The 922,746-nt window shown below is 37.3% G+C and carries 912 protein-coding genes, 1 other RNA gene, 13 pseudogenes, 14 riboswitches and 9 other annotated features (2 of these 949 cut by a window edge); of the genes and pseudogenes, 696 read left to right on the top strand and 230 right to left on the bottom strand.

Annotation, left to right across the window (positions count from 1 at the left end; translation table 11 throughout):
- From MKY80_RS16415 to MKY80_RS16395, 5 genes are all read left to right on the top strand, one after another.
- A protein-coding gene (locus MKY80_RS16415; RefSeq protein WP_090002887.1) for an alpha/beta hydrolase crosses the window boundary here: on the top strand, positions 1-358 show its end. 596 nt of this gene lie to the left of the window's left edge; only the last 358 of its 954 coding nucleotides appear in the window; the start codon falls outside the window, past its left edge; the stop codon is at positions 356-358.
- 127 nt (positions 359-485) lie between these two features.
- Positions 486-902 carry a YugN family protein gene (locus tag MKY80_RS16410; protein WP_089986701.1) on the top strand — a complete coding sequence of 139 codons (417 nt, stop codon included), beginning with the start codon at positions 486-488 and terminating at the stop codon, positions 900-902.
- A gap of 151 nt (positions 903-1,053) precedes the next feature.
- Positions 1,054-1,218 carry a hypothetical protein gene (locus MKY80_RS16405; RefSeq protein ID WP_008180835.1) on the top strand — a complete coding sequence of 55 codons (165 nt, stop codon included), beginning with the start codon at positions 1,054-1,056 and terminating at the stop codon, positions 1,216-1,218.
- Between the two features lie 41 nt (positions 1,219-1,259).
- The gene (locus MKY80_RS16400; protein ID WP_342530260.1) at positions 1,260-2,327 is read left to right on the top strand and encodes a PQQ-dependent sugar dehydrogenase; all 1,068 of its coding nucleotides are present in this window, start codon (positions 1,260-1,262) and stop codon (positions 2,325-2,327) included.
- Between the two features lie 51 nt (positions 2,328-2,378).
- Positions 2,379-2,798, top strand: a complete 420-nt coding sequence (locus MKY80_RS16395) for a universal stress protein (protein ID WP_090002889.1) — start codon at positions 2,379-2,381, stop codon at positions 2,796-2,798.
- Positions 2,799-2,880: 82 nt separating this feature from the next.
- On the opposite strand, the gene MKY80_RS16390 is transcribed toward MKY80_RS16395, so the two are convergent.
- The 7 genes from MKY80_RS16390 to MKY80_RS16360 all read right to left on the bottom strand — a co-directional run bounded on the left by MKY80_RS16390 (position 2,881) and on the right by MKY80_RS16360 (position 10,162).
- Positions 2,881-3,738 (bottom strand): DUF6612 family protein, encoded by an 858-nt coding sequence (locus MKY80_RS16390; protein ID WP_036119322.1) that lies wholly within the window; start codon positions 3,736-3,738, stop codon positions 2,881-2,883.
- Between the two features lie 248 nt (positions 3,739-3,986).
- On the bottom strand, positions 3,987-4,268 hold the full coding sequence (gene qoxD / locus MKY80_RS16385) for a cytochrome aa3 quinol oxidase subunit IV (protein WP_008180843.1): 282 nt from the start codon (positions 4,266-4,268) through the stop codon (positions 3,987-3,989).
- Positions 4,268-4,867, bottom strand: a complete 600-nt coding sequence (qoxC, locus tag MKY80_RS16380; RefSeq protein ID WP_025114588.1) for a cytochrome aa3 quinol oxidase subunit III — start codon at positions 4,865-4,867, stop codon at positions 4,268-4,270. The genes qoxD and qoxC overlap by 1 nt, the downstream gene beginning before the upstream one ends.
- A gap of 1 nt (position 4,868) precedes the next feature.
- Positions 4,869-6,812, bottom strand: a complete 1,944-nt coding sequence (qoxB, locus tag MKY80_RS16375) for a cytochrome aa3 quinol oxidase subunit I (protein ID WP_089986698.1) — start codon at positions 6,810-6,812, stop codon at positions 4,869-4,871.
- A gap of 60 nt (positions 6,813-6,872) precedes the next feature.
- Entirely contained in the window at positions 6,873-7,778 is a 906-nt protein-coding gene (qoxA, locus tag MKY80_RS16370; RefSeq protein WP_008180850.1) for a cytochrome aa3 quinol oxidase subunit II, read from the bottom strand.
- Positions 7,779-8,596: 818 nt separating this feature from the next.
- Positions 8,597-9,439, bottom strand: coding sequence for a DUF2785 domain-containing protein (locus tag MKY80_RS16365; RefSeq protein ID WP_171365518.1), 843 nt, complete (start codon positions 9,437-9,439; stop codon positions 8,597-8,599).
- Positions 9,440-9,697: 258 nt separating this feature from the next.
- Complete coding sequence (locus tag MKY80_RS16360) at positions 9,698-10,162, bottom strand: hypothetical protein (protein ID WP_008180854.1); 465 nt, start codon at positions 10,160-10,162, stop codon at positions 9,698-9,700.
- 202 nt (positions 10,163-10,364) lie between these two features.
- Between MKY80_RS16360 and MKY80_RS16355 the strand changes: the two genes are divergently transcribed.
- From MKY80_RS16355 to MKY80_RS16165, 39 genes are all read left to right on the top strand, one after another.
- Positions 10,365-11,357, top strand: a complete 993-nt coding sequence (locus MKY80_RS16355; protein WP_342533070.1) for a DUF3196 family protein — start codon at positions 10,365-10,367, stop codon at positions 11,355-11,357.
- 119 nt (positions 11,358-11,476) lie between these two features.
- Positions 11,477-12,766, top strand: a complete 1,290-nt coding sequence (gene tig, locus MKY80_RS16350) for a trigger factor (RefSeq protein ID WP_036119311.1) — start codon at positions 11,477-11,479, stop codon at positions 12,764-12,766.
- Positions 12,767-13,283: 517 nt separating this feature from the next.
- Positions 13,284-14,555: an ATP-dependent protease ATP-binding subunit ClpX gene (gene clpX / locus MKY80_RS16345; protein ID WP_008180649.1), complete on the top strand. Its 1,272-nt coding sequence runs from the start codon at positions 13,284-13,286 to the stop codon at positions 14,553-14,555.
- Positions 14,556-14,784: 229 nt separating this feature from the next.
- The gene (gene lon / locus MKY80_RS16340) at positions 14,785-17,109 is read left to right on the top strand and encodes an endopeptidase La (protein ID WP_043990746.1); all 2,325 of its coding nucleotides are present in this window, start codon (positions 14,785-14,787) and stop codon (positions 17,107-17,109) included.
- A gap of 4 nt (positions 17,110-17,113) precedes the next feature.
- On the top strand, positions 17,114-17,695 hold the full coding sequence (gene yihA, locus MKY80_RS16335) for a ribosome biogenesis GTP-binding protein YihA/YsxC (RefSeq protein ID WP_008180654.1): 582 nt from the start codon (positions 17,114-17,116) through the stop codon (positions 17,693-17,695).
- A 136-nt stretch (positions 17,696-17,831) separates the two neighbouring features.
- On the top strand, positions 17,832-18,005 hold the full coding sequence (locus tag MKY80_RS16330) for a YjfB family protein (protein ID WP_008180656.1): 174 nt from the start codon (positions 17,832-17,834) through the stop codon (positions 18,003-18,005).
- A 143-nt stretch (positions 18,006-18,148) separates the two neighbouring features.
- On the top strand, positions 18,149-19,807 hold the full coding sequence (locus MKY80_RS16325) for a DUF5666 domain-containing protein (RefSeq protein ID WP_043990747.1): 1,659 nt from the start codon (positions 18,149-18,151) through the stop codon (positions 19,805-19,807).
- A 206-nt stretch (positions 19,808-20,013) separates the two neighbouring features.
- Positions 20,014-21,462 (top strand): S-layer homology domain-containing protein, encoded by a 1,449-nt coding sequence (locus MKY80_RS16320; RefSeq protein WP_043990748.1) that lies wholly within the window; start codon positions 20,014-20,016, stop codon positions 21,460-21,462.
- Positions 21,463-21,480: 18 nt separating this feature from the next.
- The gene (locus MKY80_RS16315; RefSeq protein WP_342530248.1) at positions 21,481-24,402 is read left to right on the top strand and encodes a VWA domain-containing protein; all 2,922 of its coding nucleotides are present in this window, start codon (positions 21,481-21,483) and stop codon (positions 24,400-24,402) included.
- Positions 24,403-24,599: 197 nt separating this feature from the next.
- Positions 24,600-25,964, top strand: coding sequence for a glutamyl-tRNA reductase (gene hemA / locus MKY80_RS16310; protein WP_008180664.1), 1,365 nt, complete (start codon positions 24,600-24,602; stop codon positions 25,962-25,964).
- Positions 25,965-26,153: 189 nt separating this feature from the next.
- Entirely contained in the window at positions 26,154-26,966 is an 813-nt protein-coding gene (gene ccsA, locus MKY80_RS16305; RefSeq protein ID WP_008180665.1) for a cytochrome c biogenesis protein CcsA, read from the top strand.
- Between the two features lie 18 nt (positions 26,967-26,984).
- The gene (gene hemC / locus MKY80_RS16300) at positions 26,985-27,917 is read left to right on the top strand and encodes a hydroxymethylbilane synthase (RefSeq protein ID WP_008180666.1); all 933 of its coding nucleotides are present in this window, start codon (positions 26,985-26,987) and stop codon (positions 27,915-27,917) included.
- Positions 27,907-28,668, top strand: a complete 762-nt coding sequence (locus MKY80_RS16295) for a uroporphyrinogen-III synthase (RefSeq protein WP_008180668.1) — start codon at positions 27,907-27,909, stop codon at positions 28,666-28,668. The genes hemC and MKY80_RS16295 overlap by 11 nt, the downstream gene beginning before the upstream one ends.
- Positions 28,665-29,645, top strand: a complete 981-nt coding sequence (hemB, locus tag MKY80_RS16290; RefSeq protein WP_008180670.1) for a porphobilinogen synthase — start codon at positions 28,665-28,667, stop codon at positions 29,643-29,645. The genes MKY80_RS16295 and hemB overlap by 4 nt, the downstream gene beginning before the upstream one ends.
- Positions 29,646-30,938: a glutamate-1-semialdehyde 2,1-aminomutase gene (gene hemL, locus MKY80_RS16285; RefSeq protein ID WP_008180672.1), complete on the top strand. Its 1,293-nt coding sequence runs from the start codon at positions 29,646-29,648 to the stop codon at positions 30,936-30,938. It abuts the gene before it with no gap.
- Positions 30,939-31,180: 242 nt separating this feature from the next.
- A complete protein-coding gene (locus MKY80_RS16280) occupies positions 31,181-31,627 on the top strand; it encodes an SRPBCC family protein (RefSeq protein WP_008180674.1) in 447 nt (148 codons plus the stop codon).
- A 175-nt stretch (positions 31,628-31,802) separates the two neighbouring features.
- Positions 31,803-32,483: a hypothetical protein gene (locus MKY80_RS16275; protein ID WP_008180676.1), complete on the top strand. Its 681-nt coding sequence runs from the start codon at positions 31,803-31,805 to the stop codon at positions 32,481-32,483.
- A gap of 273 nt (positions 32,484-32,756) precedes the next feature.
- Positions 32,757-33,013, top strand: a binding site (T-box leader).
- A 73-nt stretch (positions 33,014-33,086) separates the two neighbouring features.
- The gene (locus MKY80_RS16270; protein WP_089986693.1) at positions 33,087-35,732 is read left to right on the top strand and encodes a valine--tRNA ligase; all 2,646 of its coding nucleotides are present in this window, start codon (positions 33,087-33,089) and stop codon (positions 35,730-35,732) included.
- Positions 35,733-35,985: 253 nt separating this feature from the next.
- Positions 35,986-36,414, top strand: coding sequence for a hypothetical protein (locus tag MKY80_RS16265; protein ID WP_342530240.1), 429 nt, complete (start codon positions 35,986-35,988; stop codon positions 36,412-36,414).
- Between the two features lie 106 nt (positions 36,415-36,520).
- Complete coding sequence (locus tag MKY80_RS16260; RefSeq protein ID WP_342530238.1) at positions 36,521-37,801, top strand: folylpolyglutamate synthase/dihydrofolate synthase family protein; 1,281 nt, start codon at positions 36,521-36,523, stop codon at positions 37,799-37,801.
- The gene (locus MKY80_RS16255; protein WP_089986691.1) at positions 37,798-39,048 is read left to right on the top strand and encodes a folylpolyglutamate synthase/dihydrofolate synthase family protein; all 1,251 of its coding nucleotides are present in this window, start codon (positions 37,798-37,800) and stop codon (positions 39,046-39,048) included. The genes MKY80_RS16260 and MKY80_RS16255 overlap by 4 nt, the downstream gene beginning before the upstream one ends.
- 180 nt (positions 39,049-39,228) lie before the next feature.
- Complete coding sequence (locus MKY80_RS16250) at positions 39,229-39,873, top strand: hypothetical protein (RefSeq protein ID WP_008180689.1); 645 nt, start codon at positions 39,229-39,231, stop codon at positions 39,871-39,873.
- A gap of 103 nt (positions 39,874-39,976) precedes the next feature.
- Positions 39,977-40,570 carry a Maf family protein gene (locus MKY80_RS16245; RefSeq protein WP_107922047.1) on the top strand — a complete coding sequence of 198 codons (594 nt, stop codon included), beginning with the start codon at positions 39,977-39,979 and terminating at the stop codon, positions 40,568-40,570.
- A gap of 6 nt (positions 40,571-40,576) precedes the next feature.
- Positions 40,577-41,275 (top strand): DNA repair protein RadC, encoded by a 699-nt coding sequence (radC, locus tag MKY80_RS16240; RefSeq protein ID WP_043990751.1) that lies wholly within the window; start codon positions 40,577-40,579, stop codon positions 41,273-41,275.
- A 593-nt stretch (positions 41,276-41,868) separates the two neighbouring features.
- A complete protein-coding gene (locus MKY80_RS16235; protein ID WP_008180696.1) occupies positions 41,869-42,888 on the top strand; it encodes a rod shape-determining protein in 1,020 nt (339 codons plus the stop codon).
- A 13-nt stretch (positions 42,889-42,901) separates the two neighbouring features.
- Positions 42,902-43,816 (top strand): rod shape-determining protein MreC, encoded by a 915-nt coding sequence (gene mreC, locus MKY80_RS16230; RefSeq protein WP_008180698.1) that lies wholly within the window; start codon positions 42,902-42,904, stop codon positions 43,814-43,816.
- Entirely contained in the window at positions 43,816-44,340 is a 525-nt protein-coding gene (gene mreD, locus MKY80_RS16225; protein WP_004226656.1) for a rod shape-determining protein MreD, read from the top strand. Before mreC ends, mreD begins: the two co-directional genes overlap by 1 nt.
- A gap of 27 nt (positions 44,341-44,367) precedes the next feature.
- Positions 44,368-45,036 (top strand): septum site-determining protein MinC, encoded by a 669-nt coding sequence (gene minC, locus MKY80_RS16220; protein ID WP_008180702.1) that lies wholly within the window; start codon positions 44,368-44,370, stop codon positions 45,034-45,036.
- A gap of 1 nt (position 45,037) precedes the next feature.
- Positions 45,038-45,835: a septum site-determining protein MinD gene (gene minD, locus MKY80_RS16215; protein WP_008180704.1), complete on the top strand. Its 798-nt coding sequence runs from the start codon at positions 45,038-45,040 to the stop codon at positions 45,833-45,835.
- Between the two features lie 91 nt (positions 45,836-45,926).
- Entirely contained in the window at positions 45,927-46,481 is a 555-nt protein-coding gene (locus MKY80_RS16210; protein WP_008180705.1) for a M23 family metallopeptidase, read from the top strand.
- Positions 46,471-47,082: a hypothetical protein gene (locus MKY80_RS16205; RefSeq protein WP_008180707.1), complete on the top strand. Its 612-nt coding sequence runs from the start codon at positions 46,471-46,473 to the stop codon at positions 47,080-47,082. The genes MKY80_RS16210 and MKY80_RS16205 overlap by 11 nt, the downstream gene beginning before the upstream one ends.
- 45 nt (positions 47,083-47,127) lie before the next feature.
- Positions 47,128-47,208: a sequence feature (ribosomal protein L21 leader region), on the top strand.
- A gap of 14 nt (positions 47,209-47,222) precedes the next feature.
- Positions 47,223-47,531, top strand: a complete 309-nt coding sequence (gene rplU / locus MKY80_RS16200; protein WP_025114620.1) for a 50S ribosomal protein L21 — start codon at positions 47,223-47,225, stop codon at positions 47,529-47,531.
- Between the two features lie 16 nt (positions 47,532-47,547).
- Complete coding sequence (locus tag MKY80_RS16195) at positions 47,548-47,904, top strand: ribosomal-processing cysteine protease Prp (protein WP_089986689.1); 357 nt, start codon at positions 47,548-47,550, stop codon at positions 47,902-47,904.
- Positions 47,901-48,200, top strand: a complete 300-nt coding sequence (gene rpmA / locus MKY80_RS16190) for a 50S ribosomal protein L27 (RefSeq protein WP_004226673.1) — start codon at positions 47,901-47,903, stop codon at positions 48,198-48,200. The genes MKY80_RS16195 and rpmA overlap by 4 nt, the downstream gene beginning before the upstream one ends.
- A 349-nt stretch (positions 48,201-48,549) precedes the next feature.
- A complete protein-coding gene (locus MKY80_RS16185; protein WP_089986688.1) occupies positions 48,550-49,077 on the top strand; it encodes a Spo0B domain-containing protein in 528 nt (175 codons plus the stop codon).
- A gap of 5 nt (positions 49,078-49,082) precedes the next feature.
- A complete protein-coding gene (obgE, locus tag MKY80_RS16180; protein ID WP_090002897.1) occupies positions 49,083-50,372 on the top strand; it encodes a GTPase ObgE in 1,290 nt (429 codons plus the stop codon).
- A gap of 24 nt (positions 50,373-50,396) precedes the next feature.
- Entirely contained in the window at positions 50,397-50,852 is a 456-nt protein-coding gene (locus tag MKY80_RS16175) for an ACT domain-containing protein (protein WP_004226679.1), read from the top strand.
- Positions 50,853-51,034: 182 nt separating this feature from the next.
- Positions 51,035-51,913, top strand: a complete 879-nt coding sequence (gene pheA / locus MKY80_RS16170; RefSeq protein WP_089986687.1) for a prephenate dehydratase — start codon at positions 51,035-51,037, stop codon at positions 51,911-51,913.
- Positions 51,914-51,934: 21 nt separating this feature from the next.
- Complete coding sequence (locus MKY80_RS16165) at positions 51,935-52,327, top strand: thiol-disulfide oxidoreductase DCC family protein (RefSeq protein ID WP_008181193.1); 393 nt, start codon at positions 51,935-51,937, stop codon at positions 52,325-52,327.
- 74 nt (positions 52,328-52,401) lie between these two features.
- On the opposite strand, the gene MKY80_RS16160 is transcribed toward MKY80_RS16165, so the two are convergent.
- On the bottom strand, positions 52,402-52,935 hold the full coding sequence (locus MKY80_RS16160; protein WP_342530222.1) for a transcription repressor NadR: 534 nt from the start codon (positions 52,933-52,935) through the stop codon (positions 52,402-52,404).
- Positions 52,936-53,076: 141 nt separating this feature from the next.
- On the opposite strand from MKY80_RS16160, the gene MKY80_RS16155 reads away from it, so the two are divergent.
- From MKY80_RS16155 to yajC, 7 genes are all read left to right on the top strand, one after another.
- Positions 53,077-54,084 (top strand): LysM domain-containing protein, encoded by a 1,008-nt coding sequence (locus MKY80_RS16155; protein ID WP_089986684.1) that lies wholly within the window; start codon positions 53,077-53,079, stop codon positions 54,082-54,084.
- Positions 54,074-54,952, top strand: a complete 879-nt coding sequence (locus tag MKY80_RS16150) for a phosphotransferase (protein ID WP_321172016.1) — start codon at positions 54,074-54,076, stop codon at positions 54,950-54,952. Before MKY80_RS16155 ends, MKY80_RS16150 begins: the two co-directional genes overlap by 11 nt.
- A gap of 111 nt (positions 54,953-55,063) precedes the next feature.
- Positions 55,064-55,684, top strand: a complete 621-nt coding sequence (gene ruvA / locus MKY80_RS16145) for a Holliday junction branch migration protein RuvA (protein ID WP_008181187.1) — start codon at positions 55,064-55,066, stop codon at positions 55,682-55,684.
- An 18-nt stretch (positions 55,685-55,702) separates the two neighbouring features.
- Positions 55,703-56,707, top strand: coding sequence for a Holliday junction branch migration DNA helicase RuvB (gene ruvB, locus MKY80_RS16140; protein WP_008181185.1), 1,005 nt, complete (start codon positions 55,703-55,705; stop codon positions 56,705-56,707).
- A 17-nt stretch (positions 56,708-56,724) separates the two neighbouring features.
- A complete protein-coding gene (queA, locus tag MKY80_RS16135) occupies positions 56,725-57,765 on the top strand; it encodes a tRNA preQ1(34) S-adenosylmethionine ribosyltransferase-isomerase QueA (protein ID WP_008181183.1) in 1,041 nt (346 codons plus the stop codon).
- Positions 57,766-57,821: 56 nt separating this feature from the next.
- Complete coding sequence (gene tgt, locus MKY80_RS16130) at positions 57,822-58,967, top strand: tRNA guanosine(34) transglycosylase Tgt (protein WP_008181181.1); 1,146 nt, start codon at positions 57,822-57,824, stop codon at positions 58,965-58,967.
- Positions 58,968-59,229: 262 nt separating this feature from the next.
- Positions 59,230-59,493 carry a preprotein translocase subunit YajC gene (yajC, locus tag MKY80_RS16125; protein ID WP_008181179.1) on the top strand — a complete coding sequence of 88 codons (264 nt, stop codon included), beginning with the start codon at positions 59,230-59,232 and terminating at the stop codon, positions 59,491-59,493.
- Positions 59,494-59,587: 94 nt separating this feature from the next.
- Here yajC and MKY80_RS16120 read toward each other — a convergent pair whose 3' ends face one another.
- Positions 59,588-60,427, bottom strand: a complete 840-nt coding sequence (locus tag MKY80_RS16120; RefSeq protein WP_239355002.1) for a polysaccharide deacetylase family protein — start codon at positions 60,425-60,427, stop codon at positions 59,588-59,590.
- A gap of 168 nt (positions 60,428-60,595) precedes the next feature.
- Between MKY80_RS16120 and MKY80_RS16115 the strand changes: the two genes are divergently transcribed.
- On the top strand, positions 60,596-61,231 hold the full coding sequence (locus tag MKY80_RS16115) for a DUF421 domain-containing protein (protein WP_043990784.1): 636 nt from the start codon (positions 60,596-60,598) through the stop codon (positions 61,229-61,231).
- Here MKY80_RS16115 and MKY80_RS16110 read toward each other — a convergent pair.
- The gene (locus MKY80_RS16110; protein WP_342530214.1) at positions 61,228-62,745 is read right to left on the bottom strand and encodes an oligosaccharide flippase family protein; all 1,518 of its coding nucleotides are present in this window, start codon (positions 62,743-62,745) and stop codon (positions 61,228-61,230) included. The genes MKY80_RS16115 and MKY80_RS16110 overlap by 4 nt on opposite strands.
- Before the next feature lie 93 nt (positions 62,746-62,838).
- On the opposite strand from MKY80_RS16110, the gene MKY80_RS16105 reads away from it, so the two are divergent.
- Together MKY80_RS16105 and secDF are read left to right on the top strand one after the other, a co-directional pair.
- Positions 62,839-63,147, top strand: a complete 309-nt coding sequence (locus MKY80_RS16105; protein ID WP_008181166.1) for a post-transcriptional regulator — start codon at positions 62,839-62,841, stop codon at positions 63,145-63,147.
- Positions 63,148-63,493: 346 nt separating this feature from the next.
- Entirely contained in the window at positions 63,494-65,761 is a 2,268-nt protein-coding gene (secDF, locus tag MKY80_RS16100) for a protein translocase subunit SecDF (RefSeq protein WP_107922051.1), read from the top strand.
- A 99-nt stretch (positions 65,762-65,860) separates the two neighbouring features.
- Here the strand turns inward: secDF and MKY80_RS16095 are convergent, their stop codons facing one another.
- Complete coding sequence (locus tag MKY80_RS16095; protein WP_342530210.1) at positions 65,861-67,549, bottom strand: HAMP domain-containing methyl-accepting chemotaxis protein; 1,689 nt, start codon at positions 67,547-67,549, stop codon at positions 65,861-65,863.
- Positions 67,550-67,868: 319 nt separating this feature from the next.
- Positions 67,869-68,135 (top strand) — a binding site (T-box leader).
- A gap of 116 nt (positions 68,136-68,251) precedes the next feature.
- Here MKY80_RS16095 and MKY80_RS16090 point away from each other — a divergent pair.
- The 8 genes from MKY80_RS16090 to MKY80_RS16055 all read left to right on the top strand — a co-directional run bounded on the left by MKY80_RS16090 (position 68,252) and on the right by MKY80_RS16055 (position 77,075).
- Entirely contained in the window at positions 68,252-69,622 is a 1,371-nt protein-coding gene (locus MKY80_RS16090) for a glutamine amidotransferase (RefSeq protein WP_008181113.1), read from the top strand.
- Complete coding sequence (trpD, locus tag MKY80_RS16085) at positions 69,619-70,650, top strand: anthranilate phosphoribosyltransferase (protein ID WP_090002903.1); 1,032 nt, start codon at positions 69,619-69,621, stop codon at positions 70,648-70,650. The genes MKY80_RS16090 and trpD overlap by 4 nt, the downstream gene beginning before the upstream one ends.
- The gene (gene trpC / locus MKY80_RS16080; RefSeq protein ID WP_008181109.1) at positions 70,647-71,438 is read left to right on the top strand and encodes an indole-3-glycerol phosphate synthase TrpC; all 792 of its coding nucleotides are present in this window, start codon (positions 70,647-70,649) and stop codon (positions 71,436-71,438) included. The genes trpD and trpC overlap by 4 nt, the downstream gene beginning before the upstream one ends.
- A complete protein-coding gene (locus MKY80_RS16075) occupies positions 71,435-72,049 on the top strand; it encodes a phosphoribosylanthranilate isomerase (protein WP_008181108.1) in 615 nt (204 codons plus the stop codon). Before trpC ends, MKY80_RS16075 begins: the two co-directional genes overlap by 4 nt.
- Positions 72,049-73,260, top strand: a complete 1,212-nt coding sequence (gene trpB / locus MKY80_RS16070) for a tryptophan synthase subunit beta (RefSeq protein WP_008181105.1) — start codon at positions 72,049-72,051, stop codon at positions 73,258-73,260. The genes MKY80_RS16075 and trpB overlap by 1 nt, the downstream gene beginning before the upstream one ends.
- The gene (trpA, locus tag MKY80_RS16065) at positions 73,257-74,051 is read left to right on the top strand and encodes a tryptophan synthase subunit alpha (protein ID WP_096365177.1); all 795 of its coding nucleotides are present in this window, start codon (positions 73,257-73,259) and stop codon (positions 74,049-74,051) included. Before trpB ends, trpA begins: the two co-directional genes overlap by 4 nt.
- A 159-nt stretch (positions 74,052-74,210) precedes the next feature.
- Complete coding sequence (recJ, locus tag MKY80_RS16060; protein WP_342530202.1) at positions 74,211-76,532, top strand: single-stranded-DNA-specific exonuclease RecJ; 2,322 nt, start codon at positions 74,211-74,213, stop codon at positions 76,530-76,532.
- A gap of 30 nt (positions 76,533-76,562) precedes the next feature.
- Positions 76,563-77,075 (top strand): adenine phosphoribosyltransferase, encoded by a 513-nt coding sequence (locus tag MKY80_RS16055; RefSeq protein ID WP_008181098.1) that lies wholly within the window; start codon positions 76,563-76,565, stop codon positions 77,073-77,075.
- Between the two features lie 37 nt (positions 77,076-77,112).
- Here MKY80_RS16055 and MKY80_RS16050 read toward each other — a convergent pair whose 3' ends face one another.
- Positions 77,113-77,571: a MarR family winged helix-turn-helix transcriptional regulator gene (locus tag MKY80_RS16050; protein ID WP_008181096.1), complete on the bottom strand. Its 459-nt coding sequence runs from the start codon at positions 77,569-77,571 to the stop codon at positions 77,113-77,115.
- Between the two features lie 192 nt (positions 77,572-77,763).
- On the opposite strand from MKY80_RS16050, the gene MKY80_RS16045 reads away from it, so the two are divergent.
- The 8 genes from MKY80_RS16045 to MKY80_RS16010 all read left to right on the top strand — a co-directional run bounded on the left by MKY80_RS16045 (position 77,764) and on the right by MKY80_RS16010 (position 87,253).
- The gene (locus tag MKY80_RS16045; protein ID WP_008181094.1) at positions 77,764-79,023 is read left to right on the top strand and encodes an MFS transporter; all 1,260 of its coding nucleotides are present in this window, start codon (positions 77,764-77,766) and stop codon (positions 79,021-79,023) included.
- A 99-nt stretch (positions 79,024-79,122) separates the two neighbouring features.
- Positions 79,123-80,214: a carbohydrate kinase gene (locus MKY80_RS16040; protein ID WP_008181093.1), complete on the top strand. Its 1,092-nt coding sequence runs from the start codon at positions 79,123-79,125 to the stop codon at positions 80,212-80,214.
- Between the two features lie 4 nt (positions 80,215-80,218).
- The gene (locus MKY80_RS16035) at positions 80,219-81,133 is read left to right on the top strand and encodes a pseudouridine-5'-phosphate glycosidase (protein ID WP_025114648.1); all 915 of its coding nucleotides are present in this window, start codon (positions 80,219-80,221) and stop codon (positions 81,131-81,133) included.
- A gap of 205 nt (positions 81,134-81,338) precedes the next feature.
- The gene (locus tag MKY80_RS16030) at positions 81,339-83,534 is read left to right on the top strand and encodes a bifunctional (p)ppGpp synthetase/guanosine-3',5'-bis(diphosphate) 3'-pyrophosphohydrolase (RefSeq protein WP_342530198.1); all 2,196 of its coding nucleotides are present in this window, start codon (positions 81,339-81,341) and stop codon (positions 83,532-83,534) included.
- A 29-nt stretch (positions 83,535-83,563) separates the two neighbouring features.
- Entirely contained in the window at positions 83,564-84,004 is a 441-nt protein-coding gene (gene dtd / locus MKY80_RS16025; protein ID WP_008181087.1) for a D-aminoacyl-tRNA deacylase, read from the top strand.
- Between the two features lie 72 nt (positions 84,005-84,076).
- Positions 84,077-84,292 carry a DUF2642 domain-containing protein gene (locus MKY80_RS16020; protein WP_036119154.1) on the top strand — a complete coding sequence of 72 codons (216 nt, stop codon included), beginning with the start codon at positions 84,077-84,079 and terminating at the stop codon, positions 84,290-84,292.
- Between the two features lie 58 nt (positions 84,293-84,350).
- Positions 84,351-85,706: a MarR family transcriptional regulator gene (locus MKY80_RS16015; protein ID WP_008181084.1), complete on the top strand. Its 1,356-nt coding sequence runs from the start codon at positions 84,351-84,353 to the stop codon at positions 85,704-85,706.
- Between the two features lie 140 nt (positions 85,707-85,846).
- Positions 85,847-87,253, top strand: coding sequence for an AbgT family transporter (locus MKY80_RS16010; RefSeq protein WP_008181082.1), 1,407 nt, complete (start codon positions 85,847-85,849; stop codon positions 87,251-87,253).
- A 50-nt stretch (positions 87,254-87,303) separates the two neighbouring features.
- Here MKY80_RS16010 and MKY80_RS16005 read toward each other — a convergent pair whose 3' ends face one another.
- Positions 87,304-88,884, bottom strand: a complete 1,581-nt coding sequence (locus MKY80_RS16005) for an N-acetylmuramoyl-L-alanine amidase (RefSeq protein WP_342530194.1) — start codon at positions 88,882-88,884, stop codon at positions 87,304-87,306.
- Positions 88,885-89,048: 164 nt separating this feature from the next.
- Positions 89,049-89,291: a binding site (T-box leader), on the top strand.
- A gap of 196 nt (positions 89,292-89,487) precedes the next feature.
- Here MKY80_RS16005 and hisS point away from each other — a divergent pair.
- The 16 genes from hisS (at position 89,488) to MKY80_RS15925 (ending at position 103,951) form a co-directional block, all read left to right on the top strand.
- Positions 89,488-90,756 (top strand): histidine--tRNA ligase, encoded by a 1,269-nt coding sequence (hisS, locus tag MKY80_RS16000; protein ID WP_025114383.1) that lies wholly within the window; start codon positions 89,488-89,490, stop codon positions 90,754-90,756.
- Positions 90,757-90,820: 64 nt separating this feature from the next.
- Positions 90,821-92,590 carry an aspartate--tRNA ligase gene (gene aspS, locus MKY80_RS15995; protein WP_342530192.1) on the top strand — a complete coding sequence of 590 codons (1,770 nt, stop codon included), beginning with the start codon at positions 90,821-90,823 and terminating at the stop codon, positions 92,588-92,590.
- Positions 92,591-92,729: 139 nt separating this feature from the next.
- Positions 92,730-92,929: non-coding RNA, 6S RNA (gene ssrS, locus MKY80_RS15990), on the top strand.
- Between the two features lie 212 nt (positions 92,930-93,141).
- Complete coding sequence (gene nagA, locus MKY80_RS15985) at positions 93,142-94,350, top strand: N-acetylglucosamine-6-phosphate deacetylase (protein WP_089986672.1); 1,209 nt, start codon at positions 93,142-93,144, stop codon at positions 94,348-94,350.
- A gap of 26 nt (positions 94,351-94,376) precedes the next feature.
- Positions 94,377-95,099, top strand: a complete 723-nt coding sequence (locus tag MKY80_RS15980; RefSeq protein WP_025114380.1) for a GntR family transcriptional regulator — start codon at positions 94,377-94,379, stop codon at positions 95,097-95,099.
- A gap of 4 nt (positions 95,100-95,103) precedes the next feature.
- Positions 95,104-95,829: an SIS domain-containing protein gene (locus tag MKY80_RS15975; RefSeq protein WP_008181147.1), complete on the top strand. Its 726-nt coding sequence runs from the start codon at positions 95,104-95,106 to the stop codon at positions 95,827-95,829.
- 17 nt (positions 95,830-95,846) lie between these two features.
- Entirely contained in the window at positions 95,847-96,116 is a 270-nt protein-coding gene (locus tag MKY80_RS15970; protein WP_008181145.1) for an HPr family phosphocarrier protein, read from the top strand.
- Between the two features lie 105 nt (positions 96,117-96,221).
- Complete coding sequence (locus MKY80_RS15965) at positions 96,222-97,397, top strand: GNAT family N-acetyltransferase (RefSeq protein WP_239354993.1); 1,176 nt, start codon at positions 96,222-96,224, stop codon at positions 97,395-97,397.
- 228 nt (positions 97,398-97,625) lie between these two features.
- The gene (locus MKY80_RS15960) at positions 97,626-97,937 is read left to right on the top strand and encodes a PTS sugar transporter subunit IIB (RefSeq protein WP_029986797.1); all 312 of its coding nucleotides are present in this window, start codon (positions 97,626-97,628) and stop codon (positions 97,935-97,937) included.
- Between the two features lie 16 nt (positions 97,938-97,953).
- The gene (locus MKY80_RS15955; RefSeq protein ID WP_008181140.1) at positions 97,954-98,274 is read left to right on the top strand and encodes a PTS lactose/cellobiose transporter subunit IIA; all 321 of its coding nucleotides are present in this window, start codon (positions 97,954-97,956) and stop codon (positions 98,272-98,274) included.
- A gap of 40 nt (positions 98,275-98,314) precedes the next feature.
- Entirely contained in the window at positions 98,315-99,649 is a 1,335-nt protein-coding gene (locus MKY80_RS15950; protein WP_043990782.1) for a PTS sugar transporter subunit IIC, read from the top strand.
- 24 nt (positions 99,650-99,673) lie between these two features.
- A complete protein-coding gene (locus tag MKY80_RS15945) occupies positions 99,674-100,756 on the top strand; it encodes a MupG family TIM beta-alpha barrel fold protein (RefSeq protein ID WP_008181136.1) in 1,083 nt (360 codons plus the stop codon).
- An 18-nt stretch (positions 100,757-100,774) separates the two neighbouring features.
- Entirely contained in the window at positions 100,775-101,788 is a 1,014-nt protein-coding gene (locus tag MKY80_RS15940) for an ROK family protein (protein WP_342530181.1), read from the top strand.
- A 156-nt stretch (positions 101,789-101,944) separates the two neighbouring features.
- Positions 101,945-102,709, top strand: a complete 765-nt coding sequence (locus MKY80_RS15935) for a tRNA threonylcarbamoyladenosine dehydratase (RefSeq protein ID WP_008181132.1) — start codon at positions 101,945-101,947, stop codon at positions 102,707-102,709.
- 124 nt (positions 102,710-102,833) lie between these two features.
- On the top strand, positions 102,834-103,220 hold the full coding sequence (locus tag MKY80_RS15930) for a hypothetical protein (protein ID WP_008181131.1): 387 nt from the start codon (positions 102,834-102,836) through the stop codon (positions 103,218-103,220).
- Positions 103,221-103,432: 212 nt separating this feature from the next.
- Positions 103,433-103,951: a hypothetical protein gene (locus MKY80_RS15925; protein ID WP_043990781.1), complete on the top strand. Its 519-nt coding sequence runs from the start codon at positions 103,433-103,435 to the stop codon at positions 103,949-103,951.
- A 211-nt stretch (positions 103,952-104,162) separates the two neighbouring features.
- Here MKY80_RS15925 and MKY80_RS15920 read toward each other — a convergent pair whose 3' ends face one another.
- Positions 104,163-105,452, bottom strand: coding sequence for a replication-associated recombination protein A (locus MKY80_RS15920; protein ID WP_043990780.1), 1,290 nt, complete (start codon positions 105,450-105,452; stop codon positions 104,163-104,165).
- Between the two features lie 205 nt (positions 105,453-105,657).
- Between MKY80_RS15920 and MKY80_RS15915 the strand changes: the two genes are divergently transcribed.
- The 5 genes from MKY80_RS15915 to MKY80_RS15895 all read left to right on the top strand — a co-directional run bounded on the left by MKY80_RS15915 (position 105,658) and on the right by MKY80_RS15895 (position 110,963).
- Complete coding sequence (locus MKY80_RS15915; RefSeq protein WP_008181126.1) at positions 105,658-106,077, top strand: Rrf2 family transcriptional regulator; 420 nt, start codon at positions 105,658-105,660, stop codon at positions 106,075-106,077.
- Positions 106,078-106,247: 170 nt separating this feature from the next.
- Entirely contained in the window at positions 106,248-107,396 is a 1,149-nt protein-coding gene (locus tag MKY80_RS15910; protein WP_089986669.1) for a cysteine desulfurase family protein, read from the top strand.
- A gap of 75 nt (positions 107,397-107,471) precedes the next feature.
- On the top strand, positions 107,472-108,596 hold the full coding sequence (gene mnmA, locus MKY80_RS15905; RefSeq protein ID WP_089986668.1) for a tRNA 2-thiouridine(34) synthase MnmA: 1,125 nt from the start codon (positions 107,472-107,474) through the stop codon (positions 108,594-108,596).
- 74 nt (positions 108,597-108,670) lie between these two features.
- Complete coding sequence (locus MKY80_RS15900) at positions 108,671-109,330, top strand: tetratricopeptide repeat protein (RefSeq protein ID WP_069482099.1); 660 nt, start codon at positions 108,671-108,673, stop codon at positions 109,328-109,330.
- Between the two features lie 190 nt (positions 109,331-109,520).
- Positions 109,521-110,963, top strand: coding sequence for an MDR family MFS transporter (locus MKY80_RS15895; RefSeq protein WP_089986667.1), 1,443 nt, complete (start codon positions 109,521-109,523; stop codon positions 110,961-110,963).
- A 58-nt stretch (positions 110,964-111,021) separates the two neighbouring features.
- On the opposite strand, the gene MKY80_RS15890 is transcribed toward MKY80_RS15895, so the two are convergent.
- From MKY80_RS15890 to hisA, 3 genes are all read right to left on the bottom strand, one after another.
- On the bottom strand, positions 111,022-111,753 hold the full coding sequence (locus MKY80_RS15890) for a GTP pyrophosphokinase family protein (protein WP_089986666.1): 732 nt from the start codon (positions 111,751-111,753) through the stop codon (positions 111,022-111,024).
- Positions 111,754-112,024: 271 nt separating this feature from the next.
- A complete protein-coding gene (locus MKY80_RS15885; RefSeq protein ID WP_008181526.1) occupies positions 112,025-112,312 on the bottom strand; it encodes a hypothetical protein in 288 nt (95 codons plus the stop codon).
- Complete coding sequence (gene hisA / locus MKY80_RS15880; protein WP_089986665.1) at positions 112,309-113,076, bottom strand: phosphoribosylformimino-5-aminoimidazole carboxamide ribotide isomerase; 768 nt, start codon at positions 113,074-113,076, stop codon at positions 112,309-112,311. Before hisA ends, MKY80_RS15885 begins: the two co-directional genes overlap by 4 nt.
- A 189-nt stretch (positions 113,077-113,265) precedes the next feature.
- On the opposite strand from hisA, the gene MKY80_RS15875 reads away from it, so the two are divergent.
- The 16 genes from MKY80_RS15875 to mtnN all read left to right on the top strand — a co-directional run bounded on the left by MKY80_RS15875 (position 113,266) and on the right by mtnN (position 131,032).
- A complete protein-coding gene (locus MKY80_RS15875; RefSeq protein WP_089986664.1) occupies positions 113,266-115,698 on the top strand; it encodes an ATP-dependent RecD-like DNA helicase in 2,433 nt (810 codons plus the stop codon).
- A 124-nt stretch (positions 115,699-115,822) separates the two neighbouring features.
- Positions 115,823-117,256 (top strand): 4-hydroxyphenylacetate 3-monooxygenase, oxygenase component, encoded by a 1,434-nt coding sequence (gene hpaB / locus MKY80_RS15870; protein WP_089986663.1) that lies wholly within the window; start codon positions 115,823-115,825, stop codon positions 117,254-117,256.
- A 57-nt stretch (positions 117,257-117,313) separates the two neighbouring features.
- Positions 117,314-117,478: riboswitch (M-box (ykoK) riboswitch) on the top strand.
- 244 nt (positions 117,479-117,722) lie between these two features.
- Positions 117,723-118,688, top strand: a complete 966-nt coding sequence (gene corA, locus MKY80_RS15865; protein ID WP_089986662.1) for a magnesium/cobalt transporter CorA — start codon at positions 117,723-117,725, stop codon at positions 118,686-118,688.
- 67 nt (positions 118,689-118,755) lie between these two features.
- Positions 118,756-118,971 (top strand) — a binding site (T-box leader).
- A 147-nt stretch (positions 118,972-119,118) separates the two neighbouring features.
- Positions 119,119-121,779, top strand: a complete 2,661-nt coding sequence (gene alaS / locus MKY80_RS15860; protein WP_096365189.1) for an alanine--tRNA ligase — start codon at positions 119,119-119,121, stop codon at positions 121,777-121,779.
- An 88-nt stretch (positions 121,780-121,867) separates the two neighbouring features.
- Positions 121,868-122,134 carry an IreB family regulatory phosphoprotein gene (locus tag MKY80_RS15855; protein WP_004226839.1) on the top strand — a complete coding sequence of 89 codons (267 nt, stop codon included), beginning with the start codon at positions 121,868-121,870 and terminating at the stop codon, positions 122,132-122,134.
- A gap of 2 nt (positions 122,135-122,136) precedes the next feature.
- Complete coding sequence (ruvX, locus tag MKY80_RS15850; protein WP_008180957.1) at positions 122,137-122,553, top strand: Holliday junction resolvase RuvX; 417 nt, start codon at positions 122,137-122,139, stop codon at positions 122,551-122,553.
- An 18-nt stretch (positions 122,554-122,571) separates the two neighbouring features.
- A complete protein-coding gene (locus tag MKY80_RS15845; protein WP_008180955.1) occupies positions 122,572-122,880 on the top strand; it encodes a DUF1292 domain-containing protein in 309 nt (102 codons plus the stop codon).
- Positions 122,881-123,056: 176 nt separating this feature from the next.
- Entirely contained in the window at positions 123,057-123,584 is a 528-nt protein-coding gene (locus MKY80_RS15840; RefSeq protein ID WP_008180953.1) for a DUF1292 domain-containing protein, read from the top strand.
- A gap of 299 nt (positions 123,585-123,883) precedes the next feature.
- Positions 123,884-125,011: an endolytic transglycosylase MltG gene (gene mltG / locus MKY80_RS15835; RefSeq protein WP_025114354.1), complete on the top strand. Its 1,128-nt coding sequence runs from the start codon at positions 123,884-123,886 to the stop codon at positions 125,009-125,011.
- A gap of 286 nt (positions 125,012-125,297) precedes the next feature.
- Positions 125,298-125,930 carry an O-methyltransferase gene (locus MKY80_RS15830; RefSeq protein WP_036127267.1) on the top strand — a complete coding sequence of 211 codons (633 nt, stop codon included), beginning with the start codon at positions 125,298-125,300 and terminating at the stop codon, positions 125,928-125,930.
- 5 nt (positions 125,931-125,935) lie between these two features.
- Complete coding sequence (locus tag MKY80_RS15825) at positions 125,936-126,868, top strand: peptidase U32 family protein (protein ID WP_008180948.1); 933 nt, start codon at positions 125,936-125,938, stop codon at positions 126,866-126,868.
- A 14-nt stretch (positions 126,869-126,882) separates the two neighbouring features.
- Complete coding sequence (locus MKY80_RS15820) at positions 126,883-128,163, top strand: U32 family peptidase (protein ID WP_008180945.1); 1,281 nt, start codon at positions 126,883-126,885, stop codon at positions 128,161-128,163.
- Positions 128,163-128,801: a uridine kinase gene (gene udk / locus MKY80_RS15815; RefSeq protein WP_008180943.1), complete on the top strand. Its 639-nt coding sequence runs from the start codon at positions 128,163-128,165 to the stop codon at positions 128,799-128,801. Before MKY80_RS15820 ends, udk begins: the two co-directional genes overlap by 1 nt.
- 176 nt (positions 128,802-128,977) lie before the next feature.
- Entirely contained in the window at positions 128,978-129,466 is a 489-nt protein-coding gene (gene greA / locus MKY80_RS15810) for a transcription elongation factor GreA (protein WP_008180941.1), read from the top strand.
- Between the two features lie 154 nt (positions 129,467-129,620).
- On the top strand, positions 129,621-130,280 hold the full coding sequence (locus MKY80_RS15805; RefSeq protein WP_096365193.1) for a YrrS family protein: 660 nt from the start codon (positions 129,621-129,623) through the stop codon (positions 130,278-130,280).
- A gap of 59 nt (positions 130,281-130,339) precedes the next feature.
- Entirely contained in the window at positions 130,340-131,032 is a 693-nt protein-coding gene (gene mtnN, locus MKY80_RS15800; RefSeq protein WP_008180937.1) for a 5'-methylthioadenosine/S-adenosylhomocysteine nucleosidase, read from the top strand.
- A gap of 327 nt (positions 131,033-131,359) precedes the next feature.
- Here mtnN and sigK read toward each other — a convergent pair whose 3' ends face one another.
- The gene (sigK, locus tag MKY80_RS15795) at positions 131,360-132,067 is read right to left on the bottom strand and encodes an RNA polymerase sporulation sigma factor SigK (protein WP_008180932.1); all 708 of its coding nucleotides are present in this window, start codon (positions 132,065-132,067) and stop codon (positions 131,360-131,362) included.
- Positions 132,068-132,153: 86 nt separating this feature from the next.
- Positions 132,154-132,654, bottom strand: a complete 501-nt coding sequence (gene pssA, locus MKY80_RS15790) for a CDP-diacylglycerol--serine O-phosphatidyltransferase (RefSeq protein ID WP_008180930.1) — start codon at positions 132,652-132,654, stop codon at positions 132,154-132,156.
- 136 nt (positions 132,655-132,790) lie between these two features.
- On the opposite strand from pssA, the gene MKY80_RS15785 reads away from it, so the two are divergent.
- The 14 genes from MKY80_RS15785 to MKY80_RS15720 all read left to right on the top strand — a co-directional run bounded on the left by MKY80_RS15785 (position 132,791) and on the right by MKY80_RS15720 (position 142,782).
- Positions 132,791-133,573, top strand: coding sequence for a phosphatidylserine decarboxylase (locus MKY80_RS15785; RefSeq protein WP_008180928.1), 783 nt, complete (start codon positions 132,791-132,793; stop codon positions 133,571-133,573).
- Positions 133,574-133,609: 36 nt separating this feature from the next.
- Complete coding sequence (locus MKY80_RS15780; protein WP_008180927.1) at positions 133,610-134,131, top strand: YqeG family HAD IIIA-type phosphatase; 522 nt, start codon at positions 133,610-133,612, stop codon at positions 134,129-134,131.
- A complete protein-coding gene (gene yqeH / locus MKY80_RS15775; protein ID WP_089986657.1) occupies positions 134,128-135,231 on the top strand; it encodes a ribosome biogenesis GTPase YqeH in 1,104 nt (367 codons plus the stop codon). Before MKY80_RS15780 ends, yqeH begins: the two co-directional genes overlap by 4 nt.
- A gap of 36 nt (positions 135,232-135,267) precedes the next feature.
- On the top strand, positions 135,268-136,098 hold the full coding sequence (gene aroE, locus MKY80_RS15770) for a shikimate dehydrogenase (RefSeq protein WP_008180923.1): 831 nt from the start codon (positions 135,268-135,270) through the stop codon (positions 136,096-136,098).
- Between the two features lie 5 nt (positions 136,099-136,103).
- Complete coding sequence (yhbY, locus tag MKY80_RS15765; RefSeq protein ID WP_008180921.1) at positions 136,104-136,406, top strand: ribosome assembly RNA-binding protein YhbY; 303 nt, start codon at positions 136,104-136,106, stop codon at positions 136,404-136,406.
- A gap of 9 nt (positions 136,407-136,415) precedes the next feature.
- Complete coding sequence (locus tag MKY80_RS15760) at positions 136,416-137,006, top strand: nicotinate-nucleotide adenylyltransferase (RefSeq protein WP_089986656.1); 591 nt, start codon at positions 136,416-136,418, stop codon at positions 137,004-137,006.
- The gene (gene yqeK / locus MKY80_RS15755; RefSeq protein ID WP_089986655.1) at positions 136,975-137,547 is read left to right on the top strand and encodes a bis(5'-nucleosyl)-tetraphosphatase (symmetrical) YqeK; all 573 of its coding nucleotides are present in this window, start codon (positions 136,975-136,977) and stop codon (positions 137,545-137,547) included. The genes MKY80_RS15760 and yqeK overlap by 32 nt, the downstream gene beginning before the upstream one ends.
- Positions 137,544-137,888: a ribosome silencing factor gene (gene rsfS, locus MKY80_RS15750; RefSeq protein WP_008180916.1), complete on the top strand. Its 345-nt coding sequence runs from the start codon at positions 137,544-137,546 to the stop codon at positions 137,886-137,888. Before yqeK ends, rsfS begins: the two co-directional genes overlap by 4 nt.
- The gene (locus tag MKY80_RS15745; protein WP_089986654.1) at positions 137,889-138,629 is read left to right on the top strand and encodes a class I SAM-dependent methyltransferase; all 741 of its coding nucleotides are present in this window, start codon (positions 137,889-137,891) and stop codon (positions 138,627-138,629) included.
- Between the two features lie 55 nt (positions 138,630-138,684).
- Positions 138,685-138,918 carry a hypothetical protein gene (locus tag MKY80_RS15740; RefSeq protein ID WP_342530151.1) on the top strand — a complete coding sequence of 78 codons (234 nt, stop codon included), beginning with the start codon at positions 138,685-138,687 and terminating at the stop codon, positions 138,916-138,918.
- Positions 138,911-139,078: a hypothetical protein gene (locus MKY80_RS15735; protein WP_164908733.1), complete on the top strand. Its 168-nt coding sequence runs from the start codon at positions 138,911-138,913 to the stop codon at positions 139,076-139,078. Before MKY80_RS15740 ends, MKY80_RS15735 begins: the two co-directional genes overlap by 8 nt.
- A 99-nt stretch (positions 139,079-139,177) precedes the next feature.
- The gene (locus MKY80_RS15730; protein ID WP_089986653.1) at positions 139,178-139,813 is read left to right on the top strand and encodes a helix-hairpin-helix domain-containing protein; all 636 of its coding nucleotides are present in this window, start codon (positions 139,178-139,180) and stop codon (positions 139,811-139,813) included.
- Positions 139,814-139,921: 108 nt separating this feature from the next.
- On the top strand, positions 139,922-140,491 hold the full coding sequence (locus MKY80_RS15725; protein ID WP_008180909.1) for a ComE operon protein 2: 570 nt from the start codon (positions 139,922-139,924) through the stop codon (positions 140,489-140,491).
- Between the two features lie 176 nt (positions 140,492-140,667).
- On the top strand, positions 140,668-142,782 hold the full coding sequence (locus MKY80_RS15720; protein ID WP_342530146.1) for a DNA internalization-related competence protein ComEC/Rec2: 2,115 nt from the start codon (positions 140,668-140,670) through the stop codon (positions 142,780-142,782).
- A gap of 32 nt (positions 142,783-142,814) precedes the next feature.
- On the opposite strand, the gene MKY80_RS15715 is transcribed toward MKY80_RS15720, so the two are convergent.
- A complete protein-coding gene (locus tag MKY80_RS15715; RefSeq protein ID WP_004226902.1) occupies positions 142,815-142,952 on the bottom strand; it encodes a YqzM family protein in 138 nt (45 codons plus the stop codon).
- A 275-nt stretch (positions 142,953-143,227) separates the two neighbouring features.
- On the opposite strand from MKY80_RS15715, the gene holA reads away from it, so the two are divergent.
- A complete protein-coding gene (gene holA, locus MKY80_RS15710) occupies positions 143,228-144,238 on the top strand; it encodes a DNA polymerase III subunit delta (RefSeq protein WP_096365201.1) in 1,011 nt (336 codons plus the stop codon).
- A 94-nt stretch (positions 144,239-144,332) separates the two neighbouring features.
- Here the strand turns inward: holA and rpsT are convergent, their stop codons facing one another.
- On the bottom strand, positions 144,333-144,581 hold the full coding sequence (gene rpsT, locus MKY80_RS15705; RefSeq protein WP_008180898.1) for a 30S ribosomal protein S20: 249 nt from the start codon (positions 144,579-144,581) through the stop codon (positions 144,333-144,335).
- A 163-nt stretch (positions 144,582-144,744) separates the two neighbouring features.
- Here rpsT and gpr point away from each other — a divergent pair, with 163 nt between their 5' ends.
- The 4 genes from gpr to lepA all read left to right on the top strand — a co-directional run bounded on the left by gpr (position 144,745) and on the right by lepA (position 151,072).
- The gene (gene gpr, locus MKY80_RS15700; RefSeq protein WP_312144038.1) at positions 144,745-145,761 is read left to right on the top strand and encodes a GPR endopeptidase; all 1,017 of its coding nucleotides are present in this window, start codon (positions 144,745-144,747) and stop codon (positions 145,759-145,761) included.
- An 85-nt stretch (positions 145,762-145,846) separates the two neighbouring features.
- Complete coding sequence (gene spoIIP / locus MKY80_RS15695) at positions 145,847-146,689, top strand: stage II sporulation protein P (protein ID WP_225316126.1); 843 nt, start codon at positions 145,847-145,849, stop codon at positions 146,687-146,689.
- A 414-nt stretch (positions 146,690-147,103) separates the two neighbouring features.
- Entirely contained in the window at positions 147,104-148,987 is a 1,884-nt protein-coding gene (locus tag MKY80_RS15690; RefSeq protein WP_342530139.1) for an acyltransferase family protein, read from the top strand.
- Positions 148,988-149,245: 258 nt separating this feature from the next.
- Entirely contained in the window at positions 149,246-151,072 is a 1,827-nt protein-coding gene (lepA, locus tag MKY80_RS15685) for a translation elongation factor 4 (protein ID WP_008179541.1), read from the top strand.
- 109 nt (positions 151,073-151,181) lie between these two features.
- Here lepA and MKY80_RS15680 read toward each other — a convergent pair whose 3' ends face one another.
- Positions 151,182-152,354, bottom strand: coding sequence for a site-specific integrase (locus tag MKY80_RS15680; RefSeq protein ID WP_342530136.1), 1,173 nt, complete (start codon positions 152,352-152,354; stop codon positions 151,182-151,184).
- A gap of 109 nt (positions 152,355-152,463) precedes the next feature.
- Positions 152,464-152,886 (bottom strand): ImmA/IrrE family metallo-endopeptidase, encoded by a 423-nt coding sequence (locus MKY80_RS15675; protein WP_342533069.1) that lies wholly within the window; start codon positions 152,884-152,886, stop codon positions 152,464-152,466.
- On the opposite strand from MKY80_RS15675, the pseudogene MKY80_RS15670 reads away from it, so the two are divergent.
- From MKY80_RS15670 to MKY80_RS15565, 22 genes and pseudogenes are all read left to right on the top strand, one after another.
- Positions 152,886-154,159 (top strand): annotated as a pseudogene (locus MKY80_RS15670) (phage/plasmid primase, P4 family); the annotation flags it as partial. The gene MKY80_RS15675 and the pseudogene MKY80_RS15670 overlap by 1 nt on opposite strands.
- A gap of 275 nt (positions 154,160-154,434) precedes the next feature.
- On the top strand, positions 154,435-154,872 hold the full coding sequence (locus MKY80_RS15665) for a hypothetical protein (RefSeq protein ID WP_342530135.1): 438 nt from the start codon (positions 154,435-154,437) through the stop codon (positions 154,870-154,872).
- A 93-nt stretch (positions 154,873-154,965) separates the two neighbouring features.
- Complete coding sequence (locus MKY80_RS15660; protein ID WP_342530133.1) at positions 154,966-155,349, top strand: YopX family protein; 384 nt, start codon at positions 154,966-154,968, stop codon at positions 155,347-155,349.
- Entirely contained in the window at positions 155,346-155,885 is a 540-nt protein-coding gene (locus tag MKY80_RS15655; protein ID WP_342530131.1) for an ERCC4 domain-containing protein, read from the top strand. Before MKY80_RS15660 ends, MKY80_RS15655 begins: the two co-directional genes overlap by 4 nt.
- 127 nt (positions 155,886-156,012) lie before the next feature.
- Positions 156,013-156,261 (top strand): hypothetical protein, encoded by a 249-nt coding sequence (locus tag MKY80_RS15650; protein WP_342530129.1) that lies wholly within the window; start codon positions 156,013-156,015, stop codon positions 156,259-156,261.
- A 148-nt stretch (positions 156,262-156,409) separates the two neighbouring features.
- A pseudogene (locus tag MKY80_RS15645) lies at positions 156,410-156,730 on the top strand (transcriptional regulator); the annotation flags it as partial.
- Positions 156,731-156,970: 240 nt separating this feature from the next.
- Positions 156,971-157,972, top strand: coding sequence for a hypothetical protein (locus MKY80_RS15640; RefSeq protein ID WP_342530127.1), 1,002 nt, complete (start codon positions 156,971-156,973; stop codon positions 157,970-157,972).
- 110 nt (positions 157,973-158,082) lie between these two features.
- Positions 158,083-158,814, top strand: coding sequence for a hypothetical protein (locus MKY80_RS15635; RefSeq protein ID WP_342530125.1), 732 nt, complete (start codon positions 158,083-158,085; stop codon positions 158,812-158,814).
- Positions 158,815-158,935: 121 nt separating this feature from the next.
- Positions 158,936-159,298 (top strand): hypothetical protein, encoded by a 363-nt coding sequence (locus tag MKY80_RS15630; protein WP_342530123.1) that lies wholly within the window; start codon positions 158,936-158,938, stop codon positions 159,296-159,298.
- 116 nt (positions 159,299-159,414) lie between these two features.
- A complete protein-coding gene (locus MKY80_RS15625; RefSeq protein ID WP_342530121.1) occupies positions 159,415-159,633 on the top strand; it encodes a hypothetical protein in 219 nt (72 codons plus the stop codon).
- A gap of 149 nt (positions 159,634-159,782) precedes the next feature.
- On the top strand, positions 159,783-160,154 hold the full coding sequence (locus MKY80_RS15620) for a hypothetical protein (protein ID WP_342530119.1): 372 nt from the start codon (positions 159,783-159,785) through the stop codon (positions 160,152-160,154).
- 140 nt (positions 160,155-160,294) lie between these two features.
- Positions 160,295-160,633, top strand: coding sequence for a hypothetical protein (locus tag MKY80_RS15615; RefSeq protein WP_342530118.1), 339 nt, complete (start codon positions 160,295-160,297; stop codon positions 160,631-160,633).
- Positions 160,626-160,952 (top strand): hypothetical protein, encoded by a 327-nt coding sequence (locus MKY80_RS15610; RefSeq protein WP_342530116.1) that lies wholly within the window; start codon positions 160,626-160,628, stop codon positions 160,950-160,952. The genes MKY80_RS15615 and MKY80_RS15610 overlap by 8 nt, the downstream gene beginning before the upstream one ends.
- Positions 160,953-161,281: 329 nt before the next feature.
- Complete coding sequence (locus tag MKY80_RS15605) at positions 161,282-161,443, top strand: hypothetical protein (protein ID WP_342530114.1); 162 nt, start codon at positions 161,282-161,284, stop codon at positions 161,441-161,443.
- A gap of 242 nt (positions 161,444-161,685) precedes the next feature.
- Positions 161,686-161,955 carry a hypothetical protein gene (locus tag MKY80_RS15600; protein ID WP_342530112.1) on the top strand — a complete coding sequence of 90 codons (270 nt, stop codon included), beginning with the start codon at positions 161,686-161,688 and terminating at the stop codon, positions 161,953-161,955.
- 136 nt (positions 161,956-162,091) lie between these two features.
- Positions 162,092-162,289: a hemolysin XhlA family protein gene (locus MKY80_RS15595; protein ID WP_342530109.1), complete on the top strand. Its 198-nt coding sequence runs from the start codon at positions 162,092-162,094 to the stop codon at positions 162,287-162,289.
- Between the two features lies 1 nt (position 162,290).
- On the top strand, positions 162,291-162,548 hold the full coding sequence (locus tag MKY80_RS15590; protein WP_342530108.1) for a phage holin: 258 nt from the start codon (positions 162,291-162,293) through the stop codon (positions 162,546-162,548).
- Entirely contained in the window at positions 162,548-162,811 is a 264-nt protein-coding gene (locus MKY80_RS15585) for a hypothetical protein (protein ID WP_342530106.1), read from the top strand. Before MKY80_RS15590 ends, MKY80_RS15585 begins: the two co-directional genes overlap by 1 nt.
- The gene (locus MKY80_RS15580) at positions 162,768-163,238 is read left to right on the top strand and encodes a hypothetical protein (RefSeq protein WP_342530104.1); all 471 of its coding nucleotides are present in this window, start codon (positions 162,768-162,770) and stop codon (positions 163,236-163,238) included. The genes MKY80_RS15585 and MKY80_RS15580 overlap by 44 nt, the downstream gene beginning before the upstream one ends.
- Before the next feature lie 405 nt (positions 163,239-163,643).
- Positions 163,644-164,210 carry a hypothetical protein gene (locus MKY80_RS15575; protein WP_342530102.1) on the top strand — a complete coding sequence of 189 codons (567 nt, stop codon included), beginning with the start codon at positions 163,644-163,646 and terminating at the stop codon, positions 164,208-164,210.
- Positions 164,211-164,231: 21 nt separating this feature from the next.
- Entirely contained in the window at positions 164,232-165,149 is a 918-nt protein-coding gene (locus MKY80_RS15570; protein WP_342530100.1) for a hypothetical protein, read from the top strand.
- 151 nt (positions 165,150-165,300) lie between these two features.
- Positions 165,301-166,631 (top strand): IS3-like element ISBsp3 family transposase gene (locus MKY80_RS15565; protein WP_085961712.1). Its coding sequence is split into 2 segments (ribosomal slippage): positions 165,301-165,679 and positions 165,679-166,631, totalling 1,332 coding nucleotides; the frame shifts between segments, so codons are not numbered across the junction.
- 77 nt (positions 166,632-166,708) lie between these two features.
- Here the strand turns inward: MKY80_RS15565 and MKY80_RS15560 are convergent.
- The 3 genes from MKY80_RS15560 to MKY80_RS15550 form a co-directional block, all read right to left on the bottom strand.
- Positions 166,709-167,779: an Ig-like domain-containing protein gene (locus MKY80_RS15560; RefSeq protein ID WP_342530099.1), complete on the bottom strand. Its 1,071-nt coding sequence runs from the start codon at positions 167,777-167,779 to the stop codon at positions 166,709-166,711.
- 135 nt (positions 167,780-167,914) lie between these two features.
- A complete protein-coding gene (locus MKY80_RS15555) occupies positions 167,915-168,481 on the bottom strand; it encodes a hypothetical protein (protein WP_342530097.1) in 567 nt (188 codons plus the stop codon).
- Between the two features lie 100 nt (positions 168,482-168,581).
- A complete protein-coding gene (locus MKY80_RS15550; protein ID WP_342530095.1) occupies positions 168,582-169,052 on the bottom strand; it encodes a hypothetical protein in 471 nt (156 codons plus the stop codon).
- Between the two features lie 405 nt (positions 169,053-169,457).
- Here MKY80_RS15550 and MKY80_RS15545 point away from each other — a divergent pair, with 405 nt between their 5' ends.
- Both MKY80_RS15545 and MKY80_RS15540 read left to right on the top strand, forming a co-directional pair.
- On the top strand, positions 169,458-169,856 hold the full coding sequence (locus MKY80_RS15545; RefSeq protein ID WP_342530093.1) for a hypothetical protein: 399 nt from the start codon (positions 169,458-169,460) through the stop codon (positions 169,854-169,856).
- Between the two features lie 275 nt (positions 169,857-170,131).
- Positions 170,132-170,803, top strand: coding sequence for a hypothetical protein (locus tag MKY80_RS15540; protein WP_342530091.1), 672 nt, complete (start codon positions 170,132-170,134; stop codon positions 170,801-170,803).
- A 540-nt stretch (positions 170,804-171,343) separates the two neighbouring features.
- Here MKY80_RS15540 and MKY80_RS15535 read toward each other — a convergent pair.
- Positions 171,344-171,523, bottom strand: a complete 180-nt coding sequence (locus tag MKY80_RS15535; RefSeq protein WP_008179517.1) for a hypothetical protein — start codon at positions 171,521-171,523, stop codon at positions 171,344-171,346.
- A gap of 153 nt (positions 171,524-171,676) precedes the next feature.
- Positions 171,677-171,961 (bottom strand): hypothetical protein, encoded by a 285-nt coding sequence (locus MKY80_RS15530; RefSeq protein WP_090002557.1) that lies wholly within the window; start codon positions 171,959-171,961, stop codon positions 171,677-171,679.
- A 1,126-nt stretch (positions 171,962-173,087) separates the two neighbouring features.
- Between MKY80_RS15530 and MKY80_RS15525 the strand changes: the two genes are divergently transcribed.
- The gene (locus MKY80_RS15525; protein ID WP_152333898.1) at positions 173,088-173,354 is read left to right on the top strand and encodes a hypothetical protein; all 267 of its coding nucleotides are present in this window, start codon (positions 173,088-173,090) and stop codon (positions 173,352-173,354) included.
- 49 nt (positions 173,355-173,403) lie between these two features.
- Positions 173,404-174,753 carry a M20/M25/M40 family metallo-hydrolase gene (locus MKY80_RS15520; RefSeq protein WP_342530086.1) on the top strand — a complete coding sequence of 450 codons (1,350 nt, stop codon included), beginning with the start codon at positions 173,404-173,406 and terminating at the stop codon, positions 174,751-174,753.
- A gap of 178 nt (positions 174,754-174,931) precedes the next feature.
- On the opposite strand, the gene MKY80_RS15515 is transcribed toward MKY80_RS15520, so the two are convergent.
- The 3 genes from MKY80_RS15515 to MKY80_RS15505 form a co-directional block, all read right to left on the bottom strand.
- A complete protein-coding gene (locus MKY80_RS15515; RefSeq protein WP_255250367.1) occupies positions 174,932-175,066 on the bottom strand; it encodes a hypothetical protein in 135 nt (44 codons plus the stop codon).
- 211 nt (positions 175,067-175,277) lie between these two features.
- Positions 175,278-175,730, bottom strand: a complete 453-nt coding sequence (locus tag MKY80_RS15510) for a GNAT family N-acetyltransferase (protein ID WP_171365488.1) — start codon at positions 175,728-175,730, stop codon at positions 175,278-175,280.
- 3 nt (positions 175,731-175,733) lie between these two features.
- On the bottom strand, positions 175,734-176,288 hold the full coding sequence (locus MKY80_RS15505; protein ID WP_342530081.1) for a GNAT family N-acetyltransferase: 555 nt from the start codon (positions 176,286-176,288) through the stop codon (positions 175,734-175,736).
- Between the two features lie 198 nt (positions 176,289-176,486).
- Here MKY80_RS15505 and MKY80_RS15500 point away from each other — a divergent pair, with 198 nt between their 5' ends.
- The 4 genes from MKY80_RS15500 to MKY80_RS15485 all read left to right on the top strand — a co-directional run bounded on the left by MKY80_RS15500 (position 176,487) and on the right by MKY80_RS15485 (position 180,132).
- A complete protein-coding gene (locus MKY80_RS15500; protein WP_342530079.1) occupies positions 176,487-177,251 on the top strand; it encodes an SMI1/KNR4 family protein in 765 nt (254 codons plus the stop codon).
- Between the two features lie 259 nt (positions 177,252-177,510).
- Positions 177,511-178,194 carry a hypothetical protein gene (locus tag MKY80_RS15495; protein WP_342530077.1) on the top strand — a complete coding sequence of 228 codons (684 nt, stop codon included), beginning with the start codon at positions 177,511-177,513 and terminating at the stop codon, positions 178,192-178,194.
- 281 nt (positions 178,195-178,475) lie between these two features.
- Positions 178,476-179,465, top strand: coding sequence for a zinc-dependent alcohol dehydrogenase family protein (locus tag MKY80_RS15490; RefSeq protein WP_342530075.1), 990 nt, complete (start codon positions 178,476-178,478; stop codon positions 179,463-179,465).
- Between the two features lie 238 nt (positions 179,466-179,703).
- A complete protein-coding gene (locus MKY80_RS15485) occupies positions 179,704-180,132 on the top strand; it encodes a GatB/YqeY domain-containing protein (protein WP_008179502.1) in 429 nt (142 codons plus the stop codon).
- An 81-nt stretch (positions 180,133-180,213) separates the two neighbouring features.
- Here the strand turns inward: MKY80_RS15485 and MKY80_RS15480 are convergent, their stop codons facing one another.
- From MKY80_RS15480 to MKY80_RS15470, 3 genes are all read right to left on the bottom strand, one after another.
- Entirely contained in the window at positions 180,214-181,911 is a 1,698-nt protein-coding gene (locus tag MKY80_RS15480; RefSeq protein ID WP_107922089.1) for a HAMP domain-containing methyl-accepting chemotaxis protein, read from the bottom strand.
- Entirely contained in the window at positions 181,895-183,538 is a 1,644-nt protein-coding gene (locus MKY80_RS15475; protein WP_090002551.1) for a pyridoxal-dependent decarboxylase, read from the bottom strand. The genes MKY80_RS15480 and MKY80_RS15475 overlap by 17 nt, the downstream gene beginning before the upstream one ends.
- A gap of 351 nt (positions 183,539-183,889) precedes the next feature.
- Positions 183,890-184,597, bottom strand: coding sequence for a polysaccharide deacetylase family protein (locus tag MKY80_RS15470; protein ID WP_342530069.1), 708 nt, complete (start codon positions 184,595-184,597; stop codon positions 183,890-183,892).
- Positions 184,598-184,732: 135 nt separating this feature from the next.
- On the opposite strand from MKY80_RS15470, the gene MKY80_RS15465 reads away from it, so the two are divergent.
- The 13 genes from MKY80_RS15465 (at position 184,733) to MKY80_RS15405 (ending at position 199,781) form a co-directional block, all read left to right on the top strand.
- On the top strand, positions 184,733-185,923 hold the full coding sequence (locus MKY80_RS15465) for an oligoribonuclease (protein ID WP_342530067.1): 1,191 nt from the start codon (positions 184,733-184,735) through the stop codon (positions 185,921-185,923).
- 115 nt (positions 185,924-186,038) lie between these two features.
- Positions 186,039-186,899: a DUF4179 domain-containing protein gene (locus MKY80_RS15460; protein ID WP_237068799.1), complete on the top strand. Its 861-nt coding sequence runs from the start codon at positions 186,039-186,041 to the stop codon at positions 186,897-186,899.
- 48 nt (positions 186,900-186,947) lie between these two features.
- Positions 186,948-188,150: a chromate efflux transporter gene (gene chrA, locus MKY80_RS15455; RefSeq protein WP_008179491.1), complete on the top strand. Its 1,203-nt coding sequence runs from the start codon at positions 186,948-186,950 to the stop codon at positions 188,148-188,150.
- Positions 188,151-188,320: 170 nt separating this feature from the next.
- Positions 188,321-189,466 (top strand): radical SAM family heme chaperone HemW, encoded by a 1,146-nt coding sequence (gene hemW, locus MKY80_RS15450; protein ID WP_171365479.1) that lies wholly within the window; start codon positions 188,321-188,323, stop codon positions 189,464-189,466.
- Between the two features lie 89 nt (positions 189,467-189,555).
- Positions 189,556-190,584, top strand: a complete 1,029-nt coding sequence (gene hrcA, locus MKY80_RS15445) for a heat-inducible transcriptional repressor HrcA (protein WP_008179487.1) — start codon at positions 189,556-189,558, stop codon at positions 190,582-190,584.
- Positions 190,585-190,601: 17 nt separating this feature from the next.
- Positions 190,602-191,174 carry a nucleotide exchange factor GrpE gene (grpE, locus tag MKY80_RS15440; protein WP_008179485.1) on the top strand — a complete coding sequence of 191 codons (573 nt, stop codon included), beginning with the start codon at positions 190,602-190,604 and terminating at the stop codon, positions 191,172-191,174.
- A 75-nt stretch (positions 191,175-191,249) separates the two neighbouring features.
- On the top strand, positions 191,250-193,085 hold the full coding sequence (gene dnaK / locus MKY80_RS15435; protein WP_342530060.1) for a molecular chaperone DnaK: 1,836 nt from the start codon (positions 191,250-191,252) through the stop codon (positions 193,083-193,085).
- A gap of 232 nt (positions 193,086-193,317) precedes the next feature.
- Entirely contained in the window at positions 193,318-194,436 is a 1,119-nt protein-coding gene (gene dnaJ / locus MKY80_RS15430) for a molecular chaperone DnaJ (protein ID WP_008179481.1), read from the top strand.
- 21 nt (positions 194,437-194,457) lie between these two features.
- Entirely contained in the window at positions 194,458-195,399 is a 942-nt protein-coding gene (prmA, locus tag MKY80_RS15425; protein ID WP_008179480.1) for a 50S ribosomal protein L11 methyltransferase, read from the top strand.
- 83 nt (positions 195,400-195,482) lie between these two features.
- Positions 195,483-196,220 (top strand): 16S rRNA (uracil(1498)-N(3))-methyltransferase, encoded by a 738-nt coding sequence (locus MKY80_RS15420; protein ID WP_089986167.1) that lies wholly within the window; start codon positions 195,483-195,485, stop codon positions 196,218-196,220.
- A gap of 220 nt (positions 196,221-196,440) precedes the next feature.
- Positions 196,441-197,241 carry a CsxC family protein gene (locus tag MKY80_RS15415; protein WP_008179473.1) on the top strand — a complete coding sequence of 267 codons (801 nt, stop codon included), beginning with the start codon at positions 196,441-196,443 and terminating at the stop codon, positions 197,239-197,241.
- 260 nt (positions 197,242-197,501) lie between these two features.
- A complete protein-coding gene (locus tag MKY80_RS15410; RefSeq protein ID WP_239354970.1) occupies positions 197,502-198,887 on the top strand; it encodes a BC_2427 family protein in 1,386 nt (461 codons plus the stop codon).
- Between the two features lie 126 nt (positions 198,888-199,013).
- The gene (locus MKY80_RS15405; protein ID WP_008179469.1) at positions 199,014-199,781 is read left to right on the top strand and encodes a CsxC family protein; all 768 of its coding nucleotides are present in this window, start codon (positions 199,014-199,016) and stop codon (positions 199,779-199,781) included.
- An 80-nt stretch (positions 199,782-199,861) separates the two neighbouring features.
- On the opposite strand, the gene mtaB is transcribed toward MKY80_RS15405, so the two are convergent.
- On the bottom strand, positions 199,862-201,211 hold the full coding sequence (mtaB, locus tag MKY80_RS15400; protein WP_008179468.1) for a tRNA (N(6)-L-threonylcarbamoyladenosine(37)-C(2))-methylthiotransferase MtaB: 1,350 nt from the start codon (positions 201,209-201,211) through the stop codon (positions 199,862-199,864).
- A gap of 378 nt (positions 201,212-201,589) precedes the next feature.
- Here mtaB and deoC point away from each other — a divergent pair, with 378 nt between their 5' ends.
- The 4 genes from deoC to MKY80_RS15380 all read left to right on the top strand — a co-directional run bounded on the left by deoC (position 201,590) and on the right by MKY80_RS15380 (position 203,474).
- Positions 201,590-202,261, top strand: coding sequence for a deoxyribose-phosphate aldolase (gene deoC / locus MKY80_RS15395; protein ID WP_090002545.1), 672 nt, complete (start codon positions 201,590-201,592; stop codon positions 202,259-202,261).
- Positions 202,262-202,395: 134 nt separating this feature from the next.
- Positions 202,396-202,620, top strand: coding sequence for a spore coat associated protein CotJA (locus MKY80_RS15390; protein ID WP_008179464.1), 225 nt, complete (start codon positions 202,396-202,398; stop codon positions 202,618-202,620).
- Positions 202,617-202,880 (top strand): spore coat protein CotJB, encoded by a 264-nt coding sequence (locus MKY80_RS15385; RefSeq protein WP_008179462.1) that lies wholly within the window; start codon positions 202,617-202,619, stop codon positions 202,878-202,880. The genes MKY80_RS15390 and MKY80_RS15385 overlap by 4 nt, the downstream gene beginning before the upstream one ends.
- Positions 202,881-202,904: 24 nt before the next feature.
- Positions 202,905-203,474: a manganese catalase family protein gene (locus tag MKY80_RS15380; RefSeq protein WP_031417041.1), complete on the top strand. Its 570-nt coding sequence runs from the start codon at positions 202,905-202,907 to the stop codon at positions 203,472-203,474.
- Positions 203,475-203,523: 49 nt separating this feature from the next.
- Here the strand turns inward: MKY80_RS15380 and MKY80_RS15375 are convergent, their stop codons facing one another.
- Together MKY80_RS15375 and MKY80_RS15370 are read right to left on the bottom strand one after the other, a co-directional pair.
- Positions 203,524-204,180, bottom strand: coding sequence for a TrkA family potassium uptake protein (locus MKY80_RS15375; protein WP_008179458.1), 657 nt, complete (start codon positions 204,178-204,180; stop codon positions 203,524-203,526).
- Between the two features lie 26 nt (positions 204,181-204,206).
- A complete protein-coding gene (locus MKY80_RS15370; RefSeq protein WP_008179457.1) occupies positions 204,207-205,544 on the bottom strand; it encodes a TrkH family potassium uptake protein in 1,338 nt (445 codons plus the stop codon).
- A 115-nt stretch (positions 205,545-205,659) separates the two neighbouring features.
- Positions 205,660-205,798, bottom strand: a riboswitch (cyclic di-AMP (ydaO/yuaA leader).
- Positions 205,799-206,053: 255 nt separating this feature from the next.
- Here MKY80_RS15370 and rpsU point away from each other — a divergent pair.
- From rpsU to MKY80_RS15300, 14 genes and pseudogenes are all read left to right on the top strand, one after another.
- Entirely contained in the window at positions 206,054-206,227 is a 174-nt protein-coding gene (rpsU, locus tag MKY80_RS15365) for a 30S ribosomal protein S21 (RefSeq protein ID WP_004227078.1), read from the top strand.
- A 303-nt stretch (positions 206,228-206,530) separates the two neighbouring features.
- A complete protein-coding gene (locus MKY80_RS15360) occupies positions 206,531-207,859 on the top strand; it encodes an NfeD family protein (protein ID WP_342530047.1) in 1,329 nt (442 codons plus the stop codon).
- Positions 207,860-207,862: 3 nt separating this feature from the next.
- Positions 207,863-208,867: a flotillin-like protein FloA gene (gene floA / locus MKY80_RS15355; protein ID WP_008179446.1), complete on the top strand. Its 1,005-nt coding sequence runs from the start codon at positions 207,863-207,865 to the stop codon at positions 208,865-208,867.
- 25 nt (positions 208,868-208,892) lie between these two features.
- Positions 208,893-209,372, top strand: a complete 480-nt coding sequence (locus MKY80_RS15350) for a hypothetical protein (RefSeq protein WP_089986149.1) — start codon at positions 208,893-208,895, stop codon at positions 209,370-209,372.
- Between the two features lie 56 nt (positions 209,373-209,428).
- Positions 209,429-209,677, top strand: a complete 249-nt coding sequence (locus MKY80_RS15345; RefSeq protein ID WP_043990604.1) for a hypothetical protein — start codon at positions 209,429-209,431, stop codon at positions 209,675-209,677.
- A 1-nt stretch (position 209,678) separates the two neighbouring features.
- A complete protein-coding gene (locus tag MKY80_RS15340) occupies positions 209,679-210,791 on the top strand; it encodes a sporulation protein YqfD (RefSeq protein WP_008179441.1) in 1,113 nt (370 codons plus the stop codon).
- 2 nt (positions 210,792-210,793) lie between these two features.
- Positions 210,794-211,750 (top strand): PhoH family protein, encoded by a 957-nt coding sequence (locus tag MKY80_RS15335; protein WP_342530043.1) that lies wholly within the window; start codon positions 210,794-210,796, stop codon positions 211,748-211,750.
- Between the two features lie 213 nt (positions 211,751-211,963).
- Entirely contained in the window at positions 211,964-214,084 is a 2,121-nt protein-coding gene (locus tag MKY80_RS15330) for an HD family phosphohydrolase (protein WP_008179437.1), read from the top strand.
- Between the two features lie 8 nt (positions 214,085-214,092).
- Complete coding sequence (ybeY, locus tag MKY80_RS15325) at positions 214,093-214,566, top strand: rRNA maturation RNase YbeY (RefSeq protein WP_089986148.1); 474 nt, start codon at positions 214,093-214,095, stop codon at positions 214,564-214,566.
- Positions 214,567-214,917, top strand: coding sequence for a diacylglycerol kinase family protein (locus MKY80_RS15320; protein WP_008179433.1), 351 nt, complete (start codon positions 214,567-214,569; stop codon positions 214,915-214,917). It begins immediately after the preceding gene.
- Positions 214,918-214,982: 65 nt separating this feature from the next.
- Positions 214,983-215,396: a cytidine deaminase gene (locus MKY80_RS15315; RefSeq protein WP_008179431.1), complete on the top strand. Its 414-nt coding sequence runs from the start codon at positions 214,983-214,985 to the stop codon at positions 215,394-215,396.
- The gene (era, locus tag MKY80_RS15310; protein ID WP_089986147.1) at positions 215,383-216,300 is read left to right on the top strand and encodes a GTPase Era; all 918 of its coding nucleotides are present in this window, start codon (positions 215,383-215,385) and stop codon (positions 216,298-216,300) included. Before MKY80_RS15315 ends, era begins: the two co-directional genes overlap by 14 nt.
- 155 nt (positions 216,301-216,455) lie before the next feature.
- Positions 216,456-217,244 carry a DNA repair protein RecO gene (gene recO / locus MKY80_RS15305; protein ID WP_090002542.1) on the top strand — a complete coding sequence of 263 codons (789 nt, stop codon included), beginning with the start codon at positions 216,456-216,458 and terminating at the stop codon, positions 217,242-217,244.
- A 54-nt stretch (positions 217,245-217,298) separates the two neighbouring features.
- Positions 217,299-218,654 (top strand): annotated as a pseudogene (locus MKY80_RS15300) (IS3 family transposase).
- A gap of 70 nt (positions 218,655-218,724) precedes the next feature.
- Here the strand turns inward: MKY80_RS15300 and MKY80_RS15295 are convergent.
- On the bottom strand, positions 218,725-218,883 hold the full coding sequence (locus tag MKY80_RS15295) for a hypothetical protein (RefSeq protein ID WP_174804740.1): 159 nt from the start codon (positions 218,881-218,883) through the stop codon (positions 218,725-218,727).
- 764 nt (positions 218,884-219,647) lie between these two features.
- On the opposite strand from MKY80_RS15295, the gene MKY80_RS15290 reads away from it, so the two are divergent.
- Complete coding sequence (locus MKY80_RS15290) at positions 219,648-221,366, top strand: HD domain-containing phosphohydrolase (RefSeq protein WP_089986145.1); 1,719 nt, start codon at positions 219,648-219,650, stop codon at positions 221,364-221,366.
- 47 nt (positions 221,367-221,413) lie between these two features.
- Here the strand turns inward: MKY80_RS15290 and MKY80_RS15285 are convergent, their stop codons facing one another.
- Both MKY80_RS15285 and MKY80_RS15280 read right to left on the bottom strand, forming a co-directional pair.
- Positions 221,414-222,799, bottom strand: coding sequence for a glycine--tRNA ligase (locus MKY80_RS15285; RefSeq protein ID WP_043990484.1), 1,386 nt, complete (start codon positions 222,797-222,799; stop codon positions 221,414-221,416).
- A 555-nt stretch (positions 222,800-223,354) separates the two neighbouring features.
- On the bottom strand, positions 223,355-225,469 hold the full coding sequence (locus MKY80_RS15280; protein WP_342530033.1) for a serine hydrolase domain-containing protein: 2,115 nt from the start codon (positions 225,467-225,469) through the stop codon (positions 223,355-223,357).
- A 757-nt stretch (positions 225,470-226,226) separates the two neighbouring features.
- Between MKY80_RS15280 and MKY80_RS15275 the strand changes: the two genes are divergently transcribed.
- From MKY80_RS15275 to MKY80_RS15225, 11 genes are all read left to right on the top strand, one after another.
- Positions 226,227-226,859, top strand: a complete 633-nt coding sequence (locus MKY80_RS15275) for a helix-turn-helix transcriptional regulator (RefSeq protein ID WP_008178461.1) — start codon at positions 226,227-226,229, stop codon at positions 226,857-226,859.
- Positions 226,860-226,876: 17 nt separating this feature from the next.
- A complete protein-coding gene (locus MKY80_RS15270) occupies positions 226,877-227,689 on the top strand; it encodes a pyruvate, water dikinase regulatory protein (protein WP_008178459.1) in 813 nt (270 codons plus the stop codon).
- Positions 227,690-227,904: 215 nt separating this feature from the next.
- Complete coding sequence (gene dnaG / locus MKY80_RS15265; protein ID WP_233301486.1) at positions 227,905-229,731, top strand: DNA primase; 1,827 nt, start codon at positions 227,905-227,907, stop codon at positions 229,729-229,731.
- Positions 229,732-229,763: 32 nt separating this feature from the next.
- Positions 229,764-230,891, top strand: a complete 1,128-nt coding sequence (rpoD, locus tag MKY80_RS15260) for an RNA polymerase sigma factor RpoD (protein ID WP_004227165.1) — start codon at positions 229,764-229,766, stop codon at positions 230,889-230,891.
- A gap of 214 nt (positions 230,892-231,105) precedes the next feature.
- Positions 231,106-231,690, top strand: a complete 585-nt coding sequence (locus MKY80_RS15255; protein WP_258954940.1) for a hypothetical protein — start codon at positions 231,106-231,108, stop codon at positions 231,688-231,690.
- A gap of 302 nt (positions 231,691-231,992) precedes the next feature.
- Positions 231,993-232,352, top strand: a complete 360-nt coding sequence (gene cccA, locus MKY80_RS15250) for a cytochrome c550 (RefSeq protein ID WP_008178451.1) — start codon at positions 231,993-231,995, stop codon at positions 232,350-232,352.
- A gap of 164 nt (positions 232,353-232,516) precedes the next feature.
- A complete protein-coding gene (locus MKY80_RS15245; protein ID WP_008178449.1) occupies positions 232,517-233,209 on the top strand; it encodes a tRNA (adenine(22)-N(1))-methyltransferase TrmK in 693 nt (230 codons plus the stop codon).
- 1 nt (position 233,210) lies between these two features.
- The gene (locus MKY80_RS15240; RefSeq protein WP_008178447.1) at positions 233,211-234,332 is read left to right on the top strand and encodes a Nif3-like dinuclear metal center hexameric protein; all 1,122 of its coding nucleotides are present in this window, start codon (positions 233,211-233,213) and stop codon (positions 234,330-234,332) included.
- A 15-nt stretch (positions 234,333-234,347) separates the two neighbouring features.
- Complete coding sequence (locus MKY80_RS15235) at positions 234,348-234,572, top strand: hypothetical protein (RefSeq protein ID WP_008178444.1); 225 nt, start codon at positions 234,348-234,350, stop codon at positions 234,570-234,572.
- Positions 234,573-234,681: 109 nt separating this feature from the next.
- Positions 234,682-234,930: a DUF2164 domain-containing protein gene (locus MKY80_RS15230; RefSeq protein ID WP_342533068.1), complete on the top strand. Its 249-nt coding sequence runs from the start codon at positions 234,682-234,684 to the stop codon at positions 234,928-234,930.
- A 220-nt stretch (positions 234,931-235,150) separates the two neighbouring features.
- Complete coding sequence (locus MKY80_RS15225) at positions 235,151-235,690, top strand: NADPH-dependent FMN reductase (RefSeq protein ID WP_085961723.1); 540 nt, start codon at positions 235,151-235,153, stop codon at positions 235,688-235,690.
- Between the two features lie 118 nt (positions 235,691-235,808).
- On the opposite strand, the gene MKY80_RS15220 is transcribed toward MKY80_RS15225, so the two are convergent.
- Positions 235,809-235,988, bottom strand: coding sequence for a hypothetical protein (locus MKY80_RS15220; RefSeq protein WP_008178439.1), 180 nt, complete (start codon positions 235,986-235,988; stop codon positions 235,809-235,811).
- A gap of 230 nt (positions 235,989-236,218) precedes the next feature.
- Here MKY80_RS15220 and MKY80_RS15215 point away from each other — a divergent pair, with 230 nt between their 5' ends.
- The gene (locus MKY80_RS15215) at positions 236,219-236,842 is read left to right on the top strand and encodes a hypothetical protein (RefSeq protein ID WP_258954722.1); all 624 of its coding nucleotides are present in this window, start codon (positions 236,219-236,221) and stop codon (positions 236,840-236,842) included.
- An 80-nt stretch (positions 236,843-236,922) separates the two neighbouring features.
- On the opposite strand, the gene MKY80_RS15210 is transcribed toward MKY80_RS15215, so the two are convergent.
- Entirely contained in the window at positions 236,923-237,459 is a 537-nt protein-coding gene (locus MKY80_RS15210) for a hypothetical protein (RefSeq protein ID WP_090002537.1), read from the bottom strand.
- Positions 237,460-237,533: 74 nt separating this feature from the next.
- Between MKY80_RS15210 and MKY80_RS15205 the strand changes: the two genes are divergently transcribed.
- Complete coding sequence (locus tag MKY80_RS15205) at positions 237,534-238,001, top strand: GNAT family protein (RefSeq protein WP_008178433.1); 468 nt, start codon at positions 237,534-237,536, stop codon at positions 237,999-238,001.
- Between the two features lie 41 nt (positions 238,002-238,042).
- Here the strand turns inward: MKY80_RS15205 and MKY80_RS15200 are convergent, their stop codons facing one another.
- Both MKY80_RS15200 and MKY80_RS15195 read right to left on the bottom strand, forming a co-directional pair.
- Positions 238,043-239,302, bottom strand: a complete 1,260-nt coding sequence (locus MKY80_RS15200; RefSeq protein WP_342530021.1) for a dicarboxylate/amino acid:cation symporter — start codon at positions 239,300-239,302, stop codon at positions 238,043-238,045.
- 266 nt (positions 239,303-239,568) lie between these two features.
- Positions 239,569-240,618 (bottom strand): TRAP transporter substrate-binding protein, encoded by a 1,050-nt coding sequence (locus tag MKY80_RS15195; RefSeq protein ID WP_089986140.1) that lies wholly within the window; start codon positions 240,616-240,618, stop codon positions 239,569-239,571.
- A 151-nt stretch (positions 240,619-240,769) separates the two neighbouring features.
- On the opposite strand from MKY80_RS15195, the gene MKY80_RS15190 reads away from it, so the two are divergent.
- Both MKY80_RS15190 and MKY80_RS15185 read left to right on the top strand, forming a co-directional pair.
- On the top strand, positions 240,770-242,311 hold the full coding sequence (locus MKY80_RS15190; RefSeq protein WP_170844117.1) for a sensor histidine kinase: 1,542 nt from the start codon (positions 240,770-240,772) through the stop codon (positions 242,309-242,311).
- A 28-nt stretch (positions 242,312-242,339) separates the two neighbouring features.
- Entirely contained in the window at positions 242,340-243,041 is a 702-nt protein-coding gene (locus MKY80_RS15185; RefSeq protein WP_342530019.1) for a response regulator, read from the top strand.
- Between the two features lie 50 nt (positions 243,042-243,091).
- Here the strand turns inward: MKY80_RS15185 and MKY80_RS15180 are convergent, their stop codons facing one another.
- The 4 genes from MKY80_RS15180 to MKY80_RS15165 all read right to left on the bottom strand — a co-directional run bounded on the left by MKY80_RS15180 (position 243,092) and on the right by MKY80_RS15165 (position 248,192).
- A complete protein-coding gene (locus tag MKY80_RS15180) occupies positions 243,092-244,060 on the bottom strand; it encodes a 4-hydroxy-3-methylbut-2-enyl diphosphate reductase (RefSeq protein ID WP_008178424.1) in 969 nt (322 codons plus the stop codon).
- A gap of 74 nt (positions 244,061-244,134) precedes the next feature.
- Complete coding sequence (vrrA, locus tag MKY80_RS15175) at positions 244,135-244,638, bottom strand: VrrA/YqfQ family protein (protein ID WP_089986138.1); 504 nt, start codon at positions 244,636-244,638, stop codon at positions 244,135-244,137.
- A 153-nt stretch (positions 244,639-244,791) separates the two neighbouring features.
- Positions 244,792-245,496 (bottom strand): response regulator transcription factor, encoded by a 705-nt coding sequence (locus MKY80_RS15170; protein WP_008178419.1) that lies wholly within the window; start codon positions 245,494-245,496, stop codon positions 244,792-244,794.
- 8 nt (positions 245,497-245,504) lie between these two features.
- Positions 245,505-248,192, bottom strand: coding sequence for a sensor histidine kinase KdpD (locus tag MKY80_RS15165; protein ID WP_089986137.1), 2,688 nt, complete (start codon positions 248,190-248,192; stop codon positions 245,505-245,507).
- Between the two features lie 368 nt (positions 248,193-248,560).
- Here MKY80_RS15165 and kdpA point away from each other — a divergent pair, with 368 nt between their 5' ends.
- The 3 genes from kdpA to kdpC are packed head-to-tail and all read left to right on the top strand — an operon-like array spanning position 248,561 to position 252,991.
- Positions 248,561-250,255: a potassium-transporting ATPase subunit KdpA gene (gene kdpA, locus MKY80_RS15160; protein ID WP_090002535.1), complete on the top strand. Its 1,695-nt coding sequence runs from the start codon at positions 248,561-248,563 to the stop codon at positions 250,253-250,255.
- A gap of 15 nt (positions 250,256-250,270) precedes the next feature.
- Entirely contained in the window at positions 250,271-252,334 is a 2,064-nt protein-coding gene (gene kdpB, locus MKY80_RS15155) for a potassium-transporting ATPase subunit KdpB (RefSeq protein WP_342530013.1), read from the top strand.
- Positions 252,335-252,346: 12 nt separating this feature from the next.
- On the top strand, positions 252,347-252,991 hold the full coding sequence (kdpC, locus tag MKY80_RS15150; protein WP_089986135.1) for a potassium-transporting ATPase subunit KdpC: 645 nt from the start codon (positions 252,347-252,349) through the stop codon (positions 252,989-252,991).
- Between the two features lie 40 nt (positions 252,992-253,031).
- On the opposite strand, the gene MKY80_RS15145 is transcribed toward kdpC, so the two are convergent.
- Positions 253,032-254,087 carry a 2,3-butanediol dehydrogenase gene (locus tag MKY80_RS15145; protein ID WP_089986134.1) on the bottom strand — a complete coding sequence of 352 codons (1,056 nt, stop codon included), beginning with the start codon at positions 254,085-254,087 and terminating at the stop codon, positions 253,032-253,034.
- Positions 254,088-254,380: 293 nt separating this feature from the next.
- On the opposite strand from MKY80_RS15145, the gene MKY80_RS15140 reads away from it, so the two are divergent.
- Both MKY80_RS15140 and MKY80_RS15135 read left to right on the top strand, forming a co-directional pair.
- Entirely contained in the window at positions 254,381-255,682 is a 1,302-nt protein-coding gene (locus tag MKY80_RS15140; RefSeq protein ID WP_089986133.1) for a DEAD/DEAH box helicase, read from the top strand.
- Between the two features lie 13 nt (positions 255,683-255,695).
- Positions 255,696-256,589 carry a deoxyribonuclease IV gene (locus tag MKY80_RS15135; protein WP_089986132.1) on the top strand — a complete coding sequence of 298 codons (894 nt, stop codon included), beginning with the start codon at positions 255,696-255,698 and terminating at the stop codon, positions 256,587-256,589.
- Positions 256,590-256,638: 49 nt separating this feature from the next.
- Here MKY80_RS15135 and MKY80_RS15130 read toward each other — a convergent pair whose 3' ends face one another.
- A complete protein-coding gene (locus MKY80_RS15130) occupies positions 256,639-256,875 on the bottom strand; it encodes a Nif11 family protein (protein ID WP_012295215.1) in 237 nt (78 codons plus the stop codon).
- A 162-nt stretch (positions 256,876-257,037) separates the two neighbouring features.
- On the opposite strand from MKY80_RS15130, the gene MKY80_RS15125 reads away from it, so the two are divergent.
- The 5 genes and pseudogenes from MKY80_RS15125 (at position 257,038) to MKY80_RS15105 (ending at position 260,140) form a co-directional block, all read left to right on the top strand.
- The gene (locus tag MKY80_RS15125; RefSeq protein WP_089986131.1) at positions 257,038-257,784 is read left to right on the top strand and encodes an ABC transporter ATP-binding protein; all 747 of its coding nucleotides are present in this window, start codon (positions 257,038-257,040) and stop codon (positions 257,782-257,784) included.
- Positions 257,785-257,798: 14 nt separating this feature from the next.
- Entirely contained in the window at positions 257,799-258,662 is an 864-nt protein-coding gene (locus MKY80_RS15120; RefSeq protein WP_043990478.1) for a metal ABC transporter permease, read from the top strand.
- Positions 258,659-259,087, top strand: coding sequence for a Fur family transcriptional regulator (locus MKY80_RS15115; RefSeq protein ID WP_008178397.1), 429 nt, complete (start codon positions 258,659-258,661; stop codon positions 259,085-259,087). The genes MKY80_RS15120 and MKY80_RS15115 overlap by 4 nt, the downstream gene beginning before the upstream one ends.
- A gap of 74 nt (positions 259,088-259,161) precedes the next feature.
- Positions 259,162-259,658: pseudogene (locus MKY80_RS15110) on the top strand (IS1595 family transposase); the annotation flags it as partial.
- 59 nt (positions 259,659-259,717) lie between these two features.
- Complete coding sequence (locus tag MKY80_RS15105; protein ID WP_089986130.1) at positions 259,718-260,140, top strand: hypothetical protein; 423 nt, start codon at positions 259,718-259,720, stop codon at positions 260,138-260,140.
- Positions 260,141-260,335: 195 nt separating this feature from the next.
- Here MKY80_RS15105 and MKY80_RS15100 read toward each other — a convergent pair whose 3' ends face one another.
- Positions 260,336-260,671 (bottom strand): hypothetical protein, encoded by a 336-nt coding sequence (locus MKY80_RS15100; RefSeq protein ID WP_342530011.1) that lies wholly within the window; start codon positions 260,669-260,671, stop codon positions 260,336-260,338.
- Positions 260,672-260,938: 267 nt separating this feature from the next.
- Positions 260,939-262,027 (bottom strand): 3-phosphoserine/phosphohydroxythreonine transaminase, encoded by a 1,089-nt coding sequence (gene serC / locus MKY80_RS15095; protein ID WP_089986129.1) that lies wholly within the window; start codon positions 262,025-262,027, stop codon positions 260,939-260,941.
- 522 nt (positions 262,028-262,549) lie between these two features.
- On the opposite strand from serC, the gene MKY80_RS15090 reads away from it, so the two are divergent.
- The 6 genes from MKY80_RS15090 to MKY80_RS15065 all read left to right on the top strand — a co-directional run bounded on the left by MKY80_RS15090 (position 262,550) and on the right by MKY80_RS15065 (position 269,992).
- Positions 262,550-263,086: a hydrolase gene (locus tag MKY80_RS15090; protein WP_090002531.1), complete on the top strand. Its 537-nt coding sequence runs from the start codon at positions 262,550-262,552 to the stop codon at positions 263,084-263,086.
- A gap of 271 nt (positions 263,087-263,357) precedes the next feature.
- The gene (locus MKY80_RS15085) at positions 263,358-264,419 is read left to right on the top strand and encodes a hypothetical protein (protein ID WP_239355465.1); all 1,062 of its coding nucleotides are present in this window, start codon (positions 263,358-263,360) and stop codon (positions 264,417-264,419) included.
- Entirely contained in the window at positions 264,400-265,257 is an 858-nt protein-coding gene (locus tag MKY80_RS15080; protein WP_008178382.1) for a diguanylate cyclase, read from the top strand. Before MKY80_RS15085 ends, MKY80_RS15080 begins: the two co-directional genes overlap by 20 nt.
- Positions 265,247-266,689: a DUF2334 domain-containing protein gene (locus MKY80_RS15075; protein WP_342530009.1), complete on the top strand. Its 1,443-nt coding sequence runs from the start codon at positions 265,247-265,249 to the stop codon at positions 266,687-266,689. The genes MKY80_RS15080 and MKY80_RS15075 overlap by 11 nt, the downstream gene beginning before the upstream one ends.
- On the top strand, positions 266,682-267,953 hold the full coding sequence (locus MKY80_RS15070; RefSeq protein ID WP_008178379.1) for a glycosyltransferase: 1,272 nt from the start codon (positions 266,682-266,684) through the stop codon (positions 267,951-267,953). Before MKY80_RS15075 ends, MKY80_RS15070 begins: the two co-directional genes overlap by 8 nt.
- On the top strand, positions 267,953-269,992 hold the full coding sequence (locus tag MKY80_RS15065) for a cellulose biosynthesis cyclic di-GMP-binding regulatory protein BcsB (RefSeq protein ID WP_089986126.1): 2,040 nt from the start codon (positions 267,953-267,955) through the stop codon (positions 269,990-269,992). Before MKY80_RS15070 ends, MKY80_RS15065 begins: the two co-directional genes overlap by 1 nt.
- A gap of 185 nt (positions 269,993-270,177) precedes the next feature.
- On the opposite strand, the gene MKY80_RS15060 is transcribed toward MKY80_RS15065, so the two are convergent.
- Together MKY80_RS15060 and MKY80_RS15055 are read right to left on the bottom strand one after the other, a co-directional pair.
- Positions 270,178-270,690: a PCYCGC motif-containing (lipo)protein gene (locus MKY80_RS15060; RefSeq protein ID WP_008178374.1), complete on the bottom strand. Its 513-nt coding sequence runs from the start codon at positions 270,688-270,690 to the stop codon at positions 270,178-270,180.
- 80 nt (positions 270,691-270,770) lie between these two features.
- Positions 270,771-273,065 (bottom strand): YhgE/Pip domain-containing protein, encoded by a 2,295-nt coding sequence (locus MKY80_RS15055; RefSeq protein ID WP_342530006.1) that lies wholly within the window; start codon positions 273,063-273,065, stop codon positions 270,771-270,773.
- 193 nt (positions 273,066-273,258) lie between these two features.
- Between MKY80_RS15055 and MKY80_RS15050 the strand changes: the two genes are divergently transcribed.
- The 5 genes from MKY80_RS15050 to cyoE all read left to right on the top strand — a co-directional run bounded on the left by MKY80_RS15050 (position 273,259) and on the right by cyoE (position 277,155).
- Entirely contained in the window at positions 273,259-273,738 is a 480-nt protein-coding gene (locus tag MKY80_RS15050) for a thioredoxin family protein (RefSeq protein ID WP_008178370.1), read from the top strand.
- A gap of 96 nt (positions 273,739-273,834) precedes the next feature.
- A complete protein-coding gene (locus MKY80_RS15045; RefSeq protein ID WP_089986124.1) occupies positions 273,835-274,536 on the top strand; it encodes an O-linked GlcNAc transferase in 702 nt (233 codons plus the stop codon).
- 140 nt (positions 274,537-274,676) lie between these two features.
- Positions 274,677-275,234: a hypothetical protein gene (locus tag MKY80_RS15040; protein ID WP_008178366.1), complete on the top strand. Its 558-nt coding sequence runs from the start codon at positions 274,677-274,679 to the stop codon at positions 275,232-275,234.
- Positions 275,235-275,273: 39 nt separating this feature from the next.
- Positions 275,274-275,924, top strand: coding sequence for an esterase (locus MKY80_RS15035; protein ID WP_089986123.1), 651 nt, complete (start codon positions 275,274-275,276; stop codon positions 275,922-275,924).
- 280 nt (positions 275,925-276,204) lie between these two features.
- A complete protein-coding gene (cyoE, locus tag MKY80_RS15030) occupies positions 276,205-277,155 on the top strand; it encodes a heme o synthase (protein ID WP_036127120.1) in 951 nt (316 codons plus the stop codon).
- Between the two features lie 16 nt (positions 277,156-277,171).
- Here the strand turns inward: cyoE and MKY80_RS15025 are convergent, their stop codons facing one another.
- The 6 genes from MKY80_RS15025 to MKY80_RS15000 form a co-directional block, all read right to left on the bottom strand.
- Complete coding sequence (locus tag MKY80_RS15025) at positions 277,172-277,906, bottom strand: metallophosphoesterase (protein ID WP_008178362.1); 735 nt, start codon at positions 277,904-277,906, stop codon at positions 277,172-277,174.
- A gap of 269 nt (positions 277,907-278,175) precedes the next feature.
- Entirely contained in the window at positions 278,176-278,625 is a 450-nt protein-coding gene (locus MKY80_RS15020; RefSeq protein WP_239355460.1) for a transcriptional regulator, read from the bottom strand.
- A gap of 129 nt (positions 278,626-278,754) precedes the next feature.
- Complete coding sequence (locus MKY80_RS15015; protein ID WP_239355459.1) at positions 278,755-279,159, bottom strand: hypothetical protein; 405 nt, start codon at positions 279,157-279,159, stop codon at positions 278,755-278,757.
- Positions 279,160-279,256: 97 nt separating this feature from the next.
- Complete coding sequence (locus tag MKY80_RS15010) at positions 279,257-280,597, bottom strand: hemolysin family protein (RefSeq protein WP_008178355.1); 1,341 nt, start codon at positions 280,595-280,597, stop codon at positions 279,257-279,259.
- A gap of 32 nt (positions 280,598-280,629) precedes the next feature.
- Positions 280,630-281,013: a MerR family transcriptional regulator gene (locus MKY80_RS15005; RefSeq protein WP_083244712.1), complete on the bottom strand. Its 384-nt coding sequence runs from the start codon at positions 281,011-281,013 to the stop codon at positions 280,630-280,632.
- Positions 281,014-281,176: 163 nt separating this feature from the next.
- Positions 281,177-281,668, bottom strand: coding sequence for a hypothetical protein (locus MKY80_RS15000; protein WP_239355467.1), 492 nt, complete (start codon positions 281,666-281,668; stop codon positions 281,177-281,179).
- Between the two features lie 197 nt (positions 281,669-281,865).
- Here MKY80_RS15000 and MKY80_RS14995 point away from each other — a divergent pair, with 197 nt between their 5' ends.
- Positions 281,866-281,994, top strand: coding sequence for a hypothetical protein (locus MKY80_RS14995; RefSeq protein ID WP_008178349.1), 129 nt, complete (start codon positions 281,866-281,868; stop codon positions 281,992-281,994).
- Positions 281,995-282,116: 122 nt separating this feature from the next.
- Here MKY80_RS14995 and MKY80_RS14990 read toward each other — a convergent pair whose 3' ends face one another.
- The 4 genes from MKY80_RS14990 to MKY80_RS14975 form a co-directional block, all read right to left on the bottom strand.
- Positions 282,117-282,689 (bottom strand): nucleotidase, encoded by a 573-nt coding sequence (locus MKY80_RS14990; RefSeq protein WP_008178348.1) that lies wholly within the window; start codon positions 282,687-282,689, stop codon positions 282,117-282,119.
- A gap of 12 nt (positions 282,690-282,701) precedes the next feature.
- On the bottom strand, positions 282,702-283,817 hold the full coding sequence (gene ispG, locus MKY80_RS14985) for a flavodoxin-dependent (E)-4-hydroxy-3-methylbut-2-enyl-diphosphate synthase (protein WP_008178346.1): 1,116 nt from the start codon (positions 283,815-283,817) through the stop codon (positions 282,702-282,704).
- A 96-nt stretch (positions 283,818-283,913) separates the two neighbouring features.
- Positions 283,914-284,255, bottom strand: coding sequence for a hypothetical protein (locus tag MKY80_RS14980; RefSeq protein WP_008178345.1), 342 nt, complete (start codon positions 284,253-284,255; stop codon positions 283,914-283,916).
- A gap of 52 nt (positions 284,256-284,307) precedes the next feature.
- Positions 284,308-284,826: a DUF1189 family protein gene (locus MKY80_RS14975; RefSeq protein ID WP_342530003.1), complete on the bottom strand. Its 519-nt coding sequence runs from the start codon at positions 284,824-284,826 to the stop codon at positions 284,308-284,310.
- 194 nt (positions 284,827-285,020) lie between these two features.
- Here MKY80_RS14975 and MKY80_RS14970 point away from each other — a divergent pair, with 194 nt between their 5' ends.
- The 4 genes from MKY80_RS14970 to MKY80_RS14955 all read left to right on the top strand — a co-directional run bounded on the left by MKY80_RS14970 (position 285,021) and on the right by MKY80_RS14955 (position 290,421).
- Positions 285,021-286,652 carry a Na/Pi cotransporter family protein gene (locus MKY80_RS14970; RefSeq protein ID WP_036127105.1) on the top strand — a complete coding sequence of 544 codons (1,632 nt, stop codon included), beginning with the start codon at positions 285,021-285,023 and terminating at the stop codon, positions 286,650-286,652.
- A 66-nt stretch (positions 286,653-286,718) separates the two neighbouring features.
- Positions 286,719-287,198, top strand: coding sequence for a DUF456 domain-containing protein (locus MKY80_RS14965; protein ID WP_036127103.1), 480 nt, complete (start codon positions 286,719-286,721; stop codon positions 287,196-287,198).
- 174 nt (positions 287,199-287,372) lie between these two features.
- The gene (locus MKY80_RS14960) at positions 287,373-287,978 is read left to right on the top strand and encodes a superoxide dismutase (protein WP_008178341.1); all 606 of its coding nucleotides are present in this window, start codon (positions 287,373-287,375) and stop codon (positions 287,976-287,978) included.
- A 238-nt stretch (positions 287,979-288,216) separates the two neighbouring features.
- Positions 288,217-290,421 (top strand): penicillin-binding protein 2, encoded by a 2,205-nt coding sequence (locus MKY80_RS14955; RefSeq protein ID WP_008178340.1) that lies wholly within the window; start codon positions 288,217-288,219, stop codon positions 290,419-290,421.
- Between the two features lie 31 nt (positions 290,422-290,452).
- On the opposite strand, the gene MKY80_RS14950 is transcribed toward MKY80_RS14955, so the two are convergent.
- On the bottom strand, positions 290,453-290,656 hold the full coding sequence (locus MKY80_RS14950; protein WP_342530001.1) for a hypothetical protein: 204 nt from the start codon (positions 290,654-290,656) through the stop codon (positions 290,453-290,455).
- Positions 290,657-291,161: 505 nt separating this feature from the next.
- Between MKY80_RS14950 and MKY80_RS14945 the strand changes: the two genes are divergently transcribed.
- From MKY80_RS14945 to MKY80_RS14905, 9 genes are all read left to right on the top strand, one after another.
- Positions 291,162-292,136 (top strand): PstS family phosphate ABC transporter substrate-binding protein, encoded by a 975-nt coding sequence (locus MKY80_RS14945; RefSeq protein ID WP_031416968.1) that lies wholly within the window; start codon positions 291,162-291,164, stop codon positions 292,134-292,136.
- Positions 292,137-292,200: 64 nt separating this feature from the next.
- Positions 292,201-293,148: a phosphate ABC transporter permease subunit PstC gene (gene pstC / locus MKY80_RS14940; protein ID WP_008178337.1), complete on the top strand. Its 948-nt coding sequence runs from the start codon at positions 292,201-292,203 to the stop codon at positions 293,146-293,148.
- Positions 293,149-294,027, top strand: a complete 879-nt coding sequence (pstA, locus tag MKY80_RS14935; RefSeq protein ID WP_036127097.1) for a phosphate ABC transporter permease PstA — start codon at positions 293,149-293,151, stop codon at positions 294,025-294,027.
- Positions 294,028-294,039: 12 nt separating this feature from the next.
- Positions 294,040-294,873 (top strand): phosphate ABC transporter ATP-binding protein PstB, encoded by an 834-nt coding sequence (pstB, locus tag MKY80_RS14930; protein WP_008178335.1) that lies wholly within the window; start codon positions 294,040-294,042, stop codon positions 294,871-294,873.
- Between the two features lie 13 nt (positions 294,874-294,886).
- A complete protein-coding gene (phoU, locus tag MKY80_RS14925) occupies positions 294,887-295,546 on the top strand; it encodes a phosphate signaling complex protein PhoU (RefSeq protein ID WP_008178334.1) in 660 nt (219 codons plus the stop codon).
- Between the two features lie 173 nt (positions 295,547-295,719).
- Positions 295,720-296,592: a hypothetical protein gene (locus MKY80_RS14920; protein ID WP_008178333.1), complete on the top strand. Its 873-nt coding sequence runs from the start codon at positions 295,720-295,722 to the stop codon at positions 296,590-296,592.
- Between the two features lie 74 nt (positions 296,593-296,666).
- Positions 296,667-297,737, top strand: a complete 1,071-nt coding sequence (locus MKY80_RS14915; RefSeq protein ID WP_008178332.1) for a mechanosensitive ion channel domain-containing protein — start codon at positions 296,667-296,669, stop codon at positions 297,735-297,737.
- 39 nt (positions 297,738-297,776) lie between these two features.
- Positions 297,777-297,985, top strand: a binding site (T-box leader).
- 66 nt (positions 297,986-298,051) lie between these two features.
- Positions 298,052-299,437 carry an anthranilate synthase component I gene (gene trpE, locus MKY80_RS14910; RefSeq protein WP_342529999.1) on the top strand — a complete coding sequence of 462 codons (1,386 nt, stop codon included), beginning with the start codon at positions 298,052-298,054 and terminating at the stop codon, positions 299,435-299,437.
- Entirely contained in the window at positions 299,434-300,006 is a 573-nt protein-coding gene (locus MKY80_RS14905; protein ID WP_089986118.1) for an aminodeoxychorismate/anthranilate synthase component II, read from the top strand. Before trpE ends, MKY80_RS14905 begins: the two co-directional genes overlap by 4 nt.
- A 48-nt stretch (positions 300,007-300,054) precedes the next feature.
- Here MKY80_RS14905 and MKY80_RS14900 read toward each other — a convergent pair whose 3' ends face one another.
- Positions 300,055-300,531 (bottom strand): hypothetical protein, encoded by a 477-nt coding sequence (locus MKY80_RS14900; RefSeq protein WP_089986117.1) that lies wholly within the window; start codon positions 300,529-300,531, stop codon positions 300,055-300,057.
- A 3-nt stretch (positions 300,532-300,534) separates the two neighbouring features.
- On the bottom strand, positions 300,535-300,957 hold the full coding sequence (locus tag MKY80_RS14895; protein WP_253734915.1) for a hypothetical protein: 423 nt from the start codon (positions 300,955-300,957) through the stop codon (positions 300,535-300,537).
- Between the two features lie 179 nt (positions 300,958-301,136).
- Here MKY80_RS14895 and rpmG point away from each other — a divergent pair, with 179 nt between their 5' ends.
- The 5 genes from rpmG to tyrS all read left to right on the top strand — a co-directional run bounded on the left by rpmG (position 301,137) and on the right by tyrS (position 306,055).
- A complete protein-coding gene (rpmG, locus tag MKY80_RS14890) occupies positions 301,137-301,286 on the top strand; it encodes a 50S ribosomal protein L33 (protein ID WP_008408521.1) in 150 nt (49 codons plus the stop codon).
- A gap of 86 nt (positions 301,287-301,372) precedes the next feature.
- On the top strand, positions 301,373-301,966 hold the full coding sequence (locus MKY80_RS14885; RefSeq protein WP_107922122.1) for a 5-formyltetrahydrofolate cyclo-ligase: 594 nt from the start codon (positions 301,373-301,375) through the stop codon (positions 301,964-301,966).
- Positions 301,959-302,168, top strand: a complete 210-nt coding sequence (locus MKY80_RS14880) for a YqgQ family protein (RefSeq protein ID WP_008181996.1) — start codon at positions 301,959-301,961, stop codon at positions 302,166-302,168. The genes MKY80_RS14885 and MKY80_RS14880 overlap by 8 nt, the downstream gene beginning before the upstream one ends.
- 279 nt (positions 302,169-302,447) lie before the next feature.
- On the top strand, positions 302,448-304,343 hold the full coding sequence (locus MKY80_RS14875) for an LTA synthase family protein (protein ID WP_036222318.1): 1,896 nt from the start codon (positions 302,448-302,450) through the stop codon (positions 304,341-304,343).
- 128 nt (positions 304,344-304,471) lie between these two features.
- Positions 304,472-304,713, top strand: a binding site (T-box leader).
- Between the two features lie 127 nt (positions 304,714-304,840).
- Positions 304,841-306,055 carry a tyrosine--tRNA ligase gene (tyrS, locus tag MKY80_RS14870; RefSeq protein WP_089986115.1) on the top strand — a complete coding sequence of 405 codons (1,215 nt, stop codon included), beginning with the start codon at positions 304,841-304,843 and terminating at the stop codon, positions 306,053-306,055.
- A gap of 66 nt (positions 306,056-306,121) precedes the next feature.
- On the opposite strand, the gene MKY80_RS14865 is transcribed toward tyrS, so the two are convergent.
- Positions 306,122-306,301 (bottom strand): DUF2759 domain-containing protein, encoded by a 180-nt coding sequence (locus MKY80_RS14865; RefSeq protein ID WP_008181026.1) that lies wholly within the window; start codon positions 306,299-306,301, stop codon positions 306,122-306,124.
- 169 nt (positions 306,302-306,470) lie between these two features.
- Between MKY80_RS14865 and MKY80_RS14860 the strand changes: the two genes are divergently transcribed.
- Complete coding sequence (locus tag MKY80_RS14860; RefSeq protein WP_089986114.1) at positions 306,471-307,115, top strand: MBL fold metallo-hydrolase; 645 nt, start codon at positions 306,471-306,473, stop codon at positions 307,113-307,115.
- Positions 307,116-307,162: 47 nt separating this feature from the next.
- Here the strand turns inward: MKY80_RS14860 and MKY80_RS14855 are convergent, their stop codons facing one another.
- Complete coding sequence (locus tag MKY80_RS14855) at positions 307,163-307,405, bottom strand: DUF2626 family protein (protein ID WP_004231035.1); 243 nt, start codon at positions 307,403-307,405, stop codon at positions 307,163-307,165.
- 117 nt (positions 307,406-307,522) lie between these two features.
- Entirely contained in the window at positions 307,523-308,233 is a 711-nt protein-coding gene (locus MKY80_RS14850) for a helix-turn-helix domain-containing protein (RefSeq protein ID WP_008181032.1), read from the bottom strand.
- Positions 308,234-308,558: 325 nt separating this feature from the next.
- Here MKY80_RS14850 and comGA point away from each other — a divergent pair, with 325 nt between their 5' ends.
- The 38 genes from comGA to MKY80_RS14660 all read left to right on the top strand — a co-directional run bounded on the left by comGA (position 308,559) and on the right by MKY80_RS14660 (position 345,961).
- Positions 308,559-309,578, top strand: coding sequence for a competence type IV pilus ATPase ComGA (comGA, locus tag MKY80_RS14845; protein ID WP_008181034.1), 1,020 nt, complete (start codon positions 308,559-308,561; stop codon positions 309,576-309,578).
- Positions 309,553-310,635 carry a competence type IV pilus assembly protein ComGB gene (gene comGB, locus MKY80_RS14840; protein ID WP_089986113.1) on the top strand — a complete coding sequence of 361 codons (1,083 nt, stop codon included), beginning with the start codon at positions 309,553-309,555 and terminating at the stop codon, positions 310,633-310,635. The genes comGA and comGB overlap by 26 nt, the downstream gene beginning before the upstream one ends.
- A gap of 1 nt (position 310,636) precedes the next feature.
- Positions 310,637-310,969, top strand: a complete 333-nt coding sequence (gene comGC / locus MKY80_RS14835) for a competence type IV pilus major pilin ComGC (RefSeq protein ID WP_008181040.1) — start codon at positions 310,637-310,639, stop codon at positions 310,967-310,969.
- Positions 310,969-311,409 (top strand): competence type IV pilus minor pilin ComGD, encoded by a 441-nt coding sequence (gene comGD, locus MKY80_RS14830; protein WP_008181042.1) that lies wholly within the window; start codon positions 310,969-310,971, stop codon positions 311,407-311,409. The genes comGC and comGD overlap by 1 nt, the downstream gene beginning before the upstream one ends.
- The gene (locus MKY80_RS14825) at positions 311,402-311,719 is read left to right on the top strand and encodes a hypothetical protein (RefSeq protein WP_089986112.1); all 318 of its coding nucleotides are present in this window, start codon (positions 311,402-311,404) and stop codon (positions 311,717-311,719) included. The genes comGD and MKY80_RS14825 overlap by 8 nt, the downstream gene beginning before the upstream one ends.
- Positions 311,712-312,140 carry a competence type IV pilus minor pilin ComGF gene (comGF, locus tag MKY80_RS14820; protein WP_089986111.1) on the top strand — a complete coding sequence of 143 codons (429 nt, stop codon included), beginning with the start codon at positions 311,712-311,714 and terminating at the stop codon, positions 312,138-312,140. The genes MKY80_RS14825 and comGF overlap by 8 nt, the downstream gene beginning before the upstream one ends.
- Positions 312,141-312,338: 198 nt before the next feature.
- Positions 312,339-312,854, top strand: coding sequence for a shikimate kinase (locus MKY80_RS14815; RefSeq protein ID WP_342529996.1), 516 nt, complete (start codon positions 312,339-312,341; stop codon positions 312,852-312,854).
- A gap of 144 nt (positions 312,855-312,998) precedes the next feature.
- A riboswitch (glycine riboswitch) is annotated at positions 312,999-313,092 on the top strand.
- Between the two features lie 265 nt (positions 313,093-313,357).
- Positions 313,358-314,461, top strand: coding sequence for a glycine cleavage system aminomethyltransferase GcvT (gene gcvT, locus MKY80_RS14810; RefSeq protein WP_089986109.1), 1,104 nt, complete (start codon positions 313,358-313,360; stop codon positions 314,459-314,461).
- A 25-nt stretch (positions 314,462-314,486) separates the two neighbouring features.
- Positions 314,487-315,833, top strand: a complete 1,347-nt coding sequence (gene gcvPA, locus MKY80_RS14805; RefSeq protein WP_008181054.1) for an aminomethyl-transferring glycine dehydrogenase subunit GcvPA — start codon at positions 314,487-314,489, stop codon at positions 315,831-315,833.
- On the top strand, positions 315,826-317,289 hold the full coding sequence (gcvPB, locus tag MKY80_RS14800; RefSeq protein WP_008181056.1) for an aminomethyl-transferring glycine dehydrogenase subunit GcvPB: 1,464 nt from the start codon (positions 315,826-315,828) through the stop codon (positions 317,287-317,289). Before gcvPA ends, gcvPB begins: the two co-directional genes overlap by 8 nt.
- Before the next feature lie 93 nt (positions 317,290-317,382).
- On the top strand, positions 317,383-318,306 hold the full coding sequence (locus MKY80_RS14795) for a serine/threonine-protein kinase (protein WP_342529993.1): 924 nt from the start codon (positions 317,383-317,385) through the stop codon (positions 318,304-318,306).
- A gap of 575 nt (positions 318,307-318,881) precedes the next feature.
- A complete protein-coding gene (locus MKY80_RS14790) occupies positions 318,882-321,050 on the top strand; it encodes a transcriptional regulator (protein ID WP_171365666.1) in 2,169 nt (722 codons plus the stop codon).
- Between the two features lie 227 nt (positions 321,051-321,277).
- The gene (locus tag MKY80_RS14785) at positions 321,278-321,703 is read left to right on the top strand and encodes a hypothetical protein (RefSeq protein ID WP_008181062.1); all 426 of its coding nucleotides are present in this window, start codon (positions 321,278-321,280) and stop codon (positions 321,701-321,703) included.
- Positions 321,704-321,794: 91 nt separating this feature from the next.
- Entirely contained in the window at positions 321,795-322,229 is a 435-nt protein-coding gene (locus tag MKY80_RS14780; protein ID WP_008181063.1) for a DnaJ domain-containing protein, read from the top strand.
- A gap of 32 nt (positions 322,230-322,261) precedes the next feature.
- Positions 322,262-322,837 (top strand): FHA domain-containing protein, encoded by a 576-nt coding sequence (locus MKY80_RS14775; protein WP_089986106.1) that lies wholly within the window; start codon positions 322,262-322,264, stop codon positions 322,835-322,837.
- 34 nt (positions 322,838-322,871) lie between these two features.
- The gene (locus MKY80_RS14770; protein ID WP_036127052.1) at positions 322,872-323,399 is read left to right on the top strand and encodes an FHA domain-containing protein; all 528 of its coding nucleotides are present in this window, start codon (positions 322,872-322,874) and stop codon (positions 323,397-323,399) included.
- Between the two features lie 6 nt (positions 323,400-323,405).
- Positions 323,406-324,245 carry a protein phosphatase 2C domain-containing protein gene (locus tag MKY80_RS14765; protein ID WP_089986105.1) on the top strand — a complete coding sequence of 280 codons (840 nt, stop codon included), beginning with the start codon at positions 323,406-323,408 and terminating at the stop codon, positions 324,243-324,245.
- 26 nt (positions 324,246-324,271) lie between these two features.
- Positions 324,272-325,882 carry a serine/threonine protein phosphatase gene (locus MKY80_RS14760; RefSeq protein ID WP_237068806.1) on the top strand — a complete coding sequence of 537 codons (1,611 nt, stop codon included), beginning with the start codon at positions 324,272-324,274 and terminating at the stop codon, positions 325,880-325,882.
- A gap of 37 nt (positions 325,883-325,919) precedes the next feature.
- Positions 325,920-327,197: a normocyte-binding protein gene (locus MKY80_RS14755; RefSeq protein WP_342529992.1), complete on the top strand. Its 1,278-nt coding sequence runs from the start codon at positions 325,920-325,922 to the stop codon at positions 327,195-327,197.
- A complete protein-coding gene (locus MKY80_RS14750) occupies positions 327,188-327,883 on the top strand; it encodes an iron-dependent peroxidase (protein WP_342529991.1) in 696 nt (231 codons plus the stop codon). The genes MKY80_RS14755 and MKY80_RS14750 overlap by 10 nt, the downstream gene beginning before the upstream one ends.
- An 82-nt stretch (positions 327,884-327,965) precedes the next feature.
- The gene (locus MKY80_RS14745) at positions 327,966-330,554 is read left to right on the top strand and encodes a molecular chaperone (protein ID WP_342533066.1); all 2,589 of its coding nucleotides are present in this window, start codon (positions 327,966-327,968) and stop codon (positions 330,552-330,554) included.
- A 38-nt stretch (positions 330,555-330,592) separates the two neighbouring features.
- The gene (locus MKY80_RS14740; protein ID WP_342529990.1) at positions 330,593-331,378 is read left to right on the top strand and encodes a DNA and RNA helicase; all 786 of its coding nucleotides are present in this window, start codon (positions 330,593-330,595) and stop codon (positions 331,376-331,378) included.
- Between the two features lie 49 nt (positions 331,379-331,427).
- On the top strand, positions 331,428-332,105 hold the full coding sequence (locus tag MKY80_RS14735) for a hypothetical protein (protein ID WP_216604729.1): 678 nt from the start codon (positions 331,428-331,430) through the stop codon (positions 332,103-332,105).
- Entirely contained in the window at positions 332,102-333,526 is a 1,425-nt protein-coding gene (locus MKY80_RS14730) for a hypothetical protein (protein WP_107922129.1), read from the top strand. The genes MKY80_RS14735 and MKY80_RS14730 overlap by 4 nt, the downstream gene beginning before the upstream one ends.
- A gap of 31 nt (positions 333,527-333,557) precedes the next feature.
- Positions 333,558-334,688: a pentapeptide repeat-containing protein gene (locus MKY80_RS14725; protein ID WP_107922130.1), complete on the top strand. Its 1,131-nt coding sequence runs from the start codon at positions 333,558-333,560 to the stop codon at positions 334,686-334,688.
- A gap of 24 nt (positions 334,689-334,712) precedes the next feature.
- Positions 334,713-335,270, top strand: a complete 558-nt coding sequence (locus MKY80_RS14720) for a serine protease (RefSeq protein ID WP_107922131.1) — start codon at positions 334,713-334,715, stop codon at positions 335,268-335,270.
- A 105-nt stretch (positions 335,271-335,375) separates the two neighbouring features.
- Positions 335,376-335,783: a DUF4280 domain-containing protein gene (locus MKY80_RS14715; RefSeq protein ID WP_008180110.1), complete on the top strand. Its 408-nt coding sequence runs from the start codon at positions 335,376-335,378 to the stop codon at positions 335,781-335,783.
- Positions 335,784-335,816: 33 nt separating this feature from the next.
- Positions 335,817-337,346 (top strand): contractile injection system protein, VgrG/Pvc8 family, encoded by a 1,530-nt coding sequence (locus tag MKY80_RS14710; protein WP_342529989.1) that lies wholly within the window; start codon positions 335,817-335,819, stop codon positions 337,344-337,346.
- 35 nt (positions 337,347-337,381) lie between these two features.
- Positions 337,382-338,764: a hypothetical protein gene (locus MKY80_RS14705; protein WP_342529987.1), complete on the top strand. Its 1,383-nt coding sequence runs from the start codon at positions 337,382-337,384 to the stop codon at positions 338,762-338,764.
- Positions 338,755-339,378, top strand: coding sequence for a pentapeptide repeat-containing protein (locus MKY80_RS14700; protein ID WP_107922138.1), 624 nt, complete (start codon positions 338,755-338,757; stop codon positions 339,376-339,378). The genes MKY80_RS14705 and MKY80_RS14700 overlap by 10 nt, the downstream gene beginning before the upstream one ends.
- A gap of 550 nt (positions 339,379-339,928) precedes the next feature.
- A complete protein-coding gene (locus tag MKY80_RS14695; RefSeq protein WP_342529985.1) occupies positions 339,929-340,150 on the top strand; it encodes a hypothetical protein in 222 nt (73 codons plus the stop codon).
- Positions 340,151-340,153: 3 nt separating this feature from the next.
- Entirely contained in the window at positions 340,154-340,384 is a 231-nt protein-coding gene (locus MKY80_RS14690) for a hypothetical protein (RefSeq protein WP_342529983.1), read from the top strand.
- Between the two features lie 1,004 nt (positions 340,385-341,388).
- Positions 341,389-341,508, top strand: a complete 120-nt coding sequence (locus MKY80_RS14685; protein WP_237068811.1) for a hypothetical protein — start codon at positions 341,389-341,391, stop codon at positions 341,506-341,508.
- Between the two features lie 20 nt (positions 341,509-341,528).
- Positions 341,529-341,942 carry a hypothetical protein gene (locus MKY80_RS14680; protein ID WP_107922141.1) on the top strand — a complete coding sequence of 138 codons (414 nt, stop codon included), beginning with the start codon at positions 341,529-341,531 and terminating at the stop codon, positions 341,940-341,942.
- 166 nt (positions 341,943-342,108) lie between these two features.
- Positions 342,109-343,428 carry a deaminase domain-containing protein gene (locus MKY80_RS14675; protein WP_342529977.1) on the top strand — a complete coding sequence of 440 codons (1,320 nt, stop codon included), beginning with the start codon at positions 342,109-342,111 and terminating at the stop codon, positions 343,426-343,428.
- A 14-nt stretch (positions 343,429-343,442) separates the two neighbouring features.
- A complete protein-coding gene (locus tag MKY80_RS14670) occupies positions 343,443-344,138 on the top strand; it encodes an Imm3 family immunity protein (RefSeq protein WP_107897311.1) in 696 nt (231 codons plus the stop codon).
- Between the two features lie 137 nt (positions 344,139-344,275).
- Positions 344,276-345,037, top strand: a complete 762-nt coding sequence (locus MKY80_RS14665) for a hypothetical protein (protein ID WP_342529972.1) — start codon at positions 344,276-344,278, stop codon at positions 345,035-345,037.
- A gap of 297 nt (positions 345,038-345,334) precedes the next feature.
- Positions 345,335-345,961, top strand: a complete 627-nt coding sequence (locus MKY80_RS14660; RefSeq protein ID WP_342529970.1) for a hypothetical protein — start codon at positions 345,335-345,337, stop codon at positions 345,959-345,961.
- 101 nt (positions 345,962-346,062) lie between these two features.
- Here the strand turns inward: MKY80_RS14660 and MKY80_RS14655 are convergent, their stop codons facing one another.
- The gene (locus MKY80_RS14655) at positions 346,063-346,641 is read right to left on the bottom strand and encodes a YpjP family protein (protein ID WP_342529968.1); all 579 of its coding nucleotides are present in this window, start codon (positions 346,639-346,641) and stop codon (positions 346,063-346,065) included.
- 329 nt (positions 346,642-346,970) lie between these two features.
- On the opposite strand from MKY80_RS14655, the gene MKY80_RS14650 reads away from it, so the two are divergent.
- From MKY80_RS14650 to MKY80_RS14605, 10 genes are all read left to right on the top strand, one after another.
- Positions 346,971-347,159: a hypothetical protein gene (locus MKY80_RS14650; protein WP_342529966.1), complete on the top strand. Its 189-nt coding sequence runs from the start codon at positions 346,971-346,973 to the stop codon at positions 347,157-347,159.
- A gap of 595 nt (positions 347,160-347,754) precedes the next feature.
- Entirely contained in the window at positions 347,755-348,702 is a 948-nt protein-coding gene (locus tag MKY80_RS14645) for an ADP-ribosylglycohydrolase family protein (protein WP_089986087.1), read from the top strand.
- A gap of 26 nt (positions 348,703-348,728) precedes the next feature.
- The gene (locus tag MKY80_RS14640; protein ID WP_089986086.1) at positions 348,729-349,112 is read left to right on the top strand and encodes an SMI1/KNR4 family protein; all 384 of its coding nucleotides are present in this window, start codon (positions 348,729-348,731) and stop codon (positions 349,110-349,112) included.
- A 250-nt stretch (positions 349,113-349,362) separates the two neighbouring features.
- Positions 349,363-349,521, top strand: coding sequence for a competence pheromone ComX (gene comX, locus MKY80_RS14635; RefSeq protein ID WP_031417376.1), 159 nt, complete (start codon positions 349,363-349,365; stop codon positions 349,519-349,521).
- Positions 349,512-351,848, top strand: a complete 2,337-nt coding sequence (locus tag MKY80_RS14630) for an ATP-binding protein (protein ID WP_089986085.1) — start codon at positions 349,512-349,514, stop codon at positions 351,846-351,848. Before comX ends, MKY80_RS14630 begins: the two co-directional genes overlap by 10 nt.
- Positions 351,849-352,089: 241 nt before the next feature.
- A complete protein-coding gene (locus tag MKY80_RS14625) occupies positions 352,090-354,960 on the top strand; it encodes a hypothetical protein (RefSeq protein WP_089986084.1) in 2,871 nt (956 codons plus the stop codon).
- Between the two features lie 144 nt (positions 354,961-355,104).
- Entirely contained in the window at positions 355,105-356,406 is a 1,302-nt protein-coding gene (locus MKY80_RS14620; protein ID WP_089986083.1) for a hypothetical protein, read from the top strand.
- A gap of 336 nt (positions 356,407-356,742) precedes the next feature.
- Positions 356,743-357,966 carry an MFS transporter gene (locus MKY80_RS14615; protein ID WP_008180157.1) on the top strand — a complete coding sequence of 408 codons (1,224 nt, stop codon included), beginning with the start codon at positions 356,743-356,745 and terminating at the stop codon, positions 357,964-357,966.
- A gap of 22 nt (positions 357,967-357,988) precedes the next feature.
- A complete protein-coding gene (locus MKY80_RS14610) occupies positions 357,989-359,404 on the top strand; it encodes a M20 family metallopeptidase (protein ID WP_008180159.1) in 1,416 nt (471 codons plus the stop codon).
- A gap of 84 nt (positions 359,405-359,488) precedes the next feature.
- Complete coding sequence (locus MKY80_RS14605) at positions 359,489-360,451, top strand: glutaminase (protein ID WP_008180161.1); 963 nt, start codon at positions 359,489-359,491, stop codon at positions 360,449-360,451.
- A 34-nt stretch (positions 360,452-360,485) separates the two neighbouring features.
- Here MKY80_RS14605 and MKY80_RS14600 read toward each other — a convergent pair whose 3' ends face one another.
- A complete protein-coding gene (locus MKY80_RS14600; protein ID WP_089986082.1) occupies positions 360,486-361,823 on the bottom strand; it encodes an amino acid permease in 1,338 nt (445 codons plus the stop codon).
- Between the two features lie 163 nt (positions 361,824-361,986).
- Positions 361,987-362,063: riboswitch (glycine riboswitch) on the bottom strand.
- A 407-nt stretch (positions 362,064-362,470) separates the two neighbouring features.
- Positions 362,471-362,857 carry a rhodanese-like domain-containing protein gene (locus MKY80_RS14595; protein ID WP_008180167.1) on the bottom strand — a complete coding sequence of 129 codons (387 nt, stop codon included), beginning with the start codon at positions 362,855-362,857 and terminating at the stop codon, positions 362,471-362,473.
- Between the two features lie 204 nt (positions 362,858-363,061).
- Between MKY80_RS14595 and MKY80_RS14590 the strand changes: the two genes are divergently transcribed.
- From MKY80_RS14590 to MKY80_RS14565, 6 genes are all read left to right on the top strand, one after another.
- Positions 363,062-363,892, top strand: a complete 831-nt coding sequence (locus MKY80_RS14590; RefSeq protein ID WP_025116068.1) for a biotin/lipoate A/B protein ligase family protein — start codon at positions 363,062-363,064, stop codon at positions 363,890-363,892.
- 188 nt (positions 363,893-364,080) lie between these two features.
- Positions 364,081-366,651, top strand: a complete 2,571-nt coding sequence (locus tag MKY80_RS14585) for a vitamin B12-dependent ribonucleotide reductase (protein WP_342529953.1) — start codon at positions 364,081-364,083, stop codon at positions 366,649-366,651.
- A 482-nt stretch (positions 366,652-367,133) separates the two neighbouring features.
- On the top strand, positions 367,134-367,418 hold the full coding sequence (locus tag MKY80_RS14580) for a hypothetical protein (RefSeq protein WP_342529951.1): 285 nt from the start codon (positions 367,134-367,136) through the stop codon (positions 367,416-367,418).
- A gap of 332 nt (positions 367,419-367,750) precedes the next feature.
- Positions 367,751-368,689, top strand: a complete 939-nt coding sequence (locus MKY80_RS14575; RefSeq protein ID WP_089986079.1) for an alpha/beta hydrolase — start codon at positions 367,751-367,753, stop codon at positions 368,687-368,689.
- A 231-nt stretch (positions 368,690-368,920) separates the two neighbouring features.
- Positions 368,921-369,127 (top strand): helix-turn-helix transcriptional regulator, encoded by a 207-nt coding sequence (locus tag MKY80_RS14570; RefSeq protein ID WP_089986078.1) that lies wholly within the window; start codon positions 368,921-368,923, stop codon positions 369,125-369,127.
- Positions 369,127-369,609, top strand: a complete 483-nt coding sequence (locus tag MKY80_RS14565; RefSeq protein ID WP_089986077.1) for a hypothetical protein — start codon at positions 369,127-369,129, stop codon at positions 369,607-369,609. The genes MKY80_RS14570 and MKY80_RS14565 overlap by 1 nt, the downstream gene beginning before the upstream one ends.
- Before the next feature lie 131 nt (positions 369,610-369,740).
- On the opposite strand, the gene MKY80_RS14560 is transcribed toward MKY80_RS14565, so the two are convergent.
- Positions 369,741-370,712, bottom strand: coding sequence for a DUF1385 domain-containing protein (locus MKY80_RS14560; RefSeq protein WP_051998125.1), 972 nt, complete (start codon positions 370,710-370,712; stop codon positions 369,741-369,743).
- A gap of 109 nt (positions 370,713-370,821) precedes the next feature.
- Here MKY80_RS14560 and MKY80_RS14555 point away from each other — a divergent pair, with 109 nt between their 5' ends.
- The 12 genes from MKY80_RS14555 (at position 370,822) to accC (ending at position 379,466) form a co-directional block, all read left to right on the top strand.
- Entirely contained in the window at positions 370,822-371,247 is a 426-nt protein-coding gene (locus MKY80_RS14555) for a hypothetical protein (protein ID WP_089986076.1), read from the top strand.
- Positions 371,248-371,310: 63 nt separating this feature from the next.
- Positions 371,311-371,745, top strand: a complete 435-nt coding sequence (gene aroQ, locus MKY80_RS14550; RefSeq protein ID WP_342529947.1) for a type II 3-dehydroquinate dehydratase — start codon at positions 371,311-371,313, stop codon at positions 371,743-371,745.
- 2 nt (positions 371,746-371,747) lie between these two features.
- Entirely contained in the window at positions 371,748-372,809 is a 1,062-nt protein-coding gene (locus MKY80_RS14545) for a Xaa-Pro peptidase family protein (protein WP_008179857.1), read from the top strand.
- 17 nt (positions 372,810-372,826) lie between these two features.
- Positions 372,827-373,384, top strand: a complete 558-nt coding sequence (gene efp, locus MKY80_RS14540; protein WP_008179859.1) for an elongation factor P — start codon at positions 372,827-372,829, stop codon at positions 373,382-373,384.
- A 206-nt stretch (positions 373,385-373,590) separates the two neighbouring features.
- A complete protein-coding gene (locus tag MKY80_RS14535; RefSeq protein WP_089986075.1) occupies positions 373,591-374,598 on the top strand; it encodes a nitronate monooxygenase in 1,008 nt (335 codons plus the stop codon).
- A 92-nt stretch (positions 374,599-374,690) separates the two neighbouring features.
- On the top strand, positions 374,691-374,900 hold the full coding sequence (locus MKY80_RS14530; protein ID WP_008179863.1) for a hypothetical protein: 210 nt from the start codon (positions 374,691-374,693) through the stop codon (positions 374,898-374,900).
- Between the two features lie 5 nt (positions 374,901-374,905).
- Positions 374,906-375,283: a hypothetical protein gene (locus tag MKY80_RS14525; protein WP_008179865.1), complete on the top strand. Its 378-nt coding sequence runs from the start codon at positions 374,906-374,908 to the stop codon at positions 375,281-375,283.
- Positions 375,284-375,295: 12 nt separating this feature from the next.
- Positions 375,296-376,207, top strand: coding sequence for a stage III sporulation protein AE (locus tag MKY80_RS14520; RefSeq protein WP_036126944.1), 912 nt, complete (start codon positions 375,296-375,298; stop codon positions 376,205-376,207).
- Positions 376,208-376,414: 207 nt separating this feature from the next.
- Positions 376,415-376,834: a hypothetical protein gene (locus MKY80_RS14515; RefSeq protein WP_008179869.1), complete on the top strand. Its 420-nt coding sequence runs from the start codon at positions 376,415-376,417 to the stop codon at positions 376,832-376,834.
- Positions 376,835-377,389 carry a SpoIIIAH-like family protein gene (locus MKY80_RS14510; protein WP_008179871.1) on the top strand — a complete coding sequence of 185 codons (555 nt, stop codon included), beginning with the start codon at positions 376,835-376,837 and terminating at the stop codon, positions 377,387-377,389.
- A gap of 199 nt (positions 377,390-377,588) precedes the next feature.
- Positions 377,589-378,086, top strand: a complete 498-nt coding sequence (accB, locus tag MKY80_RS14505) for an acetyl-CoA carboxylase biotin carboxyl carrier protein (RefSeq protein ID WP_008179873.1) — start codon at positions 377,589-377,591, stop codon at positions 378,084-378,086.
- Between the two features lie 12 nt (positions 378,087-378,098).
- Positions 378,099-379,466, top strand: a complete 1,368-nt coding sequence (accC, locus tag MKY80_RS14500; RefSeq protein WP_008179874.1) for an acetyl-CoA carboxylase biotin carboxylase subunit — start codon at positions 378,099-378,101, stop codon at positions 379,464-379,466.
- Between the two features lie 462 nt (positions 379,467-379,928).
- On the opposite strand, the gene MKY80_RS14495 is transcribed toward accC, so the two are convergent.
- Positions 379,929-380,453 (bottom strand): GNAT family N-acetyltransferase, encoded by a 525-nt coding sequence (locus MKY80_RS14495; RefSeq protein WP_089986074.1) that lies wholly within the window; start codon positions 380,451-380,453, stop codon positions 379,929-379,931.
- 193 nt (positions 380,454-380,646) lie between these two features.
- Here MKY80_RS14495 and MKY80_RS14490 point away from each other — a divergent pair, with 193 nt between their 5' ends.
- The 3 genes from MKY80_RS14490 (at position 380,647) to MKY80_RS14480 (ending at position 381,777) form a co-directional block, all read left to right on the top strand.
- On the top strand, positions 380,647-380,811 hold the full coding sequence (locus MKY80_RS14490) for a hypothetical protein (RefSeq protein ID WP_164908727.1): 165 nt from the start codon (positions 380,647-380,649) through the stop codon (positions 380,809-380,811).
- A 102-nt stretch (positions 380,812-380,913) separates the two neighbouring features.
- Positions 380,914-381,240 carry a nucleoside triphosphate pyrophosphohydrolase gene (locus MKY80_RS14485; protein ID WP_090002492.1) on the top strand — a complete coding sequence of 109 codons (327 nt, stop codon included), beginning with the start codon at positions 380,914-380,916 and terminating at the stop codon, positions 381,238-381,240.
- 126 nt (positions 381,241-381,366) lie between these two features.
- Positions 381,367-381,777 carry an Asp23/Gls24 family envelope stress response protein gene (locus MKY80_RS14480; RefSeq protein WP_036126940.1) on the top strand — a complete coding sequence of 137 codons (411 nt, stop codon included), beginning with the start codon at positions 381,367-381,369 and terminating at the stop codon, positions 381,775-381,777.
- A gap of 93 nt (positions 381,778-381,870) precedes the next feature.
- On the opposite strand, the gene MKY80_RS14475 is transcribed toward MKY80_RS14480, so the two are convergent.
- The 3 genes from MKY80_RS14475 to MKY80_RS14465 form a co-directional block, all read right to left on the bottom strand.
- Positions 381,871-383,040 carry an MFS transporter gene (locus tag MKY80_RS14475; RefSeq protein ID WP_008179884.1) on the bottom strand — a complete coding sequence of 390 codons (1,170 nt, stop codon included), beginning with the start codon at positions 383,038-383,040 and terminating at the stop codon, positions 381,871-381,873.
- 174 nt (positions 383,041-383,214) lie between these two features.
- Positions 383,215-384,051: a MerR family transcriptional regulator gene (locus MKY80_RS14470; RefSeq protein ID WP_043990664.1), complete on the bottom strand. Its 837-nt coding sequence runs from the start codon at positions 384,049-384,051 to the stop codon at positions 383,215-383,217.
- 11 nt (positions 384,052-384,062) lie between these two features.
- The gene (locus tag MKY80_RS14465; RefSeq protein ID WP_083796517.1) at positions 384,063-384,230 is read right to left on the bottom strand and encodes a DUF2197 domain-containing protein; all 168 of its coding nucleotides are present in this window, start codon (positions 384,228-384,230) and stop codon (positions 384,063-384,065) included.
- A gap of 211 nt (positions 384,231-384,441) precedes the next feature.
- On the opposite strand from MKY80_RS14465, the gene nusB reads away from it, so the two are divergent.
- The 15 genes from nusB (at position 384,442) to MKY80_RS14390 (ending at position 399,781) form a co-directional block, all read left to right on the top strand.
- Entirely contained in the window at positions 384,442-384,825 is a 384-nt protein-coding gene (gene nusB / locus MKY80_RS14460; protein ID WP_008179889.1) for a transcription antitermination factor NusB, read from the top strand.
- A 31-nt stretch (positions 384,826-384,856) separates the two neighbouring features.
- Positions 384,857-385,711 carry a bifunctional methylenetetrahydrofolate dehydrogenase/methenyltetrahydrofolate cyclohydrolase FolD gene (folD, locus tag MKY80_RS14455; RefSeq protein WP_089986073.1) on the top strand — a complete coding sequence of 285 codons (855 nt, stop codon included), beginning with the start codon at positions 384,857-384,859 and terminating at the stop codon, positions 385,709-385,711.
- Between the two features lie 130 nt (positions 385,712-385,841).
- Positions 385,842-386,657, top strand: coding sequence for an undecaprenyl-diphosphate phosphatase (locus MKY80_RS14450; protein ID WP_008179894.1), 816 nt, complete (start codon positions 385,842-385,844; stop codon positions 386,655-386,657).
- A gap of 231 nt (positions 386,658-386,888) precedes the next feature.
- Positions 386,889-388,247, top strand: coding sequence for an exodeoxyribonuclease VII large subunit (gene xseA / locus MKY80_RS14445; protein ID WP_089986072.1), 1,359 nt, complete (start codon positions 386,889-386,891; stop codon positions 388,245-388,247).
- Positions 388,244-388,477 carry an exodeoxyribonuclease VII small subunit gene (xseB, locus tag MKY80_RS14440; protein ID WP_008179899.1) on the top strand — a complete coding sequence of 78 codons (234 nt, stop codon included), beginning with the start codon at positions 388,244-388,246 and terminating at the stop codon, positions 388,475-388,477. The genes xseA and xseB overlap by 4 nt, the downstream gene beginning before the upstream one ends.
- 3 nt (positions 388,478-388,480) lie before the next feature.
- Positions 388,481-389,362 carry a polyprenyl synthetase family protein gene (locus tag MKY80_RS14435; RefSeq protein WP_089986071.1) on the top strand — a complete coding sequence of 294 codons (882 nt, stop codon included), beginning with the start codon at positions 388,481-388,483 and terminating at the stop codon, positions 389,360-389,362.
- Between the two features lie 161 nt (positions 389,363-389,523).
- The gene (gene dxs / locus MKY80_RS14430) at positions 389,524-391,425 is read left to right on the top strand and encodes a 1-deoxy-D-xylulose-5-phosphate synthase (RefSeq protein ID WP_043990667.1); all 1,902 of its coding nucleotides are present in this window, start codon (positions 389,524-389,526) and stop codon (positions 391,423-391,425) included.
- Entirely contained in the window at positions 391,425-392,243 is an 819-nt protein-coding gene (locus tag MKY80_RS14425) for a TlyA family RNA methyltransferase (RefSeq protein ID WP_008179905.1), read from the top strand. The genes dxs and MKY80_RS14425 overlap by 1 nt, the downstream gene beginning before the upstream one ends.
- Before the next feature lie 100 nt (positions 392,244-392,343).
- On the top strand, positions 392,344-392,793 hold the full coding sequence (gene argR, locus MKY80_RS14420) for a transcriptional regulator ArgR (RefSeq protein ID WP_008179906.1): 450 nt from the start codon (positions 392,344-392,346) through the stop codon (positions 392,791-392,793).
- Positions 392,794-392,826: 33 nt separating this feature from the next.
- Complete coding sequence (gene recN / locus MKY80_RS14415; protein WP_008179907.1) at positions 392,827-394,518, top strand: DNA repair protein RecN; 1,692 nt, start codon at positions 392,827-392,829, stop codon at positions 394,516-394,518.
- A 121-nt stretch (positions 394,519-394,639) separates the two neighbouring features.
- On the top strand, positions 394,640-395,587 hold the full coding sequence (locus tag MKY80_RS14410) for a SpoIVB peptidase S55 domain-containing protein (RefSeq protein ID WP_008179909.1): 948 nt from the start codon (positions 394,640-394,642) through the stop codon (positions 395,585-395,587).
- Between the two features lie 393 nt (positions 395,588-395,980).
- Entirely contained in the window at positions 395,981-396,772 is a 792-nt protein-coding gene (gene spo0A, locus MKY80_RS14405) for a sporulation transcription factor Spo0A (protein WP_008179911.1), read from the top strand.
- A gap of 197 nt (positions 396,773-396,969) precedes the next feature.
- Positions 396,970-397,155, top strand: coding sequence for a hypothetical protein (locus MKY80_RS14400; RefSeq protein WP_008179914.1), 186 nt, complete (start codon positions 396,970-396,972; stop codon positions 397,153-397,155).
- Positions 397,156-397,488: 333 nt separating this feature from the next.
- Complete coding sequence (locus tag MKY80_RS14395) at positions 397,489-399,060, top strand: FapA family protein (protein ID WP_008179917.1); 1,572 nt, start codon at positions 397,489-397,491, stop codon at positions 399,058-399,060.
- Positions 399,061-399,076: 16 nt separating this feature from the next.
- Positions 399,077-399,781: a glycerophosphodiester phosphodiesterase gene (locus MKY80_RS14390; RefSeq protein ID WP_342529915.1), complete on the top strand. Its 705-nt coding sequence runs from the start codon at positions 399,077-399,079 to the stop codon at positions 399,779-399,781.
- 46 nt (positions 399,782-399,827) lie between these two features.
- Here MKY80_RS14390 and MKY80_RS14385 read toward each other — a convergent pair whose 3' ends face one another.
- Complete coding sequence (locus MKY80_RS14385) at positions 399,828-400,064, bottom strand: DUF2627 family protein (protein WP_008179922.1); 237 nt, start codon at positions 400,062-400,064, stop codon at positions 399,828-399,830.
- A 389-nt stretch (positions 400,065-400,453) separates the two neighbouring features.
- On the opposite strand from MKY80_RS14385, the gene MKY80_RS14380 reads away from it, so the two are divergent.
- The 10 genes from MKY80_RS14380 (at position 400,454) to MKY80_RS14335 (ending at position 413,594) form a co-directional block, all read left to right on the top strand.
- Complete coding sequence (locus MKY80_RS14380; RefSeq protein WP_089986068.1) at positions 400,454-401,548, top strand: Glu/Leu/Phe/Val dehydrogenase; 1,095 nt, start codon at positions 400,454-400,456, stop codon at positions 401,546-401,548.
- Between the two features lie 185 nt (positions 401,549-401,733).
- A complete protein-coding gene (gene lpdA / locus MKY80_RS14375; RefSeq protein ID WP_096365323.1) occupies positions 401,734-403,161 on the top strand; it encodes a dihydrolipoyl dehydrogenase in 1,428 nt (475 codons plus the stop codon).
- A gap of 88 nt (positions 403,162-403,249) precedes the next feature.
- Positions 403,250-404,266 (top strand): thiamine pyrophosphate-dependent dehydrogenase E1 component subunit alpha, encoded by a 1,017-nt coding sequence (locus tag MKY80_RS14370; protein ID WP_008179928.1) that lies wholly within the window; start codon positions 403,250-403,252, stop codon positions 404,264-404,266.
- Positions 404,266-405,249: an alpha-ketoacid dehydrogenase subunit beta gene (locus MKY80_RS14365; protein WP_008179931.1), complete on the top strand. Its 984-nt coding sequence runs from the start codon at positions 404,266-404,268 to the stop codon at positions 405,247-405,249. The genes MKY80_RS14370 and MKY80_RS14365 overlap by 1 nt, the downstream gene beginning before the upstream one ends.
- Before the next feature lie 167 nt (positions 405,250-405,416).
- Positions 405,417-406,760 (top strand): dihydrolipoamide acetyltransferase family protein, encoded by a 1,344-nt coding sequence (locus MKY80_RS14360; protein ID WP_107922156.1) that lies wholly within the window; start codon positions 405,417-405,419, stop codon positions 406,758-406,760.
- A 121-nt stretch (positions 406,761-406,881) separates the two neighbouring features.
- On the top strand, positions 406,882-408,585 hold the full coding sequence (locus MKY80_RS14355) for a methylmalonyl-CoA mutase family protein (protein ID WP_239355337.1): 1,704 nt from the start codon (positions 406,882-406,884) through the stop codon (positions 408,583-408,585).
- Positions 408,582-410,735, top strand: a complete 2,154-nt coding sequence (scpA, locus tag MKY80_RS14350; RefSeq protein ID WP_008179938.1) for a methylmalonyl-CoA mutase — start codon at positions 408,582-408,584, stop codon at positions 410,733-410,735. Before MKY80_RS14355 ends, scpA begins: the two co-directional genes overlap by 4 nt.
- The gene (gene meaB, locus MKY80_RS14345; RefSeq protein WP_089986065.1) at positions 410,735-411,832 is read left to right on the top strand and encodes a methylmalonyl Co-A mutase-associated GTPase MeaB; all 1,098 of its coding nucleotides are present in this window, start codon (positions 410,735-410,737) and stop codon (positions 411,830-411,832) included. Before scpA ends, meaB begins: the two co-directional genes overlap by 1 nt.
- Before the next feature lie 154 nt (positions 411,833-411,986).
- Positions 411,987-412,427, top strand: coding sequence for a BrxA/BrxB family bacilliredoxin (locus MKY80_RS14340; protein ID WP_008179942.1), 441 nt, complete (start codon positions 411,987-411,989; stop codon positions 412,425-412,427).
- Positions 412,428-412,616: 189 nt separating this feature from the next.
- On the top strand, positions 412,617-413,594 hold the full coding sequence (locus MKY80_RS14335) for an aromatic acid exporter family protein (protein ID WP_036126910.1): 978 nt from the start codon (positions 412,617-412,619) through the stop codon (positions 413,592-413,594).
- Between the two features lie 21 nt (positions 413,595-413,615).
- Here MKY80_RS14335 and prli42 read toward each other — a convergent pair whose 3' ends face one another.
- On the bottom strand, positions 413,616-413,711 hold the full coding sequence (gene prli42 / locus MKY80_RS14330) for a stressosome-associated protein Prli42 (protein WP_150907189.1): 96 nt from the start codon (positions 413,709-413,711) through the stop codon (positions 413,616-413,618).
- 125 nt (positions 413,712-413,836) lie between these two features.
- Here prli42 and mce point away from each other — a divergent pair, with 125 nt between their 5' ends.
- On the top strand, positions 413,837-414,250 hold the full coding sequence (gene mce / locus MKY80_RS14325; protein ID WP_012295035.1) for a methylmalonyl-CoA epimerase: 414 nt from the start codon (positions 413,837-413,839) through the stop codon (positions 414,248-414,250).
- 5 nt (positions 414,251-414,255) lie between these two features.
- A complete protein-coding gene (locus MKY80_RS14320) occupies positions 414,256-415,803 on the top strand; it encodes an acyl-CoA carboxylase subunit beta (RefSeq protein ID WP_025116102.1) in 1,548 nt (515 codons plus the stop codon).
- A 71-nt stretch (positions 415,804-415,874) separates the two neighbouring features.
- On the opposite strand, the gene MKY80_RS14315 is transcribed toward MKY80_RS14320, so the two are convergent.
- Positions 415,875-417,205 (bottom strand): IS3-like element ISBsp3 family transposase gene (locus MKY80_RS14315; protein WP_085961712.1). Its coding sequence is split into 2 segments (ribosomal slippage): positions 415,875-416,827 and positions 416,827-417,205, totalling 1,332 coding nucleotides; the frame shifts between segments, so codons are not numbered across the junction.
- A gap of 230 nt (positions 417,206-417,435) precedes the next feature.
- Between MKY80_RS14315 and MKY80_RS14310 the strand changes: the two genes are divergently transcribed.
- From MKY80_RS14310 to MKY80_RS14300, 3 genes are all read left to right on the top strand, one after another.
- On the top strand, positions 417,436-418,389 hold the full coding sequence (locus tag MKY80_RS14310; protein ID WP_342529900.1) for a hypothetical protein: 954 nt from the start codon (positions 417,436-417,438) through the stop codon (positions 418,387-418,389).
- 136 nt (positions 418,390-418,525) lie between these two features.
- Entirely contained in the window at positions 418,526-419,641 is a 1,116-nt protein-coding gene (locus tag MKY80_RS14305) for a M20/M25/M40 family metallo-hydrolase (protein WP_008181660.1), read from the top strand.
- 26 nt (positions 419,642-419,667) lie between these two features.
- Complete coding sequence (locus MKY80_RS14300) at positions 419,668-420,156, top strand: CheW domain-containing protein (protein ID WP_239355197.1); 489 nt, start codon at positions 419,668-419,670, stop codon at positions 420,154-420,156.
- 135 nt (positions 420,157-420,291) lie between these two features.
- Here MKY80_RS14300 and nspC read toward each other — a convergent pair whose 3' ends face one another.
- Positions 420,292-421,431 carry a carboxynorspermidine decarboxylase gene (nspC, locus tag MKY80_RS14295; RefSeq protein WP_025116106.1) on the bottom strand — a complete coding sequence of 380 codons (1,140 nt, stop codon included), beginning with the start codon at positions 421,429-421,431 and terminating at the stop codon, positions 420,292-420,294.
- Positions 421,428-422,657 carry a saccharopine dehydrogenase family protein gene (locus MKY80_RS14290; protein ID WP_008181665.1) on the bottom strand — a complete coding sequence of 410 codons (1,230 nt, stop codon included), beginning with the start codon at positions 422,655-422,657 and terminating at the stop codon, positions 421,428-421,430. Before MKY80_RS14290 ends, nspC begins: the two co-directional genes overlap by 4 nt.
- Positions 422,658-423,297: 640 nt before the next feature.
- Here MKY80_RS14290 and MKY80_RS14285 point away from each other — a divergent pair.
- The 3 genes from MKY80_RS14285 to MKY80_RS14275 all read left to right on the top strand — a co-directional run bounded on the left by MKY80_RS14285 (position 423,298) and on the right by MKY80_RS14275 (position 426,594).
- Entirely contained in the window at positions 423,298-425,013 is a 1,716-nt protein-coding gene (locus MKY80_RS14285) for a methyl-accepting chemotaxis protein (RefSeq protein ID WP_342529895.1), read from the top strand.
- A 102-nt stretch (positions 425,014-425,115) separates the two neighbouring features.
- Positions 425,116-425,844: a hypothetical protein gene (locus tag MKY80_RS14280; protein WP_237068870.1), complete on the top strand. Its 729-nt coding sequence runs from the start codon at positions 425,116-425,118 to the stop codon at positions 425,842-425,844.
- Positions 425,845-425,961: 117 nt separating this feature from the next.
- Complete coding sequence (locus MKY80_RS14275; RefSeq protein WP_008178185.1) at positions 425,962-426,594, top strand: LysE family transporter; 633 nt, start codon at positions 425,962-425,964, stop codon at positions 426,592-426,594.
- A gap of 29 nt (positions 426,595-426,623) precedes the next feature.
- On the opposite strand, the gene MKY80_RS14270 is transcribed toward MKY80_RS14275, so the two are convergent.
- Together MKY80_RS14270 and MKY80_RS14265 are read right to left on the bottom strand one after the other, a co-directional pair.
- Complete coding sequence (locus MKY80_RS14270; protein WP_107922539.1) at positions 426,624-427,676, bottom strand: Cj0069 family protein; 1,053 nt, start codon at positions 427,674-427,676, stop codon at positions 426,624-426,626.
- Between the two features lie 165 nt (positions 427,677-427,841).
- Positions 427,842-428,759 (bottom strand): DMT family transporter, encoded by a 918-nt coding sequence (locus MKY80_RS14265; protein WP_107922538.1) that lies wholly within the window; start codon positions 428,757-428,759, stop codon positions 427,842-427,844.
- A gap of 107 nt (positions 428,760-428,866) precedes the next feature.
- Here MKY80_RS14265 and MKY80_RS14260 point away from each other — a divergent pair, with 107 nt between their 5' ends.
- A complete protein-coding gene (locus tag MKY80_RS14260) occupies positions 428,867-429,760 on the top strand; it encodes an AraC family transcriptional regulator (RefSeq protein WP_239355195.1) in 894 nt (297 codons plus the stop codon).
- Positions 429,761-429,868: 108 nt separating this feature from the next.
- A complete protein-coding gene (locus MKY80_RS14255; RefSeq protein WP_239355194.1) occupies positions 429,869-430,909 on the top strand; it encodes a beta-carotene 15,15'-monooxygenase in 1,041 nt (346 codons plus the stop codon).
- A 47-nt stretch (positions 430,910-430,956) separates the two neighbouring features.
- Here MKY80_RS14255 and MKY80_RS14250 read toward each other — a convergent pair whose 3' ends face one another.
- Entirely contained in the window at positions 430,957-431,421 is a 465-nt protein-coding gene (locus MKY80_RS14250; RefSeq protein ID WP_008178191.1) for a hypothetical protein, read from the bottom strand.
- A 263-nt stretch (positions 431,422-431,684) separates the two neighbouring features.
- Here MKY80_RS14250 and bioD point away from each other — a divergent pair, with 263 nt between their 5' ends.
- The 5 genes from bioD (at position 431,685) to MKY80_RS14225 (ending at position 435,832) form a co-directional block, all read left to right on the top strand.
- Entirely contained in the window at positions 431,685-432,389 is a 705-nt protein-coding gene (gene bioD / locus MKY80_RS14245; protein WP_089986278.1) for a dethiobiotin synthase, read from the top strand.
- Complete coding sequence (bioA, locus tag MKY80_RS14240; protein ID WP_239355193.1) at positions 432,370-433,746, top strand: adenosylmethionine--8-amino-7-oxononanoate transaminase; 1,377 nt, start codon at positions 432,370-432,372, stop codon at positions 433,744-433,746. The genes bioD and bioA overlap by 20 nt, the downstream gene beginning before the upstream one ends.
- A complete protein-coding gene (locus MKY80_RS14235) occupies positions 433,739-434,332 on the top strand; it encodes a biotin transporter BioY (RefSeq protein ID WP_096365335.1) in 594 nt (197 codons plus the stop codon). Before bioA ends, MKY80_RS14235 begins: the two co-directional genes overlap by 8 nt.
- Positions 434,329-435,324 carry a biotin synthase BioB gene (gene bioB / locus MKY80_RS14230; RefSeq protein WP_008178199.1) on the top strand — a complete coding sequence of 332 codons (996 nt, stop codon included), beginning with the start codon at positions 434,329-434,331 and terminating at the stop codon, positions 435,322-435,324. Before MKY80_RS14235 ends, bioB begins: the two co-directional genes overlap by 4 nt.
- Positions 435,325-435,709: 385 nt before the next feature.
- Positions 435,710-435,832, top strand: coding sequence for a hypothetical protein (locus MKY80_RS14225; RefSeq protein ID WP_008178200.1), 123 nt, complete (start codon positions 435,710-435,712; stop codon positions 435,830-435,832).
- Between the two features lie 43 nt (positions 435,833-435,875).
- Here the strand turns inward: MKY80_RS14225 and MKY80_RS14220 are convergent, their stop codons facing one another.
- Positions 435,876-436,463 carry a LysE family transporter gene (locus MKY80_RS14220; protein WP_239355192.1) on the bottom strand — a complete coding sequence of 196 codons (588 nt, stop codon included), beginning with the start codon at positions 436,461-436,463 and terminating at the stop codon, positions 435,876-435,878.
- Positions 436,464-436,579: 116 nt separating this feature from the next.
- On the opposite strand from MKY80_RS14220, the gene MKY80_RS14215 reads away from it, so the two are divergent.
- Positions 436,580-437,134, top strand: a complete 555-nt coding sequence (locus MKY80_RS14215; protein ID WP_089986281.1) for an XRE family transcriptional regulator — start codon at positions 436,580-436,582, stop codon at positions 437,132-437,134.
- Positions 437,135-437,179: 45 nt separating this feature from the next.
- Here MKY80_RS14215 and MKY80_RS14210 read toward each other — a convergent pair whose 3' ends face one another.
- Complete coding sequence (locus MKY80_RS14210) at positions 437,180-438,343, bottom strand: PLP-dependent aminotransferase family protein (protein ID WP_342529878.1); 1,164 nt, start codon at positions 438,341-438,343, stop codon at positions 437,180-437,182.
- A 129-nt stretch (positions 438,344-438,472) separates the two neighbouring features.
- Between MKY80_RS14210 and MKY80_RS14205 the strand changes: the two genes are divergently transcribed.
- Complete coding sequence (locus tag MKY80_RS14205) at positions 438,473-439,870, top strand: PLP-dependent aminotransferase family protein (RefSeq protein ID WP_342529875.1); 1,398 nt, start codon at positions 438,473-438,475, stop codon at positions 439,868-439,870.
- Between the two features lie 610 nt (positions 439,871-440,480).
- Here the strand turns inward: MKY80_RS14205 and MKY80_RS14200 are convergent.
- Complete coding sequence (locus MKY80_RS14200; protein ID WP_089986283.1) at positions 440,481-441,026, bottom strand: XRE family transcriptional regulator; 546 nt, start codon at positions 441,024-441,026, stop codon at positions 440,481-440,483.
- 152 nt (positions 441,027-441,178) lie between these two features.
- Between MKY80_RS14200 and MKY80_RS14195 the strand changes: the two genes are divergently transcribed.
- The 16 genes from MKY80_RS14195 (at position 441,179) to MKY80_RS14120 (ending at position 461,439) form a co-directional block, all read left to right on the top strand.
- Complete coding sequence (locus MKY80_RS14195; RefSeq protein WP_239355203.1) at positions 441,179-442,555, top strand: D-serine ammonia-lyase; 1,377 nt, start codon at positions 441,179-441,181, stop codon at positions 442,553-442,555.
- 297 nt (positions 442,556-442,852) lie between these two features.
- The gene (locus tag MKY80_RS14190; RefSeq protein WP_239355191.1) at positions 442,853-444,343 is read left to right on the top strand and encodes a M81 family metallopeptidase; all 1,491 of its coding nucleotides are present in this window, start codon (positions 442,853-442,855) and stop codon (positions 444,341-444,343) included.
- Positions 444,344-444,351: 8 nt separating this feature from the next.
- Complete coding sequence (locus tag MKY80_RS14185) at positions 444,352-445,950, top strand: ABC transporter substrate-binding protein (RefSeq protein ID WP_171365115.1); 1,599 nt, start codon at positions 444,352-444,354, stop codon at positions 445,948-445,950.
- A gap of 65 nt (positions 445,951-446,015) precedes the next feature.
- Complete coding sequence (locus MKY80_RS14180; RefSeq protein WP_043990452.1) at positions 446,016-446,933, top strand: ABC transporter permease; 918 nt, start codon at positions 446,016-446,018, stop codon at positions 446,931-446,933.
- Between the two features lie 17 nt (positions 446,934-446,950).
- Complete coding sequence (locus MKY80_RS14175) at positions 446,951-447,865, top strand: ABC transporter permease (protein ID WP_008178216.1); 915 nt, start codon at positions 446,951-446,953, stop codon at positions 447,863-447,865.
- 19 nt (positions 447,866-447,884) lie between these two features.
- Positions 447,885-448,880 carry an ABC transporter ATP-binding protein gene (locus tag MKY80_RS14170; protein WP_089986285.1) on the top strand — a complete coding sequence of 332 codons (996 nt, stop codon included), beginning with the start codon at positions 447,885-447,887 and terminating at the stop codon, positions 448,878-448,880.
- The gene (locus tag MKY80_RS14165) at positions 448,877-449,881 is read left to right on the top strand and encodes a dipeptide ABC transporter ATP-binding protein (RefSeq protein ID WP_090002580.1); all 1,005 of its coding nucleotides are present in this window, start codon (positions 448,877-448,879) and stop codon (positions 449,879-449,881) included. Before MKY80_RS14170 ends, MKY80_RS14165 begins: the two co-directional genes overlap by 4 nt.
- Positions 449,882-449,909: 28 nt before the next feature.
- Positions 449,910-451,040, top strand: a complete 1,131-nt coding sequence (gene menC / locus MKY80_RS14160; RefSeq protein WP_342529866.1) for an o-succinylbenzoate synthase — start codon at positions 449,910-449,912, stop codon at positions 451,038-451,040.
- 48 nt (positions 451,041-451,088) lie between these two features.
- A complete protein-coding gene (locus MKY80_RS14155; RefSeq protein ID WP_342529864.1) occupies positions 451,089-451,931 on the top strand; it encodes a GNAT family N-acetyltransferase in 843 nt (280 codons plus the stop codon).
- Entirely contained in the window at positions 451,924-453,063 is a 1,140-nt protein-coding gene (locus tag MKY80_RS14150) for a M20 peptidase aminoacylase family protein (protein WP_171365111.1), read from the top strand. Before MKY80_RS14155 ends, MKY80_RS14150 begins: the two co-directional genes overlap by 8 nt.
- A 105-nt stretch (positions 453,064-453,168) precedes the next feature.
- Positions 453,169-455,274: a S9 family peptidase gene (locus tag MKY80_RS14145; RefSeq protein WP_342529860.1), complete on the top strand. Its 2,106-nt coding sequence runs from the start codon at positions 453,169-453,171 to the stop codon at positions 455,272-455,274.
- A gap of 72 nt (positions 455,275-455,346) precedes the next feature.
- Positions 455,347-456,783, top strand: coding sequence for a serine hydrolase domain-containing protein (locus MKY80_RS14140; protein WP_342529858.1), 1,437 nt, complete (start codon positions 455,347-455,349; stop codon positions 456,781-456,783).
- Between the two features lie 55 nt (positions 456,784-456,838).
- Complete coding sequence (locus MKY80_RS14135) at positions 456,839-457,738, top strand: serine hydrolase (protein ID WP_342529856.1); 900 nt, start codon at positions 456,839-456,841, stop codon at positions 457,736-457,738.
- A 520-nt stretch (positions 457,739-458,258) separates the two neighbouring features.
- Positions 458,259-459,122 carry a MurR/RpiR family transcriptional regulator gene (locus MKY80_RS14130; protein WP_008178234.1) on the top strand — a complete coding sequence of 288 codons (864 nt, stop codon included), beginning with the start codon at positions 458,259-458,261 and terminating at the stop codon, positions 459,120-459,122.
- Between the two features lie 170 nt (positions 459,123-459,292).
- Complete coding sequence (locus MKY80_RS14125; protein ID WP_089986293.1) at positions 459,293-460,528, top strand: DNA polymerase IV; 1,236 nt, start codon at positions 459,293-459,295, stop codon at positions 460,526-460,528.
- 158 nt (positions 460,529-460,686) lie between these two features.
- Positions 460,687-461,439: an alpha/beta hydrolase gene (locus MKY80_RS14120; RefSeq protein WP_089986294.1), complete on the top strand. Its 753-nt coding sequence runs from the start codon at positions 460,687-460,689 to the stop codon at positions 461,437-461,439.
- A gap of 50 nt (positions 461,440-461,489) precedes the next feature.
- Here the strand turns inward: MKY80_RS14120 and MKY80_RS14115 are convergent, their stop codons facing one another.
- From MKY80_RS14115 to MKY80_RS14105, 3 genes are read right to left on the bottom strand one after another with little or no spacing between them, the layout of a single operon-like run.
- A complete protein-coding gene (locus tag MKY80_RS14115) occupies positions 461,490-462,344 on the bottom strand; it encodes a sugar nucleotide-binding protein (protein ID WP_239355183.1) in 855 nt (284 codons plus the stop codon).
- Positions 462,341-463,369 carry a polysaccharide biosynthesis protein gene (locus MKY80_RS14110; protein ID WP_043990467.1) on the bottom strand — a complete coding sequence of 343 codons (1,029 nt, stop codon included), beginning with the start codon at positions 463,367-463,369 and terminating at the stop codon, positions 462,341-462,343. The genes MKY80_RS14115 and MKY80_RS14110 overlap by 4 nt, the downstream gene beginning before the upstream one ends.
- A 46-nt stretch (positions 463,370-463,415) precedes the next feature.
- Positions 463,416-464,015: a glycosyltransferase family 2 protein gene (locus tag MKY80_RS14105; protein ID WP_342529851.1), complete on the bottom strand. Its 600-nt coding sequence runs from the start codon at positions 464,013-464,015 to the stop codon at positions 463,416-463,418.
- A 256-nt stretch (positions 464,016-464,271) separates the two neighbouring features.
- On the opposite strand from MKY80_RS14105, the gene MKY80_RS14100 reads away from it, so the two are divergent.
- Positions 464,272-465,366, top strand: a complete 1,095-nt coding sequence (locus tag MKY80_RS14100; RefSeq protein ID WP_008178247.1) for a glycosyltransferase — start codon at positions 464,272-464,274, stop codon at positions 465,364-465,366.
- A gap of 113 nt (positions 465,367-465,479) precedes the next feature.
- On the top strand, positions 465,480-465,920 hold the full coding sequence (locus MKY80_RS14095) for a GNAT family N-acetyltransferase (protein WP_008178250.1): 441 nt from the start codon (positions 465,480-465,482) through the stop codon (positions 465,918-465,920).
- An 82-nt stretch (positions 465,921-466,002) separates the two neighbouring features.
- Here MKY80_RS14095 and MKY80_RS14090 read toward each other — a convergent pair whose 3' ends face one another.
- The 5 genes from MKY80_RS14090 to MKY80_RS14070 all read right to left on the bottom strand — a co-directional run bounded on the left by MKY80_RS14090 (position 466,003) and on the right by MKY80_RS14070 (position 472,304).
- The gene (locus MKY80_RS14090) at positions 466,003-469,521 is read right to left on the bottom strand and encodes a S8 family peptidase (RefSeq protein WP_342529849.1); all 3,519 of its coding nucleotides are present in this window, start codon (positions 469,519-469,521) and stop codon (positions 466,003-466,005) included.
- 138 nt (positions 469,522-469,659) lie between these two features.
- A complete protein-coding gene (locus MKY80_RS14085; RefSeq protein ID WP_089986298.1) occupies positions 469,660-470,508 on the bottom strand; it encodes an ATP-binding cassette domain-containing protein in 849 nt (282 codons plus the stop codon).
- Positions 470,505-471,278, bottom strand: a complete 774-nt coding sequence (gene cbiQ / locus MKY80_RS14080) for a cobalt ECF transporter T component CbiQ (RefSeq protein WP_089986299.1) — start codon at positions 471,276-471,278, stop codon at positions 470,505-470,507. The genes MKY80_RS14085 and cbiQ overlap by 4 nt, the downstream gene beginning before the upstream one ends.
- 5 nt (positions 471,279-471,283) lie before the next feature.
- Positions 471,284-471,556: an energy-coupling factor ABC transporter substrate-binding protein gene (locus MKY80_RS14075; protein WP_008178258.1), complete on the bottom strand. Its 273-nt coding sequence runs from the start codon at positions 471,554-471,556 to the stop codon at positions 471,284-471,286.
- Between the two features lies 1 nt (position 471,557).
- Positions 471,558-472,304, bottom strand: a complete 747-nt coding sequence (locus MKY80_RS14070; protein ID WP_043990468.1) for an energy-coupling factor ABC transporter permease — start codon at positions 472,302-472,304, stop codon at positions 471,558-471,560.
- Between the two features lie 143 nt (positions 472,305-472,447).
- Positions 472,448-472,633: riboswitch (cobalamin riboswitch) on the bottom strand.
- Between the two features lie 261 nt (positions 472,634-472,894).
- A riboswitch (cobalamin riboswitch) is annotated at positions 472,895-473,077 on the top strand.
- Between the two features lie 143 nt (positions 473,078-473,220).
- Here MKY80_RS14070 and MKY80_RS14065 point away from each other — a divergent pair.
- The 24 genes from MKY80_RS14065 (at position 473,221) to MKY80_RS13950 (ending at position 494,391) form a co-directional block, all read left to right on the top strand.
- A complete protein-coding gene (locus MKY80_RS14065) occupies positions 473,221-473,592 on the top strand; it encodes a (2Fe-2S) ferredoxin domain-containing protein (protein WP_008178261.1) in 372 nt (123 codons plus the stop codon).
- A gap of 4 nt (positions 473,593-473,596) precedes the next feature.
- On the top strand, positions 473,597-475,264 hold the full coding sequence (cobJ, locus tag MKY80_RS14060; protein ID WP_008178263.1) for a precorrin-3B C(17)-methyltransferase: 1,668 nt from the start codon (positions 473,597-473,599) through the stop codon (positions 475,262-475,264).
- Between the two features lie 14 nt (positions 475,265-475,278).
- Positions 475,279-476,202, top strand: coding sequence for a sirohydrochlorin chelatase (locus tag MKY80_RS14055; protein WP_239355181.1), 924 nt, complete (start codon positions 475,279-475,281; stop codon positions 476,200-476,202).
- A complete protein-coding gene (cobK, locus tag MKY80_RS14050; protein ID WP_089986301.1) occupies positions 476,199-476,960 on the top strand; it encodes a precorrin-6A reductase in 762 nt (253 codons plus the stop codon). The genes MKY80_RS14055 and cobK overlap by 4 nt, the downstream gene beginning before the upstream one ends.
- A gap of 12 nt (positions 476,961-476,972) precedes the next feature.
- The gene (locus MKY80_RS14045; protein WP_008178269.1) at positions 476,973-477,632 is read left to right on the top strand and encodes a precorrin-8X methylmutase; all 660 of its coding nucleotides are present in this window, start codon (positions 476,973-476,975) and stop codon (positions 477,630-477,632) included.
- On the top strand, positions 477,632-478,765 hold the full coding sequence (locus MKY80_RS14040; RefSeq protein ID WP_008178270.1) for a cobalt-precorrin-5B (C(1))-methyltransferase: 1,134 nt from the start codon (positions 477,632-477,634) through the stop codon (positions 478,763-478,765). Before MKY80_RS14045 ends, MKY80_RS14040 begins: the two co-directional genes overlap by 1 nt.
- A complete protein-coding gene (cbiE, locus tag MKY80_RS14035; RefSeq protein WP_253734826.1) occupies positions 478,740-479,942 on the top strand; it encodes a precorrin-6y C5,15-methyltransferase (decarboxylating) subunit CbiE in 1,203 nt (400 codons plus the stop codon). The genes MKY80_RS14040 and cbiE overlap by 26 nt, the downstream gene beginning before the upstream one ends.
- On the top strand, positions 479,935-480,642 hold the full coding sequence (gene cobI / locus MKY80_RS14030; protein WP_008178274.1) for a precorrin-2 C(20)-methyltransferase: 708 nt from the start codon (positions 479,935-479,937) through the stop codon (positions 480,640-480,642). The genes cbiE and cobI overlap by 8 nt, the downstream gene beginning before the upstream one ends.
- On the top strand, positions 480,642-481,427 hold the full coding sequence (gene cobM, locus MKY80_RS14025) for a precorrin-4 C(11)-methyltransferase (RefSeq protein WP_090002593.1): 786 nt from the start codon (positions 480,642-480,644) through the stop codon (positions 481,425-481,427). Before cobI ends, cobM begins: the two co-directional genes overlap by 1 nt.
- On the top strand, positions 481,420-482,541 hold the full coding sequence (locus MKY80_RS14020) for a cobalamin biosynthesis protein (protein WP_008178277.1): 1,122 nt from the start codon (positions 481,420-481,422) through the stop codon (positions 482,539-482,541). Before cobM ends, MKY80_RS14020 begins: the two co-directional genes overlap by 8 nt.
- A gap of 11 nt (positions 482,542-482,552) precedes the next feature.
- Entirely contained in the window at positions 482,553-483,920 is a 1,368-nt protein-coding gene (locus tag MKY80_RS14015) for a cobyrinate a,c-diamide synthase (RefSeq protein WP_239355180.1), read from the top strand.
- Positions 483,913-484,551 carry an NAD(P)-dependent oxidoreductase gene (locus tag MKY80_RS14010; protein WP_107922523.1) on the top strand — a complete coding sequence of 213 codons (639 nt, stop codon included), beginning with the start codon at positions 483,913-483,915 and terminating at the stop codon, positions 484,549-484,551. Before MKY80_RS14015 ends, MKY80_RS14010 begins: the two co-directional genes overlap by 8 nt.
- A complete protein-coding gene (cobA, locus tag MKY80_RS14005) occupies positions 484,548-485,315 on the top strand; it encodes a uroporphyrinogen-III C-methyltransferase (protein ID WP_107922522.1) in 768 nt (255 codons plus the stop codon). Before MKY80_RS14010 ends, cobA begins: the two co-directional genes overlap by 4 nt.
- Before the next feature lie 34 nt (positions 485,316-485,349).
- The gene (locus MKY80_RS14000) at positions 485,350-485,910 is read left to right on the top strand and encodes a nitroreductase (protein ID WP_043990457.1); all 561 of its coding nucleotides are present in this window, start codon (positions 485,350-485,352) and stop codon (positions 485,908-485,910) included.
- Between the two features lie 13 nt (positions 485,911-485,923).
- Positions 485,924-486,460, top strand: coding sequence for a cob(I)yrinic acid a,c-diamide adenosyltransferase (locus tag MKY80_RS13995; RefSeq protein ID WP_043990458.1), 537 nt, complete (start codon positions 485,924-485,926; stop codon positions 486,458-486,460).
- Between the two features lie 156 nt (positions 486,461-486,616).
- Positions 486,617-488,116, top strand: coding sequence for a cobyric acid synthase (locus MKY80_RS13990; RefSeq protein ID WP_107922521.1), 1,500 nt, complete (start codon positions 486,617-486,619; stop codon positions 488,114-488,116).
- On the top strand, positions 488,113-488,949 hold the full coding sequence (locus MKY80_RS13985) for a class I SAM-dependent methyltransferase (RefSeq protein ID WP_008178289.1): 837 nt from the start codon (positions 488,113-488,115) through the stop codon (positions 488,947-488,949). Before MKY80_RS13990 ends, MKY80_RS13985 begins: the two co-directional genes overlap by 4 nt.
- Positions 488,950-489,046: 97 nt before the next feature.
- Positions 489,047-489,979: a ribonuclease Z gene (gene rnz, locus MKY80_RS13980; RefSeq protein WP_089986308.1), complete on the top strand. Its 933-nt coding sequence runs from the start codon at positions 489,047-489,049 to the stop codon at positions 489,977-489,979.
- A 144-nt stretch (positions 489,980-490,123) separates the two neighbouring features.
- A complete protein-coding gene (locus MKY80_RS13975) occupies positions 490,124-490,354 on the top strand; it encodes a hypothetical protein (RefSeq protein ID WP_008178293.1) in 231 nt (76 codons plus the stop codon).
- Between the two features lie 226 nt (positions 490,355-490,580).
- A complete protein-coding gene (cdaS, locus tag MKY80_RS13970) occupies positions 490,581-491,201 on the top strand; it encodes a sporulation-specific diadenylate cyclase CdaS (RefSeq protein ID WP_089986309.1) in 621 nt (206 codons plus the stop codon).
- A gap of 98 nt (positions 491,202-491,299) precedes the next feature.
- Complete coding sequence (locus MKY80_RS13965) at positions 491,300-491,743, top strand: MarR family transcriptional regulator (protein ID WP_008178298.1); 444 nt, start codon at positions 491,300-491,302, stop codon at positions 491,741-491,743.
- 54 nt (positions 491,744-491,797) lie between these two features.
- Entirely contained in the window at positions 491,798-492,739 is a 942-nt protein-coding gene (locus tag MKY80_RS13960; protein WP_089986311.1) for a ring-cleaving dioxygenase, read from the top strand.
- A 16-nt stretch (positions 492,740-492,755) separates the two neighbouring features.
- On the top strand, positions 492,756-493,811 hold the full coding sequence (locus MKY80_RS13955) for an LLM class flavin-dependent oxidoreductase (protein ID WP_008178301.1): 1,056 nt from the start codon (positions 492,756-492,758) through the stop codon (positions 493,809-493,811).
- Positions 493,812-493,824: 13 nt separating this feature from the next.
- The gene (locus tag MKY80_RS13950; RefSeq protein ID WP_008178303.1) at positions 493,825-494,391 is read left to right on the top strand and encodes an NADPH-dependent FMN reductase; all 567 of its coding nucleotides are present in this window, start codon (positions 493,825-493,827) and stop codon (positions 494,389-494,391) included.
- A 57-nt stretch (positions 494,392-494,448) separates the two neighbouring features.
- On the opposite strand, the gene MKY80_RS13945 is transcribed toward MKY80_RS13950, so the two are convergent.
- Positions 494,449-495,474 (bottom strand): DUF2332 domain-containing protein, encoded by a 1,026-nt coding sequence (locus tag MKY80_RS13945; RefSeq protein ID WP_089986313.1) that lies wholly within the window; start codon positions 495,472-495,474, stop codon positions 494,449-494,451.
- Positions 495,475-495,591: 117 nt separating this feature from the next.
- On the opposite strand from MKY80_RS13945, the gene MKY80_RS13940 reads away from it, so the two are divergent.
- The gene (locus MKY80_RS13940) at positions 495,592-496,473 is read left to right on the top strand and encodes a LysR family transcriptional regulator (RefSeq protein ID WP_170844131.1); all 882 of its coding nucleotides are present in this window, start codon (positions 495,592-495,594) and stop codon (positions 496,471-496,473) included.
- Between the two features lie 111 nt (positions 496,474-496,584).
- Positions 496,585-496,863, top strand: a complete 279-nt coding sequence (locus MKY80_RS13935; protein ID WP_342529828.1) for a DUF1450 domain-containing protein — start codon at positions 496,585-496,587, stop codon at positions 496,861-496,863.
- Between the two features lie 49 nt (positions 496,864-496,912).
- Here the strand turns inward: MKY80_RS13935 and namA are convergent, their stop codons facing one another.
- Entirely contained in the window at positions 496,913-497,923 is a 1,011-nt protein-coding gene (namA, locus tag MKY80_RS13930) for an NADPH dehydrogenase NamA (RefSeq protein WP_008178311.1), read from the bottom strand.
- Between the two features lie 48 nt (positions 497,924-497,971).
- Positions 497,972-498,775 (bottom strand): pyrroline-5-carboxylate reductase, encoded by an 804-nt coding sequence (gene proC, locus MKY80_RS13925; RefSeq protein WP_008178312.1) that lies wholly within the window; start codon positions 498,773-498,775, stop codon positions 497,972-497,974.
- Positions 498,776-499,121: 346 nt separating this feature from the next.
- Here proC and MKY80_RS13920 point away from each other — a divergent pair, with 346 nt between their 5' ends.
- From MKY80_RS13920 to MKY80_RS13850, 15 genes are all read left to right on the top strand, one after another.
- Positions 499,122-500,111: an MBL fold metallo-hydrolase gene (locus MKY80_RS13920; protein WP_239355178.1), complete on the top strand. Its 990-nt coding sequence runs from the start codon at positions 499,122-499,124 to the stop codon at positions 500,109-500,111.
- Between the two features lie 8 nt (positions 500,112-500,119).
- Positions 500,120-500,869: an SDR family NAD(P)-dependent oxidoreductase gene (locus MKY80_RS13915; protein ID WP_107922516.1), complete on the top strand. Its 750-nt coding sequence runs from the start codon at positions 500,120-500,122 to the stop codon at positions 500,867-500,869.
- Between the two features lie 73 nt (positions 500,870-500,942).
- Entirely contained in the window at positions 500,943-501,737 is a 795-nt protein-coding gene (locus MKY80_RS13910; RefSeq protein ID WP_107922515.1) for a MerR family transcriptional regulator, read from the top strand.
- 86 nt (positions 501,738-501,823) lie between these two features.
- On the top strand, positions 501,824-502,627 hold the full coding sequence (locus MKY80_RS13905; RefSeq protein WP_090002600.1) for a CPBP family intramembrane glutamic endopeptidase: 804 nt from the start codon (positions 501,824-501,826) through the stop codon (positions 502,625-502,627).
- A 412-nt stretch (positions 502,628-503,039) separates the two neighbouring features.
- The gene (locus MKY80_RS13900) at positions 503,040-504,233 is read left to right on the top strand and encodes an argininosuccinate synthase (protein ID WP_008178318.1); all 1,194 of its coding nucleotides are present in this window, start codon (positions 503,040-503,042) and stop codon (positions 504,231-504,233) included.
- A gap of 80 nt (positions 504,234-504,313) precedes the next feature.
- Positions 504,314-505,696, top strand: coding sequence for an argininosuccinate lyase (gene argH / locus MKY80_RS13895; protein WP_239355177.1), 1,383 nt, complete (start codon positions 504,314-504,316; stop codon positions 505,694-505,696).
- 1,195 nt (positions 505,697-506,891) lie between these two features.
- Positions 506,892-508,175 carry an alpha/beta fold hydrolase gene (locus MKY80_RS13890; protein WP_170110036.1) on the top strand — a complete coding sequence of 428 codons (1,284 nt, stop codon included), beginning with the start codon at positions 506,892-506,894 and terminating at the stop codon, positions 508,173-508,175.
- Positions 508,176-508,186: 11 nt separating this feature from the next.
- Positions 508,187-508,501 (top strand): DUF3784 domain-containing protein, encoded by a 315-nt coding sequence (locus MKY80_RS13885; RefSeq protein ID WP_008178323.1) that lies wholly within the window; start codon positions 508,187-508,189, stop codon positions 508,499-508,501.
- Between the two features lie 198 nt (positions 508,502-508,699).
- Positions 508,700-510,604, top strand: a complete 1,905-nt coding sequence (locus MKY80_RS13880; RefSeq protein WP_342529812.1) for an AraC family transcriptional regulator — start codon at positions 508,700-508,702, stop codon at positions 510,602-510,604.
- 354 nt (positions 510,605-510,958) lie between these two features.
- Positions 510,959-512,146, top strand: coding sequence for a hypothetical protein (locus MKY80_RS13875; RefSeq protein ID WP_089986320.1), 1,188 nt, complete (start codon positions 510,959-510,961; stop codon positions 512,144-512,146).
- Positions 512,147-512,160: 14 nt separating this feature from the next.
- Entirely contained in the window at positions 512,161-513,339 is a 1,179-nt protein-coding gene (locus tag MKY80_RS13870; RefSeq protein WP_342533064.1) for an amidohydrolase, read from the top strand.
- 106 nt (positions 513,340-513,445) lie between these two features.
- The gene (locus tag MKY80_RS13865) at positions 513,446-513,598 is read left to right on the top strand and encodes a YpzG family protein (RefSeq protein WP_004231380.1); all 153 of its coding nucleotides are present in this window, start codon (positions 513,446-513,448) and stop codon (positions 513,596-513,598) included.
- 120 nt (positions 513,599-513,718) lie between these two features.
- A complete protein-coding gene (locus tag MKY80_RS13860; protein ID WP_342529810.1) occupies positions 513,719-514,255 on the top strand; it encodes a hypothetical protein in 537 nt (178 codons plus the stop codon).
- A 20-nt stretch (positions 514,256-514,275) separates the two neighbouring features.
- On the top strand, positions 514,276-514,614 hold the full coding sequence (locus tag MKY80_RS13855; RefSeq protein WP_342529806.1) for a cupin domain-containing protein: 339 nt from the start codon (positions 514,276-514,278) through the stop codon (positions 514,612-514,614).
- Between the two features lie 258 nt (positions 514,615-514,872).
- Complete coding sequence (locus MKY80_RS13850; RefSeq protein ID WP_342529804.1) at positions 514,873-515,304, top strand: NUDIX domain-containing protein; 432 nt, start codon at positions 514,873-514,875, stop codon at positions 515,302-515,304.
- A gap of 50 nt (positions 515,305-515,354) precedes the next feature.
- On the opposite strand, the gene MKY80_RS13845 is transcribed toward MKY80_RS13850, so the two are convergent.
- The 3 genes from MKY80_RS13845 to mscL all read right to left on the bottom strand — a co-directional run bounded on the left by MKY80_RS13845 (position 515,355) and on the right by mscL (position 518,367).
- Positions 515,355-516,515 carry an aminotransferase class I/II-fold pyridoxal phosphate-dependent enzyme gene (locus tag MKY80_RS13845; protein WP_342533063.1) on the bottom strand — a complete coding sequence of 387 codons (1,161 nt, stop codon included), beginning with the start codon at positions 516,513-516,515 and terminating at the stop codon, positions 515,355-515,357.
- Between the two features lie 2 nt (positions 516,516-516,517).
- The gene (locus MKY80_RS13840; RefSeq protein WP_008180469.1) at positions 516,518-517,633 is read right to left on the bottom strand and encodes a methionine biosynthesis PLP-dependent protein; all 1,116 of its coding nucleotides are present in this window, start codon (positions 517,631-517,633) and stop codon (positions 516,518-516,520) included.
- A 344-nt stretch (positions 517,634-517,977) separates the two neighbouring features.
- Positions 517,978-518,367 (bottom strand): large conductance mechanosensitive channel protein MscL, encoded by a 390-nt coding sequence (gene mscL, locus MKY80_RS13835; protein WP_008180473.1) that lies wholly within the window; start codon positions 518,365-518,367, stop codon positions 517,978-517,980.
- A 193-nt stretch (positions 518,368-518,560) separates the two neighbouring features.
- On the opposite strand from mscL, the gene MKY80_RS13830 reads away from it, so the two are divergent.
- Positions 518,561-519,259 carry a lytic transglycosylase domain-containing protein gene (locus tag MKY80_RS13830; RefSeq protein WP_008180475.1) on the top strand — a complete coding sequence of 233 codons (699 nt, stop codon included), beginning with the start codon at positions 518,561-518,563 and terminating at the stop codon, positions 519,257-519,259.
- Between the two features lie 35 nt (positions 519,260-519,294).
- On the opposite strand, the gene MKY80_RS13825 is transcribed toward MKY80_RS13830, so the two are convergent.
- Both MKY80_RS13825 and MKY80_RS13820 read right to left on the bottom strand, forming a co-directional pair.
- On the bottom strand, positions 519,295-519,552 hold the full coding sequence (locus MKY80_RS13825) for a GlsB/YeaQ/YmgE family stress response membrane protein (protein ID WP_004231402.1): 258 nt from the start codon (positions 519,550-519,552) through the stop codon (positions 519,295-519,297).
- A 135-nt stretch (positions 519,553-519,687) separates the two neighbouring features.
- The gene (locus tag MKY80_RS13820) at positions 519,688-519,828 is read right to left on the bottom strand and encodes a hypothetical protein (RefSeq protein WP_171365090.1); all 141 of its coding nucleotides are present in this window, start codon (positions 519,826-519,828) and stop codon (positions 519,688-519,690) included.
- Positions 519,829-520,337: 509 nt separating this feature from the next.
- Here MKY80_RS13820 and MKY80_RS13815 point away from each other — a divergent pair.
- The 18 genes from MKY80_RS13815 to MKY80_RS13730 all read left to right on the top strand — a co-directional run bounded on the left by MKY80_RS13815 (position 520,338) and on the right by MKY80_RS13730 (position 543,027).
- Positions 520,338-521,513, top strand: a complete 1,176-nt coding sequence (locus MKY80_RS13815) for an amino acid deaminase/aldolase (RefSeq protein ID WP_089986326.1) — start codon at positions 520,338-520,340, stop codon at positions 521,511-521,513.
- Positions 521,501-522,823, top strand: coding sequence for a D-arabinono-1,4-lactone oxidase (locus MKY80_RS13810; RefSeq protein WP_089986327.1), 1,323 nt, complete (start codon positions 521,501-521,503; stop codon positions 522,821-522,823). The genes MKY80_RS13815 and MKY80_RS13810 overlap by 13 nt, the downstream gene beginning before the upstream one ends.
- 369 nt (positions 522,824-523,192) lie before the next feature.
- The gene (gene ilvD, locus MKY80_RS13805) at positions 523,193-524,863 is read left to right on the top strand and encodes a dihydroxy-acid dehydratase (protein ID WP_008180485.1); all 1,671 of its coding nucleotides are present in this window, start codon (positions 523,193-523,195) and stop codon (positions 524,861-524,863) included.
- 479 nt (positions 524,864-525,342) lie between these two features.
- Positions 525,343-527,109, top strand: a complete 1,767-nt coding sequence (gene ilvB / locus MKY80_RS13800) for a biosynthetic-type acetolactate synthase large subunit (protein ID WP_089986329.1) — start codon at positions 525,343-525,345, stop codon at positions 527,107-527,109.
- Positions 527,106-527,621 carry an acetolactate synthase small subunit gene (gene ilvN, locus MKY80_RS13795; protein ID WP_025116198.1) on the top strand — a complete coding sequence of 172 codons (516 nt, stop codon included), beginning with the start codon at positions 527,106-527,108 and terminating at the stop codon, positions 527,619-527,621. The genes ilvB and ilvN overlap by 4 nt, the downstream gene beginning before the upstream one ends.
- A gap of 105 nt (positions 527,622-527,726) precedes the next feature.
- Complete coding sequence (gene ilvC, locus MKY80_RS13790) at positions 527,727-528,761, top strand: ketol-acid reductoisomerase (RefSeq protein ID WP_008180491.1); 1,035 nt, start codon at positions 527,727-527,729, stop codon at positions 528,759-528,761.
- Complete coding sequence (locus MKY80_RS13785) at positions 528,748-530,283, top strand: 2-isopropylmalate synthase (RefSeq protein WP_090002610.1); 1,536 nt, start codon at positions 528,748-528,750, stop codon at positions 530,281-530,283. Before ilvC ends, MKY80_RS13785 begins: the two co-directional genes overlap by 14 nt.
- Positions 530,284-530,458: 175 nt before the next feature.
- Positions 530,459-531,559, top strand: coding sequence for a 3-isopropylmalate dehydrogenase (gene leuB / locus MKY80_RS13780; RefSeq protein ID WP_043990737.1), 1,101 nt, complete (start codon positions 530,459-530,461; stop codon positions 531,557-531,559).
- Between the two features lie 17 nt (positions 531,560-531,576).
- On the top strand, positions 531,577-532,986 hold the full coding sequence (gene leuC, locus MKY80_RS13775; protein ID WP_008180497.1) for a 3-isopropylmalate dehydratase large subunit: 1,410 nt from the start codon (positions 531,577-531,579) through the stop codon (positions 532,984-532,986).
- 31 nt (positions 532,987-533,017) lie between these two features.
- Positions 533,018-533,608: a 3-isopropylmalate dehydratase small subunit gene (leuD, locus tag MKY80_RS13770; protein WP_043990735.1), complete on the top strand. Its 591-nt coding sequence runs from the start codon at positions 533,018-533,020 to the stop codon at positions 533,606-533,608.
- Between the two features lie 195 nt (positions 533,609-533,803).
- A complete protein-coding gene (locus MKY80_RS13765; protein WP_008180501.1) occupies positions 533,804-533,974 on the top strand; it encodes a hypothetical protein in 171 nt (56 codons plus the stop codon).
- A 76-nt stretch (positions 533,975-534,050) separates the two neighbouring features.
- On the top strand, positions 534,051-534,935 hold the full coding sequence (gene rbsK, locus MKY80_RS13760) for a ribokinase (RefSeq protein WP_008180503.1): 885 nt from the start codon (positions 534,051-534,053) through the stop codon (positions 534,933-534,935).
- A 267-nt stretch (positions 534,936-535,202) separates the two neighbouring features.
- Positions 535,203-537,053 carry a dynamin family protein gene (locus tag MKY80_RS13755; protein WP_090002611.1) on the top strand — a complete coding sequence of 617 codons (1,851 nt, stop codon included), beginning with the start codon at positions 535,203-535,205 and terminating at the stop codon, positions 537,051-537,053.
- Between the two features lie 102 nt (positions 537,054-537,155).
- Positions 537,156-538,373 (top strand): RtcB family protein, encoded by a 1,218-nt coding sequence (locus MKY80_RS13750; protein ID WP_342529784.1) that lies wholly within the window; start codon positions 537,156-537,158, stop codon positions 538,371-538,373.
- 60 nt (positions 538,374-538,433) lie between these two features.
- On the top strand, positions 538,434-539,444 hold the full coding sequence (locus tag MKY80_RS13745; RefSeq protein ID WP_174804725.1) for a LacI family DNA-binding transcriptional regulator: 1,011 nt from the start codon (positions 538,434-538,436) through the stop codon (positions 539,442-539,444).
- 95 nt (positions 539,445-539,539) lie between these two features.
- Complete coding sequence (locus MKY80_RS13740) at positions 539,540-540,961, top strand: aldehyde dehydrogenase family protein (protein WP_342529779.1); 1,422 nt, start codon at positions 539,540-539,542, stop codon at positions 540,959-540,961.
- 12 nt (positions 540,962-540,973) lie between these two features.
- On the top strand, positions 540,974-541,828 hold the full coding sequence (locus tag MKY80_RS13735) for an N-acyl homoserine lactonase family protein (protein WP_043990738.1): 855 nt from the start codon (positions 540,974-540,976) through the stop codon (positions 541,826-541,828).
- 17 nt (positions 541,829-541,845) lie between these two features.
- Positions 541,846-543,027: an iron-containing alcohol dehydrogenase gene (locus tag MKY80_RS13730; RefSeq protein WP_008180514.1), complete on the top strand. Its 1,182-nt coding sequence runs from the start codon at positions 541,846-541,848 to the stop codon at positions 543,025-543,027.
- 151 nt (positions 543,028-543,178) lie between these two features.
- Here the strand turns inward: MKY80_RS13730 and MKY80_RS13725 are convergent, their stop codons facing one another.
- Entirely contained in the window at positions 543,179-543,688 is a 510-nt protein-coding gene (locus MKY80_RS13725; RefSeq protein ID WP_069481808.1) for a ferritin, read from the bottom strand.
- Positions 543,689-544,030: 342 nt separating this feature from the next.
- Positions 544,031-544,792, bottom strand: a complete 762-nt coding sequence (locus MKY80_RS13720) for a TerC family protein (RefSeq protein WP_008180519.1) — start codon at positions 544,790-544,792, stop codon at positions 544,031-544,033.
- A gap of 416 nt (positions 544,793-545,208) precedes the next feature.
- Between MKY80_RS13720 and MKY80_RS13715 the strand changes: the two genes are divergently transcribed.
- Both MKY80_RS13715 and MKY80_RS13710 read left to right on the top strand, forming a co-directional pair.
- Entirely contained in the window at positions 545,209-546,969 is a 1,761-nt protein-coding gene (locus MKY80_RS13715) for an ABC transporter ATP-binding protein (protein ID WP_090002614.1), read from the top strand.
- A 175-nt stretch (positions 546,970-547,144) separates the two neighbouring features.
- Positions 547,145-547,564, top strand: coding sequence for an SRPBCC domain-containing protein (locus MKY80_RS13710; protein WP_090002615.1), 420 nt, complete (start codon positions 547,145-547,147; stop codon positions 547,562-547,564).
- Positions 547,565-547,603: 39 nt separating this feature from the next.
- Here the strand turns inward: MKY80_RS13710 and MKY80_RS13705 are convergent, their stop codons facing one another.
- From MKY80_RS13705 to MKY80_RS13685, 5 genes are all read right to left on the bottom strand, one after another.
- A complete protein-coding gene (locus MKY80_RS13705; protein ID WP_008181802.1) occupies positions 547,604-549,091 on the bottom strand; it encodes a spore germination protein in 1,488 nt (495 codons plus the stop codon).
- On the bottom strand, positions 549,091-550,215 hold the full coding sequence (locus MKY80_RS13700; protein WP_089986338.1) for an endospore germination permease: 1,125 nt from the start codon (positions 550,213-550,215) through the stop codon (positions 549,091-549,093). Before MKY80_RS13700 ends, MKY80_RS13705 begins: the two co-directional genes overlap by 1 nt.
- Before the next feature lie 144 nt (positions 550,216-550,359).
- Positions 550,360-551,253 (bottom strand): RsiV family protein, encoded by an 894-nt coding sequence (locus tag MKY80_RS13695; protein ID WP_008181804.1) that lies wholly within the window; start codon positions 551,251-551,253, stop codon positions 550,360-550,362.
- Positions 551,246-551,764, bottom strand: a complete 519-nt coding sequence (locus MKY80_RS13690; protein WP_025116216.1) for a sigma-70 family RNA polymerase sigma factor — start codon at positions 551,762-551,764, stop codon at positions 551,246-551,248. The genes MKY80_RS13695 and MKY80_RS13690 overlap by 8 nt, the downstream gene beginning before the upstream one ends.
- 156 nt (positions 551,765-551,920) lie before the next feature.
- A complete protein-coding gene (locus MKY80_RS13685; protein WP_089986340.1) occupies positions 551,921-552,688 on the bottom strand; it encodes a TSUP family transporter in 768 nt (255 codons plus the stop codon).
- 202 nt (positions 552,689-552,890) lie between these two features.
- Between MKY80_RS13685 and MKY80_RS13680 the strand changes: the two genes are divergently transcribed.
- Together MKY80_RS13680 and MKY80_RS13675 are read left to right on the top strand one after the other, a co-directional pair.
- Positions 552,891-553,316 (top strand): hypothetical protein, encoded by a 426-nt coding sequence (locus tag MKY80_RS13680; protein WP_043990776.1) that lies wholly within the window; start codon positions 552,891-552,893, stop codon positions 553,314-553,316.
- Positions 553,317-553,392: 76 nt separating this feature from the next.
- Entirely contained in the window at positions 553,393-554,385 is a 993-nt protein-coding gene (locus MKY80_RS13675) for an LLM class flavin-dependent oxidoreductase (RefSeq protein ID WP_008181014.1), read from the top strand.
- Positions 554,386-554,776: 391 nt separating this feature from the next.
- Here the strand turns inward: MKY80_RS13675 and yfkAB are convergent, their stop codons facing one another.
- Positions 554,777-555,889: a radical SAM/CxCxxxxC motif protein YfkAB gene (gene yfkAB, locus MKY80_RS13670; RefSeq protein WP_089986342.1), complete on the bottom strand. Its 1,113-nt coding sequence runs from the start codon at positions 555,887-555,889 to the stop codon at positions 554,777-554,779.
- A gap of 275 nt (positions 555,890-556,164) precedes the next feature.
- Between yfkAB and MKY80_RS13665 the strand changes: the two genes are divergently transcribed.
- Positions 556,165-556,866 (top strand): YjjG family noncanonical pyrimidine nucleotidase, encoded by a 702-nt coding sequence (locus MKY80_RS13665; RefSeq protein WP_008181008.1) that lies wholly within the window; start codon positions 556,165-556,167, stop codon positions 556,864-556,866.
- 139 nt (positions 556,867-557,005) lie between these two features.
- Complete coding sequence (locus MKY80_RS13660) at positions 557,006-557,641, top strand: 50S ribosomal protein L25/general stress protein Ctc (RefSeq protein WP_036148871.1); 636 nt, start codon at positions 557,006-557,008, stop codon at positions 557,639-557,641.
- Positions 557,642-557,725: 84 nt separating this feature from the next.
- Here MKY80_RS13660 and MKY80_RS13655 read toward each other — a convergent pair whose 3' ends face one another.
- Positions 557,726-558,352, bottom strand: coding sequence for a membrane protein (locus MKY80_RS13655; protein ID WP_008181003.1), 627 nt, complete (start codon positions 558,350-558,352; stop codon positions 557,726-557,728).
- Between the two features lie 163 nt (positions 558,353-558,515).
- Here MKY80_RS13655 and MKY80_RS13650 point away from each other — a divergent pair, with 163 nt between their 5' ends.
- The 7 genes from MKY80_RS13650 (at position 558,516) to MKY80_RS13620 (ending at position 566,107) form a co-directional block, all read left to right on the top strand.
- The gene (locus MKY80_RS13650) at positions 558,516-558,938 is read left to right on the top strand and encodes a pyridoxamine 5'-phosphate oxidase family protein (RefSeq protein WP_089986343.1); all 423 of its coding nucleotides are present in this window, start codon (positions 558,516-558,518) and stop codon (positions 558,936-558,938) included.
- Positions 558,939-559,033: 95 nt separating this feature from the next.
- Entirely contained in the window at positions 559,034-560,779 is a 1,746-nt protein-coding gene (ade, locus tag MKY80_RS13645) for an adenine deaminase (protein WP_089986344.1), read from the top strand.
- 201 nt (positions 560,780-560,980) lie between these two features.
- Positions 560,981-561,598 carry a DUF2306 domain-containing protein gene (locus MKY80_RS13640; RefSeq protein WP_043990775.1) on the top strand — a complete coding sequence of 206 codons (618 nt, stop codon included), beginning with the start codon at positions 560,981-560,983 and terminating at the stop codon, positions 561,596-561,598.
- A gap of 48 nt (positions 561,599-561,646) precedes the next feature.
- The gene (locus MKY80_RS13635; RefSeq protein WP_090002616.1) at positions 561,647-563,044 is read left to right on the top strand and encodes a right-handed parallel beta-helix repeat-containing protein; all 1,398 of its coding nucleotides are present in this window, start codon (positions 561,647-561,649) and stop codon (positions 563,042-563,044) included.
- Between the two features lie 111 nt (positions 563,045-563,155).
- The gene (locus MKY80_RS13630) at positions 563,156-564,256 is read left to right on the top strand and encodes an alpha/beta hydrolase (protein WP_008180993.1); all 1,101 of its coding nucleotides are present in this window, start codon (positions 563,156-563,158) and stop codon (positions 564,254-564,256) included.
- A 233-nt stretch (positions 564,257-564,489) separates the two neighbouring features.
- Positions 564,490-565,029 (top strand): flavodoxin family protein, encoded by a 540-nt coding sequence (locus MKY80_RS13625; protein ID WP_089986347.1) that lies wholly within the window; start codon positions 564,490-564,492, stop codon positions 565,027-565,029.
- Positions 565,030-565,207: 178 nt separating this feature from the next.
- The gene (locus MKY80_RS13620; RefSeq protein WP_008180989.1) at positions 565,208-566,107 is read left to right on the top strand and encodes a LysR family transcriptional regulator; all 900 of its coding nucleotides are present in this window, start codon (positions 565,208-565,210) and stop codon (positions 566,105-566,107) included.
- Positions 566,108-566,129: 22 nt separating this feature from the next.
- Here MKY80_RS13620 and MKY80_RS13615 read toward each other — a convergent pair whose 3' ends face one another.
- Both MKY80_RS13615 and MKY80_RS13610 read right to left on the bottom strand, forming a co-directional pair.
- A complete protein-coding gene (locus MKY80_RS13615) occupies positions 566,130-567,158 on the bottom strand; it encodes an S-layer homology domain-containing protein (protein WP_089986348.1) in 1,029 nt (342 codons plus the stop codon).
- 126 nt (positions 567,159-567,284) lie between these two features.
- Positions 567,285-568,022, bottom strand: a complete 738-nt coding sequence (locus MKY80_RS13610) for an SDR family NAD(P)-dependent oxidoreductase (RefSeq protein ID WP_089986349.1) — start codon at positions 568,020-568,022, stop codon at positions 567,285-567,287.
- 136 nt (positions 568,023-568,158) lie between these two features.
- Between MKY80_RS13610 and MKY80_RS13605 the strand changes: the two genes are divergently transcribed.
- From MKY80_RS13605 to MKY80_RS13560, 10 genes are all read left to right on the top strand, one after another.
- Entirely contained in the window at positions 568,159-568,791 is a 633-nt protein-coding gene (locus tag MKY80_RS13605; protein ID WP_170844134.1) for a TetR/AcrR family transcriptional regulator, read from the top strand.
- A gap of 197 nt (positions 568,792-568,988) precedes the next feature.
- Positions 568,989-569,144: a hypothetical protein gene (locus MKY80_RS13600; RefSeq protein ID WP_008180975.1), complete on the top strand. Its 156-nt coding sequence runs from the start codon at positions 568,989-568,991 to the stop codon at positions 569,142-569,144.
- A gap of 165 nt (positions 569,145-569,309) precedes the next feature.
- On the top strand, positions 569,310-570,224 hold the full coding sequence (locus MKY80_RS13595) for a zinc ABC transporter substrate-binding protein (protein WP_008180974.1): 915 nt from the start codon (positions 569,310-569,312) through the stop codon (positions 570,222-570,224).
- A 9-nt stretch (positions 570,225-570,233) separates the two neighbouring features.
- The gene (locus MKY80_RS13590; RefSeq protein WP_043990773.1) at positions 570,234-570,962 is read left to right on the top strand and encodes a metal ABC transporter ATP-binding protein; all 729 of its coding nucleotides are present in this window, start codon (positions 570,234-570,236) and stop codon (positions 570,960-570,962) included.
- Positions 570,963-570,974: 12 nt separating this feature from the next.
- On the top strand, positions 570,975-571,847 hold the full coding sequence (locus tag MKY80_RS13585; RefSeq protein ID WP_090002617.1) for a metal ABC transporter permease: 873 nt from the start codon (positions 570,975-570,977) through the stop codon (positions 571,845-571,847).
- Positions 571,844-572,713: a metal ABC transporter permease gene (locus MKY80_RS13580; protein WP_008178609.1), complete on the top strand. Its 870-nt coding sequence runs from the start codon at positions 571,844-571,846 to the stop codon at positions 572,711-572,713. The genes MKY80_RS13585 and MKY80_RS13580 overlap by 4 nt, the downstream gene beginning before the upstream one ends.
- Before the next feature lie 226 nt (positions 572,714-572,939).
- On the top strand, positions 572,940-574,127 hold the full coding sequence (locus MKY80_RS13575; RefSeq protein ID WP_008178607.1) for an MFS transporter: 1,188 nt from the start codon (positions 572,940-572,942) through the stop codon (positions 574,125-574,127).
- A gap of 155 nt (positions 574,128-574,282) precedes the next feature.
- Positions 574,283-574,933 carry a metalloregulator ArsR/SmtB family transcription factor gene (locus MKY80_RS13570; RefSeq protein WP_090002618.1) on the top strand — a complete coding sequence of 217 codons (651 nt, stop codon included), beginning with the start codon at positions 574,283-574,285 and terminating at the stop codon, positions 574,931-574,933.
- A gap of 70 nt (positions 574,934-575,003) precedes the next feature.
- On the top strand, positions 575,004-576,272 hold the full coding sequence (locus tag MKY80_RS13565; protein ID WP_107922492.1) for an MFS transporter: 1,269 nt from the start codon (positions 575,004-575,006) through the stop codon (positions 576,270-576,272).
- 189 nt (positions 576,273-576,461) lie between these two features.
- Positions 576,462-577,250, top strand: a complete 789-nt coding sequence (locus MKY80_RS13560; protein WP_090002633.1) for a lipid II flippase Amj family protein — start codon at positions 576,462-576,464, stop codon at positions 577,248-577,250.
- Between the two features lie 92 nt (positions 577,251-577,342).
- Here MKY80_RS13560 and MKY80_RS13555 read toward each other — a convergent pair whose 3' ends face one another.
- Positions 577,343-578,227, bottom strand: a complete 885-nt coding sequence (locus MKY80_RS13555; protein ID WP_090002620.1) for a hypothetical protein — start codon at positions 578,225-578,227, stop codon at positions 577,343-577,345.
- Between the two features lie 210 nt (positions 578,228-578,437).
- On the opposite strand from MKY80_RS13555, the gene MKY80_RS13550 reads away from it, so the two are divergent.
- From MKY80_RS13550 to MKY80_RS13535, 4 genes are all read left to right on the top strand, one after another.
- The gene (locus MKY80_RS13550) at positions 578,438-579,112 is read left to right on the top strand and encodes a response regulator transcription factor (RefSeq protein WP_089986356.1); all 675 of its coding nucleotides are present in this window, start codon (positions 578,438-578,440) and stop codon (positions 579,110-579,112) included.
- The gene (locus tag MKY80_RS13545) at positions 579,109-580,467 is read left to right on the top strand and encodes a HAMP domain-containing sensor histidine kinase (protein WP_342529742.1); all 1,359 of its coding nucleotides are present in this window, start codon (positions 579,109-579,111) and stop codon (positions 580,465-580,467) included. The genes MKY80_RS13550 and MKY80_RS13545 overlap by 4 nt, the downstream gene beginning before the upstream one ends.
- A gap of 201 nt (positions 580,468-580,668) precedes the next feature.
- The gene (locus MKY80_RS13540; RefSeq protein ID WP_089986382.1) at positions 580,669-581,610 is read left to right on the top strand and encodes an alpha/beta hydrolase; all 942 of its coding nucleotides are present in this window, start codon (positions 580,669-580,671) and stop codon (positions 581,608-581,610) included.
- Positions 581,611-581,754: 144 nt separating this feature from the next.
- Positions 581,755-582,627, top strand: a complete 873-nt coding sequence (locus tag MKY80_RS13535) for a DMT family transporter (RefSeq protein WP_171365065.1) — start codon at positions 581,755-581,757, stop codon at positions 582,625-582,627.
- A 29-nt stretch (positions 582,628-582,656) separates the two neighbouring features.
- Here the strand turns inward: MKY80_RS13535 and MKY80_RS13530 are convergent, their stop codons facing one another.
- Positions 582,657-583,343, bottom strand: coding sequence for a helix-turn-helix domain-containing protein (locus MKY80_RS13530; protein ID WP_008178590.1), 687 nt, complete (start codon positions 583,341-583,343; stop codon positions 582,657-582,659).
- Between the two features lie 86 nt (positions 583,344-583,429).
- Here MKY80_RS13530 and MKY80_RS13525 point away from each other — a divergent pair, with 86 nt between their 5' ends.
- From MKY80_RS13525 to MKY80_RS13510, 4 genes are all read left to right on the top strand, one after another.
- Positions 583,430-583,732: an antibiotic biosynthesis monooxygenase gene (locus MKY80_RS13525; RefSeq protein WP_089986358.1), complete on the top strand. Its 303-nt coding sequence runs from the start codon at positions 583,430-583,432 to the stop codon at positions 583,730-583,732.
- Between the two features lie 35 nt (positions 583,733-583,767).
- Entirely contained in the window at positions 583,768-584,598 is an 831-nt protein-coding gene (locus MKY80_RS13520) for a CbrC family protein (protein WP_342529737.1), read from the top strand.
- A gap of 27 nt (positions 584,599-584,625) precedes the next feature.
- Positions 584,626-585,738 carry a PA2928 family protein gene (locus tag MKY80_RS13515; RefSeq protein ID WP_107922490.1) on the top strand — a complete coding sequence of 371 codons (1,113 nt, stop codon included), beginning with the start codon at positions 584,626-584,628 and terminating at the stop codon, positions 585,736-585,738.
- A 126-nt stretch (positions 585,739-585,864) separates the two neighbouring features.
- Positions 585,865-586,152: a hypothetical protein gene (locus MKY80_RS13510; RefSeq protein ID WP_008178582.1), complete on the top strand. Its 288-nt coding sequence runs from the start codon at positions 585,865-585,867 to the stop codon at positions 586,150-586,152.
- 94 nt (positions 586,153-586,246) lie between these two features.
- Here MKY80_RS13510 and MKY80_RS13505 read toward each other — a convergent pair whose 3' ends face one another.
- The 3 genes from MKY80_RS13505 to fdhF are packed head-to-tail and all read right to left on the bottom strand — an operon-like array spanning position 586,247 to position 590,725.
- Positions 586,247-587,293, bottom strand: a complete 1,047-nt coding sequence (locus tag MKY80_RS13505; protein WP_342529734.1) for an Mrp/NBP35 family ATP-binding protein — start codon at positions 587,291-587,293, stop codon at positions 586,247-586,249.
- Between the two features lie 11 nt (positions 587,294-587,304).
- Positions 587,305-587,784 (bottom strand): DUF1641 domain-containing protein, encoded by a 480-nt coding sequence (locus MKY80_RS13500; protein ID WP_008178578.1) that lies wholly within the window; start codon positions 587,782-587,784, stop codon positions 587,305-587,307.
- 4 nt (positions 587,785-587,788) lie between these two features.
- Entirely contained in the window at positions 587,789-590,725 is a 2,937-nt protein-coding gene (gene fdhF / locus MKY80_RS13495) for a formate dehydrogenase subunit alpha (RefSeq protein WP_107922489.1), read from the bottom strand.
- Positions 590,726-591,305: 580 nt separating this feature from the next.
- Between fdhF and MKY80_RS13490 the strand changes: the two genes are divergently transcribed.
- The 3 genes from MKY80_RS13490 to moaA are packed head-to-tail and all read left to right on the top strand — an operon-like array spanning position 591,306 to position 593,502.
- The gene (locus MKY80_RS13490) at positions 591,306-591,653 is read left to right on the top strand and encodes a DUF2294 domain-containing protein (protein ID WP_008178574.1); all 348 of its coding nucleotides are present in this window, start codon (positions 591,306-591,308) and stop codon (positions 591,651-591,653) included.
- A gap of 13 nt (positions 591,654-591,666) precedes the next feature.
- Positions 591,667-592,485, top strand: a complete 819-nt coding sequence (gene fdhD / locus MKY80_RS13485) for a formate dehydrogenase accessory sulfurtransferase FdhD (RefSeq protein ID WP_107922488.1) — start codon at positions 591,667-591,669, stop codon at positions 592,483-592,485.
- Positions 592,486-593,502: a GTP 3',8-cyclase MoaA gene (gene moaA, locus MKY80_RS13480; protein WP_342529729.1), complete on the top strand. Its 1,017-nt coding sequence runs from the start codon at positions 592,486-592,488 to the stop codon at positions 593,500-593,502. It abuts the gene before it with no gap.
- A gap of 46 nt (positions 593,503-593,548) precedes the next feature.
- On the opposite strand, the gene moaC is transcribed toward moaA, so the two are convergent.
- Genes moaC through MKY80_RS13465 form a run of 3 tightly spaced genes read right to left on the bottom strand, consistent with a single transcriptional unit; the run spans position 593,549 to position 595,105 of the window.
- On the bottom strand, positions 593,549-594,031 hold the full coding sequence (moaC, locus tag MKY80_RS13475) for a cyclic pyranopterin monophosphate synthase MoaC (RefSeq protein ID WP_008178569.1): 483 nt from the start codon (positions 594,029-594,031) through the stop codon (positions 593,549-593,551).
- Entirely contained in the window at positions 594,024-594,614 is a 591-nt protein-coding gene (locus tag MKY80_RS13470) for a molybdenum cofactor guanylyltransferase (protein WP_171365059.1), read from the bottom strand. The genes moaC and MKY80_RS13470 overlap by 8 nt, the downstream gene beginning before the upstream one ends.
- Positions 594,611-595,105 (bottom strand): MogA/MoaB family molybdenum cofactor biosynthesis protein, encoded by a 495-nt coding sequence (locus MKY80_RS13465; RefSeq protein WP_089986366.1) that lies wholly within the window; start codon positions 595,103-595,105, stop codon positions 594,611-594,613. The genes MKY80_RS13470 and MKY80_RS13465 overlap by 4 nt, the downstream gene beginning before the upstream one ends.
- A gap of 175 nt (positions 595,106-595,280) precedes the next feature.
- On the opposite strand from MKY80_RS13465, the gene MKY80_RS13460 reads away from it, so the two are divergent.
- Genes MKY80_RS13460 through moaD form a run of 5 tightly spaced genes read left to right on the top strand, consistent with a single transcriptional unit; the run spans position 595,281 to position 598,791 of the window.
- The gene (locus MKY80_RS13460) at positions 595,281-596,297 is read left to right on the top strand and encodes a thiazole biosynthesis adenylyltransferase ThiF (RefSeq protein ID WP_342533059.1); all 1,017 of its coding nucleotides are present in this window, start codon (positions 595,281-595,283) and stop codon (positions 596,295-596,297) included.
- Between the two features lie 13 nt (positions 596,298-596,310).
- On the top strand, positions 596,311-597,600 hold the full coding sequence (glp, locus tag MKY80_RS13455) for a gephyrin-like molybdotransferase Glp (protein WP_239355160.1): 1,290 nt from the start codon (positions 596,311-596,313) through the stop codon (positions 597,598-597,600).
- A complete protein-coding gene (mobB, locus tag MKY80_RS13450; RefSeq protein ID WP_052301741.1) occupies positions 597,564-598,088 on the top strand; it encodes a molybdopterin-guanine dinucleotide biosynthesis protein B in 525 nt (174 codons plus the stop codon). The genes glp and mobB overlap by 37 nt, the downstream gene beginning before the upstream one ends.
- Complete coding sequence (locus tag MKY80_RS13445) at positions 598,085-598,561, top strand: molybdenum cofactor biosynthesis protein MoaE (protein WP_107922486.1); 477 nt, start codon at positions 598,085-598,087, stop codon at positions 598,559-598,561. The genes mobB and MKY80_RS13445 overlap by 4 nt, the downstream gene beginning before the upstream one ends.
- The gene (moaD, locus tag MKY80_RS13440) at positions 598,558-598,791 is read left to right on the top strand and encodes a molybdopterin converting factor subunit 1 (RefSeq protein ID WP_008178556.1); all 234 of its coding nucleotides are present in this window, start codon (positions 598,558-598,560) and stop codon (positions 598,789-598,791) included. The genes MKY80_RS13445 and moaD overlap by 4 nt, the downstream gene beginning before the upstream one ends.
- 36 nt (positions 598,792-598,827) lie before the next feature.
- Here the strand turns inward: moaD and modB are convergent, their stop codons facing one another.
- Positions 598,828-599,484, bottom strand: a complete 657-nt coding sequence (gene modB / locus MKY80_RS13435; protein ID WP_008178554.1) for a molybdate ABC transporter permease subunit — start codon at positions 599,482-599,484, stop codon at positions 598,828-598,830.
- Positions 599,485-599,487: 3 nt separating this feature from the next.
- Positions 599,488-600,273 (bottom strand): molybdate ABC transporter substrate-binding protein, encoded by a 786-nt coding sequence (gene modA / locus MKY80_RS13430; RefSeq protein ID WP_107922485.1) that lies wholly within the window; start codon positions 600,271-600,273, stop codon positions 599,488-599,490.
- Between the two features lie 158 nt (positions 600,274-600,431).
- Here modA and MKY80_RS13425 point away from each other — a divergent pair, with 158 nt between their 5' ends.
- From MKY80_RS13425 to MKY80_RS13370, 12 genes are all read left to right on the top strand, one after another.
- Complete coding sequence (locus tag MKY80_RS13425; protein WP_008178550.1) at positions 600,432-601,352, top strand: helix-turn-helix transcriptional regulator; 921 nt, start codon at positions 600,432-600,434, stop codon at positions 601,350-601,352.
- Positions 601,353-601,593: 241 nt separating this feature from the next.
- A complete protein-coding gene (locus MKY80_RS13420) occupies positions 601,594-602,187 on the top strand; it encodes a TRIC cation channel family protein (RefSeq protein WP_342529718.1) in 594 nt (197 codons plus the stop codon).
- Between the two features lie 504 nt (positions 602,188-602,691).
- A complete protein-coding gene (locus MKY80_RS13415) occupies positions 602,692-603,414 on the top strand; it encodes a 4'-phosphopantetheinyl transferase superfamily protein (protein ID WP_258954726.1) in 723 nt (240 codons plus the stop codon).
- Positions 603,407-610,804 carry a condensation domain-containing protein gene (locus tag MKY80_RS13410; protein ID WP_342529715.1) on the top strand — a complete coding sequence of 2,466 codons (7,398 nt, stop codon included), beginning with the start codon at positions 603,407-603,409 and terminating at the stop codon, positions 610,802-610,804. Before MKY80_RS13415 ends, MKY80_RS13410 begins: the two co-directional genes overlap by 8 nt.
- On the top strand, positions 610,801-612,114 hold the full coding sequence (locus MKY80_RS13405; RefSeq protein WP_008178539.1) for an MFS transporter: 1,314 nt from the start codon (positions 610,801-610,803) through the stop codon (positions 612,112-612,114). Before MKY80_RS13410 ends, MKY80_RS13405 begins: the two co-directional genes overlap by 4 nt.
- The gene (locus MKY80_RS13400) at positions 612,107-615,940 is read left to right on the top strand and encodes a beta-ketoacyl synthase N-terminal-like domain-containing protein (protein ID WP_089986385.1); all 3,834 of its coding nucleotides are present in this window, start codon (positions 612,107-612,109) and stop codon (positions 615,938-615,940) included. Before MKY80_RS13405 ends, MKY80_RS13400 begins: the two co-directional genes overlap by 8 nt.
- 41 nt (positions 615,941-615,981) lie before the next feature.
- The gene (fabD, locus tag MKY80_RS13395) at positions 615,982-617,235 is read left to right on the top strand and encodes an ACP S-malonyltransferase (protein WP_090002627.1); all 1,254 of its coding nucleotides are present in this window, start codon (positions 615,982-615,984) and stop codon (positions 617,233-617,235) included.
- Positions 617,236-617,257: 22 nt separating this feature from the next.
- Positions 617,258-622,114, top strand: coding sequence for an amino acid adenylation domain-containing protein (locus tag MKY80_RS13390; protein ID WP_342529711.1), 4,857 nt, complete (start codon positions 617,258-617,260; stop codon positions 622,112-622,114).
- Between the two features lie 22 nt (positions 622,115-622,136).
- Complete coding sequence (locus MKY80_RS13385; protein ID WP_342529710.1) at positions 622,137-625,334, top strand: condensation domain-containing protein; 3,198 nt, start codon at positions 622,137-622,139, stop codon at positions 625,332-625,334.
- A 2-nt stretch (positions 625,335-625,336) separates the two neighbouring features.
- On the top strand, positions 625,337-626,125 hold the full coding sequence (locus tag MKY80_RS13380) for an alpha/beta fold hydrolase (RefSeq protein ID WP_008178530.1): 789 nt from the start codon (positions 625,337-625,339) through the stop codon (positions 626,123-626,125).
- Entirely contained in the window at positions 626,115-627,503 is a 1,389-nt protein-coding gene (gene ablA, locus MKY80_RS13375; protein ID WP_089986374.1) for a lysine 2,3-aminomutase, read from the top strand. Before MKY80_RS13380 ends, ablA begins: the two co-directional genes overlap by 11 nt.
- A 14-nt stretch (positions 627,504-627,517) precedes the next feature.
- Complete coding sequence (locus tag MKY80_RS13370; protein ID WP_036222005.1) at positions 627,518-628,273, top strand: class I SAM-dependent methyltransferase; 756 nt, start codon at positions 627,518-627,520, stop codon at positions 628,271-628,273.
- 317 nt (positions 628,274-628,590) lie between these two features.
- Here MKY80_RS13370 and MKY80_RS13365 read toward each other — a convergent pair whose 3' ends face one another.
- From MKY80_RS13365 to crcB, 3 genes are read right to left on the bottom strand one after another with little or no spacing between them, the layout of a single operon-like run.
- Positions 628,591-628,938 carry a hypothetical protein gene (locus MKY80_RS13365; protein WP_239355155.1) on the bottom strand — a complete coding sequence of 116 codons (348 nt, stop codon included), beginning with the start codon at positions 628,936-628,938 and terminating at the stop codon, positions 628,591-628,593.
- Between the two features lie 14 nt (positions 628,939-628,952).
- On the bottom strand, positions 628,953-629,282 hold the full coding sequence (locus MKY80_RS13360; protein ID WP_008178522.1) for a CrcB family protein: 330 nt from the start codon (positions 629,280-629,282) through the stop codon (positions 628,953-628,955).
- Entirely contained in the window at positions 629,279-629,641 is a 363-nt protein-coding gene (crcB, locus tag MKY80_RS13355; protein ID WP_008178520.1) for a fluoride efflux transporter CrcB, read from the bottom strand. The genes MKY80_RS13360 and crcB overlap by 4 nt, the downstream gene beginning before the upstream one ends.
- A 1,003-nt stretch (positions 629,642-630,644) precedes the next feature.
- Here crcB and MKY80_RS13350 point away from each other — a divergent pair.
- Together MKY80_RS13350 and MKY80_RS13345 are read left to right on the top strand one after the other, a co-directional pair.
- Positions 630,645-632,387, top strand: a complete 1,743-nt coding sequence (locus tag MKY80_RS13350) for an ABC transporter ATP-binding protein (protein WP_008178515.1) — start codon at positions 630,645-630,647, stop codon at positions 632,385-632,387.
- Positions 632,384-634,117: an ABC transporter ATP-binding protein gene (locus MKY80_RS13345; RefSeq protein ID WP_342529697.1), complete on the top strand. Its 1,734-nt coding sequence runs from the start codon at positions 632,384-632,386 to the stop codon at positions 634,115-634,117. Before MKY80_RS13350 ends, MKY80_RS13345 begins: the two co-directional genes overlap by 4 nt.
- A gap of 89 nt (positions 634,118-634,206) precedes the next feature.
- Here the strand turns inward: MKY80_RS13345 and MKY80_RS13340 are convergent.
- Together MKY80_RS13340 and MKY80_RS13335 are read right to left on the bottom strand one after the other, a co-directional pair.
- Positions 634,207-635,564, bottom strand: a protein-coding gene (locus tag MKY80_RS13340; RefSeq protein ID WP_342529695.1) for an IS3 family transposase whose coding sequence is annotated in 2 segments (ribosomal slippage) — positions 634,207-635,111 and positions 635,111-635,564 — 1,359 coding nt in all. Because the reading frame shifts where the segments join, the coding sequence is not laid out codon by codon here.
- Positions 635,565-635,775: 211 nt separating this feature from the next.
- Complete coding sequence (locus MKY80_RS13335) at positions 635,776-636,144, bottom strand: hypothetical protein (RefSeq protein WP_008178511.1); 369 nt, start codon at positions 636,142-636,144, stop codon at positions 635,776-635,778.
- A 216-nt stretch (positions 636,145-636,360) separates the two neighbouring features.
- Between MKY80_RS13335 and MKY80_RS13330 the strand changes: the two genes are divergently transcribed.
- The 3 genes from MKY80_RS13330 (at position 636,361) to MKY80_RS13320 (ending at position 638,668) form a co-directional block, all read left to right on the top strand.
- A complete protein-coding gene (locus MKY80_RS13330; RefSeq protein ID WP_342529691.1) occupies positions 636,361-637,116 on the top strand; it encodes an SDR family oxidoreductase in 756 nt (251 codons plus the stop codon).
- A gap of 58 nt (positions 637,117-637,174) precedes the next feature.
- Positions 637,175-637,576, top strand: coding sequence for a MarR family transcriptional regulator (locus MKY80_RS13325; protein WP_008178509.1), 402 nt, complete (start codon positions 637,175-637,177; stop codon positions 637,574-637,576).
- Positions 637,577-637,894: 318 nt separating this feature from the next.
- Positions 637,895-638,668, top strand: a complete 774-nt coding sequence (locus MKY80_RS13320; RefSeq protein WP_008178508.1) for an IclR family transcriptional regulator — start codon at positions 637,895-637,897, stop codon at positions 638,666-638,668.
- A 23-nt stretch (positions 638,669-638,691) separates the two neighbouring features.
- Here MKY80_RS13320 and MKY80_RS13315 read toward each other — a convergent pair whose 3' ends face one another.
- Both MKY80_RS13315 and MKY80_RS13310 read right to left on the bottom strand, forming a co-directional pair.
- Positions 638,692-639,906, bottom strand: coding sequence for an aminotransferase class V-fold PLP-dependent enzyme (locus tag MKY80_RS13315; protein ID WP_342533054.1), 1,215 nt, complete (start codon positions 639,904-639,906; stop codon positions 638,692-638,694).
- A gap of 14 nt (positions 639,907-639,920) precedes the next feature.
- Complete coding sequence (locus MKY80_RS13310; protein ID WP_008178505.1) at positions 639,921-641,006, bottom strand: aminopeptidase P family protein; 1,086 nt, start codon at positions 641,004-641,006, stop codon at positions 639,921-639,923.
- 302 nt (positions 641,007-641,308) lie between these two features.
- Between MKY80_RS13310 and MKY80_RS13305 the strand changes: the two genes are divergently transcribed.
- The 3 genes from MKY80_RS13305 to lepB all read left to right on the top strand — a co-directional run bounded on the left by MKY80_RS13305 (position 641,309) and on the right by lepB (position 643,415).
- Positions 641,309-642,247 (top strand): LCP family protein, encoded by a 939-nt coding sequence (locus tag MKY80_RS13305; RefSeq protein WP_089987376.1) that lies wholly within the window; start codon positions 641,309-641,311, stop codon positions 642,245-642,247.
- Positions 642,248-642,592: 345 nt separating this feature from the next.
- Positions 642,593-642,703, top strand: coding sequence for a hypothetical protein (locus tag MKY80_RS13300; RefSeq protein WP_008178501.1), 111 nt, complete (start codon positions 642,593-642,595; stop codon positions 642,701-642,703).
- A gap of 151 nt (positions 642,704-642,854) precedes the next feature.
- Positions 642,855-643,415 carry a signal peptidase I gene (lepB, locus tag MKY80_RS13295; RefSeq protein WP_036126595.1) on the top strand — a complete coding sequence of 187 codons (561 nt, stop codon included), beginning with the start codon at positions 642,855-642,857 and terminating at the stop codon, positions 643,413-643,415.
- A 7-nt stretch (positions 643,416-643,422) separates the two neighbouring features.
- Here lepB and MKY80_RS13290 read toward each other — a convergent pair whose 3' ends face one another.
- Positions 643,423-643,659, bottom strand: a complete 237-nt coding sequence (locus MKY80_RS13290; RefSeq protein WP_008178497.1) for a hypothetical protein — start codon at positions 643,657-643,659, stop codon at positions 643,423-643,425.
- Positions 643,660-643,819: 160 nt separating this feature from the next.
- A riboswitch (purine riboswitch) is annotated at positions 643,820-643,919 on the top strand.
- A 205-nt stretch (positions 643,920-644,124) separates the two neighbouring features.
- Here MKY80_RS13290 and MKY80_RS13285 point away from each other — a divergent pair.
- The 3 genes from MKY80_RS13285 (at position 644,125) to MKY80_RS13275 (ending at position 648,549) form a co-directional block, all read left to right on the top strand.
- Complete coding sequence (locus MKY80_RS13285; protein WP_025117356.1) at positions 644,125-645,315, top strand: MFS transporter; 1,191 nt, start codon at positions 644,125-644,127, stop codon at positions 645,313-645,315.
- 90 nt (positions 645,316-645,405) lie between these two features.
- Positions 645,406-645,693: a hypothetical protein gene (locus tag MKY80_RS13280; protein WP_008178492.1), complete on the top strand. Its 288-nt coding sequence runs from the start codon at positions 645,406-645,408 to the stop codon at positions 645,691-645,693.
- Between the two features lie 249 nt (positions 645,694-645,942).
- Entirely contained in the window at positions 645,943-648,549 is a 2,607-nt protein-coding gene (locus MKY80_RS13275; RefSeq protein WP_089987375.1) for a cation-translocating P-type ATPase, read from the top strand.
- Between the two features lie 145 nt (positions 648,550-648,694).
- Here MKY80_RS13275 and MKY80_RS13270 read toward each other — a convergent pair whose 3' ends face one another.
- Positions 648,695-649,171, bottom strand: coding sequence for a DUF3231 family protein (locus MKY80_RS13270; RefSeq protein WP_008178489.1), 477 nt, complete (start codon positions 649,169-649,171; stop codon positions 648,695-648,697).
- A gap of 107 nt (positions 649,172-649,278) precedes the next feature.
- Complete coding sequence (locus tag MKY80_RS13265; RefSeq protein ID WP_237068898.1) at positions 649,279-649,953, bottom strand: cupin domain-containing protein; 675 nt, start codon at positions 649,951-649,953, stop codon at positions 649,279-649,281.
- A 293-nt stretch (positions 649,954-650,246) separates the two neighbouring features.
- On the opposite strand from MKY80_RS13265, the gene MKY80_RS13260 reads away from it, so the two are divergent.
- Entirely contained in the window at positions 650,247-650,603 is a 357-nt protein-coding gene (locus tag MKY80_RS13260) for a YolD-like family protein (RefSeq protein ID WP_342529682.1), read from the top strand.
- A gap of 88 nt (positions 650,604-650,691) precedes the next feature.
- On the opposite strand, the gene MKY80_RS13255 is transcribed toward MKY80_RS13260, so the two are convergent.
- The 4 genes from MKY80_RS13255 to MKY80_RS13240 all read right to left on the bottom strand — a co-directional run bounded on the left by MKY80_RS13255 (position 650,692) and on the right by MKY80_RS13240 (position 652,324).
- Positions 650,692-651,168 carry a GNAT family protein gene (locus tag MKY80_RS13255; protein ID WP_036126585.1) on the bottom strand — a complete coding sequence of 159 codons (477 nt, stop codon included), beginning with the start codon at positions 651,166-651,168 and terminating at the stop codon, positions 650,692-650,694.
- A gap of 92 nt (positions 651,169-651,260) precedes the next feature.
- Entirely contained in the window at positions 651,261-651,539 is a 279-nt protein-coding gene (locus MKY80_RS13250; RefSeq protein ID WP_008181928.1) for a hypothetical protein, read from the bottom strand.
- 312 nt (positions 651,540-651,851) lie between these two features.
- Positions 651,852-651,911, bottom strand: a complete 60-nt coding sequence (locus MKY80_RS13245) for a YjcZ family sporulation protein (protein ID WP_272898258.1) — start codon at positions 651,909-651,911, stop codon at positions 651,852-651,854.
- A gap of 188 nt (positions 651,912-652,099) precedes the next feature.
- On the bottom strand, positions 652,100-652,324 hold the full coding sequence (locus MKY80_RS13240) for a hypothetical protein (protein ID WP_025117363.1): 225 nt from the start codon (positions 652,322-652,324) through the stop codon (positions 652,100-652,102).
- A gap of 270 nt (positions 652,325-652,594) precedes the next feature.
- Between MKY80_RS13240 and MKY80_RS13235 the strand changes: the two genes are divergently transcribed.
- Positions 652,595-652,726: a hypothetical protein gene (locus MKY80_RS13235; protein ID WP_255319035.1), complete on the top strand. Its 132-nt coding sequence runs from the start codon at positions 652,595-652,597 to the stop codon at positions 652,724-652,726.
- Between the two features lie 269 nt (positions 652,727-652,995).
- Positions 652,996-653,553 (top strand): GNAT family protein, encoded by a 558-nt coding sequence (locus tag MKY80_RS13230; protein ID WP_090003314.1) that lies wholly within the window; start codon positions 652,996-652,998, stop codon positions 653,551-653,553.
- A 293-nt stretch (positions 653,554-653,846) separates the two neighbouring features.
- Here MKY80_RS13230 and MKY80_RS13225 read toward each other — a convergent pair.
- A pseudogene (locus tag MKY80_RS13225) lies at positions 653,847-654,796 on the bottom strand (SDR family oxidoreductase).
- A 751-nt stretch (positions 654,797-655,547) separates the two neighbouring features.
- Between MKY80_RS13225 and MKY80_RS13220 the strand changes: the two are divergent.
- From MKY80_RS13220 to MKY80_RS13210, 3 genes are all read left to right on the top strand, one after another.
- Positions 655,548-655,913, top strand: coding sequence for a hypothetical protein (locus tag MKY80_RS13220; protein WP_008181425.1), 366 nt, complete (start codon positions 655,548-655,550; stop codon positions 655,911-655,913).
- A 226-nt stretch (positions 655,914-656,139) separates the two neighbouring features.
- Complete coding sequence (locus tag MKY80_RS13215; protein WP_309598893.1) at positions 656,140-656,250, top strand: RusA family crossover junction endodeoxyribonuclease; 111 nt, start codon at positions 656,140-656,142, stop codon at positions 656,248-656,250.
- A 10-nt stretch (positions 656,251-656,260) separates the two neighbouring features.
- Positions 656,261-656,521, top strand: a complete 261-nt coding sequence (locus tag MKY80_RS13210) for a hypothetical protein (RefSeq protein WP_342529673.1) — start codon at positions 656,261-656,263, stop codon at positions 656,519-656,521.
- 50 nt (positions 656,522-656,571) lie between these two features.
- Here MKY80_RS13210 and MKY80_RS13205 read toward each other — a convergent pair whose 3' ends face one another.
- Together MKY80_RS13205 and MKY80_RS13200 are read right to left on the bottom strand one after the other, a co-directional pair.
- Positions 656,572-656,961 carry a spore coat protein gene (locus MKY80_RS13205; RefSeq protein ID WP_090003313.1) on the bottom strand — a complete coding sequence of 130 codons (390 nt, stop codon included), beginning with the start codon at positions 656,959-656,961 and terminating at the stop codon, positions 656,572-656,574.
- 318 nt (positions 656,962-657,279) lie between these two features.
- Positions 657,280-657,432, bottom strand: a complete 153-nt coding sequence (locus tag MKY80_RS13200) for a hypothetical protein (RefSeq protein ID WP_342529670.1) — start codon at positions 657,430-657,432, stop codon at positions 657,280-657,282.
- Between the two features lie 556 nt (positions 657,433-657,988).
- On the opposite strand from MKY80_RS13200, the gene MKY80_RS13195 reads away from it, so the two are divergent.
- The 3 genes from MKY80_RS13195 to MKY80_RS13185 all read left to right on the top strand — a co-directional run bounded on the left by MKY80_RS13195 (position 657,989) and on the right by MKY80_RS13185 (position 659,033).
- Entirely contained in the window at positions 657,989-658,273 is a 285-nt protein-coding gene (locus tag MKY80_RS13195; RefSeq protein ID WP_237068897.1) for a hypothetical protein, read from the top strand.
- Between the two features lie 88 nt (positions 658,274-658,361).
- The gene (locus MKY80_RS13190) at positions 658,362-658,556 is read left to right on the top strand and encodes a DUF3953 domain-containing protein (RefSeq protein ID WP_255319036.1); all 195 of its coding nucleotides are present in this window, start codon (positions 658,362-658,364) and stop codon (positions 658,554-658,556) included.
- A 333-nt stretch (positions 658,557-658,889) separates the two neighbouring features.
- Complete coding sequence (locus MKY80_RS13185; RefSeq protein ID WP_342529668.1) at positions 658,890-659,033, top strand: hypothetical protein; 144 nt, start codon at positions 658,890-658,892, stop codon at positions 659,031-659,033.
- Positions 659,034-659,179: 146 nt separating this feature from the next.
- Here MKY80_RS13185 and MKY80_RS13180 read toward each other — a convergent pair whose 3' ends face one another.
- Entirely contained in the window at positions 659,180-659,308 is a 129-nt protein-coding gene (locus MKY80_RS13180) for a hypothetical protein (RefSeq protein WP_255319037.1), read from the bottom strand.
- Between the two features lie 178 nt (positions 659,309-659,486).
- Here MKY80_RS13180 and MKY80_RS13175 point away from each other — a divergent pair.
- The 4 genes and pseudogenes from MKY80_RS13175 to MKY80_RS13160 all read left to right on the top strand — a co-directional run.
- Positions 659,487-659,609: pseudogene (locus MKY80_RS13175) on the top strand (phage terminase small subunit-related protein); the annotation flags it as partial.
- A gap of 71 nt (positions 659,610-659,680) precedes the next feature.
- A pseudogene (locus tag MKY80_RS13170) lies at positions 659,681-659,906 on the top strand (phage portal protein); the annotation flags it as partial.
- 38 nt (positions 659,907-659,944) lie between these two features.
- The gene (locus MKY80_RS13165; protein ID WP_089987368.1) at positions 659,945-660,376 is read left to right on the top strand and encodes a hypothetical protein; all 432 of its coding nucleotides are present in this window, start codon (positions 659,945-659,947) and stop codon (positions 660,374-660,376) included.
- A 574-nt stretch (positions 660,377-660,950) separates the two neighbouring features.
- Positions 660,951-661,718 (top strand): annotated as a pseudogene (locus MKY80_RS13160) (GNAT family N-acetyltransferase).
- A 720-nt stretch (positions 661,719-662,438) separates the two neighbouring features.
- On the opposite strand, the gene MKY80_RS13155 reads toward MKY80_RS13160, so the two are convergent.
- Complete coding sequence (locus MKY80_RS13155; RefSeq protein WP_089987366.1) at positions 662,439-662,888, bottom strand: GNAT family N-acetyltransferase; 450 nt, start codon at positions 662,886-662,888, stop codon at positions 662,439-662,441.
- A gap of 405 nt (positions 662,889-663,293) precedes the next feature.
- Here MKY80_RS13155 and MKY80_RS13150 point away from each other — a divergent pair, with 405 nt between their 5' ends.
- From MKY80_RS13150 to MKY80_RS13115, 8 genes are all read left to right on the top strand, one after another.
- Entirely contained in the window at positions 663,294-663,581 is a 288-nt protein-coding gene (locus MKY80_RS13150) for a hypothetical protein (protein WP_089987365.1), read from the top strand.
- A 567-nt stretch (positions 663,582-664,148) separates the two neighbouring features.
- Positions 664,149-664,697, top strand: coding sequence for a hypothetical protein (locus MKY80_RS13145; RefSeq protein WP_008181440.1), 549 nt, complete (start codon positions 664,149-664,151; stop codon positions 664,695-664,697).
- A gap of 251 nt (positions 664,698-664,948) precedes the next feature.
- Entirely contained in the window at positions 664,949-666,010 is a 1,062-nt protein-coding gene (locus MKY80_RS13140; protein WP_008181442.1) for a suppressor of fused domain protein, read from the top strand.
- 60 nt (positions 666,011-666,070) lie between these two features.
- Positions 666,071-667,729 (top strand): DUF6138 family protein, encoded by a 1,659-nt coding sequence (locus tag MKY80_RS13135; RefSeq protein WP_089987364.1) that lies wholly within the window; start codon positions 666,071-666,073, stop codon positions 667,727-667,729.
- Positions 667,730-667,742: 13 nt separating this feature from the next.
- On the top strand, positions 667,743-668,438 hold the full coding sequence (locus MKY80_RS13130) for a DUF4274 domain-containing protein (RefSeq protein WP_342529659.1): 696 nt from the start codon (positions 667,743-667,745) through the stop codon (positions 668,436-668,438).
- Between the two features lie 16 nt (positions 668,439-668,454).
- Positions 668,455-669,255 carry a hypothetical protein gene (locus MKY80_RS13125; RefSeq protein ID WP_089987363.1) on the top strand — a complete coding sequence of 267 codons (801 nt, stop codon included), beginning with the start codon at positions 668,455-668,457 and terminating at the stop codon, positions 669,253-669,255.
- A gap of 176 nt (positions 669,256-669,431) precedes the next feature.
- Complete coding sequence (locus tag MKY80_RS13120; RefSeq protein ID WP_342529658.1) at positions 669,432-669,794, top strand: hypothetical protein; 363 nt, start codon at positions 669,432-669,434, stop codon at positions 669,792-669,794.
- Between the two features lie 312 nt (positions 669,795-670,106).
- Positions 670,107-670,538, top strand: a complete 432-nt coding sequence (locus MKY80_RS13115; RefSeq protein ID WP_090003306.1) for a hypothetical protein — start codon at positions 670,107-670,109, stop codon at positions 670,536-670,538.
- Positions 670,539-670,666: 128 nt separating this feature from the next.
- Here the strand turns inward: MKY80_RS13115 and MKY80_RS13110 are convergent, their stop codons facing one another.
- A complete protein-coding gene (locus MKY80_RS13110; protein WP_089987361.1) occupies positions 670,667-671,701 on the bottom strand; it encodes a YdcF family protein in 1,035 nt (344 codons plus the stop codon).
- Positions 671,702-671,940: 239 nt separating this feature from the next.
- Between MKY80_RS13110 and MKY80_RS13105 the strand changes: the two genes are divergently transcribed.
- The 3 genes from MKY80_RS13105 to MKY80_RS13095 are packed head-to-tail and all read left to right on the top strand — an operon-like array spanning position 671,941 to position 673,191.
- Positions 671,941-672,375, top strand: coding sequence for a GNAT family N-acetyltransferase (locus MKY80_RS13105; RefSeq protein ID WP_090003305.1), 435 nt, complete (start codon positions 671,941-671,943; stop codon positions 672,373-672,375).
- A gap of 10 nt (positions 672,376-672,385) precedes the next feature.
- Positions 672,386-672,859: a nucleoside 2-deoxyribosyltransferase gene (locus MKY80_RS13100; protein WP_008177169.1), complete on the top strand. Its 474-nt coding sequence runs from the start codon at positions 672,386-672,388 to the stop codon at positions 672,857-672,859.
- Between the two features lie 17 nt (positions 672,860-672,876).
- Positions 672,877-673,191 (top strand): YbjQ family protein, encoded by a 315-nt coding sequence (locus MKY80_RS13095; protein ID WP_008177171.1) that lies wholly within the window; start codon positions 672,877-672,879, stop codon positions 673,189-673,191.
- A 645-nt stretch (positions 673,192-673,836) separates the two neighbouring features.
- On the opposite strand, the gene MKY80_RS13090 is transcribed toward MKY80_RS13095, so the two are convergent.
- Complete coding sequence (locus MKY80_RS13090; RefSeq protein WP_089987359.1) at positions 673,837-674,268, bottom strand: hypothetical protein; 432 nt, start codon at positions 674,266-674,268, stop codon at positions 673,837-673,839.
- Between the two features lie 93 nt (positions 674,269-674,361).
- On the opposite strand from MKY80_RS13090, the gene MKY80_RS13085 reads away from it, so the two are divergent.
- The 9 genes from MKY80_RS13085 (at position 674,362) to MKY80_RS13045 (ending at position 682,150) form a co-directional block, all read left to right on the top strand.
- On the top strand, positions 674,362-676,050 hold the full coding sequence (locus MKY80_RS13085; protein WP_089987358.1) for an AAA family ATPase: 1,689 nt from the start codon (positions 674,362-674,364) through the stop codon (positions 676,048-676,050).
- Between the two features lie 147 nt (positions 676,051-676,197).
- A complete protein-coding gene (locus MKY80_RS13080) occupies positions 676,198-676,689 on the top strand; it encodes a DinB family protein (RefSeq protein ID WP_008177176.1) in 492 nt (163 codons plus the stop codon).
- Between the two features lie 272 nt (positions 676,690-676,961).
- Positions 676,962-677,468: a TetR/AcrR family transcriptional regulator gene (locus tag MKY80_RS13075; RefSeq protein WP_043990266.1), complete on the top strand. Its 507-nt coding sequence runs from the start codon at positions 676,962-676,964 to the stop codon at positions 677,466-677,468.
- A gap of 100 nt (positions 677,469-677,568) precedes the next feature.
- Positions 677,569-677,991, top strand: a complete 423-nt coding sequence (locus tag MKY80_RS13070) for a DUF3995 domain-containing protein (RefSeq protein ID WP_174804748.1) — start codon at positions 677,569-677,571, stop codon at positions 677,989-677,991.
- A 56-nt stretch (positions 677,992-678,047) separates the two neighbouring features.
- Complete coding sequence (locus MKY80_RS13065) at positions 678,048-678,659, top strand: histidine phosphatase family protein (protein ID WP_008177182.1); 612 nt, start codon at positions 678,048-678,050, stop codon at positions 678,657-678,659.
- A gap of 100 nt (positions 678,660-678,759) precedes the next feature.
- Positions 678,760-679,596 (top strand): serine hydrolase, encoded by an 837-nt coding sequence (locus tag MKY80_RS13060; RefSeq protein WP_096365451.1) that lies wholly within the window; start codon positions 678,760-678,762, stop codon positions 679,594-679,596.
- 108 nt (positions 679,597-679,704) lie between these two features.
- A complete protein-coding gene (locus MKY80_RS13055) occupies positions 679,705-680,154 on the top strand; it encodes a GNAT family N-acetyltransferase (protein WP_107922743.1) in 450 nt (149 codons plus the stop codon).
- 43 nt (positions 680,155-680,197) lie between these two features.
- Complete coding sequence (locus MKY80_RS13050) at positions 680,198-680,593, top strand: VOC family protein (protein ID WP_107922744.1); 396 nt, start codon at positions 680,198-680,200, stop codon at positions 680,591-680,593.
- A gap of 288 nt (positions 680,594-680,881) precedes the next feature.
- Positions 680,882-682,150, top strand: a complete 1,269-nt coding sequence (locus tag MKY80_RS13045; RefSeq protein ID WP_090003299.1) for a polysaccharide deacetylase family protein — start codon at positions 680,882-680,884, stop codon at positions 682,148-682,150.
- 203 nt (positions 682,151-682,353) lie between these two features.
- On the opposite strand, the gene gltS is transcribed toward MKY80_RS13045, so the two are convergent.
- Positions 682,354-683,538, bottom strand: coding sequence for a sodium/glutamate symporter (gltS, locus tag MKY80_RS13040; protein WP_008177195.1), 1,185 nt, complete (start codon positions 683,536-683,538; stop codon positions 682,354-682,356).
- Entirely contained in the window at positions 683,535-684,503 is a 969-nt protein-coding gene (gene hutG / locus MKY80_RS13035; RefSeq protein WP_089987411.1) for a formimidoylglutamase, read from the bottom strand. The genes gltS and hutG overlap by 4 nt, the downstream gene beginning before the upstream one ends.
- Before the next feature lie 140 nt (positions 684,504-684,643).
- On the opposite strand from hutG, the gene MKY80_RS13030 reads away from it, so the two are divergent.
- The 5 genes from MKY80_RS13030 (at position 684,644) to MKY80_RS13010 (ending at position 689,314) form a co-directional block, all read left to right on the top strand.
- Positions 684,644-685,537, top strand: a complete 894-nt coding sequence (locus MKY80_RS13030) for a LysR family transcriptional regulator (protein ID WP_008177197.1) — start codon at positions 684,644-684,646, stop codon at positions 685,535-685,537.
- A 158-nt stretch (positions 685,538-685,695) separates the two neighbouring features.
- The gene (locus MKY80_RS13025; protein WP_089987412.1) at positions 685,696-686,931 is read left to right on the top strand and encodes an acyl-CoA dehydrogenase family protein; all 1,236 of its coding nucleotides are present in this window, start codon (positions 685,696-685,698) and stop codon (positions 686,929-686,931) included.
- A complete protein-coding gene (locus MKY80_RS13020) occupies positions 686,928-687,704 on the top strand; it encodes an SDR family oxidoreductase (RefSeq protein ID WP_008177207.1) in 777 nt (258 codons plus the stop codon). The genes MKY80_RS13025 and MKY80_RS13020 overlap by 4 nt, the downstream gene beginning before the upstream one ends.
- Before the next feature lie 12 nt (positions 687,705-687,716).
- A complete protein-coding gene (locus MKY80_RS13015) occupies positions 687,717-688,760 on the top strand; it encodes a phosphotransferase family protein (RefSeq protein WP_008177211.1) in 1,044 nt (347 codons plus the stop codon).
- A gap of 341 nt (positions 688,761-689,101) precedes the next feature.
- On the top strand, positions 689,102-689,314 hold the full coding sequence (locus tag MKY80_RS13010) for a DUF3955 domain-containing protein (RefSeq protein WP_164908723.1): 213 nt from the start codon (positions 689,102-689,104) through the stop codon (positions 689,312-689,314).
- Positions 689,315-689,352: 38 nt separating this feature from the next.
- On the opposite strand, the gene MKY80_RS13005 is transcribed toward MKY80_RS13010, so the two are convergent.
- Positions 689,353-689,838 carry a tetratricopeptide repeat protein gene (locus tag MKY80_RS13005; protein ID WP_008177214.1) on the bottom strand — a complete coding sequence of 162 codons (486 nt, stop codon included), beginning with the start codon at positions 689,836-689,838 and terminating at the stop codon, positions 689,353-689,355.
- A gap of 317 nt (positions 689,839-690,155) precedes the next feature.
- Between MKY80_RS13005 and MKY80_RS13000 the strand changes: the two genes are divergently transcribed.
- Positions 690,156-691,001: an alpha/beta hydrolase gene (locus MKY80_RS13000; protein WP_342529639.1), complete on the top strand. Its 846-nt coding sequence runs from the start codon at positions 690,156-690,158 to the stop codon at positions 690,999-691,001.
- A 235-nt stretch (positions 691,002-691,236) separates the two neighbouring features.
- Here the strand turns inward: MKY80_RS13000 and MKY80_RS12995 are convergent, their stop codons facing one another.
- The 3 genes from MKY80_RS12995 to MKY80_RS12985 all read right to left on the bottom strand — a co-directional run bounded on the left by MKY80_RS12995 (position 691,237) and on the right by MKY80_RS12985 (position 693,281).
- Positions 691,237-691,674 carry a hypothetical protein gene (locus MKY80_RS12995; protein WP_043990272.1) on the bottom strand — a complete coding sequence of 146 codons (438 nt, stop codon included), beginning with the start codon at positions 691,672-691,674 and terminating at the stop codon, positions 691,237-691,239.
- A gap of 142 nt (positions 691,675-691,816) precedes the next feature.
- Positions 691,817-692,398 carry a GNAT family protein gene (locus MKY80_RS12990; RefSeq protein ID WP_089986971.1) on the bottom strand — a complete coding sequence of 194 codons (582 nt, stop codon included), beginning with the start codon at positions 692,396-692,398 and terminating at the stop codon, positions 691,817-691,819.
- 16 nt (positions 692,399-692,414) lie between these two features.
- Positions 692,415-693,281, bottom strand: coding sequence for an effector binding domain-containing protein (locus MKY80_RS12985; protein WP_239355505.1), 867 nt, complete (start codon positions 693,279-693,281; stop codon positions 692,415-692,417).
- A gap of 263 nt (positions 693,282-693,544) precedes the next feature.
- On the opposite strand from MKY80_RS12985, the gene MKY80_RS12980 reads away from it, so the two are divergent.
- The gene (locus tag MKY80_RS12980; RefSeq protein ID WP_089986972.1) at positions 693,545-694,300 is read left to right on the top strand and encodes a class I SAM-dependent methyltransferase; all 756 of its coding nucleotides are present in this window, start codon (positions 693,545-693,547) and stop codon (positions 694,298-694,300) included.
- 48 nt (positions 694,301-694,348) lie between these two features.
- Here MKY80_RS12980 and MKY80_RS12975 read toward each other — a convergent pair whose 3' ends face one another.
- On the bottom strand, positions 694,349-695,521 hold the full coding sequence (locus MKY80_RS12975) for a Ger(x)C family spore germination protein (protein WP_342529632.1): 1,173 nt from the start codon (positions 695,519-695,521) through the stop codon (positions 694,349-694,351).
- Positions 695,522-695,703: 182 nt separating this feature from the next.
- Here MKY80_RS12975 and MKY80_RS12970 point away from each other — a divergent pair.
- Positions 695,704-696,080 (top strand): annotated as a pseudogene (locus tag MKY80_RS12970) (VOC family protein).
- Positions 696,081-696,243: 163 nt separating this feature from the next.
- Here the strand turns inward: MKY80_RS12970 and MKY80_RS12965 are convergent.
- Positions 696,244-697,158, bottom strand: coding sequence for a class I SAM-dependent methyltransferase (locus MKY80_RS12965; RefSeq protein WP_008177234.1), 915 nt, complete (start codon positions 697,156-697,158; stop codon positions 696,244-696,246).
- A gap of 200 nt (positions 697,159-697,358) precedes the next feature.
- On the opposite strand from MKY80_RS12965, the gene MKY80_RS12960 reads away from it, so the two are divergent.
- On the top strand, positions 697,359-697,850 hold the full coding sequence (locus tag MKY80_RS12960; RefSeq protein WP_342529630.1) for a hypothetical protein: 492 nt from the start codon (positions 697,359-697,361) through the stop codon (positions 697,848-697,850).
- A gap of 688 nt (positions 697,851-698,538) precedes the next feature.
- Here MKY80_RS12960 and MKY80_RS12955 read toward each other — a convergent pair.
- The gene (locus MKY80_RS12955) at positions 698,539-699,273 is read right to left on the bottom strand and encodes a class I SAM-dependent methyltransferase (protein WP_089986974.1); all 735 of its coding nucleotides are present in this window, start codon (positions 699,271-699,273) and stop codon (positions 698,539-698,541) included.
- Positions 699,274-699,568: 295 nt separating this feature from the next.
- Here MKY80_RS12955 and MKY80_RS12950 point away from each other — a divergent pair, with 295 nt between their 5' ends.
- The 3 genes from MKY80_RS12950 (at position 699,569) to MKY80_RS12940 (ending at position 701,929) form a co-directional block, all read left to right on the top strand.
- Positions 699,569-699,901, top strand: a complete 333-nt coding sequence (locus MKY80_RS12950) for a hypothetical protein (RefSeq protein ID WP_089986975.1) — start codon at positions 699,569-699,571, stop codon at positions 699,899-699,901.
- Between the two features lie 186 nt (positions 699,902-700,087).
- Complete coding sequence (locus MKY80_RS12945) at positions 700,088-700,321, top strand: DUF3953 domain-containing protein (protein WP_089986976.1); 234 nt, start codon at positions 700,088-700,090, stop codon at positions 700,319-700,321.
- 119 nt (positions 700,322-700,440) lie between these two features.
- Positions 700,441-700,544, top strand: a riboswitch (SAM riboswitch).
- 104 nt (positions 700,545-700,648) lie between these two features.
- Entirely contained in the window at positions 700,649-701,929 is a 1,281-nt protein-coding gene (locus MKY80_RS12940; protein WP_089986977.1) for a Na+/H+ antiporter NhaC family protein, read from the top strand.
- A 475-nt stretch (positions 701,930-702,404) separates the two neighbouring features.
- Here MKY80_RS12940 and MKY80_RS12935 read toward each other — a convergent pair whose 3' ends face one another.
- Positions 702,405-703,805 carry a VanZ family protein gene (locus MKY80_RS12935; RefSeq protein WP_253734821.1) on the bottom strand — a complete coding sequence of 467 codons (1,401 nt, stop codon included), beginning with the start codon at positions 703,803-703,805 and terminating at the stop codon, positions 702,405-702,407.
- Between the two features lie 514 nt (positions 703,806-704,319).
- Between MKY80_RS12935 and MKY80_RS12930 the strand changes: the two genes are divergently transcribed.
- The 5 genes from MKY80_RS12930 to MKY80_RS12910 all read left to right on the top strand — a co-directional run bounded on the left by MKY80_RS12930 (position 704,320) and on the right by MKY80_RS12910 (position 709,179).
- On the top strand, positions 704,320-704,766 hold the full coding sequence (locus tag MKY80_RS12930; RefSeq protein ID WP_237068894.1) for a DUF4362 domain-containing protein: 447 nt from the start codon (positions 704,320-704,322) through the stop codon (positions 704,764-704,766).
- A gap of 379 nt (positions 704,767-705,145) precedes the next feature.
- A complete protein-coding gene (locus tag MKY80_RS12925; RefSeq protein ID WP_216604827.1) occupies positions 705,146-706,054 on the top strand; it encodes a hypothetical protein in 909 nt (302 codons plus the stop codon).
- A 617-nt stretch (positions 706,055-706,671) separates the two neighbouring features.
- The gene (locus tag MKY80_RS12920) at positions 706,672-707,601 is read left to right on the top strand and encodes a YafY family protein (protein ID WP_010861406.1); all 930 of its coding nucleotides are present in this window, start codon (positions 706,672-706,674) and stop codon (positions 707,599-707,601) included.
- 91 nt (positions 707,602-707,692) lie between these two features.
- Positions 707,693-708,625, top strand: coding sequence for an alpha/beta hydrolase (locus tag MKY80_RS12915; RefSeq protein ID WP_089987235.1), 933 nt, complete (start codon positions 707,693-707,695; stop codon positions 708,623-708,625).
- Positions 708,610-709,179 carry a YdeI/OmpD-associated family protein gene (locus tag MKY80_RS12910; protein ID WP_258955269.1) on the top strand — a complete coding sequence of 190 codons (570 nt, stop codon included), beginning with the start codon at positions 708,610-708,612 and terminating at the stop codon, positions 709,177-709,179. The genes MKY80_RS12915 and MKY80_RS12910 overlap by 16 nt, the downstream gene beginning before the upstream one ends.
- Before the next feature lie 677 nt (positions 709,180-709,856).
- On the opposite strand, the gene MKY80_RS12905 is transcribed toward MKY80_RS12910, so the two are convergent.
- The 3 genes from MKY80_RS12905 to MKY80_RS12895 form a co-directional block, all read right to left on the bottom strand.
- Positions 709,857-710,528, bottom strand: a complete 672-nt coding sequence (locus MKY80_RS12905) for a DUF554 domain-containing protein (protein ID WP_008177274.1) — start codon at positions 710,526-710,528, stop codon at positions 709,857-709,859.
- Positions 710,529-710,590: 62 nt separating this feature from the next.
- Positions 710,591-711,409, bottom strand: coding sequence for a MerR family transcriptional regulator (locus MKY80_RS12900; RefSeq protein WP_089987236.1), 819 nt, complete (start codon positions 711,407-711,409; stop codon positions 710,591-710,593).
- 308 nt (positions 711,410-711,717) lie between these two features.
- On the bottom strand, positions 711,718-712,188 hold the full coding sequence (locus MKY80_RS12895; RefSeq protein WP_008177278.1) for a MarR family transcriptional regulator: 471 nt from the start codon (positions 712,186-712,188) through the stop codon (positions 711,718-711,720).
- 117 nt (positions 712,189-712,305) lie between these two features.
- Between MKY80_RS12895 and MKY80_RS12890 the strand changes: the two genes are divergently transcribed.
- Together MKY80_RS12890 and MKY80_RS12885 are read left to right on the top strand one after the other, a co-directional pair.
- The gene (locus MKY80_RS12890) at positions 712,306-712,710 is read left to right on the top strand and encodes an Ohr family peroxiredoxin (protein ID WP_043990281.1); all 405 of its coding nucleotides are present in this window, start codon (positions 712,306-712,308) and stop codon (positions 712,708-712,710) included.
- Positions 712,711-712,735: 25 nt separating this feature from the next.
- Positions 712,736-713,362, top strand: coding sequence for a nitroreductase family protein (locus tag MKY80_RS12885; protein ID WP_342529603.1), 627 nt, complete (start codon positions 712,736-712,738; stop codon positions 713,360-713,362).
- Between the two features lie 100 nt (positions 713,363-713,462).
- Here the strand turns inward: MKY80_RS12885 and MKY80_RS12880 are convergent, their stop codons facing one another.
- A complete protein-coding gene (locus MKY80_RS12880; protein WP_008177282.1) occupies positions 713,463-713,963 on the bottom strand; it encodes an Rrf2 family transcriptional regulator in 501 nt (166 codons plus the stop codon).
- 320 nt (positions 713,964-714,283) lie between these two features.
- On the opposite strand from MKY80_RS12880, the gene MKY80_RS12875 reads away from it, so the two are divergent.
- The 7 genes from MKY80_RS12875 to MKY80_RS12845 all read left to right on the top strand — a co-directional run bounded on the left by MKY80_RS12875 (position 714,284) and on the right by MKY80_RS12845 (position 717,921).
- Positions 714,284-714,721 (top strand): carboxymuconolactone decarboxylase family protein, encoded by a 438-nt coding sequence (locus MKY80_RS12875; RefSeq protein ID WP_043990282.1) that lies wholly within the window; start codon positions 714,284-714,286, stop codon positions 714,719-714,721.
- A 504-nt stretch (positions 714,722-715,225) separates the two neighbouring features.
- A complete protein-coding gene (locus MKY80_RS12870) occupies positions 715,226-715,447 on the top strand; it encodes a transcriptional regulator (RefSeq protein WP_025117591.1) in 222 nt (73 codons plus the stop codon).
- A complete protein-coding gene (locus MKY80_RS12865) occupies positions 715,444-716,703 on the top strand; it encodes a UV-damage repair protein uvrX (protein ID WP_008177293.1) in 1,260 nt (419 codons plus the stop codon). The genes MKY80_RS12870 and MKY80_RS12865 overlap by 4 nt, the downstream gene beginning before the upstream one ends.
- 10 nt (positions 716,704-716,713) lie before the next feature.
- Positions 716,714-717,052: a YolD-like family protein gene (locus MKY80_RS12860; RefSeq protein WP_008177295.1), complete on the top strand. Its 339-nt coding sequence runs from the start codon at positions 716,714-716,716 to the stop codon at positions 717,050-717,052.
- Positions 717,045-717,386, top strand: coding sequence for a hypothetical protein (locus MKY80_RS12855; RefSeq protein WP_008177296.1), 342 nt, complete (start codon positions 717,045-717,047; stop codon positions 717,384-717,386). Before MKY80_RS12860 ends, MKY80_RS12855 begins: the two co-directional genes overlap by 8 nt.
- A gap of 62 nt (positions 717,387-717,448) precedes the next feature.
- Positions 717,449-717,646 carry a hypothetical protein gene (locus tag MKY80_RS12850; protein ID WP_239354757.1) on the top strand — a complete coding sequence of 66 codons (198 nt, stop codon included), beginning with the start codon at positions 717,449-717,451 and terminating at the stop codon, positions 717,644-717,646.
- Positions 717,619-717,921, top strand: coding sequence for a GNAT family N-acetyltransferase (locus tag MKY80_RS12845; protein ID WP_338138371.1), 303 nt, complete (start codon positions 717,619-717,621; stop codon positions 717,919-717,921). Before MKY80_RS12850 ends, MKY80_RS12845 begins: the two co-directional genes overlap by 28 nt.
- Before the next feature lie 50 nt (positions 717,922-717,971).
- Here the strand turns inward: MKY80_RS12845 and MKY80_RS12840 are convergent, their stop codons facing one another.
- Positions 717,972-718,919 (bottom strand): YafY family protein, encoded by a 948-nt coding sequence (locus MKY80_RS12840; RefSeq protein ID WP_342529592.1) that lies wholly within the window; start codon positions 718,917-718,919, stop codon positions 717,972-717,974.
- 203 nt (positions 718,920-719,122) lie between these two features.
- Between MKY80_RS12840 and MKY80_RS12835 the strand changes: the two genes are divergently transcribed.
- Positions 719,123-720,205, top strand: coding sequence for a DNA alkylation repair protein (locus MKY80_RS12835; RefSeq protein WP_090002746.1), 1,083 nt, complete (start codon positions 719,123-719,125; stop codon positions 720,203-720,205).
- A 113-nt stretch (positions 720,206-720,318) separates the two neighbouring features.
- On the opposite strand, the gene MKY80_RS12830 is transcribed toward MKY80_RS12835, so the two are convergent.
- The gene (locus MKY80_RS12830) at positions 720,319-720,519 is read right to left on the bottom strand and encodes a hypothetical protein (RefSeq protein WP_008177300.1); all 201 of its coding nucleotides are present in this window, start codon (positions 720,517-720,519) and stop codon (positions 720,319-720,321) included.
- Positions 720,520-720,697: 178 nt separating this feature from the next.
- On the opposite strand from MKY80_RS12830, the gene MKY80_RS12825 reads away from it, so the two are divergent.
- A complete protein-coding gene (locus MKY80_RS12825) occupies positions 720,698-721,066 on the top strand; it encodes a DUF6713 family protein (RefSeq protein ID WP_089987239.1) in 369 nt (122 codons plus the stop codon).
- Positions 721,067-721,150: 84 nt separating this feature from the next.
- On the opposite strand, the gene MKY80_RS12820 is transcribed toward MKY80_RS12825, so the two are convergent.
- A complete protein-coding gene (locus MKY80_RS12820) occupies positions 721,151-721,492 on the bottom strand; it encodes a hypothetical protein (protein WP_036148714.1) in 342 nt (113 codons plus the stop codon).
- A 963-nt stretch (positions 721,493-722,455) separates the two neighbouring features.
- Between MKY80_RS12820 and MKY80_RS12815 the strand changes: the two genes are divergently transcribed.
- The 5 genes from MKY80_RS12815 (at position 722,456) to MKY80_RS12795 (ending at position 725,510) form a co-directional block, all read left to right on the top strand.
- A complete protein-coding gene (locus MKY80_RS12815; RefSeq protein ID WP_008177314.1) occupies positions 722,456-722,932 on the top strand; it encodes a sigma-70 family RNA polymerase sigma factor in 477 nt (158 codons plus the stop codon).
- Positions 722,933-722,934: 2 nt separating this feature from the next.
- Positions 722,935-723,915 carry an anti-sigma factor gene (locus tag MKY80_RS12810; RefSeq protein ID WP_089987241.1) on the top strand — a complete coding sequence of 327 codons (981 nt, stop codon included), beginning with the start codon at positions 722,935-722,937 and terminating at the stop codon, positions 723,913-723,915.
- Positions 723,897-724,184, top strand: coding sequence for a hypothetical protein (locus MKY80_RS12805; protein ID WP_089987242.1), 288 nt, complete (start codon positions 723,897-723,899; stop codon positions 724,182-724,184). The genes MKY80_RS12810 and MKY80_RS12805 overlap by 19 nt, the downstream gene beginning before the upstream one ends.
- A gap of 205 nt (positions 724,185-724,389) precedes the next feature.
- Positions 724,390-724,548: a hypothetical protein gene (locus MKY80_RS12800; RefSeq protein ID WP_008177317.1), complete on the top strand. Its 159-nt coding sequence runs from the start codon at positions 724,390-724,392 to the stop codon at positions 724,546-724,548.
- A 239-nt stretch (positions 724,549-724,787) separates the two neighbouring features.
- The gene (locus MKY80_RS12795) at positions 724,788-725,510 is read left to right on the top strand and encodes an SDR family oxidoreductase (RefSeq protein WP_043990285.1); all 723 of its coding nucleotides are present in this window, start codon (positions 724,788-724,790) and stop codon (positions 725,508-725,510) included.
- A gap of 404 nt (positions 725,511-725,914) precedes the next feature.
- On the opposite strand, the gene MKY80_RS12790 is transcribed toward MKY80_RS12795, so the two are convergent.
- Complete coding sequence (locus tag MKY80_RS12790; protein WP_080695207.1) at positions 725,915-726,022, bottom strand: YjcZ family sporulation protein; 108 nt, start codon at positions 726,020-726,022, stop codon at positions 725,915-725,917.
- 578 nt (positions 726,023-726,600) lie between these two features.
- The gene (locus tag MKY80_RS12785; protein ID WP_008177326.1) at positions 726,601-726,804 is read right to left on the bottom strand and encodes a hypothetical protein; all 204 of its coding nucleotides are present in this window, start codon (positions 726,802-726,804) and stop codon (positions 726,601-726,603) included.
- 281 nt (positions 726,805-727,085) lie between these two features.
- On the opposite strand from MKY80_RS12785, the gene MKY80_RS12780 reads away from it, so the two are divergent.
- Positions 727,086-727,967 carry a cation diffusion facilitator family transporter gene (locus MKY80_RS12780; RefSeq protein WP_043990286.1) on the top strand — a complete coding sequence of 294 codons (882 nt, stop codon included), beginning with the start codon at positions 727,086-727,088 and terminating at the stop codon, positions 727,965-727,967.
- Between the two features lie 184 nt (positions 727,968-728,151).
- A complete protein-coding gene (locus MKY80_RS12775) occupies positions 728,152-728,976 on the top strand; it encodes a DNA alkylation repair protein (protein ID WP_089987243.1) in 825 nt (274 codons plus the stop codon).
- An 85-nt stretch (positions 728,977-729,061) separates the two neighbouring features.
- On the opposite strand, the gene MKY80_RS12770 is transcribed toward MKY80_RS12775, so the two are convergent.
- On the bottom strand, positions 729,062-729,232 hold the full coding sequence (locus tag MKY80_RS12770; RefSeq protein WP_164908721.1) for a hypothetical protein: 171 nt from the start codon (positions 729,230-729,232) through the stop codon (positions 729,062-729,064).
- Between the two features lie 170 nt (positions 729,233-729,402).
- Positions 729,403-730,047 carry a pentapeptide repeat-containing protein gene (locus tag MKY80_RS12765; protein WP_089987244.1) on the bottom strand — a complete coding sequence of 215 codons (645 nt, stop codon included), beginning with the start codon at positions 730,045-730,047 and terminating at the stop codon, positions 729,403-729,405.
- Positions 730,048-730,480: 433 nt separating this feature from the next.
- On the opposite strand from MKY80_RS12765, the gene MKY80_RS12760 reads away from it, so the two are divergent.
- The 6 genes from MKY80_RS12760 to MKY80_RS12735 all read left to right on the top strand — a co-directional run bounded on the left by MKY80_RS12760 (position 730,481) and on the right by MKY80_RS12735 (position 733,870).
- Positions 730,481-730,960: a GNAT family N-acetyltransferase gene (locus MKY80_RS12760; protein ID WP_089987245.1), complete on the top strand. Its 480-nt coding sequence runs from the start codon at positions 730,481-730,483 to the stop codon at positions 730,958-730,960.
- 177 nt (positions 730,961-731,137) lie between these two features.
- Positions 731,138-731,446, top strand: coding sequence for a hypothetical protein (locus MKY80_RS12755; protein WP_237068889.1), 309 nt, complete (start codon positions 731,138-731,140; stop codon positions 731,444-731,446).
- 67 nt (positions 731,447-731,513) lie between these two features.
- Positions 731,514-731,933, top strand: coding sequence for a DUF6157 family protein (locus MKY80_RS12750; RefSeq protein WP_089987246.1), 420 nt, complete (start codon positions 731,514-731,516; stop codon positions 731,931-731,933).
- A gap of 57 nt (positions 731,934-731,990) precedes the next feature.
- Positions 731,991-732,707, top strand: a complete 717-nt coding sequence (locus tag MKY80_RS12745; protein WP_089987247.1) for a UDP-N-acetylmuramyl pentapeptide phosphotransferase — start codon at positions 731,991-731,993, stop codon at positions 732,705-732,707.
- A 132-nt stretch (positions 732,708-732,839) separates the two neighbouring features.
- Positions 732,840-733,121 (top strand): hypothetical protein, encoded by a 282-nt coding sequence (locus MKY80_RS12740; protein ID WP_089987248.1) that lies wholly within the window; start codon positions 732,840-732,842, stop codon positions 733,119-733,121.
- A gap of 164 nt (positions 733,122-733,285) precedes the next feature.
- Positions 733,286-733,870 (top strand): GNAT family protein, encoded by a 585-nt coding sequence (locus tag MKY80_RS12735; protein WP_089987249.1) that lies wholly within the window; start codon positions 733,286-733,288, stop codon positions 733,868-733,870.
- A gap of 71 nt (positions 733,871-733,941) precedes the next feature.
- Here the strand turns inward: MKY80_RS12735 and MKY80_RS12730 are convergent, their stop codons facing one another.
- On the bottom strand, positions 733,942-734,400 hold the full coding sequence (locus MKY80_RS12730) for a DUF3888 domain-containing protein (protein ID WP_342529564.1): 459 nt from the start codon (positions 734,398-734,400) through the stop codon (positions 733,942-733,944).
- 125 nt (positions 734,401-734,525) lie between these two features.
- Between MKY80_RS12730 and MKY80_RS12725 the strand changes: the two genes are divergently transcribed.
- Positions 734,526-734,900 carry a hypothetical protein gene (locus tag MKY80_RS12725; protein ID WP_342529562.1) on the top strand — a complete coding sequence of 125 codons (375 nt, stop codon included), beginning with the start codon at positions 734,526-734,528 and terminating at the stop codon, positions 734,898-734,900.
- Between the two features lie 85 nt (positions 734,901-734,985).
- Here the strand turns inward: MKY80_RS12725 and MKY80_RS12720 are convergent, their stop codons facing one another.
- Positions 734,986-735,921: a DMT family transporter gene (locus MKY80_RS12720; RefSeq protein WP_008177346.1), complete on the bottom strand. Its 936-nt coding sequence runs from the start codon at positions 735,919-735,921 to the stop codon at positions 734,986-734,988.
- Positions 735,922-736,370: 449 nt separating this feature from the next.
- Between MKY80_RS12720 and MKY80_RS12715 the strand changes: the two genes are divergently transcribed.
- A complete protein-coding gene (locus MKY80_RS12715; protein WP_342529560.1) occupies positions 736,371-737,285 on the top strand; it encodes a DMT family transporter in 915 nt (304 codons plus the stop codon).
- Between the two features lie 144 nt (positions 737,286-737,429).
- Positions 737,430-738,071, top strand: a complete 642-nt coding sequence (locus MKY80_RS12710) for a DUF998 domain-containing protein (protein ID WP_342529558.1) — start codon at positions 737,430-737,432, stop codon at positions 738,069-738,071.
- Positions 738,072-738,314: 243 nt separating this feature from the next.
- On the opposite strand, the gene MKY80_RS12705 is transcribed toward MKY80_RS12710, so the two are convergent.
- A complete protein-coding gene (locus MKY80_RS12705; protein ID WP_089987252.1) occupies positions 738,315-738,878 on the bottom strand; it encodes a hypothetical protein in 564 nt (187 codons plus the stop codon).
- Between the two features lie 320 nt (positions 738,879-739,198).
- On the opposite strand from MKY80_RS12705, the gene MKY80_RS12700 reads away from it, so the two are divergent.
- The 3 genes from MKY80_RS12700 (at position 739,199) to MKY80_RS12690 (ending at position 740,647) form a co-directional block, all read left to right on the top strand.
- Positions 739,199-739,360: a hypothetical protein gene (locus MKY80_RS12700; protein ID WP_155269804.1), complete on the top strand. Its 162-nt coding sequence runs from the start codon at positions 739,199-739,201 to the stop codon at positions 739,358-739,360.
- Positions 739,361-739,688: 328 nt separating this feature from the next.
- Entirely contained in the window at positions 739,689-739,895 is a 207-nt protein-coding gene (locus MKY80_RS12695; RefSeq protein ID WP_089987253.1) for a hypothetical protein, read from the top strand.
- 446 nt (positions 739,896-740,341) lie between these two features.
- Positions 740,342-740,647 carry a hypothetical protein gene (locus MKY80_RS12690; RefSeq protein WP_090002742.1) on the top strand — a complete coding sequence of 102 codons (306 nt, stop codon included), beginning with the start codon at positions 740,342-740,344 and terminating at the stop codon, positions 740,645-740,647.
- A gap of 240 nt (positions 740,648-740,887) precedes the next feature.
- Here MKY80_RS12690 and MKY80_RS12685 read toward each other — a convergent pair whose 3' ends face one another.
- On the bottom strand, positions 740,888-742,243 hold the full coding sequence (locus MKY80_RS12685) for a lytic polysaccharide monooxygenase (protein WP_342533046.1): 1,356 nt from the start codon (positions 742,241-742,243) through the stop codon (positions 740,888-740,890).
- A gap of 1,366 nt (positions 742,244-743,609) precedes the next feature.
- On the opposite strand from MKY80_RS12685, the gene MKY80_RS12680 reads away from it, so the two are divergent.
- Positions 743,610-744,329, top strand: coding sequence for a hypothetical protein (locus tag MKY80_RS12680; protein WP_089987255.1), 720 nt, complete (start codon positions 743,610-743,612; stop codon positions 744,327-744,329).
- 180 nt (positions 744,330-744,509) lie between these two features.
- On the opposite strand, the gene MKY80_RS12675 is transcribed toward MKY80_RS12680, so the two are convergent.
- Positions 744,510-745,049 (bottom strand): hypothetical protein, encoded by a 540-nt coding sequence (locus MKY80_RS12675; protein WP_089987256.1) that lies wholly within the window; start codon positions 745,047-745,049, stop codon positions 744,510-744,512.
- Between the two features lie 225 nt (positions 745,050-745,274).
- Here MKY80_RS12675 and MKY80_RS12670 point away from each other — a divergent pair, with 225 nt between their 5' ends.
- From MKY80_RS12670 to lpdA (MKY80_RS12630), 9 genes and pseudogenes are all read left to right on the top strand, one after another.
- Positions 745,275-745,595 carry a hypothetical protein gene (locus MKY80_RS12670; protein ID WP_107922698.1) on the top strand — a complete coding sequence of 107 codons (321 nt, stop codon included), beginning with the start codon at positions 745,275-745,277 and terminating at the stop codon, positions 745,593-745,595.
- A gap of 125 nt (positions 745,596-745,720) precedes the next feature.
- Entirely contained in the window at positions 745,721-746,593 is an 873-nt protein-coding gene (locus tag MKY80_RS12665; RefSeq protein WP_089987257.1) for a GNAT family N-acetyltransferase, read from the top strand.
- Between the two features lie 172 nt (positions 746,594-746,765).
- Positions 746,766-747,524: pseudogene (gene terS / locus MKY80_RS12660) on the top strand (phage terminase small subunit).
- Positions 747,521-747,727: pseudogene (locus MKY80_RS12655) on the top strand (phage terminase large subunit); the annotation flags it as partial. The pseudogenes terS and MKY80_RS12655, both read left to right, overlap by 4 nt.
- A 259-nt stretch (positions 747,728-747,986) precedes the next feature.
- Positions 747,987-748,274 (top strand): hypothetical protein, encoded by a 288-nt coding sequence (locus tag MKY80_RS12650; RefSeq protein WP_342529553.1) that lies wholly within the window; start codon positions 747,987-747,989, stop codon positions 748,272-748,274.
- Positions 748,275-748,483: 209 nt separating this feature from the next.
- Positions 748,484-748,645, top strand: coding sequence for a hypothetical protein (locus MKY80_RS12645; RefSeq protein WP_237068888.1), 162 nt, complete (start codon positions 748,484-748,486; stop codon positions 748,643-748,645).
- Between the two features lie 71 nt (positions 748,646-748,716).
- Positions 748,717-749,310, top strand: coding sequence for a TetR/AcrR family transcriptional regulator (locus MKY80_RS12640; protein WP_008177378.1), 594 nt, complete (start codon positions 748,717-748,719; stop codon positions 749,308-749,310).
- Positions 749,311-749,377: 67 nt separating this feature from the next.
- On the top strand, positions 749,378-750,250 hold the full coding sequence (locus MKY80_RS12635; RefSeq protein WP_342529549.1) for an alpha/beta fold hydrolase: 873 nt from the start codon (positions 749,378-749,380) through the stop codon (positions 750,248-750,250).
- Positions 750,237-751,631, top strand: a complete 1,395-nt coding sequence (gene lpdA, locus MKY80_RS12630) for a dihydrolipoyl dehydrogenase (RefSeq protein ID WP_089987259.1) — start codon at positions 750,237-750,239, stop codon at positions 751,629-751,631. The genes MKY80_RS12635 and lpdA (MKY80_RS12630) overlap by 14 nt, the downstream gene beginning before the upstream one ends.
- A gap of 591 nt (positions 751,632-752,222) precedes the next feature.
- Here lpdA (MKY80_RS12630) and MKY80_RS12625 read toward each other — a convergent pair.
- Positions 752,223-752,468, bottom strand: coding sequence for a tyrosine-type recombinase/integrase (locus tag MKY80_RS12625; protein WP_338138369.1), 246 nt, complete (start codon positions 752,466-752,468; stop codon positions 752,223-752,225).
- A gap of 43 nt (positions 752,469-752,511) precedes the next feature.
- Positions 752,512-753,168, bottom strand: a complete 657-nt coding sequence (locus MKY80_RS12620; protein ID WP_170844195.1) for a site-specific integrase — start codon at positions 753,166-753,168, stop codon at positions 752,512-752,514.
- A gap of 155 nt (positions 753,169-753,323) precedes the next feature.
- On the opposite strand from MKY80_RS12620, the gene MKY80_RS12615 reads away from it, so the two are divergent.
- The 4 genes from MKY80_RS12615 to MKY80_RS12600 all read left to right on the top strand — a co-directional run bounded on the left by MKY80_RS12615 (position 753,324) and on the right by MKY80_RS12600 (position 756,455).
- Positions 753,324-753,770: a recombinase RecT gene (locus MKY80_RS12615; protein WP_342529545.1), complete on the top strand. Its 447-nt coding sequence runs from the start codon at positions 753,324-753,326 to the stop codon at positions 753,768-753,770.
- A gap of 585 nt (positions 753,771-754,355) precedes the next feature.
- A complete protein-coding gene (locus MKY80_RS12610; RefSeq protein ID WP_107922692.1) occupies positions 754,356-754,790 on the top strand; it encodes a hypothetical protein in 435 nt (144 codons plus the stop codon).
- 172 nt (positions 754,791-754,962) lie between these two features.
- Positions 754,963-755,373 (top strand): hypothetical protein, encoded by a 411-nt coding sequence (locus MKY80_RS12605; RefSeq protein WP_089986980.1) that lies wholly within the window; start codon positions 754,963-754,965, stop codon positions 755,371-755,373.
- Between the two features lie 698 nt (positions 755,374-756,071).
- Complete coding sequence (locus MKY80_RS12600; protein WP_237068886.1) at positions 756,072-756,455, top strand: VOC family protein; 384 nt, start codon at positions 756,072-756,074, stop codon at positions 756,453-756,455.
- A 167-nt stretch (positions 756,456-756,622) separates the two neighbouring features.
- Here the strand turns inward: MKY80_RS12600 and MKY80_RS12595 are convergent, their stop codons facing one another.
- Both MKY80_RS12595 and MKY80_RS12590 read right to left on the bottom strand, forming a co-directional pair.
- Positions 756,623-756,883: a hypothetical protein gene (locus tag MKY80_RS12595; protein ID WP_008177390.1), complete on the bottom strand. Its 261-nt coding sequence runs from the start codon at positions 756,881-756,883 to the stop codon at positions 756,623-756,625.
- Between the two features lie 1,679 nt (positions 756,884-758,562).
- The gene (locus MKY80_RS12590; RefSeq protein WP_008177395.1) at positions 758,563-758,967 is read right to left on the bottom strand and encodes an Rrf2 family transcriptional regulator; all 405 of its coding nucleotides are present in this window, start codon (positions 758,965-758,967) and stop codon (positions 758,563-758,565) included.
- A gap of 228 nt (positions 758,968-759,195) precedes the next feature.
- Here MKY80_RS12590 and MKY80_RS12585 point away from each other — a divergent pair, with 228 nt between their 5' ends.
- From MKY80_RS12585 to MKY80_RS12550, 8 genes are all read left to right on the top strand, one after another.
- Positions 759,196-759,834 carry an FMN-dependent NADH-azoreductase gene (locus MKY80_RS12585; RefSeq protein WP_008177396.1) on the top strand — a complete coding sequence of 213 codons (639 nt, stop codon included), beginning with the start codon at positions 759,196-759,198 and terminating at the stop codon, positions 759,832-759,834.
- A 39-nt stretch (positions 759,835-759,873) separates the two neighbouring features.
- On the top strand, positions 759,874-760,512 hold the full coding sequence (locus MKY80_RS12580) for an NAD(P)-dependent oxidoreductase (protein ID WP_096365502.1): 639 nt from the start codon (positions 759,874-759,876) through the stop codon (positions 760,510-760,512).
- Positions 760,513-760,551: 39 nt separating this feature from the next.
- Positions 760,552-761,184: a DsbA family protein gene (locus MKY80_RS12575; protein ID WP_008177398.1), complete on the top strand. Its 633-nt coding sequence runs from the start codon at positions 760,552-760,554 to the stop codon at positions 761,182-761,184.
- Between the two features lie 537 nt (positions 761,185-761,721).
- Positions 761,722-762,147: a thioesterase family protein gene (locus MKY80_RS12570; protein ID WP_036126381.1), complete on the top strand. Its 426-nt coding sequence runs from the start codon at positions 761,722-761,724 to the stop codon at positions 762,145-762,147.
- Between the two features lie 11 nt (positions 762,148-762,158).
- Complete coding sequence (locus MKY80_RS12565) at positions 762,159-762,533, top strand: DUF423 domain-containing protein (RefSeq protein WP_008177401.1); 375 nt, start codon at positions 762,159-762,161, stop codon at positions 762,531-762,533.
- A 146-nt stretch (positions 762,534-762,679) separates the two neighbouring features.
- Positions 762,680-764,011, top strand: coding sequence for an SPFH domain-containing protein (locus MKY80_RS12560; protein WP_089986986.1), 1,332 nt, complete (start codon positions 762,680-762,682; stop codon positions 764,009-764,011).
- 14 nt (positions 764,012-764,025) lie between these two features.
- Positions 764,026-765,129, top strand: coding sequence for a hypothetical protein (locus tag MKY80_RS12555; protein WP_171365001.1), 1,104 nt, complete (start codon positions 764,026-764,028; stop codon positions 765,127-765,129).
- A gap of 457 nt (positions 765,130-765,586) precedes the next feature.
- Positions 765,587-766,792, top strand: a complete 1,206-nt coding sequence (locus MKY80_RS12550; RefSeq protein WP_043990300.1) for an EAL-associated domain-containing protein — start codon at positions 765,587-765,589, stop codon at positions 766,790-766,792.
- Between the two features lie 88 nt (positions 766,793-766,880).
- Here MKY80_RS12550 and MKY80_RS12545 read toward each other — a convergent pair whose 3' ends face one another.
- The 3 genes from MKY80_RS12545 to MKY80_RS12535 form a co-directional block, all read right to left on the bottom strand.
- Positions 766,881-767,198: a tyrosine-type recombinase/integrase gene (locus MKY80_RS12545; protein WP_239354728.1), complete on the bottom strand. Its 318-nt coding sequence runs from the start codon at positions 767,196-767,198 to the stop codon at positions 766,881-766,883.
- A gap of 701 nt (positions 767,199-767,899) precedes the next feature.
- On the bottom strand, positions 767,900-768,136 hold the full coding sequence (locus MKY80_RS12540; protein ID WP_008177407.1) for a hypothetical protein: 237 nt from the start codon (positions 768,134-768,136) through the stop codon (positions 767,900-767,902).
- Positions 768,137-768,939: 803 nt separating this feature from the next.
- Complete coding sequence (locus tag MKY80_RS12535; protein ID WP_008177415.1) at positions 768,940-769,572, bottom strand: hypothetical protein; 633 nt, start codon at positions 769,570-769,572, stop codon at positions 768,940-768,942.
- A gap of 144 nt (positions 769,573-769,716) precedes the next feature.
- Between MKY80_RS12535 and MKY80_RS12530 the strand changes: the two genes are divergently transcribed.
- A complete protein-coding gene (locus MKY80_RS12530; RefSeq protein WP_043990301.1) occupies positions 769,717-770,187 on the top strand; it encodes a hypothetical protein in 471 nt (156 codons plus the stop codon).
- Positions 770,188-770,747: 560 nt separating this feature from the next.
- A complete protein-coding gene (locus MKY80_RS12525) occupies positions 770,748-770,966 on the top strand; it encodes a hypothetical protein (protein ID WP_008177421.1) in 219 nt (72 codons plus the stop codon).
- A gap of 84 nt (positions 770,967-771,050) precedes the next feature.
- Here MKY80_RS12525 and MKY80_RS12520 read toward each other — a convergent pair whose 3' ends face one another.
- From MKY80_RS12520 to MKY80_RS12510, 3 genes are all read right to left on the bottom strand, one after another.
- Positions 771,051-771,449 carry a hypothetical protein gene (locus tag MKY80_RS12520; protein ID WP_043990302.1) on the bottom strand — a complete coding sequence of 133 codons (399 nt, stop codon included), beginning with the start codon at positions 771,447-771,449 and terminating at the stop codon, positions 771,051-771,053.
- 198 nt (positions 771,450-771,647) lie between these two features.
- Entirely contained in the window at positions 771,648-771,968 is a 321-nt protein-coding gene (locus MKY80_RS12515) for a DUF4183 domain-containing protein (protein ID WP_043990304.1), read from the bottom strand.
- A 478-nt stretch (positions 771,969-772,446) separates the two neighbouring features.
- Positions 772,447-772,725 (bottom strand): hypothetical protein, encoded by a 279-nt coding sequence (locus tag MKY80_RS12510; protein WP_089986989.1) that lies wholly within the window; start codon positions 772,723-772,725, stop codon positions 772,447-772,449.
- Between the two features lie 659 nt (positions 772,726-773,384).
- Between MKY80_RS12510 and MKY80_RS12505 the strand changes: the two genes are divergently transcribed.
- The 3 genes from MKY80_RS12505 to MKY80_RS12495 all read left to right on the top strand — a co-directional run bounded on the left by MKY80_RS12505 (position 773,385) and on the right by MKY80_RS12495 (position 775,554).
- Positions 773,385-774,146, top strand: coding sequence for a glycosyltransferase (locus MKY80_RS12505; RefSeq protein ID WP_342529517.1), 762 nt, complete (start codon positions 773,385-773,387; stop codon positions 774,144-774,146).
- 196 nt (positions 774,147-774,342) lie between these two features.
- On the top strand, positions 774,343-774,726 hold the full coding sequence (locus MKY80_RS12500) for a VOC family protein (protein WP_043990306.1): 384 nt from the start codon (positions 774,343-774,345) through the stop codon (positions 774,724-774,726).
- Positions 774,727-774,798: 72 nt separating this feature from the next.
- Positions 774,799-775,554, top strand: coding sequence for a class I SAM-dependent methyltransferase (locus MKY80_RS12495; protein ID WP_089986991.1), 756 nt, complete (start codon positions 774,799-774,801; stop codon positions 775,552-775,554).
- A 110-nt stretch (positions 775,555-775,664) separates the two neighbouring features.
- Here the strand turns inward: MKY80_RS12495 and MKY80_RS12490 are convergent, their stop codons facing one another.
- Both MKY80_RS12490 and MKY80_RS12485 read right to left on the bottom strand, forming a co-directional pair.
- Positions 775,665-775,916 (bottom strand): hypothetical protein, encoded by a 252-nt coding sequence (locus tag MKY80_RS12490; protein WP_139150622.1) that lies wholly within the window; start codon positions 775,914-775,916, stop codon positions 775,665-775,667.
- A gap of 222 nt (positions 775,917-776,138) precedes the next feature.
- The gene (locus tag MKY80_RS12485) at positions 776,139-778,493 is read right to left on the bottom strand and encodes a M13-type metalloendopeptidase (protein WP_342529510.1); all 2,355 of its coding nucleotides are present in this window, start codon (positions 778,491-778,493) and stop codon (positions 776,139-776,141) included.
- A 372-nt stretch (positions 778,494-778,865) separates the two neighbouring features.
- A riboswitch (PreQ1 riboswitch) is annotated at positions 778,866-778,912 on the top strand.
- Between the two features lie 123 nt (positions 778,913-779,035).
- On the opposite strand from MKY80_RS12485, the gene queF reads away from it, so the two are divergent.
- From queF to MKY80_RS12450, 7 genes are all read left to right on the top strand, one after another.
- A complete protein-coding gene (queF, locus tag MKY80_RS12480; RefSeq protein WP_008177444.1) occupies positions 779,036-779,536 on the top strand; it encodes a preQ(1) synthase in 501 nt (166 codons plus the stop codon).
- A 119-nt stretch (positions 779,537-779,655) separates the two neighbouring features.
- Positions 779,656-780,315 (top strand): 7-cyano-7-deazaguanine synthase QueC, encoded by a 660-nt coding sequence (queC, locus tag MKY80_RS12475; RefSeq protein ID WP_107922640.1) that lies wholly within the window; start codon positions 779,656-779,658, stop codon positions 780,313-780,315.
- A 2-nt stretch (positions 780,316-780,317) separates the two neighbouring features.
- Positions 780,318-780,791: a 6-carboxytetrahydropterin synthase QueD gene (gene queD / locus MKY80_RS12470; RefSeq protein WP_089986994.1), complete on the top strand. Its 474-nt coding sequence runs from the start codon at positions 780,318-780,320 to the stop codon at positions 780,789-780,791.
- A complete protein-coding gene (gene queE, locus MKY80_RS12465; RefSeq protein ID WP_089986995.1) occupies positions 780,784-781,512 on the top strand; it encodes a 7-carboxy-7-deazaguanine synthase QueE in 729 nt (242 codons plus the stop codon). Before queD ends, queE begins: the two co-directional genes overlap by 8 nt.
- 45 nt (positions 781,513-781,557) lie before the next feature.
- Positions 781,558-782,097: a VUT family protein gene (locus MKY80_RS12460; RefSeq protein ID WP_239354726.1), complete on the top strand. Its 540-nt coding sequence runs from the start codon at positions 781,558-781,560 to the stop codon at positions 782,095-782,097.
- 158 nt (positions 782,098-782,255) lie between these two features.
- Positions 782,256-782,426 carry a hypothetical protein gene (locus MKY80_RS12455; RefSeq protein ID WP_164908718.1) on the top strand — a complete coding sequence of 57 codons (171 nt, stop codon included), beginning with the start codon at positions 782,256-782,258 and terminating at the stop codon, positions 782,424-782,426.
- An 818-nt stretch (positions 782,427-783,244) separates the two neighbouring features.
- Entirely contained in the window at positions 783,245-783,637 is a 393-nt protein-coding gene (locus MKY80_RS12450; protein WP_008177454.1) for a RidA family protein, read from the top strand.
- 30 nt (positions 783,638-783,667) lie between these two features.
- On the opposite strand, the gene MKY80_RS12445 is transcribed toward MKY80_RS12450, so the two are convergent.
- From MKY80_RS12445 to MKY80_RS12430, 4 genes are all read right to left on the bottom strand, one after another.
- Positions 783,668-783,820: a hypothetical protein gene (locus MKY80_RS12445; protein WP_164908717.1), complete on the bottom strand. Its 153-nt coding sequence runs from the start codon at positions 783,818-783,820 to the stop codon at positions 783,668-783,670.
- Positions 783,821-783,828: 8 nt separating this feature from the next.
- On the bottom strand, positions 783,829-784,074 hold the full coding sequence (locus MKY80_RS12440; protein ID WP_089986997.1) for a hypothetical protein: 246 nt from the start codon (positions 784,072-784,074) through the stop codon (positions 783,829-783,831).
- A 232-nt stretch (positions 784,075-784,306) separates the two neighbouring features.
- Positions 784,307-785,344: a DUF418 domain-containing protein gene (locus MKY80_RS12435; RefSeq protein ID WP_342529502.1), complete on the bottom strand. Its 1,038-nt coding sequence runs from the start codon at positions 785,342-785,344 to the stop codon at positions 784,307-784,309.
- 94 nt (positions 785,345-785,438) lie between these two features.
- The gene (locus MKY80_RS12430) at positions 785,439-786,383 is read right to left on the bottom strand and encodes a YafY family protein (RefSeq protein ID WP_342529500.1); all 945 of its coding nucleotides are present in this window, start codon (positions 786,381-786,383) and stop codon (positions 785,439-785,441) included.
- A 100-nt stretch (positions 786,384-786,483) separates the two neighbouring features.
- Here MKY80_RS12430 and MKY80_RS12425 point away from each other — a divergent pair, with 100 nt between their 5' ends.
- Positions 786,484-787,014 (top strand): dihydrofolate reductase family protein, encoded by a 531-nt coding sequence (locus MKY80_RS12425; RefSeq protein WP_008177464.1) that lies wholly within the window; start codon positions 786,484-786,486, stop codon positions 787,012-787,014.
- Positions 787,015-787,119: 105 nt separating this feature from the next.
- Here the strand turns inward: MKY80_RS12425 and MKY80_RS12420 are convergent, their stop codons facing one another.
- Positions 787,120-788,142 (bottom strand): serine hydrolase domain-containing protein, encoded by a 1,023-nt coding sequence (locus tag MKY80_RS12420; protein WP_170844178.1) that lies wholly within the window; start codon positions 788,140-788,142, stop codon positions 787,120-787,122.
- Between the two features lie 60 nt (positions 788,143-788,202).
- Entirely contained in the window at positions 788,203-788,955 is a 753-nt protein-coding gene (locus MKY80_RS12415) for a class I SAM-dependent methyltransferase (RefSeq protein WP_342529496.1), read from the bottom strand.
- 83 nt (positions 788,956-789,038) lie between these two features.
- On the opposite strand from MKY80_RS12415, the gene MKY80_RS12410 reads away from it, so the two are divergent.
- Entirely contained in the window at positions 789,039-789,584 is a 546-nt protein-coding gene (locus MKY80_RS12410) for an AAA family ATPase (RefSeq protein WP_090002730.1), read from the top strand.
- A 17-nt stretch (positions 789,585-789,601) separates the two neighbouring features.
- Here MKY80_RS12410 and MKY80_RS12405 read toward each other — a convergent pair whose 3' ends face one another.
- Positions 789,602-790,423: a Ku protein gene (locus tag MKY80_RS12405; RefSeq protein WP_089987002.1), complete on the bottom strand. Its 822-nt coding sequence runs from the start codon at positions 790,421-790,423 to the stop codon at positions 789,602-789,604.
- Between the two features lie 108 nt (positions 790,424-790,531).
- Between MKY80_RS12405 and MKY80_RS12400 the strand changes: the two genes are divergently transcribed.
- Positions 790,532-792,349 carry a DNA ligase D gene (locus MKY80_RS12400; protein ID WP_342529492.1) on the top strand — a complete coding sequence of 606 codons (1,818 nt, stop codon included), beginning with the start codon at positions 790,532-790,534 and terminating at the stop codon, positions 792,347-792,349.
- A 69-nt stretch (positions 792,350-792,418) separates the two neighbouring features.
- On the opposite strand, the gene MKY80_RS12395 is transcribed toward MKY80_RS12400, so the two are convergent.
- Positions 792,419-793,381 (bottom strand): MBL fold metallo-hydrolase, encoded by a 963-nt coding sequence (locus MKY80_RS12395; protein WP_342529490.1) that lies wholly within the window; start codon positions 793,379-793,381, stop codon positions 792,419-792,421.
- Between the two features lie 137 nt (positions 793,382-793,518).
- Between MKY80_RS12395 and MKY80_RS12390 the strand changes: the two genes are divergently transcribed.
- The 3 genes from MKY80_RS12390 (at position 793,519) to MKY80_RS12380 (ending at position 796,362) form a co-directional block, all read left to right on the top strand.
- Positions 793,519-794,994: a methyl-accepting chemotaxis protein gene (locus tag MKY80_RS12390; RefSeq protein WP_090002727.1), complete on the top strand. Its 1,476-nt coding sequence runs from the start codon at positions 793,519-793,521 to the stop codon at positions 794,992-794,994.
- 188 nt (positions 794,995-795,182) lie between these two features.
- A complete protein-coding gene (locus MKY80_RS12385) occupies positions 795,183-795,656 on the top strand; it encodes a GNAT family N-acetyltransferase (RefSeq protein ID WP_090002726.1) in 474 nt (157 codons plus the stop codon).
- A 46-nt stretch (positions 795,657-795,702) separates the two neighbouring features.
- A complete protein-coding gene (locus MKY80_RS12380) occupies positions 795,703-796,362 on the top strand; it encodes a hypothetical protein (RefSeq protein ID WP_089987007.1) in 660 nt (219 codons plus the stop codon).
- A gap of 188 nt (positions 796,363-796,550) precedes the next feature.
- Here the strand turns inward: MKY80_RS12380 and MKY80_RS12375 are convergent, their stop codons facing one another.
- A complete protein-coding gene (locus MKY80_RS12375; RefSeq protein WP_342529485.1) occupies positions 796,551-796,964 on the bottom strand; it encodes a hypothetical protein in 414 nt (137 codons plus the stop codon).
- Between the two features lie 763 nt (positions 796,965-797,727).
- On the opposite strand from MKY80_RS12375, the gene MKY80_RS12370 reads away from it, so the two are divergent.
- Together MKY80_RS12370 and MKY80_RS12365 are read left to right on the top strand one after the other, a co-directional pair.
- Positions 797,728-798,276 (top strand): hypothetical protein, encoded by a 549-nt coding sequence (locus MKY80_RS12370; RefSeq protein WP_008178625.1) that lies wholly within the window; start codon positions 797,728-797,730, stop codon positions 798,274-798,276.
- Between the two features lie 223 nt (positions 798,277-798,499).
- Positions 798,500-799,186 (top strand): DUF421 domain-containing protein, encoded by a 687-nt coding sequence (locus tag MKY80_RS12365; RefSeq protein ID WP_342529483.1) that lies wholly within the window; start codon positions 798,500-798,502, stop codon positions 799,184-799,186.
- 253 nt (positions 799,187-799,439) lie between these two features.
- Here MKY80_RS12365 and MKY80_RS12360 read toward each other — a convergent pair whose 3' ends face one another.
- Positions 799,440-799,829, bottom strand: a complete 390-nt coding sequence (locus MKY80_RS12360; protein ID WP_089987010.1) for a spore coat protein — start codon at positions 799,827-799,829, stop codon at positions 799,440-799,442.
- A gap of 1,070 nt (positions 799,830-800,899) precedes the next feature.
- Between MKY80_RS12360 and MKY80_RS12355 the strand changes: the two genes are divergently transcribed.
- Positions 800,900-801,130 (top strand): LuxR C-terminal-related transcriptional regulator, encoded by a 231-nt coding sequence (locus tag MKY80_RS12355; protein ID WP_258954751.1) that lies wholly within the window; start codon positions 800,900-800,902, stop codon positions 801,128-801,130.
- A 232-nt stretch (positions 801,131-801,362) separates the two neighbouring features.
- Here the strand turns inward: MKY80_RS12355 and MKY80_RS12350 are convergent, their stop codons facing one another.
- From MKY80_RS12350 to MKY80_RS12340, 3 genes are all read right to left on the bottom strand, one after another.
- Positions 801,363-802,364: an alpha/beta hydrolase gene (locus tag MKY80_RS12350; RefSeq protein WP_043990514.1), complete on the bottom strand. Its 1,002-nt coding sequence runs from the start codon at positions 802,362-802,364 to the stop codon at positions 801,363-801,365.
- Positions 802,365-803,283: 919 nt separating this feature from the next.
- A complete protein-coding gene (locus MKY80_RS12345; protein ID WP_090002753.1) occupies positions 803,284-804,501 on the bottom strand; it encodes a type I restriction endonuclease in 1,218 nt (405 codons plus the stop codon).
- 359 nt (positions 804,502-804,860) lie between these two features.
- The gene (locus tag MKY80_RS12340) at positions 804,861-805,505 is read right to left on the bottom strand and encodes an SHOCT domain-containing protein (protein WP_089987011.1); all 645 of its coding nucleotides are present in this window, start codon (positions 805,503-805,505) and stop codon (positions 804,861-804,863) included.
- A 709-nt stretch (positions 805,506-806,214) separates the two neighbouring features.
- On the opposite strand from MKY80_RS12340, the gene MKY80_RS12335 reads away from it, so the two are divergent.
- The 5 genes from MKY80_RS12335 to MKY80_RS12315 all read left to right on the top strand — a co-directional run bounded on the left by MKY80_RS12335 (position 806,215) and on the right by MKY80_RS12315 (position 810,409).
- The gene (locus tag MKY80_RS12335) at positions 806,215-806,463 is read left to right on the top strand and encodes a helix-turn-helix domain-containing protein (protein WP_258954752.1); all 249 of its coding nucleotides are present in this window, start codon (positions 806,215-806,217) and stop codon (positions 806,461-806,463) included.
- Positions 806,464-806,953: 490 nt separating this feature from the next.
- The gene (locus MKY80_RS12330; protein WP_175445551.1) at positions 806,954-808,174 is read left to right on the top strand and encodes a stalk domain-containing protein; all 1,221 of its coding nucleotides are present in this window, start codon (positions 806,954-806,956) and stop codon (positions 808,172-808,174) included.
- A gap of 544 nt (positions 808,175-808,718) precedes the next feature.
- The gene (locus MKY80_RS12325; protein WP_089987013.1) at positions 808,719-809,006 is read left to right on the top strand and encodes a hypothetical protein; all 288 of its coding nucleotides are present in this window, start codon (positions 808,719-808,721) and stop codon (positions 809,004-809,006) included.
- A gap of 1 nt (position 809,007) precedes the next feature.
- On the top strand, positions 809,008-809,730 hold the full coding sequence (locus tag MKY80_RS12320) for a hypothetical protein (protein ID WP_090002719.1): 723 nt from the start codon (positions 809,008-809,010) through the stop codon (positions 809,728-809,730).
- Between the two features lie 223 nt (positions 809,731-809,953).
- On the top strand, positions 809,954-810,409 hold the full coding sequence (locus MKY80_RS12315; protein WP_090002718.1) for a GNAT family N-acetyltransferase: 456 nt from the start codon (positions 809,954-809,956) through the stop codon (positions 810,407-810,409).
- A 1,096-nt stretch (positions 810,410-811,505) separates the two neighbouring features.
- Here MKY80_RS12315 and MKY80_RS12310 read toward each other — a convergent pair.
- Positions 811,506-811,676: an Arm DNA-binding domain-containing protein gene (locus MKY80_RS12310; RefSeq protein ID WP_107922627.1), complete on the bottom strand. Its 171-nt coding sequence runs from the start codon at positions 811,674-811,676 to the stop codon at positions 811,506-811,508.
- A gap of 129 nt (positions 811,677-811,805) precedes the next feature.
- Entirely contained in the window at positions 811,806-812,057 is a 252-nt protein-coding gene (locus MKY80_RS12305) for a hypothetical protein (RefSeq protein ID WP_342529470.1), read from the bottom strand.
- Positions 812,058-812,075: 18 nt separating this feature from the next.
- On the opposite strand from MKY80_RS12305, the gene MKY80_RS12300 reads away from it, so the two are divergent.
- The 5 genes and pseudogenes from MKY80_RS12300 (at position 812,076) to MKY80_RS12280 (ending at position 815,270) form a co-directional block, all read left to right on the top strand.
- On the top strand, positions 812,076-812,234 hold the full coding sequence (locus tag MKY80_RS12300) for a CD1375 family protein (RefSeq protein WP_307723801.1): 159 nt from the start codon (positions 812,076-812,078) through the stop codon (positions 812,232-812,234).
- A 219-nt stretch (positions 812,235-812,453) separates the two neighbouring features.
- Positions 812,454-812,831: pseudogene (locus MKY80_RS12295) on the top strand (collagen-like triple helix repeat-containing protein); the annotation flags it as partial.
- 94 nt (positions 812,832-812,925) lie between these two features.
- Positions 812,926-813,330, top strand: coding sequence for a phage holin family protein (locus MKY80_RS12290; RefSeq protein WP_089987019.1), 405 nt, complete (start codon positions 812,926-812,928; stop codon positions 813,328-813,330).
- Entirely contained in the window at positions 813,327-813,512 is a 186-nt protein-coding gene (locus MKY80_RS12285) for a hypothetical protein (protein WP_276526274.1), read from the top strand. Before MKY80_RS12290 ends, MKY80_RS12285 begins: the two co-directional genes overlap by 4 nt.
- Before the next feature lie 187 nt (positions 813,513-813,699).
- Positions 813,700-815,270: pseudogene (locus tag MKY80_RS12280) on the top strand (IS3 family transposase).
- Positions 815,271-815,362: 92 nt separating this feature from the next.
- On the opposite strand, the gene MKY80_RS12275 reads toward MKY80_RS12280, so the two are convergent.
- Positions 815,363-815,971 carry a hypothetical protein gene (locus MKY80_RS12275; protein ID WP_342529462.1) on the bottom strand — a complete coding sequence of 203 codons (609 nt, stop codon included), beginning with the start codon at positions 815,969-815,971 and terminating at the stop codon, positions 815,363-815,365.
- A 145-nt stretch (positions 815,972-816,116) separates the two neighbouring features.
- Here MKY80_RS12275 and MKY80_RS12270 point away from each other — a divergent pair, with 145 nt between their 5' ends.
- The 4 genes from MKY80_RS12270 (at position 816,117) to MKY80_RS12255 (ending at position 821,861) form a co-directional block, all read left to right on the top strand.
- The gene (locus tag MKY80_RS12270; RefSeq protein WP_170844215.1) at positions 816,117-816,263 is read left to right on the top strand and encodes a hypothetical protein; all 147 of its coding nucleotides are present in this window, start codon (positions 816,117-816,119) and stop codon (positions 816,261-816,263) included.
- Positions 816,264-816,428: 165 nt separating this feature from the next.
- Positions 816,429-816,779 carry an aconitate hydratase gene (locus MKY80_RS12265; protein WP_170844214.1) on the top strand — a complete coding sequence of 117 codons (351 nt, stop codon included), beginning with the start codon at positions 816,429-816,431 and terminating at the stop codon, positions 816,777-816,779.
- Positions 816,780-817,413: 634 nt separating this feature from the next.
- The gene (acnA, locus tag MKY80_RS12260) at positions 817,414-820,119 is read left to right on the top strand and encodes an aconitate hydratase AcnA (RefSeq protein WP_008178676.1); all 2,706 of its coding nucleotides are present in this window, start codon (positions 817,414-817,416) and stop codon (positions 820,117-820,119) included.
- 62 nt (positions 820,120-820,181) lie between these two features.
- A complete protein-coding gene (locus MKY80_RS12255; protein ID WP_342529458.1) occupies positions 820,182-821,861 on the top strand; it encodes an S-layer homology domain-containing protein in 1,680 nt (559 codons plus the stop codon).
- A gap of 57 nt (positions 821,862-821,918) precedes the next feature.
- Here the strand turns inward: MKY80_RS12255 and MKY80_RS12250 are convergent, their stop codons facing one another.
- Positions 821,919-822,503 carry a DJ-1/PfpI family protein gene (locus MKY80_RS12250; protein WP_342529456.1) on the bottom strand — a complete coding sequence of 195 codons (585 nt, stop codon included), beginning with the start codon at positions 822,501-822,503 and terminating at the stop codon, positions 821,919-821,921.
- Between the two features lie 139 nt (positions 822,504-822,642).
- On the opposite strand from MKY80_RS12250, the gene MKY80_RS12245 reads away from it, so the two are divergent.
- From MKY80_RS12245 to ileS, 4 genes are all read left to right on the top strand, one after another.
- Positions 822,643-823,089, top strand: coding sequence for a winged helix-turn-helix transcriptional regulator (locus MKY80_RS12245; protein ID WP_171364930.1), 447 nt, complete (start codon positions 822,643-822,645; stop codon positions 823,087-823,089).
- Positions 823,090-823,312: 223 nt separating this feature from the next.
- Entirely contained in the window at positions 823,313-823,957 is a 645-nt protein-coding gene (locus MKY80_RS12240) for a hypothetical protein (RefSeq protein WP_342529454.1), read from the top strand.
- On the top strand, positions 823,954-824,796 hold the full coding sequence (locus MKY80_RS12235; protein WP_171364928.1) for a DUF2785 domain-containing protein: 843 nt from the start codon (positions 823,954-823,956) through the stop codon (positions 824,794-824,796). Before MKY80_RS12240 ends, MKY80_RS12235 begins: the two co-directional genes overlap by 4 nt.
- 59 nt (positions 824,797-824,855) lie before the next feature.
- Positions 824,856-825,094 (top strand) — a binding site (T-box leader).
- Positions 825,095-825,155: 61 nt separating this feature from the next.
- Entirely contained in the window at positions 825,156-828,248 is a 3,093-nt protein-coding gene (gene ileS, locus MKY80_RS12230; protein WP_342529450.1) for an isoleucine--tRNA ligase, read from the top strand.
- Between the two features lie 41 nt (positions 828,249-828,289).
- On the opposite strand, the gene MKY80_RS12225 is transcribed toward ileS, so the two are convergent.
- On the bottom strand, positions 828,290-828,892 hold the full coding sequence (locus tag MKY80_RS12225) for a LysE/ArgO family amino acid transporter (protein WP_107922621.1): 603 nt from the start codon (positions 828,890-828,892) through the stop codon (positions 828,290-828,292).
- Between the two features lie 107 nt (positions 828,893-828,999).
- Here MKY80_RS12225 and MKY80_RS12220 point away from each other — a divergent pair, with 107 nt between their 5' ends.
- Both MKY80_RS12220 and MKY80_RS12215 read left to right on the top strand, forming a co-directional pair.
- A complete protein-coding gene (locus MKY80_RS12220; protein ID WP_342529448.1) occupies positions 829,000-830,436 on the top strand; it encodes a PLP-dependent aminotransferase family protein in 1,437 nt (478 codons plus the stop codon).
- A 188-nt stretch (positions 830,437-830,624) separates the two neighbouring features.
- A complete protein-coding gene (locus MKY80_RS12215) occupies positions 830,625-831,800 on the top strand; it encodes an oxalate decarboxylase family bicupin (RefSeq protein ID WP_153062682.1) in 1,176 nt (391 codons plus the stop codon).
- Between the two features lie 37 nt (positions 831,801-831,837).
- On the opposite strand, the gene MKY80_RS12210 is transcribed toward MKY80_RS12215, so the two are convergent.
- Positions 831,838-832,989: an MFS transporter gene (locus MKY80_RS12210; protein WP_089987383.1), complete on the bottom strand. Its 1,152-nt coding sequence runs from the start codon at positions 832,987-832,989 to the stop codon at positions 831,838-831,840.
- Positions 832,990-833,087: 98 nt separating this feature from the next.
- On the opposite strand from MKY80_RS12210, the gene yeiL reads away from it, so the two are divergent.
- Positions 833,088-833,750, top strand: a complete 663-nt coding sequence (yeiL, locus tag MKY80_RS12205; RefSeq protein ID WP_008178698.1) for a transcriptional regulator YeiL — start codon at positions 833,088-833,090, stop codon at positions 833,748-833,750.
- Between the two features lie 59 nt (positions 833,751-833,809).
- Here yeiL and MKY80_RS12200 read toward each other — a convergent pair whose 3' ends face one another.
- The gene (locus MKY80_RS12200) at positions 833,810-834,124 is read right to left on the bottom strand and encodes a hypothetical protein (RefSeq protein WP_008178700.1); all 315 of its coding nucleotides are present in this window, start codon (positions 834,122-834,124) and stop codon (positions 833,810-833,812) included.
- A gap of 283 nt (positions 834,125-834,407) precedes the next feature.
- Between MKY80_RS12200 and MKY80_RS12195 the strand changes: the two genes are divergently transcribed.
- The 14 genes from MKY80_RS12195 (at position 834,408) to panF (ending at position 850,754) form a co-directional block, all read left to right on the top strand.
- A complete protein-coding gene (locus MKY80_RS12195) occupies positions 834,408-835,388 on the top strand; it encodes a diaminopimelate dehydrogenase (protein WP_036126156.1) in 981 nt (326 codons plus the stop codon).
- Between the two features lie 143 nt (positions 835,389-835,531).
- Positions 835,532-838,720, top strand: a complete 3,189-nt coding sequence (locus MKY80_RS12190) for a BTAD domain-containing putative transcriptional regulator (protein WP_342529442.1) — start codon at positions 835,532-835,534, stop codon at positions 838,718-838,720.
- Positions 838,721-838,816: 96 nt separating this feature from the next.
- A complete protein-coding gene (locus MKY80_RS12185) occupies positions 838,817-839,473 on the top strand; it encodes an alpha/beta hydrolase (protein ID WP_342533040.1) in 657 nt (218 codons plus the stop codon).
- A gap of 459 nt (positions 839,474-839,932) precedes the next feature.
- The gene (locus tag MKY80_RS12180; protein WP_342529440.1) at positions 839,933-841,171 is read left to right on the top strand and encodes a substrate-binding domain-containing protein; all 1,239 of its coding nucleotides are present in this window, start codon (positions 839,933-839,935) and stop codon (positions 841,169-841,171) included.
- Between the two features lie 59 nt (positions 841,172-841,230).
- Positions 841,231-842,007, top strand: a complete 777-nt coding sequence (locus MKY80_RS12175; protein ID WP_342529438.1) for an ABC transporter ATP-binding protein — start codon at positions 841,231-841,233, stop codon at positions 842,005-842,007.
- Positions 841,982-842,689 carry an ABC transporter ATP-binding protein gene (locus MKY80_RS12170; protein ID WP_342529435.1) on the top strand — a complete coding sequence of 236 codons (708 nt, stop codon included), beginning with the start codon at positions 841,982-841,984 and terminating at the stop codon, positions 842,687-842,689. Before MKY80_RS12175 ends, MKY80_RS12170 begins: the two co-directional genes overlap by 26 nt.
- Before the next feature lie 15 nt (positions 842,690-842,704).
- Positions 842,705-843,577, top strand: coding sequence for a branched-chain amino acid ABC transporter permease (locus tag MKY80_RS12165; RefSeq protein ID WP_342529434.1), 873 nt, complete (start codon positions 842,705-842,707; stop codon positions 843,575-843,577).
- A complete protein-coding gene (locus MKY80_RS12160) occupies positions 843,574-844,590 on the top strand; it encodes a branched-chain amino acid ABC transporter permease (RefSeq protein WP_008178720.1) in 1,017 nt (338 codons plus the stop codon). The genes MKY80_RS12165 and MKY80_RS12160 overlap by 4 nt, the downstream gene beginning before the upstream one ends.
- Positions 844,587-845,591: a 3-oxoacyl-ACP synthase gene (locus MKY80_RS12155; protein ID WP_090002695.1), complete on the top strand. Its 1,005-nt coding sequence runs from the start codon at positions 844,587-844,589 to the stop codon at positions 845,589-845,591. The genes MKY80_RS12160 and MKY80_RS12155 overlap by 4 nt, the downstream gene beginning before the upstream one ends.
- A gap of 12 nt (positions 845,592-845,603) precedes the next feature.
- Positions 845,604-846,515 carry an alpha/beta hydrolase gene (locus tag MKY80_RS12150; RefSeq protein WP_090002694.1) on the top strand — a complete coding sequence of 304 codons (912 nt, stop codon included), beginning with the start codon at positions 845,604-845,606 and terminating at the stop codon, positions 846,513-846,515.
- A complete protein-coding gene (fabG, locus tag MKY80_RS12145) occupies positions 846,499-847,230 on the top strand; it encodes a 3-oxoacyl-ACP reductase FabG (protein WP_090002693.1) in 732 nt (243 codons plus the stop codon). Before MKY80_RS12150 ends, fabG begins: the two co-directional genes overlap by 17 nt.
- Positions 847,231-847,245: 15 nt before the next feature.
- Positions 847,246-848,724 carry an AMP-binding protein gene (locus tag MKY80_RS12140; RefSeq protein ID WP_089987198.1) on the top strand — a complete coding sequence of 493 codons (1,479 nt, stop codon included), beginning with the start codon at positions 847,246-847,248 and terminating at the stop codon, positions 848,722-848,724.
- Positions 848,725-849,045: 321 nt separating this feature from the next.
- On the top strand, positions 849,046-849,309 hold the full coding sequence (locus tag MKY80_RS12135; protein WP_008178730.1) for a YhdT family protein: 264 nt from the start codon (positions 849,046-849,048) through the stop codon (positions 849,307-849,309).
- A complete protein-coding gene (gene panF, locus MKY80_RS12130; protein WP_089987197.1) occupies positions 849,309-850,754 on the top strand; it encodes a sodium/pantothenate symporter in 1,446 nt (481 codons plus the stop codon). Before MKY80_RS12135 ends, panF begins: the two co-directional genes overlap by 1 nt.
- A gap of 44 nt (positions 850,755-850,798) precedes the next feature.
- Here the strand turns inward: panF and MKY80_RS12125 are convergent, their stop codons facing one another.
- Positions 850,799-851,569 (bottom strand): TSUP family transporter, encoded by a 771-nt coding sequence (locus MKY80_RS12125; protein WP_090002692.1) that lies wholly within the window; start codon positions 851,567-851,569, stop codon positions 850,799-850,801.
- Positions 851,570-851,695: 126 nt separating this feature from the next.
- Here MKY80_RS12125 and MKY80_RS12120 point away from each other — a divergent pair, with 126 nt between their 5' ends.
- Both MKY80_RS12120 and MKY80_RS12115 read left to right on the top strand, forming a co-directional pair.
- The gene (locus tag MKY80_RS12120; RefSeq protein ID WP_089987196.1) at positions 851,696-852,478 is read left to right on the top strand and encodes a TrmB family transcriptional regulator; all 783 of its coding nucleotides are present in this window, start codon (positions 851,696-851,698) and stop codon (positions 852,476-852,478) included.
- Positions 852,479-852,499: 21 nt separating this feature from the next.
- Positions 852,500-852,883 carry a hypothetical protein gene (locus MKY80_RS12115; RefSeq protein WP_253734802.1) on the top strand — a complete coding sequence of 128 codons (384 nt, stop codon included), beginning with the start codon at positions 852,500-852,502 and terminating at the stop codon, positions 852,881-852,883.
- 47 nt (positions 852,884-852,930) lie between these two features.
- Here the strand turns inward: MKY80_RS12115 and MKY80_RS12110 are convergent, their stop codons facing one another.
- Positions 852,931-853,302: a nucleotide excision repair endonuclease gene (locus MKY80_RS12110; RefSeq protein WP_008178740.1), complete on the bottom strand. Its 372-nt coding sequence runs from the start codon at positions 853,300-853,302 to the stop codon at positions 852,931-852,933.
- A gap of 202 nt (positions 853,303-853,504) precedes the next feature.
- A riboswitch (SAM riboswitch) is annotated at positions 853,505-853,614 on the top strand.
- Between the two features lie 98 nt (positions 853,615-853,712).
- On the opposite strand from MKY80_RS12110, the gene metA reads away from it, so the two are divergent.
- Positions 853,713-854,648 (top strand): homoserine O-succinyltransferase, encoded by a 936-nt coding sequence (gene metA / locus MKY80_RS12105; protein ID WP_036227305.1) that lies wholly within the window; start codon positions 853,713-853,715, stop codon positions 854,646-854,648.
- A 55-nt stretch (positions 854,649-854,703) separates the two neighbouring features.
- On the opposite strand, the gene MKY80_RS12100 is transcribed toward metA, so the two are convergent.
- From MKY80_RS12100 to plsY, 6 genes are all read right to left on the bottom strand, one after another.
- On the bottom strand, positions 854,704-856,230 hold the full coding sequence (locus tag MKY80_RS12100) for an endospore germination permease (protein ID WP_342529420.1): 1,527 nt from the start codon (positions 856,228-856,230) through the stop codon (positions 854,704-854,706).
- Between the two features lie 33 nt (positions 856,231-856,263).
- Positions 856,264-856,497: a hypothetical protein gene (locus MKY80_RS12095; protein ID WP_008178745.1), complete on the bottom strand. Its 234-nt coding sequence runs from the start codon at positions 856,495-856,497 to the stop codon at positions 856,264-856,266.
- A gap of 4 nt (positions 856,498-856,501) precedes the next feature.
- Entirely contained in the window at positions 856,502-857,701 is a 1,200-nt protein-coding gene (locus MKY80_RS12090) for a Ger(x)C family spore germination protein (RefSeq protein ID WP_089987195.1), read from the bottom strand.
- A gap of 27 nt (positions 857,702-857,728) precedes the next feature.
- Entirely contained in the window at positions 857,729-859,273 is a 1,545-nt protein-coding gene (locus MKY80_RS12085; RefSeq protein ID WP_008178750.1) for a spore germination protein, read from the bottom strand.
- Between the two features lie 147 nt (positions 859,274-859,420).
- Positions 859,421-859,711: a HesB/YadR/YfhF family protein gene (locus tag MKY80_RS12080; RefSeq protein WP_008178751.1), complete on the bottom strand. Its 291-nt coding sequence runs from the start codon at positions 859,709-859,711 to the stop codon at positions 859,421-859,423.
- A 19-nt stretch (positions 859,712-859,730) separates the two neighbouring features.
- Positions 859,731-860,333, bottom strand: a complete 603-nt coding sequence (gene plsY, locus MKY80_RS12075) for a glycerol-3-phosphate 1-O-acyltransferase PlsY (protein ID WP_008178753.1) — start codon at positions 860,331-860,333, stop codon at positions 859,731-859,733.
- Positions 860,334-860,869: 536 nt separating this feature from the next.
- Here plsY and parE point away from each other — a divergent pair.
- From parE to MKY80_RS12040, 7 genes are all read left to right on the top strand, one after another.
- Positions 860,870-862,846, top strand: coding sequence for a DNA topoisomerase IV subunit B (gene parE / locus MKY80_RS12070; protein WP_008178755.1), 1,977 nt, complete (start codon positions 860,870-860,872; stop codon positions 862,844-862,846).
- Complete coding sequence (parC, locus tag MKY80_RS12065) at positions 862,843-865,281, top strand: DNA topoisomerase IV subunit A (protein ID WP_008178756.1); 2,439 nt, start codon at positions 862,843-862,845, stop codon at positions 865,279-865,281. The genes parE and parC overlap by 4 nt, the downstream gene beginning before the upstream one ends.
- A gap of 123 nt (positions 865,282-865,404) precedes the next feature.
- Positions 865,405-865,515, top strand: a riboswitch (TPP riboswitch).
- Positions 865,516-865,670: 155 nt separating this feature from the next.
- Positions 865,671-866,666, top strand: coding sequence for an ABC transporter substrate-binding protein (locus tag MKY80_RS12060; protein ID WP_239354674.1), 996 nt, complete (start codon positions 865,671-865,673; stop codon positions 866,664-866,666).
- Between the two features lies 1 nt (position 866,667).
- Positions 866,668-866,961 carry a thiamine-binding protein gene (locus tag MKY80_RS12055; RefSeq protein ID WP_008178760.1) on the top strand — a complete coding sequence of 98 codons (294 nt, stop codon included), beginning with the start codon at positions 866,668-866,670 and terminating at the stop codon, positions 866,959-866,961.
- Entirely contained in the window at positions 866,958-867,731 is a 774-nt protein-coding gene (locus MKY80_RS12050; RefSeq protein ID WP_239354672.1) for an ABC transporter permease, read from the top strand. The genes MKY80_RS12055 and MKY80_RS12050 overlap by 4 nt, the downstream gene beginning before the upstream one ends.
- Complete coding sequence (locus tag MKY80_RS12045; RefSeq protein ID WP_089987190.1) at positions 867,706-868,455, top strand: ABC transporter ATP-binding protein; 750 nt, start codon at positions 867,706-867,708, stop codon at positions 868,453-868,455. Before MKY80_RS12050 ends, MKY80_RS12045 begins: the two co-directional genes overlap by 26 nt.
- On the top strand, positions 868,445-869,194 hold the full coding sequence (locus MKY80_RS12040; protein ID WP_008181306.1) for a TatD family hydrolase: 750 nt from the start codon (positions 868,445-868,447) through the stop codon (positions 869,192-869,194). The genes MKY80_RS12045 and MKY80_RS12040 overlap by 11 nt, the downstream gene beginning before the upstream one ends.
- A gap of 60 nt (positions 869,195-869,254) precedes the next feature.
- Here the strand turns inward: MKY80_RS12040 and MKY80_RS12035 are convergent, their stop codons facing one another.
- From MKY80_RS12035 to MKY80_RS12015, 5 genes are all read right to left on the bottom strand, one after another.
- Positions 869,255-869,431 (bottom strand): hypothetical protein, encoded by a 177-nt coding sequence (locus tag MKY80_RS12035; RefSeq protein ID WP_164908714.1) that lies wholly within the window; start codon positions 869,429-869,431, stop codon positions 869,255-869,257.
- Between the two features lie 92 nt (positions 869,432-869,523).
- Positions 869,524-871,068 carry a sodium/solute symporter gene (locus MKY80_RS12030; RefSeq protein ID WP_043990796.1) on the bottom strand — a complete coding sequence of 515 codons (1,545 nt, stop codon included), beginning with the start codon at positions 871,066-871,068 and terminating at the stop codon, positions 869,524-869,526.
- 8 nt (positions 871,069-871,076) lie between these two features.
- Positions 871,077-871,415 carry a DUF485 domain-containing protein gene (locus tag MKY80_RS12025; protein ID WP_025116302.1) on the bottom strand — a complete coding sequence of 113 codons (339 nt, stop codon included), beginning with the start codon at positions 871,413-871,415 and terminating at the stop codon, positions 871,077-871,079.
- A 481-nt stretch (positions 871,416-871,896) separates the two neighbouring features.
- Positions 871,897-873,450 carry a cation acetate symporter gene (locus tag MKY80_RS12020; protein WP_008181316.1) on the bottom strand — a complete coding sequence of 518 codons (1,554 nt, stop codon included), beginning with the start codon at positions 873,448-873,450 and terminating at the stop codon, positions 871,897-871,899.
- The gene (locus tag MKY80_RS12015) at positions 873,451-873,786 is read right to left on the bottom strand and encodes a DUF485 domain-containing protein (protein ID WP_089987187.1); all 336 of its coding nucleotides are present in this window, start codon (positions 873,784-873,786) and stop codon (positions 873,451-873,453) included. It abuts the gene before it with no gap.
- A gap of 583 nt (positions 873,787-874,369) precedes the next feature.
- Between MKY80_RS12015 and MKY80_RS12010 the strand changes: the two genes are divergently transcribed.
- From MKY80_RS12010 to MKY80_RS11985, 6 genes are all read left to right on the top strand, one after another.
- Positions 874,370-874,966, top strand: coding sequence for an SCO family protein (locus MKY80_RS12010; RefSeq protein ID WP_008181322.1), 597 nt, complete (start codon positions 874,370-874,372; stop codon positions 874,964-874,966).
- Positions 874,967-875,141: 175 nt separating this feature from the next.
- The gene (locus MKY80_RS12005; RefSeq protein WP_089987186.1) at positions 875,142-875,486 is read left to right on the top strand and encodes a metalloregulator ArsR/SmtB family transcription factor; all 345 of its coding nucleotides are present in this window, start codon (positions 875,142-875,144) and stop codon (positions 875,484-875,486) included.
- A gap of 37 nt (positions 875,487-875,523) precedes the next feature.
- Entirely contained in the window at positions 875,524-876,522 is a 999-nt protein-coding gene (locus MKY80_RS12000) for an NADP-dependent oxidoreductase (RefSeq protein ID WP_342529405.1), read from the top strand.
- A gap of 188 nt (positions 876,523-876,710) precedes the next feature.
- Positions 876,711-877,358, top strand: coding sequence for a type A chloramphenicol O-acetyltransferase (catA, locus tag MKY80_RS11995; protein WP_342529403.1), 648 nt, complete (start codon positions 876,711-876,713; stop codon positions 877,356-877,358).
- Positions 877,359-877,566: 208 nt separating this feature from the next.
- Positions 877,567-878,064, top strand: a complete 498-nt coding sequence (locus MKY80_RS11990; RefSeq protein ID WP_171364910.1) for a DinB family protein — start codon at positions 877,567-877,569, stop codon at positions 878,062-878,064.
- Between the two features lie 349 nt (positions 878,065-878,413).
- A complete protein-coding gene (locus tag MKY80_RS11985; protein ID WP_008181333.1) occupies positions 878,414-878,839 on the top strand; it encodes a YfmQ family protein in 426 nt (141 codons plus the stop codon).
- 337 nt (positions 878,840-879,176) lie between these two features.
- Here the strand turns inward: MKY80_RS11985 and MKY80_RS11980 are convergent, their stop codons facing one another.
- Positions 879,177-880,778 carry a methyl-accepting chemotaxis protein gene (locus tag MKY80_RS11980; RefSeq protein ID WP_342529397.1) on the bottom strand — a complete coding sequence of 534 codons (1,602 nt, stop codon included), beginning with the start codon at positions 880,776-880,778 and terminating at the stop codon, positions 879,177-879,179.
- 545 nt (positions 880,779-881,323) lie between these two features.
- Between MKY80_RS11980 and MKY80_RS11975 the strand changes: the two genes are divergently transcribed.
- A complete protein-coding gene (locus MKY80_RS11975) occupies positions 881,324-881,620 on the top strand; it encodes a hypothetical protein (RefSeq protein ID WP_089987182.1) in 297 nt (98 codons plus the stop codon).
- A gap of 225 nt (positions 881,621-881,845) precedes the next feature.
- Here the strand turns inward: MKY80_RS11975 and MKY80_RS11970 are convergent, their stop codons facing one another.
- Genes MKY80_RS11970 through MKY80_RS11955 form a run of 4 tightly spaced genes read right to left on the bottom strand, consistent with a single transcriptional unit; the run spans position 881,846 to position 884,339 of the window.
- Positions 881,846-882,466 (bottom strand): class I SAM-dependent methyltransferase, encoded by a 621-nt coding sequence (locus tag MKY80_RS11970; protein ID WP_239354664.1) that lies wholly within the window; start codon positions 882,464-882,466, stop codon positions 881,846-881,848.
- A gap of 45 nt (positions 882,467-882,511) precedes the next feature.
- Positions 882,512-883,222: a cytochrome c biogenesis protein CcdA gene (locus tag MKY80_RS11965; RefSeq protein ID WP_089987180.1), complete on the bottom strand. Its 711-nt coding sequence runs from the start codon at positions 883,220-883,222 to the stop codon at positions 882,512-882,514.
- 3 nt (positions 883,223-883,225) lie between these two features.
- The gene (locus MKY80_RS11960) at positions 883,226-883,669 is read right to left on the bottom strand and encodes a disulfide oxidoreductase (RefSeq protein ID WP_089987179.1); all 444 of its coding nucleotides are present in this window, start codon (positions 883,667-883,669) and stop codon (positions 883,226-883,228) included.
- Entirely contained in the window at positions 883,662-884,339 is a 678-nt protein-coding gene (locus MKY80_RS11955; RefSeq protein WP_089987178.1) for a DsbA family protein, read from the bottom strand. Before MKY80_RS11955 ends, MKY80_RS11960 begins: the two co-directional genes overlap by 8 nt.
- A gap of 289 nt (positions 884,340-884,628) precedes the next feature.
- On the opposite strand from MKY80_RS11955, the gene MKY80_RS11950 reads away from it, so the two are divergent.
- The 9 genes from MKY80_RS11950 to MKY80_RS11910 all read left to right on the top strand — a co-directional run bounded on the left by MKY80_RS11950 (position 884,629) and on the right by MKY80_RS11910 (position 896,311).
- The gene (locus tag MKY80_RS11950; protein ID WP_089987177.1) at positions 884,629-884,949 is read left to right on the top strand and encodes a metalloregulator ArsR/SmtB family transcription factor; all 321 of its coding nucleotides are present in this window, start codon (positions 884,629-884,631) and stop codon (positions 884,947-884,949) included.
- Positions 884,950-884,959: 10 nt separating this feature from the next.
- Entirely contained in the window at positions 884,960-887,575 is a 2,616-nt protein-coding gene (locus tag MKY80_RS11945) for a heavy metal translocating P-type ATPase (protein ID WP_342529388.1), read from the top strand.
- A 465-nt stretch (positions 887,576-888,040) separates the two neighbouring features.
- Positions 888,041-888,526, top strand: coding sequence for a DUF2975 domain-containing protein (locus MKY80_RS11940; protein ID WP_090002680.1), 486 nt, complete (start codon positions 888,041-888,043; stop codon positions 888,524-888,526).
- A gap of 54 nt (positions 888,527-888,580) precedes the next feature.
- The gene (locus MKY80_RS11935) at positions 888,581-888,736 is read left to right on the top strand and encodes a transcriptional regulator (RefSeq protein ID WP_239354662.1); all 156 of its coding nucleotides are present in this window, start codon (positions 888,581-888,583) and stop codon (positions 888,734-888,736) included.
- 326 nt (positions 888,737-889,062) lie between these two features.
- Positions 889,063-889,629, top strand: a complete 567-nt coding sequence (locus MKY80_RS11930) for a GNAT family N-acetyltransferase (RefSeq protein ID WP_089987205.1) — start codon at positions 889,063-889,065, stop codon at positions 889,627-889,629.
- 119 nt (positions 889,630-889,748) lie between these two features.
- Positions 889,749-890,000: a binding site (T-box leader), on the top strand.
- An 81-nt stretch (positions 890,001-890,081) separates the two neighbouring features.
- Entirely contained in the window at positions 890,082-891,440 is a 1,359-nt protein-coding gene (locus MKY80_RS11925) for an amino acid permease (protein ID WP_089987174.1), read from the top strand.
- A gap of 276 nt (positions 891,441-891,716) precedes the next feature.
- Complete coding sequence (locus tag MKY80_RS11920) at positions 891,717-892,385, top strand: DNA alkylation repair protein (RefSeq protein WP_089987173.1); 669 nt, start codon at positions 891,717-891,719, stop codon at positions 892,383-892,385.
- A gap of 368 nt (positions 892,386-892,753) precedes the next feature.
- Entirely contained in the window at positions 892,754-893,878 is a 1,125-nt protein-coding gene (locus tag MKY80_RS11915) for an S-layer homology domain-containing protein (protein WP_089987172.1), read from the top strand.
- A 276-nt stretch (positions 893,879-894,154) separates the two neighbouring features.
- Complete coding sequence (locus MKY80_RS11910) at positions 894,155-896,311, top strand: ATP-dependent helicase (RefSeq protein WP_342529375.1); 2,157 nt, start codon at positions 894,155-894,157, stop codon at positions 896,309-896,311.
- Between the two features lie 282 nt (positions 896,312-896,593).
- Here the strand turns inward: MKY80_RS11910 and MKY80_RS11905 are convergent, their stop codons facing one another.
- The 3 genes from MKY80_RS11905 to MKY80_RS11895 all read right to left on the bottom strand — a co-directional run bounded on the left by MKY80_RS11905 (position 896,594) and on the right by MKY80_RS11895 (position 898,847).
- The gene (locus tag MKY80_RS11905) at positions 896,594-896,869 is read right to left on the bottom strand and encodes a YqhV family protein (protein ID WP_008177674.1); all 276 of its coding nucleotides are present in this window, start codon (positions 896,867-896,869) and stop codon (positions 896,594-896,596) included.
- Positions 896,870-897,709: 840 nt separating this feature from the next.
- Positions 897,710-897,964: a GlsB/YeaQ/YmgE family stress response membrane protein gene (locus MKY80_RS11900; RefSeq protein WP_089987405.1), complete on the bottom strand. Its 255-nt coding sequence runs from the start codon at positions 897,962-897,964 to the stop codon at positions 897,710-897,712.
- A 418-nt stretch (positions 897,965-898,382) separates the two neighbouring features.
- Positions 898,383-898,847 (bottom strand): DUF2975 domain-containing protein, encoded by a 465-nt coding sequence (locus tag MKY80_RS11895; protein WP_090001370.1) that lies wholly within the window; start codon positions 898,845-898,847, stop codon positions 898,383-898,385.
- A gap of 660 nt (positions 898,848-899,507) precedes the next feature.
- Between MKY80_RS11895 and MKY80_RS11890 the strand changes: the two genes are divergently transcribed.
- The 4 genes from MKY80_RS11890 (at position 899,508) to MKY80_RS11875 (ending at position 901,918) form a co-directional block, all read left to right on the top strand.
- The gene (locus MKY80_RS11890) at positions 899,508-899,828 is read left to right on the top strand and encodes a PadR family transcriptional regulator (protein ID WP_090001372.1); all 321 of its coding nucleotides are present in this window, start codon (positions 899,508-899,510) and stop codon (positions 899,826-899,828) included.
- A gap of 70 nt (positions 899,829-899,898) precedes the next feature.
- Complete coding sequence (locus tag MKY80_RS11885) at positions 899,899-900,240, top strand: DUF1048 domain-containing protein (RefSeq protein WP_090001374.1); 342 nt, start codon at positions 899,899-899,901, stop codon at positions 900,238-900,240.
- A gap of 166 nt (positions 900,241-900,406) precedes the next feature.
- Positions 900,407-901,168 (top strand): ATP-binding cassette domain-containing protein, encoded by a 762-nt coding sequence (locus tag MKY80_RS11880; protein ID WP_342529364.1) that lies wholly within the window; start codon positions 900,407-900,409, stop codon positions 901,166-901,168.
- A complete protein-coding gene (locus MKY80_RS11875; protein WP_090001378.1) occupies positions 901,169-901,918 on the top strand; it encodes an ABC transporter permease in 750 nt (249 codons plus the stop codon).
- 608 nt (positions 901,919-902,526) lie between these two features.
- Here the strand turns inward: MKY80_RS11875 and MKY80_RS11870 are convergent.
- The gene (locus MKY80_RS11870) at positions 902,527-903,333 is read right to left on the bottom strand and encodes a class I SAM-dependent methyltransferase (protein ID WP_342529362.1); all 807 of its coding nucleotides are present in this window, start codon (positions 903,331-903,333) and stop codon (positions 902,527-902,529) included.
- A gap of 537 nt (positions 903,334-903,870) precedes the next feature.
- Between MKY80_RS11870 and MKY80_RS11865 the strand changes: the two genes are divergently transcribed.
- The gene (locus tag MKY80_RS11865; RefSeq protein ID WP_174804747.1) at positions 903,871-904,389 is read left to right on the top strand and encodes an NUDIX domain-containing protein; all 519 of its coding nucleotides are present in this window, start codon (positions 903,871-903,873) and stop codon (positions 904,387-904,389) included.
- Positions 904,390-904,741: 352 nt separating this feature from the next.
- Positions 904,742-905,350, top strand: coding sequence for a cysteine peptidase family C39 domain-containing protein (locus MKY80_RS11860; RefSeq protein ID WP_107922607.1), 609 nt, complete (start codon positions 904,742-904,744; stop codon positions 905,348-905,350).
- 523 nt (positions 905,351-905,873) lie between these two features.
- On the opposite strand, the gene MKY80_RS11855 is transcribed toward MKY80_RS11860, so the two are convergent.
- Positions 905,874-907,301, bottom strand: a complete 1,428-nt coding sequence (locus MKY80_RS11855; RefSeq protein ID WP_342529357.1) for a serine hydrolase domain-containing protein — start codon at positions 907,299-907,301, stop codon at positions 905,874-905,876.
- Positions 907,302-907,616: 315 nt separating this feature from the next.
- On the opposite strand from MKY80_RS11855, the gene MKY80_RS11850 reads away from it, so the two are divergent.
- Both MKY80_RS11850 and MKY80_RS11845 read left to right on the top strand, forming a co-directional pair.
- Positions 907,617-908,381, top strand: a complete 765-nt coding sequence (locus tag MKY80_RS11850) for an SDR family oxidoreductase (protein ID WP_342529355.1) — start codon at positions 907,617-907,619, stop codon at positions 908,379-908,381.
- 352 nt (positions 908,382-908,733) lie between these two features.
- Positions 908,734-909,351, top strand: coding sequence for a hypothetical protein (locus MKY80_RS11845; protein WP_090001386.1), 618 nt, complete (start codon positions 908,734-908,736; stop codon positions 909,349-909,351).
- 223 nt (positions 909,352-909,574) lie between these two features.
- Here MKY80_RS11845 and MKY80_RS11840 read toward each other — a convergent pair whose 3' ends face one another.
- Positions 909,575-909,763 carry a DUF4177 domain-containing protein gene (locus MKY80_RS11840; protein ID WP_008177708.1) on the bottom strand — a complete coding sequence of 63 codons (189 nt, stop codon included), beginning with the start codon at positions 909,761-909,763 and terminating at the stop codon, positions 909,575-909,577.
- Positions 909,764-910,117: 354 nt separating this feature from the next.
- On the opposite strand from MKY80_RS11840, the gene MKY80_RS11835 reads away from it, so the two are divergent.
- The 7 genes from MKY80_RS11835 to MKY80_RS11805 all read left to right on the top strand — a co-directional run bounded on the left by MKY80_RS11835 (position 910,118) and on the right by MKY80_RS11805 (position 919,427).
- The gene (locus tag MKY80_RS11835; RefSeq protein ID WP_342529350.1) at positions 910,118-910,993 is read left to right on the top strand and encodes an aminoglycoside phosphotransferase family protein; all 876 of its coding nucleotides are present in this window, start codon (positions 910,118-910,120) and stop codon (positions 910,991-910,993) included.
- Between the two features lie 157 nt (positions 910,994-911,150).
- A riboswitch (cobalamin riboswitch) is annotated at positions 911,151-911,330 on the top strand.
- A gap of 279 nt (positions 911,331-911,609) precedes the next feature.
- The gene (metE, locus tag MKY80_RS11830; protein ID WP_342529348.1) at positions 911,610-913,907 is read left to right on the top strand and encodes a 5-methyltetrahydropteroyltriglutamate--homocysteine S-methyltransferase; all 2,298 of its coding nucleotides are present in this window, start codon (positions 911,610-911,612) and stop codon (positions 913,905-913,907) included.
- 130 nt (positions 913,908-914,037) lie between these two features.
- A riboswitch (cobalamin riboswitch) is annotated at positions 914,038-914,231 on the top strand.
- Positions 914,232-914,375: 144 nt separating this feature from the next.
- The gene (gene nikA / locus MKY80_RS11825) at positions 914,376-915,995 is read left to right on the top strand and encodes a nickel ABC transporter substrate-binding protein (protein ID WP_239354644.1); all 1,620 of its coding nucleotides are present in this window, start codon (positions 914,376-914,378) and stop codon (positions 915,993-915,995) included.
- A gap of 71 nt (positions 915,996-916,066) precedes the next feature.
- Positions 916,067-917,020 (top strand): nickel ABC transporter permease, encoded by a 954-nt coding sequence (gene nikB, locus MKY80_RS11820; protein ID WP_239354643.1) that lies wholly within the window; start codon positions 916,067-916,069, stop codon positions 917,018-917,020.
- A 22-nt stretch (positions 917,021-917,042) separates the two neighbouring features.
- Positions 917,043-917,825, top strand: a complete 783-nt coding sequence (locus MKY80_RS11815; protein WP_253734800.1) for an ABC transporter permease subunit — start codon at positions 917,043-917,045, stop codon at positions 917,823-917,825.
- 10 nt (positions 917,826-917,835) lie between these two features.
- Positions 917,836-918,609 carry an ABC transporter ATP-binding protein gene (locus MKY80_RS11810; protein WP_089986470.1) on the top strand — a complete coding sequence of 258 codons (774 nt, stop codon included), beginning with the start codon at positions 917,836-917,838 and terminating at the stop codon, positions 918,607-918,609.
- Between the two features lie 2 nt (positions 918,610-918,611).
- Positions 918,612-919,427: a dipeptide/oligopeptide/nickel ABC transporter ATP-binding protein gene (locus tag MKY80_RS11805; protein WP_089986471.1), complete on the top strand. Its 816-nt coding sequence runs from the start codon at positions 918,612-918,614 to the stop codon at positions 919,425-919,427.
- A gap of 47 nt (positions 919,428-919,474) precedes the next feature.
- On the opposite strand, the gene MKY80_RS11800 is transcribed toward MKY80_RS11805, so the two are convergent.
- The gene (locus MKY80_RS11800) at positions 919,475-919,960 is read right to left on the bottom strand and encodes an NUDIX hydrolase (RefSeq protein ID WP_239354761.1); all 486 of its coding nucleotides are present in this window, start codon (positions 919,958-919,960) and stop codon (positions 919,475-919,477) included.
- 231 nt (positions 919,961-920,191) lie between these two features.
- Positions 920,192-920,387, top strand: a riboswitch (cobalamin riboswitch).
- Between the two features lie 189 nt (positions 920,388-920,576).
- Between MKY80_RS11800 and mmgD the strand changes: the two genes are divergently transcribed.
- Both mmgD and MKY80_RS11790 read left to right on the top strand, forming a co-directional pair.
- Entirely contained in the window at positions 920,577-921,698 is a 1,122-nt protein-coding gene (gene mmgD / locus MKY80_RS11795; RefSeq protein WP_089986473.1) for a citrate synthase, read from the top strand.
- 98 nt (positions 921,699-921,796) lie between these two features.
- A protein-coding gene (locus MKY80_RS11790; protein ID WP_008177727.1) for a bifunctional 2-methylcitrate dehydratase/aconitate hydratase crosses the window boundary here: on the top strand, positions 921,797-922,746 show its 5' portion. The gene runs 484 nt beyond the window's last position; only the first 950 of its 1,434 coding nucleotides appear in the window; the start codon lies at positions 921,797-921,799; its stop codon lies beyond the right edge, outside the window.

The following is a 922,746-nucleotide window of genomic DNA, read 5'->3' as shown; positions in this document are numbered from 1 at the left end:
TGGTCATATGATCTGGAACCATTCCCTTAATCAAAAGGGATGGGAAATGTATTTAAATGGAGAAAACGGTAGTGACAATGTGCCACCATACGCTGCTGCTGCAAGAGCCGATGACTTAACGGGGCTTCCCTTTACTTACACATGTGTTGGTCAGCTAGATCCGTTCCGTGATGAAACGTTACAATATGTAACGAAGCTCTGTCAGGCAGGTGTCGATGTTGAGTTTCATTTATATCCAGGATGCTATCATGGCTTTGAAAGCTTAGTGCCAACTGCCACGGTTAGCCTAAGAACTGTTACAGAATATGTAGAAGCCGCTAAATATGTTTTAAATCGAACAGTGTCAGTTCCTTTATAAATATTGACGAAAATCTCGATACCTTGTTAGTTTAGGGCTTCGGGATTTTTTTGCTGAATGCGAGAAATAGTTTGTAATTCCTCTTTTTAGGATAGACTTTTATTAAGTGAAAGGAGGAGGTTTCAAATTGCTACAGTTTGATTCAAAAATAGTTGGAAAAGAGATAGGCTATGGTTATTTGCGAGATCATATTATTGATCGCGGTTTTACAATTGGTGGGAATTGGGAGTATCATAAAGGGAGCTTTGACGCGGTACTATGGAGAGGTGGCGGCGAAACGATCTATTTGCGCGTGCCCTTTATCGTAACAGTTGGGGAATTAGATAATGAAGATGCCCAAATTCGATTTCAAAAGCCGTTTGTCATTAAACATGTTGCTAACGTTGGTTTAGATTATGATGAAGGCTCTTTACTGGATGCTACAGGAGCTAGTCAGTTCCAGACGCCGCTTGATAAGGATGGGCATATTCATGATAAAAGTAGATGGATACAGGCGGGTGAACAAGTTGTAGAAGAAAAAGTATTGCCTTTTTTTATCAACTAATTAGATAAATATGTATATTCTTTCGAGAAATCGTATGTCTTTTATCCTTGGATTTTTGGGAACTTATAATCAAAAATAGAAAATAGAATTGTCGTAAGAATTTACCAACCTTATAATAGTGTTAGCATACACTACTATAAGAGGTGAGTTTATGGATAAAATAACAATAGATGATTTTTATTATTCCTATCAAAAATTACGACAAGAACGACTCATCCATCGAAAAGAAGCTTATCTTAAAGTACTAGAGCACACAAAAACATTTGGTGAAATAATTATGTTTGAAAGTATAAAAATAAGTAAAAGAGACGTCTAGGGCCGACGTCTTTTTCTTTTTTCAAAAAAGGAGGAGACAAGATGAAGCGAATGATTCCCATTTTGCTGCTAGCCATTTTTATGTGTGCGGCCTGTACTTCTACCAAGGAGAAGAATGAGAGGATGGTAAAACAAGAAGAACCCTCAAAAGTCATTCCAAACGTTGAAATAATAGCGAAGCAATTACGAACACCTTGGTCGATTGAAAAAAGCGATACAGCAGTATATGTAACAGAAAGACCAGGCAATATTGTGAAGATCATGGAAGGTGAAGTTGCAAGACAACAGGTCCTATTAAAGAAGGAATTATCGACAGCTCCTGAAGCTGGCCTCCTAGGATTTGTGTTAGCTCCTGATTTTACGACAACCCATATTGCTTATGCTTACTATACGTATGAAGAGGGATCAGCACAATTTAATCGGGTTGTAACATTAACGCTAATCGATAATAAGTGGCAGGAAACAGATCTCTTAATTGATCGAATACAGAGCGGTACATATCATCATGGCGGACGTTTAAAAATAGGTCCCGATAGGAAATTGTATGTTACTGTCGGAGATGCCACTCAGCCATCTTTAGCACAGGATTTAGATGCATTGGAAGGAAAGATTTTACGACTCAATTTGGACGGTTCCATACCGAATGATAATCCTTTTCCTCGTTCTTATGTGTATAGCTATGGGCATCGAAATCCGCAGGGATTAGCATGGGCAACGGATGGTACGATGTACGCAAGCGAACATGGCAATGCGACCAATGACGAAATCAACATGATTGAAAAAGGGAAGAATTATGGTTGGCCACTTATGGAGGGAACAGACAAACAGCAACATATGGTCACGCCACTATTTACCTCAGGCTCGACGAAAACGTGGGCGCCATCTGGTATTACTGTAGTAGATGATCATTTATATGCTGCAGCACTAAGGGGGACTGCGGTGCTAACATTTGATGTAAACATGAAAAAACAAGATATGCTACTATCGGAATTTGGAAGAATACGAGATGTTTTTATGGATGGTAGCTACTTATACTTTATTAGTAATAATACGGATGGACGCGGCAATCCTCAACCCGATGACGATAAACTATACAGAATACCGTTATGATATAATATTTGTGAAAACATGGAATGGCATGATGAATGGAGAGGACTAAATATGGCTAATTATTTTAAAATCGCAGTAGCAATTGATTTCTCAGAACAATCATTGAAGGCTTTAGAAAGAGCGAGTCAAGTAGCAATGCAACACAATGCTACTTTGCAATTAGTGAATGTGATTGATACAAAATCTTTTGGAGCGGTGTCAGCATATGATTTAAAATATGCGGAAGAATTGAAGAAAGAAAACAAGAGCAAAATGGAAAGCTTAGAAAAGCAAGTGGTTCAGACAGGTGTTCAAAGTGTAGAATCTGTAGTAGAAACGGGTTCGCCAAAGGGGATCTTGACACAGCTTACGAATGTTGATTTGATCGTATGTGGGGCAACCGGGTTAAATCGAATGGAAAAAATGATGCTAGGGTCTGTAGCAGAAAAAGTAGTACGTCATGCTCATTGTGATGTATTAATCGTTCGATAATTTTACGGAAATCTTCGTCATATTTATATGGATAAAGACAAAACAAACCTGCTTGTAGATAGATGACAAGCAGGTTTGTTTATTATTCGATTGTTTGTGCGTTATCTACAATGCTTTGAGGAATATCAATTGTTTTAAGATGATTGAAATCAGTATAAGTAACGACTGATTTTGTATTCATTAACAATTCATCGCCTTCTACTGCCATTTTTAAATCAAAATTCATATCCATTTTTTTCGTATCGAAAGTCTCTTTATCAATGTGTAGCACATAGTTGATTTTTTCGATTGTTAATTGATCCATAGGGTTTTCTTCTAATCCCATGTCCTCTATTGATTTATTAATCTCAGAATCAATTAGCTCTTTAAATTTATCACCTTTTGCTTCTAATGTAAGGACATATTCTTTATCGGTTTGTTCAAATGTAAAATCATTAATAAACTTTTTAAGTTGTTCTAACTGTTCTTTAGCGTCAGCAGAAGCAGCCGTTTGATCTAAAATAGCATCAAAGTTCTCATCAGGAAGCTTTAACCAGCTGTCTGTAGTCACATCTTTCATGAAAAGGCCAGCGTCTTTTTTCATATACATTTCAATAGGCATGTCCGTTGTTTCTTGGCCTTCACTCATCATATCTGGCATCGACATAGAGCCTGATAAATGCATTGCTAGTGGGTCGACGATAATGTCCATTTCCATTTTAGAGTTAATAGAGAACTCCATCGCCTCTTCACCAGATCCAACCTTCGTTACCTGTGTCATATCCATATTGGCACTAGCACTTTTAATGTCAGACTGACGATCCACTGCCTTGTCATACACTTGTTCTAAAGTGAGGTTGCTAGTTTTAGTTGTGTCTTTCGTAGGTGTGGCACTTGAATTACAAGCAGCAAGCGTCAATGCTAGTGTTCCAACTGCTAGTACTTTAAAAATCTTCTTCATTACTTTCATCTCCTATTCTTGGTAAAAAACACTATCTACTAATATACGCCCAAGAAAAGGAAAAGTTTCGTTATTCTATAAAATGTATCTAAATACTTAGTAAAAAAACAATAATCTTGCAATAATGACCAGAAAGAAGCATGAAAATTAATAAAAAAGCTGTCACCAACCAATCGTTTAATACGAAAGTAGGTGACAGCTTTTTGAGGAGCTTTTCAATAAGCTCGAAAATATCTACATGTAATTGCTTAGTAACCCCAGATCATGGCGAACAATGTACCAATGATTGTTACAACACCTACGAATACTGAATATAAAATCGTTGTATATAACGTTTTCTTATCTTCAGATTCACCGATGTGCATGAATAACACTAACTGTACAGTTGCTTGTGCAAGGGCAGTGACAAGTAAAATAGCAAATGCCACTTTATAACTCATATCAAAGGTTACAACGGCTAAAGCGACAAGTGTCAGTAATAGTGAGAAGCCGAAGCCCATGACATGTTGTTTTGGGAATAATTCCTTCATCAGCTAATCAGTCCTTTCAAATAGACGAAGCTGAAGATGAAAATCCAAACAACGTCTAGGAAATGCCAGTACAATGAGAAGATAAACGCTTTGTTCGCTGTTTGTGGATTTAAACCACGTTTAGCTACTTGGATAATGATAGCTAGGCCCCAGAAGAAACCAAATGTTACGTGGGCACCGTGTGTTCCAAGTAATGTCATTAATGATGACAGGAATGCGCTTGTTTGAATTGTCGCACCTTCATGTACATAAGTGATGAACTCATCAATCTCAATAGCTAAGAAACCTAAGCCGAGTAAAAGGGTAATGATGAAGAAAGTCATCATTGCCTTTTTACGACCAATACGCATTGCATGAACACCCAGACCAATTGTGAAACTACTTGTTAATAATAAGAATGTTTCCCATAAAACTGGTGTTAACTCAAAGATTTCAGCACCATTCGGGCCACTACCTGTCCGTGTGTGAAGTGTGAAATACACAGTAAACAATGTGGCAAATAACACGATCTCGGCGCCAAGGAAAATCCAGAAACCAAAGATTTTTAGGCGATTTTCCTCTGTACTATATTCTAATGGAAGTGAAGAATCGATTTTCATATTATTTATCACCTCTCAAGCTTTTCTCAGTTGCCATGACTTCCTCAACTGAAATATAACGACCATGGTCTTTTTCGAAAGAACGATGGATCATGAAGCCAAATACACCAAGCATACTAATGATGGCTGGCACCCATAGATTGAATACAGCGAAGAATGCTGCAAGGAAGAAGAATCCACTCATCCAGAAAGGTGTGCCTGTATTATTTGGCATGTGAATTTTTTCAATTTTACCTGCTGTAATATCGCGACCTTCTTTTTTCGCGAACCAGAACTCATCTAAGCGAGTAACAGTTGGAACAACTGCAAAGTTGTATTCTGGTACTGGAGAATGAGTAGCCCATTCAAGTGTACGACCTTCCCATACATCTGCCTTTTCATTACGAGGCATATGTTTCCAGCTGTAGTAGATATTGTAAACGATCAGCGCAAAGCCGACTGCAAGTCCTAAAGCACCAACGAATGATAACATGTTCAATGGTCCATAGCCTGTTGATTCTGAGTAAGTGTACATACGACGAGCATAACCATCTAAACCTAAAATGAATAGTGGGAAGAATGTTACGTTGAAGCTGATTGCAATGAACCAGAACGCAGTTTTCCCTAATTTTTCATTTAAACGGAAACCGAACATTTTTGGCCACCAGTAGTGGTAACCTGCAAGTACACCGAATACTGTACCTGGAATTAAAACGTAGTGGAAGTGGGCAACTAAGAACATCGTATTATGATATTGATAGTCAGCACTTGCCATCGCTAGCATTACCCCTGTAACCCCACCAATTGTGAAGATTGGAATAAAGCCAAGAGCATAAAGCATCGGTGTTGTAAATTGAATTTTCCCGTTCCTCATCGTCAGTAGCCAGTTAAATATTTTAACACCGGTTGGAACGGCGATTGCCATTGTTGTAATAGAGAATACGCTGTTTACCATTACCCCGTGACCCATTGTATAGAAGTGGTGGGCCCAAACTACGAATGATAGTAAAGAAATGACAACCATACTCATAACCATTGATTTATAGCCGTACAAGTTTTTACGCGCAAATGTTGCAATGATTTCTGAGAAAATACCGAAAGCAGGTAGAATAACGATATAAACTTCAGGATGTCCCCAAACCCAGAATAGGTTGGCCCAAAGCATATCCATACCGCCGTCTTGCATTGCAAAGAATTTAGTACCGAATTGACGGTCTAACATCATAAGAGCAAGCGCTACAGTTAATACTGGGAATGCGAATACAATAATTACGTTTGTAATTAAAATCGACCAAGTAAACATTGGCATTTTCATTAATTTCATACCAGGTGCACGCATTTTAATAATAGTCGTGATGAAGTTAACACCTGTCATTAATGTACCAATACCTGATAATTGAAGTGCTAAAGAATAATAGTTATTCCCTACAGTCGGACTGAAATCCGTACTGGCAAGAGGGAAGTAGGCTGTCCAACCAGCGTCTGGTGAACCACCGATAATGAATGATAAGTTTAATAAACCAGCACCTGCTGCGAATAGCCAAAAGCTGACAGCATTTAAACGTGGGAAAGCAACGTCACGTGCACCAATTTGAAGTGGGATGACAATGTTCATTAAACCAATAACAAATGGCATCGCCATAAATAAAATCATTAATAAACCGTGTGTTGTGAAAATTTCATTATAATGTTGTGCATCAAGAAGCCCGTTATCCGGAACAGCTGTTTGTGCACGCATTAATAGTGCATCGATACCACCGCGGAATAGCATTAATAATGCTACAGCGATATACATAATCCCGATTTTTTTATGGTCAACAGTTGATAGCCAGTTTTTGTAGAAATAGCCCCATTTTTTGAAATAAGTAAGGCCAGCTACGATAACGACTGCTCCAACTACGATACTAATAGCTGCCGCTAAAATCATCGGTTCTTGCATTGGATGGAATAATTCTTCCATACTCATTGGATGCGCTCCTTTCAAAATTAAAAATTAATATTCTACTCGTTCAAAGTTAAATGTAAATTAATGACCTGAATGTTCATTATTCATATCTTCTTCAGACATGTCACCATGGTCCATGTCACCCATTTTCATGTTTTTACCATGTTCCATTGGGGCAGGGCTGAATTCTAAGTGTGTAGATGAGAAGCTTTGGCGACCAACATGCTCAGCCTTTAATAGCTCATCAAATTTTTCTTCTGTTAATGGTTTTTCTTTTGCTTTAACATCAGCAACCCATTTATCGAAGTCTTCTTGTGTCATAGATTGTGCTTCAAATTCCATTTCTGCAAATCCACGTCCATTGAAGTTAGAGTTACGTCCCATGAATGAACCCACTTCATCTGCTGCAAGGTGGATAGTTGTTAACATATCACTCATGGCATATTTTTGACCTGCTAATTGAGGAATCCAGAAACTTGTAATCGGACCGAATGAGTATAATTTAAACTCAATTGGACGATCCACTGGAAGATTGACATAGTTAACTGTTTCAACACCTTCTTCAGGGTAACTAAAATGCCATTTCCAGTTTGATGATGATGCATAAATTACTAAAGGTTCTTTATCGTCATATCCTGCTGGCTGAGCCTCTACAGTAGATGTTGTTCTTACAGTTACAACAGCCAAGAATGCAACAATAATAATAGGAATTACTGTCCATGTGATTTCTAGAAGATGGCTACCCTCTTCATGAGGTGGCTCATAATCTGCAGATGCTTTTGACGCACGATATTTAGTTAGCATAAAGGCTAAAAGCACATACACGACTAGTAATATAAAGGCCATTGTAATAATGGATAAAATAATTGTGTTTGATAATGTTTCTGCATTTGGTCCTTTAGGATTGAACACTGTTAATGGCTCACATCCAGCAAGTAGTGCAAGGGCACCCAATGCTACAAACATTAAACTTAATTTTTTCTTCATGTTTGACTCCTTTCTATAGAACGGCTATTCATAAAATTCATGTGTTTTTTGTCAGTTCACATTTATAAATAGTGGATACTGAGGTCACCTCTTTTATCTTGGCGTACCAATCAACAACTTAAGAATTTACAATGGCATGGTTCAATATGAAACATAAATCTTGAAGTTGATTGGTCTAATGCAAGCGTTAGCAAAATCAATGATTTGTGCAATCGTTTCACATACGTACATGTCTATAACGATTGTCACAGCTTGTCGTTGTTTGCACATTGGATTATACGCCCTGTTTTTAAGAAAAAACATAATTTTGTTATGAAAATGATAGTAAAGATACATTGAATTTGAACATTTTTTGAACAAAAAACGTTATTTTAGTATTGGTATTTTAAGGTTTTGTTTATTAAACACTGTGGAAACGTTGAAAATACTGCATTCTTCATGTTTACCTAAGTAAATAGTTTTTTTTATGAAAAATTGCATTTCACATTTTGGACGCTGTTTTGTAATAAAATCCGTATCCCATCGGACATAATAATATATTTCATTTGCCTTTTTTCTATAAAAGGAGTAGAAGAAGACTCATTGTGTGGAAACATTAGGATGAACTATCAATGAAAGGAATGATTGAAAAGGGAATAAATGGGGAGTGTTATTAATTATGTTAATATAACAAATAGTTTTCTTGATTATACATAAATTTACATATTTATATTCTATTTGAAAAACAAAAAGCAAACTAAGTAAATTCTTAGTTTGCTAAAATGGTAGAAATTTTTTATGTTTGTGAGAAAGATACGTAACGAATCAGCATTTTTTAGTCAGTCACCAAGCTTGAGCCATTTGGCTACTTGCCCATAGATTGTATTTTGTAGTTTGGGGGCTTTATTATTCATTTTTAAAGAAAAATATAATGTCTTCATGAAGTTTAATGTACAAGTGCGCCCACTAAAAAAGCTATCATTATAACCGTGCGTCATTAAATGCATTTCAAACTTATCAAAGGCTTGTTCAACAAATTCGATCAAAGCTTCCTCCGAGTAGTTTTGTTGTAATAAAGCATCTACTATGTTGATTAATCGCTCTTCTTCATCATTGACATAGACAGTGCCTTTCCACGTGACAAGCTTAAGTGCATGTAAAATGGATGGAGCATATTGCAAATCGAATTTTGGGTGTTTAATAGTCATGGAGGCTAAATCAGCCCCATGTGAAATGCTATGAGCCCATCCTTTATCCTTTACGTAACCTCTTGTATCTTGTTCTAATAATAGATAACGTCCAATTTTTTTAAAGAACGGCTGCAACTCCTCATCTTTTAAAACAAGCATCTCGGCATCCTTTGCAAGTATACCTGCAATAAGCAGTGCAGAGAATGATCTAGTAAAGACACTGTCTGTTGGTGCTTGTCCGATATGTACATATAAAAATTCCTCACTTGTTGCTGTCTCAAATAATAATTGTAATTGTTGTGTGCTTAATAAATTATCACTCAGTAAATCAACAAACGTACGATAAATTAAATGATCACGCAATTCAGCATCAGTTGAGCCAATGTGCGTTAACATCTCCTGTAAGAGCCATTCTCCGTTGTCCTTCATCACTGACTGACGTTCATGCAGTGTCATAGTAGAAAAAGATTGTAGTGTTTCTTTTACATTCATATTTATGTGCCTCCATCATAAGGTTTGTTCTATTATTATAGCTCCTTTTTCAAGCAAATCGACCAATTTGCAATCCTGATGCAGGACGGAAAGACACTTACTATTTGAATCGACAATACAAACACTTTAATGTTTGTGGCTGTTATAATATTATTTCCAGAAACTATAGAAAGTTGTTATGATAGAAACGCAATAAAATGGAAAGGCTTAAATAAGAGTAACAAAAAAAGACATACGATGAAGTATGTCTATCTCTACCTATATTATGGCTGCAGATTTTATACCGATTGGCCATTCAATCAGTGAATGCTGGTTTGTCTTCAGCTCAACGAGAATATTGGTATTTTTTATAGCATCAATAAGCCATTCGCTGTAATGACGATTCGGCTCAGGATGTTGTAAAATTTGATGCATATCTTTTTTGTCCACATGTAACAGCTTGTCATTACATTCGATGTTTACTTTTTGAGGAATAATGGAAAGAGTTTCATTTTGATGCCCAAGTGCAATAGAACCAGGAATTGTTCCAAGAATACGTAAAAGATAAGTGCTAGCTTCTTGCGTATACACATCAATTTTTGTACGTGTTAAAAATTCAAATTCGATCGGATTATCTTGAATAGGTCCGTCCGCTGTAGAAAATGAAATGACTTTAATCGATAATGCCTCGAATGCAGGTGAGATACAATGGTCAAATTCAGTGATTGTATCTAGTAATTGCATGTATTCCACTCCTTATTAAGAACTTGATTTTCTGTATGCAGATAACTAGGAATAGTCTGCGAATTGTAATAAATTTTAGACTATTCTAATTATAATACATTTTATTACAAAATATGAATGTAAAAGCAATTATTTTTTGTAAAAAATAAGAAAATTGTGGATTTTTTAGTAAATAATCGAAATGAAAAATAGAACAGAGGAGGTGAGGGAATTGACAAAACGTAAGCGTCATGTTATTAAACATGACAATATTATTGTTTTTCCAGGCGCTGTCCAAACATTAATACGTGAAGGGCATATGTTTGCTGAAAATTATCAATACGAGAAAGCTGTTGCAAGTTTTGAAAAGGCCTTTATATATGAAACGGGTGATGAATTTGCGCTTAGCGCCTATGCCTTTGCTTTATACGAATTAAAGGATTATGACAAGGCAAAAGGAGTTTGTGAACAGCTTTTTACAATGGGGACAACAATGTATGTGGAAGTCATGGAATTGTATATTACAATTTGCATGCAGTTGAAGGAATATCATCAAGTAGAGACGTTGATCACGACCCTCCTAGAGGAAAGTGTACTGCCAAGTGATCAAGTGGAGAAATTTGAACGATTAAAAAGTCTTAATAGAGAAGTATCCAAAAATCTTGAAAAAAAAGAAAATGCGCAACGGTTTATAGAAGAGCGGGAGTATGAGCTTGAAAAATTTAGTGCACTAGCTGCGAATGAGCAATCTATCAAATTACATCGTCTGATGGATACCAATGTAAGACAGTTAAAAACGGCATTGCAAGCAATTATTGAAAGTACAACCGTCCATCCTTTTGTCCAAAGCTTGGCTTTAATCCTATTAGTTGAACAGGAAGTTTCAATTGATATTACGGTTTCAAAATTGGGGCATTCAAAAACGATAAACCCCGCACAACTATCTTTACCTAATCAATTACCACAATATGGTGAAATAAAAAATATAGTTGAAAGTAAGTTGACACAAGACCCAACGACGTTGGAAATGGTACAATACTTAATGGCGAAACATGCCATTGTCACATTTCCCTTTGAATGGCATCCATTTGAGGCGGAAGATGTTGCCTATAGTTATATAGATTTTGTATCATCAATGCTAGGGAATGTGAAAGAAATGGACTATGAAATCGTAGACTTTTTACAAATGTTAGAAAAGCTAACAGAACTACATTAGGTATGAAAAAAGTTGAAACTATACACATCTATGTTATACTAAAATGGTTGTCAAAATCGTAGTTACGAATGAATTGTCTAACATCCTAAACTTGATTATTTATTTGGAGGTATTTATACATGTCAGCAAAATGGGAAAAACAAGAAGGTAATATCGGTACTCTTACAATTGAAGTACCAGCTGCAGAAGTAGATGCAGCAATGGACCAAGCGTTCAAAAAAGTTGTAAAACAAATTAACGTACCAGGTTTCCGTAAAGGTAAAATGCCTCGTAAAATGTTCGAACAACGTTTCGGTATCGAATCTTTATACCAAGATGCATTAGAAATTATCGTTCCTGATTCTTATGCAAAGGCAATCGATGAAGCTGGAATTATGCCAGTTGATTACCCAGAAATCTCTGGTACAGAAAACTTTGTACATGGTCAAGATTTCTCATTCACTGCACAAGTAACAGTTAAACCAGAACCAAAACTTGGTGACTACAAAGGTCTAGAAGTAGCTAAACTTCCAGTTGAAGTAACTGATGAAGAAGTAGACGCTCAAATTCAAGACCAATTAGCTCGTAAAGCTGAACTTGAAATTAAAGAAGACGAAGCAATCGTTGAAGGCGATACAGCAGTAATCGATTTCGAAGGTTTCGTTGGTGAAGAAGCTTTTGAAGGTGGTAAAGGTGAAGACTATCCACTAGAAATCGGTTCTGGTTCTTTCATTCCTGGTTTTGAAGAGCAATTAACAGGTGTGAAAGCTGGCGAATCTAAAGATGTAGTTGTTACATTCCCAGAAGAATACCATGCTGCTGAATTAGCAGGCAAAGAAGCTACTTTCAAAGTAACAGTGAAAGAAGTTAAAACAAAAGTTCTTCCTGAATTAAATGATGAATTCGCAAAAGAATTAGATTCAGAAGTAGAAAGCGTAGAAGCTTTACGCGCTAAAATTAAAGAACAAACAGAAGCACAAAAAGTAGCAGAATCTGATGCATCTCTTCGTGATGAGCTAGTAGAAAAAGCTTCTGAAAATGCTGAGTTTGAAGTACCAGCAGGAATGATTAACTCTGAAACTGATCGTATGTTGCAAGAGTTTGGTCAACGTCTACAAACACAAGGTATGAACTTAGATCTATACTACCAATTCTCTGGCCAATCTGAAGAAGATTTACGTGGTCAAATGAAAGAAGAAGCAGAAAGCCGTGTACGTGTATCTTTAACACTAGAAGCGATTGCTGAAGCTGAAAAAATTGAAGCAACTGAAGCTGATATTGAAGCAGAATTAGAAAAAATGGCTGCTCAATTCAACATGACAAAAGAGCAAATTACAGGTGCTTTAGGTGGTACAGCAGTACTTGAAAACGACATCAAAATCCAAAAAACAGTTGAATTTTTAGTAGAAAACGCTAAAATTACTGAATAAGATTTTGTGTAATTAGATAGCTAAAAAAAACAAGGTACGGCATTAAACCGTGCCTTGTTTTATCACATCAACTAAAAATCAGTCCCCTTAAAGTTTAGTACGACTCACTTTACACTTCACTTATACATAGTATTGTTTTTATTTTTACACGATGCTCATTTTACTTCATTCTGTAAGATCATAATAAAGACATTAACAATCAACATTTCTTCGAATGAAAAAAGCCTTGGTAGATGAATGTAGTAGATTTATAAATAAAAAGCTATGTAGCTGATCAAGATATCAGTAGTTGATGACAGCTTGAATCTTATATGTCAGTAGTGAAGAACCGAGACCTTAGAAACGAAAGGTCGCGCAAATGGGTTCCTGAAAAATATGCTGCAGACGGCGAATGAAGTAAACAACATGATGTTATAATCTACTTGCATGAATGCGAAGGCATAAATGATGCAGACAATTTATTTGATAAAGGTTCAATAATCTTGTAAGATTGTTGCTTGAATAGGGGTGAAACATATTGTTCAAATTTAATGATGAAAAAGGCAATTTAAAATGCTCATTCTGTGGAAAACCACAAGAACAAGTGCGTAAATTAGTAGCAGGTCCTGGTGTGTATATTTGTGATGAGTGTATTGAGCTTTGTTCAGAAATCGTTGTAGAGGAACTAGGTGTAGAAGAGGAAATCGAATTCCAAGATATCCCGAAACCAAAAGAGATTCTAACGATTTTAGATGAGTATGTAATTGGACAAGAGCGTGCTAAAAAAGCATTAGCAGTTGCGGTTTATAATCACTATAAACGCATCAATACAAACAGTAAAATTGATGATGTTGAACTGGCAAAATCGAACATTGTGTTAATCGGCCCGACTGGTAGCGGTAAAACATTATTAGCTCAAACGTTAGCACGTATATTAAATGTTCCATTCGCGATTGCGGATGCTACTTCATTAACTGAAGCAGGATATGTGGGTGAGGACGTTGAAAATATTTTATTAAAGCTAATCCAATCAGCAGATTATGATATCGAACGCGCTGAAAAAGGTATTATCTATATTGATGAAATCGATAAAGTTGCACGTAAGTCAGAAAACCCATCCATTACACGCGATGTTTCTGGCGAAGGTGTTCAGCAGGCACTTCTAAAGATTTTAGAAGGAACTGTTGCAAGTGTTCCACCACAAGGTGGCCGAAAACATCCTCATCAAGAGTTTTTACAAATCGATACAACCAATATTTTATTCATTGTTGGTGGAGCATTTGATGGCATTGAATCCATCATTAAACGTCGCCAAGGTGAAAAAATAATTGGATTTGGTTCAGATCCGAATATAGTGGACGTAGATGAAGGTTCTATCATGTCTAAGCTGATTCCTGAGGATTTACTGAAATTTGGTCTAATTCCAGAGTTCATTGGTCGATTACCAGTACTTGCTAGCCTAGAGCAATTAAATGAAGCTGCACTAGTACAAATTTTGACAGAGCCTAAAAATGCGTTAGCTAAGCAATATCAGAAAATGCTTGAACTAGACGGTGTTGAGCTTGAGTTTGATGAAGGTGCACTTGCGGAAATTGCGAAGGAAGCAATTGAGCGTAAAACAGGTGCACGTGGTCTTCGTTCAATAATTGAGTCAACGATGCTTGATGTAATGTACGAACTGCCTTCACGTGAAGACGTAAAAAAATGTATCATTACTGCAAAAACAATTACGGATAAAGAAAAACCGAAATTGCTTCTTGAAGATGGCACTGAACTCGATGAAGGTAGCGACACAAAAACTTCAGCATAGCGTATAGATTTGGCTGTCTACCGTTATGAGATAAAGAGTAATTAGCTGACTTCGATTGTGCAATGTTCGCACATATCGACAGTCAGCTTTTTATTCATTCTTACATATTGGCCAACTGACTTGTAGAAATTTTTGGCTCGTTTCAATAACTAGTGTGAATCAGTTTTTTAAACACATACTAGTAGCGCGGGAATTGAACATGAAAATTTTGACGGAGGTGAATACCCGCATGGTAACTATACAAAAAACAACAAATGTACCATTATTACCTTTACGTGGACTTTTAGTATTCCCATCGATGGTGTTACATATTGATGTGGGTAGAAATCGTTCTGTAGCAGCGCTAGAACAGGCAATGTTAGAGGACCAGATGATTTTATTGGTAACACAAAAGGAAATGCACGATGAACAGCCAGAAGAACAAGATTTATACGCGATTGGTACAATGGCTTATGTCAAACAAATGTTAAAATTACCAAATGGCACATTGCGAATTTTAGTTGAGGGAGTCGCGCGTGCATCTTGGAAAAACTATCGTGCCTTAGAAAATTTTACATTTGTTGATATCGACGTAAAAGAGGATTTGTTAGGTAAGGATGTAGAAACGCAAGCTTTAATGCGTACACTATTAACGTATTTTGAAAAATATGCTAAATCCTCTAATAAAATAACAGCCGAGACCATCAACACTGTAGCAGATATTGAGGAACCAGGAAGATTAGCAGACATTATTGCATCACATTTACCATTTAAAATTGCAGATAAGCAAGAAGTGTTGGAAATGCTGAATGTGAAGAAACGACTAGATCACTTAATTATTCGTTTGCACGATGAACAAGAAGTACTCGATCTGGAAAAGAAGATCAATTCAAAAGTGAAGCAATCGATGGAGCGTACGCAAAAAGAATATTATTTACGTGAACAGATGAAGGCTATCCAAACCGAGCTTGGCGACCGTGAAGGAAAAACGGGTGAAGTAGCAGAGTTACGTAAATCAATTGATGCGTCAGGGATGCCTGAGTCAACAAAAGAAGTGGCACTGAAGGAATTAGATAGATATGAAAAAATTCCAGGTGCTAGTGCTGAAAGTGGCGTTATCCGAAATTACATCGATTGGCTCATTTCATTACCTTGGACAAAAGCAACTGAGGATCGCATGAATATTGATCATGCTGAGAACATTTTGAATCGGGATCATGATGGATTAGAAAAAGTTAAAGAACGGGTTCTTGAATATTTAGCTGTCCGTCAGCTGAAAAATTCACTTCGTGGACCGATACTTTGCTTAGCGGGACCTCCAGGTGTGGGGAAAACATCATTAGCTCGCTCTATCGCGGAAAGCTTAGACCGCAAATTTATTCGTATTTCATTAGGTGGGGTTCGTGATGAATCTGAAATTCGTGGGCACCGTCGTACGTATGTAGGAGCTATGCCAGGTCGTATTATCCAAGGAATGAAAAAGGCTGGTACCATTAATCCGGTATTTTTATTAGATGAAATTGATAAAATGTCTAATGACTTTAGAGGAGATCCTGCTGCAGCGATGCTAGAAGTTTTAGATCCTGCGCAAAACAATACATTTAGTGATCACTATATTGAGGAAACATATGATTTATCAAATGTCCTATTTATTGCCACTGCCAATGATTTGAGTAGCATCCCAGGACCATTGTTAGACCGTATGGAAGTAATTTCTATAGCAGGCTATACAGAAATTGAAAAAGCGCAGATTACGAATAATCATTTAATTCCGAAGCAATTGAAAGAACATGGTTTGAAAAAGTCACAAGTTATTATTAAGGATGAAGCCGTAATTGATATTATCCGTTATTATACACGTGAGGCTGGAGTACGTGGTTTAGAACGTCAAATTGCTACGCTTTGTCGTAAAATTGCCAAGATAATTGTCTCGGGTGAGAAAAAACGGGTAACGGTTAACTCGAAATCAATCCAAGAATTGCTTGGTAAACATCGTTTCCGTTACGGACAGGCTGAAAAGGAAAATCAAGTAGGTGTTGCAACTGGTCTTGCTTACACAACAGTTGGTGGCGACACATTACAAATTGAAGTATCCTTAACACCTGGAAAAGGGAAATTGCAACTAACAGGTAAGCTGGGAGATGTCATGAAAGAATCAGCTCAAACAGCCTTATCCTATGTTCGAACAAAAATGGAGAAACTTCAAGTAGATCCAGAATATTTTGATACACATGATATCCATATTCACGTTCCAGAAGGTGCTGTCCCTAAAGACGGGCCATCTGCAGGTATTACAATGGCGACAGCTATTGTCTCTGCAATTCTAAACCGACCGATTCGCAGAGAAGTGGGGATGACAGGTGAGATCACATTACGTGGTCGAGTACTACCAATTGGTGGTTTGAAAGAAAAAACATTAAGTGCTCACCGTGCAGGATTAACAACTATTATTTGTCCACAGGATAATGAACGCGATATAGAAGATATTCCTGACAGTGTCCGTGAGCAACTTACATTTAAACTAGTGTCATCGGCAGATGAAGTATTAGCCTATGCACTGGACGGAGGTATTTAGAAAAATGAAAGTCCATAATGTCGAAATGGTCATTAGTGCGGTAAGACCAGACCAATATCCAGAAGATGGACTGCCAGAATTTGCATTAGCTGGTCGTTCAAATGTAGGGAAATCTTCCTTCATTAATCGAATGATCGGACGTAAAGCTTTAGCGCGTATTTCGTCTAAACCTGGTAAAACACAAACCCTGAACTTTTATAAAATTGAAGAACAATTATTTTTTGTAGATGTTCCGGGCTATGGTTATGCAAAGGTTTCGAAATCAGAGCGTGAAGCGTGGGGAAAAATGATTGAGCGTTACTTTACAGGGCGTCAAGAATTAAAAGCAGTTGTACAAATTATTGATTTGCGTCATCCTCCAACAGCGGATGATCGCATGATGTATGATTTTTTAAAGCATTATAATATTCCTTGCATTGTGATTGCAACGAAGGCAGATAAAATTCCAAAAGGTAAATGGGATAAGCATAAAAAAATTGTCAAAGAGACATTGGAGATGGAAAAAAATGATCCACTTATTGTCTTTTCTTCAGAAACAGGCCTTGGTTTTGAAGAGGCTTGGCGTACTATCGAAAATAGAATGTAAAAAAAAGCATCTATTGGTTCTAATGAATTAGGACTGTAGATGCTTTTTATTTTTACTAATGAAGTATGGAGAAACTTGGAGAATATGCTTGAGAAATAAAAAAATTTGCCGATAAGGTAGATAGGAGGTGGACTGTATGGATATAGCGGCTTTATCGATAGCAATGAATCAAGCGACACTTATGCAAAACGTATCCTTGGCTGTAACAAAACAAGCGATGGATATGCAGCAGCAAAACACAGAACAATTAGTTGAAATGTTAGATGCTCCACATCCGACAGCTGGACATACAATTGATGTTCAGGTCTGAGCAGGCAAGGTAGCTTTAATTGAAAGCTACCTTTACTTTTAAAGTTATCGGTTAAGATAGAAATTGTAACTTTTTGAATGAGAAAAACTACCAATAATACGATATACTATTCATGACTAAAATTTAGCAAGGAGGCAGAATTTTTGAAAAAGATATCATACATACTATCGATTATGTTACTGATGGTTCTAGTTTTTTCCTTTAACCAAACAGCTAAGGCTGCCCAATTAGTAACTGGTACCTTTGTTGATGTAACATATTCAGAATATACCAAGCCAGATGGCACGATAGAAAAGCAACTGAGTAAAGTGACATTGCAAAATGATCGAGGCCGTTCTGTAACCTACAATATTAGTAAGAACACACGCTTATTTATTAATAATACGTCCACAACTATAGAAGGTTTTAAAATGGGCATGGAAGTGGAAGCTGACATTTCTTTAAGAAGTGTTGTGGAACTACGAGGTAAATCTAATTTACCAACAGAAACGAATGTTCCATCAACTGGAGGCAACAGTACCACAATTGCTGGTGTCGTAACAAGTATCGATCCTAATGGATTATTTATTATGGTTAAGCCAGATGTTGGTGCAGAGACTACTTACTATATTAATAAAGAAACCGTTTATCAAAAAAGCTCATCTGCAACGGATATCAGTGCACTATATGTTGGAGATCGAATTAAATTGAGCTTGAAAAATAAAAATACTTCTATTGTTACAAAAATAGCAATAAGTGAAACGGGTACGCTTGTAGAAAACCTATATAAAGGGGAAATACAAGCAGTTAATCCTAATGCCAATAAATTAACTGTCAAAAACCAGCATGCTTTTGTTAACTGGCAATTTGGCTCTCAAATAACTGCAGACCTTTCAACAATGCCTTTTACTTCCAAGGTACCGATATATGTGGGAAATACTAAGGTAGAGAAAGGTCAACTGAAAAATTATATTGGTAGTGAAGCTTACTACGCGACTGTAAAACAATTTGGGAAAGAAGTTATTGAGAAAATTGTAGTATTGAAAAATAATGAACGAACTTATTATGAACCAATGCTATCTGTTGATACAGATTACAAACTGTTAAAACTTAAAACAGCAGGCTCAATGTATTTCCATAATGGAACTATTTTAATTCGTAATGGGCGTTTAATTGAACCGACGGGGCTTATGGCTTATGGTACAGCATTTGTAATTACAGATGGTGCTGCTCGTGATCACTATGCACAAGTAGTGCAAGTGACGAGTGATAGCTTTATGTCTCCAAACTTAGCTGGTCATGAATTATATTATGGACGATTATCTCAAGCTGATGGATACCTTATTGAAATTGACGATGCTATGAAAATAGAATCCAATGTTTTCAAGAAAACAGATCGTACAGTTCTGTCGGTTAGTAATTCAACAAAGGCAAAGGTAGATGACGGAAGTAGAACATATAATGTCATGCCTGATATTGAACTTTATTTATCTGAAGGGGATTATGGTTACTTCTATGTGAAGGATGGTCATGTACAGGCCCTTCATATGTTAGATAATGCCAAACCCGTTGCACCATTAATGCTTACAGGGAAGTTACAATCTGTGAAATCTACGTATCCTGCTGTTATAAACGTCAAGAGTGTTAGTCAATGGCAAAATGGCCATTGGTATGAAGCAGGTGAGATGATTAATATGAATATTGATCAAGCGACACTGATAAAAGCAGGTAAAGTGATTCAGGCATCTGATTTACAGCCATCGGATCGTTTAGTTGTACTATCGGATCGATTTGTAAAGGGACATTTTATTTTAGTAGATTAATGTCAATAACAAACTAAAATCTGCGAGTCTAATGCGAATAGTATTAGCAAAAAGGCGATGTATTCATAATCTAAAAAAGGAATCTTCGCTTCGGCTTATGGGCTAAATTGTCAATACTTTCGAAAGATAAGCAGATTTTTGCTTTAGAAATTTTTAAAGCTAGCATCATGATTCACTTTATGTACAGTGAAAGAGAGGATAAGCGCATGCCAAAAAATTGGTCAAAATTAGTGTTAGTCATTCTGGCTATTTTTGTAATTAATTCGATTACACCATTCCATGCATCAGCTGCTTCATTAGAAACAACAGGTGCCGTGAAAAATGAATATACATATGAGGAAGCGGTATTTCTTTCAGGATCACCCGTCATTTTCAAAGGAACAAGTAAAGATATTAAAATTACACAAAAAGAATCGAAGGGCAAATTAACTGAAACGTATAGTATGAAGTTAACTGGCAACAATGGCGCAACATTAACAAGAAACATTGCCTACGAGTCAGATGTTGTGGATTATGCAAGTATTGGTCAAAAAACTTCTAATGGAGAGGTTAAGAAATATACTGAAAAAATTACAATCGGATCGATTACTTATTCTTTAGTCGATTATCAATTTTCCCAAGGAACTGTTACAGATAATCGGGCAGCTTCTGATTATTACTCGGGAAATGTAATTTCAAGAAAGACCTATGCCTATGAAACTGGCAAAGGGAAAAATGCGGTTCAAAACACCATAACGATTGAAACTGATAGCAGACATGCAGGCTATGAAAACTTTTGGGGAGCAACTGAAACACAAATCACAGAGTCTGTATATTCATTCAGTGATGGTAAGACAAGCCATGTAAAAAATCGCGTATCTACTAGTAAATCACGTATCCTGAATTACGAGGAGAACCTAGGTACTTTAGGTAGCTTCGAAGGTGGCTATGCCGTTGTCAGTGAAAAGGACGTTATATCGGAGTACACTTATAATTTAGCTTCTGGACAAAAAGGTACACTGGATTTAGATACAGAATATATGCCAACTATTGAACGTCTTATTATTCCTAAATTTCGGGACTTAACAAATCATTATGCGAAAGAAGCAATTGAGAAACTGTATTCTCTAGGTATTTATTCAGATTCAAGTAATTTCTTCTCTCCTAAAACACCAATGAAACGCATTGATTTTACTACAGCCATTGGTAAAGCGGTTGACCTACGCGTGTTTGAAGAAAAGAAATCAAGAAAAGCTCCTACTACAAGTGTCTTTAAGGATTTAAAACGATCTACTAAAGACTATTTCTATATTGAATCAGCTTTAAATAAAGGGATCATTAAAGGGGTTTCAGCGGATTACTTCATGCCTGATGGTGCTATCACAAGAGCACAGGCGGCAACTATCTTTGTTCGTGCCTTAGGCCTGGAAAATAGAGCGCCGAATCCTGGCTTTTTAACGAAATTTACGGATGACAACCAAATTCCAAACTATGCAAGAGATGGTATCTATATTGCCAATGAGCTTGGATTGATGATTGGCGATTCTGCTGGACGTTTTAATCCAAATAAACCACTGTCTCGAGCAGAAGCTTCCGTTGTTCTAGAACGTTTCTTGAAATATTTAGAAGATGACTTGAAACAAAATTATCGTGATGACATATTGTTCTTTAACTAAAGAAAGGACTGAACAACCATGACATATGTAAAAAAAGCATTGCTTACTATGCTGTGCTTCATGCTGCTTTTGATGACAGCAACACCTGTTGTTACGCAAGCAGCTACAACAATTAGAGATGTTCCGACGAATAGTAGTAATTACAAAGCCATTTCTTGGGCGGTTGACAATGAATTGATGTCTTTGAACAATGCCAATAACTTTTTACCGAGTGAGCAAGTGACAGATCGAGAGCTTGTCCTCATGTTTGCGAAGCTAGATCGTAACTATCCATTATCTTATATTGATAGTGTGGCTTATAACTTTTATAGTGATTTTTATTTACCGTTTAATGGAACACATGTAAATGCCAATCGATCAAAAGCGATTACTCGTGGTCAATTTGCACAAATTTATGCCGCTTTTAAAGGATTGGATTTAGATGAACCACAAGCTGTTCAATATTTATATTCAAACAATTTATCGACAAGTAGTTCAGGTAAAAAAACATTTGCAAGCTTTAATCCATCAACAAAATTAACGCGTGGTGATGTAGCGACATTATTATATAGAGCAGTCCAAAATGGTAACTTTGCCGTACAAGGATTAACGCGAAGTGCAGCTGGTCGTGATAATGATAGTATTACATTACCTCCAGGATTCATGGGCTCCAATAGTGCGGATTTTGAAGAACCAAAGGATAACTCCAATGATTTTACTGGACCTGATTATGTAAATAATGCATTGCAAAGCATTGTAGTGGAAAAACCAGATTTAATTGCGAATGAAGTGGATTCAACACTTGTGACTGTATCTTTAAAGGCTTGTAATGGAGACCCTATTGCGGATGATAAATCTTATACATTCCGTGTGACGTCAACTTACGGTACGATTATCGATACTTCCGGCGAAGCGGTTAGAACCGTCCAATCTGATGGTTCGACTGTATCAGCTATTGTTGTAGCGCCAAAATTAACAAAATCTGCTCGTGATACCATTTCCTTTGAATTGGTTAATAACACAGATCCAGCAATGAAGTGTCTTGTGGGGCAAAAATTAAAAGCAGAGGTGCGTTATTCACCACAACCTGAATTGCGTATAGATTACCAAGTCTATGATCCTACTAATACAGATGATGATAATGGGAATGTGACACCACCGTATATTCCATATGAGAAGTTGCCAGAGTTCTTCACACAAAACATAATTGATGTGTATTCACCAATTCCATTGAAGTATGATGGGGATAAAAAGCTATTTAGTATTGGGCAGCAAACTAATGTAACAGACGCCTTGGGCAATGTTCAAAATGTTTATTTACGTTACGGAGGCTCAGACCCTAGATATCCAGCACTAGGGTATGAAAATGCTATTTTACAATTTGAAAACTACAATATTTCTGTTTACCTTTTTGAGGAACTGTTAAATCGTCGTTTAGATAATTCTGTCACATCGCCAGCTAAAACTGAAATTATGTATATGATTTCTGAAGATGGCCGTCCGATTTATCGTGTTCAAGGGATTGATGATGAAATCGCCTCTCAGGTAGAAAACATTAATCCAGTTGGAGCTATCATCCAGCTTATGAACCATATGCCAGAAGAAAAAAAATTGACACTTGAACATTATGATAGTGTCATGAAAATTTATTCTATTTTTACAAACTTAAGTAACTATGATCGTACGGTGTTATTAAAATATCAAGGCGGGAAGCTACTTGGACAAGTAGAGGCTTATAAAAAACGAGTAGAGGCATTGAAAGAAAGTGCTGATGCTGCCTCTAGACCATCGGGCAAGGATCGCTATACAAAAGTCATGGTGACGTTAGTTCGTCCTGGTGGAGAACCAGTTACGGATTATCAAGGAACAGTCAAAATCAAGTATGATGGAGTGGAAAAAACAGCTTCATTTATTACGAATACTTCAGATCCATTAAACAATACAGGCAGTCCAGGTACAGCTGTTGCATACTTTGACTCTATCATCTATGGCAAATCCAAAGTAGAAGCAACCCTTGTCAATCCGATAGACCCTCGTTATGCAACGATTTTGAAGGGTTTAAAAGATAAAACAGTAACCAAAGATATTTTTACTAATCCGTACTTCAGTAAAAATTCATGTTCATTAGCAACAGAAGTTGCTTATGTAGTGGATTATTCTTCTTCTATGAAGGCTGTTGATCCAACTAATTATCGTGGCAAGAAAATGATTGAATTTATCAATCAATTGAAGGCGAAAAATAACATCGTCATCGAAACAAACACAAAGTCAACAATTCTTGGTGAGGGTACAACAGATGCTGTATTGAAGAAAGACCTTTATAAAGCGTCTAAAGAGAAAGGTGCTACGGATATTTTTGCAGGTATTGATATTGCATTAACGAAATTCTCAAACGATACAAAAACGGCTAAAGCTATTGTGGTTGTATCTGATGGGAAAACAAGTAAATCAAAAATGACAAAAGTGATCAATGAAGCGAAAAAGCAAGGTGTGAAAATATACACAGTAAGTATGGGCAAGAAATCACAAATAAATGATGCTACTTTAATGCAAGTGTCTACAGAAACTGGCGGAGCTTATTATCACGCGCTTGATAATTTACAATTGCATCAGGTGTTCCAAAAGTTAATTGATGCGATTTTATGTAAAACTCCGGCATCAAGCTGTATCAACCCGGATGATTTATTTGAAGATGCAAATGTATCATTACGAAAAGGCTATCTTACAATGAGTGCTCGTATTGATGGTAATTGTCCAAACGTTGCGAGAATTAATGTACGTTATAAATCGATTAGTGGTGATGTACAATTCGAGTTGCTAAAACGTAGTGATCATGTGTTTATGTTAACGAAAACAGTACAAACTATGCAGGACTTTAAAGTTAATAATGAAATTGATTTGATCGCATATGATAAAGATGGAAATATTATTTCAATGAAAACTATTTCTATAACAAATTAATGATGAAAACTGCCTCCTATTGCGGGGCAGTTTTTTAATTTGAAACAAAACGTATAATTTGTTACACTTAGTTTATAATAATTCTAATGTAGATGACGAAATGCAGTTCTTCATGACATGTTCACAAATTATAGATGAACTATTGTCGAACTGTGCTATAATGAAATTTGTGAATTAGAACGTGTGAGGTGTTATTCATGCATACCATCGTAGTAGGCTTGAATTATAAAACAGCGCCTGTTGAAATAAGAGAGAAGTTATCATTCATTGAGAGTGAACTACCTCAGGCAATGGAAGCGCTGCAAAAGCAGAAAAGTATTTTAGAAAACGTTATTGTTTCGACATGTAACCGTACAGAAATTTATGCTGTTGTGGATCAATTGCATACTGGACGTCATTTTGTGAAACAATTTTTAGCTGATTGGTTTGACTTGCCTGTGGAGACATTTTCTTCGTATTTAACAATTCGTGAAGAGGATGAGGCAGTCGAACATTTATTTAAAGTGACAGCTGGGATCGATTCAATGGTTCTAGGTGAAACGCAAATTTTAGGGCAAGTAAAAAAAAGCTTTTTAAGTGGACAAGAGATTGGCACGACAGGAACGGTTTACAATCAACTATTTAAACAAGCGGTAACATTTGCAAAGCGAGCACATAATGAAACAGCTATCGGCGAGAATGCGGTATCAGTTTCTTATGCAGCAGTAGAATTAGCAAAGAAAATTTTTGGCTCTTTACAACGCAAGCATGTAGCTATTCTAGGTGCAGGGAAAATGGGGGAGCTTGCGATTGAAAACCTCTACGGCAGTGGAGTAGGAAAAGTAACAGTAATTAACCGTACGTTTGAAAAGGCGGAAAGTCTAGCTGCAAAATTCCATGGTCAAGCTAAATCAATGAAGGAATTACAGTGCTCCTTATTAGAAGCAGATATTTTAATTACATCGACTGGTGCAACTGATTATGTCATTGATTATGAGCTCATGCAATTCGTGGAACGTTTACGTAAAGGGAAACCATTATTTATGGTAGATATCGCTGTTCCTCGTGATATCGATCCACGTGTTGGCGATTTACCAAATGTTTTCTTATATGATATTGATGATTTACAAGGTATTGTCGAAGCCAATTTAGCGGAACGCGAACGTGCTGCTGCTGATATTACGGATATGATTGGGCATGAAGTGCTCCAATTTAAAGATTGGGTGTCTACGCTTGGTGTCGTACCTGTGATTTCTGCATTACGGAAAAAAGCAAATCGTATTCAAGAAGAGACCATGACTAGTATCGAGAATAAAATGCCAGATTTAACGGAACGTGAACGTAAAATTTTAAGTAAACATACAAAATCAATTATTAATCAATTGTTAAAAGAGCCAATCTTACAAGCTAAAGAAATGGCTAATTCACCAAAAGCAAATGAACAGTTACGTTTATTCCAACAAATTTTTGGTATAGAAGAAGCTGTGGAAGCTGAAGTTCAAGAGATGACGAAGCAAGAGCTTGAGCGTAAAGAACGCGCACAGGCAACTCAAACTTCTGCTGAACCAAAGTATTCTTTCTAAATAATCTAATGCGTTTTGTACACTGAAGTTGTACGAAGTGGTGTTGCGCTATTGGATTCTCTACTGATATTACATGAGGCGTTTTCGTATCTGTATGGTAAACTTAGGATACGAAAACGTTTTTTGTTTTCTTATTTATAGCTTTACAATTTCACTACAAAGAAGGGATGTCTATTGGCTGATTTGACCATGACAAGGCTATATGAGGTGATGATCGTCTTGTATGCGATCAGTCTAGTTTTTTACTTTACTGATTATTTTTATAAGCAAGTACGAGCAAGGCGCATTGCTTTCTGGCTTGTTTCATTTGTATGGATGATTCAAAGTGCCATTATTATTTTAACGTTTGTGGAAACAAAACGCTTTCCGATCTTATCATTGTCAGAGGGGATTCTATTTTACTCCTGGTTACTTGTGACGTTATCCATTATCCTGCATTGCATTGCAAGAGTAGACTTACCGGTATTTATTATAAATATATTAGGATTTTTGTTTGCTAGTATATTTACATTTATGCCTAAACGTCCTACGGGAACTGTCGGAGATACATTAATTTCGGAAATGCTTTTTATTCATATATCATTTGCGATATTGTCATATGCAGCATTCACATTAACATTTGTGTTTGCCATTTTATATCTAGTTTTATATCGATTACTGAAGAAGAAAAAGTGGTCGCATCTTTGGACAAGACTACCATCTTTACAGCAAACGAGCAACTGGATGAATGTATCATTCTTTATTGGAATCCCAATGCTATTTATAAGTTTAATATTAGGGTTTGAATGGGCATTATTAACATTAGAGAGTCTTTCGATTTTCGATGCGAAGATCATAGGATCCTTCATTATTTTAATTTTGTATTGCTTTATCTTATATGTGAATCGCAAAAGCAAGCTGATAGGTACAACTTATGCATGGGTACATATTTATGCCTATCTATTAGTTGTTGTGAACTTCTTCTTAGGAAGTAGTTTATCGCGATTCCATTTATGGTATTAGAGGAAAGGTTGGAGACTGTTGAGAAAAATTATTGTAGGTTCTAGGAGAAGTAAGCTAGCACTAACGCAAACAAATTGGTTCATTAATGAATTAAAGGCTGCTGGTGCTCCATTTGAATTTGAAGTAAAAGAAATCGTGACAAAAGGTGATCAAATTTTAGATGTACAGCTTTCAAAGGTAGGGGGAAAAGGATTGTTCGTTAAAGAAATTGAACAAGCCCTTTACGATAAAGAGATTGATTTTGCTGTCCATTCTATGAAAGATATGCCTGCTGTATTGCCGGAAGGTTTAGTAATTGGCTGTATTCCTCCACGTGAAGATGCACGTGACGCTTTTATTTCGAAGGGACATGTTAAATTTGCTGATCTTCCTGCAGGAGCTGTAGTCGGGACAAGTTCTTTACGTCGTAGTGCACAGCTACTAACAGTACGTCCGGATCTTGAAATTAAATGGATTAGAGGAAACGTTGATACACGTTTAGCTAAGCTTGAGACCGAAGAATACGACGCGATTATTTTAGCAGCAGCCGGTTTAAAACGACTTGGTTGGAGTGAAGATGTTGTCACTGAATTTTTATCAGTAGAAGATTGTTTGCCAGCCGTAGCACAAGGTTCTCTTGGTATTGAATGCCGTGGAGATGATACTGAGCTATTAGCCGAGTTAGCTAAATTAACAGACCAATTAACATGGCAAGAGGCACATGCTGAACGAGCATTCTTGGCGGCCATGGATGGCGGGTGCCAAGTACCAATCGCTGGCTATGCTACATCAAATGGGGATGAAATTACTTTAACTGGTCTTGTTGCTGCACCTGATGCATCAGTTGTATATAAAGAAACAGTAGTTGGTTCAGACGCACAAAAAATAGGGGAAGAGCTGGCTACTATTTTAACGAAACAAGGAGCTTTCGATTTAATTCAACGTGTGAAGGCAGAGCAAGATGCAAAATGATTTACCTTTAAGAGGTAAAACGGTACTTTTAACAGGTACATCTAAAACAACAGCTATTGTAGATGATATTGCAGCTTTAGGTGGCCATGCAGTAATTGCCCCATTAATTGAAACATGCGAACGTATGGACAACGATGATGCAAAACTGTTGAATAGTGCGCTTCAATTTGACTGGGTTATCTTTACGAGTCAAAATGCTGTAGATGCCTTTGCTAATAAGATGGAGCGGCATCAATTAAGTGCCAAAAATTTTCAAGCGAAAATTGCTTCCATTGGGACAAAAACAACTACAGCGTTAGAAAATCTAGGATTTCAAGTGAGCTTTATGCCTTCCGTATTTAGTGCTGATATTTTCGTCAAGGAATTTCCAAGTATAGCTGGCGACCATCCAAGTTGTCTGTTTATTCGTGGAGAAAAGGCGAAAAGTACATTGAAGGATGGACTGCCCTTTAATTTGAAAGAATGGACAGTTTATGAAACGGTAGAACGACATGATCAAATATCAGCTATTATTAATTGCATCCATCACAATGAGGACGTCACAGTGATTTTTGCTAGTCCTTCAGCTGTTGATGTATATGCAAAAAGTGTAGCAGTACATGTTGGATGGCAAGCAACTAGGGTTGCAGCCATCGGCCATATTACGGAAGCAGCTCTTGAACAATACGGTGCAACTGTGGATATTATGCCAAGTGTATATACAATGCAAGCAGTCATCGAAGAATTAATGAAAGTAGGGGACAAATCATGACAAAACTACAATTTCAAAGACATCGTCGTTTGCGTGCCAATGCAACGATGCGATCAATGGTAAAAGAAACATACTTACATAAAGAGGACCTGATTTATCCTATTTTTGTAATAGAGGGCGAAAATATTAAAAATGAAGTACTATCTATGCCTGGTGTTTTTCAATTTTCATTAGATAAGCTAGAAGCAGAAATTGATGAGGTTGTTGCATTAGGAATCCCAGCTGTAATTTTATTTGGTTTACCGGCTGAAAAAGATGCTGTTGGAACTGGTGCATTCCATGATCATGGTATTGTCCAAGAGGCGACTCGCTTAATTAAAACGCGTCATCCTGAGCTTTTAGTCATTGCGGATACATGCTTATGTGAGTTTACGGATCATGGTCATTGTGGCTTAATTGAAGGCGATCAAATTTTAAATGACCCTTCCTTAGATGTTTTAGCTCGTACAGCAGTATCACAAGCAAAGGCAGGCGCAGATATAATTGCTCCATCTAATATGATGGATGGTTTTGTTGCAGCCATTCGTGCTGGTCTTGATGAAGCGGGCTTTGAGCATATTCCAATCATGTCATATGCTGTGAAATATGCGTCAAGTTACTATGGCCCATTCCGTGACGCGGCAGATGGTGCTCCACAATTTGGTGATCGTAAATCCTATCAAATGGACCCATCAAACCGTTTAGAGGCATTCCGTGAGGCAGAATCTGATATCGAAGAGGGTGCGGATTTCTTAATTGTTAAGCCAGCCCTAAGTTATTTAGATATTATTCGAGATATGAAAAATAATTATCCATTACCACTTGTTGCGTATAATGTCTCAGGGGAGTATGCGATGATTAAAGCAGCTGCTATTAATGGGTGGATTGAAGAGAAAAAAGTTGTGCTTGAAACATTATTAGGCATGAAACGTGCAGGTTCTGATTTAATTATTACGTATCATGCAAAAGATGTTGCACGTTGGTTGGAGGAGAAATAAATGACACGTTCTTACGAAAAATCAAAGCAAGCCTATGCTGAAGCTGTTCAGTTAATGCCAGGTGGTGTCAACAGCCCCGTTCGTGCATTCAAATCAGTAAATATGGACCCAATTTTCATGGAATCAGGCCATGGGGCTATCATTAAAGATATTGATGGTAATGAATATATAGATTATGTATTATCTTGGGGCCCACTCATTTTAGGACATACACATCCAGAGGTTGTCAAAGCAATTGCTGAAACTGCAGCAAAAGGCTCTTCCTTTGGTGCACCAAGCTATACAGAAAATCGTTTAGCTCAATTAGTGTTAGATCGTCTTCCAGGCATGGAAATGATTCGCTTCGTTTCTTCGGGAACAGAAGCTACTATGTCTGCATTACGTGTAGCACGCGGTGTTACAGGTCGTGATAAGATTTTAAAATTTGAAGGCTCTTATCATGGCCATGGTGATTCATTATTAATTAAAGCAGGATCTGGAGTTGCTACATTGGGTCTTCCTGATAGCCCTGGCGTACCTGCAGATATCGCTCGTAATACGTTAACTGTAGCCTATAATGATTTAGAAGGCGCTAAAGCTGTTTTCGAAAAATTTGGCGCAGAGTTAGCAGCAGTTATTGTAGAGCCAGTTGCAGGGAATATGGGTGTTGTACCACCACAATCAGGTTTCTTAGAGGGCTTACGCGAATTAACAACTTCACATGGTGCGTTATTAATCTTTGATGAGGTTATGACGGGCTTCCGTGTTGATTATGGTTGTGCACAAGGTTACTTCGGAGTTACACCTGATATTACGACGTTAGGGAAAGTAATTGGCGGAGGCCTTCCAGTGGGTGCGTTTGCTGGTACTAAAAAAATTATGGAGCAAGTAGCACCAGCTGGACCAATTTATCAAGCAGGTACACTTTCAGGGAATCCATTAGCTATGACAGCGGGCTATGAAACGCTATCACGTTTAGATCACAGTACTTATGAATACTTTAAACAACTAGGCGATCAGCTAGAGGCTGGTTTCCGTGAAGCGGCGACGAAGTACAAAATTCCTCACACTGTTAATCGTGCAGGTTCTATGATTGGCTTCTTCTTTACGAATGAAGAGGTCATTGATTTTGCAACTGCTAAATCATCGGATTTAGCCTTATTTGCTGAATACTTCCGTTTGATGGCTGAGGAAGGAATTTTCCTACCACCGTCTCAGTTTGAAGGGTTGTTTATCTCTACTGCACATACAGAGGAGCATATCGCAAAAACGGTTGATGCCTTCCATAAAGTATTTGCACAATTAGCTAAGTAATTGATAGGGCATGCTAGAAAAAAATCTAGCATGCCCTTTTGTATACATAAGTTAGAAGTCATTGTAGTACTTGAGCAATAAAAGAACAAAAGAGAAAATATAGCATATATTAACTAGTAAGGACAATCATCTATACTGGATGAAGGACCTGCTTTTGTCAAAATTATATCTTTCAGCATAGCCAAAATGTGGACGATATCGTTTATAATATAGCTATTCATAAAAGAAAGTAGTGAATTGATATGGCAACAGGCACACATACGGTCGAAGTACCCGTAGGAATTGAACATGTATGGGATTTCGTCAGTGATATGGAGAAATGGGCAAAGCTAGTCCCAGGTTATAACGCACATGAAATGATTGATGACAAACATTCAACATGGACTTTTAAAGGAAATGTGGGAGTTCTGAAAAAAACAGTTGAAGTAGAAATTATTATTTTAGAGTGGGTATCCCCGTCCAAAGTGACATTTGAACTTAAAGGTCTTTCGGATAATTTCACAGGAAATGGCTATTTCCTTGCAGAAAGCATGGATGCTGAAAACACAAAAATGACAGGCTTCTTAGAGGTTATTGCTGGTGGATTAGCTGGACCTGTTTTAAACCCAATTTTCAAACCGATTGTACCAAAGGCAACGCAAATGTTAACAGATCGTGTAGCAAATAAAATCAAATTAGTACATGTTTAATGGATGTAAGTACATTCATAAAAATGGCATGCTAGAAGTAATGTTCTAGCATGCCATTTTTATATGAATTTCCTCTTTTTTTATACGGTTGAATAGGAAGCTTTCTAGCATACTATCCCCTCATAAGTCATATGATGCAAAGGGAGGGATTATTATCGAACACAAAACTTGGAATATGAGTGAAACATTTTGTTTTCCTGGGTACGGCTGCCCAACAGAAATAGCAGCTGTGCAAATTAAGCCACAGTGGCAGGCAATGCAGTTAGAGGATTCACTTCGACTAGTAGGCATCTATCATATCACCGCACATGTACGCTTCGATTTTCAAAATATGCAAGCTTTTACAGGCGATGAAGAATTAATTTCAATTGATGCCCTAGATGTCCAAGGAGATACAGGTTATTTTGAGTATGCCGTGCCATTACATGTCGATTTACCAAAGGAATCAAACCTTAAGGATATAATGGTCAAAGATATTCGCCCAAGCTTGACGAATCAGAAATGTCAGCTTGAATGGACAGTCACAAGCATCTTTAACGAATACGAGCCAGTTGTTGAAAATGACCATGTATTAGAAGATCAGTCCTTTACTGCCAGTGCCTATGAACATGAAGAGATACTTACTGTGCCAGAAGAAAGCATGCAAGTGAAAAAACAAACTACCGCAGTAGTAGCAGCTTCACACCAAGTGAAGACTCCAACAGTTGACCAAAAAACAAGTTTGAGAGAATCCTCAAGTCATATTGTTGTACGTGAGTCCAGCACTTGGCATGAAGTGCCTTCCATGATTTGGGATCTAACTGAAGAATATACACCGCTTAAAGTTCGTGTATCAAATGATGTCTTTCAAAAGTAAATAGCTGAGAAGTAGCAAGAGTAATAAGAAAATTAAATCACCGGATGTTGGAACAATAATGACACGGATAAATTGAAAACCACAAATCGGCACGATAATCGTTCTACAGTAAAAACGAACTTGCCTTATCCAAGGTGGTAAAAGCCAGGGGTTATACTTGCGTCGACGCATTTGAATATTCACTTCCTTTTCTATTTACTTTACTCTTATTAAAAGATGACTAAATCACTTGAAAAATTACACGTTTCTGCGGTACAATAAGGAAAATCAAATACAGATGCTATGATAGGGAAGAGTAAATTATGTTACATTTTCAGAGAGGAAACGGTAGCTGAGAAGTTTCTATTTGTACTTAATTGAAGGTAGCCCTTGAGCAGCTTTAGTGAACTAACAGTAGTTAAAGCCGGTTAAACACCGTTACCGAATTAAGAGCCAGTAGATAAGGCTGAGAAATGTATTCGATGATCATTTCCTTAACCGCTGCTGGAATTAAAGGTGGTACCGCGAACTAAAACTCCTTCGTCCTTTTAGACGAGAGGAGTTTTTTTTATTTGGTGAAGTGATTGCTTTATCAATAGTCTTCAAATATTAGGAGGAGTCAATATGACAGAAAACATTTCAATGCCAACTAAATATGACCCACAGTCCATTGAAGCCGGTCGCTACGAATGGTGGTTGCAAGGGAAATTTTTTGAGGCACAGCCAGAAAGTGGGAAAGAACCTTATTCAATCGTTATTCCACCACCGAACGTAACAGGTAAATTGCACCTTGGTCATGCATGGGATACAACTTTACAAGATATCCTCATTCGTATGAAACGTATGCAAGGATATGATGCACTTTGGTTACCAGGTATGGACCATGCAGGTATTGCTACACAGGCAAAAGTAGAAGCAAAGCTACGTGAGGATAATATTACACGTTATGATTTAGGACGTGAAAAATTCCTCGAGAAAACATGGGAATGGAAAGAAGAATATGCTGGGCATATCCGTGATCAATGGGCAAAGCTTGGCCTTGGATTAGACTACACACGTGAGCGTTTCACACTTGATAAAGGTCTTTCGGAGGCAGTTAATACAGTTTTTGTTCAATTATATGAAAAAGGCCTAATCTATCGTGGTGAACGCATTATTAACTGGGATCCAGCTGCTAAAACAGCATTGTCTGATATCGAGGTTATTTACCAAGATGTGCAAGGTGCCTTCTATCATATGAAATATCCTTTAGCTGATGGCTCAGGATATGTAGAAGTTGCGACAACACGTCCTGAAACGATGCTTGGTGACTCTGGCGTAGCTGTTCACCCGAAAGATGAACGTTATCAGCATTTAATTGGTAAAACGGTTATTTTACCGATTGTAGGTCGGGAAATTCCGATTGTAGCAGATGACTATGTTGATATGGAATTTGGAACAGGGGTTGTAAAAATGACACCTGCCCATGATCCAAATGACTTTGAAGTTGGTAATCGTCACAATCTTGAGCGTATCCTCGTGATGAATGAAGATGGCACAATGAACGAACTTGCTGGCAAATACAACGGTATGGATCGTTTTGAATGTCGTAAGCAAATTGTTGCTGATTTACAAGAAGCGGGTGTGTTAATACGCATTGAAGAACATATGCATTCAGTAGGGCATTCTGAACGTTCTGGTGCTGTTGTAGAGCCCTATCTTTCAGCACAATGGTTCGTTAAAATGCAACCACTTGCAGATTCTTCATTAGAGCTTCAAAAAGACCAAGAAGGTAAAGTGAACTTTGTTCCGGCTCGTTTTGAAAATACTTATTCTCGCTGGATGGAGAATATTCGTGATTGGTGTATTTCTCGCCAATTATGGTGGGGCCATCAAATCCCGGCTTGGTACCATAATGAAACAGGTGAAATTTACGTAGGAAAAGAAGCACCGGCTGATGCAGACAATTGGACACAAGATGAGGATGTACTAGATACATGGTTCTCTTCAGCGCTATGGCCGTTTTCTACAATGGGCTGGCCAGACGAGGCAAATGAAGAATATAAACGTTACTACCCAACAAATACACTCGTAACAGGCTATGATATTATTTTCTTCTGGGTATCTCGAATGATTTTCCAAGGTCTTGAATTTACAGAGCAACGTCCGTTCAAAGATGTGTTAATTCATGGTTTAGTTCGTGATGGTGAAGGGCGTAAAATGAGTAAGTCACTTGGCAATGGTGTAGATCCAATGGATGTTATTGAGCAATACGGTGCAGACTCATTACGCTACTTCTTAGCAACAGGTTCATCACCTGGTCAAGATTTACGTTATACTACTGAGAAGGTAGAGGCTGTATGGAATTTCTCTAATAAGATTTGGAATGCATCCCGTTTTGCCCTTATGAATATGGATGGAATGACATATGATGAAATCGACTTAACAGGTGAAAAATCGGTTGCTGACAAATGGATTTTAACACGCTTAAATGAGACGATTGAACGTGTAACATCTTTGGCAGAGCGCTATGAATTTGGTGAGGTTGGTCGCGAACTTTATAATTTCATTTGGGATGATTTCTGTTCTTGGTATATTGAAATGGCAAAATTACCATTATACGGTGAGGATGAAACTGCTAAAAAGACAACTCGTTCTATTTTAGCGTACGTACTCGATCAAACGATGCGTCTATTGCATCCATTTATGCCATTCATTACAGAGGAAATCTGGCAACACTTACCTCATGATGGTGAATCGATTACAGTGGCTGCATGGCCAACAGTACGCACGGATCTTCATTTTGCTGACGAAGCAGATAATATGAAGCTCCTAATGGATATTATACGTTCAGTACGTAATATTCGTGCGGAAGTAAACACGCCAATGAGCAAAAAAGTACCGTTATTTATCTCTGCGAAAGATGCTGCAACAGTGGCAGTACTTGAAGCGAATAAAGCCTATTTAGAGAAATTCTGTAACCCAGATACGTTAACAATTGGTGAAGGCTTAGAGGCACCTGGTCAATCGATGACAGCAGTTATTACAGGTGCTCAAGTTTTCCTACCGCTTGTTGGGCTTATTAACTTAGAGGAAGAAATCGCTCGTCTTGAAAAAGAGTTAGAGAAATGGGCAAAAGAAGTGAAGTTAGTGACAGGTAAGCTTTCAAATGAAAAGTTCGTATCGAAAGCACCTGAGGCATTAGTAAATGTAGAACGTGAAAAATTAGCGGATTATGAAAATAAGCACGCGGTTGTATTAAAACGTTTAGAGGAATTAAAAAATATGTAATAGTAGAGCAATGGATGACGATAAAGTTATCCATTGCTTTTTTTATGTAGAGAAAAAGTTATGCATTGAAATGGGTAAATATATGTAGTGCCATTTAGAATAATTAGTCTAATAGGTTAGGTGAATTATTATTATAGTAGGAAACAAAACCTAACGCAATATTATGTTGACGGAAAAGAAATGGTCTTTAATGGAATCGCTATACCAAAGCAATGGCTTTTTTTCGGGTTTATGGTATGAATGGAGATGTGAAATGACAGGTAATATGACAACCTATATTACGAAAGTCAATAAAGCATGTGATGACTTAGATTTTGTTAGTGCAAGGGTATTGATTGAAACAAATCTATTGAAATTATCAGATGCGAAATATTATCGTTTATTAAACACAAGTGCGCGTGTGCTTATTAAACATGTATTAGCAAATAGGCAAACTCAACAGGAATGTACAAAATTCTCACGGGCAGATATGTTAACCATCAATAAAATAAATGAGTATTGCTCAAATTTTGATATTTCAATGTTGAAAAGAACATTAAAAAACTCCTTTGAATTAGTACAACGTCCAGATGTTATGCCTTTATTAAACAATGATGCAAAAATCATTTTGGACAATATGGGTGCATTGCTAGGGGCTCACCAAGTACATAACAAAAATACTTATCAAACACGCAGTGGCTAGCTGTGTGTTTTTTCTATTGTTTTGTAATTAATCTATGTTATTAAACGTTACTTGTACTAAAATAGAGATATTGCAGTAAGAGGGAGTGTTTCTTTTGTTTAACACAATGAACGAATGTACGGAATTTATTTTTACACTAAAAGCCGTTGATCATAAACGTGCACCGCTTGTACTAATGAAAGAAGTACTAGCACATTTAGAGAATCCTCACAATAAACTACGCGTAATTCATGTGGCTGGTTCAAATGGGAAAGGTTCTACAGTGAATGCCCTTAGAGAAATGCTACAGCACACTGGGCACCAAGTAGGGGCATTTACTTCCCCACATTTAGAGCGAGTCAATGAACGAATGACTATTAATGGTGAGCCGATTACGGATGAACAATTTTTATACTATTTCAATAAACTAGCTAAGATTATAGAAGAACAATATAATGGTGATTTTCCAAGCTTTTTTGAAGTAGTCACACTCATAATGTTTCAGTTTTTTGCCGATCAGGAAATGGATATTGCGCTTATTGAAACGGGGCTTGGAGGGCGTTTAGATGCGACCAATGTCGTGACGCCACTACTTGCCATTATTACAACCATTTCACTTGAGCATACGGCCTTTTTAGGTGATACATTTGCCAAGATTGCCTCTGAAAAGGCAGGCATCATAAAAAGGGGTGTTCCAGTTGTTATAGGGGTTAGCAATGAAGAAGCATTAGCTGTTATTAAAGAAACGGCGGATGCACAGCAGGCACCATGCTTCATTTTAGGACAAGATTTTACTGTTTCAGATATATTACAAGGTACAGACGTTCAGCAATTCACCTATGAAAAAGGAAATATTGTGATGACTGATATAGCTTTAAAAATGGCAGGTCCCCATCAAATCAACAATGCAAGTCTGGCCATTACAGCAATCCTTGCATTACGTGAAGGGGCAGCTATTACTATATCAGACTCATCCATTCGGTATGGACTTCGATATGCACATTGGGCTGGCCGCTTCGAACAATGGCCTCAAAAAATTGTTTTAGATGGCGCCCATAATTCTGAAGGGACGGCTGCACTTATCCAAACACTCAAAAATGTATTTCCAAAAAGCCATTATCGTTTTGTGTATGCAGCATTAGCAGATAAGGATCATGCCAATAGCATTGCACTAATGGATGATGTTGCAACGTCGATTGCTTTTACACAAATCAATCTGCCTAATGCAATGCCTGCTGAAGACTTAGTCGTGTTATCAACAAATGCCGATAAATCGTACTATGAGGATTGGCTGGAATCGGTACAAACTGTACTACGTGAAAGAGCTGAAGAGGATATTGTGGTTATTACAGGCTCTTTATACTTCATTGCGGGTGTTCGCCAGTGGCTACAGGAGGAAGGACGATGATACCAGGATTTGATCATTATAAAAAGAAGTGGGCTGTCCACAGTGATGATGTCATAAAACCTGGTCTTGTGGCGATGGAGGAGGCTTTGCTATTAGCTGGAAACCCTCAGCAAGCCCTACATGTCGTACACTTGGCTGGCACAAATGGGAAGGGCTCCACATTAACCTTCCTTGAGGCTATCGCCAAAGAGCATGAATTACGTGTGGGCAAATTTATGTCACCCTGTATAGTCGATGTGCACGACCAAATTCAAATAGATGGTCAACCTATTACCGAGGCTGATATGGATGCTGTTTTTCGTCAAATGCATGCGGCTGGATTAAGCGGGAAACTAACTGATTTTGAACTTTTGACTGTAGTAGCATTTTTATATTTTGTGAATAAAGAAGTTGATATTTCTTTAATTGAAGCGGGTATGGGAGGATTATTGGATAGTACAAATGTAGTAACACCCATCGTATCCATTATCCCAAGCATCGCTCTAGAGCATACAAAATTTCTAGGCGATACAATCGACAGTATTGCGCGTCATAAAGCAGGTATTATTAAACAAAATCGTCCTGTCATTATCGGTAATTTGCCAGAAGATGCGAAACGTGTTGTTTATGAAGAGGCATCTCATAAAAAAGCTGCAGTTTTAGAAATAGGTAATCATTTTTCATTACACTCATTTGCTGAAGGAGACTGTTATAGAAATGACGAACAACATGTCCAATTCTCTCATCTAACCCGTTCAATGAAAGGGGCTCATCAGGGCGATAACATGGCACTTGCTATTACAGCATTCCTAGAAGTAGCAGCATTTCTTAATGTGTCTGTGAATCCAACTGCAATTCAGAAAGCTGTGAAACAAGCCGCCATTTTAGGTCGTTTTGAAGAAATCATACCATTTGTGATTGTCGATGGGGCGCATAACCCGGCAAGTGCTGAAAAATTAGTAGAAACGATTAAGGGTGAGTTTCCTGGGGAACGAATCACATTTGTTGTGGGTATATTAGCAGACAAAGACGTTCAACAAATTCTTCGACTGTTAGAGCAAGTTAGTGATGAATTTTATTTCGTTGATTTTGATAATCCACGAGCGATGGCTGCGCAAAATTTGCTGGAGCTTTCCAAAGCGACATCTAAAAATATCTTAGTGGATTATGCACAATTTTTACAGGTGCAATCAGACAACAAACAAAGAACGATCGTATCGGGCTCATTATATTTATTAACAGCAGTAAGAAATAGCTTGAAAATATGAAATGACTAGGACTCCTATTTGGAAGTCCTAGTTTTTTTATGAATGTATGCCGTTTTTGTTATGAATCAAATCTCAATAAATTCGCATTTACACTTCTAATTCTACATATACTTTTATATATTGAAATCTCGTTTTTATTGAAACGTGTACGGATAGGTGGAAGGATGAGGTGATAGATGGATGAAAATTGTAAGTCATGTAATGAAAAAACAAATATTTCGGGCAATGATTATTGGTGGATTTGTAGGTTTGTTAGGTGTTGCCATTTTTTTAGGTGTTTTACAAGCCAGTACCCAGTTACCGATAAAGAATAATGGCAGTGATGTGGCCACTAATCAATCACAATCAGAAACCATTCCTACTGCCGGTGAGAACACTAGTACATCAAATGCACCTATGTTTTATGCTAGTCAAGCAGGCGTGTATTCAAACTATGAGAGTGCAAGTGCATTTGTTGCCGAATACCCTGCATTAAAAGAGAGCGCAATTGTTGAGGTTGATGGCAAGTTTTATGTTTGGACAAGCATGGAGATTGAAGAAAGTCAGCTTAAATTTTTACAGGAACCCGCAACCTTTAAAAAAGCATTTAGTGTCAGTGGTGATAGCTGTAAGGAGCCAACCCTTGCGGAGGTGACAACTGCATTAGCAGACAAAAATGCTACAAAATTAAATTTTAAGGAGAAAGGGAAGGATTCAACTTTACCTGAGGATTGGCAGACAATTGGAGCAGCTGCTTCTACTATTTCCAACGATGTCAGCGTCATCCGTTTGCAAGTTTTTGCTCATTATCAGGCTAAAAATACATGTCTTCAAGTGAAATTTTAAAAGTAAAAGATAGTAAAATCATTATTATCTTGATTTTTAGAAAATTTTCAAATTGAACATTCTTCGGTATCATGAGGATAAGGAAGGATGGTCGGATCATATCATGTTAAAAACAAACCATAAACTTATACTTGCCTCTGCTTCACCAAGACGAAAGGAATTGCTGGGTATGCTAGCACTTCCGTTTGAGGTTCTGGCAAGTGAAGTTGAAGAAACAAGTGTACAAGCCAGTTCAATGCAGGAATATGTAAAAGGAGTAGCTCTCTTAAAAACACGGGATGTAGCGAAAAAAGCAACCAATGCAACAATCATTGGTGCTGATACAATCGTAGTCGACAATGATGAGCTGCTACATAAACCAAAATCTCGGGAGGAAGCTATTGCCCATTTATTACGGTTATCTAATCGCGAACATGTTGTGATGACAGCGGTCGCTATTATTGAACCTAGTGGGAAAGAAAACATCTTTGTGGAAGAAACCACGGTTGTTTTTCATTCTCTATCCAAGGAATTGATAGAAGCCTATGTCGATTCTGGAGACCCTTTCGACAAAGCAGGAGGTTATGGTATCCAGACGATAGGCACACTTTTAGTGAAACGAATTGAAGGAGATTACAACAATGTTGTAGGCTTACCACTTGCAGCGTTGTTTTCGCAATTGGTAAACCTACAAATTGTCCAATTTGCGAAGGAGTGAGCATTTTTGCTAGATAAGGCTTTGCCTACGTTGATGTTACGTGATGTTCATTTGGAAGATCGCCCTCGTGAAAGACTGATACGACAAGGGGCGGAAAGTCTATCCAATCAAGAGCTACTTGCTATTTTATTGAGGACAGGCACAAAAGAAGAATCGGTTCTTGTCCTCGCGAATCGAGTATTAACTGTTTTTGAACGTCTCCATCATTTAAAACACGCAACCATTGAAGAAATGGTCGCTATTAAAGGGATCGGTGAGGTGAAGGCTATTCAAATATTAGCCGCCATTGAACTTGGCCGACGATTGGCTCAAAAGCAGAATGATGAGAAATTTACTATTCGTTCTCCACAAGATGCTGCTGCTTATTTAATGCCTGATATGACTTCACTTAATCAGGAACATTTTGTTGTTCTTTTTTTAAATATTAAAAACCAAATTATTCACAGACAAACGATTTTCATAGGTAGTTTAAATGCCTCCATCGTGCACCCTAGGGAAATTTTTCGAGAGGCCGTGAAGCGATCTGCTGCATCAATTATTTGTGCACACAATCATCCTAGTGGAGTACCAACTCCTAGTGCGGAGGACATTGATGTCACAAAGCGAATTGAAGAGGCTGGTTATATTATGGGGATTGAATTAATTGATCATGTAATTATCGGCGATCATCAATTTATCAGTTTGAAGGAAAAAGGATATTTTTAACTCTGCAAGAAATTTGCAGAGTTTTTTTATCTTGAGCAGATGTCTTAGAGAAGCATTACGAACAAACTCGAAATATTTTAGCGCTATGACATTAGTGGCATATTCCTAAAATTTTTGTATTTTTTTGTGGTTTAATGGCGAACCTTTTTCGATTCAAATCGTTAATGTATTCTAGAAACTGATATTATCTTCACAAAAATTGGTAGCCTGATACACATTGTCTTATGTGAATAAAAATTATATGCTAATCTATACGTACTATTTTTAGTTTAAGAGGGAATTAAAATAGTATCTTTTCTGTGAGATAAAGTATGTGACACTACAAATTCTTGCGCTTTTCCGTTATAATGAACGGTATGAATTTTATCTTGATTCAGGAAAGACTCCCATCGAAATTGGTGGTGAGCTAAATAAGTGTGTATTTTTTTCAAGGTGTGAAACACTAACTGATGAAGATAAAAACTTTGACGGAGTGCTATGGGTTTTGAGGAGGAGTCAATTGTATTTTTATACAATTCAATTTCCTGTACATGACTGTCAAAGATAATGGATGTCAACGAAAGTATGGCTTAAATAGAAAGGGAGTACACAATTTGTTTGGACTAGGAAGCAAAGATGTCGGGATTGACCTCGGCACAGCGAATACATTAGTGTTTATTAAAGGAAAGGGAATCGTTTTACGCGAACCTTCAGTAGTAGCAAAAAATACGAAAACAGGAGATATCGTTGCCGTTGGTAATGATGCTAAAAATATGATTGGTCGTACACCTGGCTCAATCGTAGCAATTCGCCCAATGAAAGATGGCGTTATCGCTGATTTCGATATTACAACAGCAATGATTCAGTACTATTTAAGAGAAGCCTCTAAAAATTCTGGCGGCAATTGGAAAAAACCGAATGTTATGATTTGCGTGCCTTATGGTATTACTTCAGTGGAACAACGTGCGGTTATTGATGCTGCTCGACAAGCGGGCGCAAAAGAGGCTTTCACAATCGAAGAGCCATTTGCAGCGGCGATCGGATCAAATTTACCAGTTTGGGATCCAACAGGGTCAATGGTAGTTGACATCGGTGGTGGTACAACAGAAGTAGCTGTTATTTCTCTAGGCGGTATTGTAACAAGTGAGTCCGTACGTGTTGGTGGGGATGCTATGGATCAATCTATCATTTCATATATCCGTAAAACGTATAATTTAACAATCGGTGAACGTACTGCAGAAGCAGTAAAAATGGAAATTGGTACGGCATTAGCTGAAGGACCAGAAGAAAAGATGGAAATTAGAGGTCGTGACCTTCTAACAGGTTTACCAAAAACAATTGAAATCTCTTCACAAGAAATTTCTGAGTCATTACGCGAAGCAGTTTCATCAATTATTGATGGCGTTCGAAAAACATTAGAACAGACACCTCCCGAATTATCTGCGGACGTTATGGAGCGCGGTATCGTATTAACTGGCGGTGGCGCACTATTAACGAACTTAGATAAAGTGATTAGTAAAGAAACAAATATGCCAGTATTTATCGCAGAAGATCCTTTAGACTGTGTTGCAATTGGTACGGGTAAAGCTTTAGATCATATGGACTTAATTCGTCAACAACAGGTTAAAGGGTAAGGAGGTTTAGGCAATGCCACATTTTTTTTTCAATAAGAAAGTAATTTTGCTGCTCGTAGGCATGGTTTTTCTTGTGGCATTGATTAGCTTCTCATTACGTGATCGGACGAATGCTACTTTACCAGAGCAAATTATTAAAGATACTGTCGGCGTCGCACAATCACTTGTTGCGAAGCCGGCGAATTATGTTAATGGTATTTTTAATAGTATTGACTCCCTCTTAAACACGTACGAAGAAAATAAACGTTTAAAAGCACGCCTAGAAGATTTTGCAGTTGTACAAGCTGAGGCTACGGATTTAAAATCAGAGAATGCAAAGCTTCGTGAGCTTTTGGATAAAGCTGAAAGCTTAAAGGCATATAATCCTATTCAAGCAACAGTGATTGCTAGAAATCCTGACCAATGGGAAGAGAAAATCATTTTAGACAAAGGATCTTCTCATGGAGTTCAAAAAAACATGGCAGTTATGACGGCGAAGGGGCTAGTTGGGAAAATTACACTAGTTACGCCTTTCACTTCTGAGGTAGAGCTTTTAAATACAAATAATCCTAACTATCGTGTTTCTGCAATGGTGTTAGGTGAAAAAGAAGCATACGGTTTAATCGAGGGCTTTGATGAAGAACGTAATGAACTCATTATGAAGCGAATCGATTCTAGTTTGAAGGTTAAAGAAGGCGAGCAGGTAGTTTCTTCAGGACTCGGAGGTATTTTCCCTAAAGGTGTCCCTATCGGAGAAATTACAGAGGTTAGTACAGATGATCATGGCTTAACAAAAATGGCGTATGTCAGACCATCTGCTGATTTTTCGATTTTAGAGCATGTTGTTATTGCCAAACGTACATCTACAGTCATTGATGGTTCAGATGGCAGCTCAACGAACGAAGATTTAACAAACCCGCAAGATACGAATGAAGAGGAGGCGGAATGATGGTTCGTTTTCTCATTCCTTCTGTAGCGGTTTTACTATTCTTACTAGAACCAGAGTTTGCGATGCTTTCTCCAATTGAAATTAAGGGAGAAGTGTATTTTCTAGTACCGCGTTTTTTAATCTTATATCTCATTTTTATCTCCATCTATTACAGCCGTCAACGCGCGGTAATGTATGGACTTTTTTTTGGTGTCTTGTATGATGTGTTTTACATTGATATTATTGGATTATATTCAGTTCTATATCCACTTATATGTTTTTTAGCAGGGTCTATCGTGAAAGTTATACATCAGCACTTAGTCGTAACAACAACTATTTCAGTTGTGTTAGTAGCCATTTTAGAATTTATACTCTATCAATTTTTCTTCTTGATCGATTTCACAGCAATACCTTTAGCGGATTTCTTACGTTCACGACTATTGCCAACAATCATTGCAAATGCTTTATTTTTAATGATTCTTGGTTGGGCCTTCAAGTATCTAATTAATGCGCGTGTCTTACAGAGAGCACGTGAGGTTTCTTAACAAAGAACAACGTGAGGTGAGGCATTCATGAAAAAACAATTAGTTAATATGAAGGGAACGAAGGACGGATTTGTACTGCGTCTTGACGACCAATGTGCTTATAGCGATTTGGTAGAAGAATTAAAGAAAAAAGTGTTAGAAGGCGGTATCGATGGTAAAGTAGATGTACAATTATACTTAGGCTATCGATACTGTACTGATGAACAGATCGATGAACTTATTCATATTGTGCAGGAAACAGAGCAACTCATTGTAGCGAATGTACAAAGCGAAGTACTGACTGTCCATGAAAGCAACCAGAAAATGATTGAAAGTCAACAGGATACATATTTAGGTGTGGTCAGATCAGGGCAGATTCTACGTTCATCAGGGGACATTATCATTGTAGGAAATGTCAATCCAAACGGTCGGGTTGAGGCTGGTGGTAATGTGTATGTCTTAGGTAAACTAAAAGGGATAGTACATGCTGGTGTGCAGGGCAATAAAGAGGCTATCATTGCCGCCTCTCGATTTGAGGCTACACATATTATGATTGCTGATCAGGTGGAAGCAATGTCAGATGAGCATGTGAAAGAAATCGATCAAGCAGAAATGACTTGTGCATTTATTGGTTACGATGGACGCATTACGTACGATCAAATTCACGCCTTAAAAAATATTCGACCATTGTTAAATGTGTCTAAGGGAGGAAGCTAGTGTGGGAGAAGCGATCGTCATAACTTCGGGTAAAGGTGGTGTCGGAAAAACAACGACATCGGCTAACCTTGGGACTGCATTGGCTCTACAAGGTAAAAAAGTATGTTTAGTTGATACAGATATTGGCCTGCGTAATTTAGATGTTATTTTGGGCCTAGAAAATCGTATTATTTATGATCTAGTCGATGTAGTGGAAGGGCGCTGTAAAATACATCAGGCATTGATTAAAGATAAGCGCGTGGATGATAAACTATTTTTATTACCTGCTGCTCAAACGACAGATAAAAATGCTGTTACCCCTGAGCAAATGAAGAGCTTAATAGAGGAATTAAAAAGAGACTATGATTATGTATTAATAGATTGTCCTGCAGGTATTGAACAAGGCTATAGAAATGCCGTTGCAGGTGCAGATCATGCGATTGTTGTCACAACACCTGAAATTTCTGCTGTTCGAGATGCAGATCGAATTATTGGTTTATTAGAACAGGAAGACATAACTGCTCCGAAGCTCATCATCAACCGTATTCGACAACATATGATGAAGAGCGGCGACACTTTGGATGTGAATGAAATTACAACTCATTTGTCTATTGATCTATTAGGAATTATTGTTGATAGTGAAGGTGTTATTTCATCCTCCAATAAAGGAGAACCAATCGTTATGGACCCTTCTAATAAAGCATCTTTGGGCTATCGAAATATTGCTCGTCGTATTTTGGGTGAGTCGGTTCCATTAATGGCTATTCAAGATGAGCAAAGAGGTATGTTTTCAAAACTTAAATCATTATTTTCAAGATAATTTAAAACCTTTTCGTGCATTTGTGCGAGAAGGCTTTTTTGTGCATGTTTGGACATGCAATCACATATAGTGTGGAAAAAAGGATGAGGGCTTGTTTAAAAAATGGAAATGGTTTTTCACAATACTACTTGTGGCAGCAACTATGCTTGTAATTCGTTTAGAAGATCAGGGTGTAGTTGATACGCCTGTTCGAAAGATGGTCACAACTTCGGCAGATTTAACGTACTTAAGTGAGCTGGGGCAAAGTTGGTTTGATAAAGAAAATGAGACCATTACAGTTTCTAGTGATGTGGGGCAAGCAGACCTTTTAACTTTTGCTAATGCCCAGGTTTTTAAAGAGGGATATTTATTGCAGTATGATGTTGGCTTACCAGTTTATGCTGGACAGAACGGTTTAGTCGTGTTCACGGGCCATACAAAATATACTGGTAAGACCATGACCATTAGCTATGATGATGGTACAACTGTCTCCTATGGCATGCTAGATAGTTTAGCGCAGCTACCTTATACATCCATACAGGCAAATGATTTGATTGGTATGAAAGAAGCTGGGCAACTTTATCTTTCCATTGAAAAGGGAGATGCTCATTACGATTTAGAGCAAATTGTACAATGGTTGGAAACGATGGAGACCCATGAAGATTAAATTACATCTTCTCTGTATTCCTCTCGTATTTGTCATGATTTTTAGTGGACAACTTGCTTATTACGCTATTATTTTTTTCTCGCTAATGTGGCATGAAGCAGGTCACTTATTAGCAGCCCTACTGTGCGGCGTAAGAGTGAAATCATGTGTTATTGCACCTTACGGGGGGGAAATTCAATTTGAAAATCCAGCGGTTGTGCAAGCATCGTCACTCCTGTGGATTGCATTAGGAGGACCAATCGCTACTATTTTAGGGATTGGCCTCACTTTTTTTATGCCCGAACTAATCGCAGGTAAGCTAATAAGCGTTCAACTTGTGCTATTATTTGTGAATATGATCCCTATCCTACCATTAGATGGTGGCAGGATATTGTTAGCGTGGTTATTTTTATATAATCCAAAAGCTCGAGTGGTGGAATTGTATTATTGGCTGTCGTTCATGGTTGCCACGACGTTATTTCTGATAACTTTAAATTTCTTACCCCAATCTATTTTTTTAGCAATCATTTGTTTATTCATTTGGCTTCAAGTTTTAAAAGAATGGCGTTATCGAAAATATCGTATAGCTTTTGAAAAATATGTTATGAATAGATTGACTTAAATAAAGCCATGTGGTAATATTTTAATGTTATTGTTTGTAGCACCCGTGCTACTACAACCGCTCTGAGAAGGTATAAGTATCTTGCTATAAGATCACCTTTATAAACAGGCGAGTCTGAGTCTAAGAGGAGGTGCAGTAAAATGTACGCAATTATTGAAACTGGTGGTAAACAAATCAAAGTAGAAGCTGGTCAAGAAATCTACATTGAAAAATTAGGCGTAGAAGCTGACGAGGTTGTAACTTTTGATAAAGTTTTATTCGTAGGTGGCGAAAACGTTAAAGTTGGTGCTCCATTCGTAGATGGTGCTACTGTAACAGCGAAAGTTGTTAAAGAAGGCCGTGCGAAAAAAATCGTTGTTTTCAAATTGAAAGCTAAAAAGAACTACCGTCGTAAACAAGGTCACCGTCAACCTTACACAAAATTAGTTGTTGAAGCAATCAACGCTTAATAGTGAGGTGTAGCGAATGATACAAGTTACGATTCATCACGATGAAAATAGACATGTGTCAGCATTCGAATTTTCAGGACATGCTGGGTACGATGAATCTGGGAAAGATTTAGTATGTGCGGGAGCATCTACCATTGCCATTGGTACGGTAAATGCTATTTATGCATTACTACAAATCCAGCCAGAAGTCGAACAAGCTGCTGAAGGTGGAGGCTATCTTAAGGTAGATCTACCATCAGATATAGAGCCTGAAGTAGATGCAAAACTACAGTTAATTGTTCAAGTAATGACTGCCCAAGTGTATTCTATGGTGCAGAATTACGGACAATACATCCAAATCAACTACAACCAAGTAGGAGGTGGAACTCGATGAAATTATTATTAGCATTAGACCTTCAACTTTTCGCATCGAAAAAGGGTGTAGGTTCTACTAAAAACGGACGTGACTCTGAGTCTAAACGACTTGGTGCAAAACGTGCTGATGGCCAATTCGTAACTGGTGGTTCAATTCTTTACCGTCAACGCGGTACAAAAATTTACCCAGGTACAAACGTAGGTCGTGGTGGTGACGATACACTATTTGCTAAAGTGGACGGCGTTGTTAAATTCGAACGTTTAGGTCGCGATCGCAAACAAGTATCTGTATACCCAGCACCACAAGAAGCTTAATCTTTTAAAAGATATCATAAAGCGGAGGACTGCATTTATTGCAGTCCTTTTTTTGGCTAAATTTCAGCCACTTTCAACAGATGGCTTTTAATCAAACCTGTAGCAACAGCAGGTACGTGATGAAATATAGGCGGTTTTCATTTGTTTAGTAGCGTCAAAAGCCACTGAAATAAAGAAATTCTGACTATGGTCGCCATGTCCTGTAGCAACGACTAACCAACTTCTCGTTGGCCCAAAATAGAGCGATTTCAGACGCAATTATGCCTGGGCATAATTGAATAAAGAATTAAGGGAAAAATACAGCAAAACTTGTTATACTAGTAAAGATAACTTTATTGGAGTGAATGGGATGAACAATCAATCACTAACCATTAGTGAAGTATTACGTTTTGCAAATCATGATTTTGTGAATCAATTGCAATTGATTCGCATGAATTTAGATTTAGGTAGAGTTGATGAATCAAAGGAACTTATTCAGCATTTTTCAGAACAGTTAAGAGTGTTTTCTATCCTCAATCGACTACAATTACCACAAACAATCGAATGGCTCCAAACAGCAGGATGGCGTTTCCCTTCCTTAGCTTGGAAAATAAACGGCGACATAAAAAAGCCCGTGACCAATAAGATTGATCAGGAAATTGTAGATTACTTAAACAAAACAGTTATGCATGTTTATGATACATTAGATCCATTTACAGAGCAGATCCTCACGCTTGATGTACGTGTTGACGATCATACATTTGCCGTGACATTCACGCTAAATGGGCTATGGAGTGCTGATGCATTCACCGAAAAAGGTTTGAAACAATTCGACATTCAAACAATTGAGCAGACAAATACACGCTGGCAATATGTCTTGAGTGCAAATAGGGAGTGAACTAAATGTTTGTCGATCACGTAAAGATTTATGTTAAAGGTGGCGACGGCGGAGATGGCATGGTTGCCTTTCGTCGAGAAAAATATGTACCGAACGGTGGTCCAGCTGGTGGAGATGGTGGACATGGCGGTAATGTCGTATTTGAAGTAGAGGAAGGCTTACGTACGTTAATGGATTTCCGCTATAAACGCCATTTTAAAGCACCGCGTGGCGAGCATGGTATGAGTAAAGGCATGCACGGTAAAAATGCGGAAGATTTAATTGTTAAAGTTCCACCAGGTACAGTGGTTATGAATGAAGAAACAAATGCCGTTATTGCTGACTTAGTCGAGCATGGGCAAAGAGCCGTTATTGCGAAAGCAGGACGTGGTGGACGTGGGAATTCTCGCTTTGCTACACCTGCCAACCCAGCGCCAGAACTTTCTGAAAAAGGTGAGCCAGGACAAGAATTAAATGTTATATTAGAGTTAAAAGTTTTAGCAGATGTAGGGTTAGTTGGTTTCCCAAGTGTTGGCAAATCAACACTTTTATCGGTTGTTTCTGCTGCTAAGCCAAAAATTGGTGCTTATCATTTCACGACAATTGTACCGAATTTAGGCATGATTGAAACGGATGATCACCGAAGCTTTGCAATGGCAGATTTACCAGGGCTAATTGAAGGAGCTCATGAAGGGGTAGGATTAGGCCACCAATTTTTACGACATATTGAACGTACACGCGTTATCGTCCATGTGATTGATATGTCAGGAATGGAAGGTCGCGATCCTTATGAAGATTATTTAACAATTAATGATGAGCTAAAACAATATAATCTTCGTTTAACAGAGCGTCCACAAATTATTGTGGCCAATAAAATGGATATGCCTGATGCAGAGGAAAACTTAACAGCATTCCGCCAAAAGGTAGGAGAAGACGTTCAAATTTTCCCAATTTCTGCTGTTTCACGTCAAGGGTTAAAAGAGCTGTTGTTTGCTATTGCGGATCTATTAGAAGTAACGTCTGAATTCCCACTGTATGATGAAGTAGAGGAACAATCAGACGCAACGGTTATGTACAAGCATGAGGCAAAAGGTGAAGATTTCGAAATCACTCGTGACGATGACGGTACATTTATTATTAGTGGCTATGCTATTGAGCGCTTATTTAAAATGACGGACTTTAGCCGTGAAGATGGTATACGTCGTTTTGCTCGTCAATTGCGTGCAATGGGTGTGGACGAGGCTCTACGTGAACGTGGAGCACAGGATGGCGATACAGTTCGCCTACAAGAGTTTGAATTTGAATTTGTCGATTAAGACATGAGTTTTAGGGGGAAGCGTATGAAGAATGTTGCGAATCAGCGATATTATTTAGTTCGTGAGGATGTTTTAACGGATGCAATGCAAAAAACTTTGGAGGCGAAACACTTATTATCAAGTGGTTCAGTATCTTCCATATGGGATGCGGTAAAGCAGGTGGATTTATCGCGAAGTGCGTTTTACAAATATCGTGATGCGGTTTTTCCTTTTCATTCAATCGTGCAGGAACGCATTTTAACAGTCTTTTTACAGCTTCAAGATAGAAAAGGAACACTTGCTAAGCTTCTAGAAACTGTGACAATTACACATTGTAACGTATTGACGATTCATCAAACAATCCCTATTCAGGGGCGTGCCAATGTTACATTATCACTAGATGTAACAAGTATGACATGTGATCTTGATGACCTAATTCAGCAATTAAAACGGTTAGATTTTGTTGAGTCAGCGGAAGTCATTAGTTCTGGTGCTTTATAATCATAGTAAGGTGTTCGATCCTTTAATTTTTGACAAAAATGACAATTATCGTGTTTAATAATCCATATGCTCTTGAAGCACTGGAGTAATAATACGATACCAAAGCTCAAATAAGGAGCTGTCCCTCAGTGATACATCAATCGCTAGGGACTGCTCCTTATTCCATAAAGGAGGTTTTTGCAATGACAAAGCAACAATGGGAAAATCGAATCGCATATTTAGGACCGGAAGCATCATTTACATACTTAGCAACAAAGGCTACTTTTCCAAATGAGTGGCTTGTACCTTGTGCAACGATTCCTGAATGCATTGAGGCAGTAGCAGAGGGAAAGGTAGATTTAGCCGTTGTACCATTAGAAAATGCCTTAGAAGGTTCAGTTACGCTTACACTTGATTACTTATTCCATGAAGCATCACTATATGTAACAGGTGAATTATTACTGAAAATACAGCAGCATTTAATGGTCAATAAAGCGCAAATGGATAATTGGCAGTCTATCGAAGGGGTCTATTCCCATCCACATGCTCTAGCGCAATGCCATAAATATTTATTTTATCGTTTCAGTCATGTGCCCCTTCAACAAACAACTTCAACAGCAGCTGCCGCTAAATATGTATCCGAAAACCCAGAGCAATGTATAGCAGCGGTTGGAAATGCAGCTGCCGCAGAAAAATATGGCCTTGAAATAGTAGAGTCCGATATCCATGATTTCCATTTTAACCATACTCGTTTCTTTGTTCTGTCTAAGAAAAATCAACGTTTGCCACAAGAATTATCCGAGGGGCAAGCGAAAACAACTTTAATGATTACATTGCCAACTGACCGTTCAGGGGCATTACATCAAGTGCTTTCTGTCTTTGCATGGCGTCAACTGAATTTAAGTAAAATCGAATCGCGTCCATTAAAGACAGGACTAGGTGATTATTTCTTCATGATAGATGTGCTAGCGGATGAAAAAGTACCAATGATGCGCGGTGCAATGGAAGAACTTGCTGCACTAGGTTGCAAAGTAAAGTCATTAGGTACATACTTTACGTATCTTACATCTGACGAAGCATAATAGCTCTAAGGGGGAAATATAATGCGTGGGATCATTTTATTTGATGGTATCTGTAACTTTTGTGATAGCACCGTTCAATTTATTATCAAACATGATCAAGCAGGTTATTTTCAATTTGCGTCATTACAAAGTGATGTCGGTCAAGCATTACTCCGACAGTTTAATATATCCGAAAAAATAGATAGTGTGATCCTCATTGAAGATGGGAAAGTATATGTTGAGTCGACGGCAGCTTTAAAAATAGCCAAAAATTTGGAGAAGGTTTGGCCTTGCTATTATCTGTTCATTCTGGTACCCCCAATTATTCGCAATTTGTTATATAGACGGTTTGCGAAGCACCGCTATCGTTTATTTGGCACCAAAAAGGAATGCCTTTTACCTACCCCCTCACAAAGACAACGATTTCTCTCCTAATAGATTGGGGGAGTGGAACGAGTCATCATCGAATGAAATAATAAAGCACAGTATGAGAAAATACTGTGCTTTTTTTATTGGTCTGTCACCAAATAGCCCTTTTTGTGTAAGGCTTGTTCAATTAATGTTAATACTTCCACAGAGGGGGCTGTAATGACATGAAGATGAATGCCTCCTGTTAGTGCAGATAAATAATTAGCATGAGTGGCATTAACTCGTTCAATAAATTGTTTTACCTCATGACGGTTTGACACCATGATAGAGGCCGTTAGTTCGCCATAAATAGGATGTTCAACCATAACATTTTTGACGGTTCCCCCACAATCTACAATCGTCATTAGCTCATCTTCTGTTTGCTCAGATGTGTGTATGCATGGTAATGTGCGTTCAACAGTTTGCTGTAATTGCTCCTGATGCATATAAAGATAACCCTGACTCGTAGCGATAATAGGTTCGTTTCTCGCCTTCAATAAAGTCATATCATTGACAATAACTTGCCTAGAAACATTGGCGAATTTAGCTAAGTCTGTCCCTGTTATAGGTGCTTTACTTTTTTGTAATTGCGCTAATAGCTGCAGTCGGCGTTCCTCGCCTAACATTTTTTTCATAAGAGATCACCTCTGCCCGTAATAATGGAAACAGTATTCCCTATAGGTTAGTGTACCATGAAGCATTTCTAACTTGTTGAAATTTTTGTATCCAAATGGAACATTGAACATATGATACGTAGAGAGGAAGGGAGGAAAAAATTGCGTATTCATATTGTTCAAAAGGGAGACACATTGTGGAAGATTGCGAAAGAGTACGGCATTTCGTTTGAAGATTTGAAGCGGCTCAATGTCCATCTTGCCAACCCAGATTATATTGTCCCGGGCATGGAAATTATTTTGCCTGAAAAAATAAACAAAGAGCCACATAGAGAGTCACATAAAGAAATGCCAAAAAAGGAATCACAGATGCATAAGGAAACACCTAAGGAAGTTCCGAAAAAAGAGGTACAGAGGCCAATGCCTCCACCACCACCAATTGTACCGCCAGCTCCAATGCCAATGCCAGAGCCACAAATGATTCCAATACCTATACCAATGCCTATGCCAATGCAGATGCCACAACAACCGATGTGGGTTCCACAGCCTGTAGAAATGAATTGGCACCAACAATTAGTCATGCCACAAATAGAGCAAACAGTCACAACACCACCACCAGTACAAATACAACCAGCGCCACCACCGCCACCACCACCTGTAGCGAAGCCAATGCCACATCCAATGCCACAGCCAGCACCACCGCCAATGCATATCATGCCACATATGCCTGCTGTACCACATTGCTCAAGCTGCCATCAACCAATTTATCATCATCAAATGTGGTGGCCAATGCCAATGCAGCCACAGGCCGAGCAGTATATGATGCCGCAGCAGCCGATGTCCTTTGAGATGCCAGAAAATAAAGTGGGCGGGATGGAAGACTTCTTGGAGTCCACATCACCATTTTTCCACACGCCTAATCAACAAATGCAGCCACAATTTAATATGATGCCTGAAATGAGCATGGGCAAATCATGTGGCTGTGATGCACAACCTTGTGGCTGTCAATCACAACCGATGCCGATGCCAATGCCTGCATGGCAAATGGATCCATGTCATTGTCCACCACCACCATGCCCAACGCATTGTCCACCGCCGTGCCCGTCATCAGTAGGACCTTGGATGTCACCGCATTATTTCCCAGGCGGGATGACGCCTTATCGATGGTGAAAAAGCGTATATTGTCGAAGAGGTAAAATCAAATATTTGGAAATATAGATATCGATCGAATACTTATTTTGTCAAACGAGCAAAACAACTAGAGATTGCAGAGAAGGTAAGAACAATTCATCGCCAGCTAGGTCGAATTGAACCTAACCTTATCCTACCATTAGTCCGGAGTGATGATGAGCAGCTCATAGTGCAAGAATGGCAAGAAGGAAGCCATGGTGCCAATTTTGCTCATAAAAAGGATCGGAAGGAATCTCTTCAACTACTAATAGCTTTACATGACACATATAAAAAAATCGCTTGGCAACGCTTGCCTGGCTTGCATACCTATTCACAACTTTTAAAATGGCAAATGCGTCATATGCGTTTTAAAAGCAGAAGAAATGAGTTTCGGGCTTTCTTAACGAAAGAAGAAATCGACCAAATTTTGCATTATAGTGATAAATCGCTGCAGTTAATTGCCCTAGAGGATGTAGCTGAAAAAGAAATTACACTATTGCACGGGGATGTTGTACATCATAATTTTTTATGGTGCACGGACGGACAATTGCGTTTAATTGATTTTGATTTGGCGCATCTTGGAGAAGCCGATGACGAATATATTTTATGGTTGCATCGGGTACTACCTGCAGTCGATTATGATTTAGCTAAAGTCTTTGCGGAGTTACCAGAGCTGAAACGACTTGATAAAAGAAAGCTTCATCGTTTAAAATATCCGAATGAACTGTTGCGAGAATGGCTTTTTGCTGTGGATTTGCCACTTGATCAGCAACTAGTATTTTTAGATTATTTAGTACCATTTACTAAACGAGCCCTCACCTATTGGCCAAAACTGTGGTACGATATTGATAGATTTGTGAAGAAATGACCGTCATTTGGCGGTCATTTTTGTCTTGAACAGCGTTTTGGATACTACTTTCTGTCGAGCATTCGTTCGCTATATGCTATAATCGAAGACGATGATTGTGAGGGAATATAGATGTATGATTATTTAAAAGGACTAATTACTCGTATTACACCAGAATATATTGTGCTAGAACAACAGGGGATTGGCTGGCAATTGAATACACCCAATCCGTTTGCATTTCGAACATCAGCGCTTGAACAACAAATTTATGTTCATTTACATGTACGAGAGGACGCACAAATGCTTTACGGTTTCCCGAATCTAGATCAACGTGAGCTGTTTCGTAAGTTAATTTTAGTATCTGGAATAGGTCCAAAGGGGGCACTAGCTATTTTAGCGACTGGCAACCCACAGCAGGTTATCAGTGCGATTGAACGGGAAGATGAAGCGTTTTTAGTGAAGTTCCCTGGAGTAGGTAAAAAAACCGCACGTCAGATGATATTAGATTTAAAAGGGAAGCTAGGCTCTTTATTAGAGACAATTGAACTGCCGAGTACAGAAGATGAACTGCCATTGTTTGGCGTTAATGCTTATAAACACGAATTAGAAGAAGCGATACTTGCTTTAATGGCACTTGGTTATTCTGAAAAGGAGCTCGAAAAAATTCGCCCGCAGCTTGAGGATAACGACAAGCTTGAAACGACAGATGCCTTTATGAAACAAGCGTTACAACTATTATTAAAATTAAAATAAGGAAAGGAGGGAAGAGGCATGTCTGAACGTATGATGGCTAGTGAGGCAAGTGGCTATGATGAACAGTTTGAATTATCTTTACGCCCACAAAGGTTAGCCCAATACATAGGGCAGCATAAAGTAAAGGAAAATTTACAAATTTTCATTGAGGCAGCAAAACTTCGGCAGGAAAGTTTAGATCATGTGTTGTTATATGGACCACCAGGGCTTGGTAAAACGACATTGGCTGCTGTTATAGCAAATGAGATGAGTGTCAATGTGCGCATGACAAGTGGTCCTGCAATTGAACGTCCAGGAGATTTAGCTGCGATTTTAAGCTCACTAGAGCCTGGCGATGTTTTATTTATTGATGAGATTCATCGACTACCTCGTGCCATTGAAGAAGTGTTATATCCAGCAATGGAGGACTTCTGTTTAGATATTGTGGTGGGAAAAGGTCCTGAAGCACGTTCTGTACGACTTGACTTACCTCCCTTTACCCTTGTAGGTGCTACCACAAGAGCTGGCGCCTTATCAGCCCCTCTGAGAGATCGCTTTGGTGTATTATTACGCTTAGAGTACTATGATGATATTTCTCTTGCTGAAATTGTTGCTCGGAGTGCCCATTTATTTGAGGTAGAAATTGAGCAAATAGCAGCAATGGAAATGGCGAGACGTTCTCGTGGTACACCTCGAATTGCCAATCGCCTATTGAAACGAGTACGAGATTATGCACAGGTGCTTGGAGATGGTATGATAACGGAGGGTCTTGCAAAGCAAGCTTTAGAGCTGTTACAAGTGGATCCAAGAGGGCTTGATCATATTGACCATAAACTTGTCACGAACATGATTGAGCGCTTTCGAGGAGGTCCTGTAGGCTTAGATACGCTTGCGGCATCAATTGGTGAGGAACGGGTGACGATAGAAGATGTATATGAACCCTATCTCATGCAAATTGGGCTTATTCAACGCACACCACGAGGAAGAGTGGCGACACATTTAGCCTACGAACATTTTGGATATGAGTATCCCCAACAAACATAAAGAAGGAAGTTTTTTTCATGCGTGTAGAAGATTTTGATTTTGAATTACCAGAGGAGCTTATTGCCCAAACACCATTAGTAGATCGTACAGCTAGTCGATTAATGGTTGTGACACCTGGCTCAATTGAAGTTGAGCATCACCATTTTGCACATGTCTTAGATGAGCTACGTGCGGGAGATTGTCTTGTGTTAAATGATACAAGGGTCTTACCGGCTCGCTTAATGGGTGTAAAAGAGGAGACAGGCGCCCATATTGAGGTATTATTACTGAAGCAATTGGCAGGTTCAGACGAGTGGGAAACCCTTGTAAAACCAGCAAAACGCGTAAAAGTAGGGACAGTTATCACATTTGGAGATGGGTTGCTAACAGCTACTTGTACAGGTGAGCTTGACCATGGTGGACGAACATTTGAATTTCATTACGATGGAATCTTTTATGAAATATTAGAGCAGCTTGGTGAAATGCCATTACCGCCTTATATTCGAGAAAAATTAGAAGACAAAGATCGCTATCAAACGGTCTATGCGAAAGAACGTGGCTCAGCTGCTGCTCCAACGGCGGGTCTACATTTTACAGAAGAATTATTAGAACAAGTAAAGGCAAAAGGGGTAGAGGTTGTCTTTATTACTCTTCATGTCGGACTTGGTACATTCCGTCCTGTTAGTGTGGATTCCATTGAAAACCATGAAATGCATGCCGAATTTTATAGTGTGACGGACGAAGCGGCAGACACGATTAATCGTGTAAAGCGTAATGGCGGTAAGGTAATAGCTGTTGGGACAACCTCCACACGTACATTAGAGACAATTGGCTCTAAATATGGTGGTGAGGTACGACCAGAGCAAGGTTGGACATCTATTTTCATCTATCCAGGCTATACGTTTTCTGTGGTGGATGGTTTAATTACAAACTTCCATTTGCCAAAGTCAACACTTGTTATGCTAGTGAGTACGCTAGCCACTAGAGAAACTATTTTAAGTGCCTATCAGCAAGCTGTAGAAGAAAAATATCGCTTCTTTAGTTTTGGTGATGCTATGTTTATTCGACCAAAAGAATAAAAAAGAAATAATCGGAGTACTGTTTTTACTTCAGATCAGAGAGGGTTTTTATTTTTATGACACAACCAGCAATTCGCTATGAATTACTTCATACATGTAAACAAACAGGAGCACGTCTTGGTATCGTGCATACACCACATGGCTCTTTTGAAACGCCAGCATTTATGCCAGTTGGGACACAAGCAACGGTTAAAACAATGTCTCCTGAGGAATTAAAAGAAATGAATGCCGGTATTATCTTATCTAACACGTATCATTTATGGCTTCGTCCAGGCAATGATATCGTCAAGGAAGCAGGCGGACTGCATAAATTTATGAACTGGGATCGACCAATTTTAACAGATTCAGGCGGTTTCCAAGTATTCTCGCTAAGTCAGTTCCGTAAAATTGAAGAGGAAGGCGTTCATTTCCGTAATCATCTTAATGGGGATAAATTATTCCTAAGTCCAGAAAAAGCGATGGAAATTCAAAATGACTTAGGCTCGGATATCATGATGGCCTTCGATGAATGTCCACCGTATCCTGCAACACATGAATATATGCTGCAATCAGTAGATCGTACAACACGTTGGGCAAAAAGATGCAAAGAAGCTCATAATCGTCCGGAAGAACAAGGGTTATTCGGAATTATTCAAGGCGGTGAGTACGAGGATCTACGCCGTCGTTCTGCAGAAGCATTAGTCGAGTTAGATTTCCCAGGCTACGCTATAGGCGGATTATCTGTTGGAGAACCGAAAGATATTATGAACCGTGTTCTTGAGTTCACAACACCGTTAATGCCAGCAAATAAACCTCGATATTTAATGGGAGTAGGTTCACCAGATTCATTAATCGATGGTGCCATTCGTGGTGTTGATATGTTTGACTGTGTTCTGCCAACACGTATTGCGCGTAATGGTACACTGATGACATCAGAAGGTCGTTTAGTCGTTAAGAATGCAAAATATGCTCGTGATTTTGGGCCAATTGATCCGAACTGTGATTGCTATACATGTAAAAACTATTCACGTGCTTATATTCGTCACTTGATTCGCACAGAAGAGACATTCGGTATTCGTTTAACGTCTTATCATAATTTACATTTCCTATTAAAGCTAATGGAACAAGTACGTGAGGCAATTCGTCAAGATCGTCTTGGTGATTTCCGAGAAGAGTTTTTCGAGAAATATGGCTTTAATGGACCAGATGCGAAAAACTTTTAACCAATTACTTTTGTAAGGATAATAAAGTGGACGAGTTTTTCATAAAAAAGGGCATTAGAAATCCTCTAATGTCCTAAATGAATAGCCATAGTATGGCAATATCATTCAAAACTTTGTAAAAAGTGAATATTTCTAGCAAAATATTGTCAATCATAGAAAAAATATTAGTAAATGAGAAAATTTTTGGGCTTGTCCATCGCTTTTTAATGGTGGAATAGTCTATACTAAAAAAGTGAGATTTGGAAAGGGGGCAAGAAGTATTATGGATCAATTATTAGGCTTAGCACCAATATTATTAATGTTCGTTGCTATGTGGTTTATCTTAATCCGTCCAGCTAAAAAAAGACAGCAGGAAACACAAAATATGCAAGGTAGTTTGCAACGTGGAGATAAAGTCATTACAATCGGTGGCATGCATGGTGTCATTGATGCAATTGAGGACACTTCAGTAACATTAAAGATCGCTGATAATGTACGTGTGAAATTTGACCGACAAGCAATCGGCCGAGTTGAGAAGGACATGTAATCATTAAAAGGAAAAAGGCTTACAATAGGCAATAGCTATATTGTAAGCCTTTTCTTATGATGTTGAAGCAGAATGGATAACTTCCTACTGCTTCTTATTTCAGTGTATTTATCTTATGAATTAAGTCGGCACCTGAATCATTGCCATTTACAATGATTCTACTCAGTGCAAATAATCCATCACCCTTTTTAACATATTTATTTTGAATGACAAAGCCCATTTTAAAACCAGCCTCCTGTGCTAATTTAATGGTGGCGGCAGATTGAATACCATATGGATAGCTAATGGCGATGGGCTCATAGCCTAATTTTTCTTTAATTATGTTTCTGGAGTGAATAAAATCATCTTTGACCCTTGCTTCGTACTGCTCTTGACTTTCTAATTGTCCATTCAAATAGCTTGGACCGTAAATGGCCCCATTTTGTCTGCCATATTTTGAAGGTAATTTATAATGCGAGTCCCAAGTATGGCTTTGGATCGTTATATAATCTTGCATTTCTTTTAATTGTTCCCAATTCATTTTAGCAATTTCATGTGGATAGGCAATACCCTTACTTGTATCGACTATTCGGCTTGCAATAACAAAGATTTCTGCATGTAGGTCATATTTTTTCAAAATCGGATAAGCCATTTCGTAATTGCTGAGATAGCCATCATCAAAAGTAATCAATACAGGCTTTTCAGGTAATTTGATTTGGCTTGTTAAGTAATCGTGTAATTCTTTGACCGAAATCGCCTGATACCCTTCTTCCTTAAGTGCTCTCATCTGTTTATCAAAATTAGTGGGTGAAATAACCGTATTATTGTTTATATTGTCCGCTAAATGGTGGTACATAAGAACGGGTATAGTCTGTTCTTCGTATCCATAAGTAAGGAATGGATACGTGAACAGAACGATATAAACAACAACGAAAGCAATAATTTTCCTAATCATTTTCTCACCTTATTTGCTGTTTATAGTTTAAAGTATGTCGTTCTTTATATTTTGTACGAACAACTAAAGACTATTCCTTGAATAAAATCATTTTTCAGCAATATGACACCATCATTCTGTATAAAAAACAAAAATAAGGTCACCTTGATAGTATGGGGGTGTATGCTAATGGAAGAATATTTCCATATTATTTTTAGAACCTGTTTTTTATATGTGTTTATTATCATCGTCTTTCGATTGATGGGTAAACGAGAAGTGGGTGAGCTATCTGTCATCGATTTAGTTGTATTTGTTTTAATTGCAGAAGTGGCTGCCTTTGCATTAGATGATTATAAAAATCCTCTTTTTAATGCTATTCTACCCATTATTATTTTGCTTTGTATACAAATATTAAGTGCTTATTTATCGTTGAAATTCAAGGGAATCCGCGACCTAGTTGACGGTGATCCAGCATTACTAGTAAAAGACGGTGTGATTTTAGAGAGTGAAATGCGGAAACACCGTTATAATTTAGATGATTTATGTCAGCAATTACGAGAAAGTGGTATCGCCTCTGTCTCCGATGTTGCATTTGCCTATTTAGAACCTTCGGGCAATCTTTCCGTTTACAAAAAAGATGAAAAACCATTTGTTTATCCATTGATTATTGACGGAGATATTCAAGAAAGACATTTATTAACGATGCATAAAGATGTGGAATGGTTGAAGAATGAACTAGCTAAAAATAATATTACAGATAGTGAGACAGTGTTTTTTTGTATTTGGGAAGACGAGCGACTGTATATCCAATTAAAAGAAAGCTAAACTTTCTTTGCTAATTTACGGATATAGCGGAAATCCGTTATACGTAATTGATTGGTAAATAATAAACTCGTAAATAGTAAAAATAATGTGACACAGCTATTTAAAATAAATGGTAGTGATAGTAATGGCATAAGGAAGTACTGGGCGATACAAACGGCAATAAAGCAACTATAAGGTACGACAAACATTCTAAAGCCTGCTCGTAAGTTTTTCCGTTGTCTAACAGTTGCTATATGCAAGAAAGACGTCATTAAAACGCCAAAGCCAATAGCTACCACAGCCCCTTTTTCTTGAATACCGGGCTGAGAGGCAAGTACAAACATAACAAATAATTTTCCTAGGCCACCATAGATAGAGTTCATCATCGCAGCCCGAGCTTCGCCAATCGCCTGAAGGATGGAGTGTAAAGGGCTTTGAATATAATAAAAATAAAAAATGGGGGCTAAAATTTTTACGTAACCACGATTTTCTTCTAAATGGAAAAGCTTCATAGCCAATTCATCACCATGTACAAAGAAATATGTAGCGGCAAAACAGCCCACTAAAGAAGATAATCGTAAGGAAACCGAAATCCGCTCCTGTAGCAAAGAAGTGTGCTGACGAGCGACGGCATCACTGACCGCTGGAATAAGAACAATCGATAAAGCTGTTGACACAAACGCAGGAAATAGCAGTAATGGCACTAACACACCTGAGATGACACCGTATAGAATGGTAGCTGCAGATGCCGTTAAGCCTGCCACTGTTAAAGCTTTCAAAAAGATGATTGGTTCTAAAAACCAAGTGAAAGAACCAAAAAGCTTACTGCCTGCGGAAGGTAGTGCTATACGGAGCATTGGCGATGAAGGATACCCTTCGATTTTTGTTTTGCGCGGAATTAGTTTCTTTTTTGAAATTATATAGTGCAGCCATAAATAGAGGAATGCTACTACCTCTGCAGCAAGCGTAATACCCATTGCAGCAGCTGCCGTCACAGCAGCATTATTATAGTTAGCCACATATGGAAGCATTAGTGTAATAAAGCTAATACGCACCACTTGTTCAATCATTTGTGACCAGGCGGTCGGTGTAATTTTAGCGATTCCCTGTAAATAAGCGCGTAATAAACCAGATCCTACTGATACTGGTACGGCAATGAGTGCAATCCATAAGGTGAAAGTTGTATGTTCATTATGTAAGAGTGTCGTAGAAATATATGGTATAGTAAGTGCAACGAGTGGCATAAAAACGATCATGCCAATAAATGACCAAAGAATAGCAGTACGCATGACGCCAAATATGCTTTCGCGTTTATTTTTTGCTAGTAATTCTGCCACAATTTTAGCTACAGCAATAGGTAGTCCAAGTTGAATGAGTGAGATGAAGAAAATAAAAGCTGGATAGACGGTCATATAAATGCCGACTGCCTCTTCACCAGCAATTCGCATAAATTGCATTCTATAAAAGAAGCCAAAAAGTTTAGATAAAAAAATGACAAACATTAAAAATAAAGTACCCCGTACAAAAGAACTCATGCCATCCGTCCCTTCTCAAGCCGCAAAAATTCATTTACACTATTTGTATGCAAGCATGTCTTACGTTACGACTTTGATTGGAGATGATTCAAAATGAGTATGCAATATGAGCAACTATTTGAAAAAATTCGTCCTGCAATTGATAGTAAGATAGCAGAGTTCAAGTATTTTCATTATGATGCTATAACGGCAGAAGAGCTTTGGCGGTACTGTGTTGAAAAAAAATGGCGGAAAAAGAAAGTAGATCAACTACGCTTATATGAGGTGATTGCGACCATATTCTCGGTATCACCATCTGATATCGTCTCATTTAATCAAGTAGAGTTTTTACAAAGTGATAATTGGTTTGAAGAACTGAATACAGAAGAATTACAATTACTGCTTGGTCCAGTCAGAACATAAATGACGATGTGTCAAATTTTGCAAGAATTCAAAGAAACCTATATGTGTTGAATTGACACCAAGCGCAACCTGTTTCATAATAAGTGTGTTGCGCTTTTTTTATTTTGAAAAACTGTTTACTTACATAAACCGCCCATGCGATGTTACTTGCATTAGGAAGGTTAGTACCTAATAATACAAAGATAAACTTGCGCGTTATGAACGAATGAAATAAGTGAAGCTACCTTTTTGAGACACAGGTAACATGATTCTAAGAAAAAGGAGGATTAATCGTTTCAAAAGGTATTGCTAGTTACTTGTTTGGCGTGTAAGGACAACCCTTACACCATTTCGAGGAGGATTTTCAATGAAACTAAAAAGTCGTATAGTTGCATTCCTATTAATTCTTGTGCTTTTGGTAGCAGGAATTAGTACGACTGTAAACGGCGTCTTAAAGGACATTAAGCTTGGTCTTGACTTACAAGGCGGGTTTGAGGTTCTTTACGAGGTAAATGAATTAAAAGAAGGACAAAAAATCACGCCGGAAGTTGTGGCTGCTACGGCAACAGCCCTTGGTAACCGTGTCAATGCGATTGGTGTTAGTGAACCAAGCATTCAGGTTGAGGGAGAAAACCGTATCCGTGTGCAATTAGCTGGTGTTGAAGATCAGGAATCTGCACGTAAGTTACTATCTACTTCTGCGAATTTAACATTCCGTGATGTGGATGATAATTTATTGTTAGATGGGAATGATTTAGCGGAAAATGGAGCTAGTGCTTCCTTTGACCAGCAAAATCGCCCAATCGTATCTTTAAAATTAAAAGATGCGAAAAAATTTGCAGATGTAACAAGTAAAATTGCTGCGAAACCTGTAGGACAAAATTTATTAGTTGTATGGTTAGACTTTGAAGAGGGTGTTGATTCCTATAAAGCGGAATCACAAAAAGCGAAACCTCGCTATTCATCAGCAGCAACAGTTAGTCAAACGTTAAATACTACAGACGTTATGATAAGTGGTAATTTCTCTGTTGATGAAACAAAAAATTTATCAGGAATTTTAAATGCAGGGGCACTACCTGTTAAGCTTGATGAAATTTACTCCACTTCTGTTGGTGCTCAGTTTGGTGATGAGGCACTGAAAAGTACCATTTTTGCAGGTATTGTCGGCGTAGTAATTATTTTCTTATTCATGTTATTTTACTATCGTTTACCAGGCTTTATTTCCATCATTACACTTGTTGTATTCACTTTCTTAGTCTTGGTTGTATTTGATTGGATAAACGCCGTATTAACGCTTCCAGGTATTGCTGCTATTGTACTCGGTATAGGGATGGCTGTGGACGCCAACATTCTAGCAGCAGAACGTATACGAGAAGAGCTTCGAGTAGGGTATTCTGCTAAACAGGCGTTCCAAATTGGGTCTAAACAATCTTTATCAGCGATTGTCGATGCACAGTTGACGACTCTATTAGCAGCGGGCATTCTATTTTACTTCGGGACAAGCTCTGTCAAAGGATTCGCAACTACATTAATTATTAGTATTTTATTGAGCTTCTTAACAGCAGTTTGGGGTTCTCGCGTTCTATTAGGAGTCCTTGTTAACAGTGGCTATTTCAATAATCCAGCATGGTATGGTATTGCCAAATCAAAACAACATAGTTTAGATGAAAACATTGGCACATTAGATTTATCAACGAAATTTGATCGTTTCGATTTTGTTCACAACCGTAAGAAATTTTATACATTCTCTTTAGCCATTTTAGTGGCTGGGATAGTGGTTATGGGTATTTTCCGTCTAAACCTTGGTATTGATTTCTCTAGTGGTACACGTATTCAAATTGAAGCAGAACAAACGTTAACACAAGAAGAAGTAGCAAAATTCGTTGATAGCATTGGTTTCCCTTCGGAGGATATTGTCCTTTCAGGAGAAAAGAGTACATCTGCAGTTGTACGTTATAAATCCGATTTATCACAAGCAGATATTTTAAAATTCCAAAAAGAAACAACTGATAAATATGGTCATAAACCTACTGTAAGTACGGTATCGCCAACAGTTGGTAAGGAATTGGTGAAAAATGCTATTAAAGCATTGGCACTTTCAGCACTAGGAATCATCATTTATGTAGCAATTCGTTTTGAATGGCGAATGGGCATTGGTGCAATTGTTTCATTATTGCATGATGTATTCTTAATCGTTGCCGTCTTTAGCTTCATGCGTTTAGAGGTAGATATTACATTTATTGCGGCTGTGTTAACCATTGTTGGTTACTCCATTAATGATACGATTGTTACCTTTGACCGTATGCGTGAAAACTTAGATCGTTATGATACAATTAATGACCGTGAAGTATTGGCGAACATTGTAAATAAATCATTACGCCAAACAATGGGACGTTCTGTTAATACAGTCCTAACAGTTATTATTGTTGTTATAGCTTTATTAATTTTTGGTGCACCATCTATTCAAAACTTCTCGATCGCGTTATTGATTGGTTTAATTACAGGTATGTATTCTTCCATCTGTATCGCAGCTCAAATCTGGTATTCATTAAAAATTCGTGAAATGAAAAAATCAGATGGGCAGCTACACAAGAAAGAGAAAAAACAATGGGGTACAGACGAACCTACTGTATAATTTAAATGGGCAGGGGTAGAAAACAAATTGTTTTCTATACCCTGCTTTTATGATGCAAAAAAATCTGCTGGCTTTCTAAAAAGCAGCAGATTTTCTTTCTTATATTTTAAATTGTTGAAGTAATGTTTGTAGCTGCTGGGCATGTTGACTTAACTCCTCAGCGACCGCGTTCACTTGCTGCATTGTTGCGACTTGTTCATCAACAGACTCACCAATTATTTGTGAATTGCTGGCTGATTGATTTGATACACTAGCTATTTCCGTGACAGAGGCTGCAACCTGTTCAGCACTGGCGGAAATTTCCTCAGATGTAGCAGATATTTCTTCAATTTGCTCTGTAAATGCAGTCACGGCTGATGTGATGGAGTAGAAAGCATCCCCTGCCTCGTGAATTTTATTTACGCCATCTTTTACAGACGCTAGTCCATGATCGACGGCAACTGCAACATTGCGTGTATCTGTCAGAATTTCTTTTGTAATGGCAACTATTTGATTGGCAGACTGATTAGATTCCTCAGCAAGTTTACGTACTTCATCAGCTACTACTGCAAAGCCCTTACCGTGTTCCCCAGCTCTTGCCGCTTCAATTGCCGCATTTAATGCCAGTAAATTTGTTTGTTCTGAAATGGCTGTGATAACGGTTGTAATTTGTCCAATTTCTTCTGATTGTTTACTTAACTTTTCGGTTAATGTAGCAATTTCAGAGGTAGCGACAGAAATGATAGACATTTGTTCTTTCGCTATGGAAATAGTTGTTCCTCCTGTTTGTGCGAGCTCAGTCATACTTTCTGCATTGGAATGAAGGCTTTGTGTCGCTTCTGCAATGCGTTGGACACCGGCTGCTGTTTCATCCATTGCTACAGCACTTTGCTGTGAAGCACTAGCGGATGAAACGATATGTGTTGAGTTTTCTTGAATTCGTTGGGCAATATCATCAGAAGTCGCCGTCACTTCCTCCGTGCTAGCAGATAGCTCTTCAGAGACAGCTGATAGGTGGGAGGCACTATCTTGGATGTTTGACATTAATCCTGTTAGATTGTGCTTTAACGTATTGACAGCCACGGCTAGTGTACCAATTTCATCTTTTGATTGGTGAGTCAGCTCATCAATCGTTAAATCTCCTTGTGCTAATGTATCAGCCGCTCCAATAGCCTGACGCAATGGCTGGACAATCGACCTTTTAACAAAAAACATAAAGTATACGCCAATAACGACACTAGCCAATAGTAGCGTGATGGAAATAATAATTGCTCGTGCAACCGTTTGATTCACTTCAGCATCAACCTTTTGAAGCTGTTCATTATGATACTCTAACATTTCCTTCGTCAATTGGAAGATTTCCTTATTATCTTTTGTCACATCATTATTTATGTAAGAGAGTGCTAAATCTACATTTCCATTATTGAAGGCTTGGACCGCCTCTTCGGAATGAGTAAGTAAAGCTTTTTGTAGTACTGTGATTTGCTGCATGATATTTTTTGTGTAATCAGAACGAACAAGCGTAGAAAGTTCATTCACCGATTCTGGTAATAGCTTTTCATAGCGCTCTAAATTAGCTTTAGCTGTCTCATCCTTTTGATTTAAAATATAGGAACGTAAAAATAAACCTTGCGATGCGAGTTCTTGCTGAATTTTCACTGTTAATTGCATTTGAACTATACGATGTTGCAGCACTTCTTCTAGATCATTTTGCGTAGCTTTAAATTGAAGAAAGCTCACAATGCTTGAAATGAAGAGTAAACATGTTAATGAAATGAAGCCCAGATTTAGTTTTTTACGAACGGACATAGACGTTCCTACCTTCTTTTGTTATATAGAAAAAATAAATGTTCTGAAATTACTATAACTTGATATTTTTACAAGGTCAATACTCAGAAAATTTTCAATAGCAGGAGTAGTATTTCCTTTTTAAGGAATTTCAAAAGGGTTATATACCTATATAAAAAGCTTGTGAAATCCATGTCAACCACTTGATTCTTCAAAATTGATTGACAATTGTATTTGTTTGTCATAGAATTAAGGCTAACTTTTTGTTCGGTCAAGGTAGAAGGCTACGGGAGCGTGGTCAGCCTAAGAACAGATGAGCTGAGTTTAGATGAGAATAGCTGAGAAATTGTTGAATAAGAGTAGTAGCATAGGTGTGCAATATAGAGAGTCAGTGGCTGGTGAGAACTGATTTGTAGCTTATGTGAATGGACTTATGAGAGTCGCCTTTAAAAAAGCGAACGTGAATCCCCACGTTATAGGGAATGCTTGAACGATATATGGCTATAGCTATCTAACTGATTAGCTATGGACGTAGCAGGAGCAGGCATTAAAGTGAGAGCAATATGCTCTAATATGAGGTGGCAACGCGGTCATGATCGTCCTCTGCAATTAGGAATAATCCTTTTTGCAGGGGATTTTTTTATTTTCATTCAACAGTGCAATTTTTCTTCATTCGACTAGACATTAGCTAAAGGAAATCTTTGGAGAAGGAGATTGAAAGCTATGCAAACAATGAGTTCAAGAACAAAAATGAAAACCATCAATGGCGATTCTTTAACACCGATTTTAATTTTTAGACGTTTACAAGGTAAGCATAAATTTCTGCTGGAAAGTTCAGCCCAGCATGAGGGTGCGGGAAGGTTTTCCTTTATCGGTGCGAATCCAAGAAAAACATATAAAGGTGTCGGGCAAGAAATTCAGGAGTATTCCTATCAAACAGGAAAAACCTATGTCCATAAAGGTGAGCTCTTTGCTCTACTGAAAAGACTCATGCCACGCATTTCCCATACGACTGAATTTCCGTTCTCTGGTGGTGCCGTTGGTTATATAGGTCATGGAGGAACATCGATGCTGCCAACCGATGAAAAGGATCTCCCAGATGTTCATTTTCATGTCTATGAAACAATCATTATGTTTGACCATGTAACGGATGAAGTGACACTGATTCATACAAATATAGATGTGGAAAAACAAGAGCCTGACTTGGAGGATTTAGCCCAACAGTTGTTACAGGGGCATGCAAGTGAAGAAGCAACTTACATCTATCAAACGCTTGATACTTCTACACAGGATCAATTTACAAATGCTCTACAAAACATTCAACGTAATTTACAAGGGGAAATGACAAGAGTCGTATTACCGAAGCGCTATATGGCAAAGTTTCAAGGAGACGCTTTTTCGTTATATAGACAGCTCCGTAAAAAAAAGCCAGCTGCCTATATGTATTATGTAGAATTTGAAGATTATGTAGTTTTAGGAACATCTCCTGAAAGTCTAATACGAGTGACAGGAGAACGAGTAATTGCAACCCCGACAGAGGGAACATACCCACGAGGAGGAACGAAAAGCGACGACTTAGAAAATGAACGAAAACTATGTAATCATCTAGAGATTAGAAAATCACATGCCCTCCTTGTGAGCGCAGTGCAGAAAGAGCTACAGTCAGTTTGTTTTCGGGATTCCCTTCAGGTGATTGATGCTATGCGTATTGAGAGATCGAAGCAAGCTTTACACATGACTTCTAGAATAGAGGGACGTCTGTTGCCAATGCTTCATGCCCTTGATGTATTAGCAGCAATGCTACCACCATATTCAACTACAGGGATACCTGAGGAACAGGAAACCTATTATTTGGAAAAATGGCATCATAATGCGGGTATTTTTGGCGGAGCTCTCGGCTTCATTGGTTTTAATGGGCAGTTGGATTTTGCTTTAGCTGGGCAATCCATTGTGGTGAAACAGACAATGATGCATTTGCAATCGACCATTGCGGTTACAAAATATACGGACGTATTAAGAGTTTTACAGCAGGTGGAAGAGGAAGAACGAGTATATTTACAGTTATTGGCGAATAATGGAGGGCAAAACGAATGAAGCATTTACAGCGGAAAGTGTTGCAAGGAGAGCATTTAATGTATGAAGAAATGCTGGAGGTGGCGCAATGGATATTTCAGGATGACACCCCTAAAGATGAAATCGCAAGCTTTTTAACAGCCCTATCTATAAAGGGGGAGACGGCTCATGAAGTAGCGGCATTAGCAACAACTATGCGGTCATTTGCCCGTGATGTCCCGGTAAAAGAAGGGGATTACATGGATAATTGCGGTACTGGTGGTGATGGTCTTCATACATTTAATATCAGTACTGCCTCTGCATTCGTGCTAGCGGGAGCTGGTGTTAAAATCGCCAAGCATGGAAATCGTAAAATTTCGTCTTCCTCTGGCAGCTCGGACGTTTTAGAGGCATTAGGTATTCATACAGATATGACAATTCCACAAACGGTAGATTTATTGGAGAAAGAAGGCATTGCTTTTTTATATGCACCGAATATCCATCCTAAACTAAGAAGGATTGGGGAGGTGCGACGTGCACTAGGTCGACCAACCATCTTTAATCTAGTTGGCCCTTTAACAAATCCTGTAACCCTTTCAACACAATTTACAGGCATTAATCGTCCCCATTTTGTCATGGAGTATGCTTCTGTTCTACAAATGCTAGGACGGGAGCGTGCCATTGTAGTATCAGGTCCTCAAGGGCTAGACGAAGCTTCCTTAGCAGGGCAAAATACATTGGTTTTACTAGATAAAGGAGATTTGATTCCATTCTCATTGACCGCAGAGGATGTCGGTCTTCGCTCGGCACCATTAGAGGCCATTCGTGGTGGCAATGCTGATGAAAATGCGGTAATAATGAAAAAATTATTGGCTGGGGAGCAGAGTGCCTACTTAAATACGGTATTGTTAAATGCCGGAATTGGATTATTCGGTTATGGTCAGGCAGAAACGATTAAAGAGGGTGTGGCTATGGCGAAAGACAGTATTAGCAGTGGGCGAGCCCTACAAAAATTAGCAAGGGTTGTAGCTTATAGTGAGCAATTAAAAGGAGTGAAGGTTGGACAATGAATATTCTTCAAAAAATACTTCAGCAAAAGAGGATAGAGGTAGGAGCATTATTAGAGCAGCCTGATCCTTTAGCGAATTTTTCAGAACAGCAACGCCCTTCGTTATTCCAATCATTACGGCAAGCAAACACATTGCAAGTGATTGCTGAAATGAAACGTGCTTCACCTTCCAAAGGGTTAATTGCTGGTGGGGCAGACCCAGTTGCCCAAGCAAAAGTTTATGCTCAGGCAGGAGCAGCAGCTATTTCTGTATTAACGGACAAGGAATTTTTTAAAGGTTCCTTTGAAGATTTAGCTGCAGTTGCTCGTACTGTGGATACGCCACTTCTTTGTAAAGATTTTATGGTGGATCGAGTGCAAATTCGATTTGCGAAGGCAGCAGGCGCATCAATAATTTTATTGATCGTGGCAGCATTAACGGATGAAGCTTTACGTGATTTATATAGCTACGCAACGAGCTTAGGCTTAGAGGTTTTAGTGGAAGTGCATGATAGTGAGGAGCTCGAACGTGCCCTTGCAGTCGATGCGAAATTGATTGGCGTTAATAATCGAGATTTACGCACTTTTGAAGTCAATTTACAGCGAACAAAGGAGATTGCAGAAGCCTTTCCGTTTGATGAGGAACATCTATTAATTAGTGAAAGTGGTATTTGGTCGCAGGACGATGCGAAACAAGTGGCGGCTATGGGCGCTAGTGGCGTTCTTGTTGGAGAAGCATTAATGCGGAGCGGAGATGTAGGGCTAGCACTCAGACGTTTACAAGTTCAAACCGAGGAGACGTCAGTATGACAAAAGTTAAAATTTGTGGATTACAAGAATTAGAACATATCCAAACAGCAATTCATGCTGGTGCAGATGCTGTGGGCTTTGTTTTTGCACCAAGTAAACGTCGTGTATCCATTGAACAAGCACAGCTGTTAGCAAAGCAAGTGCCACAAGGTATTTTGAAAATTGGTGTCTTTGTCAATCCAACTCCTGCTGAATTACAGGAAGCAGTTGAGCGAGTGCCTTTAGATTACGTGCAATACCATGGAGAGGAAACAGCAGCATTCATTGCTGAACAAGGTTATCCGGCTATAAAAGCATTATCTATACGGACAAAAGAGGATGTGCAAGCCGCTGCTAATTATCAGGTGGACTATTATTTATTCGATGCCCCTGGGACTGATTTTAAGGGTGGAAGTGGTCGAACTTTTGACTGGACTTTACTTGATGAAGTGGGAATTCCACGAGAAAGATTAATACTTGCTGGTGGATTGAAGGCGGAGAATATTGAAGGAGCCATTACAGATGTAGACCCTCACATGGTGGATGTATCCAGTGGTGTAGAAACAAATGGCATAAAGGATCATAAAAAAATACGGACATTTTTACAAATGGCAAAGAGGGGGCATAGATAATGACAGTTTCGATAGCCAATAGTGTACCAACAAAGGATGGGCGGTTCGGCCAATTTGGTGGGCGGTTTGTACCTGAAACATTAATGACAGCCTTGCTAGAATTAGAGACTGCTTATGAGGAAGCAATAAAAGATGCAGCGTTTACAGAGGAGCTATCCTATTATTTAAAGGACTATGTGGGACGTGAAACCCCGCTTTATTTCGCAGAAAATTTAACAAAGAAGCTTGGTGGAGCGAAAATCTATTTAAAGCGTGAAGATTTAAATCATACAGGTGCTCATAAAATTAATAACGCGATCGGCCAGGCCCTCCTTGCCAAACGAATGGGGAAAAAGAAAATTGTTGCGGAGACAGGAGCTGGGCAACATGGAGTAGCAACGGCTACCGCTTGTGCCTTATTAAATCTTGAATGTGTAGTTTTTATGGGCGCTGAAGACATCAAACGTCAGCAGTTAAATGTTTTTCGTATGGAGCTACTTGGAACGAAGGTTCAGTCGGTGGAAAGCGGGTCAAAAACTTTAAAGGATGCTGTAAATGCTGCTTTGCGCTACTGGGTAACAAATGTGGAGGATACGCATTATATTTTAGGCTCTGCGTTAGGCCCACACCCATTTCCAAAAATTGTCCGGGACTTTCAGCGTATTATCGGGGTAGAAACAAGGACACAAATTTTGCAAAAGGAAGGTCGTTTACCAGATGCAGTTGTAGCTTGTATTGGTGGAGGTAGTAATGCAATTGGCATGTTTCATCCATTCGTTGACGATGAATCAGTTGCCTTATATGGTGTAGAGGCAGCAGGAAGTGGTCTTGAAACGGGGCGGCATGCTGCAGCCATTGCAGGTGGACAATTGGGTGTATTACATGGTGCTTACATGTATTTATTACAAGATGAAAATGGCTTTGTTCAAGAAGCACACTCTATTTCAGCAGGATTAGACTATCCAGGAAAAGGGCCGGAACATTGTTATTTACATGAGATGGGTCGAGCGCAATTTGACTCTATCACAGATGCTGAAGCATTAGAAGGCTTACAATTATTAAGTCGAACAGAGGGCATACTTCCCGCACTGGAAAGTTCCCACGCTATTGCTTATACAGCAAAGCTTGCTAAAACTATGCCGAATGACAGCATTATTGTGGTGTGCTTATCTGGCCGAGGGGATAAAGATGTACACACGGTTCGTGCGGCACTAGGGGGGGATCTGAAATGACGACTTTACAACAGGCGATTGACCAGACAAAGCTTGCAGGACATAAGGCTTTTATACCGTATATGATGGCAGGCGATGGGGGATTAGAAACAGTCAAGCCAACGATCTTAAAGCTACAGCAGCTGGGTGTAACAGCTATTGAAGTAGGCATTCCCTTTACAGACCCTGTTGCAGATGGTCCAACAATTGAACGGGCTGGAGAACGAGCATTAGTAGCGGGTGTAACGTTGAGGAAAGTATTACAAGCTCTCGCTTCATTTAAAGAGGAAATAACTGTCCCATTAGTCATCATGACTTATTTTAATCCCGTATTAGCATATGGCTTGGAGGCTTTTGCTCAAGCTTGTGTAGCTGGAGGAGTCAAAGGAATAATCGTACCCGATGTGCCATTAGAGGAAAGTGGGATTTTACGAGAGGCCTTAAATCCACATAGCATTGATGTCATCCAGCTTGTATCATTAACAAGTCCTCCTGAACGCATTACTCGTATTGCTGCTGCAAGCCAAGGATTTGTTTACGCAGTCACTGTAAATGGAATTACAGGGGAACGATCCAATTTTGCTACTAATTTAGAACAACATTTTGCAAGCTTGCGTCAGGCAAGTCCAATCCCAGTACTAGCGGGATTTGGCATTTCAACGCCAGAGCAAGTGAAAAGTATGGGAATGTTGGGAGATGGGGTCATCGTTGGAAGTGCCGTTGTGACAGCCTTACATGAAGGCAGGATGGAAGCAATAGAAGCATTAATAGCCGCTTCAAAAGGCATTTATGAAAAGTCTACTCTTTACTAGAGTGGGCTTTTTTGCGGTGTAGTGGATAGCGTGGGGGGGGAGTGATGGATAGCATGCTGAAACAGAGACATAGCCTTACTTGGATAAAACTATCAATCTTACGGATAGTGCGTATCGTGTAGAATTTCGGTATAATAGCTTTCGTAAGGAAGTGAGAAGATGATTCTATCGAAAAAAAGATGGCAAGTGGAGCGCCCAGACGTAAATCTTGTAAAAGCATTACAAAATGACCTACAACTTTCTGCGATTGCAGCAAAAATTTTAGCAGCGCGAGGCTGTGAAACAACAGCTGATGCAGAAAGCTTATTAAATATGACAGAAGCGAATGTCCATGACCCTTTTCTCATGCACGGTATGACGGAAGCGGTGGCACGAATTGAGCAAGCTCTTGATAATGGAGAGAAAATTTTAGTCTACGGCGATTATGATGCCGATGGTGTGACAAGTACGACGGTCATGCTAAATGTTCTATTAAATCTTGGTGCTGATGTATCGTTTAAAATACCGAATCGTTTTATTCATGGTTATGGGCCACATGAGGCTCTTTTCAGGGAAGCATATGAGGAGGGTGTGCAGTTAATTATCACTGTGGATAATGGGATTTCGGGGATTGAACCTATTCGTGTAGCGAAGGAGCTTGGGCTGGATGTCATTGTGACCGATCACCATGAACCAGGGGAGGAATTACCACCAGCAGATATCATTTTACATCCACGTATACCTGAAGGGCATTATCCTTTTGGAGAGCTTGCTGGTGTAGGTGTAGCTTTTAAGCTTGCACATGCTCTATACGGAGAACTACCAACTCATTTATTAGAATATGTTGCGATTGGCACGGTGGCTGATTTGGTGCCATTAGTGGATGAAAATCGTTATCTCGTTAAACGAGGGATAGAGGAAATGCGTCGTTCTCTTAGTCCATGGGTACAAGCCATGTGTGATATTGCGAGTACGGAGCAAGCAAAAATTAATGAGGAAACGATTGGCTTTTATTTTGGTCCACGCTTTAATGCAGTGGGGCGTCTCGGTGATGCATCGCCAGGTGTCGAATTATTAATGGCAGAGGATAGCGCAAAGGCAACAGCATTGGCCAAACAGCTAAATGCCTGCAATACCGAGCGTAAGGATATTGTCAAAAGTATAACGGATGAAGCCATTGCCCTAATTGAAGCAGAGAAGAAAATTAGCGATTCTTTAGTCCTTGTTGTAGCAGGAGAAGGCTGGAATGCAGGGGTTGTAGGAATCGTTGCTTCACGTCTTGTTGAACAATATTATCGTCCGACGATTGTCCTTTCACTTGACCCTGATAAAGGCACAGCAAAAGGCTCTGCACGCAGTATTGAAGGCTTCCATTTATATAATGAATTGGCCAAAAATCGTGATATTTTACCTCATTTTGGAGGCCATCCGATGGCAGCGGGGATGACTTTATCAATTGAGCATGTGGATGAACTACGGTCACGCTTGGATACACAGGCAAGAGCATGTTTAACAGAAGAGCAGTTAACACCTGTGGTACACATTGATATCCCTCTAAGCCTAGATGAAATTTCTGCAGATGCTATTGAAGAAATATCAACACTTGGCCCGTATGGTACCGATTTTCCGAAGCCAGTTTATGTGCTTGAGGATGTTGAAATATCTTCGATGCGAAAAATTGGAGCAGCTGAGAACCATATAAAAATGGAATTAACGAATGGCTATGACAAATTAGATAGTGTTGGTTTCCATAAGGGCCATTTACATGATGAATTAACGTATGGCATAAAAGTGTCCTTTATTGGTGATTTGCAAATTAACGAGTGGCAGGGTCGTAAAAAAGCTCAATTTATGATTGAAGATGTTCAAACCACTGAATGGCAGCTTTTTGATATTCGTGGTATTCGTCAAACGGCTCGCTGGCTCAATACAGTGCCAAAGGAAGAGGCGACATTTATAGCCTTTCGTCCAACAACAATGACCTATTATCAATCGTTAATTGATGTTCCTATAATAGTCGTTGATCCAACTCTTTCAAACATCGGACAAAGTGAATATATTGTTCTTTTAGATTTGCCTGAAAACATTCAAAAGCTAGAAGAGGTTTTACAGAAAACAGCCCCTTCACGCATCTATGCGCATTTTTATATGCCAGATTCACAATACTTTAATGTTTTACCTACCCGAGAGCAATTTGCATGGTATTATAAATTCTTGAAAAATCGACCAGCATTTCCACTTGATATGCATGTAGCGGACATAGCTAAGCATACTGGATGGCCATTAGAAACATTAAAATTTATGACACAGGTGTTTTTTGAGCTTGATTTTGTTAAAATGGAGAGTGGACTGACGACTGTCAACGTGGATGCTCCAAAACAAGCATTGACCGAGGCACCGTCGTACAAACAACGTTCAGAACAGATTGAAATGGAGCAAATGCTTGTCTATGCTCCTTATATAGAATTAAAACAATGGTTTGATGAACGAATACATGACTAGACGAATACGTTTCGTAGGAGGAGCAATAAAATGGATTTAAAGCAATACGTTACAACGGTTGAAAACTGGCCGAAAGAGGGTATTACATTCAGAGATATAACTACAATTATGGATCATGGACCGGCATACAAATATGCAACAGATCAAATTGTAGAATATGCAAAAGAACTAGGTGCAGAAATTGTAGTGGGTCCTGAAGCACGTGGTTTTATTATTGGGTGCCCAGTTGCCTATGCCCTTGAAATCGGCTTTGCACCTGTTCGCAAACCGGGTAAATTACCACGCGAGGTTATTAGTGCAGACTATGGTCTTGAATATGGCAAAGATACATTAACTATGCATAATGATGCGATTAAGCCTGGTCAAAAGGTACTAATCTGTGATGATTTACTAGCAACAGGCGGTACGGTAGAAGCCACTGTTCGTCTAGTGGAACAATTAGGTGGTCAAGTAGTGGGTTGTGCCTTCTTAATTGAACTTTTAGAATTAAATGGTCGTGACAAGCTGGGCGACTTAAATATTAAAACTCTTATTCAATATTAAGAGCATTGAAAAAAAGCGCCATCACATGGGCGCTTTTTTATTGTTCGTCGTAGGACTGAATGATCTTTTGCATTGTTCGCAAAGTATCATAGAAATCAGCATATTTTTCGACACCAATATCATCAACGATTTTATCTTGAATCGTTTTCCAAATGGGTGCAGCCTCATGCAGCTTCTCTAACCCTTTTTCAGTGAGCATTATATTTTTAGTGCGAGCGTCATGGGGATCACGCTTTAACTCGACGTAGCCATATTGCTTTAATAGATTGATATTACGTGTCACGGTCGTTTGGTCAAGCAATAAAATTTCACCTAAACGACTAATGGAAACAGCTTGTTGGAGGTCGATATGTGCCAGCATAGAATATTGAGTCACTTTTAAACCGGTAGGCTGAAGTAATTTATCATATAACTGCGTCACGACCCTTGTTTTTTTTCGAAGGTTTGCACAAACACATATTTGTGTGTAATCGATAGTATTCTGTTGATTTTTCATGGTCAGTACTCCTTTGAGGGATTCTACTAATTTTAAGTATACACCTAAGCGCTAAAAAATACTTATTGACAGCTATCTAATGGAATGGTTACTATCATTATACATGTATATACATATAAATGAACGAATATACTCTAAAGCATGTATATACATGCTTTTAGAGTGACTTTGACAAGAAAAGTAGGTGGAATAATGAAGCGGATTCATTACAGTTGGTTTATTTTAGTGGTCACGTTTTTCTCCATTATTGTTGCTGGAATTACAATGTCATCATCTGGTGTGTTTATTGATCCTTTAGAAAGGGAGTTTCAATGGGATCGATCGACGATTGCGCTAGCATTTGCCGTCAGCTTATTTTTATATGGCATCTCTGGACCATTTATGGCAGCTTTGCTTGAAGTGATAGGTTTAAAAAAGATGATGATAAGTGCTATGTCTACATTAGTGTTAGGAATGTCTTTAACATTTTTCATGAATCAATCATGGCAATTAATCATTATTTGGGGTGGAATCATTGGTCTCGGCGCAAGCCTCTTTTTAACGGTGCTCAGTCCTTATGTAGCCAATCATTGGTTCGTCAAAAGAAGAGGGCTGGCAGTAGGGATTTTAACGGCTAGTACAGCCACGGGTCAGCTTATTTTATTGCCAGTGCTTGCTATTATCATTGACCACTATTCATGGAGATGGGCAATCGGCTTTATTCTACTTTTGAGTATAGTGATGTTAATCATAATTGCTATTTTTATCAAAAACAAACCGCAGGATTTGGGCTTAACGCCTTATGGACAGGATGAGATATTTGAAAATCCCCATGTGCAGCTCAAGAAAAATCCAATTAGTATGGCCTTCAATGGCTTATTAGAAGCGGTTAAAGTCAAAACTTTTTGGCTGTTAGCAGGGAGCTTTTTCATTTGCGGTCTTTCAACGAGTGGTTTAATCGGTACTCATTTTGTCTCTTATTGCATTAGCTTTGGTATTCCATTAGTAACCGCTGCATCGCTCCTTTCTTTTATGGGTGTATTTAATTTACTAGGTACTACTGCATCTGGTTGGCTATCAGATCGCTTTGATAATCGTTGGTTATTATTTTGGTATTATCTGTTAAGAGGAGCTTCCCTCCTGTTACTCCCATATGCTTTGGCACAGGGCTCCTTTGTTTTATTAACTATTTTTACTATCTTTTATGGCCTTGATTGGATTGCAACAGTGCCACCTACGATTAGTATTGCCCGACAAACTTTTGGCGTACAAAAGAGTAGTATTATTTACGGATGGATTTTTGCCTCTCATCAAGCGGGAGCGGCAGTCGCTGCATATGGTGGTGGGTTGATTTATAAATTTTTCAATTCCTATACATGGGCTTTTTTTCTTGCAGGGGCTTTTTGTGCATTGGCGAGCCTATTCGTTATCATAGTCAAAAAACAAACTTCTAAGCAAGCACAAACGAACTAAACGTGAAAAGTTGAACCTCCGTATGAAAGGTTCAACTTTTTTTTGACAAAACTCAAACAAAAGTTTATAATGTAAACAAATATAATAAAAGGTGATGCTATGAATGAAAGAGAACAGGCGGTGCTTGCTTTAATTCGCCAAAATCCGTTTATGTCTCAGCAAGAGATGGCGGATGCCATGAATTTATCTCGTCCCGTACTTGCTAATTTAGTGTCTAGTTTAACAAAGGAAGGAAAAATAGTAGGTCGAGCTTATATTTTACCCGAGGCAAATGAAATTATTTGTATCGGTGGAGCTAACTTAGACCGAAAATTCCACGTGAAGGGCAATGTTCAATTTGGAACTTCTAACCCTGCTAGTTCTTCCTTTAGTGTAGGTGGTGTCGGTCGAAACATTGCTGAAAATTTAGGCCGATTAAACCATCAAGTGACATTGCTCACAACAGCTGGTAAAGATGCGGATTGGCAAGTGATCCAAGATGCTTCAGAATCGTTTATGAATCTACGATATGTGGAGCAGTTACCAGAAGCTTCAACTGGTTCTTATACGGCCATTATGGATGAGCAAGGCGAGCTAGCACTAGCTGTAGCCAATATGGAAGTATATGACTTATTATTGCCTAACTTGTTAAAAAAGCATGAAACGATGCTTGTGAACGCTGGCTGCTTTATTTTGGACTTAAATTGTCCGAAAGAAACGGTGGCTTATATCCAGCAAGTAGCTATTGCTCGTGAAATTCCACTGGTTATTGTGCCAGTATCCTCGCCTAAAATGAATCGACTACCTGAAACATTACAAGGCGTAACATGGTTTATTTGTAACACGGATGAAGCAGAAACAATTGTAGGACATACAATTGAAAACGTGAGTCATTATGAAAAAGCATTACAACAGCTCCTACAATTAGGTGCTGAACATGTAATTATCACAGCTGGCAGTAAGGGCGTATATGCGGCTTCAACAACAATTGCGCCTAGTCATTTTGCTGCCAAAGTAATTGATAAGATTGAAGATGTGACAGGTGCAGGAGATGCCTTTGTCAGTGCTGTTATTCACGGCTGGCTGACAGGACAATCCTTTGCGACATGTCTTGATGCAGGGTTAACCAATGCAAAAAATACCTTAGCATCTCCTTATACAGTGAGACCTGAATTATCTGTAGATTTGTTAAAAAGTGAAATGGAGGAATAACAACATGAAAGAATTCATCGTATTATCAGAAGAAGTAAAAGCAGGACAAGCAAAGGGCTTACCAATCGTGGCTTTAGAATCAACGATTATTTCACACGGGATGCCATACCCACAAAACGTACAAACTGCTCGCGAGGTTGAGCAAATTATTCGCGATAATGGTGCGGTACCTGCAACAATTGCATTAATTGATGGGAAAATTAAAATTGGTTTATCAGATGAAGAGCTTGAAATGTTCGGTAATGCACAAGGTGTTGCTAAAGCTTCACGCCGTGACCTAGGCTACTTACTTGCTACAAAAAAACTAGGAGCGACAACAGTTGCAGCTACAATGATCTGTGCAGAGCTAGCAGGTATTGAAATCTTTGTAACAGGTGGTATTGGTGGCGTTCACCGTGGTGCTGAAACGACAATGGATGTCTCTGCTGACTTAGAAGAATTAGCACAAACAAATGTTGCTGTCATTTGTGCTGGTGCAAAATCTATTTTAGATATCGGCCTTACATTAGAATATCTTGAAACAAAAGGTGTACCTGTAGTTGGTTATGGTACGGATGAATTACCAGCATTCTACACACGTCAAAGTGGATTCGATGTAAACTTCCAGCTTGATACACCACAAGAAATTGCAGAAATGCTAAGTGCGAAGTGGGCATTAGGTTTAAAAGGTGGAGCTGTTATTGCTAACCCAATCCCTGAAGCTGAAGCTTTAGAGCATGCGTTTATTACGAATATAATTGAAAAAGCTTTAGCTGAAGCTGAAGAAAATGGTATTCAAGGTAAAAACGTGACACCATTCTTACTAGGTAAAGTAAAAGAATTAACAGAAGGTAAAAGCCTTGATGCCAACATTGCATTAGTGAAAAACAATGCAGTAGTGGGCGCGAAAATTGCTGTAGCTTTCAATCAATTACACTAATTCTCTTGTCGAAACAAAGACTCTTTGTGACATAACGTCGCAGAGGGTCTTTTTTATTAAAAAGAAGAATATTTTTTCCATTTTTAATGCTGTTCACGAGATTAACTAAACTAAATGACACAGTCTCTTTACAATAGGCTACAAAATTTTATACAATTAAGTTTATATCTAATCTGAAAAATTTGACGAGCAAGGTGGACATGTTATGGCGAAAGAGCAAATTTTGACTCCTGAGGACGTTTTTGAGTTAGTCAAATCCTACATGAATGATGAAAATGTCGCATTCGTGAAAAAAGCATATGAATTAGCAAGGGATGCCCATATTGAGCAATTCCGTAGCTCTGGTGAACCGTATATTATTCACCCAGTACAAGTAGCGGGTATTCTAGCTGAATTACAAATGGACCCAGAAACTGTAGCGGCAGGTTTTTTACATGATGTTGTCGAAGATACAGATTTTACGCGGGATGATTTGGTACGGGAATTTGGCGAAGAAGTAGCAGTACTCGTGGACGGAGTTACAAAATTAGGGAAAATTAAGTATTTATCAAAAGAGGCGCAGCAAGCAGAAAATCATCGAAAAATGTTTGTAGCCATGGCGCAGGACATCCGTGTCATTTTAATAAAGCTAGCAGACCGTCTTCACAATATGCGTACGCTAAAGCATTTGCCTGCCGAAAAGCAGAGACGTATTTCGAAAGAAACTTTAGAAATTTTTGCACCGCTTGCACATCGTCTTGGAATATCGACTGTCAAATGGGAGCTTGAAGATACAGCACTTCGCTATTTAAACCCACAGCAATATTATCGTATTGTCAGTTTGATGAAGAAAAAGCGAGATGAGCGTGAGGCATATCTAGACAATGTCATGGCTGAAATGAAATCACAGCTGAATGAAGTTGAAATTGATGCAGATGTATATGGACGTCCAAAGCATATTTACAGTATTTATCGAAAAATGGTGCTACAAAAGAAACAGTTTAATGAAATTTATGATTTGTTAGCCATTCGTGTATTGGTCGATAGTATTAAAGATTGCTATGCCGTATTAGGGATTGTGCATACGTTGTGGAAGCCAATGCCAGGACGTTTTAAAGATTATATTGCTATGCCAAAACAAAATCTATATCAATCCTTACACACAACTGTTATTGGTCCGTATGGAGATCCATTAGAGGTACAGATTCGTACAAAGGAAATGCATAAGATTGCTGAGTACGGGATTGCGGCACACTGGGCGTATAAAGAGGGTAGGAAGGTTGACCATCAAAAGCAAAATGTCGACCAAAAATTAACATGGTTCCGTGAAATATTAGAATTCCAAAATGAGTCTTCCAACGCGGAAGAGTTTATGGAATCCTTAAAATTTGATCTGTTTTCAGATATGGTGTACGTCTTTACCCCTGAAGGTGACGTCATTGAATTACCTGCTGGTTCAGTCCCGATTGATTTCGCCTATCGTGTCCATTCTGAGGTCGGAAATCGTACAATAGGGGCGAAAATTAATGGCAAAATGGTGCCGCTTGATACACCGCTGAAAACGGGCGACATCATTGAAATTTTAACATCTAAGCAATCCTTTGGACCAAGCCGAGATTGGCTGAAAATAGCACAATCCTCACAGGCAAAAAATAAAATAAAGCAATTTTTCAAACGTCATTTACGTGAGGAAAATATTGTCAAAGGTAAAGAGATGATTGAAAAAGAAATCCGTGCACAGGATTTCGATTTAAAGGAAACAATGTCAGCTGAAAATCTAAAACGAGTATGCGATAAGTTTAATTATACGAATGAAGAGGACTTATATGCAGCTGTTGGTGTGAGCGGAATAACGGCACAACAAGTTGTGAATCGTTTAGCTGAAAAACGCCGAAAAGAGCGTGAACAGGAAGAAGCCTTAGAAAAAATCGAACAAAAAATGAAAAATCTGATCCCACAAAAACGTACGGAATCAGGTGTCATTGTGAAGGGCATTGATAATATGCTCATTCGACTTTCGCGCTGCTGTACGCCTGTTCCAGGAGATGACATTGTTGGCTTTATTACAAAGGGTCGTGGTGTATCCGTGCATCGTGCAGACTGTCCTAATATTCAAATTGAGGATGAGCAGGAGCGTTTAATTGAAGTCGAGTGGGAGCATGGTGTCATCCCTGAGAAAAAAGAATACCCAGTGGATATTGAGGTTTCTGCTTTTGATCGACCTGGTATTTTAAATGAGATTATGCAAATTGTTAGTGAAACTAAAACAAATATTTTAGCGGTAAGTGGCCGTGCTGATCGTGATAAAATGGCCACAATTCATTTAACAATCTCTATTTCGAATATTTCGCATTTGCATAAGGTTGTGGAGCGAATTAAACAAACACCTGATATTTATTCGGTGCAACGAGTTATCAATTAAGCAATAGTTAGAATTGGGGTTATTGACGTATGAAGGTAGTATTACAGCGTAGTAAAACAGCTTCTGTAACAGTTGACGGAACTGTTACAGGAGCCATCGATAGTGGCTATGTTCTTCTAGTTGGTATTACACATGAAGATACGCAGGAAGATGTCGAATACTTAGCGAAAAAAGTAGCCAATTTACGCCTTTGGGAAGATGCTGATGGAAAAATGAATCATTCTATTTTGGAGCAAGGTGGCGCTATTTTATCCGTCTCGCAATTTACGTTATATGGGGATGCAAAAAAAGGGAATCGTCCAAGTTTCACAAGTGCTGCAAGACCAGAAGTAGCAGAGCCGCTGTGGGAAGCTTTTAATCAAGCATTACGGGAACACGGTTTACATGTGGAGACAGGCATTTTTGGTGCAATGATGGATGTTGCACTCATTAATGATGGGCCAGTAACAATACTTCTAGAGTCAAAATAAATGGTACATTTCCTATCATTCCTTCATATACTTAAGAGTATGGTTAGTTTTATAGGAGGGAGTGTCAAGAACATGGCGCAGATAGGAAGTATATCCAATCCATATTTATACGAAACTCTTAAAATGATGGTTGGTCAGGCTATTGTAGTGCAAACAGAAAAAAATATTCAACAAGGTATTTTATTATCAATATTACCTGACCATATTATTTTAGAGATTAGTCGTACACCATTCTTCATACAGTTGGAGGAAATTGTGTGGGTTACATTGGAAACAACCAAAAAATGAGTATGTGTGAACCTTCGATGATGGAAGGTTCTTTTTTTATATATTTACGTTATAATGAATGAACTTAATTATTAGAATATTTGATTTATTAGAGAGGTTGAAAATTATGCAAACAATAGCAATTTTAGGTTCTTTGTTTTTTTGGAATAATATAAAGGAGCATTTCGCAGTATTTCCTCACGTACAATTTATTCATTTTCCATATACGCATCCTGAACAGTGTGTGGATTTTATTGAAGAAGCCGCATCTCAATCGGATATTGTATTATTTGCTGGCTCCATTCCCTATTACTATTGCTACGAAAAAATAAAGGCATTATCTATACAAGCGACATATCTCCCTTTTGATGAATTGACTTTAGCCCTTTCGCTATTATCCCTACACCATCATGAACGAGTAGGATTGAGCGAATTATCGATAGATTTGCCTAAAATGAATAGCTTTTATCAAGTGATGAAGGAGGCAGGAATTGCATCTACAGATGTGTATGTAAAAGATTATGCATGGGTCCATGAAAAACCTGAAAAAATAGCAAATTTAAATATGGCTGATTATGTTCATTATCATAAGGAGTTATACGAAGCTGGAAAGACTAAAGTAGCTCTTACTAGCCTTCATGCTGTTTTTATAGAGCTTGAACAATTAGGGATACCTGCGAAGTATATGGTTGAAAGCAAACAAACGTTTGCAGCGGCGGTTACTAGAGCCTTAGATGCGTATCATCATCAATTATTGGCGTCCTCGCAAATTGCCGTTGTCTCCATTCATTGCCAAGAAAATTTATCACACCTTCATCCAGTATTTCTAAGTACTTTAGAAACATTAAGCGATCGTTTGCATGCAAAGGTCATGCCAGCACAGCAGGAGCCTTATTTAATTATTTCAACAAGAGGGGTAATTGAAAAGCTTGAACCTTCTTATTTACGTTCCCTAAAAGAACAGTATGAACAGCAATTTGGTACTATTTTCAGAGTGGGTGTTGGCTATGGCTATTCTTTACATGAGGCGGAGGCACATTCATCACAGGCTTTGTTTTTTACAACCAAATATAGCGAGACTTCTACGGTAATGTGCTTGGTGGATGAACAGAATCGATTATATGGACCATTATTTGAAAATAATAATAAAGTAGCTTTAAGTAGCAATAATAAACATATTTTAGAGATTGCTGAAAAAGTGAAAATGAGTGCTAAAAATATTAACGTTATGAAGCAATTCATGTTGGTAACCAATAATCGTCCTTTTTCCGCTGCTGAATTAGCAGACTATATGAATCTGTCACGTAGATCTGCTGAGCGCATTATTAATCGTTTAATTGAACAGAACTATTTTACGTTTGCAGGGGAGGAGCACCCTTATCATCAGGGCCGTCCTAGGAAGCTTTATAAGGCAACGACAAAATGGGAAATCTGAAATAATAGAAAATTAATACTTTACAATAAATTTGAACTAATGTATATTTATTTTCAATTAACGACATATAGCGACAAAGTAGGAAGGGGGCTTTGATAGAGTTTGCTAGTGTCAAAATCTATCAATAGGTTGGTGATATTTTGGAAAATGAACAGCGTGTAAAAAAGAAGAGTTGGCTGAAAGTACCTCATACATATACGATTATTTTTGCTATTATTTTTCTAGCAGGTATTGCAAGCTATATTATTCCAGCAGGTGAGTTTGACCGAGTAGAAGATCCAGAAGGACGTATGCTCGTTGTGGATGGAAGCTATCATCATATTGACAGTAATCCAGTTTCCATTTTTGAAATGTTTACAGCAGTACCGATGGGCCTTGAAAAAGGTGCTCAAATTATCTTCTATATTTTCTTAGTTAGTGGTGTATTTGGTATTATTCGTTCGACAGGTGCTATCGAAGCTGGTGTTTATAAAGGTGTGAAAGCATTAGAGGGTAGAGAAAAGCTCTTAATTCCACTATCTATGATTCTATTCTCTGTTGGTGGTTTTACAATGGGGATGGCGGAAGAAACGATTATTTTCGTACCAATTGGCGTAGCAATCGCTCGTGCTATGGGCTTTGATGCGGTAACAGGAACTGCCATGATTACACTAGGAGCAGCTAGTGGATTTTTTGGGGGGATGCTTAATCCCTTTACGGTTGGCGTTGCTCAATCATTAGCAGATGTACCTTTATTCTCAGGGATTGGTTTCCGTGCAGTTGTCTATATTTTTGTATTAAGTTTTGCTATCTTCTATGTGTCTCGCTATGCTTTTAAGGTGAAAAAGAACCCGCAGGCAAGTGTGATTTATGAAATTGAACAACAGGCTAAATCCAATGTATCTGCGATTGACATTCCTTCATTAACAGGAAAACATAAGCTAGTATTTATTGTAATGGCATGTGGCATTGGATTTAATATTTATGGTGTTTTTAATTGGGATTGGTTTTTAACACAATTAACGGCTTCATTTTTAATTATGGGCTTACTTGCAGGTCTAATTGGCGGTTTAAAACCTGGCACTATTTTCGACTCCTTTATTGATGGGGCAAAGGCTGTAACATTCGGTGCTCTCATCGTAGGTTTTGCACGTGCTATTACAGTCGTTTTAGAGCAAGGGAAAATCATAGATACAATTGTTTATGCAGCATCAGAGACAATCGGACATTTACCGCATGCTATTAGTGCAATCGGTATGCTGTTTATTCAAGCCCTTTTAAATTTATTTATTTCATCTGGTAGTGGACAGGCGGCAGCAACCATGCCAATTATGATTCCGATTACTGATTTATTAGGATTAGAACGACAAGTAGCAGTCTTAGCATTCCAGTACGGAGATTCATTAACAAACTCCATTATTCCTACTTCATCTGCATTAATGGCGTATTTAGCCGTAGCAGGTATTCCATATGAAAAGTGGATTAAATTCATTTGGAAGATGATTCTTGGCTGGGCATTGATTGCATGTGTAGCATTAATAGCTGCAGTAGCATTAGGTATTTCTTAAAACATGAAAAGAGCTGTGGAAAATGATGATCATTCCACAGCTTTTTTGTATTATTCTTCATTCGCATTAAAGTAATTTAAGATGCCTTGATAAATACCAAGAGTAGCCTGTTCACGGAATTTAGCCGTGGTGATGGCCCGCTCTTCACTAGCATTACTTAAGTAACCCAGCTCAATAAGCACGGCTCTTTGTCGATTCTCACGTAGTACTAAATAGTTGCCTTGTTGGGTTCCACGATCTCTCAAATCAATTTTACTCGAAAGTCCATCATGTATTGCCTCCGCAAGCCCTTTTTGATTACTATTCATATAATAGGATGTGAAGCCGTTAATAGAGCTATCATCGGTAGCGTCATAATGAAGACTAATAAAAGCGTCTGCCTCATACTGGTGGGCAATCGAGACACGCTTCCGCAATGCCACATATTCGTCAGACTCTCTTGTCATAACAACATTGGCACCCGCTGCACTTAGCTTAGAAGCAAGGAGAGTAGCTGTTTTCAAAGTAATCCCTTTTTCTTCTGTTCCACGTTGACCTGTTGTTCCATGGTCATTGCCTCCATGCCCAGCATCTACAACAATGGTTAATCCATTTAATGTTCCCTTTTTACGAGGCTCTTGTTGATCCTTTTGTGGGATAGAAGTTTTATTGGAGCTCGTAGTAACAACCCAATTCGCAACAAACGCTGTTTCTTTGTCTAGTTGAATTTCGTAAAAATCATTTTTTACGCCGACAATAGGATAGGTTTTACCAGCGTTTACTCGCTCCACAACTTCAGCAGCAGTTGACGCATCAGTTCGTAAGTTTGTCCCATTATAAATAATAGTAACGGATTCTAAATCTTTTGAAGAGGACGATTTAGATGTGCTCTTTACTTTATTTGAAAAAGTACCGTAAAAACTATAAACCCATCCAGCTTTTTTATCATTATACTGAATTTGTACCCAATTGTGCTCATGTGCAAGGACCTTGTAAGCCTTTCCCTTTGTCACTGTGCCAATTTTTTTGGCATTCAAATCAGGTTTTTTACGAACATTCAATGCATCCACCAATATCGTAAAAGTAGTATCTTTATTAACAGGTGTAGTAGTTGTAGATACTTCTACAGAATCCTCTTTTGGCTCTTTTTCTTTTTTAGGACTGTCGTTAATTGTCACATAATCCTTAGAAACCCAACCAGATAGTCCATTCCAATCAATTTTTGCCCATTCATTATTTTCCTCAAGGAGGTTTGCTTGATTGCCCGTAGAAAGCTGTCCAAGAACAGCTGAAGAAATATCTGGATCAGTGCGAATATTTAAACGGTCAACCTGTGAAATAACAGTTTTATCAATGGTTTTTTGAGTGCTTGTAGAGGTAGTTAACCAGGATGCTACCCAGCCTTCATAGCTACCTGCTTTTACCTGTATCCAATCACCTTCACGAGCGATTGAAGTTAAAGGATCACCTTCATCTAAAGTCGTAATAATTGGATAAGACAATCCAGGACCCTCACGTAAATGAAGAATCGTACCAGATACTTTTAGATCACTCGTATCAGCGGAAGCATATTGAATAAAGTTCTTATTTGGAATCGCAATTGTTACTATTAGTACGAAGATGATAATACTATGTAAAATTTTTGTCCTCATCAGATTCCTCCTATTCCTTGTGCTATTTTACCATGCTTTTGTATTAAAATTCGTGGTAAAAAGGTAATGGAATTTGTTATTTTCGTTACTCTCTTATGAAAAATACAAAAATAGTTGACATTGGGTTAGCTAGTGACTAACATAAAGGGTAATCGAAAAATGATTAATCGCTTATGACCAAGCAAGTAGCGTGTACCTCTATTGGAACAGAGAAGGAAAGACTTAGGCTGCAATCTTTCCTACAAAAATGTATAACGTGAATAACACTTGAGAGGCTTTTTTCTGAAAAGCAGTGCTTAGTAGGAAAAAACGGAATCGGCCGTTATCCGATTACGAGGAGGACACATGTAAAAATTTGTGTCAACTAGGGTGGAACCGCGGAAGCTTATATAGCTCTCGTCCCTTGCATAGGCAAGGTGACGGGAGCTTTTTTGTGTTGTCAAAAACATGGAATGCTAGTAGTGAGGCACCTTACTTAATATGAGGATGTCCGCCACTTACGTTGGAGGAGGGTCAGATGGAACCTCGCTCAACATAAGTAGAACCCACTTAGTCTCGATGAAAATGGCTCAATCATAGGCAATCAATATAGGAGGGAATTACATGAGTTTTAAAGTGCCAAGAGGGACACAAGATATTTTGCCAGGTCAATCTGAAAAATGGCAGAAGGTTGAAGCGATTATTCGTGATATTTGTCGCGTCTATCGCTACAACGAAATTCGCACACCGATTTTCGAGCAGACTGATTTATTTGCACGTGGTGTAGGGGAAACAACGGATGTTGTTCAAAAAGAAATGTATACATTTGAGGATCGTGGCGGTCGCTCACTAACACTACGTCCTGAAAATACAGCTGGTGTTGTACGTGCATATGTGGAACATAAAATGTTTGGCGCTCCAGATCAACCTGTTAAGCTCTCATATCTAGGGCCTATGTTCCGCTATGAGCGTCAACAAGCTGGTCGCTATCGCCAATTTGTTCAATTTGGTGTAGAGGCAATTGGTTCAGCAGATCCTGCAATTGATGCAGAAGTCATTGCACTTGCAATGGATGTCTATGAATCAGCGGGCTTAAAGGATTTAAAATTAGTGATCAATTCACTAGGTGATAAAGAAACACGTGATACGCACCGTACAGCTTTATTACAACATTTTGAGCCAAATATTCATGAATTTTGCTCAGATTGCCAAAATCGTTTACAAAAGAACCCATTGCGTATTTTAGATTGTAAGGTGGATCGTGAGCACCCACTAATGAAAACAGCTCCTGCATTAACAGAGTTCCTTACAGAGGAATCGGCTGCTTATTTTGCTCAAGTGAAATCATATTTAGATACTCTTGGCATTACGTATGAGGTTGATCCCAACCTTGTAAGAGGACTGGATTATTACAACCATACGACCTTCGAAATTATGTCAACGGCATCTGGCTTCGGAGCTATTACAACACTTTGTGGTGGTGGACGATACAATGGTCTAGTGCAAGAAATAGGCGGTCCAGATGTTCCTGGTATTGGTTTCGCTTTAAGTATTGAACGTTTGTTATTAGCGCTTGAAGCAGAAGGTGTTGAATTAGATACGGCTTCTGGATTAGACGTTTATATTATTGCCATGGGCGATGATGCAAAGCAAAAGGCGGTAGAGTTAACTAGTACTTTCCGTGCAAAGGGCCTTGCAACAGAGATGGATTATTTAGATCGTAAAATGAAAGCCCAAATGAAATCAGCCGACCGTCTAGGGGCCAAGTATACAATTGTCCTTGGTGAAACAGAGCTTGAAGAGCAAGCAGCTGCCGTAAAGCATATGGAATCTGGTGAGCAGCACAAGGTTGCATTTTCAGAGTTAGTCAATCATTTATCACAACAATCCTAAACAAAGATATGGCATTTCTCGTTAAATGCTACATAAATTGAATATATTTTGGAGGAATTTAACAATGGCTACAAGAACACATGCTAGTAACGAGCTTTCAGAAACGTTACAAGGCGAAAAAGTCGTATTAAAAGGATGGGTACAGCGTCGTCGTGACCTAGGTGGATTAATTTTCATTGATTTACGTGACCGTACAGGGATTACACAAGTAGTCTTTAGTCCAGACGTTGCAGAAGCGCATGCATTGGCGGATAAAGTGCGTAGTGAGTACGTAATTGAAATAGAAGGAACAGTTATTCTACGTACAGAGGACCAAATCAACCCGAATGTACCAAATGGTAAAATCGAGGTGGAGGCGACGAATTTAGTCGTCATTAATACAGCAAAAACTACACCATTCCAAATTGAAGATCGCACTGACGTATCAGAAGATCTACGTTTAAAATACCGTTATCTTGACCTACGTCGTCCAGTTATGTTCGATACGTTCAAAATGCGTTCGGACGTTACGCGTACAATCCGTAACTTCTTACAAAACGAAGGCTTTTTAGAGGTTGAAACTCCGATTTTAACAAAATCAACGCCAGAGGGTGCTCGTGACTATTTAGTACCATCACGTGTCCATGAAGGTGAATTTTATGCTTTACCTCAATCACCTCAGCTATTTAAACAATTATTAATGGTTGCTGGCTTTGAGAAGTATTTCCAAATTGCACGTTGCTTCCGTGATGAAGACTTACGTGCTGACCGTCAACCTGAGTTTACACAGGTGGACATTGAAACAAGCTTCTTAACACAAGAAGAAGTTTTAGAAATGAACGAGCGATTAATCCAAGCAGTCATGAAAGAAGTAAAAGGGATTGATATTCCTGCACCATTCCAACGTATGAAGTATCAGGAAGCAATGGATCGTTATGGTTCTGATAAACCAGATGTACGCTTTGGATTAGAATTAGTAGCTTTAAATGAAGTTTTTGAAGGCTGTGGTTTCAAAGTGTTTGCTGATACTGTGGCACAAGGAAAACAAGTTAAAAGTATCAATATTAAAGGTGCAGCTGACAAATACTCTCGCAAAGACATGGATGAACTAACTAAGTTCGTTGGTATTTACGGCGCTAAAGGACTTGCCTGGTTAAAGGTAACAGAGGAAGGCTTAAATGGCCCAATCGCAAAATTCTTCGATGAGGCGTTAGCGGCAGCATTAATCGAACGAATGGATGCAGAAGTTGGCGATATTCTAGTATTCGTTGCGGATAAAGCATCTGTTGTAGCGGCTTCTTTAGGGGCACTTCGTTCGAAATTAGGTCAAGACTTAGAATTAATCGACGAATCACAATTTGCATTCCTATGGATTACAGACTGGCCATTATTTGAATACTCTGAGGAGGACGGTCGTTATTATGCAGCTCACCATCCATTTACACGTCCGTTTGACGAGGATATTCCGCTAATGGATACAGATCCAGCAGCTGTTCGTGCACAGGCATATGATATCGTATTAAACGGCTATGAGCTTGGTGGTGGTTCACTACGTATTTATGAACGTGACCTACAAGAAAAAATGTTTGAATTACTTGGTTTTTCTAAAGAAGAAGCTCAAGCCCAATTCGGCTTCTTATTAGAAGCATTTGAATATGGCGTGCCACCACATGCTGGACTTGCATTTGGTCTTGATCGCTTTGTGATGCTATTAGCAGGCCGTCACAATTTACGTGATACAATTGCATTCCCGAAAACAGCAAGTGCAAGCTGCTTAATGACAGAAGCACCAAGTGAAGTATCCGCTGAGCAACTTAGCGAATTAAGCTTGGCAATTAAACCTTTTAGAAAATAATTTATAATGCAAAATACCTGGATTTCCTAGCAAAAATTGTTGGGAATCTAGGTATTTTTTGCGTTTTCTCAAGAAATTATAGATTATTAGATAAAATCGTTTGAATTATCAGAAAAGTGGTGCTATGATAACTGTAATACGAATCCTGATGTGTTTGTCTAACTGCTAATTCTACTTCACAGTTTTGACCGAACACTATCGAATCGGGAGCCTTCATTTTGTGGTCGCAAACATGCCCCTAGCGGAGCGGGACGTTTAAAGCTGCAAAGCAGGCACCCCCCTGCAAATTGCGGGTTCAAAACGAATGTTTCTTGGCATTACGGCACAATTGGGATTCGTCCTATACATAGGATTGAAAAGGAGCTTATAAAAAAGCTCCTTTTTTATGTGCAAATGTATATATACCAACCCCTCACGTATCTTAGCTTTTTTATCCAGAACTATTTCAAGGGACAAAACAGTGTATGAAAAATTTAGAAAATAGAAAAAATAGCTTTTTATTTTTGGAAAATGAGCATATAATTGGTATAGACAACTATACCTTATAAGAAATGGTGAAAATTCCTCGAAGCTTTAAAAATTTAGCTGGAGGTGAAATTTTGAAGGATACGCTATTAATCTCCCATGTCACAATGATTAATCCTGAAGGGAAACCATTTGAGGGTGATCTCTTTATTCAGGACGGGGAAATTGCTCAAATAGGCTGTAACTTAAATATCGAGGCAGCTCACTATATAGATGGTACAGATCAGGATTGGTTTCTGCTCCCAGGTTATATTGATATGCATATTCATGGATCAGCAGGCCATGATACGATGGATGCTACTCAACAGTCTTTACATGCGATGGCTAGCTCTTTAGTGCAAGAAGGTGTTACAAGTTTTCTGGCTACGACAATGACGCAATCCATCAGTAAAATTGAAAGCGCTTTATTGAATGTAGCGGAATTCCAACGTCATGAAGGAGAAGCCAATGTATTGGGTATACATGTGGAAGGTCCATTTGTTTCAAAAATTCGCGCTGGTGCTCAGCCAGTAGCTTACATGATTAGTCCTACGATTGAGCAATTTGCCCATTGGCAAAATATTAGTAACCATCAAATAAGACAAATCACGATAGCACCAGAAATAGAGGGTGGCTTTCCATTTCTTGAAGCACTAAGAGACTTTCAGGTCATTCCATCTATTGGTCACTCTGACGCTTCAATAGATGAAGTCCATAAAGCAGTAGCTTTAGGAGTAAATCAGGCCACTCATTTATATAATCAAATGCGGCCTTTTCATCATCGTGACCCTGGTGTTGTCGGTGGGGCTTTACTAGATGAAAAGATTAAAGTTGAACTCATTGTCGATTTTGTGCATAGTCATCCTCAATCAGTCATGTTGGCTTATCGTTTGAAAGGTGCAAAGGGCATTATTCTTATTACGGATGCGATGCGCGCGAAAGGATTACAGTATGGCGAATATGATTTAGGCGGGCAAACAGTGTCTGTGAGTGAAAAAGGTGCTCATTTAGCAAATGGTGCATTAGCTGGCAGTATTTTAACGATGGAACAGGCAGTAAAAAATATGAAGGCTGTTACAAATTGTTCACTTCAAGAAATAGTCGCCATGTCCTCTACAAATGCTGCGGAGCAGTTAAGGTTGTCCAAGAAGGGGCGAATCAAAGAAGGTTTTGATGCAGATTTTGTATTGCTTGATCAAAAATTAAATGTGCAAAAAACTATTTGTCGAGGTAAAGTTGTATTTGAGAAATCATAAATGAGGCGATAAGGAAGGTGCAAGAATTGTTAGAGAAAAATTCTCATATACCTATCTATATACAAATAGAAGAGATTATTAAACAACGAATTTATTTAGAAGAATACAAAATTGGAGAAACAATACCTTCAGAACGAGAGCTTTCTGCACAGTTTGATGTTAGTAGAATGACTGTTCGTCAATCCATTACCAATCTAGTGAATAGCGGTTTGCTATATCGTGAAAAAGGAAGAGGTACTTATGTTGCCAATCCAAAATTAGAGCAACCGTTAAAAGGCTTAACAAGTTTTACTGAGGATATGCGAGCAAGAGGAATGGAACCGAGTAGTAAAGTATTACGTTTTGAAAAAATTATACCGCCAGTGGATATTGCAAGGGATTTAATGATGGAGCCCGGAGAAGAAGTGTTTTTTGTCGTGCGAATAAGAAATGCTGATTCCAAGCCAATGGCGATTGAAAAAACGTATATACCTGTGAAAGTATATCCAGAGTTGGATGAGAAGCAAATAATGGGCTCGTTATATGCATTAATCGAAGCAAAATTCCATCAGAAAATTGGTAATGCCGTCCAACAAATGGAAGCAGCGATTGTGTCGAAAGAGGATGGAAAGTTTTTGCAAATTAATCAAACAGCGCCTGTTTTAATTATTAAACGTACGAGTTATCTATCTGACGGTCGGCCATTTGAGCTTGTACGTAGTACGTATCGTGCGGATCGTTACAAATTTATAAGTGAAATAAAAAGGTGATTATATGGATGCATATTTTTCTGAAATTGAAAAGCTGATCCAGGTTGTGAAGGAGCAGGAGTCTGCTTGTATAAAGGAAGCGGCACAAATTATTGTGCAACGCCTTCAAAAAGGTGGGATTATCCAATTATTCGGTTGTGGTCATTCACAGCTATTAGCACAGGAGGCATTTTATCGTGCGGGTGGTTTAGTACCTGTACGTCCGATTTTTATTGAACCTCTAGCATTACATGCAGGAGCTATAGCCTCTTCTATTAACGAAAAGGACCCAGCAATTATTGAACAACATAAAGAGCAATTTGACTTTCGTGAAAATGATATTTGTATTGTGATTTCAACTTCTGGTAGAAATGCAGCACCGATTGATGCAGCTTTATTAGCCAAACATGCAAACGTATTTGTCCTATCTCTCCAATCACTTGATTATAGGGAGCAGGCAACACGTCATCATTGTGGACTACGACTGGAAGAAGTGGTAGATCTCGTTATTAACACTCATATACCTATTGGTGATGGAGTTCTACATGCACATGCTCAAAACATGCAATATGCACCTGCATCGACAGTGATCGGTTCGCTGCTATTGAATGCTTTATTCAGCGAAGTTATTGAGGAAATTGCCAAGACTTCAACCGAGCTGCCCATTTTTGTTAGCAATAATGTAGACTCCGATTGGTCACATAATGAGATAATGATTGCCAATTATCAAGATCGAATAGATTTTACATGAAAATGGAGGCATTATGAATGAAGAAAATATATAAAATTACTACACCCGAAGGAATACATGCAAGACCCGCTGCATTACTAGTCACTGCGGTTACACCATTCGAAAGTGATATTACCTTAACTTTTCAAGAGAAGGCCGTAAATTTAAAGTCTATTATGGGTGTTATGTCATTAGGGGTTAAACCAGGAAGTGTAGTGGAAATATCAGCGGATGGACCAGATGTTGAAAAAGTATTTCAAACTATAACAGATATTATGGTATCCAAGGAAATAGGGGAAATGCTTTAAGGATTCTAGCAGTGGTTGATTTACAAACCACTGCAATTGAATCTCCTTTAACAGATTTTTAGCTATTTAATTATAAGAATATTCAGTTCTAAAAGGGGTGGTTATATGGACATTCGTATCGTCTCACCGAACGATTATGGGCAGATCCATCAATTACGAGATTATTGTTTTCCAAATAAATACACTGGGCCACGTAGAGAGGATTTTCACTATTGGATTGAGCATAGTGCAACACTAGGTGCCTATGATGCCAAAAAGGTAGTGGGGCAGCTATTAATTCTACCACTCAATATGACCGTGCATGGTATTAGCTACAAGATGGGAGGCATAGGGTTTGTCGCTACCTATCCTGAGTATCGTCAGCAGGGAATTATAAAAAAATTGATGACAGAAGCTCTACAAAATATGCGTGAAAATGGACAAATCATTTCTGTGTTAGCACCATTTTCTGTGTCCTTCTATCGTCATTTCGGATGGGAGTTGTTCTTTGAGAAATTATATTACACAATACCACAATCGATGTTCCCTTCATTTGGGAAGCAATTAGATGTCGTCAAACGGATGAGCTTTGAATGGCCAGACTCCGAGCTTTTCGAAAAGATCAAGGAATTTCATCAGGCAATGGCTATTGCTCAAAATGGTGGTATGATTCGTGATGATGCATGGTGGAAAAGAATTGAAAGAAGGAACCCTGATAGTCATTTTGCTGCCTATTTTAACGAGGGTCATTTAGAGGGATATATCCGTTATACGATCCAGCAGGGTACGTTTGACATTCAAGATTTTATCGTAGCAAATTATTCAGCAGAACAAGCTATGTGGCGTTACATGACATCTCATGCAGCGAGTGTCAGTAGTATGAAAGGGGTTACTTCCAATCATAGGCCATTTGGCTTTTATTTCGAAGAGCCACAATTTAAAAAGGAAGTTAAACAGGATGTGATGGTCAGAGTAGTAGATGCTCATGCATTTATGAAGCAATATCCATGGAAGGATATTCCAGAAACATTGTATGTCTGTATTGAAGATAAGTATTGTCCTTGGAATGAACAGATCTATCAAATAAATAAAAGTGGCCATGTCTCAATAATTGAGACAAATTCGATCAGTGACATGCATATGTTAACATTACCTATTAATCTTTTTTCTGCAATGATGGTTGGCTATCTGTCAGTAAAAGATGCTGTTATATATGCCAATCAACCTATAGAAGAGAAGATTATCCAGCAATGGCAGTGGGCATTACCTACTGAAAAACCAGCGTTTTATGAGTATTTTTAAGGAATGAATAGTCAGGAAAATTAAAATTTTTTTGAATTCTTTTGTGGACTATACCAGTTAAGTAGAATCGTTTATTTTTCTATAAAAGTGCAATAGCCCAATTTTGTAAACACTTTCATAAGGAGAAAATTACTGTAAAAAATATATTGTGGTATATACCAATAGGTGCTATTCTCAGATTAAGTAAGCGATTACACTGTTGGAAAATGAAAAAAAGGAGTGTTTGAAATGAAAAATATTATGTTAGTGTGTGTAGCTGGTATGAGTACTAGTTTATTAGTATCCAAGATGCAAAAAGCTGCACAGGAGCAAAATATTGAGGCAGATATTTATGCAATTGCAGAAGGCGAGGTTGAAAAAGTACTAGCGACTAAAAAAGCTGATGTGCTGTTATTAGGTCCTCAAGTACGCTATTTAAAGGGCTCATTTGAAACAAAATTCAAGGACATGGATTTCCCAATCGATGTTATTAATATGGCAGATTACGGCATGATGAATGGCGAAAAAGTCTTACAGCAAGCATTACAATTAATAGGTTAAAGGAGGCTCAAGGGGGATGGAAGAAACTGCATTAATGGAATCCATTATGGGGCTTATCGTTCATAGTGGACATACAAAAAGTGAATGCATGGAAGCTCTACAATTGGCAAAAAAGGGACAGATAGACGCAGCAAAGGAAAAAATTAAATTAGCGAATGAGGCATTAATCGAAGCACACCATTCTCAAACAGGTTTATTATCGCAGGAAGCAAGGGGAGAAAAAGTCGAAGTATCGATGTTATTAATTCATGCGCAAGATCATTTAATGAACGCTATTACATTTCGTGATCTAGCGCAGGAAATGATCGAATTATATGAACGAATCAAAGGGGAGTAACATCAAATTTTGATGTCACAATAAAAAGCAAAGGGAGTGTATGAGAATGTTCCGTTTTTTAGAAGAAAAATTTGTACCGGTTGCTGCTAAGGTTGGGAATCAGCGTCATTTAGTTGCCATTCGTGATGGATTTATTACGATCATGCCTTTGACGATTGTAGGATCACTGGCTGTACTTATTAATAATTTGCCTATCAAATTTTATCAAAATGCACTCGATGCCATTTGGAAACATGAGACATGGACACAGTTTGGAGGCAATGTCTGGGGCGCAACATTTGGAATCATCTCACTATTATTAGCGTTTTCCGTTGCCTACCATTTGACAAAAAGTTATGACAAGGATGCATTATCCGGAGGGGTTATCGGACTTGCCGGTTATATGACATTTGGTACGTTTGGGGAAGGTGGTTTAACGGGATTAACGACAGGTACGGGAGGAATATTTGTTGCCCTCATAACGGCCTTAATTTCCGCGGAGCTGTTCTCACGATTATCTGGCAACTCTAAACTATTGATTAAAATGCCTGCAGGTGTACCATCGGCTGTATCCAAATCTTTTGCTGCTTTACTGCCTGCAATTATTACGATTGGATTATTTGCATTAGTTCGGACGATCATTTCGGCTGGCTTTGATGTACCAGATATTATTGGATCGTTTTATTCATCAATTCAAGAGCCTTTTATGGGCTTAACAAATACATGGGTAGCTGGTCTTATTTTAGCTTTCATTCCTACGTTTTTATGGTCATTTGGTATACATGGCGCAAATATTATCGAGCCATTTATGCAATCCATTAATCTTCAAGCAATCGATGCGAATGTTGCAGCTATTTCTGCTGGCAAAGTAGCACCGTATATTATTAATAAACCGTTCTTTGATGCATTTATTAATATGGGTGGTTCAGGTACAACGATTGCCTTAATTATTGCCATCTTCATTATTGCTCGTAAAAACAAACAGTACAATACAGTAGGTAAGCTATCAGCTGCTCCTGGATTATTTAATATTAACGAGCCATTATTATTTGGTTTACCAATTGTATTAAATCCAGTTTTATTTGTACCATTTATTTTAACACCAATGGTCAATGTGACGATTGCATTCTTTGCAACAAAATGGGGGTTTGTGCCTGCAGCAACAATTGCGGTCCCATGGACGACACCACCGATTATTAATGGTTTCTTAGTAACACAATCTTGGCGTGGAGCAGTATTGAGTATCGTATTAATCTTAGTAGCTATATGCATTTACCTGCCATTCCTGTCTATGGCAAATCGCATGGCGAAGCAAAACGAGCAAAAAGCTGCTTTAGCGGCACAGAATGAACAATCAACTGTAGCCCAATCAGAAGGTCAAAAGGTAGAAGTATAAGCGTTTACTAACGGAGGGTTTGAAGTGAAGAGATTAGGTATTTCGCTGTATCCACAGCATAGTACATTAGACGAAATGAAGCGCTATGTTCAGCTAGCTCATGACAACGGTTTTGATCGTATTTTTACATGTTTGATGTCATTAAAGCAGGAAGAAGAACGGCAGAAATTACAGCAAATTAATCAATTCGCACAGCAGTTAGGGTTTGACATCTCTGCCGATATTGCGCCAGCCGTTTTTCAAGAGCTAAATTTAACCTATAGAGATATAGGGTATTTGAAAGAGCATTATCATTTGGCAGCATTACGTTTAGACATGGGTTTCTCAGGTCAGGAAGAAGCATTCATGTCACTTGATGAAAGTAATCTAAAAATTGAATTAAATATAAGCAATGGTACGAAATATGTAGACAACATTTTATCCTACCGTCCAAATAAAGAAAATATTATCGGCTGTCATAATTTTTATCCAAGACAATTTACAGGCTTATCTCGTCAGCATTTTTTACAAACCTCTCGACAGTTTAAAGCAAACAATATTCGAACGGCTGCAATGATTTCCTCACAGTATGGAAAGTTTGGACCATGGGAAGTAACGGAACAAGGTTTACCAACATTGGAGGAGCACCGTCACCTTTCTATTACGGTGCAAGCAAAAGATTTATGGCACACGGGGTTAATCGATGATTGCATCATTGGTAATATGTATGCATCGGAGGAAGAAATACGAGCTTTAGGACAATTAAATCGCCATAAGCTTGAATTAAAACTTGTTCAGTCAGCTGACACGAGTATTTTAGAGGAAACAATCCTTTATAAGGAACCACATTTTAATCGAGGGGATGTATCTGAATATGTGATTCGGAGTACACAATCTCGCGTGAAATATAAAAATGGGGACTTTCCTGTACATGATACACGACCATTAAAGGTGGGCGATGTCACGATCGATAATAATTTGGATGTTCGTTATAAAGGAGAGCTACAAATTGTACGAAAGGAAATCCCGAATGCTGGGTCAAGTAATGTTGTTGCAAGTGTTGTGGAAGAAGAACAGTTTTTACTAGCACACATTCAACCGTGGTCGTCATTTGGGTTTACGAAATGAAAATAAGAGAGGAAGGGATTGAGTCATCAATCTCTTTTTCTTTATGAGAAAGGATATGGTGTTATGTATGTTTTAGCCATTGATGGTGGTGGCACAAAAACGGCGGCGGTTATTTGTGATGAAAAAGGTCAATGTTTTGCCCAAATCGAAACGACTCGCAGTAACCCTACAGCTATGGATCAACCATATTTCGAAGCAACTATCCATTCAATCATGCAAAGCTTGCAGCAACAAAACCATCAAATAGTGGCAGAGATTACTAGCTGCTTTGCGGGTATGGCGGGTGTCAAGGAGCTTCAAGCCGAGAGCATTGTGGAATCTATATTGCGGCAATATGTATGTAGCTCCGCGTCCATTACAGTCGATAATGATGCGTTGATCGCTCTTTATGCGGGTACACTTGGAAAGGCAGGAATTGTGCAAATCGCGGGGACAGGCGCTATAACGATGGGATATGATAAGCAGCAGCATTTTCATCGAGTAGGTGGCTGGGGGTATCTTTTTGATGATGAAGGAAGCGGCTATGATTTAGGCGTCCAGCTACTAAAGGCTGTGCTACAAAGCTATGATGGCAGAGCACCAAGTACTATATTGACAGAAGCTGTGCTGAAACATTTCTCTGTAGAACATGTGCCACAATTAATCGCCTCTGTTTATGGAGAAGAGCATCCACGCACAATTATCGCGCCATTGAGTGCCTATATTGTTGCAGCGGCTGAGGATGGTGATCTAGTAGCTAAGAGAATTATTGAAGAAGCCTGTAAAAACTATTTTAAGGCCATTAAAGCATGTTATTTACGAATGGTGTGGGGGCAGGAAGAAGTGCCTGTCGTCCTATGTGGGGGCGTGTTTACGAATGAAAATTATTTTGTTCCAAGGCTTCAAGCGATGGCAAGGGAGGAAACATTACCGTTCCGTTTTAAGACCCCTGTATTACCCCCAATAGGAGGAGCTGTTATTGCGGCACTTCAACAAATGAACGTCCAATTTAGTAGTTCTTTTGTAGAGACCTTTCAAAAAAATTATGTATAATGAAGCATAGAGCAATTGAATCGATTCAATTGCTCTATTTTTTTCTTTATAATTTTCACTTGATGAATAACATGATAAAATGTAATATAGGTTTTGATTTTATCTTAGTATTTAACTAGGTTTACTAATAAAATTTCATAGATGGAGAGTGTCAGGATGTTACATCAATTTTCACGTAACGAGCTCGCTATAGGAACAGAGGGTCTCGAAAAATTAAAAAATACAACGGTTGCTATTCTTGGTGTAGGTGGCGTCGGTTCATTTGCTGCTGAAGCATGTGCACGAAGTGGTATCGGCCGAATTATATTAGTCGATAAGGATAATGTAGATATTACTAATGTGAACAGACAATTAGTGGCGTATCTATCTACAGTTGGACAATCTAAATCAGCTATTATGAAAGAGCGCATTGCAGATATTAATCCTGACTGTGAAGTCATTGATATGCATATGTTTTATACGGAAGAAACGTATGAAGAATTTTTTGCACAAGGCATTGATTATGTAATCGATGCAAGTGATACAGTCATGTATAAAATTCATATTATGAAGGAATGCTTAAAGCGTAATATTCCTATTATTGCTAGTATGGGTGCAGCGAATAAGATGGACCCTACTCGCTTCCAAATAGCAGATATTTCTAAAACACATACAGATCCACTAGCAAAAATTATTCGTACAAAGTTACGTAAAGAAGGCATTCATAAAGGTGTGACGGTTGTGTTTTCAGATGAAAGTCCGATTGTTGTACGTCCAGATGTTGTTGAACATGTAGGGAAGCCGGATGCTGCAATTCGTAAAGCGAAGATGCCGCCTTCTTCCAATGCCTTTGTGCCATCAGTAGCTGGATTAATTGCAGCAAGCTGGGTTGTTAATACGATTTTAAAAGATGTGAAAATCACACGCGTACAAGGTTATTAGTCTATAGGATTTCACAAAACAGCATAATGAATCAAATTCATAGAAGTAGCCGCCTTTATTGTTTGTAGGGGGGCTACTTTTTCTATGTTACAATAAGACCGTTATAAAAAGGAGGCGTATACAGATGGATAAAATTTATCAAATGGAGTATAGAGGTTTAAACCTTTTCGATGAAATAAGCACTGTCGAGTTAGCTATAGATGAAGAAAAGCAAACGATACATATTTATGATATTGGACAGGTTGTAAGCCCCATTTTTAATTTTGATGTATCTGCCTATGAATTGTCAGATGGCTTTTATAAAATGGCCGATATTTTGCGGCATAAGAACATATTAACGAATCAACAAGCTGATAGCGACCTAACATTAAGTGAATGGTTAATAAAAAACAATGCTTATTTTTATATCCCTAATAAGCGTATTAAAAAATATGTCCAGGGAAGCATTGTGGAAATTGTTGATCGAACTATGGAACAAGCGTTATTTGACGATTATGTACAAAGGGTATAATTTTACCAAAATAGTTCTTCTTATGTGCATAAAATGCTATTAATTCACGAAATTGTCTTATTTTTTTCATGTCTCCACTACTCTAATTGGTTTATTGCTATAATTTGAATAATTCCAATAGATAATCGATCAGTTTGTTTGGGATGCTTTGAGCTAATCAAAAATAGCCATTAAGTGCGGAATCAACAAATGACAAATGGGAGAGTGGGAAAATGGAAATTCAAATTATTCGAGATCATTTAGATATTGTCAAGCTTCAAGAGAAAATGAATGCCATTGTATTTGATTACTTAGACACATCTGATAATTATCCGAAAGCGATGCGAGAATTAAATCCTTTATATATACAAGTAACAACTTTTTATAAGGAATATATCGATCATCGGGCAGGGGAGATTCCTAGTGCAAATACGTATTGGCATTTGTTTATCGACTGTAGTGCCAAGTTATGTTATTTTTTAGCGGCTTCAACGTTCTATTCATCTAATGCTTTACAAAAGACGCCAGACAAAATCGAGAAGTTATTACATATTGCTGCTACTTCTTTACCTAGTATCGATCAAGAGGAAAATGAGCAATTATTAACAGATATTTTTGCCCTCATGTCTGAAGTCGTAGAGGATAAAGAAAAAGTGACTACGTTGCGCAATGAAGTGCTTGTACAAAAGGGTGATGTGAAGCAATGTCTTCAACAGTTTAAATTATTTGTTGATCATGAAATGAATGTCTAGACAGTGGAAGACACTCTATTGTCTGAAAATAGACTATACAAATAGGAATCTACGTGAACTTTTGTAATTATTTCTAGTTTTTCAACCGTGGTAAGTGTTGGAAAGTGGATGTATTTGCCCATTAAAGTTTCGTGGGTTCTTTTTTTATGGTATCGCTAAAAAAAGCAAAGTCTCTTCTAATGGTAGAAGTAATGACTTTGCTCTAGGAAAACTACTTTATATTTTGATGAAAAGATTTAAGTTTTTCATAGATACTAGCCATACGTTTTTCCTCACCAGCAATAACGGGTTTATAAAACTCGGTTCCTACCAGCTCATCAGGTAAGTATTGCTGATCTACCCAGCCGCCAAAAGTCCCGATTGGTGTGTTATGAGGATATTGATATCCAACATGACCTAAATCTGTTGCCCCAGCGTAGTGAGCATCACGCAAATGATGAGGTATATCACCCGTTTTACCATCATGAATCGCCTTTATCGCGTCATCGATTGCCAGGATAGCTGAATTAGATTTTGATGCTAAACACATTTCAATAACTGCACTTGCAAGTGGGATGCGTGCCTCTGGTAATCCAAGACGTTCTGCTGCCTGTATCGCGGCGAGCATATGAGAACCCACCTCAGGGTTGGCAAGGCCAATATCTTCATACGCCATGACAAGTAAACGTCTGCTGACAGCCACTAAATCACCCGTTTCTAATAAATGTGCTAAATAATATAGCGCGGCATTCGTATCACTGCCACGGACAGACTTCTGCAAGGCAGAAAGTAAATTATAAAAATGTGAGCCCTTTTTATCACCATAAACACCAATTCGACTAATTAAGTGATCAATAATATGGTCGGCTGCAATCGTTTGCCCCTCTACTTCATCACTTGCGTAGTAAATGGATTCAAGTAACGTTAATGCCTTTCGGGCATCTCCGTTAGCTGCCTCTGCAATATGCTCAATTTGTGAAGGTGTTAAGACAAAATGATATTTACCTAAACCTCGTTTTTCATCTGCAAGTGCTTTTTCTACAAGCTCCATTAGATTTTCCTTCGTTAATCGTTTAAGTTGATAAATCTCACCACAGCGAGAACGAATCGCTGGATTGACATCGTGGTAAGGATTTTCTGTTGTTGCACCGATTAAGACAATCGAGCCATTTTCCACATGTGGTAGCAAAGTGTCTTGCTGTAATTTATTGAAGCGATGAATTTCATCTAAAAAAAGTAGAACTTTTCCTGAGATTCTAGCTTCTTGGACAATATCTTCCACATCTTTTTTGCCAGCTCGTGTCGCGTTGAGTGCAAAGAAAGGGAGCTGAGAGCTTCCTGCAATTGCATTTGCAATAGAGGTTTTGCCGATGCCGGGTTCTCCGTAGAGCAACATGGAAGGGACATGTTCATTTTGAATCATTTTATATAGAGCTGTGTTTGGACCAATAAAATCTTGATGACCTACAATTTCATCAAGTGTTAAAGGACGCATTCGAAAAGCAAGTGGTTCATTGTGCAAAATAAATCCCCCTTTCAGTCGTTGTCATTTTTTATTTATCCATTTTTTTGCACTTAAATTCAGCGCTACTAGTGGATCGTTGAACAATGTTGAATCGCATTATTTAGTATATCATATCCTTCTAGGTGTATTTCCGAGTTCATCAAGAGGAGATTATGATATACTGTTGGTAGTAATTTTGACTAGACTAATTGAGGGTGATAAAATGAAAATTTCAACAAAGGGCCGTTACGGGCTTACGATTATGATTGAATTAGCAAAGCATTACGGAGAGGGTCCTATCCCTTTACGTAAAATTGCTGCCGAAAAGGAGCTTTCAGAGGCGTATTTAGAGCAATTAGTGTCACCGCTTCGTAATTCAGGCTTAGTAAAAAGTGTACGTGGCGCTTATGGTGGTTATATGCTAGCAAATCCACCGAGCGAAATTTCTGCAGCCCATGTTATTAGTGTACTAGAAGGGCCAATTCAACCAGTAGAGGGTATTGAAAACGAGGAAGCACCACAACGTGAGTTATGGTTGCGCATTCGTGACGCAGTAAAAAATGTGTTAGATACAACAACAATTGAAGATTTAGCACAATACACAGAAGAAAATGTAGCGGAAGGCTATATGTTCTATATTTAAAATGTTTAAGCTAAAGCGCTGCTCCCCATACGTATCATAGTTGAGTTGAAAAATAAACGGTGAAATCAAACACTTAGCTGTTTGTATTGAATTTCATGCTGAATGTTTTTCATAAAATTATGATAAATAATGTGGGTTCCAGCGTTTTTTATTAAAAAGGAGTTTTCAACATGAATTCATATATCTATCTCGATCATGCTGCCACATCACCGATGAATGGCCAAGTTATAGAAGCGATGACGTCTGCTATGCAACACGTATTTGGCAACGCATCCAGTATCCATGGGGCAGGTCGAGAGGCGCGCAAATATCTTGATGATGCTCGCGACATTTTAGCCAAGTCTATTGGTGCTCATGCGGGAGAAATAATCTTTACAAGTGGTGGTACTGAAGCTGATAATACGGCCATTCTGGGGACTGTCTATGCACGAGCTAAAGAGGGAAAGCACATCATTACAACACAAGTAGAGCATCATGCGGTGTTACATACATGTGAGAAACTTGAACGAGATGGCTTTGATGTGACTTATTTACCCGTGGATAAGGCAGGGCGTGTAGCTGTAGAGGATGTCCAAAAAGCACTTCGTGATGATACGATTTTAGTGACAATTATGTATGGGAACAATGAAGTGGGTACTATTCAGCCTATTGCAGAAATTGGTGAGCTATTACAAGGACATCAAGCTACCTTCCATACAGATGCCGTTCAAGCATATGGTTTAGAACAAATTGATGTGGCTCAATTAAAAGTAGATTTATTGAGTGTGTCCGCTCATAAAATTAATGGGCCTAAAGGAGTTGGGTTCCTTTTCCAAAAGGCTGGAACACCTTTAGCTACTTATGCATTAGGCGGTGCACAAGAAAAAAAACGTCGTGCAGGAACTGAAAATATACCAGCAATTATTGGCTTTGCGACGGCTATACAAGTTGCAAATAAGTTGCGTGAAGAAAAGCGTTCACTATACAATCACTTTAAGCAAATTATGCTGGATGTATTTTCACAGGAAAAATTAGCGTTCCATGTTAATGGTGATGAAGAGCAGTCATTGCCACATGTTTTAAATATTAGCTTTGAGGGCATGGAAGTAGAATCATTTTTAGTGAATCTTGATATGGCAGGAATCTGTGTATCTAGTGGTTCTGCATGTACCGCTGGGTCGATTGATCCATCACATGTGTTAGTAGCGATGTTTGGGCAAGGTACAGAGGAATTACGAAACTCGATCCGATTTAGCTTTGGTCAGGATTTAACGGAAAAAGATATACGTGACGCAGCTGAAAAAACAGCACAAATCGTGAAAAAACTAGCTAAAAGATAATTTGTGAAGAACATGTTAGGTTTCTACAATTTATGAAGCATTAACTGTAAATAGATAAAAGAAAAGGTGACCACAATGAAAGAAACACGTGACCCCTCTCAAATTCGCGTTGTTGTCGGCATGTCTGGTGGGGTAGATTCGTCGGTGGCTGCGTATTTGTTAAAACAACAAGGGTATGAAGTAATCGGGATCTTTATGAAAAACTGGGATGATACTGACGAAAATGGTGTTTGTACAGCAACAGAAGATTATGATGATGTCATAAAAGTATGTAATCAAATCGGCATCCCCTATTATGCTGTGAATTTTGAGAAGCAATACTGGGATAAAGTTTTCACATACTTTTTAGAAGAATATAAAGCAGGACGTACACCAAATCCTGATGTAATGTGCAACAAAGAGATTAAATTTAAAGCGTTTTTAGAGCATGCGATGAGCCTTGGCGCTGATTATTTAGCAACAGGTCATTATGCACGTATCGATCGTAGCGGTGATGGAGAAGTGCAAATGTTACGCGGTGTGGATAATAACAAAGACCAAACATACTTTTTAAATCAACTATCACAGGAGCAATTGGCTCATGTGATGTTCCCGATTGGCGATATTGAGAAAAAAGAAGTACGTAAAATTGCTGAAGAAGCAGGATTGGCAACAGCGAAGAAAAAAGATTCTACAGGGATTTGTTTCATTGGGGAACGTAATTTCAAAGAATTTTTAAGTCAATTTTTACCAGCTCAACCAGGCAATATGGAAACAATGGATGGCGTTGTCATGGGAAAACATGACGGTTTAATGTATTATACACTTGGGCAACGACATGGTCTTGGTATTGGTGGAGATGGTGAGCCGTGGTTTGTGTTAGGGAAAGACTTAGAGCGTAATGTTCTACTTGTTGGACAAGGTTTTGACAATGAGCATTTATATTCTACTTCATTATCTGCTGTAAAAATGAACTATACTTCGACAAAAAAATTGCCTGGGAAATTTTCTTGTACGGCGAAATTCCGTTATCGTCAAACGGATACACCAGTAGAAGTTGAAATATTAGCAGATGGACGTACTCATATTACATTTGCAGAGCCTGTCCGTGCTATCACTCCAGGACAAGCAGTTGTTCTCTATGATGGAGAAGAATGTATTGGTGGCGGAACGATTGATGAAGTCTTTAAAAGTAATGAAAAACTAACATATGTTGGATAACTTGCGCTAAGACTGCTTTTATTGCCGTATGGCTTCATGGAAGCAGTCTTTCGCTACATAGAGGTGAAGAAATAATGAATTATAATGAACAGGGCATTCAAGCATTTCAAGATAAGCGTTATGAAGAGGCTGCACAACTATTTACAAAGGCGATAGAAGCTGAGCCAGAAAATGCTATTGGTTATGTAAACTTCGGCAATTTATTAGCAGTCTTAGAGGATACAGAACGTGCAGAGCGTTTTTTCCAAAAGGCTATTACGGTAGATGAGACAGCAGCTACAGCTTATTATGGCTTAGCAAACCTTTATTACAATGCGGAACGCTATGCTGAGGCTGTAAAGCTTTATGAACAAGCACTTAAGCATCATATCGAAGGCGCAGATGTGTACTATATGATGGGGAAATGTTTTGAGCGTATGGAGAATCCAAAATTAGCATTGCCTTATTTACAAAGAGCCGTGGAAATTGCTCCCGAAGATACACAGATTCGATTAGCCTATGCAATTGTACTATGTGCATTAGAGATGTTTGAGCAAGGGAAGAAGGAACTGGATCTTTTAATTGAACAGGACTGGAACAATGCAGATGCCCACTATAATTTAGGTGTACTGTATGCAGTGTCTACAGAGCAAACAGAGGATGCGATGTATCATTTAAAACAGGCCTTTACCTTACAGCCAGAATACGATCAAGCTCGTTATATTTATGATATGATTGCTCAGCGATTTAACTAATAGATAAAAGCAGCAAGTGTGATTGGATGAACTTGCTGCTTTTTTATGCAGTTCTATAGTAGGGTGTCGATGTATTGTGGATCAAATTTTTATGATCATTCGATATTTTTTATAAAAATTATCCCATCCTCTTTTATTTTCAGGTTAAATTTGTTAGTGTATGTCATGCAGGAAAGGAATAGGTGACACGATGAATAAAGTATTTATGGCACTATTACTTGTAACAGCGCTTGCGGCAATTGAAGGAACGATTGTTAGTACAGCTATTCCAAGTATAACGGCAGATTTGTTAGGCGTAGACTTAATAAGCTGGATTTATTCCGCTTATTTATTAGCCTCTGCTATCGCTGCGATTATTTTTGGTAAGCTAGCCGATTTATTTGGGCGTAAACGGATGATTATTACGGGTATTATTATTTTTTTATTAGGTTCCATGTTATGTGGGTTAGCACAGTCAATGGAACAATTAATTGTCTTTCGTGCGATCCAAGGGATAGGTGCAGGCTCGATTTTACCAATTACATTAACGATGGTTGGTGAACTATTTACGACTGAAAAAGCACGTGCTAAAGGACAAAGCTATTTAAGCATGGTATGGGGCGTATCAGGCGTAGTTGGACCACTATTTGGAGGTTTTATTGTTGACCAAGTATCATGGCACTTTATCTTTTTCATTAATGTACCATTTGGTTTAGCTTCTATTTATCTAATTGTTAAACATTACAAAGAACAGCTTGAAGCAGTGAAGCGGAAAATTGATTATTTAGGTGCTGGCCTATTTACGGTCGGAATGGTTTCGCTCTTATATGTCATTATCGAAAACAGTAAGACACAAGCATGGTTATCGAGTCAATCGCTCATTATGTATGCCGTTGCAGCTGTATTTTTAGGCGTTTTTATTTGGGTGGAGCTACGTGCAGAAGAGCCAATTATTCCGTTAACATTGTTTAAAAATGGTCGTCTTATGGTGATTAATTCACTCACATTAAGTACGATGTCAATTGTCATTGGTGTGACGGTCTATATTCCGATATATGCGCAAAGTGTTCTTGGAAAAAATGCCACGCAAGCTGGCCTACTTCTAACTCCCATGTCCATTTTCTGGACGATGAATTCCATTGCAGCTGGCTATTTAATCGGACGTTTAACGAATAAACGAATTATCCAAATGGGGACGATTTTATTAGTTACGGGAACGATTATGCTGGCTAGACTATCTTCAGGCTCTAGTGATTTAAGCGTGTATCTTGGCTCTTCATTAATCGGGCTTGGTATGGGCTTTATAATGCCAATGTTGATGATTTCCATTCAAAAGGTGGCTAATCCGAAGCAACTTGGTATTTCAATTGGCCTCAATTCCTTCACCAATACATTTAGTCAAGCGGTAGGTGCAGCGCTATTTGGTATGGTTTTTAACCTTGCGACGAGTGAAAAAATGGCTTCATTAGGCAAAGGAGAAATTCAGCTTAATGGTGAGTTTGCAAAAGGTGGCTTTAGTCTAGAAGAAATAAGCTTTTTAAAGGGAACCATTGCGAATGGTGTAAGCTATGTATATATAACAACTTTAGTATTTGCCATTTGTGCCCTTATTTTATCTTTCTTTATTGTGACGAAATCCAAAGAAAAGGCTTGATTATGAATGAAAATCCACTTTGCTTCCAAGCAAGGTGGATTTTTTTGTTCAAGAGGATTTAATCATTATGATTCAGGTTTGGAAGTTGTGCAAAATATTTAGCTAGCTGTGATATAGGTGTACTATCTAATAAAGTGGGCTCGGCCTCATTTTCCTTTAATATATTAATCTCTTTATTGAGTCGCTCCATTTTTCGATCTAACTCAGCAGCTTGTAGTGCGGCTTCTTTTAATTCAACACGAATATGTTCTGGCACTTCTTTATTATATTTATAATAAATTTTATGTTCCAGGCTGGCCCAAAAGTCCATCGCAATGGTCCTGATTTGAATCTCTGTATAGACCTTCTCCATATGATCTGACATGAAAATAGGGATTTTTATAATAAGGTGTAAGCTTTGATAGCCATTGTCTTTAGGACTAGCAATATAGTCCTTCACCTGTACAACCTCAATGTCATGCTGTGCCTGCAACATGGCACTAACTTTATAAATATCCTCGACAAATGAACAAGTAATGCGAGCACCTGCAATGTCACGAATGTTTTCGCGTACGTCTTCCATCGTAGGAGGAAGTTCCTTTTTTAACATCTTTGTTAAAATGCTTTTTGGTGACTTTACGCGTGTTGAAATATGCTCAATGGGATTATATTCATGAATAAGCTTAAATTCTTCTTGCAAAATATTAATTTTAGTTTCCACTTCCTGTAAAGCAAATTTATAAGCTAAAAAGAAGCGTGTTAACTCAGTTTGAAATGATTTTAAAGAGTTTACTTCGAGTTCGGTTTTCATATTTAAAAAATCCTTTCCCTTATGTCTGTCGATACTTAATTATGTTCCACTTCTCATTCTATGTAGAATAGTCCTTCATCTCAATAAAATAGCAGCCAAAGAATTGGCATGGTTTAAATGTTAGGATAGTTTTTCATAAGGATAAAACCTTTCTACATCATATATAACTCACATAAGAGGTAAAAGGTTTCAAAAAGGCTAAAATGGATTGTAAAAGGTGAAGGAGGGGGAGTATTGTTGCAAACAAAGGGGAGAAAACTACCCCTTTGTGTTAACTAATAATTTCAGCATTTAAGTTATACCGTTTATTAAACTCATCCACAAATATTTGTAAGTCAATAGAGGTTCCTATATAGGGCTCTGTTTCTTGATCGCGTAGGAAACCACAAGTTGCCTTTAACGATTTAGAAAACTCTAGTAGCATTTGTTCATTATCAAGTTGAACATGAATTGCAAGAGAATGATCTTTTTTATTTACTTTGAAATACTTGCCATCAATGATACGTTCTAAATTCGTTTCTTGAAATGGAAAAACATAATCTTTATAAATGAGGTTCACATAATCCCGCCTTTTTTACAATATTTCACGACATCTGTATAGGGCAACTCTCCTCCAAAAATAGAGAGAGCACTCCCGATTGTGATATGAAGCTTTCCGTTGGCTAATTGTTTAAACTTTTCTAAGTCTTCTATTGAACGAATGCCTCCTGCATAAGTGGTTGGGATGGAGGTCCAGGCTGCAAGATCACGTACCAAACTTTCCTGCATCCCCCCTTTTTTTCCTTCCACATCGACTGCGTGAATTAACAGTTCATCACAATAATTTTCAATATCTTGAATAGAGGCCGCATTGACTTCGAAGTGACTAAATTTTGTCCATTTATCCGTCATGACAAACCACTTACCATTTCGCATTTTGCAGCTGAGATCAATGACAAGATGTTCTTTACCGATCAATTTGTTTAAATGTTGTAAACGTTCTAAATCGAGTTTGCCATCATGAAAGATATAGGAAGTGACAATCACATGTGAGGCACCAGCATCAATATATTTTTGGGCATTTGCAGCAGTAATGCCACCACCGACTTGTAACCCTTGTGGAAATGTAGCTAAAGCAGCTAGGGCAGCATCTTCATTTCCCTGACCAAGCATGATGACGTGTCCACCTGTTAAGTGATCCTGTGCAAACATTTGTGCATAGTAGCTAGAATCATAACTAGAAATAAAATTCTCAACGACTGTTTGATTGGTAGTACCTAAAGTACTCCCGACAATTTGTTTTACTTTGCCTTCATGTAAATCGATGCAAGGTCTAAATTCCAATAACTTCACGATCCTTCCGTGCCACTAATTCTTATTTATCATAGCATGGAAATATAGATAAAAGCTGAGAATTGTCATTTGTCGAAATAATGTAAAAATAATAAAGAGGAAATATTTTTATCAACGATATTTCGAAAGGTCTATGGTAAAATAAAAAGATTGAAAACAATTAGAAAGGGCGGACCGAATATGACAGATCATCTCGATTTATTTGAACTCAATAAATTTTTTATTCTCGGACGTCCGATTGTCTCTATTTTTCATAACACACAAAATATGTATTCCATTATACGAGTAAAAATTCAAGAGACAAACTTACAGTATGAAGATAAAGAAATTATTGTTGTTGGCTATTTTCCACCGTTACAAATGGATGAGCAATACCGTTTTACAGGTATATTAAAACAGCATCCTAAATATGGTGCACAATTCCAAATCGAGACATTTACAAAAGAGGTACCCGCTACTGAACAAGGAATTATTCATTATTTATCTAGTGACTTATTTGTAGGAATCGGGAAAAAAACGGCTGAAACCATTGTTGAAAAACTAGGTGCTAATGCATTACGTCTTATATTAGAAGATCCGAGTGCACTGGATGCTGTTCCACGTTTATCATCTGAAAAAAAAGAAGTGATCCATCGCACGATTGAGCAAAATCTTGGTTTAGAACGGGTAATGATCCAGCTAAATGAATGGGGCTTTGGTCCACAGCTTGGAATGAAAATATATCAAACCTACCGAACTGAAGCCATTGAATTACTAACCGAAAACCCATATCGCTTGATAGAAGATGTGGAAGGGGTAGGGTTCTTACGAGCAGATGAGCTTGGTGCCAAATTAGGCATTACCGGAAAACATCCTGATCGTGTTAAAGCAGCGATTTTCCATATTTTAAATACGGCTGCACTATCTGACGGGCATGTTTATCTAGATGCGGAGCATGTTCTACCACTTGTAAAGGAAATGCTTGAACAAAGCCAACGTCAGGAAATTCCGTTTGAAGACATCTCAAAAGCATGTATCGAGCTACGAGAAGAAGGCAAAATTTGTGGGGAAGAAACAAGATTATATTTACCCTCTCTTTATTTTTCAGAGGTTGGAATTGCCTCCAAAATATTGACGCTTGTTGAACGAAATAGCAAGGCTGAACATTTTAGCAAAGATGAGATTCGTAAAGCGATTGGTGAAACTGAGGAACTACTCCAAGTGACTTATGCTGAAACACAAGCAAATGCCATTGAACAGGCTTTAAATTCAGCCGTAATGATTTTAACAGGTGGCCCTGGTACGGGTAAAACGACTGTTGTACGTGGGGTTGTTGAAGTTTATGCGAAGCTTCATGGCTTATCATTAAATCCAAAAGAGTATGCTCAAAAAGAGGAGCCTTTTCCTATTATCCTTTGTGCACCTACTGGTCGAGCTGCTAAGCGCTTAGCTGAATCGACTGAACTACCAGCTATGACTATTCATCGTTTACTCGGCTTTACTGGTCAAGAAAAAGAAGAAGAGACTGAACGAGAGGTCACAGGTAAGCTTATTATTGTAGATGAAATGTCAATGGTGGATACGTGGCTTGCTCATCAATTATTAAAAGCTTTACATGAGGATGTACAGGTTGTCTTTGTAGGGGACCAGGACCAATTACCGCCTGTAGGACCAGGACAGGTGTTAAAGGATTTATTAGCATCCAAGCAGCTTCCAACGGTGGAATTGACAGATGTTTACCGACAAGCAGAGGGCTCTACAATTATTGAACTAGCCCATCAAATCAAAAAAGGAACCATTCCGAAAGATTTAACATCGAAAACTACTGATCGCTCGTTTATTAAATCATCCGTCAATCAGGTTGGAAATGTTGTGACACAGGTAGTAAAAAGTGCTGTTGCTAAGGGGCAAGAAATTCGTAATATACAAGTATTAGCTCCGATGTATAAAGGTCCTGCTGGCATTGATAATTTAAATAAAATGATTCAAGAGCTTATTAATCCTAATGATACAGGGACAAGAAAGGAACTTGTCTTTGGGGACGTAACATATCGAATAAAGGATAAAGTTCTGCAGCTCGTTAATCAACCTGAAAGTAATGTTTTTAATGGTGATATGGGAGAAGTCATTAGTATTATTAAGGCAAAAGAGACAGTAGAAAAACAAGATTTACTGATTGTCTCCTTTGATGGCATTGAAGTGACCTATCAACGAAGTGACCTCAATCAATTAACCCTAGCTTATTGTTGCTCCATTCATAAATCTCAAGGTTCAGAGTTTCAAACCGTCATTATGCCTGTTGTCAAAGGGTATTCAAAAATGCTGCGGCGTAATCTTTTATACACAGGGATTACAAGAGCGAAAAACTTTTTGATTTTATGTGGGGAACCAGATGTCCTGGCAGAGGGCTTGCAGCGCACAGACGATTTACAGCGTTTTACTTCGTTGCGCGCTCGATTAAATCCAATGGATGTCGAAGAAGTCATTGTTGAAGTCGAGGCAGTTCTAGTAAAACAAGAGATTGTGCAAGAAGCGGCTATCGAGGACCATAAATTAACAGTAGAAACAGCTCCTTATATTCATCCAATGATTGGTATGGATGATGTCTCCCCCTATGATTTTTTGGAAAAGTAAAGATTGTACCCGATTAGATTTGTTGCTAATCGGGGTTTTCTAATTAACAGTATCGTCACCTAATATTTTGACATTTCATATACTACATAAGTACAAAACATAGGAAATGTTTAGGAGTGACAACATGCCAATAATGACAGGACAGCAGTATATGGAACGTATCGATGCTTTAAACACGTATATTTCGATTGATGGGGAAGTTGTGACGGGCAAGGTGTCAGAACATCCTGCATTTAAGGGAATCATTCAAAGTCAAGCAAAGCTCTTTGATTTACAACATCAAGAAGCATATCTTGAAAAAATGACATATGAATCGCCAACTAGCAAAGAGAGAGTCGGCATGTCGTTCCTTCAAGTCATGAGTCCTGAGGATCTAGTAAAAAGACGTATGGCCGCAAGAGAATGGGCTTTACAAACAAACGGTTTGATGGGAAGAAGTCCTGACTACATGAATACGACATTGATGGCTTTGGCATCAGCATCGAACTTTTTGAAAGATAAGCCAAATTGTTTTCCAGACCATTTGCTGAAGTTTTATGAATATGCCCGTGAAAATGATATTTCCATGACACATACCTTTATAGAGCCGCAAGTAAACCGCAAGCGTTATTACTATGAGGATGAAGAAGTAACAATAGCTGCTAAAATTGTTGCAAAAACGGGCGAGGGCTTAGTCATTAAAGGAGCTAGATTACTAGCCACACAGGGAGGAATAACGGATGAACTTCTTGTTCTATCAACAAATGGCTATGATGAAGGAAAAGGTTTTGGCTTTTCTATACCGAGTAACACAAAGGGCTTAAAGTTTTTATGTCGGCAATCTTTTGTCGGAGGGGATTCTAAGTTTGATCATCCTTTAAGTGCACGCTTTGAAGAAATGGATGCAATTGTTGTTTTTGATGATGTAGTTGTTCCGTGGGAGCGTGTATTTTATTATGAAAATGTTGAAGTAGCCAATCAATTTATGAATGTTAGTGGCTTCCAAGCGTATACATTGCATCATGTGCTGTCACGTCAAATTGCTAAGACCGAATTCGTCCTAGGGATTGTACAAACGATTGTGGATACCATAAATATCGGGGATTACCAGCATGTCCATCAAAAAGTGGTAGATGTCATCGTAGCATTAGAAACGATGAAAGCACTGCAATTAAAATCAGAGATTGAGGCACAAAGGGATTCCTTTGGCTTTATAAGACCAGACCTATCGACATTACAGGTTGCTATTCATATTTTTCCGAAAGTATATCCTGCCTTTACAGATATCATCCAGTTACTTGGAGCAAGTGGATTAATGTCCATCCCGAGTGCAAAAGCTTTTGCAACGGATAATGGAGATCTTGATCATTATCTGCAATCATTTCAAGATAAAGGGGAGGAACGAGTTAAAAAGTTCCGTTTAGCTTGGGATTTAACGATGAGCAATTTTGGCACAAGGCAAACTCTATATGAACGATTTTTCTTTGGCGATCCTGTTCGTCTGTCAAGCCTACTCTATCAATCGTATAAGCGCGATCATTTAGTACAAAGAGTAGAAGACTTTTTGAAAAATGATTGATTAAAAGTTTGACAGTTGTGAAACTATCCGTTATTATGTACAGGAATAAAAAAATAAGACTCCCTTCGTTAGGTGAGGCTCCTATGTGGAGATACGCTACTACCCAAAAATGTCGAGAGACGCCAATGGGTCAACAGAAATCATCGAAATAAGGTGTTTTTTAACGTAGCTGGATAATTTCCTATGCCGCATAGTGCTAAAACTCAACGTTTGAAGGTAACAAAAATGCAAAGTTTTTTTGCTATTTTTTGATATGTGTATTCAACACGCCTTCATTCGTAGAAGGCGTGTTTTTGTTATGAAAGGAAGGTGATGAGAAATGGATAGTAGTCCTGAACCGAGTAAGCATGGGGTAGATAGTCAGCATTTATGGAGACAGCCGTCGTTTCTTATCGCCGGCACCGACAGAAGGTTTTAAACAATGACCTTTTGTTACTTTTTATAATAAAACACGAGGTGAAGTAACATGATTAAAATTCACTATTTCAATCACAATAGCAAAACAGTTCAACACGATTTCAAAATGAATGATTTAAGACTTCCCATTCATAGCGAGGATTTATTATGGGTGGATTTATATGCGTATAGTCATAATGAATTAAATAATATAGCAGATGTATTTGGCTTTCATCCACTAGCAGTGGAAGATTGCTTACATGAAGGCTCACGCCCGAAAATGGATAGTTATGGGGATTATAAATTTTTCGTTTTCCATGCACCTATCTACAATGAAAAAAGTAACAATGAAATTACAACGGTCGAGTTAAATATTTTTATGGGACCCAATTATATTGTTACCGTCCATAAACAAAAATTACAATGGCTTGGCCATATAGAAAAAGTTTGTTTAAATAGTGCGAAATATTTAGAAAAAGGCACTGATTTTTTATTGCATACGATCATTGATGGAATTACAGACGAGTATTTCCCTGTATTAGAGCGAATTCGGGCACGGATTGATGAGCTAGAAGAAGAAGTTTATGATTATCAACCGAAAGTAGTTACAGAAGAATTCCTTTCATTAAAACGAACAATTATTTTAATTCGTCAGGCTATCATGCCGCAACGAAGAATTTTTTCTACAATTAATGGACAATGGAAATTTGATATACAAGAGGAAAATATCCCTTTCTATAAGGATTTAAATGATCATCTTGAACGGATTGTCGACTCCACTGAAACGTATCGAGACTTAGTTAATAGCACATTAGATACGTATTACTCGATTATTAGTGGCAAGTCTATTGAAAAGCTGAACTTATTAACCGTTATTTCTACAATTATGTTGCCTTTAACTGTTATTACTAGCTTCTTTGGCATGAATGTACCATTACCTTATCAAGATTCACCTATGACAACGATTGCACTGAGTGCCTTTTTAGTGTTATTTACTTGGGGAATGTGGGCATACTTCAGAAGAATGATTGCTTAGTTATGATTTGTCGTATTAGTGCCAATTGACAGGTGAATAGATTTTTCTTATAATTTCGTTAGAAAAAGTAAACACGACGATGGAAAAAGTACGTAATTGCACGTGTAGAAGAAAAGGATTTCTTGGCTGAAAAAATCCTCACAGTGCAAATACCGAAAGCTACTCCGGAGTGCAGTTAATCCCTGCCGTTCACTGACGTTACAAGTGCTAAAGAGGTAAGTAAGAATTTTTACTTACAACTAGGGTGGTACCGCGAGACAGATGATAAGTCCTCGTCCCTTTTTGGGGATGAGGGCTTTTTTATTTTCATTTAGTAAAATAATTCCATTTATAGTTGTTGGTACCAATGTTTGTTTGCAGAGAATAGATGGGGCGTCAAGGTCTGATTCATATCGTGATTTTACAATATAAACTAGGAGGAATTTATCCAATGAAAGCAGTAGATATTCGTCAAATGTATTTGGAATTTTTTAAAGAAAAGGGGCATCACCATGAACCGTCTGCGCCTCTAGTGCCAATCAATGATCCATCCCTACTTTGGATTAACTCAGGTGTTGCTACACTTAAACCGTATTTTGACGGTCGTGTTATTCCTGACAATCCTCGAATTACAAATGCACAAAAATCAATTCGTACTAACGATATTGAAAATGTAGGTAAAACGGCGCGTCACCATACTTTCTTTGAAATGCTAGGAAACTTTTCTATTGGGGATTACTTCAAAAAAGAAGCTATTCATTATGCTTGGGAATTTTTAACGGATAAAAAGTGGATGGGCTTTGATCCTGAATTACTATCTATCACAATCCATCCTGAAGATCAGGAAGCGTATGATGTTTGGCATCAAGAAATTGGTATTCCTGAAGAACGTTTAATTCGTTTAGAGGGGAACTTTTGGGATATTGGAGAAGGTCCATCTGGTCCAAACTCAGAGATTTTCTATGACCGCGGCGTAGAATATGGCTCTGACGAAAATGACCCAGAAATGTATCCAGGCGGGGAAAATGAACGTTATCTAGAAATTTGGAACCTAGTGTTCTCTCAATTCAACCATAATCCTGATGGAACGTATACACCACTACCAAAGCAAAATATTGATACTGGTATGGGACTAGAACGTATTGTTTCCGTGGTTCAAAATGTACCAACGAATTTCGATACGGATTTATTCATGCCTATCATTGAAAAAATTGAGGAATTTGCCAACCGTAAATACAAACGCCCAAGTGAAGTAGATTTAAATGAAATCTTCGGCTCTGAAGAAGATATAAATACGCCATTTAAAGTTGTTGCAGACCACATTCGTACGGTAGCGTTTGCTATTGGTGACGGTGCCCTTCCTTCAAACGAAGGCCGTGGCTATGTATTACGCCGCTTACTACGTCGTGCTGTACGCTATGCAAAACAAATTGGTATTGAGAAACCATTTATGTTTGAATTGGTCCCAACAGTGGGCAAAATCATGGAAGGCTTCTATCCAGAGGTAACGGAAAAAAGTGAATTTATTCAACGCGTTATTAAGAATGAAGAAATTCGTTTCCATGAAACATTAGATGGTGGTCTTGCAATCTTTAATGAAGTAGCAGAATCACAAAAAGCGGCTGGTCATGATTTTATCCCAGGAGCAGATGCTTTCCGTTTATATGATACTTACGGTTTCCCAATCGAGTTAACGGAAGAATATGCAGAAGAAGTAGGAATGAAAGTCGATCATGAAGGCTTCGAAACGGCGATGGAGGAACAACGTGAACGTGCGCGTGCGGCTCGTCAAGATGTTGACTCTATGCAAGTACAAAATGAAGTATTAGCAAACTTAACGGTTGCCAGTGAATTTGTTGGCTTTGACACATTAGTAGCTAATACTGAAATTGCTGCAATGATTGTGAATGGTCAAGTAGAAAAAGTAGCATCTGAAGGCCAAGAAGCTTTAGTTATTTTAGCTCAAACACCATTCTATGCTGAAATGGGTGGTCAAATTGCCGATAGCGGTATCATTTCTAATGATAGCTTCACTGCTGTAGTAAAGGATGTTCAAAAGGCACCAAATGGTCAGCCGCTCCATACAGTAGTTGTTGAATCAGGTGAAATGCATGTGGAAGATGCTGTCCAAGCAATTGTTAATCGTGATGATCGCAATTTAATTATTAAAAACCATACAGCGACACATATTATGCAACGTGCGTTAAAAGATGTATTAGGTGATCATGTCAACCAAGCTGGATCATATGTAGGCCCTGATCGTTTACGCTTTGACTTCTCTCACTTTGGTCAAGTGACTAAAGAGGAATTACAGCAAATTGAACGTATTGTAAATGAAAAAGTGTGGGATGATATAGAGGTCGTTATTGAAGAAATGGCTATCGATAAAGCGAAAGAAATGGGTGCAATGGCGTTATTCGGCGAAAAATATGGCGATGTTGTACGTGTCGTTTCAATCGGAGACTATTCCATCGAGCTATGCGGTGGTATCCATGTAAAACGCTCTTCTGAAATTGGTTTCTTTAAAATTGTTTCAGAAGGTGGAATTGGTGCGGGTACTCGTCGTATTGAAGCAGTTACAGGTAAAGTGGCTTATGAAGTAGTCAAAGAAGAAGAAGCTCTTTTAAATGATGCGGCAGCATTGTTAAAAGCAAATCCTAAAGATATCGTAACAAAAGTACAAGCCTTACAAGGTGACTACAAAGAATTACAACGTGACAATGAAGCATTATCTCAAAAAATTGCCAATGCTCAGGCTGGGGCAATTGTTGATGCAGCACAAACAATTGGAGATGTCACAGTTCTTTCTACAAAGGTAGAAGCAAAAGACAATAACCAACTGCGTCAGATGATGGATGATTTGAAGGTGAAAATGCCAAAGGCTGTTATCGTTCTTGGAGCAGTGGATGGTGATAAGGTTATGCTATGTGCTGGAGTATCCAAAGAATTAGTTGGTGGCAATTACCATGCTGGAAATATCGTGAAAATGGTTGCAGAAGCTTGTGGTGGTAAAGGTGGCGGTCGTCCTGATATGGCGATGGCAGGAGCAAAAGAAGCTTCAAAACTTGATGAAGCACTACTTTCTGTGTATGATTATGTTAAATCCATTTAATTAATTCACCAAAACATGTTATAATAAAGAGAAATTGGAGATGAGCTTGTTCGCACATCTCCTTATTTCTGAAAGCGAGGTGCTGGTCATGAGTTCATTTGATCAAACGATGAAATTTAATTTTCCAGAAGAATCAATGGAACAGGAAGTCAAGCAGGTAATGTTGAAAGTTCATTCTTCATTAGAGGAAAAGGGATATAACCCTATCAATCAGATTGTTGGTTACTTACTTTCTGGTGATCCGGCGTATATTCCTCGCCATCAGGATGCTCGTAATTTAATTCGCAAGCTTGAGCGTGACGAAATTCTAGAAGAGCTTGTTAAATTTTATATCAAAAAGAATAACGAGGATTAGAAATGAGAATTATGGGATTAGACGTTGGGTCGAAAACCGTTGGCGTTGCTGTCAGTGACGCACTTGGCTGGACTGCCCAAGGTATTGAAACCGTAAAAATTGATGAGGCTAATGGCGAGTTCGGTATCGATCGTATCGCTGAGCTAGTAAAGGAATATGCAATAACAGAATTTGTTGTAGGCTTCCCGAAAAACATGAATAATACGGTTGGACCGCGTGGAGAGGCTTCTGAAAACTATAAAACGTTATTGGAAGAAACGTTCTCACTACCGGTTAAATTATGGGATGAACGTTTAACAACGATGGCAGCAGAACGTATGCTAATCGAAGCAGATGTGAGTCGCAAAAAGCGCAAGCAAGTCATTGATAAAATGGCAGCTGTGATGATTTTACAAGGCTATTTAGATAGCAAAAATTAATTGAAGAGGTGACTATACATGGCAAACGAGCATAACCATGAAGAAGAATTACACGTTCAACACATTACAGTGATTGATGAAAACGGAAATGAACAGCTTTGTGAAGTGATTCACGTACATGAATCTCCAGAGTTTGGAAAATCATACGTATTTTACTCAATGGTAGGCGCAGAAGAGGATGAAGATGGCTCAGTTGAAATTTTCGTTTCTTCATTCGTACCGTCTGATAACGGTGAAGATGGTGAACTAACACCTATCGAAACGGAAGCAGAATGGGATATGGTAGAAGACGTATTAAACGCTTTAGAAGATGAAGACGAAGAATAAGAATAATCTTCTTTCTTAAAGCTTGGAACAAGGATCGCAGCTTGCAGTCCTTGTTCCTTTTTTATTGAAAGTATGTAAATATCCGAATAATGGTGAGAATCTGCTCGAAGATATTTAGTACGTGTAGAAGTAACTACTTAGTATATGACATTATACTGTCAGAAGGAGATAATCGAATGAATGAAGAAACACAAGAATTTATGATAATTGATGAAAATGGAAAGGAACAACGTTGCCATGTGGTCTTTACATTTGATGCAGAGGATAAATCCTATGTGCTATTCTCTTTGTTGGATGCCAATGGTGAAGAAATTCCAGGAGATCTATCAGCGATGACTTTCGATTATGACGATAACAATGGCGAAATGACCAATCTACAGCCTGTCGAAACGGATGCTGAATGGGAAATGATTAATGAGGTGGTATTAACACTTCTAGATGAATTTGAAGAAGATCCGCAGCTTATTACCGTGACAAATGAAGATGGAACGGATCAAGTTTGTGAGGTAATTCATACTTTTGCATCCGAGCAATTTGGTAAATCGTATGTATTATATGTGCCTGCAACAGATGAGCCAATGGATGAGCGTGAAATTTTCGCGGCTCAATATCTGGCTGGAAATGACGGTTCCATCGAAGAGCTATTACCAATAGAAACAGATGAAGAATGGGTGTACGTTGAAGATATATTAAACGAACTATAAGAACGCTGAGTGGTTAGGAGCCACTCGGAGTTTTTTAGTTTTAGTAAAGAATCTTTCCATCAAGTTTAAACATTTCTATTACAATAATCGAACATCTTAGAAGAGCAATAATTACAGTCTGATAGTATTGTAAAGTAATGATATTAAAGCTATTTCACAAAGCTTTTAGCAAGACAATCTGCTGGCAAAAATAGCTGGCAGATTTTTTTATTTATGCAAATTCTCCTGAATTGTCGATTTCTGTTTGTCGTGATAGTTGATTTCTAGTATGATATTGGATAGTGATAGGGGGGAAACCCGTGGATAACGGTACTAAAAAACAAGAAATGTTTTCAAAAATGCAAGAAAAAAAATCAGAGGTAAAAATCGTGAGAAAAATCGTTGCCATTGTGGCAATTGTTTTTGTCCTCGTTATAGGGATTGTCGGTTTATTTGGGTACAATTATGTTAAGGGTGCTTTAAAACCACTGGATCCTGACGCGACAAAAGCAATTGCAGTAGAAGTACCAATCGGTTCTAGCTTGAGTTCAATTTCTACATTATTAGAGAAAAAAGGTGTTATTAAAGATGCGCGTGTTTTTAAATACTATGCAAAATTTAAAAACGAATCTCAATTCCAAGCAGGGAATTACGATTTAACGCAAGCGATGACATTTGATGAACTTATCGAAAGCTTAAAAACAGGGAAGGTATACCGAAAACCTGTCTTTACAATGACGATTCCTGAAGGCTTAACAATTGAGCAAATTGGGAAAGTTATTGAAAAGAAAACGCCATATACACAAAAGGAATTTATGGATTTAGTAACAAGTGACACATTTGTTCAACAAATGATGGCCAACTACCCTGAGCTAGTAACGGATGCAGTGTTAGCTGACAATATTCGCTATGATTTAGAAGGCTATTTATATCCAGCTACTTACTCGTACTATGAGGAGAAACCATCTCTAGAAGCGATTGTTGAAGAAATGATAGGGGCTATGAACAATGTGGTGAAAAATTACAGTGATGTTTTAGTGGAAAAACAAATGTCCGTTCACCAACTGTTAACATTTGCATCATTATTGGAAGAAGAAGCTACGGCTCAAACAGATCGAGAGACAATAGCAAGTGTCTTCTATAATCGTATTGATGAAGGGATGCCACTACAAACAGACCCAACTGTTTTATACGCGCTTGGTGATCATAAAGATCGTGTGCTGTATGAAGACCTAGAAGTAGATAATGCCTATAATACTTACAAAAATAAAGGCTTACCACCAGGCCCAATTGCGGGTGCTGGAAAGACTTCTATTGAGGCGACATTAAACCCTAGTCAAACAGATTATTTCTATTTCTTAGCAGATAAAGAGGGTGTCAACCACTTCTCGAAAACATATGATGAACATTTACAGAAAGTAGCAAAATATTTACGAAAAGAAGAATAAGCGTTAGCAAAGAGTAAATGGCATAGAGCAAACATAGGGAATAGAAGGAAAGAAAAATAGCTTTCCTTCTATTTTCATGCTATTATAAAGTGTGATTTTTGATCAATCCGTTTATTCGGGACAAATATGCGTGGTGGCAATTGTTTGAGCATGTCAAAAACAATTGCTCATTTTTGTATGGCAAAGTACCAAGACATCACGTTTGGTCTTTTTCTTTTTGTTGATAAATGATGAAGTACGGACAACGGCTACATGCGCACGTTGCCTTTTAATTGAGGGTGGAACAATGGAATTATCAGATGCATATATACAATCATTTATACAGCCACGTAATGAATTGCTTTTAGAAATGGAAGCATACGCGGAGGAGAATCATGTACCGATTATGCAACTTGCAGGTATTGATGCTTTAAATCAATTGTTGCGCATTCAAAATCCGCAAAAAATTTTAGAAATTGGCACGGCAATTGGTTATTCTGCTATTCGCATGGCAGAAGCTTTACCAAATGTCCATATCGTTACGATTGAACGCGATATAGAGCGTGTGACAAAAGCTAAAGCCTATATTGAACGGTCAACCGTATCTGATCGAATTAAGGTCATTGAAGGCGACGCTTTAGAGGTAGAAGATAAGGCCATTGACACAGAGTTCGATGCAGTATTTATCGATGCCGCAAAGGGACAATATCAGCGCTTCTTTGAAAAGTACGCGCCTCTCGTAAAATCAGGCGGAGTCTTGTATATCGACAATATGTATATGCATGGCTTGTCAGATCTAGATTTGAAGGATGTCCCACGTCGAAAACGTACAATGATCCGCAATTTAAAAAACTTCACAGAATGGATAATGCAGCACCCAGATTACACTAGTGCTTTTTTACCAGTAGGTGACGGTTTATTACTATGTTTGAAGAGGTGACTACTATGAAAAAACCAGAATTGCTTGTGACACCACAATCATTAGAACATATTAAAGCACTTTTAGACGCTGGAGCGGATGCTTTTGTTATTGGTGAACAACAATTTGGTCTACGTCTAGCAGGAGAATTCTCAGTAGATGAGGTGGAAGAGGCAACGAAGCTCATTCACGCGGCAGGTAAAAAAGTTTATGTTGCAGTGAATGGCCTTTTCCATAATGAAAAACTGGAGGCGCTTGCCGACTATTTAAAAGAAATGCAACGTATCGGTGTGGATCGTTTAATTTATGGCGACCCAGCAGTATTAATTATTCGTCGTGAGCAAGGCGTAACAATTCCATTGCATTGGAATCCTGAGACGACTGCAACAAACTGGTTTACGGCTAATTATTGGGGAAAACGCGGCGCGACTCGTGCAGTGTTAGCACGTGAGCTTTCTCTTGATGAGGTTTTAGAAATTAAAGAAAGTGCAGAATTAGAAATTGAAGTACAAGTACATGGTATGACTTGTATGTTCCAATCAAAACGCCCGCTTCTTGGCCATTATTTCTTATATCAAGATAAAGTGATGGAAATTGAAAATCGTAAAGATAATCGTAACATGTTCCTACATGATGATGAGCGCAATAATAAATATCCAATTTACGAAGATGTAAACGGTACACATATTTTTAGTCCTAATGACATGTGTGTTATTGATGAACTTGGCGAATTATTCGAAGGTGGCATCGATGCCTTAAAAATTGAGGGTGTGCTACAAACTCCAGAATATGTGGTAACTGTGACGGAGGCCTATCGCAAAGCCATCGATGCATATTTTGACTTATCCGAAGAAGCATATGATGACATAAAAGATGAATTATTAGCAAAAATTGAAGATATTCAACCAGCCATTAGACCATTAGATACAGGCTTTATCTTCAAGGAAACTGTTTACTAAGAGGGGGCAATAACATGGCATTAGCGTTAGAACAAAATGACAAAATCCGTGACATTGTCGACGGTAAACGTGTCATTACAAAAAAACCAGAGCTACTTGCCCCAGCGGGTAGCTTAGAAAAATTAAAAGTAGCCGTGCATTACGGAGCGGATGCTGTATTTATTGGGGGACGAGAGTTTGGTCTACGTTCCAATGCAGATAATTTCTCTATAGATGAAATGCGTGAAGGGGTAGAGTTTGCTAATCAATATGGTGCGAAAATTTATGTAACGACAAATATATTTGCACATAATGAAAATATGGCAGGCTTGGAGCGATATTTAAAAGATATTGAGTCGGCAGGTGTGACAGGTATTATCGTTGCAGACCCACTAATTATCGAAACATGTCGTACAGCTGCCCCTAAACTTGAAATTCATCTTTCTACACAGCAGTCATTGTCCAACTGGAAGGCAGTGCAGTACTGGAAGGAAGAGGGCTTACATCGTGTTGTATTAGCACGTGAGGTAGGCGGAGAAGAAATGAAAATGATGAAGGAAAAAGTCGATATTGAAATCGAGGCTTTCGTTCATGGCGCCATGTGTATTGCTTATTCTGGCCGTTGCGTTCTATCTAACCATATGACTGCTCGTGACTCTAACCGTGGCGGTTGCTGCCAATCATGCCGTTGGGATTACGATTTATATGAATTAGAAGATGGGGAAGAAAAAGCACTGTTTGATGATAATCACGCATCCTTTGCTATGAGTCCAAAAGATTTAAAATTAATCGAAGCGATTCCACATATGATCGAGCTTGGTATCGATTCTTTAAAAGTAGAAGGGCGTATGAAATCGATTCACTATGTGGCAACCGTTGTATCCGTATACCGCAAAGTTATCGATGCTTACTGTGCTGATCCTGATAATTTTAAAATTAAACGTGAATGGCTAGAGGAGCTAGATAAATGTGCAAACCGTGATACAGCTGAAGCATTCTTCCATGATGCACCTGGCTCAGAGGAGCAAATGTTTGGTATTCATGGCCGAAAAACAACATATGAATTTGCTGGTTTAATTTTAGAACATGATCCAGAAACAAAAATGGTTACGATGCAGCAACGAAATTATTTTAAACCTGGTGACGAAGTAGAGTTCTTTGGCCCAGAAATCGAGAATTTCCGTCTGACAATGGGAGAAATTTGGGATGAAGATGGCAATAGCCTAGATGCAGCACGTCATCCATTACAAATTGTTAAATTTAAATGTGACACACCATTAATGCCGCATAACATGATGCGAAAGGAGAATAACTAATGGAAGTGAAGCGTCCTGTTGTTATCGGTATCGCTGGTGGCTCATGCTCAGGTAAAACGAGTGTGACGCGCGCCATCTATGATGTTTTCCGAGAGCATTCAGTTGTTGTTATTGAACAAGACTTTTATTATAAAGATCAAAGTCATTTAACATTTGAAGAGCGATTAGGAACAAACTACGATCATCCGTTAGCATTCGATAATGATTTATTAATACAGCACATCAAGAAACTTTTAGTGCGGCAACCAATCGAGAAGCCAGTTTATGATTATGTGCAGCATACTAGAGCAGCAGAAGTGATCCATGTTGAGCCGGTAGATGTTATTATTCTAGAAGGAATTCTCGTGCTAGAAGATGCTGATCTGCGTGATTTAATGGATATTAAATTATTTGTAGATACCGATTCTGATTTACGAATTATTCGTCGTATTATGCGCGATATTAAAGAACGTGGACGTACAACAGATTCAGTTATCGATCAATACTTATCAGCGGTTCGACCAATGCATAATTTATTTATTGAACCTACAAAACGTTATGCTGATATCATTATTCCTGAAGGTGGGGATAATGAGGTAGCAATTGATTTAATGGTAACGAAAATTAAAACTATTCTTGAAACCGACAACGTATTGTAATAAGATAGAGTGGTATTGACAATATTTACATGCATATTTAAAAAAAGCATGCATACTATTAGGTCAAAGCGTAATTTGAAAAACGTTTAAAAATAATAAAATTCGATTAAATGCACCTACCAAGCATTTAGTCGAGTTTTATGTTTTTATATTGAAGAAACAAGGAGTGAAGGACTTTGGCAAATGAAAAACAGTACCCTATGACAGCTGAGGGAAAACGTAAATTAGAAGAAGAATTAGTGAAATTAGAAACTGAAACACGTAAAGAAATCGTTGAACGTATAAAAATAGCTCGTGATTTTGGTGATCTTTCTGAGAATGCTGAGTATGATTCAGCAAAAGAAGAACAAGCCTTTTTAGAAGGTCGTATTTCAACTTTAAAATCAATGATTCGCAATGCAGTGATTATTTCTGAGGATGAAACAGATAACAGTGTGGTATCACTTGGGAAAACGGTTACATTTGTAGAAATTATTAATGGTAAACCATCAACTGATGAAGAATCTTATACAATTGTAGGTTCGGCTGAGGCAGACCCAATGGAATTCCGTATTTCAAACGAATCACCAATTGCGAAAGGCTTACTTGGCCGCGCTGAAGGCGAAGAAGTAGCTGTTCAAACACCTGGTGGCGAAATGAAAGTTAAGATTGTTTCAATTAAATAATATGTAAGTGGACAAGCAGCTGGTCTTTCTAATTCAGGGAGGCTAGCTGCTTTTATATTTCAGGCTGAAATGCCACGAAATAAATTAATGAGTATAATTGTTTTGCAAGTGCTGTCGAACTTGATAGAATATTTGCTAGAGAGGGGGAGGAAATATGAGTGAACGACAAACTCGTAGTAGTCGTCATTTGCAGCCATCTCGTAATAAAAAGCTAGATAAACTATTGAATGTTTTAATTGGTGTAGTAGTTGTACTAATTATTATCACAGCAACTTATGTGTTTAAATGGCAAGATGATGCAGAACAAACAGTGAAAGATGAACCGGCTCAAGAGGAAAAAGACGACAACAAAGAAGTGGATAAAGAGCCTGTGAAAGAGGATGAAAAGGATCTGGCAGTAGAAGAAGATCAAGCTTCAGAGGAAGAGGATGGATCACACCCTGAAGAAAATCAGCAGGAACAAGGTGTGCCAGAAGAATCAACTTCAGATAATCCAAACGTAGAGAAAGTTATCACAAATAAAAATTGGCAGCCAACACCTACAACTCAAACGGGACAGCATGTGTCTTCCTACGACTCTTCATCCATAGACTGGTCTGAAAAAGTAGCAACTGTTACAGGTGTAACGGGTATTAATCAAGATAATTTGATTATTTGGCGTATGCAAAATAACGGTGGTCCTAATTCTTCAATTGCCACAGTTTCAACAAAAGATAAATCACAGATGTACCGTGTCAGTATGGAATGGGTGGATAATGAAGGATGGTTGCCTGTAAAGCTTGAGCAGCTGAATACATTAGAAGGCGCCTATTGACGAAAATCACTCTTTTGATTATTTTTAATAGAGTTGATAAAGAAGGGAAGTAACATTACATGAAAATTGCAGTAATTGGCGCAATGGAACAGGAAGTAGAATTACTACGAGCATCTTTAAGCAATGCACAAAGTACAACAATAGCAGGTAGTGAGTATACAACAGGAACATATGAAGGCAAGGAAGTCGTGTTATTAAAAAGTGGTATTGGTAAAGTCAATTCGGCTATGTCCACTACCATTCTTTTGCATGAGTTTAAGCCCGATGTTGTGATTAATACAGGTTCTGCAGGTGGTTACGACGAAGCCCTTGAGGTGGGAGCTGTAGTCATTTCGGATGAAGTCCGTCACCATGATGTGGATGTCACAATTTTTGGTTATGAAATTGGACAAATGGCTGGTATGCCAGCAGCTTATAAATCAGATGAACGATTAATGAAAGTAGCTGAGGAAGCTGTTAAGGCAGTTGGAGAGCATCAATACGGTATTGGTTTAATTTGCTCAGGGGATGCATTTATGAATGATCCTGTGCGTGTAGAAGCAGTTCGTCATCATTTCCCTCAAATGAAAGCAGTGGAAATGGAAGCGGCTGCGGTTGCGCAAGTTTGTTATCAATTTGCTACACCTTTTGTAGTAATTCGTGCTTTATCAGATATTGCAGGTAAAGAGTCAAACATTAGCTTTGATGAGTTTTTACCAGTTGCTGCAAAACACTCGACACAAGTTGTCTTACAAGCGATCGCCTCACTATAATACACAAAACGGTCAAAATGGGTAGTTTCTAATGTGAGAAAAATCACAGTGAATAAATAGTATAAATGCTACACTAGCTGTAATAAATCTCTTCATATTAGAATGGGAGGCATTCATGATGCTATTATTAACAGTAGGTGTAGTGATTATCACTACTTTAATAGGTACATTGATTACGGCAGAATTATCAGAATCAGCACATTCATAAAATGTAAAAAGTTCCTTTGCGACATAGCAATGTCGCAAAGGGCTTTTTTTATGCCATAAAATCGGCACATTCTCCGCCAAAGATACATTGAATTTTCCTAGTGAACATTTTACAATATATTACTCAATTGACTTTTGGTCTCGTTTGTATAATTGATAGAGTTTAATGAGTGCCCGTTTTTCAATCCGAGATACATAACTTCGAGAAATATTTAAACGAGCTGCAATTTCCTTTTGTGTGAGGGCATCTTGTTGATTTAATCCATAGCGAAGTGTCACAATTTCTAGTTCTCGTTCATCAAGCATATGCAAGTAATGATATAGCTGTGCCACATGTTCTTTATGTTCGATTTTCTCGGTTGCACTTTCTTCATCACATTGAAGTAAATCTCGAATTTGAAGCGCATTGCCATCTTTATCTGTTCCGATGGGCTCAAATAAAGAGACGTCCTTCTGCACTTTTTTCTGTGTGCGTAGATGCATTAAAATTTCATTTTCAATACATCGAGCTGCATATGTGGCAAGTCTTGTTTTTTTGTCCGGGGTATAGCTTTCTACTGCTTTCATTAGCCCGATCGTCCCGATGGAAATATAATCATCTAGTTGTTCATGTTTTGGATGGAATTTTTTTACGACGTGCGCGACGAGCCTCATATTGCGTTCTATTAGGTCCAGGCGTGCTTGCTCGTCGCCACCTAAAAATCGTTCAATACAAGCAGCTTCCTCTTCTTTTGAAAAGGGTTTATGGAATGTTTGCCCCTTTAAATAGCCAAGTAACGCTGGGATCTCAAGCCATAACTGCAACATTGATGTAAAAATTCCGCTCATTGAATGATTTCATCCTTTCCCCATTTTTCGACAGTATATGTTTCAAAGCTGTGGGAAATGAAAAAAGTGCAACAGCAATTGTGCTGTTACACTTTTTTTAACGTAAATGTACTAATCATGAGGAAAGCTAAAATTGGAAAAAGGAAAAGATAAAAGGCCGGATGGAACGTAGTCGCTACAAAATACGTTAAAGTTAAGAACGTACCAGCAGCTGTAATAGGTAAACCTGTGAAATAGCCATTTGCTTCACTAATATTAAAGCGGGCTAATCGCATCGCACCACAAACGATAAACAGGACGGCCATCATCATGCCGACAAAACCAAAATCAACTAGAACAACTTCGTACATTAATAATGCAGGCGCCACGCCAAATGATATAATATCACTCATAGAATCTAATTGTTTACCTAACTCAGACACTTGTCCGAGTGCTCTAGCTACCTTACCATCATAGCGATCAAGTAGAGCTGCAATAAAGATAAACAAGACACTATAGCTATAGTATTCATGTAAAGTGGCCATTATAGCCGCGCCTCCAAAGGACATATTACTAATTGTAATGAAGTTAGCTGCGTGCGATTTCATTTTCTTAACCGTGGTATCCACCAACTTGTGATAAAAAAACAAGGGGGATCACTCCTTTGCACTTAAGATATTGTACCATTATACTTCGAATGCGAAAAAATTGACAGTCTAAATTAATGGATAGGGGTTTTTACTAATGAAAGAAAAACTATATCAACGCTTGATAGAACTAACGAATGGTAAGCAATCCTCCAACCTTTTGCAAGCTATTGCGAAAGCTAAGTGGAGTAAACGTATAATTCCAAGCTACATGAAGTTATACGATATAAACCTTGAAGAAGTTTCAAAAAAACAACAACAATTTGCAAGTTTACATGATTTTTTTACAAGAGAGCTTTTAGAAGAAGCACGACCAATTGAAAAAAATCCGATGGTGTATGTAAGTCCTGTAGATGCCAAGGTAGAATCCTTTGGAAGGATTGAATGGGATATGACTTTTCTTGTAAAGGGTAAGCCATATGCACTTGAGGATTTACTTGGTCATTCGGAGCGAGCAGCCAACTATGTAGACGGCCATTTTATTGTCTTTTATTTAAGTCCTGCTGATTATCACCGTATTCACAGCCCGATTGATGGGGAAGTACTAAGACAGTATACGCTTGGTCAGAAATCTTATCCTGTGAATCAAATAGGTCTTACATACGGTAAAAAGCCAATTTCCCATAATTACCGTTTAGTGACAGAGTTGAAAACTGCACATAATCAGCAAGTAGCGTTTATAAAAGTGGGTGCGACCTTCGTGAATTCAATTGTGCTCACGAATAGAACAATACACTGGTATAAAGGGCAGGAAGTCGGTTATTTCTCATTTGGTTCAACAGTTGTGATGCTGTTTGAAAAGGATTCAATTGAGTTTACTGAAAATGTTGTTCAGGGCAACCCAATTCGAATGGGTGAAGCCTTTGCAAATATGCTATAATGGTCGAATAATACGTTAAGATTAGGGGTCGCTATTTTGTATAATTTTTTATTACCAAACGAATTTGTGACGAATATTTTCGAAATTACACCTGAAAAACTACAAGAATTAGGTATTAGAGGGATCATTACCGATTTAGATAATACCCTTGTGGAGTGGGATCGTGAGGATGCAACAGAGGAATTGATTATCTGGCTGCGCATCATGAAGGAATCCGGTATTCGTGTTATTATTGCGTCTAATAACAAGGAGGCACGTGTTAAACGCTTCGCAGAGCCTTTAGGTATTCCATATATTCATAAGGCAAAAAAGCCATTGCGAAATGCTTTTTATAATGCCCTTATTCAATTAGGCTTGCGTCCTAATGAAGTAGTCATGGTAGGCGATCAGCTTCTTACAGATGTAATGGGTGCGAATCGCTTAGGCTTGCATACAGTGCTAGTAAAACCTGTTGCACAGTCTGATGGCCTTGTAACAAAACTGAATCGATTCATTGAACGTCGAGTGTTTAATGATTTGAAACGAAAAGGAATTATAACTTGGGAGGAACAAGAATGATTGAAATGCCAAATTGTATTGGCTGTGGTACAACAATTCAAACAGAAGATAAAACAGCAGTTGGGTATGCACCCCCATCATCACTAGAAAAGGATGCGGTCATTTGCCAACGTTGCTTCCGTTTGAAAAATTACAATGAAATTCAACCAGTGTCATTAACTGATGACGACTTTTTACGCATTTTAAATGGCCTTGGTACACAGCAAGGCTTAATCGTAAAAATTGTTGATATTTTTGATTTTAATGGGAGCTGGCTACCTGGCCTACACCGTTTTGTAGGGAAGAATCCTGTGCTTTTGATTGCGAATAAAGCTGATTTATTACCGAAATCGGTTAAACCGAAAAAAGTTATCAATTGGTTAAAACGCGAAGCAAAAGCGTTAGGACTTCAGCCTGTTGATGTGCTGTTAGTAAGTGCCCATAAAGGTAAGGGAATGGCCGAAGCAATGGAAGCCATTGATGAATATCGACAAGGGCAAAATGTTTATGTTGTGGGTTGTACCAATGTAGGAAAATCCACATTCATTAACCGCATTATTAAGCAGGCAACAGGAGAGGGTGAGGTTATTACTACATCCCATTTCCCAGGTACTACATTAGATATGATTGAAATTCCATTGGATGATGGAAGTGCATTATATGATACGCCTGGTATTATTAATCACCATCAAATGGCCCATCATATTGATTCAAGTGAATTAAAATACATTATGCCAAAAAAAGAAATCAAGCCTAAAGTCTACCAACAAAATGCGGGACAAACCTTATTTATTGGGGCATTGGCGAGATTTGATTTTATTCAAGGAGACCGTTCTGCCTTTACCATCCATGTGGCAAATGATTTACCGATTCACCGAACAAAGCTTGAGAAGGCAGATATGCTGTATGCAGAACATAAGGGAGAACTTTTGGCACCACCGACTGAAGAGTTTATTGACCAACTTCCACCTTTAGTTCGCCATGAGTTTTCCATCAAAGAAGCCAAAACAGATGTTGTATTTTCTGGGCTAGGTTGGATTACTGTACAGCATGCAAATGTCGTAGTAGCAGCATACGCGCCTAAAGGTGTACAAGTTTCAATACGTCCATCACTTATATAGAAGGTGAAGGATGAAGGAGAGAAGAGGGACTAGGAAATGAAGAAGTGGTTTGCAGTTATTGGTGATCCGATCGAACATTCAAAATCACCAGCCATGCACAATGCTTGGTTTGAGGAAATGTCCATAGATGCGACATATATTCCAATACATGTATCTTCTGAGCAATTAGAGTCAGCAGTTGCTGGCTTGAAAACTTTAGGGGCAAGTGGCTGGAATGTAACAATTCCTCATAAAACAGCAATCATTCCCTATTTAGATGAGCTAGATGAGTTGGCGCAAAAAATGGGAGCAGTGAATACAGTTGTACGAACAACAAACGGAAAGCTGAAAGGCTTTAATACAGATGGTGTCGGCTTTGTGCGTTCACTAGAAGAAGCAGTAGGTTCATCACATAAAGACAAGCCTGTATTACTTGTTGGTGCAGGCGGCGCTGCCCGAGGTATAGCATTTGCTATGCAGCAGCAAGGCTATAATGATTTGACCATTACCAATCGTACAGTAGCCAATGCCCAAGCTATTGTGGATGAAATGGGTATTGGCCGTGCCATTTCATTAAAGGAAGCGGAAGAGACATTGGCTGAATTCAGCATCATTGTGCAAATGACTTCGGCAGGTCTTGCTACGGGCAATTTTTCAATGCCATTTTCCTTAAATCGTCTTGAGAAAGGAGCAATTGTTGCGGATATTGTGTATAATCCATTAATGACGCCTTTTTTACAAGCGGCTGAGGAAAAAGGGGCAACAATTGTGACAGGTTTAGGGATGTTTGTGCATCAAGGAGCCATATCTTTTGAGCACTGGTTGGGCAACTATCCAAATACAAATTCAATGATTGCGCAGCTAAAGGCGCAATTAGGAGGAAACTAATTTTTATGTTAACAGGTAAACAAAAACGTTTTTTACGTGCAGAAGCACACCATTTATCACCAATTTTCCAAGTGGGAAAAGGTGGCGTAAATGATGAAATGACTAAGCAAATTCGTGAGGCATTAGAAGTACGTGAGCTAATTAAAGTGCGTATTTTAGATAATTGTGAAGAGGATAAACATGAAGTGGCAGAAGCACTTGCAAAAGGTGCACATGCAGAGCTTGTCCAATTAATCGGCCTTACAGTTGTTTTATATAAAGAATCACGCAATCAAAAAAAGATTGTATTACCAAAAGCAACGAAATAAGGTGAGACGATGAAAAGGGTCGGTTTACTAGGAGGTACGTTTAATCCTCCACATATGGGGCATTTATTAATGGCAAATGAGGTATTTCATGCATTGCAACTCGATGAAATACGCTTTATGCCGAATGCCATACCGCCACATAAGCATGCACGGTATGATGCCAGTAATGTGGAACGACTTGAAATGGTGGAGCTTGCAATTCGCCCATTTCCTTATTTTTCGGTAGAGTCGTATGAGGTAGACAAGGGTGGCGTATCCTATTCCTATGAGACACTTTCGGCATTATGTAGAAAGGAACCTTCTGTAAAATTCTACTTTATTATCGGTGGCGATATGATTGATTCGCTACATACATGGCATTGTATAGATGACTTAGTAGAGCTTGTCCAATTTGTTGGTGTCAAGCGTCCAGGAACGGCAGCCACTACAGAGTACCCTATATGCATGGTGGAGGTGCCTCAAATCGATTTATCGTCCACGCTGATTCGTGAACGCCTAGCGACTGGAGGAACGGTGACACTTTTACTACCAGAAGCGGTAGAGTCGTTCATACGAGAGGAAGGTCTTTATGGAACGCGAACAGTATTTAGCGGCGATTAAGCCCAGAATGCCGGAAAAACGTTATATTCATACAATCGGTGTTATGGAAACGGCCATCGATCTTGCACGAATGTACGGCGAGGATGAGAAAAAGGCTGAAACAGCTGCAATCCTTCATGATATTGCTAAATATGCAGAAATAGAATGGATGGAGCAAATCGTCCGAACGGAAAAGTTAGATGAACGTCTCATTGGCTGGGGCAGTGAACTACTTCATGGCCCAGTTGGTGCATATATTGCAGAAAGTGAATTCCGCATCAAAGATGATGAGCTGTTGAATGCTATTCGTTTCCATACGACAGGACGACCTAATATGAGTCGTTTAGAAAAAATTATTTTTGTCGCAGATATGATTGAACCAAATCGCCAATTTGCTGGTGTGGATCGTCTGCGCAAAAAGGCGCAAAAAAATTTGGATAAGGCCATGAGTGCATGTGTCCGTCATACATTGGCATTTTTAATCGACACAAGGCAGCCTATTTATCCGTTATCAATAGAATGTTATAACGATATGATGAACAGAGAGGATAGTGAAGGATGACTTCAACTTTATTACAAGCAGCTTACAAAGCGATCGACGACAAACATGGTGAGGATATTGTCGTTTTAAATATGCAAGGAATTTCTCTTTTAGCAGATTACTTTATCATTGCCCATGGTAACTCAGATCGTCAGGTGCAAGCAATTGCACGCGAATTACAGGATGTAGCCGAAAAAGATGGCTATGAAATTCGCCGTGTCGAAGGTTTTGATGGAGCTCGTTGGGTTCTAGTAGACCTAGGAGATGTAGTAGCACACGTATTCCATAAAGATGAGCGTGCTTATTATAATTTAGAGCGTCTATGGGGCGATGCACCACAATTAGACATGCCAGAGGCCTAAGTGAGTAGTTACGAACGCTTCGCCCATGTCTATGATGAGCTACAAACTGATATTCCTTACAATCTCTATGTAGATTGGGTTGTACAGCATGCACCTAGCGGCCAATACAAAAAGCTATTAGATATTGGTTGTGGAACTGGTGTGCTTAGCTTGTTATTTGCACAGGCTGGCTACAAAGTCAGCGGCGTTGATTTATCAGAAGAGATGCTTTCCATTGCGACTGAGCGTTTTACTGATGCAGGATACGAGGCTCCATTTTATTGTATGTCCATGGACGAACTCGATGGCTTTGAGGAAGTCGATGTGGTCACAATTGCCATTGATTCTCTGAATTATGTTGTAGAGGAGCAAGCAGTCTATACGACATTAGAACGGATCTATAAAGCACTACGAGATGGGGGCCAGCTATTTTTTGATGTCCATTCACTATTTAAAATGACAGAAATCTTTTTAGATGGTCCATTTACGTATGACGATGGAGACATTAGTTATGTATGGCATACAGAGCCCGGAGACTTTGAGCATTCCATTATCCATCAAATGACCTTTTATGTGCGTGATGCTACGAGTGATTTATATGAACGCTTTGATGAGGAACATATTCAACGCACGTTTCCTATCGACCAATATATGACTTGGCTTCACGACATCGGCTTTAGTGATCTGGAAGTAACATCAGATTTTACAGACGAAGCACCCGAATATGAAAGCGAACGCATTTTCATCCGTGCGGTAAAGTAAATATGGGAAAGTACCACACTGCCGATTGGTAGTGTGGATTTTTTTTGTGAAGCTGGTGGAGAGAGCATTGAGGGTGATGGATAAAACAGCGAAAGTGACGGATAGAACAGCGAGAGTGACGGATAAAGCGAAAGCGATGGATAAAGTAGTCAAAGTGACGGATAGAATCACAAAAGTGACGGATAGCACAGCAAGAGTGACGGATAGCACAGCAAGAGTGACGGATAGAATCGCAAAAGTGATGGATAGAGCATCGAGGGTGAAGGATAAAAGCGAAAGCGATGGATAAAGTAGTCAAAGTGGCGGATAGAATCGCGAAAGTGACGGATAGCGCAACAAAAGTGACGGATAAAACAGCGAGGGTGAAGGATAAAGTAGTCAAAGTGACGGATAGAACCGCAAAAGTGGCGGATAGAACCACAAAAATAACCAATCGAGCGATCAAATGAGAGCTTTCCGTCCCTGCTTTCAGGTTTGCAATTCAGGTTTGTTAGTGTATGATGAGGGTACCTCCATATGATGACCTTTTGCATTGAAAGGATGGTACTATGTTGCAATCTTTATGGCAAAAGTACAAAAAAGGTATGCTAATCCCTGGCGTACTAGTAATCAGTGGACTATTTTTTTACTTCTATTTTTCGAGTTCTGACTCTTCACTTCCCCAAGAAGAGCTCATCGAAACCATCCAACCTATTGAAGAAATAAATCAAGTGGTATCTACTGTGGAAGAGGCGGTCCAACAGCAGATATTTGTTGATATAAAGGGTGCTGTTATGTATCCGGGCGTTTATGAGCTTCAGCCAGATAATCGTATTATCGATGCCATTCAGCTTGCAGGTGGTTATATTGAGAATGCGGATACGCAACTTGTTAATCATGCGCAAAAAGTTCAGGACGAAATGGTCATTTATATTCCCATCAAGGGTGAGCATCTTGTAGATGCATCTACAAATCTGCTCATTTCACCTATAGAGAGCGAGAATAAGGATCAAAAAATTAATATCAATATCGCTGATACGGAGACTCTTGCCACATTACCAGGAATTGGCCCCTCAAAAGCTCAAAGTATTCTTAGTTATCGGGAGGAAAACGGACACTTTCAAACTATTGATGACTTAAGAAATGTTAGTGGTATTGGTGAGAAAACATTTGAGAAATTAAAGGATTCTATTACAGTTAAGTAAAGCTAATAGCATATGACATATTGACGCCCCTTTTCCAAAAGGGCTACACTATAGTAGAAAAGCAACGTGATCGAAAAACTTGTAAGGCAAAATTTTGGAGGTAGTCATATGGAGCGAATTACTTGGGATCAATTTTTTATGGCTCAAAGCCATTTACTCGCATTGCGTAGTACATGTACAAGACTAGCGGTAGGAGCGACTGTTGTCCGCGATAAGAGGATTATAGCAGGGGGATATAATGGGTCCATTACGGGTGATGAGCATTGTATCGAAAAAGGCTGCTATGTGGTGGACAACCATTGTGTGCGTACGGTGCATGCTGAAATGAATGCGTTACTACAATGTGCTAAATACGGCACACCAACAAAAGGTGCAGATTTATATGTGACTCATTTCCCATGTCTCCCCTGTACAAAATCTATTATTCAAGCAGGCATTGAGCGTGTTTGTTATGCAACTGATTATAAAAATAATCCATATGCTCAAGAATTATTTGAAAAAGCAGGTGTGACAGTCGTCCATGTACCATTTGATGAACGGAAAATCGATTTTTTACGAGATGAAAAACTAGCCTTGTATACAGAGATGCTTCATGAACTTCGCGAGAACGGATTGCCAGCAGAAAAATTGCTTCCGTATGAACAGAAGGTGAGTGCACTATTTGGTATAAAGCTTTAAGGCATAAATGGATTTATATAGCTCTCGCTGTACTTGTCGCTTCCTTAGCTGCTCACAAGTCGGCATGGCTACTCGTATTAGTACTTCTTTTAGCCCTGTGGCTCATCTTAAAGGGTGAGTCACGTTTCTTAGTGATAATTGTGTTAATAGGTGGCTTATTATCGCATATTTTTTTTGTGACAATTCAATTAATAGCACCTACCCCACTGCCATCCTCTTTCCCTTTAACTTGGTCAAACGACTATAAAATAAGCGGCCAAAAGCTCCGTGGATTTGCTACAACTACAAATGGTCAAAAGTTATATGTAGTATATACATTTTCCTCAGAACAAGAAAAAGTTAATTATGAACATACATCTATAGCAGGAATGACGTATCTTGCGAAAGGTGAGTTTGTGACTCCTTCTCCATCAGCCCATGATTACGCCTTTTCTATGTCAACTTATTTAACGAGTAAGGGGGCAACTGGTATCGTTGAAATCACTAGTTGGACCTTTATGGAGAAGCGCAGTTCCCCCACCATATTTCTCGCTAAACTGAGACAACAGATGAAAAGACATATAGAAATGACATTTCCCCAAACACTAGTAGCGGAGGCTCAAGCCCTTCTCATTGGAGAGCAGGATCAAATGGATGATGAGCTACAACGAGCCTATCAAAAGCTAGGAATCACTCATTTATTTGCAATCTCTGGTTTACATGTAGCACTGATGTCATGGTTATTTTTTGAAGGCTTGCTACGCATACGTATTCGCAAAGAGATGGCGACTGTGGCCTTGCTCATTTTACTACCGATCTACGGGGTCATTGCGGGGGGTGCTCCGTCTGTATGGCGAGCAGTCTCAGTCGTAGAATTAATGATGTTGCTCCGTTATTTGAAATGGGAGCTGTCAATCGATGACGCACTTGCTATCAGCTTTACAGGGTTTGTTTTACTTGAACCGGGAGTAATCTTTCAAATTGGTTTCCAACTGTCCTATTTAGCAGCGGCTAGTCTAGTTTATTCTAGTTTTATTTTTACCCAGACTAGCAATTGGATATCCCGTTCTTTTTTCGTCACATTCGTCTGTCAGCTACTCGTCTATCCTTTATTACTTCATCATTTTTATGAACTTTCCATTTCCTCGTTTTTTGTCAATATTATCTTCGTTCCTTTGTTTTCCTTCGTTATTTTACCTTTTAATATGGTAGCGTTAGTTCTTACGTATATTTCCTTACCATTAGCAAACCTTTTATTTGCAGGCTACGAGCCTCTGCGAAATGGGCTAACGAATGTCATTTTTTCAATACAAGCACTGCCTTTTCAATTATGGTCACCAGGTAAACCATCCATCTGGCTTTGTTGTTTAGCGATGCTAAGCGTTCTCGCGTGTTTCTATTTCTTAGAAACAAAACGTTTTGGGCATGCGATTGTTGTTTTAGTCATCCCAGCGATCTGGATTCATGTTTACCCAATGCTTTATAGTGACACAAAGATAACGTTTTTAAATGTAGGGCAGGGTGATTGCATTGTGATTGAATTGCCATTTAGGGAGGCTGTATATGTCATTGATGCTGGTGGCCTTTTACGCTTTGAACAAGAGCAATGGAAGAAGCCAAATAAAGTTTACGAGGTGGGGAAACAAGTGGTAGTCCCATTTCTGAAAGGGAAAGGAATACGAACCATTGATATTTTTATTGTTTCGCATGCAGACGCTGATCATGTGGAAGGAGCCGAGGAGATTTTACAAGAGATTGGGATGAAAGAAATTCACGTTACACCTGGTTCGTTGGGACAGCCTATTATGAGAGATTTGTTAAGGGAAGCCCAAAAGCAAAACGTTCCTATAAAAGAAAAGATGAAGGGCACTTCATGGCAGAAAGGCGAGACTAGCTTTTCTTATTTATGGCCTCAGGATACCTATTACGAGGGTAATGATGACTCCCTTGTTTTATACATGCGTCAGAAGGCGTTTACAGCGTTATTTACAGGTGATTTAGAGAAATATGGCGAACAACAGCTTATGATGCATTATGGACCTCTAATAGCTAATATAACCCTTCTGAAGGCTGGTCATCATGGCAGTAAAACATCTAGTATCGAATCATTTGTAGAGCTCGTACAACCTCAATTCACCGTTTTCAGTGCTGGGCTTCAAAATCGTTATGGTCATCCACATGAAGAGGTAGTTGAGCGATTTGTCAATCGGAATTTAGCTACTTGGACAACGGGGGTGGATGGCACAATCGAAGTACGTATTCAGGGTAATCGTTGGACAGTCACAGCAAAAGAAAAAGACCTTGTCCAATGATCAAGGTCTTTTTCCTTCGTATTTAAGTCTGATTACTGTGATACGAACTCTACTATTGTCGCGATAATAAACATTAGTGTGAAAACGCCAAATGATACACCGAAACCAACACCTGAATCGATTGCATCGTTACGTCGACATTGTATGTTTTTTCCTTCAAATGGATTCATTGTTATCCCTCCAATTCTGTTATTTATTATAAGACAACATGTACATAAAAGCTATATCGAAAAGGAGAATTCCCCGGCTGGCAAGGAATCGACACAATTCGGTCAAACTCACTACAGGACACCTAAGATAGCTTGGTGATTGCTCGACAGAGCCGTAATCTTGGATTGGCTTACCAAATGAACGCCATATAAGTATGGTATCTATCAAGGTTGTAGCCTGCTCAATCCAGATAAAATCATGTATACTTATAGTATTGCTAGATGGAGGGAAAATTATGATTTCAACGGTTTGGAAAACAATAAAAAAAGGTGAGCTGGCACCAGTATATCTACTAGTTGGTGAAGAAAGCTATTTTATAGATGAAACCATTAAGCGTATAAAAGAAGCAATGGGACCAGAAGACGAGCTGGAAATGAGTACTTTTGATTTAGATGAAGTGCCTGTTGATGCTGTTATGGATGAAGCGGATACCATTCCCTTTTTCTCTGCGCAAAAGCTCATTATTGCCAAAAATGCTTCATTTTTAAAGGCGACAGAGAAAGGCAAAGAAAAGATTGACCATGATGTGAAACGACTGGAGACATGGTTGTCCAACCCTTCTGATTTTTCCGTAACCGTTTTTATTGCTCCATATGAAAAGTTAGATGAGCGTAAAAAAGTGACAAAAATGATGAAAGAGCATGCATTACTGGTCGAAGCAGAAACACCTAAAGAGCAGGATTTAGCTGTTTGGATTCAAAGTAATGTTAAGGCACAGGGCAATAGCATTACACAGGATGCGATCGAGCTTCTTGTGACGATGGTTGGGGCGAACATGCTTCAATTACAAATGGAAATAGACAAGCTTACCCTTTATCTTGGTGAAGGCGGAGAAATTACGGTATCGCTAGTGGAGGATTTAGTGGCAAAAACATTGGAGCAGGACGCCTTTAAAATGCTCAACGCCTATTTGGCCAATGATTCGGTCAGCGCTTTGTCGATTTATCATGATTTATTGCGACAAAAGCAAGAGCCGATTATGCTTGTTGGACTACTAGCATCCAATGTTCGCACGATGTCGAATGTTTTTTATTTATTGAAAAAAGGGTACCATCCGCAGCAAATCGCCAAAAATTTAAAAATACATCCGTATCGTGTCAAATTAATGACGGAGCAACGTAATCGTCCGTCAGAAGAAAGCTTACTGAGAGCATTATATCAACTAGCGGAGGTCGATTTACAGTTGAAATCAACAGGTGGTAATCGCGAACGATATTTGGAGCTCTTTTTACTTCGTCAACTTTAATACAAAAGCTGTCCAATAGCGGACAGCTTTTATGTTTTCGATAAAAATTAAAAAGACCAGCTACTCTTAATAGAGTATCTGATCCTTTAAACAATTACGCTTTTTTAGCAAGGCGAGACTTTTTACGAGCCGCCGCGTTTTTGTGGATAAGTCCTTTTGAAGCTGCTTTATCTAATGATTTGAAAGCTGCTTGTAAAAGTTCTTGTTTGTTTTCAGCATTGTCAGCAACAGCGTTTTCAGCTTTTTTCACTGTAGTACGCATAGCAGATTTAGCTTGAGAATTAGCAATGTTAGCTTTTTCGTTAACTTTTACGCGTTTAATCGCAGATTTAATGTTTGGCATATATTTCACCTCCTAAATTAGGTACGAGATGATATCTTCTCATTGATTTCTTGTGTCAATACAACAAAAATCATTTTAACAAACGCTTGGCTAAATTGCAATAGATAAATGCAAAGAATATTTACTTGACAGTTTGAACAAACTACTGCTTGAGGTGATTTGTATGCAAAATTTTAACTGGTATCGGACAGATTTAATCGATGAATCTGAAGAGGTAGTTGTCCATCAGACGAAAGAGCAAAAAGAAAAGCTTAAACAATCGAGTGGCGTTCAAATTGAGGACCGAACAGCCGGACGAGTGAAAATTACGGATGTGCTAGTGGATGGAGAGGGTGAGAAGCAAATTGGCAAAAAAGAAGGCCAATATATTACCCTTTCTGTTCCGACACTGACATTAGAAGATCAGGACGGATTTATACAGCTGGAGCAAGAATTGCTAGAGAATTTTAAAAAATTACATGAATCGCTCTCCTGGCAAGAGGACGATAAAATTTTAATTATTGGTTTGGGTAATCGCACGATTACACCTGATGCGATTGGTCCGTATCTGATTGATCATTTGCATAGTTTAGATGTGATTGATGATAAATTTGTTATGTATGCCCCAGGTGTCACTGGACAAACGGGCTATGAAACGGGAGAGTTTGTAGCCGCAATTGCTGAGCGATTAAAGCCAAAATTAGTCATTGTCGTTGATGCGCTTGCGACAAGAGCTAGTAATCGACTTTGCAAAACCATTCAATTAACGAATACAGGTATACATCCAGGGTCAGGTGTAGGGAATCAAAGGCAAGAAATCTCCTATGAAATGCTTGGCATTCCTGTAACAGCCATTGGTATACCGACAGTGGTAGATGCGCCTGTTTTAATTGCTGATGCGGTAGAAGTTATGCTGCGATCAATAGCGGCTCGCGTAGCTGAACGTAGTAATCCTTCATCGAAGCTATCATTATCCTCATGGCAGCCAAATATCGACAAAGAGCTAGATATGTCATTGGTAGAACCTATTTTCGGGGAATGGGCAACATGGACGAGAGAGGAACGTCAGCAATTGTTTGAAGAAACTTTTGCAGCCTCACATAGACAATTGATGGTAACGCCTAAAGAAGCGGATTACTGGATTGATCGTTACGCAAATTTAGTCGCTTCAATGCTGATGAACTGGGCCAGTGATTTATAAAAATTAGCTAACATTATGCATAAATCAGGAAAAATTTTTACGTTCTAAATGACACCCCCCCTCCATACGATATGGGGAGGAGGGTGTGACTTTGCTAAAAAAACTACAATGGTCATTTGGTATATTATTGTTCTTTTTCGTATTACCTGTCATTGCTGGGCAACTTCCGTTCAACAAGCAAGCATCGACTCCGATTAAACAACCTGAAGATAAACAAGTCGTGTTTGCCGCTACTAATCTAGAAGAACAGAATGTACTTGAACAAACGAAAGAGCCTGAACCAGATTTAGATCCGTTTAAGGTGTTAGTATTATTTACGCATACGCATGAAGCATACGAACCGATGGTGAAAGCTGTGAGTGGTAAGGTAGCGACTTCTCATGAAACGGTCAACATTATGAGCTTGAAGGATAAGATTGTGAATCATTTTAATGTCAATGGTTTAAAGACGGATATTCTTGATGTAGATACTATGAAGGAATTACAAGCACAGGGGAAGGGCTATCATCAATCCTATGATGTGATAAGACCTTTTCTTAGTAAACATTTAGAAACCAATAATTATGATTTAATACTAGATTTACATCGTGATTCCTTAAAACATGATCTTACAACGATCTCATATAATGGGGAAAACTATGCGAAAATCGCTATCGTCGTTGGGGCAGAGCATGCTAATTACCGCTGGAACACAGCTTATGCAGAGAGTTTATCTTCCACATTGAATGCCATCGTTCCGAAAATATCAAAAGGTGTTATTTCCAAAAGTGGAGATGGTGTCGATGGGAGATATAATCAAGATTTAGCAAAGCAAATGATGATTATTGAAATCGGTGGGATTGGCAATACAGAAGAAGAGGTAAATCGAACGATTGCGGTAATCGGGAAAGCCATATCAAAGGCATTTGTTAATGATTCAAAAAAATAAACATAGTAATCAAAAAGTGAGTCTCCTATAGGCTCGCTTTTTGATATTTTATTATAATAAAAATTTCCAGAAAAAAATCTAATTATTGGGCTTTCCATTGCTCAATTCTTGCCTTATAATTTTCAAGTTGGCTCACGATTTTATAATGAATGAAGGCATATGCTAACAGGGTGAAAGAGCTTTTGTAGTATCTACCATTTATGGTAATGCCTTTTTAGAAATACATATGTAGAGAATGAATTTTATAAGAGACTAGAAAAGTAATGACATTCAATATTTCTCTAAAACTTTTATCGTTTCTCAAACGTCAAACATATAAGTGAACAAACTAATCATTTGAGAGGGGATGGTTTTCAATCAAGGTTTCACAATACTTGACAATAGGTTTTATAGATTATTGAAGGAAGGAATAGTATGTCAGGCAAGTCATTAAATCATCGTTACATTCCTGGACTAGACGGGATTCGAGCATTAGCTGTATTAGCAGTTATTGCTTATCATTTTAACTTCAGTTGGGCTAGAGGTGGCTTTTTAGGAGTTGATATCTTTTTTGTGCTATCAGGCTATTTAATCACCTCTACCATGTTACCTTTAAAGGGCAACCAATTAACAGTCAGTCTAAAGAAATTTTGGATTGGACGATTTAGACGGTTACTACCGGCTGCCTACGTTATGATTATTACATCATTTGTTTGGGCAATGCTCTTTCATAAAGAGCTCCTTCATACATTACGTGGAGATGCACTGTCTTCTATTTTCTATTCAAGTAATTGGTGGTTCATTTTTCATAAACTTTCTTATTTTGATAGTTTCGGTTCTCCATCACCCTTAAAAAATTTATGGTCATTAGCCATTGAAGAACAATTTTATGTTATTTGGCCATTACTTTTAATGATAGGACTGTATGTTGTAAAAAAACAAAGTAAACTAGCAAAGATTGTTTTTATTGGAGCTATTTGCTCGGCCCTATTAATGGCAATACTTTACCAGCCAGGTGCTGATCCGAGTCGTGTATATTATGGAACGGACACACGCTGTTTTGAATTATTAATTGGCTGCTGGTTAGCGCTTATTTGGCCAATGAAAAGACTATCATCACAAAAATTATCAATAAACCATATGAAGAAATTAAATAGTATTAGCTTTATTTCGTTTACTATTTTTCTTGTCAGCATTATGTATGTGGATGAATTTCAAACATTCCTTTATAGAGGCGGAATGTTCCTATTTTGCTTGAATGCAGCCGTATTAATTGCTTGTGTTTGTCATCCAGTTAGTATTTTAGGAAGAATACTTGCGTGGAAACCACTATGTTGGATTGGCTCACGATCCTACGGTATTTATCTTTGGCACTACCCCGTCATGGTATTAGGCACACCTATTCATGAAATTGGAAACCCCTCCTATTGGCGAATTGCGCTTCAGTTAGTACTCATCGTGACGATTGCAGAATGCTCCTATCGCTTTATTGAAATGCCGATCCGTAAAGAAGGATTCTGGGCATATTATCGGAAATATTTCGTATTCAATAAAAAGAAATGGGGAAGCCTCACATTTTCAAGAAAAGTATCTACTGTCATGGCTCCACTTTTCCTTCTTGTATTTTTCACAGGGATTACAGGGGTCGTGGGAGAAGGCCAGCAAAGTTCAAAGGATTCGTATCCAACTGCCATTAAAATTAATGGTGATGAACCTACTGCTAATCCAATAAAAGAACCGGACAAAACAACTGACAATCCTTCACCTAGTAAGGAAGAAGAAGTTGATGTTCCAGATATAGAAACACCAAAGCCAGAAGAAAACGAAACAAATGTTGTGCCTGAGAAAGAGGATGCTTATCAAAACATACTAGCAATTGGTGATTCTGTTATGATCGATATAGCAACGAGCTTACATAAGGTTTTTCCGAACATTACAATTGATGGGAAGATAGGTCGTCAAGTTTCACAAGCTGTCAAGCTAGGACCAAATTATGCGAGTTTTAATCAATCTAATAATGCGATAATAATCCAATTAGGGACAAATGGCTATTTTACGAATGACCAAATAGATACACTTCTTGCTGCATTTGCTCATGCAGATATTTATTTAGTAAATACACGTGTGCCTCGTTCATGGGAAGGGAAAGTGAATGCGTCTTTACTCCAAAAGTCAGAGGAACATGAAAATATTACACTCATTGACTGGCATGCGGCAGCCCTTAATCATCCAGAATACTTCGCTCCAGATGGTGTTCATTTAGAGAAAAAGGGTGTAGAGGTTTTAACAAATCTTATTCAACAATCCATCAACAAATAAATGAATAAAAAAAGTCAGTATATACAGCTTTTGTCTGTGTAGCTGACTTTTTTTATTTCGTAGAATATAATATTTTTTTCAATCAATTCTTATTGAGGAGTCCAATCCCACTGTATTTATATACTTAAAACTATGAAATTTAATTGCGGTAGCGAACATCGAAAGTATTGATATTATAGGCTTTCTAGTCTAGTTGCTGTTGTACTTTGAGTAGCGTTCATAGTATAATTCATTATAGTTTAATTAGGAGTGGAAAAGATGAACCGAGAAGCACGTTTAAAACGACAAGAGAATATACGGAATTTCTCTATTATTGCACATATTGACCACGGGAAATCAACGCTTGCAGACCGTCTTTTAGAGCAAACAAAATCATTAACATCCCGTGAAATGAAAGCACAGCTCCTCGACTCAATGGATTTAGAGCGTGAGCGAGGCATTACGATTAAATTAAATGCAGTTCAATTAAAGTACGAAGCAAAAAACGGTGAAGTATATACATTTCATTTAATCGACACACCAGGACATGTCGATTTCACATATGAGGTTTCCCGTAGTTTAGCTGCTTGTGAGGGCGCCATTTTAGTAGTGGATGCTGCACAAGGTATTGAAGCGCAAACACTGGCAAATGTTTATTTAGCTCTTGATAATGATCTAGAAATATTACCTGTTATTAATAAAATTGATTTACCAGCAGCAGATCCTGAACGCGTACGTCAAGAAGTGGAGGATGTCATCGGGTTAGATGCATCTGAAGCAGTATTAGCTTCTGCTAAGGCAGGAATTGGGATTGAGGATATTTTAGAGCAAATCGTTGAAAAGGTACCAGCACCAACAGGTGATCCAGATGCACCTCTACAAGCCTTAATCTTTGACTCAATTTATGATGCCTATAAAGGTGTTATCATCTCCATTCGTGTTATCAATGGAACTGTAAAGCCTGGAGATAAAATCCGCATGATGGCAACAGGAGCGGAATTCGAAGTTATTGAAGTTGGGGTACATACACCAAAAGTTGTGCCACAATCTGAATTAACGGTTGGGGATGTAGGCTATTTAACAGCATCTATTAAAAATGTAGGGGACACACGAGTAGGGGATACAGTAACCTATGCAAACCGTCCAGCTACTGAGCCACTAGCAGGGTACCGTCGCTTAAATCCAATGGTATACTGTGGTTTATACCCAATCGATACAGCCAAATACAATGATTTACGTGAAGCTTTAGAAAAATTAGAGTTAAATGACTCGGCTCTACAGTATGAGCCTGAGACATCTCAAGCACTTGGTTTTGGTTTCCGTTGTGGATTCTTAGGATTACTACATATGGAGATTATTCAGGAGCGAATTGAGCGTGAATTTAATATTGACCTAATTACAACTGCGCCTTCGGTAATTTACGAAGTCCATATGACAGATGGCTCTTCCATCAAAGTAGATAATCCTTCCTTTATGCCAGATCCACAAAAAATTGATCGTGTAGAGGAGCCCTATGTAAAAGCTACAATTATGGTGCCAAATGATTATGTAGGAGCGGTCATGGAGCTATGTCAAATGAAGCGCGGTAATTTCATGACAATGGATTATATTGATACAACTCGTGTAAGTATTATTTATGAAATGCCTTTATCAGAAATCGTGTACGATTTCTTTGATTATTTGAAATCAAATACAAAAGGCTATGCATCATTTGACTACGAATTAATCGGTTACAAGCAATCAAAATTAGTGAAAATGGATATTTTACTAAATGCTGAGCAAGTCGATGCACTAAGCTTTATCGTACACCGTGATTTTGCCTACGATCGTGGTAAAATTATCGTTGAAAAATTAAAAGAATTAATCCCACGTCAACAATTTGAAGTTCCAATTCAAGCAGCAGTTGGCCAAAAAATTGTGGCACGTTCAACAATTAAAGCTATCCGTAAAAATGTGTTAGCGAAATGTTACGGTGGGGATATCTCACGTAAACGCAAGCTTCTTGATAAACAAAAAGAAGGTAAAAAACGTATGAAACAAGTAGGTTCAGTCGAAGTCCCACAAGAGGCATTCATGGCTGTACTGAAGATGGATGATACGAAGTAAGGTTGATGTAACAGTGTTTATAGGGGTTTTAAACAATTGATTTTATATCAATTTGGTGGGGTTCCCCACCAATTCCCCACCATAAAAAAATAAGTTAGAAATACTTCTCTTATATATCTTGAGCAAATGAGTCAAAGATGTTAGCAGCATCTCTAGCCATTTTCTCAGTGAGGTGGACATAGCGATCTTCTGTTACGGCAGCTCGACTATGTCCTAATCTTTTTTGTACTGTTTTAACAGGTGTACCGTTTTCTATTAAAGTTGTAGCATGTGTGTGGCGTAGGGAATGAAAGTTAAAACTAATATTTAACTTTTCGCTTATTTTTCTAGTATTATATTTAATTTCACTTGGCGTACAATGTTCGCCGTTTTCTTTTTTACATACATAATCATGTTCAGGATCCTGTAGATAAAACTCACCGTATTTTAAACGATTTTCTAATTGTGCTTTTTTAATACGTTTAAGCATTTCTGCGAGTGTATTACCAAATGGAATTGTTCGATAACCAGCCTTTGATTTTGGAGGTCTAGGTTGCCATTGTGCTTTCCCATTCTCATCTTTAATGGCAACTAATTGTTGTTCAACCTCCAATGTCATTTCTTCAAAGTTTATGTGTTTCCATTCGAGTCCACAAACTTCTCCTACCCGCAACCCACAATGTAACCCAATATGAAATGGTAAATAAAAAGGGTGTTCTTCATCTAAAGAACTATTAATAAGCCTTAGATTTTCTTTAGTTTGTATCTTTAATTCCTCACGAGTTGGTTTCCGTTTCTTATCTTTCATTAACTCAACATAATGCATTGGGTTTTCTTTAATGTATTTGTAGGGGTATACTGCATGATTCAATGCTTTGCTTAAGATACCTATGATTATACTTAATGTTTGCCGAGCGTAACCTTCACGTGTTTTTAAATTAATGAATTGCTGCAACACATGTGGAGTCAGTGATTTAACTTTATACTTTCCTAAGTATGGTGTAATATGATTGCAAATAGTTGATTCATAGTTATAGTACGTATTTGGTTCTAATTCGAGTTCAACATATTCCTTCATCCAGAAATCTAAATAATCATGTAATGTAATTTCTTGGGGTTTAAAAACAGTGCCTGCATTTTCATATTCTAAAATCTTTCTTCTTAAAATTGCCTCTGCTTCGGCTTTAGTATTGGCTCCTTCAGCTGTTGCTGAATACTCTGGGCGAATACGTTTGCCATCCACAATGCCCATATCAAAGTAGTAATACCACGTGTTCCCACGCTTGCGAACTCCGCCTTTCATAAAACAATCTCCTCTCATACGTTAGTGTTTTTTTCGCTAATCTCACATAGTAATCACCACCTTTGAGTACATATGTTCTGTTTTGGGGTAAAAAATATATAAAGTTAATTCATGAGCCATAAGTTAAAATTGGTGTATCAAGCCATTCAAACAATTCAATGACGCCCAAGGGTTCAAAGCAAACTGTGAAATTATAGATATATACACATAATCCGTATTTACTCTTGTACCATTCCAGAGCAGCATCTAAAAACTCCTCTGTAACATTGAGGAAATCAGCAAGTTCGTAGCGATTTACTATGTGTAATTTATGTGCTTCTATTATTTTTGAAATGGGAATAAGTCTTTCATATGCCCAGGACCTTGCTCTTAACTCTTGCTTACGGTTTTCAATGCTGGTTAGATCGAGAATATCACCAGTTGTTGTGTGGTAATGCCCGACCTCCTCAGCAAGCACGCAGTATTTTTCTAGTAGGGTGGGTAGCAATTTATTTATCCATATAACGTTATCGCTATATAAACCTTTGTTGATGGAAGATTGATAACAGGAAAGAAATTTATCGCATTGCAGCCAAGGTTTTACGAGGGTTGTACAAATCTGAAGATGAAGGCGAGCAAAAATGGGCGAAGATGTGTGAACGATTAAATGTTCATAAAAACAGTTTGTCATTTTTAATGTCGCTGGTACCAGGTGATCGAGAAGAATTTGATAAACATAAATATTTATTCAATGTTGCGAATGGCATCGTAGATTTGAAAACAGGTAAGTTGCACCCACATGATCGTGAGCTCGGCCTAACAAAAATAACAAATATCACATTTGATGAATCAGCTAAATGCCCTGAATGGTTAAGTTTCTTAGAGCAAATATTCCAGGGTGACAAAGAGTTGATTGAGTATATGCAACGTTTAATCGGTTACAGCTTAACAGGTGAAATAAGCGAACAAATCATGGTCTTCCTGATTGGAGGGGGTAGTAATGGTAAATCAACGTTTATTAATACTGTTAAGGACCTCATGGGCGAATACGGCAAACAAGCTAAATCGGACACGTTTATTAAGAAAAAGGAAACTGGCGCGAACAATGACATTGCCAGATTGGTCGGCAGCCGTTTTGTATCAGCGATTGAATCGGAAGATGGAGAACAATTGTCGGAGGCTTTCGTAAAGCAAATTACAGGTGGGGAGCCAGTGTTAGCACGCTTCTTAAGACAAGAATATTTTGAGTTCATTCTTGAATTTAAAGTGTTCTTTACAACTAACCATAAACCTGTAATCAAAGGTGTGGACGAAGGTATTTGGCGACGTATTCGATTAATTCCATTTAACCTACAACTGCCAAAAGAAAAGTGTGATAAAAACTTCTTGAAAAGTTGTCGCTCGAAATGCCGGGCATCCTGAATTGGGCCATCGAAGGTTGCTTGAAGTGGCAGCAGAAGGGGTTGAATGAACCGAGGATCGTGATGAAAGCTACAGGTGATTATAAAGATGAAATGGACATCCTTGGGCCGTTTATGTTTGAACGCTGTCATAAACAGGTTAACGCGAAAATTGAAGCAAAAGAATTGTATGAAGTTTATTCAAATTGGTGCTACAAGAATGGCGAACACCAACTCAAAAATCGAGCGTTTTATAGAATTTTAGAATCACAAGGATTCAAGAGAGAACGGGGAGCTCAAAATAAATATTTCATTTATGGGGTTACTTTCATAGAACGAAAAGATACTGTAATTCAGCAAAAGTTATTGGAAAATGACGAAATGGACGAAAAAGTTACGAAAAGTAACACTTTTAAAATCACTTAGAAATCCTTATGTATCAATGGTTTGAAGGTTGTTTTTATTGTTAATAATTACTTTTGTTATTTGTTTTGGATATTAATAAAAAATTAAAAAATAAAAAAATATATATATAAGGGCTGAAACTCCGTAACAGGTAATAAAAATAACAAAAATCCTCAAACCCTTGGGGCTCTGAGGTTCGTTAGGGTTATTTTTAGTAACACTTCGGTAATTTATAGTTATTTTCAGTAACAATTTGATAACGGATTTTTAACTTTCGTTAATTGCGAGGTGATAGATTGCAAGTTTTAAAATTTCTATCAATCATTTGGAAATCAGGAGCAACGATTTATCTGAAAGAAGATGATGTTCATATAGATCATGGTGATAATATTCCAGCAGATGCAATAAAGGTTGGAGAAACCATTTTTGAAGATGTAAAAGAGTGGCTTAAATCATGGGAAGGTGCCAACGGTATTGACCAAACAATGCAAAATATGGTACATGAAGCCTGTGGATGGCAGCACAATCCGAAATTGAATGAGTGGGTATGCGCGGACGTTGATTCATTGATGTTGTTCATGGAGTGGCAAGAAACGTTAGCTAAGAACGGATGGAATGACATTTATACAGACTATCGACAATTTGAAAATGAAGCTTCGAATGTCATGAAGAAAAAGTGTATGAACGTGCTGTTTTATATTCTAATCAAAATAAGTGATTTACAGCCGTTTTAAGACGTTTTAGAGGACGGATGATAAATATATCCAACTTCGAAATAGAACGTATGTACGGTGCTGATATTAGGTGAAAATAAGGAGGTTAAGAGAATGAGAGAGATTAAGTTTCGGGCTTGGGATAAAGAATTTAAACGGTTCAGTGAAAATGCTCTAAATCATACGATTGCTGATATTAATTTCCACACTGATTATGAGTGGATGCAATACACAGGCTTAAAAGACAAGAACGGCAAGGAGATTTATGAAGGCGATATTGTTTTACTCAAAAATGAATTTGCTACTTGGAAAGGTACTGTAATTTTCGATGAAGGTGCATTTAAACTTTCAATAAATCAATCATATGGTAATTCAAAAAATCACTTCAGTAAAACAGATGAAATTAATGACATGGGTGCGAGAATCCAACTAAATAATATTTATGTAGTTGTTGCCAACATTTACGAAAATCCTGAATTGCTAGGTGATTCGCAATGATTCATTACGCTTACACCGATTCAGAGCTAAACAAAATCATGAAAACCATGACGATTGTAGTTGATACTCGCGAACAAGTAAATGGCCATATACTTGAATATTTACGAAGCAAGGATGTACCAATCAAATTGAAGAAGCTAGACACTGGCGATTACACAGCGATGTTACCGAAAAATGAAGAGCTTGGCATCATGCGAGATATTTATTTAAACAGTGGAGTTGAACGAAAAGCGAGTGTTGATGATATTGTGGGCAACTTAGGTAAGGACGAGCGTACACGCTTTGAAAATGAATTAATTCGAGCGCAAAATATGCCTTTCACAAGCCTTCTTGAAGATCCAGAAGGCTATAAAAAAATTCTAAACGGAACTTATAGAAGTAAATACGATCCACTTGCTTTGCTTGGCTCGTTAAATACTTTCAAGGCTCGTTACGGCTTCGAAATTGTCTACTTAGATAATAAGTTTAGTGGAAATTGGATATATCATTATTTCTATTACCAAATGAAGAACTATCTAAAGAGAGGGGCGTTCTAACCATCATGAACATGTGGAATGGGAACGCGGATTAATGATAAAAAAATACATTTCTTAGCTAGCTAATAATCTAAAATAATTTAAAATATATCCTAGGTAATTCAATTAAAGGGATTTGGAGGATATAATGGTTAGTTTATTTATTTTACAAGGTTTATCACTTTCAGGCGCTGACAAGTATTTATTAGAAGCAGGTTATATAGAAGAAGAAACTATCGAGAAAAATAGTCTTGAATGCGACATTATCATAACTTATGTTTATGTACTTTACGATAAAGAAGGCAAAGTTATAGATCGAATTGGCTACGTTGAATATTGTTTTATCGATGAAGTTGGTGATCAAGATGCATTTAAAGTTGAATGGATAAGATTATAAAACTAAAAGTGTAGCAAGGAATGACTATAGCTCACTTTTAAGAAATAAACAAACAAGGTAGGTGCTGCACATGCCTACGTTATCGCGTAGTGATATACAGACAATCGAAAGATATTGGATTGAGCTGGAGTAAAATAGAAAGAAATTAAAATATCGTGAATGGGAGCTGTTGCATCCACATAATGAAGGTGGGGAAATGGTTGGGGGTCGTAGTAATACGATTTCTGACACGACAGCCAAGAAGGCAATGCTTCTAACCAATGACGATTATTACCAAAACTTAAAACGCATCATCAAGACTGTGGAAGACCTATACAATGAGTTAGACGATGATATGCGTTACTGGGATACAGATGGCTGTTATGAATGGGAGGATATAGCTGACAAGTTATATATTTCTCGTCATAAGGTATTGCGTAAACGTAACATCTTAATAGATAAAACAGCGGAAAGAATTGGATGGGTATAAAAGTGAACTTCTTAACACTAGGGAAGTTCGCAAAAAAACAGTGTAAATTGATATTATCAAGTTTTATCAAAAGCGTACAAAAATACGCTAACAAAAATAAGCATTACAAAATAAACACGCTCGCTTGTACGTGTATTTCGGAAACAAGTATATTAGACTACATTTCTAAATGAGAGGTAGTCTTTTAGTATTCTTTTATGTATAATTTAGTAGTTATTTACATAAAAGGAGAAACGATTTATGAGTACTCAGGTTCCAATAAGTATTTCTGCTTGGTGGCTATTAATAATTCCGATTTTATTATTTCTCTTAATTGGAATAATTGTATTAATAGTCAACCAATTAGCAAACACTAAGCAGAGAAAAATAAGTGGAGAGGATAGTGAAAACAAAAAATGTGATGATAAAACCCTAACGAGTTGGATAGAAAAAAAGGATTTATTATACTGGCTTTTAATTATTTGCTTAGGAACAATTAGTCTTTTTACTTTTAGATATAAAGATGCAACAGAGGTAATTAGTCATTGGGGATTTGCTGGAACTATTGTCTCAATTATTTTGGCCGTGGTAGCTATAGGGTTCACTTTGTTTCAAACACTATCTAGTAATCTTTCAAGTGAAAAAATTGCTGTATCTGCAGATAAAATAGAAAAAGCTACAATTGACTTAGATTCTGAAAGATTAACTGAATCAAGTAAAATAATGAATGAAGCTGCGGATTTCTTAAAAGAGAAATTATCGTATTTTGAGGACAAACTAAACTCAATTAATTCAACTCAGGAACAAATAAGCAAGTTAGCTCAATCTGGATTTGAAAGGATGTATTCTAGTAATACATCTGAAGGGGATAGTATTGATATTATTGAATTAGATTCGTTTGTAAATAAATTTTTACCCAAATCTCCGTACCTAATTGTTTTATTCACGTATACAATTTTTAAGTTACAGCAATATAATCAAGCTGTAACTAATGAAGTAAAAAGGGATATTTCGAAAAAATTAACTATGAGTCGGAATAATGATGAGTTTTTTAGAGGTACAATGTACGCTTCCATGGGAGTTGTTCATACAATTATGAGAGACTTAGGGGTTTTAAGTAAATTTGAAGAAATTCCACAGAAGGATAAGGAAATTATAATTAATAAATGTAATGAACTCGGAAAGAGTTTTAAGAGTTTTAAGCAATTTAATGATTTATCAATAATTGATGAATATATTATAAGTTTAACTGAGAAGAAATAAGAGAAAAACTAAAATAAGTTGAGAGTTAATGATAACTAATCCACGCTTTTTTTCATTGTCTTTTTATTATGCTTGAGAGGATCTTGTAAATGTGTGTCAGAAACAAGCAATTGGATATAGGCCAATATGAAAGCTTAATATTAGATAATTGGGCATTTGCTGGTACAATTGTTTCGATAATTTTAGCTGTAATTGCTATCTTGTATACATTTGACCAAAGTTCAACTACGGTAGCATCTACTAAGAAACTAGAAGAATCTGCAAATAGAGTGGAAGTAACAACAAAAGAGTTGAAAAACAATAACGTTAAAATGGTTGTTTCAGAACTAGAAGAAAAATTAAGTAACATTCTCTCAAAAATGCAAAACGAAATTACAAATGAATTTCGTGCTTTTTCTTTATTTTCAGAGCAAAAGGTAGATAACTCTCCAGTAGACATTAATCTAAATATGAGTGATGAAGATTGGAAAAAATATGTACATAAAAATATTACTAAAGACCTTACATTTGAAGGTTTATTTATAAGTTATGCATATTATTTATTTATCCATAAAAAAAATTACAATTTCCAATCTACCGTAGAGTGGTTTGAAAACATGGGGATGGATAAATCGGGATCAGAAATTGGGAATTATATCGTACAAGGCCGATTTATGTTGTTAAAGTCATTTAATATTATAAACTATGAGCCTGTAATTTCAGAAGATATTAATGTTGCAAAGGTAAGCGATATTAACAATACACTAAAAAAAGAAATTGATATTATTTTTAATGGTCAAGATAATAATGAATCAATCAAACATGCAATAGAAGCGTTAAATAAAACATTTGCTAGAAATTAAATGGGAAGTTTTGAAGTCACACCATCTAATGGGGTGTGGCTTTTTATTATGATTATATTCCTAGAAGTGACATTTTAATCCCTTTAAACTAAGATGATAGTACAAAGGAGGTGTGGTTGATTTGTCAAATATCATTCAAAAGTATAATAAAGATTTATTTTACACTAGTAAAATCATGAAAAAGTATAAGGATGAAAAGTCCTTAGAAAAATTAAGTGTAGAAGAATTAAATATAATGATTCGCACAACTGAGTATGGAATACAACAACTGCTTGGACATAAAAGTTTATTTACGTCATCATTTAGTACTCTGATTGCTTTGGCAATAGTTTTGTTTACTTTTGAAAATGAAAGAATGCTGACATTATTGGGTGTTGCTGGATATGTATTTATCTTATCCATTTATTATTTTTTATCAAACAGGCAAATTAATAAATTAGATGCATACTTAAGTACACTTAGATATGTAGAAGCGAACAAGTAATACATAATAGTCGCACTCATTATGAGTTGCGGCTTATTATTATCTTTATATTTCTTATAATGACAATCCATTCCATTTATCCTATGATATAGGTAGATGGGAGGTGCCAAAAGTACATGGGTATGCAATCTGGTTTTTACAATGTTGTTCAAGAAGGCGTATACGTATCAGAATTTAATGAGATAGTATGGGAATACAAAGTAATCAAAAAAGATTTTGAAGAGCATCTTTTTTTAATGGCCAGAGATTTTATCTCTGAACGTCGAGTGCCAGATTATCCAATAAATTCAATTGAAGATGTAAGAGAAGCTTTAGAATTTCTTTCAAACAGGTAAATAAAAAATGGTAACCAAGTCACATTCATTTAGAGTGTGGCTTTTTATTATGCCTTGAGAGATGGTATTTGAAATCTACAACGAAACTTTTCACCTCCAATTCCGTAGAAATAATTGGAAATAAAAAATGAGTTGTGGGTGAATAGATAATGAGAGATTTTTTAAAGGAAATTATTAAAGAAGTTAAAAGGCAACTAACAAATGAACAACCATCAATAGAGAACATTTTAGATGGAACAATAATAGATTGGTTCATACCTATTTTCGATTTCATACTGTTCCCAGAAGTCTATCTTTTCTTAGCTTCTTCATTAATGTGGAAAATGATTTCTTCATTACTACTGGCAGGTATGATTATTATTATTGCTTTGTTTATAGAAAAAGTTATAGAGAAAAAGACTAGTAAAGAAAAGGTTGAAGAATTGGATGAAAAATTAGCATGGTTCATACTCGCTCCAAGTCTGTTCTATGGAGTAAAAGGGTTAGCATATGGTTTTCTTTTATTCAAACCAATGTTATAGCTATAAGCTATCTCATATCGAGATGGCTTTTTATTATACAATTAACTAAGAATTGTGGAGGGATGAATTATGCAAGTTTGTGAATGTATGAATGACTCGTCTCATGTATTTAAAGGTAGACATTTAGATGGTGTGATGGTGTGTCTTGTCCTATTTGTGGAGGACCTGTCTTACCTAAGCCTTACGATGAGAGGAAGGATAGTAACCTTCCGTATTACAGGGACTTAAAGAAACAATCGTCAAAACGAAAGTCTGCAATCACTATTGATTTGAATTTCGATGACAAATCTAAATTAAAGCTACGAGCAATAGCCAAGCATGTAGGTGCATTGGCTGATGAGTTGGATGCGATTGATAATGCAGATATTGAAAAGCAAAAAGAATTTACAGTATCAATTGGTACTTTAAATAATAAAAACGCTGAGGATATTGCAAATGGTTTGAAGCGTTTATCAACACGATTACAAGGTATTGAATAACATGGAACCAATCATTGTTAAGTGCAACAAGTCATGCGGTCACAGGTTCAATGTCCAACACTTCAAGCTAGACAAACTAAATAACAAAGTCCAAAAGACATACTTCAACTGCCCTAACTGTGGACGTGAGTATGTCTGTTTTTATACAGATGAATCAACACGTAAGCTACAGGCAAAGATGCGTGAGCTACACCGCAAGATGAAGTGGGCTGATGCTCATAAGCTAGACCAACTAAAGCAGGACGAGGCACAGCTTAAGGACACCATAGCACAGGACATGGCGAGGGTGAAGCAAGAGGTAGAGCAGCATGAACAGTAAACCTCTACGACCATGCAACAAACCCGGATGTCCAAACCTAACGCGTAATTGAAATATGGATTATCATGGTCTGGATATTAACTCACCAAACTCGGTTGTCCCCAACTCAGCTATCTACAACTCCGATTATAAGATTTGTTATCTTATTTACAACGTTACTGATTATACAGTTCCAGATAACGAGTTCATCACGCAAGTTACCGAGCAAGAATATAAAGACTTCATAGATTCACTAGAACCTATACAACCAGTAATTTCTGATTCGGAAAAAATCGCTCAACTAGAAGAAATAATACAAACACTTATTTTAGAGAAAGAGGGGCTATTATATGAATCAAGTTATCATTGATTTCCTAGTATATCGTATTACTTCTGGAGCATTGGCGTATAAAGAATGCATTATCAAACGACCTGATTTAAAAGAAGGAATAGATGTATCACTTCAAGCGAAAAAATCCGAGCATTTAATAAACGATATCGAAAACAAGTAGACGCAACATAAGCTAGCGTTATGCATTAATCTTAACCATTAACATTTTGAAGAACTATTAACATTCCTCAATATTTAATTTATATATATATGCATATAGTTAAAGTGGGGAAATAAGTTATCTATTGTTGACGGATCGCCGTATGCGATGAAAGTTGCCTGTACGGTGAAGGCTCGTTATAAAACCGAGATAAAATGGTATAAGACGAGAATAGCGTACCATCAACACCGAATGTAACAATAATGCCTGGATTTGAGAGTGGACATGCACGTTCTATGTCCATAAATAGTGTTACTGTTTATTATTTAGAAGCAATAATATTTGAAAACTCAGGAGGGACCGTTACATTTAGAAATCCAACATCTTCGAATTCATCAGTAGTAACAGTATCTTTAGAAAATGGTGCTGCAATAAAGATAAATAAGGTATCAACTGGAAGTTCAGTAATAACAGTAGATTATATTGATAGTAAGGGTGTTACAGGTATGTATGTAATAAATGTTGACAACTAATTATTAAACCTCACCATTTGGTGGTGAATCTTTTTTAAAGCCTTCCACAGATAATTGTGGAGGGCTATTTTTATACAACAAGACCTAAGCAATGCACTGTGCCGAACAGTGCTATTTTTATTTGTGAGGTGTTGACATGGATCAACGAATAGAAAGATTAGAGAGTGATATGACCGATGTGAAAACACGTCTTGCCGTAGCTGAATCAAATATCAAGGAAATTCGAGAGGATTTAGGCGGGATTAAAGACAATACAACATGGATATTGAGATTGTTAATTGGCGGTCTTGCAAGTGCAGTATTGGCTTTTATTAGTAAAGGAGGATTGATGTAATATGAAAATCAACTGGAAAGTACGTCTACAACATAAGCAATTTTGGGTATCATTAATCGCATTATTACTAGTGCTCGCTAATCAAACAGCGGGCATTTTTAATGTCGATATTACGATTTACAATGCACAAATCACAGCCATTTCAGAGACTGTATTAAGCATATTAGGTTTGCTTGGTATTATTATCGACCCGACTACCAAAGGTACCTCAGACAGTGAGCAAGCATTGAATTATAACAAACCAAAGGGTGAAAAATAATGATGCACATCAGACGAAATTTAGTGTTAGCAGCCATTGCTATTAAAGTAACAGGAGGACGAAAAAACGCTCGTAGAAAAGTATGTATTCATGAAACTGATAATACCAAAAAAGGTAGTGGAGCAGACAACCACGCTCGACTACAAGCTAATGGTAATAATCGTCAAGCTAGTTGGCATTGGTCTGTGGACGACAGAGAAGCAATTCAATCTTTTACACATGATTATCAATGTTGGGCGGCAGGTAGTACACAGGGACAATGAGGCTATCCATATAGAAATGTGTGTAAATAGTGATGGCGATTATGTAAGGACTGTACAAAATACAGCAGCATTAGTTGCAAAAATTCTTAAAGATGAAAGTTTAACAATTAATGATGTGGTACAGCACAACTTTTACAGCGGAAAAAATTGTCCTAGTAAGATGCGTTCCACAAGCGCACCTATTCCGTGGAGCAGTTTTTTACAAATGGTTAAAGCAAATATGCAACCTTCACCCCCGAATAATATTGAAAAGGATGATGACACAATGAAATTTACAAATGAAACAACTAAAGCTGCTGTACGTGACTACATTAAACAATCTGTGGATAAAAAGAAAATTGATAAGTCATGGCTTGATAAATTCGACCAAGGTACAATGACAAGTGGTGACTTTGAAGGATTAAAAATTATAATCTCCCAACGATAAAGCAAATGCCTGTTACCTTAATTGGTAAGGGTTTTTTATTTTGGTTATCAGAAATTCAATGTAATGTCAACAGATATTCAAGTACAAATTGTTATTTAAAGATTACAAAATGAATGGTTACTATATTACGATTAACATCAAATTATATGTAGTGAAAACGTTGATAATGTAACTTTAGTATCATTTTCTTATATAAGAACCGCCAAAATGTGGCGTACTTAATGGCGTGATGTGGCGGTCTTTGTAAATTTAGTGTAAATTTAACGCCAAAAAATGGCGTGATTCAACAATTGAAATGAAAAAGTTTCCAATGATAGGATAATAATAACTCGAGGGTGTGCTTACTATAGTAATCAGCTTATTAACAGAATATTAAATTCGATTAATTTATGGAGGGTAAATATATTGAAAAAGTTTATTATTAGTCTAATATCTACATTTTTATTATGCGCAACGATTTTACCAAGCATATCTTTTGCACAAGAAACAAATGAAGGATCTGGAAATGAAAATTATGAATATCCCGAAGGATTAGATAATACCCTTCCTATTGATAACATTGGTGATGGTGAGGAAGCAGTACAACAATTTTGGGTAGGTGCTATATTCAGAGTGGTTTTACAAGCTGGGAAATATATTTCAACAATGAATAGAACAGGTAAGGTAATAAAAACTGCTAGAAATGTTGTAGCTACAGAAGCTCATATTTTTTCAAAAAAGCATCTTGATGGAGGTATACTGAGATTAGGAAAAGATAGACAGCAAATTGTAGACAGAGGGATTGATATAATATCAAAAAATGACGACAACGGAAAGTTGAAACAAGGGCATAATCAAATTTGGACAAATATCAATAACCAGCCAGCTGAGGTAAGATGCTTTGTGAGTAAGGATGGTCAAATAGAAAGTTTTGATATTTTCTTTCGTGCTGTAAGTACGCCTAAACCAGGTGCTAATTTGATTATTGATTAAGAGGCGAGGATGAAAAATTTCATGAAAAAATTACATTCGAACGGACATTCACTTATACAAAATGAAAATACACTATCTTTCGTAAGTTTTTCTGAACAAGAGGATAAAACTTACTATTATCAATATAATGGTGAAAATCTAAAGGAAATATCAAAAAAAACGTATGTGGAAAGTAAATTTGGTGATAAATGGGATGATATATCAAGTCAATTGGAGGAGTCAAATTATTCATACATCGAAAGTATAGCGAATTGTTGGATAAATGAAGAAGGAAAAAGAAAATTAATTAGTCTTAGTGAATACTATATTAATGCATTTGGGGAAAATTGGGAGCATGAATATGGTATTAATATCATACCTCACAATATTTTTTCTGATGTTACTAATTTTATGACATGTGCTATAAGAAATGAAACTATTTGCCTTCTGTGGCCTCATAATATCATATTGCACTTCAATGAGGATGATAAGCTTGTTCAATATATTTTGTTGGAAACCTCTGACTATTATGATACATTGTATAAAATTTGTTCAGATGGACAAGCAGTCTGGGGCGTATCTCCCACTTTGAATTCTGTTGTAAAATATAAATTTCCGAGTTTTGAAATAGAAAAAATCTACCGTTATATGCCTGATGAAGAACTCCCACGAAAGTCAGAAGGTATAAGTAATGAAATCAATGTAATTTATTGTGAAAATGAGCTAACAGGTTTAAATTACCCAGAATATATTTCTTATATCGATGAGAAATTATATATTTGTGATATGGAAAATAAACGAATTGTAACGTTTAATCCAAACAGTGGAAAAATTGAACAATATATCGCTCTGAATTCTAAACCGTTTGAGTTTTTAAAATATAAAAATCAATTTGTTATTCAAACAGACACAGGAATATATTTAATGAATAAGAATGAAAAGAAGGATTTTTCCGACTAGAGATTTCTAAAAAAAGCCCAGGTACTCATTAATGAACTGAACCCCGAATAGTGGACACTTTAAAAAGTGACCCTATTCGGGGTTTTTTGTTCATTTCACAAAAAAATCTCGTTATACTAAATATACGAAATTAAGAACGGGAGAAATTAGCATGAGTAAAATCATTTTTAACGAACATCAGATACGACAAATAGAAGCGAATCGATTTGTAGCATCTGTATCAGATCGTTCTATTCAATATACAGCGGAATATAAAATCTTTGCGGTCAAAGAAAATCTAGCTGGTAAGGGACCTGTACAAATCTTTAAAGAAAACGGGTTTGATTTAGAAGTGATTGGTGTGGAAAAAGCAAGGTCATCGATTAAACGCTGGAGAGCATCTTTTAAAACTCATGGAGAACAAGCATTTTCAGAGGAAAGACGCGGAAAAGGAGGTTCTGGTCGACCAAAAAAAGAACACATGTCAGCTGAAAAGAAATTAGAAAAAGCAGAGGCACGTATTCGTTTACTTGAAGCTGAATTAACACTGTTAAAAAAGCTAGACGAGATGGAAAGGCAGGCAAAGAAACGGCTATTTTAATACCAAGGGAAAAGTATCAAGCAATTAATGATACCGTTCGGCTGTATCAGTTGAAAAATATGACACGTTATTTATGTGATTTGGCAAATGTAAGCCCCAGTGGTTATTATAAATGGCTCCAAAATAGTGAGAAACAAGCGATGCGAGAAGAAGCAGATTTTCAGGACTACGTCCTACTAAAAACGATTTATGATGCGTCAAAAGGAAAAGTTGGTTATCGGGGTCTTTACATGGCACTAGAAGAACTACTTGAAATCCCGATGAATCATAAAAAAATTCTACGATTAATGCGTAAATTCAATCTATATTCGAAAGTAAGACGTGCAAACCCTTATCGAAATCTTGCCAAAGCTACAGAAATCCATCGTCAAGTACCTAATCATCTAAATCGTAATTTTCATCAAACAGAGCCAGGCAAAGTGTTTTTAACAGATATTACGTATTTACAATATCGTGGCGGACAAACAGCGTATCTATCGTGTATAAAGGATGTTGCAACACGAGAAATCGTTGCATATGAGGTATCGACAAATTTACGCATGGAGTTTGTTTATCGTACGCTAAAAAAATTAGAAGAGCATATCAATGACAATTTACATCCTGAAGCGATGATTCATTCAGATCAAGGTTTCCATTATACACACCCAGCATTTCAAAAATGCGTCAAAGAAATGGGATTACTTCAGTCAATGTCTCGCCGAGGAAACTGCCTAGATAATTCGCCAATGGAGTCATTCTTTGGGCATTTTAAAGATGAAATAGAATATAAAGAAGCTGGAAGCTTATCAGAATTAAAATATATGATAGATGATTATATGGAGCACTACAACAATACAAGAAAGCAATGGACGTTAAAAAAAATGACTCCGGCAGCATACCGAAGTCATTTAATCGCTGTTTAATGTAGCAAATGGTCTTTTATTAAACTGTCTACTTTATAGGGTTCAGTTCATAATGTGAGTACCTAGTCTTTTTTTATTTAATATTCTCTTACTTCAAATGAAGCAATTTTATCATGAACAATATATTCCGTTACTTTTTTATAAGGAGATATTGTTTTAGAAAATTTGAATGTGGATGGACCTTGTGCACTATCAAACCAAATTAAGTAGTTGTTTAAAACGGTATTTGTAACATCATATTCTTTTGTTATGCCGTTCACCAATGTGATACTTAGAATAGCATTTGAAGATTCATTACTTGTTTTTTTAACAATTACTGTACTAGTTGCCGCAATATCAGTGCCTTCAATTTTCGCAGTAATAATTGCTTCACCTTCATGAAGGGCCGTAACATTACCACCCTGATCTACGGTAGCAATTGATTCATCACTAGATGACCAGATTACTTTTGCTGTATCAGGTGAAACTGTTGCTATTAACTTATCTTGACTACCTTCCAAAAGTTCTAATGAAATTCTATCTAATGAAATAGATTCACTAGAGTCTATGTTAGTTAAATCTCCATCTATATCTATAGCATCTAGATCATATCGTATAGAATTGTCAGTCCCAACTTTTGACGTTTTATCATCCGCATAAATAGAAACGGAATGTTGCATATCAGTTAATCCAGTTTTTTCATATACTAATGCCATCTTAGTATCAACACCAGTTTGATTAAAACGTTCAATAACTCCATCTATTTCTATTACAATATTAGATGAGCGGTACACAGAACTTTTAAGTCCTATAAGTCTAATCTTCGTACCAGTAAAGTTAAATTTAATTCCATTTAATTCGTTATTAAATGGATGCTTTAAAGAAAAAGATGTATATCCCGAGTTATAATATAGATCGTTTTGAGTTTTGTATACATCACCTAGATACTTAATTTTAAGATTCGAATCATCATATCGCTTCCAACCGATTTCAGGTTTTAAAAGCCTACTCCCAACTACCGCACTGTTTTCAGGAGTATTATTTAAATTAGTAACACCCTCTTCATAATCAACTACCTCTGCTGCCGATGCACTTTCAACATTAAAGCTAACTAGTACTAGCAGCATTAACGCTAAATAAATCAAACTTTTCTTAAAAAAATTTACCACTTATGTATCCTCCTTTAAATTAACAAGACTATTATAAATAGCCTATAAAAACAACTTTAACCAATATGACACTTAAATACCATAATAAAAATCTTTTTATTTAAAAAAGCCACTCGTTTGAGTGACTTAAAATCATTATTTTACAATCTCACCTTTATATAATTTCCAGTTATAATTTACTTCTTTATCTCCACGCGCGCCAACCTCACCTTTTAATGTGATTGAATCGCCTTTTTTCAGTCCTGTTTTAACCGACGGATCAGTCATCTCTACGATAATTACATAAGGTACTAAATCAGCATTTTCATTCCCTAAAGTAATCCAATCAGCACCATTATATGCATCGGTTTTCCCCATAACAATAATGCTATCCTTGATTGTTTCTAAATCAGTAATTACTCCAGTCCATGTTACCATTGCACCTTCAACAGTTGAACGATAAACATCAGAACGTTCAGAAGCACTTAATCCATAAAATGCATCAGCGAATTTCATAAAATCATTTGATTTAAAAGCTTCAATTGTAGCATTTTGAGCTTCTGATGGACTAGTTTCGTTTACTTCTGTTTGAGCAGTAACAGGTTCCTCTTTGACTTCCTTTTCTTCAGTAGATGGTGTTTCTTCTTTTGGTTTTGCCTCTTCCTCACCACAAGCAGCAAGTAAAAATGCTGACAATACTCCAATGTAAAATAATTTCTTCATAATAAAAACCTCCCTTGATATTACCATTTTAGGAAATTACGCAAAGAAAGTATACAAAAAAACAGACAACCATAGTAGTTATCTGTTTAAAATCAAAAAATTACATTTGATACACTAACAAGTCACCAATTCTAACTTTTCCACCATTTGTAATACCTAATCCCACACTAAATATTGGACTTCCAGATACAAAGAAACCATGTGATTTATAACCAAGAATTCTATTATCACCTAATGCGAAAGATGACGTACCACTTCCTACTACTTTTTGGTACTCATTGTTAATCGTAAGGGTATAATCGAGCATAAAAGTTGCATCTAACCCCCAACCATTACGTCCTGTATAAATTCCTTCTTCTGGATTTCCCCATTCACCCTCATTTGCATCTCCACTCATGTGAATAAAACTTTTATAGGAACTATTTAAACCATTAAGTCGAATAACCAATCGGTGGTCTTTTCCTTCTGCTGCTAGTTCGCCTGAGGCAATGATTTTTATCATCCCTGGCCTATCAATAGGGCAAATAATTTCATTTGTATTATCAAAAACTAATTGTTTTATTAACTCCATGTTAATTCCTCCTTACCATATTTAGTATTATTTTTTGCATATATTTGTTTATTTATTCGTAACAAATTTTGTTCAAAATATCATTTAATGTTTCATATATAACTGGCAAGGTGATAGAAGAATAGAGATATACAATAAACCAAACTTAAAAAAACTTCGGTTTAAGCTTGGAAGAAACTATCCACAAAGTCCCTGATAAAAAGACACGTTAAATAATAAAGGCTATGTATTAATTCAGATGTCTCCGTTATTTTTGGAGATACTTAGAACTATTGGTAAGGCTATTTAATTTTTACAGTAAATTAATGAAAAATATTGTATGTGAAATGTAACATAAATACCTTATTTTAGAAATGGAAGTGTATAATATTTTTATATTAATTCTAGTGAGGTGCAATATAAATTATGGATGATAACGATTATAGAAACAATTCAGAGGAAGTAATAAAAAACATTAGTGGAATAGCAGAAGAAATAATTCGAAATACGAATAGCGAAAAAGTTACAGAAAACGATACTATTTCAACTTCTGAGTACATGGCTAGTCTAAATGAAGCACTTAAGTCTGTTGATAAAGAAATTCAAGAGTGTAAATCTTTTGAAGAAAAATCTGATTTACACAAACAAAGAGAAGACATTTTAAATAGGATGAGAGAAGAAAAAGAGAACCAACGTAATTATCAAGCCAATAGAGAGGAAAATGAAAGAAAACATATTAAGTATATTTTTGGTTTTGTTGGTGCGATAGCATTAGGTGTTGGCAGTGTTGCTTTAAAAACTTTATTAGAAGATAAAAAATCATAAATTAACTCCACCCTTGATGGGTGGTTTTTTAATAGTTGTTAAAAATCATTTAATAAGGTATCAGACCACCAATTCCATTATTCTATCCATATATTAATACTAATTAATAAGATTAGAGGTGACAATAGATGGAAGAGAATGAGAAATGTTCTTGTTGTGGTAATCCATATAAACCCTATAAACCGTATAAGCCATACAAGCCTTATAAACCGTATAAATATTGTATACCCACAATACCTGAATACCTGAATACCTGAATACCTGAATATACTAGGATGACAATTTTATTACCAACACCACCAGGGGTAGAACCTTTACCACTTAGCATTTCTTTTGATATAGATACTCGTTTAGATTTTGAAAGAACTCAAAACACTATAATAATGTTAATTAGTTTTTGGGAGCAACACTATGAAGAAAAGGCTGTTTCTGGGACTTCGCAGTGGGCATTATGTGCAGAAAAGTATGCAGAGAAGGAAATTACACCAATATGGATAGATAAAGAAAAGGGTTATCTTATAGATAATGGAGAAAAAGCACTCAACTTTTTGATGGATACACTTACAGAGTTCTTTAGGGAAAATGGTACAGGTAAGATAAGGACAGCAAAAATATTTTACCTAGACCCGGCTTTAAATTCTACAATGTGCAGTAGCAATGGATATAGTGAATTTTGTGTACCGCTGGATGTTGCAATTAATCCTGAAGCGCTGGAAAATGTTTTAATAAGTAATCTAAATTTAACTGGATCTTTATTCCACGCATGGACGCATCGAATGGGATATAGACATCCTGTGAATGTGTATACAACCTATTTCAGCGCAGAAGCAGCCATGTGTCTTATGCGTGGTTTTCAAGACAAAGTGACAAGCGAACCTGATTCAGTCTATACTCAATACTTTGACTGTACAGTATGTCATTCTAAATATTTTCCGACTTTATGTTAGATATGAAAAAGACCACTCCGAAATGGGTGGTCTTAAATTTTCCCCCATCATATCCCCACCAGTCGTAGAAAATAAAGCTCGATAAATGAAAATATCCATGAATAAAATTAAATGAAAAAACTACCGACAAACCCTTACATATCATAGTATTGTCGGCTCTATAGAAGTATAAAAAGATACGCATGAATACAGCATTTCTATAGGAAGCATTCATGGCTGTACTGAAGATGGATGACACGAATTAATATTGATATAGCAGCGTTGGATAAAACAAGTGCTTTTATATCAGTAAGGGGGTTTACCACTATAAAATATTTAAGCAATTCTTATAGAGCTTGAGTGAATGAGTAAGAGATGTATGTAAAATCTTTGTCCACTTTCTTACTGAGGTGGACAGCAATCTGTTATGGTAGCTTGCTATGTCAATGTCTGTTGCTATTAGTAGGTTCCTTTGACTAATTAATAAAAATTAATTACTAATGTAAAAAAAGACCACTTCAAATGAGCGGTCTAAATAGATAAACGTTAAATAGTCTTAGATTATAATGAAGTGGACTTACCTTTTTTCTCATTCATAATAAGGTCTTCTTTATCTGGGTGAGGGAGTTCATCCTTACCCCTATTAGGTTCTTTAATTTTTCCTAGGTCTGCTCCACTAGAAAATGATTGTTTTGTTGGCTCATCTGTTGCAAATTCTGTATTTTTTTTATCTCTTTTCATTTTTGACACCTCCTACAGATATTATTTAACTGATCCGATTAAATATCCCTCGTTTATTTCAATTTAATCGATAAATATTTAAAATGACCTCCCTTTGGTGGTCATTTGATTACTTTTTTCTGAAAATACTTTCATTATGTGTTATAAAACAAATTACGAAAAAAAACGCACATAGCCAATAATTTTCTTGAAAATCCATATCAAACTTTTAATAATAAAATAGAAAAAAATAATATTAACTATAAAACCCATACCTAAAAAACTGAAACCCTTATTAGCATATATATGTAACCAATCAAATGGAAATCCGTAGATACCTATTAAATTTTCTAAATTATCATTATAATTTTCCCTTTTTCCAATAATAAAAGGCAAACAAATAACTAAAATAATACTTAAAAATATGATCCATAAATTCGCCTTTTTGTCATTATCCACTTTCATTCTCCTCATGATGTTATATCTGTATTTAAAAAAACTAAAAAACTGACTTTATTCGCAAATATGTTGTTGGTAATACTGCATTGGCATTAACAAAAGCTAGGGAACTCATTTTTAAGAATTTAACATAACATAAATTGGAAATGTGAATTATTCTGTTTCCCGTTAGAACGCTACTATTTATTTTAAAATAGAAAATTTTGTAAAAAACTAAGGCTATAAAGTATTTATTAACTCAGTTTATTATTCCAATGGGTAAATTTAGTTCATAGTTGATTTGTTGACAGCCTTGTTAAGCCGTCAGTAAATCCTATAAAGTGCTACTCAATCTGTACTTTCTATTGTTGTTTAACTTACAAAATTTGTAATTCGCTTTATTACAAACATAATTTCATGCGTCGAAGTATTTTTGCAAATGTATTATCGGATGAGTTTTGGAGGTTTAGATTTCTAAAATTTAATGAAACACCATTTATGAAAATTATCAGCTATTTGTAAAGGATGCTTCAAATATGAAAAGGCGGTTAGCATGGTCTAAATGGTTAAAGAATATACTAGATGTAATGTAAAGGGTAGAAAAGGGGATGGGGATTATTGGATTATTAAATATTATTATGAGCGCTTTTGGGATTACTATGATAACTTTATTTCTTTTTCTTTGGTCACTTGATGAAGACAAATGGAGTTTAATGGGTATTTCCTCTTACATAATTCCTGCCATATTAATTTATTTTGTTGTTTTTGTGTATGTGTAGAAATTAGATAATTCTAGCAGTGAACTTCATGTATAGTAAATGAATATGAATACTTTTTATCAGGAGGTCGCAGAAGGTCGAAAAATCTATGGACAAGTATACTTATACAAAGATAAAATATTCATTTTCTTTATGTAGAAAATTCAAAAGTAGTAATCCTAGCGCTAGAGTGATTGCTTCAAAATTTATTACTAGTATGGAAGTGAAGATGAATGGCATTCATAAAAGATAGATCATTTAGTGCCTCGAAAACAAGTATGGAGTTTAAGATAGTGGAAACGGGTTCTGTTTCTAGTACAATTAATATTAGTTTTAATTGTGGTAATAATCATTTGGGTTATACATTTTTCGTTTTAAGAAGTGACCTGATGATGTTACATACGTTAATTCTAAGAAATTGGGATGAATTTTTAGAAGCAGGAGTATGGGATTCAACGGATCCTTCCTTTTCGTTGTCTATCTCGGCAAACAAAAGTGAGTTGATTGAAGAACAAATTTACCAATTCCAATGTTGGATAGATGCTGGTGAATATATGTCAAGTAGATCTACTCGTTCTGGGATTGGAATTACCATTTATCAAGATCGAAAAACGATTGAAGATTTTGCATTACAGATAAAGCATGAACTAAATTAGGTTATTATATGTGATTGATTTAACGCATGTGCCTGCAGATGGGCAGATCATGGAATTTCCTAGATATGCAGAAGATTTACTTAAAAATTCGCTGGAACAGTTCCAGCATACGCAAAACCTGAATACAACCCCTAAGCTCCATTTGCTTCTGCGTGAATTACTCGATACTGGTTTTAACGAAAGCTATTTCTCATCGCTGTTTAAGAAGGAAACAGGGTGGAGCTTTGCTGAGTATGTGAATCAAATTCGGGTAGACCAAGCAAAGCTTCTACTACTAGGAGCAAATGACAAATTGCAGGATATTGCGTTGAAAACAGGATTCGCTGACGGTTCATATTTGGGGAAAACCTTTACTAAATATGTTCATCTTTCACCTAGTAGTTTTCGTAAGAGGAGGCATTCTCATCGTATAGTTAGTATACAATTTCATGGGGCATTGGTAGCATTGGGCATTCAACCCCTTGCTACTACACGGAAGTTGCTTCAATCTTCTAAGCTATTGCATAAACGATTACCGACCATTGTGGAAATAGAGTCCTTTGATCTACTCGAAGAGATACGCCAGCTCGAACCAGAGTTAATTGTGGCACCAACTTATTTTTATAACTATCCTGATATAATGAAAACACTCGAACAAATTGCCCCTGTTTTAACAATTCCTTGGGGGCAGTTGGACAAGCTGGAAGAGGTAAGACTGCTTGGAACACTACAAGGGCGTACACAACAGGCTGAAGAGTGGATTAATAATATATTCTTTTTATTCCAACATGCCGAGGAAACTGGTGATGGTGCTGTAGAATGTGCCGTCTTAATAGAAGAAAAGAAAATTGATGAGATTTTTGGCTGGCATAATATGAGTGGCATTAAGGAAAATACGGTTTATGTTATCAATGGAACAGTTCAGTATGCATCAAAAGGAATGTCTATCTATATGGAGGGGGTACCTTCTCATGCAAATGAACCCGAGAATGGCATAAACCCTGCTTTTGCCATAGCAAAAATTATTGATAGCATTCCAAGCTTTATTGATTCAACAGGGAATAAAGGTAATGTATTATGTACCGTCGTTCAAGTTGATATCGGAGAGAAAGCATTTGGTGTCAACGCAAGTAAGGGTACATTACGATTGACTATCCGAGCTCTATATGAGGAAGAAATGGGTAAACTTCAGCATAAATTGGAAAATGTAGCACAAGCAGAAGCAGAAAAATATGGGCTGAAAATTCGTTTTGAATATCAGGATGAATTCCCTGAAACGGCTAACCACGAAGAGAGCTCCGATAAAATACGTCAGGTTTGTGCAGAGAAAAATATACCAATGCTCGAGTTAAAGGAGGCTTTCCGTGCTTCAGAGGATTTTGGTCATTATACAAAACTGACAAAAGGCTCTTACTGCTAAATAGGGAATGGAGAGGATTATCCAAACATCCATACCTTTGAATATGATTTTAAAGATGACCTGATCGTAACAGGAGTTGAATTGTTTAAAGGGCTTGCTGAGCTATAGACATAGATGAATAAGAAAACCAAAAGGAATCACCGTAAAGCGGGTGATTCCTTTTGGTGTCGCCTGCAATTTATTGAAACAATAAAAAGAATTTAGCCAATAAAAAGATAGGGACCCCTACAATTATTACGCCTGCCAAGAAATAACAAAATAGCATAAATACATCGAAAATCGCACCGGCTAAATCATCAATGAATTTTAACATTTCATTTCCCTCCAAACATAATAAGTATAGGCACTTACAAATTGCGAAAAGAGAAAAGCCTCAACGTCACTGTTGAAGCTATTAAATCTTACATATTTTTTACTATTTCACTATTAAAAACTAAATCTGTATAAACAATACTAACATTCATCGGAAAGTATAACAAATATTTAGGACTGCTCACATAGATGGATCACTCAACATCAAAGATTTAATCTCGGCTTGCCTTATCAAAATCATATTGTAAAGTCTTTTTTAAATAGTAATGTTTAAAATCTCTTCCTACTTGATCGAGGGTCCCATAAATTTCATAATCATGATTTTCATAAAAAGTTAACGCTTGAAAGCTTAAGGTGTCAACCTTAATGAAATCGCACTTATTCTCTAAAGCAATTTCCTCAATAGCTGCTAACAATTTTGAACCATATCCTTGACCACGAAATTTTTCATCGACCATTAATGTGTGTATTTCTAACCAGTTCCAGCAAACCTCCCCTAATATGCCACCGAAAATTTGACTGTCTTGATCCGTTAGAAATAAATTAATTTCCTTATAGCGCCCTTGTAGGTCTTTTGGAAAGTGTTCTACATTATATTCATAAAGCATGTGATTAACATAAGATTTATTTTTTGCATCTAATTGTTGTGTGATTTGTAAGGACATCTTTTACTCCTTTAGTTGAAATGGAAAATCGCGTTTCCAAATCATATGATGATTATTTGTTCCCCAAAAATGTTCAAGAACATAGTTTGGCTGTCCGAATTTTCTCTGCCAAACTAGTTGTGCTTGTTTATAGCCACTGTCTAAACAAAAGCTAGGGATGTTTTTCATTTCTAACGTTGTTAGCATTTTCTTCACAAGTCTCGTTCCAATCCCACAACCTTGGTAGTTTGGATGAACATAAACGGTCCCGATTTCTGGACAATTTGACAGGTCTTCCATAATCGTTTTTTGAATGAATTCATTTGACTCACCATACTCGATGGTGCCAATGATTTCTTCTGTTTCGCCATCCTCAGCCAGCCAGAAAAATCTTTTTTGGCCCTGACTTTCAAAGTCAGCAGCTAAGTATTGTTTTTTCGTTGTCCATTCATGTTGTTGATCGTCCACCAGTTCGGCAATACCTTCTTTAGCGAAAGTATCCTGAATGACATGTAAAAAGAATTGATGTAGTACAGGAGTATCTGCTGGCTCAGGGCGTCTGATGATTATATTTCTCAAAAGAGATTTCTCCTTTTACTGTTTTTAATAGATCTGATGTATGTTTTTAGTATGGTGACGGCTTGGATAAAAGTCATAAGATTACAGACGGATATACGAAATAATTATGGCTGTGCACTTTAAAATTATAACATGTTCTCCTTCATTGGGTAATGATGGGGTATGATAAAATGCAAAGCAGTAAGGAGGGAACTACCTATGAATGAAGTATTTAAGGACATTGATGAAATAATAGAGAACATGCGTAGTTTTATTTCAGAGATTCAACAACAAGAGCCATCATTTTATGCCATATACCCAATGATTTTTCACCAGCCACTAGAAGAAGATGGTAGTCAATTAATGGGTAGCCATTGGCAATTACCGGATGAATATATCTACTTTTTGAAACATTATGTCGTGGAAGGAATTACATGGAATACAGGTGACTATATAAACCTACAAATATACGGGGCTACGGATTTAGTGCGAGGACAGGATGGTTACAATTATAATCCAGTCACAGAAGAAATCATTTCTGATTGGCCACAACATTATGTAGTCATCGCTACGGATGAGGGAGATCCATATTGTATAGATGTATCGAGAGGGGATACGGCCATTTTCACTGCCTATCATGGCACAGGTAGTTGGGATTTTGAAATGGCTTACGATCATCTCGTAGCGTTTCTTCAGAGTGTTCTTGTACCACCTAATTTAGAGGAGGAGCAGTTGGAAGATCATTCTTACAATTACTATGAGATGTATATTACCGGCAATGGAAAGGATAAGCTTAAAACTTTATTACTGCTTAAAAAGAGACTGTCCTGTGATTATTCAACAGCTAAAAAATCTTTAGAGCAGTTGCCGTTATTAATTTATAGAGGTATCGAAGCGGGTGCAGTTCAATTAGAAAAAGAACTACAACAGATTGGCGCAGATTATCAAAAAAAGAAAATAAGCTTATCAGAATTTTTAACATGAGAGATTTGGCAAATTTCATTACATGAAATAAAAACACGACGGTTTGATTTAATGAAACATGAAAATACCATCAAATCAGCCAACAGATGAGAAATGATTCGCAAGGGGATGTAGAATTTTTGATTAGTTCTCAGACAACTAGCAAAGGAAATCGAGAGCATCTGTAAGTTATCTAAATAAACTTCATTCTTTTGCACGAAGTAAAATGCCTTGTCTGACTAGTATAGTAGAGTTAACTACAAGCAAGGGGTGGATTTGAATGAAAATTACGAGGGTTAAACTAGTTGTTCATGATGTACAAAAGATGCAGCAATTTTATTGTGAGCAAATGGGATTTGCATTGGTCAAAGGTACAGAGGATTATTTTACAATAGCTGTTGGGGATAGTGAGATGACTTTCGAGAAAATCTCTTCTCAAATCCAAAAACAGTATCATTTTGCTTTAAACATTCCAAGTAATTTATTTCAACAAGCAAAGGATTGGGCGAATTTACGAGTCGGCCTACTTTTTTCGGAAGGTCAGGATGAAGTTTATTTTCAATTTTTAAAGGCCTATTCATGTTATTTTTATGATCCAGAGGGCAATATAGTGGAGTTTATTTCTAGACAGGAAGTGAATCCAAAGCTCAATACAACGACTTTTTCAATCGATCAAGTGTTACATATTGGTGAAATTAATTTAACAACAGATGATATTTTCGCAGTAGCAGGAGAGTTAAATGAATATGGTATAAAGCATATTAATAACAAAAATATTCAACAAGATTCCCTGAATTTTTTAGGCAACTATGAAGATGGAGCCAATATTTTAGTAGGACCTAGTGATCGTCTATGGTATTTTTCAGATAAGATTGCGCAGGTCAGTCCAATATGTATTGAAATAAATGACACTCTCCAATTAATAATGGATGAAAAAGGTCATCTAACTGTCGTTAAATTATAGTACCTTGAATTTTGATTAAATTGTATGTAATTCTGATAGTCAGGACGGGTTATTATCTGTATGTGATCAGTGAAACAATTCTAACGATGATGGCGTGTTATTTCTGATGGCATCTATCAAACCTTTCATTGTCAGCAGGAAAATATAAAGTGGGTTCAATTATTTTGTGCTAAAGGGAAGCAATCATTTTATCAGAAGCTTTGGTTTAAGAAACGTGACGCAAAAATGCCCCTGGAATGATGCTGTTTAATCGTTAATCCATAAAGGAGCTAGAAAGAATAGTGAAAGTAAAATCTCTTAAAATATATGAATATGGAAATCCAAAAGAGGTAATAAGGGTTGAAAATAAAACCATTACACCTCCTATTCCACAGGCAATTCTTGTGCGTATGCTAGCAAGGCCGATCAATCCATCTGATCTTATACCAATATGGGGGAAATATGCTCATCGAATCACTTTACCAACAGTACCTGGCTATGAGGGCGTTGGAATTGTTGAAGCTGTCGGATCGCTTGTTTCGCCCAAGCTTCTTGGTCAGCGAGTGCTACCTCTACGGGGAGAGGGGACTTGGCAGGAAATGGTGAAAACCCAAGCTGAATTTGCTGTAGCTATCCCTACTGACATGGATAATTTTACTGCAGCACAAATGTATATTAATCCTCTTACAGCTTTAGTAACTTGTACAGAGGTTCTAAAATTACGATCGAGTGATGTTTTATTAGTGAACGCTTGTGGCTCAGCTATCGGACATATTTATGCGCAATTTGCGAAATTATTAGGTTTCCAGCTAATTGCGGTTACAAGAAATGGTCGGCATACGGAGGCCTTACAGCAACTTGGTGCCAACTATGTCATTGATACATCCTACATGCCCCTGAATGAGACGGTGATGGCATTAACAAATGGGCGAGGTGCAGATGCTGCCATTGATTCCATAGGAGGAGATGCTGGCAATCAACTTGCATTTTGTGTGAAACCTGGTGGGGAATTTTTAGCTATTGGCCTTTTATCAGGAGTACAGGTGGATTGGGCAAACATTGTGAAGGAAGCAAATGTCCAGGCAAGGATGTTTCATTTACGACACTGGCAACTTCAGTCGACAACAGAAAAATGGCAACAATTTATGCAACATCTAATCAACCTCGTACATAATGGGTTATTAACAATGATGAACGTAAATGCGTACTTTCCTTTATTAGACATTCACAAGGCAATAGACGCCGTTGAATTTAGCCATACTAATAAAGGGAAGGTTTTTTTAACAACCTAATAAAAGGAGAACACATGAACAACACTAGGCGAACTGCTGAATTTTAAGCTAGTTTTGTTAGTGTGTTTTTTATTGGAGAGAATTTATTGCGTGAGGAAATGGCTTAACAGGAGCTCATTTCTTATCAGGGGGAACTAAAAGGAATGCTCCATTATCAAGTGAAGTTCTGATTAAAAGTGTTCAGGCTAGTTTTGTGGTATAATTTTTTGGAATATAAAGGCTTGAAGGAGTGAGGTCAATGTTAAAAACAGAGGTATTTGAACAATTAAAAACAGCAATGAAAGAAAAAGATATTTTGGCAAAGGGTGTATTATCTCTTTTAAAATCGGCTTTAGATTTGGCTGAAAAAGAAAAGGGAGAGGCTTTAACAGCTGAAGAAGAAATGGCCATTGTAAATCGAGAGGTCAAACAAACAAATCAGGCTTTAGAGGGTGCTCAAAAGGCTGAACGAGCAGATTTAATTGAGAAAGAAGAAGCTAAATTAGTACTCTTGAAATCATTCTTACCAAAGCAATTATCGGAAGAAGAGATTGCTAAAAAATTAGTAGCCGCTGGTGTTGAAAAAGGAATGAATATGGGAGAGGCTATGAAAATTGCTAAACCATTACTTTCTGGTCAAGCTGAAGGTGCAGTGATTTCAAAAGTTGTGAAAAGTATTATTGCTTAATCTTCTACCTTCTTGGTAGAAGATTTTTTTGTTCTACTAAAAAACCGCTACACCTTCTTCAGGCATAGCGGTTATGTTTATTTATAATTTAAATTTCTGGATGATATGGCGAAGTTCTTGTGCCATCTCAGCTAAGTTATTTGAGGATGCAGTAATTTCTTCAATACTTGCAGATTGCTCCTCGGAGGCAGCTGCTACGTTTTGAATATTGCCTGATGATTGTACAGCTACGACTCCCACTTGCTCAACAGAAACAGCAATACTGCTAACTCCTTCGTTGATATTGGCCATAATGTTATTCACATGATCCATTTCCTTCGTCAGGTCTGTGATATGGGCATAAATATCAGCAAATGCTTCACCTGAGGCATTGAAGGTTGTAGAGCTTTCAGCAAGATTGCTACTGCTAATCGCCATTGATTTTACGGCTTGTGCAGATTCCTCTTTAATCGTTTCAATACGTGTACGAATACTATTTGTTGCATCTAATGATTGGTCTGCTAGTTTACGTACTTCCTCTGCAACGACCGCAAAGCCCTTCCCATGTTCACCTGCACGAGCTGCCTCAATCGAAGCATTTAATGCAAGTAAATTGGTTTGATCAGTAATCTGTGTAATTAATGTTACAATATCTCCAATTTCATTCGTGTACGTACTTAAGCGTTCCACAACAGTTGCAGATTCTTGAATAGCTTGAGATGTAACAGCCATTTTTTCAGTGGCATCTTTAATCGTAGTATTGCCTTTTTCTGAAATAGCTGACGCATCGAATGCCTTTTCAGTCACATCCGTAACGCTTGTAACAACCTCAGACATTTTGCCTGAGATGGATGTAATATGACTTTCGACTTCTTCAATCGAATAGGTTTGTTTTTCTGAACCGGCCGCAACTTCTTGCATAGAAGAAGTAATTTGCTGTATGGATGCACTTGTTTGCTCAGAGCTTGCCGTTAATTCCTCAGACATGGCAGCCACTTGCTCAGCATTTTGAGCAATTTGCTTAATCAATATACGTAGATCCTCTGTCATATTCTCAATGCCAGATGAAAGTTGAGCGATCTCATTGGAGCCCTTTATTTGAAGCGGTTCAACTGCTAATTCTCCCTGTGCAACTTGTCCTACATACTGAGTCATTTTTTTGATTGGTCTCGTAATGCCTACGCTAATGAAGTAAGCAACGATAATGCCTAAAATCACAAAAATAACCGTCATAATAATACAAAGCCAAAGTGTTTCTGTTTGAAGTTTAGAGATAAAGGAAGCGTCCATATCTAAACCAAAAATAATATCTGTATCTTTGAATGGGATGAATATAGATTTATGGATACCATACTCATCTTTATAAATATCACTTGTTTGAATCGTTCCAGTGTTTATAGCTTCACGCATTTCTACACTAAATTCATAATCTTGTTGATGATTGTCCGTATCACTTAAAGCAACGATATGCTCTTTCCCATTTGCATTAGAAAGCACATAGGCATTTTCAATATCGTATTTTTTAACTGTTGCATTCAATTGATCTAATAATTTTTTATATTTATCAGGACTACCATTATCCGCAGCCTTGACATCATTTTTATCGATATTTTCAAATATAGTGCTCGATGTTATTTCTAATGTTGATTCAAATTGTTTAATAACAAAATTGTCGATAATGCGGTATGAAACAGCAAACATGACAATGCTAAATATCAACGAAATAATGGCTATCGGAATAGTAAAGCTAGCAATATATTTATAGAGTAAGGAACTCTTAAATTTATTGACGATACGCAATTTGAGACGCCTCCAATACTTGAAGCTTTTTCTGTAAGAATTGAATCATATTAGGGATATGCTCAGTCTCCGTATAAGGTGAAATGGAGAAGAACTTTGCCGCAGCCACTGGTACAAGTTGTGTTGTATCATTTGTAACAACTGTGCAAACTCGAGTTGTATCACCAAAGAATACTTCGTCTCGACCTTCTCCGATAATCTCAAATAAAGAAGCATTGATGGCATTAATACGTTCAATTTGATCTTGTGAATAGTGACCAGCCTGTTCTGCTTGCCAGTTCAAGCCATCTGGGTATAAACGGAAGGCAGTGACTGGACCAATATTCATTTCATTGACAACCTGTAGGCTTGGTATTTTAGCAGCTAATTGTGCACGGAATGCTAAATTCACGCGTACATAATTGGCTAGTATTTGTTGATAGCCTTCCTTACCGAATGCTTGTAAAGCAGCCAAAATGGCAATAGAGCTACCCATGCGAGAGCATTCTAACGTATAACCTGTATGATAGGAGCCATAGCCACGATTACCAACATAAGGTGTGTCAAAGTCCTCAATATCTAATAGCTGTAAGCTTTTTCCGTCTTTAATTAAGAATAAGCTAGTTAAATAAGGGGTTTGTCCAAGCTTTTGGAAATCAAAGCAAAGGCTATCTGCAATTGCTAGATGCTGCATACGTTCATGGATTTGTGACAGACCTTGTAATACATCCTCTTCGAATTGAAGAGGGTTTTTTTTGAAATCATAATCATTGAAAAATGCATAAAAACCACCTAAAGCTGAGTCAGCGTGAATATGTACTGGTTGTAGGTTGTACTTTTGCTCAAGGCTAGTTGTAACTTCTTTTACAGCCTTTACATCATCAATGCCAAATTGATCTGTTGCCCCTGTAGTTGCTACGACATAGACAGGAATACCGCCTTTTTCAATGACCTCAGTCATGCGTGCACGTAAGTCTTCTACATCCATGGAGTGATCTTTGCCTGCTTTTACGCGTACTAGATGTTTACTGCCAATTCCTACTGCTTCAATAGATTTTAAAAGACTATAATGCGCGTTTTCTGAAGCAAAACAATATAAATTATTAGGAATACCATCTTCTTTAGCGTGTGGGAATTGCTTTGCAATAGCTAGACGTAATCCACTGAAAACAGCCCCTTGTCCACCCCATGTAGTATAGCCGAAGCTTTTTGTGTAATCATAGCCTACTAATTTAGACATCATAGCTACTACCTTTACCTCACACTCAGCAGCAGCAGGTCCATAAACATCCCATAAGTTATTGCCATTCAGAAGGGCATTTGTAAACTGACCTAATACGCCAGGAATGCTGGCCATTGGCAAAACATTTGTGACAAAGTTACGTGTATGGTAGGGATGCCCTTGCATTAATTCTGTTAATTCTTCTACCACTTGATCGAGGCCAACGCCAGTTGTCGGTACTTGATGGTCCTGCATAAGCTCTTGATAAAAATTAGCAGAGCGGTCTTTCATTGGACCTAGTGTCGTCTTATTTGGATCCTTTAACTTATCTAATGAAGAAACAATTTTCTCTAATAAGGATAAAAAATTCTCTCTTTGTTGAATATTTCCATCTTCGCTCTGGAATAATTGTTGGATTTTTTGCATCATCATCATCCTTCGTAGTTCATATTTCCTCTATTTTCAATTAAATAAAAATAGGTCCTTATACTAAAAGTATAATAGCATATTTTAGCAGAGATGGTGATTATATTTTACTGAAAAAATATATATTAACATTTCCGAAAAATCTAACATTTAGGAATTTCGTTGTTTAACTTTGTAATAAGGGAATATAGGATGTGTAAAATTTGTAAAAGTGGAATGGTAGGAGAGTAAATAATATAAAATACTATAATGTTAATATTATAGTGAATGAACATGATATTGCTGCTTCATGACTATTGTTGACTAAGGAATCTGTCCTATAGTAGGCGCAGACTCCTAAGTATTTTTTTATTAATCGTTTTTGATGGTTAAAAGTTCATTAATCGTTACAAATGTGAAACCTTCGTCCATTAATGTCTGTAAAATCTCCTCTATGGCCATTAATTCATTACCCGTAGAATCATACATAGGATGCATTAAAATAATGGAACCTGGTCGAATGTTTTCTTTTACATACCTCACTTTTTCATCAGCCTGTGTGAAAAACGTATCAGGTTCTAAGTTCCATGTAATCGTCTCTCGCTTATGTTTATTTAAATAATAGGGGAATCCAATTAGTTTTTTGCCGTATGGTGGTCTTACTACGATTGATTCCGTATAGCCAATATCGGCTATTAAGTCATCGGTTTTTTCGATTTCATGTTTAATAAAGGCAGGACTTTTTAATACCATACGCTTGTGTGAATACGTATGATTTCCAATTTGATGACCAGCCTCAGCAATTTTTCTCGCCTCCTTAGGCTGTCCTTCGAGATCCTTTCCGATTAGAAAAAACGTTGCTTTCACTTGATAATCGTCTAGTAACGACAAGATAGCATCGGTATTTTTAGTTGGTCCATCATCAAATGTCAACGCAACAACTTTGTCATTTGTCTCAACATGAGAGGTTATGTTTCCAAACAATTGATAATTGCGGGCATTCATTAGTTTATAGGCTGAAAATGCTAAAGCGAGTATTATTACGATGACAATTCCACTATTGGCAAGCTTACGTTTCATTGATATCTCTCCTTCTGATATGAATTTGCGTAGCTGAATTAATTGTTTTAAATGTATGTGATCACGTATTCTTTTTCAACGACATTTTTTGTTTGAATAACAAAAAAGTAACCATACTATATCGGAGGTGAAGACATGTATAAATTACTATCACATAACGATTTAGATGGCGTAGGCTGTGGGATTCTAGCCAAGCTAGCGTTTAACGATCAGGTGAAAATACGATATAACTCTGTTACAGCACTTGACCGCGAAATCGAGTTCTTTTTGGAAAATGAACAGTCCAAATCTTTTTTATTTATTACAGATCTTTCTCCGAATGAGGGGAACGAAAAAAGAATTGATGATTACTTTCAGGCTACTGGGAATGTGCAGCTTTTAGACCATCACCAAACAGCCCTCCACCTCAATCAGTACGAGTGGGGTAAGGTTGTACTGGAAGATGAACAAGGCCTTTTAACGTCTGCCACATCTTTATTTTATCAATATCTTGTCATGCATGGACTATTAGAAAAAACAGATGTTCTTACAGAGTTTGTGGAGTTAGTGCGACAGTATGATACATGGGAATGGGAAAGGAACGGAAATTATCAGGCGCAACGATTGAATGCACTCTTTTTTTTAGTGTCTATAGAAGAATTCGAAGAGAAAATGCTGGATCGTTTAAATGGTCAGTCTCATTTCCACTTTGATGAATTCGAAAAGAAAATTTTAAGCATGGAAGAGGAGAAAATAGAACGTTATATTCGCCGAAAAAAACGTGAGCTAATTCAAACAAATTTAGGTGACTTCTATGGTGGGGTTGTTTATGCGGAATCTTATCATTCTGAACTTGGCAATGAATTAGGAAAAGAAAACGTGCATCTTGATTATATTGCCATGATTAACATGGGGAGTAAAAGGGTTTCCTTCCGTACGATACATGATCATATTAATGTGGCGGCCATCGCAGCCTTGTTTGGTGGAGGAGGGCATCAAAAAGCAGCTGGGTGCTCATTAACAGTGGAGGCATACAAGCAATTTGTGCTAGAAACTTTCCACTTAGAGCCCATTCCTGAGGACGCAAAAAGAAATCGCTATAACCTTAAGGGCACCACCTTTGGAACCTTCTATAAAAATCACCACGATGAATTATTTCTTCTCTATTCAAATAATGAAATGGATTGGATTATTGAAATAAATAAAATTCCGCTTGAGCAAACCTTTATGAGCTTTAAAGATGCCGAATGGTATGTAAAGCGATATTACCAGGCTTGGCTAGTAAGGGATGATCTATTCGTGGACTATTTAATGCAAGAAGTAAATAAGGCTCGTCATCTAAAATAAAGGGATTGAATAATTCCTTTAAATACATATTGATTTTGTCCAACCTTCTTTCTATTCAGGTTATATAATGCTTCTTTCCTAACTACAATAAATCATAACTATTTATAAAAAAGAGGTGTACTTGTTGTCCGATGATATCTTTCGAGTTGTAGATTTAAATAAGGAAAATCGAGGACGCAAAAAATGGGGAATTGTTGTTGTATTCTTATTAGTCTTAGTAGTTAGTAGTTCTTCTTTGCTGTACTGGCTATGGGATAGGGAAGTGGATTTTGAAGCTTATAAAACAGAGGTAGGGGAAACAGCTAACAATAGTCTTGGGCGTTTAACGTTAAATGAAGTGATCATGGATGACAATCAAATTTTATTGAATGCAACCTTCGAGCCTGTTAAAGAGTTTAAGCCAGATCATCAGGTGTTTTTCTTTCCTCAAATACTTGTTAATGGTAAAGATTATATGGTTCGTAATGGAGGTCAGTCTATTGCCAAATCTGCAAATGTTTATACCATTTATAATAGCATCAAAATGGATGATTTCCCGACAGATGAAATTTTAGAATTGGACATTCGTTATAAAGATTGGAATGTAGAAACACGCATTGAAAAGCCGTGGGAATTTCAAGTAGAGGCATCACAAGAGCAATTACAAGAAGATCGACATGTTTTTTCAATCGATAAAAAAGTCAAACATATTGATCAGCAAGAGTTAATGATTGATCGTGTAGTTTCCACTCCTATCTCAACTACCATTTATTTTCATTCGGAGAAAAGTATCGTCAATGAGGCTCTGCTCTTTAAAATTCAGTCTAAAGGTGGGCAGTCATGGACTTTTGAAACACCCTATCCTTTAAATAAAGAAGGGACAAAGTGGGGAAGCCGTGTGGATGGACTATACTTATCTGAGAAAAATTATACGTTAGTTCCTGTCGATAAGGATGGGAGTAGACTTGATTCCACCATTAAAATAAAAAAAGATTAACGATGCATGAAAATTTACAAACTCTTAATTTGAAAGAATCACCTTTCCATGTATGATGAAAAAAAGATATGGAAAGTAGGTGAGAGTTTGCGAACGCTATGGGAGATTTTTTATGTTTCATTAAAGTTAGGTTGTACGTCGTTTGGGGGACCAACAGCTCATTTAGGTTATTTTCAACAAGAATACGTGCAAAAACGTAAATGGCTATCTGCCCAAGATTATAGTCAGCTTGTTATATTGAGTCAATTTTTACCAGGACCTGCATCTAGTCAGGTGGGTATGGGAATTGGTTTATTAAGGGGTGGTTTATTAGGGAGTGTACTTTCATTCCTGGGCTTTACACTACCCTCTGTGTTGTTATTGATGGTATTTGCCTATTTTTCCATGTATACAGAGTTAAAAATGGATTGGATACATGGTTTGAAGTTAGTAGCTGTGGCAATTGTGGCACAAGCAATATTTGATATGAGTAAAAAATTACTATCGACAAAATTACATGGGTTGATCGCTATAATGGCGCTTATCATCGTGCTATTATGGGTCCATCCGCTGGCACAAATAACAGCCATTTTACTAGCTGCTTGTATCGGCTTTCAACGAATAAAAAAAAGTAACGAGAGCAATGCACCTTTAGCGATTCATATGCCTATTTCTAAATCCACTGGTATTGCTTTATTAAGCCTTTTCTTAATATTGCTCTTTGGGTTACCGATAATGAGTACTTTATGGAATCATGAATGGGTAACGATGCTTGAGAAGTTTTATCTAGCAGGGGCACTGGTATTTGGTGGAGGTCATGTAGTCTTACCCTTATTAGAGGCACAGTTTGTTCAAAGTGGACAAATGAGTACAGCGGACTTTTTAGCAGGCTATGGTATGACACAGGCAGTTCCAGGGCCATTATTTACATTTGCAGCTTATATTGGGATGGCTATTGCTGGTGTGCCAGGAGCGATTATAGCCATTTTGGCAATTTTCCTACCAGCATTTTTGTTAGTAATAGGGGCCCTCCCTTTTTGGTTCAGCTTGAGCCGTAATATCCGACTAAAGGGAGCTATGTCAGGAGCCAATGCAGCAGTCGTCGGAATTTTGGTCGCTGCCTTTATCCATCCAATTGTGACACAAACTATTCAAAACGGATTAGATATTGTCTTTGTCGCTGTATTCTTATGGTGTTTGATGCGCTGGAAGATGCCACCATACTTATTGGTGCTTTTAGGTATAGTAGTCGGTATTGTTTGTTATACATGAATTGAACTAGTAGGCTAGAGGAATTTCTTTGGCATACTAGTTTTTAGTTTGTAGAAAAAATAATGGGGAAAAAATATGTGTAAACCCACTAGATGGTTTCATAGCGTTCCTTCTATTGATTCGTTATAATGTAGAAATGGAAAAGACTTAACGAGAAAGAAGGGAAAGCTATGGCACGAGGTGTTTACATTCATATTCCTTTCTGTCATCAAATCTGTAATTATTGTGATTTCAATAAATTTTACTTTAAAAATCAACCAGTGGATGAATATATAGAAGCACTTGGGAAAGAAATGGAGCTTGCAACAAAAAAAAATCCCGAAAGCTTTCGTCATATCGAAACCATTTTCTTGGGTGGAGGTACACCAACAGCATTATCGCCACAGCAATTGGACAAACTTCTAACATTAATTCGTACGTATATTCCAATGAATAGTGTGACAGAATTTACATCAGAGGCGAATCCAGATGAATTGTCTGTGGAGAAATTGCAAGTTTTGTTTGAGGGCGGTGTCAATCGACTAAGTATGGGCGTGCAATCCTTCGATCAGGAACTGTTACAAAAAATCGGACGGACACATAGTAACGAGCATGTGTATGAAACAATTGCAATGGCTAAAGAAATCGGCTTCCAACATATTAGTATTGATTTAATGTATGGATTGCCAGGCCAAACAATGGTCCAATGGAAGGACTCTTTAGAAAAAGCATTAGCCCTTGATTTACCTCATTTCTCTGCTTATTCCCTTATTGTGGAGCCAAAAACGATTTTTTATAATCAGTATGCAAAAGGAAAGCTCCTTTTACCAACAGAGGATTTGGAAGCGGATATGTACGATGTTTTAATGCAGCAAATGGAATTGCATGGTCTTCAACAATACGAAATTAGTAATTTTGCAAAGCCTGGTTATCACTCGGAGCATAATAAAATCTACTGGGATAACGATGAATATGCTGGCTTTGGTGCTGGTGCCCATGGATATCTAGCAGGTGTACGTTATTCCAATCACGGACCATTAAAAAAATATATGGAAACTGTCTTCGCAGGGGAACTTCCAATTGTCCATGAGCATGAAGTATCACAGGCTGAAAAAAGAGAAGAGCAAATGTTTTTAGGACTGCGTAAAACTGAGGGAGTTAAGCACAAAATATATGTAGAGAAGTTGAAGGTACCGATCGTAGCTCATTATGATTCTGTCCTGAAAGAGCTAGTATCAAAAGGACTTTTAGAACATGATGATGTGGGTGTTCGCCTCACAAGAAAAGGGCGTTTTGTGGGTAACGAGGTGTTTCAACAATTTTTGCTAGAAGAATGAGCGATATCGTTGACATAAATTGTGGGATTTGATAATTTAATAATAGTATTAGCACTCCTCTTAGTTGAGTGCTAACAGAGGTGATAATCATGCTAACAAATCGGCAGTTACAGATTTTGCAAGTAATTATAGATGACTTTATTTTATCTGCACAGCCGGTAGGTTCTCGCCAAATCTCCAAAAAACAAGGGATTACATTTAGTCCAGCCACAATTCGAAATGAAATGGCGGATTTAGAGGAATTAGGCTATTTAGAAAAAACGCATACTTCCTCTGGTCGAGTGCCTTCGGAAAAGGGTTACAGATTTTATGTAGATCATTTGTTGAGTCCTCAAGGTATTAACTCGAGAGACATACAACAGATCCAATCGATTTTCAATGATCGACTTGTAGAAGTAGAGCATATTATCCGAAAGTCAGCCAATATTCTATCAGAGCTGACATCTTACACTTCCATACTATTAGGACCTGATGTTCAAAGACATCGTGTCAAAAGATTTTCGATTGTACCACTTTCTAGTGATACAGCAGTAGCAATTATCGTGACGAATAATGGACATGTTGAAAATCGCTTATTTAATTTACCACCTGATTTTACCGCTTCTGATTTAGAAAAAATGGTCAATATCTTGAATGATCGCCTAATAGGTGTGTCATTAGAAGAGCTCCATAAAAGCCTTGAAGCTGAAGTGTTGGCAGTTTTACAGCAACATGTTCGATCAGCGGATGATTTTATTCATGCACTCGTAACAGCGACCATGCAAAATCCAGAAAGTAAGATTTTCTATGGTGGTAAAACGAATATGTTTAATCAGCCTGAGTTTCATGATTTAAATAAAGTCCGCATGATATTGGACTTAATGGAAACGACCAGCCAAGTGCAGTCATTATTCCATCCAAATGAATCAGGCATTCATATTCGAATAGGCTCTGAAAATAAACAGCTAGAAATGGAAAATTGCAGTGTCATTACCACTACTTATTCTATTGGTGATGATCAACAGGGAGCCATTGCTATTATTGGCCCAACACGCATGGATTATAAGCGTGTGGTGGCATTATTAGACGTAATACGCTTGGACTTAACACAAGCATTTTTGAAGAATCGTAGTGAGTGATTATGAGGAGGATTCAAGTGACGGAAACAACTGAAAACAAAGAATTAGTACAAGATGATGTACAAGCTGAAACGACAGCAGAGGAAGTAGAACGCACAGAGGTTCAAGAAGAAGTTGAATTATCAGTGGAAGAACAATATGAGGCGAAACTTGCTGCATTACAAGCAAAGCTAGATGACGAGGAAAACCGACACCTACGTTTACGTGCAGATTTCGATAATATGCGTCGTCGTCAACAACTAGATCGTGAGGCTGCTGAAAAGTACCGAGCGCAAAGCTTATTATCGGATTTACTGCCAGTCCTTGATAATTTTGAGCGTGCATTACAGGTGGAGACAACTTCTGAAGAGACTGCATCTATTATTAAAGGAATTGAAATGGTGTATCGCTCGTTGCTAGACGCAACAGAAAAAGAAGGTCTGCAAGTGATTAAAGCAGAAGGTGAGCAATTTGATCCAAATATTCACCAAGCTGTTATGCAGGAACAGGATAGTGAAAAAGAGACGGGTGTAGTCTTACGCGAGCTACAAAAAGGATATATCTTAAAAGATCGTGTTTTACGCCCAACAATGGTATCTGTGAACGAATAGTCTTAGCACTATTTAGTCAATTAAAATTAGTGAAAAAACGCATCCCTTGCGTCGAATTAATAGGAGGAAATTTTAATGAGCAAAATTATTGGTATTGACTTAGGAACAACAAACTCTTGCGTTTCTGTACTTGAAGGTGGCGAACCAAAAGTAATTCCAAATCCAGAAGGTAATCGTACAACACCATCTGTTGTTGCATTTAAAAATGGCGAACGCCAAGTTGGTGAAGTAGCAAAACGTCAATCAGTAACAAACCCGAACACAATCATCTCTATTAAATCAAAAATGGGTACAGCTGAAAAAGTAACGGTGGAAGACAATAATTACACTCCACAAGAAGTATCTGCTATGATTCTTCAATACTTAAAAGGTTATGCAGAAGATTACTTAGGTGAAAAAGTTACGAAAGCAGTAATTACAGTTCCTGCTTACTTTAACGATGCACAACGCCAAGCAACAAAAGATGCTGGTAAAATTGCTGGTCTTGAAGTTGAGCGTATCATCAATGAACCAACAGCTGCAGCACTAGCTTATGGTTTAGATAAACAAGATCAAGATCAAAAAGTATTAGTATTTGACCTTGGTGGCGGTACATTTGACGTATCGATCCTTGAGTTAGGTGATGGTGTCTTTGAAGTATTAGCAACTGCTGGTGATAACAAACTAGGTGGGGATGACTTCGATGACGCAATTATCGAGTATCTAGTGGCTGAATTCAAAAAAGAAAACGGCATTGATTTATCAAAAGATAAAATGGCCATGCAACGTTTAAAAGATGCTGCTGAAAAAGCGAAAAAAGACTTATCTGGTGTAACATCAACACAAATCTCTTTACCATTCATTACAGCTGGTGAAGCAGGTCCATTGCACTTAGAGATTTCTTTAACACGTGCGAAGTTCGATGAAATTACTTTACCATTAGTAAATCGTACAGTAGGTCCAGTACGCCAAGCATTATCTGATGCAGGTCTTTCAACTTCAGAACTTGACCAAGTTATTCTAGTTGGTGGTTCTACTCGTATTCCTGCTGTACAGGAAGCAGTACGTAAAGAAACTAACAAAGAACCTCACCGTGGTGTAAACCCAGACGAAGTTGTAGCAATGGGTGCTGCAGTTCAAGGTGGCGTTTTAACAGGTGATGTGAAAGACGTTGTATTACTTGACGTAACACCACTTTCACTTGGTATTGAAACAATGGGTGGCGTGTTCACGAAATTAATTGACCGTAACACTACAATCCCAACATCTAAATCACAAGTATTCTCTACAGCAGCTGACAACCAACCAGCAGTAGATATTCACGTACTACAAGGTGAACGCTCAATGGCTGCGGACAACAAAACATTAGGTCGCTTCCAATTAGCAGATATTCCACCAGCACCACGTGGTGTACCTCAAATCGAAGTAACTTTCGATATTGATAAAAATGGTATTGTATCTGTAAAAGCGAAAGACCTTGGTACAAATAAAGAGCAAACAATTGTAATCCAATCTGATTCAGGTTTATCAGAGGCAGAAATTGAACGCATGGTAAAAGATGCAGAGGCTAATGCTGACGCAGATGCTAAACGTAAAGAAGAGGCAGATCTTCGCAACGAAGCTGACCAATTAGTATTCCAAGTGGATAAAACAATTACTGACCTAGGTGAGCAAATTACAGAAGACGAGAAAAAATCTGTAGAAGATGCTCGTGATGAATTGAAAAAAGCACTTGAAGCTGGCGAATTAGAAGGAATTAAAGCAGCTAAAGAAAAATTAGAAGGTGTTTTACAGCCATTAGTTATGAAAGTTTATGAACAAGCGGCAGCAGCTGCTCAAGCAGCACAAGGCGGAGAAGCAGACGCTGATGCTGGTGAAAAAGATGATGGTGTTGTAGACGCTGATTTCGAAGAAGTAAAAGACGATAAATAAGAATTAAACGCACAGTAAAGTGAAAAAGCCAAAGACCGCTTGCGGCTTTGGCTTTTGTCATGATGTAAGGTTATCTTCCTAGTAAAGGTACCAATTAAGAAATACTTGCATATGTTAACACCGGTAGGAAGTAAAGACCTCAAATTTATACAGACGAATACTCAAAAAATAAGGCAGTTTTATCGACTGCATGTTACAATAGATTTTATGCAAACAGAGCGGAGTGTGAATCATGGAGAAACGCGATTATTACGAGGTGCTTGGCCTAACAAAATCGGCAACAAAAGATGAAATCAAAAAAGCATACCGTAAACTATCAAAGCAATATCACCCTGACCTTAATAAAGAGCCGGGTGCAGATGAAAAATTCAAAGAAATCGCTGAAGCATATGAAGTATTAAGTGATGATCAGAAAAAAGCACGCTACGACCAATTTGGTCATGAGGATCCAAATGCTGGATTTGGTGGTGGCTTTGGAGGCGGCGGCTTTGGCGGCTTCGAGGATATTTTCAGTTCATTCTTTGGCGGTGGTGGACGTCGTCAGGACCCAAATGCTCCACGCAAAGGTGACGACCTGCAATATCGCATGAATATTAAATTTGAAGAAGCTATTTTTGGGAAAGAAACAGAAATTGAAATTCCTAAAGATGAAACGTGTGAAACTTGTCATGGCTCAGGAGCAAAGCCTGGTACACAACCTGAAACATGTTCTACATGTAATGGTGCTGGTCAAATCAACCAAGCAGTGGATACACCATTTGGTCGTATGATGAACCGTCGTTCTTGTACAACTTGTCATGGGACAGGGAAGATCATTAAAGAAAAATGTTCAACTTGTCGTGGAGAAGGAAAAGTTCAAAAACGTAAGAAAATTAAAGTGTCCATTCCAGCTGGTGTCGATGATGGTCAACAAATTCGTGTATCTGGTCAAGGTGAGCCAGGTATAAACGGTGGACCAGCAGGGGATTTATATATTATGTTCCGTGTTCAAGGTCATAATGATTTCGAACGTGATGGGGATGATATTTATTTCGAGTTGAAATTGACATTCCCACAGGCAGCACTTGGAGATGAAATTGAAGTACCAACTGTTCACGGTAAAGTAAAACTACGCATTCCAGCTGGAACACAGTCAGGTGCTCAATTCCGTTTAAAAGATAAAGGTGTAAAAAATGTTCATGGCTATGGTACGGGGAACCAGTATGTAACCGTGAAGGTGATGACGCCAGAGAAATTAACGGAAAAACAAAAGCAATTATTACGAGAATTTGCAGAAATTAGTGGCGATATCCCTGAAGAGCAAGGAAGTTCACTATTCGATAAAATTAAGAAAAAATTCCAAGGTGAATAATTAGAGGAGCTGAAGAGCTACGTGAAGTGGTCAGAATTATCCATTCATACAAAAAATGAAGCGGTAGAAGCAATTTCGAATATTTTGCATGAAGCAGGAGCAAGTGGTGTTGTTATTGAAGATTCTGCAGAGTTTGCGAAGCCACGTGAAGATCAATTTGGTGAAATTTATGCGCTAAATGAAGAGGATTTCCCGAAGGATGGCGTCATTGTAAAAGCTTATTTATCGGAGTCTAGTTTTTTAAATGAAACAGTCGAGGAAATTAAAGCAGCCATTACAAATCTAACGAACTTTAACATTGATATTGGTGAAAATGTAGTATCCATTGTTGAGGTTAATGAGGAAGATTGGGCAACTGCATGGAAGCAATACTACCATCCTGTCAAAATTTCTGAACGCTTTACCATTGTCCCAACATGGGAGCAATATACGCCTGTCTCAACAGATGAATTAATTATTGAATTAGATCCAGGTATGGCATTTGGTACTGGAACACATCCAACTACAGTGATGTGTCTACAAGGTCTTGAAAAGGTCATCAAAGAAGGCGATACGGTTGTTGATATTGGAACAGGGTCAGGCGTATTGTCTATCGGAGCGGCACTACTTGGGGCTAAAAATGTGCATGCTCTTGATCTAGATGAGGTCGCAGTTCGCTCTGCACAAGAAAATGTTGCCTTAAATAAAGTAGAGGACAAAGTAGCTGTTTTCCACGGTAACCTATTAGATACGGTTAAAGAACCCGCAGATGTGGTTGTCGCAAATATTTTGGCAGAAATCATTATGTCCTTCACTGACGATGCATTTACAATTGTGAAACCAGGTGGATTATATGTCACTTCAGGCATTATCGGTGCCAAACGCGATGATGTTAAAGTAGCTCTGGAAGCTTCAGGCTTTATAATTGAAGAAGTATTATTAATGGAAGATTGGGTAGCGATTATTGCCCGTCGACCACTATAACTTGATGGAGGAAGCGCCAAATCGTAAGCCATGTGCTGGCGATTTGGCGCTTTCATTTCTTGCTAGAAAGGATTGTGAAGCATATGCAACGATATTTTATTGAAACAGCCATAGAGAATGCACGGATAAGTGGAGAAGATGCACGGCATATTGAGCGAGTGATGCGCATGAAACAAGGCGATCAGATCGTTGTTGTTGCACAAAATATTGCTCATATTTGTACGATTACAGGATTTGAAGGTGATGAGGTAGTGGTTGACGCTACTGGTGAAACTATCCCTTCATCAGAGCTACCTATTCAAATAACAGTAGCTTGTGGCTTACCAAAGGGCGATAAGCTAGAGCTGATTACACAAAAAGCGACAGAGCTTGGTATGTTTGCCTTACAGCCATTTGAAGCGGAACGCTCGATTGTGAAATGGGACAAGAAGAAAGGGGCTAAAAAGCAAGAAAGATTGCAAAAAATTGCAAAAGAGGCGGCGGAACAAGCCCATCGTACACATATTCCAGCAGTGTATGAACCTGTTACATTTAAACAATTGTTACATGAAATAGACCAATTTGATGCTGTTTTTATCGCAGACGAAGAGGATGCAAAAGCTGAGAAACGCACACGATTTGCGGACAAGCTTAGACTTGTGCAAGATCAAAAATTAACATCAATGCTTATTATTTTTGGTCCAGAGGGTGGCATTTCCCGTAAAGAGTCAGAGGCCTTGTTACAAGCAGGTGCTCAAACCATGTCGTTGGGACCAAGAATTTTACGTGCAGAAACAGCACCACTGTATGCGTTGTCTGCCATCTCATATGAATTTGAATAAATGCCATGTTAATGATGAGTAATAGGAAAGCCACCTAATTTAGGTGGTTTTTTTGAGTTCCTTTTTGAAAAGGAGTCAGTCAGATTTATAATTCAGGCTCAAAAGTTCCAAATAAAATATGGAAGAGAACAAGTTCAATGTCCATACATAGTTTTTATTGCTACATATTCTAGCGATAGGAGAGCTCACTAAAACTATAAATTGAAAAGAGGTAATTTTTTTGAGTGAACAATTTGATAGTCAGATTCAACCTTGTCCAGTAACATCAACTGAACAAATCCCATTAACGAATGATTTTACGCAACTAATAGCTACACCCGTAACAGCGCCAACTATTAAAATTCCAGTAGTATTGGCAGAGCCAACTTTACAAATCGTTGTAGAGTCAGATATTACACTAACTCCGGCAGCAACTGAGATCAAACGAGTGAAAAAACATGTCTTTCTCAATCAAGTGAAACTGGTACCAGTTAACTTTGCACGAATTGCTGGCACAGACTATTTCAGAGTAACAAGAGCTAAATTATTTGTAGCAGGCCATATTCGTAAAAATATCGAATATGCTTCATCAGCATGTAGTGGGGCACTTCGTGACAGAATTGCTGACGTTCCATTTTCTGGGTTTACAGATCTTACTTTCCCACAAACAATTGGGGGCTCTACACCAATCTTAGGAATTTCCGAGTTTGCGGAAGCGAACTTCCTTAATGAAGCGACTCAAATGGATGCTCGTCTTGATAAGGCTTTCTTCCAAAATCTTGTGAAATACAATGAACAACCATTTGGTGAATTAGTAGCAGCGAACTTCTTTGAACTTGATTTTTCACCAATAATGGCAGCCCCAGAATGTACATTTAGCACATTACGTGAAAAAATCGTATTAGAATTAACTGTAAAAGTACTGCAAGTTCAACAAATTCGTTTGGGAGCTGGAAGTAGCGTAGTAACTCCTGTTCTTCCAGGACTTACACCACCAGTTTCACCACCAGGTAATCCTACTCCTCCCTCTGAATTTTGTTAATCTCAAATATTGAGTAAAGTCATAACAAGGCACTGATCAAAATTCATCATTTTAGTGGGCAGTTGACAGTTCGGGTTTTATTCGGACTATTAACTGCCTTTTTACATCCAAAAACGTATGGACCATGCAAAACGTCTCAAGCAGAGACTTCTGTGACAAATAGAGAAATCAAGCATACTATAAATTGTAATTAGTATGGCAATCTTACCATTAAAAACGAATGGATATAAATGTACCTAATATTGTTTGGGAGTGAACGAATGAATACTCCATGGATTAACTTTAGAGAGATGAGAGAAGTATCCTCTAAGCAAAATAAATATTTGGATTGGGCGTATCAGACAAAAGATAACGAATCTCCAGGAGATGGAGAGGAAAGCAATCCTCGACTTAGTGAAATAGAAGATGAATCACCTACAACGGATTCTATAGCTATCCATCAGGACATACCTAGTCCAACAGAAACAACCTTTGAACCTCCACTAGGTAACGATAAGAATCCTTTGGAGGACCATGTAGCGTCCGATCAAGACTTAGTATTAGCTGAAGGAGAAATCGAATATTTCCTACATAGTGTTCATAACCTTGAAGAGAAAATAGCTTTAACAGAGCGATCGGATGCCAATGAAGACCTACCTATTTCAGCAGAGACGAATATGGAGGGAGAAATCGCACCTTCGCCAAATATTGAAACTGGTGCTATAGAGGAATCGATTTTAACAAAACATGTACTCGTACCTACAGAAACGAATAGGGAGGACGTTGAAGAATTCCCATCTGATTATGATGAATCCCGTGTGGAAGAACATGATTTAGCAACTCACTCAGATGCTGAATCTACAGTAGAAAATAAAAGGCACTTTGAGGATACTGCGGATACGGAGAAAAACAATCCCATTCCAAAATCGTTGTATGGAGAGATATACTCTATCACTAAAAAATGCCCGTTTTCTACGTATGTAGAGATTAATAATTTTCTTCATGCTCCTATTTATGGTGAACATGTTCAAAATACTACATTCGAATTTCTGGATAAAAACGATCATCTAACTCCACAATTTGAAACAAAGCTTTTCCATACGACAGCAGATTATCCTGACCATCCTGAATGTCGTTTAGTTCGCTCAGACATTAATCAATTGATTTCAATCATGAAAACTGATACGGATGATAAAAATAAAATGAAGCCTCATCTTTTTCAATCAGTGGTCACTCCCGTACATTACTCACCATCAATCGAAAAAGGGGAAGCCAGCACTTACGCACCTAATTTAATACATATTCGAGCACCTGTTGTAGTTGGGGAATATAAAATTGAACTATGTCTTGAAGAGATTATGGCATTTGAAAAAGGGATTGTAGGGATGAAAGAAATCTCGAATAAGGTAATGATTACCAACTGTAGATTTATACCTATTCGTTTATCCCAATCATTAGGGAATGGAACATGTACAGCAATAAAGGGAAAGTTATTGATAGAAGGCTATATACAGCAGAATATTGAATATACATCATTGGATACACAAAATGAGTCAATAACTCATGCCAATCGATTATGTCAGAATATAGTATTAGAATTAATTATCCATATGTTACAAGTACAAAAAATCCGAGTTCTATATGACAGTCCACGCCTTGGGCAATAATAGAAGTTTTTTCACTCAGCATAAAAGTTCCTTTTCTAATATATACGTCTATATATAGTTTGGATTACTACATATTCTAGCGATAGGAGAGCTCTCTAAAACTAAAAATGAAAAGAGGAAATTTTTTTGAGTGAACAATTTGAAAATCCAAATTTACCTTGTCCTGTAGCATCAACAGAACAAATACCATTAACGAATGAATTTACACCAGTAATCACTACACCGGTTACGGCACCAACTATAAAAGTTCCCGTTGTACTGGCAGAACCAACATTGCAAATCGTTGTAGAGTCAGATATTACACTTACTCCAGCAGCAACTGAAATCAAACGAGTGAAAAAAAACGTATTCTTAAATCAAGTAAAACTAGTACCAGTTAGCTTTGCACGTATTGATGGTACTGACTTCTTTAGAGTAACTAGAGCTAAATTATTTGTAGCAGGACATATTCGCAAAAATATCGAATATGCTTCATCAGCATGTAGTGGGGCACTTCGTGATAGAATTGCTGATGTTCCATTTTCTGGGTTTACAGATCTTACTTTCCCACAAACAATTGGAGGTTCAACACCTATCTTAGGAATTTCCGAGTTTGCGGAAGCGAACTTCCTTAATGAAGCGACTCAAATGGATGCTCGTCTTGATAAGGCTTTCTTCCAAAATCTTGTGAAATACAATGAACAACCATTTGGTGAATTAGTAGCAGCGAACTTCTTTGAACTTGATTTTTCACCGATTATGGCAGCGCCAGAAGGTACGTTCAGTACTTTACGTGAAAAAATCGTATTAGAATTAACTGTGAAAGTATTGCAAGTTCAACAAATCAGATTAGGCGTTGGAAGTAGTGTCATAACACCAGTTCTTTTTGGGCTCACGCCTCCTACTAGCCCTTAATAATTGCTAGCTACCTTAAAAATTCAAATGAACCAATAAAATGGGTTGCCTTTATTACCAGGCAACCCATTTATTATTTATTATTTAACTGTCTCTAAAACACGTACAAATTGTCCTTGTGAATGTGGGTAGCCTGCTTGTGTAATTTTCACCTTTACAAGCTGTCCGATGAGACTTTCAGGACCCTCAAACACTACTTTTAAGTAATTATCTGTATAACCCGTTAAAAGGCCTTCCTCTTCACTGCCATCATGTACAAATTCTTCAGGAATAACTTCTAGCACTTGATCTTCAAAGCGAGAAGCATACTCTTTAGCAAGTTGATCATTTAAGGAGATGAGTCGGTGTACACGCTCATTTTTTATGTCTTCATCAATTTGATCTTCCATACGTGCAGCAGGAGTTCCTGTACGTGGAGAGAACGGGAAAACATGTAGTTCAGAGAATTTATGATCGCGAATAAAGTTGTATGTGTCCATAAATTCTTCTTCTGTCTCACCAGGGAAACCGACAATTACATCAGATGTAACAGCTAAATCAGGTAAGGCTTCATGTAATTTCGTTAAACGTTCGCCGAAAAATTCCATTGTATATTTACGACGCATACGTTTTAACACCGTATCTGATCCAGATTGAATTGGAATGTGTAAGTGATTCACGACAATTTTAGATTCACGTAATACGTCAATTACTTCATCAGTCAATTGGCTAGCCTCAATAGACGAAATACGGAGACGCTTTAATCCTTTTACATTGGCTTCTAAATCACGTAATAATTGGGCAAGGTTATAATCCTTTAAATCTTGACCATAACCACCCGTGTGAATACCTGTCAAAACTATTTCAAGATAGCCTGCATCTACTAATTGCTGTGCTTGATGTAATACTTCTTGTGGATCACGAGAACGCATTAAGCCGCGTGCCCACGGAATAATACAAAACGTACAGAAGTTATTACAGCCCTCCTGTATTTTTAAGGAAGCACGTGTGCGGTCTGTAAATGCTGGTACATCTAATTCCTCATACACGCGATTTTTCATAATGTTACGTACAGCATTAATTGGCTGACGCTCAGCACGATATTGGTCAATATAACCAAGTAATTTTGTGCGGTCCTGCGTACCAACAACAATATCGACCCCAGGAATCGCCATAATTTCTGCTGGCGAGGTTTGTGCGTAGCAACCTGTTACACATATTACTGCATCTGGATTTTGACGAATTGCTCGACGAATCACCTGACGTGATTTCTTATCTCCAGTATTAGTAACTGTACATGTATTAATGACATAAACGTCCGCTTGTTGATCAAATTCAGTGCGATCATAGCCTTCATCTTTAAATAGTTGCCAAATGGCTTCTGTTTCGTAGTGGTTTACTTTACAACCTAGAGTATGGAAACTCACGATTTTTGATCGCTCGTTACTCATAATTTATATCATCCTTTCAACTTCACATTACCTTGTGTTTCTTCACATTTAAATTATTTTGTAGTGTACTTATTTTAGATACGTGATTTATGATAACATAATCCTTTTAAAATCAATACTTTAAAGATTTTTTTGTGAATGTTTTTGTCCTCTTTTTTAGGGGACTAATTGTTTTACTAGTGGGTAAACTATACGGAAATGAAAGCAGTTCAAGGATACCATTGCTTGAATAGAACTTCATGTATCTATGAACAAAAGCTAATTTCACAAGAACAACACCAGTAATCATTTAAATAGAAAGAAATTAGACGGCAACGTGAAAAAATGGTATGATTCGAAGAGGTACGTACATCTTGATTAAAGAAGGAGCGTTAAAAAATGGAACAAAATTTTGCGCGTATGATCGATCATACATTATTAAAGGCTGAGGCAACAAAGGAACAAATTGAAAAACTATGTGCAGAAGCGAAGCAATTTAATTTTGCCTCTGTATGTGTAAATCCTACTTGGGTAAAACAAAGTAGCGAATTATTACAAGGTTCAGACGTGTTGGTTTGTACGGTTATTGGATTCCCTCTTGGAGCCAATACTCCAGCTGTGAAAGCTTTTGAAGTAAAAGATGCAATTGCGAACGGTGCAAATGAGGTAGATATGGTCATTAATATTGGTGCATTAAAAGATAAAAATTATGATCTTGTACAAGCTGACATTGCTGCAGTTGTGGAAGCAGCTAAAGGTAGTGCACTTGTAAAAGTCATCATTGAATCATGTTTATTAACAGATGAAGAAAAAGTAAAAGCATGTGAGCTTGCTGTGGCAGCTGGTGCTGATTATGTTAAAACATCTACTGGCTTTTCAACTGGTGGCGCAACTGCAGTAGATATTGCCCTAATGCGTAAAACAGTAGGTCCTGATCTTGGTGTTAAAGCTTCAGGTGGTGTTCGTAGCTTAGAGGATATGAAAAGCATGGTGGAAGCAGGAGCAACTCGTATTGGTGCAAGCTCTGGCGTAGCCATCATGAACGGATTAATCGCAGATTCTAATTATTAATTATTAATTATTTCTTTCAGTATATATAAGCTACTAGCTCAGTAAGAAGCTAGTGGCTTTTTTTCATATAGAATAATACCTTCAACGATCACATATACTCCACTGACGATTTTGAATACAGAAAGGAGGATGTCATGTTTACACAATATAAGTATTGGAAGCCTTATATTAGTCCCTTTGATCCCTGCAAACCCATCGAAGTAAAATATTATGCTACACCACCACAATTATATATGGGTTTTCAGCCACCTGGACTTCCCCAATTCCAAACTCCAAGAGAGGCACTTATGGCAGGAACACTATGGCCACAATTATTTAGTCCCTATCCATTTCCAACTAAAAGGAGGGATGAAGCATGACTAAAAAGATGCCGCCTGAATTTTATACCCTACTTGAAGAAATTCAGGCAATTGATTTCGTCATCGTTGAGTTAAATCTCTATTTAGACACACATCCACATGATTATGCAGCCATTCAACAATTTAATGAAAACACTGAAAAAAGTATGAAACTCAAAGTCAACTTTGAACAAAAATTTGGTCCATTAATGAATTTTGGAAGAAGTTATTCAGATTATCCTTTTAATTGGGTTGATACCCCATGGCCGTGGCAAGTATAACATATAATTAGGAGGAATTTATTCTTGTGGTATTATGAAAAAAAACTTCAATACCCGGTAAAGGTTAGTACTTGTAATCCTATGCTTGCAAAATTTTTAATTGAGCAATATGGGGGTGCTGATGGGGAATTAGCAGCAGCACTTCGTTATATGAATCAACGTTATACGATTCCTGACAAAGTGGTTGGTTTATTAACGGATATAGCGACTGAGGAATTTTCACATTTAGAAATGATTGCTACGATGATTTACAAGCTGACAAAGGATGCTACGCCAGAAATGCTAAAAGAAGCGGGATTAGGAGATCATTATGTAAATCATGACAGAGCTTTATTTTATCAAAATGCCTCTGGTGTGCCATTTACAGCAACTTATATTCAGGCAAAAGGGGACCCAATAGCAGATTTATATGAAGATATTGCCGCAGAGGAAAAGGCACGTGCCACCTATCAATGGATTATTGATTTATCTGATGATACCGATTTAAATGACAGTTTGAAGTTTTTACGTGAACGTGAAATTGTCCATTCCCAACGTTTTAGAGAGGCGGTAGAAATTTTAAAAGATGATAGAGATCAACAGAAAATCTTCTAAGAAAAAGTGGCTGGCTGTATCAAGGGGTCTTGAAACAGCCTTTTTGTTGTTATTGTATGTTTGAAAAATAAGCGAGATCTTTTCGATGGCCAATCATCACTAAAATATCTTCCTGTTCCATATTTTGCTCAGGGGAGGGGGAAATAATGATTTCTCCTTCTCGAACAATGGCAATAACACTTACGTTATATTTCGCACGCAAATCTAAATCTCGCAGATTTTGCCCAGCCATTTTTGAAGGGATCATAATTTCTTCTATACTATATTCCTTAGACAATTCGATATAATTCAGCATATTCGGAGACAATAGCTGATTTGCCACGCGCTCTCCCATATCTCGCTCAGGATAAATAATCCAATCAGCACCTACTTTATCTAAAACTTGACCATGTCTTTTACCGAGGGCCTTAGCAATAACTTTTTTTATCCCTAGTTCTTTTAATAAAGATACTGTTAAAATACTTGACTGCATATCGTTACCTATAGCCACTATAACGCAATCAAAATTTCCTATACCAATAGAGGTTAAAGCTTTTTCTTCAGTTGTATCAGCTACTACAGCGTGGGTAACATAGGGCTCTGCATCCTCCACTCTTTCTTCATTAATATCAATTCCTAAAATTTCTTGTCCAGCTTCATGTAATCTGCGGGCAACACTTGTGCCGAACCTTCCTAGGCCAATAACTGCATATTGTTTAATAGCCATAGCTATAGCACTCTCCTCTAATTTTGTTATCCAATCATAATATTACCTTTAGGATGTCGAAAGGCTTCTGTTTTTCGTCGTTTTGTAATAGCGAAAGCAATGGTTAATGGACCTAGTCTTCCGGCAAACATCGTTAAAATAATGAGAATTCTACCAGTAGGGGATAACTCAGGTGTCAACCCCATCGAAAGACCGACAGTACCAAATGCAGAGGTTGCTTCAAATAAATACATCATGAAACTATGACGTTGTTCAGTAATGCTAAGAATGATTGTCACAACAACAACGATAAGTACGCCACACATTGTGACAGTCAAAGCCTTTAAGATAGTCTCAGTGACAATTCTACGTTTAAATAAAACAACATCTTCTTTCCCCCTGATTTGTGACCACATTGTAGCAACTAATACTGCGAAAGTTGTTATTTTTATTCCACCTGCAGTGGAACCAGATCCAGCTCCAATAAACATTAAGAGAATTATTAAAAATAATGTGGAATGTGTTAAGTCACCAATAGCAAGTGTATTGGAACCTGCTGTTCTTGGTGTAACAGCTTGGTAAAAAGAACCTAATACTTTGCCCCATTCAGTTAATGGACCGAGTGTTTTATCATTTCCAAATTCAAACACAAATATCAAAATTGTAGCGCTAACCGTTAAAAAAATTGTAAACGCTAATACAATTTTCGTATGGACGGATAGTCTTTTAGTAAATCGATATTCATATAGTTCATTCATGACAATAAATCCCAAGCCTCCAAGTGTAATGAGAGCGCAAATTGTTAAAACGACGAATGGGTCATCTACATAAGCTGTCATTCCGTTAAATCCGCCCATTAAATCAAAGCCTGCGTTATTGAAATTAGAAATTGCATGGAAAAAACCAAAATAAACAGCTTTTCCTATTGGCATATCAAAAGAAAAACGAATAGATAAAATAAGACCACCAATCATTTCAATCAATGCTGTAAAGAGCAGTATTCTCTTTACTAATTTTACAAGGCCGGCAATGGATATATTATTAAATGCTTCCTTAAGCAAAAGTCTTTCTTTTAAAGATATTTTTTTCCCAAGTAGTAAAAATAACAAGGTTGCAAATGTCATGAATCCTAAACCACCAATTTGGATTAAGAATAAAATGACTACTTCTCCGAAAACTGAAAATGTATCACCTGTATCGACAACAATTAATCCCGTTACACAAGTTGCTGATGTAGCGGTGAACAATGCATCTAAAAACGAAAGTCCCTTTCCATCTTCTGTAGAAAGAGGTATCGTTAAAAGAAAAGTCCCGATGATAATAATAAGTGCAAAGCCAAGTACAAGAATTTTGGGAGGATTTAATGTGTTTCTAAAAGTGTTCATCTTGTTCTCCTCTATAGATGTAAAATAACTTGATTTTAAAAATGCATAAAAAAAGACCAACTAAAAAAGCATGTAAAGGATAGTAGAAAACATGCTAATAATGGTGGTCGAATAGGACCTCCTTCGCTTTAGCCGACGAAGTTAGCTGACGGGTAGGATGGCGAAAGAGTTTCTCATCCTTTCTGTATTTCAGAATTAACCCCAATATATTGGGTCCTCCGTTTTCAATGTTTGAGATTTGGCCATTATTAAATTGAATGTGATTATTCTACGCCCATATTCTATTTTCTGTAAACCCCTATATTAATAGAAAAATGCAATTTTTTTTTTATTGTGAGCAAAATTTGATCATCTAATTCCAATTAGAAATAAAACCAAAAATTCACTTGATATTTTCGCACACTTTCTATTGACCATTATTAGACAATACGATATAATTTTTTAGTACACAACAGAAGGTTATTTGCCTAATTGTGTATTGACGTGTGTTCGGAGGGAGGGAAAGAGAGATGTCAAAAACTGTCGTTCGCAAAAACGAATCGCTTGAAGATGCTCTTCGCCGCTTCAAACGTACTGTATCAAAAAGTGGTACAATTCAAGAAGTTAGAAAGCGCGAGTTCTACGAAAAACCTAGCGTTAAACGTAAAAAGAAATCAGAAGCTGCACGTAAACGTAAGTGGTAATTTAATTTCCCATTAAAAATCCCTACGTTCATAACACGCAATCGTATGATTCACTGAGCAGACAAAGATATACCTGGAATTAATTACAGCTGTAATTAATTTCAGGTATTTTACATTGCTCGTTTTACGTACATATGAAAAAGCCGGATGGATATCATGTAGATTCATTCGGCTTTTTTGTGTAATACTACGTAGTATAAGCAACATGTACATATCGCTGAAATAATTTTTTAGATTTGTGAAACTTTTTACATGTTCGACCGTATATACAGAGGAGAAGCATGTTAGAAGGGAGGGAAAAAGGTGCGAAAACGGAGAATCCTTAGTTACTTACTAGTGATATGGATGACTTTTTTGTTAGCGTTTCCATTAACTTCGGCTTTTGCAAGCAGTAAGGTCTACCACGTTCCTATTCATAATGAAGTGGAGCGAGGGCTTCACGCATTTTTACAACGAGCTTTTAATGAGGCTAAAGAAAACAATGCGAAAGCGATTATCTTAGATATACATACGCCTGGCGGATTTGTAAATGCAGCAAGTGATATCGCCATGCTTATGGATGCAACGGATATACGGACGATTGCTTTTATTAATAAGGATGCCCATTCAGCAGGTGCTTTTTTAGCCTTACATGCGGATGAAATCTACATGGTACCCAATGGAACAATCGGTGCAGCAGCTGTTATCGATTCAGCAGGTAATGCGGCCGATTTGAAAGCCAATAGTGCATGGCTTGCTCAAATGTCGGCAGCAGCGGAGACATCAGGTCGAGATCCTAAGTATGCTTTAGCAATGGCTGATTCGAGTTATGAATTGCCGGAATACCGTGCGGAAGGAAAAAATCTATTAACGCTTTCAGCATCGGAGGCATTTAAGGTCCAATACTCAGAGGGTACCGTGAAAAATTTTCAGGAACTTTTAGAGAAAATAGACTTACAAGAAAGTGATGTCGTTCCAATCGAACCAACATTCTCTGAGAAATTGGCTCGTTTTATTACAAATCCAATTATTGTTCCAATTTTATTATCCATTGCAAGTCTAGGTCTTGTAATGGAACTCTATTCGCCAGGATTTGGAGTTCCAGGTATAATGGGATTATCAGCACTTGGTTTATTTTTCTTTGGACATATGGTTGCAGGCTTTGCTGGCTATGAATCCTTATTGTTATTAATTATTGGTTTAGCACTTGTAGTTGCAGAGTTTTTTGTTCCTGGTGGAATTGTCGGTATTTTAGGTGGTGTTCTCATAATACTAAGTTTATTACTGGCAGGTGCAAATATTATGCAAATGATAATAGCAATTCTCATTGCGCTTGTAATAGCGATTATAGGAATGGTGATTCTGATGAAATTTTTCGGGAAAAAACTGCATGTCTTAAACAGGCTGGTGTTAATGGATGCAACTACGACAGAAGAGGGCTATGTATCCAACGTCAATCGCACAGAATTGTTAGGAAAAGTAGGGACTACACTTACTCCTTTACGTCCATCGGGTACAATGGTTCTTGGCAGTGAACGCATTGATGTTGTATCAGAGGGCGGCTATGTCGATGCAAATAAACATGTAGAAATTATTAAAGTTGAAGGCTCACGCATTGTCGTGAGACAAACAGAAAAAGAGATGGAGGAATAGAAAATGGGTTTTGATTTAGCATTAATTGGTCCTATCGCTGGACTGGTTATTTTATTCATTGTACTAGCGGTATTCTTTACCTTTGTACCAGTAGCACTATGGATTTCTGCACTGGCTGCAGGCGTCCGTGTTAGCATTTTCACATTAATTGGGATGCGTTTACGTCGTGTAATTCCGTCTCGAATCGTAAATCCGTTGATTAAAGCACATAAAGCAGGTTTACCTGTTACGATTAACCAGCTTGAAAGTCACTATTTAGCTGGTGGTAATGTAGACCGAGTTGTCAATGCATTAATTGCTGCTCACCGCGCGAATATTGAATTATCATTTGAGCGCTGTGCCGCGATTGATTTAGCTGGGCGAGATGTATTAGAGGCAGTTCAAATGTCTGTAAACCCAAAAGTTATTGAAACACCATTTATTTCAGGTGTAGCGATGAACGGGATTGAGGTAAAGGCTAAAGCCCGTATTACGGTACGTGCCAACATCGAGCGTTTAGTCGGTGGTGCTGGTGAAGAAACTGTTATTGCCCGTGTAGGGGAAGGGATTGTTTCTACAATTGGTTCGGCAACTAGCCATACAGAAGTATTAGAAAATCCGGATATGATTTCACAAACAGTTTTATCAAAAGGTTTGGATTCAGGAACAGCCTTTGAAATCTTATCCATTGATATTGCTGATGTAGATATCGGTAAAAACATTGGTGCAGAATTACAAATTGAACAAGCGCAAGCAGATAAAAACATTGCCCAAGCGAAGGCCGAAGAGCGTCGTGCAATGGCTGTAGCGAATGAGCAAGAAATGATTGCCCGTGTTCAAGAGATGAAAGCGAAAGTTGTAGAAGCTGAAGCAGAAGTACCTCAAGCGATGGCGGAAGCATTACGCTCAGGTAATCTTGGTATTATGGATTACATGAACTATCGTAACATTCAAGCTGATACGGCTATGCGTGATTCCATTTCAAAAGTAAGCAACGATAAACCTGAAACAAACGAACCAAATGTTTAATAACGGAAAGGAGCGGAACTAACATATGGAACAATTAATTATTTTTGCAATAATTGCCATAGTCAGCTCTATTTTCGGAAAATCAAAAAATAAGAAACCACAAAAACCGATGCCTCCTTTTAATAATAAGGATACACGTGTAGAGTCACCTGTTTTGGAAGAAACTCCGCAACGTCATCAAAAACCGCAAAGTTTTGAAGATTTTGCTCGAGAATTTATTGGGGATTGGATTCCAGAAAATGAAAAGGTTCAAGACACTAAAAAAAATGTTGAGGAACAAGTGAAGAAGGAAGTACCAAGCTATGTTGCGCCACCTGTCATTCCAGCTGATGTGCCACACCGCTCGTCTACTCGAGAGCGAAAAGGACGATTAGCAGCTGGGAAGGAAGAAGTGAAAGCAACTGGGACTCATTCTCCTTTTCAAGTTCCACAATCTAAAACGGCTCTCATGCAGGCTGTGGTAATGGCTGAAATATTAGGTCCTCCAAAAGCAAAAAGAAAATAACTAGCATGTCCTCCTTTTTCGATGCATATATTGCCGAAGAAGGAGGCATTTTTTTTATGAAAAAATTATTTCAATTAACGCCACTACTTGAATTGTCCGAATTTGAATCATTAAAAATCATTGGACCTTATCGTTTTATTCATGCAGATGCAACGACATGTTCGTTTGCTTATGCAGATTATCATATTACTGTTACTGCGGATCTGGTGAAGATTCATGCACTAAAAGAAGAAATGCTTCATCTTTCTGTTGAAAATTTACAAGAGATTCATATGAAAATGACAAAGAATATGGGTGTGAGCTAAAATGTGGAATAATCGGCCAATCATTATACGTATAAAGCGCCATGAAAATGTTCATCCTTTTATTCAAGCATTGCACGCACAACATGTTCCATTAAAGCGTGTTGTCTTTAGAGAACAAGAGGTTTCATTTGAAACAACGATGCATCATTTACCAAAAATTCGCCGTATACGAAGAGGCTTTCGTTTGAAAATGGCTGTTTTTTATGCGGATGAGCTGCAAGTTTTCCGAGCTCAGGTTTGGACTTTGATTGGTTTGGCTTTAATGATTGCCATCCCAATAATTGGTGCGCAAGTGATTTGGAAAGTAGACATTGAAGCCGCGACACCTGAATTGGAGCAGCGCTTAGGTAAAACCTTTCATGATACATTTCAAATAGAAACACCACTTTCTAAAAAAAATTTACCTTCTAATACTGTTATACGCCAAAAGCTACTAGAACAGCATCGAGAACTTTCTTGGGTGCATATTGAAAAAAATGGAGGACGCGTGGTACTAAGACCACAGGAGTCACCTAAACAAACGAAGCAGACAAATGAAAAATTGGCATCGCAATTAGTAGCAACGAAAAGCGGTATTATTACTCACTTTGATATCCAAAATGGGGAGCGGAAAATTTCAGTAAATGATACAGCTTATGAGGGGGATGTTCTTGTTAGTGGTGTGATTGAAAGTGGAACAAATCATGTCTTTGTTGGCGCAAAGGGCGAGGTTTATGCAGACTATTGGCTAGAATGTACTTTTAAAATTCCTACAAAAATTACAATGGAAACCTTGCAACAAAAGCAATGGCGAGTATTGGTGAAAGGTATTCATCAAGAAAAAGTTGATTATGTGCAAAAAAAGGATTTACCGAATTGGCTAGACCCTTATGTGTCAATTGTGGAGGAACAGCAAACGAAAACGATGCAGGTGGAGCTTGATGAATCGAAAATTGAGACTTTACTCATCCCACTCCTGCATGAAAAAGTAATACGTTCGTTACCTGCTAAATCCATCATCAAAAAAGAAAACCTTTTACAGGCAAAGTGGGGTAATGGTACAGTTGAAGGGAAAGTTCTATTTTTAGTCAATGAAAACATTGCAAGTCCAATACATGGCCTACAAGGAGAATGATTATGTCAGAACAGTTAACTGTATTACAAGTGGATAATCCAAACGAAGCGGTTATGCTACTCGGAATTTCCGATGCAAATATGAAGCTGGTTGAGGAAGCACTTAATGTTCATATCATTACCCGTGGTGAACAAATTCAACTTGCGGGTGAAGAAAGTGCTAAGGAACAGGCAACATATCTGCTGCATGCATTATTGAAGGTCATTCGCAAAGGTATTAATATTGATCAACGTGATGTATCTACAGCTATTGAAATGACTCAAAAAGGTACCATTGAATATTTCGCAGAACTTTATGATGAAGAAATAGCACGCACGACAAAAGGTAAACCAATTCGTGCAAAAACAATTGGTCAACGAGAATACATACAAGCAATCCGTCATAAAGACGTTGTTTTTGGTATAGGTCCAGCCGGTACTGGGAAAACGTATTTAGCGGTAGTCATGGCAACGCAGGCACTTAAAAATGGGCATGTCAAGCGCATTATTTTAACTCGTCCCGCTGTTGAAGCAGGAGAGTCTCTAGGCTTCCTTCCTGGTGATTTAAAGGAAAAGGTAGATCCTTATTTAAGACCTCTCTATGACGCCTTAAACGACATCTACGGGTCTGAACAGACCCAACGATTGATTGAACGAGGAACGATTGAAATTGCTCCATTGGCTTATATGCGTGGCCGTACATTAGATGATGCTTTCGTTATTTTAGATGAAGCACAAAATACATCTCATCAACAAATGAAAATGTTTTTAACACGATTAGGCTTCGGGTCGAAAATGGTAATTACAGGTGATAAAACACAAATCGATTTGCCTAAAAATACGGAGTCTGGCTTAATTGTAGCAGAACGTACATTAAAATATGTAAAATCAATCCATTTCCAAGTGCTAGAACAGGGGGATGTTGTCCGTCACCCAATAGTAGCCAAAATCATCCAAGCCTACGAAGAACAGCAACTTTAGAATGGCAAAGCCTTTCTAAAGTCTGCCCCGAAAGCGAAGCGACAGGGGCAACAGGGTTAAACAAGTCTGCCCTGTAAATGTGAATGATTAAAATATGGAAAAAAATGTGACAGCTATACGAATTTGTATAGCTGTTTTTTGCTTTCTTATACATTTTTCGAGAAAAATGTATGTTGAATTGGTATGATAGAAGGTAGATAGAGGAGGTGCCAGATGGAGAAACAACTTCGAAAATTTACAGAGCTTATCGGTTTTCGCTATTTTATTATCATCATTCTCATTTTAACAGGATGCCTACAATTTGGATTGATGTATGGCAATGTTAAAGGAGTTACATATGATTTCAAACCTTTACAGTTAGCCCCTGAAACCGTACGATCTACTAAAACAATAGAAGATACCTACAAGACACAGCAAGAGCGGGAAAAAGCCGCAACTGCAGTAGGCCCGGTCTATCAATTTTCGGAGGATGTCGCCAAGCAAAGAGCAGCGATTGTCACATCGTTATTTGATTATGTACTTGAGGTAAAAAAGGATGTGGCAAATAGTAAGGAACCTATTGCAATTGCCGATCAAGTAGGGCAGCTTCGCAAAAAATTTGAATCGCTTGATGAAGATCAAATGCCACTCATCTTCACGGATTCACAGCTAGAAGGACTTTTAGTGCAGAGCGATGAGGATTTAAATAGAACAAGTATCCAATTATCCAAAACCGTAGAGGAATACTTACAAAAATCCATTCGACCTGAAAATGTCTTTGTTGCTCAAAATGACTTTGAGACGAAAATTCGAGGACAAAGAGGGTATCCAGATAAAATATTCAATACGGTTGTTTTAATTGGCCGTACAAGCATCATTGAAAATGAAACCGTTAACGAAGAGCAAACGAAAATAAGAAAAGAACAAGCGAAGGAAAGTGTAGAGCCTACAAGAATTTTACAAGGTCAAATTATTGTGCAGGAAGGCCAGATTATTGATAAAGAGGCATTTCGACAATTAGAGCTTTTAGGGATGATTAGTAATCAAGCTTCCTTAAAACCAATTGCAGGACTCATAATTTTAACACTGCTCCAAATGGTGTTTATGTATATTTTATTCGAGCGTTGGGAGGCTAACGAACGAAAAAAACGAAATGCATTATTGGTAACAGTGATTGTTTATAGTTTGTCCATCTTGCTAATGAAATTTATTAGCTTAGTTTCTGGCGGATTTGATGTGACCATTGCCTTCCTTTTCCCAACAGCATTGGCTACGATGCTTGTCCGTCTATTGGCAGATGATAAAGCAGCAGTGCTTGTTACAGTTATGACTGCTGCTTCGGCTGGCGTTATTTTTCAAGAAGGCTATTCATCCGTTATGCAAATGGAAATTACGCTTTATATCATTTTCGGAGGGTTTGCAAGTTTATTCTTTTTGCGTAGTGTTGAGAAGCGGTCCCATATTTTACAGGCAGTTGCGGTTATTTCTCTTGTAAATATGGCTTTTATCGCCTTCTATTTATTAATGACACAATCATCCTATGGTTTACCAGAATTAGTGTTTTACTTTGTAGCGGCTATGTTATCTGCATTGCTTTCTGGTGCGTTGACAATGGGTCTTTTACCATTCTTTGAGTCAGCATTTAGTTTATTATCGTCATTACGTTTAATTGAGCTATCCAATCCAAATCATCCATTATTAAAAAAATTACTAATGGAAGCACCAGGAACATATCATCATAGTGTGATGGTCGCAAACTTAGCTGAAGCTGCCTGTGAAGAAATAGGAGCAGATGGGTTACTAGCTCGTGTAGGGTGCTACTATCATGATATCGGAAAAACAAAGAGACCAGCTTTCTTCATTGAAAATCAGATGTCAGGCATTAATCCGCACGATTCTTTGCCTCCTGAAACAAGTGCAGAAATTATCATTGCTCATACAACTGACGGTGCAGACATGTTAAGACGCTATAAAATGCCTCAGGAAATTATTGATATTGCGTTGCAGCATCATGGGACAAGTTTGTTAAAATTTTTCTTGTTTAAAGCGAAAGAGCAAGGGAAATCCTTTGATGAGGCTACGTTTAGATATCCTGGCCCAAAACCGCAAACGAAGGAAGCAGCGGTTATAAGTGTGGCAGATAGTGTAGAGGCAGCAGTACGTTCAATGAAAGAGCCGAATGCTGAGAAAATTCATAAGCTAGTACGAGCTATTATTGACGATCGAGTACAAGATAACCAGTTTGATGAATGCGATATTTCAATAAAAGAGTTAAAATGTATTGAGAGAGTACTTTGCGAAACGTTGAACGGGATTTTCCATTCACGTATTGAATATCCAAAGGCAGATAAGTAGGAGGATCTATGATTTTAACAATTGATTTTACAGATGAAACAAATGAAGTGGCGGCACAACATATAGAGCTTGTAGAAAAGCTTTTGCAACATGCAGCGAGTGTAGAAAACATCGAGCCAGAAACAGAGGTTTCTGTGACGTTTGTCACAAATGACACGATTCAAGATATAAATCGCGAGTATCGCGGGAAAGATCAACCAACCGATGTCATTTCCTTTGCATTGGAGGAACTAGGTGAAGGTGAAATGACTGTAACTTTTGAAGGAATGCCCCGTATACTAGGCGATATTATTATTTCGACAGATCGTGCAAAAGAGCAAGCTGAGGAATACACTCACTCCTTTGAAAGAGAATTGGGTTTTTTAGCTGTCCATGGCTTTTTACATTTACTCGGTTATGACCATATGGAGCCTGAAGAGGAAAAAGTGATGTTTACAAAACAAGATGAAATATTACAAACTTTTGGTTTAGGACGAGATTAAATGGATTTGCGTAAATACTTGCGATCATTTGGCTATGCGTTTGAAGGCATTATAACTGCAAGTAAAGAACAAAATTTAAGATCACATATTGTGAGTGCAGTCATTGTCATACTGGCTGGTTATTTTACAGGTTTGTCTCGAACGGAATGGTATATTGTGCTACTATTAATAGCACTTATGTTTGCATTGGAAATGATTAATACAGCTATTGAAAGAGTAGTGGATTTGGCATCGCCGAACCTTCACCCACTCGCCAAGCAGGCAAAAGATATCGCAGCAGGTGCTGTGCTTGTATTTGCGCTATTCAGTGCTATAATCGGATTACTTATCTTCTTACCAAAATGGTTGTAATCGAAGTGAGTATCTGATATGAAAAATTAACTGTATTATACTAACGTGAGGGAGAAATATGATAGATGACAATTGATATGCATGCATTACTAGAGGAATCTAAAAAAGCGCGTGAAAAAGCATATGTTCCATACTCAAAATTTAAAGTAGGAGCAGCTCTTTTAACGAAGGCCGGAGAAGTTATTCACGGTTGTAATATTGAAAATGCAGGCTATAGTATGACGAATTGTGCTGAGCGTACAGCATTTTTTAAGGCTGTGTCAGAAGGTACTTATGAATTCGAGGCTATTGCTATTGTTGCAGATACAGAAGGCCCATGCGCACCATGTGGAGCATGTCGTCAGGTGATGATGGAATTTTGCGCACCGACGATGCCTGTTTATTTAACGAATTTAAAAGGTGATGTTACGGTAACGTCAGTGGGCGAATTATTACCGTTTGCATTTACAACGGAGGATTTAGAGAATGCTGGAAACTAGAAGTGGCTATAAGTCAGGCTTTATCTCTATTATTGGTCGTCCCAATGTTGGTAAATCGACATTTTTGAATCGTGTCATTGGCCAAAAAATTGCGATCATGAGTGATAAACCACAAACAACACGAAATAAAGTACAAGGTGTACTGACATCAACAGATAGCCAAATGATTTTTATTGATACTCCAGGTATCCATAAGCCAAAACATAAACTTGGTGATTTTATGTTAAAAGTTGCCAAAAATACATTGCGTGAAGTGGACGTGATTTTATTCATGGTGAATGCTGAGCAGAAGCTTGGCAAAGGCGATGAATTTATACTAGAAATGTTGGCGGGAAATTCGACGCCAGTATTCCTTGTTATTAATAAAATCGATCAGATTCATCCAGATGAATTACTTGGAATTATCGAAAGCTATAAGGAACGCTATGAATTTGCTGAAATTATTCCTATCTCAGCGTTACAAGGCAATAACGTAGAAAGCTTATTGGACACGTTGTCGAAATATTTACCAGATGGGCCACAATATTACCCAGCTGACCAAGTAACGGATCATCCAGAGCGTTTCATCATTTCTGAGCTTATTCGTGAAAAAGTATTACATTTAACGCGCGAAGAAATTCCACATTCCATTGCGGTTGTTATTGATAAAATCCGTCGAGATGAGGAAAACAATGATAAAATTCATGTCTCAGCCACTATAATGGTTGAACGTGATTCTCAAAAAGGTATTGTCATTGGTAAACGTGGTGCCCTATTAAAAGAAGTAGGGACACGTGCACGAAAGGATATCGAAATGCTATTAGGTTCTAAAGTCTATTTAGAACTATGGGTAAAAGTCCAAAAAGATTGGCGTAATAAATCAACACATTTACGTGATTTCGGCTTCCGTGACGATGAGTATTAAGATGCTTTGCTGACTAGGGTAACACCGTCAAAAAACTAAGGTCTACAGCATTGGCGGTGTGAATGCCCTCGGTCATATAGATTTTACTTTGAGCTGTCCAAAATATTTTGGAGAGCTCTATTTTCATGGACAGTTTATAGGAAAGGAGGGGGACTATGCTTCATAAATGGGAAGGAATTGTTTTAAAAGTACGCGCTTATGGTGAATCTAATAAAATTGTTACGTTGCTTACGCGGGAGGCAGGGAAGGTAGCAACCATGGCAAGAGGTGCGAAAAAGCCTTCTAGTAGATTAGCGTCAGTCACACAGCCTTTTACATATGGCATGTTTATGGTACAACACCATACTGGTATGGGGACATTGCAACAAGGGGAGCATTTGAATTCAATGCGCCATATTCGTGAGGATATCATAGCTACTGCCTATGCTAGCTATATTATGGAACTTGTGGAGCGGGTCGTAGAAGAGGGAAAACCAGAGCCTTTCGCCTTTGATGTCCTGCTGCAAGCGCTCCAAGCGATAGAGGATGGCTATGATCCTGAATCCATCACACTCTTTGCTGAATGGAAGATGCTACCCTATACAGGAGTCCAGCCTATATTACACGCCTGTGCCGCATGTGGGGCTGTAGATGGGGAATTTGCTTTTTCCTTTGCACAAGGTGGTTTTTTATGCCATCGTTGTTATCAGCATGATCCCTATATTATTCGCCTAACGCCGACACAACTTAAGCTTATTCGTATGTTCTATACAGTTCCCATCGATCAAATCGGGAAAATTGAATTAAAAAAGGAAACGAAATATTTTATAAAAAAAATTATAACAACAATCTATGAAGAACAAACCGGAATTCGTTTTAAGACGAGAAAGTTCATCGAGCAGTTAGAGAGAACCCCTGAATTACAAATACGCACTGTGAACGAAGAAAAGCCAGAAGAACCTTAACTGAACTGCCCCGTAAAAGTTAGACATCAATCTAACTTTTACGGGGGTTTTTTTATGGCAAAAGTAAGTGTTGAACAACGTATTCAATCAGTTCAACGATATTTAAATGGAAATGAAACCATGCTTGAAATTGCGAAAGATATCGGTGTGACAGCAGAGGTTGTCAGTGAATGGGTTCGCCGTTATCAAAAAAATGGCGTAGAGACTTTCTTAACGTCCTATACAAACTATTCAGCTGACTATAAAATGAATGTACTTAATTATATGAACGAGACAGGTACATCTTCGAGAGACACTGCTGCACTATTCAATATTTCATCTCCTGGCATGATTCGGAAATGGAAGTTGAAGTTTGAAGTTGGTGGTTATGATGCTCTTGTTTCTAAGAAAAAGGGGCATCCATCTATGAAAAAAGAGACAAAAAGAACAACGAAATCAACACCAGCTGAAGGATCTGTTGAGGCGTTAGAAGCACGAATTAAACAATTAGAAATGGAGAATGCGTACTTAAAAAAGTTGAATACTTTAGTTCAAATGCAAGAAAAATTACCAATCAAATCAAAGCGTAAGTAATTTATGAACTAAAGGAAATCTATGAAGTAGTGGAATTAATCAAAGTCGCTGATATTCCACGTAGTACGTATTGTTACTGGAAAAAGCGTTTGAATCGTCATGATAAATACGCTGATGTGAAAATCGCAATTCAGTCCATTTATCATGAACATAAGGGACGTTATGGTTGTGTCGGATCACCAAAGAACTAAAAAAATCGGTATTCATCACGATCCAAAAACGATTAACTGCTTGATGAATGCCATTGGCATAAAGTGTGAAGTCCGCATGAAGAAATATCGTTCGTATAAAGGTAACGTCGGAAAAATTGTCCCAAACATATTACAACGAGATTTTACAGCGGAAAAAATGAACGAGAAATGGGTAACAGACGTGACAGAGTTCCATCTATTTGGTGAGAAACGCTATTTATCACCCGTCCTTGATCTATGTAATGGCGAAATCATTGCATACACGATAATGAAGCGTCCAGTGTATAAACTAGTCCATAATATGTTAGAACAAGCATTGGAGCGCCTCAAATCAAGTGATCAAATTATTCTTCATTCAGATCAAGGTTGGCATTATCAAATGAAAAAGTATCAACAAACATTAAAGCAACATGGTATTACGCAGAGTATGTACCGTAAGGGTAATTGTTTGGACAACGCAGTCATCGAAAATTTCTTTGGCTTATTAAAATCTGAACTCCTGTATCTACAAGAATTTGAATCTATGGCACATTTTGAACAGGAGCTCAATGACTATATTCACTACTACAATCACAAACGAATGAAAGAAAAATTAAAAGACCTAAGCCCGGTGGAGTACCGAACTCAGGTCTTAGCAGTTGCTTAACTAAATATGTCTAACTTTTTTGGGTCAGATCATAACATTCCTCTGGCTTTTTTTATGATCTAATTCCCATTTATATTTTTACATGTACTAAAATTTTTAGGAAGTCCTCTGAATCATCTGAAAATCCAGTTATCACTAATTTTCCTGCCCCTTCAGCTAAGGGATGAATTATGATAGCCTCTGACATATCCTCATTTTCATCCCATGTGAGTAGGTTCAGTATTACCATAAATGTCCATCATATAATCCTGCTAAATTGACTAGCAATAACAAAATGTTACTGTGCTGATGCTATTGCTAGTTAGAATAAACGCTGAGACCTCAACCATATACCCCAAATAATAGTATGTAAAATTTTCTAGCATGAATGATATGGACTTTGTGAAATGGATAGCTAAAATACCTAATTTATATAGAAATTTTATTAAGGATAATAGAGGGAACTATAACCTTTGTATGATGTAATTGGTAATGTGACCTCAAAGTCTTGAACCTCCTGGTGTTCCTATTAAATTGTGTTGTAAATGAATAAAATTTCAATTTTTACAAAATAAAATTTTTACATGAATTTAGTTTTTTATATTAAATATTAAATTTATAAATTTTATTTATGAGTCTATATAACTTAATTTTTCGTTTTATTGTTTTTCTAAAAATGAATTATTGTGAGAATAGTCTTGTGTTTTTATGTAGTTTTCAATGTATAAATAGTAGAAACTAATCACTCGAGTCCCATATACTAGTTGAAAAGGTATTTTAACCTATGATATTGTAAGTGATATAGATATTCTTATTTATATTTTTTTAATATAATTTAGTCGTTTAATCCCCTGTCGAAATAAATGTACTTAATATAGATCTGACATGCCTATGAAATAGAAAACAAGCCTCTATCAGCAAAGCGTATTTTTATACGTTTATCAGAATAACGCAGTCCTATGGAAGAAGGAGGGAGTCACATAGTGCTTAGTACATAGCGTATGTGGCAAAAATATGCTACGAAAAGTAACCTTAAGTATTCGTGAAGTTGAAGCGGATGATATTTTAGCGGAAGATATCTTTTCAGATTATCGTTTATTAGCTAAGAAGGATTTAGTTTTAACGGAGCGAATTATTGCTTTACTTAAACTTCGAAAAGTAGATGAATTATCTGTCTATCTACCATCGGATTCAGTTCGAATTGTCCATGATTTAAGTGCTCAGCGAACGAGAGAATACGAGGATTTATTTTCACCACTAATGGAGGAAAAAGATCCAATCGATGACTATAAAGAAACCGTCCATCAACTTTTTATGACAACTCTAGAGAATGTTGTCCATGAATTGCGTTATGGTCAAATTTTAAAAAGCATACAAGATACCGCTTATGTTCGCGGTGTTTTTGAAAAAATTTTAGAAGAAAAACATCGCTATGAGTTACTTATGCGTTTAAAGGAATGGGATGAGTATTCTTTTGTCCATTCATTTGATGTATTTGTATTAGGAACCATTTTTGCTAGATATTTGGGGTTAACAGATATCGAAACATTAGCAAGAGGTTATTTGTTCCATGATATTGGGAAGGTCTTTATCCCCCAAGAAATTTTAAATTTAAAGCGTAAGCTCTCAGAAGATGAGTTTGAAATTGTTAAAACACACACAACAAAGGGCTATGAGCTGCTTATCGAAAATGAAGAGGAAGATATCGCCTATTTAGCGCGAGACCATCATGAGCGCTTTGCTGGGAAAGGTTATCCTAATCAGCTTTGTGCGGATGATATGAGTGAAGGAGTACAGTTGCTACAAATTATTGATGTGTATTCTGCGATGACGTCTAAGCGAGTTTATCACGATGGTTATGGAGCAACGGATGCGTTAGCTGTTTTATACAAGGACCGGCATTTATATAACGAAAAATTCATGCATAAATTTGTAGAATGTTTAGGCATCTATCCCGTTAACTCTGTTGTGATGCTATCTGATAATCGTAGTGCACAAGTAGAGCTTGTTTACGATTTATTTCCTACATTGCCCAAGGTGAAATTACTAGATGAGCAAACATCAATGAACCTACCCTTGAACTATAGTGTTAAAATAGCCAAAATGATTGATTATCGTGCAAATAGCTTTGAAGAGATTTTTAACCTATTCGTGGAGCAATTAATCAGATGTGATGAAAATAATCTAAGAATGCATTTTAGTAAATTAATAGATCATTTACACCCGAAAGAAATTGTCCTAAGAATATTTTTACCAGCTTTTCGCATATTACGTCTGTTAACGAGAGAAATACAAACGGATATGACGAAATATAGAAATTCTATTACTATTTTAAAGAAATTATTAGAAGAACAATTAAACGTTCTGTATATGGATTATCAGCATGAAAAAACGACCATTCTAGTTGTGGAAACAACCCTTCGTGAAAACTTCTTCATTAAGCTTGTGCAAAGCATTCTGTATATTGATAAAATTGTGCCTTTCTTCATTAATCCAGGTGATGATCAACGTATTACACAGCTAATGGGGCATTGTGATGTCAATGTCGCTTATTTTATTGAAGATGAACAAACCGTTGAAAAGCGAGTTCGTCCAATGCGAGAAGGGGCCTTTCTCTATTATTCATTAGCCGATATAGAGGAATTACTTGTTAGCTTAATAGGTATGAGTGTGAAAAAGTTTTCATTTGAGGAAAAAATGCAAGAGCGTTTATTTTCAACTTACAAAGCATAAGAAGAGGGAGTTGCCAGTAATGGCGACCCCCCTCTTTATTTTAACTATTAAAATTGAAGATGTTTTTCAATATAGGCTTTAACTTCTGAAATTGGCATACGAACTTGTGTCATAGAATCGCGGTGACGTACTGTCACTTGGCCATCTTCTTTTGAGTCAAAATCGTATGTGATACAGAATGGTGTACCGATTTCATCTTGGCGACGGTAACGTTTACCGATTGATTGTGATTCATCAAAATCAACAGGGAACGCTTTGCGAAGTTCAGCCCAAACGTCTGTAGCTTCATCAGATAATTTTTTAGAAAGAGGTAGAACAGCGGCTTTAAATGGTGCAATTGCTGGGTGGAAACGTAAAACAGTACGTTTATCGTCACCTTCCAACTCCTCTTCATCATAGGCATCGCATAGGAATGCTAATGTCACACGGTCAGCCCCTAAAGATGGTTCGATACAATAAGGAATATAACGTTCATTTGAAACAGGATCAATATAAGTGAAATCTTCACCTGAATGCTCCATATGTTGTTTCAAATCATAATCTGTACGGTCAGCGATACCCCAAAGCTCTCCCCAGCCAAATGGGAATTTAAATTCGATATCCGTTGTCGCGTTAGAGTAGTGAGACAGCTCATCATCCTCGTGATCGCGAAGACGCATAGAATCTTCTTTCATGCCTAGGTTTAATAACCAATTTTTACAGAATTCTTTCCAATAAGAGTGCCATTCAAGATCCTCGCCTGGCTTACAGAAGAATTCAAGTTCCATTTGTTCGAATTCACGTGTACGGAAAGTAAAGTTACCTGGTGTAATTTCGTTTCGGAAAGATTTACCAACTTGTGCAATACCAAAAGGAGTACGTTTACGCATAGAGCGTTGAACATTTTTAAAGTTTACGAAAATACCTTGTGCTGTTTCTGGACGTAAGAAAATCTCGTTTGTAGAAGACTCTGTTACACCTTGGAATGTTTTAAACATTAGGTTGAATTGGCGAATATCTGTGAAATCATCTTTTCCACAATCAGGGCAAACTACATCGTATTTAATCATTGTTTCTTTCATTTGATCAAATGTCATACCATCAACAATGATTTCATCACCTTTTGCTAACGCTGCGTCTTCAATGATTTTATCAGCGCGATGGCGAGCCTTACATGATTTACAGTCGATCATTGGATCATTAAAGTTCCCAACGTGACCAGAAGCCACCCAAGCTTTTGGGTTCATTAAGATGGCAGCATCGATACCAACATTGTGCTCTGATTCCTGAACGAATTTTTGCCACCAAGCTTTTTTAATATTGTTTTTTAATTCAACACCAAGTGGACCGTAATCCCAAGTGTTTGCTAGACCACCGTAGATTTCTGAGCCTGGGAAGACAAAGCCTCGGTGTTTTGCTAATGATACAATTGTTTCCATTGATTTGTTAGCCATAAAATAGCCTCCTTCAAAATTTTTCACCTTTTTAGCGGTAAAACGCTAAAGCTTTTCATTCAGTGTTGACTAAATGAAAATAGCACCCGTCTCCGGGCACAATGTATGCCCAGGGACGAGTGCTAATACCCGCGGTTCCACCCTGATTGTTTTAAACAAAACGTTTAAAACCTCTTTTCAAAAAGTTAGCTCAAGGAGTGCCTTTTCTCTGTTGCTATGTAGACTTTCACCATCTTCTACTCGCTCTTGAATGGAACAGATACTTTTTTCCCATCATCGCCTGTATAACGCAATTTGCTCGAAAATATAAATAGAGCCAGCGTATGTGTCAACATTGTAGCACGTAATTCATTGATTCGCAATCATTTTTAAACTGTATAGAGAACATATGATGTTCAGAAGGCCATAAACCAGTTTTGACGGTCAACAGCCTCGTCACACGAGGGGACTGTGAATTTTAGCTAAATATTGTTTGGGGCTTTTTCTAGTCCTCCCAAAAAGCTGTCCCATACGGTCAATAATGACTGAAGGACAGTTTTTTAGATAAGCGGACATTTATTTTTTTAATGAAATCTCAAATTTGGCGTCTACTTCTCCTGCAAATACAACTCTACCGTTTTCTGGTAATAAGACTTCGTTTATACCACTAACGACAGTATAGTTCACGCAATTACCTGCTTGGTCGTATACAGCAAAGGAGCCATTGGACGGCATTTTAACTGTCATGATTTTTTCTTTTGCATTTGTTGGTACTGAAAACCATTTAGCATGGCCGTCCGCTTGGATCGTTGTGACAGATTGTTTGCCGGGGTAGAGCGGTTTTACAAGCTCCTCGTGACCGTATAAACCTCCTGCTACTGTAAAATATTCCACTCCATTTTTCTTGAAAAATTCAATTTCCATAGTATCTCGACCAGCCATGCCAGGGATTTGTAGCTGGTTAACTGCTTGGTTTGCTCCAATAATTTTATTAGTTAACAAATAGCCTGGAACATCTTTAATCGTATCAATTGTTACAGTTGGTGCAGAATTAGTGTAGAGCATCGATGAATATTTTTCATTCATCAAATAATATTTTTCCCCTTCACGTTTCTCCCATACGGAAGCTATGTCTTTCGTTAAGATATTGGCTTCTAGCTTTTCAGCTTTATACTCTGAGACAGCTGTTTGGGGAAGACCCGGTACATTAAAATACAAGCTGGACCATAAATAGGTGTGTCCATTTTTCTCCTCTATGAACTTTATCTTTTCTGTCCCTTCCTTGTTCACAAATGAACCATCTGCTGTATATGAATACGTTTGGATAGGGTTATTAGGAACCGTAAGCATAGATACAGACAATTCACCATGAGAATTAATTTCTACCTTCATTAACGCACTTGAAATACCACCATAAATACCTGCATGCTGCGATAACTCCTGTGGCATTTTAGCCTTTATAGGCACGCCATGGGACTTTTTCGGCTTCTGTTCATGAATAATCCCTTTTTCCTGAAGTGCACTAAGCAGAATTTCATTAGCTAACAGTTGATCTAATAAGCTTTGACCTCCTGAGGAGACAACAGCCGCAGCCATGTTGTATTCCGGAAGTACAACTAATGAAGAATGATAAGATAATGTATCTCCACCTTTCGTAAGTGCCTTGATGCCATATTCACTGAATGGGAACAAGCGTACACTATCCCAGCCTAGCCCGTAAGCGACGAAAGATGGATCAGCTTCCTCAGGCCACATGCCTCTTTTATACTCATCTTGTGCCATGGCTTCTACTGATTCACGAGTAAGAATATCACTCACCTGTCCTGTGAATATTTGTGAGAATTTAACGAGATCTTCAGCTGTGGAGTATATGCCGCCCGTAGCAATAATGTTAGTATTTTCTGCAGGTAGTTGTCCGTTAAAGGCAGGGGAGTAGATCCCCGCTAGTTTTGAAGAATCCACTAGATTCTTCGGTGTTTTCGTATGGCTCATTTCTAGAGGCTCTGTCAAATACTTGCTGATAAATGCGGTGAAGCTCATACCACTTACTCGTTCTATTAGAATTTCAGCTAACGTAAAACCATCGTTACAGTAAACCGAAAATGCTCCCGGATCAGCCTTTAAGTTTTGAGTGGCTAAATGCTCTAGCAAAGAATCATATGCATATGAATCGTTATCGTCATATAAAAAGGTATTTAGCGACGAAGTTCCTAGCAGGCCAGAGGAATGATTCAGGAGCATACGAGGTGTAATTTGTTTGTAACGGTCGTCTTTCATCTTAAAATCAGGTATATAGTTCACTACGGGCAAATCCAACTCTACCTTACCTTCGTCGACAAGCTTCATAACAGCCGCTGTGAGCATCATTTTGCTCGTAGAACCTATACCGTACATTGTATTAGCAGTAAACGGTCTATTGCCATTTAAATCGTTTTTGCCAGCATGCCCTGAAATGACAATTTCTCCATCATCGATGAGTGCGTATTGCAAACTTGTAGCGCCGTACGTTTCAGTTAGGAGCTTAGCTTTTTCTATGCCTACTTCTTTGGTCGCCTCAAATGTAAGACTACCACTGTTATTGACGGCAGTTGTGGCCATTGTAGACGTGGGGGCTAGTATAGTTAGCATGAGGATTACAAGGATTGATGTTTTAGTGCCCATCCTCATTTTCATTGCCTTTCTCATTATCATTTAAATCTTCTCCTTTCATTAGCTGTTAATGGGACCTCTTAACGGGTCCTAAGGAAAGCTTATACAACGGAGATGTACTGCCAGTGACGATAGTATGAACAGAGTATGAACAAGTGAAAAAATGTTACAGTCGACAATGTGAATTTCGGAAGAGGTGCTTTTATATCAGCTTAGATGCAAAGTGGAGGAGGTTTTTTCAATACATTTAATTTATTCGTTTAAAATACGACCTGTTTTTACGATACCTTTTTATTTTGTATGATGTTACTCCAATGAAGCAATGATAGTCATTTGAACTATTATGGAGAACCAAAAAATACTACTTCTCCTCAGCAAGAATCCTTGCATGAGAGCCGTAGTATAAAGAATATTGGCTTGGACAATTTGAAGTGTTCAACAACCGGCCGTAAAGGCTTTTGATAATTGATTTTAGAACTTCCAGAGGAATACGAATAGTGTTAATAGCATGATTGATGATGCTCGTTTATAAGCGATTCAACAAGTCGTGTAGCCTTCATGACAAAAATACAAATTAAAGAAATTACCCTTAATCTAAAATCCTCTACACATATCCGCCATAACTTAATACAGATTACTGCTATTATATGCAGTATGTTGTATAATTGAAATACTGCTTTAATTATGCAAAGCATTATTATAACACCTTTTGTATAGAATTAGTGTAATACTTTGCATACCTATCATTCTATAGTATATAATAATTGAGCATAAGTATAACACTATTAGATTTGAGGCGGTGAGTCCAATCGAACTCAATAAACGTCAGGAAAACATTTTACAAATTGTGAAAGAAAACGGCCCTATTACTGGGGAACATATTGCAGAACGTCTCAATCTGACTAGAGCGACTTTAAGACCAGATTTAGCGATCCTTACGATGGCGGGATTTTTAGATGCAAGACCACGAGTTGGTTATTTCTATTCAGGGAAAAAGGCATCCGTTACATTGATGGATAGTATTCACAATTTAAAAGTAAAGGATTTTCATTCAGGCCCTGTAGTTGTCCCAGAAACAATGACGGTTTATGATGCAATTTGCTTTATGTTTTCAGAAGATGTTGGTACACTCTTTGTCGTAGATAAGAATGAGTTTTTGACAGGCGTACTATCTCGCAAAGATTTACTGCGTACAAGTATTGGCACGCAGGATTTAAATAAAATTCCTGTACATATAATTATGACACGTATGCCTAATATTTCGTACTGTGAAAGATCAGATTCTTTGGTTGTTGCCGCGAACAAGCTCATTGAACGAGAAGTTGATTCGCTACCAGTAGTTGAACCACAAGAGGGTGGTTTGACGATTATAGGCCGTCTTACAAAAACAACGATTACACGAGCTTTCTTATCTCTTGCGCAAAATGACTAAATTTGAAGGAGAGCTGCATGAAAAGACTACGCGTATTTGTTGTATCTGACTCTGTTGGTGAAACTGGCGACCAAGTTGCAAAAGCAGTAATTAGCCAGTTTCGACCCGGTCTAGAGAATACTGTTATCCGACGATTTCCACATATTCAATCGGAGGAGCTTATTCGTAAGATTGTTTTCCTTGCAGCACAACAACAAGCATTTATTGTTTACACACTTGTTCGTCAAGAAATGCGAAAGCTATTACGTGATTTATGTGAACAGGAAAAGATACATGCAGTCGATATAATAGGTCCTGCATTACAATCAATGGCAACCTTTATGGAAGAAAATCCATTGGAGACACCTGGAATTGTTCATATGCTTGACGATGATTATTTTAAAAAAATTGAAGCCATTGAATTTGCAGTAAAATATGATGATGGTCGTGATCCCCGTGGATTATTACAAGCTGATATCGTGTTGGTAGGCGTATCCCGAACATCTAAAACGCCCCTTTCACAATATTTAGCACATAAAAAGTATAAGGTGGCGAATGTTCCTTTAGTTCCTGAAGTAGAACCACCTGAAGAGCTATTACAGTTGGACCCTAAAAAATGTTTTGGGTTAATCATCTCTCCTGAGAAGTTAAATTCTATAAGGAAAGAAAGATTAATGTCTCTCGGATTAAATGATGATGCCATCTATGCGCAACATAATCGTATTTTAGAAGAGATTCAACATTTTGAAAAGATTGTCGGCAAAATAGGCTGTCGAGTAATAGATGTGACTAATAAAGCTGTGGAAGAGACAGCAAATACTATCATAGAACATATTTTGACTTGCAAATAAATTGTACGAAAATAAACCACCTCGGTGATAGAGGCGGTTTTTTTGAGTGGATTTTGAAATTAGTATAGATAAAAACTAATTTTTGTTTTATAATAATAAAATTGTGGTAAAAATATTTATAAGAGAAAAATCCTAATTTTTTGTCGAGAAATAAAGGAATTTTAAAACGAATAGCGAATTGTGTTTCTAGAACGTAATTATTAAAGATGGTGATGATGGATTTGGCAGGGAAGATTCCAGAGGAAGTAATTGAACAGATTCGTACACAATCGGATATCGTTGATGTTATTAGTGAATACATGCAGCTGACCAAGCGTGGGCGAAATTGGTTTGGCCTCTGTCCATTCCATGGAGAACAAACACCGTCTTTCTCTGTATCAACGGACAAGCAAATATTCCATTGCTTTGGATGTGGTGCAGGGGGAAATGCCATTACTTTTGTAATGGACATTGAAGGCATATCTTTTCCTGATGCAGTTGTGAAACTTGGAGAACGAGCTGGCATACATTTAGATGTTGAGCCAAGTTTTCCCGGGGGAACAAAAAAGATTTCTAAAGCGGAAGAAAGGATGAAAGAAGCACACGCTTTTACAGCAGATTTTTTCCACCATCTACTGTTAAATACAGAGGATGGCGAAGAACCTTTAAATTATTTGCTAGAAAGAGGATTTACAAGGGAGCTTATAGAATCTAATAACATCGGTTGGTCTCTCCCAAGCTTTGACGCCCTAACCATATTGCTTGAAAGAAAAGGTTATAACTTACAAGAAATGGCGGAAAGTGGGCTAATTATTAAGCGAGAGGGAGAAGAACGTTATTTTGATCGTTTTAGAGGAAGGATCATGTTCCCGATTCGAGATGAGAATGGTAAAATTATTGCCTTCTCAGGACGAATACTTTCATCAACGGGTGAGGAAGCGAAATATTTAAATAGTCCAGAATCACCAATATTTCAGAAAAGTGAAGTGCTCTATAACCTAGATAAAGCACGAACTTCTATCAGAAAAAATCGTCAAGTAGTATTGATGGAAGGTTTTATGGATGTGTTAGCAGCTAACTCTGTAGGTGTTATGAATGCCGTAGCAACAATGGGTACCTCGCTAACAAATCAGCATATCACAAAGCTTAAGCGCTTAGTTGAGCAAATTACGATTTGCTATGATGGTGATAATGCTGGATTTGATGCAGCGAAAAGAGCGGCGCAGCTTTTGCATACGGAGCGCATGAAAGTTGATATTGCTGTTTTACCAGAAAAATTGGACCCTGATGAATATATTCGCACGTTAGGCGGACAAGCATTTAAGGAACAAATTTTGGAAAACCCTCATGCGTATATTGCTTTTATGATGATGCATGCTAGACGAAATAAGAACTTTCAATTTGAAAATGATACGCTTCAATATATACAAGAAGTCCTTGAACAGCTCATAGGTAGATCGTCGCCAGTTGAACGAGATTTGTATATACGACAGCTATCAAATGAAACAAATATTTCGGAAGAAGCCATTTATGCCCAATTCCGAAAGCTGGAGGCGAATCAGGTACGTTCTGCAAAACCAGAAATGCCGACACAAACGCCTTCAATGCCAGTCACGCAACAACAAAAGCCTATGGATGCTGCTGAACGTGCCGAACGTTTATTACTGGCTCATATGCTTCATAATATAGATGTAGTGGACAGGGTATTACGGAGTGAGCAAAAAGAGCCATTTGTTCGAGATGCTTATATGGCTGTTTTTGTTCGCTTAGTAGGATTTTATGAGGAATATGGTCATCCTGATTATCAACGCTTTATGGAGATTTTGGATGACGCTGAATTACGGAAAATTGTTATGGAAGCGGCTTTAGTCGAGCGAGATCCTGATCAAGCAGAGGCAGAGGTTGTGGACTCAATCCGTCAGCTTCAAAAATATAGAATTGAGCAAGAAATTTATCAAAAGATGCATGAGTCAAAGGAAGCGGAGAAGATGCATGAGTATGCACGTGCACTTGAAATCGCCCAACAGATTATTCATTTAAGAAAATCGTTATCGGCGATTTAACCCGATTCGGTTGTTTAGAAGGAGGAAGGTTTATGGCGGACAAGTCAGAACGTTCAAAAGAGATAGAAGTAGAAATTACATTAGATGATGCAAAAAAATTCCTACAAGAAAAAGCAAAAACAGAGGGTGAAATTTCTATGAAAGAAATTTCAGAGAAACTAACACCTTATGAATTGGAAAATGAAGAAATTTTCCATTTTGCTGAGGATCTTGAAAAGCATAAAGACATTCAAATCATTGGAAAAGAAGAATTTGAAGAAGAAAGTCTAATGAAAGAAGAAGCGAACGAAGAGACTTTCGACTTAAATGATTTGAGTGTACCACCAGGTGTTAAAATCAATGACCCTGTGCGTATGTATTTAAAGGAAATCGGTCGAGTTGATTTACTATCTGCAGAGCAAGAAATCGCACTTGCTGAGCGTATTGAGCAAGGTGATGAAGAAGCACGTAAACGTCTTGCAGAAGCAAACTTACGTCTGGTAGTATCTATCGCTAAACGTTATGTAGGTCGTGGAATGCTATTCCTTGATTTAATTCAAGAGGGGAATATGGGTCTTATTAAGGCCGTTGAGAAATTTGATTACCGTAAAGGGTTTAAATTCTCTACGTACGCAACATGGTGGATTCGTCAGGCTATTACGCGTGCCATTGCAGACCAAGCACGTACAATTCGGATTCCGGTTCATATGGTCGAAACCATTAATAAATTAATACGTGTACAACGTCAACTTTTACAAGATCTTGGCCGAGAACCTTCTCCAGAAGAAATTGGCGAAGAAATGGATTTAACGCCAGAAAAAGTACGCGAAATTTTAAAAATTGCACAAGAACCAGTATCTCTTGAAACACCGATAGGAGAAGAAGATGATTCCCATTTAGGAGACTTTATCGAGGATTCTGAAGCACAATCTCCATCTGACCATGCAGCTTATGAATTGTTAAAAGAACAGCTAGAAGATGTCCTTGATACATTAACAGACCGTGAAGAAAACGTACTTCGTTTACGTTTTGGTTTAGATGATGGTCGTACAAGAACTTTAGAAGAGGTAGGTAAGGTTTTTGGCGTAACACGTGAACGTATTCGTCAAATTGAAGCGAAGGCTCTAAGAAAATTACGCCACCCTTCTCGTAGTAAGCGTCTAAAAGACTTCTTAGAATAATTTAAATAGGTGGAGCTATCCTACTAGTGTGAAAATACCTAGTTGGATCGCTCCTTTTTTATACCATTGAAAAGGTAAATAGCCCCGTTATTCCCCAATCTTGTTTCAGCTAATAATAGATAATTAGAATGAAGGGAATGAGAGATTTGCGACTTTATACAGATGTATTTCCGAAGGCTGTGAGATAAAATTGTAATGCAACCATTATTAAGCAATGTTTGGAGTTAACATGATGACGAATCCCCGGAAAAAAATTATTCTAAATGAAATTTTGTTTTGGAAGCAAAATAAGCTATTACCAGAGCACTATTGTGACTTTTTAGCAGCTCTTTATACAGAGGGGGCTGATATAGAGGAGTTAGAACCGGTTCAAGATCCTAAACAAGCAATCTTGCCATCTGAAAAAAGAAAGATGCTTCTTTTGGTAGCAAGTCTATGTATCGCTATAATAGCTGTTTTGGCTATCTATTTTACAATAAAAGCATTAACACTGATTTTAACCGTTGTCGTAGGTATAGGTGCATGCATATTATTTATCGCTGCGTTCCAAATGGCGCAAAAAAAACATCTATTAGCTCCTATATTTCATTTACTTGCCGCCATCCTATTATTTAGTATATCTATCCGTGTGTGCACTACATATTTTAGTGGAGATAATATCGTTTTATTTTGCTTGATTGCAGCCAATTGTCTTATTTGGCTTTGGTCAGGTATTAAAATGAAGCTACTCTATTTCACAGTCTCCGGTGTTTTAGGATTACTAGCACTGATTGGCTATTATATCATAAACTTATTGTAATTTTTTGACCCTTATAAATGATCTGCACACTTTATATCATGTGTGCGGATTTTTTATTTTTTTGGTATATGAATGTATGCAAAGGGTATGATAACAGTATGAAAAAAAGTTGTGAAATTGCCCAAAATTTGGTTTGGCAAGACATATTTTATCCAATAGATACAGAAATGTCGAATTTGTTACAAACAAAGGACAACTTAGCGAATAGGGCTTTTCGTTTCTTTGTTAATGAAGTACAATATTAGATGTTGACTGATTCTATATTATAATAGAAGTAGACTTAAAATGAGGAGGGGAAACTTATGAAAAACAATCCAGTCGTTCCTTACATCTTAATTCTGGCATTTGGTATTGGTCTTATTTTCTTCATGTCTTTACAAGGTGCAGATAACAAGAAAGAAATTGCTGCTGAACATGAGGGCGGTGGCGAAACTACTGAAACTACAGACGCAAATGATGATGGTGCAGCTCTAGTACAATCTTGTATTGGTTGTCACGGTGGTGATTTAACTGGTAGTATGGGTCCAAACCTACATGGCTTAGATGAAGCCCATATCGTTGAAGTTTTAACAAAGGGTATCGAAGGTACTCCAATGCAACCAAACATGAAAACTGAAGCAGAAGCAAAAGCTATTGCTGAATACATTTCTACTTTAGAATAGTATGACTGACAAGTAGCTGTACTGAAATAGTACAGCTACTTTTTAAATGTAAAGAATCATGAAATGGGGTTGTCCACATGAATACTGTGAGACAACTCCATTTGTTTTTTTTCACGACATCATCCATACTAGTAATGGACTCTATTTAAGGTAGGCGGTATAAAATGAACGCACAAAAACTTTCGAAACGATTAGAAATGGTAGCAAAATTTGTTCCCACAGGAGCGGTAGTAGCGGATATAGGTAGTGACCATGCCTATCTGCCTTGCTATTTAATTCATCAAGGAGTAGCTTCTTCAGCGATAGCAGGAGAAGTAGTAGCAGGCCCTTATGAATCAGCAGTGGGACAAGTACAAAAAGAAGGATTAAACAAAGAAATTACGGTACGTCTAGCAGATGGCTTAGCAGCAATAGAATTGAATGACCATGTCGATACAGTAACGATTGCTGGAATGGGCGGTCCCTTAATTGTCTCTATTTTAGAGAAGCATCCTGAAAAGCTGCAAGGAGTCACACGTCTCATATTACAACCGAATATTCATGCCAAGGTAATCCGTGAGTGGGCTTTAGCACATAATTGGGCTATTCTCGATGAAGAAATTTTAGAGGAAGATGATAAAATCTATGAAATTCTTGTGTTGCAAAGAGCACAAATGGAGCTTTCGCCAACAGAGATTTTATTTGGTCCTAAATTAAGTACCCGTAAAGCACCGGCATTTATAAAAAAATGGACGCGGGAAAAAGAAAATTGGCAACGTGTGTTACAATCCATAAAAGATGCAGAACAAACACCTGAAATTGAAGAAAAACGTGCAGAGTTATTGGCTCTTATTCAATTAGTAGAAGGAGTTTTGTAAAATGAAGTCGGTAAATGGTCAAGAAATTATTCAAGTATTTGAATCATGGTCGCCTAAAAAACTAGCTTGCATGGAGAATGATCCAATCGGTTTAGCGATTGGTACACTCAATAAACCTGTTAGCAAAGTATTAGTCACTTTAGATGTCAATGAAGCTGTTGCGAATGAGGCCATTGAAAAAGGATGTGAGCTGATCATTGCACATCATCCTCCAATTTTTAGACGTCTAGCGAATATTCGTACAGACGATCCAGCAGGGCGCTTATATGAAAAGCTCATTAAACATGATATCGCTGTTTATGCGGCGCATACAAATTTAGATGTAGCTGAAGGTGGAGTTAATGATTTATTAGCAGATGCGCTTCAACTACAGGACCGTACAATACTAGAAGAAACGTACTCCGAACATCTTTTAAAGCTTGCTGTTTTTATCCCGTCTGCAAATGCTGAGGATTTACGCGAGACGCTAGCAAAGGCTGGAGCAGGGCGCATTGGAGAATATGAAGCATGTAGTTATACAACTGCTGGTGAAGGACGTTTCCGTGCGTTAGCAGGTGCCAAGCCATTTGTTGGGTCAGTTGGTGAATTACATGTTGAAGAGGAAGTAAAGGTAGAAGTCGTATTTCCTGAATCAATGAAAAACCGTGTTTTAAAGGCAATGCTTACTAGTCATCCGTATGAAGAGCCAGCCTATGATGTCATTCGTCTTGAACAGCAAACGAATAAAATGGGATTAGGGCGTGTAGGTCACTTAGCTAAGGAAATGACCTTGCAACAATTCGCAGAGTTCGTGAAGCAGCAGTTACAGGTTCCAGCGGTTCGTGTCGTAGGTGATTTACAGTCGAAGATTAAGAAGGTTGCGCTTGTTGGTGGAGATGGTAATAAGTATATTTATGCAGCGAAACGTGCAGGAGCAGATGTTTTTTTAACGGGTGATATGTACTTCCATACAGCACAGGATGCTCAAGCGATGGATCTGCAAATTGTAGATCCTGGTCATCATGTAGAAAAAGTGATGATTGCAGGAGTAGCGGAGAAAATGACAAAGCTATGTGCGGATAAAAAATATGTGGTTGAATTTGTACAATCGACCATCCATACAGAACCATTTTTATTTGTTTAAGCGAGGGGAATAGATGTGGCTAATGAAAGACCTGCTGGTAATAAGGCTGGTAAACTGTGGATTATAATCGGTTTATTCATCGCTGTTTTTGGTATAGGGATGACGGTTATGACGAATATGATGAATGAAAAGAAAATTGATGCCATGACCGTACAATGTGAAGACGATGGGGGTCAAGCTATTATATCAAAGGAAAAAAACTTCCTTTCCACGAGTTATTCATTTGAATGTAAACAATAATATAAGGATGAACATTACTAGGTAGTGTTCATCCTTTTTGTATGCCAAGAATAGAGGGATAATGATAAAATGAGCATGAAATCAATTAGCAGAAATGGAGAGATATATCTTGTTTATTCGTTTAACTAAAGATCAGCAAGAAATGATAGTGGCTGATATTCAGCGATTTTTCTACACGCATCGTGATGAAGACATTAGTGAATTTGAAGCAGAGCGTGTGTTAGATTTTATCAAGGAAAATATCGCCCCCTATATTTATAACGCAGCAGTATCTGACGCAAAATATGTAGTGGAAAGACAATTTACCTCCATGGAAGAAGAATTAGACGCACTGGAGCAGCCCATTAAATTAAAGTAAGCTAGTTAAAAAAGCTACAAATTTAAATAATTGACAGAAAATAAAAAAATATGGTAATTTAATCTTGAATTAAAGATTGTTTAATTCAAAATATTCATAGCGACTACATAGAGGCCATGAATAAAGCTGTATGTATCTGACCAAAATGGTTACGAGTGTTGTTCGCGTACATGGAATGACGATGATTTCACAAAATGAATGGGAAAACGAGGAGGGTCATATGTTAAAAATCGGTATTATTTTAGGAAGTACGCGAGAAGGTCGTGTTAGTCCACAAGTGGGAGCGTGGGTAAAGGAAGTCGCAGAAAAACGCCGTGATGCGGAGTATGAAATAATTGATATCGCTGATTTTAAATTACCGTTTCTTGGAGAGCCAGGGGGAGATACTTCTGGAGTAGCGACATGGTCCGAGAAAGTAGCTGCATGTGACGGCTTTGTCTTTATTGTAGCAGAGTATAACCATTCAATTACAGGTGCACTAAAAAATGCATTAGACTTTTTACGAGTAGAATGGAACAATAAAGCTGCGGGTATCGTTTCCTATGGTTCAGTTGGAGGAGCACGTGCTGCGGAGCATTTACGAGGGATTCTTGGAGAATTACTAGTTGCCGATGTTCGAGTTCATCCAGCTTTATCATTATTTACTGATTTTGAAAACGGCTCAGTCTTTAAGCCAAAAGAGGTGCAGGCAGATTCAGTTCATCAAATGTTAGATCAGCTTATTCCTTGGTCAACAGCTTTGAAAACAATTCGATCATAATATTATGACACTAGGCATATTAAAGTGCTTATTTTCTTCTTAAAAGCAAATATATAGACAGCCGCTTTCAGCTATATTCACAGCATGGAAGCGGTTGTTTTTGTTGGAATCACTCCCATTAATGTTCGATTTCTTCAATAACCTTTTCTTTTAAATCAGCATCCATAGAGGATAGTTTGACCGTATTTGAGAGTCGTTCCTTTAATTCCTTATCTGTTAAAATGCCACGCTCTTTTAGAATTTGTACGAGTAGATTCAAGGTCATAATATTTTTAATTTCTGCTGCTTTTGCATCCATTTAAAACCCTCCAAAAATATAGAATTACTACCCCTTAAGTGTACTCCTTTTTAAAAATCATGACACAAAAAGGACAAAACATAGCAAATTTATTTCGTGTTCCGGAATATGTGAGGGAAATTAAGCAATGTCAGAAATGGTCTATTTCATAGTAATTATAAAACAGTGATAGAAAACGGTGAATATTGTATTTGCAGAGCTCATACCTTCCTAACAGGGGGGATTTCATTGTGAAACGGATAGGAGTCGTTACAGGATTAATGCTGGTCATTATCGCGATCATCATCCTGTTTAATAAATATGTAGATGGTAAGCCTTTAGAAGCCAATATCGAGAAAGGACCAATAATTACGAAAGAAGAGTTGAGTTTATCACTATTAAAAGATAAGCTCCTTGAAAAATACGTCGGTATAGATGTTAAAACAACTGCGGAAAAGGAATTGGTCATCCAAATTGTAGGGGGAGAAGAGTATGTTCAGTCGGTTAAAACAGATATGGAAGCTATTGCAAAAAGCGCTATAAAAACTTCTGCCTTAAAGGATTACCCGATTTTCTTTGAAAGATGGGAATTTACGTCATTGCTGGATGGAAATAAAGCGATGGGGAATGATATTAATCTATTAATTGAAGATTTAATTAAAGGGCTACAATCATTTGATGTATACGAATATTTAATACTAGAAAATCGAACAACCATTACGATTCAAACAACTATAAAAGGTGACAATGCGGAGGCACTTCAACTAGCGACTAAGATGGAAGGTGCAGTAAAAAAAATTGTCCAAACAAATGTGAGTCAAAGCGATTCCTATGTCATTCATATATTAAATGGGGAGCGAGAAAAAATTAATTGAAAAGGCATCGAGACTTTAAATCTAGATGCCTTCTTTTTTGCTATGTAAGTTCTTAATGTGAAACTAAATTCATGACTCATTTACTTACTCAAGGCAAATAAAGCTTGATAGAGTGTTGCGAGGAGTGCCACAAAGTGCATGTCGTCAGCTTGGAAAAGTTTAAACATTAGCCCCGTCCGTATGAGCTCGGTCTCTATTGGGCTTGCACTGGCAATTTTCTCATCATTACAATATAAATAGACGGTAGCAGTAAAATCCTTTTCAAAACGGAATGCCAAATTGTCCATAGTAAAGGTGTACGAGGATTCTAATAATTGAACTGTTTTTCGGACAATTGGTATGGTGCTACCATCAGGCATAACAAGCTGATGACTGACCCCTTTTGTTAACAGAGTAGATTGTACTTGAAAAAGGGGGGCACCTAAAGTTGTTCGTGTTTCATAACGATAGGGTAAAGTTTGCTGTGCCGCAACTAATAATACGGCATTTAAAACTTTACCAGTAGAAGAACGCTCTACTTTCTGAAGCACACACACTGTTTCGTTGTTTTCATTTATAATAGGAATATCAGAAAAGCTTTTAAAGGCCTTTGGATAGTGAAGTGTAAATGTTGCCATAAAGAAACCTCCATTCATTATGTATACGAGTATGTCATTCCAGAGGTTTCACAAAATTACAGGAGGATAAAGTTTTGAGCTATTGTTTTCGACCCATTACACAAGAACAAGCTGAGGATATAGCTTATAACTGGCATTATGAGGGTGACTATTCTTTCTATGATATGGAGGCTGACCAGGAGGATTTACAAGCATTTCTCAATCCGTATACAAGAGGAAATATTTTTGCAGTCTTAAAAAAACAAGAACTAGCTGCTTATTTTAGTATTATGACGGTTGCTGACCAAACGATGGAGATTGGCTTAGGCATGAAACCTAGTCTTACAGGAAAAGGCCTAGGCTATGATTTTTTAAAAAATGCTATTGATTTTGTCTTGGCAAACTATCCATGCGAAATGATTACCTTATCGGTTGCCACATTTAATCTACGTGCAATCAAGCTATATCGCAAGGTAGGATTTAAAGACGCTCATACTTATATGCAAGCAACAAATGGTGGTGTCTATGAATTTCTAAAAATGGACTATATAAAAGGCTACTAAGGAGAGACAAGTATCTCGCTTTTAGTAGCCTTTTTAACTATTTAAGGTTGTGCGATTTGACCTGAGAGAGCACGTTTTTCCTGCTCTGTATCAAATTCCTTCTCCATTTTTGAAACAACTACCGTCGCCACACCATTACCAATAAGATTTGTAACAGCTCGAGCTTCGGACATAAAGCGGTCAACCCCGATTAGTATTGCAATTCCTTCTACGGGAATCATCGGAAATGCTGCTAATGTGGCAGCAAGTGTAATAAACCCAGAGCCTGTGACACCCGCAGCCCCCTTAGATGTAAGCATTAGAATGGCTAGTAATGTGATTTGATGCCAAATATCTAAATCAACACCGTAAGCTTGGGCAATAAATATAGCTGCCATCGATAAGTATATGGATGTTCCATCTAAGTTAAAGGAATAACCTGTTGGTATAACTAGCCCCACAACTTGCTTAGAACAGCCGTAGTTTTCTAATTTACGCATCATGGAAGGCAATGCTGATTCAGATGAAGATGTACCAATAACGATGAAAATTTCATCTTTAATGTATTTAATAAATTTAAAAATACTAAAACCGAAGTAATGTGAAATGAATCCGATGATGACAACGATAAAAATAAACATTGTAATATAGACGGAGAGCATTAAAAATCCTAAGTTGCCTAGAGATTTAAGTCCAAAGTTGCCGATTGTATAACTCATGGCACCAAATGCGCCAATAGGAGAAATTTTCATTACCATATTAACGATTTTAAAGAAGATATCCGCAACTTGTTCAAAAAATTTAATAACTGGCTTAGCTGGTTCCCCAATCGCCGCCGCTGCTAATCCAAATAATACAGCTGAGAATAAGACAGGTAGTAATTCACCATTTGCGAGAGCACCCACAACATTATCAGGGATAATTTGCATAATAAATGCACCCAAACCGTGTTCTGCCGCCGCTGCATTTGTATATTGAGAGACATCTGCTCCGTTCGCGGCTTCTGTATTAAAGCCTTTACCTGGTTGTACAATATTGACAACGATAAGACCTATCGCCAAGGCAAATGTTGAAACAATTTCAAAATAGATTAAAGCTTTTCCACCGATTTTCCCAACCTTTTTGACATCACCCATACTACCAATACCAATTACAACCGTTAAGAAGATAATGGGTGCTATTAACATTTTAATTAGTTTAATAAATATATCCGCTAATATTTTTAGCTTTGCTCCGAACTCTGGGAACGTTGCACCTACTATAATCCCTAGTACAATAGCAATCAATACTTGTACTGTTAAGTTTTTAAAATTTATACGCATATATAGTTCTCCCCCTACAACATCTATGAAGATTGTGTGAACGTTTTCATGTCGTTATCATAGCTGAAATTTTCCGACAATAGTTTTTATGACCGTAATGTTTCTATTGTTCATTTTGTTCATTTTTCAATGAAAGGGTTGGTAAATGCAGTAATAGCAATGGTTTCAGGCTGTTTTATAGTAGTTTTGAATTTTGGTAATCTATTATAATACAAAAGAAAAGATACTTACGATATGTAAGGATCTATCATTAATGACCAAAAGTATTATGGTGCAACAATTTTTTGAATCTCAGTTAGAATCTCATCATTTTGTGTTTGGGTTTTATAAAAATCATAGACAGGGGAGAGCTGCTCCTTAAAGCGCTGTCTTTCCTTAAGACTCATTGTAGTAACATCAAAATCATCTTGCTGTTTAAGCTTTAACATATCTTGTTCATTCATACGGGCAGCCTGTTCAAACTGCCAATCTGTTGTTTCCTTCATAGCCTCCGCCAATTGATGTTGAATTTTCGCTGGTAAGGAATCCCAAAAGCTTTCATTCATTAATACCGCATAGCCTAAAATACCATGCTGTGTGATGGTCATATGTTTTTGAACTTTGTAGAAACCTTTTGAGTAAATATTAGAGGCTGTATTTTCCTGTGCATCAATGGCGTGTTTCTCTAGATCTGTATAAACCTCACTAAATGAAATCGGAATTGGCGTTGCTTTCAAAACTTCAAATTGTTTTTCCAATGTTTTACTAGGCATTGTGCGAATGCGTAAACCCTGTAAATCTTCAAATGTATGAATAGGGTGATCAACAGAGGTTAGATGCTTAAAGCCGTTGTACCAAAAGCCCAGTCCTTTAATATGAATAGGTTCTAGCTCGTTTAATAATTGATCACCGATCGTTCCTGTCAGAACTTCTTGTACCTCTTTATTTGTATTAAACAGGAAGGGTAAATCAAGAACTTGCCAATTCGGCACATATGTTGTCATCTTAGAAAAGGTCGGGATAATCATTTCGACTTCTCCCTTTTGCAAAGCCTGAAACTCATTTTCATCATTAAATAAAGAGGAATTGGAGTATACATGCACTTTGACTTTGCCTTTCGTCTTTTCTTCTACTAATTCAGCAAATTTATTGGCAGCCTGTCCTTTTGGTGTATTTTCAGCTACTACATGACTTAGATGGATGGTAATTTGTGTGTCTAACCCCTTTTGCTCATCATCGTATGGAAGCGGCTTTGCGAAAAGCAAACCTTGCTGAACACTAATGGTGATCACTAAAAAGAAGACAGTTACAATCGTTCCAATAATAAATTTTTTCATTGAATACACCCAATTTATTCGTATTTTCTATTGTTTTTGTTATTCTAACATATGGAGTAAGCTAAAATATAGTAGGGGGGAGGCGATTATCTTGAAATTTCAGAAGTTATCGATGCAAAGAAAAATTATGTCGCTGACTTTTTTTATACTCATGCTTTCCTTTAGTATTGGTGGTACTTTTTTGTTGGGGTATGTGATGAATGAACAAAAGAGCAAGCTTAGTGACCAAGCATTACTAGTAGCCAAAACAGTCGCGCAGCTTCCTGAAATCAAAACCTATATTGCCCACGAAAACATTGAAATGGCCATACAACATATTAACCCTGTAGTGGAAGAAATCCGAGATATAAATGGTGCTCAATATATAGTGGTTTTGGATATGAAAAGACAGAAGTATTCTCACCCCAATAAAGCGGAACTGGGTAGCATTTCGCAATCTGCCGATTTAAATGCTGCTTTTTCCGAACATTACTATACGTCAATCGCGCATGGGGAGCATGGCAACATGGTTCGAGCGTTTGTACCAATCATGAACAATCAAGGACAACAAATAGGTGTTACGGTCGTTGGATATAGTGTTTTGACGGTGGCGGAATTACTGCAATCGATGCAAACGGAGCTGATCATTACTTTACTATTATCTTTAATCTTTAGCGTATGGGGTGCGCGAACATTAGGGCTTCATATGAAAAAGCAAATGTTTGGATTAGAGCCCCATGAAATTGCCAAAATGTATGTAGAACGAACGGAAACCTTTAATGCGATGCATGAGGGGATTATTGCGATCGATAATGATTTGACCATTACCATTTTTAATGAGAAGGCCTGCGAAATACTTGGGGTTGACGAAAAACCACCTAATTTGATTGGTCAGAAAATTTTTCACGTCTTACCGGATACAAGACTACCTGAAATTTTGGAACTTGATCAGCCTCTATTTAACCGAGAGTTGTATATAAATGATCATAGTATAATGAGTAATCGCATTCCCATACAGGTTAATGGAGAAACTGTTGGAGCAGTGGCCATGTTTAAAGATCGTACAGAAGTGAAAAAGCTTGCTGAAGAACTGACAGGGGTACGAGCATTTGTCCAGGCGCTTCGTGTTCAAACACATGAGCATAAAAATAAACTGCATACGATAGCTGGACTTTTACAACTTGGACATCATGATCAGGCTTTATCCTACTTAACGCAAGTAAAGAAAGAACACGATGAAATTACTAACTTTTTAAATGAACGTATTAAAAATGAAAATATATCAGGGCTATTACTTAGTAAAATTTCCTATGCTAAAGAACAAGGAATCCGACTGGAAATTGACCGTGAAAGTCGCTTAACATCTTTTCCACCAAATTTAGATCATCATGATTTCGTCATTCTATTTGGGAATTTAATAGAAAATGCTTTTGATGCATTAAGGGATACACAGGAGGAGGAAAAGGTTATTCATGTTTCTGTCGATGAAGACGAGGATGTCTTAGCCATTCTTGTCACGGATAACGGTGTTGGCATGACAGATGAGATCAAGAGCCATATTTTTGACAATGGCTATTCTACAAAAGAGAAAAAATACAGAGGAATAGGACTATTTTTAATAAAAGAGATTGTTGAAAAAGGACAAGGTGATATTGAAGTCATCAGTGAACCAAATAAAGGGACTAGTTTTTTACTAACATTTTACTATGCATAAGCATTAATTTTGGAATGGAGGGCTGATAATGGTACAAATCAAAGTATTATTAATTGAGGATGATCCAATGGTGCGTGAGGTGAATCGTCAATTTATTGAAAAGGTAGATCACTTTCAGGTGATTGGACAAGCATCTAATGGTTTAGATGGAGTGATGCAAATTCGTCAACATCAGCCTGACTTAGTATTTATGGATATTTTTATGCCGGAGCAAGATGGCATCACTAGTTTACATAAAATTCGCGAGCTGGACTTACCAGTAGATGTTATCACTGTCACGGCAGCGAATGATATGGACACGGTGAAACAAGTATTGCATCTAGGTGTTTTTGATTATATTATGAAGCCTTTTTCGTTTGAACGTGTCAAAGGGACACTTGAAAATTATTTACGCTTTAAAAAACAAACGCAAACGGAACGCGAGCTGACACAAGGTGAATTGGATCAGCTATTCCATTATCGTGATGGACAAAGCCCTTTGGAACAGTCTGCCTTATTACAAACAGAAAAAAACCTTCCGAAAGGCTTTAACCGTACAACGCTGGAAAAAGTGGTGCACTTTTTGCAATCGGTAGATGGTGCATCGGCAGAAGAAGTTGCAAGTGGCGTTGGTATTGCTCGTGTGACAGCTAGAAGATATTTAGATTATTTAGAGAAACAAGAGAAAATTACGATGGATGTCCATTATGGTGGAATTGGTCGTCCGATAAACTATTATTTTAGTAAATAAAGAAAAAAATCCTGTTTGTCATCATGACAAGCAGGATTTTTTTTTAGTAATCAATGGGGCATAATTTTATCGACAGGTGTAGGTGTTTTAATCTTCGGTAGAATTTTATCTAATGTTACTGTACGTTTGATAACGTGTGTGGATGGATCATTTTCATCAAATTGATCCAAGAAGGCAATGACCTCTTTGACAATAGGTGTTGGTGTTGAAGCACCTGCTGTCACAGCAACTTTATCAATACCTTTTAACCAATCTATTTTAAGCTCTGAAACATCCGCGATACGATAGGAAGGAGTCCCAGCGATCTCAACAGAAACTTGCGTTAAACGATTGGAGTTATTCGATTTAGGGTCACCTACTACAATCAATAGTTCCGCTTCTCCTGCCTGCTTAGCAACAGCTTCTTGACGGACTTGAGTAGCTAAACAAATCTCTTTGTGTACCTCAATATGAGGGAATTTTTCTTTTAAACTATCCATTAAATGGGCGACATCCCATTGGCTCATTGTCGTTTGATTTGTGACAAGCAATTTATCGTTCGTTAAGTTTAACGCATCAATATCATTGGAAGATTGAACTAAATGGACATGATCAGGTGCAACGCCAATGGCACCCTCAGGTTCCGGATGTCCTTTTTTCCCAATATAAATAATATCATAGCCTTCTGCAGATTTTTCACGAATTAAATCGTGAGTAACAGTTACATCAGGACATGTAGCATCAATGGACACTAGGCCTTTACGCTTCGCAATTTCACGAATTTCAGGTGAGACACCATGTGCTGTGAAAATCACAGTACCAGATTCAACTTGTTCGATAATTTCTAAGCGATTATCGCCGTCTAAAGTGATGATACCATCTTCTTCGAACGCGTCTGTGACATGTTTATTATGGACAATCATTCCTAGAATGTAGATAGGTCTTGGTAATGTTTTATCAAGTGCGGCGTTTCGTGCGATGACCATCGCATCAACAACACCGTAGCAATAGCCACGTGGATTAATTTTTAATACTTGCATGGTTGTGACTCCTTTCAAGCTTTACCTATCTACATTATAACGGACAGGGGCGGCGAATACAAAGAAACGTTCATTTACATTGGTGGCTGGAAAATACGTGGTTTAGATGGAATTGGTTCAGGAGGCGAAAATGATGCGGATGTACTTTGCCTTGCCGATCGCTTAGTTCCTGTAGCAGCCTTGCTTTCACTGCCTGCACGATCAGCGCCAGCCGCTCCGCCTCCCGTCGAAGGTAGTCCTTGGAATCCTTTATATAATTTTAATAAGGACGGTATATTTTTAACCATTGGCATCGCCTGTTGAATATAAGGGGTATAAGTTTTAGCGGAATTAAATAAACTATTTGCTTGTTGTAAGAATGAACCGATTTTAGATGCTTCTTGCACAGGTGGCATCGGCATTTGTCCTCCAAAGGAACCTATTCCATTTGCCATTGGAAAGCCGCCTGGAATTCGTGGTTGAGCAGGGAAGCCTCCAGGCGGGAAAAAGGACTGCGGTGACATCTGTGGTGGTGTTGGCATGGGCATTCTCATGCCACCGGGATACATAGGGTATGGATAAGGTGGTCGAAATACCATAATGATCTCCTTTCTACTTGTTTTTCATTGATGACATACCTGATTATAGCTATGATATGCAGAGGCTAATGGGAGGGTGCGATAATTTATAAGGCGAATTCATCAATGAAAGAGCAGAAGTGCAACTATGCCTTCTGCTACGATCCTCTTATCTTATTCATCTTCATGATAGCGAAGCATACGATAACCGACCCGCACATGTGTCTGTATCAGTTTAGGCTGTGCTGGATCAGCTTCTATTTTTTTTCGAAGTGTCGCCATAAACACCCGTAAACTTGGAATATCTGATTGTAGAGCATTGTGCCAGATTTCCTTTAAAATAAAATTATGCGTTAGAACTTTCCCAACATGCTTGGATAAAACAACTAAAAGTTTATATTCAATAGGCGTGACATGTATTTCTTTGCCATTTACTAATACTGTTTGATCTACATAATTAATTTGAAGATAACCATTGGTAAAAGTTGAATTTTCCTGTTCTGGTGGATGTTCATAGGCTGCTCTCCTTAAAGCAACACGAATTCTTGCTAATAATTCTTCCACACTGAATGGCTTCGTGACATAATCATCTGCACCTGCATCCAGGGCGTTAATCTTATCATATTCTTCCCCGCGGGCACTGACGACAATAATGGGCGTTTGAGTCCAGCTTCTAATTTTTGTAATAAGCTCTACACCATCTATGTCCGGTAGTCCTAAATCCAAAATATAAACATCTGGTTTCATGGTAATAGCCTTTTGAAGTGCACGATTCCCATCTTGGGCAATGTCGAATTCATACTGCTGGGTAGCTAATGTCATTTTTATTAAATTAGCAATGGCCACATCATCTTCTACTACTAGAATTCGTTTATTCATCAAATTTTTTACTCCTTTTTCAGTGAAAAGTTAAAAATTGTTCCTTGAGGTTTATTATCTGCAACAGTGATGTGACTACCATGTAATTTTAAAATTGTTTGACACAGGGCTAAGCCTAAACCGAGCCCACGTCTACTATCACTGCGTTGTACCTTGCCAGTCGTAAACGGCTCAAACAAGCTACTCTTTAAGGAATCATCAATTCCTGGTCCATTATCTGAAATACTGAAATTTACTAAACCATCACATTCCTTCACCAAAATAGTAATGTCACTACCTGGGGGTGTGTAGGTCAATGCATTATCGATGATATTGATGAAAACCTGTATGATCAATCTAGCATCCATTAGGCTTAATAAAAATTCTGGTTCTATTTGATAGGATATTGTATGCGAGCTATTTTGGTGAACAACATGGGAAAGAGCCTCTTGAATAATATCTTCTACTAATTCTAATTGCATTTCTAAAGCAAATTGTCCATCCTCTAGCTTAGAAACCGCTAGTAGGTTTTCAACCATTTGTACAAGCCATTTCGAATTATTATAAATATCCTCATACAATTTATTTTTTTCACTATCGGGTATTAGAGGTGCGTTGTTTAGTAAGATATCCGCATTTCCAGAAATAGCAGTGAGCGGTGTTCGAAGGTCATGAGACACTGCCCGTAAAAGGTTAGCTCGCATCTGTTCCATTTCAGCTTCTCGCGCAACTTCTTCGTGGAGCTTCTGTAAATACCATTTATCCATTGCGAATGAAAAATCATTAATGATGGCATGCAAAATATTGCGTTCAAATGCAGGAAGTGGCAATAGTTTAGACAGTGCAATACCTATAACCCCTTTCACATTTCCATTAGAAATAACGGGTATATAGTAAGCATTCACTTCAGGAAATATATCTGTGGATACACCAGCTACATGCTTATTATTCGTCACCCAGCTCACAACGCCATGCTCATTTGGGTTATTAAAAAGCGTAGCTATTTTTTGATTTTCAATTGTAGAAATTTTCTCCGTACGAAAAAAAGTAGATTTCCCAATTACCTGATTGTCTATTTCAAAAAATTGCACTGGTTTTTCTACTAATTTGACAATTTGAGTCATGCCTTCCGTAATAATTTCCTCAATAGACTTTGCGTGTTGCAGTCTACGATTTGTTTCAAGTAGTACTTCCATTCGATAAGATTTTCGTATAGCTATAATCGTTTGCGCCTTGATCTTTTTCGTTAAGCTACTAGTAATTACGCCAGAGAGAAACATGATAAAAAAAGTCATAGGATAGTCACGATGATACGCATCAAATGAAAACCGTGGCTCTGTAAAAAAATAATTAAAAAGTAAAACAGCAACGATGGAACTAATAATGCTCATTATCCATCCTGATGACCAAATAGCAAGAATGAGAACACCTAGAATATAAATGGTTATGATATTAGGCTCGCTAATATCAATTGAATACAAATATAGGCCGACTATGGATATTACGCTAAATACGATAAACATTTTAAATAGATCCAGCCATTCAAATGCTAGTTTATTTTTGATATTAGGAAAGTAGAATTGTTCATTTTCTTGATCGGGCACTATGTGTATAGATAAATTCGGCACATATTCGTTCAGGCGATCACTAATTTTCGTGTTTGGCTGCCACCATTTTTTTCTCATACTTGATCGACCGATGACAAGTTTAGTAACACCACTAATTTGAGCATAGTTGGCAAGGGCGGCAGCTACGTCATCTTCTTGAACAATGACAACATGGCCGCCAAGCTGTTCTACTAGTTTGATATGTTGTTGTAGGCGTTCAGAATCAGCATGATTTCTTTCATGCGCCTGCATGTTTTGAACATAAAGAGCTGTAAATTTGCCATGCAATGCTTGAGCAAGTCTTGCAGTAGTCCGAATCACCTTTGCATTTGTAGGAGAACTACTGATACCTACGAGTAAGTGTTCTTCGATTTGTACATAGTTTCTGACAGATTCATTACTGTTTAATTGTTGATAGTTGATGGTATCGGCTGTTCGCCGTAATGCGATTTCACGTAGCGATACTAAATTTTGCTTACGGAAAAATGAATGCAAAGCTTTCTCTGCCTGTTGTTTACCATATACCTTCCCATTTTGCAGACGTTGAATTAATTCGTCTGGTTCAATGTCGACAACCTTTATTTGCGCGGCTTGATCGATTATATAATCAGGGATACGCTCCCGCACTTTAATCTCAGTGATTTCTTCCACTAAATCATGAAGACTTTCAATATGTTGAATATTTACAGTTGTAAAAACATGAATCCCTTTAGCAAGTAGTTCTTCTACATCTCCAAAACGTTTCTTATGCCGCATGGTTGGCACATTAGAATGGGCCAATTCATCGATCAGAACAATTTCTGGTTGGCGCTGCAACACGGCATCTATATCTAATTCCTGAAATGTTTTTCCCTTATAGGTTATTTTCTTTGTAGGAATTTGCTCAAGTCCTTCTAGTAATGCTAACGTTTCTGGACGAGGATGCGGTTCCACATAGCCAACCACTACATCTTTACCAAGTTTTTGTGCCTGATGTGCCGCATCTAACATGGCATAAGTTTTACCTACCCCTGCAGCATAGCCGAGAAAGATTTTTAATTTCCCTATAGATTGTTCCTCCTGTTGAAGCCTCGCAAGTAACATCTCTGGAGTGGGACGTATATTTTCCATCCTCTTTCACCTCATTTGTATTATAGCGTTAACTTCCATTAAGAAAGTGTAAAGATTTTGCTTCTTTATCCTTTCTTAATAGAAAAAAGGATTTCCTAACACTACATTAATTTCAAAGTCAGTATGATGAGAGCATCCTTAAGGAGAAGGGGTGTTACGATTGATGGATTTTTTTATGATGGGTTTACTGATCATAAGCTTTGCATGTGTTTTGGCGTTAACAGTATGGTGCTACAAACTAGTAGAAAAGTAACGAGGAGGAAGTCAATTTGTGGATTTTTATTGGAGTAGTACTAGTATTTCTTTTTGGTTATTTAGGGCATGCATTACTGTACCCAGAAAATTATTAAAGGCAGGGAGGACACACTATGTGGCAAATAGCCATCGTATTGATGATTTATTTACCGCTCGTTATCTTAACGGGACATTATTTATATCGGGTTACATTACAACAAAAAACATGGCTTGATCCTCTATTAGATAAAGTAGACGCAGCAATTTATAAAGTTTGCGGCATTAAACGAGCTAATATGACGGGCAAAGAATATGTACTTTCATTAATTATTTCAAATGCCATGATGGTGTTTGTGGGATATATCATACTACGCATTCAAGCATTACTATTTTTAAATCCAAATAATATCAACAATATGGAAGCTACCCTTTCGTTTAACACGATTATTTCATTTATAACGAATACAAATCTTCAGCATTATAGTGGTGAATCTGGACTCAGCTATTTATCACAGATGCTAGTCATTACTTTTATGATGTTTACATCAGCAGCTACTGGCTATGCAGCTTGTATGGCTTTCTGTCGTAGGTTAGTGGCTAAAACAGATACAATAGGGAATTTTTTTGTCGATTTTGTTCGTGTTATTACTCGTATTTTAATGCCTTTTTCCATTGTTGTGGCTCTTATTTTAGTTTCTCAAGGATCACCACAAACCTTAAATGGCAATCAAACCGTACAAACAATTGAGGGCAAATTACAAGATATTGCACTTGGACCGATTGCTTCTCTTGAATCTATTAAACATGTAGGGACAAATGGTGGCGGTTTTAACGGAGCGAATTCAACAACACCTTTTGAAAATCCAACCGTTCTTTCCAATATAGTAGAGATGTTATCTATGATGCTATTGCCAGGGGCATGTGTTGTCGCGTTTAGTCTGATGGTTGTCTCTAGAAAAAAGAACACTATTTTTGGCAAACAAGGGCTGGCTATTTTTACAGCGATGAGTATATTGTTCCTCGTAGGATTAGTGACTGTGTACATAGCAGAGAAGGCTGGTAATCCATTCATTAGTGAACTCGGCATTACACAGGAGCTTGGAAGTATGGAAGGAAAAGAAATGCGCTTTGGGGTAGCACAATCAGCATTATTTACGACTGTTACGACTGCATTTACTACTGGGTCCGTTAACAATATGCATGATACATTAACGCCACTTGGTGGCCTCGTACCTATGTTTAATATGATGCTCAATGTTGTGTTCGGAGGTAAAGGCGTTGGGCTGATGAACATGATGATGTATGTTTTGCTGACCATTTTCATTGCCTGTTTAATGATTGGTCGATCTCCACAGTTTTTAGGTAAAAAAATTGAAGAAAAAGAAATGAAATTAATTGCTCTTTGTATTCTAATTCATCCTGCTATTATTTTGCTATTTTCAGCGCTTGCGGTTGCAACACCATCTGGGATAGCTGGAATAACGAATCCTGGGGCACATGGATTATCACAAGTTCTCTATGAATTCGCCTCTGCCTCAGCTAACAATGGCTCTGGCTTCGAAGGGTTAGCGGATAATTCAACTTTTTGGAATGTAACAACAGGACTGGCTATGTTCTTTGGTCGTTATGTAACCATCATCATGCAATTAGCTATTGCCTCTTTACTTGCTAATAAAGTAAGGCATAACGATTCACTAGGAACATTAAAAACAGATACGACTACCTTTACTTTTTTACTCGTTGCTATCGTGTTGATGATTGGTGCGCTGACATTTTTACCAGCTTTAGCACTTGGTCCGATTACAGAGCATTTACAACTTTATTCTTAATGAGGAGAGACACATATGGAAACAGCAAGAAATAGTTTGATGACTGGTGACATACTAAAAAGAGCGTTAATAGATGCTTTTAAGAAATTCAGCCCCATATATATGCTGAAAAATCCTGTTATGTTTGTCGTAGAGGTAGGATTTTTGTTTGTGTTACTATTAGTTCTTTTTCCAAATATGTTTGGTAACGATGGTGGAGAACATGCACGATTATATAATGGGATTGTAGCGATTATACTCTTTGTTACGATTCTATTTGCAAATTTTGCAGAGTCGATTGCAGAAGGAAGAGGGAAAGCACAGGTTCAAACTTTAAAAAAAACAAAGACAGTGACACAGGCACGTGTTTTGCTTAATGATGGCTCTGAAATTTTTAAACTGGCACATGAATTAAAAAAAGGCGACATCGTGTTAGTTCAAGCGGGAGAGATCATTCCTAATGATGGTGAAGTTATTGACGGAATTGCTACTGTAGATGAATCCGCAATTACAGGTGAATCTGCTCCTGTAGTGAAGGAACGTGGGGGAGATTTTTCGTCAGTTACCGGAGGGACGACGGTTACAAGTGATTGGCTGATAATTGAAATTACGTCCATGCCAGGTGAATCATTTCTAGATAAAATGATAACGCTTATTGAAGGAGCTAGCCGAAAGAAAACACCAAATGAAATAGCGCTCAATACGCTTCTCGTAAGTTTAACGATTATCTTTCTATTAGTTGTAGTGTCACTCTATCCAATGACAATATATTTACATGTGCCGATTTCTATCGCAACATTAATTGCCCTGACAGTTTGTTTAATACCAACGACGATTGGTGGTTTATTGTCAGCGATCGGTATTGCAGGAATGGATAGAGTAACGCAATTTAATGTTATAGCGATGTCTGGTAGAGCGGTAGAGGCATGTGGAGATGTGGATACATTAATCTTAGATAAAACTGGAACGATCACGTATGGAAATCGCATGGCGGCTGAGTTTTTACCAGTAAAAGGGGTGGAAAGTAAGGATTTAATTCGAGCTGCATGGCTTAGTTCTCTAACCGATGATACACCAGAGGGGAAGTCTATTTTATCATTGGCCTGCGAATTAGGGGTAAATACGGACGGTGAAGAAACAATTATTAAGTCAAGTGAGCATATTCCATTTACCGCACAGACACGAATGAGTGGTTTAGATTCAGTGGATGGCACTAAAGTTCGAAAGGGAGCTTCTGATACGATAAAAAAAGAATGTATGAAAGCAGGACATAGTATTCCTAGCAATTTGGATCAATTGGTTCAACAAGTGTCTTCTGTTGGAGGGACACCACTGTTAGTAGCGTTAAACGATAAAATTTTAGGGGTCATTTATTTAAAGGATGTCGTCAAGGCTGGATTGAAGGAACGCTTTGATCAACTTCGTGCAATGGGCATTAAAACGATTATGTGTACGGGTGATAATCCACTTACTGCAGCAGCAATCGCAAAGGAAGCGGGAGTAGATAGCTTTATTGCAGAAAGTAAGCCAGAAGATAAAATTCAAGTGATTAAAGACGAGCAGGCACAAGGTAAAGTTGTAGCGATGACTGGTGATGGTACGAATGATGCGCCAGCACTGGCACAGGCGAATGTAGGGCTTGCCATGAATTCAGGTACAAATGCAGCAAAGGAAGCTGCGAATATGGTTGATTTAGATTCAAATCCAACTAAAATTATTGAAGTTGTCGAAATTGGCAAGCAGTTGCTAATGACTCGCGGTGCTTTAACTACATTTAGTATTGCAAACGATATAGCAAAATATTTTGCTATTATTCCAGCTATGCTAATGGTTGCTGTACCTGAGATGAAAGCATTAAATATTATGAATCTCAATTCACCTACTAGTGCCATTATTTCTGCCTTAATTTTTAATGCGGTCATTATTCCATTGCTTATTCCAATCGCCATGAGAGGCGTTAAGTATAAGCCAATGAGTGCCGCAAAATTATTAAATAAAAACTTACTTGTGTATGGTGTCGGTGGAATAATAGCCCCGTTTATTGGCATTAAAATCATTGATCTACTAGTAGGACCATTATTTCGTATAGTTGGATTATAGGGAGGAAGCTATATGCGGAAAATTTTTGAGAGCTCTAAGCAGGCATTACTTATGACAATAGCCATGTTCATTGTATGTGGTTTAATATACCCGTTCGCCGTGACAGCCTTAGCCCAAGGGGTATTTCATCAACAAGCAAATGGTAGTTTACTAGAATTGGACGGTCAAGCGGTTGGTTCTGAATTAATCGGTCAAAATTTTACTGCGTCAGAATATTTCTGGGGGCGTGTTTCATCTGTAAACTATAATGTTTATACGAAAGAGGATACGCTACCAGATGACAATGGCCAAGTGAACTACAGTGGTGTTAGCTCAGGTACATTTAACTATGCACCAACCAATCCAGAATTGAGAAAACGGATAGAGGCGGATATCGAGAAGTTTCTACTTGCAAATCCATCCGTACATCGACAAGATATACCTTCTGATTTAATGACTGCCTCAGGCTCAGGATTGGACCCACATATTAGTGTGAAGGCGGCACAAATACAAGTGGATCGAATTGCCCAAGCAAGTGGGCTTTCAAAGGAAGAAATTAATAAAATTATAGAGGCCAATATAGAAAAACGGACATTAGGCGTATTTGGAGAAGATAAGGTGAACTTCCTTATGGCGAATCTAGAAATTAGGGGAGAAATGGATAAAGCTAAAGATTAAAAAAACAGGTAGAGGGCTTCTCTACCTGTCACTCTATATATTAAGCTTGTGAATTTACAAGGATTTTAATATGGTTTTTCTCTTTCATTAATGCCTCGAAGCCCTCTGTTACGACTTCCTCAAGAGCAATACGTTTCGTCACAAGTTTATCAGCAGGGAAGTAGCCTTGCTTCATTAATTCCATCACCGCTGGGAAAATATCGCGATAAGCAATAATTCCTTTAACAGAACGCTCTGTTAGTACGATATTGTTTGGCAGAATAGAGGCGTCAGTTTCCCAAATAGAAACAATAATTGTTTCACCTTCAAATGTTGTAGAATCTATCGCTTGCTGTAATACGACTGGAACACCTGTTACTTCAAATGCTACATCAACGCCACCATTCGTTAATTCATGTAGACGAGCTACTGCATCTTCATCTTTAGGATTAATAACAGCTGTAGCACCAAGTTCTAATGCTTTAGCGGCACGCTCTGCTGAAAGCTCTACTGCATATATTTCGGACGCGCCTGCTGCACGTAACGCTTCAATAACAAGGAGCCCGATTGGACCTGTTCCAAAGACCGCTGCCTTATCGCCTGCTTTTAATTTGCTTTGGCGTACTGCATGAAGGGCTACCGCCGCTGGTTCGACCAATGCGCCTTGCTCGTAGGAAAGTCCTTCTGGCATTTTGTGAACCAATTTTTCGTCTACCATTGTATATTCAGAGAATCCTCCTCCACCGCCTGAAAGACCGTGGAAACCTAAATGCTTACAAATATTGTACTTACCTTTTTTACAGGCAGCACATCCGCCACAAGATAGAATCGGTTCAACTACGACAGGATCTCCCACTTTTACGGATGTTACAGCATCACCAATTTCAACTACTTCGCCTGAGAATTCATGTCCCATTACAATTGGTGCGATATCTTTACTTACATAGTGAGGTTGCTCTACAGGAATAAAGATTGGACCAGCTGCGTATTCATGTAAATCACTTCCACAAATTCCTGTCCAATGTACTTTAATTTTTACTTTTCCAGGTGCAATGACTGGTTCTTCAATATTTTCTACACGGATGTCTTTTGCTTTATACCATCTTGCTGCTTTCATAATCTATCAACCTCCTATAATATGTTACAGCCTCATCATAACATGTGGGAATAATGCTAATCATTAGCTCCCTATAAATTGACATAAAATTTACATATACCCAGCTTTTTCGAGTCTTGATACAGCGCTTTTTTGATTGCATATTCTTCGTATTTCAAGTACCTTTGATAAGGGCTTTGTTACGGTGATCATAAAACGATAAAATTATGTTTATGCTTGTAAGAATAGGATGTAAATATACCTTAAAGTTCGAATCATGGTACAATGAAAAAAGATGTTAGGAGGAACGAATGATGTCAAAATATACTGATTATAATTTTCAGCCATTTTTGCAGGACGCCATTGCAGAACTTGGCTTTACAGAACCGACACCAATTCAAAAAGAAATTATTCCATTATTACTAAAAGGGAAGAGTGCCATTGGACAGGCACATACAGGAACAGGGAAAACACATAGTTTTTTAATTCCGATTGTTCAACGTATCGATGTAGAGAAACAGGAAGTACAGGCCGTTATTACTTCTCCTACACGTGAGCTTGCACAGCAAATTTATGATGCATTAAGTCAATTAATAGAAGGAACTGCCATACAGGCAAAACTTTTTATTGGGGGTACGGACAAACAACGCTCTATTGATAAGTTGAAAACGCAACCTCAAATTGTTGTTGGAACACCTGGCCGTATTCGTGACCTTGTTTCAGCACAAGCGTTATTTGTGCATACGGCACCAATTCTAGTTGTTGATGAAGCAGATTTAGCTTTCGATATGGGCTTTATTGAGGAAATTGATGGATTTGCTTCCCAAATGCCAGAGAAACTTGAAATGTTCGTATTTTCAGCAACAATCCCAGAAAAGCTACAGCCTTTTTTGAAAAAATATATGGACGCACCTGTCCATGTTCACATGAATGATAAACGACCTGTGGCAGAGGGCATTGATTTTATGCTTGTACCAGTTCGTTCTAAATCACGAAATAAACGTTTATTAGAAGTCATCGAAGGCATCAATCCATTTTTGGCTGTTATTTTTACTAACACACGTAAAACGGCTGAGCATGTTGCTGGTTATTTAAATGAACATGGTATCCGTTGTGGACAAATCCATGGTGATTTAAGCCCACGTGACCGTAAGAAAATGATGAAGCAAGTTCGTGATCTCGAATATCAATATATTGTTGCTACAGATTTGGCGGCACGTGGAATTGATATTCAAGGAGTTTCTCATGTCATTAACTATGAAATTCCTGAGGACTTAGAATTCTTTATTCACCGTGTTGGACGTACAGCTCGTGCAGGTAATAAAGGAACAGCGATTACATTATTTGAGCCATCTGAAGAGGATGCAGTAGTGCGTGTGGAAAAAATGGGTATTCCATTTGTACAAATGGACGTTAAAGATGGAGAATGGTCCGAGTTAAAAGAGCGTCATGCCCGTAAAAATCGTGTTAAACAAGAGAATGAAATAGATGTAAAAGCGAAGGCATTGGTCCGTAAACCTAAAAAGGTGAAACCAGGCTATAAGCGTAATATGAAATGGGAAATGGAAAAAATTAAAAAACGTGAACGTCGTTTAAAAGCGAGAGGAAAAAAATAAGGGGGCTTTTTACATGCTACTTGGCTCACACGTTTCGATGAGTGGGAAAGAAATGTTACTTGGCTCTAGTAAAGAGGCATTATCGTACGGAGCTAATACATTTATGATCTATACAGGAGCGCCGCAAAACACACGTCGGAAAGCGATTGCCGATTTGAACATTATGAATGGACTGCTTCATATGAAAGAGCATGGCATGACTAATATTGTCGTTCATGCTCCCTATATCATCAATATTGGCAATACGGAAAAACCAGAAACTTTTCGTCTTGGGGTAGATTTTTTACAGTCGGAAATTGAACGAACAGCAGCATTAGAGGCAACACAAATTGTCTTGCATCCTGGTGCACATGTGGGTTCTGGGGCAGATGCAGGGATTGCCAAAATTATTGAAGGCTTAAATGAAGTATTGTCGCAAGAATATCCCGTCCAAATTGCATTAGAAACAATGGCAGGGAAAGGAACAGAATGTGGCCGTTCCTTCGAAGAGTTAGCAAAAATCATAGACGGTGTCACTCATAACGAACGTCTTTCTGTATGTTTTGATACTTGTCATACACATGATGCTGGTTATAACATTGTCGAGGATTTCGATGGTGTTCTCAACGAATTTGATAAATTAATAGGTGTTGATCGTATCAAAGTTCTGCACATTAATGATTCAAAAAATGTGCGAGGCGCTGCTAAAGACCGTCACGAAAATATCGGTTTTGGTCACATTGGTTTTGATGCCTTGAACTACGTGGTCCACCATCCACAATTAATGGCGATTCCTAAAATTTTAGAAACACCATTCGTACCACTTGCTAGTGATGCCAAATCAAAATCAGCTCCATACCAAGCTGAAATTGATATGTTGCGAAGCAGTACATTTAAGCCTGAGCTTATCGAGGCTTTAAAAGGCTAACAAAGAAGCCCAACATCTAGCCACAGTGCTGATGTTGGGCCTTATTACGTTATTTTGTAAAAAGTGCGATTAGCTGACGAGAGCGCTTTCTTCCTAAAACAGCCTCCACTTCAACTAAAATATCTTTAGGAATGCCTAAGAAAAGCCAGGAGAATGAGAATTGCTCCAAATAAGGCCGAAGTTTTTTTACTTCAGAAGTTGTAATATCAAAGCCCTCTTCACGAGCAATCGCGACAATTTCCTTATCCGTGCTTTGTGCCAATTGCTGTAAAAATTGAATACTCAAAGTCAATCCTCCTTTATAATATGGTTGATCAAATGATTTAAATAGTCGCCATTTTCTCATTCAAAAAGTAGCTATCTTCTTTTCTTTACAAAAACTGCACTTTCCTATATACTTACAACTTGTAAATCGTAATGATTTTGAATTAGAAAGAAGCGATCATGCATGAAAACAACATTAATTGACATTGAAAATGTGTCATTTCAATATGACTATACACAAGTTTTAAAAAATATTTCCTTTCGTGTAGAAGAGGGCGATTTTTTAGCGCTACTCGGCCCAAACGGTTCGGGTAAATCAACATTATTAAAAATCCTTTTAGGTTTATTAAAGCCTCTTTCAGGAGAAATAAAGCTTTTTGGTGAACCAAGTGCAACTTTTAAACATCGAGAATGGATCGGTTATGTTTCGCAAAAATCCAATGCCTTTAATTCAGGGTTTCCAGCAACCGTGCAAGAGGTCGTGAAAAGTGGATTAACGAAAAAATTAGGGCTTTTTAAAAGACCAGGACGAGAAGCTAAAGGAAAAGTTCGAGAAGCATTAAAGGCAGTTGGTATGGATGCATTTGAACATCGTAATATTGGTGAACTATCAGGTGGACAACAACAACGAGTTTTTATTGCGAGAGCTTTAGTCAGTGATCCCAAATTACTTATTTTAGATGAACCGACTGTTGGTATTGATCACGAGAACGTGCAGTCATTTTATGATATGCTGGCGAAATTAAATCGGGAACAGGGAATTACAATGATTCTTGTCACACATGATGTCGATACCGTATCTAATCGCATTAGCCATGTGGCTTGTTTAAATCAAACCATTCACTTCCATGGCTACAAAAATGAATTTGATAATATTTCTCAGGGTGCGCTAGATGCTTGGTATGGCCATTCTGTAAGAAAGATTCATTAGAAGGAGAAGGCACAATGATTGAAGCAATTTTACATTATGAATTTTTACAAAATGCCTTTTTCTCTGGATTATTAATAGGCATACTTGCCCCTCTATTAGGCGTGTTTATTGTAGTAAGAAGGTTATCGCTAATTGCGGATGCTTTGTCACATGTCACACTTGCTGGAATAGCAGGGAGCTTATATATTAGCCAATCTGTGACCGCCTTCGCTTTGCTCAACCCTATTTATCTAGGAATTTTAGCATCTGTTAGTGGTTCTATATTAATTGAGCGTCTAAGACGTTTATATAAGCACTATGAGGAGCTAGCTATACCGATCATTATGTCAGGCGGCATAGGCATAAGCGCTATCTTTATATCGCTTGCCAGCGGCTTTAGCACAGATTTAATGAGTTATCTGTTTGGCTCAGTATCTGCCGTATCACGCCAGGATCTATGGGTGGTGATTGGAATTGCTGGGGTAGTTATCCTCTTTTTGTTTTTATTTTTTAAGGAATTATTCGTTCTATCCTTTGATGAAGAATATGCAAAAGCAAGCGGCCTTCCAGCACGTTGGGTGCATTTATTGTTTATGATTGTGACGGCTCTTGTCATTGCTGCAAGTATGCGCATTGTAGGAATTTTACTTGTATCATCATTAATGACGTTACCTGTTGCAGCTGCAATGCGATTGGCAAAGGGCTTTAAGCAAACTATCTTTTATGCTATTGTTTTTGGAGAAACGGCAGTATTAATCGGCCTGATTAGTGCGTTTTATTTAGATTTAGCGCCAGGAGGTACGATTGTTGTCACTTCGATTTTAATATTGCTACTTGTGATCCTTGGAAAGAAAGTAGCATTTAAAATGGCTGCGAAGCAAGGGGAGGTAGCACAATGAATGTTTCAAGAGCGTGGGAAATTTTAAAAGAAAATGGTTATAAAAAAACGGATAAGCGGGAGTTAATATTAGATATGTTTGCTGCAACAGATAAATATCTAACAGCCCGTGATTTATTGGATGTTTTAAAAAAAGATTTTCCGGGGATGAGCTTTGATACCATTTATCGTAACCTTGCTACATTTGTGAAGCTAGGGATTTTAGAGGAAACAGAGCTATCTGGAGAACGTAATTTCCGAATGCACTGTGAATCTGCACATCATCACCATCATTTTATTTGTATGGATTGTGGCAATGTTAAAGAGCTCAACCTTTGTCCGATGGAAATGCTAGGAGAAAAGCTTCCCGACTATGAAATTGAAAATCATAAGTTTGAAATATATGGGAAATGCCCGGATTGTAAGCATGAAACTCTGTCACATTAAAAAATGGACAGAGTTTTTTTTATGTAAGGCTCTGTTAAAGAATAATGTTGAAAATTAATAACTTTTAAAAGCTTGGCGGTAAATCTAAGCATAGAGGGATAAGTAATGAACAAGTCTGTGTTCTTGTCGCTAGAGACCGAACTAAAGCGACCGTTTCAAAAGTAGCGTGTTTGGGGCGTGTGGTGAAAACAAAGGTTGATGGTATGATAGGCTCTAAATTATCGCCTAATAATGTACTTATTACAGATGCTTGGAGAGCCTATAAAACTTATGCAAATGAAAAAAGAATAGAGCATTATCGCATTAAATTAGACGATGAAAATTACGTTATTAAAGGTTTGTACCATATTCAAAAGTTAACGGACTTCATTCGCGTGTAAAGCATTGGATAAATCGTTTTAAAGGCGTAGCTACTAAATACCTTGATAATTACCTTGCTTGGTTCTTATATATAGATAGTCATAGTAACGAAAGTACAAAACACAATATCAAAGAATTTCTATTGACATCATTTATTTTTGAAATGACTGAAACCTATCGAAGCTTGCAGATATCGAAATTCAATGTGTAATATTTAATTAATTCTTAGGCAATTTACTTGAACAACTAAACAGCAGGGAGTTTATGAAAATGAGTATGGCAACTTATATTGGATTAAATTTTACAGTAAAACTAAATGAATATTATACAGAGGATGAGGTTGAAATAGATTATGTTTTCTCTAAAGAAAAAAATCGTAATGTAGTTAAGCAGAAGCATTTTACTACGCCCTATATTTATGAAGTATCTGAAAAAGGTCATCCTATTTGGGAGATGAATGAATATCAAAAGACTTATTCACCACACAACTACGAAAAATCCAAAATAACTTTTCTTTATTTATGTCACTTACTAAAAGGATTGCTTCCACAAGGCGATTTTTGTGAAGTTTTTATTTGTTGGTTAGGTGAAGAAGATGAAAAACGTGAGGATGAGTTGAAAATTAATTTAAATGACCTACAAATTGAAGCAATTGATATATATGAAAAATGCTTTATTCGAATAGAAAACTAAAGGCTCAACTCAAAATGAGCATAGCACTTTTTCTTATTAAACTTATTAAAGTAAGTAGTGTTAGTTGAATAAGAATGAGAAACCTCAACAAATCAGGTTCCCATAATAATTTTTAAAAAATCAACAATTAAATTTAACAGAGCCTTATGTAAAAGAAAGGGTAGTTCCAAATAGGATGTACCCTCTCTATTTTTATTAAGCTACTGCTACTTTACGAATCGCAACAATTTGATTGCAGTCTACAATTAAAGGAGAAGTAGCAGCCGCACCTGCTTCAAGGAAGTAAGCACAGCAATTGCGTGGATCGAAAGAAATGAAAGTCACACCTAAGAAGCTAATACCTCCAGATAAAAAGATATCTAGTCTAGTCGCAAGCTCTAATTTCCGTAATTGCTGACAAATACAGCCTCTACAGTTACTGCTCATTCTTGGTGTACATTTTTCTTCTTTACGTGGACAACATTTCTCTTCTTTTTTTGGACATTTACAGCCTTGCCAGTTCATCTGTGTTGTATATCGTCTATCTTCCATCGTCCAGACCTCCCTTCCTCTATTTTCGTAAGGGTATCCTTACAGTAATAATCTATGTTTGGTAAATAGATTGAGGCTGGTAATCTGTCCGATAGTCCGCTTAAAAATCTATATTTTTCTCAAAAGAATAGGCTATGTGCAAAGCCCTAAAAGAAAAATTTGCTATAAAAATTTTATAATGATAGTTGTATGGGGATAGATTATCATCGACAAACAAAAAAAGACGAGTCATTACAGAAACGTAAATCATCGTCATTTTTTATAAGATTATTGATGTTTTTGTTGGAAATCGACCATAAAGTCTCTTAAAGCTTCACAAGCCTCTAATGGCACAGCATTATATGTTGAAGCACGACAGCCGCCTACAGAACGATGGCCATTTAGCCCTACAAAGCCAGCTGCTTTTGCTTCCGCTAGGAATAGTTTTTCAAGTTCCTCATCGGCAACGCGGAATGTAATGTTCATAAGTGAACGGCTTTCTGGAGTTGCATGCCCCTTATAGAATCCATTGCTATTGTCAATAGCATCATAAATAATTTTAGCCTTTAATTCATTGTGCTTCTCAACTGCAGCGACTCCACCATTAGATTCTACCCATTTCAACACTTCACCTAGCATATAGATACCAAATGTAGGTGGTGTATTATATAAAGAATTACTATCAGCATGTGTTGTATATTTAAGCATTGTAGGGATATTTTTATTCGCTTTTTCAAGAAGATCTTTGCGAATAATGACAACTGTTACACCTGAAGGACCTAGGTTTTTTTGAGCACCTGCATAGATGAGTCCAAATTTTTGAATATCAATTGGTTTTGAAAGAATATCACTAGACATATCGGCCACTAAAGGTACATTTCCTGTATTTGGATAATCCTTCCACTGTGTACCGTAAATAGTATTATTAGAAGTGATGTGCACATAGGCATCATCCTCATTAAATTGAATGTCTGCTAGGGCAGGAATATGGCGGTATTGGTTCTCTTTTGTACTAGCAGCTTCCACAGGTGTACCGAAAAACTTTGCTTCCTTGAATGCCTTCTCAGACCAAGAGCCTGATAATACATAACTTGCTTTTTGATCAGTAGATAGGAAGTTCATTGGCACCATTGTAAATTGCAGGCTAGCCCCCCCTTGTAAAAATAAGACCTCGTAATTTTCTGGTATCGCATATAGCTTTTTCAATAAGGCGATAGCTTCGTTATGTACTTCGTCAAAAATGGCACTACGATGGCTCATTTCCATAATCGACATACCTGAGTCACGGAAGTCTACTAATTGTTGTTGAGCTTTTTCTAATACTTCTTGGGGCAGTGCAGATGGACCTGCGTTGAAATTGTATGCACGTTGTGTCAAAGTGGGTACACTCCTTGTTTGATTAATAAGTGAAATTTTTATCCAGTGGCTATAAACTGCTGAATATACATTGTCCTGATCGAGCTTTAATCGTCTAAGAGACATCATTAGCTATAGGACCATTAAAGCGGGATAACAGAACTTTACTGGATTATAACTTAATTTTCAAGAGAAAAAATAAAATTCTTAATATTTGAGCAGAATAGCGACAACCTCGCAACAAAATGTACACAATTAGCAGGAGTTTTTAATTCAAATACGAACGAAAAGTACAGTTTTATCAGGAATAAAGTTGGAATTTTCGTAATTGAAATAAATTTCATCCGTTACAATCCATTTAATGTTCGGATTTTAGTAGCTGCGGAAAAGGGCATGCTCGTGGAGATATGGAACGGCTAGAATATAAAATATAACGTTTATTTATGCAGACGATGAATCAATATGTACGATAGGATTTTAAATAAACCCATTTTAAAGTGAGCTTTTGTATAATAAATAAAGAATAGAAAAGGGGTGTTCACGATGTTTACAGTAGAAGAAGCTTGTTTAGTAGTCGTTGACGTGCAAGGAAAGCTAGCAACAATTGTTGATGAGAGTGAAGCAACGATTGCAAACATTGCTAAGCTGATACAAGCAATGCAAGCACTGGAAGTACCTATTTTATGGCTAGAACAAAATCCGAGTCGTTTAGGCGGTACAGCACTTGATATAGCACAACATCTTCAAGGACAAGCAATTGCTAAAATGGCTTTTAGTGCATGTGAGGAAGAGGAATTTGTGAAAGCGATGAAGGAAAGTGGACGTTCTCAATTTATTGTCACTGGTATTGAAACGCATATTTGTGTTTACCAAACAGCTATACAACTAAAGGAACAAGGATTTGAAGTTGAGGTAGTGGTAGATGCTGTTTCATCTCGAACAAAAGCAAATAAGGAAGTCGGATTAGCTAAGATGAGTGCCCTTGGTATTTATCCAACTAGTATGGAGATGATTTTATATGAGCTTTTGCAACGAGCAGACCATGAACATTTTAAAACAATTTTACAGCTTGTGAAGTAATAGACATAAATGACCCCATTGGTCCGTGTTCAAAAAAATAGTAATAACAATTTTTGCTTTAAATAGGAAATTACCAAAAAATATAGCTTTTATAGAATAAATCCGGGATGCCTGATGGGTCTATAGACCTTTTTTGGGCATCTTTTTTTATAAAGAATATTTAAAGTATGACTCTACTCATATAAAAGCTTAGCCTTTCTAATTATTGTATACTATAATATAAAATCGGGATTTCATAATAGAAAAATAACTATTAATGAGGAAGATGACGATGATAAAAAATTTTAAATGGTTTTTGTTAATAGTTAGTGTTGTTTTTCTTTTAATATGCTGTACAGAAAAAGAGGTAGCGTTACAAAAAGTGCCTGCTACTTCACCGACGGAACAATTTGTCATCGAAGATTTAATGAATGGAAAAGGTTTATTACGCACAGATATAGATACCCAAAAGGATGTGTTTTTATCTGAATCGGTTGGTTTATGGCTTGCCTATCTAGTAGAAAAAGATGATCAGGCACGTTTTGATGAACAAGTCGATGTCTTGAAATCGTATTTTTTGTCAAACGACTTTATTGTTTGGCGATTAGATGGTACTAAAAAAGCTTCTGTCAATGCACTGATTGATGATTTACGTATCATCCGTGTTTTACTGGATGCCAGTGAGAAATGGCATGATTCAGATTATGAACAATTGGGTAAACAAATTGGAGATAATTTGATTCAGTATGGGATGAATCAAGAACTGTTTGTCGATTATGTCGATGTTAATAGCCATGATAAAGCAACAGCTTTAACCATGAGCTATATTATGCCATCTGCTTTTTATGAAATGGAGCAGCATGGTCTATTATCCCAGCAACAAGTTCAACATCAGTTAGACATTTTACAAAATGCCCCAATAGCTGAGGCAGGATTTTTCCCAAAATATTTTGACCTTGCCACTAAAAGCTATGTGTTCGACGAGGAATTGCACATGATCGATCAATTATATACGGCCTATCATCTTGCTTCGATGGATGGGGACACAATGCCATTTAAAAACTGGCTATTAAACCTTTTGAAGAGAGACGGTAAACTCTATGGTCGTTACAGTGCCCAAACGAATCAACCGACCGTTAACTTTGAATCGCCAGCTGTTTATGCCATGGCAGCAAGATATATGCTGGCATTAAACGAACAGCAATTAGCTCAGCAATTCATGGAAAAGATGACAGCTCTAAAAGATCCTTCATCAGGCTATGTCGATAAACATACAAAGTCAACGCATAGTTTTGATAATTTACTACCACTATTAGCAGAAAGGGAGGTAGAAAATGCGTACCACAATAAATAGAAATAAAGCTATTTTGGGTTATGGAATATTACTTATTTTATTGTTACAATTACCAGCTTATTTTTTACTCCGTCAGGATGCTGAAGGCTTATTATTGTACTCCTTTTTAATGATTCTCATCGTACTTACACTTTGGAGAGGGACAGTATTTGGTCTTGTGAGTAGCCTCGTCTTTATTTTTATTACAGGCTCGACATTACTATATACAGGAATAGCAGGAGCTGTAATTTTTCTAAATCCTACTTTTTCCATGCAAATGTTTTTCGCCTACGGGATTCTACTATTGATCCTCATTCTTTGTGCTGGAAAGGTGCATGAATTAATGAGTGAACAGGGAAACTATTTAAAAAAACTGCAAGAGGATGTTAGAAATTATGTAGCCATTGATGTGGAAACAGGATTTGATAATGAAACGAGAATGCGTATAAGCGTCAATGAAGAAATGCGTAGGGCAGACCGACATAAACATACTTTTGTTTTTATGGTTTTAAAGCTTGAAAATTATGATAAATTCCAAAAGCTGTATGGTGCAAAAGAGGTACAGCATTTATGGCAACAGCTTTCCCAACGAATTCAACAAACGGTCAGACAAACGGATAAAAAGTTTCGGTTTCGTGAAAATCATATAGGGTTGTTGCTAATCGATACAACAGACCAGCATATGGAAGTCATTTATGACAAACTAGATCAAGCATTAAAAAATCATCAATTGGTCAATGGCAAATGGGTCACACTCAATTATAAAACAAGCTTTATGACCTATCGACCATTGATGGAAACAACATTTGATGAGCTTTTAACAGAATTGGAAAGAGAGATGAAAACAAGTGCGCTCTAAATACAACTTATGGTTCGCCATTGGAATGCTTTGTTTTTATACTTTCATATCAAGTGAGACAGCATTTGCTGCACAAGATGACAAAGACATAGCATTAATCTTTGTCACAAGTACTCAGCAACCAAATCGTGATGTTATAGCATTGCAAGAGATGCTTCAAGTATATACGTCCGTGGATGTTTTAGCGATTGAAGAAATAGAAGAGCAGATGCTGCAACGTTATAAACGGATTGTTATTTTTAACGCGTATCCAACAGTTATTCCTGAGAAGGCTTTAGCTGCTGTGAATCATTTTCAAGGTTCTGCGATTTTGATTGGTGAAAATGCTCTTCAATTCAGCCCATTTGCTAAATGGCAGCAAGGTCAAATAATTGAGCTCCGAACAATTGGGGAAGAAAGTTTAGACAACCCTGTAAGATGGAAAAGTGTATTACCATCTGCTGATTTCGAAGTCTTGAAAAGAGCCTCCTCAATGAATGAATCCTATCCTTTTGTTGTTAAAAAGAACAATTGGTCGTATATCGGAGATTTTGTGAATAGAGGAACCTTACAATATCAATGGCCTACCCTCATGGGCGATTTATTGCAATTACCCAAGCCTCAGTCACATCCAGCTTTTATTGTTGTATCAGATATTAATATGAAAACAGATGTGGGAAAGTTAGAAAAGGTAGTGAAGGCATTCACTAAAAATAGGGTGCCGATTGCACTTGAAGTAACACCTATATTAATGGATGAATATGAAAAAAATATATATTACTTACATGATAATAAAAAATTATTAAGTTATTTGCAAAAGCTACAAAATGAAGGTTATCCATTTATCCTTTCTTCCACTACTTCACCTGAAAATAATCTTGATTATTTAGCATTACGGAATATTTATCCATCTATAAGCCGTGATGAGAATAGCTTATTTAAAGGGAGTATCCCGGAAGATAGTCCATCATTATATATCACAAAAATGGACAACCGCACCATCTATCCAATGACAGTAGGGATCATTCCTGATACAGACAGCAATCCTTTATATACTGTCAAACGAAAAATAGACTTACTATTACAGGTTCCTAGTTCCATTATCGGTATTCAATATCCTGCTTATGTAAATTCTTCTTATGCTCAAGAACTTGTTGATGTGCTAAAAAGACATCCGCAAATAGAACTCATGAATTTCCGACAAACAAACCAACAAGTAAAGTCAGAGAATGTTTCCATCGTCCAACATAAAGATGGTGAACAGACCATTGACTTATCTTTTTCTAAAAAAGAGCGTTTAAAAATTTCATTTGATGAACGGCCATTCGAATTAATTTTATGGATCCTTGTCTTTGTTGTATCCTTGTTTGTTACATTATTTTTTATAAGTACCTTACGATTACGAATTACATTGCGTAAGAGATTATTTGAGGAGAGGAAGACAAATGGCTAATCTATTATTTTTTATTTCACTTTTCCTCATTTGGATTATGCTGCTCTACCACATGTTTTTAATGGAGGGGGGCTATTTACATTTCCGTTCATTTGAAAAACCAATCGATGAGTGGTCTAAAAAAATGACTCATGTACCCTCTGTCAGTGTTTTTATACCAGCTCATAATGAAGCACTCGTAATTGAGCAGACTTTACGGGCTATGTCTCGTTTGTATTATCCTAAAGATAAATTAGAGGTGATTGTCATTAATGATAATTCCTCTGATGAAACTGGTGATATTGCCAAGCAGTATGCTGAAAAATTTCCATTTATTCGAGTGATTGAAACCGTGGAGCCTAACAAAGGGAAGGGCAAATCTTCGGCATTAAACTCTGCGTTAGCTGATTCTACAGGGGACATTGTAGTGGTCTATGATGCAGATAATACACCTGAAAAAATGGCAGTTTGGTACTTAGTAATGGGTCTCATAAATGACCCAAAAGCTGCGGCCACTGTAGGGAAGTTTCGCGTCATTAATGCGACTGAAACTTGGTTGACAAGGTTTATTAATATAGAAACGATTTGCTTCCAGTGGATGGCTCAGGGTGGTCGTTGGAAATGGTTTAAGGTAGCAACCATTCCTGGTACTAATTTTGCCATTCGCCGTACAGTTTTAGAGCAGTTAGGTGGATGGGATGTAAAAGCATTAGCAGAGGACACAGAGCTGACTATCCGTGTTTATAACTTAGGCTATCATATTCGATTTTTCCCAAAGGCTATTACTTGGGAGCAGGAGCCCGAGACATTAAAAGTTTGGTGGAAACAACGAACAAGATGGGCAAGGGGCAATCAATATGTAGTTCTGAAGTTTTTAAGTCAATTTTTCACCTTAAAAAGAAAAAGTATTATATTTGATTTATTTTACTTCTTCTTTACGTATTTCTTATTTTTCTTTGGCGTTATTTTATCCAATGCTTTATTTATTATTAATTTATTTTATGACATTGGTTTGACCGTTGGCGATATTGCCCTTGTTTTATGGGTTTTAGCCTTTTTACTATTCTTAGGAGAAGTAATGATTACCTTAAGTATTGAAAAAACTGAAATGAATAGAAAGAATTTCTTATATGTCATTCTTATGTATTTTACGTATTCCCAAATGTGGATTGTACTAGTCGTATGGTCATTATTTTTAGAAATAAAGCGCATGTTTACTGGGCAAGAAGTGCAATGGTATAAAACAGAACGATTTTCAAAGCAAACAGATAAAGGAGCGGAATAATGAGAGCCAAATTTTTCTCTATACTTTTATTTTTTATAGGCTTTTTATGTATTACAAATGACGCTGTTGCGGCTACCATTACCGTAGATGATAAAACAATGGCGATAGAAGGCAATCAAAAGCAAAACAAGCCTTTATTATCACAGCCAATTGAATTACAGGGTCCATCCTCATCAAGAGATTTTTATTATAATCTAGTAGATGATGTGAAACAAAATGGCCAGCAGGCTACTTTTCAAATTCAACATTCAGAGCTACTTATAGCACCATCCTCGTTTACCGTGAAAGTGGATGATGTAGCGGTCAAAACGGTGCCATTGAAAGCAGATTTACTTAAGCAAACGATTGTCGTTAATCTTCCAAAAGAGGCTTTATTAAAAGGGACTCACAAGATTACTGCAAGTTTTTATGGAATTCTAAAAGAAGGTATTTGTGTGCCACCTGGTAATGCCGGTAATTGGTTACGTATCGATATACTATCTTCCATGTCAGCTTTTAGCGAGGAGAGCCAAGCATGGGCATTAACTAGTTATCCAACTGCATTTTTGAGTTATGAGGGATATGCAACAACAGTTATTTTACCAAAGCAAGCTTCTGAAGCAACTTTAAACAGTGGATACCAGCTCTCTGCTTATTTATCAGAGCATGGTGATACAAATGTTCAGATTAAACGTGAAGATGCGGTCAATCAAGTGTCTGGGCCTATTGTTATCTTAGGCGCACAAAAGGAATTTAGTACAAGCTTATTCAAAAATGTATTAGATAAAATCAATGTTAGTGACGACACCATGACATTATCTATGCAGGAATTACTTAATACAGATTCAAATGAACGGGTACCTATTTTGGCTGTGACTTCAACGAATGGGAAAGCGATTGAGGAACGATTATCCTTTTTAACAGAATCTAGATTATCCGGGCAATTAATAGGAAATACATTAGCCATTAAAGATTTACCGAAAATAGACAGTACTTCAGATTCAACCATTTCCTTTCAGCAGTTTGGCTTTGAAAACCAAACCTTGTCTAGCCAATTAACTATGACCCCACATTATTATGTGTCCTTGCCACAATTAGAGGCCAATAAGGAAGCGGTCATGCGATTAGTGTTAAAGAAATCAGCTAGTATACCAGACAATCATGATGATGATCGAAAACTTGAATTGATTGCCTATATCAATAATGTCCCACATTCGGTAGATTTACGAAAGCTAAAGCAAACTACTACAGATATGTATGAGGCTTTACTACCTATTCAAACTAATGTTCTTAATCAACAATCTATGACAGATATTCAATTTGAAGTAACAGGCTTTCAATTAGAGGACCCATGTGAAACAACGAATGAACGTTATTGGTTATATATAGATAGTGCTAGTTCTTTATCGATCACTAAAGATGCCACTGAACCAACCTTTACTTTACGTGATTTTCCGAATTCCTTTCATGATCATACATTAATGGTGATTCCTAATAATGAAAGCATGGATGATGTAAAGATGCTATCTATGTATAAGGCATTAATGATGAATGGCAAAATGGCCAATATCACACTTATGCAGGACAAAGATGTCACCGAAGAAGCTTTACAAAAGCATGCGGTCATTTTTATGGGAGACATGAAGCAGCTGAAATGGCTATCCAAAAATGCTAGCCAAATTCCAAATTCTTCTGAACAACTAATTCAACAAGGCTTTTTACCTGAGGCAATTGGTCAATATGCTTATATGACTAAAAACTTTTGGCAGAACACTCAGCCATTATTATGGATACAATCGTTTGAGAATGCCTCTATTAAAGGAGACTTTTATGCACACTTGAAAGAGACTGATTCACAAGCAGGTGCAGCAATTGAAACAAAAGAGGGGCAATTTGTCGTAGCAGTAGATCAAAACGTTAATAATACTGATGTGAAAACAGATAAAAAAGGTGAAATTTCATTGGTCCTAATTGCCGAATTTATAGGATTAATAATTGTCATTGCAGTGATCCTATATGTCATCCTTCGCAAAAGAAAGAAAAATCAAGTGCAACAATAAAAGCAAAGTCGCGTTAAGCGTAGGCAAGCTCATTGAATGTTGAGTTTGCCGTTTGCCTACAGTCTTTTTTTACAATGTGGTAACTTATATTGAGATTGACAGTGGTTTACCGAATATTGGAAATGAAAGAGAAGAAAAAATGACAAAATCCATCGAGAATGAACTTCTCGATGGATTTTGCTTTTTTATGCCGGCATATCAGTTGGTGTTGGTTTTGCATAGCCTTCTTTATAAGTTTCATCAATGATTTGGCGAATTTCTTTTAGACTCTTGCCATCCTGATGCATTTTAGCCGATTGTACAGCAATTTCTAAGCAGACTAAACAACGAGTACCGTGATCATCCCAGACGATGGATCCATCCTCACGTTTTTCCTGAATAAAGCAGTTTAAATTACTTTTATGACCAGAAGATTCGCCACATCCACAATAACATGGCATCCATTCAAGAATTTCTGTAGATTGTCCAGCAACTTGATAAACCAAGCGAATATTTTCTTGTTTACCCTCTAAAAACGTTGGAAGAACATTTGCTGAAGCTGTTTCTTCCTGAATATCGCCTGAAGCATGACTATCCCCTTCATGGGAAGTTTCACCTTCTGTAGCTACATGATCATTTTCAACATTTTTCTTATTTTCTCCACACGCACTTAATAACATTAACGCTAAAACAATAAAAATAGAAACCGTTTTCTTCAACAATAGCGCCTCCTACATGTTTACAATACTTCCATTATAACATCGCTCTCATAAACATTTACATGGAGCCTAGTTGAAAATCAATGAAATATATCTAAACCGCGTGTTTTGTTCATAAAATGTTCTATTTTCTCGCTCAGTAACTTTTTTAAGAAAAAGCCAAAGAGGATAAAGACGAACCAGAAACCAATTAAGAAGATGAGATCTACCCATACAGTTGACCAGATAATGCCTCCAACCGCCTCACGCATCATTTCAATGGCATACGTAAAAGGCAAAAATGGGTTAATGATTTGGAAGAACTTTGGCAATAATTCCACAGGATATGTCCCACCAGAGCCCGCAATTTGTAAAACAAGCATCACAATCGCTAAAGCTTTTCCAACATTTCCAAAGACCGAGACTAACGTATACACAACGGTTACAAATACTAAGCTAATCAAAAGTCCAAACAAGATAAAGTAAGCGGGCGCCTGAATAGAACCGTCAACTAAAAAGGTATCACCGATCGTAATGATGAGGGTTTGTATAATAGAAAAAGTTGCAAACGTTAGTAAGCGGCCAAAATAGATTTCACGGATACTATAAGGTGAATTTTCATGAAGATTTACGGATAATAGTGAAATTAATAATAAACAACCGACCCAAATGGATAGCACTGTGTAAAATGGTGTCATCGCTGTTCCGTAGTTGGCGATAGGGAAAATTCGATCTTCCTTTAGTTTAATGGGCTCTTCAAAGAAATCACGCTCGGCATTGACATCATTCTTTAATAATTGCACAATCTCTGAAATATCCGCTTCATTTTCTAAAGTTCGAAGTTTATTCGCTAGGTCCTTGATTTTTGTACTTAAAGTAGGGAACTCGCTTTGGATTTTCTGGAGAGCATTATTAGCCGTACCTAACGTATTTTTTGCCTGTGTCAATTTATCTGTTGCCTGAGGTATGAATTGTTTTACATCCGTCAACATGGCAGAAGCACTTGTTAATGTACTTTTAGCACTAGACAATGTTGAGCGAATTTGTGGCTCCAATTTATCGTTATAGTAGACCAAGAATTTTTGTAAATTAGCGGTAGCATTTTGTGCGATGTTTTGAATCGCTGTAATATCTTGTTGAATGACGTTTTTATCAATGGGCTGTAATTGTTCAATTTTTGTAAGGATATCTGCATGTAATGTATTTAATTGTTGCAAGTCTTTTAGAGCGTTTAAAGTTGAATCGGTAAAGGTCGGATTATTTTGCAGGGCATCACGTATAGCTGTAAGCTGTTCAATGATTTGTTCATTATCTTGGGCATTACTTTGCTGTAAAGATGCTATGATACGATCTAAGGAATCCTGCAACTGATTTCGGGTTAAAGTATCTGCTTGAATCAACTTCTGTAGCGCCTCAAGTGTTTGAATACTATGCGTTATGTTTTCTTTGGACGTCGACAATTGATTTTTTAATGCTTCTTTTGTTTGGGTGATAGAGGCTGAATCAAGATCAATGCTGTTGAGTTTATTCATAATATCTGTGAAGTGCTGCGCAATATTTTGGACAGTTTGTACATCCTTTTTAATAAGGGGAGATAGCTCATTAAACAGAGCATCTGCTTCATTCACAAGAGTTAGACCTTTTTGAATAGTAGTCAAACCATTTGTTGTTAATTGTTCTACTTGTGGAATTTGTGTGATCGCACGATTGAGTAATTGATCGGCATCCTTCCCTTGGCTAGAAGCCTGTGCTAAAAATGAATTGATATCAGGTAAATGCTGCTCTATAGTAAAGACATAGTTTTCAAATTTTCGAAAGTCAGGAATTTCACGTTCCATTTCAAGCCCAATAGTATTAAAAATGGAGAATAGCGTCCCGTTGACCGTTGATACAAATTCACTAGAAACCTGCTGGGTAAGGACACTTGCTCCTTTACTTGTTATTTTAGGGGCAATCGGATTCTTTTTTTCATTTACATAATAATAAATATGCGCTTTAGTTGGTTGCTCTGTCAGAATGGAGGTGAGCTTTTGCGAAAAGTCATTGGGAATAACGATCATGGCAAAATAATCTCCATTTTTCAAATGCTCCATGGCTTGCTGTTCGTTTTCAAGCTCCCAAGTAAAGCTTTCATTCGTTTTTAAATTCTCGATTACTTCATTTCCAACATTAATTGCTTCATTTCGAACGGTGGTTCCAGTATCCTCGTTGACAATAGCGATTTTCATATTGGATGTGTGGGCGTATGGGTCCATAGAGGCATAGATATTAAGCCAGGCGTAAAGTGAAGGAAGAAAAATCAATCCGCCCACAATGATAGCTACTACCCAGTTTGTGACAATGTTCCGGATATCCTTCGTATAAATTTGAAATACATGCTGAAACGAGTTTTTCATATAATCACCCCACGTTCAAATTTTGCATGAACTCTCAATATGTATGTTCCCAAATATACTTAAAATTATGTTATAAATGTGAAATATCTTTTTTTAAAGGCGAATTAGTTTACTAGGTTTTCAAAACAATTTATAATCAATCCGGATACACTAAAATTAGGATTTTAGTGTAAAAAAGGAGGTCACTATTCTAGTGAAAAAATTATTAATTATTGGTTCCGTTATTGTTGTATTATTTGCAGCAATTATTGTGCTTACCAATGTCTCAAACAAAAGTAAACTAGAGAGCGCAAACAACCCTTATGGCGATAAAAAGCTGAAACAAGAAACAATTGATCAATTAGATGACAAAAGCTATCAAAACATTATGTTACCAGATGAATTAGAGGCAAAGATTAAAGCAGGTGAACCTGTGAATGCGTATTTCTTCAGCCCGATTTGTGTACACTGTCAAGCATTTACACCTGAATTAATGCCAATTGCAGATGAACTGGGTGTCGACATTGCTCAATTGAATGTCTATGAATATGAAGATTTATGGGAGAAATATCATATTGAAGCAACACCAACGTTTATCCGTTTTGAAGATGGAAAAGAAGTGAACCGTTTTGTAGGGGCACTAAAAGAAGAGGACTTACGCAACTTCTTAAATACGGTAGTGTTAAAAAAATAATACTAAGGAGACTGTATCAACATTTTGATCAGTCTCTTTTTATGTTGTAGTGTATACTAAAAAGACTGAATAGCTATACACTGGAGGGATTTTTAAATGTCAATGGATGATTTTTTTTACAATGGCGAGCTAATGAAATGCTATGAAGCTGCAAAAATGGTGACAAATGAAGAGGAACTAGCCCTTGCGCAAAAATATATAATATTATTAGAAGAGTATGATTTCGCTCATTATCCAAAGCCGACTCTTTATGGAGAAATACAACATGCAGAACGTGCGGACGAAAGCTATCCAGAATCCGATGCGGTTGTAGGAATACGTGCGATCAAAGATGAAGAAGCATTTGCAATGAATATAAAGCAATTAGAAGAGGTAGCAAAGACAGGAACAGGTAATGAAAAAGCCCAATCCTTCTTTACTCAAGGAGAGCTGTTTTTATTCGCCCATCAATACAATGAAAGTGTCCATTGCTTTCAACAAGCCGTTAAGGAAAATCCAAATAAGGCCGTCTACTGGGGAATGACGGGCCAGACAATGCATCGCTTTGGCTGGATGCCTTTTGATGCGCTTGGTTATTTGGAGCAGGCGATCAATTTAGATCCAACTAACCCTCGTTGGAAATGGAATAAGGCATTAGTTCTTATTCAATTAGCCAAGGATTTGCAAATGGCACCGTTTATGGCGAATGCTGCAATCGCTTTGGAAGAGGCAGTAGTTTCCTGTGGTGAACATCAACGATCATTGAAAGATGCTATTCAAAATACGTTGGATACTATGGATAGCTATGTTTTCTCGTAATTCATTCAGGATGTCTTCCTTTACAAAGGGAGACATCCTTTTGTGAAATGTCTATAGAGAGGGCTTCGTTGCCATATTTCACAATCATGGTATGATAAGATAGAAAAAAATGATTTGTAGATATAAAGGACGGATTTTTTATGGCACAAGAAGTGGCAAATAAGTTTATTGAAAACGTATGTAATCATTTAGTTCGCAATATGAATATTACTAAGGTAGAAGAACATTTTAAAGAAACTATAGCAATGCAACGAAATTCAGCAACTTCGGCTGTTGATTTCTGGGATATGCTAATGATTAATATGCTCTACTTTACTGAGAATGAACAGGCATGGGAACAAGAATTCCTGAACATGCTAAACGCTAAAAAATGGGTAAAGCCCTCAACTTTAGAAGAGGAATTATTGATGCATCAGATGCGTATCCGACAACAAGTAGCAGAGCAAATGGATACTGTAAAGGAATTGTTCCATCAACAATATGAGACAGAAGGCATGACAGAGGAAGCGATCATCTACGACTATGCATATAGCTCTGCGGGGCATTCTATGCGTATGGATTTATTAACGGTTCTGGTGTCCACACCTGAGCAATCACAAATACTTTTTGACGCAGATCCACTAGAGACCATTCGTGTTGTCAATGGGTATATTGCTTACCATACAGATGGATTAATCAATAAAACAAAATTACTATAGCTTTGTTACAAAGATTGACTGTGAAAGGAATTTGAAGACATGAATACACCATTTACTTTTAAACATACACCACCTACTAATATGGACACTACAAAAAAATACCCTGCTATTTTTTTATTGCATGGTATGGGAAGTAATGAAGACGACTTACCACAATTAGTACAGGACTTTCAAGAACAATGTCATATATTTAGTTTGCGTGGACCCATTACACAAAAACCAGGTTATGCTTTCTTCACTATTCAAGAGGTAGGGCAACCGGATCGTGCTATCTTCGATAAAGTATTAGTGGCTTTACAACGATTTATATTAGAGGCAATTGACGAATATCAAGTTGATCCCCATAAAGTATTTTTATTAGGCTTTAGCCAGGGAGCCGTACTAGCACAATCACTGGCCTTTGTAATGGGGAATTTAGTGACGGGCATTGTCGCATTAAGCGGCTATACACCTAAATTTGTAACAGAGGAATATTCTATTCGCTCTGTTGAACATTTACAAGCCTTTATTTCTCATGGTGATTATGATTATGTTATTCCATCACAATGGGGAATGGAAAGCAAAGAGGTTTTTGAACAATTTGGGGCTACTGTGACATTTAAGCAATATCCAGATGGACATGGGGTAACACCAGATAATATGCGTGATTTAGTGGCATTTTTGGCCCAGCAACTTCAGGGAGATCTTTAATAATAGAAGCCGAGGCAAAATTCGCCTCGGCTTTTTACTTTTCTTGAATAGTAATGATAAGAATCGAGCAAGAAGGTTCAAATTCATGTCAGTCGGTGGTATCATAGAAGATGTTGTGAATGAGCGTACTTTACTAGATAAAAACATGTACTTTATGTGAACTTAGAGACAGAACAGAACTAAAAGGGGTAAAATAATAATTTGATGTGCTAGATGCAAATTTTGTCGCTTTCTATCGATTGTGGCGTGCAGAAATTATGGAGAAAAGGAATTAAGATGAATGGAACAAAATCTGAACTCGGAGCATAAACCGCAATCCTCCGGAACAACACGAGGGAAATCGTCTCGCTCTACTATTTTAGCGCAAACAGTCAAAACAGGAATTATCAAATCTAATTTAATACCAATGTGGGCTGGTTTAACGCTAGGGATGTACAAAAATAAAATGACGTTCATAGACAATATACCAGAAATGATTTTTTCAACAGTTGGTTCTGCCCTTGTCATTGGAGCAGCAGGGGCCTTTAATAATGTGTATGACCGTGATATCGATGCGATTATGCCTCGTACACAAAGCAGACCGACCGTCACTGGGGAAATGTCAGCAAAATCGACTCTATCATTAGCGATAGCTATGTTAATTATCGGATTAGCCGTCTTGGCGCTTGCGTCACCATTAGCAGCGGCATTTGGTTTACTAGGAGTATTTTTATATGTAGTCCCTTACACAATGTGGACAAAACGTCGTACGATTTATAATACAGAAATTGGTAGTATAAGTGGTGCAGTACCGCCATTAATTGGCTGGTCTGCCGTATCGACAGATATTACACATCCTGCAATACTTGGTTTATTTTTTGTGATGGTTATTTGGCAAATGCCGCATTTTTATGCCATTGCAATCCGCAAACGTGTAGATTATGAAGCGGCAAGTGTGCCAATGCTTCCTGTTGTTAAAGGTATGCGCCGTACGTATTATCAAACAAATTTCTATTTAATTTTATTAATTCTATCAAGCTTTTTATTTGGTTCCTTAAGTGTGGGAATTATGCTTGTCGCATTACTATTAAGTATTGCATGGCTAGTAATGAGTATATATGGCTATCATAGTAATAAAGATCAAGTGAAGTGGGCTACTAAAATGTTTGTTTTCTCACTATTCCATATGACCATATTATTCACAACAGTTATTGTGTACTCTTTAGTAGGTGTTATCTTCAAGTTATATTAATAGAAAAACCAACAAGTTAATCGTTACTTGTTGGTTTTTTATGTTCGACTGAGAATATTTGACGACTTGGCCATTCGAATGCGTGTAATTGTCCACCAAATACAGCACCACCATCAATACCGATAATATTGTTTTCACCAAAGTAGACACTGTAATCAGTTGGGTTATGGTGAAGTCTATACGTAGGTGTATGTCCAAAGATAACGGTTTTATCTCCTTGATAGCCTGCATGAAATTCTTCTCGGATCCATAGTAATTGCATGGGGTCTGTTTCTGACATCGCAACGCCTGGTATAACTCCACCATGTACAAATATAGCATCCTCTAATTCAATGTATGTTTCGAAGTTTTCAATTAATTGTAAATGCTCTTCTAGCTTTGGCAACGTTTTAATAAAGCTAGGCAATGTATGGCTAGCAATAGCATCCTCGAAATCGTTCAGCTGGTAGCCGTAGCTTGCTAATGTTGCATCCCCCCCACAAAGTCCTACCCAATGGTTCCATGGTTTAGCAAGGCCAGAACGGCATGCATTGAGCATGATGGCTTCATGGTTGCCGAGGAGAACTCGTGCTCCTTTTCCTTGTAATTCGCTCACTAAATTTAACACACCGCTTGAAGCTGGACCTCTGTCGATGTAATCACCGAGTAAAAAAAGTTGATCTTCATCTGGATTATAGTTTGCTTTTAGTAATAGTTCTTCAAAAAGCGCTAATTCTCCGTGTATATCACTTATTGCTAGAATTCGATTCATTTATGCGCATCCTTTCCAATATCACAGCGGTTACTATTAAGTATAGAAAATATTTCTGCAAATTTCGACTTTCCTAACTTCAACTATCTATCCTTTATAGAAATTTCACAGAATCCATTCTCTTTATCATATGACAAGTAATTTCTTTTCTTTATATATTTGTCTAGAGTGTGTTGATGTAAGTGGGGGAGGAGGGCAAACAACTAACAACAGTAGAAGCAGGAATACTGCTTCTACCATTAGGAGGAGGTCTAGTAGATGGCGGAGGGTTACATCTGTAGCTTTTTCCATGCTTGTTTAGCTACTTGTTCATCAAATGTTGAGATTAGACGAAAATTGTTGTCGTCTAAAATACGGAAATGAAGGCTAATGATATTTTGCTGAAGTCGGAACCCTCCATGCTCATGTATATTTTTCCACCATATGTATCCACCCATTGTTTTATCTTTAGGCTGCAATGTTCCATTATTCGCAATCAAATCCACCACCTCTAATGGTTCACCGCCTAGCTCGTGTTGCAAAATAGTACTGTCACGACACAAAGTACAGACGGCAACAGTAGTTGTCCATCCCGCTAGAATACGCCCCTTTTCAATTTGGACAAGTGTTTTTTTAGATAATCCAAGTAAATCACTCATTTGATCCTGGGTAAAAGCTTTTTCAGTACGGATTAATTTCAGTTTTTCTGAAATGAGTGTGATTAATTGTTCACGATTCATTCTAAACACCCCTTTTTTTCAGATCATTAAGTCCCATTATACATGAAAGTTAAGAAGCATGTTTTTGTTTTAGCTGGGAAGGGAGGTGAAAAGAAAACAGACTGTCCAAAATGAACAGTCTGTGAGAGGTTAAATTTCATATTTTTTCGTATCAGAAATGACACGGAAATGGATGCCTTTTATTTGGGCACTTACTTTATGACGGAGTGTGTCAATATCGACTAGCTCATCTTTACTTTGAACGCACTCAGCGATTTGTTGTAATAACTTTGTAAAAGCTTCTTTAAATAAAGCGCGCATATTATCGAAATCTAGGCTACGGAAACTGCCATCTATATCAAATGCTTCTACAGAATTTAACTGCTTAGAGGCACCTGCAAAACGATCGTCGTACACTGTGTAGTTTTCATCTGTTACGACGATAATATATAATACTTCGCCTGTAATTGTTTTTAATTCAATATTTGTTTTATGTTTTTTTACGTCGGAAATAATGTGTATACCATCTGAATGATATAGTTTAAATAATGTCATGTGTATAGCCCCCTGAAACTAGAATCATATTCCTACTCTCATTATAGCTTGAAATGGCTAATAATGGAATAACGAAAATGGTTTCAAAATAATAAGGTTAGGGCTGTACCTTTGTAATGAGGGACGCCGGTGCACTAATTCGTAGAGGTCGAACCTCGATATAATGTATCTGATGTCCTTGTTGTTCATAAATACTGAAGACATAGGAGCCAAGCTCAATATTTGCGGATGCTTTTATCCCATTATTCACGGATAAGAACCAACCACCTAATGTTTCCACTTCCTCGGCTTCTAATGTTATATTTAGTAAATTTTCTACATCTTCAACAAGCATCTTTGCATTTAATATATAATGGTTTTCTGTGATTTTTCGAATATCTGCAATTTCATCATCGTCAAATTCATCACGAATTTCACCAACAATTTCTTCTAAAATATCTTCAACGGTTACGAGACCTGATGTCCCACCATATTCATCCATTAAAATGGCCATATGAATACGTTCTTTTTGCATTCGTACAAGTAATTCTTGAACAGGGATAGTTTCAATAACACGAATAACTGGATTAATGAAATCTTCGATGACTAATGTCTCGTCTGTAAGCTTCTCAAGTAAACCGTGTGTAAACAATTCCTTTGCATTGATAAACCCTAAAATATTATCGCGGTCGCCATCATAAATAGGGTAACGCGTATATTTTTCAGCGGCAAAATGATGGATGATAGTTGTAAACGAGTCATTTCGTTCAATCCCTACAATTTCTGTTCGAGGAACCATGATTTCACGAGCAATACGTTCGTCAAACTCAAAGACGTTATTTACATATTTAAGCTCTGTTTTATTGATTTCACCACTTTTAAAGCTTTCAGACAGTAATAGTCGCAGTTCTTCCTCCGTATGAGAAAGCTCATGCTCACTTGCAGGCTTCATACCGAAAAAACCAATCAAAACGCGTGCAGAGCCGTTCAAGAACCAAATAAATGGGTACATGATTTTGTAGAAGAACATAATCGGCTTTGCGAAAAGTAGAGTAATCGTTTCCGCTTTTTGAATAGCTGCTGTTTTTGGGGCTAGTTCGCCGACAACAACATGTAAGAATGTAGCGATAGCAAAGGCTGTACCAATGGTAAAGATCGTCATATATTTATCTGAAATTCCGATCATTTCGAATAGTGGGTGTAGCATAAATTCAAAAGTTTTTTCACCAACCATACCGATACCAAGAGCTGTTACTGTAATCCCTAATTGACAGGCAGATAAATATTCATCTAAATGACTGACCACTTGCTTAGCAGCAATGGCTTTTGTATTTCCCTCTGCAATAAGTTGATCAAGTCTTGAGGAACGAACCTTTACAATCGCAAACTCTGTTGCCACGAAAAAACCTGTTAAAGCTAATAAAATGGTAAAAATCGATAAGTTTATTATGGTATCCAAATAGTCGTTCTGTAAAAACAGAACGTCACCTCCTAATTATGAATAAGTAAAAGTAAGGATTGCATTAATGCAATACTTTCAGGCGAAACATTCTTTTTAATAGTTTCAATTTTTTTATCATCTTGCTGGTTCATTTGTTCTAGTAGAGAAGCTACATCATGCTCTAAATCTTGCATTTTTAAACGAAGCATTTGTACATCAATTTCTTCATAGGGAGTGATGTTTAATTCATGTTGGATTTCAACGAGTGAAAGCCCTTGTTGTTTGCGCTGTTCAATGAATTGAAGTCGTTCAATCATGAAGGGATCATAGTAGCGATAATTTGTTGCAGAACGTTCTGCTACCAACAAGCCTATGTTTGTATAATAATCGATTGTTCGTTTTGTAATGCCAGTTTTTTCAGCAAGCTCGCCAATTTTTAATTTCTCTGTCCCAATGCAAACACCTCCAAACCATCACGTTGTACTTTGATTATAACGTGATGGTTTTATTTTATTCAAATAAAAGCACCTAATATTTCAAAATTGTAAGACTTATTATAAAAAAACGATTCTGCCAGTTATCATGGCAGAATCGTTTTTAATGCGTTGACAGTAAATAGGTATCATATAGGTGATGGAGTGCTTCTTCACCATTTTTTTGTAAGAGATTTTCATTATTAAAAATAACGATCGTTGTAGTTTGAGAGCTATCAATTTTATCATCAATTATTTTGCATGTAACGTCTACAATGCCTGACTCAGCAAGCTTTTCTTTCAACTCATCATCCCATGGCTGATCAGAAAATAGTGGGGGTTGCCAAGTGCCTCTCACATGTAGCTCATTTTTTTCCGGGTCATAATCCCAGCGTATGTCACGTAAAATAGTTTTAAATAGGTCATTAACCGTGAAAGATGTATCTTTATAGTTAATGTCTATAGCGCGTATAGCATGTACATCTCGACTTACTGCACTAGCCGCGGAGTTTGCCGCTGTGTTGATGCCAGAAGCTGCATCTTTAATTTCTGATAATCGATCACCACAGCCGGTCAGTAGTGCGCAGATGCAAGTCATACAAGCTAATTTTGTCATCCATTTCACAAGTAGTCCCTCCAGTCTAGCATGTTGTTACTACTATCTTATCGAAAAGAAAAATATGAAGAAAGGGCATGAAAGCGGTAGATTGTGACGGTTTTGCAACGATGCGACCTCCACTCGATTGTTCGTCATTTGGGAGTATAGAAGTATGAAAATTTGGTGAAAAACAAGTAGAAAGGGAGCGGTTTGTGATGAAAATTAATGATGAAATTCTTGATCGTTTAGGAACTTATTTTGTTTATCATGCCGTCTACGATAATTATGGCATTACCTTTGAAAACTTTGTGGAGCGTTGGATACGAGGAATTCTGGAAGTATAGTGAAAATAAGCAGGTCTATCGTCAAACGAACTTGTTTGAACGGCTTCTGCTCCAAGCCTTACCATCCGCTGGTGGCAAATAAAAGAGTCGTGTTCTTTATCTGAACACGACTCTCCTGTATATTATTTGAAATGATTGGTGATAAATTGATTGGCTTCTTGCCAGTTATATACCCTTACAACATTGTCAGGGACAGCAAGACGGTTATAAGGCGTATCAAATAACACGACAGGTATTTTTAGCTCCTCTGCCAGCATAACCGCATTATCGTGCTTATCCTCAAAGAAAGCCTCTACATGATGCTTTTTAGCAACTGCTAATTTATCATGGCTACCTAAAAGTTCGATATGATCATAGGGGATAGCCTGAGTTTTAAACCAATTCATTGTAATGTCTGCTACATTTTCGCCTCGTGCCGAAATATAGTAGAGCTCATAAGAATTTTGCCAAGCAGTTAGAATGCTTTTTGCATCTTTTGCCACTTCCGACACTTCGTACATATAAGGCTCGTTTTCTTTAAACCAAGTGTTAAAGGCACTACGATCAACAGGGTGCGGAAAGGCTGATAAAAAATCATACTCACAAACATCATCAAGCGTAATATTTACGTTATATTGTTTATTAATATGTGGGATGAGTGTACTTGGACATGTTACAGTCCCATCAATATCAATACCAAAGCGGGGCTTTTTCATGCTAGTACCTCCTTAGGCATTCGCTTTTTGTGCTTCTTCTGCTGCGCGCTTTTCTTCCATCTCTGCCGCTAATTTATCAATTTCTTTTTTCAACTCTTCAACCATTGTTTCTTCAGGGACTTTACGAACAGTTTTCCCCTTCATGAATAACAAGCCCTCACCTCGTGCACCAGCAATACCTATATCTGCTTCACGTGCTTCACCAGGACCGTTTACCGCACAGCCTAATACTGCTACTTTTAAAGGTACCTTCAATTTAGAAATATATTCTTCTACTTCATTCGCAATGGAAATTAAATCAATCTCAATGCGTCCACATGTTGGACAAGAGATCAGTGTTGCCATATTTGAAGCTAGACCAAAGGATTTTAATAGTTCACGTGCTACTTTTATTTCCTCAACAGGGTCTGCTGAAAGTGAAATACGTAATGTATTACCAATTCCTTTTGATAGGATGGCTCCAAGTCCAGCCGCAGATTTTACAGTACCAGCAAACAGTGTACCTGATTCTGTAATACCTAAATGTAGCGGATAATTAAAAGCCTTAGCTGCTTTTTCATAGGCTTCAATAGCAAGATTTACGTCAGATGCCTTCATCGATACAATAATATCGTGGAAGTCCAAGTCTTCTAAAATTTTAATATGGTGAAGAGCAGACTCAACCATACCATCAGCAGTTGGATAACCGTATTTTTCTAAAATATGACGCTCTAGTGAACCAGCATTTACACCAATACGAATTGGAATACCTTTTGCTTTAGCTGCATTCACGACAGCCTCCACTTTTTCTTTACGACCAATATTACCTGGGTTAATACGTACTTTATCGATACCATTTTCAATGGCTTTTAATGCTAATCTATAGTCAAAATGAATATCAGCTACTAATGGAATATGGATACGTTTTTTGATTTCGGCAATTGCATCTGCAGCACGCTCATCTGGAACTGCAACACGAACTATTTGACAGCCTGCTTCTTCAAGTCGAAGAATTTCTGCCACTGTTGCATCTACATCATGTGTTTTTGTTGTACACATACTTTGAATGAATAATTCATTACTACCACCAATTGTTAAGTTACCGACACGTACAGGACGTGTATTTGTACGGTGACAAATTTCACTCATTAACTTTCTCTCCTTTTCGGGCCACTATTTTCAGCCGTCACTGTCATTTATTTTAGCAGTGTAAGAAAATAAGGACAAGGAAGAAACGCTAACTTTTCATTTTCCGCATTTGTTTTCGAATTCAAACGTAAGAGGAAGCTTAATATTGCCACCGGGAATCAATTCCTGTAATTGTAAGTGTGGGTTTAAGTTGTAAAATAATTGTAAACGTTCTGGGAATGTCATAGGAACTTTTGCAGGGTGTAAGGCAAATAAACTATGAATGGTATCTCCTTCAATAGTTTGTACGGTGATATAATTTGGCTCACGTTGCTGTTCACATTGGCCATTAGTACTTTTGGTTTGTAAACCAGCAAGGGGGATCGAACCCTCAGTTAAATCTACTTTTACGACAAAAGCGATGACGATAATGATAGCTGTTAAGATGAATGCCCGCAAAAAAATCCCTCCTTTTCTACACTATATTTAGAAGAGGTGGGATTCATGCACATTATTTTGAAATTGGTTGTTTTGGATATTTTGTAAAGGCCACAATTAATAGAACGATCGTCAATAATAAAGAAAAAACAGAGATAATCGTACTGTTAATCGGTAAATATTCTGCTAGCATCGACAATAATGTTGCCCACGTAATGGCAAACGTTGTTGTCCGCCAAATATGACGGTATTCACCACGACGTTTCATCACTTTTAAGATAAATAAACCGGCTAAGGCATAGAGAGCAATTTGTGCAAAAATCAGCATGGTTGTAAAGACAAAAAGCATTAAGAACGTAAACGGATATAAGAGCCATTTAATGCCATCTATGTATTCAGTTAAACCATTTAAACTGTTCATATCAATCGTATCAACAGACATACCCGCTGCAAATCTACCTAAAGAGAATACAGTTAGAAGGGTAATGAGTAGAAAAGTATATTGAATAACTTTTCCAATAGGTAGTAAACGATAGGCTGCTAGTTTTTTTGGATGAATGAGACTATCGATAAATAGCTGTGAGTGTTTCATACTATATCTCCTCCAAACAATATATTAACATGTTCAAAGAGCATAGGGTATGAAAGAAGTATGAATGAAGGGAGACTTGATGATAAAATGTTAACATTATGTAAAGAAATTAAAGGATTTCTTTACTTTTTGTTTGTAATCAATTAAAGATTAGAAATAGAGTAGTAGAGACGTAGGAATTGGAGCGAAAACAATTGACAATAGATTGGCAAAGCATACTCTTTCAGTTTTTAGGTGGGTTAGGAGTCTTTTTATTTTCCATTAAATTTATGGGTGATGGGCTTCAAAAATCAGCGGATGATCGATTACGCGAATGGTTAAATCGCTTTACAACTAACCCTATCATGGGAGTTTTAGTAGGCATATTTGTAACAATTTGCATTCAGTCAAGCTCTGCAACGACAGTCATTACTGTTGGGTTAGTGAGTGCCGGATTTTTAACGTTACGTCAAGCAATCGGCGTAATTATGGGAGCAAATATTGGTACAACCATTACAGCATTCATTATTGGTATTAATATTGGTATCTATTTTTATCCCTTATTAGCAATCGGGGCAGGCTGTTTATTTTTCTTAAAAAAAGCAACATATCAACATATTGGTCAAATTATATTTGGCTTTGGTGGCTTATTTTTAGGGCTAGAGCTAATGAGTGCAAGTATGCAGTCACTACATCAACTGGCAGATTTTGCATCTCTAACGCTTCATTTAAGTAATCAACCCATTTTAGGTATATTTTTAGGTACCGTTTTTACCTTGCTTGTACAAAGCTCTACGGCCACAGTTGGTGTGCTTCAAGGCTTATATGCTGAGCATTTGATCGGATTGAACAATGCCTTACCGATTTTATTTGGTGAAAATATTGGTACGACGATTACGGCGGTATTAGCGTCACTGGGCGCTTCTATTTATGCAAAACGGGCAGCCGCTGCACATGTACTTTTTAATGTGATCGGTACAATTATTTTCATGATTTTTTTCACCCCATTTATGCAATATGTTCAATGGGTCAGTGGTTTATTTCATTTAGAGCCTCGTATGCAAATTGCAATTGCTCACGGCTCATTTAATGTATTTAATATGATGATTCAACTTCCCTTTATTGCAGGATTGGCAGCATTAGTTACGAAATTGATACCAGGACATGATGGGCATATCAATGTCACAACTAAGCATTTAGATCCTTCTTTTATTGATTCCTCCCCAGCGATAGCACTTGGCCAAGCCAAAGAGGAAGTATTACGAATGGGTGAGCATGCTTTACGAGGCTTAGAAGAAACATTTCTATATATGAAATCAGGGGAAGCCGAACATATTCCTACAGTTTTACAATTAGAGGCCGGCCTTAATCATCTAGATAATGAAATTACCGATTATTTAGTAATGGTGTCTAAGCAGCCCTTATCTCGTGCAGACTCAGTCAGACATCATACATTATTAACAAATGTGCGAGACTTCGAACGTATTGGTGATCACTTTGAGAATATATTAGAGCTTTTACAATACAAGGATCATCATGAAGTGAGCTTAAGTAAATCGGCACGCCAAGATTTAATTGGCATGTTTAGTTTAGCTATAGAGGCTGTCCGTAAAAGCATAGAGGCTTTAGATACGGCGAGCTTAAGTTTAGCTCAAGAGGTGACAGAGCTTGAAAGCTTGATAGACGATATGGAGGATAAACTTCGTCAGAAACATATTGCACGTTTGAATACGAATGAATGTAGTGGAGCGGCAGGGATTGTCTATATGGACATTGTAAGTAATCTGGAACGTATTGGTGACCATGCGGTTAATATTGCAGATTCAATTTTAGGTATTCGCCATTAACAAAGTGAAACCTTTCACTTTGTTTGTCCGTATGAAAGTCAATGTACGAAAAAGGAGAGAAACTTTATGGAAGTTGTTGGCTGGATTTTAGTAATAGCCTGCTTTATTATTTCATTTGTTGGTTTAGTCTATCCGATTATACCAGGTGTCTTATTTTTAGTCGGAGGATTCCTGCTATATGGCTTATTTTTCTCCTTCGCTGAGTTAAGCTGGTGGTTCTGGGTAATTGAACTATTATTTGTAGTGCTGTTATTTGGTGCGGACACATTGGCCAATGCATTTGGCATTAAAAAGTTTGGCGGCTCCAATGCCGGAATGTGGGGAAGTACTATTGGATTATTAATCGGCCCATTTGTCATCCCTGTGGCTGGGATTTTACTTGGTCCATTTTTAGGGGCAGTTATCGCTGAATTAATTGTAGAGAAGCGAACATTTAGTGAGGCTGTGAAAAGTGGTATTGGCTCATTAGTAGGCTTTTTAACTTCTACTATTGCAAAGGCTGTCATTCAAATCGTGATGATCATTGTATTTTTTATCGCGATTTAATGTTTACATGTGAGGTTTAATGAATGGCACAACCGGGTAAGATAGTAAACGTATTGGTTTTTCAGTCAAAAGGCTGAAATCTTCTAAATGAAGTATTTTTCATTGAATGGTTTGACCAATTTTGATAATCTATTGATGTACTAAATATTTCTTATTTTAGGGAGGAACTTAACAATGGCTTACGAATTACCACAATTAACTTACGCTTACGACGCATTAGAACCACATATCGATGCAAAAACAATGGAAATTCACCATTCTAAACACCACAATACTTATGTAACAAACTTAAACGCAGCAGTAGAAGGCACTGAATTTGCAGAAAAAGACATTAACGACTTAATCGCAAACCTTGATGCTCTTCCAGCTGATAAACAAACTGCTGTACGCAACAACGGTGGCGGACATGCTAACCATACACTATTCTGGGAAGTAATCGCTCCAGGCGGTTCTAATACTCCAGTTGGCGAAGTTGCAAAAGCAATTGATGCGAAATTCGGTTCTTTTGATGCGTTCAAAGAAGAATTTGCAAAAGCTGCTACAACTCGCTTCGGTTCAGGTTGGGCATGGTTAATCGTGGATGGTGACTCAGTTGCTGTTACTTCTACTCCTAACCAAGACTCTCCAGTAATGGAAGGTAAAAAACCAATTCTAGGCTTAGATGTTTGGGAGCACGCATACTACTTAAACTACCAAAACCGTCGTCCAGATTACATCGGCGGATTCTGGAACGTAGTAAACTGGGATGTAGTTGAAGCTAAATTCCAAGCTGCTAAATAATGATTGAATAGAGATGGCTATGCTAAGGTGAGAAATCACTAAGGCATAGCCTTTTTTTATTAGATAAAAGTGCAAAAGAAATGGATAGAACAAAAAGGGCAACCTTTCCACTTTAGATGCCGTCAAATAAATGATGTTTTCCGTAATAATTGTCAAGTGCATGCTTTCCTGTCAAACCTACGAATGGTATACTAAGTATCGTGTATTGAAATGAAAAAATATAAGGAGGGGAATACATATGCGCAAAGCACCAGGGAAAAATCGCGCAGCGAGTGTTAAAGCAAAACATCACTCTAATTTAACATTTCGTATGAATATCCTTTTCTTTGCAATATTTATCGTATTTTCAATGTTGATTTTTAGACTAGGTTATATGCAAATCGTGAAAGGGGAAGAGTATGTACGACTTTTAGAGAGTACAGAAGAAGTTCCTGTCAATACGAGTGTGCCTAGGGGTAGAATGTATGATCGTTACGGTCGTATTTTAGTAGATAATCACCCGGAAAATGCGATTACGTATACGAAAATGCAAACGACTACAACAGATGAAATGCTAAATATAGCTGAAAAGCTGGCACAATTAATTGAACAACCAACGAAACGCGTCACGTTGCGTGATAAACAAGATTTTTGGATTATTAAAAATCATGACGCAGCCTACGACAAAGTGACAAAGGCAGAAGAAGCTGAAATTCGAGCAAAAGAAAATATTACGACAAGTCAAATCAATGCAGAGGTTGATAAACTAGTACGTGAACGCATTACGAATGAAGAACTTTTGCAATTGTCAGAGAAGGATTTAGAAGTATTAGCAATCTTTAGAGAGATGACATCTGGTTATAATTTATCACCTCAAATTATAAAAAGTGAAAATGTCTCTGCAGAAGAATTTGCACGTGTCTCCGAGCGTTTAACGGAACTGCCAGGAGTTAACACAACGACAGATTGGAAACGCGTAAAATTATCTTCTCTATCCATTCTTGGCCGTACAACTGTCCCAACAAAAGGGATACCAAAAGAGAAGCTGAATTATTATTTAGCCCGTGATTATTCACGAAATGATCGAGTAGGGGAAAGTTATATTGAGGCGCAATATGAAGAGCTACTACAAGGTCAAAAAACAGTTGTCAAAAATATTACCAATAAAAAAGGGCAGGTAGTCGATACTATTACAACTTATGAAGGTGAGCCTGGTAAAGATTTAATTTTATCACTGGATAGTGAGCTACAGGCTGAAACGGAAAAAATTGTAGAAGAAGAACTGCTTAATTTAAAAGCTCTTCCTGGATCGTATTTATTAGATCGTGCCTTTTTAATTATGATGGACCCTAATACAGGGGATGTACTATCTATGGTCGGTAAGAAAATAGAAAAGAATCCTGAAACAGGGAAAAGTGAAATTGTTGATTACGGATACGGAACATTTACGACAGCTTATGAGGCAGGTTCATCTGTTAAGGCAGCAACAGTTCTTACGGGGTACAATCAAGACGTTATCTCGATGGGCACTTCTATGGGAGATGAACCGATTAAATTAGCAGGTACGGATTTTAAAAGTTCGATTTTTAACCGTAGTGGCTATGTTCCAATGAATGATTTAATGGCGCTGGAACGCTCTTCTAACTCCTATATGTTTAAAATTGCACTATTGATTAATAGAACACCTTACAGCTATGGGATGCCATTACGTTTAAAGGATGATACATTCCCGAGAATGCGTAATAATTATGCGCAATTTGGGCTTGGTGTGAAAACAGGCATTGATTTGCCGAATGAATTTGGTGGGGTACGTGGTCCATCAGGTCCAACGATGGGTGGTAAAACACTAGACTTAGCGATTGGTCAGTATGACACTTATACTCCTTTACAATTAGCACAATATATTTCAACAATTGCTAATGGTGGCTACCGTATTCAGCCACATGTTGTGAAAGAAGTTCGTGATCCATCACAGGATGGCAAGCAACTAGGACAATTAGTGACTGAAATAGGACCAACTATTCTTAATCAAATAGATAATCCTAAAGAAGAGATTGACTATGTTAAACAAGGGCTACGTCGTGTATATACTGGATCATATGGTACAGCTCGTGGACAATTTTCAAATGCTCCATTTACTGCAGCAGGGAAAACAGGTACTGCAGAGGTAGTTTATTATGGTCCATTGCGCGAACACTTTGGTACAAATACGATTAACTTAACACATGTTGGCTTTGCGCCATATGAAAACCCTGAAATTGCTTATGCAGTTGTTATTCCTTGGGCAACAACTAATATGAATCAACATTTAGTCAATAACAACCTTATTGCTAGACGCTCTCTAGATAAGTACTTCGAATTAAAAGCAAAATATGAGGCTGAAAAAGTAACAGATAGTAAAGTGAATCAGCCAATTTTACCAGCTATTACAGAGGAAAAAATTGGTGAGGATGAGCAAGAATAAGAAAACCGCTAGGCATTGGGATGCCTAGCGGTTATTTTTTTATGGACACAGATAACTGGCGGATGGCTAATTCAAATTGCTCTCTTGGTTTTACGCCATACAGCTCTAAATTATGATAGAAATAAGAAGCTACCATAAAATCAATCGCCTCTTGAAGTGTAAATTCTCGATGTTCCATGATTAGTGATAGATAGGTTTTAAAATAATCGGCATTTTGTACGTTTGCATGTTTCATGACAAAGGTCAAACTCCTCATTCATTACGCCTTACCAATATAATGTCCATATCTTCTCGTTGAAAATCTGTGACATCCTCTGAAGGCTTTATCTTTCCCTTCTGTAGAAAGGGGGTATACCTAGCTTATATGTTGGTACAAAAACTTTTACTGAATCAAGATAAAGTAATTCCTGACACAATTGATTATTATAGCATCTTTCAAATAAGAATCAAATTCTAACCTCTCTACACTCAGAAGGTCGCTTCCCTCAAACATAGAAGTGTATGGATTGATCGCTTTCATTGGATGTGGGTGCAGATGTAAGTAGGAAAAAATGCAAAATGTGGGCACAGCTATGACAAAGCGAAGATTAATTGTAAATGCGTCTTTACAATCGTTTACAAAGCATTACATTCCTTTACATCTCTTTTACGAACCGTTTATACGACTTCAACAATCAGTCATTATAGTAAAGATTGTAAGACAAATAACTATAAAACAGTTCATGACGGAGGCAAATGAGATGAAAAAGTGGAAGTACTTAACGATGACAGCAGTAATGGGTTCTGCATTAATGCTAGGTGCATGTGGTAGCGATTCTGCACAAAATGGAAACAATACTGAAACGAACGCACCAGCTAGTTCAGGACAAGAAGCTGCTGATGAAAAGCTACAAGGCTCTGTAGCTGGAGATGGCTCATCAACAGTTGCACCAATTATTGAGGCAGTTGTTGAAGAGTATGCAGGCGCACAACCAGATGTCAAAGTATCAGTGGGGGTTTCTGGTACAGGTGGTGGTTTTGAAAAATTCATCGCAGGTGAAACAGACTTTTCAAATGCATCTCGTAATATAAAAGATGAAGAGAAAGCGAAACTAGGAGAAGCTGGTATTGATTATACCGAGCTAGCTCTAGCATATGATGGTTTATCAGTAGTCGTGAATCCAGAAAATGATTGGGCGAAAGATTTAACAGTAGAACAATTACAAAAGATTTGGATTGAAGATGGGAAAGAGAAAAAATGGTCTGACATTGATCCATCTTGGCCAGATGAGAAAATCGTTTACTATTCACCAGGTACTGATTCAGGCACATACGATTACTTTGATGAAATCATTTTAGATGGAGCGGATCTAGTAAGCTCAGCAACACTATCAGAGGATGATAATATGCTAGTTCAAGGTGTATCAGGTGACAAAAACGCTATCGGATTCTTCGGTTATGCTTACTATCTAGAAAATAAAGATAAATTAAACATTGTCAAAGTAAATGGTGTAGAGCCAAATAATGAAACAATTGAAGCAGGCGAATATACGCCACTTTCACGCCCATTATTCACATATGTGAAAAATAGTGCTATGAAAGATAATGAAGCGGCATATGATTTCATTAAATTTACATTAGAAAACGCAGGTGATATGGCTGAAGCTGTTGGCTATGTTCGTTTACCTGAAGAAAAATATACTGAAGGCTTAAAAACTTTAGAAGGCTTAAAATAAGTAGACATGCATAGAGGGAAAGAGATGTATGCTCTTTCCCTCCCTTATTTGAAAGGAGCTCCCAATGGTTTCTCAAAAGGAAAATAAGACATCATCTGTGCAGCAATTAATTGCAAATTCGCGCAATCATAAAACTAAGAAAATAGTGGAAAAAGCAATGCCAGCTCTATTATTTTCTGCAGCAATTATCTCTATTTTAACGACATTTGGCATTGTTTTCACCCTTATTTTTGAAACGTTTGAATTCTTTAAACGTGTGTCGATAACGGATTTCCTGTTTGGAACGAAGTGGTTACCGTTTTCAGGGAATGAACCGTTGTTTGGGATTTTGCCGTTAATCGCTGGTACATTAAAAGTGACACTTATTGCAGTTGTAGTAGCCGTACCATTTGGAATTGCTTCAGCTATCTATTTAAGTGAATATGCAAGTGAAAAAACAAGACGTACCGTGAAACCTATTTTAGAAGTTTTAGCGGGTGTACCGACGATCGTTTACGGCTTCTTTGCTTTAACGTTTGTCACACCTTTATTACAAGAAATTGTGCCTGGACTTAAATTATTTAATGCACTGAGCCCAGGGATTGTTGTAGGGATTATGATTTTACCAATGATCACTTCTCTATCTGAGGATGCCATGTCATCGGTACCCAATAGTATGCGCGAAGGGGCTTTAGCTCTAGGTGCAACAAAATTTGAGGTAGCGATTAAAGTAGTACTACCTGCTGCACTTTCCGGCATTATCGCATCTATAGTATTAGCTATTTCCCGGGCAATTGGAGAAACGATGATTGTTTCGCTTGCAGGCGGATCAACACCGAAATTTGATCTCAATGTTACGGATTCTATCCAAACAATGACAGCATACATCGTACAAGTTTCAACAGGTGATGCAGGTTATGGAACAACTATTTACTACTCAATCTATTCTGTTGGATTTACACTATTCATCTTTACGCTAGTAATGAATTTACTTGCACACTATATTTCGAAACGCTTCAGGGAGGTTTACTAGATGCGCTATATGGATGACACAGTCGTCATGAAACGAATGACAAAGCGTATTACATTCAATAAAGTTTGGAAAACCTTATTTTTCTTAGCTACTACGTTTGCGCTTGTTACCTTAGCTATTTTGCTTTACCGCATTGTGACACAAGGAATTGATTATTTAAATATTGATTTCTTAATGAATTTTGCATCACGTTTTGCAGATAAAGCAGGTGTCAAAGCGGCCCTAATAGGTTCACTGTGGTTAATGGCAGTTGTAGCGCCAGTATCCATTATTTTAGGTGTAGGTACGGCAATCTATTTAGAGGAATATGCCAAGAAAAATAGAATTAACGACTTTATTCGTATGAATATCTCAAATCTAGCAGGTGTACCTTCCATCGTTTTTGGATTACTAGGTTTAACTATTTTTGTACGCATGATGGGACTAGGCAAAAGTGTTTTAGCTGCTGGCTTAACAATGAGTTTATTAATTTTACCTGTCATTATTGTAGCGGCACAGGAGGCCATTCGTGCAGTACCCAATGAACAACGTGAAGCTTCATATGGGATGGGCGCAACAAAATGGCAAACAATTTTACGAGTGGTTCTTCCAGCCGCTATTCCTGGTATTTTGACAGGAAGTATTTTGGCTATGTCCCGTGCCATTGGGGAGACAGCGCCACTTGTTGTCATCGGAATTCCAGTTATTTTACAATTTTTACCGAATGGTTTACTAAGCCAATTCACAGCCCTACCGATGCAAATCTATGATTGGGCAAAACGTCCGCAAGAAGCATTTCAGTATGTGGCCGCAGCTGGTATTTTAGTGCTTATGACTGTTCTTCTATTGATGAACTCTATTGCCATCTTTATTCGAAATAAATTCCAAAAACGTTATTAATGAGGTGACCTTATGGTACTGGATTTTAAAGAGGAAAAAACAATTGTCAAATTGAATCAAGCGACGACGAAATCTTCCGCTGATATAGCGAAAAATATTGTTTATGATACACGTAACTTGAATTTATGGTACGGTGATCATCAAGGCCTAAAAGATATTAATTTAAGTATTTATGAAAATGAAGTGACGGCAATTATCGGGCCTTCTGGCTGTGGTAAATCTACGTATTTAAAAACATTAAACAGAATGGTAGAGCTTGTTCCTAGCGTTCGTACATCTGGTGAAATTTTATACCGTGAGCGTAATATTTTAAATAAAAACTATACGGTAGAGGAATTAAGAACACGCGTAGGAATGGTGTTCCAAAAGCCAAATCCGTTCCCAAAATCTATTTATGATAATATTGCGTACGGACCAAGAATTCATGGCATTAAAAATAAAAAGATTTTAGATGAAATAGTTGAAAAGTCTCTGAGAGGGGCTGCCATTTGGGATGAGGTCAAAGATCGTTTAAATCAAAATGCCTACGGTTTATCTGGTGGTCAGCAACAGCGTATTTGTATTGCAAGATGCTTAGCGATTGAACCAGATGTCATTCTAATGGATGAGCCAACATCTGCATTAGACCCTATTTCTACACTAAAAGTGGAAGAGCTTGTGCAAGAGTTGAAAAAAGACTATTCCATTATCATTGTGACCCATAATATGCAGCAAGCTGCACGTATCTCTGATCGTACAGCGTTCTTCCTGAGTGGAGAAGTTGTAGAATACGATAAAACAGATATCATCTTCCAAACACCATCAGATCAACGTACGGAAGATTATATTTCAGGACGTTTCGGCTAAGGAGGAGCAATCGATGGTAGTACGTGAACGTTTTGAACAGGAGTTAAAAGAAGTTCAGGGGCAATTTATGGCACTTGCCAATAGCAGTATTTTCGCCTTAAAAACGTCCTTTGAGGCGTTAGTGGAACAGAATTTAGAAAAAGCTTTGAAAATACTTGAAGACGATTTAATCATAAACCGGCTTGAAGAAGAAATAAATGACCATGTAATCCTTATGATTGCTAAACAACAACCTGTAGCAACCGATTTACGTCGTCTCATGGTCCTTGTGAAAGCAGCAGCAGATATGGAAAGAGTGGGCGATTATGCGGTGAATATCGCCAAAGAAGCGATTCGAATTGGAAAAGAACCGATTGTGTTCCCTATGACAAATCTACAAACGATGTGCAATAAAACTGTAGAAATGCTAGAGAGCATCATGAAGGCCTTTACAGAGGAAGATACTGTTCGTGCTAAAGAAATCGCTGAACTAGATGATTATGTGGATGATTTATATGGAGCTACGGTTACACTCTTGCTACGTGCAGGCGTTGAAGACCCCGCACATATTTCTCAAATTACTCATCTAACATTTATTTGCCGATATTTAGAGCGTTCTGCCGATCATGCTACTAATATCGCTGAACACCTTTTTTACTTAGTGAAAGGCAAGCATTATGAATTAAATAATTAGGAAGAAGAGCTACTTGCTAGCTCTTCTTTTCTTTTGAAAAAAATGATTAGCAGCAGCAACATTGTGTTTTTATGTGGCGTCTATATAGCGAGTGTTTTGTATTGTCAAAAAAATTTTTTGGTTATACTATAGACAATATCCAAAAAAATGTGGTGCTTAGGAGGTGCTGCTTCGTGAAAGACCCGATAGAATCACTCATAGAAAAATTCGATCAAGATTTGTCACTAGAACAACGTAATTATTTACGATTTCTCTATGAAAACTTACATCTTGAGGAATTAAGCAATAGGGAACAACATTATTTTATCGACTATTTTTTTAAGAGTGAACCATTACGAAATATGGCAGCATTTGCACTAGAATTGGCAGACATTCTGCATGAAATTCGGGAAAATATTCCTGCTATTGAGAAGGCTGAGAGAATGGCTAATGGTAAGGAGCAGCGTTTGTATTACGAACGGAAATGGTCAGAGCTGAGACGTCAAAAGCTTAAACAGCAAACAACAAAGAATGGCAATATTTTTTATGTACCCTTTCATGACTATAAACAGGATCCTGGGCCCATGATTATTTGTTTAGAGCAGACGACTGGGATGGAAGCTTATTCTGAGCTGTGTAAAAGCATGATATTACCGTTATTTATGGATGCCCATCGCGAAAATCGCGATTTATATATTATCCCTTATGGTCAGCAAATCGATGTTCACTATCGCTTTGAAAATGGTCATTTAAATTTAACGGATTTTAAGAGCTTTATTGAATATAAAGCTAAAGGCGAAGCTGAGCTTTTACCTGTTCTACAGTTTGTCAGATCATTACTGCATGAAAATCAACTTGGCTCTGAAGCGGAAGTCATTATATTTACAGAGGGCACTCCTATAGATGGACAGCATCTTGTCAGTAAGCAAGCAAAAGCGATGCTAGAGGAAATGAAACGAAAATACCTTGCTGAGTTTTCTGTCATTGCAATGCATGAAGATAATTTTAATAAACAACAATTTTGGTTTGCCAATAAGGCTTTTTTTGCGGATGATGCAATACAATAACAGAAAGGGGCTAACCTTTACGGAAGGTCAGCTCCTTTTTATTGGAGATACATAGGTATTAAAAGGAGACATACATGGATTCATTACATTGGATTTTACCTAAATTTACAGTCCCTACTTGGATGGATGTTTTAATAGCAATCATTATTTGTATAGTTGGCTGGCTGATTCAACGATTCATCATAAAAAAAATAATTAATCGTCTGGTCATCTTTTTAAGAAATCGTCAACGAAATTTCCAAGCAAATGTGCTTGCACAATTTAGTAAAGCCATTGGCTATGCATTTATGACGGCAGTCATTGTGCTAAGCTTATCTTATTTAATAGAAGTTCCTTTATTTACGCATAAATCAACGAAAAATTTTATACTGTCTATTATGGTGTTTTTTGCTTTTAAGGGCGTATATGATGTTTTAAATTTCTATACAAAGCAGCCACTTCAATTAACAAGTGAAGAGGACCAAAATGTACTATTACCTTTTTTCCTACGAATTGGTAAAGTACTCATTATGATTTTTGCCATGTTTACAATTGCCTCATTTTGGAACTTTAATTTGAATGGCTTTTTAACAGGGATTGGCTTAACAGGAGTAGCGATTGCTTTTGGGATTCGCGATACATTAGCCCATGTGTTTGGCGGTATGTCCGTGGCGCTTGACAATCCCTTTCAAATTGGGGATTGGATTGCGACCGAAGATCAAAAAATTGAAGGAACCATTGAGGATATTAATCTTCGCAGTACGTTAATTCAAACAGGGGATAAAGGGCTTGTCTATGTGCCGAACTCTTATTTGGTTAATCGTCCTATTTACAACTTATCGAGACGAGAAAAGCGTAAATGCGAACAATTTTTATATGTAGCTGCTACCAATGAAGAAGACATATTACGCAGTGCCTTAACGGCTATTCATAAGGAAATTTATTTACATGCTAACACAGAGAAAGACATGATCCATGTTTATATCGATGAATTTCATCATGATAGTTATCGTGTGCTTATTCGTTTCTTCGTCGCTACAAATGATACAGCCGTCATGCTAGAAGTACGCCAGGAAATCTTCTTTGCCATCCGCCAAATCGTGGAGGAGCTATCCATTACTTTAGCATCCCCAGATGAGGATGAGGAACCAAGAAGGAAAAAATAAATTGAATTGTAAGATAGTTTGCATTACAATATAATCTAGCAATCAGCGCTGATGAAGAGTAGTAGCTATTAGTATTTGTCATAGAGAGCTAGTGGTTGGTGGAAACTAGTACAAATAAATGGTGAATGGACTTCGGAGCTCTAATCCAGAATGGCAGTATGGATTAGCGTATGCCTACGTTATAAGGCTTAGAGAGGGTCTACTTAGTAGACCAATGAAGGTGGCACCACGGCTTTTCCGTCCTTTTGTGATGGAAAGGCCTTTTTATATGCATTTGGTGTAGAAGAGCAGAGCATAGAGAAGGAGAGAAGAGAATGACAGTTGAGCTTAGAAAGTATGCCATGAAAGTATTACAGGGAGATATGATGACCCCTATTTCTGTCTATCAATCATTGAGAGGGCAGCATAAAATGTTGTTCGAATCGTCAGCCAAGCATGAGGAAAGTGGACGTTACTCCTTTATTGCAGTGGATCCAGTGGCTGAATTAAAAGGAAATAATGATGCGTATACCTTTCTTAAAGGGGAGGAAAAGGAAAAATCGAATGGGAATGTGCTCGATTATTTAAAGCAAGTGATGCCATTCCATGAAGAAACTTATCCATTCCACTTTTTTGGAGGCGCCATTGGTTTCTTTGGATATGAAACAGCTTTTTATACAGAAGAAATAGGAGAATATTTACAGGATGAATTAGCCATGCCGGATGTTCATGTTTTGTTCTATGATACATTTATTGTATTTGATCATGTGACACAGGAACTTACATTGGCTTCAATAGATTTATTTAAAGAAGGGCGTTCCTTAGAGGAAATGGAAGAGGCTATTTCAACGACGGAGCGGCAGCTTTATATGGGGACAACATTTGATGCCATGAAGGTAGATAGTCTTGATTTTAAGCCAATGATATCAAAGGAGCAATTTGTCACATTAGTGGAGCGTGCAAAGCAGCATATATTAAAAGGGGATATTTTCCAAATTGTGCTATCACAGCGCTTCTCAGCCTCGTTTACAGGCTCACCTTTTGCGCTATATCGGCAATTACGCACATCCAATCCCTCTCCATATATGTTCTACATGGATTATGGATCCTATATTATTTTAGGAACATCACCAGAAAGCCTTGTAAAGGTTAAAAATCGGCAGGTGACGACAAATCCAATCGCAGGCACCAAGCCTCGTGGTGAGACAATGGAGCAGGATGAAGCCATTGCAAATGCCCTATTGGAGGATGAAAAAGAAGTGGCGGAACATCGTATGCTAGTGGATTTAGGCCGCAATGATCTTGGCCGAATTGCAAAAGTGGGTTCTGTAAAGCTGAAGAAATTCATGAATATTGAACGCTATAAATATGTCATGCATATTGTGTCTGAGGTAGTAGCGGACCTACGAGATGATCTCCATGTTTTGGATGTCCTTCGTGCTTGTTTACCTGCGGGTACAGTGTCAGGAGCACCAAAGATTCGTGCGATGCAGCTTATAAATGGATTAGAGCCTGTAAAGCGTGGCGTCTATGCGGGAGCTGTTGGTTATATATCTACGACAGGCGATATGGATTTAGCCCTTGCTATTCGTACCATGATCATTAAAGATGAGAAAGCTCATGTACAGGCAGGAGCGGGTATTGTTCACGATTCGGTCCCATTATCTGAATATGAAGAAACACTTAATAAAGCTCGAGCACTATTGGAGGTAAAAAAATGATTTTAATAATTGATAATTATGATTCTTTTACCTACAATCTATTTCAACAAATAAGTATGCTTGGGAAAAACGTTAAAGTCGTGAGGAATGATGCAATTACAATAGAAGAAATTCAAAAAATGTCACCAGAAGCTATTGTTTTATCTCCCGGTCCAGGAACACCAGCCGAAGCAGGTATCACGGTTAATGTGATCGAGGAGCTATATCAAAAATTTCCTATATTAGGAATTTGTCTTGGACATCAATCCATTGGGTTCGCATTTGGAGCAAACATCGTGCAGGCTCAAACGATCATGCATGGCAAGCTGTCACCTCTACAATATGAACAAACAGGTTTATTTGCACAATTAGATGGAGATATTCAAGTAATGCGCTATCATTCTCTAGTTATTGAAGAACCTTCATTACACAGTGATTTTAACATTATCGCAACAGCGAGTGATGACGGAGAGATTATGGCTATCCAACACAAAAAATATCCTCTTTACGGTCTGCAATTTCATCCTGAATCAATCGGCACGAAAGAAGGAAGTAGGATGATGCAAGCCTTCTTTGAAAGTATTGCTTAAATAAAAAGGCTGTCGCCTCCTTAATTTGGATGTGGCGACAGCTTTTCTTTATTGCTTTTTACCTGTAATTAACTTCGCAATTTCCTCTAAAGACATGGAGGAATTGACTTCGTAGGACCCAATTTGCAAGCTTCGTGCATATTTTGCGTTTGCGAGTAGTAACTCCATTTCTACGCTGTTAGAAATAATGCCACCATCCTCTAGCTTTTGGGCCACAATATACGGTGTAATCCCACTATATATTTGCAATGTCATTGTTGTATCATCCGCATTGGTATCTTCTTTAACAGACGGTTCTGAAGAATCAGCAGTAGTAGTTTCTTCAGTAGTATGTACTTGTTTTTTTAACGCAGCAATTTCTTGATTAGCCTGATTGAGCTTATTTTGCAATTCTTCAACCTGCTGCTGATTGGAAGAATCTTTTTCAGGGAGCCCAATGTTCACATCGAAGCGGCTTGCAAGAGCAAGTATGGCACCGACTAGGAAAATGGCTACGCCAAATGAGCGGATGGAAGACTTGTTCATAAATTAACGACCCCCATTTGCAATCACTTGACGAACTTGTTCTTCTGTTAAATTTGAACGGATACTAATATCTCCTACAGAAAGTCCTTGTTTATTCAATTCCAGCACCTGACTTACGATAATTTGATGAATCGGCTTTGCTTGTGATGGATTAGGCGTTACTTTTGAAGCTTGTGCGGCTTGTTGGACAGCTTGCATAACTTGTTGAACTTTAGGGTTTTGTATGCTAGGACTAGGTGTTGATTTTGATTTTACTTGAAACTCTGGTTCTAATAGTAGCTCTTCCTCTACAATTTTTAAACGGCGCTTTAAATTATTCGTTTCTTGGAATATGGAGATAGATAATTCTTCGACATCCTTCTCGACTTTTTTCGAGCTATTTTTGAAAAAGAACGATACTATAATCAAAAGAATCCCGAAACTCATTAGTATGATGGATAAATCCAATAGCTTCACCTCGTGTAGTATGTAATTATAAGATATTTTACCATATGCAAACTTAATATGAAATGAAGGTAGATTTTTTTTCAGTTTGTGTTATAATAGGTTAGTCGTATAAATCATGCTCAAATTTAAATTCTTGATATAGAGTGGGAGGGTTAATGATGCGCGTAAACATTACTTTAGCTTGCACAGATTGCGGCGAACGTAACTACATTTCTAAAAAGAACAAGCGTAACAATCCAGAGCGTCTTGAACTTAAAAAATATTGCTCTCGCGAGAAGAAATACACTCTTCACCGTGAAACTAAGTAATCGCTCATTAAGCCAAAACCACAAGTGGTTTTGGCTTTCTACATTTTATGAATGATTGAAGTTTTACTATATAGGAGGTAGCCTGCATGGATAAAACAACATTACGGAACAAGGTACGAGAAACACTTGCGATAATGAATGATGAAGTTTATCGCAGACAATCTAAAGCTGTAGTGCAAAGAGTGCTACAGGAACCATATATAATAGAAGCAAATACGATCGGCATTACCATTTCAAATCAGCCAGAAGTCGACACCATTCTTTTAATTGAAGAACTATGGCAGCTTGGGAAAAAGGTCGCTGTGCCAAAGTGCCACCCCAAAACAAGAGAAATGACATTTTACGCCATTGAATCATTTGCTCAGCTCGAAACAGTATATATGCATTTGCGTGAGCCTATTCCTGAACGATGTGAGTTAGTTGACGCAAATGAGATGGATATCATCTTAGTACCAGGGGTTGTTTTTGATCGGTTAGGCTATCGAATAGGGTATGGCGGTGGTTATTATGATCGCTATGTATTAAACTATAAAAAGGGTAAATTGATGTCATTACTTTTTGACGAGCAGATCGTTAATCGTGTTCCTACTGAAGAACATGATTGCCCTGTAGACATCATAGTGACACCGACAGAACGTATTGACTGTCTAGCACATCGAGGAGCGAACGAAAATGGATAAAATGTTAGATATTTATGAACTCTTGAAAACGTATGGTACTTTTATTTATACAAGGGACCCTATTGGTGATTTGATGTTAATGGAGGATGAAATAAAAGAGCTCTATAAAGCGAATGTACTAGACATAAAAGATTACCAAATGGCATTATTACTAATTCGACAAGAAACAACAAGACTTCGTATAGAAGAGAATAAAAAGTAATGTTTGAAATATAATGTAATGGGGTATTGTAAAATTAATGTAACATGTATGTAATATTCTTAAAAACAGTGGATTTCCGCTGTTTTTATGTTTTTACGAAACTTTTTACAATGTAAAACGTATATATAGATATCTGGTGCATATACGAGCGATGAGAGTAAAATTTCCAAAAGATATGTGTTGATTATCTGTAAAAAATGGATTAAGATATATTTTGTTTCCGTAACAAAATGTAAAAAATTATTATTTTTTTGTAAGGAAGTAGGGAGGATGTTAGGAATGAGATCAATAAAGTGGCCTAAACATTCATTTATGATACTAGCAATTATAGCAACTTGGATCAAAACGGTCATTGTTTACCACACGAGCTTTGAGATGAAAATTGAAAATGCAATGCAACAATTTATTTTGTTTATTAACCCATTAAGTTTCTTGCTATTTACGTATGGTTTAGCACTTTTCTTTAAATCACCAAAGGCTAGAAATCGTTATTTAATTACAGTCAGCATTATTTTATCAATAGTCCTTTATGGAAATGTAGCGTTCTATCGTTTCTATAATGACTTTATTACACTACCTGTATTATTCCAAACAAGTAACTTTAGTGACTTAGGAACTTCTGTAGCTGCCATAATAGAGCCATGGGATGTATTGTATTTTGTTGATGTACTTATTTTAATCTTAGCGAATAAATTTATACCAAAAATGAAAAATTCGTTTAAAGTTAATGTGGAATTCCGCCGTGCATTTTTTGTGCTGGCAATCGCTATGTCATTCTTAAACTTAGGTTTAGCTGAAACAGAGCGTCCACAATTATTAACACGTAGTTTTGACCGCGAATTACTTGTAAAAAATATTGGTACGTACAATTACCATTTGTATGATATTTATATTCAAACAAAATCCTCTGCCCAACGTGCGTTAGCGGACGGTAGTGAATTAGTTGAAGTAAACAACTATGTTCGCTCTAATCAGGCAGCAGTCAACCCAGAAATGTTTGGGAAATATAAAGGCCGCAACTTAATTGTTGTGTCTATGGAGTCTTTACAAAACTTTGTCATTAACAATGACATGAATGGTCATGAAGTTACGCCATTCTTAAACTCTTTAACAAAAGATAAAGATACGTATTATTTCAGTAACTTCTATCACCAAACAGGTCTAGGAAAAACATCTGACTCTGAGTTTATCGTAGAAAATTCACTATTTGGTTTAGGACGTGGAGCAGTATTCTTCACACATGGTGGAAATACGTATAACTCAATGGCAGAGCGCCTTGGGGAAAATGGATACTTTACAAATGTCATGCACCCGAATAATAAATCATTCTGGAACCGTGACATTATGTATCAATCTTTAAAAATCAATAAGTTCTATGATATCGATTCTTATACAGTAGAAGAAGGGCAAGCTGTGAACTGGGGAATGAAAGATACGCCATTCTTAGAGCAATCTGCAGCATTAATGAAAGATATGCCACAACCATTCTACTCAAGACTTATTACGTTAACGAATCACTATCCATTTACATTGGATCCGGAAGATATTATGATTCCTGAATATGATTCAAACTCAGGTACATTAAATCGTTACTTCCAAACAGTACGCTATATGGATGAAGCTTTAAAAGATTTCTTCCAACAACTGAAAGATCAAGGTGTTTATGATAATTCTATTATCGTTATGTATGGTGACCACTACGGTATTTCAGAAAACCATAATAAAGCGATGGCACAGTATTTAGGAAAAGAACAAATTACACCATTTGATAATGCATTGCTACAGGAAGTACCTTTATTCATCCATATCCCAGGATCTGACGATGGTAAAGAGATGACTGAAATGGCAGGACAAATGGATTTACGTCCAACAATTTTACACCTACTTGGCATTGAAACGTCAAAAGATATGCAAATGGGTGCGGATTTATTCTCTCCAGAACATGAAAACTTTGTAGTGTTCCGTGACGGACGCTTTATCACAGATAAATATGTGTATGCGGGAGAGGCTTGCTATGATAAATCAACTGGCGAAGAAATAGATGGGGAGCCATGTCAGCCATACGCTGATCGTGCAACAATGGAGCTCGAAAATTCTGACGCCATCATCAATGGAGACCTTCTTCGTTTCTATGATGAAAAGACAGGTAATTTAAAACAAGAATCCGTTAAGTAAACAAAGAGAGATCTCGCCATGAGATCTCTCTTTTACTTTGAGCAATTGACAAATTTGTTGAAGTGATTATAATTAGTGTAAATATCTGCATAACGAAGATTTGTTTTTCACATTTCGGAGTATAAGAGTTAAAGGCATGGAAAAGAACAAGTAACTTTAATAAAAACTGACAGAGAGTAGCCGGTCGTTGAGAGGCGCAAGGGATATTAAAGTGAATACATCTTGGAGCTGCGTACCGAAATTTTAGTAGGCTACGACGGGTTTGCATCCGTAATCATTGCAATAGTATTGCTGCGGCTGTACTAATGGAGGAGTGCTATTTGAGTAGCTCTCGAAAAAAGGTGGTACCACGTTCATTAACGTCCTTAGGATTTATTCCTAAGGGCGTTTTTTTTGCATCTGAACGTCTAGTGCCAAATTGGGCGACAGTAATCCTGTCAAGAACTCTTATAGATCTTGCAATATTAACTTTTTAATATTACAAGGAGATGTTTTGTATGTTTTTAACACCAAAGGAGCAGTTAGCCATTATTAAAAAGGGGACTGACAAAATTGTTGATGAACCCGAGCTACTAAAAAAATTGGAGCACTCATTTCAAGAGCAAAAGCCCTTAACGATTAAATTGGGGCTCGATCCATCTGCACCAGATATTCATTTAGGCCATGCAGTCGTATTGCGAAAAATTAAACAGCTGCAGGACCTAGGGCATCATGCAGTCATTGTCATTGGTGATTTTACGGGCCGTATTGGCGATCCTACCGGGAAATCTAAGGGACGTGTAGCGTTAAGTGATGAATTGGTGAAGGAAAATGCCAAAACGTATTGTGAGCAAATTTTTAAAGTGTTGGACGAGGAAAAAATGACTGTTCGTTTCAATAGTGAATGGTTAGCAAAATTAACGTTTGAAGAAGTCATCCAGCTGGCTGCTACTACATCTGTTGCCCGTATTTTGGAGCGTGAAGACTTCCAAAAGCGGTACCATCACCAAATACCAATTGGCCTACATGAATTTTTCTACCCTCTCATGCAGGCGTATGATTCTGTAGAATTAAAGGCTGATATTGAATTAGGGGGAACCGATCAAACGTTTAATATTCTCATGGGACGCACCTTACAAAGGCATAGAGGGCTAGAAAAACAAATTGCTATTTTTATGCCATTACTTGAAGGATTAGATGGTATTGAAAAAATGAGTAAAAGCTTGGGGAATTATATTGGTGTCCATGAAGCGCCTGAAGTTATGTTTAAAAAAATTATGGAACTACCAGATTCGCTCATTATCAAATATTTTGAATTAGCGACAGATGAGCATCCACTTCAAGTGCAAGCCGTTCAAGAAAGGCTACAAAACGGAGAGAACCCACGTGATATAAAACTACAATTAGCAGAAATAGTGACAGCTTTATATCATGGTCATGCAGCTACGATGGATGCAAAATCTTATTTTGAAGCTGCTTTCCAGAAGAAGATGATTCCTGCTAACATTCCTGTATTGCTACTTGAAATTGATAAAGAAAGAATAGAGGATATCATTCCACAATTAATTTCTATCCAATTTATTCAAAGTAAAAGTGATTTTATAAGGCTCATTAAACAAAATGGGGTTTCATTAAATGGAGAAAAAATTGCTGTGGATGATCTATCTCAAGTATTAATGAATGAGGATGTCCTGCAAATTGGTAAGAAGAGATTTCTAAAATTGAATAAGTAAAATGGGATGATGTCCAAGAAAAAAGAGCAATCTCACATAGAGACTGCTCTTTTTTCTGTCTAAATTTTAGTGTAATTTTGGTGGATACCCGCCATGAACGATTGTCATAATGACAAACCATCCAAAGACGACAGCACTTAATAAGTTGAAAACAACGCTTAAAAGGTTCTTTTCTTTAATTGCTTGGAATGTACCATATACAGCAAAAATTGAAACTAGACCAAAAATAACCATTAATAAGTTCATTAAAAATAGACACTCCTTTCGACATCAGAAAATGAATGTCGTAAACAATATTCCTCCTTAATTGTAATCGTTCTACCTGTTTTTGTCGAGAACTAATATAGTGCAAACTATGAACATTTATCGTCAAATTGTGGCAAAGCCTGTATAATAGAGAAATGAGGTGATATCTATGATGAACGTACGTAGTTTTTCTCTTGGTCCAGTCCAAACGAATTGCTATATCGTATCGAATAAAGACAAAGAATGTATCGTATTTGATCCAGGTGAAGAAGCGGAGCGTCTTATTAAAACAATCCGTAGCAATGGTTTAAAACCGTTAGCCATTTTTTTAACGCATGCACATTTTGACCATATTGGTGCAGTGGATGCCGTACGGGAAGCATTTAATGTACCTGTATGGATTCATGAAAAAGAGGTTAGCTGGCTAGGAGATCCAGAAAAGAATGGCTCTAGTAAATATGCTGCATTACCAGACTATAGGGTAGCTGCACCAGATCAAGACACGATCATTAAAAAAGAGCAACAATTTGAAATGAGCAACTTTGTGTTTCAAGCTGTATTTACACCAGGACATTCACCTGGTAGCATTTCCTATGTATTTGAAAATGATGGCTTTGCGATTGTGGGAGACACATTATTTGAACAAGGTGTAGGGCGGACGGATTTAATTGGTGGGTCCACCAAAATATTATTAGCATCTATTCATGACAAATTATTAACATTACCTGAGGATACAATCATCTATCCGGGTCATGGAAATTATACAACTGTCAGTGCAGAAATGGAAACAAACCCGTTTTTAAATGGATTTTAAAATAAAAAAAGCGTATCTCGTTGATGAGATACGCTTTTTTAGTTGTATTAATGACCGCCACCAGGTACGTGAATGAATGTTGTATAGTACGTGAAGCCAGCGAAGAATACAGTTAAATATGCTCCGAAAATGTACATGTACATACGTTCTGAAAGGTTTAAGAAGCCTAATAATAAGAATAAACCTGTATTACCTAAGAATAATAGCGATACCTCGTTCATACCACCAAGGTAGAACATAACGGCAAAAATACCTGTCCAGAATGCCATAACTTTATACATATTATCCATGAAATTTCCCCTCCTTTTGCCCACGACACAATAATCTCTTACTCATTATAAATGATAGGAAAGGTGTCTGTAAACTGGAACTTCTCCGTCTTTGTGACAAACGAATGGATTTTTTAACTAGCTATCGATTTCTGTCACGTTTATTTCATATTTACATAAATCGCAATTATGTATCATACTCTCAATTTGCACAAATTCATTGCTTGAAAATAATGCATCTAACTGCCCTTTTAAATAGGATTCATGTAATGAGCAGACAATATCCGAATATGTTGTAAGTTGCTCTTGGAATGGACAATTAAAAATGGAGAATATCACCTTTTTGCCACGCTCTGTTTGTTGAATTTGTGGAACATAGCCAATTAATGCGGCATTGTCAGTTAATAGTTGAAGCTTCTCGTCGAAGGAAAGGGAATTATTGATTGTCAATTCAGCGTTTATATTTTGTTTCATTTGCTGATAACCATCTTGATAGCTAATTTCCTGACATTTTTCTAAGACAGATGGTCCAAGCTCTTCCACTAATTGAATCGTCCATTTCAGTAAACGATCTTCGTCGCGTCTTGGGAAAGTTAATGATACACCTTTTTCTGAAGCCTTATACACCCGGCCAGGTCGACCACCTTTACCCGTTTTCACATAGTCTGCGGAAATAATATTAATTTCTGAAAGCTTTGTTAAATGAAGTCGAGCAACATTTGGATGGATGCCAAACTGATCAGCAATATGTTGGACGGTCACTGTTTTTTTCTCTTGCAATATGTACTCATAAATAGAGTATCTTGTTTCATCAGCTAAAGTGCTGGTAATTTTCAATGGATGGATCATATGCTTCACCTCATTAGTTTTTTATAAAATTATGTTCGTCTACCAAGTGTTAGGAAAATAATCATGTTCATTCTATTATATTCCATTATTGAAAAAGATACAGTTCATTTCAGCATAAATATTAATTTTTTCATGTATTTATCTTCTGTTTTAGTGGGAAATTGCACTTTATCCACATTTTTATAGCAAAAAACATGAATGATAGGAAATTTTATAACAAATTTTTATTTTCAGAAAAGGGCTTTCTTCGTAGGAAGATCCTATTTATACTAGGAAATAACGAATACGCGGTCATATTCGAATGAACTAGAAGAGGGGTGCATATATGCAGAATTTTGAAATAGTCGTTGAACAAAAATGTGAGCAACTTTTACTAAAAGCCTATCATTTTGGGGCAACCGATTTATTATTGGTGCCAAGCAATATAAATTATCGGATCTATTTTCGGAAATATGACAAGCTTCTTCATGCGGGTGAACTACCAAACGATCTGGCGGAACGGATGATATCCTATTATAAGTTTCTGGCGCAATTAGATATAAGTGAGAGACGTAAACCTCAAAGCGGCTCATTCCAAAAGGCGATGGAGCAACAGTCATATGCCTTTCGAGTATCTACACTGCCTTCCGTATTTTTAAAAGAAAGCCTCATTATCCGCTTACTTCTCCAAAATCATTCTTTTCCACTAACTTCCTTATGTTTTTTTAAAAGCTCAGCCTACAAATTAATGGAACTAGTACAGAATCGTCAGGGCCTTTTGTTTTTTACAGGGGCGACAGGATCTGGTAAGTCCACTTCACTTTATTCTTTAATCCATTATTGTTCTACCGAATTAAATAGGCATGTAATTTCCTTGGAAGACCCAGTAGAAAATAACCAAGCCAATTTACTTCAAATTCAAGTGAATGAACGAGCAGGCGTTACATACGCTACGGGGTTAAAAGCAATTTTGCGACATTCACCTGATGTGATCATGATTGGGGAAATTCGAGATAAAGAAACAGCAAAAATTGCCATCGAGGCAAGCTTGACGGGCCATTTAGTTGTTTCAACCATCCACGCGAAGGATTCGATTAGCTGTCTTTACCGTTTAATGGACTTAGGGGTGTCGATAGATGAGCTTCAGCAAACGATCATTGGTATTGTTGCCCAAGTCCTTTTTCATTCATCAGCCTTACAGGATGATCGTCGTGCGTTGTACGAAATTTTATCGGATATTCATCTCAATCAGGCCATTACCGCTATTTTAAATAAGGGGAATTTTCAGCTACCATACGAATTAACCATAAAGGGACAAAAAGAATTAGTGGAGAGCCATTATGCAGTTACAAACATACATCGCTAAATTTCAATTATATTACAACAGAGCTACAAAATGGCGTGTAAAAGAGCAAGCGCAATTTATTCAACGTTTATCTGTATTAATGCAGGAGGGCTACTTATTTCCACAGGCTATCTCGATGCTACTCCCTCATCATATAGATGTTCATGAGGAAATTCAGCAACAAATTGATGAAAAACTTAGACAAGGAGAAGGCGTAACAAGCATTTTAGAAACATTGCAGTTAGCTAAACATCATTTAGTAGCCATCAAAGTGGCAGAAAACAATGGGCATTTGCTTGAAGTATTAAAAGGTGTGGCAAAGCAAATGATTGTCGGTGAGCAGACGAAGAAAAAGTTAATTAAATTGCTTGTATATCCTGTCATGCTAATTTTATTTTTATTGTTGCTATTCTTTGTATTTCGAACAATTTTCTTACCTAATATTGAACAAATGGTATCAAGTCGCTCGATTGAAGGTGAGAAGACAAGTGTGGCGCTATCTAAACTATTACTGCATGTCCCCGATTTTGTGATGGTAACAGCTTTGATTGTAATAGTCAGTTTATTGGTTTTACACCTCTATCTCAAACGCCAGCCCATTCCCGTACGACTATCAATACTATTAAAAATTCCACTTTTTCAAATCTATATCCGACTCTCATGGACAAGGCAATTTGCTGCCTATTTAGGGAGTTTACTACAGAGTGGGTTTTCATTGCAGGCTAGTCTTCAAATTTTAGAAGAACAATCCTTTCAACCTTTTCTACAGCATCTGTCTCTGCGTATTAAAGAAAGGGTCATCTTTGGAGAGTCATTGACTCAAGCCGTTCAAATGGTGTCTATTTTTCATAAGGATTTTGCTACCTTTGTAGAACATGGAGAACAAAGTGGCTACTTAGGGAAGGAACTTACATTATATAGCGAACTATTACTGGAAAAACAGGAGCAACTATTGCAGAAGGTGCTCGCTTTCATCCAACCAAGCTTCTTTATTGTAATTGCTATATGTATTTTAGCGGCCTATGTCAGTTTACTATTACCAATTTATCATATGATTGAATTAGTTTTGGAGGACTAAGATGAAACATATTAAACAACAAAATGGTTTTACTTTAATCGAAATGCTCATTGTTTTGTTAATCATTTCTATTCTTATTTTAATTACAATTCCAAATGTTACGAAGCACTTCGCTACGATTGATGAGAAGGGCTGTGCTGCCTATATTAATATGGTACAGGGGCAAGTAGAAGCCTATAGAGTGGATTTTATGGCATATCCAACTTTAGAGGATTTAGTAAAAGAAGGCTATTTGAAAGAAAATGAAACAACTTGTCCTAATAAAGAAGAAATAGTTATTACGACTAAGGGAGAGGTACGGTTAGCAAATGTCGGTGCAGGTACGAATGGCTAATGAGAGAGCGACAAAATGAATTGGGCTTTACGATCCTCGAAATGCTAATAGTTTTATTTCTTGTTATGAGTTTAACAGCCATTGTTAGCAAATTCTCTTTACAATTAGCGGAGTCAAAGGAATTAGAGCGTTTTTTTACTCAAATTCAACTAGACATTCAGTATATTCAAACCTATAGCATGAACCAGCGACAATATATCGCGATTAAATTCGAAAGCTCTACAAGGCGCTACGTTATTCAAAAAGATGCTTTTTCCAATCTATATGAACGTCCATTCCCTAAAGGAGTCGAATTTTTGCCTGATGAGAGCTCTATTTATACGATTGTTTATAATGTTAATGGCAATGTCAGGTCAGCTGGCACCATCGCGTTTCAAACGCCACAGGGAAAGAAAAAGGTAATCATTACATTAGGGCGAGGGAGAGCGAGAATTGAATGAGTCAGGCTATTCTTTTGTTGAAACGATTTTGGCAATGGGCATCTTGATGTTACTTTGCAGCTCCTTATTGCCTATTACCTATACGATGAAAACGAATCTTATGAATAAAAAAATGGAAATGATTGCAGCTGAAACGGCGTATGAGGGCCTGAAATTATTTCAAGCTGTACAACAAACTGAGGGCACAAGAATTATTGAACAGGTTGAGTATCAATGGATGTTTAATGGTGAAGAAATTTGTGTTCGTTTTCACAATATACTTAAGCCACGCCAAAAATGTATTCCCCTTACAGGAAATGTCGATGAATAATGAGAAGGGCTATACCTTACTAGAAGCAATGTTTCAATTAATGGTGTTTGTGCTTATTTCTCATCTTTTTGTCCTAATTATGCTGTGGTATGCTGAAATGACCTCAACTATGCAAACGGATGAACAGTCGAAATGGGAGCAGTTTGTGTATGATTTAAATAAAGGGCTAAAGGATATTTTAACGTTCTCCGTGCGGGATGATCACAAAAGAATCACTTTCCAGACCACAGAATCTGTCCATTATATTGATTGCTATCGTAATACCATTCGTGAACAAGTAAATGGAGGACATGTTCCCATGCTAAATGGCATCAATAAATGTCAGTTCACTTATAGCGGAAATGTGCTGACGGTAGCGGTGGAAATGCCTAGTGGTATGCAAAAGGAGAGAACCTTCTATGTGCCAATTATTGAAAAATGACAGTGGGGCTATTTTTTTAATCGCAATTGCATTATTATTTCTTGTAACTACTTTTCTTCTTGCGTATTGTATGTCATATGAAATGCAATTTCAAACATATGATGGGCTCGAAAAATTGAATGTTCAAGCTACGATAAATTTATTGGGACAAATTTTGTCAGACAGTGTAGAATCGTAGTTATAAGAAGGTGATTCGAATTGCGAAAAATATATTTAGTTGGTTTTATGGGTAGTGGAAAGAGTGCTTTAGGAAGACGTTTAAGCTTTTTATTAAAGATGCCATATTATGATATGGATCATGAAATAGTGAGACAGCAAGGAATGTCCATCCCGCAGATTTTTGAAAAGTACGGAGAGGCCCATTTTCGAAAAATAGAAACAGAATTTTTGAAAAGTTTCCGCGATGAGGCTTGTATCATTTCTACGGGCGGTGGAGTTGCGATGAATGCTGAAAATCGAAAAATTATGAGACGTAGTGGCTTAGTATTTTTTTTAGATGCTTCGTTTGAAGATATTTATAAACGAATTCAGCATGATCCTAACAGACCAATCGTACAAAGCTCAACAAAAGAAGAGCTAGAAAGTCTGTATCATTACAGAAGAAAGTTTTATCGTGATGCAGGGCATATTCAGGTCCTGACAGAGGGCAGAACCATTCGTCAAATTTTAGAGTATTTAGTGTTCCAAGTAAAAAGGCTTAAAAGCGAACGATGAGAGATACGAATCCTGCTAATGTTCGTATTTTATTATCTTTTAAAAAATGATTGCCTTTTCAATGCATTTAATGTTAGGATATAGACAAATAAGTAACTAAATGTTCATTGAATACTAAATAGTACCAAGATGTATCTTGGGCGGATGATTATACGGGGAGAGAGCGTAATTAAACGCCACCGAAGGAGCAAGTAGCAATGGCTATGAATCTCTCAGGTAAAAGGACTCGTATAAGACGCAACTCTGGAGAGAGCTGTAGTATAACAATAGCAGCCACCAAAGGGGAAAGCCGACTAATTGGCAGTATCAACCATGCGAGTTAGTCTGGTGTAACTTTCAGGTGCAAGGACAGAGAATCCCGAAAAGGGGTTCGTCTGTCTTTTTTTATGTCTTTAGGTACTCCGTGAAGCTTTTTACTTTGCTAAGTCATGATTGTACCCATACAAAAAGCAGACGAACTACTACCAGTAAAAATGTAACTAACAATAAGGGGGCAAAAAAGAATGACGAATGAATTAAAACGTACACCTCTATTTGAAGAATATGCGAAATACGGTGCTAAGACGGTTGATTTCGGTGGATGGGAATTACCAGTTCAATTCTCCTCTATTAAAGATGAACATGATGCAGTACGTAATCGTGCGGGATTATTTGATGTATCCCATATGGGTGAAATTTTAGTAACCGGTCCCGATGCATTAGATTTTTTACAAAATCTTTTATCCAATGATGTTTCAAAAATAGCTACTGGCCAGGCACAATACACAGCAATGTGCTATGAGGACGGCGGTGTTGTCGATGATTTACTAACGTATAAGCTAGCTGATGACCACTATTTATTATGCGTGAATGCAGCAAATATCGAAAAAGACTATGATTGGATGCTGGAAAATCAACATCAATATGATGTGACGATTGACAATCAATCGGAAGCCTATGCACAAATTGCCCTACAAGGACCTTTAGCAGAGGAGGTTCTTCAATCCCTAACTTCAACTGATGTAAGTGCCATTAAATTTTTCCGATTCCAAGGGAATGTAGAAGTTGCAGGACATAAGGTGTTAGTTTCTCGTAGTGGATACACAGGAGAAGATGGCTTCGAATTATATGGAGCACCAGAAGATATTAAAGCGCTATGGGGTAAAATTTTAGATGCTGGTCAAGACAAAGGTGTTGTTCCTGCAGGTCTAGGATGTCGAGATACACTACGTTTTGAAGCGGGTCTGCCACTTTACGGTCAAGAATTATCAGCAACCATTTCTCCTCTTGAAGCAGGTATTGGCTTTGCTGTGAAATTAAATAAAGAAGATTTTATTGGTCATGATGCATTAGTAGCTCAGAAGGAAAATGGTCTTCCACGCAAACTAGTTGGCATTGAAATGATCGATAAAGGGATTCCACGCCATGGCTATAAAGTGTTTAAAGATGGTCAGGAAATTGGTGAAGTTACAACAGGAACACAGCTTCCTTCTTCAAAACGTAATGTTGGTCACGCGTTAATTGACAGTCAATTCGCAACTATCGGAAATGAATTAGAAATTGAAATCCGTGGTAAGCAACTAAAAGTGATTACAGTTGAAACACCGTTTTACAAGCGTTCAAAATAATAGCTGAAAAGAGGGACCTACATTTATGAAACATCGTTATTTACCAATGACGGAGCAAGATCAAAAAGAAATGTTAGACGTAATCGGTGTATCCTCAGTTGATGAATTATTCGAGGATATTCCAGAGAAAGTACGTTTTAAAGGCCTTTATGACATCAAGGCAGCAAAATCGGAATCTGCTTTATTAAAAGAGTTATCGGCACTTGCTGCTAAAAACAAAGACACAAATGCGAATGCATCGTTTTTAGGTGCAGGCGTTTATAACCACTACAAGCCCGTGATCGTGGATCATGTTATTTCTCGCTCAGAGTTTTATACAGCTTATACACCCTATCAACCTGAAATTTCACAAGGTGAGCTTCAAGCTATTTTTGAATTCCAAACTATGATTGCAGAGCTTACTGGTATGGATCTTGCCAACTCTTCTATGTATGACGGTGGTACAGCATTGGCTGAAGCAGGAATGTTGGCAGCTGGACATACACGTCGTAAGAAAATTTTAGTATCTGAAACGGTACACCCAGAATATCGTGATGTTGTGGCTACATATGCCTATGGTCAATCTATTGAAATCGTAACAATTCCACATAAAGATGGTGTGACTGATATTGCAGCTTTAAAAGAGCTAATTGACGACAATACGGCAGCAGTTATTGCTCAATATCCAAACTTCTTTGGTCAAGTTGAGGATATTCAAGTAATTGGTGATATAGCACATGAAGCAAAAAGCTTATTCGTAGTATCGTCTAACCCACTTGCCCTAGGTATTTTAACTCCTCCAGGTAAACTAGGAGCTGATATTTGTGTAGGTGATGCACAAGTTTTCGGTATCTCTGAAGCATTTGGTGGTCCACACTGTGGTTTCTTTGCAGTGACAACTAAATTAATGCGTAAGGTGCCAGGTCGTCTTGTTGGTGAAACAGTAGATGGTGAAGGACGTCGTGGTTATGTATTAACACTACAAGCACGTGAACAACATATCCGTCGCGATAAAGCAACTTCTAATATCTGTTCGAACCAAGCACTTCTTGCACTTGCAGCTTCTGTAGCGATGACAGCTCTAGGGAAACAAGGTATTCGCGAAATGGCTACACAAAATATTGCGAAAACACGTTATGCAAAAAATGCCTTTGAAGCAGCAGGCTTTACAGTAGCATTCCAAGGTGCACATTTTAATGAAATCGTAGTGAAAACAAATAAATGTGTGAAGGAAATCAATAAAGGCTTAATTGAAAAAGGTATTATTGGTGGATATCCTTTAGGTCAAAATTATGACTCTCTTAAAAATCATGTGCTAATTGCAGTGACTGAATTACGCACAAAAGAAGAAATTGATGCACTAGTTGCAGAAATGGGGGCTCTTCATGCATAACGAAAATCAAACACTCATTTTTGAAATTTCAAAAGAAGGTCGCGTTGGCTATAGTTTAGAAGCGCTTGATGTACCTGAAGTAGATCTAACAGATATATTACCTGCTAATTTAGTACGTACAGAGGCAGCAGAATTACCTGAAGTATCTGAGCTTGATATCATGCGTCACTACACAGCACTTTCTCGTAGAAATCATGGTGTAGACTCTGGCTTCTACCCACTTGGCTCATGTACGATGAAATATAATCCAAAAATTAATGAAGCGGTAGCTCGTCTTTCTGGCTTTGCCAATGTGCACCCACTACAAGATGAGTCAACAGCACAAGGTGCCATGGAGCTTCTTTATGATCTTCAAACGTCATTAGTAGAAATTACTGGTATGGATGAAGTGACATTACAGCCAGCAGCAGGGGCACATGGAGAGTGGACAGCATTAATGATGATCCGCGCTTTCCATGAAGCAAATGGAGAAGGTCACCGTAACAAAGTTATCGTTCCCGACTCTGCTCACGGAACTAACCCAGCTTCAGCAACAGTAGCAGGCTTTGAAACAATTACAGTTAAATCAGATGAAACTGGTTTAGTTGATATTGAAGACCTTCGAAAAGTCGTAGGTCCTGACACTGCTGCCTTAATGTTAACAAACCCGAATACACTTGGTTTATTTGAAGAAAACATCATCGAAATGGCGGAGCTTATCCACTCTGTTGGCGGTAAAGTGTACTATGATGGTGCCAACTTAAATGCCGTTATGAGTAAAGCACGTCCTGGCGATATGGGCTTTGACTGTGTACATTTAAATCTGCATAAAACATTTACAGGTCCACACGGTGGTGGTGGTCCAGGTTCAGGTCCAGTAGGCGTAAAGGCAGATTTAATTCCATTCCTACCAAAGCCAGTACTTGTAAGAACGGAAGAAGGAGCATACCATTTCGATTACAACCGTCCACAATCTATCGGACGAGTAAAACCATACTATGGTAACTTTGGTATCAATGTGCGTGCTTATACGTACATCCGTACAATGGGTCCAGATGGCCTAAAAGCTGTCACAGAATATGCTGTATTAAACGCCAACTATATGATGCGTCGTTTAGAGCCATTCTACGATCTTCCATATAACCGTCATTGTAAACATGAATTTGTTTTATCTGGTCATCGCCAAAAGAAATTGGGCGTTCGTACACTAGATATCGCAAAACGTCTGTTAGACTTTGGCTATCATCCACCAACAACATACTTCCCATTAAATGTGGAAGAGGCGTTAATGATTGAGCCAACAGAAACAGAATCTAAAGAAACATTAGATGCATTCTGCGATGTGATGATTCAAATTGCGAAGGAAGCGGAGGAAAATCCATCCATCGTTCAAGAAGCACCACATACTACAGTCGTTTCTCGCCTAGACGAAACACGTGCGGCTCGTACACCTGTACTACGTTATCAAAAAGCTTAAAATTGACAAACCGCTCACTTTTTTAGTGGGCGGTTTTTATATGAGTTTTTTGTTATAATTTCCCTTAGATGGTTTGTGGAAGGAGGGATTCAAATGCAAACAACATCAGCGGAATTGAGTTTACCAATAAATAATCTATTAAATAATACATACAGCATCAAACGGCTCCTTGCAACGAGTAAATTATCATTTGTTTATATAGCCGAATACATAAGCACTGGAGAAGAAATTATTATAAAAGAGTTTTTCCCTTTAGAGATTGCTTTACGAGATTTGGATAACAAATCAGTAATCAATCGTTTACCTTCTACAAAGGAAAAATTTCAGGAATTAAAGGAGAGATTTCTAAGTGAAGCTTGCATGCTCCAGCAATTGAACCATCAACATATTGTTAAATATCGACATCATTTTTTTGAAAATGGTTCCATTTATATAGTCACAGATTATTATGAAGGGGTTTTATTAGAGCAATATATACAACGATTTTCATTGAGTGAGAGACATCTTCTCTATCAAGATATATTTTTACCCTTAATAGATGCGATTACTTATTTACATAATAAGGGGATCATACATCGCGATATTAAACCTAGTAATATTATGATTGATGCCAAGGGACAGCCCCATTTATTAGATTTTGGATCTGCCGTGTACTATAAAACCGTAACAAAATATCCGATATTTACTAGTCCAGGCTATTCTCCCCTTGAACAGTATTCCATGAAAGGAGAACAAGGAATCTATACCGATATTTATAGCTTGATGGCAACCTTATACTATGCATTAACGAATAAAATACCAGTAGATGTTTCACAGAGGTTAATTGAGGATAAAATTGCGAATGTGAGAAAATATAATCCGAAAGTAAGTATTTTTATGTCATTCACTATTATGTGGGGGCTGCAAATAGAAACTAAAAAAAGGTGTTCCTCCCTAAAATTTATTAAAAATATGATTGCTATTGAATTAAAGTTCAAATGCAAAAAGAACTATTTTGAGATTTTTGATTCCAAATGACCAAATTTACTATTCGCTTCATACTATTTATCCATTTTTACTATATTGAGTATTTATCATAAAACAGCTTATGGCCTAAGGTAAAACGGACCATAAGTTGTTTTTTTTATAAAAAAATATTAAAAAAGCCATAAATTGTATAAAAATATCATATTTATTGCCATGTAATATTTTTACTAAAGATACTTATAAATGTTTTTCGTGACAATATATTCTATAGAAAATATTGACATTGATTTTAGATATTGTATAGTTACCAATGTGATACATTAATCATTAGTAAAGTTTGTAAGAAAGATGCATAAAGTTGGATAGAGATTCTTATAAATTAATTTCAATTTCACTACATAGCTTTGTGTAAGGTTGGTATATTTTAACTACTTTGTTTTATTATTCTATATTACTATGTGTAGAACAGTGATAATTAGTTCATAAAACAATAGTATTTGATGTGGTTTTGCAATATCCAACCCTGTACTCATTATGCTCGTATGTTCTAATTACTTACTAATGCTTATGCCTACTCGAATTCGTTTTAAAAGGAGGGATGGCTGTAGAATTATACAGCCAAATGAATGGAGATTATTAATCAAACAAACCGAACTATGCTCTTTGAAGAAATAAATCCTGAGAAATTGGATTTAATTACGCTCGTTGGAGATGTCAAAGGAATTGATAGTCTAAGTGATGAAAAAATTAAAGAAATTAATCAAAGTCTTCTTGTAAAAAGTTTCGATGAATTTTTAGATAAGTTTTCTCCCACGGTTTACTCATTTTACAATGCCGCAAATCAAAAAGTCATGTATACCTTAAAAAAGCCAGAAGGAATTCAAGATGATTGTATTTCTGAAATAGCAATTGACCAAAATAATGATTTTTTAAAAATGCTATTTACGCTCATTGATACAAAAAGAAGTCAAGGAATTGCCAATGTAGATTTTAAATTTGAAAATTTACTTGATATGATCTCTCCTAAAAAAGTCATGGATGACATTCGTCAAGTACGTAAAGAGATTCATTACCTGTATGGTGAATATGACAAGCTAGATGAAGGCGACCCTAAGAAATTAGATACAGGTGACAAGCTTAATCTTATGTTTGAAGTAGCTAGTAGAAACTATAACAATGTGATGGCGATGTTACCGTTAGCAATTGAGGATATTAAAACAAGATTATTATTGGGTGCTAGTCAAGATGAGGGAGAATCTGAAAAGTTACAAATAGGTACTCTTTCAATTGGTGACAATGGTGAATTGAAAATCATTGAGGCACCACAAACAAATAGTGCAGAATTAATGGTCATTGAGGAAAATAGTAATTATGGCTTAAGTACTGTATTTGAGGAAGATTACGAAGCAATAACTGAATCACCATCTTCTTATGTGAAAGATTTAGTCGTCAGAACATTCTCGCCGCTTCCAGCAATTAAAGCTGAATTTGATGTAGAAACAGAAGTTCAAAACTACAATACATATCTTGAATTCTATAAGGATGCAAAGGATGAATTTGTCAAAACGGTTAAACCTTTAGTTGAAAAATTATTAGGGATCAAAATGTATTTTGATCAATATGCAACTAAAAACAAGGGTATGCAACCTTCATTAATCGTCACTAACACTAAGTTAGATATGCTGGTAAAAAGTAATAACTTACCGAGATTACGTACTTACTTAAACACTGTGAACTCGAAAAATGACTTTACAGATACGGTATGGTATGGAATTGTACCAGCCCTTGAACTTGAAGCATCTGGAAAAATGAAAGTAAGTCGATCTAGATTCAAAGGAAACGATAAAGTGACCAAGCAAGAGGGTAACACGATGGAATCACTATCCATTCTCTTGGACACTATAAAAGATTACAAGGTGCAAATTTTCTTTAACTTTATGGCTGAAGAAGAAACAACCTTCAATGGGATTGCAACAGCTGGTATTGATCGTCTTATCGATAAATGCTCTGTACTAGTTAGAAAGGATTATAGTGAGTTTGCTATACCATGTTTACCAAACTTTACGATTATTCCTAAAGATAAATCAGGAGTCGTTATTGATACACGTATGCATACTACTGAAAATGGAGCACGTTTATCAAAAGAGAAAGAAGATATCTTAAAGCTATGGATTGAAGGCGTTTATGTGGATGCTAGTTATGTTGCAGCAGGTATCGTATCTGCCTACCAATGTCCAGAGTATTTAAAGGAATCATTTAAAAATGTTAAACGAAATTATCCGGGAGTTCGATTCGATATTGAAGCGGGAGATAATTCACTAAGAGCAGTAACAACTATGGCAAAAGAGATTTCCGGTTTTACGAATAATATTAAGGATGCTATTAATAGCAGAAGCTTTGGTTTTGTATTCTCTTCTGAAAATGCTCAACTACAGGATAAAGATATTAGACGTATTACTGTCTATAAAGCAAGAAGTCTTGCGATGGAAGAAGATGGGTTTGATTCAATCTACAAAACTCAAGTTAGTACGTATATTGAAAGAATCCTTCGTTTCCAATCAGGGGACTTTAAACATGAAAATATTGTTCGTTTCTTTAGTAATAATCCAAGCAGTCAAAAAAGTAAGTGGCTCAATGATAAAGGCCATGTAAACTCTATTATCCATGATGGAGACGATATCGGCTACATCATTGATGAGAAAACAAGTCTTTGTCAGATTGATCTTGTGTTTAATGGGAATGTCAAAAATCTTGAAGTCACGATTACTAAAGGGACAAGCGCTGTTAAAGCCTAACAATTTATTTATTTCAATCATTAAAAATTTACGTAGGATGTTTAAGATTTATTAAATAATAAATCTTTTAACATAAATATGAATCGACTAACATCATCCAGATGAAAAATTACATATTTCACAATGCTTGTTTTAACACGTTGCTCTGTGAAATGAGATAGCTATGCTTAAACTTAATTCATCAGAGAAGATGGGAGTCATTCAACACAAATTAGGAGGAACTAAAAATGGGTTTTGTATTAAAAGTAGAAGGATCAGAAGCAATTGAATTAGGGTTAGAAAGCATTATGACTGTCGAGTATGAGACAGATACCCCAAACGATTCTAATGCTCGCTCTACAGATGTTGGAGCAACTTTAAAGGTAAAAGGTAAAATTTTAACTGCTACTGATGGTGATAATTCTGATGATACGATGAAATTAGGATTATGGTCATTAGTACCTGCTGAAAAAGCAGATTGTTACCGTAAAGTAACGCTTGAGGTTATCTCAGCGGATCAAGTAGTAAGAAAAATTCACTTCCCAAATGCTTTTGTTGTGGATTACACAGAAAGATATGGTGATACAGAAGGTATTGGTGAATTCTACTTATTCATTAAGCAAAAGAAAGACAAAACAGACTTGGCAAAAATCGAGGGTGGCTACGCTGTCTAAGGTTGTAGCTTGATAAAACTCTTCTAATTATCTAAGGAACTTATTTAGTTCCTTAGATAATTTTTAATAATCCTAAATTGGGGTTGAAAAGATGAAAACACATTATGAAATTTTAGGTGTTAGTAGAAATGCCACACAAGATCAAATAAAGCTCGCTTATCGGAAGCTATCCAAAAAGCACCATCCTGATGTAAGCGGGGGAAACAAAGAATCAGAAGAAATTTTCTTAAAAGCTACAGAAGCCTATAAAGTACTGAAAGATCCGGCATTGAGAGAGCCATATGATGCTAGTCTCGATGATCCAGGTACAGGCTGGCAATCGAAGCAAACGGATGAAAGACATTCTAATGGACATCAATCTGCAGACAAAAAACCAGATTTTAATATAAATAATATTGAAAAAAACTTTGAACACTTTTTTGGCTTCAATCCGAAAACAAAAGAAATGTCCTCAACTCTACATAAAAATGCGAAGAAAAATCCCCTTGACACAACGGATTTATTTGAGCGCTTTTTTAATAAATAATCAAATGGTAAAAAGTGAGGAAGTGTGATTACATGTATGATCAATATCCAACTGAAGCTTACAGTGAAAATGCAAGAAAAAAAATGCTTATAAAAATTATCGATATCATTATTGTCACCATTGCCTTCTTTTTCATTTTATATGTTTTTGTTATGAATCAGGAGGTTCTTTTAAAATTTGTTATTGGCACAGTAATGGTCATTCTTGCTATTATTTATGGTTCTCTCAAATACGAGGCGAAAGCAATTACTCAAACTATGACAAATAAGGACATTTCTAAGCTTGTTCTCCTTAATGAAAGTGGGATTGAAGTGGATGAATGGGAGCTTGGTGATCAAATTTCATTACTTATAGGAAAAAGCTCAGCTGAATATAAGGCAGATATTGATTTAAGTGGAACAGAATATGAATCTCTTGTTAATTATGAACATGCGGTCCTCAACTGTGTAGCTGGTATTTGGTATGTAGAGGATATTGATTCTGTTAATGGGGTAGGTTTAAAAAAGGCGCATAAGCGGGTGAAAAATAGATTAAAACAAGAGATTCCATACCCACTAGGTAATGGAGATACGATATACATAGCAAATACGCGAATTTTGGTGAAATAGAGAAAAATTCGTAACATAGATGGGGGATTTTGGAATGAGTTTAATTAGATGTACAAATGGTCATATGTTTAGTTCAAGGAGACATCGTAATATTTGCCCGTACTGTAATGTCATGGTGGAGCAGGAGCAAAGACAAAATAGCCCATCCACACCTGTCGCTGAAGCAGATGATAAAACATTGCCTTATTTAGGAGAAATGGATGGAATTGATCCTGTTACAGGATGGTTGGTTTGTATTGAAGGTCCACAAATGGGGAGAGATTATCGGATCTTATCGGAAAAGAATTTTATCGGTAGAGCAGAAGACATGCATATTCGAATTGCTGGAGACAATTCCATCTCTAAGCGTAATCATGCAGTCATTGTATATGATCCTAAAAAACGTAACTTTTACTTGCTACCCGGAGATGCATCAGGACTAGCTTATCTAAATAATGAAGCGGTTTATACACCAACTGAATTAGCAGCCTATGATGTTATTCAGTTAGGGAGAAGTATGTTTTTATTTATTCCACTTTGTGGCGTCCACTTTGAATGGGAAAACAATCAAAGTGAGGAATGATGACGAATGGACCATAAGCTAGTACCTTACATAATTGCATTAATTTTTATTGTTGTACTTATTTTTTTACTCATCATACGAGGTATCCTTGCTCAAAAAATGGAAAAAGGGAAAATTTACATTGGAAATGGTCAAACGATAGGAAGGCGGGATGAACAGGATGATTATTTCTCTACCGCTGAGACGGCACATGGCACAATGGCGGTGCTTGCAGATGGGATTAGTGGGTTAGCCAATGGTCGCATGGCTAGTACGATCGCAGTGACCACATTTATAGAAGAATTTAAAAAGCTTGGTAGCCTCAATCAGCTACAAGATTTTTTAAAGAAAGCAGCTTTGGCGAGTAATCATATGATCGTAGAAAACTTGAATGGCTCCAATGGAGGAACAACATTAGTCACCGCCATTATTGATAATGATGGCTACTTACATTGGGGTGCGGTAGGTGATAGTGTTATCACGATTTTTAGAAACGGTGAATTTTTAGCGATTAACCAAAAACATATTTTTGAATCGGTATTAACTGAACGTTATATTGCGGGTGAAATATCGCAACTTGAAGTGCAGGAAAATCCTTTGAAAAAGCGATTAATAAATTATTTGGGATATGAAGGCTTTAAAAATCTAGATACAGGAAATAATCCTATTCAACTACATAAAGGAGACAAGGTTTGCCTATTTAGTGATGGAATCTATGATGCTTTAACAGAGGTTGAAATGGAAAAAATCCTCTCTCAGCAAGCTCCACCCTATGATTTAGCACAAAACATTATAAAAGCCGTTGAACAAAAACGCCTAAAGAATCAAGACAATGCGACCATCTTGATTTTGGAAAAAATATGGTGACGGGGGAATAGAGAAGGAGGAGACTTATGAGAAAGGAAAATTGTGACTTTAAAACTAGTTTTCTATCTGAAGCTGGGTCCTTTCTGCAGAATAAAGACTACTTTGCGTATACAGAACTCGATGATGTTGCTTGTTGGGTAGCCATAAAGGGCTTAGATGCGGATCAGGAAATTAGCAGTGCCGAGCTTGCAGTAAAGGCTATTTTGGAACGTTTTATGGAAAAACCAACTATGTCGAGAAGAAGTATAAAAAAATATCTCAAGCATGCACAGAATATACTTCAAGCTCAAAGTTTACGTGTAAGATTGAAGGCTAGTGTTGTCATAGTTGTTTCGGATTATTCAAAGATGATTGTGGCAGTAGCGGGAAATTCACGACTTTATCATTTCCGTAATGGCACATTAACCTACAAAAGCACGGACCAAAGTTTAGCACAGGAAATTGTGAACAATCGAAATCGATCCTTAGATATTAGCCAGCATGAAGAGAGAGGGAATTTGCTAAATTATCTTGGTAAGCCAAATGATTTTCAACCATTCGTGTCTAAGAAAATGAAGCTCATGGATGGGGATGCCTTATTACTTTGTACGGCAGGATTCTGGGAAGATGTTAGTGAGATTGAGATGGCCGATGCACTTGAAGGTGCAAAGGATTCAGAACAATATACCGATTTATTGGAAGAAATTTTGTTAAGTAGACAAAGAAAAGTGGTAGAAAACTATACGGTTGCTGCAGTATTTGTTAATAAAGTTTATCAGGAAACAAATAAAAACAAGAAAAAGTATATAAAAATGATTGCTGCTGCATTAGTAGTAGCGTTGGTTGTAGGTGGTAGCACCATTTTTTATCAAGCAAAACAAGCTAAAAAAATTGCTGAGCTATCAGTAGAAATGAAGGATCATGAAAAGAGTGGCAATCAATATTTTCAGGATGGAAATTATGATGAAGCACTCCTTGCATATAGTGAGGGCCGAAATGCGGCAAAGAAATTGAAAGATCCTATACATAGAAATTTACTAGCTAGAAAATTAAGAGTGACACAACTCATTATCAATGGTGATCAATCAGCGGAAACTGGAAAATTTGCTGAGGCGTTGGAACACTATGAAAAAGCAAAAAAAGAGGGAAAAATCATTAATGGATTCGGTAAGGGAGAGGTAGTGCAAAGAATTGAAAATATGGATTCCATCGTTGAGATTGTTGACGCCATCAAGGATGCTGATTTTCGCTTTGAGGCTGAGGATTACAATGGTGCCTTAGCCATCTACCAAAAGGCTAGAAAAAAAGCACTGGCTATTTCTTTTACTGGCGAGCCACAGATTAAAACAAAAATAGAGGACACAGAGGAAAAAATAAAAGAATTAGAAAAGGCCCAAAAAGAATTAAAGGCAGAAGGATTAGAAAAGAATGGCGATCAGAGCTATGCCCGTCAGGAATACGCAAAAGCAATAGAATCCTATACGCTTGCTCAAGAGATTTATCAGGAAACAGAATTATTGGCAAAGGTTTTAGGGCTAGAGAGAAAAATTATGAATGTAAATGATAAATTGAATCCTATTCCACAAGGACAAGCACCGGAAAATGCTATCCCGAACGAGGCAGACTTACCGATTGATGAAGTACCTGATGCCAGTTAGCAATCCAATTCTGGGTTTATGAAAGAAGGAAAGTAAATTGTTAAAAGAGCTCATGTTCGAACGTTTACGAAAAATAGAAGATTTAGAGCAACGTCAATTACTAAAGGATATTGTAAGTGGTGTCTTTGTAAATCTTATCGACTATCAAGAGGATATGAACCGCAAGCTTGAGGAGCGTATTTTCAATGAGATGGATGATATAGAAAATAAATACGATATCTATGCAACACTGCTTCCTAGGGAGGATGTCGATCCCATCCATGACTGTTTATTTCCAATATGTCCAACAGATGTAGAGGAGAAAAAAATTTACACGGATAAGCTTCTTGGGTCCATTAAAAAGCATGAACCGGCAATGCTCATGACTATATTTTTAGCGTGTAATTCGGATGTGATTCAACATTTACTTGCACAGCCAAGAATATTTAGAGGAAGTTTAAAGACGTCTGAGGGTCAGGTTGAGATTCAAGTTGGCTTGATAAAGAATAATCTTTATGTAAAGGAAATCGAAAAGCTGTACTCTATTTTTCAAATAAATGGCCTTCCTTGGAAAACGATTAATCATCCATTTGTTCATAAATTTCTGGATGTCATCGTTGTAGACTGTCCGCCGTTACATGAAGATGTGGAAATAGAAGAAGTGACGATTGATTTAGAGGAATATGAGCAATACAAACGATTGAACATGGTGCCGCTTTGGAATATTCAACCCCATGTGGTGAAGAATAGTGGTTTTCCATTCCCGGCTATAGATAGAGTCAATTTTGAGCATGTCTTATCATTACGAAAAACGGGTAATCAACATGGCTATGTCATTGATACAGAAGAGGAAAATGTTAGGTATGTAAAACGTTCAGACCATGAACTGACAATTGTTTCGCCACTAGAGCAATCGGGAGAATGGCGATTATTAAAAATTGCTAAAGTAGAGCAGGAGCATATTGGCAAATTAAATTTTGCGCTAGTTTCAAATAGTCGTAATGACTATTTTATGCACAAGCTTTCTTATAAAAATAATCAAAACGTTTCTACAAAAGGAGAAATTATTCGGCTGATAAATTCCTTTGAGGCAGCAGATATGCTTGAACTAGTGAAAATTGATGTTTTCGAGGAACACGAACCAATAGGGAGTCGTAACCTTATTCAACCATTTTTAATGGATAGACAAGAAGGAAGCAATTATAAAAAAACAATGCTATTGCAATTCATATCTAAACAAGATAGAGACTTTATTGCGAATGATGTATTAAGCTTCCTGATTGCTGAAATACAAAGACATTTTATGGAATATAAATGTGTGGGTAAATGGCTATGAATTATATTTGGGATTTACTAATTAAAACAGAAGATGAAGGCTTTCAAACCAAGGATATTTACTTTCACCTAGCTCAAATTTATTCACCGTATATGGAGCTTAGTCCACAGCTATTAAATTCACAGGTAGTAGAGCAGCATGTTGAAGTAAATCCTTATTATCGTTATTTTCAAATCTTTAAAGACCTGTTTCATCCTGATCATACATCAGATAAAGAGTTTAGAGACTGCCTATTAGATATAACCTTACACTTTTTAGCTGAGATTGATCGCATGCAAGGTATGAATAAAAAAGAATTTTATATTCGCTTTATCCTGAGGGATATTCAGGCAAATGTATTTGGAAAACGGGTTCGCGATCATATCAAGCTTTTTTCTAAAAAGGAACAAGAAATTGTGGCATTAAACATGCTTAGACTCTATCAAACAGGCGAAGAAATATACCTGATCAAAGACACGCTGAAAAATATTTTTAAAAATTGTTTCATTTATGTTAAGTCCGAGGAAAAAGTTGAGTTACTTCTTTACATTCAGCAAAAAAAGACAGAAAAAAATAGTAAAAAGGTTGAGCTCATTCAAGAGATTTTTCTGCCAGTTGGCTACCATATAGAAGTTTATTGGCAATACCATTTTGGCATTATAGGATTAGAAGAGACCATGATGCTAGATCGAATAGCTCTTTATTAAAGAGAGCAAGGGAGGGCTATAGGTGACGACCAAATACTCGTATAAATTGAATTTGAATAAGCGTTATTCAGAAAAAAAATATATGACCTATACACGTGTAGAGCTAATGGAAATGACAACCTTTCAGCTTAGAAATATTTGTTATAAGGAAAAGCTCATAACAGGTTTAATTAATACGCTGACAAGGGACGAATTAATTGAAAAGATTTTAAGATATCGTGGGGCTGAGGAACATCTTCTCATAAAAGAGAACCAAGATGGGGGCTTTGAAAGAGTAGAAGAGGCTTTGCAAAAATATTTAAAGACGCCGCTTTCTGATAATGGGGATATTAAAATCCCCGCCAAAATGAATGTCTATAAAGGTATGAAAATAGATAAACCTGATCAATATTTAGTTGAAACAGGTGGGTTTCTAGTGGAATCCAATGTATTACTTGTGAATGAGCAGCTAGAGTTATGTGGAATTTTAAATATTGTAAAGGATGATGAAAGACCACAAAGTTATTATTTAACTGCCGATCAAGCACTTGGCATACGTGAGACAAAAAATAAAAACTATAGCTTTATCTTTTTACGGAAGCAAGATTCCGAGTATATGTATAAAACGTACTATCAGGAAATCCCGCTACCACCAACAAATTTACATTACTACAAAGTACCGATACCAGATTTAGAGATGAAGCAATTAGAGTCGACAAATGCTATCCTTGCGATTGATTTTGGTACAACAAATACAACAGCCGGTGTTTTTTTGGATAGTGATTATGTCGCATCTCCTTGTAGCCATGACCTTTTAAACAAGAGGATTGAACTTAATAGCATTAATTTTGTACAATTCCCAGACGCACTTCATCAAAACGAATGGATTGAAGTAGTGCCCACAGTGCTTTCAGTAGCAGATTGCTCGAACACAGAGCATGTCAGCTATCATTTTGGCTATGAAGCACTTAAAGTGATGAAAAAAAATAGTTATACCTCCTTGGCTACTAAATTTCAGGGAATCAAGCGTTGGGTTAGTAATTATGCAAAATTAGAAGAAGTGATGGATGCGAATGGCAATACAGCACTTGTCCCGCGTAGTCAAATCATAAGAGAATTTTTACTTTATATCATACGTATGGCTGAGCACCAATTTAAGTGTCGATTTAAACATTTGCATATTTCAAGTCCTGTCAAGCTGAAAACTCAATTTTTAGATATGTTTCAGGCCATATTACCTGAATATCAAATTGAAACAGAGCATGCTCTTGATGAAGGGATGTCCGTTTTATATAACACAATCGCCAATCAAATTGAGAATCAAAGCTTTATGGATAGTAAGGAATACAAAGCACTTGTTATTGATTGTGGTGGGGGAACGACAGACCTCTCTTCCTGTAAGTTTCGCATAGAGGACGGCCACATTTCCTACAAAATTGATATTCATACAACCTATGAAAATGGTGATACTAATTTTGGAGGTAATAATATTACATATCGCATCTTCCAATTTATGAAAATAGTTTTTGCGAACTATTATAGCCGAGGGAAAAATGCGTATGACATTGATGCGTTAATTGATATCCCCGGAAAAGATATTTACCGATATGTAGATGATTATGGCGTAGAGGCCGTCTATATGCATTTCGAAAAAGCATTTGAGGATGCGGAATCTATCATTCCTACACGCTTTAAGGAATATGAAAATCGGACACGTGATGAGTATCTAAGAGTTCGCAATAATCATTATTTTTTATGGGAAATGGCAGAGGAAATGAAGAAGGAATTTTTCCGCAAAACGGGTATTTTGAGAAGCCGCTTTTATTCCGAAAGCGATACACAGCAGGATAGTGATTTGAATATTACAACAGTAGATCGCTGGTGCTTATCACTATTAGAACATCATCAATTTAAAGATGTTTACGATTATCCAAATGTTTTTTTCAATATTAAAGAAATCAATCATCTTATAAAAGCAGATATTTACGATATTGTACGCGAATTTTTAGAGGAGTTTTATGAAAGTGGCATGCTTGGTGAATATTCCATTATTAAGCTGACTGGACAATCCTGTAAAATTGATGCCTTCCGAGAGGCTTTAAAAGAATTTGTGCCAGGCCGTAGCATTGAGTTTAGGCAAAAGGCTGAAAATGTAGGGAAAGTGCCAGAATTAAAGCTTGCCTGCTTAAGAGGAGCATTGCGTTACTTAAATGCGAAAAAAATTGGCATGATTGAAACTACCGTTACGAATAATGCTCCTATAGTACCTTATTCTGTTAGTGCATTTACACATAACCGGCAAGAAAAACTTCTTATCAGTAGCTTAGAACGGTTGAATCAAATTCATGGAACTATTTCACGCCCATGGGGAGTCACAGAGGTCGAATTCTTCCTAACTGGAAGTGATCATCAGACAACCCAAAAGTACACCTATTTCAATAGGCAGGAAAATTTTGTACCCGTGCTTTATGAGAGTATTGTGTCGTTCTATTCCAATAAAATTCCACAGGACGAAACAGATTCCATTACCAATGGTGAAGTGAAATTTTTCGTCTTCGCAGGAGAGGATCATTGGGGCTTCCATGTAGTACCAGTGGCTAGGAAAGAGGAGCAGCTGTTTATTGGCAGCAAGGAATTCTTTGCCTTTGAAACGGATCTATCAGAGTTAGATTTCTTTGATGGTTTAAAGTAAGTAGGCATCTGCTAAAAAATAAAAGGGGAGAATAACAGATGTTTACAAATCAATATCCACATTTTCAAAAAGGAAGAATTTTAAAGCTGGAAATGCTAGAGAACCTGCGGGATTTCCCGAGAGAGTTTTTAGATCTATACTTCGAGGAATACTCGAACGGCATTATAGCAGGTTGTCATATTCATGTAACAGATACAAGCATTATCCTAACCAAGGGCATCCTGAAACATAATAAAAGACTCTATATGCTACATAGTAGCTATGAGCTGCCTTATGAGGCAACGGGAAATGAAACGATAGTAAAGGTGCGTTTTGCTGAAGAAGTAAATCATTTGGATTTCACGCAATTTACAACGACTATTGTTCTTGATAACTCCATGTATCTTGCCCCCAATGAATTGGAAATAGTGCGTTTTAAATTAAAGGTGGGAGCAAAACTGCGATCAGAGCCTATTGATTTTTCGGATTATACCACTGAATACAATACCGTTAACTATCTTCACTGTGAATATGCTGGAGTACAAAGAAGTACCTATCATCCTAAGGTTTTACAATGTTTTGCAAAGGAATTATTAAAAAATCGTCCAACCAATACTTATGACATAACATTTGCCTTAGCGTGTTTAAATGAAGAACGAGTACAGCGAGATGTCATTGAAATGTACATAAGTAATCGGTTAGAACTAGAGTTTCAACCATTTTCCAATAGTCAAATTCACAAATATTTATACCGTATATTAGGTGAAGCCAAGAATGGTGGTCGTGGAACTGGGGCTAGTCCAATGCCTAGTCCAGGTCGACCAAAGCGAATGATCGTTGATTAGTTGAAAAGTAGTTGATGAAAATACGTTGAAGAAGCGGAAGGTGAGTGGGATGAAATTTTTAGATGAAAAGATTATTGCATTAAGAAATGAAATGAGAGATCAGGAACGACATGAGTTAGCCCAGCAGCAAGCGGCATTACAAGTGGAACAGGAGCCTGAACAAGACGAACAGGAAGATCTACAAGAAGTCGATATTTACCAACATGTTATCACCATTGATGATGAAGAAGTACAAGTAATGGAGCAGTCATTATTGGATGGCAAAATGAAAATACGAATGCCAAAGCTTTTTTCTATTATGTCTGCTGAACTAGCGTCCTTAAAGTACCCATCTGAGCGTAGACCAAACCTAATTTATACAGATACCTCCTCATCAATCAATCTTGCCTTCAATTTGACACCACATCGATTAAACGAGGAGGGAGTCGCTGGATTTCAAGAAAATATGATGGACATCCTTGAACAAGCTCAGCCGTCAGCAGATTGGCTAGATACAGAGGTTCTGACGATCGATGGCAAAACAGTAGGCTTTTTAGAGGTCATTACACCTGCCATTGATGGGGAGATTTTTAATTTAATGTTCTTTGCCTCCGTAGAAGGGCGAGCACTTATTGGCACCTTCAATTGTATGGAGGATGATCTTGACACTTGGCGCCCTATCGCGAGAGCCATGATGGAATCCTTACAATTCGCTTCAAGTGAAGAGAAAGGAGGGGCAGTTCTATGAGTGGTGCAGTGACGACTTATCATCATATAAAAATATCGCCATTTGAGCTTGTCAGCATTCAAGAGCTCAGCCTTACCAAAAAAATGAACGAACATGCTAGGTTACGTTTTACTGGAATTGTGCCTGAAGAGGCGAGAGATACATATGTCGAAATGACCGAGGCACGATCTGCGATTGAAGTAAACCAGCTTAACCACCTCGGTGTTCCTTCTCCATTATTTAAAGGTGTTATTTTAAATGTGAAGGTTAGCTCGGTGCGTGGCATCTATTATATCGAAGTCGAAGCGGCTTCTAGTACCCATCAGCTAGATATTAAAAAGAAAAATCGCTCCTATCAGGATAAGGAAATGACCTATAAGGCATTATTCAAACTGTTAAATCCTTTTTACCCGGGTCTAGACATTATTGATGAAGCTACAAAGGGTGCTAAATTAGAAAAGTTTACCCTTCAATATTACGAGACTGATTGGGAATTTTTAAAAAGACTAGCCTCTCGTTTTAATACGGGGCTCGTGCCTGCTTCTACCTTTGACAAGCCAAAGTTCCATTTTGGTGTTCCAGCTGGAAGTGCCAAAGGAAAGCTAGAAGATTATCATTACACGACCAGGAAAAAAATAGCAGACTATCTACTATATACAGAGAATGGTAATGAAGGAATGGGTGAGCATGACTTCCTTTACTATGAGGTGGAAAGTGACAAGGTACTTCAGATAGGAGACCACGTTACATTTAATAAGCAAACACTTTATATATATGAAGCATATACAACTATGAAGGATGGCTTGCTGAAACATTACTATACACTGTCAACGAAAAATGGCATGAAAAAAAGTGAGCTATTTAACACGGATATTTCCGGCTTGTCCTTAGAAGGAAAAGTGTTAGAAGTCGCAAAGGATCATATTAAGGTACATTTAGCCATTGATGACAAGCAGGATAAGGGAAAGGCACATTGGTTCCTTTACTCAACGGGCTATACAGCTGAGGGACATAGTGGCTGGTATTGTATGCCGGAAATCAATGATTTTGTCCACATCTATTTTCCTTCTCACCGTGAGGAAGAGGGGATTGCTAGTACCTCAATACGAAAAAACTTGGATACAACGGCCACTAATAAACTAGACGATCCTTCGACGAAATATTATCGGACAGCCTTTGGTAAAGAGATTAAATTAAGTCCAACAGAAATTCTCATTACCGCACAGGATGGCGATATTTTTATTCGTTTAAATGAAGCAAACGGTATCGAAATTTATAGCAAAAAAGAGATTAAGCTAATATCTGAGGCAGATATTACGGTGAATGCTAGCAAAAAAATCCTTATGTCTGCAGAGGAAGAAATTTCATTACAATGTAAAGAAAGTAAAATTACTATGAATGGCAGTGTGCAAATTTTTGGAAAAGAAGTAAAAGCCAATTAAAGATGAACAAAAGAGAAAGAAGGAGTCACAAATGCAGGCACAGGAAATTCTACAGCATTTTTATGACACAGAAGTAGAAAAAAGAAGATTGAACTATCTTTTGCTACTCGAGGATTTTTTCCAAGCCTCCAAAGACAAGCTAGCCGAGGAATTTAGGTCGTCCTTTCAAAAGGTATGTCAGCAACTAGCCCAGCAGCAATCGCTTCACCAGAAAGGACCAATTGCCCATATTACATTTTCGATGCTACGCACAGAGCTATTGGAGAGAAATCCGCACTATTTAGTAGAGGCTACGGACGACGAATGGTTTTTTGACCTACAACCTCTTTTAACTACCTATGATGCTAGCTGGGTGCATCATTATTTAGAGCAATACATCCAAGAGCTAAGTTTGTATAGTAAAACCTTTATGGGGGCAATTACGCAAGCAGATATTGATCGCATTAGACTTCAGGACGCCAGCCATTTTCATCAATATTTAATCAGTCTTGCTAGATATGCGCTTCCAGACATCATCAGATGCCCAGAGTATTTAGCACTGGAGCGGGATGTAGCTGTCGAAATCCGTATTGGTGAGTTTATGGATATGAACGAAGTAGTTTATAGCGAGGACTTTTCATCGAAGGATAGTGATGAAATAAAAGCTTGGTTAGAAGAAAAGCTAGAGGATGCATATCCATATGAGGTATTTAATCAATTACGCTTAGCTGACGGAACGTATGAGGGCTTGGATATGCGCTATGCCTTTTTTCAGAAAACCCATTTAACCAACTGTCAAATGCGTGAATGTCTGTTGATAGGCGCCAATTTTCGGGAAAGTCAGCTAATGGACACAGATTTGAGCTTCAGCGCCATTCATGAGGCGGATTTTAGCAATAGTCAGTTACAGGGAGCCAATCTTCAACAGGTACAGGGAGCGAGTGGCTTGCTAGATCGCCAGAAATGGGCATCACCAGGCTATTTACCACTTCGTTTTACAAATGCGAATTTAGAAGGCGCTAATTTTGAGCTAGCAAATTTACGAGGGGCCAGCTTTATGGGAGCAAATGTAAGGAATACGAATTTTGCAGGGGCCAATTTAGAAAAGGCCATGTTTTCTAAGGAGGCTCAGCCATATTTAAAGCTAGATCCATTCCAGTCAGCAAGTGTCATTTGGAAGTAGACATGGTGAAAAAGGAGAAGAGAAATGAACTATTTTATTCTATCTCAGGATGAACGCATCTCAAATGCTGTTGAGCCTGTTGGTATAGCCCAAGTAATAAAAAAAGAGCTACTAACAATTGAAAGAATGGAGGAATTAGAGGAGCTCGAACGCCAATTTCCTGTATTAGAGAAAGGCGAGATGGTGTATACAGATTTGATTGAAAAGCCAATCATGCTCTTTTCTGATGCGGTTAAACAATTAGTGGAAAAATACGAACCACAAATGCCATTCAAAGCGGTTGTTCTCATGGATATGCCTAAAGTAATGCAAACATTATATTGGCTAGTTATTCCTCCAAAAGTTCCTTGTCTCTCTGCTCAAACTGAATTTCATCTGGATGGAACATTAAAAAAGCTAGTAATAGACGAGCATTTAGCAGCCCCTTATCCGATCTTTCAAATTGAGGGAATTAAAGAAAACTATATAGTAGTTAATATTGAATTAGCAGAGAGCATTCTGCGCAGAGATTTTAGGGGAATACGATTACGGAAAATACAAACTGAAGGAAGATGGAACGATATTCTGGCAGTAGGAAAATAGTTTGAAAAGGGCAAGAAGCGAAAAGGAAATAATTATTTTCTAATCATCGTCAACGATGTTTAGTAAAAGTTACAACAGCTTACGTATAGAAAGGATGGTTTTTCGATGTCAGAAGAATTGCAGACAAAGGGTGGCGACCAACGGAGCTATGTGGTAGCTGGTGCCAAATTATCCTGCTCACAAGGTGATCAAACAAGTATATTAAAAATGCCAGTCAGCCATGGGGTTTATACGAAAAATAAGGCACAGATGAATACGATGGATTATAAGCCTCATGACAATATTCAACCATTTGGCTTATGCCAAACATTAGCAAATCCAATAGTTGCGGCAGCCACTGCTGACAATAATGGTGTTTTAAAGCCAATGCCCTGTACACCTGTCATCACAATGCCCTGGATTAATGGCAAGAATGATCAATTAATTGAAAATCATCCAGCGTTAATTAGTCAATCTATTAATATGTGTATGTATTGTGGAACGATAAAAGTAGAAGATGATGGACAAGAATAATCCATTGTCCCTTGAGGAAAGAAGGGAATTCATGTGAACACATACGAGGAAGTAATCGGATACGGTGAGCTTGAACTCGTATCCCCCTATGAAGTCCAGACGTTGCATCATCTTATGTTGACCCAAACAGTGAATGACCACGCAAGGTTAACTATAAAGGGATTCATCCCTGCTGAAAAGAAAGACAGTTGCATGCAACATGCTAGTACGTCAGATCGAATAGAGCTATTTCAAAAAAATAAAGGGCAACGAATACGCACACTTTTTAAAGGACAGGTTACAGAAATGGCTGTACGTATGGTAAGGGGTGTATATCAAATTGAGCTAGAGGCTGTATCATCGACGTTCACGCTAGACTGTAAACAAAAATACCGATCCTTTCAGCATAGTAAAATGACTTATCAGGCACTGTTAAAAAAGGTTTTAAAAGACTATTCAGGTGCAGATGTCATTGATACTGTGTCGAAGGCTACTCCTCTCAAGCAGTTTATATTACAATATAAAGAGACGGATTGGCAATTTTTACAACGTATGGCGTCCCATTTTCGGACAGTGCTAATCCCTGCAGTGGATGCGGATAAGCCGAAGTTCTGGTTTGGGCTACCTGAAGGACGAATGGAAAAGCTATCAGTGGCAAATTATGAAATTTTAAAGGATCGCTCTAAGTTTTTACATAGTAAGCATAATGACATCGATCAGCCAATAGAGGAGCGGGATACCGTCGCCTATGTGATCGAGTCTAAAAAGACCTTGAAGCTAGGTGATCGTGTGCAGCTCCAAGGTAAGGAGCTGGTGGTAGCCAAATCCATCGCCCACATGAAGCAAGGCATTCTTACCTATGAATATCATTTGCTGTTCAAAAAAGGCATACGTCAAGACAGACGAAGTATTCCGTTTCTACCAGGTACTGCTATTGAAGGAAAGGTGTTAGAGGTCAAAAAGGATCAGGTACGACTCCATCTCAGCATGGATGAGGCGCAAAAAAAGGAAGAAGCTACCTGGTTCCCATTGGCTACGCCATATACAGCAGAAGGACATAGTGGTTTTTACAGTCTGCCAGAGGAGGGCGATCATGTTCATCTTACCTTCCCGACACATCGAGAGGAAGCTGCGATTGTTCGCCACAGTGTACGAAAAGGTGGCGAGGCCAACCCAAAAACGGCTGATCCGAAAACGTCCTATTGGGGTACGCCAAAAGGGAAGGACATGAAGCTAGATCCACAATCCGTGACATTTACGGCCAAGGAGGGAGCTGTTTTTCTGCAGCTTCATCAGGACAGCGGCATCACTGTGCATAGTAAGCCCTCCCTGCTAGTCAAAGCGAATGACACGATCACCTTCGCAGGGAAGCGAATGTCCATGAGTGCAGCAGAATCCATGCGATTCACCTGCGGCTCCAGTAGTATAGTGTTTGACGGCATTACGGATATCCAGGGACAGGCGGTCACGATGGAAGGGTCCATCAAAGCCCCTGTGTCAGTTGCTTCACAGGAAGAGGAAGCAGACCTCGATTCCGCCCTAGACATGATGGGGATGATCCCTGTTGGTGGGGGTGATGCCTAATGGGTCTATTAGGATTAGCAGGAAGCTTACTGGGGATGATTCCGAAAGTAGGCTCCCCAAGTGGCAAGAAAAAAGGAAAGAGCGGAGGATCGAAAGGAAAGAGCTCCAAGAAATCCTCCAAAAAGAAAAGCTCCACCAAGAAAAAACAAAAAAAATCGAGTAAAAAGAAGAAAAAGAAGAAAAAAAAGAAGAAGAAAAAGTGGGGGAAATTCTTTACCAAGGCCCGGAAGCTAAAAAATAGTTTATCCAAGAGTAAATTGGTGAAACGGGCGAAGAAGGCCATTAAAAAAGCGATTCTGACCACGAAAAAGGTTGTGAAAAAAGCAAAGGCAACTGTGACAAAAGCCAAGCAACAGGTAAAGGCCGCTGTCAAACAAACGAAGCAGGTAGTGAAGGAAAAGGTACTACCAGTCGTGAAAAAAGCTGCACAAGCAACGACCAAGGCAGTGAAAAATGCTGTAAAACCTAAAAATCTGTTGAATACGCTACAAGTAGGATTAGATCTTGTAGGGTTAATCCCAGGTGTCGGTGAAATAGCGGATGGCGTGAATGGCATTATTTATCTGGCCAGAGGTGACAAAGTCAATGCGGCCCTTTCCTTTGGCGCGATGATTCCGTTTGTGGGCTGGGCGGCGACAGGTGGAAAATTTGTGAAAAAAGGTGCCGGGGTAGTTAAGAGTGTCACTGAAGGTGTTCAAAAAGCGCTGAAAGGTCCAGTAGGAAGTGTAGTAGACAAAGTCAAAAAGCAAGTAGTGAACGTGAAAACCCAGATACAATCCAAAGTAGCCGAAGTCAAACAGCAACTGCGTCAGATGGTGCGACCACCACAGCAGCAGAAGTTTGCATTAGCAGGTGGAGACGTTAGATACATAGAGGATACAGGAACAGTTGGAAGAAACACACCAACTCCAAGTCCGAAGCCGTCTAATACCCAACCATCACAAAATGGCTCGAATAAAAAGCCTGCTGAGGATAAGGGTACGGATAAATATGATAAATCTGGTAATTACACTGGAGGACGAAGTAAAGAAGAGCTAGATAAACTTGCAGATGATCCAGCTCATGCGGGTTCTAAAAGACCAGACGATATAAATCAAGGATTACTTGAACAAAAAATTGGGTTGGGGTTAGAAGAAAAAGGTAAATTGAAAGGGCCAATAACCAGAGATCCATCTGGTAAATCAGAATTTTTCGATGCAGATGGGCAGGCATGGGATGTAAAATCATTTAATTCTAATTTCAAACCTAAAAAAGGAGGATATACATTGCAAAAATCTATGAAAAGTATAAAAGATTCACTAGCAGAAAATGAAAATGTGATATTGGATACCACAAACATGAGTGAAGCACATAGAGCAGAACTTTTGAGTGAAATTTCAAAGGAAGGATTAAAGGATAATATAATTTTATGGCCATAGAGGAGGGAAAGATGGATATATATATACAATTAAAGAAATACACAGATTATTCACTAGGATTATCAAATGAAAAATCTAAGCTTTTTTATGAGGATACCTCCTTAAATAATATAATATTTACAAATTACGATTTAAATAATAGTAGCTTTTTAGAAGTGAATTTTATTGAATGTGATTTTTCGCAAGTTTACATGAGCGGAGCTTCTTTATGCGGAAGTACTTTTGAAGAATGTATTTTCAAAGATAATGTTTACAAAAAAGGGAATTCCGATCATGCTATATTTAAAAATTCAAATTTTGAAGGAATTGATGCTTTTAGAACTAGTTTTTATGAATGCACTTTCTCTGAATTGACTATAATTGACTCAGATATGCGAAATTGTTCTTTTAGTGATGCGACTTTTTCAAATGTAATATTTAAAAATGTGAATTTTGATAGTTCGAGCTTTAACTCATCAGTATTTAAAAATGTTAAGTTTATTGATTGTTCTTTTGAAAAACTAAGATTTAATGATGCAATTGGAATTGAAAGCGTGGATTTTGAGAATACAAACATTATAATAGATGGTGAAACTAAAAGATATCTAGGGAATGAAATTAAAAACTACTTTTAATAATATCCTTATTTCCATTTTACCACTTATCAAAAATCTTGATTAAATTGAGAACATTTTTATTCGGATTTTTGGAAACCAATATTGATAAGAAATGAACTAGCGAAATAGAAAATTTGCTAGTTCATTTTATTACTCATCTAATATTTATGGTGTTAATTACTTCATGGCTGGAGTAAGTTAAATTGAATGAATGATAAAATGGTGGTAGTTGGAAAATTCAATTGCCAAGATTTCTTTTGTGGTTATGTTTATATAGTTTTAGGATACGGCTAAAGGTGGCACACCAAAAGGTTTTGAAACCAAGTTAAAACAGCAAATGATATTAGAAAAAAGCCAATGAAGGAAAAATTAAAGGATGCAAGAAACTATCATGATAGACTTGGAAAAGAAAAAGCGTTAGAAATATTATCTAATCCCGATTCGGTTTATGTTGCAAGTAATAATTCACAGAACCTAATTTATATAAGGGAGAACTATATTATTTAATAAGGAAGATTTGAATTTTATAGGAGCGGTAATAAAGTTAAACGAACCAATAATAGTAAAAATGGAAAAAATGGATAAAAACTTATTGGAAGAGAGAGATGGGAACACCAAAATAAGTGAGGAAAGGGATTTCAAATGTAATTTATCAGATTTTGCCGAGTACTATATTGAAGAGGATATTTTACTATCCTATTCTGAAAAATGGGACAGAGCAAACCTCTCCATTGAAATAAAGATAATCTCAGACTTTTCTGTTGTCTTACAGAATAATGAGATGATGTGAATTTTGATTTATAAGGCCAGTAACCATTTATTACCTGATGTAATTTACCAAGTCGATACAAATGAAAATATTGAATCGAACTTATGTATAAAGCTAGGTAGATTTTTTGAATTAATTGAGAAAATCGATAATGATGATGATTTAACTCAACATGAAGAATTAGAATTAAAAAAAGCATTTTTAGAAATTTACGAAGAAGTATTGCCCTATAATGAACTAAGTTTGTTGCGTTAAAAGACACTATATTAAATGTAGTTGACTATTTGTGAAATTAAAAAAATTACCAATATACGCTATAATATTGGGCGGGCTATAAGTCCTTGAATTTGAATTAATAACTCATGAAGGCTAGGCCATCAAGGAGTGCTATTTTAACAATTAAGCAATAAGAGCGAGAATAGGCGAGATGACATTTTACTTACAAGGACCACTTATGGATGGCATTAGCAACAAACACACGAGATTAAACAAGCTAAAGGGTTTAAACGTTACACTTGCCAAGTAGTATAAAAGATGTCATACTGTCGATTAAAAATAACTTATAAAACTTTCAAATATATTAATAAACTTAGAAATTTATAAACTTAAAGCACTTGATTGTCTATAACAGGCGACAAGTGCTTTTTTTGCATGTTTAAATACGGATTACGATTATTTAATTAATGTACTAAGTATTAAATTGTATACAAGTACTTGCATACAAGGGGAAGAACAGGCAATGGAAATAGAGGTTTCAATAGATAAGTTTGTTATAGATTATAAGGATGTACCATATTCGATATTTTTACGTGTTTATATGGTCGGAGTGCAGAAATATAAAGTGAAAATGAAGATTTATAGTGGAACATACAGCTATGAACTACACATGCGGAAAAGTGACGATGTATACATTCATATGTATTTTAAAAACTTTAGAGAAATAGAAGGTCACTTACATACCCTAAGAATTGAGACAAGGCCATAGCATTACTCACATTTCAGAGAAATAATAGAGATGATAGGAATACGAGCAAGCCGAGTAGAATTTGTGAGCTGTGATGTAGCGTATGATATACAAACAGGCTTGGAAAATATAGTGGTGATACCGATAGACGTACGGAGGAATATGACACACTTTGATACAACGCGATATTTTGGTAGAAGCGACCAGGTAAAAGGAATGGTTACTGTAGGATTTATGATAAAAGACTAGAGTTAGCAAAGGTGTAATCCACCTATACTCAGAAAGAAATGTATGCTTGAGTTGTAAAAATGTCCTAAAATCATTTAGTAGTGATTATAAAAATATTGAATTATATATCTATGAAGCCAAAGAAAATATGTATAAATTAAAAAATGGTAAAGTTATGGAAGATTAATAAAATGATAGGTGATAATAGTGGAAAAGAATTTTATAGTACAGTATGAGTTAGAATTTCCAAATGAATATACAAGCGATCTAGTTAAGCAAGTAGGTGAAATTATGGAAATACCAACCAATTTAGCAAGAGAAACGAAGTTTGAAAATATTCAAGATTTTGAATCCGAATCAGAGATTATTCGCATAATGACAAAACCGGAAAACCCTAGTAATTTCATTTTAGTGAAATTTAGTAAAGTAGATTGGTACTATGCAATTGTAATAAGATGTAATCAAAGCGTACACGAAAAAATTAAGCATGTATTGATGGAATTAAATGAAAACATTATTGAAGAGTATGGGGATTCTCCTTATGATTCAATTGAGAATGTTTTTTCAAGTAGAGATAACCTATTGTTAAAATATGCAGAAAGATTCAATATACCTATATAAAAATTTTGAAAGTAATCAATTTTAGATTTAATTAAGAATTACTCACAGACCTCCATTCCGCCCTAGACATGATGGGGATGATCCCTGTTGGTGGGGTGATGCCTAATGGGTCTATTAGGATTAGCAGGAAGCTTACTGGGGATGATTCCGAAAGTAGGCTCCCCAAGTGGAGCGAAAAAAGGAAAGAGCGGAGGATCGAAAGGGAAGAGCTCCAAGAAATCCTCCAAAAAGAAAAGCTCCACCAAGAAAAAACAAAAGAAATCGAGTAAAAAGAAAAAAGAAGAAGAAAAAGAAGAAGAAAAAGTGGGGGAAATTCTTTACCAAGGCCCGTAAGCTCTATAATAAAGTAAGTAAAAGTAAAATAGCGAAGCAATTTAAAAAAGTAGTAAAAAGTGCTGTATTAGCAACTAAAAAAGCTTATAAACAAACTGTAAGTAAAACCAAGGAAGTTTATAAACAAACTGCAGCGAAAACAAAAGAGGTCTACCAGCAAACAAAACAAATCGTAAAAGAAGTTAAACAAACAACGAAGGAAATAGCCATTAAAACGAAATCAACTGCCAAAACGGTTGCGAAGGAAATCAAAAATCCAGTTGTTAAGTCATTCAATAGCTTCAAGGAAATTGGTAAAGATTTCAAAAATGGTTTAGATACTAGAAAAGATAAAGCACTTAACTCCCCATATGATTTTGCAAATTATCTTACACTAGGTGCAGTAGATGGCATTTGGTCAGGTGCAAAAAGTAGAAAAGATAAGATGTTCAATTCACCATCTGATTTTTTAAATTATGCAACATCAGGCTTGACGGACATGGTAAAAGGTTCGGTGAACCCGAAAGACCCACTATCGAAAGAGCATTGGTTAGATAGCTTTGGCGTAGCCACGTCAGTGTTGGGAGTTAAAGGGGTGTCTAGTACAAAACCGAATGGTGGATCTTCATACAAACCTTCAAATACTATTCCTAATAATAACTTACAAAACAGTGCGAATTATGGAAATAGATTTCCGACAAAGCAAATTAACCCTGTCGAAGACCAACATATTATTGATAAAGTGGCAGAAGCGAGGGGACAATTATCTAAGAAATATAAAGAACAAGGTAATTTCGCATACGCAAAAGTGGAGATATCAGGAATTGATAAAACAGATTTCTATGCCCACAGTGGAATTCATGATGCCTCTAAAAAAATCCCTGGAACAGATAAATTTTCATTTAAAACAGACAATCCAATATTTCAAGCTACTGAAGCACCTAATAAAGCGGGACAAAGTTTTTTAAGAGATGTAGATACTGAATATAAAATTTTAAATGATTTAGCAGATAAAATTGGAACTAATTATGAGGTTAAAGGGTCAATAAGGTTATTTACTGAAAAAGATACATGTGATAGCTGTAATTTAATAATCAAACAATTTGATGAAAAATATCTAAATATTACAATTGAAGTAATTCATAATAATGACAATAGCATATTGCCAAAATAATCAGGAGGGTTCTTATGGTCTATAGTTATGAAGAATATGAAGAATATATTTTAGAAGATTATAATGATTTAATAGAGGAAAAAATGAGTAAAGGGGAGGCGATTGCTAGAACATTAAATGAATATGATATGTTAGCAAAAAAAAGTGAAACAGATAAAGCTATGTTTTGTATAATAATATCAGAAATAATAATAACTCATGAAAAAGTTTTATATTCTTTTATGAATTATATTGAACAATTAATAAATGAACTAGATTTTAACGTAATCAAACAAGAAAATAGTTTAACAATTGAACAATTAAATAGATTAATTTACCGGAAAGATTTTGTTTTACAAGAACTGAAAAAAAAGCCGTTAACTTATTATCAAAGAGTTTGTTGGTATTATAACGAACTAAACGAAGAAGTACGGAAATTTATTGACAATTATATAAAAAAAAGTGAAAATGTAGAATCTATTATTTCAGGTGTGTTACAACGATTTAATAGGGACTGTAAAAACACTAATAGTGAAAAATTTATTATTTATACAACATTAGCAGAAACTTTATATAATCTTGAATTAACAAATGTACTTGATATTAATGAGATTAAACATGAATTGGAAAAATTTAGTGCTGAAGATATAACTGATGAACAACTTACAGAAGAAGAACAAGACGAATTATCTGAACGAATAAATCTCATTTTAACTAGGTTAAACTCCTAAAGTTATTATTATTGGTAAGCTCTAGCCCTTAAACCATACGGTTTAGGGCTTTTATTTTAATTGAAAATAGGTAAAACAACAGTTTAAACCTTTCGAAAGCCCCTTAAATTGAAAATAGTTTATCCAAGAGTAAATTGGTGAAACGGGCGAAGAAGGCCATTAAAAAAGCGATTCTGACCACGAAAAAGGTTGTGAAAAAAGCAAAGGCGGCTGTGACAAAAGCCAAGCAACAGGTAAAGGCCGCTGTCAAACAAACGAAGCAGGTAGTGAAGGAAAAGGTACTACCAGTCGTGAAAAAAGCTGCGCAAGCAACGACCAAAGCAGTGAAAAATGCTGTAAAACCTAAAAATCTGTTGAATACGCTACAAGTAGGATTAGATCTTGTAGGGTTAATCCCAGGTGTCGGTGAAATAGCGGATGGCGTGAATGGCATTATTTATCTGGCCAGAGGTGCCAAAGTCAATGCGGCCCTTTCCTTTGGCGCGATGATTCCGTTTGTGGGCTGGGCGGCGACAGGTGGAAAATTTGTGAAAAAAGGTGCCGGGGTAGTTAAGAGTGTCACTGAAGGTGTTCAAAAAGCGCTGAAAGGTCCAGTAGGAAGTGTAGTAGACAAAGTCAAAAAGCAAGTAGTGAACGTGAAAACCCAGATACAATCCAAAGTAGCCGAAGTCAAACAGCAACTGCGTCAGATGCTACAATCACAGCAGGATGAATTTTCATTTGCAGGTATAAACGTTATAAACATAGAGGATACAGGAACAGTTGGAAGAAACACAACAACTCCAAGTCCGAAGCCGTCTAATACCCAACCATCACAAAATGGCTCGAATAAAAAGCCTACTGAGGATAAGGGTACTGTTGAAAATAGTTTATCTAATCGGACAATAGAGAGTTTATAGGATAAAACTCAAAATGTTAGAGGCGATATTTACAGAGAAATAGAAAAAATAAGTAATTCCGATGATTTCAAAAATCTCTCAAAAACACAGAAAAAAACAATATCAAGCTAGTCAGCTGTGATGCGTACAATAATTTGTTATCAAAGAGTTGAGTTCGGTTTAGACACTAGTAAAGATCTTCTTTCGAAACGAATTAAAAGAGTTACATTATGATTACATATCATTTTTTCAAAAATATGTATTAAAGTAATTTTTTAGGTATAATGTTTATAAAGAAGTTAAAGGAGTGGCATACATATGAATCTAGGTAATTACTTAGTTTATAATCCACGTACTGGGTGGATGTTAAAAAATAACCAGGAGATGTATGGTTGGTTAACCAAAATACGTAACCAACTTACCATTTTAAGTTATGGAAATAATTTAGATAATCATGCTATTCAACATCTCATTGATAAATATTTATCCCCTGTAGAACAGGAATACAGTAGTAAAGTTATGGAAGTTAAATATGATACATATGACACTGACATTAGTAAAGAATTGGATGGACACTATTACACTGAAACGTATTTTGTGAATGAAAAGCAATTAAATGAGTTTGAGAAAGAATTAGACAAACTTCCAGGAAAACATATTCGATGTCAGTTCGGTGTACGTGCACATTTCGACGTAAATTTAAATGGCAATAATTTTTCTACTCGGTTTTATAAGACATTAGACTGTTCGTCTGTATATCGAGAAAAAATCGAAGGTCGTTATTTATATTTTATCGATACAGAATCCATTGATAATGAATTAATTAGAGATAAAATAAACATTCTACCTGATAAATTACAGTCTTGTTCACTACCTATAAATTTTACAAACTCGCAAAAGGAATTATATATAAAACATTGGATTTCTCAAATTCTTGAATATTGATTTAGAAATTTTTTTCATAAAAAAACTGAACAATAAGCCACTCGGTTAGGAAGTCCCTAATAAGTAGCCTATTTTTCAGTTTTATATTCTAATAAATATAATTAATTTCCCCACTTTTTAGGTAAACTATTGTGGTTCAACTGAATTTGACCATGATGCCATTCAAAATTATCTGCTTTAGTATGCCAATGCCACGTTGTTGTATTTCTTGAGGGATTTATGTTTACATGCCCTTTCAATACTGGATTACCATTTGGACCAAGTACTTCAAATATATGTTCTCCTTGATTAACAGTACTTCCTGACTTTTTAGCTCCAACAAAATCAGTATATCCATAATCTTTGGCAGCTTTCTCTGCCGCGTCCTGCATTTGTGGGACGACTTTTTGTTTTACTTGATCTCCGATGCGTTTTTCAATTTCTTCACCCATTTTTTCTTCAATTGCTGCTTTAACATAAGCTCTTAAAAAGAATGTTACAAGACGTGCTTTAGGTGGTTCAATCGAATTTTCAATACTGGAATAATCATTATCTAACAGGGACTCATCGTTCTCTATTTGTGACTCGTCGTCCTCCAGTGTATATTGCAAATCAGTTGTATGTAAATTTTCTTGATAAATAGGTTCATCTTTATCAGTAGCATACGCTAAATTCGATATTGGTAATACCAGCTGAATCAAGAGTGTTAAAACTAATAACGATGAAAAATGTTTAAAAAATTTCTTTATAACCTTCTCCTTTTTTTATCATTTTTTAGTAACAAACCCCATTTTACCATAATATAGCATTTTTTCGAAATAATATTAAAATATAATATTCGTAATAAATTTAATTAAGTTAAAAATGATATGCACTTTTTTCAGTATTTGTATTCGGGTAAATAAATAACTAAAAGAAAAAGCACCAATGATAGGTGCAGAAGGCCAAGAACTTCTAAATTTAATCTCAAATGTGATCAATGTATGTATAGAGTGTTTGAAAAATCTAAAGTTTCTTATGGGTATATGAAATGGAAGAGTATAATTATTTTCGTGTGATGGTCAATTGTGACTGGAATGAACATAGAGGTTTTGAAGTAAAACAAGAAGAAGTAAAGTTATTGATTGGTGAAATACTAAATTTTTGTACTGAAAATGGACCTGAAACAATGGGTTTAATAGAAAAATATATAGATAATGAGTGGTATATGGAGTTTTGAATTTTATTCATTAAAAATTAGTGATGAGAGTCGTGCAAGTCCCGTTAGATTAGCAGACTTAAAAATACATAGAATAAGAAAGTGGTTAGTGGAGAGTGGAAATAGAGTAAATAGAATGTGGATGAACTTTATAAGAATTCACTATTTGTTAGGCGAAAACTACTCTTTGCTTATTTAGAAAACCAGCAGAAATAGAAAAATGAAGTTTTGTCATTCTATGAATGGCGTTGCCAACATGAGAAAAGCTAGCCATTCTCTAATAAAACTTATCATTCTTTAATATTTTCTAAAATTAAGGTGTGTATACAGATAGTCTAGGAAATTAGTGTTATAGCGTTATATTAAACTGATCAATTATAATTAGATATCACCATAATAGACCTTTTTTGAGTAGTTTATTAATAACCCTTGACTGGCTATTCTCCTTTCAAGTTTTTTCTTAATGGAATTGTGGTAAAAAATCTAATATTTGATTCTAAAACCATAAGGTCTGGACTGGGAGCATCGAGAAGTTGCTAGTGAAATAGTGGTATACCGTAAAAAGTTATTAGCTACTTTATAGTATGCTAGGTAGAGAAGGGGGACATGTAATCCTATGGTAGAAGTAAAGTTGAGAGAACGATTGTTTGCCACTTTATATGGTGGGATCATTGGTGATTTGATGGGCGTACCTGTCGAGTTTAAGAAGCGGGGGACTTTCCATGTAGAGGATGTGATAGGGTATGGTACTTACAATCAACCACCTGGCACCTGGTCAGATGATACTTCTTTAACGCTATGTTTAGTCGAAAACATGATTGAAAAAGGCGATACACGAAGCTTAATGGATAAGTTTGTACGATATATGGAGCAAGGCTATCTGACACCTTTTGGGGAAATGTTTGATATTGGCATTACTACTGCTGACGCTGTGTCTAGCTATAAAAAGGGAGTTTTGCCTGAGCATTGTGGGAAAACGGGCGAGTTTGATAATGGTAACGGTACGCTGATGAGGATTGCGCCTTTAGTATTTGTATTGATAAATGAAGGTGATTTCAAGAAAAGAAAAGCGTTGGTCCAGCAATATACAAAGATCACACATGGACATCCACGTTCAATGGTAGGGTCTATCATTTATATTGAGTTATTATTAAGCTTATACCGAAACAATTCGCTTGAGTTTGCACTAAATGAGGTATTTAACTTGCTGCAAAATAATTTACAGCATGAATTGTATACAGAGTTAAACGCCTACAGTAGAATTTTTGATGAGAACTTTTTAAGTATCTCTGAAGATGAAATTAAATCAAGCGGTTATATTGTCCACTCACTTGAGGCAGCTATATGGAGTGTTGGTCATGCATCTACCTTTAAAGAAGCTATTTTAAAGGCAGTCAATTTGGGAGAAGATACGGATACAATAGCGGCAATAACGGGAGCTTTAGCAGGTATGTGTCATCAAATGAACGGAATTCCAGAAGATTGGTTGAACGCAATAGTAAAAAAACAAGAGATTGATGATTTAATCGAAGCTTTTTATGAGTTTTGTTTTGCAAAGGTATGAAAAATCTTCATAAAGGAGGTGACAAAATGTCTCCTTTACATAATATTTTTACTGCCAATCCTCCCGCTAACGAGCATGAAATTTTGCTAATAGAACAGACCATGGCTATTCATCTTCCACAAGAATATAAAAATGTCCTGAAAGAGTCCAATGGTTTTTCATTTACGAATGGTGTTTTCATATATGGTACCGAGGAAATAATGGAAAGAAATGAGACTTGGGAAGTGAAGGAATATGCAAAAGGCTATGTTGCCATAGGGGATGATGGAGGCGGAATGGTCTTTTTAATGGCGTTAGAGAAAGAAGCCTGTCAGGTTTTTGTTGTAGATGTTGGCGATATGAATCCGCAGCATGCTATATTGGTCTCTTCCCATTTAAACAAGTGGCTACAAGAGGGTTTTTTGGATTGAAAAAGTAAAAAATGTAGAAGCTTGTTCCTACCATTAGGAGCAAGCTTTTTCTATGTCAATCTATGGAGAACTAAGCAATTTCATTACATATTCTATTATATTATTGTATTTTTTAGAAAATTATGTTGAATAATAGGTGAATGATGGTATAATCAATTTATAGTTACAAATATGGTTAATAATTCCTTATAATAGAGGTTTTATTGGATAATAATAGTAACTGCAAAAACTAATGAAATGGAGCGATTTTATGATTAACATGGTTCAATATTTAGAGCAAAATCCGTCGTTGGTAACATTGTTAAAAGAAAAGAAAGCTTCTCTTGTTGGTGTAACAGAACTTGAACAAAAGGCAATTTTGGATTCGTTTGATGAAGATGTATGTTTAGAAAGCACAATTTGGTATTAAATTTTAATTATAAAAAGTGGTTTTGGCTTGCTGTAAGTACATATTTGGTAATTGGGCTTTATTTACTAAATGTTACATACAGCAAGCCTGTTTTAAGTATGGATGTTCAGAATGAGGATGGACAATGGATTTTAATAGAGCCATATTATAAGGAATGGGCTGAAAAACATAAAATAAAAAAAGGCGATATTATTTTAGAAGTTGATGGAAAACAGATTGATAGTCTTCGTGATTTAAAGTACGAACCTGTAATTCGTGCAGCTAGAGAATTGAAAATAATGAAAGATAATGGGGCTGTTATAAACCTAAATATTAAGTTATATGATATACCTGAACAATTTTTTTATGTTTTAATAGTTCCTTTTTGTTACTTCTTTCTTACATTATTTATCACTTTATATTTATATTATAAACAAAAAAATACAATTCTCTTAAATTTATTGATTCTTTTTATCTTAACTGTTTCCTTAGCTTATGTTAGTAGTGGAGCATCCGCTAGGTTAAATCTATTAGGAATAATAATCAATCGAAGCAGCATGCTACTTTGTTTAGTTATACTATTACACTTTTTGAAAATATATTTTGATTTTATGGATTTAAAATGGTTGTTTACTAAAAAAATTAATTTGTTTTATACTATTCCAATCGCAGGTGTGGTACTAAGTGTCTTTAGCAATCTGTATCCATCTACTCATTTTGAAAATTCGTTCATTGTTTTAAGCCTTTTTTTCTTTTTATTGCTGGTGATTCTAGGAATAATAATACTAGGATACATCAAATATAAAACGCCACAATTAAAAATATTGTTAAGTAGTATTATCATTCCATTTTTGCCGTTTTTATTTCTTTATGCACTACCTGAAATACTATTTCATAAACAATTACTAGAAGCTGATATATGTTCTTTATTTTTAATGCTCATTCCTTTAAGCTTCTTATTCACTCAACTCACAGAACGTATATTTGATATGGAGTACTTTATATCGCGTATACGCTATTATTTTAATTTCTCATTTGCCTTTACTATTTGGCTTTTGGGTGGATTGTATTTATTGACGGATTTATCAATTACACGTATGACGGAGCTGTTCTTTTTTACGTTTCTCTCCTTAATGGCGTTGTTTTACATTAAGGAGCGGGTTGATTATCGTAAGCGAAAGATTTTGTTTTCTACAAAAGGTGACTATATCCACCGCTTATATACTACCGTCGATAGTATAGGGAGAGTTGTGAAGATTGAGGATTTATTGGAGAAGTTTGTCCAGGAAGTGGTGCTCCAGCTTGAAATGGAAAGTGTTTATGTTCTCACGTATGATTTTCAAACACATCAAGTTACATTAACGAACAAATCCAAGGAATACAATCAACATCAAATTGATGAGGTTTTACTTGAACAATTAGGTTTAGGGGATATTAAAAAAACAGATCATTTCTATATAGCCTTTATTCATCAGGATACAAGTTATAAACGAATTCTTGTTGTGGATCATAATAAATCTATTTATTTGAAGGATGAGGAATTGCTATGGCTGGAATTGTTACTGTTATATTTAAATAACTTTATAGAAAATACTAAAATGGTCGAGGACCTATTAGATCAGTTAAAGCATATGAAAGAGGCAGATAATCGGCAGCTGCCCTGGCTTAATAAATTACTTTGGCTTCGTTTTGAGGAGGAGAAGTATCAGTTAGCCCAAGAGCTTCATGATACGATTTTACAGGAGCAGCTTCATATCGCAAGAGAAATGGATGTCCTGATGCACATGAAGGATTCAGAAAATTTTTCAACTAAACTTGGGAAGCTTCATGAGCATATGATTACCTCCTTAAATGATTTACGAGGATACTGTGAAAATTTAAAGCCTCCTTTATTAGATACATTGGGCTTAAATGCTGCACTTGAGAAGCTTATTCAAAAAGTTCAAAAACGGGCAAATTTCGAATTGCTTTATACAATTGATCGTCTTTATTTAGAGGATGAACGTTTAAATTTAATGATCTATCGTTTGTTTCAAGAATTATTAAACAATGCATTAAAGCATTCCTATGCCAATGCAGTTACCATCCATTTACAAAGCACGGAAGAAGGCTTTGAGGTTTTGTATAGCGATGATGGTGTGGGGTGTAATTTAGATGATATTATACTGACAGAATCCATGGGCATTCAAGGTATGCAAGAGAGGGTTCAGGCGTTTAATGGAAAGTTCGCATTACATAGCAAAGTAGGAGAGGGAATGATGATTCGTATTCGCGTAAGTGAAACTCAGTATCCATATCCTTATGCGTATAGTACGCTGAACCGACCAACTTACATGATTCGAGGATAGCCCGATGAAGCAGAATACGCTATATGCCTACAATTTTCACCTTTTAATCTCTTCATAATTTTTATGAAAGTGGATTAGAAGGCTTTTGTTTTTTGAGTATGAAATAATATCAAAATATTATTATTGTAGAGATAAGAATACAGGAGAATATACACTTTTTTGAATTCTTTTCCCTGAATAAAGGAAATCAGGGAGATGTGGCCGATATAATTCAATAGAAGGATTGAGGAGGTCAACCGATTTGAATAAAAAATTATTTTTAACAGCAGCAGCAATACCCGTAGCACTTATTGTACCAACTGTTGCAAGTGCAGCGGAGACGGTGACGGTCACGGGGCAAAATATTGTAAATGAAACATTAACGGTTCATCAATTACCCAATAATGCCATAGTCAATGCCTACCAATGGTATTATCTAGAAAAGGTAGCTAGTGAAGATGGTTCAAAAACGTCTACGAATAAACCGATTGCAGGTGCTACTTCTGCTTCGTTAAAGGTGCCAGTAGAAGCAGCGGGTAAAACCATTTTTGTGGAGGCTACTACAACTGATGGAAAAAAATATCAAAGTGAGCCAAGAACCATTAATCAATTGGATCTTGCGATTACAACGCCGACTTTAGAGGGCTTTTCGACTTCAGATTTTGTTGCACCTGGCGAAACGGTGAAAGTAGCGGGTGTTACTGTAACGGATAAGGCAGGAGCGAAATTAACAAGCGGTCAAATTACATATAGTTATCAATGGTTTTATCAACTAGGCGAGGGTGAAAATTCCTTCACTATTATTGAGGGAGCTTCAGGTAGCACTTATACTATTCCGAAAGATGCCATAGAAAAGGGAATCAAAGATATTATTGTTAAGGTAAAAGCTCAGGTAGGCACTTCTTTTGTGGAATCGCCACGTTCTGAAGTGATTTCTATATCCAAAGAACCAACAGATACATTATCAAATGATATTAAAAATTTATTAGTGAATGATAACAAATACAATGTTTCTGATATAAAGTCGTTTGAGGAAAAAATTAAGGCATTAGAAAGTAAATATCAAGCATTGTCAGAGCCTGCTAAAGGGAATGTATCAAATTATGCTGTTCTCAAGCGAGCACTTGCAGATGTGGACCTTATCAATAAGTTAAATGAAAAAGTGGACAAGGTAGGGGGAATTAGCGACAAAGATTTGCCTGCCTATATAAAGGAAATTGAAGCGGCCTACGATAAGTTCGATTTATTACAACGTAGCTTAGATGTCAATGATGCTTTATATACGAGCATTAAAAACCTTTTAAATGAGCCCAATGATCTTGAGGAAATAAAAGAAGTCAGAAGACTTAATTTGGCAATCGTTAATTTACTTTCTTATTCGAATGGCATTTCACAGTATGTTCCTTCTGATAAGGATTCCTTACAAGGGGTCGTGAATACGATTGAGGCAGATATTGCTAAATTATCACAAAATTATCGTGGGGCTGTTCAAAACCTAACGATTCTCAATGAGGCTAAAGCCGATATTAAAAAAGTGGAGCAATTTATTAAATCATTTGATAAATTATCCTCCAATAATACGCCAAATAAGCAGGTAACGGTTGCCAAGTCTATTCGTTCTACCTATGAAAAATTAACGTATAAACAATTAAAATTAGTGCCAGACAAGTATGGTCAGCTTTTAACGGCAGCTGAAAGTGCGGAAGAAAGTCAAATTGCTACATTAAACAATGATATCGATAGCTATATTGGGGATGATATTTATCCAATCAATCCATCTGCTAGTTCTTGGCAAAGTCATGTCAACAATGTGGCTCGCATGGTAAAAGAATATAAGAGCTTAACAAAAGCATCGGCAGCCCAAATAGAGGGGTATGACAGCCTTGTTACTTTACAAAAGGATTTAAAAACGGCTGAAAAAGTGATTAAAGATATGGATGCTTATCAAAAACTAACGGGCATCAGTGGTGTAACTGAAAGCAAACTGAATTCGAGCTATACGAATACATTAAAAGCTTATAATAAATTGACATCTTTACAGCAATCGCTTGTCTATAATGCTCAAGAGTTTTTACTCAATACGCCAAAAGTTTCTGTTGATGGAAAAGTACCGGCTGATAAGGCTGCAGCAGAGGCTTTGAAAGCAGATATTGCTAAATTTGCGGATGTCACTAAATTTACATTCAATCAATTAGAAAAAGCAGTTGATACGGCAGCACAATCCTATAAAAAGCTGTCATCTGGTGCAAGAAAGTATGTCACTAATAATTATTTACTAACTGCTGCTCAGAAGGACATTACAGGTGTCAAATCATTCTATAAAAAAATTCAAACCGCTAAAGAAGAAACAGATGCGGCGAAACAAGCTAAAAAAATAGAGTCTGTGCAAAAAGCGTATGCTAAATTACCTGCTAATCAACAGCATTTAGCAAAAGAGCAATACGAAGCACTGTTAAAGAATCAAATTATTGATGAAAATGCACCAAATATAAAGCAACTGAATGATGAAATAGCTACTATTGTTTCAAATGATCAGTATTTAGTGTCGATTGATAAAATTAATACTCTGTCTAAGCAATACAGTAGCCTAAGCTCAAGTGATAAAAAGCTGATTACGAATTATGATATTTTAAAAGCGGCAATCGCAGATGTGAAAAAAGCAGAGTCCTTTATGAAGACCTATGAAAAATCATTTAACACTAACCCAAGCACTGTCATCAAGGCATTTGAAAAACTTACATCTAAGCAAGTGAGCCTTATTCCTTCAGATATCCAAAGATGGGTTAGCGAAAAGCAACAAGGTCAACAGCAAACGAATGAACAGGCTTTGACATTAATTGAATCGATCAATTCACTCCTTGTCAATGGTGAGTATATAGCTGGTCTAGAGGATAAAGTAAAAGATATTCGTACTAAGTATGATGCCTTGAGCGCTCAAGATAAAAAGATTGTCAAAAACTATTCGAAGCTTACACAGGCCGAAAGTGATTTGAAGAAGGTTGCCGACGTCCATGCATTGTACAAGGCAGATGGTGATGAGGCGGCTCAAAAAGCTTGGCAATCCGCTTATGGGAAGCTTTCCAAAAAATTAGAATTACTTTATAAAAACATGTATCCACAGGATATTAAATGAGGTAAGCCCCGAGAAACTCGGGGTTTTTCTGTATAGATTTTTTATTTGTCTAGTAAATTGGTTGTCCGCTATACTATGAACAGAAGAGAAAAGAAATTTTTTACATAACTATTGCAGTTTCACAAAGAAGGTAGGAACAAAAAGATGTATAAAATAGGTGTTGTGGGTCCTGTCAAATCCGTCCAAAGAATTATTGCTTTAGCCAGAGAGATTGAACAGGATATGGAATTTATTCCATATATTTATACGATAGCGACAGAGACAAAGCATCTTGTGGAGACCTATGATCAAGATGTGGATTTCTGGCTGTTTTCTGGCTATATCCCCTATAAGATAGCGAGCCAAACAAACGTTTCACAGGATAAATTGGCTCATATCATTTTTTCGGAGGCGGCTATTTATAGAGGATTTTTAGAGCAATCCTATCGGCAAAAGAAGTTTATTGAAAATGTTAGTATCGATATTATACCTTCTCCCTCACAAATGGCTTCAGAGGGTCTAGCGGAGATCCAAAAGAATGTCAATCATATGTATTTAAAGGAATTTGATGTAGCCATTGATCCAAAAGAGTTATTTGATTTTCACTATATACTTTGGCAGGAGGGAAAGATCGATTTTGCCATCACTTGTTATCCATCTGTCGATGAAGAGCTGAAAGATCGAGGAGTTCCCTCCTATTGGGTATCTCCCACAAAAACAGAAATTTACCATACAGTTCAGCTATTTACGGAAAAAATTAAAACATCCTACTATAAAGAAACTCAAATTGGTGCAGTAATGCTTGAAATCAAGGATTTTGATTCGTTAAAGGAGCGTATGAAGCAAGGGTATCGCATCCAATATTTAGAGCTACGTACTAAGGAACATCTACTTCAACTTTGTGAACAAATTGACGGTTCCCTCATTGAAGAGGGGAATGGAAAATATACAATTTTTAGTACAAGGGGTGCGATTGAAGGGAAAATTAAATTTCTACAGGAAAAAATGTATCAATTATCCATCGAAATGGAAGCAAAAGTAACTGCAGGTATTGGTTTTGCACAAACCGTATTCAATGCAGAACTACATGCTCATCGAGGGCTAAGGCAGACCAAGGAAAATGAGGCCATCGATATCGTTATGATTCAGGATGACGGTACGATTATTGAGTCGGTCGGAAATATGGAAGAGTTGTCTTATTCTTACCGAGCAGAAGATCCCGATATTTTAGAAAAGCTAAAAAAAGGTAATATTAGTATTAAAACGTATATGAAAATCCATGCGCTTGTGCAGAAAATGCGCTGGAAGCATTTTACGACAAAGGATTTAGCAACACAGCTTCAAATGAGTGAAAGAAATGCACAGCGTATTGTTGCGGATTTATGTAGTGTAGATTTAGCAAGAATTTGTGGCGAAGAATTACAGCATTTGCGTGGTAGACCAATCAAAATGTATCAGCTTGTCTAGAAACTAAAAAAATGTTCCAAACCAATGTGTGGTTTGGGACATTTTTTTTTCTAAAATTTTAGGATCGATAAAACAAAGACCAGTCCACAAGTTGTGCGCTTTTTTGAGCCGATCATTCATAGCTAGAGAAGCGACTATCTATTAGAAATTTTCAAAAAAATATTGTTTTTTTGGAGTACTTTGATTATTATACGAATATATAACGAAAATGTCGGTATATAAAAGGGGTTTTGATTTTACTAGATTTGCAAGGGGGCAAGAATCTTAAAGAACAACTGTAGCGGTGATGCAATCACTGCCATAAAGAGAAGGTTTTTGATCATGGGAGGGATATAAATGACAACAAATGAAGTAACGAAAAAATCTAGAAATGTTATCCTTGCGCTATTATTTTTAGGCTGGTCTTTAGGGAACTTAGATCGCTATATTATGAACTACGCAGTCGTTTCAATTACAGGCGATTTGCAACTGGATGCATCTTCGACGGGTATTATTTTAAGCGCTTTCTTTTTAGGCTATGCCATTATGCAAATACCAGGAGGCTGGCTAGCTGATAAATTTGGCGCAAAACGAATCTTGCTAATGGCTGTCATCATGTGGTCAATATTTACCGGACTTACGGCTATTGCCTGGTCTTTAACAGCGATGATTGTTATTCGTTTCTTATTCGGCATCGGAGAAGGTGGATTTCAACCATCTAGCTCTAAGATTATTGCCACGATTTTCCCGAAAGAAGAAAGAGGCAGAGCGATGTCAATTATGCTGACTTCTGGTGGGATTGTTTCGCTAATTGTACCGCTGTTGGCCGCTTATTTATTAGGAACGATTGGCTGGCGTATGATGTTTATCATTATCGGGGCTATTGGAGCGATTATTGCTTATTTATATTGGAAATACATTCAGCTCCCGAAAGCTGAAACAGTAGATGCTGCTGAGACAGGTAGTCCGGCTGTTAAGGTAAGCTTTAAAGAACTACTGAAAACACCGCTCATGTGGAATTTGATTATTGCTTATTTCTGTATTTATGCGGTGAACTGGGGATTAGTATCGTGGATTCCAACCTACCTTCAAAAAAATCGTGGACTAGACTTAATGTCCATTGGTTGGGCACAAACAATTCCTGCTATTACAACGATTATTGGGGTGTATGGTAGCGGATATATTATCGATAAGCTTCCAAGAGGAATGGAAAAGGTGTTAGGCTCTATTTCCTGTGCAGTCATCGGTCTTTTATTGTATTTAATGTTTACAGCGAAAACGGTGACATTATTTATTGGCTATCAAACAGTTGTTTCTATCTTTATTGCGTTTGTCATTACGCTACTACCCGTAATTGTTCTAAAGAAATTGCCTTCGTCTATAACAGGCTCAGCTATGGGGATCGCGAATACAGGCGGACAGCTAGCGGGGTTTGTTACACCTATGGCTATTGGTTTTATGGTCGATGCCTTTAATGGTTCGTTTGATGCAGCCTTTTGGATGTTAATTGGATTCGCGCTCATTTGTATTGTGTCGCTTGTAACGTTAAACGACCAAAAAGGAGCATTATTGAAAGCATAATGAATAAATTGGAGGGACAATAATGAGTTTTCAAGAAAAAATTTCTACATTTATTGAGGCAAAGAAGGATGCTAGTGTGGCATTAAGCGATGCAATTTGGGCTGTACCGGAGCTTCATTTTCAAGAAAAACGATCCATGCAATATATGAAAGAGGCACTCGAAAACGAGGGGTTTCAAACTGAGGTTGGCTTAGCTGGGCTTGATACTGCGCTTGTTGGAACTTTTGGGTCAGGAAAGCCAGTCATCGCCTTTTTAGGGGAATACGATGCACTACCAGGCTTGAGCCAAAAGGGCGGTGTTACCACTCATGAGCCTCTTGAGAATGGGGGAAGTGGTCATGGCTGTGGCCATAATTTATTAGGAACAGGAGCATTTGCAGCAGCTGTTGCCGTAAAAGATTATTTAGAGCAACATCCACAATCCGCAACCATCCGTTTTTACGGTTGCCCTGCAGAAGAAAATGGATCTGGTAAAGCTTATATGGCGAAAGCTGGCTTATTCGATGATGTAGATATCGCCATTTCTTGGCATCCTGGTACGTTTTCAACGGTGATGACTTGTAGCTCTCTAGCAAACTATGCTGTTACATTTAAGTTTACAGGTAAAAGTGCACATGCTGCAGCTGCTCCTCATCTGGGAAGAAGTGCATTAGATGCTGTTGAGCTGATGAACGTTGGGGTAAACTACTTACGAGAGCATATTATTCCAGAAGCAAGAGTGCATTATGCTATTACAAACTCTGGTGGAACATCTCCGAATGTTGTTCAACCATATGCTGAGGTTACCTATTTAGTGCGAGCACCTAAAAAGCAACAAGTGCAAGAAATCTATCAGCGCGTTGAACAAATAGCGAAGGGTGCAACGCTCATGACAGGTACTTCCCTAGAAATCGATTTTGAAGGTGCTGCCTCTAATTTAATAACGAATAAGACACTTTATGATGCCATGTATCAACAAATACTTGAAATTGGCATGCCAGACTATACAATAGAGGATGAACAGTATGCTCAGGCTATTTTCAATACGTTTTCTCCTGAAGTACAAGCCTCTTCATTAGTTGGTCTACATAAAGGTGATGTTCAACAATTACAAGGAAAAGTTATTGCTGATCATATTCCTCGAATGCTCCCTGAATTTATCATGGGTGGCTCTACTGATGTGGGAGATGTTAGCTGGAATGTGCCAACTGTTCAATGTACGACAGTATGTATGGCATTAGGAACGCCACTGCATACATGGCAAGTTGTTTCTCAAGGTGTCACACCAATCGCCCATAAAGGTATGCTACAAGCTGCTAAAATTATGGCGTGTACAGCTATTGAGTTATTGGGTAATCCAATACTGATTGAGGAAGCTAAAAAGGAATGGCAAGAACGTCTTGATGGGGAGACGTATGAATCGTTAATTCCGGAGGGGACAATGTCTCCAAAGCTATAAAAGGATAGCAAAAATATGGATAGAGTCTTCATAGGAGAACTATGAAGACTCTGTTTTTGCACATTTTGAAAGGAGTCCACAGTAATGTCAACACAACCTAGTCACGATCAGCTTGTGGCACAATCGGTCACACAGTTTCGCTCTGCCGCAAAAGAAGGACGGTGCGCTAACTATATCCCTGCATTAGCTAAAAAAGACCCAAATCAATTAGCTATAGCCATTATTGGCACTGAAGGGCATGAAATTAAAGCTGGTGATACGACGGAGTTATTTACGCTTCAAAGTGTTTCCAAAGTAATCACCTTTATACTGGCCTGTATGGATCGAGGATTGCCCTATGTATTAGAGAGGGTTGATGTTGAGCCAACAGGGGATACATTCAACTCTATTATTCGCTTAGAAAGTCATCAGCCAGGAAAGCCCTTTAATCCAATGATTAATGCTGGGGCGATTACTGTCTCCTCTATGATGATTGGTCATTCACCACAGGAGAAGATTGACAAAATCCTGCAATTTTTAGAGCAAATCATAGGTAAGCAATTAAGTGTCAACGAGGAAGTGTTTCAATCTGAGTGGCAGACAGCTAACCGTAATCGAGCACTAGCCTACTATTTAATGGATTCTGGTTTCTTAGACTGCCCAGTAGAAGCGGCTCTTGAGGTTTACTTAAAGCAATGTGCGATTGAAGTCAATGTATCCGATTTAGCGATGATTGGTTTAGTTATCGCTAATGATGGCTATCATCCGCTATTAAAGAAACAGTTATTTCCTAAACAAGTGGCAAAATTAGCAAAGGCTTTAATGGTAACATGCGGTATGTACAATGCTTCAGGAAAATTTGCGGCATTTATTGGACTTCCTGCTAAAAGTGGTGTTTCTGGTGCCATTCTTACTGCTGTCCCAGGCCATGCAGGGTTAGATTCACCATTCCCTGCTGGCTGTGGCATAGGTATTTATGGACCAGCCATCGATCCTATCGGGAATAGTGTCGCAGGTGTCCAATTACTGAAACATTTAGCGACAGAATGGGATATGACCATTTTTTAACGAGTAGAAGATGACTTCAGAGTGAGCTCTGAAGTCATCTTTTTTTCATTTTATATAGAATGAATAGGACAATAAACCAAATAGGGGTTAGGAGAAGAGCTGTACGTGTTGCCTCAGAAATAAACATCACAATTAATAGGAAAGCAAAAAACGCAAGCACTACGTAGTTAATAAAAGGTGTCAGCGGTGCTTTGAAGCTTGAGGCTTCATGTAGGGCACGATTTTTCCGTTTATAGATGATGTGAGAAATGATGATAATACTCCACACCCATATGAAGCAAATCGCACTAATAGTCGTTACGATACTAAAGGCATTCTCTGGCATTAGCTTACTTAACAGTGCCCCTACAGATACAACAATTGCAGAAATGACTAGTGCGTTACTTGGAACACTATTTTTATTGAGCTTAGCAAAAGCAGGTGATGCTTGTTTATTTTTACCAAGATTAAAGAGCATGCGACTTGTTGAAAATAAACCACTATTACCAGCAGAAGCGGCTGAAGTGAGCACAACAAAATTAATAATACCTGCAGCAATTGGAATGCCCGCTAACGTAAATACTTGGACAAATGGACTGCTTGCGGCAGACATTTCATACCATGGATTGATACATAGGATGACAAACAGTGCCCCTACATAAAAGAGTAGAATTCGAAATGGTATTTTATTGATAGCAGAAGGAATGTTTTTTTGTGGGTCTGCAGTCTCGGCTGCTGATACCCCTACTAATTCCACACCGACGAAAGCGAAAACAACCATCTGGAAGGCCATTAAAAAGCCATATACTCCATTTGGAAACAGGCCGCCGTGGACCCAAAGATTATCTACTGAAACCGTCCCAGAGCTTGTTTGAAAGCCTGTCACTAACATCATAAGTCCAAGGATAATGAGCGCCACAATGGTAATCACTTTAATGATAGCAAACCAAAATTCTAACTCCCCAAATAGTTTGACCGTCAATAAATTCAGTAGTAGTAATACTACTAAACAACCAATAGCTGGAACCCACTGAGGGATATCAAACCAATATTGTGTATAAACCCCTACAGCGATAATATCCGCCATCGCTGTCATGATCCAACAGAACCAGTAGGTCCAGCCTGTTACATACCCTGCCCATGGCCCTATATATTCGGAGGCAAAATCCGTAAATGATGTATATCCTGAATTCGATAATAATAGTTCGCCTAATGCACGCATAACAAAAAAGAGTGCCGTTCCGACAATTAAATAGGCAAGGATGATCGAAGGCCCTGCTAATGCAATGGCTTTCCCAGAGCCTAGAAATAAACCGGTTCCTATTGTCCCACCAATGGCAATAAGCTGTACATGGCGATTTTTTAATTCACGTTTTAATTGTTGCTGTTCCACGTTAATCCCCCCAAAGATGCATAAAAAATGACTGAAAAAATAAAAAAAGAGACTAGTTGTGACACTAGTCTCGGAAAAACGTCAGAATAACAAATACCATTTGATCACGGATGGTTCATGAAATCATTCGTAACCATCGTATGGCATCGCTTAAAAAAGCTGTTATTACTCCTCTGTCCTTTTGCCTGAGATAGTGAACCCTTCGGCGACGCAAATTGCGCTCTCTCCAGAACTGCTCCTGCTATAGTTTGATCCATAGCATTCATAGCTTATTAATTTTTTAACATAAATATTATTTTAAGATATTATATATCCTAGCAGTGCTTTTACAAATATTCAACTAGAAATTTATATTATTTTCAGAAAAATAGAAGAATGTAGTGAATAAATGAAAATTACTAACGATAATTAGTATTTTTGGACATACAAAGATTTCCGTAGTATGCGCAAATGGGTAAATACGAAAGGTTTATGTGAAGAAATGGAGTGGGACAAGTGAGGGGAGAGAGGATCACTATAGTATGAAAGAGTGTACGAAATAGCCACTTAAAATTTTGCAATAGATATAATATAGTAGAAACTCTGAATTTTTTGTATAAAAAGAAGCCGTCTCCTAGTTCTTTGAGACGACTTTTTTTAGGGAAATATTAATATTTTTTGGCTTTTATTTTACCTGTCCAAGTTTTGAAACCGCCTTGAAGTTGGTAAATTTGGTTGTACCCACGTTTTTTAAGAAATAGTGCAGCACGTGAGCTACGGCCTGTATTTTGACAGTATAAATATACTGGTAAATCTGGGCGAATTTCTTTATAACGTTGACGTAATGTTGTGGAAGGAACATTTCGTGCGCCAAGAATGTGACCAGCATCAAATTCTTTTTGTTCACGAACATCGATTAGCTGCGCTTTACGATAGCCTTCAATAAATTGTTCTTGTGTTAAGTTGGTTACAGCTTTTTTGAGTCTTAGTGCATTAATACCGATGTATGCAATTACGACTACTAAAACGACACCGATTGTGATAAGTATGTCCAAGATTTTCTTACCCCTTTCTATCTTCTTTATTATTATAAAAGATGCGCTAGCGATAGTCCAATGAGTTTGATAAAATTAACTAGATTGTGGCGAATTCGTCGATATCGTTTGCAAAGCCACAACTTGAACTGTAACGTAATCTTCGTTAAGGTTGAACCGCAGGTGGGGCCTGAGGTATTTTTATAAATTGTAGGAGATGAACATATGACAACTTGGTATTTTTTAAATTCAGGGAAATGTAGTCCTTCTTTTAATATGGCACTAGATGAAGCATTACTTGATTGGCATAGTGAGGGGTTAATTCCACCAGTCATTCGTTTTTATGAGTGGGAACCGGCAACATTATCAATCGGTTATTTTCAGCAAGCCAAAAAAGATATAAATTTAGATGCTGTACGTGAGCAAGGCTTAGGTTTTGTACGTCGACCAACTGGTGGACGAGCTGTGCTGCATGAGCATGAGCTCACATATAGTGTCATCGTAACAGAAAGCTATCCAAATATGCCAGAGTCAGTGACAGAGGCGTACCGTGTGCTAAGTGAAGGCATCTTGCAAGGTTTCCATAACTTAGGGATGGATGCCTATTTTAGTGTCCCTGATACAGAGGAGAAAAGAGCAGACTTAAAGAGTCCGAAAAGTGCAGTATGCTTTGATGCTCCAAGCTGGTATGAGCTGGTAGTTGAAGGGAAAAAAATAGCGGGAAGTGCGCAAACACGTCAAAAAGGTGTTATATTGCAGCATGGTGCCATTTTATTAGATTTAGATCAGGAGAAGTTATTATCGGTCTTTAATTTTTCGAGTGAAGAAGCGAAGGATCGTATGCGCAGAAAATTACCAGAGAAAGCAGTAGCGATTAACAGTCTTGTGGATGAACCTGTGACAGTTGAACAATGTGTGACTGCTTTTCGAGATGGTTTTGCAAAATCGTTGCAAATTGAATTAAAACCATTTACACTTTCTGAGGAGCAGTTAGAATATGTCCGTGCATTAGAAGAAAAAAAATATGCATCTGATGAGTGGAACTTCAAAAAGTAAAAAATGGTATAAAAAAAATATTTTTAAGCGTTAAATCCTTGCTATTACAAGTAGTTACGATTCTATTGAAAAAAGCAAGAGTTGAATTGAAAGTCTATATATAGTATCTTTTTTAAAGACATATACACAATATGTAGTGTTTAACAACACATGATATTGTGTATTTATTTTGTAAGGGAGGCAAAACGATGGTACTCACAAATCATCAACCCGATGTAAACAATCAATTTGAACAGTTAAACAAAGATATCGAACAATTCCTGCAGGTACACCCTGTAACGCCTGATATGCACATCACGCACAAAGGTGTATCAAGACTTGTCATGATCGATCGCTACTCGTTTAAAGACACAGAAAAGAAAACACTAAAAGCCGGTGACTTTGTTGTTTTAACGGTAAAAGCTGATCCAAAGTTCCCTGCACGTGGTTTAGGGACAATTCAAAAGCTGGACATGACTACAAAAACAGCTGATATTTTGATTGAGGAAGATTATCGTAGCGTTTTAGACGATCCACAGGAGCAAGAAACGGGTGTGATTACGCGTTCAATTGACGTGCTAGAGAAGCCTCTTGAGATTTTTTATGAACAAATCGCTAAACGAAATGCAACAGGACTGGCGGTTGTTGAAAAAACACCAGAAAAACGCCAAGAATGGTTTGAAAAATTTTATGAGCAATTAGTGTCCTTAAAGTTCATTCCTGCAGGACGAGTAATATACGGAGCAGGATCTGAAACAGATGTAACATTCTTTAACTGTTACGTAATGCCTTTTGTTGCGGATTCACGTGAAGGTATTAGTGATCACCGTAAACAAGTAATGGAAATTATGAGCCGTGGTGGTGGAGTAGGAACAAATGGTTCCACATTACGTCCTCGCAACACATTGGCACGTGGAGTAAACGGTAAATCGTCAGGTTCTGTTTCTTGGTTAGATGATATTGCTAAATTAACACATCTTGTAGAGCAAGGTGGCTCACGTCGTGGAGCACAAATGATTATGCTTGCCGATTGGCATCCAGATATTGTGGAGTTTATTATTTCGAAAATGCAAAACCCACGTATCCTTCGTTACCTAATTGAAAATACAACGGATGAAACAATCATTCGTCTAGCTAAAGAGAAATTAAACTTCAAGCCACTTTCTATGCAGGAAGAAGCTATGTATCAAGGCATTGTAAACTATAAAAGCATTGAAGGTTTAGGTGGATTTGATACAGCCATTATTCGTGAGGCTGAAAATAAATTACGTGATGGTGGCACATATACTGTGCATAACTCAGAGTTTTTAACAGGTGCAAACATCTCCGTAACATTAACAAAAGAATTTATGGAAGCTGTTGAAAACGATGCTGATTTCGAACTGCGTTTCCCAGCGGTTGAAGAATACTCGAAAGAAGAAATGCATGCTTACAACACAGAATGGCATCATGTTGGTGACGTTCGTGAATGGGAGAAAATGGGCTATAAAATCCGCACATATCGCACGATCAAAGCGAAAGAATTGTGGAATTTAATTAACGTATGTGCAACATACTCTGCAGAGCCAGGAATTTTCTTTATCGACAATGCGAATGATATGACGAATGCAAAGGCATATGGTCAAAGCGTTGTTGCAACTAACCCATGTGGGGAACAGCCACTTGCGCCATACTCAGTGTGTAACTTGGCAGCGGTAAACCTTGCACAATTTGCGAATAAAGACAATCAAACTGTAGATTACGAAGCACTACGTGAAACGGTTCGTGTTGGTGTTCGTATGCAGGATAATGTTATTGATGCAACTCCATACTTCTTAGAGGAAAACCGTGTACAAGCACTTGGTGAGCGTCGTGTTGGTCTAGGCGTAATGGGCCTAGCTGATTTACTCATTTATTGTGAGAAAGAATACGGTTCTGAAGCAGGTAATGCTTTAGTCGATGAAATCTTTAAAACAATTGCTGAAACCGCGTATGAGGCGTCTACAGAGCTTGCTAAAGAGCGTGGAAGCTTCCCATTCTTAGTAGGTGCTACTGACGAAGAAACAGCTCGTTTACGTAAAGCTTTCACAGAAACAGGCTTCATGCAAAAAATGCCTGCTCACATCAAGGAGCAAATTTTAGCAACAGGTATCCGTAACTCCCATTTATTAACGGTTGCCCCAACAGGTTCAACAGGAACAATGGTAGGCGTAGCAACAGGTCTTGAGCCATATTTCTCCTTCACTTACTACCGTTCTGGCCGTCTAGGTAAGTTCATTGAAGTGAAAGCTGAAATTGTAAAAGAATATTTAGATCGTCATCCAGAGGCTAGTGAGCAAGAGCTTCCAGAATGGTTTGTAACGGCAATGGAGCTAAAACCAGAGGCACATGCGGATGTACAATGTATTATTCAAAAATGGATTGATTCATCGATCTCTAAAACAGTAAACGCGCCAAAAGGCTATACTGTACAACAAGTTGAAAAAGTATATGAGAGACTATATAAAGGTGGCGCTAAAGGTGGTACGGTCTATGTGGATGGTAGCCGTGATTCACAGGTACTTACGCTAAAAGCCGAAGAAAATGATATGGATCAACTATCATTTGAGGAAGAATTAGTAGAAGAACATACAACACGTCCAGTCGTATTAGTTGATACGATTCAAGCACTAGAGTCCACGACGGTAATTGGCTCGGACGTAGGAAATACATGTCCAGTATGTCGTAAAGGAACAGTCGAAGAAATGGGCGGCTGTAATACTTGTACAAACTGTGGCGCACAGTTAAAATGCGGCCTGTAAATTTTATGTTCTTGTTGCTTTGAATAAAAGAATGAAAACGGTAATAAATTTTGATTAAAAGTAACCTCTTCGGTATTATGGCCGTAAGAGGTTATTTTTTTATATTTTTCTGAAAATTATAGGTCTGATATGACTCCAGTAGAATCAAAACTTATTCGACTAAATGTTCATCATCTATTGTGAGGATATTGAAGAATGGGTTTTGGACAAAGTTCTGGTGCCGATTAGTATTGTACTTAAAGGAAGAGTGGAATACTTTTATAACAATGTTTCTGGTGAAAGGCTGATTATGTTGGAATATATATCCTTATGGTAAAATCTCCATTAAAGCAAGAAAGAATCATTACCAATCAAACATTTATATATATAGGAGTCGCATCAGGAAAGTGTGGATTTACAACAATAATTATAATAATTTCCAATTAAGGGCTGGGAACATCCTCATTACAATTTATGTCTATATTGAAAAGGGAGGTAGAATAATGTGGTTACTATTCGGACTTATTGCTATAGTAACAACTTTTATAAATCTTTATTTGTATACAACAGGTAAAGATTATAAACTAGCGATGGCAATGGGGTTATCATTTACAGCATTGACACTTTGTTCGGAATATAGTTTTGTATCTAGCTGGGTACAAGTAGAAGATTGGGCAGCTTTAGAGGATGTAGTACCAGGTATGGAAAGGGCATTATGGTTTTTGACAATTGTTTCTATCTTACTAAATATAGTACCTATACTATTAGAGCTAAAAAATAAAAAATAAAAAATAAAAAATAAAAAATAATACTGATTCGGGTTCATACGGATAAATGGTAAGCAAAATTAAGTTCTCAAAAACGCTTTGGGAACTTCATTCATTTTAACCCAGCTTTATTTCTTCAAAGAAGCGGATAGATATTTTATATTTAACATGCAAATTTGAAGGAGTATACGCCAATTTGTGGAATTAAAATAATGTCCGGTCAATTGTAATAAAGTTTGACGACAACACCTATTTTGTAAAGTACTAGCTAATGACATTTGATTTTAAGGCTTGTTTATTTAGGGTTCTCATACATCCAGCTAGATAAAAAAATGGTGAAAGGGGATAAAGTAATGAGTGTAGTAATTTTTAATGGAGAGCGTTCTGAAGAAAGTGTTTTATTTGAAAAGTTGTTATTTTCCCAGAGTAATAAAGTGAGTTTTTCTAGTGTTGAAAATGCTAAACAGTTCATCAAGCAAAGAGCAACTGTGAATAATCAGCCTTATGTCATTGGGGATGATGTTCAATTTTTAAGTGTTAAGGATGAACAAACTTTTGAGGATATGCAAGTTTTTACATTAAATGATCAAAAGTCCTCGAAGCAAAAAGTGATTCTCTATATTCATGGTGGTGCTTGGACGAATCAACCGTTAAATTTACACTGGCTGTTCATGGATAAAATAGCACAAGCATTACAGGCAAAAGTTATCGCTCCGATATATCCAAAAGTACCTCATTTTAATCATAAGGACACGTACCAAAAAATACTTCATCTCTATAATAGGATTTTAGAGTCGGTTGAAAGCTCCAATCAATTAACGATTATAGGAGATTCTGCAGGAGGTAATATAGCACTTGGTTTGGCCCAGCTTTTAAAGCAAAACCATTTGCCACAGCCACAAGATATTATTTTACTATCGGCTTGTGTTGACCTAAGTCTAGAAAATCCTCTTATCCCTGAATATGAAGAAAAGGACCCTATGCTAGCTAGTGAAGGAATGAGCGTCATCACAAAGATATGGGCAGCTGATAAGGATCTAAAGGACCCATTGATTAGTCCAATTTATGGTGATTTTCAAGGTCTAGCGAGTATTACTCATTTTATTGGCACCCATGAAAGTTTATATCCAGATGCAGTAAAGTTTGATGAACAACTAAGCGAGCAAGGGATTGATATTACAACCTTTGTTTATCCTAAAATGAACCATGTATTTGTTGTCATGCCCATCCCCGAAGCACTAGACGCTCAACAGAAAATTATAAATATTATTCATAGTAAAGTGTTGAAATAGAAAGGGTTACACTAAATAAATAGTGTGGAGATCCCAAGTGTGTTTTGATTTTTCAAAACACGCTTTTTTTATTTCCTGTTTTAATAAACGGATTTTTACGCTAAGCCCCTCACATCTCATTGTTTAAACGAAAATCAAATTGTAAAGCTAGCTTGACATAATAAAAGATGTAAAGTAAACTTTACTTATTACTAAATGTACAGTTTACTTTACATTTAATGAGGAGGCATTATGAAAAACAGAATTCGTGAATTGCGGAAATCGAAAAAGATTACGCAGGAGGATTTGTCTAATGTAGTGGGTGTCTCACGACAATCAATTATTGCAATTGAATCGGGAAAATTCAATCCATCATTAGAGCTTGCCTACAATATTTCAAAAGCGTTCAACTGCACGATTGAGGAAGTTTTTATTTTCGAAGAGGAGGGAATGACATAATGGAATTTTCTATAGGGGGTATTCTTGGACTGTACGGCGGGATGATTTTTGGCATCCTTGGCTGGTGGTTCGGAAGGAAAAAAGCGAAGAAAAATAGAGGCTTAGATGAAGTACACGACCATATTTGGCAAAAGGCGAAATCTTATTCCTGGTATTTGACGTTAGCAGCAATTTATATTTTCTTTTCTTTAGTAGTGTTTGGGATTAAATTAAGCACTGCCATGGTTTTAGCTGTACTTTTATTTGTACACTTAGGGAGCTGGGCGATCATTGGGCTCATTTTGACTATCAACATGTACAGACCAATACCTTTTAAGCCTTCTTATGTGAAGTTAGGTATATGCATCAATGTCGCATCACTACTTATTTTTACCATTATCTCGATCCTAACAAATAATTGGCTGTTTTTATTATTCAGTATTCTGCCTAGTATGATGGGGATATTTACTGCCCTTACAGTCAATAGGAAAGTTTCCAAGTAAGTTTAGTTGTACGTTTCATCCCTTTGGATAGGTTTATCGAGCTGCGATTATGGCATTTAAACGAAAAATGCAAGGCTAGCATCTATATAAAAAAGGCAGTTCCAACAACTTACGTTGGGACTGCCTTTTCCTTAATCATGATTTAATGTTGCTGCTATTTCTGGCTGTTGCTCTACTTGAAGTAGCATATTAAAGGATGCAATGGCAACTTCCACTTGATCATCCTTTGGTTCGCGAGTCGTTAGCAATTGAAGCCATAGACCAGGATAGCCAAGGAATCGTAATACAGGGATATTACGGCAAGCATTTGTTGCCTGTAATACTTCAAATGATATTCCTAGTACTACTGGAATTAATAAAATACGATCTAAAATACGTAGCCATAGCGGGTCAGTTGGCACAAAGAAATATAAGAACATGCCGACAAAGACTGTGAAAAGAATAAAGCTACTACCACAACGATAGTGTAGACGTGATTGTGCTTGGACGTTTTCAACTGTAACGTCTAAACCAGCTTCATAGCAGTTGATGACTTTATGCTCGGCTCCATGGTACTGAAATACTCGTTTGATGAGAGGCGTTAACGAGATAAAATATAAATATGTGAGCAGTAATAGTAGTTTAATACCGCTTTCAAGTAAAATTTGGCCCGTTTTTCCTTCAATCCATTTAGAGAAAAAATCAGCTATAAAAACTGGAATTAGTGTAAAGGCAAATTTTCCAAATAAAAAGGAAAGAATACCTACTACAGCAACGCCAAGTATCATTTGAAGTTTGGATCCTTCTTCTTTATTATCTTCTTCTTCACCAGGTACTACATCATAACGATCCCCTGCAAATTGCATATGACGAGAACCTAAGCCTGCTGATTCAATCAACGCGACAACGCCTCGAACAAATGGGATTTTTTTAAGCTTTTGTAAAATAGGCTTTTGTACTTTTTTAAAATGATAATAATCAATGGAATCATCGTTACGACGAATGGCTGTAACTGTATGATCCTTTCCTCCGAACATCACACCTTCTAATTGTGCTTGTCCCCCGTATACAGGTGAATTGCTCAAGGCTAACACCACTCTCTTTATATATTTCAACTGTACCATTGTACTAAATTTAGTCAAAAACCTCTACAGTTACGCATAGTAAATTTTCTATATGGCTACACTAATCGTACATTTTAGGAAATGATTAGTGGGCAAGGGAGGAAATATTGTGAAAATAGGGACAATAACGTCACTTGTAAATGCGCTTGTTTTAGCATTGTGCTTAAAAGGTTTGCATTATTTTAATCTTATTAAATGGCATCCGATTGGTTTTTATAAAAAATGGGGATGGTTTGAAGAAAGCTCTAAATTATTTCACTGGACCTTCTTTATATTTCTTCTATTCATCATCGGATTGTTTGTATATATGACTATGCGCTATGTCTATGTCATTCCGGCGGTCTTTTCTTCGCTACTGCTAGGGCTTTTTGTAACGATTTTATTAGAATGGATTGCATTAGATTTACCATTACAACTTTCTTCCTTTAAAAAGCTTTCGATCCCATTCATTGTTGTCGTGGTTTGCCTTTTACGTTTCTTGTTAGAAACAGCCAATTTTCATCAGAGGGAGCATACGGCGCAAAAAGTAAATTAGTTGCTGTATGCGCCGTGTATGATAAAATAAATGGCAAGTACATAGAAAGAGGCGAATAGAAGCGTGAAGTTATTATGTTTGAATGGACCCAACTTAAATCGACTTGGAAAAAGAGAGCCACATATTTATGGACATGAAACATTGGATGATGTTCAACAAAATGTTCAAAATCTTGCGGCTTCTTTAGGTGCCACAGTTGAATTTCGTCAATCCAATCACGAAGGGGTACTTGTGGATTGGGTGCATGAAGCAGAAGACGAAAAATATGATGGCATCATCTTTAATCCTGGTGCATATACCCATACAAGCATCGCGTTACACGATGCTATTGCAGGAATTTCTGTGCCAGTAATCGAAGTACATATTTCCAATATCCATAAACGTGAGGCTTTCCGTCATCATTCCTATCTTGCTCCGGCCTGCCTTGGTCAAATTTGTGGACTAGGTACGAAAGGCTATGAACTGGCACTACGTACATTTATCGAGAGGGAGAATTGATTATGTTGAAATTACAAAAGCTACGTAAAGCACTTCAAGAACAAAACATCGATGGTATTTTAGTTACGAATGGGTATAACCGCCGCTATATGACTGGTTTTACAGGGACAGCAGGCGTAGCAATTGTGTCTCAAAATGATGCTGTGTTTATTACAGATTTCCGATATACAGAACAAGCTGCCGCGCAAATTCAGGACTTCCGAATTGTTAAGCATGAAGCAACAATTATTGAAGAAATTGCTACACAAGTAAAGAATATGGGCATCAAATTACTGGGCTTTGAGAGAGATACTGTAAGCTATGGCACATATGAACTGTATAAATCGAATATTCAAGCTGATTTAGTGCCGATTTCTGGGCTAATTGAAAAAATTCGCTTGATTAAGACGGAACAAGAGATTAATATTATTAAGGCTGCGTGTGAAATTGCAGATCACGCATTTACACATATTTTAGGCTTCATCAAGCCTGGTAAAACAGAGCTTGAGGTTTCGAATGAATTAGAATTTTTCATGCGTAAACAAGGAGCGACTCAGTCTTCGTTTGACATAATTGTTGCGTCTGGTCTTCGTTCAGCATTACCACATGGCGTGGCAACGGATAAAGTGATTGAAAAAGGCGACTTTGTTACATTAGACTTTGGTGCGCTATACAATGGCTATATTTCGGATATTACGCGTACTGTGGCTGTTGGAGAACCATCTGAAAAATTAGTAGATATGTACAATGCAGTCCTTGCTTCTCAGCTGTTAGCACTTGAAAAAGTGGGTCCTGGATTAACAGGTATTCAAGCGGACGCTATTGCACGTGACTACTTAAAAGAAAAAGGATATGGCGAAGCATTCGGTCATTCTTTAGGACATGGTATCGGTCTTGAAGTACATGAAGGCCCTGGCTTATCGATGCGTTCTGATGCAGTGCTAGAGCCAGGTATGGCCGTGACGATTGAACCGGGTGTTTATTTACCAGGTATCGGTGGTGTCCGTATTGAGGATGATATTTTAATCACTGAGACTGGGAATGAATTACTCACACATTCGTCAAAAGAACTCATTATTTTATAAACTTTGGAGGAACACAAATGATTTCAGTAAACGATTTCCGTACAGGTCTAACAATTGTTGTTGATGGCCAATTATACCGCGTGTTAGATTTCCAACACGTTAAACCAGGTAAAGGTGCTGCTTTCGTACGTTCTAAATTACGTAACCTACGTAACGGCTCAGTGAATGAAAAAACATTCCGTGCTGGTGAAAAAGTAGAAAAAGCACAAATCGATAACCGCAAAATGCAATATCTATATGCACAAGGTGACGACCATGTATTCATGGACCTAGAATCATACGAGCAAACTGAACTAGCTTCAGCAGCAATCGAGTATGAATTAAAATTCCTAAAAGAAAACATGGAAGTTCATATTCAATCTTACCAAGGTGAAATGCTAGGTGTTGAATTACCAAACACGGTTCAATTAGAAGTAACTGAAACAGAACCAGGCATTAAAGGTGACACAGCTTCAGGTGGTACGAAACCTGCTACTCTTCAAACAGGTCTTATTGTACAAGTACCATTCTTCGTAAACCAAGGTGATGTACTAATCATTAACACAGAAGAAGGCTCTTACGTTTCTCGTGCTTAATTATTAATGATCATTAACCTACTCTTTTTTATTAAAAGGGTAGGTTTTTATTTTTTTCTTATACATTTCTTGTGAAACGATCGGGACATTGTGATAATGGATAGAGAAACTGTCTCTTTTTTTCTTGTCTCCCTCCAAGTTTCTATCATCAGATAGATGGTCATTATTGGGAGAAATGTCTACAATAATCGTAAGGAGTGAGAGTTATGCTACAAACAATACTAGATAGTCAACAACCAATCATTCAAGCACCTATGGCAGGTGTCACATCACCTAAATTCGTTGCAGCTTGTACCGAGGCAGGATTATTAGGCTCTATAGGTGCAGGTTACTTAGATGGTGAACAAACAAAGCAATTTATTCAGGAAGTGAAAAAGCTAACGACAAAACCTTTTGCGGTCAATCTATTCGTACAAGAGGAGCCGCAAATTGATATCGAGGTTTTACAAAAGGCCCGCATGGCACTCCAACCTTTTTATGATGAGCTTGGACTATCGCCTGTACAAAGCGTTGTATCCAAGGAAGTTTTTGCTGGACAAGTCCAAGCGGTTATTGAGGAGAATGTAAAGATCTGCTCATTTACATTCGGTATTCCTTCAGCGGAGGTGCTCCAACAGTTAAAGGAACATGGGGTATATACAATTGGTACAGCTACTACATTAGCGGAAGCTCAGCTAGTTGAACAGGCTGGCATGGATGCGGTGGTCCTACAAGGCGGAGAAGCGGGTGGTCATCGAGGTTCCTTTACAGCACCACTTCAATTGATTCCTTTATATGACCTACTGCAGCAGGTAGCGGGGAACATAGCTATTCCTATTATCGCAGCGGGAGGTCTCGTGACGAAGGAGGATATTCAGAAGGCTTTAGAGAGCGGTGCACAGGCAGTGCAGGTTGGGACGGTTTTACTGGTGGCAGAAGAATGTGAAATTTCTCCGCTTTATAAAAATGCGGTGCTGGCATCAAAAGAACAGGAAACAACCATTACACTCGCATTTACGGGTAAACCAGCAAGGGGTCTAGCAAATGATTTTACTAGACGTATGAAGGATGCGACAGTTGCACCCTATCCGTTGCAAAATTATTTAACGACAACTATTCGTAAGGAAAGTGCTGAACAGGGCAATGCCGAATATTTATCGATGTGGATGGGCGAAAATAGCCATCTTGTTCAGCAAACTGGTACGGTCAAAAGTATCGTAGATAAATGGCTATAAAATTTTTACATAGAAGAGATCTCTATACAACTGTATAGAGGTCTTTTTTTTTGTAGAGCGACATATATTGCTGTACACGAGGGGGCGTAGGAATGGAATTACAAGACGTATTAAGAGTTGCTGGAGTGGGACTAGTAGTTGCGCTTCTTCATGTTTTCTTCGATCAAACAGGGAAGAAGGAATTTTCATTTTTCCTATTTTTTATTGCCTACTTATATATGACAGCAGAACTACTCCGATTTTTACGTCTATTTTTTACCGAAATTCTCACATTCTTTCAATGGCTGACATCATCCGGGTAGGGTAAATGGAAATTGTTATCGTTGCTGTTGTCATGCTGCTTTTATTATTGCTGATAAAAGAAGTCATACAGCCACTCCACGCGCTAATAAGTGTGATGTTTTCGTTTTTGCTTTTTGGAATGCTGTTCTCGACACTTTTATTGCCCTTCGTCAAGCAACTTTTAGAAACGCTTGCGTTTTTGCCTTATGCAAAGGCTATTTTAATTAGTGCAAGTATGTTCTATGTCGGGCAATGGGTGTCATTGCTGCTTGTAGAACATAACTATAGGGTGCTCGGGAACATTGTTTTTGCGGCGGTAAAGATTGTTATTTTATTGTATTGGTTCAAAGAATTTTTGGCTGTTTTACAGGAGGTGTCGGCCATTTTACAAAGGCTAAACTAAGGAGCGGAGCCATTGCAGGAGCAAATACTATCGTTTTTAATCGACCCATTCTTTCTCTTGCTCAAGATGACACTGTTGCTTTGTAGTTATGTCATCATGATTTTAATCATCAACATGATATTACCAGAATTTGAAAAAGGGACAAGAATCCTCTTTTTTCTAATTGTGTTAGCTACGATAGGACCAGTTGTTGTTAAATCTTTTACATTAATTGATGAAATTGCACAAGGACTAGCCCATTTATTTACGGCGTTTTATCCTATTTTGACCTCAAGCTTTATGTTATCTAGTAGTATTACAGCCATTGCATCCTGGCAGCCTTTTTTGCTGTTTTTTGTACAAGTTCTCACAATTATTAGTAGTAAGTGGCTTATTCCTGGTGTTTTGTTAGCCATTGTTTTTGATGTATGTAGTGTGATTGTCAAGGAAATATCTTTTACACGGATCGCGGATTTGATTCGCTTTACCATTATGAGTATCGTTTCTGCCTCTGTTATTTGCTACGTCTTATTGATGACTGCAGGAGGAGTGGCAGCGTTTAGCGTCAATGCAGCTGTAGCTGAGCCAGTCAAAAAATTAATTGAAGAAAATATTCCGGTGGTTGGTTCGTTTATAGTTGATAGCTTTTCAATGTTTCAGCATATGACACAATTTACATCCTCCCTTACTAGCATTAGTGCCTTTATCGCAGTTATTACCGTATCGTTTATTCCAACTGTTCAACTTGTTGTCAGTGCCTATTCTTTAAAAATGCTTGCGGCTATTTTAGAACCAATTGCCTTTGATGATATTTGTAGACTACTAGATCAAATTAGTAAATCCCTATTTACCTTATGTGCAGTATCATTTTTGATTGCTTTTTCATTTATGTTCTCTTGTTTTTTCCTCATTGTGTTCGTACAAGTTATGGCAGGGGGGAGATAGATTGATTCTTTTATTGGCATTGCTCTTTGTTTGTCAGATATTTGTGTTTCTAACGGATGATAAGGAAATAATTTCACTCACAAAACTGGTCATCACGTTAGTATTTTTGCAATTGCTATTAAAGATTCCATTTATCAATTCATAGGAAGAAACAAGCGTACATACACTTGAAAAAGAGAAGATGAAAGGAGGCAATGTACAAGTGATGTGGAAAAGACACGAAAAAAAACAACGTCATTAATGGTTTTAATACTGGTAGCTGCCTCCGTTGGTATTTTCATCATTTTGCCTATGTATCAAACGAATTCAACGAACGACAAAGGTTCACCGCTCACGAATGAAGAAAAACTTGAGCAAACACTGAAAGCAATGCAAGGTGTTGGGGAGGTTAAAGTCTATTTTTATTATGGAGAGATGACAGATGACCAAGATGCCAATAAACTATTCAGCCAATATTTTCGAGGGACTGAGCAAGGCGCGAAAAACGTAACAGGAATGCTAGTTGTTTCAGAAGGTGCATCCGATATCTTTGTGAAAAATGAAATTCGTGCAGTCGTCAGTCAAGTGATGCAGTTGCCGATTCATCGAATTATTATCGTTCCAATGGAAAATAAGGAGGAAAAGTAAATGCGCGTACGTAGAAGAACAGTTTGGTTTATGACATTATTAAGTTTAGTAGCAGTCATTTCAGTGTATTATTTGGTTGATCCAGCAAAACAGTTCAATGGTCTTACTATTTTTACGGATGATACATTACAACAAACAGCTGTAAGTGGTGTTACAGATCAAAAAGCAACGAATGATGTGACACAAGAAGTTTCTTCACCGAGTCATTTATTTGAAGAAATGCGTATGCAAGTTAGTGATGAGAGAAGCCAACTTCGTGAGCAGTTAACACAAAAAATTGCTTCAGAAGAATCTTCCGCTGACGAAAAAAATGAGGCATTCAATGAAATGGATGGTCTTATTAAACGAGAATCAGCAGAAGCAATGCTTGAAATGCTCATTAAATCATTAGGCTATTCTGATGCATTTGTTCGTGCTGAAGGAGAAAAAGTTTCTGTTACAGTCATGGCTGAAGAATTATCAAAATCCCAAGCAAATGAAATTATATATTTAGTAAGAACAGAGATGGAAGGCGCAAATGATGTACAAGTAAAGTTCAGCGCGAATAATTATTAAAAATATAGAAAATAATAAATTTTTAGTTTATTTAAAAAGAGTTGTTATATATCAGCGTTATGAAAAGGCTTTCGCTTAGTAAAGGAAAGCCTTTTATTTTGTTCATATTTACTTAATTTTCATTTAACTATTTCAAATTGATTCGAAAAAATATAAAATAGTTATTGTAGTAGATTTTATTTCATAAGGAGAGTTAGAAATGTTCAAAATTCAAGAAATTCGCGAAATTATTAAATTAGTAGATTCTTCTTCAATTGACGAGTTTGTGTATGAGGTAGATGGCGCAAAAGTTAAGTTAAAAAAGAATAATATTGTTGTTACAGAAACTGTAGCACCTAAAAAAGAAGTAGTAGCACCTGTTGTACAACAATCTGCACCAGCAGAAGCTCCAGTAGCAGCACCAGCTAAAGTGGAAGAAGCACCTACTGCAGCGGCGCCAGCGATTAACGACCCATCGCTACATAAAATTGTATCTCCAATGGTCGGTACCTTCTATCAATCACCAAACCCAGATTCACCAGCTTACGTAAAAGCAGGCGACAAAGTAGGGAACGAAACAATTGTATGTATCGTAGAAGCAATGAAATTATTCAACGAAATTGAAGCAGAAGTGCAAGGGGAAATCGTTGAAGTACTTGTGAAAGATGGCGAATTAGTAGAATACGGCCAACCATTATTCCTTGTAAAAGCTCAGTAAGGAGTGCAAATCATGAAAAAAGTTTTAATTGCAAACCGCGGCGAAATCGCTGTGCGTATCATTCGTGCTTGTAAAGAGTTAGGCATTCAGTCAGTTGCTGTGTACTCTGAGGCAGATGCAGACGCATTACATGTGAAATTAGCAGACGAAGCCTACTGTATTGGACCAAAGCTATCAAAAGATTCTTATCTTAGCTTCCCAGCTCTACTTAGTGTAGCTGAAAAAACAGGTGCTGACGGTATCCACCCAGGCTATGGCTTTGTATCGGAGAACGCTGATTTTGCAGAAGCTTGTGAAAACGCTGGCATTAAATTTATCGGTCCATCATCTGATTCCATTAAAATTATGGGTATCAAGGACGTAGCACGTACAACAATGGAAGCAGCAGGAGTTCCACTTGTTCCGGGTACTGGTATTGTGCCAGATATCGAAACAGGTAAAGAATGGGCTGCTAAAATTGGCTATCCTGTAATCATCAAAGCCACTGCTGGTGGCGGTGGTAAAGGGATTCGCGTAGCACGTACAGAAGAAGATCTTGTCAAAGGTATTGATATTACGCAAAAAGAGGCTGCTGCTGCATTCGGTAACCCTGGCGTATATTTAGAGAAATTCATCGAGTACTTCCGTCACTGTGAAATCCAAATTTTAGCGGATGGCTATGGTAACGTCGTGCATTTAGGCGAGCGTGACTGTACTGTTCAACGTCGTATGCAGAAGTTAGTAGAGGAAGCTCCATCTCCAGCTCTTTCTTCTGAACGCCGTGCTGAAATGGGTGCAGCTGCCGTAAAAGCAGCCCAAGCCTGTGACTATGAAGGTGCTGGAACAATTGAGTTCATTTATGACTATCAAGAGGACAAGTTCTACTTCATGGAAATGAATACGCGTATCCAAGTAGAGCACCCAGTAACAGAAATGATTTCTGGTGTAGATCTTGTACAACAACAATTAAAAATTGCATCTGGTGAAAAACTACCTTTCACTCAAGATGATATTCAATTAAATGGTTGGGCTATTGAATGCCGTATTAACGCAGAAAATGCCTATAAAAACTTCATGCCTTCAGCAGGAACTGTGGATACGTATGTAACGCCAGGTGGCTATGGTGTACGTATTGATTCTGCTGTCTATGCAGGTTATACAATTCCACCATACTATGATTCAATGGTGGCAAAACTTATTGTTCATGCCGATACACGTGAAGAGGCGATTGCGAAAATGAATCGCGCGCTAGGTGAATTTGAAGTATCTGGTCCTGGAATCAATACAACGATTCCATTCCACCAAGCATTGATGAACAATGACGTTTTCAAATCAGCACAATTCAATACGAAGTTCCTTGAAGAGAATGATGTATTGGGTGTTGCAGAAAAAGTGAAGTAAGCGTTCGCTATTTGAAATGCCTCTAACTTTTATAGTTAGAGGTTTTTTGTTTATCTAGAAAAGATCAGCGTACAAGGGACTTTGATTTAGAAGATATGACAGAAGCTATACAGCTACCAAGCTTTGATGGTACGTTTAAAGAGGAAGATACGATACTCTTTACTCCACCAAAGCTAATGATTGATGTAGCTGAATGACATGAGGCTAAGAAGGGTGTAGAAATTAAAAGTGCTTTGTAAATAGTGAAAGGGCAAATGCGTCTGTAGGGGTTCGTAAAGCGACAATCAGTGAATATATATAAACTTTTAAACGTTTAGTAGATGTTTGTTCAAGTGGATTATTCTCCCACATTTGATTGTGAGAACATAGCAAAAGGACTTGATTGTAATGAGGTTGAATCATACTCACAAGCCCTTAGTATGGTAACTATTGTTTTGAATGTCGAATGGTTGATCATAGTTCCTATTTTAGTTTTTCCAAAACCTTATCAATATCATTCCACACATAGACGTATTCTTCTAACACTTTTCCACCAATATTAATTTGCACCGTCTTCACATATTCCGCTCCGTAATATTCATAGAAAAAACGTGTTTTATTTTCTGCTAATACTTCTACAAATATTGACTGATACCCACTCTGTTTAAAATACATAAATAACTCTTTCAATAAAAGTTTTCCAATCCTTTTGCCTTGATATTCTTCTAGTAGGTAAATAGAGGTTAAGTCACTTGAATTACGTTCAACGTTTTTTTCTCTAGTTGAAGCAACTGCAAAGCCAACAGTTTCTCCAATTTCATTTTCAGCGACAAGAACATAATTATCTTCTCTGATGATATTTCTTTCCCATAATTTTTCTCGTTGTTCATAGGATAATTTATCTAAAAAACTATCAGGAACAATATTTTTATAGGTTGTCCTCCAACTGTCAACATGAACCTTTCCAATACCTTGTGCATCTTGAATTGTTGCTGTTCTAATTTTCATCTTCATTCCCCCATCATATTTCTATCTTTTCCTTTACTAACAGAAAATTCTTTTTATTTAAAAACATAGCATATTAGAGTAAGAGTTGGTAGTTAAATGGAGATTGCAAAATCTTGTAGAAGTGTTCAAAGCGACTGTAGCGCCTATGAGCGTTCTTATGATTGATTTGAAAGCATAAAAAGGACTAGCATATATGAGATTCATCATTCACATAAATCCTACTCCTAATAAACTAAGCGCAACAACTATTCCATTCCACCAAGCATTCATGAACAATGACGTCTTCAAATCAGCACAATTCAATACGAAGTTCCTTGAAGAGAACGAAGTATTGGGTGTAGCAGAAAAAGTGAAGTAAGCGGTCGTTATTTGAAAAGCCTCTAACTTTTTTTTGCAGTTAGAGGTTTTTTGTTTATACCATTGTATAATTTGGGTAGAGCAGTTGAGGAGGGGGATCAAGATGCCTGTATATAATAAGCTAGTAAGAGATAATATATTAGAAATAATGGATGCGAAAGGTGTAACTTATCGTGCGCGTACTCTAGAACCAATTGAGCTTTTAACGGAAGTGAAAGCAAAAATGCTCGAGGAAGCTAGGGAGTTTCATGAAGCTACTACTGTACAAGATGAGGTTGAGGAATTAGTAGATATTTTAGAGCTAGTATATACAGCAATTTGTGCACTAGGTGTGAGCTATGAAGAGCTTGAGGCATTCCGTAATCAGAAGAAAATGGAGCGCGGAGGCTTTGACAAGGGGATTTATTTAATAAATGTTGAAGATCAATAATAATCATTTCATGAAGCTTCTTTATAAATTAAAACGGCTTTCGACAGCCAAACCTTCCTTTTTATAGTATAATATATGTAAGTACAGCATTTGTTTGTGATGTGTAAGGGAAAGGATGATATTTGTATGGCAGAGAAAGTAGGACAATCTTTCGTACAACCAACACCTTCTGGAAAAGAAGAGCTTGGAAAAATTGAAGTAGCGGCAGAGGTTATCGAGGTTGTGGCAGGGATCGCAGTAAATGAGGTCGAAGGCATTGCTGCAACACGTGGTAATATTGCGACAGGTGTCGTGGAACGTTTCGGTAAAAAGGTACACAATAAAGGGATTAAATCAGGTGTAACAGAAACGGGTGAAATCGCTATTGATGTATTTTGCTCTGTGAAATATGGATATGCCATTCCTAAGGTAGCGAAGGAAGTACAAACACAGATACGCCAAGCTATTTTTAATATGACAGCACTCGAAACTGCAGAAGTAAATGTGCATATTACAGCGATTCATTTCGAAAAAGAAGAAACTGTAGTACATGAATAAAACTAAAAGGATTGCCCGTAGATGACATATCTGTGGGCAATCCTTTTTAAATTTGGAAATTCATTCATAATATTATATTGTATCGCTGTTCGTTTATAATTCAATATGCTTTGGTTTTCTCCAGAATAACGCAAGGATGACACCAATTACTAAAACAATTGTGGCAAAGTAATATGGATAGTTCAAATTAATATCGAACAATATTCCGCCTAAAATAGGACCGAAAATATTACCAAGGCTTGTAAACATAGAGTTCATACCACCCACAAACCCTTGCTCATTGCCAGCAATCTTAGATAAATAAGAAGTGACTGCTGGACGAATTAAATCGAAACCAACAAAAATAAAGAATGTGACAAATAAGATGGCAAAATAATGATTCACGATAGTCATAGCAAAAGTTAAGACCGCTGAGAGGATCAGCGAATAGCGAATGACATTAATTTCCCCCATTTTCTTTGTCAGCCAATCAAATAGTAATAATTGTGCCAATGCACCTACAATTCCACTACCTGTAATGATAATGGCGATATCTGATGGCGTAAAGGCGAATTTATGGTCGACGAATAAACTAAATAATGATTCGAATGCAGCTAAGCCAAATGATAGGACGAAAATAAGAATAAATGGAATGAAATAAAGCGGGCTAAATACTCGCTTGGCACTCCCTAAAATTGATGTTGGTGTATCTTCCTTATCTCCAGCACGTGTTGGTTCTTTTAATAATACCAATGAAAAGATTGCTGCTATAAGGCCAAGGACACCGGCCGCATAGAAAGGTACACGTGTACCATATTCGGCTAGAAATCCTCCAATTCCAGGACCAATTATAAAGCCTGTACTAATTGCAGCGCTCATATAGCCAAGGGCTTTCGGGCGTTGAGATAGTGTTGTAATATCGGCAATATAAGCAGTGACGGCTGGCATAATGAAGGCCGCACTCACGCCACCTAACATTCGAGAAATAAAGAGGACTTCAATGGAACGTCCCAATCCAAATAAAAACTCAGAAAGTCCAAAAATAAAAAGCCCTGCAACAATCATGACTTTGCGGCCAATATTATCGACTAGCTTACCTGCAATAGGTGACACGATCAGTTGCGTAATAGCAAAGGCTGCCACCATATAACCAACGACAGAGCCTGAAATATGAAGCTCATTCATGATGGTTGGTAAAACTGGAATGACTAAACCAATACCTAAAAAGGCAATGAATAGATTCGATAGTAAAATTGCTAATGTTATATTTTGCTTCTTGCTCATAATGTTCTCCTTTTATTCGTTCACGATACATGAAATTGACATTCTACTAGAATATTTCCATGTATTACGATAAACCCTATAGTAACTATAGGGTCAAAAGATTTGTTTTCAATTTGATGATTTTTTATCAGTTTGGAAATTAATGTGGACAGTTATACATAAGAGATTGTATCTTTATTGTATTTTTCGAATCTTTAATTCAACAATGAATTTCTTTTCATGCTCTAAAGTAAGGGTTGCGGGCATATACAGTTCATAAACTTGAGATTCAAAAGCTTCTGACTGAGCCATGACATAATTTCTTAATTTTTCATAAAAAGAAAAGTAGGTATCCGGATGGTAGATAAATGCAATACAGACAAATGTACCAGCAGGTATAATGGTTTGTTCAATATTCGACGATAGCTTCGAAAATACTCGCTCTGTTAATAGCGGGGTGAAAATGGCGTCATAAATAATTGCATTCACATTTTCATAGGGAGCGAGCGGATATATACAACCATAGCGACTATTTAATACACTGCCTTCCTTCTCAATAATTTTTGTAAGTGTTGCGTAATATGTATTGGTACTAGAAGTTGGAGTTAATTTGGTAGTTGTCACTTGTAAAATGGGCATGGCTTCCTCTACTTGTATATATACCTCACCAAAGAAGGGGATATCGATTTGTTCCTGTAATTGCTTTTTGGTTTTTAATAACGTGTTTTTTACTTCATTCAAGCGTGAAATTTTAGTATCAATTCTTTGCTCTTGCTGAGCAAAAAAGTCAAGTAGTTCTTCAGACGTTAATTTGAGCGCTTTCTTTATATCCTCTAACGAAATGCCAATATATTTAAGTGATTTAATGATATCTAAATAGAAAATTTGACTGTCTTTATAATAGCGATAATTGGTATAAGTATCGGTATAAGCAGGCTTAAATAAATCGATCTGATCATAATAACGTAACGTTTGAACGGATAGATTGGACAGTTTGGCAACCTCACCGATTGTATAATAATGTTCCTTCATAATGGCCTCCACTAGTAGTAGCTAAAGAAGTTTCGGATGGCATCAAAGCGAATTTTATGCTTGCACTCTTCGCAATAAAATAGGTGAGCTTCACGTTCTTTCATTTGTTTGTATTGTGCTTCACCTTCTTGGAGCTTGAATGGTTTTTTACAGCTCGTGCAAATAGCTTCATATTGCATTGTGAACACCTCTGTAGATTCTTTCAATTTTCTTTATTATAACATTTTGTGAATTAAACAAGCATTTTGGAATGCTCGAGACGAATTGTTAGATGCGCAAAAAGTTTCTTGAAAAAGGTTTCAGATTATTGAAAACTTGCTTGAAATCGTGTTTCTCAGGCGATTTTATGCTATTATAAACCTTAATGCCACTTAAGAAGGAGAGCTTTACATGAAACGACATGAAGCACGCGAAAAAGCGTTGCAAGTTTTGTTTCAGCTAGACAATACAGATTTAACAGTTGAAGAAGCAATGGGTCATATTAAAGGCCAACCGACAAATGCCTTCTACGAAAAAATTGTTACTGGAACAGCTGAACATTTGGAGGAAATTGATGCTACATTAGAACAGCATCTTGAAAAGTGGTCACTTGCCCGTTTACCCAAAATTGAGAGAACTGTTTTACGCCTAGCTGTATACGAACTGTTATACATGCCAGAAACACCAAAAAGAGTAGTACTAAACGAAGCAATCGAGTTATGTAAAACATTTGGCGATGATAGTTCATCTAAATTCGTCAATGGTGTACTTTCTAAATTTACAGAACAAGAATAATGTGTTGAATTGGAAGGAGTAACGAAGGTTTATGTCAAGTGCAATTATTAATGGTAAAGAGATTGGTCAAGAAATTCGTAATGCTGTAGCAGAGCGTGTAATTCGTTTAAAAGAACAAGGGTTAACACCTGGTTTAGCGGTTGTGTTAGTTGGGGACAACCAAGCTTCAGCTACATATGTGAGAAATAAACAAAAATCTTGTGAAGCAATTGGTATGTATTCGGAACTGATTAAATTACCTGAAGAAACGACGCAAGAGGAATTATTAACACAAATTCAACTATTAAATCAACGTGAAGATATTCACGGTATTTTAGTACAATTACCACTTCCAAAACATATTGATGAGGATAAAGTCATTGCGACAATTGCTGTCGAGAAGGATGTTGATGGCTTCTCACCTGTCAGTGTTGGGAAAATGATGCTTGGCCAAGAAACATTTTTACCTTGTACTCCTTTTGGCGTAATGAAGCTTCTTGAGTATTCAGGAATTGAGATTGCAGGAAAACATGCTGTAATCGTAGGACGCAGTCATATTGTAGGTAAGCCAATGGGGCAACTACTATTGCAAAAAGATGCTACGGTAACGTATACTCATTCCAAAACGCCAGATTTACCTTCATTTACAAAACAAGCGGATATATTAATTGCTGCTGTTGGACGTGCAAACTTTATTACAAAAGAGCATGTGAAAGAAGGGGCTGTTGTAATTGATGTTGGCATTAATCGTGATGACAACAATAAATTATGCGGCGACGTAAACTTTGCTGAAGTAGATGGTATAGCGTCTCATATCACACCTGTACCAGGGGGTGTTGGACCGATGACCATCACAATGTTACTATTCAACACTGTGCAAGCAGCTGAAAATAAGCTTGCTAATTAATAGCCTTTTTATGAAGTCATCTCAATATCATGTTGAGATGACTTTTTTTATGGATTGATTCCAGAACTTTTATGCTAATTTTGACGTCTAATGTAACGTTTGGGACATACATACTTAGTAGGAGGTTTTTATGGAAAATATCGATATTGTGTTAATTGTGAAGCATATCATTATTGGTCTTGTCCAAGGGTTTACAGAACCAATTCCGGTATCGTCAAGTGGACATGTGATGATTGCCAGCGAAATACTAGGGCTTGGTGAACAAGGGTTTACGTTCGCCATTCTAACCAATACAGCATCGTTACTTGCTATTGTTTATATTTATCGTGAGGATATAGTACGATTGATTTCCCATTTTTTCTTGTACTTGAAAACACGTGAGAAGCGCTACAATGCTGATTTTCGTTTTGCCTTGTATATCATTATAGGTTCTATTCCAGCGGGCGTTTTAGGAGTATTATTAAGTGATGTTATTGCAGACAATGTGAGTATGACGACAATTGCGCTCATGTTGTTTGTTACGGGTGCGGCTTTATGGTTGATTCGTAATATGCGTGGGAAGAAAAAAGATGCCGATTTAAGTGCGAAGGATGCCATTATTGTCGGGTTAGGGCAAGCAGTCGCTCTCACACCAGGTATTAGCCGATCAGGTGCGACGATTATTTCAGCTATTGCAGTAGGTATGAGACAGGATACAGCTTTACGTTTCTCCTTTATGCTTTATATTCCAGTAAGCTTAGGTGGGGTCGTATTAGGAATAACTGATTTTTTAGATGAGCCTAATAAAGGTGCGTTAGCGCTTCCTTATGCAGCCACTTTTCTAGCTACACTTATTATGACGTACTTTGCCATGCGTTGGTTTATGGGCATAATGAAAAGTGGTAAACTTAGCTATTTTACGTACTACTGTTTTATTGTAGGAACATTATTATTATTATTTTATTAAAATGTAAAGTCTCATAACAACTGTTGTTATGGGACCTTGTTTTGTTATTCATTGAATAGTCAATTTCTATTAGTTAGAACGTGTTGGAATATGTTATAGTTATTTTTTGATAGAAAAAAGACAGGCATTTTTTCTAGCGAAACTGCATTTAAACGCGTCAACACCAGTAAAAAATGTTATGATAGGTGTAGTTTTTGTAAAAAACTTGATCTTAGTAAAGGAGCCGAAAACATGTCCTCTGCTTCTTATTTAACTGTAAAAGCATTAACAAAATATATTAAACGAAAATTCGATGCGGACCCTCACCTACGCGAAGTGTATGTGAAAGGTGAGCTATCAAATGTAAAAATTCATCAATCTGGCCATATTTACTTTACATTAAAGGATGATGGGGCAAGAATTGCTGCCACGATGTTTAAAACGGCTGCCACGAAATTAGCATTTGAACCAAAAGAAGGTATGCAAGTATTTATCCGTGGTGATGTAAACGTTTACGAAGGCTACGGGACTTATCAGCTATATGTCCAAGAAATGCAACCGGATGGTATAGGTAGTCTATTTGTTGCCTTTAATCAATTAAAAGAGCAATTACAAAAAGAAGGGCTTTTTAAATTAGAATGGAAACAATCGATTCCAAAGTTTCCTGAAAAAATAGGTGTGCTAACATCAACGACAGGAGCAGCGATTCGAGATATTTGTACGACTTTAAAGAGACGTTACCCTCTAGCTGAAATTCTGATTTACCCTACACTTGTACAAGGAGCACAGGCGGCACCAAATATTGTACAAAACATTCAACGTGCCAATCAAGAGGCAACTTGTCAAGTGTTGATTGTTGGACGCGGGGGAGGCTCGATCGAGGATTTATGGGCATTCAATGAAGAAATAGTGGCGAGAGCTATTTTTGACAGTAGAATTCCTATTATTAGCGCAGTTGGTCATGAAACAGATACGACAATTGCCGATTATGTTTCTGATTTACGTGCACCTACACCAACAGCCGCCGCTGAGATGGCAGTCCCAGATCAAGCGGAGCTATTCCAACGGGTACTTTCCCAAAAATCTCAAATTCATCAAATGGTTAGGTCGCAACTTATGGCTGAACGACAGCGTCTTAATAAGCTCCAACAGTCTTATCCACTGTCAATGCCAGAAAGACTATATCGACCGTTTACTGAAAGATTGGCACAGCTCGAGTCAGGATTGCAAACAGCCATGCAAGTAGATTTGATGAAGAAAAGTGCTCAGCTTCAGCAATTACATAGTACGGTGGCACAACATTCACCAAAAAAAGCACTTGCCTTCCATCAACGGGAGCTAGAAGCGCGCATGCAACAATTAACACGTGCTACAACGTATTATGTAGCGAAGCAGCAACAACAATTTGAGGCAACTATTCGAACATTAGAAGCATTAAATCCATTATCCATTTTAACAAGAGGATTTACAGTCGCTTATAAAGATCAACAGATGATTAAATCATCCACTGACGTGCAGAAGCAGGATCATCTGACATTGACTTTCCATGATGGGAAGGTTGTGGCTGAAGTGAAGGATATTTTGCCAAAGAATGAGGGGGAATCGTTGTGACAGAAAAACAACAAACTTTCGCAGAAGCTATGACGGCATTGGAAGAAATAGTTCGCCAGCTAGAACAAGGCGATGTACCATTGGAAAATGCGATTGATTTATACAAGCAAGGAATGGAGCTATCAAAGTTTTGCCATAGTAAACTGCAGCATGCTGAAGAGCAGCTAGTATCTATTGTCCAAGAGACAGGTGAAACAACAGCATTTGATCCACTAAAGGGAGAGAATTAGGAAATGAATGAGCCATTAAAGTACTTTATCGAAAGCAACATACCACAAATCGAAGAAACGATGTTTGCACTTGTTTCAAAAATTGATGCTCCAGTAGATTTAAAGGACTCCATGCTATATTCATTAAAGGCAGGCGGTAAACGCATTCGACCACTTTTTGTATTAGCTGTCCTGGAGCTTTATCAAAAAAAATTACAGGATGGTTTAATTGTAGGATCTGTCATTGAAATCATTCATACGTATTCGTTAATCCATGATGACTTACCAAGCATGGATAATGATGATTTTAGAAGAGGCAAGCCAACAAACCACAAAGTTTATGGAGAAGCACTTGCAACACTGGCGGGAGATGCATTAAACACATTGGCGTTTGGTATTTTAGCCCGTATGGAAGTAACGGCTGAAAAGCGGATCGAGCTTGTTCAATTGTTAAGCGTTGCCGCAGGTGCTGAGGGCATGGTTGGTGGTCAAGTACTGGATATGGAAGGTGAGCAGCGTCAGCTTGATTTAACTGAACTGGAGCAAGTCCATGTTAATAAAACCGGTGCTTTATTAAGATTTAGTATTGAAGCGGGAGCCGTATTAGCAGACGCATCTAAACAAGACCGTGCTACATTGAAGGAATATGCCCATCACATCGGCCTAGCTTTCCAAATCCAAGACGATATTTTAGATATCGAAGGAACAACAGAGGAACTAGGAAAAACGGCTGGGAAAGATGTAGCTAGTGATAAGAGTACTTACCCAGCACTTTTAACGCTAAATGGAGCGAAAGAAAAGCTTGCTGAGCATTATCAACATGCTATTAATGCACTCGATCAATTACCAATAGATGCTAGCTTATTACGAGACTTTGCGGCATATATTGTTCATCGTAAAAACTGAGAGAAAATCAAGGCATTGAAGGAAAAGAATATGCTAGAATAGGTGGGAACGTTTACAAATTGTAAACAATGAAGTGCTCGTACTTTTAGCATATTGATAACACTGCTATAATAGTGAAAACAAATGCGGTGAATATTTTATTGAAAAGGTGTGTGAGAAAGGTGGATTTAAATAAAATAACTAGTCCATCCTTTTTAAAAAACTTAAATAAGAAGGAGCTTGAGCAGGTAGCGCAAGAAATTCGTACCTTCTTAATCGAAAAATGTTCTGTCACAGGTGGACATATCGGCCCGAATTTAGGAGTAGTCGAGCTTACGATCATGTTGCATAAAATGTTTGACAGTCCAAAAGATAAGTTTTTGTGGGATGTTGGCCACCAAGCTTACGTGCATAAAATTTTAACAGGTCGTGCGAGTCAATTTGACACACTACGTCAGTTCAAAGGGCTTTGTGGATTTCCAAAGCGCGTGGAGAGTGAACATGATGAATGGGAAACAGGTCATAGCTCGACTTCCTTATCAGCAGCCATGGGTATGGCAGCAGCACGTGATATTAAAAAAGAACATAACTATGTAATTCCTATTATTGGGGATGGCGCTTTAACTGGCGGTATGGCGCTTGAAGCGTTAAATCATATCGGTCATGCGAAAACGAATATGATTGTTATCCTAAATGATAATGAAATGTCCATTGCTCCAAACGTTGGTGCGCTTCACAGTGTTTTAGGTCGTTTGCGTACTGCCAAGGAGTATTCAAAAGCCAAAGAAGAGCTAGAATCACTTATTAATAAAATTCCGGTATTAGGTGGGAAGCTTGCTTCTACCGCGGAACGACTTAAGGACAGCTTAAAATATTTAGTGGTGTCAGGTGTCTTTTTTGAGGAATTAGGCTTTAAATATCTTGGTCCTATTGATGGTCATGATTTTGAAGCATTGGAAATGACATTATCCCATGCAAAAAAAGTGAAGGGGCCAGTCCTTGTTCACGTAATTACGAAAAAAGGAAAGGGCTATAAACCTGCTGAAGACGATACGATCGGTAATTGGCATGGAACAGGTCCTTATAAAATTGAAAATGGTGCCTTTGTGAAGTCAGAGACTAAAGGACCAGCATGGAGTAGTTTAATTGCAGAAACTGTTCGTAAAATTGCTCATGAAGATGAGCGAGTCGTGACGATCACACCTGCTATGCCTGTCGGGTCAAAATTACAGGGTATTCAACAAGACTTTCCAAATCGTTTCTTCGATGTGGGGATTGCCGAGCAACATGCAGCAACAATGGCAGCGGGTTTAGCTACACAAAATATGAAGCCGTTTTTAGCGATTTATTCAACATTCCTACAACGTGCTTATGACCAAGTGTTGCATGATATTGCGCGTCCTAATTTAAATGTCTTTATCGGTATTGATCGTGCTGGTTTAGTTGGGGCAGATGGTGAAACGCATCAGGGCGTATTTGATATCGCTTTCCTACGTCATATTCCAAATATGACGATTATGATGCCTAAGGATGAAAATGAAGGGCAACATATGGTTAAAACAGCTATTGAGTACGATGGTGGTCCAATTGCACTACGTTACCCACGTGGTAATGGGATTGGCGTTCCACTAGATGATGAGCTTGTCGCATTACCAATTGGTAGCTGGGAAGTTTTACGAGAAGGAAAAGATGGTTCCATTTTGACATTTGGCACAACGATTCCGATGGCCATGCAAGCAGCAGATATGTTAGCGCAGCAAGGGATTGATATCGAGGTGGTCAATGCACGCTTTATCAAACCAATGGATGAGGATATGCTACACCGAATTTTATCCAATCATAAACCGATATTAACCATCGAAGAAGCTGTCCTAAAAGGCGGATTTGGTAGCGGAGTATTAGAATTTGCTCACGACCATGGCTATCTCAATGCAATTGTTGATCGAATGGGTATTCCAGATCAATATATCGAACATGGTAACGTTGATCAACTGCTCGAAGAAATTCATATGACAGCAGAGGATGCAGCAGCACGTATGCAAGTATTACTTCAACAAAAACAGCAAGTAGGTTTAAATAAATAATGACAAAACAACCAAAAGAACGAGTGGATATTTTACTTGTAGAGCGTGGATTATGTGAAACAAGAGAAAAAGCAAAACGTTCCATTATGGCGGGACTTGTTTTTTCAAATGAAATACGAATCGATAAAGCAGGAGAAAAAATTGCTATCGATGCGCCTCTACAAGTAAAAGGTTCCGATTTAAAATATGTTAGTCGTGGTGGTCTGAAGCTAGAAAAGGCCCTACAAATTTTTGATATGTCTGTAGAAGGGAAGCTAATGCTTGACATTGGCTCCTCTACAGGTGGGTTTACAGATTGTGCATTGCAACATGGCGCAAGACATGGCTATGCACTGGATGTGGGATCCAATCAATTAGCGTGGAAAATTCGGTCAGATGAACGTGTTACCGTCATGGAAAAAACTAATTTCCGTTATACTACGGCAGCAGATTTATCTGAAGGTTTACCTGATTTTGCTACAATAGATGTTAGTTTTATTTCTTTATCATTAATTTTACCGGTGTTAAAAACAGTATTGCTACCAGGTGGCGATGTGATGGCATTGGTGAAACCGCAGTTTGAGGCGGGAAAAGATAAAGTTGGAAAAAAAGGTATCGTTCGTGATAAAAAAGTCCATCTCGAAGTATTAGAAAAAACAGCGGCAATGGCCACAGAAATTGGATTTGTTGTAAAGGATGCTTCTTATTCCCCGATAACAGGTGGGGAAGGAAATATTGAATTTTTATTCCATTTAGTGAATCCTATTGGAGAAGAAGACATTCCTGCATATACAGCTTTTAATGCACTCGTTGAAGAAGCGCATAATTCTTTAAAATAACACGTGCTCGCTTATAGAGCCGTGTTTTTTCTTGTGCTTTTTTGTTGAAAATGGTAGTGTGATTATACACATATTTAATTATTTATTAGAGGTGGCTACGATGAATAAAGGACAAAGACATATACGAATTCGGGATATTATTGCGAATCATGAAATTGAAACACAAGATGATTTAGTCGATTTCCTAAAAGATGCAGGCTATAATGTGACACAAGCTACGGTATCAAGAGATATTAAAGAACTACATTTGGTGAAAGTACCATTACAGGACGGTCGCTATAAGTATAGCTTACCCGCTGATCAACGATTTAACCCAGTGCAAAAATTACATCGCGCATTAGCGGATGCCTTTATAAGCATTGATGGAGCATCGCATTTTTTAGTGATGAAAGCTCTTCCAGGTAATGCGAATGCGATTGCATCCTTACTAGACCATTTAGATTGGCCAGAAATTTTAGGTACAATTTCTGGAGACGATACCATTTTAATTATTTGTCGAAATGAAAATGAGCGGGAAAATACTAAAAATCGCTTACTAGACATGCTTTAAAAAATGGGGAAATGGATTCAGAGGTGACAATTTGTGTTAAGAGAGCTTAGTATTCGAAACTTTGCTATCATTGAGGATTTGACTGTGAGTTTTTCAGAAGGTTTGACTGTACTAACGGGGGAAACTGGTGCTGGTAAATCTATTATCATTGATGCTGTTCATTTACTTGCTGGTGGACGGGGAAATACTGAATTTATTCGTCATGGGGCAAGAAAGGCTGAATTAGGTGGCTTATTTCAAATTTCGAATTCCACGCATCCTGTGCTGAAAAAATTAGAAGAAGCAGGCATTGAGATTGAAGAAGAGACAGTTATTTTACGTCGTGATTTAAATGATTCTGGGAAAAGTATTTGCCGTGTAAATGGTAAACTTGTGCCATTATCAGTACTGAGAGAAATTGGTGGGAGTCTCATTGATATTCATGGCCAACATGAAAACCAAGAGCTGATGGATGAAAAACAGCATATCAATTTACTCGACCAGTTTGCAGAAGAGCAGCTGCTACCTATTCAAAAAACATACAGCGAACAATATGAAGAATATCGATTGCTGAAAAAGGACTTAGCCTCGATTTCCATCGATGAACAATTAATGGCACAACGCATTGATTTGTATCAATTCCAAATAAAAGAGCTAGAAGAAGCCAATTTAAGGCTAGGTGAGGAAGATGAACTTCTTGATGAACGCCGTCGTCTCATGAATTATAATAAAATTTTTGAACGTTCTAGTGCTGCCTATGAGGCCATTCAGGGAGAATCAAAAGGTCTTGATTGGATTGGGAATGCAATGGGTGCTTTGGATGATGCAGCAACAGTTGACGAGCAATTTAAAGAAGCTTCTGAGGCAGTGACATCGGCTTTTTATGCGCTACAAGATGCGGCTTATCAGGTCAAAAATGTATTAGATGAATTGGAGTTTGATCCAGCGCGTTTAAATGAGGTAGAACAACGATTAGCACTATTCCAAAATTTAAAACGCAAATATGGTTCGACTGTGGAGGACATTTTAGCGTATTTTGAAAAAATAAAAATAGAGTTAAATGAACTGCTAAATCGCGATGAAATTTTGCAGGTGAAAGAACGAAGAGTGCTTGAAATGGAATCGGTTCTTAATGAGCTTGCTACAGAACTTTCAATTGTGCGTAAAGCTGCTGCCCAACAGTTAAGTGAAGCCATTATGGCAGAGTTACGGGAATTACATATGGAAAAAGCTAAATTTATTGTCAATTTTGAAGAATTACCATATTTCGATGCAAATGGAAAAGATCAAATTATTTTTTATATTTCTACCAATGTTGGAGAACCGCCAAAGTCCTTACCGAAAATTGCCTCGGGAGGAGAATTATCACGAATGATGCTGGCGCTGAAAACTATTTTCTCTTCTTCTAATGGTATCACATCCATCATTTTTGATGAAGTGGACACAGGAGTTAGTGGAAGAGTGGCACAAGCCATTGCAGAAAAAATTGCTGCGGTATCCATTAATTCTCAAGTGCTATGTATTTCACATTTACCTCAAGTAGCTGCGATGGCTGATCATCATTACTTCATTAAGAAAGAAGTCGAGCATGATCGAACATTTACGTCTTTATCAGAAATTGATCAAAAGGCACGAATTGAAGAAGTCAGCCGTATGATGTCTGGAACAGAAATTACGGCTTTAACACTACAGCATGCAACGGAGTTATTAACAATGGCAGAAGAGCGTAAAAAACAAATGCGTTAACCATATACCAGAAACAGTTAAACCTGTTTCTGGTTTTTTTCTTTTTGCACAAATATTTACCGCTTATAAGAACGCCACAACAACACATAGTAAAAAGACAAAAATGAAAAGGAGGTGTCGTATGAATCGTCGTTGGCGTCAATTAGTCATTTTGCCTATGCTCATCTTTTTGTTAGTGATGCCTATACAAGCTTTAGCCGCCAAAAAGCTTATACCGATGGGTGAAGCCATTGGAATCCAACTTCAATTATCACATGTGTTCGTAGCGCATGATGTACTGTTAGCTTCCAATCAGTGGATGAAAGGTGGCGCAGTGATTGAAAAAATTAATGATATACCTGTAAAATCGCTGGCAGACGCCAAACAAGCTATGGCTAAAGAAGGCCAACAGAAATGGACGATCAATAATGACGGAAAACAAGTTACACTCGAATTACAAAATCAAGAAGCAGAGCATATCATATCCTTCTTAAAAGATGAAACAGATGGAGTAGGAACACTGACTTATATTGATCCAGAGACAAAAAACTATGGTGCACTAGGTCATCAAATTGTTGATTCAACCCTACAAGAGGCCCCTGTATTTAGAGCTGGCTCCATTTTTTTAGCTTCAATTCAACAAATCCGTAAAAGTACGCCTGGCCAACCAGGTTACAAAATTTCCTCCATTGAAAAACATCAGGAACGACTGGGTAGTATAGATAAAAATACTGTTTATGGAATTTTTGGCCGTTGGGAAGAAGGCTATCCACAAAGATTACCCAAAGCGATTGAAATTATGCATGAAAAAGATATAAAAACGGGGAAAGCGGAAATATATACAGCCATTGAAGGCCGAAAAGTCGAAACTTTTTCCATTGAAATAACAAAAGTTGAAAATGAACGACTTGAATTTATAGTTTCTGACGAAAAGCTCATTGAAAAAACGGGTGGAATTTTGCAAGGAATGAGTGGCAGTCCTATCATTCAAGACGGTCGATTTGTCGGTGCTGTAACACATATGTTTGTGGAGGAGCCGAAAAAGGGAGCAGCTCTAACAGTAGCTGAAATGTTAAGAAAGTCTTCTTAAAAAGTGGGATGGCATTTGGTAAAAATCCGCATTTTCCGCAGGCAGAACAGGTGCCCGCTGGAAACTTGCGGGTTTTTATCTTTATGTTAAAAACACTTTGAATTCAACAAGTATTTCTAATAATAACCGAAAGGAGTCATGATATTTAAAAAAACTGTAGTTTTATCTTATTTTTTTATCTAAAATAGGTAATAAGAGTGTTTCGACAGTTTGCCAATATTTAGCACAACTTGTCGATATTAAAAGAAAGTATCGGACTACATACTCATTTTTGGAAATGAAAAAGGTTTTTAAACAAAAATGTCGAAAATTCCACAGTGTGCCAAAAACGGCATTTAGGGGTTAGGTTAACGCTTTGGAGTGTTCAAAGCAAGTCCAGAAGGAGGAATTGAAATGACAAAGGTAAAAGTAGCGATTGCAGATGATAATCGTGAGTTATTAAAAACAATGGAGCAATATTTCCAGGGGCATGCCGAAATAGAAATTATTGCTACGGCTTCAAACGGAAAAGTTTGTCTACAAATGCTTGAGGAATTTACACCTGATGTTTTACTTCTAGATATAATCATGCCTCATCTTGACGGTTTAGCTGTTTTAGAATCGATGTATCAAAATGAGAAAATGTCATCAGTCCAAGTAATTATGTTAACTGCTTTTGGCCAAGAAGATGTCATGAAGCAGGCTGTAGATTTAGGGGCATCTTATTTCATGCTAAAGCCATTTGAATTTGATCAATTAGTGCAGAAGATTTTACATTGTGCTGGACAGAAGGCGACACTTCCTAAAAAGACAAGCGTTTTACAACCTACCGTCCCTCAAAAATTAAATCAGCATCAATTAGACAGCACGATTACAGCTATCATTAAAGAAATTGGTGTACCTGCACATATTAAAGGGTATTCCTATTTGCGTGAAGCCATTCAAATGGTATTTGAGGATATTGAATTATTAGGATCTGTGACAAAGATTTTATATCCAGAAATCGCGAAAAAATTCAATACGACACCATCACGCGTTGAACGCGCAATTCGTCATGCTATCGAAGTTGCATGGAATCGTGGTAATTATGAATCCATTTCGTCGATGTTTGGCTACACGGTGCATCACTTGAAATCCAAGCCGACAAATAGTGAATTCATTGCTATGATTGCAGACAAAATCCGCATCGACATGATGGCTAGCTAAACTTAAAATTTTTAGCAATAAACGATAGAAAAACTGATATAGCAATTATACCTCGAGTTTTTATAACGCCATTTTTAGACAGTGTGACCACTGTTTAGAAAGGCGTATTTTTTTGATGGGTATCTATTATCTTATGAGCGATGATACTGATGAAAACGAGTACTGCATGGTAATAAAATTAGAAGCAGGTGATCAAAATGAAAAGTGTCAACTTTCAATTAGATGGAATGGACTCATTAGAAATTACACAACTAGAGGAACATTTATTTGAAGTCCGACTCGTATTAGACGGTAAAATAAGTATGCAATATATGAGTAAGGAGGAATTGGGACAGCTTGGTGCGACCTTTCAAATTGGAAATATAAAGAGCTATCTTGAATAAAGAGCCTTAATATCCGATAATTTTATAGTTCTAAAGAACCTTTATTATTTAATTTTTATGACGATCCTATCCTATAATATATAGAGTAGGAATACTGTTTGTTCAAATTATCCTAATAGAATAACCTTCTATTTAAGGGTAATTTTATTAAGAAACTTAAATGATAAACATTTTTTTAGTATTATACGCCTATTTATATTTATTGTAAATAAAAAATAGTTGGATGTTTTAATGATTAAGTAGTACTATTTTCTTTCTCGTTAGTGACAATGGTCTCTAAACAAATGTAAGTGGATTGTATATACTTACATATAGAGGGAAGGAGGAGGTAGCTTGATTCTAGTTCGAAATGAAAACTTCGAAATTTCTGAAGAGAATGGCAAGGTATTTATGCTTACTTTTAGTGCCGGATTTCCATTAAAAGAATTTGATAGCATACTACGTAGTCATCCGCGACTTAAATTATCTAATTTTTCAATTTTAAAAAATGTGCTGTCAACTCAAAACACAAGTCCAGTAGAAATTGGACGCTGGCTTCCAAATATAGAAGCTGAAATTGCCCGTGATAAAATGTCAGCCTCTATTTTTATCTATGAAACAAACGAATATATGGCAAATCATAAAGAAAAGCTAACACAGCAAGTACAAGAAACACTTGCGGAAAATGAAATAGTGCATGGAATATTAGATTTTGATATTTCGAAGGCTGAACCAGGAAAAGCATTTTTAATTGCACAGGGGCAACCACCTATAGCAGGCACGGATGCACAAATTACATACTTACCTAAACCGGAGCGAAAACCGGTTATTCGTGATGATGGAAAAGCGGATTACTTTGATATGAATTTTATCTCAGAAATTTCAGAAGGCTCATGGCTAGGTGAAAAGATTCCTGCTACATTAGGTAAACCAGGGAAAAATGTGCTAGGTGAGGTAGTGGCTGCCGCACCAGGACGAGATTTTCCTATTCGATATGATACAAAATCAGCATATGAAGTGGAAGAGGACGGGAAAATTGTGATCCGCTCGAAAATTGCTGGTGTTCTAGATGATGTGAAAGGTATGATTGGTGTAAACAGACACCTACCTATTAACGGTGATGTGGGTGTTGAAACAGGAAATCTAGAATTTAATGGTTCTCTTAGTATTAAAGGAACAGTAACAAATGGCTATACGGTTATTGCAACTGGCGATATTTCTATTGATGGTGCTGAAGGTGTAAGCGGTGCCAAACTAATTAAATCCATTGAAGGCGATGTTTATATTCGCGGTGGCATTTTTGGTCTAGGCTCAACAGTTGTGGAAGCGGGTGGCAATATTTTTGTCAAACATGTTAACGAAGCAAATTTATTTGCGGCGGATAGTATCCATATAGGCTTCTATGCATTAGGTTCACAACTTTCCGCTCATTCTATTTTCGTGGACGAACGAAAAGGTAAAATTATTGGAGGACGTGCCGTAGCTAAAAATACGATTGTCACTGCCATATCAGGTAACCGATTGGAACGTCGAACGGATTTGATTATTGAAAGTGTCAATAAACAAGAGAATAATTCGATGATGCAGGAAAAAGCTGTTCAGCTTAAAGAGTTACAATCAGAAATTGCAGCCCATGAGTCCAAAATGAAAAGCTTATTACCATTCCTCAATCAAATGTCTAAAGAACAAACCGCGTCTTTTGAAGAGACCAAGCAGGCTTTAACAAAATTAAAGGCAGAAGCTGTTACATTAGATCGTGAAATTAAACTGATAATGGACGAAATGCGTCATATTGGAAAAGAAGAGATTATTGTCACAAAGGAAGCGCATCCGGGAACATATATTCAAATTGGTAAAAAATCATCTTTATTAAGCAAAATGACCAATGGGAAATTTCTGCTAGAGTTTGGTGAGTTAAATGTCTAATTCGTCCTATATTCCAGTGTTTGCACATCGAGGGGCTTCGGCCTATGCGCTTGAAAATACCTTTAAAGCTTTCGAAAAGGCATTGGAGTTGGGGGCTGATGGCATTGAGTTAGACATTCAATTTTCAAAAGAGGGATGTCCAATTGTGTACCATGATCCACAATTGTCAAGATTAGTAGGTATCAATAAACTGGTGAGTGATTGTACGATGGAAGAGTTATTGCGTTTTAAACTCGGAAAGCCTTGGAGGCGTCTTTTTTCATCGGCTAAAATGCCAGCATTTGATGCAGTTTTAGCATGGGCTAAAACAAATAAGCTCCCTTTAAATATTGAATTAAAATCAACCATTCTAGACAATCAAAATGGGCTAAAAGATTTTCTTCAAGGGCTCTCATTACCAACAGGAAGCCACTTCTCATCATTCCATTATGAATTACTGGAAATGGTGAAAAAACATAGGCCCGAATTTGAAACTGCTCTTATAGCCACGAAAAAATTAAAATGGGATTTGTTAGCTGATTACAAAGCGGCTGATACTGTTCATATGCATAAACGGTACTACAAGCCAAGATATTTAGAGGCATGCGTTACAAGCGGCAAAGCCTGTCGTTTTTATGCCATTGATGGTAATGAACCGTTCTTAACGAATCCGCACCATGCTGTGTTAGGTTGGATTACGGATTATCCTGATAAAGTCATCACTACACAGCAGCGAGTATAAAAATAGCTATCCAGTAAGTCCATGTGACTTATTTGGATAGCTATTTTTATTTTTTTTGGAAGCGAGGTGCTACTTTTCCATTTTTGCGGTCACGATGTAGTAAAAACCCTGCGAAAAAGCCGAAGCCTATCACAAAGAAAATAACACCCACTACAAATTGTAGCCATAAAAATGGGAAAGGCGAAAGAAGCTTTCCAAATAATGTATCACGCATAAATTTAATGCCGCCTGCAGCCATAAGACCAGGAATAAGCATTACAATAAATGCAGCTAAACGGGCCATGTATACCCCTCCTTATTCCTATGATTAATTGTACCTGTGGATGGGGGAATGTCAAGAAAGGGGAGGAATCAATATAATATTTATTCCTCAAAGCTAGGCAGGGCATAAAGTGGTTTTTGTTACTGAATGTTTAGAAAATTCTTACTTAAATAAGAATGTGTAATAATAGTTGCGAAATTGTGAATTTGTCAGTATTGTAAAAATAAGTGGAGCAATATTATCCATTACTAAACAATTTTTTTCTTCCTGTATAAGGGTCTAAACACCTACTGTAAAATGGGGCTCAGTTTTTTGCTGAGAAGAGGACAATAAGGGAAAGAATTGTTAGATAAAACTTGATTGGGACGGGCATTTGGGGATGCGCTTTCCAAAGCAAAGGGGCGAGTTTCATGGAAATCTTCAAGTATATGGAAAAGTATGATTATGAACAATTGGTATTTTGCCAAGATGAAGCATCAGGGTTAAAAGCGGTTATCGCTATCCATGACACAACACTTGGACCAGCATTAGGCGGTGCACGTATGTGGACATATGCTTCAGAGGAAAATGCAGTGGAAGACGCATTGCGTTTAGCACGAGGCATGACTTACAAAAATGCGGCAGCTGGTTTAAACCTTGGCGGTGGAAAAACGGTCATTATCGGTGACCCATTTAAAGATAAAAATGAAGAAATGTTCCGTGCATTAGGTCGTTTCATCCAAGGCTTAAATGGCCGTTATATTACTGCAGAAGACGTAGGTACAACGGTAACAGATATGGATTTAATCCATGAGGAAACAGATTATGTAACAGGAATTTCACCTGCATTCGGTTCATCAGGGAACCCATCTCCAGTAACGGCGTATGGTGTTTATCGCGGTATGAAAGCGGCTGCAAAAGAAGCATTCGGTTCAGAATCATTAGAGGGATTAAAAATTTCTGTACAAGGTCTAGGAAATGTAGCTTACAAGCTTTGTGAGTATTTACATAATGAAGGGGCAAAACTTGTTGTAACAGATATCAATCAGGCAGCAATTGATCGAGTTGTAAATGACTTTGACGCAATTGCAGTAGCTCCAGATGAAATCTACGCGCAAGAAGTTGATATTTTCTCACCTTGTGCTTTAGGTGCAATATTAAATGATGAAACAATTCCACAACTAAAAGCAAAAGTAATTGCTGGATCTGCTAATAACCAGTTAAAAGATTCACGTCATGGTGATTACCTACATGAATTAGGGATTGTCTATGCACCAGACTATGTGATTAATGCTGGTGGCGTTATTAACGTTGCGGATGAATTATATGGCTATAATCGTGAACGTGCTCTGAAACGCGTTGACGGTATTTATGATAGTATTGAAAAGATCTTTGCTATTTCAAAACGAGATGGCATTCCAACATATGTGGCAGCGAATCGTTTAGCTGAAGAACGCATTGCGCGTGTTGCGAAATCTCGCAGCCAATTCTTAAAAAATGAAAAAAATATTTTACACGGTCGCTAATATACAAGGTTTGAAAATTTGGAGAAGTCGCATTGTCGACTTCTTCTAATTTTACCAACAAATAAGAGCATCGTTGTAGTAAAGCTAAAGTTCTTCTTAAGCAAGGATAGACCGTAAGCTAATTGATAGGGTGCTTGTTTAATAGATAGAATACTTTAGCACTTTTCTCAAAAGGGGGAATAAACATGGCTCAAAATTATGATGTTGTCATTTTAGGTGGAGGTACAGGCGGTTACGTTGCGGCCATCCGAGCTGCACAACTAGGCTTGAAAACAGCTATTGTAGAGCGGGAGCGTTTAGGCGGAACATGCTTGCATAAAGGTTGTATTCCAAGTAAAGCCTTACTTCGAAGTGCAGAAGTATATCGAATGGCTAATAAAACAGCTAGTGAATATGGTGTCGATATTGAAGGTGTAACACTGCAATTTGACAAAGTTCAAGCTAGGAAACAAGCAATCGTTGAGCAATTAAGCCAAGGTGTGAATACACTGATGAAAAAAGGTAAAATAGATGTTTATCATGGTACAGGACGAATTTTAGGTCCCTCTATTTTCTCACCAATGCCAGGAACGATCTCGGTAGAAATGTCTAATGGGGAAGAAAATGAAATGCTTGTACCGACGAATGTTGTCATTGCAACTGGCTCAAAGCCGCGAGGTATGGCTGGATTAACAGTTGATGGTCAATATGTGATGAATTCAGATCATGCGTTGGAGCTTGATCATTTACCGAAATCATTGTTAATCGTTGGCGGTGGTGTCATTGGTATTGAGTGGGCATCTATGCTTTGCGATTTTGGCGTAAATGTAACAGTGGTAGAATACGGACCAACTATCTTACCTGCAGAAGATGCAGATATCGTAAAAGAAGTAACAAAGCAGCTTGAAAAGCGTGGAGTTCGCATTGTGACAAATGCCCGTTTAGAGGCAGATACATTCAAAATAGAAAATGATAACGTTTTCATTTCTGCCAAAGTGAATGATCAGGAAGAAATCTTTGACGCTGATAAACTTTTACTTTGTGTAGGACGTGAAGCCAACACGCAAGATATTGGTTTGGAAAATACAGAAATCGAAGTGGAAAATGGCTTCATTAAAGTGAATGATTCTTATCAAACGAAGGAATCACATATGTATGCCATTGGAGATGTGATTGGTGGCTTACAGTTAGCACATGTTGCTTCTCATGAAGGACTGTCAGCGATCGAGCATATTGCGACAGGTAAAACCGAGCATTTAAATGATCTGAACGTACCAAAATGCGTTTATTCATATCCGGAAGTTGCTAGCATCGGTTTAACAGAGGTTGCTGCCAAAGAGCGAGGCTTTTCATTAAAGATTGGTAAATTCCCGTTCAAGGCAATTGGTAAGGCATTGGTAAATGGAGAAGCAGAAGGTTTTGTAAAAATTATTGCTGATGAAGAAACAGATGATATTTTGGGTATTCATATGGTAGGGCCGCACGTGACAGATTTAATTGGAGAAGCATCTTTAGCTAAATTATTGGATGCAACGCCATGGGAAATTAGTCAGGCAATCCATCCACATCCTTCATTAAATGAGGTATTAGTGGAATCAGCTTTAGCAGTTGATGGTCGTGCTATCCATTTTTAAATTTTTCTGAATTTCATAACTAACGTATCCAAATGTGGGGATATAGGATAAGATAGTTATTTCTCTATAATACGAAAGGGGTGTTCGTATGCAAGATGTTCAAATCAAACATGAAGATTTAGGTTTGTCAAATGAAGATGTACTTGCTATGTTCGAAACAATGTTAATGGCCAGAAGATTAGATGAGCGTATGTGGTTATTAAACCGTTCTGGTAAAATTCCGTTTGTTATTTCTTGTCAAGGTCAGGAGGCAGCACAAGTTGGGGCAGCCTTTGCACTAAATAAAGATAAAGATTATATTGCACCATATTATCGTGATATGGGTGTTGTTTTACACTTTGGTATGACACCAAGAGAGCTGATGTTATCTGCATTTGCAAAAGCGGAAGATCCAAACTCTGGTGGACGTCAAATGCCAGGGCATTTTGGTCAAAAGAAAAATCGTATTTTAACAGGATCTTCGCCTGTAACAACGCAGGTGCCGCACGCAGTTGGCGTAGCACTTGCAGGACGTCTACAAAAAGAGGATTTTGTTTCTTTCGTGACACTTGGTGAAGGTTCTTCTAACCAAGGAGATTTCCATGAAGGGGCAAACTTCGCAGGTGTTCATAAATTGCCAGTTATTATCATGGTAGAAAACAATCAATATGCGATCTCTGTACCCGTTGAACGCCAGTTAGGCTGCGCGAAGGTTTCTGATCGTGGAATTGGCTACGGTATGCCAGGTGTCACGGTTGATGGGAAATGCCCATTACAAGTTTACAAAGTGGTAAAAGAAGCAGCGGACCGTGCACGTAATGGAGAAGGCCCAAGCTTAATCGAAACAGTCACATATCGTTTAACAGCCCACTCTTCGGATGATGATGATCGTCAATATCGTACGGCTGAAGATATAGCAGAAGGTAAGGCAAAAGATCCGATTGTGTTATTCGAAAAGTATTTAACAGATGCTGGCGTCATGACTGAAAAAGTACGTACTGAAATTGAAGAACGTGTGATGGCAGAAGTGAATGAAGCGACTGATTATGCAGAAGCGGCTCCATATGCACAACCAGAGGATGCCATGAAATATGTTTATGCACCAGTGGACGGAGGTGACATGTAATGGCAGTTATGTCTTATATTGATGCGATTACATTAGCAATGAAAGAAGAAATGGAACGTGATGAGCGAGTTTTCATTTTAGGAGAAGATGTTGGCCGTAAGGGCGGTGTATTCAAAGCGACTAATGGTCTGTACGATCAATTCGGTGAGTACCGTGTACTAGATACGCCACTTGCAGAAAGTGCTATTGCAGGAGTTGGTATTGGGGCAGCGATGTATGGTATGCGTCCGATCGCAGAAATGCAATTTGCTGATTTCATTATGCCAGCTGTCAACCAAATCGTCTCTGAGGCAGCTAAAATCCGTTACCGTTCTAATAATGATTGGACTTGTCCAATGGTAATCCGTGCACCTTTTGGTGGAGGAATTCATGGGGCACTTTATCATTCTCAATCCGTTGAAGCCCTTTTTGCGGGTACACCTGGTTTAAAAATAGTTATACCATCAACTCCGTATGATGCTAAAGGATTGCTGAAAGCAGCTATTCGTGATGAAGATCCAGTATTGTTCTTTGAACATAAACGTGCTTATCGATTAATTAAGGGTGAGGTACCGCTAGACGATTACACGTTACCAATCGGCAAGGCTGATGTGAAGCGTGAAGGGGATGATGTGACGGTCATTACCTATGGTTTAGCTGTACACTTTGCGCTACAAGCGGCAGAGCGTCTAGCTGCAGATGGTATTTCTGCGCATATACTTGACCTACGCACAGTTTATCCACTTGATAAGGAAGCAATAATTGAGGCAGCAAGTAAGACAGGAAAAGTATTACTTGTTACGGAGGATAATAAAGAAGGTAGTATCATGAGTGAAGTTGCCGCAATTATAGCGGAGCATTGTTTATTTGAGCTTGATGCACCAATTCAACGTCTAGCAGGACCTGATGTGCCAGCAATGCCATATGCACCAACTATGGAGAAATACTTTATGATTAATCCTGATAAAGTTGAACGTGCGATGCGAGAGCTTGCGGCATTTTAACATACCAAGCAAGGCTGATTGAAAAAATGAAAGCCTCAGACGGAAGAACAGATTTTGACTTAGCCGTTTGAAAGTCAAAATCTGTCTATTTGCCTATCTTCGTTTATTAATTTAGCGCTGCATCAGGTACAATGTCGCCTAGGCTTAATTGATGGGAGGAATAAATGATGGCGGTTCAAAATATTACTATGCCACAGCTCGGCGAAAGTGTAACAGAAGGTACAATTGAAAAATGGCTTGTGAAGCCTGGCGATACAGTAAAAAAATATGATTCTTTAGCAGAAGTTGTGACAGATAAAGTAAATGCGGAAATTCCATCGTCGTTTGAAGGGGTTATTACGGAGCTAATTGCACAAGAAGGTCAAACATTACCAGTTGGTGCAGTCGTATGCTCGATTGAAATTGCAGGGGATAGTGAATTACCACCTCCACCTCCTGAGAAAAAATCTGCTGTAAGCACAGCGATTTTAAATGCAGGTGTTCAAAAGAAACAAGAGGCATCACAATCAGTTTCTACTCCTCCTTTAGCCGCTCCAAAAGAAGCGCGTAAGGACAAAGTGCGTTACTCACCTGCTGTCCTACGACTTGCACAGGAGCATGATATTGCACTCGAGCAAGTTACGGGAACGGGCGAGGGTGGTCGCATTACAAGAAAAGACTTGTTACAACTAATTGAAACGGGCGATATCCCAACTGCAACTAGTGCGGCACCTACGCCAGCAACGAGTCAAGCACCATTTGAACAGCCAGCTCCTGCACAAGCTCAGCATGCAGAAAAACCTGCCGCACCGGTACAACCTATTCAGCCAGGAGATATTGAAATTCCAGTGACGAAGGTCCGTCGTGCCATTGCTAATAATATGGTAAGAAGTGTTCATGAGGCTCCACATGCTTGGATGATGATGGAAGTAGACGTGACAGATTTAGTTGCTTATCGAGATAGCCTAAAAGGTGAATTTAAGCAAAAAGAAGGCTTTAACCTTACATATTTTGCCTTCTTTGTAAAAGCAGTGGCTCAAGCCTTGAAAGAATTCCCAATGATGAATTCGATGTGGGCTGAGGATAAAATTATTCAAAAGCATGACATCAATATTTCGATTGCAGTAGCGACGGATGATGCATTATTCGTGCCTGTTATAAAACACGCGGATGAAAAATCCATTAAAGGAATTGCTAGAGAAATTCATGAGCTTGCTAACAAGGTTAGAACTGGAAAATTAGCCATGGATGATATTAAAGGTGGTACATTTACCGTAAATAATACGGGAGCATTTGGCTCTATTCAATCAATGGGTATCATTAATTATCCACAAGCTGCTATCCTTCAAGTGGAAAGTATTGTCAAAAAACCAGTCGTTTTACCTGGTGGAATGTTTGCCGCTCGTGATATTGTGAATTTATGTTTATCATTAGATCATCGTGTGTTGGATGGACTAGTATGTGGTAAATTCCTAAATAGAGTAAAAGAAATACTCGAAAATACAAATAAATCTTCGACGTCAGTCTACTGATGACTTGTCGGAAACCTGCTGTATAAGGGTTTCCGATTTTTTTTATGCTTTCCGAGTCGCAATTTGTCATGTAGAATAACAAATAGAAACTACTAAGGGGGGAAGCTGATTAAGCGTCCGCATGTCAAACAACATGAAAAATATTGAATTTGAAAAGCCGGCCTATTCCGACTGGCAAGATGCAGCAATCAAAGCTTTAAAGGGGAAACCATTTGAGTCTCTATTCACGAAAACAAATGAGGGTGTTACACTACAGCCCATGTACACACAAGAAAGTTTAGTAGCTAAGCTTGGTGATGAGCTTGATCGACAAGTTGCCACAATTCGTTCCCTACAAAATAGTCAAGCATTTCAAGTAGCTCAGCAAATTCATGCTGATACGAGTGAAGCGTTTTTTGCACAGCTTGATGACAGTTTAGCTCGAGGTAATGAAGTTATTACCATTGATAGTCGTGTTAATTTTGACTGGACAGAAGATGTATTGGTCAAATTAGCATCATATTTCTCAGAATATTCATTTAAAATTACTATTAAAGATACAAAAGACCCATTATTAACAGTGTTTGACAAAATTGCTTTGGATCAACGAGAAGCTGTGAAAGGTTTCATCGTTTCGAACGAACCAATCTCTTTATATGCTTTTCCGAGCGTGCGCTCAGTCGGCGCTAACACAGTCCTTTATCACAATGAAGGTGCCAACGCCGTTCAAGAATTGGCCTATGGACTTGCATTAGCAGCAAAATTTGTAGAACAGGAAGAAAGCTTTGAAGCATTTTCAAAGAAATTTTTTGTATCCTTTGCTGTTGATACGCAATTCTTTACAGAAATTGCAAAACTCCGTGCTTTTAAAGTACTTTGGAAAGCGTTCTCATCTGCCTATGATGTTACAGAAAGTGTAAAAATTCCAACTGTTGCTGAAACATCTTTAAGAAGCTTCTCTAAATTGGATGTTTATGTGAATTTATTACGATCTTCTAATGAAGCGCTTTCTGGGTTAATCGGTGGTGCTGATCTCTTTACGGTTCATCCACATGATGCGTTAACAAAGCCTACAGAACAATCAATACGTATTGCTCGTAACGTGTCATTAATTTTAAAAGAAGAAACAAATGTCTTAAAAGTAATAGACCCTGCAGGTGGCTCTTACTTTATCGAGTCGTTAACGGCAGACTTTGTCAAAGAGGCATGGGCGTTATTCTTAGAAATAGAGGCAGCTGGCGGCATTGATGAATACACTGCATCTGGCAAGCTCGCTGAAGAATTAGAGAAATCGTATCAATCTCGTAATCATGCTGCACAAACACGTAAGCAATCATTGATTGGAACGAATATTTATGCCAACCCAGCTGATGCACTTGAATGTGAGACGAATCCGTTATTTGCTAGCATTAAACGAAGTGCTATTCCATTTGAAAAGCTGCGTGCAGAAATGACGGCAGCTGATGTGAAAACGGGTATTTTAGCATTAGGTACATTAAAAAGCTCCAAGCCAAGAGCAGATTTTATTGCTGGTTTCTTAAATACGGTAGGTCTTGTTCCTGAAAAAAGTGAACCGGCGGCAACTGTTGAAGAGGCAATAGCTTGGCTAAAGGCAACAGAGGCTAAATATGTTGTCATTGCAGGTAATGATGAGGATACAAAGGAATTTGTCCATGCCATTTTAGCAGACAAACCAGCAGGTGTACTTGTGGATGTGGCTGGGAAATTTAAAGACGAAGAAGAAGCTTGGTTAGCAAATGGCTTAAACGGCTTTATTTTCGCAGGACAGAACATCATTGAAAAATTACAGTCAGTGTTCGCGAGCATAAAGGAGGTCCAACGATGAGTAAGCCAAATTTTAATGCAATTGAAATAGAAAAAGTTTTATCAGCTAATGCACCTCAAGCGTCTGATGATAAGTTTATGACAAATGAAGGTATTGAAATTAAAGATATTTATACAAAAGAAGATATCAAGGATGCTAAACATTTAAATGATGTAGCTGGTATTGCACCTAATACACGCGGACCATACCCTACCATGTATGTGGCTCGTCCTTGGACTGTTCGTCAATATGCTGGTTTCTCAACAGCCGAAGAATCCAATGCCTTTTACAAGCGAAATCTGGCAATGGGACAAAAGGGTTTATCTGTAGCGTTTGACCTAGCAACTCACCGAGGCTATGACTCTGATCATCCACGTGTTACAGGGGATGTAGGAAAAGCAGGCGTAGCGATTGACTCTGTTGAGGATATGAAAATTCTTTTCGATCAAATCCCGTTAGATCAAATGTCCGTTTCTATGACAATGAATGGTGCCGTACTACCAGTTCTTGCTTTCTATATTGTAGCAGCAGAGGAACAAGGCGTAACACCAGAAAAATTAGCAGGGACGATTCAAAATGATATTTTAAAGGAATATATGGTGCGTAATACATACATTTACCCACCAGCTATGTCGATGAAAATCATTGCAGATATTTTTGAATATACAGCAAAGTATATGCCGAAATTTAACTCAATTTCGATTTCTGGTTACCATATTCAAGAAGCGGGAGCAACAAATGATATTGAGCTTGCCTATACGTTAGCAGATGGTTTGGAGTATGTGCGTACAGGACTAAAAGCAGGCATTGATATCGATGCATTTGCACCACGTCTATCGTTCTTCTGGGCCATTGGCATGAACTATTATATGGAAGTGGCTAAAATGCGCGCAGCACGTCGTATTTGGGCACAGATGATGTCAACGTTTAATCCGAAAAATCCGAAAACATTAGCTTTGCGTACCCACTCGCAAACATCTGGGTGGTCATTAACAGAGCAAGATCCGTTTAATAATGTAGCACGTACGTTAATCGAAGCAAATGCGTCATCAATGGGACATACACAATCACTGCATACGAATGCACTAGATGAAGCCATTGCACTTCCAACGGATTTCTCTGCACGTATCGCACGTAATACGCAGTTATTTTTGCAAGAGGAAACAGCAATGACGAAAGTAATTGATCCATGGGGTGGTTCGTACTACGTGGAGAAATTAACAGAAGAAATTACTAAATCGGCATGGGCATTAATTGAAGAGATTGAAGCGCTTGGCGGTATGGCGAAAGCAATTGAAACAGGCCTTCCTAAAATGAAAGTTGAAGAGGCAGCTGCTAAACGTCAAGCGAAAATTGACTCCAAGACAGAGACGATTGTTGGTGTAAATAAATATCGTCTGACGAAAGAAGAGCCAATTGACATTCTAGATATTGATAATACCCTAGTGCGACAAAAACAAATAGAGCGTTTAGAAGCGATGAAAGCCGCACGTGATGAGGCTGAGGTTCAAAAACATTTAGCTCGTTTAACGAAAGCGGCGCAAGATGGCGAAGAAAATTTACTAGCTATAGCAGTTGATGCGGCTCGTGCACGTGCCTCTTTAGGAGAAATTTCGGATGCAATTGAAGCCGTTTCCGGACGACATAAAGCTGTCATTCGTTCTATTTCAGGTGTCTACTCTGCCAACTTCTCTGATGAGGAGCAAATTTCAGAAGTGAAGCAAATGACAGAAGAATTCCTTGAAAACGAAGGCCGTCGTCCACGTATTTTAGTAGCTAAAATGGGACAAGATGGACATGACCGTGGAGCTAAGGTTGTCGCAACAGGCTATGCTGATTTAGGCTTTGACGTAGATATTTCTCCATTATTTATGACACCTGCTGAGGCAGCACAAATGGCTGTTGAAAATGATGTTCATGTCATCGGTGTCTCTTCGTTAGCAGCGGGTCATAAAACATTAGTGCCTGAATTGATTGCGGAGTTAGAAAAATTAGGACGTGAGGATATTATCATCATTGTGGGTGGTGTTATACCTGCTCAAGACTATGATTTCCTTTATAATGCTGGGGCAGTAGCTATCTTTGGACCAGGTACCGTGATTCCTGTATCCGCACAGAAAATCATTGAGGAAATCTACAAACGTTTAGGCTATGAGGAAGTGTCTGAATAATGGACAACAACAAAGGAATGGAAGAAAGTGCGCTATTTGTGATGGACGGAGTCGAGGCGACTCACGACGGTATGCACTATGGTACACCTAAAAAATTCCGAAAGAAAAAAGCCGACATTGTTAATATTAGAGAGCTTGCACAACAAGTACGTGCAGGCTCTCGCACACATTTGTCAAAAGCCATTACCCTCATTGAAAGCTCGAATGCCACTCATAAAGTCCAAGCGCAGGAGCTTTTACAGGAGCTTTTACCGCATACAGGAAAGAGTATTCGAATCGGGATTACGGGTGTTCCAGGAGCGGGGAAGAGCTCGTTCATTGAGGCTTTCGGAACAATGCTTTGTGACATGGGAAAACGAGTAGCAGTCCTTGCGATTGACCCAAGCTCTTCTTTATCAGGGGGGAGTATTTTAGGGGATAAAACGCGCATGGAGGAGCTCGTCAAGAAGCCTACTGCTTTTGTACGCCCTTCACCATCCGCTGGTACCCTTGGGGGTGTTCATAAAAAGACACGTGAAACGATGTTAGTTTGTGAAGCAGCAGGCTATGATGTCATTCTCATTGAAACAGTGGGTGTGGGACAAAGTGAAACCTATGTCCGAGGCATGGTGGATTTCTTCTTGCTTTTAGTTTTAACTGGAGCAGGAGATGAATTGCAGGGCATGAAAAAGGGCATTATGGAGTTAGCAGACGCCATTGTTGTGCATAAGGCGGATGGTGATAATGTGCGGCTTGCCAAGAAAACTGTCGCAGAGTATAAACAGATTCTGCATTTTTTACAGCCTGCTACACCAGGCTGGATGTCAACTGCAATGCCAGTTAGTTCATTGGAAAAACGGGGTCTCGATAAGGTTTGGGGAACCATAGAAGAATTTAAACAAATTGTTGAATCAAACAGTTATTGGGCTACTCGACGTCAAAAACAAACAAAAGAGTGGTTCCAATCCATGATTACTGATCATTTAATAGATATGTTCTATGAGAATCCACAACGTAAAGCACAGGTACAGCTTCTGGAACGTCAAATTTTAAGTGGCCAACTAACGGTTACACAAGGTGTAGATCGTTTATTTAACGAGGAACAGGAAGATCAGTAAACTAGTTTCTTTATAAGCTTAGAAAATTCAACTGACATGTATGAGCAAGTGGGTGCACAAATTCGTTGCAAACTGCTATGATAAGAGATGTATGTGCGTCAAATACCTACTATAAAAAGCTGAATTGACGCGATTTGAAAGGAGCTATCGCTATATGAATATGGATTACGATTTATTTATGCAGGAAATTTTAAAAACAGCTCGTGCTGAAATTGAAACGGCTGGCTACGAACAGCTAAAAACACCAGAGGCTGTTGAGGAGGCGTTTGCTCGTCCAGGTACAACATTAGTTATGGTGAACTCAGTGTGTGGTTGTGCGGGTGGTATTGCTCGTCCAGCAGCAGCACAATGTGTACATTACGATAAACGCCCAGATCACTTAGTAACAGTATTTGCAGGACAAGATAAAGAAGCGACTGCAGCGGCTCGTTACCTTTTTGGGGAAGATCACCTACCATCATCACCATCATTTATTCTATTAAAAGATGGACAAGTTGTCGCTGAAGTGGGGCGCTATGAAATTGAAGGGCATGACCCGATGTCAGTTGTGACAAACTTACAAGCAAACTTTGAAGAATATTGTGACGAGCTGTAAGTCAATTTTTGCATAAGAGCAATCCTTTATAACTTAAGTAGAAAAGCCTCATAGAAAGTTTATCTATGCAGGCTTCCTACTTAATTATCATGTATAGATAGTTCAGCATTACCATTAAAATTTTTGTAATATTGGCTAAATAATTAGCGATATTCACTGAAGAGTACTAAAAGATAGGAGGCAGTCGGCCTGAAGAAGTTTTCAATCGGCTATCGAACTTTAAAAACAGCAATTGGTGCAGCACTTGCGATTGCCATTGCTCAATATTTTAATTTAGCCTCGTATGCCTCTGCTGGTATTCTAACGATATTATGTGTACAGCCAACGAAGAAAAAATCCATTCATGCAGCCTATACACGATTAGTTGCTAGTATAGTGGCCATGTTTTTTGCCTTTGTAAGCTTTGAGCTTTTTTCCTACCAGCCACTAACACTAGCAGGTATGCTATTGCTTTTTATCCCAACGATTGTGTCCTTAAGAGTTGCAGACGGATTTATTTCTAGTGTCGTAATTATTATGCATATTTACGCCGCTAAAAGTTTTTCGATGGAGCTTGTTTATAATGAATTGGCGTTAATGGCAATCGGCTATGGAACCGGTATAGCCATCAATATGTATATGCCAGATATTCAAAAGGAATTAAATTACTACAGAGTTAAAATTGAGGAACTATATAGCAAAATATTTTTAGAAATTGCTAGCTATTTACGACAAGGGGATACGTTATGGGATGGGCATGAGATCATTGAAGCTATTCGAACATTAAATGATGCAAAGTCCTTGGCATTTAAAGATGTTGAAAACCATTTTACGAGACGTAAAAATGATTACTATATGTATTTCGATATGCGAGAAAAACAGCTAGAAATTATCGAAAGGGTATTACCGAAAATTACAACTTTACCTGTTATAGTACAAGAGGCTGAAATTGTGGCAGATTTTCTACAAGACCTCGGGGGACATATTCATTCTGGAAATACAGCGAGTCATTATCGGGAAAAGCTAGAGCAGGTGAAACATGATTTCTCTCAGCTACCATTGCCGCAAAATCATGAGCAATTTATCGCTCAAGCCGCACTCTATCAGTTTATTGAGGAAATGGACAGGTATTTAGAAATAAAGCAGTCATTTAAAGGTTTAAAGGTAAAAAAAGAGCGCCCACAGTAGTGTGGACGCTATGGCCTTGCCTTAAACTAGCATTGATAAGCCGAATGCTAGAGATGAGATTAGCATGATTGCGACCATAGTATAAACAACGATTTTTTGAAACTTTTTATTACTCATATGCTCGTTCGCTCCTTCTTTTCTTATAAATAGTTTATCAAATCTGAAAAATTTCTCAAGTAGTAGAGTTTTGACAAAAAAGTCTGTAAAATAGAGTATGTACCATAACAGAAGGAGATGTCACCATGGAGAAAGTAGATCATATTGGGATTGCGGTGCGCGATCTTGATGAACGCATTACATATTATACAGAAACTTTAGGTTTAAAGTTGTTGAAAGTGGAAGAAGTAGATTCACAACAAGTTCGTGTTGCCTTTATCGACGCAGGCAACGTGAAATTGGAGCTATTAGAACCAATGAGTGAAAAAAGTGCCATTCATGGATTTATTGAAAAACGTGGAGAAGGTATTCACCATATTGCTTTTGGTGTGACAGGAATTCGTGAGCGTATGGTGGAGCTTCGTGAAAAAGGTGTACGTCTTTTATCGGAAGAGCCAGGACCTGGTGCTGGAGGTGCAGAGGTTGCGTTCATGCATCCTAAATCTTCGTTCGGGGTGTTATATGAATTATGTGATAAAAGTGGAAAAGGGGATAAGTGATTAATATGGATATGTTCGACAAAATCAATGACTTGTATGATCGTAAGACGGTAATTGAACTTGGTGGTGGCTATGAGCGCATCGAAAAACAGCATGAAAAAGGGAAATTAACAGCTCGTGAACGTATTGATTTGTTACTAGATGAAGGCACATTTTTTGAAATCAATCCATTTATTACTCACCGTACAGTAGACTTCGGAATGGAAAAAATGGAAGGCCCTGGTGATGGTGTTGTAACTGGTTTCGGTAAAATTAACGGACGTCCAGTATACTTATTCTCTCAAGACTTTACAGTGTTTGGTGGCGCACTAGGTGAAATGCATGCGAAAAAAATGGCAACAGTTATGGACCTCGCTGCGAAAAATGGCACACCATTTATCGGTATTAACGATTCAGGTGGCGCACGTATCCAAGAGGGTGTTCTTTCATTAGATGGCTATGGTCATATTTTCTACCGAAATGCGATTTACTCGGGCGTTATTCCGCAAATCTCCGTAATAATGGGGCCATGTGCTGGAGGAGCTGTCTATTCTCCTGCAATCACAGACTTTATCTTAATGGTAGATAAAACATCTCAAATGTTTATAACAGGACCTAAAGTGATCGAAACTGTAACAGGTGAAAAAATCTCTGCTGAAGATTTAGGTGGTTCGAAAGTAAATAATGCAGTAAGTGGTAATGCTCATTTCCGTGCACCATCTGAAGAAGAGGCAATTCAAGAAATTAAAAAACTATTAAGCTATCTACCACAAAATAATAAAGAAAAAGCACCTCGTCAAGATCGACCAGAGGGGGATGACTACCGTCCAGAAATCGTAGATACTGTACCGATTGAAACAACACGTCCTTATGATGTACGTAAAGTCGTTGAACAAGTAGTGGATGAAGGTTCATTCATGGAAGTTCATGCAGAATTTGCGAAAAACGTTGTAGTTGGCTTTGCACGTATTGCTGGTGAGTCAGTTGGTCTTGTTTGTAACCAACCAAAAGTACTTGCTGGAGGATTAGATATAGACTCTTCCGATAAAGCAGCTCGTTTTATCCGTACTTGTGATGCTTACAATATTCCAATCATTACATTTGAAGATGTATCTGGTTTCTTCCCAGGTGTTAAACAAGAACATGGTGGCATCATTCGTCATGGCGCGAAAATTCTTTATGCTTATTCCGAAGCAACTGTACCAAAAATTACAGTGATTTTACGTAAAGCTTATGGAGGCGCTTACGTTGCCCTAAACTCTAAATCAATCGGTGCAGACCTTGTATTTGCTTGGCCAAACGCTGAGATTGCAGTTATGGGAGCTGCCGGAGCTGCAAACATCATTTTTGCCCGTGAAATTGCAAAATCAGATGATCCAGAAGCAACACGTGCGGCAAAAATTGAAGAATATAAAGAGAAATTCGCCAATCCATACGTTGCTGCATCTCGTGGTATGGTGGACGATGTTATTGATCCAAGAGATACACGCATTAAACTGATTCAAGGACTTGATATGCTATCTAATAAACAGGAAACGCGTCCTGAGAAAAAACATGGTAATATTCCATTATAAAAAGTCCAAGCCTAGTAGCTATGAACTGAACCCTATAAAGTAGACAGTTTAATAAAAGACCATTTGCTACATTAAACAGCGATTAAATGACTTCGGTATGCTGCCGGAGTCATTTTTTTTAACGTCCATTGCTTTCTTGTATTGTTGTAGTGCTCCATATAATCATCTATCATATATTTTAATTCTGATAAGCTTCCAGCTTCTTTATATTCTATTTCATCTTTAAAATGCCCAAAGAATGACTCCATTGGCGAATTATCTAGGCAGTTTCCTCGGCGAGACATTGACTGAAGTAATCCCATTTCTTTGACGCATTTTTGAAATGCTGGGTGTGTATAATGGAAACCTTGATCTGAATGAATCATCGCTTCAGGATGTAAATTGTCATTGATATGCTCTTCTAATTTTTTTAGCGTACGATAAACAAACTCCATGCGTAAATTTGTCGATACCTCATATGCAACGATTTCTCGTGTTGCAACATCCTTTATACACGATAGATACGCTGTTTGTCCGCCACGATATTGTAAATACGTAATATCTGTTAAAAACACTTTGCCTGGCTCTGTTTGATGAAAATTACGATTTAGATGATTAGGTACTTGACGATGGATTTCTGTAGCTTTGGCAAGATTTCGATAAGGGTTTGCACGTCTTACTTTCGAATATAGATTGAATTTACGCATTAATCGTAGAATTTTTTTATGATTCATCGGGATTTCAAGTAGTTCTTCTAGTGCCATGTAAAGACCCCGATAACCAACTTTTCCTTTTGACGCATCATAAATCGTTTTTAGTAGGACGTAGTCCTGAAAATCTGCTTCTTCTCGCATCGCTTGTTTCTCACTATTTTGGAGCCATTTATAATAACCACTGGGGCTTACATTTGCCAAATCACATAAATAACGTGTCATATTTTTCAACTGATACAGCCGAACGGTATCATTAATTGCTTGATACTTTTCCCTTGGTATTAAAATAGCCGTTTCTTTGCCTGCCTTTCCATCTCGTCTAGCTTTTTTAACAGTGTTAATTCAGCTTCAAGTAAACGAATACGTGCCTCTGCTTTTTCTAATTTCTTTTCAGCTGACATGTGTTCTTTTTTTGGTCGACCAGAACCTCCTTTTCCGCGTCTTTCCTCTGAAAATGCTTGTTCTCCATGAGTTTTAAAAGATGCTCTCCAGCGTTTAATCGATGACCTTGCTTTTTCCACACCAATCACTTCTAAATCAAACCCGTTTTCTTTAAAGATTTGTACAGGTCCCTTACCAGCTAGATTTTCTTTGACCGCAAAGATTTTATATTCCGCTGTATATTGAATAGAACGATCTGATACAGATGCTACAAATCGATTCGCTTCTATTTGTCGTATCTGATGTTCGTTAAAAATGATTTTACTCATGCTAATTTCTCCCGTTCTTAATTTCGTATATTTAGTATAACGAGATTTTTTTGTGAAATGAACAAAAAACCCCGAATAGGGTCACTTTTTAAAGTGTCCACTATTCGGGGTTCAGTTCAGCTATACAGTTACTAGGCTTTTTATTCCCAAAAATTAGTATGTGATATTATCAATGAAAATTGAAACATTTTTCCTTGTCATCCGTACTGATATATAAGGAGTTGATATGAATGGAATGGAAGCAATTACAAAAAGAGCAGGAAAAGATTCATACACAACTAAGAAAAGCGGCAAGGCTAAACGAGCAGGGACAGTTAATTGACAAGCAGATTGAGCATACACAACAGGAAATAGACAAACATTTTAGTACACTCAATCAAATTCGGTCCAAACTACATAAATTAGAGGGTTTCTCATTTATGAATATGATTCGTACTTGGACGGGGCAACAAGATGAATTACGGGCTGAAAAAATTGATAAAGCAGCCGTGCTTGAATTAAAAATTAAAGAAGTGAAGAAAATACAGACGGATTTAAGCGAAGATAAAGTTCAAATAACTCAGAAATTAGCTCATATCAATACAATAGCCTTACAAGATGAGCTTCGAGAAATTCACGCAAAACAGAAGGTCTATTTACAAATCCATAATCCTGCACAGGCAGAGAGATTGGAGCATTTAGCTCAGGAAAAAATGCACACGAAGCAACTCATTACTGAAATTCAAGAAGCAGAAGGAGCAGGGGAGGTAGCTCTGACAAAGTTGGGGCAAGCAGCTGCGTCACTTCATTCGGCCAACGAATATTCGACTTGGGATACTTTCTTTGGTGGTGGAGTAATCGCTACACACTTAAAGCATGGTGCACTTGATCAATCAGAAAATTACATACATAGTGCCCAAATTGCGTTGCAACGTTTTTACAATGAGTTATTAGATGTTCATGAGATGTCTACAAAGACACTACAAGTCGAAACAGATGGTTTTGTTAAATTTGCGGACTACTTCTTCGATGATCTTTTTTCAGCTTGGTCGGTCCATTCCAAAATTTCAACCGCAAGAGAACAGGTTTCACGTGTCCAAGATGATGTACATAATACAATTTGGCGCTTACAGGATAAACATAATAAAGCAGCGAACTATTTACAAACAATCGAACAAGAACAAGGGGCCATTTTCAATGCGTAAGTTCAGTCTGAGATTAATTTCTCAGACTTTTTATATGGGTAGTATTGTTGAATGATTTCAACTCTTCTGACGTTGTGCTAAAATAATACTTATACTATAACGTGGAAAATCACGTAAACTAAGGGAGTTTTACAACATGACAAGTCGTTTAGTGGAAGAGTTTTTTGAGCTCGTTCAAATTGATTCAGAAACAAAATATGAACAAGAAATCGCACCAATTTTAGTCGATAAGTTATCAGCACTTGGATTTACAGTAGTCCAAGATGACGCCCATACACGTAACGGACATGGTGCAGGCAATATTATTGCCACATTAAAAGGCACATTAGATGTAGAGCCGATCTATTTTACTTCTCATATGGATACAGTTGTTCCTGGTAAAGGCATAAAGCCATCATTACGCGAAGACGGTTATATTGTATCGGATGGCACAACGATTTTAGGTGCGGACGATAAGGCTGGACTTGCAGCACTACTAGAAATGGTAAAACGCTTAAAAGAGCAAAATATTGCTCACGGAGATATTGAGTTTATTATTACTGCTGGTGAAGAAAGCGGTCTTGTTGGTGCCAAAGAATTGGACCCTTCTATTATTAAAGCAAAATATGGCTTTGCTGTGGATAGTGATGGCAAAGTTGGAGGCATTGTGACAGCAGCACCGTTCCAAGCGAAAATTTTCGCGAAGATTATCGGCAAAACTGCGCATGCTGGAGTTGCGCCTGAAAAAGGAATTTCAGCTATTACAGTTGCATCAAAATGTATTGCACAGATGAAGCTAGGTCGATTAGATGAAGAAACAACAGCCAATATTGGTCGCTTTGAGGGTGGACAGGCGACAAATATTGTTTGCGACGAAGTTACTATTCTAGCTGAAGCGCGTTCGATTGATAAAACAAAATTAGATGCTCAAACAAAGCATATGCAAGAGACATTTGAACAAGTAGCTGCTTCATTAGGGGCACGAGCTGAAGTTGAAGTGAAGCTTATGTATCCAGGTTTCCGTGTAACCGAATCAGACAAAGTCGTTCAAGTGGCAATGGCAGCGGCACGCCAAATTGATCGTACACCTACATTAGGTATTTCAGGTGGTGGGTCCGATGCAAATGTGATTGCAGGCTTTGGTATCCCAACAGTTAATTTATCAGTTGGGTATGAGGATATTCATACGACGAATGAAAAAATACCCGTTGAAGAATTAGAAAAATTAGCAGATTTACTAGTTGAGATCGTCAAAGAATCTGCGAAAAAATAATAGTCGAATTTGAAGGGTGTGACCATATGGAAAGTGTAAAAGCAGTAGTTTTTGCTTGTGGTACAGAGGAATATGCAGTGCCTGTAGAGCAAGCGATTTCAATTGAAAAATTAGAGCAGGTAACACCTATTCCTCATTTACCTAACTATCTTTTAGGTTTTACAAGAATTCGTGGGGAACTTGTGCCTGTTCTAGATTTTGAACGAATATTATATAATCGCACTTCCAATACAGCAACTGCTCGGGTGATTGTATTGAATACAGATGTTGTTAACTATGGGTTGCTTGTTACGGAAGCTCGTGAAATTCTTGATTTAGATGAGTCTATACTTCAACAGCTAGGACTTGTGAATTATAGTAAAACTCGCTATTTTACAGCTGTGGCTAATCTTGAAAACCGAATGATTACGTATGTTGACCCAAAAATACTCGTCAATTCATTAGAGGGTATTCGTGAAATTATCAATTATTTACACAAAATGCTTGAAAATGAAAAAGAAAACGTAGAGGCTTAGGCTTCTACGTTTTTCTTATGTTCAAATAGTATGTAATGTTGGGACAAGGCGAAGGCGACGTATGAACAGATTCCAAGACTACACAGCTATAAAAAGAAGCCCTTCCTGCAAAAACGGAAGGGCTTTGTCGCCTTCTTAAGAAAGACGACCACTGTAGTCTTCAAATTTAAATTCACGAATAATTTTAATACCTTCTTCATCATTGTAAGAAACGATAGAAGGCAGGTTAACACCGTTAAACATATGGTTTTTTACCATTGAATAATGGGCCATATCCGTAAATACAAGACGATCTCCTGGTTTTAATGGCTGTTCAAATGAATAATCACCAATAACATCACCAGCAAGACATGTTAATCCACCTAAGCGATATGTGTGGGCAAATTCATTAGCTTGACCAGAACCAATAATCATTGGACGGTAGGGCATTTCAAGTACATCAGGCATATGACATGTTGCCGACGTATCTAAAATTGCAAGATCCATCCCATTTTCTTGAATATCAAGCACAGTAGCTACTAAATAACCAGTATTAAGTGCTACTGCTTCACCTGGCTCTAAATACACAAGCAGGTTATATTTTTCTTGCACATAATTAATGATGTTCACAAGCTTCTCTACATCATAATCTTCACGTGTAATATGGTGACCACCACCGAAATTCAACCATTTCATTTGATGTAATACATCACCAAATTTTTCTTCCACTACTTCAATAATACGCTCTAGCGTATCCGAGTTTTGTTCACACATTGCATGGAAGTGTAAGCCATCAATGCCGTCAAGTTGGGATTTATCGAAGTTAGCCAAAGTCGTTCCAAGACGGGAATTCGTATAGCAAGGATCGTAAAGAGCTGTTTCAATTTCAGAGTACTCAGGATTCACACGAATACCACATTCAATTGTTTTACCAGTAGATTTTACTTTATCCTTGAACTGAGCCCATTGGTTAAATGAGTTAAATACGACGTGATCCACATAGCCTAGAAGCTCGTCCATTTCATGCTCAATATAAGCAGGTGCATAAACGTGTACTTCTTTGCCCATTTTTTCATAGCCAAGACGTGCCTCATGCAGGGAGCTGGCTGTAATGCCTGCTAAATATTCCCCTACTAGAGGGAAAGTTGAATGCATAGAGAACCCTTTAAGGGCTAGTAAAATGCGGCAGCCTGTACGATCTTGAATTGATTTTAAAAGCTCAAGATTTTTTGTTAATAATCGCTCATCCACTACATAAGAAGGGGATGGAACTTTTGAAAAATCAATTGGTTTCATCGGCTTAATTCCTTTGCATCTAAATCAAGGTCTAGTAACTCTGGGTTATGGCTTTCTTGCCATGGTAGACCCCATTTATTTAATGCATCCATGAATGGATCTGGATTGAAATCTTCTACATTCCAAACACCTGGTTTACGCCATTCGCCGTTCATCACAAGCATTGCACCAATCATAGCTGGCACGCCAGTTGTGTAAGAAATTGCTTGTGAGCCCACTTCGTTATAGCATTCTTCGTGGTCACATACGTTGTACACATAATACGTTTTTTCTTTGCCATCTTTTAGACCGCGAATGATACAACCGATATTTGTTTTACCTTTTGTACGTGGTCCTAGAGAAGCTGGATCTGGTAATACCGCTGTCAGGAAGTGGATTGGTTGAATCATTTTACCTTCAAATTCGATCGGCTCGATTGATGTCATACCAACGTTTTCTAATACTTTTAAGTGTGTTAAGTATTTTTCAGAGAACGTCATCCAGAAGCGGATTTGTTTTAAACCTTTAATATTTTTCGCTAGTGATTCAAGTTCTTCATGGTATAGAAGGTAAATATCTTTTGGTCCAATTTCTGGTAAGTTATACACTTCTTTTTTCTCAAGTGGTGCCGTTTCAACCCACTCGCCTTCTTTCCAGTAACGACCATTCGCAGTAATTTCACGAATGTTAATTTCTGGGTTGAAGTTTGTTGCGAAATGATAACCATGATCTCCTGCGTTTGCATCCACGATATCGATATAGTGGATTTCATCAAATTCATGTTTTTGCGCATGAGCAGTGAAAACGCCTGTTACACCTGGGTCAAAACCGCTACCAAGTAATGCAGTTAAGCCAGCTTTTTCAAACTTCTCTTTATAAGCCCATTGCCATTTATATTCAAATTTTGCCGTTTCAGGTGGCTCGTAGTTTGCAGTATCCACATAGTGCACACCTGTCGCTAAGCAAGCATCCATAATCGTTAAGTCCTGATAAGGTAGGGCAACGTTAATCACTACATCTGGTCCGAAAGCTTTAATAAGCTCAATAACCTCTTCTGTATTATCTGCGTCTACCTGTGCAGTATGAATTTTTGTTTTTCCGCCGTCTAGTTTTTCTTTTAGAGCGTCACATTTTGAAACAGTTCTACTTGCGATACAAATTTCCTCAAATACGTCCGAATTTTGAACACACTTGTGTACCACAACACTGGCAACTCCGCCAGCTCCGATAATCAATGCTTTACCCAATTGTCTACCCCCAAGTTCATAAAAGTATTGTCAAACAAGCTGATTATACAGAAATTTGATATAGTACTCAATCATTGTTTTAAAATTTTCTACAAAAAATTTAATTTTTCTACATCAATTAGACGTAATCAGAAGAAAATAGCTTGGAAAACATGAAAAAATCCCTTTTCTACAAAGGTAGCAAGGGACATCATTGCTTGAAACATTAGAACATCATTTCACTCTTTTTATTTTAAAAATCGACTGGATATTTGTTGCTTTTCATCTCCCCATACATAAAAGAAAATCACAAGTAATGTACTTAAAAATCCCATCACTAGTGCATACGTACTGAGGGCTACATGTACTTGGCTTTGCACGGCATAAATGAATATAGCTCCTATTGTTAGCAAATTTCCAGTAATAAGCGATACAAAATGAAAACGTTTATTTATTGTAAGCCCCCCTTTGTAGATGAATGATTGAATGCCTCAAAATAAAGTTAGTCCACTTCAATTATCGCATAATTCAGAACTTTTATCCAATACTTTTATTTATAGGAAAAATTAAAGATGCTTTTTTAATACATCTTTTTATAGTATGATGAGAAAATAAAGGGAAAATTCATAGATTATTACAAGAAAGGGGGAGAAGATGAATCGTGAAATTACGAAATTCATTAACTTTTCAACTTGGAACGATTATCGCTGGTATTTTAGTAGTCATGTTAGGGATTACATCGTTCGCTACATACATAACTGCTTACAATAAACTTTATGATGCTGCTGGTGTGGAGGCATATGGGTGTGCCAATATTACAACTGGTTTAATTGCTCCTGAACTAATGGACAAGGCCATGCGTGGCGACCAGGCAGCTCAGGAACGGATTGGGAATGACTTAAACTGGACAACCGGACACAAAGATATTTTTCAAACTCAATATATTCTGTCCCTTGACGGTACATTGTTAGCGCTGGACGACCATTTAGCCGAGAAAGGATTTGCCCCTGGGGATTCTTTCTATTTGGATCAAGAGGCGATTGATAGGTTGTTACAAGATAAGCATCCAACTTACTCTCAGCCCTATACGTATGCTGACATGGATCGCTTATCGGGCTATGCGCCCATTTTCAAAGACCACGATTCAAGTAAAGAAATCATTGCCATCAGTGTGATCGATTTTGACGCCAATATTGTCAAAGAGCGTACATGGGATGTTGTGCGAAGTGGGATATTAATTAGTATTTTCCCTATGCTGATTGCTTCAATTATTACAGGGTTTTTAATCCGTCGAAAAGTGAAGCCAATTAGTGTTCTCATTCAACAGGCCAAAGAAATTGCGAATGGCAATTTAGCAGTAGCTGAAACAAAAGTAAATAGCAAAGATGAGGTGGAGGATTTAGCGAAGACATTAAATCGTATGACCGCTAGCCTGCAAAGTATGATCATGACCATGCGTTCTACTTCTAATACACTTGCTAATAATGCAGATGAAACCGCTTGCACCTTAAACGAAATGACAAATACCATTCAAGAGGTCGCTCATAATATCGAAGAGGTAACAAGCACTGTGACGGCAGGCATGCATCATGCTGAAAATGCTACCGAAGTGCTTACCTCCTTAGCAGATGACTTGCAGGTAATCCAGTACAATGCTACGGATAGTGCTAATAATGCACGAGAAACAATGAAACTAGCAACAGAGGGAGAAAGGCTAGCCAAAGACATAAATAATGATATGGCATCGATTCAAAGTGGATCAGATGAAGTGAAGCATACTGTTGAAAACTTAGTTACGTCTGCTGCTAAAATACAGGCAATTACAACATCTATTGCTGGTATTGCATCACAAACAAATTTATTAGCACTGAATGCTTCTATCGAAGCGGCTAGAGCAGGAGAGCAAGGAAAAGGCTTTGCGATTGTTGCTGAGGAAGTGCGAAAGCTAGCAGAGCAGTCCAATGCAGAAGTATTACAAGTTGAACAGCTTATTAAGGATATGATGAAACATGTTCAACAAGTAATGTCGTCAACGAATGATAATACGCAATATATTGAAAAAGGAACAGAGACTGTCGGTTTAACAGCACAATCGTTGGGAAATATTTCAAACGCTGTAGCGAAGACCGTTGAGGAAATTATAAGTATTTCTCATGCAGTGACTGCTGAAAATGAAAAGTCAGCTCGAATTGTCCAGATGATACAACAATTAACTGAATCCATTAGAGACATCGAAGGAGCCATGAATAGAATTACTTTAGCAGCTCAGCAAACAACAGCAAGTATTGATGAGGTTGCACAAGGTTCGAATGAAACGACCCATATGGCACATACACTAGAGCAACACGTAAAAGCATTTAAATTAAAAGAATTGTAGAAAAATTAGAATAAGTTAGCTTTTGCTTGCGTGTCTAAGATGGTACACTATCAATAAGATTTTTCTTTTGGTGAAGGTGAGGATTTAGTGGTGGTAAAACAAATGGATGAGCAAGTACAGCAAATGAATGACTTATTTTTAAGTGGTCAAGTAAAAGAGAGTTATCGGCTAGCAAAGGAGATACTTGCCAACCAGACAAATTTAGAAGGTGAGACCCATCAGCTTATTCAGCAACATGTTGCATTACTCGAGGCAAATGGATATGCCAATATGCCCGAAACGACTGATGAAAAAGTCATACAAAGTGCCGAGCGTACAGATGGCTCGTACCCAGAGCGAGATGTTCTTACAGCCTATATCGGTACTCAAGATGATGAACAGTTTGGGAAGGTAATTGACGAATTATTAGCCGGACCCATTGAAGCACAGGCAAACGCGTATTATACGATGGCTGAATACTACGTTCTTACTAAAGAACAGGACAAAGCAATGGTACAATTTGCGGAGGCAATCAAATTACAGCCTAACAAGGGTCTCTATTGGGGTGCTTTTGCTCAATTTTTAAATCGTCATGAGGGGAGCCCTTATTTAGCACTTAGACTCATTGAGGAAGCCATACAGCTGGATGGTATGAATCCTCGCTGGCACTTTATTCAAGGGAATATTTTTTTACAGCTTGTAGCTGCTACGAAAAATTTAAGCTATTTACCTGCTTTAGAAGAGGCTTGGGAAAGAGCTAAAAAACGCTGTTCTACCAAGCAAATTACCTTGAAAATGGATCTCGTGAAATCAAATGATATGTTAAGACAATGGAAAAAACAAATGCTATAAATCTAGAAAAGAGATGTTCAAACTATTAATAATTATTTACTTTTGAGTATATTTATGCTATTATGAATGTATAAACGGACGTATGAAGCTTATCGATGACATGAAAGAAGTGTTTTTTTGAGTTTATATGTAGCGTATGTATTAGTGGGACTTGCCATTGCCATGCCTGTAGGTGCAATTACAGTCGAAATGACAAAGCAAGGACTCAAAAATGGTTTTCTGCACGGCTGGGCTGTAGGGCTTGGTGGCATGACCATTGACATCGTATTAGTTTTTGCCTTGTATATGGGATTAGCCTCCATTTTGGCTATGCCTATGGTACAGCTTCCGATGTGGATCATTGGAGCGGGCTTTTTATTCTTGTTAGGCTATGACTCTATTAAGAATGCCGATCATGATATTACATTGGCAGGAGAAAAAGTAACCAAGTCCTTTTTTGCCTCTTATTTTAATGGATTATTGGTAGCGATCTCCCCTGGTAACCTTGTTTTTTGGGTCAATGTATTCGGCGTGGTTCTAGCTAAATCTTATGGACAAGGGGAGCAATCAAGCTTTTTAATTATTGCTGCAGGCGTTCTGAGTGGAATTTTACTCCACGATCTTGGTTTACTAACCATTGTCTCAGTTACGCGTAAAGCCATGAATCGTAAAATGATTAAAACATTTACGATTGTCGCAGGATTCTTGTTAATTGGCTTTGCTGGATATTTTATATATGAATTTATACAAGCAATTAAAATTTATATATGAAAAGTGCGATCACTCAGATCGCACTTTTTTTATGATGGTGAAACGACTGTTGACTGCTCTTGGAGACAGGCCAAAATTTCTTCTGCTACTTGATGTGCTAAGGTAAGCTCTGACGTAAAGCCCACACAAGAACAATTCATTTCACCTAATATATAGCAATCTGCTCCAGCTTCATCCGTATCTAACATAAAATCAGCTGTCCAGATTAGTGGTAAGTCATAACCCCCTAATAGGCTCGTTACTTGAGGGAGTTGCGATAAAAAGTTTTCGACCAGCTCTTGCCAATCCTTTGGTGAATCATAGCGATATTGTGCACCTGAGAATAATGTTGCACTAAAGGCATCCTCAGTATTAGCAGGTTTTTTATGTACCACGTGAACAGGGTGATTGCGCAACATCAATAAGCGAACTTCACCTTCTGTAATACGAGGAAGAAAACGCATATCGATCAACATACCATTCAGTCCAGTAATATAGGGCTCACAGAATGTCATAAAGTCTCCAAGCGACCAATATTCAACATGATTATCTTTCGCTTCCGTACATTTAATTTGTGCATCTAGTGGAACTTCAGTCATTCCTTCAGCTAGAGGTTCTACTAATTTTACACGCCAAATACCTTCACCTGTAGAACCACGATTTTGCTTCAGAACACGTTCTGTTAATGCTAGTGAAGTAGGAAATTGCGCTTTAAATGCCTCAATCGTATAATAGGCGAACGTATCATCAGGTACTAAATTAGTAGCAATCAGCTTGGATAATACATCTTTAGAGCCATAGCTAATCATCGCATCGGGATGTGGCATGCCCATTACGCCGACTTGGCAAAGTTCTCGGAGCATCGCAAAATATTCTTCTTCATGTTGTAAATTGCCAGGGTTTATACGTGATACATAGGCAGCACCATGTTCCTTCACGTAGTCAAAAATTTGCTGTTTTTTTGCATTATCAAAAAAAAGCACCTCTGCATCTTGTCCACGTTGCTTTAAAGCTTCCACCATCGGCATTGTATCTGGACGATAGCCATCTGGTCCTTTATCTGTGCCACCCTCAACCTCGAAAAAAATAACTTTTTTATTCATCAATAATACCTCCTTTTTTGTTTGTCATTTATTTTCAGTATAGTAGACAAACAAGGAGAAAAGATATATGAAATATGTAAATTTTATGTATAAATTTATATAAACCAATATTTAATATAGGAGGTATTAACTACATGAAATTAGAAAAATCAGATATTTGGGTGTTTAAGCCTGTTTCTTCTGAAACACTGTGAGATATAGAATCATTAGAAGAATGAGCAAAGTGCCAATAAATTGATAACCTCCAAAGCTTATTTTTAACCACCATACACTTGTGATGACGGCCATTAATGGTTCTAAACTACCTAACAAGCTTGACTCCTTTGGGGATAAATAATGCAAGCTAGCAATATAAAACCAAAAAGCTAGCATGGTGCCGAATATAATAATAAAAAGAAAATAGGCAATCGTAGAAAATGTCCAGTCTGATACATCAATAGCCCATGGTGGATGGAAAAAACTCATAACGATTCCCCCAATGATCATGGACCAACCTACAACAAGTAAGGAATGAAATTGCTGGAGAAGTGGAACTGCATATAGTGTATAAAAGGCAACTGAAAGTCCTGATACTACACCCCAGAAGACCGCCATAAAAGGAACTGACAGTGTTGAAAAGGACCCATTTGTTAATAATAAAAAGGTTCCCACAAGCGTAAGTGTAACAGCAATACTATCCTGTTTTGTCAGCGGGCTTTGCTTAGATAAGAAGTAATACGCCATAATGAACAACGGTGCTAAATATTGTAGAAGCGTGGCTACTGCTGAATTTCCAATAGAAATAGACATCATATACGTATATTGGACAGCAAGCATGCCGAGTAAACTAAATAGAAGTTGTCTCATTGCATTTTGTTTTGTCCGCCACATTACAAATATTGACCCTTGTCGATGGGTTATTTTATATATTCCTATGAGTAATAGACCAGACAAAAGTAGACGACTAGAAACTAGCCATTCTACAGCTATTTGCTCCTGCTGAAACAGTCTTTGGGCTACGGTTCCACCGATTCCCCAAAAACTTGCCCCGAGGATAACTAGTAAAAAACCGAGGGACCGATTTTTTGGGATGATTTGATTCATGGATGAACATCTCCTAAACTATCAATATAAAGTGATTATAAGCGATCCATAAACCAATAAATATCGTGTTAACATGTTAAAAATATCAATATATTGAGGTGATGAGAATGCCTTTAACACATATAAAAGTTGCGAAAGATTTACAAGAGCTAACATTGCATGGATCGAAAGAATTTCCAGTTGCCTTGTATGAAACAACAATGAGCATGGATAGTATGGATTTTCTACCGCTTCATTGGCATAAAGAAATTCAATTTGTATATCTCAAAAGTGGACGTGCTAAGTATCGGATAGGAGCGAATGTTATAGTTTTAGAGGAGGGGGAAGGGCTATTCATCAACGCCTCACAATTACATGAGGCAAAGCCATTTCAAATGGAGCAGGCTATTGTTTACTGTATAAATGTAGATCCTATAATCATCGGTGGACATGAAGGCAGTATTTTTATAACTAATTATGTTCTACCTTATTTAACGAATCAGCGACTGCCATACGTCAAGCTTACAAAGGAGCTATCACAAAAAGTGGCATGTATGGCTGATATTTTGCGAGAGCAAGATGCCTTTTATCAACTAAAAGTATGGAGAGAGCTGCTATACATTTGGGAATTGATGTTAACCCAATCTTTGCTAACTGAAGAGATTATAGACCCCTCGGTCATTGTGCAACAAGAACGGGCTAAAGTGATGCTGAATTTTTTACATACGCACTATCAGCAAAAAATAACGTTAGAGGATTTAGCGAAGCATGTGTATGTAAGTAGGGCTGAGTGTAGTCGTTATTTTAAGAAAATAATTGGATGGACACCATTTACTTATTTATTACAATATCGACTGCGCAAAAGTATTGAATTATTGAGGGATGACGAGCAAACCGTCACGATTATAGCTGCCAATACAGGCTTTAGTACAGTCAGCTATTATATTGAGAAGTTTAAAGAATATACAGGCTATTCACCACATGTTTATCGCAAGAAATTCCTGCAAAATATTAAATTGTGAAAAAATCTTGAACGTAAATGGAAAAAATATGATTATTTATGCCTGTAATCTATACATGATTCACCATTTACAATAAAGTGAAATTAATAGTATGTGGGGGGCGTTAGAATGATGGTTTTAAGGAAAAAGCAGCATATATGGCTAGCCTTTTTATTCATCGTGTTAGTCAGCAATTATACGCTTTATAATACGGGGCTTGGTTCTTCCATCTTGCCAATTGAAACAAATGGAGTTGTCCTAGGTTCCCTTATTGATTTAGTAGTCATCATACCTGTATTATGGATGCTTTATAAAGGGAAGTTTTCATTAAAGCAAGCCATTTTATTAGCCGCAATTGGCTGTCTTGCCGCACGTTTTATCATTCCGATAGAGCATCTTCAGCCTTTTGTCGCAGTCACGTGGGCAGGCTTTGCCATTGAAGGCATGATGATCGTATTGGAAATTTTTCTCATTGCTACCCTTGTACGCTATTTGCCAAGGGTTCTTGCCGATGTACGCGCCAGTTCATTACCAGATTTATTTTCATTTTCAAAAGCTGTGGAAAAACAAATACCGCAGCATCCTGTCATTCAAATGGTTTGTTCCGATTTACTTGTCCTTTATTATGGATTTGCTAGCTGGAAGCGACAAGAACGACCCGGTTTCACTTTGCATAAAAATTCAAGCTATATCGCTGTTCAACTGATGATTATCCACGGTATTGTGATTGAAACAATTGGCATTCACTGGTGGCTACATGAGAAGTCTATGATCCTTTCCATTATTTTGCTCATTTTTAATGTGTATTCAGTCATCTTTTTTATCGCAGATATGCAGGCAGTTCGATTAAATCCTGTATACGTAACAGACGAGACAATATATATTTCGCTAGGTTTAATGAAGCGTACAGAAATCGACTTTAATAAAATTGAAGAGATCGTAGAGGATAAGGTACAGTTAGAAGGAAAATTATCAAAGGATACGATAGATTTCGTGGCACGTGATTTTGGTGAAGCTTATCCGCACGTTATTTTAAAAATGAAAGAGCCAGTGGAAGTGACCTTTATGTTAGGCATTAAAAAAAGCTATCATCAAGTAGCGATTAAAGTTGATCAGTCACAAGAATTTAAACAAATGCTTCAACTAAAAATGTCAAAGCATTTTGCCTAAATATATGTATCGCCAACGTTTTGAATAAAAACGTTGGCTTTTTTTATTTAATCAAGGTCTGCGATTGCTTGTAAAATATCATCGCGGATGGCTTCCCAAAATTGCAGTTGAACCGAGTCGCAATACGTATAAAGCTCTTTATGCTGAATGTGATCGTATAGTGCGGCAATGTCTTCTTGATGGAAGGATAGTCGATGGTTTAGATTCGCTCGTTCTTCCTCCAAACAAAATAATTTATAGATATCAGCCAGGCGCTCCAGTTTGGCTAGTTTCTTGGTCATCGCCTCATATTGTTTTTGATGAAAACGTCCTACTGCAGAGGTCATCGAAATTTTTGCACGATGTTCCGACTGAAGACTACGACACTCCTCCTGGCGAATAGCTACACGATACCAAAATTCATAGCGAGTCGGTAATTCTCTTAGTTCATAGGTAAGCAATGATTTTAAAATTGTATGCACTTGTTCATATGTATCAATGCTTTTCTCTGCGTCTTTAAAAATCCCAAACATACAACCACCCCCATATAGTGTAATACTACACAGCTAGATAAAACTCCTTTCATTTAAGAAGTATCTCCTACTTTATTTTATGAAAAAACATATTAAGTTGGTGCATTCCTTGAAAGGTCTAACTTTTCAAGGAGCTATGACAAGATTTTGTTATTTTTGTACAAGTTTCTGAGAAATTAAAGAATAGGCATTTACAAAAAGAAAATAAATGTGTTAACTTTTAAAGTGTCTTAGGTTAACTTAAAAAGAGGGGGAGGTTAACAATGCAACATTTTTGGGTTGTCGGTACTGATACAGATGTTGGTAAGACGATTGTCACCACATTGTTGATGTGTCAATTGCAAAGGCTGGGGTTGAAAATTACACCTTTTAAGCCTGTGCAAACAGGAGAGGTATACGACAATTTGCATAGCTATTATGCTGATACGGCTATGTATGAGAAGTATTCCTTGCAAGCTTTAAATAAAGAGCATATGAATGGCTATTCGTTTAAGGAAGCCGCATCGCCTCATTTTGCTGCTCAACTGGAGGGACAGCAAATTGATGTAGAAAATCTTTTACAGCGTATTCAATGCTTACAAGAATCCTACGATGTCGTTATAGCTGAGGGAGCAGGTGGATTGTTTGTGCCTTTAGATGTTCAACAAAGCATCACACTGCTCGATGTCATTGTGAGTAGCAAATTGCCAGTAGTGCTTGTTACTAGGACATCCCTTGGGACCATCAATCACACCTTGTTAACGATGGAGGCATTGCAATCACGCCAGATTGATGTTCTTGGCATTGTTTTTAATGGTGACACGGGCAGTATGATGGAACAGGACAATATAAAAACGATTTTACAGTATCACCCTTTGCCCTATGCGGTTATTCCACGTCTTCAGGACATTTCACAGCTAGTGAATATCAACATTACACACACAACATTATTTGAAAGGCTTTATGGAAATGATACGAGAAATAACTGACTTACAAGCTAGAGATTTACAGCATATTTGGCATCCGTGCTCGCAAATGAAAGATTACGAAGCATTTCCGCCAATCGTCATAAAAAAAGGACAAGGTGTGTGGCTTTATGATGAGCATGATAAACGCTATTTGGACGCAGTTTCCTCATGGTGGGTAAATTTATTTGGACATGCCAATCCGCGGATCAGTCAAGCCTTAAGTCATCAAGCCTTTACGTTGGAGCATACGATTTTTGCTAATTTTACACATGAGCCGGCTATTCGGTTAGCTGAAAAACTAGTCGCTTTAGCACCACCTGGTTTACATAAAGTGTTTCTTGCGGATAACGGCTCTTCTGCCGTTGAAGTGGCATTGAAGATGAGCTTTCAATACCATATGCAAACTGGAAAACAAACAAAGACTAGATTTCTAGCGTTTACAGATGCGTATCATGGTGAAACCATTGGTGCTTTATCTGTAGGAGGGGTAGGACTGTACAATGAAGTATTTGAGCCACTTTTATTGGATACTGTACGTGCCCAGGGGCCGGATTGTTTCCGTTGCCCGTTTCAGAAAGTACCAGAAAGCTGTGACGCACCATGCAGTCAATTCGTAGAAGAACAGCTCAAGGTGCATCATGAGGAAATCGCGGCAGTTATTATAGAACCACTTATTCAGGCAGCAGCAGGGATGAAAATGTATCCACCCATTTATTTAAAACGGCTTCGAGCATTATGCTCACAATACGATGTTCATCTAATTGCTGATGAAATAGCTGTTGGATTCGGTCGTACAGGGACAATGTTTGCCTGTGAGCAGGCGAATATCACACCTGATTTTATGTGTTTATCCAAAGGCATAACAGGCGGCTATTTACCATTATCCGCTGTCCTCACAAGTAATGAAGTGTATAACGCATTTTATGATGAATATGGGACAATGAAAGCATTTTTACATTCTCATAGCTACTCTGGTAATACATTGGCATGTCGTGTGGCGCTGGAAGTATTAACAATATTTGAAGAAGAGCAAATAATGGACATGATTCAACGCAAGGGGCAACAAATGCGAGAGCTAGCAATGGCAGCATTTGATGATATGCCTTATGTGGGTGAGTACAGACAAGTTGGTTTAGTGGGGGCTATAGAACTTGTTGCAGACCGTCAGACGAAGGAGCCATTTGCCAGTGAAGAACGAATTGGTTACCAAATTTATCAACAAGCACTAGTAAAAGGTCTACTCATACGACCTCTTGGCAATATTTTGTATTTTATGCCACCTTATATCATTTCAAATGAAGAAATGACGTTCATGATGAATACAACGAAAGAAACGATTGAACAATTTTTCAAAGATAGGGGGGAGGAGGTTGATTAAACGTTATTCTACATTAGCATTAGTCATGATTGCCATGTTCGCTGCATTAACGGCGATCGGGGCGTTTATTAAAATTCCATTACCGATTGTCCCGTTTACTTTACAAATTGTTTTCGTTTTTTTAGCAGGATGTTTACTAGGTAGTCGCAATGGATTATATAGTCAGCTTGTTTATATCGGTGTTGGCTTAGTAGGGCTACCTGTTTTTACTCAGGGCGGAGGCATTACTTATGTATTACAGCCCACATTTGGCTATCTTATTGGCTTTGCTATTGCCGCCTATGTGATTGGAATGATTGTTGAGAGAATTGAAAAGCCAACGAAAAAGCATTTTATTGGGGCGACCATTTTGGGGCTTTTCATTGTATATGCTATAGCTGTTCCATATTTATATATAGCTTTAAACTTCTGGTTAGATTTGAAAACAAGCTGGTCACATGTTTTTGTTGTTGGCTTTGTAAGCAGTATCATTGCTGATTTTGGCTTAGCTATTTCAGCCGGCTTATTAGCAGAGAAATTGTATAAAGTATTTCATTCAGCTAGAAGAGAAAGTATTTCTCAAGGGGAAGGGGAGACGATGATATGAATTTTTTACAGGTAGCACAGGAAGTAATTGATGGCAAAATCATTAGCAATGAGGAGGCACTTGCTATTTTAAATAGTAAGGATGATGAGCTATTACAATTGATGGATGGTGCCTTTGCTATTCGTCGGCATTATTATGGTAAAAAAGTAAAGCTGAATATGATTATGAATGCTAAAAGCGGCTACTGCCCAGAGGATTGTGGCTATTGTTCTCAATCCTCTAAATCAACAGCACCTATTGAAAAATATCCTTTTATTACGAAAGAGGAAATCTTGGCTGGTGCGAAACGAGCATTTGACAATAAGATTGGAACGTATTGTATTGTGGCAAGTGGTCGTGGGCCGACAAGGAAGGACGTCAATGTCGTAAGCGAGGCAGTTGCTGAAATTAAAGAAAAATATGGCTTGAAGGTTTGTGCCTGTCTTGGCTTGCTAAAAGAAGAACAGGCACAGCAATTAAAGGAGGCGGGGGTGGATCGCTACAACCATAATTTAAATACCTCTGAGCGTCACCATTCCTTCATTACGACTTCACATACGTATGAGGATCGTGTCAATACGGTAGAGATTGTTAAAAAACATGGTATCTCCCCTTGCTCGGGCGCCATTATTGGGATGAAGGAAACTCGGGAGGATGTCGTCAATATTGCGCGTGCCCTCCATCAATTAGATGCAGATTCGATTCCTGTTAACTTTTTAAATGCGATTGACGGCACAAAGCTGGAAGGGACAAGGGACTTAAATCCACGTTATTGTTTAAAGGTCTTGGCATTATTCCGTTACATCAATCCAACAAAGGAAATTCGAATTTCGGGTGGCCGTGAAATCAATCTCGGCTCTCTACAGCCACTGGGCCTTTATGCAGCGAATAGTATATTTGTTGGGGATTATTTAACAACTGCAGGCCAGGAAGCTAATAGTGATTATCGTATGTTGGAGGATTTAGGCTTTGAGATTGAATTAACGCAAAAGCAAGAGGCAGCATTTTGTTAGGGCTTTAGAAATAAAATCTACTAAAGAGAACCGTGCACTCGTACGGTTTTTTGCTTAAGATGGATACAGTTGTAATGATGATAGATCAATAGAAAGAATCTACGGATAAAAGCCGTAATGCAATGGATAGTGAGTGAAAAATGACGGATAAACCTAACATCTCAAACCGGTTTTATACCTAAAAAATAAAGAAATTCACAAATTGTTCAATGAAAGCGGTTTGAAATTGAACAGTTTGTGAAGACCTTCACATAAAGCTTTCTTTTTCATAAATTCAGCGTAAAATAAGAATCAAGTAAGGAATTGTTGTAAAACAGTTGACGAGTAGTCTCACAAATTTTAGTGATTGTTATAGTACAAAAAATAAGAGAAGGGAGCTTTTTACATGTGGGTTATTACAGTATTTGATAAAAAGGATGTTCGAATTTTTGAGTATGCAAACAAAAATGAGGCAACAGAGGCTTTGGCGAAATTCAAAAAAAATGCGGTTTTAACATATACAAAATAAAAGTTCTTTTTTCTACAGCCCTCGACAGTTGAGGGCTGTTTTTTTAATGAACAACAATTGAAAAGGCACTATACACAAGTAATAAAGCCATGATGATATTAAACAATTGTCGATGCTGCTGCAATACCTTTTGGAAAACAGACCCACATAATGCCCAACTAAATGTACTAATGATCCCAATGAAGCCTAAAAAGAGGGAGAATAGTAGATAGCTTATGTAGGAAGAATTATAAGGAAGGATGTAGGTAGCAACTACGGTAATCCCAAATAGTATTCCTTTTGGATTGATAAATTGTAAGAAGGTTCCTATAAAAAATAAGTTCCGTCTTTCTTCTACGTTGTTGCTTTCCTCCTGTTCTTTGCTTGTCACAATTTTAAAGGCTAAGTATAGCATATAGCCAACACCAAAAATGGTTAAGGGTAATTTAATGGTCGGTAAAATATTTAGCATGACGATGTTGAAAAAGCTGCTCAGAGCAATAATGATAAAAAATCCAATTCCCACACCAAAACAGAAGGGCAACGTTTTTGATAAGCCATACTGTTTGGCAAATACCATGGCCATAAAGTTGTTAGGGCCAGGAGTGAAGCTTGTAATCGTGATAAAAACTAAAAAGGAAAATATAGGCAAGGACCATCACCACTTTCAATTTGTATGTTATAATGTCCGAAACAGACATTATAACGTTGTTTGTTTTATTATACATAACGTGCGTTATATTGTATATATTTAAAAGGAGATTAAATATGGATGATATTCAACTGATTTTTGCTCGAAATTTAAAGGCTATTCGTGAGAGAGAGAAATTAAGCCTAGAGAAGGTATCGCAACTAAGCGGGGTTAGTAAAGCCATGATTGGACAAATAGAAAGAGGGGAGTCGAGCCCAACATTAACTACCATTTGGAAAATAGCTAATGGGTTAAAAGTTTCTTTCACAGAGCTTATTCATCAACCGCAAGCAGAGATAGAGCTCATCTTAGGCAATGACATTCATGCATTAGAGGAAGATAACGGGAAATATATCGTCTACCCTCATTTTCCTTTTCAAAAGGATAGCCGCTTTGAAATTTATAGTATCGAGATAAAGGAGAATGGAACATTACACGCTGAGGCACATAGAGAAGGAACGGAGGAATATTTAACCGTTTTTGATGGGGAATTAATCATTCGAATACAAAGTAAGGACTATCGATTAGCAAGCGGTGATGCCATCCGTTTTAAAGCTGATCGCCCCCACACATATATCAACCCTGGGAAGACTTTAACACGTCTCAGCATGACCATATACTATCCACATTAATAAACCGTATAAACGCCTTCAAAGCGTTTATACGGTTTCATTTTTTTACAGTATACTTGCTAAACGTTTAATACCCTCGCGGATTACTTCAGGTGTTGCATTTGTATAGTTTAAGCGCATTGTATTCACGTTCGTTTTCGATGTATAGAATGGATCACCCGGCACGAAGGCAACCTTTTGTTCCATCGCTTTATGGAATACATCAAGGGCTGACGTACCATCCTTCATTGTTGCCCAAATGAACATGCCTCCCTCAGGTCGTGTGTACTCAACATGGGCAGGGAAAAACTCTTGCATCGCATCTAGCATCGCTTCTGATTGATTTTTATATAAGCTAATTATTTTATTAACATGCTCCGTGTAATCATTACTTGCTAAATAATCATAGATAACATATTGCGAGAAAATATTCGTATGAAGATCAGAAGCTTGCTTAGCTGTTTCGATATGCTGTAAAAGCTCTTTATTTTTTGTAATGATAAAACCAAGACGCATGCCAGGTGTGACCGTCTTAGAGAAAGAACCTAGTAAAATACTATTTTCTAATTTACCAGCGCCGATATAAGGAAGTGGCTCGCCTTGGAAACGTAGCTCCCCATAAGGATCATCCTCAATTAAAGCAACATCATACTTGGCAACCAATTCGTATATTTGCTCACGCTTTTCTTTCGAGTATGTGAGACCCGTTGGATTTTGGAAGTTTGGAACTGTGTAAATAAATTTTACATTTGGTTGTTGTAGGGCTTGCTCTAATTCTTCCAGATTAAGACCATCGTTTTCTAGTGTTACCCCATGAAAGGTTGGTTCAGCTAATGTAAAGGCTTGAATAGCCCCTAAGTAACCAGGCTCTTCGATAATAATGCCATCGCCCTTATTAATAAGTACTTTACCAATTAATTCAAGTGCTTGCTGTGAACCTGTTGTAATAAAGACGTCGTCAGCATGGATATCAAGCCCGTAGACACGTTGATACTTCGCAGCAATGTACTCACGTAATGGTGCATAACCTTGAGTTGAAGAATATTGAAATAGACGGCTACCATTTTTTGTGATAGCTTGATCTACTGATGCTCTTAATGCATCAATTGGGAAAGAGATTGGGTTTGGAAGCCCACCTGCAAAGGAAATGACATCCTCTGCATCTGTCACTTTCAAAATATTTCGAATAAATGAGGATGGAGTATTTAAGATTCTTTCAGAATATTGCATAATGATCGGTCCTTTTTTTCTGATTTTTTAAAAATTATATCATTGTCATCGGTTGCATACAATATTATCATTGTATGCAAGACAATTAAACTATTGTATGCAAATTAATAGAAAGAAGGCGCTTTGCGAATGCCTATTAATTCATTTGATGCGTATCCTATGAGTTGGAAGCCAGATATTAGTAATAGCACGGCTCCATTATATATAGCCATTGCACAACAGCTAGAGCTAGACATTAAAGAAGGAAGGCTAACGCCAGGAACAAAATTGCCACCGCAACGCGAATTAGCAGATTTTTTAGATGTGAATTTAAGCACGATTACACGTGCATTTAAGCTCTGTGGACAAAAGGGATTAATATATGCCTCGATTGGTAGTGGCACATTTGTTTCAACGGATGCAGCTAGCAATAAAATTTTATTACCATCAAACCGTACGACACCGATCATTGAAATGGGCTCCGTACTACCAGATAACTTTGTCAATGAGGACATTACTCGTTATATAAAAAAAATGGTAGGTGAACCTAGCTTTCCTAAACTATTTCAATATGGGCGACCTGAGGGTAACGCTTGGCAAAATGAGGCCGTGCTCAAGCTCTTCGAATTGGTAAATTTTCAAACAGATCAGCCCATTTTGCTTGGAGCTGGTGGACAAAATGCCATTGTTGGAACACTTGCGGCATTATTCCAGCCAGGCGATCGAATTGGGACAGATCCTATTACTTACGCTGGGGTGAAAACTGCTGCCAATATGCTAGGTATTCAGCTTGTCGCTATACAACAATGCCAGGGTGAGATGACAAAAGAAGGACTGCTGTATGCTTGTAAAAATGAACATATTAAAGGCATTTATGTCATCCCTGATTTTCATAATCCAACTACACATACGATGTCGGTAGAAACAAGAAAAATGATCGCAGAAGTAGCAAGACAGAGAAATTTGCTTGTCATTGAGGATGCAATTTATAGCTTTCTTAAGGAAAATCCATATGCTCCGATTGCTTCCTATGCACCAGAAAAAGTGATCTATATTGCTAGTCTGTCGAAAACAATCTCACCAGGGCTGCGACTATCCTTTATCGTCACACCTCCTGCATTTCGTAAAAAAATAATGGAAACTCTCTATAATATCAATATATCAGTCTCTCCAATTATGCTAGAGCTTGCAGCAAGATTGATACATGAAGGAGTTGCTCAAACCATATTGGAAAAACATCGAGCATATGCAAAACAACAAAATGCACTTGTTAATCATTATTTAGCAGAGTATCACATTTTAGGTGACGAGGAATGTATTTTCAGATGGCTCCTATTGCCAGACAAATTTACAGGCGTACAATTTGAATTGTTGGCCTCAAAAGCGGGTGTACAGGTCTATGCTGCAGAACGCTTCGCAGTCGGCAATGCAAAGCCAGTGAATGCTGTGCGTATGGCTATAGCAGCTCCAGAGTATCAGTTGGAGCAAGCATTAATCATCTTAAAGGATATTCTCGAAAGTAATGGTGACTATACATTTGTTGATTAATCGTCTTTAAGTCATACGAAGAGGTATAGAGATATTAATGAAGAGTGCGTGATTCTTAGGTGGGCAAGTCTATTGCAATTGTAGGAAACCTAAAATGTTAAGTGCGCTAGGCATTACATAACTATGACTATCCATGAGGAAAAACATAAAAGTCCGTAGACAAACTCTTAAAATGTTAAGTTTGTCTACAGACTCGTTTATGTATTGACAGTCAAACTTATAAATCTAGCCTATAATAATATTCATGAGTTGTCATGTCCCCTGTAAAAGTGTTTAATTTCCTAGTAAACGTAAACCCATAAGATGTATATAATTTTTTCGATTTGCTCATACATAAAGAAACTTATTAAAACCTCATCATTATAAGGGGACATAGGATGCATATTTGAAGAATACACAGATTCCGTTAAAGATACAGCATTACTACATATAAATTCTTCGTACAATGTAAGTTGCCATTTTTATTACTTGTTAACTCACAAACCTCCATATAATTTTTTTGGTGATTTCACTAATTGAACTTACCATGCTAACTCCTTCTATATTCAAATTTGTTTAGGTGAGACAAAAATATTTTTTGTTCGTATTCATACATATCTCTTTTAATGTTTTAAAAAATAGGAGGAGTAACAGAAAATAATACAACTGCCACTGTATTAGAATTATTTTCCCATTTATGCTTCAAATTTGCTGGTATTTTCACACTATCACCAACTTCTAAAAGATATTCTTCCTCACCCAAATAAATTTTTATGCTTCCTTCTATAATAACTGCTATTTCCTCGCCTCTATGATCCAAAAGTTTCTCTGAAGAAGACGTATAGGGTGGAACGGTCAAAATGGCTGACGCCAAATTACCTGTGAAATCGGGTGATAATAACTCATAGGACAAGTTATCTACAATCATTTTCTTACGTTTATTGGATCTCACTATTAAAGCCTCAGTGTTTGTTTCTTCCATAAAAAAGCTAAATGTTGGAACATCTAAAGTTTTTGCTAAGACTTTTAATGTTTGAATGGATGGATTCGCTAGACCCCGTTCAATTTGGCTTAACATGGAAGGGGTAATGCCAGCTAAAGCTGCTAATTCTCTATTAGTCAAATCCTTCATTTTTCTGTATTTCTCAACTTTCTTCCCAATATCAATATTCTCCATTTTGAAACTCCTATCGTATGAATTAAAAATTATTTAACATTATTAAATTTTATTTAACGGAAACAGCAAATGTGTTAAACTTTATTAAATATTATTTAATTATATTTTATAACTAGAACTACTACAAGAAAAATGGGGGAATCAGCTAGATGATGAAAAAAGATAAACAAATATGGAAAGAACAATATCCAATATTCGATAAGCTTACAGTAATGGAGGAAGTATTTTGGATAAATCCGAATATGGAGATTTTCCAATCAGGAATTAAAAAATCCCCTCTGAACGAAGCGGATGTAAGGGATGCGGAGGAAAGGTTGGTACGCTTCGCTCCATATATAGCGAAGGTTTTTCCTGAAACGGAAGGAACAGCGGGAATGATTGAATCTCCTCTAGTGGATGTTCCTGCCATGAAGCAATCATTACAGAATACTTTTCAGCAGCCAATTTTAGGTGATTTATTACTGAAATGTGATAGTCATCTTCCTATTTCTGGATCTATCAAAGCTAGAGGGGGGATTTATGAAATTCTCAAACATGCAGAGAATTTGGCTATTCAACATAATTTGTTAACGGTCGATGATGATTATTCAATTTTGGCTAGTGAGAAGTTCCGATCTTTCTTCTCACACTATTCTATTGCAGTAGGCTCAACTGGGAATCTAGGACTGAGTATTGGTATTATAAGCTCAAAATTAGGCTTTAATGTGACGGTTCACATGTCAGCAGATGCTAAGCAATGGAAAAAGGACTTGCTCAGAAATAGTCATGTCACTGTTATTGAATATGAAGCTGATTATAGTAAAGCAGTAGAAGAAGGTCGAATTCAGGCAGAAAAGGACCCAACATGCTATTTTGTGGATGATGAAAATTCACATGATTTATTTTTAGGCTATGCAGTAGCTGCGTCACGCTTAAAAAAACAATTAGATGATCTGAATATAATGATAGATAAACACCATCCTTTAATGGTTTACCTTCCATGCGGTGTAGGTGGCGGTCCAGGGGGGATAGCTTTTGGCTTGAAGCTATTGTTTGAAGATAATGTTCACTGTTTCTTTGCTGAACCTACTCACTCTCCTTGTATGCTACTCGGTTTAATGACAGGACTGCATGATCAGGTTTCTGTGCAAGAGATTGGCATTGATAATGTAACAGAGGCAGATGGACTTGCTGTAGGAAGACCCTCTGGATTTGTTGGTAAGACTATAAAACCTTTTTTAAGTGGTAATTTTACTGTTAGCGATGAACAATTGTATAGGTTACTTAAGGACCTTGTCGATACTGAAGGCATTTATTTAGAACCATCAGCACTAGCTGGTATGTTAGGACCAATAAAATTATATAAAGAGGGCACTGATTATTTAAGCAAGCTTCATTTAACAGAACAATTAATGAAAAACAGTACACATATTATTTGGGGAACTGGGGGGAGCATGGTTCCGGAAGATATCATGAATCAATATTATCAAAAAGGTTTGAAGTTGGCGCTAGAAAACAAAATTGATGGATCAGACATAGTTTCTCGATAAAAAAAGTGCTGGGCCTTTTCTATATAAATAAGCAATTTTTTGCAACTGAACATGGCGATCGCTATGTCCAGTTGCTTTTTTTAGATTTATTTGGACAAGAGTCGGTAGATTGTTGTCCTGTTTTGATGATAGCGCTGGCTGAACAGGTACATGTATCTATAAATTCTGAAATTTTAGAAAAAATAAATAACTGTATTGACAACTTTGCCCAAAATCAATATGATTAAAAAAATAAAACATTTACTTTATTTTTGTTTTATTTTAAAGTAAATACTTCAAAAAAGGGTGGGTAAAATAATGAAAATCTTGATAGGCGAAATTGCACATGAGACAAACACGTTTGCTAATGAGAAAACAACTGTTGAGTCGTTTAAGGAATGGGAATGGATGCATGGCGACGAGATCCTACAGAAACATCGTAAAGTAAGAGATTACTTAGGTGGAATGATGGAACGTGCTGAAGAAACAGGAGTAGAAATAATTCCTTTATTTTCAGCATTTGCCATGCCTTCTGGAGTTATAACAAAAGAAACCTACAACGTGCTTCTTCAGGAGTTAACGAATTCAATTAAAGCTGTGAAAGAGTATGATGCCATTTGTCTTGCACTTCATGGTGCTGGTGTCGCGGAAGACGTTGATGATCTTGAAGGCGGTATATTATCCGCTATTAGAGAAGTTGTCGGGTATAAAATTCCTGTTGTCGTCACGCTAGACCTACACGGAAATATAACGGATCAGATGGTTCAAGAAGCAGATGTCCTATTGGGCGTTAATTTTTACCCACATGTTGATTGTTTTGAAAGAGGAATCGAGGCAATCGATATTACCCGAAAAATTCTTTCAGGTGAGCTTCAACCAAAAATGAGCCTAAAAAAACTCCCACTTATGATTCCTACATCTACTACAAATTTACCACCAGCAAAAAATATCAATGAACTGTGCTGGGCACATGAAGTAAATGAAAAAATTATTGATTGCACATTCTTTCATGGCTTTCCTTACACGAATATACCTGAAGTTGGAGTTTCGGTGGTGACCGTCACTAATAATGATCAGGAGCTTGCAGATCAAACTGCAGAAGAAATCGCTTTGGAGATTTGGAATACAAAAGAGATGTTTTTTCCAGACATTATTAATCCAGATGAAGGAATTAAAAGAGCACTAAAAATAGAAGGAAAGCCAATTGTCATTAACGAAACTTCAGACAATCCTGGAGGGGGTACGCCAGGTGATGGAACTCATCTACTTTCAGCCATGATAGAGGCAAATCTTGAAAATGCTTGTTTCAGTTTTATTTATGACCCGGAAGTAGTGAATATCGCTCATAATAGTGGAGTAGGAGCAACAATCGATGTATTACTAGGTGGCAAAACAGATGATTTACATGGAAAACCGCTCAAGGTAACTGCTTATGTTAAAACTCTAGCAGATGGCCGATTTATCCAGTCTTCTCAAATGGGAAAAGGTGCAAAAGTAAATTATGGTAAGTCTGCAAGATTAGTAGTTGGCGATATTGATATTGTTGTTTGTTCTAAAAGGTCGCAAACACTGGATGAACAAATCTTTTTATTACACGGGATTGATATTAGGTCATACAAAATTGTCGCTTTAAAATCAAGTCAGCATTTCCGTGCCGGATTTGAACCCTTAGCCCATACAATCATTACCGTTGACTCACCTGGGTTATCAAGTTTTAACCTGTTTTCTTTTGAACATTCAAGACTTGCAAAAGAAGTTTATCCTTTTAAAAAAGATGTTGAATTTTTACAGAAAGATAAAGTTAAGTAAAGGGGAGGATGAAGGTGAAAAAGAAAACCAGCGGAATTAAATTAATCGTTATGGTAATGATCATGGTTATTTTAGCAGGCTGTACCCCAGATTCAAATGAACAAAGTTCTGGAAATGGCGATAGCAAATCAAAGAATACATTAGTCATCTCTTCTGTTCGTGAGCCGGATACAATTGATGTCCATAAAACAACTTGGGTTGATAATTCAACTGCTAATATTTATGACACATTGTTAAAAAGAGACCTGGAGGGAAATATAATACCTGGTCTTGCTGAAAAATATGATATTTCAGATGACGGTAAGATTTGGACTTTTTATTTAGATGAAAATGTCACGTTCCATTCTGGGGAACCGCTTACTGCTGAAGCGGTTAAAAAGTCATTTGAAAGGTTCCTAGAGTATTCTGCCGTCAAGTTTTTAGCTGGACCAGTGGACAAAATGGAAGCTGATGGGCAAAAATTAATGATTTATTTCACAGAGCCTTTTGCACCTTTTGCCAGTGGATTAACTACCGCCTATTTAGCACCGATGGATCCTAAGGCACTTGATGATTACGGTGAGGATTTTGGAAAAAATCCTTCAGCTTCAGGAATATTTAAATTTGAGGAAAGAGTACGTGGATCTTCTATTACTTATATGAAAAATGAGGATTATAATTGGGGCCCACCATTTGTAGACAATAAGGGCGCACCTGGTTTTGATAAATATGAATTCCGATTCATTACGGATGACGATACGAGGGTACTAGAATTTAAAAAAGGTACCACGCAAATTATGACTAATGTGCCCCCGAATTATATTAAAGACCTTGAAACAACAGAGGGTGTGAAAATTGATCGTATGTTCGAACAAGGCATAACTTACTTAGGCTTCAATAATAAAAAACCAATGTTCCAAGACAAACGTGTTAGGCAAGCTATCGCACTTGGTATCAATCGGGATCCACTCGTAGAATTTGCTTTGGAAGGTTATGCAAAACCACTTTTTGGTCCACTGCCTCAAAGCATCCCTGGATATAGTGAGAAAGTTGAAGGAGAGGCAGCACAAAAATACACGCAAAATGTGGAAAAAGCTAAATCGTTACTCGAAGAAGCTGGGTGGAAGGATACAAATGGAGATGGCATTGTAGAGAAGGACGGAAAGCCTTTCTCATTTGAAATATGGTTATCTGATGAACCAGTTATGCAAAGAATTGTTCAAATTCTTCAAGGCCAATTAAAAGAGATTGGTATTGTAGTTAATATTTCTGTTCAAGAGCCAGCATCCATTAGTGCAAACACACCAAAGGGATTACATGATGCCATTCTAAATACGTACGGATGGTCAGATCCAGATATCTTATATATGCTTTTTGGAAAAGGAAGTTCATTAAGAATGCATTACGAACCTGAAGAATTACACAATTTACTCACTAAAGCACGTCAAACGATGGATATGGAAGAGCGGATGAAGATTTATGAGGAGGCACAGCAATTTCTTGTGGAAGAGTCTCCTTGGGTTCCGTTATTTGTACGTGAAAATGTAACCGCTTACCGTGACATTAATGGATTTAAACAAAATCCTTACTCACAATCAATTATTTTCAATGATATCACTTCGAAATAAAAATTAACCTGTAAAGTTAGGGACCGCTCATCGCTAACTGCCTTATTAAAAGGGGGGATTAAAACTTGTCTAAATATATTTTGAATCGAACTCTTTCAATGGTTATTACTCTAATTGGTGTATCAATTTTAGTCTTTTTAATGATGCATCTCATACCGGGTGATCCCGTAACTTATATTCTAGGAGACTTTGCTTCAGAAGAGGCCATAGTGGAAATGAAAAAGACTTTAGGGTTAGATCAACCGCTTTTTATTCAATACATTGATTACATTAAAAATGTGTTGCAAGGGAACTTAGGGACTTCCTATATTACGGGTTTGACAGTGGGTGAAGAGATTGTGGCTCGCTTTCCAATTACAGTACAACTAGCACTTTATAGTTTAATCATTGGAGCCGTCATTGGAATTTTAATGGGTATTTTAGCAGCAGTGAAACAAAACACAATCTTTGACCAACTAGCTATGGTGATTTCCTTAATAGGAATATCTGCACCAGGTTTTTGGATAGCATTATTCTTAATTTGGATGTTTTCCTACCAATTCAATATTTTCCCTATTTCTGGATATCAAGGGTTTTACTCGTTAATTTTGCCATCTATAACGCTGGGTTTAGGCTCAGCTGGCAATATAGCAAGAATGACGAGGTCTAGCATGCTTGAAGTTATTAAACAAGATTTTATGAGAACGGCTCAAGCTAAAGGACTTGCCATGATTCCTATGATTTTTAAGCATGCCCTCCAAAATGCGATGATCCCAGTTATTACTTTAATTGGTCTACAGTTTGGTTTTCTATTAGCAGGTGCAGTAGTCATAGAAACGGTATTTGCACTACCGGGGTTAGGGAGTTTTTCTATTGAAGCCATTACTAAAAGGGATTTGCCAACAGTACAAGGGTTAGTTCTATTTATGGCATTTCTTTTTATTATAACTAATATGATCGTGGATCTCGTTTACAGTCTAATAGATCCTCGTATTAAGTATTAGAAAGGGAGGCAAGTATTTTGAGTAGTTCAGCTCCTAAACTTACAGATTCAGAAACTAAATTCAATCCGCCTCACAATAAAGATTCTGAAGCAAAGTCTAAAACTTACTGGTCAGTCGTGGGGAAAAGAATAATAACTAACAAAAGTGCTGTTAGTGGGGCCTTTATCTTATTGTTCTTCGTATCAATTTCCTTACTTGCTCCTTGGATAGCTCCACATCCAGTTGACGTAATGAATTTCGAACAAAGGTTTTTACCTCCAGGAGGACAATATTTTTTAGGGACAGATGATTTTGGGAGGGATATATTTTCAAGAATATTATATGGTGGTCGGGTTTCCTTAATGATGGGGCTTGTTGCAGTGCTAATCGCAGGTGTTATCGGTGTCATTTTAGGAGTGATAGCAGGCTATTATCGTAAATTTGATATTTATATTATGCAGGTTATGGATATTTTACTGGCTTTTCCTTCACTCCTTCTTGCCATCGCTATTATTGCTGTACTTGGGGTCGGATTAACGAACGCGATGATCGCAGTCGCAATTTCGGCAATACCTTCGTATGTAAGGGTAGTTCGAGGATCGGTTTTATCAATAAGAGAAAAAGAATATATAGAGGCAGTTAAGGCCCTTGGAGTTTCAGATTTTAAAATTATTGTAAAGCACGTATTTCCAAACGTCTTATCACCCGTAATTGTTTTATCCAGCTTACAATTTGGAACTAGTATTCTAGTAGCTGCAGCGTTAAGTTTCTTGGGGCTCGGTGCTCAGCCTCCAACTCCTGAATGGGGTTCGATGGCTTACGTCGGGAAAGCTTTTTTAGGGCAGGCTTGGTGGATGTCCCTTTTCCCAGGTATGGCCATTATGTTAGTCGTCCTTGGTTTTAATCTGCTAGGTGATGGATTACGTGACGCATTAGATCCAAGGCAAAAATAACTGCTTGGGAGTGAAAAATATGGGAATAAAAGATGAAGCGCTTCTGAGAGTGGAAGACCTTTCTATTAAATTTAAAACGGGGAAGAAAGATTTTGTCAATGCAGTGAGTCAGGTGAACTTTACTATTAATAAAGGTGAAACACTTGCTTTGGTAGGAGAATCTGGATGTGGAAAAAGCGTTACGTCCCTTTCCATCATGAGATTAATAGCAAATGGTGTTGGTGAAATTGAAGGGAAAATTCTTTTTAAAGATATGGATTTTAATCAAATATCTGAAAAGAAAATGCGTTCGATTCGAGGGAAAGACGTTTCAATGATATTTCAGGAGCCTATGACATCCTTAAATCCTGTTCATAGAATTGGCAGGCAAATTAGTGAGGTTCTTAAGCTTCATACAGATGCCTCAGGAGATGAGTTAAAAAAGCAAACGGTAGATATATTAAAAAAGGTTGGAATTCCACGTCCGGAAAAAATTGTTAACGAATATCCCCATCAACTTTCTGGCGGAATGAGACAAAGGATCATGATTGCAATGGCGATGGCGTGTAATCCTAGCCTATTAATTGCTGATGAGCCGACAACAGCATTAGATGTAACTATACAAGCCCAGATTTTAGATTTAATGAATGATCTCAAAACTAACTACGATACAGCCATATTATTAATCACGCATGATTTAGGTGTTGTAGCAGAAATGGCTGATCGGGTTATGGTGATGTATTATGGACAAATTGTTGAAGAAGCCCATGTGAAAACGATCTATAAAAATCCACAACATCCTTATACTATTGGTCTATTAAATTCTATTCCTAGTCTTGAAGATGAACAGGATAAGCTGAAACCAATCGAAGGCAATGTACCTAATATCGGAGAAGTAACGAAAGGATGTCCTTTCTTTTCTCGGTGCACCAAAGCTCATTTAAAATGTTTTGAAAGCAACCCACCTCTCATAAAAACGAATAACGAACACTCTGTTAGATGTTGGCTATATAGTAAGGAGGAGGCATTCGCATGAGTGAAGTATTGCTAGAAGTTCAAAATCTAAAAACCTATTTTCCAATCAATAAACGTTTTTTTTCAAAAAATAAAGACTATGTTAAAGCTGTTGATGGCGTTACTTTCAAGCTATTTAAAGGAGAAACATTAGGAATTGTTGGAGAAAGCGGCTGTGGCAAGTCTACAACTGGTAGAAGTATTTTAAAATTAATTGAACCAACAAGTGGTAACATCCTATTTGAAGGCAAAGATGTTCTAAGCTTGAGCAAGCAGGAATTGAGAAAGCTCAGGAAACAAATGCAAATTGTTTTTCAAGATCCATTTGCTTCTTTAAATCCTCGTCTACGAATATCTTCTATTTTAGAAGAAGCACTATTAACACATGGAATAGGGGCGACTAAAAAAGAAAGAAGACAGAAAGTAATAGAGATTTTGCAAATGGTGGGGTTAGGTGCTTTTCATGCAGATCGTTATCCTCATGAATTTAGTGGAGGGCAAAGACAAAGAATTGGTATCGCCCGAGCAATCGCGGTTGGACCGTCACTTATCGTAGCAGATGAGCCAGTTTCTGCCCTAGATGTATCTGTACAGGCACAAATACTTAACCTTTTTCAAAGCCTCCAAAAAGAATTAGGACTAACTTATATTTTTATTGCTCATGATTTAAGTGTTGTAAAACACATTAGTGACAGAATTGGGGTCATGTATCTAGGGAGAATGGTAGAGTTTGCCGATAAAAATCAATTGTTTGCTGAACCGCTTCACCCATATACAAAATCCCTTATGTCTTCTGTTCCAGTCCCAAATCCTGAAAGTGAAAAAAAAGACCGGATCATTTTAACTGGTGATGTTCCAAATCCGGTAAATCCTCCTCTTGGTTGTACTTTCCATCCGCGGTGCTTCGCGTGTATAGAGGTTTGTAGGACAAAAAAACCTCGAAACATAGAAGTTAAACCGGGACATTTTGTAGCTTGTCACTTGTTTGAACCAGAAAGAACGGAAGTAAGAGACCAAAAGTAATTTTATATAAAAAGGAAGGTATTACTAAATGGATATAAATAAAATTTCGTTACAAAGAATTAAATTACCCTTAAAATCTTCGTTTGAAACTAGCTTCGGTAAAGTGACTGAAAAGGATATTATCATCGTTAAGGTTCATGGTGGAGATAAAGTTGGCTTTGCTGAAAGTGTCGCGATGCCTTTTCCTATATACAATGAAGAGACTACAGGTACAGTATGGCACATGCTTGAAACTTACTTGATTCCAAAGCTATTAGAAAATGAAATTAAAGAGCCCAAAGATTTCTCAGAATTGTTTTCCTATATACGTAGAAATAACATGGCAAAGGCAGCACTTGAAATGGCCATTTGGGATTTATATAGCAAGCAAAAAGGGCAAACGCTATCTACTACACTAGGAGGTAAACGATCAGAGATTGAAGTGGGCGTAAGTATTGGAATTGAAAATAACATAGAAACTCTATTAAACAAGGTGGCAGGCTTTTTAGAGGATGGCTACAAAAAGATTAAAGTGAAAATAAAACCTGGTTGGGACATTAAACCTTTAGAGGCTATTCGGAAAAAGTTTGGAGAACAAATTCCACTAATGGCTGATGCTAATTCTTGCTACAGTTTGAATGATTTACAACTATTACAAGAATTAGATCAGTTTAATTTAATGATGGTTGAACAGCCGTTAGCTCATGACGACATTATAGATCACGCAAAATTACAAAACTTATTAACAACACCTATCTGTCTAGATGAAAGTATTCATTCATTAGAAGATGCAAGAAAGGCAATTGAAATTAATGCATGTAAAATTATTAATATTAAGGTTGGTCGTGTAGGAGGGCTATTCGAAGCAATTCGAATGCATAATCTGTGTGAGGAAAAAAATATCCCAGTTTGGTGTGGTGGAATGCTTGAAGCTGGTATAGGTAGGGTTCATAACATCGCAATCGCTTCATTAAGTAACTTTAGTATTCCGGGTGATACATCTGCTTCAAGTCGTTATTTTGATAAAGATATCATTTTACCAGAAGTAAAGCTTTCAAAGGCTGGCACTATTATTGTTCCAGAACAACCTGGAATTGGTTTTGAGGTTAATCAGGAATTCATTAATCAACTTACAGTGACCCAGAAAGAGTTTATTAGAGATAAAATAAAGTTCTACTAAATGATTTTTAAGTTGATTTTATTTCATGGTGTCTGGAGGGATTTACCAATGGTTTTCACACAGCCAATCATCTATAAAAGTATTATAAGTTTAAAGGAAATACAAGATGTAGTTAGTTTTCAAGAGGATATCTGGGATAAAGATGTAGTAACGCCTCTTCCGCAGCTTGTTGCTGCAACTCACAATGGTGGAAACATCGTTGGAGCGTTTAAAGAAGGTGAATTAATTGGGTTTTCATACGGTTTTTCGGGCTTTAAGAATGGGAAAAAATATTTAATTTCTCATATGACTGGCGTCCATAGTAAGTACCGTAATTATGGGATAGGCTTACAGCTAAAACTTAAGCAAAGGGAGTGGGCAGTGGAATACGGCTATCAAAAAATTGTATGGACTTTTGATCCTTTAGAAGCCAAAAATGCATACTTTAATCTTAATAAGCTAGGAGCTTATTCTCAAACGTACTTTCCTTCTTATTATGGTGAAATGAGCGATAAACTGAATAAAGGTCTACCTTCTGATCGTTTTTTAGTAGAATGGGATATTTGTTCGAGCCGAGTAGCGAATGCACTTACCGGTGTACTCAAAAAGGATACATTGGTTAATCACTATAAGTCTCTGCTGTCATATAGTGATAGTAGAAATATCCCATATCCCAATGAGAGAGAATCGATTAAGAATGAAGACGGATATTTAATACCTGTTCCAGCTAATTTTCAGATTTTGAAACAAGAGGATTTTGAAGCGGCGAAGGCTTGGAGGTATAAGTTGAGAGATGCAGTAAATGATGCTTTCTCAAAAGGTTTTGTAGTAACTGGAGTGTTAAAAAAAAATTTAGCCAACATCCATTTTTATGTTATTGAAAATAAATCCATGGAGCCCCTATATGATTGAACAAATCAATAATTGGGTTGATGAGAATAAAGAGTTAATAAAATCAACATATCATCATTTTCATTGTAATGCCGAAATTAGTTGGAAAGAAAAAGAGACAACGGATTACTTATGTAAGCAATTCGAATATTTGAAAATACCTTTTGAGAGGTTTGAGGAGCATACCGGAGTTGTTGGATATTGGGGAAATGAAAAACTTGGTCCAACCATTGGAATTAGAGCAGACATTGATGCGTTATGGCAGCTGGTCGACGGTGAATGGAAAGCCAATCATTCCTGTGGTCATGATGCTCATATGACAATGGTTCTTCATACTATTTCTTGTCTAAAGAAATTAGGTTTTCAACCAAGGGGGCTTATTAAAATTATTTTTCAGCCAGCTGAGGAATCCGGTTTAGGAGCTAAGGCTCTAATTGATAGAGGCGTTATGGATGATGTTGATTGTTTACTAGGGATACATGTACGTCCCATTCAAGAATTAAAATTTGGCCAAGCATCTCCTGCCATCTATCATGGCGCGACAACACTATTGAAAGGGAAGATCCATGGAATTCAAGCTCATGGTTCACGACCAAATCTAGGAATAAATGCTGTTGATTCACTTGGAGCCATTATTCAGGCTGTTAACTCAGTTAAAACAGATCCGACATTATCCTCATCTGTCAAAATAACCATGGTTCAGGCCGGTGGAAACAATATTAATATCATTCCCGATTATGCTGAATTTGGCATTGATGTCCGTGCACAACAGAACTATGTTATGGAAGATTTACTTAAAAAGGTAGAAAATGCGGTTCTTTCTTCGGGCTCAGCAAATGGGGCAATAGTTGAAATAGAGACACTAGCATCGATGATTGCTGCGGAACCTAGTTCACAACTTGAGGAACTAGTGGGAGAAGCTATTATTGAAGCTCTAGGGAATGACGCAATCGCTGCTCCAGTCATTACTCCTGGAGGGGAAGATTTCCATTTTTATAAAAAGTATTTTCCTCATATTAAAGCTACAATGATTGGACTTGGAACCGATTTACAACCTGGACTGCACCATCCTCATATGAATTTTAACTTAGATGCTTTGCAAAATGGTGTAAAAATTCTTGCTATGACTACCATTAAATTATTTAAACCATAGTATTAGTGAAAATTAGTAGAAGAGACTAGATTAGAATATTGCGAAAATATTTTTCTGAAGAATTGCAATAGTGAAATATCTATTATTAATAAGGAGTGATAAAAGATGTTAAGAACTACAGTGCCAGAAGATATTTATAACTTTGAATGGCCAAGCAATCCTGTCATTTCTCCTGATGGACAACAGGTAGTTTATGAAAGAACCATAGCTGTGAAAGAAAATAATTACGAAACACATTTATATTTAAGCGATGTAGAAGGAAAAACACGAAGAGTTTTAACATCCTCAGGCACAAGGAACGTCAATCCTATCTGGTCACCCGATGGAAAAACCATAGCATTTATCTCGGACCGTGCTTACGGAATGCAGGCATGGCTGTTATCTCTCGATGGTGGAGAGGCCCGGTGTCTGACAAAGTTTCGTCAAGGAATTAGCTCAATAGTATGGGCTCCTAACGGTAAAACGATATATGGATTGGTACCTGTAATTGTACATTCGGAACTAGAAACCTTTCATGAAAATGCAACAATTCATGAAGCAAAGAGTGAGAAGGAACAAGAGGATAAGTTATGGAGAGATGGGGCTAAACGCTATCATCATCTATATTACAAAAATGATGGAACTGGGTTTCATAAACCGTACAAACGTCAAATTGTTGCTATTCATATAGATACTGGAACATTCGTTTTGATAACAAAAGGAATAAATGAAGTTCATCAGCCTGACGTGTCACCAGATGGAGAATATATCGTGTTCAGTTCAAACGCAGAAAATGAAAATTTTCTTTTTGGAGGAAAGGTTTATCGAGTTTCTTCTTCCGGAGGAGATGCGGAGTTGCTATACAGTGATACGGAAGCAAGCTCACCTTCTTACTCACCTGATGGAAAGTGGATAGCGTTTTTTTGCAACCATGCAGAACAGAAGGAATTATTAGTCATACCTTCAGAGGGAGGGGATGTTAGCTCTTTAAGCAAAAAATATCAAGACACCCTCCTTGATATGACTTTTACAGATATGCGTAATCTCAGATATGCACTTCGCCCTCAATGGTCTAATAATAGTAGGTATATTTATGCGCTTAGTACCCATGAAGGAAGAAATGAAATTGTTAGATTCTCGAATGATAAAAATGACGATCATCCGGTAATTATTGCTGGTGGAGACCGTACTATTTTTCATTTTTCATTTGATGGAGAAGAGACGATTAGTATGGCCTATTCGACAGTCAATCATCCTGGGAGGATATCAGCCATTAGAATTGATGAAACGAATACAGCCGACTGTAATTATCGGTATCCAACAGAAGCTTTTCCTCAATTACATGTACCCATTTTCCCTGAAACTGAAGTTCGTCTGGATGACTGCAACGACAAGTTATTATCCGAACTCATCGTAGTTGAACCTGAGGTTTTTTCCTATAAATCTGTTGATAACTGGTATATGCAAGGTTTTATTTTAAAACCCGCTAACTTTGATCCTGATAAAAAATATCCTGTTCTATTAGATATTCATGGAGGACCACATTCTGCTTATGGTTTCACATATTTTCATCAATTGCAATTATTCGCTGCGCGAGGTTATGCAGTTATCTATACGAACCCACGAGGAAGCTCAGGATTCGGTGTAGAATTTACCAATGCTGTACATGGTGATTATGGTGGAAAGGATATGAATGATATTTTGAACGGACTGGACTTTGCCTTACAAAAAAATCGATATCTTGATAAAAATAGGGTAGCCGTTAATGGAATTAGCTATGGTGGATTCATGGTAAATTGGCTCATCTCTCACACCGATAGATTTTTTGCAGCAGTTTCTGAAGGCTGTATTTCGAATTGGATTTCCATGTATGGCACAAGCGATATAGCACCATATTTTATTGATCAGGAGTTTCTTGGAAAGACAGATTTGGAGAATCTTTGGAAATTCTCTCCTCTTGCCTATGTAGATAATGTAAAAACGCCACTTCTACTTCTACACAATGAAGATGATTTACGATGTCCAATAGAGCAGGCAGAACAGTTTTATTCCCATATTAAGCGTCGAGGAGGAGAAGTAGAACTGGTTCGTATTCCACAATCAAGTCATGGGCTCCTCCAATACGGCAAACCCGAATTAAGAATAGCTAGGTTGAATTCAATGCTCGATTTTATAAACAGACATTTACCTGTAGAAAATTTTTCGAACTTGATAACGACTGAGAATCAATAATGTGAGGATAATAGTTAGATCATCGATTCGATCTACATTATTATATACAACTACTCTAAAGGAGGAAAAGAAATGAAAGTAGATGTGAATTTAAAAGCATTTGAAGAGGCTGGTCAAAAGATAACGGAAAAACATAAGATTCCTGGTACTGCTGTTGCAATTGCTGAAGCTGGGGAGATTCTTTACCATAAAGGATTTGGCTTCCGTAATGTAGCCGATGGACTACCTGTAACTGAAAATACAGTTTTTGGTATTGGTTCGATAACAAAATCATTTACTTGTGTGGCTATTATGCAACTGCAGGAAGTCGGTAAATTGAATGTGCATGATCCTGTTAGTAAATACTTGCCTGAATTCAACGTTAAAAATAAAGAGGCTATCAAAGATATCACTATTCATCACTTTATGACTCACACAGCAGGATTGCCTCCAATGTCTTCGTTATTTTATGCAATGAAAAGGTCACTAGATCTTGACCCAACTGTAAAAAATTATCCAGGTTTAAATATTAATGTTGAAGATCACGGACCAATTGACACTTATGAGCAACTTATGCAGTTTATTGATGAACAAGATATTGAATTATTGGGTGCACCTGGTACACATTTTAGTTATTCCAATGAATCATATGCCTTATTAGGAACAATCATCGAACGAATCAGTGGAAAAAGTTATGAACAATATATATATGATCATATCCTCACACCTTGTGGTATGGAAAACAGCTATTTCACAATTGAGGAGTACGCTGATTATGAAAATATCACCACTTGCTATACAGAGGACAAAAGCGATGGAACAAAACACGTTTTGGCTGCACCAATTTGGTGGGAATCTACTTCAATGCGAGCAGCAGGCTTTTTGAAATCTACAGCTAGAGACATGTTATTGTATGCAGAAATTTTCCGTAATGCTGGTGTAGTAGATGGTAAGCAAATATTATCAGAAGAAAGTGTAAAAGAAATGACTAAACCCCATATTCAATTACAACCTGGAAGATTCTATGGGTACGGTTTTATGATTACTCCCGATTATTTTGGCACTACTCTTATTGAACATGGCGGAGGGCTCAAGGGAATTTCAGCTCAATTAAGTATTTTACCTGAAAAAGGGGTTACAGGTGTTGTATTAACTAACTTGGCAGGTGTACCTGCTGCCCGAATTATGCAACTTGTATTTAATGCTTTGAGTGAAAGGGAGGTAGACGCCAATCACCTTACCTTTGAAGAATATGATATTTCAGAAGAACGACTTCAACAGTATCAAGGAGAATATCAATCGAATGAAGGGACGAAAGTGTGCATTAAAATCAAGGAAGGAAACCCAGTTCTACTCTCACAAAATGTAGAGATACCAATAACTTTTGTGAGCGATAACATGTTTATAGCATATTTTAATGACTTTACAGAAATAGCTGAGATACTAGTGGATGATAATAGTGAAGCATACGGAATATCATATCATTTTAGACAATTCCCTAAAGTTTCCGTAAATATACCACTTAACTAGTGAGTTCCAAGGTTTTCATATTGAACTCCTTATGTAGAAATTTGAGAGGATGTTGATGATGGGATTACAGGAGAGTTTGGAAAAAATTATACAAGAAGCTACTGGGACATTCGGGGTTTATGTGAAACATCTGGAATCTGGAGAGACTGCTGCAATAAATGAGAATCGTTTATTTCAAGCTGCAAGTGTTTTTAAGATTCCTATTTTGGCCACTTTATATCGTGATGTTCAAATGGGGAAGGTCGAACTAAAAGAACATATTAGGTTGGAAGAAGAGGATTTAGTCAATGGATCAGGTATATTTAAGGAGTTAATTCCTGGAATCGACGTTACGATAAAAAATTTAGCGACTATGATGATAATTGTTAGTGATAATGTGGGAACAGATAAGTTATTGAGTATTTTAGGGAAAGAAAATGTAAATCAATATATGAAAGAAATTGGACTAAGCAATACTTACATTCGTCTCAGCTGCTGGGAGCTTCTTTGCTCTTGTGTGGGATTACCTCCACAAAAATTCTCAATGGACACTTATAATGACATTAACCGTCGATTTAAAAATGGTGAAATTGATCATCATTCAATTGTATTTAAAGAAAGTCATGCAAACAATGTAACAACCGCAGCTGATATGGCACTTTTATTAGAAAAAATGGCAAATAAGCAATTAATCTCTGAAAAAGCTTGTCATGATATGTTTGAAATCCTTGCCAAGCAACAATTTCGAAGTAGAATACCTTATTTATTACCTCAAAATACTGTTGTTGCTCATAAAACTGGCACCATTGCAAGTGTTGTCAATGATTCAGGGATAGTCCAGCTACCTGATAATAAAGGTAATTTTATCATTTCAGTATTTTCTATAGGAAATAATACTGAAGCAGAAGGTGCTAGTATCATATCTAAATTATCGAGAGTTGCTTATAATCATTTTCTTAATAAAGTAACCGTTTAGCTTTTAAACCAAAAGGCTATTAATAATTTATCAAATATAATCGGTTATGAAAAAATATACAACTAAAACATAACTCATAGCTAAATGGTATGATGATGTTACAACTAGTAAGTTATTTTCTTGTTGAAAATCAATTAATGTTGGGGTATTCACACTAAATATATTTATAGTGAATGCCCTAGAATCTAAGGTTGAAAGGTTACACGGGTTAGGGATATGCTAAAAATATGAAACTGAAATTATACATAAAACTCACAATAAAGGTTCGTGTAATTACCAAATTACCTACGTAATAGATTGAATGTTTGTACTATAGTAATTGTTCATTGGATACATTACACCGACAGATAAAAGTATAAAACTTGGAGCTCATTATCTCTAATTAATTTAGTGGTTTTTTAAATATAAAAGTGATGCATACTGAATAATAAAATGGGAGTTTTTTTAGTCATCAACCATTTACTGAACCTGTATTAAATAAGTTACATACCTAGATTAACTCATTGGAAGGGCTGGCTGTATGGATAATTATAATGAAAGAATTAGAAAACAATTTAATGAACTAACAAAAAGACAGAAATTAGTTGCAAAATATATTGTTGACTTTCCGAAAGAGGTTGCATTTCAAACATCGAAGCAGCTAGGTATTGCAAGTGAAACAAGCGATACAACGGTGATTAGGTTATCATATGCTCTTGGGTATTCTGGATTTAGCGAATTGCAAAAAGAAATTCAAGCTACTTTATTAGAAGATTCTTCACCCATTTCAGATCCAATTGAAGGGCTTCGATCTACGTCCAAGTCTTTAAAAGATACAAATTTAATTCAACATGTAATCGAGAAAGATACTTCGTATATACGTGCAACGTTAGAACAAATAGATTACACCCAGTATAAAAAAGCTATAGATCTTTTAATTAGTTCTGAAAAAAGAATCGTCATAGGCTTCCGTTCCTCATATGGTCCTGCTAACTGGCTATCGTTTAGTCTCAATGTTGTTGTAGGAAATACTTTTTTATATCGTGGAGAAATAGAGGATTCTAATTATTTATTATCCTTAATCGATGAAAAGACATTATTGGTGGCTATTTCTTTTCCTCGATATTCAAAAGAAACGAATGCATTTGTCAAAGCAGCAAAGAAAAAAGGGGCACAAGTGATAGGCATAACAGACGATGAATTGTCGCCATTAGGGCTTCTTTCGGACATTTTGTTTAAGGTGGTTGCTCCTTCTCCTATTTCTCTAAAAGGTGCTACACCAACCTTTGCACTACTTAATCTACTAATAACAGGAATAGCAGCTTCTGATGAAATAAAGGTTCAAAAGCGGATGGAAGATTACGACCAAACAAGTGATGATTTCTCACCATTTACTAATCAGTAATAAGGGAGCTCATCTGTCACTTGATTTCCGAGAGTATACATCAAAAGAACCTTTTTATTTTATTGTGAAACCTATAAAAACATGCTTTGCTTAGACGGTAGATTAAGTGTGAAAGGACTCATATATGATAAAATATAGCTAACATTAAAATCAACGTGAGGTGAACGAAATTGCATAAAGGAAGAATCATTTTACATATTGACCTTAATTGCTTTTATGCCTCAGTGGAACAAATTTACGATCCCTCATTAAAGGGAAAACCTATAGCCATTGCAGGTAATCCAAAAGAACGTAGAGGGATTGTTATTACGTGTAGCTATGAAGCTAGAAAAAGTGGTGTATATACAACCATGAATGTCGGTGAGGCCAGAAGAAAATGCCCAGAGTTAATTGTGCTACCTCCAAATTTTGAACGATATAGAGCTGCTTCAAAATCTTTTTTTGGATTACTGAAAGAGTATAGTGAAATACTTCAACCCGTTTCTATAGATGAAGGATATATACAATTGCCTATAATCGAAGGACAAAATGTATTAGAACATGTACATGGTATACAAGATAGAATTTGGAACGAACTACAATTGCCTTGTTCAATCGGCATTGCACCCAATAAGTTTTTAGCAAAAATGGCCAGTGAAATGAGAAAGCCGATGGGCATTACAATATTACGTAAACGTGATGTCCCTTCAGTTTTGTGGCCATTGAATGTTAAAGAGATGCATGGAATCGGGAAAAGCACAGCAGAAAAACTGAAAGAGTTAGGTATACAAACGATTGGAGAATTAGCTGCGGCTGATGAATACACATTAAAACAGAAGTTTGGCATCAATGGACTTCGCTTGAAACAGAAGGCCAATGGCGAGGATGACCGACCTGTTGATCCAGAAGCAATATATGATACGAAGAGTGTAGGGAATTCGACAACATTATCTCATGATACGACTGACCGAGATGAATTATATAAAATAATGACAACTCTTTCTGAAAAGGTAGCAGAAAGATTAAAGGCTAAAAAGCTCGCAGGAGTGACTGTGAGTATTATCATCCGTACAGCTTCTTGGGAAACGTATACACGGAGTAAATCAGTCAATAACGCCATATTTTCAAAAGAGGATATAGTTGAACAGGCGTGGAATCTGTTTAATAAAAACTGGAATGAGGAGCCTGTTCGATTATTGGGTGTGACTATTTCCAATGTAAGTGACATTAAAGAGATGACTCAGCAGCTAACTTTTTTTGATTTTGAAGATCATATTAAAGACGAACCCATTATTAAATTGGTAGATCAAATTGAACAGAAATTTGGAAAAGGTGTCATTTTAAGAGGTTCTGATATTGTAAAACCAGCAGGGAAGCATCAAGCAAACACGAGTTTTAGTAAGGACTTTTGGGATGATCATTTGTAAATGATTCCATTTTGACAGGTTTGAGGCAATTAATTTCCGTATCGAGAAAGACATACGTTAACAATTGCCCAGGAAATACAAAAAACCAGACATTCAATCAATCTCAAACAAGCTTTTGAGAAGCTAAACAGTAAAGAAAGTAGGTGCATGAATCCATTATGCAATATAAAGAGTATGGCCATTTCGACGGTCCAGTGATGATGTTTCTTCATGGGGGTGGTGTTGGGGGATGGATGTGGGAACAACAAATTCAGCACTTCTCCAAGTATCACTGTGTAGTGCCTGAGCTTGTGTCCGATCATTCATTTTCTATTGAGCAATGTGCACAACATCTCGTACAGCTCTTAGAGGAAAAGGCGAATGGCAAGCAGGTAATTGTTATTGGCTTTTCATTAGGTGCTCAAATTGCCATACAAATGTTAAGCATAAAGCCTAGTTTAATCCACTTTTCGATTATTAATAGTGCTCTTGTTATCCCTTCACCTACTACAGCATGGATGATTCGGCCGTTTCTCCGACTATCATTCCCGCTTATCAAAAATAAAACCTTCGCAAAGCTTCAAGCGAAAACCTTATACATCGATGATCGCTATTTTGACCGCTATTATCATGATAGCACTAAGATAACATACGATGCATTAATTCAGGTTTTACAAGAAAATATGACGTTTTCAATCCCACGAAATTTCCACAATGCACAGGGGCATATTTTAATTACTGTTGGCAATCAAGAGAAAAAAATAATGAAAAAATCTGCACAAAAGCTTGTACAAAGCCATCCAAATGCAAAAGGAATCATGTTAAACAACATAGGGCATGGAGTATCATTAGCCCAGCCTGCATTTTTTAATCGTTTTGTAGAGAATTGGATCAAGGAAGGACAATTGCCAGTGGGCACAGTCATTCAATAGAAAAACTCCATTATGAGTAACGTAACAATACTCGTAATAGAGTTGAAGTTTTAAGAAATATAGTGAGGATATAAATCCTTGTGCTGCAAAATCCATTCCTTCATGTCAATTATCATTTCTTCATAGCTAGGGACCGTAAAGGAAAAATCGTTTCTAGTATTAATTAAAGTTTTATTAACATTAATAAGCTGATGTGGAGTAATCTTTATTGTATGGTCCATAAAGTGCTTATTCAATAACTGAAGCAGATCGTATTTGGATATAGGCGATGTATTGACAAGATGATAGAGTCCAGTTAATTCTTCATGTGCTGCTTGCTCCATGGCTTTCGCTAGGGTGAGGGTTGTGACCCCCGTCCAAATAGCACCAGTATAGCCGTGAATCGGACCTTTTTGGTGCATAAACCAATTGAAAAGCCCAATTCCATCCATTTTCAAATCAGGGCCAATAATTGAATTACGGAATGTTAAATGTTTGGTATGATCAATTTCGCCTAAACCCTTTGTACGGTCATAAAAGGTAGTTCCGTCCTTTACACTATTTTCATAATAGGGTGCGTTTTCACCTGAAAATACACAATCGGTACTCATATGAATAAGCTTCGTCTGGCGATTTTCAAGGAGAGATACGATAGCATGTGGTAAATAACTATTCAAGAAAATACTCTTCTCAGGATTTTCCTCACATTCTTTATTTAACATACCGATACAATTAATGACAATATCATACTGATGGTCTTGAAGAAGTGAACGTAAAAAGTTCAAATCTGTAATATCACCAGTAATATTATTTCCATATGCGAAAGCAGTTCTCGTATACGTTGTCACATCATATCCTTGCTCCCGTAAGTAGATGGATATGGTATGACCCGCCATGCCAGAAGCGCCGAGCACTAAAAATTTCATGGTGTTCCTCCAGTCCAAAGCAGAAGCTCTTCTTGAATGAGAGATAAGGTTAGTAATTTTTCTTTAATAGCCATCACGTTTAACATTTGTGTATTATTGGAATTATATTCATCCGATAAGGTAATTTTAGGAGAGCCTTCATCCAGGTATTTTCCATAATTCAAATCTCGATTATCTGCTGGGATTCGATAAAAATTACCTAAATCTATGGCTTTTGCTGCTTCCTCCTTTGTACATAATACTTCATACCGTTTCTCCCCATGCCGTGTGCCAATAATGTGAATCGCATTGTTCACTTGGAAAATTTCAAGGAGAGCTTGTGCCAAATTCTCGATCGTAGCAGCGGGTGATTTTTGCACCATAATATCGCCATTTTGCGCATGCGAGAATGCATATAACACCAATTCGACTGCTTCCTCAAGGCTCATCATAAAACGAGTCATAGTTGGATCGGTAATAGTTAAAGGTTTACCAGCTTTTATTTGTTCGATGAAAAGTGGTATGACTGAGCCTCTTGAAGCCATTACATTCCCGTATCGTGTGCCGCAAATCAATGTTTGCTTTGGGTCGACCATCCGTGATTTAGCAATAAATGTTTTCTCCATCATCGCCTTGGATATCCCCATCGCATTGACAGGGTATGCCGCTTTATCTGTTGATAGACAAATAATCTTTTTAACGCCAGCTTGAATCGCCGCAGTTAAAACATTATCTGTTCCTAAGATATTTGTTTTAACAGCCTCTAAAGGGAAAAATTCACAAGAGGGAACTTGCTTGAGGGCCGCAGCATGGAACACATAATCTACGTTATACATCGCAGGGTGAAGGCTTTGTAAATCACGTACATCCCCGATATAAAATTTAATTTTAGAGTTTTGATAAAGCTTTCGCATATCATCTTGCTTTTTTTCATCCCTTGAAAAAATCCGTATTTCCTTAATATCGGTATTTAAAAATCGATTTAGTACCGCATTACCAAAAGATCCTGTTCCTCCAGTAATCAGTAAAGTTTTATCTTTAAACATTGTCTGTCTTGTTACACCTCCCACATGCTTAGGTCCGTTCATGATGTTATTTCAATCCTCTTTCATGCAAATCGCATTCTGAGTTTTCTCGTGGATAGTTGTACCAATAAGCGTATTCATGGGTATATTTACTGGTTGGATTTTTGTCCATGAGCGCACAATTAAAATCCCAATCTCCTGCAATATCCTTACGTATAGTAAATTTCGCATCCCCGATAAAGCTTCTTCGTATGATTTTAAATTGTCCCGGCAAGGAATAACGATTTGATTCATCTTTAATAAACGCATAGCCATTCTTAATGATCATGTTGTAATAGTAAATATCAAATTCACCATCCACCTGTGCTAATACATTGCGGATGGCAGGTAAATAGTGGTCATCACTATCGATGATGGCAATATAATCACCTGTTGCTTCAGCGATGCATCGGTTATAGGCAACGCTTGCACCTAGATTCGTTGGATGAACGATGATTTTTAACGCTGTACAGTTTTTTTGATAGTCCTGTAAAATGGCTAACGTCTTGTCGGTGGAGCCGTCATCTACAACGATAATTTCATAGGCATATTCTTTAGGAATACTTTCAAGCATTGTTAGGATCCATTCTTCGCTATTATAAGTAGGTGATAAAAAGCTTATTTTCATTTTATCCCTCCATCCTGATTAAGTAGTTTAGTTCTTCATGTTTACTGAACAGATTCTTTATTACAATATGCGTGGATAGAGGGCTATTGTAGGCAATTGCTTGCTATCATAAGTTTTTTAAGAGAGTAATTTTATGGATTGCCTTTATTTTTGCTAGAGAACTATGGGGATGGTTGTGACATTTTACTAAGTTATACACGTTTGACAGGTGTGGGCATAAACTAGGAAAGAGCGCTTTTTAAGAAAGAGGGATTCGATGACAAAAAGGATCGCATTTATTTGTAGCGTGGAATCAGCTAAACTTTCCGATGCACACATTTTCAAAGATCTATGTCTTGTGCCTATTTTACTAGGGGAGTATTTAGGCTATGAAGTTAGTATAGTGACGACAGAGATGAATGAAACCCTTCTGCAACAATCTTTTCCGGCTGTTAAATTTGAGCAGGTTCCAATTGGGATTGATTATGTTGCCAATATGAATGCTTATTTAGTGAAGCATGCCAAGAACATTGATCTTGTATTTGCTATAGGACCATACCCATCCTATCTTTCCATTCTTCAAACATATAAGCAGTTTAATCCTAATGGCAAAGTTTATATGAAGTTAGATGTTAATCGATTTTGGTTAAGTCGATTAAAAACCTATCCATACTTTCTAGAATTGCTACAGCTTTGTGATCTTCTGACCTCCGAATGTGTATCGATTCAAACTGACATTCGAGAGTTTTCACAATTAGATGTTCAACATATCCCAAATGGCTTTTATGAGTATTTTCACACAGAGCCCGTGCAATTTCATGAGAAAGAAAATAGAATTCTATCAGTGGGCCGATTAGATGCACCAGAGAAGCAGACCATTTTTACAATAAAAGCCTTTCTAGCAGCACAGCTGACAGACTGGGAGCTTCGTTTGGTAGGACCTATGTCTGAATCGTTTCAGCAGGAAATAAAACAATTACTGGACAGTCATCCTTATCCTGCGCAAGTCACAATGGTAGGGCCAATCTCAGACAAGATGCAGCTAGAGGAGGAGTATCGCAAGGCAAAAATCTTTTGCTTAACATCCACAGTTGAATGCTTTGCACATGTTTTTGCAGAGGCTGCTAAAAACGGTTGTTATATTGTGACAACCGATGTGGACGGGGCTGCTGATATTACCCAACAACAACGCTTTGGCCGTATTCATCCAACACATGATTGGGAAAGTATTGCTCGGACGTTGCAGCAAGTCGCACATCAGGAAGCATTGTTAGAAAATACTTGTCTTCAGCTACAAGCCGATGCGCGGAAGGAATTAAACTGGCAGCATATCGTGAAAGATGTCGCTGCATACTTAAATGAAAAAAAGTAGAACTTCTCTCGATGGAGAGGAGTATTCTTTTCTTTGTGCCATTTTTTCCTATATAATGAAACTAGCTTTATAATGGTAGAAACAATCATGGGAAGACACAAGGGGAGACAAGAATGGAAATATTGCAAGCATCGATGAACGAACTAGAAGAGTTAACAAAGCTATTTGATGAATATCGTCAGTTTTATGGTATTGAATCGGACGTAAGTAGCGCTAAGGCATTTTTACAATTACGATTGGCCCTCAAAGAGTCGGTCATTTTTATGGCGCAAGTAGACGGCAAGATGGTTGGATTTACACAATTATATCCAACGTTTTCTTCCATAGCGTTACAGCGTGCCTATATTTTGAACGATATTTATGTCACGGAAGATGCTAGGGGCCTAGGGGTGGGCAAGGCATTGATGGAAAAAGTTTTTCAATATTGTGAGCAACAGTATGCTCGTTATGTGACACTGCAAACAGCAGCAGATAATGTGAATGCGCGTAAGCTGTATGAAAAGCTTCATATGAAGCAAGATGAATACTGTAATTATGTCAAATATTTTATGTAATAAGCATTTTAGTTTAGAATAAAGATGCTTATATGTATAAAAATCCCCTAGATATTCCGTTATCTAGGGGATTTTATTGATATTATTTAATTTCTAACGTATATGGCTGTGTACTTGCTTGGCCATAATATTCACTAACTTCAATATAGTATTTACCTGCATCCAGTTCGATTGTACCTACCTCAGCATCTCCAGCTCCGTAAAGATCTAAAGTTTTGACTGTTTTTCCGTTTGCATCTATCACTCGAATCACACCATCTAGTGCTTTTTCTGTTTGAAGTGAGAAGAAGATATCACGTTTTTGGACGTTGTTAAATTCAAAGTAATCCTTATCACCAAATGGTATACCCGCATTTAAATATTGAGTAGCTATCCATTTGTCGTCTTCTTTCTTAAGGGCTAATGGTTTGGTTGGTACACCATTCACTAATTGGGAATCTGCATCTTCGTCTGTTCGTTTATGGTCGAACATCGTCAATGTGTAGGGCTGAATGGACAATTGGCCAAGCCCTGTGCTATTGACTTGAATAAAGTAACCTCGATCCTTTTTAGCCTTAAAGGATGTATTTACGTCTGTCGTTCCTACCATGCCAAGGAGTATCTCAAGAATATTATCGCTCAGTCCAAATGGAATGGCGGTCTCCATTTCTTTAGGGTCAATTTTCATATTGCCATTTGTATCTTCAATAATCGATCCTGCAAATTTCAAGTCCTTCTGTAACTCTTTTGGCAATTGATTTAATTGTTCATTGGTAAATGGAACAGAGGAAATTAATAAACTCATAACTTCATCATTACCGTTTTGCTTATAATAATAGTAATCCTCATCGTCTTGGTAAATTAGATGATCTTTATAAGTTGTACCTGGTTGAATTTTTAGAGCTTTTGCTTCTTCATAATTATCAGGATTATAATCTTTTGGAATATCACCGATTTTACTTGTTTTCAACGTATATGGCTCAATAGAACGTTCCCCAGCATTTACAACGGCTACTACATATGTTTTGTCCTTTTTCAATGCCATCACTTTTGCATCGTTTTCATTACCGGCTGAGCCAAGAAGCAATGAAAGTAAGCCCAAATCATTGGTTAAGGACGAAACAGGAATTAGTTCATTTGCTTTTTCATCGTATTCAAAGACAGTACCTGCAGGCATTTGGCCAGCACCTTTGTTAAAGCTAAAACTATAAAGGGCATCTTCCTTTGTTTTAAATAAGAAGTAGTCCTCATCATATTCTGTTTGGAAATAAGCTTTTTGATCCTCACCAATGTTGAAGCGAATAGCTTGCTTAATAATCGGATCAACATTTTCTAAATTGTCCGTTGTAAAGGAATTCATGAGCATACTCATCATGCCTTCAATTTCATTTCGCTTTTTTGTTGTACTTGGCGTTATTGGTAATTGGTCGAGAGAGATGTTTTCGTCGTACATGGCTTCCTCTAAAGGTAGTCCATCCTCATCGGGTGGAAGTGTAACAACCTCACCTTTTAATGTGTATGGAATCATAGACTCACTGACTGTTTCCTCTTTTTCAATGCCACCACTGAAAAACATCTCCATTGAAAACTCGCTATTACTTTCATTAGATACACTTAAAATGTATTCTTGATCTGGAACAGCATCGATAATCATGCTAACGGCTTCACCTTTAGCTGCACCGTAGGAACTTTGAATAGGGAAGGCTTCCTCTTCTTCAATTTCCTCTTTTTTAGCTTGCTTTATCTCTTCTGGTGGGATCGGATTGAAATCCTCTTTTAAGTAAAGATCCATAGAGGCAGTAACACCTGGAATTCCAGATAAATCAAACTTCAATGTTGTTGGTTTTGTTACTGAAAACGTAAAATAATCTTGATCCTTTTGTTGATCTTTGGACAGTAGGGTATAGTTTTTACCTGCCGTATTATATGGGAATTTTTTAATAGGCTGCATTGAAGACTTATTTAAAGCATCAATTGGCAAATTCGAGTTTTTCGCAGTTTGTGCTGTAAAGATATAAGTAGATTTCCCTTTTAAGCTATAACTACCATTATGATCTTTCACACCAATTAACAGCGTTCCTTTTTGGTCTGCTTTAAAAAGGTGACCTTCTTTTTTTCCTACACGAACATCATTAACTTTAATAGGCTCTACTTCACCTTGTTCATTAGTAGGGTAAAAGTATAAATCGAAGGCATAGTCGTATTGATCAGCGCCTTTTAATGTTAGCTGAGCATACTCATTTGCCTCTAGCTCAACCTTGTACCATTTTTTCTCGTCTTGCTGTTCGAAAACACCTTGTTCAATATTTAATGTATTTTTAGCAAGAACTTTGGCATTTTTGATACGCTCTTCTTTAGATTCAGAATAATGTTTAGGTAATTTATTTAAATCGAACTGTAAGGCTTTCACTGGATCGACAAGCCCATGACCATAAGTAAGATCATAACCCTTTTTACCTAAATCTTGTGCTGTTATTTCAAGAATTGCTTCAATTTCATGTGGCTTTAAATTCGGATGCTTTGATTTAAGTAGGGACACGATGCCTGCCACTACGGGAGATGCCATGGAAGTACCACTAAACTTAACAAAAGATGATCCTTTTTTGTCATCGTGTACAGTACTGTAGATGTCTTCGCCAGGAGCCACGACATCGACAGAGGGACCATAATTGGAATAGCTTGATAGCTTATTACGATCATTCGTGGAACCAACACTAATTACACCTTCATAGGAAGCAGGGAAGGAATATTCATCCGTCGACTCATTACCAGCCGCTGCGACAATCGTAATGCCACTATCAATAGCTTTTTGAACAGCATCCTGCATAAGTGGTGATTCACCATAGCCTCCTAAACTCATATTAATGACATCAACACCTTGCTCAATGGCGTACAGAATACCTTGTGCAATGATAAAATCATTTGCTCCTTCTTTTCCGTTAAAGACATCAATAGGTAGTAGCTTCGCTTGTGGATTAATTCCATGTCCACCAATGCCATTGTCTTTAGCTGCGGCAATAATCCCAGCAACATGTGTTCCATGATCACCTGGATAAGATGTATTTGCCGGTGCAGCTGCATTATAAGGTGTGAGTACTTGAGATTTTAGATCGGGATGTTTAAAATCAACACCAGAATCGATGACAGCTACTGTTACGTCATGTTCCCCAGCTAATGCTAGAGCCTGATCCATTTGCAAGAGGCTTAGATGATACATATCTTGTTTCTTTGGGTCAGTTTCTTTGTTGAAAGAATGATAGACATAACTAGGGGATACACTTGAAATCCCTTGCTGCTTTAAATAGTAAGAGACGGCTTTTTCTATGGATACACCTTTGTTAAGTTGAATCACATCATAGCCTAATGAAGGAATGGAGCGGATGACCTTAGATCCGATTTTTTTATGTACGTTTTTATCAAGGCCAGAATGCTTGATAATAATCGTATCCTTACTCATCCATTTGTCTTCATTTGTAAGATTCTTACCTGCATGTTGTGAATTGCTTGCTAATACGTTCTTCGCACTTTGTTGTGGTGTCTCCTCAGCAAAAGCTGAAGCGACAGGAACCATTAATGCAGCGGATGCTGCGACAGCGACTGATTTTTTAAACCAACTTTTCAATTGTATCTCTCCTTGATGTTCTATAATATGTCTCGACTATACTAATACGGTTAAACGTTAGAAAAGTTTCGCAAATGAGGAAAATTTTTCTCTGCGATTTAAAAACGAACTGTCCGTTACTTTTTATGGATGATACCATTACGCCTCTACATATAGCTGTTCGATCAATTGCAGTAAGTCATGCTTAGAGCGAGGAATTGAAATATTTTCGTGCCATAATTTCTTTTTTTGTAGAGCCAAAGCCATGTCAAATACCCATGGTCGTTCAAGATGTGCCCGTTTTAGCAATTCTTCTTCATAAAATAAGGCGACAGGGTCACCATTATAAATAATTTTTCCTGCCTCCATGACCATAATTTGATCGGCCCATTCATAGGCAAGGGCAATGTCGTGAGTCGCAAGGATAATCGTTTTTTCATGGTCTTCTACTTTGGCTAAGTATTGAAAAACTTGTGTAGCGTAATAGCTATCAAGACCCGCTGTTGGTTCATCTAATAAAAGGACAGTCGGTTCCATCGCTAATACACCTGCCATGGCCACACGCTTTTTCTGCCCTACGCTTAAAAAGTGGATGGGTTTATCTAGTAGCTCTGTCACTTCAGTTTGTGCAACAGCCCATGCTATTTTTTCTTCAATTTTTTCCGTAGGCCATCCTAGATTCATTGGACCATAGGCTATATCTTGCTTAACAGTTCCTGAAAAAAGCTGATTATCAGCATCTTGAAAGACGATTCCAACCTGTTGGCGAAGAGCCTTTAATGCCTTTCTATTATATTGAAGTTTTTCTCCATCAAATGAAATGGTCCCAGCTGTTGGTTTCAAAATACCATTAAGGTGCTGAAATAAAGTGGATTTTCCTGCTCCATTATGACCGAGTATAGCGATTTTTTTCCCTTTTGGAATGTTTAATGTAATATCTGTCAAAGCCTTCGTACCATCTGCATAGGCATATGACAGGTTGTTTAGTTTAAAATAAAATGCTGTCATGAGAAGTACCCTCCGTATACGATGAGGAATAAAAAAATAGCCGTTATACCAAGCCAGTTTTTTTTGCTATAGGCGCCCGTTTCATGCCAATAAACCGTTTCACCACCACGCGCCAGCATGGCATGATTAAGCTCTCGACTGCGCTGAAACATTTCAATAAACAACGCGGCAATTAGCATAGACACTGAACGTAACCATTGCATGGGTGAGTGGTAGCCAAGCCGGGCTTGCTGGGCCAAATGAATTTTTTGCATGCTTTCTAAAAAAATAAAAATAAAACGATAGGTGAGTTCTACTAGCTCAACTAATAAAGTAGGTAGCCGCCATTGTCGAAGCACATAACAAATTCCTTGTACAGATGTCGTTAAAACTAAAAAATATAAGCAACTTATACTGCCAAGTACAATAAAGAATAGTTGCTGGGCGGTAGCGATACTGGCTCTCCCAATAAAAATTGTCCAGTTCATATACGTAAATGCCCCCATATGGGCTGGTAATGTATGCGCTGCTGGAGCTATCGAAATGATGATTGATAAGAGACTTGTGAATAAGAAAAAACCAGGTAGTAATAATAGCTTCGCATAATAGTTTAGTGGAATTTTCGCGCCCCAAATGATAAAAGCACTCATTACAAAAAATGTAATGAGTGAAAGTCGTTCATCTCTCATAATAAGCGTGAATAAAAGTAGTCCTAATGAAAATATCATTTTTTCTAGCGGATGAACGAACGCTAGCTTATTGAGATACGCATACTTATCAATGAGTAACATAATCCTTAACCTTCTTTATGCTTGCCACGCATATAGCCAATAAAGTAGCCGATAAAACCAGCACCAATAGCTGCTTGTAGCACGAATAATAAGCTTTCAATTTCACCACTAGGTGGTTCCCACAAACTATCAAACCATGGCTCATATTCTGCATTGATCTCCCCAATGGCTGCTTCTGCTTCACCGTCGGCTCCTCCAAATTCTGCTCCTTTTTGGACGAAAAGAGGGATAATCGCCAATAGTACGACGATTGCTAAAAGTAATAAATTTCGTTTCATATTAGTGCGCCTCCTTTGTAGAGAAAACACGTAAAGATTTTAATTCGCTAATATTATATTTTTTCAAGAAGTTCATGACAATAACTGTTAATATTCCTTCACTCACAGCTAATGGGATTTGTGTTAAGGCAAAAATACTTGCGAACTTTGTAAAGGAAGCCATAAAGCCTCCAACTTCAGATGGGAAGGCTAGTGCTAATTGAATGGAAGTCACCACATATGTACCTAAATCCCCAAGCATGGCCGCAAAGAAAACAGCTAATGAAAACGATAACCCCAATTGTTTTGCCCCTTTAAATACAAAGTAGGCGATAAACGGTCCTACAATAGCCATCGAAAATGCATTAGCCCCTAATGTTGTGATCCCACCATGAGCTAAAAGTAAAGATTGAAATAATAAAACAATTGTCCCGATGACACTCATGGCTAACGGTCCAAATAATACTGTTCCGAGACCTACTCCTGTTGGATGTGAGCAGCTCCCTGTAACTGAAGGGATTTTTAAGGCTGATAGGACAAAGGCAAACGCACCGGACAGCCCCAGAATCATTTTTGTTTCAGGGTTTTCATCAATTGTTTTACGAATAGAGCGCAATCCTAAAATAATAAATGGGATGGAGATTACCCACCAAAAAATAGCCCATTCGATTGGTAAAAAACCTTCCATGATATGCATGGCGAAGGCACGCTTTGGCACCATTAAAAAAGCCAATAGAAAATAACTAAGTTTCCACCAAGACAGCTTCAATTTTTTTCCTCCAAACTGTAAATAGATTTTTAGAATGTAGCGTGCGTAATAAAAAAGCACTTTTCCGTTGTTGGAAAAGTGCATAGCTAAAAAAGCAAATAACATTTTCATCTGCTAAGCCGCACACCTATCCTCGTAGGCTGAAACGATCACTTATGTTCGGCAGGTCTCCTGGCTCTAGTTCAACACTTTATAGGTCTTCCCATCCATTGGACAGTGACATTTTCTATAAAGCTCCCTATTACAGTGGCGGGACCGCGCCGGACTTAAACCGGCTTCCCTTTTAAGCAAAATGACGAGCATTTTACACCGAAAAATAGTAAGTTGTGAGATTTCACGACAAAGTGTATCACGAATTTCCATAATTATGCTATACTTTTTTTATAAAAAATTAAAAATAGAATATCAATGTCGAAAATTCTGATAACTAACGTTTTTTAGGATTAAAGAAGGCAAATTCAAATTTTTAATAGCTTTCACCCCTCCTATGAAATTGATAAATTTGTCATGATTTTTTAAAGAAATATTGAAATTTTAAAATAATAAGATATGATTAAGACAGTTTTCTATTATGTATACGATTAAAAATTTCATATAAAACGTCGATAAGTGCTCGAAGAACTCGAGATAATAGGGAAATTGGTGAAAGTCCAATACAGCCCCCGCTACTGTAATAGCTGATGAAATCGCAATGCCACCTGTGCAAACTAGGGAAGGTGCGACAGTAAAATGAAGCTTAAGTCAGGAAACCTGCTTATCAGATTGTGCATGCAAACTTTTCGGAGGGAGAAGTTGAAGCAAAAGCGAGGATCTGTCTTTCAATCTATTCGTTTTTATTTGGCTTCTACAAACCTTTACTCTTCGGCAGAGTAAAGGTTTTTTCTTTTTTCCAAAAGCAAATGAGGGGAGATATAAGATGACAACGTGGAATTTAGAGGGGATGAAAACACATCTCTTTATTTGCAATGGCAGTAGCTGTATGAACAAGGATGGGGAGGAAATTACCCAAGCTATACGAGATGAAATACAGCGTAACGCACTAGATAAAGAAATACATACGACAAGAACGCGCTGTAATGGACGATGCAAGGATGCTTGTGTTGTGATTGCTTACCCTCAGGGGAATTGGTATCGTGTACCGTCAACGGAGCATGCTAGAACACTTGTACAGGATTTGCATCATGAATCCTTATATAACGATCATGTTTTTACACTTCGAGAAGGGACATTACAGCGAACAGCGCAAACAACAGCCATTAAAGGGATTGAAAAGGTGAAAGAGGGGTAAAAACATGGCGCAAAAAGGGAAAATTTTCGTAGTAGGCTTTGGACCTGGAGACTTTAAGCATATTACGACACGTGCAGTAGAGGCTTTACAACAAAGTGACATGATCATAGGCTATAAAACCTATGTTGAACTGATTCAAGATTTAGTCAGCGCAAAATCCATTGTCAGTACAGGTATGACAGAGGAAGTGTCACGTGCTCAGGAGGCCGTTCGTCAAGCAGAGGCAGGAAGTATTGTTTCGGTCATTTCGAGTGGAGATGCAGGCGTTTATGGTATGGCGGGATTGGTGTATGAAGTATTAATTGAGCTAGGCTGGACAGAGGCAACTGGTATTGAAGTGGAGATTGTCCCAGGTATTTCAGCTATCAATTCATGTGCTAGTTTACTTGGTGCACCCATTATGCATGATGCTTGTACCATTAGTTTGAGTGACCATCTCACTCCGTGGAATTTAATTGCGAAGCGTGTGGAAGCCGCAGCTATGGCCGATTTTGTTATTGCTTTATACAATCCTAAAAGTGGTCGCCGTACAAGACAAATTGTCGAAGCGCAACGAATTCTTTTAGAATATCGTTCTCCTGACACACCAGTAGGGCTTGTAAAAAGTGCCTATCGAGAACGTCAGGAAGTGACGATGACGACATTGGCAGAAATGCTGGAACATGATATTGGTATGCTGACAACAGTTATTATCGGAAACTCATCTACGTTCTTCTATGATAATAAAATGATTACACCGCGAGGCTACCAACGTAAATATACACTTGGTGAGGAAAAACAGCCATTACGTCCACATCAACGCTTACGGGAAGAAAATGAGCCATGGGCGATGAATCAAGAGACAGGAACAGCACGAAATGACTTTGCGGCAGACCCTAATGCAGGGAGAATGAATAAACCCAGTATAGCCGTTATGCCAAAGCCGAAAAAAACAGCACTTGAAATGGCTACAGCGGCACTTGCAATGGTAAAGGGAACAAGTGCTATCAAGGTTACTCCAAAGCTTGTACAACAAAAAATAGAATCCATTTTTGAATTAGCAGTGAGCCCTGGCGTGGCTAATAAATTTTTCACACCACAGCAAATGATGACGTTAGCAGAGGTAGTAGGAGAAGAAGGATCAATGGAATATACACCAGATCATCAAATCCATTTAAAAATACCTACAACAACGCCTGAACGTATCACTGAGAAATTACAGGAAGTAGGCTTTTTATTAGCACCAATTGGTGATGTGTTATCGTTGAAGGCTTGTGATTTTTGCTACGGTGAAAAAGCAGATTCCATTCCATATGCGGAGGAAATTCAAGAAAAGCTTGGCGGTATGTCATTACCGAAAACATTAAATATTGGCTTCAATGGCTGTGGAATGGCTTGTTATCGAGCCGTGTTTGATGATATTGGGATTGTCTATCGCAAAAGTAAATTTGATGTCTTTATTGGAGCGAAACCAGTCGGACGTACGGCTCATGCAGCACAGCCTGTTGTAGAAGGTTTGGAGCCTGATCAATTAATCCCTTTAATTACAGATATTATTGAAGAATATAAAGCCAATGCGCATCCAAACGAGCGTCTATTTAAATACTTCAAGCGGGTGAAAAAGATATTGCATTTTACGTATCAAGATATGTCTTCCAAAATAAAAATAGAGCCAGCTCCGTGCGGCGACTAGTGAGGAGAAAAGAGATGAAAGCTATATTATTTGTTGGCCATGGGAGCCGTTTAGCAGCAGGAAATGATGAGGTGCGTACATTTATCGAGCAAATGAAATCTCGCATTGATGAACAATATTTAGTGGAAACATGCTTCCTTGAATTTGCTTCTCCTAACATCGAAGAAGGTATTACAAACTGTGTGAAAAAGGGTGCTTCAGAGGTACATGTCATCCCGATTATTTTACTTCATGCAGGTCATTCTAAGCTACATATTCCGGCAGAAATCGAGCATGCTCGTGAGCATTATCCGAATATCACATTCACATATGGTCAAACAATTGGCATTCATGAAGAAATATTTGCGATATTACAGGATCGTTTAGTTGAAATTGGATTTGATACTGAACAAGAACAGGAAGACACAGCCATTTTATTAATTGCTCGAGGAGGTAGTGATCCTTATGCAAATGGAGATTTCTATAAAATTACACGATTACTATGGGAAAAACTACCTGTTAAATACGTAGAAAGTGCCTTTATGGGCGTAACGGACCCACGTGTTGAAGAAGGCATTGAACGCTGTGTCAAACTAGGTGCTAAAAAAATTATTATGCTTCCTTACTTTTTATTCACGGGTATTTTAATGGAGCGTATGCATGTTATGTGTGAGAAATACAATGAGCAATTTCCAGCATGTGAGATTCAAATTGCCAACTACTTTGGCTACCATGAACGTTTACAAAATGTTCTATTAGAACGTATTGAGCAAGCGGTGAATGGTACATCAACAGGTATGAAAGATCTTGAAGAATATCGGGCTTACGCTGCTATTCATGGGCATGCACATCATCATCACCATCATGATCACGACCATGATCACCACCACGACCACGGCCATGATCATGGACACGATCACCATCACCATCATCATCATGAAGAGGAGCCAGTAAAATGATTTTCATGTTAGCAGGGACGAGTGATGCAAGGAATCTAGGCCTTGAACTGCAAAGGACGGGACATGCTGTAACTGCCACCGTTGTGACGGAATCGGCAGCCTCTAGTCTTGCTGACGCTGGCTTACCTCATTTAATAGGGCGACTTACAGCGGAAGAAATGGCGACTATTATATCGGAACAAGGCTTTCAATTGGTGGTAGATGCCTCTCATCCATTTGCAGAAGAGGCATCGAAAAATGCCATGGCAGCAGCTGAAAAAGCGCAAGTTCCTTATATTCGCTATGAACGTGCTCATGAACATTATGTACACCCACTTATAACAGTCGTGAAGGATTATGAGGAAGCAGCTCAGTTAGCAGCAGAAAAGCGTGGTGTTATTATGCTGACAACAGGTAGTAAAACGCTTGCTACATTTACGAAAGTCTTACAAGGCTTAGAAAATACAAGAGTCATTGCTCGTATGCTCCCACGACTTGACAATATGGAAAAATGTGAGGCGCTCGGTGTGGCACAGCGAGATATTGTAGCCATTCAAGGCCCATTTTCAAAGGAATTAAATGAAGCATTATTCCGTCAATATGGAGTGACCTTAATGATTACCAAAGAAAGTGGCAAAGTCGGCTCAGTAGACGAGAAGCTAGAGGCAGCCCTTGCTTGTTCTATAGAAACAATTCTTATTGCAAGACCCAATATTAAATATGGCCAGCAATATTCCACTTTTGAAGAAGTGTTACAGGCTGTACAACATACACTTTAGGAGGCAATAACAATGGATTTTAAAACAGATTTCAAACCATTAACAGTAGACCCAGATAAAATTTACGATTACAGTTTCTCGATTATCGCGGAGGAAATGGGGGAGCATGACTTTTCAGAAGATGAATGGAAGGTTGTGCGCCGTATTATCCATGCATCTGCTGACTTTGAGCTAGGTCGTAGCGTTATTATTACACCAGGAGCACTTGAAGCAGGTGTTAAGTCTATTCTGGCAGGGCGTCATGTAATTGCGGATGTGCAAATGATTGAAAGTGGCTCTGGTAAAAAACGTTTCCAAAAACATGGTGGCGATTTACATTGCTATATTGCGGATGAGGATGTATCTGTAGAAGCGAAAAAGCAAAATACAACGCGTGCCATTATATCGATGCAAAAAGCCTCAAAATTGCATGAGGGCGGTATTTATGCCATTGGTAATGCCCCAACTGCATTACTAGAATTGATTCGTTTAATTAAGGAAGGCTTAGCAAAACCAGATTTAATTATTGGTATGCCTGTAGGTTTCGTGTCTGCGGCTGAATCGAAAGAAGAGCTGCTAAAACTTGAAGGTATTCCGTACATTACAAATGTTGGTCGGAAAGGCGGTAGTACAGTGACGGTTGCCGCATTAAATGCCATTTCACTTTTAGCGGATGAACAGGCGAAAAAATAATGGAGCGGAAGCCAAAAAAGGATCCTAAGGACATGCGTCACGGTTATACAACAGGAGCCTGTGCAACTGCAGTAACAAAGGCCGCTTTACTCGCCCTTATTACAAATGAAGAGCAAGAAACAAGCACGATTCATTTGCCAATAGGTAGGGATGCGACCTTTACCATTGAAAAATGCCTATTTGAAAACAATGCCGTCAGCTGTGAAACGATTAAAGATGCTGGTGATGACCCAGATGCCACACATCAGGCACTCATCGTCGGTACTGTGAGCTGGGCAGAGACACCTGGTATTCATTTAGATGGTGGGATTGGAGTCGGGCGTGTCACAAAGCCCGGCTTACCAGTGCCTGTTGGAGAGGCAGCCATTAACCCTGTCCCACGGAAAATGATTCACAGCACTGTTCAAGGAGTATTGGACGAATTTCAAATTACACGAGGGGTTAACGTAGTGATTTCCGTCCCTAAGGGTGAGGAGATTGCGAAAAAAACGTTAAATGGTCGTCTTGGTATACTTGGAGGCATCTCGATTTTAGGCACAAGGGGAACCGTCGTGCCTTTTTCAAGTTCTGCGTATATGGCTAGTATTGTACAGGCCATTAGCGTCGCTAAAGAGGCTGGCTGTGAGCATTTAGTAGTGACAACAGGTGGTCGCAGTGAAAAATTTGGGATGAAGCAATATCCCGATTTACCTGAAGAAGCTTTTGTTGAAATGGGTGATTTTGTTGGCTTTACTTTAAAGCATTGTAAGCGACTTGGTATTAAACAAGTGTCCCTTGTCGGGATGATGGGGAAATTTTCAAAGGTGGCACAAGGGGTAATGATGGTGCATTCCAAAAGTGCTCCGATTGATTTTAACTTTTTAGCACAACTTGCAGAAGATGTAGGGGCAGATGCAGACACAATAGCCGAAATACGAGAGGCCAACACAGCGTCGCAAGTAGGTGAAATTATGATGGAAAAGGGATATGAATCATTTTTCCATCGTTTGTGTGAGGCCTGCTGCTATTCCTCCATTCATCATATAAAGGGCGGTTTAACGCTTTCCACATCGATTTATTCGATGCAGGGACAATTATTAGGAAGGGCTGATGACATTGCATCGATCGATGAAATTAATTGGGATCGGGGATAACGGATTAGCAAGCTTATTCCCACAATACCGCCAGTGGATTGAAGACTGCGAGGTACTTGTAGGTGGTGAGCGCGTGCTTGATTTTTTCCCGCATTTTACAGGGGAAAAAATTATGATCAAAGGAGGTCTTTCAGCACTTGTTGAGAGATTGTCAGAGGAAACAAGAAATACGATTATTCTCGCATCAGGAGATCCATTGTTTTACGGCGTTGGGGGCTATTTAGCGAAAAAGCTAGATTTGGAGGTTTATCCATATATGAGCTCCGTACAGCTAGCCTTCGCGAAAATGGGAGAAAGCTGGCAGGATGCTTATGTTACAAGTATTCATGGACGACCTATGAAAGGCTTGGCACAGCGCATCGATGGGAAAAAGAAAATAGCTCTGTTAACAGATGCTGAAAATAGCCCAAATGCGCTCGCACGTTATTTAAAGCATTTTGGTATGACCGAATATCGTGCATTTGTAGCCGAAAATCTACAGGGTGAAGATGAAAAATGTGATTGGTATTCGCTAGATGAAATGGAGAATGCACATTTTTCCCCTTTAAACGTAGTTATTTTACAACAAACTGTTGAACCAAAACGCTACACACTCGGTATTGATGATGAAGAGTTTTCACAACGAAAACCAGATAAAGGACTCATTACTAAGAAAGAAATTCGTGTCTTAAGCTTACAGGCGATGCAACTTCAACAGGATAGTGTTATTTGGGATATTGGTACATGTACAGGATCTATGGCCATTGAAGCGGGGAAGCTTGCACCTGAGGGGGAAGTATACGCCGTTGAAAAAAATGCACCTGATTTAGAGAACTGTCTACACAATCAGCAAAAATTCCGTGTGGATATAACAGCAATTCATAGTAAAGCTCCAGAGGGACTCGATCATTTCCCAGACCCTGATGCCATTTTTATCGGTGGTACTGGTGGTGAAATGGTCGAATTACTACAATTGTGCTGTAATCGCTTAAAACCAAATGGTCGAATTGTTTTAAATGCTGCGACAATTGAAAATTTATATAAAGCAGTGGAAGCGTTTAAGGCTTGTGATTTTGCGGTTGATATTTTACAGGCACAGCTTGCGCGTAGCAAACCGATCTTAGATATGACACGCTTTGTGCCATTAAATCCAATATATATTATTTCGGCTTATCGAAAGGAAGAAAATCATGACTAATTTAGGTGTTTTATATGGCTTGGGCGTAGGTCCTGGCGATCCAGAATTAATTACAGTGAAGGCGTTTCGTGTGATTCAAGAGTCACCTGTTATTGCCTATCCAAAAAAACTTAGAGGCAGTAAGAGCTATGCCCATCGTATTGTAGATGTTTATATTAATCCAGAGGAAAAAGATATGCTTGGTCTTGTATTTCCTATGACGAAGGACGAAGCTGTCCTTGAGCGTGAATGGACAAAGTCAGTCGAGCTTGTATATGAAAAATTACAGGAGGGTAAGGATGTAGCCTTCGTTACAGAAGGTGATCCGTTATTATATAGTACGTTTATCCATATGATGAAGTTAATGCAGGACATGCATCCAGATGTAGAAATTCGTACGGTTCCGGGGATATCCTCATTTAATGGCTCCGCTTCTCGACTTGGTATTGCATTAGCTGATGGTGATGACCGTGTCGCGATCATTCCTGCCTATGATGATTATGAGGCAATGCGTGAAGCTATTGAAAGTCATGATGCTGTGGTCTTTATTAAAGTAGCAAAAGTAATTGATTTAATGCTACAGGTACTACGTGATTTAGATTTACTAGATAAAGCATCTGTTGTGACAAAGGTAACATCTGACGAAGAAGTAATTTGGGATGTACGCGAGTTGGATGGTGTCGATTTAGAATATTTAACATTAATGGTGGTGCGTAAATAATGAAGAAGATCTATATAGTAGGCGCGGGTCCCGGTGATCCAGATTTAATTACAGTTAAAGGCTTACATATGTTACAAACAGCAGATGTTGTTATGTATACAGATTCATTAGTGAGTGAAGATCTCATTGCGAAAGCTCGACCAGATGCGGAAATTATTCGTACCGCTGGTATGCATTTAGAGGAAATGGTCGCTGTGATGGCTGATCGGGTCCATGGTGGGAAAATAGTAGCTCGCATGCATACAGGTGATCCGGCCATGTATGGAGCGATTATGGAACAAGTAGCACTCTTAAAAAAGCAAGGCATTGGCTACGAAGTTATTCCAGGGGTTAGCTCTGTTTTTGCATCAGCAGCGGCAATTGGGGCTGAGCTAACGATTCCTGATTTAACACAAACTTTAATTTTAACTCGTGCTGAAGGGCGCACCCCTGTACCAGAATTTGAAAAATTACGTGATTTAGCAAGCCATCATTGTACAATTGCTCTATTCTTAAGTGCGACGCTCACAAAGAAAATTGTCAAAGAACTACAAAGTGCTGGCTGGGCTGATGACACACCCGTAGCGGTGATTCAACGTGCTTCTTGGCCAGATCAAAAAATTGTTCGTACGACATTAATCGAATTAGATGAAGCGATGCGCGTGAATGGCATTCGTAAGCATGCAATGATTCTAGCAGGCTGGGCGCTAGACCCTGATATTCATGATAAGGATCAATATCGCTCGAAATTATATGATGCAACCTTTACACACGGCTTTAGAAAAGGTGTGAAGACAAGTGATTGAGTTACAAGAGGGGATATTACCAGAAGTTGATCAGCGCCATGCATATGCGGTTGTAGCGATTACAAAGCATGGTGTTCAAATAGGACGTCGACTCCAACAAACGTTTGCAGCAAGTGATTTGTATTATATGAGTAAATTTGAACAGGGCGATGAGGAGGAAAAGCATATTCAACTGTTTACTGGAACAGTGCGTTTGCTTTTGCCGACTCTATTTAAACAATACAAAGGTTTGATTTTAATTATTTCTTTAGGTGCAGTTGTCCGAATGATCGCACCCATTTTAAAGGATAAAAAGACTGATCCGGGTGTTGTAGTTATTGATGATCGAGGCGAAAACGTAATAAGTGTCTTGTCAGGACATCTTGGCGGTGCCAATGAACTAACACATGAGGTAGCGGCAGCTCTTGGTGCCAACCCTATTATTACAACAGCCTCCGATGTGCAAAAGACTATTCCAGTCGATCTATTTGGTGCACGTTTTGGCTGGGTTTGGGATAGTGCCGATAAATTAACGCCTGTCAGTGCTTCTGTCGTCAATGAGGAACATGTGGCTATTGTACAGGAAACTGGTGAGCGAGATTGGTGGATGCGTGATACACCAATGCCAGAGCAAATTAAAATTTATCCATCTACACGGACGGCCATAGAGGCTAAACCTCATGCAACATTATTAATAACGGACCGTATAATCGAACGAGAAGAAGAGGTTTTGCTTGAAAATGGTGTCATTTATCGACCAAAATCAATTATCCTAGGCATGGGCTGTAATCGTGGTACATCTATTGAGGAGATTGAACAAGTCATTGATGAAACCTTGGCAGAGCTTAAGCTTTCGAAAAAAAGTGTGAAGGCACTTTGTACAATTGATCTGAAGAAAGATGAGCAATGCTTCCTGGATATTACAAAAAAATATGATTGGGAGTTCGTTACCTACTCACCGACAGAATTAAACGAAATTGAATTCCCATCACCTTCAGAAACAGTCTTTAAATATACAGGGGCATATGGTGTCAGTGAACCTGCAGCTATGCGTTATGCTCAAGTCAAATCACTCATCTTAGAAAAGAAAAAATCAGGTAATGCTACGATTTCAGTTGCTAGATACCTATTTTAAGGAGGAAGTCCATGCAAACAAATCGCTTTGTACTAGCTGGGACAGGCAGTGGTGTAGGTAAAACTACTTTTACTATTGGACTGATGAAGGCTCTACAAAATAAAGGGAAAGTCGTGCAGGGCTTTAAATGTGGACCTGATTATATCGATCCAACCTATCATACAGCCGTAACAGGTAGAGTATCACGCAATATTGATAGTTGGATGTTCTCGCATGAAGCAGTATGTGATATTGTAGCTCGCGCCAGTAGGGATGCAGACGTCTCTATTATCGAGGGTGTCATGGGCTTTTATGATGGTAAAAGTCCATTATCAGATGCTGGCTCTGCCGCTGATATTAGTGTAGTAACAGAAAGTCCAGTTATTTTAATCGTGAATTGTGCAAGTATGGCTAGAAGTGTTGCGGCAGTTGTCAAAGGATTTCAATTATTATCAGATAAACCAAATATCGTGGGTGTAATAGCAAATCAAGTTGGTAGTGTTGGCCATTATGAAATTGCCAAGGCTGCTATTGAACAAGAATGTGGGATTCCTGTAATCGGCTACTTAAAGCGCGAGGAAGGGATTGATATTCCAAGTCGTCATTTAGGATTAGTCCCTGCTATTGAAAGAGGAGAGCTTCATTCATTTTTTGACAAGCTAGGAGACCTAATGGCTGAGACGATTGACATAGAGCAATTACTCCGCATAACAAAGGCACCTGTACTTCAGGAAACAGGCAAATTATTTACAGAGGAGCCTACACAAAATATTTGTCTCGCTGTAGCAAAAGATGCGGCATTTAATTTTTATTATGAAGAAAATTTGGCGTTATTACGGGCGAAAGGTGCGACATTACAATTTTTCTCACCACTCGACAATGAGCCAGTACCAGCAGAGGCGGATGGGTTATATATAGGGGGTGGCTTTCCTGAAGAATTTGCGCAGACACTTGCGGCAAATACGATTGCCAAACAATCTATACGGGAAGCCATCAACAAAGGTCTACCGACATTGGCTGAATGTGGGGGCTTTATGTATTTAACAGAAGCTATTACAGATAGCCATGGGGAGCGTTATGGCATGATAGGTGTAATCCCAGGGGAAGTAGCGATGCAAAAAAAACTAGCAGCGCTTGGCTATCGTGAAATTTTTGGTACGGCAGGTAATTTCTTAATCGGTTCAGAGGAACAGGCGAAGGGACATGAATTCCACTATTCAAAATACAGTGGCTCCCATCACACACCGGCCTACGAAACGATTGGACGCTTTGGCAAAAAGCAAGAAGGCTATCAAGTAGGGAATTTGGTGGCTGGTTATACGCATTTTCATTTTGTATCAAACCCAAAGCTAGTTGACAATTGGTTAACAGCTTGCAAGAAGGTGAAGAATAATGACTAATTATTTTCCTATTCATATGAATCTAGAATATAAAACGGTTGTAATCGTAGGGGGTGGTCACGTAGCTACACAAAAGGTGGCATCCCTTTTACCAGTGAAGGCGAATGTCGTCATTGTTAGTCCGGCCTTACATGAAGATTTACAGCCACTAGCCGAATTGGGGCAAATTACCTGGAAACGAAAAGAGTTTGAACCACGTGATTTGGATGATGCAATCCTTATTATTGCTGCCACAAATGTGACGGCAGTTAACGAAGCCGTGCAAGAGGCGGCACAGCATTGGCAATTAATGAATCGAACAGATAGACAAAGTGAAAGTGATTTTATTACCCCCGCGACAGTTCGTCGTGGTCCTTTCGTGTTAACTGTCTCGACATCAGGAGCAAGTCCCGGGCTAGCTCGTAAAATTAAAGCAGAGTTAGAGGATCAATTTGATGATGCCTATGAGGATTACGTATGCTTTTTGCAGCAAGCTCGTTTAATGGTTGCTGCCAAGTTTGATAAAGGCCCACAAAGACGTGCGGCGTTACAGGCGTTGCTAGAGCCAAACATCCTTGAATGGACACGTCAAGGTGAGATGGATAGACGTGAAGCTTATTTACAACAACTATTGATGGGAGAAAAGCAATGAAGGATGGAATAGTTTATATCGTTGGCGCAGGACCTGGAGATCCAAAGCTCATTACGGTCTATGGTCTGGAATGTATCCAAAAGGCTGATATTATTGCGTATGACCGTCTTGTGAATCCAGCATTGCTAGACTTCGCAAAAAAGGAAGCGGAGCTCGTTTATTGTGGGAAATTACCAGGAAAGCACCACCTCATTCAGGATGAAATTAATGCATTACTTGTGGAGAAGGCGCAGCAAGGAAAAATTGTCACACGTCTTAAAGGTGGCGATCCCTTTGTCTTTGGCCGTGGTGCAGAAGAGGCTGAAATCTTAAAAAATCATGGCATTGCCTATGAAATTGTGCCAGGTATAACAGCAGGGATTGCGGCTCCTGCTTATGCGGGGATTCCTGTGACACATAGAGACTTTGCCACTAGCTTTGCCCTCGTCACGGGGCATGGCCGAGAAGAAAAAGGACAGGATTTTTTGAATTGGCCAGCATTAGCTACTGGAATTGATACTGTCGCTTTTTATATGAGCGTTGGCAATATTGCCTACATAGCTCGAAAACTTATCGACAATGGACGTAAAGCCACAACACCTGTAGCGGTTATTGAATGGGGAACGACTGCTCAACAACGAACTATAACAGGAAAACTAGATGAAATTGCGCACATTATTGAACGGGAAGGATATCATAATCCTTCCATGATTGTAGTTGGTGATGTCGTCAATGTACGTGAAAAAATTCAATGGTTTGAAGAGCAGGGACTTGCTTTCTCATAATCATCACATTGGGAGAGCAGAAGGAGGAAGCAATATGACAATTATCGAAGCACTAAAAAAGCGTCGAGCTATTCGAAATTACACAACGCAGCTAGTAGAAAAAGAGAAAATTGAGCAAATTTTACAAGCAGCTACATTTGCCCCTAATGACAGAATGAGAGAGCCTTGGCATTTCTACGTCATTCAAGGTGAAGCAATGGAGCGTTATGAGGCAATGGCGAGTGCTTATTTACAGGAACGCTTCCCAACAAAGCCGAATTTAGTGGAAAGCTCATTAAAGGTTGTACAAACAACCCCTGTCGCAATAGTTGTGACAGCAGATGTTGTGGAGGGTGATACCGATGCGACAGAGGACAATGTTTTTGCTGTTTGCAGTGCCATTATGTCCATGTGGCTAACAGCCGAGGAGCTAGGTCTTGGCTTTGTTTGGCGTACACGTGGTGTTGGGCTTGTTCATGATCCGCGCATGCATTCGTTTATCGGTGCAAGTGAAGCACAGAAAGTGGTAGGGACGATTTTTATCGGTTACCCAGAAGAACAAGAGCTTAACGACAAGAAGCGTACACCATTTGAAGAAAAAACAACTTGGCTGTAAGGAGGCTAACAGCATGGCAAGAAAAGGCTTGTTTTTAGTATATACAGGTGAAGGAAAGGGCAAGACGACAGCATCTCTAGGTGTTACTTTACGTGCGGTTGGTCGTGGGTTAAATGTGCGCTATATGCAATTTATTAAATCACCTGAGCGTACGTACGGAGAGCAAATTGCCTTGCGTAAGCTAGGAGTGGAAATGGAACAAATGGGCATTGGCTTCACTTGGACCAAAACACCTGAGGAGCATCGTGCAGCCTTAGCAAAGGCATGGAAAAAAACGAAGGCTGCTCTACAGGATGACAGTATTGATTTATTAGTGCTAGATGAGCTAAACAATGCATTAGCTATAAGTAAGTTTCCAATTGATGATGTTCTTCCACTGGCAGAAGTTATCGAAGCAATTCAGCAACGTCCATCGACTATGCATTTAGTGGTGACAGGCAGAAGTGCCAATCCTGCGTTGCTAGCAATGGCTGATTTAGTTTCTACAATTGACGCTACTAAGCATTATTATGATGAAGGTATTCCAGCTGTGAAGGGGCTTGAATTTTAAAGCACCTTCACCTTCAGGGTGGATGAATTACTCTGAGTTAGGTGAGCAACGCATGTTGGATAAGTGTGATTACTACCAGAGCGAAGGCAAATAATCGTGTCTCGTGGAACAGAAATATGACAGCGTGACACCAATAATGACGGAGGAAAAATGATTATGCCAGCAAAATCGATCATGATTCAAGGAACAGCTTCCGATGTTGGAAAAAGTATGATTTGTACGGCGTTGTGTCGTATATTTTCGGATGATGGCTTTAAAGTTGTCCCCTTTAAATCGCAAAATATGGCGCTTAATTCATTTGTAACAAAAGACGGTGGGGAAATTGGTCGTGCACAAGGAGTACAGGCTGAAGCTGCTCGTGTTGTTGCGACAACTGATATGAACCCTATTTTGCTCAAGCCAAAGCAAGATATGATGTCTGAGGTCATCGTCCATGGAAAGCATTTTTTAAATATGGATGCCAAAACATATCGCAATAATTTTGTCCAGGAAGCGATGCCCATTGTCGAAAAATCAGTTCGTACGCTTCAAAATACATATGATGTCATTGTCTTAGAGGGAGCAGGAAGCCCAGCAGAGATTAACTTAAAGGATCGTGATATTGCAAATATGCGAATGGCACATTTAGCAGATGCAGCGGTTGTCCTTGTTGCCGATATTGATCGAGGTGGGGTTTTTGCCTCGATTGTTGGTACTCTGGCATTGCTAGATGATGCGGAGCGGGCACGAGTGAAAGGGCTAATTATTAATAAATTTAGAGGTATGCGTGAGTTATTGGATGATGGTTTGGCATGGGTGGAGCAAGAAACAGGCATTCCAGTGCTAGGTGTTGTCCCTTATTTAGAGGTCAATATTGAAGCGGAAGATTCACTCGCTTTATCATCATTACGCTTTAAAAAGCCAAAACCAGGGGAATTTGCTGTGGATGTGGCGATGATTCGTTTACCACGTATTTCAAACTTCACAGATGTCGATCCATTTTTTGATGAGCCTGAAGTGGGGGTTCGATTAATTGGAAAAGTACATGAACTCGGTACGCCAGATTTGCTCATACTTCCAGGAACGAAAAGCACAATGGATGATTTAGCCTGGTTAAAGGCAAATGGCTTCGATCAAGCTATTGCCCGATTAAGGGAGCATGGCACTAAAATAATTGGAATTTGTGGTGGTTTTCAAATGCTTGGTGAGACGCTATTAGATCCAGATGCAGTGGAGGGCAATGGTGAATCTGCTTATGGTCTTGGTTTATTGCCAATGGAAACTATTTTTGTAGGCAATAAAAAAACGGTACAAATGACTGGCACAAGAGGACAGGATCTATTGACGGGTTATGAAATTCATCTAGGACGAACAAAAATTTTACGTGATGAGGTTACACCTTTTTTACAGCTTGAGGATGGTCGAGAGGATGGCGCTATTAGTCAAGATGAACAGGTGATTGGCACGTATTTCCATGGTTTATTCCATAATCGTACGTATACCCGTCAGCTTATCAATGACATCCGTGTAAAAAAAGGATTAGCTGCCTTACCTCGTGAGGTAAAAAGTGATGCTGAACGAAGAGAAGATGCTTACAATATGTTAGCTAGTCACGTACGAGCAAATCTTGATATGAAAAAAATATATGAATTATTATCAATAGAGGTATCTGTATGACGAGAAAAGGACCATTAGCCATTAATTTCGAAGCATTATGGCAAGAAGGTATGAAAGACTGGCATGGGCATATGCCTGAGCGAATGTTGAATGATCAGCTAGAAGAGCAATTTTGGGCTCAATCTGTTGCTCGAAAAAATATGGGGCAAACGGATCCGTATGCTACACGCATTTTTCAGGAGCTTCAAAAAAGTATTGAACCCCAACATTCTGTATTAGAAATTGGACCTGGTTGGGGAAATTACACCTTTCCTTTAGCAGATAGAGTAAACAAGCTCACATGTGTGGATAGCTCCCAAAGTATGTTGCAGTACTTACAGCAGTGTATGCCTCATCAGGAGCACGTTTCCTATGTCCATGCAAAATGGGAGCGTTTAGAAAAAGATGAGATTGAGCCACATGATATCGTTTTAGGCGTCAATTGTTTTTACCGTATGTATGAAATTAAAGCTGCTTTAGCACATATGAATCGACTCGCGACGAAACGGGCCATTATAGGGATGACGACTGGGCCCATTCAGCCACACTATGAACGATTATATGAAAAGTACGGCTATACGATCAAATTCCCCCGAAGAGATTATATAGAGTTTTTAAATCTACTATACGAAATGGATATTTACGCTGATTGTCAAATCATTCCTTTGGAACGCGTCTATGCTTATGAAAGCTATGAACAGCTAGTGACGACTCAAAGTAAAAAAATATTAAATACAGATATCCAACAAGAACACATTGAGGAATCGCTGCAACCTTTTATTGAAGAAAAAGATGGACGCTATTATTATCGTCATGATTTTCATGCAGCCCTTGTTTCTTGGCAACCAAAATAAACGACAAAACCTTTGGAGAAAGCTTTTACCAAAGGTTTTTCTTATGAGGCCCAATAAGGTACAATAAAATGATAAAACATGAAGTGAGGTGGCATTTGTGCAACTACATTTTTTAGGAACAGGCGCAGGCATGCCTTCCAAAGAACGAAATACGAGTGCCCTGATGGTAAAGCTATTAGACGAAATAAGCGAAATGTGGCTTTTTGATTGTGGAGAGGCGACTCAACATCAAATTTTACACACGTCGTTAAAGCCGCGGAAGGTGTCAAAAATTTTTATTACGCATCTGCATGGTGATCATATTTTCGGATTGCCTGGCTTTTTAAGCTCCCGTTCGTTTCAAGGTGGAGATGAACCATTAACGATCTTCGGTCCAGCAGGCTTACAGCAATGGATTGAACAAACTTTTTCTTTATCAAAGACTCATTTAACATATCCTTTGCACTTTGTAGAAGTTCAAGAAGGGATTGTATATGAGGATGATTGTTTTACGGTATATGCGAAGGAATTGCGCCATGTTGTTCCATGCTACGGATATCGTATTGAACAAAAGGATTTACCTGGAGAATTATTAATCGAGAAAGCCAAGGACTTAGGTGTTCCCAAGGGACCTCTTTTAGGACAATTGAAAAGAGGGCATGATGTCGTGCTTGATAACGGCGATGTCATACAAGCGAAAGATGTTGTTGCACCAGCCAAAAAAGGCTTTACACTGACCATTTTAGGCGACACAAAATATTGTGAGGAAGCTGTTCAGCTATCAATGGGTGCTGACATCATTGTCCATGAAGCTACGTTTGACGGCACAACTACGGATTTAGCAGCCAATTATGGTCATGCAACCAATGTGGAGGCAGCCAAGGTGGCACAGCAAGCAGGGGCCCAATATTTACTACTAAATCATTTAAGTGCTCGCTTTCTTCCACAAGATTTACCGCCATTTTTGGCAGAGGCTCAGGAAACTTTCCCGCAAACGTTTCTAACTTCCGATCAAGCGATTTATAGTTGGCAAAACAATACATTGCTTTAATATTGGAAAACATCTATTAATTGGAATGACAGCTAATAGATGTTTTTTATTTTTTATGCTATACATTTATAGTATCTAAAAGGAAAAATATAGTACGATAAATCACTTATTTCCCGTATAATTGAAAAAAGGGGTGTGGTTAAAATGAATCAGCAAAAGATGCCGCCAGCACTATTAAGACTAATCGTTATCTTCCCAAATGTGCTGAGCTATTTATTACTATTCGGTCTCATCATGTTTGTCATAACAAATTATGAAACTTTGAAAGCAACAAATAATCTAACTGTCTGGATTATTTTTATTGTCGTCTTGGCACCAGCTGCTACATATACGACTTTTAGTATTGTGAGAAAGATTAGGGCTGGACATATGTAAGAACATATACGTGTTACTTGTAGAAAATTAGTTCTACAGGTAACGCGTTTTTTTGACAAGGAGAAGAAAGTCGTCTGTATTGTTGTTAGTATCATAGGAGTTTGTCTTGTCTTTCTTATTAGAAAACAAGAACGCTTCATAGCACTAGCTTTCAGTGACGCATAAAAATAGCTTTTCCAGGGAAACTAAGAGAGGAAAGCTTTTATAAAAAAGAGAGGTGCTTTTTGTGAATCCAATAAATTGTGATTTTTCACCAATGAAAGAAACATTAAAAGATGAGCTTCTCCAAGTGAGTATGTCATTACAGCAAAGTGTTCAACAGATGGATACAGATACAAATTGTCTCCTTGGCAATTTCGAAAAAATTAAAGAAAAATTTGTGGCAATAGAAATGAAAGCAGCCACGTTTTATTTAAATTGTTATCTTTCCCCGTTTACTGAAAAGTATCCAGAACTATCGCATAGTGTACAAAATATGTCGCTGAGAAGACATGGTGGTTTAATTGTGATCCAGCGGGAAGACGCTTTGGAGAATCTAGTCCAGCCTGGTATTCATATAGGTGCGGACTTAACTCATTCATTAGTAGAATCTATTTTTTTCCCGGGCAATCCTCTTCACGATGGGGCTGTATTAGTCAATCATAATCAAATTGAATCGGCTGCCAATGTATTACCATTGTCCGAGCGCTATACAGGTGAAAAGAAATTAGGCACAAGACATCGTGCAGCATTGGGATTGAGTGAGGTTAGTGATGCACTTGTTATGGTCGTATCAGAAGAGACAGGGAGAATATCTTTTGCTTTTAAAGGCAATTTATATCCTATTACCACACACGGCATTATATAGGGATATTCCCTATTTATTTAATATCTCAAATTCGAGATATTTTCCTTGCTACTTTATCACTTGCGTGGTAAAGTGATAACAGAAGGGAGGATAAAGTCGTGAAAAATCATACATTAGGTACTTTAACCTGGATTCGCATGATGCGCTTTACAGCCCAAAGTAATCAATTATCCAATGAATTTTTAAAACGTTTTGATTTAACAACTGCACAATTTGATGTGCTGATCCAAATAAAAACCTATGCACCTATTACACAATGTCAACTAGCAGAGAAAGTAACGGTCACACAAGGTGGAATGTCTCGCATGCTAGCAAGATTGGAAAAAGAGGGACTGATTGAGCGTAAGCAAAATTGGAAGACGAAGGCGATTTCGTTGACGGCAAAAGGGGAGCAAATGATTGATGCAGCAACACCTAGTCAGCTTCACTTCCAATCCTCATTTTTTGAAGATGTATTAACAGATGAAGAAATGAAAACTTTATATAAAGTCATGACAAAGCTGGAAAAGCATAGTCAGGAAAAAAAATTGCCACAAGCGTAATTTTTTTTACGCTATCACTTGCTTAGTCAAGTGATTTCGAGGAGGAGCAGCCAAATGAACAAATTAAGTGGGCACCATCATATTTCCATGCTAACGAAAAATGGAAGACAAAATAATCATTTTTACACAAAAATTTTAGGGTTACGACGTGTGAAGAAAACTGTAAATCAAGACTCCCCATCTATGTATCATTTGTTTTATGGGGACTTAACAGGTTCAGCGGGAACAGAATTAACATTTTTTGAGATGCCTGTTGCTGGCCGCACAGTGCGAGGAACTAATGCGATAACACGTATTGGTCTACTTGTACCAAGCTATGAGAGTTTACATTATTGGAAAGGTCGCTTTCAAGAGCTTGAGGTTGAACATAGTGACATCACCACATATGCAGGGAAAGATGCCTTGTTTTTTGAAGATCATGAAGGGTTGAGAATGGTGTTATTAAATCATCATGGTCAGGAAACGCCAACTCAATGGCAACCATGGGAAGGCAATGAAATCCCTGAAGAGCATCGCATTTTAGGAATGGGTACAGTTGAAATTACGGTGCGTTATTTACAACGGACTGTGAATTTACTACAAGATTTATTTCACTATACCGTTGTTGCAGAAAATGACCAAGGGACAGTCCTGCAATCGATAGAGGGAGAAGTACTTGGAGAGATTCTTGTTAAAGAATTAGAAGGACCAAGCGAAAAGCCAGGTAAAGGTAGTATTCACCATCTTGCTATACGTGTAGCAACGGTGGAGGAGCTTCAAGAATGGGATACAAAAATTAAAGAACTAGGGTTGACTAGTACAGGTGTCGTCGATCGTTATTATTTCCAAAGTCTTTATTTTAGAGATCGTAACGGAATTCTATTTGAAATGGCGACAGATGGCCCAGGGTTTACGGTGGATTCTACAGTAGATGAACTAGGAAAAGAGCTAGATCTTCCGCCATTTTTAGAGGAAAAACGAGCAGAAATTGAAGCGATTTTAGAGCCGCTTGAATAAGGAGAGATAATTCATAATGGAAAAATATCGTATTGATCAATCACAAGGACTTGAATTTGGGCTGTATTCTTTAGGAGACCATATTCCCAACCCACTAACAGGAGAACGAATTTCTGCGCAGCAACGACTACAAGAACTAGTTGAAGCTAGCCAATTAGCAGAGCAAGCGGGTATTGATGTATTTGGAGTAGGCGAAAGTCATCAATCGTATTTTACAACGCAGGCACATACAGTCGTGTTGGGCGCCATAGCACAAGCAACATCAAAAATTAAGCTGTCAAGCTCTGCTACTGTACTGAGTGTCTCCGATCCTGTACGTGTATATGAGGATTTTGCAACTATTGATTTATTATCCGATGGTCGCGCAGAAATTGTGGCAGGTCGCGGTTCTCGAGTAGGTGCCTACCATTTACTCGGTGTAGATTTACATGACTATGAAGAACTTTTTGAAGAGAAATTAGAGCTACTCATGAAAATCAATGCAGAGGAGCTTGTAACATGGGAAGGACAGTTCCGTGCTCCACTTCATCACGCTCAAATTTTACCACAGCCCAAAAATGGCTCCTTACCAATTTGGCGTGCTGTTGGAGGTCCACCTGCAAGTGCCATCAAGGCAGGATATATGGGAATTCCCATGATGCTAACGACTCTTGGTGGGCCGGCTACAAACTTTAAGCCATCAGTTGATGCATATCGAGAAGCGGCAGAGCGACAAGGCTTTGATCCAAATGAATTGCCGGTTGCCACAACAAGCCTGTTTTATGTAGCCGATACAACAAAAGAGGCATTGCAAGGGATGTATCCACATTTAAATGGTGGTTTCCAAGCGATTCGTGGGGGAGGCTATCCAAAGCAGCAATTTGCACAAGCAACAGATACACGGGATGCGTTAATGGTCGGAAGCAAGGAGCAAATTATTGAGAAATTACTTTATCAATATGAGCTTTATGGTATGCAACGATTTATGGCTCAAATTGATTTTGGAGGCGTGCCATTCGATAAAATTATGAAAAATATTGAAATGATCGGTAATGATATTATTCCTGCAATGAAAAAATATACAGCAAAATAAGGAGCGAACAGTCATGAAAATTGTCGCACTTGCCGGTTCTATTATCGGCTCAAAAACAAGAACAGCTATGCATAAATTTGTCGAAATGGTCCAAAAAAAATACCCGGAGCATGAAGTGACACTTCTGGATCTCGCTGACTATCAACTAATTTTTAGTGATGGACGTAATTATTTTGACTATGAGGGCGATACAAAATATGTGACAGAAACCATCATGGCTGCGGATGCTATTGTTATTGGTACGCCAACATTTCAGGCATCCATTCCAGCAACATTGAAAAATATCTTTGACTTATTACCAGTCAATGCCTTTCGCGACAAAGTGGTCAGTGTTGTTGTCACAGCAGGTACGTCGAAGCACTACTTAATGGTGGAGCAGCAATTAAAGCCAATTCTTGCTTACATGAAGGCCCATATTGTGCCAACCTATGTATTTATAGAAGAAAAAGACTTTTTACGCAAAGAAATTGTCAATGATGATGTTCTTTTCCGTCTAGAACGGTTAGCAGAGGATACTGTAATGGTAACAGACGCATTTGCAGAAATTCGTGCGAAAAAAGATGCTGAATACGATTTTTAAAGATTAATAGAAACGCTGTGTAGCAATAGGGCACAGCGTTTCTTTTTATTGTACATGCTAGCAGTTGGCCCATTTAAACCAGCGTGCATGCCCATCTGGTCGTTCCATTGTACGAATCGGCTCGATGGTGCCAAGATGCATAAAATCTTGATGTAGCTGTTTGTCAAATAGATTATTATAGCAATGATAAAGAGGTCGCACCATGCTTATCTCCTTTAACTGCTCCATTAATTCATGCCGTAATGGTAATGGCAGTTGATTGGCGACATGTGTATGATAAACGACTAACATTGCCTCTTGCTCAATTGTTTGACTAAGCTCTTTGATCAATTGGATTGCATCACCTTTTATTAACTGAATATCTAATTGACCAAAGATAGGGAGAGCTTCATTCAACAACAATCGACGTTCATGGTGTTCAGGCCAGATTAAAGCTTGCAGCCATAGACTTTCTTCCTTTTGCCGGAGATCAATAGGATTTAAATCGATGCCAATTCTTTGACAAACAACAGGTGGCTTAGACACAGTCACAGGAAGTGTTTCCCCACGGTTTTCTGAGGATATGGTGCATCCATTGTCCGTATTGTAAATGGATAATTGATGATTGTAACAATAATTGTAGTGATCCATACCAAGCTGAAGTCCAGCACTTGCTCCTATTTCTATGAAGGCTAATGGTCGTTGATGCTTGTGATAAATGTCAGTCATCATAGGATAGAGATAGGCACAACGTCGAATTTCATTGGTTTGGACAAGTTTTTCTTGAAACAATGACTTTAATTGTGCTTTATGCGCCATTACAAATGCCTTAAAGACAGGGTAAACCCCTTGAATGGGAATTGGAGTTGCCGTAAAAGACGCGTAATACTTAGCTAAAGGATCTTTCAAGGAACCCAATAAATATTGCACAGCCGCCAACAATAAATTGGGTGCGGGTTGATTGGGTGGAATCATGGAGGCAATCTCTAATAGCTCCTCATCCACAGCAATACTATTAGCTAAATGTTCATACAGGGGGCTAGAGTCTACACATTCCTGTTCGGCAAATATTCGAAATTGACGACTTAATGTAGCATAAGACATGTATATCTCTCCTTTTGCATCATCTATTTAATAGTCAGTCTATTATTATTGTATAATTTAGTAAATTAAATATATGTAATGAACTTAATCAAAAATAGTAATCAAGGAGGAGAAAACATGGAGTATAAATGGTTACAGTCCTTTATTGTAGCTGCTCAAACTTGTAATTTTCGAACAGCGGCACAACAACTTCATCTTTCACAGCCAAGTATCACCGTTCACATTCAACAGTTAGAAGAATTTTTGCATGTTCAATTGTTTAAGCGTGAAAGAAACCGTGTCCAATTAACTGAAGCCGGGAAGCTATTTCAAATAGAGGCACAGCAAATGGTCCTCCAGTGGGAGCAAAGTATTGAACGTATTCGTTTAGTGAGTAAAGGCATTCACGAAAAGGTTATTATCGCTATGACCCCTTTAATGGTGGAAACCATTTTACCGCATGTTTTGTATCAATTTATCAATGATCACCCTGCATTGGAAATTTCGATTTTAGTGGAGGATTCAGCTAAAATTGAAGATTTAGTTCATCAGCATCAAGCCCATATAGGTATCTCCTTATTACCGACCCGCTATCGACATTGGCATCAAGAGCTGCTTATTGAAAGCCCGTTAGAATTAGTGATTCCATTAGATGCTTATGATGATGAAACAGGGGCTTACATCGATTATGAAGAGCTATTTCAAACATATACATTATTTACGCATCATCACCCAACTATTTGGAATGAGCTTTTACATAATTTAAGAGAAAACTATATTTTAACGAGGCAAGTATCAATTTCCCAATCCTATGTCGTAAAAAGACTAATCAAAGACGGGTTAGGGATGTCTTTTCTACCTCGTATGATCGTAAGAAAAGAACGTATGGAGGGACGTTTTAATATTGTACCGTTTGAAGGCTTTTCATTGCCAAATGTACCCGTATACTTGTTCTATAAAGAGTCGACAAATGTTCCAAATGACTTACTAGAGTTGTTACTAACTAGAAATTATTTATAATTCACACGATGTTCAAAAATGAGGGGAATCTGAGTGAAATGTTTGTAAGGGTTTTCATAGACAGTGTCCCATTATGGTATGATAGATGATAGTTTGTAAGGGGGAATAAACATGGTATTTTCTCTTTTTAAAAAGAAGAAAGATTCACAACCATTAAAAAATAGAGTTGAGTTTTGCATCACGAATTTATCGTTAGGTGCGGCAGAAGCATATGATGTCTTACTAGAACGTGAAGATATTGAGATGGAGGAATCGGGTTGTACATCGCATTGTGAAATCTGTGAGCAAGGTATTTTTGCTATTGTGAACGGAGAAATCGTCACTGCGGATGATGCGGAGGCATTAGTACAGGCTATTGATGAAGAAATCAAACAAAATCCACTGTTCTAATTAAAAAACAGCTTGTGAACGCACAAGCTGTTTTGTTATGGAAAGAGGATTACCAACCACGAACATATTGTACGGGTGGTTGCAGTTCTTCGCTTAATTCTTTAGCTGCATGGAGGGGCCAGTACGGCTCACGGAGTAAAACACGAGCTAAGAAAATTAAATCTGCACGATTATTTTGCAAAATTTCTTCGGCTTGAATGGCTGTTGTAATAAGGCCCACTGCACCAGTAGGGATATCAGCCCCATGTTTGATGGCTTCAGCATGAGAAACTTGGTAACCTGGAAAAACATTGATAGCAGCAGGGACAACGCCACCTGTTGATACATCTACTAGGTCTACTCCTTGTGACTTCATCCAGCGGCTAAAGACGATGAAATCTTCCATTGTAGTGCCATCCTCTGCGTAATCTTCTGCAGAAACACGTACCAATAATGGCCCATCCCAAACACTGCGAATAGCATCGATGATTTGGCGCAATATACGATAGCGATTTTCCTGTGAGCCACCATATTGATCTTCACGTTTGTTCGTAGCAGGCGATAAAAACTCACTGATTAAATAGCCATGTGCTCCATGAATTTCTAGTACGTCAAAGCCTGCCTTTGCCGCACGAATAGCCGCTTGTTTAAACGCTTCAATCACATGATGAATGTCCTCTTCAGACATGGCTGTTGGTGTTTGATAGTCTGAACTAAAGGCAATTGCTGATGGGGCAAAAATTTCGCCATCTATTGCTGCTTTACGTCCAGCATGACCAAGCTGGATGCCTGTTTTAGCCCCATATGCTTTCATGCCCTCTACTAATTGACGTAAGCCTTCAATATGCGCGTCATCCCAAATGCCTAAATCCTTGTTGGAGATACGACCTTCTGGTACAACACCCGTAGCTTCTAAAATGATTAATCCTACTTGCCCAGCTGCCCGTGTCGCATAATGGACTTGATGGAAAGGTGTGACCATACCATCATCCTCGGCTGAATACATACACATTGGTGCCATGACAACACGGTTTTTTAAGGAAATCGATTGTAATTGATAAGGTTCGAATAATTTACTCAAAATAAAGCCCCCTAATTCCTAGTGATAAACTTTATTTTGCACCTAATGTTATCCATTTGCAAGTGAACGAGATCGTGCTTCTGCTTCTTTAATACAAGCTTCAATCGCCTCATTAAATTGATATTGCTCTAGCGCTTGAATCCCCGCCTCAGTTGTCCCGCCAGGGCTTGTTACTTTTTTGCGTAGGACATCCGGCTCATCTACGGATTGCTTGAGCATTTCAGCAGTACCAGCAAGTGTTTGTGTCATCAACAATCGTACTGTATCTTTGGATAGACCTACCTCTGTTCCTACACGCTCGAACGCTTCCATTAAATAATAAATATAAGCAGGACCACTACCTGAAAGGGCTGTGACTGCATGTAATTGATCCTCTTCTACTTCAATAACGGAGCCAACAGCCTCTAATAACTGGAGAAAAAGAATACGCTGTGCAGTAGATACTTCGTTATTAAATGCAATGCCGCTTGCGGACATACCGATAGTGGCAGACGTGTTAGGCATCACTCGTGCGACTGGACGGCTCCCTAAAAGTTCAGTAATCGTCCCTATCCCAATACCTGCTAGAATGGACAGAATCGCAGACTGTGCTGTGATTTTTGGTTTTAACTCACGCATTGCTGCAATTGCGTCTTTTGGCTTCATCGCCAAAATGATTAGATCTGCCTGACGAAAAATGGCCTGATCAAACATGCAGTGAATGCCATATGTTTCTTGTAAAAAATGTAGACGTTCTTTGTCAGAGCGATTGGTGACGTAAATTTCCTGTGGTGAAAATACCTTTTGCTTTATCCACCCTTGAATCAATGCCTCTGCCATTGACCCCGCACCGATAAATAAAATTTTTTTCATGAATAAAACCTCCAGTTCAAAATAAAAAAGCGCTCTCGTCCTTATTTAGAAGGACGAAAACGCTTTTGTTTCCGCGGTACCACCTTTGTTTGCCAATGTTGGCACAACTCTTAGCCCTTTTATCGCAAGGGATACGGTTATGTTTGCATAACTGCTCAGAAATAGGTTCGGTAATGGGAGTGGGTGATGTTACTCTCAGCAAATGTAACACTCTCTAACACCTTCACCAATTACGTACTCGGCTTCTTCAACGCACATTAATAATTAGATTATTCAAAATTATAGTGATGGATAAGCAACCTGTCAACAGGAAGATGACGAAAACAGAAAAAACTTGTAAAATAGAATGAATCAGTATTCACTAGCGAGTAAAAAGGGGGAGACAACTTTGTCTATATACAAAATCGAAATACCAACACCCTATGAAGTAGGAGATGTCAATGCATTTATTGTGAAAGGTGATGCACTTAGCATTTTTGATGTTGGACCAAAAACGGTAGAAGCCTATGATGCTCTGAAATGGGGGATTCGCGCCGCAGGCTACGATATGCGAGATATTGAACAAGTTGTGCTCACCCATCATCACCCTGATCATGCGGGATGGGTCGATGCATTTCCACATGCTGAAATTTTAGGTCATGCCTATAATGATAAGTGGCTTCGTCATGACGAGGAGTTTTTACGTTATCACGAGCAATTTTACAGTGAACGTTTATTTGAACATGGGGTACCACAAGAGTATATTGCTAAAAGTGTACATGTTCGTCGCGAATTAGAGTTTGTAGGTGAACGTCCATTGACACAAATTTTGACGGATGGAGATGAAGTACCTGGGCATCCAGGATTAAAGGCAATTGAAACATTAGGGCATGCACAAAGCCATTTTATTTTTTGGGATGAACAAACACATCATGTGATTGGCGGAGATTTATTACTTGAAAAAATAACGCCGAACCCTTTAATTGAGCCACCATTAGATCATTCATTGGGACGCACAAAATCATTATTACAATATAATGAATCGCTAGAAATTTTACGCCAATTGCCTGTCAAAATGATGTATACAGGACATGGGGCTGAACTACAAGACATTCCGATCTTAATTGATAAACGACTAGAAAGACAGCATCAGCAATCTATGAAAGTTTGTGAATTACTAGGGGAAGATCAATTAACGGTTGTGCAAGTGACGAAACGATTGTATCCAGCTATCTTCCAGCATATGCTTGGTTTAACACTGTCCAAAACGTTGGGGCATTTAGATTATTTAGAGGCAAATAATTATATTACTTCAACGAAGACAGAAGAAGGCATCTATTTATTTAAAAGAAAGTAGGACTATATATGAATAGTAAGACGATCTTTGTGACAGGGGCAACAAGTGGTGTAGGCTTAAAAATAACGGAGTTACTAGTAGCGCAAGGTCATACCGTTTATGCCACAGGCCGCAATGCTGTAGCTTTAAAAGTTTTAGAACGTTTGGGAGCCAAAGTCATTCAAGCTGATTTAACCCATTTACATACACTCGACGCTGTTTGTGCCCAGCTTCCACCCATTGATGTCGCCATCCTATCAGCTGGTGTTGGAAAATTTGCTGAGGCTCCAAAGTTAATGGATGAGGATATTGCACAAATGATTGAAGTGAATATTAGTGTACCTATTTACCTTGCGAAACGGTTAGCTTCCAAGATGATGGAGCAAAATCAAGGGCATTTGATTTTTATTGGGTCTCAGGCTGGCAAGGTCGCCACTCCGAAAGCAAGTGTTTATGCAGCAACCAAACATGCGATTGTAGGATTTACAAATGGACTACGGATGGAGCTTGCGCCATATCATGTAAAAGTAACGGCTATTCACCCGGGTCCGGTTGATACACCATTTTTAGACAAGGCCAATGATCAAAGTGGCTATCGCGAATCTTTAGGTAGATTTTTATTATCAGCTGATGAAGTGGCACAGGCGACAATTAAAACAATTGAGCGCCCAGTTCGAGAGGTCAACCTCCCCAAAATCATGGGGCTATCAAGTAAACTGTATGCACTGGCACCTGCAACCATTGAGTTGTTAGGGAAATCATTTTTCCATAAAAAATAATGAACATCTAACTGTAAGCATGTACTTTTCATGTCTACAGTTTTTTCATACTGGCTAAGAAAAGGGGGGTATTATGTATACAATTGGACAAGTGGCAAAATTTTTAGGCATTTCTAGAGATACGATCAAATATTATGAGGAAAAGGAATTGGTTAAGCCTCAACAAAATAGTGAGAATGGCTATAGAACATACAATCAATTGGATATATATAATTTAACAACCGTCAATTTTTATCGAGAATTGGATTTTGAAATTAAACGAATACAAGAAGTAAGAAAAGGCATGAGTATTGAGGGAATCCAACTCCTATTAGAGGAGAAAGAACAACAGGTGTTAGAGGAGATAGCCTATAAAAACCTACTGTTAAAAAAACTCCAAAATGCACAAGAGGATTGCCAAAAAATTCAACAATACTTAGGTACCTTTACGATAAAAGAAATGAAACCACTAGCCATGTTAGGCGTAATAGACCATTATACAGCTTATGAAGAATATGACGCACTTAAAGAAAATACAGACAGTTTAAAAAAAGCGGTTATCCTGACATCGTTAAGAAGAGTAATACAGTTTAATGAACAAGGCATGCAGGAAGATAAATTTATGATTGTGCGAAAGCTAGAAGAAAACGAGAAAGCGTTACAAGAGCAAGTTTTATATCATCCTACCTGTTTATATACTGTCATTGAAGATGGAAGATGGTCGACGGGTGGCAAAAATACAGACGACCAAGTGGAAGCAACAATTCGAAGAGTAGCCAAAGAAAATGGCTATGAACTTTTAGGTCTCGTTTATATTAACTTATTACTAGCTACTTTCGAGGGAGGACTAGAACGAATATTTTTAGAAATATATGTTCCCATAAAATAGAGTGATAGATGGAAATATGTATTGACCTGTGAGCAACCCCCAGGTTTAAGCTGAAAGTATTCAGAACGAAACGGGGGATTTATTATATGAACAAAAAAAAGAAGCTAAAAAGACCAGTAGCGAGTTTCATTATCCTGACTAATATCATCTTTTTGCCACTTTTTTGCCTTGTAGGAGCCGTTAAAATGTTAGGCTTTCCAACATGGGTATTCGATATAGTACGCTGTCTATCTGCATGGTCATCGACTTTTGCCTTTGCCATACTATTTTCAAAAATTTATCCAGGGCAGCATTTTTTACATTTCGTGAAACAAAAATTTAAAAATCAACTTCGATTTTCTGTCATTCTTTCTGTTCTGCTTATTCAAGCCACCATCTTTATGATCATCTTACTTGTTGTTATGAAGAATACTAAAGCTGATGCTATTTTGACTATTTCCTCCTGGGGAATGCTTAGTTATTATTTCTTTAAAAATCTATTATCAGGACCTATAGGAGAAGAATTAGGGTGGAGAGGCTTTGCGTTGCTTGAGCTCCAAAAGAAATATGGGTCATTACAATCTGCAATCATCATAGGATTTTGGTGGGGAATTTGGCATTTACCTATTTGGTTCACAACAGGTTTTACAGGGCTGGAGCTACTAAAATACATCATATTCTTTATGCTTTCCATCATTTCTACGACCATTATTATGACAGCCTTCTATACAATTAATCAAAATTTAATCATTCCTATAATGATCCATCAATTCTTCAATTTTTTTATAGGCATTATAAACGAGAATTTAATTATTTTAATGATGTATAACGCTATCCTGTATTCAATAGTAGCCTTTCTACTTATACTGATGAATCCAAAGAAGGTTTGGTCTAATAAACCTAGCCAATGACATCATAAAGTCAATGTGGTGATTTCCACACTACCGCGGGGGTGAGCGCTTCTCGCTTGTAAACAATGAATCAATTGGCTCCCAAAGACCGATTAAGATGAAAATGGATAGTTCGTTTATTTATCCATTAGTAGTGTCACAAGAATCCAGTTTATACATTGGATTCTTTTTTGTTGTAATTTATACAGTATACATTTATGTCTATAGTGAAAAAGCGTTTTTTCGAGTATCTATCATTGATTTCCTTGAGAGTAATGTGTGGGTAAACGGAATTTTTATAAGAAAAATAAAAGACTATTAATTTATAAAAATACACTTGTTTTTATTTTTATAACATGATACTATTCGTGTATAAACTTTTAATTGAATGTATAAACATACATATCTGTAGAGCAATGGAGGCGCATTTTTTATGGCAAATAAAAAGGTTGTACTAGCATATTCAGGTGGACTTGATACTTCGGTAGCAATTCCATGGTTAAAAGAACAAGGTTGGGACGTTATCGCAGTATGTCTTGACGTTGGTGAAGGGAAAGATCTGGAGTTTGTAAAAAACAAAGCTCTACAAGTAGGAGCGATTGAATCTTATATGGTGGATGCAAAGGATGAATTTGCTGAAAACTATGCATTAATTTCATTACAAGCACACACATGGTATGAACAAAAGTATCCATTAGTGTCAGCTCTTTCTCGTCCATTAATCTCGAAAAAATTGGTTGAGATTGCGAACCAAGTAGGTGCGGATGCTGTAGCTCATGGTTGCACAGGTAAAGGAAATGACCAAGTTCGTTTTGAAGTTTCTATTAAAGCATTAAATCCTGATCTAGAGGTATTAGCACCAGTGCGTGAGTGGGGCTGGAGCCGTGATGAGGAAATTGAATATGCGATGAAACATAATGTACCTATTCCTGCAACATTAGATTCTCCATTTTCAATTGACCAAAACTTATGGGGTCGTGCAAATGAAGCGGGCATTATGGAAGATCCATGGGTATCTCCACCAGAAGAAGCTTATGGCTTAACGGTTTCAGTAGAAAACGCACCAAATGAAGCAGAGTATGTGGAAATCGAATTCGTGGCTGGTAAACCAATTGCTTTAAACGGAAAAGAAATGAAGCTTGCTGATTTAATTCAGGAATTAAACGCAGTTGCAGGTGCACATGGCATTGGACGTATCGATCACGTTGAAAATCGTTTAGTAGGTATTAAATCTCGTGAGGTTTATGAAATTCCTGGTGCTAAGGTGTTGTTAACGGCTCATAAGGAGCTTGAAGATTTAACACTTGTCAAAGAATTAGCCCACTTCAAGCCAGTTATTGAGAAAAAACTATCTGAATTAATTTATGATGGTCTATGGTTCTCTCCATTACGTGATGCACTTGAGGCATTCCTTGCCCAATCACAGCAATATGTGAATGGTACAGTGCGTGTGAAATTATTCAAAGGGCATGCCATTGTAGAAGGACGTAAATCACCAAATTCACTATACAATGAAAAATTAGCCACATATTCGAAGGAAGATCAATTCAACCACGCTTCCGCTGTTGGCTTTATCGAACTATGGGGTCTACCGACTGTAGTGAACTCAGCTGTTAATAAAAAGTAATCGTAATAAGCAGGGTGGGGTGAGGCATTTGTGCTTGACCTACACCTTTTGAAAAGTAATAAAGGAAAAGGTGAGCTGACATGACAAAACTTTGGGGTGGACGTTTCCAAAAATCAGCAGAAGCATGGGTAGATGAATTCGGTGCATCCATTGGCTTTGATCAACAACTTGTGCTAGAGGATCTTGAAGGTAGTGTTGCACATGTCACAATGCTTGGCGCAACAGGGATTTTACCAACAGCTGATGTAGAGGCCATACTTAGTGGTCTTGCCCAACTGAAAGAAAAGGCAATAGCAGGTGAGCTTGAATTTAGCATTGCTAATGAAGATATACACTTAAATTTAGAAAAGATGCTCATTGATTTAATTGGTCCTGTTGGTGGCAAACTACATACAGGACGTAGCCGTAATGACCAAGTTGCGACGGATATGCATCTCTTTTTGAAAAAGCGTGTCCAGGAAACGATTGATTTAATTGCTATATTCCAACAAACTTTATTAGTCCAAGCCGAGGAGCATATTGAAAAGATTGCACCGGGCTATACACATTTACAACGAGCTCAGCCAATTTCTTTTGCCCATCATTTAATGGCCTATTTTTGGATGCTAGAGCGTGATAAGCAACGCTTCACAGAATCCATGAAACGCATTGATATTTTGCCATTAGGGGCAGGAGCGATGGCAGGGACAACATTCCCAATAGACCGTTTAAAATCAGCAGAATTACTAGGATTTAATGATGTTTATGCCAACTCGATGGATGCTGTAAGTGACCGTGACTTTATTGTAGAATTTTTAAGCAATGCATCCTTGTTAATGGCTCATTTATCGCGCTTTGCTGAGGAAATTATTTTATGGTCTACAGATGAATTTAAATTTATCGAATTGGATGATGCCTTTTCAACAGGTTCTTCCATTATGCCACAAAAGAAAAATCCTGATATGGCTGAGCTCATTCGAGGCAAAACAGGGCGTGTTTATGGAAATCTAATGGGCTTGTTAACGGTTTTAAAGGGAACACCATTAACGTACAACAAAGATATGCAAGAAGATAAAGAAGGCATGTTTGATACAGTGCATACGATTCTTGGTTCTCTGAAAATCTTTGAAGGTATGGTTCGTACGATGACTGTCAATAAGGAACGTTTACAGCAAGCTGTTCATGCTGACTTCTCGAACGCAACAGAGCTAGCTGATTACCTTGCTACAAAAGGTATGCCTTTCCGTGAGGCACATGAGGTGACAGGTAAACTTGTGTTCACATGTATTCAAAAAGGCATTTACTTATTAGATTTACCATTGGATGAGATGAAGCGTGAAAGCGAGCTAATTGATTCGGATATTTATGATGTATTAGCGCCAGAAGCAGCTGTCCGACGCCGTCACTCCCTTGGGGGAACTGGCTTTGACCAAGTCAAAATTCAAATTGAAAAAGCCCAAGCTTGTCTAGTTGTCCAACATTAATTTTGCGTGCATGTCCTCGTGACTTTTGCATAGATATTCATTAAAGCTGTCCTGTGAGGCGCTATGAAAACCTTATCCTTTTTCAACAAAGCCAGAGGGTGACGTGAAAAAGAGTACCTTACATACGTGAAGGACAATCCCCAATTCTGGAGACGCGGAATTGGGGTTTTTGTATGAAAACGTGGTAAGAGGACAAAATGCTTGAGCGTTTTTTAAAAGACTTGATACAATTAAGCAATAGATTACAGCAGAAGATGCTACAAGGATGGTCGTATCCAAAGCTTTAGTAGATATAGAATCGTTTACGTAAAATGATTATTGAATTTTCGAATGGTGGTGTCTATGCACGATCAGGACTTAATAATTGTCGCTTCTCAGCAATTGTACATGGTGTAACACCACAAGACCAACATAGATATTCAACGTGGCTTGCATACTGGATGAACAAAAATGGTAGAGGGATTTTTATAAGAAATGATTGTACGCCAAAGAAAAGATTATCATCATGCATAAACAAATGGGCAATGGTTCATAATAAGAGCGGAAACACTTATTAATCTAACCTGATGGGGAGGATGCAGAATGAGTAATAGTCAAACACCCAAAGACCAAGAATCTCAGGAAAGTCCGCCACAGCTGTGGATGGTTGAAGCTTCTTAAAGCTTAAGCCTAAAGGTGAAGCAGAGTTCTGTTTCACTGTAGATTAAGGTGAAGCGTAAACCATTCCAGTAAAAAATCAAATAGAAGCAATAAGTGTCCATGGATCCAGAATTTTTCTGGATCCTTTTTTATGCTGCTTTTTAATGGGGGAGGTGGAGAAACTACAATAATACCTACATTTGACAATGAAAACAATCTGTACTACTCTATATAGAACAGATTCTATTTGATGTCCATTAGCCTATCAATTAATGGAATAGCTGTGCGATTGCTCTAAAGAGCGAAATTATTCCAGTGAATTTTAAAACAATGGAAGTAGGGGTATTATGCTAATAAATAGTAGGCATTTTTGGCACCACCATTTCACCTTTGGAAAAGGGCATTTTTTATTCCAATACATACGATCCATCCTTGTAAGTTAAGAACAATAAGGCATTGGTGGGATAGTCAATTTTGCAAAATGGTGTTACATGACAATCAGTAGGGCAGTATGGCCAATTTTATTAGTAAGTTTCACATAGAGAGGGAGATTAAATTGAAAAAATTGTTTGTGTTATGCTGTACGCTTTTACTTTTAGCTGGCTGTGGGCAAAAGGAAGAGATTGTAGAAAATAAAGAGACCAAAGGGGAAAGTGCCATGAGCGAACAGTTTATTGGAAAATGGGAAGGCAATATTGAAACACCGAATGGACAGCTACCCATCATTGTTGATTTACAGAAAAATAGTGGTACTCTATCCGTGCCAGCACAGGGCATATCTAATTTCCCGTTGAAGAGTGTGAACTATACAGGTGATCAGGTAAGCGTTTCCATTCATTTAAACGGCTCAGTAATTGCTATTAATGGTACTTTCAAAAATGAACAAATAGAAGCTACATTTCAACAAAATGGTGGGACCTTCCCACTTATCTTACAAGCATATAAAGAGGAACCAGTAACTTATGAAACAGTAAAGATTCCCGTTCAGCAAGGTGACCTCATAGTGGCTCTTCAAAAAGCCAATGCGACATCTCCATCACCCGTCGCAGTTATTATCGCTGGCTCTGGACCGACAGATAAGGATGGTAATTCAGTTTTAGCTGGTAAAAATAATAGTTTAAAAATGATGGCTGAAGGCTTGGCTCAGGAGGGAATCACAACTGTACGCTATGATAAACGGGGTATTGGGGATAATCAAGCACTCTTGACGAAAGAAGAAGATGTGACGTTTGACCAATTTGTTGAAGATGCAGTGCAAATCATCCAATCATTGCAGGCTAATAAAGCCTATACAAGTGTTCATGTCATTGGACATAGTGAAGGCTCATTAATTGGTTTATTAGCGGCTCAAAAAACAGGAGTAGCATCCTTTGTTTCGATTGCAGGTGCTGGACGTCCAATGGATGAAGTATTAGTGGAGCAATTAAAAAGTCAGCTAGCGCCAAATTTATTCAAAGAATCAAAGGACATTTTGACAGCTCTAAAGCAAGGAAAGCAAGTGGAAAATATTTCGCCCGAATTACAAGCAGTCTTCCGTCCTTCTGTACAGCCCTTCCTTATTTCCGTGTTAAAGTATAATCCAGCCACAGAGCTTGGAAAAGTAAAGAGTCCTGTACTACTTGTGCAAGGAACGACTGATTTACAAGTGAAGGAAGTCGATGCAGAGGCATTGAAGAAAGGTAACCCTGATGCAACGCTACTTTATATGGAAGGGATGAACCATGTGTTGAAAAAGGCACCAGAAGACTATGCCGCAAATTTAGCAACGTATGCAGACCCAACACTTCCACTACATGAGGATTTACTACCAGCGATTCAACAATTTATTTATGGAAAGTAGGCTGAGTCACTGTGGGTGTTTTTGTATATTTAATCATCATGCTTCCATTTCTCATCTTTGCCCTTGTATTATCACAGGGGAAAGGAACTTTTTTAATTGCTGGCTTTAACACAATGTCACAAGACGAAAAAGATACGTATGACGAAATAGCACTTGCAAAATTTATGGGGAAGATGATGTATGGCTACTGTTTTTGTGTACTTTTATGGGTGCTAAATGAACTATTTCACACACAGTGGTTATTTATTGTCGGTCTTGTTCTTTTTGTAGTGCTTACGATTTTTTTAATGATCTATATGAACACAGGCAATCGATTCAAAAAATAAACAATACAAAGAAGGACTTGATCGCAACAATGACAAGTCCTTTTTTTGTGAGAATCATTATCATTTATCAAGAATTCTGTTAAACTAGAGCCATGTCAATGGTTAAACTAGAAGGAGTGCTTGAGCTAAATGAAATTAAGCGACCATATACTTTTGTGGAATCACGCGTACATTAAAATCATGGATATACGTTTTACAATGATGGAACAAGGAGAAGCATTCGGCCCTTATCCATTGCCTACGAATGCCTTTCTGTATACAAAAAGAGGCGATGCTCAAATATGGGTCGATAAAAATAGGCATTTGGTACAATCCTTTCATGCTTTTCATGCAGGCAAAGGGGTCTGTATACAGATTGTAGCAGAGAAGGAATTTGAGTATTTTCTGATTTTCTATAAAACCACTCTACCGTTACCAAATCGACAAGAAATTGTAGCTTTGTTGGAAAACGACAATCCGTTTCAATACCAGTATGCTTTCGCACCAGCTAATCCACTTACTCTGCTTGATAAAGTGGAGCAAATGAATACGGTTTGGCTACAACCCAATGAAAAAGAGCTGAAACGTTTACATATAAAAGCATTGTTTTATCAATATATTTATGAATTACTACGACAAATGCATGCCCAGGGAATTCACCCTATAAAGCCAGATATAGTTACAGAAGCAGTTCGTTATATAGAGGAACATTATCAGAGGCCATTGACACTTGAAAAGCTGGCTCAGGAATTATCTTGTAGTGTAGGTTATTTATCTAAGTTATTTAAAGAAAAAATGCATACTAGCCCGATTCATTATTTGGGTGTAATACGTATAAATAAAGCAGCAAAATTGCTAGTACAAACAGATGCGACATTGCAGGACATTGCGGATCATGTTGGTTATCCAGATGGCTATTCATTAAGTCGAAGCTTTAAACGACATAAGGGCATTTCTCCAGCTCAATTTAAAAGAGCGTGGAAACAAAAAAGCCAAGATGAAGAATTGCCACTTTGGAGAAGAAGATATGCTATTCTCCCCAATCATATCGAATGGTATATTGATGATGAAATTGAAAATCATTATCAACGAAAGGGAGCAAGCGAAATGTCGAAGTTTAAAAACATGAAGGTAACGGCCATGACGTTGTTTATGTGTCTATCATTATTATTAGCTGCATGCTCAAATGCAACAACTACAAATGGAGCCACACCAGCTGCCAATCAAGAAACAAAGGCGAATAGTGGACAAGAAGTGATGCAGGAAGGGAAAACAAGAATTGTTTCTACGCCAAGAGGTGATGTTGAAATTCCAGCACAGCCACAGCGTGTAGCGGCTGATCAATATATGGGACAACTATTAAAGCTAGGCATTATTCCAATCGGGGTTCGTGAAGGAATGTTAACGGAAGGGTGGATAGAAAAATCTGGTATTCCGCAAGAAACACTCGATAAAATTGAGAATTTAGGTAATTTTCCAATGAACCCGGAAAAACTCATTATGTTAGAGCCAGATTTAATTATTGGATCAATTGAAAAAAATATTGAACAATACGAAAAAATAGGAACGACAGTTTTTATCCCGTATTGGGAAGAACTTTCAACGGCAGGGCCTTTGGAAAAATTCAGAAGAATTGCTGAAGTATTTGGTAAAGAGCAAGAAGCGGAGGAATGGATAAAAGGATATGAACGCAAGGTAGAAGATGCTCGAGAACAAATAGAAGGTATCATTAAGGAAGGCGAAACGGTGTCAATTGTGCAATTAAGCCCTACAGGTTTGTTTGTGTTAGCTGCTGAGGGTGGGAATTATGGTAGTAATACCATTTATCAGATGTTGAAATTACCTCCTACAGAACAAGCATTAAATATGAAAGAAGGCTTTGAAAATATTTCGTTAGAGGTGCTGCCCGAGTATTTAGGTGATCATGTATTTGTCTATGTGAATTCGCAAGAAGATGCGGAGGAGATATTGAATAGCCCTATTTGGCAAGGAGCCCCTGCTGTGAAAAATGGCAATGTCTATATGTATGGTGAATTCGATGATGAATTCGTCATGGAGGATCCATATTCTTTAGATCTTCAGCTAGAGAAAGTTGTCAACGTTTTATTAGAGAAGAAACAGTGACCAACATAACCTGAACTTGTTTTAGCATAAACATAAACCCTCCTCGGTGGCTTGTTTTAGAGGAGGGTCTATGCTGCGATTGGTCCTAATGACAATAATTTATGCATGTTGTATGACTATTTTATATATATTAATAGCATAGAATTTATGAAATGAAGTAGAGCCTATTAAGCATGGTTCTACTTTTTATCAATATTTAAAAAACTGAATATTTAGGAAATTAAAAATTTAATGTCGCGAATATGCTCGAAAAAGGGCTAATTTTCTTCTTTTCTGTAAAAATAGAATTTTTAGAATAATAAGTATTATTATAGAGGACATTAAAAAATTAATAGGTAAGGAGAATTATTTAATATGTCTCAAATGTTAGCACTGACGATAGTACTTGCTATTCTTTACATCGGAGATATTGTCGCAACAAGAACAAAGGCTTGGATTCCATCTGTGTTCGTCTGTGCGGTATTATTTTTAATTGGCTATTGGACGTTTTTCCCGAAAGATATTGTTAGTATTGCCGGGATCGGTCCAGTAGTTGCCACGATGTTAATGTATTTATTAATTACCAATATGGGGACACTTCTGTCACTCAAGGAATTGAAAAACCAGTGGAAGGCAATTGTCATTTCATTGGCCGGTATTGTAGGAATTATTGCTATTTTATTTACTATTGGCGCCATGATTTTTGATTTGAAAACAATGATTGTGGCAGTTCCACCATTAGTTGGAGGAGTTGTGGCTGCATTAGTCATGTCAGAAGGTGCCTCGGCAGCTGGCTTAGAGGATTTAGCAGTTTTTGCAATTGTTATTTATGTCATTCAAGGATTTGCAGGCTATCCGATTACTTCAATTGTATTAAAACGTGAAGCAAAACGTTTATTAAAAGAACACCAACAAGGTAAGCTACATACGATTTCACAAGTGCAGGAAGAAGAAAACGCTGCTACTGAACAGCCTAAATTATTGAGGAAGATACCTGCAAATTATAATACAGAATATTTTAAATTTTTCCGTTTAGCGCTTGTTGGTTTATTGGCCTACGGTACATCGACCGTATTAGCTCCAATTGTGACAGTTAATGCACTAGTACTGTGCTTAGTATTTGGTGTACTCGCTTCAACAATTGGTTTTTTAGAAAAACAACCGTTACAAAAAGCAAATGGCTTTGGCTTTGCCATTATGGGCTTAATGCTCTTTATATTCGACGGCTTAAAACAGGCAACCCCTGAAATGCTAATGCGCATTATTGTGCCGTTAGTTGTTTCGATTGTCCTAGCTGTAGTCGGCATGTATATTTTCTCGTTCATCGCAGGGAAAATATTAAAAGTTAGCCCGAACTTAGCGTTTGCAGTTTCCTTAACAGCGCTATATGGTTTCCCCGCAGATTATATTTTAACGAATGAAGTGGTGAAATCATCGACGACGGATGAAAAAGAGCGTGAAATGCTGCTCAGTCGTATGCTGCCACCTATGCTTGTTGGAGGCTTCATTAGTGTAACCATAACATCGGTTATTTTAGCGGGTATTTTCGTCAATTGGTTATAAAAAAGGAGAGAGTAATCATGACTACTATTAAACCTATCATTGCTGATCTTAACAGCGAGCTTGTGGCAATTCGTCAAAAATTACATAGTGAGCCTGAGCTTTCGTGGGAGGAATATGAAACAACGAATTATGTAGCAGCTTATTTAGATAAGCTAGGTATTCCTTATAGACGAACAGAACCCACAGGTATTATTGCTGAATTAAAAGGGAACAAGGAAGGAAAAACAGTTGCCCTACGAGCGGATATGGATGCCTTATCCGTTTATGAAATTCGAGAGGATATTCCATATCGATCTAAAACAAATGGAAAGATGCATGCATGTGGTCATGATGCCCATACAGCCATGCTATTAATTGCCGCTAAAACTTTACATGCAGTCCGTGACGAAATAGAAGGGACAGTTCGATTTATTTTCCAGCCTGCTGAAGAAGTTGCTACAGGGGCAAAAGCAATGGTTGAGCAGGGCGCTATGGAAGATGTAGATAATGCATTCGGTATTCATATTTGGTCACAAATAGACACAGGAAAAATCCAGTGCAATAAAGGACCTGCGTTTGCCTCTGCCGATATTTTTAAAGTAACTTTCAAAGGTCAGGGTGGTCATGCTGCAGCTCCACATGATGCTATCGATGCAGTGATGATTGCTTCGACCTTTGCGTTGAATGTTCAAACGGTTGTATCGCGTACGGTGAATCCACTTCGCCCAGCTGTCTTAACCATTGGTAAAATGGATGTCGGTACCCGTTTCAATGTAATTGCCGAAGACGCTATTTTGGAAGGAACTGTGCGTTGCTTCGATCAAGACGTTCGTACGCATATGGAAGCACAAATTCGCCATTATGCTGATCAAGTTGCAACACTCTATGGTGGAACAGCTGAGGTTATTTATGAATACGGTACTCAAGCCGTCAACAACGATACAGCTAGTGCCGACTTAGTTGAACGTTTAGCAATTGAGCATTTTGGTACTGAAGCTTATCATTTAGACGACCCAACGATGGGTGGCGAGGATTTCAGCTTTTATTTAGATGAAGTGCCAGGCTGTTTTGCATTAGTAGGTTCTGGAAATACAGAAAAAGATACACGCTGGGCACATCATAATGGCCATTTCGATATTGACGAAGATGGTTTGCGCATTGGAACAGAATTATATGTGCAATATGCGTTAACTTGGCTACAAGAAAATAAATAATATGAAAACGTAAGCGGTTATTTTCGTCGTTGTATAATTCCATCCTAGCTGGTCATAATAAAAAAGATTTCACTTATGAAATCTATAATGATGAGGAGGATGAAAAATGAGTAGGTTCGAACAATTAGACCCCAAATCTCAAAAAATCCACCGCAACTGGTCAAGGATTAAGCGATCAAAATCGCAAGTAAACGGGGAAACGGAGATCACTCTTCATAACCGTCTCTTGCGAAGCGAAGCAAAGGCCCGTCAGTTTTAATCATGCTAGAAAAGTAAGTGTCATCAAGCCCAGAAATTTTCTGGGCTTTTCTTTTTGTGTAAAATTTAATGTATGATAATACTGAAAAGGAATTGAATAAAAAGGGGAGTGAAGCCAACTATGAACAATCTTATTCCTACTTATTTACAGCATGTCACAACAAGGATTCAACAGCCAGAAGGGGTCGAATCACAATTACAGCTTTGCTCTACTTCAAATAATACGCAATTTGAAATTTGGTATTATGGTGATTTATTAGCCTTAGAAGGGGAGGTTTTACCATTCATTTCAGGTTCGACTGCTAATATAGTTGCCAAGGACCCTTTAACAGCAGAGGAAATTTTGCTTTTTGATGCGACTCTACACGGTTATAATGCGTTGTTTTGTGATGACTATACAGAAGAACAACGCGGCAACCGTCCTCTGCAGCTATATAATATGCCCGCCACTGAGGTTATCTTATCATTTTTTTATAACATTGATTATGATGAAGAAGTGGATGACTATGAGGTCGATGAACAAGGAAATGTACAGTTAATGAATGGTGAAACAACAGATTGGGAGACGGTAAAAAGAAATGGCTATGATGCATTTGCTTTTTATTACAAAAAAGAGGATGGAACATTATTAGCATTTGCCCAGGAAGAATTAGCTTAGCGTGAAAGGAATTAAATTCAATGCAACTATTTGTTTTTTCTCAAGATTTAGCGAATCAAATTCACTCTTATGAGTCCATAAATGCGTATTATCAAAAAATCATGAAAACGGCAGTTCCCACGAATATAGGCTTTATCTATATTGAGCCAAATGGTGTGGTAGGCATGCATGAAGCACCTGTACCACAATTATTGATTGTTATTCAGGGTGAAGGCTGGGTTTGTGGTGAGGATGGAAAAAGAGTCGATATTGCAACAGGAGATGGCGTTCTTTGGCAACAAGGACAAGCACATGAATCTGGCAGTACAACAGGATTAACAGCGCTTGTTATTCAGGCCGAACAAATTAATCTTACATAAAGAAAACATGTGGTAGCGTACTGGGCAAATAGCGGAATGCATAAGACTGAAAAATGTATGCCAATTCCTGCTCTGATGAGAATAGTCCAATAAGACCCTCAAAAATAGGTGACGAGAAGCCGGCTTTGAATAGTAATTTCTTGTACGAAAGTAATGTCATTTTCTTGCATCTGACGTATAATAGATGTCAACACTTTTCACCTGCAATTCCAATTTTTATCTTTATTGTAAAGCACAATTAGATAGGGGGAAGACTTCATGCAAGTAGTTGAAAAAGCATTTGGCTATATTACAAGAGAGCATGGGGAGCAAATTCAAGTTCTCGTATTTGAACAAAATACAGTAGGGGCAGGTATTCAAGTTCCTAAAGGTACGATTGAACAAGGGGAAACACCGTTAGAGGCCGTAAAGCGGGAGATGCTGGAGGAGACAGGCCTAACAACACTTGTTGTTCAAGGGCTCATTGCACAGGATTACTTTAACCATCCATCAGGTGTTTTACAGAAACGTTATTTTTATCATTTAACTACCTCCGATGAAACAATGGAAACCTGGCAACATTATCCTACTGGGTTGAATGAAGCAGATTTACTTTTTTCTTTTTACTGGATATCAGCTGAGCAGGATACTTTGTTAGCAAAGGGGCATGGCGATTATTTATATCGCCTATTGGCTAAGGTGAAAAATTGAGCGTACAGAAAAACCGCGTCATTAATGGCGCGGTTTTAATGTTTATTCGATTAAGCCTTTGCAGCGACCTCTAAAGCCTGTGCGAAATCGTCTATTAAATCATCTACATGCTCGAGTCCTACAGAAAAACGTAAAAGTCCGTCTGTGATCCCACGTTTGGCACGTTCCTCAGGCTCCATAGCGGCATGGCTCATCTTTGCCGGATAGGAAAGAATGGATTCTACACCACCAAGTGAGACAGCGAAAACTGGGATTTTCATTGCCTCGACTAATGCTTTTGCGGAGGTATAGCTTGGTAAGCGGAAAGATAAAACTGCTCCAGAACTTGTACTTTGACGCTGATGGATGTCATGACCTGGATGTGAGGATAGTCCAGGGTAATAGACTTGTTCTACCAGTGTATGAGTTGCTAAAAACTCAGCAATTTTTTGAGCAGATTGTGTAGAACGGCTAAAACGGACATCTGTCGTTTTAATGTTTTGCAAGAGTGTAAATGAATCCTGTACACCCAAAATATTGCCAAATGAATTTTGGATAAAGTATAAGTCCTGTCCTAGCTTTTCATCAGCTGTGACTGTTAATCCTGCAATAATATCAGAATGCCCCGATAAAAACTTCGTCGCACTATGAATAACGACATCAACACCTAGTTCTAACGGACGTTGATGTAATGGCGTCATAAATGTATTATCCAAAAATGTGAGACATCGGTGTTGTTTCGCCAGCTCTACCACACCACGAATATCGGTAATGCCTAACGTTGGATTAGATGGTGTTTCCATATAAAGCAGTTTTGTAGCCGGCGTTATTGCAGCTTCCACGGCTGCTAAATCCGTGAAATCTACAAAAGTGTGGGAAATCCCAAAGCGTGGTAATACCTTTGTCACAAAACGATATGTTCCACCATAAACATCTTCAGTCATGACGATATGGTCGCCCTGTGATAACAGCATTAAAGCGGCTGAAACCGCAGCAATCCCTGAAGAAAAGGCATGGGCACGAACTCCACCTTCAAGCTCTGCTATCGCTTTTTCTAGAGCATCACGCGTAGGGTTACCGGAACGCGCATAATCATATTCGCCAAACTCATCTATACTCTCTTGGTGGAAAGTAGAGGAAAGGTACATAGGAACATTAACTGCCCCTTTTTTATTTGAGTAGCCATCACGAACACCCGCATGAATGAGGCTAGTTTCTATATGTTGCTTCATCATTATGCCTCTTTTCTTAGGATATCAAATACTTGTTGTAAGTCTGCAATTAAATCTTCTGCTTCCTCAATACCAACTGAGAAGCGTAGTAAACGATCACAAACGCCACGTTCAACTCGTTCTTCATAAGGCATATCTGCATGTGTTTGAGTAGCTGGATATGTAATAAAGCTTTCCACACCCCCAAGACTTTCAGCAAAAGTGATTAACTTTAAGTTACGAAGGAATGGGTCAATCCATTCTGGTTTTTGTAAACGAAATGACAGCATACCACCTTTTCCTGTATAAAGGACATCTGTAACTAGTGCCTCTTCCTCTAAGTAAGCAGCAATAGCTTTGGCATTGGCATCATGTTGCTTTAAGCGAAGGTGCATTGTTTTTAAGCCACGAATAAGTAACCAAGAATCCATAGCACCAAGCACCATGCCACTACCATTATGAATAAAGCCAATGCGTTCAGCTAATTCTGTGCCTTTAGCTACTACGATCCCAGCTAAGACATCATTATGTCCGCCAATATATTTTGTTGCGGAGTGAAGCACAATGTCTGCTCCCAAATCAATAGGACGTTGGAAGTATGGTGTATAGAATGTATTATCTACAATTAACAAAGCACCGTGTTTATGTGCAAGCTCAGCATACACTTGTAAATCAAATTCCTGCATAAGCGGATTCGTTGGTGTTTCGATGAATAATGCACGTGTATTTTCATTTATTAATGCTTCTACCTGCTCCACTGATTCGAATTTTGAATAAACAGGCTTAATATTATATGTCTCTTGGAAGAAGTTAAATAGTCTATATGTACCGCCGTATAAATCATCTGGCACCACTAATTCATCGCCTGGTTTAAATATAGATAATACTAATTGGATGGCAGCCATCCCAGAGCTACAGGCAAAGCCCATATCGCCACCCTCTAAATCAGCAAAGCCTGCTTCTAAAAGAGCACGGGTTGGATTTTTTGTACGTGTGTAGTCAAAGCCTGTAGATTCCCCGATCCCAGCATGTTTATAAGCCGTTGATAAATGAATAGGTGGACTAACCGCTCCCGTTGTTGGGTCACTTAAATTACCTAGTTGTACAAGTTTTGTTTCAATGCTTCTGTTTAATGTCATGACGTCACTCTTTTCTCCAATATTATGTAAAGCGGGACTATTCGCTTTTCATTTAATAGTAGTAATCTCAATAATTGTTACCAATTTAACATGGATATTCAAGAAGAACAAGGGTGATTTCAGAAAATTAGCTAGATTATTTTATGTTAATCACGTAGGAATAGTAGGTTATAAAGGGGGATGGATCATTTCTATGTCTGACAATGCGGCTTCCCTGGGAAGTAAGTTCATTAATCGTTGAGGGAGCAGTGTGGATTTGAAGAAAAGCCATTGGAAGTATTTTTCTGCTAATGAAAAAAAATCTGCCTCATTGAAATGAGACAGATTCGAAGTAGCGATAGATATTAGGCTTGTTCCTTTTTTAATAAATCGCGGATTTCTTTTAGAAGCTCTTCCTTGGCATCCAGCTCAGGAGTGGGTTCTTCCACGACTGCTTCTTCCTTTTTATTGGTAAGCTTCGTCATAATTCGTAAAGCCATAAAAATTGCAAACGCAATAATTAAAAAATCAATAATTGATTGTAAAAATACGCCTAATTTGATTTGGGCGTCACCTGAGCCGTAGACAAAGCTTGCTGTTAAATCAATACCACCTGTTAACACACCAACTAATGGCATAATGATATTTTCAACTAAGGAGGTTACAATTTTACCGAAAGCACCACCAATGACAACTGCTACTGCTAAATCGATAATATTGCCTTTCATCGCAAATTCTTTAAAGTCTTTCCACAAAATAAAATTCCTCCCTATTATGATCCATAAAATTAATCAATTTGTATTTTACTATATTTTTCCCAAGTCTTTCAACTGCTTTCGTAGTGGAAATGATGTCCTATGCTGCTAGGTTGTATGACTTAAAAAATTTCGCAACTTATTTCGGAAAATTTGGTAATATGGAAGTAGACTACTAGATTAGGTGTGACTTATGGCTAAAAAAAAGAATAACAAACCGATGTTATCACCCGCGACAAAATTGGGTATGATAGCATTATTGATTCCAATTGCAATAACTGTATACGTCCTTACTTTTTTTGCTTGGAAGGAGCTTCAAACCTTACCGATTTTTGAAAAGCTTGCTCAGGAAAAGGCGATAGAAGAAATTCAGGAGCATTTTGATATAAGCATTCCTGAAAAATTTATTCCTGTATACATAGCGGCGGAGGAGAAGTATGGCGTACCTTGGACCTTACTTGCTGCACATCATCGCATTGAGACTCGTTTTTCGACAGTGAAAACGATGGTATCGTCAGCAGGTGCAGAGGGGCATATGCAATTTATGCCTTGCACATTTGTTGGCTGGAAGCATCCCACTTGCTCAGGTTTAGGGAAGGGCGATATATCCAAGACTGAACTAATGAGCCCGCAGACCATTGCGAAATACGGGGGATATGGAGTTGATGCAAATGGCGATGGGGTTGCTGATCCATATGACATAGAGGATGCAGTTTTTAGTGCAGCTAATTACTTGTCGAAATATGGTGCTGCACAAGGTGAAATTAAAAAGGCAGTTTTTCAATATAATCACAGTGAGGAATATGTGGAAGATGTGTTGTCTTACTATCAATTGTACAACGCTTATCACGATGAGTTAAAAGCAGCAGTTCTTTTACATCAAGAAAAATAAAGAGCCATCACATTGGATGGCTCTTCATCGCATATTTAAGTTGCTTTACGCATACCTTTGAGAATAAGGCTTACGATAAATATCAGCACGATAGCACCGATTAACGCAGGGAATACGTAGAAATCACTAACTCTCCAGCCCCAGTTCCCTAAAACCATACTACCGATCCAAGAACCGACAATCCCCGCAATAATATTTCCAATGATACCACCAGGTACATCCTTACCTAAAATTACGCCTGCTAACCATCCAAGAATCCCTCCGATGATTAAATACCAAATGAAACTAATCATATTTCTCATCTCCTTAAAGTTAAGATATAATGGCGATTACTTAGTTATACCCTGAATGAAGCAGATTAAACGTTGCCATCTTTTTTTGTAATAATTACATGATTTTATCCGGCTGTCTTTAACCTTGCAGCTCTTTCACCATGTCAATTGATCGTTAGCTGGAGTGACAGCCAAATCATCTGCATAAATTGTTGTGAAAATGCCTACATTACATATAACAGCTTTTATATGATACATACACCGATTATCGCTTACTTCTATAGTATGTTTGCGCATTCAAATCGTACCTAAAATACATTCATCTACTTTCGAAAGAAATGAATGAGCCTTTTCTAAAATTATTTGCAAAAACAGCCTATTCATTCGTAAAAATTTTTTTGATTCATCACCTCAATCGCCCATGCATAAATTTATTTAGCACATTGCTAATAGGTAGTCTTTTTAAATGGGTAATTTTCCATTATTTGAATAGTTTGAAAAATGAACTAAAAAAGAATATAATGTGAAAAAGGAGCGTGTTATATATGAATATGGCTGTAATGAAACGATTAAATCGTCAAGGTTTACTAATTGCGGGCTTGCATTTGTTAGTTTTATTAAATCTAGCAGCGGATTTCCTCTACGCATCGTAACCAATTTAATAGAAAGGTGAATGAAATGTTTGTCCCATTTTAAAAACAACCGTGTAGGCATTGTTAGTTAACTGCTCACGGTTGTTTTTATTTTGATTAAAGGAATTATTCTATTACATGTCTAATACTTAGTACTTAAAAGGGAGGGATTAAATGACAACAAGATGGGATCAACCGTTTGGTCATTTGGAACGGCCATTTGCGTGGTTGGATTTTGATGCACTTGATAAAAATATTCAAATTGTACAGGGTGCATGTGGGGGAAAACCAATTCGTCTAGCAACAAAATCGATTCGTTCAGTTGAGGTGCTTCGCTATATTCAACATCAGCTTGTGAATGTAGTAGGGTTTATGACTTTTACAGCAGCAGAGACAATTTTTTTACTACAGCAGCAGTTTGATGATGTATTACTGGGCTATCCAGTGATGGAAGAGACGGCTATACGTCAATTATTACACTTTGTTCAAGAGGGGAAAACCGTTACGTTTATGGTTGATCGACAGGAACATATCCAACTATTAGCGAAGTTAGGGAATGAAATGGGTGTGCGTGTCCCAATTTGCATCGATATTAATGTATCAAATGATTTCAAATTATTGTACTTTGGTACGAAACGTTCATCATTATATTCCCTTGAGACGTTAACTCCATTTTTGCAAGCCATAAAAAATAATCCTTCTATTGAAGTAGTAGGGGCCATGGGCTATGAGGCGCAAATCGCTGGTGTTGGTAATCGTCCAGCGAATGTATTAAAGGGTAGAGTAATAGAAGCCATGCAAGCACAGGCGAAAAAGCAGGTCACTCAATTTCGCCGATTAGCTATCGCTCATATTAAAGCCTATTTTCCAAATTTACGTTTTGTTAATGGAGGAGGCTCAGGTAGTATGACTTACACAACTCAGCAGAAAGAAGTGACTGAAATTACGGTTGGTTCTGCGTTTTATGCCCCTGCTCTGTTCGATCAATTTACCCATTTGCAGCTTGAAAAAGCAGCCGGATTCGCCTTACGTGTCACGAGACAGCCTGAAAAAAATATCGTTGTTTGTCATGGAGGGGGATATACAGCTTCTGGTGCGATCGGTAGTGATCGGTTACCTGTATTCTATGAACCTACCAATTTTGCATATCTTAGCTTAGAAGGGGCAGGAGAGGTGCAAACGCCGATTAAGGTCAAAGGGAAAAACATTGAAATTGGCGATACCATTTATTTTCGACATGCCAAGGCTGGGGAGCTTTGTGAACGATTCCAATTATTACATGGTGTTCGAGGGGACAAGTATGTAGGATCTTATACAACATACAGGGGGGATGGACAATGTTTTCTATAGAAAAATGGAAGAATGGAGAAAAATGGACTAACTGGGCTGGGAATGTTATTTCCTATCCAAGTGAAATGTATTTACCGCATTCCATTGAAGAAGTTTCAATGATTGTTAAACATGCACGCGAATCTGCAAAGACGATTCGTGTTACAGGTGCAGCACACTCGTTTAGCGCTGTGGCAATGCCGGAGCATATAGCTATTTCCTTACATAATATGCGCGGGTTAATCGCTGTGAATGAGGAAAAGCAGGAGGCTACATTATGGGCTGGAACCTATTTATATGAAATTGGACCAATGCTAGCAAAGCATGGATTTGCATTAATTAATATGGGAGATATTCAGGAGCAAACTATTGCAGGTGCCGTATCAACGGGGACTCATGGCACAGGTGTTACACTTGGTTCCTTATCCTCAGCCGTGATGTCGTGGGGATTTGTAGATGGGACGGGAACTTATCAGGAGCATCGACGAGGATTGGATGATTTGTCTGAAGCACTTCATGTAGCGCTAGGAATGCTCGGTATTCTTGTTAAAGTAACGATTAAAGTCATGCCATTATATGGTCTGCATTATGTGGGGGCAAGAGATACTTTAGCTAATGGACTCACCGGGTTTGCGGAGGATATCCAACAACATCGTCATGTGGAATGGTTTTATTTCCCTGGTAGTGAGACAATTCAAGTAAAGCGAATGAATGTTGTGGCTCCTGTCTATCAAAGCGAATGGAATAAGAAAATAGAGAACCTCAAGTTACAAATTGTAGAAAATGGTGCTTTTTTTGCGATGTCTGAGCTGTGTAAGTGGAAACCAGCTTTAAGTGGTGCCATGAGTAAAATAGCAGCGGCTAATGTGGTGGAAAGTGAAAAAATAGGTATAAGCTATGAAATTTATCCTTCACCTCGTAGTGTGAAGTTCCAGGAAAGTGAATATGCCATCCCATTATCTCAATTTGAAGCTTGTCTAGAGGAAATTCATGCAACCTTTAAAAAGGGTGTTTTTAATGTTCATTTTCCATTAGAATGTCGAACAACTGCAGGGGAAGCAGGTTTTTTAAGCCCTACACAGGGGCGTGAATCAGCCTTTATCGCCTTCCATATGTATAAAGGAATGTCAGAGGAGCCCTATTTTAAATGGGTGCATACGTTAATGCAGAAATATGAAGGTCGTCCACATTGGGGCAAACAACATCATTTAACCGCTCAAAAGGTTTATGAATTATATCCTGAAATTGAAAAATTTTTAAACATTCGACACCAATATGATCCCGATCATGTGTTTTTTACAGGATATTTAAAAAAATTATTTCTATTGTAAGCGCTATCTCCTTTTCCGCCCTTTCCAACTCTTTGTTCATATTTAGAAAATTATTGTTCTATATTTTTGAAAAATTAAAATATGAACGAAATGTCAAAATTTTTATCAAAGCGAGATAAAACTGATGCTTAATCAGCATGTAAACGATTTCAATTTTGATAGATTTTTTTAATTGTTTAAACAATTCAAAAAATAGTGTTGACGAGACCTTTTTTTCGTACTATGATAACAACAATTTAACACGTTCGTTACAGCAATAGTACTCTAGAATGCTGTTATCTATAAACAAAAAATAAATAGACAGAAGATTTTGATTTTGTATATAGCAACGAACATAGTATGGAAAGCAATAAATGAGGGGCGTTTAAAATGAGAAGTGACATGATAAAAGTAGGCGTAGATCGAGCGCCACATCGAAGTCTTTTATATGCAACAGGCAAAGTAAAAGCAAAAGATTTAGGCAAGCCATTTATTGGGGTTTGTAACTCTTATATCGACATAATACCAGGTCACGTTCATTTACGTACGTTCGCTGATGTTGTAAAAGAAGCCATTATTGAAGCGGGTGGTATTCCATTCGAATTTAATACAATTGGGGTCGATGATGGTATTGCAATGGGGCATATTGGTATGCGCTATTCATTACCAAGTCGTGAAATTATAGCAGACTCAGCTGAGACGGTTATTAATGCACACTGGTTTGATGGCGTATTTTATATTCCAAACTGTGACAAAATTACACCAGGTATGCTTATGGCAGCAGTTCGTACCAACGTACCATCAATTTTTGTGTCTGGTGGTCCAATGGAGGCCGGTACATCTGCATCAGGCAAACAGCTTTCATTAACGTCTGTTTTTGAAGGTGTCGGTGCTCATAAATCTGGAAATATGTCTGCCGAAGAGCTATTAGATATTGAAAATAATGCTTGTCCGACTTGCGGTTCCTGCTCAGGGATGTTTACCGCAAACTCTATGAACTGTTTAATGGAAATGCTAGGTGTTGCTTTACCAGGTAATGGAACAATCGTAGCTACTTCTGAAGAGCGTCATAAGCTCATTAAAGAAGCGGCGAAACAATTAATTCGTATGGTAAAGGAAGATATTAAGCCACGCGATATTATTACAAAAGAGGCAATTGACGATGCTTTTGCATTAGATATGGCTATGGGTGGATCTACTAACACGGTTCTACATACATTAGCCATTGCCAATGAAGCGGAAATAGATTACAACATTGAGGATATTAATAAAGTTGCAGAACGAGTACCTTATTTAGCAAAAATCATGCCTGCTTCCGATATTTCAATGGATGATATTAATAAAGCTGGTGGCGTTAGTGCCATTATTAATGAATTGGTGTCTATTCCAGGTGCTATACATCCTAATCGTCCAACAGTGGCAGGAGTGACAATGGGTGAGTTAGTTAAAGATCATCACATTACGAATAATCAAGTCATTCGAACGAAAGAAAATCCATATAGTGCTGTAGGTGGTTTATCGGTGTTATTCGGTAACATCGCACCAGAAGGCTCCGTGATTAAAGTCGGCGCAGTAGATCCTTCCATCCAAGTATTCAAAGGTCAAGCCATCGTTTTTGATTCACAGGAGGCAGCACAAGAAAATATTGATAATGGAATAGTGAAAGAGGGCCATGTCGTCGTCATTCGCTATGAAGGTCCTAAAGGTGGCCCAGGAATGCCGGAAATGCTGGCACCAACATCTGCGATTCAAGGTCGTGGCCTTGGTACAAAGGTGGCTTTAATCACAGATGGTCGTTTCTCAGGGGCATCACGCGGTATTTCAATCGGACATATTTCACCAGAAGCTGCTGAGGGTGGTCCAATTGCTTTAGTAGAAGACGGAGATATGATTGAAATTGATCTACCAAATCGTACGATTAATTTACAAGTTTCAGAGGAAGTTTTAGCTGAACGTCGAGCAAAATTACCAGTCTTTGAGCCTAAAATCAAACGAGGTTGGCTCGCAAGATACTCAAAATTAGTGACGAACGCTTCCACTGGTGGCGTTATGAAGATTTAAAACTAGATAAATGAAAACGTTGATGAGGTTAAAGGTTCTAGAGCCTTGTATCTACCAGAGAGCCGGTCGTGCTGGAAGCCGGCGATACAACTAGATCCGACATCCCCTCGGAGTGAGCTATTAAACGTGTTTACACCATTAGATAGCTTCGGGCATAGTCGAAAGTGCTCGTTATTAATGAATAAATGTTTTATGACACCCTATTGGATGCGGTATATTCCGCATGGGTGCACATAAATGCTGTCATTTATTCGCGAGGTAGCAATTATTTGCTATAAAAAAGGGTGGTACCATGGAAAGTCTTTTTCATCCCTACGTAAGGTAGTTCTTTGCGTGTGGAGAAAAAGGCTTTTTATTATTTTCATAATGGAATGAGCTAACTCTCCTTCTTCAGGAGAGCATAGACTAACCAGCTAGTGACACTTCATTAATCTACAACACTGATGTGTGAGTTTGAAAGAAATAAAGGAGGCATATTGATGAGTGCGAATGTTTCAATTAATGAAAAAGAACAATTAGCAACAACTGCAACAGTTGAGCAAACCTATCAAGCAAAGGACGGGGCCGATGTACTAGTGCAGGCATTGCACGATCAGGGCGTTGAAATCATCTTTGGCTATCCAGGTGGTGCTGTATTACCAATTTATGATGCGATGTATAAAAATCCAATCCGTCATATTTTAACAAGACATGAGCAGGGTGCTATCCATGCGGCGGAAGGCTATGCGCGTGTTTCAGGGAAAACAGGTGTTGTCATTGCTACAAGTGGCCCAGGCGCAACAAATCTTGTTACAGGGATAGCCGATGCCATGATTGATTCCATACCTTTAGTGGTATTCACTGGTCAGGTTGCTACTTCTGTTATTGGCACAGATGCTTTCCAAGAAGCTGATATTATGGGTATTACTACACCCATTACCAAGCATAATTATCAAGTACAAGATGTAAATGACATCCCACGTATTGTCAAAGAAGCTTTCCATATTGCCAGCACAGGTCGTAAGGGGCCAGTTGTCGTTGACTTTCCAAAGGACGTTTCACAAATGCTGTTTGATGTAGAAAATCCGCCTCAAGCACCGGATGAAATTTATTTACCAGGCTATCAACCAACCTATAAGCCTAACTACTTACAAATCCAAAAGGCGATACAAGCAATTTCTTTAGCAAAAAATCCAGTCATCTTAGCTGGTGCAGGTGTTCTTTTTGCAGACGCACGTGAAGAATTAACGACATTCGCTGAAAAATATCGTATCCCTGTAACGAATACTTTACTAGGCTTAGGCTCCATCCACGGTGAACATGAATTATTCCTAGGGATGGCCGGCATGCACGGTACGGCAACAGCGAACACAGCAATAACAAAGGCAGATTTATTACTTAATATTGGTGCTCGATTTGACGATCGCTTAACAGGTAATTTAGCTACATTTGCACCAAATGCGACTATTGTTCATATCGATATTGATCCTGCTGAAATTGGTAAAAACGTACCGACAGATATTCCGATTGTGGCAGATGCAAAAGAAGCGTTGAAAGCGATACTGAAAAAGGATTTCGATGGTCCTGATACAACGGATTGGCTAGCCTATTTAAGAAATCACGCCAATGAATTTCCATTATGGTATTGCAAGAATGATCATGATCAGGAAATCTTACCACAAGAGGCATTGCGATTAGTTCATAAAATTACAGAGGGTGATGCCATTGTGACAACAGATGTTGGGCAGCATCAAATGTGGACAGCGCAATACTATCATTTAAATAACGATCATGCCTGGGTAACGTCTGGTGGACTTGGTACGATGGGCTTCGGCTTCCCAGCCGCAATTGGTGCCCAATTTGCGAAGCCAGACAAAAAAGTTATTTCGATTGTAGGAGATGCAGGGTTTCAAATGACTGCACAGGAGCTGTCCATTCTACAGGAATTTAACTTACCAGTAAAAATAGTGATTTTGAATAATAGCTGTTTAGGAATGGTTCGCCAATGGCAAGAAACATTCTATGAAGAGCGCTATTCATCCTCACTTATGCCAATCCAACCGGATTTTGTTAAATTGGCGGATGCGTATAGCATTAAAGGCTATCGCATTAACACAATTGATGAAGCGGAAGCTATTTTCCGAGAGGCATTACTTTCTGATGAGCCTGTGTTAATCGATTGTCGTGTGAAACAGCTTGAATGTGTATACCCAATGGTAGCACCAGGCAAAGGCCTACATGAAATGATTGGGGTGAAAAAGAATTGAAACGAGTAATTACCGTAACTGTGATTAACCAAAGTGGTGTGTTAAACCGATTAACAGGTTTACTTATGAAACGTCAGTTTAATATTGAATCCATTACAGTTGGTCATACAGAGCAACCGAATTTTTCAAAAATGACCTTTGTTGTCAATGTAGAGGATGAAGGCAAAATTGAACAACTGGTGAAGCAATTATCCAAACAAATTGATGTATTAAAGGTCAATGATATTACTGATAAATCAATTGTCCTGCGAGAACTAGCACTAGTAAAGGTTATTTCACCACCAAATTTACGCTTGGAAATGAATTCGATTGTCGAACCGTTCCGCGCTCAAATAATTGACACAGCTAAAAATGTAGTGACGTATCAAGTCGTAGGACACCCAGACAAAATAGATGCCTTTATTGAACTCATTCGACCATATGGTATTAAAGAACTTACACGTACAGGAGCAACTGCCTCAGTTCGTGAAACACAAAAGATCTCGAATCCGCAGCTCTCTATTTTAAAATAGTTTGCCTATAAAATTGATAGCTTTAGATGTGATAGATGTGAGTACTACCAAAATGTCATGCATCTAGAGCTGTGAAAATAAACCAAATTCTAGGAGGAAACAACAATGGCTACAATGTACTATGAACAAAATATTAACGAGGAAGTATTAAAAGGAAAGAAAATCGCTATTATCGGATACGGCTCACAAGGTCATGCACATGCATTAAACCTAAAAGAATCAGGCTTTGACGTAGTAGTAGGGGTTCGCCCAGGTGGATCTTTTGATGCTGCTAAAGCAGATGGTGTTGACGTAAAAACAGTGGCTGAAGCAGCACAAGAAGCAGATGTAATCCAAATTCTACTACCAGATGAGCGACAAAAAGCTGTGTATGAAGCAGAAATTGCTCCACATTTACAAGCAGGGAAAGCGCTAATGTTTGCACACGGCTTCAATATTCACTTTGGGCAAATTACACCACCAGCAGATGTAGACGTATTTTTAGTAGCGCCAAAAGGACCAGGGCATTTAGTTCGTCGTCAATTCCAAGAAGGTGCTGGTGTACCAGGTTTATTTGCTATCCATCAAGATGCAACGGGCCAAGCAAAAGATTTAGCACTTGCTTACGGTAAAGGCATTGGTGCCGCACGTGGTGGCCTTCTTGAAACAACATTTAAAGAAGAAACAGAGACAGATTTATTTGGCGAGCAAGCAGTACTTTGTGGGGGCGCAACGCAGCTAGTAAAAGCAGGATTTGAAACGTTAGTGGAAGCAGGCTACCAACCAGAATTAGCATACTTCGAAACACTACATGAGTTAAAGCTAATTGTTGATCTAATGTTTGAAGGTGGAATGGCAACAATGCGTTACTCCGTATCAGATACAGCTGAGTGGGGAGATTATGTGGCAGGACCACGCATCATCGATGAGTCTGTAAAAGCTCGTATGAAAGACGTGTTAACGGATATCCAAGATGGTACGTTTGCTCGCCGTTGGATTCAAGAAAATGAAAATGGTCGTCCTGAATATACAAAGTTCAAAGAGGCAGGTGCGAACCATCAAATCGAAGAAGTAGGCGCAAAACTACGTGAGATGATGCCATTCATCAACGAAGGTAAAGAAAAAGTGGTAAGAGAAGTGGCGACAAGTGCGAAAAATTGATATTTTCGATACTACGCTTCGCGATGGTGAACAATCTGCTGGTATCAATTTAAATACAGCAGAGAAAATAGAAATTGCTAAACAGTTAGAGCGCCTTGGTGTGACAATTATTGAAGCAGGGTTTCCTGCTTCGTCACCCGGTGACTTTGATGCAGTCCATCGCATTGCTGAAACAGTAAAAAATTCAGTCGTAACGGGCCTTGCTCGTTGTATCCAAAAGGATATTGATACGACATGGGAAGCTATTAAAGTAGCTCAACAACCACATATTCATATTTTTCTAGCTACTTCACCCATCCATATGGAATACAAGCTGAAAAAATCACCAGAACAAGTCATCGAGCAAGCGGTTGAAGCGGTTAAATATGCGAAAAAATACTTTCCCCTTGTACAATGGTCTGCTGAGGATGCATTCCGTTCAGATCGTGAATTTTTAGTACGAATTATGAATGAAGTGGTTGCCGCTGGGGCCACAACGATTAACGTCCCTGATACAGTTGGCTATGCCTCCCCTTACGAATATGGTGCATTATTTAAGTATTTGCTGGAAAACGTAAAAGGCGCTGATAAAGTCAAATTTTCTGCCCATTGTCATGACGACCTAGGAATGGCAACAGCCAACACATTGGCGGCAATTGAAAATGGTGCTGCACAAGTGGAGGGAACAATTAATGGCATTGGAGAGCGAGCAGGCAATGTAGCGTTAGAAGAAATTGCCGTAGCCCTTCATATACGTAAGGATTTTTATCAGGTAGAGACAGGGATACAGCTGCAAGAGATTAAACGTACGTCCCAATTAGTCAGTAAATTGACAAACGTCGTGATTCAGCCAAACAAAGCGATTGTTGGGAAAAATGCATTTGCACACGAATCTGGTATTCATCAGGATGGTGTGTTAAAAAATCCAGAAACTTATGAAATTATTTCACCTGCACTGATCGGTGAAGGTGAAATACCTTTAGTTCTTGGAAAACATTCTGGTCGAGCAGCCTTCCGTGATCGAGCTGAAACAATGGGCTTTGATCTATCAGATGAAAAGTTGAATAAGGCGTTTTTGGAATTCAAAAAATTGGCGGATCGTAAAAAGGAAATTACAGAGGAAGATTTACTGACTCTTCTTACGGAACAGCAAATTCAGTTAGAGGATGTGCCACTATTTGAATTGAAAATGGTTCAAGTGCAATATGGTACAGAAAATATTCCGACGGCCACAGCCATTGTGCTAACACCAGAGGGATTAGAGAAAACAGTAGTTGCCACTGGTTCTGGGTCAGTAGAAGCCATTTTTAACACGCTAGAGCAGCTAGTACCAAGTGCTGTTCATGTGATTGATTACCGTGTGACATCAGTGGGGAAAGGCCGTGATGCACTTGGTGAAGCTGTTATAAATATTCGTTATGATCATGTATCGACGACTGGCCGCAACTCCTCTCAGGATGTTTTGGAAGCATCGGCGAAAGCTTATTTAAATGCTATTAACCGTCATTTAATAAAAGAAAGTCTTCGTGCACATCCAGTTTAATTAATCGTCCAGTTTTACAAGTAGTGAAATGTGTGAGGTACCATTCACAAGTCGGATGCAATAATCATGGCGTATAAGGTTAATCAAGAAAATTGAATACGCTCATCACTCATATATTTGGTGAGCGTCTTTACAAAATTAGCGAATGCGCTATATAAAGAAGGGTGTTTTGATGATGGAGAAAAAAATTACAGTACTTCCTGGTGACGGAATTGGGCCAGAGGTTGTTGCTTCTGCTGTGCGTGTATTACAAGTGATTGGTAAAAGATTTAATCATACTTTCCATTTAGGGTATGGAACAATCGGGGGCGCTGCCATCGACCAACACAATAATCCACTACCAGATGAAACAATTGAGATGTGTGAGAATAGTGATGCGGTTCTACTGGGAGCTGTTGGAGGGCCAAAGTGGGATCAGAATCCACCTGAATTACGCCCTGAAAAGGGATTATTGCGAATTCGCAAACACTTTGATTTATTTGCTAATCTACGTCCTGTAAAGGCGTTCCCGAGTTTACTAGATGCTTCACCATTGAAGCGTGAAGTAGCTGAAAACGTTGATTTAATGATAGTTCGTGAACTAACAGGTGGCGTATACTTCGGGGAACCACGTATGCGTACTGAAAATGGCGCAATTGATACAACTGTTTACTCGAAAGCAGAAGTAGAGCGTATCGTTGAAAATGCCTTTGAGCTAGCACGTTTACGTGGAGGCAAGTTATGCTCTGTTGACAAGGCGAATGTTCTTGAAACAAGTCGTTTATGGCGAGAAGTCGTAGAAGCAAAGAAAAAAGAATATCCAGATGTTTTGGTGGAACATAACCTAGTAGATTCTGTAGCGATGAAACTGATTACAAATCCTGGACACTATGATGTAGTAGTTACAGAAAACATGTTCGGGGATATTTTAAGTGATGAAGCATCTGTTATTACGGGTTCTTTAGGTGTATTACCGTCGGCATCTATTCGTGGAGATAATTTTGGCCTATATGAGCCAGTACACGGGTCAGCACCTGAGATTGCAGGGCAAGGAGTGGCAAATCCTGCAGCAACCATTCTTTCTGTAGCGATGATGCTTCAATACTCGTTTGGCTTAAAGGAAGAAGCAGCAGAAATTGAACGTGCCGTAAGTGCGGTATTTGATGATGGTTATTTTACAGCAGATCTTGCCCGTGATGGCAGTAGAGTTTTATCAACAAATGAATGGACAGACAAGGTTATTAATGAAATTGATACTAGTTTTGTTTCACAAAGCATTATGACAACATATATCTAAAGAAATAGGTGAAGACAATGGGTAAAAATATAATTGAAAAGATTTGGGATAAACATGTTGTTTATCAGGAAGAGGGCAAACCGGACCTGTTATATATTGATCTTCATTTAATTCATGAAGTAACTTCTCCGCAAGCTTTTGAAGGACTTCGGATGACTGGACGTCAAGTACGTCGCCCAGATTTAAGCTTTGCAACAATGGATCATAATGTTCCAACAAAAAATTTACCAACCATCCATGATCCGATTGCACGTAACCAAATTGAAACTTTAGCCAAAAATGCTGAGGAGTTTGGTGTTGAGCTTGCAGGTATGGGCCATCCTGATCAAGGAATTGTCCATGTTATTGGACCAGAGCTAGGGCTTACACAGCCTGGCAAAACGATTGTCTGTGGTGACTCACATACATCCACACATGGTGCATTTGGAGCGATTGCCTTTGGTATTGGAACTTCTGAGGTAGAGCATGTATTATCGACGCAAACATTATGGCAAAATAAGCCAAAGACAATGGAAATTCGTGTTGAAGGGGAGCTATCAGTCGGAGTAGCCGCTAAAGATATTATTTTAGCGATTATTGCAAAATTCGGAATTGGAGTCGGCACAGGATATATTGTGGAATTTACTGGAGAAGCTATCCACAAACTGTCCATGGAAGAACGGATGACGATTTGTAATATGTCGATTGAAGCTGGTGCCAAGGCAGGGCTTATTTCCCCTGATCAAACAACGGTAGACTATATTCGTGGTCGTAAATATGCCCCACAAGGTGAACAATTTGAGGAAGCAGCTAACTATTGGTTAAGCCTAGCTTCTGATGAGGATGCTACTTACGATACAGTTCGTATTATTCATGCGGAAGAAATCGAGCCTATCATTACATGGGGAACCAATCCATCGATGGGTACAGGAGTTTCTGGCCACGTCCCAACACGAGCAGATTATAAAGATGAATCCGATAAGGCAGCACTTCAAAAAGCTCTTGATTATATGGGCTTAGAGGAAGGGCAACCATTAACGTCCATTGATATCCAGCATGTCTTTATTGGCTCCTGTACAAACTCGCGTATTAGTGATTTACGTGCAGCTGCTGATGTTATTAAAGGAAGAAAGGTACATGGCGATGTTACAGCAATCGTTGTTCCAGGCTCTCATACTACGAAAAAACAAGCAGAGGCAGAAGGTTTAGATAAAATCTTTATAGACGCCGGCTTCGAATGGCGAGAGTCAGGTTGCTCCATGTGTTTAGCGATGAATGATGATGTAGTCCCAGCTGGTGAACGCTGTGCCTCCACATCCAACCGCAACTTTGAAGGGCGTCAGGGAGCTGGTTCTCGTACACATTTAGTATCTCCACCAATGGCAGCTGCAGCCGCAATTGCAGGGCATTTTGTAGATGTACGTGAATTTGTAAAGGAAACTGTGTAAAGCTTGTTTTTACACGGAAGGGATGTTGAAAATGGAACCAATTAATATCGTAAAGAGTGTTATTACACCACTGGATCGTAAAAATGTGGATACAGACCAAATTATTTCAAAAGAGTTTTTAAAGCGTATTGAGCGCACAGGCTTTGGACAGTATTTATTTTATCACTGGCGCTTTGATGCAGACGGCAATGAAATAAAAGACTTTGTATTAAATAAACCAGAATTTAAAGAGTCAAAGATTCTAGTGGCACAGGATAATTTCGGCTGTGGTTCTTCTCGAGAGCACGCACCATGGGCCATATTGGATTATGGATTTAATGTCGTCATTGCGCCTTCCTTTGCAGATATTTTCCATAATAACTGCTTTAAAAATGGGATTCTTCCTATTAAGCTAACAGAAGCAGAATGTGATGAAATTCTAGCGAAGGGCAAAGCAAATCCATATTCAGTGGAAGTGAATCTTGCAGCACAAACGGTATCAAATGATGATGGAACAGTCTATCATTTCACAATTGATCCGTACTACAAGGAAACATTGCTAAATGGTTGGGATGAGATTGCCTTAACTTTTAAATACGAAGAACATATCGCTACTTATGAAGAGAAGCGAGTAGCCTATTAATATATTATTGGAGACTGAAGACAAACTGAGAGTTGTCTTCAGTTTTTTTGCGTTAGCAAATAACCATACTAATAATTATGGATAGAATGTGAATAGAAGTAAGTTTGACAAGAATATTCTGAATATAAACATTGTGAATAAATGGTATTTTTTGATAATGTGGAAGTAGCAAGTTATTTGAAAGGAGAATAGATTATGATTACTTATTCAGTTTCCTGTATTTTTTGCAAAAAGACGTTTGAGGTTGTGGAAGGGACAAGGAAATATACCTTGTATAAAAGAAATATGAAAGGAAAATTCTCCTGCGAAGATTGTGATAGTAAAATTGAACGTGAGGCTAGAAAAGGATTATTAGGAAAACTTTAAAAAGGCTATTAAAACACCCTGTCCTTGACCTTTTTTCTCCATTAAAATAGAGCTTAGAAGAAAGGTAGGGACATTAATGATTACAGTTATAGGAAGTTTGAATATGGATTTAGTTGTACAAATGAATGCTTTTCCAAAGCAAGGAGAAACCATTCTTGGCCATGCATTTCAAACAGTTCCAGGAGGAAAAGGGGCAAATCAGTCAGTTGCGGCTGCTCGACTTGGGAGTGACGTGGCGATGATTGGCTGTGTCGGTCAGGATAGCTTTGGTGAAACATTATGTGCAGGTTTACAGCAAGAGCAAGTAAACACAGATGCCATTGTTCATAGTGCTACAGCTCCAACAGGTATTGCTAATATACTTATTTACAATCAAGATAATCGAATTGTAGTGGTGCCTGGCGCAAACTATGAATTAGCACCTACACATATTGAGGCATCCAAAGAGTTGATACAAAAAAGCCAAATGGTGATCATTCAACTGGAAATTCCAAAAGAGACAACAGCATATGCCATTCAACTATGTAAAGAGGCGGGAGTGCCAATATTATTAAATCCTGCACCAGCGGCAAATTTTGATAAACAGTGGATGAAGGATATCGCCTATTTAACGCCAAATGAAACAGAATGTGCAGAAATTTTTAACGAGCCCATCGATCAGCTGCTAGAAAAGTATCCTAATAAGCTCATTATAACGCTAGGAAGTGATGGTGCGCGTTATTTTGATGGTATATTTCCCGTTCATATACCAGGCTATATGACGACTGCTGTGGATACAACTGGTGCAGGTGATACCTTTAACGGTGCACTAGCTTATGCCTTAGTAGAGGGTCAATCATTAGATGAGGCAGTGTACTTTGCTAATCTTGCTGCCTCATTGTCTGTTGAAAAATTTAGTGCACAGGGAGGCATGCCTACACTTGGGGAAGTTTACGCGCGTATGGCAGGCACCGGGGAATAGTATTCCAAAAAGAACAGGTAGATCTAAATAGCTATAATAAAGGTTATTTACGCTGGCGATTTTAGTAAAATTCATAAAATTGGCTATTTCTTTTAGTCTGAATTGTGAATGAAATGTGAAATGACATTACAACGGTATAAGGATGAATTCCTATTTGTCGTATAAATGCATAAGTATATTGTCCTCTTTTCGTTGATCTATATATTAGTAAAGCATTAGTATCATTTATAATGGTCTTATAGATGCATACGAAAAGAGGTTTTGAGGATGACGAACATTGACCATACGCCAATCGAATATACAACCTCAGCGAATAATATATTGCCACAATTTGTTGATCAACTTCGACAATTGTACGGTATTATTGTCCAAAATACATATGTGAAAGATACAGCTAAACATTTAAATCGTATTATTCAAGATGCTAATAACCAAACGATGATTTTAATCGTCGGTAAACAACGAGTAGGCAAAACGACACTAGTCAACGGACTCCTCGGACGTGAGGTTTTATCTGTAAATGATCAACATCCGACAGGTGTCAATACATTTATTCGATATGGCGAACAAGAAGAGATTAAAGCCTATTTTTTAGATGGCGTTGTAGCCATATTTGATCTTAGTAAATTAGAACTACTAACAACAGGTGATACATTTGCTTCGCAGATTTTACGTGAACATTTAGATTACTTGGAAGTATATTTAAAAAATGATTTATTAAAATCTGTGACAATCATTGACTCGGTTTCCTTAGAAGCTGGGGGAGGTGAAATGGCCTATTTCTCTGAAGCACTGATGAACCGTGTAGATGAGATTTTCTGGGTTTTACGTGCCGGCTCTAGGGCGATTGATGCTGAGCTTTTATTAATGGATACGTTAAAGCATAAAGGAGTGGAGCCTTTATGTGTCATCAATGGTATTGATGCTGATGAGCATGCAGACGCATTTATTACTGCTGAACAACAGCGTATTGGCCATTTGATGAGTGATTTTATAGCTATTTCCGCAACGAATGCACTGGCAGCCAAGCAAACGGACAACCTTGAGCTTTGGCAGAAAAGTCAATATGACCATTTAATAGCTCACATACATCGTGTGGCTGAAAATAGTGAAAAAAAAACCTATGCCATTTTAATTCGCTTCTTGCAATGGCTTGAACGGTTCCGCTTCGAATTAACTGTTATTCCACGACGTGACCCATTTCAGTCTGCTGTTGAGAATATTGAAAAATACGCAGGTGATACCCAATTTGAGTTTTCTCGCTATCAGCGTGACTTAGCGATAGTTAAGGAATATGAGCAAGAATATGAGCAGGTGGCCAATACATTTACACATGTTCAAACCCTTTATCAGCTCTTACAAACTATCTCGCAGCATGATTATTTACAAGATGAGAAGGTAGAAAAATTTACTGAAATCGCTGTATATTATCAACAAATGTTACGGGAGTATCGTTCTATGCACAGTGAGTATTCACGAGAATATGAACGCCTAGATGCACAGCATAAAAAGATTCATGGTAAAGGGCTTATGAAGGCTATCTTCGGTCAGCATACCCAAAATGAATTTTTCAAAGAGCGTGTGCAAAAATTAAATGAGCAGCAAGTGGTTTGTGTAGCTCAATACGACAATGTACTGCAAGCAGAAACGTCCATGTTGCAAGCAGTTCGAGACATTCAACCTTATTTAGTCAATTTAGTAAAGGAACGTATGAGTCGTATTGAACAAAAAGTGCAGGAATTAAATCAACAACGTGCGAAAGAGAAGCGACAATTAAAGCGCTATGCTGAAAAATTAAATGAATTTTCATGTTTAATTGAAGCACAGGGCTATATTAAGGAACATCTTCAACCTTTCTTAATGCAGGAACAAATGCCACTGAAAGCAAAGGACCTAGAAATGCTTGAAGAAACGGTGCAGGCTATTTTGAACATCGATCTTTCGAGGAATGGTTTATTGGCACGTAGTCAAATGAATAATAAAATGGAGAGTATTGCTATACCTTTTGAGGTGGAGGAAATGTATCCACAGCAATGCTTAACGTTACAAGAAGAAGATGTGAAATCGAATGATATTCCAGAGATACCAAATAAACTAGCCATACAATATGCAGAATAAACTTTACAAAACGTTCTAAAAGAATGAATCTTTTAGGGCGTTTTTTTATGGAATGAAACATATCATTCCATTTGTACGTATAAATGGTAAGGAGGGGTAAAAATGATTGAAATTAAAGGACGTTACACGGAGGCTAAAATTTATGCTGAAACAGCATTGCCATCAGCGATCGATCAAATTCAAGAATTGACGAATCAGGCGTTTATGTCAGGTACAAAGGTACGTATTATGCCTGATTATCATGCAGGGAAAGGCTGTGTTATTTGCACGACCATTCACCTACAGGAGCAGGTTGTGCCAAATTTGGTCGGTGTGGATGTGGGCTGTGGTGTATTTGTAGCGCAATTAGATGTAACGAAGGTAGATTATGAGAAACTCGATACTGTCATTCGAACGTATGTACCGAGCGGTCAAGAGGTTCATAAGGAACTATCGCCTGACCGACAATTTTTAGCGTTCGAAGGTAAACAGTTCAAAGCAAGTGGCTTTAAGGATGAGTATACGAATCTATCGTTAGGGACACTTGGTGGAGGCAATCATTTTATTGAATTGGCTAAAGATGAGGAAAATCAGTTCTATTTACTAATTCATACTGGTTCACGTTATGTGGGGGCAAAAGTAGCAAACTGGCATCAAAAAAGAGCCTATGACAATTTACGTCAGCAAGATTTGACTGAAAAAATAGAGGGCTTTAAACAACAAGGGCGAGAAAAGGAAATCCAAGCGATGATTCAAGCCTATAAAGAGAAACACCCTGTGGTTCCGAAAGAGTTAGCCTATCTGGAGGGCGAACATTTCCATGACTATATTCATGATATGAAAATCGCGCAGCAATTTGCGCAGATGAATCGTTGGACGATTGCTGAAACCATTGCAAAACATATGAATTGGCAGTTGATAGATACATTTGATACGATTCATAACTATATTGAGACAGAGACAATGACGCTACGTAAGGGAGCCGTCCGTGCCAATAAAGGAGAGAAGCTTGTCATTCCTATGAATATGCGCGATGGATCACTTATTTGTATAGGGAAAGGCAATGCTGATTGGAATAATTCAGCCCCACATGGTGCAGGACGTATGTACTCACGCCGTGCCGCTAAAAAAGCGTTGAATATGGAAGATTTTAAAGAGACAATGGAGGGAATCTGGACAACATCAGTCAATGAAGAAACATTAGACGAGGCACCAATGGCCTATAAGCCTATGGTAGAAATTACATCTGCTATTGGAGAAACAGTGGATATTATTAAGATGATTAAGCCTGTCTACAATTTCAAAGCGAGTGAAGCGGTAAAGCCTTATGAGAGAAAGTGACCCCCTAACTCCCTATAATCAATAGGTATGTATGGTATAATATAGCTTTACAACAATGAAATGGGTGGTTTTTTGGTTTCTTCAAAAGATGTGGCAAAGCATGCTGGTGTATCTCAAACAACCGTGTCAAGAGTGTTGAATACACCAGAGCTAGTAAAGCCAAAAACAGTTGAAAAAGTGATGAAAGCGATTGAGGACTTAAACTATATTCCAAATGATATAGCTAGATCGCTTGTTCAGAAAAAGACAGGCATTATAACATTAATATCAGGTCCTTTACACAATCCTTTTTTTGTTGATACGACGACCGCTATCGTTAATTATGTCAACGCCCGTGGCTATAAAGTTAACGTTTATTTTGGTACAGAAGATAATTTACACTCGATTTACAATGCAGTTTTAGAAACGAAGGCAGATGCCATTATATTATCTTCGATGCTCTATCAAGATGATTTATTTTTTACATTAGAAAAACTAGGAATTCCATTTATTATGTTTAATCGTAAGCATCAAGAAAATAGACATTTTGTAGAAATAGATAATGTGCAAGCAGGATATCTAGCAGCTAATCATATTTTATCATTAGGGCATCAATCACTGTGCTGGATTGGTGGTCCACATCAAATGAGTACTTTTTTTGGTCGCTACCATGGGTTTGAAAAGGCACTAAAGGATCATGAAATAGAAGCTAAATCTGTACCTACATTTTTTACCAATACGAATAAGGAAGATATCGAAAAGGCTTTTGAGGAACTATTAAAACTGGACAGAAGACCTACAGCAATTTGTGCAGCAACAGATGCCATCGCTATAGAAATTTTGAACCTTTGTTTAGAAAGAGGCTTTCAGGTTCCTAGGGATTTCAATGTGATCGGCATTGATAATGTGGAGCTTAGTAAACATCATTCCATTGCTTTGACAACAGTAGGGATTACATCAGAAGAAAACTTAGGATTTTTAGCGATTGAAAAATTATTTGAGGTTATGGAGAAAAAAAATACTTGCATCCAGCAAACAGAGTCTGTTAAACTTTTCCCAAGAAATACAACGTGTAAAAATGAACTGATTTAACGTCAGTTTATTTTTTGCACCGAAATGGTTACGTATTCATTTCTTTATTTTCAGAAATGAATACGTAACCATAAATGAAAGGAGTGAGATAAGTCTTGAAAAGGGGCTTATGGATTCATGGAGAATGGAAGATGACTGCAGAGTATATGGAGGTTCAAGCCCCGCATTCACAAGAGGTGATTGCCCATTTTGCAATGGCCACTGAACAAGATATACATGAGGCCATTGCAAGTGCACAAGTAGCTGCGAAGAGCATGGCTGCGTTAACGGCTTTTCAACGAGCAGAAATTTTGGAGCATTTATCGACACTCTTTTTGGAAAATCGAGAAGAGGCAGCTAATATTATTTCACTAGAATCAGCAAAACCGCTCAAGTATGCCTATGCTGAAATTGATCGCACCATTGAAACCTATAAATTTGCCGCAGAGGAGGCTAAACGATTATCTGGCGAAATGATTCCGATGGACGCTTCTAAAAATGGGGAAGGGCGTTTTGCCTATACCATTCGAGAGCCAATCGGCGTAATTGCAGCAATTACACCGTTTAATTTCCCACAAAATTTAGTTGCGCATAAAGTAGGTCCTGCTTTAGCGGCAGGTAATACGATTGTGTTAAAGCCAGCTACTCAAACGGCTCTATCCGCTCATTTTCTAGCAAAACTATTGGCACAAACCAATTTACCGGCGGGAGCTTTTAATCTAGTGACTGGGCAGGGGGAATTAGTAGGAGATGTATTTTTAGCACATCCTCATGTGAAAATGATAACGTTTACGGGAAGTCCTGCTGTAGGGATTTCGCTACGAAATCGTGCAGGTTTAAAAAAGGTAACGTTAGAATTAGGGTCGAATGCAGGAGTGATTGTTGACGAAGGCGTTCAACTTGATCAGATTATGGACCGAATAATTATGGGGGCATTTTCAAATCAAGGTCAGGTATGCATTTCATTGCAGCGAATATATGTAATGGAAAGTATCGTAAATGAGTTTTTAGACAAGCTCAGCGCTAAAGTGGCACAGCTAGTCATTGGTGATCCTCTTGATGAAACAACGGATATAGCCATGATGATTTCAGCAACAGAACAAGAACGAGCCCATGAGTGGATTGAAGAAGCAGTTGCTGAAGGGGCTAAAATCATTGCTGGTGGTTATATTGACAATCAGGTTTTATTGCCAACTGTTTTATCGAACGTATCTTCACAAAGTAAGGTATCCTGTGAAGAAATTTTTGCGCCAGTTGTTATCGTGAATTCAGTATCTACTATAGAGAAGGCAATAGAAGCTATTAACGATTCTCATTATGGACTACAGGCAGGTATTTTTACACCATCAATTGAGACGGCTTTTAAAGCTTCCAAAGCATTACAGGTAGGGGGCGTCCTTATTAATGATGTGCCAACTTATCGTGTAGATCATATGCCATATGGTGGCGTGAAGGAAAGTGGTACAGGCCGTGAAGGCATTAAATATGCAATGGAAGAAATGACAGAAATGAAGCTCATTATTTGGAATAACCAATAATCACGAATGGAGATGGGAAACATGAAAATGATCAAACAACACCCAAAATTGTATGTAATGGACAACGGTACGATGCGAATGGATAAGAATTATATGATTGCCATGCACAATCCAGCAACAATCGATCATCCAAATCAACCAAATGAATTTGTAGAATTCCCCGTTTATACAGTACTTATTGATCATCCAGAGGGCAAAATTTTATTTGATACGGCGTGTAATCCAAACGCTATGGGACCCGATGGACGTTGGGGAGAATTTACACAAAAAGCGTTCCCTATTAATATGCCAGAAGAATGCTATTTACATCATCGATTAGAAGAATTAAATGTTCGTCCTGAGGATATCAAATATGTTGTAGCATCCCACTTGCATCTCGACCATGCAGGCTGCTTAGAATTATTTACGAATGCGACGATCATTGTACAAGAAGATGAGTTTAACGGCACATTACAAACGTATGCAAGAAATGTTAAAGACGGTGCCTACATTTGGGGCGACATTGATATGTGGATTAAAAATAATTTACAATGGCGCCTTATTAAACGTGGTGAAGATCATGTGAAGCTTGCAGAAGGCATTCAAGTATTAAACTTTGGTAGTGGCCATGCGTGGGGTATGCTCGGTCTGCACATTAATATGCCAGACACAGGTGGAATTATTTTAGCGTCAGATGCCATCTATACGGCGGAAAGCTTTGGCCCACCTGTTAAGCCACCGGGCATTATTTATGATTCGGTTGGCTATAATTCTACAGTTGAACGCATTCGCCGACTTGCCAATGAAACGAATTCTCAGGTTTGGTTTGGTCATGACCCTGTCCAATTTAAATCATTTAGAAAATCGACAGAAGGATATTATGAATAGATAGGAGTAGAGAAGCCATGCATAAATTAACCTTTACGCCTGTAAGCTATACAGGTTGGGGATGTTTAAATCAGCTTCTGCCTGAAGTAGAAAGATTTAAAGCTACAAATATTTTAATTGTCACAGACCCATTTTTAAAGGAATTAGGGCTAGCAGATAAAGTCCAGCAGCCCTTGCGTTCAAAAGGATATGCAACGACCATTTATACAGATATTGCCCCAGAGCCCCCACTTGCTATTGGAGAAAAGCTAGTTGATTTTACTAGAAAACATCAATTTGATTTGGTCATCGGTTTAGGTGGAGGAAGTGCTCTTGATTTAGCTAAGCTTGCTGCTGTTTTAGCCGTACATGATGGGAAAGTAGCGGATTATTTAAATTTAACAGGCACAAAAGCACTTGAACAAAAAGGATTACCTAAAATTTTAATACCAACTACATCTGGAACAGGCTCAGAAGTGACAAATATCTCAGTCCTGTCCCTCGACACAACAAAAGACGTTGTGACACACGACTACTTATTGGCGGACAGTGCGATTGTAGACCCAGAGCTAACGATTTCATTACCACCAAAGGTAACAGCTGCAACGGGGGTTGATGCTTTAACACATGCCATTGAGGCATATGTTTCAGTCAATGCCAATGAAGTAACGGATGCACTTGCACTACAAGCTATTCGCCTAATTAGTGGCTCTATTCGTACGGCTGTGCTGGAAGGGGAGAATAAGCAGGCACGTTCAGATATGAGCTATGGTAGTTATTTAGCTGGTTTGGCATTTTTCAATGCAGGAGTAGCCGGTGTTCATGCTTTAGCTTATCCTTTAGGAGGTCAATTTCATATAGCCCATGGCGATTCCAATGCCGTACTATTACCATATGTCATGGGGTATATTCGTCAAAGCTGTGAAAAACGAATGAAAGATATTTTAGATGCCATGGGTTTATCATCTGCCTACTTATCGCAAGAAGAGGCTTCCTATAAATGTGTGGATGCATTACAACAGCTCGTTCAAGATGTAAAAATTCCTTCCACGTTAAAGGGATTTAATATACCAGAAGAAGCCCTAGGACAATTAACTGACGATGCAACAAAGCAAACAAGAATTTTAGCTCGAAGTCCGATGCCATTAGAACGAGAAGATATTTATGCTATTTATCGGGCTGCATTCGATGGAGAAGTCCGAGAGCCAGCTGAATCATAAAGAAGAAAAGAGAAACGTTGATTGTTGACGTTTTTCTTATAAAAAATAGCTATAGTTTTATAGTATATTTAAAGCCTAAAAATCAGGCTACGAAGCTTCTTTGATGAAACTTCGTAGCCTTTGTCATGGGTTAGCTAATTTAGTAAGTATGTTATGCTTCTGCATCAGGCGTAAATGTACGCGTAGCTAATTCTGCATCTAGCATAAAGATAGCGTTGGAGTCGTTTTCGATACGTTCGATTTTACGAATTAATGTATCAAATGTAGATTCTTCCTCTACTTGCTCATCGATGAACCATTTTAAAAAGGCCATTGTCGCATGCTCACGTTCATCTAAAGCGATATCTGATAAATTATATATACGGCGCGTCACTTCTTTTTCATGAGAAAGAGCTGTTTTAAAGGCATCTAAAATCGATTCAAAATGATTGCCTGGGCTTTCAAAGCCTTGAATTGTTGCACGGTAGCCCATATCACTTAAGAAGTTGTAAAATTTCATCGCATGGAAGCGTTCTTCTTCGGCTTGTACTAAAAAGAAGTTAGCGAAACCATCGTAATCCTGGTCTGTGCAATAAGCCGCCATTGCCATGTAAGCATGAGCCGAGTAAAATTCAAAATTCATTTGTTCGTTAAGTGCTGTGTGTAGTTTTTCAGATAACATAAAAGTTTTCCTCCTTTTGCAGTAAATGCCTTCTTCACTAGTATACAATGTTAGAGGTTCTTCATACAAAAATTTTAAATTTCATGGAAATATGTGCAAAACTTAATTGATATTCGTTCTCAATTAGAAAATTTACACTTCTTTATTTTTCGATACAACGGCAGGAAAGGCTATTGTGTCGTTTGTAAAGTCAAGTATTAGTCGGGGGAATTGGATAGGGCGACCTAGCGAGGTTACAATGACATGAAAATTTATTTAGCATGGCGCTGTTAATAAAATAAAATGTTACATATAAAATAGAAAATCGCCTCGACATAGGTCGTGGCGATTTTTTTTAAATCATTATTGTGCTTGAGTTTTTTGGTTTTTGACCCCAATTAAGTAACCACCTAGGGCAATTGCTACTAGGACAATCCAGAAAATAGCTTTCCAAATTGTAGAATGTGGGAACTCATGTGGAATAATGCCTAATTTTTCATGTGCTAATGTTAACACAGCTAATTTCACACCAACCCAACCAACGATTAGGAAGGCAGCCGTTTCTAGTGAAGGGAATTTATCAAGAACTTTCACGAACCAACGAGCCGCGAATCGCATCATGATAACCCCGATAAGACCACCTAAGAACATAACGGCGAACTGTCCTGCATTAATACCACCAATATCAAAATCACCGATATGTGGTAATGTTACAGCAATAGCAACCGCAGCTAGAATAGAATCTACCGCGAACGCGATATCAGCAAGTTCTACTTTTACAACCGTCATCCAGAAGCCGGATTGCTTTTTCGGCTCTTGGATCTCATCGGAGCTTTGCGATGCTTTCCGTGAATCATAAATATGCTTAATAGACATAAACAATAGATAAGCTGCACCTATTGCTTGAATTTGCCAGAAATTAACGAGTGTTGTAATAAGGAATAATGCGGCGAAGCGGAAAACAAATGCCCCCACTAATCCATATAACAAAGCTTTTTGTTGTTGTGCTTTTGGTAAATGCTTAACCATAACTGCCATTACCACTGCGTTGTCAGCTGCCAACAATCCTTCTAATACAATTAATACGACGAGTACCCATGCGTATTCTAAAATAATTGCCTCCAAATTTGTTTCCTCCTTTAATTATTGAACAGAAATGAATGGTTGCTTCTAACATATTCTTCCCAATTTTAAGCAAAAGAAAAAGACCCCTGCCTAAAAAATAGGCAAAGGTCTTGCTAAGCAATTTACTGTTCGTTGCACAGAAATTATTCTGTGAGACAATTTATGCCATCACACCCGATGGTACGAAACCATGTAATGACGAATGTGAATCAGATGCTTCGATCGCATCCGCTAGCTACTCCCCTTTGACAATAAAGTCAAAAGCTATTCAATTCTTACACCAATCATAGCATGCGAAAAACTGAAAGTAAATAAAAATATACTGCTATGGAGAAAAAATACTTTTCCGTTACGTTTGGACAAATGGTACTATTAAAAGATAGGCGAAATTTTTACAACTTAGAAAGGAGACAAACATGTATAGAAAATTTTTTTCCTATTATAAGCCGCATAAACGATTGTTTGTCATCGATTTTTCAAGTGCAATCATTGTAGCCATTTTAGAGCTCGCCTTTCCATTAGCCGTTCAGTGGTTTATTGATGAGCTATTACCAACAGGCGATTGGGGAATGATTGTAAAAATAAGTGTATTATTGCTGCTAGTGTACGCAATAAGTACGTTTTTAAACTTTATCGTGAACTATTTAGGGCATAAATTGGGGATTAATATTGAGACAGATATGCGTCAGGAATTATTTACGCATGTACAAAGGCAATCATTCCGATTCTTTGATAATACGAAAACAGGTCATATCATGAGCCGTATTACCAATGATTTATTTGATATTGGGGAATTTGCCCATCATGGACCTGAGGACTTATTCATTGCCATTATGACCTTTGTTGGGGCCTTTGCTATTATGTTTAATGTGAACCCAACACTCGCTTTAATTGCAGCGATCATGGTGCCATTTTTAACATGGCTTGTGACATTTAGTAATATAAAAATGAATAATGCTTGGAAAACGATGTATGGCAAAATTGCTGATGTTAACGGACGTGTAGAGGATAGTGTGTCCGGAGTCCGTGTTGTGAAATCTTTTACAAATGAAGATTTTGAAATCAAACGCTTTAAGGAGCAGAATGGATTTTTCCGTACGGCTAAATTATATGCCTATAAAATAATGGCAGGAACCCACTCGAGTATTTACATGATGACACGCCTCCTTACATTAATGGTGTTAGTAGTCGGCGCTTGGCTAAGCTTTAATGGAAAATTATCTTACGGGGAGCTAGTGAGCTTTGTTTTATATACAAATGTACTCATTAAACCAATTGATAAGATTAGTGCTTTATTAGAGCTTTATCCGAAGGGGATGGCTGGTTTTAAGAGATTCCGTGAACTAATTGAGCAGGAACCAGAAATTCAAGATCATGAGAATGCGAAGGTCATTAACCATTTAGATGGTAATATTTCCTTCAATAATGTTCACTTTAATTACGATACTTCGAAACAGGTTTTAAAAGATATTTCATTCGATGTAAAGGCTGGACAAACTATTGCTTTTGTTGGCCCTTCAGGTGCCGGTAAAACGACCATTTGTTCGTTAATTCCTCGCTTCTATGAGGTTTCAAAAGGTGCTATTTCGATTGACGGTATCGATATTCGCAATATGACCCAGGCTTCCTTACGATCTCAAATTGGTATCGTACAGCAGGATGTCTTCTTATTTACAGGGACAATTCGTGAAAACATTGCCTATGGAAAGCTAAACGCCAGTGAAGAAGAAATTCGTGAAGCAGCGAAAAAGGCCCATTTAGAGGCATTCATCGCTGAGCTACCTGATGGTTATGATACGCAAATTGGGGAACGAGGCTTGAAATTATCCGGTGGACAAAAACAACGATTAGCCATTGCGCGTATGTTCTTAAAAAACCCACCAATTTTAATTTTAGATGAAGCGACCTCTGCATTAGATACCGAAACAGAGATGATTATTCAGCAATCTTTATCAGAGCTAGCTGAAAACCGTACTACGTTAGTTATTGCCCATCGCCTGGCAACTATTAGAAACGCAGATCGGGTAATGGTCGTGACGCCAAAAGGTATTGAGGAAGATGGTACTTATGATGAGTTAGTGGCTCACAATGGTATCTTTGCGAAGCTCCATCACATTCAATTCCGTAAGGGACAAAACGAACAAAGCATACAAAATGATTATGTAGAGCTGACGTAACCGTATGTCGGCCCGATTATTAAAAGGCAGAAATGTGTGAGAGCATTTCTGTCTTTTCCTATTTTTATATATTTATCGCAAAGGATAAGGACTAATAGGACAAGGAATTTTAGAAGAGGGGAGGAATTATTAGTAGTGAATAGACAATGACAGATTAATAGATGGAGGTTAAGACATGGACAGCCACAAAAGTATTGGACTAACCAAAACAGTTGGTTATCAAGTAGGGGTTAGAAAAACGTTTCCAATCTCGCAAGAGCAAGCATGGTCACTTATTACAGCGGAGGAAGGTTTGAATGCATGGTTAGGAGGAGGGGGAAATATAATCCTTAAACCTGGTCATCAGTATCGTACAACGGTGGGAACCGGAGAAATTCGGATCGTCAAACCACTTTTGCAACTCCGTCTTACTTGGAAAAAAGAGGAGTGGCAACGACCTTCTACCATACAAATTCGAATCCTATCCAAAGAAAATAATAAAACGACCATTAGTTTTCATCAGGAACATCTTGCTAATCAGCAAATAAGAGAAGAAATGAAGCGATATTGGGAATCGAGGTTAGCATCTATCGAAGAGAGCATACAAAAGATGTAGCCAAAAATAACTAGCATCTCCTCAATATGTGAGGGGATGCTAGTTATTTTCTTGGTCTTTTTTGTCTACGCTATGAGCATCAGCTGAACGGGTTGCATCCTGAGGAGCAAGTGCTTTATTGCGCTCCGTGTAACCTTTTGGTGATAGACGAAAAATAGATTTTTTGATGGTAGACCAGTTTAAATCTGTTGCAAGGTTCATGTAAGAGTAGCCGTAAATACGGATATTGCATAAGTAAAGAAGTGTCAAATATAAAGAAACAAAGAAGCCAAATAATCCGAAAAAGGCACTAGCTAGGATAAAGGCCACACGTAATATGCTGACGGATGTCACTAGGGATTGATTGACCAAGGTAAATGAAGCGATGGTAGAGATGGCGATAACAACAATCATTTCAGGACTTGTTACACCTGCTCGAATTGCAGCATCTCCAATAATGATTCCACCTACAACACTGATGGTTCCCCCAATTACTGAAGGAAGCCGTAACCCTGCTTCACGGAACAATTCAAACATCAAAAGCATTAGTAGCATTTCAAGTGAAGAAGGGAGGGGTAATCCAGCTTTGGCCTGTACAACGGTTGCCAGTAACTGTAATGGCAATTGATTTTGATGGTAGGTTGTTAAGGCAAGCCAAAAGGCTGGCAGTAGTAATCCTATAAGAATACCGAGTATCCGTAGTACTCGTTCTACAGAACTAAAAATGACCGGATATTCATTATCTTCCGCAGATTTCAATAATAAGAAGAGATTCACAGGCGTGATAATACAATAAGCGACACCATCTACGAAAATAACAAAGCGGCCCCTTGCTAATGCTTGAACGGCATAATCGGGTCGCCCTGTATAATCGAACTTTGGAAATAATTTAGAATTTTTATTCACACGTTCCATCAATAAATCGCCACTAAAAACGATATCTGTATCGACCGCAGCTAGCTGTTTCTTAATACCATGTAGAATGTCCATATCCACAATATCTTCAAAGTACAGAATCGCCACTGTTGTTTTTGAGCGTTTTCCGAGCTCCACCTTTTCGACGCAAAATGAATTGGTCGGTAATCGTTTGCGAATTAAAGCGATATTGACGCGGATATCTTCAATAAAGTTATCCCGTGGCCCTTTAATAAGAACCTCCATACGCGTTTCTTCCGGCTTACGATTAGGTTTTTTAGCGATATTGCTTGCATATAACAGATGATCTTGCTCAAAATACATCAACAGGAAGCCACTATAAACGGATGAAATAAGCTGTTCCTTATCTTGGATTTTTTGAAGGCTTGGAACATGGAGATGCCTCGCTATATTTTCCTCAAAAGAAACGTCATCCAAATGATCATACAAATACTGGGTCCGCTGAATAATGACACCATTCAACATTTGCTGATCAATCATGGCATCACATGTGATAAATTGTACCTTTTGTTCATTAAAGCTATATTCCTGAAATTGTATATCTGCAGATTTTTGAAATAGTTTTTTTATTGTATTTAAATCTATCTCTAACTCATGCTCCTGTTGAGACATTATGATTCACCACTTTTCATGTCTTGTTTTTCAGTTTTCCCCTTTTTAGAAGAATTATCCGATAAGTAAGCAACGACAATGAAAAAAATTGATAAAGCAAACAAGAAAATAAACGTAGCACTTAAAATATAATGTCCCTTTACTTTTAAAAATAAGCTTTCATTTAACATAATTAACGGTAAACAAATGATGAAGAAGGGTGGAGCGAGCATTTGCCAAATACGCTTTGGATCGCCAGTCATTTTTAATAAGTCTGCCACAATATATAAGAGGAAACTTACACGAATGAAAGTCCCTGTTAACCATTGGTAAATAGAGAAGAAGTCTAAATGCTCAATATAGCGTCCGATGGTCACTAATCCCCATTCTTCATAAGCAGGATAACGTTGTTTCGATGCTTCACTTGGTCCGAATTCAGTAATGGCTCCAATTAATGGACCTAATGTAAGGCCAATTAAGATAGCCAGTATAATAGTGAAATGGTACCAACGAAGACGTTCTTTAAATTGGTGCTGCAAAAATAATAGTAATAATAGCTCTATAAATCCTGAAGCAGGAAAAATCATACCATGTATGATAGGCTGAAAACCATGTTCAAAAAAGGGGCGCAATAAACTATAATCTTTTACTTGTATATTGGTAAAGGCGACAAAAAAACCAAGGATTACAACTCCAAATAATACAAAGACATTGACAATAACAATTGTTTGTAAGCTAGTTGTCACAAGTAAAATGCAAAGAATAGTATAAACAAACAATAATATAAGGACAGGTGTTTGAGGTAAAAATGTGCTATTTACCCATTGTAATGTTTCCACCATTGTAAATGCTGCGATAATCAATAGAAAAATGGCGACAATATAGATGATGGTAGTAGAAGCGACTTTTCCTATTTTTTCGCTGAGCCAGTCTCGAATGGGTTCCTGTTTAGATTTTTTTTGGATGTAAACTAATAAAAATAACCAAAAGAAAATAACACCCCCAGCAAATAGTACAGATAGCCAGCCATCTCTTTTGGCGGCATCTAGCAGTGGAGGAATAATAGTTACATGATTTTTTAAGCCAATAACGGTCATTGATAGGAAGATTACATGTAAAATACTGATGGATCCTACACTTTTCATGATGAAAACCCTCTAACATTGATTGATACATATTAGCTTAGACAAAAAACAGTAGCTTTATAAGCAGAAAATGGGTTCTTCTCCATGAAAAAAACGAGGTATTTGATGATGTAATCGTCAAATACCTCGTTAAGTCCTATATAATTAATGGATGTATTTTGCGCTCACAAGATCATCCTTTAAGATGTCTGTTGGGATTTCAAATTCCACAACGCCCATAAAGCCTGGTGCCACTTCATATTTATCAAAGGAAATCACAAGCTTACCTTTATCTGAAATGTAGAACTGCTGATCAGGTTGAATGGCTGTAAATTCCTCCATCAAATCTTCATCGGCCATGCCAGCACCCTTCACCCAATAAACTTTATCCTGATTGGATTCAGCGATTTGCGTACGCATTTGTTCCTTAATATTTTCACTAATAGCTTCAATATAATTTTTATCTTTAAAAAGCATAGGTAAAGTAATTAAAATTTCGTTTTCTTTGTCAATCGTATCGTATTCCATCACAGTGGAAGAAGAGCCGACAGTATTTACCACATAACGACCAATCGATAAAATTTGGTCATTATCAGTTTTAATTTCAAAGCCACTATCAACGCCTAAATGACCACCACTACCACTGGCTTTTAAATCACCCACTTCAGTGATAAATTCATCGTAAAGAGCTTTCCCTTCTGCACGATATTTTTCATTTAATGTATTGGCAAGATCTTGATTGTCTAAATTTTCAATAGCAGGTACTTTAATATTGGCATCAAAATTATCTTCTGCCACCTCATATTCTGTCCAAGTTAATACTTTGACAACACTTCCTACAACAGGTATGTCTGAAAGTGTTCGAGCCATTGCTGGACTCACATTTAAACTAGCAGTAAATAGCATAGCTGCAGCTGCCGAGCCAAGCAACCATTGAGGAGTACGGTTTTTTTTCTTTTTTCGACCTTGCTTTAATGCTCGTTCTACCACCAAATCTAATTCCTTAGGAATGGAAACATCTGTATATTGTTTTTCTAAATTTTTTAATTTTTTATCCATGTGCAGTTTCTCCCTTCACATCTTCCAATTGTATTTTCAATAGTTTTAATGCTTTATAAAGACGCGATTTGGCTGTACTTAACTTAATATCGAGGATGTTCGCAACGTCTGCGAGCTTTAAATCCTCGAAATAATGGAGAATCACAACCTCTCGATACATTTGCGGTAGCTCATCTAACGCATGCTCTAAATCGACGTTTTCATAGACATCCTCTTGAGCGGGGGTTAAATATTGCAAAGTATCATCATCAGTTACTTGTAAGCGTTTATGCTTTCGTAAAAAATCAATGGCTGTACGAACGACTATTTTATAAAACCAGCTTTTCATATAATCAACATTTTCAAGTCGATCTAATGACAGCATGGCTTTTTGAACACTGTCCTGTACAACATCTAGTGCGTCCTGTTCATTTTTTGTATAGCTATACGCGAGCAAATAAAAACGCTCTTTTTGTTCACGAATGAATTGGACAAACACCTCTTCATGTTGAAATGCATTTCTTGTTTTCATGTCCAAAGAAGCTCCTTTTTTAACATTGTCAAATTGTATACATGTACTAGACGTACGAAATGAGGGAAAAAGTTGAAAGCCATTAAAAAAACTTACCCCAATATGAGATAAGTTTTAGCCTTCTATATTGTTGGCATACGTCAGCATAACAGATGATTATGAGAAATAGTCATATGTATTTTTCAAGAGTAATAGAATGGTCACAACGATAAATAACTTACGTACATAACCGCTGCCACGTTTAATCGCAAATTTGGAGCCCACAATGGCCCCAGCAATTTGCGCAAGCCCCATTGGTAAACCATAGGCATAATTAATTTGCCCTAAGTATATAAACATAAGAAGGGCTGCAACATTACTACCGAAATTTAAAAATTTCGCATTACCTGCAGATTGTAAAAAATCAAAACCGACCATGAGAAAGGCAAATAATAAAAATGAACCTGTACCAGGACCTAAAAAACCATCATAAAAACCAATGCCAGTAATTACTACTACAAAAAATAAATAACGTTTTGGTGTTAACTTTTTAAAGGTAGTGATGCTTCCCCAATCCTTTTTAAAGATCGTATAGATAGCTACGGCAGCCAGCATAAACAGCATGAGCGGCTTCAGGACACTAGGATCCATTAAGTGGACAACCCAAGCTCCAAGCATTGATCCGAAAAAGACAAATGGAAATAGCTTATAGACCGCTTTAATATCAAGCTTGCCAGAGCGATAAAATGTCAAAGTACTTGTAAGTGATCCCATTGTACCTGCTAATTTATTGGTTGCTACAGCGCTAGAAGGTGGGAGACCTACAAACATAAGGGCTGGTAAAGAAATAAGTCCACCGCCGCCAACAACTGAATCAATGAATGCGGCTAAAAAACCAAAAACGATAAGAATGACTAAAATATTTAAATCTAAATCAAATGGCACAACAGGTCATCTCTTTTCTATCATAATAATCTGATAGTAGCGAACTGAGGTTGGGCTGTAAATACTCTTTCTATAATTTTGCGGAGCTTGTATAATGAGTTTTCGTAAAATTTCTACAATAATCAAATATTTTCTACTTGGAGTTAGAAATTTGATGTATTATGTAAATGGTGGTGTTTTTACGTAAAGGGGACGTGATGACATGAGTTTAGCAAATCATATACGTGTATTTCTCTGTGTCGTGTTTATGGGGATGCTTGTTGGATATGTCTTTAATGCTAAAAAAGATATAACAGATCATGAGTATATTGATATTGTCAAAGAAGGTTATTTGGAAAATTTTTCTGATGTCACGGTTCGTAATGCATTTAACTATGCATTCTTTGAACCATATTGGCGATATTATCAAGCGAAAACAGGGGAGCAAGTTGTAGAATTATCAGGTGATATTACGTTTCAAGATGAAAAAGGACATGCTATTTTACAATTCGTCGTTGACGAACAAACAACGCAATTTTCCCTTCGTGCGATGAAATTTAATGAAAAAGTTCTAAATGCTGAACAAAAACAGAAACTCGTCGGCATGGTCTATCAAACATGGGAAATGAAACAACTAGCTTATGAGTAAGGTTTTTTGCTTTGTAAATAAGCAGAACTATATTACAGTTAAAAGGGGGAGCTTACAGACAGAGAGGATGTTTTGAATGAAGTTAAGTATTTTAGATCAAATGCCTATACCAAAAGGTCATTCGGCAGAGGAAGCCTTCCAACGTACAGAACAACTAGCTTTATTAGGGGAAGAACTCGGTTATCATCGTATGTGGCTAGCTGAACACCATAATAGTCAGTCGCTGGCAAGTTCAGCTCCCGAAGTAACCGCTGCTTTTTTAGCTGCGAAAACGAAGCGACTTCGCATTGGGACGGGTGGCGTCATGATGATGCATTATTCACCATATAAGATTGCAGAGGTTTTTAAAACATTGTCAGGATTAGCACCTCATCGAATTGATTTCGGAGTGGGGAGAGCGCCAGGTGGTGATCATGCCTCTATTTATGCGCTTGCAGAAGGAAGAAGACAACGCTTCACTGAGCAATATGATAAGCTTGAAATTATTTTAAAGCTGATGAATAATCAAAAAACGGGTGAACATGTCTATGATCAAGTCGTTGCGGCACCGGTTCATATTACATTACCTGAGGCGTGGCTACTAGGTTCAAGTGGTCAAAGTGCGATGCAGGCAGGACAGCTAGGTGTTGGTTATTCCTATGCCCAATTTTTCACAGGCAATATGTCGAAGGATATTTTTGATGCCTATAAAGCCTATTTTACGCCTTCTTATTATATGGAAAAACCACAAATCATTGTGACCTATGCGGCGACGGTGGCTCCTACTTTAGAGGAAGCGGAATACTTGGCAAAACCAATCGATATTTCTCGTCTTCAGCTGATGAAGGGGCAAATTATTCAAACTATATCACCCGAAGAAGCAAAGGATTATCCATTAACAGAAATGGATAAAATGACAATCGCCAATAATCGCAAAGCAAATCTTGTCGGCACACCAAAGGATATTGCCGCATTTTTAGTGAAAGAACAAGAACACTATGGCTTTGATGAAGTCATGCTGAACTGTAATCAATATGAATTAGCAAGTCGTTTAAATACCTATAAATTCCTAGCGAAGGAATTATTATAGAACAAAATCACCTCGTTGTTACGCTTCGAGGTGATTTTTATTGGGCTTGACTGCTTTTTACCATACATAAAATAGAAAAACCCGGAAATAAATTTCCGGGTTCGATTACCACTTACATTAAATACTCCATGACACACTGCCTCGCTTCCGCATAGAATCTTAAGATATTCCTAAGAACTGTACTTTACTCAGCTTTGATGGTCCTTTTGAGTTATCGATCAATCGCACTCATCGGGTTAACCCTCCTAGTCATAGGATTTGAAGTGAAATCTTTAATAGTATAGACCACGACATATTTTTTATACATTGTTGAGAAATTTTTTTAAACAATAAAAAAAAACTCCATTTTGATACAGATTCTTCAAAAGGAGTTTCTTTAGTTATAAGTCGCTTAAACGCGGCCAGAGCCACTAACAAACGCTTGATCTTGATAATACATATTTTTTACTAAAACGTTAGGGCCAAGGCATTTAACAGCTGGACAATGACAATTGAGTGATTTAGCCAGATCAGTTGCCATCCATTTATCAAACACAGCTGGAAGCTTGTCATGTACAATGTTACCTAGAGCTGGTGTATCACCGAAATCAGTAACGATGACATCGCCCGTAAAAATGTTGATATTCAAACGTGAACGGCCATCTGGGTCATTACGCATTGTGACATTTTTCGCTGTACGAAGACGTTGAAGTAATCGTCGATCTTCCTCATTCGTACTGCAAGGGTAAAATGGAAGTGTTCCGAATAACATCCATGTATTGTCATCACGAATATCTAGTAGATGATGGATCGCTTCACGTGTTTCCTCTAGTGAAAGGGATGTCAGGGCACTAGCAAAATCTGATGGGTACATAGGATGCACCTCATGACGTGCACATTTCATTTCATGGATGATTTGGTTATGAATATGATCTAAGTATGGTAAAGTTTTTTTGTTTAGCATGGTTTCGGCTGAAACCATGACACCGTGTTCCGCAAGCATTTTTGAGTTATCAATCATACGTTGGAACAGAGCTGCACGTTGGTCATAGGTAGGCTTGCGCTCCATCATGGCAAAGCCTGTTTCAACGAATTCATCGATAGTACCCCAGTTATGTGAAATATGCAAAACATCTAAATACGGGGCAATTAATAAGTATCGTGCCGGCTCCAATGTTAAATTAGAGTTAATTTGTGTGCGTACACCTCGTTCATGAGCATATTTCAAAAGTGGCAACACATAATTTTGTACCGACTTTTTACTCATCATCGGTTCTCCACCTGTAATACTAAGTGTTTTTAAATGAGGTATTTCGTCTAAGCGACGTAAAATTAAATCTATTGGCAATGCCTCAGGGTCTTTATTTTGTAATGTATAGCCGACTGCACAGTGTGCACAACGCATATTACAAAGGTTAGTTGTTGTAAATTCAATATTGGATAGAGTCATTTGTCCATGTTGTTCAACATCTAAATACGCTTCCCATGGATCAAAGATAGGCGTTATTTTTTGTAAGGTCGTCATCTTTCGTACATCTTCCTTTCTAGCATTCTATTGTCTCATATTCATCGATAATTTCAAATATGAAATTACTGAAAGGGCTATTTTAGGATTAGATGAACATTTTTTTACCCAATAAAGGAAAATGCTCGCAAATCCAATAACACTGAAATGGATGAAGATAAAGCGCCTACAAGTCCTACTATTCTGAAAAAGGTGGTTTTACTGTTATTTTTCTAAAAAAACGTTATCATGGATAGAGAAAATAGCACAATGCATCATAGAAAGTAGGTACGGACATGACGAAATATGAAATATTATTATTTGACGTGGATGATACGTTACTAGATTTTGATTTGGCTGAAAATGCTGCACTTGACCGCATGTTTAAAGAAGAAAACATAGTAGTTACTTCCGAGATGATTGCACGTTACAAAGAAATTAATGAGTCGATGTGGCGAGCTTTTGAGCGTGGAGAAGTAACGAAAAATACATTACATAATACCCGTTTTTCGATTGCTTTAAAGGAATTTGGCATAGAAGTTGATGGGACCTATTTTGAATCACTTTTCCAAAAATATTTACGTGAGGCCCACCATTATGTTGAGGGTGCTTATGAGGTAATCGCTCAGCTAGCCAATCATTATCATTTATATGTCGTATCGAATGGGGTAACCGTTACACAAAATAAACGTCTTGTGGATGCGAATTTAGCGCAATATTTTAAAGGCATTTTTATTTCGGAGCAAACAGGCTATCAAAAGCCTATGCCCGACTTTTTCGATTATGTGTTTGAACGAATTGATAATTTTGATAAAGAAAAAGCGTTAATTATTGGCGATTCTTTGACATCCGATATAAAGGGTGGTTTACAGTCCGGTATCGATACTTGTTGGTTTAATATCCGCAATGTTGAAAACACAAGTGGCATTGAACCGCATTATGAAATTAAAAAATTGCAGGACTTACATGACTTACTGAATCAAAAAGTAGCACTATAAGTAATCATCAGGCACCTTCTTTGTTTTTTAGACAGAGAGGTGCTTTCTTTTTGCTCAGTACAGGTCATGCAGGTATAAAAAACCGAGGAAAGGGCAAAACCATTTATGAGACTAGTTTCCATGAAAGGGGAAATATTCGATGAATACGGTTTTAACAGCCAATAAACGCCAAAAAGGACGTCAATCCTCATTAACACAACTTCGACAAAACGGTGCCATCCCAGGTGTTGTCTATGGCTTTCAAATGGAATCAACAGCCATTACATTAGACGCAAGAGTATTTGCTAAATTACTTGCAGCGCATGGTACAAAAAGTGTTTTTCAATTAGATGTTGATGGAAAGCGTATTAATGCTGTTTTATCAGAAGTTCAGCGCTGTGCTTTAAAGGGGAATATTAAACATGTTGATTTTAAATCGATCAATATGTCAGAAGAGCTGGAAGTAGAAATTCCAGTAACCGTAATCGGTGATGCCATCGGAGTAGCAGATGGAGGCTTCCTCTTACAACCTAATCGTGAGGTTCGTATTAAAGTGAAGCCAACAGAAATTCCCGAAACAATCGAAATCGATGTCACGAATGTAGCAATTGGGACGTCCCTATACGTAGGAGATATACGTCAACAATTTTCATTTGAAATTTTACAAGAAGATGACTATACACTGGTGACGATTACACCGCCATCTGCTGAAAATGTTCAAGAAGACGACACTGTGGACGACACGCCTGAAGTGATTGAAGCGACAGGGCAAAATACGTCTGAGCCAGAAGCATAGCGTGAAACAAGGAGCCATTTCCCAACATGGCTCCTTGTTATTTCCCTAAAAAAAGACAATGCATTCTTTGCATTGTCATAAAGCTTAAATGACGGCGCTTTTCACGCCCGTCCATCTCATAAATAATTTTTCGTTATAAGTTAAGGCAAATTGTACAATTGGTCCAAGTCCAAAGGCCATAATCACCGTACCAATGCCGATAGGACCGCCAAGTAAGAAGCCGAGTACAGCGACCGTAACTTCCATGGTTGTACGGGAACGTGTGACGCTCCAGCCAAGTTTATGAACCATCATTAGCATTAAGGTATCACGAGGACCAATTCCTAAATTAGCCACCATATACATACCGCAGCCCCAGCCTAGTAATACTAACCCTGTTAGGTAAGAAACAAGTTGCATCCAAAAGCCATCGATATCAGGTAGCCAATAATTAAAAATATCAATGAAGATGCCAGCTAAAAACATATCGATAAAAGTTCCTGGCAATGGGAATTTTTTTGTTATTAGCATATCAAACGCTAAAATAGCCAGTCCTAAAATGATGGACCATGAACCGATTGTTAGCCCGAGTGTTTTGGTTAAGCCAATATGTAAAACATCCCAAGAGCCTACGCCAAAAAGCTGCCCTTTAATGGTTAATGTGATGCCAAAAGATAGCACGATAATGCCTGTTATGAAAAATAAACAGCGCGTAAAAAAAGCTTGTTTCATTTTTTAACCCTCATTCATCCGTAAATTCCTGTTGTCCATCCAATTATTATAACAAGAGATTTTCAATTTGTCCGAAGTTTGTCATTTCACATTTTTCAAAAAAAACAGTTTAGCTTTAGGTGGAGAGGGCAAAATATAGGTATAGAAGAAAGGATGAGATGAAATGACTTCTGTACGCGAAGAAATTTTAGAAGTTTTGAACCGTGAAAAAATTGGAACAATGGCTACTGTAGAAAACGGGAAACCTTATTCGCGCTATATGACGTTCCAGCATGAGGATTTTGTGTTATATACTGTGACAAATAAGCATTCTGAGAAAATGGAGGAGCTCCGTCAAAATCCATATACCCATATTTTATATGGCTATGAAAATGGAGGCTTTGGTGATTCCTATGTGGAGATAGAGGGCAAGCTCACGGAAGTACACGAAGAAGGAATCAAAAATAAAATTGCAGAAATTTTCACGAATATTTTTATTGGCAATCAGGATGAAATGGTGACCTTAAAAATTGAACCTATTCGTATGCGTTTGATGAATAAAAAAGGACAACCACCAAAAGAGCTAGAATTTTCGAGCGACCATTAAACAATGGTCGTTTTTTACTGACTTGACGATTAATAGTTGCAATGATAGACAACTTTCAGGCATGATAGTTCTTAAAAGAAAAAGGAGTATAGGCTATGACAACAAAATTACAACAATTAACGCAAAATATTTTATCATCTCAAGGTAAATTAGAGGCAGATTTTATTCTTAAAAATGCACAAGTTGCCGATGTCTTTACATTAACGTGGAAGAAAGCGGACATTGTTGTGAAGAATGGCATGATTGTGGCACTGGATACTAACAACAGATTTCATGCAAAAGTGGTAGAGGATGCAGCGGGGAGCTACGTCATTCCTGGATTAATAGATGGCCATATACATATTGAATCTTCGATGCTAACACCGGGGGAATTTAGTCGTGTCTTAATTCCTCATGGTATTACAACCGTGATTACAGATCCACATGAGATCGCAAACGTAGCAGGAGCAGAAGGAATCCAATTTATGCTGGAAGATGCACAAAAAGCTGATATGGATATTTTTGTAATGCTTCCTTCAAGTGTACCAGGGACACAGTTTGAAAACGCTGGCGCAACATTAACAGCCCAAGATTTGGAGCCATTTCTGCACCATGAACAAGTTCTTGGCTTAGCGGAGGTTATGGATTTCCCAGCCGTGTTAAATGGAGAAGAGGGAATGCTTCAAAAAATTTTATTATCAAAGGAAGCAAATCTAGTTATTGATGGGCATTGTGCGGGCTTACAAAGTGAGCAAATTACAGGCTATCGGGCTGCAGGTATTCAGACGGATCATGAATGTGTGACAGCCGAAGAAGCCATTGACCGTGTAGAGCAGGGGATGTATGTCCTTATTCGAGAGGGATCAGCAGCGAAAAATTTACGTGATTTATTACCGGCCGTTCAGCCACACACTGCACGTCGCTTTGGTTTTTGTACGGATGATAAATATGTGGATGAGCTGATTGATGAAGGTAGCATCAATTACGATGTTGCGATGGCAATAGAGGAGGGGATGACACCATTGCAGGCAATCCAGCTAGCAACCGTGAACACAGCAGAATGCTATCGTTTATTTGATCGAGGGGTACTGGCACCAGGCTATAAAGCTGATTTTGTGTGTATAGATGATTTATCGACGATGCAGGCAAAAGCAGTTTGGAAGAATGGTCATAAAGTTGCTGAAAATGGCAACATGCTGACAAATCGTCAGGAGACAATAGTTCCTGCCCATATTCATCACTCTGTTCATTTACCAAGCATCACAAAGGATAGACTACAATTATCATTCACCAAGGGAACGAAGGCGAATGTAATGGAAATTGTGCCGAATCAGCTAATTACCAATCATTTAGTCATAGATGTACCTGTGAAAGACGGCGTATTTGTCCCATCGGTAGAGGAAGATTTACTGAAATTAGCGGTTATCGAACGCCATCATCAATTGCATACGACAGGCTTAGGCATAGTGAAGGGATTTGGGTTACAAAAAGGCGCAGTAGCTACTACAGTAGCCCATGATTCACATAATGCTCTTGTTGTAGGCACAAATGATGAGGATATGGTTCTGGCACTTTCCCGCATTCAGGAAATCCAAGGTGGCTTCGTTATTGTAGCAGACGGTGAAATTCTCGCAGAGATGCCTTTAACAATTGGGGGCTTAATGACAGATGTACCAGCACAGCAGGCGAAGGAACAGCTAGCTGGCTTACACGGTGCTTTACAGAAGCTCAACCCAACTTTAGATTTTCATTTTCTACTGACATTCTCTTTTGTAGCATTACCAGTAATTCCTGCTTTAAAATTAACAGATACAGGGTTATTTGATGTAACAACCTTCCAGCATATAGCAGTGGAAGCATAGAAAAAAACGACCTAGTTGCGGAGAGCGATTAGGTCGTTTTTTTGCTTAAAATTGTCTAGTAACAAAGGTGAATGATTAGTATCGGAAGAAGAGTCCTTAATGATAGACTGTTTATAGATACTTTGAGATAGACAGATGTACCATTTTGATCGGACACTAGTGTATCTAAAGGGCACTTTACAAACAGAGAGGAAGCAGGACATGAGAAGTAGAAAAGGCTTAGTCATTAGTTTATCGGTGATAGCTGTAATGTGGATTCTACATACAACATCTAAAAATTTCATGGTCGATCCGACATTTTCGACATTTCTTTCGAACAAGGAAATAGAACTTCCGAATGAAAAATTATGGATTGTCATGATCCAACTACATATCGCTTTAGCCATTATTGCTTTAATTACTGGGCCATTAGGTCTTTCGAGAGCGATGAGAATGAAAAACCCTCATCTACACCGCTGGAATGGTCGAATCTACGTAATGGTGATTGTATTTAATATACTTCCAGGATATTATGTAGCTCTCTACGCAAATGGGGGTATATGGAGTACGATTGGTTTTCTCATTTTAAATACACTCTGGTTGCTTACGACGATAAACGGTTATCGCTTTATAAGAAAAGGACAAGTTCATCGTCATCGGAGCTGGATGCTAAGAAGCTTTTTCTTAACGTTTGCCAATCTAACTATTTACATACTTGTGACGATATTTCAATATGTAGCGGGTCTTTCATATGGATTTTCGTATTCGTTAGGAGCGTGGTTAGCCTTTATGATTAATTTAGTATTGGCAGAGATTGTGATTAGAAAATCGACCATTTAACGTCGTTTCAAAAACGATTTTAGAAATTATCGTGAAAAGGGAGAATATATGAAAAAATGGATTTTATTTTTTTTGATTATAGCTGCTGTGATGATCGTTTTAACGACGAATGATACAGAAACAAAACAGGATAGGACAATATTTGTAGACAGCAATGGAAATGATTCCAATAATGGTACAAAATTAAGCCCATACCGAACACTAAAAAAGGCGGCATTAGAAGCGGAAGCAGGGACAACCGTATTGATACGGAAAGGCATTTATAAGGAAAAGCTTTCTGTTATACATAGTGGTACAAAATTAAACCCCGTTATTTTCAAGGCGTATGAAAATGAAGAAGTTATTCTTAGTGGAGAGTCGATGGAAAATACTGACGATGATGCAACTCTTGTAACGATAAAGAATAAAAATTACATTACCATTAGTGGATTCACTATCCAGGATTTAACGACGGAACAACAAGATGAAACAGTGATGGGAATCTATGTAACAGGCTCCAGTAGCCATATTACCGTAGCGAATAATCATGTGAAAAGAATAAAAACCTTTGCCGAGGATGGAAATGGCCATGGTATCGCTGTCTATGGAACAGGTTCAATGAGAGATATAAATATTGTAGGTAATAAAGTGGAAGATTTAATAGTAGGAGCAAGTGAATCGATGGTCCTGAATGGAAACATTGATGGATTTACAATAGAAAATAATGTAGTTCGTCGAAGCAATAATATCGGAATTGATCTGATTGGGTTTGAAGGAATTTCAAATGATAAAAAATTGGACTATGTACGAAACGGTGTTGTAAAAAATAATCAAGTTTATGAAATTTCCTCCTATGGTAATCCAGCATATGGCGAGAATTATTCTGCTGGGGGGATATATGTCGATGGTGGAAAGAATATAACGATTGAGAACAATACTCTTTATAAGAATGATATCGGAATTGAAGTAACATCTGAACATGCAAATAAGTATGCAGATAATATAAAAGTACTAAATAATACAGTATATAATAATTTTTTCACAGGAATATCGATTGGTGGGTATGATGAAGAAAGAGGAGGGACGAAAAATTCGATTATCTCACACAATATTATTTACCGTAATGATACGATGGAATTAAATGGAGGACAGCTTTTATTACAGTATGATACTCAAAATAATGTAATCGAAAAAAATATACTAACAGCTGGATCATCTCGAATATTTATAGCTAACTATTTTACTAGTAATAAAAATAATAAATTGGCGAGGAATGTGTTTCATCAAGAAAAAGGGGAGGATGGTATTTGGATATGGAAGGATACCGAATATGATTCGTTTAAAAAGTTTAAAATCGCTTCTAATAGTGATGCGACATCTAGTTATCTAGATCCTCAATATAAAAACATGGACAAATTTGATTTTAGACTTGAAAAAGATTCACCTGCAGAACATATAGTGAAGTAAAAAATACGAAGGCTAAGGCTAAAAAGATGCTTGAGTTGTCAATAAAATCATCTTTGGGTAATTCGTAGATGCTCGTCAAACTTTTTTCACTACTTACGGAGGTTAGTGATTATGAAAATAATGAAGAAAACAGCCAAGTTTGTGGGAATATTGCTAGCTATATTGGTTTTGATCATAGGGTTTGGTTATGCTTTTCTTGAGATTAATCCATTTGGCAATAAACCAGGTAAGCCAGTTGCCGATATTGAACGTAAGGTTGAAATTTGGGGAGAAGAAGTTGCAGGTAATCATTCTGGAAGCAAGCTAGACGATATGAATATTAAAGGCAATCCTAATAGACTGCTGGCTACATTTAAATTTATCGGCAATATTGTAGGAGAAGACTATCAAAATAATGAGGCTGCCATTGATACGTTTACATATGTCCATGAAATAGAGGGAGGCTATGAAAAGTCTACCTATGAGGATGAGCCATATTTGATTCCATATACGGTGTCAAACAGTGATAGTGCGGTCATTGTGATTCCAGGTGGTGGCTATGGCTTTAAGGAAATGGATGGCGGCACTACTGAAGGAAAAGATATCGCTGAATCATTAAATAAGGCAGGTATCAACGCGTTCGTTCTACACTATCGTTCCAATCCCTATGAATGGCCCATTCCCCAATTAGATGTGCAGCGTGCTGTCCGTTATCTACGTTATCATGCAAATGATTATGGTATACATCCTAATAAAATTGGATTGATAGGCTTTAGTGCAGGTGGTTTTCAAACAGGAAGTTTTATTAATCTCATTCAGGGAGAAAAACGGCTTCCAAAAAATTATCAGCTTGATGCTATCGATGCAGTTGATGACCAAGTAGCATCTGCAGCTATGATTTACCCTGCATTGACGTACCGCTATAATATCCCAATGCTCTTTGCATCTTTTGATGATAAAGTGGTTAGAGATCCAGAAGAACGAGAAGAGCTTTTGCTTAAGACTGATTTATCCAAGCATTTCAGAACGGCTCATATCCCTCAATTTATTGCTTATGGAACAAAGGATTCAGCAGTTGGGGTAAAAGGACCTCAGGAATATATTCAGTCCGCACGAAATGCAGATGCGGATGTCACTGTGATTGTAGCAGAAGGTCAGAATCATGGCTTTAAGCAGCAATACTATATGCGTGAGTATCTTGAATGGGTAAAGAAAATTTTTGATTCTGTATAATGTGGAGGTCTAATCATGAAGAATCATTCAAGAGGATAGCCATTTATCCCATTAAAAAAATCCTTTTTCTGAAATTTTTCATGATGTATTTCCCATGCTAGTCACTTCTCTATAATCGATTTTTTCGATTCATTTTATCGAAATAATCATCTTTATCGATTTGTGAAATCATAATAAGATATAACTATTCGGGAATAATACTAGAAAACTTTAAGGAAGAAGGGATCACCAACATGTCAATAGCCGTTATTTATGGTGGAAATCGTCCGAATGGCAATGCAGAAACGTTAACAAAATTAGTCACTCAAGATTTAAAAGTTGAAGAAATTTATCTAAAGGATTATTCAATTCTACCTATAATAGATAAACGCCATACAGAGGAGGGTTTTTCTACAGTCAATGATGATTATAATTCCATCATTGAACGTATACTTCCGCATGATATTCTACTATTTTCTACACCTATTTATTGGTATAGCATGACAGGGCCGATGAAAAACTTTATTGATCGTTGGTCACAAACTTTAAGAGATTCAAATTACCCCAATTTCAAGGACAATATGTCTTCTAAAAAAGCGTATGTCATTGCAGTTGGTGGTGATATGCCCTATATAAAAGGGCTACCAATGATCCAGCAGTTTCAACACATCTTTGACTTTATGGGGACATCATTTGAAGGATATATTTTAGGAGAAGGAAATAAACCAGGAGATATAGTTCAAGATTTAAAAGCGATGTCAGCAGCCGAATGTCTTAGAAAAGAACTGCAATAGCATGAGATTAAAAAAGGATTTGGACGATAAAGTTTCCAAATCCTTTTCTGTTTAATGGACCTCGTTTGGTTGAAAAGTTATTTATTTTTGCTAAGCTAGTGTAAACTGGATTTACTATCGATAAATGTGAATGATTCATAAAAATATATCGAAAAAGTTGTTTAAGAGGGGTGCGGAAATGGATATAAAGCAGCTTCAAACATTTTTAACAGCAGCAGACACATTAAGCTTTACACAAACGGCACAGCGCCTAGACTACGCTCAATCAAGTATTACTGCGCAAATTAAAACATTGGAACAAGAGTTAGGGGTTATACTTTTTGAGAGGCTTGGGAAGCGGATCATTTTAACAGAGGAAGGCAAGCGTTTCCAACAATATGCTGAAAAAATGTTAGAGCTAGATCGTGAAATGAAAAAGGCGATGTCCAATGAACAAGAACAAGTAGTGTTAAAAGTAGGGGCACAGGAAAGTCAATGTGTTTATCGACTTCCAAGCATTTTGCAGCAATTTCAACAGGCGCATCCCCATGTGAAAATTATATTTAAGCCTGTGCATACGACTGACATTGCCAAGGAGTTATTGCAATCAGGTAAGTTAGATGTGGCCTTTATTACAGATACATATCAGGAAACAGCGATGCTACATCGAGAACGTTTACTCGAAGAACAGCTTATTTTTGTGAGTGCCTCGAAAGCTAGAAGAGAGCCTCTCGTCGCTTCTCATCTTTCAACAGAAACCATGCTACTAACGGAAACGGGGTGCTCCTATCGCAATCATTTAGAAGCACAGCTACAGCAGGAAAATATTTTGCCTCTACAAATGATAGAGTTTGCGAGCATAGAAGCGATTAAGCAATGTGTGATGGCTGGTTTAGGTATTACATTTTTACCGAGAATGGTCGTAGAAAAGGAATTAGCAAATGGACAATTAGAGGAAATTCACTCGACAATCAACTTAGCACCAATCTTTACAGACATTGCTTGGCATAAAGATAAACATATGCAGCCTTGCCTTCTAGATTTTATTGCCATAGCCAAGGAGCAATATAAAATTTTTGGTGCTCAAAAAAGAGCCTGAACGAATCAGACTCTTTTGTGTACTATTGTTGTTTTAGTGTACCAGAATAATTGGTGCCTTCACTACGCTCTGCACGGCAATCCACTTCTGTAACTTTCAGCGCATTATTTGTTAATCGCTCTAGCTCAACGACACAACGATTGCCGTTAGAGGACTTATTCATTAATGCCTTATTCGAACTTGTTATCGTGGCAGTTCCGTTGACTTTCCCTGTAGCTGTCCCATCATTCGCAGTTAAAGCAATGGAAAAGCTATTGCTTGTGGCGTTTGAAATGATAGCATCTCGACGGTTAAAGTCATTTGTTCCTTTACCCCATTTATAATAATACGTATAAACCCCTTCCCAAGCACTCTTGCTAGGTGTAGTTTGTTGCATTGATTTATCGAGCTGATTTTGGGCATTTTTAGCACGAGTGTTTAACGATAATTTGTTGGCATTGTCTTGAATGGCTTGTGCATCCCCTGAAATTTCATAAAAATTTCGTTCATCCATGCGATACAGCATTGTCACAACCTGTGCTCGTGTCATATTGTTGGTCACACCATAAAACTTTTGTAAATTACGGTCTTCATACTGTGGGTTTTGCCCAGAAGAAATATAGTAATCAAGTAAAAATTGAATAGATGAATCTAATCCTTTTTTTCCACTGGCTAAATGAGTAATAGCCTGTGCCACGACACCACGCTTCACGGTAGCAGCTCGTAGCCGATTATCGAAATAGCCGTTTAAAGGGACACCATAGCTAGCAAGCTGGTTATAAAATTCATCCGACCAGATGGCAGAAGGGGTCTGTTTTTTTAATTCATCGATGGGAGATTCAAGCTCGTAAAAGATAGCTAAAAGTTTAGCTAATTGCTGTTCGGTAATAGTAGCATTCGGTTTAAATGTACCATCAGCAAAACCATTCACAATATCATATTCTTCTGCCCATAAGATAGCTTCATAGGCATAATGATCCTCTGACACATCTTTAAAACCAGCAGCTTGTACATTGCTTGCACTGCCTACGATAAGAATGGAAAATAATAATATACCTATTAATTTTTTCATTTGTCATCTTCATCCTTTCCTGCTCGATATGTTAATAGTTTGCAGGAAATGGATAAAAACTGCAAATTTTTCTTAATAAAAAAATAATCGCTACCCTCTACAGGGGAAGCGATTATTTAGTGTTATTTATTGGGCAGTATAGCCACCATCCACCGTTAATGTGTTGCCTGTCATAAATGTTGAATCATCGCAGGCCATGAATAAAACGGCTTTTGCCATTTCCTCTGGTTGACCTAAACGTTGCATGGGTGTTACTTGACGTAATGGCTCTTTGCTTTCTTCAGGAATAATCGGTGTATCAATAAAACCAGGGCAAAGGGCATTGACACGGATGCCGCGCGTAGCAAACTCTAGTGCTAGTGAACGTGTTAAGTTGATAACGCCACCTTTCGCTGCATTATAGGCTGCAGACCCTGGTGAACCAACCCATCCATACATGGAGGCAGTATTGACAATTGTCCCGCCTTGCGCTTTTAGCATTTCCTTAATGGCAGCCTGTGCCATTAAAAATACACCATCTAAATCTACATTCACTGTTTGACGCCATTCTGCATAAGGTAACTCCTCAGTTGGCGTTACTCGTCCAATTCCTGCATTATTAAATAGAACATCGACTTTGCCAAATGTCTCTAGTGTTGTTTGATAAATAGCGGCCACTTCATTTTCATCTGTTACATTCGCTTTAATAAAGAGAGCCTCTGCTCCGCCTGCCTGCAGTTGGGCTGCAAATGCTTGGCCTTTTTCTTCATTAAGATCTACAAGTACTACTTTAGCACCTTCTGCTACAAATAATTCAGCAGTTGCTGCACCAATTCCTGAAGCACCACCTGTAATAATTGCGACTTTATCTTGTAATTTCCCCATATATGACACTCCCATAAAAGTAAATTTTCTTGCACACTGTGTCAATCACGGTGTACTTTTATTGTAAAACTCTATAAAACAGAAACAATCATTAATGTTATGGCAAGTGTCTAACTAGTAGACATATCTATATAAAATGTCTAAAAGGGAGGAAGAAATAGTGACAAAATGGACACAAAGACAGGAAAGAACCCGTCGTCATTTTTATAGCACTTTAGTTGATTTAATTAAAAAAAAAGGATTTCAGGCAATTACAGTAAAGGATATTGTAGAACAAGCAGGCTATAATCGTAGTACTTTTTATGTGCATTTTCAGGATAAAGTTGAGCTAGCAGAAAATTTGCTAGAGCAGATGTTGAATGGACTAGAACAAGCAGTGGGGGAACCATATTTATTTGGTGAAAGAGTGTACACAACGAAGCTCAAAGCTCCTTCATTTAATATTATTCATTACATGTATCAGAATCGTACATTTTTTGAGCTATTAAATTTTGAAGATACGATTCCTGGATTGCATACGCGCATGCCTTTGACGATTACTAAAATTTATCAAGAGCAATTTAACTTTGAGACCATAAACAATCAACCAGTGAATATGGATATGTTCAAACATTATACCTCTTACGGCTTCTACGGATTAATGATGCAATGGATTGCAACCGGCTATGAAAAATCAGAAGAAGCTTTAATAAAAGACGTCATTGAATTGACTCGGACGCATATTTATGCATTTGAATATATAGGAAAACCGCTAGCAATCAACGATTGACCGTATTTAATATCACTATTTTATAAAAAATCTCTAATCATAGCATTAGAGATTTTTTTGTTTGGGCGAAAGTAAATTTTCCTCTAGAAAAAAATTTTTTTAAAGAAATTTTCATAAAGTAGTTGAATTATTTTTGTTTTAAGCATATATTTTTCCTAAGGGAAACAAAATATCTCTAAAGAAAGAAGAGTGCGTGAATGAAAGAGTTAGGTGAATTCAAGCTGACGATTCTTCCAATGGTTGTTTTATTACTTCTTACGATTCTTTGGAAACTTACAGAGTCTGTAGGAGCAGGCATAATATTAATCCTTTTCTGGATGAGCTGGCGCCAGTTTATTCGGAAAATTATATAAATAAAGTGGCAGTATGAGAAAGAGCGATGCATGTAATGATGCAAGTCTGACAAGGCGGGCGTAGCCGAAAGATTTAATAAGGCATGTCCGCCACCCCCTTTATAGGTGCAGCATGACCGCTTTTTTTCAAGCAATGACTAATAAAATGAAAGTAGAGGTAAGTCAATGAAACAATGGTTAGGTGTATTCGTACTATCACTCTCACTTCTGTTATTCGGTTGTTCAACTGAAGCAGATGGAGAAAAAAAAGGAATTGTTGTCGCCACAACAGGACAAATTGCAGATGCTATAAAAGAAATTAGTGGCGATCATTTACAAGTATCAGCATTAATGGGACCAGGGGTTGACCCCCATTTATACAAGGCTACCCAAAGCGATTTATCGAAATTGGATAAGGCCGAAGTTATTTTTTACAATGGTTTACATTTAGAAGGACAGATGCTCGACATTTTTGAACAAATGGCAAAAGATAAAACCGTGTTAGCTGTTGGGGAAACATTAGATACTAAGCAATTACTTGCTAGTGATAGTGATGCCATGCTACATGATCCTCATATATGGTTCGATATTGAACTTTGGAAGGGAGTTGTCCAAGCAATCAGTTTGCAACTCCAAGAAGAATACCCAGAATTCAAAGAGGATTTTCAACAGAATGAAATGTCTTACTTAAAAAAGCTAGATGATTTACAAAGCTATGCAAAAAAACGTGTCGAAGAAATTCCAGAGCCGCAAAGGATTTTAGTAACTGCCCATGATGCTTTTAATTATTTCGGTCGAAGTCAAGGCTTTGAAGTGCGTGGCTTACAAGGCTTAAGTACAGATTCAGAGTATGGAGTCAAAGACGTTCAGGAAATGGTTGATTTCTTAGTCGCTCATAAAATCAAGGCAATTTTTATCGAGTCTAGTGTATCTGATAAAGCGATGAAGGCGGTTATAGAAGGGGCTAAAGAAAAGGGACATGACATTGTGATCGGTGGAGAACTATTTTCGGATGCAATGGGTGCGGAAGGCACAACAGAAGGTACGTATATAGGGATGTATCAATATAACATCGACACAATTGTCGATGCATTAAAGTAGGTGGATAAAATGGATGCATTAACAGTGGAAAATCTTTCAGTAGCTTATGATAAGAAAACAGTATTGGAAAATGCCTGTGTGACGGTTCCTAAAGGTCATCTAGCTGCGATTATCGGGCCAAATGGTGCCGGAAAATCAACGTTTTTAAAGGCTATATTAAACCAACTTCCAAATAAAGTTGGAAAAGTAGAAATTTTAGGAAAAATCTTTGAGCCAAAAAGTTTAGTAGTTGGGTATGTACCACAGCGAAATGCCGTTGATTGGGATTTCCCGACAAATGCTCTCGATGTTGTGTTAATGGGGAGATATGGTCATACAGGTTTATTTAAAAGACCGACGAAACAGGATAAACTAGTCGCTCGGCAAGCATTAGCAAGTGTAGGGATGCTGGACTTTGCAGAGCGTTCTATAGGTCAGCTTTCGGGTGGACAGCAGCAGCGTGTATTCCTAGCAAGAGCTTTAGCACAAAATGCAGATATTTATTTCTTAGATGAACCATTTGCTGGGGTCGATGCTGCAACAGAAAAAACGATCATTGATATTTTAAAAGAATTAAAGGCTCAGGGAAAAAGTATTTTTGTCGTGCATCACGACCTTCAAACGGTAAAAGAATATTTTGATTATACAATTCTATTAAACAAAACGATATTAGCATCAGGTGCAACAGAAGAAGTTTTTACACCAGAACAATTGCAAAAAACATATGGTGGTAAACTATTCATGATGCAGCATGCGTAGGGAGGGATCAGGATGATAAGTGGTAACTTATTGTGGGTACTTAGTGGCACTATGTTACTCGGTATAGCTGCAGGCATAACAGGTACCTTCTCCTTCTTGCAAAAACAAAGCTTAGTGGGCGATGCTGCGGCACATGCAGCATTACCAGGCATCGCGCTTGCATTCCTCCTTACAGGACAAAAGGAATTACCAATTTTGATGCTCGGAGCGGGTATTACATCTGCTTTATCTGTGTATTGTATACAATGGATTGTGTCTTTTTCAAAGTTGAAGGCGGATGCGGCTATTGGGTTAGTACTGACCGTATTTTTTGGCATCGGTGTTGTGTTTTTAACTGTTGTTAACAGAAGTCCAATTGGAAACCAGAGTGGTCTTAATAACTTTATTTTTGGTAAAGCCGCAACGATGACAAAGGCTGATTTAATGTGGCTGTTCATCAGTGCAGCCGTAATTATTTTAGTTAGTCTGTTCTTTTATAAGGAATGGAAATTACTCATCTTTGATCCTGTTTATGCAAAAGGGATTGGCTTACCGATTGAGGCTTTAAAGGCTACGCTAACCGTATTAATTGTCATGACGATTGTTACAGGTATCCAAGCTGTAGGTGTAATATTAATGTCAGCTTTATTAATTATCCCTGCTGCAAGCGCCAAATTATGGACGAAAAAACTGAGTACGATGCTCCTGTTGAGTGCAGCGATTGGAGGTATTTCAGGTGTTACAGGTACTTTTATTAGCGCGATTCGAACAGGATTATCAACTGGTCCAATTATCGTTCTAGTGGCGGCTGGTATATTCTTTATCTCCTATTTTATAAGTCCTGCTGGTCAAATTAATCAATATCGTAGAAAAATGCAATTTCGAAAGCAGGGTGATATAGGATGATAGAGTTTTGGGTTGTATTAACTGGCTTATTAGTGGGTGTAACATGTGGGATTGCAGGCGTTTTTCTTATTTTGCGTAAAATGTCTATGATAGCCGATGCCATTAGCCATACTGTCCTCTTTGGTATTGTGATGGCCTATATCATTACCCAATCATTGAATGGCTTTTGGATGCTAATAGGTGCAGCAGTTGCGGGTATTTTAACTGCTTATCTCGTACAATTATTACATTCTTCTGGTATTCAAGAAGATGCAGCGATAGGGGTGGTATTTACATCCTTATTCGCGGCGGGTGTCCTGCTCATTACATTATTTGCAAGTAATGTCCATTTGGATGTAGAGCATGTTTTAATGGGAGAAATTGCTTTCGTTCCATGGGATCGATGGACGGTTTTAGGTCTAGCCATGCCTAAGGCTGTATGGATGCTTTTACTCGTATTAGTCATCAATATTGTATTTTTGCTACTATTCTTTAAGGAAATGAAGCTTGCAACCTTTGACCCTGTCTATGCCGCAACAATTGGTATACCCGTAGTCTTTCTCCACTATGGATTTATGACCTCGATTTCATTTACAACGGTTGCAGCATTTGATAGCGTAGGAGCCATTTTAGTCGTTGCCATGCTAATTGGACCAGCCGCAACTTCTTATTTAATTAGTAAGACGATTAAGCAAATGTTTATCTACAGTATGCTCTTTGGTGCTGGTGCTTCTGTCATTGGCTATTATTTAGCGAAGCTATGGGATACCTCTATAGCAGGGATGATGGCCACAACTGTAGGCTTATTATTTATCATTACATTAATTAGTCAAAAAATAATCGAGCGCAGAAGAAAAGCGCTTGTGCATAAACTAGAACTATCATAATAAAAAACATCGTTTGATACTTTCATCAAACGGTGTTTTTTGCTTGAATAATTCAAACTTTTGGATGAGTATTTTTTATAGGAAAAATAGTATACTCTTTAAAAAAGATTGAATTGGGTGGAATGGCATAGAAGCTAGTAATATTTTTTTATATCGCTATGTACGAATATTTAAAATTTTGTTACGATAGGTTTTATGACATTGTAAGATCAACGAGGAGAACAGCATGTGGCGAAATCGAAATGTATGGATTATTTTATTAGGTGAATTTGTCGTAGGTCTAGGCTTGTGGGCTGGTATTATTGGAAATCTCGCCTTTATGCAAGAGGTAGTACCTTCAGACTTTCACAAATCATTAATTATTTCTTGTGGGATTTTAGCGGGCTTGGTCGTAGGGCCTATGGCTGGTCGCATTATTGATCAATCGAAGAAAAAAACAGTTGTACAAATGGCAAGTATTGGGCGAATCGTGAGTGTTTTATTTATGTTTATCGCACTTTATACCAATTCGGTCGTATGGATGATTTTATTTTTAATTACATTGCAAATAGCAGCTGCCTTTTATATGCCTGCACTGCAATCGATTATTCCAATGATTGCAAAGGAGCAAGATTTAATTACGCTAAATGCTTGGCAAATGAATGCTAGAACTATTTCTAGAATCATCGGCACGGCCGCAGCAGGATTTATGCTAAGCTTTTTTGATTTAAAGTGGTTATATATCATTTCATTCATCGTTTATATCGTCATGTTTGTGATTACTAGCTTATTACAACTAGATGAAACGACAAATGAAACAGTAACGAATAAAGAAAAAGGAAACTTTAAAGAGGTATTACCGATGGTAAAAGAGCATCCAATGGTTCTAATGACTTTGGTTCTTATGTTAATTCCAACGTTATTTTTAGGCTCTTTTAATTTAGTCATTATGAAAATTTCGGAAATGCATCAATCTACAACGATTTCAGGTTTGTTGTATACAGTGGAGGGGATTGGCTTTATGCTAGGTGCTGCAGGCTTAAAAATAATTGCTGATCGAGTACAAATGGGTACGCTCCTCTTTACATTGGCATTTATTATTGGATCTATGGAGCTCTTGCTGTTACTAGCAGATATCAAACTTTTTGCTTTAGTAGCTTTTGGGGTATTTGGCTTTACAGTAGGCTGTTTCTTCCCAACTACTATGGTTATTTTTCAGAAACAGGTTCCTAAACAATTCCATGGGCGTTTTTTCTCTTTCCGAAATATGATCGATTCGGTGGTCTTTCAGGTCGTGCTGTTGTCTACAGGTATGATGCTAGATTTAATTGGCTTAAGTGGAATGGGGCTTGTGTTCGGCATTATTAGTTTAAGCTTAACGACGACATTTTTATTGTATTCTAAGAAGAAGAAAGTCGTTATGCATGCCCTCTAGTCCTATTGAAAGAACATGTTTTTAAAACATGTTCTTTTTTTGTGCTTAAATAATGGTTTTCTTCGTAACATTAAGTACTTGACAATGGTAAAATAAAGAATTAAGATTCAACTATTCAATAAATTAATTGAATAGTTGAAAGGTGGGACTCGAAATTGCATGAACGACATTTAAAGGACTTGTTATATCAAGAGTTCGCTAGAATTGGCAAAAGTTTATCCAGTCCTAAACGATTAGAAATACTTGATATTCTCTCTCAAGGTCCAAAGTCTGTTGATGCATTAGCTAAAAGTACAGATATGTCCGTAGCTAATGTGTCTCAGCATTTAAAGACACTTTTTAATGCCAGATTAGTAAAGTTTTCAAAGGAAGGTAATTTTGTTATTTACGAATTGGCAGATGAAGTGATTGCTAAATTCTTAACAACATTACATGCACTATCTGAAAAGCAATTGATTCAGGTTCAACAAATAAAAGAAGAATTTTTTAATGAGCATCTTGGCATAGAGGGGGTATCGCTTTCGGATCTCGTAACACGGATGGATAAGGGAGAAGTGCTATTACTCGATGTTCGACCAAAAGAAGAATTTGAACAAGCACATATTCCAGGAGCCGTTTCTATGCCTATCGAAGAGTTAGAGGATCAATTAGCTACAATACCAACTCATGTTGATATTGTAGCTTACTGTAGAGGGCCTTATTGCTTAATGTCAGCCGAAGCTGTAAAAATGTTGAAGGAAAAAGGGATCAAGGCTTTCCGGCTAGAAGAGGGTGTTTTAGATTGGCAGAGGTTGGCTGGAGAATAACGTAGTGCTAGCTGGAATGAAATATAGGGGCAAATAAAATCTTGTGCAAACTAGAAAGAGGGGGTAAAGAATGTCTGGAAAAGTGGAAGTCACGATAGAATCATATATAGAGTCACCAGAAAAACTAAAAAGCTTATACAGGCGTGTATTAATCGTAGTGAGCCTATCTCAAATATTTGGGGGAGCAGGGCTGGCAGCTGGTATTACAGTAGGTGCTTTATTAGCTCAACAAATGCTTGGAACTGATGCTTATGCAGGAGTACCATCCGCATTATTTACGTTAGGGTCAGCTGGTGCAGCTTTCATTGTTGGTAAATTATCACAACGTTATGGCCGTCGAACAGGATTATCTACTGGCTTTATTGTTGGAGGGCTAGGAGCCATTGGAGTCGTCATGGCTGCGATATTTAATAGTGTTAGTATGCTGTTTATCTCTCTATTAATCTATGGAGCTGGAACTGCAACCAATTTACAGGCACGATACGCAGGTACAGACTTAGCGAATGACAAACAACGTGCGACAGCTATTAGTACGACTATGCTTATGACAACATTCGGCGCAGTTTTAGGTCCCAATTTAGTAGAATTGATGGGAAAAGTGGCGCTATCGATTGGTATTCCCGCGCTTGCTGGTCCTTTTCTATTATCTGCTGCTGCTTTTATAGTAGCAGGACTTGTTCTATTTGTGATGCTGCGTCCTGATCCCTTAGAAATTGCTAAAGGAATAGAGGCACATAAGCAAAAATATGCTCAGGAACATCAAGTACAGTCCACACATCCAATAGGGAATAAACGTGGCCTGGCAGTAGGGGCAACCGTGATGGTTTTAACACAAATTGTTATGGTAGCGATTATGACGATGACACCCATACATATGAAACATCATGGACATGGTTTATCGGAAGTAGGCATTGTTATTGGATTTCATGTAGGTGCTATGTATCTGCCATCGCTTGTAACAGGTATTCTTGTTGATAAAGTTGGACGAACAGCCATGAGTATTGCCGCCGGTGTTACGTTGCTACTAGCGGGTTTATTAGCGGCATTCGCTCCAAGCGATTCGATGATTTTATTAATAGTAGCACTTTCTTTACTAGGGTTAGGCTGGAACTTCGGTTTAATTAGTGGTACCGCACAAATCGTTGATGCGACCGAGCCGTCTACACGAGCCAAAACACAAGGGAAAATGGATGTTTTTGTAGCATTGGCAGGGGCGTCTGGTGGTGCTCTTTCAGGGATGGTCGTAGCGAATGCTAGTTATGCGGCATTGTCCTTAGCAGGAGGGCTATTGTCGTTACTGCTCATTCCCGTAGTGATTTGGTCTAGAAGAGCAGTTTAATATAATGGGAGAAGGAGACTGGAACTAAACTAGTCCTCCTTACGCCTAGTGGAAAAAAATCTTACCCTTTCATTTGTGGGGTAAGATTTTTCTATCGGAACTATTTTGATTGTTTTGCGTCAGTATGTAAAATCGTTAGAAAGCAAAGAGTAGGTACACAGTGTGGATTTAATAACAAATAAATTAATAATGATTGCCTTGTTTATTTTAATCATTCATGCCATTGAAACGCTTGCCTATGCGGTACGTTTATCTGGAGCGCGTGTCAGGTTACTAGCATCTGCTTTAGCTCTTTTTAATGTAATGGTCATGGTTTCACGGCTCGCTAATATGATGCAACAGCCATTTACGGGTAGTTTGGTCGATACTGCACCTGTGGACGATGCCTTGACACATGTAGAACAGCAGTTTCGAATCATTATTGGAGCGGCATCTCTTGGTACACTCATAGGTATCTTACTCATCCCAACTTTCGTAGCCATTTTTTCAAGAGCTATCGTCCATTTGGCTGAGGAAAGGGGCTCCATCCCAGCATTAATGAAAAAGGGTTTTACGTATGAATATGTAAGACGTGGCTTGAAGCATATTCATACGCCCCGATTTACCTATTTAAAAGATATTGGATTACGAGATATCCCTCTACAATTATTTATTACGAATATAGTCATTACGGCAATCTATACTATCGGCGTTTTATCTGCTTTGTATGCAACTTTATTAGTACCGGAATTAAAAACAACTGCCGTTATGGCATCTGGTTTAATTAATGGCATAGCGACCATTCTGTTAATTTTATTCATTGATCCAAAAATCTCCATTCTAGCCGATGATGTAATTAATAAAAGGGGAAGCTATTTAGATTTAAAAAAAGCCTCGGTCATGATGATGTTTTCAAGATTTTTAGGGACGATTGTGGCACAGTTATTATTCATTCCTGGAGCGCATTATGTGGCATGGTTTGCCAAGCTAATTGCCTAATTGAAGTTGAGAGCATGTATAGGCAAAAAGGAAAGATCTAAGTCCGGTATGTTGCGAACTTAGATCTTTTGTGCTGAACGTAGGGCTCTTTACTACTTTTTAAAATATGTAGGATCAAGCTGGAGAATAATTGTATTTTTATCATAGAAATCAGGCGATTTAAACTTTTCTTCATAGGTAAATCCGGGTTGATTGTTAATAAAGGCTAACCAATCCATTTCAATTTCATGTACTCCTTTTCCGTATACTTCTTCTATTTTATTTGCCAAGTCCTTCTTATCGTATATGTTTTCAAATTTTTCGAGTCCATAGGTATCAATTAAATATTTAACAAATGAAGCTGCGTGAGTATAGCTCATCCATCTAAGTGTATTCAACTCATTTAGATTTGTAAGATTTGGGCGGAAATAGGCATCGTCTTGATATGGATCTATTAATTTGCTAATGGGAATTAATTTATCTGAATCCATAAAATACTTCATATACTTTTCGATATCATATTCACTTTTACTAAATTGTTCGTCCATATAGACCGCATAACCCTCTTGTGTAAAATAACCATGATCAGTATCAAAATTGCCCCCATAACCAAGTAAGGAATGTGTCATTTCATGAACAAGTGGATAAAAACCTTCTTGACTGATAGCTAATTCTATTCTCGATGCAAAACCCCATGATTCAGTGTCTTCCCCATTTAGAAATATTGTTATTTGCTCAGATGGAACATATGATGTATGGATGGATTGCATAATATCATCATAAGCCTTTAGGATTTCATCTTTTATCGTATCCACAGTTTCTTTCGGAGCCTCGATGTTATTCATAATTTTAAAGGTAAGTTTACCATCTGCTGTTACCACGATATTTTCATCCATTTTTTCTTCTTGTAGTTGCTCTTTAGGAACTACATTCTCCTGAGAGCAGGCTGCTAATAAGCATATAATAAAGATAAGGGAAAAGCCTCTAATTTTAAACATATGACCTCCAGAAAAATCAGTATTTTCTAATAATACGAGCCGAAAAACCAAAAGTTTCATTTTATGTAAAAATAAAAGGAATTAGAGAAGGGTGTTCTTTTTCTTAATGGAAGTTTTTCTCTTAGAAAGGAGAGTCATGTAGGCGAGAAGTGAAGTTCATTTATAGTATAATAGGGTTGACTTTTATATTGGAAAAGAGGGAACGGATGTATGACGACTATACTTGTTGCTGACGATGATGCGAATATTCGCGAGCTTGTATGCCTGTTTCTGCGCAAGGAAGGATTCGCAACAGTGGAAGCCGAAGATGGTAAGGCAGCATTATCCATCTATCACTCAACACCTGTTGATCTTGTAGTGCTTGATATTATGATGCCAACGATGGATGGTTGGACTTTATGTAAGGAGCTACGGAGAGCAAATGCTGAAATCCCATTACTTATGCTGACGGCAAGAGGTGAAACATGGGAAAAAGTCAAGGGCTTTGAGCTCGGTACAGATGATTATTTGACCAAACCATTCGATCCTTTAGAATTGACGGTACGTGTAAAGGCTTTATTAAAGCGCTACAGGATTGGCTACTCGCAGACCATTAAGCTCGGTGCTATTACCCTTGACCGTCAGACCTATAAAGTTATGACAAGAACGGATTCGATTACGTTGCCACTGAAAGAGTTCGAATTATTATATAAGCTAGCCGAAACGCCTGGACAGGTTTATACACGTGAACAGCTGATCGATCAAATCTGGGGAATAGATTATGCTGGCGATAATCGAACAATTGATGTACATATAAAGCGCTTGCGTGAACGCTTCGCGATGATAGCTGATTTTCATATTGAGACGATACGAGGTCTTGGGTATAGGTTAGAGGTTGATGAATGATTAAATCTTTATATACACGTGTAGTGTTGACATTTCTTGTTGCGGTCATTGGGGGGACAGTCGTTTCCTTCTTCGTAGCCACATGGCTATTTAAAGATAAATTGAATGAGTACTTACAAATCCCCTTGCTGAATTTTGGACAGGACATTGTCTTAATTTTTGACACAATGCCTTTTCAGGAGGCAGACAATTTACTTAGCCAAATGAATCAACTGAAATCGTATGATGTCTATGTTTATGATGAAGCAGGGAAGTTGAAGGCTTATGGAGATGCTCCAAGCGATAAATTAGTTGACGTGACTAAGACGCAAGTTCGAGACGTGTTGGATGGTAAAGTTGTGCAAGTGAATCCGAACGTTTCTTCAGGACTTGTCGGTATGCCTTTAACAACTGACAAAGGAACCAAAGCGATGTTTATCGAACCAAAAGCTGTCTCCTCTGCCTCTTTTGCGCTCACGGTAATTTTAAATTTTTCCACATATGCGCTAGTTATAGGCAGTGTAGTATTTCTAATAGCGGCTATGTTTTTAGTGAGACCGATTAAAAAATTAACAAAAGCCACGAGACATATAGCAGGTGGAGATTTTAATGTCGAGCTCAACATTAAACAATCAGGAGAATTAGGTGTTTTGGCCAGAAGCTTTGAAGAAATGGCTTACGATTTGCAGCAATTAGAGCAAATGAGGAAAGAGTTTGTCTCGAACGTATCCCATGAGGTTCAGTCACCCCTTACCTCAATATCTGGCTATGCTCTGGCACTAAAGCAGGTAGACTTAACGGATGAGGAAAAAAACCGTTATCTTGATATTATTATGGCTGAAGCTCAACGAATGTCTAAAATGAGTGATAGTCTATTAAAACTAAGTTTACTTGAATCTAAGGCACCGCCGATGCAGCCTGTGTCGTTGAGCCTAGATGAACAAATTAGACGTGTAATCGTCGCAATCCAGCCACAATGGATGGCTAAAAACATCCATTTTAACCTCCAGTTGCAGTCGATGTATGTCATGGCAGATTACGACCAATTAAATCAGGTATGGACAAATCTTCTTACGAATAGTATTAAATTTTCAAAGGATGGCGACACGATAAAGATCAGCATGTCACAAGAGGCTCATCATGTGTTAGTTCGCATAACAGATACGGGCATTGGCATTTCTCAAGAGGATCAGAAGCGGGTATTCGAGCGATTTTTTAAGGCGGATCGTTCCCACAGTCCAAAATATGAGGGAAGTGGGATGGGACTTGCTATTGTGAAACAAATCGTTTCCTTGCATAAAGGGGACGTTCGGGTGGAGAGTGAGCTTGGACAAGGAACGACATTTATTGTTACATTGCCAATCACAGCCCTTTAAAAGATAAATGTTAGGATTCCTATGTAGCTATTCACATAGGATATCGTAACATTTTTTTATTGTTCATATTGTGTTCATATTACCGTCATTGGGAAGACATCTTCGTCCTTTACACTGTTGTTAACGGCTCATAAGGTAGCTGTTAACAACAGTGTAAAGGAGGCAGGCACGAGTAAAGGTGAACCCCCTCGTGCGTCAAACATGAAAAAATTTACTAGAATCTTATTGAAATCGATAGCGATTATAGGTGCAATAGGATTGCTACTACTCGCTATTGTTTTTACAGTTAACATTATTTGCAACAAAATAGAACAAGGTAAAATAGAACCCTATGGTCAGCTCGTTGCTGTTAATGGAGAAAATATGAATATTACTATTCAAGGGAAGGGGACAGAAACCATTGTCTTACTACCAGGCTTCGGAACAGCAGCTCCAACGCTTGATTTTCAGCCACTGATTGAGGAACTAGCTCCACACTATAAGGTAGTTTCTGTAGAGCCTTTTGGCTATGGGCTAAGCGATGATACTAAGAAAGAGCGCAGCACAGAGAATATAGTTAGTGAGATTCATGAAGCGCTACAGACATTAAAAATTGACAAGTATATGTTAATGGGACATTCGATAGCAGGGATCTATGGACTCGATTATGTCAATAAATATCAGGATGAGGTAACTGCATTTATCGGAATTGATAGCAGTGTCCCTACTCAGGGTGGTATGGATACGGAGTTCCCAATTAAGTCGTTACAGTTTCTAAAAAAATCAGGCATTGCTCGAGTAGCTCTAAAATTATCGGGAACTGATCCATATGCTGGATTACCTTATGACGATGAAACAAAAGAGCAAATTAGGATGATTACCCTTAAAAACTTTTATAATACGAGTACTTCCAATGAACTAAAGGGGATATATCAAAAATTTAAAGAAGCAGAAAACCTTACATTCCCTAAAGATTTACCTCTATTGTTATTTGTTCAGGCGAACAACAATGATGGAATTGAGAAAAACTGGATACCACTCCATGAAGAGCAAGTCAAAAATTCAGTGCATGGCAAAGTCATTATAATGGATGGAGATCATTACTTACACCATACAAAATCACGAGAAATTGCTGAAAACTTGAAGATATTTATGGAAAATTGATATTTATAGCATCTTACCTCTTAGTTATTAGAGGTAAGATTTTTTATTACATGCTTTTTTTGTAATCCATACTTCGATAAATGTTGAATTACTTCCTGTTTATAATCGATATAAAGTGATTAAATCAGGTAAGGAGAAATTTGTATGAAAAACTATCAATTTATTGCACTATTAGTAGTTACGACCTTTTTAATGGGTTCATCTTTTGCCATCGTAAAACTAGGACTACCCTATTCATCCCCATTATTATTGGCTGCATTGCGTTTTATATTGGCAGGGATCATTATGACTATCGTTGTTAGGTTCTTTAAAAGACCACATCCAACCACAAAGGAAGGGTGGTTCAAGTTATTGATGATTGGAGTCTTTCAAACGGCTGGAGTGATGGGGTGTATTTTTCTAAGTCTACGTACCATTTCAGCAAGTGAGTCTTCTATATTAACATTCACAAACCCATTACTAGTTGTCATATTTGCCACTATTTTTACCAAAGTACGTTACAGGTTCCATCAATGGATAGGTGTTTTGCTCGGTTTAATCGGCGTGATCATCACAATGGGTACCCAAGTTGAATGGAAGATAGGTATTCTATTTGGATTTTTATCTGCTGTTTTTTGGGCCATTGCAACATTATTAGCCAAAAAATGGGGTCTATTATTTGATACTTGGGTTTTATCAGCCTACCAAATGCTGTTTGGGGGCTTCCTTCTTTTCCTTGCGAGTACCTTGTTAGAGCAACCATTTTTCATTGTCAATCAACAATCATTATTGATTTTAATATGGCTTAGTATCTTTTCTTCCATCATTCAATTTGCTGGCTGGTACTATCTACTTCAAAATAGCGATCCTGGAAAAACAAGTGCCTATCTGTTTTTAGCGCCCTTTTTCGGAGTTTTAACGGGATGGCTGTTATTAGATGAGCCATTACAACCATCTTTAATGATAGGAGGGCTATTCATACTGGTCGGAATTTATTTAGTAAATCGCACTTTTAGTAGAGGAAAAGACTTGAGGTAATAGCGACCTACCTCAAGTCTAGTTACTCTTTATAGCTCTATTTGAAATACCTCTTTCAATCCAATTTTACCTTTCTCCGTCACCTGAATGGCGCGAATAGAAGGGACACGAGTAAGCCAGCCAAGCTGGAATAAATGATTGAATAGCTCACTACCAAGAGCACCAGCCAAATGATAACGCCGTTCGCTCCAATCTAAACAGGCATGTGAGAAGGATCTTCTTTTCTTTTTTAATGCAGGTAAATCGATACCAAATGATGTGAAAAATAATGTGCCTTCATCTGTTAAAACAAACTGCTTTTCTTCTAATTTTAAATAGCCCGCTCGCATCATCGATTCTGTCAAATGAACACCTAATTTACCAGCCAGATGGTCATAGCAAGTTCGAGCCTCCTGCAACAATTTTATTTGGCTAGATTGTTTTAAAGATCGTATTTCAGGAGGAGGTGAAATGGCTAGGAAGGATTCAAGAAATTGAGCAATTTCCTCGTCTGCTAATTGAAAATAGCGGTGTCTACCCTGTTTTTCCACCTTTATTAGTTTTCCTTCTACTAATTTAGCTAGATGGAAGCTAGCTGTTTGAGGTTTAATAGCAGCCATATAGGCTAATTCACTAGCCGTATGGAAACGACCGTCCATCATACTAGCGAGTATTGTAGCTCTTGAAGTTTCGCCGAGGAGCGCTGCGACTTCAGCCATATTTGGATTAATTCCCATTTGTCACAATCCTTTCGTTTGCTATATTTTGATTTTAGTCAAAGTCATTATCGTTTACAATAAAAGTTATAGAGGGGGAGAAATAAATGGAAACATATTATGCAGTGATCTTTACATCACAAAGAACCGAACATGATGGGGAGGGCTATGGTAAGATGGCCGAAATAATAGATGCTTTAGCCAAGCAACAGCCTGGCTTCCTACGTGTTGAAAGTGTAAGGGATGAGGACGGAAAGGGCATTACCGTATCCTATTGGGAATCACTAGAGGCTATTCAAGCTTGGAAAGCTAATGCCAAGCATTTAACGGCCCAGCAATTAGGAAAAGAGAAATGGTACACACATTATCAAGTTGAAATTTGCCAAGTCATGAAAGAGTATTCTTTTTAATATTAAAATTAGGTAAACGAAGGAGGCAGATTTTGATGACAATTGCTGAAGAATGGCAGGAGCTTAGAAATAATTTTAATCCTTCTCAACCAATAACGGTTAACCGGATGCATATTTTTAAAGATCAATTAAAGAATGAGCCACAAACGCAAGAAACATTGAGAATACTAGTCGAGGTATATTGTTTACTAAGGATGTATCCAGAGGCGTATCGACTATTTACAGCTATTATGAATAATAAAGATAAAAAAGATCGAAAAAAATTAGGAACGCTACAAACCTACATAAATCAACCAAATTCAGTGGTTCCGTTGATGCCACAAAAGATAAGAGATCAACGGACTATCCAAACGTTCATCCCTACGTTTAAATATTTACCAAATCCAATAGAGGCGAAAATTTTTGAAACAGATGACATCGTTGAATGCGATTGTTGTCAACAGGAAGTGGATGTCTATTATACAGGTGGTATTTACGCGATAGAGGATGTTGATTATCTTTGTCCTTCTTGTATTCATAGTGGAGAAGCTGCCCGAAAATATGATGGTTCCTACCAGCAAGATTTAATTCATGATGAAAAGATTACAAATCCTACATTAGCAGAGGAAGTGCTATATCGAACGCCAGGTTATGTGAGCTGGCAAGGGAATAATTGGGTAGCCCATTGTTCAGATTACTGTGCATTTATTGGCTATGTTGGTTGGAGTGATATGGTGGAGCTAGGCATAGACGATAAGTTTGACAATTATACGGGCTTTTCGCTAGAAGAGCTTTCTGCCTCCTTAATGAATAATGGGCATCATCAGGGGTATTTATTTCAATGCCTGGAATGTGACAGCTATGTGCTTTATTCAGATTTTAGCTAATGGTTGTTTGGTAAAGGAGGTAGTAAAGTGGAACAATTTCTTCAACGGTACATGTATTCTTGGCGCTTAAACGGCTGGCTTGTTCACGATATTTTTTTAGAGGTTATCTTTGGACTGGGATTGTTCCTGCTATTATTTATAGCTATTAAACGGAAGCGTCTTATTATTTCTATCAGCTTGCTCGTCATTTATATAGTAGTAAGTAATGCACTAATGATAGTTTTCGGTTTAGCAGGACGAGGCTTTCCGATCAAATCGGACTCCTCTATTTATACAGATGAATCACAAAAAATTGCTGTCCAAATGGTGCAGGGCTCTGAAAATAATGGAACATCCAATGGCATTACACACTTGATTTCACATTATCTTATTGTAGCTGTGAATTTGGAGACAGGTGAAAAGCAATGGACAAAATCGGCTTCTTATAAAGAAACGCTTATTGGAAACTTTATGGGTGGCTTACTTATTCACCATCGAGATGGTGAGTATGGGCAATTGTCACTTTTAGATATAGAAACGGGAAAAGAAATTCTTTCTGAAAAGGAATTTCGCCAGCAGCACCAGCCATTAATAGATATTTTAAGCAATGGTGCGCAACAGATGGTAGCTTTACAACACGAACTTTATTTAGAAGGTGTCGATGGTCATTTTTATCATTATGATGGTAAGACTTTAAACAAAGATGATAAAGCCCAAAATTATATAGCTGCTCGTTTCTTTATTGAGTCGGATTTGCCAGGTTATTTTGCTACGCATCAGCATCCCTTAGATAATTATGAGGAGATTCAAGATTTTAGTCACCAGGTGTTGTCAGAGACTGCTATACGAACCTATCAAAATTTAGAGCCAAAAGTGATGGATGTAGATTTAGCCAACGGCACTGCCCTCCTTTCATATCGAAGGACTCAGCGAGAGAGTGCAGATCATCTGCTCGTGCTGTACGATATGAAAAAGCATCAATTACTATGGGAAGAGAAGATTGGTGCCATTAATTCCTATCAACAGCAGCCTAAAGTACGAACAGTGGAGAAGGGCTATATCATCCAAACAGGGGATCAGCTTATAGTCCTAGATAAACATTCAAGGGATAGGGTTGTTCAATATCACCTACGTTGGAATCGACCAATTGATGAAATGTAAATGACAGTGTGATGAAATAACTTGTGGCAAAAAATGATTTAGCTCAGGAAAGCATTATTTGCTTCTAATAAAAAAGAGTATAATTTAATAGGAAGAAACTCTGTAAAATAAGGATGGAGTAAGCTAATGAATGAGCAAATAATAGATTGGATTATTCGCTTTCAAAGGGATAAAGATATCGAAGCTCTCGCGCATTTAAAAGACTATTGCTTTGCGATGATTGAACCTTTGATTGAGGAATTTACAGAGAAGCATGGTGAAGAGGCGGGACAGTTATTACGTTTAAAATGGGATAAACGATTTTATTTTATTTTTACAAAATATCAGGTGAATGTAGGGCTCCCATTAGATACTTTTGTCCAAAATACGTATCGTTTTTATTTCATGCAAGTATTAAAAAAGGCTGGCTATTAGTGATCCGTTAAATTCGGTGAATGCTTGAAAAAAATAACAGGAAAAATAAAATCCCTTGATTTGTGTATGTATAAACAAATCAAGGGATGATTTTTTATTGATAAAGTATATCTTCTGCTAGGTGAGTAAACACTTCACCAATAATTGTATCTGCATCGTATACGGAGGAGCCCGTATTTTCTTCAGGTTGAGCAAAAGGAATATGTGCTAAAACATTAGTTTGCAATAATTCGGCTAGTTGCTCAGCGCCACCTTGTCCAAAAAGATAGTTTTTTTGACCATCTGTCCCTTCAAAATAGGCCATATTTTCAACGACACCAAGTATGGTGTGCTTGGTATGTTGAGCCATTAAACCTGCTCGGGAAGCAACGTGAGATGCAACAAGATGCGGTGTTGTGACAATCACTTCCTGTGCTTGAGGAATCATCGCCGCCATATCAATTGCCACATCACCTGTACCTGGTGGCAAATCGATGAGAAGATAATCTAATTCTCCCCAATGGGTGTTGACCAGGAAATTTCGAATCCATTTGTTGAGCATAGGTCCACGCCACATGACAGGCTGGTTGTCATTTGTAAAAAAGCCCATCGACATGATTTTGACGCCATGAACCATCACGGGAATAGCAGTTTGGTCCAGCATGGTCGGTTTTTGGTCAACATTCATCATCGTTGGTATACTGAAGCCGTAAATATCTGCATCTAAAATACCGACACGTTTCCCAAGACGGGCAAGAGCAACAGCTAGGTTGATCGTTACGGTAGACTTACCAACACCACCTTTACCACTAGTTACTGCAATAAATCGAACACCTGAATGGGGCAATAGCATTTTTGGCATCCCTTTATCTGTCACATTTTTCGCTTGTAGAGAGGCGGTTAAGGTGCGACGTTCCTCTTCAGTCATTGCCCCAAAGCTAATGATAACAGGGGAGACACCAATCGCTTTTAATGCCCCCTCCACCTCCTGCTGAATTTTTGCTTTTAAAGGGCAGCCAGGAATAGTCAAAATGATATCAAGCGATACTTGTGTACCATTGATTTGAATATTACGCACCATATTTAAGTCTATAATACTTTGGTGAAGCTCTGGATCTTCTACCTGTTTCAAGGCGTTTAGTATATTTTCTTTCGTTAACATGTAGGCACCACCTAATCTTTTAAGCCTTTACCAAGTCCTTTTAAGAAATGGACACCGAAATTGACTGCACGATTAACATCTGGATCATTTAACATTTTAACTAGCTTAAAAGCACTCACTTTTTCATCAGTTTCTAGAGCTTTGTTCGCTTCGTCTACTCCAGCATTTAAGCCTTCAATAAGTTTTGTTGTTGTTTCAGGATTTAGCTCTGTCAAGGCTCCTGCAACACCCATCAAATTATTAATGATATTCGTCACAGGCTTTCGTGTTAATTGTCCAAGTGCTATATGAGCAACATCTTCTTTCGCTTCAAGTAACTTAGTAGCGGCTTCTAATGCACCAATATCATTTAATTCTGCCATAATTGTAAATACTTGCTGAACTGCTTCTTCATGATCAGAAAGTAGTTGTTTTAGATTATCTAATTTTTGTTCTTTTAGTTGTTCTTCCGTAAATTGTTGCTTTTTTATGCTTGTAATCGGTACAGCCATGCTCTCACTCTCTTTCGTTAGTAGTTGTTAAGTGAACGTAGCCAGGACGATTCCATTTCCGTTGTACCTCGACGCCATTTTGAGGATGACGCTTTTTATAGCGTGGGTTTGTTCGAGGAAGTGGTGATTTTCCTTTTGCTTTTAGCACTTCTACTCGAACTTTCGTTTGTTTATAGGCAGGTGTTGACGTATTCACATCTGCGGCTGGACCCGTTAGGAAATTAATTGCGGAATCCTTGCTAACAGAGTTCATTGGTAAGAATAGCTCGTTACCTTGTACGCGATCTGTAACAAGAGCATTTAGCTTTAATGCACCATATGGCGATACTAAACGGAGTAGGGCACCATCCTCGATGCCTCGTTCTTTCGCTAGTTCGGGTGATACTTCTACAAAAATCTCAGGAACTTTTGATTGAATACCCTTTGATTTATTCGTTAAGTTGCCTTCATGGAAGTGTTCAAGCATACGACCGTTATTAATATGACAATCATACTGTGCCTCAAATTCAACTGGTTCCTTCCAGTCATTTAATGCAAAGCGTGCCTTTTTATCAGGGAAGTTAAATCCATCCTCATATAGTAAAGGAGTATCTTTCCCATCATGACTACCCCAGCAGAAGCTACCCCAGCCCTCTAAAACATCATAGTTGGCTTGCGAGAAAAGGGGAGATAGGCTAGCCATTTCGTCGAAGATGTCGCTTGGGTGATTGTAATGCCAGTCAGCACCAAGACGATGAGCAACTGCTTGTAGAATTTCCCAATCTGCCTTCGACTCACCAAGTGTCGGCAAAACCTGATATAGACGTTGAACGCGACGCTCTGTATTAGTGAATGTACCATCTTTTTCAAGGGAAGGAGCAGCTGGTAAAATTACATCCGCATATTGTGCCGTGCGTGATAGGAAACAATCTTGGACCACAAAGAAGTCTAATTGGGATAGCACCTCATCCACATGGTTCGCATTGCAGTCAACAAGCGCCATATCTTCACCTACTAAATACATCGCCTTCATTTTACCTTCCATAATCGCATCTAACATTTGCATATTATTACGACCTGGCTGTGGTTGAATGTTGACACCATATGCTTTTTCGAATTTAGCACGGGCTTCATCATCTGTTACTTTTTGATAGCCCGGCAATAGATTTGGTAGTGTACCCATATCACATGCGCCTTGAACATTATTATGACCGCGAAGAGGGTAAGCACCTGCACCTGGACGACGGTAGTTACCAGTTGCTAAAAGTAAATTAGAAATGGCAGCCGATGTATAAGATCCACCTGTATTTTGTGTGACGCCCATACCCCAAAGAACGCAAGTGCCGTCTGCGTCACGAATCATTTCTGCCACCTGAATGATGGTTTCTTTTGAAATTCCAGTCATTTCTTGTGCATAGTCAAGTGTATATTTTTCAAGAACTTGTTTGAAATCGTCCAAGTGTAGGACATTTTCCTGAATGAAGGCTTCATCATGCCATCCTTGATCCATCATATATTTGGTTACAGCCATTAACCATACTTGGTCAGTACCTTGCTTCGGACGCATAAATATATCTGAACGCTCAGCCATTTCATGTTTACGTATATCAGCAACAATCAGCTTTTGACCATGTAATTTATGGGCACGTTTGACACGAGTAGCCAAAACGGGATGACCCTCAGCCGGATTAGCCCCAATAATAATGACAAGACCTGCCTTGGCAATATCTTTAATTGTTCCTGCATCGCCACCCATACCTACAGTGCGCAATAAACCGTCCGTCGCTGGTGATTGGCAATAGCGAGAGCAATTATCAACATCATTTGTCTTAAACAATTGACGTGCCATTTTTTGAATTAAGTAATTTTCTTCGTTTGTAATTTTAGATGATGAGATAAAGCCAACAGAGCCAGGGCCATATTGTTGTTGAATGCCCCCCAGTTTAGTGGCAATTAAATCAAGTGCTTCCTCCCAAGAAGATTCCACAAAGGCATCAGCTTTACGGATTAATGGCTTTGTTATACGTTCTTCAGAGTTGATAAAGTCCCAACCGAATTTCCCTTTGACACAAGTAGAAATTGCATTTACAGGACCATCGGAAGGTTGTACTTTTAAAATTTTGCGATCTTTTGTCCACACTTCGAACGAGCAGCCTACACCGCAGAAGGTACAAACTGTTTTTGTCTTTTTCGTCCGTTTACTACGCATCGCTGCTTCCACCTCAGAAACAGCAAAGATACCACTATAGCCGGGCTCTACTTCTTTTATCAAACTGATCATTGGATCTAGCATATCCTGTTTAAGACCAGTCATAAATCCAGCCTCTCCCAGCATGGATTTTTCCATTAACGCATTACATGGGCAAACGGTTACACATTGACCGCAGCTGACACAGGAAGAATCATTAATCGCAACGCCAGTATCCCAAATTACGCGAGGTCTTTCTGCCTCCCAATCCAAAGATAGCGTTTCATTCACCTGTAAACTTTGACAAACCTCCACACATTGTCCACATGCGATACATTGGTTTGGATCATATCGGTAAAATGGGTGTGACATGTCCACTTCATGTGGCTCCACTTTTGGTTTGTATGGATATTTTTGATGCTCGATTTCCATTAACTCAGCTGTGTTGTGTAAAGTACAATTGCCGTTGTTATTATCACAAACTGTACAGTACAATAAATGATTTTCAAGAAGTCGATCCATCGCTTCCGTTTGTGCCGCCTTTGCTTTGTCAGAAGTTAATAATATATTCATGCCATCAACTGCCTTCGTTGAGCATGACCGAACTAATTGGCCGTTCACCTCAACGATACATGTATCACAAGTCTCGATTGGATCAACGGTAGGTACATGACAAATTTGTGGATGTGGGATGTCATGTTGATTAATGGTATCAAGGATTGTAGCTCCTTCTTTTACATCGTACGTTACGCCATTAATATGAATTTGAGTCAAGGTAACTTCCTCCTTTTACACTATGAGACTACTCGTACAACCTGTTACGGCTTAAGACAAAAGGGAATTACATTGCGAGTTTTTATTAATGATGAAAAGATTGTCTTGTTATCATTGTAATTCCCAAATGGCCTTGAAGCTACCTCAAAATAGGGTAATTGCTAGAACATAACAAGTTATCCATGTCCCGGATTAAAAAATAAAAAAATCCACCATGAAATGGCACGTCTAAGACATGCTAATACATTCATGGTGGATAAAATTCTTAGCAGGACTTGCTAAAAACTCAATCAGCTTTTATTTTTGGGTCATAATAGAATTCAAATATTCATAAACACTATGCGATTTCTAAGTAGATGCGACATAGGGATCAAAATACATAAATTCCATTTGTGCTATTATTATAGCCCTTTGCCGCAAAAGGAACAATATAAATCATAAATATTTTTACATGAGAATGATTATCAAAAACATTTTCCCTTTTATTTTTTTAAAAGTTACTATATGATTAACAAACTGTAAGGGTGACCCCCATAGTGATTGCCTAAAAAAGTATAATGATGATGGGAGAATCATTACGATGTCTAAAAAAGTTCATGAATTTAACGATATGATTCGTAAATTACGAAAAGAAGTTTTTGGTAAAGGACCAGAACGTATTCATACGGTCTTTGTTGAAAATATGGCTGTCTCCACTTTATACGGGAATATCACCCCAACTGAAAAATTCATTGCGGGTTCACCCGAAGGATTGAAAATGGTTCATGCCGCAAGGACGAGCATGATTCAAGATTTATATGCACAATCGCCACCTGAGGGCATGGAAGAATTAATGGGCAGTAAATTACTCCATTTATTTTCAGATATTAAAATTGAAGAGGATTTTGCGATTTCCGTCTTTGTTTTTGAAAAGCATATAAGTGAATAAAGGAGGATGCCTTATGGAGAGAGCCGTTACGAGGAAGATTGTGCGGGTTCAGGGGCAGCAAGTGAAGGAAATAGATGATTTAATTGTCTCAGAATATGCTGTGACCGTGAAAATTAATCAACAAGAATTTGTCACGATGGTTTGTACGCCAGAATATGTCGAGGATATGGTCATCGGTTATTTAGCGTCTGAACGGGTGATCCGTAATTACAAGGATATTGAGAATATTTGGCATCAAGAACAAGAAGGCTTTGTGCACATTAAAACCAAGCATGTCAATCCTTACTATCAGCAAACGCAAAACAAACGCTATATAACGTCTTGCTGTGGAATGAGTCGACAAGGCTTTGTTTTCACAAACGATGCTTTAGTAGCAAAAAAAATGGAAGATATTCATGTCCAAATTACGACTGAAGATTGCTTTCGTTTAATGCACGCCATGCAGGAGACGGCTGATATATTTAAAAAAACAGGTGGTGTGCATAATGCAGCGCTATGCGATGTCAATGGCATTGTTTTAAGTCGCATGGATATTGGTCGCCATAATGCTTTAGATAAAATTTACGGCTATTGTTTACGTCAAAATATAAGTATGCACGATAAAATTATTGTTTTTAGTGGACGGATATCATCAGAAATATTACTAAAGGTATCTAAAATAGGCTGTGAAATAGTATTGTCTAAATCGGCACCAACCGAATTAGCCTTGCAATTGGCTGAGCAGCTTGGCATTACGACCGTAGGCTTTATTCGACAACAAACATTGAATATTTATACACATCCAGAACGCATCATCATGCCAGCACAGAATGTACGGAAAGAAGGAGATTAAATGACGGATCTACAAGACCAACTACGCAGACCGTTAAGAGATTTAAGAATATCCGTGACAGATCGCTGTAATTTTCGCTGTCGTTATTGTATGCCAGCAGAAGTATTTGGTCCAGATTATGCATTTTTACCGTCTGATAAAATATTAAACTTCGATGAGATTGAAAGATTAGTCAAAATCTTCGTCTCATTAGGTGTTAAAAAAGTTCGTATTACAGGTGGAGAGCCTTTATTACGCCGTGATTTAACGGAATTAATTGCCCGAATTCATCGCCTAGAAGGTGTAGAGGATATCGCCTTAACAACAAATGGCACTTTATTAAAAAAATATGCACAGCCATTGGCACAAGCAGGCTTATCCCGAGTTTCAATCAGTTTAGATTCACTAAACGACGAGCGTTTTTTTGAGATGAATGGACATCGAGGGAAGGTGTCAACGGTGTTAGAGGGTATTGAAAAGGCAGCGGAAGCAGGTTTACAAGTAAAAATTAATATGGTTGTTCAAAAAGGGAAAAATGACCAGGATGTTTTAGAAATGGCACGATTTTTTAAAGAAAAACAACATATTTTACGCTTTATTGAGTATATGGATGTTGGGAATTCGAATGGGTGGCGCATGGATGATGTATTGGCTAAAAAAGACATCATTGAGCAAATCCATCAGCATTCACCGCTGCAACCGATTGCTCCTAATTATCACGGGGAAGTGGCGACACGTTACCAATACAAGGATAATAAGGGGGAGATTGGTATTATATCATCCGTCACAGATTCCTTTTGCACTTCTTGCTCACGTGCCCGCCTCTCAGCAGAGGGCAAATTATATACTTGTTTATTTGCTACAGAAGGTACGGATTTAAGAGAGCTATTAAGATCAGGACAAGATGATACAGCAATTATTAATTGTATAAAAAATGTCTGGACAAAAAGAAATGATCGCTATTCAGACGAGCGGAACGAACAGACGATGGCAAGCAGGAAAAAGGCTAAAGTTGAAATGTCTCATATGGGGGGGTAAACATGAAAAACAGAAAAAAATCGGCAAGATGCCGAATTTTTTCTGTTTATTTATGCGTAAAGGCACCGCTTTTTCCGCCTGTTTTTTCTACAAGATAGGTTTCTTTAATGACCATCGTTTTATCAACCGCCTTACACATGTCGTAAAAAGTGAGGGCAGCGATGGACACAGCTGTAAGGGCCTCCATTTCGACACCAGTTTTTCCATTGCATTTGACAGTAGCTTGAATGTGTAGCTCATAACCAAGATCCGTTTTCTGATAATCAAATTGCAGATCCGTGCCCTGTAGCATAATAGGGTGGCACATTGGGATGATATCTGCCGTTTTTTTAGCGCCCATAATACCTGCAATTTGAGCGACTTGTGTAGGGTCACCTTTCTTGATACCCCCTTGCTGGATGGCCTGATAGACCTCATTGGATAATGTAATGGTACTGCGTGCTATGGCTGAACGCGTTGTTATTTCTTTTTCAGATATGTCGACCATTTTGGGACGACCTGCTTCGTTCCAGTGGGTAAAATTATTCATTGTTAGACTCCTTTGTAACTGTTTGTAGCCAATCATGATGAGCATTGATATTAATAAATGTTGGACAGTTCTCATTAAAAGGAACATAACTAACACGAAGCTGATCTAAAAGCACTTTCATACTCCGTTTGTTTTGTTCCATCAATTGTTTTGCTAAGGGTAGGGCAGTGCGTCGATATAAGGCTGCTAATGGCTGGTAGCGTGAATTTTGTTTTGGAACAATCGCATCATAAGAATCATTGATATTGCCTAGCATCTCTTCAACAAAAGGTGCATTCATATAGGGCATATCACTAGCGACGACAAAAAACCATTCTACCTCAGGAAAAGCTGTCAGTATATGATGCAGGGCAAAAAGTGGCCCTTGATGGGGCTGCTGTTCTATGATCCATTGTACATTCTCAGGACCAAAACTTGGTTGCAGGCTAGCGTTTGTAGCGATCACCAAAGGATGTAGCTGATTTCCTTGGAGAGCGTTGAGGCTATGCTTATATAAAGGCAGCCCCTCAAACGTCTCAAACATTTTCGGTTGACCATACCGAGAGGATTGACCACCAGCTAAGATAACACCTGCAACGTTCATAGACGATTCAATTCTCCAACAAAATGTTGTACGGTCGGTAAAATAAGCTTGGTCATGGCCAATGTCACAGCATTAGTAGAACCCGGTAAAACATAAATAGCCGTTTGATGGCGGCTGCCAGCTGTGGCCCGACTAAACATAGCTTTTGGACCAATTTCCTCATAGCTTAACGTTCGAAATAATTCTCCGAACCCCATCATTTCTTTTTCAAAAAGAGGGGAAATGGTGTCGTAGGTTTGGTCTCTTGGTGTAAAACCAGTTCCGCCAGTGACGATAATGACATTGATGTTGGCATGATTGCACCATTGATGAATAAGTTCTGAGATTTCAAGCGGTTCATCCTTTGCTATTTGGTAGTCAACTACTTCAAAAGCAGCCTCTTGAAGTAAAGAAAGAATGCGCTGACCCGCTAAATCATCTGCCTTTGTCCGTGTATCACTCACAGTTAAAATGGCCGCATGGATGGGTTGTTGATGATGTGTAGGATGCAAGGTAGAATGACCTCCTTTTCTTGCGTTATTGGAGTTTTTCACAAAAAAGGCTCCATTCGTGAAGTGAGGAACGAACACGAAATAGAGAAAAATTTTCTGAGTAAGTTTCACTTTATTATAATGCTATCGACGAAAAGGTCAAACGAAAATTCATAGAAGGAAAGGCAAAATGCTCATGAATAATAGATATTCGAGACAACAATTATTTAGCCCTATTGGACAAACAGGGCAGCAGGCAATGAAACAAAAACATGTCCTCATCATAGGGGTTGGCGCCCTAGGGAGTGCTAGTGCAGAAGCACTCGTGCGTGCAGGTGTTGGGAGATTGACGCTGATTGATCGAGATTATGTGGAATGGAGTAATTTGCAACGACAACAATTATATACGGAGCAAGACGCACAAGAGAAATTGCCGAAAGTGATCGCAGCGAAAAATCGACTGCAACAAATTAATGCAGAGGTGGCCATTCAGGTTGCTATTATGGATGCCTGTACAGAATCATTGCTACCGTTGCTAGACGATATAGATGTCATGGTAGATGCCACTGATAATTTCGATGTCCGCTTTTTGATGAACGATCTAGCACAACAGCATCGTATTCCATGGGTGTACGGTTCCTGTGTAAGTAGTTATGGGGCTATCTATACGATTGTGCCAGGGAAAACACCATGTTTACGATGTTTGTTAAAGGTAATGCCTCAAACAGGGATGACCTGTGATACAGTAGGAATTATTAGCCCTACTGTCCAAATAGTAGCGGCATATCAAGTAGCAGAGGTGTTAAAACTGCTAGTGGGCGATGAAAAGGCCTTACGAAAAAGCTATTTGACGTTTGATGTTTGGCAAAATCAACAATATGAAATTAACGTAGATAAAATGCGTCAGGATGATTGTCCAACCTGTGGTCACCATCCTACGTATCCATCTTTAGCTTATGAAAATCAAACAAAACTAGAGGTGCTTTGTGGTCGTGATGCGGTACAAATCCGACCGCCAAATCCGACTCACTACAATTTAGAACAGTTGGCAGACCAACTTCGTACCTATGGTGATATTCAAATTAATCCTTATTTGCTATCTTGCCAAACAGAAGATTATCGCATTGTTATTTTTCAGGATGGGCGTGTAGTGATTCATGGAATTCAGGAGATCCAACAAGCAAAAACCATCTACTATCGTTTATTAGGATAAAGGAGTGTGCCAAATGTTAGAAAAGAGACAACCAATTCCAGTGTCAGAAGCTGTACATCGTGTAATGGATTATGCTTTTCAAGCCAAAAAGGAGTTTGTGCCATTATCACAGGCATATGGACGCTTTATTGCGGAGGATATTGTCGCCGATCATGACGTACCAGCCTTTGATCGATCCCCTTATGATGGCTATGCCATTCGTTCTATCGATAGTCAAGAAGCATCATCAGCACAGCCAGCCATATTTCAAGTCGTTGGAGAAATTGGTGCTGGCTTTGTTTACGAGGATGAGGTTGGATTTGGCCAAGCAGTACGCATTATGACGGGGGCGCCAATACCAAAAGGATGCGATGCAGTTGTAATGCTAGAATTAACCCAGACATTCGTGGAACATCAGCAAACATTTATGTCGATTAAACGGGCGTTTACAGCAGGCACTAATATTTCTTATAAAGGTGAAGATGTACAGCAGCATACTGTTCTAATTGAAAGAGGACAATATATTAACCCCGGTGTCATGGCCTTACTAGCTACCTTCGGCTATGCGCAAGTGCCTGTCTTTCGTAAATTAGTGGTAGGTGTCATTGCCACTGGCAGTGAGTTACTAGAGCCAGAGGAATCTTTACAGCCAGGAAAAATTCGAAATAGCAATGCTTATATGATCATGGCACAAATTGAACGTACAGGTGCAGAAGTTCGATACTTTGGCAAATTTAGCGATGATCTTGATTTATGTATTCGTATCGTTGAAAAAGCATTACAGGAAGTCGATATTTTACTGACAACGGGAGGCGTTTCCGTTGGAGATTATGATTATTTACCGGCTATCTATCAAGCTATTGACGCTAAGGTATTATTTAATAAGGTGGCGATGCGTCCAGGAAGTGTAACAACAGTTGCTGCTAGAAATGATCAATTATTATTTGGACTTTCCGGTAATCCTTCAGCATGCTATGTGGGCTTTGAGCTATTTGTACGCCCTATTATTCGCACAGCATTTGGCAATCAACAGCCACATGTCCGCAGAGAGCAAGCTATTTTAGGGGCAGATTTTACAAAGCCCAATCCATTTACTCGCTTTGTAAGAGCTCGTGCATATTATGAAAATGGTCAGCTAGTAGCTGTGCCATCTGGTTTTGATAAATCGAGTGCCGTTTCGTCTTTAGCGTCAGCTAATGCATTTATTGTCTTACCTGGTGGCTCCCGTGGCTATGAAAAAGACATGCAGGTAGCAGTTTTATTGCTAGAAGATTTGCGAGGAAGTGAGTGGCCTTGGAACACCATCGAAAAATCATACAGATAGTTGGCTATCAAAATAGCGGAAAAACGACTTTGATGGAGCAATTAATCAAGCAAGCCACGTCAGAAGGGCTACGAGTTGGGACCATTAAACATCACGGGCATGGTGGAGCACCGGTAGAAAATTCTTCGAAGGATAGTAGTAGACACGAACAGGCAGGTGCTCGTGTTTCAGCAGTAGAAGGGGAAGGTACTTTACGGTTAAGTATTCACCAACATAGCTGGCAGCTTGCTGATATACTTGCGATTTATGCTAACTTTTCAATGGATATTATTTTGATTGAAGGATATAAAAGAGAAGATTACCCAAAAGTCGTATTACTACGAACAGCACAGGACTATCTGTTACTACAACAAATGTCTAATATCCTTTGTGTAATTTATTGGCCGAGCTATCCAATTGATCAAAACCTAAGGATTCCAAGCTTTTCTATTAATGAAGAAACAGAATATATGGAATTTTTGTTGAATGAAATGAGGGAAAAACTATGACGACAGCCATGTTTGAAATTATTCATAAGCCGATTGATGTGGAGGAGGTACGGCACAAAGTACTTAGTCGAAATGCTGGAGCGATTACGCTGTTCATCGGAACTGTACGTGAAATCACACAAGGTAAGAAAACATTGTACTTGGAATATCAAGCATACCCAGCTATGGCAATTAAAATGTTTGAGCAAATTGCACAGGAACTAAAGCTGCAATGGCCAGAAGCAGAAATAGCGATTACACATCGTGTAGGGCGATTGGATATTACGGATATTGCCGTAGTCATTGCGGTATCATCCCCACATCGAAAAGTAGCCTATTTGGCAAATGAATATGCAATTGACCGCATTAAACAGATTGTGCCCATTTGGAAAAAAGAACATTGGGAAGATGGTACACAATGGATCGGGGATCAATTAGAAAATGTCCCGTATTCTGAAGGAAAACCCGCGATTGATGAGGAGGGAAAATTGTGATTAATATCTTATTATTTGCTCATTTACAAGAAGCGGTTGGTGCGTCAACACTATCAGTAGAACTGTCAGACGTGACGGTTGCTCAAGTAAAAGAATGGATGGAACAGCATTATCCTCAATTGACATTGCAGCAAATGATGACAGCCATTAATGAGGAATTTGCAATGGATACAACCATTGTTAGATCAGGTGACACAATCGCTTTTATTCCACCTATTAGTGGGGGATGACGAAAAAGAGGTGGCTGTTTAAACCAGCTACCTCTTTTATACTTTTAGAATATGAATGCTAAGAAGCATTAGGAAAGAAATAGCGATCATGCACAAAACCCATGTCCAGGCAAGGGTCATGTTCCCCGAATCAATGGCCATATAAATAGCCAATGGCGTTGTTTGGGTTTTTCCTGGAATATTACCCGCAAACATTAATGTGGCCCCAAACTCACCTAATGCACGAGTGAAGCTCAAAATTCCTCCTGAAACAAGAGCCTTTAATGCAAGTGGAATGGATACGAACATAAAGACTTGCCATTCGTTAGCCCCATCCACACGTGCTGCATGCTCAATATCGCAATCAATCGAAGAAAAGCCCGTTTTCGCCGATTGATACATTAAGGGAAAGGCAACGATGGTAGAGGCAATGACGGCTGCCCACCATGTAAACATGACAGGCTGATCAAAAAGCCAAATAATTAGATTTCCTAATAAACTATTCTTGCCAAATATAACGATGAGCAGGAAACCTACTACAGTTGGAGGTAATACTAAGGGCATCAGCAAAACCGTTTCCAGTAATAGCTTCCCCTTAAAATGATGGGTCGCCATCCATTTGCCCATTAAAATACCTGCCAATATAGCAATGATACCAGCAACAAAGGCAATTTCTATCGAAAGCCTAAGAGGAGACCAAAAATCGGTACCCATCCTTTATTGTGCTCCTTTAAACCCATACTTTTTAAAGACTTCCATTGCTTCATCACTTTGTAAGAAATGATAAAAATCTTCAGCCTCTTGTACATGCTTACTATTTTTAATGACACCAACAGGATAGATAATTGGTGTGTGTATTTGATCATCTGCAGTTGCAACGACTTCGACCTTATCTGATACAAGCGCATCTGTTTTATAAACAATTCCTGCATCTACATTTTCTGTTTCACTATAAGTAAGGACTTGGCGTACGTCTTTTGTATACACTACCTTGGATTCAAGTGACTCCCACAATTGCATATTTTTTAACGTTTCCACACCGTATTGCCCCGCAGGCACTGTTTCAGGTGTACCCAATGCAATTTTTCCTGCTTGTTTTAAATCTTTAAAGGATTGGATTTGTTTGTCATTTTTTTTAGGAACGATTAATACTAATTCATTTGCTAAAAGATCCACCCCCTGATTAGGATCAATCATCTCTTTTTCTACAAGCGCATCGAATTTATCTTCGGCTGCCGAAAAGAAAAGATCTGCAGGAGCACCCTGTAAAATTTGTTGCTGTAATGCGCCAGAACCTCCAAAGTTATAGAGAATTTTAATTGTATCGTGTTCTTTTTCATAAGCTGTTTTTAGTTCTTCTAGGGCATCTTGTAAACTAGCAGCCGCAGAAATGGTTAATTCAATTGGCACTTTTACTTGCGGATCTTTTTCTTCGTTTCCACAAGCAGCTAATAGACCAACTAGAATGAGTATGGATGCAAAGAAACTATAAAATTTTTTCACTTTATTTTTCTCCTTTTATAACTCGTTATAACAAGACATAACTAATTATAATAAGTTATAAGTGAAAAAGAAACCTGTAATTGGTAGGAAATTTCAAGATGTTCACACGTAAATAAATAAGTTACCATGTAAGAAGAGGCTTATAGGAGGAGAATGATATGTCACAAGAACAATCCTATACAATTGAAGAGGTTGCACAATTATTAAAGGTTTCGAAATTAACGGTCTATGATTTAGTGAAAAAAGGAGATTTGCCTGTTTTCCGAGTAGGACGCCAAATGAGGGTGGACCGTGCTGATTTACAGGGCTATATACAAAAACGTAAGACAGGTAATGCCGCATCGACGCCAGTAGTAGCTAGGCAAACAAAAAAACTTCCAAAAATGATTATTAGTGGACAAGATGTAGTGTTAGATGTATTAGCAAAATACATGGAAAAAAGACAGTCTAGTAAAGTATTGAGATCTCATGAAGGTAGTTTTAATGGTATCATGGCGATGTATAACGGGGAATGCGATATAGCCAGTTTACATATGTTTGATGGGGACACAGGAGACTACAATACACCCTATGTAAAAAAGATTTTTGTGAGCCATCCTTTTTTGCTCATTAATGTAGTGTCCCGTAGAGCAGGTTTCTATGTTCAGCAAGGAAATCCTCTCCAACTAGAATCCTTTAAAGACTTTAAGACCAAGTCATTTACGCTCATCAATCGTGAGAAAGGATCGGGTGCACGTACTTTATTGGATGAGCAATTGCGCATTCATCACATAGCTCCGTCTATGATTGATGGGTATGACAAAGAAGAAATGAGCCATCTCGATGTCGCATCGGCTGTAGCAAATGGGCATGCAGATGTTGGCATAGGGGTTGAGAAAATTGCTAAACTAGTAAACGTTGATTTTATTCCTGTTATTAGAGAGCGCTATGATATTGTGCTGTTAAAAACACCTGACAATCAACAATTAATTGATACGGTGAAGGAGATTTTGACTTCAGCAGATTTCCAATCTGAAGTGGCTGCATTAGGAGATTATGATGTTTCTCAAATGGGTCAGGTCATCTATGAAACACTGTAACTCAAATTATCGTTTGTATTTCTAGCATAAATGGTTTACAATTTTACTTGGAAATTTTATGGTCGTTGTGTTTTCTGTACATTGCAGAACGTCTATGAAATTTCAAATGAAGATTTGGTGAGATGGATAATTTAGTAGGTAAAACTGCTAGGATATTAGCCCACCATAAAATAGTTGGCGTCAAAGATGCGCAACTATTTTATGGTGGGCTTTTTGCTGTAAACAAAAGGAGTTGGATCAGATGACGTGGACAGTGTTACACATTATTGGCATTATTGCCTATGCAATTAGCGGCGCATTTGTCGCCTTACAGGCCAAATACTCTTTTATTGGTATATTTGTACTTGGCCTAACAACCTCTTATGGTGGGTCCATTATTCGCAACGTTATACTTGATATACCTGTGTCCGATATATGGGAGCGACAATCCTTTCTAGTCGTTTTAGTGACGCTGACAACTATTTTATTTGTGAAAAGAAATTGGATACATCACTGGAACCGCTGGGGCTATTTCTTTGATTCAATTGGTCTTGCTTCTTTCGCAATACAGGGTGGATTATTAGCCAAAAGCCTAGATCACGATCTAGGGATCATTATTATAGCGTCCATGTTTACGGGTGTTGGCGGTGGCATGATTCGGGACTTATTGGCTGGTAGAACGCCTCTTGCATTAAGAGAAGAGATTCATGCCGTCTTAACATTTGTCTGTGGGCTTTGTATTTGGGCAGGGTGGAGCAGTCCGCTTGAATTATCAGTTATCGTTATTTTCATTGTGGTCATTCGAATGTTATCTGTGAATAATAAATTGAAGTTTCCTTTGAAATTTTTGCATTAACCCAAATTCTCTTGTGGACTTTAAATGAAAGAATATTTGCTGTATCTAGTACAAATGGTTTTAAGAAGGGAAATTTAAACGTTTAATTTATGATGTTGTTTTTCATCATAAAGGATATTCCTCTGCTGGTGTTGGATTGGTAATAGATCTTAGTAATCGAACATTCTAATATTTGTTCAATAAACATTCATGTTTATAACTATCAACATAGTATAATTTTGTTTTAAAAGGAATTCTAAATGGGTAGAATCCTTTTTTTTTGTGATTTTTTAAAGTGTTAACAAGACTCTATGGAAATACTCGTAGACTAAGAATAATTAGTGTTAAATATAACTGAATTGGTATTTTTTATAAATTTTGGTGGGTAATTTATTGACTATTTATTCCATGGTGTTTAATATTATAAATGGAAAATAGCTTTATTTTTACAAGTTAATATCCTTTATTGTAATTTTAAGGAATTATCACTCTGAGGTTATGAATAAAATTTTGGGGGCGTGATATGTGATAGAAATTTGTTTAATTAAAGTACCTGTACATATTTCAAATTATTCTGAACTAATGAATTTTGTATGTACAAGAAAAGCAAGAAGAATAGAAGCTTACTTAAATAAAATAGATGCATATAGGTCCTTACTATCCGAATTGTTGATGAAATATTTATTGATGAAGTATTTGAAATGTCATCCTTCCGACATAAATATCCAAACGAATACATATGGGAAGCCATATTGTATCAATGGGGATTATGAATTTAACATTTCTCATTCAGGTGAATGGGTTATAGGTATCATTGGCAATTGTGATGTAGGAATTGATATTGAAGAAATGAAAGATAATTACGAAGATGAAATAATTAAAAATTATTTTTCGAGTATAGAATACGCTTCGTACAATCAAACACCAACTGAAATGAAAAAAGAACGTTTTTATGACTTATGGACTTTGAAGGAAGCTTTTGTGAAAAATATTGGACTAGGTTTAAGCATTCCTTTAGATTCTTTCAGCATTGAGACTAGTCATAATGAAATTTCAATTGTACAAGATATTAGTCCGTATCCTTATTATTTCAAGCAATATAACTTGATTAATGGTTATAAAATTTCCGTATGTAGTAAAGTGAATGTATTTCCATCAGAGCAACAACTAAAGATAAAAGAGTTTTCGGCCTTAGAAAAAATTTTTTTGAATAATCTAATATTAGAGGAGGATAAATATTATGAGTAAATTAATACCTCAAGTTTTAAATCTTCTTAAAAATAAGGAACTAACAAAAGACGCAGCGAAGCAAATCATTGAATCGGTGAATGAAATTAAAAGTGAGTCTAAACCGAAAGTTGATAAAAAAATTGCCATAATCGGCATTTCTGCAGAATTACCCGGTGCTAAAAATTTTGATGAATTTTGGAATGTTTTAAGCAATGAACAGGACAAAATAACAGAATTAAGTGATAGTAGGAGATCGTTGTGTGAGGGGTTCCTTGTTAATAATATGGAAAAACTTAAAATTTCAAAAGAGAAGCCGTTTTGGGATGCAGCGTGGCTAGATGAAGTTGATAAATTTGATGCTGGATTTTTTAATATTTCAGCTGCTGAAGCAAAAGTAATGGATCCACAACAGCGTAGATTTCTTCAAATCGCATACCAATGTTTTGAAGATGCTGGATACGCAGGGAGTCGAATAAAAAATTCAAATACCGGTGTTTACATTTCAGCAGCTATGACCAATTACTCTGAAGGATTGGCTGAATTCACACCATTAAGTGTTCCAGGAAATATTCCTGCTTTTACGGCTTCAAGAATTTCTTATATTTTTAATTTAAAAGGACCGTCTTATGTTGTGAATGCTACCTGTGCCTCCTCCATGTTGGCAATTCATGAGGCCTGTGTGGGTTTAATGAATAATGATTGTGAAACGGCATTAGTCGGCGGTGTTAATATTTTCCCTTATCCAATAAATAGTGAAAAACTGTTTATGAATGCTGCGGGTATTATGTCTGAGCAACAAAAGTGTAAACCTTTTGACGACTCAGCTAGTGGGATAGGAAGAGGAGAAGGGGCAGTAGCCCTGTTATTAAAACCTTTAGATCAAGCAATAGAAGATAATGATAATATCCACGCTGTTATAATTGCCTCTAAGGTAAATAATGATGGGACTTCAGCGGGTATTACGGCGCCAAATCCTAAAGCACATGCGGATTTATTAGCTGAAACATGGGATTTAGCGGGCATTAAGCCTGAGCAAATTGACTACATTGAAGCGCATGGCACAGGTACTCATTTAGGTGATCCTATTGAAATAAAAGGCATTCAAGAAGCAGTTGAACGAAGTAATAACGATAAACAATTCTTACCAATTGGTTCTGTGAAGGGAAATATTGGCCATTTACTTGATGGAGCTGCAGGTTTATCGGGTGTAATCAAAGCGCTACATGTAATAAAAAAAGGAGTAGTTCCACCTACAATAAATTTAGTTGAACCAAATACACATATTGATTTTGTAAATTCGCCAGTTTTTATTCCGACAGTACCATTTAACATTAAAGAGAATAAAAAAGAAAATGAACCTATTATAGCTGGTGTAAGTTGCTTTGGCTTTAATGGTACAAATGTTCATTTACTATTAGAGGGAGCTCCAACGAAGGCTGAAATTCATAACAAAGATCATAAAAGAAAAGCATATGTCATTCCTTTTTCAGCAAAATCTGAATTATCTTTGCGAGGTACGATTGAACATTTCTCTAATTTATCTGAGGATACGATTAATCTAAGTAATTTAGCATATACGATGTGTACAGGTAGGGAGCATCATGAAATAAGATTAGCTATTATAGCTGAGACAATGGACGATCTAATAGGTGCCTGTAAAAATTTAGTCAATCTTGATATGACTAATTGGGAAAAAATTATTGATATGACAACCGATGACGATAACACTATCAAAAAATTAGCAGAAAATTTTATTACAGGTGAAAAATGTAGTTGGCATAAACAATTTCAGGATGAGAATAATCACAAAATTTCTTTACCTACATACTACTTTGATGAAAAATCTTATTGGTTACAGAGTGATGCTAGCGTAAAAGCTATAGAGGTAAAAGGAAAAACAGCTCTTGAAGAAATCATTAGTTTAGCAGAAATAATCTTAGAAACTGAGAATATTAAGCAAACGGATAGTTTTATTTCAGTAGGTGGAAACTCTCTTTCAGGACTACAATTTATTACCCGTTTGAAAAAACAATTTAATAGAGACTTTGTCTTAGATGATGTATTTCTTACATTTGAACAACTAAGTAAACAAGTAAACAATGAACATTCAGAATCGACAGAAGTCATACCTCAAATTAGTGTAGAAAACCATGAATTTCCATTATCATATGGTCAAAACAGATTGAGCATTATAGAACAATTAACAGACCAAAAAATGGTTTACAATACTCCATTTATTTTTAAAGTTAACGGGTTAGTTGACATTGAGAGGTTACGCCAAACATTTGATGTACTTTCACAAAGACATGAATCTTTAAGAACAGTATTTGTAAAGCATGAGGATGGAAATAAACAGAAAATACTGCAAAAACCAAACTATTTATTTGAATACAAAGATTTCAGTATAGAAGATAACGCAGAAGCAAAAGCAATGGATCAACTAAATCGTTGGAAAGAAACTCCGTATGATTTAGAAGCGGGACCACTTTTAAGAGTATTTGTGTATAAAACAGAAAAAAATAAAAGTCTGTTTGCTTTAATGATGCACCATATTATTGTAGATGGCTGGTCATTATCACTATTATCGGATGAACTTTTCACTTTGTACAATAGTAGTAATAATGAAACCTTGCCGGAAATAGAAAATACGTATGTAGATTTTGCTGCATGGCAACGTGAAAATATAGAAGGTGGTAGGTTTAAACAACATGAAGATTACTGGCTTGATACATTAAGAGGAAGTCTACCTATTACAGAAATAACGGGCGATAAATTAAGACCAAGCACTTTCCGATATACTGGAAGGCTTACAAGATTTGATATTAGTGCTAGCTTAGCAGATAAATTAAGAGCTTTTGCAAATACAAATGAAAGTACATTATACATGGTTTTAGTGTCGAGTGTATTTAAACTAATTAATCAGATGACTGGTGATACAGATATGGTGATCGGTACACCTGTATCTGGAAGAGTAAATGAAGAACTGGAAAAAATCATTGGTTTATTTACGAATACTATCCCATTAAGGGTTAATTACGAAGAACATGATAATTTCCTTACTTTATTAAGAAATGTTAAGACCATGTTATTGGATAGCTTTAAACACCAAGAATATCCTTTCGATTTATTAGTGGAGAAGTTAGATTTACCTCGGGATACTAGTCGTTCACCTTTATTTAATATAAACGTGGCACTTCAAAATTTTAAATTTAAAAATACGACGTCAGCTTTTGATGAAGCAGAATTAACACCTATTCTTTCTGAACACAAAACTAGTAAATGGGATCTTGAATTCGAATTTGTTGAATTACCAAATGGAGAGCTATTCTGTAATCTTGAGTATTACGACGGTGTCTATTCATCTAGATTTATTGATTCATTAATTGAAACGTATTTAAAAATACTAGATATGATTTTACATGAGCATGAATTAACTAATATTGATGTAGAAAAAAGTAAAAGTGCTATAAATGGTCAATTTGTCGAGGATGGCAAAAACTTTTTAACTACTATATTAATGATGGCAGAAAAGAACCCACAAAAAACAGCATTGAAAGATAGCGCAGGTTCATTAACATATCAAGAGTTAGTAGATAGAAGTAAATCAATAGCAGAAAAATTGTTGAACAGCAACAGTGAAGTTAAAAATGCTGTCATTATTTCTGACAATAATAGAACGGCTATTTTAGGTATTTTATCTTGTTTAATGAGTAATGTCACATTTATACCTGTATCACCTAAAAACCCAAGAGCTAGAATTGAATCTATTATCAAACAAAGTCAAGCTAACTTTATTATTTCGGAAAAGAAATTCTATTCCTTGTGTAATAGGCTGTTATTTGAAAATAAGAATATTCAAACGGTTATGGTGTTAGGAGAAACAGATTTAGATCAGTGTGCTGTTGTTGATTCAAGTGATTTAATGAACGAATCATTGTGGAACTATTTTGCAGAAGGACAGAAAACAGAAATAGAGGCTAGTGGTTGGAATAGTAGTTATACAGGTGAAGCTTTCAGTGCCTTAGAAATGCAGGAGTATGCGGAAAACGCAGTAAACAAAATAAGAAAGTATTTACCTCAAGATTCAAATGTATTAGAGCTTGGCTGTGGCTCAGGTTTGACAACATTTGCACTTGCTCCATATACAAAAACGTATACAGCTATGGATTTATCTTCCTCTATTATCGAGAGGAATAAACAGATTGCTCAGAAATCTAACTTTAGCAATATTAAATTTGACATTTCGAAGGCTCATGCCTTTAAGAAGTTTGAAACAGCATTAGATGCAGTTGTCATTAATAGTGTTATTCATTGTTTCCCAAGCTATGGCTATTTAAAGGTAGTCCTTCAAAAAGCTATTGACTCTTTAAAAGAGGGCGGAATAATTTTCTTGGGGGATTTATTAAATATTGATACAAAAGATGAATTTGTCTCTTCTTTACAAGCATTTAAAGAAGAAAATATGGATAAGAATACTAAATTAGATTGGGATACAGATTTATTTATTAATGAAGAAATTTTAAAAGAGCTTCTCAGTGATGTAGGAGCAGATATACAAATTGAATGTTCGGAGAAGACATACACTGTAAGCAATGAGCTCAATCAATTTAGATTTGATGCTGTGATCATTGTTAAAGATAAGGGCGAAAAATATAAACGAAGCAGCTCTAAAAATATGCTAAGTGAAGGTATTCATCTAGATAAGCATGTGGAAATTGAGTTAAATTCTTTTGCTAAAACTTCCCCTGCATATATTCTCTTTACATCTGGAAGTACTGGAAAGCCAAAAGGTGTAGTTGTTTCAGGTAAAAATCTTAATAATTATTTAAACTGGGCTACTGCATACTATTCACCTACTGGAAAATCGTTAGATATGCCATTTTTCACTTCCATATCTGTCGATTTAACAATTACTTCAATGTTTATTCCATTGATAACGGGCGGAAAAATCATTTGCTGTGAAGGGGAAATCGATCAGGCTTTTGAAAGTGTAGCCAAGATAAAAGAAACCATAACGATAAAGGGTACACCTAAACAGATCCAATATTTAATTGAGGATGAGAGATTTGCACCAAATGTAGAATGCTTCATTCTAGGGGGAGAAGCTTTAGATATAACTTTATGTAAAACGTTGAGAGATCAATTCCCTCATGCTCGTATCATTAATGAATATGGGCCAACTGAGGCTACTGTTGGAACGATTTATCATGAAGTAACAGAGGAAGATTTACACTCAGATTATATTCATGCGCCAATCGGATTACCGATTTATAACACGTCTGTTTACATTTTGAATAATCAGAATCAGCTAGTCCCTTCATACGGGGTTGGAGAAATCGTATTAAGTGGTGAGAGTGTTGCCCTAGGCTATTTGGGAGAGCCTAATTTAACTAGAAATAAGTTTATAGCTAACCATATTAATCATTTACAATCAGGATATTTATATAAGACAGGGGATTTAGGACAAGTATTGCCGAACGGTAAAATTGTTTGTTATGGACGGAAAGATAATATGGTTAAAATTCGAGGCCACAGAGTGGAACTCGAAGAAATCGAAAGATATTTGCGAGAAATTCCAAGTATTAAAGATGCCGTAGTTAAACTATATAAAAATGAAGATGGTGAACAGCTTTGTGCTTACTTAGTCAGTCAACAAGAGATTAATCAAAGGGATTTTGAAAAACATCTTTTACGATATTTACCAGAATCATTAATTCCAACGTATTATCAAAAAATAGAACAAATTCCAATGTCTAATAGTGGAAAAGTAGATAGACTTTCACTGCCAAGTCCTGAATTATACGACGATAGAATAGTTCAGATAGATGATATTAGTAGTTTGACAGAGATTGAAAGAGAATTGCTGTCCATACTAAAAGGGATTTTAAGTGACCGTCAATTTAACATTGATTCTGATTTCTTTAAAATTGGAGGGGACTCCATCAAGGCATTAAAGTTTATCTCAAAGGCAAAGGAAAAAAATATTAATTTGAAAATTGACCATATCTTTAATTGTAGAAGTATTCGAAAAATAGCTATGAACACTACTAAAGAAATGGACATTCAAAAAGAATGGCAGGAATTAAGTTCTAAGGAGATTCCACTTGCTCCAATGCAAAGATGGTTCTTCCAACAAACATTTAAACATGCCCACTATTGGAACTTATTAATGTCAGTAGAACTGCCTAAGAAAGTGGATATAGCTGCTTTAGAAAAGTCTTTCCAATCAATTATTTCGGTTAATGAGAGCTTGATGACATGGTTCGATGTGAACGAGAGCAAACCAAAGGCTTTTGTTGAACCAAGCTTAGTAAACACATTTAAGCTCATTGTGAAGGATCTAAAATTAACACCTCCGGGTAGGCTAAAAGAGGAAATTGAGAACATTCAATTCCAATTACAAAATAACTTTAATTTTGGAAAGGTATTACCAATAGGAGCAGTAGTGTTCCTAACAGCTAAGAAGCCTATTTTGACATTCTTTATTCATCATCTAGTTGTTGATGGAGTTTCATGGAGGGTTTTATTAGAGGAATTAGAAAATAATTATTTAGCTATAGTAAATGGCGAAGATAAAATCAGCTTCCCTATGACGCAGTTTTCTGATTGGATAGGAGAATTATATAAAAAAGAATTACACACGAATCATTCTTATTGGGAAAATATAGATGTGGAAAATGTACATCCATTATGCATTCAGCCTGTCAGAAAAGATTATCTATTTAAGGATCGATATCATGTAACCAAAACTCTGAGTGAGGAAAGTACAAAGCAATTTTTAAATGCTAGAGAACATTCAGAAATTTATAAACCTGATGTTTTGATTGCAGTAACATTTGCTCAAGCGTTTAGTCAACTATTCGGTCAACAAGATGTGTTATTTAACTTTGAAGGGCATGGACGAAATAGTCGCCAATCAGCGTTAGATCTTAGTAGAACAATAGGTTGGTTTACTACGATGTATCCACTACAGGTGACAATTAATACGCTAGAAGAAATGCTTTACACAGTTGGACAATCATTGAGCGAAATAGGCAGTGGATTGGACTTTATGATAGCAAGATGGATCAAAGAAAATAACAACATTACGCATATTCAACCATCCATATTGGTCAATTATTTAGGGGATTTTGATAACGATATTAGTACTTCTACAAATAGTAAAAATGGAGGGGACGGGGTGCTACAATACTCCTCAAATCTTCCTCAGGCTCCTGCTATTCATCCTGATAATGAGCTTTCTAATATTTTGGAAATAAACATCTTTATTTTGGATGGAAAACTTAATCTAAGCTTAGAGGTAGATACACAAGTTATTAGTAATGAAAAAGCTCAACTTCTCTTATCAAAATTTGAAGAAGCTTTGGTTGAATGTAGTGGAAATGCAAAGGAGCCCCAAAATACATGATAACTTCTTTTAGCAAACAAACAAACAGAGGATTTACAATCTTTTTAATGGTTGTAGCTACTCACTTTATATCTTTATTAGGTTCTTCTGTTGCAAGGTTTGGGCTTGGTGTCTGGGCTTACCAAAGTACAGGTCAAGTATCTAGTTTTGCGGTCGTTTTAGTTGCAGGATTTCTTCCAGCGATTGTGTTATCGCCTTTTATAGGAATATGGATAGATAGGAAAGGTCCACGATTATTAATATTATTAGGAGATATTATTGGACTAATTATTTCTTCAATAATTTTCTCCTCCCTTTTATTAGGGAATATAAGTATGGTTCATGTAATTGCAGGTGCTATATCGCTTTCGATAGTTAGCTCAATGCAAACGCCAGCATTACAAACATTAGCACCTAATCTAGTGCCTAAAGAAATGTTATCAAGAGCAAATGGTGTATTTTCTATGGCATCATCGACTAGTGATGTTCTGGGTCCTGTAATTGGTGGTGTAATAATGGGGTTTGGAAGTATTGTCTATATCATTGGTGCAGAGCTAGTTACTTATTGTATTGCTATTCCTATTCTCTTAATACTTTGGACAAAATTAACTGTAAAAGTGAACAATGACAATGAAGATAGCCATGAAAATAACTCCATTTTAGGTGATCTAAAATATGGTTTCAATTATTTAATCGAGCATAAATCTCTTCTAACTTTAGTGCTATTATTCACGGTTTTAAATTTTGCACTAGGGTTCAATCAAGTAGTTGGACAGCCATATATATTGAGCTTTGGAACTGTTGAACAATTTGGCTTACTAAGCTCTATATATGGCGGAGGAATGGTATTAGGCGGGGTACTAATGTCATTCATCAAGCTGAAGAAGCACATAATATGGTTAGTACTGATTTCCAATTTTGGTATCGGTGTATTTATAACGCTAACAGGGTTATTCAATAATATGCTGCTAATTGCAGTTTTTTGGGGTGGTTTAGGGTTATTACTGCCAGTGGTTAATACAGGTACACTCACTTTAATTCAACTCCATACAGAACCCAAATTATTAGGAAGAGTTTTTTCAATTGCTAGAACATTCGCTTGGATTTCATTACCCCTCGCTTATATTCTAGGAGGAATACTTGCTGATAAATTAGTTGCCTCAAACGTAAATATTATCCCTTATTTAGGTAGTGGAGAACGAGGAGTGTATGGGACGCTACTCTTACTAGCTGGAGGCTTAATTATAGTAACTGTGGCAATTTTCGCTCAACTAAAATACATTAAAGAATTGGATAGGAGAGAAGAAAATGATGTACAGCACAATGTCTAAAAAAATATTAAGTTTAGTAGAAGAAAATAAATTAGATACAAATTTAGCATTAAATTTACTAGATGAAATAGAAAAAGAAACAAGTGAACCACTCGCAGTTGTTGGTATGTCTTTAAGATTTCCCAATGTCTCCAATCTGGATGATTTATGGACAGGTCTTATAAATAAAAAGGATTTTGTGACTGAATTTTCAAAAGAGCGTTTTGAATTGATTGTTAATTCTAATCCTAAATTACATGAATTGTATAGCCATTTGAAAAATAATATAACAAATGATCCAAGATCTTATGGCTCATGGCTATCTAGCATTGAACAGTTTGATCCTGAACAATTCGGATTGAATGAACATGAAGCTCAATTTATGGGGCCAGCAGAGCGTCTGTTTTTACAGGTGGCATTAGAGTCCTTATACATGGCAGGTTACAAGGAAAATCATCTAAAGGATTCAAATACTGGCGTATTTATAGCACACACACCTCATCCTGCATTTGATTATTTAAATTTATTTGAAGAAAAAGATGAACGAGCTTTTATTTCAAACATACCTGCTAATCTGGGCTATCATTTATCATATGCATTTGATCTTAAAGGCCCAGTTATGACCATTAATACGAGTTGTTCGTCTTCTTTAGCTGCTGTTCATGTTGCTAAAAATGCGCTTAAGCAGGGGGATTGTAACTTAGCAGTAGTTGCGGGAGTGAATTTGAATTTATTTCCGTATTGGGAAGAGGAAGCACCTGATTATGTTGTAAGGAGCACAAAATATAGATGTTCACCATTCGATGAAAGTGCAGATGGGATTATCGGAGGTGAAGGTGTTGCTGCTATTGTTGTAAAGAGATTATCTGATGCTATAAAGGACAACAATCACATTCATGCTGTGTTAAAGGGTTCGAGTATAAGTAGTGATGGTGCATCAAATGGAATGCAAGTCCCTAATCCTGACGCACAATCTAAAGCAATAATGGATGCTCTGGACGATGCAAAGTTATCATTTAATGATATTGATTTTGTTGAGGCACATGGCGCAGGGACTCAAGTAGGTGATTTACTCGAAGTAGAGGGGCTTAAAAAGGCCTATCTACAAAAATCAACTAAGACAACGGAATGTCAATTAGGCTCAATTAAGTCGAATTTTGGCCATATGGGTGATGCAGCAGGTATTGCAGGATTAATAAAAGCTGTACTATCCATAGAAAAAAGAACAGTTCCTGGTCTTAATCATTTTGCAGCAGAAAATCCTAAAATAAACTTCAAAGAAACGCCGTTCAAAGTTAGCTCAGAAAATAAAACGTTTGATGAACATAAAATTTTAAGCGCAGGTGTGAATTCTATTGGCATAAGTGGTACGAATGTTCATGTCATACTGGAGGAGTATCGACACAATAAACAGGAGCAATTAACTGAAAAATTGACACCATTGTTTATTTCAAGTAAAACTCGTAGAGCGCTTTGGGATCAAATAAAAACCTTAGCTATTCATCTTAAAAATAATGAAAATTACAGTATTCAAGATTTAGCCTATACATTCAATAATAGAAGAAGCCATGAGCAGTCTAGAGTATGTATTTTTGCAAGCAATTGTCATGAACTACTTCGAAAAGTCGAAAGATTATTAAATGTAAGAACATTTGAAAAGGTACCGAGGAATTTTTATACACAAGGTATATTTTTAGCTGATGAACATGAAACGAAAGTTGATAGTATTAAAAATTTAGATGAATTTACCGCTACATCTCCAGCAGATAAAGCACTTATTAAGCGATATCTAGAAGGTAACAATATTATGGAGGAGTGTCGCGAATTATTTAAAGATGGGAAGTTACTACCGTTACCAGTCAGTATTTTTAATACAAAAAGAATATGGCCATCTAGTAAAGAGACATTCCGAAATCAGACGAAAGACCTGTTCTTTGAGAAAAAATGGTTACATTATCCTCATGATAATGAGACTACACATGAAGCATTAAAAGAAGGAACGACTTGGCTATACTTTATGAATAAAGATGATGAAAATATAGTTGCACTAAAGAATAGAATGACTGCTTTAGGTATAAAAATAATTGAAGTACTTGAAGCAGATAAATTTGTGCAATATACACCTGAACAATATGGTATTGACATCAATTCTGAAAAAGATATGTATAAGCTGTTTGAAAATATAGGTCTGGAAGAATTAAGAAATTTAAAAGGGATTATCCACTCTTACACATTTAAGCATTTAGATGAAACAATGGAATCAAAAGAAAATATGGAAAAATCCCAAGAAGAAGGTATTTTCTCACTATTCAATATAACAAAAATGTTATTAGAGTTTGAGGTGACACATCCAATTCAATTAAATGTCATATCATCATTAACTGAGCAAGTTAAGAACAATGAAAAAATAATTCCTGCTAGGGTAACAACCTTTGGCTTAGCGAAAGTTATCTCGCAGGAACAACCGACTATTTCATCCTACTCTATCGATCATGATTTGGACGGAAGCTCTCAAGACATTGCTTCCCAATTATTAAGAGAGTTACAACAAGATAAAGATCATAGACCAGAATTAGTGGCATTTAGACAATCAAAAAGATATACAAAAGTTATTGAAAGACAAAGCGATGACTTTAATGGCAATGAAATTATAGTAAGAGAGAATGGAAATTATGTTATTGCCGGTGGTACAGGATATTTAGGTGTTCAATTAGGAAAGTTTTTAAGTGAAAAGCAAAACGTCAATATCATTTTATTGGCTAGAAATTTATTACCAGACCGAATGGAATGGGAAAAAATTATTGAGAATAATCAAGAAGAAGATGACATGTTGATTTATAAGCTGACGTCAATTATGGAAATTGAAAGTCGAGGTTCTACAGTTACAATCATGGAGTGTGATGTGACTGAGGAACACGCTGTTAAAGAAACGTTTGCGAAAATTAGACAAGATTTCGGTGAAATCAATGGTGCGTTTATGTTGGTCAAACAACTTTACCATCTATGGATAAAAGAGTTAAAGCTTAGTCAATTCAAAAAAGGCATTCATAACAGAGTAATCGGCACCTATTTAGTAGAAAAGGAATTAAATCCAGAACCATTAGATTTCTTTATACTATTTTCTTCAATCTCTTCTTTAATGGGAACGAAATCTGCAAGTGAATGCTGCGCTGTGAATCAATATTTAGACTCAATGGCTGGGTATTTGAATCAAAAAGGAATAAAAGGTAAAACGATGAACTTTACGTTAATACTAGATAATAAAAAAGATTTTGGAAGTGATACGGCCATACCTCCGATTGATTTTGTAGATTTCCAAAATTCATTGAACTTATTCTTCAATAAGGGCTATGAATGGAGTCTAATTTCACGTTTTGATTTAGAGCAAGTCCATTATCTTAAACCAGTCATTAAAATCCCATTTGGTGAGAGTTTCTGGAGCGAAGTAGAGCACTTTAATCATTCAAAAAATAATCAAAACGAAAGTATTTCAATGGAAGAAGAAGTAGTGAAAAGTGAGTTTACACTATCTGAAATTGAAGCAAGTATACGTGAAATTTGGAAAACAGTTTTAGGCATTTCAACTATTAAAGAAATTGATAATTTCTTTAGTTTAGGAGGAAGTTCTTTAAGTGCTCTAAGATTTGTTCATTTATTTAAAAATAAATTCATTGGTTTAAAATTTGAAATCTCTGATTTATATAGCAATCCTACATTCCAAGACCAAATTGTATACTGTGATCATTTTTATAACGCTAAAGATGAATTAAGCGATATTCTAGATGCATTTGAAAGTGATGATATTTCATCAGAAGAGGCACTGTCTCTATTATTGAATAAGCATTGAGTTGAAAGGGAAATGACTATTAACATTTGGAGGGATATCGTTTGAACACTGCAATTGTATTTCCGGGTCAAGGTTCACAATATGATTCTATGGGACAAGAATTATGCGAGAATTACCAAATAGCTCGCGATTTGTATAATGAGGCTAGCGATATTTTGGGCTACGATTTATTGAAAGCTTGTGAAAACAAAAATGGAGAGCTTCGTAATACGGTAATAGTTCAGCCTGCAATTCTAGTTTATAGTATTGCCTGCTGGGAGATATTTAAAAAGAATAATGATGTAAAACAACTCTATTTAACTGGACATAGTCTAGGTGAACTGTCGGCAGTAGTTGCTGCCGACGGAATCCCTTTTGCAAAGTCCGTTGAATTAGTAAAGCTTCGTGCAACTGCTATGAGTGAATGTACTCAAGAAGGCGGTATGGTTGTTTGCTTTGGACTTAGTGGAGAAGAAGTGGAGGAAGTATGTCAAAGATTAGATACTGACAATAATCATGTAACTGTTGCAAACTTTAATTCGACAAATCAAATTGTGCTAAGTGGTCATAAAAGCGCATTGGAGCAGGCATCCATTGAGTTACAGAAAAAGGGAGCCGTTACAAAGATACTACCTGTTAGTGTTCCAGCTCATAGTAGACTCATGAAGCCTGCAGAAATAAGATTTAAAGCAGCTCTACAGCAAACAAAGATGAATGATTGTCAATATCCTATATTTTCCTGCGCTACAGGTCAACTATACAGTAGGGCTGACGAAATAGCAGATCAATTAAGTAAACAACTTACCGAAAGTGTTAGATGGCCAAAAGTTATGAACGTTCTCATTAATAAAGATGTTGACACATTTATTGAGATGGGTCCTAAAACAATTCTAACGGATATTATGAAGATGGAATATCCTGATTATCGAGCGATACCGGTTAACGAGAAAAATGGCATCCATTCTATTTTAAATAATCTTAATGAGAATATGTTAAAAGTAGAAGAGACTATCCACTTTTTACAAGCCTGTTTAAGAGTTATCATTGGGACACCTTTTAAAGCGAAAATCGATAAGCAAGACTTTGAAAGAGAAATCCATTCTCCTTATCAGCTCATTAAACAGGAATTGAAAGAGATGAAAGAGAGCAAACAAATTACAGTAGATTCTCATAGAGTGGCAAGTTTATCTCAACAATTTTTCTCTATTTTAACGCATAAAGGATTCCATAAAAATGAAACATTAGAAATTTTAAAGTTATCAATCGCAAATCCGAATTTATATTCTAAATATCTAAAAATTAATAGTTTTAAATAATTTGTTAGATTGGGGTAATAGAATGTCAAATTTCTATGAAAGTTTTTTTAGTGAAGAAATTGATTACTATGACGGACAAAGCTTATGGTTCAATCAAAAAAAATACAGTTTAAAACAATTGACTCATAAATCGTTTAAATTAGCAACCGCTATGCAAGAGAAGGGGATTAAACCGGGCTGTGAACAAAAGGTTTTGATTGTTCTTAGGAGGTCACCTGCTCTTCTTGTTGCACATTTATCAACATTTATTGCTGGTGGGGTTATTGTTTGTATTGATCCAGAAACACCAAGGGACAGAATCGACAACATCATTGACGATATCAAACCTAGCATAATCATTACCCATCCAGATATTTATAAGGCAAATGCTTTTCAAGATCAGATCACTTTTAAGCTTGATGATGTTCTTCAGCATTTTAATCTGGATCATAAGGATATTAACATAAATATTCATTTTTCTTTGAAATCAGCTGCTTATATTGTTTTTACATCAGGTACTACAGGCAAACCTAAGGGTGTAGTCGTTGAATGGAATTCTTTAAATCGCTTAATCGATTGGCATACAAAAACGTTTGATGTGACAAAAGATTCAATAGTATCTTTAACCTCTTCACCTGGATTTGACGCTTCCATTTGGGAGATTTGGGGTGCAATAGCTTCCAGAGCGTCTATATATATGACGACAATAGATGAAAGACTTAATCCAGAGCTTCTAAAAAATACTTGGATAAAGCACCAAGTAACGCATTCATTTGTATCTACCCCTATTGCTGAGCGACTAATGGAACTGGACTGGGATAATAGTCACGTAGCTTTAAAATATCTTTTAGTAGGGGGAGATAAACTAACAAAATACCCTTCAAAAGATTTACCTTTTCATGTGGTTAACAATTATGGACCAAGTGAAGGGACTGTTGTAAGTACTTCTGGGATTGTAGAGAGAGCAGATGGCAAGGTGAAAAAGCTACCTCATATTGGTTCCGCTTTACCTTATGTAAAGTGTTTTATTTTAGATCGAAATTTACAAATCATTCATGAGGTAGATAGAAGAGGAACACTATGGATATCTGGTGATGGATTAGCGCGAGAGTATATTAATTTGCCGCATGAGACAAATGAAAAATTTAAACAGTTAGAAATTGACGGTGAAAATGTAAGAGTCTACAACACTGGAGATGTCGTAAGTAGAGATGTTCAAGGGAATTTTAATTTCCATGGTAGAGAAGATTTTCAATTAAGCATTAATGGAGTGAGAATTGAATTAGGGGATATTGAAAGTACTCTTCAAAAACATAATAGAGTAAGTCAAGCTATAGCACTACCATTACATATAGCTTCAAATACGCTATTGACAGCATCCATTGTCTTAGAAGAGGAATCATCGATTTCAGAACTTGAACTATTTAGCTATTTGAAAGAGAAGCTGCCTAAAAATATGATACCCGTTCAACTTATTTTTCATAAACATTTACCGTTGACTAGAAACGGGAAAATAGATCGTGAATTGTTGAACAAACAGCATATAGAATATTTCAATAGTAAACAATTACTTGAATCTTCATCTAATATAAGTGAATCTTTGCAAAAGATTATTGATATTTTTTCTTCAACCTTAAACTTAAAATGCTCATCACAAACAGATTTATTTGAAGTTGGAGGAAATTCCTTAGACGCAGCACAAATTGCTATGAATGTTTCAAAAGCATTTAATGTTGATTGTTTACCATGGCAAGTACAGCAGCAGAGAAAACCATGTAATTTATTGGATATTCTTTCTACTTTACCAGCCTTATCATCAAATAATGAACCTACTATGTTTAATCAAAACGAGTGGTTTCCTGCAACGAGTATGCAGAAAGGTCTTTGGTATTTGTGGAAAACAAATGAAGGAAATCCATTTTATAATGTAGGCGCTACTTTTCAGATTAACGGTCTTTTTGATGAACATAAGTTTTATAGTGCCTTTGTCAATATCATAAAGAAAAATGCCGCCTTTTTTGTGAATTTTAGAGAAAATACCTCCTATGGAATTGAACAAAAAATTAGAAATATAGATGAAATAGTAGAGCATCTGGATCATCACATACAAATCTTACAGGTGAAAAATATGGAGGAGGCGCGCACACTTGCAAAGACAATTTATAATCAACCTTTCCAGTTAGAGAGCGATTTATTGTTTAGAGGGGCAATCATTCATACAGAGAATGCAGGAGCTGTTTTTGTACTTGTATCTCATCATATTGTATGTGATGGCTTATCTTTAAAAAATATACTGCAAAATATAGCTAAAGTTTATAATGAGGAAATTACTATAGATGACATAAAATCAAGTAGTTCTGAAAATTTATATAAGAATATCAATAAATTGGTTAAAAAATCACAGGATCAAAATTTGAAGGATTTTTGGTTTGAGCAATCTAAGGCATTTAAACTTGCTCAACTACCTATTCAAGAGAAATCCGAAGAATATATAAGAATTGGAAAGATTTTAGAGATTGAAAGCCATAAAGGGCTAGGTAAAAAAATTGATCAATTTTCACAGGAAATGAAATTGAGTCAGTTTACAATATTACTAACTGCTTGGGCACTAAATTTAGCAAAATATTGCATGCAAGATACAATAACGATAGGAATTCCTTATCATGGCAGAACAAATGAAAGTTTAAATGATGTTGGAATGTTTGTTAATTTAGTTCCTTTAACGCTTTCATTAAATAAAAAGGCCTCTTTTAAAGAGCTCCTGCTTGAAATTAGTAACACTGTTCATGAAAATATTGCTCATGGAGATTTCTCAATTGTTGACATTGCGGCTAACATTGATAAAAGAGAGTATCTTGATGTAGTAAATAATACATTCAGTCTTAAAGTGAATCTTGAAATGGATTTAAAGAATATCAACACAAGCTTTATCGAGCAAGATACTGGTGGATCAAGATTCCCTTTAAGTTGTTTCTTCAATGTGGAAAATGGAGAAGTAAAAGGACATATAGAATATTCATTTGCCCATTTTACAGAAGTAGAGATTCAATTGTTGGCGAAGAATTATTTGAGTTTACTTGCCTCATTAATAAATGAACCAGATCAATTATGGGGTACTGCATTTACTAAAGGTTCCATTATATCCTCCAATGATAATGGGGAACTATTACAAAAGGCTAAGCCACTCCACTGTCAATTTGAAGAGGCAGCGAAAAAATATAAGGATTATATTGCCATTCAAGAGCTGGATAGAGCATTAACATATGAACAACTCAATCAAGAAGCAGAAAAATATTCTTCATTACTGCTATCAATGGGTATTGAAAAAGGCGATTACGTGCCTATGTATATGGACAGAGGAATAGATGCCATTGCAGTAATACTAGGTGTTCTGAAAGCAGGCGCAGTATATGTTCCTTTAGATACGGAGCATCCTATAGCAAGAACACAGAAATTATTAGAGCGATTAAATCCAAAGGTTTTAATGGTAAATACAATAGATGAAATACCATATGGAGAATGGGAAATTGTAAATACTCTAGAAAAAAATATAGTTAAAAATAATGTAAAAGTAATGGGACCTATCTCTGTCGATGATCCAGCATATCTTATGTTTACTTCTGGCTCGACGGGTGAGCCGAAAGGTGTAGTATGTCCACATTTAGGGGCTTCTTTACGCATCGAATGGCAAAAAAAACAAAATAAGCTTAAACCTGGTAATAAAACGTTATTTAAAACGCCATATACATTTGATGTATCTGTTTGGGAAATATTTTATACCCTTTGTACAGGTGCTACGTTAATTGTTGCTCCTAAAGACTTGCATCGTGATCCTTTAGGTTTACTGAAATTTATTTGTGATGAGTCAATTGATTTGTGTCATTTTGTCCCTTCTGTGTTGCAATTAATGCTTAATGAAATGGACTCTCAAAAAGATTACAAATTGCCATTAAAGTATCTTCATTTAAGTGGGGAAGCACTACCAGCTCCATTAGCTAAAAAAATAAATGAGTTGTTACCACAAGTCAAAGCATTCAATTTATATGGTCCAACTGAGGCAGGAATTGAAGTTACGGTTCAACAGGTAACAAAAGATCATTATAATATTGGTTTTCCATTACCGTATGTAGAAATGGAAGTGGTCGATGAAGCCGGGCTACCAGTTCCAAAAGGTTTTCCAGGTGAATTAATGATTGGAGGACCTTCTTTAGCAAAAGGTTATTTCAAGAATGAAATCGAAACGGACAAAGTTTTTGTAAAGCGAAATGGAAAAACCTTTTACAAGTCTGGTGATTTGGTAAAAATTTCAACGAATGGCAGTTTAGATTTTCTAGGTAGGAAAGATTCACAAGTTAAGGTAAATGGTGTAAGGATTGAGATAGAAGAAATTGAAGCTTGTGTTATACAGCAATCACAAGTTAACGATGCAGCAGTCGTATTAGGGCATGATCAAAATAACAAACCATGCTTAGTCTGCTTCTACACTTTAAATGTGAAAGATAGTCTAAGCAGAAATGATTTGAAAAAAGCTGTTTCTAAAGACTTACCAGTAACGTATATCCCATCGATGTTCGTTGAGTTAGAAAAATTACCATTAACATCTAGCGGAAAAAGAGACAGAAAACTACTTAGCTTAGAAGCTTCACAATACCTTGCAGACGGTGCTCAAAATACATTTAGGGAGCCAACGACCGAACTGGAAAAATCAATTGTAGAGGTTTGGGCTGAAGTGCTAAAGGTTAACGAAATAGGTATCGATGATAACTTTTTTGAAATCGGTGGAGATTCCATTAAATCACTTCAAATAGTATCTAAATTGCGTACCAATGGTATTGACATTACTCCGAAAGACTTTTTGAAGCACCCTACGGTATCAGAGATGTCTCTCATACTTAAATAATGTGGAAGGAGGTTAGCATAGAATGGTACAAAATGAAAAAAAACTCCCGTTAACACCATTGCAATTGGTTATGTTAATGGAAACATTAAAAGACCCAGCGTCAGAAGCGTATTGGCAAATTCTGTCTTATGAAATTCCTAACTCATTTACATTCAAAGAGATTCAAGAAGCTTGGTTAAATACTGCCAGAGCCAATCCAGCATTAAGAACAAAATTTGAGTGGGAGCAAGAGATAGAACCAATCCAAATTATTCAAAGCAATGTAGAAGAAATTAATGTATTAGAGGTTAATTATTTATGGATTCAAGATGAATTTATGAATATAGAGAATTGGTTTAAAAGTGAGATTGGTAGGCTACAGCGAACGTTGCTAAATAAGACACAACAATTTTACCTTATTCAAAACTGGAAACCTTCTAAAAATCTATTAGTATGGGTGCATCATCATATTATTATGGATGGTTGGTCAATTGCTCAGACACTTGAAGATTTCTTTAAGCTTTTAAATAAGGATGTCACTTCATTAGCAATTCGTCCAGATATCGAACCATATTTACATTATATTAATGATCCAATGTATCAAAAAGGGCTGGAAAAATATTGGGGAAATGTGTTAAGTGATTTAGCTGAAGCAGAAACATTAGCGATAGAAAAATCACAACATAGGGGTCAAAAACCATTATTTAAGTATTTGGATAAAGAGTTAAGTAAGAGAGCGGCAGAAAATCTTCATGCCTATAGCATTAAGAACAGAGTGACTACTTCAAGCATCGCTTTAACAATATGGGGCGTGTTAATTAATCGATATCAACATACGAATAAGCTATACGTAGGTTCGACTTTTGCATTAAGACCGTATCAATTAATAGAGTCGAGTGATATGAATGGGATGCTCATAAACACATTACCAGTCAAAATAGGTATAGAAGATGAACTAACGTTAAAAGAAGTATGCCTCCAGACAATGGATCATCTGCAAGATGTATCTGAAAATAGCGGAATTCCGTATTCTAAATTATTACAGCTTGGTGGTGTATCTGGAAATACAGAAATCTTTAAAACCTCTGTCATTTTCCAAAATTTCAAGGGAAGCTTAAATAATAAAAAGAATGGTGATTTGGTTCACCAGTATGGAACAAGCTCTGATCCTTTATCAGTAACATTTGATATTACACAAGGCTCCATATGCTTACGATTAGGTTGGGATCAACAACGTTATGAGCAAACAGAGCTTCTGAGACTTCTAGATTCTCTTGAGTATATATTTGAAAATATAGATAACTATAATAATATGTTGGTTAAAAATATTAACTTAACACAAATCGAAGAGCTATATTTAAAAAATGTTTTAACAACAGATGTTTCTGCAACGTCTGAAAATTTTTCGATTCAATCTATTTTAGGAGACTACAGGGAAGATTCTTTAGCCATTTCAGATGGACAAAGAAATTTAAGTTATCAAGATGTGAAAAGATATATCAATATTGTGGCTAATGAACTACTCAAAGAAGGGGTACAGAGTGGGGATACTGTTGCATTGGTAGGAAAAAAATGTATTGAAACAGCAATCGGTATTTTTGCTGCTTGGACAATAGGCGCTGCATGGTGTGCTATTGATACGAGTATACCTGAAGCAAGAACTAAACGTATATTAGAGATATTGCAGCCTAAAACATTATTATTCCTAGATAACATTCCAACGATTATTGAACGTAGTACGGATGAGAAAGAAATAATAAGTGAGGCCTACAAGTTTAACTCGGGAGATGTGGCTTATTATATTTCTACTTCTGGTAGTACAGGAGAACCTAAAATTGTTTCATTAAAAGCAGAAGGGTTGTCACAAATCATACAAAGCTGGAAACAATTTTATCACCTTGATAGTGAACAGTATGTTCTTCAACTAGGGAGTTGGACATCGGATGTTTTTTTAGGTGATTTGCTGAAGGCATGGTCAACGAATGGATATTTGTTTGTTTGCGAGGAAGAAAAAAGAATTGATATGGCCTATTTAGCAGAAATGGCAGCTAAATATAATGTTTCATTTTTAGAGTCAACACCTGTTTTAGTAAGGGAATTTATCCACTTTTTAAATGAAGAAAATAGGGTCTTAAAAGATTTAAAAACAATCGTAGTAGGTGCTGATACGTTCAGACTTGAAGAAAAGAATGAAATATGTGACATGCTTTGGGAAGGCGTCAATTTTTATAATGGTTATGGTCTAAGTGAATGTACAATTGAGTCTCTAGTTTATATGTGTAATAACAATCAGGATAGTTCTAACTCAGGACTTTGTCCAATAGGTAAACCATTACCGGGAACAATGCTGAGAATTGTTGATAAAACAGGTAATTCTGTAGCTCCTGGCATGATAGGTGAATTACACATTGGAGGGAAACAAATAACAAAAGGCTATGTAACCGAGGAGGGTTTAGTTACCTCCACTTGTTATACTCTGGATGGTGTTAGCTACTTCCGGACAGGTGATCTAGTAAGATTAAATGCTAATGGAGTGATAGAATTTTATGGACGCAGTGATCAGCAAGTAAAAATTCGAGGCTATCGATTAGAATTAGGAGAAGTAGAGAACGCGTTATTATCACTTCAACCTGGTATGGAATGCTTTGTTAGCTGTCTTCCAAGTAATAACGGTGAAAATACTTTAATTGCCTTTATCAGTGGGACAGACCAAAGTATTGAGACAATTAATAGTAGGATTTCTAAGATACTTCCGGATTTTGCTATTCCGAATGTAATCGTTCCATTAGAAAAGCTACCTCGCAATACGAATGGCAAGATTGATAGAGTGTCGCTAAGGAAACAAGCTGAAGAATTACTGAATCAATTAACCACTACGTCGACTATCTCAATGTCAGGCGATATGGTTGATAGGGTAAGAGAGACATGGGAAGTAGTTTTAGGAAAAAAAGTACAGTTGAATCGGAGTCTATTCGATCAAGGTGGCCACTCTTTAATTGTACTGAAATTATATAACTTACTTCGAAAAGTGTTACCTTCATATGAGTTTGTAGTTGGTGATCTTTTCCGATATCCAACTATCAATCGGTTTGTAGAAGAAATTACAGCTAGAAAAGAGGCAGAGCCTATTGCAGAAAGTACTATTCCATCTTACAGCAAAATTGAAGTACTTGAAAAAGTGAAACAAGGCGAGCTTACAGTAGAGGAAGCTATGAAAATAATAGGTGGTCATAGATTGTGAAGATGAAACAAGAAAAAGGATATTTAGTATATAACCCAAGTCCACATGCAAAATTAAAATTGCTATGTTTTCATCATGCTGGAGGTTCAGCACTTTCAATGGTTCCTTTAGTGAGAGATTTACCTGAAGATGTAGAAGTATGTTTGTTTGAATTACCTGGTAGAGGAATGACAAATGATTTACCCTTCCTATCAACATTTTGTGAGGCAAAAGAATATCTATTTAAAACGGTATTTCATTATATTGATCGCCCAGCTGTTTTATTTGGTCATAGTTTGGGAGGACTATTTGTCTATGCTTTATCAAGTTTACTGGATGAGAAAAGTCAATATATTAAAAAATTAATTATTTCAGCTGCTAGGTCCCCCATAACTGTAGCTAATCATGCGACGTATCCTGAAGCTCCGTTTACGAGGCGAACGAGGGAAAGTATTATAGCAGATATTAGAAGGCTAGGTGGAGTGCCAAATGAGCTTGAGTCTGACTCGAGACTATTCAATTCAATAGTGGATGTTACAGGCAGAGATTTTCATTTGCTTGATACATTTAAATTCGATGATAAAGCATTGGTCAACTATCCAATGGAACTTTGGTTAGGTACACAAGATTCAGCAGTTCCTGATGGGGAAGTTAAACTGTGGGAGAAAATGGCGCTCAATGACTATAAATGTAGGTATTTTAATGGTGGTCATTTTTACTTGAGTGAGAATGAGGAGCCTGCTAAAGAATTGAGACAGGAACTCATGAATATTTATACCAACATCAAAGGAGGGGTGATTCATGCAAACTAAACTTAAACCAGGTGAAAGAAGACATTATAGGGAAATTGAACTTTGGAAAGATATTACCAAAGAGCAATGGGATGATTGGCATTGGCAATTAACGAACACTATTAAAACTTTAGATGATTTAAAGAAAGTTGTAAACTTAACTGAGGAAGAAGAAGAAGGAGTCAAAATTTCTCTACAAACGATTCCTTTAAATATAACTCCTTATTATGCATCTTTAATGAATCCTGATGATGTACGATGTCCAATACGTATGCAGTCAGTGCCATTATCTGCTGAAATTATGAAGAGTCATTATGATCTAGAGGATCCATTGGATGAAGATGAAGATTCCCCTGTACCAGGTATAACTCATAGGTATCCTGATAGAGTATTGTTCCTAGTTACCAACCAATGCTCCATGTATTGTCGATATTGTACAAGAAGAAGATTTTCTGGGCAGGTGGGGATGGCAGTACCTAAAAAGCAGCTTGATAGAGCTATTGATTATATTAGGAATAATGAAGAAATTAGAGACGTTTTATTGTCTGGCGGAGATGCTTTATTAATTAACGATAAAATTCTTGAATATATTTTAAGCAGTTTAAGAGATATACCGCATGTTGAAATAATTCGGATTGGTACTAGAGCACCAGTGGTATTTCCTCAAAGAATAACGACTGAGTTGTGTTCGATTCTAAAAAAATATCATCCTGTATGGCTAAATACACACTTTAATACGTCGATCGAGTTAACTGATGAGGCGAAAGAAGCCTGCGAGAAGTTAGTCAATGCGGGGGTTCCAGTGGGGAACCAGTCTGTTATTCTGACAGGGATAAATGATAGTGTGCCAATAATGAAAAAATTAGTACATGATTTAGTGAAAATCAGAGTTAGACCATACTATATTTATCAGTGTGACCTGTCTGAGGGGATTAGCCATTTTAGAGCGCCTATTTCTAAAGGATTGGAAATAATTGAATCTTTAAGAGGACATACTTCTGGTTATGCTGTGCCCACATTCGTGGTAGATGCACCAAACGGAGGTGGGAAGATAGCGTTACAGCCAAATTATATACTTTCCCAGAGTCCTGAGAAAGTAGTTTTAAGAAATTATGAAGGCGTTATTTCTTCTTATCCAGAGATAAAGCACTATGAATCAGGTACAGCCGATAGTTATTTTTCTGAAGTTTATGATTTAAAATCATATGACTCAACAGGCGTTTCAAAGCTTTTAGAGACTGAACCTTCGAAAAGCTTAGTACCTACAAATCTTCGACGGTATAAATTAAGAGAAAGATATAAAGAAGAGGGAGTGGAGACATTAAAGGATAAAAGAGAGAATAGAGATGTTTTAAAACAAAAGAAAATGTTACAAGCACAGAAAACAAATAAATGTTAGATAGGGGAATCGTGATGGTAAGCTTTTATGGTAGTTTATCTACAGAATTATATGATATAGATAAATATATTGGTAAATCATTTGGAGATGTAGAGTATTATTCAAAAAGGTTAGAAGGTGTAAAGGGAAAGATATTAGAGCCTGCCGTTGGTAATGGTCGTATCCTAATACCTTTATTGCATAAAGGACTAAATATTGAAGGTTTTGATCTTTCTGATGACATGTTACAATTATGCAAAAAAAATTGTGCAGAAAGTGAGCTTACACCAAATCTATATTCATTAAATATGTGCAATTTTTCTTTGGAACAAAAATATGAGGCGATTATTATTCCGACTGGTTCATTCCTATTATTACATCAAAGAGAAGATTCTTTAAAAGCCTTAAAGTGTTTTTATGATCATTTAGAGGATGGAGGCCGTTTAATAGTAGACACTTTCCTTCCTGATTCGTTTGAGAAGGGGTATGTTTCAACTAGAGTATTTAAGAATCAAGACGGTGACTCTATAACATTGGAAGAAGTATTGGTAGATGTGGATTACATTAATCAATTTACGATTACTCACAATAAATATCAGAAATGGGAAAACACTAAACTAATTGATACTGAGTTAGAGATCTTCCCGTTAAAGTGGTATGGAGTAGAAGAGTTTAGAGGAATTTTACAAGATATTGGATTTAAGGATGTAACGATTTCTTCAGATTATGAGTATAATAAATATCCAACAAATGGTTCACAGGTATTTACGTATGAAGCAATAAAAGAATAGCACTTAATAATGATAAACCCGCAATAAAAGGTGTTTGTTATTCAAGTCCTTAAAAGTTCGATTGGTAAACGATTTGTTTACCAATCGAACTTTTTCCTTTTTTGTTGAAAGTAGTATGGGACACGTTTTCAGTAGGGCAAGGGCAAAAGAATACGGTGAGTCAAGTTTTGAGGTAAATCACATCAATTAACTGCACAAGATGACAGAAGGAAAAAGGCTAGATTCACAACAGACAACTGCATTTGATTCGACAGAGGATGGGAAAATAAAAGAACCTATACATTTAAAATAGGCGCCCTTATAAAACTAAGAGACGCCTAAAACATTTGCGGTAAAAATTCTTTCATGAAGCGTTGATTTTTCCGTAACCATATTTTTAATATCATCCGATGTGTTAATAATCGATGCCGCTTATTGGGCCTTGTCTTCGCTTCAATTAAGCTTTGTAGTAGAATACAAGTTTCCGTGGCAAAGGCTTGGGGCTCTACGAGAACATCAAGCTTATAGTCGATGAGCTGTGCTGCCTGAACCTTTGCAAGTAGTTGAGCAAATTGTGTGTTCATCGCCGCATAATTTTCTGCTAATTCTAGGTCGATCAGGGTAGAGAGTGCATGTTCAATCTCAAGTTCTAATTCTTGTAGTAGCTCATTGGATGGCTGTGTCATTCCTATCACCTCTTTTACACGGCAAAATAACCAATGGTGGCAAATAGTATGCCAAACAGCAGGGTACTAGCGATATAGCTTATTACTTGCCCCCATTTTCGCTGTTCAATTAACTGTAATGATTCAAATCCAAAAGTCGAAAATGTTGTATAAGCTCCTAAAAAACCAATGCCAATCAGCTGCCATAACCAATCACTGAGATGGAGGGCAAAAACAAGACCGAGTGCAAAGGAACCTGTACAATTGATAATAAAAGTTGCCCACGGATACGGATGGGCCAATAGTTTGCCTAAATAAAACCTTAAAATGGCGCCAAAAAATCCACCAATCCCGACAAGAATCATGCCAGTCGCCCCCTTGCAAGACGAATACCCAACCAGGCGCATATTAAACCGCCTACAACACTTATGACAACATAGAGAACTGCTAGGAGCCACTCATTTTGTTGAACGAGTAATAATGTCTCTAAGGAAAATGTTGAATAAGTAGTAAAGGCTCCGCAAAAACCAGTGCCAATCCCAAGTACAACGGGTGTGCGCTTTGTAAAAGTAGTGAAAAGCCATGCTAGGCAAAAGCAGCCAAGTAAATTTATACATAATGTTGTGGATGGAAAACCTTCCGAGTTTGGAATGGCAAGGCTCAGGCCATATCGGCAAATGGCTCCAACAATGCCGCCAATCCCTACAATGAAAAATGATTTCAACGTAAAGACCCCTTACTTAAATGACTATTATTAAAAAGTGTATCACGAGAAGAAAATTTTAGGAATATTCGATAGTGGGAAATTCAATAAATGACCGAATATGTCCCTAGAAGATGTTTAACTATTTATATAGTTGATAGATCGTACTATAGAAGGGGTGAATGATTATGCTGTAACGATATAATATATAAATATAGTATATAAACATAGTTTTTTTCGGTAGGTTTGAGAAAATTTGGAGTCTAGTTGCTAGCTAAAAAAGAGGTACAGGCAATACATGCAAAAATCACCGCTTACGGGTTATCCGTAAACGGCTAAACCAGTAACGGAAAACCCGCCACTACTAATTAATAAATAACTAAATAATAAATAACTAAAAAATAATAATGATGATATATAGACAGCTAGAAAGAAAAAGAAGAATGCTACTTTCTTAAAAGATCGCTGAGCTCGTAGCAAAATTTTTCTCACGCCAGTTCATTTCAGTCTTTAGGTTAATGTAAGCTATCAAAAAATAATGTAATGTTAAAAGCAATAAATGACGAACATGCTTTCCTTTTGGGTCTTTGGTATAAAATTGTATTTTAGTGCTTTAAAGCGCTAACTATTTCCCTGAAAATGATAAAAAATAACTGGGGAATAGTTGACAATTATTTCTATAGTGTGATAATCTTCAAGAACACTATAACAAATAAACCAAAGGAGGGCATGACAATGTTAATTTCATCAGTATCATATTCAATCACAGCTACATACATTGTCCATGCCTAACGCTTATTTAAGATTGCACATAAAGGTATGGATTTGTTCCTGCCTTTTATAAGAGACACATGCTCTTTGGAGGGGTATGTGTCTTTTTTGGTGCCTAAAAAGGTTATAGTGAAAACCAAAAAAGGAGTGTATGTTTATGCGAAACACTGTACGACGAATGATTTTCAAAAAGGAATTTCTAGAAAGTGGGTAGCCATGCTACAACAGTACGGAAGAAAGAAGGTTATCATGTATGTTTGATGTTTTAAGTAAATTAGGCTGGTTCTTCAAACGATATTGGAAACAATATACAGTCGCGATTGTGCTATTGATGATTGCCAGTGGGTTAGAGGTTGTCCCTCCGTACTTACTGGGCTCAATTATTGATATATTGACTGCAGGGGAAATGACGCCAGCTATTTTAACAAAGTATGTGTTTATTTTTGTCGGGATTATTATTGGGGGTTATCTGCTAAATTTTGTGTGGCAATTCCGACTATTTGAAGGGGCTATTAACCTTGAAAAAATTTTACGTCGTAATTTGATGCAGCATTTTTTACGAATGACTCCAACCTTTTATGAAAAAAATCGCACCGGGGACTTAATGGCTCGGGCAACAAATGACTTAAATGCCGTTTCTACGACTGCGGGATTTGGGATTATGACGTTGATTGACTCAACGATTTATATGGGTTTTATCATTTTTGCAATGGGCTATATGATTTCTTGGAAGCTAACACTCTTTGCTATGCTACCCGTTCCTATTATGGCCATCCTCATTCAATATTTAGGAAAGATTGTTCATGAACGTTATATGAAGGCTCAGGATTCTTTTGGAGAATTAAACGACAGTGTTCTTGAATCAGTCGCAGGTGTGCGAGTAGTGCGTGCCTATGTGCAGGAAAAAAAGGATGAGGCTAATTTTGCGGATATGAGTGAAATCGTTTATGAGAAAAATATTCATACGGCTAAAATTAACGCTTTATTTGGCCCGATTACTAAAGTGGGCACAGGAATCAGCTATGTTGTTGCGCTCGGATATGGTGCTCATTTAGTGGCAACGGAGGCCATGACAGTAGGGCAACTTGTTACCTTTAATGTTTATTTAGGATTAGCGGTTTGGCCAATATTTGCCATTGGAGAGCTGATCAATGTCATGCAACAAGGGAATGCATCACTCGATCGTGTACAGGAAACGTTAAACTATGAGGCGGATGTTCAAAATATTCCGAATCCCCAAATGATTGCGACACCTAAAGCGATTGGTTTTGATGATTTAACATTCCAATATCCAATGAGCCAAGTGAAAAATCTACAACAAGTTTCATTGTCATTGAAAAAAGGTCAAACACTTGGAATTGTTGGAAAGACAGGTGCGGGGAAAACAACCTTCCTCCGTCAATTATTACGTGAATATCCAATCGGTCAGGGACAGCTTTCTATTGACGGTATTGACATTACGGCTCAAACGAAGGAGCAGATTCTAGATTGGATTGGCTATGTACCACAAGACCATGTGTTATTCTCACGGACTATTCGTGAAAATATATTATTTGGGAAAGAAGATGCGACCCAGGCAGAATTGCAGCAGGCGATACGTGCGGCGTATTTTGAAAAGGATTTAGAAAATCTATCAATGGGTCTTGAAACGCTTGTAGGTGAAAAAGGTGTATCTCTTTCGGGCGGTCAAAAGCAACGTGTATCCATTGCTCGCGCATTAATTAAAGATCCTGAAATTTTAATGCTAGATGATTCACTGTCAGCTGTTGACGCAAAGACAGAAGCTAGAATTATTGAAAATATTCAGCGAGAGCGTGATGGGAAAACAACGATTATTACCACGCACCGATTATCGGGTATTCAACATGCTGATATTATTATCGTGTTGGATGATGGGCAAGTTGTAGAGCAAGGAACACATGAGGAACTTCTTTCACGACAAGGATGGTACAAGGAGCAATTTGACCGTCAGCAGCTAGAAGGAGGTGCCTCATGAGTACGAGTCAACGTTTAATGCGCTATGCAATGTATTTTAAAAAGCCTATTTTTCTAGGCTTATTCTTCTTAACAATCGCCGTTTTTACGGAGCTTGTTGGGCCATTTATTGCTAAACATATTATTGATAATTACATGACGATTGGTCATATTGAAATCAAACCGATTACGTGGTTATTAATTGTTTATTTACTATTAGCTATTGCTACAGCGATATTACGCTATTTTATGTATATTTACTTACAAATTGGTGCGAATCGGGTTGTTCAAAAATTACGTAAAGATGTGTTTGAACATATTCAAACATTACCGATCCAGTACTTTGATAATTTACCAGCGGGCAAAATTGTTGCGCGTGTTACAAATGATACAGAGGCGGTTCGGAATTTATATGTACAGGTGCTCTCCAATTTTGTGACGAGCTTTATATCCATCTTTGGAGTTTATATAGCACTCTTTATTTTAAATTGGAAAATGGCAATGCTTGCTTTAACGATGATTCCTATTGTGTATTTATGGATGATTTTGTATCGAAAATTTGCTTCCAAATATAATGATGTGATCCGTACGAAAATTGCCGATATTAATGCCATGATTAATGAATCTATTCAAGGGATGACCATTATTCAAGCATTCCGACGTGAGCAACAAATGACGAAGGAATTTGATGATATGAATAATGAGCATTACGCTTACGAGCGAAAGCTTTTAGTTCTTGATTCAGCCACATCCTTTAACCTGGTGAATACTTTAAGGATGATTATGTTTACAGTCTTTATTGTCTATTTTGGTACACAATCCTATACAGCCACTGAAGTGATTTCAGCGGGTACATTATATGCGTTTGTCGATTATTTAACAAAGCTATTTAATCCTATTACGAATATCGTGAACCAATTTTCTCAGCTTGAACGTTCTCTTATTGCTGGGAAACGTGTGTTTGAGGTGCTAGATACAGATGGTGAGCCTGTATCAGAAAAAAGTTTACCAAGATATAAGGGCAATGTGCTTTTCGAGGATGTTTCATTTGCCTATAAGGACAATGAATACGTACTTAAGAACCTTTCATTCAAGGCCCATCAAGGTGAAACCATCGCCTTAGTTGGTCATACAGGCTCCGGGAAAAGTTCGATTATGAACTTACTATTCCGCTTTTATGATCCATCAAAAGGGAAAATAACCATTGATGGTGTTGATATTACATCTGTCCCTCGTCAAACAATGCGGGAGCATATGGGAATTGTGCTTCAAGACCCGTATTTATTCACGGGAACCATTGCCTCCAATGTGAGCTTAAATAACCCAAACATTTCTCCAGAAAAGATTAAGGCTTCCTTAAATGCTGTTGGAGGAGAACGTGTTTTAGCGAATTTACCAAATGGCTATGATGAGCCTGTAATCGAGAAGGGAAGTACATTATCTTCAGGACAACGTCAGCTCATTTCCTTTGCAAGAGCTCTTGCCTTCGATCCAGCCATTTTAATACTGGATGAAGCAACGTCCAATATTGATACAGAGACAGAAGAGATTATTCAGCATGCCATGGATGTCCTGAAAAAAGGACGAACAACGTTTATTATTGCCCACCGACTTTCTACGATTAAAAACGCAGATCGAATCCTAGTGTTAGATCGAGGGGAAATTGTCGAGAATGGCACACATGATGAATTGCTTGATCTTGGTGGAATTTATGAAAAAATGTATCAAATGCAAGCCAATTCCTTACAATAATTTAGATAATAAAATAACACGGGTCAGACCGCAGATAAGAGCCATTGAGAATACTAATGATCTCACCCAAAAAAGTTAGACATATTTAGTTAAGCAACTGCTAAGACCTGAGTTCGGTACTCCACCGGGCTTAGGTCTTTTAATTTTTCTTTCATTCGTTTGTGATTGTAGTAGTGAATATAGTCATTGAGCTCCTGTTCAAAATGTGCCATAGATTCAAATTCTTGTAGATACAGGAGTTCAGATTTTAATAAGCCAAAGAAATTTTCGATGACTGCGTTGTCCAAACAATTACCCTTACGGGACATACTCTGCGTAATACCATGTTGCTTTAATGTTTGTTGATACTTTTTCATTTGATAATGCCAACCTTGATCTGAATGAAGAATAACTTGATCACTTGATTCAAGGCGCTCCAATGCTTGTTCTAACATATTATGGACTAGTTTATACACTGGACGCTTCATAACCGAGTATGCAATGATTTCGCCATTACATAGATCAAGGACGGGTGATAAATAGCGTTTCTCACCAAATAGATGGAACTCTGTCACGTCTGTTACCCATTTCTCGTTCATTTTTTCCGCTGTAAAATCGCGTTGTAATATGTTTGGGGCAATTTTTCCGACGTTACCTTTATACGAACGATATTTCTTCATGCGGACTTCACACTTTATGCCAATGGCATTCATCAAGCAGTTAATCGTTTTCGGATCATGATGAATACCAAATTTTTTTAGTTCTTTGGTGATCCGACGATAACCATAACGTCCCTTATGTTCATGATAAATGGACTGAATTGCGACTTTCACATCAGCGTATTTATCATGACGATTCAAACGCTTTTCCCAGTAATAATACGTACTACGTGGAATATCAGCGACTTTGATTAATTCCACTACTTCATAGATTTCCTTTAGTTCATAAATTACTTGCGCTTTGATTTGATTGGTAATTTTTCTTGCATTTGAACTAAAGTATTCAACTTTTTTAAGTACGCATTCTCCATTTCTAATTGTTTGATTCGTGCTTCTAACGCCTCAACAGATCCTTCAGCTGGTGTTGATTTCGTTGTTCTTTTTGTCTCTTTTTTCATAGATAGATGCCCCTTTTTCTTAGAAACAAGAGCATCATAACCACCAACTTCAAACTTCAACTTCCAATTCCGAATCATGCCAGGAGATGAAATATTGAATAGTGCAGCTGTGTCTCTCGAAGATGTACCTGTCTCGTTCATATAATTAAGTACATTCATTTTATAGTCAGCTGAATAGTTTGTATAGGACTTTAAGAAAGTCTCTACGCCATTTTTTTGATAACGGCGAACCCATTCACTGACAATCTGAGCTGTCACACCGATATCATTCGCAATTCCGATCAAAGTTTCATTTCCATTTAAATATCGTTGAACTGCTTGAATACGTTGTTCAACACTTACTTTTGTCATAAAAAAACCCCCGTAAAAGTTAGATTAATGTCTAACTTTTACGGGGCAGTTCATTCCTTCTGGACGCTCTCGAGGTGACTAGTACTTTTCTTCATGAATTTTACTGCTCTTGATGGATTGTCATGGAAATGAAAAAAGACTATAGGCAACTCAAAAGTTTTAGAGTTGATCTATAGTCTAATCCCACTTCTACTAAATTAGGGCATTTTATTTATTTCACATATTTAAAGACATTGACAAAGAATAACAGTACGGAAAGGGCTACAGCAATGCCGCCACCTGAAACGAATAGCTCAAATAACCACCGTGGCACATCTAGATAGACCATCATCATTCCAACTAATAGGAATGGAAGACCAATATTATAAAGCCAGAACTGTGCTTTAGCGAGACCTGTTTCCGCAGCATCTTTATAAGTTGAATAAATTAAACCAATGAATCCAGTAGTCAGCCAACCTACCACACCAATATGAGCATGTGTCGCTTTCCATTGAAGTTGAACAGTATAATGCATAAACAGTCCAAAAGCAAAAACAATCAATAAATAGAAGACTGAGAGCTTTATCCATTTAGCACCCATTTTCAACAACTCCTTTCCTGAAAGTGAATTTAGCTAGCTGCTACAGTATATTCGTGTCAAATAAAAATGATGCTTGTATGTATTTGAAAATATATGTCTTTTGTTGTTTTTTCTAACAGAAATAGAATGGGAGCTGTGACGGAAGTAAAATAGTTTAAATATAAATAGTTTAATGTTAAACTATTTTTTGAATAGATTAGAAGGAGATGTGTATGAATGGGTAAATTAGATAACAAAGTAGTCATTATTACTGGTGGTGCAGGTGGTATTGGCAGTGGTATGGCTAAAGCAATGGCAAAGGAAGGAGCCATTGTCACGATTGTTGACTTAAATGCAGAAGCAGGCGAAGCCATGGAGAAAGATTTACAACAAATTTCTCCAAAGTCTATGTTCTTGCAAGCGAATTTAATGGAACGAGATCAATTACCAAAAATTATCGATACAGTTGTAGAAAAATACGGTAAACTAGATGTGCTAGTTAATAACGCTCATGCTGCGAAACAAGTTACAATAGAAGAAACAACACAAGCGGATCTTGACTTATCATTTGGAACAGGTTTCTATCCGACATTTTATTTAATGCAGGCTTCATTACCACATTTAAAAGAAACACAAGGTAATATTATTAACTTTGCATCTGGAGCAGGTATCCAAGGCCATGAGACACAGGCAGCCTATGCTGCAGCTAAGGAAGCAATCCGAGGCATTTCTCGTGTTGCTGCAAATGAATGGGGCAGATATGGCATTAACGTCAATATCATTAGCCCACTTGCAGATTCACCAGGTGTACAAGCATGGGCAAAAGCACAGCCAGAGTATTATGAAGCAGTGAGAAATAAAATTCCACTAGGTCGTTTTGGTCATATTGAGCAGGATATCGGACGAGTAGCTGTCTTCTTAGCTTCCGACGATTCGCAATACATTACAGGTCAAACGATTATGGTAGATGGTGGTTCATTAATGCTTCATTAATGCTAGGCGTTTGAGGAGGATTTTTTTGAAACAGACAAGTATTTTTAAACTGATTCATATGATTGAACAGGTGAATAACGCCAATATTATACGTTTTACAAAAGCGTTTCCTTATCCATTAGGAATTTCACCAATTTTAGTATTAAATGAGCTGCATGTTAAAGGCCCTCAAAAACAGGCAGAATTAGCTGAAACCATTGGCTATACAAAAGGTGCAATGACAAGCATTGCTGAAAAATTAGTCAAGCTTGGATTAGCTGAAAGACTGTATGATCCATCTGATCGCCGTACCATTCGCCTGGACATTACTGATGAGGGAAAAGTAGCCCTATCAAAGGCTCAATCTATAGGGAAAGAAGTCTTTGTACAACTTTTTGAAGTATTAGATGATACAGAAATTGCCCAATATTTACAGATTCAAGAGAAGCTAGTACAGGGCATTCAAAATAAAAATGAATAACTAAAATTTATTTTATGTAAGAAGATGACCTATCCAAATCAACTCACCTCGATCAATTTTTTAGAGGTGGGTTGATTTTTTATTGTATATTTGTTGATTAACTAACAAGAAGGAATGAAAGCATAGCCTCAAGACTAGTCAAATACCATAAACAGGAAAGCGAGCTAGAGGTACATCTGATCATCTACTAAATGTTGTTGTATCTTTGCAGAAAAAATATGTGCATCAATTTGTAAAATAGTTGAATTTATTGAAAATTGTCCGCCTTCATTTTATAATACAATTACGGTTCTATTATAGAGACATATGAGGTGTAAGATGACATTAAAAACATTAGATAACTCATTAGAGGTTCTAAAATATTTTAATAAAGAAAATCCTACATGGGGTGTTCGAGAATTAGCGAAAGAAATGAACATTAGCCATTCTATTATTTATAGGATTTTAGCTACATTTGAAAATCAGGGCTTTCTAATTCAACACCCTGAGACAAAGAAGTATGAACTTGGGCTTCGTTTTCTAGAGTACGGTCAGATGGTAAAGGATAAATTAAACCTTTCTGATTTTGTATTACCCATTATGAAAAATCTGGCTGAAGCCATTAAGGAATCCGTATTTCTAACATGGCTAGATGGCACAGATGGCGTGACAGTAGAGATTGCAGAGAGTTCTCAAACTATTAAGTTTTCTGTGTCAATTGGCACACGCACCCCATTACATATCGGGGCATCATGTAAAACAATCATGGCTTTTCTTCCAGAGGAGAAGAAAAAAGAGATTATGGACCATGGCATGAAAAAAGTAACCCCAGAAACGATTACAGACCCTGATCAAATGTTAGCCGATTTGGAGAAAATTCAACAGCAAGGCTGGTGCTTTACTACGGGAGAATATTCTCACTCGGTATTTGGGGTAGGGGTCCCTCTTTTTAATAGCAAAAAAGAAGTGATTGCTTCTCTAACCATTGCGGGTCCAATTTATCGTAAACCAACAGAGGAGAAGCTACCTGAAATGATTAACGTTCTTCAGTACGGCGCGATGAATATTCAACGATATTTCGATCAATATAGCTTTAAATTGTACCAAGAATAAGGATGTAAAAAAGCCCGAGATAGTTAATGACTATCTGGGGCCTTTGTTTTGGTTAGCTCAATGAATTCCTTGATGCTGGTTACCGCGCTATCCATTTCTTCGAATGTATTAAAATAATGAGGTGAAAAGCGAGCCATTTTACGAATATGATTGCGCTCCATGATAGTATTAGCCATAAAAGTACCAGCTTCTATAATAATGCCTCGATCTGCTAAAAAATTAGTAACATCATCTGGAGCAAGTCCCTCAATATTAAAGGGTGTAACCGATAATCGATATTCGCTATTTTGTGGGCCATAGAGGACAATGCCTGGAATCGTTTTAAGCTGCTCGATTAAATACTTCGTCAGCTGTTGAACACGCTCATATATTGGCTGCATACCAATCGCATTTGCGTAATCGATGGCCGCCCCTAACCCTAATATACTTGGAATGACAGGACAGCCTGGCTCAAAACGTTTAGCTGTCTCTACGAATGAGTAATCGTTGTTTTCATAATTCCAGTTCGTGCTACCCCAGCCGATCATGATAGGGGTAATGGTTGGAATCAAGGCTTGTCGCACATATAAAAGACCAGAGCCTTCTGGACCACGTAGCCACTTTCGCCCACTAGCGACTAAAAAATCACAGCCTAGCTCTTCCACATGGATAGGGAGTAAACCGACTGTTTGATTGGCATTAATGAACGTAAGCACGTTGTATTGTTGAGCAAGCTGACAGATTTCCCTTGCTGGCTGAAGGGCACCTGCAGCGTTTGACATATGGGCAAAGGCTATTAATCTTGTACGAGGCGTTATGAGCTGTTCAAGCTCTTGTAAGTCCACTATATAGTCCGCATTGGTTTTCAAAACTTTTAAGTGAACTCCTCGTTGCTGAAGGGCAAGCCAAGGTACATAATTACTTAACATTTCTGTATCAAGTATGATCACCTCATCATCTGATTGCCAATCTATGCCACCTGAAATATAATTAATAGCCATTGAACCATTTGGTACAAAGGCAATTTCCTCTTTTTTGGCACCGATAAATAAAGCCGTTTTTTCCCGAATTTGCTCTACCTGTTCATACGTTTCTTTACGAAAAGAAGGTAAATAAGGGCCGATACTCGCCTGTTTTTGAAGATAACTTATCATAACATTCACTACAGGCTGAGGCATGGCCGAAGCGGCAGCTGTATTCAAATATATATATTGCTCTAGCAGGGGCATATCCTTTTGAATGGTCATCATATCCATCATTGCATTCACCAGCCTTATAAAATGATTAATTCTTTTGAAAAGGTCATTAAATTCTCGTAACCATTATTCGTAACTATGAGATTATCCTCGATCCGAACCCCGGCAACATCCTGTATATAAATTCCGGGCTCCACAGTAAATGCCATGCCTTCTTCTAACACAAGTGAGTTACGTTGCATTAAGTAAGGTTCTTCGTGAGCGCTCAAACCAATGCCATGACCAAGTCGATGTGTGAAATAGTCACCATAACCACCATCGCGAATAATTTCTCTTGCAATGCTATCTAGGCTTTGGGCAGTCGTCCCTGGCTTAATAGCTTCTATCGCTGCTTCATTGGCTTGTTTAACAAGGCTATAAATGTTTTGTAACGTTGGAGATACATCTCCTAAAGCTACTGTTCTAGTCATATCAGCCACATAGCCCTTATAAATAGCACCAAAATCAATGACAATGAATTCGCCTGCTTCTATTTTTTTAGTGCTTGCTCTGCCATGTGGGAGTGCACCACGATAACCTGAAGCAACAATAGTGCCAAATGGTGTTCCTTCTGAACCACGACGTCTCATTTCATATTCCAATTGAGCTGCTACTTCCATTTCGGTCACACCCACTTGTATCGTCGGTAAAGTAGCTGCAAGACTTTCCTCGACAATTTGTACAGCCTGTCGCATGTAGGCTAGTTCTTGCAGATCTTTTTTCATGCGTAATTCGCGAATGGACTCGCCAATATCAGATAAGTTTTCATATGTAAGCATTTCAATCGATTTCTGTTCATGGACACGCATAGTGTCAAATTCTACACCAATGGTCTGCAATGTTCCCATTTCCTTTTTTAGTCGCTGAATCGCCAGTGTAGGCCCTTCCTCATCAGAATAGGATAAAATAACGCCACCATTGCTAAGATCAACTTTATTCAGTTCTACTTGTGGCAAAATAAAATATAAATCATTATTAGCCGTTATAACAGCAAATGTTAGACGTTCACTTTGCTTTAGATGAAGACCAGTAAAATAATGCATATTTGGCCCTGGTACCAAAATAGCTATATCCATATGCTGCTGCATACGGGAAACTAACTTCTCTCTTCTTGTTTGAAACATAGGGTGATTCCTCCTAAAGGTAAGCAATAATAAGTTGGTAAAACGTTTCTAATATAGAGACGTTGTATCTTAAAAATAGTATAAATCAACAATAATGAATTTTCAATTTATTAAAGCGGAGAAACATACAATAGTAAAGGAAATGAAATAACAAATGTGGGAATAGTTTGGGGTAAATAAAGTAAATACTAGTGTACGTCTTTTTTTCGTCTAATATGCATATAAGTAGACTAGATAAACTTTTTTCCAACTTAATACGTCAAAAAGAGGGGCAAAATTGTTAAGCAAGAGAGGACTAACGTATGGAAAAAAACATGAAACGCTCTAAAGAGAAAAAGAGCAAGAAAAAATTATGGCTGTGGATCGTTGGTAGCCTACTAACTATTTTTTTAATTTTTATAGGAACTGCCTACTTTACCATCCAAAAAACAATGAACAAAATAAATACACCACTTTTACAAACAACAGATGCAGCACAGCTAGAAGAAAAAACAGTGATTAAAAAAGAACCTTTCTCGGTTCTGATGCTAGGTGTAGATGAACGAAAAGATGATAGTGGACGTTCTGATACGATGATTGTGATTACTGTGAATCCGGAAAAGCAAACAATGAAAATGCTTAGTATTCCCCGTGATACTCGTACAGAAATTGTCGGTCATGATACCGTTGATAAAATAAATCATGCCTACGCTTTTGGTGGTGTTCCAATGGCTGTAGATACGGTAGAAAATTTTCTAAATATACCGATTGATTACTATGTGTTTATTAATATGGAGGGCTTTTTACAAATTATAGATACGCTTGGTGGCGTGACAATTAACAATGATATGGATTTAACCTATGACGAATATCATTACCCAAAAGGAGAAATCACATTAGATGGTAATGAAGCACTTATTTTTTCCCGTATTCGTTATGAAGATCCACGAGGAGATTTTGGACGTCAAATTCGACAGCGACAAATTATTGAAGCGGTTATGAAAAAGGCCTCAACTCCGGCTACATTATTAAAGGCAACAGATATGCTGACGGTTTTAGGCGATAACGTTCGCATGAATTTCTCAGTAAAAGAGCTTATTCAGCTTCAAGGTATTTATAAGAAAATGGATAAGGGTATTGAGCAATTATCATTTGAACAAGGTGATGGTGAAAGGATTAACCGCATTTGGTACTACATTCCGAACGAGGAAGAGCTTCAAAAAATACAAGCCGATCTAAAAAACCATTTACAAAGCAAGTAAGCTTTTGCTTACAACAAGTATAATATATATGTAAAATTTTTGGCCATGAAGGGAGGGAGATGAATGAATGGGAGGACCCAGGTCCTTAGGTATACAGCTCTTAATCATTGCATGCAAAGCTATGTACCTAAACGCAAAACGCGAAGAAATCCAGTCCGTTCAACTATTAGAGGCCTACAAATATTATGTTTAAAATTATTTATGTAGTGCATAAAAAATCATTCATGTAGGGTGCATGCCTAGTTGAATGATTTTTTTTGACATGAATCATTTATCTATATTTCTTGAAATATCTGAAAATTCGATGTATACTGATATTAGAAATGGTTCAAAGGAGTGATTGTGATGATTATAGGCACAATTTTATTAGCAATTGCATTACCAGTTGGTATCGTATTAGCAGTAGATTTATTGAACGAGCAGCAACAGGTTGCTCCACAATCTAACCATTCTTAATTGGCAAATAAACAGAATCAGATATTTCTAGACAATGCTACATAGTAGCCTTGTCTATTTTTTATGGCGAATGAAACAATTTGTGTGATTCATTCGTCAATGAAGTATAGAAAATGTTATACTATTAAAAAAACAGTATCGGGGAATGAACATGCAAGAGGAAAAAACAACAAGCTTTAAAAAAGAATTATTATCCTACATCAAAATTATTGTCATTACAGCAATTGTCGTGTTTGGCTGTAAGCAATTTTTATTTGCCCCCATTAAAGTACAGGGGGCATCGATGTACCCAACCTACCATGATAAAGATGTGATAATTGTAAGTAAAACAAGTAAAATCGAGCGTTTTGATCAAATTGTTTTCCAATCACCTGTAGAAGATGAACTATATATTAAACGTGTCATCGGTGTACCAGGTGATAAGGTGGAAATGAAAGATGATGTATTGTATGTGAATGGCAAAGCCTACAAAGAAGATTACGTCAATCGTGAAACAGATGATCCTAACCAATTACGCATTACTGAAAACTTTACATTAGAGCAATTAGTGAATGAAAAAGAGGTGCCAAAGGGCATGTATTTTGTGCTTGGGGACAATCGCCTAAAAAGTAGTGATAGTCGCCATTATGGTTTAATTTCAGAGGATGCTGTTTATGGCGAGTCGAAATTAATCGTCTATCCATTTAAGCATTTTCACGTTGGCTCAAAATAAGAAATGATTAAGAGGCTACTTTAATAGTGGCCTCTTTCTCTTTATGGGATGGTACATCTTTACATATTTTATAAGAGGGATAATAAACACAAATCATTGAATTTTCAACGGTTTCTTTAATAGGGGTTTGATTACTTCTTATGTGAGAACTGAGAGCTGGTTCTTCGATTGTGAGCTCTTCGGCTACTAATTCAACACCATAAAATAGTAATAAAAAATAGCATACAAATCCTACTATTCGCAAACAATCACCTCGTAAAATAGTTATTGTATGTTATTATGTATGGTCAAATTCATCAAAATATAAGCAGAAAATCGAAATTTTCTCTCGAGTAAACGAAATTTTTATGAAATGAACTCTATGAAAAAAAGGTATTGTCAATAAATTTTTCATGTGCTACTATAGCTAAAGTAAATATTTGAACTGTATAACCTCAATAATATGGATTGAGGGTCTCTACCAGGAACCATAAAATCCTGACTACAAAACTTTGTTTCATTTTTGTAGTCAGGATTTTTTTATTTTGATGCAGCCCATGATGTTGATATAGAAATGTCTGCTGAATCAAGCTCATGCAGCCTCAAACATATATTACAGATTATGCAGTAGAGCTTATGTGGCAAGTTCTTCTGCAAAATCTGGACAGGAGTATCATGGCTGATGAAAAATCTCCTATAAAAGTGAAAATGTAACGAAAGGGAGATTTCAATGAATTGGAGAGTTTATATTCTTGCGGTGACTACCTTTGCAGTAGGTTTAGTTGAATTAATCGTAGGTGGAATCCTACCAAATATTGCAAAGGATTTGAATGTTTCTTTAGCAACAGCAGGGCAATTAATCACTATTTTTGCACTTGTTTATGCGATTTCAGCGCCTGTTCTACTATCTTTGACAGCGAAGGTAGAACGAAAACGCTTATTCCTTATATCCTTATTTATTTTTACATTAGGTAATTTAATGACCTTCTTTAGTACAACGTTCACCGTTGTCCTAATTGCCCGAATTTTTACAGCGATGAGTACAGCATTAGTCATCGTTCTATCATTAACGATTACAACGAGAATTGTAGAGCCTAGACACCGTGCGAAAGCATTGGGGCTTGTTTTTATGGGCGTAAGTTCTGCACTTGTTATCGGTGTGCCAATGGGGATTTTTATTACGGAAGCTTTCGGTTGGAGAGCCGTATTTTTAGGCATTAGTATTCTTTCAACAATCTCAATGGTTTTAATAGCTTTGTTATTAGACAAAATGCCAATCGGGGAAGTCGTACCACTGAAGAAGCAAATGAAGTCATTGGCGAATTTAAAAATCCTTACAGCGCAATTAACGACTTTGTTTATGCTAGCAGGTCATTATATGCTCTACGCATATTTAACACCCTTTTTAGTAGAAGCCTTTGATATGAATGCTTCATGGATTAGTATTTGTTACTTAATCTTTGGTATTGCCTCTGTGAGCGGTAATGCTGTAGGTGGTTGGGTGAGCGATAAAATCGGGACAAGTAAAGCCCTTATTTTAATCGTCTCTACATTTGCGCTTGTCTTGTTTAGTATCCCTTATACAGTCATTGCCTTACCGGTCTTTTTACTGTTTACCGTTTTATGGGGAGCATTGAGCTGGGCTTTAACACCGCCATTACAAAATTATTTAATTCAAGCAGATCCTCAATCATCCGATATACAGCAAAGCTTAAATACCGCTGCGCTTCAAATCGGGATTTCCATCGGCTCAGCGCTGGGTGGTGCCGTATTTGCCTTTACTGGTTCTGTCATGCATTTAGCAAGTTTCGGAACTCTATTAGTTCTCTGTGCTTTAGGATGTGCTATCTTCTCCATTAAAAGAGCGCCTGTCTCACATGAGCATTCTGCGGATTATTCATCAGCGCAGCATCACTCATAATAAATGGTGAAATTATCCAAAAGTGATCCTGCTATAGCAGGATAATAGCAGCCTGATAGCGAATGTAAGGATAGAGGAGGTTGGTAATAGATGCAAGTAGATTTAACCGATTTTCAAAATGTCAAAGTCATCGCGACGATTGATCAAACTTTTTATAGAAATGTAGGTGCTATCATATTATATGAAGAGGATTCACACACATTATCTGTACGAAAATTGACTCGGAAAACAGTGGATCATTTTATACCAACAGACGAACTCGAACACTTTACATTTGCCTCTCATGCAGATGCCATAAAGTTCACGCACAAGCTTACGCGCATGAGTGCCTTGGATTACTTATTAGTGGCCCATAAAGAGAGACCCATACAATCATAACTGCCTTTATAAGCATTGGGAAAATAAAACATTCCCAGTGCTTTTTTTTGTCTAAGTGAATCTATTTGAGTTTTCTCTATAAAAATTAATTTCTCACTAGTTTATTATCATACTCTAGTTAACTATGGAATAGATTGTTGTAGTTAATGAATTTCACACAGACTGATGAAGTTTGAGATTTTATGGTGCCTATTATTTTCCAGAAAATAGTATGTGACCTTTAAATCTTGTGAATGGAAGGAGAACCCTATGACTGAATATCATCAACAATCGTCTACTGAAGTCATGAAGATATTGAACGTCACCACAGAAGGCTTGACCGATGGGGATGTTCAAAAGAGGCAACAAGTCTATGGCTATAACGTATTAGAGGAAGGTAAAAAGACTAGTACATGGGCTGTTTTTATGGGCCAATTCAAAGATTTATTAGTCATTATTTTATTGGTCGCTGCCTTCGTTTCCTTTCTACTTGGAGAGGTAGAAAGTACAATTGTCATCATGATTGTTGTTTTTCTAAATGCTATTTTAGGCACGGTACAGCATGTTAAAGCTGAACAATCTTTAGACAATCTGAAGGCGCTAACCTCGCCGATTGCCAAAGTAATGCGTAATAATCAGCTTATGGAAATTCCTTCTGAGGAAATTGTGGTGGGGGATCTTCTTATGTTAGAGGCTGGCGATTACATCAATGCAGATGGCAGACTATTGGAAAGTCATAATTTGCATATCAATGAAAGTTCTCTTACTGGAGAATCAATTGCCGTTGCCAAAAGTACTGACCCTATTCGAAAAAACAATGTTACGATTGCCGATAAGAAAAATATGGTGTATTCAGGTAGCTTCGTGACCAATGGACGAGGCATTGTAATGGTTACAGCTATCGGGATGCAGACTGAAATCGGGAAAATTGCTAATTTACTCGATACGGCTAAGGAAAAGAAAACACCTTTACAAATTAGCCTGGATCAATTTGGTGAAAAATTAGCATTAGGTATTACAATCATTTGCTTAGCCATTTTTACAATTGATCTTATTCGTGGACGAGCATTAGTAGAATCCTTTATGTTTGCCGTATCTCTAGCTGTCGCAGCTATTCCTGAGGCTTTGAGTTCCATCGTTACAATCGTCTTAGCATTCGGTACACAAAAGATGGCGAAGGAAAATGCCATTATCCGTAAGCTTTATGCGGTAGAAAGCTTAGGAAGTGTATCTGTAATTTGTTCTGATAAAACGGGTACTTTAACAGAAAATAAAATGGTTGTACAGGAAGTTTTTGTCGATCAGAAAAAAATTCCTCATGATTGGCTAAACCCAACAAATTCAGTGGAAAAAGAACTGATGGTAAAGGCACTTTTATGTAGTGATGCTGTCGAGCGTGAGCACAAGGAAATTGGTGATCCGACAGAAATAGCGCTTGTGAAATTAGGAAAGCATTACGGCTTAGATGAATTGATGATTCGCGAGCAATATCCAAGACTAGCTGAAATTCCATTTGATTCGGCACGAAAGCTTATGAGTACTGTAAATAAAATAGATAAACAGCCTGTTATGATTACTAAAGGAGCATTAGATGTTCTCTTGCCTAAAGTGACTAGAATAAAAACGGCAACAGGCATTTTTGAGATGACAGCTCAGCATCGCCAAAAAATCGAAGCGGTCAATCATGATTTTTCGAGGAATGGTTTACGGGTGATAGCCATTGCCTACAAAGATGTTTTACCGCAGCAAACAATTGATACAAGAGTAGAAAGAGATTTAATATTTGTCGGCTTAGTGGCTATGATGGACCCACCAAGAAAAGAGTCCAAAGAAGCTGTAGAAAATTGTATTAAGGCAGGCATTAAGCCAGTTATGATTACAGGTGACCATAAAATTACAGCTACAGCGATTGCCCAACAAATTGGGATTTTAAAAAATCCAGATGAAGCCATTGAAGGACATGCTCTCGAAAAATTCACAGATCAAGAGCTACAGGAAAAAGTTGATGATTATTCTGTGTATGCGCGTGTTACACCTGCTCAAAAGATTCGTATCGTCAAAGCGTGGCAGGATAAGGGTCATGTTGTCGCGATGACAGGGGATGGCGTCAATGATGGGCCGGCACTAAAACAAGCAGATATCGGGGTGGCAATGGGAGTGACTGGGACGGAGGTCGCAAAAGATGCCTCATCCATGATTTTAACAGATGATAATTTTTCTACGATTGTCAAGGCGATCGCCAATGGTCGGAGCATCTATACAAATATTAAAAATGCCATTTTGTTCTTATTATCAGGGAATGCAGGAGCTATATTTGTAGTGCTATATGCTACAGTACTCGGCTTACCAGTTCCTTTTGCACCCGTTCATCTATTATTCATCAACCTATTAACAGATAGTCTTCCAGCAATCGCAATCGGATTAGAGCCGAATAATAAGAAAACGATGAAGGACAAGCCTAGAAATGTTCATACCCCTCTATTAAATAAATCATTTACGACACAGGTGGTGCTAGAAGGAATTTTAATTGCCATCTCTACCATCATTGCTTTTCAAATTGGATTATCAACTGGCGATACATTAACGGCAAGTACAATGGCGTTTACAACACTTTGTTTATCAAGATTAGTGCATGGCTTTAACTCCAGAGCTAAACAATCGATCTTTACGATTGGTGTCTTTTCGAATAAATATGCATGGATTGCATTTTTAATCGGTGTCCTAAGCTTGCACATTGTATTGTTTATGCCAATGCTAACAACGGTCTTTGAAGTGGCTCCATTAACAATTGCCCAATTAGGCTTTATTTATAGTCTATCCGTGTTACCGTTCCTCGTAAATCAATGGTATAAGCTCCTGTTTGTAAGAAGTCGATAGAAGATGATTGAATGTTAAAACCACCTACATATAACGAGTAGGTGGTTTTGCTATTGTTTAATATTTAAAATGTACAAAAAACACACTATTAAAAGTAGATTTAATAATGTGCAACGTAATGAATGATTTCGTTCAGCCAACATTTTTATTGGGCTGGTGCTAGAAGCCAGCCTTTAATTTTACTCAGTTCGATCAACTTAGACCCAAGTATAGCATAGCGCATATGGAGTTCACCATATTTGGCAAGATGCTTTTTCTTTACTGACAATTCCAATGCTTGGCTTACAGCAAGTAAAGAGGAAGCAATATTCATAGATAAAATGGCACTAATTTCACTATCATTAATGATGGATTTTCCACGTATATCCGTCATTTTCATTTTACTGTATGACATAGTTGTAGTGGGGGCAAGAACACCATTTTCCTTTAATAATAATGTCAGCTGTTTATTTTCCTCTTTTAAACATTGAATGAATTCCAAAATCATAATCTTTAATTTTTTATCTCGGGTATGGTTAAAAAAGGCATGGCTTGAAGCAATATAGCTTTGATTGACACCGAGCTGCGACCAAAGCCTAAACATCTCCTTAAATTGTAATGATGCTAGTTTGTCATTTATCATCGTTATTGTGACACTTCCTAACTCCTAGTATTTATCTAAGATTAGGATGGAACAGTTTATGACATTCTATTCATCTTTTACAATAAAAGTTTAATACAAGGGGTATTTTAATAATACGTGCCATACGCATACATATGTGGGGAAGGGTAATGGTATGGATATGGATAAGGGTATGGGTTTGGGTATGGACATGGTTTCATGGATGGCTTCTTTTGCTTGCATGAAGAATTATCAGTTGCCGATTCCACTCGATTACAGCCTTTTGGTGGCCCAATATAAGTAGATGGAACAATGGGTGCAATGGTTTTCTTCCATTGTTCCTCATCTAAACAATAGGTATGCGCCATAATATTGGCAGGTGTAAATTTCAATATATCGGAGCCTAAAATAACCTCTGGTGTTGGAGCGTCAAAGATAGCAAGCAAATGGGTGTTATCCTCTGTGGCAACCTCATAATGCCACCAGCCCTGTGGGATATTAGCTACTTGCCCAGGCTTAATCGGGTAGTTTTGAAGTTTTTTTGTAAAGGGATTTAAAAGGGAAACCGTTGCTGCACCAGAAATACAATAGACAAGCTCAGCTGCATTTTGGTGATAGTGTGGCTCAATGACATTATCTTTGCTTAAAAAAATATCCAGTAAAGATGTATTTTCTAATGTATTTAATTGTTCTACGCCAAGGATATTAATGTAATTTCGTGCATCTTTTTTAAAAAGCGTACTTTTGTTGACATCAAAGGTAAACTCTGCAGAAGGCGATGTATAATCGACATTTGTGTTAATACTTACATCCTTTCTCACTAAAATTGTGATATTCATCATCATCACAGATTATGATTGAAATGTTTATAGACTTATACAAATGCCTAGCGTTTGTCTAGAACTCTTAGCAAGCATATGCTAGAGGAATTGTATTAAATTACCACTGCTATTAAAGAACGTATGTGCGTATAATAAAAAGAACGTATGTTTTGTTTTGAGGGCGGCGTGGAAATCTTAGCAAAGCAGTCATGACTTTCAACGTTTTAGTTTTCTCGCAAGCGTCCCCCGTAACTGAACTGAAAGGGTGAGATAAGATGAATAAAGATCGAGGAGCTATGAAATGGACATCGATGATGCTTCCAGAGCATTTACTGCTTTTGAAAAAGTGGAAGCAAGAGGTGCAGACAGAACCGCCACGGGAACGTGCAGAATGGGAACTGGAGGAATTACAGCAAACCATCACACGTGCATTAGCAGAACGTAACTATATTATGTTAACTATTTGGGAAGAGGCTAATTTTGTTCAATATGGTGGCATTATTAAAGAGATGAATGAGATGGAACTTCTGCTAGAAACGATTACAACAACGAAACATATCGCATTGAAATATATTTATGCTGGCTATATAGAGGTGGATGGCAATAGCGGTATTGAATGCACAATCGAGTGAGTGAATTTAGTGCCTAATAATGAATGGTACGAATGACAGCGGATAACAAAGTCACTCATTTGAACATCTAAAATGAGTGACTGTCTCCTTATAGGTGCAATTGCATCACTATTTGCTCACCAATTGGTCCCATTCGTCTTTCACCATTATCTTCAAAACCTACGTTGAGATACAAATTCTGCGCAGCGATATTTTTGTGATTTACCACTAACACTACTTCGTTAAATTCTTTAAATTCATGCTTGACAAAGTCAGCCAGTAAAAGCATTGCTTTTTTTGCATAACCCTTACCTTGCTGTTTATGATCCATAGATAAAGCGGTAAGTAACATCGCCTGTGGATTGCTAGAATATTCCTGTACTCTTTCAGTTGTATGAAGTACGAAAAAACCAACAGGTATTTTATTACTTAAAATCACAATAGGGTACTGTCCCACTTTTTCGATAGTAATCTCTTTTGGTAAGGCAGTAAATTGGTGCTGTTCTACGGGCAATTCAAACTCATTTAACTGGTCTGCATAGTCTTCTGAAAAATGTACTAATTCAATGTTAATTGTGTCTTGCATAAACAAGCCTCCTTTTTTATTATTGTATACATAGAACAAATGTTCGTCAAGAAGGCTTGTTTAATAATCAGGCAAGCTGGCGTTCTTTTACTTTATAAATTACCAAAAAATAAAATAAAAGAAATACTCACAATTAAAATCAGTGTTAAAGCCATTGTCACAATGCCTCTCAGCAAGGTCGCTAAATTTCTGACATCTTTCATTCCTACAACACTTAGGTAGAAGCATACGATTGACAATAGCATTGTCAGTGTCAATGGGTGAAGATGGACATAGGTGACAAAAAAGTCTTTTAAGGAACCGGACAGAAAAAATAATAGGATGCAACCTAAAGATAAAATAAAGGACCAAAAATTTAAATTAATGCCCATTTGTTTTCCTCCTCTCTACTAAAACGATAGTTCTAGAAAATCTATAATAGAGTAAAAGGATGCAAAAAGAGGCCACTTGGATGAAAGTGACCCCTAGAACCAATAAAGGAGTGTCATGTAAAGTAGAAAGAACTTTACAATACTATTATTATGTTAAGTTATCATTTGGAGATAGTTATCTATCTTCAATGGCGTAAGAAATATATTTTTATTATCTCATAACAGGTTAGAATTGGGTGAAGGGGAAATAAAAAAGGCTTTAAGCTTTTTCATCATTAGAAATAAACAGAAGCTAAAGCCTTCATATGACCATTAGCAAATGAAGCTTGCACCAACAATATTGAGAAGAATGAATAGGACAACGATGAGCACGAAAGTTGAACTGTTACCACTGCCATCATTTCCGCCACAAATAATTATTGAAATTGCCTACATTTCCACAGTATCCCACAAAGGTTTCCATATCAATTGTATGTATAAGATTCAAATGGAGGAGCGATCATCATCTAAGTAACTAATATTAAATGGTGCCATCAAAAAAACATCCTACACGGATGTTTTTAATATAACGGCTGCCGCGTTTGACAAGGCGGAAAACCATTGACATCTTGAATCATATGAAAATCATACTGCTTTAAAGCAAATTGACTTTGATACAAATATTCGAGGACAAGAAGCTTCCCACCTGAAACGCCACAAAGAACACCAGATGTTCCTTGCCCATTCGTCAATGAAACACCGACCGGTTGCCCGATTAAATAGTAAATTTTATGTTGCCAAGGCACTATGCCACTCCCTTCAATCTAATTATATGAATGTAATGGTCAAAGGTGCATAGGGGAATGCCTAAGGTGGGATCACTTTAAAGTGGACTATTAATTACACCATTAAAATATTGGTTTATATGCTATAATATGGATATAAAAAGGCGTGAATGAAGGGGTGATAATTGCGTGAGGAAATATATGATGTTTGCATAGCAATGGCTATGGCAAAAAAATATTGAGCATAGCCGTTGCTTTTCCTAAAAAAATCTACACATTTAGGAGTGCAACATGAGCTATAAAAAAGCAAAGCATATTTTACCTGAAGAGTTGTTAGCGGCCATTCAGGAATATATGGATGGCGAATATATTTATATCCCGCGGAAAGAACAACATAAAGCTGGGGATCTCGTACCACTATAAAAGCTGAATTGGATTTGAGAAATGCCAATATTTATAATGTTTTTTTATCTGGAATGGTTAGAGAAACGCTAGCTGAAAAATATTATTTATCCCTAAAGAGCATCCAGAGAATCATTTTAAATGAAAAAAGAAAAGCAGCAAATCAACAGTCATTGCGTTTTTAAATCGCGATGGCTTTTTTTCTTTTATGAAGGAATATTGAGGTTTTATCAAAATTAATAATCAGCTATATTACAGGTATAACAAGAATTACCAAATGGGAGAGAGCGATGAATTTTACTGAATTATTGGGCATGTCATTTCCGACCATCCAAACAGAACAAATTCGATTAAGAAAATTAAAACGAGACGATGCGCCATCATTATACAATTATTATTCTAATGAAAACATCTATCGTTATTTGGATTGGAATGGTCCAGAATCCATTGAAAGAAGTATTGAGGTCATTCATATTTGGAATGAGGGCTTTGAAAAGGGGTGGATAATTCGTTTTGCTATTGCTGATAAAATGTCAGATGAGGTGATAGGCACTATATTTTTAAGTGAATTTGAGGGTAAACGGGCTGAAATAGGTTATGAGTTATCAGAAAAATATTGGCATAAGGGTATTATGTCAGAAGCTATGAATGAAGTATTGGCAATTGGATTTAATCAGTTAGGGTTAGTGAGGATACAAGCCATTGTTGCTGAAGAAAACATAGCATCAAGGAAGTTATTAACGAAATTCAATTTTAAAGAAGAGGGCTATTTAAGACAATATGAATGTCATAGTGTGACTGGCGAATGTAGAGATATGTTGATTTATTCTTTACTACGGAAGGGATAACAACGTAGAGAAAGCCGATAGGAGAGAATTATGATCGCCAAAAACCACGATGTAAAGCTGGGATAGCGTTGTACAAAAACATCTTGGGGGCGATGTTAAAGTTGCTATCCCGCAATTAATGTATGTTGTTGTAGTTATGAACATAACCACTGTCAATAAATTGAAAAGTAAATGAAATAAAGAGGCAAAGTTGAATCGTTAACATCTTTTTTGAACCATCTATAAAAAATTGAAAAGAAAAATTAAAAAAACTCAGCATACAATTACGTGTTGCCTGAGTTTTCTTTACGTAGCTACGAATTGGTGGATTTTCCGCCATCCACATGTAAAACCTGTCCCATTACATGTCTAGAATCATCTGATGCTAAATAAACGAATGTCGGGGCCACTTCAAAGGGCTGTGCCATTCGGTTAAAAAGATTCCCTCCGTGCAATGCGTTTTCGTCAGAGGAAAAACTGGAGGGGATTAATGGTGTCCAAATTCGACCGGGGCAATTGCATTGACGCGAATCTGCTTTTTAGCCATGCTCTTTGCTAAAGAAGGAGTCCAGCCGACGACAGCTGCTTTTGTGGCAGAGTAATCGATTAATAAAGGCTCACCAGCATAAGCTACTACAGATGCGGTACCAATTATGTAGCTACCAGCCTGTAAATAAGGGAGGGCCGCTCTTGTCGTATAAAAATGTGAATAAATATTAAGCTTAAACGTTTCATCGAATTGTTCATCTGTAATGTCAGTCAGGTCATTTTGTTGAAACTGAATGCCAACATGGTTACATAATATATCTAAGCGTCCAAACGTATGAATGGTTTCATAAACAATATTTGCACAATGTTTTTTTTCACGGAGATCCCCAGGAAGGAGTAAACATTTTTCTCCTAGTTCCTCAATTCTATTTTTAGTTCGAGTAGCGTCCTATGCTCATCTAAATAAGCAATTGCTACGTCGGCCTCCTCTTTCCGCAAAGGCAATCGCAGCAGCTGCACCCATCCCACTATCACCCCCAGTAATAAGGGCTACTTTCCCTTTTAATTTTCCACTACCTTTATAATGAGGGTTTTCAATGATAGGCTTCGGCACCATTAAGCTTTCGAGCCCTGGTTGACGAAGCTGCCTTTGTTCAGGTTGGGTAAGAGGTACTTCTTTATATTGCGTAATCTTTCCATAGACAGGATATTGAGGGTATGGATCTTCTTTTTTACTGTCCTCAAACCATTTTTGATAAAAACGAATTTGTTCCATTAAATCTTGGTTATTTTGAGCTGGCCCGTCACTTGGATTGTTAATAACCAATCCCTCCTTTTCAACATATACTATGATTGATTACCTTCGTATGTTAAAGCAAGAAAAAGACCATCATCGCAGGGGGATGGTTAGAATGGAGATAGAATTTTTCCCAGAAGTGACACGGTTACTAGAAAATAACGTATATTAATTAAACATTCATTATTTAAATTACAGCTGGTTTACACAGAGTATTGGTGTTAGACCCCCATATTATTGGCATCCCATTTACGAACCTTATTATCCATTAGGATAAAGGAGTCTATGAGCTCACGTTTTGATCGAGCTCATTTTTATTTTGTTATAAATGAGGAATTAGACATAATAGCATCGATGGCACAAGAGTGTAGGGGGATCAATATAATAAGTATGCGATTGTTGAATCTTGATGTTTAGGAGTGACACTAGGAAATGTTCATGACCGCTGTATGGGTAACGTTCATTTTTGGCAGTTTTTCATATATAATGTTGAAATATCCTCATGATGTTTTAAAGGTGAGCCCCTTTTCAAGAGGATTTGCGGAAAGCCCATTATTAAAAATCTACATCCAGTTGGTAGGGTGGGTATTTGTATTACTGATTATTGGTGTTTGGACCGATGTCTTCATTCAATGGCAGATTCTATAAAGTTTTTAAAAGATGAAAAATGCAGAATATTATTCCAATTTGGTGATTTTTTGCTTATTATTAAATTGGAGGTGGTTAGTAGATGTATAGTAATACTGCAAATATGATAAAACAAACAACAAATCTTATAAATTCATTGAATAAATTAAAACAAAATCTGACCTTTGTAAAATCATATGTCACTAGCGATAAAATATTGGCTATCTATTTTTTAAGTAATGCATATAGTGACTTTAATTTATTCAAAACTATTTATCTATCTGTAACACCTGGCGATCAAAAAATTGATGAATTCTTACAAGAGTTTGAAAAATTCTTTGTAGAAGTAAATAAATACTTACAGTTTATTTCTGAAGATAGTATGGAGGATCAACTGCATAAAGAAATAATGCTTTCGATTAATGAAACAGAAATGTACTTATTAAATTTATTAGATATTTATAGATAAATGTTTAGACATTCCTATGAAGGAGTGTCTTTTTATTACTAATACAGTATAACCAAGCTGAAAAATCGTATTAAAGAAGCTAGGATAAAATTGCAAACATTGCAAATATTTTATTTTTCAGAATTCGCCACCACAGAATCTTTGTACAGGGCCAAAGAGAAAGCTTTTAGCTAGTGGTGAATTATGTCCAACTAAAAAGCCGGATCTCGATAACTTGATTTAAAACATTAAGGGTGAGTGCAATAAAATCATTTGGAATGATGATTCACAAATAGTTGAGATGAATGTACGGAAGTTTTATTCAGAGCAGTCTAGAGCAGAGGTGACGATTAAATGAAAAATACATTTTGTTTACTGGTGATGCTCATGAAACGGTTAAGTTTGATTTTACAGCAAAGCATATTGAAATCTTTGTTACACTTTGGAAACTAGGGCTTTTAATCAACAAGATAGCTCAAAGGTTTTTAATCAGTAACGCTAATGTAGCTTTAATTGTTATGGACCTTGTGTTGGCGGGACGGATTGGGCCAAGAGCTGGTGGGTTGTTAGGTAAGAAGAAGGTGGTAGTTAAAAGAAAATGTTCAGCAAGGAAGGAGGAATCTTGCTGAACATTATTTTAAATATGATGATAATATTTTACTGAAGGTTGGATTATTTATTAATTAATGAAATCTTGAGGAACGCATTCACGAACACCAGAATTTCTTAATGAGTTAAATAAAGCTGCACTAATTCTTAATAAAACATTGTTATCAGTGCCATTTTCTAAATCATAGATGACAAAATAAGAATTATCGACTGTAAAAATACATTTTCGTTCTAATTTAAATCCAGGTGGTACAGGAGGAAGGTTAAAACGTGGTACAACTACAGGTGTATCTCCTTCCTCTCTGATAAAATTGAAAGTTTGCTGGTCAATCTCATAGATATTAACTGGATCAATCTCCACACCTTTTTCTGGAATTGTAATTTCATCTTCAACTAATAGGAAAAAGCGCTCGTTTCGAAAATTAAAAAGACTTCTCGCTCCAATTTCAAATGATGCCAATTTATATTCACCTCCTCTTCTATACAATATTTTATTCATATCGAATACAGTTGTTTGGACCAAAAGGAAGGTGGAGTGAAGAATAGTTTCTGGACTGAAGTCATTAAAAGATAATAGTAAAGGTGAGATTGGTTTATTAATTTCAAATATGCATGGAGATTGACTGAACAATATGAAAAAATGTGCAATAAAAAGATCAGCTAACAATAAAGTTAACTGTTCAATGGGCTCTTTAAAAGTGTTTTACTTGGTAATTTTCTTCAGAAGTATCTACAACAGCTGATTTTTTCTTATTCTCATTACCAACAACATGACCTTCTATATATACTTCATTGTCGCATATTCACCTGAAGAACTAACTTCATTTATTGTAACATTGATATTGTTTTCCTTTTTAAAATGCTCAACTGTAACTTGTATTGCTTTTTCTTTTGTATCTGACCATGCTTTTTCACTAAATTCCTTATTCATACCTTGGTCGATAAGGAAAAAGCCGCTAGAGCTAAAGCGATAATTGTAGTACCACCAAAAATAGATAAATATTTAATTAGTTTGTCATTCATAAAAAATTCTTCCTTAAATCATGTTTTCTAATAGTTTTTTAACAATAGTAATCCTATAACACGATTTTAGTTTTAACAATTAAATTTGGGTTACATGAAACTTATAGTAAGTATTAAGATCAATAAATGTACACGAGTGTTACTGAAAACTTTGAGGAAATGATTCATATTTAAAACACTCAGCATTACAGCTTGTGAGCCGATGATGAATAAAAGATCAGTCCAAAATAGAAAAGCCGCAGCGTTTGCAGACGCTAGAGCTCGAATTGGATTATGCCCTTTGATGGTGTGTTCACGAAGATTTACTTCAGTGGATTGAGAATTATCGTTGGATGGTGGAAACAATCGAGGAAGCAAGGCAGCCAGTAGCCTAAATCGATAACAACAGCTATATTCGAACTAAAATAGCTATGTATGGTATTGAAGCTACACTACCAAAGGTAAGTGGTGGGACGAGTGATCCAGTGTTTACAGAGGTACAACGACGTGTTTATTCGCTAAATTATCGGATTAAGGAATACGAGCAAAAGATTGCAGAGGTGCAAAAACGTATTTTGTTAGTACAAGGTGACAGAGAGGTTGAAGTGCTTCATAGATTGCTAGACGGGGATAGAATGAGGGTAATTGGTAAACATATGGGGTTATCTAGTACAACAATATTTAGGGTCAGAAAACAACATATTGAAACAAATGTTGAAGTAGCCGAAAGGCTGCTTCTTTTTAGTTTTTATAAAAGACTTGATCCTTAAACTAATAGCGCAGGTTTGTTCTATAACCAAAATAGGTTTATATCCAATTTTATATTTCTTTTTAACATATTCTAAAAATAATAGTGGGGTGAAACTCTCAGCTTATGGACTTATCACAAAGAATTACCAGTTGAATTTTTTAACGATTTTCTTTTTAGGGTTAGTAATGTTAATTTGGGGAATTAGAGAATTTCAACAAGAGCGAAAAGTTTATGGTTGGCTACTAATTGCGATATTTTTATTTTCAGTATTTGTGTCAATTCAGAGTTTCATATTGCTCTAAATATGGCTTGGTTTTTATGTGAACTTCGTCCACTTACCTTTTAGTCAAACTAACTGAGCAACAAAGTGCGCGGATACGCACTATAAATAAAAACACAATTCGCTTTACAAATATAACGTGGTGCAGCTCTACCACGAGTCGCAAATGAGCTAACTCGACAAAAACAATAGCAAAGCTTTCATCTTAGGATGGAGGCTTTTTCTTTTGCTTTGAAAACTACATCAACAGCCAAAACGCTATGAGTAGAGAGGGCGGAGTTTGGTGTGGTTTTAAGAGCAAAAAGGTATTACATATATTTCATTCTCAGGTTTAAGACTGGTTGGGAGGTGGAGATTGAAAAGAAATTATAAATTATTGTTGCAAACAAAGGGTATTGAAAAATATTTTAAACCCTATTCTAAACTTGATATTTATGATAGTGATACTATGAAGTCTCACTTACAAGTGAAATGGAAAGAATTTAGACAAAATACATAAATCTTGCTATCACTTTCAGGGTGGTAGCATTTTTTGTTGGAGGTGGTGATGTATGAGATATGAGAAAGCAGTTTATCTTTAATTAAAAAAAGCCACTATTACTGTGGCAAAATAAAAAAATACTTTTTAATATTGATCTCTATCTTTTAGTAATCACATATCCAAGCTTTCCCTACCCAGTAACACTGAGCAGCAGATGCAGTAGGGGCTGTAGAAGCAGCAGCAGCTCCGAAAAGTGCAGCAACTAATAAAATCATACCTAATTTCTTTTTCATTTTACTATCACCTCCTTATTTAATTATATTCTGCGAATTGGAAAAATATTACCTGGTTATATATTAAAATCTATTTTTTTATATTAAGTAGACTCTGAGAAAGAATGTAACTAGTTTTAGGTGGTTTAAAAACAAATGATGGAGGTGGGGTATATGAGAGATGGCTAGAGCAAGAGATACAAATCGAGCAATTGCAAAAATGTTTGGTGTTCCAGAAAAAACAATTGGTTCATGGAAATCAAAGGATAATTGGAATGAGAAACTTAATGGAGTACTCCAATCAGAAGAACGGAGTACTCCGAATAAAGCAGGAGCTCCGAAAGGTAATGTATGGGGATGGATGACGAAGATGCGAAGAAAGTTGCTCAAACTGGCATCTTTGAATTGATGGGGTGAAGATGATGACATTAAATATCTAACAAAAGATGTTAATGATCAAATGATCGAGAAACACCTGAATCGCTTAGAAGCGAACATCATGCGTATAGCCAAAAGCGTGAACTTCAGTGATGAATCGTTTGCAGGTAATTCTACAGGTGTGGCAATGAAGTATAAGCTTATGCGGCTCGAGAACAATTGCAAAACAATGGAGCGAAAGTTCATTACTGCTCTTGATCCTAAAGAAGTTGATGAGTCATGAATCAACAGGAAATCAATCAAATCTTAGATGAACTGGGAGCTAAAGCAGAGAGGGATATTGAAGTTGTATTTGCAAGAAGTTTAAAGTCTATTCTCGCTCATATGTTAGAGGGGCATCGTAAGTTTGGTAAGAACGGCCAAGCTACCTGGATTGACGTTAACAAGTACAATCGCTTTAATCAAGAGATGAAGTTAATTGCTCAACAGTTAAATGCTGTTTATAAAGAAGTTATTAAGCTCATACAAGCGTCACTGGAGCGTCTTTACATCGAGAGATACTTATTGATAGCTTACCTCTTACAACAGTCTACTGGCGAGGAAATGGTTATACAGACATGGCAATACGAATTGAGCAAGCTATGGGATGAACGAGGAAGAAAGCTATCCTTGTTGCTCGTACAGAGGGTGGTCGAGTTAGATCACAAGTAGATTTGGCTATTGAGGAACAGGCTAGCAAGACAGCACTGCTAACCAAGGTGTGGATGTCATCACTTGATACTACAGTTCGCAAGTCTCATAGATAGCTAGACGGGCAAAGAGCTGATAAAGACGGCTATTATCATTATGGCAAGTGGAAATCAAAAGCTCCACGGCTTTGGGGCATAGCATCGATGGATATTCAGTGTCGCTGCCATACAATTTTACATAATCAATGGCAAACTCCCTGAGTACAGACGAGGCAGAGATTACATGGATGATACTTACCAAAAGAAATTAGCTACTCTAATTGAAGCTTACATGTCTGCTTAAGGATTGACCTACAAACAAGCTTTAAATAAGGCTTACAAAGAGGTGAAACCGCCTAGGGTCACAGTGCCATTCATAAGCTTTGAGGAATGGAGACAACAGTTTAGTGGTGAAGGGTGAGTGAATAAACAAGTGTGCTTTAAGTTTTCTGAAAATTATGGGAGGATATAAAAAATGTGAACAATGTTTAATTTTAAATGAATTGCTTCTATAATAAAAAGAGTGCGCGCTGTATTTAATTGGAAGGAGCAACGAAATGATTGCAGATCAACAATTAGTTATAAACAATCTTGAAGAAAAAATAAGAATATTCACTCACACAGTTAATTGAAAGCTTATCAATGAAGAGGACTTCATTTTTACGAATACAGAAATACCCACGGATACATTTAATATACTTTTGCCGAAATCTTCACAGATAAAAAATGAATTTAACATTAGAAGTAGCATCGAAAGTATGACTCTTAAAGAATATCCCTTTAGTACGTGGATTGACTCTCGGTATTTGAACGCAAGCTGGCAAGACCTGATGGAAGAATATGACCTAAAAGAAGCAGAACGTAATGTAATGATGAAACTTGAAAATACTCTTAATATAGGTCAAAGAATTTCCCATCAACTTATGATTACTAGTGTGAAAAATAATGAAGATCTTTTAAAATATATAGAGGTATTTAAGAGCTTATTTGAAGGTACACCAGAAGAAGAGGCACTAAAAAGTTATTTTAACGAGTTTTCACTAAAAAAATTAGGTTCAGAAGTTCAAATGTTTATTGGTTGTATAGACGAAATGGCTGTAACTACCGGTTTATTAATAGAAAGCAAAGATAGTTATGGTATTTATGATGTGATGACAAAAGAAACATCTAGAGGTAAAGGACATGGCAGTGAAATGTTTCAAATTCTTCTAAATCAAACAAAGGATAAACAAAAACCGGTTGTATTACAGGCTTCCAATGATGGGAAAAATATTTATAAGCGATTTGGTTTTATAGAAATCGGAGAAATGGTTGTTTTTGAATAAATAGTTTTCTTGTTAAGCAAAAGGGCACTTTTATGCAACAAAGATTTTAAATTTCTTCATTTTATAATAGGGTAATTTGGACAATCTTACATTTCAAAAACATGCTTTGTAGATTTGTTATCTTATTAAGTTTATACGGTTAATCTAATCCAAGTTTTTTACAAATTTATCGTATGTGAAGTTAATGATAAATTTGTGATTAAGCCATTCATTTTGAGTGGCTTTTTTTTATTTTTGTCTTTTTTCTCGTAGACGCTATAAAGAACGGGCACAAAAATATTTTCGAACAATTTAGTCAATCGAATAACTAAATTGGGCAAGAAGGAAAACATGAGACCCAATCCATTTAACCTAAAAACTTTTATACCTTAAGATATTCAGATGCTTGTAGGAGAAGGTAATCCTAATCCAGAGCCCGCTTGAACCTACATCGGAGCCAGCACCAGGAGGAAACGGTCAAGGGGCTATGTTGACACTTGAATCGGTTCAATATTTTTAAACACAGAAACCAACAGAAAAGGATGATGGCACAATGAATTCACTAACGATACAACTAAAGCAAACAAGCAGTAGATAAAAAATTTTGATAAGTCACACCTAGATAAATTTGACACTGGCACATTAACAGGTGGAGATTTTGAAGGTTTGAAGATCAGCATTGTACAGCATAGTGCTTAACATTACGGGCCCGTTACCTTAATTGGTAATGGGCTTTAATTATTAAAAAATATTTAATTCTAGAAAGTCATCAGTTTCCATAAAACCAAACTTCTTATACACTGGTCTACCCATTTTTGAAGCCCCAAGCCAGATTTGTGAAATACCTGAAATCTTAGCTTCATCAACTAATTTAGTTAACAGCTTTGTTGCGATTCCTTGCCCACGATAATTTTCATTAGTATACATATTTGTGATATAAGCCTTTTTTCCAGTCTTATTGGTGTAACAAGGTGGAAATTCATAAAAAATTACTGCACCACAAGCTATAATTTCTTCATTATCTTCCACTAGCCATTGAATTAAAGTACCATCACTTAGTTTATTTTTAAAGAAAACAAATAGTTCTCTATCAATATCTATATTAGGTTCTATCCCCTCATCAACTAATTGCTTTTTTCTTAACTCGACCAATTTATCAATATCATCGACATTTGCTTTACGATATTTCAACTTCTCACAACTCCTTTATAAAATTATAACTGACCAGCTCTATAGCATAATTAATTCTAATCATTTTCGTTCTTATTAAACTAAACTGCATTAAGTTATTTACTAACCTGCACCGTTACTTTAATAAAACAACTCCCTAGTAAAGAAAACTCATAGTAAAAATACAAAAGCAAAAAGAATAAGACTTATTTATCTCACCTCCTACCCAAATTATACCATTGTCTATAGCGGAAAATAACACCTTCTTTCACTAACCTGCTCCGTCAGTTGAAGAAGAATCCGTTCCTCAACTCTTGAGGTTTGATTCTGTGCTTTTTTTACTTCTATAAATTAACACTCGTAAAAATACGAACGTTTGTTATGTAATTACACAAACGAATGTTCTTATCGAGGGGATGGAGTTGTATGTCGAATCCTGAGCAACGGCGACTATTTCATGAATTTTTAATTCTAGAAATGGCAGTTCAATCATTGCAAAGTGATTTCTCAGTAATAGAAAATTTAAAAATGAGTAAAGGTTATTTACCAATCCTCGATAAGTTATTCAAAGACATAGGCCAAGATTATTACGTTTCAAAAAGGTTGTTGGCAAAAGAGAAAATAAGATTATTCAAAGTAGAAAAGATTGACGAGTATTTTAGTGATGTGTATGTAGCTACAGCAGAATTCCTCCTTCCAAATGCAATACAATAAAATTGTATCAATACTGGGTAGGTGTTGTTAGTATAGAATTCAACTGGTGCCCAAATAAATATAAAAGTAGATAAATAGAGAGAAAGATTTAGTGAGCCTGTAGGATAGGGTTCTATAGAAATGTATCAAAACTAGAAAATCTATAAACAGCTTTCTAAGCCGTTGGCAGGGTAATAAATATATAAAGAAATTAAAATATTTAGTCATTCAGGAAAACTAAGTGACTATTATTATCGTTTTCTAGTTATCTGTCCATTTATTTTTCTGTACCCCAAGTACCCCAGTAAAAAATCTTCTGTACCCCATTTGTACCCCACATAAGAATACAATTAACGGCATATAAATAAAGGTAGTTCAAAAATAAAATTTTCAGAACGTTGATTTAATGATAGTTCACTAACTTAAAATACTAGTAAATAAAACTAAATCTTAAGAAATTCTTCAGGTTCTACTAAGAAAATATTTAAGTTTATAGTATATACTTATAAAAAAAGGAAATTCACGAAACCATTTGAAGTTTTAAAACGTATTGGTAGTTGTAGAAAGAATATTGGAGTAGGTGAAGAAGTGGCACATACGATTTACATAGTATTAACTAAAACAGGGACATTATTATCGAAAGCGATAGGTATGTATACTGGTAAAGAGATGAATCATGCGTCAATCGCATTTGATGAGAGGCTATACGAAATGTTTAGCTTTGGACGTAGGCAATTAAACAATCCTTTAAGTGGTGGCTTTTTGCGAGAGGATGCGGAAAGAGGGCTATTTGAGTCAGCGGATTGTGTCATTTATCGTTGTAGAATTTCTCATTATCAATATTTAGAAATGGCTAAAATCGTGCGTTATATGTATTGGAATCGAGATCGTTATAAATACAACTTTATCGGGCTTTTTGGCGTGATGATGCAAAAGGAGGTAAGAAGAGAACGCGCTTATTTTTGTTCCCAGTTTGTAGCGACGCTATTAAAGGTGGGAGGTTTAAAGATTTATCAAAATCCAGCATTAATGACGCCTCACTGCCTAGGACAATTACCATATTTAGAGCAAGTATTTGTAGGGAAGCTGGCAGATTATTTACATGTTGTGCGTGAGCCAGCTATGATGTATGGCTAACCTATTCCGATTGATAGAACGTATAAATTTAAATGGCAGAATAGAAGGCTATTCAGGCAATCTTTTTGGAATCCAGAAGATGGCCTGATTTTTTTGCGTTAGTAATATTTTCCTCATGTAGAATGAAAATAAACCTAGTTGCACGATAAGTGAAAATGAGTCCTAATGCTGTTAATGAGCTACCATAAAATTGGTATCATAATGAATAGGTTAGTAGAGTCGATAGCGACAATTGCAAGGAGGAAACGTAAATGAGTGAAGAGGTTATGGCGGTAGGCTGGGATGCGATTGATGAAGCTGTATCACAGGTACATGGGGAGCAGGAGCCAAAGCATTACGGCACCATGATTCCTTATTCATTAGGTGGACAAGACCCTTTGGATGGTATAAGTGCCTATAAAAGTGAAACTCCAGTTCCCCATTGGCATTTTGTCACATATGGGTTCTCGGAACTATATGAAAAAGAGCTTGAAAATAAAGACTATAGTGGTTATGGATTTGAATTGACGTTTCGCTTAGTGCGCTCCGAAGAGGAGGATGAACCACCAGCGTGGGCGTTGAATCTATTACAGAATATGGGTAGATATGTTTTTAATAGTGGGAATGTTTTTAGAGCGGGTGATTATTTAGATGCAAATGGTCCGATCTGTCTGGATGCTGATACGCAATTAACAGCGCTAGCCTTTACGCATGATCCTGAGCTTGCTGAAATGGATACGCCGAATGGCAAGGTGGAGTTTATCCAAATGGTCGGCATTACAGAGGATGAACTAGAAGCAATGCAGACATGGAAAACTCTTGGTGTACTACAGGCTGGTATTAACCAAATTCCAAGCTATATAACGGACTTAACACGCCCCTCACTATTACAAAGCCCTGAGATTGTAGAGGCGGTAGAGCGAGGAATGATGGAAGATGGTTCAAGTACAGGCTTTTTATTTGTCGATCAGCTGGCTTGGCAGGTAGGGAAAAAGGGCTGGTTTAACAAACAATCCCATGTTATTCAATTAGGGGCGAAGCAGGCCGATGTCATCGGCAAATTATTACGTGGGCGAATAGTAAAGGAAAGAAATCTTAGCTTAGTCGGTCAAGATTTAACTATAGTATTTAAACCAGATCATCAAGTGGGTTATCAGGAAAATGAACAGGAAATTACCATTACATTGAACAAAGAGGCAGCTGAGGAGTTAAGTCAAAATTTAGTGCCGCAAGAAAAGCGGTTTGCCCTATCTTCATTAGAAGGTATAAGTTTCCAAATTATGAAAACACATATAAAGAATCAAGAAGGAGCGGTTGTGAAAACAATCGGATAAGGTAATCTCTCGCTAAATATTTTTTGGCGAGAGATTTTTCTCTAAGAAAGGATGGAGCAGATGCAGCAGTCTATACAATATTTTTTAGCGGATGTGTGGGATCAACTTACCAAAGTCTATCAGCAAGAAAGTAAACGTCTTGATGGTATTCAACATCAAAGCCGACTACAAGCAGGTATCTTTAACTATTTAAAAATCACATGGAAAAAAGGCAAAAGTCAATACGGGACTATTTGTATAGATGTCTATGAACCATTTAGCTGGAGTGATAGTGCTTATAAGGTGGATGCAGGGACATACATACAGGAAATTATAGAACAAAACTATGTGGAGGATCTTTTTTCGGCTTTATGTACGAAGATGGAGCAAATGTTTCAGGCACAGTCATATGGTCCTCGATTTTTTGATTATCATTTTCAGGTGTTGCTTGAATTTGAGTATGGTGAGACGATGTGGGCATTTCAAAAGGAGCTGCTTAATGTTCAGAAGCTAGCGTTCATGAAACAGGAATTAGCGTCTTTTATGGAAACGAAAGTTATGGCAGAGCTTCCTGTGCTTCCAAGCGACAATGATGAGTTTTTCTTAGCACAGCATTTAGTCAATCCACATTTTTTCCAACAAACAGCAGAGGAGATCGAACCGATTATTCGTCAGCTACAGGAAAAACATCTGGCGAATAAAGAGCGTTTAAATCAGTGGAGCTATTATTTTACAAATGCTTTTAAACATTGGGCAGAAGACCACTTTTTAAAGAGCTATTTTGAGCAAACAGATGATTACACCAATGAGTGGTTACTTAAAAACGAAGACATAGAACCTTCTATGGAGCAGGAAAAGCTAGATTTCTTTCTCTATGTGGCGGTCAAAATCGGTTATAAAGAACCAGCTACTCGTTTACAATACCTTACTCTAGCTAAAGAGCTTGGCTCACAGCAGGCAACAGAGTATTTACGAAATGGGAGTGGTCGTTTTGAAAGTAAGTGCAAAAGTGCTTTTATTGAGGGGAGAGCAAATGATATTTTGCAAACGATTGATATACAAATAAAAAAGGAAGAGGAAGCGGCTTATCGTGAAGCGCTTCATTATATCATTCATCTTTTACAGGAAGGCTTTCCGAAGGGCTATAAAATGACTTTAAAGACGAAAGTGAAAAATTTCCTTCCGCTTAAAAAGCTAGCCAAATCGAAGCTTCATCAGTTTTTTGCTAATTGCCTAGCTTATCCTAGCCTTTTTCCTTTATTAGCAGACTATGCTCAGGTGGCAATGAAGGAATATGCATGGTACCAGGATGTAGAGCCAAGTGAAAAATCAGCCATGCCTGGAACCTATGCGGTTTTGGGCTTAGGGCTATATAGTAAGGATTATTTTCCGCTTGTGCAAAGCTACATGACCCTGGTCGATTCTGAGCATCAGTCTGTACAGGATTCCTATGGGGAGGCTTTTATTGAAGCTCACGGCTTATCGGTAGAGCTTATTCCTGTGTTTGTAGGCATTCTTCTTGGTGCTAATGAATCAGCAAAGCCGCTAAAAGGGATTGAAAATATGGAAGTAGAACTACTAAAGGCACTTGTTCAGGAGTTAGAAACGAAAGAAAGCTATGAGCGTGAATTTCTTTTGTACCGAATATTTGGCGGTGCTAAGAAGCTTGCACAGCGTATAAAACAAGAAACCTCAGAAAGGAAGGAAGTGCTAGAAAAATTACAACAATGGGTCAATTAGGAGGGGAAGCCAAATGGAATGGGCAGAGGTTAGCAAATCTAAAAATCTGGAGACGGTGCGAAAAGCTGTGAGCAAGCTGGATGTAAATGAACGCGATGCGCGAGGAAGAACACCGTTAATGCTTTTCATCACAAATCGAATGTCAATGGAAGGGATTGAGCTTCTGCTTGCGCAAAATATAGACTTGGAGGTACGAGATAAGCTGGGTGATACAGCACTTAAAAAAGCCGTGAAATTTAAGCGAAAAGAAGTTATTTCATTACTCCTTGCTAGAGGCATTTCTTTACAGGCTACAGAAGGAATGACAGCCACTGCCTGGTATGCCGCAAGAGCGCAAAGCGAAATAGCCGATTTATTGTTGGATACACCAGGCGCCATCAGATTGACCTTGAATTCGGAAGAACAGCGACAAGTGGATACCATCCTTTATGAAGAAAATCTCGAGAAGATGTGTCAACAAATTAGCAAGGTTTCCTCGTCTATTATTTTGCATGCCATTGTCAATCATTACAACTGGGATGATGGGCCAGAGCCGATGCTAGAGGCATTAAACAATCCAGTATGTGCGGTGATAACCTTTATGGACATGTTTGAGTTAATGGAGGGTGATTATTGGCTCGCGCAAACAGAAGAGGAACTGGATGGCTTGCCTTGGAAGCAGCAGTGGAGAGAGATGGCGGAGAAACTACAGGTCAAGTTAGAACTTTAGTAGGAGGAAATTTTTAATGGATCAAAAGGCAAAGAAAATTTTAATGCAAACATTTTGGCAATCTGGTAGATGGAGAGATGGGGAGTATACGTATACAGAGGAGGATTTTCAGTATGCGAAAAGGATGGGCTTGATGTTTGATCGTTTAACGATTTCCCATGATGAATGTATACAAAGACTGCGACAGCTTCATGATGACAGGCTAACTAAGGATCTTGTGGTGAAGGCTTTTTTGCACAGCCTCTCGACCCGTAAAGTATATTTACGGAGTGCGTTATCAAGCTGGGCTCTTACTGCACAACTACCGATCCATACGTATCATGAGCGACCTGAAGAGTTAGTATCCTACAGTGCCTGTGGCTATTGTAATGAACATAAAATAATGTCGAATGAAAACTATATAAACGAAGATCTAAATGTCCTTAATTTTGAACGAGTGAAGTGGGGAGGTGTTCGCTTAAACTGGCTAGTGTATTGTTTGCTCGATCTTGAATGTTTAATACAAGAACAAGAGTCATTAATCGTTTGTGAGGCAGATATAGAGATTTTCAAACAGATGCTAGAGGCTATAAAGTCCTGTAAAGATATGGATGCTGCTAGACAATTAGAAAAGCGTTGGAAGGATGTTTTCAAGTCCAATCAATATGAGCGAGATGCCGTTATGGAAATATGGGGGTATGCTCGCCTACTAGAATCGACAAACGATTATCGCAAGGAACGCGGGCGGGGAACTGATTTTATGTCTATGGCAACTTGGAGAGGTCAGGACGGCTATTCAGAAGAAAAAGTGAATTTCTACTTTGGCTCTTATTTATAAAAAGAAGCTTTTTTGCAATGAATATAGAATGGTTCGTGCAATGGCGTCAGCAGAGCTGTAATACCTTTTACATATGACTCAAAAGTTCACGTCATTACAATTAAAGAGGGGCTATATGAAAAAAATCAAAATTATTTTGTCTTTACTTATAATCGTCATCGCTATTGGCTTTTTGATTGCAAAGTAAGACGAAGGATACTCTGCAACAGACGTATTTAGAGAACGCTAATTTTACTGTTGAAAATCCATCTATAACCATTCATACCGTAGATACAGACAAAGAAGATATATATACCCGAATTAAAATTCCAGAAGAAACGCAAAAAAGGATTTTACAAGCTTTTCAGAATGCAAAATTTGATAAAGCAACTATAAATCCAGTTGATTACGATTACCGAATCACCATTTCATTAAATACAGGTTATACTATGTACCTTGTTTCAGAAAAAAGGTCATTGACCGTTAATAGGACGGAAGAAAATTATACCATGGTAAACGATAACGATTTTTTTAGCATATTAGAAAAGGTAACTAAATAAAGAGTCCACCATTTACTATTGTAAAGTGAGATTCTAAAAGCTTTGTGATTCTGTTTTTATACAAGTCCTAAAACAGCGCCACTACAGGAAGCGTATGTGTTTCTTACGTTATTATTGTCTGCAATTGGTGTCACTAGTTTATTTTGTGCAGCAAAACACTGCATTGTTTTTTAATACTCATTACGCAGTCTTTTTATTAAACGTATTATTTTAGCCATCTACTGTTGTTATTACGAATTCAATATTGCATCTCTCTATAAAGGGAGATTTAAAAGCAAAACAACAACCTAAATTTTAAAAAAAGGTGAGAACATGAGAAGAAGTTTAATTTCTAATCTATTACTTTTGTTTGGCACGTTTATTTTACTAGGGGCTTTCGCTTATCGGTTATTGATTACTTCTGATATACCCGTTTCATATGCAATAGATGAAGCCGTTACTCTACATGTACTCATATTTATTTCTACAATGTTATATATTTGTGGCTCAATGATTATCTCTCGAAATACCATTCGATACACTGTAATAGCTGTATTAACGGTATTTATGGTGCTGAATATTTATCTTTTCAATACGGATGCTGAATATTTTGATGCCTCATATGCTCAAATAGCCATAGTCTTTATTCTGCATCCATTATTAGTTATTTTAATAAATGTTTTAGTGCAATTAAGAACAAGCCAACGCATTAAGACCGTTTTTGAGGATAAAACAGCTACAAGGTCGTATAAGGCTGCTGAATAAGCCCAAAATTAAATAGTGAATGACCGATAACAAACGCCATTTACTTGAGATAAAAAAATCTAGAAGTCCTGGCTATAAACACAATGAAAGGATTCAAATACGTAAATGTATTGAATCCTTTCAACAGTTTAGACAAAGAAAAAGCTGAATAGAGCTAATAAGATGGTCATAATAATGATAGGGGCAATCAGTTTCATATGTCGTTTCCGTTCTAAAACAACAATCGCTACATATTCACGAATCATGGCATTAGGCCAATAGTAAAAGGCCGTTTTCGAACCAATGCCCTGACTGTTTAAGCCAGCAAGTCTGGCATAAATTCCTGCACGAAATAAGTGGAAATTATTGGTTGTAAAGATACTGTTATATGCCTCGCCTTGTTTAATATCGTCCATTATTTGTTTCGAAAATAACATGTTTTGATACGTATTGACAGAACGATTTTCTTGTAGCGTATGCTCAATGGGAATCCCCTTTTCAATCGCATACCTTTGCATGGCTTCTGCTTCAGGTAGATTCTCATCAGATCCTTGACCACCAGACAAGATGATCGTTGGAGGGGTACTTACTGCAGCTTGTCTATGATAGAAATCGATCGCTTTTTGAATGCGGCTAGCTAACAGGGGCGGTACCTTATCATTAATTAAGCCACTTCCCAGTACAATGATAAAATCTTGATTATACTTGGGACGATTAAATTGATAGAGAAAATAAGCTGATAAGAAATTAGATAAATGGATAAAGAAATAAAATGTAATAAGGGATACCCCTGCAAATATCGGTTGGAGATGGCTTGAAAACAAGCTAGCTGGATTGATTATCGGTAACAGCATAAATAATAAAATGCCAATGGCTACTAGCAAGGTTAATGAATTAGCCAAGCGTCTACCTTCCCGTTTCATTAAAACTCTAGCATTTAAAAATAGGCCAAACATTAAAGCAATAATTGCAAAGGGAATAAGGAGAAAAAGGGCAATTAGTGGAATAACGACAGCCATTCTTAAAAAGTAAAGATCCGATGAAAAGGAAACAATGAAGCAGAATAACAGAAATGAACAGACAAACATATTAAATAGTAGTCCGTTAATCATCTTTCTTGGGTCTTTCCAATAAGAAAATAGAAAAATGAACAATAAAATTAGTGGAATAATGCCAAAATACATAAAAAATACACCTCTAGTGATGTTGTGGATGGTATCTTTCTATTATAAGGAATTATTAGCTGAAATCAACTAACTTCCAGCATGAGGAATGCCTTAGACCTTCAATGAAGGAATGGCATAGCATTGATTTCTAGTAAAGTATATCCACAACAAACGATTCTTGCTCTCGCTCTGTTTGTTCAAGTATCACGAAGGTAAAGTATTTCTGTTATACTATCAAACAGATAGAGGTGATGAACATGTATATTGTGACGATAGAAGGTCTACCCTATGATTGGCTCGGCTCATTGCAAGAACTACATGCCCATGTCTTTGATGGTGCTAAGCTAACGGTTGAAAAGCTAGCCAAGAAAGAGGGCCTCCTTTGCCTCTTGGCGGTGGAGGATGCAAATGTCATTGGCTTTAAACTAGGATATCCACATCCAGATGGTGTATTTTATAGTTGGTTGGGTGGTGTTCATGTCACGAAGCGAGGTCAGGGGATTGCTAGCCAATTAATGAAAAAACAGCATGAACATATTAAAACACTAGGCTTTGACAAAGTTCGTACATATGGCAGAAATACATTCAAAACCATGCTCATCACCAATCTCAAGCATGGTTTTGATATTGCTTCCACATTTGTGGATGAAATGGGAAGACATAAAATCATTTTTGAAAAATCGATAGATTGAGGAGTTCAACATGAAAGCATATTTAGCAAATGGATTATTTTCTTTAGGGGATCGTTTAGTAAATGAACAACTAGCCGCAGCAATTCGTGAAGCAGTACCAGGCATTGCCTTATATGTTCCGCAGGAGAATGATGCTATCAATGATAAATCAGCTTATGCGGATAGTTTAGCGATTGCTCAGGCAGACTTAGAAATGCTACAAAATAGTGATGTATTAATTGCTGTATTAGATGGGGTTGAGATTGATTCTGGTGTAGCCGCTGAAATTGGGGCGTTTTCTATGCTGAATCGTCCTATTATTGGTGTACTGACAGATGTTCGTCAACAAGGGCGAGACAATATGCAAAAAATAGAGGCATTGGTACGAGATGGGCTGGAGAATCAATTTGTCTACCGTAATTTATTTGTAATTGGCTTAATTAAACGTAATGGGGTTATTACAGCTTCTATTGAAGAGGCTGTGGAAGCTATTCAAAAATTGTAATACGAGGTGGAAAAACGATGCTATTAGCAACATCCGATGTGGTGGCAGGAAAAGAAGTGGTTGAAACATTAGGTTTAGTGAAGGGGAATTCTGTACAGTCAAGAAACATTGGGCGTGATATGATGGCTGGACTTCGAAATATTGTGGGCGGAGAGATGAAAGAGTATGCTGAAATGCTAGTGCGCTCCCGTGAAATTGCCACACAGGCAATGGAGGAAGAGGCCAAACAACTAGGCGCAGATGCAGTGGTTGGCGTACGCTATGCAACGTCTTCCGTGATGGATGGCACATCAGAAGTATTAGTATATGGCACTGCTGTCAGATTAAAATAAATAGTAAGAGGACTTTAATCGAATGGATTAAAGTCCTTTTTTATTCCGCATTTCTGTCATTTAATGTGAAAATTTTGTTATTTATGTCAAAAATTCAACCTATTTCGTTTAATGAAGTTTTCGGATAGAAGGCGTATAGTACCAATTATACCAATTAACTAGAAATTTTATGGTGAAATAGGCTAAATATGTAAAGGTTATTTAAAGTTTGGCGTGAAAGAAAGAGTGGGATATATGTTGGATTCACTTGCTTAGTCAAGGAGCTCATATAGAAGAAATGGATCCTCTTAAGCTTAGAGTAGAGCTGATTGAGATCATTCTGTCTATGCAGCAAAATTATCGTTGTATGGAATATAAGTAGATAAAACAAAAAAGAGGAATCGGACTGCGATTTCTCTTTTTCTTGTTTTGTGCCTACCTGTTAAAGGTATCGATTCTGTTGTCATAAGTAACCTCAAATTGTACGTACCCGTTTTCATTTTCATCTGAAAAAGTCAAAGCCTTTGGTTTACAACCTGATAAGAACAACATACAAGGTGAAATAGTAAAAAGTTTACTCCTTATCTTATACATCCTTCAAATGGTATTTGAACGTATATCATGGACATGAAACATCATTAGCATGGAGTGGTGTCTATGTTTATTTTATTGAAAAAGCTGTTCAATGAATGACGTATCGAAATCACTAGTAAGCTTGTAATCCTTCATGTAATTTTCTTCATATAAATAAACGAATAAATGCTCGGCATCATCTAAACGTAAGCCAACTTCTCGGTCGCCATTAATCGCTAAAGTGATCCAATAAGCCTCTTTAAAATTAGATTTAGTAAACCATACCTTTTTTAATGGTTGCTCGTTTAATTGCTGCATGATTTGATTCATTTCAGCTTCATCTGTTATCGTTATTGTTTTTTCATCTGAGGCACGAATAATTTCAATCGACTTAATTGCCTCTACATCAAGACGTTCCGTAACCTCCTTTGAAAAATCCGTGTCACGCGTTAACAGCATTGTAGAGATATACAGAATAAGTAGAGGTAGTAAAATGCCTAGAAGTATTTTATATCTTTTTTTCATGCTCTTCTCCTTAAATTCTAAAAATTCGCACATATGTATTCTTATCCACGCTATAATTGAGCATATACTGAAATGATAAAGGAAGGCAATAAAATGACACATAATCATGCAGAAAAAGAACTTTTTTACCCAGACGGAACGATCATGTATCAAGGTGGTGTCAAAAAAAATGATTTCGGCCACGATATTTATGACGGCAAGGGCATATTATTTGACCAAGATGGTGAACGATTATTCGAGGGTGAATTCGTCAATCATATGAAACAAGGAAATGGCATTATGTATTTAAAAGGGCAGCTTATTTATCAGGGCGAATTTATTCAAAATAAAAAACAAGGTCATGGCATTTTATATAAGGACGGTGCCATTCATTATGAAGGTCATTTCCGGAATGATTTAATGGATGGTTACGGCATTTTATATTATGAAGAGGATCTTATTGCCCCTTATCAAGCTTTGCGCGAACGATATCCCCATTTAAATCAGCCTCAATACGAGGGTGATTTTGTTCATGGCATGAAAAAGGGCAAAGGCAAACAATACTATCCAAATGGTTTTTTACAATACGAGGGTGATTTTATTTGGCATCATATGCAGGGGGCAGGGAAGCTCTATTATCCTACTGAATCACCGACAGCCGAGGAGCTTTCCATTGGTGTGACAGCGCTCCGATATGATGGCTACTTTTTTGAAGATACGAAGCATGGTAAAGGGAAAATCTATTCTCGGCAAGGGGTTCTAGAAGCGGAGGGGCAATTTAAAGAGGATGCGATGACCGGACAAGGGGTACTTTATTATGCAAATGGACAAGCCTCTTATATAGGAGAGCTCGTGCATGGCAAAAAGCATGGACGTGGGGACTTTTATAATGAAAAAGGAAAGATCATTTACAGTGGCGAATTTATCGATGATGAACGGCTGCGGATTACACCTGAAATCGAGCAGGAGATAGAGAAACTACAAATGCAGCTAAATAGCCTTGTAGGTCTACCAAATGCCAAAAAGGAACTACATAATTTAATCAATTTTATTAAAATTCAAAGTTTGCGGGTGGATCATGGCTTAACAAGTTTTCCTATTACCTATCATCTTGTTTTCTCTGGTAATCCGGGCACAGGTAAAACAACAGTTGCACGTATTATTGGTCAAATTTATAAGCATCTGGGTGTCCTATCAAGCGGTCATTTTGTGGAAACAGATCGTGCAGGGCTTGTGGCAGGATATGTGGGACAAACAGCGTTAAAGGTTCAAGAAGTGGTCCATAAAGCAAAAGGAGGTGTTCTTTTTATTGATGAAGCCTATTCCTTGATCAATGATAAACAAGATGCGTTTGGCAAGGAAGCCATTGATAGTTTATTAAAAGCTATGGAAGATTTACGAGATGACTTAGTAATCATCGTTGCCGGTTATACAGAGCTTATGGAGGAATTTTTACAATCCAACCCAGGCTTTAAATCACGTTTTAATCATTTTGTACAATTTGATAATTTTAGTACACAGGAACTCTATGAGATTTTTGCTATGCTTTGTCATAATAATGACTATCAATATGGTGAATCCTTTGCACATCATATGAAAAGGCAGCTAGATCAAATACCAATTGAAAGCATCACTAACTTCTCGAACGGTCGTTATATTCGAAACTTGTTTGAAAAACTGGTAACCATTCAATCAAACCGACTAATTCAACAGGCATCGATAACAAAAGAACAGCTGATGACATTTGAGGAGCATGATATCTTATTGGGCATGGCAGAAAATTTATTTGATAATACTTTTTAAAGATAGTATGGTTGTACGTCTGCTCTAGAGCAAGTCGGCTAGCGGATAATCAAATTAAAAGCCTTAGCTAGTGTAAAGTGTGATGAGCAAAAGCAAACAAATATTCATAGTCACTTATACTAAACACCCAATGGGAGGGAAAAGAAAATGGATGTGAAGACACTTTTATTGCAACAATGGACAAGCTGCTTAGATCAAGAAGACTGGTTTCCACCGCTTGAAAAAGTGCTAGAGGATATTACGCTTGAACAGGCGACTTGGAAACCAACTAAGGGGACAACGAATTCCATTTGGGAAATAGTTTGTCATTTACTTTTCTATAAAAAGCGACTTCTCGTGCGATATCTTGATGAAACAGAGAATGAACCGCAGGCAGAAAATAATGATGCTACTTTCCGTTTACCAACTTTGACGTTGCAAAATTGGAAGGAAACGAAAGAGGAATATTTATATGTACACCGCGAACTTGAAAAAATACTAGCAAAATCAGCACAAGAGGATTTAGATAGAGAGGTCCGTGGAGAACGAACATTAGTGCTTGAGCTGAAAAGTATAGCCATGCATGACGCCTATCATATTGGGCAAATCGTCTTTCTAAGTAAAATGCAGGATGTTTGGCCAGGGCAACACGACTGTTAAAAAGGATTCTGTAGAGAATAGGAATGTCCAAATCGGATGTTCCTATATTTTATACCAGAGCAATAACAATGCCGAAAAAAAGGGGGAAATGAATGAAAAAGCTCATAGCTATTATGCTAGTATGTGCTATCTTACCACGTGTAATCACCATCAACTTTACAGTGAATAATCATATCAATGTTCATCATAAAGGAGAGAAAAGTTGAAGAATTAAAAATAAGGTGGTAATATAAGACAAAACATACGCCATCGTATTTTTAAGGAGAATGATCATGCAAGTAACGAGAGATGATTGGATAAAAGCAGGCCTACAACAATTAGGGGAAGACGGCATACATAAAGTACGTATCGAGGCACTAGCTCGATCCTTAAACATTAGTAAAGGTAGCTTTTATCATTATTTTCGTGATCATCAAGAACTATTAGATGCCATCCTTGATTATTGGGAAACACATGCGACAAAAGCCATTATTGAAAGTATAGAGCAGGAAGGGGCTACTTTAGAGCAGCTCTTACGCATAAGCTTTCATAAAGATAAAAAAATAGAAATGGGTATCTATGCTTGGTCTAAGTATGATGCGCATGTCGCTACTCGAATTGTTCAAATTGAAGAACAACGAATTGACTGTGTCGCCAAGCTTTATCAAAAAAAAGGGATGGATGGAGAACAATCAATCGATCGAGCAAGGCTAGCTTATTTAACCTATGTTGGCTGGATGACTCGATATGAAGCCAACCCCCATTTTGATTTAGAGAAAATGGTGAAGCTGCTGTTATAGAAATTTATATGTCTCTAAGAGGGTGAAACAAATCTCTAGGGACCCTATTTATCCCCTAAACATACGGTGGCGTATGTTATTGATGGAAAAGGAGGAACTGATTATGTTTATTTTATCATTAGTTTCAGTGTGTCTATTATGGTTGATTAGTATCATTCATGTGTATTGGGCATTCGGTGGGCAATGGGGGACTGGAGCAGTTATACCCATTAAAGATGGCAGTCAACAAAAAGTTTTCAGTCCTAGGAAATGGGGGACATTCTGTGTGGCTTTGCTACTTCTATCAGCGAGTGTTATCATTCTTGTCCAAGGGGGTTATATGACAGCTTTACCTGCCTCTACCTATTCTAAAGTAGGATGTATCGCCTGTGCCATTGTTTTTAGTATACGAGCAATGGGCGATTTTAAATATGTTGGGTTTTTTAAAACAATCAAGCATTCTCAATTTGCTAGAAATGATACGAAGCTATACAGCCCCTTATGTTTGTTTTTGGGCTTAGTCTATATCATGTTATTGCTTTAAAAGAATGAATCCTCTAACATGATGAGAGTAAGCTAATGAATAGGGGGAACCAATTAATGCAGCAAATGATTTACTTACTTCGTCATGGCGAGACTGAATATAATACGCAGGGAAGATATCAAGGACAACTAGATTCGCCACTAACGGAGCTTGGTCGTGAGCAAGTGCAACAAAATGCTCGAATGCTGAAAACCTTCATTGATCATGCTCATGATTGGAAAATTATATCAAGCCCACTCGGAAGAGCCGTGGAGAGCACAGAAATACTTTGTGAAACGATCGGCTACAATTACAATAAGGTGGAGTTTGATCGACGATTAACAGAAGTGGCAGTTGGGCAATGGGCTGGTTTAAAAATGTCAGACATTCAGCAAACGTGGCCAGATTTATTGACGAACACAGATGCTTTTAATTGGTATTTCCATGCGCCAGATGGGGAAAGTTATGAAGCAGTAGTGAGCAGACTGTCCTCTTGGCTTAAAGAAATCCAACATCATCCAAAGGTGATCGTTGTCTCACACGGTCTAACGGGTCGTATTTTACGGGGGATTTATGCAGGGCTTCATAAAGAAGATGCACTTAAATTAGAGGTTTCTCAAGATGTGTTTTTTAAATTAGCTAATCAAGAAGTGACAAGAATTTGTTCTAATTTCGAAGATATCTATTAACGGGTTAAAGCGTATGGAGCCTTACCTTCTTTGCTTTTATTCAAACTTAAGGAATATTCAAAATTGCCGCCTATTATAATTGTGTAGGAGGCGTTTTTTTATGAAAAAATGGGTCTTATTTTGCTGTTTGGTTATCGTGATTTTCGTTTTATATGATACAAACAAAACACAAGAGTTTGCACATCTTGAGCTGCCGTCCTTACATAGTCAAAATGCTTTGCTACTTAATGAACAGGGCGACGTATTATATGAAAAAAATGCGGATGCCATCATATATCCTGCTTCATTAACAAAAATTATGACCGCTATTGTAGCAATTGAAATGACGGATGATTTACAAATGCAAACGATCGTCAAACCTCAAACAATCGCCAAATATACTGCTCAAAATGCCTCTATGGCAGGCTTTCATGCAGGAGATTTTGTCACGATTGAAGATTTGTTATACGGCACATTGCTAGCATCAGGTGCAGATGCAACGGCTACACTGGCTGAAGCCATTGCTGGCAGCGAGGATGAATTCGTCACTTACATGAACAATAAGGCACAGGAACTTGGCATGGACGCTACGCATTTTATCAATACAAGCGGCCTACATGATGAGGCACATGTATCAAGCTTACAGGATATGAGTAAGCTTCTCCGTTATGCATTAGAAAACCCGACCTTTTATCAAATTTTTACTTCGAAAGCTTACACGACACATGTTCCAACAGAATTGCTAATAGCAAATTCATTATTTACGAGAATGCCTAGCATGGATGGAACTATTTTGGGTGGAAAAACGGGATATACGCCAGAAGCAGGGTTATGTCTAGCATCATTAATGGAAAAAGATGGACGTAAATTTCTATTCATTACGACAAATGCTCCAGGTTATGCTTGGACACCACCCCCACATATCGAAGATGCTTTGACAGCCTACGATGCTCTTTAATAGGGCTTAACTCACGAATGATTGGCTATTTATGTTAAGCTATACTTGTTTGCAAGGAATGGAAGAAATTATCTAGCAGTGACCAAATGCCATGGAGGTAGAGTCGTAGTGAACCAACACCCATTTAAAATCATCCCATATGATCCCACATATGCGGAACAAACAGTGGTGATGTGGCGAGACAGCAAGAAACAGGCTATTGGGCAGGAAGAGCGGCATAGCATGGAAAGCCACATTTATTTTTTAAACCATATATTACTTGAAGAATTTCAAATCGATTTAGCGTTCATGGATAATCAAGTAATCGGAATGATTGCTTATAATGAGAAGGAGATTAGTCAGCTATATATTCATATTGATTATCAAGGATTAGGAGTAGGCCAAACATTATTAGACCATGTAAAAAAACAATCAAGTGGAAGATTAACGCTATTTACGTTCGAAGTAAATAAAAACGCACAGCGGTTTTATGAAAAGAATGGATTTACCATCATTGGAAAAGGACATGAAAATGAAGAGAATTTACCAGATATTCAATATGAATGGATAGATAAATGAATATTTAGCAGTTCAAAACTTTGTTGAAAAGGAGATTATCCATTTGTCACAAGGACTTATTCACCATATAGAAATAAATGTTTCTAATCTGAAAAACACCATACATTTTTGGGGATGGTTTTTAGAGGAATTAGGTTATCAACCTTATCAGGAATGGGAAAGTGGTCGGAGCTGGAAAATAGACGACACCTATATTGTTTTTGTCCAAACGAACGAAAAGTTTATGGATATCACCTATCATCGAAGTCGTGTAGGTTTAAATCATTTGGCATTCCACGCAAATTCGAGGCAACAGGTTGATGGTATAACAAAGCAATTAGAAGAAAAGGGCGTTCCTATTCTTTATGCTAATAAGCATCCATTTGGAGGGGGAGAAGAGCATTACGCTGTTTATTTTGAGGACCCTGATAGAATAAAGGTTGAATTAGTAGCACCGTAATTGTTGTGCGCAAGACAGGCGATCGTTTGTTCGAATTGTTAAAGCGCAACTATAATAGGCAATCACTATCCTTTATCGAAGCAACACACATGGTACTGAAATCAACTTGATTGATGACTAGTTTTATAGAAAATAGGGTAGTAGTACTGTATCCATGCCTTTCTAAAAAACATGAATTTGGAATCTGGTTGATTATAACTATTTTCTGGTATAGACGATTCCTCTATAATTAAAGTTAAATCTTAGCAATTTACAGACATGGAAAGACATCAAGGGCGGTGTAGAATAATGAAAAAATTTTTACCTTATGTTTATGCTTTTTGCTTGACGTTTTTACTAGGCTTAATGGTGGGGCAGCTGTCAGCAAGTGCTGAAGGATCAGTGAAGATTCAAAAGATCAATAAAGATGCGGTTATTTACGAGGAGCCATCCACAAATAGCGCGGAAATCGGTGAAGTTGCGAAAGGGAGCTTCCTCAAAGTGACACAAGCAAGTAAAGGGTGGACACATATTCAAACGCCAGAGCTGGCAGGCTATGTAACATCTGACGTTTTAGTGAAGGTAAAGTCGGAGGGCTACTTAGTTATTCAGAAGGGTGGCACAACTTTATTTACGGCACCAAGTCAAAATGCTCAGCATATTGGTCAACTATATGAAGGACGCATGGTCTATGTCTATGGCACAGCACCTGGTGGTTGGTCTTTCGTCCAATATGGAGAGGATATAGGCTATGTAGCAACAATTGCACTAAAGAAACCTGTACCAATAAAGAAACAAATTAATGCTCCAAACGGTGCTGAGTTACGCTTGACGGCTAGTCCAAATGGAGAAGTTCTAGGAACAATTGCTAATAAGATGACTGTGCAGCATTACATAACGCTGGCTGGCTGGGCTTATGTAGAAGCGGGCGAACAAAAAGGGTATGTCAAAGCTTCTGAATTAGCCAATATCCAGCTTACTAATAATAAAGTTTATAATAAAGGGGTGTCAGCACCAAAGGGTTCAAAAAAACGAGTAGCTTTAACCTTTGATGATGGACCAGATGCCAAAGTAACACCACAAATTTTAGCTACATTACAAAAATACGATGCAAAGGCAACATTTTTTATGGTAGGGAAAAATGTTTCAAAAAATGCTACAATCGTCAAGCAAATCTATGACGCTGGGCATGAAATTGGCAATCATACATCCAACCATAAAAAATTAACTGCATTATCCATCGCTGGTGTCAAACAAGAAGTAAATGGCACAAGCAATGCCATCTATGCAGCAATTGGTCAGTATCCGACTGTTTTCCGTCCACCATATGGGGCGACAAATGATCAAGTTCGTTCGGTAATGACAATTCCATCGATCTTATGGTCAATTGATACGCTTGATTGGAAGCATCATAATCCAGATAAAATTTTAGCGTATGTGAAAGCATCTGTAAAAGACGGCAGTATTATTTTAATGCATGATATCCATCAAACGACTGCCAATGGTTTAGATAATGTCCTTCTCTACTTACAAAAGCAAGGCTATGAATTTGTTACGGTTAGTGAGATTTTACAATAATATACGACCTAAAATCTAAGTCTGATATTTTGCTGACTTAGATTTTTTTCGATGAAATCCTTTCTGTGAACCTTGTATACAATAGGGGCGACGCGCAGCTAGTTATTTCAGCTGTAATAACTTTTAGAGTCGAGTTTACGTGAAGTGGAATAATCATAGAAAAAGCCGTACTAGTCTTTTAGAGACCAAAGTACGGCTTGTTTTTATTTAAATAAATTAATAGTTGTAATAATAATAGGAATACCAAACACGTCAATTAAAAAGGCGCCTACAATTGGTACAACGAGAAAGGCTTTTTTAGAAGGACCAAAGCGTTGGACAACGGCTGACATATTGGCCATGGCATTCGGTGTTGCTCCTAGACCATGTCCTGCGAAACCAGCAACCATCACGGCCGCATCATAGTTTTTGCCGAGTAATTTAAACAAGACGAAAGTGCTAAATACAACAATAAAGAATACTTGCGCAAAGACGATGATAAATAATGGAAGCGCTAAATCTGCAATTTCCCATAATTTAATACTCATTAGAGCCATTGAAAGGAAAACACCTAATGTTACATCTCCAATTAATGAGATACTCTTCATATTGATTGCTTCTGGTTTAAATTTATCCATAATATTTCGGACTAGGACAGCTACAAACATAGCTCCTACATAGCCTGGCAGAACGAAGCCTGTCGCTTCTGAGAATAATGTTCCAACATAGGTACCCACAGCCATACAGAAAGTAATTAATAAGACTTGTGTAAAGAATGAATCAGATGTAATTTGTTCATGTTTATTTTCATATTCGATTTCTTCAGCTTCTTGTTCATTGGGTGTTAAATTGTATTTACCAACTAAATATTTAACGATTGGCCCACCAATTAAACCACCAGCTACTAAACCACAAGTTGCAGCCGCAGCACCGATTGTCATTGCTGAGGAAATACCCAAATCTTCTAATGTTTGTCCAAATGCTGCTGCAGCACCATGGCCGCCTTCCATGGACACGGCACCGGCCATCATACCGATCAGAGGATGAATCCCCATCAGTGACGCAAGAGAAACTCCAATAACATTTTGCATGAGGGCAAGGAAGCCACATGCTAGCCAATAAATAATAAGTAATTTTCCGCCCAGCTTAACTAGCTTAAAGCTTGCTCCTAAGCCGATAGTTGTGAAAAACGTAATCATAAATAAACTTTGTAATGATGTATCCAGTGATATTTCTAAAGTTCCTGTAGTCTTTAAAATGGTCGCAAGTGCAGCAAACAGCAAGCCACCGACCACTGGTGCTGGAATACAAAAACGTTTTAAGAATCCAATTTTATTAATGAGAAAGCCACCTAATGCAAAGAGTGCAACGGCTAGAAACACCGTTGTAATTTGATTAATTTCGATCATGAACCTTGCCCCCCAAGTAAGTTGTTTAGTGCTTCATAGACAAAATAAGCACCTAATTTTACCGTACGTCCGTTTTCGTCTAATGACGGATTAACCTCACAAATATCAAAAGAGTGTGTATGTGGATGCGAAGTTACCTTTTGAAGAATTGTACGCACAGTTGTCGGTTCAAGTCCAAACGGTGAAGGTGCACTTACGCCTGGTGCCGATGCTGCATTTAATACATCCATACATAATGTTAAAAGCACATAATCGTGTTGATCCATATAATTTTGTAAATCATCCAATAATGGTTGAAGATTGACCGATGATGTCATGTCATCTTCTACTACATACTTCACTTGTAGCTCATCCGCTTTTTCGAACAGCTCTTTTGTATTGCCATAGCGTTGTATGCCAACAACAAAATAATCGACATATGGGTCTTGCTCTAAAATTTGACGGAACATTGTACCCGAAGAAGGCTGCTCGTCATATGGTCGTAAATCAAAATGAGCATCGATATTGATAATGCCGATTTTCGCTTCCTTTGGTAATGCCGCACGAACACCTAAATAATGACCATACAGTGTTTCGTGACCACCACCGAGCACGACACATTGTAATTTCTTTTGTAGGAGGGTGCTAACAACATCACCAAGCTCTCGCTGTGCCTCCTCTAGGGCGTGATTGAGACAAATAATGTTCCCTACATCAATGATTTGTTGCTCCTTCTCAAACGTCCACGGTAAACTAGATAATCCTTCACGTAGTGCGTTTGGTCCACTTGCTGCTCCTACTCGACCTTGATTTCGACGTACACCCTCATCGCAAATAAAGCCAATCATTGCAGCACTTTTCTTATCTGAAGCGCTTACATCATTAATCGCGATTCGTTTTACTTGTTGATGTAAACGGAAACTGCTTTTATTGGTTGTTGAGTCTATACGGCCTTTCCATTGTTTTTGATCTGTCATTGTGTACATAATCTTATCATCCCCATTGCAAATATTATTGTAGAAAAAATATTGTTGTAATTCATTATATATTCACATAATTATATTTACTAATATATAATTAATATTAATCTATAGCTTTAAACTATAAATGAGGGAGGATCACCGTATTGGATATTAAACAATTACAATATTTTATTGCTGTTTCAGAGCATATGAATTTCTCAAAAGCCGCAGAAAGACTGCATATTTCGCAGCCTTCCTTAAGCAATGCCATCAAAAAATTAGAACATGAGATTGGCACTCCCTTGTTAGACAGAAATACTAGAAATCTGCAGTTAACGGAAGCTGGTGAGGTGCTATTTGAACGTGCAAAAGTTATTGTGAAAAATATGGAAGTGTTAAAAATAGAAATGGATGAAGTCGTTGTACATGGCACGAGTGAAATCACCATTGGTGTGATGGAATCAATCAAGCATTGGCTTCCTAAAGTAATTGCTAACTATAAAAAAGACTATCCGCAAATGATGATCCATTTAGTAGATATTTTAGGCAGTAAACGTGTAAAAAAATCCTTGAAAAGCTATAAAACCCATTTAATTATTACCAATCAGCTAATGGATGATCCTGAGCTTGAAGTTAAGACCTTATATGAGGAACGTTTAGTAGCTGTTTTACCCCTCCATCATCCGTTAGCAAAGAAAGAGACTTTATCGATTTCAGACATTAGTGCAGAGCCTTTTATTATAAGTACAGAGGGGTTTCAAACAAGACGTGATATTTTGAATACTTTTGAACAAGCAGGGAAGAGCATTGATATTCAATTTGAAATTGAACGTTTTGAAACGGCTGTATCTCTTGTAAGAGAAAATTTAGGGATAACCATCTTACCAGAAAACTATTTACAAGGTCCGACAGCTAAAACCATTGTTAAAAAGGAAATTGAAGGAGCGAATCTATGTCGGAATGTTTATTTGGTGTACTTAAAAAATCGCCATTTACCATTTGCTATCCGTCAATTACTGAAAGATGTGCTGCAATTTTTCGAAACGAAACCAATGTAAACTAATCCAATTGCTATATACATGAAATTTTCCTTTTAATTAGAAAATTCATGAAATGGAATTGATTTACTAGAAAAATAGCGGTAACATTTAATGTAAGAATAAAAATGAACAATCATTCATTTTTTTCGGAGTTCAAGCAAAGGGGGTTTCTTCCAATGAATTTTTCCTATAGTGAAAAAGTTGTGAAGTTACAGGACAAGCTGACGAATTTTATGGAGCAATACATCTACCCGAATGAGGCCGTTTATGCTGCACAAATCGAGGCGATGGAGGATCGTTGGGGAGCGATTCCGCCCATTATGGATGAGCTAAAGCAGAAAGCGCAGGAAGCAGGCTTATGGAATTTATTTCTACCAGATAGTGAATACGGAGCGGGTTTAACAAATCTAGAATACGCTCCATTATGTGAAATTATGGGACGTTCACTTTTGGCACCAGAAGTGTTTAATTGTAATGCACCTGATACAGGTAATATGGAGGTACTAGTTCGCTATGGTTCCACACAGCAAAAGAAGCAATGGCTTGAACCGTTATTACGAGGGGAAATACGATCTTGCTTTGCGATGACTGAACCTGCAGTCGCGTCGAGTGATGCTACGAATATTGAGGCAAGTATTGAACGAGATGGCGATGAATATATTTTAAATGGTCATAAATGGTGGACAACTGGTGCTGGCGACCCGCGCTGTAAAGTAGCTATTTTCATGGGCAAACATAAAGATTCAACGGCGCCTATTCATGAGCAACAATCTATGATTCTTGTACCAATGGATACGCCAGGAGTAAAAGTGGAGCGCATGTTAACGGCTTTTGGCTATGATCATGCACCAGAGGGACATGGAGAGGTTATCTTTACGAATGTACGCGTACCTGTAGACAATATTTTATGGGGAGAGGGAAAAGGCTTTGCCATTGCCCAAGGTCGCTTAGGCCCAGGAAGAATTCATCATTGTATGCGTCTTATTGGCGCAGCTGAACGAGCATTAGAGGAAATGTGTGTACGGGTACAGGAGCGTCATGCGTTTCATCGACCTCTAGCAGATCAAGGTGTGATGCGTGAACGTATTGCCGAGTCACGTATTGATATTGAGCAAGCAAGACTTTTAACATTAAAGGCTGCTTATATGATGGACACGGTTGGCAATAAAGAGGCAAAAGCAGAAATTGCAATGATTAAGGTAGTTGCGCCAAATATGGCACTGAGAGTTATAGACAGAGCGATTCAAGCATTTGGAGCTGCTGGTGTAGGGCCTGATACAACACTTGCTGCACAGTGGGCAAATTCTCGAACATTGCGTTTAGCAGATGGGCCAGATGAAGTACATCGTAATACAGTTGCCAAGCTGGAATTAAAAAAGCATGCGAAAAAACATAAGGAGCTGGTGAAATGACTGTAATGGAGTTATTTAGCTTACAGGGGAAAACAGCCATTGTGACAGGTGGGGGACGTGGACTCGGAGCACAAATTGCCCAAGGCTTTGCCGAGGCTGGAGCCAATGTTGTCTTATGCTCGCGAAAAGTGGAGGCATGTGAGGAGGTTGCTACAGCTCTTGAAAAATTAGGGGTTCAAACATTAGCGTTAGCCTGTGATGTGACAAAACCAGAGAATATTGCCAATGTTGTGGCGCAAACGATGACTACGTTCGGTAAAATTGATATTTTAGTCAATAACAGTGGGGCCTCATGGGGAACACCTGCTATCGATATGCCGTATGAAGCATGGCAAAAAGTATTTGATGTCAATGTGAATGGAACATTCCTAATGAGCCAAGCCGTCGGCAAAATCATGTTAGAGCAGAAAAGCGGGAAAATTATTAATATTGCTTCTATCGCAGGGCTTGGTGGTACACTACCTGCATTTATGGATACCATTGCCTATAATGCCAGCAAAGGGGCTGTTATAACATTAACGAAGGATTTAGCCGTCAAATGGGGACCTCATGGTGTCCATGTCAATGCCATTGCCCCTGGGTTTTTTCCAACCAAAATGTCCAATGTATTAATTGAACGTGGTCAAGATTATTTGATGGGCGCTACACCATTAAAACGACTTGGCTCCGAAAATGATTTAAAGGGTGTGGCGTTATTTCTAGCATCGGCAGCATCAGATTATGTGACAGGTGATGTCATTGTTGTTGATGGGGGCATGAGCTCCATTATTTAAAGGAGGGATAAGATGGATACAATGCAAGTAAGGGCAAGTGAACGACTAGATGTAGTCAAATTGCGCGCATTTTTAGAAAGCCATTTTTCTGAACTACCGCAGGGGCAATTGGAAATTTCACAATTTAGTGCTGGTCATTCCAATTTAACATATTGCTTGAAAATAGCTGAGTTTGAAGTGGTCCTTCGTAGACCGCCACTTGGCCCAGTTGCTAAGAAGGCCCATGATATGAAGAGAGAGTTTACCATTTTATCGGCCTTGCATCCATTTTTACCTGTGGTTCCAAAACCTTATGTTTATGTGGAGGACCTAGACATTATTGGCAGTGATTTCTTTTTAATGGAGCGAAAAAAAGGCATCGTCCTCGATACCTATTTTCCAAAAGGAATAAAACCGACGGAGGAACTGGCCCGTCAGCTGTCTGAAAAGATGGTTGACTCATTAGTAGCACTCCATGCAATTCCTTATGAGGACACGCCGTTACAGGACATGGTGAAGCCTGACGGATTTATGGAACGACAGGTACATGGTTGGATCGAGCGCTATGATAAGGCTAAAACAGCCGAGTATGCTGAAGTAAAAGCTCTAACAGATTGGTTAAAAAAACATATTCCTCATAATGAGGAGGCAACCATTATTCACTATGACTATAAATTGAATAATGCTATGTTTTCTGAGGACTACTCCGAAATGATTGGTTTATTTGATTGGGAAATGACCACAGTAGGGGATCCACTTGCTGATGTAGGTGTCGCAATGAGTTACTGGCTGCAAGCGGATGATCCAAAAATGCTATTACATGCACTAGGCGACCCACCTGTTACGGTATTGCCAGGATTTTATACCCGTCAGCAATTTATGGAACGCTATGCTGAAAAAAGTGGGCGAGATATTTCAGACATTCAATATTACTGTACATTTGCCTATTTCAAATTAGCAGTCATTTGTCAGCAAATCTATTATCGTTATGCCAAAGGGCAAACCCAGGATGATCGCTTTGCTCAAATGGATAAAATGGTCGCTGCCTTAATAAAACAAGCTTCAGCTTCTATTTAACCGTTTAAAAAACAGTTACTTTTCATTGAAGTAGCTGTTTTTTTATAATCCTATAACAGATTATCCGACATTATATAATAGTATTATTTAATGCCACTCGCACAAAGATTATTCAAATGACTCAACTACCACACGTAAAAGAATTAAGAGAGATGGAATGTATGTTCTTATTTTATCATAGATTCTATCTTTTTGCTAAAACTGAAAACAATAACGATTTATTGTTTTTCGATAAAAAAATATTGACTTAAGATGTGATGGGTATTATTATAGCTATAGGAAATCAGACGATATGCTTGGAAATGGATCACATACAATAGACAAATTATATGGAGGAAACGATGATGAAGAAATATTTATTAGCAACAATACCTATGATGATAGGTGTTTTATGTTTATTTATAAAAGGAATTATTGGTGATGAGGTACTAGCAAACGGAGTAATTGTGGAGAAGAACTTCTTTTTAATCCCATTGAGCTATTTATTTTTCTTTAGTGGCATACTAACATTGATCTTTTTTTCTATGCTAAAAAAACAAAATATCGCAAAATAACGCAAAAAACAGGCTTTTCATAGAAGCCTGTTTTTTTGTTAAGACCATGTTTGATCGAGCTTGTCACTGTAATAATGAATAGCTTTTTTGTAATCTTTAATGCCCTGATGGTTGGTTGTGATGACTAAAGTATTCAATAATGTTTCCATAGATTTTGCATGTTCACCAAGATTATAAAGTGTCATGGCATAAAAAACCTTTACATGCTCGGCTTCAGGAAATTCGTGTATAGCTTGTTCCAATGTCCGTTTTGCTTGTTCGTACAGCCCCAATGTCCGATACGTGCTCCCTAAACCTAGATAGGCATCCACTAGAATAGCTGGCTCCAATCCTAATTGAATGGCTTTTTCATAGTGGGGAACAGCTTCTTTTTCTTGTCCTAAAGAATCGTAGGTCCAGGCACATTGAAATTGATAGTAAGCATTTCCAGGTTCTTCTTTGACCAATGCCACCATTAATTGGTTGGCTTCCTTAAGCTGGCCACTTTCTCTTAATATTAGAACTTGCTCTAATTGTTTATCCATTGATTAAACCCCTTGTTTGTAATGTTTCGCATCATATGGTAACCATTCAAAAAAATTTCTTACAGCTGCTAGAAAGATTCTTATTGAGTTGAAATACCTTCAAACGTTCTAATAAACTTTCTTTCATTTCCTCCCACCCTTTTTTAGATGCTTCCCTTATTATATAATCAATAATTTGCTAGAAACCAGTAGTAATGGTATTGTTTGTGTAAAAGTAAATCCATGAGGTGAATAGAATGCTAGAGCGTTCGATGGAAAAGACACGGGAATGCAAAGAGGAAAGGGAGTGATAGATTAATAAGAAAAGAGGATAAAAAATGACAAGAGACCAAAAGATTATTTGTGACGGATTTGAATTGCACTATTGTATAAAGGGACAAGGTGAGCCTATTTTAGTCGTAGGAAGCAGTGTGTATTACCCGCGATTGTTCTCAGAAAACCTTTCCCAGCATTTTAAGCTTATTTTTTTAGATCATCGTGGATTTGTGAAGCCTCCTCGTCCTTTAAAACAAGAGGATTATACTTTAGAGAAAATTGTCGACGATATTGAACAAGCTCGACGATTGTTAAAGGTGGAACATTTCATTATTTTAGGGCACTCAGGGCATGCATTTATGGCGATGGCGTATGCTAACACATACCCTCAGCATGTTCGGAAGGTGATTCTATTAAATACAGCTACAACAAATAGCCAAGAAAGACAACAGCAAAGTCTGTCCTTTTTTGATGCGAATGCCAGTGTCGCGCGAAAAAAACAATTTGAACAAGAGATTGCTTTCTTAGCGCAAGATTTAAAGAAGGAACCTGAACGACGTTTTGTTCATATGTGTATTCGTATGGGTGCACATAGTTTCTATGATTATTCGTTTAATGCTACAGCTATGTGGGAAGGCGTTTATACGAATATGGAAGTCATAGATTATCTGTGGGGGAGAGCTTTCGCTGAGCAGGATCTTTTACCACTAACTCGATCTTTCCCTAAACCAGTTTTTGTTGGACTAGGTAGGTATGATTTTTTAGTTGCCCCTGTTTCATTATGGGCGGCAGCAGAGGATGCTTCTCAGGTTAAGAAAGTTATATTTGAAAAAAGTGGTCATAACCCTATGTTTGAAGAGCCAGAGTCATTTGATGAACAGCTCATTAATTGGATAAACGAAGGATAATTTTATAAAAATTAGAGCAGTAGTTGGTAACATGTATATGTTATCATACTGCTCTTTTTTTCATAAAGAAATAGGAAGGGGGTAGCCGTTAACGGTGAAAAACTTTCGCCCTATGGTTAGATAGGGGAGTCCGATCATTCGTTGTACACATGCTGATCACCAGAAATCTAAGTAGGTGGAAGATCATTATTAAACACCTACAACAGGCTACTTTCAAAAGAGAAGAGCCCATGCACTAGCTTGCCGTATTAGTTTTGCTTATAGCATTCACTTGCTGGCAGTCAATAATAACGGGTCTAGCCATGTCATCGATTTGAAGGAAATAGGCACAGCAGCTATGTGGATCGAGATAGATAAAGTAAATACCGCAAAAACAATGGCCATCAGAAAGATAGACATCTACTAATGTCCCTGGGTCAAAACATTCTAACTGACTACAAATACAGCCTTCACATTGTTTTTTATCTTTATTTCTTACGTGGCTCTCAGACTGTTTATTCCCATCCTGAGAACTATTATAATACTTGATGCGATATGAATCTTCTTCTGCCATATCATCCGTGCCATAATAGTAACCTGTGCAATAGTTCTTCGAGTCACAATAGCATTTAGAAAATTTATGATAATTATTTAAATTTCTATCCAATCGTGTTAAATATCGATTTTCATCCATTTTTGAAACGCTCCTTTATGGTTTGAATGTTAATTTTAGCGCTAGTCTTCTATTTCTAATCTATGTAAAGGAGCTTTCTTGAGTTGGTATTCTGTCCATCTACTTGTCATATAAAAGAAAAAGCTAGACTCCTAAATAGAGTCTAGTCTTTTGAATGAGTTACATAATCTTCTTTCAGTAATCCATATATTTCTAAATCAACAACGCCTTTGCCGGACCATGATGTTGCTTGTCGTAATAAACCTTCTTTTATAAAGCCATTCTTTAGTAGTACTTTTTTCGAGGGCTCATTTAATGGCATGACTTCAGCTTGAATTCGATTCACCTGAACCTCCTCTAATAAATAGTTCACGACCATTTCAACGGCCTTCGTAGCAATGCCCTTTCCCCAAAAATCTTCCGCTAAGTAATATCCAATTGTCACCATATTTACTTTTTGATTAAAGTCCATAGCCTCAATAATACCCACTAATTTCTCGCTTTGGGACGCTTCAAAAATACCCCATTTTATTCTACTTTTCTTCTTAAAGTCTCTTTCAAAATGCTCAATCATTTTTTGTACGGTTTGATAGTTGTGTTTTGGGATAATACCACAAAACTCGAAAACCTTTGTATTATCATAAATGGCAAACAACTCTTCTACATGAGATACTTCTATTTTCCTTAATAGTAGACTAGTCGTATGTAGCAGAGGAAATTGAGTAAAAACCTTTTCAATCATCATTTTTTGGCTTCCTTTCTTAACCTTTAATGGGAACGTAAATTTTCATTTTCATATTATGTGGATAGATAGATTGCATAACATCTGTTATTTCAAAATCAGGACCCCTATCTCTTTCGTAATTAGAGTTAGGCAACCATACCCCGTAAATGTAACGTCTTGTATTCTGTATACCTTCTGCACTACTATTCAAGATAAATTCAGCATATTGACCAGCAGGTAATTCTACATGGATAAACCCTTGCTCAACACGCTCCTCAAATACTTGGACTTCCTCTCCCACAACAAAAGAAAACTCACCATCCTCCTGAAAGTTTGTAGAGATTCCATAGGCCATATTAGGTGCTACTTTTTGTGTAATACGTTCATAATAGTGCTCGCGACCAAAATCATGATAAAAGCCTGAAATTTCAGCATAATACCTCTCATCTTGTAATGATGTTTGATAGGGATAGCCGGTGATTAACTTTTTTCCTACATGTACGATTGTTGGCTTTGGCATAGGGAGTTCACCATTCATTTTATAATCCAAAAAGTTTATTTTGTTTTGTAATGGTATAGAATTTGCACTCTTTCGGTACTTAGCCGGTGATAGCCCAAAGTATTGAACAAATGCCCTTGTAAAAGCTTCTTGAGAACCGTATTGAAAGTTAATCGCCACTTCAAGTATAGCTTGAGAGGTTGTTATTAATAGAACGGCCGCTTCAGAAAGCCTTCTATTACGAATATACTGCTGTACGGAAAATCCAGTTATCGCCTGAAACAGTCGCTGAAAATGGAAGGCTGAACAGTAAGATTGCGAAGAAATATCTGTGATCGACATTTTTTCTTGTAAGTTATCCTCTATATATTCTATAGCGTTTTGTATTCTTTCAAAATAATTCATACGATCATCCTTTCTTATTCTCATCGTACCGTTTACATGGAAATATTTTTTGATAATTTATGCTAATTTGTACATTATAGTGGACTGAAAACGAAATCAATAGAAATATTGAAATGAATGACAAATATAGGTATAATTTATTTAAATTTACAAGAAAGCGAGTGATCCATTATGATAGTCAGCTCTAATTTTCCATTAAATAATATGAAGGTGTGGAAGAATTAAAAGGGATTTTTCTTCCGCAAATAATCGGAGGAGACAATATGTATAGTAATTATGGACCGTTATGTACGGAACTTTATGATTTAACAAAACCAGTAGGATATTCTATTGGTGGGGATATTGAATATTATAAGGAACGTTTACAGGGACTTACAGGTAAGGTGCTTGAGGCGGGTGTCGGCTCAGGGCGTTTCTATATTCCTTTCATGGAGAGTGGTTTTGATGTAGAAGGGATTGACAATTCTTCAGAAATGCTGGCGTCTTGTCGTAAACGATGTCACGATAGAGGACTTACACCAGTTCTTTATGAAGGCGATGTTTGTCATTTTACAGTAGATCAACAATATGACGCTATCATCATGCCGGCGGGATCTTTCTGTTTAATAGAAAATTATCAAGATGCCGTGTCAACTTTAACAAATATGTATCATCACCTTGCTCCAGGCGGACGCATTCTATTAGATTTAATCATACCGACAGACTGGAAAACTGGTGAAATTACTACAAGTTATCATGCAACCTCCGAAGATGAAGGAATCTCGATTGAGAGGAAATCGATTGCGATCAACTGGATGGAGCAGTATACTTTATCGGTTTTAAAATATGAAAAATGGCAGCGTGGTACATTGATGGATACAGAGCTACAAAGATTTTTATTACGCTGGTACGGTCTAGAGGAATTTAAACTGCTTTTACAAAGTATAGGCTTTTCGGATATCACATGCTCTGCTAATTACACATTTCAGCAACAGCCTGATGAAGATTCATCATTTATTACATTCGAAGCTTCACGTTAATTAGCAATGACCAGCACACTCAAGGAGTGTCTGGTCATTTTTGATTGTTTAATCTACTTTTAATTTTCTAGCTGTACCAATACCTTTTGTTTTCACATTCACCTCAATTTGCACCGGTAGATTAGGGTAAAGCGTGGCCCAATCTTTTTTGATACGTTTCCATGCTTGGTGGTCTTCACGATGAAGTACCTCACTAAACTTTAAAATATCAGCTTGATAGGTTTTTTGAATCGTGTGCAGTGTTTGTTCTAAATTTTCTTGAACTAATTTACTTGTTTCTTTATTAATAATATCAATCGTTTCTGGCTTTGTTATATCCACTGGACAACTTATTTCCGCTATATTTTGTTCAAGATCAACCTGAATATGGATGGAGGGTTTGTCATTTTTTATGCTGCCAGTAACTTTTGTAGAGGAATTTAAAACTTCTGCTGATATTTTCCCCTTTTCCGAACAAGGCACTTTTTGAACGGTCCCTTTTATATGGTTGTGTAAGAAATTGTAGTATTTGCTTTCTTCCTCTGTTAAGAAGCCTATAAGCTTATAGTTTTTAAAAACAGCAAGTCCACTGTATTTTAAATTGGCGGGGCTATCCATTTTTTCTATATTGGAGCTATTTTTCCCGGCATCTGCATCTCCAAGTATTTGAATGGAGGGCAGAACAGCACTATGATCAATACTCCCTAAAGACACGATTAAATCGTCTAAAATCACTGATTCAGTTGTTCCCAATACATCCTCAGAGTCCTTTAAGGATTTTAACATTTTACTGGCAGGAATATCTTCTAATGGTGTTAAAATACTTAAAATATCTTGCGCTGTTGATTCATGAGCAACAATAATATTAAAATCGCTTCTTCCCTCAGGATCTCTTTGAAATAAATCTAATATACTATTCATACCATATTCAGCCATCTCTTCACCAATAATAATAACTTGAGCATGTGCATAATAAGGTTTCCTTGGCGTCAGTGTTGTTAATTTTCGGATAGCTTCAAATAAGGTTCTCCCTTTTGCGTGATAGGTAAAAACAGGGACTTGAAAGCTTGTTGAATTTTTCGGCGCAATTTGACTCGGGTTAACAATTTGAACAGAAATTTCTATGAATTCGTCCGTTTTATCGACTCCAACAGCTGTGACAATGGCTAATTCATTTAACTCCCGCTTATTCCAACACCCAGTTAACAACAAAACGACTAAAAGTAGGAGAAAAAATGACACCGCGTGTTTAATGATTGGCACCTCCTCTAGGAAAAGGGCAAAGACATTTCCGATACTAATTAGGATAAGCAAATAATAGGGAAACTAAACAAGAAGAGATGCAAGGGTGAAATTTTTTAGAGGACATTCAAGTTCATATATAGAAAAAGTATAGCAATCATTTTAAAAAGGAGGAAAAAGAGATGCAATCATTATTACATGGAGTAGAGGCCATTTTTATCCCAATAAAAGACCCTCAATTATCAGCCAAATGGTATGAGGAAAAGCTTGGATTTAAGCTTTTATATATAGAAGAAGACGCAGCGGTCATGAAAATAGCGGAACGTTCGGCTACGGTTGTATGCTTAGTAAAAACGGAAAATCATCAACCATTGTATTTTCCAGATAATCATTTTGGGTAGGGAAATACTACAATTTTCTTTCTTCATCAATTGAAGAGACCTACCAATCACTAGTAGAGCAGCAAGTGAACGTAAATCCTATGGGAGGGGAAGGGCAAACAAGATTTTTCACCTTTTATGATCTAGATGGAAATCCTTTAGGGGTTTGCCAATCATAAGTGGGTCACTGTTATAAACAGTGACCCTAGTAACAAATCTAGGAGGTGTAAGGCTAATTAGCTTTACACTACTATTATATACATAATTCTTATATTGAAATAGTTAATTGCCTGGGAAATAGATAGAAAATTAAGAATTGTTTTAAAAGGAATGGATTATATCTTATTTTTTAACCATGTGCATATAATGGATCGTTTCAAAAGCTGATAGATAATCTGTTCGATGCTGGAAATAAAGCTGTTGAATTGTAGATGGAGATAGATGTTCATAAATAAGTAGATCTGATTGAGCTAACATCTTCTCCATTTCTTCATAACGATAGCACGATTTCATGGGTTCACCACCAGCGGCCGCCATATTCACCATATGATCTACTCTGTTAGAGATGCCCTTTTCACTAAATAACGATTCATCAGCATAGTCCAAGACAAGGGAACTACCTGCTGGAACTAGCGCAAACAGATGGTCTAATAAGCTAGCCAGTTCTTCTTTCGTTAAATAATAGGAGACACCTAAGAGACTAAAAAATGTTTTCTTATACTGAAAGCCTTGATCCAAAAGAGGTTGACTATGAAATTGCTTCGTAAAATCCATCGCTACAAAATGTAAATTATTGATGCGGCTGAGTGACGCTTCTTGTAATTTTTGTTTTTTGAATGCTTGTGTGGTTGGGAAATCAACCTCAAATATTTCTAATACACGTTCTAAATGGGGGTGTCGATAAGCGAATGTATCCAAACCAGCACCCAAAATAACATATTGCTCAACGCCGAGCTGTATTTCGTTTTGTAAGACTCTTTCACAGTATGCGGCACGTGCCAAGGGAGTCGGCGCTAGTTGAACTTGCGTAATCCATTTTAATAATTTTCTCGAATTGCCTTTATATTTTTCGGCAATTTCCTTATTGAAAAATTCAATACCTTGCACCATATTGTCTTCAATGCTCTGAAATTCATCCTTAGAGATTAATTCCTGTGCTAGATAATCATCAAATATTTTCGGCGCATCAAATTGACTATGGTGGGCTCTGCTAAAGGCGGCTATTAATGAAGTTATACTAGATTCCTGCTTCTTCATCCGAACACTCCTTACAATAAAAAATAGGATTCCCCTGGCCAGGAGAATCCTATTATATAAGAAAATATTTTAATTGTAAATTATAGCATAAATAACTTTTTTTGTCAAGTTTTTATCTATAGTTAGCAATTTGAATGGTGATTTTTTAAATGGTAGAATAATATCTAATTAGGTATTACTTGTAAGTGGAGGTGGGCGCTGTGAAAATATGGAAATTACTCATTTTACTTGTACTGATGTTTGAATTTGCCCTAATTGGTAGCGACAATATCTCTACAAAGTCATCGGATGAATTTGATTCAAGTAAACGAAAAGATTCCCAGCTACAGGAAAGAGTATTGGCAAGGACAAGCACTCAGGAAATGGACATGCTTCATAGACTTCCACTGAATTATCTAAATGCTACAACTGCAAATGGTGAATTTCATAAATCTTTTTACAGCAATCATTCTCCACAAGAATTTGATATTCACTATGATATAAAGAATAAGGGGACACAACCATTTAGCTTAAAAATTTATAATGCAGATGCCAAACTATGGGCTCAAAAAACCGTAAATGCAGGAGCAAAATATTCAACGATACTAGAAAAGGGTAGCTATACAATGTCAGAAGGGGTGTATAGCATTTCCATCATTACAGTTGATGGGGCAGAGGGTGTATTTGATTTTGCCATTCAAGTAATCGATTAAAATATTTTTAAATTTTATGTAACTTATTGCAACATCAACCGTCTACCTCATTAGTAGAATACAAAAAACTAAAGCAAGCTAGTAACATTCACTTTTCACAAAAAGACCAGGATTCACTTATTTCGTGACTTCCTGGTCTTTTTGTGCGGGTAATCCTATTTTTTACGAAAAAATAGGCCAAATAATGAAACCTTTTAGCTGTTTATTCGTATTCATAAATGAATCTAAAGCTAAGCAATATTAATTAGTAAGATTCACTTTCACTTAAAAGGCTAGAACTTACATAATTTATGTAGGTATCTAGTTTTTTTTGTTAGTTTCCTACTTGCAAAATAAATAGGACATGAGTAACTCCTATGCTCGAAAAAACATAAATTCCTACCAAAAATTGAATGGAAAATATTTTAACTTGTTCCACGCCTCAACTTAGCGTAGTATTAATACGAATCAAAACTAAGTAAATTAGTAAGATTCACTTTCACAATAAAACCAGGCGCTCTTCTATGAGGAGCATCTGGTTTTTTGTTTTATCTGAGATTTTCAGAGAATTAATTTATGGGACAATCTAGCCCTCTATTACCACTACTCAGTATTTGGCAGGCATCATGCAGCTGTAGCGATGCTGCCCCATTAAATATGAAGCAACGAAATGTGCTAATGTAATAGATATAATCACACGTATAAACGCTTATTTTTTCTCTGCCACTATCATTAAAAACATAGGTCTTCGTAGTTCATCTTGCATACCTGGAATAGTTTGTATCATTTCCTCAGATGGCATAGGTTCCTTCACAGCACGTATTGTAAATCCCACCTGTATTAGATCATTCATATAAGTGGATAATGTACGGTGATATTTAATGACATTTTCGGTAAGGAAGGTTGTTTCGCGCATGCCTTCTGTTTGATAATGGTCCACTGGCCAATGCAGTCGGTTTCCTTGTTCATCATTGTACCAATCCTGTTCATGGCGGGATGTGAAAATAGGGTGCTCCACTGAAAATACGAACGATCCGCCAGGTTTTAAATAGGTATAAACCTTTTTGCATAGTGCTTCAAAGTTTTGTAAATAGTGAATAGCTAAGGAACTTAATACAACATCAAATTGAGAAGCGGAAAATTGAATGTCCTCAATCGGTATTTGCAAATAGGAAATAAAAGGATCATCCGTTTTTTCCTGAGCTTTTTCCAGCATTTTTTCAGATATATCCACACCAATCACTGATTTTGCCTGTTGTGCGCGCGCATATCGACAATGCCACCCGAAACCACATCCTAAATCAAGCACATGTTTATTTTTCAAATCAGGTAAAAGTGTTTTTAATACATGCCACTCTCCTGCGGCGTCCAGCCCTTGAACAGAACGTGGCATTTTTTCGTAAGCAGAAAAGAATTGCATATCATCATATTTATTTTGCTTCATCGTTTAAACATCTCCTATAATTAAGCTAGCCTCCTACATATCCTTGGTGATCTAGGAGGCTAGCTATCTTCTTCTAACCATGGTTTTCACCCCTATAATAGCTTTTCAAAACCATTCAAGAATACATAAAAAGTAAAGTACAAAAAGAGTAATCCTGAAATAAACGAAACTATTTGCATAAGCCTTTTCCCATTATTTTACCACCGATGCTACTTAAATATGAAAGGATTAGCCCCCAAAGGATTGAAACGGTGATAAATCCGAAGAAGAAGGGAGGTAAGCTTTTAGTTGCTGAATGTCCAATAGTTGTACCACCTACTATACTTCCACCAACCGTTGGGAATCAACGATTGCAGTCGTTGCTGAAACTACTAGCCAAACACCAGTAAAAAATAAGCCCATAATGATTTCTTTTCAATCGCTGCTCCATGACTCTAATTTTTTGCATGCAAACGTATCTCGGAAAGCTTGGAAGGTTAAAGGGCCAAGCATGATAGTACCGCCAATCCATAAAATGAATTGGAATATTGTACTAGATTGTACTAGAAAGGCTATTCCCAAAACCTATAGTACAGCGTACACCATGTCACCAACAGCACAACCTAAAGAAAAGATAAATGCAGGGTAAAAGCCTTTTGTCAGCCCTGTTCGAATTAAACTTAAATTTCCTGTTTCTAGTTCAAAAGCCAATTAAAAAAACAAAAATAAAAAGTTGTTGGGCTTTCATTTGTCATCTCACCCATCATAGAATTTTTTTATTCAAAAAAGGTTAGATAACTGTTAGTATTCGTTCAAGCAAATAGGGGGAATCGTTTTGTTAAAAACAGTACAAATTATTTTATCAATAATAGGCATCACGCTTTCCATTTACGGATTTATGACACATGATTATCGGCTAAACTTTTTAATGATCCTTTTTCTAGGTTTATTTATGTTAACATTAGGAATTAATGAATTTCGGAGAGAGAGAAAATTATATGGTTGGTTTTTAGTCGGGGTATTTATATTTTCGATCTATGTGTCCATTCAAAGCTTCGTATTCGTATAAAAAGTTGAATTTCGCACTTGATAATAGTCGTGGGATTTTTTTACAATTAAAAACATGTTGCAATTATGGATGTTTTATTTTAGTATTTTAATATTGTGTAAAAAATATAATATTTTTTCTTCTTATCAAGAGAGATGGAGGGACTGGCCCGATGAAATCTCGGCAGCGGAACTATTAAGTTACTGTGCCAAATCCAGCAAGCAATGTTCTTGATAGATAAGAGGAGCGTTTTAACTATAAGGGCTCTTCTTGTTATTTCAAGATGAGGCCTTTTTTATGGTGAAAAAATAAAAAATAGGGCTGATTTTTAATTTTTGGAGGTAGACAATGAAGAAAGAGAATCCATGGGCGCTAATCCCATTTGTTATTTTTATGATTTTATTTATTGGTTCAGGGATTATAATGGGTGATTTTTATGCCTTTCCTGTCATTGTAGCCATCAGCATTTCGGGTGCTGTAGCTCTAGCGATGAATCGAAAAGAATCGTTTTCCCGAAAGGTTGATATTTTTTGCCAAGGTGCCGGAAATTTAAATGTCATGCTGATGGTTATTATTTTTCTATTAGCAGGGGCATTTTCAGAGGTAGCGAAGGGAATGGGGGCTGTAGATTCCACTGTTAACTTTGCTTTATCGGTTATACCGCAAAACCTGGTTGTCGTAGGCTTATTCATCATTGCCTGTTTCATCTCTCTATCCATGGGCACATCAGTGGGGACGATTGTTGCGCTGGCGCCAATTGGAGTTGGAATAAGCGATCTTACGGAGCTACCTATTGCTTTAGTGATGGCAGCGGTTGTAGGCGGTTCGATGTTTGGTGATAATTTATCTTTTATTTCAGATACTACTATTACTGCAGTTCGTTCACAAGGCGCGCAAATGAAGGACAAATTTAAGGTCAATTTTTGGATTGTATTGCCGGCAGCTATTATCACAAGTATTATTTTAGGGTTTATGACATCCGGGGGGACAGCCCAAGTAGAGCATCTAAGCTATAATTGGATAAAAATTATTCCCTATGTTTTAGTTATTATTTTAGCGTTATCTGGAATGAATGTTTTCCTCGTTCTTGCATTAGGGATTGTTCTCGCCGGTGCTGTTGGCTTAGCAGATGGCAGCTATCACATAATGAGCCTTATACAAAAGATTGGTGAAGGAATGGAAGGGATGTATGAAATCGCCTTTCTGGCTATATTAATAGCTGGAATGGTGGAAGTTATTAAATTTAATGGGGGAATTGACTTTTTACTCCGTCTTGTAACGCGCAGGATTAAATCGCAGAAGGGTGCTGAATTTGGTATAGCTGGTCTTGTGGGTCTAACTAATTTATCTACGGCCAATAATACAATTGCTATTCTAATTGCCGGGCCACTTGCCAAAAATATTGCTGACCAGTATGAGATTGAGCCGAGAAAGTCTGCAAGTATTTTAGATATTTTCTCTTGTACAGTCCAAGGTCTTCTCCCATACGGAGCCCAATTTCTTGTAGCCGCAAGCGTAGCCAAAATTTCGCCAGTGAGTATCTTGCCGTACTCTTTCTACCCAATTCTTATTGGTATTTGTGGTATGATAGCGATATTCATTGGGTACCCGAAAAAAAAGAAAGCCTAAACTTTTACTACTGAAAATTAAACATGAACGACGAAAGTAGCTCAATCTAAATAAAGATCAGCAAGCTGGTTATTTCAGACTGTAGACAAAAGCCATCGAGTAGTTTGATATGCTCCCTATTAGGTAGACAGATTAAAAAATAAAATCTGTTTATCTAAAGGGAGCATTTTTTTGTGGTGAAGTTAATATCCACTCCAGATTGGAACGAAGGGCGAGGGTGCAGTTCGACCCCGCCCATGGAAAGCTGGAAATCAATCAACGGCTTTACTTTATTTTAAAGTTAATAAATTTCAATAAGAATCAGACAATAAACACTAATGGTATTAGGTAAAAAAATAATAGTAGAAAAATAGGGGAGTAGTCTACTTTTAGGAGATAGGGGGATAGTTCATTGCCCCTTACAGTCGAAAATAAAAGAGCCCAGTTGCTCTATTAATTGGAGCCTGGGCTTTGCTTAAGTATTTGGAACGAGGTGTTACTTTCTTGCCTGAATTAAAGTAAACCAATCGTTGTCGTTGAACTTGCCAGAAACATTGTATATGGGCTGATAGAAGCCTTTTGTATCATACATATAGGAAAGCTCAATCGATTCAATTTCAATTTGGTCTCCTTTTTTTATAATTAGGTCTTCCTCCTGTACGAGTGCGTTATACTTTATTTGAGGAAAATCGCCTTCCTTTATTCGTTCATATATTTCTGTAGGAGACTGTATGTTTACCTCTCGTATAAATTGATTTTCATGAAGACTGTAGGTTAATGAATAAATGTGACCGTCCGGTTTCAGGCCAAGACTGACATCTCCAGTCCAGTAATCTTTAGTTACATCAGGACGGTCTGGTAAGGTCCATTCAAATTCACCATTCTCCTGTACAGTAAATTCTGCATCTTGAGGTAGTATAGAAAGTTCATCCATCAATGACTTCGCCTTTTCTTCTTGCTCTACAGCTGAAATTTGCTCCGGTGTATAATTATTCTCGGTTAACCACCATTGTCCCTCTGAATTATTTGTAACCAATGTATACGCGACCCCATTTTTATCTTCCACTAGCGTTTCGTCATTGTCCTTGACATCAGATACATTCATCTCTGATAATCCTAGTTTCTGTTGTAATAGGTCTTTTACGTCATCCTCTTGAATGATTTTCTTATAGACAGGAGCAACGATTGGTGCTGCGCTTAATTCCAATGATGTGGATACATGAACATCTGACATTTTTGATTTTGTATAAGCGTTAATTGCTAGGTGACCAAACTCCTGCTGGGCGTAGACAATGTTCATAACGATAAAGATTAAGCCCATCAATAGAGGTATGGCAAGGTTTCCAATCAGACTTTTTACCTTTACCTTTTTGTTATGGGCCATAGAAGCGATAAGTTTGTATAATTGGTAGCCAATAATACCGCCAAGTGAGTTATTGATTAAATCATCAAGCTCAAAAATCCCTGCTCCTGAAAGTGCCTGATACGTTTCGATGGAGGCTGTTGCACCTACAACTACTAGGAGAAGCCACTTAAACTCTTTACATTTAGCCATAAGTAAAGGTAAAAACATTCCTAATGGCACAAACATCAATATATTAAAAAGACAATTTTGAAGATCACGTAAAGAGTATTTTTTCCACGCGTCTATATAACCACTGAATGGCTGAAGGTTCAACTGCATGAAATGTGAAGTGCCACGACCAATTACTGTCAGCTCCAAAACAAAGACAATATATCCGATAAAAATTGCGCCAAGCAGAAGCTTCTTTACAGGAATTTGTTTTTGGTGATCGGATCGTCGTCTTTGATAATAAAAGAAATAAAGTCCAATTAGTAAAAATTCAAGGCCAATAATTATGATGACGGGCAGCATCAAAATTTTGATGTTGCTCATGATTTCAGTAATTCCCAAGGTGTGATGCTCCTTTTTCTGATGATGATTTTCAAATGCTATACGTAATGTCGACCTTCATTATTGTAAATGGAAATTATTAATAATTAGAGAGAATATTTATGAAGATTTCTTAAGAAAAGGGAAAGCCCAAGCACGCAATTATTTTGTGCTTGGGCAGTTAGCTTGTTCGTATAATTAGATAATAAATTGGATTGTTCATAAGGATTTAGTATAGTTTTATAAAAAAGTTTGATCATTTAAAACAAAGTTCGATAATTTATATTAAAGTTTGATTAAACATCCTGTGTTGATATGCAGGATGTTTTTGTTCAACAAACGGGCCAGATTGTTGAATAACATTCTTTAACAAAAAAGGTTCCAAACGACGCTTTGGGAAGATTTTTTGGGTTTGAAGAAAGTAGTAGTTTCTGGCGAGAAAAGGGAAATGCAGATTTATATCGAAAAATTAGAATAGAACGTCCAAATAATTTCAAAGGAGATATTTACCTTGAGAATGAAAGCTGGATTTTTTATTTTATTCTTTATACTTTTAGTTTCTGGTTGTAATAGTGGACAAACATCACAAGATATCTATATGTATACAGACGATAACCCTCCACCTTATATTAAAACATTAGACGATATAATAGATACAAATGGTAAGTTAGAAAATAAAGAGCGATTTGATGAATTTTTCAACAGTGTACAACAAGAGAGAGACGATAGTATCAGAGTGGTTAAATATACAACAGAGGGTGACCCAATAATTTATGGTTATGAATTTGAAAATGAAGTTATAAACGTAACAATTGATACAAGAAGAGATGGATATGGTCAAGGTAAAATAATTCATAAAACTTGTACTTCAATTATAGTGAATGAAGATAAAGAAAAAACAAGCTATGAACTTGATGGTTGTACTCCATCAATAGGAGACAACATAATTTTAACTATTGAATAAAGTATACAAAACAAACCTACATAACGTTCCCAAATGCAAGCTTGGTAACATTTCAAACAGCGACAAACACTGTTAAATCGGTGTTTGTCGCTGTTTTTTGTTGATGGAGGACGCTTTGGGTCCGTTTTTTATTCAACTAACGGAGGGAGTTTATCCAACAAGGATTTACGCTTTTTTTGTTGAATAATTTACTAAAGAGCAGGATTGTTGATGTTCTTTTTTTATCCAAAATATCCAGTAAATCTTAGAAATCCATTGTGAAATGTTATTATAAAAGTATCTATAATGAACCTTTCGGAACCTACTATATCAATCCCAACGAAAACGTACCACAAAATGTAGGATTATACTCAAATAAAAATAGTGGAGGAAATAATCTATGAACTATCAAGTGAATGATAAACTATTAAAAATCTTAAAAAAAGTTTATAACAAAAAGAGATATGAAAAAGACGAAAAAGGTTATTATCGTGAAATTGATAATGGAGATGTCTGGGATAATGAAAGAGCTGTTTATATTTTTTCAACAAATAATTTAAAAGATGAGGAAAAGACATATTTGGAAGAAAGTTTTTATCCATTAAATGAGATTGAACATTTTACTCACGATAAAGTGATCGATGAATTTAAGATATTAACCAAAAATTTCAATGTAACGATGGATAAAGCACTTCAAGCTTATGTAGCAGGTATGAAAAGTTTTCCAAGGGGAAGACAACCAATATTAAGCTATCTTTATGCCAATCAGTGTAAAAATCATTCCTACCTAAGCGATACAGAGTACTGCCAAAAATGCAGTGTTAAAAAAGAAAAATACTTAAATGTGGGAGAAGGGTTATTCAGTCATTATTATGGTGGTTCTTGGAATGAAGGTATTGAATTGATGCTGATAGAATTAAGAGAGTTTTCACAGCTAGAGGTTCCAACCCCAACAGAAGAAGATATAGCAATATTTAGAAAGTTAATAGATATAATCAGAAATGCCCCGCAAGGAGAAACGCCAGGAAAGTTAGAACAACGAATTAAATCGGAAAAAGTATTTCCTAAGTTCAGTAAATATAGTGTTCGTGGGCAGCTATTATCCTTGGCGGAATTTGGAATAATGCCAAATGATTTGTATCCGCCAATGGTTGATAGATTCGTAGATACCGTTGAAAAAATGAAACTTTATGAGAAGGCAAAAGGCTCCCCACGTTCCGATATTATTCTTCCACTAGCTGCATGGCGTGGAGAGTATGCAATTGATGAAGAACGTTTAGAGAAATTTTTCGGAAAGTATAGTAAATAAAGTATAAGTCAATGTTATTCCACAATCGGGCGCATTTCTTTAGTAAGGAGGAATGCGTCTTTCTTCATTTAAGGGCCCGTTTGTTGAATAACATCGTCAAGGAAATTCAGGGGAATTATGTTAAGATTTAGGTTATATTGTGAATTAATGTACTTAAACTAACGAAGCAGGTTAGTTTAAAATTTAAATGTAGATGAATCAATTTCATATCTCTGAGCCCTTTGGGCTCTAAGTTTAAAACGACAAAAAAATAGGGTACCTCCCCAAATCCTGTATAATGAGAGTTACGACACACACATTAACAGACTGGAGAGATATCCCCTATGTCCATTATACGACAAGAAAGCCTGTTTGACATGCAAGTTTTATCGATTTGGAACCTACTCAACGTTTTAATTCGGTTTTATCCGGTATTGACATTCATCCAATCCTAGATGTTGTGATGAAAAGGTCGGTTGATCGGCTTTCCCAACTACAACTTTCTGTAGCATAATTAGCTATTTATACGTTTTTTTAAGAAATCATCGAAATTCTGTTTCTTTATGATTTTTTAAAAGTGCGTATTATGAAATTGATTCTACTACATAATATAAAATTATATTTTTAAGGAGAACAAGATGAAAATAGAACGTATGTTAACCATTATTGTGATGTTACTTAATAGAAATCGTGTAACAGCAAATGAATTGGCTGAGAAATTTGAAGTGTCGGTCCGGACTATTTACCGAGATATTGAAACAATCAATCTAGCTGGTATTCCCATCATTTCCCATTCCGGAAACAATGGTGGATTCAGCATTTATGAGAGTTATAAATTAAATCATCAAGTACTAACTCTTAATAACCTGTCCTCCCTTCTTTCTGTTCTCAAGGATATTAATTTCACAGTTGACGACATTGAGTTAGAATCATCCATAGAAAAACTACAAAATATCATTCCTGAAAACAAGGTAGATTATCTAAAGCTGCATATGGAACAAATCATCATTGATTTACATCCTTATGGAGACTCTCCAAATCAAAAAGCATTAGTTAAGACGCTAAGGAAAGCTATCACACAGACTAATTTACTGACTATTGACTACAGAAATTATGATAATATCGTCAGCAAAAGACAAGTTGAGCCTATGTCGCTCATATTTAAAAATTATACTTGGTATTTATTTGCTTATTGTCTTTTAAAAGAAGACTTCAGAATATTTAGAGTTTCCCGTATAAGTGATTTTCACATTGAAAATCACTCATTTGAACGTCGAGAAAAATCCTATCACGAGATTATGGCATTATTAAATGAACAAACAACAATGACAACAATTGTCTTAAAAGTTTCCCCTCAAATGAAGTCTCGTGTGAAGGATGTTTTTAATAAAGAAGATATTGCGGTGTTAGAAACAGGTGAACTTCTTGTTACAGCTACATTCCCCGAAAAAGAATGGTTGTTCTCTCTCATATTTAGTTTTGGAGAGCATATAGAGGTCTTAGCTCCAAAAGAAATGCGCAAAAAAATTGCTTCCAAACTCAGATTGATGGCTGACAAATATCATTAAGTGAGTTTCTCAAAGCTGACAGACCGTTGTCAAACGTCCATGATAATATTTTCATTGTAAGATACTTTTATTTTAATTAGGAGGATGTTAAATGACAAACAATTATGAATTTCCAACACCAACACTTATCTCGGGTAACGGTGTGGAGCTAGAGGTTTTTGAAGCTGGACAAAAAAATGGGGGGCAACCTATCGTTCTCTGCCACGGATGGCCAGAGCATGCCTTTTCTTGGAGACATCAAGTGACTCCTCTTGTAGAAGCAGGTTATCACGTTATTATTCCTAATCAACGAGGGTATGGAAAGTCTTCTTGTCCAAAAGAAGTCACAAAATATGATATTGAACATTTAACGGGTGATCTTGTTGCTCTTTTGGATCACTACCAATACAAAGATGCCATTTTTATGGGCCATGATTGGGGCGCAAGTGTTGTTTGGAGTATGGCTTTGCTGCATCCAGAACGTGTTAATAAAATGATTAACTTATGCTTGCCCTACCAAGTTCGAGGAGAGAGACCTTGGATTGATTTTATGGAAGAAGCTTTTGGCGATGATTACTATTTTGTTCACTTTAACAAACAACCAGGTGTTGCAGATGCTGTATTAGACGAAAATGCAGCCCAATTTCTTCGTAACTTATATCGAAAGAATGTTCCATCACAAGGCTCTGTTGAAGGAATGGAAATGATTAATCTAGCTAAAGCAACCCAGCCGTTAGGTGAACCTGTTATGAGCGATGATGATCTTTCTGTTTATATCACAGCCTTCAATAAGACAGGTTTCACTCCAAGCATCAATTGGTACAGAAATTTAAATCGTAATTGGGATTTATTGGGTGACGTATCTCCTATTCTTCATCAGCCAACATTGATGATTTATGGTGAGAAAGATATTATTCCGCCGCTTCCAAATATAAAAGATTTTGTACCTAATATAGACATTAAGAGTTTAAACACTGGTCATTGGATTCAAGAAGAAAGACCTGAAGAGCTTAATCAAATGATTTTAGAATGGCTGGAAAAATGAGTGAAGTGCTATTTTTTAGTAATCAAACAGAATTTATTGATTGGTTGGATATTCATCACCAAACAGCTAGTGAAATTTGGGTAGTTTTTGTTAAGAAAAAGACCAATAAAGCAAGTCTCACTTGGTCCGAATCAGTAGATTGTGCACTGTCATTTGGTTGGATTGATGGGATACGAAAAACAGTTGATGAAGATTGCTATAAAATTCGCTTTACTCCACGTAAGCCTAATAGCCTCTGGAGTAAAGTTAATGTGCAAAAGGTGCATAAACTGATAGAACACAATCAAATGAGGCCTGAGGGATTGACTGTTTTCAATCAAAGAAATGATCAAACAGGTTATTCTTCCGTTCATAGGAACGTTACTTTAACGAAAGAATATGAGGATGAAATTAGAAAACATCCAAGTTCTTGGAAATTTTTTAATCAGCTTCCACCTTCGTACAGAAGAGATTCTATTTGGTGGGTAATGAGTGCTAAAAAAGAAGAAACTCGGCTAAGAAGATTGAATCGATTAATTGTTTCATGGGACAAGGGAGAAATATTAAGACCCTAGATTTTCATTTTGCTTCATTGTCGCAAAGAGAGTATGTAAGGGGTTATGCATTTCGCTAATCAATCAAAAAAAGAAACGCCGTTAAATGTCAAGCCCGTTAGAATAGACACTGAATAAAATCCTTAAAAGGCATGAACCCTAAAGTCTAACAGAAAACATGTCTTTTAGTTTCCTTTGAGGCATATCTGTATTGTACTTAATTTGACAATTCAATTGAATAAAGCAAACAAAGAAGAATAACAGATGAATGTAAAGAACCTAACTAATGAAAACAAAGATTATACGATCGGATTAAGACATCATTTTCACCAGTACCTTGGAACTGGATTAATCGCAATGTTATAAGACAATAAAGACCATCCAATAATTGGGTCAAGAACGGACATTGATGCACTACCAGTCAAAAAAGACACTGGATTACCTTTTGCCTCGAAATATAAGAAAAAGTCATTGTTTAATTAATGATTCATTGTTACTCACCAATCGGGCGCGATTGTGGAGCAACACAGGTAGAAAATAATCAAACTTTTTTATAAAACCTAACTTAAAACTGCTAAAAAAGAATCCCTTTTGATCAATCTTTTTTCAAAAGGGATTCTTCTTATTTAACGTAAAATAAGGGATTCGCGAGGCATTTTTGCTCAAACTTTATTTCAAAGCAACATTTAGATCACTTTTTAATGTATAAATAAAAATACAATAATAGGGATTATTAATGAGGGCAGAAGATTTAAGGTATTGCATTTTTTTATGCCTAAAATACTTAAACCGGATGCTAATATCAATATACCTCCTATAATCGTCAATTCATTTAGAAGATCATTATTGATGGAATTCTCCATTAAACTAGCTATTAAATAAATGGAACCTTGCCATAGAAATAATACAATACCTGCAACAGCTATCCCAATACCAAATGTAGTGGCTAAAACAATCGAAGTAATTCCATCCAATATGCCGTTCGTGAGCAGATATGTATAATCTTGCTTTAATGCAGCCTCTATAGGACCTAGTATAGATAATGACCCAATACAAAATAATAAAATTGCAGTCGATAATCCTTCAGCTAAATTCCCCTTAGAGTATTTATTCACTAAAGCATTAAATTTTGATTCTAAATTAAGTTTTTGACCTAATAATCCGCCTATAGCTAGACTGACAATAAAAAGTACCGGATATTTACTGGAGGGTAAATGTTGAACTAGAGCATTTATTCCTAATCCCATCGCTGCTAATCCCATGGCCTGCATGAGGATTTGATGGTATTCATCTTTTATCCCATTTTTAAAAATACTTCCAATGATGCTTCCGACTATAATCATCATTGTATTAAATATCGTTCCTAGCATAATTCATTCTCCTTAAAAAATTGTCCTTACGTAAAAAAATAAACCCTCCGGTAAGGGGAGGGTCAATACTCTATTGGTATTTGTATTTCTGTCAAATAATCTTCTTTACTTCCTGAAATGTAATGGTCAATTATGGTTCTTTCAATGGAATCTCCAATCACTTGGAAACCTTGATCTTTAATAAAATTCAGTAAGGATTTATAATGTGCGGGAGAATGATTATGATTGCCGTTAAAATAAATACAGGCATATTTTCCTTCAGGAAGCGTGGCCAATAAAGGACTTTGCCTATCCTCCTCCTCGACTAAAATAAATATCGAATTGTATTCATGAAACTGGTTATTTAATAGATGGTGAATACTTACGGTTAGGCCAACGCCTCCAATAAATATAGAAGAATTCATATTCGACAAATTTTCTAATTGTCGCAGAGAAACTTCCAGTTGAGGCTCGGAACTGATTTTTTCCATTAATCGCACGATTCTTCGCTCTTGTTTTTCCATTATGAATGGGACTCCCAATGCCTTTATCTCTCGTGCCACTTTAATATCCTTAATTCGATCTTGGAACCTGCGATTAATTCGTTCCAGTTCTTGAATCTTTTCTTCGGTTAATCGTTTCTGTTCCTCTAAGAGATGCAAAAAGTCATCGATATCCCTGTGATCTAAGTGTCCTTTAATTTCCTTTAATGAAAAACCTAATTCCTTCAAATAATTTATAGTATTTAATTGCTCAAATTGTTCTGTTGAATAGTATCTATAGCCGTTGTTTTTATCTGTGTGCATAGGCTTTAATAAATCAATTTCATCATAATATCGAAGGGTTTTTATAGTTGTTTTATGGAGCTTAGCCATTTCTCCAATTGAAAATCTATTCTTCATGTATATCTTCCTTTAAAAAACGTCCTATTATCATTATAGTACTTGATTTTGTCCATGAGCCCAATAATAATTAGATATTTTACGAGAGCATCGATATGCTGACAAAAAAGAAGCCATTATTTCGGCTAGGGTATGAATCGCCGAATTAAGAGAGGGGACATACGTGAATGTATTTTACAAATTGCCCAGATGTTTAAAAGAACCGTAGTTGGATGAGATGCAGTGTCCAATTACGGTTCTATCTGTTAATGGTATAAAATGATTGTCACTAGCATGAATCAAAAGTTTTAGGTGATACTATTCATTGCTTAATTTTTATCTTTCATGGTCCAATCATTGTGTATGATGTCTTGAAGAACATTTTTTAGTTGTATAAATTGCTGCTCTGAAATATTCGATTGTTGCATGACTTGACGCGATACCTCAGGTAGCTTGCGACGAACATCATTGCCTACCTCTGTTAAATAGATTTGCATTTGTCGTTCATCATCTTTGGAACGCTCACGACAAATATAACCCTTTGCCTCTAATTTTTTCAGCAATGGTGTTAAGGTACCTGAATCCAAAAATAAACGTTGTCCTAATTCTTTCACCGTTATTTGTTCGTTTTCCTCCAACGCTAAAATGGTGATATAGCCTGTATAAGTTAAATCATATGGCTTCAATAATGATGTATAGTGTTTAATGATTTCCTTGGATGTGGCATACAAAAGAAAGCATAGTTGATTATCTAAATGATTAGGCATAAAAATCCCCTCTTTATGTTCTTCTATTAACATTTATATTAAAAATAAAGTTCCTACTTGTCAAACGCAATTAAATTGTGTACAATTCAATTTGTAAAAATTAAATTGTGCGCAATTTAAAATAAAGGATATAGAAAAGGAGTTTTCGATTTGAAAGAATTATACTCAACGACTATGATTAATGAGGGTGGCCGTAGTGGCACATCCTATGCAGAGGATCAATCCCTATCTTTAAAAATTGCACCACCAGGCTCAAAATTAGACCATGTGACAAATCCAGAGCAATTATTTGCTGCGGGGTATAGTGCCTGCTTTAATAGTGCATTAGATTTGATTAAACGCCAAAAAAAGCTTAAACATGCATCAACTATTCAAGTTACCGTTAAGTTAATGGAGCAAGCTACTTTTGACTATGTACTTGCTGTAAATATCGAAGGACATATTGAAGGAGTAACGCTGGAAGAGGCACAGCAATTATTAGAGCTAACACATACGGTATGTCCTTATTCAAAAGCGACAATGGGAAATATTGATGTAACAATTAAAGCAGTTTAAATTTTTTGAAAAAGAGGGAAATCATATGTTATCAACTTCAACATTAAAACAAATTATGCAGGAGCGTAAATCTGTTCGTAAATATAATGCGAATACTAAAATATCTCGTGAATCCATTATGCAGCTACTACAAGACGCTATTTCAGCGCCTTCTTCGAGCAATATGCAGCCATGGCGATTTATCGTCATTGATGATAAGGAAATCCAAAAGAATATTAATTTCTTTTCATTTAATCAAGAGCAGATCGAAACAGCCTCTGCTATTATTGCTGTCATTGGAGATATGGAGATGTATGTAAACGCTGAGGAAATCTATGCAAAAAATGTGGAGTTAGGCTATATGCCAGAAGAAATTGCGAAAAAACTGGCACAGGACGCATTAACAATGTATGGGTCAGCTTCGACAAAAACATTAGAGAACATCGTCCACTTTGATGCTGGCCTAGTAACGATGCAAATTATGTTATTAGCGAAAGAAATGGGTTATGATACAGTTCCGATGGGTGGGTTTGATAAAGCTAAGTTTGCGGAGTACATGGAATTACCTGCAAATGAAATACCTATTTTATTATTAGCAATTGGTGAAGCGGCGGCACCTGCTTACGGTTCTTCACGTCTTCCAATTGATCGCCTTGTAAGGTTTAATCAATAATTTTTAGGCAGTTCGCTCATTGCGGGATAAATAATTAAGCAAAAACAAAGCACAGTCGCTAGGAGGCTGTGCTTTGTTTTGGTATTGGTGCTTTTTTGATTTAATTATTTTTCTTGTGGAAGAATTCCTTTGCCATTGCTATACGTTCACTTGGCAAGGTACGATTAAGCTCTTCCTCTAACCATGCAATTGTTTTACCTCGTAAATAGTTCCGCATTTGCTCTTCAGCTTCTAACATCACTATATTAATGGTGCAATTGGATGTACCTGATGCACAGGAATCACAATTTTCAGTTTGGTTGGCAAAATTTGCTTTGATGTTCTTACAGTGAAATATGGGACTTTCACCCTCTACAGCTTTTACAACGTCCCAAAAAGAAATATCTTCAGGCTTTTTACTAAGCTTATATCCTCCTTTAACACCAGATACTGAACTGACAATCCCGGCTTTAGATAGCTTACCTAATACTTTTGATAAATAGGTTTCTGATAGCCCTTGAAATTCTGATAAATCCTTTATTCCAATACTTTCCTCTGGTGGTACATCTATTAAATAGACAAGGCTGTGTAATGCGTACTCTACCATGACACTATATTTCATTTATTCACCTACTTCTAATCCCTTTAGAAAACTTACATGTATCTTGTATATTATCATACCTCAAAAATACTTCATCTAAATTAAATCAATTTGACAAAAATTAAAAACAGGCATATATTAAAGACAAATATAATCAACGATTAAATTAATCGACGATTATATTTGTCTTTAATTTTGTATGGGGGAGGCAGTATAATCAGTAAATTTAATCGGAACAAATGGTTTTCCATTTCTTCATGCCCAAGGAATAGCATGATGGAATAAGAATGAATTTTACTAAACTATCATCAAGGAATTTAATTGAATCGGAGGAATGTAACGTGGAACAACGTATAGATTATTATAATATTGCACCTGATGCTATGCAGATAATGATGGAAATGGAGAAATACACGAAAAAGAATGGTATCGATAGAAAGCTTCGTGAGCTCATTAAAATCCGTGCTTCACAAATAAATGGATGTGCCTTCTGTCTGAACATGCATACCGCTGATGCCAAAAAAATGGGGGAGACTGAACAGCGTCTATTTTGTCTAAGTGCTTGGAGAGAATGTACATTCTATTCAGAAGAAGAAAAGGTCGCTTTAGAGTTAACCGAACACATTACTTTAGTGTCTGAAATGCGTGTACCTGATGATTTATATAAACGAGTTCGTAATTATTATACAGAGAAAGAATATGTAGATTTAGTAATTCTAATTAACCAAATCAACAGCTGGAATAGAATCTCGATTGCTATGGGCAACTTCGCAGAATAATATAAAGGATTTGCTCAAAATGAATCAATAGTAGGTAGAAATGTTGATAAACCAGCATTTCTACTTTTTTATTTAATTGAAAATCAGCCTTCACGATATGATCTAATGAATGGATGATCCATTCTTTTTCCACGTCACATGTTTGCGTTGAGCAAATGGTGAACTCCAAAGCCGTTTCATCTCCAACGTTACTTTCGCTTCTTTTATTCCATATTTTTCTGTAATTTCACCTTTAATCCCTGTATCATCTTACAAATTAAAATGAATGTTAAAATTTTATTTTTCCATTTTTTTGTTTCCAAAAATTTAATCTTGCTAAAAAGCAAACGTTTGTTCTAATATGTATACAAACAAGTGTTCTTACATATGATAAGTGAAGGGAAATCTATTCGTAAATTTGGATAAATTCAGGTTGCCTGAAGCTGTTACTAAAAGGCACAGTTGTAGGAATGGAAATGAAAGGTACATCAAATCAAATTTTGAGAGATAGTGGAGGAAACTACGATGAGAGAGCAACTGATTAAAGCTATGCAACGCAATCAATTAGTGGACATTATGTATATAGCCAAAAATGGTTCCGTAACAAAAAGACGTGTAAGAGTCATTAAAATTGTTGGCGATTCATTTCAAGCATTTTGTTTTACGAGGCAAGCAAAGCGTTCCTTTATCATCAGAAATGTTCTCGCGGTTACTCCTGTTTTCCGAAAAGAGCGTGAGGTTGTATGAACTATGAGGAAATGCCGAATAGACCTATTATGTGTATAGATATGAAGTGCTTTTATGCCAGCTGTATCGCCATGCTACATGGAATCGATATTTTAGAAACACCTGTCGCTGTAGTAGCCAATTTCGATCAACCAGGCAGTGTAGTCCTTGCTGCCTCACCATTGATGAAGGAAAAATATAAAATCAAGACCGGTAGTCGTCGTTTCGAAATTCCTAAACATCCCGATATCCAATTATTTGAACCTAAAATGTCCTTTTTTATACAGATGTCCATGACGATTACTAAGCTCATCGCTAATTATGTTCCTGTAGACGCCATACATGTTTACAGTGTAGATGAAAGCTTTGTCGATTTAACAGGTACTGAAAAGCTTTGGGGATCGCCTGAACAAGCGGCTCGAGAAATACAGGCCGCTATTTTGGATCAATATAATGTACCAAGTGCTGTTGGCTTAGGTCCCAATATGCTAATGGCTAAATTGGCATTGGACCTTGAAGCAAAGAAAACGGGTTTTGCTCAATGGACGTACGGTGATATACCGAAAAAGCTTTGGCCAGTCAGACCCTTGTCCGAAATGTGGGGAATCGGCAAACAGATGGAAGCCAACCTAAATAAGATGGGGATTCAAACAGTTGGTGGGTTAGCCAATGCAGATTTGAATGATTTAGAAGAGCAATTTGGTGTTATGGGCAATCAGCTATATCATCATGCATGGGGAATCGATCTATCAAAGCTAGGGGAACCGTTAATTACTAATGGAGCATTAAGTTTTGGAAAGGGTCAAATGTTAATGAGAGATTATCATACACGAAAAGATTTATCGGTAGTGCTTTTAGAAATGTGTGAGGATGTCATGAAGCGAGCGAGAGATGCTGGTTTTGTTGGTCGTACAATTAGCTTGGGTCTTTCATATAGTCGGAATGCGATGACCAAAGGGTTTCATCGATCTAGAACGATTGATACACCAACAAATGAAACACTTGTCATGTATAAAACGTGCATAGAATTGCTGGATGAACACTTTGCGGGAGAGCCGGCAAGGCAGTTATCGGTAAGGATATCTAATCTTGAGAGAGAGCATAGTATCCAATTGGATTTATTTGATGAAAGAAAACCACAACGGCAGCTCATCGGACCTACGATGGATGCCATACGCAACAGGTTTGGAGCAACAGCCTTGTTACGAGCGGTTTCGTTTACTGGGGCAGGGACAGCCATCAAGCGTGATCGCTTAGTTGGTGGTCATTTGGCATAGGAGTGATTGGATGATAAAAGACAGAGGTAATATAAAATGGGCATCTATGATGATGCCGGAGCATTTGGACCTGCTAAGGGAATGCAAAGAAGTCTATACAGCGCAGCCAAGAGAGCTGACAGAATGGGAACTGGAAGAGTTACAGCAAACAATCGATATAGCCTATCATCAGCAGCAAGATCTTCAATTAAATGTTTGGAACGATGGAAAAATCATGCATTGGACGGGAATCATCCATGCCATTAACCTATCTACAAACGAACTGTTACTTGAAACACTACTGACAACGAGACGTGTTCCAATCCATCATATTCAATCAGCTCAACTAGAAGCTGATTATTATGATTAAAGCTGAACAACGCCAGCTATTACACAAGTATTTATTGTTGGAATTAGCTGTAAAATCAGTACAGCATGATTACCGATTTGCTGAACAATTTAAAATGAAAATCGCGTTTGTACCTTTAATGGATGCATTATTAAAAGATTTACGCCAAGAATATTTTGATCTCAAAAGGCAGCTTAACCAGCAACATATACGAGTGGTAGGTTGGCATCGTGTGGACGAATATTTTAGCGATGTCCAAATTGCAACGGCAGGTAATGATGTAGTCCTCCGCTATGCTAACCAGGCATTGAAAACACAGGTGGAAAAGCTCGTCATCCGTTATCTCGATAAATGATTGGTTCAAAATGAGTCATAAGTTACAATATACTAAAAGGGATATTTTGGAGGAGGATAACTGTGAGCATTTCTATTTGTACAGCTACTAGCAATGATTATTATGCCGTGAATAGCCTTGTGAGAGAAGGGCATGAAGAGCATGTTAGGGAAGAACCAGCCATTTTTAAAAGCGTTGAATCGGTTATGCCTGAATCTTATTTTAAAGACTTGCTTGAAGATCAAACAGTCCTATTTTTATCGCCAAGAACGATGAATTAGTCGTAGAATTTGCAATAATTAGCATTGAACATTCGCCTTCATTTCAATCTTTAGTACGACGTAAATATGGCTATATTCATGATTTTGGTGTGAGAAAGGCTCTACAAAAGCAAGGTGTTGGAGGATTATTATTTACAGGTTGTAAGGAATGGGCAAAAGCAGGGGGAGCTACATCTATAGAATTAAATGTTTGGGAGTTTAATGCCAATGCCATTGCATTTTATGAGCATCTAGGAATGAAGGGGATAAGTAGAAAAATGAGCATGAATATTTGAAGCTACGGCAAAAAAAGATAAAACCAGGTGCTCAACTGAGAACCTGGTTTTTATTCTTCATTGTATTGCTTCATCAGTTCCTGTAGCTTACTTTTAATTTGTTCCCGTACTATTGGGGGATGTTTGACATTGGCCTCCATACCTAAGCCTAGAAAAAAATGGACTAACCATGGTGTAAAGGAAGAGTTCACTTTTGCGAGTATCGACCCGTATCCATTTTCACGAAGCTCCATCCACTGAGATAACCATAGTTCTGATTGACAACGTCTTACTCCTTCTGGTGTTAACTCTACCTCAAGATCTAACATATGTACTTCATCCGCTGGCACGATCCATGACTTAATGTGCTCATTTGTCATGTCCAATTTCAGGCTTTGATCTTCAGCTAAAGAAAAATCTTTCACTCGATCTATGCGAAAAACTCGATAATCCTCAGCTAGGAAGCAATAAGCCTGGCAGTACCATAGCCCGTTCATCGTATAGATTCCAAGAGGCTGAATCGTTCTATTTTTAGTAGTGGCCGCTTCATACAAGATGGTGACAACCTGCTGTTCAAGTGCAGCCTCCAGTAATCCCTTTAAAAAGGGCACTTCTAATTCATGAGGAGGCACCCAAAATAAAAGACGTTGCTGCATACTTTCAATCTTTTGCTTGAGCTCACCTGATAAATAGTAGAAAAATTTATCCAATGCAGTATTTACTTCATTTTTGAAGGGGAGAGCTTTGTAATTATGTAATGATTGGCAAGCAAAGAACAATGCAATTGCCTCATGCTCGGTAAAGCTAATAGGTGGTAGCACTTTTTCACGCAAAACACGATAACCACCATTAGGCCCAACTTCGGAATAAAGCGGTACACCTAGTTCGCTCAGTTCCATTAAATCACGAATCATTGTTCGGCGTGAAACACCACATTCATCAGCCATCTCCTGAATGGTAAACTTTTTACGTTCGTTGACCTTCATCATGAGCTGAATAAGTCTTTGCGCCTTGTGCATCAAAGCTCCTCCTTAAAAACAAAATTAATAGTGACAGTAGTTGTCACCATTATCCCGTATAGTAAAACTTGAAGTCAATGTTTATGAATTTTTAATAAAAAGTACATTGACCACGTCATAAAGAGCATAAAAGGAGAAAAAAATGGCACAAGACAAACACAACTTTGAAGTGGAAGTTATGTTAGCGAAAAGGGGGATGGGTCATGGCTGACACATTTGAGGGTAAATATACAACAGATTTCTTCCATCAATTTATCAATATCGTACAGGCTGAATACTCTGCCTTTGATTCACATAAGTTCATGAATTTAATCCATGATGACGATTGGGAAATGAAAAAATTCAAACAGCGTATTAGGCATATCAGTACTTCATTACGGGCAACCTTGCCGACATCCTACTGTGAGGCATTATCAATATTGATAAAAATTGCACCTACATGTAAGGGAGTGGAGTATTTATTTTTGCCTGATTTTGTAGAAGTATATGGACTAGATGATTGGCAGGCTTCCATTCATGGATTAGAGGTGTTTACGGAATTCTCCAGCGCAGAGTTCGCTGTTCGGCCTTTTATTTTAAAAGATCCTCAGAAGATGATGGCTCAAATGTTAGAGTGGGCGAGCCATGCTAATCCTCATATTAGACGATTAGCTAGTGAGGGGTGTCGCCCTAGGTTACCTTGGGCATCGGCATTGGAAATATACAAATTGGACCCGTCACCAATCTTACCGATATTGAACCTGCTCAAACAGGATCCATCTGTCTATGTACAGAAAAGTGTCGCCAATAATTTAAATGATATTGCCAAGGATCATCCCGAACTAGTGAAACGACTTGCTCATGAATGGCACGGAGAGAGCTCAATCACAGATTGGATTATTAAGCATGGATGTCGAGGTTTATTGCGAAAAGGAGATGCTGAGGTGCTTTTCTTGTTCGGCTTTGACATCTCTCCAGATGTAACAATCCATGAGTTAGCGCTAGGAAAAGTTAGGTTGGCGATTGGACAAACCCTTGATTTTGCATTTACGGTTCAAACTAATTCTACAGCACCACAGAAGCTTCGAATCGAATATGCGATAGATTTTGTTAAAGCAAATGGAGCAACTTCAAGAAAGCTATTCAAAATTACGGAACGCACCTTCGAAAAAGAGAGTCACCGATACACACGAAATCACCATTTTAAAGATTTAACAACCCGAAAGCATTATCCAGGTCAACATAAGCTAGCGGTAATAATAAATGGAAAAGAGCTAGCTACAACAGAGTTTTGCGTTGAACGCTAAAGTAAGCATACAGATTGGATGAGCGATTTTAATGAAAGTACTGGAGAGAAATATAGGGGCTAATAAACCACTAAAGGGTCACTGAGATGGGAGTGACCCCATTTCACTAGGGATTATTTAAAATATTGCGGTTTTTCCACCTTAATGGAGGCTACTTCTCCGCAGTCTTTACAAAAGTTAAAAATAAACGGGGAGCCAACTGAAAAGACAGAATCAATAGGCCTAACATTACCTTGATTAAAATCGCCACCAACTTGTCCAATCGTAAAAGAATCACTACCACAGGACTTGCAAACTAACTTTTTATCTTCCACGCCATCACCTCGTTATGTAATATATGTAAATTGTATCATAAAAAGGAGAATGTGACATTCAAACTCCTATTTCAACATGATTCGCGACTTTATATCGACATATTTTAGAGGATTTACTTGAAATTTGAAAAATGGTTTTATAGTAACATAGGGTGTATAAAGGTGGAGGAGGTTTTATATGCCTAATTTATTGCTAATCCTTTTTTTATTAAACCTATCTATATTTCTTTTACATGAAATGGATGCAATAAGGCGCTCGGAGTGGCGATTATTTATCGTATTAAAGGATATGGAAGATTCAAAGGCTTATCAAGTATTCACAGGGATTCATCTTTTTCTTTATGTCATTATACTTTCCTTACTATTCAGCACCTATCAAACCATAACGTTTTGGGTTCTCGATATATTCTTTATCACACATACAATCCTACACTTATTATTTGAAAGACATCCTCGAAATGGATTTAAAAACTCGTTTTCAAGAGCTATCATTTATCCGATGGGAATTCTTGCAGCCATCCACTTATTCTTTTTAATAAATGTTTAAAATAAGACGATTCTTTGGTACAAAGGAAAAATGAAAAGCCCTATACTATACGAATGTATAAGGCTTTTCGGCATGAACTAAAATCTAGAAAGTCTGTGTTAATTCCGAATTTACAAACCGTTGGGCAGCAATGATAGTACCAGAAGCTGTGCGTCCATAAACGCTATATATTCCACCATTTTGATTGGGAACGATTTCAACTTCATACTGAGGCGAGCTTCCAACACCTGGCGTTACAAAAGTAGAACCATTGGCAACTGCCGCAAAAGGAGTAGTGGACAATAATTGTCTTGAACCGTTTAGTCTAAAAACTCTTACTACCCCAGTTAGTAAACCTCCAGTGAGATTAAGAACTTTGACACGAACACTACTTGCATTAGCTGGTTGATTTCCTGTGTTTTCAATAGGACCAGTAGTTAAAGGCATGTATTCACCTCCTTGCAACTAAAAAATATATAATCTGCAGATTACCTTGATATAATATGTAGCTCCTTGTTACACTCTCTAGTTGTATTCATCATCTACCTTTGATTAAAAAATAGATGGGTAGATTAGTAGAAGATTTATCGACTAATGAAGAGGGAATAGAGATAGAAAAAAGCTGATCAGATATTATAAACTGCCCTGTAAAGGTTAGATAGATGTCTAACCTTCACGGGGCAGTTCAATTACTCTAATCAGCTTCTATTTTTAGCTTTTTTCCGTGTCAACTTTTTTACTTCTAAGTAGCAATGCTATAAATATAAAACTCGCTACCCAAAAGGAAAAGAATAAATTTTCGAGCAAAGCCCAATTATCATTTATGAAATAGTCCCAAATCATAGTGATTAAAAATAATGTTACAAGGAAAGCGAAATACAATAATTTTGCTAATGTGGTCAACCGAAACACCTCTTATGTAAGTTATAATGGTGTACTACTCATCACTCTAAGGAGGCTGCGACGGTCAACTAGCGCCACAGCCTTAAATAGTGCGTGCGATACACTCCAACATAGTGTGTGTCATTTATAAATACTTATACATGAAGTTATTGAGATAGGCGTTCATCGAACAAGCCTAGTACTAGGAGCTCTTTATATTTGTAACCATTCAATTAAATAGTGATCCAGCATTTAAAGAAAAGAAGCCACAGCGATCGAAATCACTGTAGCTCTTTAAGTAGTGAGACACTACGCCATTTTATATTGGCTGTTTATTGTCAAATTATACGTAAAATTTATATAAAAGACCATTTGTTAGATAAAACGGCAAAATCCATTTATTATGTATGGATTTTTGCCGTTTTTTAATGTGTTACCACTTTTTTGAAGTAACCATTTAAAATAAATTTAAATTATTTGCAACCTTTTGTGACCTATATACGAGGGTAGGTTGAAAGGTGGGAAGAGATGGAACTTGAAACAATATATATCACCTATATGAATGATATATATCGCTATTTATATTCACTTACGAAAAATCATAGTGCAGCGGAGGATTTGCTTCAGGACACATTTACAAAAGCGCATATTACCCTTCTTGGTCAAGAAATTCAAGACATCAAACCTTGGCTTTTTAAAGTAGCTTACTATACATATATCGACAGTACACGAAAAGAGAAGCGGTATGTAACTTCCGACAATATTGATCAAATGCATTCCAATACACCAGAGCAAATCATCGTTGAACAAGATGCTTTTTTGAAATTAATCAACCTACTTGAACAAATTAAACCAATCGAAAAGCAAATTATTTTGTTATGTGATGTACATGATTGTACAAATGAGCAAGCTGCAAACATCTTGCAATTAAACGTGAATACGGTGAAAAGTCATTTAGCGCGAGGTCGCAAAAAAATGCGCACACTAATAACAAGGGAGGAATAAAGGTGGATTCTTATCAACAATTATTACAGCAAGCAAAGAAAAGTGAAAAAGGGGATGCACCTTCAACAAATGTTATAAAAAAAGCCATTGCATCATCCAAGTGGAAGCTGATTGTAACAACGCTGACGATTGCCCTTTTAATTGTCCCCACTTGTTATATGCTAACTTTTTTGTACTATGCCTTTGGCACAAAGTCTACAACCTTAATGGATGTGACAAGTCAGACTCTTTATGTAACGGAACCGAATACGACATTGGAGGAACTTGAATTTGATATGGAATTCTCGCTCTTTTCAATGGGATTATCATTTGAGCAATACAAGCAGATCGGTGACGAGGTCTATCCAGTGAAGCATTATGATACACGCTTTATGTTAAATAATTTAGTGGGAAAGAAGATTACTTCAAAACTGGAAAAATCGTATCCAAAATATCCAACAGAAACGAATCAATGGCTAGTACATCCTAATAATCGAGGAGAATTTAATACAATTGAGGAGCAAAGGAAATTAAAAGGATTACCCAATGAAACCGTTGTAGAAGCATATCTTTCTTTCAATGATTTATATACAGTAGATCAAGTTATTCAGCAAATGCCAAATGTAGATGTCACATGGGCAGCCATTTATACAGGAGTAGAAGACACCATGCTAAGTGCAAATGGGAATGTTGTATCGCCTATTGGCTATCCTGTACAACCAGATCAAACAAATTGGTCCCCATTTAAAGGTGCTACTTCTCATGAACAAACGTTTTTATCCATCTTAAATTTTCTAGTTGATTATGAGGAAACGGCTACTGCTGTTTCCGCTCATAAAAATCTGGACCTAAAAGAGAGAATCCATTATTTAAAACAGCATGATATGAAAACATATGGGGTTGTCGTTACAGGACCTAAAGCTGAGGTTGAACAGCTACAAAGTTTAACAATGATGAAGCATATGAAACTAGGGGAGGTTAAATTATGGAATTGGGTACGTTAAAGCAAACCATTTTCAATGTTTTTGGCTGGGCTAGTGTTAGCATTGGCCTCTGGACACTTATCATGGTTAATAGTTGGATTATCATTGGCTATGGTGCTCCATTTACTAGTAAGAATTTCATTACCTTGACAATCATTTTTGGATTCATTGCGATCCTTTCGAGACCCAGTCGTTCTCTAGGCAAGTGGGGAATCTTTATTGGTGGCTATCTTATTTTGTTTATGACGGTTCTATTTTTTGTTGGTTGGACTATTACCCCATTTCCTTAAGACAAGCAAGCATGGCATAACCTATGCGTTGTAAGTCTTTTGAAATATAATTTGTATAGGTAATAAAGTATAGATATGAGTTTTCTATAAGGCGACAGTTGGGATGTCATGTCAGTCTTTGTAATCAAAAATAGCAAAAGTAATTGTCAGAAAATATCAATATATTCTATAATGAGTAAAAAAATAGAGAATAAGAGGTGGACTTATGGGTAAACCAGTAGATTACAATCTATATCCGGGTTATCAAAACACACAAGATTCTAGACTAGATGAAAGAAAAGAAGAATATATAGAAGTATTAGAAAAAGCAAAAATAGATGGGTATATACTTGAGTTTGAAAAATCCTCTGAATTACCCCAATAACTATGTTTAAATCTCAATCTAATACAAGGAAGCCAGGCGCTCTGCGGAGTACCTGGTTTTTTACATTTTTAAGCTTTATTTGCCAAGCCATTATAAATAGCGGCTCCTAGACTATGTGCTTGTTCATATTTCATACATATTGTTTTTAATGATGATGACCTAGGTCTAGCTCATAATGGACTTAATGTAAAAGTTACTATAATCTACTAATTAATGCTGATATGGAAAGGATGGTAAAAATGAGTAAAAATATTATTGTATTTGGAGCAAGTCAGGGGTTAGGCGACGCTTTTGTAAAAGGCTTACCTGCCAAGGGGGATACTGTATGGGTAGTTTCACGTACACAACCTAAAAGCTTAGAAATCAATGATGGCGTAAATCGTCAATGGCTTTCTATTGATTTGTCTAGCCAACAACAAATACCGTCATTAAAAGAACAATTAAAAGATATCGCTATAGATGTATTAATTTATAATGTTGGGGTTTGGGAAAAGCGTGGCTTCGAGGATGATTATTCATTTGATAGAGATGAAGTCGAGGATATTTCAAATTTAATCAATATCAATCTAACGTCCACTATTACATATATTCAGGCACTTTTACCGAATTTAAGACAAGCGAAAAATGGAAAGGTTATTTTAATTGGTTCAACGGCAGGGTTAGACCATACAAACAATGCACAGGTTTCATTTGTCACATCTAAATTCGGTTTACGAGGCATTACAAATGCTTTACGTGAACATTTAAGAGAAGACAGAATTTCTGTCACTTGCATTAATCCTGGGGAGCTAGCAGCAGAAGTCCCTTATGAGGAAGGAGCCGAAAAGGCCATCCAATTATATGAAGGTACACGTATCCCTGTCCAAGATATTGTAGCTATTGTGCAATGTGTGGTTAATTTATCACCCGCTTCATGTGTCAAGGAAATTAATGTCCCTGCCATAACGGATGTAAATGCTTGATATTCCTAGAGCTAATGAACTGTTAAGGTTTGAATTAAAAAGGGCCACAAAGAGGAATGTGACCCTTTACACAATGAATGGTATTAGTAGTTATGAACATTAGAGGCGAACAATATCATCAGAGAAGTGTTGGATGGTTTTACTATTTGAACATAAGCTTGCATCGATAATAATTAAACTGAATGCTGATTTAGAGCCATAACCATAACCATTACCCTAATCCCCTTCGCCCAATCTCTAATTGTTCATGAATAGAGGGTCATATGAAAATGTGAAAATATTGTTATGGTTGGGGGAAGGGGGAATAGATGTTTAGTCAGATGATTTGGGATGGATAAATGGCTCTAATAGGGCTATCTATCATTATGATTTGTTCCTATATAGGACAAATGAGTAATGGGAGATTAGTATAAAACTGAAGCGCCGACAATAATTAATAGAATAAATAGAACAACAACTAGAACGAATGTTGAACCGTAACCGCCGCCGTTATTGCCTCCGTAATAACTCATAAAGTATCCCTCCTTTCTCTCTATATGTATAGTATGTATCGTTATAGGAAGTTTAAAGGTATTTATCCAGACCTATAGAGCTATAAAAAAGAAATTTTATTGTGACAAACTGAGACAAATTGATTGGGTATGGAAAATTGATTGAAAGATATTGATTACATCTGGAGTAGCGGAGCATAGGGAAAGAGCTTGAGCAGTTGAATCATTTGCTAGATGGGGTAAGCGATAGTTGAAAGAAAAAAATCAATAGAAAAGGATTGATTTAGCCTTTTAATGAAAAAAGTAACCAAAAAGAAATTCATCTTAGTGGCTACTTGAAAGTTTATGTAAAATGCCCCGTCTTGCCTTTAATAGAAGAATACGACATAAAGAAGGACAGACAACTCTGTCTCCTGAAACAAAAGCTATCGAGAAGAAGCAATTCTCGATGGCTTTTATCAGTTTTGCTCCCTCTTTACTTTGTGAACGCCTAAATTGGATTGATAAACAAAATCGTTAACATTTTAGTAGTGTATGGTCAAAGAATTGAGTGATACCCCCAAATCCATTCATTTATCACACAACACAAGCTCCTCAAATCAAAACTTTTCAGGCTTGGCTACCTTGAATGATGCCACTTCACCACAATTTTTACAAAATGACAAAATAAGTGGGGAGCCCGAAGCCATAAAAGAGCCTATAGGTCTGACATTACTATCAGTGGATAATTTCCCATGACCAAGTTGACCGGTTGCAAAAGAATCTTTCCCGCAAGCCTTGCAGACTAATTTTCTGTTATCCATCTAATCACCTCTCGATGCAGTATATGTAAATTGTAGCATAAAAAACTACAACAACCTTTAGTTATAAGAGGAGATCCATACGAAGAAAGTTAAGGGTAAAAATAATATATTGAAATAAATGTTGGAGTGACCGAAGACTGCTTCTTTAGGAAATGATTTTTTCCTGCAAACAACTCTTTTATATCCCTTCCACTTATGTAGGCTTAGGCAAAAAGGTTGCTGTAGACCTACTCGGGGTAGGGCTGTTATTATAAAAAAGTACGTAAGTGGGAGGTAATGAATTGGAAGAAGAAAAATACAATAATCTTAAATTAGGTGAACGTGGTGCCATTATAAGTATTATTGCTTATATAATTTTGTCCGTAATAAAAGTTGGAATTGGCTACATGAGTAACTCAGAAGCTTTAAAGGCGGATGGGCTAAATAATACGACTGATATTATTGCCTCGATTGCTGTACTTATAGGCCTTAAGCTTTCACAAAAACCTGCCGATCATGATCATCGATATGGTCATTGGAAAAGTGAAACCATTGCCTCTATGGTAGCTTCGTTTATTATGATGGCAGTAGGTATTCAAGTATTATTTGGTGCATGTACTTCCATTTTTCAAGGTGGAAAAGAATCACCTGACATTTTCGCAGCGTATGTAGGCCTTGGATCAGCATTGGTCATGTATTTTGTATATCGTTATAATAAAAAATTGGCTGAAAAGATAAATAGTAAAGCCGTTATGGCCGCTGCCAAAGACAACTTATCAGATGCCTGGGTAAGTATTGGAACAGCAGTAGGGATATTTGGATCACAATTACATATGCCATGGTTAGACACAGTAACAGCTATTATTGTAGGTTTTTTAATTTGTAAAACCGCTTGGGATATTTTCAAAGAAGCTTCTCATGAACTATCTGACGGATTTGATGAAGAAATCCTTCAAAACTATAAAAATATTATTTTAAAGTTAGACGGTGTTATTGGGATTAAAGAAATTAGAGGCAGAAATTATGGCAATAACGAAGTGATCGATGTTGTCATTCTAGTCAATGCAAATTTAGATATTACAGAGGCTCATGATGTAGCTTGTCATGTTGAAGATAAAATGATTCATGAGCAGGGCGTATATGAAGTTCATGTTCATGTGGAGCCCAATGAGGAAAAACTATAAAAAAGATTAGGAACTCAATGAATTTGAGTCCTAATCTTTTTTTACTTTGTCAAAAGCTTTTCTCTATTTGTCCATATGTAAGTCATTTCTTTCGAGGGAATGAATGAATTTGTTTAAATTTATTAGAAATTATTAGTATAATAAACTTACTTTGGAAAATTGATTATAGTGGGAGGATGTCTTCATGCCAATTCATATAGACATAGGAAACAGAAAAGGGGCTAGAAAGGTTAGTGAAATCCCTGAGGAGGTGCTAACGTTATTGAATGAAGGAGAAATAGAGAGTGTTAATTTAACTGAATGGTTGGGGATCAATCATATTACGTTAGTAAAACATGTTTTACCTAAAGTAGGGTTATCTCATCAATTAGAAAATATAGTAGAAGAAATGTTAAAACAGAATGCTGAATCGGGAATGAAAGCTATTCGTTTAACTGGCGAACTATTGAATACAGCTATAGAGGAAGAAAATGACCAAATGAAAGAAGAAATTATTAAAAAATTTGCGACGCATCCTTCAGATAGTGTTCGCTGTTGGGCAGCGTTTATGAATAAAAATGGAAGCACCTCTTTGAAAGAAAAATTAGCTTATATTTATCCATTTGCTGGCGATCATCATTTTGGAGTTCGAGAAATTTCCTGGATGTCTATTAGAGAGGATATAGCGCAACACCTTGATGAAAGTATTGAGTTGCTAACCGAATGGGCAAAAGAAGAGGATGAAAAAATACGGAGATTTTCCATGGAAGTTATTCGTCCTCGTGGTGTTTGGGCCAAGCATATCGAAGATTTAAAACAGAACCCTAGTAAAGCCCTTCCTATTTTAAATCAACTGAAATCAGATCCATCAAAGTATGTACAGGATTCTGTAGGGAATTGGTTAAATGATGCCAGTAAAACTCAACCTGATTTCGTCATGATGCTTTGTGAAAAATGGAGTAAAGAATCTGATACAAAAGAAACATCAAAAATTATAAAGAAAGCTAAAAGAACAATAATGAAAATATAGCTCATACAAAAGCAACAGGTTCTTTTCTTGATGTGAACTTGTTGAATAGGTGGGTAGGGGAAGGAAAGTACCTTAAACTTTCTGATTACATGCTGTTATTTTGTTTCTTCCCCGATTCCATTCCTGCCTCAAAAATAAAGATGAGCATAAGAAAGAAAATAACTATTTTTATTGTGAAGGTTTCTGTCCAAAAGCCCAAATAATACATGAACACCATAATAATAGATAAAAGTGTTTTAATAATCTTTAGGGTCATTATGATACCTCCTAATAGTCGGATTACCTTATAATAAAAGGCGAAATGCTTTTTTCATAAAACAAAAAGTAGCCAAAAGGAAATAAATTTCAATGGCTACTTGTAACGTAAAATGAATATTTTTAAATGCTAGGCTGTTTTGAGTAGTTTTCAATCATTGCTTGGTCATATCATTTAACCGTTAACCCGAGTAGTGAAGCAAAACCGATAGCTTGTTCAGAAGATACTTCACACCCATTCAAACTTTCGAGAGATACTTGAAGTCTTTTAAAGGTACACGTACTAATATCTATCCCCTTTAAAGAGGTTTCAGTAAAATCTACCTCATTAATATCACATTCATGGAATGCCACTTTATTGAGTAAGCAATCAAAATAATTCGCTCCTTGTAGGTTGGTGTTATCGAATACTACTTGTTTTAAACGAGCCTCAGGAAAATTGCTTAAGGTTGCCATACAATTTTCAAAAAAAACGTTTCCAAGATTAGCCTCGGAAAAATTCACACCTAATAATTTACAGTTTTTAAAAACCACTCTATGTATAAGGCTTTCCTTTAAGTTTAAATTAGATAAATCGCAATTTTCGAAAATGACATCCGTTACATCCATTTTTTTAAAGGAAGAATTGATGAATGTGACATTTTTAAAAATAACTTTAGATACGATTAATCTCTCAACAGCCTCCTTATCAATGACTGTATCTGCGATCATGCAATTTGATAAAAAAGGTTCTTCCTCGTAAAAAATATCTTGAAAATTGGCTTTTTCTAAATCAGTAGGTATTTTTGGCGATGTAAGTTGGAAATTATGTGACATATAAGCACACCCTTCGAAAGTAGTTAGCACCTATCTTATAGAAAAAGAAATAAAATAAAAAGTCTTTCATATTAAGGGAAAGTGTGTGCAAATCTAAATTTCTATCCCATTACTGGATTGAGGTGTTCATTCCAATGATATTGTGAAGTAGGGAAAGAGGCTTAGGCTTAGCAATGGCCACCATACAAAAAACATTTGTTGCGGAATCATTGTCTTCAGTAGAAGAACATTCTATAGCATATGACAAATACCTATTTGATGTTCCACTGAGTAAGCATACGTGTTTCAGTCGTACTGAAAGTCAATGAGTAGGTTCCCAACAGTTCATGAATGGAGGGTATCGGTATCATTTATTTAGAAATTTCAAATAAATGAATGACCAAAACCACATAAAATGGTAAAGTATAGAAAAAGTGATTGGGGGAATTGTCATATGGAAAAATTGAACAGGGTTGAACTACAGCATTTCACAAGTGAATATAAGGAAGAGTTAAACTCTTTTGTCCTTACAGAGGAACAAAAACAATTCTCTGCGCTTCCAAGCAATTTTGAGGAAATCAATGAAGGACAGTATCGTATTGTCATTTTAAGTGATCATACACCTGTTGGTTTTTTTCTATTGAATTCAAATGAAAGAGTAAAGAAATACTCTACTAATTCGAACGCTTTGTTAATATCGGCACTATCCATTAATCATGCTGAACAAGGAAAAGGTTACGCCAAACAGGGAATGACATTACTAGCTGAGTTTGTTCAATCAGAATTCCCTCATTGTGATGAGCTTGTCTTAGTTGTAGATAAAGATAATATACCAGCGCAAAAGTTATATTTAAAGGTAGGATTTGAAGATACGAATAAGCGATTAATAGGTCGAATTGGCGAAGAAATTATTATGAGCCAATTAATAAAATAATTCGCGACACAAGTACATAACGACCTACTTTTATGTATGGGGACGGCCATGTACGGCTGTACGACGATGTTCAGTAGCAGAAACAGTAAATTGAAAACCAATGATGAAGTAGCCAAGTAGCTGCTTCTTTTTAATTATGGCTAGATGAAATTTAATAAGCGGAGGTGATGATCTAAGATGCGAGAAAGTGTCAATCATTTTATGAATGATCCGTGGTGGCTGATTTCAAAAAGTATGTCAGAATCATTAAATGAAGAGTTAAAGAAAGAACTTTCACCACAACATATTCTTTATGGGAAAGAGGCAATTGCGGTGGCTAGAAGAGAAGATAATGATGATGTGATTTTTTGGATTGAAAAGATGAATAAATACGCAGTCGTTCATTTAACCTATTCGATAGAAACTTCAAGCGAATACCCTATTACATCATTATATACACGGAGAGAGTTAGAAGAATACTGTAAGAGTGTTTCAAAGCTTTATTAAATTATTAGAGATGAAATTCTAATTTTATACTATTTACAATTATGGTAATATAAAGGGGGTTTATTCGATGAGTTATAAAAATACCTTTATTAAAATTTCAGAGGATTCGGAAGTTACTTCGGCTGTTACCCCTGTCCCAAGAAACAATAAGCCTACTATAGCTTCAATTGAATTTGATTTAATTAGACATAACCCATACAAATACACTGAGGAAGACGTGCAATTCCAAACGTATTTGATTAAAAATCAAATTGACTCAGATTCATTAGATGAAATCAGAAAAAATTTTTTCCAAAAGTCTAAAGTGTGTTTTAGAGCCTCACCTTTAGTAAAGAAATACGGATGGGGAATTCACTATGACGATGAAGGGAAACTTGCACTATATGATGTTAATAGTGAAGAGTATGAGCAATTTCTCCATTCGGGCCAAATCACTTTAATAAATGGTATGCGTTCTAAACGAAGGGAAAATAACACTCATGAATAAAGTTACTCAAGAAGAACTAGATACGAATTTTTAAATGTATTTTAGGAGGGGAAAAAATTGTTATATATAGCTCTATTAATTGGCATCGTAGTTATTATAATAGCCGATAAGCTTACTCCAGCTTTTAAATTATCAAGCATTTGGGGATTAATTAGTCAAATTTTTGCTGCACTTGTCATCATAATGTTTGGTAGTCTTGAGGTGAATTATATTAATCTTAGTAGCCATATCGAATTAGGGTATTTGGCGATTCCTTTTACTTTATTATTTCTTGTAGGCTTTACAAATGTTATGAATATAGAACGCGGACAAAATCCTTTACTATTACTATTGCCATTGGTCTCTTTAGTTTGCTTCTCCATGGCAGCCTTCTTTATGGGCCATTCATTTGTTTTAATTATTGGGATTTCTACTTGTTTAGCGATTATGCTTATTCTGCTATATAGCTATTTCACAGGTAACCTATTTATAGGACACACGCTTACTACATCAATAGGTTTTATCATAGCGGTACTTTCAATATCGCTCATTAAACATTTTATTGTATTCATGTATATTCCGATATTTACGTTAGCACTACCATTCACTTTATATTATTTTATTCAAAATAAATTTACGAATGTCCAAGCCATTACAATTAGCACTTTAACAGCTGTACTATTTGGTGTATTCATATTCATCGTCCCTACTCATCTATTATGGTATCCCGTTGTCGGGATAACAATTATTTTGGTCATCATGCAATCTTCACGTAAATTTCGTATCATTTGGTAATATCGTTCGACTTCACTAATATGGGTATGGATGCTTTTTTTACAGAATATAGGTTCTTAAATGTTTTAATTTTGCATTTGTAACCATATAATACCATAAGCGCTATTATTAGTGTGAGTGGGGGTGAGGTAAATGAATAGGAAGGCACAAACTAATTTTATTGATTTAGTAAAAAATACGATGAGTAATAACGGACAATCTATTGAAGAACGACTTGAAGAAAAGCACAAAGGCTTTGAAAAAGGTTGGAAAATGGATGAAAATGAAGTTGTGTTTTGGGTCAGTCCTACATTAAGACTTAGTGATTATACAGGAAGCATAATGAACGAATTTAGATTCAATCTATTTTTTGACGAAGAAAGTGAAAAGTTTATAGTATCTGGTAACAATGTTAAGTCACGAAGTTTATTATAAATAATTAATTACCAAGTCACATCCAACAATAGATGTGGCTTTTTAATATGTAAGAATTTAAAATTTAAAAGAGAGTGTAAGGTTCATCAATCATTTTATAAATTATCTAAATCGAATATGTACCTATTCAATTATGCTATTTTATGGTGAAAAGGAGAGTTATTATGAAAAGTGGGTTCGAATTTAAAGATTTCCCTAAATTAGAAACAGAACGTTTCATTTTAAGAAAAGGCACAGTGGATGATCGTAATGATCTTTTTGAGCTTTATGCTAATGAAAATGTGGTTAAGTATCTTCCATTAAATTTATTTAAATCAGTTGAAGACGCAATGGTTGAAATCAATTGGTATGAAAAAATTTTTAAGGAACAAATCGGTTTAAGATGGGTAATCGAAGAAGCCAAATCGAAAAAAGTGATTGGAACATGTGGCTATTTGAATTATGAAAAAGAACATAACCGTATAGAAATTGGTTATGATTTGAACCCTGCTTATTGGCGGCAGGGTATCATGCAAGAGACTTTAGGCAAGATTATTCATTTTGCCTTTAGATCGATGGCAATAAATAAAATAGAAGCGAAAGTTGAACCTGAAAATAAAGCATCCATCAGATTGCTGGAAAAATTAAATTTTTGCCAAGAGGGTGTTTTAAGACAACATGAATTTGAAAAAGGGAAATATGTTGATCTGGTCCTCTTTTCAATGTTGAAAAGTGAATATATCGCGCTAAATGAGGAGTCACGCTTGTAATGAGCAGTGGCTTTTAATAATTAATAAAATTTCTTAGAAGATTTTTTCTAAATGCTGAAGTTAGATTTTTTTTATTCAGGTGGTAATGTATATGTTTTTAGGTGTGTGTGATGAATCAATTTAATTTCAGGTCCGTAAGAAATTTCATAGGTCATACGGTCTTTTCCTATGGGGATATTATGTCCGCCGTCGGTAGGTTCAATTTCAAATGTGATTTCCAATATAAAACCACGAAAACCATTTACTCTTCTTGTTTCAATCACGTCAATTTTCCATGGGGTGACATGAGGTGAAAACTCCTTAGATATCTTTGGATAATAAAAATTAGTCAAATCTTTTTCAATATAAGGAGCAAGCATATTCATAAGCATATCCTGTAACCTTAGTTCTTCAGAGTCCTCGGTTGATTTAGCGGAAGAATGTTGAAATGAAGGAGTAAGAACAAGGGATAGTATAAAAACAATTAATACCTTTCTCATATTGTTGTCAAGACACCTCTTTACGATTTTATCTATTTGTATTGTTACCATTCCTAAATGGGATATGTATACAAATTATTTAACTTGTACTTGCGAATCGGGGTAGTTGAAGAAGATATTATGTATGTAAATGAACTGTTGGATATAAATAGTAAAATTTTAATGTGGAGGTTAAAATGATTGATTATTTTGAACGAAAATTAAGATTTAAAGATATGGAAATATGGGATATTCGATTGGGGAAAGATATTTATAGAATGTTTATAGTAGATGAAAACCGAGCTTCTGAAATAAAGGATCTGAACTTGCCTCCTCATGCAAGGGTATTTGAAGAGGATGTAAGAGAGAATCTAATCACGGTGAAGGTATACTCCGAAAAACAAGTAAAAAAAGAACATGTAGAGTTAATCAATCAATTTGCTAAACAATTAACGGATCATGTTGCATTAGCTCATTGTGATATCCATCTTACGTTTTATATGGGGAAGATAAATGATGATATTTTTGAAAAAATTCCCTTAAAGCAATTGCTACATTTCAACCAGGACTAATGCGTGGTGGAAATCAACGGTAAAAGAAAAAAGACTGTAGGCAAACTCAAAATGCATTGAGTTTGCCTAAAGCCTGTCAGGATCTTCAAATTGAAGATTCTTTTGCTATTTCTTTGCTTGATTTTTTGTATGTTGTTTGGTTGTTTCTTAACAAGCTATCTTTATCTAATATGGTTGGCAAGCAAATACCAATAATAATTGTTACGATACCTGCTATTTGCAAAGTTGTAACCGTTTCGCTTAATAAGATAATGGATACCATCACTGCGATTGGTAATTCAACAGCACTTAAAATGGATGACATCCCTAATCCAACTTTAGGAACGGCAATAGTGAATAAGAACACAGGTATAATCATACCAAATAATCCTAATGCCAATCCGTAAACCCAAAGTCCTTCGTTAAACAAAGTCCCATTCCAAATAATTTCTGGAGATTGAAAAACCGCCGTAATCATAAAGGCAAAGAACGAAACAAATACTAAACGGTTAGATGTGGACATACTGGCAGTAGCTTTTCCATTCACATATAAAAATAAGGAATAGCAAAGGGCAGCTGCTAGCCCCCATAACCATCCCTGCATAGGGATTTGGGATAAATCAACATCAATGATGCCAGCAGCCGGAATAGTACCAGCTACCAATATGATTAAAGAGATTAATTCAATTCTACTTGGAAATTGTCGTTTTGTAATACAAGAAATCAACATACCAATCCATGTAAACTGAAACAGTAGTACAACTGCCAACGAAGCGGGCAAGAAGTTTAAAGAATGACCATATAAAATGTTTGTTAATCCAGTTAAAATACCTGCGAATATAAGAATTTTAACACCTTTAAAGCTCAATTTGGATCTGTTTGTAACTAAGAAGATACATACCGCTATACAAAAGCCTATAAAAAACTGACTTGTCACGGCCTCAGAGACAGAAAACCCACTACGCATGGCCAGTTTTATAATAGTTGAAACGATACCAAAACTACTAGCTGCGATAATGACTAGTAGGGGATAAAGATACATCTTCATTTATCCACTTCCCTCCTAAAACGTTTATATAAATTGAATTTGGTTATGATTTTGAGATTTAGAAAAAAAATCATAATCTCCAATATAAATCACAGATTGCTATTTTACAATCTTTTTTTTCGATAATCATGGCTGATGAAAAAGAATTTTTCAGTGGAGGAAAGGAGATTTTTAGAAATAGTAAAATGGCCAAAACCATATGTATCAAGGCTTTGGCTTATCATAGTAACTAAAATAATTTTCAAAGGGGAGTATCGGATTTGCTAGCAAGAGAAAATGAATAGTATTGACACTTCGAAGCTTTTTTTATACAATTGTCCTAATTTTATAAGCAAACGCTCACAAGTTCGTGAGTGGCGGAATTTTGTAGAGTTTTCACTCTGTTTCATTCGCTCGTCGTCTATTTATAGACGACGAGATTTTTTATTTTTTGGAGGGATTTTTTGAACAAGTTGAAGTTTTCTTTAGTGGTTTTATTAGGTGCCTGTAGCTATGGGATCCTATCTTCCATTCTGAAAGTTGGATTTTCAAATGGCTATACTTTTCCTGAACTTTTAGGGGGACAATATGTTTTCGGTTGGTTTGGACTATTATTACTCGTTCTTACTTTTTCTCGTCATAAAGTATCCTTAAAAAATATAGTATCACTGTTAGCGGTTGGGACAACGATGAGTTTAACGAGTATTTTTTACGGTTTTTCTGTAAAAGAACTGCCAGCCTCTATTGCGATTGTGCTGTTATTTCAATTCACATGGATGGGTGTTCTCATTGAAGCGATTGCTAATAAAACTTTCCCAAGTCGCGAAAAGGTTTTGTCGATCATTATCTTATTTGTAGGAACGATGTTCGCTGGGGGTATTTTTGAAGGGTTAAGACAACAATTATCTATGAAAGGAATACTCTTTGGACTACTAGCAGCTATAACTTTTTCTTTATATATATTTGCAAGTGGACGTGTTTCTACCGAAGTTCCGATTTATTCAAAAAGCTTTCTTATGACAACGAGTGCAACACTTTTTGTTTGCATAATGTTCCCCCCAACATACTTGATGGATGGTACATTGCAGGCTGGTTTATGGAAATATGCGCTAATCCTAGGTTTCTTTGGTGTCGTTATACCAGTTATTTGTTTTTCTATTGGTATTCCAAAAGTAGGGACGGGTTTAGGAACAATTTTAGGAGCTGTCGAGCTTCCAACAGCCGTTATCGCTTCAATTACGCTTGTACATGAGGTCGTGTCTCCTCTGCAATGGCTAGGAATTGTATGTATTTTATTGGGAATTTTCATACCTCAAATGTTAAATGTACGAAAAGAGAGGCAAATAGCCCGTTTTGGTCATGAAACTACGGAATTTTAGATTGCAATCTAAATATAAAACGTAGTTTGCCTAAATAGAAGCTTTCATCTTTGGATGAAGGCTTTTTTATATGGTAAGAAAGAAGAACGTATTGTTTTAATGGTAATTAATGATGGAAATAACTATATAATTATAAAAAGGAGGATGGATATTATATATGTATCTAAAAAAATAGGATTAGTGAGTTGGATTGTTACCATTTTATATTTTGTGATAGAGCCGATTTTTATTATGACTTCACTTGTACCTTATAATATGATGCAACAAGCTATGAGTGATTTAGGAGTGACTACATGTGGGAAATATACTTACGTAATTGCGCCACATGAAATTTGTTCGCCGTATCATTTTTGGATGAATGTATTGTTTATTATAAATGGTTTATCATTTTCAGTTGGCATATTATATCTATCCCAATACTTAGAAAAGAATTTAATCAATAAATTAGCAACAGTATGTATTCTTATTTTTGCACTAGGAAATAGTGTTTCTGGTGTTATACCAGCAGATGTTCATTTATTTTGGCATTCGATTTTAGCTCAAATAGGCATGATGACTGTTTTAATTGGAATGGGGATCTATGCAAAATCATTGGTTAAAGGTAAAAAGTGGACTTATTCAAACTTAACAGTACTTATAGCTTTACTTATCCTTATCGGTCTTTTATTTTTCCTTCCTTTGCCAGCAGGTTTATTACAAAGACTTTATTATGGTGTAATTTTCGTGTGGGGGATGGGACTAACAATTTTATTACGCTCATCAGAAATAAAACCAGGTACTCAATGACTTGAGCCTGGTAATTTTTTTATCTAAACGTAACAAGAGACTCTTGTGAAGAGAATATAAGAACGTTACATAGCAATAAAAAAAGCTGCTTAATCTGACTAGAGATTAAACAGCACATGGATATTGTAAATATAAAACATAAAAAGGAAAAAGTCAACAAATCATCGGAAAATATAGCATCAAGCACAATGATAAAGCAAATAACTCTTTCGGAATTTACTTATATAGTTTCTTCTTTAAAAATCACCTTATAACAGATGACGATACTGATTTGGCTTTAAGTTCTCCTTGAATTAAAGCAACGCCAATCCCATACACAATCGAAATAGCTAAAGGTACAAGTGTGAAAGCATAATCAACAAAGAAACCACCTAAGATAAGGGCCGAAAAACAGGTTCCTAAAGTAACGAATAAATAGGCTTTACTTTTATAAATCCATATGTATGGAAGAAAATGAGAGCCTGCAAGTAAACCAATTGTGAAGGGAAGGTATTCAGGTATTTTCATATACACGATGATAAATACAGGTATATAAAAAGCTTGAGGAGCTGCCACTATTCCTCCTAAAACTCCTAGAGGATTGTCTGTAGAATTTAAACTGACGCCGAGAATTTTACCAATGAACATGCCAATAGGGAAAATAGCGCCCAAACCAAATATCCAAATTAAACGGACAGCCTCTATTGGAAGAACAAAATACATGAGGGTGAAAATTAAAAAGACTAGGACGCCAGATAGTAGAATGGGGAATCCTTTTTTCGTTTCAGCTATAAGCTCATTTTGTAAATTTACAAGAGTTTTACTCATAAATGTACCACCTTTCATAAAATGGGGAGAAGATATTATAGTATAACAGTTCATTATTGTATTTACCTTAATTATCTCAAAAATGGTATTTTTTTCTGATTATTTAGCGGGGGATATAGGGAAAAGGCAATGGAGGGAAAACGTAAAAAATCATTCAAATGAAGGGGTAGCCAGCATCGCATTCGTCAGTTGTTCTTCCATCACATTCTTTTGAAAACGAAACGTTCATAATCACAATATGAAGCATTTGGATATGTTATGATCAAATTTGTGAAAAATGTTTACGAACGGTCAGTATGTTAAATGAATTAGGGGGACAGATGATGGATAATCAATATTTCGTAGGTTGGGGTACATTAGCATTAATCAATGCTGGATTGGCGCAAGGGAAGAATAGAAGAGGGTTAAATTGGTTCTTACTTTCTCTTATATTAGGTCCAATCGCCACACTAATTTTGTTATTTGTTGAAAAGAGACCGTAATACACCTTCAGCATCGAGAATTCGCCAATGAAGGTTAAAAATTTTTCACCTTGTGGTGATTCTATTGATTTCAACTAGAAATAAAACTACTATGTTTTACGGGGAAATAAGTATAGAAATATTGTTGACGGATCGCCGTATGCGATGAAAGTCGCCTGTACGGTGAAGGCTCGTTATAAAGCATCTGAATGTATAAGACGAGAATAGCATTTTAGTAGGGCTAGATAAAACTTCTGTAAGTGGAACTAGTGCTAATTCAGTTACATTTGAAGTAGGAGAAGACATTTATCTTTCTCATAGTCTAATTAAAGTTATCGATGGATCTAATATGATTAGCCATTTTGATGACGACTCTCAAGATCTCATTACTTCTGCAATATGGAATGACACCGATAAATCTATCGTAGTTTTACTGGACAACAATGCAAGCATTGGTCAAAAAATTACATTTACAAAGGGCAATAAACAAAATTTATCTGGTAATAAAATGACAAGAGACATTATTGCAACATTCAACGGAGTTAATTGGGAATAAGAATGGACCTCACCTTATTAGGTGGGGTTTTTCTTTCATAAAATTTAAATGTCGTACAGAAAAGGTGAGGTTGATGATAAAAATTCAATTTTGGTAAAGGTTAAAAATTCTTTACCTTCTGAAAATCCTATACAACTACTTTTGATCCAAGTTAAATAAGTTTTTTTAATGTGGCCTCACCTATAATAATTAGGTGGGCTTTATTTTACCTCAGTTAGGCAACCTTAGTTATGTTGTTTATGGTATTAAGAAGGTTGAGTACGATTTTAAAGGTAAAGAGTTCTTTACCTTGTTGAAATTCTATTGAATATATTTAGAAATAAAACTACTATGTTTACGGGGAAATAAGTATAGAAGTATAGTTGACGGATCGCCGTATGCGATGAAAGTCGCCTGTACGGTGAAGGCTCGTTATAAAGCATCTAAATGTATAAGACGAGAATAGCGTGCCAGGTGCACCTTTAGTTACTTTGGGAACAACAAATAATAAAGATGGCTTTTCTGTATTATTTTCAGAAACAGTCCATATGCAATTGGCAGGATGGTCTGGCTTAATGGTACAAGAAGAATTTCGTCCTGATGAGACAGTTCCATACAATAACTTTGATTTTAAAGTGGACATCCATTCAACTACTGGTGAAATTAGCCTCCTATTTGGTGTTCAACAAGTAAATAGTACAATAAGCATATATAAAGCAATTTACAATGAAGTTTCTGAAACATGGAGTTTGGTAGAAATTACAGCTCCATAATTAATTTAGATGAACCTCAGCTGATGGGGTTATTTCTTACAGCAATAGTCTAAACGTTGCGGTGAAAACTCTTTTCAATCATCAAACGGTTTCTTCATTGAAATTATATGTAGCGAACTTGTTGTGTAATCTCCTTGGATTATTAGCGTGTAAAAAGCAGCTTGCATGCAAGCTGCTTTTACTTCAATAATTTCTATTGGAACAAAACGATACTGAATTCTCTTACTAGAAAACTAATTTTTATTTAATTTCTTTCCATAAAGACAAAGCGTTTATCCAATTTGGATCTCCATAGCCTTGATAGCTTTGAACCGCTTCATAATTCTTACCTTGATACTCTACCTTATCACCTTTTTTGTATGCCTTGAATGGACTCCATTGCTCATAAGAAGTACTTTGCTCTTTAGTTGTTACAGTTAAAATGGAACTTTTAATAGATTCATTCCCAGCTACATCTACAGCAGTTACTGCATATATATAGGAAGTATTTGATTGAAGATTCATATCCATAAATGATGTGATTGTTGAAGTCCCAACAGCAGTCATTTGTTCTTTTGTTGTCCCTCTATATATAACATAATGGTCAACGCCTACATTATCCTCTGAAGCACCCCACATTAAGTCGACACTTGAAGAAGTGATTCCCATTGTATGTAGTGAAGTTGGTTGAGTAGGCGATTCTGTATCTGGAGCAGCATGCAATGTTTCTACAACTAGATATTCACTTACTGTAGAAACATTCCCAGCTGCATCTACTGCCTTTACTGAGTAAGTATATTTTGTATTGGAATTCAAATTTTTATCTGTGAATGTCGTTCCTGGAACAGTTGCAACTACTTTGCTATCACGTAATACTTGATATTCTTTCACACCTACATTATCTGTAGAAGGGTTCCATTTTAGCTCGGCACTAGTAGAAGTAACTTTTGTTGTATGTAATCCATTTGGCTGAGTTGGGGCTTCCGTATCTACATTGCCACCATTATTCACCAAATTTACATCAATCACATTATAGAACGCATTTGAAGTGTCAGCGACATCCCAAACGGCTAGGATCACGTGATAGCCACTACGATCTGTTGGCACATTAATAGTATGAGTTAAATTAGTCGATGCAGCAGAGCCATTATGTGCTACAGTTCCAATTGGCTCAAGATCAGCGCGGGTTAATGGTTTATTAGGATTCCAATCATGTTTAGTAATATAATAGTGCCATTTGCTTGTTAAATGTGGTGCAGTATACTTCCATGTAAACGTATTGGGACCTCCCGTAATTGTATTCTTAAACCAGCGATCTGTCGTTTGTTGATCAAGGATACCACCAAAAAGACCTCCTGCAGATGCAATTTTTCCATCCATCGGTCCACTTTGCGGAAATCCTTTAGGCGCCTCTAGGCTCTGTGGTTCATACATTATGCTTCCACACATTAAGTTAAGTGCCCCATAATTTTGAGTACATAAGGCTGCACGGCTAGCTGGTTTTTCAACAAATCCATGTGCATATGCATTTGGAGCTGTCGAAATCCCTATGATTCCGGCTGCTAATAGGGCAGCACTCAGACCTTTTTTGCTTAATTTTGTAAATTTAGTGTTCATCATCCATCGTCTCCTTATTTTGAAATTGTATTGCGACTAGTATGATAGCAATAGATTAATAATTATTCAAACTACGGATAAATAATACAATAGTTTTATTTTACAAAAAAACATTTTTGTAATAATGTAGGTATAAAGTGCTTGTTTAGCTGAAAATGTTATTTTAATAAGCTAATTTCTATTAAAAAAAGCTATAAATTCTAATAAAATATTTAAATTTGTCTATTTTCGTACTAATTGATATTATTCCGAACTATACAGCCGATTGGGCTTGGAAAGCTCATTAGACATGTCAATAAAGGACAGACTAAGTTTCGCCCCGTAGTAACAAACCAATAGCATCCCAAGAAGTGGAAGAAGTGGCGCAATCACCGCAAAAAGTTGTATTTGGACTATAAAGAAAACCCATTTATGAGGTTACAGGGTAGAAGCAATAAGTTGAATAGGGGATATTAACTTGGGTGGTCATTAACTTTAGATGGCTTATTGCATGGATACGCAGCGTATATTTATGATGAAGATAGTGTTGATAGCTGGGTGACGGAAGTAACCCAATGTTTGGGCTCCCCAAGGGAAAATATTTAATTCGAATGCCTAAGTCTTTTCAAATGATATACCCTAATCAATTATCAAGGTCGTTGAGGATTATCAACTTTTTGTTAAGCAAATTCAACATGCAAGTCAAGGGATTTTAAAATATTTAGGTTTGACCCTACAAAAGAAGCAGAAGTCTGGAGAGAATTTCCTAATAAAGACGGCTTTGATACATATAGTACGGATTATCATTTTATCAGTGCTTTACAGGGTACTGATGAATTAGATTGGATTCGAATAGGAGAGGCATCCTTTGTACTTGCAAACGACTATGGAGATTAGAAAAATCGGATTATTCAAAATGTTTTTCAAAGCCCGTTGTAGAATTAGCTGTCAGAATAACAATGCCCCATATAGACATATAAAATGAAAATCACAAGTGCAATTGCAAAAAATCTGTGAGTTCGGCTGTATTTATGTTGGAGACATTCAATAATGAAACAATGAAAATAGTGATTTTGAAGGTTTGAAAACTATCCCACTTAATCGTTTCATAAGCGTAATGATTTTTATTAACATCTGAAAAATTCCCAACTACAGTGTTAAAAAATGCCCAGCAATCAATTAATTTTGAGCCAGGGCATTTTTTAATGAACATATGTTAACGCTATCATTTTAGAAGATAACTACAATTTATCTACTTATTATAATGTCATTGACCAATTTCCATCGGCTGATATATCAAAGAAATAAATTTAGCTATTGTAACTATCATTACAGCTCTGGTGAATTCTCCCCGAATTATGTATATTTGTGTATAAGGAGGGATTAGATGAAAAGAATTCTTCACCTAATAATCATTTCATTAGTTGGAATATATTTCTTGTATGGTTTATCTAGCACATTTTTAAACACCAAAGGATATAATGGTGCGGACATTATAATTTCAGCTATTGTATTGGTACTTGTTGCTCTATTTGGGGGATTTTTAATTCTACTTTATGGAAGAACCTATAGTGCTGAAGCTATAAAAGCACGCAAACAAAGAGAAGCTAATAGAAAGAGAGAACAATTTGATGCAGAGAGTAAAGTACTTGGTTCAAGAGCTCGACAACAACTTTTCAATGCAGATTTATGTATTAAAGTAAAACATACAGCTGGTTTACCAATTGCTGAAGGTGCTGAAATCTTTGTGTACAGATGCACAGATAAAGTCATTTTTGAAAGGGGTCAAGACACAATCGAGTTAGATATAAATAAAGTTACCGATATTCTAATAAAAACAGATGTTGAGATTCAAAAAAGTTGGGTAAGTAGTGCTGGAGGAGCTATAGCGGGGGATAATGTTTTTGGTTCGTTAGGTGCTATAATTGGTGGACGAGCAAAAGAAAAAACGAGCACTGTCATAGAAAAGTATTTAATTTTTGCTTATGAAAAGAATGATGGACAAAAATATATATCTTTGGAAGTTACTAATGAACCTAATGCAAACTTATTTAATTCAAATTATTACAATCTCTCCAATAACGAAAGAAGATTTACGAGTCTTTAGAGTGCCAAAATTGGTGCTCTTTTTTGTATTGGAAATTAGCTTTGAATAGTATAGAAAAGAATTGTAAATGCGGCTACAGATCAACAAAGACCAAGACAGCTAAATGATATGCCGTCGTGGTCTTAATTATAAAAAATTTCTTCTATATGTATTGTAAGAAATGATTTATAGATATCCATATTAATATTTCCTTTTTGTAATCAATCCAAATTCATAAATAGCTTCTAGCTTGCCATTATTAAATTCTAAACTTACCATAGAATTTTCTTCTACACCGTTTTTTCCTCTATAATTAAGTTTATTTTCATCTTTGTGCAATGCACCATATCCTACGATTTCTTTTACGGTATCTTCACTCATACCAATTTTGAGCTTTTGAAACATTTCGGGCGTAATGGTTGAAACTTGTTTTGTCGGTTTTACCTCTTCTGAAAAGATCATTTCTATCGATTGTCCGATTATCAATAACCCTATTATACTAATCAAAATTAAGGCGATTTTTTTAGGCCATTTTGATGGAGCTACCTCTCTATAATAATAGGTTTTGTTTTCTGACTCTCTGACTTTTTCTGAATGATTATATTCTAAATAAGTTTCTTTTTCTATTATTGTATAATCTTCTGAAACTGCACCACAATATTCACATACGTATATATCTATATTTTCTTTGTAGAATTTTTTATATGAATTTGCAGCTAAACAGTTAGGGCAATTTTTCATAAATCCCTCTCCTTAACTTTTGATGAGCCATTTACCATTTTAAGCAATCTTATTATGTGCGTACATAACGAAAAAGTATAGGTATTCACTAATTTTGCCTTCTAAATATACTAGTTTTTAACCTCTCAATCTCTTCTTCTAATTACTATTTTAGGAAACTCAGCATGAATTGTATAGTTGTAAATTGAGAATAAAAAATTAGACTAGTAAGGTGGGAGAAAACTGATGAATATTTTTGATCTCGTTGTTGCCATAGTTGGTGAGGATCCAGTGACATTACCGAAGGCTAGTGGAGGTACAAGTGATCAAGTGTATACAGAAGTACAACATCGTGTATATTCGCTAAATTATCGTATTAAGGAATATGAGCAAAAGATTGCGGAGGTGCATAACCGCATTCCATTTGTAGAAGGGGATAGAGAGGTTGAAGTCCTCCATAGATTACTAGATGGGAATAGCATGCGTTCAATTGGAAAGCAAATGAGATTATCTAGTATGACAATTTTTAGAGTAAGGAAGTATATTTTGAGTCAGATGATGAAGTAGCCGAAAGGTTACTTCTTTTTTGTTATTTTTAAAAGTATTGTTTCTTCAACTGAAGGAGCAATTTAGTTGAACAAGGGTAGATGGTAAATTATGATAAGAATAGAAATAAAGTAGGGGGATTTCTAATGTATACAGACAATAAAAAAGTTTTGAAATTAGTGGAATTTGATAAAAATGATGTCTTAGGCTTAGTAGAACTTTCTACATCAGTTGGCTGGGATTATGATGAACAGGAAATTAGAACTATTTTGTCATCTGGTAAAATATACGGACATAAAAATGCTGTGGGGAAAATTGTTTCGAGTGCTGCAATAATACCTTATGATACTGATTTAGCTTCAATAGGTATGGTTATTGTTAATGAAGAATATAGAGGTTTAGGCTTAGGGAAGAATGCTACTCAGAAGTGTATAGACAGTGTTTCTCAAAATACCTCTATAATGTTAATTTCAACAGATAATGGAAAACCTTTATATGAAAATTTGGGTTTTATTACTGTCGATTCTGTACATAAGTATTTAAGCGATAATTATATTCCAACTAGATTGTTTAATAATCTTCAAGAAATTACTCTAGAGAGCTACCAAGAGAAAGACATTAATGAAATTATTGAATTAGATTCAGCTGCATTTGGAGATAAGAGGGGGAATTTGCTTCTTAACAGGATAAATCAATCCAAACAATGTTTAGTTGTTAGAAATCTAAAGGGGAAGATTATTGGATTTGGAATATCTATATTAGGTCCAGAAAATCTATTAATAGGACCTATTGTAGCACCAAATTCACAAACAGCTGCTTTAATAATAGATGGGTTAGTTATTAATCATCAAGGAAAGATAAGGATTGATGTGTCATCCAGTAATGACGAGTTAATGTTCTTCTTGGAGAAAAGTGGATTTATTAAAGTTAGTAATCCTCCAATTATGATAAAGAACTCTATTAAAATGCCATATAGGAATAAAGAGTTGTTTGCTATTGCTGCACAAATTTTTGGTTAGGGATACCAACATCCGTATTCAACTAACAGAAGCTTTTAATAAAGTTGTTAATGTAACGTTTGGAACAAATATAACAAAAGGAACAAATGTAAAACATGTAGCATGTTTTGTGATAGGAAAAATATGATGTAAACTCGGAGGGAGGTCGGCGCGAGGTGGGGATGTATGAGATATGGCTAGACCAAGAAATCCGAAACGTGATGAAGCATTTCAAATGTGGCTTGAAAGCAAAGGGCAAATGCTCCTGAAGGATATTGCAGAGCAGTTAGAATTATCCGATTCGCAAATTCGAAAGTGGAAAAACTAAGATAAATGGGATGATCAATTGAAAGGTAACGTTACCAAATCCAATGGTAACGTTACTAAACGTAGTAGGGGTGCTCCTGTAGGCAACAACAATGCAAAGGGTTATGGTGCACCTAAGCAAAATAAGAATGCTGTTACACACGGTTTCTTTCAAAAGTTCCTGCCCGAAGTAACACTTGAAATCATGGAAGCCATGAACGAACGTTCTCCAGCTGATTTAATCTGGGATCAAATACAGATTCAGTATGCTGCAATCATAAGGGCACAACGAATCATGCACGTTACAGATAAAGGTGAAATGATTAAGGAGCTCAAAAAGGCAAAGTACGAATACTATCCACGTTCTAAGGAAGAAGGTGGTGGTGTGGAGCAAGCTACAATCGAAGAAGAATACAACTTGCAATTCGCAGGGGAACGACAGGCGCAACTACTCACTGCTCAATCGAGAGCAGTTGGGGAGTTGCGTTCTTCTATTCGTCAGTTTGTTTAGAGGGCAGATCAGGATGACGAGCTCAGGATTAAACTTGAGCAGATGCAGTTGAACATTGATAAGACTAAAGCTGAAATGGAAAAGCTTGATGAAAAAAGTGAAGGAACTATGGAAATTGTCATCAAGAGAAAGTGAGAAGGGATGATTTCCTATTCGACTGGAGTTGCAAAACTCAACTTTTAGTCGGTGGGTATGGTTCTTCTAAATCATATCGTGTGGCACTCAAAATACTTTTAAAGTTGTTAGAAGAAAAACGTACAGCTCTTGTCGTCCGTGAAGTTTACGATACGCATAGAGAAAGTATGTTTTCTTTGTTTACAGAGATCATAGAAGACTTAGGGTTATCTGGCTACATGCTTTATTACGCATGGTTGTAGATCATGAGAATAAGTGTGGTATGGGCTGGATGATTATGATGTTGCCAGTGTGAAAGGGGTCAATTCAAAATAAGGAAGTGGTACAGTGAACGAATACATTGCTTATATCGATGAGAAAGGCGTTACACCTCTTTTACTCGATAAGCTAATTTCAGAAACAAAAGCAGAACGTAACAAATGATTACTCTACTACAATTGGTATAAAGCTGAACTATTAGCAGTGCCAATTTTAACACGTAAACCAACCGATTATGCGCAAGGTAATGACCATGTAGTTCGTGTTGACGACAAGGTGAACAATACTCTTAATAATCCTTTAGATGCTGAAATAATAGATACAAAGGTTGGCCACATGTTCGGTAATCCAATTTCATACGTAGTAAACAAGCAAGTTCAAAGTCTCTCTATGTTTCAGTTGATGATAAAGAGGTTATTTAAGCAATTCCTTTCAATCGTAACGCTTGGCATTGCGGAGACGGCGGAGGCAGTAATGATCCTAACACTTTAAAGAAAGGTAATCGTATTTCTATTGAGGTAGAAATTTGCTACAGCAAAAGTGGTGGTGTTCGTAATGGAGTTGCAGAAGAAAATGCAGTTCAGGCATTTCAACATTATTGAAACAGTATGGCTGGGTATTGAGCGAGTGAAGAAGTACCAGGATTGGTCAGGGAATATTGTTCACATCGAATATTAAGTGAAGAACGGTGGGATAGTTTCTTGAAACGAATTGAAAATGCTATGAATGAGAAAAATGATTTAATTGAAAAGGATGATGATACTATGAAATTTACTAACAAAACACTTAAAGCTGCAGTTCGTGACTATCTCAAACAAGCAGTGTACAAAAAGCTGATTGATAAATCACATCTTGCATGTTAAATAGTTGTTGAAATTATATTCAAGTTCTTATATATTAAAAGAGACTGAAGGGTATCTTTTTGGAGGTTTAAATGAAAAAAGGTGAATTAACTAGGCGCAATATTATTCGAAAATCTTCTGCGATTTTTAACAAAAAAGGTTACATGACAACAACGATGAGTGACATTATTCAGGAAACAAATATTCAAAAAGGGGGGATATATCGACACTTTAAGGATAAAGAGCAGTTGATGGTTGAGTCTTTTCATTTTTCAACTGAAATCATGCAGGAGCATTTAAAGATGAGTGTTTCAATACACGAACATGCAACAGATAAATTAATCGCATTTGTGGAGGCTTTTCTACAATTAAGTTCAGGAAAACCCATAGTAGGTGGATGTCCTATTTTTAACGCAGCTATAGAAATGGATGATTTAGAAGGGAGTACATTACTGCCATCGATCAAAGAAGCTATGGATATGTTGATAATGTGGATAATGAATATTATAGAGGATGGAATTAAGCATCAGGAGTTGAAGCAGTCAGTGCAGCCGTACGACACTGCGATTTATATTGTGTCAACACTTGAAGGCGGACTCGTCTTAGATAGATTAAAGAATGATGGACAATTAACAGAGATCATAATAAATAATTTGAGGCAATATATCGCAATGATTGCTAACTAGCGGCATTAAAGCCGTCTTTTTTATAATCAAAAAGAGACCGTTCGGTATCTTGTGTGGAGGTGTTTTTATGAAATATTTCTTATTCGTTGCTTTCATAACAATTATTTTCTCTCTAAGGAGATATATCATTCTTCATATTTTTACACCGAAAATGAAAGAGTGTAAAAAATACCCGAATTCGACTTATGAAAACATTGAAATAGAACTCGGCATTGGGACAGTTCGAGGATGGCTTATTAAAAGTGAGCAGGCAAGAGGTTGTTTTCTACTGATTCACGGGTGGAGCTCTAATAAATCAGACATGTTGCGGTATGTCGATCCCTTATTAGCTAACGGTTATGACGTAATAATTGTGGATGTTATTGGTCATGGGGAAAGTGAGTCAAAACAAAAACAAGTAAGTATTGCATCGTTTGTTCAAAGTATAACATCAACGATAGATTATGTATGGACGAGACCAGATATTAATAGTAATGCGATCTACGTTTTAGGACATTCAATGGGGGGGATTGCTGCAAGTATTGTGAATTCTACAGATTTTAGGTTACAAGCACTTATTACCGATTCAATGCCTACATCATTAAAAAGTATTAGCAAATCAATGGCAGAGAAAGTAAAAATACCGTATATTCCTTTTGGCTGGCTATTTGTCAGTTGGTTTTTATTACGGGGAGGTGTTTTTTTAAAAGCAAGAAGAGAATGGTGTTTAGAAAATATATTAAAAACACAACAGTCCCCAGCTCTAGCCATACACTCAATTAAGGACAAAAAAGTGCCTATTTCAAATGTGGATGTCCTAATAAAAGGTAGTAATTTTAAACAAGTAATTAAAGTTGTAACAAAAGGTCACCATAATTGTGTGAAAGATGAATTTTTTTGGGATAATGTTTTTCATTTTATAACAAGTAATGAGGGGGAAATAATAGATGAAGTATATTGATACACTTGTGATTGGTGCAGGCCCAGGAGGATACGTGGCGGCTATCCGTGCTTCTCAAATGAAGCAAAACGTAACAATTGTAGAGCGAGAGTATTTAGGAGGAGTTTGCTCAAATGTCGGCTGTATCCCATCAAAAGTACTGATTTCAGTAGGTCACCGTTTTGAGCAAGCAAAGCATTCAGATGATATGGGTGTTGTTGCACAAGGAATAAAACTTGACTGGACAAAAGTGCAAGAATTCAAAAAAGGCGTAGTTTCTAAATTAGTAGGTGGTGTTGAAAGTCTATTAAAAGGCAACAAAATTGATATCGTGAAAGGTGAAGCATCCTTCATAGATGCAAACACTGTACGTGTCATCGACGGCGACAACTCACAAACTTACACATTCAAAAATGCAGTCCTTGCGACAGGTTCTCGACCAGTTGAAATTCCAACATTCAAATTCACTGAACGCGTAATCAACTCAACTGGTGCACTTTCTTTACTAGAAGTACCACAAAAATTAGTTGTTATTGGTGGTGGTTATATCGGTACTGAGCTAGGATCTGCTTACGCTAACTTAGGTTCTCAAGTAACAATCATTGAAGGGGGCAAAGACATCTTAGCTGGTTTTGAAAAGCAAATGACACAAGTTGTGAAAAAAGGCTTAAAGAAAAAAGGCGTGGAAGTTATTGTTGGCGCATCAGCTAAAGGCGTGGAAGAAAATGAAAACGGCGTAGTTGTAACGTATGAAGCTGGTGGAGAAGAAAAAACAGTTGAAGCGAACTATGTATTAGTCACTGTAGGCCGTCGTCCAAATACAGATGAAATGGGTCTTGAAGCAGTAGGCATCAAATTCGCAGAACGAGGTTTATTAAAAGTTGACAAACAATGCCGTACTTCAGTACCCAATATTTATGCAATTGGCGATATCATATCTGGCCCACAACTTGCGCATAAAGCTTCTTATGAAGGTAAAGTAGCTGCAGAAGCAATTGCTGGCGAAAAGTCAATCGTAGATTACTTAGCAATCCCGGCTGTCTGCTTTACGGATCCAGAACTTGCAACTGTTGGCTACAATGAAAAGCAAGCAAAAGCAGAAGGTATCGAGGTGAAAGTAGCAAAATTCCCATTTGCTGCAAACGGCCGCACATTAACTTTAAACACAGCAGAAGGTTTTGTGAAGCTTGTTGTACGCAAAAAAGATGAGGTATTAATCGGTGCTCAAATCGTAGGTGATGGTGCATCTGATATGATTGCTGAGATGGGTCTTGCAATCGAAACGGGCATGACTGCTAAAGATATATCTTTAACACTTCACGCTCACCCAACTTTAGGTGAGATTACAAGGGAAGCTGCTGAGGTAATTATAGGGAGGCCAACTCATATTATGAAAGCATAATTTTGCTTTAATAGAAAGTTTGATCAAAGATACTAATCTTCCTGCTAAATGAACAAAAAGAAAAAGTTAGTAAAAGTTTATCCTTTGAGAATGAATTGTATCAACACTGGTAGATGTTGTCATTATAATAAAAAGAATATAAAAATCACTCTCATTAAGAGAAGTGATTTTTATATTTTTAGCACCTGCCCAGCATCTTTGATTTTTTAATGTTTGTTCCCGAGTGTACCCCAATTAAGCAGTGAACAACTGGTAAAAAAGGAAACCAACATTTTTTAAAAATATTTTTTTGATCTAATTTTAAATCTTCGTAGAAATACATATTTTAACTTCTTCTAATCAATAGAGCAAAAACCACAGCAAATCAACATTTTTACGCTATAATGTAGGACGAGGTGAAGAAAATGTTTGTGAGTGAAAAACAGATTGAGATTCGATATGCAGAGACAGACCAAAATCTACCATGCGAACTACATCATTTGGATGGAAAAAAGAATAAAACGTTGATATATAAGGGAGGGGAGGGGTCACAGTAAAAGCGAACCACAAAAAGTACCCCAATTTGATGAGAAATCGCTATTAACTTTTATTTTATCCATTTGCAAACTGGTTCATTAGATCGATAGATTTAATTTCGTCTTTTTCAAATGAATGTACATATACTTTTAATATAGTATTTGGGTTATCTCCAAGTATTTTTGCCACTGTAACAAGTGTTTCCCCACGTGCCAGTAAAATGGAAGCAACTGTATGTCTTAATCCATGTGGAGAAATTCTTCTTAAGTTATATTTAGTACAAATCATGTCTAATGCATCTTCAACATAAGTTAATCCTATTGGATTACAACCTTGTCGTGAAATGAAAACAAAATCCTCGTCTTTATGGCATGCTGTTTTCCCATTTCTTCTTTATACACCAGGCTTTATAAATTTTTAACTGCGAATATAATTCATTATTCATACTTACTTTTCGATAACCGTTATCGCTTTTTGGCGGACCAAGACCTGTTCTTGTTCTAGCTTTGTTTATCGTAATAGATTTTGCTTTAAAATCAAGGTCATTCCATGTTATTCCCATCATTTCGCCTTTCCGCATTCCTGTCATTGCTAAAGTAAGAATAGCAGTATATCTAGTAGTAGGATCGTTATCTTTCACGCATGATAGAAAAGTTTTTAATTCTTCCTCAGTATAAAAATTTGCTTTATCCCCAGTAGGTGCGGCGCTAAAATCCATCTTCGTAAAACAATCTTTCGGCTGGATTTCTTCCTCGACAGCATATGAAACAGCTGACTTAAAAACTCTAAATATCTCCTGTATGGTTGCACGTTTTAACTTATAAGAAACCAATTTATCAATTAATTCCCTTTGAAGAGTCATTTTTGTGGGTTTTTGTAACTTGTGATTGCCGATAGGTGGTTTTATATGATTGTTATATGACTCTTGATAATGTATATACGTACCAGGACGCCATACACTTTTCTTCATATCAAGCAAAGTCACAAAATCAAGTATCAAAGCAAGCTTCTCCTGAAACATCCTGAAATGCTTTGTTAAAAAATGGGACCTGAAATCCAACATGCTTTACCAAAACACATGGATGCTGATCGCATTGCTCGAATCGCTTTAACAGCAGTTCGAACATAACTCCTAAATTACTAGACTGCGACCAATTCAGTCTTCTAGCTGCACTTATGCAATCTGCTCAATTAGGAGTGGAGCCAAACACAGGGCTAGGACAAGCCTATCTAATCCCATACGGCAAACAAGTTCAGTTCCTATTAGGTTATAAAGGCTTAATCGATTTAGCAGTACGTAGTGGGCAATACAAGGCAATTTATGCATATGAAGTTTTCCAAGAAGATGAATTTTCTTACTCAAACGGATTACACAAAGATCTTGTTCATGTTCCGTCTCAAAACCCACAGGGTGAACCAATCGGTTACTACGCTGTATACCACTTGAAAAATGGTGGATACGACTTTGTTTACTGGACAAGAGAACGTGTTGAAAAGCATGCTCACAAGTTCTCACAAGCAGTTCAGAAAGGTTGGACAAGCCCTTGGAAAACCAATTATGACGCGATGGCTAAGAAAACTGTACTGAAAGAAGTATTGAAATATGCTCCTAAGTCAATCTAGGTTGATGAAACGATTAAAACAGAGGTTTCCGAGGATATGAGCGATGTTATCGATGTTACGGATTACTCAGTTATTGAAGATGAACTAACTCAAGAGGAATTGATCATTGAACAGTAACGTACCCCACAAAGTCCTTCTGCCTGCTTGGATATTTCAACAGGCGAAGGATAACGATGAAATCAGACGCTTGGTACTGGAATACATGACTAGGTATCCAAACTATAGAGTTATCAAAGTTAGTGGTAGTTTTGCGGTTTGTGAGAAGTTAGAGAGCTTTTTATAGAAGCTCTCCATACTACATTACTTTTCTAACTTTTCAGCAATTCTTAATAGAATTTCAGTTTGTTCTTTTTGGATATTAATGATTTTAAGCACGAACCAGACTATAAATACTATTGGTACAAGATAGAAAACTAATAAAAAGAAAATAGGTATAATTCCAAATAATATTTCCATAACTGTATAAAAACCTCCTTGCTGGATTATTGTACCACGAGTAATTGAATATTGGAGGTCAATTTTAGGCTAGTAATTTAAGATTAAAAATTTAAAAATTTCAAATATTGACCGTAGGAGGGCAAACCTATGTTAACAGGGCAAATTAAAGTTACGAAAGAGGATTTACTTCAGTGGATTGAGAATTATCGTTGGATGGTTGAAACAATTGAGGAAGCAAAGCAGCCGGTAGCGAAGATGAATAACAATAGCTACATTGGAGCTAAAACAGCTATGTATGGCCTTGAAGCAACATTACCAAAGGCAAGTGGTGGAACTAGTGATCCAGTGTTTACAGAAGTACAACGTCGTGTATATTCGCTGAATTTTCGAATTAAGCAATATGAGCAAAAGATAGCAGAAGTGCAGAAACACATTCCATTTGTAGAAGGCGATAGAGAGGTTGAAGTCCTTCATAGATTGCTAGATGGGGATAGCATACGTGCAATTGGCAAGCATATGGGGTTATCTAGCACGACAATTTTTAGAGTAAGAAATAATATTTTGAGTCAGATGATGAAGTAGCCGAAAGGCTGCTTCTTTTTAAAACATTTATTCAACAATCGGGCCATATTATTGAATAACAATTTTTAAAGATATATTACCAAACGACGCTTTGGTAACTTTATTTGCTTAATTAGACTTGGCTCTTTATTCTTAATAAAGGTTGAACAAGTAACAAGAGGGGCGATAAATAGTGAGGATTCAAGAAGTAGAAGGTTATTTGAAAGGAAAAATAAATGTTGATACAGATTCAGTATCGTCAATTTGGACAACATTTAAAGAATTTTGTGAGGAAGATATTGTAGGAGAAGATGAAAAGGAAATTTTATTCGAATGTGGTACTTACCGTAAAGAAATGTTTCATTTTTCGTTTGTACGCCAGTTTACTGAATACGAAGATGATGAATATTTAGGAATGAGCCAGCTTCATTGCAAACTATTATTTACTCCTATTGATGAATTTAAAAAATTACAAGTTACAGAATGGTCAATGGATTTTGAAAGCTTAGATGAATTTTTTAGACATATAGAAAATCTTAAAGTATTTAAAAATATAGTTAATTTAAAACCTAAAACAGTTCAAATTTATCAAGATGAATGTTAAGAAGTTGAGCTGTATATCTGTACATCCAATAACGAAATAACGTTCCCAAATAAAAGTTTGGGTAGACACAAAAGCCAAGAAACGCTGTAAAACAAACGTTACTTGGCTTTTTCATTGGATATTGTTTATACATTTTTATACAAAGGTATATAAAGAGAGTTTACAATAAGACTTTTCAAAATTTTGCAGAAAACATTGTAAGGATGTTATATGAATAAAAACCTGTATATGGAGACTTTCTAAATCTGTATTCTTCTCAATCCTATATTACAATTGCTGGTGGTTTAGGTGAAACGATCTTCAACAATCGGGCGCGATTGAGTAACAAAAGGAACAGATGTAACAAAAGGAACAAATGAAAACATGTATCATGTTTTGTGAAAGAAAAAATATGATGTAAGCTAGGAAGTAGGTCGGCCCGGTAAGGCTTTCCTATATTGGTATTTATAAAAACCAAAATATTAGAGAAAGACCGACCGACGACCGACCTGCGCTGAACAAACTTGTTCGGAGCATGACAGACATGGCCAGCCCATATTTTTTTAAGAGATTAGGTATCTTAATTAATATAAAAGGCTAAAAATGCCTGCAAGTTGAAAGAAATAAATATCGAATGTTATACTTGTCCAAGCAATACTTTAATTATATGGTTAATAAACTATAATCTGGTATTTAAACCAAAAGTGGGAGAGAAGCAAGTGAAACTAACTATGAAATATATCATTCTTTACGTAAATGATTTTGAAAAAACGATGAGTTTTTACAAAGACATTCTAGGTTTGCAAATCAAAATGCAACAAGATACATATGTTGAATTCGACACTGGTGTAACAACTCTATCGATTAATACGCGTAAATCTGTCAAAGAAGAAATAGGTTTAGATGTACCTGAATTAACTTCGTCAACTCAAACTTTTGAAATCGCATTTGTTGTTGAAGATGTGTCTGCAACAATCGAGAAACTCCGTGAACAGGGTGTACCAATCATAAAGGAACCAGCTACAAAACCATGGGGACAAACAGTTGCATATGTAGCAGATCCAGATGGACATTTTATTGAAATTTGCACATTGGTTGAATGATAAGGAAGTTTGTTTAAAATAAATTATTCTTTTTAATAACGACTTGAACTGCCACGTAAAAGTTAGACATCAATCTAACTTTTATGGGGGCTTTTTTCATTCTTTTAACAGAAAGACCGAGATAGCATAAATACCCTTGTTCATATAACAAACTTTTATTTTATAATTTAATAAAGTTTAGATATAGTATCAATAATAAAATAAAGGATCATAAGTCCTATCCCAATTGCTAGAGCCTTACCTGAAGATTTTTCTTTTTGCACATCATTTTGAACTTCGTTTCGTACTCTCTCTGACACTTCTCTCGTTTTTCTCGTTGAAGTATCTTCAAAGATTGTATTACAATATTCACATTTTACAAATACTAAACCATCTCTATATACTTTCTTAAAAGGGTTACTGGCTAAACAATTAGGGCATTTATTCATCAATTTCCACCTCAATTTATCTATCTACTATTTACCATTTTAGGGAATTTGATATGTTTTGTATATATAAATCGATTATCAATTAACTGGAAAGGTTTTCACTGTCTCTGTAGAACTATTTGTAAAGGGGTGTGGATTAAAAATTACGATATAATAGTACCAGTAAAATTTTTATTAAACGTGAACCTGACCATGTACCAATTATAGGTTTATCAAGCTACATCTAACACATGAAGTACATGAAGCACTAAAAGATGATGTGGCTCTAAACCTTTTAAAGGAACAGGGTTACAACGTAATTAGAATGGTCCACAGAGATGAGAATATTATAGCTGTCAATTTCAAAGAAAGATTTTAAAGGTTATCAAATACGATAGCCTTTTTTTATTTCCAGCAATTTTACCTTGCTAAAAAGCGAATATATGTTCTGGTAAATACAAACAAATGCTCTGTTAAGGGAGAGGTTAAAATGGCAGCTAAAACAAAAACACCTACAAAAAAAAAGAGTCAAAACAACCTGAGCGAGATGAATTTGATTTAGAGGAAATCGCAAACTCCCTAACTGAAGCTATGCAGGGTAATCAGACAAAGGTATTCACCATTTATAAGCAGGAAGATTCGCTATCAGGGACCGTCTCAAAAATAAATGGATGCAAACACTAAATTAATCCATATTAAAGATAAGTACATGAATATTCACAAAGTGCATTTCTTAGATATCCTAAAAATTTTAGATATCGATTAATAATGGAGAGTGATTTGTATGTTACATGATCGTGGGAATTAGAGGAGATAGAGCAAACTGTACAGCGAGCGTTTAAATTGCAGAAATTAGGTAAATTAACGCTGTAGGACCACTATAAACTACATGACCATGTAGGGCTGGTAACTGGCATTGATACGTACAAAAAAGAGTTATTATTAGATACAGATTTATCGATAAAACGAATTACATATGATCTAATTCAAAAAAAAGCATCATTCGTAGACGATGATTAAGCCTGAAGAACGGAGAGATGTACATCAATTTATCCTTTTGGAGATGGCAGTAAAGTCTTTACAAATACTACGATAAACTAGGGAATCTTAAGATGTCCAAGGTCTATATCGAAATAGTTGATGTCCTTTTAAAAGTTATAAGGCCTGATTACTACAATAAAAAGCGCATGTTGACTAAACAAAGAATCGAAATAGTTAGGTGGATCATATAGATCAATATTTTAGCGACGTTGTGGTGAAGAATCCTGGAGAAGATGTAGTACTACGGTACGCAAAACAAGCGCTAAAAACACAAGTTGAAAATTTAATTTTTAACTACTTAAAGGAGATTAAACAATAGTTCAGTACAAAGACTAATTAATTTTCAATCAAGCATAACCCTGTTCTAAGCAAGGGCGGGGTTAAAATATTATTTTTGAAATAGGTTCTTCTTTACATTAAAAATTATAAAATCTAACTTCCAATTCCTTTTTGAACTAAAGCCTCCGTTATTGAATAATAATGTTTATTCATTACTCATTTTAAATAACTCACTTATTGAACTCTTGCACCTGTTACTTTAAGTACATTTATTCAAACTTATCCCTTTTTCGCCTTCTTTCGTATAGGAACACACCTAATATAAGAAGCTATTATCCTCCAAATCAAATCTAAATATTAATTAATAAAAAAAATCATCTCTATTCATTGAGATGATTCATAACACTTTCGAGAGTTTTATTCTTTAACTCGTTTTCCATTGCGGTTTGTACACTTTCAAAGGTTACATTCAGTGTATGTTGAATTTTTTTACCTACATGGCAATCAGGATTAGGGTTATTGTGTATAGGAAACAACTCTTTTTCTAGATGAACGGCTTTATAAATATCAAATAAAGTGATGTCACTAGGGTCTCGAGTTAAGGAAGAACCTGGTACGCCAACTTTAGAAGTCAGAATTCCAGCTTTTTTTAAGTCACTACTAATTCGTCTTATGACAACAGGGTTTGTATTTACACTGCTGGCAATCTTTTCAGATGATAATGTTGAGTCTGTAGAAATTAACGATAATACATGGATCGCTACAGAAAGACGTATATTTATCATGCAAATCACCCCTCATGTAATAATATTAGTTACATATATTTATTTGTCAATTAGATAATATCCAAATAATTATTTAAAAAGATTATTACTGAAAAAAGATTATTGACATTCGTATAAGGTGTAACTATAATCGTTACAGAAGGGTGTAACAATTATTGTTACAACTTAATAACCTTTTGTATTTAATAAAACTATTACTATGCTTTGGAAGAAAGGGAGTATTACAAAATGACAACAGTATTATATATCACAGCACATCCACATGATGAATCAAAATCTTACAGTATGGCGACAGGAAAAGCGTTTATTGATACGTATAAAGAAGTTAATCCTAACGATCAAGTAGTTCACATTGATTTATATAAAGAAAATATCCCTCAAATTGATGCAGATGTTTTTAGTGGGTGGGGAAAGCTTAGATCAGGGTCAAGCTTCGAGGATCTATCAGAGCAAGAGAAATTAAAAGTAACTCGCCTTGGTGAAATAAACGAACAGTTTATTACGGCTGACAAGTTTGTCTTTGTTACGCCATTCTGGAACTTTTCATATCCTCCCGTTATGAAAGCTTACTTGGATGCAGTTTCTGTAGCAGGTAAATCTTTTAGATATACAGAAAACGGACAGCCAGTAGGGTTGCTAACAGACAAAAAAGCATTGCACATACAGGCACGAGGTGGTTTTTACTCTGAAGGTCCAGCTGCAGAACTTGAAATGGGTCATCGTCATCTCCAAGTAATGATGAATTTCTTTGGTGTTCCTTCTTTAGAAGGACTCTTCGTTGAGGGACATAATAAAGTGCCTGAAAGAGCACTAGAAATTAAAGAAGATGCTATTGCTCGTGCAAAAGATTTAGCTAAAACTTTCTAAAATTATCAGGGAATAACTATTTAAATTAGGGGGATTAACATGAAAATCGGTATTATTGGAGCAAATGGTAAAGCAGGAAGTTTTATTCTTAAAGAAGCCTTTAGTCGTGGACATGAAGTAACAGCTATTGTTCGTAATGCTGCTAAAGTATCTCATGAACAAGTGGCAATATTAGAGAAAAATGTATTTGATTTAAAAAAGGAAGACCTTAATCAATTTGATGTAGTGGTAAATGCCTTTAAGGCTCCCAATGGACAAGAACAACAACATGTGGAAGCTGGTAGAGTTTTAATTAATGCATTACAAGATGCTCCTGAAACTAGATTAATTGTAGTAGGCGGTGCAGGAAGTTTGTATGTAGATGAATCTCAAACAATGAAAAAATTTGAATCACCAGGTTTTCCAGAAGCCTATTACCCAACTGCAAAATATATGGGCGAAAACCTAGAGGATCTTCGAAATACTAGTAGTGTTCATTGGACTTATATTAGCCCAGGTGGTGTTTTTGACCCAGAAGGTGAGAAAAAAGGTTCTTACCAAAAAGGAAAAGATCAAATTATCTTAAACTCAACAGGTGAAAGCTACATTAGCTATGCAGACTATGCTCTTGCAATACTTGATGAAATAGAAAATCAACAACATAAAAATGAGCGTTTCGCTGTAGTGGGAGAACGCTAAGTACAAAAAAATATTATTCTTTTGAAAGGAGCTTTTAGTATGAGTGATAAAGAAATTTCTCTTGTATATGTATGGGATGCATATTGTGGTTGGTGTTATGGCTTTTCGAAAAGTATTCGTACTTTGCACGAAAAGTACCCAGAATTACCATTAACAATTATTTCCGGCGGTTTATTTGTAGGAGATAGAAGTCTTCCTATAAATGAATACCCTCACATTCCTGAAGCAAATAAGCGCATAAGTCAGCTTACTGATGTAGTGTATGGTGAAGCTTACCAAGAACTTCTAGCAAACGGAACTTTTGTTATGGACTCTGAGGTTGCAGCCATTGGGTTTTCTGCATTAAGATCTATTGCACTTGAACGTGCAGTGTATTTTGCTTCATCCATGCAACACGCTTTTTATTACGAGGGAAAAAGCCTTAGTGCTGAAGAAACTTATAGGGAGATAGCTATTGCTCATAATCTTAATCCTGATTTAGTTATTGAACGGATGAAGGAAAAAGATACTATAAGCGATGCTTATGCTGACTTTACAAAGGTTCATCAACTTAACGTTAATAGTTATCCTACACTTTTATTGAAAAAAGGTGATGAATACATCAGCTTAGGCGGGGGTGCTATGACTGCTGAAAAGCTTGAAACTCAATTGAAAGAAATTTTAGAAAAATAAAAATAAGGTTTCGGTTTATTCAAGAATTTAATTGATATTCAATAAAAACATCCTCTATGTAATATACAAGATAGAGGATGTTTTATTTAGTATTATTAATGGGTTCTTTATATGTCTCCCATGTACTTTCCTCAACAACCTGTCCCGATTGTTGCATAAACGCCATTTAAAATAAATGTATAATGTCTAGTGAAGATGAGGATGTATGGATAGCTGATGGGATAAAGATTTCAAAGGTACAGAAAATTTTCAATGATTTGTGGAAGAAATAATTTGTTTTCTATAGAAATACATAAAAATATTTAACATTGCACCTGCTCATTACTTTGATACTAAAATGATGGTACACCAGAAAGTACCCCACTTAAAAGTGTTTATATGAGTTTATATGAAATGTATTTCATTTTAGAAAAATCCAAATTTATTTTAGTTATTCAAGAATAACTTCCATTTATTTTTCAACTCTCTTATTTCCGTAGAGCAAAAACCCCACCAAATCAACATTTTTACGCTATAATGTAGGACGAGGTGAAGAAAATGTTTGTGAGTGAAAAACAGATTGAGATTCGATATGCAGAGACAGACCAAATGGGCGTTGTCTATCATGCAAACTACATCATTTGGATGGAAATTGGGCGTACGCAGCTTGTAAGTGATGCGGGTTTTAAGTATGCGGCATTAGAAGAAGATGGTTATGTGTCGCCGGTTATGGATTTATCGATTTCCTATAAGGCTGCGATGCATTATGGGCAGGTGGCAACGGTTCGCACTTGGGTAGAAAAGCATGACCGGTTACGAACAACTTACGGCTATGAAATTTTACATGAGGATGGTACGGTGGCGGCCACTGCACAGTCTGTACATATTTTAGCTCATAAGGATACATTGCGTCCGGTATCGTTAAGTAAAGTGGATCCTGCTTGGGATGCAAAATATAAAGAAATTGCCGTTGTGGCAAAATAGGAGAGCCATAAATGGAAATGTTTTTAGCGTTAGGCGCGGTTTTGGCCTGTATTGGTGTTATTTTAGGTGCTTTTGGGGCGCATGCTCTAAAGGATAAATTTGCATCGCCTCATTATGCAGCCATTTGGGAAACAGCTGTGCAATATCAGATGTACCATGCATTAGCGATTATCGGGTTGGGTATTCTTTCGAATGAGGCGCTTTTAGGAAGTTCTAGCCTGCTTTCATGGGCAGGATATTTAATGTTTACAGGGATTGTTTTCTTCTCTGGTAGCCTGTATGTCCTTGCAGTGACAGGTGTGAAAAAACTTGGGGCGATTACACCCATAGGCGGAATGCTATTTATTGTCGCTTGGGTACTTGTAGCGATTGCGGCATTCTCATAAAAGTAAACGAGACAGTTCTCATAGGAGCTGCTCGTTTTTTTATGCGTGAATAAAGAAAAGTGAAACAATTTGTCTGATTATGCGTATTACATATTGTTTATAGATGATAAAATAAGCTAAACATCAATGTGAAGGTGGGAAATTAAATGGGTTTATTAAAAGCGGGAATTGGCGCATTATCTGGCGTTTTAGAGGATCAATGGCGTGAATATTTCTATTGTGAGTCATTATCGGCCGATGTGCTGGTGACTAAAGGTGTGAAGCGCACGTCCAAACGTGGGTCAAATAAAGGGAATGACAATATTATTAGTAATGGTTCTATTATTGCGATAAATGAAGGGCAATGTATGATGATTGTTGAGCAGGGGAAGGTCGTAGAGTTTTCTTCAGAATCAGGCGAGTATGTTTATGATACGTCAACTGAACCTTCCATTATGTATGGCTCAGACCTGTCTCAGGGGATTATGGAGACTTTCAAGCAAATTGGCAAACGTTTTACATTTGGTGGAGAGCCTGCAAAAGATCAGCGAGTGTATTATTTTAATAAGAAAGAAATTGTAGGTAATAAATATGGAACGCCTGCACCTGTCCCTTTCCGTGTAATTGATCGCAATATTGGCTTAGATATTGATATTGCCATTCGTTGTCACGGGGAATATTCTTATAAAATTATAGACCCCCTATTATTCTATACAAATGTTTGTGGCAATGTAGAGCGTGAATACACTCGGGGCTCGATTGATAGCCAGTTAAAATCAGAATTAATGACAGCGCTACAACCGGCGTTTGCACAAATTTCAGCAAGCGGCGTTCGTTATAGTGAAATACCTGCCCATACAGTTGCATTAGCAGATGCTCTTAACAAAGTATTATCAGAGAAATGGCTTGCGACACGAGGATTAGCGGTTGTGTCATTTGGCATTAGTACACTAAAAGCGTCTGAAGAAGATGAGGCAATGATTAAACAATTACAACGCAATGCTGTGATGCGTGATCCTGGGATGGCTGCGGCTCATTTAACGGGGGCACAGGCAGATGCGATGATTGCGGCTGCCAACAATGATGCGGGTGCAATGTCAGGATTTATGGGCATGAACATGGCTGCACAAGCTGGTGGCGTTAATGCTAGTCAGCTTTATCAATTGAATGAACAAAATAAGCAAGCTCAAATGGCCCAAGCGGCTATGCAAAATCAAACAGCAAATGAAGCAAATGCGTGGACATGTACATGTGGTCATGAAAATACTGGGAAATTCTGTTCAAATTGTGGGACATCAAAACCAGTTGAAGAAGGTTGGTCATGTGCATGTGGAGCGGTAAATAAAGGAAAATTCTGTAGTGAATGTGGGGCAAAAAAACCTACAGGAGCGTTAGTATATGCATGTGATAAATGCGGATGGGCGCCAGAAGACCCTACTAATCCGCCAAAATTCTGCCCTGAATGTGGCGATGTGTTTGATGAAAACGACGTGAAGTAAGGAGAGGATGATTCATGTCAACGCAAGAAGTTGAGAATGTCAAACAAGTAAAGCTTGATTTTGATGCGGAATGTCCTTCATGTAGTGCATCAATTGAATTTAATCCTGCGACAGGTAAGCTTTCTTGCCCTTATTGTGGCTTTGAGTCAGAAATAGCTACCCCAGAGCAAGAAGAAGAAAAAGCTGCTCAAGAAATGGATTTTTTCACAGCGGAGGAACGAGGCAATTTCAATTGGGGTGTGGAGAAAAAAACAGTGATCTGTGAAGCCTGTGCGGCGGAAACGATATACGATGCACTACAGGTGGCTGACAGTTGTCCTTACTGTGGTTCCCATCAAGTCATGGAAGCAAGTGCTGAAAACACACTAGCCCCAAATGGTGTATGCGCTTTTGAAGTAACAGATAAGCAAGCTGGGGAACATTTTCAAAAGTGGATAAAAGGTAGATTGTTTACACCGAAAGCTGCCAAAATTAGTGCTCGGCCGGATGCCTTTAAAGGGGTCTATCTTCCATACTGGACATTTGATACGAAAACAAGCTCCAGATATTCTGCCAGATATGGACGACATCGCACCGTTACAGATAAAGATGGTAAAACACATACAGAAACAGATTGGTATTCAACAAGTGGCTTTTATCAGGAATTTATCGACGATCATTTAATAAGTGCAACTACTCGCTATGATCAGAATATGATGCGAAAAATCGAGCCTTTTAATCTTTTAAACAATAAGGCCTATAAACCAGAGTATGTATCGGGCTTTTTGTCTGAACGATATAGCATTGGCTTACAGGATGGCTGGAATCATGCCAAGAGGGATATCCATGATCATCTTCAAGCGCAGATCACTTCAAAAATTCGTTGGGAAAATAGCGCGGATGTCGTATCGAATTTACGTTTTTCGACCAATCATGATGATATTACATACAAATATTTAATGTTACCGATTTGGTTGTCGTCCTTCCGTTATAAAGAGAAAATTTATCGCTTTATGGTCAATGGGCAAACGGGTCGAGTAGGTGGGGATGCTCCAATATCACCACTACGTGTAACGATAGCTGTTATCTTATCATTACTAGTGATAGCTGTCATTTGGTATTTCTTCATGTCTGAATAACGATGAGCAGTATTCCATCAGGGGCTTAGTTGACCATTTGGAATACTGCTTTTTTCATAAAATTGTCCATTAATGCTAGGTAATTGACTACTTTATGAATCATTATCATCCTTTATCCCAGCCGCTAGGGAAGCTCATAGCATAAATTATAATGAATAGTAAAAAGAGCGAACAGCCTTGAATAAATAACATGTTAGGTAGAACGAAAGCATACAATGACAAGATGGCGTAAAAAAGTAACCTATCCCATTAGAAATGATGGGAAATTATAAGGTTGACAACGAAGATGATGAGAAAATTTCAGACAGATACGCCAGAAATGTTAATAAGTGAAGTTGCGATTTTACAATAAAAAACTTATTATACAGTCAGAGAGCATTTTTTTAGCTATTAAAAGACTATGAAATGTTATTTTTGAATAACAAATAAAAGGTTATTCATAATGGAGGTTTCGAAGATGGACGCAATTGAAGTGTTAACGAATTTAGATCAAATACATGGGTATTATCAGCCGATATTTAGCGCAGACGCGCATACGGTGATAGCCTACGAAATTTCCGGACATCTACAAATTGAAGGTCAGCAAATTAATTTAGAGGATTTCGTTAATAATGAAGATATTCCAGAAGAATATCGAATAGATATGGAACATAAAATTTTGCATGCAGCACTAGCCCAAATTGGGGAAATTGCATCAGATATTGATATATACATTCCTAGTAACCCCAATTTATTGATGCAAGATTTTGGTGAAAGTCATTTTAATATCATCCAACAATATATTGGAGAAGAAGATTTAAACCGCATTGTATTTGTCGTATCTGAGCATCGATTTTTAGGAGATATTAATAAACTGCACCATGCACTGAGGTATTTTACGACATTTGGGGTAAAAATCGCTGTTCAGGAAGTAGGAGCTGAAAGTCATTTAGAGCATATTGCGTTATTGGCGCCCCATATTTTAAAAGTGAATACACGTGATTTAAATTATGATTCTTGGTCTGCTCAATCCGATATGATTTCTGCTATTGGCAGTCTTGCCTATAAAATAGGTGCGAATCTATTATTCGAAGATATTGAAACGGTTTATCAGCTACAATTTGCTTGGAAAAACGGAGGACGCTATTATCAAGGTCCTTATTTAGCCAATCCTGCAATGAATCTTGTCGATAAAGAGGTATTAAAGGAACGCTTTAAAAAAGAATGTCAGCAATTTATTACGTCTGAAAAGAAAATGCTAGAGGCACAATTTTTGCAGCTAAAGAAATTAAGAGAAGAATTAGAGGCGATTGTACACCGTGTGAAACCAACGAGTGATAATACCTCACAATTAGAGCATTTAGCTGAATTACTGGATAACTATTCTTTCAGACTATATATTTGTAATGAGGATGGCTTCCAATTAACGCCGAACGTCATGAGAATAGAGGGAAATTGGGAGTTGCAGCCACGTGCCATCAACAAAAATTGGAGCTGGCGCCCATACTTCTTACAAACGATTATTAAAATGCGAAACGATCAAAGTGGCGAAATCTCTGAGCTTTATCGTGATATTGAAACAGGCGAAATTACAAGAACCTTTTCAATTGCTATCAACGAACATGAATACTTGTTTGTTGACCTTTCCTATGACTATCTTTACGAACACAATATTTTTAGATAGGCTTTGAAATGCTGATATAACAAGGGTTGTGGGGTATAACTTATGAATGTACCCCACTTTGTACCCCAAATTTGATGTTTATCATGATTTATTCAATTTTAATTAAAGAAGAAAGAATTTGTGTTGCCTTTAATTCCTCATCCGCGAGGGAATGTGTATATACCCTCATCACCATTTCAGGAGTATCCCCAATGATTTTTGCAACTGTAGTTACAGCGGTTCCCTCTGCAATAAGAATACTTACAAATGTATGGCGAAGAATATGTGCTGAGAAACGTTCAAAATCATGTTTCTTCTTTAAAGCATTAAACATTTTAGATATATAATTACTGCTAATTGGTTCTAGGTTAGCAGTAATAAATAAATAATCATCTTCTTTTAATTCAACGTTGTAAATTTTTTTCATTTCAATACACCATATTTTACAAGAGAACCCCACCGAATGGTGAGGTCATAAAAAAATTTTACGGAAACGTTATTGTATTTGAATAAGGGCTCTCTACTCCATTTACAACTTGTGTTACGCACCAAGATGAACCAGAAACAAATTGAGGATTTTGATGGGTTATTATTCCATCGTTATTTGGGAAAGGAAAATAATAAGAAAATACAATATTTCCGTTGATAACTTGATACACTTTAAAATTTGCATTTGGTTCCAAGTATATAGTAATTGACGTTGACGTAAAATCAGAGGTGATGCTTGGTGCTGGTGGTGTTAAGCTATTCTCGTTTTATACCTTGTCTATATCAAGGTTTTATAACGAGCCTTCACCGTGCAGGCGACTTTCATCGCACACGGCGATCCGTCAGCGATAAAAATAAGAAACTTATTTCCCCGACGTTATTATATGTCAATTTAGGTCAGGTAAATACTGACGAATGTTAATGGTCTTGTTAATACGACAAAAGTGAATAGAAAAAAAGCCGCAGCTTCATCATACGCTACAGCTTTCAAAAAAAATAAAGGGTCACTCGGGATAGTAGTGACCCTAAGTAACAATTCGAGAGGTTTCAAGTTAAACTAGTTTAGCTTAACACTACTATTTATATGCTTAGTTAACTTAGGTTCTATAGTTTATTGCCTTTGGAATAGAAAAAGAGCGACTATAATATAGCTCTAAAAAACTCATAAAATCCCATGTTCATTGGGATTGCCCAAATAATGAAACCCAACAGGGCAATAGGACCAAGCAAAAAGTTGTAAACCTTCTTTGGCAAAATGCTGCCCAATAGGATTTTATAAATCATTGCACATCCTATCATTACAACTGGCAGTAAGATCAGTGGTGGTATAAAAAACCACAGACTTCCCACAATTGATATATCTGTAAATATGTCCATTAAATTACCTCGTTATGTATTTTATGTAAATTATAACATAGAAAAAGCCGCAGCGTTCGCACACGCTACAGCTCGAATTGGCTGGTTTATGATCTTTGAACAAATTCTCAAAAATTTAGCTTTAGAAGGAGTTTCTTGTATATGCTATTATTCAACAACGGTTTAAGGAGCTAAGTATTGAATGGATCACTTTTTTACACTTAATTTTTGGGAAATGACTCTTAGAACATTATTTTCTTTTTTTACACTACTTATTTTGGCACGAATCCTTGGAAAAAAACAACTTGGCCAACTTATTATTGTTACACATAACAAGGAGTTAATAATAAAGGAGATGATTATAAAATAATGAAAAATATGATCTATATAGTAGGGTTGTCTATTTAAAGTTTAGATATAGTATCAATTATAAAATAAAGGATCATAAGTCCTATCCCAATGCTCTTGTACCCCACTTGAATTACTTTAATAACCCCTTATTACAAACATTGATTTAAAAATAATTATTAGAATTACTTTAACTACACCATTCTTCAAAATTAAAGAAGCTTAATTAAAAACCTGACGTTTATGAACACAATATTTTTAGGTAAGTCTAGAAATGCTTAACTAGCAAGGAATGTGGGGGATACGTATGATTGTACCCCACAATTGACGTAAGGATTTATTCTATTTTAATTAATAAAGAGTGTGCTTGAGTTGCTTTCAATACATTCGTTAATTTAAAAACCCAACTACAAAAAAGTTTGTAGTTGGGTTTTCGTAACATGATATTTATACTTGTACAACAGTTTAATAGCTACTTAATTTCTATACATTAACTCGGTATACGTATCACCATATGGGGTTGCAGTTTCAGTAATATACGTGTTGATAATTGTACCAATAGGATTTCTTACTACATTTTTTACTTTGTGGTAAATAACATCTTTTCTAACACCAACACGGATATATTTAGTAGGGTACTGCGATTCATAAGTCCTTGTAGACGTAAAACTATGTGAAAATGAAATACCGAACGTTGATGAACCTTGTGCAAAGGAGCCGTTTATACTCCAAGTGATTCCACCAGCGATGGATACACTTTTCACTTTATCCCAACCTGGTGTAGCGGGGTGATAACCAATAAATGCACGTGAAACAGTGTATTTTTCAAGTGTTGTCTGAGTTGTTTGATTACATGTAGCACATAAAGGTTGTATGCTGTTATTCAGATAAGATTGGTAATCTTCTTCTGATTCAAACAAAATCATGCCACCGTCTTCTGTTGGTACGCTATACCTAGCATCTGTCACAAATTCTAAATCTTCAAAGGGTAGTAATTCTGAATCACTCTCGGCTGCATGGACTAAAAGGCTACTGCAACTAAAAACTAAAAATAACACAAAGCTAAAGAACAACGAACTAAGTAACTTATTTCCAGTAATTGCTGTCATCTTTTAACAACCTCCCCTGTATTTGTAATTCAATTTCCATTATATACTAAGTGGCAATGTTTGTATATACTAGTTTAGGTTATTGTATAATATGTAAGTATTGACCAAAATTATTAAATTTTATAAAAAGGTGGAAAAAGAGTCGTGAAAAAGAGGTTAACATTTTGTGCTTTACTTGGATTATTGTTAATGCAAACGGCTTGCAGCTATAAAGTGGATGTAAACTATGAAGAGAACAATCCCGAAATTGTTCTTTCAGAAAATACAAATTTAGAAAATTTAAGAGTACTAGAACTGGATGCTAATCATGAAGAAGGTAAGAAGGTTCTTAACATATTTGGAGAAGAGTTAAAGGATGGAATTTATGCTTACGATGAAAATGAACATAAAACATATATTTTAATAAACTCAACTACAAAGAATTACTCTGATTACTCTTTTAAATATAATAAGGAAAAGAAAATTTTAACTTTTACCTATACAACTACAGAAGGAAGTAGCACAAATAACAAAAAGCTATTTCTTTTAGAAAGTAACAAGAAGAATCCCTATGAGGAAATCAAACTTCTTAATAATGGGAATGAGGATGGTTTCATAGGTGTGTATACACGATAAACAATAATTTATAAATGTTTTACGTGGTGGTCGAATCATAGGGGCGGCCGTTCTTCAAAAAAATGGTCGACGATTCTACAAATGGTAGCAGGATAACCGATGACCATGGGGGTACGAGAGAAAGAAAAATGCATCATTTTGCGCTTTAGTAGCTGAGAATGACAAAGAGGGGAACACTGAAACATCGAGCTTGGAATTCTCTCACTCATAAAATGTAGGCTTCTATAAAACCAGTAAGGCACAGAAAGATGTGTTTTACTGGTTTTATTCTATTTGTGAAAAATACTTATGATAAGAACCTTGTCACTTCCAATTTAAAAGAAAATTTTACAGGTTTTGAACGTTAAGAAGAATCACTCCGTCTAATGGAGGAAGGAGGCGAAAAGGATGGAATTTGAATTAGAGCAGCCTGCTATGCGGGGGGATCATGAAGTGATACTTTCCCTTATTGAAATGGGTGAGGATATTTTTTACATATATTAAAAATGAGCAAGATGCTATGGGCGTGATGCTATTTTAATGGTGATATTTCCGCGGCGGAGCAAAGTGTATCAGTAAAGATGAATAAGGATAATCAAGGTGAATTTTTAATGTTCTCTGATGCAATAAAAGAAGATGGTACGCTGTTAGAGTTCAAAGGTATTCCGATTTCACGAGATGAGCAATACGTAGTGGAAACGACACAATTTGAAGATTATAATGGAAAGGCAAAAATATATTTAAACTATTATGTCAATCCTATTGGGAAAAATATTGAATTGAATATTCCTTTGCAATAAAGTAAAGATGTTCAAAAAGGCTCTTCTTTTTGGGCATCCTTTTTTCATTATTTCATCATCAATGAAAAACCTCCATAATTTCTATTAATGATCAAAGCTGCCTAGAACCATAAAGTCGACAATAACGCCGCTTACTGGATTTTCAGACCCCAATACACTAATGCCTAATACCGTCACACCACTAATATTTGTCACATTAGCAGAGACATATTTTGCAGCAATATTTTTCTCTCTCATTTGTACTCTAGGTCTTAAATTAATCGAAGCATTTGTAGAGTAAACGCTTGATACTGCGAAATCAATAGTTGATAACAAAGGATTGCCATTCGCTAATGCATTGTCTGTAACATACAAGGTAGCGATACCATTTGCGTCTGATGTAGCTTGTCCATAAATAATGCGCTTTTCTTTTTTTGGAATCAACTCACCAGCTTTAAACACATGTAATAATGTTGGTGCGAGTTTAATAATTTCAATGCTCATCGTCATTCTCCTTCGTTCAATATTTTAGTATCCATCGTAATCAAATGAATGATGCAATGTTATTCTATGAACTTTTTATTTGTTTATTACTTTATTAAAGTATAAGAAAAATTAATGTGATTTCTCCTTTAAGAAATTTAAGGGTCACTTGGGGATGTAGTGACCCTCGAACATAAAATAATGGGAATTACTAAGTTATTACGTTTGTGTAACTAATTCTACCGCTTCTATTACTAAAGGCGTACCGGCAGTGAGTGTACCCGTAACGTCGTTAAAGGTTAACTCTGTTGCAGAAACTGTATAGGAGCCACCTTCCTGTAATACCCCATTAATATAGAAATTATAGTAGCCATTATTGACTACTGGGAAAGCAGTAGCGGCATTTCCACTATCATTTAAAAAGGCAGTTGCAGCAATAGTCGTGCCATCTGTGACAGCTAAATTTGCTGCTAAAATATTAAAGAATTTAGTGGAAGTTCCTGTAACATTTACATGGATATTTATAATTGAAAGTGCCATTTTTTCACCTCCCTTCAAAAAAATAATCTTTAGTGAGAAAATCAGATTTACGAAGTTGTTATACAAGTCCAAAAGTAGATTGTTATCACACTAGAAAATGAAAGTTTTCAAGAAAATGCAACTTACTTTATTTCCTCTAATATTATATGAATTGAATATGGAGGATGGTTTGGCAATATGTCTATTAAAGAAAATTTGATATAGGATGAAGGGAGAGTGGCAGATGCTCGAACAACACTACATTAACGTATTGATGGCAAGACATTCTTAGTAAGGAAATAAATACAATTCATGTGGAAATTAATTATGAAATGGAATAGTATGAGGGAAAATACTTGCTTTATCACTTAAGCAAGTCATGGATAATGATGAAATCAGTCGCTTAGTGTTGCTAGCGAAGACTAAACTTGTCATTTCTTGCGCTTACCCGGGAAATTATTTTTTATTTCCAAGCGATATGCTTTTTGTAAGGGCAAGATCATGTAAAGAAAGAACAGCATGCTAAAAGGAAATAGACATATTCGTCTATTTCCTGTTCCATAGCTTTTAACCTTGCTTTATGTTTGGTTTTTGGAATCGAATGATACTGCTCATAGCGGCACATTCTACAAGAGCAATGCACTTTACCTTTGCTCAATGTACCCCGTACAGGCATGTATTCATTTTCCCGTAACATAATATTCTGTAAAATAGCCCATTTCTTTTGAATCATTCGCTCTCTTTGATGGCGAATATAGGCCCTTGATCGATTTTTCATTCATATCAGCTCCCTTGAGAAACCCAAGCTTGCAGAGAGGTCAAGGGATGTATCGGCACTCCTTACAAGCTTGGTATGTCGCTGATAGTCCACATAAATCTTTTCATCTTATCAGTCCTTTTTACGAAAAGCCGCAGCATCATCGCACGTTACTTCTCAAAATAGTTTATGGTGGAGCTCATTCAACACAACGTACTTTCAGTCCTTATTAATGTACCATTTTTGGTTATAAAAGAGTATTTTCTTTTCCAGATGAAGAATATAAGACAATCTTAGTCGCGAGACCAGAAAGTGAATTACAATAACCATGGTGATTTTGAAGAGTTAAAATGAGAGGATATGGCTCCCAAAGCGGAAAGATTAATTGCCGTTATTTTACATTTTTTAAGAGCTCAATAAATGTATAAAATATTTCCTAATTTGCTGCGGATAAAGACTTCTAAGTGTCTTGAAACTGCAATACATAATAATTAGAAAAAATTTCAAATTTTGATTCGTTCAGGTCGATATTTAATGAGATAATATTCCTTATAAGGGTGGTGTTTGGCAGTGGGAATGAATAGATAGTGTCACTTCGATTTCATTTTCACAACATTCACTCTTGTGTCAAGTCACTGTTACAGAAATAAAAATGGTTTCATTTAAAGGGGAGATAATGTATGGGCGAAAAAGAGAACTCTTTAGAAGAAAAAAGTAAGGAGGCTATAAAATTTTCAATTGTAATACCCGCGCATAATGAAGAACAGTACATTGGGAAATGCATAGAATCCATCTTAAAAGCTTCTAAACCATTTGAAAATCAAGTTGAAATCATTGTTATATTAAATCGATGTACGGATAAAACGGAGGAAATTGCAAGATCGTATAATTGTATCGTATTAAAGAATGACGACAAGAACCTTTCTAAGATAAGGAACACTGGTGTTGAAATAGCGAGAGGTGAAATCATCGTTACGATTGATGCAGATACACTGATGAATGATCATGTGTTGTCAAAGGCAGAGGAGTATTTAAGCTCAGGAAAGTATATTGGCGGCGGAGTTACAGGAAAGTTTGAAAGAATGTCCTTAGGAATTTTTGTTTCAGCTTTGTTACTAATTGGCCCATTATTCTTTAAATATGGAGCTATTTCTGTGGGGATCTTTTGGTGTTATAAAAAGGACTTTAAATTGATTAATGGTTTTAATGAAGAAATGCTTATGGCAGAAGATGCAGATTTCGCTAAACGATTAAAAGTGTTGGGCAAAAAGAGTGGGAAAAAATTTGGGACCATTCAAAATGGAATGATCACTTCAAGTAGGAAATTTGATAAAAATGGAGATTGGATATTACTTAAACGTCCATCAATCATCCTAGCCTATCTGAAAGGAACTGACCGAAAATATGCGGATGAAGCCTATTATGAAAATCAAGATAGATAAAGAATGGTCTTAAGCTAGATTTCAAGTATGAGAGATAAGAATAAAGAAACCATTGTGCCGTTAATCCTCATTCGATTAACGCTTTTTTTTACGTTTGTATTGATCGATAGTGATATACCTTCACTAATAGAGGGAAAAAATGAGGGGATGTAGAATTCAACAGTAAATGTAAAGCTTTATGAAAGGAGAATGTAAGTTGACTACACCTAATAATACGCCCATTAAAAACAGAATCGGTGCTGTGTTTATCCCAGTTCGTAACTTAGAGAAGGCAATAGAATGGTACAGAAAAATAGTGGGTTTGGAAGGGGGAGAAGAGCATTTTGGACATTTATTCGTGGCACCTATGGAAGGAACGGCAGGATTAATTTTAGATGCTATGCCAAAGTGGAGAAAAGAGGATGGTGATATTGCCACCTATCAAGTCCCATCCATTCAGCTTGTAACGGATGATCTCCAAGCTTCTTATCAATTTATGAAGGAGCATCATGTTGAACTTGTGACAGAAATACAGGATGATTTTTATTTTGTGTTCAAAGATCTAGATGGGAATGTATTAATGATTTGTAAAAACACTTAGCACTTTATATAGGCAGCTATTTTTCTGGATAAAACCAATCGTACTGAATAGTAAAGGGAGGAAGGTAGTACTATGAAAACAACTGAAAATTTTACAGATAAGGCTGAAATATATGCGCAATATCGTCCTAGTTACCCTAATGAATATATTGATTACTTGCTTTCAGCTAACCAACTTAAAGGAGAACAGATAGTGGCCGATATTGGTTCGGGTACGGGGATATTGAGCCGTCAGCTGCTGGAAAAAGGTATGAATGTTATAGGAGTAGAGCCAAATGACGACATGAGAAAGATGGCTGAGGAGTCATTAAGCATACATTCTCGTTTTAAATCAATAAAAGGAACTGCCGAAAACACTACTTTAAAAGGTAATAGCGTTGATTTAGTAACAGTTGCACAGGCATTTCATTGGTTTGATAAAAAAGCATTTAAAATTGAATGCCAACGAATAGTAAGGCAAAAGGCTAATGTTGCTCTTGTGTGGAATAGCAGAGATTTAACTAGTCCGATTATTCAAGAGAATGCAGAAATTTGCCAAAGGACATGTTCAAATTTCAAAGGATTTAGCGGTGGAATGGAAGAAACCCAAGACGTTTTTAATAGCTTTTTTAAGGATGGAAAGTATGAGTTTAAAAAGTATCAAAATGATTTAGTATTTGATTATAAAGGTTTCTTGGGAAGGAATTTATCAGCATCGTATGCTCCCAAAAAACATGAAAAAAAATATAAAGAATTCGTTTACTTACTGTCGGAGTTATTCGAAAAATACAGTAACAATGGAAAAATGGTTCTCCAAAATATAACGCGAAGCTATTTAGGTAATGTCTAAAAGAGTTGCTAAAATCAACCTAACCAGAAATGATTTTCATTTTTTTGATAGTCATAAAAACCCCAATATTCAACTTTATAAAGTGAATATTGGGGGTAATTCCACATGAATTACTTATTTTTTTCATTTTGAATACGACTGAAATCTACTTCCTCAGCGAACTCTTCTCGGTTTTCACGCTCTCTGTTAGCATTTTGATTTTGATTCTGTTGTTTTTTGTTGTCTTGTGTTTTATTATTCTTATGTTTATTATTACCCATGATCTTCTCACCTCCACCATTAGTGTGGGTGAAAGATGTTTTTTTATCCGCATAAAGTACAAATTGTGATGCTTCATAAGGTATGGATTGAGTAACATCCACTCGATTGTCAAAAATGAAAAAAGTAGCCATGGTATATTGAATTGAAGCAACATAAATTTAAAACAAAAAGACAGAGTTTAATCCACAAGCTCTGTAGATTAAATCTGCCTATTTGTTTTAATGACAACAATCTTAGAGAAAGCAGTATTACTCTAAAAAGAGCTTCTCCAGACAGTCATTGAACTTTTTTACACGGATGTAAGAGTAGTTCTACTGTGCGTTTTACCAGATAGAAACTCGATCCTCTGGAGCTATATACATGCCATCTCCAGGTTTAATTCCATAGGTATCATAGAATTCCTGGAAATTTACAATCGTGCGGTTTACTCGAACTTTATTGGCTGAATGTACATCGTTTTTGCTCAGCATTGCCGCAAATTCTTTTGTAGTAGTGGATTTCCACATTTCTGCATTACTTTCGAAATATGCTTTATAGTCTGGATTACTCATTTGGGATACAACTTGCAGTGAAGCTGCCATTCCACCTAAATCAGCGCCATTCTCGCTCAATGTAAGCTGACCATCATTGAAAACACCAGGGATAATCTCTATAGCATTATAAAACTCAATCAGTTTCTGGTTTTTCTCTTCGAACTTTTTAAAGTCCTCTTCTGTCCACCAGTTATTTGCATTGCCATTTTCGTCGTATGCAGATCCGTTGTTATCAAATGCATGGCTGATTTCATGGCCAATAATCATGCCAATGGCACCATAATTTTCTTCAGGTTTAGCATTTATATCATAGAAAGGCGCTTGAAGAATACCAGCAGGGAACGTAATTTCATTATTAAGAGCGTTGTAAAAAGCATTTACCGTATATACGCTCGTTACCCATTGCGTTCTATCTACCGGTTTATCTAGCTTGGCTTTCGTGTTATCAATATAAGCTTTCGTTACTGTGAAGGTATTAGAGAATAGCGAACCACCTTCGTCATATGTTTTGATCGCTACTTTGTCTAATGTCGTATCCCATTTGTCTGGATAACCAATTTTAACAATCATCGTATCCAGTTTTTTAATGGCTTTAGCTTTTGTTGTTTCTGACATCCAATCAAGAGATTTGATTCTTTCCTCATACGTAGCAATTAACTGATCTACCATTTGTTCAACATCTTTTTTAGCTTTTGGAGAAAAATGTTGTTCGGCATACATTTGCTCCAAATAGCCGCTCATTGTACTAGTTGTCTTAGCTACTGCGATTTCTTGATCTGTTTTTTCCCCTGTAACTCCGTATAATGTTGCCGCAAACTCATTAGCAGCATCTCCGAATTCATCTGACAACAGACCGCCAGTTGCCATAAGAAGTTGTACTTTAGAGTAGGCTTTAAGCACATTAAGATTAGTGTCAGTTAAGAGCTCTGCGCCTTTTTGTGCCAGCTTCACATCAAATACGATTACTTTATCTGCACTGTCAACTTTCATCGACTTCAAAACTTGTTTCATATCTACGGTTTTGAACATGTTATCGAATTGTTCGATTGAATATGGATTATAGTATTTAGTAACGTCGCCTTGTTCATGAGGATCAAGCGATACGGAAGCTAAGGCTTTTTCCATTTCGTAAATTTTCTCGGCGAATGCTATTGCAGCAGACTCTTCCTCACCTGACACGACTAAAAGCTTAGTCATATATTGAATATAGGCCTTTTTCGCATTAGCGTCTTCGCTTACAAAACTGTTCTTATCTAAACCAGTAGCTAATCCAGTGAAATACAGAGCATTTTTACTGCTGTTCTTCGCATCATTCATGATGGCAAAGCTAAATAGTGAGCTTAGACCCAATTCTTTCTCTAGGGTAAGATCTGCTTGCACAAGATCATCAAGGGTTTTAGCATCATCAATTGCCTTTACATATTTTTGAATAGGCTCAATCCCTTGTTTATTTCTATTGCTTGTATCCAATGCCGTCGAATAGAAGTCGGCAATTTTCTGTTCTTTCGTTCCTTCTGCAAATTGTTTGCCAGAAAGCTCAGTAATTATTTTTTCTATTTTATCTGTATTCTGTTTTTGAAGCTCAGGAAAACCACCGCCCATGATTTCTCCTACTGGAATTGTCGATCTATTTAACCATTTTTTATTGATTGCTTCATAAAAATCGTCATGTAAGTGGGAGCCTTTAAGTGTCCATATTCTGGCGATCAGATTTTGGAACTCATCAATTGTAATAGGGTCATTTGCGCCTAACTTGCCGTCAGGGTTGCCCGTCAGTACGCCTGCTTTTGTCAGATTATCGATATCTTTTTTAGCCCAAGTAGGTACATCAGTGTACTTAACTCCAAATGTGCCACTGCGAAGATCATTGCCAACAGGCTCTGGCAATTCGCCGAACGCTCTGCTCAACATAACTAAGGCTTCAACTTTCTTGGCTGGCTCATTTTCTCGTAAATCCTTGTTTTTTGAGCCTTGTATAATCGCCTCTTTATTTAGTCCTGATTGATATGCATCTGCTGCTACCAACAAGGTTTTAACAATCTCTCCTCTTGTCGCTGGTGGGGACTTTTCATCGGCATACACCGCTACACTTACTGATAGGACCATTATAATGGCCATGAGTAAGGATAAAAACTTCTTTTTCATCTTCGTGCTCCTTCATAGTGAATTTGTATAAATAAAGGTAATTGGGTAGATTTTAGAATTTCTACCATTTTTACATTGTAGTTGATTTTTTTTAGTTTGAAAATATGTTAGGAGCTATTTCGCTTCAAGAGAGCATTATCTAGCTAATTTTGCGCAAATAGAGCGGAGAAATAAATTGTTAAGGTTTTATTTTATACGAATAGTAATAAATCTATGCTCAGTTGAAGGTTTCATGTACTGCTAAATGATAGGATAGTATAACTGTGTTTGTTTTACCAAAGAAGTATGACGGAGAAATTTGCTTGAAAAAAACCATTTGACGTTTCGTACTATTTTTCGTATTATATGGAGGAAAAGAATGCCCGGACTTAAACGGGAGAGGTTCATAGCTGATACCCTCTATAAAAAACTATGGAAACATGACACTATGCCATGTCCATATTGGACGTGGCTTTTTTATGTTTAGACGTATGTTTGAATAGACGAATGGGTGAAGCCTCTCTTGAAAAGTGTTGGGAAACATTTAACAAGGAGGTTTTTTTATGTCTGGTCGAAGCCATGAAGAAGGACTGCAGGATTTAACATTATTAGGTAATCAAGGGACGAAATATTCATTTGAGTATGCCCCTGAGGTATTGGAGGCAGTGGATAATCTTCATTCCAATCGGGATTATTTCGTCAAGTTTAATTGTCCTGAGTTCACTAGTTTATGCCCGCTTACCAATCAGCCTGATTTTGCAACGATGTACATTTCGTACATTCCGGACAAAAAAATTGTTGAAAGTAAATCACTAAAGTTGTACTTATTCAGCTTTAGAAATCACGGTGATTTCCATGAGGATTGCGTTAATATCATTATGAATGACTTAATTGCATTACTAGACCCACGATATATCGAGGTTTGGGGGAAATTTACTCCACGTGGGGGGATTTCAATTGATCCGTGGTGTAACTATGGGATGCCAGGAACTAAATACGAGGAAATCGCAAGTTATCGTTTAATGAACCACGATCTTAATCCGGAAAAAATTGATAATCGATAAATGAGGAATTGGTAAGTTCAATTAAAAAGAGGTTTTTAGCTACCCTCTTAAAAAAACTAAGGGGAAGGCAGCACTTTTTCTTAGAGTGCTGTTTTTTCAATCAAAGGGAGTTTTTATGGATGAAGCAGGAAAAAGCAATTGTTGTATTTAGTGGAGGTCAAGACAGTACAACTTGTTTGTTCTGGGCAAAAGAACGTTTTGCAGAGATTGAGGCAGTCACTTTTGATTATGGTCAAAGGCATCGTCTAGAAATTGATTGTGCGAAGCTGATAGCAGAGGAGCTCGGTATCAAGCACCACATTCTTGATATGTCTCTCCTAAATCAGCTCGCTCCGAATGCATTAACACGGCAAGACATTAAGGTGGAAGACGGTAAAAATGGGGAGCTTCCATCGACGTTTGTACCTGGACGGAATCTTCTTTTTCTTTCATTCGCGGGCGTTTTAGCGAGCCAGGTAGGAGCTAAGCATATCATAACTGGTGTATGCGAAACAGATTTTAGCGGATATCCGGATTGCCGAGACGTTTTTATTAAGTCTTTGAATGTAACGTTAAATTTATCGATGGATGATTCCTTTGTGATTGATACGCCGCTGATGTGGCTAGATAAGGCACAGACATGGGAGCTTGCTGATCAGTTTGGGGCACTTGAATTTGTTCGGGAGAGAACATTGACTTGCTATAACGGTGTAATAGCAGATGGTTGTGGGGAATGCCCAGCCTGTAAACTGCGAAAAAAAGGGCTTGATGATTATTTAAGCAATAGGAAGGAGTTTTAGGCATGTTAGATTTTAAAATTGTCGATAAGCTCCAAAAAATGGGTGAAGATATTCAAAGCAATCAATTGAACTATCATGCTAAGCGTGTGCTTGTAAGTAAAGAATTTACCTTCGATGCTGCTCATCATTTACATCAATATGAGGGGAAATGTAAAAATTTACACGGTCATACGTATCGTGTCGTATTGGGACTGAGCGGATATACAGATGAACGTGGCTTGATGATTGATTTTGGCGATATCAAAAAAATATGGAAACAAAAAATCGACATTCATTTGGATCATCGTTATTTAAACGAAACGCTTCCACCTATGAATACGACAGCAGAAAATATCGTTGTTTGGATATACGAAAAATTGGTAGAGGCCTTGCATGAAGAACAAAGAGAAAACGGTGCGTGCGTAGAGTTTATCAGGCTTTATGAAACTCCGACAAGTTATGCAGAAGCAAGACGGGAGTGGATGGAGGTTGAGTAAGGTACCTGTTATCGAGATTTTTGGACCTACAATTCAAGGTGAGGGAATGGTAGTTGGCCAAAAGACCATGTTTGTAAGAACGGCGGGCTGTGATTATTCCTGTTCTTGGTGTGATTCTGCATTTACTTGGGACGGGAGCGGAAAACATCTTATCGTTCAAATGACAGCGGGAGAGATTTGGTCTGAGTTGAAGCGCCTTGGAGGGCATGGCTTTTCATTTGTTACGATTTCAGGTGGCAATCCAGCCCTTTATCCCAATTTAGAAGCGCTTATTGCCATTTTAAAAGAAAACGGTATAAAGATCGGAGTGGAAACACAGGGCAGTAGGTGGCAAAACTGGATGTATGACATTGATGAATTGACAATTTCACCAAAGCCACCTAGTTCAGGAATGACCATTGACCATTCGGTGCTCGCTGATATTTTAGACAAACTTAAAAGGGGAAATAGGAATCACAATATTTCACTCAAAATAGTCGTTTTTAATCAAGAGGATTATGATTTTGCCAAACAAATTCATCATCGATTTCCAAGGATTCCTTTTTATCTGCAAGTTGGAAATGATGATCTCACAACGATTGACAATTCACGATTAATAAACGATTTATTAGAAAAATATCATGCATTGATTGGTAGAGTGATGAAAGATGATGAATTAAAAGATGTCAAAGTATTGCCACAGCTACATGCCCTTGTATGGGGAAATAAAAGAGGTGTATAGTGTGCCATTACAAAATGTCTATACATTTATTGGAGGAGTAGTAGGTTGAGAATTTTATTTTACTTATTATCGATTGTCATCGCTAATGTAGTAACGGCGGCATTTGCGCCATTGCAGTTTGGGATGTTTATTGTTCCCATGGGGACGCTTTTAATTGGGGCGACCTTTATTTTTCGCGACCTTGTGCAAAATAAATATGGACGAGCAAAGACGTATATATTTATTATAGCAGCTTTAATTTTATCAGCAGTCGTGTCATTCATACTGGGGGATACACTTTTAATTGTGGTAGCATCGGCTGTCTCATTTGTTGTCGCTGAAACAGCTGATACTGAAATCTATACTCGACTGAAATTACCAATGGCTTGGCGAGTGTTATACAGTGGAATCGTTGGAGGGTTTCTAGATTCCGCAATTTTCGTTGTCATTGGTTTGAGTCCACTTGGAGCCAATATATTACCTTGGGAAGCAGTACCAGCCGCTATTTTAGGACAAATTATTGTGAAGACGATTATACAAATGTTCGGTGCCTTAATTCTCGGTCAAGTGGGAGCAATAAAAGAAAAACGTCTTATTTCAGGCTAATTCTTTGTAGTAGAGGGCTACTCGCTTCTTATGGGAAAAGTGAGTAGCCTTATTGAGTAATAGTTATATGACATTGATTTTTCCATTTTTATGCCAAATCCAGCTCGAGTATGCTAAGCTTTTCTTTATAGATAGAAAAGATAGGGGGATTTTTGGTTTTGAATAAATATAATAGTGGAGATATTATTTTTAGTTTATTTTCAATTTTAGGACTGTTGTTTTACATAATTCCGATTGTTTTTATCATTTGGTTTGCTATTAGTACGACTAAGCAACTTAAAAGACAAACAAAATTATTAGAAGAAATTAAAGAAAGTATAAAAAAATAACAAGATACTATCAAGGGACTTGAAGTCGAAATCACTGCAAGTCCTTTAGTTATGCTTGTCAACATGTAGTAAAGGGTATTGTCCTAAAAACTATAACAAAAAACAGGTACTCTAAGGAGACCTGTATTTTTTAAGAATGGTAATCGCTATGAACTAGGGGATGGAATAAAGGGTTTAGTCACATTAGTGTTCATAGCGATTTCCCCCTTACAAAACACATCATTTACTTATTTTGTAAATTATATACCATGTAACTGTAAAAAGAGAAAAGATTATTATGGCTGTACATAGAGAATCGCTCTCCGTTTTTATTTAGTACTAACATGGTAACTATGCATACCGCACTTAAAGGTAGTTTGTTGAAAAATTGTAGAGGTTGACATGATATTCTATGGATGAACACGCATATTAACAAAAAACTAGGTACTCCAAAAAGAGAGCACCTAGTTTTAATTATGAAAAAAGGAAGGGTCACTTGGGATGGAGTAACCCTAGTAACAATTCGGAGGTGTAAGGCTAATTTAGCTTTACACTATTAATTATATGTTAGGTTCGCTATCGTTAAATAGTTAATTGCCTGAAAGATCATAAAAAGAAACTCCTGAATAGTTTCAGTTATAAATTGAAAATATACGGATAGAAATGGTAACATGGAAATAACTTTAGGTAGAGGGGGAGAAGGCTTATGAAAAAAAGATCTATACGTTTTTTAAGCATGGGCATTGGATTCTCCACAGCTGTTTTTTTCTAGAATAGTTGATTAAGGGATAAGTCTGTCCTTTTTTAGAAAAAAACAAAAAACCTAAAGGAGATTCAACATGAAATCAAAACTAGTGCGTAAAAATCCAATGCAGGCACCTAAACCTGTCGGGAAATATAGTCATGTCACAATTATTCCAAAAGATGCGACAATGTATGCTTTTTCAGGTCAAATTGGTTTGGGCCAAGATGATCAATTACCACAGACATTATGGGAACAAATTATAAATACCTTTCAACATATTGAAACAATTTTAGCTTCAGAGGGAATGGATGCCACTCACATTGTAAAGGTCAATATTTGGGCTACGGAGGAAATAGATTGGGATCATTTCTACGAGCAATGGGAATGTATGTTTGGAGAATCCTATCCATCCATGACCATAGCCTACGTATCGGCACTAGGTTTACCAGAAATTAAAATAGAGCTTGAAATTTGGGCGGCTAAATAATTTGATGCTTCGTTAATATCGTTGATCACCTTAAACGTTTATTTTTACGAGGATGATTGGAACGAAGGGCGGTCCCGTTTGCGGAAAGTGTCCACCAGTAGTGACATTCACTTGCTTAACTTTATCATTGTACAATTTAAAGACGACAATATCAGTTGAATATTGTCGTCTTTTTTCGTCCATTGCCACCACTATCGGAACATTTTTTTTAATTGCTTCATTTCATAATTTAAATCGTCAATTTGTTTTTGCAGTTTATCAATATCATTATTTTTACTTTCGTTTTCCTTTAACTCATCTTCCAAAGCAAGACCTGCTGCAATGGTCGCTAGTGCATCACCTAGTGTTGTGATGGCTCCCGCAATAACAGCCAGCTTAGCTGCTTGACTCACTGATTCAGTTCCTTCACTACTCCGATAGCCTTTGTTAGTTTTCATAAAATCCTCCCTGCAAAAAAGGGTATTACTTACATAGTATGCATGCTGTAAGAGACAGGTGCAGAGCAACAAAGGTGAATAGCAGCCAAAAAAGGTCACTTATTGAAAAATAAGTGACCAAATAAAATGGGGATGTGTATCTTGCTGAAGATATGAGCAAAGATGGAAAGCGAGTAGGGTACATTACCAATATATGACGTTTCACTTTAGGTTGATAGGTATATATCCTTGGCTAAGAATCTTTTCTTTTTCTTAGGGGAGGGACTGTCCAATAGGTCCCCATTCGCCACAGCCACTCCATTGGTCCGAAGCGGAAATAGTGTAGCCAGAGCTTACTACAAATCAATTGGAAAACATAAATACCTAGACAAATCCATAGTGACTCGATGAATCGAAGTTGCCCGATTAGTTGGAATGTATGACCAATGATTAAAATGAGTGCTGTCTGCCCTAAATAATTCGTTAAAGCCATGCGTCCATAAGCCTTTAATGGTGATAATAGTTGTTGGAATAGTGCACTTTGTAGACATAGGATAATGGCTCCCATGTAAAACGCTGAAACAAACGGACTAAACTGTAATCCAATTAACGCAAATTGCTCCATATTCGTAATATGCTCTTCTAGCTGAATTTTGGATAATTGATCGATATTCACATTGGCTGTAGGGACATACTGCCATTGATACAACCAGCTACCTATGCTAACAAGGAACATGACAATTGTCGCTAGCAGAATTTTCTTTCGATGTAGTGGGATATTTTCAAATAGGCGATATTGGCCAGCAGCTAAACCTAGTAAAATTAGTGGGAAGGGCATGACGATTTTCATTCCAAAATAAGCTGTAAGGGCTAATAGGATGAGCCCAATTAACAAATTAATTTCTTTCCGCACTTTATAAAAAGGTAAAGCTAAAAAGCCAAAGATGGCATAGACAGTTAAAGCTTCTCCTGGTTGAAAAAAGAAATGAATAATACCCATTAGTAATAAGATCAGAAGTCTGCGACTAAATAAAACATAGGCTCTATCGTTTCTAGCCATTGCACGGGAAAGAAAAAGATAAAATCCGATCCCGAATAAAAATGAAAATATAATGAAAAATTTACCTTCTATAAAAAGTGTAAGAAATTGACTATAGGCAATATCACTAGCTAATTGGGGTGGTGCAATCCACATCAATGCAGGGATATTTACTAAAATAATACCAATTAAGGCAAATCCTCTTAAGTAATCTAATGTATCAATACGTTTGTTGTTGTCGGTTGGTTGCAACGTTATCTCCTCCTTACAACCAAGTATAAAGACATTTCCTAAAAATTAGTAACGATGAAGGTTACGTGAATCTTACAAAATCGTCATATAGGAATTAGCTGTCCAGAGGGTATGTCGCTAATATGGTTTGCGCATGTTTCCGCAAAAGCTGAATTAATTCAGGCGGCTCTTGGACAATCGCATCCGGACCTAGGCGATAAAAAAAGGAGCTAATAAAGTGAATCTCTCCTTGATCAATCATCATATCGATATAGCCAGTTCCATTGCTATTAGTAACCAATACCTTCTCAAAGTTTGGCTCACTTCTGCACTGTCTTACACCTTCTCTAGTTAATTCAACATGTAAGCGTATAGGCTGCTGAGGTTCATGGGGACTCTCTAGCCATTGTTGTAAATGAACAGTTGTCTCATAGCCTTTATCGCTTACATGCATTGAATGAATGCGATCGACTCGAAATAGAAGGGTTTTTTCTGTTTGTAAATGAATGGCAGGCATATACCATAAGCCGTCATGCGCATACACCCCAATGGGATGGACATGCTTAGTTGTGATGCCTGATTTTGATTCATATTGAATGTCTAATTGTGAATGGTTAATAATCGCTTCTAATACATCTGATAATAGTGGTGTAGATATAGCGCGTTTAGGGTTCCAAAAGGCTATATAGGATTGCAAACTACCTACCTTTTTTTGAGCCTCCTTCTGCAAGGATTCGTATAGTTTTTGTGACACGGACTTCATTTCCGTATTAAAAGGTAAATCACGATAATAGTGCAACGATTGGAACGCAAAGAAAATAGCGACCGCTTCTTCCTCTGTAAATAAAATAGGGGGAAGGATTGTACTTGAAAGCACTGTATATCCACCATTTCTTCCTTGCTCCGCATAAATTGGTAGCCCCATATCACTTAAATCTAACAGATAGCGATGTACAGTTCGTACCGAAATGTTGAAGGCATCGGCAATTTCCTGGGCTGTAAATTGCTTTTTAGCGCTGACAAATAACAAAATATCAATTAATCGTTTAGCCTTGGACATATTTTTTCACCTTTTTAATTAAACATGTCAATAGTTGTCATGTTTTATGTTTAGTATAGACGTTGTACAAAAGATTTTCAAAAGAAGAGGAGCTGACATAATGTCACGAGAAATAGTGGTATTTATCGGAATAAGTTTAGATGGGTTTATAGCGAAAGAAAATGATGACTTACAGTGGCTGGAAGAAACAGAGGGAGAAGGGGATAATGGCTATACGGATATGTATCAAACAATTGATACCGTTATAATGGGAAAACGAACATATGATTATATCATGGAACATAATGATACATTCCCATACCCTGATAAGAAATGTTATGTGTTCAGCAAATCTCAAACGGGAAAAGTTGAGCATGTGGAGTTTGTTCAAGGGGATTTGGTGGCATTTACTAAGAATTTAAAACAACAACCAGGCACAAAAATTTGGATGGTCGGTGGTGCTGATATATTGGATGCTTTTTTACAGGAGCAGTTGGTTGATGAATGGATCATCACCATTACCCCACATTTATTAGGGGCAGGTATTCCATTATTTAAACAGCCCCGACCTTTTGAAGATTTAAAACTGCTTGAGATAAAGCGATACGGTCAAATGGTTCAAATGCATTACAAGGTGAAGAAAGAAGCGTAAGATACTATGGATTAAAAGGAAAGGATAGATGATGAAAATCTATCCTTTTTTTCATGGGATCATTTATATAAATGTAAGACATCTTATATAGTCATTCACCTTTCGTTAAACCGACAAGACAAAGGAGCGGTAAATATCACCCATAATTCCTTGCATTTGATGGACACCTGAATCCGTGTTAGACATTACAACAAAGCCTTTTTCTAAATAGGGGTAAGCAACTAGCATGCACTGATAGCCAACACCCCAGCCTAAAGTGGAAATTTCAACTTGTTCACCTTGGCCATCAAGAAATACGCCAAGCCCTACAGATTCATTACAACCTTGTGCATGCATGAGTTCATGCATGGTAGGAGCTGTCAGACCTAGTTTTCCTTTTCCTTTAAATGTTTGCATCATATCGATTAACAACTTAGCCAAATCCGAGGGTGTCGTCCAAATGCCACATGCTGCATCATAAGGATACAACGGGTGGCTTGGTATCGTTCTAGTACCATCCTTATGATGCCCACTTGCTGTATGAGCTATTGGGAGTGAAGATGAAAAAAAGCTGTGATGCATAGCTAATGGTTGAAAAATTAGGTCGTCCATGAGAGAAGAAAAGGGCGTGTTTGTGACTTCCTCAATTAGCAATTGAATGATGCAATAGCCTGCATCAGAATAATGAAATTTTTGATTGGGTTCAAGTGTGCTTACGATTGGACTCTGACAATAAGGCGTTGCACCTTGTAATAAATCCTTCATTGATGGCCATTGAGCCAAAGAATGTAGGGGAGAAAAGCTATCTGCTGGATCAACAATACCAGATTGATGACTTAATAAGCTTCGTACTGTCACTTTTTTTGCCCGCGTATACTCACTCTCTGGCAACTTCCAAGAGAGAAGATTACGATTAATATCCTCATCTAAGTCGATTTTTCCTTGCTCTGCTAGCTTTAGCACTAAAATGCTTGTCAATAATTTACTAATCGAACAGGCATTAAAAATGGTTTCCTCATTTACATAATCCATTGACCCAATTTCTAACACTCCAAGGCACTCAGTTCTTTGAATCTCTCCATGTTTAATAAAAGCAAGACTAAGCCCTGTAATTTGTTTCTGCACCATACGGTCATAAATTGTCAGCATATAATATAGACTCCTAGTTTTTCTTGTATGATAACATGAGGAAGGAATGTATGTTCTTATCTATAGTGAACGTACATGAACAATCATAGAGGGACTTTGTGCATGATATTCATGTTTCTGCCATGTACCATATAGGTGTATCAATTCAAAGCCATTTTGCTGTAATAGTCTCATCATTTCCAGTGGGTATGTATAGCGCAGTAAAATGGAATCCTCGTAGGTTTTTCCACCTTGTTGATGGACGGCATGGCACGTTAAAATTTGCGTGACAGGGTTATATTCCTCACGATGGAAGGTGATTCGTTGTTTACCATTGCTAGTGACCGTTTGTTCCTCATATTCATCAATGACTGAAAGCTCATTTAAAATAGCATTTCTTGTATCGAAGAGAAACTCGCCACCTGGCTGTAAATGCTTTTTAACAGATTGCAATAAGGCGTTTTGACTGTCATTCGTTAAAAAATGTTGAAATGAATTGCCTGTCATATACATAAATTTTGTGGTGATAGGCAGTTGTAGCTGTGTACAATCTTGTACGATAAATTGTACTTCTACATTTTGTTTTTGTGCTTTTTCGATAGCATGCTGAATCATTCCTTCATGAAGGTCAATCCCAAAGACAGGAATTCCATGAGTAGCTAATGGAATAGCAATCCGGCCAGTGCCACAGGCTAATTCAATAATGGGGTCTTTTTTCGTACCAAGATAGCGTTGAATATAGTGATGGTCGTCTTGATAGTTGGCATAGAGAGCGTCATAATCGGATGGATTATTATAAGTCTGTAAATTATTTTCGAAATTGTATGGCTTCATCTTGTCCTCCTATTTTCTATTATTTAAATCATTGTATAATAAAGGTAAAATTTCTACAAAGATACACGAGAGGTGATGCTACAATGGCAATGGAATTTCCGCAAAAAATACATATTATTGGCTCTGTTGGTAGTGGGAAAACAACATTAGCACGATCATTATCCAAAACTCTTCAGCTTCCTTTTCATGAATTAGACAATGTCGTTTGGATTCGCAAACCATCGGGGGATATGAGAAGGACGGAGCAAGAAAGGCAGGAATATCTACAAAGTATTATCCAAACGGATGGGTGGATTATTGAAGGAATTCATCAAGAGGAATGGGTGACACAAAGCTTCCAGCAAGCGGATTGTATCATCTTTTTGGATACGCCTTATAAAATTCGTACTGCTCGAATTATTAAGAGATTTTTTAAACAAAAAATAGGGATTGAAAAAGCCCATTATGAGCCAACCTTTTCGATTTTTTTTAAAATGTTTCGATGGAATAAACGTTTTGAGAAGGTGGGGAAGCCTAAATTTTTTAGCAATCAGGAAGACATAGTAGGTAAACTAGTAGTCGTTCGGCATAAAAAGGATGTAGAAAATTATTTTCGTCAGTTCCAACCAATAAAAAGCGTATCCCGCTGAATGGATACGCTTCTTGTTTAGGCATTTTTCTTTGTGCGTGTTGTACGCTTTCTTGTCGTAGGCTTTTTCGTTTTATCTAAGGATGCCTGTAGCGCTGTCATTAAATCTGTGACATTGTCAGGAACTGGTCGTTGCTGATCGCTCGTGGCTACCATATTGGTTGCTCTCTTCTCTTCGATTAATTCCAGCAATGCATTCCGGTAGTCATCAGTATATTTCTCTGGGTTAAATGTGGTTGTTAATTGGTCGACAAGCATTAGAGCTGTCTCTAATTCCTTTGGTACAACGTCTTGCTCGCTTGGAATATTCGGGACATCACCAACACTTCTTACTTCATCAGGATAATGAATGGTCTCCATCACGAGGGCATTTTGATACACTCGCACGACCGCAAGCTGTTCTTTTGAACGAATAATGATTTTAGCAATGCCAATTTTACCTGATTGCTCTAACGTTTTGCGCAATAACGAATAGGCTTTAGCACCAGTAGAATCAGGGGATAGGAAATAGGTGCGTTCAAAATATATCGGATCGATTTCCGTTAATTGTACAAAATCGATAATTTCTACGGCTTTCTCTTCATTTTCTTTTCGTAGGTTCTCTAAATCATCTTGATCCAGTACGACAAATTTATTTTTTGTATATTCATATGCTTTTACAATATCCTCATCTTTTACTTCTTGATTGCAGCCTTCGCAAACCTTTTTATAGCTAATTGGTGTATGGCATTCCTTATGGAGCTGTCGCAGTTTAATATCTTTGTTTTCCGTAGCGGCATGAAGCTTTACTGGGATATTGACAAGTCCAAAGGAAATGCTTCCTTTCCATACTGTATGCATATAATTGTCACCTCGTTTTTCTTACTATGATATATTTTGCAGTTTTTTATGTATCGTAAATCGAAATCGTCAAACACTGTAGATAAAAAGCAAGGTAGGTATTGTGTCATGAAACCAATGCTTTTAACAGAAACAAATGACATTCCATTAGGGGATGAGTGGCTTTATGAAACGAAATATGATGGCTTTCGATGCCTCTTACTATGGGATGAACAACCGATGCTTATTAGTAGAAATGGACGCAATTTAAATCATTCTTTTCCTGAAATTATAGAGTATTGTCACCAAATATATGCCTCTGTAAAAGCATTTTTACCACTCACCTTTGATGGGGAGCTAGTGTATTTAAACAATTCATATAAAAGTGAATTTTCAGTTGTTCAACAAAGAGGGAGAATGCAAAATCAAGATGTCATTGCCAAACATGCACAAGCTTTTCCGATGCGGCTTCTAGTGTTTGATGTGTTAACGTTGAAAGGGGAATCATTCAGCAATCGTTATTTAAAAACTCGTAAAGAGCAATTGACGAGGCTAGCGGCAAAGGTAAAGCTTCCAAATGTAGATTATGAAGACAGAAGTGCCATACAAATTGTGCAGGCTAGTGAGGAAAGTAAGATTTTATGGCAGGCGATCAAGGTCTACAATGGGGAAGGAATGGTTGCAAAGAAGAGAACAAGTAAATGGCTAGATAACACACGTTCAAGCCATTGGTTGAAAATTAAAAACTGGCGTTATGTGACGGTCATTGTGACGCAATATGATCATAGTAATGGTTATTTTCAAGGCTCGATTTATGATGAAGGACATTTACGAGAGGTCGTTACATTTAAACATGGCATGAAGGAGGAAGAGCATCAAACACTCGTTGCTTTTTTCCAAGCTCAAGGGCAACGTAAGAAAGAATTATGGACGCTAGCGCCCTCTATTTGTGTGGATATTGCCTGCATAGATTTTGATGGTAGTAAGCTCCGCGAGCCAAAATTTCATGCCTTTCGATTGGAATTATCACCATATAGTTGTCAATGGCAGCATATGCAGCGTCAACTGTTTCCTATTCCTGAAACAGTTCCCATTACACATCCCGACAAACCTGTATGGCCAGAAATAGGTGTGACAAAGGATCATTATTTATCGTATCTACAAAGTGTTTCGCCATACTTGTTGCCATTTCTTCAAGATCGACCATTAACAGTAATACGCTATCCACATGGTGTACCAGGGGAAAGCTTTTATCAAAAGAGTAGACCAGATAAACTACCTAACTTTGTTGCCACTGCGATGATGGATGAGATTGATTATATTGTCTGTAATAATCTTGAAACATTGTTATGGCTCGGCAATCAATTGGCATTAGAATTGCACATTCCATTTCAAACGCGACAAACCATGTATCCGACAGAGATTGTCTTTGATTTAGATCCCCCTTCAACGGACCATTTTTCTTTGGCGATTGCAGGTGCTCTAGATTTAAAAGAAATTATTGATTACTTTCAGCTACAATCATTTGTCAAAACTTCGGGCGGGAAAGGCTTACAGCTCTATATCCCGTTACCTGCAAACAAATTTACCTATGAGGAAGTTCGTGTCTTTACTGAATTTGTTTGTCGTTTTTTATGCCAGCAAAAGCCACATCTATATACGATTGAGCGCTTGAAAAAGAATCGTCATAATAAATTATATTTAGACTATGTGCAGCATGCTGAAGGCAAGACAATTATTGCCCCATACTCCACTCGTGGAAATGAATTAGGCTTAGTCGCAACGCCACTCCATTGGGAAGAGGTTAATGACGACTTAAAACCTTATTACTTTTCGATTCCTGCTGTTATGGAGCGGATGAAGAAAATCAGTAATCCCTTTAAATACTTTCGAGAAGTAGGAGAACAACAGGATTTTCAAGTGGTTTTAGAGCGTTTAAAAGAATAAATTCTCTATATTGAAAGCGACTTTTCATCCATATAAAAAAGGAGATGCCTGAGACATCTCCTTTTACGATTAAAGTGGTACCTGTGCTTTCACTTTTTCTAAATAATCCAATATTCCCATCGATGACACAATGGTATCGAAAGGGATGGTTTGATAGACAGGGTGATTTGGCGGTATATCATTTGCTTGTAAATAGCTAAATAAAAGCTCTTTTAAGCGAGCATCCAAATAGTGAACTTGTTCCTGGAACTGGCTGGATGCTGCTTGTGCTTTACGGCCTTCTTCTAAGAAAAGAGGTGTCCAATAGCGTACTTGACGGTATGCCTCTGGTGGATTTTTATAAGCCCCATAATGACCAAAATATAATTCACTCGCCTGTAGCTTTTCGTACAATTGAATGGAGTTCTCCATCGTTTCAGGATTGTACTGGTTTGGGGAAGTGGAAGGTATGATTAAATCTATTGCTTCACCGTCCATTTCTGGGTAACGTACACCCGTTGTATCCCCCACAAAAAGGCCGTTAGTAGCGGAATAAAGCATAGAAACATGATGCTTGGCATGACCTTCTGTATGATAAAACGTTAAATGATGTTGTCCTAAAGGGAGTTGTTGTTCATGGCTTACTTCAATAATTCGTGCTGCATCAATGGGCACAATCGGATCAAAAAGACGGTCAAATTCGGTCCCATAAACGCCTTTCGCGCTGGAAATAAGCCTGCTCGGATCAATCATATGTGCCGATCCTCTTGGGTGAACGACTAATTTTGCATGAGGACAGTTTTGTAAAAATAATCCTGCACCACCAGCATGGTCCAAATGAATATGTGTCACAATGACATAATGAATATCCTCTAAAGCAATATTTAATTCCTTCAATCCTTCCATAATGTATGGAACGGATGGACTAGCAGACGTTTCGATTAAGGTTATTTTTTCATCAATTAATAGATAGGAGCTTGTTCGCTGTTCCCTATTTAAATCATGTGTATCAATACAATAAAAATTTGCGGCGATTTGTTGGACTCTACTCAAATGAATTTCCCCCTTTAATTTCGAAAAATGTGAAACATATGCTCTAAAAGTAAAATTTTAGCTACAAAAAGTAGTAGTTATACTATATAATAATAGAAAATTAAACTGAATGTCCATTCATTTTTAGGGGGAGCGTTATGAAGAACAAAATTCGTTATGATACAAGGAAGGTGCACCGAGTTAATTTGGCAATAATATCGATTTTAGCCATTCTAATTTGTGGACCTATGATCCTATCAAAAGGAATACTATTTTTATTTGTCGGACTAGCTGTCATCGCTTTAGCGGTGTGTAATTATTTCTTGCCGATTAAAACTTATGTGAAGGGATTTATCTTTGGTCTTATTCCATCAAGCGTAGTGTTTACATTATTTTTACTAGATAGTTTTTCATTGAATAAACATTATATTTTGCTGTGCACAATTGCTATTATTGCCCTTTATTTTAAGAAGGAATTAATCGTGTTTTTTGGAATACTGACTAATATTAGTTTTATCATTTTATATTTGGTCAACTCATCATCTTTGTTAGGTCCGTTTGACGACATCATTGTTTTCGTCACACTTCTAGCGATTATGAACGGCGTCATTATTGCTTTTTATTTATTAGCTAAATGGGGCAATGAGCTAATTAAACATGCAGAAATTCAGCAAAATGAAGTCCAAGCTTCCTTCAATCAATTACAAAATACATTTCGGGAAATAGAGAAAAGTAGCCAGGCATTGGACGAGCATGTGACACAATTCCAACAAACAATGCAAAGTATTTCAAGCTCTAGTAAACAAATATTGGTAGCGACTGAGGATATTTCTGCAAGTATTCAGCAAGAGGCTTCTAGCTTGCATATGATTCATGGCACTATGAGTGATTCTGTTCATTTTGTAAATGAAACTTTGACGATTTCAAAGGACACAGTGGTGAAATCTACTGAACTTCAACAAGAGGTTTTAGCAGGATGGGCTAAAATGCAAGACGCAATGGCTCAAATGGGCGTGATGAGTCATGCGATGAGTTCAACCGCAGAAACTGTCAACGAGCTTCAAAATAGTTTACAAACAGTGGATAGCTTGTTGCAGGGTATCACACATATTGCACAGCAGACAAATTTATTGGCACTAAATGCAGCGATTGAAGCAGCTAGGGCTGGGGAGCATGGGAAGGGGTTTGCTATTGTAGCGGAAGAAGTGCGAAAGCTAGCAGAGGAAAGTGCAGCCATTACAGTCAGTATTACGAATGTGACGAAAACCTTATTTGAGAAATCGACGGAGGCTCATCAACGTTCTGATGATGGTGAAAAAGCATTGCAGCACGGGGAACAGCTTTTACAGGATGTCAGTCATTTCTTTAATATTTTAAAGGATTCATTTACGCAAACGAATACAGATTTGACGAGAGGCATGCACGAATTAAGCAGTGCCATCTCACAGTTTGAGGCAATTCAAATGCAAATTGAAAGGCTGAATAAAATGACAGAGCAAAATGCCTCATCAACAGGTGATATATTGCTTTCTGTGGAGGACGAAAATCAGCTCTTAGTGAAGATGTCGGATACGACAAATCGCATTCAGACTTTAAGTCATACATTAAAATCATTGGTTATGGCAAAGATTTGAGGCAAATATTGAAATTGAAATAATTGGTAGGGTAAAATAACAGTATGATTAAACATCTTAGATCGAGGGTATAGTGTTGTTATTCATCTGAGATATCCGAATGACAAATTAAACTCATATGCATTGGTAGCGTGTTCTCTATAATGCTGACCAATTTAAAGGTGAAGTTGAAAGGGAGGAAGGATACCATGAATATTCGTAGTTTACAGAGTGCAGATTATTATACGTTATCGCCAGTGATTAATGAGTGGTGGGGCGGAAGGAATATGTCAGATAAACTGCCTAAATTATTTTTCGATCACTTTACGAACACAAGCCTCATTATGGAAAAGGATGGCGAGATTATTGGTTTTCTTGTCGGCTTTTTATCGCAATCCAACACAAATGAAGCGTTCATTCATTTTGTAGGGGTTCACCCTGATTACAGAAAACAGAATATTGCAAAAAGGTTGTATGATGTATTTTTCCATGTGGTGAAACAGTATCATCGTAATATCGTTAAGTGTGTGACATCACCTATAAACGAAGTGTCCATTGCCTTTCACACAAATATGGGGTTCAGAATGGAGAAAGGTGACAAGGTGATGGATAATATGTCAATCCATAGTGGTTATGGCGGCGAAAATCAAGACCGTGTGTTATTTTATAAAATTCTACAGTAATTTACGGTACTGAACTTGCATATAGTCCCGAATAAGGGGGCTATAAATGTTTATCAAAAAACTATTTACCTTATGGTTTCTTCTTGCCATCATCGTTTGTGGTGGCTTTTTCTTTTTTGCAAATATACCTATTCAATATGCGGAGAAATCAAATGTTTCTCTATCGCAACCTACTAACGATGAACTAATAGATTATATGCAGCACTACCAATTTCTAATGAGTGATATTGCTATGGCCCTGCAAAAAGAATCTTATATCTTTTATGTAGATTATGGTGTACTGCCGAATAGAAAAATAGAGCTCCTTGTGTCAACACCTGAAAAGATAGATCAGTTGTCCAAACAAAAAATAGAGGAAATGATGCTTGAATGTATTCAAAAAAATGATTTAAATCCAATATCGTTTCAAATGACAATTAAAAATCTTTATGATCCTGTGACCATGAACTCGACCAGACTTAGCTATAATGATGTTATGGCTCATTTATTTGAAGCGATGACTGCACAACAAGTTGGTTCCTTTAGCATCGATTACACGATTTCATCAGAAATTGTCCACATCATCATCAATTTAACAGAAGAGAAAGATGATGTGATACAAAAGAAAGCTCGACAAGTAGCCGAAGATATCATCAAGCTTCATCAGCTTGATGTACAGCAATTCCATATAGAAATACAAAATAAAATGTTTGCGTACGATAAATGAATAAAGAAATGCCAGATTTCGAGCGCTCATTTTTAAATGCTGAGCAGACCATTATGGTTTTGCTCTTTTTTTGTAGAAAGAAAAGGGAAAAAGAATGAGTAAATATCTTTTTATTAAGTAATTGCGCCCGATTGTTGAAATCAAGTCGGTGATTTGTCTTTTGCATGTTAAAGTAAAGCACCTGTTCGTTAAACAATTACTGTATTATCTTTCTTCTTTAATGTCCCTATCCAAATATCTCCTTTGTCGAGACTATATTGCAGGAAACCCCCAAATTCATTTTCAAATTTTATGGTTTCATAGGCTTTTCCCTTAATTTTTGACATTTCTTTTTCAGTTAAACCTCCTTCTTCTAACCATTCATTCAATTCGTTTTCATCGTAATAATCAGTCTCAATGTGCAAATCCCATTGGAATTCTTCTAACTTATCCCTCAAGGAATGAAATTTATTGAAAGGGAATTCCTTTTTTTCTTCCCTTATTTTGAAGGCTTTATTATAGCAATCAAAACAATCTCTATATGCAACGACTATCTGTGAATTGATAAAATTAGGGTCATAAAGCCAGATTTTTAAATAAAATGCTTCATTTTCATCCATCATTTTTTGATGCCACTCCAAGTAAACTTCAATCATTGCATCAAGTAAAAGTTGATTATACCAATTGGGAGGGTTTTTTCGTACCCATGCATAAAAGGGATGAATCCATAATTTTTCGTATTCTCTATGGTAATTCCTTAAATAGTGAATATCTAAATTTATTGCGTTTTGCTTCCATCTTTCAATTTTTCTCTTCTGTCTTTTCCAACCTCGTATTTTCTTCTTTTTTGAGTAATAGAACAGTTGTACACTTCCTTTGGTAGCTTATATAACTCAATAATACTTTAACTTCTTGTTGAACTAAAACCTACTTCTTTAGTTTAATTGAAAATCTTAACAGTTTCTTTCCTCCATAACGATTCCTTTAAATGTGTTACTCAAGAAAATGGCCTGATTGTAGAATAAGAAAAGATCCTGCATATCAAATTGATTACTTGTTTTTTATAGCATTCTTAATTAATGAAATTCTGAGGAATACATTCACGAACACCAGAATTTCTCAATGAGTTAAATAAAAATGATTAATAGAAATATTCTTAAGAGTCGGTTTCAGTATGACTACTAAAGAAAGATACGTTGAATATATGATTTGACTATTTATTAACGAATGGTCATCTTGAATGAAAGGTCGAAAGAATCTAACTGATTTGTACACAGATACTAGTGATCGATGAAAAGTGTTTTTTATATTAATAAATGTTTTTTTGTAATAGTTATAGTGAAATCCCTTCATATTCTGTATATTTGTGTATGAGGAGGAGATTTAATGGCTAGAAAATGGATGTTACCATTACTTTTATTACTAGGTGCTTTAATGGCTGCATGTAGTGAGGATCAAAAAAAAGCTGGGGACGTGGAAGTAACCATTCCCGCTTTATTTTTCGAAGGACAGGACATTGATTCTGTTATTTCTAAGGCAAAAAATAGTGGGATTAAAGAAATCATTAAAAATGATGATGGTTCTTTAACTTATAAAATGGCTAAACCAGAGCACGAAGAAATGATGAAAGGCTTAAAAGAAGGTATTTTAGCAAATGTAGACGAGATTAAAGCTAGTGATGATTTCAAATCTGTCAAAGATATTACATATAACAAATCCTTTTCAGAATTCACTGTATCTGTAAACAAAAAAGAGTTTGAAAGTAGTCTTGATACAATGGCATCAGTCGGGCTTGCTTTAACGGGTATGTACTATCAATTATTTAATGGTGCAGACGTGGAGAATTACAAAGTGACAGTAATTTTTAATGACGAATCAAGTGGAGAAGTGATTAATACCATGGTTTATCCAGATGTTTTAAACGAGAAGAAATAATGAAAGTACACCTGCATAAATGTTCTTTCATATTGTTGACGAAAGCCGTTGAGAAGTTCATTCTCGATGGCTTTTGTCATTTAAAATTTATTTGATCGTCGTACAAAATGCAAATTCTCAAAAATTTAGCATAAGAAGATGTTTCATGTCCATTCTAATAGTCAACAGAGATTTAAGGAGTTGAATAAAGTATGGACCATTTTTTTTATTAAATTTTTGGGAAATGACACTTAGAACCATATTATCCTTTTTAGCACTACTGATATTGGCCAGAATCCTTGGGAAGAAACAACTTGGTCAACTCACTTTTTTTCATTATATAACAGGGATTTCCATTGGTTCTATTGCATCTCAAATCGCTGCAGTCGCCGAAACACCCTTTTTAGATGGACTAATATCGTTAATATGGTGGTGTTTTTTAACATTTATAATAACCATCATTACATTAAAATCTAAAAAAGCACGTGTACTCTTTGATGATAAACCGACTATTGTCATTCAAAATGGTCTAATTTTAGAATCTGCTTTAAAGAAAAACCGTTTGCATATGGACGAACTAACAATGATGTTAAGGGAGCAAGCTGTTTTTTCTGTACAAGACATACAATTTGCAATACTTGAAACAGATGGCAAGCTTAGTGTTTTACACAAAACACCAGTTCAATCAGCTACAAAGCAAGATGTTAAAGCAGACGTTACACCTCCAATATATTTGCCAACAGAGGTCATCTCAGATGGTCAACTTATTGTCGAAAATTTGGTGGAACTTGAATTAACAGAAGACTGGCTTAATAGGAAGTTGAAAAAGCAAAATGTCCAGAACATAAAAGATGTGTATTTTGCACAAGTTCAAACAAATGGATCATTATATATCAGTCTTAAAGAAAAAAATAATCAATCAATTCCTTAACATTCTGTATCACTGTATGTATTCACTCTATACCAACAGTTAAAAGTCATATCCTAACATTGAAAATGATCGTTTGAGGTGTGTTCGCCTGAGGATATAAAGAGGATTTTAGTATGCATTACACGTGATGGTTCTAGTCATAGAGCATGTATAGATTTAAAGTATTGAGCCATCTCTAAAAAGAAGAGATGGCTTAAGGTTTTTTTGAGTGAGCAAAATCAAAGAAAAATGTTACTGAATGTTGGATTTTTTATTAATTAATGAAGTCTTGTGGAACACATTCACGAACGCCCGAATTTCTTAATGAGTTAAATAAAGCTGCGCTGATTCTTAAAATAACATTGTTATCAGTACCATTTTCTAAATCATAGATGACAAAATAAGAATTATCGACTGTAAAAATACATTTTCGTTCTAATGTAAATCCAGGTGGTACAGGAGGAAGATTAAAACGTGGTACAACTACAGGTGTATCGCCTTCATCTCTGATAAAATTGAAAGTTTGTTGGTCAATCTCATAGATATTAACTGGATCAATCTCCACACCTTGATCTGGAATTGTAATTTCATCTTCAACTAATAGGAAAAAGCGTTCATTTCTAAAGTTGAAAAGACTTCTCGCTCCAATTTCAAATGATGCCATTTTATATTCACCTCCTTTTCTAATTAATATTTTATTCATATCGAATACAGATGATTGGACAATTAGTAAGGTGGAGTGAAGATATAGTAAAAATTATTACTTCAATACTTATAATTAGCCATGTTGTATCTGGACCGAAGTCAATTCTATAGGGCACTTTTGAGTAAAGAAACTAAAAAAGGTCACTTGGGATATAAGTGACCATTAGTAAAAAGATTCGGATGTGTAAGGCTAAATTAGCTTCACATTACTATTAATATGTCAAGATAGCTGTATATTTATAGTGAATTGCCGTGAAATAAATTTAAAAATAAAAAAAGCTGTAGCATCACACGCTACAGTAAACTAATGAACAATATGAGTAAAGAAACTAAAAAAGGGTCACTGAGTGTGAGTGACCCTAAGTAACAATTCAGGAGGTTCTTGTTAAACTTGTTTAGCTTAACACTACTATTTATATGCTTAAATAATATGGGTTTTATAGTTAATTGCCTTTGGAATAGAAAAAGAGCGGTTAAAATATACCTCTAAAAAACTCATAAAATCCCATATTGATTGGGATAGCCTAAATAAAGAATCCTAGCAGGGCAATTGGACCAAGTAAAAAATTATAAAACTTCTTAGGCAAAATATTTCCCAATAGAATTTTATAAATTACTGCACATCCTATCATTACAACAGGTAGCAATAACATCGGTGGAATGAAATATAGCAGATATCTACCAAGTGATAATCCTGTAAACATGTCCATTTATTTACCTTATTATGTATTTCGTGTAAATTATAACATGAAAAAGCCGCAGCGTTTGCATACGCTACAGCTCGAATTGGTATATGCCCTTTGAATAATGGCTTAGTCATTAGCATTATAACACAACTTAGGAGGGCAAACCTATGTTAAAAAAAGAACAATAACGATTACACCAGATGCATTAGATTCAATGATTACAGAATACATGGTTAACGCCATCAAAGAAATGTGATCAGAAATGGTTATAGGGGCAAAAACGGCATAGTATGGTATTGAGGCTACACTACCAAAGGCAGCAGGTGGCGTAGGCGATCCGATTATGCAAGAGGCTATTAGACGTTCGAAAAATATAAAGCATGTTGCAGAGTATGAGAAGAAGCTATTAGAGGTACAAATGCTTATTGAACGAGTTACTGGCGACAGAGAGGTTCAAGTACTGAATTGGATGTTAGACGGCGATTCGCAACGTTGGATAGGCCAACATATGGCTTTATCAGCAACGAGTATTAAACGAATTAAGGATAACATTGTAAAACAGATGATTGCTTGATTTGGGGCCATGTGCTCCATGAAAGATTTTGTACAGGCGGGTGAAGTAACGGAAACCATTGAAACTTGGTCATTTACGATGAACTACTAAGCAAATGAAATTGTCATTAATATAATTATTGGAGGAAAAATAATCCAATTAAGAGTGTGTGAATAATAAATAGGCATATATGAAAGAAATGCTACAGCACACATGCAAGAAAGCTTGTACATGGTGCCGTAGCATGGAAAAATTATCTACTGTCTTGCTTTACTTCTTCAATAAATACCCTGAGGTTTTCAGCGATTTCTTTTGATTGAGTATGGTGTAAATAATGTGTTCCTTCAAATGTCATCACTTTTCCATGTATAGAATCTTTTACTTGCTCTTCATGTAGTGTTGACCATCCTTCAATCGCTGCACTATTCGGTTGTAAAAAGAAAATAACAGGCAGGTTTTTTGGGAATGTTAAATTTTCAGCTGCTTTAAAATTAGGAGATCTATTTTCTATTTCATTCACAATAGTTGGATTTCTAAAGTTTTTGTAAGAAAGAATTCTCATTTGTTCTTTTGTTTCATCATCAACTGGTAGTGCAGCATATGGGTCAGCACTTAGTTTCATTATCAATCTGCCTAGACCTGATTCTTTGAGTAGTGTAATTACAGAATTAGGTATCGGAGATTCAACAACCTTATCACCATATTGCCTTGGTACACTGCTATCGATCCCGGCAAATGCACTCACTTCGTTTTCATATTTATTCACATAATCTAGTGCGTAAATGCCCGAAATGGAGTGACCCATTAGAATATAGCGGTCAATTTTAAGAATCTGTAAGGCTTCGTGGATTTCACTTACAATATTTTCTGTGCTCCGTTCTTTTTCGGTTATATCACTTAATCCATAACCGAAAGGCTCAATCACTACAACTTTGTAAAATGGCGATAACTCTTCTACTAGCGGCTTAAAATCAAGTGCTGGTGTTCCTGTTCCCAAACCTGGCAGTAGCACGACTGTTTCTGCGCCTTGTCCTTCAATCAAAACATTCATATTTTTCCCATCTACTGTTACAGACTGACCATAAGGTTTTATTTTTGCTGCTTCTAATTTGCTACTGATCTTATCAATCACAAAAACAATGGCTATAAAAACGACAATTATTATAACTATTGCTGCTAAAATTTTAAGTAAAATGATAAGTAATTTTTTCATCTTATTAGCTGGTTTTTTTTCTGTTGTTGTGTCCAATTCCATTTTTTCACCTCTCGTATTTTCACGCATTTCGTCTCCTATCGTTTTGGGCTACCTTTAAGTGCCCTAAGGAAAGCCTAACCGACGAAGATGAACTCACAGTGACGACAAAATGAACTGAGTATGAACAAGTGAAAGATATTGTGTAGTAACTTTTTTGGTAAAAGTTACCGAAATCAAAACGGTGAGGAAGATTTAATTTTATCTAAATAGAAATTATTGTAAGTCGTGAAAAAGGGAATGAATAAAAGCACAGAAGGTGACATAAAAAAATATTAATTTTTCCTTCTATATAAAATGGTAGCTGTCCAAAACTGGGGCACTTTTTTTAGAAAAATCTACATGTACATCAAAAAGTGTCCCAATTAATTACACTTAGTTAGATAGGTAGTACATAAAATTATTTGCCTTGAATTCCTAGTACTCACGAAATAGGGGATACATATGAAATTGATCGCCTGAATGAAATAGGGCATGTGAAAGCTCATGTCAAAAATTTTGCCATTGTTGCTGTGGCGATTGGTTTTTATTAAGGAAAATATAATATCGACCATCAATAAATAAGGCTTGACTCTTATCTGACCAATAAAAAATTTCAAGCCCATTCTAAAGGCTATTTCTTCAAAATTCAGTAGGACAGGGTCCATAATGTCCAAACGAGTGTAAAGCTGTTGGACATAATCTTCAAGGTGAGTATAGTGGAAGTGAATCAACCTCTAATAAGAAATTAAGAACGTAAGTTTTGTTTGAGAGTACAATAAAACCCCACTTTTGGGAAGTGGGGTTACTTGGAGATTAATGATTGAATAAAAGGTATTTGGCAATTGTTGCAATTAAAGTCTCTTGGTTGTTGGCGAAAGCCTTGAACTCAGCATCGACTTTTTTTCAGGTTGTCATATAGGAATTCGACTACTTGATGTTTCTAAAAAAACTTCTCTGTGTCTTCAATTTTAGAAATAAGGTTAGGTATATCTCTAAATGAAAGATTATTTAGACAACTTTTTAAGAAGTACGTAGTCTCATTATTATTTTTATTAAATCGGGAACCTAATCGGGCGTTAATGAAACCAGTCTCTTTAAGAATAGGGTTTTCATCCAAAAATTTTGCTATTTCGTTTGATTTAACTGTATATAGTTTTATATCTTCCTTTTGATTAACATACTGACCAACTAAATACCCCACAATTGTAGAACCCTGTGTTACAACCGAAGAAATAAAGAAATCACTTAATGGATTACCTTTTTCAACTGAGTATTCTTCAGATGTTAACTTTAGTAATTTTATGTAAGAGTCTGGATTGGGTAATACAATCGTGACTCCCTCAAATTCTTCAAATTTCCCTAGTGAGTCAATTTCATCCTGAGTGAAGTAAACTTTTTTCTCTTCTTTTGTAACATCTTCTATGCTAGTAACAGCAATCTCTTGAGAAGATCGTGATGTATCTATATTAAATTTTTCACTAATTACTTCAGATATTGCCTCTTGAATACTCTTCACTATTAAAGGGCGAGAGGTGTTAATAAACTGTTGAGTTACCTTAAATTTAAACCGTTCTTTAATAACAAATTTGATAAAATCATCATTTGGGGATTCAAAAATTTCTTTTATTACAGATTTAAATGATTGAAAATATATTAACGATTCAGCGAGGATTTTTACTGTTTCTTCATCATATAAATTTTTAGAAAACTTAATCAGATTTTCAAAATCTTCTTCATTATGATTTATAATATTGAAGATAAAAAAGGGCTTAGAATCCATTATATTTGAGTTATTTAAATCAGTAAAAAAGTGATACTCAATTCCATTTGTTAGGATACCTAATTTCACACTAGGGAATGTGCTGAAATATCTACTTAATTGTGGGGCGCTTTTATTAATTTTCATATTGATCGATTTTGCCTCAATAAAAATTCGAGGTTGCCCATTGATTGAAATAGCATAGTCCACTTTTTCATTTTTTTTATGAAAATCAGCTGTGAATTCTGGAGTGACTTCTTGGGGGCTATAGGTATCGTAACCTAACCCTTTAAGTAATGGTAAAACAAGAAATTGTTTTGTAGATTCTTCGTTTTTAATTAGTTCACTATTTTCTGATATCACGTTGTTTAATAATTCTATAGTTTCTTTTAGATTCATTTGAACACTCTCTCCCTTTGTGTTGAAATAATACAAGTCGCAAACTTCGGAATAAAAATTTCTCATTGGATTAAATCCATTTTTTATATCAGTAGTCAATAATTTTTGCGTAAATATACCTATAATGATGACAAAAAAATAATATAACATAATTAAGTAATTTTCCTAATAAGGGTGCTATAACAGGACATGTTTATGTCATGTCCTGTTAATAGAATGTTCAATTAGCTTTTAAAGCTCAGCTTTATCTTTCAATATCTCTCACAACTTACCTAGCTCTCAAATATTTTTAATAATTTTACTAAATATTTGTAAATGAAATGGAGTATTGATTATTATCTTCCACATGCCATATTGAATTAGCCTAAAATTTTTTTCTTTTCTTCTAAAAATTCTTCTTCAGTTAAAATCCCTTTATCTCGTAAATTCGCAATTTTTTCTAAGTCACTATATGGATCTGCTGAGGTTGATAATTTCTTTTTATCATTAGTCATACGAGGGTTATCTTTGCTATCTTGCATTTGTTTTTGCACAACATCTATAAACTTGTTTAAACGATCATCATTTAAAATATCATCAAATGTTGCACGTAAAGCAGGAGTGAGGATTGTCAATTCTTTTTGAGCAATACCATCAGAGGCAAGTAAAACTCCTTCCATATATTTATAGTTAAATGGTGTATATAATTGGAGATTACCAATTTTTGTAACAAAAACCACTCGCATATTTGTTGCTATCAAAAGACCTTTTTTTTCTAAATTTCCAAAATCGTATTCAGCTGGTAAAGAGGAGAGTACAATTTCATTGGCCAATTGCACAGTGTTTTCGAAATAATCGATTGCTGGCTTATAAAAGGTGTACTTCATCCCTCTATATAAACTAGTCCCCACATATTTCTCTCGCTGTTGGATATCCTCTTGTTTTGTACGTTCTTTTGCATCTATAACAGCTTGTCTTTCTGGAGTATTTTCAAATGTCCCCATTATTTTTTTGAAAAAGCTCATTTTGTCACCTCGTATTTATTTTCCTGAAATGATTAGGTAAAAGAATAGTATATAAACATAAATAAGTAAATTTCCCAATAGTGGTGCTATTAAAAGACATGTTTATAACATGTCCTTTTCATAGTTATTATTATGTTACTTTTAGTTTTAATTAAAAATCGATTATTTGTTTCTCTCCAAATAACGATTACAATTCCCCTTTATCCTTCAAAATTCCCACAGCTTACGTAGTTTTTCTAAGTCCTCTTCTTTGATTTCGGTAGCTCCTTGTACCATTTTTCAAGAGTAGGATTGTTTGCGAAAGCCTGGAACTCTGCTTCGTCATTTTCGGTTTGGGTTTCGTCTGTAGAATTTGGTTCTAGGTAACCAGCCTTAACTATTAACTCTTTATAGTCCTAATTGTATGCTTTTGATAAAAGTTTCAGTGTTTCAGGGGTAGGGTTTACATGTTTTCCTGAACGTCTATTAAATCCTTTTTCGATAGTGTCTAAGTATGTATGACTAATACCAATACGTTTACTGGCGTTTCGTAAAGACTCACTACCTCTTAATTCATTCAGTAATTCACCTAGTGTGTTTTCATGTAATCACCACCTGTAATACATACTTTACAATACTTTAAATAATTTATGTATTTAATTTAACTAAAATAAATGTTAATCATTGTTGACAATTAAGTAAACCTTGTATTACACCAAGTGCACAGTAGGTGTTATTCTTGGTTAACAAACTAAGGGATATAAGGATGAAAACAGGGATGTCAGTTTCAGAACTGGCTCGAAGATCTGGTACAACACGTCAAACGATTACAAATAGTGAACTTCATGGACAAAAACCTGGTATTAAATTAGCTTTACAGATTGCTCAAACTTTAAATAAGGTTGCAAAAGATATTTTTTTGTTGGTGATTTTGTTATGCATGGTTTACGTTGGGGCGTTATTTAAAATTACCTTCTAACAATTCAAAATCCACAAACAATATGAGGAGAGTGCCGTAAAAAGAAGTCATCTATACAGGTGAATTATTTGGGGTAGAGTGGAAAATCAAAGAAGATAACATCATCATGATCGTGGATTTTTCAGCGATTTAAAGAGTACCCAAGAGCTTAGTAAACGATACTGGAGTGAGGAATATAATACTTGGGTTTCATTTGTACATGCCTTTCAATGCTGTGGCAGCTACTAACGACTTCGCTACAGCCAAATACAAGGGCGTACAAGGTAACAATATCACGTTTGTCATTCAGGCTAATGTACCCTATCAATGGCTGATAAAGCATGTGTCATCGGGTCACTGTAAGTCAAAATTGAAGATGACAAAAAGCAGGGACGCGAAGTGAAACGTGGATCTCGAAAAGGTAAGAAAAGTTAAAAATTAGATAATTATGCTAGATAGCTATAGAGTAATCTCTTCTTATTATGTATATTTGTGTATAAGGAGGGGTATTATGAAAAGAATTTTAATACTTATATTCACTGTAGTTATAACACTGAATATATCTACTACAGCTTTCGCAATCGACGTATTTTACCAAAATAAAAAAGTGGAAATGGACGTGCAACCAAAAGTTGTTAATGGTAGTACATTAGTTCCGATACGTGCTATCAATACCGCTTTAAAAGGCGAAACAAAATGGAATCAATCAAAACAACAGGTGGAAATTGTTAAAGATGGCCATAAAATAATTTTAGAAATTGGGAAAAATAGTGCATTAGTTGATGCTAAGGTTGTAAACTTAATCACGCCTGCACAAGTAATATCGAATCGTACTTATGTGCCTTTACGCTTTATATCTGAATATTTTGGGCACGATGTTATATGGGATAGTGCCACCCAGAGCATTTTAATCGATACAGATATAGCTATAATTGACAAACAAGCAAACATTTCAACTCAGTTTGATACTATCATAGATATAAATAGTATTGATTTCGGAAAAATTTATGAAGTCAATGGAACAGGAAAATATTCTGATTATAAAAAGTTAATTGGTTATCCATATGAAAATCATTATTCTATTTACTATACTGGAAACTCTTCTTCTTATAGTGTTACCTATGAAGATTTAAAGCCGAAAGATTTGAAAGAGAAAATCAGTTGGATATACGATGGGAAAACTTATACTCATACAAGAAGTCAACTATATAGTTTTTTCTCAGATATTACTACGCTAGAGCGTTTGTTGGGGCAGAATGACGGTATAATAAATCAAAATTGGTTAGCAAAAACATTCGGTGAAACATACCAGGATTGGTTTACCCAAGGTTTATATTCACAAGAAGCCACTAGAATAGTTGATAGATATCTAGAAGTTAAAGAAGGTATTAATATTATGGATAGAGATCCATTTAATGATATAGATTTAGAAAACATAGAACCCAATGAATGGATTTCATTGAAAGAGTTTCATATGAATTCAGAGGGAATGGATTTCTCTGCACATGCAAAACGAGTAGGGGATAAAACCGTTTTAATAATGGCTTTCTCAATAATTAGCCCTCTTACTGGCACTGTTGAAAAAGTAATATACGAAGTTCCAGATATGCCCATAGATTATCTGGATAATGAAAAAGATATTGAAACTACTTTTAACGGAATACGATTTAAAATTTTTAATGGAGATACTTACATTAATCGAGAAGATTTAAAAAATAAAGGCATTTTATAATTTGCAACTCAAGAACACCAAAACAGTGATTTTATGGTGTTCTTTTTATTTATGCCAAAAAGAGGTGAGATCATGGCAACAATTCACACTGCGATACTAATTGAAGATCGTTTGAGTCAACCTATTAGGGCTATGCACAAAAGCTTGCATTAGCTGAATCAGCAGAGGCATAACAACAAGAAAAAATAGAAAATTAATTAGCTATTGCAGATAAAGAGGTAATATAATGAATGTTGTGGCGGGAGGCTGTACAAACATTATTCGATAACGAAAACAAGTAGTCGTAGCATTATGCATTAATCTAAACCATTAACATTTTTGAAGAACTATTAACATTCATCAGTATATTTTCATAGATTTATTTATATAATTAGTAGTGGGGAAATAAGTACTATATTTACTGCTGACGGATCGCCGTATGCGATGAAAGTCGCCCGTGCGGTGAAGGCTCGTTATAAAACATAGAGACAGAGAAGGATAAGGCGAGAATAGCAATGTAGCTCCACAAATAACAAGTATTTATATCTATAAGGATATTAACAATTTGTACACTAAGGCAGAAATAAAGTTTTCACAGCCTGTTCAAGATTCGACTGTAGTGGCAGGGGAATTTCAATTTGGAGATATTTCAAGCCAATATTTTATGGGTTCTTCATTTAATACTTTACGCCCAAACCTACCATCTACACCAGAACAAATAAATGATGAGTTTATTACTGTAGAGTTTACACCAAAAACTACAGTGGCTACAGTAAAATACACTAAGGGATCCTTAAAAGGTGTAAATGGTGTAGAGGTTGAATCACAATCTGTGACACCAGTGGTAGAATAAGGTGAAATATCAACAGAATATTGAACAAGAATGGTTAATTGATGAACAAGAAAATTCATTAAATATTGTCGTTACTACTAAAGTAGGTAGTTCACACCTAGTAGAACTGTTAGCTCATTTTGCAGCTGAATATGGAACAAGTAATAAGGATATCTATGTCCAAGTATCTGAAGTGCAATTTTCTAAAGACAATGAGGTAACTGCAGGTAAATGGAAGAAGGAAATATCCCAGCATGTTTTTATACTGGATGCTTTGAAAACCAAAGACCTGCCAATCTTTAGTCGCAATCATTTAAAAGAAGGATTTACTGTTCATTCAATTCAAGAGTTAACACCACAAGAGGTTGATTTTATTCGAAAAGGTGAAAATGTTTGGTTTCCAACTAGATACCATCCACTTTGTTATGAAACAATAGCAGATAATAGCTTGATTTTACGCCGACATAATGAGTTAATAGGCTGGTGTGTTGTGTTACCATCTACCAATCAATTGCTGATGTATGATAATCTTTTTGTTAAAGAAAGATATCAATCATTGGGAAGAAGCTTATCATTGTTTTGGCACGCTATATCGATACAATTAAAGAGAACACAAATGAAGTATCTTACATTTGTAGTAGATGGAGAAAATGAAAAGATGTTAAAAGTCTTGCAAAATAAAGTTCATGTTCCACTAGTTGACCATCAAAAAGTGACTGTGTTTAAATTAATGAAGACTGTTTAATAGTGGACATAAACCGTTGTAATAAAATTAATTTTTGTTAAGGATGCGTCAGATTGACGTGTCCTTTTTATGCCTTTCACATTCATCTGTGGAGGGCTATTTTTATACAACAAGACCTAAAGCAATGCACTGTGCCGAGTTGTGCTAAAAACTAATTATAAGTGTAATTACGGAAAGCTTGAAAAAATGTTAAGATTAAAGGATAGATTAGGAGGGAAATAAAGTGATTTCTTTAAAACCTATGAACCACGAAGAGTTCAAACAATATATTAGTTATGCAATTGAAGACTATGCAAAAGACAAAATTGCTTCCGGAAATTGGAGTGAAGATGAAGCGATTGACTTGTCGAGGGAATCATTTGAACGACTACTACCCAATGGTGAGAAGACCGAAAATAATCATTTATCGTCTATCTTTCATGACGATATTTTAGTTGGAATGATTTGGATTTCGCAAAAAACCCCTAATGAAGGTTTTATTTATGATTTTGTGATTTTTGAACAATATCAAGGGCAAGGGTATGGCAAGAAAGCAATGAAAGAAGCTGAAATTATTGCTAAACAGTTAGGTATGAATAAAATTGGTTTAAACGTTTTTGGTCATAATAAAATAGCTCGTGGGTTATATGAAAAAATGGGTTATGAAATTACGAATATAACAATGGCTAAAACAATTTGATAATGTAAGTAAATGCCCGTTATCTAAATTGGTAATGGGCATTTTTATGTTTTTATTTACTGCCTATCTTACTTCTTTATGTAAAACCAGAAAATCTTTAAGTGACCAAATGAAGAAAAGTAATGGTAAACCAGTGATGAATAAAAATCCTAAAATGAATGAAACCATAGGGATTTCTCCGCTATCAGTTGCCATAACACCGATAAAAAGCCCTAATGGACTAGTCGCACTTAAAATCAAGAAATTGGTCACGCAGGTAAATTTGTAATACTTTAAGGTGGATTCTTTAGGTTCTTTTTTTCTGAAAAAGAAGTAAAAGATAATTTGATAAAGATAAAAAATGGGTATACATAATAGTCCAAACGATGCGAACGTCATTTAAAAATCACCTCAATATCAATTTTGGGAATTTCGCATAGAATGTTGAGCTATAATATCTTAACAATGTATTGCTCTATTTCATATATGTAATTATTTCCACAAAAAATACTTCTCAAAATATAAACACTCGTACTATAAAAAGCAAACGAAAGTTCTTATTGAGAGGATGGAGTTGTATGTTGAATCCTGAGCAAAGGCGACTATTTCATAAATCTTTAATTCTAAAAATGGCAGTTCAATCATTAGTGACGTTCATATAGCTATAGCTGGTAATGATGTGGTACTCAGATATGCTAATATGGCTTTGAAAACTCAGGTTGGAAAATTATTAATCAGTCATTTGAATAATCAACAGGCAATCGAGTGACTAGTATTAATGATTTTTAATTTTCAATTATAAATGGGTTAATAATAATCCATAAGTAAAAGTTACTGTAAATAAAATTTTTTCTTCTATTTAATAAAATAGTTCCTGTCCAACCTTTTTTTATTATCATTTATCTGGGTACCTTTTTTTAAAAAAACTACGAGTACCCCAAAAAGTGCCCTAGTTAAAATACACTTAGTTAGATAGGTATAGAAACCCTTTTAAAAACAAACCCTTTTTATTATGCACATCAAAAAATTAAAAACATCAGGATAGCAACCAAGGTCATAAGTTATGCTTATAGTTATTTTTTTATAAAACCTTTGATTATCAAGGGTTGGGGAGGGGCTATGCTTTTTCAGCCTCTGTGCTTGTGCTAAAATTCTGTCTTGTTTTTTCTCTACGTACACCAGTATGATCATAAAATTTGTAACGGAAGGCATATTTCTTTTTCTTATTTGTATCATAATACCAATAAATATTTTCCTTTTTAGTACTATTAAGTTTCTTTCTAACCATATTGTCCACTTCCTATCTAACTGACCCGGACAGGTACATAAATTAGAGTTTAAGGACAATTAGAACATCACTCCTTTCACAGTAACTATTAAGCAGATAAGCCATATTAAACTCACTTATGAACTGTCCTCATCTCATATTTAAAAATGACATATTATGCAACCTCTGCATATTATGATTATTGTTATATTGTGTTAATCTTCTATAAGCAAAATCGTACTCTACGTTAAAGATTTGCATTACTTGAATAATTGTTTGTGCTGTATGATTATGTATCAACAATTCCTCCATTTCATCAGCCGTTATGATGTTATTAAGTAAATAAATCTGATCTGTTTCAGCAACTAGCTTACGAATTTCAGCATCAGTTTTAGCATCCACATTCCATAACGGATTAAATTGTATCTCCCATTGGCTAAATTATATTGGGATTTAATTAAAATGAATTTGAGAACAGTTGACCAAGTGCCATTATTATGGCGTGAAGATGTACAAGCATTACTCGATAACGAAGTTAAGAAAACGCAGCATAAGCTAGCGTTATTTTTTATAAATTAATCTAAACCATTAACATTTTTGTAGAACTATTAACATTCCTCAATATTTTTTCTTTGATTTATGCATATAATTAAAAGTAGGGGAAATAAGTTATAATATCTACTTCTGACGGATCGCCGTATGCGATGAAAGTCGCTCGTACGGTGAAGGCTCGTTATAAAACTTAGAGATAGAGAAGGATAAGACGAGAATAGTACAGTTTTAAACTCTGCCAAAAACACAAGTGGGTCAGTAATTGCTGTGATATTGAGTGGAACAGATATCCCATTACCTAACGATCAACAGTTAAATAATGTGAATGTAAATGGAGGAAGTACTACTTTTACAGTTCAACAATCAGGAACTTATGAACTTGAGTATCATGTTTATCTCACGACACCTTTATTGGTAAATTCTAGAATAATGTTAAATGGCACTGAACTGCCAGATAGTGTGATAGTACCAGTAACAGCTATGGATCATTTAACTAAAAAAGCTACAGTAAACTTAAACGCTGGTGATACTTTAAGTTTGCAATTATATAATCTTTTGGGTGTAGCTATTTTAACTCCTGGTGATCCGACTAAGGTTACTTCATTGAGTATTACAAAGAAATAAATTTTACAAAGGACGCTCATATTGAGTGTCTTTTGTTTTGCCTTCCACAACTATCTGTGGAGGGCTTTTATATTGGGAAAAGGGAAGTGTTCATATGGAAAAATGGATTGCTGTAGTAAGTGGAACAATAGGCACTATCATTTCATATTCAGTGGATGGTCTAGGAATGGCAGTTACTGTTTTGATTGGAATTATGGCTATTGATTACCTTACAGGAATTATGGGTGGTATCGTTAATCAAAATTTAAACAGTCGTACAGGCTTCAACGGTATCATTCGAAAAATTTATTACTTAATGCTAGTTGGCTCAGTTTACTTATTATCCGTTGTAATTCCTGGCATCGAGTATGCAGGGGATGGGGCAGCTATTGCATTTTGTGTACTAGAATTCATTTCAATTACAGAAAACGGAACAAAGATGGGCTTGCCAATGCCTGACTTCATTAAAAATATTTTAGCAATCGTGAAGGATAAAACAGGAGAGGGTGAGGTTAGATGAGCTACGTATTTAAACAGACTTTTTTACCTTCAAACAAGTATTCATTAAAGGCTCCATATACCATGGCACCACAGTTCATTACCGTACACAATACAGCCAATGATGCAATAGCAGAAAATGAAATTTCGTATATGATTGGCAATAATAAGATTATATTCAACAAGCAGTCGATAAGGGTTTGATTGATAAATCTTGGTTAGTTAAATTCGAAAATGGTACTATAACGAGTGGTGATTTTGAAGGCTTGATAATTATTATTGCACAGCGTAGTAATTAAAATGTAAAGACCAAGATAGCTTAATTGATACGCTCCCTATTAGGTAGACAGATGAAAAAATAAAATCTGTTTATCTAAGGGGAGTATTTTTTATGGGGCGAAGCAAACATCCACTCGAGTTGAAACTACATATCCTTCAATTGTTCGAAGAAGGTCACTATTCTATCAATGAATTGTGTGAAAGGTTTTCAATAGATCGTCAAACTTTTCATAGATGGAAAATGAAATTTGAGGCAGGTGGACGTGAAGGATTACAAGAAGCCACTTCATGTAAGTTCTATTCAAAAGAGTTAAAATTAGCGGCTGTGGAGGACTACATTCAACGAAATTATTCACAGATGGAGGTGTTGGCGAAATACGAGATTAGCAGTACCTCCGTTTTAAAAAGCTGGGTAAAAAAGTATACTAGTCATAGTGAAATAAAAGATTCAGGTAAAGGAATGAGTCAAGCTATGACAGAAGGAAGAAAGACAACTTTTGAAGAACGTATTGAGATTGTCGAGTACTGTTTGAAGCACCAGAAAAAATTATCAGTTGGCAGCGCACACCTATGGTGTTTCGTATCAACAGGTATATCAACGGACGAAGAAATTTGAAACGAACGGTGAAGAGGGATTACGTGATCGTCGTGGTCTCACAAAAGATGAAGTCGAATTAACCGTTGAGGAGAAATTGAAATTAGAGATTCAACGTATTGAACGTGAAAATGAACGTTTACGTGTAGAAAATTTATTTTAAAAAAAGTTAGAGGAAATCGAAAGGAGGCGTCGCTAAGCCAAGTACGTCTACAGCAATGCTATTTAGCGATTCAAGAATTACATAGAAAGAACTTTCGATTCTTTTACTATGTGAAATAGCTGATGTTTCGCGTTCAGCTTACTATAAGTGGCTAAGTCGCAAGCCTTCTAACAGAGAAGTTGAAAATGAAGCAATTTTAAAGGACATTCATCTCCTTTACCAACAAGTAGATGGTATTTACGGCTATCGTCGTACAACGTTGACCATCAATCGTCAGCGAAAAGAAAATAATCAAACGATGGTTAACGAAAAGCGTATTTATCGTTTAATGCAGATTAGTGGATTGAAGTCTGTTATTCGTAGAAAGCGCAAGCCTTATCGTAAATCCCCAGCACATCATGTGGCGGAGAACGGATTAAATCGAGCATTTACATCGAAAAAGCCAAATGAAAAATGGTGTACAGATGTCACAGAGTTTAAGTATGGAAATGGGAAAAAAGCTTATTTAAGTGCAATTATCGATTTATATGATGGTTCAATTGTGAGTTATGTGTTCGGTCATTCGAATAATAATTCCCTTGTTTTCAAAACAATAAAATCAGCTATTCAATCATTACAATCAGGCGAACAGTCATTAATACATAGTGATCGAGGTTTTCAATATACATCGAAGGAATTTAAGCGAATTGTGGAAACTGCCAATATGACACAGAGTATGTCCCGTATTGGTCGATGTATTGATAACGGACCAATTGAATCATTTTGGGGCACATTGAAGTGTGAGAAGTACTATTTAGATAAGTACAATTCATATGAAGAGTTAAAACTAGCGATTGATGATTATATTCATTTTTATAATTACTATCGTTATCAGAAACGATTAAGCGGCTTGAGTCCGTTAGAATTTAGGACTCAAGCCGCTTAATACATTTTTATTATTTCCACTGTCTACTTGACGGGGGGCAGTTCATAATTGCTTTCTTGGTCTATATTTATTTTTATTCTTCTACATTATTTTCAATTAACTGATACGCCTGTAAAAGTTAAGGAATCAGGATCCCTGATAACCATTGAAACAAAAACATCCCCTTTTTTATATTTAACTGCATGGTATGCAATTCCGTCTAATTCGGAATCTCCTTCCTTTTTAATTTTCCACCCATTCTTCATTATAATAAGTTTATAATCGATTGGGATTCTTTTACCAGAAATTCTATCCCATGTTATTATATATGAACTTACTGAACCAATTTTGCCTTTAGATTTTATCTCCACATCTTTTGGTACTGGAAAACCATATAAGAATTCTTCTTTTTCATATCTTGAGTCTATAATATTGGTATATATATAAAATGTTCCTACAGCTACTACTAATGCAAGTGCAACGACAATTGCTATTTTTTTCATCACAGTGAACATTCCAAACGAGAGAAAATCTGTTTCGGTTGGGGCTTTGTTTTGGACTTCGTTTCGTATACTCCCTGATAATTCTCTAGATTCTCTAGTTTTTCTCGTTGAAGTATCTTCAAAAATCGTATTACAAAATTCACATTTCACAAATACTAAACCATCTCTATATACTTTCTTAAAAGGATTACTGGCTAAACAATTAGGACAATTATTCATTTTTATTCACCTCAATATATCTAACTACTATTTCCATTTTAGGTAATTAGATATGTTTTGTACATAGAAATAAAAGTGGGTCATCGATTTTATTGAAGGGAATTAACCTAAAATGTAGAAACATCTATAAAAAGGGGTGAAGATTATGAGCTATGAAGTAATAGTGCCAGTGAAATTTTTATTCAAACGTAAGCCTGATAATGTACCAATTATAGGTTTATCAAGCCTGCATTTAACTCACGAAGAACATGAAGCACTAACAGATGATGTAGCTCTATACCTTTTAAAATAACAGGGTTACAACGTAATCAGAATGGTCCATAGAGATGAGAATATTATAGCTGTAAATTTCAAAGAAAGATTTTAAAGGTTATCAAATACGATAGCATTTTTTATTTCCAGAAATTTTATCTTGTCAAAATACAAACGAATGTTCTTATTGAGGGGATGGAGTTGTATGTTGAATCCTGAACAACGGCGACTATTTCATAAATTTTTAATTCTAGAAATGGCAGTTCAATCATTACAACGTGATTTCTCAGTAATTGAAAATTTGAAAATGAGTAAAGTTTATTTACCCATCCTCGAAAAATTACTAAAAGACATAACCCAAGATTATTACCATTCAAAAAGATTATTGGTAAAAGACAAAATAAGGTTAGTAAGGATAGAGAAGATTGACGAGTATTTTAGTGATGTCCAAATTGCAACAGCTGGTAATGATGTTGTACTCAGGTATGCTAATATGGCTCTTAAAACACAAGTAGAAAAAACAAGTAGAAAAATTATTAATCAGTCATTAAAATAAAAATCACGCTTTAAAATGAAAATCAGTACCTGGTAAAATTTATAGGTATTATTCTCGGAAGAGTCTACACATCACGCTAAGTAATAGAGAAATAAAAATAAAAAGTGTTGAATTAAAAAAGAATTTCTCCAAATGTATTTACGCTCTTGTTAGTTATTTGTAATAATAAAATTGTATCGATATTGTGGGATGTTGTCAGTACATAAAAAAATGCCACAGGATGTGGCAAAGAAATAATATTAACTTTAAGCACTTTAAATTTTTTCTTCTATATTATATAAAAAAGTACTGACCACACTTTTTTACATTTTCATTTTACTAACTGGGGTACCTTTTTTTAAAAAAACTACGAGTACCCCAGCAAGTGCCCCACAAAGTGCCCCAGTTAAATACATTTAAATACACTTAGTTAGAAAGGTATAGAAACACTCATAAAAACAAAACCTTGATATTATGCACATCAAAAAAATAAAAACATCAGGATAGCAACCAAGGTCATAAGTTATGCTTATCAAAAAAGATAATATTAATGTAATTTACTTATGAATATAAATGCGTTATCATGGGTATTGGAGAAAAGATGCTACACTTTTATAAAGCCTTTTCAAAAAGATATATTTAGGGGGATCCGCAAATGGCACAAGGTAATTTACACAACAGCCGCGCATCATTCGAAGTAAATGGTAAAACTTACAATTACTATGATTTAGCTGCGATTGAAAAAGCTGGCGTTGCAAAAGTTTCAAACCTTCCTTACTCAATTAAAGTTTTATTAGAATCTGTTTTACGTCAATATGATGCATATGTAATTAAAGAAGAGCACGTAAACGAATTAGCAAAATGGGGCAATGGTGCTGATCCAGAAGCAGAAGTACCATTCAAGCCTTCTCGCGTTGTATTACAAGACTTTACTGGTGTACCAGTAGTTGTTGACCTTGCATCTCTTCGTTCAGCAATGAAGGAAATGGGCGGCGACCCAAGCAAAATCAACCCTGCTATTCCAGTTGACCTTGTAATTGACCACTCAGTACAAGTTGACAAATACGGTAATGCATCTGCACTACAAGCAAACATGGACCTAGAGTTTGAACGTAACGCTGAGCGTTATAACTTCTTAAAATGGGCTCAAACTGCTTACAATAACTTCCGTGCTGTACCACCAGCAACAGGTATCGTTCACCAAGTAAACTTAGAGTACTTAGCTCCAGTTGTACACGTAAACGAAAATGCTGATGGCACATTCGAAACATTCCCAGATTCAGTAGTAGGTACTGACTCTCATACAACTATGATCAACGGAATTGGCGTTCTTGGATGGGGCGTAGGTGGTATCGAAGCTGAAGCAGGTATGCTTGGTCAACCTTCATACTTCCCAATTCCAGAAGTTATCGGTGTTAAATTAGTGGGCGACCTTCCAAACGGAACTACTGCTACTGACTTAGCATTAAAAGTAACACAAGTATTACGTCAACGTGGCGTAGTTGGTAAATTCGTTGAGTTCTTCGGACCTGGCGTATCTAAATTACCACTAGCTGACCGTGCGACAATCTCAAACATGGCTCCTGAATATGGTGCTACATGTGGTTACTTCGCAATTGACGAAGAATCATTAAACTACATGCGTTTAACTGGTCGTGACGAAGAGCACATCGCGGTTGTAGAATCTTACTTAAAGTCTAACCACATGTTCTTCGATCCAACTTTAGAGCCAGTTTACACTGATGTATTAGAAGTAAACTTAGCTGAAATCGAACCAAACCTTTCTGGTCCAAAACGTCCACAAGACTTAATTCCACTATCTCAAATGCGTTCTCGTTACAAAGAAGCAGTAGTGGCACCACAAGGTACACAAGGTTTCGGTTTAACAGAAGATGAATTCGCAAAAACATCTGTAGCAAAATTCGCTGAAGGCGATGTAGAAATTCCAACAGGTGCTGTTGCAATCGCTGCGATCACTTCTTGTACAAATACATCTAATCCATACGTATTAATTGCTGCGGGCTTAGTAGCGAAAAAAGCTGTAGAAAAAGGTCTAACAGTACCTAAATGGGTTAAAACTTCTTTAGCACCAGGTTCTAAAGTTGTAACTGGTTACCTTGAAGATTCAGGTTTACAAACTTACCTTGACCAAATCGGTTTCAACACTGTAGGTTACGGTTGTACAACATGTATCGGTAACTCAGGTCCATTATTACCTGAAATCGAAGATGCAATTAAAGAAAATGACTTATTCGTAACATCAGTTCTTTCTGGTAACCGTAACTTCGAAGGTCGTGTACACCCACTTGTAAAAGCTAACTACTTAGCTTCTCCACCACTTGTTGTTGCTTATGCACTTGCTGGTACAGTGGATGTTGACCTACAAAAAGATTCATTTGGTAAAGACAAAGATGGCAACGAAGTATTCTTCGCTGATATCTGGCCTTCAACTGAAGAAGTTAACGCAGTATTAGGTACTGTAGTTAACCGTGAATTATTCCAAAAAGAATACGAAACTGTATTCACAGCGAACGAAAAATGGAATGCAATTGAAACATCAACTGAGTCTCTATATACATTTGATGATAAATCAACTTACATCCAAAACCCACCATTCTTCCAAGGTCTTGCAAAAGAGCCAGAAGCTATCAAAGGCTTAGACGGCTTACGCATTATGGCGAAGTTCGGTGACTCAATCACAACTGACCATATTTCTCCAGCTGGTGCCATCGGTAAAGATACACCTGCAGGTAAATATTTAATTGAAAACGGTGTTGCTATCCGTGACTTCAACTCTTACGGTTCTCGTCGTGGTAACCACGAAGTAATGATGCGTGGTACATTTGCAAACATCCGTATCCGTAACCAAGTTGCTCCAGGTACAGAAGGTGGATTCACTACTTACTGGCCAACAGGCGACGTAGAGTACATCTATGACGCATGTATGAAATACCAAGAGCAAGGTACTGGCTTAGTCGTACTTGCTGGTAACGACTACGGTATGGGTTCTTCTCGTGACTGGGCTGCGAAAGGTACATTCCTACTTGGCGTGAAAACTGTTATCGCACAATCTTACGAGCGTATCCACCGTTCTAACTTAGTAATGATGGGTGTTCTTCCACTTCAATTCATGCCAGGTGAATCTGCTGAAACTCTAGGCTTAACTGGTAAAGAAGAAATCTCTGTAAACATTACTGATAACGTGAAACCACGTGAAATCTTAACAGTAACTGCTAAATCTGAAGACGGCACAGTTAAAACTTTCCAAGCTTTAGCTCGTTTCGACTCAGAAGTAGAAGTAGACTACTACCGTCATGGTGGTATCCTACAAATGGTTCTACGCGCAAAAGCTGCTGAGTAATCATAACATTCACAAGCCGATCTCTTAGGAGGTCGGCTTTTTTGTTTGCTCATGAAATCCTTATGAAGTCATGGAGAGAAAAGGAGAGAACAGCCAAAGTGACGGATAAAACGGAGAAAGTGACGGATAGCGGGGCAAAAGTGACGGATAAAGCCCTAAATGTGACAGAGAGAAAAACCAATAAGCTTGAAAATTTCCAAATACATAGCATTTTCCCAAATGTTTATATAAAATTAAAGGGTAAGCCTTTAAATTTTTACATAAATGGGGGAAGAGTTATCATGACAAAGAAAAAAAGTAAGTTTTTTATGGCGGCAACTTCGGCGGTGGCCATTACGGCGGTTGCTGTTGTACCTGCATCGGCAGCTAGTCCATTTAAAGATGTAAGTGAAGATTATGCACATTATAAAAGTATTTCAACATTATATGCAGCTGATATAATTAATGGTTTTCCGGATGGAACATTTAAACCAACACAGGATGTAACACGCGGACAAGCAGTGAAGATGATTGCGGTGGCTTTCGATCTTACAACAACGGATGTAGAAAATCCGAATTTCAAGGATGTCGATTCAACTAGTCCATACTATAAGGCGATTGTTACATTGGTTAATTTAGGTGTTGTAAATGGCTATGAGGATGATACTTTCAGACCTGATGAGACGATTACGCGTGGACAGATGGCGGTTATGGTGGCACAGGCAACAGGCTTAACAGCAGAAGGAAAAAGTCCATTTACGGATGTACCTCAAACTAGTCCATTTGCAGATGCTGTAACGGCATTGCATGAAGCAGGAATTGCGAAGGGCGTGACGGCAACAGAATTCGGGGTGGATAAAAATGTAACGCGTGGTCAGTTAGCGACATTTATTGTTAACGCCTTAGGCTTAGAACAGCCTTCAACTGGGGAAGATAAGGAGCCGGTAACGGAAGAAAAGCCTGAAGCAAACGATCATGCTTTACTAGAAGAAGTGTTCACGAAAGCATTAGCTAAGCAAAAAGAATTAAAAAGCATGAAGGCTACAATGACAATGTCGCAGTCAGTAGAAGCAAAAGATGGTCAGGAAACCATGAAAATGGATTCTAAAGGCAATATGAAGATGGAGATTGTTACAGAACCGATGCAATTCTTTGCAGATGGTACGATGTCATTAACAGAGCCAACAAGCGGTGAAGCGATTAATTTGCCAATTAAAATGTATATGACGGCTAAAGATGGTATGTATATGTATGAGGCAGAGCAGAAGGCTTGGGTAAAATTCCCGAAACAATTATTTGAAGATGTTCTCAGTCAAACAGGCATGCAGCCAGATGCAGCGGAACAATTAGAGATGCTTCAATCATTTGCTGAGGATTTCACTTTAAAGGAAACAGCAGACCGTTATGAATTAACCTTGAAAGGTTCTGGTGATAAATTCACAGAGTTGGTGAAGCAGCAAATTGGTGCCATGGATTTAGGAATGGATGCTGATTTGGATGGACAATTAGGCAATATGTCTTTTGATAGCCTTACTTACAAATTAGTGATTAATAAAAAGACATTTAATGTTGAAGAGATTGCTATGGATATGTCATTAAGCATGAAAGTAGAAGGCAATACGATTAAAACAAAACAGCAAATGAGTATCAAATATCATGATTTCAATGCAGTGACGACAATTACAATTCCAAAAGATGTGCTAGACAATGCGAAGGAAATCGATTTAAGCACACCTGAAACAGTGCCACCAGTAAGCAAATAATAGTGAATTTAAAAGTAGGTTACGCCAAATACATGGCGTAGCCTACTTTTTTATCAATTAATGAAAACCCATTAGGTCTTTTACTCTTGCTGTATTGGTGGTAGATGTCAGTGTTTCTAGTAAGCGAAAGGCTACATCAAAGGCTGTTCCTGGGTTGGAGGAAGTAATAATATGATCTGTTTGCACAATTCGCTCGTTGACAATAATCGCACCGTAGCTTTCTAACTGTGCTAATCGTTTACTAGTTGGATGGTTATAGGTTGTTGCCTGACGATTGTGGAGTATACCACTATGTCCCAATATTAAGGAAGCTACACAGATCGTTGCAATTGGCTTTTGCTGTTCATGAAAATGCCGGACAACCGTTTGAAATTCCTCGCTAAAGGCATCCTCATAAAAGCCCGCTTCCTCAAAGCCACCTGGGATAGCCAAAGCCTCAAAGTCTGCTAAATCAATGTTATGGAGTAATTTTTCAGGAGCGACCTTAAAATTCCATGTGCATTGAAGCTGTGTATGTAATCCTACAGTGACAACCTCTGTTGATCCATCACCCTCCCATTTATTCCAACCTAGTACATCTGTAAAAACACTTGCTTCCACAGCCTCAAAGCCATTTGCTAAAAGTAACATTATTTTTTTCATTTGTTTCTGCCTCCTTTATGCTTTTATTGTAATCAAAGAAGCCAACCAAAAACAGAAGCTGTATAATGTATTTTAGATAAATCTCCTTATTAAAACAGGAATTATACGAAAAGAACTTGATTAAGAAAGGTGATTAATGGTGGATCAAATTGATACTCAAATTTTACAGCAGTTACAGCAGAATGCCAAAATCTCGATGAAGGAATTAGCCGCTACCGTTCATTTATCTTCTCCTGCAGTAATTGAACGCGTCAAAAAACTCGAGGAACAGGGTGTGATTGAAGGATATCACGCTAAAGTGAACATCAAAAAAATGGAGCGTACCATTCAGGCAATTATTTTATTTAAATCCATCGATTGTAAAAGCCTATCTGCTTTTTGTAATAGCCACCCGGATGTTCTTGAATGTTATCGTGTAGCAGGGGAAATCAGCTATATTGTTAAACTGGCAACCTATTCAGTAGAAACATTAGAGCAATTTATTGATGCGACCATGCCCTATGGTACACCCTCCACGAATATCGTATTATCTTCAAATGAAAAAAAGGTGATCACGCCATTTACGGGTCTTAACGATAATATGTAAGCTTCATGAGACATCGGCTGTTTTGAAAGGGTGATTGAGTGGAAGTGCCCTATAGCGAGACGATTGGCAAAGCAGTATCGACTAACAATTTTCAATAAGGGAGTCTGTTTTAAATAGCAGGCTCTTTTTTGTTTGTAGCCAAGCTTTTCTTCTTTGCTGGATTCAGTTACAATAGTTGTAATAATTTTCTAGTGAAAGGTTTGATGAGTTGATATTTGCTCTATTGGACAATGCGACTGCTTTTTTCCTAAGCCTGCCACTCCTACTCATTTATTTGAAAAGTAAGCCACAGGAAGAATCCACTTGGCGTTGGTCGATGCCATTATGGATTTTCAATTACTTAGGCATTCGATATTTTGTTTCGTTTGGAGAATTGTTTTGGGTAGTCCTATGTTGGCAGTTACTATTTTTGTGGCCCTTAAGTATTGCAATGTATATTCATTTATTCAATAAAGAAAAGAATTGGGCTTTTTACATAGGTTTGAAGAAGAAATATGTACTTATTGTAGGGTCCTTCATGGTTCTATTCGGTGGTACTCTAGTCTATTCACTATTTCAGGCAAATCACCAGGTTATTGCTTTTCATCGACAGGTAATGGCGGAGATTGAGTCAAATCCAGATCGTCAGGATTATTTGATGCACCACACAATTGCGCCTTCCACACTTCTGGGTGTAGCAGATGATATAGCTGAGGTTCGCAAGGGGAAAATAGTTGCTTCCACATTACCTTGGCGTAGCAAGGTAATAGTGCACATGGACAATTGGCAAAAGGAATTTACATATGTCCGTTTTTACGATGGTTGGAAGTTAGATGGGCTCTACAGTGAGAACATAACAATAATGAACAAAGGGGAGTCTGACAATTGATACAGAATATATTGATAGCAGGGGATTTAAAGGATAAGCTAAGCGCAATAAAACAAGGTCAAACAGCATGGGAACAAGTGAATCAAGAACAGCTTTTACAGTCTATGCTAGCCCATATCGGCTCTACTGACAGTGAACTAAGAGATACTTATATTTATAGTAGCTTCTATGAATGGATACTAGAAAAAAATCTGCTGGATCATCGTTGCTTGACTAAGCTATGGCATTATTGTTTGGATCATTTATTACTGAATGGTATTGAGGAAGAGGAATCAGATGGGGTCTTTACTCGTTCCTTTACGACTTTATTAGTAGCGCTTATATTAGCAAGAGATTTAAAGGATAACTTTTTATCGCAGGACAGCATAGAGGAAGGTCAAACAAAGTTACTGGCCTATGTAAAAGCTGAAATGGATGTAAGGGGCTTTGTACCTGGCAAGGGATGGGCGCATAGTGTGGCACATGTATCAGATGCGATGGATGAACTTGTGAAAAATCCTAAAATAAAGAAAACTGCCTATGATGATATGTTACATGCCTTATGGTCCATGTATTTACAGCCTCATTATATCTTTATCCATGATGAGGATGAAAGGCTGTTAGTGCCCATTTTTGCGATGTTGGAGCGAGGATTAGCACAAAATGAAGTCGTCCAATTAATACAGCAAATGCCAGCAACCTTATCGACATTAAAAGACCAATTGGATGAAGCGAATTTTTATATTATAAGGTTTAATTGTAAAACATTGCTAAAGAGCTTTTTTATTCAAACGAATCACCAAGCTCAATATGCATCTTTACATCAAAGCATTGTCACTTGTCTAAATGAAATTAATTAAGATTGTCCACCGTTGACAGACAATTGGTAATTTGATAAGATGAGTGACAATAAAAGCATACAAATTCGTTGATGAGAAAAAGTAATGTTTCATTTTGTTCTACAGAGAGCCGACATTTGGTGGAAGTCGGTGTGCAGGTGTTACATGAAAATCCTCTCTGAGAAGGTTGGCTGAAAATAGTAAGCTAACTCGGGTGTCTACCGTTAAAAAGAACACGTATGATAGTACGTTGCTGAGTGCTATTGACTAAGATGTCAATAGAATTAGGGTGGTATTCGCGGTTAACCCCGTCCCTTTCCTTGGGACGGGGTTTTTTGTATGCCTTTTATACAAAATAATATTGTATAGGAGGAAATAAAATGAAAGCAGAACAAAAGAAGGAAACGACGCTTGAACGAGAAACTCGGATACGGGCATTGTGGGAGCAAGAGGGAACGTTTTTAACTTCCGTCACAAATCGAGCTGGACAGCAACCCTTTGTATTTTATGAGGGACCACCAACAGCAAATGGTTTACCACATGTCGGGCATGCCTTTGGTAGAACGATTAAAGATGTAGTGGCCCGCTTTAAAACCATGCAAGGGTATTTAGTTGAACGAAAAGCAGGCTGGGATACACATGGTTTACCTGTAGAACTAGGTGTAGAAAAGGCATTAGGTATATCAGGGAAGCAGGAGATTGAGAATTATGGAGTGGAGCGTTTTATTCAAGCGTGTAAAAATAGTGTTTTTACCTACGAACAGAAATGGCGTTCCTTTACAGAGCAGCTTGGCTATTGGCTGGATATGGATGATCCATATCTCACATTAAGTAATGACTATATAGAATCAGTGTGGCATATTTTAAGCCGTGTTCATAAGGAACAACTTTTATATAAAGGGCATCGAGTTTCACCATATTGCCCGAGTTGTCAAACATCCTTAAGCTCACATGAAGTAGCACAGGGCTATAAGGATGTGAAAGATTTATCTGTCACAGCCATGTTTAAGCTTGCTGATCGTGATGAATACTTCTTAGGCTGGACAACAACACCATGGACATTACCTGCTAATGTGGCATTGGCGATGAATCCATCTCTACAATATGTACGAGTAAAGCAAGGGGATCAAGTGTTTATTCTAGCCAAATCATTGGTATCAAAGGTTTTCACTGAAGCTGTGGAAATTTTAAGTGAGCATACTGGGCAGGAATTTGCTGGTGTGTCGTATCAACCATTATTTTCATATGTAACTGTTCATCCAGGTCATGTTGTCGTGATGGCTGATTATGTCACTGAGAATAGCGGTACAGGGATTGTGCATATTGCTCCAGCGTATGGGGAGGACGATTATAAAACAGTTCAACAGCATGGCTTGTCCTTTGTCAATGTAGTGGATCTGAAAGGCTGTTACACAGAAGAGGTGCCAGAGCTAGTCGGACGCTTTGTGAAAGATTGTGATGTGGACATTATAAAAATGCTTGCGAAAAAGGAGCTCTTATTTAGTAAAGAAAAATATGAGCATAGCTACCCGCATTGCTGGCGATGTGATTCTCCATTATTGTACTATGCAACGGACAGCTGGTTTATCAAAATGACCGCTTTAAAAGAGCAGTTATTACAAAACAATCAGCAAGTGACTTGGTATCCTAATCATATTAAGGACGGTCGATTTGGCCATTTTCTAGAAAATATAGTGGATTGGAATATAAGCCGTAACCGCTATTGGGGTACACCGTTGAATGTCTGGATTTGTCAGGATTGCGGGCATGAGGAGGCTCCCAACAGTATCGCAACGTTAAGAAAATTAGCCAAGGGAGATGTCGAACAACAAATCGAGCTTCATAAACCATTTATTGATGAAATTGTTTGTATTTGTCCTACTTGTCAAGGGGATATGACGCGTACACCAGAGGTAATTGATGTATGGTTTGACAGCGGCTCAATGCCTTTTGCTCAGCAACATTATCCTTTCGAAGATGTTAAAACTTTTCACAATCAGTTTCCAGCAGATGTTGTAATTGAGGGGATCGACCAAACTCGAGGTTTTTTCTATAGCTTATTAGCGGTATCGACGTTATTCACAGGAAAGCCAGCTTATAAACAGGTGTTATCATTAGGGCATGTGTTAGATGAACATGGACAAAAGATGTCAAAAAGTAAAGGCAATGCTTTAGAGCCTGTAGAGCTAATAGAGCAATATGGAGCAGATGCATTACGTTGGGCGTTTTTAGTTGATAGCTCGCCTTGGAATCCAAAGCGTTTTTCCAAAAAGATTGTGGTTGATGCTAAATCAAAGCTAGTGGATACATTGGAAAATACCTTTAAGTTTTATCAGCTCTATGCCAACATTGATGAATTTACGTATGATGCTACAAATACTGGTACACGAACATCTTTAGATCAGTGGATATTGTCCCGACTGCATCATACAATCCAGCTTGTGACAACTGCTATGGATGAATATCAATTTACACATGCAACTAGGGAAATTGCACAATTAATGGAAGAGCTAAGTAATTGGTACATTCGTCGATCCCGTGCCAGATTTTGGGCACATGGGCTGACTGCGGATAAACGGGGCGCATTTAGTACCCTTTATGAGGTTTTAACGAACATTTGCCGATTACTTGCACCATTCACACCCTTTATCACAGAGGATATTTACCGACAATTAACAGGCAAGAGTGTGCATATAGAAGACTATCCAATCTACGACGAAAAACTAGTGAATCACCAGCTTGAACAAGAAATGGCTACGGTTTTAACAGTTGTAGAGCTTGGCAGGAGTATTCGTAATAGTCAGGGGATGAAGGTTAAACAGCCCTTAAGTGAGCTTATTGTTGCCATATCTGGAGAGCTGACAGATTATCAAGCCTATAGCGAGCTAATTCAAGAGGAATTAAACATGAAAGTTTGCAAATGGACACATGATTTCTCTGCATATGAAAGCATCCAATATAAGCTTAATTTTAAAACAGCTGGTGCAGCATTTGGTTCAAAGGTCAATCAAGTAAAGTCGTATATGATGACGTTAACGGATCAAGAGAAAGAACAGCTACAGCGAAATGCGGAATTACCAATCATGTTAGAAGGGCAGCAGCTAAACTTGTTATCAAGCCATGTCATAGCTGAAGCGATTGTGAAAGACCACTATATTTTAGCTGAAGATAGCACTTGCCGTGTATTGATGAATGTTCAACTAACCGAGAGTTTGCTACAAGAGGGGCAAATGCGAGAATTAATTCGGTTCATCCAAGATTCTCGTAAAAAGTGGCAGCTGTCTGTTGAACAATATATATCGATTGCCTTTCGCGGTAGTGAAGAGGTACTTTCCATCATTCAGCAGCATGAAGCGTTATTACAAGCCAATGTATTAGTCAAATCCATACATTATGGTGAAGAACGGACAGAGGGGAGATCGGCAGAAACAGAGCTATTTGATGAAAAGCTCATGGTTTTTGTCTCCTTATAAAAGAAATGCTCAGGAGAAATCCTGAGCATTTTCTATGTAGGTTACAGGAAGCCAAAAGCGAGATAACAAGCTGTTGCCCAAATAAAAATGGCTGAGCATTTATTAAAAATACTCATCAGATTACCAGAGCTATCGAGCTTTTGGAAAGAGGCTCCGGTTAAAGTAAGGCCGAAAAACCATAGCCAAGAAATGAGGACACATGCCGTAGTGAAGATGATTTGCTCTGTACCACTATATTTTAAGGCACTTGTGCCAATGACCCCAATCGTATCTAATATGGCATGTGGATTCAGAAGTGACACAGAAAGTGCGAAAAGAATTTGTTTTTTTACGGGAAGTGCTTCACTCGGATCGGCAGTTGCTGGACTAGAGCGCCAAATCGTATAGCCCATATAAAGTAAGAACAATATACCAATCGACATCAAGGTAATACGTAACCAGTCAAATTGTAGGACGATTAATGATAGACCAAAAACCGCCAGTAAAATTAACATTGTGTCGCAAATAGCAGCTGTCACACTTGCTGGCAGAGCGCGCCATATAGTTGGCTGTGTAGCACCTTGTGAAAAAACAAAAACATTTTGTACACCTAATGGCAAAATAAGACCGAATGCTAAAATGATGCCATGAAAAAATGCTTCCAACGATTAATCCCTCCTTTCTTTATTCATTTTAGCTATGGTATAACTAAAAGAAAACGACCAATTGGATGGTTTTTTATCCACCCAATTTTAAATGGAAGGTGATGACCATGAGCTGGCAGCCAAATAGACAAAGTGACAGCACATTACAGCAACAAATTGTTCAATGGGTAACAGCACAAGTCGAAAGAGGTGATTGGGCAGCAGGGACCAAACTACCTACTCAAAGACAGTTGGCCATGCAATTTGGCGTGAATCGCAGTACAGTTCAACAGGCTTTAGAGGAACTAAAGGCGATGGGCGTCCTTGAAGCAACGGTAGGCTCAGGAGTTTATGTCACAAGCAATTCCTGGCATGCTCTCCTTCAACAAACACAGCCAAACTGGCAAAACTATATTGAAACGAGCCTGCATAAGCCAAATTACCATACGATCCAATTAATTAACGAATATGAGCAGCGAGATGATGTGATTCGATTAGGAACAGGAGAACTAGCACCGAGTCTGTTACCAACAGAGGAAATGGAAGCTTCCCTAAGGGAGCTTTCATTGCAGCCCAAAACATTAGGCTACTCATCCCCACAGGGCAATGACGAACTCCGGGCAGCTATTTGTGATTATGTAAAGAAACGAGGGATTGAAGCGGAGCCTCAGAACGTTTGTATTGTCTCTGGCGCACTACAAGCTTTACAGCTAATTGCCGTTGGTTTATTAGAGCAAGGGTCCTTCGTCTTTCAGGAACCAACCTCCTATTTGAATTCTGTTCATCCTTTTCAATCGGTTGGAATGCAAATGATTGGGATACAACGTGATGAACAGCTTGCTCAGACGCTGTCTCAAAGGAAGCGAAAAAAACAAGCCGTGTTTTATGCCATTCCTACCTTGCATAATCCAACTAACTATGTATGGACATCTTTGGAAAAAAAGCAGCTCTATGAGGTTTGCCAAGCAGAACGCATTCCTATAATTGAGGATGATGTTTACCATGAATTGCTTTTTGAGGACTCATTACCACCGATAAAGGCAATGGATAGTAGTGGACAGGTTCTTTATATTGGTAGTGTCTCGAAAACCTTAAGCCCTGGATTACGCATTGGGTGGCTAATTGGACCAACGACAGTTATTGAACGATTAGCGGATATAAAAATGCAAACAGACTATGGCTCCAGTGCTATTTCACAAGAAATTGTGCTGCATTGGCTACGGTCAGGAAAATATGAAAAACATTTAATACGTTTACGTCAACAATTACAGAATCGTGCTGATTTTACAGAACGAATTTTACAGGAAAAATTTAGAGGGGTGGCTGACTGGCATAAGCCAAAGGGAGGCTTTTACATTTGGCTTAAGTTCCACAAGCCTGTTATCGATAAGGATTTCTTTCTCAAGCTATTACAGCGTCGTGTTTTAATTAACCCAGGCTATATTTATGATCTTCAGGATCAGCATCATATTCGATTATCCTATGCCTATGCAACCTACGAGGAATTGGAGGAAGGCTTAGAAATTTTGCGTGAATGTGTGATGGAGGCTACGGATATTTTGTAACGCACGTACATGATGGCTGCACAGTTTGCAAAAAGTAAGAGTTGAATTCAAAATCAGTGAAACGAAATAATAGGTGAAAACCGTCCCTGAAAGTAAAGTGCATAATCCAAGCTGTATACCCATACATTTTAGAGAATCATAGCATTTTAGTTCGATTTCTAACATAAAGAGGTGAATAATTGGAAAATATGTCGTCAGGTTATTTTCAGGTGCCTCAGCCTATGCGTAGTGATGGGGCAGGAGGCATAGATAAAGGGCCACGCGATATTATGCGAGATTTAGAAAATCCTGATATGCTGGTGCCGCCGACAACAGATGCAGGTTTGATTCCAAACCTACGATTTTCATTTTCAGACACGCATATGACCTTGAATCAAGGGGGCTGGTCGCGCGAAATTACGGTCCGTGAATTACCAATTGCGACAACAATGGCAGGTGTTAATATGAGTTTGACACCGGGGGGCGTACGTGAGCTACACTGGCATCAGCAGGCAGAGTGGTCTTATATGCTATTGGGGCACGCGCGTATTACGGCAGTCGATCAAAATGGCTGTAACTTTATTGCGGATGTAGGTCCAGGGGATTTGTGGTATTTTCCACCAGGAATTCCTCATTCCATACAGGGATTAGCGGGTGGCTGTGAATTTTTATTAGTCTTTGATGATGGGAATTTCTCTGATCTCAATACACTTTCAATTTCTGATTGGTTTGCTCATACGCCAAAGGAAGTGCTGTCAGCGAACTTTGGTGTACCGATTAGTGCCTTTGACGATATTCCGAGTGAACAGGTGTATATTTATCAAGACAATGTTCCTGGATCGATTGACTCGCAAAAAATTCAATCTCCCTATGGTAAGGTGCCACAAACCTTTAAGCACCGTTTACTAGCTCAGCCACCCTTGAAAACACCAGGTGGCAGTGTCCGTATTGTTGATTCGACCAATTTCCCAATCTCTAAAAATATTGCGGCAGCATTAGTGGAAATTGAGCCTGGGGCAATGCGGGAGCTGCATTGGCATCCGAATAATGATGAATGGCAATATTATCTACAAGGAAAAGGGCGTATGACGGTATTCACTGGGGATGGAACTGCACGAACATTCGATTATCGTGCAGGAGATGTCGGCTATGTGCCGTTTGCGACCGGTCACTATATTGAAAATACGGGTACGGAGCCATTATGGTTTTTAGAAATGTTTAAAAGTGACCGTTTCCAGGACGTCTCTTTAAATCAATGGATGGCGCTAACACCAATCGAACTGGTACAAAGCAATCTACACGTTGGTCCGGAGCTAATACAAGCGCTAAGAAAAGAAAAGTGGCCTGTGGTGAAATATCCTGGATTTTCCTATTATCCGAAATGAAAAACGCAGGTGAAGTAATTCTCACCTGCGTTTTATATTAATATTGATATTTGCTACGTGTCATGAGCAATATAGCGATGGCTGGAACGGTACAAATTAACATAGCTGCAAAGGACAAACCAGGCGATATTTCGTATAAATAGCCTCCCAAAAATGTCAGGATGGCTGTGCTTAACCCCATCGCTAATGCAGAATATATACCCTGTGCGTTTGGAATTTGCTCCTTTGGTAGGGTTTGCGTTAGATAACGAATAAAAGCAAAATGTGCCAGAGCAAAGGAGAACGCATGCAAAGTTTGAGAGGCAATAAATACCCAAACATTTGGGAATATAAATATTAGTAACCAACGAAGAGAAGACCCGCTAGCTGCTAACAGTAATAAAGAAGAAGAACGCCATTTCGTAAATAATGTATCGGCCTTCATAAAGTATAAAATTTCACAAATAACCGCGATGTTAATAATCATGCCCATATAAAATGGATCTACATGTAAGTCTTCCAAGTATATATAACCGTAGCTATAATAGGAGGCATGTGCACCTTGCAATAAAATAACAATGAATAAGACAATAGGGAAGCCTTTAATATTCCATAGTGTTTTCATGGACAATGATTTTGCACGTTGCTCTTTTGTCGGAACAAGTAGCAATTCCTTTGGTGTAGCGAATAGCTGCATAAGCAACATGCCAATTAAACCAATGATCATGCTCCAAAAGATAATGTTTTTACCGAATACTCCTGTTAGCATACTAATAATTAATACGGCAATAACAAAGCCAAAGGAACCATAGGAGCGGCTTTTACCATAATGAATGTTGCCATATTGGACAAGCGTTGCGGCACTACTTTCTACAGCTGGTAACAGTGCTGGGTAAAAAATACTAAATAAAATAGTTACAACTAATAATGCACTAAAGCCTGAACTAGGTATGTACAGCAGTGCTGTCAGAAGAGCACCGACTGCTAAAATGGTAATGAGTCGTTTATTATTTACATATTTAGCAAGCGTAGGGAAGAAGAAAAGATTAGACGTGGCACGGGCGAGTAACCCACAGCCCATTACAACGCTTGCCTGCGACACAGTCAGATGTTTAGCATCCACAAGCCACCCTGTCCAGTAGGGTAAGAATATGCCCCAAGTAATAAAAAATGTAAAGAAATTTTGAGAAAGCCATCGTTGATTATTCATAAATTTACCGTACCTCCATTTAACTATGTTGAATAATAGCACGTTCATCGCTACAATAATGTGAGATATCTCATATTTTTCAGAGGAGAGAGTAAAAAATGCATATTCTAACAGCAGAAAATCGCACCCATTATCTCGAAAAATATCCGATCCATGACTTTTTCTCATTTGATATTGATCCCTATTTAGAAGTTTGTGAATTTGATAAAGGAGAATGGATTTTCCAGGAAGGCTCCTTTCCAGAAACATTGTATTACATGATTGAAGGCAAGGCGAAGCTTTATATGACGCATAAGAATGGCAAGGTTTCGCTTATCGAATATTTAGAGGGGCCTTTATTTATGGGAGAAATTGAATTGTTAAATGAGGCAAGATATACGAAGGGAATTCAAACAGTAACGAAGACAATTTGTTACTCCATTACTCAGTCATGTAAGGAAAAGTTACTTGCTGATGTATTATTTTTACGCCGACTTTGCGTATTTTTAGGGGAAAAGGCAACAAAAATGACCTCCAAATATACACAAAATCAGGCATATCCTTTTGAAAGTCGTTTAGCAGCATTTATTCAATTATCGGCTGATCAGGGTGTCTATAAGGAAAAACATACAGAAATCTGTGAGTATTTAGGGGTTTCCTATCGCCATTTATTATATGTATTGGCTCAGTTTTGTGAGGAGAAAATTTTAGAGAAACGCAAGACTGGCTACCATATTATTGATGAAAAACGCCTCGCACAATTGGCTCAGGAGATTCAGTAGTTGGGGAATTAAAATTAGGAGGAGCATGATCTAGACTCGATAATACTGTTCTTCAGACTTCAAGTTAAGAAGTCATGGCTAGATTTGTTGTATTCGCTTTTTTTTATGAGCCAGCGAGCAATTTCCTTACCGCTATTATAAAAGTCGACTTCATTAACCCTGTTTTTTTGGATGGATTTGTCTAAGGTGTCTTCCGAAACGTCAAAAGGTAGAACACCGATACATAAATGTTTGTTTGGTGAAAAACTTTCAAGCGGTTTCCTTACAGTTTGAATCGCTTCACTGTTGTGATCCACAGAATTTTGTGTCATATGGAATGCAAGTAGTTCTCCTTGTGCCGTTGTTGTGCTTAATGAGTAACCAGTACTTTTCATTCAACATGCCCCCTTTTGTCGTTACATTTATTGTACAAGACTGGTTCGAAAAATAGCCGTCATTTACAAGGCTTTAACGAAAACTTAAAGGTTCATGGAATATTTAGTAATTTGTAACCGTATTCATACCATCATTGGATAAAAATCATAGAAAACTGATATATATTCTTTCAAAAAAACTCATACTCAAACTATTGTGAATTTTTCTAACACGAAGTATTATTGTAGTTAGATTTAACGTGAAGGTATTCACAAAGTCGCGTAATCGTGAGGAGGAATTTTAATGAGTGCAATTCGAGTAGGTATTGTTGGTTATGGAAATTTAGGTCGTGGTGTGGAGTATGCTATATCACAAAATCCAGATATGGAAGTAGTAGCGGTGTTCACACGTCGAGACCCTTCAACAGTAAACGTAGCTAGCAATGCGAGCGTATATTTAGTAGAGGACGCTGAAAAATTCCAAAATGACATTGATGTTATGATTTTATGTGGGGGCTCAGCAACAGATTTACCAGAGCAAGGTCCACATTTTGCTCAATGGTTTAATACAATTGATAGCTTCGATACACATGCGAAAATTCCTGAATTTTTCGATGCGGTTGATGCAGCAGCTCAAAAGTCTGGCAAAGTATCTGTCATCTCAGTTGGTTGGGATCCAGGTTTATTCTCATTAAATCGTCTATTAGGTGAATCTGTATTACCAGTTGGTACAACGTATACTTTCTGGGGAGATGGTCTAAGTCAAGGTCACTCGGATGCAGTTCGTCGTATTGAAGGCGTTAAAAATGCTGTGCAATACACTTTACCAATTAAAGAAGCAGTAGATCGTGTACGTAACGGTGAAAATCCAGAGCTAACAACACGTGAGAAACATGCTCGTGAATGCTGGGTTGTACTAGAAGACGGCGCAGATGCGGCAAAAGTAGAACAAGAAATTGTGACAATGCCTAACTACTTCGATGAATATAATACAACTGTAAACTTCATTTCTGAAGAAGAATTTACAGCAAACCACACAGGTATGCCACATGGTGGTTTTGTGATCCGCAGTGGTGATAGTGGTGCAAACGATAAACAAATTCTTGAATTCTCATTAAAATTAGAAAGTAATCCAAACTTCACGTCTAGTGTTTTAGTCGCTTATGCACGTGCAGCACACCGTCTAAGCCAAGCTGGTGATAAAGGGGCGAAAACAGTATTTGATATCCCATTCAGTCTGCTTTCACCAAAATCAGCTGCTGAATTACGTAAAGAATTACTATAATCATAGAACAAAAGCCCGATTATCATTATTTGATAGTCGGGTTTTTTATTTATTTCCATCAAAGCTATAAAAATATGGTAAACTGTCAATAATTTAATAATCTGAATTTTTGTAACCTTACACAAACGGAGGTTATCGTTTCCATGACAGATATTATCATACAATCCAAATGTATAGCACCAAATCCATCCAAGCATTGTATTAATCGAGCGTCACTGATGAGAACATTAAAAAAAAGTCATCAGCATACATGCACACTTATTCATAGTGGGGCAGGGTATGGCAAGACGACCACCCTCACTCAATTTCTGTACCACGAATCTCGACGATTTTCCTGGTACAGTATTTCTGATGAAGATGATACGATTTTACCCTTTTTGACGCATCTTTTTTTCAGTGTACAACGAATTGTGCCTAATTTTGGTCAGACATTTGATACATGGGACCAATTATCTCGCTTTCCGAAAATGGAGGAGCTCAATCGCTGGTATAAGCTGTTTGTCAATTGCTTATGTAACATGGATGAGCCGCTCCTAATTGTTATAGATGACTATCATCTCGTCGATCATGTATTTCACATAAATTATTTAATGGAGAAAATCATTGAGTTTGCGCCGCCAACTGTTCATTTCATTATCGCCTCTAGAACATTACCTAATTGGGATATTACGAGGAAATTAAAGCTACAAAAAAGATTACTTGTTATCACAGAGAAGGAGCTAGCATTTTCAAACGAGGAGATTGCTGTATTTTTTGAAGAATATGTAGATGTGCATTTATCAAGCTCTGAAGTCGCAAAGATTTTGGAAATGACAGAAGGTTGGGCTATTAGCATTTCTTTACTAGCAGAGCAATGGCATCATGCTCCCTTAGATCATTGGCTAACCATCCCGACAAATGATCTCTTCCGCTATTTGTCGGAAGAAGTTTATAGTACGATGACATTCACTGAACAAGAGGTCATCTTAAAATTGGCGATTTTTCCAAACTTTTCAGCAAAATTATTAGAGGATTTTTATGGCTCTGAACTTGCACAAATGTTGAATCCATTCACGCAACGCCACGTATTTATTCAGCCCGCTACAACAGATGGCATTTATCGATTCCACGTGTTGTTTAGTCGTTTTTTAGAAATAAAATGGCAACAGTATCCGCATCAATATAATGACCTTCATCAACAAGCAGCGTTGTTTTATGTGGATCAACATAATGTTCAAGCTGCCCTTTATCATGCCTTTAAAACGAATGATCCCAATTTTTGCGGAGAGCTCTTACAGCTCCATGCAGAGCCATTAATTCGAGCTGGTCAATTCGAATGGTTGTTAGAAAAAATCAATCGCTTTACCATACAAGAAAAAACAAAGTTTTATAAATTATATTATTTTGAGGGAGAATGCCATCGCTACCGTGCTTTTTATGAAAAAGCTAAGCAATCCTATGAGAAATGTGCAACCATTGCACAGCGGCAGCGGGATGATGTTTATGTGACAAAAGCACAAGCAGGATTAGCCCATATCTATTTAGACACAATTCAGCCAGCATTGGCAGAACCTCATTTAGAAAAAGCTTTAGAGCTCGCCAAATATACTCCCTTACCGAAGACAGAATTAGTAGAGCTCCAACGTCAATACGCTGAAAATTTAGTAAACTTAGGGAAGGCAAAGGGGGCACAATTATTTATCGATAATGTGGCTTTACCAGAGGATGTTGTACAACGCGCCAATGTCGATGTACGTGTCTTACTGCGCACAGGGCAGTTGCAAGAGGCAAAAGAATTATTAGGAAAACGGCTTGAATTACCACCTCAGCTCGTCGCAACTCATCGTGAAAGTGAATTGTTAGCAGCTTTTGTCTATACATTGTTAGGGGAAGGAAAGGATGCTTGGTATGCGGCCCAGCACGGTATTCAGAGAGGTTTACGCGAAAAGTCTGTCTTCATTGAGGCTGTTGGCTATATTCGAAAAGCACATGCTTTGTTATTAATGGAGTACCCAGATTATCAAGGGGCTTGTCATGCCTATGAAAAAGCATTGACATTAATGAATACGATTAACATCTCACGGGTTAAGGCAGAACCATATATGGGACTGGCCATCGTCAAACATATGCTAGGGGATATGGAAGCTGCTAAGAAATATTTAGCGCTTGGCTTACAGGAAACGGAACAGGTCCAAGATGCTTGGATGACGGCGCTAATTCTCCTAGCAGAGGTGAAAATCAATGTTTCCCAGCATGAAACGGCACAGGCGAAGGAGTTGTTAATAAAAGCCCAGCAACTGTTTCAAGAATGTGGTGATCGTAATGGGCTGATGCATGTTTTATTTTATCAATCCGTGATTGCCTTTCAAGAGAAGTCAATCGAACAATTTCAATCTTCATTTCAACAGTTCGCCCAATTGTGCATGACAAATGGCTATCATTATTTTCTGCAAAAGAAAATGATCCTTGGCCCAAGCAATCAAATGATTTTTTATGAGCTATTACAATACAGTCAACAATGCGGTAGTGAAGAGCATGCAGCCATCGTTGGGCTGCGACAATTTTTACAGGCGGAAGATAGTATGAGCTACTCGCATGACGAAATTCAGCTCCAACTTTTCGGGAGCGTAAGCCTAATAAGGGGACAACGAAAGCTTGAAGATAAAGAGTGGCAGCGTGATAAGGCAAAGGAGTTATTCGTGTATTTGTATTGTCATCGTCATCGCTTTACACCGAAGGAAGAAATTGCACAAGCATTATGGCCTGAACGGAGCGTTGAGTCCTTGGATCGGGATTTTAAAGTGGTTTTGAATACCTTACTAAAAGTACTGGAACCACAACGACATGCCAGACAGGATAGCCTTTTTATTCAGCGGAAAAATAATATGTATCAGTTACAGCATATCTCTTTTCTTCAAATTGACGTAGAACGCTTTCATTATTACTTCCATTTAGGCATGGAGGAATTTGATCCAGAGCTGTCCAATGAATGGCTACAATTAGCTCTAGCGAGTTATACGGACGCATTATATGCGGAAAAAAAACAACTAGACTGGCTGACACAGGATCGCGAAAAACTACAGTATTTATATATTGAGGTACTTGAACGCCTAGCTCAAAACGCTACAAGACAGCAACAGTATAAAAAGACTATTGGCTACGCAGAGAGGATGGTTCGAGAGGACCCGTTATGGGAGGAAGGGTATCGTCTGCTCATGTATAGTCATTACCAACTTCAAAACCGTTCACTAGCCTTGAAATGGTATGAAAAATGCGTCCAACAATTACAGCAGGAATTGAACACTACTCCAATGGAATCAACAATGGCTGTTTATGATTTGATTATGGGGTAGAGAATGTTGGCAAAAAAAGCTTACTCAGTGTGGGGGACTCATGATTCAAATGTGAAAGAAAACTTTATTTTAGACCATATATTCGGAGGTACAACAATGCCATTTTGTCAGACTAGTAAAGCGAATATTTACTATGAAATAATCGGAACAGGAATACCTATTATTATGCTACACGGTTTTACGCCTGATCATCGGTTAATGAAGGGGTGTATGGAGCCGGTTTTTTTAGAGCAAGAGGGGTGGAAACGTATCTATTTTGACCTTCCTGGGATGGGTAAGACTACGAACTATTCATCGATTCAAAACTCAGATGAAATGTTAGAAGTGGTCAATGAATTTATACAAGCACTGATTCCCGATGAACCCTACTTGCTGGTGGGTGAATCTTATGGGGGCTATTTAGCGCGTGGAATTATGCGAAAGTCAGCTGAGCGGCTTTTAGGGGCTGCCTTTATTTGTCCTCTTATTATTCCAGAGAAGGAGCAACGTAAGAAATTACAGTATGCAGTCGGGAGTATCGAAAGAATAGCTCCAAAATATAAAAGACAAAAATGTTGTACTTTCAACGTTTTTGTCTTCTTTTTTTATCGGTTTGAATTTAGAACGTGGCGCTCGTCGTGTACCTCAGTTCTCAAAACGCTAATTTCAACATTTTTCTATAAAAGACTCTTTCTACTTTTGAAAGGGTCTTTTTGCATGAATAAAGTAGTCATTATAAAAAGTAATCTTTGGAGTTGTCCGAAGATTACTTAATACAATTTCTGGAAGGATATCTCTGGATTATTTTCGACTAAATGGTGGGTGGCAGAAGCGATATCCCTTTCTTGTAATTGTACGGCAAAGCGTGTGAAATTTTACTGATTGTAAAATTTCACACGCTTTTTAATTTAGAGGTGAGTTTTGACCTGCCGTTGCGCTATGCTTCACTTTCGGGACAGAAAAATACTCTGCACTTTTCGTGCAGATAAAAACCTGTTTTGTCCCTGCCGTTACGCTATGCTTCACCTTCGGGACAGAAAAATACTCTGCACTTTTCGTTAAAACCCGTTTTGTCCCTGCCGTTGCGTTTCACTTCACTTTCGGGACAGAAAAATGATCCGTTCCTCTTGGCCGGATCATTTTTTGTAACTAATTTGTAACTGGTCTTTTATATAGTGAGGTCATAGCAACGAAAGCGCTTTCTTTGGAGAGAATTTTGAAGGGGGATATGGGATGAGGAAGCATTGGTTTTGGTTTCTTTTAGTGATGGTAGCTGTGTTGTTGGTGGCTTGTAGCGAAAAAGATACGAAGGAAGAGGCTGCGGATGCAGATACTACTGATGGTGAGACGAAGGCTGTTACGGCGGAAGGGGAAACGATTAGGATTGGGGTGCTTGCTTCGTTAACAGGGGCACTTGAGTCTTATGGAAAACAAACGCAGCGTGGATTTGATTTAGGGATAGAGTATGCCACTGGGGGTACGATGGAGGTCAATGGGAAAAAAATTGAGATTATTTATGAGGATACGGAGACGAAGCCTGAGGTGGCTGTACAAAAGGCCACAAAGCTATTAGAGGATGATCAGGTTGATTTTCTAGTAGGTTCGTCAAGCTCTGGTGATACGTTGGCTGTCCTTCCACTTGCAGAGGAGTATGAAAAAATTATGGTCGTGGAGCCTGCGGTAGCAGATAGTATTACAGGGTCAGAATTTAATGAATATATTTTCCGTACAGGACGTAATTCATCACAGGATGCGTATGCTGCGGCGGCAGCTATTGCGGGAGATGGTGTGAAGATTGCAACGTTTGCGCCAGATTATTCATTTGGCTGGGACGGTGTGAATGCATTTAAGACAGCTGCAGAGAAGTTGGGAGCAGAAATTGTGCTAGAGGAGTATGCAGATCCAGCCGCAACAGACTTTACGTCGAATCTGCAAAAGGTGATGGATGCTAAGCCAGATTATTTATTTGTCGTATGGGCAGGGGCAAATTCTCCTTGGAATCAAATTGCTGATCTTAAAATTCAAGAAAAAGGCATTAAAATTTCTACGGGTGCGCCTGATATTATTGCGCTTCAATTTATGAATCCATTAGTTGGTATGGAAGGCTTCTCCGTGTACTATCATACGTTACCTCAAAATGATGTGAATAAATGGTTAGTGGAGGAGCATCAAAAACGTTTCAATGAGGTACCGGATTTATTTACACCTGGAGGTATGTCCGCAGCTATTTCGATTGTAGAGGCATTGAAGAAATCGGATGGGGATGCCGATGCCAATAAGCTAATTGATGTGATGGAAGGCATGTCATTTGAGACACCGAAAGGCACGATGACCTTCCGTGAAGAGGATCACCAAGCCCTTCAATCTATGTATTCCATTCGATTAGAAAATCAAGAAGGTGTGGATTACCCAGTACCAGTCCTTATTCGTGAGCTGAGTCCTGAGGAAACAGCCCCACCTGTTATGAATTAGCATATGGGAGGCAGAAATTCTGTCTCTCTACATAACTAGTAGAAGGGAAGGGAGTAGAGATGGAGCCTATATTACACACTGATAATTTAACAATCCGTTTTGGTGGGCATACAGCGGTGGATGGTGTCAATTTTCAAATGCCTGAAAAGCATCTGAAGTCCATTATTGGACCGAATGGTGCGGGTAAAACAACATTCTTTAATTTAATTAGTGGTGAATTAAAGCCAACTGCGGGTGATGTTTATTTTAAGGGGCAATCATTGGCACAAAAGTCGGCCATTGAAAGAACACGTATGGGTTTAGGTCGATCCTTTCAAATTACGAATGTTTTTCCAAACTTAACGGTTTTCGAAAATATTCGTTTAGCTGTGCAGTCCAAGGAGAAAATCCGTTATCAGCTATTTCGGCACTATAAAAGCTATAAGGCGATCACTGAAAAAGCAGAAGAGCTATTAGCACTTGTGTTACTAGATAATAAACGCGACGCCCTTACAACGATGCTTTCACATGGGGAGAAAAGGAAGCTTGAGATTGCTATGCTGCTTGCGTTAGATACGGAAATTCTGTTACTGGATGAACCAACTGCTGGCATGTCTTTAGAGGAAGTACCAACCATTTTAGAAGTGATTCGCACAATAAAACAGCAAGGAAATAAGACCATTTTGCTTATTGAACACAAAATGGATATGATTTTAGATTTATCGGATTCGATAATGGTGTTGTTTAATGGTCAATTATTAGCAGATGGATCACCTGAGGAAATCATGAATAATGACACCGTACAACATGCATATTTGGGGGGATTGTACGATGAACACCTTACTGACACTAAATGAGGTTCATACGCATATCGGACAATATCACATCTTACAGGGCGTAAATTTTGAAGCGAAGGAGGGGCAGGTGACAGTATTGCTAGGTCGGAATGGTGCAGGTAAAACGACAACGCTGAAAACGATTATGGGCTTAACACCTGCCACAAAGGGAGAAATCGCCTTTCGCTCCCACTCTATTAAAAAAAGTCCTACTTACAAGGTGGCCAAATTAGGGATAGGCTATGTTCCAGAAAATCAAGGGATTTTTGCTGATTTATCGGTAGAGGAGAATATGAAGGTAGCGATGCGTAAGGAGGATACAGCGACGGTAGAGCGACAGCAATATGTGCTTGAGCTTTTTCCAGACTTAAAGAAGTTTTGGAAGAAGGCTGGCGGCCATTTATCAGGTGGCCAAAAGCAAATGCTGTCAATGGCAAGAGCTTTTATCAATGATAGTCCGTTAATTTTGATTGATGAACCGTCGAAAGGGCTAGCACCAATAGTCGTTGAAAAGGTGATGGAAGCCATTGTGGAAATGAAAAAGAAAACGTCCATTGTTCTTGTGGAACAAAACTTTATGATGGCTAGCCGAATCGGTGATACTTATACATTAATTGATGATGGCAGAACTGTACATTCAGGCAATATGCAGGAACTTATTGATAATGAAGAACTAAAACGCAAGTATTTGGGCATTGGATAAAGGGGGTGACCATCAATGGAGCTGTTTGTCAATTTAATCATTAATGGCTTGGCAACAGGCATGCTGATATTTTTACTAGCGGCAGGCTTGACGTTAATTTTCGGCTTAATGGATGTGTTAAATTTCGCGCATGGTGGGTTATTCGTTTGGGGGGCTTATGCGGGAATCTTCACCTATATGTATACGGAAAGTTTCATCGTAGGGATTATTGGTGCTATTTTAACGGGGGCATTGCTAGGATTTATCACAGAAAAATTAATTATCACACCTGTTTACAGCAATCATATTCAGCAAATTTTAATAACGTTAGGATTGATGCTTGTTTTGCAGGAGCTAATTAAAGTAGTCTTTGGCCCGAATGGTGTTGCCGTGAAAACACCAAGTTATTTAGCTGGTAGCTGGGAAATTGGTGACGTTATTATCATCAAATATCGGTTATTTATTATTGTCATTGGATTTGTGATTTTTGGGATTTTCCAATATATGCTGAAGCGCACGAAGATTGGTTTAATTGTTCAGGCAGGCGTTCAAGACAAGGAAATGGCGCAGGCTCTTGGTATTCATATTAAACGTGTGTTTTTATATGTTTTCATGATTGGTGCGGCACTTGCAGCACTAAGTGGCATGTTGATGGCTCCCTATTCAGGCGTAATCTATGCAGAAATGGGTATGGAATACGCTATTTTAGGCTTTATTGTGGTAGTCATTGGTGGAATGGGCAGTTTTTCCGGCTCCTTGCTGGCGGCTATTTTAGTAGGACTAGCAGGTAGCTTTATGGCTTATTATGTGCCCGTCCTATCACTTGCAGTCAATATGATATTAATGGCAATTGTATTAATCTTTCGCCCTCAAGGACTGTTTGCATTGCGAAAGGAGCGAACATCATGAAGCCAAAAATTGCCTTACGCCATATCGCATTTTTCCTATTATTTGGGATATTTTTCATCCTTCCTTTTGTTAATGATTCAAGGACATTACTTATTTTATTAACGCAAATTTTCATTTTTGGGATACTAGCAATGAGCTATGATATTTTACTAGGTTATACAGGAATCGTGTCGTTTGGGCATGCCATGTTTTTTGGTATTGGTGCCTATACAACAGCGGTTATGCTCAAGCAGATGGAAAATACTATGGTTATTTTTGTCCTCTCCATCGTGATTGGCATGCTGTTAGCAGGACTCATTAGCTTCTTAGTAGGGCTACTGACACTTCGTTTGAAAAGTCATTTCTTTGCTATGCTGACATTAGCCTTTTCAGGGTTATTTCTAGTACTAGCTGAAAAATGGCGCACGGTTACTTACGGCAATGATGGCTTTACATTTCGAGCACCAGATATGTTTAGAGATCGTATGACGTTCTATTTTTTTGTACTCGGGAGCCTAGTTTTAATCTTTTTAGCCCTTTATCGCTTCGTTAATTCTCCGACAGGTCGAATTTTAATTGCTGTTCGTGAAAATGAACAACGGACGAAATCATTAGGCTTCAACACCTTGCATTATAAAGTCATTGCTTCAGTTGTGGCAGGCATTGTTGCGAGCTTCGCAGGTTCTTTATATGCCGTATCCCTACGCTTCGTTAATACAAGTGTAATGACGATGGATATTACACTCGATGCTTTATTAATGACCATTATTGGTGGTGTCGGCACTTTAGTGGGACCATTATTAGGGTCAGCAGTCATTGAATATGCTCAGCACACATTATCTGGATTGGCACGAGATTATCCTATTTTTGAACGTTGGATTATTTTCTTTGGCATTCTTTATATTTTAGCGGTGATCTTTTTCCCAAAGGGCCTTATTGGTACACTTCGCTTGCTCATATGGAAATGGCGAGGAAAAGTAAAGAACAGAAAAACACAGGTTGCCTTGCCGCAGGAAAAGGAGCGATTTGAATGACAGTAGGGATTGTCAGTACAGGTATTTATCTACCACAAAACAGAATGTCATCCAATGAAATTGCGGATCTTTCCAATATTCCAGAGGATATTATCCGTCAAAAAATGGGCATTCATGAAAAACCGATTCCTGGAGAGCATGATCATACCGTGCAAATGGGGATATGGGCAGCACAGGATGCCCTTAAAAAAGCACATATAGAGCCGAAAGATATTGATGTTGTTATTTATATGGGAGAGGAGCATAAGGAATATCCTTTATGGACAGCCTCCATCAAAATGCAGGAAGAGCTTGGTGCAGTCAATGCGTGGGCATTTGATGTGCAATTACGTTGTGGCACGACCATTATGGCGCTGAAGGTCGCAAAAAGCTTAATGGCCTCAGACGACACGATCAACACAATTCTCATCGCTGGTGGTTATCGCAATGTTGATTTTATCAATTATAGCAATCCACGAACACGCTTTATGTATAATTTGGCAGCTGGTGGAGGCGCTATGCTGTTACAAAAAAACTATCCAAAAAACCAGCTTTTAGAGGCGGATATCATGACAGATGGCACCTTTTCTGAGGATGTCGTCGTTCCTGTTGGTGGCACGAAAACACCATTAACACCCTCTCATTTAACAGAACATTTATATCAGTTGGATGTTCTAGATCCGATTGGCATGAAAGAACGGTTAGAACAGAAATCTTTAAGCAACTTTTTGAAGGTCATTCGTAGCTCTTTATTGAAAAGTGGATATAGGGAAGAGCAGTTACATTATTTAGCGATGCTGCATATGAAAAGATCCGCCCATGACTATATTTTAACGGAGCTTGGTCTGCAGCCCGAGCAATCTATTTATTTACAAGAATATGGGCATATTGGTCAGATTGATCAAATATTGTCCTTACAGCTTGCCTTAGAACAAAATCGAATACAAGCTGGCGATATTGTTACATTGGTTAGTGCAGGCATTGGCTATGTATGGGGGGCTATTACAATACGTTGGGGATAAGGGGGAAGTGCAATGTTAAAAACGGTTCAGTTAGCAAATGGGGAAACGATTGCCTATCGAAAACGTTCGGGTGGAGGGCATCCTTTAGTGCTGGTTCATGGGAATATGACCTCCTCTAAGCATTGGGACTTACTAATGGATGCTTTAGATGAAAAATTTACGATTTATGCGATTGATTTACGAGGTTTTGGTGGATCTTCCTACCATCAGCCTATTTCGTCCATCAGAGATTTTAGTGGGGATGTCAAATTATTTGTGGATGCTTTGCAATTACAAACCTTTGATATGATTGGCTGGTCAACGGGTGGAGCAGTCTGTCTACAGTTTGCCGCCAATTATCCAGGCTATTGTCAACGACTGATTTTACTAGCATCTGCTTCCACACGTGGCTATCCATTTTACACGGATTTAGGAACGGGCAATCCTGCCTCATTTAAGAGAGCGTATAGCTATGAAGAGGTACTTGTGGATACATCGAAAACGAAGCTTATACAGGGCTTCTATCATACGAAAAATAGAGAAGGCTTACAGTCACTGTGGAATTCTTTAATTTATACCCATCACCAGCCGAGCAAGGAAAAATATGAAGAATATGTTGAGGATATGCTGACACAGCGAAATTTAGCGGAAGTTTATCATGCACTGAATACTTTTAATATAAGTGTAGTTGATCATGAGGTGGCTAAAGGGACACACGAAGCCCTACTTCTTACTATTCCCATTTTAGTATTAAGAGGAGATCGTGATTTAGTCATTACGGAAAAAATGAATGCAGAATTGCTTCAGGATCTGGGCAAGCAGGCTCAATTTGTGGGCTTAAAAGATTGTGGGCACTCTCCATTAGTGGATGATGTCGCACAGCTGACAGCTGAAATTGAAACCTTTTTAGAAATTGGAGGGAGAAATTATGCGCTTAAACAATAAAGTCGCCATTATTACAGGTGCCGCCAATGGTATTGGCTATGCGGCTGCTGAGCGTTTTATCGAAGAAGGGGCAGTGGTTTTTATTGCTGACTATGATAACGATGAGGGGAATGCTGTAGCACAACATTTAGGTGAAAAGGCGACATTTATACAAGTGGATGTAGCGAATCGGGAGAGCGTAAAACAATTAGTGGCAACCGTCATTGAGCAAGTAGGATGTATCGATATTCTAGTGAATAATGCAGGGATTACAAGAGACGCCATGCTAACTAAGATGACGGAGGATCAATTTCAACAAGTGTTAGATGTCAATTTGACAGGTGTTTTTCACTGTACACAGGAAGTCATTCCCCATATGGTTGCGGCTGAGAGCGGCAAAATTATTAATACATCCTCTGTAAGTGGTGTCTATGGCAATGTTGGTCAAACGAATTATGCAGCCACAAAAGCGGCGATTGTAGGAATGACTAAAACATGGGCAAAGGAATTAGGGCGGAAAGGGATTAATGTCAATGCGGTTGCTCCTGGCTTTACAGAAACCGATATGGTAAAGAAAATGCCTGAAAATATCCTTGCTCAAATGCGATCGATCGTCCCATTGCAGCGTTTAGGCACACCTCGCGATATTGCTAATGCTTACTTGTTTTTAGCATCTGATGAAGCCTCCTACGTCCATGGTCATACGCTTCATGTGGATGGCGCCATTATGATGTGACGGGAGGTTTTCTACATGTTTGTTGAGCACGAGTGGATTTTAAAGCGAGCTGCATTAACACCTCACCACATTGCATTGATTAATCTAGCTACAGCAGAGCAATGGACGTATCAGCAATTAAGTGAGGAAATCAGTAAATGGTGTCAATTTTTCCAGGGTCAGCAGCTATTGAAGGGAAGTAGAGTCGCAGTTTTTGCCAAAAATCATATTCAACTTTTTGCTGTTCTCTTTGCCTGTGGGCTGCGCGGACTTATTTATGTGCCGTTAAATTGGCGTTTGAGTAAGGAGGAACTAGCCCAAATTTTGGAGGATGCTACCCCTTCAATCCTCTTGTTTGAAGAGGAGGATACTTGTCCAATCGTGTTAGACAAAATGTTTTCGCTGCATAGTATCCAGCAACAGAAAAAAGGGAGCGTTAATAAGCAAACTATGGAAGTAGATGATCCCTGGCTCATGATTTATACAGGGGGGACAACAGGTCGGCCAAAGGGGGTCGTGTTATCCTTTGAGTCAGTCAATTGGAATGCCATGAATACAATTATTAGCTGGGGTTTGCACGACAAAGATCGTACTTTAAATTATATGCCCATGTTTCATACAGGTGGCTTAAATGCGCTTTGTATCCCCTTACTGATGGCTGGTGGGACTGTTATTATTGGTGATAAATTCGAAGCGGAGGCAGCACTGCGAGCTACAAACCAATATGAAACAACAATCTCACTTTTTGTCCCAACGATGTATCAAGCAATGATTGCCTCGAAATATTTTCAGGAAAATCAATTTCCTTCGATGAAAGTATTTTTATCAGGTGGTGCCCCATGTCCTCATCCAATTTACGATGCATTTTATAGGAAAGGGTTATTTTTTAAAGAGGGCTACGGCTTGACGGAGGCAGGACCTAATAACTTTTTCATTGCTCGCGAGGATGCCTATGCCAAAAAAGGAGCCGTTGGGAAAAGCATGCAATTCATTGAAGCTAAAATCATCAAACCGACTGGACATAATTGTGCACCTCGTGAAGTGGGGGAGCTATTAGTAAAAGGCAAGCATATGTTTCGTTTCTATTGGAATAACAAGGAGGAAACGGCCAGTATTATGCAAGATGGTTGGTTAAAAACGGGCGATCTAGCTATGATGGATGAGGATGGCGATTTCTTTATTGTTGGACGTAGAAAAGAAATGATCATCTCTGGTGGTGAAAATGTTTATCCTCAGGAAGTCGAACAGTGTATATTACAGCATCCTGATGTACAGGAGGTTGCCGTAATTGGCATAGCAGACGACTATTGGGGAGAGGTCGTGACAGCTTTCATTGTCTGTCACAATCAAGTAGCGACCATTTTAGATGAACTCCACGACCTGTGTCATCAACAGCTAGGTAGGTTTAAAATCCCTAAACAAATCCTTTTCTTAGAGGAATTACCGAAAACAAGCGTCGGTAAAATCGATAAAAAGGCTTTGCATATGCTTGTAGATGCTACGCCATGTGAATAAAAGTGCTCGTGTTTCTATTATCGGAATCGACAGAGCCATCAAAAATAGCGTCATTACAAGGAGAACCTATTATTTTTATTCAACATGCACAATTCTTTAGCGTTGGAACATTTTAAGTTTGGGAAAAGCTCCAATAAAAATTGACTTTGCATATAACCTTCGTCTCATGTAATAGGCGAAGGTTATTGCGCTTTTAAGACTGGTAATCGTGCAAGAACCTCTGTTTATCGTTGTTTAGTTCTTGTTACCGCTTATTTTTTCACATCTCTTCCCATCAGACCAACATATCAGTAAAATAGAGTAGGTTAGGGGGATTGTCTTGTGAAAGATCAACGCTTTAAAATTGCGCATCGAGAGGCGCTTATTGGAATTGGATTAGTCCTTGTCAACTTTGCGATTTGGTTTGGCTTTGCTTATGGACTAGGTGCAGGGGATCCCGCAAATTATTCGTATGTTTTGGGTTTTCCTGCTTGGTTTTTCTATAGCTGTATCGCAGGGACAGGCTTTATGATCCTGCTCATCTGGATCGTTATGAAGCTCTTCTTTAAAGAGGTTCCATTTGAAGATGAGGGGGAGGAGCGCTAATGCATTGGCAAGTTGTATTTCCATTGCTATTATTTTTAATTATTATTTTTGGAATTGGTTTGTGGGCCAATAAACATGTCCGCTCTTCTAACTCGTTTCTACAGGAGTATTTCCTTGGTGGTCGAGAAATGGGTGGATTTATCCTAGCGATGACAATGATAGCTACATATGGTAGTGCGAGTAGCTTTATCGGAGGGCCAGGAGTAGCTTATACGAAAGGGCTGGGCTGGGTGCTACTTGCCATGGCACAGCTACCTGCTGGCTATTTTGTCCTGATGATTTTAGGGAAAAAATTTGCGATTATTGCTCGTCGTTACCAAGCTATTACGCTTATCGACTTTTTACGAGAACGCTATAAAAGCCATGTCATTGTCATTCTGTCTGCTATTAGTATTATTGTCTTTTTATTTTCAGCGATGATGGCGCAGTGGGTAGGAGGAGCCCGTTTAATTGAGTCTTTAACAGGCTTACATTATACGGCGGCACTGTTTATATTTGCGATTTCAGTTTTAGTGTATGTTATTATTGGTGGCTTCCGAGCAGTTGCTTTAACGGATACTGTACAGGGCTCCATCATGGTTATCGGAACTGTCATTTTATTAATCGGTACTATTATTGCAGGTGGAGGCATCGATAAAATTATGACCTCGCTGGTCGCAGAGAATCCCAATTTCGTATCTCCATTTGGAGCAGAAGGGGATTTAACACCTCTGTATGTTTCAACATTTTGGATATTAATTGGTGTGGGGGTGGTCGGTCTTCCGCAAATCGCCGTGCGTGCGATGAGTTATAAGGATTCTAAAAGTATGCACTTAGCGATCATTATAGGCACGATTGCCATCGGGACGATCATGTTTGGGATGCATCTAATTGGTGTGTTAGCACGACCTGTCCTACCGGGCATCGATATTGGTGATAAAGTCATGCCACTCTTAACATTGAAGGTACTGCCGCCATTTTTAGCAGGGATTGTCTTAGCAGCACCAATGGCCGCTACCATGTCTACTGTCAATGCACTGCTCATGCTAGTAAGCTCAACGGTTGTCAAAGACATCTATTTAAATTACATGAAGCCAAAGGCAAGCGATGCAGAGATTAAGCGTGCCAGTTTTATAGTAACAACGGTCATTGGCTTAGCGGTTGTCCTCTTTGCACTCCATCCACCTGATTTATTAGTGTGGTTAAATTTATTTGCATTTGGTGGACTTGAGGCAGTCTTTATTTGGACGGTAGTTCTCGGATTATACTGGAGGAAAGCAAATAAATATGGCGCCATTTCGTCAATGATTTCAGGTATGGCTTTGTATATTTTCATTGACCGGTTCTATCCGACCGCTTTCGGTATGCATACCGTTACGATTCCTATTATAGCTTCCTTCATTATTTTTGTAATCGTCAGTCTTGCTACTAGTCATAAATTTAAGGACGAGCATTTCCTCATATAATGTAAAACAACGCCGCAGATTTTTGACTGTGGCGTTGTTTTTATTTAATGAATCATATAATCGTAGGCATTTTTTGCAAGGAGCGTCATCGTCACAATGATAAAAAGCGTACGGACAAAGCCGCTTCCTTTTTGAATGGCCATACGAGAGCCAAGCATAGCCCCACCAATTTGAGCAACCCCCATAACTAAACCATATACATAATGGATTTGACCTAAGTAAGCAAACATACAAACACCTGCCACATTACTTGCTAAATTTAAAAATTTCGCATTTCCTGCCGCCTTTAAAAAATCAAAGCCAACAAGCAAGAAGCTAAAGATTAAAAAAGAGCCCGTTCCAGGACCAAGAAACCCGTCATAAAACCCAATAGCAAATAATAGCATCATAAATAAAAATAAGTGCGTTTTAGATAGATTTTTAACCGTTGAGACAGCGCCCCAATCCTTTTTAAAGATCGTATATATCCCAACAGCCGCCAGCATGATAAGCATTAATGGTTTTAATAGGGCTGGGTTAATTAAATGAACAGTCCAAGCACCACATAATGATCCAATGAAGGCGAGAGGGAAATATTTCAGGACAGATCGAATTTCAAGCTGACCAGAACGGTAAAAGGAAATGGACGATGTGAGTGAGCCCATCGTGCCAGCTAATTTATTGGTTGCTACTGCAGCGGCGGGATTTAAGCCAACAAACAATAAGGCTGGTAAGGAAATTAAACCACCACCTCCAACGACAGAATCGATAAATGCTGCCAAAAATCCAAAGGAAATCAATAGTATTAAAATATGTACATCCACATCAAAAACCATGCTTACACCTCTTCTTTATTAGTTACTACTGAAATAGTAACTAATTTATTCGATGCTGTAAAGCCTAATTTTTTCATTGGCAAATGTTCACAACAGTAGCCTATAATAAAAATATGGAGGGATGATATGAATGAATTAATCGCCCAATTAAAAGAACTGGGATTGACAGAATATGAGGCAAAGGCCTATACAGCACTCGTACAAAATAGTCATGTCAGTGCCTACCAAGTTAGCAAAAACTCTGGGATACCAAGAGCTAGAATCTATGACATATTAAATGGTCTTGTTGAGAAGGGATTCGTACTGAAAGAGGAAACGGCGGATCAAACGACTTATTCTTCCATTCCTGTCGAGATGTTTTTGCAGCAAGTTCAACAGCGCTGGCAATCGAATTTTACGTCGATTAGTGATCAATTAGAAAAACTAGAAACGAAAGAACAAGAAACGGAACCTAAAGTGTTAATGCTAAAAGGGAAGCAGACAATCATCAATTATTGTCAAACCTTATTAAAAAAAGCAGAGACAAAAGTCATCCTATCGATGTGGGAAGATATGTACGATGCCTTACGCGAGGATATCGAAGGGGTATCACAGCATGTGGAGGTGCATGGCATTACCTTATATGTCGGGGAGCATCTGGCATCTATCGATCAGCACAGAGCCACACACTATACGAGAAAGACTTCTACACCCCATTGGTTTATTTTATCGGTTGATGGACAAGAAATGATTTATGGTCACTCGCCGTCAAACCAGGAAACCGCTTTTATAACGAATGATCCTGTGCATATTTATTTATTAGAGGATTATGTTTGGCATGATGTTCTTATCAATCGACTAGTGAAGCGTGATGATAAAGAGCTTGAGGACTGGATTGCTAAAGAACGTAAAGCATTTTTCTTAGAGTAGCTATAAGGGAAGGGGAGCATCTTGAAAAAATGGATGTTGCCAGTATTGTTTTATGTATTATGGATTGGCGGATGTGATTCTGCACCGCTGCTAGTTCCACCTAAGATTCAGGAGCTAACCATCGTTCCTGACCATATCCAACAGCATATTATAGCTCAAGAAAGAATTCAGTTATTGTATGAAGATGACATGACGTACTATCTTGTCATGTTTTCGAAAGGAAATGTGCTAGCAAGTGTGGCAGCAAATGAAGATCGGTTAGTCATTCATTTCAAGGAAGGAAGCGAGCAAAAGAAAGAAGCTCAACCGTATGTCTATGCCATCAATAAAAACCCGGAGCTGACGATTATTGAGCTATATATTAACGGCAAAAGCATGGCGATAGATCGCATGACTATGATGTAATAAAAAAACCGAAATCCCTAAAAAAGAGATTTCGGTTTTTGTTGATATTAATAAAATACTTTATCTACATTGTATTTGGAGCGGAACGTATTAATCGCATATGTTTCATAAATTTCACGTTCCATAGGATCTTCTACTTCATAGACTTCAATTTTGAAGACCTCGTCACGATAGTTTTTCAACGGAGATACATTGTCTTCAAAATGTTTTTTAATGCGTTGACGAATTTTACGTGCTTTGCCGACAAATAATAGCTCATTCTTTTCATTATAGAATAAGAAAATGCCGCCTTTATCACGTGTGATTTTGTGGAAGTCGATGAAACCAAAGTATGGTGTAATTGGGACATCACCTGGTTTTACATCTTGTTCGCGTTGGCGAATGACTACATCTGGTTTTGGAAATTCAATATTAATCAAAGTATTCACGTTCCTCTCTATTACTAAAGATATATGGTAACATAATAGCGGCATGTTTACCATAAAATTTCATGTAGAATAACCATATACAGCAAGCTTAGTGTTTATCAAATGATTGGAGAACATGCATAGGAATAACAAAATATTCTATGAATTATTGATATTCTAACTAGTCCATGTTACAATTCAAGATAATTAAATAATCTTATCAAGAGAAGCAGAGGGATTTGGCCCGATGACGCTTCAGCAACCTCTAACAAATGTTAGAAAGGTGCTAATTCCAGCAAAGGTTTTTCCTTTGAGAGATAAGAGTGAACGTGAAAAAAATCCTTCTCATTCTATCTCATATGGAATGTGGAGGATTTTTTAATTTTTAGAAAAAGGAGCAAAAAAAGAGAGGGGAACGCAAGATGCCAATTAATATTCCGAAAAATTTACCTGCTGGAGAACATTTACGTGAGGAAAAAATCTTCGTAATGGAAGAGGACCGTGCGAGAACACAGCAAATACGTCCATTAAATATATTAATCTTAAATTTGATGCCTGAAAAAGAAAAAACTGAGCTACAATTACTACGATTACTAGGAAATACACCATTACAGGTGAATATTACTTTTTTAAACACAGCTACTCATGAATCTAAAAATGTCAGTAAGTCTCATTTACAATTATTCTACACAACGTTTAACCAAATTCGTCATCGACGCTATGATGGTATGATCATTACGGGTGCGCCAGTAGAAAAAATGCCATTTGAAGAGGTTAACTATTGGCAGGAAATTGCTGAAATTATGGATTGGTCAAAAAAGAATGTGACATCCGTGCTACATATATGTTGGGGGGCACAGGCTGCTTTATATCATCATTATGGGATTGGAAAGGTCGAGCTTTCTGCTAAATGCTCCGGCGTTTATTCTCATGTGATTACTGATTTAACAGTAGATTTAGTACGAGGCTTTAGTGATTTATTTACAGCCCCTCATTCTCGCTATACATCTGTCTCGATTGACGAGGTTCGCAATCATCCAGACTTACGCTTATTATCCTATTCAGAGGATGCAGGTGTATTTATCGTGCAATCCAAAGATAATAAAAACATTATGATTACTGGTCATTTAGAATATGATGCGACAACATTAGCCGATGAATACAGTCGCGATGTTGCCAAGGGCATCCATATAGACGTTCCAGTAAACTACTTCCCAAATGATGATCCAGCAAAGGCACCGATGAATACATGGCGTGCCCATACGCATTTATTGTTCTCCAACTGGTTGAACTACTACGTATACCAAGAGACACCATATGAATGGGATTTTGTGGACGAAATTGAATATCATATTTAAATAACACTAAAAAGTCTAATTTCTTCGCTAAGCAGCTTGAAGGAATTAGACTTTGTTATTCTAGATTTTTCTTGTCAGAACTCGTTTTATCTGGTGGCGCCTGGTCGTCCTGTTTGGATGTAGCGTTGCCCGCTTCAGGCTGAGTCACTTGGCTGGAATTCGACATAGCAGATTTATCTTGATTGTCTTTAGTAGAGACTGGATTATCTGTTTTTTCCTGATTGGAAACTGTATTATCTGGTTTCGCCTGATTGTCTTGAGTGCTATCTGTATTAGCATCGTTAGTCTGATTATCTTGATTGGAATCCATAGTAGCAGGTTTAGCTTGATTCTCCTGATGGGAATCCTTATTATCAGGTATCGCCTGATTCTCCTGATTGGAATTCATATTATCAGGTTTCGTCTGATTCTCCTGATTGGAATCCATATTATCAGGTTTCGTCTGATTGCCTTGATTAGAATCCGCATGACCCATTTCAGTCGAATTACCTTGTGATTTTCGGTTACGAATAACAGCTACAATGAGTAGAAGTATGGGTAATAATATGGTGCAAACAAATGCATAAATTGGCCAAATCTCATCATTATAAATGTTGGAATGGACGATGTCTGGGTGAACAATTTGCGAAAGTCCGACCATAATAATACCCATTGGTAGGATAAGTGGACGGTGATCCTTCAATTTCATAATTTGTGCAATCCCGACAACAGTTGTATAGAAGTACATAAACGTTCGAATAAAAATGGATACGATCCACATAAAAGCCATGATAATTTCAATGCGCTGTAAAAAATTTCCGATAGAGATTCTTTGTGCTAGGGCATAACTAGGGAAAGTTCGCGAAGCCGTGTTGGCTGGCCCTAATACTAAAATAGATAGAGTAATCAATGTTACTAGAACAAATCCACCGAGAAGCATGCCTATGTAAAATCCTTTCTTTGAGGATTGCTGGACATTGACACTAGCAGGGTAAATCATTAATAACATAACTAACGAAAAAGAAAAGACACTTACAAAGCGGATGATACTATATAAGATGGATGTTTTGGATGCTTCCATAATCGGTTGTATATTTTCAAACTTAATTTGTGGGGTGATACTTACAACAAAGAAAATAAAAATTAAGACAAACATAGGGAAAAGTATTTCTGCTGAACGAGCAAAGTTTTCTATCCCTAAATAGGTAGCATACATAATTATAATAATAAACAACAAGGCAAATGCCATAGTAGGCGTCTCTGGCATTACCTCTGTTTTCATAAAAGCACCAATAAAATACAGTAATTCTCCTCCCGCAAATAGGGTAAGAGAAAGGAAGCCCACCACTGTGATTTTTCCAAAAAAGCGACCGAGAAGTTTTTCATTTGCTTCAATAAAATTCAGTGTCGGTGTTTGGTCCCCTAACGTCACAAATAATTTCACAACAAGCAAACTAAGGACAACACCAATACTTGCAGCAATCCACGCATCTTGCTTACTAGAGCTTGCAATACTTGAAGGGATGATTAAGATGGCAGTACCGATAGAAAGGAGGAATGTGATAATTGTAAATTGTCTTGAACTAATTACTTCTTTTTCCATATAAGTGTCCTCCAATTCATGACGATGTGTCTACTATTTTGTGAGTGAAACGATAAAATCTTTAATTGGTGTAAAAATAAAGGTTATAAAATCTAGAGGACTCGGGATATTTATTTTGAGAGCAATGCCCATATTAAGCGCTGTTCCAATTAGTAATAGGATTGAAAAAACAAGAATGGTTTTGGTCTCTTGTTGCTTTTTGAGTTTCGGGATATATAGTATCGCAATAATGATTGAAATGATTAAGATGGCTATTGCTAGTACCAATCCACTATCCCTCCTTTGGCTTTTTTAATAATGAGTTTTGCATTGTGCCTAAACCTTGTGTTGTCACTTTTACATGAACATGGATTGGTAGATCAGGAAAGATATTTGGCCAATCGTTTTTGATTTTTTTCCATTGTTTAGCATCTGCACGATGTAGGGCATCACCATAGCCTAAAACATCCACTTGGTATTGCTGTTGAATTTTTTCTAATGTTTTTTCAATACGTTCATCGATGCCCTGTGCTGTTTTTTTATTGATATAATCCACCGTTTTATTTTTCGTTAGATTGATATCACATTCGACCTCTCCTACATTTTGTTCCACATTTATTTGGACATCAATTTGCGGTTTCCCATTCTTAAATGATCCCTTTACTTTTGTGGAGGATTTCGTAATCTCAGTTGAGAGTGTACCTTGCTTTGGACAGGTGACGATTTCAATCGTACTTTGTATTTTGTCACTGAGAAAACTAATACTTTTACTTTCTCCCTCTGAAAGTAAACCAATGTATTGATCTCCTTTAAAGATGGCCAATCCTGCATATTTTAACAACACAGGTGTTTTAACACGTTGGACGTTTGTTTGATCGGCCCCTAACCGTTTATCCCCATGAACTTCAATCGCAGAAATCAAAGCCCCATTGTCCTTTTCACTGAGCCTTGTGACCAATTCGTCTATATTAATAGCAATAGTAGAGCCCCAAACTTTTTCAGAAACTTTGAGGGAGTTTAAGATTTTATTAGCAGGAACTTTTTCGATAGGTGTGAGAACATTTAACACTTCCTTAGCTGTAGCCTCATAAGACATGATGACATCGAAATCCTTTCTAAACTCATGGTCTCGTGCAATTAAATCTAATGAATCACTGATTCCATCTTTAGCGAGATCTTCACCTAAAACGACTACCTGTAGATGGGCAAAATATGGCTTCCGTGCAGCAATGGTAGTCATTTTGCGGATGGCCTCAAAAATTGTTTCCCCTCTAGAATGATAGCTGACAACAGGGGAGCGCTGAGTGGAAGCTTGTCGCATGGAAACCTCACTAGGATCAACTATTTGAACGGTAATCTCATACTCATCATCTACTTTGTCTATACCAAGCGCTACAACAATGGCTAATTCATTTAATTCACGCTTACTCCAGCAACCACTTAACAGTAAAGTGAGGATGCATAGTAAGCAGATTACTTTTACTTTTGCCATATTTTATTCCTCATTTGTTCAGTAGTTTTATTTCCGACCTGTTCTTGGGACATATTTATGCCCTCTAACAACGTTTTTCTGATTGACTAAACGTGGACGTGTTAATAAACGTCTACGAGGAAGCAATAAAAATGCATCTTTTTGATCCTGTAAAATTAAAGGAGCAAACGGGCTTAAATACGGTACACCAAATGAACGAATGCTGCATAAATGAAGAATAATGATAATAATGCCAAACATAACTCCAAAAAGACCAAACATAGCAGCTAAGATCATTAATGGAAAGCGCAGTACACGAATCGTATTGGACAAACCATAAGCAGGGAATAAAAAACTACAAATGGCCGTTAATGCCACTATTATAACCATTACAGCCGAGACAACACCGGCATCTACCGCTGCCTGGCCAATTACCAGCGTACCTACGATGGACACAGCTGGACCGATTGTTCGCGGCATTCGAAGCCCTGCCTCTCGTAGTATCTCAAAGGCAAGCTCCATAATAAGTGCTTCCACTACGGCAGGGAAGGGCACGCCTTCTCGTTGTGAGGCGATACTAATTAGCATGGCCGTCGGTAGCATTTCTTGATGAAACGTCGTAATCGCAACATAGAGAGATGGTGCTACCAATGCCAAACTAATACCAAAGAAACGTAAAATACGAATGAGGGAACTAATCATCCAATGTTGATAGTAGTCTTCTGCTGATTGCAAAAAGGAAGTAAATAATGCAGGCACCACTAATACAAAGGGGGTACCATCTACTAGAATCGCCACTTTCCCATCTAATAATTCACCAGCAATAACATCTGGCCGTTCTGAGTTGTAAATGGTTGGAAACATGGTATTTTTAGAATCTTGAATAAAATCCTCAATATAGCCACTTTCTAAAATGCCATCGATATTAATGCGATCTAACCGCGCTAACACCTCCGCAACAATTTTGTCACTGGCGATACCATGTATATACATCACGGCGACATCTGTTTGTGTCACTTCACCGATGACTCGAGACTTAATCCAAAGATTTGGACTTTTTATTTTTCGTCGAATGAGCGCGGTATTCGTACGCAAAGTTTCAGTAAAGGACTCTCGAGGTCCTCTAATAACGGATTCGGTTGAGGGCTCTGTGACAGCTCTATCCTTTGCACTTTTCGTACTTGTTACAATGCCTTCAGCAAAGCCGTCTAATAAAATGACGGTTTCACCATTAAGGATGGCATAATACAATGATGTGAAATTTTCGATATTCATCACATCACCAACAGTTAAATAGGAACTTCGCACATATTGATTAATGGTAGTAATTTCAATTTCTTGTTCTTCCTCAATATTCGCCATTAATTTATCAATCACTGAATCCGAAATCATCGTTTTATCGGATAAGCCATCAATGGAAATAATGGCCAGTCGATGGGGTTCAGCTTCACCAATGGTAATTTCTCGTATAATGATGTCATTGCTATGACCGAGAGTGTTTTGAATGACTTTTATATTTTTGGCAAGGGAAGTATTTAATAAATCGTCCGTTGTAAGGGATGGGGAGGGATCGATCTTGTTTGATATGGACATGGGTTTTCCTCCTCAAATGGATGTTCACTATATATAGAATGGACAACTTTGTGCGGAGATAAACGAAAAAAGGAATGAAATTCTAGCTACTATTTTTCAAATAAAAAAACAGTATTTCCTTTCAGAGACTGAAAGGAAAATACTGCTTTATGTACGATACTCGTATTGTAATTCATCTAAACTAGCATCCACGTCCACATGTAGATTGTGATCGTTAAAGAACCATAAATCTTTTTCATCGATGTAATAGGTTACGCCATCAATGACTGCTTCTGCTCCAATGCCGATGGGCTCTTCTCGCGTCATGCCTAGTGAAAAGCCTTCGTGAAAAGGACTTGAGCCACCATAGCGTGCATAAAAGCGAATAGTATCGCCAGGTTCTACTTCCATCTCTTGTTTGAACCATTGTAGGGCTTCATCTGTCAGTGCAATTTTCATAGCGAATGCTCCTCTCTTCTTACAGCCATTTTACCTTTGGCTCGGTGCCATTTTTAATACGTACAATATTGGCACGATGACGATAAATAATAAAGGTAAATAAAAAGGCTACCAAGATGCTTAATGCAAAGTCACCTGTAACAAAATAATAAACGATTGAATAGATAAGTGCTACTAAAGCGGCTATCATAGATGTTAAGCTGACGATTTTTGTGATTTTCAATGTCACAAGAAAGGCAATTAGGAGCAAGACAAACAATGGCCATGAATAGCCTAATAAAACACCTGCTGATGTGGCAACGGCTTTTCCACCACGGAAATTGGCGAAGATTGGAAACATATGACCAATCACTGCAACAAGACCTAGGATTAAGGAATGGATAGAACTGTCTGAGAATATTGGAAGTGCAGCTAGTAAGACAGCGGCAGTCCCTTTTAGAACATCCATCACAGTCACAACAATACCAGCTTTTTTTCCTAATGTTCGGAACGTATTGGTTGCTCCAAGATTACCGCTTCCATGTTCTCGGATATCGGTATTATAAAAAATTTTACCTATCCATAGCCCTGAAGGTATAGAGCCGATTAGATAAGCACATAAAATAATAAGTCCATTGATCATAGTTGGACTCCTTTCATTCATAGTCCATCACTTGGTACTAATAGTTTGTAACAAGTATTTTACACTTTTTCTTGCTAATCTACAATGTTATGAAGGAGATTTCGTAAGGAGTCTTGAATTCAATACAAAAGAAACTAAAGTAAGTTAGAGATAGGCTTTTAGGCATGATTGATGAAAGAACGAAAAAATTCTTTATCAAAATATAGGCAAAAAGGCAATTTTGTCATTCGTTCATTCCTTTGGTAGAATAGAAGTCTAACTTTATTCATTTACATGACATTGACGCATCAACTATATTGCAACTAAATAAGCTACGATGCGTCAGGTGTTTACGGATACTAGTGGTAGTCTGTCTTGCTTAAATTCCAATTTTAAGCAACTGTTGAAGATGTTTACTATTTAAAGTGTATATTAAAACTGTGAGCAATTTTTAAAAATTTAATGGGACCTGTCGCTAACTATTGACAGGAAATGCTATTATTATTAGGATGAGAACATAAATAGAACAAGTGTTTGTTTTTTGGAGGGGAATTTTTTTGACGAATAAACAGTCACCTAGCGTCTATAATGATGACGCTATACAAGTATTAGAAGGATTAGAAGCGGTGCGCAAACGACCAGGCATGTATATCGGTTCCACAGATGGCCGTGGACTTCATCACCTTGTGTATGAAATCGTTGATAATGCGGTGGATGAAGCATTGGCTGGCTTTGGATCTCATATTATTGTCAAGATTCACAAAGACCAGAGTATTAGCGTACGCGACTTTGGCCGTGGAATGCCAACTGGTATGCATAAGATGGGTAAACCTACTCCTGAAATTATTTTTACTGTCCTTCATGCAGGTGGTAAGTTTGGACAAGGCGGTTATAAAACGAGCGGCGGCTTGCACGGTGTAGGTTCTTCTGTCGTGAATGCGCTATCCACATTTTTAGAAGTAACCATCCATCGTGATGGTAAAAAATATCGCCAGCGCTTCGAGCATGGTGGACATCCAGTGACAACACTTGAAGAAATTGGTCAAACGAAGCAGACAGGTACGCTTGTTCATTTCCTACCTGATGAAACGATTTTCTCTGTTACAAAATATAATTATGATACGTTAGCAGAACGTTTAAGGGAGTCAGCTTTTTTATTAAAGGGCTTAAAAATTGAATTAATTGATGAGCGCGAGGAAGGTAAAAATGATATGTTCTTTTATGAGAACGGCATTGAAGCTTTCGTTGCTTATTTGAATGAAGAGAAAGATGTTCTTCATCCTGTGAAATATGTGGAAGGTATTCAAGATGATATTGAAGTAGAGTTCGCCTTCCAATATAACGATGGTTATTCTGAAACGATTTTGTCGTTTGTTAATAATGTACGGACACGAGATGGCGGTACCCATGAAACAGGTGCAAAAGCAGCTCTGACGCGTGTTTTTAATGAATACGCAAGAAAAATTGGTTTATTAAAGGATAAGGATAAAAACTTGGAAGGAACGGATATTCGAGAGGGCTTAGCAGCTATCGTATCTGTCCGTATTCCTGAGCACTTATTACAATTTGAAGGACAAACAAAGGGCAAGCTTGGTACAAGTGAGGCCCGTTCAGCAGTAGATAGTGTGGTGTCTGAGCAAATTTTGTATGTGCTAGAGGAAAATGCTGAATTGTCGGCATCTCTTGTGCGTAAAGCGATTCGTGCGCAGCAAGTACGTGAAGCGGCTCGTAAAGCTCGTGAGGATGCGCGAAATGGTAAGAAAAACAAAAAGGGTAGTACGATTCTGTCAGGGAAATTAACGCCTGCACAGTCACGTAATGCGGCGAGAAATGAATTATATTTAGTCGAAGGTGATTCAGCGGGTGGTTCTGCAAAACAAGGTCGCGATCGTACATTCCAGGCAATATTACCACTGCGCGGGAAAGTTATTAACACGGAAAAAGCCAAGCTTCAGGATATTATGAAAAACGAAGAAATTTCAACGATTATTCATGCGATTGGTGCAGGTGTTGGAACAGATTTTGCTGTTGAGGATTCAGCCTACAATAAAGTAGTCATTATGACCGATGCTGATACAGATGGCGCTCATATTCAAGTATTGCTATTAACGTTCTTCTACCGTTATATGCGTCCGCTCATCGAGGCTGGTAAAGTCTTTATTGCATTACCGCCACTTTATAAAGTTTCTAAAGGGACTGGCAAAAAAGAAGTGATTGAATATGCTTGGACAGAAAATGATTTACAAAAGGCCATCAAACAAGTTGGAAAGGGTTACATATTACAGCGCTATAAAGGTCTTGGTGAGATGAATGCAGACCAGCTATGGGATACAACAATGAACCCTGACACACGTACATTAATTCGTGTCACAATCGAGGATGGTGCACGTGCAGAGAGACGTGTCACGACGTTAATGGGCGATAAGGTAGAGCCACGTCGTAAATGGATCGAAGCCAATGTAGACTTCGGTATGGAGGATGATGCTAACATTTTAGAAAATGAATTCATCCAACAAGAGGAGGGCCAAGCATGAGTAGCACAGAAAAGTTTCAAGATTTACCTTTAGAAGAAGTAATGGGTGACCGTTTTGGTCGCTATAGTAAATATATTATTCAAGACCGCGCGTTGCCAGATGCACGTGACGGTCTTAAACCTGTACAGCGTCGAATTTTATATGCGATGTTTACAGAAGGTAATACACACGAAAAACCTTTCCGTAAATCGGCTAAAACAGTCGGTAATGTAATCGGTAATTACCATCCACACGGAGATAGCTCTGTCTATGAGGCAATGGTACGTATGAGTCAGGATTGGAAAGCTCGTCATATGCTCATTGAAATGCATGGGAATAACGGTTCAGTTGATGGAGATCCGCCAGCTGCCATGCGTTATACTGAGGCAAGACTATCTGCGATTGCGGGTGAAATGTTACGAGATATCGGGAAGAAAACGGTTGAATTCGTACCAAACTTCGATGATCAGGATATGGAGCCAACTGTTTTACCAGCACGTTTCCCTAATTTACTAGTAAACGGCTCTACAGGGATATCTGCGGGTTATGCAACTGATATTCCACCTCATGCACTAGATGAAGTGCTAGATGCTGTATTGATGCGCTTAGACAAGCCTACTGCAACAGTGGATGAATTGATGACGGTACTCAAAGGTCCAGATTTCCCAACAGGCGGTATTATTCAAGGTGTGGACGGCATTAAAAAGGCATATGAAACAGGGCGTGGTAAAATTATTGTCCGTGCGCAGGCTGTGGTGGAACCTATTAAGGGTGGCAAAGAGCAAATCGTTGTTACCGAATTACCATACGACGTGAATAAAGCGAATCTTGTAAAAAAAATTGATGAGCAGCGTGTAGATAAACGCCTTGAAGGGATTGCTGAAATTCGTGATGAATCTGACCGTACAGGGTTACGTGTCGTAATCGAGCTGAAAAAGGATGTTCCTGGACAAGGGATTTTACAGTACTTATTTAAAACAACAGATTTACAAGTAGCTTACAATTTTAATATGATTGCGATTCATAATCGTCGCCCAACGATGATGACATTGCCATTATTATTGGACGCCTATATTACTCACCAAAAAGAAGTGGTCACAAATCGTTCTATATATGATTTACAAAAGGCAAAGGATCGTTCCCATATCGTAGATGGCTTAATTAAAGCATTGTCTATTTTAGATGAAGTCATTGCGACAATTCGTTCTTCAAATGATAAGAAGGATGCCAAGCTCAATTTACAAGCAAAGTTCGATTTTACCGAGGTACAAGCAGAGGCGATTGTGAGCCTGCAATTATATCGTTTAACGAATACCGATATTACAGAGCTCCGCCAAGAACAGGATGATTTAAATAAATTGATTGCCAAGCTAGAAGGAATTTTACAAAGCGAGGCCAAGCTTGTACGTGTCATTAAACAGGAATTACTAGATATTAAAAAACGCTTCACAGAGCCGCGTCGCTCGAGAATTGAACAAGAAATAGAAGAAATTAAAATTACATTAGATGTCCTTGTTCCAAGCGAAGAGGTTGTGGTGACTGTCACGAAAGATGGCTATATTAAACGTACTTCTACACGATCCCATGCCGCTTCCAATGGTCAAGATTTTGCGATGAAGGATTCCGATTACTTATTGTATGAAGCAAACTTAAATACGCAGCATCATCTATTGTTATTTACAAATAGAGGGAATTATATTTATCAGCCAGTTCACGAATTACCTGATATTCGTTGGAAGGACCTTGGTCAGCATATTTCTAGTATTGTGCCAACAAGTGAAGATGAATCAATTATTGCAGTCTATGGCTTTGAAACATTTGAACAACCAAATACGTATATTTTAACTGCTACGAAAGATGGACAAATTAAACGTTCACCGCTCGCAGATTATGCAGTGACGCGTTACTCGAAGCCGATTAAAACAATGAATGTTAAAGCGGGCGATGCAATGATTTATGCATCGTTTATGACGGATGATGTGGAATTGCTCTTAACAACTGATACGGCGTATGCTATTCGATTCCCTATTGAGGAATTACCAGTTACTGGTGTGAAAACAGGCGGCGTTAAAGGGATTACGTTAAAAGATGGAGAAGCTTTAGTAGGGGTCAATGTTCTACAGCCAGATGAAACACAATATGTCGTTATTGTGACGCAACGAGGGGCTGTCAAGAAAATGAATGTCGCAGAGGTAGAAGTAGCAGGTCGTGCCAAACGTGGTCTTAAAGTCCTGACAGAATTAAAAGCAAATCCTCACCGAATTGTCGCTGTGATTCAAGCGACAAACGATGAGCAGGTTGTGATTGAAACTGAAAAAGGCGTCCAAGAGTTTATTGATGTTCAAGCATTGACACGTGCTGATCGTCATTCTAATGGTTCATTTAAAGTGGATATTGCAACAGATGGAGCCATTTCCCATGTCTTAACGGCCAAAAAAGAACAAAAACCAAGCTAAAATCATGCCCAGTCTCTATATTGTAGAGCTGGGCTATTTGTTGGAGTGGAACAACTATCCAAAAATAGCATCTTGTCATTTTAGATCAACTATGGGTATAATAATCATCGAAAAGTTCATAGCGAAAGAATGTAGGGGGGCTAGTTATGGCTAGCTGAGATTGTGTCCGATAGACACTGACCCTTTGAACCTGATTTGGCTCGTACCAGCGTAGGGAACATCTATTCAAAAAAGCAAAAGTTTTGGAGATTGATTGCAATACGTCTGGGAGGAATCCTAGGCGTTTTTTTGTTTTTCAATCAATATCTTACCAACCGTATATTACGCTTTCTTCTGGTGACAACATTCATTCTTGAACGCTTTCATATTACAAACTGGGAGGACCTAGCATGAAAAAATGGTTATTTATTTTAATAGCGGCACTAATGACGTTAGTAGGCTGTAGCGACAAGGAGGACAAGCAAGCTGCTGATACAAAGAAAAAGGTGTCAGTGGTTCTCGATTGGACACCGAATACGAATCATACAGGATTGTATGTTGCGAAAAAGCTTGGTTATTTTGAAGAACAGGGCTTAGATGTTGATATTATTATGCCAGGAGAGGCAGGAGCCGATCAGCTCGTAGCTTCCGGTAAGGCAGAATTTGGCGTGAGCTATCAGGAGGGCATTACACAGGCTCGTGTTCAGGATGTGCCACTTGTCTCAATAGCAGCCATCATCCAGCATAATACATCTGGATTTGCTTCTGTAGAATCAAAGGGTATTACATCTCCAAAGGACTTTGAAGGAAAAACGTATGGTGGCTGGGGGGCGCCACTCGAACAAGCAGTATTACAATCATTAATGCAAAAAGAAAACGCTGATATTAATAAATTAGATATTGTCAATGCAGGAGATTTAGATTTCTTCACAATGATGAAAAAAGACATCGACTTTGCTTGGATTTATTATGCTTGGACAGGAATTGAGGCAGAGCTTCGTGGGGAAAAGATTAATATGCTGTATTTAACGGACTACAGTGATCAGTTAGATTACTATACACCTGTTTTAGCAACTAATGAAAAAATGCTTCAAAACAATCCAGACATCGTCAAAGCTTTTGTTGCGGCTGCATCGAAGGGCTATGAATATGCAATCGAGCATCCGAATGAAGCTGCCGATATTTTACTAGAAGAAGCCCCAGACTTAGATAAGGAATTAGTGCATAAAAGCCAAGAGTGGTTGGCTGATAAGTATCAGGATGACGCTAAACAATGGGGTGAGCAAAAGCTTTCTGTATGGGAAAACTATGCTAAATGGATGTCGAGCAACAAAGTATTAGAGGGCGAATTTGATGCTAAACAAGCGTTTACGAATGAGTTCTTACCGAAAAAGGAGGCCAAATAACATGGCAAATTCATTAATCAGTGTCCAAATTATTCCGAAGACAGAGAAGTATGAGGATGTCATTCCTTATGTAGATGCGGCCATTGCAGTTATTAATGCATCTGGTGTGAAATATGAGGTTCATCCACTTGAAACAACGATGGAGGGTGAGCTTACAACTCTCCTTCAAATCATTGAAAAAATGAATATTAAGATGGTCGAGCTAGGAGCCATTAATGTCATTACACAAGTAAAAATTTTATATCAACCAAATGGAATTACAATGGCTACATTAACGGAGAAATATCAGTCATGAAACGGGCATTACAAAAGGGAAGGACGATAATTTTTATCGCCTTCCTCTTATTCATATGGGAGCTTGTTGTGCATATCGCTGATGTTCCTCCATGGCTCCTTCCAGCACCGAGCATAATTGTAGTAGAAGGCATTCAATCGTATCAGACGTTCCTGCCACATGCTCTGGCTACTGTGCAATTAGCTTTACTAGGACTTGCTATTGGAGTTGGCTGTGGTCTAACAGTGGCAATTGTTTTGCATCGTTTTACTTTCATTCGGTCGTTATTTTACCCGATTCTCATTATGTCGCAAAACATACCTATTCTTGTGTTAGCACCGCTGCTTATTATTTGGTTTGGCTTTGGCTTATTACCAAAGCTCATCATTATTTGTCTAGTGTGCTTTTTCCCTATTGTCATAGCGACAATGGACGGTTTTCGTCAAACAGCACCCGAGTTAAAGCATTACTTTGAAATGATTGGTGCAACGAAGGCCCAAACGTTTTGGAAACTAGAATGGCCACATGCCTACCCAGCTATTTTCTCAGGTGTAAAAATTGCTACAACTTATAGCGTAATGGGGGCAGTCATTGCGGAGTGGCTTGGTGCGAAAAAGGGAATTGGTGTATACATGACCTTAGCACAATCCTCCTTCCGTACAGATCGAGTGTTTGTCGCAATTTTTGCGATTGTCTTGTTAAGCTTATTGTTATTTAGTAGTATTCGTTTGCTTGAAAAATTAATGGTAAAGGGGAGAAGTTATCATGCTCAGCATTCAAAACATCGCTAAGTCCTTTAACAGTCTACATGTTCTTGATAATATTTCCTTTGATGTCAAGAATGGTGAGTTTGTGGCCATTGTAGGTCCATCCGGCAGTGGTAAAAGTACCCTTTTTCAATTAATTGGTGGGGTCTCTTCGGTTGATCAAGGGGTGATTTTATTAAATGGAGAGGATATCCTGCAAAAAAGAGGAACAATTGGCTATATGCCACAGCAGCCTTGTCTACTGCCTTGGCGTACTATTTTAGAGAATGTAACTATAGTTGAGGAACTGCAGCAAAAGCCTAATGTTGAACGTGCAAAGGGGTGGCTAGAAAAGGTAGGACTTGCTTCCTTTAGCCATGCTTATCCAAACCAGCTATCTGGAGGGATGCAACAACGTGTATCCTTCATCCGTGCCATTGTCAGTGATAAACCTATTTTATGTCTAGATGAACCATTTTCTGCGCTCGATGAATTTACAAGACTGGAAATGCAGGCATGGCTACTGTCCATTTGGGAAGAACATCGAAAATCCATCTTATTTGTCACACATAGTATTGAGGAGGCACTCTTTTTAGCGGATCGTATACTTGTTTTATCGAAACGACCTGCAACGGTGAAAAAAGAAATCATTGTCCCGTTTGAGCGTCCTCGCAAAGAAGAAATTCGTCATTCGGCCACATTCACAGCCTTGAAGCAACAATTATTCATGTATTTACAGGAAGAAAAGGGTGATTTGCATGTTGATTGATGCCCATATTCATTTAGATCAGTATAAGGACGTGGAAATACCTTCTTTATTGGAAGAAGTAGAGGCATTAATTGCGGTAAGTATGCAGCTGTCCTCCTGTCAAAAGACGTTGAATTTAGCGAAGGTCTATCCCAAAGTGAAGGCAGCTTTTGGTTTCCATCCCGAGCAACCTTTACCGAGTGAAATAGAAGAGAAGGCTTTATTTGATTGGATTCGCTCGCATAGTGATGAGATGATAGCAGTCGGCGAGGTCGGTTTACCCTATTATTTAAGGCAAGAACAAGCTTTGGATGTTCGTCCGTATGAGGCTTTATTGGAACGATTTATCGTATTGGCGAAAGAGTTGGACAAACCGATTGTATTGCATGCTGTGTATGAGGATGCTACCGTTGTGTGCGAATTACTAGAAAAGCATCAGCTTCGTCAGGCACATTTCCATTGGTTTAAAGGGGACGAGGCAGTTGTGAAACGCATGATTCAGCAAGGTTATTTTATCTCCGTTACGCCTGATGCATTGTATGAAGAGGAAATTCAACAGTTAATTCAAATCTACCCGATTGAATTAATGATGGTTGAAACAGATGGTCCATGGCCGTTTGAAGGTCCATTTACAAATAAACCTACGTCTCCGTGGATGATGCATTCGACGATTGAGGTGATTGCAGCCATCAAGGGATTGTCTATACAAGAAGCGGCTCAAATTATCACTCAAAATACGACAAACTTTTATCGACTTTAAACTAATTTTGTAAATGACACTTGTGTTTTCTACAATAATAAAAGCAGTATAGGATACAAACTAATTATCCGTATACTGCTTTTTATGTTTAGTAAAATCATGCTTCAATTTCTCTGTCTTTGTTTTGGTGGTGCGTTCATGTGTACTGAAGGAATTGGATTGGCGATTTTTCTCTACATCCTTGCCAACAGTTCTTTTTATTTGCATTCGCTTCTTTTTCGCCCTAGATTGAGCCATTTTCATTCCCTCCTTTTAACAATTATAGTAACGAAAATGAAAGAAAAAGTAAAACCTCGTAAGCAAGAACTTACGAGGTTTATGACATAGATTTAGTGAGATACGTCCTGTACAGAAATACCTGTGTTTGCTTTAACGTCAACTTCACGATATTTTGCATCATCAGTTTCTTTAGAAAGTAATGTGCCGATGAAACCACCAAGGAAACCAAGCGGTACAGAGATTAGGGCAGGGTTCGTTAACATAATTAACGGATCACCCACGAAAATCGCCTTGCCTTCAACTGGATTCCATACGTTTGGTGACATAGCTACTAATACTAAAGCAGAGATTAAACCTGTTAACATCGCTGTAACAGCACCAGCTGTATTAAAGCGTTTCCAATAGATTGTGTAAATAATAACTGGAAGGTTAGCAGAGCCTGCAATACAGAATGCTAAAGATACTAAGAACGCAACGTTTAAAGTTTGTGCACCAAGTGCTAATAAAATGGAAATTATAGCGATTGTAATCGAACCGATACGTGCTGCAAGAACTTGCTCTTTTTCAGTAATTTTACCCTTTTTAATGATTTGCCCATAAATATCATGTGATAGGGCAGAGGCACCTGAAAGTACAAGACCTGCTACTACCGCTAAAATTGTTGCGAATGCTACCGCACAAACGAATGAGAATAGAATGTCGCCACCTAGTGCTTCTGCAAGAAGTGGGGCAGCCATATTACCAGCAGCGTTAGCCGCAATAATATCTTCTTTTCCAACGAATGCTGCTGCACCGAAACCTAAGAAAATTGTTAAAACGTAGAAGATACCTACAATCCAAGTAGCCCAAATAACAGATGAACGAGCCGTTTTTGCATCCTTTACAGTGAAGAAACGCATTAAAATATGTGGAAGACCCGCAGTACCTAATACTAATGCAATTAACATGGAAATTGTGTCAAGTCCATTTGTATATTTTAGACCTGGGTTTAAATAAGCAGCGCCACTATCTGTCGCTGTAGACATTTCTTTGAACATTGTTGCAATACTGAAGCCAAACTCTTTTAATACTAAGAATGAGATAATAACTGTACCTAGCATTAAAAGACAAGCTTTAATAATTTGAACCCATGAAGTCGCTGTCATACCACCGAATAATACGTAGGTTGTCATCATGAAACCTACGATCAATACAGCTACCCAGTAGTCGATACCTAAAAGTAATTGAATAAGTGCTCCTGCACCAACTAGTTGTGCAATCATGTAGAATAAAACAATTGTAATCGTGCTTAAAGCAGCTGTTCCACGTACTTTTGAGTTATTGAAACGAGCTGTAATCATGTCAGCTAAAGTGAATTTCCCAAGGTTACGTAATGGCTCAGCAACGATGTATAATACCACTAAGTAAGCTACTAAATAACCAATAGAGAAGAAGAATCCGTCAAATCCAAATAATGCTACTGCACCTGCAATCCCTAAGAAAGAGGCTGCTGATAAATAGTCACCTGCGATAGCTAGTCCATTTTGCCAGCCTGTTAAGCCCCCGCCAGCTGTATAGAAGTCACTTGCAGAAGATGTACGTTTAGATGCCCACCATGTGATAACTAATGTTAAACCAACAATGGCTACGAAGAAGAATATGGCTGTAAAACTCATTCCGTTATTCATCGGCGGCCACCTCCGTTCTCATATTCTGCGATAATCGCTTTTGCTTCTCTGTCGAAGTTGTTTGCTTTAGCTACATATAAATGACATAACCCCCATGTCATGATGAATAGCCCTGCGGAATAAATCCACACCCAAGTAATTTCCCCAAATGCCTTTTGGTGTAGAATTGTTGTGTACGATGTCAGAATTGGTAACAACATGTAGGCCAATAAAAATATGGCAGTCATAGACCAAAGAAAAGAGTTCTTTCTGCGTACAAGAGACTTAAACGATTCTTGGTTTGCAATTGCATCATAGTCAATCACGACACCTTTTTTTGCTTGATTGTTCGCCATTAACATTCCCCATTTTGTGTATATTTTTTCTGCCTTAAGACTTGATTTTGCTAGTTTAGTGAATTCACATTCTCATTTTATGAAAGAGTTCACAAAATTGCAATACATTTCAGAAAAATTATGTAAAAAAAATTTTTCTGAAAATAGTCCTGAAAGAGAAAAAAACCTCCGAAACCAAGAACATCTAGGGTTTTAGAATATTCAGATAAATAAATGAAGCAAAGAGAAATCTAGATTCTTGACAAAAAAAGAATGATAAATCCACAAAAATGCCTTGGTTTTTTATCCATATTTAAACACTATTGCCTTAGTGAAAATTGGTTTTTTTCTGTATTTTGGAAGTCAAATAATATTGTTCGATAAGTAATTTGCTAGTTGTTGAATAACAAAAAAGGCGAAAAACTCGACCGAAAATCGAATTTTTTGCCTATTTTTTTGTATATTTTGAATTTCAATTCATTATGCATACAGTGTATAAAAATTAGTGAGAAATATCAGATACAGAAACACCAGTATTCGCTTTTACACGAATTTCTTTATAAATACGTTCAGCCTCTTCAGTTGGTACTTTACTAGATGACAGGACCGATCCCAAATAACCTGCAATAAAGCCTAATGGAATGGTAATAATGGCTGGAACAGCTAGTGGTACAAGTGGTTTACCAACAAAAATAGCTGCACCTTCAACAGGACTCCATACATTTGGTCCCATCGCTCCTAAGATCAAACAAGAAATTAACCCTGTTAGCATCGCTGCTACAGCACCAGTAGAGTTGAACTTCTTCCAATAGATCGTATAAAGAATGACAGGTAAATTCGCGGATGCACCAATACAAAACGCAAATGACACTAGGAACGAAACATTTAAGCTTTGTGCAAACAGCGCTAAAACAATGGAGACAATTGCAATTGAGATAGAGCCTGTCCGTGCTGCTACTACCTGTTGCTTTTCCGTTAATTTTCCATCTTTAATAATTTCTCCATATATATCGTGTGAAATCGCTGATGCACCCGTTAAAACTAAGCCAGAAACAACCGCTAAAATTGTCGCAAAGGCTACAGCACCGATAAAGGCCATTAACACATCTCCACCTAAATAATGTGCCAGCAGTGGGGCAGCTGTGTTACCAGCCTTACTTTCAGCTAAAATTTGATCTAAACCTACAAAATTTAACGCACCGAAGCCTAAAAATATTGTTAATGAGAAGAAGATAGCTGTAATCCAAGTTGTCCATGATATAGACGAGCGAGCCGTTTTGGCATCTTTTACAGTAAAGAAGCGCATTAAAATATGTGGTAAACCTGATGTTCCTAAAACTAAGGCCATCATCATCGATACGGAATCAATCGTGCTTGTGTATTTAATTCCTGGTACAAGGAATTCCTCCCCATGATCGACGGCAATGGTGTCAAACATTTTCATTAGAGAGAAATCAAATTTCACTAATACTAATGTAGCTAATAAGCCTGTCCCGAATAATAGTAAACTAGCTTTTATAATTTGTACCCACGAAGTTGCTGTCATGCCACCGAATAATACGTAGGTAGTCATCATTACACCGACAATTAACACGGCAATCCAATATTCAATGCCGAATAGTAGTTTTATCAATGCACCTGCACCTACAAGCTGTGCAATCATATACAGAATGACAATAATAATCGTACCTGATGCCGCCACGCCACGAATTCGTTTTTCATTAAAACGAGCCGTTAACATGTCAGCAAGTGTATAGCGGCCTAAATTACGCATAGGCTCAGCGATGATATATAGAAGAACTAAGTTGGCTACAACATAGCCCACAGAGAAAAAGAAACCATCAAAGCCAGTTAAAGCAATCGCACCAGACACCCCAAGAAAGGCTGCAGCTGATAAATAATCACCAGCAATCGCAAAGCCATTTTGCCACCCCTTTAATCCGCCGCCAGCTGTATAAAAATCAGCTGCTGAGGAAGTACGCTTGGCTGCAATATAGGTAACAACAAGTGTTAAACCAACAATAGCTAAAAAGAAACCTACGGATACAATGTTCATTTAGTTACCACCTTTCGCATGATACTCGGCGAGCACAGCAGCTGCAGCTTTATCGAATGAAGCAGCTTTTTTTACATATACTGTACAGAGCACGATGGTCATCACAAATAATCCAGCCGAGTAAACCCAAACTCCAGTAATATTTCCGAAGATTTTTTGTTGTAGTACAGGCTGGAATGCAAGGATCGGAAGCAAAATATAAAGAATAAGAAACACTGCTGTAATCGAGAAAAGAAAGGTGTTTTTCCTTTTCACAAAGCTATTGAATGATTCCATTGCCTCAATTGCATGATAATCAACGCGTTGTGCTTGTTTTTCACTAGAAACATTCGCCATTATTATTCCCCCTAAAGTTATATATTTCTGTTTTAAACGACATATTTCTTTTTCGTTCGCCGTTATATTCACTTATTTTATGGGGGATATTCTTATAATGCAATACTAATTTTTGAGTTTTTATAATTTTTAGTTATTTCATTTTTATGGGAATAACATAGAAATATTAAGGGTTTACTAGAAAAATATTGTATGAAAGAGAGTGTTTATTTCTATTGATATAATATTCTTAAAATAGATTACTGCTAATAAAAATGACTGTGGGAGAAAATAATCACTTAAAAGAGAATTTTCTGTATTTTATTATTCTGCTATTAATATCCAGTGTTGATTAATAGTGTGGAATCGTTTGTTATATAACAATGGAATTTTTCTTTGGGAAATAAAGAAAATGATAAAAAAAAGCTTTGAAAATTTTTAAAAAAGGAGAGCCATTTGGGAAAAGTAGAGTGATGTAATGCCAAAAATAGTTAATGTTCACAACTTACACAAAATGCAACGCTTGGATAAGCTCATTATCTTGTATTTGGAATCTAGAATGCATAAAATAAGGTGAAGAAATGAAGGGAAGTGTGCAAAATAAATGAAAAAGAAAAGCATGCTGCTAGTTTTAGTACTAGCATTCAGTAGCATTTTAGCTGCTTGCGGAAGTTACAAGTTTGAGCCATCTCTAAATATTGAGGTTCAAGATTTTAATGTAACCAATCAAAAAAATGAACAAGTGAGCCTTGATAATTTAAAGGGCAAGCCTTGGTTGGCCATGTTTATTTTTACAAACTGTACGACAATCTGTCCGCCTATGACATTTAATATGACAGAAGTACAGCAGGCCTTACAGGATGAAGGTCTTGAGGATTATCAAATTGTTGCATTTAGTGTAGATCCGGAAGTGGATAAGCCAGACGTATTAACAAACTACTTAAAAACGTATAACGTTGTAGATGAAAGTAAATGGCAGCTATTAACAGGCTATCAGCAGAAATTTATCGAGCAATTTGCACGTAAATCATTCAATTCATTAGTCAAGAATGATCCTAACTCAGACCAAGTCATACATATGTCGAGCTATTATTTAGTGAATGCAGACGGCACAGTTGTAAAAGACTATGATGGCGCGACAAACGTACCAGTTGAAACAATCGTTGGAGATATGAAGGCTCTTATTAAGGAAAGCAAGTAACTCAAGTAACACAGAGGTCCATGTGACTTCTGTGTTTTTTTGTTGTATAGAGACGAGCTTCGAAAATTGATTCGTCTCGATTTACTTTCTCAATATTGCACGGAATAGCCCTGTATTATATTGTTGTATTCATAACGGTTCAATAACTTAAACTATTCAACTAATTAAAGGAGGTATTCACTTAATGACTAAAGAGGAACAGCTACACATCATTAAAGAAAATTTTATGAACTGTCAAAAGGTATTATTGGCAATTGGTGATGAAACACGTCAATCTATTTTACTTGTTCTAATGGCAACAGATTGTCAAACAGGCTTGCGTGTTGGGGAAATCACAGAGCAAACACATCTTTCTAGACCTGCTGTGTCACACCACCTTAAAATTTTACGAGATGCTGGCGTTATTTTAATGCGTAAAGAAGGGACAAAAAATTTTTATTATATAGATATACGTACGAGATTAGGTTTACTAAAAACACTTGTTACAGATATTGAATCGTTGTTAAAGGAATATTATTGAAACGACTGGTATCAGACATGAATTGGAGGAATCAACAATGAAAGCAATGGTAATTGATAAATATGGCGCTGCTCCCATGCGTTTAGCAGAAGTGCCTACACCTAATATTGGTGAATATGAAATTCTAGCAGAAATTCGTGCGGCCAGTATTAATCCGATCGATTTTAAAATACGAGATGGGAAAGTAAAACTATTAATTAAGTATGAAATGCCTCTAATCCTCGGAAATGATTTTTCAGGAGTTGTGGTAAGGGTTGGTACAAAGGTAAGTCGATTTAAAGTAGGAGATGAAATATATGCACGGCCACGTAAAAGCAAAATTGGCACCTTTGCCGAATTTATTGCAATTCATGAGGATGACATAGCGTTAAAGCCTAAAAATTTAAGTTTTGAGGAAGCTGCGTCCATCCCACTCGTTGGCTTAACTTCATACCAAGCATTGCATGACATCATGCAATTACAAACAGGACAAAAAGTATTGATTCATGCAGGGTCTGGTGGTGTCGGTACTTTTGCTATTCAATTAGCTAAATTAATGGGGGCAACTGTGGCAACGACTGCTAGTGAAGCTGGGGCAAATCTAGTAACAACGCTCGGTGCTGATGAAGTAATCAACTATAAGACAGAAAAGTTTGAGGAGCTATTAGAAAATTATGATGCAGTTTTCGACACACTCGGAGGGACGTCACTCGAAAAATCCTTTGAGATAATTAAACGTGGAGGAAAAATCGTTTCAGTTTCAGGCTTACCGAATGCACGCTTTGCGAAAGAGCATGGCTCAGGTTTTTTTAAAAGATTATTGTTTTCAGCAGCAAGTTATAAACTGACTGCACTTGAAAAGAAGCATGATGCTCACTATTCATTTTTATTTATGAAGCCAAGTGGTGAGCAATTACGTATAATTGCGGACTATATTGAATCGGGTAAAATCAAACCTGTCATAGATAGAATTTTTTCATTTGAAGAAGCTCAACAAGCAATGGAATATGCCGAGTCTGGAAGGGCTAAGGGGAAAATCATAGTCAAAATCAAGTAATGGACTAAGCGATTCAGGTTGTTATCCCATGTTGGCAAAGCAAATGCTCACTTATAAATTTCTTTTTATATGGAAAATTTTGCTGTAAAATAAGTTCTAGGTCGATTTAGAAAAAAAGGATGATTTAATGAAGAAAGCAGTGAAAATAGCCTCCTAAAACCAGCCAAAATTTTAGGAGGCGTGAAAAAATGAAATTTTATTTGATAGACCGCGAGAATTGGCAACGAAAAGAGTATTTTGAACACTATTTGCAACAACAAACATCATTCAGTATAACGAATGATATTAATATTACTATTTTGATGGAGAATTTAAAGAAAAAGAATTTGAAACTATATCCTGCGTTTATTTTTATGATTACTAAAATAGTCAATGCACATCAAGAATTCAGAACTAACTTTAACGCAGAAGGGCAGTTAGGGTATTGGGAGGAAATGTTGCCTTCATACACAATTTTTGATAAACAGTCATGCACATTTTCTTGCGTTTGGACATCTAATTTCACTACATTTACTGAATTCTACACGCAATATGAGCAAGATATAGAAACATATAATGGTACAGATCGAATGTTTCCCAAAATGCCTATACCAGAAAATAATATTCCTATCTCCATGATACCATGGTGTTCTTTCACCGGATTTAATTTGAACATTCATAATGGTGGAGATTATCTATTACCGATTATAACGGGTGCTCAATATGCTTCTATAAATGGGGAGTATCGCTTACCAATTTCGCTACAGTTTCATCATGCAGTTTGTGATGGTTATCATGCAGGGATTTTTATGAATGAGCTGCAAAAACTTGCTGATAATAGTGCAGAATGGCTATAGTTTTTATAAAAGGAGCTGTGATTGCAGCTTCTTTTTTGGGGACATAACAGTTTATTTGTAATTAGAAGGTGGAAGCGTCCGTCATAGCTGAAGACACCAATGTTATGTTTTTGAAACCACCGTTTTATTTATAACAGTCTAGTAACTAGAGAGGCTTTCTATTCAAATGAAATTTATAGTAAACTAACCAAAAGCGAGGAGAGAAATTATGATGAAACAACTAATCGTCGGTGACACATTGCATGAATTGACCGCTACACGTCGTATTTTGGAACGTTTGCCTGAGGAGCATCTGTCATGGAAACCTCACGAGAAGTCGATGACGCTCGGTGGGCTAGCCACACATTTGATTAATATACTGAACTGGCAAATTGCTATACTTCAATACTCAGAGTTTGATCTCTTAACCGTACCGCTAAGAAGAGAACCTTTAGAAAAACAATCGGATATTCTAAATGAGTTTGACGGAAACGTTGACAAGCTGGAACAAATGCTTGCCGAATGTGACGAAAATATGCTAGGTCAAGAATGGATATTGCGTCAAGGTGACCATATCATTCGCCGTGAGCCACGTGCACTCGCATTCCGTACCTTCGGATTAAGCCATATGGTCCACCACCGAGGGCAACTCGGAGTATACTTGCGCCTTCTCGATATTCCCGTCCCTGGCATGTACGGTCCCTCTGCTGACGAACAAACCTCATGAGCGAAGGTTCTTCATTCGAAAAGGGTAGAAACATAGTTTGAAGGCTCATATTTTAGCAAATGTCTGCCACCTTACATGAAAATGCTTAGTATAAAAGGAGCGACCAAAGCTAATTGTCTTATAAAGGACAAGGCGTTTTGGACGTTTCTTTTATTTTGATGAAATTGTATTAATCCTAAGTGGATGGTAAAAAAAATTTTAAATTGGATGGTGATAAAAAATTAAAATCCTTTATCATTGAAAGGCGGATGATCAAACATCCATATAGCGACATTACATATTAATGAGAAATCAAATTATTAATAAAGTAATAGCTATGAAGAAAAATGGCTGAAAGAGTTGATATAAGATGACAACGGGATTGATCATTACGATAGTGATTGGATCTATTATTAAATTGTTAATGAGCCCACCAAGTATAGCTGTGGCATGGGTAGTAAATAAATTTGAGCTTCACAAAGAACTGGACTCAAAGGAAGTTACGGTTACGTTTAATGGATATAATTTAGAAGAGGGAGAAAAAATAAGATTTATAGATTTTTTTAATAAAGCTATCTTTTTGAAAAAATATTATATATTTCCGGGCAATGAAAAATTATTTTTACAACCTGAGACGAGTGTTACACCCTTTGTCATCAACTTAAAAAGTGGCAAAAAAGATGTGGATTTCTTAATTTTTCCCTACGATGATCATGTGGATGTAGTCAAGAAGCGTAAAGAGAAAGTGATTTCATATAGCCTTAGTTCAGAAAATCTACAAAAGTTCACTATATAAACAGCTAATTAAATTTTTGAAAAGTAGGGATTCGGTCCAAACTGCGGTTTCAGTGTAGAATCCCTCTTCTATACGAACTCTGATTTCTCAACTCATTTGTATAGTAATTTACTATTTCTTTTTGCAGGAATTACAAAACAACCAAAAGATACAGGTACAAGACAATATCTTTCAGTTTTTATGCAAAAGTTCTTACAATAAATCGTCTTTTTTTATTGCATTCTTACATATTCCTTATGTATAGCGGATAGGTAGCGCTAAGGTAGAATAAAAAGCTGTTTTTTTGAAAAAAACCCAATTTCTCTGTATAAATTAGAGAAATTGAGCTTTGCTTTTATTATCGCTTTGAATTTGTTTGAATAGTAAACTTAGAGACATTTTCCTCCATTGTATTAGCTAACTTTGCTAATTCTTCACTAGAATGGGCAACTTCATAAATGGAGTTTGTTTGATTCTGTAAATATGCGGCTGCTTCTTCCGTACCAGCTGCATTTTCTTCCGATATAGCAGATAAGTTTTGTAGAATATCTATTACTTCGTCCTTTTTTTCACCCATATTATTGCCTAAGTTATATAAATCCTCAATTACCGTTTTTATTTTTTCAATAGAAACTGCAACATCTTCGAATTTACCATTTGTAGTTTCAACACTTTTTGTTTGCGAATTGACAAGATTATTCACTTCTTGCATTGTTTGAACTGCTTGTCCAGTTTTTCCTGTTAAATCTCCTATCACTGTGGCAATTTCCTTAGTGAATTGATTGGATTGTTCTGCCAATTTCCGTATTTCGTCCGCAACCACCGCAAATCCTTTTCCTGCTTCACCAGCTCTAGACGCCTCAATAGCCGCGTTTAGGGCTAGTAAATTCGTCTGTTCAGCAATAGTTCTTATCATCTGACTTGCATTTTGAATTTTCCCAGAGCTTTCGTTAGTCGTGAGAATGATAGTATAAATTTCATTTGCTGCCATATTATTTTCTTCTGTTGTAGCAACAAGTTCCTTTAATATGAGTAAACTCTCATCTTTTATATTGCTTACTTCATCGACAAATTTATTTAGATTTTCTAAATGACCTTGATTATTTTCAATTAGTACTCCAAGCTCTCCAATACTTGTAGTCCCATATTCGGTATCTTTTGCCTGTTCCACTGCACCCTTAGCGATGTCTTCAACAGTGGATGATAAATCCTTCGAAGACTCTAAAGAAATACTAGTAGCATCTTTAAGTTCTTCAGAAGATGCAGTTACCTTTTTTGAAGTTAGACTGATTTCATTAAGTAAATCAACAAAATTATTCTGCATCTCATTTAATGCATGTGTAAGCTTGCCTACTTCATCATTTCTACTTGTATATTTTAAATTGATTAACTCAGTGAATTCTCCTTTTCCCATTTCATTGCATTTATCAACTGCTAACAACAAAGGCTTAAACATTTTATTTAAAATAATAATCATTAGTAAAATGATTATTAAACAGCCAACACTAACTGTAATAATTTCCTTGAATAAAATTTCATTCGTGACCTTTGTGATATCGCCCTCAAAAATGCCAACATCCATAGAACCGTAAAGCTTATTATCTTTGTAAATGGGTACCATTATATCGAACGTCCAACTTTTCTGAACATCCGCATAAAATCTACTCGTCATAGTTTTCCCATTTTTTGCTCCATCTACTGAGTAGGGGTCATCTTCATAGTTTTTACCTATTTTCTCTTGATCACTATGAGCAATTGCCGTAACGTTTTTATCAATGACTACTGCATAAGCTATCCCACTTTGCTTAGCCTTGTTTTCAACAAAATTTTGCAATTCCACTGTAGGATTAGATGTAGAAAGTAAAATATACTCCGCTTGACGTGCAATTTCATCGACTTGCTGGATACTCTTTTCTAATAGCGCATCTGAAACATTTTCTTTAACTGTACTAATATTCAAATAGGAACTAATGCTGATAACCGAAATAAACAGTAAAAGTGTAAATCCGATAATGCGATTTTTTAAACTTCCTTTTCTGACCTTACCATCCCAATTGATTTAGAAATAAATACTTGATCAGAAACAGCCTTTATAGAACACATACCGCAATGCATCTGCATTGCAATGTCTTACCAAGATTCCATCTCAACAATTCAAATTGGTTACAACAAATTATTACACTATGCTTCCGAAAATGAATGGACACCAACGTCTTCAATCCTGGAGTGGTGTCATGGTGTGGATTTTACTGAATTAGATTTGTTAATGTCAGTTACTCAAATTGTAAGGAGAGGAGTATGAGACAGGGAAGAGTTGATAGTAAGCGTTGTAGAGTTAAAAGGTAGCTATCCTAATATAGGATTGAAACAAAGTAAAAAAATTAAAACATCCATGTTGTTAGAACAATTTAATTTGCTTCAAACGTTAAGTACTAATTCTAATTCAACAAAGGCTCAGGAAGTACTAAAGACTGTTTACCAGGTATTTTAGAGGAACTTAAAGGTATGGCCAATGGGCTAGAGATGGAGTTAGACCTTATCGTGAAGTTTTATAGCGGATATGATGTTTCTTTTCCACCGATGGGATGTACTACATCATTACATACAGTTGTCTATTCGCCAAAAGATTTATCCCTGATAATTGGTGTAGGAGAGAATTGTGCACCAATTATGGTTTCGTTAAAGGATTATTTGGACGAGACTTTAACTCTTCCTGCTGTTATTAAAGGAAAAATTAATATAAACGGATTTCTTTGGATTTCTTATTTCAGCATTAGCAGTAGGTGCCATTTTGAATGTTAGAGATATTATAGAAGAAAGAAAACTTAGTTGATTGATGAATATTAATAATACTTTTAATTGCTGACGGGAGCACCAATACATAATCATTGGGCATGTATTGGTGCATTTAATTTATTGCATTCAGTTTACATAAGATATTTAATTGTAACTAATATTAGTGTACGCATTGTTACTATTAATTTTCTAGGGTGCATGTTTAAGGCAACTATTCCTATTTAGTAGTAGCTAAGATACTCTACTTACTTCAATATATCGATACATGCCATTTAGCATTACAGGATGATCTTTTTCTATTTTTATCCGATGTTTGTTTTGATTAATGAGCTCTTCAAAATTCCTACCAATATCGGTTCCTAACAAGCTGATAAATGGGCGTAATAGCTTTTTTGTGAATGTGATTTTTTGATTTTTAGGAGCAAATTTATCAAAAACTAGAATTTTTCCATCCTTTTTTAAAACTCTGATCATCTCTCCAAAACACTTACTCCCATCAGGAACGACCGAAAGAATTAAGCTAGCTACAATATAGTCAAAGGTTTCATCTTCAAACGTCATTTTTTGAGCATCCATTTCTAAAAAATGAATTGTAGAGTTCTTGAATTTATTTTTAGCTTTATTTAGCATGTCAGGAGAATAATCAATGGCTGTAATATCATATTTAGCGTAATCAATTAATTCTAAATCCGCTCCAGTACCAATGCCCACATACAATATTTTTTGTTTGTTTTTAAAAGGTACTTCTTGAAAAATCCTCTTTCTAGTTTTTAAAAAAATACCTGTGTTAAAAAATTTATCGTAGAAGGAAGAGCCCAGTTTGTAAATTATCTTGTTCCATGTATTATTCAATTTGTCATCCCATCTTTCAACAGTAAAATTAAAGCATATAAACTCTTAAAAACCTGTAAAGCCTCCAAAAATAGGTGTAACCCATGCAATAATTTTCGTCATCATGTCAAAATATAATAAAACGCCCATTAAAATCATAATCCATCCGCCAATGATCTTAAATTGATGGCTTCTTCTTTGGAAAAAACGCAATTTGCCTATAAATAGCGACATCAATAGAAATGGAATTGAAAAACCAAGTACATAAATGAGCATGTATATTAAGCCTTTATCAGGGTTTGATAGCCCTAAAGCCATTACACCAGCTAATATAGGACCCGTACAAGGTGTCCAGCCGGCAGCGAATCCTATCCCTATTAAAATCGAACCTATGTAACCACTTGGTCGGTTTTTAAACTGGTATTTCTTTTCAGAGAGTAGAAAATCTAACTTTAGGATGCCAACGCTTATTAGCCCAAAGAATACCATAATGATGGCACCGATTTGTCTCAATAAATCTTTATATTGGATAAAGAATGTCCCTATAAACGAAGTGGAGAGACCAAGAGCTAGAAAAATCATAGAAAAACCAAATAAGAATAAAAGTGTGTTTTTTATTGCATGTCTACTTAAAATCCCTTTGTTTTCTTTTAATTCATTTAACGATACACCTGTTATATATGAAAGAAACGCGGGATATAACGGTAATGAGCAAGGGGATAGAAAAGATAATAATCCTGCTCCGAAGACTAGTAATAAATTAATCTCATTTTGCAAAGATCACTCCACCTCTCGTTTGGCTCTGGACATAGCTATCATGCTAATAGTTATGAGCGTAAAGGCCGTTAATGCAAGGAAGGGGATCGTTACAAACCCAAACCAATTAATATATTGGATATTACATGGTACACCACTTACACATGGTTTAAATCCCCCAAATCCAGGGATTTTCTGTTCAAGATAGTGTATAAGAGATATACAGCCTCCAATAATGGAAAGAGGTAAAACAAATTTTCTCGCGGTTACATCACGTTGAAACATCGCAATTCCCAAAATAAAAACAAGCGGATACATGAAGATCCTTTGATACCAACACTTTTCACAAGGGATAAACTCTCTAATTTCACTAAAGTATAAGCTACCAAAAGTAGCAACTAATGAGACTAGCCAAGCAAAGTAAAGTAGATAAATGTCTTTAGAATTTCCTTTTATCACTTTATTCATTTGGAGCACTCAATTCTTCTTTGATGATTTTTTGAATTTCTGCATAATCAAATGGATCACTAATTTTTGTATCGCCAATGATAATCGTTGGTGTAACCCCGACTCCGTGCTTTTTATATAAAGTAGTATCTGTTTCCACTTGTGGCATTGTCTGTTCTTGTTCCAAGTCCTGTGTTAATTTTTCAGGTGAAATGGATGGCATAGTGCTGGTAAGCTCTAATAACTTTTCTGTTGTTACCCATAATTCATCATGCTTTGCTGTTTCTGGTTGGGAGGAGAAGAGCGTTTTATGGAAATCCCAATACACATTTGGGTCTTGTTGATAAACAGATTCGGCTGCCAAAGCAGCTAAAATAGATTCTTGCCCATGGAATGGAACATTAACGTAGGCAAAATTCACATCTCCACTTGTAATATATTCATCTACTAATTTAGGAAAGACGGTATCTCCCCAAGCCTTACATGCCGGACATTTGAAATCACCGAATTCAACTATTGTTACTGGAGCATTTGATTCCCCTAAAAGTGGTTGACCTTCTATAGACGGTGGCCCAGTAGGAGCTTTCTCTGGAACAGGATCATTCTTTTGATTTAATACAACAATCCAAGCTACGAATACAAAAACAAGTAGCGTTAGGATAACAGCGATTTTTGCGCCTTTATTTTTCATGTTACATAACCTCATTTTTTTGTTTTTTGAATATTTGATAGTATGTTGTGCTAGCCTCTTAATCACTTATTAGATGTTAAAATCCTAGTTGATGTATCCGCTTTCACTTAACGGTTTAATGCATTAATAAGAGTGTTTTTAACATTCACACCTCCAATAAACTGATTATTAAAAAATTTTGACAGACATATTAGTAAGTGCTAATATGATGGACACACATATTAGTGATATCGAATATGATAATAACAAAACATATTAGCAAAGTCTAATATGAATTGGAGGAGATTTTGTGACAGATAATTCTTTAGATATAAAAATTAAATTAATTCATGGATTTTCCAATAAAGTAAGACTTCAAATATTAGATTGTATTAAAGAGAAGGAAAAGACCGTTTCTCAAATTGTTGAAGAACTAAAGGGCAATCAGTCTAACATTTCACAACATTTAGCCTGTTTAAAAGGCTGTGGCATAATTGTTGGCCGAAATGAAGGGAAGTATTGCTACTATAGTTTGAGAAATGAGCGTATTCGCGAACTTCTTGAAATGTTTGATACAGTTTTAGAAGATGTTTACTCTGATGTTGCATGCTGTGCAAATCATTTAGATTAGAGGGATTGATATGGCCGATAAATGCTGTAGTTCAAATAGTCATAATGATAATGATAAGCAGATAGAAGAGAGTTGCTGTGAGTCAAATCAAAATGTTAATGATGAGCAGATAGATAAAAGTTGCTGTGAGTCAAATCAAAATGTTAATGATGAGCAAATAGGTAAGAGTTGCTGCTCTTCCACATCATCAACAACATCAACATTAAAAACTACTAATAACAGTAACAACTCAAGCTGTAGTGAAGAATCGAGACAGACATCTATTTCACTTGAAGATATTTCAGCAAATCATAGTAACTCAAACCAAATAGAACTTGTTCATTGTCAAATGTCGTATCGGATTTTCGGAATGGATTGTGCAGCATGTGCGAAAACCATAGAGAAAGGGTTAGTTACTCTCCCAGATATTCGTACAGTTCAAGTGAATTTCAGTACTGCAAAAATGCAGGTAAGAGCGGATAATTCAGAAGCATTATTGCCTATTGAACGTACTGTAAAAAAACTAGGATTTAAGGCAGAACCCATCCTACAAAATAATCATTTAAAAACGTATGATGTAGGTGGCATGGATTGTAGTAGCTGTGCGAAAAGTATTGAAAAGCATTTAATGAGTATACCAACAGTTTCAAATGTAAACGTCAACTTTTCTACTGGAAAAATGAAAGTTGAACACGATGGAACTTCAGATGAAATTATTTCTGAAGTCTCAAAAATTGGATTTAAAGCTACTCTTGTAGAAAATAAATCCTCAAACACAAAACAAAAGCAATCGAAAACTGAAAACAACGTCATCATCTTTTCAGGAGTTTTAATAGTATTAGGGTTTATTGGATCATATACAGCTCTTCCTGAATGGCTAATTAATCTTTTTTATGGGATTGCACTAATTATTAGTGGATATAAACCAGTACGAAGTGCATTTTATGCAGTTAAGAGCCGAGCGCTCGATATGAATGTTCTAATGTCTGGTGCAGCAATAGGTGCAATGGTGATAGGAGAATGGCTTGAAGGCGCGACGGTTGTTTGGTTGTTTGCTATTGGCACTTACCTACAAACAAAATCAATCGAACGCACTCGAGATTCAATCTCAAATTTAATGGACTTAGCTCCACCAAAAGCTTGGGTTAAAGTAGGTACAGCAATTGAAAAGAAACCTGTTGAAGAAATTATACTTGGCCAAATCATTGTTATTAAACCAGGAGAAAAAATCCCATTAGATGGTGAAATACTAATGGGAGAGTCAAGTATTAATCAAGCACCTATAACGGGTGAATCTATTCCAGTAGATAAACAAATTGGAGATATTGTTTATGCGGGTACAATTAATGAACATGGTACATTGGAAGTAAAAGTAACAAAACTAGTTGCAGATACTACTATCGCTAAAATAATTCATCTGGTAGAGGAAGCACAAGAGAAAAAAGCACCGACAGAAGCATTTGTTGATAAATTTGCAAGCATCTATACACCTATAGTATTTATCTCTGCATTAGCATTGATTATTATTCCACCCATACTTGGCTTTGGAACAGCCGGCGAGTGGTTTTATAAAGGTCTTGAGTTATTGGTCGTTGCTTGTCCATGCGCATTAGTTATATCAACACCAGTCGCCATAGTTTCAGCTATTGGGAACGCAGCTAAAAATGGCGTTCTTATCAAAGGCGGGACATTTCTTGAGATTGCCGGCAAGATCGATGCCGTTGCATTTGATAAAACAGGAACATTAACAGAAGGCAAACCTACTGTATCGGATGTTCAAGTGGAAGAGATAGCTGAAGTAGAATTTCTATCACTAGCACTAACGTTAGAAGAATATTCCACGCATCCTATTGCTAAAGCCATTACAAATTATGTAGTGGACCACAATATTGAGAAAAAAATCGGGACAGATTTCAAAAATATTGTCGGGAAGGGTGTTCAAGCAAAAATTGGGGATACAATTTATTATGCAGGAAATGTGAAGCTTTTCGAGGAGCTTGGTGTTTCTTTAAATAAATTAATCCAACGTATCCATGAAATGCAAGATCACGGGAAAACAGTGGTTATTATTGGTACAGAAAAAGAGATATTAGGTTTAGTTTCAGTATCAGATATGATTCGATCGTCAACGGTTTCAACTTTAAATTTAGTGATGCAACAAGGTGTTAATCAAACTGTCATGTTAACGGGAGATAATGATGGAGCTGCTAAAATGATTGCTGCAGAAGCCAATGTTGGTCGTTACTTCGCTAATTTATTACCAGAAGATAAAGTGAATGCCATTCAAAGGCTCCAAAATGAAGGCTACACAGTCGCTATGGTAGGAGACGGTATAAATGATGCCCCAGCTCTTGCAACTGCACATTTGGGCATTGCAATGGGGGGCGCAGGTACTGATACAGCCTTGGAAACGGCAGATATTGTATTAATGGCTGATAACCTTGATAAGTTACCACATACAATCAAACTCAGTAAAAAAGCTTTAATGATTATAAAACAAAATATTATCTTTTCAATTATCATTAAGGTTATTGCGCTAATGTTGATATTCCCTGGATGGCTAACGCTATGGCTTGCCGTATTAAGTGACACTGGGGCCGCGTTGATTGTTATTTTAAATTCACTTCGATTACTAAAAACTAAGTAATATAAAGACACCAAAGAATTTACTTTGGTGTCTTTATCATGTTGGCAAACGAAAATCCAGAAATACCTGATTGACCAATATTGAGTTGAAGTATGCCTTCGCCCAATCTATAGACTAAATAATTGGAGTAGGAAATAGAAGGAACAGTTAATTATCGCTTATAGAAATTCACGGTGAAACACCAAGCCTCATTCTTCGATTCATAAAGAAATGCAAGCTGCTCTCAACATCTCCACCCATAAACAAAAATATCCAGAAGTAAAAATCGAATAGATGGAAGTCAAACTTAACTCGATCCATTAGTTTTGGGTCGAGTTTTTATTATGACTATTTTAACGAATGTTAAATTTAAAAAAGTATACAAATAAAACAATAAAAATATAATTTTAATCAATGTAATTTTATCGCTAATCAATAAATTTTGTGGTAAATTTATTATGTTATTAAATAAGTGAGGTGCTTCAAATGAATGTTAAACGAGGTTCAACGACTTTCTTAAAGGTAATTATTTTTCTCGCTGGGATTGCAATTCTCGCTTTATGTATATTTTTAGTGCCCCATATAGCTAATTTCGCATCAAGCTTGTATCCAAATTTTTCTCCAATGACATCTCTTATTTTCATCGTAATGTATGGAGCGGCTATGCCTTTTTTCTTTGCTCTCTATCAGGCTATTAAGCTTTTAAAGTATATTGACGAGGACATTACTTTCTCTGAGTTATCTGTAAAGTCATTAAAGAACATCAAGTGTTGCGCGATTATAATCAGCGGGCTGTATGCTTTAGGTATGCCAATCTTTCATTTTATAGCAAGAAAAGTTGACCCTCCTATTGGTATAATGGTGCTCATCATTATTTTCGCTTCGTTGATGATTGCTGTTTTTGCTTCTATCCTCCAACGGCTTCTACAGGAAGCCATTCTTATAAAATCAGAAAATGATTGGACCGTTTGAGGTGGATATATAGCAATTATTATGAGTATTGATATGATGTGAGCAAAATGAAAAATGAACTTAACGGAGCTTTCCAAAAAAGGTTGGAAAGAATATGAAAATCTTTCTATTGTAAAAAATGGGGAAGCAAAAGCGGTTCGCATTAGAAGCAAGACTTTGGGTTGCCAGCCACTTGATATTTTGGCGTACAAAGGTGAAGAAGACAATTAATAAAGGGAATAGGTTTTGGAACAGTCATTTTTCAGCAATCGGACGCATTTCTATAGTGAGGAAAGCGTCTTTCTTTGATCATCTAAATGGCCAAATAGTGTCGAACAATAGTCGTTGACTAAACCTATTCCTTTGGATAAAATACTTTATTAATCAATACGAAATGTACATATGGCTATGATGATAAGAAAACTTCGGTAGGTGGGGAGGGGGAATAATGCTGGGGCGGGATCTCCCATTAATGCGAACAGGTAGGATCACCATAATCGAAGAGTTTGATGTAGTTGTTTATTATTCTAAAAAAATCAAGGATTGGGGCAAATCAAATGAACCCTTTGTTTTTAGATATTCCTTTACAATTAGAAGCAGAAAGGTTAATTCTTCGTGCACCGCTTCTAACTGGAGACGGAGAAATGGTGAACCAGGCCATTAAAGATTCCTTTACTGAATTAAAAGAATGGTTGTCACTTTTCCAACAACTCCCTACAGTTGAAGAAACAGAAATCTTGTTAAGGGATGCTCATATAAATTTTTTAAAAAGAGAAAGCTTTCGTTTTCTTATTTTTGATAAAAGTGGCGGCAAGGACCTTATTGGAACTGCGAGCCTTCATGGGATTGACTGGAGTATTCCTAAATGTGAAATAGGATACTGGATTAATACCAAATATAGCGGTAATGGCTATATGACGGAAGCGGTAAAGGAGTTAGTGAACTTCGGATTAAATCACCTCGAATGTAAGAGAATTGAAATAAGATGTGATTCAACAAACTTTAAAAGTCGTTTTATTCCGGAAAAGCTTGGTTTTATGTTGGAAGGTATATTAAGGAATGAAGATCTATCCGCAGATGGCAGCAAGCTGACTGACACTTGTATTTATTCCAAAATAAATTAAATTGGTGAATTGTATCGAAAAATATCATTTGCAATTTAAATGGGGTATGAAGAAAATTTATATTGACAAAATATTTTTTTGCTGTAAAATGAAAAACAATTCAAAAATATTTGTATAGAACAAAGGCTATGAAAAGAAATAGTATCAATTATTTTTACGAACAGAAAGTTACCGGTTGATGAGAGGTGCATGTAAAACGATTGAGAATTCATCTTGGAGCTGTGTACCGAAAAGATCATTCTAAGTAGGCTACACCGGTAAGCACCCGTAATCATGTGCGAGAGTATCGTCAAATGACCGTACTTCTTAAGGTAAGTAATGTGAATTGCTTATAAATTAAAGGTGGTAACACGAGTTGAATCGTCCTTTTGGTTAATCCAAAAGGGCGTTTTTTTTTATTCCTTTTTTGAGCAAAGTATTTGAAAATCTAAACGTAATAGGAGTTAGACATTATGAAAGACAATCATCAAGATTCACAGCTAAAGCGCGGATTAAGTACACGTCATATGCAATTAATTGCACTTGGCGGATCCATTGGAGTCGGTTTATTTTATGGCTCTAGTTCAACCATCCAAATGGCTGGGCCATCTATTTTACTAGCTTATTTAATTGGCGGATTAGTTATTTTCACAATTATGCGTGCATTAGGCGAAATGGCAGTAGAGGAACCTGTTTCAGGCTCGTTCAGTACGTACGCGAATAAATATTTAGGGCGCTTTGCTGGATTCTTATCGGGTTGGACGTATTGGTTCATGTGGATTGTCGTTGGTATGGCAGAATTAACAGTAGTCGGAGTATACATTAACTACTGGTTCCCTGATATTCCACAATGGGTAACTGCCCTTGTAGTACTCGTTATAATGACTCTTGTAAACTTAGCAAATGTAAAAGCCTACGGAGAATTCGAATTTTGGTTTGCGATGATTAAAGTTGTTGCGATTATCGGTATGATCGTTCTAGGGTTAGCCATTATTTTCTTCGGTGTTGGCAACCAAGGTGAAGCAATTGGCTTCGATAATTTATGGGCACACGGTGGCTTCATGCCTAACGGTTTCCATGGTATTTTAATGTCACTTGTATTAGTTATGTTCTCATTCGGTGGGGTTGAATTAGTTGGTATTTCTGCAGGAGAAGCAAAAAATCCTAGCAAGTCAATTCCTTCAGCTATTAACAACATCGTTTGGCGTATATTAATTTTCTATATTGGTGCATTAGGTGTAATGATGATTATTTATCCTTGGAACGAAGTTGGTTCAGAGGGTAGCCCGTTTGTTCAAATTTTCGATTACGTTGGCATTCCTGCTGCGGCTCACATTATTAACTTTGTTGTCATTACAGCAGCAATGTCTGCATTTAATAGTGGTCTATACGGTTCAGGACGTATGCTACATAACTTATCGGTACAAAAGAATGGTCCAACCTATTTCAAAACAGTAAGCAAAAACGGTAGTCCACGTAGAGGGATTTTATTTTCTTCAGCGGTGTTATTAATGGCGGTTGTCTTAAACTATATAGTACCTGAAAAAGTGTTCATCTATATTTCTGCTGTTGCGACTGTTGCAGTCATAACAAGCTGGATGATTATATTATTAGCACAATTGAAATTTAGAAAGTCAAAAACGAAAGGGGAAGTAGCCGAGCTGAAATTCAAAATTCCGCTTTATCCACTTTCTACGTATATTGCCATTGCATTCTTATTAATGGTGATTGTGTTAATGGCGTTTATTCCAGACATGCGTATTGCGCTATATGTCGCACCAGTTTGGTTTTTAATCTTATTTGTTGGATACAGTATAAATGTGAAAAAATAGTTAAATCATTTTATTTAACCGATATTTTCTTCAATGGGACGTAAAACGATTGGATACAACTATCTCAAAATTAATCATTTGTATGCTCTAGAAAACGTGAATGTCCCAAAAAGAAATCAAAGTCCAAGAAATGCTGTTAAACCAACATTTCTTGGACTTTTTCTATGAAAAAAGTTAAACTTTGGAGGAACATCGCGGCAATAAAACGTATAACGAAATTAAGTTTTGATATATATCGTATTATGAAATAATGCTTTAATAAAGGAGCTGTATAAAATGGATGAACAAAAAGATACAGAAATAACACGCCCTTCAAAAGCAGAAAACATTCTATCTCAGATCAATAGTAAAACGAAGCTAGGCGACCTACGAAAAATCGCGAAGGACATTAAAAAAGACCATGAACTAGCTATGGAACTTTGGTCAACCGAAAAGTTTTTGCCTAGACTATTAGCTATTTTAATTATGGACAAAAAATGTCTTTCACATGATGTGCTAAATAAGCTTGATAAGGATATGCAAACTCACACTTTTGATGAGCGAAATAACTTAATGGATTGGTTAATGGCGAATCAGCTCACCAAAGACAAGAAGAAAATGGAGTTGATGGAGTCATGGGAGAATAGTGCTTCAACTCTTCAAAGGCGAGCATTCTGGTATTATCAAGGGCGATTGAGATGGACTGGGCAAATACCCCCTGATAACACTGCACACCTGCTATCTGCATTAGAAGCTAATATTATGCAGGAAGAACCGGAAGTGCAGTGGGCTATGAATTTCACCGCAGGATGGATAGGTGTTTATGATGAAAAGAATCGTGAACGTTGTATTAGACTTGGGGAGAAAACGGGTCTTTACAAAGATGAAAAAGTAGCAAAAGGATGTACGCCCAGCTATTTGCCAGAGTTCATTACAATTGAAGTGAACAAACGACAAAATAATTAGTTACCGCTAAAAAATAAATTAGGCTTTCATGCAAAACAATGAGGCGCTTTTCTGAAATAAGGAAAGCGTCTTTATGATATTAATGATTCCATTCCTGCTCCTCCTTATATTCAATCCATTTCGCCTCTGGAAAAGTTTTCTTGAAATAATTTATTTTTTGATTCTGAATGCTCCTAGCCTATAACCAAAATATTAGCTAATTAAACCTCCGCCAGACTTTCATGTGGACTGCGACTAATCTTATATAAACCATTTTTCTTGAAAACACTATTCATTTCCATATTTTACACTCTATTAATATTTGTAGCAGTCATGTAAACTACGTCTATTGGTAAAAATTTAATAGAAGAAAGTAGAGGCAACCACCAATGAAAGCACTTTATGTTTTTTTATCTTCCCTTGTATTTTTTGGATTTATTTGTGTTTCACCAGCAGCCGCAGCAGAAAAACCCATTGATTTATATTTTTTGGATGATGTTGATTACGATCATTGGGCATACGAAGAATTGGAACGTTTCCTGTATGCAGATATTATAGACGGATATGTGGAAACAGAATCGTTTGAGGAAGATGGGGAGAAATATGATTATACATACGTCTCTATAAAACCAAAAAATTCGATTACTCGTGCTGAATTCACGAAAATTTTAGTGAATTCAATGAATTTACGTGCAGGTGAAACAGTTAAATCATTCCCTGATGTAAAACCAGCGAAATGGTATTACGAGTATGTGAAGGTTGCTAGCAGCCAAGGCATAATCAATGGTAAACCAGACGGCACTTTCCGACCGAATGATAAGATTACACGTAACGAAATGGCAGTCATGATTTACCGTGCATTTGAGTCAACGCTTGATTTTTCAGCAACAGGAAAAGTATTCCCGGATGTACCAAAGGGGAATTTTGCCTATGAAGCGGTTATGAAAACGGCAGCTTTAGGAATTATCAAAGGGTATGGAAATATCTTCAAACCTTACAATGATGCCACTCGCGCTGAAGCTATCGTGATGATTGACCGTGCCTTACATTTAGTGCCAGGAACAGATGAAGATCCAGCTGCAAGCATTCAAACAGTGGATCGTTACATTAAAGACGAGATGAAGTTTACTGAACAACAAGACGTAGAAGCATTAAAAGCCCTTTATCATGAAACGACAATGGGTTACCAACTAGCTTATTCACTTGATAGTATGGATATGGCAGGTATGATTGAAGAAGATGCAGATACTAAATTCACGATGGAACAGATTGGTGAACATGTGATCAATGCAGTTTCTGTAACTAATCATTTTGCTGAAGTTCGCATTGATAACCTAGTATATAAAATATCTATGACAGCTCCAGATATGTCTTTTAACATGAACATTGACTTATCAGGTACTGCTTATCTTAAGAAAAATGATGATGGTAAATGGAAAATTTATAACGTTGTTCTTGATGAAGATGACTCTGACCAAGATTGGAAAGAAACATTAGAAACTGAGATCAACTAAGAACAAAAAGCGGAAGGGATTTATTATCTCAAATCCGCTTTTTTTCATAAAGTAAATAAGTGATTTTTACCTTTAAAAGTTTTACACCAAAATTATAGGTTTGAAATAAAGTCAATTTACTTATAAAAAAGACGAACCGGAATTTCTGATTTCGGTTTTTATTGTGGATTAAGATCCAGTATTGGCTCTAATTGTACGACTTTCCTCTGAAGAATCCTCATCATAGAATTCATTAGGTTATAATATAGTATAGATTTTTCGAATGGAGCGATGGATATGAATGGAGCGCAAAAAGCGTTTTTTGAGGAAAAGGAACGTTCACTTGGCGTTCGTCTAAATGATGTGCAGATGCAGGCAGTGCTGCAAACGAATGGTCCGTTGCTACTATTGGCATCGCCTGGTTCAGGAAAAACGACGACGATTATTATGCGTATTGGATATATGATTGAGGAGCTTGGTGTGAAGCCTTCTCGCATAAAGGCTGTTACGTTTAGCAAGGCATCGGCAGGTGATATGAAGGCACGTTTTGCAAAGTTTTTCCCGCATTTGCCACCGGTTGATTTTTCGACGATTCATAGTTTAGCTTTTCAAGTTGTGCGGCAGACACTTGAACGTCAGGGCATTTCGTACGGCATTATTGAAGAATCGGACAAGCCGGGTGTTGTTTCTAAAAAACGAGTGCTTCGCGAGATTTTTGAACAATTAAATGACACAAAAATTACTGAAGATCAGCTAGACGAGCTTCTGACGTACATAACGTTTATCAAAAATAAAATGCTGCCAGAACAGGAATGGGATATTGCAAACGTAAAGGTGCCAAGAAAAGTACAGATTTTACAACGTTATGAGGAATATAAGCGCACAGGTAGTGACCATTTGTTAATTGATTTTGACGATATGCTATTAATGGCAAATGAAATTTTCATGAAAAACCGAGAAGTGCTAGCACAATACCAACGTCGCTATGATTATTATTTTACGGATGAGAGTCAGGATACATCGCCCGTCCAGCATGAGATTATCGCGAAGCTTGTCGCAGTGCATCAAAATTTATGCGTCGTCGCGGATGAGGATCAGGCCATTTATAGCTGGCGCGGTGCAGACCCAGACTATTTGTTGGATTTCCAAAAGGTATTTCCGGAGGCGCAAGTTTTACTGATGACACAAAACTATCGCTCATCTGCATCGATTGTAGAGCCAGCCAATATGTTCATTCAGCGTAATAAAAAACGTTATAACAAACAAATGTTTACGGAAAACCCTGCAGCAGAGCCAATCTCATTTAAGATTCTAGAGAATTACCATTTACAGGCCAAATATTTAGTGGATCAGTTGAAAAATCTGTCTAAGCGTGGCTCAACGGCTATTTTATATCGAAATAATACGTCAGCCATTCCACTTATGGACGCGATTGACAGAGTAGGTTTGCCTTTCTATATGAAAGATTCCACCATTCGCTTTTTTACGCATTGGGTCGTGGAGGATATTATGAACTTCATGCGTCTAGCGTACAATACAAAAAACATCACTGTCTTTGAAAAAATTTACAGAAAAATGAATGCTTATATTACACCAGCACAATTGAAGGCACTACAAAGGGTGCCGGAGGAATGCTGTGTATTCACACAGTTGTTAGAGCATGTTGAGTTAAAGGATTATCAGCCAGAATATATTAAGCGAATTCGCAAAACGTATGAAAGCATTCAATTTGATAAAACGACGCCAACCGCCATGCTAGAGCATATCCGTTATGACTTTGGTTATGAGCGTACTTTAAAGAAAATGAGTGAGACTCTCGGCTTTAATTATGAAAATTTACTAGATATTGTAGATGTACTTGGTTTAATTGCGCGCCATACGCAGACGATGACCGAATTTGCAGGTCGTTTGAAGCAGCTTGAACATTTAGCACGCTCGTCTCACATAAAAAAAGATTTGAATGCCATTACACTGACAACATTGCACAGTTCAAAAGGCTTAGAATTTGACCGTGTGTATTTGATTGACTTAATTGAAGGGATTTTACCTAGTGAGCAGGAAGAAGAAATAGAAGAAGAAACGCGACTCTTTTATGTAGGTATCACGCGAGCGATTCGCCATTTGGAATTAATTTCGTATAGCAAGCGCTTTAAAACAAGTGTGGTGCCATCGATTTTCATGAAGGAGTTAAAACAAATCGTTTCACCGCAGGAAGTACCAAAGAAAGCGCAGAAAAGCCCGAGGAAAGCACTGAAGCAATATTATAATGAGCGGACAATTACAACCGAGTCAGCGTTAATCGTTGGCTCGAAAGTAATGCATGTGATTTTTGGAGAAGGTGAAATAGTAGCTGTTACAAGTAGCACGATTGAATTGTCATTTACAACAGGAAATAAGAAGTTTGTGACGGATACATGTTTACAGCAAGGCTATCTAGAAATGATGGAAGAGTAAATGTAGCGTATTCTGGAGTTTTCTAAATGTACAGGCACCCGCTCGGTCAGTTCCACATTGAAGTTGGTAAAAACAAAGCCAGAAAAGACTGTTGTTGGTTATCGCGTTAAAAGATGATATTATCTGTTTTCGATAGGTTAGATACATGTGGTGCTTGTAATTAATGAATAGAATATCTAGTTGCTGTGAAGAAATGAATGGTTCTTTGTTTAGTGATCATGATAGAAAGTAAATGTCATGTTTTAAAATTTAAATAACATCCTTTTTGTGGGATATTTTTTCTTACTTAATATGAGAGCTAATTAGAATAAGTGTAATTCCTGTAAATAGGCAAATGATTCTCATGACAGGAATTTTATCAGCGAGTCCAAATAAGGCAATGGCAGTCGTTACGATTAAAACTGTTGGACCAACCAAAGCAAGCAGTGTATTAATATAAAATGCTTTTTCTAAACTATTCAACTTTAGCATTAACAACCCAGCACTTACTTCAATACTTCCAGATAAAACCCGTAAAATAACCATAGCAAGAAGAGATTTATCAATAATTGTCATCATCCTATCTTTATCAATAATTTCGTTTATTCGAACATTCCATCATTCAGACAGAATCAACATAGGCTTTTGTTTTATAGAAATATTAACATCAATATATGTAGGGCTCATATCAAATATTCTTGTTATATAATGCTTTATAGTATTGAGTTAATAAGTGATTTTATAGGTAATCGAATCAGTTTGATATATCTATTTTTCTGGTTAAATAGATTTTTAGTTGAGTAAGTCATAGACACACATAATTATCCCACTACCATACTTTGCGAATTCTTCATTTTAAGTGAGGGGAGACCATTTACTAGAATTTATTTCTACTATTAGTTCTTGGTATGAAATGTTTAGCATTTGAGCTACGCTGGAAGTGATATATATTCAGGAAACTGATAAGAATAATGAATCATTTTAGAATGAGAATTGAAAAAGATTATTTTTTGCTAGATACAAATGGATATCAAACTAAACCTAACAATGGAGGTATTCATTAAATGTATATTGTGCCTATCGGTTTTTTTATAATTTTCCTTATTACAACAGCCACGGGACTACTTTTCATATTTAAGCTGAAAAAGAAAAGTAAATATTTACATTGCTAATGGAACAATTGCTGTAGGGACAGGGATTTTTTCGTTAATAGCCTGCATTATTTTCTTTTTTTTTAAGCGAATCATAAGCCATTCTGTTTCTTGAATTTACGGAGCTGAGGATGGTTAAGTAAATAAGAACAAAGTAAAAGCGGTCCTCCACAGATTAGATTGTGGAAGGCCGCTTTTTTAGCATTAATACAGCACCATTTATTGTTGATTAAGTGTCTGATTCGTTTAACTCATAAATCTATTTAGCTTACGCAGCTTGACGCAATGATTTCATAATTAAGCTCACGATGAAAACTAGTAAAATTGCTCCAATGAGAGCAGGGAAGATGTAGAAATCAGAAATTTTAGGACCCCAACTACCTAGCAGCGTACCACCAATCCATGCACCAATAATACCTGCAATAATATTACCAATAATGCCACCTGGGATATCTTTTCCCAAAATTATTCCTGCAAGCCAACCGATAAGCCCGCCAATTATTAAAAACCAAATGAAACTCATACTGTACATCTCCTATCTTGTATTATAAATATTTCGCTATAGTGTTATATAACCTTTATTAATCCTCTTCAAACTATTTTGAGAAAAAATTATTAAAAGTGGAAATTTAAACGAAGATAGAGAACACTATTCTATCTATATGACAATGTGATCGATGGTCAGAAATAAGTAAAAAAAGTTTGTCTGTTATGATTTCTTTTTCCATTCTTGGCTCATCATCAATAAACTAAGGTAGCATGTATGGCTATTTTAAATAGAAAAACTTGAGTGCAGAGAAATTAAAAGGATTTAACACGGGACAATACCGGATTCAATCCTTCATAGCTGTTTAACTTAATGAAATGGGGGTGTCATTTCAAAAGAAAAGGCGCCCATTTTTCATTTAAGGTTCAGTAGGGAAAGTAGTTAACATCTACATTTATTCTAGAGCATTTTTTATGGGCTTTTGAAGAACGTCTATAATGGCTGCGATGATAGCTGTTATTAAAATCCCTATTAGACCAAGTGCAATCGGACCTGCTGCATCGTCACCCGTGAACATAGCAAAAAACCTTAAGTAAACTAGTAGAATCAAAATGAAGAAAATAACTGTGAAAGCACATTTTTTTATAGCCTTCAAGGATTTAAGAGATAACTCAGAAAAGGCATTGTTTAGATGGATATAACTTAATAGTTTATATGCTTGAAACAACGCAACAGAAAACGTAATGCATACTCCGTAGGCACATAGTAATAATGGATATATCGAGTAATCTCCGGGACGCACTTTCGCATCTCGTATAGCTGCTTGAGGTAACCAATATACACACACAGCAAGTACCGCAATTCCAATAAGAAAAGCAACGATTTTTAAGAAAAAAGTTGAACTTAGTTTAACATTCATTTGAAGCACCTCATTGATTTAATGATAATATGATATTAGCTTATTTATTATCGTTTATCAATATGTTTATTTTGTTTTTCGTTATATTATTGTTGTTATTCAATTTTTTCTTGTTTTAACAAGCGATAGAAAAATCACGAACTTGATACGAGGTCTATAATTAGACATTTTCTTGGATAATCTATCTTTAGGGGTATTTTTAAATGGCGTAAATAAAATAAGGAATATGAGCATCATATTAATTGGAGTAGAGGCTCTTGTTTTTGTTTGATTCAATAAAATTCATTTTTTGAATTTGCATGATTAATATCTATTGAAATAAGCTTATTACTGATAATGAGTGTTAATGGACTTAGCTATATTTTATTGAATGGTACTGGAAATCCCAAAAGATAAAAATTTCCCTAGATGAAAGCCCACTGTATAAGTTAGTGGACGGAAAAAAATAAAGAGCTTCAAGAAAAATGGTGTCGATAGCTACGGAAAACATTCTAAAAATATTTAAGAAAAATGGTTGACACTGACGCTACTAGTTGATACTATGTAGTTGTAATAAGTAATACTTAATAGCTTGATTACTCAAAAGCTGTTTTGAATAAATTCACCCAAGTACTAAGTTATACTGAATATAAGTCAGACAAAGTAGAGGAGGTTCTAAATATGGAAAATTTAACAGAAATGCTGAAGGGTTCGCTGGAAGGCTGCGTACTGGAAATCATCAGCCGCCATGAAACCTACGGATACGAAATTACTCGACGCTTGAATGACTTAGGTTTTACCGAAGTCGTAGAAGGGACGGTATACACCATCCTTGTGCGTTTAGAAAAGAAAAATCTGGTAAGTATTGAAAAGAAACCGTCAGATATGGGACCGCCCCGCAAGTTTTACTCACTTAATGAGGCTGGACGTGAAGAACTTAAGTTGTTTTGGGAAAAATGGGATTTTATATCTTCGAAAATCAATGTCCTGAAGTCAATCTAGTTTCATATGATATTCCGTCCAATAATTTTGAAGTATCTTTTTATGCTTAATAAAAAAGGAGGAAAATAACATGATAGAAATGTTAAAAAAATTGATTGGTGATAAAAAAGAGTACAAGATGATGATGGCACGGGTTGAGGAACTTCCGGATGACTACCAATTTGTATTTAAAAAAATTCAAAACTACATGTGGAATTTCGCATCGGGCAATGGGATGGATATGCTGCACATGCAGTATGAATTGATCGATTTGTTTGAAGCTGGTGCAGCGGAAGGCAGACAAGTGCTGGAAATCACAGGTGAAGACGTGGCGTCCTTTGCTGATGAACTAGTAGCAAACGCTAAAACCTATATCGCCAAGTATCGTGAAGATTTGAATCAGAGCATTTTGAATCGATTAGGAAAAAAATAAATAGAACCGATGATTCGGACTGAATAGCTAATTACAATTGTTAATTACCGCCTTCGCTATTCAGTTTTACTTTTAATTAAGTACTAAGTTATACAGATTATCAGTTATACTAAGTAGTGAAGTAAATGAAAACGGTAAAGAGATTTTTATAAGGGAGGAATTAAGTATGACTAATGAAGTGATTTCTGTAAAAGGGTTAAAAAAATCTTTTAAAGAAAAGGAAGTCTTAAAGGGGGTGGATTTTGAGGTGCATCGTGGCGAAATTTTCGCACTTCTAGGCTCAAATGGAGCAGGCAAGACGACGATAGTCAACATCCTCTCAACGCTGATGAAGCCTGATGGTGGCAAAGTAGGTATTTGCGGTCATGATGTCCAGCGTCAACCGGATTATGTCCGTCAGAGCATCAGCCTGACAGGGCAGTTCGCCGCTTTAGACGGCATGCTAACGGGGCGGGAAAACCTGATGCTGGTTGCCAAGTTGCGAGGCATTTCCAATCCTTCACAAATCGCAGACAATCTGATAGCAAAATTCTGCCTGACCGATGCGGCAAACCGCCGGGCAGACAAATACTCTGGGGGGATGAAGCGCAGGCTAGACATCGCCATGAGCATAATTGGGAGGCCAGAAGTCATTTTTTTAGACGAACCAACAACAGGGCTTGACCCCGAAGCTCGTATTGAAGTCTGGGAAACTGTTAAGGAGCTTGCTGGTGGTGGCACGACCATCTTCCTAACGACACAGTACCTGGAGGAAGCCGAACAAATGGCCGATCGTATTGCCATCCTACATGACGGAAAAATCATTACAACTGGTACTCTAAGCGAACTCAAAGAGATGTTCCCGCCAGCGAAAGTAGAGTACATTGAAAAGCAACCGACACTGGAGGAAATCTTCCTCGGAATCATAGGCAAAAAGGAGGGAATATAAATGACAAGCAAAACATGGGTATTATTAGGACGATTAATGCGTAACATCATGCGCAGCCCGGATACTATAATTACAGTGGCGATTACGCCGATTATGATGATGCTTCTGTTTGTCTACGTATTTGGCGGCGCCATAGAAACAGGTACGGATAACTACGTCAATTATTTATTGCCAGGAATCTTGCTGATGGCTATCGCATCCGGCGGCGCTTACACTTCCGCACGGATGTTTACGGATATAAAGAACGGGCTGATGGCGCGTTTTATGACCATGCCCATCAAGCGCTCGTCTGTATTGTGGGCTCACGTATTGACCTCGCTTGTTTCTAATGCCATAACGATTGTTGTGGTTTTCCTCGTCGCGCTCTTAATGGGCTTCCGTTCCAGCGCTGAAATTCTGGATTGGCTTGCAGTGGCTGGGATACTGGGGTTGTTTACGCTAGCTCTGTCATGGTTGGCCATTATTCCGGGATTGGCAGCACGGACTATGGAGGGGGCGACAGCTTACTCATACCCTCTGGTTTTCTTACCGTTTATCAGTTCAGCCTTTGTTCCCACCGAAACAATGCCAAAATTTGTCCGTGCGTTTGCTGAAAACCAGCCCGTTACCTCAATCGTGAATGCGATTCGTGCCCTCTTATATGAAGGGTCTGTTGGCAACGATATCTGGCTTGCTCTTTCCTGGTGCGTCGGCATCATGGTTATCGCTTACATTTTCGCTATTAAACAATTTAAGCGCCAGTTAAGTTAGGGAGATAATGAAAAAATAAAGCAGTAGCGTCTTTAATATCATTGCTTAAGAATTGGTTATCGGTGTACGGATACAGTAAAGACAGCTAACGATCCCATGTACATTTCTAAAAAATATTAAAAAAATAACGATACAAGGTGAAGGAGAAGTTTCATAAGATTTTTTTAGTGAGATCTTTTATTGTTGAGGAACGTTTTCGTTAAATTGGATATTATTGTTGAAATCTTAGAATAAGATTGTGATTTTTCTCACTTAAACTAACAGGGAAGGTTAGTTGAATAAGGGCGAATCCAAGTTTGTATAAGACTAAGATGTTTAAGGTGCTAGATTATAAAAGGCAACTGTAAAGTGCGTTTAAAACACAAGCTATATAGATAAAAACCGAGATGGCTTCTTTGTCATCTTGGCCCTATGCTACGTTATAATGAATGAACAATACGGTCTCGAAACATAGTACTTCGACCAAAATATGCAATAGAAAAAAGGCACTTTCTTTAACCTCTTATTCTAAATGTTATGGAGCTTGTAGGATTGAATATATCACAAATAAATTCAACAAAGCGGTATGTTTACGGAACATACCGCTTTGTTGATTGTGTTACGTTCGACTATTCAAATACTTGAACAAAACTATTGAGAGAAGCGACCTCTTGTGTCTCATTCATCACTTCTATATAGGACTTTATTAAAGCTTGAATGGAAAGTGGTGCTATCTCAAATTCATCAGCGATGGCATTTGCATAATCACGTTCCCACCCACCATCTTGCAAATAATCAGCTTCAACGATAACAGACTTTTTCAACTGAAAATTCGCTGTTTCCGCAATAGCTAAACTTTGACTTTTACTCCACACATTCTGAATGTTCCCTCCGTTTTCAATAAAGGCTGAATAAAGCGCTAAAATGGAAACTGCACAAAAATGACTACGCTGCTGTAAGCTCGTATACGCCATATCCCATTCTGCAAAACATAGCTTCACACCTAATTGCTTCGCTCGTTGAAAATACTGAAGTAGCTGTTCCATTGATTTGAAATACCAAGAACTATGGGACAACACGACCACATCAATGTCCTCTAAAAGATTAAACGTTAAAAAATCTGTCTCTAAATGAAACGAGATTCGCCTCCCTAATGGCGATGACTGAATTTGCGCATGTGCTTGTGCAAGGGTTAACGGTGCACCGTAATCACTTGCTGCGATATCAAGTGCAAGTACATGTCCAGTGTCACCAACAATGTCTGCCAACACTACCGTTGTATCCCCTTGACCGCAGCCAATTTCAAGAACACGCATGCCTCCTTGAATGTCAAACGCCTCGACTAACGCGAAACGATGACGTAATTGTATCTGTTGAATTTCATTTTCTTTATATAAATTATATTTTTGACAAAATGATTTTACTTGGTCTTGCATGTAGACTCCTCCTTGGGTAACGTAGCGTTGCCGAACGCTATGTAAAGGATTGAGGCTTAGCTACATTTACCCTCACATCGTTTTAACTTGTTAATGATGTATTCTCTTAAAGTCAGCATCAATTCATTTCCCCTCTCGATTATCATTCCAGATATTATAAGATAAAACTATGAATTTGTCAGTTAGAGGAAATTTCAATTCCTACTTTCCCATTTTGTCCAAAATTGTCAGTCGTCATTACGGAAAAGGGCGCAATTGTTGAGGTAGCAGATTTAAATTCAAGATACTTTAGCTCATTAAAGGTTTTTAAGATATACATAATCATTCAAAATAATGTGCCCAAATGAAAATTTGGAAAGAGACCGAAAACAAAAAAATGTGGTTAAACCAACATTTGCATTAGAGGACCAGAATGTGTTGTGTAGTCACTTTTAAATTAAGTAAGTTATTTATGTTAAAATATATGGTAATTGCAATTTTTTTCTTAATTTTTAAAATTGTGCAAAAGAGAGGGATGATTAGAAAATGGATGATTTTGTGGAATTATGGGATGTGTATGATATAAATCGTATTAAAACAAAACGTATGTGGGTTCGTGGTGAAAAACCTCGACCTGGTGATTGGCATTTAGTTATTCATGTTTGTATTTTTAATTCAAGTGGAGAAATGCTCATTCAACAAAGGCAGCCCTTCAAAGAGGGATGGCCAAATATGTGGGACCTTACTGTGGGAGGGAGCGCGATAGCTGGGGATACAAGTCAAATTGCAGCACAAAGAGAATTGTATGAAGAAATAGGTTTACAATTAGATCTTCAGCAAATACGTCCTCATTTAACCATTAACTTTGAGAACGGTTTTGACGATATATATCTAATCGAAGAAAATGTGCAGTTACATAAGCTCACTTTACAGTATGAGGAAGTACAAAATGTGAAATGGGCAAGCAAGCAAGAAATTTTGACTATGATAAAAAAAGGAGAGTTTATTCCTTATTATGAAAGCCTTATTCAATTACTCTTTGATAGCCGAAAGCAACGAGGCACTATTCGAGTGTAGTTAATCTCCAACAATCACAAAAAGGTAATTTACGTGTTGTTTTTTTTAAAAACTTTGAAGAAACTTTAACTCAGGATATAGATGAACTAGATATCTTTTTTTGAAACTATAGAAGAAGCAATTAAGAATGGATGGTAGTCAATGACTACGTTATTGAAAGGTTGTCAAAGCCATTTACACGCTAATATTGCATTTGAATTGAGCAGCAAAATACTGGACTTAAAAGTAAACTTAATACTTTAAAGAAAGACTGTTTTCGTAAAGATTGTTGTTAGCCAACTATGATGCAGTTAAATGCAAGAAGGATTTAGAATATTGTTTCGATATGGACGTAAAAAATGGGGGAAGTAATATGTTTATAGTTAAAACAGTTATTTTATGGATTATTATATCAACTATCATTAATGCCTATTTAATGACATTACCCATACCTGTTTTACGAAAAAGAAATTATCCGGCTAACTATCTTATTCTACAAAACAACCGAATAGATTTTCAAAACAATACGGAATGTGCAGCATTTTCAACAGCGTATGTATTGCGCCATTTTGGTATGGAGGAAGAGGGTGAAGCGTTATATACGCAATTTCCTAGTAAAACAAGGGCAGGCACTGTATATTCAAAGGGAATTCGTAAAGTATTAAGAAGAAAGGGCTTTCAAACAAACTATTATAAAGGAAATATAAATACATTAAAGTATGAAGTTAGTAAAGGTACTCCCGTAATTGTTTTTATAAAAGTACAGAAAAATCGTAATAATTTGCATTTTGTCCCTGTTGTAGGTTATGACAAGAAAAATATTTACCTTTCAGAATCATTAAGGCATCTAGTGAATTGTGATGATGCTAACAATAGCTATAATCGAAAAGTTCCAATTAATGAATTTAAGAAACTTTGGAATATAAAGAGAATTCATATGCCTCTTTATAGCAATACTTACATAACCGTGGATGCCACATAAAGCTACTATTGAATGAGAGGGTCCAGTCAGAAAAATGCGGATTTACAACGTTAAAACGGCGCTTGGGGTGCATTTTTGTTCAACTAACAGGGGCTTTAATTAAAGAAAATAGTCAAAATCAGGAGCAACAATCTATACGAAAACAGCCAAATAAAATAACTTTTTACAAATCTAAACAAAAAAATGTTCCCAAATGAAAGTTTGAGGACCTGAAAAATAATCTTCTACAATCGGGCGCTTTCTGAAATTAGGAAAGCGTCTTTCTTCATGGAAAGGGCAAGATTGAGGGATAACAATCCTTAAAAAATGTTCCCTAACGACGCTTGTGCAAAAATAATATAGTTGATTAAAATCCTTATTCCACGAGAGGAGCAGGTTAGTGGAAGCAATAGTAATTAGGTTTAACTGGGGAAAATTGTCGAGGATATAAAAAAAGACACCAAAGTGTCTTATGTTTTTTAAAGATACCTATAAATTGAAATGTAATTCCTTCACAATATGCTTATCATGGGAGCGAGGTATTTTATCGGTGAGTGTATACAAACCATGTAATGCTCGCTGTTAATAATACTGACGAAATCAAAGCTGTAAGAACGCTATATGTTTGCCAAATAAGTATCGTTGACCAATCGAAAGCAAAGCACAGTATACCCAGGGCAATCGTAGCGATCAGGAAAATAACTGTTACGATTGATCTCTTTTTTGTCATTAGATGTCGCTCATTTGTTTTCCTTCTGCGTAATCCTAAGAGAAATAGCAAAACAGCCAATAGGCAAAGAATAATTGTGATAGACGACAAAATGATATCCAAATACTGTGTGCCGCTTATTTCATAGGACTGAGCTAGACTGCCGTCTAATATATCTTTAACTTTTAGTACCAGGTTTATATTGGTATTTGCGCCGTTGCTCAGTAAACAGACGGCTGTTCGTTCATTTAGCAGTATAAGTACTTCGGTTCTGAAATTTGGATTGCCCCCTGTGTGTTCTATAATCGTTTGGTCGGCGTTTACCAACCAGCCTGCCGCATAATACATATCGTTGACAGACGAAACAGACATATCACCCCTATGTGATTTTTCAATAACCCTGTGAAATATTTCAGGTATGTTCTGCACGATACCCATTTGTATGCCCATCCAACGCGCCATATCTTTTGTATTAGAAATGATGTAGCCTGCGGGTTTATTCCCAGCATAATCTGGAGCCTTAAATGGAGTTGTCATAAAAAAGGAAGAACGATAGCCCTGTGCCAACTGTCCAGTAGCTTGAGCATCTTTTTTATAAACATACGTCTGGTGAAGACCTAACGGCTGAAATACCTGTTCCTCCATAAAGTCTTCATAGCTTTGTCGTGACACGATCTCAATAACCAAACCCAATACGTCATAATTAACGGTTCCATAGTTATACTGTTCACCGGGAGGGAACTCCAATTCAGCATCTACGAGCATTTCCACAGTCTTCTGCAACATATCTGGTGTATTGCCTTGTGGAATATTTTGAATATGTCTACTATTTGTTAGACCACTTGTATGGTGAAGAAAGTTATTTAGTGTAAGGCTTTGCATTTCAACAGGTTTCCCTTGATACTTTAACGTAAACCAAGGTAAATATTTTTGGATAGGGTCAGTCATTGAGAGCAGCCCTTGCTCTTCCAACAGCATAATACCCATACCGGTAAAAGCTTTACTGACCGAGGCTAACTCATAGAGTGTATTTTCACTTGCAGACAACCCCTTTTCACGATCTGCATACCCTGAAGAAAAGTAGAACACTTCATCATCTGCAAGTATTGAGATTGACATTCCCGGCACACCTGATATACGAGAGGCATCATCTAGCAACGCTTGTATTGCCGCAGATTTCGAATCTGACAACGCATAACTTGGTGTTGGGAATCCTGAGAGTAATATAAATAACGTTAATACAAAAATAATAATCTTTTTCATACACCCTCCTTTTTGAAAAGTTGTAAGGAAATAAAATCAATAAGCAATTATTACAACTACTAAACTAAATTTTAATTTAACTTTCTATTCATCTATATAATATCAAGTAATTGTGAAGAGTTACACTTAACGAACAGATATGTTAGTTCTATAAGCAACGATCTTCAAGACAATTGGGCTATTTTCACGTAGAGTTGAATTACAGTTGTGACGAAAAACCTCCTTGAAACCGAATAGGAGAGCAACATTTCAAATAATGTTCCTTGTTATAATTCTCTATGTAATATAACTATGTTTGAACAAGGAGATGGAAGCATGAGTAAGTTAACAGGCAAAATCGCTTTAGTTACAGGATCAAGTCGAGGAATTGGCCGCAGTATTGCATTGCGTCTGGCACAAGAGGGGGCCTTTGTTGTCGTTCATTACGGGAAAAGACGTAATGAGGCAGAAGCAGTTGTTCACCAGATCAAACAAAGCGGAGGAAATGCTTGCGCGATTGGTGCTGACCTTAGTACTCTAGATGGTATTCAAGATTTATTTACTACTTTGGATGATACAATTCGGGAGTATATGGGCGGTAGTGGATTCGATATTCTTGTCAACAATGCTGGAATTGGTCAAATTATCAGTTTAGATGAGACGACGGAAGAATCATTTGACGAGGTAATGAACATTAATGTTAAAGCACCACTTTTTGTTACTCAGCAAGCTTTGCCACGTTTAAAAGAAGGAGGGCGTATTATTAATATTTCATCCTTTGTGACACGTGCAGCTTCGCCAAGTGTCTTCACGTACAGTATGTCCAAAGGTGCTATCGACACATTTACACGTCTTCTAGCCAAGGAACTAGGGAGCAGTAATATTACGGTAAACGCCATCCAGCCTGGAATTATTAATACAGAAATGAATGCTGATACTTTGGGAAACCTGGAAGGACAAAAATATGCGGCTGGTCTTTCAATTTTCAACAGATGGGGAGAACCCGAGGATGTGGCAGATATTGCCGCCTTTCTTGCTTCCTCAGACAGCCGTTGGGTAACAGGTCAATTGCTCGATGCGAGTGGAGGATCTCATCTATAGAATAGTTTAAGCAGTTACTGAGGAATGAACTCTGTATTGGGCAGGGCTCATTCCTTTTAATTTTCCTTTCAATCGTTTGTTAGTGTAAATAGTAAATTCTCCAATTCTGAAGTGAAATGTTCCATACTTTCAGAGTTTAATACTCGTGCTTTTCTGAAATAACGAAAGCGTCTTTATAGTGGAATGAGATGTATTGAGATAACCGGGTAGAGAAGTTCATTCATTTGCCTGCCTGAATATAACGATAAAAAAGGATATTTGATTTTTCTTGAATGAACTAAATCTAATACTGTTGTAGGCTGTTACGTGGGTGTAATGAACATATACTTAGGTTGAAAGGAGGTATTTATTTGTGACACAAACATCTAGAGCGATTCCTAGTGCCGCAGTCCGCGGAACGGCATCTGGTGTATTTTTTATGGCGTTTTTTGGTACTCTGTGGGCGTACACGGGAATTATGGGATTGCAAGGCTGGGGAGTTCCATTATTGTTAGTTACTGCTGTTGCCATAGGTATAGCGCTGTTCATCGGCGGTTTTTCATTAATACGAGCATCGAGAGAATTGACGAATCAGGTTTCAAAAACAGACTTAAGGCATGGGAAGCGTACGTCGTTTTGGTTTAACATTATTTTTGCAGCAGAGGGTTTGGCTATAGCCATCACAATTGCTGTCAGTAATGCTACTCGTCACCCTGAACTTATACCTGTCATAATAGCTCTTATTGTCGGTGTCCATTTTTTTCCATTGGCACCTCTTTTTCAAGTCAGACTCTACTATTTTACCGGCGCACTCCTTTGTTTACTTGCTATTATGACATGGCTATTTGTACCTGGAACAGTCACACTGGGGGGACATCAAATCAATGCATTTATGTCTGTAGTGGGCTTTGGCTCTGCCTTGATCTTGTGGGGAACTGGTCTTGCAATATGGCTAATGGGCAGAAGATTGCTAGGTATCGTCCCAAAATAAGTGAGATGGAACTTTACACCGGAAAAGTAAAATATGTATTCAGCTAATAGTATGCATTACTTTAACAATCAAAAGACAAATCAGCGTCTTGATAATCAGTAATCGGGAACTTTTCCGTAATACGGAAAGCTTCTTTATTACTGAAAAGGAGTAAATTGGTGAATAACACATATAAATGAGGGTTGGATATTTATGCTTCCCCAAATAGAAAAACCCCTCACATCTAATTAAGGGGTCTCTCGAATATTAATTCAAAATAAGCTGCGGAACCATATCCTTTAGTTGAAGGAGCAAAAATTTGAACAAATCTCCATCCTTCAGATGCGTATTGGTGAATTATATTTTGATAATCTTCTTTTGGTTTACTACCCCAAGCATTTAGTTCCACTTTAACGAAATGGTATTCGTACATTATGATCACCTCTAGAAATAGTTGACTTAATTAATATACGAAGAAAGTAGAAGATAGTTTCATAATTAGATTTTTAATTGGAATAAACGACCAAAGCCAATATTGAGTTTTGAATATTGAGTTGGAGATAAACCCACCACTGTTTATTCAACAATCAGGCGCTTTTCGTAATAAGGAAAGCGTCTTTATTCATGGCAATGGCCAGATTGTGGAGCATCTTGTTAAGTGATTTGGATTTTTTTGTTAAAGTATAGTTGAGTTTGTGAAGAATTGTTTTTAAACTAAAGGAACAGATAGTTCAACAAGAGTTTACGTATCAAAAAGCTAGAAAGAGACTGAAAGGGAGTATTACTAATGAATAATAACTTTATTGAAAACATTCAATCGCTTTATTCCGACCTTTCCATTGAAGACATTTATCCTAATGAAATTGGACAGAATAATGATGTGTTAATTGTAAACAAATCTTTGGTTTTTAGGTTTCCAAAATATAAAATTGGAATCAATCAATTAATAAGAGAGACGGAAATTTTAAAATACATTAAAGGTACCATTTCAACTCCTATTCCGAATCCAATTTATCAATCTTTTGAAGAGTTAGAACCAGGTAAGGTCTTCACCGGATATCATCTAATAGATGGTGTTCCTTTGTGGAAGGAAAGTTTAATAGGTGTGAAGCGTGTTGATTTAGTTAAAGGGTTGGCAAAACAACTTGTTTCTTTTCTTGTAGAACTTCATTCTATATCAGGAGAAAAAGCAAGTCGAGATTTGAAACTAAAGGTTCGTAATCCTCATGAAGAGATGTATAACTTGTATAATAAGATTCGAAATAAATTATTTCCTTTTATGAGAAAAGACGCTCAACAGGAAATCTCACAATCTTTTGAAACGTTTTTAAACGGGAAGGCATTCTCCAATTTAGATATAACGCTTATACACGGAGATTTCGGTGCATCTAACATTTTGTGGGATCCAGAAACAAGTATGATTTCTGGGATAATAGACTTTGGTGGTTCGGGTTTAGGAGATCCAGCGTATGACTTTGCTGGAATACTTTCTAGCTATGGTGAGGATTTTTTTGATATGTGTATTAACCTATATCCTAATGGTCAGGAAATTTCTGAACGAGTTAAATTTTATAAAAGTACATTTGCTTTACAAGAAGCATTGCACGGGATTGAAAATGGAGATAGACAGGCTTTTGAAGCTGGAATTAAAGATTATAAATAGTTTTCTTGTACAATTAATGTGGAATCAGTTCAATTAATATAAGGCATTATCACTAAGAGCCCAATTGTTGATAATTAAAAACAGAGTAAATAGATAAAGTTTTATGTAAAAACAATTTCTACTATTCTGAAATATATGGTATAGTATGGGCATAACTGAATATAGTGTAAGAAATGGTGCCAGATGAAAGTCTGGCTTAAAAGGGAAGTCGGTGCAAATCCGACGCTGTCCCGCAACTGTAATTCGGAGCAAATCACAAATGCCACTGGGAAACCGGGAAGGCTGTGAGGCGTGTTGATGAGAAGCCAGGAGACCTGCCAATTTCTAGTACACACCAAATACCTACGTGGAAATAGGTGGTGAATAGTGACCAAAAAGGCACTGTGCGATAACAAGTGATTTTACGAAAATTCTACTTTTTCGTATTGTTTTTGTCTTAATAAATTTACCATGCAGCCATTTTCCGAGAAGGGGAATGGCTTTTTTTCATGCTACTATTCTGTATTCCAGAGCAAAGTCCACTGGTTTTCATATAGAGCCACTGAATCTAGCATGGGATGACACAAATTTGTAAGAGCAAGTAACCATAAACTTATTGATGAAAGGGAGATTAAATATGACTTATACTAGTACACTCATTGGCTATCCATATATCGGAGATGATCGCGAATGGAAGAAGGCGTTAGAAGCATTTTGGCGTCAAGAACGAACGGAAGAGGATTTTCAGGAAACCCTAAAAAGTATTCGGTTATCGCGGATTGAAAAGCAGCTACAATCTGGCATCGATATGGTGACAGTGGGGGATTTCACATTGTACGATAGAATGTTAGATACAGCCTTAATGTTTGGCTTAGTACCCAAGCGCTTTAACTGGCAAGGTGGAAGGGTAGATTTACATACCTACTACAGTGTAGCGAGAGGCAATCATTCAGCAGTAGCTAGTGAAATGACCAAATGGTTTAATACCAACTATCACTACATTGTCCCTGAATATGAAGGGCAACCGCTGCAACTAACTGAAAATAAGGTATTGGCCGACTTTTTAGAGGCAAAAGAAGCGTTCGGTATTATTGCGAAGCCGACACTTATTGGCCCCTATACATTTTATAAGTTAACTAAGGGCTACAATAAATTAACGCAGGTCGAATATTTATTAGCTCTATTACCTCTCTATGCTCAGATTATTCAAGAATTAGTAGATGCAGGTGCCCAGTGGATTCAATTAGAAGAGCCTTCTTTAGTGACGACACTCGACTCAGCAGAACGGAAGCTAGTACAGGAAATCTATGCTCAGTTAGCGACAACCGTTCCAGCAGCAAAACTAATGCTACAAACATATTTTGAAGCATTATGCTCCTATGAAACATTGATTACATTGCCTGTCCAAGGGTTTGGTTTAGATTTCGTACATGGCTATAAAGGGAATATGGAGTCCCTTCGAAAATTTGGTTTCCCTCAGGATAAAGTTTTAGCTATTGGTATTGTTAATGGTCGTGATATATGGCGTTCCAACCTAGCGGAGGCTAACGCCACGATTCAAGCTATTGAAAAGCTTAGCGATGCTAAGGAATTGTGGATTCAACCCTCAAGTAGCCTTCAACATGTGCCAATATCTACTTCACTTGAAAAGAAGCTGGACCCTGTTCTCAAACAAGCACTGGCGTTTGCTGATGAAAAAATCGAAGAGCTTATTGAGCTCACTAAATATAGAAAAAATCAAGACGGAACGCTACGTCATAATTTCTCAGCAAGTATGAAGGCCATTGAAGCACTAAAAAATCATTCAATTCGTCAAAATAAGATTATCCAACAAGCCGCTCAATCCTTATCAACAAAGGATTTTGAGCGACATAATGATTTTAGTCAACGTCAAAAAATACAGCAGCAGGCATTAGGACTACCCCTTTTCCCAACAACGACAATTGGCAGCTTCCCTCAATCTGATGAGGTGAAGAGAAATCGTAATGCTTGGCGAAAGAAACAATTGTCGAATGAAGACTATGAAGCATTTATTGAACTGGAAACAAAACGCTGGATTCACTTGCAGGAGGATCTTGATATAGATGTACTAGTTCATGGAGAATTTGAACGGACAGACATGGTTGAATATTTCGGTGAGAAATTGACGGGCTTTGCCTTTACTGAAAAAGCATGGGTTGTTTCGTATGGCTCTCGCTGTGTGAAGCCTCCAATTATTTATGGAGATGTTGCATGGTCTTCAGCCATTACCGTGAAAGAGTCTGCGTATGCCCAAAGCTTAACGAAGCGCTTTGTAAAAGGGATGCTGACAGGGCCAGTGACCATTTTAAATTGGTCCTTTGTACGCGATGATATTTCTCGAAAAGATGTGGCTTATCAAATTGCATTAGCACTTCGCAGGGAAGTGGAAGCACTAGAAGCGGCTGGCATCTTCATTATTCAAGTGGATGAACCAGCACTCCGTGAAGGGTTACCTCTTCGTAAAGAAGAATGGGGGGCTTACTTAGACTGGGCGGTCAATGCCTTCAAGCTTGCTACATCGAGTGTTAAGGATGAAACACAAATTCATACACATATGTGTTACTGCGAATTTAACGATTTCATAGAACCCATTAGCGCGCTAGATGCAGATGTGATTTCTATTGAAACATCACGTAGCCATGGAGAGCTAATTTCTTCCCTTCAAGTAAAACCTTATACAAAAGGAATCGGATTAGGTGTTTACGATATTCATAGCCCACGTGTGCCGAGTGAAGGCGAAATGTTAGCCATTATGAAAGATAGTTTACAAGTTCTAGACAAACATCAATTTTGGGTTAATCCTGACTGTGGCTTAAAAACAAGGAAAGAGCCAGAAACAATCGCGGCTTTAGCTAATATGGTAGGTGCTACTAAAATATTGCGTCAGGAGGTGAAGGAATCTATATCAAGATAACGAAAACAATATAATAAAAGGAGTTAAAGAAAGATCAGGTCATCTACCTGGTCTTTTTGTATAGAGGTTTTATTATATTCAGAAAATAAAATTGACGTGAACATTTCAGCATGTTATGTTTATTACTAATTTCAAATATTGCATTACAAGTTTGAATGAAAGTATTTTTCATTCAATTAAAAGGAAAATGGGTGTAAATCCCATGCTGTCCCGCAGCTGTAAATGAGGAGTTTTGTTTCGATTACCACTAAGTTCTTTCTTGGGAAGGTGAAGCAAAATGATGAATCATAAGCCAGAATGCCTGCTTGTAAGAAGATTCATTGATGATCTACGAAAGATAGGGAGATGGATGGAAGCTTACGTATTTGTAGGTCTATCTGTCCTTATTCTTGTGGAATAAGGTTTTTTTATGCCTTCTTTCTATTCATTTTGTAGATAGGAACAGGGAATAGAGATAGGAGACAAAAAATGAGATGGACGAAGTATTTACTGCCTTTCCTGCTTGTTTTGACCTTGAGCTTTCTTGCAGGTTGTACAAGCTCAGAAAAGGACAAAGGAAATTCAGCACCAACAGAACAAACAGATGAAAAAATGATTACGATTGGATGGCCATTAGATGTAGGGCCATTAAATCCCCATACATATTTACCAAATCAGATGACTGCTCAAGCCATGGTTTATGAATCTTTAGTGGCGTATAACGATGATGGCACAATTACACCAAAGCTAGCAGAAAGCTGGGACATCTCAGAGGATAAAACTGCTTATACGTTTCATTTACGCAAGGATGTTAACTATTCGGATGGGACTGCCTTTAATGCTGATAATGTGATTCGCAATTTTGATGCAGTATTAGCGAATCGTGACATGCATTCTTGGATGGGTATGGTCAACCATATTAAAGAGGTCGTCAAAGTAGATGAATCAACAATACGTTTGCAATTAGACGAACCATATTACCCTGTGTTAAACGAATTAGCCTTTGTCAGACCTTTCCGTTTTTTAGGGGATAATGGCTTTCCAGACGGTGATGCGACAAATGATTCCATTCAATCAGCTATTGGCACAGGACCATGGGTATTAACAGACTATAAAAAAGATGAATATGCATTATTTAGCCGTAACGAACATTATTGGGGTGAAAAACCTCTCGTAGATAAAATAAAGGTTAAGATCATTCCAGATTCGGAATCCCTTTCGTTAGCCTTTGAAAATGAAGAATTAGATGTCATTTATGGTCGAGGGATTATTAGTTTAGATAACTATACGTACTTAAGAGATAGTGGCAAATATAAAACAGCTACATCTGAGCCGCTGTCTACGAAAGCATTACTGTTCAATACTCAGTCAGGACCGTTAGCTGAGCTAAAGGTTCGACAAGCTATTCAATATGCTATCAATAAAGAACAAATGGTAGACAATATTACACATGGTACAGAAAAAGTGGCAAACACGCTATTCTGGAATGCCATTCCTTATGCCAATATTGATTTAGCGCCCATTATATATAATCCTGAAAAAGCGAAGAAATTGCTAGATGAAGCGGGCTGGACGCTACAGAAGGGTGAAAAAATTCGTTCGAAAAATGGTCAACCCCTTACATTAGATTTAATCTATATTGCTACTGATGCCATTCAAAAACCTATGGCGGAGTTAATGCAAGGCGAGCTAGCAAAAATAGGGGTACAGTTAAATATTGAAGGGGCAGATGTTATGGTTGGTCTGCAAAAATTAATGGATGATCAGGTTGATATTAACTTCTGGCGAACAAATGGACCGCCGACTGATCCACATAGCTTTGCAAATGAATCAGCTACGCCAAATGCTAGTGGTGTATATGAAGCAAAATTAGGCTTACCAAATGCTAAGGAGATCGATACAAACATACATCAATTATTAGTCGGTACCGATGAAGAGGAACGCGTGCAGCTATATACGGATATTTTAACAATGTTCCACGATCAAGCATTATTCTATCCAATATCGTATGAAACAAATAATGTTATTTATCAACCATATATGAAGGATTTTGCACCACGTGCTTCTGAGTATGACATTCCATATGCGCAAATGGATAAAGAAAACTAAGTATGAAAGAGAGAGTGTGTCGAAATAGGGCAACTCTCTTTTTATCATCGGATGAAATAGGAAGTGACGGCATGTACGAATCGACTTGGATGTTTTGTGTAAAAAGAATTCTCACTCTACCATTTGTATTAGTAGGCGTATCTATTCTGACCTTTGTGTTTATTCGTTTCGTACCAATAGAACCGGCAGAGGTCATCCTTCGACTCTCAAGAATTGCCCCAACACCAGAGGCTATACAAGCTTTACGAGAAGAATTAGGGACAGACAAGCCTTTTATCATGCAGTATCTGCTATGGGTAAAAGGCATTTTACAGCTAGACTTTGGGACATCTTTTGTTAGTAAATTACCCGTGGCTCATGAGCTATTTGCTAAACTACCCGCTACCATTGAATTAGCTTTAGTAGCATTTATCCTCATTTTAACTTTTAGTATTCCATTAGGGGTTGTGAGCGCATTATATAAGCATTCCTTTATCGATAAAATCATTCGATTATTTACAGTCCTAAGTGTATCCATTCCAACATTTTGGTTAGGGTTTATCCTACTCTATCTTTTCAGCTTAAAACTTGGCATTTTTCCAACGAATGGAAAAGGTTCGATAGCACATATAGTTTTACCGGCCTTCACCTTAGCTTTACCTACAATCGGATTGTTCTCACAGTTTATCCGCTCTGCCATGATCGAAGAATACGAGCAGCCATATGTAAAATATGCACAGCTTAGAGGCTTGAGAAAATCGGTCATTCTCATTCGACACGTGGGGAGGAATGCTGCTATACCGATATCAACATTGTTTGGGATGACACTCGGAAATTTGCTAGGTGGTGCTGTCATTGTCGAGCAAGTATTTAGTTGGCCTGGACTCGGTCGATATATAATAGAATCCATAACGAATCGTGATTACCCCGTTGTACAATGCTATGTGTTGGTGATTGCTGTCATCTATGTGCTCGCCAATTTAGGCACAGATGTATTGCATCGTTTATTGGATCCTCATCTGATGATGAAGGATAGGAGAGAGTAAAGTGAACTTAGGACGTATACATATGAGAAGATATATTAGTCTCACCTTACTGATTTTTATTGGTTTACTCGGACTGTTTGCCCCACTCATTATGCCTCATGACCCTTTAGCAGTCGATATTTCTAAGAAATTTTTAGCACCCTCATGGGACTATCCATTAGGAACAGACCATTTAGGAAGATGTGTCTTCTCCCGATTGCTTTTAGGGATTCGGTATTCTTTAGGTGCGGCGCTCGTCATACAAATAGTTGCTATTCTAGTAGCGATACTATTGGGCGCATGGGTCTCCTTAAAAAGAGGTATAATAGATGCGCTATTTATTCGGGTATGCGATATTTTATTAGCTTTTCCAACACTTGTACTAGCATTTGGGCTTTTAGGTGTATTAGGACCGAGCTTGAAAAATGTGTTAATTGCACTTAGTTTAACACAGCTTATTTATTATTCGAGGCTAATCCGAGGTTTATTTATTGGCATGAATGAAAAAGATTTTATTCTAGCGGCAAGAATTAGTGGTACTACAGGTGCGAAATTAATTATTCGTCACTATCTCCCTCATGTTTGGCCACCGATTGTAACGATTGTGGCATTAGATATGGGGAAGGTCATTTTAGAGATTGCGGGCTTTTCCTTTATTGGGCTTGGTGTGCAGGCTCCTACCCCTGAATGGGGAATGATGGTAAATGAAGGGAAGCAATATATCCGCCAACATCCTGAATTAATGCTATATCCTGGGCTTGCTATCGTCCTTGTTGTCCTAGTATGTAATGTTTTAGCAAGTAGTTTGAAGAAGCCTGATCAGTAAAGGGGTAGTTATGAAGAAAGTTTTAGAAGTGAAAGACTTATCGGTCAAAGTTGGAGAACAGAATATTTTATCCTCCATTCATTTAACAGCCTATCAAGGCCGAGTGTTAGGAATTATTGGGGAAAGCGGTAGTGGGAAAACGATGCTTTGCCAAGCTATCATGCAAGCCTTGCCGACTAGAGCACAGATCACCAAAGGGCAAATTTTCTACCATCAACAAGATTTATTGAAGGTAACTGCTGCTCAAATGAGAGCTTATCGTGGTAGACATCTTTCCATTATTATGCAAAATCCTTCGACTGCCTTTGACCGTGTTCAAACCATTGAAGGTCATTTTCGTGAATCATTAAAGGCTCATTTTGTTATAACTAAAAATGAAATAAGACAAATTGCTATTGAAAGCATGTCAAAAGTTAATTTACCTAATCCCGAGCGCCTTTTACACTATTATCCATTCCAATTAAGTGGGGGAATGCTACAGCGTGTAATGATTGCTTTGTCACTGGCAATTCAAGCCTCGGTATATATAGCTGATGAACCAACGACAGCTCTTGATACAGTCAATCAAAAGCAGGTATTGACCTTATTTGACCGTATTCGCTTGGAAACACAGGCAGCCATCCTTCTTGTGACACATGATTTAGGCGTTATTGCTGAACTTGCTGATGACGTGGCCGTGATGTATAAGGGGGAAATAATTGAACAAGCGAATGTCTATGATTTTTTTGATGCACCTCAGCATCCTTATACAAAAAAACTATTACAATCCCGAATTATGTTTTAGAGGTGAAAAAATTGAAGCTACTAGAAGTGAGAAATATTGAGAAGAACTATGCACATAGACCGTTCATATTCAAGCGAAGACAGGATGCTCCTGTATTACAGAAAGTATCATTTTCACTTCAGGAGGGGGAATGCTTAGGGATTGTTGGACAAAGTGGCTCAGGAAAAAGCACATTGGGCCGAATTATATTAGGAATGGAAAGGCCAACAGCCGGTGAGATTCTATTTCAAGGGGTTAATCTTTATGATGCCACTAGCCAACAGAAAAAAATGATACGGAGAGATTTACAAGCAGTCTTTCAAAATAGCTATCATTCATTAAATCCAAAGCAGACCATTTTTCAAATTTTAGAGGAACCGTACCTAAATTTCGAGCATTATAGCTCAGCTGAGAGACATTATAAGGTAAAGGAATTACTTGATCATGTAGAGTTAGACAAATCTATTACCGAAAAGTATCCCTCCCAGCTTAGCGGAGGACAACAACAGCGTGTTAACATTGCAAGAGCGCTTGCCTTACACCCAAAATTAATTGTTTTAGATGAAGCCATTAGTAGTTTAGATATGATTTTGCAAAAACATATCATTCAATTACTACAGACACTACAAAAGGATTTGCAACTTGCATACATTTTCATTTCTCATGACCTACAGGCTACACGCTTTATTTCAGATCGCATCCTTGTCATGCAAAATGGTCAGCTAGTAGAGGAAAGTATGAAAGGTGAACCATTTAAGCATTCCGCATCACTTGAGCTATACAACGCGATTTTACCCACTCACCCTCGCGAAAGAATTCACAAGAATACTTTAGAATGAACTGGAATGTCTTTGCGAAGAAAGTCCTTATTAAAATTCTTACATTGTTATTTGGAAAGCTTCGTAAAGGAGCTTTCGAACCCCCATATTTTACCCTCTAGGTTGTATAAGAGAGCGACCGTCCTCTGTTCCATATTATTCGGAAGTTCTTCCTTACTGAAATAAGTGAGGCTTAAGCTCTCACCATCTTTCATTTCCAATACACCCCTTACATGTTTAGCCCTATACAGGTGAATGACTGTATGGATTTCATCGCCATTCGGATAACAGTAGTAATAATCAGGTCCTGAAAAAACACCGATAAAATCAAACTCTGTAGCCACGAGTCCAGTTTCCTCATAAAGTTCACGAGCAGCAACCTGCTCTAATGTTTCGTTTATTTCCATTGAGCCGCCAGGTAATCCCCAATCCAACGTATCTGAACGATGTTGAAAGAGTATCTTCTTATCATCATTAACAACAAGAACTGTCGAACCGACGCTTATAATCGGTCTATTACCGATAAGCTTTCTTAATTCTGTTATATAGCCCATCCCGTCACTCCACGTTTCATCGTTATGCAAAATAATTCGCTTTTTTAAAGTAGACTTCATAAATATAGCTTCATTGGGATTGATTAACAATCTTTTTTTGAGCGAAATAATGCTTAAATATGCAGAATAGTTCGTCAAAAATGAAAAATAGCTTTTTATAATCAGTCTTTTCTGAATTTTACCTATATTGATTGTTTGGAAACCTCTATGTTAAGGTAAAAAGACAAATTGAATATGCTAAATTTTGGTGGTTCAAATGGGTTTGATTCCATTTGATTAAAAGGGAAGTTGGTGTGAGTCCAACACTGTCCCGCAACTGTATGTAGGAGTTCCATAACGTGGCCACTGTTTTGTTCATCAAAACGGGAAGGTGTTATAGGAATGTTGATGATAAGTCAGGAGACCTGCCGCTAAATAAGCATCAATTGACCTACGAGGATAGGGAGGTGTTAGCTACTGTATGGTGATTGTGAATGGATGTAAGTTCACTGTTTTTTGTTCTGTCATACTTTTGTAGATTAACAACTTCTAAAGGGGTAGAAGTTGTTTTTTTGTTGTTCTTTCGAGTTTGAATGGTAACGCTTACAAGAATGATTAAACAAAGGGGTTGTAATTCATGGAGTTAACGTATTCACCAGGTCTTGATGGAGTTATTGCTGCGGAAACAAAACTGTCTTTCTTAGACGTAGTAGGAAGCCAAATTGTTATACGGGGCTATGATTTGATTGAACTATCTCAGCGATATTCCTATTTAGATATTGTCCATTTATTATTGCACGGAAACCTACCAACTACTGAGCAACAAGCTGACTTACAAGATAAATTGAAAGAAAACTATCACGTTCCACAAGAGCTTTTTCAAATTTTCAACTTATTACCAAATGGGACACATGCTATGGACGGCCTTAGAACTGGAATTTCAGCGTTAGCAGGGTATGATCAGCACATCAATGATCGTTCGACTGAAAAGAATGTAACACGAGCATATCGACTTTTAGGCGGAATGCCCAATATCGTTGCGAATAGCTACCGTGTATTAAATGGTCAAGAGGTAGTAGAACCGGATAGTGAGCTTTCATATAGTGCTAATTTTTATTACATGATTACTGGAAGAAAACCAACACCATTAGAAGAGGAAATTTTTGACCAATCACTTGTTTTATATAGTGAACATGAAATGCCGAATTCGACCTTTGCTGCTCGTGTTATTGCCTCCACACAATCCGATCTGTATGGTGCTCTAACTGGTGCTGTCGCATCATTGAAAGGAAATTTGCATGGTGGGGCGAACGAGGCAGTCATGTATATGCTGCTTGAAGCTAAGACAGTGGAAGGCTTTGAAGCGATGCTGAAAAACAAGCTCAAAAATAAAGAGAAAATAATGGGCTTTGGCCATCGTGTCTATATGAAAAAAATGGACCCAAGAGCGCAGATCATGAAAGAAGCTTTGTATAAATTATGCTTGGAGCAAGGGGATGACCGCTTATATCACATGTGTGAAGCTGGTGAAAAAGTGATGGTGGAGGAAAAAGGCTTGTATCCAAATTTAGATTATTATGCTGCGCCAGTGTACTACATGCTGGGCTTACCAATTGAATTATATACGCCTATTTTCTTTGGCTCTCGAACGATTGGTTTATGTGCACATGTGATCGAACAACATGACAATAATCGATTATTTAGACCTCGTGTTCATTATATAGGCGAGCGTCATAACCTTGAAGAATTGTCGGTATAATCAAGTTTTAACAACTCGCCATAGAGCTGATGGACATTCTGACCAATGCCCATCAGCATACTAGTATATCAAATTCATACCTTGAAAGGAAGATATAGATGATTAAAACGAATGAAAAAACGATGACAGACCAGCTTCTTGTTGATATTGCGGATTACGTATTAAACACAAAGATTACGAGCGAAGAAGCTTACGAAACGGCTCGATATGTTTTATTGGATACGTTAGGTTGTGGCATTTTAGCTTTACAATATCCTGAATGTACAAAACTTCTGGGTCCTGTAGTACCAGGTACAGTCGTTCCAAATGGTACTCGTATTCCAGGAACATCCTATGTCCTTGATCCAGTTAAAGGTGCCTTTAATATCGGTTGTATGATCCGTTGGTTGGATTATAACGATACATGGTTGGCGGCAGAATGGGGGCATCCTTCTGATAATCTAGGTGGCATTTTAGCTGTAGCCGATTATTTGAGTCGTGTAGGTGTTGCAGAAGGGCAAGAGCCTCTCCAAATAAAAGACGTTTTAGAAATGATGATACAAGCTCATGAAATACAAGGAATACTTGCACTCGAAAATAGCTTAAATCGTGTTGGCTTAGATCACGTCTTATTTGTCAAAATAGCAACAACAGCTGTAGTAACAAAGGCTTTAGGTGGTACTCATCAAGAAATTGTCAATGCTTTATCAAATGCTTGGATTGATAATTCAAGTTTAAGAACCTATCGACATGCCCCTAATACGGGATCTAGAAAATCATGGGCTGCTGGTGACGCTACAAGCAGGGCGGTACAACTAGCAATGATGGCTGTGAAAGGGGAAATGGGCTATGCAACTGCATTATCTGCACCAGGCTGGGGATTCCAAGATGTGCTCTTTAATAAGCAAGAATTAAAGCTTGCGAGACCACTTGCATCTTATGTTATGGAAAATGTCCTCTTTAAAGTGTCTTACCCTGCAGAATTTCATGCTCAAACGGCTGCAGAATGTGCTGTTCATTTACATCCTGAAGTAAAGAATCGCCTAGCTGAAATTGACCGCATTAACAT

This window comes from Lysinibacillus sp. FSL R5-0849 (genome assembly GCF_038595075.1).
In the GTDB taxonomy this organism is placed as follows: domain Bacteria; phylum Bacillota; class Bacilli; order Bacillales_A; family Planococcaceae; genus Lysinibacillus; species Lysinibacillus fusiformis.
The sequence above is the reverse complement of the archived record's forward strand: the minus strand, read 5'-3'. Positions and strand labels throughout refer to the sequence as shown.

Bases quoted from the DNA above. Each gene is read 5' to 3' on its own strand.
- MKY80_RS16405 (WP_008180835.1), top strand. From the start codon at position 1,054: ATGGATAAAATAACAATAGATGATTTTTATTATTCCTATCAAAAATTA.
- MKY80_RS16400 (WP_342530260.1), top strand. From the start codon at position 1,260: ATGAAGCGAATGATTCCCATTTTGCTGCTAGCCATTTTTATGTGTGCG.
- MKY80_RS16395 (WP_090002889.1), top strand. From the start codon at position 2,379: ATGGCTAATTATTTTAAAATCGCAGTAGCAATTGATTTCTCAGAACAA.
- MKY80_RS16390 (WP_036119322.1), bottom strand. From the start codon at position 3,738: ATGAAGAAGATTTTTAAAGTACTAGCAGTTGGAACACTAGCATTGACG.
- qoxD (WP_008180843.1), bottom strand. From the start codon at position 4,268: ATGAAGGAATTATTCCCAAAACAACATGTCATGGGCTTCGGCTTCTCA.
- qoxC (WP_025114588.1), bottom strand. From the start codon at position 4,867: ATGAAAATCGATTCTTCACTTCCATTAGAATATAGTACAGAGGAAAAT.
- qoxB (WP_089986698.1), bottom strand. From the start codon at position 6,812: ATGAGTATGGAAGAATTATTCCATCCAATGCAAGAACCGATGATTTTA.
- qoxA (WP_008180850.1), bottom strand. From the start codon at position 7,778: ATGAAGAAAAAATTAAGTTTAATGTTTGTAGCATTGGGTGCCCTTGCA.
- MKY80_RS16365 (WP_171365518.1), bottom strand. From the start codon at position 9,439: ATGAATGTAAAAGAAACACTACAATCTTTTTCTACTATGACACTGCAT.
- MKY80_RS16360 (WP_008180854.1), bottom strand. From the start codon at position 10,162: ATGCAATTACTAGATACAATCACTGAATTTGACCATTGTATCTCACCT.
- tig (WP_036119311.1), top strand. From the start codon at position 11,477: ATGTCAGCAAAATGGGAAAAACAAGAAGGTAATATCGGTACTCTTACA.
- lon (WP_043990746.1), top strand. From the start codon at position 14,785: ATGGTAACTATACAAAAAACAACAAATGTACCATTATTACCTTTACGT.
- yihA (WP_008180654.1), top strand. From the start codon at position 17,114: ATGAAAGTCCATAATGTCGAAATGGTCATTAGTGCGGTAAGACCAGAC.
- MKY80_RS16330 (WP_008180656.1), top strand. From the start codon at position 17,832: ATGGATATAGCGGCTTTATCGATAGCAATGAATCAAGCGACACTTATG.
- MKY80_RS16320 (WP_043990748.1), top strand. From the start codon at position 20,014: ATGCCAAAAAATTGGTCAAAATTAGTGTTAGTCATTCTGGCTATTTTT.
- MKY80_RS16315 (WP_342530248.1), top strand. From the start codon at position 21,481: ATGACATATGTAAAAAAAGCATTGCTTACTATGCTGTGCTTCATGCTG.
- hemA (WP_008180664.1), top strand. From the start codon at position 24,600: ATGCATACCATCGTAGTAGGCTTGAATTATAAAACAGCGCCTGTTGAA.
- ccsA (WP_008180665.1), top strand. From the start codon at position 26,154: ATGACAAGGCTATATGAGGTGATGATCGTCTTGTATGCGATCAGTCTA.
- MKY80_RS16295 (WP_008180668.1), top strand. From the start codon at position 27,907: ATGCAAAATGATTTACCTTTAAGAGGTAAAACGGTACTTTTAACAGGT.
- hemB (WP_008180670.1), top strand. From the start codon at position 28,665: ATGACAAAACTACAATTTCAAAGACATCGTCGTTTGCGTGCCAATGCA.
- hemL (WP_008180672.1), top strand. From the start codon at position 29,646: ATGACACGTTCTTACGAAAAATCAAAGCAAGCCTATGCTGAAGCTGTT.
- MKY80_RS16280 (WP_008180674.1), top strand. From the start codon at position 31,181: ATGGCAACAGGCACACATACGGTCGAAGTACCCGTAGGAATTGAACAT.
- MKY80_RS16275 (WP_008180676.1), top strand. From the start codon at position 31,803: ATGAGTGAAACATTTTGTTTTCCTGGGTACGGCTGCCCAACAGAAATA.
- MKY80_RS16270 (WP_089986693.1), top strand. From the start codon at position 33,087: ATGACAGAAAACATTTCAATGCCAACTAAATATGACCCACAGTCCATT.
- MKY80_RS16265 (WP_342530240.1), top strand. From the start codon at position 35,986: ATGACAGGTAATATGACAACCTATATTACGAAAGTCAATAAAGCATGT.
- MKY80_RS16260 (WP_342530238.1), top strand. From the start codon at position 36,521: ATGAACGAATGTACGGAATTTATTTTTACACTAAAAGCCGTTGATCAT.
- MKY80_RS16255 (WP_089986691.1), top strand. From the start codon at position 37,798: ATGATACCAGGATTTGATCATTATAAAAAGAAGTGGGCTGTCCACAGT.
- MKY80_RS16250 (WP_008180689.1), top strand. From the start codon at position 39,229: ATGAAAATTGTAAGTCATGTAATGAAAAAACAAATATTTCGGGCAATG.
- MKY80_RS16245 (WP_107922047.1), top strand. From the start codon at position 39,977: ATGTTAAAAACAAACCATAAACTTATACTTGCCTCTGCTTCACCAAGA.
- mreC (WP_008180698.1), top strand. From the start codon at position 42,902: ATGCCACATTTTTTTTTCAATAAGAAAGTAATTTTGCTGCTCGTAGGC.
- mreD (WP_004226656.1), top strand. From the start codon at position 43,816: ATGGTTCGTTTTCTCATTCCTTCTGTAGCGGTTTTACTATTCTTACTA.
- minC (WP_008180702.1), top strand. From the start codon at position 44,368: ATGAAAAAACAATTAGTTAATATGAAGGGAACGAAGGACGGATTTGTA.
- MKY80_RS16205 (WP_008180707.1), top strand. From the start codon at position 46,471: ATGAAGATTAAATTACATCTTCTCTGTATTCCTCTCGTATTTGTCATG.
- rplU (WP_025114620.1), top strand. From the start codon at position 47,223: ATGTACGCAATTATTGAAACTGGTGGTAAACAAATCAAAGTAGAAGCT.
- MKY80_RS16195 (WP_089986689.1), top strand. From the start codon at position 47,548: ATGATACAAGTTACGATTCATCACGATGAAAATAGACATGTGTCAGCA.
- rpmA (WP_004226673.1), top strand. From the start codon at position 47,901: ATGAAATTATTATTAGCATTAGACCTTCAACTTTTCGCATCGAAAAAG.
- MKY80_RS16185 (WP_089986688.1), top strand. From the start codon at position 48,550: ATGAACAATCAATCACTAACCATTAGTGAAGTATTACGTTTTGCAAAT.
- obgE (WP_090002897.1), top strand. From the start codon at position 49,083: ATGTTTGTCGATCACGTAAAGATTTATGTTAAAGGTGGCGACGGCGGA.
- MKY80_RS16175 (WP_004226679.1), top strand. From the start codon at position 50,397: ATGAAGAATGTTGCGAATCAGCGATATTATTTAGTTCGTGAGGATGTT.
- pheA (WP_089986687.1), top strand. From the start codon at position 51,035: ATGACAAAGCAACAATGGGAAAATCGAATCGCATATTTAGGACCGGAA.
- MKY80_RS16165 (WP_008181193.1), top strand. From the start codon at position 51,935: ATGCGTGGGATCATTTTATTTGATGGTATCTGTAACTTTTGTGATAGC.
- MKY80_RS16160 (WP_342530222.1), bottom strand. From the start codon at position 52,935: ATGAAAAAAATGTTAGGCGAGGAACGCCGACTGCAGCTATTAGCGCAA.
- ruvA (WP_008181187.1), top strand. From the start codon at position 55,064: ATGTATGATTATTTAAAAGGACTAATTACTCGTATTACACCAGAATAT.
- ruvB (WP_008181185.1), top strand. From the start codon at position 55,703: ATGTCTGAACGTATGATGGCTAGTGAGGCAAGTGGCTATGATGAACAG.
- queA (WP_008181183.1), top strand. From the start codon at position 56,725: ATGCGTGTAGAAGATTTTGATTTTGAATTACCAGAGGAGCTTATTGCC.
- tgt (WP_008181181.1), top strand. From the start codon at position 57,822: ATGACACAACCAGCAATTCGCTATGAATTACTTCATACATGTAAACAA.
- yajC (WP_008181179.1), top strand. From the start codon at position 59,230: ATGGATCAATTATTAGGCTTAGCACCAATATTATTAATGTTCGTTGCT.
- MKY80_RS16120 (WP_239355002.1), bottom strand. From the start codon at position 60,427: ATGATTAGGAAAATTATTGCTTTCGTTGTTGTTTATATCGTTCTGTTC.
- MKY80_RS16115 (WP_043990784.1), top strand. From the start codon at position 60,596: ATGGAAGAATATTTCCATATTATTTTTAGAACCTGTTTTTTATATGTG.
- MKY80_RS16110 (WP_342530214.1), bottom strand. From the start codon at position 62,745: ATGAGTTCTTTTGTACGGGGTACTTTATTTTTAATGTTTGTCATTTTT.
- MKY80_RS16105 (WP_008181166.1), top strand. From the start codon at position 62,839: ATGAGTATGCAATATGAGCAACTATTTGAAAAAATTCGTCCTGCAATT.
- secDF (WP_107922051.1), top strand. From the start codon at position 63,494: ATGAAACTAAAAAGTCGTATAGTTGCATTCCTATTAATTCTTGTGCTT.
- MKY80_RS16095 (WP_342530210.1), bottom strand. From the start codon at position 67,549: ATGTCCGTTCGTAAAAAACTAAATCTGGGCTTCATTTCATTAACATGT.
- MKY80_RS16090 (WP_008181113.1), top strand. From the start codon at position 68,252: ATGCAAACAATGAGTTCAAGAACAAAAATGAAAACCATCAATGGCGAT.
- trpD (WP_090002903.1), top strand. From the start codon at position 69,619: ATGAAGCATTTACAGCGGAAAGTGTTGCAAGGAGAGCATTTAATGTAT.
- trpC (WP_008181109.1), top strand. From the start codon at position 70,647: ATGAATATTCTTCAAAAAATACTTCAGCAAAAGAGGATAGAGGTAGGA.
- MKY80_RS16075 (WP_008181108.1), top strand. From the start codon at position 71,435: ATGACAAAAGTTAAAATTTGTGGATTACAAGAATTAGAACATATCCAA.
- trpB (WP_008181105.1), top strand. From the start codon at position 72,049: ATGACAGTTTCGATAGCCAATAGTGTACCAACAAAGGATGGGCGGTTC.
- trpA (WP_096365177.1), top strand. From the start codon at position 73,257: ATGACGACTTTACAACAGGCGATTGACCAGACAAAGCTTGCAGGACAT.
- recJ (WP_342530202.1), top strand. From the start codon at position 74,211: ATGATTCTATCGAAAAAAAGATGGCAAGTGGAGCGCCCAGACGTAAAT.
- MKY80_RS16055 (WP_008181098.1), top strand. From the start codon at position 76,563: ATGGATTTAAAGCAATACGTTACAACGGTTGAAAACTGGCCGAAAGAG.
- MKY80_RS16050 (WP_008181096.1), bottom strand. From the start codon at position 77,571: ATGAAAAATCAACAGAATACTATCGATTACACACAAATATGTGTTTGT.
- MKY80_RS16045 (WP_008181094.1), top strand. From the start codon at position 77,764: ATGAAGCGGATTCATTACAGTTGGTTTATTTTAGTGGTCACGTTTTTC.
- MKY80_RS16040 (WP_008181093.1), top strand. From the start codon at position 79,123: ATGAATGAAAGAGAACAGGCGGTGCTTGCTTTAATTCGCCAAAATCCG.
- MKY80_RS16035 (WP_025114648.1), top strand. From the start codon at position 80,219: ATGAAAGAATTCATCGTATTATCAGAAGAAGTAAAAGCAGGACAAGCA.
- MKY80_RS16030 (WP_342530198.1), top strand. From the start codon at position 81,339: ATGGCGAAAGAGCAAATTTTGACTCCTGAGGACGTTTTTGAGTTAGTC.
- dtd (WP_008181087.1), top strand. From the start codon at position 83,564: ATGAAGGTAGTATTACAGCGTAGTAAAACAGCTTCTGTAACAGTTGAC.
- MKY80_RS16020 (WP_036119154.1), top strand. From the start codon at position 84,077: ATGGCGCAGATAGGAAGTATATCCAATCCATATTTATACGAAACTCTT.
- MKY80_RS16015 (WP_008181084.1), top strand. From the start codon at position 84,351: ATGAACTTAATTATTAGAATATTTGATTTATTAGAGAGGTTGAAAATT.
- MKY80_RS16005 (WP_342530194.1), bottom strand. From the start codon at position 88,884: ATGAGGACAAAAATTTTACATAGTATTATCATCTTCGTACTAATAGTA.
- hisS (WP_025114383.1), top strand. From the start codon at position 89,488: ATGAGTTTTAAAGTGCCAAGAGGGACACAAGATATTTTGCCAGGTCAA.
- aspS (WP_342530192.1), top strand. From the start codon at position 90,821: ATGGCTACAAGAACACATGCTAGTAACGAGCTTTCAGAAACGTTACAA.
- nagA (WP_089986672.1), top strand. From the start codon at position 93,142: ATGGTGAAAATTCCTCGAAGCTTTAAAAATTTAGCTGGAGGTGAAATT.
- MKY80_RS15975 (WP_008181147.1), top strand. From the start codon at position 95,104: ATGGATGCATATTTTTCTGAAATTGAAAAGCTGATCCAGGTTGTGAAG.
- MKY80_RS15970 (WP_008181145.1), top strand. From the start codon at position 95,847: ATGAAGAAAATATATAAAATTACTACACCCGAAGGAATACATGCAAGA.
- MKY80_RS15965 (WP_239354993.1), top strand. From the start codon at position 96,222: ATGGACATTCGTATCGTCTCACCGAACGATTATGGGCAGATCCATCAA.
- MKY80_RS15960 (WP_029986797.1), top strand. From the start codon at position 97,626: ATGAAAAATATTATGTTAGTGTGTGTAGCTGGTATGAGTACTAGTTTA.
- MKY80_RS15955 (WP_008181140.1), top strand. From the start codon at position 97,954: ATGGAAGAAACTGCATTAATGGAATCCATTATGGGGCTTATCGTTCAT.
- MKY80_RS15950 (WP_043990782.1), top strand. From the start codon at position 98,315: ATGAGAATGTTCCGTTTTTTAGAAGAAAAATTTGTACCGGTTGCTGCT.
- MKY80_RS15935 (WP_008181132.1), top strand. From the start codon at position 101,945: ATGTTACATCAATTTTCACGTAACGAGCTCGCTATAGGAACAGAGGGT.
- MKY80_RS15930 (WP_008181131.1), top strand. From the start codon at position 102,834: ATGGATAAAATTTATCAAATGGAGTATAGAGGTTTAAACCTTTTCGAT.
- MKY80_RS15925 (WP_043990781.1), top strand. From the start codon at position 103,433: ATGGAAATTCAAATTATTCGAGATCATTTAGATATTGTCAAGCTTCAA.
- MKY80_RS15915 (WP_008181126.1), top strand. From the start codon at position 105,658: ATGAAAATTTCAACAAAGGGCCGTTACGGGCTTACGATTATGATTGAA.
- MKY80_RS15910 (WP_089986669.1), top strand. From the start codon at position 106,248: ATGAATTCATATATCTATCTCGATCATGCTGCCACATCACCGATGAAT.
- mnmA (WP_089986668.1), top strand. From the start codon at position 107,472: ATGAAAGAAACACGTGACCCCTCTCAAATTCGCGTTGTTGTCGGCATG.
- MKY80_RS15900 (WP_069482099.1), top strand. From the start codon at position 108,671: ATGAATTATAATGAACAGGGCATTCAAGCATTTCAAGATAAGCGTTAT.
- MKY80_RS15895 (WP_089986667.1), top strand. From the start codon at position 109,521: ATGAATAAAGTATTTATGGCACTATTACTTGTAACAGCGCTTGCGGCA.
- MKY80_RS15890 (WP_089986666.1), bottom strand. From the start codon at position 111,753: ATGAAAACCGAACTCGAAGTAAACTCTTTAAAATCATTTCAAACTGAG.
- MKY80_RS15875 (WP_089986664.1), top strand. From the start codon at position 113,266: ATGACAGATCATCTCGATTTATTTGAACTCAATAAATTTTTTATTCTC.
- hpaB (WP_089986663.1), top strand. From the start codon at position 115,823: ATGCCAATAATGACAGGACAGCAGTATATGGAACGTATCGATGCTTTA.
- corA (WP_089986662.1), top strand. From the start codon at position 117,723: ATGATTAAAATTCACTATTTCAATCACAATAGCAAAACAGTTCAACAC.
- alaS (WP_096365189.1), top strand. From the start codon at position 119,119: ATGAAAGCAGTAGATATTCGTCAAATGTATTTGGAATTTTTTAAAGAA.
- MKY80_RS15855 (WP_004226839.1), top strand. From the start codon at position 121,868: ATGAGTTCATTTGATCAAACGATGAAATTTAATTTTCCAGAAGAATCA.
- ruvX (WP_008180957.1), top strand. From the start codon at position 122,137: ATGAGAATTATGGGATTAGACGTTGGGTCGAAAACCGTTGGCGTTGCT.
- MKY80_RS15845 (WP_008180955.1), top strand. From the start codon at position 122,572: ATGGCAAACGAGCATAACCATGAAGAAGAATTACACGTTCAACACATT.
- MKY80_RS15840 (WP_008180953.1), top strand. From the start codon at position 123,057: ATGAATGAAGAAACACAAGAATTTATGATAATTGATGAAAATGGAAAG.
- MKY80_RS15830 (WP_036127267.1), top strand. From the start codon at position 125,298: ATGGAATTATCAGATGCATATATACAATCATTTATACAGCCACGTAAT.
- MKY80_RS15825 (WP_008180948.1), top strand. From the start codon at position 125,936: ATGAAAAAACCAGAATTGCTTGTGACACCACAATCATTAGAACATATT.
- MKY80_RS15820 (WP_008180945.1), top strand. From the start codon at position 126,883: ATGGCATTAGCGTTAGAACAAAATGACAAAATCCGTGACATTGTCGAC.
- udk (WP_008180943.1), top strand. From the start codon at position 128,163: ATGGAAGTGAAGCGTCCTGTTGTTATCGGTATCGCTGGTGGCTCATGC.
- MKY80_RS15805 (WP_096365193.1), top strand. From the start codon at position 129,621: ATGAGTGAACGACAAACTCGTAGTAGTCGTCATTTGCAGCCATCTCGT.
- mtnN (WP_008180937.1), top strand. From the start codon at position 130,340: ATGAAAATTGCAGTAATTGGCGCAATGGAACAGGAAGTAGAATTACTA.
- sigK (WP_008180932.1), bottom strand. From the start codon at position 132,067: ATGAGCGGAATTTTTACATCAATGTTGCAGTTATGGCTTGAGATCCCA.
- pssA (WP_008180930.1), bottom strand. From the start codon at position 132,654: ATGAAATCGCACGCAGCTAACTTCATTACAATTAGTAATATGTCCTTT.
- MKY80_RS15785 (WP_008180928.1), top strand. From the start codon at position 132,791: ATGAAAGAAAAACTATATCAACGCTTGATAGAACTAACGAATGGTAAG.
- yqeH (WP_089986657.1), top strand. From the start codon at position 134,128: ATGATTGAAATGCCAAATTGTATTGGCTGTGGTACAACAATTCAAACA.
- aroE (WP_008180923.1), top strand. From the start codon at position 135,268: ATGAAGAAGTGGTTTGCAGTTATTGGTGATCCGATCGAACATTCAAAA.
- yhbY (WP_008180921.1), top strand. From the start codon at position 136,104: ATGTTAACAGGTAAACAAAAACGTTTTTTACGTGCAGAAGCACACCAT.
- MKY80_RS15760 (WP_089986656.1), top strand. From the start codon at position 136,416: ATGAAAAGGGTCGGTTTACTAGGAGGTACGTTTAATCCTCCACATATG.
- yqeK (WP_089986655.1), top strand. From the start codon at position 136,975: ATGGAACGCGAACAGTATTTAGCGGCGATTAAGCCCAGAATGCCGGAA.
- rsfS (WP_008180916.1), top strand. From the start codon at position 137,544: ATGACTTCAACTTTATTACAAGCAGCTTACAAAGCGATCGACGACAAA.
- MKY80_RS15735 (WP_164908733.1), top strand. From the start codon at position 138,911: ATGGATAAAGTAGTCAAAGTGGCGGATAGAATCGCGAAAGTGACGGAT.
- MKY80_RS15730 (WP_089986653.1), top strand. From the start codon at position 139,178: ATGTTGCAATCTTTATGGCAAAAGTACAAAAAAGGTATGCTAATCCCT.
- MKY80_RS15725 (WP_008180909.1), top strand. From the start codon at position 139,922: ATGGAGCGAATTACTTGGGATCAATTTTTTATGGCTCAAAGCCATTTA.
- MKY80_RS15715 (WP_004226902.1), bottom strand. From the start codon at position 142,952: ATGAATCCATTTGAAGGAAAAAACATACAATGTCGACGTAACGATGCA.
- holA (WP_096365201.1), top strand. From the start codon at position 143,228: ATGATTTCAACGGTTTGGAAAACAATAAAAAAAGGTGAGCTGGCACCA.
- rpsT (WP_008180898.1), bottom strand. From the start codon at position 144,581: ATGCCAAACATTAAATCTGCGATTAAACGCGTAAAAGTTAACGAAAAA.
- gpr (WP_312144038.1), top strand. From the start codon at position 144,745: ATGCAAAATTTTAACTGGTATCGGACAGATTTAATCGATGAATCTGAA.
- MKY80_RS15690 (WP_342530139.1), top strand. From the start codon at position 147,104: ATGTCAGGCAAGTCATTAAATCATCGTTACATTCCTGGACTAGACGGG.
- lepA (WP_008179541.1), top strand. From the start codon at position 149,246: ATGAACCGAGAAGCACGTTTAAAACGACAAGAGAATATACGGAATTTC.
- MKY80_RS15680 (WP_342530136.1), bottom strand. From the start codon at position 152,354: ATGAAAGGCGGAGTTCGCAAGCGTGGGAACACGTGGTATTACTACTTT.
- MKY80_RS15660 (WP_342530133.1), top strand. From the start codon at position 154,966: ATGAGAGAGATTAAGTTTCGGGCTTGGGATAAAGAATTTAAACGGTTC.
- MKY80_RS15655 (WP_342530131.1), top strand. From the start codon at position 155,346: ATGATTCATTACGCTTACACCGATTCAGAGCTAAACAAAATCATGAAA.
- MKY80_RS15650 (WP_342530129.1), top strand. From the start codon at position 156,013: ATGGTTAGTTTATTTATTTTACAAGGTTTATCACTTTCAGGCGCTGAC.
- MKY80_RS15640 (WP_342530127.1), top strand. From the start codon at position 156,971: ATGAGTACTCAGGTTCCAATAAGTATTTCTGCTTGGTGGCTATTAATA.
- MKY80_RS15625 (WP_342530121.1), top strand. From the start codon at position 159,415: ATGGGTATGCAATCTGGTTTTTACAATGTTGTTCAAGAAGGCGTATAC.
- MKY80_RS15620 (WP_342530119.1), top strand. From the start codon at position 159,783: ATGAGAGATTTTTTAAAGGAAATTATTAAAGAAGTTAAAAGGCAACTA.
- MKY80_RS15605 (WP_342530114.1), top strand. From the start codon at position 161,282: ATGAATCAAGTTATCATTGATTTCCTAGTATATCGTATTACTTCTGGA.
- MKY80_RS15600 (WP_342530112.1), top strand. From the start codon at position 161,686: ATGCCTGGATTTGAGAGTGGACATGCACGTTCTATGTCCATAAATAGT.
- MKY80_RS15595 (WP_342530109.1), top strand. From the start codon at position 162,092: ATGGATCAACGAATAGAAAGATTAGAGAGTGATATGACCGATGTGAAA.
- MKY80_RS15590 (WP_342530108.1), top strand. From the start codon at position 162,291: ATGAAAATCAACTGGAAAGTACGTCTACAACATAAGCAATTTTGGGTA.
- MKY80_RS15585 (WP_342530106.1), top strand. From the start codon at position 162,548: ATGATGCACATCAGACGAAATTTAGTGTTAGCAGCCATTGCTATTAAA.
- MKY80_RS15580 (WP_342530104.1), top strand. From the start codon at position 162,768: ATGATTATCAATGTTGGGCGGCAGGTAGTACACAGGGACAATGAGGCT.
- MKY80_RS15570 (WP_342530100.1), top strand. From the start codon at position 164,232: ATGAAAAAATTACATTCGAACGGACATTCACTTATACAAAATGAAAAT.
- MKY80_RS15555 (WP_342530097.1), bottom strand. From the start codon at position 168,481: ATGAAGAAATTATTTTACATTGGAGTATTGTCAGCATTTTTACTTGCT.
- MKY80_RS15550 (WP_342530095.1), bottom strand. From the start codon at position 169,052: ATGGAGTTAATAAAACAATTAGTTTTTGATAATACAAATGAAATTATT.
- MKY80_RS15545 (WP_342530093.1), top strand. From the start codon at position 169,458: ATGGATGATAACGATTATAGAAACAATTCAGAGGAAGTAATAAAAAAC.
- MKY80_RS15540 (WP_342530091.1), top strand. From the start codon at position 170,132: ATGACAATTTTATTACCAACACCACCAGGGGTAGAACCTTTACCACTT.
- MKY80_RS15535 (WP_008179517.1), bottom strand. From the start codon at position 171,523: ATGAAAAGAGATAAAAAAAATACAGAATTTGCAACAGATGAGCCAACA.
- MKY80_RS15525 (WP_152333898.1), top strand. From the start codon at position 173,088: ATGATGTTACATACGTTAATTCTAAGAAATTGGGATGAATTTTTAGAA.
- MKY80_RS15520 (WP_342530086.1), top strand. From the start codon at position 173,404: ATGGAATTTCCTAGATATGCAGAAGATTTACTTAAAAATTCGCTGGAA.
- MKY80_RS15515 (WP_255250367.1), bottom strand. From the start codon at position 175,066: ATGTTAAAATTCATTGATGATTTAGCCGGTGCGATTTTCGATGTATTT.
- MKY80_RS15510 (WP_171365488.1), bottom strand. From the start codon at position 175,730: ATGTCCTTACAAATCACACAACAATTAGATGCAAAAAATAAATCTTAT.
- MKY80_RS15500 (WP_342530079.1), top strand. From the start codon at position 176,487: ATGAATGAAGTATTTAAGGACATTGATGAAATAATAGAGAACATGCGT.
- MKY80_RS15495 (WP_342530077.1), top strand. From the start codon at position 177,511: ATGAAAATTACGAGGGTTAAACTAGTTGTTCATGATGTACAAAAGATG.
- MKY80_RS15485 (WP_008179502.1), top strand. From the start codon at position 179,704: ATGTTAAAAACAGAGGTATTTGAACAATTAAAAACAGCAATGAAAGAA.
- MKY80_RS15475 (WP_090002551.1), bottom strand. From the start codon at position 183,538: ATGCAAAAAATCCAACAATTATTCCAGAGCGAAGATGGAAATATTCAA.
- MKY80_RS15470 (WP_342530069.1), bottom strand. From the start codon at position 184,597: ATGAAACGTAAGCTTGCCAATAGTGGAATTGTCATCGTAATAATACTC.
- MKY80_RS15465 (WP_342530067.1), top strand. From the start codon at position 184,733: ATGTATAAATTACTATCACATAACGATTTAGATGGCGTAGGCTGTGGG.
- chrA (WP_008179491.1), top strand. From the start codon at position 186,948: ATGTATGATGAAAAAAAGATATGGAAAGTAGGTGAGAGTTTGCGAACG.
- hemW (WP_171365479.1), top strand. From the start codon at position 188,321: ATGGCACGAGGTGTTTACATTCATATTCCTTTCTGTCATCAAATCTGT.
- hrcA (WP_008179487.1), top strand. From the start codon at position 189,556: ATGCTAACAAATCGGCAGTTACAGATTTTGCAAGTAATTATAGATGAC.
- dnaK (WP_342530060.1), top strand. From the start codon at position 191,250: ATGAGCAAAATTATTGGTATTGACTTAGGAACAACAAACTCTTGCGTT.
- dnaJ (WP_008179481.1), top strand. From the start codon at position 193,318: ATGGAGAAACGCGATTATTACGAGGTGCTTGGCCTAACAAAATCGGCA.
- MKY80_RS15420 (WP_089986167.1), top strand. From the start codon at position 195,483: ATGCAACGATATTTTATTGAAACAGCCATAGAGAATGCACGGATAAGT.
- MKY80_RS15410 (WP_239354970.1), top strand. From the start codon at position 197,502: ATGAATACTCCATGGATTAACTTTAGAGAGATGAGAGAAGTATCCTCT.
- mtaB (WP_008179468.1), bottom strand. From the start codon at position 201,211: ATGAGTAACGAGCGATCAAAAATCGTGAGTTTCCATACTCTAGGTTGT.
- deoC (WP_090002545.1), top strand. From the start codon at position 201,590: ATGGAACAAAATTTTGCGCGTATGATCGATCATACATTATTAAAGGCT.
- MKY80_RS15390 (WP_008179464.1), top strand. From the start codon at position 202,396: ATGTTTACACAATATAAGTATTGGAAGCCTTATATTAGTCCCTTTGAT.
- MKY80_RS15385 (WP_008179462.1), top strand. From the start codon at position 202,617: ATGACTAAAAAGATGCCGCCTGAATTTTATACCCTACTTGAAGAAATT.
- MKY80_RS15375 (WP_008179458.1), bottom strand. From the start codon at position 204,180: ATGGCTATTAAACAATATGCAGTTATTGGCCTAGGAAGGTTCGGCACA.
- MKY80_RS15370 (WP_008179457.1), bottom strand. From the start codon at position 205,544: ATGAACACTTTTAGAAACACATTAAATCCTCCCAAAATTCTTGTACTT.
- rpsU (WP_004227078.1), top strand. From the start codon at position 206,054: ATGTCAAAAACTGTCGTTCGCAAAAACGAATCGCTTGAAGATGCTCTT.
- floA (WP_008179446.1), top strand. From the start codon at position 207,863: ATGGGTTTTGATTTAGCATTAATTGGTCCTATCGCTGGACTGGTTATT.
- MKY80_RS15350 (WP_089986149.1), top strand. From the start codon at position 208,893: ATGGAACAATTAATTATTTTTGCAATAATTGCCATAGTCAGCTCTATT.
- MKY80_RS15345 (WP_043990604.1), top strand. From the start codon at position 209,429: ATGAAAAAATTATTTCAATTAACGCCACTACTTGAATTGTCCGAATTT.
- MKY80_RS15340 (WP_008179441.1), top strand. From the start codon at position 209,679: ATGTGGAATAATCGGCCAATCATTATACGTATAAAGCGCCATGAAAAT.
- MKY80_RS15335 (WP_342530043.1), top strand. From the start codon at position 210,794: ATGTCAGAACAGTTAACTGTATTACAAGTGGATAATCCAAACGAAGCG.
- MKY80_RS15330 (WP_008179437.1), top strand. From the start codon at position 211,964: ATGGAGAAACAACTTCGAAAATTTACAGAGCTTATCGGTTTTCGCTAT.
- ybeY (WP_089986148.1), top strand. From the start codon at position 214,093: ATGATTTTAACAATTGATTTTACAGATGAAACAAATGAAGTGGCGGCA.
- MKY80_RS15320 (WP_008179433.1), top strand. From the start codon at position 214,567: ATGGATTTGCGTAAATACTTGCGATCATTTGGCTATGCGTTTGAAGGC.
- MKY80_RS15315 (WP_008179431.1), top strand. From the start codon at position 214,983: ATGACAATTGATATGCATGCATTACTAGAGGAATCTAAAAAAGCGCGT.
- era (WP_089986147.1), top strand. From the start codon at position 215,383: ATGCTGGAAACTAGAAGTGGCTATAAGTCAGGCTTTATCTCTATTATT.
- recO (WP_090002542.1), top strand. From the start codon at position 216,456: ATGCTTCATAAATGGGAAGGAATTGTTTTAAAAGTACGCGCTTATGGT.
- MKY80_RS15295 (WP_174804740.1), bottom strand. From the start codon at position 218,883: ATGGTAATACTGAACCTACTCACATGGGATGAAAATGAGGATATGTCA.
- MKY80_RS15290 (WP_089986145.1), top strand. From the start codon at position 219,648: ATGCTACGAAAAGTAACCTTAAGTATTCGTGAAGTTGAAGCGGATGAT.
- MKY80_RS15285 (WP_043990484.1), bottom strand. From the start codon at position 222,799: ATGGCTAACAAATCAATGGAAACAATTGTATCATTAGCAAAACACCGA.
- MKY80_RS15280 (WP_342530033.1), bottom strand. From the start codon at position 225,469: ATGATAATGAGAAAGGCAATGAAAATGAGGATGGGCACTAAAACATCA.
- MKY80_RS15270 (WP_008178459.1), top strand. From the start codon at position 226,877: ATGAAAAGACTACGCGTATTTGTTGTATCTGACTCTGTTGGTGAAACT.
- dnaG (WP_233301486.1), top strand. From the start codon at position 227,905: ATGGATTTGGCAGGGAAGATTCCAGAGGAAGTAATTGAACAGATTCGT.
- rpoD (WP_004227165.1), top strand. From the start codon at position 229,764: ATGGCGGACAAGTCAGAACGTTCAAAAGAGATAGAAGTAGAAATTACA.
- MKY80_RS15255 (WP_258954940.1), top strand. From the start codon at position 231,106: ATGTTTGGAGTTAACATGATGACGAATCCCCGGAAAAAAATTATTCTA.
- cccA (WP_008178451.1), top strand. From the start codon at position 231,993: ATGAAAAACAATCCAGTCGTTCCTTACATCTTAATTCTGGCATTTGGT.
- MKY80_RS15245 (WP_008178449.1), top strand. From the start codon at position 232,517: ATGAACGCACAAAAACTTTCGAAACGATTAGAAATGGTAGCAAAATTT.
- MKY80_RS15240 (WP_008178447.1), top strand. From the start codon at position 233,211: ATGAAGTCGGTAAATGGTCAAGAAATTATTCAAGTATTTGAATCATGG.
- MKY80_RS15225 (WP_085961723.1), top strand. From the start codon at position 235,151: ATGTTAAAAATCGGTATTATTTTAGGAAGTACGCGAGAAGGTCGTGTT.
- MKY80_RS15220 (WP_008178439.1), bottom strand. From the start codon at position 235,988: ATGGATGCAAAAGCAGCAGAAATTAAAAATATTATGACCTTGAATCTA.
- MKY80_RS15210 (WP_090002537.1), bottom strand. From the start codon at position 237,459: ATGGCAACATTTACACTTCACTATCCAAAGGCCTTTAAAAGCTTTTCT.
- MKY80_RS15200 (WP_342530021.1), bottom strand. From the start codon at position 239,302: ATGCGTATAAATTTTAAAAACTTAACAGTACAAGTATTGATTGCTATT.
- MKY80_RS15195 (WP_089986140.1), bottom strand. From the start codon at position 240,618: ATGAAAAAATTTATTATTGGAACGATTGTAACTGTCTTCTTTTTAGTG.
- MKY80_RS15190 (WP_170844117.1), top strand. From the start codon at position 240,770: ATGCTTTCCTTTAGTATTGGTGGTACTTTTTTGTTGGGGTATGTGATG.
- MKY80_RS15185 (WP_342530019.1), top strand. From the start codon at position 242,340: ATGGTACAAATCAAAGTATTATTAATTGAGGATGATCCAATGGTGCGT.
- MKY80_RS15180 (WP_008178424.1), bottom strand. From the start codon at position 244,060: ATGCAAGTATTAAAAATTAATCCACGTGGCTATTGCTACGGTGTTGTT.
- vrrA (WP_089986138.1), bottom strand. From the start codon at position 244,638: ATGGTATTTCGACCACCTTATCCATACCCTATGTATCCCGGTGGCATG.
- MKY80_RS15170 (WP_008178419.1), bottom strand. From the start codon at position 245,496: ATGAATAAACGAATTCTAGTAGTAGAAGATGATGTGGCCATTGCTAAT.
- MKY80_RS15165 (WP_089986137.1), bottom strand. From the start codon at position 248,192: ATGGAAAATATACGTCCCACTCCAGAGATGTTACTTGCGAGGCTTCAA.
- kdpA (WP_090002535.1), top strand. From the start codon at position 248,561: ATGTGGCAAATAGCCATCGTATTGATGATTTATTTACCGCTCGTTATC.
- kdpB (WP_342530013.1), top strand. From the start codon at position 250,271: ATGGAAACAGCAAGAAATAGTTTGATGACTGGTGACATACTAAAAAGA.
- kdpC (WP_089986135.1), top strand. From the start codon at position 252,347: ATGCGGAAAATTTTTGAGAGCTCTAAGCAGGCATTACTTATGACAATA.
- MKY80_RS15145 (WP_089986134.1), bottom strand. From the start codon at position 254,087: ATGAAAGCAGCAAGATGGTATAAAGCAAAAGACATCCGTGTAGAAAAT.
- MKY80_RS15140 (WP_089986133.1), top strand. From the start codon at position 254,381: ATGTCAAAATATACTGATTATAATTTTCAGCCATTTTTGCAGGACGCC.
- MKY80_RS15135 (WP_089986132.1), top strand. From the start codon at position 255,696: ATGCTACTTGGCTCACACGTTTCGATGAGTGGGAAAGAAATGTTACTT.
- MKY80_RS15125 (WP_089986131.1), top strand. From the start codon at position 257,038: ATGAAAACAACATTAATTGACATTGAAAATGTGTCATTTCAATATGAC.
- MKY80_RS15120 (WP_043990478.1), top strand. From the start codon at position 257,799: ATGATTGAAGCAATTTTACATTATGAATTTTTACAAAATGCCTTTTTC.
- MKY80_RS15115 (WP_008178397.1), top strand. From the start codon at position 258,659: ATGAATGTTTCAAGAGCGTGGGAAATTTTAAAAGAAAATGGTTATAAA.
- MKY80_RS15105 (WP_089986130.1), top strand. From the start codon at position 259,718: ATGAGTATGGCAACTTATATTGGATTAAATTTTACAGTAAAACTAAAT.
- MKY80_RS15100 (WP_342530011.1), bottom strand. From the start codon at position 260,671: ATGGAAGATAGACGATATACAACACAGATGAACTGGCAAGGCTGTAAA.
- MKY80_RS15090 (WP_090002531.1), top strand. From the start codon at position 262,550: ATGTTTACAGTAGAAGAAGCTTGTTTAGTAGTCGTTGACGTGCAAGGA.
- MKY80_RS15085 (WP_239355465.1), top strand. From the start codon at position 263,358: ATGATAAAAAATTTTAAATGGTTTTTGTTAATAGTTAGTGTTGTTTTT.
- MKY80_RS15080 (WP_008178382.1), top strand. From the start codon at position 264,400: ATGCGTACCACAATAAATAGAAATAAAGCTATTTTGGGTTATGGAATA.
- MKY80_RS15070 (WP_008178379.1), top strand. From the start codon at position 266,682: ATGGCTAATCTATTATTTTTTATTTCACTTTTCCTCATTTGGATTATG.
- MKY80_RS15065 (WP_089986126.1), top strand. From the start codon at position 267,953: ATGAGAGCCAAATTTTTCTCTATACTTTTATTTTTTATAGGCTTTTTA.
- MKY80_RS15055 (WP_342530006.1), bottom strand. From the start codon at position 273,065: ATGAAAAACTCGTTTCAGCATGTATTTCAAATTTATACGAAGGATATC.
- MKY80_RS15045 (WP_089986124.1), top strand. From the start codon at position 273,835: ATGTCAATGGATGATTTTTTTTACAATGGCGAGCTAATGAAATGCTAT.
- MKY80_RS15040 (WP_008178366.1), top strand. From the start codon at position 274,677: ATGGCACAAGAAGTGGCAAATAAGTTTATTGAAAACGTATGTAATCAT.
- MKY80_RS15035 (WP_089986123.1), top strand. From the start codon at position 275,274: ATGAATACACCATTTACTTTTAAACATACACCACCTACTAATATGGAC.
- cyoE (WP_036127120.1), top strand. From the start codon at position 276,205: ATGGAACAAAATCTGAACTCGGAGCATAAACCGCAATCCTCCGGAACA.
- MKY80_RS15025 (WP_008178362.1), bottom strand. From the start codon at position 277,906: ATGAATCGAATTCTAGCAATAAGTGATATACACGGAGAATTAGCGCTT.
- MKY80_RS15020 (WP_239355460.1), bottom strand. From the start codon at position 278,625: ATGAATCGTGAACAATTAATCACACTCATTTCAGAAAAACTGAAATTA.
- MKY80_RS15015 (WP_239355459.1), bottom strand. From the start codon at position 279,159: ATGACATTATTTAAACTATATCATTCAGATGGTATACACATTATTTCC.
- MKY80_RS15000 (WP_239355467.1), bottom strand. From the start codon at position 281,668: ATGACAAAATTAGCTTGTATGACTTGCATCTGCGCACTACTGACCGGC.
- MKY80_RS14995 (WP_008178349.1), top strand. From the start codon at position 281,866: ATGAAAATTAATGATGAAATTCTTGATCGTTTAGGAACTTATTTTGTT.
- MKY80_RS14990 (WP_008178348.1), bottom strand. From the start codon at position 282,689: ATGAAAAAGCCCCGCTTTGGTATTGATATTGATGGGACTGTAACATGT.
- ispG (WP_008178346.1), bottom strand. From the start codon at position 283,817: ATGAGTGAAATTTGTCACCGTACAAATACACGTCCTGTACGTGTCGGT.
- MKY80_RS14975 (WP_342530003.1), bottom strand. From the start codon at position 284,826: ATGAAACACTCACAGCTATTTATCGATAGTCTCATTCATCCAAAAAAA.
- MKY80_RS14965 (WP_036127103.1), top strand. From the start codon at position 286,719: ATGGAAGTTGTTGGCTGGATTTTAGTAATAGCCTGCTTTATTATTTCA.
- MKY80_RS14960 (WP_008178341.1), top strand. From the start codon at position 287,373: ATGGCTTACGAATTACCACAATTAACTTACGCTTACGACGCATTAGAA.
- MKY80_RS14955 (WP_008178340.1), top strand. From the start codon at position 288,217: ATGCGCAAAGCACCAGGGAAAAATCGCGCAGCGAGTGTTAAAGCAAAA.
- MKY80_RS14950 (WP_342530001.1), bottom strand. From the start codon at position 290,656: ATGAAACATGCAAACGTACAAAATGCCGATTATTTTAAAACCTATCTA.
- MKY80_RS14945 (WP_031416968.1), top strand. From the start codon at position 291,162: ATGAAAAAGTGGAAGTACTTAACGATGACAGCAGTAATGGGTTCTGCA.
- pstC (WP_008178337.1), top strand. From the start codon at position 292,201: ATGGTTTCTCAAAAGGAAAATAAGACATCATCTGTGCAGCAATTAATT.
- pstA (WP_036127097.1), top strand. From the start codon at position 293,149: ATGCGCTATATGGATGACACAGTCGTCATGAAACGAATGACAAAGCGT.
- pstB (WP_008178335.1), top strand. From the start codon at position 294,040: ATGGTACTGGATTTTAAAGAGGAAAAAACAATTGTCAAATTGAATCAA.
- phoU (WP_008178334.1), top strand. From the start codon at position 294,887: ATGGTAGTACGTGAACGTTTTGAACAGGAGTTAAAAGAAGTTCAGGGG.
- MKY80_RS14915 (WP_008178332.1), top strand. From the start codon at position 296,667: ATGGATTCATTACATTGGATTTTACCTAAATTTACAGTCCCTACTTGG.
- trpE (WP_342529999.1), top strand. From the start codon at position 298,052: ATGACAGTTGAGCTTAGAAAGTATGCCATGAAAGTATTACAGGGAGAT.
- MKY80_RS14905 (WP_089986118.1), top strand. From the start codon at position 299,434: ATGATTTTAATAATTGATAATTATGATTCTTTTACCTACAATCTATTT.
- MKY80_RS14900 (WP_089986117.1), bottom strand. From the start codon at position 300,531: ATGAACAAGTCTTCCATCCGCTCATTTGGCGTAGCCATTTTCCTAGTC.
- MKY80_RS14895 (WP_253734915.1), bottom strand. From the start codon at position 300,957: ATGAGTTTCGGGATTCTTTTGATTATAGTATCGTTCTTTTTCAAAAAT.
- rpmG (WP_008408521.1), top strand. From the start codon at position 301,137: ATGCGCGTAAACATTACTTTAGCTTGCACAGATTGCGGCGAACGTAAC.
- MKY80_RS14885 (WP_107922122.1), top strand. From the start codon at position 301,373: ATGGATAAAACAACATTACGGAACAAGGTACGAGAAACACTTGCGATA.
- MKY80_RS14880 (WP_008181996.1), top strand. From the start codon at position 301,959: ATGGATAAAATGTTAGATATTTATGAACTCTTGAAAACGTATGGTACT.
- MKY80_RS14875 (WP_036222318.1), top strand. From the start codon at position 302,448: ATGAGATCAATAAAGTGGCCTAAACATTCATTTATGATACTAGCAATT.
- tyrS (WP_089986115.1), top strand. From the start codon at position 304,841: ATGTTTTTAACACCAAAGGAGCAGTTAGCCATTATTAAAAAGGGGACT.
- MKY80_RS14865 (WP_008181026.1), bottom strand. From the start codon at position 306,301: ATGAACTTATTAATGGTTATTTTTGGTCTAGTTTCAATTTTTGCTGTA.
- MKY80_RS14860 (WP_089986114.1), top strand. From the start codon at position 306,471: ATGATGAACGTACGTAGTTTTTCTCTTGGTCCAGTCCAAACGAATTGC.
- MKY80_RS14855 (WP_004231035.1), bottom strand. From the start codon at position 307,405: ATGGATAATATGTATAAAGTTATGGCATTCTGGACAGGTATTTTTGCC.
- MKY80_RS14850 (WP_008181032.1), bottom strand. From the start codon at position 308,233: ATGATCCATCCATTGAAAATTACCAGCACTTTAGCTGATGAAACAAGA.
- comGA (WP_008181034.1), top strand. From the start codon at position 308,559: ATGCAGAATTTTGAAATAGTCGTTGAACAAAAATGTGAGCAACTTTTA.
- comGB (WP_089986113.1), top strand. From the start codon at position 309,553: ATGCAGTTACAAACATACATCGCTAAATTTCAATTATATTACAACAGA.
- comGC (WP_008181040.1), top strand. From the start codon at position 310,637: ATGAAACATATTAAACAACAAAATGGTTTTACTTTAATCGAAATGCTC.
- comGD (WP_008181042.1), top strand. From the start codon at position 310,969: ATGAGAGAGCGACAAAATGAATTGGGCTTTACGATCCTCGAAATGCTA.
- comGF (WP_089986111.1), top strand. From the start codon at position 311,712: ATGAATAATGAGAAGGGCTATACCTTACTAGAAGCAATGTTTCAATTA.
- gcvT (WP_089986109.1), top strand. From the start codon at position 313,358: ATGACGAATGAATTAAAACGTACACCTCTATTTGAAGAATATGCGAAA.
- gcvPA (WP_008181054.1), top strand. From the start codon at position 314,487: ATGAAACATCGTTATTTACCAATGACGGAGCAAGATCAAAAAGAAATG.
- gcvPB (WP_008181056.1), top strand. From the start codon at position 315,826: ATGCATAACGAAAATCAAACACTCATTTTTGAAATTTCAAAAGAAGGT.
- MKY80_RS14795 (WP_342529993.1), top strand. From the start codon at position 317,383: ATGCAAACAACATCAGCGGAATTGAGTTTACCAATAAATAATCTATTA.
- MKY80_RS14790 (WP_171365666.1), top strand. From the start codon at position 318,882: ATGGAGATTATTAATCAAACAAACCGAACTATGCTCTTTGAAGAAATA.
- MKY80_RS14785 (WP_008181062.1), top strand. From the start codon at position 321,278: ATGGGTTTTGTATTAAAAGTAGAAGGATCAGAAGCAATTGAATTAGGG.
- MKY80_RS14780 (WP_008181063.1), top strand. From the start codon at position 321,795: ATGAAAACACATTATGAAATTTTAGGTGTTAGTAGAAATGCCACACAA.
- MKY80_RS14775 (WP_089986106.1), top strand. From the start codon at position 322,262: ATGTATGATCAATATCCAACTGAAGCTTACAGTGAAAATGCAAGAAAA.
- MKY80_RS14770 (WP_036127052.1), top strand. From the start codon at position 322,872: ATGAGTTTAATTAGATGTACAAATGGTCATATGTTTAGTTCAAGGAGA.
- MKY80_RS14765 (WP_089986105.1), top strand. From the start codon at position 323,406: ATGGACCATAAGCTAGTACCTTACATAATTGCATTAATTTTTATTGTT.
- MKY80_RS14760 (WP_237068806.1), top strand. From the start codon at position 324,272: ATGAGAAAGGAAAATTGTGACTTTAAAACTAGTTTTCTATCTGAAGCT.
- MKY80_RS14750 (WP_342529991.1), top strand. From the start codon at position 327,188: ATGGCTATGAATTATATTTGGGATTTACTAATTAAAACAGAAGATGAA.
- MKY80_RS14745 (WP_342533066.1), top strand. From the start codon at position 327,966: ATGACCTATACACGTGTAGAGCTAATGGAAATGACAACCTTTCAGCTT.
- MKY80_RS14740 (WP_342529990.1), top strand. From the start codon at position 330,593: ATGTTTACAAATCAATATCCACATTTTCAAAAAGGAAGAATTTTAAAG.
- MKY80_RS14735 (WP_216604729.1), top strand. From the start codon at position 331,428: ATGAAATTTTTAGATGAAAAGATTATTGCATTAAGAAATGAAATGAGA.
- MKY80_RS14730 (WP_107922129.1), top strand. From the start codon at position 332,102: ATGAGTGGTGCAGTGACGACTTATCATCATATAAAAATATCGCCATTT.
- MKY80_RS14725 (WP_107922130.1), top strand. From the start codon at position 333,558: ATGCAGGCACAGGAAATTCTACAGCATTTTTATGACACAGAAGTAGAA.
- MKY80_RS14720 (WP_107922131.1), top strand. From the start codon at position 334,713: ATGAACTATTTTATTCTATCTCAGGATGAACGCATCTCAAATGCTGTT.
- MKY80_RS14715 (WP_008180110.1), top strand. From the start codon at position 335,376: ATGTCAGAAGAATTGCAGACAAAGGGTGGCGACCAACGGAGCTATGTG.
- MKY80_RS14705 (WP_342529987.1), top strand. From the start codon at position 337,382: ATGATTCCGAAAGTAGGCTCCCCAAGTGGCAAGAAAAAAGGAAAGAGC.
- MKY80_RS14700 (WP_107922138.1), top strand. From the start codon at position 338,755: ATGGCCATAGAGGAGGGAAAGATGGATATATATATACAATTAAAGAAA.
- MKY80_RS14695 (WP_342529985.1), top strand. From the start codon at position 339,929: ATGGAAAAAATGGATAAAAACTTATTGGAAGAGAGAGATGGGAACACC.
- MKY80_RS14670 (WP_107897311.1), top strand. From the start codon at position 343,443: ATGGTCTATAGTTATGAAGAATATGAAGAATATATTTTAGAAGATTAT.
- MKY80_RS14660 (WP_342529970.1), top strand. From the start codon at position 345,335: ATGAATCTAGGTAATTACTTAGTTTATAATCCACGTACTGGGTGGATG.
- MKY80_RS14650 (WP_342529966.1), top strand. From the start codon at position 346,971: ATGGAAGAGTATAATTATTTTCGTGTGATGGTCAATTGTGACTGGAAT.
- MKY80_RS14645 (WP_089986087.1), top strand. From the start codon at position 347,755: ATGGTAGAAGTAAAGTTGAGAGAACGATTGTTTGCCACTTTATATGGT.
- MKY80_RS14640 (WP_089986086.1), top strand. From the start codon at position 348,729: ATGTCTCCTTTACATAATATTTTTACTGCCAATCCTCCCGCTAACGAG.
- comX (WP_031417376.1), top strand. From the start codon at position 349,363: ATGATTAACATGGTTCAATATTTAGAGCAAAATCCGTCGTTGGTAACA.
- MKY80_RS14620 (WP_089986083.1), top strand. From the start codon at position 355,105: ATGTATAAAATAGGTGTTGTGGGTCCTGTCAAATCCGTCCAAAGAATT.
- MKY80_RS14615 (WP_008180157.1), top strand. From the start codon at position 356,743: ATGACAACAAATGAAGTAACGAAAAAATCTAGAAATGTTATCCTTGCG.
- MKY80_RS14610 (WP_008180159.1), top strand. From the start codon at position 357,989: ATGAGTTTTCAAGAAAAAATTTCTACATTTATTGAGGCAAAGAAGGAT.
- MKY80_RS14605 (WP_008180161.1), top strand. From the start codon at position 359,489: ATGTCAACACAACCTAGTCACGATCAGCTTGTGGCACAATCGGTCACA.
- MKY80_RS14590 (WP_025116068.1), top strand. From the start codon at position 363,062: ATGACAACTTGGTATTTTTTAAATTCAGGGAAATGTAGTCCTTCTTTT.
- MKY80_RS14585 (WP_342529953.1), top strand. From the start codon at position 364,081: ATGGTACTCACAAATCATCAACCCGATGTAAACAATCAATTTGAACAG.
- MKY80_RS14580 (WP_342529951.1), top strand. From the start codon at position 367,134: ATGTGGTTACTATTCGGACTTATTGCTATAGTAACAACTTTTATAAAT.
- MKY80_RS14575 (WP_089986079.1), top strand. From the start codon at position 367,751: ATGAGTGTAGTAATTTTTAATGGAGAGCGTTCTGAAGAAAGTGTTTTA.
- MKY80_RS14570 (WP_089986078.1), top strand. From the start codon at position 368,921: ATGAAAAACAGAATTCGTGAATTGCGGAAATCGAAAAAGATTACGCAG.
- MKY80_RS14565 (WP_089986077.1), top strand. From the start codon at position 369,127: ATGGAATTTTCTATAGGGGGTATTCTTGGACTGTACGGCGGGATGATT.
- MKY80_RS14560 (WP_051998125.1), bottom strand. From the start codon at position 370,712: ATGGTACAGTTGAAATATATAAAGAGAGTGGTGTTAGCCTTGAGCAAT.
- MKY80_RS14545 (WP_008179857.1), top strand. From the start codon at position 371,748: ATGTTGAAATTACAAAAGCTACGTAAAGCACTTCAAGAACAAAACATC.
- efp (WP_008179859.1), top strand. From the start codon at position 372,827: ATGATTTCAGTAAACGATTTCCGTACAGGTCTAACAATTGTTGTTGAT.
- MKY80_RS14535 (WP_089986075.1), top strand. From the start codon at position 373,591: ATGCTACAAACAATACTAGATAGTCAACAACCAATCATTCAAGCACCT.
- MKY80_RS14530 (WP_008179863.1), top strand. From the start codon at position 374,691: ATGGAATTACAAGACGTATTAAGAGTTGCTGGAGTGGGACTAGTAGTT.
- MKY80_RS14525 (WP_008179865.1), top strand. From the start codon at position 374,906: ATGGAAATTGTTATCGTTGCTGTTGTCATGCTGCTTTTATTATTGCTG.
- MKY80_RS14510 (WP_008179871.1), top strand. From the start codon at position 376,835: ATGCGCGTACGTAGAAGAACAGTTTGGTTTATGACATTATTAAGTTTA.
- accB (WP_008179873.1), top strand. From the start codon at position 377,589: ATGTTCAAAATTCAAGAAATTCGCGAAATTATTAAATTAGTAGATTCT.
- accC (WP_008179874.1), top strand. From the start codon at position 378,099: ATGAAAAAAGTTTTAATTGCAAACCGCGGCGAAATCGCTGTGCGTATC.
- MKY80_RS14495 (WP_089986074.1), bottom strand. From the start codon at position 380,453: ATGAAAATTAGAACAGCAACAATTCAAGATGCACAAGGTATTGGAAAG.
- MKY80_RS14490 (WP_164908727.1), top strand. From the start codon at position 380,647: ATGAGATTCATCATTCACATAAATCCTACTCCTAATAAACTAAGCGCA.
- MKY80_RS14485 (WP_090002492.1), top strand. From the start codon at position 380,914: ATGCCTGTATATAATAAGCTAGTAAGAGATAATATATTAGAAATAATG.
- MKY80_RS14480 (WP_036126940.1), top strand. From the start codon at position 381,367: ATGGCAGAGAAAGTAGGACAATCTTTCGTACAACCAACACCTTCTGGA.
- MKY80_RS14475 (WP_008179884.1), bottom strand. From the start codon at position 383,040: ATGAGCAAGAAGCAAAATATAACATTAGCAATTTTACTATCGAATCTA.
- MKY80_RS14470 (WP_043990664.1), bottom strand. From the start codon at position 384,051: ATGAAGGAACATTATTATACAATCGGTGAGGTTGCCAAACTGTCCAAT.
- MKY80_RS14465 (WP_083796517.1), bottom strand. From the start codon at position 384,230: ATGCAATATGAAGCTATTTGCACGAGCTGTAAAAAACCATTCAAGCTC.
- nusB (WP_008179889.1), top strand. From the start codon at position 384,442: ATGAAACGACATGAAGCACGCGAAAAAGCGTTGCAAGTTTTGTTTCAG.
- folD (WP_089986073.1), top strand. From the start codon at position 384,857: ATGTCAAGTGCAATTATTAATGGTAAAGAGATTGGTCAAGAAATTCGT.
- MKY80_RS14450 (WP_008179894.1), top strand. From the start codon at position 385,842: ATGGAAAATATCGATATTGTGTTAATTGTGAAGCATATCATTATTGGT.
- xseA (WP_089986072.1), top strand. From the start codon at position 386,889: ATGTCCTCTGCTTCTTATTTAACTGTAAAAGCATTAACAAAATATATT.
- MKY80_RS14435 (WP_089986071.1), top strand. From the start codon at position 388,481: ATGAATGAGCCATTAAAGTACTTTATCGAAAGCAACATACCACAAATC.
- MKY80_RS14425 (WP_008179905.1), top strand. From the start codon at position 391,425: ATGACAAAACAACCAAAAGAACGAGTGGATATTTTACTTGTAGAGCGT.
- argR (WP_008179906.1), top strand. From the start codon at position 392,344: ATGAATAAAGGACAAAGACATATACGAATTCGGGATATTATTGCGAAT.
- MKY80_RS14410 (WP_008179909.1), top strand. From the start codon at position 394,640: ATGAATCGTCGTTGGCGTCAATTAGTCATTTTGCCTATGCTCATCTTT.
- spo0A (WP_008179911.1), top strand. From the start codon at position 395,981: ATGACAAAGGTAAAAGTAGCGATTGCAGATGATAATCGTGAGTTATTA.
- MKY80_RS14400 (WP_008179914.1), top strand. From the start codon at position 396,970: ATGAAAAGTGTCAACTTTCAATTAGATGGAATGGACTCATTAGAAATT.
- MKY80_RS14385 (WP_008179922.1), bottom strand. From the start codon at position 400,064: ATGGCCCGTTTAGCTGCATTTATTGTAATGCTTATTCCTGGTCTTATG.
- MKY80_RS14380 (WP_089986068.1), top strand. From the start codon at position 400,454: ATGGAAATCTTCAAGTATATGGAAAAGTATGATTATGAACAATTGGTA.
- lpdA (WP_096365323.1), top strand. From the start codon at position 401,734: ATGGCTCAAAATTATGATGTTGTCATTTTAGGTGGAGGTACAGGCGGT.
- MKY80_RS14370 (WP_008179928.1), top strand. From the start codon at position 403,250: ATGCAAGATGTTCAAATCAAACATGAAGATTTAGGTTTGTCAAATGAA.
- MKY80_RS14365 (WP_008179931.1), top strand. From the start codon at position 404,266: ATGGCAGTTATGTCTTATATTGATGCGATTACATTAGCAATGAAAGAA.
- MKY80_RS14360 (WP_107922156.1), top strand. From the start codon at position 405,417: ATGGCGGTTCAAAATATTACTATGCCACAGCTCGGCGAAAGTGTAACA.
- MKY80_RS14355 (WP_239355337.1), top strand. From the start codon at position 406,882: ATGTCAAACAACATGAAAAATATTGAATTTGAAAAGCCGGCCTATTCC.
- scpA (WP_008179938.1), top strand. From the start codon at position 408,582: ATGAGTAAGCCAAATTTTAATGCAATTGAAATAGAAAAAGTTTTATCA.
- meaB (WP_089986065.1), top strand. From the start codon at position 410,735: ATGGACAACAACAAAGGAATGGAAGAAAGTGCGCTATTTGTGATGGAC.
- MKY80_RS14340 (WP_008179942.1), top strand. From the start codon at position 411,987: ATGAATATGGATTACGATTTATTTATGCAGGAAATTTTAAAAACAGCT.
- prli42 (WP_150907189.1), bottom strand. From the start codon at position 413,711: ATGAGTAATAAAAAGTTTCAAAAAATCGTTGTTTATACTATGGTCGCA.
- mce (WP_012295035.1), top strand. From the start codon at position 413,837: ATGGAGAAAGTAGATCATATTGGGATTGCGGTGCGCGATCTTGATGAA.
- MKY80_RS14320 (WP_025116102.1), top strand. From the start codon at position 414,256: ATGGATATGTTCGACAAAATCAATGACTTGTATGATCGTAAGACGGTA.
- MKY80_RS14310 (WP_342529900.1), top strand. From the start codon at position 417,436: ATGGAATGGAAGCAATTACAAAAAGAGCAGGAAAAGATTCATACACAA.
- MKY80_RS14305 (WP_008181660.1), top strand. From the start codon at position 418,526: ATGACAAGTCGTTTAGTGGAAGAGTTTTTTGAGCTCGTTCAAATTGAT.
- MKY80_RS14300 (WP_239355197.1), top strand. From the start codon at position 419,668: ATGGAAAGTGTAAAAGCAGTAGTTTTTGCTTGTGGTACAGAGGAATAT.
- nspC (WP_025116106.1), bottom strand. From the start codon at position 421,431: ATGAAACCAATTGATTTTTCAAAAGTTCCATCCCCTTCTTATGTAGTG.
- MKY80_RS14280 (WP_237068870.1), top strand. From the start codon at position 425,116: ATGGATGAGCAAGTACAGCAAATGAATGACTTATTTTTAAGTGGTCAA.
- MKY80_RS14270 (WP_107922539.1), bottom strand. From the start codon at position 427,676: ATGAATAAAAAAGTTATTTTTTTCGAGGTTGAGGGTGGCACAGATAAA.
- MKY80_RS14265 (WP_107922538.1), bottom strand. From the start codon at position 428,759: ATGAATCAAATCATCCCAAAAAATCGGTCCCTCGGTTTTTTACTAGTT.
- MKY80_RS14260 (WP_239355195.1), top strand. From the start codon at position 428,867: ATGCCTTTAACACATATAAAAGTTGCGAAAGATTTACAAGAGCTAACA.
- MKY80_RS14255 (WP_239355194.1), top strand. From the start codon at position 429,869: ATGATGGTTTTAAGGAAAAAGCAGCATATATGGCTAGCCTTTTTATTC.
- MKY80_RS14250 (WP_008178191.1), bottom strand. From the start codon at position 431,421: ATGTTTGGGATTTTTAAAGACGCAGAGAAAAGCATTGATACATATGAA.
- bioD (WP_089986278.1), top strand. From the start codon at position 431,685: ATGCAACATTTTTGGGTTGTCGGTACTGATACAGATGTTGGTAAGACG.
- bioA (WP_239355193.1), top strand. From the start codon at position 432,370: ATGATACGAGAAATAACTGACTTACAAGCTAGAGATTTACAGCATATT.
- bioB (WP_008178199.1), top strand. From the start codon at position 434,329: ATGAATTTTTTACAGGTAGCACAGGAAGTAATTGATGGCAAAATCATT.
- MKY80_RS14225 (WP_008178200.1), top strand. From the start codon at position 435,710: ATGTGGGTTATTACAGTATTTGATAAAAAGGATGTTCGAATTTTTGAG.
- MKY80_RS14215 (WP_089986281.1), top strand. From the start codon at position 436,580: ATGGATGATATTCAACTGATTTTTGCTCGAAATTTAAAGGCTATTCGT.
- MKY80_RS14210 (WP_342529878.1), bottom strand. From the start codon at position 438,343: ATGCAATATTCTGAAAGAATCTTAAATACTCCATCCTCATTTATTCGA.
- MKY80_RS14205 (WP_342529875.1), top strand. From the start codon at position 438,473: ATGCCTATTAATTCATTTGATGCGTATCCTATGAGTTGGAAGCCAGAT.
- MKY80_RS14200 (WP_089986283.1), bottom strand. From the start codon at position 441,026: ATGGAGAATATTGATATTGGGAAGAAAGTTGAGAAATACAGAAAAATG.
- MKY80_RS14195 (WP_239355203.1), top strand. From the start codon at position 441,179: ATGAAAAAAGATAAACAAATATGGAAAGAACAATATCCAATATTCGAT.
- MKY80_RS14190 (WP_239355191.1), top strand. From the start codon at position 442,853: ATGAAAATCTTGATAGGCGAAATTGCACATGAGACAAACACGTTTGCT.
- MKY80_RS14185 (WP_171365115.1), top strand. From the start codon at position 444,352: ATGAAGGTGAAAAAGAAAACCAGCGGAATTAAATTAATCGTTATGGTA.
- MKY80_RS14170 (WP_089986285.1), top strand. From the start codon at position 447,885: ATGGGAATAAAAGATGAAGCGCTTCTGAGAGTGGAAGACCTTTCTATT.
- MKY80_RS14165 (WP_090002580.1), top strand. From the start codon at position 448,877: ATGAGTGAAGTATTGCTAGAAGTTCAAAATCTAAAAACCTATTTTCCA.
- menC (WP_342529866.1), top strand. From the start codon at position 449,910: ATGGATATAAATAAAATTTCGTTACAAAGAATTAAATTACCCTTAAAA.
- MKY80_RS14155 (WP_342529864.1), top strand. From the start codon at position 451,089: ATGGTTTTCACACAGCCAATCATCTATAAAAGTATTATAAGTTTAAAG.
- MKY80_RS14150 (WP_171365111.1), top strand. From the start codon at position 451,924: ATGATTGAACAAATCAATAATTGGGTTGATGAGAATAAAGAGTTAATA.
- MKY80_RS14145 (WP_342529860.1), top strand. From the start codon at position 453,169: ATGTTAAGAACTACAGTGCCAGAAGATATTTATAACTTTGAATGGCCA.
- MKY80_RS14140 (WP_342529858.1), top strand. From the start codon at position 455,347: ATGAAAGTAGATGTGAATTTAAAAGCATTTGAAGAGGCTGGTCAAAAG.
- MKY80_RS14135 (WP_342529856.1), top strand. From the start codon at position 456,839: ATGATGGGATTACAGGAGAGTTTGGAAAAAATTATACAAGAAGCTACT.
- MKY80_RS14130 (WP_008178234.1), top strand. From the start codon at position 458,259: ATGGATAATTATAATGAAAGAATTAGAAAACAATTTAATGAACTAACA.
- MKY80_RS14120 (WP_089986294.1), top strand. From the start codon at position 460,687: ATGCAATATAAAGAGTATGGCCATTTCGACGGTCCAGTGATGATGTTT.
- MKY80_RS14115 (WP_239355183.1), bottom strand. From the start codon at position 462,344: ATGAAATTTTTAGTGCTCGGCGCTTCTGGCATGGCGGGTCATACCATA.
- MKY80_RS14110 (WP_043990467.1), bottom strand. From the start codon at position 463,369: ATGTTTAAAGATAAAACTTTACTGATTACTGGAGGAACAGGATCTTTT.
- MKY80_RS14105 (WP_342529851.1), bottom strand. From the start codon at position 464,015: ATGAAAATAAGCTTTTTATCACCTACTTATAATAGCGAAGAATGGATC.
- MKY80_RS14100 (WP_008178247.1), top strand. From the start codon at position 464,272: ATGACAAAAAGGATCGCATTTATTTGTAGCGTGGAATCAGCTAAACTT.
- MKY80_RS14095 (WP_008178250.1), top strand. From the start codon at position 465,480: ATGGAAATATTGCAAGCATCGATGAACGAACTAGAAGAGTTAACAAAG.
- MKY80_RS14085 (WP_089986298.1), bottom strand. From the start codon at position 470,508: ATGACAGCATTTTATTTTAAACTAAACAACCTGTCATATGCCTATGCA.
- cbiQ (WP_089986299.1), bottom strand. From the start codon at position 471,278: ATGTTACTCATTGATAAGTATGCGTATCTCAATAAGCTAGCGTTCGTT.
- MKY80_RS14075 (WP_008178258.1), bottom strand. From the start codon at position 471,556: ATGAAACGAAATTTATTACTTTTAGCAATCGTCGTACTATTGGCGATT.
- MKY80_RS14065 (WP_008178261.1), top strand. From the start codon at position 473,221: ATGACAACGTGGAATTTAGAGGGGATGAAAACACATCTCTTTATTTGC.
- cobJ (WP_008178263.1), top strand. From the start codon at position 473,597: ATGGCGCAAAAAGGGAAAATTTTCGTAGTAGGCTTTGGACCTGGAGAC.
- MKY80_RS14055 (WP_239355181.1), top strand. From the start codon at position 475,279: ATGAAAGCTATATTATTTGTTGGCCATGGGAGCCGTTTAGCAGCAGGA.
- cobK (WP_089986301.1), top strand. From the start codon at position 476,199: ATGATTTTCATGTTAGCAGGGACGAGTGATGCAAGGAATCTAGGCCTT.
- MKY80_RS14045 (WP_008178269.1), top strand. From the start codon at position 476,973: ATGGATTTTAAAACAGATTTCAAACCATTAACAGTAGACCCAGATAAA.
- MKY80_RS14040 (WP_008178270.1), top strand. From the start codon at position 477,632: ATGGAGCGGAAGCCAAAAAAGGATCCTAAGGACATGCGTCACGGTTAT.
- cbiE (WP_253734826.1), top strand. From the start codon at position 478,740: ATGAAATTAATTGGGATCGGGGATAACGGATTAGCAAGCTTATTCCCA.
- cobI (WP_008178274.1), top strand. From the start codon at position 479,935: ATGACTAATTTAGGTGTTTTATATGGCTTGGGCGTAGGTCCTGGCGAT.
- cobM (WP_090002593.1), top strand. From the start codon at position 480,642: ATGAAGAAGATCTATATAGTAGGCGCGGGTCCCGGTGATCCAGATTTA.
- MKY80_RS14015 (WP_239355180.1), top strand. From the start codon at position 482,553: ATGCAAACAAATCGCTTTGTACTAGCTGGGACAGGCAGTGGTGTAGGT.
- MKY80_RS14010 (WP_107922523.1), top strand. From the start codon at position 483,913: ATGACTAATTATTTTCCTATTCATATGAATCTAGAATATAAAACGGTT.
- cobA (WP_107922522.1), top strand. From the start codon at position 484,548: ATGAAGGATGGAATAGTTTATATCGTTGGCGCAGGACCTGGAGATCCA.
- MKY80_RS14000 (WP_043990457.1), top strand. From the start codon at position 485,350: ATGACAATTATCGAAGCACTAAAAAAGCGTCGAGCTATTCGAAATTAC.
- MKY80_RS13995 (WP_043990458.1), top strand. From the start codon at position 485,924: ATGGCAAGAAAAGGCTTGTTTTTAGTATATACAGGTGAAGGAAAGGGC.
- MKY80_RS13990 (WP_107922521.1), top strand. From the start codon at position 486,617: ATGCCAGCAAAATCGATCATGATTCAAGGAACAGCTTCCGATGTTGGA.
- MKY80_RS13985 (WP_008178289.1), top strand. From the start codon at position 488,113: ATGACGAGAAAAGGACCATTAGCCATTAATTTCGAAGCATTATGGCAA.
- MKY80_RS13975 (WP_008178293.1), top strand. From the start codon at position 490,124: ATGAATCAGCAAAAGATGCCGCCAGCACTATTAAGACTAATCGTTATC.
- MKY80_RS13960 (WP_089986311.1), top strand. From the start codon at position 491,798: ATGAACAAATTAAGTGGGCACCATCATATTTCCATGCTAACGAAAAAT.
- MKY80_RS13955 (WP_008178301.1), top strand. From the start codon at position 492,756: ATGGAAAAATATCGTATTGATCAATCACAAGGACTTGAATTTGGGCTG.
- MKY80_RS13950 (WP_008178303.1), top strand. From the start codon at position 493,825: ATGAAAATTGTCGCACTTGCCGGTTCTATTATCGGCTCAAAAACAAGA.
- MKY80_RS13945 (WP_089986313.1), bottom strand. From the start codon at position 495,474: ATGTCTTATGCTACATTAAGTCGTCAATTTCGAATATTTGCCGAACAG.
- MKY80_RS13940 (WP_170844131.1), top strand. From the start codon at position 495,592: ATGGAGTATAAATGGTTACAGTCCTTTATTGTAGCTGCTCAAACTTGT.
- MKY80_RS13935 (WP_342529828.1), top strand. From the start codon at position 496,585: ATGGTATTTTCTCTTTTTAAAAAGAAGAAAGATTCACAACCATTAAAA.
- proC (WP_008178312.1), bottom strand. From the start codon at position 498,775: ATGAAAAAAATTTTATTTATCGGTGCGGGGTCAATGGCAGAGGCATTG.
- MKY80_RS13920 (WP_239355178.1), top strand. From the start codon at position 499,122: ATGAATCAGTATTCACTAGCGAGTAAAAAGGGGGAGACAACTTTGTCT.
- MKY80_RS13915 (WP_107922516.1), top strand. From the start codon at position 500,120: ATGAATAGTAAGACGATCTTTGTGACAGGGGCAACAAGTGGTGTAGGC.
- MKY80_RS13910 (WP_107922515.1), top strand. From the start codon at position 500,943: ATGTATACAATTGGACAAGTGGCAAAATTTTTAGGCATTTCTAGAGAT.
- MKY80_RS13905 (WP_090002600.1), top strand. From the start codon at position 501,824: ATGAACAAAAAAAAGAAGCTAAAAAGACCAGTAGCGAGTTTCATTATC.
- MKY80_RS13900 (WP_008178318.1), top strand. From the start codon at position 503,040: ATGGCAAATAAAAAGGTTGTACTAGCATATTCAGGTGGACTTGATACT.
- argH (WP_239355177.1), top strand. From the start codon at position 504,314: ATGACAAAACTTTGGGGTGGACGTTTCCAAAAATCAGCAGAAGCATGG.
- MKY80_RS13880 (WP_342529812.1), top strand. From the start codon at position 508,700: ATGATGGAACAAGGAGAAGCATTCGGCCCTTATCCATTGCCTACGAAT.
- MKY80_RS13875 (WP_089986320.1), top strand. From the start codon at position 510,959: ATGTCTCAAATGTTAGCACTGACGATAGTACTTGCTATTCTTTACATC.
- MKY80_RS13865 (WP_004231380.1), top strand. From the start codon at position 513,446: ATGAGTAGGTTCGAACAATTAGACCCCAAATCTCAAAAAATCCACCGC.
- MKY80_RS13860 (WP_342529810.1), top strand. From the start codon at position 513,719: ATGAACAATCTTATTCCTACTTATTTACAGCATGTCACAACAAGGATT.
- MKY80_RS13855 (WP_342529806.1), top strand. From the start codon at position 514,276: ATGCAACTATTTGTTTTTTCTCAAGATTTAGCGAATCAAATTCACTCT.
- MKY80_RS13850 (WP_342529804.1), top strand. From the start codon at position 514,873: ATGCAAGTAGTTGAAAAAGCATTTGGCTATATTACAAGAGAGCATGGG.
- MKY80_RS13845 (WP_342533063.1), bottom strand. From the start codon at position 516,515: ATGAAGCAACATATAGAAACTAGCCTCATTCATGCGGGTGTTCGTGAT.
- MKY80_RS13840 (WP_008180469.1), bottom strand. From the start codon at position 517,633: ATGACATTAAACAGAAGCATTGAAACAAAACTTGTACAACTAGGTAAT.
- MKY80_RS13830 (WP_008180475.1), top strand. From the start codon at position 518,561: ATGGCTAAAAAAAAGAATAACAAACCGATGTTATCACCCGCGACAAAA.
- MKY80_RS13825 (WP_004231402.1), bottom strand. From the start codon at position 519,552: ATGATTAGTTTCATTTGGTATTTAATCATCGGAGGGATTCTTGGATGG.
- MKY80_RS13820 (WP_171365090.1), bottom strand. From the start codon at position 519,828: ATGCGCAAACATACTATAGAAGTAAGCGATAATCGGTGTATGTATCAT.
- MKY80_RS13815 (WP_089986326.1), top strand. From the start codon at position 520,338: ATGACAACAAGATGGGATCAACCGTTTGGTCATTTGGAACGGCCATTT.
- MKY80_RS13810 (WP_089986327.1), top strand. From the start codon at position 521,501: ATGTTTTCTATAGAAAAATGGAAGAATGGAGAAAAATGGACTAACTGG.
- ilvD (WP_008180485.1), top strand. From the start codon at position 523,193: ATGAGAAGTGACATGATAAAAGTAGGCGTAGATCGAGCGCCACATCGA.
- ilvB (WP_089986329.1), top strand. From the start codon at position 525,343: ATGAGTGCGAATGTTTCAATTAATGAAAAAGAACAATTAGCAACAACT.
- ilvC (WP_008180491.1), top strand. From the start codon at position 527,727: ATGGCTACAATGTACTATGAACAAAATATTAACGAGGAAGTATTAAAA.
- leuB (WP_043990737.1), top strand. From the start codon at position 530,459: ATGGAGAAAAAAATTACAGTACTTCCTGGTGACGGAATTGGGCCAGAG.
- leuC (WP_008180497.1), top strand. From the start codon at position 531,577: ATGGGTAAAAATATAATTGAAAAGATTTGGGATAAACATGTTGTTTAT.
- leuD (WP_043990735.1), top strand. From the start codon at position 533,018: ATGGAACCAATTAATATCGTAAAGAGTGTTATTACACCACTGGATCGT.
- MKY80_RS13765 (WP_008180501.1), top strand. From the start codon at position 533,804: ATGATTACTTATTCAGTTTCCTGTATTTTTTGCAAAAAGACGTTTGAG.
- rbsK (WP_008180503.1), top strand. From the start codon at position 534,051: ATGATTACAGTTATAGGAAGTTTGAATATGGATTTAGTTGTACAAATG.
- MKY80_RS13755 (WP_090002611.1), top strand. From the start codon at position 535,203: ATGACGAACATTGACCATACGCCAATCGAATATACAACCTCAGCGAAT.
- MKY80_RS13750 (WP_342529784.1), top strand. From the start codon at position 537,156: ATGATTGAAATTAAAGGACGTTACACGGAGGCTAAAATTTATGCTGAA.
- MKY80_RS13745 (WP_174804725.1), top strand. From the start codon at position 538,434: ATGGGTGGTTTTTTGGTTTCTTCAAAAGATGTGGCAAAGCATGCTGGT.
- MKY80_RS13735 (WP_043990738.1), top strand. From the start codon at position 540,974: ATGGGAAACATGAAAATGATCAAACAACACCCAAAATTGTATGTAATG.
- MKY80_RS13730 (WP_008180514.1), top strand. From the start codon at position 541,846: ATGCATAAATTAACCTTTACGCCTGTAAGCTATACAGGTTGGGGATGT.
- MKY80_RS13725 (WP_069481808.1), bottom strand. From the start codon at position 543,688: ATGTTATCTGAAAAACTACACACAGCACTTAACGAACAAATGAATTTT.
- MKY80_RS13715 (WP_090002614.1), top strand. From the start codon at position 545,209: ATGTATAGAAAATTTTTTTCCTATTATAAGCCGCATAAACGATTGTTT.
- MKY80_RS13710 (WP_090002615.1), top strand. From the start codon at position 547,145: ATGGACAGCCACAAAAGTATTGGACTAACCAAAACAGTTGGTTATCAA.
- MKY80_RS13705 (WP_008181802.1), bottom strand. From the start codon at position 549,091: ATGTCTCAACAGGAGCATGAGTTAGAGATAGATTTAAATACAATAAAA.
- MKY80_RS13700 (WP_089986338.1), bottom strand. From the start codon at position 550,215: ATGAAAAGTGTAGGATCCATCAGTATTTTACATGTAATCTTCCTATCA.
- MKY80_RS13695 (WP_008181804.1), bottom strand. From the start codon at position 551,253: ATGGATAAAAAATTAAAAAATTTAGAAAAACAATATACAGATGTTTCC.
- MKY80_RS13690 (WP_025116216.1), bottom strand. From the start codon at position 551,764: ATGAAAACAAGAAATGCATTTCAACATGAAGAGGTGTTTGTCCAATTC.
- MKY80_RS13680 (WP_043990776.1), top strand. From the start codon at position 552,891: ATGAGTTTAGCAAATCATATACGTGTATTTCTCTGTGTCGTGTTTATG.
- MKY80_RS13675 (WP_008181014.1), top strand. From the start codon at position 553,393: ATGAAGTTAAGTATTTTAGATCAAATGCCTATACCAAAAGGTCATTCG.
- yfkAB (WP_089986342.1), bottom strand. From the start codon at position 555,889: ATGACGACCTTACAAAAAATAACGCCTATCTTTGATCCATGGGAAGCG.
- MKY80_RS13665 (WP_008181008.1), top strand. From the start codon at position 556,165: ATGACGAAATATGAAATATTATTATTTGACGTGGATGATACGTTACTA.
- MKY80_RS13660 (WP_036148871.1), top strand. From the start codon at position 557,006: ATGAATACGGTTTTAACAGCCAATAAACGCCAAAAAGGACGTCAATCC.
- MKY80_RS13655 (WP_008181003.1), bottom strand. From the start codon at position 558,352: ATGAAACAAGCTTTTTTTACGCGCTGTTTATTTTTCATAACAGGCATT.
- MKY80_RS13650 (WP_089986343.1), top strand. From the start codon at position 558,516: ATGACTTCTGTACGCGAAGAAATTTTAGAAGTTTTGAACCGTGAAAAA.
- ade (WP_089986344.1), top strand. From the start codon at position 559,034: ATGACAACAAAATTACAACAATTAACGCAAAATATTTTATCATCTCAA.
- MKY80_RS13640 (WP_043990775.1), top strand. From the start codon at position 560,981: ATGAGAAGTAGAAAAGGCTTAGTCATTAGTTTATCGGTGATAGCTGTA.
- MKY80_RS13635 (WP_090002616.1), top strand. From the start codon at position 561,647: ATGAAAAAATGGATTTTATTTTTTTTGATTATAGCTGCTGTGATGATC.
- MKY80_RS13630 (WP_008180993.1), top strand. From the start codon at position 563,156: ATGAAAATAATGAAGAAAACAGCCAAGTTTGTGGGAATATTGCTAGCT.
- MKY80_RS13625 (WP_089986347.1), top strand. From the start codon at position 564,490: ATGTCAATAGCCGTTATTTATGGTGGAAATCGTCCGAATGGCAATGCA.
- MKY80_RS13620 (WP_008180989.1), top strand. From the start codon at position 565,208: ATGGATATAAAGCAGCTTCAAACATTTTTAACAGCAGCAGACACATTA.
- MKY80_RS13615 (WP_089986348.1), bottom strand. From the start codon at position 567,158: ATGAAAAAATTAATAGGTATATTATTATTTTCCATTCTTATCGTAGGC.
- MKY80_RS13610 (WP_089986349.1), bottom strand. From the start codon at position 568,022: ATGGGGAAATTACAAGATAAAGTCGCAATTATTACAGGTGGTGCTTCA.
- MKY80_RS13605 (WP_170844134.1), top strand. From the start codon at position 568,159: ATGTCTAAAAGGGAGGAAGAAATAGTGACAAAATGGACACAAAGACAG.
- MKY80_RS13600 (WP_008180975.1), top strand. From the start codon at position 568,989: ATGAAAGAGTTAGGTGAATTCAAGCTGACGATTCTTCCAATGGTTGTT.
- MKY80_RS13595 (WP_008180974.1), top strand. From the start codon at position 569,310: ATGAAACAATGGTTAGGTGTATTCGTACTATCACTCTCACTTCTGTTA.
- MKY80_RS13590 (WP_043990773.1), top strand. From the start codon at position 570,234: ATGGATGCATTAACAGTGGAAAATCTTTCAGTAGCTTATGATAAGAAA.
- MKY80_RS13585 (WP_090002617.1), top strand. From the start codon at position 570,975: ATGATAAGTGGTAACTTATTGTGGGTACTTAGTGGCACTATGTTACTC.
- MKY80_RS13580 (WP_008178609.1), top strand. From the start codon at position 571,844: ATGATAGAGTTTTGGGTTGTATTAACTGGCTTATTAGTGGGTGTAACA.
- MKY80_RS13575 (WP_008178607.1), top strand. From the start codon at position 572,940: ATGTGGCGAAATCGAAATGTATGGATTATTTTATTAGGTGAATTTGTC.
- MKY80_RS13565 (WP_107922492.1), top strand. From the start codon at position 575,004: ATGTCTGGAAAAGTGGAAGTCACGATAGAATCATATATAGAGTCACCA.
- MKY80_RS13560 (WP_090002633.1), top strand. From the start codon at position 576,462: ATGATTGCCTTGTTTATTTTAATCATTCATGCCATTGAAACGCTTGCC.
- MKY80_RS13555 (WP_090002620.1), bottom strand. From the start codon at position 578,227: ATGTTTAAAATTAGAGGCTTTTCCCTTATCTTTATTATATGCTTATTA.
- MKY80_RS13550 (WP_089986356.1), top strand. From the start codon at position 578,438: ATGACGACTATACTTGTTGCTGACGATGATGCGAATATTCGCGAGCTT.
- MKY80_RS13545 (WP_342529742.1), top strand. From the start codon at position 579,109: ATGATTAAATCTTTATATACACGTGTAGTGTTGACATTTCTTGTTGCG.
- MKY80_RS13540 (WP_089986382.1), top strand. From the start codon at position 580,669: ATGAAAAAATTTACTAGAATCTTATTGAAATCGATAGCGATTATAGGT.
- MKY80_RS13535 (WP_171365065.1), top strand. From the start codon at position 581,755: ATGAAAAACTATCAATTTATTGCACTATTAGTAGTTACGACCTTTTTA.
- MKY80_RS13530 (WP_008178590.1), bottom strand. From the start codon at position 583,343: ATGGGAATTAATCCAAATATGGCTGAAGTCGCAGCGCTCCTCGGCGAA.
- MKY80_RS13525 (WP_089986358.1), top strand. From the start codon at position 583,430: ATGGAAACATATTATGCAGTGATCTTTACATCACAAAGAACCGAACAT.
- MKY80_RS13520 (WP_342529737.1), top strand. From the start codon at position 583,768: ATGACAATTGCTGAAGAATGGCAGGAGCTTAGAAATAATTTTAATCCT.
- MKY80_RS13510 (WP_008178582.1), top strand. From the start codon at position 585,865: ATGAATGAGCAAATAATAGATTGGATTATTCGCTTTCAAAGGGATAAA.
- MKY80_RS13505 (WP_342529734.1), bottom strand. From the start codon at position 587,293: ATGTTAACGAAAGAAAATATACTAAACGCCTTGAAACAGGTAGAAGAT.
- MKY80_RS13500 (WP_008178578.1), bottom strand. From the start codon at position 587,784: ATGGCTGTACCGATTACAAGCATAAAAAAGCAACAATTTACGGAAGAA.
- MKY80_RS13490 (WP_008178574.1), top strand. From the start codon at position 591,306: ATGTCTAAAAAAGTTCATGAATTTAACGATATGATTCGTAAATTACGA.
- fdhD (WP_107922488.1), top strand. From the start codon at position 591,667: ATGGAGAGAGCCGTTACGAGGAAGATTGTGCGGGTTCAGGGGCAGCAA.
- moaA (WP_342529729.1), top strand. From the start codon at position 592,486: ATGACGGATCTACAAGACCAACTACGCAGACCGTTAAGAGATTTAAGA.
- moaC (WP_008178569.1), bottom strand. From the start codon at position 594,031: ATGAATAATTTTACCCACTGGAACGAAGCAGGTCGTCCCAAAATGGTC.
- MKY80_RS13470 (WP_171365059.1), bottom strand. From the start codon at position 594,614: ATGAACGTTGCAGGTGTTATCTTAGCTGGTGGTCAATCCTCTCGGTAT.
- MKY80_RS13460 (WP_342533059.1), top strand. From the start codon at position 595,281: ATGAATAATAGATATTCGAGACAACAATTATTTAGCCCTATTGGACAA.
- glp (WP_239355160.1), top strand. From the start codon at position 596,311: ATGTTAGAAAAGAGACAACCAATTCCAGTGTCAGAAGCTGTACATCGT.
- MKY80_RS13445 (WP_107922486.1), top strand. From the start codon at position 598,085: ATGACGACAGCCATGTTTGAAATTATTCATAAGCCGATTGATGTGGAG.
- modB (WP_008178554.1), bottom strand. From the start codon at position 599,484: ATGGGTACCGATTTTTGGTCTCCTCTTAGGCTTTCGATAGAAATTGCC.
- MKY80_RS13425 (WP_008178550.1), top strand. From the start codon at position 600,432: ATGTCACAAGAACAATCCTATACAATTGAAGAGGTTGCACAATTATTA.
- MKY80_RS13420 (WP_342529718.1), top strand. From the start codon at position 601,594: ATGACGTGGACAGTGTTACACATTATTGGCATTATTGCCTATGCAATT.
- MKY80_RS13410 (WP_342529715.1), top strand. From the start codon at position 603,407: ATGAGTAAATTAATACCTCAAGTTTTAAATCTTCTTAAAAATAAGGAA.
- MKY80_RS13405 (WP_008178539.1), top strand. From the start codon at position 610,801: ATGATAACTTCTTTTAGCAAACAAACAAACAGAGGATTTACAATCTTT.
- MKY80_RS13400 (WP_089986385.1), top strand. From the start codon at position 612,107: ATGTCTAAAAAAATATTAAGTTTAGTAGAAGAAAATAAATTAGATACA.
- MKY80_RS13390 (WP_342529711.1), top strand. From the start codon at position 617,258: ATGTCAAATTTCTATGAAAGTTTTTTTAGTGAAGAAATTGATTACTAT.
- MKY80_RS13385 (WP_342529710.1), top strand. From the start codon at position 622,137: ATGGTACAAAATGAAAAAAAACTCCCGTTAACACCATTGCAATTGGTT.
- MKY80_RS13380 (WP_008178530.1), top strand. From the start codon at position 625,337: ATGAAACAAGAAAAAGGATATTTAGTATATAACCCAAGTCCACATGCA.
- ablA (WP_089986374.1), top strand. From the start codon at position 626,115: ATGCAAACTAAACTTAAACCAGGTGAAAGAAGACATTATAGGGAAATT.
- MKY80_RS13370 (WP_036222005.1), top strand. From the start codon at position 627,518: ATGGTAAGCTTTTATGGTAGTTTATCTACAGAATTATATGATATAGAT.
- MKY80_RS13365 (WP_239355155.1), bottom strand. From the start codon at position 628,938: ATGACACAGCCATCCAATGAGCTACTACAAGAATTAGAACTTGAGATT.
- MKY80_RS13360 (WP_008178522.1), bottom strand. From the start codon at position 629,282: ATGATTCTTGTCGGGATTGGTGGATTTTTTGGCGCCATTTTAAGGTTT.
- MKY80_RS13350 (WP_008178515.1), top strand. From the start codon at position 630,645: ATGTTTGATGTTTTAAGTAAATTAGGCTGGTTCTTCAAACGATATTGG.
- MKY80_RS13345 (WP_342529697.1), top strand. From the start codon at position 632,384: ATGAGTACGAGTCAACGTTTAATGCGCTATGCAATGTATTTTAAAAAG.
- MKY80_RS13335 (WP_008178511.1), bottom strand. From the start codon at position 636,144: ATGGGTGCTAAATGGATAAAGCTCTCAGTCTTCTATTTATTGATTGTT.
- MKY80_RS13330 (WP_342529691.1), top strand. From the start codon at position 636,361: ATGGGTAAATTAGATAACAAAGTAGTCATTATTACTGGTGGTGCAGGT.
- MKY80_RS13325 (WP_008178509.1), top strand. From the start codon at position 637,175: ATGATTGAACAGGTGAATAACGCCAATATTATACGTTTTACAAAAGCG.
- MKY80_RS13320 (WP_008178508.1), top strand. From the start codon at position 637,895: ATGACATTAAAAACATTAGATAACTCATTAGAGGTTCTAAAATATTTT.
- MKY80_RS13315 (WP_342533054.1), bottom strand. From the start codon at position 639,906: ATGATGGATATGATGACCATTCAAAAGGATATGCCCCTGCTAGAGCAA.
- MKY80_RS13310 (WP_008178505.1), bottom strand. From the start codon at position 641,006: ATGTTTCAAACAAGAAGAGAGAAGTTAGTTTCCCGTATGCAGCAGCAT.
- MKY80_RS13305 (WP_089987376.1), top strand. From the start codon at position 641,309: ATGGAAAAAAACATGAAACGCTCTAAAGAGAAAAAGAGCAAGAAAAAA.
- MKY80_RS13300 (WP_008178501.1), top strand. From the start codon at position 642,593: ATGATTATAGGCACAATTTTATTAGCAATTGCATTACCAGTTGGTATC.
- lepB (WP_036126595.1), top strand. From the start codon at position 642,855: ATGCAAGAGGAAAAAACAACAAGCTTTAAAAAAGAATTATTATCCTAC.
- MKY80_RS13285 (WP_025117356.1), top strand. From the start codon at position 644,125: ATGAATTGGAGAGTTTATATTCTTGCGGTGACTACCTTTGCAGTAGGT.
- MKY80_RS13280 (WP_008178492.1), top strand. From the start codon at position 645,406: ATGCAAGTAGATTTAACCGATTTTCAAAATGTCAAAGTCATCGCGACG.
- MKY80_RS13275 (WP_089987375.1), top strand. From the start codon at position 645,943: ATGACTGAATATCATCAACAATCGTCTACTGAAGTCATGAAGATATTG.
- MKY80_RS13270 (WP_008178489.1), bottom strand. From the start codon at position 649,171: ATGATAAATGACAAACTAGCATCATTACAATTTAAGGAGATGTTTAGG.
- MKY80_RS13260 (WP_342529682.1), top strand. From the start codon at position 650,247: ATGAATAAAGATCGAGGAGCTATGAAATGGACATCGATGATGCTTCCA.
- MKY80_RS13255 (WP_036126585.1), bottom strand. From the start codon at position 651,168: ATGCAAGACACAATTAACATTGAATTAGTACATTTTTCAGAAGACTAT.
- MKY80_RS13250 (WP_008181928.1), bottom strand. From the start codon at position 651,539: ATGGGCATTAATTTAAATTTTTGGTCCTTTATTTTATCTTTAGGTTGC.
- MKY80_RS13235 (WP_255319035.1), top strand. From the start codon at position 652,595: ATGAGCTATAAAAAAGCAAAGCATATTTTACCTGAAGAGTTGTTAGCG.
- MKY80_RS13230 (WP_090003314.1), top strand. From the start codon at position 652,996: ATGAATTTTACTGAATTATTGGGCATGTCATTTCCGACCATCCAAACA.
- MKY80_RS13220 (WP_008181425.1), top strand. From the start codon at position 655,548: ATGTATAGTAATACTGCAAATATGATAAAACAAACAACAAATCTTATA.
- MKY80_RS13200 (WP_342529670.1), bottom strand. From the start codon at position 657,432: ATGAATAAGGAATTTAGTGAAAAAGCATGGTCAGATACAAAAGAAAAA.
- MKY80_RS13180 (WP_255319037.1), bottom strand. From the start codon at position 659,308: ATGAAAAAGAAATTAGGTATGATTTTATTAGTTGCTGCACTTTTCGGA.
- MKY80_RS13165 (WP_089987368.1), top strand. From the start codon at position 659,945: ATGAATCAACAGGAAATCAATCAAATCTTAGATGAACTGGGAGCTAAA.
- MKY80_RS13150 (WP_089987365.1), top strand. From the start codon at position 663,294: ATGTCGAATCCTGAGCAACGGCGACTATTTCATGAATTTTTAATTCTA.
- MKY80_RS13140 (WP_008181442.1), top strand. From the start codon at position 664,949: ATGAGTGAAGAGGTTATGGCGGTAGGCTGGGATGCGATTGATGAAGCT.
- MKY80_RS13135 (WP_089987364.1), top strand. From the start codon at position 666,071: ATGCAGCAGTCTATACAATATTTTTTAGCGGATGTGTGGGATCAACTT.
- MKY80_RS13130 (WP_342529659.1), top strand. From the start codon at position 667,743: ATGGAATGGGCAGAGGTTAGCAAATCTAAAAATCTGGAGACGGTGCGA.
- MKY80_RS13125 (WP_089987363.1), top strand. From the start codon at position 668,455: ATGGATCAAAAGGCAAAGAAAATTTTAATGCAAACATTTTGGCAATCT.
- MKY80_RS13115 (WP_090003306.1), top strand. From the start codon at position 670,107: ATGAGAAGAAGTTTAATTTCTAATCTATTACTTTTGTTTGGCACGTTT.
- MKY80_RS13110 (WP_089987361.1), bottom strand. From the start codon at position 671,701: ATGTATTTTGGCATTATTCCACTAATTTTATTGTTCATTTTTCTATTT.
- MKY80_RS13105 (WP_090003305.1), top strand. From the start codon at position 671,941: ATGTATATTGTGACGATAGAAGGTCTACCCTATGATTGGCTCGGCTCA.
- MKY80_RS13100 (WP_008177169.1), top strand. From the start codon at position 672,386: ATGAAAGCATATTTAGCAAATGGATTATTTTCTTTAGGGGATCGTTTA.
- MKY80_RS13095 (WP_008177171.1), top strand. From the start codon at position 672,877: ATGCTATTAGCAACATCCGATGTGGTGGCAGGAAAAGAAGTGGTTGAA.
- MKY80_RS13090 (WP_089987359.1), bottom strand. From the start codon at position 674,268: ATGAAAAAAAGATATAAAATACTTCTAGGCATTTTACTACCTCTACTT.
- MKY80_RS13085 (WP_089987358.1), top strand. From the start codon at position 674,362: ATGACACATAATCATGCAGAAAAAGAACTTTTTTACCCAGACGGAACG.
- MKY80_RS13080 (WP_008177176.1), top strand. From the start codon at position 676,198: ATGGATGTGAAGACACTTTTATTGCAACAATGGACAAGCTGCTTAGAT.
- MKY80_RS13075 (WP_043990266.1), top strand. From the start codon at position 676,962: ATGCAAGTAACGAGAGATGATTGGATAAAAGCAGGCCTACAACAATTA.
- MKY80_RS13065 (WP_008177182.1), top strand. From the start codon at position 678,048: ATGCAGCAAATGATTTACTTACTTCGTCATGGCGAGACTGAATATAAT.
- MKY80_RS13060 (WP_096365451.1), top strand. From the start codon at position 678,760: ATGAAAAAATGGGTCTTATTTTGCTGTTTGGTTATCGTGATTTTCGTT.
- MKY80_RS13045 (WP_090003299.1), top strand. From the start codon at position 680,882: ATGAAAAAATTTTTACCTTATGTTTATGCTTTTTGCTTGACGTTTTTA.
- gltS (WP_008177195.1), bottom strand. From the start codon at position 683,538: ATGATCGAAATTAATCAAATTACAACGGTGTTTCTAGCCGTTGCACTC.
- hutG (WP_089987411.1), bottom strand. From the start codon at position 684,503: ATGTACACAATGACAGATCAAAAACAATGGAAAGGCCGTATAGACTCA.
- MKY80_RS13025 (WP_089987412.1), top strand. From the start codon at position 685,696: ATGAATTTTTCCTATAGTGAAAAAGTTGTGAAGTTACAGGACAAGCTG.
- MKY80_RS13020 (WP_008177207.1), top strand. From the start codon at position 686,928: ATGACTGTAATGGAGTTATTTAGCTTACAGGGGAAAACAGCCATTGTG.
- MKY80_RS13015 (WP_008177211.1), top strand. From the start codon at position 687,717: ATGGATACAATGCAAGTAAGGGCAAGTGAACGACTAGATGTAGTCAAA.
- MKY80_RS13010 (WP_164908723.1), top strand. From the start codon at position 689,102: ATGATGAAGAAATATTTATTAGCAACAATACCTATGATGATAGGTGTT.
- MKY80_RS13005 (WP_008177214.1), bottom strand. From the start codon at position 689,838: ATGGATAAACAATTAGAGCAAGTTCTAATATTAAGAGAAAGTGGCCAG.
- MKY80_RS13000 (WP_342529639.1), top strand. From the start codon at position 690,156: ATGACAAGAGACCAAAAGATTATTTGTGACGGATTTGAATTGCACTAT.
- MKY80_RS12995 (WP_043990272.1), bottom strand. From the start codon at position 691,674: ATGGATGAAAATCGATATTTAACACGATTGGATAGAAATTTAAATAAT.
- MKY80_RS12990 (WP_089986971.1), bottom strand. From the start codon at position 692,398: ATGATGATTGAAAAGGTTTTTACTCAATTTCCTCTGCTACATACGACT.
- MKY80_RS12985 (WP_239355505.1), bottom strand. From the start codon at position 693,281: ATGAATTATTTTGAAAGAATACAAAACGCTATAGAATATATAGAGGAT.
- MKY80_RS12980 (WP_089986972.1), top strand. From the start codon at position 693,545: ATGTATAGTAATTATGGACCGTTATGTACGGAACTTTATGATTTAACA.
- MKY80_RS12965 (WP_008177234.1), bottom strand. From the start codon at position 697,158: ATGAAGAAGCAGGAATCTAGTATAACTTCATTAATAGCCGCCTTTAGC.
- MKY80_RS12955 (WP_089986974.1), bottom strand. From the start codon at position 699,273: ATGAAGCAAAATAAATATGATGATATGCAATTCTTTTCTGCTTACGAA.
- MKY80_RS12950 (WP_089986975.1), top strand. From the start codon at position 699,569: ATGTCCAATAGTTGTACCACCTACTATACTTCCACCAACCGTTGGGAA.
- MKY80_RS12940 (WP_089986977.1), top strand. From the start codon at position 700,649: ATGAAGAAAGAGAATCCATGGGCGCTAATCCCATTTGTTATTTTTATG.
- MKY80_RS12935 (WP_253734821.1), bottom strand. From the start codon at position 703,805: ATGAGCAACATCAAAATTTTGATGCTGCCCGTCATCATAATTATTGGC.
- MKY80_RS12930 (WP_237068894.1), top strand. From the start codon at position 704,320: ATGAAAGCTGGATTTTTTATTTTATTCTTTATACTTTTAGTTTCTGGT.
- MKY80_RS12925 (WP_216604827.1), top strand. From the start codon at position 705,146: ATGAACTATCAAGTGAATGATAAACTATTAAAAATCTTAAAAAAAGTT.
- MKY80_RS12920 (WP_010861406.1), top strand. From the start codon at position 706,672: ATGAAAATAGAACGTATGTTAACCATTATTGTGATGTTACTTAATAGA.
- MKY80_RS12915 (WP_089987235.1), top strand. From the start codon at position 707,693: ATGACAAACAATTATGAATTTCCAACACCAACACTTATCTCGGGTAAC.
- MKY80_RS12910 (WP_258955269.1), top strand. From the start codon at position 708,610: ATGGCTGGAAAAATGAGTGAAGTGCTATTTTTTAGTAATCAAACAGAA.
- MKY80_RS12905 (WP_008177274.1), bottom strand. From the start codon at position 710,528: ATGCTAGGAACGATATTTAATACAATGATGATTATAGTCGGAAGCATC.
- MKY80_RS12900 (WP_089987236.1), bottom strand. From the start codon at position 711,409: ATGAAGAATAGATTTTCAATTGGAGAAATGGCTAAGCTCCATAAAACA.
- MKY80_RS12895 (WP_008177278.1), bottom strand. From the start codon at position 712,188: ATGTTAATAGAAGAACATAAAGAGGGGATTTTTATGCCTAATCATTTA.
- MKY80_RS12885 (WP_342529603.1), top strand. From the start codon at position 712,736: ATGTTATCAACTTCAACATTAAAACAAATTATGCAGGAGCGTAAATCT.
- MKY80_RS12880 (WP_008177282.1), bottom strand. From the start codon at position 713,963: ATGAAATATAGTGTCATGGTAGAGTACGCATTACACAGCCTTGTCTAT.
- MKY80_RS12870 (WP_025117591.1), top strand. From the start codon at position 715,226: ATGAGAGAGCAACTGATTAAAGCTATGCAACGCAATCAATTAGTGGAC.
- MKY80_RS12865 (WP_008177293.1), top strand. From the start codon at position 715,444: ATGAACTATGAGGAAATGCCGAATAGACCTATTATGTGTATAGATATG.
- MKY80_RS12860 (WP_008177295.1), top strand. From the start codon at position 716,714: ATGATAAAAGACAGAGGTAATATAAAATGGGCATCTATGATGATGCCG.
- MKY80_RS12855 (WP_008177296.1), top strand. From the start codon at position 717,045: ATGATTAAAGCTGAACAACGCCAGCTATTACACAAGTATTTATTGTTG.
- MKY80_RS12840 (WP_342529592.1), bottom strand. From the start codon at position 718,919: ATGCACAAGGCGCAAAGACTTATTCAGCTCATGATGAAGGTCAACGAA.
- MKY80_RS12835 (WP_090002746.1), top strand. From the start codon at position 719,123: ATGGCTGACACATTTGAGGGTAAATATACAACAGATTTCTTCCATCAA.
- MKY80_RS12825 (WP_089987239.1), top strand. From the start codon at position 720,698: ATGCCTAATTTATTGCTAATCCTTTTTTTATTAAACCTATCTATATTT.
- MKY80_RS12820 (WP_036148714.1), bottom strand. From the start codon at position 721,492: ATGCCTTTAACTACTGGTCCTATTGAAAACACAGGAAATCAACCAGCT.
- MKY80_RS12815 (WP_008177314.1), top strand. From the start codon at position 722,456: ATGGAACTTGAAACAATATATATCACCTATATGAATGATATATATCGC.
- MKY80_RS12805 (WP_089987242.1), top strand. From the start codon at position 723,897: ATGGAATTGGGTACGTTAAAGCAAACCATTTTCAATGTTTTTGGCTGG.
- MKY80_RS12800 (WP_008177317.1), top strand. From the start codon at position 724,390: ATGGGTAAACCAGTAGATTACAATCTATATCCGGGTTATCAAAACACA.
- MKY80_RS12795 (WP_043990285.1), top strand. From the start codon at position 724,788: ATGAGTAAAAATATTATTGTATTTGGAGCAAGTCAGGGGTTAGGCGAC.
- MKY80_RS12790 (WP_080695207.1), bottom strand. From the start codon at position 726,022: ATGAGTTATTACGGAGGCAATAACGGCGGCGGTTACGGTTCAACATTC.
- MKY80_RS12785 (WP_008177326.1), bottom strand. From the start codon at position 726,804: ATGGATAACAGAAAATTAGTCTGCAAGGCTTGCGGGAAAGATTCTTTT.
- MKY80_RS12775 (WP_089987243.1), top strand. From the start codon at position 728,152: ATGCCAATTCATATAGACATAGGAAACAGAAAAGGGGCTAGAAAGGTT.
- MKY80_RS12770 (WP_164908721.1), bottom strand. From the start codon at position 729,232: ATGACCCTAAAGATTATTAAAACACTTTTATCTATTATTATGGTGTTC.
- MKY80_RS12765 (WP_089987244.1), bottom strand. From the start codon at position 730,047: ATGTCACATAATTTCCAACTTACATCGCCAAAAATACCTACTGATTTA.
- MKY80_RS12760 (WP_089987245.1), top strand. From the start codon at position 730,481: ATGGAAAAATTGAACAGGGTTGAACTACAGCATTTCACAAGTGAATAT.
- MKY80_RS12755 (WP_237068889.1), top strand. From the start codon at position 731,138: ATGCGAGAAAGTGTCAATCATTTTATGAATGATCCGTGGTGGCTGATT.
- MKY80_RS12750 (WP_089987246.1), top strand. From the start codon at position 731,514: ATGAGTTATAAAAATACCTTTATTAAAATTTCAGAGGATTCGGAAGTT.
- MKY80_RS12740 (WP_089987248.1), top strand. From the start codon at position 732,840: ATGAATAGGAAGGCACAAACTAATTTTATTGATTTAGTAAAAAATACG.
- MKY80_RS12735 (WP_089987249.1), top strand. From the start codon at position 733,286: ATGAAAAGTGGGTTCGAATTTAAAGATTTCCCTAAATTAGAAACAGAA.
- MKY80_RS12730 (WP_342529564.1), bottom strand. From the start codon at position 734,400: ATGGTAACAATACAAATAGATAAAATCGTAAAGAGGTGTCTTGACAAC.
- MKY80_RS12725 (WP_342529562.1), top strand. From the start codon at position 734,526: ATGATTGATTATTTTGAACGAAAATTAAGATTTAAAGATATGGAAATA.
- MKY80_RS12720 (WP_008177346.1), bottom strand. From the start codon at position 735,921: ATGTATCTTTATCCCCTACTAGTCATTATCGCAGCTAGTAGTTTTGGT.
- MKY80_RS12710 (WP_342529558.1), top strand. From the start codon at position 737,430: ATGGATATTATATATGTATCTAAAAAAATAGGATTAGTGAGTTGGATT.
- MKY80_RS12705 (WP_089987252.1), bottom strand. From the start codon at position 738,878: ATGAGTAAAACTCTTGTAAATTTACAAAATGAGCTTATAGCTGAAACG.
- MKY80_RS12700 (WP_155269804.1), top strand. From the start codon at position 739,199: ATGATGGATAATCAATATTTCGTAGGTTGGGGTACATTAGCATTAATC.
- MKY80_RS12695 (WP_089987253.1), top strand. From the start codon at position 739,689: ATGATTAGCCATTTTGATGACGACTCTCAAGATCTCATTACTTCTGCA.
- MKY80_RS12685 (WP_342533046.1), bottom strand. From the start codon at position 742,243: ATGAACACTAAATTTACAAAATTAAGCAAAAAAGGTCTGAGTGCTGCC.
- MKY80_RS12680 (WP_089987255.1), top strand. From the start codon at position 743,610: ATGAAAAGAATTCTTCACCTAATAATCATTTCATTAGTTGGAATATAT.
- MKY80_RS12675 (WP_089987256.1), bottom strand. From the start codon at position 745,049: ATGAAAAATTGCCCTAACTGTTTAGCTGCAAATTCATATAAAAAATTC.
- MKY80_RS12670 (WP_107922698.1), top strand. From the start codon at position 745,275: ATGAATATTTTTGATCTCGTTGTTGCCATAGTTGGTGAGGATCCAGTG.
- MKY80_RS12665 (WP_089987257.1), top strand. From the start codon at position 745,721: ATGTATACAGACAATAAAAAAGTTTTGAAATTAGTGGAATTTGATAAA.
- MKY80_RS12640 (WP_008177378.1), top strand. From the start codon at position 748,717: ATGAAAAAAGGTGAATTAACTAGGCGCAATATTATTCGAAAATCTTCT.
- MKY80_RS12635 (WP_342529549.1), top strand. From the start codon at position 749,378: ATGAAATATTTCTTATTCGTTGCTTTCATAACAATTATTTTCTCTCTA.
- lpdA (WP_089987259.1), top strand. From the start codon at position 750,237: ATGAAGTATATTGATACACTTGTGATTGGTGCAGGCCCAGGAGGATAC.
- MKY80_RS12620 (WP_170844195.1), bottom strand. From the start codon at position 753,168: ATGTTTCAGGAGAAGCTTGCTTTGATACTTGATTTTGTGACTTTGCTT.
- MKY80_RS12615 (WP_342529545.1), top strand. From the start codon at position 753,324: ATGCAATCTGCTCAATTAGGAGTGGAGCCAAACACAGGGCTAGGACAA.
- MKY80_RS12610 (WP_107922692.1), top strand. From the start codon at position 754,356: ATGTTAACAGGGCAAATTAAAGTTACGAAAGAGGATTTACTTCAGTGG.
- MKY80_RS12595 (WP_008177390.1), bottom strand. From the start codon at position 756,883: ATGAATAAATGCCCTAATTGTTTAGCCAGTAACCCTTTTAAGAAAGTA.
- MKY80_RS12590 (WP_008177395.1), bottom strand. From the start codon at position 758,967: ATGATAAATATACGTCTTTCTGTAGCGATCCATGTATTATCGTTAATT.
- MKY80_RS12585 (WP_008177396.1), top strand. From the start codon at position 759,196: ATGACAACAGTATTATATATCACAGCACATCCACATGATGAATCAAAA.
- MKY80_RS12580 (WP_096365502.1), top strand. From the start codon at position 759,874: ATGAAAATCGGTATTATTGGAGCAAATGGTAAAGCAGGAAGTTTTATT.
- MKY80_RS12575 (WP_008177398.1), top strand. From the start codon at position 760,552: ATGAGTGATAAAGAAATTTCTCTTGTATATGTATGGGATGCATATTGT.
- MKY80_RS12570 (WP_036126381.1), top strand. From the start codon at position 761,722: ATGTTTGTGAGTGAAAAACAGATTGAGATTCGATATGCAGAGACAGAC.
- MKY80_RS12565 (WP_008177401.1), top strand. From the start codon at position 762,159: ATGGAAATGTTTTTAGCGTTAGGCGCGGTTTTGGCCTGTATTGGTGTT.
- MKY80_RS12560 (WP_089986986.1), top strand. From the start codon at position 762,680: ATGGGTTTATTAAAAGCGGGAATTGGCGCATTATCTGGCGTTTTAGAG.
- MKY80_RS12555 (WP_171365001.1), top strand. From the start codon at position 764,026: ATGTCAACGCAAGAAGTTGAGAATGTCAAACAAGTAAAGCTTGATTTT.
- MKY80_RS12550 (WP_043990300.1), top strand. From the start codon at position 765,587: ATGGACGCAATTGAAGTGTTAACGAATTTAGATCAAATACATGGGTAT.
- MKY80_RS12545 (WP_239354728.1), bottom strand. From the start codon at position 767,198: ATGAAAAAAATTTACAACGTTGAATTAAAAGAAGATGATTATTTATTT.
- MKY80_RS12540 (WP_008177407.1), bottom strand. From the start codon at position 768,136: ATGGACATATTTACAGATATATCAATTGTGGGAAGTCTGTGGTTTTTT.
- MKY80_RS12535 (WP_008177415.1), bottom strand. From the start codon at position 769,572: ATGACAGCAATTACTGGAAATAAGTTACTTAGTTCGTTGTTCTTTAGC.
- MKY80_RS12525 (WP_008177421.1), top strand. From the start codon at position 770,748: ATGAATAAGGATAATCAAGGTGAATTTTTAATGTTCTCTGATGCAATA.
- MKY80_RS12520 (WP_043990302.1), bottom strand. From the start codon at position 771,449: ATGAGCATTGAAATTATTAAACTCGCACCAACATTATTACATGTGTTT.
- MKY80_RS12515 (WP_043990304.1), bottom strand. From the start codon at position 771,968: ATGGCACTTTCAATTATAAATATCCATGTAAATGTTACAGGAACTTCC.
- MKY80_RS12510 (WP_089986989.1), bottom strand. From the start codon at position 772,725: ATGAAAAATCGATCAAGGGCCTATATTCGCCATCAAAGAGAGCGAATG.
- MKY80_RS12505 (WP_342529517.1), top strand. From the start codon at position 773,385: ATGGGCGAAAAAGAGAACTCTTTAGAAGAAAAAAGTAAGGAGGCTATA.
- MKY80_RS12495 (WP_089986991.1), top strand. From the start codon at position 774,799: ATGAAAACAACTGAAAATTTTACAGATAAGGCTGAAATATATGCGCAA.
- MKY80_RS12485 (WP_342529510.1), bottom strand. From the start codon at position 778,493: ATGAAAAAGAAGTTTTTATCCTTACTCATGGCCATTATAATGGTCCTA.
- queF (WP_008177444.1), top strand. From the start codon at position 779,036: ATGTCTGGTCGAAGCCATGAAGAAGGACTGCAGGATTTAACATTATTA.
- queC (WP_107922640.1), top strand. From the start codon at position 779,656: ATGAAGCAGGAAAAAGCAATTGTTGTATTTAGTGGAGGTCAAGACAGT.
- queD (WP_089986994.1), top strand. From the start codon at position 780,318: ATGTTAGATTTTAAAATTGTCGATAAGCTCCAAAAAATGGGTGAAGAT.
- MKY80_RS12450 (WP_008177454.1), top strand. From the start codon at position 783,245: ATGAAATCAAAACTAGTGCGTAAAAATCCAATGCAGGCACCTAAACCT.
- MKY80_RS12445 (WP_164908717.1), bottom strand. From the start codon at position 783,820: ATGGACGAAAAAAGACGACAATATTCAACTGATATTGTCGTCTTTAAA.
- MKY80_RS12440 (WP_089986997.1), bottom strand. From the start codon at position 784,074: ATGAAAACTAACAAAGGCTATCGGAGTAGTGAAGGAACTGAATCAGTG.
- MKY80_RS12430 (WP_342529500.1), bottom strand. From the start codon at position 786,383: ATGTCCAAGGCTAAACGATTAATTGATATTTTGTTATTTGTCAGCGCT.
- MKY80_RS12425 (WP_008177464.1), top strand. From the start codon at position 786,484: ATGTCACGAGAAATAGTGGTATTTATCGGAATAAGTTTAGATGGGTTT.
- MKY80_RS12420 (WP_170844178.1), bottom strand. From the start codon at position 788,142: ATGCTGACAATTTATGACCGTATGGTGCAGAAACAAATTACAGGGCTT.
- MKY80_RS12415 (WP_342529496.1), bottom strand. From the start codon at position 788,955: ATGAAGCCATACAATTTCGAAAATAATTTACAGACTTATAATAATCCA.
- MKY80_RS12410 (WP_090002730.1), top strand. From the start codon at position 789,039: ATGGCAATGGAATTTCCGCAAAAAATACATATTATTGGCTCTGTTGGT.
- MKY80_RS12405 (WP_089987002.1), bottom strand. From the start codon at position 790,423: ATGCATACAGTATGGAAAGGAAGCATTTCCTTTGGACTTGTCAATATC.
- MKY80_RS12400 (WP_342529492.1), top strand. From the start codon at position 790,532: ATGAAACCAATGCTTTTAACAGAAACAAATGACATTCCATTAGGGGAT.
- MKY80_RS12390 (WP_090002727.1), top strand. From the start codon at position 793,519: ATGAAGAACAAAATTCGTTATGATACAAGGAAGGTGCACCGAGTTAAT.
- MKY80_RS12385 (WP_090002726.1), top strand. From the start codon at position 795,183: ATGAATATTCGTAGTTTACAGAGTGCAGATTATTATACGTTATCGCCA.
- MKY80_RS12380 (WP_089987007.1), top strand. From the start codon at position 795,703: ATGTTTATCAAAAAACTATTTACCTTATGGTTTCTTCTTGCCATCATC.
- MKY80_RS12375 (WP_342529485.1), bottom strand. From the start codon at position 796,964: ATGATGGATGAAAATGAAGCATTTTATTTAAAAATCTGGCTTTATGAC.
- MKY80_RS12370 (WP_008178625.1), top strand. From the start codon at position 797,728: ATGGCTAGAAAATGGATGTTACCATTACTTTTATTACTAGGTGCTTTA.
- MKY80_RS12365 (WP_342529483.1), top strand. From the start codon at position 798,500: ATGACACTTAGAACCATATTATCCTTTTTAGCACTACTGATATTGGCC.
- MKY80_RS12360 (WP_089987010.1), bottom strand. From the start codon at position 799,829: ATGGCATCATTTGAAATTGGAGCGAGAAGTCTTTTCAACTTTAGAAAT.
- MKY80_RS12355 (WP_258954751.1), top strand. From the start codon at position 800,900: ATGCAAGAGGCTATTAGACGTTCGAAAAATATAAAGCATGTTGCAGAG.
- MKY80_RS12350 (WP_043990514.1), bottom strand. From the start codon at position 802,364: ATGGAATTGGACACAACAACAGAAAAAAAACCAGCTAATAAGATGAAA.
- MKY80_RS12345 (WP_090002753.1), bottom strand. From the start codon at position 804,501: ATGAATCTAAAAGAAACTATAGAATTATTAAACAACGTGATATCAGAA.
- MKY80_RS12340 (WP_089987011.1), bottom strand. From the start codon at position 805,505: ATGAGCTTTTTCAAAAAAATAATGGGGACATTTGAAAATACTCCAGAA.
- MKY80_RS12330 (WP_175445551.1), top strand. From the start codon at position 806,954: ATGAAAAGAATTTTAATACTTATATTCACTGTAGTTATAACACTGAAT.
- MKY80_RS12310 (WP_107922627.1), bottom strand. From the start codon at position 811,676: ATGGTTAGAAAGAAACTTAATAGTACTAAAAAGGAAAATATTTATTGG.
- MKY80_RS12290 (WP_089987019.1), top strand. From the start codon at position 812,926: ATGGAAAAATGGATTGCTGTAGTAAGTGGAACAATAGGCACTATCATT.
- MKY80_RS12285 (WP_276526274.1), top strand. From the start codon at position 813,327: ATGAGCTACGTATTTAAACAGACTTTTTTACCTTCAAACAAGTATTCA.
- MKY80_RS12275 (WP_342529462.1), bottom strand. From the start codon at position 815,971: ATGAATAATTGTCCTAATTGTTTAGCCAGTAATCCTTTTAAGAAAGTA.
- MKY80_RS12270 (WP_170844215.1), top strand. From the start codon at position 816,117: ATGAGCTATGAAGTAATAGTGCCAGTGAAATTTTTATTCAAACGTAAG.
- MKY80_RS12265 (WP_170844214.1), top strand. From the start codon at position 816,429: ATGTTGAATCCTGAACAACGGCGACTATTTCATAAATTTTTAATTCTA.
- acnA (WP_008178676.1), top strand. From the start codon at position 817,414: ATGGCACAAGGTAATTTACACAACAGCCGCGCATCATTCGAAGTAAAT.
- MKY80_RS12255 (WP_342529458.1), top strand. From the start codon at position 820,182: ATGAAGTCATGGAGAGAAAAGGAGAGAACAGCCAAAGTGACGGATAAA.
- MKY80_RS12250 (WP_342529456.1), bottom strand. From the start codon at position 822,503: ATGAAAAAAATAATGTTACTTTTAGCAAATGGCTTTGAGGCTGTGGAA.
- ileS (WP_342529450.1), top strand. From the start codon at position 825,156: ATGAAAGCAGAACAAAAGAAGGAAACGACGCTTGAACGAGAAACTCGG.
- MKY80_RS12220 (WP_342529448.1), top strand. From the start codon at position 829,000: ATGAGCTGGCAGCCAAATAGACAAAGTGACAGCACATTACAGCAACAA.
- MKY80_RS12215 (WP_153062682.1), top strand. From the start codon at position 830,625: ATGTCGTCAGGTTATTTTCAGGTGCCTCAGCCTATGCGTAGTGATGGG.
- MKY80_RS12210 (WP_089987383.1), bottom strand. From the start codon at position 832,989: ATGAATAATCAACGATGGCTTTCTCAAAATTTCTTTACATTTTTTATT.
- yeiL (WP_008178698.1), top strand. From the start codon at position 833,088: ATGCATATTCTAACAGCAGAAAATCGCACCCATTATCTCGAAAAATAT.
- MKY80_RS12200 (WP_008178700.1), bottom strand. From the start codon at position 834,124: ATGAAAAGTACTGGTTACTCATTAAGCACAACAACGGCACAAGGAGAA.
- MKY80_RS12195 (WP_036126156.1), top strand. From the start codon at position 834,408: ATGAGTGCAATTCGAGTAGGTATTGTTGGTTATGGAAATTTAGGTCGT.
- MKY80_RS12190 (WP_342529442.1), top strand. From the start codon at position 835,532: ATGACAGATATTATCATACAATCCAAATGTATAGCACCAAATCCATCC.
- MKY80_RS12185 (WP_342533040.1), top strand. From the start codon at position 838,817: ATGCCATTTTGTCAGACTAGTAAAGCGAATATTTACTATGAAATAATC.
- MKY80_RS12180 (WP_342529440.1), top strand. From the start codon at position 839,933: ATGAGGAAGCATTGGTTTTGGTTTCTTTTAGTGATGGTAGCTGTGTTG.
- MKY80_RS12175 (WP_342529438.1), top strand. From the start codon at position 841,231: ATGGAGCCTATATTACACACTGATAATTTAACAATCCGTTTTGGTGGG.
- MKY80_RS12170 (WP_342529435.1), top strand. From the start codon at position 841,982: ATGAACACCTTACTGACACTAAATGAGGTTCATACGCATATCGGACAA.
- MKY80_RS12165 (WP_342529434.1), top strand. From the start codon at position 842,705: ATGGAGCTGTTTGTCAATTTAATCATTAATGGCTTGGCAACAGGCATG.
- MKY80_RS12160 (WP_008178720.1), top strand. From the start codon at position 843,574: ATGAAGCCAAAAATTGCCTTACGCCATATCGCATTTTTCCTATTATTT.
- MKY80_RS12155 (WP_090002695.1), top strand. From the start codon at position 844,587: ATGACAGTAGGGATTGTCAGTACAGGTATTTATCTACCACAAAACAGA.
- MKY80_RS12150 (WP_090002694.1), top strand. From the start codon at position 845,604: ATGTTAAAAACGGTTCAGTTAGCAAATGGGGAAACGATTGCCTATCGA.
- fabG (WP_090002693.1), top strand. From the start codon at position 846,499: ATGCGCTTAAACAATAAAGTCGCCATTATTACAGGTGCCGCCAATGGT.
- MKY80_RS12140 (WP_089987198.1), top strand. From the start codon at position 847,246: ATGTTTGTTGAGCACGAGTGGATTTTAAAGCGAGCTGCATTAACACCT.
- panF (WP_089987197.1), top strand. From the start codon at position 849,309: ATGCATTGGCAAGTTGTATTTCCATTGCTATTATTTTTAATTATTATT.
- MKY80_RS12125 (WP_090002692.1), bottom strand. From the start codon at position 851,569: ATGGTTTTTGATGTGGATGTACATATTTTAATACTATTGATTTCCTTT.
- MKY80_RS12120 (WP_089987196.1), top strand. From the start codon at position 851,696: ATGAATGAATTAATCGCCCAATTAAAAGAACTGGGATTGACAGAATAT.
- metA (WP_036227305.1), top strand. From the start codon at position 853,713: ATGCCAATTAATATTCCGAAAAATTTACCTGCTGGAGAACATTTACGT.
- MKY80_RS12100 (WP_342529420.1), bottom strand. From the start codon at position 856,230: ATGGAAAAAGAAGTAATTAGTTCAAGACAATTTACAATTATCACATTC.
- MKY80_RS12090 (WP_089987195.1), bottom strand. From the start codon at position 857,701: ATGGCAAAAGTAAAAGTAATCTGCTTACTATGCATCCTCACTTTACTG.
- MKY80_RS12085 (WP_008178750.1), bottom strand. From the start codon at position 859,273: ATGTCCATATCAAACAAGATCGATCCCTCCCCATCCCTTACAACGGAC.
- MKY80_RS12080 (WP_008178751.1), bottom strand. From the start codon at position 859,711: ATGAAAATTGCACTGACAGATGAAGCCCTACAATGGTTCAAACAAGAG.
- plsY (WP_008178753.1), bottom strand. From the start codon at position 860,333: ATGATCAATGGACTTATTATTTTATGTGCTTATCTAATCGGCTCTATA.
- parC (WP_008178756.1), top strand. From the start codon at position 862,843: ATGAGTAGCACAGAAAAGTTTCAAGATTTACCTTTAGAAGAAGTAATG.
- MKY80_RS12060 (WP_239354674.1), top strand. From the start codon at position 865,671: ATGAAAAAATGGTTATTTATTTTAATAGCGGCACTAATGACGTTAGTA.
- MKY80_RS12055 (WP_008178760.1), top strand. From the start codon at position 866,668: ATGGCAAATTCATTAATCAGTGTCCAAATTATTCCGAAGACAGAGAAG.
- MKY80_RS12050 (WP_239354672.1), top strand. From the start codon at position 866,958: ATGAAACGGGCATTACAAAAGGGAAGGACGATAATTTTTATCGCCTTC.
- MKY80_RS12045 (WP_089987190.1), top strand. From the start codon at position 867,706: ATGCTCAGCATTCAAAACATCGCTAAGTCCTTTAACAGTCTACATGTT.
- MKY80_RS12040 (WP_008181306.1), top strand. From the start codon at position 868,445: ATGTTGATTGATGCCCATATTCATTTAGATCAGTATAAGGACGTGGAA.
- MKY80_RS12035 (WP_164908714.1), bottom strand. From the start codon at position 869,431: ATGGCTCAATCTAGGGCGAAAAAGAAGCGAATGCAAATAAAAAGAACT.
- MKY80_RS12030 (WP_043990796.1), bottom strand. From the start codon at position 871,068: ATGAGTTTTACAGCCATATTCTTCTTCGTAGCCATTGTTGGTTTAACA.
- MKY80_RS12025 (WP_025116302.1), bottom strand. From the start codon at position 871,415: ATGGCGAACAATCAAGCAAAAAAAGGTGTCGTGATTGACTATGATGCA.
- MKY80_RS12020 (WP_008181316.1), bottom strand. From the start codon at position 873,450: ATGAACATTGTATCCGTAGGTTTCTTTTTAGCTATTGTTGGTTTAACA.
- MKY80_RS12015 (WP_089987187.1), bottom strand. From the start codon at position 873,786: ATGGCGAATGTTTCTAGTGAAAAACAAGCACAACGCGTTGATTATCAT.
- MKY80_RS12010 (WP_008181322.1), top strand. From the start codon at position 874,370: ATGAAAAAGAAAAGCATGCTGCTAGTTTTAGTACTAGCATTCAGTAGC.
- MKY80_RS12000 (WP_342529405.1), top strand. From the start codon at position 875,524: ATGAAAGCAATGGTAATTGATAAATATGGCGCTGCTCCCATGCGTTTA.
- catA (WP_342529403.1), top strand. From the start codon at position 876,711: ATGAAATTTTATTTGATAGACCGCGAGAATTGGCAACGAAAAGAGTAT.
- MKY80_RS11990 (WP_171364910.1), top strand. From the start codon at position 877,567: ATGATGAAACAACTAATCGTCGGTGACACATTGCATGAATTGACCGCT.
- MKY80_RS11985 (WP_008181333.1), top strand. From the start codon at position 878,414: ATGACAACGGGATTGATCATTACGATAGTGATTGGATCTATTATTAAA.
- MKY80_RS11975 (WP_089987182.1), top strand. From the start codon at position 881,324: ATGGCCAATGGGCTAGAGATGGAGTTAGACCTTATCGTGAAGTTTTAT.
- MKY80_RS11960 (WP_089987179.1), bottom strand. From the start codon at position 883,669: ATGAATAAAGTGATAAAAGGAAATTCTAAAGACATTTATCTACTTTAC.
- MKY80_RS11955 (WP_089987178.1), bottom strand. From the start codon at position 884,339: ATGAAAAATAAAGGCGCAAAAATCGCTGTTATCCTAACGCTACTTGTT.
- MKY80_RS11945 (WP_342529388.1), top strand. From the start codon at position 884,960: ATGGCCGATAAATGCTGTAGTTCAAATAGTCATAATGATAATGATAAG.
- MKY80_RS11940 (WP_090002680.1), top strand. From the start codon at position 888,041: ATGAATGTTAAACGAGGTTCAACGACTTTCTTAAAGGTAATTATTTTT.
- MKY80_RS11935 (WP_239354662.1), top strand. From the start codon at position 888,581: ATGAACTTAACGGAGCTTTCCAAAAAAGGTTGGAAAGAATATGAAAAT.
- MKY80_RS11930 (WP_089987205.1), top strand. From the start codon at position 889,063: ATGAACCCTTTGTTTTTAGATATTCCTTTACAATTAGAAGCAGAAAGG.
- MKY80_RS11925 (WP_089987174.1), top strand. From the start codon at position 890,082: ATGAAAGACAATCATCAAGATTCACAGCTAAAGCGCGGATTAAGTACA.
- MKY80_RS11920 (WP_089987173.1), top strand. From the start codon at position 891,717: ATGGATGAACAAAAAGATACAGAAATAACACGCCCTTCAAAAGCAGAA.
- MKY80_RS11915 (WP_089987172.1), top strand. From the start codon at position 892,754: ATGAAAGCACTTTATGTTTTTTTATCTTCCCTTGTATTTTTTGGATTT.
- MKY80_RS11910 (WP_342529375.1), top strand. From the start codon at position 894,155: ATGAATGGAGCGCAAAAAGCGTTTTTTGAGGAAAAGGAACGTTCACTT.
- MKY80_RS11905 (WP_008177674.1), bottom strand. From the start codon at position 896,869: ATGATGACAATTATTGATAAATCTCTTCTTGCTATGGTTATTTTACGG.
- MKY80_RS11900 (WP_089987405.1), bottom strand. From the start codon at position 897,964: ATGAGTTTCATTTGGTTTTTAATAATTGGCGGGCTTATCGGTTGGCTT.
- MKY80_RS11895 (WP_090001370.1), bottom strand. From the start codon at position 898,847: ATGAATGTTAAACTAAGTTCAACTTTTTTCTTAAAAATCGTTGCTTTT.
- MKY80_RS11890 (WP_090001372.1), top strand. From the start codon at position 899,508: ATGGAAAATTTAACAGAAATGCTGAAGGGTTCGCTGGAAGGCTGCGTA.
- MKY80_RS11885 (WP_090001374.1), top strand. From the start codon at position 899,899: ATGATAGAAATGTTAAAAAAATTGATTGGTGATAAAAAAGAGTACAAG.
- MKY80_RS11880 (WP_342529364.1), top strand. From the start codon at position 900,407: ATGACTAATGAAGTGATTTCTGTAAAAGGGTTAAAAAAATCTTTTAAA.
- MKY80_RS11875 (WP_090001378.1), top strand. From the start codon at position 901,169: ATGACAAGCAAAACATGGGTATTATTAGGACGATTAATGCGTAACATC.
- MKY80_RS11870 (WP_342529362.1), bottom strand. From the start codon at position 903,333: ATGCAAGACCAAGTAAAATCATTTTGTCAAAAATATAATTTATATAAA.
- MKY80_RS11860 (WP_107922607.1), top strand. From the start codon at position 904,742: ATGTTTATAGTTAAAACAGTTATTTTATGGATTATTATATCAACTATC.
- MKY80_RS11855 (WP_342529357.1), bottom strand. From the start codon at position 907,301: ATGAAAAAGATTATTATTTTTGTATTAACGTTATTTATATTACTCTCA.
- MKY80_RS11850 (WP_342529355.1), top strand. From the start codon at position 907,617: ATGAGTAAGTTAACAGGCAAAATCGCTTTAGTTACAGGATCAAGTCGA.
- MKY80_RS11840 (WP_008177708.1), bottom strand. From the start codon at position 909,763: ATGTACGAATACCATTTCGTTAAAGTGGAACTAAATGCTTGGGGTAGT.
- MKY80_RS11835 (WP_342529350.1), top strand. From the start codon at position 910,118: ATGAATAATAACTTTATTGAAAACATTCAATCGCTTTATTCCGACCTT.
- metE (WP_342529348.1), top strand. From the start codon at position 911,610: ATGACTTATACTAGTACACTCATTGGCTATCCATATATCGGAGATGAT.
- nikA (WP_239354644.1), top strand. From the start codon at position 914,376: ATGAGATGGACGAAGTATTTACTGCCTTTCCTGCTTGTTTTGACCTTG.
- nikB (WP_239354643.1), top strand. From the start codon at position 916,067: ATGTACGAATCGACTTGGATGTTTTGTGTAAAAAGAATTCTCACTCTA.
- MKY80_RS11815 (WP_253734800.1), top strand. From the start codon at position 917,043: ATGAGAAGATATATTAGTCTCACCTTACTGATTTTTATTGGTTTACTC.
- MKY80_RS11810 (WP_089986470.1), top strand. From the start codon at position 917,836: ATGAAGAAAGTTTTAGAAGTGAAAGACTTATCGGTCAAAGTTGGAGAA.
- MKY80_RS11800 (WP_239354761.1), bottom strand. From the start codon at position 919,960: ATGGGCTATATAACAGAATTAAGAAAGCTTATCGGTAATAGACCGATT.
- mmgD (WP_089986473.1), top strand. From the start codon at position 920,577: ATGGAGTTAACGTATTCACCAGGTCTTGATGGAGTTATTGCTGCGGAA.